This window comes from Clostridium sp. JNZ J1-5 (assembly GCF_053901425.1).
The window spans coordinates 576,712-1,499,457 of record NZ_CM132773.1 but is presented as its reverse complement, the minus strand read 5'-3'; the positions used below and the strand labels follow the sequence as shown (position 1 = coordinate 1,499,457).

Here is a 922,746-nt window from a genome sequence, read left to right as displayed (position 1 = left end):
GCTACACCATTGAGATCATTTGATAGTGATACATGGCTGCATATATTTTTTATATCATCTTCAGCATTTCCCATTGCAACGCTTATCCCAGCTTTTTTAAACATAGATATATCATTGTAATTATCACCGATTGCTGTAATATCGTTTAATGAAATACCTAAGTAATCGGCTAGATATTCTAAAGAGTTACCCTTAGAGGCATTATTATTAGTTAATTCAAAATTATATTCATGAGAAATTACCATAGATAATTCTTTAAATTGTCTATAATATTGTCTGCCGTAATTAAGTTTGTCTCTATTAAGAAAAATTACAGTTATACTGCAAAAATCTAAATCTAAGTTTAAAATATAATCCTTACACTTTATAAAAAATGGATATTGACAATAAGAGTATTTTTAAATAGAATATAGTAAAAGTAAATTCATTGAAGGAAAGAGTAAATATATACTTAGTATCCAAAGAGAGTAGGGTTGGTGGGAGCCTATGAGAAAGGTAATATTGAAGGACATTCTGGAGATGCTTATCTGAAATATATAGTAGGGTAAGACGGTTTTCCTCCGTTATAGGGACTTGAGATGATAATGTATTAATACATTGTTGAATTAGGATGGTACCGTGAAAATATGCATTCACTTCTATTAGGAGTGGGTGCTTTTTTAATATATAGAAAAGAGCTCATTCTATATGGTATATATCTTAATTTAATTAAACATTATTAAAAAGGGTGGCACCGCGAAATATCTTGCCCCTTGAGTTTTCTACTCAAGGGGATTATTTTTTTGAGGTAATAATTGGAGGTAATAATAAGATGAAAAGAAAATTAGTAGATGAATTAAAAGAATTTATAGATGAAAAAGTATGTATTAAAGGATGGATTTATAAAGTTAGAAGATTAAAGCTTATAACTTTTATAATTATTAGAGATAGATCAGGATTAGTTCAATGTGTAGTGAATAATAATGGATTTGATTTATCAGAAATAAGTATTGAGTCAGTAGTATCTATTATTGGAAATGTTAAAGAAAGCAAGAATAAATTAAATCCATTTGAAGTACAAGTGGAAAGTATAGAAATTATAAGCAAAGTTGAAGATGAGCTTCCAATAGAAATAAACAAAGAGAATTTAGAAGTGAATTTGGATACAATGCTCAATAATAGGATATTAAGTTTAAGGCATCCAAAGATAAATGCAATTTTTAAAGTACAGAATTTAATAGTAAATTCATTTAGAGAGTTTTTAAATAAAGAAGGTTTCACTGAAATTCATACGCCTAAAATTGTAAAAGAAGGTGTAGAAGGTGGCACAGAGGTTTTTGAAGTGAAATACTTCGAAAATAAAGCTTACCTTGCTCAAAGTCCTCAATTTTATAAGCAAATGATGGTTGGTTCAGGATTCGAAAGAGTATTTGAAATAGGGCATGCATATAGGGCAGAAGAGCATAATACTAATAGACATCTTAATGAATATATAAGTATGGACTTAGAAATAGGCTTCATTGAAAATGAATTTGATATTATAGGATTAGAAGAAAAATTGTTAAGATTCATATTAAAATCATTAAAAAATAATGGAAAAAAATATTTAGATTTGTTACAAGTTGAGTTACCAGTGATAAATGAAGAAATACCTAAGATTAAATTTAAGGAAGCAATTAATATACTGAAAGAAAATTATAATAAACAAGATTTAGAGGGTGATTTAGACCCAGAGTCAGAGAAGCTTTTGTGCAAATATGCAAAAGAAGATTTTAATAGCGATTTTGTATTTTTAACTAACTATCCAAGAAAGAAAAGGCCAATGTATACAATGCCATATGGTGAAGAAGAAACTCATAGTTTTGACTTGTTATTTAAAGGGATAGAGATTACAACAGGTGGCCAAAGAATACATGATTATAAAATACTAGTAGCAAATATGAAATATAAAGGACTTAATCCTAATAACTATGAAAGCTATTTAGAATTATTTAAGTATGGAATGCCTAAGCATGGAGGATTGGCTATTGGATTAGAAAGAATAACAGCAAAAATTTTAGGATTAGAAAATGTAAGAGAAGCAACTTTAATTACTAGAGATAGGAAGAGACTTATTCCATAATTACAACAAAAGAAGCAAAATAAAGCCCTCCACAGCCATGTGGAGGGCTTTTTATTTAACTTTTTAGATTAGTTTAATCCTATTTAAGCATAAAAATATCATTGACTTAAAAGTAAGGCAATGATAAAATTACACAGTATATATAAAATACCAATAATATCATATCATATATATAACAAAAAGTCAATAGAAAATTTTAAAAGTTTAGGGGGTTAATTTGTGAAAAATAATCTTATGTCTATTTCAAATTCTATAATAATTAGGCAAGCATTTATAGAAATTCAGCAGATTAACGAAGAGACTTTAGAATATGGATTAAAGCTTTCAGAGAAAGATATAAAAACAATTATTAAAACTAGAAATGAAGCTTTAATTAGCAGCGGCAGAGTGGAATTTGGAGGAGGAATAATAGCGAAAATTATTTCCAGCTTTTGTGATTCACCTTATATTTTACAAAATAATTATGTTGAAACTATAAATGATCTTATAGAAACTTTTTATTATTATAAAAATGAAACAATGGAAGAGATAAGTGATGATCAGTTAATTAATTTTATGAAGGAGCATTTTGATAATAAATGCCATGGAGATTTGGATCTTCTTAGATATAAATACTTAGATAAGATATCTCATAATATAAAGTATGAAGTGACTGATTATTTAAATGTTAATGGAGATGAAGAGGAATAATGGATAATTTTATTATTAATAGTGAATATGATTTTGAAAATTTATTAAGTAAGGAACATTATTTTCAATCTCTGCTGAAGGTATCTAACTCAAATAATTTATTGAATATAAAAGAAATTGAGGGTATTCAACTCCAAGTGGTAAACATTCTAACAGAAACAGTTGGTTACTACACAAAAAATAAAAGTTCTTCAGTTAGGGTAGAGATTGCAGAGCAAATTATGTTGTCTATTTATTATACTCTAGGACTATTTTTAAAGAACCAGTCAACAGTAAAAAAAAGTATAATTTTAATTAAAGAGAAGGAGATAAAGTATTTATTTGCTCAGGGTGAAAAAATATTAAAAGATAAAGTAGATGAATGTGAAAGATTACTTGAGATTGTAAAAGAAACTAGATTGAAAACAGAGAATTATGCTTATATAGATACTATTGATTATGGAATTCCATTATTTTTTAAAGAGTATGATATTAGGTTTGCTAGCCATGAAACTCCAGGTGCTATAGATTATCCACTAGCTATTGATGAAAGGGATTTAGTAGGGGTTGAATATATAGAGGATTATTTAAATAAAATGATTTTTGAAAATAAGTTCTGTTCATACTTTGATAGTTCAGAAATTGAAGCTTTACTGAAAGGCTTTAACCAAGATTCTAATCACATGTTAATTAATATTTTTCAGTTAGTTTTTACTAACTACCTAGGGTGCATTTTAGCAGGAAAAGAAGAAAGTTCCTTAGAGATAGTTAAAGGGGATAGATCATATCTTAAAAGTATCATGAAAAACTTATCTCAAGCGGAGTCTATGAGATTGATTCTTGGAGCGGCAGAAAAACTTAGTCAGAAGCTTTTGATTAAAGATAAAAGCTTTACTGAATATATAAATAAGACTGCTTGCAAGATTGCCCATGAAATAAAGAGATATATTGAAACTGATACCTTAGAAAATATATTTATCACTTTGAACAAGCCTGAGAGAAATGTACTTAAATATGAGGATGGGAAAAGCTTAGATGATAGTAAATTTAGGAATATAACTGAAGAGATTAGAGATTGTAATAGAGTAGAAGATAAAATAGAGATTATCAGAGAAGAGTTTCATAGTTTAAAGGATTTTATAGATGTATTTAGTTCTGATTGTATATTTGATGATGAATTTATTGATATTTTTAAGGCGCTAGATGACTTTGAAGTAGCTTTATTAATTAAAAGTATTTCCAATGATAAAGTTTTAGATGCTTATTATGGTACTGAAAGTGAGAAAGAGTGGCATGAGAAGTTTAACAAGTATTTGGAAAGTTTGGATGATACGAAAAGAGGAGAAATAATTAAAATATCTCAGGAGATTACCATATAAATGAAGAAAAACTCATTAAAAATATCTAATATTGCTGTTAATAGAAACCTAGTAAAGAAGGATTTACTTTGATAAAGTAGATTCTTTTTTTATCCAGAAAAAATTTAATGGCTAAAATCAAGAGAATTTCTAGTTCTTAGAATATGTGAATTTAATTATAAAATTTATATTTAAATAATTATCACAATCACAAATATGACCACATAGAATAGAATAGTATAAATATTTTTATACAAAATTTACCAATTGCAAATTTTGTTGTAAGTAAAAGAGGTGGGTGCTATGGGAAAGGAACTAGAAAAGGCAATTGAAGAGTCAACAGGAAAATCAACAGAAGAGGTAATAGAAGAAACGGTAAAGGAACCAATAGAAAAGCGTAAAAAAATCGTTAAAGGTATAATGATTTTTTTTTGTATTTTACTTGTTATTTATTTTGGAATGGCGAAATATTTCATGAATCATTTTTACTTTGGTTCCAAAATTAATTCCATTAATGTTTCAAGAAAAACTGTAGAGGATGCAAAAATAATAATGACATCAGAGCTTCAGAATTACACTTTAAAATTAAAAGAGCGAGAGAATAAAAGTGAAGAAATAAAAGCTAGTGATGTGGGTTTAAAATATAATTTAGATGAAGAGCTTAAGAGATTTAAAGATAGCCAGAATCCTTTTAAATGGATCTCGGCACTTTTTACTGCGAAGAATTCTAAAATAACAATAGAACCTTCATATGATAAAAAATTATTGAAGGAACGAATAGATAAACTTGATTGCTTTGATAGTAGGAACATAATTGAGCCTAAAAACCCTAGCTTTAAATATACAAATAATAGCTACGTAATTGTAGATGAGATTCTTGGAAATAAGGTAAATAAAGAAATTTTATATTCTCATGTGGTAGATTCAATACTTAAGATGGAGGGTGAAGTAGATTTAGAATCAGTGGGATGTTATATAAAACCCAAATATGATTCAAAATCACAAAAAATAATAGAAGTTAAAAACACGCTTAATAAATATGCAGCTTCAAAAATTACCTATAATTCTGGAGATACTAAAGAAACCGTAGATAGGTCTATAATAAATAAATGGCTTAAGGTCGATGAGAACTTTGAAGTTATAATTGATGAAAAAAAAGTAAAAGATTATATAGATGGACTTTCTAAAACTTATAATACAGTTGGTAAAACAAGAAATTTTGTTACATCATCAGGAAAGACAATAAGTATAGGTGGCGGTGATTACGGGTGGTCTATCAATAAAATTAAAGAAAGGGAAAGCTTAATTAATGCTATAAAAAATGGAGAGACTATAACAAAAGAGCCTGTATATATCCAAACTGCATTTGCTCCTTTTAAGAACGATATAGGAAATACCTATGTAGAAATAGATATAGCAAAGCAACATATATGGTTTTATAAGAATGGATCACTAATAGTACATGGAGATGTTGTTACAGGGAATGTAAGAAATAGTCATTCAACACCTAAGGGCATTTATAGATTAAAATATAAACAAAAAGGTGCTGTTTTGAGAGGCCCAGGTTATGCTTCACCTGTTACATTTTGGATGCCTTTTAATGGAGGCATAGGAATTCATGATGCTAGTTGGAGAAGTGTGTTTGGAGGAAATATATATAGGACAAATGGTTCCCATGGCTGCATAAATTCACCTTACAATGTAGCAAAGGCAATATTCGATAATATTAATGTAAATACACCTGTAATTTGTTATTAGGAGGAAATATGATAGAACCAGTACTTGAATAGTACTGGTTCTATATGCTATTTGTAATAAAGTAGATTTTATATACTAGCTTGTCGAGTAAATCGTACTCCCATATTAAAGGCTTCTTGGAGGTCTTTAGGAAACTGTTCTTCTCTAACTTTTGCTTTTTTCTTCTCATCAAATAATGTTGCAACATATTTTGAATAATCGTCGAATTGATATGTGTCATTGACAATTAATGATTCAGAAGAACCAAAAAGTCTTTTCATAACCATTTCTAAATATTTAAACAATTCATCATATCCTGAATCTTTCATCCGATCATTATTAACATTCATAGTGTAAATGAATGCGGTTGATACTTTTTTTCTAAAAAGGCTTGAATAAGCAGTATCATAAACTAAATATTGAAACATGAATCTTTCTAAAAAAGATCTCATAGCCCCAGTAATTGATGCAAAATATATTGGGGAGCCTAGAATAATGGCATCAGCATTTGCAGCTTTCTCAAGTATAGGTGATAAATCATCCTTTAGAGCACATTTACCATAACTTTCACCATTTTTTATTTTACAAGCAAAACAACTTATACAACCTTTATAATTTAGGTCATAAAGATTAATAAGTTCTGTTTCAGCTCCTTGAGAAGCTGCACCTTCAAGTGCTTTATTAAGAAGAGCAGCGGTGTTTTTATTTTTTCTCGGACTTCCGTTTATTGCTAGTATTTTCATAGATTATACCTCCATTTAAATATGTGATTGACTTTATGCTATGAATTATATATCATTATTTAAAAATAGGTAAGTATGCACTTATTTGTTATATACTAACTTAAAGGTGAGTAAAGGAGTACCATATGGATAGATTTGAAAGTAAGTATGGAAGTTGTGGAATGTATTACACAATGTCCGTAGTTGAGGGTAAGTGGAAATGGATTATACTGTGGGAAATATATAAAGAAGAAGTAATAAGATATAACAAATTAAAAGATAATCTACAACCTATTGCTCATAAAACACTAAGTAAACAATTAAAGGAATTGGAAAGTGGTAATCTAATTCATAGAAAGCAGTATAATGTAATTCCACCTAAAGTTGAATATTCTTTAACGGAAGAAGGTAAAACTCTAATACCAATACTTACCCTTATGTCACAATGGGGTAGTGAACATATGAAAAATAAGTAGAATAAATAGATTGGGAGGAAAGACTATGTGTATTTCAAATAATAATAGAAAAATAAATATAGGTAAAAAGTACAAGCACTTTAAAGGAAAGAAATATTTAGTGCTTCATTTAGCTAAGCATTCTGAAACTCTTGAGGATTTAGTTGTATACCAAGCTCTATATGGTGAATTTGGTATATGGGTAAGGCCACTTCAGATGTTTTTAGAACAAGTTGAAGTGGATGGTAAGGTAGTAAATAGATTTGAAGAATGTACAGAGTGAGTATAAAATAGTAAACATTAAGGTGATTCCAAATAGAATATATAAATTTAAAGCTTACTTGTAAATCCATGTTATAACTATAGATTTACAAGTAAGCAATTTTAGCTTTATTCTACTAAATTTTCTATACGCAATTTTTTTTCTAAATTTAAGTCAATAAAATCATTATTACACACAATTAATGGACTTGATAAATTATTTATATTTATTTGTAGTATTTGACCTAGTCGTCCATCACTTAATAAAACCTTTTCACCTATATAGTAGGTCATGATATGCTCAATAAATATTTTACTGTATTCGTAATCTAACTTTAAAAGACTTTCTTTTTGAATTGTATCTAATGCTTTAAAAGGGTCTTTTCTCTTTTTATATACTCTATTTGAATTAACTGCATCAAATACATCTGCAATGGCAATTATTTTACCAAATTGATGTATCCTTGGTCCTTTTAATCCCATAGGATATCCTGAACCGTCCATTCTTTCATGATGCATTAGTATTCCAAAGCTTACTGAACTATGTAAATAAGGTACATTTTTTACAAAATCATATCCTATAGTAGGATGAGATTTTAATTTAGATATTTCTTTATTAGTTAAAGCTTCTACTTTATTTAATATATTTTTATCTATTTTAGTTTTACCTAAGTCATGAAGAATAGCAGCATAGGTTAAAAGATTGATTTCCTTTTCATCAAGACCTATCCACTTACCTAATAAAGAACTTAAAGCTGCTACATTTGCAGAATGTTTATAGATAACATCATCTCCACTTCCGTGAAGTACTATGTTCTTTACAACATTACTTGGTGAATATAAATAATCTTGAATCTTACTAGCAAAATTTCTCACTTCTTTAATATCAATCATTGTTGCGCTATTTATATTATTAAAAGCATGTTCTATATCCTGAGAAATCTTATTAAAGTTTTTTCGTATCTTCTCTATGGTTTTTTCTTCGTTTATTTCATTTGAATCTTTTTTAGTTACATCTTCATCACAGTAAACTGTAATAACTTGTTGAAAGTATCGATCTCTAAGTCTATCTAATAAAATTTGTGTAATAAGAGATCCAGATGGTAGAATAAGTAGATTATTATATCTAATTTCTTCAGCTAATCTCATTCCTGGCCTTATATCGTTAATTTTTAAGGAGACTTTTTTTGTTTTCATATAAATACATACCTTTCTAATATTTATGAAGTCAGAAACATTTATTCAATTATTTTACTTTTAATACGGTAATAATATATTCGTATACTATTTTCATAAATTTAGCAAATTTGTATATAACCTTTGCGTAAATGATTATAAATTTAATATTATGTAAATAATCAAGATAGTTACTACATTTTACATGGAAGGAGAATACAATGTTTAAGATTTTAGGTAGATTACTAGGCTTAGAAAAAAGTGAATTAGAGTATGATAAAGAACTTTTAATTTTCACACTTATAGGAGCTATTATATTTTTAATAATAGGTATAGCACATACTGAAAAGGGCGCAGAATTTATATATGAAAATAGATTAAATAGAGCTTTTTTAGTTAAGGCAGAAAAGGAAGGAATAAGCAATAAAGATATTGATAAAATAGTTACAGATTATAAAGAAGCAATACCTGTAAATATTATAGAATATGACTTAGAATACATAAGAGATAATGTAAAAACTTATATAGATAATCTTAAAAATTATAAAAGTTTATATTTGAATGAAACCATAGGAAAATTAGAGGAAATTAATAAAATTAAAGACAAAGATGCTTTAGTCAGTGAATTAAAAAAAATAAAGTTGGAAAATATGCTTAAAGATTATACAAAGGATGAAATTGTAAAGAAGAATTTAAGAGAAGTGAAAGAGTGGCAGGTTAATATTTTTCTTTCAAATGTATATTTGATATGTGGAGGATTAATGCTGCTATCTTTTATCATAACAAAAGTAGTTTATGAAATTGATTTAATAGATAAAAAGGAAAAGAATAAAGAAACATGTATAGCAGATGTAAAAAACAGATAAGTTAAGGTAACTTCTTAATTTATCTGTTTTTTTATAGCTTTTCTATTAGATTTACTAGCTAAGATAATACACTATTTAGCTAGCTTTAGTATATTAAATACGTCTTCTTTTTCTAATTTTACGAAGCTGCCTAATGGATGGACCTCTGTTGCCTTCATAGCCATTTCTTCAAATCTATCCTCAGGTATATTTGCTTCCACTAAGGAAGTAGGCAGTCCTATATTCTTAAAGAATGCTTTAGTTTTTTCGATACCATCTAGAACAGTATTTTCAGGATTGTTAAAATCAGGTTCAACATCCCATACTCTTACAGCAAACTGAGCAAATCTATTTATATCCTGTTTGTATACATACTTCATCCAGGCAGGGAACAAAATTGCAAGTCCTGCTCCATGGGTTATATCATAAATTCCACTAAGTTCATGTTCTATATCGTGAGTTGCCCAGTCTTCAATTCTACCTGTACCAAGTAAACCATTATGGGCTATTGTTCCTGCCCACATAATTTCAGCTCTTGCTGCATAGTTAGTTGGTTCCTTTAATGCAATAGGGACATTTTTTATAATGGTCTTAAGAGCAGCCTCGCTTAATCTATCGGTTAAGTCTACATTATGTTCATTTGTAAAATATCTTTCGAAAATATGTGCCATCATATCAGCAGCTCCAGCTGCAGTTTGATATGGAGGTAATGTGTATGTTAATTCAGGATTCATTATTGCAAATTTGGGTATAATAAAGCTGCTTCCAGTAGGTCTTTTATACCAACCATCTTCGTTTGTTATAACAGATCCTGTGCTGGACTCGCTTCCAGCAGCGGGTATAGTTAAAACAACTCCTATAGGAAGAGCAGATTTTATTTTAGCTTTTTCAGTATAAAAATCCCATACATCTCCATCATAAGGAACACCTGCTGCAATGGCTTTTGCAGAGTCAATAACACTTCCTCCACCAACTGCCAAAATAAAGCTAATTCTATTTTTGCGGCATATTTCTATTCCTTCTCTAACTAAGCTTAATCTAGGATTAGGTTGGACTCCGCCAAATTCAAATATAGTCATCCCAGAAGACTCAAGAGACTGAACGACTTTATCATAAAGTCCAGTTCTTTTAATGGTTCCACCACCATAATGAAGTAAAACTTTAGTACCATATTTTTGAGATTCATATCCTACTTTGCTTTCTGTACCCTTTCCAAAAATTATTTTTGTTGGATTTTGAAAAGTAAAGTTAATCATATAGAACTTCTCCTCCACAATTTTATTTATTATAGGATTATTATATCATTAATATTGAATTTTAATTTAGAGTTCTTAGATAGTTGGATTAATAGCTAGTTATATGGAGATTATAGAAAATTTGAAGAGAATGTTAAAGCATAATTTTTAACGAATTATGTGAAAGCAGCAATTGCTTAAAATACAGTCTTATATAATAATTAAAGTAGTTGATGCTAAAGTAAATTAGGTTTATGATTAAGTTACTAAAATTAGTAAATTAGTAAAGAGAGTACTAATTAAAAATTAGAAAATATATCTGGAGGAAATATGAATATTGAAGAATTAAAAGATATAAAATGGGATGAGAGAAATTTAAAGATATTTAATCAGTTTTTAAAAGAGCTAGGAGAAGAAGATTATGCAGAGTTCAATAGAAGGATAATACCAGATATGGGATATGCTTATGGTATAAGAGTACCTATTTTAAGGAAGATATCGAATAATATTGGGAAAATCAAAAATATAAGAGAGCTTTATGATTATTTAAGAGATAAAGAGGTTTATGAAGAAAAATTATTACAGGGTATGATAATACCTAAGTTAGACTATGAAAATGTTGAAGAAATATTAAAAGCAATAGATGAATACATATTAAGAATAAATAACTGGGCTCTATGTGATTCCTTTGTATCTACATTAAAACAGATAGTAAATAAAAATAGAGAGCTATTTTTTAATAAGATAAAGGAATATGTTAAAAGTGATAACCCTTGGGAGATTAGGTTTGGACTTATACTGTTAAATAACTACTATTCAACAAATGAGTATTTAGATTTTATATTTGATACTGTATCTAGCATAAAAAGTCAGCATTATTATGTAAAGATGGGGATAGCTTGGCTTATAAGTACATGCTATATAAGCAATAAGGATAAAGTTACTGAATTTATAAAGAGCAATAGTATGGACAAGTGGTGTAGAAATAAGTCTATACAAAAGATAGTTGAATCAACAAGGGTATCAAAAGAAGAAAAATTAGAGATTAAAAAATTGAAGGTTTAGAATGGTGAAAAGGGGATAGGGCTAATGGTGATAGTTATTTTATCCATATCTTTTATTTTAATTCTAAGTTTAATTGGAATTTATTTTTCTAACTTGATAATTCATCCGAAGAAGTATAGTTATGAAAGAACCCATGATATAGAAGTTGAAAAAGGTAGAGTAGACGATGAGAAATTTAATAGGTTACAAAAGGAAGAAATATATATAGAATCCCCCTATGGATATAAACTGCATGGAATATTCTTTCCGAGAGAAAACTCTAAAAAATTTATTATAATATGTCATGGATTTACCTATTCTCTTTATGGATCTGTTAAGTATATTGACATATTCTCAAAGAGAGATTTTAATATTCTTATCTATGACAATAGATATCATGGATTAAGTGGAGGAAAAAATGTTTCCTTTGGATATTATGAAAAATATGATTTAAAAGCTTGGACGGATTGGATAATAAATAGATTTGGAGAAGAAGCTGAAATTGGAATCCATGGAGAATCCATGGGAGCGGGAATTGTACTTCAAAATGCTGCCATTGATCCTAGAGTGAAATTTTGCATAGCAGACTGCGGATATTCAGATGTAACTATACTTATGAAACATCAATTGAAGAAGCAGTATAACTTACATTGGCTTCCATTTTTAATTACATTAACAAGTTTTGTTACAAAACTAAGGGCAGGATGGAGTTTTAGAGATGTTTCTCCTATAAATAATTTGGATAAAGTAGATACACCTATTTTGTTTATTCATGGTAAAGAAGACGACTATGTTCCAACATACATGAGCAATGATATGTATAATGTAAAAAGGGGAGTTAAAGATATATATATTGCTCCTAATGCCGGGCACGTGGAATCCTACTGGAATAACAAATATGAGTATGATAAAAAAGTAGGAGAATTTTTAGAAGGTGTAAAATTTAGACATTGATAATTTTAAATATATATATTAATGTAAATACTTATTAAAAGAACTATAGAATTAAAAATAATAAAGTTGGTGAATATAGAATGAGTTTAAGGTTTATATATGGCCGTGCTGGCTGCGGTAAAAGCAGATATTGTGTTGAAGCCATAAAGAAGAGATTAGAGGAAGGAGAGACAAAGCCTCTAATTTTAGTTGTTCCTGAACAATTTTCTTTTCAAGCAGAAAAAAGTGTAGTAGAAGAGGTTAGAGGAACTGGAATTATAAATGTTGAAGTAACAAGCTTTGGAAGAATGGCATATAGAATCTTTAATGAGGTTGGAGGTGCAACTCGTAACCACATGGATTCTTCAGGAAAACTTATGCTTGTTTTTAGTATAATGAACAGAATAAAGGATGAACTTAAGGTTTTTGCTGCATCGGCAGATCAACAGGGGTTTGTTAATACAATTTCGGATATTATAACAGAGTTTAAAAGATATGATATAAATCCTGAAATACTTAAGAGTTCTTTAGATTTAATAGAAGAAAGTGAACTTTTGAAAGATAAATTATCTGATATTACTAGAATATTTGAGGAATTTGAAGAGAGTCTTCATAGAAATTATATAGACAGTGAAGATGAATTGAGCCTACTTTATGAGAAGATTGATGAATCATCAATGTTTGATGGAGCTGAAATATGGCTTGATGAATTTAACTCCTTTATTCCTCAACAGTATAAGATAATTGAAAAGCTTCTTAGAAAAGCAAAAAGAGTTAATGTAACTTTATGTATGGATTATTATAGAGAAATTGATAGTACAGATGTATTTGCACCAATTAAGAGTACAGAGGAAAAGTTAGTAAAGCTTGCACAGGAAAATAGTTTTACTATTGATAAGCCAGTTATATTAAACAATTCATGCATGGATAGATTTAAAGATAATGATGAAATAAGATTTTTAGAAGCTAATTATTTTAAATATCCTTATAAACCTTATATGGATGATACAAGTGATATTAAAATAATAAGAGGATTAAATTTATATTCAGAAGTTGAAAATGTAGCAAGAGAAATAATTAAGTTTTCAAGGGAAGAGGGACTAAGGTTTAAGGATATAGCTGTTATAAGTAGAGATTTAGGAGCTTATGAAAAGATTATAAAGACTATATTTGATGAATATGAAATACCTTATTTTATTGATAAGAAGAAGGAAATAGATGATAATCCACTTATTATACTTATAACTTCTGCAATAGATATATTTAATAAAAATTGGTCCTATGAGTCAGTTTTTAGATACCTAAAATCAGGACTTATAAATATTAGCAAAGAAGACATAGACCTATTGGAGAATTATGTTATGGCCTATGGTATTAGAGGAAAAAACAAATGGAATTCTGATTGGGAGTATGGTAGTGAAGAGCTTTCAGAAAAGGTAAATAGTATAAGACTTAAAACTATTGAACCATTAATGAAGTTTGGTTCTAAATTGAAGGGAAAAAAGAAAGCAGAAGAAATATGCTTGGCACTATATAATTTCTTATGTGAAGTAGGAGCAAATGAAACTATAGAATCTTGGGTAGATAAGTTTAAAGAAGAGGGAAATCAGGCATTAGCAAAAGAGTATAGCCAAATTTGGAATATGGTAATTGAGCTTTTAGATCAGGTAGTGGAGATATTTAAAGAAGATAAGCTTGAGCTAAAGGAGTTTGTTAAGATCATATCCTTAGGATTTGGAGAGCATAAAATGGGACTTATACCTCCATCCCTTGATGAGATTCTAGTATCAGATGTAGAAAGAGTTAGAACTCACGCGGTTAAGCTTCTTTATATTGTAGGAGTTAATGATGGTATATTTCCGGCAGTTTCAAAAGATGAAGGTATACTTACGGATGCAGACAGGGACAGACTAAGGAAAATGGACATTGAGATTGCAGAAGATACTAAGTCAAAAACCTTTGAAGAACAATTTTTAATATATAGAACTCTTACTATTACAGGAAAGTATCTAAGAATATGTTATTCTATAGGTGACTTTGAAGGAAAGGCATTAAGACCTTCTATTATAGTTTCAAGATTAAAGTCTATATTCAAAAATATAGCTGAAGAAGGAGAAGTGCTAGAAGAGAATGAGGAAAATCTAGATTTAATTTCTAGAGAAATACCAACTTTTAATAAATTAGTGTCTATACTTAGAAAAGATAACGAGAAGGTAAAAGAGAGTGTACTCTGGAAAGAAGTTTTTGATTGGTATTCTAGAAATGATAAGTGGAAAGATAGATTAAAGACAATTTTCTCAGCTGTGGCATACACAAATGATGTGGAAAAAATAAGCGAAGAAAAAGTTAGAAAGCTTTATGGAGATAAGTTATACTTTAGTGTTTCAAGACTAGAAAAGTACGTAGAGTGTCCTTTTGCTTACTATGTTCAATACGGTCTTAGGGCTAAAGAGAGAAAGGTGTTTGCGATTAGTGCACCAGATTTAGGCACATTTATGCACAGTGTTATTGATGAGTTTTCTAAAACTGTGGATAAAAATTCAATAACCTGGTATGAAATAGATAAAAAATGGTGCCAGGATACTGTATCTAAAATCGTAGATGAAAAAGCTAAAGAAACTTCTGGAGGAATCTTTGATAGCTCTCCAAGATACAGATATTTTACAGAGAGACTAAAAAGAGTACTTATAAAAACTATTTTAGTCATTATAGAGCATCTAAAGAGAAGCGGATTCCAGCCTATGGGATATGAAATAGGCTTTGATGAAGGTGGGACTTATCCACCTATTGAGATAGAACTTAGCAATGGAGAAAAAGTAAAGCTTATTGGAAGAATTGATAGGGTAGATAAACTTGATTTAGAGGGAAAAGATTATTACAGAATAATAGATTATAAATCAGGAAATAAAGATTTTAAACTATCAGACGTCTATTATGGCCTTCAAATTCAGCTTTTAACTTACTTAGATGCAATACTTAGAAATGAAGAAATAAGAGAAAAGTATCCTGTAATACCAGGTGGAGTTTTATATTTAAGGATAGACGATCCTATTATAAAAGGATCTAGAAATATATCAGATGAAGAAATTGAAAAAGAAATAATGAAAGCTTTAAAGATGAAAGGACTTCTTCTTGCAGATCCAAAAATTATAAAAGAAATGGATAGAGAAATAGAAGGGTCATCACTAATTATTCCGGCAAGAATTAATAAAGGAGGAGACCTTGGGAAATCCTCTGTAGGTACAGAAGAACAATTTAAAATGCTAAGGGAGCACGTTAAGGATAACTTAGTTAAAACTTGTGAAGAAATGCTAAAAGGGGAAATTAAAATTAAACCTTACAAAAGCAATGATGCCACTGCCTGTGACTTTTGCACATATTCATCTATATGTCAATTTGATAATAATTTTGACGGAAATAGTTATAAGGTTATAGATGAAAAGAAGGATGAAGAAGTATGGGAAATGCTTGAAAGGAGGGTCAAAATTGAAGGAAGTGAATTGGACTAAGGAGCAACAGGCAGCTATTAATACCCATGGATGTAATCTTTTAGTTGCAGCTGCAGCAGGATCGGGAAAGACTGCAGTACTTGTTGAAAGAATAATAAAGATGATAACGGACTTCAAAAATCCTATTGATATAGATAGATTACTTGTTGTTACTTTTACTAATGCCGCTGCATCAGAAATGAAGGAGAGAATAGCAAAAGCTATTAGTGATGAACTTACAAAACATCCTAAGTCAAGACAGCTTCAAAGACAGTTAACTCTACTAAATAGAGCCAGCATAACAACTATCCACTCCTTTTGTCTAGATGTTATAAGAAATAATTTTCATTACATTGATATAGATCCTAATTTTAGAGTAGGAGACCAGACAGAAACTATTCTTCTTAAAGCTGAGACTATAGAAGAGATGTTTGAAGAACTTTATGAGCCAGAAAATTGTAAACAAAGCTTCTTAAATTTAGTTGAGTTCTATAGTAATAACAAAGATGATTTAGCTCTTCAAAATATAGTGCTTAATCTTTATGATTTTGCTATGAGCTCTCCGAGTCCTATAGAAGCTCTAAATTTTATGGCAGAAGATTTTAATGTGGAGGATGACTACGATTTTGGAAATTCTAAATGGGCTAAAATTATATTAGAAGACATAAAAATTGAATTAATTGCTCTTAGAAAATTAATGGAAGAGGCAATAAACATAATAAATGATACAGAGGGGTTAGACCCATACCTAGAGGATTTTCAAAATGAGTTAGCTATGATTAATGATTTAATATTAAGTTCTGATAATTCTTGGGATAGTCTCTATGATTCTTTTAAAGAAGTAGAGTTTAAGAGGTTAAAGAGCTGTAGAAAGTGTGAAAATAAAGATAATCAAGAAAAGGTAAAAGAAATAAGAAATAAGGTTAAAAAGCAAATACAGGAAGATATGAAGGGTAAAGTAGTTTTATATGGAAGCAAAGAAACAACAGTAGATTTGCAAGAACTTTATCCAATTATGAGATCTCTATCTGATCTTGCAATAGAATTTATAAATAGATATGGAAAGGCTAAAAGGGGTAGAGGAATAATAGATTTTAACGATTTTGAACACTTTTGCCTTCAAATATTAGAAAATAGAGATGTAGCATCAGCTCTCAGAGAAAAATATATAGAAATACTTGTAGATGAATATCAAGACAGTAATTATGTACAAGAATCTATAATAAGTACTATAGCTAGAAAAGACGAGAATACTGGAAAAAATGAAAATGTGTTTATGGTTGGAGATGTAAAGCAGAGTATATATAGATTTAGGCAAGCAAAGCCAGAGCTGTTCTTAAGTAAATATAATTCTTATTCTCTAGAAGAAGGAGAAAAGGAAAGAAAGATAACCCTATTTAAAAACTTTAGAAGTAGAAGAGAGATACTGGATGCTGTTAATTTTATATTTACTCAAATAATGTCTGTAAATGTTGGAGAATTGGAGTATGATGAAAGTGAAGCTTTAAATTTAGGAGCTGATTATGGACCTTGTGAAGAGTTAGATTCAATTGTAGGAGGAGCTATTGAACTTAACATAATAGACAAGAAAACTAGCGAAAAGTTAAAGGAATCTTCAAATGACAATTCACAGGCAGACGAAGATAAAGAAGAGGAAATATTGTCTAATATACAGTTAGAAGCAAGATTAGTAGCTAAAAGAATAAATGAACTTATAAATCCTGAAAATAATAAAGTTTTTAAAGTATATGATAATGATTTAAAATGTTATAGGCAAGTAGAGTATAGAGATATTGTGATACTTTTAAGAAGTACTGCTAATTGGGCACCAGTTTTTATGGATGAACTAAAAGAATATTCAGTTCCAGCCTATGCTGATATTGGAAGCGGCTACTTTGAAACTTTAGAGGTTAAGACAATATTATCATTGCTTCAAATAATAGATAATCCAAGGCAGGATATTCCGCTTATTGCCATATTACGTTCTCCTATTGCTTCTTTTACTCCAGAAGAATTGATAGATATTAGACTGGAAAATAAAAATGGAGACTTCTATGATGGTCTTGTAATGCTTTCTACAATGGAAGAAGGAGATAGGCAGTTAGTAGATAAATGTAGAGGATTTTTAGAAAGGTTAAATGCATGGAGAGATAGATCTATCCATATGCCTATAGATGAATTTATATGGTACTTATATATGGATACTGGATATTATGGGTATGTAGGAGCATTAGCAGGAGGAATGCAAAGGCAGGCAAACCTGAAAATATTATTCCAAAGAGCTGGACAGTATGAAAAGACAAGTTATAAAGGTCTGTTTAACTTTATAAATTTTATAAATAAATTGAAAACTAGTAGTGGAGATATGGGAAGTGCTAAGATATTAGGAGAAAATGAGAATGTAGTTAGAATAATGAGTATCCACAAGAGCAAGGGATTAGAATTTCCTGTAGTATTCTTATCTGCTCTAGGTAAAAATTTTAATATGCAGGATTTAAATAGAAGAATACTGTTACATAGTGAATTGGGTTATGGACCAGATTATATAAATTTAGATAAAAGGTTATCCTATCCAACGGTGCTAAAACAAGCTTTGAAGAAAAAGATTAAAATAGAGAGTTTATCTGAAGAAATGAGAATCTTGTATGTTGCACTGACAAGAGCTAAAGAAAAGCTGATTATGACAGGAAGAGTAAATGACATTGAAAGCTGTGCTAAAAAGTGGTCTTATGGATTACAAGATAAAAATGAAAAATTATCACAATATGAGGTATCTAAAGCTAGAAATTATCTAGATTGGATTTGCCCTGTAGTAATGAGACATAGAGATGGAGAACTATTGCGTGAAGCTGCTGGAATAGAAGAATATAATCAAACAAATATAATAAAAGATGACTCTAAGTGGGAAATTATATTCCACAGCATGAATAGTGTAACCGGGGACAATATAGAAGATAAGGAAGATAATCTTATAGAAGGCTTGGATGAAACAGGTGAAATTCATATTGAGGATAAGTATTATGATGAAATAGATGATAGATTAAAATGGGAATATCCATATATAAGATCATCTAAACTTCCAACACTCCTTACTGTAACAGAATTAAAGAGAATGCACAATATAGATGTTACTAGGGATATGTATGATGATTATTCTCATAATATATATACTCCAAATTTAGTAAAGAAGCCGGCCTTCATGGATAAAAATAAAAAATTATCTGGTGCTGAAAAAGGTACGGCAACTCACGCTGTAATGCAAAAATTAGATTATAAAAGTGAGTTAAGTGAAGAAAGCATAAAAGAACAAATAAATTCTTTCATAAGAAAAGAGTTAATTACACAGGAACAAGCGGATAGTGTTGAGATACCAAAGATTTCAAGATTTTTCAATTCTAATATAGGAAAGAGAATTTTAGAAGCAGAAAAAATATATAGAGAAGTACCTTTCCATATACAACTAAAGAGTACAGAGGTATACAGTGACTTGCCTAAGGACAAATATGAAAAAGAATATATTATGCTTCAAGGTATTATAGACTGTTACTTTGAAGAAAATGGAGAGGTAGTTCTTGTGGACTATAAGACGGATTACTTTAAAGAAGGCAATGAAAATTTAATAGCCGAAAAATATAAAATCCAATTAGAATATTACTCAAAGGCTATTGAATTAATTACCGGTAAAAAAGTAAAAGAAAAATTTCTATATTTGTTTTATAATGATAAAGAAGTAGAGCTTAAATAATATAGAAGCTATAAAAATAAAATATACTAAGCTTACTTAAGGAGGGGTTTTAGTTTGGATATAATGGTTAAGAATATAGCGGAATTTCAACCTAATGATAAAATTGAAGGTTTTTTTATAATAAAAGCTTCAGAATGTAGAACAGCTACAAATAGTAAGAAATATTTAGATTTTACTATTGGAGATAAAACTGGCGAAATAAACGCAAAATACTGGAATTACAACGAAGGCGATGAAGAACTTTATGTACCTAATACACTTATAAAGGTAAGAGGAAGTGTTACAGTCTGGCAGAGCAATATTCAATTTAAAATAGATAGAATAAGGCTTACAAAGGAGCAGGATAATGTAGAAATATCAGATTTTGTTCCTTCAGCTCCCTACCCGCCAGAGGACATGTACCAAGTGCTAGATGGATATATTAATAAAATACAAAATAATGATATAAAGAATATTGTTAAAACTATTATAAATGACTATGATAACAAAATAATGCATTTCCCAGCAGCAAAGAAGAACCATCATGCTGTAAGATCTGGACTTCTATATCATACAACAACTATGCTTAAAGCTGGAGAAAAATTGTGTGAAATATATGCATTTATAAATACTGATTTGCTTTATGGAGGAATAATACTTCACGATCTTGCTAAAATGGATGAAATGGATTCAAGTGAGCTTGGCATTGTAAGTGATTATACAGTAGAAGGCCAGCTGCTAGGTCATATAATTCAAGGAATAAAAAATGTAGAATTAGCTGCAGAAAAGGTAGGGGCAGATAAAGAAACCACTATGTTGCTACAACATATGATTCTATCACACCACTATGAAGCAGATTTTGGAAGCCCTAAAAAGCCTATGATTCCAGAGGCTCAGATGTTACATTATCTAGATATAATGGATGCAAGTCTTTATGATATGCATAAAGCAGCAGATGAAGCTAACAAAGGTGAATTTTCAAATCAAATATGGTCATTAGATAAGAGAAAGATATATAAACCTACCAAAGAATTTTAATATAATAAAAGTTACTATAGACAGGAGAAATCCTGTCTATTATTTTTTGATATATGGAATAAAATTTAAAATATGAAAATATATTATAATTCTAGAGGTGAAAATACTTGAAAATAGAATAATATATTAAAAGCTAAATTTGAAAGAGGGGGAGTATATGAATATATTATTTGCAACTTCGGAATCCTATCCATTTATGAAAACAGGGGGACTTGGAGATGTAGCTTATGCACTTCCAAAAGCTTTAAGAAAATTAGGAATAGATATAAGAGTTATTATGCCAAAGTATACTAAGATATCAAAAGAATACTCTGATAAAATGGAGAAGGTTGCTGAATATAATGTACAAGTTGGATGGAGAAATCAATATTGCGGACTTTTGCATCAAGAGTATAATGGTATACCTTTTTATTTTATAGATAATGAATATTACTTCAAAAGAGGAAGTGCTTATGGAGATTTTGATGATGGAGAAAGATTTTCTTTCTTTTCAAAGGCCATTCTGGAAGCTATAAAATACATAGATGATTTTGCTCCAGATATATTACATTGCAATGATTGGCATACTGCTATTACTATACCTTTGTTAAAAGAACATTATAAAAATGATTCAAGATATAACAACATAAAAACTGTATATACAATACACAATCTAAAGTATCAAGGACTTTTTGCAAAAGAAATGCTGGGAGAATTATTAAATTTAGGGATGGAATATTTCTCGGAGGATAAACTTAAATATTATAGTGCCATATCTTTTATGAAGGGAGGCATAATTTTTGCTGATAGAGTAACTACAGTAAGTCCTACCTATGCGGAGGAGATAAAAACAGAATATTACGGAGAAGGACTTAATGGACTTTTGAGAAGCAGAGACTGTAATCTACACGGAATATTAAATGGACTTGATACAGATTTAAATAATCCTATAATAGATAAAAATTTATTTGTAAACTATGATGAGGATAATGTTGTAGGAAAAGAAAAAAATAAGGAGAGGCTCCAAGAGCTATTAAACCTTCCGAAAAACAAGGACATACCAATGATAGGTATGGTTACAAGATTAGAGGAGCAAAAGGGAATAGATTTAATACGTGAGGTCATAGAAGAATTGCTTCGTGAAGATATTCAACTTGTGATTCTTGGAACGGGAGATCAAAGATATGAGGATATGTTTAAGTTCTTTGCATGGAAGTATCCTAACAAGGTTTCAGCAAATATTTATTTTGATGCTTCTCTTGCACAAAAGATATATGCTGCATCTGACATGTTTTTAATGCCATCCAAGTTTGAACCTTGTGGCATAGGGCAACTTATAGCTTTAAAATATGGAAGCATACCTATTGTTCGTGAAACTGGGGGATTGAATGATACAGTACATTCTTACAATGAGTACACAGGAGAAGGCAATGGATTTACATTTAAAAATTATAATTCACAGGATATGCTTTATACAATAAAAAGAGCAATAAATTTTTATTACAATAAGGATATTTGGAATAAATTAATTACAACAGCTATGAAGGAGGATTTCAGTTGGAATAAATCTGCACAAGAATACATTCAAATGTATAGAAAGGTATTAGATAAATAATGAATATAGAGGTGCAGAAATGGCATTAGACAAAGAAACAATAAAGAGAGACTTTGAAAAGAAGATTATAAATATGTTCTCAGAAGATATAAAAGAAGCTTCTATTCTTCATAAATATTTAGCATTTGGGAGTTTAATTAAAGAGTACTGTGCCGAAAACTGGATGAAAACTAATAAACAGTATGTTAAAGATGAGGAAAAGCAGGTTTATTATTTTTCAATGGAATTTTTAATAGGAAAGCTGCTAAAAAGTAACCTATTGAATTTGGGAATAGAACAGGAAAGTGAGAAGGCCTTAGAGGAGTTAGGTATAAATCTTAAACAGCTTGAAGAAGCTGAAATAGATGCAGGCCTTGGAAATGGAGGATTAGGAAGATTAGCAGCGTGTTTTTTAGATTCTATGGCATCTCTAGGAATTCCAGGGCACGGTTGTGGTATAAGATATAAATATGGATTATTTGAACAAAAGATAGTCAATGGATATCAGGTTGAGATACCAGACAACTGGCTAGAAGAAGGTAATGTGTGGGAAACTAGAAAAGATGACAAAGCTGTAATTGTTAAGTTTGGAGGGAAAATAACACCTATTTCGTTAAATGGCAGGCTTAACTTTATACATGAGAACTATCAGCCAGTAAAAGCAGTGCCTTACGATACACCTATTGTAGGATATAAAAATAAGACTGTTAATACTTTAAGACTCTGGAATGCAGAAACCTTAGAGAAGGATAGAGAGCTGGATTTTAATTTTTTTAAAAGCGGAAATTATTCAAAGGCGGTGGAATACAAATCTTCAGTAGAATCTATATCACAAATACTATATCCAGATGATTCTCAAGTAGAGGGAAGAATATTAAGGCTAAAACAGCAATACTTTTTTGTAAGCGCAGGGATACAAAGTATAATAAGAAATTATAAAAAGAAAAATAAGCCTATTAACGAATTTCACAAATATGTAGCTATCCATATTAATGATACTCATCCTTCATTAGCAGTTCCTGAGCTTATGAGAATACTAATAGATGAAGAAGAGTTAGATTGGAATGAGGCATGGGAAGTTACAAACAAGACCATATCTTATACAAATCATACTATAATGTCAGAAGCACTTGAAAAGTGGCCTGTTGAAATCTTTAAAAGATTATTACCAAGAATCTATATGATTGTAGAAGAAATAAATAGGAGATTTATAGATGTAACCTTGACTAAGTATGAAAACGATCGGCTAAGATTAAGTGGCATGGAAATAATAAAAGACAATCAGGTGAGAATGGCAAACTTAGCTATAATAGGAGGACATTCAGTTAACGGAGTTGCAAAACTTCATACTGAAATACTGAAAAAAAGAGAATTAAATAATTTTTATCAGCTTTATGGTGATAAATTTAATAATAAAACTAATGGAATAGCTCATAGAAGATGGCTTCTTCAGGCAAACCCTAACTTGGCAAATTTTATAAGTGAAACTATTGGAAGTGGTTGGATTAAAGAACCAACAAGGCTTATAGAATTAGAAAATTATTCTAAAGATAATAGTTTTCAAGACAAAATACGTAGTATAAAGAGAGGAAATAAAGCTGAATTTGCATTAAAGGTTAAGGATAAGTATGGAATAAGCATAGACCCGGATTCCATTTTTGATGTTCATGTTAAAAGGCTTCATGCATATAAAAGGCAGGTACTAAATTTATTTAATATAATTTATTTATATAATCAGCTTAAAGAAAATCCTAATTTAGATATATATCCAAGAACTTTTTTCTTTGCAGCAAAAGCATCTCCAAGTTACTTTTTAGCAAAAGAAGTCATAAAACTTGTAAATACAGTAGGGGATAAAATAAATAAAGATAAGTCTATTAATGATAAGTTAAAAGTAGTTTTTCTTGAAAATTATAGAGTTTCTCTTGCCGAAAAGATAATACCATGTGCTGATGTAAGTGAACAAATATCAACTGCATCAAAAGAAGCATCTGGTACAGGAAATATGAAATTTATGATGAATGGAGCTATAACTATTGCAACACTAGATGGTGCAAATATTGAGATAAAAGAGTCGGTTGGAGAAGAGAATATAATAACATTTGGATTAAGTTCAGAAGAAGTTATGAATTATGAAAAATACGGCGGATATTGGTCAAAAGAATTTTATGCTAATGATAGCAGAATTCATAAAATAGTAGATCAAATATCCAATGGATATTTTGGCGTGCCACTTTCAGAATTTAAAAATATATACGAACACTTGATAGATAGAAATGATGAGTATTTTATATTTAAAGATTTTAACTCCTATGTTAAAGCTCAAGAAAAAATAGATTCTCTTTATAGACAGAGTTCAAAATGGCAGGAGATGTGTATAATAAATATCGCTAGATCCGGATGCTTTTCTAGTGATAATACAATTCTCAAGTATTCTAAAGAAATATGGGGTACTGAAATTGTCAATATAAAATAATATAAATAAGCTACCATACTCTTGGGGATATGGTAGCTTATTTAATTAGAGACTATTCATCGTCTCTGTCTTCATCATCTATATTAGTATTTTCATTAGATGTATCTTTAGTATTACTGTCTTTTTTAGTGTTATCATTATTCTTTATGGATTCAGAATTAGCAGCAGCACTATCTGAATTCGGTATATATATTTCTAAGCCTACGCTAAGTAAATTAGCATTAGTTAAATTATTTTTTTTCATAATCATATCTACCGCTTTATTTGTATCCATATTAGGAAGATATTCTTTAGCTATATTATATAAACTTTCACCAGATTTAACTGTATATTTAGTACAGCCTGTTGTATCAATGTCATTTACGGGAATCATTAAATGAGAACCTACAGGAATAACAGATCTATCTTTTAAGTTATTCATTGTCTCTAAAATTTTTACTGCTTCCTCTTGGCTCTTCCATGGTATTGACTTTCTAGCAATACTGTATAGAGTGTCACCAGCTTTTACTACATAATCAGTGTATTTTTCCATAGCTGCGTTGCTGGAAGTTTGAGTTTCCTCATTTGTATCTTGAGTTGTATTATTGCTTTGAATGTTGTCTTCTATTGGAGCCTGTGCCTCTTGCTGAGTATCGGTTTTATCCTTTGAAGATGTATCTTCAGCAGTAATAACATTATTGTCTTTATTTGAGCCTTCTATTAAATTATTTAGGCTTCTTGTCATAAAGAATACCGCAAGAAATAATACTGTTCCTGAACAAATAATTATTAAAGCCTTTTTAAACTTGGACTTCATATTTATATTAATACCCCTTTCAAAATAAATATTTTATTCTAATTATTGACAGTTAATAATTTTTTTAAACTTTTTAGACTAAATTTTTTTATTGAAATTTTACATACTTTATATGATTTAGATAACTCTAATACTATATAAAATTTTAAGGAGGTATTATTATGGATTTACACGAAGCTCATGAGATTATGATTAGCCCAAATAAAATTACAGTATTGTACAAAGGCGAACCAGTATGGATAGAACAAGTGGATAACACTGCAGGAACAGCTCAAGTAAGAACTTTAGAAACTAAAAAGGTTATGGGAGTTTATGTGAATGATTTAGTTAATACAAAAGAGATTGTAGGAAAAATATAGATAGACATATTACAAATAATGTGTATTTAAACTTTTCAAAGTGGTAAACTTCTAGTTAGGAGGTGTTTTAATTGGGTAAGATTTTAGCACACTACATAATGCCGCATCCACCAATCATAATAGATGAAGTTGGAAAAGGAGAAGAAAAAAAAGCGATAGAAACTGTTAATGCTTGTTACAGTATTGGAGATGAAATAAACAAATTAAAGCCGAAAACAATAATTATAATTACTCCCCATGGTCCATTATTTAGTGACGCACTAGCTATTTCTGCATCACCTAATATAAAAGGAGATTTAGCAAGTTTTGGAGCTCCTAACATTAAGTTTAATATTAATATAAACACAGAACTTACAGAAAGTATAAGGAAAAAATCAATTGAAGAGAATATAATACTTGTTCCAGTAGATGATAGTTCTTCAAGACAATATGGAATTTCTACTGAATTAGATCATGGAAGTATGGTGCCACTTTATTTTATAAATAAAAAGTATAATAATTACAATCTTGTTCACATAACCTATGGATTACTTTCAAAAATACAATTATATAAATTTGGAATGATAATAAATGAAGTAGTTAAACAGAGTGAAGAGGATGCAGTGATAATTTCAAGTGGAGATTTGTCTCATAAATTAAATGACGAAAGTCCTTATGGGTTTAATGAAAATGGAGAAAAGTTTGACAAAGAAATAGTAGATTTATTGAAAGCTGGAGATACCTTAGGAATATTTAATATTAGTAAAAATCTAATTAAAGGTGCCGGAGAATGTGGACTTAGGTCATTCTATATATTACTTGGAATTATGGATGGATATAAAATAAAAGGAAGCTTATTATCTTATGAAGGACCTTTTGGAATAGGATATGGAGTAATGAAATTTGATACTAAAGAAGACAAAGATAGAAAGTTATTTAATAATATTATAGAAATTAGACAAAAAGAGATTCAGAGAATAAGAGAATGTGAAGATGTATATGCAAAACTTGCAAGGTCAAGTTTAGAGAACTATGTAAAAACTGGTGAATACATAAGTGTGCCATTAGTTCATGAAAAAATGCTAACAGATAGACATGGTGTATTCGTTTCAATTAAAAAAGAAGGTGAATTAAGAGGATGTATAGGAACAATCTTTCCATCCACTGATTGTATAGCAAGAGAGATAATAAAAAATGCAGTAGATGCAGGAATGAGAGATCCTAGATTTTCACCTGTAGAGGAAGAAGAACTTCAAGATCTGGAATATTCTATAGATATTTTAATGACACCAACAAAAGCTTCTAAAGAAGAGCTAGACACTAAAAAGTATGGTATTGTTGTGAAAAATGGATCTAGAAGTGGAGTTTTACTTCCTGATTTAGAGGGAGTGGATACTGTAGAAGAGCAGCTAGCTATAGCTCTAGAAAAAGCAGATATAGATGCCAATGAGAGCTATACAATAGAAAAATTTGAAGTGATTAGGCGTGGAAGTAAATGCTAGTAGATATTTAAAATATAAAATATCTCAATTTTAGCCCAATAAATGGGCTAATTTTTTTATTAAAAAGCTTTTGTAAATTTAAGGAAATCGGTATAATGGTATTATGGTTATTTAGGTAATATGTTAAAGATTATAATTCAAAATAGGATAATCCAAAGGAGAAGTCTGTTAATATGATGAAGCCTAAACTAAAAGAATATTTAAATATGCTGAATAAAGATGAATTACAGGAACAGATAATAGAATTAGCTACAATATTTCCAAAAGTAAATGACTATTATATTCTAAAGATAAATGGAGAGCTGGAAGAAAATTTACTAGAATTGTATAAGAAAAAAATAAATAATGAGATTTTTCCTGAAAGTGAAGGACAAAGGGTAAAATATTCTGTAATTAGTGAGGCTATTATTGAATTTCAACAAATTTCTAATTTACCTGAAAATACAGTAATATTAATGTTCTATTACATTGACCAAGCATTAAGTTTTATAGAGTTATGTAAAAATGTAGATGAAAAGTTTTTTATTAGTATTGAGGGAGTTTTTGATAAGGCACTAAATTTAATTTTTAAATATGAATTAGAAGAACAATTCCAAGAGAAAATTAAGTATATATTAGATAAAAGTAAGAAAGAAATCTTTGGATTTAGAGATAACATGCTTAATATATATTCATGTTATTATTAGAATTTAAAAGAGAGTAAAAATTAAAATATCTAAAACATAAATATATTTATTAAAAATTGAGAACCCTATTGTATGAGATAAAATATAAATTTTATATATGATAGGAGGAAAATTACATATGGAAACTATTCAAACTATAACAGTAGAAAATGAATATGGAAAAAAGGTTGAATTAGAGTTAATAGACAGAGTTACTATAGGCAATGATAAATATGTTATTGTGTCAATGCCAGGAACTGAAAGTGCAAATGCATATAGAGAAGTAAGTAGAGGAAATGGAAAAATAGAGTATGCATCAATAGGGGCAGGGGCTGAATTCCAAAGAGTTTTAGAAGCTTATAATGCTCAAAACAGCTAAATAAAAAGGCCACGATGATTTCGTGGCTTTTGTTTTAATCTTCACATTCACATCTTGAGATGCTGCTCATTTCTGTATCTAATAGATTTTTACCTTCATTTGATAACTGATATAGTTTTTCTTGATTTTTAGAATCTGCAGAATCAACTCTTTTAAGCAATCCGCACTTTTCCAAATCTTTTATTGAAGCACGTACTATTGCATGACGTTTTTTTACGAATTTAGAACAAATAGAATCAACATCTAAGTATTTATCTGGATATAATTCGCACATAATTTTTTTAGCATAGGGTTTATGACTTTTTTTTAATTTATCATACATAAAAACACTCCTTAGAAAACCAAGTTTTATTTTATACATAATATGAAAGGGTTTACAAGACTATTCATATATACATAAAGTATTTTTTAAATACTTGCGTTAGAGTAACAAATTATTTAAACTTATAGGTAGATTACATAATTTTTAAATTAAATAAGGCATATTCTAAAGAGGGAGAGGGAAAATAGATATGAAGCTAGAAAAGTATTGTAATAATTGTAAATTCTACGAAGAGGAGAAGTGCACTAAACAAGAAAATCCCACTATTGAAAAAGGAGTTTTTGTATGTTGGCTTCCTTCATTTAGTTATTCAATAGAACTAATCAAGCTTTTAGGCCCAAATGAAAGAGATGAATATTTATTTAGTGATATATATGATGAGGTTCATTTATTAAGAAAAATTGAGACAGGAAGTTTTGAAGAAAAAGAAGAAGATTAAAGAGTTCTGAAGGGACAGATAATAGAATGAGATATGTTATTGTTTGTTTATTAAAAGGGGATATATTAAAGTTTCATGAAAAGCTTGTAGAAGATGTATGTCAGGAGTTTAAAGTTGAAAGACAAAAGTTACCTGCACATTTTACTATAAAGGCACCTTTTGAATCAGATAATATTAAAGAATTAGAAGAAATTACTGATAAATTCTGTAGAACAAATGCTAAGGCTCCAATGAAAATTAATGGTTTAGGGCATTTTAGAGATAATGTAGTATTTATGGATATTCATCCTTCTAAGAAGGCTATAGAGGTACATGATAATTATATTGATGAATTGAAAGGCTTGCATTGGCTTGAATGGAAGGATAATGATGGAAAAGACAAAAGATTTCATTGCACTATTGCGTCCAAAAGAATTAAAGATAAGTTTAATATGATTTGGGACTATGTATCAAATTTTTCACATGATTTTCAATTTAATTTTGATAATATATCCATACTAATTTGGAAAAATGGCAGATGGGAAACTTATAAAGAATATATGTTTAAGGATTAAAGGAAAGCTTGGAATGGCAATCGAATTGTTTACGTATTATATAAGTTTTTGTGATATTATCTAAATTAAAGGGTAAAAATATAATAGTAACGTATTATATTTTTAATAAGAAGATGAAAGGGAGAGATTTTAATGGAAGCTTTTGTAGATCAAGAAACTTGTATAGGATGTGGATTATGTCCTTCAATTTGTCCAGAAGTTTTTGATATGGGAGACGATGGAAAAGCTCATGTAATTGTTGATACAGTTCCAGGAGATGCTGAAGGCGGAGCAGTTGAAGCACAAGAATCCTGCCCTGTAGATGCAATAAAAGTAGAAAAATAAATCTAATAGTAAATGCAGTTATTAAAAGGGACTGCCGCATTAAGAAATTTACATACAATACACTGTTTTGCAAGTTTAAAGTAAAACAATATATTGTAGTATTTATTCTTAGTGCGACAGCCACTTTTTTATTAATTTAAATTAGTTTTTAATGTGTCTACAATATCAATTAAATTATTTATATGATAATTATATATTATTTCTATGTCATTATTTTCATAGGGTTTATCCTTTGTATCTACATTGCACATATCAAAAAGTTCTACTATTCTATCCTTATTTTTCTTATTAAGGTTACAGTTTGCATTAAGAGATTTTATCATAAATAGATGACTATAAGCTTTTTTACTAAGATCCAATACTTTATTAAAACTTTCTGTTTCATGAGGTTTAATCTCTTTAGAAGCAATTTCAGACATATATGATTTTAATAAATCTTCAAATGCTGATACTTGTTTATTTAAGGTTGCTAATTCTAAGGAAGTATTTTGGCAAAGTTCATTTTTTAATAAACCATATATGCTATCAATTACACTATTTTTCATGGCAGATAGACTATCTAAATATTTAGGCGGAGATATAAAATAATTTACTAAAACTGAAATAGCTATACCGATAAAAGTTTCCATAAGCCTATTAGCACTATATAAAAGGGGAGTAGTGTCTTTTAAATTAATCATAATAGCAAGGAATACTATACAAGCTATAGTTGCTGACTTATTTCGACCTAGTACATTACATACATATATTACAACAATTATTCCTAAGAAACATAAGAATGCATTTCGGGGGTCAATTAGAGCAAATAAAAGTCCAATTAGTGCACCGATAAATGTACCTATCATTCTATTTTTTCCAACCTTAAAGGAATCAAAAACAGAACTTTGCATACAGATTACTGCAGCAATACAAGCGTAAAAAGGATATTCAACTTTTAGAAGTCTCAATATAATTATACATAAAAAAACAGCAACTCCTGTTTTAAAATTTCTCATACCTATCTTTTTCATAATTGAATGCCTCTCTTTGTAAATAATTATGATATAATTTTAAATATATTATACACAAATAAAAACGCTGGGTAAATGGAAAACCAAGTTATGATATGGTACATAGTTTTTTATTATAAATAGAATAGGGGGAATATTGATATGAAATCTATGAGAAGATCAGATAGAAAAATGGATGAAAAAGAGGCATTAGAATTACTTAGAAGAGGTGAATATGGTATATTATGTACTTGTGGAAGTGATAATCAACCTTATGGAGTACCTTTAAGTTATGTAGTTATAGAAGATAGTATTTATTTTCATTGTGCAGAGGAAGGAAGTAAATTAGATAATATTACAGAAAATAGTAAAGTGTCATTTACTGTAGTTGGTAGTACAAGGCTACTGCCTGAAAAATTCAGTACTGCTTATGAAAGTGTTATTGTAATTGGAAATGCATTTTCTGTATCAGAAGAAGAGAAACATGATCCACTAATGGAACTTATATATAAATATAGTCCAGATTTTTTAGAAGAGGGAAGAGCATATGTAGAGAGGGCGAAAAGTAAAACTAAAATAGTTGGAATAAAAATAGAAAGCATTACGGGAAAACATAGAGTATAAGCAAATTAGAATAAGCTAATATTAACATAGTGAAGTGTTAATATTAGCTTTTTTACTTAATGGAGGATAAAAATGATTAAGTCCATAGAGTTAGAAAATTTTAAGGCTTTTAAGAACTCGGGAAAAGTAAATTTGAAAAAAATAAATATTTTTGTTGGACCAAATAGCGGAGGAAAGTCCAGTTTTATTAAAGGAATTCTTACATTAAAAAATACTATGGATAGTAAATACAGTGACTCTGTTATAGATATGAATAATCAAATAGGAGATTATACAAGCATGGTATATAATCATAACACTAATAATAGTATAGGCTTTTCTTTTGAGTTTAATGAGGAAGAAAATAAGAGAAACAATTCAAATATAGATTATATATTATTTAGAATAGCTGATGTAATAAGCAAAAAAAGTTCTTTAGACATAAAAGATGTTTTAGATAAATTAGTTAAAGAAAATGAAAATTACCTAATTAATAAAATTAAATTTTATTTTAAGAAAAATTTTGATGAAAGAATAGTTGTAAGCAAATTTAGTGTAGATTATAAAAATAACAAAAGTTTAGAGCTGATACTAGAGGAAGATGAATATTTTATAAGGATAGGTGAGATTTTAATAAAGATTCCCGGATTAATTATTCCAGAAAAATTTTATTTTAGGATAAATGAAGAGTATCTAATAGAAGCAGAGATAGATGAACTCAGATATATATCTATAATTTATAGTACTTTTGAATCAATAAAAAATAAATTAAAAAAATTTACAGATAGCATAATACATATAGAACCGTTTAGAGATAAACCTGAAAGAGTTGAATATATAACTAGATTGAGTTCTTTAAATACAGTAGGAAGTACAGGAGGAAATATTATATCCACTTTAATTAATTCAGTGGATGATGTAAAAGATAAAATAAATTTTTGGCTGAAAGAATTCGATTTAGCTAAGAGTATAGAAATTAAATCCTTTGGAAATTCTACTTATTCTCTTCTAATAAAAGATAAACAAACAGGTATAATAAATAATTTATTAGATGTAGGAGTTGGAACATCACAAATTTTACCTATAATAATAAAGGCTTTAAATTCAAAAAATAATAGCACTTTAATTATTGAAGAACCAGAAGTACATATACATCCTAATGCTCAATCTAAGCTAGCAGATTTATTTGTACAATGCTCTAAAGATGGAAATAAGAAGTTTATTATTGAGACCCACAGTATATTTTTGATAACTCAAATTGAAATATTGGTAGCTCAAGGTAAAATAAGTGCTGATGATGTAGGAGTATATTATTTTCAACATAGCAATGAAGGAGCAACTGTAAAGGACATGAGATTGACTTCTAATGGGCAATTTGAAGAAGAATGGCCAAGTGGATTCTTCGACGTTAACTATAACTTAGGAAAGATGCTATTTAAATTTATGTAAATAGGTGAAAAATATGAGACTTGAGATCACTCTAGATAAAGAAATTATAAAAAATAAGTTTAATATAGATACGAAATATGATGTTCTAAGAAGTAGAATAAATAGACATACTTTAATAGTTAGTGAAGAACTTAAAGATATATGGGATAAAGATGCCGATGAAAATAATTATAGATTTGATTATAATGAATGGCTTATGTCCATAGTTAGAGAAAAAACCAAAATTAGAAAGGTAAAATTAATAGAGTTAGAAGGAAGCTGCAGTAATTTGCCTAAGGATAAAGAAATAGGTATAAAGACGGCTATGGCTTCTGAAGATAAACTGCTAGTTGGAGATTATACTAATGTTATAAAAAATATGTATAATAAGGTTAAGTTTGTGTCTGATGATATATTTATGAAAGAAGATAAACAAACTATAAAATTGAATGACATAGAAAGTGTAATACAAAGAAATAAAATTGATGAATTATTTAGTATATATGAAACTCCTATAAGAATTGAAGTAACTTATGGAAATGCAGAAATACTAGCTAAATACTTATCTAAGTTTTATAGTACAACTAATAATCTTATAATAAAGGATAAATATTTAAGTAATCCAGAGAATGAAAGAAATCTTAAAAAGTATGTATTAAAATATATAAACAAAGATAATTGTAAAATAAAGTTTATAACTTACTGGGATAAAAAAACAAAAGGATATATAGATAAAAAATTTAAAAATTATGAAGGTTTTAATAGTGAAGTGGTGTTATCTAAAAAGGATATGGCGCATAACTCTTATATAGAAACTGATGAATACATAATAGATTTAGGCTACAGGTTAAAAGTATTCGGTGGAGCAGAAAACGATGGAGAGACTGAGTATGAAATAGTTAACATAACTAAAAAGTAAAACATTACAATAATAAATTTTAATGATAGGGACATTATAAATAATGAAAGGTTGCCTATAGTTTTGATAAAAACATGGAGGTGTCCTGTTATGAATAATAAGTTATTAAATAATTTAGAAACACATGAAGCAAATAGAAAGAATTACAATAAAAAAGATTTTAAATCTACAGAAAAACAATTTGCTAAAAATCAAATAGTTCAAACTATAGAAAGCAGTGTTTATAATAAGAGTGGAATAGCAGCCAAGAATAAATATGAATGTAAATAAAAAGGACTGGTACACCAGTCCTTTTTATGTAGCACGTAAGAATTAATGATTCAATTTTCTGGTTTTTTATATTTTTTAAAATAATAAAATTTTTAAGAAAAAATCTTGTTAAATTATTGACAAAGTTTTTTATACGTGATATATTATAGTTACAAGGATAAATCCTGTAAGTAAACTAAATTTACACTATAAAAAATGTTTTAGGAGGTTGTGAAAATGAAGGAAATAATGGTTAAGGACATTTTAGGAGCTAATGTAAACCCGGAAGATGCAATAATCTTAAGAGAGATGATAGATAATTGTTTAGAAAGCGATGTAGTTCTAGACTTTAAAGAAGTAAAGAAAATTTCTGGAGCATTTTTCGCAACACTATTAACAGAACTTATGTGTAAAAAAGGAAGAAATTATGTTTCAGAACGTTTAAAAGTTAAAAATTTAACTAACTTAAAAGAATTTAACAGAGTTTTACTAGGAACGTCTTGTTGTTAATTATTGCCCACATTAATATTTTTAACATAAATTCCAAAATAAAAGTACATTCGATTAATACTGATCGAGTGTACTTTTATTTTGGAATCAAACTTGTAAAATTATTATTAAAAATAAAAAATAATCAGTTTATTTAAGCTGCTTCTATTTTACAATCAGAATATATATGAGATAATAATGACAATGCCATTTTAAAAGAAGGTGTAAATTGTTATGGAAAAAGAATTATTAAAAGCGTTATTTGATAGTACATCAGAAGGAATTTTTGTAACAGATAACAATTTGAAGATAGTTAATTGTAATAACATGGCTTTAATGATATTAGGATTTACACATAAAGAAATGATAGATAAAGACATTAAGATGATATTTACTAATGAAGAGTTATTGGACAAATGTTTAGAATTTGGTAAAACCTTTAGAAATGAAGACTGTACGTTTAATGGCCTTAATAACAAAGTTAGATGTGTTGCTAATATTGTTCCAATAGGAGATAAAATCAAAGTTGATGGAATTATAATTGCGTTTAGAGATACGAGACATATTCATAAGGTTGTAAATAATGTGGTTGGATACAATGCTACGTATACTTTTAATGACATTATAACGAAAAATCAGAATATGAAGAAAATAATCCAATATTCCAAGAAAGCTGCTAATGCAGATTGTAATATTCTTTTAGAGGGAAGCAGTGGAACTGGAAAGGAAATGTTTGCACAGGCTATTCATAATTATAGCAAAAGAGCAAAAGGTTCCTTTGTGGCAGTAAATTGTGCAGCAATACCTAGAGAACTGGTGGAAAGTGAACTGTTTGGATATGAGAAAGGTGCTTTTACTGGAGCAAATAAGGGAGGTTATCCGGGAAAGTTTGAACTTGCTGATGGAGGAACTATATTTTTAGATGAAATAGGTGAGCTTCCATTGGATATACAATCAAAGTTATTAAGGGTTTTAGATAATCATAAAATAGTTAGAGTTGGATCTACCTATGAAAAAAGAATAGATGTAAGAGTTATAGCTGCTACAAATAAAAGCTTAATTGATGAAGTAGAAGAAAAAAACTTTAGGTATGATCTTTATTATAGACTAAATGTAATAGGCATAAAATTAATAGATCTTAAGAATAGAATTGAAGATATAGAACCCCTAGTAAAAAGTTTTATAGAAAAGCTGAACAATCAAAATATAGGCAACGTTAAGTGCATAGATAATGATTTAATAGAAGAGTTCAAAAATTATAAGTGGTATGGAAATGTAAGAGAACTTAGAAATTCAATAGAAAAGGCCTATTATTTATGCGATGGTGATAGAATAACTAAAAAGTTTGTCCTTAATATGATAAAGGATAAACCTAAAATATTAGATGGAACAACAAAAGAAACAAATAAGCTAGAGTTAAAGAAGGAAGAGGTAGTACCTTTAAAAATAGTTGAGGAACGAAGTATAAGAAATGCACTAACTTATTGTAATGGCAATGCAGAGGATGCGGCAAAAGCTTTAGGGATAAGTAGAGCTACTATATATAGAAAGATAATTAAATATGACATAAAGGTAGATTAATAACATATTTAAGAACTAATAAATAGCTAATTTTAATATCAAAAGGACAAGTATATTTATAAAGAGGATTCTTTGCTTCGGATGGAGCTTTTTTCTCCAACTGAAGCTTAGAAGTCCTTATCTAGGGACGTAGCAGCCGTTATCTCCCACTTTAGAAGTGGGAGTATTACGGATGGTAGTCATCAGACAAAAGTTAATAAATAGTTAAGGGGGATTATTATGAGATATATAGACTTAAGAAGTGACACAGTAACTGAACCAACTAAAGAAATGAGAGATGCTATGTATAATGCTATAGTTGGAGATGATGTTTATGGTGACGATCCAACTATGGTAGAATTAGAGAAGTATGCTGCAAGATTAGTTGGTAAAGAGGCTGCTTTATTTGTTCCAAGTGGAACTTTTGGAAATCAGCTTTCACTTTTTACTCATTGTAAAAGAGGTAATGAAGTAATATTAGGGGATGATTGCCACATAGTAATGCATGAAGTTGGAGCTGCATCAGTTATAGCTGGAGTACAATTGAGAACTTTATTAAGTAACAAAGGTGAGATTGATCCAACTGAAGTTGAAAAAAGAATAAGAAAAGAAGATGAGGATTTGCATTACCCGGGAACTGGACTAATATGTGTTGAAAATGCTCATTCTAATGGAAGAGTTATATCACTTGAAAATATGAAAGAAATATATTCTGTAGCACAGAGAAATAATGTTCCTGTACATCTTGATGGAGCAAGACTTTTCAATGCTGCAGCATATTTAGAAGTTGAACCTTCAGAAATAACTCAGTATTGTGATTCTGTTATGTTTTGCTTATCAAAGGGATTATGTGCACCAGTAGGCTCAATACTTGCTGGAAGTAAGGAATTTATTGATAGAGCAAGAAAGAAGAGGAAATTAATGGGGGGAGGACTTCGTCAAGCTGGTATTTTAGCAGCAGCAGGTCTTATAGCACTAAGAGATATGAGAGAAGGCTTAAAAGAAGATCACAAAAATGCCCTATTATTAGGAGAAGAACTATCAAAAATAGATGGAATACAAGTAAGACAGGAAGACATACACATCAATATGGTATTTTTCAGTATGAAAGATACTGGATGCAGCAGCGAAAAGTTAGTAAGTGGATTATATGAAAAAGGAATCAAGATAAATGGGGAAGAAAATGGTGAAGTTAGATTTGTAACAAACCACTGGGTTACCAAAGAAGATGTTATACATGTTGTTAATTGTGTCAAAAATATAGTAAAGTTTTAATATTTAAGTGTTGACAATTATAGACAAGGTTTATATAATAAATATAAATTAATATTCCGTTTCGAAAAGCTAAGACGGAGAGAAAGATACTTGGATTTTAACTACAGAGAGCCAATATTTGCTGAGAATTGGTGTTAAGTAAGGTATATAATGATCACTCCCGAGCTGCCAAGTTGAAAGATTTTTTCAAGTAAACGAGGACGGTTGTCACCGATATATGGCTATTGGTTAAAGTAAATTTTAATCCAGATTAAAATTACTCGACCTGAATTAATGAGGCATTTTTATTTAAAATGCAAAATAGGGTGGTACCACGAATAATAATCTTTCGTCCCTATGAATGAAAATTCATAGGAGCGGAAGATTTTTTTATTTTACTAAACATTATTTTAAGGGGGACAGTGAATTATATAGTATTAGCTGAACATTCAAAAACTTTGGAATGTTAGGGAAAGGATTAAATTATTTATTAAAGTAAAAGGGGGACTAAACTTGAAAAGGGATAATTTTGGAACAAGACTTGGACTTTTAGCAGCAGCAGCAGGATCAGCTGTAGGATTGGGGAATATATGGAAGTTTCCTTATATAACAGGTAAAAATGGGGGAGCAGCTTTTATATTAGTTTATCTGTTATGTATTACTTTAATAGGAATACCAGTAATGCTATCAGAATTTGCCTTAGGTAGAAAAACTCAAGCAAATGCAGTAGAGGCATTTAAAAAAGTCGAACCTAAGAAAAAGTGGCATTTAGCGGGTGTATTATCAGTTTCCACTGCATTTATAATATTATCTTATTATGCCATAATAGCAGGATGGATATTTAATTATATAACTAAATCAATGACAGGAAAGTTATCAAATGTAGAACCAAGTGCATTAGGGGATTACTTTGGAGGAATTATTTCAAAGACAGGGGAACCATTATTTTTTAATTTCTTAGTAATTGGCCTAACAACTATTGTTGTAATCGCAGGGGTAAAAGAAGGTGTAGAAAAGTATAGTAAAATACTAATGCCAATACTATTTCTATTACTAGTTGTATTAATGGTTAGATCTTTAACTTTAGATGGTGCATCAAAGGGATTAGAATTTCTATTTAAGCCTGACTTTTCACAATTGACTACAGCTGGAGTTTTAGAAGCACTTGGACATTCGTTTTATTCTCTTAGTTTAGGTATGGGTATAATTATGACATATGGAAGCTACATTAAAAAGGAAGAGAATCTAGTATCTTTGGCTTTCCAAGTAACAATTTTAGATACACTTGTTGCGTTAATGGCTGGAATAGTTATATTCCCGGCAGTATTTGCATACGGATTAGAGCCTAACCAAGGACCAGCATTAATTTTTGTAACTTTACCAGCAGTGTTTAAAGCTATGCCTTTTGGAGCGTTCTTTGAGACCTTATTCTTTGTTTTAATAGCTATAGCAGCAATAACATCCACAATATCACTTTTAGAAGTAGTTGTTGCATTTTTTACAGAAAAATTTAACGTGGAAAGAAAGAGAGCAACTATACTTATATCTATAGCTGTATTTATAGTAGGTATACCAAGTACACTATCCTTTGGAGCATGGAGCAATGTAAAGATATTTGGAAAGAGTATATTTGATTCCTTCGATTTCTTAACATCTAACATATTTTTGCCTATGGGAGGAATATTAGTTTGTGTATTTGTAGGATGGGTATGGGGTACTAAAAATGCAGCTAGAGAAATCTCTAGCGATGGTACATACTCTTTTAAATTGTGCAAGGTATATAGTTTTATAGTAAAAGTTCTAGCTCCAGTGGCTATAGGAATAATATTCTTATACTTCACCGGTATAATGAGTAAATTAGCTAGGGTAGGTTCTATTTTACCTAGCATAGCTCTAGCTGTACTTGGACTATTAACCTTTATCCTTGTAATATTCTTCTTTAAAACAGAAAGATCTGGCTTTTCTGATGAAGCGTAAATAAGATTCCTGGTTTTAGCTGGTAGCAATCAGATAAATTGGCTTTTAAGCTGTTGATAAATTTACTTTATCAACAGCTTTTTTTAGCTATCTTCCAAGGAAAAACTATGTATTTAAAGGCAGAAAAATGGTAAACTTTAAAGAAGAAATAAAATATACGGGGTGGTGGGAGTATGAAAATACTACATACTGCAGATTGGCACTTAGGAAAAACTTTAGAAGGAGCTAGCAGAATAGAAGAACAGGAAAAGTTTATTGAAGATTTTATCCACACTGTGGAAGAAAAAAATATAGATATGGTGATTATTTCAGGGGATGTTTATGATAATAGCAATCCACCTGCTAGAGCAGAAAGGTTATTTTATAAAGCATTAAGAAAAATATGTGATAATGGTAAAAGAGCTGTCCTAGTAATAGCCGGTAATCATGATAATCCAGATAGACTATCAGCAGCAAGTCCTATAGCCTATGAGCAAGGAGTAATTCTATTAGGGAAACCTAAAAGCAGTGCTCAATTAGGAAGTTGTGGGGAACACAAAATTTTAGATGCTGGAGAAGGATATATTGAAATAGAGATTAATGGGGAAAAGGCAGTTGTTATAACCATTCCTTATCCAAGTGAAAAGAGATTAAATGAGGTTCTATCCGAAAGTATTGAAGAAGAGGAAAGACAGAAGAATTATTCTGATAGGGTAAAAGAACTATTTGATAAACTCTCAGAAAAGTATAGAGATGATACTATAAATTTAGCTGTTTCACATTTGTTTATATTGGGAGGAGAGGAGTCGGATTCTGAAAGGCAAATCCAGTTAGGAGGAAGTCTTGCTGTAAGTGCAAGCGCACTACCAGAAAAAGCTCAGTATATAGCATTAGGACATTTACATAGACCACAATGGGTAAAAGCAAAAACTAAATGTGCTTATGCAGGTTCACCTATTCAATATAGTAAGAGTGAAGTAGGATATACAAAGAGTTGTTATATTATAGATGCTAAAGCAGGTGAAGAAGTTAAAGTAGAGACAGTACCCTTTAAAAATTATAAACCTATTGAAGTTTGGAAATGCGAGAATGTAGAAGAAGCAATAAAAAAATGTGAAGAAAATAGTGATAGAGAAGTATGGGTTTATTTAGAGATAAAGACAGACAAATATATAACACAAGAAGATATAAAAACAATGAAGAACTTAAAAAAAGATATCTTGGAAATTAGACCTAAGATTATTGGACAAGATGCTATAGAAGAGGAATTTTATAATATTAAAGAAAAGAGCATAGGGGAACTGTTTAAGGAATTTTATACTATACAGAGGATGGTAGAACCTGCTGAAGAGATTATGGATTTATTTCTAAGAATAGTAGGACAGGAGGAAGAAGAAGATGAAGCCTAAAGTATTAAAAATTTCTGGTTTGAATAGTTTTGAAGAAGAACAAACTATATATTTTGATAAACTAACTGAAAAGGGCTTATTTGGTATTTTCGGACCAACTGGAAGTGGAAAATCTACTATTTTAGATGCTATAACCATTGCTCTTTATGGGAAAATAACGAGAACTAATAAGGGATACATAAATACTACAACTAAAAATCTTATAGTTAGTTATGAATTTGAAATCGGTATTGGATCTGAAAGAAAAACTTATAGAGCTGAAAGAAATATAAAGATAAATAAAAATGGAGGATATAATACAAAATATGCAAGATTAATAGAAAGAGGAGAGGAAGGGGAAATTGTATTAGCTGAAGGGCCTAGTGAACTCCAAAGCGAAATTGAAAAGATAATAGGTCTTACTGCTGACGATTTTACACGTTCTGTAGTACTGCCACAGGGAAAGTTTAGTGAATTTTTAAAGTTAACAGGAAAAGACAAAAGAGATATGCTGGAGAGAATATTTGCATTAGAGAAGTTTGGGAAAGAATTAGGTGACAAAATTAAAAAAGTTAGAAACAAGCACTTAAAAGAAGAAAATATATTGTGCGGAGAATTAAAAAAATATGATGGTTTAACTGAGGATAGTTTTAAAGAAAAAGAGAGTCAATTAGATTCATTATTAAAGGAAGAAAAGATAATAACTGAAGAGAAGAATAAGTTAGATTCAGATTACGAAAAGTACAAAGATATATGGCAGCTTCAAAAAGAGCTTAATGAATATAAAAATAAAGAATATAAATTAAAAAATAGATTAGAAGAGATAAATATAAAGCAGGAGAGATTAGAAAATGCTCAAAAAGCATTGAAAGTTAAACCTTTTATTGACGAGATAGAAGATACTAAAAGAGCTGTAGAAGCTAATGAAAAAGAGCTAGAGCATATAGTAACTAAATTAAAGGAAGTTGAATATACACTAGAAAAAACTGATAGAGACTATAATGAAATATTAGAAAAAAAAGAAGAATTAATACCAAGCTTAATTAAGAAGGAAGCAAACATTATTCAAGCTATAGAAATTGATAAAAAAGTAAGTATACTTCAACAAGAGCGGAAGAAACTAAGGTTGGAATACGCAAGGATAAATAGTGAAAAAGTCATTCTTGAAAAGAAGATAAAAGATATAATTTGCAATAAAGAAGAAAGTGTAAAGAAAATATTATCTATAGAAGAAAGATTAAATAGTATAAAAGTAGATCCTGAATACAGGGAAAAAGTCCAGGCAGCATTAGAAATTGAAAATGAGTACAAGCAAAGCAAAGTTAGGAAAGATGATTTAGAAGCTAAAATTAATACAAAAAGATGTAATTTGGATAAATATACAAAAGAATATAATGAAATATTAGAAGCTCAAAAAGTACAAGATAACCTAGTTATAGAATTGGAAAAGGAAATGGAAGAGCTATTAAAAGATAATCCAGGTGATAATTCTAAACTTTTAGAAAAAGCTGAAAAAGTTAATAGCTATAGAGAAAAATTTGAAAGTGCATTAAAGGATGATGAGAAAAGAAAAGAGTTAATAAATAAACTAGATGCAGTTGAAAAGGATATAAAACCTGTAGAGCTCAAACTAGAAGAAGCTAAAGAAAGTTTAGTTGAAAATAAGGAAAGTTTGGAAAAGATATCAGAAGAAATAGATCACATTAATAAAAAAAACCTAGCAAGTATTCTAGGAGCAGAATTAGAGGAAGGAAAGCCTTGTCCTGTGTGCGGTTCTCTTCATCATATAAGTCCTGTAAAAGCATTAGATAAAAAAGAGCTGGAGAGCAGGGAAAAAGAAAAAAAGAAATTAGAAAAGTTGATAGAAGAGATTAATACTTACATAAGTAAAGTTTCTCTAACTATAGTAAGTTTTCAAAAAGAAAGAGAACATATATTAAAAGAATTAGAATCAATACAAATAAAACTTAAAGATATAATTATTGAAGAGTTAAAGGCTAATAAGGAAAATATAGAAAATGAATTTGTATTTATGAAAGATAAAGTTCAAAAATATGTAGAAAAGAAAGATGAGATTACTAAAGAGATTACTCTTCAGAAGGATAAAAAATCAAAGATTGATATGAAAGAAGCTAAGATAGGGGAGATAATGAGAAGTGAAAAAAACTTATTAAATGACTTAAATGAAGAGTTTATAAAAGAAAATAATAAGTTTAATAAGATAAAAGATGAATACCTGTTATCAAAAAAACAGCTTCAATTAGATGATATTCCCCTTAGGATGAAGGAAATAAAAAATTATGAAGTAGAGAGTATAAGTCTTCAAAAGGTGGAAAAAGACTTAAGAGATATTATAGAAAAGGAAGAGAAGTCTAAAGAAATACTGTCTATTCAGGAAAGAGAATTAGACATTGAATTAGGTAAAATAGTTCAAAGCGGCAAAGAGAAGGCTGAAATTATAGAAAGAGAAGAAGAGGAACTTAAAAAACTTTCAGAGGGACAAAATCCACAGGAATATCTAGAAGTTATCAGAAAAGAAATAATCAATATAAACGAAAAAGCCGAAAGATTAAAAAATAATCTGGAAAAAGAAAAAAATAATAGGCAGCAAATATATGATAAAAAGTTAAGTTTAGAAGAAGCAAAAAAAATTCTTCAAAAACGTTTTGAAGAGCAAAACAATAAGTGTATAAGTTCATTGAAAGAGAATGATTTTACTGATATAGAGGATGTTTTAAAGGTAATATTGGATGAAAAGAGTATAAGTGAGATTCAGCAAGAAATTAACATATTCAATGATGAGTTCAAAAATATAATGAATAATATTAGCAGAATAGAAGAAAAATTGAATGGTGAATTCATAGAAGAAGAAAAATGGGAACAATTAAAGAAAGATAGATTGGAAAAGCAAGAAATATTAAAGTTTAAAATACAGGAAATTGCAGCACTACAAAAGACTATTGATGATCTTAAACAGGATATGAAAGAACTAAAGGAACTTAGAAAAAAAGAGCAGGAACTTCAGCATAAGCTAAGTCTTTTAAATGACCTAGGTAAGCTAGTAGAAGGAAATAAATTTGTAGAATTTGCTGCTATGAATCAATTAAAATATATTGCTAGAGAAGCATCAAGAAGATTAAAAGATATAACTAAAGAAAGGTATGCTTTAGAAATTGACAGTGATGGAAACTTTATTATAAGAGATGACTTTAATGGTGGAGATATAAGGGAAACTACTACTTTATCGGGAGGTGAAACCTTCCTAGCTTCATTATCTCTTGCACTGGCATTATCTTCTCAAGTTCAGCTAAAGGGAAGTGCTCCCCTTGAATTCTTCTTTTTAGATGAAGGTTTTGGTACTTTAGATACTGAACTATTAGATACTGTAATGAATTCACTAGAAAGACTTCATAGTTCTAAATTATCAGTAGGAATAATAAGTCATGTAGAAGAACTTAAAAATAGGGTTCCTGTGAAACTGGTAGTAAGTTCTTCAAAACAAGGAGAAGGAGGAAGTAAAGTAAAATTAGAATATAGTTAAAAAAAGCTGGATGATCCAGCTTTTTATTATTTTAGTATAGATTTTTTTGCAATATCAAAAGTTATACTATTTTTAATAGCCTTTACAATATTTTGAGAGGAAGAGGTATCTCCTAAAATATATCCACCCACTAATAGCTCATCTTTAAAGAAAAGCTTTTGAAGGAATTTATTTTCACTATCTTTTATTTCTAAGTTTTTATAGGAAGGATTAATATCTCCACAGGAGAACATTTTTATATTCATTCCTTCATATATAGTTGAAGATACAAAGTCTTTGAATATAACACTTAACCCTAGAACATTACTTCCGGCAACTTTTCCCATTTCAATGGATGCAGGCCAATTTCCATAAACTCTACCGTTTAATTCGGCTATATCTCCACAAGCATATATATCTTTTATGTTAGTTTCCATTTTATCATTTACTATAATACCTTTATTTGCATTAATTTCAGTGTTATCTGCAATTTCCTTATTTGGCCTTATTCCAACAGAAAATAGCACTATTTCTGCTTTAATGACTTTGCCACTTTGAAGTTTTACTCCTTCTACAGAGCCTGAGCCCAATATTTCTTCTGTGGATTCTCCCAGTAATACATTAATCCCAGTAGCATCTACAAATTTTTTGAATATCTTAGCACCATCTTCATCTAATTGACGTGCAAGTAGAGAAGGCATAAACTCAACTACAGTAACATTTAATCCATTTTGCTTAAGTTCCCAAGCTGCCTCAAGGCCTAAAAGTCCTCCGCCTATTACTACTGCATCCTTAGCCTTTACCATAGCAGCTTTTATATTATCAGCATCTTTTATATCTTTTAAAGTAAATACGTTTGATTTTTCGATTCCTTTGACAGGCAGTATGAAGCTTTTGCTTCCATTAGCAAGAATTAATTTATCATAAAATATAGCTTGGCCATTGGATAATACAACGGTTTTATTAGATATGTTTATTTTACTAACTGTTTTACCAAGGAGTAGATGAATTTTATTATTTTCATACCAAGATTTATCTGAAATAAACATATTATCTTCAAGTTTTTCCATAGATAAGTAAGCTGATACTTGAGGTCTATAGTATGATAAATATTCTTCTGATGAGATTATAGTTATATTAGCTGCTTTACTTTTTTCTCTTATAGTTTTTGCCGCATAATAGCCAGCAGCACCATTTCCTATTATTACAATATTTTGCTCTATATCATTTATGAGACTTTCAGGAGCCTCTTCTGTTATTTCTACAAAACTTTCTCTACCAGCACCACATACAGGGCATGGAACAGGAGGTTCATCTCCTTCGAATTCTTCAAAACAAACTTCACATCTCCATCTTCTAGTCTTTTTACCTTCTTCTTTGCCATCAGAGATAGATTTATTATTTTTCTTTAAAGAATCTTCTCTATTTATTTCAACAAATTGGTCTCTATCGGCACCACATACAGGGCAAGGAACTGGTGGCTCATCTCCTTCAAACTCTTGAAAACAAATTTCACATCTCCATAGCTTTTTTGTATTAGATTCCATAATTTTGCCTCCTTGAAAACATCTTTACAAATTAGATAACATTTTTTATTAAAGGATAACAATACTCAACTAATTATAATATAATGCAAATAAGAGATAAAATCAATTACAAATACAAAATTTAGTTTTGCATACATATGATGTATGTATTAAAATAACTTTATATAAAGTTTTATCTGATGACTACCATCCGTAATACTCCCACTTCTAAAGTGGGAGATAACGGCTGTTACGTCTCTAGATAAGGGCTTCACCTAAAGGATAACGACTTCTAAGGAGTAAAACTCCTAAGAATTCTGTTAATAACCTTCAGTTGGAGAAAAAAACTCCATCTGAAGTAAAGAATCCTCTTTATAATATATAGTAAACATACTAGAAAGGACGGAAAATAATGTTTAAAAAGTTTATAAAATATTATAGGCCGCACATAAAATTATTTATGTTAGACATGGCGTGTGCATTTTTAGCAGCAGGGGCAGATTTGTTCTATCCTATGATATCTAGACGGATTATTGATGATGTTATACCTAATAGACAAATAGATATGTTGTACAAGCTGTCTTTGTTTTTAGTAATACTGTACTTACTAAAGTTGCTGTTTAATTATACAGTTGAATACTGGGGACACGTTGTAGGAGTTAGGATGCAGTATGATATGAGAAAAGAGGTTTTTTCTCATCTTCAGGAACTGCCATTTAGCTATTTTGATGACAATAAAACAGGACATATAATGTCTAGAATAGTGAATGATTTAATGGAAGTATCGGAGCTCGCACATCATGGTCCCGAAGATTTATTTATATCTTTTGTTATGATATTAGGATCTTTTGCAGCTTTATGTACTATTGATTGGAGACTTACTATTATAGTTTTTGCTTTTGTACCCATTATGTTTTGGTTTGCAATAAAGAAGAGAGTTAAAATGGGAAATGCCTTTAGAGAAGTAAGGAAAAAGGTTGCAAATGTAAATGCTCAGCTTGAAAATAGCATATCAGGAATAAGAGTTGCAAAATCTTTTACAAATGAAGAATATGAAATGGATAAATTTGATGAGGGGAATAATAAGTTTAGAGAATCAAGAGAATTTGCATATAAAGCTATGGCTGAATTTTTTTCGGGTATTCACTTTTTGATAGATATATTAAATGTAATTGTAATTTTAGCTGGTGGAATATTTACTTATAAAAATTTAATAACTCCAGGAGAATTAGTAGCATATCTCTTATATATAAATTTATTTATGCAGCCAGTTAGAAGACTAACATCTTTTATAGAACAGTATCAAACAGGAATGACTGGATTTGAAAGGTTTATTGAGATTATGGAAATAGAGCCAGATATAAAAGACAACGAAGGAGCTGAAGAACTCAAAAATATTAAAGGAGAGATAGAGTTTAATAATGTAACATTTAATTATGATGATAAGAAATCTATATTATCTAATATGGATCTTAAAGTTGAGGCTGGCAAGACTCTTGCATTAGTTGGACCTTCTGGAGGAGGCAAAACAACACTTTGTCATCTGATACCAAGATTCTATGAGGTTAATGAAGGAGATATATTTATAGATGGGAAGAGCATAAAAAATCTAACATTAAAATCTCTTAGAAAAAATATAGGAATGGTACAACAAGAAGTATTTTTGTTTACTGGAACTATAAAGGAAAATATACTATACGGAAACCCTGATGCAAAAGATGAAGAGGTAATAGAAGCTGCTAAAAATGCTAATATACATGAATTCATCATGAATCTTCCAGATGGATACGATACTTATGTTGGGGAAAGAGGTATAAAACTATCCGGAGGGCAAAAGCAAAGAATCTCTATAGCAAGGGTGTTCCTAAAGAATCCTCCAATTTTAATATTGGATGAAGCCACCTCTGCTCTAGATAATGCAACAGAAATTATAATTCAACAATCTCTTGAAAAGTTATCTAAGGACAGAACCACTATAGTTGTTGCACATAGATTATCAACTATAAAAAGTGCTGATGAAATAGTTGTATTAACAAGTAATGGAGTGGAGGAAAGAGGTTCCCATGAGGAGCTTTTAAATAATAACGGAATTTACTCTAAACTTTATAATGCACAATTTAAGGGATATATTCCAGATGAAATATAAGGCTAAGTTTTAAGAGATTGTTAATTCCGTATAATATCGAAAACAACCTTTAAAATAGCCTTAGCCTGATAATGGAAGAAGTATTTTACTCAAGATATGAGTGAAATACTTTTTTTATTTGGAACAATATGGTAAAATGGTGCTTATATGGAAAATAAATCCAAACAAGTATATATATTATCGTGTAAAGCTACACATCCAAAGGAGAATGGTTATGAAAAATAGAAAAAAAGCTAAAGTTATTATAGGATTTTCAATATTAAGCATAACAGCCTTAGCTGGGTGTATATATGGAAACTTTCATAATGGAATAGAAGTTATCGATAGTAATGAAACTAAAAGTTGTATAGGAATAATTGATTGGAATGTTAGTTCAACCAATGAAATTAGTGAGATAAATGAAGTAAATTTAGCACCAATACACATAAATAGTAAAAGTCCTGAAAACATTTCATGGAATTTGTTTAGCAACAATAAGCAAATAGAAAAATATAATTCAAATAAGTTTCCCATATTCTCTGAAAAATACTCCTTCATAGAAGGGGTTTTAACTTTTAGAGGAGATAATTTAAGAACTTCTCCAGCTTTTGGAAAAGCTGATATAAAAGATAAAAAATTAAAACAACAATGGTATATGGAAACTTCATCTAGTACCTGGGGAGGGGGAGCTGGTTGGACTGGGCAACCTTCTATTATTAGGTGGCCTGAAGATGTTAAAGCAATGATGAATATAAAACCTGAATATAAGGCAAAAAAGGATTTTGTAGAAGTAGTTTATGCATCCTTAGATGGTAATGTGTACTTTTTAGATCTATATACAGGTAAAAGAACTAGAGAACCAATTAAAGTATATAATCCTATTAAAGGAAGTGTAGCTCTAGATCCAAGAGGCTATCCTTTACTGTATGTTGGGCAAGGTATATCAGAGAAGGGTAAGATAGGATATAGAATATTTAACTTAATAAATGGGGAAGAGATGTACTTTATTAATGGTTTAGATTCTAAAGCATATAGACAATGGGGGGCTTTTGATAGTTCACCAATTATTGATAAAAATAAAGATATAATGATTTTATGCGGTGAAAATGGTCTGGTTTACAATATTAAATTAAATACAAAGTTTGATAAGGCTAATAAGAAGGTAAGCATAAATCCTGAAATTATAAAATATAGGTACAAGATATCAGGCAATGGTCATCAGGGGATTGAAAATTCAGTCTCAGCATATAGGAATCTTGCTTACTTTGCTGATAATGGAGGTAGTATTCAATGTTTAGATTTACAGAAAATGAAGCCGCTGTGGACATTTAATGGTGGAGACGATACGGATGCTACTATAACAATTGATATAAAAGATAATGTGCCATATATATACACTGCAAATGAGGTGGATAAGCAAGGAACTCGAGGAAAGGCATATTTACGTAAAATTAATGGCCTAAATGGAAAAGTAATTTTTGAAAAGCCTTATGAAGCTATGTCATTACTTGGAAATAGTCCAGTAAATGGAGGGGTTCTTGCAACTAATGTAATAGGAAAGAATACAATAAATGATTTAGTAATATTTAATGTAGCAAGATATAAAAAGTTTAATTCAGGGTTATTAGTGGCACTAAACAAGGAGACTGGAAAAGAAGTCTGGAAAATTGATATACCTAATTACTGCTGGTCATCTCCAGTAGATGTGTATGATCCAAGTGGAAAAGCTTATTTAATCCAAGGAGATTCAATAGGAAATCTATATTTAATTGAAGGAAAAACAGGTGTTGTTTTAGATACTATTAATTTGGGGTCAAATATAGAAAGTTCACCAGCAGTGTTTAATGACACACTTGTTTTGGCAACAAGAGGAGGAAAAGTATTTGGAGTTAAAATTAAGTAATTAATTACCTTTGTCATTTTCCCTACTTATACATATAATTTATAATATATGTATAAAGACATTTAATAAATAGGAGGGAAAATATGAAAAAATATAAGGGGATTTTAGCTGCAATTATATCTGGAGCTATGATATTTTCATTATCAGGGTGCGGCTCTAAGAAGAATGGATTGATTGAAGCGTTACAGAAGAATAATAATATTAATTCTTTTGCGTACAAAGCTAAAGCAGAAATAAAAGTTAACGGACAGGTTGATGAGAATTTAAAAGGTCTAGATAAATTTACATTAGAACTTGATGGGAAATCTTCCGTGGAAAAAAATAAGCTTTTTAAAACTAAGGCCAATATAAAATTAGGTGCAGCAGGAATAAGCACTGATACAGATATGATAGAAGAAATAGTTATGGATGGAGATAAAGTTAATCTAAAGATGTTTCTTAAGATTCCAGAAATATTAAAAATCCAAGCAGGTACCGCTTTACAAAATATTGATTATGTTTATGTTAATTCAGAGAGTTTAGAAAAAATGAATAAAGATATGAGTAAGGATGGTCAGCCTTCTAAAAATATGAATATAGAGGATGTTACTAAGAAGGCTGGAAATGTACAAGAATCTATTTTAAAATTTATAAAAGAATACACTGATGAAAATGGAAAAGGTGTTATAGAGGATTCTGGAAAACAAAAAGTTGTGGTAAATGGCACTGAAGAAGAGCTTCAGACTTATAAAATTAAAATAGACAATGAAGGTGTCAAGAAGCTGCTAAAGGCATATGTTAAGGATGAGAAAAGAGTTAAAGAAGTTGAAGCTTACTTAAAAGCTCTCAAAGTAGAAGGAACTAATAAAGAACAAACTCTAAATAAAGATGAATTAAACAAAAAGATAGATGAGATGAAAAATATATTTGGAAAAAATGGAGCTGTTTTAAATTTTGCAGTTAAAGATGGTTATGTGGTTCAGGAAAAGATGAACTTAGATCTTCTAATAGATAATGAATCAGTAAATATTGATTTAGCTTATGATATTTTTGATATCAACAAACCTGTAGATATTAAGATTCCTAATCCTTCTGAGATTAAAGCGGTAGATTTAGTGGATCTTGCACCTAAGGTTATTTCAGGTGTGAAGTAAATTAGTAATATAGGTAAAGCAATAAAAAATAGCGGCATGTAAGATTACTGAGCTAACGCATATATGTATCATTGAGAAACCTTAAGTACTACTAGTTATTCCTTCAAAGTTTCTTCAATTGATACATATATGCTAGCACGTAATCTTACATGCCTTAATTAGTTGCAATTAAAAAGTACTATTATAGTAAATATTATGAGGACTTCGAAAAGTAAAATGATAATTTTGCATGGCGTAGCCACACTGTAAAGTTACTAAGTAAGCATTATTGAGTACAACTTAATGAATTACTATAAATAAATGCGATAGCATGTTGATTAATGCTAACAGTTTCATTAATAGTTATACATACTTGATAATAATTTTATATATCTTAATCAATTATAATTAGAAAATACTAGTATAACTGCAACAGGCTTCGCTAAAACCCTGACACCCTCATCGGGTTAAGTCAGTTAATATAATACTTACACTAGTTATTAAATTAGCTATAGTCTAAATAATAATTACTATCACAGTTCTTAATATACGTTTTGTATAAGTAATAGCGGCCTTATTCTACCTTGTATAATGAACTCATAGTAAATTCATTATACTTTTCCTTTCTTAAAGATAATTTACTATAATAACATAAGACGCTGTGGATTAGTTTTTTTACCTATAGCTAGACTATTTAAATTAGGATATAACCACAGCTTTATGCTTATTTGTTAATTAGTTAGATAACGCATGACGTTTTATATAGAGCAAGGATACATTTAGCATAAAGTGAGTGGAACATAGCGGACTAAACTATAAGGAGTGTTCTTATGATTTATATTGGAATCGATGTAGCTAAAGAGAAGCATGACTGCTGTATCGTTGATTCAGATGGTGTTATTATTAATGATTCTTTACGTATATCCAATTCTCGTGAAGGCTTTGAATTGCTCTATTCAACAATTCTTGCTGCTCTACCTGACAGGAATATTTCTAACGTAAAAATAGGACTTGAATCAACAGGTCATTATAGCACTAATCTCCAAAACTTTTTGTATTCTAAAGGCCTCAAGCTCTCTATTCTTAATCCTTTAGCTACAAATCTTTTCCGTAAGGCTCAAACCCTTAGGAAAACCAAGACCGATAAAACGGATGCATTAGTTATTGCTAAAATGCTTTTTTCTGATGACACAAAATCCTATTCACCAGTATCATATCAGATTCAAGAGCTAAAGTCACTAACTAGGCATAGATATCGTTTAATCGGTTATAGGGGAAAATTAAAAATATCACTAACAAGGCTAATTGATATCATTTTCCCCGAATTACCTAAACACGTTTGGTCAATTCATCAAAGTTCCTCTTATTGCCTCCTGTCGGAGTTACCTAGTCCGGAGGACGTGGCTAATTGCCATCTCACACTAAGCTTACTAGTATTCTAAGTAAGGCTTCTAGGGGCAAATATGGAAAAAATAAAGCTACCGCTTTAAAAGAAGCCGCTAGGCATTCAATTGGAACTAGCACAAGATCTTTATCTTTTGAATTACAACAAACTATTAGGTTAATTCAATCAGTTCAAGCTGAGATTGATGCTTTAGACTTTCAAATAAAAGAAGTCGTTATCGAAATTAACTCTCCAATAATGAGTATTCCAGGTATATCATATATTCTAGCAGCAATAATACTTTCTGAAATTGGAGATATAGAAAAATTCACAAATCCAGCTAAACTTTTAGCTTTTGCTGGGTTAGATCCTTCTACTTATCAATCTGGCAAATATAGTGCTTCTCATACACCGATGGTAAAACGTGGCTCTACGTATCTTCGTTGGGCTATTTTTACCGCATCTAGAACTGTTTCTATGAGAGATACAACTTTCTCAGCATATTTATCAAAGAAACAGGCAGAAGGTAAGCATTACTATGTTGCTATGAGCCATGTTTCTAAAAAACTGATACGTGTAATATTTTATCTTTTAAAAACCAATACAACATTTGTTCCACAAATGTAATCCTATTTTTTTAAGAGCAACTCAGTTGCTTTATTTGTCATGCACTTTTTTAAGAAACTAAAAATATAACTTTTCTTTTAAAATTACCTTGACTTCATATAGTTAGTCTAATTTAAGGTACTAAAAGTTAGAAGTTATATAATTCATTAAGAGAATTTTGAGCAAGTCTTAGAACTTATTAACGTAGCGAAGATTCTCTGTTGAATTATATAACTTCGATTTTTAGCACCTTATTTTGCGTATTAAAGATTTCCAAAAACTTGTTCTTTCAATTTAAGTCCTGTAGGAGTTATAGCAAGGCCTCCTTCAGCAGTTTCACGAAGCTCACAAGGAAGTTGTTTTCCTACCTTATACATAGCTAAAACTGTTTCATCAAAAGGAATCTTACTTTCTACTCCACTCATAGCCATATCTGCTGCAGTAAGAGCAGATACAGTACCAGATGCATTTCGTTTAGCACATGGAATTTCAACCAGTCCTGCAACTGGGTCACAAACTAAACCTAATATATTTTTTAGTACTATAGCACCAGCATCTAAAGCTTGCTTTACAGTACCTCCCATCATTTCTACTACTGCAGCAGCAGCCATAGCTGATGCTGATCCACACTCAGCTTGACAACCGCCTTCTGCACCGGATACTGTTGCGTTTTTAGCTATAAGCATGCCTATACCAGAAGTTGTTAATAGTGCCTTTACTAAGTCATCTTCTGATTTATTTAACATTTCACCGGCTGATACAATTACAGCAGGAACAATACCACAAGAACCAGCTGTTGGACAAGCAACTATTTTTCCCATGGCTGCATTAACTTCTGAGCAGGATATAGCTCTTGCCATAGCTTTAACCATGAATTTGCTTGTTAATGGATTGCCTTCTTCAGCATATTTATTAAGTTTAATAGCATCTCCGCCAATTAGTCCGCTGACAGATCTTACGTCATGTTCTAATGCATAGCTTGCAGAGTGCTGCATAACATGAAGGCTTTTTCTCATCTTTTCGAAGACCTCTTCTGCAGAAAGCCCACTGTTTTCAACTTCTGATTGTAAAGTATATTCCCATATAGTGCAATTTTCTTTTTTACAAATCTCAATAAGTTCAACTCCGCTATTAACAAACATAGACTATTTTTCTCCTTCTGATATTGGATTTATTACTTTTATATTTTCAATTTCAGGTATTTCTTTTATTTTTTCAATTATATAATTGGGTATAATGTTGTCAGTCTCAATAGCCATTGTAGCTTTTAAGCCTTTGCTATTTCTATATACTTTCATAGAACCTATATTTATATTTTCCATATATAGCATTGTAGTAATTTTTGAGATTACTCCAGGAGTATCTTTATGGTTAGTTATTAGAGTAGGGTAATCACCTCTAAATTCTACAGATTGACCTTCTACGTTAAATATTAAAATATTTCCTCCTCCAATAGAAGAACCAGTAATATCAGATATAGTACCATCTTTTCTAGTTATTATAAATTTAACTGTATTAGGATGCACGTCTCCTAAATCTGCTTCTTTGAATGCAATTTCAATGCCTTTTTTTTCGGCTAATGAAAAAGAATTTTTAAGATTTTCATCCCAAGGATCCATCTTTAATATTCCTGCAACTAAAGCTTTGTCGGTTCCGTGTCCTTTATATGTTTTTGCAAAGGAACCGTGAAGCAAAAATTCAACTTTTTTAATATCACTTCCGCATATAAGACTCGCCAGTTTAGCAAGTCGTGCAGCACCTGCAGTATGAGAACTGGAAGGGCCTATCATTATGGGGCCTACTATATCAAATATGCTATAGTTATTCATTTGATTAATCTCCTTTAATATTGATGTTATTTTATTAATTTCCAATAGAATAATTAATATTCTAAATCTATTATAATTAATAAATTTAGATTTTTATACAATTATCCCTCCTATTTATAATAAGAGGGATAATAATTTAATAATATTTTATTTATGCAATTTTATTTGTGCTTGAAGAGTCACTCCATTTATCTTGTAAAGAATCAACTATCATTGCAACGGCTTGGTCACCTGAAACGTTACAAGCAGTACCAAAGCTGTCTTGAGCTATATATAAAGCTATCATTAAAGCTGTCATTGGTTCAGTAAAGCCCAATATTGCTTTTAGGGGTCCTAAAGCTGCCATTATAGCTCCACCTGGAACACCAGGGGCAGCAACCATTGTAACACCTAACATTGCTATAAATCCTATTATCGTACTCATGCTTAAAGTCATACCATTTAACATTGCTACAGCCATTGCACAAGTTGTAATAGTCATTGTGCTTCCTGATAAGTGGCAAGTAGCACAAAGAGGTATAACAAATTCTCTAATTCCTTTACTTGTTCCCATCTCTTTTGCACATTCTAAGTTTACAGGAATAGTAGCAGCAGAGGATTGAGTTCCAAGAGCTGTTAAATATGCTTTAGTTTGAATTTTTAATGATGTAAATACATTTTTCTTGTTGAAAGCACATCCAATCATAAATTGGAAAATAATCATAGTAATGTGAAGAACAATTACTATTAAAAATGCTTTCCAGAACACAGAGAATACAGTTGTAGCTTCTCCAGTATAAGACATGTTAGCAAATATTCCACATATGTGAATAGGTAATAAAGGAATAATTACTTTTTCAATAGTAGAAGATATTATTTCTTGGAATCCGATAAATGCATCTTTTAATACCTTGTTTTGAACCTTTGCAATACCAAGTCCTAATATAAAAGCTAATATAAGAGCTGCAGTAACATCTGCTATAGGAGTCATTTGAATTGTAAAATAAGGTTGTAAAGCTTTTTTAGCTTCTGAAACATGACTCAAAGTATCTGATGTTATTATTCTAGGTAATAGGGCTTTTCCTACAACTAGTGCATATGCTCCTGAAAGTAAAGTAAATACATATGCAAGAAGAACTGTGATCCCTAAAAGCTTACCAGCGCCTGTTCCAAGATCTGCAATACCAGCAACTATAAAACCTATAATAATTAGTGGAATTGCAAAACCTAAAAAGTTTCCGAAGATAGAAGAAAATGTAGTAAATATTCTAGTAAACCCTACTGGTGCATAGCTACCAATGATAATACCAAGTATAATTGCAATAATAATTCTAGGTATTAATCCTAACTTTTTCATATATACTCCCCCTTAAATAAATTAATTGTGGTTATTTTGAAAATATAAATTTATATAAAATTATAAATTTAACTATGTAATTGAAAAGGAATACTATGAATTATATTATTCAAATTCTGCTTATAATCAGTAAAATGAATGATATAATTCAAATATGTTTTTTTTATTTGTCTTTGACTGGAAGATGAATGTCCGTAGTTTTTAAAATTCATAATTGGAATTAAAAACAACTAGAAAAAATCATATAAAAATAGACAATAAAGTTATAAATGTAAGAACGTTTACAATTGGAAGTATATCATAGTAATAAATCTATTTCAATAAAGTTTTAAAAAAATGTGAGTGAAGTTTAAAATATGTATGTGTATCAAATACAAGTGTATGCGGTTAAATCCTCTATTTTTAAGGTGGTGGATAAATAAGGGAACGTGTGTTTTTCAATGAAATACACACGTTTGGTGTAGAAAAAATTTGAACTTTTTTAATAAAAAGTAGTGACATTTAAATAATTTGAACTATAATTAAAATTAAGAAAAGGTTTTACAAGCTATTAAAAAAATAACATAAATGAAATTATTAAATGAATAAATTGCATTATATTTAATATTCTGAAAATTATTTCATAGGGTATTCTTTAATAAATAGTAGTGAAACCATTTAGAGTTAGGGGGAGTATACGTGGCATTAGATTTAAGCAAAATAAAACAAGCACAAAAGAATATTGAAGGAGTAGCAAGGAGAACTCCATTATTTTATTCAAGTACATTTTCAAAACAAAGTGGATATGAAATCTACTTAAAGTGCGAAAATAAACAAAAAACAGGAGCTTTTAAGTTAAGAGGAGCTTACAATAAAATAATGACTTTAACACAGGAAGAGAAAGACAGAGGAGTGCTAGCATCATCAGCAGGAAATCATGCACAAGGGGTAGCATATGCAGCAACTGCCTGTGGAATTAAATCTACAATAGTTATGCCTGCTACTGCACCACAAGCTAAAGTAGAAGCAACAAAAGGGTATGGTGCTGAAGTAATTCAATTTGGAGAAGTTTATGATGAATGTTATGAAAAAGCTGTAGAAGTTCAAAAAGAAACAGGAGCTACTTTTGTACATCCTTTTAATGACGAAGAAGTTATGGCTGGACAAGGTACTATTGGCCTTGAAATCCTAGAAGATTTGCCAGATGTCGATGCTATACTTGTACCAATTGGTGGCGGCGGATTGATAGCTGGAATAGCTGTAGCAGCAAAATCTATAAAACCTAGCGTTAAGATAATAGGTGTGCAAGCAGAAATAATTGCTTCAAGTAAAGCTTCTTTAGAAGCTGGAAAAGTAGTAACAGTAGAAGGTACTAAATCATTAGCAGATGGTATATCTGTTAAAACACCTGGTGAACTTAGTTTTAAATATATGAAAGAGTATGTTGATGAAATAATAACAGTTTCTGAAGATGAAATATCTTATGCTGCCTTTGCACTTATGGAAAGAAGCAAGTTAATATCAGAAGGAGCAGGTGCTACACCATTGGCAGCAGTGCTAGCAAACAAAGTTAAAGTAGATGGCAAAAAAATTGCCGTGTTAGTTAGTGGCGGAAATATCGATATAGCCATGGTATCAAAAATAATAAATAGAGAATTAATATTACAAAAAAGAAGATTATGTTTTACTGTAGAATTACAAGATAAAGTTGGCCAATTAGGAGGACTTATCAATCACATTGGTAAATTAGGAGCTAATATTGTAACAGTAAGACAGGAGAAGAACTGGGAAGAAAAAGGACTTGATTTTGCAAATGTAACTTTCCAAATCGAATCTCAATCAAAGGAACATTCAAGAGAGATAATGAATGAATTAAAAGAAAGTGGATATAAATTAGAAAATGTAAATTTATTCTAAATTATTAATCTAGAAATATAATATTACTAATCCAGAAGTAAAATATGATACTATTATAATAGTGCATTCTAAAACTAGGCTTTCGCCTAGTTTTTTGTTTGCACTAAAAATTATAAAAAAATTCGTATCCTAGCTAGAAAGTCTAGAGTATATTTGTATACAGGTTGGTTTTTGCATATTAAGACTTAACTATTTGTTATATTATATGGTAATATAAAGTGAAACTTAATTCAGTCTAAACCTTAATATCTACTAATGTGATATGAAAAAGCAAATTACATAAATTAAAGTTAAGAGAGGAAAGTATATGAGTAAATTATTAAAAGTTTTTTTATTATCAGCAGTGCCTATAGTGGAACAAAGAGGGGCAATACCCCTAGGAATAAATATGTATAATTTAGATCCAGCTTTAGTTTTTTTAGTAAGCTTTTTAGGTAGCATGCTTCCAGCGCCTTTTATACTTTTACTATTTAATAGAATATTTGAATGGATGAAAAAGTATAAATTTTTCAGCAAAATTAATGAATTTATAGAGAAAAAAATAGATAAAAATTCAGCTAAGTTGGAAAAATATAAAGAAATTGGACTAATTACATTTATAGCAATACCGCTTCCTACAACAGGAGTATGGACAGGAACAGCTGTAGCAGCTTTTTTAAAGTTAAATTTTAAAAAGTCTATGTTTTGCGCCGCAGTAGGTGCGTTAATCTCAGCCTTTGTTTTGGCAGTAGGATTTTCAGTGTTTCCTGCAATTTTCTCAGCTGTTTTTGGTTCTTAAGAATGGAGTGTAAAATTTGATAGAACTTATTAAAAATCTTTCAAATAATATGGGCTATGTAATATTAATTGCCTTTATTATTTCTCAATCAAATAGCTTCAAAAAAATAATACAAAAAGACAGATTTAGAAAAAAAGATTTAATAATTTTATCTACCATATTTGCTGCCTTTGGGATATTAGGGACATATATAGGAACGGAAATAAATGGAGCCATAGCTAATACTAGGATTATAGGAGTTATGGCAGGAGGAATATTATGTGGACCTTTCGTTGGTACAGTGTCCGGAGTTGCAGCAGGACTGCATAGACTGATAATGGGAGTTGGGGAAATTACAGCTATACCATGTTCTATTAGTACAGTTATATCAGGAGTAGTTGCAGGTATTTGTTATAAAAAATCAAATAAAAATAATAGATGGATATATGGACTAGTTGGCGGAGTTATCATGCAAAGTTTAGAGATGCTTCTAATATTGATAATGTCTAAACCCTTTCCTGTAGCACTGGGTATTGTAAAAAACATATACATACCTATGGGCTTTACAAATGCTATAGGTATTTCTATATTGGTTTTGCTAATACAGAATATATTTGAAGAAAAAGAAGAAATAGCGGCAAAGCAAGCTCAAATCGCTTTGGAGATTGCTAATAAAACCCTGCCTTATTTTAGAGATTTTGAAAACAATTCTATGGAGAAGGTTTGTGAAATAATAAGAGATTCTATAAAGGCAGATGCTGTATCCATTACTGATAAAAACTACATTTTAGCCCATGTCGGCATGGGATCTGACCATCATTCTAAAGGTATGAAGATATTAACCGGTGCAACTGAAAAAGTAATAAAGTATGGTGAGATTTTAGAAATCACAAATGCAAAACAAATAGGATGTTCTTGTGATTACTGTCCATTAAAATCAGGAATAGTTGTTCCTTTGAAACAAGGAGAAGAGATAATAGGAGCGTTAAAGATATATTATGCAGAAGAGGATGCCATATCTTTTAGGAATAAGAATCTAGCAATAGGTCTTTCTCAAATAATTTCTACTCAATTAGAGATAAGTAAGCTTAGTAAGCTAAAAGAAATGGCTAATAGGGCAGAAATAAAAGCTCTACAAGCTCAAATTAATCCACATTTTCTTTTTAATGCATTAAACACAATTGTGTCTTTTGTACGTATTGATCCTAATAAGGCTAGAGAAATTATAATAAATTTGTCCACATATCTAAGATATAATTTAGAGATGGGGGATAATTTGGTTGATATTTACAGAGAATTAGAACAGGTTAAAGCCTACGTGGAAGTTGAAAAAGCAAGATTTGGAGAAAAATTAAATGTAATATATAATATAGATGATGATATAGATATAAAAATACCAAGTTTGATAATACAACCTATAGTTGAAAATTCAATTAAGCATGGAATTCTTCAAGGAGATAAAAAAGGTACAGTAAAAATTAATATTAAGAAAATAAAAAACGATGAAGTAAAAGTGATTATAGAAGATGACGGCATAGGAATTCCAGAAGAGGTAATACAGCAGGTATATGACGGAACTGTAAAGGAAAACAAAATAGGAATTGCAAATGTTAATAACAGATTAAAATTACTATATGGAATAGGACTTTATATGGAGCGTTTAGAAAGAGGTACTAGAACTACTTTTGTTGTAAAAACCTTGAAAGGATGATTTTATGAATTGTATAGTTGTGGATGACGAATATCCAGCAAGAGAAGAATTGAAGCATTTCATAGAGGAATTTAGCGGCATCAAAATTGAAGGGGAATTTGACGACTCTATTAAAGCATTAGAATATATTGAAAAAAGCAAGCCGGATGTAGTGTTTTTAGACATAAGTATGCCTAAATTAGATGGAATGGCTTTAGGGAGAATAATTAATAACTTTGAAAAAAGAATAATTGTTGTGTTTATAACAGCACATAGAGAACATGCAGTTGATGCTTTTGAAATAGAGGCTTTTGATTATATATTAAAGCCCTATTCTGAGGAAAGAATCATTAATACATTAAGAAAGTTAGAAAAGTTGGGAGCTGAAAAAGACCTTTCTAATAAATGCATAAATAATAAAATTACACTAAGAAAAAATAATAAATTAAAAGTAATAAATGTATGTGATATTTGCTATTGTGAGGCTCAAGAAAGAGAGACTTTAGTATATATTAATAACGATAAGTTTGTTGAACACTGCAGCATTTCAGATTTTTATAAAAGGCTTCCAGAGGATACTTTTTTTAGAACACATCGGTCTTATATAGTTAATTTAGATAAAATAACAGAAATAATACCATGGTTTAATAATACTTATATGATAAAACTTAAAGGAATTGAAGAAGAAATTCCTGTAAGCCGAAATAATATTAATAATTTTAAGCACTTAATGGGCATATAAATGCACCTTATGTGCTTTTTTTGCTTTTTAATGCGCTAAATGGTAAAAAAATATGCTCCTCTATTATAATTTAATTAGAAAGAAAATTAAGAAAATTATTATATAGGAGGAAAAGAGAATGGTATCATTTATTTTATCTATTATTGCTTTAATAGTGGGCTATTTTATTTATGGTAAGGTTACTGAAAAGTTTTTTGGTGCAGATGACAACATAGAAACACCAGCAATAAGGCTTGAAGATGGAGTAGACTTTGTTGCAATGCCAGTGTGGAAGATATTCCTAATTCAATTTTTAAACATAGCAGGACTTGGACCGATATTTGGAGCTATAGCTGGAGCAATGTGGGGACCAGCAGCATTTTTATGGATTGTATTTGGATGTATATTTGCAGGGGCAGTACATGATTATTTTTCAGGTATGTTATCAGTAAGACATGATGGTGCTAGTATACCAGAAGTTGTTGGTAGATACATGGGAAATGGGTTTAAACAATTTATGAGAGTATTTTCAGTTATTCTTCTTATACTAGTAGGTGTTGTATTCGTTACAGGACCAGCGGGAATATTAAATGGACTAGTACCAAATGTAAGTATGAAAACTTTCTTATATATAATTTTTGGGTACTATCTTCTAGCTACTATGGTTCCTATAGATAAGTTAATAGGAAAGATATATCCTATCTTTGGAATATGTCTATTGATAATGGCTGTAGGAGTTGGTGGTGCTCTAATAATTGGAGGATATCCTATTCCAGAAGTTGCTGGTAATTTGACAAATATGCATGTTAAACCGGAAAGTTATCCATTATTTCCCATGCTATTTATAACAATTGCCTGTGGCGCTATTTCTGGATTCCATTCAACTCAATCACCTCTAATGGCTAGATGCATAACAAAAGAAAGCCAAGGAAGAAAAATATTCTTTGGTTCTATGATAGCAGAAGGTATAGTTGCTTTAATATGGGCAGCAGCAGCAATGAGCTTCTTTGGCGGAGTTGATGGGCTATCAAACTTTATGGCTGCAAATAAAAATAACGCAGGCTTAGTAGTTAACACTATAAGCAAAAGCTTGCTAGGACCTATAGGTGGAACATTAGCTATATTAGGAGTTGTAGCATGCCCTATAACATCAGGAGATACAGCTTTCAGAAGTGCTAGACTTACCATAGCTGATTCTATAAACTTTAAGCAAGGACCAATTAAAAATAGATTTATGATTAGTATTCCTCTATTTGCAATAGGATTTGCATTAACTAAAATAGACTTTGCTATAGTTTGGAGATACTTTGGCTGGTCAAATCAAACTTTAGCAACAATAGTACTTTGGACTGCAGCTATGTACTTAGTTAATATCGGAAGAAGTCATTGGATGGCAACAGTCCCAGCTACATTCATGACAGCTGTATGTACTACTTATATAATGGTTGCCCCAGAAGGATTTAAGTTATCAATGAGCGTAGGATTGCCAACTGGAATTATAGCGGCTATATTAGCTTTAATATGCTTCTCAGTAGCAGCTAAAAAGGTAAAATCACAAGCCAGTGCAAGTTTACAATAATTTAAAATAATAATTAAACTACACAGAAGTGTCATCTTAGTAAAATGCTAAGGTGGCACTTTTTAATTTGTTCCGTGAATAATTTTTCATATCAACGCCAAAATAAAGATGTGTATCCATAAAAGTTGATAATGAGGAGTGTTTATATGGGTGATAAAGAACATCTAAAAAGAAATTATAAGAGCTTTAGTGAATTTTTGTCAGTAGTATGTTCTAGAGAATTAGAGTATTTCATTTTAGATTCAAAATTTACAAGTGCTTTTAATTATAGACTGAAGAAGTTGATTGAAGAAGTTAAAAAGGAAGGAAAAGATGACATAGAATTTAGTGTGATTTTTAATACGCAAGGTGAAGTAGTTTTAATAGATGCAAATATAATAGGTGGGTATGTAAGTAATAATTATAGTGTATCAATGGATAAGTTTTATAAAGGAGCAGCTTTAAATAAAATCATTAGAGAAGTAATAAATGGAAATGAAAAGTCTAAAAAGGATTTTATAATCATTTCTTATGACATAATATACAAAACACTAGAGGAATTATATAAAGATATAAAATATAAAAAAGAAATTTTGAATACTTATGTAGAAAAATACAATTTAGAAGGCTTTAAAAAAGAAAGAATACCTATAGTTGTAGCAGTATTACTTATAATGGAGGACATATGTAAGTACTTATCATTTGATGATTACATATTAAAAGATAGTATTGACAAGATAATTTCTTCAAAAAGAGTATGAGTTTATTCGACAATTTAACCAATAGTTAATATTTCCTAATAATAAAAAAGGAATATAAAATGATATTAAAAAAGATTAAAGGGTGTTATTGTCATAACTTAGAGATAAAAATATATTTTCACATTGTACAAATTGACATGTTTTTTATACTGAAAGTGATAATATGATTTTATACTATTGTCGGGGGGGAAGTACAATGTTAGTTGTAGAGAATTTATGTAGAAGCGAAATTTGTGATAATGTACAGTATAATTATTCATACAGAATAATTAAGGACAAAGTTAGTTTTTCGGAATATGATAAGTTGGAAATTCAATCTTACGGCATTGAGGTTGAAAGACAGGACATAGTGGACGGTAAATTAACTGAGGTAGAAAGAGATTCTATTAAATGTATAAGTCCTCATAGACACAAAGTGCATAATCTAGCAAAAATGCTTTATGATAATATAGTATCACCACTCCATCTAGTAGATATTTTAGGGGAATATATAGATGAATACATAACAGATTTTGATGAAATTTTGAAGGATATATACATATGTTAAAAAAAGGAGGATATCCTCCTTTTTTATTTTTGGAATTCTTTATCCGATGACTACCCGATCTAATACTCCCGTCGCACTCTGTGAAAGCGATTCGCACCAAATCGAAGATTTGGACTCTCTGCTTTTTTTCAAAGTGGGAGTAAAGAGCGGCTACGTCCCTGGATAACGAGTTCCCCTAAAGGATAACGACTTCTAAGGAGTGAAACTCCTAAGAATTCTGTTAATAAGCTTCAGTGGGCGTAAAAATTCCCTCTGAAGCTTAGAACTCTGTTTATAAAAAATATGTTTGGGTGTAAAATAATTTTGCAGGAGGTGTAATTATTGATTATTGGAATTGGAACGGATATAGTAGAGATAACAAGAATACAAAAGGCTATGGACAGAAATCCTAATTTCGTAAATAAACTCTTTACTAAAAATGAAATTGAATATTTAAAGAGTAGAAATATGAGGTCAGAGTTTGTGGCTGGCAAATTTGCTGCAAAAGAAGCGGTAGCTAAAGCACTTGGAACAGGATTTAGAGAATTTGATTTTAGAGATATAGAAATAGATAAGACTGCATTAGGAAAACCCATAGTAATACTTAGAGGAAAAGCGAAAAAGATAGATAAAAGGCTTGGAAAATATAAAATACATTTAAGCATATCTCACAGCAAAGAGAATGCGATTGCCTATGCTATTTTGGAGGGAATAGATGATGGAAATTGTTGTAGCAGAGAAGATGAGGGAAATTGATAATTTTTGTATAGAAAATCTAGGAATACCTAGTATGGTTTTGATGGAGAATGCTGCTTTAAAAGTATTAAATAATATAGAGCTGGACAAATATGAAGATTTTATAATTATATCTGGAAGTGGGAATAATGGCGGAGATGGACTAGCACTTGCAAGGCACTTACATGTATTAGAAAAAAAAGTAGAAGTGTTCATAATTGGACAAAAGGATAAGTTGAGCAAAGACTGCCAAGAAAATTATAAAATACTTATAAATATGGGAATTGATATTAAGTTTATAGAGGATTATAGTGACATTAATGATTTAGAGTTTAGTATAGATAAGCATAAAATTATAGTGGATTCTATATTTGGAACAGGACTTTCAAGGGAAGTAAAGGGAGTACATGAACAAGTTATCTTATTAGTAAACAAACGCAGTTCTTACGTAATTTCAATAGATGTGCCTTCAGGGTTAAATTCCGATACAGGGGAGATATTAGGCTGTTGTATAAAAGCAAATAAGACTATCTCATTTCAATATTTTAAGCGAGGTTTCTTAAGATATGGAACAGAAAAATATACAGGGGAAATTGTAATTGAAAACATAGGGATACCAAAGTTTATTGGAGAAAAATTTTTAACTAATGAACATATTATTGAGCTTAATATGGTAAAAAAAGCTATTCCTATAAGAAAAAAATATTCTCATAAGGGTACTTTTGGAAGAGTTTCGATAGTAGCTGGATCACAAGGATTTACAGGTGCAGCATTTATTTCAACGGAATCTGCTGTAAGAAGTGGAGCAGGACTCGTAACTTTATGCTGCAATGAGAGTATTCAGGACATTATGAGTAGTAAGTTAGTGGAAGCTATGACGGTATCGTTTAAGAATAAAGAAAAATTAAATGAGATTTTATCCAAAAGTAATGCTATTGCTGTGGGACCGGGTATGGGAAATAATGATGGAACTTTAAAAATAGTAAAGGACATAATACAATATACAAAATGTCCATTAGTTATTGATGCAGATGGTATAAATGTTTTGAAGAATAATTTAAATTTACTAAAGGAAAAGAACAAAAGTATTGTATTAACTCCGCATCTAGGGGAAATGTCAACAATAACAGGTATACCAGTTGATAAGATAGAAAGGAACAGAGTGGACATTGCCAAGGCATTTGCAAAAGAATATAATGTTATATTATTGCTAAAGGGTTACAATACGATAATTACAGATGGAGAAACAGTTATGGTAAATACTACAGGAAATAGTGCCATGGCGTCAGGTGGTATGGGTGACTGTCTAACCGGAATAATAACTTCTCTTATAGCACAGGGACTTAGTGAATTTGAAGCAGCTTATGTGGGAGCTTACATCCATGGGTATTGTGGAGATAAATTAGCAGTGAATAAGTATTGTGTTAATGCTTCACACATGTTGGATGAAATTCCAGAAGCGATAAAAGAAATTCAAACATCTTTATAATATAAGAAAGCTGCGTCACAACTTTCTTATATTGCCAACTAAATATATCCAATAAATAGAATATTAAAGAGAAATTTAGAATAGTATTAATAACGTAAGTTATTTCAGGAGGCAATAAATGAAAAAGAGATTATTAATACTATGTATTGTTTTGGGAATTTTACTGTTGTTTTGTTCTTGTAAGAAAAAAGAGAGAAACCCTAATACGGCTATTGAGTATTTAAAAAACTTAAATAGCTATACATGTGATGTAAATTTACATATTAAGAATAGTAAACAAGAGATAGATAAAGAGTGCAAGCAATTTTATCATAACAAATATGGAAATAGGCTAGATATAAACAAGGATAGAGTATTAATATACAATGAAAAAGATATAAGAGTAAATGATTTAAACAATAACATGAATTATATTTTAGAGAAAGAGTTTGATAGTGTTTATAAATTAAGCTTTATTCAGGAATATATAGGGTTACTATATACAGATGAAGAGATTAGCAATTCTTTTAAAAAAATAGGGGATAGAGAATACCAGCTTGTACGTCTTACTATTCCGGGAAATAATAGAAATATTAATAAAGCAGTTATGTATATTAATTTAGAAAATAATTATCCAGAAAAAGTATTAATATACGATTCAAAGGATAATGAAATATTAAGTTTTACATACAGTAATTTTATGCCAAATCCAGAAATACAAAAAGAAATATTTTATCTGACGACTACCATCCGTAATACTCCCACTTCTAAAGTGGGAGGTAACGGCTGCTACGTCTCTAGATAAGGGCTTCTAAGCTTCAGGTGGAGAAAAAAACTCCATCTGAAGCCAAGAATCCTCTTTATATACAAAAAACTAAGGAGTAAAGGGAAGCTGTATAGGGAATCCCTGGTTTGGAGGTAATATAATGTTTAAGCATTTAAGGCCTGTATGGGCTGAAATAAACCTAGATAATTTAGCTTTTAATATGAGACAAATAAGGAGCAAGGCAAAGAGTAAAGACATTATTGCGGTAGTAAAAGCTGATGCTTATGGACATGGAGCTCTAGATATTGCGCCAGTACTTTTAGAAAATGGAGCAACTAGTTTAGCAGTAGCTGTAGTAAGTGAAGGAGTGGAATTAAGAAGAGGGGGAATAGAATGCCCTATTATGGTTCTAGGGTTTACGCCACCAAGTTTGATGGATGATTTAGTTAAATATGATATTCAGCAAACAGTATTTTCTTATAGTTATGCTAAAGAACTTTCAGCAATTGCTGAAAAAAATCACAAAAAAGCTAGAATACATATAGCTGTGGATACAGGTATGGGAAGAATAGGATTTATGCCTAATAAGGAAAGTGTAGAAGAGGTATTAAAAATAAGCAAACTGCCTAATATAGAGGTGCAAGGGATATTTTCCCATTTTTCTACTGCAGATGAGAAAGATAAAGAATATACTGATTATCAACTTTCTAAATTTAATGAATTTTACGATGAATTAAGCAAAGTTGGAGTAAAAATTAAAATTAGGCATATAGCTAATAGCGCAGCTATAATTGAATTACCAAAAACACATTTTGAAGCTGTAAGGCCAGGAATAATACTATATGGATACTATCCTTCAGAGGAAGTAGATAAAAGCAATATACAATTAAAACCTGTTATGGAGTTAAAAACGAATATAGCCCACATAAAAAAGATACCTTCAGGGTATTATATAAGCTATGGAAGAAAGTTTAAGAGCACTAGGGAGACTGTTGTTGCAACACTTCCAGTTGGATATGCCGATGGATACACTAGATTATTATTTAATAAAGCAAAAGTTATAATAAATGGTCAATTTGCGCCAGTGGTAGGACGAATTTGTATGGATCAATGTATGGTAGACGTTACGAATATAAAAGGGGAAATTAAAGTAGGAGATGAAGTGATTCTTATAGGCGAAAAAGGTGGGATATCAATAAATGCAGACCATATCGCAGAAATGTTAGGCACCATTAATTATGAAGTAGTTTGCATGATAAGTAAAAGAGTTCCTAGAGTATACATAAAAGATGGAGAAGTTGTAAAAATAAGAAATTATGTGTAACTAAATTTAAGATTGGTTAGAATTACATAAGGTATAAAAGATAAAAAACCGTGGTTTTCTTTGACATTTTGACAAACATTAAAGTATAATTGTAATGTACATATTTTCTCTAGGTTAAATTAGGAGGTATTAATAACTCTATGTCAAGTTCAAAGAAATTAGTGGAAGCCCCATTAGAAGAACATAAGGATGATACTCGTAAGGAATATTTGAAAAAATACAGAAAAAAGAGTGAATTTATAAAGGACTCTTTAATACTATATATTAAAGACAAAAAAAGATTAAGCAAAATAGAAGAATTAAAAAAAGGATATATAGAAATGGCACAAATTAATTTAGACATTTGTGAAATGGGCTTTGCTGATGATATGTTAGGTTTAAAAGAATATGAAGCCAAGCTTGCGGAGAGTGATTTGCCTGATGACAATAGTAGTGAAAAGAGGAGATATATTTTATGCTGATTTAAGCCCGGTTGTGGGATCCGAACAAGGTGGAATAAGACCGGTTCTTATTATTCAAAATAATGTAGGAAACAAATATAGTCCTACTGTAATTGTGGCTGCAATTACGTCGCAGATAAATAAGGCAAAACTTCCAACGCATGTTGAAATTTCATCAGAGGAATATGGACTGAATAAAGATTCAGTTGTTTTGCTGGAACAGATTAGGACTCTGGATAAGAAAAGGTTAAAAGAAAAAATTGGCCATATGTCAGAAAAAGATATGAGAAAAGTAGACGAAGCATTATTAATAAGCATTGGATTATAAAATTAAAGGGCAGAAATGCCCTTTTTTAGTTTACATAGTGTAATTTCTTTAATATCTTGTTATAATAATAAAAGATAAAATGAAACTTAGTTTTAGATGGAGTTTTATAGATGCTAGTCATCGGATAAAAAAATAGGAGGCGTTGAAAATGGCGAAAGATATTAATGAGCTAAAACAGATAGCGAAGGAAATTAGAAAAGATATCATAACTATGCTAACAGAATCTGGCTCAGGTCATCCAGGTGGATCTTTGTCAGCAGTTGAAATCTTGACTACATTATATTTTAAAGAAATGAATGTAAATCCTGAGGATCCAAAAAATTCGGATAGAGATAGATTTGTTCTTTCTAAAGGTCATGCGGCACCTGTATTGTATAGTACACTTGCTGAAAAGAAGTTTTTTAATAAGGAAGAATTAATGGGATTAAGAAAAATGGGTTCAATGCTACAAGGGCACCCAAATATGAATTATGTTCCAGGGATAGATATGTCAACAGGATCACTAGGACAAGGAATTTCTACAGCTGTAGGAATGGCTATTGCGGGTAAATTAGATAAAAAGAATTATAGAGTGTACTCTCTTCTTGGAGATGGAGAATTGGAAGAAGGACAAGTGTGGGAAGCAGCTATGGCAGCAGCTCATTACAAATTAGATAACTTAACTGCTTTTGTAGATTATAATAGTCTACAAATAGATGGTAGAATACAAGATGTTATGTCACCGGATCCTATAGATGAAAAATTTAAAGCTTTTGGATGGCATGTTATAAATATTGACGGGCATGATTTTGAAGCTATAATTAATGCAATAGATGAAGCTAAAAATACAAAAGAAAAGCCAACAATGATAGTTGCTAAGACAGTAAAAGGTAAAGGCGTATCATTTATGGAAGATGAAGCTGCTTGGCATGGTTCAACCCCAAATAAGGAGCAATGTGAACAGGCATTAAGAGAAATTGGAGGTGAAAATTAATGGGAAACAAGATAGCTACTAGAGAAGCTTATGGAAAAGCATTAGCAAAATTAGGAGAAGAAAACAAAAACGTAGTTGTACTTGATGCAGACTTATCTAAATCAACTAAAACAGCTGACTTTAAAAAAGTTTTCCCAGAAAGACACATAAATATGGGTATTGCTGAAGCAAATATGATGGCAGTTGCAGCAGGACTTTCTACTTGTGGTAAAATACCATTTGCAAGTACTTTTGCTATGTTTGCATCAGGAAGAGCTTTTGAGCAAATAAGAAATACTATATGCTATCCAAAGCTAAATGTAAAAGTATGTGCTACTCATGCTGGAATAACAGTTGGTGAAGATGGAGCATCACATCAATCAGTAGAAGATATTTCACTTATGAGAAGTATTCCAAATATGACAGTAATATGCCCAAGTGATGCAGTGGAAACTGAAGCTGCTATTAAGGCAATTGCTGAGTATGAAGGACCTTGTTACGTTAGACTTGGAAGATCAGGTGTTCCTGTTATAAATGATAACTCTGAGTATAAATTTGAAATAGGAAAAGGTGTTACATTAAGAGAAGGAAAAGAAGCTACTATAATAGCTACTGGAATAATGGTAGATGCAGCACTTGAAGCTTATAATATGCTTGCAGAAGAAGGAATAAAGGTTAAGGTGATAAATATACATACCATAAAACCTATAGATTCTGAGCTTATTGTAAAAGCAGCTAGAGAAACTGGAGTTATTATTACTGCTGAAGAACATAGTATAATTGGTGGATTAGGTTCTGCTGTATGTGAAATTTTAAGTGAAAATTGTCCGGCTCCAGTAATGAGAGTTGGAATTAAAGATGTATTTGGTGAAAGTGGAAAACCAGATGAATTATTAAAAGCTTATGGATTAACTTCAGAGGATATAGTTAAAGCTGTTAAAAAAGGTATTTCACTAAAATAGAGTTAAAAGAAGCATTGAATGCTGATTAGGAAGGGGTTAATTAAGCTCCTTCCTTTTTTAAATATAAATAAAGTGAAATTGTTAATATGGATATAGTTTGGTTTATTTGGAAAACTAATTTTAGATTATAAATACTTATGCTGATACGGGGGTGGCTTTATGAAAGAAAAAATTAAAGAATATGTTTTTATTACAATTGGATTTTCAATATTAGCTATAGCTATTAAATTTTTCTTAGCACCTAATAAGATAGCTGCTGGAGGTATAAGTGGTATAGCGATAATAATAAAGCACTTTATTCCTTCTGTAAGTGTTGGAGTATTGATGCTTTGTATGGATGCAGTGCTATTTACAGTAGCAGTTATAGTAATAGGTGGTAAGTTTGGCGCAAAAACATTGTATACTTCTTTAGGTTTATCTGGATTAATTGCTATTTTAGATAAGTTTATTCCTTCAAATGTGGCTGTGACTCATGATTTACTCTTAGCTACAATATTTGGTACATTTATTTCAGGTATTGGTATGGGGCTTGTATTTAATCAAAATGCATCTACAGGTGGTACAGATATAATAGCAAAGATAATAAACAAATTTGTACATATAGATATAGGAAAATCGCTACTTATGGTTGATCTTGTAATAGCTGTAATAGGAGGAGTTATTTTTACTCCAGAGCTAGGTATGTATGGAGTAATGGCTGTAGTTTTAAATGGATTTATGATAGATACAGTAATTGAGGGATTAAATACATGTAAAGCTATTATGATTATGAGTTCACAAAATGAATTAATAAATCAATATATAATTAAAGAATTAGATAGAGGATGTACTATGTTTGAGGGCAAAGGAGCATATAGCGGCAATAATATAAGTGTTTTATATACTGTATTAGACAGAAAACAGTTTATAAAATTAAAAAATTATATTAAAGAAATAGACAAAAAAGCATTCATCACTGTCAGTGAAGCACATGAAGTTTTAGGTGAAGGATTTAAAGACATAGTTGAAGATTAGAATAAATATTCATAATATATTAATTTAAATTTGTCTATATTATGTTATAATAATACATGTAATATTTCTATACAAAAGAAACTAGAATAGGAGAAAATTATAGCATGATAGAATTTAGGAATGCAACTAAAATATATGACAATAATGTTTTTGCGCTTTCTAATATAAATTTAGATATAGACAGAGGAGATTTTGTTTTCTTAGTAGGACCAAGTGGTGCAGGTAAGTCAACATTTATTAAGTTACTTTTTAAAGAGGCTGATCTAACTACAGGGAGAATAGTTGTTAATGATGAAGATATAACTAAAATTAAGAATAATAATATACCTTATTATAGAAGAAAAATAGGAATGGTATTTCAAGATTTTAGATTGATACCAACATTAAATGTATATGAAAATGTTGCCTTTGCAATGAGAGTTGTAGAAGCATCAGAAAGAGAAATGAAAAAAAGAGTACCTATGGTATTGGCTATGGTAGGGCTATCCAATAAGTTCAAGTGTTTTCCAAGTGAACTATCTGGAGGACAACAACAAAGGGTAGCAATTGCAAGAGCTATTGTAAATAATCCTTCTTTAATAATTGCAGATGAACCAACAGGAAATTTAGATCCTGATACATCTTTAGAAATAATGAAAATACTAAGTGATATCAATCGTGCAGGGACTACTATTATTATGGCAACCCATGATAAGAGTATTGTTGATATTATGAAGAAGAGAGTTATTGCTATTGAAAAAGGTGTTATAGTAAGAGATGAGCAGAGAGGTAGATACGGCTATGAAGATCACTAGTGTAAAATATTCTTTAATTGATGCTTTGAAAAGTTTAAAAAGAAACAAAACATTAAGCCTTGCTTCAATAATTACTGTTTCATTAACTCTTTTGATGTTTGGTATATTTTTGCTAGCAATGTTAAATGCTAATGAGGTTATAAAGAGCGTAGAGTCTAAACTAGAGGTTTCTGTATTTTTAAAAGAAGATGTTAAGCAGAGTGAAAAGGAAAATATTCAAAACGTATTGAAAGGTACAAATGGTGTTCTAGAAGTAAATTATGTTACAAAGGATCAAGCTCTACAAAAATGGAAAGAGCAACTTGGAGAAGAAAATAAGGATTTAGTTCAAGGTTTTGATAAGAAAAATCCATTACCAGAATCATTTACAGTAAGATTACAGAATGGAGATATAGTACAAGCTGTAGTTGATAATACTAAAAATTTACCAGGAGTTTATAGAGTAGTAGCTAATGAAGATTTGGTAAATAGAATATCATCACTTACTAAAGGAATCAAGTGGGTTGGACTTGCAGCTTTATTTATACTGGTACCTATATGCTTACTTCTAATAGGAAACACTATTAAATTAGCTGTTTATTCTAGAAGAAGAGAAGTCAATATAATGAAATTTGTAGGTGCTACAGATTGGTTTATAAGATGGCCTTTTATAATAGAAGGCGTAATAATAGGATTGGTTGGCTCACTTATATCAGGAGTATTACTTAACTATTCTTATAAGTTTATTTACCATAAACTTTCATCGACTATAATTATGCTTAATTTAGTAACACCAAAATTTTTCATAATGAATGTATTATGGGTATTTGTCCTCACAGGTGTTTTAATTGGAGGACTTGGAAGCATACTATCTATTAGAAAGTTCTTAAAAGTATAAGCATTTCTATTAAAAGGTTGGCATATTATGGCCAACCTTAATATTTACGATTTTTTTAAAAAAGGTATAATTATTGAACCATTAACGTAAAAATATAAGTAATACTAGGGCAAGAGGTGATGTTAATTGGATTATAAAGACATAAATGAAAAAGAAAAACAACATAAGTCTAGAGATAGTAAAGTTATATGGGCATTGATAGTTGTTCTAATTATTGTTTTGACAAATTTTACAACTTATATGGTAGGGACTAGATTGCCTGTGAAAGGTACAAGAAGAATAAGCGAAAGTACATACCAAGATTTTATGCAATTTAAGAAATTGTTTATTGTTAAACAAAATCTTGAACAATTTTATGATGGGAAAATTGATGAAGCAGCTCTAGTAGATGGAGCAGTAAAAGGTATGACAGAAAAATTAAATGATCCATATACTGTTTACATGAATAAAGATGAGTACAAAGATTTCAGCACACAAACAGAGGGGAATTATGTAGGGTTGGGATTACAAGTGGGTATTAAGGACGACAAAGTGGTAGTTATAACAGCATTTGAAGATTCACCTGCAAAAAAGGCTGGAATTTTAAGTGGAGATATAATTGAAAAGGTGGATGGAATTAAGGTAACTGCTAAAGAATATGAAAAGGCAGTTACTATGATGAAGGGTGAAAAAGGAACAGATGTAACAGTAACTATAAGTAGAGAGGGAAAAGGAACTTTTGACGTAAAGATGAAAAGGGAAGTTATTACATTAACAACTGTTACTGGTGAGATGATAGATAATAAAGTAGGTCTTGTAACAATAACTGTTTTTGATGAACATACAGACGCACAATTTACTAAGGTAGTTAATGATTTGAAGAGTAAAGGTATGGAAGCTATGGTATTAGACTTGAGACAAAATCCAGGTGGATGGCTTACTCAAGCTATTAATATTACATCAAAATTTATCCCAAAGGGAAAAGTTATTGTTTCAACAGAAGATAAGTATAAGAATAAAGAGGAGTATAAATCTAAAGGTGGAGATTTAATTGGTATGCCGCTTTCGGTGCTAATAGACGGAGGAACAGCTAGTGCTTCAGAAATTTTTGCAGGGGCTATCAGAGATTATAAAGCAGGCACAATAATTGGAGAAAAAAGCTTTGGAAAAGGTATAGTTCAAAGTGTGCTTTATGAAAAGAAATACGGGTTTGGAGATGGAACAGCTCTAAAAGTGACTACATCAAAGTATTACACACCAAATGGTGAAAACATACACCACAAGGGAATACAACCTAATATTGAAGTAAAGTATCCAAAGGAATTATTAAATAAACCATACAACAAAGATAAAGATCCTCAATTAAGTAAAGCCTTAGATATGGCAAAACAAGGTTTAAAGTAGAGAATAAAGAAAGGGAGAGGAGAAATAATCTTACATGAGTATTGCATTAAATGCATTAGAGGCTACTGCTTATGCTATAGTCAAACCGCCTTATGTATTTATTTTAATAATTTTTGCTATAATATTTTATAAGCAAAATAGAAAAATTGTTATGATTCAAAAAATGATTATTGGAGATAATATAAATTCTCCATTTGAACTTACAATTTCAGAGATAATGTTTGGATTATTTGCAGGAATTATTGGAAGCATTATGTTAGGGTATCTAGGAGTAAGTTTTAGTGAAAATACATCTATAGAACTGATATTTTTACTATCTGTATTCTTAATGTTCATTAATCCAAAGTTTATATGTTTTTCATATTCAGGAGCTATTTTAGGCTTTATAAGTATTTTGCTAGAAATTATGAAAGGGATGTACAATACAGATGTAACAGCTTTAAGTTTTTTAAATATAGATGTAGTAGCTCTTATGACCTTAGTGGCAGTATTACACTTTATTGAAGGCATTCTTGTTATAATTGATGGAGACAAGGGAGCAATACCTGTATTTACTAAAAAAGAGAACAAGATAATTGGAGGATTTGCTCTTAAAAGATATTGGGCAATTCCTGTGGCTGTTGCGTTGATTGTAAATTCTAGATCATATTCTATTGATAGTATAATCTCTCTTGGAAACTGGAATAGTTGGTTAAAGCCAACTACTCCAATTGAACTTATTAAAGATGCTGCTATACTGTTAATGCCCTTTTATGGTGTTATAGGATATAGTAGTGTTACATTTACAAAAACTAAAAAGGAAAAGTCCATTTCATCAGGAATTATGATAATGTTGTACAGTGTTTTATTATTTATATTTGCTAGATTAGCGGTTTTAAATATATTCTTTAAGTTGTTTTTAGTGATTTTTGCACCAGCAGCTCATGAAACTATGCTGTACATACAAAGGTACAGAGAGGTAAAGCAAGAACCAAAATATGTGAGCAATGAAAATGGAATGATGGTTTTAGAAGTTGCACCTAATTCACCAGCTTCACAAATGGGAATTAGAAGTGGAGATGTAGTAATTGAAGTAAATCATAAGAAAATATTTAGAGAAGATGATATAAAGAAAACTATAATAGAAGCTTCGAATATTGCCTGGTTTAAAATAAAAAGAGCGGCAGGTAATCTAGAAGAAATAAGATATAGAAATACAAATAATTCTAAAAGACTGGGTATTGTATTTGTTCCTATAAATATTCCAGATGAAAATACAGTTGTAAAAGTAGATGGAAATAAATTTAGCGATATTTTAGAAAATATGAAAAAAAAATAAGGATAAAAGGAAAAACGCTGGTCTATCGGCGTTTTTTATTATATAGAGAATTATAAAATTACTCTTTTGTGAATAATTTTATAATTTTCATATTGTTTGTAAAATATATTGACATTAAATTTATTAAAGGATAAAATTTATAGGAACGAACTAATGTTCATAGGAGATGAATAAATGGGAGAATTTAAAATACATTCTAAATTTAAACCTACAGGAGATCAGCCTGAGGCTATAAAGAGTATAGTAGATGGAATTAAAAAAAATGAAAAGTTTCAAACTCTATTAGGTGTAACTGGTTCAGGTAAGACTTTTACAATGGCTAATATTATAGAAAAAGCACAAAAACCTGCATTAATACTGGCTCATAATAAGACTCTTGCAGCTCAGTTAACATCAGAATTTAGAGAGTTTTTCCCAGAAAATTCTGTGGAGTATTTTGTATCATATTATGATTACTATCAGCCTGAAGCATATGTGCCGCAGACAGATACTTTTATTGAAAAAGATGCATCTATAAATGATGAAATTGATAAGTTAAGGCACTCTGCTACATCAGCGTTATTTGAGAGAAAAGATGTTATTGTAGTTGCCTCGGTTTCATGTATATATGGCTTAGGTAATCCAGAGGAATATAAAAAATTAACTGTATCATTAAGAGAAGGGATGCAAAAAGACAGAGATTCAGTAATGAGACAGTTAGTAGACATACAATATGAAAGAAACGAGGTTAACTTTGTCAGAGGAACTTTTAGAGCACGAGGAGATGTATTAGATATATTTCCGGCATCTTCTAGCAACATAGGGGTTAGAGTTGAATTTTTTGGAGATGAAATAGATAAAATAAGAGAATTTGATGTACTAACAGGAAATATTGTCAATACTAGAAAACATGTTTCTATATTTCCGGCATCTCACTTTGCTACTTCAAAGGATAAGTTAGAAATAGCCATTAAAAGAATTGAAGAAGAACTAGAAGACAGAGTTAAAGAACTAGTGGCAGAAGATAAGTTGCTGGAGGCACAAAGATTAAAGCAGAGAACAAATTTTGACATAGAAATGATAAGAGAAGTTGGATATTGCAGCGGTATAGAAAATTATTCTAGAGTGTTAGATGGAAGAGCATCAGGAACCCCTCCTCAAACATTAATAGATTATTTCCCGGGAGATTTTTTGCTATTTATCGATGAAAGTCACGTTACTTTGCCTCAAGTTCGTGCTATGTATGGAGGAGATAGGTCTAGAAAAGACAATTTAGTAGGGTATGGATTTAGACTTCCATGTGCTTACGATAATAGACCACTGAAATTTGAAGAATTTGAAAGAAAACTGAACCAAACCATATTTGTAAGTGCTACACCAGCAGCTTATGAGCTTGAGCATTCTACAAATATAGCAGAACAAATTATAAGGCCTACTGGACTTTTAGATCCAGAAATAATTGTAAAACCTGTAAAAGGACAAATAGATGATTTATATTCAAGTATAAGGGAAACAATTGATAAGGGCTTTAGAATTTTAGTAACAACTCTTACTAAAAAGATGTCAGAAGATTTGACGGATTATCTGAAAGAGATGGGAATTAAGACCGAATATCTTCATTCAAGCATTGATACCATAAAGAGAATGGAAATAATAAGAGATTTAAGAAAAGGGGAATTTGACGTACTAGTAGGTATAAACCTTTTAAGAGAAGGATTAGATATACCAGAAGTTGCTCTAGTTGCAATATTAGATGCAGATAAAGAAGGCTTTTTAAGATCTGAGACATCTCTTATACAAACAATAGGTAGAGCTGCTAGAAATTCAGAGAGTAAGGTTATAATGTATGCAGATACAATTACTAAAGCTATGAAATCGGCAATTAGCGAGACAAATAGAAGAAGAAAAATTCAAATGGAGTACAATGAAAAGAATGGAATAGTCCCAAAAACAGTTTTAAAAGACATAAGAGAAGTTATACAAACTAAAGTGTCAGAGGAAAAAGAAAAGTATAATGTGGATGAGAATACTGAAAAGCTTACTAAGAAAGATATAGAAAAAATCATTATTAAGTATGAAAAAGAAATGAAACAGGCAGCAAAGGAATTGCAATTTGAAAGAGCAGCAGAACTTAGAGACGAGATTTTGAAGCTAAAAGAAAAACTTTAGATTAGATACCTTAGAAGTATACTAAGGAAAGGAGCAACAAAAAGGTGAAGGATAAGATTTTTATAAAGGGCGCTAAAGTTCATAACTTGAAAAATGTTGATTTAGAAATACCTAGAGATAAGCTGGTAGTTTTCACTGGACTTTCAGGATCAGGTAAATCCTCTTTAGCTTTTGATACTCTATATGCAGAAGGTCAAAGAAGATATGTAGAATCGTTATCTGCATATGCAAGACAATTTTTAGGACAAATGGATAAACCGGATGTGGAATATATTGAGGGGTTATCCCCTGCAATATCCATTGATCAAAAGACTACAAGTAGAAATCCACGTTCTACTGTGGGAACTGTTACAGAAATATATGATTATTTAAGATTATTATATGCTAGAGTAGGAATTCCTCACTGCCCAAGCTGTGGTAGAGAGATTACTCAACAAACCTTGGATATGATGGTAGATAAGGTTATGGAGCTTCCTGAAAGAACTAAACTTCAAATTTTATCGCCAGTTATTAAAGGAAGAAAAGGACAGCATGCAAAGGTTCTAGACAGTATAAAAAAGAATGGATTTGTAAGAGCTAGAATAGATGGAGAAATTTTTGATCTTCAAGAAGAAGAGATAAACTTAGAAAAGAATAAGAAACATAATATTGAAGCGGTTATAGATAGGTTAGTAGTAAAGGAAGGAATAGAAAGTAGATTAACAGATTCTATTGAGACAGCTTTAAAGCTATCAGATGGTCTGGTAATTGTAGATATTATAGATGGGGAAGAGATATTATTTAGTGAAAAGTTTGCCTGTCCAGATTGTGGAATAAGTATAGATGAGTTAGCTCCAAGATTATTTTCGTTTAATTCACCCTTTGGAAGATGTGATAGATGTGATGGAATAGGAAGCTTAATGGAAATAGATGAAGATTTAATAATACCAGATAAGACAAAAAGCATCATGCAAGGTGCTATAATAACATTAGGGGATGGAGCTCTCAAAGAAGATTCTTGGACATTTAGTATTTTAAAAGCTTTATCCAAACAGTACAATTTTAATTTAGATACACCTATAGAAGAGTTACCAAGAGAGATACTAGATTATATATTATATGGATTAGGTGGAGATAAAATAATCGTAGAATACTCAAAAGAGGATAAGCAAGGCTTATATAACCACAAATATGAAGGTATTATAAATAATCTAAAGAGAAGATATCTAGAAACTAATTCAGATTATATAAAAAGACAGGTAGAACAGTATATGAGTGATACTCCTTGTCCAAAATGTAAAGGTGCTAGATTAAAACCAGAAGCATTAGCTGTTACTGTTGGAGAAAAAAATATATTTGATTTCGCAAATATGTCAATAAAAGATGAATTAAATTTCTTGAATGGTTTAAAGTTATCTGAGAAGAATACTATAATTGCAAATCAAATATTAAAAGAGATAAAGAGCAGATTACAATTTTTAATAGATGTAGGGCTAGATTATCTAAATCTAAATAGAAAATCAGGAACACTATCAGGAGGAGAATCCCAAAGGATAAGGCTTGCAAGTCAAATTGGATCAGGATTAGTGGGTGTTTTATATATACTTGATGAGCCAAGTATAGGTCTTCACCAAAGAGACAATGATAGACTTATAGGTACCCTGAAGCATTTAAGAGATTTAGGGAATACTCTTGTTGTAGTAGAACATGATGATGATACGATAAAAGCAGCAGATTATATTGTGGATATAGGTCCTGGTGCAGGAGAACATGGAGGAAAAGTTATTGCAGCTGGAACTATAGATATCATAAAAGCCTGCAAAGAATCTATTACAGGGCAATATTTAACAGGAGAAAAGCTTATAGAGATTCCTAGTAAAAGAAGAAATGGAAATGGTAACCTTATAAAGGTTGTCGGGGCTAAAGAAAATAATCTTAAAAATATAAGTGCAGAGTTTCCACTAGGTGTATTAACTTCCGTTACTGGAGTGTCAGGTTCAGGCAAAAGCACATTAGTAAATGAAATTTTATACAAAGGACTAAATAGGAAAATAAACAGATCTAAAATAATTGCAGGAACACATAAAGAAATATTAGGTTATGAAAATATAGATAAAATAATAAATATTGACCAAAGTCCTATAGGAAGGACGCCGAGATCTAACCCTGCAACTTACACGGGTTTATTTGATATAATAAGAGAGCTTTTTTCTAATACTCCAGAAGCTAGAATGAGAGGATATAAACCTGGAAGATTTAGTTTTAATGTTAAAGGTGGAAGATGTGAGGCTTGTCATGGAGATGGAATAATAAAAATTGAAATGCAATTTTTATCGGATGTATATGTACCATGTGAAGTCTGCAAAGGTAAAAGGTATAATAGAGAAACCTTAGAAGTAAAATATAAAGGGAAAAATATTGATGAAATTTTAGATATGACAGTACAAGAAGCCTTGGAATTTTTCGCAAATGTACCTAGAGCAAAAGCAAAACTTGAAACCCTTATGGATGTAGGACTTGGTTATATAAGGCTTGGACAACCATCTACCCAATTGTCAGGAGGAGAAGCTCAGAGAATTAAATTAGCTTTCGAATTATCAAAACGAAGTACTGGAAAGACATTCTATATTTTAGATGAGCCTACAACTGGGCTTCATACAGATGATGTTAATAGACTTATAACAATTCTTCAACGTCTTGTGGATACAGGAAATACAGTTGTTGTAATAGAACATAATCTAGATGTAATAAAATGTTCAGATTATATAATAGATTTAGGCCCAGAAGGTGGAGATAAGGGTGGAACCATTATAGATGTTGGTACACCAGAAAAAATAGCGAAAAATAAAAGTTCTTATACAGGATATTATTTAAAAAACATGTTATAATAAAAAGGAAAAATAAAGACTAGCATAATCTAAATGCTAGTCTTTAGTATGATAAATTTTTTATTAAGTAGGTGAAAAAATGCCTTTATTAAGATTAATTTTAAGAGTCCTAATTATTGCAGTTATATATATAATTATTTTCTGGGCTTTAAAAATTATGTACAAGGATATAAAAGGTGGAAACAAAAGAAAAAAAGTTGGAAAACGAATAGGATTAGAAGTTATGCAAGTTGGAGGCGGGAATTCTATTCTAAAGATAGGGTCTGTTATTCCAATACATAATAAGCTTACTATAGGAAGAAAAGAAGATAATCAGTTGGTGTTGCACGATCAGTATGTTTCAGGTAATCACGCTGTTATATTCATTAAAAATAATGAATATATCATAGAAGATTTAAAGAGTACCAATGGAACTATAGTAAATAACGAAAAATTAGATAAAGCTACTTATCTAAATATAGATGATGAGATTGAAATTGGGGAATATATATTTAAGGTAATAGGTTAAGTAAAGTTTAGAAGTATAACTTCTAAACTTTATGCTTTTATCCTATAGGAATTTATAAGTAAAACAGAATGTAAGTGACTTTTTTACTATTTAAAGAATGGAGAAGTAATATATGGATAGTAAGCGTTATGAAAAAAAATTATTAAGGTATACGTATATCTTTTGTCTTATATGTTTTTTTAATTTAAGTACTTTGTATTGGCCTAAGCAAACTATTGATAAAACAGCAATTATTATGGGAGTAATGATATGCGGATTAATTGCATATGCACACTTTATAATTAGAAAGTTTTTCCCGGATGGGGATAAGTATATACAGATTTTTGCTAGTATTTTAACTGTAGTTGGTATAGTTATGCTATACAGGCTAAATAAAGGTGAAGCATTAAAACAGGTAATTTGGTTTACTGTCGGTATAATAGGTTTTATATTGATAGTAGTATTGCTGCCAGACTTAAAAAGATTTTCAAAATATAGATATTTTTATCTAATTTGCACTATAGCTTTAATGGCTTTAGGAACATTATTAGGCCAAGAAAAGCATGGCTCTAAGAATTGGATTACTTTAGGTGGGTATGCTTTTCAGCCTTCAGAATTTGGGAAGATATTACTAGTGGCATATCTTTCAGCAGCACTGAAAAAATATGAAAATTATAAGGATTTAATTGAACCAGCTATTATAGTAATGATATCCTTAGGATTTATGGTTCTCCAAAAAGATTTAGGTTCAGCACTAATATTTTTTGGTATTTCAGTAACAATGCTGTATATAGCTACATCAAAAATTAAATATGTGGCAACTTGTTTTGCATTATTTGCTGTTGGATCAGTAGTAAGCTACAAGTTATTCAGTCATCTTAGAATTAGAGTAGCAATTTGGAAAGATGTTTGGTCTTATGCTACTGCTGAAGGATATCAAGTTGTTCAATCAATGATAGCTATAGCATCAGGAGGTTTATTTGGAACAGGGCTTGGACAAGGACATCCGGAGTTTGTACCAGTCAATTCAACTGACTTTATTTTTTCATCATTATGTGAAGAGATGGGTGGACTTATGGGATTTGCTGTAATAATATTATATTTTCTACTATTTTATAGATGTATGAGAGCAGCTGTTCATGCTGAAGATAAATTTTCTGCATTATTAGCTGTAGGATACAGCTCAATGATTGCCACTCAAGTGTTAGTTATAGTGGGAGGGGTTATAAACCTAATACCTTTAACAGGAATAACTTTACCACTTATAAGTTATGGAGGAAGTTCAATGATAACTACCTTTTTTGCCTTAGGTATACTCCAAAAAATTTCAGAGGAGGGAACAGGCATTGAATGATATTTCTAAAAACATTAAGAAAGTTCTTGTAGTTTTTCTAGTATGTTTTATAGGAGTAATGTCCTATATTACATATTTTGAAATTTTTAAATCGGATAAAATTGTTGAAAGCCAATATAATAGAAGATTACAAGCAAAAAGAAATGAAGTTTTAAGAGGAACAATTTACGATAGAAACATGAAAGCATTGACACAGAGTAAGAAGGTTAGTAAATTAAATCAAGAAAGAACCTACGTAGCTGGAGAATCATTTGCTCATGTTTTAGGATATGTTAATCCTAGATATGGAATAACAGGTCTTGAAAAACAATATGACTCCATGCTTATGGGAGCAGATACAGCAGATTTATCAAAGTTTTTAAACTCCATTACAGAAAAAGAGGAAAAAGTAGGATATAATATAAGAACTACACTTGACTATAATATACAACAAAAGGCCTATGAAGTCTTAGGAGATAATAAAGGAGCCGTAGTAGCATTAAATCCTCAAACAGGAGAGATATTAGCTATGGTATCAAAACCTTCTTTTGATCCTAATAAATTAGATGAAAATTGGAAGAGTGTAAATAGTAATAAAGATATCCCCCTTTATAACAGAGCTATTCTAGGTCTATATCCTCCAGGGTCTACTTTTAAAATAATAACTACAGTTAGTGCTCTAGAGAATATTAAGGGAGTAACAAATAGAACTTTTAATGATGAGGGAGTACTTGTATTTAATTCAAAAGAATCATTGAAGAACTATGATGGTCACAGTTATGGAAATATTGACCTGAGAGAGGCTTTTTATAAATCTAGTAATGTAGTTTTTGGTACACTAGGAATGGAACTTGGAAATGAAGCTCTAAAGAATACTGCTGAAAAATTTTATTTCAATAAAGAGCTTCCTACTGATGATTTTGCAGCTAAAACTAGCAAATTCCCTACACTAGGGAAAAGTGAAAAAGGAAATATGGCACAAACTGCTATAGGTCAAGGACAAGTTTTAGCATCACCAATGGAGATGGCTATGGTATCAGCTGCAATTGCTAATAATGGATTAATGATGAAACCAATATTGGTTAAAGATGTATTAAATCCAAAAGGCGATAGCATAAAAAAGACAAAAATTGAAAGCCTTCAGCAGGTTACTTCAGTAGAAAATGCTAAAATTCTTAAGGAATATATGAAAGCAGGTGTAAATGAGGGTACAGGCGGAAATGCAGCGCTAGAATCTATAGATGTATGTGGTAAGACGGGAACAGCGGATACAGGAAGACCAAATGAAAAACCTCATTCTTGGTTCGTAGGTTTTGCACCAAAAGAAAATCCGCAAATTGCAATAGCAGTTATAGTAGAAAATGGTGGTGTAGGTGGAGGAAAAGCAGCAGAAGTTGCAAGAGAGGTAATAAGACAGTATATAAAATAGGGACAAAAATAGGTACAATAGTAAAAGAACATATGTTTCTTTTTTGATAATAATGTTATAATAAAGTCAAGAGTTTGTAGAATCTTGACTTTTTTTATTATAGGTATTAACAAAGGAGAAGACATGAAAGGAAAGACTCATGTAGGAATAGGTACCGCAACATTTATGTCCATGTATAATAAAGTCCCAGGGGGATTTAATTACATAGGGTTAATTGTAGTAATATTGGCGTCTTTAATACCAGATATAGATCATCCCAAAAGTATAATTAATAAGTATATATTACCATTTAGAAATAAAAAAACAAAAACCACAGTATACCTATGTTTGGCTATAATAGTGTTGTATACTGATTATTTATATATGAGAGAACCTGCATTGAAGGTTTTGGGAATCTCTCTAATATTTATAGCTGTTTCATCTCATAGAAATGGTCTTACGCATAGTTTAGTAGGGCTTATAGTATTTACAATGTTATCAGGTTATTTGGGAAAGACTTATAGTATTCCTAATTTACCTTATTATTTTATGATAGGATATGGGATGCATTTAGTATGTGATATGGGTACTAAAAGAGGAATTCCTTTATTTTATCCATTTATAAAGAAAAAGTATAAGTTACCATTAACGTATAATGCAAATTCAAAAGGTGGAAGTGCTTTTGAAAATTTTTTGATAGTTATTGGAATTGCATATATTGTTTATAAACTTCCAGGAATTTAATCTAAAACACTGACAAAGGAAAAGAGGTGTTATACATATGTTTGACTTTGAATATCAATTAAAAATGCTGCCTGAAAAACCAGGAGTTTACCTTATGAAAAATTCTCTTGGAGAGATTATATATGTAGGGAAAGCAAAAGTACTTAAAAATAGAGTAAGACAATATTTTCAGAATTCTAAGAGCCATGGAAGTAAAGTTAAGGCCATGGTGAAGAATATAGCGGAATTTGAATACATTATAACTGATTCGGAAATGGAAGCTCTAATTTTAGAGTGTAATTTAATAAAGAAGCATAGACCAAGGTACAATATTTTGTTAAAAGATGATAAGCATTATCCTTTTATTAAAATTACTGTAAATGAAGATTTCCCAAGGGTTTTCGTAACAAGAATTAGAGCAAGGGATGGTGGAAAATATTTTGGACCATATCCCGATGCATCTGCGGTTTATGAGACTATTGAGCTTATAAAAAAAGTTTTTCCTATAAGAAACTGTAGGTTATCTATCAAGGAAAATGGAGAATATATAAAGCCGTGTCTAAATTATCATATAAATTTATGTACAGCACCTTGTGCGGGATATATAAATAAAGAAAAATATGGCAATACTATAAAACAGATAATTGATCTGCTTACAGGTAAGGAAAGTGAAATAATAGAGAACTTAAAAGAAGAAATGAACAGAGCAGCTGAAAGTCTAGACTTTGAAAAAGCAGCTTCATTTAGAGACAAATTACTGGCAATTGAAAAGATAAGAGAGAGACAAAAGATAATTTCTAGTAACTTTGAAAATGAAGATTTTATAAATGTATATAGTGATGATGAAGATTGGTGTGCTCAAGTTTTCTTCGTTAGAAGTGGAAAAGTAGTAGGAAGAGAACATTTCATTTTAGATAATAGCATTTTTACAGAGAGAGCAGAGATTATTTCGAACTTTATTAAGGATTTTTATGGAGGAACAGCTTTTATACCTAAGACATTATATGTACCGGAGGCCGCTGATACAGAACTTTTAGAAGACTGGCTAACTTCTAAAAGGGGAGCAAAAGTGTCTATAAAGGTTCCACAAAAGGGAGAAAAAAGAAAGATGTTGGACTTAGTAGAGGGTAATGCCAAAAATACTTTAGAGCAGTTTAAATTAAAGATAAAAACAGATAAGGAATTGCATAAAAATGCATTAAAGGAATTAGCTGAATTACTTGAATTAGAAGAAATGCCTGATAGAATAGAGGCATATGATATATCTAACATACAAGGTGTAGATTCTGTAGGGACTATGGTAGTTTTTGAAGCTGGAAAGCCTAAAAATAGTGATTATAGAAGATTTAAAATAAAGACAGTAAAAGGTGCAAATGATTATGATAGTATGAGAGAAATACTCACTAGAAGATTTAAACATGGAATTAGTGAGGTTCAGGAGATACAGGAAAGAAAACTACTATTAAGTGGAGCTAAATTTAGTATATTTCCAGATCTAATTTTAATGGATGGCGGTAAAGGACAAGTAAATGTAGCATTAGAGGTATTACAAAGCTTAAATATCCATATACCAGTTTGTGGTATGGTTAAAGATGACAAACACAAAACTAGAGGTTTAGTGTATAATAATAAAGAGATAGAAATGAAATCTAATGCAAAAGTTATGAATTTAATTACAAGAATTCAAGACGAAGTACACAGATTTGCTATAACGTATCATAGAAGTTTAAGGGATAAGAGAATCCTGCATTCTGTGTTGGAGGAAATACCAAATGTAGGTATTAGAAGGAGAAAAGAACTATTAAAGAAATTTGGAAGTATAGAAAATATAAGAAATGCCTCCTATGAAGAATTAATAAATACAGAATCAATTAATGAAAAGGCGGCTGGAAGTATAATAGATTATTTTCACAAAGAAAAGTAAAAGGGAGTGTTGTTTGTGAAATATGTTCTTGATGTGCATACACATACCCTGGCTAGTGGCCATGCATATAGTACTTTATTAGAAAATGCAAAATATGCATCCGAAATAGGACTTAAGCTCTTAGGAACTACAGAACATGGCCCAAATATGCCAGGTGCACCTCATATTTGGTATTTTGATAATTTTAAGGTATTGCCAAGAGAAATATATGGTGTTACAATGCTTCATGGGTGTGAAGCTAATATTATAGATTATAATGGGAACATAGATATCCCAGAAGATACTGCAAAGAATCTTGATATAATAATAGCTAGTCTTCATGAACCTTGTATAAATCCAGGAACAAGGGAAGAGAACACTGAAGCATTATTAAAAGTTATGGAGAATCCATATATTGATATTATAGGACACTCTGGAAATCCTAAGTTTCCTATATATGAGGAAGAGATAGTTAAAAAAGCTAAGGAAAAAAATATTTTAATCGAAATAAATAATAGTTCTTTTAAAACTTCCCGTAGAGGAAGTGAGCCTATTTGTATAAATATAGCAGAATTATGTATGAAACATGGGACAAAAGTTATAATGGGAACTGACTCTCATATATGTTTTACTATTGGAAACTTTGATAAAGTATCAGCTATATTTGAAAGAATAGTAATGCCAGAAGAACTAATAATGAATAGGGATGCAGATCAATTTTTAAGATACTTGAAGAATAAGGGTAAATTAATAGATATGTGTCTTGATTAAGTACCAATAAATAATTTATACTATTTACATATTTAATAATTATCAAGGAGAGGCAAATGATTCTATATGGTGAATTAAATAATAGACTAAAAAATGTTTTAGATGAGCAAGATGTTATGAATGATGTATCAATGAAAGAGCATACTTCATTTAAAGTAGGTGGACCTGCAGATTTATTTGTTACACCTAGGACTTATGAAAAAGTAAAAGAAATTATTGATATTTGTAGAGAAAATAATGTTTCTTATTTTATATTAGGAAATGGCTCTAATCTCTTAGTAAAAGATGGTGGGATTAGAGGAGTAGTAATAAATATGTCTAAACTAAATGAAGTTAAAGTGGAAGCAGATAGAGTTATTGCTCAAAGTGGGGCATTACTTTCAAGTGCTTCAGTTGCAGCTTTACAAGGAAGCCTTAAAGGAATGGAATTTGCTCATGGAATACCTGGAAGTGTAGGGGGAGCCGTTACAATGAATGCAGGTGCATACAATGGAGAGATATCTCAGGTAATTGAAAGTGCACTTGTGATAGATAATGAGGGAAATATCAGAAGGATTTCTAAAGATGAACTAGAACTTAGCTATAGAATGAGTGCTATTTTAAAATATAGCTATGTGGTTTTAGAGGCAACATTCAAATTAGAAAAAGGTGACCATGAAGCAATAAAGAATAGAATGGATGACTTAATGAGAAGAAGAAAAGAAAGGCAACCATTGGAGTATCCTTCAGCAGGAAGCACTTTTAAAAGACCAGAAGGTTTTTTTGCTGCTAAGCTTATTGAAGATACTGGTTTAAAGGGTACAAAAGTTGGCGGTGCAGAAGTATCAATGAAGCATTCAGGGTTTATAATTAATAAGGAGAATGCAACTGCCAAGGAAATCTTAGATTTAATTAAAGTAGTTCAGCAGAGAGTTAAAGAAAAGTTTGATGTTGAGTTAAGCACAGAAGTTAGAATAATTGGAGAAGATGAATATAAAGTCGAAAATAAAGCAAATTAGTAAAATTTAAATAATTTTATAGTAATTGAATCCAAATAAAGACTAATATAGGGTAAGACCATGTTAGTCTTTTTATTTTAGTAATATATTCTATTGAAATAGGTGTATTAAATTGCTTTTAACAAAATAGCATTTTATATAAAAAACGTGTTATAATAAAAAAATAAGACTGTACTAATGCAAGGAGGAGTATATATGAGGTTTGTCATCGTAACAGGGCTGTCAGGAGCAGGTAAAAGTCAAGCTATTAGGAGTTTAGAAGACTTAGGATATTTTTGCGTGGATAATTTACCTCCAACCTTAATGGGAAAGTTTGCGGAAGCTTGTTATCAGACTGATGGTAAAATTGATAAGATAGCATTAGTTATAGATATAAGAGGTGGAGAGTTTTTCGACGATTTATTTGAAAACTTAAAATATTTAAAAGAACAAAATTATAAATATGAAATATTATTTTTAGATGCTAATGATAATGTATTAGTAAAAAGATATAAAGAGTCTAGAAGAAAGCACCCTCTTGCACCAGAGGGAAGAATTCTTCAAGGAATAGAATTAGAGAGAAATAGATTAAATGAAGTAAAGTATAGAGCTACAAATATAATTGACACTTCAGAAATGACTCCTATGCAGTTAAGAGAAAAGATATCACAAATCTATGGAGATGATTCTCAAATGGAGAATAGGCTTATGATTAATGTGCTGTCTTTTGGATTTAAATATGGGATACCAGTAGACGCAGATTTAGTTTTTGATGTAAGGTTTTTGCCTAATCCTTATTATATACCTGAACTTAAAGAGTTTTCAGGAAATGATAAATCCATAAAAGATTATGTATTAAACTTTAAAGAAACTAATGAGTTTATAAATAAATTAGAAGATATGTTGGAATTTTTAATTCCTAACTATGTTAAAGAAGGAAAGAGACAACTTATTGTAGCTATAGGATGTACAGGTGGAAGACACCGTTCAGTAACTATTGCAAATACAATATATGAAAAGTTAAAAGAAAAAGGACACAAAATAAGTAAGGAGCATAGGGATATAAACAAAGATGTAAAAGGTAAGGTAAAATCATGAAAGCAGCACAGTGGTTAAAGCCTGGCATAAGAGTTAAAAGATGGATTTCACTAGGAGCTATGGGAATCCTATTTATAGTTTTTGCTGCTGTGGAGTTTTTTAACAGAGTGAATATTACTATAAACTATAAGTTATTTTATGGCTTTCTAATTTTAGCAGGAATTATGATTTTATATATATCAATTACTCAAGGAATACGTTCAATTATTGCTTTGATTAATAAAGGATATTTGAGTGTATCAATAGATTCTACAAAACTAGAAAACCTTATATATGAAAAAAGACTCCTAGTAAAAGGGCCAAAGATTGTGGCTATAGGCGGTGGAACAGGACTTTCAACCATGTTAAGAGGACTAAAATATTACACTTCTAACATAACAGCTATAGTAACAGTAGGTGATGATGGTGGCGGTTCCGGGGCTTTAAGGGAAGAACTTGGGATATTACCTCCAGGTGACATTAGAAACTGTATATTGGCCTTGGCAGATACTGAACCTCTAATGGAAGAATTACTTCAATACAGATTTAAAGAAGGAAATTTAAAAAATCAAAGTTTCGGGAACTTATTTCTAGCTGCTATGGATGGTCTATCTAATAATTTTGAAGAAGCAGTTAAAAAGATGAGTTCAGTTTTAGCAGTAACCGGGAGGGTATTACCAGTTACTCTAGAGGATATGATGCTTAAAGCAAAATTAAAAAATGGAAATGTAGTCCAAGGAGAGTCTAATATACCAACAGAAGCTATAAGGCAGAAAAGTAAAATAGATAGAATTTTTATTGAGCCAGAAGGTGCTAGAGCACTGGATGAAGCAGTTGAGGCTATAAAAGATGCAGATGCAATAATTTTAGGTCCAGGAAGTTTATACACAAGTGTTATTCCAAATCTTCTAGTTAAAGATATTAGTAAGGCTTTAAAAGATAGTAAAGCTTTAAAAATATATATTTCTAATATAATGACACAAGAGGGAGAAACTGATGATTACGATGCTGCTGACCATATAAGAGCTATTTTCAAACATGGTGGAAATGGGATTATAGATTATGTGGCTACAAATACACAGGAAATAAATAATGTAATAAAAGAGAAGTATCTAGAAAAAAATGCAAAGCCAGTTAAAATAAATGAAAAAGATATTATGGACATGAATGTGAAAGTTATTGAGGGAGATTTTATTACAATTAAAAATGGTTTTGTAAGACATGATCCAGATAAACTAGCCAAGTTTATTATGGAAATAATAATGGATAAGAAACTTTTATATGATAGAAAGAAAATAATAGAATATTTTTATTTATCACAAAGGCTAAAAGAAAATAAAAAGAGTAAGGAGTAGAAGGAAAATGTCATTTTCTTCAAAGGTAAAAAATGAAGTATGCAGGCAGGCGGAATTAACTAGAGAAGAGGCTATTGCTGAGCTATCAGGAATAATGAAAGTAAGTGGTACATTAGGATTTAGTGGAGATATGAAGATGAATTTTAGAATTTCTACAGAAAATCCTGCTATTGCTAGACTTACATTTAAGCTACTAAAGGAACATTTTAATATTCATACAAAGATTTTTGTAAAAAAAAGTAATTCACTTAAAAAGAATAATATATATTCTGTTATGGTAGATAATGAAATGGGTGTAAAAGAACTATTGAAAGAAGTTGGTGTACTTAAAGAAGATGATGGAATGATTTTATTAGATTATAGCATTCCAAAGAGAATAATACCATCAGATGATTGCAAAAGAGTGTTTATAAGAGGGGTTTTCTTAGGGGGAGGAAGTATAAGTAATCCAGAGAAGACATACCATCTTGAATTCGTTACTCATCATGATGAATATGCTGGAGAATTAAGCAAACTTATAAATAGCTATGGATTAAATTCCAAAGTTATTCAAAGAAAAGGAAGTTACGTTATTTACTTAAAAGAAGGAGAACAAATAGTAGACTTACTTAATATAATAGGAGCTCACGAATCCCTTTTAGAACTTGAGAATGTTAGAATAATGAAAGAAATGAGAAATAATGTAAATAGGTTAGTTAATTGTGAGACAGCAAATCTAAGTAAAACAGTTAATGCAGCGGTAAGACAAATAGAAAGCATAAAATTGATAGAAGATGAAATAGGCTTAAAGAGACTTCCTAAAAATTTAAGAGAAGTTGCAGAATTAAGATTAGTATATCCTAATGAGTCATTAAAGGAACTTGGGCAAATGTTAGATCCTCCCGTTGGAAAGTCTGGTATCAACCATAGATTAAGGAGAATAGAAAAAATAGCAGAAGAATTAAGAAAAGAAGGAAAGTAGGTACAACATATGTCAAAACATGAAGAGATAATAAAATATATATCATCACTAGAGGTTGGAACTAAAATTTCTGTAAGAAGTATAGCAAGTGAATTAGGAGTAAGTGACGGGACTGCATATAGAGCTATAAAAGACGCGGAAACTTTAGGTATTGTATCTACTATCCCTAGAGTAGGTACTGTTAGAATAGAGAAGGTAGAAAAGAAAAGTATTGAGTCCCTTAGTTACGCAGAGGTTGTAAATATTGTGGATGGAACACTATTAGGCGGAAAGGATGGAATACATAAAAGATTAAATAAATTCATTATTGGTGCTATGCAGCTTAATGAAGGAAAAAAATACATACTACCTGGGTGTTTAATTATAGTAGGAAATAGGGAAGATATGCAAGAAATTGCGCTAGAAAATGAATGTGCTGTCCTTATAACTGGAGGTTTTTCTTGTAGTGATAGAATTAGGAAGCTAGCAGATAGTAAACGATTACCTATAATTTCTTCTAGTTATGACAGTTTTACAGTGGCAACTATGATAAATAAGGCTATATCTGAGAATCTTATAAAAAAAGATATTGTATTAGTAGAAGATATAATGAGAACCGAACCAGAATACTTAAAAGCTACGGATACTGTTCGTTCTTTTAAAAAGTTAATTGAAAAAACTAAGCACGAGAGATATCCTGTAGTAGATGAAGATATGAATGTTGTTGGAATTGTAACTATGAAAGATTTACCTAGTGATGGTAATAATGATGAAATTTTAATAAGTAAGATAATGATAAAAGAACCAATAACGGTTAGAAGAAAAACTACAATTGCATATTCTGCTCATGTAATGGGATGGGAAGGCATAGAAATATGTCCCGTAGTAGAGGGGAGAAAACTAATAGGAATTGTAGGAAGAGAGGATATAATTAAGGCACTACAGTATATAACTAGGCAACCTCAAGTGGGAGAAACTATAGAAGATTTAATACTTAAAAATTTCGAATATAAAGTAGAAGATGATATAATGAGGTTTTCTGGAAAAATAATACCGGAGATGCTTGACCAGTTGGGTACAGCTTCCTGGAGTTCTTTAAATATGTTACTTTCCACAGCAGGAATACTAACTTTAAGGTATAGAAATAATATAAATATATCTGTAGATAGTATAATAACTTATTTTATGAAGCCGGTACAAATGGATAGTATAATAGAAATATGTACACAAGTTATAGATATAGGAAGAAGCTTCTGTAAGGTAGAAGTAAATATGTACAAGAAGAAGGATTTAATTGCGAAAGCAATGCTTTCAGCTAAAATATTAAGATAAAATAATGAACTCAACAATCTTTAAAACAACCTTAACCTATTAAAAGATATAGATATTATAAAGGAGATGATTAATTTATGTTTACACATGTTGTATTTTTTAAGTTAAAAGAACCTACAATAGATAATCTGGAGAAAGCTAGGAGATTACTAGTTGATATGGAAGGAAAAATAGAGCAGCTAAAGGGATTAGAAGTTGGAGTAGATGTAGTTCGTTCTGAAAGATCATATGATATAGCACTTATTACTAGATTTGATTCTAAAAAGGATATGGATGATTATCAAGTACATCCATATCATGTAAATGAAGTTTTAAAAAATTTAAAGCCTATGTTACAAAGTTCAGCAGCAGTTGATTATGAAATATAAAAAGCACTATATGAGTAACCATATAATAAGAGCATTAATCCTTGCATAGGAATTAATGCTCTTTTATTAATACTCTTTATATAAAATATTATCAATATAGTATTTATCATTAATTTTAATAATAATCATTTCTTGTTCATATTCACCCATTTTATCTTTGATCTTAACTTTTATACTAAACTTATTGTAATTAGCATCTAAGTTTGAAATAGGTGAAAAGTTTAATATTTTATATGGAACTGATTTTACTTTATAAAAGTAATTATCTAATTTTTTTATATAATCAGTAGAAAGTATATCCAACAGAGCTTTTTCGTTAGATTTATTATACTGAAGCTCTAATGATTTAGATGCTAAACTCTCAATTTGTGATATAAAATTAGGATCCTTAACAGGATCTTTGTCTTCAGGTTGTTTTTTTTGGAGTTTTTTAGCTATCTCTTCATATTGCATTACAATATCATTTGATGAGCTTTCGTATTTTCCACAGGCTGCTATAAAAGTAGTACTAAATGTCAACATAATAAGTGCAATAATTTTCTTTAGCATAAAACATTTCTCCATTACCAATATCGATTTTAAATTAAATTTTATTTTATTCCCATAGCGGTTAGAAGTATATTAATAGATATAGGATATTCATTTAATATATAGTTTTGTATAGGAATAAAGTTATCTTTTTCAGTAGGTGTTAATGCTAGATACCTAATATATATAAGTATAGCATTTGGAACATGAGTTTTATCTGCGATATATGCATCTAGCTCAGATTTTAAATACAAAATGAAGTTTTTTTCATTTTCAGATATAGCTAGCTTCAATTGTTTGTCCATCTCAGAACTTAAGTTTTCTAAGGTATCCTTATTATTAAATGTACCAGAGGTAGTGAATTTAAGTGCATACACTTTTTTTAAAGGTGAATTTGAAGAAGATAAAATACCTTTATTAACATATAAAGTATAGCTGCTCCCAGAAGAATAAGGCCTAACTGGAGTTACCTTAAGTACGGTGCTGTCATTTCCTAAGGATATATTCACATCTATTAAATTTCCATTACTATCATACACGCTTATAAGACTATTATCAATAGATTTATGATTAAGTTTGGAATTAAAGGTTATTTTAAACTCTTTATTAGTAGGAACGGAATAGTTAAGATTTAGGTAACTTATTCCGTCTTTATCATCGGAGTATATGGTGTTATGCTTTCTAGGATTCAAACCACTATCCCATTTATAATCATAAAATGCTTGAGGTCTAATTAAAATAGGAGTATCAGTTGAAGATAAATTTTTTATAGGAGTACCATCTTGCCAGTTCCCCATAAATAATTGTTCTTTACTGCTATTTCCTAAGGATACATTTTTACCTTCAAGGCTTCCATTAAAAGAGTAGTCAGCTAAACCATCAAATATTTTAAAAATTCCATATATATCTAACTCATTAGTTGTGTTAATATTGTATTCGCCTCCTAAAGGAGTTCCGTGAGTGGCATTTAACCTCTTACCTTTATTTGAGGAGGTGAATAAAGTTATAAAATCTTTTTCGCTATTAGGAATGCTAATGTTTTCAAATATATCTTTTGCCATTCTATGATCATTAGTAGTATCATCACTAAATACTTCCATAACAAGCTTTGTATTTTTAGGATAGTTATTTAGCTGCTCTTGTGTTATTCCATAGGAATACCAAGGTGCCATCATATATAGAAATATACCACTTTCTCCCCAATCTTTATCTTGTACTGCTTTATATGCAAGAGAAGGAATGGCTCCAGCCCCAAAGGAGTGTCCAACAAAACCTATTCTAGATAAATCCATTAAGCTACCATACTTTGATACTGATTCTTCAATTCCTTTCCACAGTATCTTGTATTTACTTTCTATTAAGGTTTTAGTTGTAGGTGGAGGAACTATAGGATATGGGGTATACACTACTGCATAGCCTTTTAGAACTATATGTTCTATAAGATTGCTATAAAACTTAGGATCTGTACCACCGTAACCATGACAGAAAAATATAACTGGCAATTTGCCATTATGAAATTTAGGATAGAATACGTAGGATTTCTCTTGAAGATAATAAGTATTTAAAAAGGTCTCTTCAGTTATTTCTCTATTTTGTATAACTTTAGTAGTATCTCCTTCTTTTGATTGGGCACTAGCATTTTCAACCTTAAATAGACTGATAGTAATTAAAAATACGAGTATAAAGATTTTTAAGGGAATATACTTTTTTTTGTCCATAATTAATCACCTTCTTATATTGTATTTTAATACAAATTACATACATTTCCAATGGTTCCATGGTAAAATAAAAAGCTAAATTGTTAAATTGACTATTAATAAGTGTAAAAATTAATAATTTTTAATAAAATGATAATATATTAAGAAAAATAATGATAATATGATAAAATAATATAAAAAATATTGAAAAATTAAAATTAAAATGTTATAATTTTTATTAAATCGAAACAAAGATGGATTATATAAGGTTAGGGGAGGCATACTTATGGAAAACACTAAAAAGTTTGTTGTTTCAGAAGATTATCATTCAAGTCTAGATTTAAGAAGAACTGAAATAGCAATAAAAAAGATAAAGGATTACTTCGAAAGAGAACTTGCATATAAATTAAATTTGACAAGAGTATCTGCACCATTATTTGTAAAGAAGACATCAGGGCTTAATGATGATTTAAATGGAACTGAAAGACCAGTAGCATTTGATGCTTTAGATATAAATAAAGAAGAAATACAGGTTGTACACTCACTTGCTAAGTGGAAGAGAATGGCTTTATACAGATATGGATTTGAACCAGGAGAAGGACTATATACTGACATGAATGCAATAAGACGTGATGAAGAGCTAGATAACATACATTCTCTATATGTAGACCAATGGGACTGGGAAAAAGTTATAAATAAAGAGGAAAGAACTATAGAAAAATTAAAGTCTACAGTTGAAGATATATATGAGGTATTTAAAGGTACTGAAGAATTTGTAAATTGTAAATATCCAGAGATTGATAAAATACTACCAGAAAAGATCACTTTTATTACATCTCAAGAATTAGAAGATATGTATCCAGATTTAACACCAAAAGAAAGAGAAAATAAGATAGCAAAAGATAAGGGAGCAGTGTTTCTAATGAAGATAGGAGATACACTAGTTTCTGGAGAAAAACATGATGGAAGAGCTCCAGATTATGATGATTGGGGATTAAACGGAGATATATTATTTTGGTACCCAGTTTTAAATTGTGCAGTAGAATTATCTTCTATGGGTATTAGAGTAGATAAAGATGCCTTACTATATCAGTTAGAAAAAGAAGGATGTATGGATAGAGTAGACTTAGAATTTCACAAAATGCTTTTAGAAGAAAAACTTCCTTATACAATGGGTGGAGGAATAGGGCAATCAAGAATTTGTATGTTCTTTTTAAGAAAAGCACATATAGGTGAAGTACAAGCATCTATTTGGTCAGAATCTGTTATGGAAGAGTGCGAAAAATTAGGAATTGATTTACTATAAATATAAGCAATATTATGCTTAAAGGAAAAGTCTTTCTGTAGTTTATCTGCAGGAAGGCTTTTTAAGTTTAATTAGTGAAAGTACACAAGATTTATGATTATCTATAGTAGGTATATTTTATTGTATAACTATAAATTCTGCTTATACTTTTATAATAAAGTATAATTTGTATTTTGTTTAATCTAGTATTAATATATAAAAGTAAATATGGAAAGTTTTAAATGAATGTAAAAATCAACATTCATTTAAAACAGAGTCATAATAATGTACATTATATAAGGGAGATGGATTTATGAATTGGTTAAAAGAAAAAGGACCAGGTATTGTATTAGTTTTAATTATTGCAGTTGCTGCTAGTTTTCTTGGAAAACTATTTCCTATAATTGGGGGAGCTGTTTTTGGAATAGTAATAGGACTTATCATTAACAATACTATAGGAAAACCAGATATATCAGTTCCGGGAATTACATTTACATCAAAGAAAATTCTTCAGTGGGCTATTATAGTGCTGGGAGCAGGACTTAGCTTGAAACAAGTATGGAAGACAGGGCTAGATTCATTTTCAGTTATGATATTTACTCTTACAGCAGCATTTTTATCAGCCTATATTTTAGGAAGAGCCATGAAAGTTGAAGGAAACATAAGAAATTTAATAGGGGTTGGAACGGCGATTTGCGGAGGATCTGCTATAGCTGCAATATCTCCTATTATAGAAGCTGACGAGATGGAGATAGCTTATTCAATTTCTACTATATTTTTATTTAATATTATTGCAGTATTAATATTTCCTCCATTAGGGCACCTTTTAGGTTTCTCTGATAAGGCCTTTGGACTTTGGGCAGGAACTGCAATAAATGATACCTCATCAGTGGTAGCAGCAGGCTATGCTTTTAGTAATGCAGCGGGTGCTTATGCAACAATTGTTAAGCTAACAAGGACTACTATGATAATACCTATATCAATTGTGTTTAGTATAATTACAGCAGTAAAAAAGAAGAAGCAAATGAATGAGAGTGAAGCTAATGTAAATTACAATTTTAGCAAGATATTCCCTTGGTTTATATTATGGTTTTTAGTTGCCTCACTACTAAATACAATGGGATTATTTAGTGAGAATGTTGTAACTATCTTTAATAGCCTAGCAAAATTTATGATTGTCATGGCATTATCAGCTGTTGGACTTAGTGCAGACTTTAAGAAAATGCTTAAAACAGGGGTTAAGCCGATATTTTTAGGACTTTTTGTTTGGTTTATAGTTGCCATTGTAAGCATAATTGTTCAATATGCCACAGGGCAAATATAGTTATTTAAATTCTACCCTATAAAAAAATTTATAGTTCCTATTTAGGATTTTCATATAAGTAACTTAACATGTATCGGTACAATTGACTATAGACTGATTTTGAAGAATAATATATATAGCTCATGAGTTATATAAAAGTTGTACGTACAATGTATTTGGTTATTATATGAGGAGGAATTAAATTGAATACTAGGTACGAATTAAATAAAAATTTAGCACAGATGTTAAAAAACGGAGTTATTATGGATGTTGTAAATCCAGAGCAAGCTAAAATAGCCGAAGAAGCTGGAGCAGTAGCTGTTATGGCATTAGAAAGGGTTCCTTCAGACATTAGAAAGCAGGGTGGAGTTGCTAGAATGTCAGATCCTAAGATGATAAAGGAAATTATAGATGCAGTGTCTATACCTGTAATGGCAAAAGTAAGAATAGGTCACTTTGTTGAAGCACAAATACTAGAATCTTTAGGGGTAGATTACATTGACGAAAGTGAAGTATTAACACCTGCTGATGATTCATTCCATATAAATAAAAAAGAATTTAATGTTCCTTTTGTTTGTGGAGCAAGAAATCTTGGAGAAGCCTTAAGAAGAATAGGAGAAGGAGCATCCATGATAAGAACAAAGGGGGAAGCTGGTACAGGAAATGTTGTTGAAGCTGTAAGACACATGAGAACAGTACAATCTGAAATAAGAAAACTTCAACTTGCACCTAAAGAAGAGCTTATGACAGCAGCTAAAGAAATGGGAGCACCATATGATTTGGTAGAATATGTTGCTAAAAATGGCAAGTTACCAGTTATAAATTTTGCAGCAGGCGGAATTGCAACTCCAGCAGATGCAGCACTTATGATGCAATTAGGATGTGATGGAGTGTTTGTTGGATCTGGAATATTTAAATCTTCAAATCCAGAAAAAAGAGCTAAAGCTATAGTTAAAGCTGTAACTTATTATAATGATCCTAAAGTTCTTGCAGAGGTTTCAGAGGATTTAGGAGAAGCTATGTACGGACTTGAAATAAACAAGCTAGATACAGAATTTGCAAACAGAGGATGGTAAAATGATTAAAGTTGGCGTTTTAGATTTGCAAGGATCTGTTATAGAACATATTAATATATTAAAAAAAATAGAGAATGTAGAGACAGTTAGAGTTAAATATAAATCAGATATAGAAAAAATAGATGGATTGATAATTCCTGGAGGAGAAAGTACAACTATAGGAAAACTTTTAAGAGAATTTCAGTTGAAATCTATATTAAAAAGAAGGATAGAAGAAGGAATGCCAGTTTGGGGTACTTGTGCAGGTATGATTTTGCTGGCTGACAACATAGAAGGAAATGAAGAAGGGCATCTTAAAGTTATGGACATAACTGTTAAGAGAAATGCATACGGAAGACAGATTGATAGCTTTATAGTTGAAGGAAAAATTCCTGAAATTTCAGAGGAGCCTATACCATTAGTATTTATAAGAGCACCTTATATAACAAAGGTAGGAGGAAATGTAGAAGTTTTAAAAAGGATAAATGATAATATAGTTGCTGCAAGGCAGAACAATATTTTTGTAACATCCTTTCATCCTGAACTTACAGAAAATGAGGCGGTTCATAGATATTTTGTAGATAAGTTTTTTTAATATTGATAGGATAATGGTAAAAATATTAAATTACTATAATTTTATAAAAAATAATTAGCTGTGTGATTTTAGCTGATATAAATTATAGCCGTGGAATTTCCACGGCTATAATTATTTTTGAGCAGAGAGTAGAATGCTAATTTTAGTTCCTTTTTCAAGTTGACTTTCAACTATAATTTGTCCGTTATGTTTTCCTATAATCCACTTAGCAATAGATAATCCAAGTCCATTTCCACCAGTATTTTTTGCTCTTGCTTTATCCGCTCTATAAAATCTATTAAAAATATTAGGAAGATCTTCTTTAGGTATACCTATACCTGTGTCTTCAATTATAATAACTATATATTTTTTCTCTAGTTTTGTATTTAACTTAATAACTCCATTTTCAGGAGTGAATTTAACGCTATTATCAATAAATACTCTTAATGCTTCTTTGAGAAGCTTTCTATCCGCCATAATTGAAACTTTCATATTAGATTCACATAGTATTTTATGTTTTTTATCTATAAGCCTAGTTTCTTTAACTATTTCATCTATTAGTTCATTTAGGTAAAATTCCTCTTTTTCAACCTTTTGAGAATGCTTATCTCCTCTAGCTAGAAATAGGAGGCTTTCAATTAAGTTCTTCATATTTTCAGATTCACTTTTAATAGCTGTTATGGATTCATCTAATACATTTTTATCGTTTTTGCCCCAACGGTCTAGCAAGTTAGCATATCCTTGTATTACTGAAATAGGAGTTCTTAATTCATGAGAAGCATCAGATACAAATTGATTTTGCTGCTCATAGGACTGTTGTATACGATCTATCATGGCATTAAAAGTTTCAGCAAGCTCCTTTAATTCATCCTTAGAACCACTTATGTTAAGCCTAGTATCTAAAGCTTCAACAGATATTTTTTTTACTGTTTTAGTCATATCTGAAATAGGAGATAACATTTTTTTACTGGTTTTTGAGCATATAACTATTATAATTATCAGAGATATAATATTTATAGTTAATAATATTATAAATAATGTCTGCAAGTAAAAGTTTTCTTGAATAAGATTTTTGGACAGCTGAACATAGTAAATTTTATTATTATCAGATACTTGATTGTTCAGTATCATAATGTCCCCTTCGGCATTAGTTATAATATTTAATGAATCAATATCTTTATAAAAAGAAATAAGATTTTTATCTTTTTGAGTTGAAAAGACTACATTTTTATCCTTATCAAATATAGTGAAATTAATATTATCAGACTTCACAATTTCATCTATTATACCATTGGGGATTTCAGACTTTTCTTTAATATATGTGATTATAATTTTATTGTTTTTTTCAACAATATTTTGTGATTGATTTATTAAAAAATATCTAAATCCAAATAAAATGCCAGTACTGATTGAAAAAATAAGTACTAAAAAAATTAGTGCATATATAACGGTCATTTTGAAAGTTATAGAAAATCTTAGCCTTTTTCCGAGGCTCCCAAAGGAGCCTTTTATTAGGTTCACTAAAAAATTTGTTATAAATTTAATTAAAAATGTAATTAAGTTTATGATTTTATGAGTTATTTTAAAGGTAAATTTCATATTATTCATGTTTTAAAAGATAACCCACCCCTCGAACTGTATGGATAAATTTTTGATTAAACTTTTCGTCTATTTTAGTTCTTAAATATCTTATATACACGTCTACAACATTTGTGTCACCTATATAATCATATCCCCATACTTTCTCTAGAATTTTATCTCGTGTCAAAACAATGTTTTCATTTTCAATTAGATACTTTAATAAATCAAATTCACGCTTTGTTAATTCTATATTTTCACCCTCAAAAGTTACTGTATAGGTATCTAAATCTAGAGTTAATTTGTCCACTTGCATTAGATTTGTTTTCTTTTGAATATTGCTATGTCTTTTTAAGGCAACACGTATTCGAGCAAGGAGTTCCTCTATGGCAAAAGGTTTAGTCATATAGTCATCTGCACCTATATCTAGTCCCATAACCTTATCGGTTATTTGATCTTTAGCAGTTAACATTATAACAGGAATTTCAGAGGATTGGCGAAGCCTTCTTAAAACTTCCATTCCGTTAAGAGAAGGTAACATTACATCTAAAATGATTAACTGAAAATTGCCATTAAGAGCTTTTTCTAATCCTTCTCTACCGTCATATGCCTGCTCAACTATATAACCTTCATATTTAAGCTCTAATTCTAAAAATCTAGAAATCTTTACTTCATCTTCGATTACAAGAATTTTCTCACCAGCCACTTTTATTTCCCCCTATGATTACAACTTATACTATATTTAATTATATATTATTTTACAAATAAAAGTAGATTTAAAAAATAACCTACACTTTAGGTATGTAGGTTATTTAAATGAGAAGTCTATTTCTGTTCAGATAATTCATTTTTTACATTGTTTACAGCAGAAGACATTTTATCAAAAATTATAGTTGCTTTTACATCTTCTCCGTCTATTTTTTCAAGTTTAATTTTATGATTAGTTACTAATGCAAGTAGTACTCCAGTTACAGCTAGAGGAAATGCTACTATAGTTGTTATACCAGCTACAGTTACAGGTACATTCATTACCACATTTTCTTTTTTCTTAACTATGAATCTAGTTTCGTTACCCTTTTTTACAAGTGATTTTAATTTTGGCATTATATCATTTTCACAACATACTTTTTTAGTGGTTTTAAGATTATGAGTTTTTTCGATATATACAAGAGCCTCTACTAAATCATAGTTAGTCTTTTCTAAAGCTTCCTTAGCATCATTATAGCTTACCCCAGTTCTTTCTCTTAATAAATCAATTTGATCTAAATTAATTGACATTTTTATTCCTCCATTTATATTAAATATATTAATTTACCTTATGCTATTATCATAGGACAGGAAAATTAAAGGAATCTTAGTTGAAGATTAAAATTAGATTAGAAAATTTACAATATGGTAGAATTTCTGCTATATTATATTGCTACCCTACTTTGCTCTGTTGTGATATTATAAAACTATTAAAAAGTAAAAGAAATAAGAAAGGAGGATGAATTTTGGGAGATATTGATTTTGTCCATTTACATACCCATACAGAGTATAGTCTTTTAGATGGATCTGGTAAAATTCATAAGTTGATTTTACGTGCAAAAGAGCTTGGAATGAAGAGTTTAGCTATAACAGACCATGGAGCTATGTTTGGGTGTGTAGACTTTTATAAAAAGGCTAAGGAAGAAGGAATTAAGCCAATTATAGGTTGTGAAATATATGTAGCAGCAAAGTCCATGGAAATTAAAAGAAATGACATAGAAAATAAAACTCACCATCTAGTTCTTCTAGTTAAAAATGAAGTTGGCTATAAGAATCTTATGAAGATAGTATCCAAAGCATCTTTAGATGGATTTTACTATAAACCAAGAGTTGACCATGAATATCTAGAAAAACATAGTGAAGGCTTAATAGCTCTTGGGGCTTGCCTTGCAGGTGAAGTTTCAAATAATTTATTAAATGGAAACATACAAAAGGCTAAAGCAGCTGCACAATTTTATAAAGATACCTTCAAAGATGGATTTTATCTAGAACTTCAATATCATGGCATGGATGAGCAGCTTAGAGTTAATGAAATGATTGTAGAACTTTCAAAAGAATTAGATATACCGCTAGTAGCTACAAATGATGTTCACTATATAAAAAAAGAAGATGCTAGATCCCATGATATATTACTATGTATTCAAACTGGAAAGACTGTGGACGAGGAAAATAGAATGAGATATGAACCAGAGCAGTTCTATCTTAGATCTCCAGAAGAGATGTATGAAATATTTTCTTATATTCCAGAAGCACTGGAAAACACAGTTAAAATTGCAGAACAGTGTAATTTTGATTATGTATTTCATGAATCAAAGCTTCCTAATTTTCCGCTGGATGAAGGAGTAGATCATTTTGAATATTTAAAGGATTTATGTTATACAGGTCTCCAAGAAAGATATGAAAATATAACAGAGGAATTAGAGAAAAGACTTGAATATGAGCTTAATATTATCAATCAAATGGGATATGTAGACTACTTTTTAATTGTTTGGGACTTTTTTAGGTTTTCTTTTGAAAAAGGAATAATGACAGGGCCTGGTAGGGGTTCTGCGGCAGGTTCTCTAGTAGCCTATACTCTTGGTATAACAAAGATTGACCCTATTAAGTATAGTTTAATATTTGAGAGATTTTTAAATCCAGAGAGAATATCTATGCCAGATATTGACAGTGACTTTTGTTACGAAAGACGTGGAGAAGTTATAGATTATGTAGTTGAAAAGTATGGTAAAGAAAATGTATCGCAAATAATTACCTTTGGAACCATGGCACCAAGAGCTTGTATAAGGGATGTAGGAAGAGCTATGAATTACTCCTATGCAGAAGTTGATAGAATAGCCAAGATGATTCCTACAGTACTTGGGATAACTATAGATAAAGCTTTAGAAATGAACCCAGAATTAAAAGAAGTTTATGAATCAGATAGTAGAATTAAAGATTTAATAGATGTAGCTAGAGACCTAGAAGGACTCCCAAGGCATACTTCAACTCATGCAGCAGGTGTAGTTATAGCATCCCAGCATTTGGTCAACTACGTACCACTAGCGAAAAATGAAGAAGCTATAGTAACACAGTTTACTATGAATACCTTGGAAGAATTGGGATTATTAAAAATGGATTTTCTTGGACTAAGAACTCTTACAGTGATTAGAGATGCTATAGAGCTTATAAAAGAAAATACAGGTACTGAGATAAATCTGGATAAGATAAATTTTGAAGATGAAAATGTATATAAGATGATTGGAAAAGGGAAGACTGCTGGAGTATTTCAACTGGAGTCACCTGGAATGACCAGTTTCATGAAGGAGCTTAAGCCAGAAAGCCTTGAAGATATAATAGCAGGGATAAGTCTCTACAGACCAGGTCCTATGGCTGAAATTCCAAGATACATTAAAAACAAAAATAATCCAGATGAAATTGTGTATGATACACCGGAGCTGGAACAAATACTAAATGTTACCTATGGAGTAATGGTTTATCAAGAACAGGTAATGGAAATAGTTAGAGTATTAGCAGGATACTCCATGGGTAGAAGTGACCTGGTTAGACGTGCCATGTCTAAGAAAAAACATAAAGTCATGGAGGAAGAGAGAAAGAATTTTATCTACGGAATCGTAGATGAAAATAAAAATATAATAGTACCAGGATGTTTAAGAAATGGGATTAGCGAAGAAATTGCAAATAAAATTTATGACCAGATGATGGACTTCGCAAGTTATGCATTCGTATTTTAGCCATCTATATTAAGAATGTTATTTGGAAATAATAATTATGGTGATATTATGAAAATTCCATATAATCTTTTAACTGATAATGATAAGAAAAAAATAATAGATGTATTTTATAATAAGAAAAAATTATGTTTTAAAGAAATTTCAGATTTACTTGGATTTTCTGAACGAGCAATTTCTAGAGTGTTAAAGGAGAGTAATATTAATACAAAAAGAAAAAACAGGTATACACTAAATGAAAATTATTTTAATAAAATTGATAATCAAAATAAAGCATATATTTTAGGACTTTTATATGCAGATGGATTTGTTGGAGATGAACACTACAATAATATTGTTCTTGGAATGAAAGATAAAGAAATTGTAGAAAAAGTTGCAGAGTGTATACAATATGATGGGTTAATTAGAAAAGGTAATAAAGGTGGATTTGAAAACTCTACCTATTCCTATATTTTAAATATTTCATCAAAGATAATGGCAGAAGACTTAAGAAGTCTTGGGCTATATCCTAACAAATCACTTAATATGAGTAAGTTTCCTTTAATACCGAAAGATTTAGAGAGGCATTTTATAAGAGGATATTTTGATGGAGATGGAAGCGTAGTATTAAGCAGAAATAGCTCTTACTATAAAAGTGAAACTTTAGATAAAAAGTATGAATATACAACCATAACTATAAGTTTTTTAGGCACTGAAAGTTTCCTAAAAGAGATAGTTGAAAAGATGAGTTTAAAAGGTTACTCTATTAGAAATACAAAAACATCTTTAATTAAGGAATTAAGAGTATCCTCTAAAAAAGAATCTATTAGAATTTTTGAATTATTATATGAAAATGCAGAAGTTTTTTTAGAACGTAAATACTATAAATGGCTAAGTTTTTTGAGTGCCTATGTAAAGTGATTTACATAGAAAACAGGGTGAATTGCGGGGAAACCCTTAGAGCCTTAAATACTAACTTATGCTAGTAATAGACATAAGGGCTATAGGTAACTCTATAGATATAGTAAAAAGTTTAAGGATTGGTAAATCCGCAGCCAAGCAGCCTAGTAATAGGTTGAAGGCTCAGAGACTAGGTTATGGAGTCCTACTTAAAAAATAGGATGGTAAAGCCCACGAGTGCCCTGTATCCAATCTAAAATTGGATAATGATATAGTCCGATACTTCATAGAAATATGAAGAGATAAGGATAAAGAGCCTTATTGTAACTACTTGTCAACAAATCCCATGCTGCTGCTTATGCAGTAGTAGCTTATTACACAGCATATTTGGTATACTATTATCCAACAGAATTTATGGCGGCTATGCTAAATAGCGTAAAAGGTAATAGTGATAAAGTTGCAGCTTATGTTAGAGCTGCAAAGGAAATGAGCATAGAAACTCTTCCACCAGATATAAATGAAGGTTTTGGAAAATTTACAGTGCAAGATGGAAAGATAAAATTTGGTCTTTCTGCTATAAAAAATGTTGGAGATAATCTTATTGAAAGTGTTGTAAAATCAAGAGAGAAAAAAGGTGAATTCACTTCTTTTGTTGATTTTTGCAATAAAGTTGATAGTAATAGTGTTAATAAAAGAATGGTGGAAAGTCTAATAAAGGCAGGAGCTTTTGATTGTCTGCAGACCTATCGATCACAGCTTTTAGCTGTTTACGAAAAGGTACTGGATTCTGTATCCAATCAAAGAAAAAAGAATATCGACGGACAGGTAAGCTTATTTGCCACTCTTACAGAGGAATTTAAGGAAACTGAAATAAAGTATCCTGATATAAAAGAATTTGACAAAAAGTATAAACTTTCCATGGAAAAAGAAATGACAGGATTATATTTAACAGGACATCCACTAGAAGAATACGAAGAAGCGCTAAAAAATAGAACTTCGGCAAAAACTACTGATATAATTGGAGAAGGTCCATTAGAAGATGAGATTATTGACGATGTTACAAGACACATAGAAGAGGAAAACTCTAGGATCAAAGATGGGGATAGAGTTATAATTGGTGGGCTTATAACTGAAGTAAATAGAAAGATAACCAGAACTAATAGTATAATGGCTTTTGTGAAATTAGAAGATTTATATAGTTCTATAGAGGTTATTGTATTCCCAAAAGTACTTGAATCTTTTAAAGACTCCATAATAGAAGATGAAATTGTACTCATAAAAGGAAGAGTTACAAAAAGGGAAGATGAGCAGCCAAAAGTATTATGTGATGCCGTAGAAAGACTAACAAAGTTTTCTAGTGAAAAACTATATATACAGGTGCAGAATAACAAAGAAGTTAAACAAGCGATGAATAATTTAAAACCGATTTGTATGTCCAATAGTGGAAATATGCCTATATATATATGTACTAAGGAAGATAGAAAAAAATATTTATTATCAAGAGAATACTGGATAAAGACTAATGATGATTTAATTGATTTTTTAAAAGAAAAATATGGAAGAGAAAACATAAAGATTTTATAATTAGCTATGTTTGTAAAAATGTTGATATTAATGACTTTAAGTTCACTTATACAATAATTTTTTACAAACATAGCTATATTTATTAGAATATAAATTTATTAATTTTATATTCTAAAGTTAATAGTATATTTATCTGTTAGGTAAACAAAATATTAATAGGAGAAAAAATAATACTAAATATAGAAACTAAAATTATTTTTATATTTTGACGAAATTTTGAATGAAAAGTTTTAAATATAATGATATACTATCCGTAAAGTTAATGATAATGTTAAACTAGTTTATTTATAAGTTTAACGGGATAAAATAAGTCCCACGGTGTCAGGAGGGAATAAAAAAATGAAAACAATTGCTGTTTTGACAAGTGGAGGAGACGCTCCAGGAATGAATGCTGCTATAAGAGCAGTAGTTAGGACAGGACTAGATAAAGGCCTTAAAGTTATGGGAATACAAAGAGGATACAGCGGTCTTATTAATGGTGAAATCTTTGAAATGGGACGCCATAGTGTATCTGATATTATTAATAGGGGTGGGACAATTTTGAGAACCGCTCGTAGTGAAGAATTTAGAACAGAAGCAGGCAGAAAGAAAGCTGTAAATATTTTAAAAGCTTTTGGAATTGATGGGATTGTTGTTATAGGAGGAGACGGTTCCATCCAAGGAGCAAGATTATTGTCTAAGATGGGAATATCTACTATAGGACTTCCAGGAACAATAGATAATGATTTAGCCTATACAGATTATACTATAGGGTTTGATACTGCTATTAATACAGTGTTAGATGCTATAAACAAGTTAAGAGATACATCATCTTCTCATGAAAGGGTTAGTATAGTAGAAGTTATGGGAAGAAATTGCGGAGATTTAGCACTATATGCAGGAGTTGCAGGTGGAGCTGAAAGCGTAATAGTACCAGAAAAAGAATTTAGTGAAGATAATTTGTGCAAAACTATACTAGAAGGAAAATTAAGAGGTAAACTTCATAACTTAGTTATTTTAGCAGAAGGAGCAGGTAAAGCGGAGCCTTTGGCTAAAAAAGTTCAAGAGGTAACTGGAATAGAAACAAGAGCAACAGTGCTAGGACATATACAAAGAGGAGGAAGTCCAAGTGCATTTGATATAATATTGGCTTCAAGGGTCGGAGCAAGAGCAGTTGAATTATTAGTAGAAGGAAAATCATCTAGAGTAGTTGGTATAAGACAAAATAAAGTAATTGATGATGATATAGAAGAGGCCCTTTCTATGGAAAATAAATTTGATGATGAATTATACAATATAGCTAATATACTATCTTACTAAGACTATAACTTAAAGGAGAGTAATGTATGCAAAAAACAAAAATGGTTTTTACAATCGGACCTACAAGTGATAATGAACAAATATTATCAGAATTGATTAAGGCAGGAATGAATGCTGCAAGACTTAACTTTTCTCACGGAGATCATGAAGAACACGGAAGAAGAATAGATTTAATAAAGAGATTAAGAGAAACTCATAGTAAGCCAATAGCCATAGTGCTTGATACAAAAGGACCAGAAATAAGAACAAAGAATTTTGCAGACAAAGTAGAGCTAAAAGAAGGAAATAAGTTTACTATAATTTGTGGAGAAGATATAGTTGGTGACGAAACAAAATGTGCTGTAACCTATGATAAATTATACGAAGATGTTAAGCCAGGAAATTCAATCTTGATAGATGATGGACTAGTAGGGCTTGTGGTAGAAGAAATAGAAAAGAATAAAATACATTGTAAAGTAGCAAACAGTGGAGTAGTATCTAGCAAAAAAGGAGTTAACGTCCCTAATGTTAAAATTAATCTTCCAGCTCTTACAGAAAAAGATGAATCAGATTTAATATTTGGGTGTGAGCAGGATGTAGATATGGTTGCTGCTTCATTTATAAGAAAAGCTGCGGATGTTTTAGCTATTAGAAAAATACTTGAACAAAATGGTGGAAGCGACATTCAAATATTCTCAAAGATAGAAAACCAAGAAGGCGTTGACAACATAGATGAAATAATTAAATTCTCTGATGGAATAATGGTAGCTAGAGGAGATATGGGTGTGGAAATCCCTATAGAAAGAGTTCCACTAGTTCAGAAAATGATTATAGAAAAGTGCAATAAAGCAGGAAAGCCTGTCATAACTGCAACTCAGATGCTGGATTCAATGATGAGAAATCCAAGACCTACAAGAGCTGAAGCTTCAGACGTAGCTAACGCAATATTCGATGGTACAGATGCTGTAATGTTAAGTGGAGAATCAGCAAATGGTAAGTACCCTATAGAAGCTGCAAATACCATGGCAAAAATAGCAAGAACCGCTGAAGAGCAAATTGATTATTTAGCTGCGTTAAACAAGAGAAAGGAAAATGCTCTATCAAATGTAGCAAATGCCATAAGTTTGGCTACTTGCACTACTGCTATAGAGTTAAATGTATCAGCAATAATAACAGCAACTCAAACTGGTAACACTGCTAGAATGGTTTCAAAGTATAGACCAGAATGTCCAATAATAGCAGTAACTCCTAATGAAAAGGTTGCTAGAAGACTTGCTCTTAATTGGGGTGTATTCCCAATACATGCTAGAAAATTTGAATCTACTGACGAAATGATAATAGAATCTGTAAATAAAGCAAAAGAAGAAGGATACATTAAAAATGGAGACCTAGTTGTTGTAGCAGCAGGAATACCAGTTCACTATTCAGGAACAACAAATATGATGAAAATACACATTGTAGGAGATGTTCTTGTCCAAGGGAAAGGAGCAGGTTCTTATCCAGGATTTGGAACAGCTAAAATTATAAGAAATCCTGAAGAAGCTGTTGATTTAGTAGAAAATGATGATATCTTAATAGTTAGAAATTTAGATAAAGGCTACATGAATGTTTTAGATAGAGTAGCTGGAATTATAGCTGAAGAAGGTGGATTAACATCACATATGGCTATCGAATGTCTATCAAGAGGAGTACCACTTATCTGTAATGCTGGCGGAGCAACAGAATCTATAAGAACAGGGACATTTATAACTATGGATGTTGTTAGAGGAGTAGTTTATAACGGAAGAGCAAATATCATATAAGAAAATTACGATGTAATTTTCTTATAAAGTGAATAGTGAATAGATGAAAGTTGTATAGTAAAAGTACACACCTAAAACAGTTAAAAATATAGTATAATTTTAACAAATGGAGGTTGTGTACTTATGGCAAGAAAATATACAAGTGATTTTAAAATTCAAGCATGCGAATTAGTGGTAAACGAAGGTTTAAAACCGAAGGTTGTCGCTGAAAAATTTGGCATTAGCCATATAATGCTATATAGATGGATTGATGAGTTTAAAACATACGGACATCAAGCTTTTGTAGGTAGTGGAAAGCTTCGTCCAGAGGACGCTAAATTAAAGAAACTTGAGAAGGAAAATGAAATTCTCAGGCAAGAGGTTGAAATACTAAAAAAAGCAGCGGCATACTTTGCGAAACAACAAAAGCACGATTAGAGTTTGCCAAAAAAGAACTCAATCAATATGACACAAGCCTAGTATGCCGTATCTTAAAAGTGTCAAGAAGTGGCTTGTATAAACACAAATTCAAATGTAAGACAGTTAAAGAAATAGAGGTTGAGCAGGAAGTAATTAATTGTTTTAAAAGACATCATGGAAACTATGGTAGAATTCGTATTAGAAAAGAACTTTTGAATAGGGATATCCATGTCTCGGAACCCAAAATTACTTCAATATTAAAGCATAATGGACTACAACCTAAATGTGGTAAAAAACGTAAAAGCTACGCTAAAAAGACATCTGCAGAATATCTTAGTGAGAATTTGGTTGTAGATAAATTTTCTATCACTAATCCAAATGCTCTTTGGTGTGCTGATATTACTGAAATAAAAATCTATAAATCTAAGCTTTATCTAAGTGCAATAATTGATGTAGCTTCGCGTAGAATAGTAGGTTGGAATATAAACACTCACATGAGACAAGAAATAGTACATGAAGCTATAAACATGGCGTATCATAGATTTAAGCCTACAGAGGGTGTTATATTTCATTCAGATCGTGGTTGTCAGTATACCTCAAACGCTACAAAGGATATTCTTATAGGTTACAAAATGCGTTCAAGCATGTCTAGACCTGGAAATCCAAGTGACAATCAACCTATAGAAACATTTTGGAAAACCCTTAAGCAAGAAATTGAGGATATTTCAAAATTAAAGTTCAAGGAAGCGAAGCGTGCAATTATCAAATATATTGAGTTGTACTACAATAGTGATAGAATGCACTCATCGCTTGATTATAAAACACCAAATCAATTTTGGAAAGAAAAATGTTCTTAAAAATTAACTGTTTTATTTGTGTAATATTCTTGACAGTTTTCGTTAATAGCTAAGGATAACTTTTCTCCATCACTATTCACTTTTCACTATTAGTTATTCGCTAAAAAGTTGTGTCGCAACTTTCTTAACTTATAAATTAAAGTAAAAAACTACTAGCTATATTGTAAAATATATGATACAATGTTATGTAAAACTTAATAAGTAGATATGCATGCAATAAATAAAAAGTTTTGACTGTAATGCTTATAAAGTATAATTTTGTGAAAAATGGTTAAAATAATAAAATATATTGTATGCAACTGATTCCATTCTCAGCATCCTATTTAGGGTGCTCTTTTTTTATTTGAAAAACTACTTACTTTTATGGAATAAAAAGTTTATAATAACTATATTAAATCTTGGGGCTTTATACTATGGAGGTGTGGGGATGCTTGGAACAATAGTGAATTCCTTAGCTATTGTAGCAGGGAGTTTTGTAGGAATGCTAGTTAAAGGGGGATTGAGTGAAAAAGTAAGCAAGACTGTAATGGATGGACTTGCTCTTTGTGTACTTTTTATTGGAGCTTTAAATATTATAGGAGTATCCAATAAACTAGAATCTAGCAGTGTACTAGTAATAATTATATCTACTGTAATAGGTGCAGGGATAGGTGGAAAGATTGATATTGATGAAAAAATTGAAATACTGGGAAGTAATATAGAAAAAAAATTAAACAAAACAGGTGGACAAGTTGCGAAAGGATTTGTAACATCCAGTCTTCTTTTTTGTATAGGTGCAATGGCCATTATAGGATCTCTTGAAAGTGGACTTATGGGAAATCATAAAACACTTTTTGCAAAGTCAGTCTTAGATGGTATTACATCTATTGTATTTGCATCATCTTTAGGTATAGGAGTTACTATTTCGGCTGTATCTGTATTCATATATCAAGGATTAATAACTTTAGGAGCGTCATTTTTAAAAGGAGTATTAATTACTTCTGTAATAACGAATATGACAGCCATAGGAGGATTTTTAATAATTGCTTTAGCACTTAATATGTTAGGTGCAACTAAAGTTAAAGTTGCAAACTTACTTCCAGCTATATTTTTACCTATCTTATATCAAATAGGAATTGTTATATTTAAATAAGAATGCATTTATTATAGTGCATTCTTATTTTGCTTAAAGCTATATTATATTTAAGGGCTTTTTGATAAAATGTATAAAGGATATGGATTTTGTAAACATAATAGAATAAGTCTATGTTTTAAAATGGCTTTAATATATTAGGAAAAGTTTTTAATAGAAAGGTAGAAGAAAATGAACAAAATAATACCTATAGAGAAAAATGGAGAATACATAGTTAAAATTACAGGACTAGGATTTGAAGGTGAAGGAGTAGCTAAAATAGAAGACTATACAATTTTTATAGATGGTGCTTTAATTGGAGAGAGGGCTAAAATTAAAATTGTAAAACTAAAGAAAAGTTTTGCTTTTGGGAAACTATTAGAAGTTATTGAGCCGGCTAAGGAGAGAAGAGAGCCTGTTTGCGGCATTTATAAAAGATGTGGAGGTTGTAGACTTCAACATTTAAGCTATGAAGGTCAACTAGATTTTAAGAAAAATAGAGTTAAAGATGTACTTGAAAGAATAGGAAAACTTAAGATTAGTGACCAAGTGCCAGTAACTAGTGACAAGGCACCATTAACTGGTAGTTTGTTGTCGGTTTCTGGTAAAGAAAAAGGGGCTATTTTGCATGATACTATTGGTATGGAAAATCCCTATAGATATAGGAATAAGGTTCAACTTCCTGTAGGAGAAGAAAACGGAGAAATAAAGATAGGTTTCTATGCTCCAAGAAGCCATAATATAATTGATATGGATACTTGTTATATACAAGATGAAATAGGTGATAGAGTAGTATCACTGACTAAAGAATGGATGAAAAAGTATAACATTAAAGCTTATAATGAAGCATTAGACGAAGGAATTATAAGACATATAATGATAAGAAGAGGTTTTATTACAAAGGAAATAATGATAGTTATAGTAACTAGAAAAAGACAGTTACCATTCAGTGAAGAATTTGTAGAAATGATTAGAGAGAATATAGATGGCGTAGCTAGCATAATACAAAATATAAATACCAAGAAGACTAATGTTATACTAGGACATGAATCTATAACTTTATATGGTGAAGATCATATAAGTGACTATATTGGAAAATTTAAATTTAACATATCTCCATTATCTTTCTTTCAAGTTAATCCAATGCAAACTGAGGTGCTTTACAATAAAGCATTGGAATATGCGGGTTTAACTGGTAATGAAGTAGTTTTCGATGCATATTGTGGTACGGGAACTATTTCACTATTTTTATCTCAAAGGGCTAAAAAGGTATATGGGGTAGAAATAGTAGAACAGGCTATAGAAAATGCTAAGGTTAATGCTAAGGAAAATAAGGTAGATAATGTTGAGTTTATAGTTGGTAAATCTGAGGAAGTAATACCTGAATTAATTAATAAGGGCATAAAAGCCGATGTAGTGGTTGTAGACCCACCAAGAAAGGGCTGCGAAAAGTCTCTATTAGAAGCTATAGGCAGCATGAAACCAGAAAGAATAGTTTATGTGTCCTGTGATCCAGGAACTCTTGCAAGAGATTTAGCTATTTTAGAAAGGGAAGGATATAGGACAGTGGAAGTGCAGCCAGTGGATATGTTTCCTCAGACATGGCACGTTGAGACGTGCGTACTACTATATAATAAGGAGTATTACGATAAGGAAGTTAAGGGTAAAGTTAAGGCTGAAGTAGTAACGGAAGTATAGAATAGAATTAAATAAAGATTTAAGTATAATAAAGGGCATCTGCTTCGGTAGGTGCTTTTTATTATATTTAAATCTTAAAAAAGTATAGTATTTCAAAAACAAAAGTGCTATACTAAAACTGTAAAAATTAAACACCAAAATATCAAGAGTTAGGGTAGAGATTTAGCTCAGTGACCCTATACCAACCTGCATTATGTAAGGTGGTTCAGCTAAAGACGATGAGGAGGTGAAATAAATGATGGATTGATATCTTCTTATCTTAGGGTAAGGAGATTTTTTGTTTTGAAAATAAATTATAGGAGTTGAATTGTATGAATACATCAGGAATTCAAAGAGGGTACATGGCTAAGAACATGAAGGCAGAAGAATTTATCAAAGTGGTAGTAAATGCATTAAGTAAAGAATTTGGAAAAGAAGTTAAATTGGAAATAATAAATGATAATGAATTTAGGATAACATTAGATAATTATAAAATAAAGATGAATAAAGAACTTATTGAAAAGCATAAAACTCCTTATGGAGTAGATAGGTTTATATTGGAATTGCTTAAAAAACAGGGATTTAAGTTTGATACAAATAGAAGCCAGTATATTAAGTATTGTTTTGGAATTTATTAGAGGGTAATTAGGTACAATAAAGAGCATTCAGTATCTATGTGAAAGGATTGAATGCTTTTTATTATGCTTAAATAAAATGTCTAAAATTTGAAAATATAATTGATTTGTATAAAAAATGGTTGTATACTATAAATATATTGACTAAGACAATATTTTATTGGGTGGTGGTTCATTGATTGGGCTTGAATATATATTAGGTTTATATAATATACAACATATAGAGCTTGCTGAAAAGTTTGGATTAAAGAAACAGAATATTAATTTATGGATTAAAGGTAAACAGAGCATACCTAAAAAATATTTGCCAAAACTTGAAGAAATGTTTGGAATCAGCAAGGAATATTTTCCTAAGGAATTAAGTGAAATAGAAAAACTTGAAATTCAAAAAGAAAAAATAAAAAAGGAACTAAATCCTGTAATCGAAAAATATGATAAACAATTTATGATAAAAGAAACTAATGATATCTATGAAGTGCCTGTTTATAATAAGAAAGAAATGAATATTATTGAAACAAAGATAGAAAAGGCAAAGCTTGTTTCAAAATTTAAAGAGACTTTAGATATGGTAGAAGATAATCCATATATGGATACATATAAACTCATTATTAAACTATTAAATAAAGCTCAGCAAGAAGTTATTCTTCATAGAACTATTGAAGCCTTGGCTCATTATTTAGAAGTTTTACCTGATAAAATAAATAGTGATGAAAGCCAAGAAGAATTTGAAAGCGAAATGTTTGAAATTTTTGATGATTATAATTTCTAAAATAAAGGAGATATGCAAAATGTCAACGGGAAATATTGGATTTGAAGAAACACTATGGAAATCTGCGGATAAATTAAGAAATAGCATGGATGCAGCAGAATACAAACATGTAGTATTAGGACTTATATTTTTAAAATATATTTCTGATAAATTTGAAACAAAATATAATGAACTTATAGAAGAAGGAGATGGATTTGAAGAAGACAGAGATGAATATGAATCAGAAAACATATTTTGGGTTCCTAAAGAAGCAAGATGGGATTATATAAAAGATAATGCTAAAGACTCTAAAATAGGACAATTTATTGATGATGCTATGATATTAATTGAAAAGGAAAATACTACGCTTAAAGGTGTTCTTGATAAAAGATATGCAAGACCAGAACTTGATAAGAGAAGACTTGGAGAACTTATTGATTTGATTTCTACCATAAAACTTCATAAAAATGGTGAGAAAGATTTACTTGGAAGAGTATATGAATATTTTTTGGGAAAATTTGCGGATGCAGAAGGCAAGGGTGGTGGAGAATTCTATACTCCTACTTCAGTTGTTAAAACATTAGTTGAATTAATAGAGCCATATCAAGGAAGAATATATGACCCATGCTGTGGTAGCGGTGGTATGTTTGTTCAAAGTGAAAAGTTTATTGAAGAGCATCAAGGAAAAATCAATGATTTATCTATTTATGGACAAGAGTTAAATTCTACTACATGGAAGCTTTGTAGAATGAATCTTGCAATAAGAGGGCTTGATGCAAATATTGGTTCACATCATGATGATACTTTCCATAATGATTTACATAAAACTCTAAAGGCAGATTTTATCTTGGCAAATCCACCTTTTAATATAAGTGATTGGGGCGGAGATAAATTAACAGGTGATGTAAGATGGAAATATGGTACTCCACCAGAAAGCAATGCAAATTATGCATGGTTACAGCATATGGTGTATCATTTAGCACCAAATGGTTGTGCAGGTATAGTTCTTGCTAATGGAGCTTTAAGTTCAAATACATCTAATGAAGGTGAAATAAGGAAAAACCTAGTGGAGGCAAAATTAATTGATGCTATAGTAGCATTACCAGGTAAACTATTTTATTCAACAGGAATAGAAGTATCTTTATGGATATTAAATAGAAATAGAAAAGATAATTCTAAGTTTAGAGAGAGAGAAAATGAAATATTGTTTATTGATGCTAGAAAATTAGGGGAAATGATTGATAGAAAACATAGAGAACTAAGAGATGATGATATTAAAAATATATCAAATACTTATCATAATTGGAGAAATCTTAATGGGAACTATAAAGATATTCAAGGTTTTTGTAAGTCAATATATTTAGATGAGGTAAGGGAACATGAATATGTATTAACACCAGGTAGATATGTAGAAATGGAAGAAATAGAAGACGATGGAATTCCTTTTGAAGAAAAGATGGAGAAACTAACAAGTGAATTGGCAGAGTTATTTGCAAAATCTAGACACCTTGAAGATGAAATAAAAAACAATTTAGGGAGAATTGGATATGATTTTTAATAAGGTAGAAGAAGTTGAATTAGGTAAATGTATTGAACTAATTATAGACAACAGAGGGAAGACTCCCAAGAAAATGGGGGGGGATTGGGTTAAGCAAGGCATTAAGACAATTTCTGCAAAAAATGTTCATGGAGGAAAACTATCAAATTTAAATGACATTAGATTCGTAAGTAATGATGTATATGAAAAGTGGATGAAAGTTGATGTAAAGAGAGGAGATTGCTTATTAGTTTCTGAAGGTGCAACACTTGGTGAAAATATGTATTGGGATAGTAATGAAAAAATTGTTTTAGGACAGAGGTTATTTGCAATCAGAACAAATAATAATATACTTGATTCAAGATATTTTTCAGCTTATATGAATACAAGAAAATATCAAAAAGAAATAGATGGTAGAGCAACTGGTACTTCTGTATCAGGATTAAGACAGACAGAATTATTAAAGACAAAAGTTAAAGTAAGACCTATTGAAGAACAAAGGTTTATAGGAAATTTATATTACAATGTTAATAAAAAAATTGAAACTAATAGTAAAATAACTAAGAAGCTTGAACAGATGGCTCAAGCTATTTATAAACAATGGTTCGTGGATTTTGAGTTTCCCAATGAAGAAGGAGAACCTTATAAATCAAATGGGGGAAAAATGATTGAGAGTGATATGGGTTTTATTCCACAAGGATGGAAATTAGGTAGTATATATAACATTTCGGATGTAGTATATGGAGCACCATTTAGTTCAAAATTATTCAATGAAGAAGGTATTGGATTACCACTTATTAGGATTAGAGATTTAAAAACATTTACACCTGCATTTTATACTAATGAACAACATAAAAGTGCTACGATAATAAACCCAGGTGATGTATTGGTAGGTATGGATGCAGAATTTACACCTACTATATGGAGAGGAGAAAATGGTTATTTAAATCAAAGAGTTTGTATGTTTAAATCTAATAAAGAGTACGTTCATAATTATTTTATATTTGAGGCAATAAAACCCTATATGAAATTTTTTGAACATTCAAAAGTAGGAACAACTGTAATTCACCTTGGCAAATGTGATATTGATAATATGAAAATTCTAAATCCGTCTAAGGAAAAATTAGAATTATTTTCACTTATTATAGATCCAATATATAATAAGTTAATTGAAATATCAAAAGAGAATATAATACTTACAAATTTAAGAGATATTGTAGTACCTAAACTTATGTCAGATGAAATAAAGGTGTCTGTGTAATCTTCAGATAATTAGTGATTTGTGTTGAAGGGGGAAATGGGGATGAGTTTACTAGAAAATTTTACAGAAGATCTATTAGAAGAAGCAGCTATAGAGATATTTAAGGAACTTGAATATGATTATATTTTTGCTCCTGATATATCATGCGATGGTGATTATCCAGAAAGACAAGATTATAAGGATGTTATTTTAAAAGATAGAGTAAAGGATGCTTTATTCAGAATCAATAGAGATTTACCACAGGAAGCTCTTGATGATGCATATAGACAAATAATAACTTTTAATAGTCCAATACTTGTAGAGAATAACAGGTACTTTCATAAACTTTTAACAGATGGGATAGAAGTTTCTTATGTAGATAAGGGACAAATAAGAACGAAGAGAGTTTATATTATAGATTTTGATGATGTGGATGGAAAGAAAAACAACAATGAATTTTTAGTGGCAAATCAATTTACTATTATTGAAAAAGAAGAGAGAAGACCAGATTTGATGGTATTTATAAATGGTATTCCATTAGTAGTTATTGAACTTAAGTCTACTTCTGATGAAAATGTAGGAATTGAAAATGCTTATAATCAAATTCAAACCTATAAAAGTGATATACCTTCTCTTTTTAATTATAATGCATTTTGTGTAATAACAGATGGAATTAATGCAAAAGCTGGAACTATAACTGCTAATGAAGAAAGATTTATGAATTGGAGAACCATAGACGGAGAAAATATTGAGTCTTTAGCTGTTCCACAATATGAAGTGTTATTTAAGGGGATGTTTGGAAAAGATAGGCTTCTTGATATAATTGAAAATTTCCTATTGTTTCAAGAATCTAAGGAAGAAGAAAAGGATTTAGAGGGTAATAAAATTGGCGAGAAGAAAACAATAATAAAGATACTTGCAGGTTATCATCAATATTTTGCTGTCAAAAAAGCATTAGTGAAAACAAAAGAGGCAACCAGTGTTGATGGAGACAGAAAAATAGGTGTTGTTTGGCATACTACTGGCTCAGGAAAAAGTTTTACTATGGTGTTCTATACAGCACTTCTTGTGAAAAAGTTAAATAATCCAACTATAGTAGTTATAACTGACAGAAATGATTTGGATGATCAGTTATATGGAACATTCTCAAAATCAGTAGATATATTAAGACAGACTCCAAAACAGGCGGATGTAAGAAAATTAACAGATGAACAGAAAAAACAGCAAGCTAAAGAAAATGTAAAAGAAATCAATGGGCTTTATGATTTGTTAAATGATAGAGAATCTGGTGGAATTATATTTACTACTATTCAAAAGTTTAATCCTGAGAGTGGTGAAATGCCAGTTTTAACAGATAGAAGAAATGTTATTATTATTGCGGATGAAGCTCATAGAAGTCAATATGGATTAGAAGCAAAGACAAATACTAAAACAGGTGAAGTGAAATACGGATATGCTAAATATTTAAGAGATGCTCTGCCTAATGCTTCTTTTATAGGTTTTACTGGAACACCAATTGAAAGTGAAGATAAATCAACACCAGCGGTATTTGGAAATTATATAGATGTTTATGATATGACAAGGGCTGTAGAGGATGAAGCTACAGTTAAAATATACTACGAAAATAGAGTAATAAAGCTTGAAACTGATGATGATGAACTTAAAAAAATAGATGATGAGTTTGAAGAAATTACAGAAGGTCAAGAGGAAAATGAAAAGGAAAAAAATAAATCAAAATGGTCAAGATTAGAAGCAGTGGTTGGCTCACCTAATAGAATTAAAAAGCTTGCACAAGATATTGTAAGCCATTATGAGGAAAAATCAAAAACTATAGATGGAAAAGCCTTAATTGTATGCATGAGTAGAAGAATTTGTGTTGACTTATATGATGCAATTATAAAATTAAGACCAGATTGGCACAGTGATGATTTGGACAAGGGTAAGATTAAAGTTGTTATAACAGGATCGGCTGGTGAGAAAAATCAAAGGTTACAAAATCATATAGGTGGAAAGCATAGGCGAGATACTCTTGCTAAAAGAATGAAGGATAATGCAGATGAATTAAAAATAGTTATTGTTCGTGATATGTGGCTTACAGGTTTTGACGTTCCTTCTATGCATACTATGTATGTTGACAAGCCTATGAAAGGTCATAATCTAATTCAGGCAATATCGAGAGTTAACAGGGTATTTAAAGATAAAGCAGGTGGAGTAATTGTTGATTATTTAGGTATTCTTGAAAGCCTAAAGCGAGCTTTAAATGAGTTTACAGATAATGATAGGAAAAATACTGGAATAGATACTCAAGCAGCAGTAATGGTTATGCTGGAAAAATTAGAAATACTGCAAAATATGATGCATGGGTTTGATTATTCTAATTATATGGGAACATCACAGGTGGCAAGAATAAGGGCAATTACTGGAGGAATGAACTTTATATTAGGGAAACCCGAGAAGGAGCAGAAGGAATTTAAACAGATTGCAGTAGAACTTGCTAAGGCTCATTCATTGTGTGCGGCTACAACAGAAGGAAAAGAATCAGTACTTGAAGTAAGTTATTTTAAAGCGGTAAAGGCAAGTCTTACAAAACTCCAGGAAAAAAATATTCGAAAAAAATCTAAAAAAGAGATAGAAGAACGAGTAAATCAAATGCTTCAGCGTTCTATAATATCAGAGGAAGTTATTGATGTATTTGATGTTATGGGCATTGAAAAACCTGATATATCAATTTTATCAGAGGAGTTCCTTGAAGAAATTAAAAATATAAAATATAAAAACTTAGCTGTAGAAATGCTTAAAAAATTACTTGAAGGTAATATAAAGACCATGGAAAGGAACAATCTTGTAAAATCAGAAAAGTTCTCGGAAAAGTTGAAAAAAGCCCTAAATAAATACAGAAATCAAGCTATTACTAATGCAGAAGTTATAGAAGAACTTTTAAGAATGGCAAAGGAAATGAAAAAAGCAGCTGAAGGAGAAAAAGATTTAGGAATGAATGAAGATGAAATTGCTTTCTACTATGCTTTAACTGCTGATGATGCTGTAAAACAATTCATGGAAGATGAGGTGCTAAAGAAAATAGCTCACGAATTAACCATTGCTATTAAAAGGAATGTAACAATTGATTGGAGCGTAAGAAAAAGTGCTCAAGCAGGTATGAGGAAAATTATAAAAAGACTTCTAAAAAAATATGACTATCCACCAGAACAAGCTAAGAATGCATTAAAAACTGTAATGAGGCAAGCTGAATTAATGTGTGGTAATGTAGAAGATTATGAAGAATATGAAAGAGTAGCAGAAGATAAAGAGGATTATATGGTTTGATAATGTGAAATTTAATAATTTATTGGAGGGTTAACCGTGGCAGATATAAAATTTGAAATCAAGCAAAACATAGGAACTCTTTCAGAGTCCTCAAAAGACTGGAAGAAAGAATTAAACTTAATCTCTTGGAATGATAAAGAAGCTAAGTATGATTTGAGAGATTGGGATGAAGAACATAAGAAGATGGGCAAAGGAGTTACTTTGTCGGTTGAGGAATTAAAGAAGCTTAGAGATTTACTTAATGGGATGGAGTTGTGATTTTATGAATATAGAAGAGCTGTTTTCTAAAGAAATAAATCTAGAGAAGAACTTTAATTATGAAAAACTATTTAGTGGCACAAAAGCTTCTGCTTATGATAAAAGATTAAGAGCATTATTAAAATATTCAATTGAAAATAATTTTATTCAAATTAAAAAATATCTGGTTTCAGAAGATGTAGTTGAAGAATTATTTGAAATTGAGGATTGGAAGGTAATGTCTCATAAAAAAATAAAGCCAATGTTAAAAGATTGGCATAGCGAAAGTGATTATACATTAAGTCCTATCATTTATATTTTAGAAAAATTAGAACCCAATTTTATAGTTGAACTAGATAAAGAAAATTCAATTTACAAAATAAAATCTGATAAAAATATTTTAATTGGACATAGGTTTAGTATTGTTGATGCTTTTGCTAGGATATATCTCCCAGACAAGAAGATGATAATAAATTTATCAACCGATAGTTTCCACAATTTGATTGACAGTTTATCATTAGAAAATTTAGCAGTCTATATTGTAGATTTAGAATTAGTTGATGGTGAATATAAAAGAATGATAGCATATGAACTAATAGCAGATTCAAGATATTATGAATGTAAGAAAAAATCAGAAGATAGTTTAATGGATGGGATTTTTAAATAAAAAGTGAGGGGAAATTATGGCTAAATGGGATGTAAAGTTTATTATTCACGAGATAAAAAGATCTGAAAGAATAAATGGTAAAAGAGAACTATTAAAGAAAGAATCAGAGGTTAATATAAAAGTTGATGATGTTGATCTCGATATTATGCTAAAATGTAAAGATGCCAATTCAAAGTTTAGCTATGAAGAATTATTAAAATCTGATAAGAAAAATATTTTAAATGATGAAGTTAAAGAAGATATGATTAAAGAATATTATATTAGTAGCTATAAATTGGATTTTACCAATAAAACAGGGGAAATTAAATTATCATATCTTAAATTGAATTTGCTATCAATTGAGTAACTAATTATAACATCAACTGCTGATAAGGTGGCTGGTGTTTTATTTTGTCTAAAAATATTTAAATAGGAAACATCAAGGAGTATAATTTAATTATTGTGAAATTTTAGAAAAATATTTTTTTATATAGATACATAACAGAATGGGGGTACAAGTATATGATTTCAAAACGACAATATCACATATGGCAGTATAAACTAGATGATATTTATGAAGAAGATGGAAAACTTATAGTGAATTTTTCAGAAGAAGAAGCCATAAATACCAGCGAAACATTAATGCTGTATATTTTAAATGAGAAAATAAGAGAGCGTCAGTATGATGATGCTGTTGAATATAAAACTGATGAAAATGGTAATGAGATAAGGGTAAAGAAAAATATTGCTCCTATAATAACAGTAGAAACAGGCAGAAGTAGAAATAAGGAGCAGACAGCAAAGCTTCAAAGACTTCTAAGTGAAGGTTTCTATATTAATACAGAACCGTTAGGGCATTTTGTATTTTTAGATAATGTGCTTTCAGGTTCTCAAAATAAAGAATGCAGGCAGATTTTTGTTTATGAAGATTACTATGAAAAGCTTAAGGAACATATTTCTCTTGGTGTTGAGCCTAAAAAATGTACTGTATCAAAGAACCTAACAAGAAATGCTTTGACTACAACGGATGTATATTTAATTTCTACGGATATGAAAAAGCTTGGTATATGTATTATTCCAGACTGTGAAGTTCCAGTTTATGAAGATGTAAATATAATTAAGGAATATAATAGGAGTCCAGAAGAAGAGAAGCTTTATGAAGAACTGATGGCTTGGATTGATGCAGATAAGGAGTATTATAAAAAGATAAAATCAGCAAGCGAAGCAGTTAATTCTAATGAATGTAATATAGAAAAGAAAACAAAAGAGAATAGACAAAAGGGAACATATAAAACTGTTAATCAGTGGAAAACTGATGGTAGGAAAGTAAAAGCAGAGGAACTTGAAAATCCGAAAGCTAGAATATATGTGGATACAAAGGCAAAATATTATCCTTTGTTTATTGAAGAGCAAACTGATGAAATTAAAGAGGATGAAATAAAGGAGATTCCTATTACTGAGTGGTCAACAGGGCTTCAGCTTTATACAGATAAAAATCATAAGTGCGTTGAAAATGTCTTTGATGGCATGGGCATTATTTCTAAGGAACTTGGAGATAAATTTAAAGAGTTTATAGAAACGGATTATCCTATTACGGGGTATCAGCTTCGTATACCAGCTGTAAAAGGATTTTTTCCTGTTGTAGATTTTAAGGCATACTTTAAAAAGCATAATATTGAGTCTATAACTGATATGTGGGGACAACCTCATAAAGTTGATGAAATTGACATCCTTACTACGGAATCAACATTTAAAGCAAAATTAAATGTTACTGGAGTTAAAGAAGATGGATCTGAAAAGAAAGAATGGATGTTTAAGATTATAGATGAATACAAGGACTTGCTTGTTAAATATGGTTATGATGTCATAGGTGTTTCAAACTTTGCAAAGCCTGTGGAAGAAGAGTTTCGAAGGGCAACATATCAGCTGTGGCTTGCTCTTAATATAAATAAATTAGATTTGCTTGCACTTTCTAATATCCAAGGAGATGTTATTCATAAAGTTCTAAGTATTTACCGTAAAGATGAAATAGACTGGCAGGATATAAAGTATATTGAAACCTTCCTTAACCTTATTCAAAAGGAGAATGCTGATACTAATTTAGCAAAGGAATGTGCAGATGCTATTAAAGCGATTCATATTAATAAAAAGATGGTCTTTGATAGAAAGGTAATTCAAACCATTAAAGATGTTATAAATAAAAAGCTTAATGATATGTGCATGGGTAGATTCTATGTAAGAGGAAAATACCTTTATGTTACACAAGATATCCTTGCGTTTTTAAGATATGCAGGTGCTGAAAATAGAGAGCAGTGGGAGTATTCAGGCTTCCTTGGAAAGAAAGAATTTTACTGTGGTGGCAAAATAACTGGCAGAAATTTATTAGCAAGAAATCCTATAATGAGCTATTCTGAAATTGCACAGGTTGATTTTGTAGATTATCAAGGGGAGGATTCGGAATTTATAAAGCATCTTGATAATATAATTCAGATGCCTCTTGGTACTGAACCAGACAGGCTTGGGGGAAATGATAAAGATGGGGACGAGCTGTTTGTACTTTCTACCGATTACAATTTGAAGGATACCAAGATTGAATATTTGCAGAATTATAACTTTGTTGTGAAAAAAGAGGATAGTGAGAATTTCAATAAAAACTTGCTTGAAGTAATAAATCAAAGTCTACAAGACCATTTTAATAAACGCTTTCCAGAAAAAGATACTGTGACTATAGAAGATTACGTTGTTCCATCTTTAGTTCAGGTAAATGATGAGGATAAGGCTACTGCTCCAAGTAGGGAATGGAATAAAGATAATGTAATTCAGTTTATTCTAGATTCAGAGGATAAAACAGGTGTAATAACGGATATTAACACTGCTATTGAGAATATTGCAAATGAAGAAGGAAATTTACCAAAGTATGCTCTACCTATTGCTATAATGAAAGATTTGCAAGGAAAGATGATTGATGCAAGTAAAAGCGGCTTGTTTGACCAAGTAGTTATTCCAGAGGTTATTAAGCTTAAATTCAGGAAGAAGCCACAGTTCATGTATTATAAAGATGGAAATGAATTTAATAAGGATTACTCAATTAAGTCTGTTATGGATTTCTTTGCAGATAGGATGAAGCAATTTAAAGAATATGTAAACAAGGTTATGCGGGAAGATACTAACAGAAAAATAAAGGCTCAAAGGTTTGAGAATATATACAATTATTTGATGAATCCTGAATTAGATGGAGAAGAGGTACAAAAGGTTATTGAAGCATTAGATGATGTTTATTCTTACTTTATTAAGGAGAACAGGGTACTTGCTATCTTAAAATCTCATATAAATCCTTATTCCAGTGATGATAGATATAAAAGGGAACGTGAAATTGTAGACCAGAAGTTCAAGGCTTTATATGAGAAAACAAAAACTGATGCTGAAAAAGTGTGTAGCTGTCCTTCATTACTAGCAACAGCTGCTGTCCGTATGACTTATATAAACTCAAAATATAATAACCAAAACGATAATTATTCCTTCTGCTGGATTATTGCTCCTGAAGGTATCCTTCAGAATATAAAAATGCATGAGGATAAAGAAAAGATATATGTTGTTAAGGCTAATGAAAAAGAGCAAGATGTTTTTGAATGGCTTGGAGAGTATTATAAAACACAGGTTTCTAATGGAGAATACCCTTTAAAATTTGATGAGGAAAAGGACATGAGTATTCCTGTGGAGTATATTAGAAAAGTAGAAGAGGAGCTTTCAGATATTCAGGATTTAAAAATAACTATTATGGATGTTGAAAAAGGAAAGGCAGAAGAAATAGCAAATGAAATGCTTGGAAAGACCTATAAGCTATTTGTAAATGAAAAGAATTGGCTTGGTATCATTGGTAACATGAGCATTAAGGAAAGAGAAACTCTTTCTTCAGGAATAGATTTAAGAAAATATATTAATCATGACGTTACTATAAAAGAAATTATTACAGCTAAGGATTCACAAACTGTAATAAAAGTAATAGTTGATATTAAAGGATAGTTATGCCGCCAGCGAAGCTGGCTTAGGGTGGACAATGCCGAGTAAAGCTTTGTTCAAACTATAATAATATCAAGGAGGTCATGAACTATATGATAAATGATACAATTGTTATAACACAAGAAAGAATGGCTGGGTGGCTTATGTTTAATAGATTCCATAAAGTAGATGAGAAGCCAGACCTAAAGGATTCCAATAGAAGCATCTACATTTTCAAGGATACACCTGAAATTAGAAATGCTATGGGGAAATATAATCAGTTTAAAGAAATCATAAGCTAATTGTAAAGTTGGTGAGCGGAATATATGGGGGAATTAAAGGAACACGAAAAATCTATATTTGATGAAATAGTCTACAATAAAAGAGTTGAAGAAAAAGATGGTAGGACAGTAGAGTATGAGTATTTATTTAGTCATAAGATAAAATCAAATACTGTAAATGAATTGATTGAAAATACAGATGACAAAACAATTGAAATTGCAAATTTTGTAGAAGAAAATTCAAGGAAGATTTTTGAAGATAGAGATACATATGTATCGGAACAACAACTTAACTTCTACAATGATTGTACCAAGCTTATTTTTAGTGATTTAAGAGTAGAAAATCCAATTTTAATTCCAGTAAGATGCGGTTTTGGTAAGAGTACTTTTTTAAAAACTCTTATAGGTACAATTATAGGAAAGACTAAGTATGGGTTTGTTTCAAGTGAAATTAAAAATAATTATTTACCAATGATAATAACAACAGATAGAGTAAATGATTTAAAAGAGCTTAGTAGCTACATTACTAAAAAATATGGATATTACAATGATTACACTTATTATGATGAGAAAGTTAATGATGTAGTTACTATTAGGCAGCCATACATATATGTATTAGAAGGCTGGAATAAAAGTATACAATGTAAAAATTATAAAAAGGTTAAAAGCTATAAAGAAAGTATTGTAAGATGTACACAAGAGAGATGTGAATTCTTTGATAATTGTGAAATGGGAAGACAAAAAAGAGAACAACTGTATTCACCTATACTAGCAATAACAAATGCCAGATTAAGTTATTTGACCAATACAGCTGATGCAGATAAAGGAATAAATAGATTTACCACTTTTATTGATAAGGATAAAGAAGAAATAACAAGAAAAAGATTACTGATAGATGAAAAACCTCAATTACTTAATAATAGTGTTATTAGTGTTGATGAAATTGGTAAAATGAAAAGTCTAGTTAATAATTATGATTCTTCAGATGATGAAAAATATAACAACTATAAATTGGACATGTTAAAAGAGCTGAATAATATTGAAAAAAGAGTACTAGAAATACAGGAAGAATTCAAAGATTATAGGAATGCTTTTGTAGTATTAGATGAAGAAATTTTCAGTCCTGAATTTAAAGAAAACTGGTTTAATTTTTTCAATGCAAAATACAACCAGTATATAAGTGCATTTGAGGATATGTTTAGGAATGGTGCTCTTTGGTGTAAGGGTAAAAAAATGTTTTTCTATACTACAAGTAGGAACAGATTTAATGTAGGCAACTTAAGAACATTTATATTTGATGGTACAGCTGAAATGAGCCTTGAGTATAAAACAGGAGAAAATGATTTTGTATATTTAAATATTGATGATTACAAGAAATATAACTATGTTACCTTTCATATTATTCAAGAGAATTTTAGCAGAGATTCTATTAAGAAGAGACCTAAAAAATTAAAAGCTGTGTGTGATTGGATTAAAGAAAGCATTAACGATAAAACCTATGTTATAAGTTACAGAGAATGTGATGATATACCTGTAAATGAACTACTAACAGAAAGTTTAAAAGATATTCCTAATATAGTAATGTGCAAGGATAGTAATAAATTACCTTATTTCGGAAATACCAAGGGGAAGAATGATTGGAGCAGTTGTGTTAACATGGTTCAAATCGGATGGAATAGATACAACTCAGATATTTATATTGCTGAATATTTAGCATCTAGTCATATTATAAAAAAGCAAATTAGGGAAAGGTATGAAGAAACAAAATATAAAATACCTGAACTATTATTTGGACTAGATGAACGAGGAAAATTTAAATTTCATGATCTTGAGCAGTATAGATTAATGAAAATGATTGTTGATTTTGAACAGGAAGCATTTAGAACTAGAATAAGGGAATTTAGCAGTAATAAAGAAGTTCATATATATTTATTTGCTGTTAGTGATGCTATGCGTAGTATGATATATCAAAGATTTAGTAAATGTAATTTTATTGAACATAAAGAAATTAAACAATTTGAAGAGTTTAAGAAACTTGATAGAAAAGGAAATGAGGATATAGAAAGACTAATTAATTGGATGGACAATGATTGGAATAAAAAGAAAATTGAAAGTAAAAATGTAAAAGAGTTGCTTAAAATAAGCACTGATAGCTGGACATATGTTTTTAATAAAGATAAGGGTTTTCAGAAAATGTTAAAGGAAAGAAGAGTAAAACAGAAAAAAGAAGGTAAAAAATATTTTTTAATAAAGTATTAGTGAAAGCTTATACCTTTTAGGTGTACAAACTGTACAAACGTTGATGTATAAGGGTTTAAAGAGATTTGAATAGTAATTTCCTTATATAAGTACTTAAATAGGGATTTTACGAGTTAAAGTTGTATAAAGCTTGATATAACTAGGGTTAAGAGTATAAAAGGTATAAAGACATGAGATGTAATGTAAAAATGTAAAGATCTATTTAGGAATAAAATAAAAAATTCTATATTGCTCTGAGGGGGTATGGGGGTGGTAGAGCGAAAAAACTTTTATGCAGTGTTAAGCGGAATAAAAGTTTGGTAGCACCCCCATATAAAATTATGTGGAGATGATAATTTGATGAATTTAGATATGTCATATTTAAAAGAAATAAGTTCGCAATTTAGAAAGGCAATAATAAAATATGGTATAAAGAAACTTCCGATTTCTTTTCATGAGTTTCCTATGGGTTCATGTGGTGATACTTCTCTGCTATTGGGAAAATATTTTGATGAATTTGGACTTGGACAATTTGACTATGTATGTGGTGAAATAAATGGTAAAACCCATGCTTGGCTTGAGAAGGATGGAATTATTGTTGATATTACCGCTGATCAATTTAATGGGATTTCTGATGAGGTAATTGTTACTACTACTAATTGTTATTTCTATAAAAGATTTAAGGAAAACTTACGGCATAAATATATTCAAAGTTTTGGGAATGATGACTTTGTTGATATGGAGTTATTACCAGCATATTATGAGATTATTAGTTGCTTGGATAATAAATATAAGCCAGTCTTAAAATAATATAGTTTTGATCTCTATAAGGACTACTCAAGCCAGCGAAGCTGGCGTTGAGTGAAAAAATCAAAAATAATTAAGATTAATTTAACTGTCTATTCAGATATGAGTAGGCAGTTTTTTTATATAAAAAATTTTAAATTTATGGAGGTCAAAACTATGAAATTAGTATTTATCACAGACAAGGACTTAAAAAACGAGCCATATACTACAAGTAAAATTATCGCAGAATATGGCGGACAGGAGCACAGAGCAGTAAGACAATTGATAGAATCATACAAAAACCAGTTAAAGGAATTTGGAAGGGTTACATTTGAAATGATACCCTTTGAAACGAAAGGCGGGATTCAAAACATTAAGGTGTATAAACTTAATGAAGAACAAGCAACTTTTCTCATTACACTTATGAAAAACACTCCTCAAGTTGTATTATTTAAGAAGGATTTGGTGAAAGAATTTTTCACAATGAGAAATGAACTTGAAAAAAGAAGATTAGAAAGAGATGCAGAACTAAAAAGTAGAAAAGAACTAACGGATAAAATTAAAATACATCTAGGTAATAATAGTTTTAAATTTATAGCATTTACTCAAATGATATATAAGGTTTTATTTGGAAAGGATGCTCAAGGATTAAGAGATGCTTATGGAATAAAAGATAAGAAAAAGTCTCCAAAAGACTTTATGCCTGCATCAGATGTAGAGTTGGTTAGGAAGGCTGAAGAAAAAGCTTTAACAATGCTTGAGTTAGGGTATGATTATCAGAAGGTAAAAGAACAATTATATAAAATTTTTAATAATTAATGGGATGCCACTTGGTGTCCCTTTTTTAACTTATGGAAGGAGCGATTATAGTGGAATTTAAGAAAATTAAAATATTAGAACTAAAACATGCAGATTATAATCCAAGAAAAGATTTAAAAGCTGGGGATGCTGAATTTGAAAAAATAAAAAATAGCATTAATGAATTTGGTTACTGTGAGCCAATCATTGTAAATACTGATATGACAATTGTAGGAGGACATCAAAGAGCAAAAGTTTTAAAAGAACTAGGATATGCTGAAGTAGAATGTGTTGTTATTGATATTGATAAAACTAAGGAGAAAGCATTAAATGTTGCACTAAATAAGATTTCAGGAGAATGGGATTTTGAAGCATTAGCAAAATTATTGGATGATTTAAAAGTTGAAGATTATAATGTGGAGCTTACAGGTTTTGATATGAGTGAAGCTGAAAAGCTATGGGATGAATACATGAAGGAAGAAACTGAACACGAGGAAGAAGAAATTCCAGAAACACCTGAAGAACCAGTTATTAAGTCTGGAGATATAATTATGCTTGGTAAACATAGAGTTATTTGTGGAGATGCTACTAAAGCAGAAGATATAGAAAAACTAATGAATGGAAAGAAAGCAAAATTAACTGTAACAGATCCTCCATATGGAATAAGCTATGTAGGAAAAACTGAAGATGCTTTGACAATACAGAATGATAATCTTGATGATGAAGAATTTTATAAATTCCTTCTTGAAGCTTTTAAAAGAGTTTATGAAATATCAGATGATGGAGCAAGTATGTATATATTCCATGCTGATGCAAAGGGATTAATATTTAGGAAAGCATTTATTGATTCAGGATTTAAGCATTCTCAATGTTGTATATGGGTAAAGAATACCTTTGTTATGGGAAGGCAACCTTATCAATGGCAGCATGAACCAGCTTTATTTGGATGGAAACCTACAGGAGCACATTATTGGAATGGTGATAGGAAACAAAGTACCATATGGAATTTTGATAAACCAAGAACCAATGATATTCATCCGACAATGAAACCAGTTCCTCTTATAGAATATATTATAAAGAACTCTAGTAAATATGGGGATATTGTAGTAGATACTTTTCTTGGAAGTGGAACTACATTAATTGCAGCAGACAATACAGATAGAATTTGTTATGGTTCAGAACTTGACCCAAAATATGCACAGGTTATTATTGAAAGATGGATTAATTTTAAAGATGGGATAAATGGCGATGATGTTATAGTTGAAAGAGATAGTAAGCAATATAAATATTCTGAATTGAAAAAGGAGTAATCATTGGTGAAATAATGTCTTTAATTGCTTTTTATTATCCCTCAAATTGTATTGACTTAATGTGATTATAGAGTGATTAATGTACACAATAAATACATTGGGAGGGATTTTTATATGGATAGAAAAGAAATAGTAAAAGTTTTAAGTGAGCATTTTGGAGTTAAGGCTGACTATATGGGAGTACCAAGTTTTGCATATCAAATAGAAACAGGAGAAGAAATTTATATAATTGATAGAGTAGGGAAAATTACAAATGCAGAAGGTACAGAGTTGGAACTTGAAGCTATATTGAATCCAGCAGTTGAAGAAATAACCGAGGTTCAGGAACAAGAAGAGAAGGTTAGTGTTGAAGAAGTTACTGAAACAGAACCTCAAACTGAAGCTTCTGAAATATCTGTTCCACTGGAAGGACATTCAGGGATAACCTTAAGAAACCTTTTGAATATGATATACAGCAAACAGGGACTTATTCAGAAATCTTTAGGAATTACAGAAAATATTATAAGTGAAGATTTTATAAAGGAAGTAAATGAAGCAAAGATTTCTACTATAGATGATTTTCAAAAGGTTATTGCTGGAAAACAAAGTTGCATACAGATTGAGTTTAACTTTGAAGAACAGAAAATCAGTTTCAACTTTATAAAAGCTGAAGTAGATAATATTACAGCATACACTCAATTTATAGAACTTTTAAATCAGAGTGCGAAGGAACTAAAACATGCTTCATATAAGGTGAAAAGTACAGATAATCCTAAGTTTACATTTAGAGTTTTCTTAATAAGACTTGGCATGATAGGTGATGAATATAAAGAAGCAAGAAAGGTAATGTTGAAAAACCTTGAAGGCAATGGAGCATTTAGATATGGGAAGCCTGAAAAGAAAGCTGAAGAATCAATTGGGGAGCAATAAGCTTCCTTTTATATTGGCTTTGTGAGGGCTTGTGTTGCGATATTCATTGGAAGGTGGGGTTAATGCTCTACCTTCTATTTTAGTTGAAACGTGGGCGAATATATAAATGGGTTTTATGAAAATAAATTTCAACTTTACTTTTGGGGTGGTTCAGAGGTAGTAGTATATTAATTCTGAATAAAGAAAGAGTATTAAGATTATTTTAAAATATGCAAAACTTTAAGTAGCTTAGAATTGAAATATGATATAATATGCTGTAGAATAATTGTATATTAATTCAATTCGAGGTGATAAAATGGATAATGTTACACTTATTGGAGTTGTTGGATCGGTTGTATCTATACTTTCATTTTTTTTAGCAATATTTTTACCGTCATCTAAAACTAATACCAATTCTAATAACAGGACAAGCATAGATAGAAGTTTTAATAGTAATTCATTTAATACAGTAACAAACAATGTGAATGTTACTTATAAAGTAGAAGTAGAGGGAAAAGATAATTCAAATCAAAGGACTCATAATGATGTGGATTATAATTCGGATAATTTTTGGGGGATTTTAATTATAGGAATTTTTGCTGTTAGTATAATAACAAAATTTTATATAACTTATCAAGATGCAATAATATTTTGGATTATTGTTTTTGGAATAGGTGCTTTATGTGTAAATTGTTTGTTATTGATAATCCTAAATAGAAAGACATATGTTCCTAAGAAATACTTATATTTTAATACATCAAAATGGATTCCGTTGTTTATAACGCTCATATTTATTTATAAGCCTTTTTATAAATCATTAACTTTTACTAAAACTAAATTAATGTTGAGAAATATAAATAATTTTATAGATATGTTTCAAAATTATCGTGCAGATGTAACATTTATAATATTTCAAATTTTAGGGTTAATTTTTGTTTCTATTTTTATGATATTGTATGTTTATATGATAATAGTTGACTTGAAAAAATCTATAAAAGATTCGAGCTACAATGTAAAACCGATAACTGTAAATGAGATTGTTGGAACTTGTATATTGATGATAATAGTTTTCTTTTTGGTAAGTGGATTAATTATTAATGTGTTTTATAAGTGTTAACTTTGAAGTTAGCACTTTTTTTTAATGAAACTGGAGGTGAGGTGATATGGGAAAAGCATTAGTAACAAAATATGATTTAAATGTTAAACCAAGATTCGATGAGATAAAGCAATGGGTAAATGAAGGTTTAATTGATGAAGAAATTGCAGATAGATTAGATGTTCATGTTTGTACACTTGGAGATTATAAAAAGAAACACATTGAATTAGCAAAGATATTAGAAAGACCATCCAAATGGGAGACTAATATATTACCTAGGCTTAACGATATAAGAGAATGGTGTATGGAAGGTTTAACAAATGAAGAAATGAGTAAGCGGTTAGATATAAACCCAGATACGTGGTACAGGTATATGAAGGAACATACAATTTTATCCGAGTTAGTTCAAGCATCTAAGGCTGTTATGGATACAAAAGTTGAAAATGCACTTCTTAAAACAGCTCTTGGGTATGAGTATGAAGAAATCAAAACTATTATTGAAGAAGATAAAAATGGCAAGAAAAGAACAAGGATTGAGAAAACTAAAAAGTACATGCCACCTAATCCAGCAGCTCAAGCTTTTTGGTTAAAGAACCGTAAGAAGGATGAATGGGGAGATAGGAAAGAGATTATATTTGATACAAAGGCTCAGGAAGAAGAAAGGAAAAGGTTATTCCTTCAAATGATAAATGATGAGGTTATAGATGCAGATTATTCAATTGAAGATGAAGCAGTACAAGAGCCTATAATCATTGAAGAAATAGATGAAGGTTATATTGCTGAAGTATCTGAAGAGGATTATAATGATAAGGAAGAAAATCAAAAAGGTAATTTAAAAGCTGGAGCATAATCAATAAATATTATGTATCCAGTTTTTTTATAGATAAATGCCTTTTAACCCTTTAAGAATGGCTTAAAACCGTAAAGAAATATTGAAATCTAACAACATAATGACAGTTATGTATTGAGTTTAAGTGCCTTTAGAGGTATCATGTGTCATGAAAGGAAGGTGCTTTAATTGAGTTATATCAATGGTCTTGAGGAACATTTAACAGCAAAGGATAAGAGTATTAATACAGTATCTTGTTATGTTAGAGATACAAAGGCATTTATAAGCTGGTATGAGAGCAGAACAGATGCAGGAATTGAAAAGGTAATTGAGCTGGACTTGGTGGAATATAAAAAGCATTTACAAAATAGTGGTGAAGCAGTTATAACAATCAACCGTAAACTTGCCAGTATAAATTCCTTTTTAAAGTATATGCACCAAGAAGGCATTATAAATGAAGATATTGCAGTTGGAGTTATAAAAGATAAAGATAAAAGGCAATTCAAAGGGCTTGAGGACAAGGAACTTTGGAAACTTAGGAATGAAATTCACCGTTCAGGCAATGAAATGCACATATGTATTATAGAATTATTGCTTCAAACAGGCATAAGAGTTTCAGAACTTGTAAACATAAAGCTTTCAGATATAAAGATATCAGAAAGAAAGGGTAGTTTGAAGGTAATAGGAAAGGGAAATGCTAGAAGAACCATACCATTAAATAAGGATGCAAGGAAAGCCATTGATAAATACCTTGAAGTAAGGCAAGATGATGGCTCGGAATGTTTATTTATAGGGCAAAGAGGTGCAATAAAAAGGAATGCGGTTAACTTAATACTTGAAAAGTATGCAGAAAGGCTACAAATGAAGGCTACACCTCATATGGTTCGCCATACTCTTGGATATAACCTAGTAAAAAAGCAAGTACCTATAACAACAATCCAGCAGATATTAGGTCATGAGAGTATTACAACTACAAATCTATATACTCAAACCCCAGAAGATGATATGGTTAAGGCTTTGGAAGGCTTGGAGTGGTAGAAACCATTCCTTTTTTTATTGCCTTTAGGGGTGGGGGATTTCTATATAGGAAAATAAGTGCGTCAGTAAATGGTGTGAAAATTTTTGTGATGAAAATTTTGTCTAACTTTTAAAAGTATTCAGTTATGAGGAAATATTTTCTACTTTGATGTATAATTATTATAAAAGATAATCATTGGAGGAGAAAAGATGGGGAATAACACATTAAATAATATTTTAGATAATTTTTTTAAACAGGTTGATACAAACTTTCAAATTTACTACATTACACGAGAATATGATAAAGTTGAAAAAGATTATATTTATGATTCTTTTTATTGTAATATGCCTAATGAACTAAAAAATTCATTAATTAAAGATTATAGAGAAAGCATAGACAAATATAAAAATATAGTAATTAATGATTTTGATGTGATAGGTTCTGAAGCAGATTGCATTGAAAAATTGGATACAAAAAATGTTGATACAATGAGTAAATTTATAAAACTTACAAATAATATTCATTCTAAAAAAGCTTCTGAAATTGATGTTGATATAAATAAAATATGGGGATATGCTATAGTCTTTAAAAATAACAAGGAAGAAAAAATGACATTATTTAGAAAGTATTCAATTTCAAAATCAATTAATGAAAATAGAAAGCTAAGTTTTTTAAATGGAAATATTGAAGAAGTAAATAAAGAGATTTTTTCTTTAGATTTGAAAGTTGATGCAATCGAAATTGATGGCATTACATATATTATTAGTAAGTATTATTTTGAATTGTTTTTTTCTTTTAAAGAGGAGTATGTGAAATATGTAAATGAATCACTTGAAGGTTTAAGGAATGAGAATGTCATTGAGAACTTTGATGAGTTTTCATTGAGATGTCTTGATAGTGGTAATCTTGTAAGGAAATTGGTTTATGTAGTAAAAAATGATAGGTTAAAATGGCTTAAAAATAATATTAAATCTGCAAAAGAGGTTGTTGATGAATATGGTTTAAAAGTTAAAGTCGAGGAAAATAAAATAAATTATTCAAATAAACAATGTAATATATCCGATGTGATGAAGTTGATTTGTGGATGCTGTGTTAAAGATGCTGTTGATATGAGAAAATATTTTGCAACAAGCGTCAAGGCGGTAAGTTAAGTAAAGTTTGAAAGAGGAGGTGACCACGTGTTTAAAAAAACAAAACTTCGAAATAGTAAAATTTTATTTATATCATCCTATTTTCCTCTTTATATTATTATTTTTGTGCAAAATGTAAGTTCTTTAGGTACAAAGTGCTTAGAAATATTAAGAAGCAAAGATATTGAATTAAATAAATTGTTGCGATCAGCACTGTTATTAAAAAAAGCTCTTAAAGGTTTGGCAACGTACCCAGAAACTTATTTAATTATAGCTTGTTTGGTGTTGATGTTTTTTTCTTTTTTTTCAGTTAAATATATGTTAAAAGATATGGCGGAATATTCAGAAAGTGCATTTAAAGTTAAAATATTAAAAGCTACGAGTCTGAATTATGAATATGTATTGACGTATTTTTCAATATACATTTTCCCTTTCATCACATTAAACTTGAGTAGTTTTTCAGGAATAATCCAATTTTCAATATTATGGATATTTATCGGATATGTGTACATTAAAAATGATTTAATTTATATTAATCCGATGCTTAATATTATTTTTAAATATAATATATATAAGACTACTATTGAATTTAAAGATGGTAAGGAAATTTATAAAGAAGAAATTATATTGTTTACTAAGAAAGAAAAGCATAGGCTGAATGATAGATCTATAAATGTTATAAAAGAGAATAGTCAGTTTTACATTGAATTATAGAGAGAGGTGATGAGTATTGAAAAAAGAATTTGAATGTCAAAACAAATTATTACACCAATATATGCAAAAATACTTCTCACCACATAAGATAAAACAGCTTGTAGAAACATTTTCTTTTTCAGAACTTCGCAAGCTTATAGGTGAGATGAATATAGAATTCTTTGCTCTCTGTTATTTTCCGAAATACTTTGACCGTAAGTTTGGAAAATTTCACAAGGAGCTTTTTACAGAATTAAAATATATGTTAAACAATAAAGGGTTGATTGAAGCTTTTGCATTGCCGAGGGAGCATGGTAAAAGTACAATCAACTCTTTTTTATTTCCCCTGTATTCTACACTTTATAATAAATCTCAATTTACATTAATAATTTCAGCTACAGAGCAGATTGCAGTTCCTTTCCTTGATATGATTAAAAGTGAACTTGAAGAAAATCAAATGTTAATTGAGGACTTTGGTATCCAGAAGGGTAACAGATGGAATAACAATGAGATATGGATTAAAACAAGTGGAGGAATTGATTCCTGCATTATGATAAGGGGAATTGATGGTTCATTGAGAGGGATACATTATAAGCAGCATAGACCTAATCTTGTATTACTTGATGACCTATTAAAGGATGATACTGCAAAATCAGAAACTAAAAGAGAACAGGTTAAATCTACTTTCACTGATGTTGTACTTCCTATAGGAACAAGAGATACAAATATATTGGTGGTTGGAACTATTTTAAATGAGGAAGATTTAATGGCTGACTTACTAAAAGGCAAAATTTCAGGAGTAAGAAGTATTAAAAAATCATCAATAATAAATTTTGCTGAAAGGGATGACCTTTGGAGTGAATGGGAGAAAATATATAATAATCTACAAGATGAGGATAGAATAAATTCTGCCTTGTCTTTTTTTTATGCCCATAAAGATGAAATGCTTAAAGGTACAGAAATATTATGGGATGAATATTTGGATTATTACTATTTAATGTGTAAGAAACAGGCTATGGGTGAAAAATCCTTTTATAAAGAAATGCAAAATGACCCAAGAAGTACAGATGATTACATTTTCCAAGATAATAAATATTGGAGTAGCTTACCTGAATATGCGGACATGGAAGTTGTGATGTATATTGATCCAGCAATTAAAGCAGGTAAAAGAAATGACTATTCAGCAATAACTATCTTAGGAAGGCATAGGAAAACAAAGCAGATGTACATTATAGATGGAACTTTAAATAAGGTGCTACCAGATGATTTATTTAAGATTGCTATTGAAAAACTAAATAGTTTTCCAGTAGAAAAGATTGGATTTGAAGCTACTCAGGCACAGAGTTATATGAAACAGAAATTTGAAGAAGAATTATGGAAAGCTAAAGTATATGTTCCAGTTGAAGCCATAAATTCTAAAGGACAGAAGCATGAAAGGATTATAACTCTTGAACCAGATATTAAAAATGGGCATATTCTATTCAATTCTTCCAATATAATGTATAATAATCAAGTAAAGGATTACAACAAAAACTGCAAACATGATGATGCTCCAGATAGTCTTTATGGTGCAGTACAACTTATTCAAGGGGCTAAGAGTTTGCGGTTCTATGATAGGAGTTTGTTATTTTAAGTAATAAGGTTTATATTCATAATTATATTAAGTTTATAATCAAAATGAAATTATTTTATTAATGAAATGGGGGTAGAATGAAATGGATAATTATAATAATATAATGCAAGTTCCAAAATGGGAAGGATATTACCCTTTAATACCTAGAGAAAATGATGAGAATAGCTTAATAGGTGGTATTAGTATATCAATACCTGGGAATTATGCTAATGAAGAACAATTAAGGTTTTATTACTATTTTAAGAAAGAATTCATTAAAGGAAATTATGTTGATGTAGATGGAGTTATAGCATATGTGTTTGTATTTATGTATGAAACAATTGCAGATTACATAGATGGAGTAATAGATGAAGGTACAATAGTAAATTATTTGTTGCTTATAAAAAATAATTATGGACAATATAGTAAAGTAAATCAGTATGTGAAATATTGGTTAGGAGATATATATTACTATTTAGGTGATTATGAAAAAGCTTGGGATAATAGAAAGATGACTTCTGTTGAAACGATAATAAATATAAAGTGTAAGCTGGACAATAAATTTTTAACAGGAATGGAATTACTTGAGCTTACCGCATTAAGTAGTACATTGGTAGGAAAAATAGATAATGATATTTTAAATAATTTTGAAAAATATTTGGATGAATATTCTAGAAGTTTTTATAAAGATAAAGGTATGAATTTAGTTGAATATAAATTACTAGGTTTAGATTACTGGAGTCTTGATGAAAGATATTTTGAAAAATATAAAGATGTATTATTTACCGAAAAGTATTTGAATTGGCTCATTGGGAACTATAACAGAGGTGTAAAATATCATTTTGAAAATGGTATAGAAACAATAAATCCTAAAGATAAGATGAGATTATTTGAAGGGTTTCCTAAATTAAATTATGCAAAAACAGATAATATAATGTTTGCTGATTATATAGAAATTCCATCAATATTAGACTTAATCATAGCTAAGTATTTAAGAAAAGAATTTATTAACATTTTCAACGAATTATTTCCAAAAGTAAGATTAATATCTTCTTCAGGTCGTAAAAGTAAATTAAGTTATAAAAAGATGAACTGATGTTAAGGTATATTACTACTTAATTAGTACTAAAAATGATAGGCTTATATCCAAAGGATATAGGCTTATTTTATTGAAAAGGAGCTGATACTATGCAAATAAACGAAAATCTAATATTACAATGCCTAAATGAACTTAATAAAAATTCTTTATCAAAGAAAATATACAAAGATTATTATGAAGGTAACCATAGTATATTAAAAAACTACCGTATGCAGGACAGCAGAAGTAACATGAAGTTAGTTTTTAATTATCCAAGAAAGTTTACAGATAATGAGACGGGTTATTTACTGGGGAAGCCTGTAAACTATATATCTAAATCTGATGATGAAAATATAATAAATGCAATTGATTTAAACACCAGTTATTGGGATAAGGAGCATAATATAAATCTAAGAAAGCAGTCAGAAATATTTGGTGAAAGCTATGAACTTAATTATATTAATGAGGAAGGAGAATTTTCAGCTACTATATTAAATCCATTAAATTGTTTTGTTTTAGAAGATGGAACTGCTGAGAGAAATGCTGTTCTTGCAGTACATAAATTTACAAAGCAGTTTGAGGATAAGGAATATGTTGATGTTTATACTGATTCAGAAATTCTTCATTATGAAATAGGTACAGGAGAGGAAAATAATGTAGCTAATAATTCTACTAAATTAAATTATATAGGAAGCCACAATCATATTTTTGAAAGAGTGCCTGTAATAGTATGTCCTGCAAATGCAGAAAAGAAGAGTGGGTTTCAGGATATTATTTCACTATTTGATGCTTACAATGCTTTAAATTCTGATTTAGTAAATGAAATAGCTGATCATAGAAATGCTTATTTAGTTATTGAGAATGCAAAGCTTGAAGAAGAAGACTTAGGTAAAATGAAGCAAATGGGAATTATTCAAGTTCCTAATGGAGCTAAGGTTTATTGGCTTACTAAAGATATTAATGATTCCTTTGTTAAAAATGAATTAGATAATATTGAAAGGAAAATATACGACCTTATGGATGAAGTAAACTTTAATGAAAATTGGGCATCCAATACTTCATCACTAGCACTTAGAAATAAACTTTTAAACTTAGAGAATAGGGTGTCCATGAGGGAAACAATTATGGAAAAGGTAATTAAGCAGAGACTTAAAAACCTTTTTATTTTTTTGTTTAAAAAGGAAGGTAAGGTTTATGACTATAGAGATGTAGCAGTTAAGTTTACAAGAAATTTACCTACAGATTTAACTGGACTTGCTGATGTAATTGTTAAACTTGAAAATGTATGTTCACAAGAAACTTTATTATCGTTGTTGCCGTTTGTTGAGAGTCCAAAGATGGAGCTTAATAAATATAAAAATGAACGGGAGCAAGTTGATGTGAGTAGCCAAAATAAATGAAGTTTAAAACAGGAATTTATCCTATAAATATATTACAATTTACTAAAGAATAAATTAGAATGTATTGTGATATTATAAAGCAACCTCAAGTTGCGAAAATGCAAATTTAAGTTAGTGGTCTGAAATTGAAAATAGATTTATAATAATAGTAAGCAAATAACAAAGTGAGGTGCTCTTATGAGTTTTGCTGAAAACTTAAAACAAATCAGAAATGAAAAAGAGCTAACCCAAGAAAGGTTAGCTGAATTATTGGATGTCACGAGACAGGCTGTTTATAAATGGGAGCAAGGCGTTGGATATCCAAAAACTGAAAAACTGATAATATTGGCTAAGGTACTGAACACCTCGTTGGACTGGTTATTCGAAACGGAACTTACAAATAAAGAGAAAATAGATGCTCAGTCTCCTATCCTGCCAGGTGTGGTATCAGGACTTGAAGTATTCTCATCTGCGGTAAACGCTTTGATGGAAAAGAGCATGTCTAAAATCAATGATAAAGATTAACAAGAGTGACCACACTGGTTGTTAATTATAATGGGCTTAAAATATAAAGATGGAGGTAATGATATGGCAAAATGTCTTAACTGTGGAAATAAATTTAATGTTTCAGACGCACGAATGGAATTTAATGATGCACTCGATGGAGAATACAATTATGACGAAGAAATCGGAGGATCACTATGCTTCGATTGTGCGATATATGACTATGATCCAGAATATGTATCGAATGGTAATTTAGGTGAAGCAATTCAAATGATGAATGGCGAAGAAGACTATGACGATGACTTCGTAGAAAAATGGCTATAGCTATAAATTCTAATTTGGGGGTGAGAAAATGATGGTGTTGGGTATTAACCATATTTTGAAATGGGTTCAAATCATTTCTGGAGGGAGAAGATATACTTGTCCAACAAAAGAAATAAATGGTGAGTTATTTTTTAAATTCAAAAATGAGTGGCACAAAGTAATAGATTTTACCTCAAAGTTTACTTCTGAGTTTAAGGGATAATTAATGGATTCACCTCAAAAGACAAATTTCAATTTAGAGATGAAAAGGCAATTTGGTTTTGAAATTTTCTCAATCACAATCACAAATTCCAATTTATAAATCATGTCCTAAGCAAGACATTAAACTGCTTTATTTTTATGCAAAAAATTAATAAGCGTCTTTAGTTCTAGTGAGTTAAAGGGGCAAGAAGGAGGAAAATATAATGGATTTTCAAGAAGTAAAAAACTTTATTAATGACAACAAGGAAAGCGAGGAGGTGAAAGTATATCTTCAGGGCTTAAACAAAGTTAGTGTTGAAGGTATAGAAAAGTATGTAACAGAAGATGAGGATGCTAAAAAGTGGTTTGATTCAATTAAGGACAAGCATTTCAACAAAGCACTTGAAACATGGAAGTCTAATAATCTCTCAAAGCTTATTGATGATGAGGTTAAAAAGAGGTTTCCTGCTAAAGATGAAAAGGAGATTGAAGTTGAAAACCTTAAGTCTGAAATTGAGAAAATGAAGCAAGAAAAACTACATGAAGTTTTAACAAGTAAAGCTGTAAAAATAGCTAGTGATAAGAATCTGCCATTAAGTTTGGTGGATTTTTTTATTGCTAAAGATGAAGAAGCTACAGTTAGCAATTTGAAAGTTTTAGAAGAAAGCTTCAATAAAGAAGTTCAAAAGGCAGTTGAGAAAAGACTTAAAAGTGAGGGATATAATCCTCTAAAGGACAGCTCAGGAAATGCTTTAACTTTAGAAACTATTAAAAACATGTCCCCAACTGAAATTAATCAGAACTGGGACAAAGTAAAAGAAATATTAAAAAACAAATAATGAAAGGATAAGGTGATAATTATGGCAGTACAAAATTTTATACCAACAATATGGAGTGCAAGATTAAATGAGGGGTTCAAGAAGGCTCTAGTTTATGGGAATTGTGTTAATACAGATTATGAAGGAGAAATTAAGGGTTTAGGTTCGGCAGTTAAGATTAATTCTGTTGGAGCAGTTACCATTGACAACTATGATAAGAGCAAAGGAATAAATAAACCACAGGAGCTTGATTCAGCACAAACTACATTAACTATAAATCAAGCTAAGTATTTTAACTTTCAAGTAGATGACATTGATAAGGCTCAAGCTAATGTAGATTTACTTGATGCTGGAATAAAAGAAGCATCCTATGGGCTTGCTAATGTAGCTGACCAGTACATAGCAAACTTTTATACAGAAGTTAAAGCAGGAAATACTATCGGTGATGATACAACTCCTATAGTACCAACTGTTGCAAATGCTTATGACTATTTAGTAGACCTCGGAGTTATACTTGATGAAAATGATGTTCCAGAGATAAATAGATTTGTGGTAGTTCCATCATGGTTCTATGGCTTACTATTGAAAGACCCAAGATTTACAAAAGAGATAGATGTTATGAGAACTGGGTTTGTAGGAAACATTGATAATATGGCAGTGTTTAAATCAAATAATGTTCCAAATACAACAGGAGCAAAATATAAAATAATAGCTGGTCATAAATCAGCAATTTCATTTGCTGGACAAGTAGACTCTGTAGAAGCTTATAGACCAGAATCTCAATTCTCTGATGCAGTTAAGGGACTTCATGTGTATGGTACAAAATGCATTAAGCCTGAAGGAATAGCTGTACTAACTGCAAATAGAAAATAATTTAAACAATAGGGTGTCCTTCGGGATGCCCTAATATTTTATGGAGGTGCATTTTATGTGGTTTTTAAATAAAGAAACAGGATTAAAATGGGAAGTTGAAAATAATGATTTGATAGAGAGGCTAAAGTGTAATGATACATATGAGATTATTGAGGAAGATTTTAATGAAAAAACTACAAATAAAAAGCAAAGTAAGAAGTAGGTGGTTTTATGGATGAGCAGTTAAATACAATGAAGCAAATATTAACTATAGATTTAAAGGATACCTCAAAAGATTTCATTTTAAATAGGTATATAAAAAAGGCAAAGGATATTATTTTAGGATATTGCAATATAGATTTTATTTCTGAAAGATACAATGATGTAGTTATAGATTATGCAGTATATCTTTACAAAAATAAGGATGCAGAAGGAATAGTAAGAAAAACAGAAGGGGAAAGAAGTATTGCTTATGAGGAAGGCATCCCAGCTAATATAAAAGCAGCACTACCTTTGCCTAAAATAAAGGTGGGTGGATATTAATGTTTTATGATACCCAAATTGATATTTTAAGTAGTGCAGATATAAATTCTATTATGAAAACTGTGTATGGAGATTTTCAGACTTATTATAAAACAATTGCGTTTGAAGATGGCTATAATATAGAAATTACTAAAAGGGTATTTTGTGATAGAGATAATGATATAACGATGCAAAGCTATTTTTTAATAGGGAAGAAAAAATATAAAGTTATGGATATAAAAGAGTGGAGCGATTATTTAGAAGTATATTTGTATGAATGTATAAAATGAAAGAAGGTGTTGTATGAGTAGAAGTATAGATTCAATGATAGATTTTTTACTAGAAGAAAAAGGGGAAAAGATAAAAATTAATGATAGTGAAGAAACATCACTGGTGATAGATGCTCAGGAAAGATTTAATTTCTATTGTGATAAATTTATAAGGGTAAAAAGGGAATTACATACAGGGGATATAGTTGAATATAAAGGAGATACATATTTTGTTATAAGTGAAATAGACAAAAACACTAATAACTATAAAGGAAGAATTAGAAAATCAAATTACAACATAAAGTTTTTTAGAGATAATAAAATAAATGCATTTCCAGTTATTCTTAAGACAACATCTCAAGGAATTGAGGCAAATCAATTTATGATTTTGCCAGCAGGTGAAATTCAAGTAATGTTCCAAGATTCAGAAGAAACTAGAGATATAATTATGAAATATGATGCTAAATTTATAGCTTCAAAAACTCCATATAAAGTAATAGCATATGATTTATCAATAAATGGATTTTTAACAATTACAGCACAAAAGGATACTATTGGAGCAGAGGATGATATGACTAATGAAGTTGTTGACAGATGGGTAGTTGGAAATCCAAGATATATTATTGTAAATGTAAATTTATTGGAGAAAGTTCCTATAAATACATCTTTAAAAATAACACCTAAAATATTAGATAGAGAAAGAGAGTTATACATAGATGATTCACTTAGGGTTACTTCCAATAATCCTTCGGTTGCTACAGTTAATGAGGAAGGGATAATTACAGGAGTTGCTCAAGGAGAAGCTATAATTAAAATGTGTAATTCAAAAACAATTAATTACATAGTAGTAGGAGTTGATTTAGAACCAATTTCTTTAGAAAAACATGAAATTGTGATTTTGGGTAGTAGTACCCTAGCTTCAAATTCTCAGCAATTATATAATGCAACAGTTACAAATAATCTTCCTGTAGCTTGGAGTTTAAAAGGAACTTCATCAATGGGAGGAGTAAGTGGTGTAAGTATTCTAAATCAAAATGGAGATACTTGTACTTTGAAATGTACAAGAAGTAGTAAATTTATATTAATTTGTACTATAAAAGATACAAATATATCATCAGAAATAATTATAAATGGATAATATCGAGGGGTTGCTTTAAAGGAGTAAGCCTTTTATTTTTACAAAAATTCAATTGGGGAAAGGGGAATTTTGTTTTATGGAAAGTATACCAAATGTTCAATATTTACTTAGTGTTCATTATCTCAAGAAGTTGAGAGAAAAGGGATTTATAACATACGAGCAATTTGATGAAATTGATAGATTAAACAGATATTCTTTTTTAAAGAGTCAAGGGCAGAAATCTGCCTAAGACTCTGACTTTTAACTTTACTTATTGCCACACTAATTATATCATGTGTGTAGCCAAGTGATATATCAAAATAAAGGAAGGAGATCTTTATGGGAAGTTCAGTGAAGAAGGTTCAAGTTTTACAACCAATCCAAAGACAAGATAATTTTGAAGATACAGCAAATAATTTAATGAAAAGGAGAGTATGTGCTTATTGCAGAGTAAGTACTGACTCTGATGAACAAATGGAAAGTTATAATGCTCAAGTTAGTGAATATAGAAAGAAAATAACAGAAAATCCTGATTGGGAGTTCGTTGATATATATGCTGATGCAGGAATAAGCGGTACAAATGTAAAGCATAGACTTGCATTTAATAGAATGATTAAGGATTGTCAAAATGGTAAAATAGACTTAGTTATTACTAAATCCATATCAAGATTTGCAAGGAATACAGTAGATTGCTTAAAGCATGTAAGAGAATTAAAAAACATTGGAGTTGAGGTATTTTTTGAAAAAGAGAATATATATTCCTTTGATTCTAAAATGGAATTGGTTCTTACAATGCTAAGTTCTATAGCTCAAGAAGAAAGTAGAAATATTTCTGAAAATACAAAGTGGGGACTTAGGAAGCGTTTCAGAGATGGAGTTGCTATTTGCAATACTGAAAGGTTTTTAGGCTATGACAAAGATGAAAATGGAAACTTGGTAATCAATGAGGAACAGGCTGAAATAGTAAGAAGAATATTTAGAGAGTATCTTGATGGCAAAGGTTATGCAGTTATCGCTAGAGGTCTTGAAGCAGATGGAGTTAAAACAGCGGCAGGAAAAACTAAATGGTGGGATTCTACTGTAAAAGGTATTCTTGAAAATGAAAAATATCATGGAGAATTATTACTTCAAAAGACTGTAACAGTGGATTACTTAACTAAAAAGAGAGTTGATAATAAAAATATAGAACCAATGTACAGAATAGAAAATAATCATGAGCCTATTATATCAAAGGAAATGTTTGAAATGGTACAGCAAGAACGTAAGAGACGTTTTGAAATATCAAGTGGTAAAAATGATGACAGAAGAAAATACACTAATAAGTATGGTTTCAGTGGGAAACTATATTGTGAAAAGTGCGGAAAAACTTTAAAACGTAGGCACTGGAACAGTGGTACTAAATCTGCAAAAATAGTATGGCAGTGCAATAGTTACATTGAAGGAAAAAAGAATTGCTCTGCAAAAGCAGTTGATGATTTAATATTAAAGAGAGCCTTTATCCAACTATACAATGATATGGTTGTTGATAAAGGCTCTTTTTTTAAAGTATTCTTAGAGAATGTAGAAAGAGTTATTAATAAGGATACCATTGGAGTTGATATTTCAAAAACCTCAAATGAAATTACCCAGCTGGAGCAGGACTTAAGTGAGTTAGTGCAGTTAAAGATAAGAAAGCAAATAGATGATAAATATTACAATAAAGAATACGCTAAAATCACAGCAGAACTTGAAACGTTAAATCTCAAAAAGGATGAACTTTTAAATAGCAAGCTAAATGATACAAAGCATAAGGAAAAAGTAGAGTATATCAAGGAAACTATAGGAAATGGCAATGAGCCGCTTACAGAGTTTGATGATAGTTTATTTGTAGCACTTATAGATAAGGTAATTATAAAATCACCTAAGCATTTTAGGTTTGTATTTGAGAGCGGGATTGAAATGGAGGTGGAGATGTAGAAGAATTAAAATATTTAAATGGTAGATGTAAGGGAAAGATGCGTTGGTAGAGAAAATAGAAATTCTTGAAGCAACGCATTTAATTTTTGTATTTAGAAATGGGCTGAAGGTTGAGTTTAACTTGGCTTAAGTTTAAGATTATAATAAAAGCATTATAAGTTTAAACTTTGGAGTTGATCATATGATAGAATACTTAAATATTAAACGAATAGTAGAAGATGTATATGAATTAGTAAAAAGTGAAATATATCAGGGGAAATTTAAAAATTATGATATACTTTATGTTTCTGACAATATTGATAGTTTTGATATTAATTTATTTGATAAATATGGAATATGTAAAGATGATATAATAAATCATGTTTTATTTGAAATATATGCACAAGTTATTCAAGAAGAGTTAACCTTAGAAGATAAGAAAGTAACACTTAAAGAACTAATTAGTATATATTTTAATGAATACCATGCAGATGATTATAGCAGAGTTTTTGCACGTAATAATTGTATAAAATTAAAAGTAAAACCGTTCTTAAATAAATACAAATACCTAGTATATAGAAATAATTTTCTTAATAATAAATTTGATGTCTTATGGAAAAGATCAACTATATCTCGTGATATTTTTATATTTGATGATGATTTAATTAATGCTATGAGTATGCAAAAGGAATATAATTATGTTTTGGATTTTTTAACACCATATTATGGGTATTTAATAGCTAATTACGCTAAAAAATATGGTGTATTTGGGAATTTAAGTAGATATGATTATGATAAAATTGATATTTACAAATATTTGAATTTTATTGATGAGATATTAAAAATAATAAACAAATATGAAAAATATTCCAATATTGCTTTTTATGTACTTGAAAAAGAATTTAATATAGTCTTTATTAGTAAACTCGTTAAATTTATTAATAAAATTCAGGAAGATGATTATATAAAAAAAGATAGATTAATTGGACAATGTTTATATATAATTTTAAATCCCATCTGTAATGTGGAAGATAGCTTAATAAATAAAATATATATGGAAGCTGAAATAGCAAAGAAAGATGAACTAGTAAGAAAATATAAAAGATATCCTTGCAATGTTGAAATTGGATATATGAGATTAAGTGAAGAATTCATTCCTCTAATTCTTAAAGAAGCATATGATTCTTTAAGAATAAGATATGGTAAGGATATTTATAATGTAGTGGATAAAAATAAAGTCTATTTTAATAGTTTGTATAGCAATTTAAAAGAAGAGATAAAAACAGCGTTAGATTACTTTAATAACTTTAAGGAATCAAGAAATAAATTGTCAGAGGTAATGAAAAGTAAAACTAAATTGTATAAGACACTTGTTAGATTAAGTAGTTTGAAGAATGAGTTTTATAGTATAAAAGACTGGGAATTTGATGATAATAAGAAATTAGAAAGAATTTATATAATGGAAGATTATAATAGAATTATTGACAATAACATTATATTAAAATGTTATAAGGGCGAGATATCTTACAAAAAATAGGAGATAAAATTTAAGTTATAAAAAACTACTAAAATGCTAAGAATTCAGATTCATTTATTGCTATAATTTATTTACAGACACTATATAAGTGAATTTGAGAGGAGAGTAAGTATAATGAAATATAACAATATATTAATTCCATGTGAGAAAAAAGGAAATTGTTATGTTGAATCAAACTTAGGGTATATAATTCAATTGATGCAAGGTCATATAGGGCACGCATATGGATATATCATAATTAGTAATGATCCATCATTAAGGGCAAACATATCTTTCCGTTTTTTTAAAATTGGCGGTGATAAAGATTATTATGAATATAGAGGTACTTTTATTACTATAGAAGAATTAAAATTATTTGCATCAAATAGTTTTGTTTCTGTGCAGAACCTTTCTTGTTCAACGATAAATCAATTTTATAAGTTGCAATTAAACAATAGTATTAGTATTCCATATAATTATTTAATAAGTTTAGGAGAAGATATTAATTGTTATAATTATCATAATAGTTTTGATATGAAATCTTTAAGTACTAATTATGAAACAAAAGGTGGTTATGAAGGAAAATTAGACATAGTTACTTTCACTAATGGTGAAGGAAAAACTATTGATGAAATTGTATTATTGCTGAAGAATGAGTACAATATGAATAAAATAACAAGAAATATATATAAGTATTTTCTAAGTAGTAAAGGTATTGCGTTTTTATGTAGTAGAATATCAGGTATAAAAGATAGAGATGCGTATACAAGTGCTAATGGTGGATTTGGTCTTAGAAATCAAATAACATATTTATTTGATATAAGTAATATTGAATACGATTTACCTGAATTAAACTGTTTAATTAACTTATAATAATATTATAATTGCTTTTATAGATATAAAAAAATATAGCAGTCAGCTTGTCCCAAGCCATGTTGAGTGCGTGGTATTGATGTCAAGGGTTGAGAAATAGGAGTATTCAAAACACTGATAAATAAAGGGCTTCCAGACATTAAGCTTTTCTCGCGGCGAATTTGACGATGATGTTAATGTCGGGAAACCCTTATTTTTAGTCTTTGAGGAAACATATCAACTTTCCTGAAAGTGATAGGGTTGAGTTGACAGATTAGATTTTTCGCGGGGGTTGTGGAGATAGGATAGATGTAAACTAAGTTTAATTTTCTTCACTGTTTTCTATCTCTTTCAATGATACCCCATCTATCGTTTTCCATTCTATCAATCCGTTTACATGGCCACCAATAACAAAAGCAGCAGCATATGATGGACTTCGGAATAAGATATTTTCTTGAAGAATCCCATCTTTATCTATTTTTGCTTTGCGTCTACGTTCTTTAATCCCAGTCGGAATACTTTCAGAATCTATAGTTTCAATATGACTGCCTTGTAAAACGACAAAACCTTCGTTCGTACGCTTACAGCTGGCCTCAATTACTTGTCCGCTTTTACGACTTTTTCGCTTCATAAAGAGAAGCAATTCTACTTCAGGAGACTCCTCAGAGATAGCCGCTTTAGGTTTATTAGTTAGAGGTTCGAATAATTTGTGTCCAAGAGCGCCCATTATAATCTTAGCGTAGTCAATGAACTCTTCTAATTCACTTTCTTTTTCTTCAGTTATATTTCCAGGAGTAGGATCATTCCCGTTTTTTACCACATACCGATTTGCCTCCACTGCAAGTCCGCAAAAACGGTTCTCAAGATAACTTATCTCTGTAGGGCCAAATGAGTTATTGGATGTAGTAAAAACAACAGCTTCTGTCCAATAATCCTTATCAGGATTTCGCTTATGTTCTATTAACCGACAGAGTAGACCCTCGCCATTTTTTCTTATACCAGCTTGACCAATATACACCATATTGTCGTCTGCTTGATCGGAAGTGCCAAATAGGAAGTAAACACCGCTCTGTGACAAATCTTCGCGTCCCTTGCATTTATCTAGTTCAGTGCGTGGTATTTTGTAAGCCACGCCTGTCCAATTAGCCAGAGTACACTTGATTCTACCATTTGGTGTACCGTCCATTAAAAATAAATTTATACTCTTTCCTCTTGTAGCCACATTTAACACCTCCTCAGAGCGTTACAAAATATAGTGATTTGTTATGATACAGTACATTTATTTATGGATTAAATGTTGGAGTCTTTTTCACGGGTTCCTGGTTTGTATGTTGCATTAAAGACCATATCCAACAACCATTTTTTAAAGGATTGATTATTTTTATTTCGCTTATCACTTTCAAATGCTTCATACAGTTCCATGCCAGTTGAGATTGTATTCATTATTGCCTCAATCGTAGCACGATCACTTTCATCACGAGCATTTTGAGCATCTGAGTATTTCATTGCGTTTTGATAAGCCTCATCTCGGCTAACGATATCAGGCAGATCGGCTACTTGACGTCTAATTCTATCTTCATCTGTCCAATCACAGTCACCCCATATATCATGGAAAGTTTCAAGTATGTGTGTTAATGTATCCATTTCCGGTACTGGGATACCCACATCTGTGCTTACTGGTATTGGATCAATTTCTGCATTTTCATCTGCAAGAGAGATTGACATAGTTTCTTGTGCAACTACACGATAGCTTTCTAAATCGACACTTTCCAAAATGCCTTCCGTCAAATCTTCCCCATTATTTGGTCTTGGCAGCTTGTTTACAAGAAGATTTAAGAATATTGATAGCTCTTAAGCCCCTAGATTGACTTGGACAATTGCCTATACATTTATTATAATGTAGAAAGTGATTGGAGGTAAGTTATGAAAGGTAAAAGTTATACAAAAGAGCTAAAAGATGAAATATTAAGAGAAGTACAGGAAGTAGGAAATGTTTCACTAGTTGCAAGAAGACACGGAGTGTCAAAGTCAACCATATTTACTTGGATAAAAAATTCAAAAGCTAAGGATGAAATTAAAGTTAAGCCAGGAAGAAAGACTTTAATTGGGGGAGAAAAGGAGCTTGAAAGCGAGCTTACAGAAGTAACAAAAGAAAATGATCAGTTAAAAAAGTTATTAGGAGAAAAAGACTTAGAAATAGCAATTCTTAAAGACTTAATAAAAAAAGCAAACCCTCAATTAAAGATAAAGTAGACATAGCTAAAAAGTATATAGATCAAGGATATAACGCAGTTTTTGTACTGAAAGTAGTTAAGCTTGGGAGATCAACATATTACTATAACTTAAATGTGGAAGGCAAAGAAAAAGCAAAACCTAAAGGCGGAAAGCCTAGAGGATATAGCTTAAACAAAGAGAATAAAAAGATATGCGATGAGCAAATTAAAGAATTTATTATGGAGTCAATCGATGGTGATGCTATTAACTATGGATATAGAAAAATAGCCCACCACTTAAGAAAGTATTATAATCTTGTGATTAATCATAAGAAGGTTTATAGACTATGTAAAGAACTCTGTGTGCTCAAAGATCAAAGAGTTATTAAACCTAAAATAAAGAGAATTATTGCAGCTAACAGAACTATAACAGGCTCAAATCAACTATGGGAAATGGATATAAAATATGGCTACATCCAAGGTGAGGATAAATTCTTTTACCTGTTAAACTTGATTGACGTCTTTGATAGAAGTATTATCGATTACCATATGGGATTACACTGTGAAGCTAAAGATGCTACCGCATTACTTAGAAAGTGCCTAATAAGAAGAAATCTATTTGAGGAAGGAGCTAAAAAGCCCGTAATAAGAACAGATAATGGTCCACAGTTTGTAAGCCATAAATTCAGCAAATGCTGCACAGAAATTAAAATAGAACATGAAAGAATACCAGTAAAGACACCAAATAAAAACGCTCATGTAGAATCATTTCATAGAATACTTGAGGATGAATGTTTAAAAATCAATGAGTTTCAAAATTATGCGGAAGCATATGAGATAGTAAACGAATTCATGGACTTTTATAACGATAGGCGAATGCATTCAAGCTTAAAGTTTATGTCACCAAATGAGTTTTACAACCTTTATTTTGGAGAAAGCCTAACCAATATTGAGATAAGGGCGTAAATCTAAGAAAAGTAGAGAATTTATTAGTCCTTGTCCAAAACAAAGGGGTTAATCCGGGTTAATAGTGTGGATAATCCTGAGAGATTTTCTACGAGTGGCTATCTGGGAAATGGTGTTAGTACGGTGTACCAAGCGGAACCGCTTGCAGTAGGAAACCATACTGTAACCTTCCGCTGTCTTGATAGTGATATTGAGTCGGCAAGCACAGAAGTTGTCAGGACATTTACTATATTACCGCCACCTTTTGAAACGATTACTGCAAATGAGACTGTTGTAAAGGCAGCACATATTCAGACGCTTCGAACCGCTTTAAATATAGTGCTAAGTTATTACAACTTATCCCCTGTAATTTGGAGTGAAGAGATTATTGCGGGAAGAACAACAGTTAAAAAATGGCCATTTCACATTACTGAAATCCGAAAGGCTATTGATACTATCATTACAGTGGTTAATGGTTTTGACTCTTCTGCAGCATTTGATATACCACCTGTGACATGGCTCCCTATTGGAACAGGGCGTCCAAAGGCGGATGTGATGCAACAAATCCACGATCTTATACTGATGCTGTAAGGTGTGTGATACGGCAACAGCACTCTTGTATTTTACAGGGGTGTTTTTTTAAATACACAAATTAATGTAATGGAGGTGTTTACAGTGAAAGAGATTTGGAATTGGATACAGTTAGCTTTTGCAGCTGTTGGTGCTTTTCTTGGATGGTTTCTCGGCGGGTTTGACGGATTTCTATATACACTGGTCACTTTTGTAGCTATTGATTATCTGACAGGTGTCCTTTGTGCGATTACAGATAAAAAGCTGTCCAGCGAAATTGGTGCTAAGGGAATTTTCAAAAAGGTGCTCATCTTTGTAATGGTAGGTATCGCTCATATTTTTGATACACAAATATTGGGGAGTGCAGGATACAATGGCAGCGCTTTGCGAACGGCGGTAATCTTTTTCTATCTAAGTAACGAGGGTGTATCCATTTTGGAGAATGCAGGTCATATTGGGCTACCCATCCCAGAAAAACTAAAGGCGGTTCTTAAGCAACTACATGGTCGTGATGAGGAACCTCCTAAGCCAGGTGATGAAATATGATTGACTTAACAAAAGCGGTAACGGTATTCATTGGTCGACGCGGTGAACACAATTACCGAAATATTGAGTTTGATGTATCAAGCCTACTGGAAAATAACTACCCAAGTGCCTCCTTAAATGCGATTTACAAAAGGCCTGATGGGGTTGCATATCCGGTAGTCACGAACTACGCTGATGGTGTCCTTACATGGCAGCCCAATGCAACGGACACATCATTTGTTGGTGTTGGTCGGCTTGAAATAAGGGTTACTTATGGTGATGTGGTTGGAAAGAGTGCAAGAATACTAACCATAGTCGAGGATGCTCTTGTGGATGGAATTGTTGAACCACCAGAACCTCCTGCACAGGAATGGTTAAATAAAGTGCTTTCGGCTTTAGCTGAACTGGATATTGATGAAATAAATAATCTGCTCAACCTCACTTACAATCTATTAAACAACAACTATGATTTGCTAAATACAACACACAATTTGGTTGAGGATACCCGCGAAAATCTATATAGGAGGACAGGTATTCTACTCAATCATTTGCATCCAATAGAAACAGCTAGTGCACCGGATATGATTAGCCGGAGGGCAGCCATCACATTTAGCAATATGGCAAATGGAAACAATGTAGTAATTGGCACGATAACATATACTTTCGTTACAGCTTTGGGCAGTCCAGCTACAAATAATGTGCAGGTTCTAATTCAAGACACCCTTCGTAATACAGTTAAGACACTTGCTAGAGCTATAAGGGGCATTGATGACGAAATGAATATTGCCTATGGAACTGGGACTGATCCAAACCCAATTTGTACAGCTTACTGGACAAGTCAAAGGTTTTCCATAGGTAGTACTACCGTTGAGGCAGGTGAGAGCCTTTTTCTACTTGAAAGAGCAGAAAATGTGACTTCCGCAATACCTCTCTCATCCACAGCAACGGCTATTATTAGTGACTTCACCCGGTCGGCCTATTCAAGATATATTTTGTCGGGTAATGTCTCGGGTTCAGGCGGTGCAAACAGTGTTCGTGGTCCTTTGCACACGATATTACCTATTAATAGTGTGGTTATTGGCGGTCAGGGTGGAGAATTGTATACGACGGCTTATGATTGCCATTTGATAACTCTTTGTCGTCAATCGGATACTAGTGAAAAGGAACTGGACTTGTATATTTCCAATGATGAGGAGACATTCACTAGAATTCAACGGAGTACACCTGTCGGATCGAATACTTCAGCAGAATCCTTGCACATTCATATTCAAATGCGGCAGGCCAGAGTTCCAGCAGGTTATGGACTGTATATCTGTATGGGAAGTGATGGAACATCATCAAATGCTTATTGTGATTTAAAGTTTACCTATCACCTGTACCCTGTCCATCTTACACCTGAGCCAAATGATTAAATGTTGAGGTGATTATAATGAAATTATACAAACTAATACTTACGAACAATGCCTGCTACAAAGCAGGCAAAACAATAAAACCGAAGGGTATAATGGTTCATTCAACAGGGGCTAACAACCCATGGTTGAAGAGATATGTTGGTCCAGATGATGGTTTGCTCGGAAAGAACCAATACAATAATCATTGGAATCAGGATAAACCTGGAGGTCGTCAAGTTTGCGTCCATGCTTTTATTGGTAAGTTAGCAGATGGCTCCATTGCCACATACCAAACATTGCCTTGGAATCATCGTGGTTGGCATGCTGGAGGAGATGCGAATAACACGCATATAGGATTTGAGATTTGCGAGGACGGTCTAACCGATGCCTCGTATTTTTCTGCTGTTTATAAGGAAGCAGTAGAGCTTTGTGTACATCTTTGTAAACTCTATGGACTAAGTGAGAAGGATATCATCTGTCATAGTGAAGGCTATAAGCAAGGTATAGCCAGTAACCATGCGGATGTTATGCACTGGTTTCCTAAGCATGGCAAGACCATGGATACCTTTAGAGCAGATGTTAAGAAACTTCTAAGCGAAGAAGAAAAATCAGCAGAACCAGCGAAAAAGAAATACTACCGTGTACAAATAGGTGCATACACTGTCAAAGCAAATGCTGAGGCACAGCTTGCCAAAGCTAAAAAGGCAGGATTTACGGATGCATTTATTAAGTATGATTAATCAAAAGGGCGAGTTAAAAACAGTATTTCATAAATTTCATCAAGCCTCTCAAATAATATATCAAACTATTAAATGTATGTAGCCTGTGGGGGTTCTTCCCTTGCAGGCTCTTTTTTTATGCTCTGATTCAAATTAAATTCTACAAATCCTCAACTTCGACCTGTTCCCACGGCTATTAGGTAGGAGGTGATTCTCAGTGAATCAGCACGAGGATAAAAAAGTTACGAAGATATCAGATGAAGTTATAGACAAAAGCACTGCACTAAAGAGAGTATCACAGGAACGGTTACAACGTGAGTTTGATTATATCCAGGCAGAAAAATTACTTAGAAAGATGCTCGAAAAAGGCTTAATAACTGAAGTGGAATTCAACAAGATAGACGCACTCAACCGCCAAACTTTCTCCCCTTATTTGGCAGAGATAATGCCCTGAAATCGTTGATATATAAGGGTTTCAGAGGTAATATGTGACCTACCAAGAAGGAGGTGAGAGGATGAAAAAGATAACGAAAATAGAAGGAAATCTTGCCAACTCTTTTATTAAGCCAAAAACACGAGTAGTTGCCTACTGCCGAGTCTCCACAGATAGTAATGAACAGCTAGTCAGCTTGCAAGCACAAAAGGCTCATTATGAGACCTACATAAAGGCGAACCCAGAATGGGAATATGCAGGCTTATATTATGACGAGGGAATCAGTGGCACGAAAAAGGAAAACCGCTCTGACTTGCTTAGAATGTTATCAGACTGTGAAACTGGAAGGATTGACTTAATTATTACAAAGTCCATCAGCCGATTTGCGAGAAATACTACAGACTGCTTGGAGATGGTTCGCAAACTGATCGGCCTTGGGGTTCATATTTATTTTGAGAAAGAAAACATCAATACGGGGACAATGGAAAGCGAGTTGATGCTCTCTATTTTAAGCGGACTTGCAGAAAGCGAATCGATTTCCATTTCAGAAAATACGAAGTGGGCCATTCAAAGACGATTTCAAAACGGAACCTTTAAAATTTCCTATCCACCCTATGGCTATCAAAACATGGATGGTCAAATGATAGTAATTCCTAAGCAGGCTGAAATTGTAAAGTATATTTTTGCAGAAGTGTTATCGGGTAAAGGTACACAGAAAGTTGCAAATGATCTTAATCAAAAGGGTATCCCTTCAAAAAGAGGTGGCCGTTGGACGGCTACTACCATTCGAGGAATTTTGACCAATGAAAAATATACTGGTGATGTACTTTTGCAAAAGACCTATACTGACAGCCATTTGTTAATGGTAATATAAAAATACCCACTTATGGGATTAAAAAATCCCCACCTATCTTTAAAAATATTGTCCTATGTAGTTAAATTATTTTAACAAGTACATAGGAGGAAAGGATATGTTGGGGATAGCAATGCATACAACAATTGAAACACTTTATAAAAAAGGATTGAATAAGTCTCAAATATCAAGGATGTTAAAAATTGATAGGAAGACTGTAAGAAAGGTTTTGACAGCAATAGAAACCGAAGGTGAGGTTATTAAAAAGACTAGGCCATCAATTTTAGATCCACATAAGGAATATATTCAAATTCAAGCAAATAAAGGCCTGACGGCCAAAAGAATACATCAAGACTTAATAAGAGATTTTAACTTTGATGGAGGTTATGACACTGTTAAAAAATATGTTAAAACAATAAAGGATATCCCTTCTAAGGTATACATGGTTCTTCATTCGCAGCCTGGTGAAGAAGCTCAGGTAGACTTTGGTTATATAGGGACTTTAAAAATAAATAACACATATAAAAAAGCTTGGATCTTTGTAATGACATTAAGCTATTCAAGGTATATGTACGTTCAAATAGTATTTGACCAAAGCGTTAAGACCTTTATTGAGTGCCATAAGGCTGCTTTTAAGTATTTTGGAGGCATCCCACAAAATATAAAAATTGATAACTTGAAGGCTGGTATTTTAGAAACCGACTTCTATGAGCCTGTAATTCAAAAAGAATATGCTGCATTTGCATCTTATTATGGATTTTGGGCGGAGCCCTGCAGAGTTTATACTCCTACGGATAAAGGAAAAGTTGAATCATCTGTTAAATATGTAAAAAATAATTGCTTTAAAGGAAGAGAATTTAAGGATGCTGACGAAGCAAAGACTTTCCTAAAAGAGTGGCTTGATAATATTGCAAATAAAAGAATACATGGAACTACTAAAAAAACACCAATAGAAGTATTCACATCTACAGAAAAGAATAGATTATCATCCCTACCAATTGAGGACTTCGTCCTATCTCACAGCAGTGAGTGTCTTGTAAATACAAACTGCCATATCTCCTATAAAGGTAATTACTATTCTGTACCTTATGGGTTTATCGGACAAACTGTTAAAGTAATAGAAATGAATGGACTTTTAAGGATATTTTTATCCGAAAAAGAAATCGCCCTCCATAGTTTGCAGACCAATGAAAAGGGCAACTTTATAACAGATATAAACCACTATCCTAGAAGTAAGAATATCTCTATTAAGGACATTTTGTCAAGACAAAAATTAGAAATGAGTGAAATAGGAATTCATGCACTGGAATTTTATGAGAAATACTTAAATACCAATCTTAAAAATAGAAAATATGACTATAGAGCAATTTCTGGAGTACTCTCTTTAAGAAAAAAATATGATAGTGGAACTATAAATGAAGCCTGTAAAAGAGCTATAACATTTAATGCTATAAGTTATAAAATGATAAAAAACATCTGTGATAAAGGTGTAGTTTGTGATGAGATACCAGCCCAAAGCTATGTTAACTCTGAAGCTACAGAAATCGCAAGAAGTTTGCATGAATATAATAAATTACTATCAGGGGGAGTAGGAAAGAATGAATGATTTACTTTTATCTAAACTAAAAGATTTGAAACTCTCAGGGGTGATTAAAACCATCGATATGAGGAATGAAGAAGCCATAAAAGATAATTTATCTTTCATGGAGTTTATTGAGTTATTGATAAATGACGAGGTATTAAACAGAAAAAATAATGGTAATACTAAGAGAATTTCTAAGGCAAAGTTCCCACAACATAAATCTTTGGAAGAATATAATTTTAATTATCAACCTACGGTTAATAAAAGATTTATTTATAATTTAGGGACTTGTGAATTTATAAGAAAAAAAGAGAATATAGCATTTATTGGCCCACCCGGAACTGGCAAAACTCATTTAGCGATAGCTTTAGGTTTTAAGGCTATCGCCCAAGGATATAATGTTCTATTTACTACAGTTAACCAAATGCTCGAAGAGCTGTATATGTCTAGAGCAGATAACTCTTTTAACTCAAAAATAAAGAAGTACATATCACCAGATTTACTAATATTAGATGAGCTAGGTTTAAAAAAGCTCACACAAAGCAATGTAGATGATTTTTATGAAATTATCGCTCGAAGATATGAAAATGGCTCTATTATCATTACTACAAATAAGGTTTTTGATGAATGGGGAAGGATTTTTTATGATCCAGTTTTAGCTACTGCTATCTTAGATAGATTCATACATCATTGCCACTTTGTAGTTATAAAAGGTGAGAGTTATAGGATGAAACAAAGAGAAAGTATATTAAAAGAAATCTCCTGTGACGAAAGTCACAAATAATTTTTTATCTAAAGTGGGGAATTTTTAGTCCCATTTTTGAGGAATTTTTATTGACAATAACAAGCCATTTTAACAGGCACACCAATTACGGTGAGAAAAATATGTACTTAGTAGAAAACCATCATGAGGCAATTATTAGCCATGAAGATTTTGAAGCTGTAGATGTCGTTCTCAATCAGAGAGCAAAGGAAAAAGGCATCGAAAAGCGCAACAGTAAATATCAAAACCGATATTCCTTTTCTGGCAAAATTATTTGCTCGGAATGTGGCAGTACCTTTAAAAGACGAATTCATTCATCTGGAAGAAAATACGTCGCTTGGTGCTGTAGTAAGCATATAGGCAATATAACGGAATGTTCTATGCAGTTCATTCGAGATGAAGATATAAAGACTGCTTTTGTTACGATGATGAATAAACTCATTTACGGTCAGAAGTTCATATTAAGACCACTTTTGAATGGGTTACGTAACCAGAATAATGTAGCGAGTTTTCGTAGAATTGAAGAGTTGGAAACTAAGATTGAAAACAACATGGAGCAGAGTCAGATGCTGACGGGTTTAATGGCCAAAGGATATCTGGAACCTGCTCTGTTTAATAAAGAAAAGAATTCATTGGAAGCAGAAAGAGAAAGGCTTCTTGTCGAAAAGGATCAACTTACTCGTTCCGTCAATGGGAATTTTACAAAAGTTGAAGAGGTTGACCGTCTGCTTAAGTTTGCAACTAAGTCCCAAATGCTTACAGCCTATGAGAATGAGCTGTTTGAAAATTACGTAGAAAAGATTATGGTATTTTCACGAGAGGAAGTTGGATTTGAATTAAAATGTGGAATCACATTGAAGGAAAGGTTGGTGAATTAGATGGGTCACACACCCTATGGATATAGAATTGAAGATGGAAAGGCTGTTGTAGATGAAATAGCAGCAGAACAAGTAAAAGAATTATTTTCAGGATACTTGGCAGGACTTTCTTTGAAGGGTGCTACTAAAAAAGCTGGGATAGACTGCTACCATGCCACAGCAAGTAAGATGTTGCAGAACAAGCATTACTTGGGCGATGAATTCTACCCTCCAATTATTGATGAAGAGACCTTTGAAAAAGCCAGAGTAGAAAAACGAAAACGAGCAGAAAAGCTCGGAAGGATATGGGAGCCTAAAGATGAACCGGTAAGGGATTACCCTGTAAAGTTCAAAGTAAAACCTCTGGTGCAAAAATATGAAGATCCATACAAGCAGGCGGAATATGCTTACAGTCTGATAGAAAGTGAGGTGTAACAAGTGGCGGTAAGTAGGAATGTAACAGTGATTCCGGCAATTAAACGGGTTGGAAATAATAAAAATAGTGAAAGCAAACCCAAAATACGAGTGGCTGCTTACTGTCGTGTTTCAACGGATAGTGAAGAGCAGGCTTCAAGTTATGAAATTCAGATCGAGCATTATACAAAATATATTAAGAAGAACAAGGAATGGGAACTGGCAGGTATTTTTGCAGATGACGGCATCACAGGTACAAATACCAAGAAGCGTGAAGAGTTCAACCGCATGATTGAAGAATGTATGGCAGGAAAAATTGACATGATTATCACAAAATCCATCAGCCGATTTGCCAGAAACACGTTGGATTGCCTTAAATACATCCGTCAGTTAAAGGATAAAAACATCGCGGTATTCTTCGAGAAAGAGAATATCAACACCATGGATTCTAAGGGTGAAGTATTGCTGACCATCATGGCATCCCTTGCCCAACAGGAAAGTCAGTCCTTAAGCCAGAACGTAAAGCTGGGTATTCAGTATAGATATCAGCAAGGTGAAGTCCAAGTCAACCACAAGCGTTTTCTTGGATACACCAAGGATGAAAACAAGCAACTAGTGATTGAGCCAGAGGGTGCTGAGGTTGTTAAACGGATTTACAGAGAGTACCTTGAAGGTGCTAGTCTTTTACAGATAGCAAGAGGACTAGAAGCTGACGGTATCCTTACAGCGGCAGGCAAAGCCAAATGGAGACCGGAAACACTGAAAAAGATATTGCAGAATGAAAAGTACATCGGTGATGCCCTTCTACAAAAAACATATACGGTTGATTTCCTTTCTAAAAAGCGAGTCAAGAATAACGGCATCGTTCCCCAATATTATGTAGAAAATAGCCACGAGCCTATCATTCCACGAGACCTTTTTATGCAGGTTCAAGAAGAGATGATTCGAAGAGCAAATCTTCGCGGTGGCAAGGGCTGTAAAAAGCGAGTTTACAGCAGTAAGTATGCTTTATCGAGTATTGTTTACTGCGGACATTGCGGTGATATTTATCGACGAGTACATTGGAATAACCGAGGTTACAAATCTATTGTTTGGAGATGCGTCAGCCGATTGGAGGAAAAAGGGTCTGAATGCACTGCCCCTACCATAAATGAGGAAACATTGCAGAAAGCAGTTGTTAAGGCTATTAACGAACTTTTGGCTAACAAAGACTCATTCCTCAAGGTGCTACAGAAAAATATAGCTACTGTATTTAATGGAGAAAATGATAATGCCACTGATGACATTGATAGCAAATTGGAAGAATTACAACAACAGCTTCTTATTCAAGCAAAATCCAAGAATGACTATGAAGATGTGGCTGATGAAATTTACCGCCTTCGAGAATTGAAGCAAAATGCACTTGTTGAAAATGCAGAGCGAGAAGGAAAAAGGCAACGAATCGCTGAAATGACTGATTTCTTGAATAAACAATCCGCAGAGTTGGAGGAATATGATGAGCAGTTGGTAAGGCGGCTTATTGAAAAAGTAACGATATATGAAGATAAGCTCACCGTTGAATTCAAGTCTGGGATTGAGATTGACGAAGAGATATAGAATATTAACCGCCAATTAAGGGCTAACACCCTTTGGCGGTTTTTAATGGATTTTTTTAATTTAAAAGTTGCTTAAAATGACTTATTGTGTTAAAATATATGATGATCCAAATAAGAATTTAGGAGGAACCGAAACTATGACAGCCTCAATGCGTTTAAGATAAGCTGGCAATAAAAAAAGCAGAATCTATCCCCGATGATAGGCTTTTTTGTTGTGCTTATTTATACGATATTGAGCATTCATTAGTTACGGTGAGGATATAGGTTATTAAACTATACCTTTATTTAACTATGTCTTTAATATGAATGTTTCCAAATTGTATGTATGCAGACCAAAAGCCACATTGTGGATTTAGGACTGCATTTTTTATTGCCTAGAATGCTATTCAATATAGAAATTCAAGCAAAATAATATGCAGGAGATAATATCAATGGAAAAATACAACAATTGGAAACTTAAGTTTTATACAATATGGGCAGGGCAGGCAGTATCATTAATCACTAGTGCCATCCTGCAAATGGCGATTATTTTTTACCTTACAGAAAAAACAGGATCTGCGATGGTCTTGTCTATGGCTTCACTAGTAGGTTTTTTACCCTATGCGGTCTTTGGACCAGCCATTGGTGTATTAGTGGATCGTCATGATAGGAAGAAGATAATGATTGGTGCTGATTTAATTATCGCAGCAGCTGGGGCAGTGCTTGCTATTGTTGCATTGTATATGGAGCTACCTATCTGGATGGTTATGGTAGTATTGTTTATCCGTAGCATTGGAACGGCTTTTCACACCCCGGCTCTCAATGCGGTTACGCCACTTTTAGTACCAGAAGAACAGCTTACGAAATGTGCAGGCTATAGTCAGTCTTTGCAGTCTATAAGCTATATTGTTAGTCCGGCGGTTGCAGCACTCTTATACTCCGTTTGGGAACTAAATGCTATTATTGCCATCGATGTATTGGGTGCTGTGATTGCATCTATTACGGTAGCAATTGTACGTATTCCTAAGCTGGGTGATCAAGTGCAAAGTTTGAAACCAAATTTCATACGAGAAATGAAAGAAGGAATGGCTGTACTACGGCAAAATAAAGGATTATTTGCTTTATTACTCGTTGGAACATTATATATGTTTGTTTATATGCCCATAAATGCTTTATATCCTTTAATCACTATGGAATATTTTAATGGTACACCGATGCATATTTCTATTACGGAGATTGCTTATGCCTCTGGTATGTTGATAGGGGGTCTATTATTAGGGTTATTTGGGAATTACCAAAAGCGAATCTTATTAATAACGGCATCCATTTTTATGATGGGGATAAGCTTAACCATTTCAGGATTACTTCCCCAAAGTGGATTTTTCATATTTGTAGTCTGCTGTGCAATAATGGGGCTTTCGGTTCCGTTTTACAGCGGTGTGCAAACAGCTCTTTTTCAGGAGAAAATTAAGCCTGAATATTTAGGACGTGTATTTTCTTTAACTGGAAGTATCATGTCTCTTGCTATGCCAATTGGGTTAATTCTTTCTGGATTCTTTGCTGATAGAATCGGTGTAAATCATTGGTTTTTACTATCAGGTATTTTAATTATTTGCATTGCAATAGTTTGCCCAATGATAACTGAGATTAGAAAATTAGATGCAAAATAAAATAAAGGAGTGTGTTCGTATGATATATAATATTATTCAATCAGTGACAGAAAAATTATCCTCTTTGCCTTATATAGAAGGCATCGTATTAGGGGGATCCCGTGCAAGAGGTACCCATACAGAGGATTCTGATATAGATATCGGAATTTATTACAATCAAGAATCATTTGACCTGACAGCGATTAACCAAATTGCTACAGAGTTGGATGATGAGAATAGAAACAACCTTGTTGTACCTCCCGGAGCGTGGGGTGATTGGATCAATGGCGGCGGATGGTTAGTTATGAACGGGTATCATGTTGATTTGATTTTACGTGATATAAAACGGGTGGAACAAATAATCAAGGATACGGAGCAAGGAATTGTTACTGCAAATTATCAGACCGGGCATCCCCATGGTTATATAAGTGCTATGTATCGTGGAGAATTGGCTATCAGCAAGATACAATATGCTAAAAATGAAAGCTTATGCGAATTAAAAAATCAGGCGGAAATTTACCCTGGTGCTCTAAAGAAGAGCTTGATAAACTTTTTTTTATTTGAAGCAGAGTTCTCTTTAATGTTTGTAAAAGCAAATGCGGGAGCAGAGGATAAATATTATATTGCAGGCCATGTTTTTCGTATTATTTCATGCTTAAATCAAGTACTATTTGCATGCAATAATGCTTATTGCATTAACGAAAAGAAAGCTATAAAACTGCTTGAAACTTTTGAATATAAACCTAAAAAATATGCCGAAAGGGTAAATCATATTTTTGAAGTACTCGGTCTTTCACTTTTTGAATGCTACGATATGACCGAGAAGCTTTATAAAGAAGTGAAAAAAATTGCAACGGAGATAAATAACTTTTTAAACGAGGGGGAATTCAGATGAAAGAAAACAAATATGATGATAATATATTTTTTCAAAAATACAGTCAAATGAGTCGCTCACAGCAGGGACTAGCCGGTGCAGGAGAATGGGAAACATTGAGAAAGCTGCTGCCGGATTTTAAAGATAAGCGTGTGCTTGATTTAGGATGCGGCTATGGATGGCACTGTATTTATGCGATGGAACACGGAGCGTCTTCTGTTGTAGGTGTTGATATTTCTCATAAAATGCTCGAGGTAGCCAAAGAAAAAACACATTTTCCACAGGTTGAATATAAATGCTGTGCTATAGAAGATGTGGAATTCCCAGAGGAGAGTTTTGATGTAATATTAAGTTCACTTGCGTTTCACTATGTAGCAGATTATGAGATTTTAGTAAAAAAGATATATAGAATACTGAAGTCTGGTGGTAAGCTAGTTTTTACGGTTGAACATCCTGTTTTTACTGCCTATGGAACACAAGACTGGCATTATAACGAAAAAGGAGAAATACTGCATTTTCCGGTGGATAATTATTATTATGAGGGCAAACGGACAGCTGTGTTTTTGGGAGAAAAGGTTACAAAATATCATAGAACACTGACCACATATCTAAATACACTGCTTTCAAATGGTTTTATAATAAATCATATTGTGGAGCCGCAGCCGCCGGAAAACATGATGGATATTCCGGGGATGCAGGATGAAATGCGCCGTCCCATGATGCTGATTGTATCGGCGAACAAAAAAGTGGATAGATAGAACTAAAACACCTATAAGGTATAAATGGAGGTAATTTATGTTTAAAGAAAAAATTATTATAGAGATGAAAGAAGTATTCAAAGAAATTCCTTTTGGCATAGAGCATACTCTCAAAGTTTTGAAAAATGCAGAAGATATAATGAAAGGAGAAAATATCGGAGAGGAAGAAAAAGAATTCATCAGTATTATTGCTATACTACATGATATTGGTGCGGTTGAAGCACAAAAAAAATACGGTTCTATTGATAGTGTCTATCAAGAAAAGGAAGGACCAGAAGTAGCGAAAGAAATATTAAAAAAGGTAGGCTATAACAAAAATATTGATAGAATATGCTTTATAATAGGCAACCATCATACTCCATCTAAAATTGATGGACTTGATTTTCAAATACAATGGGAAGCTGATTTGCTTGAAAATTTAACGGTTATGGATAAAGAAAAAGAACAGGAAAAGATAAAAAAGTGTATAGATGAAAACTTTAAAACAAACACAGGAAAAAGGATAGCTTATAATCGCTTTATTTTAGATTAGTAGTAGATTATTACAGTTATGTATTTTATATCGCAAAGAAAAAATAGTAGTTAAGTTTAACCCTAGATAATAAGCAGCAAAGGAGTGCGATAAGATGATATCTAATAATACCTCCATGCCTACAACGGATGATGAGTTGCAAAAGAATACGGTTGGTTGTTAAGGATTCTGCTGATGAGTCATCCTACGTTCCAGTGTTGGAAGCGGCCGGATATGTGCTACAGATTCGAGAACCTGACTGGTTTGAGCATCGTTTGTTTAAAGGACCGGATACCGATATTAATCTGCATGTGTTCAGTTTGGGCACATCAGAGATTGATAGAATGTTACGCTTCCGTGATTGGTTGCGGACTAATGATACTGATCGGGACAAATATGCACAAGTCAAACGAAGCTTGGCAAAGAATAAATGGAGGCATGTCCAGCACTATGCGAATGCTAAAACATCAATAGTACAGGAAATCATGAAAAGAGCGAATAGTAATAATGCTTAAGGAGAGTGTCATGTTTTCTTGGTTTGTTATAGGAGGTTATATCAATGAAAAATACAGTAGATAATTTGTCGAAAAGTAAAGTTATTTTAATGTGCGGCCCTGCGGGAGCAGGTAAATCAACACTAGCAAAAAAATTTGAAAGTACCGGGATGACAATACTATCTTATGATGAAGAATCATTCAAACGAGGTTTGAATGAACATCCTTTACCTCAGGAGGTTTTAGAAGATATTAAAACCTATCTTGATGAAAAACTAATTTCACTTATCATGCAAAACATTGATATTGTTCTCGATTATTCATTTTGGTCTAGAGAAATGAGAAATGAATATATTTCATTATTAAAGAAATACGACATAGAACCCAAAATCTATTATATAAAGACACCTAAGGAAGTTGTTATGGAACGTATTCGAAAAAGAAACGGAAATCATCAAAATGATATCATATTGACGGAGCAAACAGCTTCCACTTATTATGATCATTTTCAACCCCCAACTGATGAAGAAGGTGAAGTTATAGTAGTCGAGGGATATTAATATTGTGGTTTTAGGCATGGAAATTGTACTAGATGATAAGTTTTGTCAAATTTTTTGAAAGATATACTTCCAACAAGGGGATACCAGCTTCAGGTGATATCATTATTGTCATCTCAGAGCAGGGGGTAGTATTGATTCAGCCGGAAGAATAAGTGGCGATGCAATGAAGACGATGAATGCATTATTGAAATTACAGGAAAAAAACTTACTGAAATACGTTATGTTTATTCTTTTGACAACTCTACTCAATCATGATTATGCAATTAGACACGTTATTTTTTATCATGAATGGATATGTTCCCGTCTACCGATAGTGCTAAAAACGCAGTGGATATGTTTCCGAGAACGAACATACTCAAATGACATTCATTCTGTCCTCTCAAGCCACGTGGAGAGTATAATTCTGATGACGTATTGTGGTGACAAGGAGAAAAAATAAGGATTGACCACAACATGCAGTGGTTAGGGGACGAATTTTGGGTCAAAAATCAGTGGAAAAACACCGTTTTTTGACCCTTAAAAATAGGATAAAATATTACTAGAAAAGAGATTAAGAGAAAATCTTGGTCTTTTTTATTTTATTAATATCTTTAAAAATTGAAGATATATGTTGACATATGAAATATCTCATGATATGTTATCAACATATAGACCGACAGTCGGTCTAAAATGAAATGGAGGAAACTATGAGAGTTATAAAAGAATATGATGAAAGAAAAAAAGAGATTCTTGATATATCTGAAAGGCTATTTCGTATAAAGGGATATGGGAAATGTACCATCATGGACATAATTAAAGAAGTTGGCATTGCAAAGGGTACTTTTTATCATTACTTTAAATCAAAAGAAGAAGTTTTAGATGCAATTGTATTGCGATATGTAGATATTGTTAGGAATAATGCTGAAGAGATACTTATAATAGAAAATATAAATTCAGTAGAAAAACTTATGCGTACATTTATGGCTATGCAGATAACTAACCAAATTGACAAAGACTTGCTTGCCAACATGCATAAGGTTGAAAATGCTCTGCTACATCAAAAAGTATTAAATCAACTAGTTACAACAATGACTCCAATACTGGTAAAAGTTATTGAAGAAGGAATAGAAGAGAAAGTTTGGAGTTGCAAGTATCCTTTAGAGTATATGCAAATTTTTCTAGTAGCGTCATTGACATTAACAGATGAAGGAATTTTTGAGTTAGATTCTGATTCGCAGATGAGTGTTATGGCTGCGATGATATCGATGTTGGAAAAAATGTTGAATGTACCTGAAGATTGTTTTATGAAGTTATTTATAGAGAGTTTTGGGAGAGGGTGAAAATATTGCGATAAAAGAAAGGCGGAGTATTATGAAAGAATTTATAGTTATCTGGATTGGACAGTTGATTTCCAGTATAGGCAGTGGGATAATTGCATTTGCTGTTGCAATTTATGTTTATCAAAGTACAGGAAGTGCAACATTCGTATCTTTAGCAGCACTTCTTGCATTTCTACCAACAATTCTTTTGAATCCTGCTGGAGGAGTTTTAGCTGATCGATATGATAGAAGATTTATGATGATATTGGGGGATTCTCTTTCTGCATTGGGACTTCTTTTTATGCTGATTAGTATACAAACTAGTCATAGGGGAATAACGCCCATATTTATAGGTGTTACCATAATTGGGAGTGTTATTACCCAATCAGGATTTATTATGGCATATGCAGTATGTGGCGCATTAGCTGATTATGTTTTTGGGCCCATGCTTATGGAGGGAGGCATACTTGCAGGAAATGTAGGGAAATTAATTGGAATCGGAGAAGGACGTGAAATTGGGTTTATGCTCATTATTGCTGGGATTATTATGCTTGTATTTGCATTTATTTTTAGTTCCAAGAAAAATATTTATGAAATAGAAGGGAGCATTAGATGAATTGGTTAATAGTTAAAAATGATTTTAAAAGAAATAAAATTATTAATACTGCACTACTATTGTTTATGATGTTTTCTGCATGTCTTGCTGTTTTATCAGCTATTATGGCAGTTCAAACTATTAAATCTATATCTGACTTATATGAGACAGCACAACCACCACATTTTTTACAGATGCATAAAGGAGAAATCAATCAGAAACAAATAGATGAGTTTATGTCTGATTATTCAGGGATTACTTATTTCCAAACAATTAAAATGATCAATGTATATGGAGAAGATATAACTGTTGACAATGATGAAAAAACATTCAATTTGTCTGATATACGTTTGGACATAGGATTAGTAAAGCAAAACGAAGAAAAGGATTTGCTTTTGAACTCTAAACATGAAAAAGTAGAATTGCAGGAAGGGGAAATAGGGGTTCCGGTTATTCTAAAGGGAATGTACCATATGGAAATAGGTGACGAAATCATTTTGAATTCTAATGACATTTCAATGAAATTTGTAATAACTGAATTTATTTTGGATGCTCAGATGAATTCTACGATGGCATCTTCCACAAGGTTTTTATTAAGTGATGTAGATTATGGAAAAATTGAAGACAGAGTTGGAGAAAATGAATATCTCATAGAGGCATACTTTACGGATACAAGTGAAGCTTCTGATTTTCAAACAGCTTATGAAAATGCCAATTTACCTCAAAATGGTCAAGCGGTAACTTATGCTATGATTTTTATTTTAAGTGCCTTAACAGACATAGTTACTGTATTTGTAATGCTTTTAGTAAGTTTACTATTAATCATTGTGTCATTTATATGTGTTAGGTTTACAATCATAGCGTCTTTAGAGGAAGAAATTCGTGAAATAGGAACAATGAAAGCCATAGGAATTCCATTTTTAGATATTAGAAATATTTATCTTAACAAATATAGATTATTGGCCATAGCTGGAGTGATAATCGGGTATATCTTGGCATTTCTTATGAGTGGTATTTTTACAAATCATATTAATACAACATTTGGGAATATAGAAATATCTAATCTTGCAGCAATTTTATCTCTTGGAGTAGGACTCATTGTTTATTTCCTAATAATTGTTTATTGCAAGAGTGTATTAAAGAAACTAAAAAGAGTAACCGTTGTTGATGCACATACAAGGGGAAATGGATTTGATAAAGATACAAAAGGTATAAAGGATGGACTGTATAAATCTAAATCATTATCTGTGAATTGGCTTTTGGGAGTGAGAGAGGTATTTTATAAATTTAAGAATTGGATAATCATTTATGCAGTCTTAATAATTGCTGTATTAATGATTCTTATTCCTGTGAATCTATTGAATACATTTGAATCTCCTGAATTTATAACTTATATGGGAAGTTCTGCAGATGATATACTTATTGAAGTAGAAAATGGAGAAAAGTTAGAGGAAGGATACGAGAACGTAAGAAATATTTTAAAAAATGATGATTCAATAAAACATTTTTATGAATATAGGAGAATACGTGTACAGACTTTTGATGCAGAAAATGAGACTATGAATTTGCATATTGATTGTGGCGTTAACTCAGGAAATGAACTAAAATATCTCAGTGGAGCTGCTCCTAAAAAAGAAAATGAAATTGCCATATCTTATTTTAACGCTGATAAGATTGGAAAGAATCCTGGCGACGAGATTGTACTAATATTTGACGACAATAAAAAGGAATTTACTATATCAGGGGTGTATCAGGATGTTACCAGCGGAGGTTTTACAGCAAAGTCCATATATGATTTTCATAGTTTAGATTCTGAAAAGTATTCTTTTTCAGTAAATCTTAAAGACGAGGTAAAGGGTGAAGAAAAGGCAAAGGAATGGTCTGAAATCTTAGGAGCAGGAATAAATGTTGACCCAATGGAGGATTTTATAAACCAAACCCTGGGAGGGGTTTCAAGACAGCTTAGAATCATTGTTATTTCAACTGCCATAGTTGCAGTGAGTATAGCTGTAATAATAACGGTAATGTTTTTAAAGCTACGCCTTGCAAAGGATTTGTCTGAAATAGCTATTTTAAAAGCTATAGGATTTTCTGAAAGGGATATTAAACAACAATACATGATAAAAATAGGTATAGTCTCTATAATGGGAATATTGTCCGGAATTATATTAAATAATTTAATAGGAGAAAAGATTGTCAATGCTACATTAAGCATTGCGGGAATAGGTATTAGGGAGGTTCAATTAATTTCAAATTCTTTCGTTGAATTTATCTTGTGCCCTGTTGTATTAATTGGATTGATACTAATTGCAACAGCAATTTTAATGAAAACTATAAAAAAATATAATATTGTTTCTATTATTAATGAATAAAAGGAGAGCCTATGAAAACCATTTTAGATGTAAAGAATTTATGTAAAAGCTTTGGAGAGACACAGGTTTTAAATAATATAAATTTTAAGGTCAATGAGGGGGAGTTTGTAGCAATCATGGGGCAGTCTGGATCCGGTAAATCCACGATGCTATATAGTATAAGCGGAATGGATAGACCTACTTCTGGCAATGTGTTCCTAAGTGGTGAAGATATTTCAAAGGTAGATGAAGAAAAATTAAGCAGTATAAGGTTAAATAGGATGGGTTTTATTTTTCAATATTCCTACCTTTTAAAAAATTTATCTATTCGTGACAATATAGTTCTTCCAGGATTTAAGTCAGGTAAGCATTCCAGAGAAGAGGTAAATAAAAATGCTGAAGCAATAATGAAAAAGACGGGAATTATAAGTGTTGCAAACCATGACATAAAAAAGGTATCAGGTGGTCAGCTGCAACGTGCAGCAATTTGTAGAGCACTTATTAATCAGCCGGATATTTTATTTGGCGATGAACTTACAGGGTCTTTAAATAGTAGTACTACAAAAGAGGTTATGGATAATATTAATAACATAAATAGAGAAGGTACAACTGTTATAATTGTAACCCATGATGCAAAGGTGGCAGCCAGGGCTAGCAGGGTGATTTTCATTATGGATGGAAGTATCAATGATGAGCTAGTGTTAGGAAAATATAATGGAAACGAAGATAATTCATTTCGTGATAAAAAACTAACACAGTGGTTGGATAAACAAGGATTTTAGATGAGGATAATATGAAAAATCTATGTAGTAATTTACTAGCTACTAATAATAATTTAGAAACATAAAATGATTGCATGTTAAAATAACACTTTAAATTTTAAAATTTAGGCCTTCAAATGGAAGAAGTAGCAGAAAATAAGAATTATCATTTCCAGCTAAGATACCTTATAATCCTTGAATTAATGCACTTTACGAGCTTTTTTAACTTTATCACAAATGGTGATAATTTTAGAAATAAAGAGCAAGTTAAGGGTGTTAAGGTAAGAGTTGGTATTTAATAGGGTGTGAGGAGATATGTTAGTAACAATTTAATATGAAATAGAAAAAGACTATGAAAAAGCTAACTCAGCTTACATTTCACAGTCTTTTTGCGTTTTATTAAAATGCGAATTTTTTAGTCCATTGTTAAAGCCATAGAATTCCTTAATTGCATTTTGATCGGCTATTTTTTTACTTTTTCCTACATTTAGTATACTTATAAATATTTAAGACTATAAAAATTAATTTGATACAAAGATTAAGATTTTAAGTGATATAGATGGATTTTTAAAAGAGAGTAAGGAGATAATAAAATTATTCGTAAATAGAACCTATAGAGCGGATATGTATTTATATCCTAAAATCAAATCTCTATAACCAAACAAATGAGCTTTAAACTTAAAATACATAATTTATTTATAAGTTAAAAATAAAAGAAATAGAAGGAGGGTTATTATGATTAGTAATTTTAAGGTATCAGATAAAATAGGAGATATTGTAACTGTTTTTCCAGGGGCAAGTAATTTGTTTTTAGAGTATAGAATAGATTTTTGTTGTGGAGGAAATAGACCATTAATAGAAGCTATAAAAGAGCAAAATCTTGATGAAAATAAAATATTAGCTTTGTTAAATGAGAGATTTAAGGAGTTTCAAGAAAAAAGTGAAGAATTTACAGATTGGGTAAAGGAAAAACCAAGCAAACTTGTAGATTATATTGAAGGTACACACCACGCATATTTAAAAGAAGAACTACCTAAAATAAGTGATCTTGCTTTTAAGATATTAAAAGTACATGGTAAAAGGCATGAAGAACTTTTTAAGGTTCATAAACTATTTAATACTTTAAGAACAGAACTTGAGGAACACTTAGTAAAAGAAGAAGAGCTACTATTTCCTATTATAAAAGAATATGAAACAGAAAAAAGTAACTATAATAAAGAAAAGGTACTAAATCTTTTGAATGAATTGGATAAGGAGCATACAGGTGCAGGAGATATAATTAAAGAACTAAGAGAAGTTACAGAACATTATATTGCTCCAAAGGATGCTTGTAAAACCTTTGAATTAACTTATAAAAAACTAAGGGAGTTGGAACTAGATACATTCCAGCATATCCATCTTGAAAACAATATCTTATTTAAAAATATATAAATTGGAGGGGTAATATTCATGTCATTTAAGATCAGTGATACAGTAACCTGGGTTGGAAAGATTGATTGGGAGTTAAGAACATTTCATGGTGAAGAATACTCTACACATAAAGGTTCTTCATATAATTCGTATTTAATTAAAGATGAAAAGACAGTATTAATTGATACAGTTTGGCAACCATTCTCTAAAGAATTTATAGCTAATTTAAAAGAGGAAATTGATTTAAATAAAATTGATTATATAATCATGAACCACTCTGAAAGTGATCATAGTGGTGCACTTATAGATTTAATGAATGAGATACCTAATACCCCAATTTATTGTACAAAAAGTGGTGCTAAATTATTAAAGGGGCATTATCATAAGGATTGGAATTTTGTAGAGGTAAAGACTGGCGACACACTAGATATAGGTAAAAATAAACTAACCTTTGTAGAAGCAAAAATGCTTCATTGGCCAGATACTATGTTTACATATTTATCGGGTGAAAATATTCTATTCAGCAATGATGCCTTTGGGCAGCATTATGCTTCAGAGTTGATGTACAATGACAAAGCTGATCAAGAAGAATTGTTTCAGGAGGCAATAAAATATTATGCAAATATTTTAACTCCATTTAGCAAGTTCGTTGTAAAGAAGATAGAAGAGGTATTGAGTTTTAATTTACCGGTTAATATGATTTGTCCTAGTCACGGAATAATATGGAGGGATAATCCATTACAAATAGTTAATAAGTATATGGAGTGGGCAAAGGATTATCAGGAAAATCAGATTACAATAATTTATGATACAATGTGGAACGGCACAAGAAGGATGGCTGAAGCCATAGCAGAAGGCATAAAAAGCTCAAATAAAGATATTATAATAAAGATTTTTAATTCTTCGAAAAATGATAAAAATGATATTATTACTGAAGTATTTAAATCAAAGATGGTGATTGTTGGCTCATCAACAATAAATAAAGGAATATTATCCTCAACAGCTGCAATATTGGAGATGATTAAAGGACTTGGTTTCAAGGAAAAGAAAGGGGCAGCCTTTGGCAGTTATGGCTGGAGCGGCGAATCAGTAAAAATTATTAGTGAAGAATTAAATAAGGCTGGTTTTGAGATAGTAAATGAAGGAATAAGAGAATTGTGGAATCCAGATGAAGATGGATTAAACAGGTGCAAAGAGTTCGGAAGAATAATAAAGTACGCTAATAACCCATAAAATCCAGTAAATCAACAGGGCACGGCTTTTGATACCTTATTTTTTATCCAAAAAACAAAGGATGTGCTGCGTCCTAACTAGAAAAGTTAGTTTTGCAACACTCCCTTTTATAATGTTTTGTATTCTTGGCAACGACTCTTTTAATTTGTGCTAATAGCACTCATGCCTTTTCGATGACTGATATCCTGGCACCTCGTTGACCACTGTAACTGAGTTAGTCAATGTGTGCAACTGCACGAATTTCAATCAGCTGGTCAGGGAACGCCATACTAGACACACCGACGAGGGTGCCGGCTGGTCGATGGTCACCCACATACTCCTTAAAAATACTGATGCACTTTTCAAAATGTTCTTGTGGGTTTGTCAGAAATATCTCTATCTCAGCGATGTTCGACCTGGTAGCACCAAATCCCGCCAGTACGCCATCGAGATTCTCTAGCGTTTGCCTGGTCTGTACCTCGATATCGCCCTCGCCAACAAACGTGCCCTGCATATCATGTGAGAATTGACCAGAGATATATATGGTGCCGTTAACGCAGTAGCCTTGTGCGATGCCGTGTTCGTCTTCCCATGGAAGACCGTGACTGTAGGTTCTAGTATTATCCATAATTATCACTCCTTTACTTTAAAGTAAGCTTAGTATATACTAAGCTCAAATAAATAAATAGTACGCACTTTATTGAAAGGTACTATTCGAAAGGATAGTGTAAGTATGGGTATGGCTGATTTTAATGGTAAAGTTAAAAATATTCAAGATACACCTTTTGGTTATACAATGTCAGTGATTGGCGGTAAATGGAAAATGGTTATTATTTACCTTTTAGCAGAAAAACAACCAGTTCGCTTTAATGAACTGAAAAGACAAATAGGAACTATTACTTTTAAAATATTGAGTTCTCAATTAAAAGAATTGGAAGCGGATGGTTTGGTGAAACGGAAAGAGTATCCTCAAATCCCTCCTAAAGTAGAGTACAGTCTGACAGATAAAGCAGAAACTTTATTACCAGTTTTGGAAGCGTTGTGTGAGTGGGGAGCAAAAAATCGAAATAATTAAAAGTTCAGTATAGGTTGGATGAGGAAGATTATATAAGGCAGGGGAGTCGTCGTTCTAAGTCAGTTGCAATTATTAAGGAAGGCACAAAATTAGCACAGAATCTTATGGACAAATATAATATAATAGATTGGAAGTAAGAAAAGTATTTAGCCACCAAGGGGGTACCATCTCCCTGCGACATCATGATTGTACTCTCAAGGCATGTGGTATTGTGAATTTTTTATGTGGCAATTGTAATCTTAAATCTAATATAGAAGATCTTAAGGAGAAATTGAATAATATTATAGTTGAAAAGAATCATAATTTATTAGATGATGAAGTAATTAATTTAAGTCAGTTTCTTGATAATTTAGTATGTGGTTGTATATTTTGTGGAAAACAATTAAATAATCCATGTAAATTAAAGCTAAAAGATATATTTGGCACACATTCAGCTTTTTATTATTATGGACAAGAACATCTTTTTACTAGTATGTACTTTTATATAAAAGAAGGTATCAATAATAATTAATTAATTTATATATCTATGCAGGAAAATTTATATAGTAAATTAATAAAATTTTTAAAAGCTAATAATGTACCTGTTAATGGAATTGAGTTTAAACCAGTAAAAGAATTAATTATGGTTAATAAATATGGTGGCTTAATTAAATTAAAAGAAAGAGTTGGCAAAATTTCTTTAGAAGATAAAGTTAAAAAATATAGTGGTATTAGATGGATTGGACAGCCTTCTTATGCTATTCAATCTACTTCGGAAAAAGATTTTTTAGATTGGGAAGTTAATTTAAATGCAGCTTTAAACGATACAAAAGTTTCTTTGCTTTGTATATATGATGCTTATGATTATATACATGAAGGGAAGCTTATTAATGAATATGTAATAAATAAATCATTAGATACACATTCTTATGTTTTAAAGAATTTAAGTTTAGAAGAAATAAGCTAATGATTAAGATAAAATTTTTTAACAATACTAATTATTATCAAAAATAGTTTGTATAAAAGGCTATATTATAATTAAAAATGGTGCAATTATTATATAACCTTTTTAGCAACTATTTATTAATTTACTTAAACATATTATTAAGTATATCATGATTATTTGCAGCAAGAACTAAGGTATCTCCTGATTTAATGGTAGATGAACCTTTTGGTATTACTATTTCACCCTTTCTTTTTATCATAACAACAAGTACCTCTTCTGGTATATTGGCTTCCATTAGGGTGTTGTTCACCCAGGAGCAATTGTTATCAATATAAAATTCCAATAACTCAGTATGCACTTCATCCTGGAAATCATTAAAGGTTTTATAAATTGATGACCCGCTTTCAACTAAATCTAACTTTTTAGCAATTTTTGGAATTAAAGTTCCTTGAACAACAAGAGAAAATAGAGAAATAAAAAAAACAGTGTTGAATATATCGTTGGCAATGTGAAGTTGATTTGTCATGGCGTAGGTTGCAAAAACTATAGAGGCTGCCCCTCTAAGGCCAACCCAGGACACGAATATTTGATGTTTAAGTGGGATTTTAAACCAACTTAGTATGCTCATAACAGCAATAGGTCGTGCTACAATAACCATAAATATAGCAATTGATAGTCCATTCACAAAAACTGATGGGAGCTGTGAAGGAAAAACTAATAATCCTAATGTAAAAAACAGCGCAATCTGCATAAGCCATGATATCCCATCAAAAAAATGCACCATACTTATTTTATGTGGGATTTTCTTATTACCAACAATTATCCCAATTATATATACTGACAAGAATCCGTTACCGCCAATATACTCACTTATTGAGTACCCAAGAAGTATAATAGATATAATAAATATTGGATACAAACCATCGATTTCAAATGGAACATGTTTTAAAATTAATATAGACACTTCAGCAACAATAAAACCAATAATTGAACCGAAAATAATTTGTTTTGAAATAAGTACTATTATTGATTGTTGGCCGGTATTTGTTAATATTGAAATCATAACTATAGTTAACATATATGCCATAGGGTCATTGCTGCCGCTTTCCATTTCAAGCATAGAGGCTAGACCATCTTTTAAACTTAATTTTTTAGACCTTAAGATAGAAAATACAGAGGCAGCATCTGTAGAAGAGACAATTGAGCCGAGCAACATACCTTCAATGAATGTAATATCCAAAATATAATATGAGAAAATTCCAACTAACAATGCAGTAAGAGCAACGCCTATAGTTGATAACAATATGGATTGAATTGCTATAGGTTTTGCTGTTTTCCAGTTAAGACCGAAGCCACCATAGAACATAATAAAAACTAGTCCAATAGTTGATATTTGTTGAGTTAATATTGAGTTATCAAAGTATATTCCACCTAGTCCATCGGAACCTAAAAGCATTCCTAAAGTTAAAAAAATCAATAATGTAGGTACACCATATTTATACAACAACTTACTTGAAAGCACAGAGATTATAAGTATTATACCAAATAATAATAGAATCTTAGCCATAAACCTTATACCCCCTTCTGAAAATTCTATGCCTTTGTTAAGCATGGCAAATGCATATTATATAATATCATAATATTAACATTTATATTTTACTAACCTTAAATATTTACAAAAAGTTTAAATGATTAGTACATGCTAGGTACAAAAGATTAGGAGGTATAACTTTTACGCAGAACTATAGATATTTGCGTTAAGGTATAGGGTTTTGAATATTTGTTTATGTTGAAATTGAATTATTGACAATGAGTATAATAAATGATATAAAAAATATAGACACAACAAGTTAATATATAAATTCTATGAAGAGAAAAAGTATACTATTTTATTGTTCCACAGAGAGTTGGCATTATGCTGAGAGCCAATGTTCAAAGATTAGTTGAAAATCATCTCTGAGAAGCAGAGCTGAAATTTATTTTAGTAAGCAATGCAGGTAGTCCACCGTTAAAAGGAACACGTATTATAATGTACGTTGATGAGTGTTATAAATTAATTTTTGTATGTTAATTTATAGAATCAGGGTGGTAACGCGAGCATAACTCGTCCCTTATATGGGGACGGGTTTTTTATTTTTAAAATAATCAACAAAGGGGGAATGGCTATGGAAAGTGATATTGATATTAGGATTAGTAGCCATAAAAGAAAAAGAATAAATTGGGGGTTTTTAGTATGGAAAAGTTGGACAGAAAGAAGTTGTTATTTGTAAGCTTAATGATATTTTCAATGTTTTTTGGTGCAGGTAATTTAATATTTCCACCGCAATTAGGACAATTAGCAGGAACGAATATGTTAACAGCAATGGGGGGATTTTTAATTTCAGCAGTGGGGCTTCCTATACTTGCAGTTGCTGTAGTAGCTAAGGCAGGAGGGCTTAATATACTGGCAAGCCGTGTACATCCAAGATTTGCTTTTGCATTTACTGTATTGATTTATTTATCAATAGGGCCTTTCCTGGGTATACCGAGAGCGGCCAGCTTAGCCTTTGAAATGGGTATTTCACCATTTTTATCGAATACCATAGGTGGAAGCAGGCTGCCATTATTTATATATTCTTTAGTTTATTTTGGAATAGCCTTTTGGTTATGCTTATCACCTTCCAAGCTGGTAGATAGATTTGGAAAAGTTTTAACACCTACACTATTGGTTTTAATAGCAAGTATATTTGTATTTAGCTTGTTTAAACCAATAGGGGGATTTGCAGCACCTATTGGTGATTATGCACATTTTCCTTTGCTTAAAGGATTTTTAGAAGGATACAATACTATGGATGCCATAGCAGCACTTAATTTTGGTATTGTAATTTCTATTGCTTTGAAAGAAATGGGAGTAACAGAAGAGAAAAAGATTGTATCCAATACTATAAAGTCAGGAGCCATAGCAGGATTATTTCTAACAATCATATATGGAATGCTTGCATATTTGGGAGCTGCTTCAATGACAAGGTTTGGAGCAACTGAAAATGGAGCTCAAACACTTACAAATGTAGTATTTTATTTATTTGGACAAAAGGGCTCTGTATTACTTGGGTTAATATTTTCACTTGCTTGTTTAACAACATCAGTAGGGCTTTTAACCTCCTGCAGTCAATATTTTGCAAAGTTAATGCCTAAGGTTTCATATAAAGCTTGGATTACAATACTCTCTATATCAAGCATGATATTTGCAAATGTAGGATTGACACAAATACTTAAATTTTCGGTTCCGGCTTTGACCGCTATATATCCAATGGCAATTGTTCTTATGGTACTTGCACTTTTTAATAATTTTTTAAAGGAAAATTCTTATGTATATTTATTTACAATGATATGTACTTCCTTTGTTAGTATATTAGAGGCCTTGGGACAATTTGGATTAAAAGTTAATATACTTAACAGTCTGCCGTTTTATTCAAAGGGACTTGGTTGGATTATCCCAGCAGCTGTTGGTGCAATAGCAGGATTTATTTACGGAAACCTAAGGAATAAAGGGTTTGAGAAAAAATATATGCTGGAATCCAAAGAAATTAAACAAAAAATATAGATATACTGGGAGGATGATAGAATGAATATAATGAAGCCACTTGTAAATTTACCTTTTACATAAATTTCTAAAAAGTATTATAATAGCTTTCAAAGAGATCTAAAAAAAGATGATGAAATAAATAGAGATATTTTAAGAGAAACATTGAGTGTAAATAAAGAAAGTAAATATGGGAAAAAGTATAATTTTGAAAATATAAATGAAATAAAAGATTATAAAAGATTAGTATCAATACCTAAATTATAGTGATTATAAAAAATACATTGAGAGAAGTGCTAAAGGAGAGAAGAGTATATGAACTTTCTTAATCAAAGTTAGCAAGTATTACTATTAGAGCATTACATTATCATGATAAAAAATCTAAAGGCATTAAGATGAGAAAATCTTAATACCTTTATTTTTTTATAATAATATAATATGCAATTTAGTAATCATGTAAATAAAATTTTTCTTTCAAATATCTAACACATAACAATAATTTTATAAGGTGTGGTTTGTGCTGGTATACTCTTTGTGGTAGCGCCATAGACAACAATTAGATTTCGATTTGCAGGGTTTTTGGTAAAGGTTTGATCATTTTCAAGTATTATCTGAGTAGATGGGGCAATGTTTAATTTCAATGTATAATCACTGCTCACTAATTCATTATTAAAATAATCTACTTTTACATTTTGGTATAACTCATCTTCTGCCATTACAATGGCATTATACTGTGGTGGAAAAATGAGGGGAACAGGTGCATTTCCATCATAGAATCCAGTTACTATATCTCCTGGCTCCACAGTTATATGGTCTACAAAATAAGTGCTTGGTGTCACAATGAAATTTACTAAATTCCCATATTCATTTTCTATAGACATTAATTTATAACATCCTTCACCTCCATCACTTCCACCTATGAAAAAATCGTTAATCGTGGTAATAGTCCCTTTAAAAGATAGAAATTTTGTCATTTTTCATCCATCCCTATTAAAATTTATATCCTATATAGATTATGAGTTCTTAATAATTTATGTTAATAGTCTTTTCAAACTAAATTACTGTTTTTAATGGTATGTTTTTGTTAAATTTTGGCATATAAATTATGAATTAGATATACATATTAACATATAAAATTAATGTGGTAAGAGGAGTAATTGTTTATGAAAAATTCTAACAAATCCTTTAAAGTGCTTGCTGTATCTATTGTATTGTGCTTGGTTAGTATGATAGGAGCTTCTTTGGTACAATCTTCATGGGGCAACATTACAATTAAGGAAATGAGTTGGGAAAGTCCATCAGGGCATCAATTAAGTGCTTATCTCTACAAACCTGTCACAGCTACAAAGGATATTCCAGCACCAGCCGTAATAACTATAGAAGGATGGTATAATAACAAAGAAATGCAGGATGCATATACTGTGGAACTTGCTCGTCGTGGTTATGTTGTGCTTTCTTTAGACATGCATAGTCATGGCAATTCAGAAAGTCTTCCTGCTGACAAGTTGTATGATGGTGCCGTTGGAGTTGACGGCGGAGTACAGCTAATTGCTTCATTACCATATGTTGATAAAGGTCGAATAGGAATTACAGGACATTCAAGTGGAGGTACAGCTGGCAATATGGCTGTGGAAATAGACAATAAGAGGGAAGCCCCATTAATCAAATCTATTTTCCTTCAGGCTGCTGACTGGCAGGATGATCGTGGGGGAGATCATAGCGGTGATTATGGAAATAGAAGTGTAGGTATTATTGCAAGTAAACATGATGATTTTTACTTTGGAACCTATGACAATGAAGGGAATATGCTTACTGCCCCTAAAGATTTTATTCAAACTTATGGTGCCAAAAAGTTTCTAAACTTTAATGAGGATATTTCTACTTTTTCGGGAAAGGCTGAGCCAGAAAAATACTATACTCGCAACATTAATGGTGTCGAAGCCATTCGTGTTATCCATACTCCTTCATTTATTCACCCTTGGGTTACTTTTTCAAAACAAGGTGTATCCTATGCTGTTGATTTCTTTGAGAAAACTTTAGGTGCTCCAAATTCTATTTCAGGAAATCAGCAAGTTTGGCAATGGAAAGCACTTTTCAATCTAGTGGGTCTAGTAGGATTCTTTATGTTTATGATAAGTTTTACAATTGCTATGTTAGAAACAAAATACTTTGGTGTTCTTAAGGCAGAACAAGAAGTAGAAGCAACGGTGATAAAAGATAAAAAAGGGTTAATGTGGTTCTGGGTGGGACTACTTATTAGTGCAGTATTTTCAGGTTTCAGCTTTTTGATTATAATGGCTTTGGTTTATTCTCACACAACAAATATCTTCACTCAAACAGGGCCTCTTACAATTGGCGTATGGTCTGCAGTTTGTGGTATATTTAGTGTAATAGTTATGACAATATCATATAAATTTTATGGTAAAAAGCATGGATTATCACTCAAGGATAGGGGGATTGTGCTTAATAGAGAAAAAGTATGGAAAACAATTCTGCTTTCTATTATTGTTATTGTATGTTCCTTCAATTTAGTATTTTTTGCACAATATTTCTTTAAAACAGATTTTCGTTTTTGGGTATTAGCCGTAAAAGCATTTCAATCTGATAAAGTTTTAATTGCACTTCGATATTTACCGCTATTTCTTATTTTTTATGTGATTAATTCAATTTCAGTTAACTGCTTCAACTACAATTCAATAGGAGGGAAGAAAAGCTGGGGTAACATTGCAATAGTTGGTCTGTTTAACTCCTTGGGATGCATAGTAATTGTAGCAATTCAGTATATTGCATTCTTTAGTACTGGATTCCAGGTATGGAGGGTTACTGAAGGAGATCGTATAGGACCTATATGGTTGTTCACTGTAATTGTGATTTTGTTTCTTGCTGCCATTATTTCACGTATTATTTACAAAAAAACCCGCAATCCATATTTGGCAGGAATTATTAATGCTATGTTTGTAACAATGATTAGCTGTTCCAATACTACAACAATTCTTGGCGCTGCCACTTTGATTGCTACAACATTTTAATGCAGATTATCTTATGAAGCACAGCAGGAAAGTATAGTTATGATTTAATTTTAGTAGTAAACTTAAATAGATTTAGAAAAATAGAAACTTTATTTGTTATTAACATTATTAGAAATTGCTAGAATTTAGATAGTAAAATACAGTAATATCTACACTTTTAGGTCCTCAATGTAGTTAATTACACTGAGGACCTTTGTTTAACTATGTTTAGTAATTGCTATTTACAAAATTAAACAATAGCTATATTGACAAAAGTAAATATAAGTACTAAAATACATACATATAAATGTATGTAAAGAGGGGTGATATTTTGCCGCGTAATAAATATCCAGAGATTACAGAAAAGCGTATATTAGATACTGCAACCAAACTTTTCCTTGAAAGAGGATGGGAACAGACAACCATACAAGATATCGTTGATGAGCTGGGAGATTTAACAAGAGGTGCATTCTATCATCATTTCAAATCTAAAGAAGATATTATTGATGCTGTACTTAAACAACTTTCTTTTGTAAATGATCCATTTGAAAAGACTAAAAAAATGGTTGGTTTAAGCGGTTTGGAAAAACTTAAAATGGCATTTTTGCTTTCCTTTGCAAATGAGGAGCAATTAGATGCTATTAAAGCTATTCCATCTGTATTAAGAAGTCCAAAACTTATTGCAAGTCAATTGCAAGAATGTATTAGATCCGGGGCGCCAGATATACAAAGATTTATTGAAGAAGGGATAACTGATGGGTCTCTTTCAATTCAATACCCTAAGCAAGCTGCTGAAACTTTAATGATATTAACAAATATTTGGCTTAGCCCAATTATTTTTTCAGTAGATACAGGAGAGTATATGCAGAAGGTAAAACACTTGCAGGAGTTGCTTAATGGGATCGGTTTGCCGATTATTGATGACAAGTTGATAACAGTCCTTGAAATTTTTCATAAAAAAGTCTGTAATTAAAATATACTGCCACATGGCAGCTTATTTTTGTAGATATACATACAGATATATGTATGTATATCTGTATAACAATTGTTTTGGAAAAATGAGATTTTGATAATTCTTATGCACAAATTTAATTAAATGGAGGTAAAATAAGCATGGAACAAAAAATTGAAAAGTTCATTGATGGAGTATTAGATAGTTTAGCACCGCAATTATTCACATTAAGTATTATAATAGGTATTGTTCTAATTATTTTAGGAATTTCTTTCATCGTTAGTAAAAGATCGAAAAACAACATAGGAACAATAAGTATTGCAGTTGGAACAGTAGCTATTCTTAGTGGAGCTATACAGATGTTTTTCTAATATTAAAATATATAGAGGTATTGTGAAAAGAATAAAATCTAATAGATTTTAAATAGGGTTAATCTATTATAATGAACTTTTAAAAACACAATGTTTTAGAATCATATCTATAACATTGTGTTTTATTATTTTTTAGCAATTATTTAAATTAAATGATTGAATGCTTGATATAGAAGTTTTTCCATATTAAGTTTATTTACTATTAATAGAACGTAAAAATTCTTTACTTTCTCTAGCTATTTTCTCAGGAGAATACAAGTATATAGAATGTTTACCAGGAATATAAATTATTTTTCCTGTATCAAATTTTGCTATATACTCATTGAAGAGTTCAATCCTTTTATTAAGACTTTCTGACTTTCTCTTTTTTTCTTCTTCGCTTAAAGGGGTTGCAATAAAAGCGCAAAGAGGTGTTTTAGTTGGTAAATCTAGAGCTACAGATTTTTTTGAATTTTTTTCTAAGGAAATACCTTCATTGATTATATCTTTATTTAATAATTTTTTATATGTTAATGCTTTGTACAGATTTTTATCATCCTCAGATAAAAAATCACTATTTAGAATAGGTTCTTCAAGATACATAGAAGGTATTAATCTGTGAATTCCCAATTTTGTAACAAAAGAGTATTTCTTCATCATAGAGAAACTAGATTTAATTTTAGAGGCTTCTTTTGTATCAGAAAATGCTTCAACGTAAACATCGGGATAACTAATATCGAGACCTATTATGGCTTTTACTTCTTCTGGATATTTTTGTGCCCAATATATTGCCTCTAATCCAGATACTGAGTGAGGGAATAATACATATGGAGGCTTTTCTCCTGCTAGGGATAGGGCTTTTCTTGTTTCGGCAAGAATTGTATCAATATCTCTTGAGTCCTCTGAAATATCACTAAATCCATAACCTGCTCTATCCACAATTGCAATTCTATACTGGTCAGACATGTTTTTATATAATGCCTTCATTTCAACTATAGGGGCAACATTACCTAAACCAGCCATAAATACACAGGTAAAGTTTCCCTTACCTTCTGCATATACATGTAAATTTTTATTATTAACTTTTACTAAAGTGCCGGGAGGATTTAGTATATTAGATTCTTTTTTTAATTGTATTTTGTTATTAATTACAGAAAAAGAAATAAAAATTATAAGTAAACTAATGATACCAATTGTAATAAACTTAAAAGCTTTTAAAAGCTTTTTTAGTATCTTATTCATCTTATACACCATCCTTATTTTATCATAATAATAAATGAGCAATTAAGCTGTTAGCTTGACTATAGCTTATACTATATAGCTTAAATGAACCTATATATAACCTTAAGATAACTTTAAGTTTCAATAAGTGCCAATTTATGTATTCCTATGCTATAATTTGAATATAAAAGGGGGAAAAATAAGTTATGTATTCAATGAAGCATAGAAAAATATTATTAGTTGATGATGAAGCTGAAATATTAAAAATGGTGGAAATCATATTAAAAAAAGAGGGATTTTTAAATATATATACCGCTTTATCTTGCAAAGAAGCTATGGATAAATTAATAACTAATAAGCCGGATATTGCAATACTTGATGTTATGCTTAGTGATGGAGATGGATTTTCATTATTTAACGAGTTTAAGAAACATTGTGAAATCCCCGTTGTATTTCTTACAGCAAGAGGTGAAGCTGAGGATAGAATTTTAGGATTAGGTCTTGGCGCTGATGATTATATAGTTAAGCCATTTTTACCAAAAGAACTTACTTTACGGTTAAATGCCATATTGAAAAGAACATATGCTAAAAGTATAGAAAGAGAAGCTCCTATTATATATCTTAATTCTTGTGTGGTTGATTTAGGTAAAGCTGAAGTAGTAAAAAATAATGAAAAATACTATTTAACTGCAAAAGAACATGCAATTTTGTATGCACTGCATGAAAATGCAAATAAAATTGTTACAATAGACACACTATGCGAACGTGCATGGCAAGAAAATTCCTATGGATATGAAAATACTTTAATGGTACATATAAGACATATTCGTGAAAAAATAGAAGCCAAGCCGTCTAATCCTAAATCGCTAGTAACTGTTAAGGGGCTTGGATATACCTTAATAACGAAAAAGTAGGTGACTATATGAAAAATAAATCGTTGAAATTTATTCTAAGGTATATAAGTACAATAGTTTTAATAACATTGGTAGTAATTCTTTTAAATTATTTAATGATTGTATATTTTGTACGCTATAGCCCTTATACTGAAGAACCTATTAAAACTGTAAAAAACATAGCAATAGAAATGAATGAAAATAGTAATACGTTATCATTAGAAACATCAAAAATGATAAAAAGCAAAAATATATGGGTACAGCTTATTGATAAAAATGGACATGTTATTTATAGTAACAACACAGGTAAGGATATTCCAAATTATTATTCTCTTAAGGATATTGCAGTAGCAGCTAAGGGATATATTAATGATTATCCAATTTTTTTGTGGGAGTGCAAAGAAAATTTAGTTATATTGGGGTATCCTAAGAAGTCTATAGACAAATATAATTGGTTTATACCCTCGAATAGTAAAAATGCTGCACCAAGGACTTTTATATATATAATATTATTTAATGTAGGCATTATAGTTATAGTGTCAATATGCTTAAGCAGAATATTAAATAGACCATTAGAGAAATTGATAAAAGGAGTTTTTGATTTAAAGAGAGAAAAAAAGGTGTGTTTAATGGAAAAGGGTATATATAAAGATTTAGCTAAAAGCATAAATGAAACATCAAAACTTATTATAGATAAAAATAATAAAATTAAGCTTCGTAATAAGGCTATTGAAAATTGGATAGCTGCAATTTCTCATGACGTTAGAACGCCTCTGTCCATGATTTTGGGATATTCTGCAATGATTGAAGAAGATGATACTTTATCAGAAGAGGTTCATTCAGAAGCAAAAATAATAACTGAAAATTCTATAAGGCTCAGGGAACTTATTGCAAATTTAAATCTTGCTACTTCATTGCAATATAATATGCAGCCATTATCATTATCCAGTGTTAGGCTGAGCAATATTGCAAGAGAGGCAATGGCAAGTTGTATTAATAGTGGAATTCTTCAAAATTGCAGCACGGATATAATTATAGAAGATGAAAGTATAGCTGTAATGGGAAACAAAAACCTGATTTTGAGAGCTGTAATTAATATAATAACGAATAGTGCTAAATATAATAAAGAAGGGTGCAATATAACAGTAACTGTCCCTAAAATAACTACTGATAGTATATATGCTTCTATAATGATTTCAGATGATGGTTCTGGTATTTTACAGGATAAAGTAGATAAAATAAATGAGGATGATTATTTTTATACTCAAATAGATCAAAAGCATGGGTTAGGGCTAATTATTGTTAGAAGTATTGTAGAGGCACATAACGGAGAACTTGTAATTAAAAATAGAAAAGACAAAGGAGTAACTGTAATTCTTAAAATTCCAAAAGTAGATTAGAGTGTAGAAATGTTATAACAGTGAAATGAATCTATATAGAGTATCACTAATAAAAGCAAGGAGGAGTTACAAATTATTATTAAATGGATTGTTTTGGGCCTTTTTTCCTGTTTTATAGGATTTTCCTATATTAAATATTACAAACTTAAGACAAGGGTAATATCAATAATTATACTTCTCATAATATCTTTGGTTTTAGTACTGCCAATATTTCCTTTTTCAATTTTTACAATTTTAGGGTTGTTTTTATTTGAAAAGCTGTGGATTTTATTGGCATTAGTTTTATTTATCGAAATATTTATAAATAAAAATAATAGAATATTACTGATTATCTTTGGGATTATCTCTGTAATTATATATTTTTTCCTTCGTACTGTGATCTAAGTATATCATTAAACTATTATTCACTAAAATGTTGCAACAATAAATAGTAGTTTAAAAATAAATTCAAGAAATTATAAAAAATAGCGAAAATAGTAAATATAAAAGAAGATATGCTAAAATGGCAGAAATGAATTTAAAATAAGTTATCTTAGTAATTATAATAGCAATTTTGATTTATAGGAGAGTTTAAATATGAATTTAAAAGCAAGTGATTTAATGCTGGACTTGGAAAAATCAGATGATAGATATAAATGTTATACAACTTCAAATATTAAGATTTTAGGACAAACTGTTAATGAAGTGGAAATATATATAGATGCAGCTAAAAGACCAATAACTATGATAAAAATAGTAAACGATTACTTAAGTGGGCTTGCTAATTTTTATGATGTTTTTAAGCAGTGTTACATGAATGAGTTTAGAGACATTGATTTTGACGAAGCTTCTTTAGAAGAAATATTTATATTTCAAGTAGATATATATATTACAGAAGAAGCGAAAGGAGCTACAATTTGTTTCAATCATGATGAAGCAGTTGGAGATCATTGGATCGAAATGATTATTGATGAAAAAGAAATAGAAAGTTTCGCGGTTAATGGATAGCAAAGTAGTTATTAATCATGATGATTTAAAAAAACTTGATTTTACTAAAGTTCTATACAATTGGGATTGCTGCTAAGTATAAAAATAAAGAGAAAATAATCATAATGGGGTTACAAAAATATCTAATAGAGAAAATAAATAATGTATTATTAGAGTTAGAAATATTAGATGAAGTCAAAAATATAAAGGAGGAAACGAAAATGTTCAAGAAAATATTTGGTGGTAAAAATGATAGAGGTAAAGCAAATGATGGAACGAGCATATACACTTATGAGAATACTGAAAGCCGAGGATTAGGTAATGTTGCAGATATGATGTACACAGAAGAAATTACTGATCACTTTGACAAGGTTTTTCCAGGAAGGGTTACTAATGTATTCCATGAAGTTATTTCAGATATAGTACATATAGATATTTACTTTATGGAGCCAACTGATGAAGAACCATTTAGAGTTGTTTATACCACTGGAATGAGTGATTTACCAATGACTCTGCCAATTGAACTTGAAAAGGAATGGGGACATTTAAAGAGGGCAGAGCTTATGATGTTTCTTCCTGAATCATGGCCGATTGGTTCTGAAGACTTTGAAGATGAAAGATATTATTGGCCAATAAGGCTTTTAAAACAATTAGCAAGATTTCCGCATGAGTATAATACTTGGCTAGGTTATGGACATACAATACCAAATTCCGAGGAATACGATCCGTATGCTGATAATACTGAATTAAACGGAGTTATTTTGTCAGCATTAAATGAAGAAATAAGCTCAATTAATACAAAGGATGGAACATTAATAAATGTTTACAACGTTATTCCTTTATATAAAGAGGAAATGGACTATAAATTAGAGAATGGAATGGACGCATTATTTGATAAATTATCAGAAGTTGAAGGAAACGGCTATTGGATTGATTCTTCTAGAAAGAATGCATGCAAGTAATTTAGTGATACTTATTTTTTAACGAAATCAGTAATAAATTTTGATGAATATTAATTCTCTATATTATATATTAAATCATGAAGCTTGCACATACTTTGAAGAAGAACATCTTTTTTTATAATCAATATGGTGTGTTGGTTCTCAAGAAAAAATAAGGCTTATGAACGCCTCATAAATAGCCGAGGAGGAATAAAAAGTGGGATTTAGAGATTTATTTAATAAGAAAAAGGATACAGAACCAAAGGTGTTAATAGAGTCCAATTCTCCCAACTGTAATATTCAAGCTATTGTTGAGGAAGATAATAGATGTCCAAACTATGATGGCTGGCAAAGCACCAATGTTACCGTCTGATTATTGTTCACATTCAAATGGTGCCGAAAGATTAGATTCATCTAAACTTGAAATAGTTTGGCTTGAGGAGGGAGACGGGGCTGCATTATTATATAATGAAGAAATTTTATGTGTTATTCCAAGTTGGTCAAGTTTACAGTGTCCAGGATATTCAAGAGATTGCATTAAAGAATCTGAATTTGCATGGCCACTAGGAAATTCTTCAGATAATGTTTTATTTGAAAGAATAAAAAAAGCAAAAGAATTCTGGGACAATTGGAATGAAGATTCGTGGAGCGAAATTCAGACAGCATATCTTACAGAAATTGAAAAGAATCTTGGAAAGTATGATAAGTATTATGCTATTGATGGGGGGCATTGGCCTCCAAAGGCAATGGTTACAATCGAGAAAGGAAATTTAACATATATACTCACTGTGGGAGTCTCAGTAATACCTCAACCTAAGGTTGAATTATATCATGAAGACCCAAAGCAATATAGGCGGTTTGAATTTGGTTTTGTGATAGAAACCGAACTTTTCAATAAAAATAAAAATGACATTTTAAGTTATATAAGCGCTCAAACTACACTTCCTTGGAAGTGCTTAACATGGCTAGGACATGGACATACTGTACCTTGTAATCAGATATGTCAAGATTCCGGAGAATTTCCTTTTATTCTGTTATTGAGCAATAATATATGTGATAACTTACCAACTGTAAATTATCCAGCATATAAAGAAGATCCAATTAATATTTTATGGATAGTACCAATAACTAATGCAGAAAAGAGATATACCGAAGAAAATGGCAGCGAATCAATGATAAAAAATTGTTCAAAAGATATAGAAAGTTTATGGATTTTTAGTGGAAAAAATAAGTTCAATATTTAAAAGAGCGTAAGAATTAAGATTGGGAAAATTTATTTATAGAAAATCCTATAAGGAGGAATTTTTATGTGTAAAGAAGATAAAACAGAAGAAGTGCAAGCTATAGGATGGCAAGCAATTGATGATGCTTTAAAAAATATGTATGAAAATCAAGAACCTAAACATTATGGAACAGTGATACCATATTCCTTGGGAGGAAATGATCCTCTACAAGGAATAAGTGTTTATGAAAGAAAGGACCCTATTCCACATTGGCATTTTGTTACATATGGATTTTCAGAGCTTTATGAAAAAGAATGGGAAGACCCAGAGCATAGTGGATACGGATTTGAACTTACTTTTAGATTAAAAAAAGGTGATTCAGATACTGAACCACCAAATTGGGCGTTGAATTTCCTTCAGAACATTGCAAGATATGTATTTTCAACAGGAAATTATTTTGAAGCAGGTCACTATTTAAATGCTAATGGACCAATTGCTGCTGGGACAGATTCATTGATTGGGTCTATAACTTTTATAGAAGATCCAGAATTACCAGCTATGGATACACAAAATGGAAGAGTTGAGTTTTTACAAATAGTAGGTATAACTGTAGATGAGGAAGATGTAATAAAGTGTTGGAACAGTACTGAAGTTTTAAAGGTATTTTCTAAATATATGCCGCTATATATAACTGATTTAAATAGAGATTCTTTACTAAATAATGAAGAGATAAAAGCATTAATAGAAAAGGGTACTGAAAAAGACGGATCAAATACAGGAACATTATTTAATGATAAGCTTTCTTGGAAAGAGAGTAAAGGATTGCTTACAGGGAAAAGGTATGAAATCACTATAGGTGCGCACCAAGCTGAAACTATAGGAAAAGTTTTAAAAGGCCGTATTTTGAAGGAGAGAGAGTTATATCTTATTGGGAAGAATAACAATATAATTATTAATTATTCAAAAGAGCCAGAAGTTAAAATTAACGAAAATAATTTAGAGCTTAAGATAAGTAAAGAAACAGCAATTGAAATAGCTTCTGAATTAATTCCAAAGGAAAAAAGTTTTACTTTAAACACAATGAAAAAGATAAAATTTAAAATAGAGAAAACAGAAATAAAAGATCAAAAAGGCAATGTAGTACAGGTTATTGGTTAAAATCAAGGGAAAGTTGGGGACGGTTAACCTATTATCTAATTTAGAATGTTGAATAAGCACCTTATTTCATGTCAATAATTCAAATAATAATCATGAAATGAGGTGCTTTTATTGCCTAGAACCGAAAGAAAAAAAGCTGATAATGCCATATACCATGTAATGATAAGAAGTATAAGTGAAGTAAAACTTTTCAATAATAGTAGCGATAAGGATGAATATCTAAAGCAAATGAAATACTACCAAAAGATTTATAAATTCAAAGTATATGCTTATTGTTTAATGAATAATCATGGGCATTTTATAATAGATTCTAATGGAGCGGACATATCAGAAATAATGCATTGTTTAAATTTTAAATACGCTATAACATTTAACCGGATGCACAAAAGACATGGGCATCTATTTCAAGATAGATTTAAAAGCAAAATAGTGGATTCAGATAGATATTTGATTGTATTATCTGCTTATATCCACAATAATGTATTAAGTATAAGAGAATATGAAAATTGTCCAGAAAAATATAAATACTCAAGCTTAAAAGTGTATCTTGGCCTTGAAAAAGATACAACAGGATTGTTAGATGAAGCATTTATAATGCAGATTTTTAGCAAAAATGTAAAAAAAGCAAGAGAGAAATACGCTAAATTAGTATATCTATGTGATGATAAAAAAATAAAAAAAGAACTAGAATTTGAAGATGAAAAAACAGAATATAGAAGTGAAAGAAAAATAATAATAAGAAATTTTAGAGCAGAGGAAATATTAGAATTTTTAGCAGAAGAAACAGGAATAAATAAAACAATGGTATTTGTAAAAAATAACAGAAAAGCTAAGATTATAAGAGCCTTAGCAACACTGATAATGAGAAGTCTTTGTAATTATAAATGTAAAGATATAGGGAAAGTTATAGGCAATATAACTCAATCCAGAGTATCGAAGCTTTGCTCTATTGGAGTTGATATTATATCTACAGAAGAAAGATATAAAAATATAATAGAAAAATTTATTTTAAAGTATGGAAACTCTAAGGTGGTAGGGCTTAGTACTTAATTTTTAAATAGATATAAAGAAATTTTTAATCTTCTTAGAAAGAATCTTTTATTTTAGATTTGATAAAAGATTTTATTTGTGTTCCTAAAATAAATACGTACAAGCTCTTTCATGAAAAGAAAGGATATAATATAGATAATAAACATAAAAAATTAATGAAGTGGTCAAATAAACAATAAGATAGAGAGAAGTTATAAGGTGAAAGAATAAATTTAGATATTTAATAAACAAAACTAAAAAATTAACCGTCCCTTCTTCCTTTTTCTCCTCTAAGATTAAAAGGGATATTACACTTGTTTGTAGAATTTTATGTTTGTAGAATTTTATATAGAAAAGAATGGGAGGTAAAAAGAATGACAATAGAATTAAAAAAACGTGGAGAGAAGATAGTACTTACTAAGGATGAAAGAAAGAGCTTAGGACAGATAACTGTAAATCTTAACTGGAATCAAAAAATTGAACAAGCTAGTAAAGGATTTTTTGCAAAGCTATTAGGCGGCGGTAACAATTCTATAGATTTAGATTTAGGATGTTTATATGAATTAAAGAATGGAACTAAGGGTGCTGTTCAAGCTTTAGGTAATGCTTTTGGATCGCTTAGTAGTCAGCCTTATATACAGCTTGATGGTGATGATAGAACTGGAGCTAATTCAGAGGGAGAAAACCTAAGAATCAATGGAGATAAGGTAGCAGAAATTAAGAGAATATTAGTTTACGCTTTTATATATGAAGGAATACCAAACTGGGCTCAAGCAGATGGAGTGGTTACATTAAAACGCTCTAATGGTGAAGACATAGTAGTTAAAATGGATGAGCACGATAATGGGAAAATTATGTGTGCTATAGCTTTATTAACAAATCAAAATGATGAAACTTTCAGCTTTGAAAAGATTGTTAAATATTATAATGGACATGAAGCTATGGATAGAGACTTTAATTGGGGAATGAAGTGGAAAGCTGGAAGAAAATAATCTATTAGCATTCTAATTTTATGACAAGGATCGGCTCCAGATTGAAGATGAAAAAACAAAATATATAATCTAAAGGAGTAAACATTCAATTAAGAACATATTGACATAGTATATAAAATGTGGTATATAAAAATTAAGAATTAGCACTCACTAAAAGAGAGTGCTAATGATTATGTATGACTATATAATAGTAGTTTTGCTTTGAAAGGGGAGATTTACTTGGAAAGAAAAGAATTTAAGGCAGAGTCTAAGAGATTATTGGATTTAATGATTAACTCAATTTATACTCATAGGGAGATATTTTTAAGAGAATTAATTTCTAATGCTAGTGATGCGGTGGATAAGATTTATTACAAGGCATTAACGGATAGTTCTTTAAACTTTGATAAGGATAATTACTATATTAAAGTAATTCCTGATAAGAAGAACAGAATACTTAAAATTTCTGATACTGGTATTGGAATGACAAAAGAAGAACTTGATAACAATCTTGGTGTTATTGCAAAGAGTGGATCTTTAAAATTTAAAAAAGAAAACGAATTAAAAGATGGATATGATATAATTGGTCAATTTGGTGTAGGATTCTATTCTGCATTTATGGTAGCGGACACTGTTACTGTTATAAGTAAAGCGTTTGGTAGTGATGAAGCTTATAAATGGGAATCTAAAGGGATAGATGGCTATACTATTGAACCATGTGAAAAAGACTCCTATGGTACAGATGTTATATTAAAAATAAAAGAAAATACTGAAGATGAGAATTTTGATGAGTATCTAGAAGAATATAAATTAAAATCTATCATCAAGAAATATTCTGATTTTATTAGATACCCAATAAAAATGGATATAACCAGCACAAGACTTAAAGAAGGAAGCAAGGAAGAGTATGAAGATTATACTGAGGAACAGACTGTAAATAGTATGGTTCCTATATGGAAAAAGAATAAAAATGAACTTAAACAAGAGGATTATGAAAAATTTTATTCTGAAAAACACTACGGATTTGATAAACCAATAAAATATATTCACACTAGTGTTGATGGTGCAATAAGCTACAATGCAATTTTATTCATTCCAGAAAAAACTCCATATGACTTCTACACAAAGGAATATGAGAAAGGTCTGGAGCTGTATTCAAATGGTGTTCTAATTATGAATAAGTGTGCAGAGTTATTACCTGATTATTTTGGTTTTGTAAAAGGTATAGTGGACTCAGAAGATTTATCCCTTAACATATCTAGAGAGATATTACAACATGATAGACAGCTTAAGCTTATTGCTAAGAACATAAAAACCAAAATAAAAAATGAGTTAGAAAATATGCTTAAAAATGAAAGAGATAAATATGAAAAGTTCTATGAATCTTTTGGCAGACAATTAAAGTATGGCATATATAGTGAATTTGGAAGTAATAAAGATGTTTTACAAGATTTGTTGATGTTCTATTCATCAAAAGAAAAGAAAATGGTTACTTTAGATGAGTATATTTCTAGAATGCCTGAAGATCAAAAATATATTTATTATGCTGCTGGGGAATCAGTTGAAAGAATCGAGAAACTACCACAAACAGAAGTTATATTAGATAAGGGATATGAAATATTATACTTCACTGACGATGTAGATGAATTTGCTATAAGAATGTTAATGATGTACAAAGATAAGGAATTTAAATCTGCATCAAGTGGTGATTTAGGTATAGAAACAGAAGAAAATGAAAATTCTTCTAGCTCAGATGATAAAGAGAATAAAGAACTATTTGAGGATATGAAAAACATTTTGTCAGGTAAAGTTAAAGATGTTAGAGTATCAAAAAGGTTAAAAAACCATCCTGTATGTTTATCGAATGATGGTGAACTTTCAATTGAAATGGAAAAAATACTAAATTCCATGCCTAATAGTGAAAGCATAAAAGCAGATAAAGTTTTAGAAATAAACATAAACCATGATGTTTTCAAATCAATAAAAGAAGCTTATAAAGAAGATAAGGATAAACTTAAACTATATACAAACTTACTATATAATCAAGCTCTACTTATAGAAGGGTTACCTGTTGAGGATCCTGTAGAATTTACAAATAATATTTGCAAAATAATGATATAAAATAAAGCCACTTTCAAATATACTAATTTGGAAGTGGCTTTTATAAGAAAGTAAGTAGCTAAAATGATTAATTTTACCCCTTTCTCTAGTATTGAGACAGAAAATTTAATATTAAGAAGAATGGATTATAATGATATTAAGGATTTATTCGAAATGAGAAGAAATCCACAAATGAACGAATATACAGATACAAAAATAGAAGAAAGCATGGATGAAACTAAAGCTTACATAGATAAAATGAATAAAGGTATTGATGAAAATAAGTGGATCATATGGGCAATTCAACATAAGCAATTAAATAAAGTTATTGGATCTATTTCTATATGGAATATTAATGAAGAAGAAGCAAGCGGTGAATTAGGATATGGAATGATTCCGGATTTTCAAGGAAAAGGTTTGATGAAAGAATCATTATTAAAAGTAGTTGAATATGGTTTTAATGTGGTGAATTTAAAGGAATTAAAGGCCTATACAGAAAAGAACAATGCTAAATCAATTAAACTTTTAAAAAGATGCAATTTTGATGAGATAGATAGAGTTGATGAGGAAGGGTATTTTAATAATAGGGTTTATTCTATGATAGTATATAGATTAGAAAATAAATGTTGATAAATAAAATTAAATGAATATGCTTAGATTTGTTATAATATAAAATATATTTTTAAGAATCAGAAGAGGTTTAGAAATAATTAAGAATGGATGTGAATATATGAGTAAGATATATGAATTTGAAGCTATTATTAAGAAGGTGCCTGATATTGATGGAGCATATGTTGAAATACCATTTGATGTAAAAGCTGAATTTGGAAAAGGACGTGTTCCGGTTGTAGCCACTTTTGATGGTGAGCCATATGAAGGGAGCTTAGTTAAAATGAAAACCCCATGCCATATTATTGGAATTAGAAAAGATATTCGAGCTAGAATTGGAAAGCAGGCAGGGGATGTTATTAAGGTTACAATTGTAGAAAGAACAACAAAAAAGGGACAATAGATGGGAAAGTAGATAGATTTGTGTAAAAACAAATCTACCTACTTTCTTTTTTATTATTTTCATAGTCTTTTATTTCTTTAATATTATAAGTTTTCTAAAAATATTTTCAAACATCAGTTGACATTGACGTTGCGTAAAGGTGTATAGTAATGTTGTCAGGAGGTGAAACCATGGAGTATACAGTGCAAAAGCTAAGTAAACTAGCAGGTATCAGCACTAGGACATTACGATATTATGATGAAATTGGAATTCTTAAGCCGGCAAGAATAAATTCTTCAGGGTATCGAATTTATGGCCAAGGGGAAGTAGATAGTTTGCAGCAAATACTTTTCTATAGAGAATTAGGTGTAAGTCTAGAAAATATAAAGAAGATAGTAACTTCACCTATATTTGATAGCACAGCTGCACTGAAGGAACATCGTGAGAAGCTTCTTGAGAAAAGAAAACAATTGGATATATTAATTGATAATGTGGATAGAACAATAGCTGCAACGGAAGGGAGAATTAAAATGAGTGATAAAGAAAAATTTGAAGGTTTTAAGCAAAAGATGATTGATGATAATGAGAAAAAATATGGGGAAGAGATTAGAGCAAAATATGGTGATGAACAAGTTGATAAGTCAAATAAAAAAATCAAAGACATGAATGAAGAACAATATGCTCAAGCTGAAAAGCTAGGCGTTGATGTGATTAATACACTTAGTAAGGCTTTTGCAAATGGAGATCCTGCAAGTGAGTTAGCACAAAAAGCTGCTGATTTACATCGACAATGGTTAAGCTGCTATTGGGATAGATACTCTAAAGAAGCTCATGCAGGTGTTGCTCAAATGTATGTAGATGATGAACGATTTACAGCATACTATGATAAAAAACAACCTGGTCTAGCAAAATTTTTAAGAGATGCTGTTTTAATCTATACAGGAATGAGAAAATAATTCTAATATAATTTAGGGAGTTAGTAAAGTAACTAACTCCCTATTGACATGTGCACTTGCGTGCACGTATAATTAAGTTATTATGGATAATAAGAATATAAACAACAAAGAATGTATAAATAATATTGAAGAAATATTTGATAATGAACTTTTTAAAGTGTTGTCAGAGCCAATTAGATGTGAGTTAATTAAGTATTTAGCTATAAATGGTCCAAGTGATATTAGCACTATTTCTGAAAACTTCACCCAGGATCGATCTGTTATATCTAGGCACTTAAACCAAATGTATAAGCTTAATATACTTAAAAAGAAAAAGGAGTCTCGTAGAATCATTTATGATTTAAATGCATCAGATTTATTAGGAAAATTTGAGTTTGTAGTTGAGAAAATTAGAAGGTTGGTGAATGATTGTAATTTATAGACTATTTAAGTCTATTTTTTTAAAGCATATGTGCATTTGTGTGCATGTAAACATATTAATGGGGTATTTTTATGGCGACAATTTTTTATTTTACAGGTACAGGAAATTCATTGAGTATGGCTAGAGGAATTGCAGAAAAGCTGAATGCTAATTTAATATCTATAGTTGATGCTATGAGTGAAGAAAAACAGTATAAAGATGAAGTTATAGGGATAGTTGTTCCTGTATATTGTATGGATATTCCTAATATAGTTAAAGAATTCTTAAAAAAATGCAAGTTTTTAAAAAACAATTATATTTTTGCAGTAGTTACTTGCGGTGCTGAAGATGGTATAGCACTGTACAGTATAAAGGAGATATTGGAAAGCAAAGGCTTGAAGTTATCATATGGTTATAAATGCATTCTGCCTGATAATAGTATTGCTTTTCCTACTAATGAAGAAAAAAAGAATAAAATGATTAATGACCAATGTAAATATATAACTAAAATATCTTTAGAAATAGATAAGAGAGTTGTAAATGCAGATAATTTTAAGAAAAGCATTAAAAAATATGCCTTGAAAACAGTATTAGAGAGAGGATTAAATTTAATTTATAAGATTAATAATAAAACAATAGATTATGAAAAGTGTATAAATTGTGGGATATGTGAGAGGGTATGCCCAGTTTCTAATATACATAAGCAGGAGGATAAGTACTTTATTGAAAAGAATTGTGAGAATTGCTTTGCCTGTGCTCAATGGTGCCCAAAGAGAGCCATATCAATGGGTAGGTTAATTCCAAATGATAAAACACAATATACCCACCCAGACATTACTGTGAAAGATATTATGAATCAGAAATCTAAGAGCTATAGTTAGTTAAATTCACAGAGCTATAATAAAGTTTAACAAATGATAAGCATTTTATTTAATAAATTTATTAAAATATATTGACTTTATCGATTTAGCATGTTAAAGTAATAAATATAGTAAGTGATTATAAAAAGCGGGGGATATGAAAATGAAAAAAAGATTAAAAAATATAGTAGTAATGGGGATTATCACAGTAATGGCAATAACTGCTGCAGGGTGCGGCAACAAGCAGAAAAATGCATCATCAGATGCACTATCAAAGGAAAAATTAGTTCTTGGATTTGACGATACTTTCGTTCCAATGGGTTTTAAGGACGATAAAGGAGAGATAGTTGGTTTCGATATAGATATTGCAAAAGAAGTATCAAAAAAAATAGGAAAAGAAATAACCTTCCAACCTATTGATTGGTCTATGAAGGAATCAGAACTTAACTCAGGAAAAATAGATCTAATATGGAATGGTTATAGTATAACAAAAGAAAGAGAAGAAAAAGTAAACTTTACTAAACCATATTTAGATAATAGACAAGTTATAATAACTCTTGCAGATTCTAAGATTAATAGTAAATCTGATTTAAAAGGAGCAAAGGTAGGGGCACAGAATCAATCTAGTGCTGTGGATGCCATAAATAAGGAAGCTGACCTTTTAAAAAGCTTTAAGGATGGTAAAGTTTATACATTTGAAACTAACAATGATGCTTTAATGGATTTAGAGGCAAAGAGAATAGACGCAGTAGTAGCTGATGAGATTTTAGCTAAATATTATATAAGCAAAAAAGGTAAAGAAAAATTCAAAATATTAAAAGATGATTTTGGTAGTGAAGCTTATGCTGTCGGTGTAAGAAAAGAAGATAAAGCTTTATTAGAGAAGATAAATAAGGCATTTGAAGATATGAAACAAGATGGTACTGCTAAGAAGATTTCTGAAAAGTGGTTTGGAGAAGACTTATTTAAATAATAACATTTTAGAGGGGGATTTCCATGAATAACATGATTAACCTATTACCGCAGGTATTTGAGGGACTTAAAGTAACATTGCAGGTATTCATATTAACTTTAGTGCTTTCAATACCTCTTGGAGTATTAGTTGCAACAGGAAGATTATCTAAAAATAAAATAATAAGCAAGGTAACTGGTTTTTATGTACTAATTATGAGAGGAACTCCTCTTCTTTTACAAATTGTATTTATATTCTTTGGATTACCTATAGTAGGAATAAACTTTGATAGATTTCCAGCAGCTATATTTGCATTTACATTGAATTATGCAGCTTACTTTGCAGAGATATTCAGGGCTGGAATATCATCTATAGATGAAGGTCAATATGAAGGAGCTAAAGTTTTAGGACTTCCTCAAAAGCATATATTTTTTAAGATAATACTTCCTCAAGCAACAAAGAGGATATTACCAGCAGTGGCAAATGAGGTTATCACCCTTGTAAAAGACACTGCTTTAGTATATGTAGTTGGTTTAGACGAACTTTTAAAAATTGGAAAGATAGCATCAAATACGCAAGCCTCTCTATTACCATTGGTAGCAGTAGGAATTATATATTTACTTCTAATTGCAGTATTTACACAGTTATTTAAGATTATAGAAAAGAGATATAGCTATTATCAGTAGGGGGGTAACAGAATGCTTAAAATAAAAGGGTTAGAAAAAAACTTTAATAAAAATAAAGTTCTAAAGGGTGTGGATCTTGAGATTAAAGAAGGGGAAATCACTGTTATAGTAGGACCTTCTGGTGGGGGCAAGACAACTCTTCTAAGATGTATTAACGGATTAACTATTCCTGATAATGGCTCAATTATAATAAATGAAAAATATTTATGTAAAGATGGAAAAATGGCATCTAAGAAAGATGAAATTGAAATAAGAAAAGATATAGGGTTAGTATTTCAAAGCTTTAACCTATTTCCACATATGAGTGTTTTAGAAAACATTATTGAAGCACCAAGAGTGGTATTAGGTATTGAAAAAGAAGAGGCTGAAAAGAAGGCTAAAGAAATATTGTGTTTTTTAGGACTTGAAGATAAGCAAAACAGCTATCCTTGTGAGCTTTCTGGAGGGCAAAAACAAAGAGTTGCTATAGGAAGAGCTCTTGCTATGGAACCTAAGCTTATATGTTTTGATGAGCCTACATCGGCATTAGACCCAGGTCTTACAGGAGAAGTAGCAAATCTTATAAAAAAACTAAGTCTTGAAAAATCCATGACAGTTTTAATTATCACTCATGATATGACCTTCGCAACTAAAGTAGCAGATAGAATTTTATCCATGGATAAAGGTGTGTTAAAAGAAGAACATATGTATATATAAATTTTAATTTAATGTATTAGGCTGTTGACAAATAATATTTGTTAGCAGCCTAAAAATTTTATTAACTAAATTTTCTATTAAATCTACCAAGTATGAACAATAAATGCTATAATATCATTGGAATTATTACATAATACGTATATTTACATCTGTAAACATTAATAATGTTTGCATTAATATAAAAATAGAGAAAAGCATAATTATAATATGCTGGTATTTTAAAAGGAGAGATATTCATATGGCAAGAACAATAGGAACTACAGTTAGAGGAGTAAGGGCTCCTATTATAAAAGAGGGGGATGACCTAGTTAATATTGTAGTAGATTCAGTTCTAAAGTCCATGGAGGCTGAAAAATTCACAATAAATGACAGAGATGTAATTGGTATAACAGAATCATTAGTTGCTAGAGCACAAGGTAACTATGCTTCAATAGAGGATATTACTGCTGATATTAATAAAAAATTTCAAGGGGATTTTGCAGTAATCTTTCCAATATTAAGTAGAAATAGATTTTCCTTAATATTAAAGGGACTAGCTATGAGTAAAAAGAAGATATATTTATTTTTAAACTATCCATCAGATGAAGTTGGAAACCATTTAATGGATGTGGATATGATGGACGAGGCTGGAGTTAATCCATACACTGATATTTTAACAGAAGAAAAATATAGAGAGTTATTTGGAGAAAAAGTTGCGCATCCATTTACAGGAATAGATTATGTCCAAATGTATAAAGACATTGCAACAGATGGAAATATTGAAATATTTCTTGCTAATGACCCAAGAGTGGCATTAAATTATACTAAAGAAATTTTAGTAGCTAATATTCATGAGAGAAATAGAACTAAAAGATTATTGAAAAAAGCTGGAGCTAAAAATGTATATAGTCTAGATGAAATATTAAATGAGTCTATAGATGGAAGTGGATTCAATCCAGAGTATGGTGTTTTAGGTTCTAATATGGCTACTGATACTAAGCTAAAGTTATTTCCTAGAGACTGTAAGGAAACAGTAGAAAGTATTCAAAGGATAATGAAAGAAAAGACAGGCAAAAATGTAGAAGTAATGGTTTATGGAGATGGTGCATTTAAAGATCCATCAGGTAAGATATGGGAGTTAGCAGACCCAGTAGTATCACCTGGATACACAGATGGACTTAAAGGAACACCTAATGAAATAAAATTAAAATATGTAGCTGATAATGAACTTAGTGCTTTAGATGGAAAAGATATCACAGAAGCTATGAAGAAGAAGATAATGAGTAAGAAAGATAATCAATCATCATCTCAAGGTGAAAAATTAGGCACAACTCCAAGACAGATTACAGATCTTTTAGGAAGTTTATGTGATTTAACAAGTGGTAGTGGAGATAAGGGAACACCAATAGTACTAATTCAAGGATATTTTGATAATTACGCAGATGAGTAGCAAATTGTTGCTACTCTTTTTTTATAGTAAAATAAACAAAGATATGAACTTTACTATTATATTTTTATATTCTAAATAGGTATGACTAATTATAAAGAATTTATTAAGTTTTAAATAGAGAATCCTATGTCTTATATAATCATAGGTGTTAGGGGGCAAGGCAATGAAAGGCAAAATACTTATAATAGAAGATGATATTGAAATTGCAGGTGTCATAAAAAATCATCTTTTAAGAGAAAGTTATGATGTGAATTGGGCATCAACAGGAAAAGAAGGTCTTGAGGATTTTAAAAATAATCAATATGATTTGGTTATATTAGATATTATGCTTCCAGAGATGGATGGTTTTTCAGTTTGTAAAAATATTAGATTACTAAGTGAAATACCAGTGCTGATTTTAAGCGCTAAAAAGGAAGAAATGGATAAGGTAAATGGTCTTAAATTGGGGGCAGATGACTATGTGACGAAGCCATTTAGTTTAATAGAACTGGAGGCAAGGGTTGAAAATAATATAAGAAGATATAAAAGACACAATAAGGATTTTGAGAGTATTGAGAAATGGGAGTACAAAAATGGATTGACAATAATAAAAGATAAAATGGAAGTGCTCATTGATAATAATAGAGTTGAATTAACATCAAAGGAATTTGCACTACTAGTTTTAATGGCACAAAATGAAAATAGAGTATTTACAAAGCAAGAACTTTATGAAAATGTTTGGAATCAAAGAGATGTAGAGGGAAATAATACAGTTACTGTTCACTTGAAAGGAGTAAGACAAAAAATAAAAGATGATGTTAAAAATCCGAAATATATCCAAACTGTTTGGGGAATAGGATATAAATTCATTGGAGAGAGAATACTATGAAACTAAAAAAATTTCTTGTGTTGTCCTATATAATGGTAATGCTTACCCCTATACTAACAGGAATATTCATCTACAAAGGTATTCAAATCTACAATGAAAAAGTAGAATTTAAAGAGTACATGAATGCGGAAAATAAAATTCAAAAGTATGAAAAAAAGCTTCAAGATACTGAAATATATACTAAATCAAAAAAAAAATCAACATTAATTGAGGAAGAAGATAAAAATTCAGTGAAAATTAATCTATATGATAAATATGGAATGAAGATATATTCTTCCTTAAATGAAGGTCTAACGTTTGGATTGGATAGTGAGCAACTCTATAAAGATTTATATGTATTTCAAAAAGGGTATAGAGCTAACAAAATAAAAAAGCCAGTATTGCTTAATGGAGATATAGTTGGTTTTTATGAACTTATTGTATCCAGAGACAACTTTGTAAAGGCTACAAATAATGTTACTTTTACAGCCTTTATTATATTTGCCTTAGTATTATTAACAGTATTTATTTCAGTAATATATGTATTAAATAAAAAACTTACTACACCTATATCCATACTTGTTGATGCAATGAAATCTTATGCAAAAGGCGAAGAAAATTTAGTTATTAAGTATGATAAGAAGGATGAAATTGGTGATTTAATAAGTCACTTCGAATCAATGAAAGATGAAATTAATGAAAATAAAAAAGAAATTCAAAAGCAACAAAAGGACAAAGAGTATTTAATTGCTGCCATATCACATGATCTAAAGACTCCCCTAACTTCTATAAGAGCTTATGCAGAAGCACTTAAGGAATATAAGAATTTGAATGTTAAAGATATTGATGAATACACTTCTGTAATTATCAACAAAAGTGACTATATGAAGAATATGTTGGAAGACCTATTAACATATACACTACTAACTACTCAATATAAACTAGATTTTGTTGATGTAGAAGGTGAAGAATTCGTAGAAATGCTCTTCTCAGGCTATGATGAACTCTGTGAAGCAAATAAGATAAATATAATAAAGGAAATAAAAGTCTCAGGAAATTACCAGGTTGATGTGAAATCTATGATAAGAGTCGTGGATAATCTTTTGAGTAATGCCCTAAGATATGTAAAAAGTGGTGGGAGTATATATTTGGGAGCTTATTCAGAAGAGTTTCAGCTGCCATCATGGCTTGGAGATGAGTTTATAGAAGAATTAAATAAACTAAGAAAAGATAGACTATTAATTTTTGTGAAAAATGATGGAGAATCAATATCAAAGAATGAACAAGAGAAGATTTTTAATGCATTTTATCAAAGCGACCATTCAAGAAATAAGACATCAAAAAGTGGGACAGGTTTAGGATTAAGTATTGTAAAAATTATTATAAAAAAACATGATGGAAAAGTAAAATTGTTATCAGAAAATAATTTTGGAACTATAATAGGATGTTATATTAAAAAAAGTTAGGAAGGAATTGGTGTAAGATGAAAAGAAAATTTGTAGCTGCTGTGTTAATAGGAGTTATGGGAATATCAGCTTTATTTACAGGTTGTGATTCAAAATCTGCTGTGATTCCAGAAGATATTATTTCTAAGGCTACTAGCATAAATGAGAATTCAACAAGCTATTATGGAGAAGCAAAGATAGAAACATATGAAAATGAAAAAATAATCTATAGTGCTAATCTAAAAGAATGGTATAAACCTAAAAACAAAAAAAGAGTTGAAATTAAATCAGATAATGATGGTGAAACTATAATGACTTCCGATGGTAGTAAAATGCTCATATATATGAAAAAATTAAATAAGGCAATGGTAAGTGATAAGATTAATGATGAAGAAGGATTTTTCGATAAAAGTCCTAAAAAAGCAGCAATGGATGAATTAGGCCGTATAAATAAAACTCACAGTGTTGAAATTAAAGGAGAAGAGAATGTAAATGGAAGAAAAGCCTATCATCTATATGCAAAGCCAAAAAGTAAAGACTCTATAATAGGAGAAGTAAACTATTGGATAGACAAAGATACTTGGTTTATCGTAAAAACTAGTGTAATTACTGGGAATAGTAAAACTACTACTGAATATACAAAACTTGATTTTAAAGCAGATATAAGTGATGATATATTCAATCAAAGCATTCCTAAAGATGTTAAGATAGAGAATATAGATGAAAGTATGAAGCCTGAGAAAATTACTTTAGAAAAAGCTTCTAAAGAGCTTGGTACAAAAGTTTTATATTACAATAATAGTGATTATAAATTATCAAGAGTTGAGACTCTAAAGAATAACCCCGAAATAGGAGATGATTTTAATCAAATATACATTAGTGATAATGGAGCTGAAATATTTACTTTAACAATGAAAAAAGTTGTACAATTAAGCAAAGATGATGGAGATTTTAAACTTCCAGGTGAAAAAAAGATAACCATTAGGGGTAAAGAAGGTTCAGCCATAGAAGAAAAAGCATTTAAATCAGTACATTGGGTGGAAGATGGGCTAAACTATTCTATATTTACAACATCTCCTAATTTCTCACTTGAACAATGCAAAGGTATTGCAGAAAAACTAATCTATTTAAAATAATATAAAATAAAGCTTGAGTGCTAGGTTAAAATTACTTAGCACTCAAACTTTATTTTAGGTAAACTTAGTTTATTTAGCATGTATGGTATTAAAAATTTTAACCTATACCGTTATAAATTATTCCCAGTATCAACACTAAAACTGCTGAAATTATAAAAATATAGGACATAGGTTTAAAACCTTTGCCTAAAGGTTTTTTTGCACCTTTATTTATATCTATTAATGCCTTATCAAATCCATATATAGATATAAAAGTTATGGATGCTACAATGGAACCTATAGGAGCAAGATATATAGTTACAAAATCTGCCCATTTTCCGAATTTGTCCATGTCTAGATCTAGAGGTAACCCTATTAAAAATGCAACAACTGCTATAATTAAAACTGCAGCAATTCTTTTTACATTAAATTTGCTTATAAAAGCTTCAACTGGAGCCTCTAACATATTTATAGCAGAAGATATTGCAGCAAATATAGTACTTAAGAAGAATAAAATACCAAAAATATAACCTAGAGGCATAGCTTTAAATATATGCGGCATGGTTATAAATAATAATGAAGGACCTGATGTAGGATCTAGTCCAAAAGCAAAAACAGCAGGCATTATAATGAAAGCTGCAAGCAATCCAGAAATAGTATCAAAAATAGCTACATTTAACGCAGCAGAAGGAATATCTTCTGAATCTTTTAAATAGCTTCCATAGACAACCATACCTGCACCATTTAATGAAACGCTAAAGAACGCTTGTCCTAGTGCCATAATCCAAGTAATTGGCTTAAGTAAGTATGACCAATCAGGCAATAATAAATATTTTAATCCTCCTGCAGCGCCAGGAAGAGTAACAGATCTTACAAGCAAAATTGTAAATATAATAAAAAGCAAAGGCATAATAATCTTATTAGTTTGTTCTATTCCTTTAGTAACTCCTAAAAGTACAATTATTACAGTTATAACTAAAGCTAATAGATGCCAGAAAATACTTGCTTGTGTACCTGCAAAGGTATCAAAATATTTTGGAATATCACCAGTATATATATCACCTTTAACTGATAAAAAGAAGTATCTTAAAACCCATCCAGCAACTACAGAATAAAATATAAGAGTACATGCTACTGCTGATGTAGGTATAATACTTAATATTTTTCCAAAAGGTTTCTTATTTTCTTTAAATACATCTTGTATTCCTTTTAAAGAACCACATCTTCTAGACCTTCCAAAGCTAAACTCTATTATAAGACCAGTAGCTCCTAATATAAATACACATATAAAATAAGGTATAAGAAAGGCAGCTCCGCCGTATTGTCCCAATCTCCAAGGAAACATCCAGATATTACCCAAACCAATTGATGAACCAAGACATGCTAATATAAATCCAAGTTTCCCTGAGAAAGTCTCTCTATCTTTCATTTTTTACCCTCCCCTGTATTTTAAAATGCCCTATGTAATTATGACACAATATTTATGAAAAGGTAAGCCTTAATTAAAAATATAGTGATAATTAAATCTATATTAATATGAATTTATATAATACATTTATAAAATTATGTAGAGCATAAGCCATTATTGGATAATAAAATATTTTATAGAAAAATTATGTATAAAAGAGGAAATTAGCCTAAAATGTAGAATAATAATAAATATAATAATTATGTAAGTTGAAAATGCATTAATATAAGTAATAAATGTAAATAAATTTACTTTTGTGTAGTATTTTTGTAGCAACTTAGTGTTAATTGTGAAAGGACAATAGAAGTATGTTAAAACTAACTTTAATTGAATTTTTTTTAAGGCTTATCCCTGAAATGATGATTTTTATGTGGGGAATATATGTAATTTCTAGACAAGAGATTAAAGCTAAAAATTATATATTTTCTAGTATAACATTAGCTTTAACAACTTTCTTTGTAAGAGAACTTCCTATACATTATGGTGTACATACTATAGTTAATAATGTTTTAACAGTTTGTATACTTATTGTTATAGGTATACCAATATTGAAGTCTATATATAGTACTATTATTATGACTCTAATACTTTGGGGCAGTGAAATTGCTAATTTGTTTATACTTAATATATTAGGAATAAATATAAAAAGTGAACTTACTAATTTTACAATGAAATGTATATTAGGTTTTCCATCATTAATATTTATGAGTTTATCAATTTTTCTACTGAAATTATTTTTTAAAAAAGAAAGAAGGTTTAAAAATTGTATCTAACTGAAAAGATAGCTATTAATATAGGAATTAAGTCAAGAACAACTTTGAATATTGATGAAACTCGTGAAAAAGTAGTGGTATATGGTGCTATGAGCTTACTTCAGATAATATGGGGAGTAACTTGGACTTCTGGAATTAGTTTAATTTTTGGAGTTTTTTATGAGGCTATTTTGTTTTCACTTATAGTAAGTATTTTAAGAAAATATTCAGGAGGTGTACATGCATCTTCACCAAGCAGATGTGTCGCTATAGGAACATTTATTGCTACTGGATTTGGATTATTAATAGATAAATTTTTATGTAGTATTAATATATTTATTGTTGGAATATTTGGGGTTATATGTATGTTAGTATCACTGATAATAGTTATCAAAAAATCACCTGTAGATAGTATTAAGAAGCCAATTAATAACATTGAATTAAAACAGCGATTTAAGTCCTGTTCAATAATAATAGTGTTCATATATTTAATAACTATCATAGCTATATTATGGTTATACAAATTAAATTCTAATTTATGGTACATAAAAGCCGTAGAATGTATAAGTTTAGGCTCATTATGGCAATCTATTACGCTTACGGATAATGGAGCAAAGATCCTTAATAAACTTGACGCTGTTTTAAAATATATTTTTGAGAGGAGGTAAATTAATATGAAAGGAAGAATGAGGAAATTATTTACTGTTCTTATGACAAGTATCTGCACAATTATGGCTTTATCAGTTTCAGCATCAGCATGTATATGGGGCTATTATCAACCAGAAGAACCAGATTGCTTAAGAAAGTAATAGTTGATTAATATAAGTGAAATGAAAAAATTATCTATTGCATAGAAAGTAGTGAAGTGTTATTAAGAAATTTATACTTTCTATGCATATGATTTTTTAGTTGTTTTATTTATTATATTTGGAGGTTTACAGATGAAAAGAGCTAGTGAGGCAAGTGAAAATAATATTGCTATAATGATATCTATTGTAAAAATTGCAATAATATTATTCACTGAAATTGCTATATACAAGAATTTGCCAAACTATTGGAAGTTTTTAAATGAGATAGATGGAACGTTTAGTTTAAACTCTATGACTTTATTGTTATGTGCTACTGCGTTAATCTATATTGTATGGTTTGCATTTAATAAAATAACTTTACAAACTTCTAATTATAAGCTTCTTAGCTGGATTGAAATTCTGTTTTTTATTGTATTTCTCTCTGCTGCTATGTATTTTTCTAATTCTTATCAAAGCGAAGTGAAGTATATATTTTTACTTTTGATAATAATAACAGTTATTCAAGGCGGATTACGGTATGGCATGATTACAACACTAATCTCATCTTTTATAATACTAGGATTTGACTTTATATATGCACCTACTATTAATGGTATTAATAAAAATTTCGAAGGGGATTTAATCATTGTAGGAATATACGTATTTGTTACCTGGGTGCTTGGATATTATGTAGATATTGAAAAAGAATATAAAAAGAGAACAGAAGAGAAACTTTATATATTAAGCAATGAATTAGAAGCAAGTGATAAGAGCAGACATTCAATTGAAGAAATGCTCTTAAAAAATAATATTTGTTTTGAAATGCTATTTGAAAATTCGGAGAACGCTCTTATTGTGCATAAGGATGGAAAGATTATTTATGCTAATGAAAGTACTGCAAGACTTTTGGGGTACGATGATCCATTGAAGCTAAATGAGGCGTTGTTATATAAATATTACCCTAAAGATTGTAAAGGGTTAATAGAAAATAAGTATACAAATATATGCAATAATAAATTATCGAAAGTTATAGAAGAGGAGAATATATTAGATTGTTTCGGCAATTCTATTGCAGTGCGAAATACTTCCTCTTTTTTTATATATGAAGGTAAACCAGCAGTATTAACATTTTTGCTTAATATTACTTCTGAAAAAGAGATAGAGGCATTAAAAAAAGATGTAGAAAATAATGAGAGATTATTAAGCGAAACTAGGGAATATAATGCGCTTATTACAGAGTTTTTCACTAATATATCTCATGAAATAAAAACACCTATTAATGTAATTTATGTTGCTATTCAAACTATGGATATATATGTAGATAAATGTAGTGGAAGCAACGTTGATAAATGTAAATCTTATTTAAAAATGATGAAACAGAATTGTTTTAGACTTATGCGATTAGTTAATAATCTTTTAGATATAACTAGGTTAGATTCTGGATTTTTAAAGCTTAATTCTGAAAATAACAATATAGTTAGCGTAGTTGAAGATATAACACTTTCAGTAGCCAATTATATAGAAAGCAAGGATATTGAATTAATATTTGATACTAATGTTGAGGAAAAAATAATGGCTTTTGACCATGATAAAATTGAAAGAATAATTTTAAATTTACTTTCAAATGCTTTCAAATATACCTATTCAGGCGGAAAAATATGTGTTACATTAGAGGACAAGGGTGAAAGTGTAACTATATCTGTGAAAGACGAAGGCGAAGGGATTCCTGAAGATAAGCAAGAGTCAATTTTCGAGAGATTTGAACAGGCGAATCGATCTTTGTCAAGACAAAATGAAGGTTCAGGTATAGGATTGTATCTTGTAAAATCTTTCGTTGAAATGCATGGCGGCAATATAAAGGTTATTAGCAGCGAAGGTGAAGGTAGTGAATTTATAATTAGCTTGCCAGCAGTTATAGTAGAAAATGAAGAGAATAAAATAAATGCTATATATGAAAGTAAAATAGAAAGAATAAATATAGAGTTTTCTGATATTTATTCTATACAAAATTATAAATAAATATTTAGGCTAAATTTTTTTGCGAAAATTTATATAAGCGAGGTACTAAAATTGATAAAAAAGAAGAATATAATAATAGATACAGATCCAGGTATAGATGATGCTGTAGCATTAGTTATAGCTATGTGCCATGAAGAAATTGACCTAAAGCTTATTACAACAGTAGCTGGAAATGTGTCGGCAGATAAAACTACAAAAAATGCACTAAAGCTTGTAGAATTCTTAGATAAAAATATTCCTGTAGCTAAGGGGGCTGTAAAACCGCTTATAAGAGAATTAGAAGATGCTAGTGATATTCATGGGAATTCAGGGCTTGATGGATATGATTTTTATGAGCCTAAAAGAAATATAGAATCTAAGCATGCGGTAGAGGAAATGAGGGATATAATATTAAATAGTGAAGAACCAATTACACTTGTACCTATAGCACCTCTTACTAATATTGCATTATTACTTTCCCTTTACCCAGAGTGTAAAAATAATATAGAGAAAATAGTCTTAATGGGGGGATCTGCATCAGGAGGAAATCATACGCCAGCAGCAGAATTTAATATTTTTGTAGATCCAGAAGCTGCAAAGATAGTTTTTAAATCAGAGATAGATATTGTAATGTGTGGACTAGACGTCACTAATAAAGCAGTTTTAACTTCAGAGGATGTAGAAGAGATAAAGAGTTTAAATAAGACAGGAAATATGCTATATTCATTATTTCAACATTATAGAAGTGGAGATTTAAAAACAGGATTAAAAATGCATGATTCATGCGCTATTGCGTACCTACTTAGACCAGATTTATTTAAAACAAAATCATGTTACGTAGATGTAGAAACTTCAGGAAGCTATACAGCTGGCTTTACAGTAGTAGATTTTAATGGATATTATGGCAAGAAAATTAATGCTAATATTTGTATAGATATAGATGTAGAAAAGTTCCGGATGTGGATAATAGATGCTTTAAAAAGGGCAATATAAAAATTATGTTATGTTAATATTGTATAAATAACCCCTTGACTTAAGGGGTTATTTATACAGTAAGTATTAAACACTATTGAAAAATAGTTACAAATTTTATTGCGTATATATCTGCTAGCAATAGATCATCTGTATCAACTGGCTGTATAATAACATAACTAATTCCTACTTCCATTAAAGTACCTATTCTATCAGTTAACATATTTGTACCAATTAAAAATTCAATACGCACTCTTTTGCCAATTTGAGTTTTTAAATAACCTTGGGTATATGATGTATCTTTTTCTACTGGTGCTCCAGGTTCATATTCAAAAGTTGGTCCTCCTGTAGATGTAGGAGGAAATCCTGTAGGCGTAGGTGGAGTTACAGATTGAGGAACTTGAACTTGCTCTAAAGGTGTAGTAGGTTGTGGTTGAAATGGAGTATATTGCATTGGGGGATATGGTAATGCCTGTGGAGTTGGCCATGCAGCCATTGGCATTTGGCCATAGGCTGGGTTTTGTACCATGGGCATTTGCCTAAAATCAAAATCTAACCAATCTTCCATTAAAAAATAGCCTCCTTGTTAATTAATAAATAATATAATTAAATAATTATAAACTAAGTTTGAGCATACAATTCTGTAGGATTGTAGAAACAGTGGTCTCCTACTCTAACTTGAAAACTTCCTGTTCCATTTCGTGGGAAAGTATATGGGCATGTAGGTATAAAGGGATTAAAGTACCATAATGAATAACCTATAGTAAATAATCTATTTCCGGATAATGCCCAATCTGCAATGTCATAGTGTGTTTGATCAGGAGGATTTGCCCAAATTGTTTGTGGATTAGCTGCTCCCGCAAGGGTAGAACGTACACAGTCAAATTGGCCTTCCTGGTAGATTACTTTTCTAATGTCACCTTGACCAATCCTTTGATATTCTCCATAAGGGACTCTAACTCTATTCATAATAACGGTAGCAACAGCTTTCATGCCGTTATCTCCTTCTCCGCCAGCTTCACATTTAATAATTCTTGCTAATAATTCTCTACTGGAATAAGCCAAGCATCTTCACCTCGTTAAATTTGCTTACACTATAATTTATTCATTAAAATGTAAAAGGTACGTAATTTTTAAAATTTGTATTAATATATTTTAATATATATAATAATTTACTGGTATGTTTTGATTTTTATGATAAAATGTTTTATGTAGTACATTATGGAGTGGAGGTAGACTTATGAAATCTAAAAACTTTTTTAAAGAGTGGATTGTGCCTGTTGTTGCTGCAGTGTTCATTGCAGTTTTAATTAATAAATTTCTATTTTTTCAGGTATCAGTACCTACAAAATCTATGTATCCTACAATTAAACCTAAAGATAGAATTATTGTAACCAGAACATATAATAAAGAAAAGTTGAAGACAGGAGATATAGTTGTATTTTATTCAGATGAACTTAAAGAGACTTTGATTAAAAGACTTATAGGGCTTCCAGGAGATACTGTAAAAATAGATGAAAATAGAGATGTATATGTAAATGGCAAAAAAATTGATCAGCCATACGTGGTTTATAATGGTGGAAAAGGTGGAGAATTTAAAGTTCCAGAAGGAAAGTATTTCTTTTTAGGTGATAATAGAGAGAATTCTTGGGATAGTAGGTATTGGCAGCAAAGCTACATAGATAAAAGTGATATAAAAGGAAAAGCACGATTTGTAGTATTTCCTTTTAATAGATTTGGAAAATTTGTATACGGAGAAGAAGCAGTTAAATAGAAAAAGGTGTTAAGTATAGACTACTTAACACCTTTTTCTAAAGCAATTATTGCGGCTCCAAGAGCACCAATAATTTCGGGTTCATCAGGAATAATAATTGTCTCCCCTAATCTTTTTTCTATAGCATTTACAACACCTATGTTTTTAGCAACTCCTCCAGTCATCATATATTTGCCTTGTTTTTTCACTCTATCTAGAAGAGATATAGTTCTACTTGCAATAGAATTGCAAAGTCCATGAATTATATCTGATTTTTCTTTGTTATCTGCAATTAGTGAAATTACTTCTGATTCGGCAAATACACTACACATACTTGTAATTGCTATATTTTCTTTCCATCCTAAAGAAAGTGGACCCATATGGTCTATTGAAATTTCAAGGGTTTTAGCCATCATTTCTAAGAATCTACCTGTGCCGGCAGCACATTTGTCATTCATTGAAAAATCTATTACATCTCCAGCGCTATCAAGTCTAATCACCTTGCTATCTTGACCGCCAATATCTATTATAGTGTTTATATCAGGATTAACAAAGTTAGCTCCTTTAGCATGACATGTTATTTCTGTTACACTTTCATTAGCAAAAGAAATGTTAGTTCTTCCATAGCCAGTAGATACTATAAAAGATATATCACTAGGTATAAGATTGGCATTTTTTAATGCAGTATTAAATGCATTTTCTACTCCTATTGAGCTTTTAGAGCCTGTCCTAACCACGGAATAAGATAGTATATTTTTATCTTTATCAATTATTACTGCGTTAGTAGAAGTAGAGCCACTGTCTATTCCCATAAATATGAGTTTATCACTGGATTTTTCCACAGGTGTAGAGTTTTTTTCTTGGAGACCTGTGGATAATTTAGGCTTTAAAGATTCTATAAAGGCTTCTATTCTTGTCTTCATCTGTCCCTCACTTTGTTCAGTATAATCTGTTTCTATTTTTAACATGGGAATGTTGATATTATTTTTTAATTTGGCATATTCGTAAGAGTAAAAATCACAAAATTTTATTGTATGATATATAATACCATGAAACTTATCTTTATTTTCATATAAGAGTTCTTTTCTTTTTTCTAAATCAGCCATCCTAAGGCAGGGAAAATACTCAATAGTAGATTTAGCATACCATAGCAAGGGATCTTCATTTTCTTGAAGCTTATCATAGTATAAATTATCACCTGTACAAGTATAGTTATAGGCTACTTTAGCATCACAATTTTCTATAAGGCTAATTAAGGAAGGTTTACATCTAGCCCCTAGCAAGACTAAATTTACTTTATTATTTTCATAAGCATAGCTTGAATGGATATTATCTAAAGATCTGGCTATTTGGCTAAATCTATTAATGTCAAAACGTATATGTTTATAGCTTTCATAGTGCTCAATCAACTTTAGAATTTCATTTTTAAATAAGTTAATTGAACAGCAAGTATTTTTTCTAGGGAGGTCTACTAGATGTAAAAATTTAAGTCTGCCTTTTAAACTTAATACATCATATAATCTTCTTATACTGTCGCAGCAATTAATTAAAACAAGTTCTTCAATATTATTATTTAAGCAGTATTCTAAAATGGACTTTCCATAAGAACATATATTAGGATGCATTAATGCATCAGATTTGTCAAAGTTATATATCGAGGGATCAATTCTTTTAGTTTCTTCACCAAAACATTCTAGCACATGAGTGGGAGTGTATTTACATACATAGTATATCATTATATAACCTTCTTTCTGTCAAGAGATTCTACTATTTCTAAAAATGCTTCCAGCCTTGTTTTTATTTGTCCATTTCCCATATTTCGTCTATCAATACCATCACCATCTATAGAGAGAAAAGGTATATTGTTTTTAGCAAGAGCTTCTTTTAAAAGCATGGTTCCTCCACTGGATTGTTTGCATCCCCAATGGCAAAAGTTTATAATGGCATCTGCATTTAAATTTTTACTCATAGTAACGATATTTTTTATTTTATTTTTAAAGCTTCCATTATACTGATTTAAAATTAATTTTCTTGCTAAAGAGTCATAGGGACTATTAAAATCAAGCTCTTCCATATAATTAAAATTTAAATCGCAAGCAAGGAGTTGGTTATTTTCATTAAGATTAAAGTATTCCTTTAGGGATTCATGGTAAAAAGGAAGGAGATGAATCCATAAGAATCTTTTGCCCTTAGATTCAGGAAACCTTTCTATATCTCTATATTGCATTTTATAAAAATTATAGGTTTCAATTCTACCCATAGCTACATGAGATAGAAAAACCTTGTACATCTCAAAGGTAAGGGTATTAGGAAAATATTTTTTTGATAGACTTTTAAAAAATTTTTTATTATAATTTATAGATTCATTTTCAATTTTTAGTACAGACTTTAATTTATCCTCATCAAGTTTTTTATTAGTTGAATCTTCAATCATGGATACCATTTCTTTTAATTGATTACTTACATATTTCTTAGCGTCATTACTATATTCATATGGTATATCTAAAATATACAAAGGAATATTATATTTATCTGAGGTATAATTAAAAGTATTTATATTTGCATCACATATCATGGAGGTAGTTACTGCGAATTTTGGTTTAGGAATAAGGTTAGAGTCAATTGCACCTAAGAAAGTTTTATGATAAGAGCATAAGGTTTCGGATAAGCCACAATTAGAAGCATAATCTATAAAATAGTCTTCACAATTAAATCCAGACAAAAAAGAAGAAAAGGCTTCTATAAACAATGGGTATATACCCATTGCATGAAGAATTTCAGCAGGGGCAAATAGGTTAACTAAGGCTGATGAATTTGGATGTATAAGAGGTTCTAATATGTATTTTATGCATATTTTATTCAGATATTGTAATGATGGTGGGAGAGATTTGTCTGGAAAGACTGAAAGTCTGAAGTTTTCAAGATTTAGGCCTAATTTAATCAAATTTAAAGATTTTTGTGGTTTATTCATAGAATTTTTTATAATATTTCCATAGAGCTTTATAGCATTCAATTTAAACACTTCCTTTTAAATAAAAAACGCCATACATGGATGTGGGAGGGAAATACGAGATTTCTGTTCCATGTATGACTTGTTGTTTACTAATTAAAATTTTTCATTTTCTTACTCTTACTTTATATTGTATTATTAGTTGGTTTCAAAGTCAATAAAAGGATTGGCATATTTTAAATTATTGTGAAAAATATTTAAATTTTAATTATCTGATGAAATATCTGATATAATTTTCATTAGAATATAATTCCTTGTAGAGTATTCATATTAAATGTATAATAGCTATGTTATAGATTTAATTGTGAAATAATATGCTCTAAATTATATACTTATTGAAAGTCAAGGTGAAGTTATGTCAATAATATTAGGTAGTTATTTAAAGTAAAAAATTTTATATTAATATATATGAAACTAATATAGCATAAATTACTTTGTTTACAAATTAGTTATAGGAGGACATAAAATGTTTAAAAATAAAAAGTTTAGGTACTTAATGTATTATGTAACGGTAGTTACCATGCTGCTCCTTATATTAAATTCACTGCTTAGAAGTGTAAAAACAGAGCATATAAAATATAGTGAATTTGAGCAGATGATAGCCCAAAAGACTATAAAAGAAGTACAAATAACTGATAATCAAATAGTTATAGTACCAAAGAACGAAAAGGGTGTAAACCAAAAAATAAAATATACTACAAATATTGAAAAAGGTAATATGAGACCTCTTATAGATAAATTAAAAGAATCTAATATTGAATATGATGGTCCGATTAGTAACAATGATCCAATAAAAAAGTTTTTTATTGAGTGGATACTTCCTATTATAATTTTTATGCTTATAGGTAGAATTATATTTGGAAGTATGGAAAAAAGAATGGGAAGCGGAGTTATGTCTTTTGGCAAAAATAATGCTAAAATTTATGCTGAAAACGAGACGGGAAAAACATTTGAGGATGTAGCAGGTCAGGATGAAGCAAAGGAATCCTTGGCTGAAATAGTAGATTTCTTGCATAATCCAGATAAATATACTGCTATTGGAGCAAAGCTTCCTAAAGGAGCTCTTCTTGTAGGCCCTCCCGGAACAGGAAAGACATTGCTGGCTAAGGCAGTAGCAGGAGAGGCAAAGGTTCCATTTTTCTCATTATCAGGTTCAAGTTTTGTAGAAATGTTTGTGGGAATGGGAGCTGCAAGAGTAAGAGACTTGTTTAAGCAAGCAGAGGAAAAAGCCCCATGTATAGTATTTATTGATGAGATTGATGCTATAGGAAAGAGTAGAGATAATGGTATAGGTGGAGGAAATGACGAAAGAGAGCAGACATTAAATCAACTTTTAGCTGAAATGGATGGCTTTGACTCTTCTAAGGGTGTAGTAATTTTAGCTGCAACCAATAGACCAGAGGTATTAGACAAAGCACTTTTAAGACCAGGTAGATTTGATAGAAGAGTTATAGTGGACACTCCTGACTTAAAAGGAAGAGAAGCAATACTAAAGGTACACGCTAAAGAAGTAAAAATATCTGAGGATGTTATTCTTGAAGATATAGCAAAGTCTACTCCGGGAGCTGTAGGTGCAGATCTTGCGAATATTGTAAATGAAGCTGCCCTTCTTGCAGTTAAGAAAGGAAGGACTAGTGTTATACAGGAAGATTTAGAAGAGGCTGTGGAAATAATAATTGCAGGAAAAGAGAAAAAGGACAGAATAATGTCCGATAAGGAAAAAAGAACAGTTGCATTCCATGAAGTTGGCCATGCGCTGGTAGCTGCACTATTAAAACACACTGATCCAGTACACAAGATTACTATAATTCCAAGAACTCTAGGGGCACTTGGTTATACTATGCAGTTACCAGAGGAAGAAAAGTATTTGGTAAGTAAAGAAGAGATGATGGATCAAATAGCAGTAATGCTTGGAGGAAGATCTGCAGAGGAGATAGAGTTTAATTCTATTTCCACTGGTGCATCAAATGATATAGAAAAAGCAACTCAAACAGCAAGAAATATGGTTACTATCTATGGTATGACTGAAAGATTTGATATGATGGCACTAGAATCAGTTTCTAATAGATATTTAGACGGAAGGCCAGTTAGAAATTGTAGTGCTGAAACAGCTGCTATTATTGATGAAGAAACTTTAAATATCATAAAACAGTCTCATGAAAAGGCTAAAGAAATATTAAGAAATAATAGAGAACTTTTAATAGCTATTTCAGAAAGACTTATAGAAAAAGAAACTCTTACAGGAGAAGAATTTATGGGTATCATTAAAGAATTTAATGATAAAGAGAATATAGTAGAAGAAATAGCAGAAAATAAAGAACAAAGTGAAATTACAAATTCGAATAATTAGAATAAGATGATATGTAGTGATGCTTAATAGTAGGATGTAAATACATTATATTATTAAGCATTATATTTCCTTAAATATTTTAGAAAAGGAATGATTTATATGGAGAATAGAGAACTAGAAAACGAAATCGAAAAAGAGTTAGAATTAGAAAAAGAAAAAATTAAGTTAGAAGAAACTATTAAAATAATAAAAGATGAGATTAGAAATTATATAGATAAAAGGACAAACTTAACTCAAAATTTACTTGAAACTAGAAAGAAAACCATAGAAGAGTATAGAGATGATGAGGATAAACTAATAGAGTATTTTGATCACGAGAGATTTGTAAGTGAAGAGGCATTTAAGGCCATAGATAGAAAGCTGAGAGAGTATGCTATACTTCAAACTACTCCTTATTTCGGAAGAGTGGATTTTAATGAAAAAGGTTGCCAGGAAAAAGAATCTATTTATATAGGAAGATTTGGAGTTACTCCTGAAGATGTTTTTGAACCAATTGTTGTGGATTGGAGGGCACCTATTGCATCTCTTTTTTATGCAGGTAAGTTAGGAGAAGCTAGTTACGATGCTCCAATGGGAAAAGTAGATGCTAATATATTAGGAAAGAGACAATTTATAATAAAAAGAGAACAGCTTTTAGGTATGTTTGATTCAGAACTAGATGTAAAGGATGAAATACTCCAAATGGTTTTGAGCAAAAATACGGGAGAAAAGCTTAAAGATATAATAATGACTATACAGGCTGAACAAGACAACATTATCAGGCAGCTAAGAGAAAAGACCATAGTAGTTGATGGAATAGCAGGTAGTGGAAAAACTACAATAGCTCTTCATAGAGTTGCCTATCTTTTATACAACTATAGAAAGCTTCTGCAGGATAAGGTTTTAATATTAGGACCTAATAAAATATTTATGGAATATATATCTACGGTTCTTCCGAGCCTTGGAGAAATAGGGGTAAGACAGCAGACTTTTGTGGATTTTGCCTTAGATATCCTAGAATTAAGAGATATTATGGATTTTAGGGAATACATGGAGAAAGTGATAAATAAAGATAAAGAATTTATTGATGAAATTCTCTTTAAAACATCAGTATGTTACATTAAGGAATTAGATAAATTTATAGATACCTTAAACAATAAATATTTTAAAGCAGAAGATTTATATCTAGGAGACTTAAAGATAGTTCCTAAAGAAGCTATAGAAGAACTATTTAATTATTATAGTAGCATGCCTTTATTTAGAAGGAGTGCAAAGATAAAGAGAATTCTATTCGCAAAAATCAAAGATGCAAGAGATGAGAAGGTTAGAAAGATAGAAAAGTGGTATAAAGATACTATTTCCAGCCTAAGTGAAGAACAAAGAAATATTCAAGAAAGTGATTTAAGGTTTAAAAGAAAACTTAAAATTAGAGAGGTTATTGAAAAGGTTATAGAAGCTAAGGATTCTTTAGATTGGATGAACAATGAAAGCTGTATAGAAATCTATAATGGACTAAATAGAAACAGAAGACTTACTATAGATGATTTAGCTCCTATTTTGTATTTAAAGATAAAACTAGAAGGTTTAAAGATACAAGAAGAAATTAGACATGTAGTTATTGATGAAGCTCAGGATTATAGTCTGCTTCAATTCATAGTGATTAAAGAGCTTACTAAGTGTAAAGGCTATACTATTGTAGGTGATAGAAATCAAAGAATGATACCAATAGAAGGCACTTCTCCAATGATGGAATTAGAAAACATATTTGATAATCTAGAATATTTTGCTTTAAACAAGAGTTATAGATCTACTAGAGAAATTATGGAGTATGCTAATAAGTATTTAAAAGAAGAAAAAATAATTCCTATTGTTAGAAGTGGAAAAGAAGTTATAGAAAAGAACTTCTCAAATTATGAAGCCTTAGTAGAAGAAATTCATGATAACCTGCAGAACCTAGTTAAAGAAGGGTTTGAAAGCATAGCAATAGTGTGTAAAAATCTTGAGGAGACAGAGAGGATAGCTTCATTAATCAAGGATAGAATAAAGATAAAAATCATAGATAGAGAAGATATTATCTATAATAAAGGGGAAGTAGCTTTGCCGTCTTACTTTGCTAAGGGGTTAGAATTTGACGCTGTTATAGTAGTTAACTCAGGAGAGAATACTGAAGAGGATAAAATGGCTTATGTAATGGCAACTAGAGCACTGCATGAATTATACGTATATAACATAGCGAAATAAAAAAGAGGCTAAGTATTTAATGCTTAGCTTCTAATTTTTAATAAGAAGGTTGCAAACACAACTAAATTCAGATATAATATAGTTGCACATGCAATCGTATTTGAGGAGGCCTAAGAATGAATATAAATAATAACTCCATAGGAAAATGGATATCAACTTTATATAGAATTTCTCAGAGTTATATAAACAAGGAGCTTAAAAGTTATAACATTGGAAGTGGTCAATATATTTTTTTAATAAATCTATATAAAAAAGATGGAATTAGCCAAGAGGAATTAGCTAATAAATTAAGTATAGATAAAGGAACTACTGCAAGGGCTATAAGCAAACTAGAGGAACAAGGCTATATAAGAAGAGAAAGAGATACAAAAGATAAAAGAGCCTATAAGGTATATGTTACAGATAGAGCATTAGAAATAAAACCTAAGATTATTGAAGTTCTAACTTCCTGGAATCACATTATTGCATCCGATTTTACAGACGAAAATATGAGAATGACATTAGAGCTTCTTCAAAAAATGTCTAGCAACGCATGTAAATATTTTAAAGAAAACAAATAGTAATATAAGATGGAGGGTTTATGGATAGATCAAAAGAATTAGGACAAGAGAAAATAGGAAAACTTTTAATTAAATTTTTTGTTCCAGCAATAATAGGAACATTAGTAAACGCACTTTATAACATTGTTGATAGAATATATATTGGTAGAGGAGTTGGATCTCTAGCCTTAGCAGGATTAAGTATTACCTTTCCTATTATGGTTATGACTTCGGGATTTGGTATGCTTATGGGAATGGGTGGAGGAGTATTAACTTCTATAAACTTAGGAAAAAAAGATAAGAATAGGGCAGAAAAGATTTTAGGAAATACTTTTGTACTATTATGTATAACTTCATTTATAGTCAGTATTTTAGCTTTTTTAATAAAAGGGCCTATATTAAGATCCTTTGGTGCAAGCAATAACACAATGGCCTATGCAGATGACTATTTATCTATAATATTGCTTGGTACTATATTTCAAAATATAGGATTTGGAATGAATAATCTTATACGTTCAGAAGGAAATCCAACCGTTGCAATGCGCACAATGTTAATTGGAGCATTTTTAAATATAATTTTAGATCCGATATTTATTTTTGTATTTCATATGGGAGTTAAAGGAGCAGCACTTGCTACTATTATTTCTCAATTTGCAAATACAATTTGGGTATTAGCACATTTTAGAGGAAAAAATAGTGTGTTAAAATTAAGAAGAGAGAATTTCAAAATTGAAGGGGAAATATTAAGAGGAATTATATCTATAGGTATGGCTCCCTTCGTAATGCAAGTAGCCGGAAGTTTTGTTAATATTATATTTAATAAACAGTTAATGACCTATGGAGGAGATTTAGCAGTTGGAGCTATGGGCATAATAAATAGTATAAGTATGCTTATTATAATGTCTATGATATCTGTAAATCAGGCATCACAGCCTATAATTGGGTATAACTACGGAGCAAAAGAATATGGAAGGGTTAAAGAAACTCTTAAATTAGCTATACTAGGTTCTATTAGTATAGGAATTTTAGGATTTATAGCAGTAGAAGCATTTCCGCAAGCTTTGATAGGTATATTTAATAAGACTGACAATGAATTGCTCAATGTTGGAGTTAGTGGAATAAGGATATTTTTATGTATGCTTCCTATTATAGGTTTTCAAATAGTAGGTTCTAACTTTTTTCAGGCTATAGGAAAAGCTAAAGTATCTATGATATTATCATTACTTAGACAAGTGATAGTACTAATTCCTCTTCTTATAATTCTTCCGAAAGTATTCCATATAAATGGAGTTTGGATGGCAGCCCCGTTAGCAGATATAACTGCATTTATAATTACTGCTATATGGCTGTACAAAGGAGTTAAGGGATTAGATAGAGAAATTAAAAATGATATAAAAGAATATGAAATAGTTAGTTAAATAAAATAAATAATTCTAGATATATAGATATAAGAAAACTAATAAAAACCTGCATAGTCTTATGCGGGTTTTTATTAGTTTTTTAATTATATAGTGTATATATCCGTTTAAATTTCAGATTAAGTACTATAAATTATTTTTATATTCATTTTCGTACTTTAAAAGTTTTGTTATAATTTGATTAAATGTACCTTCCACTTTATCAAAATCCATATTAGGAATATAGCATTTTTCAAGTTCATCGTGAAGTGATTTAGCTCCAGAAATGATTTTTAATCCTTTATTTAGTAGTGAGTAGAAAATTTCTTTATTTACCTGAATTTCATCAGAACTTTTATCAAGTATTCTTTTATTTAAAAAATCATCCATTTGAATTTGATTTCCTACAAAATTTTTCTGATTTATTTCATTAGAGGTTAGTATTGCTATATTTAATGTTGGTATTATTATGTGCTCTAATCTCTCGGGTATTAATGGGTCATGATATGCTTCAACATATAAACCGCGTTTAAGAGATTCTTCTAATATATAATTTAATACATTAGTTTTACCAGTGCCTGGGTTTCCATTTAATACATATACTCTCTTATAATTTGCTGCTATAGAGTCTATATAAGTCACTATTCCATTAGGAGTAAAGGCAGTAGCAAATAAGTGTCTATCAGTGCCTGTAGAAGATACGGATATATTGGAAAGTATTTCATTTTTGAAGTCTTCTTTAAAAAGATTTAATTTAGAATTATTAAGAGCTTCTGAATTATAGGAACTCCAATCATCATGTATGGTTTTAGCAGCACCAATATATCTATAAGCTCTCTTAAATGTCTTTCCAACTTGTTTATTTATAGTCATTATTGTATTTCTAGAGGTTTTAAAACCATTTTCATTCCAACAACTTCCTAAATTTAATATTTCATCTACTGCACCTGGATTTACTGGATCAACTATATGAGGAGCAGTTCCGTCAAGGAGTGCTACGTTTAGTCCTTTTATTACTATTGCATCTAAAGAATTGTTATCAGAAGAACAATGATGGTACTCTATATCATATCCTTTTTCATTAAAGTATTGTCCTACTCTTTTCATAAGGGAAGATTTTCCTGTTCCGGGACCGCCCTTTATACAAATAATCCTTCTTGCTATTTCTTGTGGAAGTATATACCTGTAAAAGGAATAGAATCCTTTGGAAGTATTTCCACCTGGGAAGTAATGTCTAAATTCACCCTTCATTAAATCACACTCCTAATTATATATCTTATATATTATATTAATAAATTTATAAATATTGATAAAATTTATAAATTTATAAATTTATAAATTTATAAATTTATAAAAGGAGTATAATATAAAAACCAAAAGAACTAAGAGAGTGTTAATCCTTTTGGTTTAAAGTTTACATAATAAATTTTTTTATGTTTTCATCTAAAGAGTTTGAAAGAGAAGATAAATTTTCAGCTAGGCTAACAACCTGTTGGAATCCTGCAGATTGTTCTTCTGTAGAAGCACTAACTTCTTCAGTAGTAGCTGAAATTTGTTCAGATATACTTAAAGTACTAGATATATCACTTATTACATTGTTCTTATGAAGGTTTATTTGTTCTAGAGAATAGGTTACCTTATCAACACAGTCTTGTAAGGATTTTAGATCTTTTAATATACTCTCAAAGCTTGAACTTGTTATGTTAACGCTATCTCCAGTTAGATCGTTTAGATGCTTACTATTCTTAATTCCTTCTACTACTATATTTGTATTCTGCTGCATTACACGTAAAACTTCATCTATTTCAGAAGCAAAAGAAGCAGATTCTTCAGCTAGTTTTCTAACTTCTTCAGCAACTACTGCAAAGCCACGGCCGGCTTCACCTGCTCGAGCTGCTTCTATGCTAGCATTTAGTGCTAGTAGATTAGTCTGTTCTGTAATACTCTTTATGCTATTAGTAATATCCATTATCCTCTTAGAACTCTTATCAAGATCATCTACTTCATCTAACAATTTACTATTAGCTTCAGAGTTTAGATTATAGTTTTTCTTTAAATCATTTATGCTGACAATACCATTTCCAGCAGCTTTACTTACTTTATCAGAAGCTTCATTCATGTTTTTACTATTAAGAAGAGAGGTATCTACTTCTTTTCCAAGAGAAAGTATTGCATCTGTACTGTTTTGTAAGCTTGAACATTGCTCAGAAGTATCTTTAGCTATAGTTTGTACAGCTGTTGCCACTTCTTCTGAAGCTGAACTAGATTCTTCAGTAATAGCTACCAAATTTTCAGAAGACTCTTTAAGGTGTATAGATGAATTTTCAATGCTTTTAAGTAAAGAATTGATGTCAATAATCATTTTATTTAATGATTTTGCTACTACTTGAAGTTCTTCTATATCTTTTTTATTAGTTTCAATGTTATGGGAAAAGTCTCCGCCGCTTATCTTTTCTATAATGGTAACTATATTTTTTATAGATTTTGAAATCTGATTTCCAAATAAATTTCCCATAAGTACAGCTATTGCCAAGAAAATAAAACTTGCAAAGATTATAGTATTTCTTGTTTTTGATAGCATCCCCTTTAACTCACTTAGAGGTATGAAGGAAGCCATTTTCCAACCAGTTGCAGGATTTTCCACTGTATAAGATATATATTTACTTCCATGTATATCTACTATAGAATTTTTACCTAAATCTTTTATAGCGTTGTTAATCCAAGGTTCTTCTTTAGAAGTTTTTCCTAATAAATCCTTATTATTAATAGCTATAATTCTATTATTAGAGTCTATAATGGCAGTATAACCGGCATTTCCTAATTTTATATTAGAAACTACATCAGCAAGATATGAAAGAGTTATATCTGTGCCTACAACTCCAACAGCTTGACCATTAGCATCTTTTACAGTTTCTGCTACAGTAATAACATATCTACCCTTTTGATTTGAGTCTTCATAAGGTGAGGTTATAATAGCCTTACCTGGATTTTTCATAGCGTCTTTGAACCAAGGTCTTGTTCTTGGATCAAACCCTTCAGGAATTTTGTCTACTGTTGCATATTGATGACCCATTATATTTCCAAAATAGGTTGTTATTATATCTTTATGAGTATTTCTGAAATTATACATGAAATTCATCATTTCTGCTTCTAAGGATGGATTTGAAGAAACCCCTTTTATGTAATTACTATTACTTAGCATATTTACTGCTTCCACGTTGTACTTGATGGTATCACTTACTATTGAAGATACGTGGTTAGAGGAATACTGCATCATTTTATAAAAGTCGCTTTCTGCTGTGCTTTTATGTATGTAGTAATTAAACAAAGAAATAAAAACTATTGGAATAACTGCAGAGATACATAATAATAAAGATAATTTTTCTTTTATAGTTCTTTTGAAAACCACCACAAATTCCCTCCTTTGTAAATCCAATATTAATACAGACGGATGTATTAATATTGGATTTTAGTTTAGGTAATGATTAAAGATTGTGTAAAGATCGTAAACTTAATAGGGTTATGGGAAGTATGAGTAACATATAATATGTTACAAGATAATAATACTACATTAAAGAGTAAATGTTAATATATTAACTTACAAATGTTAGAGAATTAAACAATGAATGCTAGTAAATTAAATTATATATATTTTTTATCTATGTTAATTAAAGCGTTATAATTTGCGTGAATTTTTTTTAATTCTTCATTTATTTTATCTTCAAGAATAGGTCCATCTTTATCTATATTAAAATCTGAAGAGACAACTATGTCAAATATTAAGTTCTTAAATTCACCTTCTCCTACAACTCTAAAATCATGGAAAGAATCTACAGCAGGAATATCACCCAAAATTTTAGCTATTTCCTGTTTAGAAGTAATAATTTCTTTGTCATTGGTGTTAATTGGATCCATGTGTATAACTAAAATTATATTTAACTTATCTGATAATTCTCTTTCAGCTTTGTCTATTATTTCGTGAATTTGTATTATTGAAATATCACAAGGTACTTCTGCATGAAGTGACGCCATACGTCTTCCAGGACCATAGTTATGTACTATTATATCATGTACACCAGTTATATAATCATATTTTAAAACTTCATTTTTGATTTTTTCTACAAATTCAGGACTAGGAGCTTCACCTAGAATAGGATTTATAGTATCTCTAGTTAAAGAAAAGCCAGAATATAAAATAAATAATGAAACTAATATTCCTATATAGCCATCGATAGGAAATGTTACCCATTTTGAGATTAATAATGAAAGGGCAACAGTGCTAGAGGTTATTACATCACCAAGTGCATCTAAAGAAGAAGCTTGAAGTGCTGAAGAATCTATTTTCTTACCTATATACTTGTTAAATTTACTAAGCCAAACCTTTGTTAGAATTGATATTAAAATTAAAATAAAAGGAATTATTTCAAAGCTTATTTTTTGAGGATTTACTATTCTATTAAATGAGGATTTAGTAAATTCAAATCCAACTAACATTACCATAAAAGACACTATAAGCCCAGATATATATTCTATTCTTCCATGCCCAAAAGGATGTTCTTTATCGGCTGGTTTTGATGCAAGTTTAAATCCAGCTATGGTTATTACAGATGACAGAGCATCTGAAAGATTGTTAAAGGCATCTGCAGTAACTGCAATACTTTTCACAATAAGACCTACAGATAGCTTGACTAAAAATAGTATTACATTTACGATTATTCCTACAGTACCACCTAAATATCCATAGGAATCTCTTACTTTGCTATTATTTATATTCTCATAATCTTTTATAAAGTGAGATACTAAAAATTTAGATAACATATCATTTCCTCCGTAATTGTTTTAGAAAGTAATATAATACAATAGTTTCATTTATATATAATAGCATGTTTAAATAAAATGTTAAATTATTTTTAAATGTTTTGTATAATTTACTATAATAAGTAAAAGCTTATTTGAACATCATAGACTTATAATAGTATAAACAGCTTTCATAGGTTTTAAAAGTGTATTAATATAATTGATAAAATTCTTTAAATAAGTTAAGCTATATATTGTGGTAATATTTTCACTAATATGATTATGGTGTAAAAAAAGGAGGAGTATGTGTGAAGAATAAAAAAATTATTTCTATAGTTTTAACAGCGGGGATGTTATTAGGTGGAATAGGTGTACAACCAATAAAAGCCATGGCTGCAACTGGAGAAAGTGTACAAGCAGAAACTAAAGTAAATGACCAAGAATTAAAAACAAAAGCTTATGAATTACTAAAGCAAATCAGAGTTAATCCAAATGAAAAGGATATTAAAGAGGCTAGAAAAATATTAACCAATATATCAGACCAAACATATAAATCAGGTTATTCATATCTATTAGGATTGTACATAGATAGAAATATTGATAAGAATATTTCACCTATGGATGAATTACTTAAAGCTTATGGAATGAACCAAAATATAACTTCAGCTGAGCAACAAATGCAATTTGACATAAACTTAAAAGGTGAAAATTTATCAGAAGATGAAAAGGCTATGTTAGCTCAAATACTTCCAATAATAAACACTTTTAAAATGGGAATAGATGCTAAATCAAAAACTAGTGATGAAAATAAAAAGGCTCAAGTAGAAGGAAATATTAAGATAAGCATTAATGGAATGCCAATAGAGATGAAAACTTGGGCAGATGTAGATGCTACTGCAAAAGTTCCAAAGGTAAAATATGTAGTAGAAATTCCTGAAGCAGCAAAAGCGTTTATGCCAGATGGATTTAAAGATAAAAAATATTTTGTATATGATCTTGAAAAAATATTAGCTGAAGCAGGTGACATACAAGGACAAATGCCAAACTTTGGTGCTATAATGAATGATGCAGAAGTATTTGGTAAAAAGTTCATGGCTGCTACTGAAGATTTCATGAAACTAGCTGATGCAAAATATGATATAGTTTCAAGAGGAGATCTAACTAAGATAGATCCAAGCAAGGCTAAAGATTTATCTAAACTATATAAGGTAGAATTAACTAATGATAAATTAATCCAAATAATTAAAGATGCATTACAAGATGAAAAAATGATGAAAATGATCAAAGATTATGTAAATTCTACAATGGAAATGGATCCAAGTACAAAAGGTCAAAAGATTGATGATAAAGAGTTTAAAGAAGGATTAAATGAAGTAGTAAAAGCATTAGATAAGATGAAAGATGGATTAAAATTTGACTTAGTATACGAATGTGGAGTTAACAAAGAAGGATATATTTCTTATGAAAAAGGAAGTATTAAAGTTACTGTCAACACAGCTAAGTTAGAAGAATTAATGGGACAAGTGCCAGGTCAATTACCAGGAGTTGAAGCTAACGGAAAGTCTAATTCAACATATACATTAACTATGAATTTTGATTCAAATTCTACTAATATAAATAAAGACATAAAAATGAGTCCTATGCCAGAAGTTAACGAAAAAAATTCTGTGGATTTTATGCAATTAATGGAATTAGCTGGTGGAATGCAAGGTGTTAACGTTAAATAATATATTATTTAATGAAAAACATATTAAATAATACAAAGTCTATTAAATAAAATATCAATATAAAAGTGTACATTCAAATGTACACTTTTATATTTTGTATTATATTTAGTAAATATTAATAGACGTTCATTATGTTAAATTTAGTTATAATATATATTTATGTGATAAAATAATCTATTTTTGGTATACTTAACTTATAATATAACCATTTAATAATACTGGAGGTATCTTTATGACAAAAGAAATAAAGTTTGCTGATGAGTTAATTGACTTTATATATGATAGTCCTACAGCTTTTCATGCTGTTAAAAATGTAAAAGAAATGTTAGATAAGGAAGGTTTTAAGGAATTAAAAGAGGAAGATAAGTGGAAGCTTGAAAAAGGATCAAAATACTATACTACTAAAAATAATTCTGCAATAGTAGCTTTTGTAGTAGGAAAAGGCAAGGTATATGAACATGGTTTTAAAATAATAGGAGCACATACTGATTCTCCAAGCTTCAGAATAAAGCCTAATCCAGAAATAATTTCAGAAAACACATATATTAAATTGAATACTGAAGTATACGGCGGACCTATACTAAATACTTGGCTTGATAGACCATTAGCCATAGCCGGAAGAGTAATATTAAAAGGAGAGAGTATATTATATCCGGATACAAAACTTATTAACATTAAAAAACCAATAATGATAATTCCAAATCTTGCAATTCATATGAATAGAGGAGTAAATGAAGGAATAGAACTTAATAAACAAGTAGATATGATTCCTATGTTGGGATTAATAAATGAACAATTTGAAAAAGATAATTATCTTTTGAAAATCTTAGCAAAAGAATTAGAAATAGATTATAAAAACATTTTAGATTTTGATTTATTTCTTTATGAATATGATAAAGGAAGTATAATAGGCATAGAAGATGAATTTATATCCTCAGGAAGATTGGATGATTTAGAGGCAGTTCACTCAGGAGTTACTGCTATAATTAAGTCAGAGGTTTCAAAGGCTATAAATGTTTTAGTATGTTTTGATAATGAAGAAGTTGGAAGTTCTACAAAGCAAGGAGCAGACTCAGAGATGCTTTCAAATATTTTAGAAAGAATAGTATTATCTTTAGACGGAGATAGAGAAGATTTCCTTAGAGCACTTTCAAAATCTTTCATAATATCAGCGGATGCAGCTCATGCTGTTCATCCTAATAAAGGAGAGAAAAGTGATCCTACAAATAGGCCTGTTATAAACAAAGGGCCTGTTATAAAAATTGCAGCTAATCAAAGTTATACTTCAGATGGTGACTCAATTTCTGTATTCAAGGGGTTATGTCAAAAGGCAGGAGTTCCAGTACAAAAGTTTGTAAATCGTTCAGATCAAAGAGGAGGCTCTACTATAGGACCTATTTCATCAACTCATTTAAACATACGTTCAGTTGATATAGGAACTCCAATGTTGGCAATGCATTCAGTAAGAGAACTTTGTGGAGTTATGGATCATTATTATGTAACAAAGGCATTTGAAGAATTTTATAATATCTAACATTAAAAGAAAGTTGCGACGCAACTTTCTTTTAAGTTAATAGTTAAGGATAACAGATGTTTAGCTTTTCTAAAGCAATTACCCATAGGGCAACTATATTTAACAACTTAAATAAAATTAAAATTTTTCGTAGCAAGGCGGAGAAAAATATCCATCATTATTCACTTTTAACTATTAGTTATTCACTAAAAAGTTGCGCCGCAACTTCCTTAAAGCATGAATCAAAATGGAAAAATAAAGATTGTTAATAAGAGGTTATATAGTATACTAGAGATATCAACTACATATAAAGGGGAGATAGTGCATATGAAAATTGAAAAGATAGCAGTATTAGGTACTGGAACTATGGGACCTAGTATGGCAATATTGTCTGCTCAAGCAGGATTTGATGTAATTATGTATGGTAGATCTGATGAAAGTTTAGAAAGAGGCTTTAATAATATAAAGGACAGTTTAAATCGTTTAAAGCTTGGAGGACAGATAGCAGAAGGAAAATGTGAAGAAATTTTAGGCAAAGTAAGAGGAGTAAAGACTATTGAAGATGCTGCTAAAGAAGCTGATTTTGTACTAGAATGTTTAGCAGAAGAATTAAAGCTTAAGCAAGATGTTTTTGAAAAATTAGATAAAGTTTGTCCTTCAGAGGTAATATTAGCAACCATTACTTCAGGACTTAGTCCAACAGAAATATCTAAAAATATGAAGCATCCAGAAAGAATAGTAGTTGCACAGGTTTGGAATCCAGCTCATTTAGTACCATTAATAGAAGTAATACCTGGAGAGAGAACCTCTAAAGAAACTATGGATAGAACTATAGAATGGGTTGAATCAATAGGTAAGAAACCAGTATCCATGAAAAAGGAATGCCCAGGGTTCATAGGAAATCGTCTTCAATTTGCATTACTTAGGGAAGCGTTATATATAGTTGAGCAAGGATGGGCAACTGCAGAAGAAGTAGATAAAGCAATGGAATATGGACTTGGAAGAAGACTTCCTGCTACAGGGCCATTAATCAGTGCTGATTTAGGAGGACTTGATGTATTTAGCCATATATCAGAATATCTATTTAAAGATCTTTGTAATTCAACTGAACTTCCAAAATTGTTAAAAAGCAAAGTTGAAGCTGGTAAACTTGGAGTAAAAACTGGAGAAGGTTTTTATAAGTGGACACCAGACTTCTTAGAAAAAAAACAAAGAGAGCGCCAAGAAGTACTAACATATTTATTGGAAAAGGATAGTGAAGAAAAATAATTTATTATATTTAATATTTTGAAAGTCATGTTATACAATTAATGTATAATGTGACTTTTTTATTTGCCGCTTGTAGCATTTAAGATTAATTTTGATTAATGGAAGAAGATTTTAATACTAATATAAACTATGTAGTTTAGGTAATAATAAAAATATAAAAATTAGATTTATCAGTATATAAAATAATAAATACTCATAAATTTCAGTGGAGGATATAGTGTTGAAAGTATTTAACAGGGAAGCATTTCAAGGGAATTTAGCTAAGCGTCATTATTTTGAAGGATGGTATTTTAAACATGTATCATTTGACTTAGAAAATGTATATTCATTTATTCCTGGAGTTTCACTATCAAAGGAAAATCCACATGCTTTTATTCAGATAATAAACGGTACTACATGCAAAACACAGTATATCCAGTATAAGCTGGAGGAGTTTTATGCCAGCAAAAAGGACTTATATGTGAAGATTGGAAAATCAATATTTACTGATAGTGGTATAAAATTGAATATTGATAGTGATAATATGCAAATTAAAGGTGACGTAGAATACACGGGAATTGTAAGATATCCTAAGACCATAATATCTCCAGGAATAATGGGATGGTATTTCTATGTTCCTCATATGGAATGTAATCACGGTATAGTTTCTATAAATCATAATTTAATAGGAAGTCTCAATATAAATGGAAATAGAATTGATTTTACAAATGGAAAGGGCTATATAGAAAAGGATTGGGGAACCTCTTTCCCTAGTGAATGGATTTGGATACATTCTAATAATTTTACAAAATCAAATGCTTCTTTGATGATATCAATAGCAAATATTCCTTGGCTAAAAAATTATTTTATAGGATTCATATCATTCATATATTTAAATGGTAAAGTATATAAATTTGCTACTTATAATAAGTCTAAAATTACAAAATTGTGTAAAAATGAGGATGGTATTACTGTAATTATAGAAAATAAAGATTATAAAATGGACGTAAGAGTTATAATGAAAAAATTAGGAGAATTGCTTGCACCAGTTAAAGGAGATATGTCTAGAAGAATAAAAGAAAGCATTGATTCTGAGGTATTTTTAAAATTATATGATCGATATGGAAATTTAATATATGAAGATACTGGAAGAAGAGCAGGATTTGAAGTTATTGAAAAAATATTTGAACACTTTTAGTGGGATATAATATATATTTTAGTAAGATTCTAAGTGGTTCATCAAAAAGAGTAAGCGATTCATAGCAAATCATAGATTTGATGTGAATCGCTTATGAAAATTATTTTAGATATTATAGGTCATCAACAATCTTTCTTAAAACATAACCTAAGATATTAATAAATTTTTAATTTTATTGTATGCATATTCAACTGATGACTCTAAATTATTGTTATTTTTACCTCCGCCTTGTGCAGAAAAGTTGCTGCCTCCACCTTTTCCATCAATTAAGGTTATTGCATCCTTTAAAAGAGAGTTCATACTAACAATTTTTAATTCTTTTGAGCACATAAAAATAAGTTGTGCTTTATCATTAGATTTTACTCCAAATAATGCTATAACATTGGGAAATGATACTAACTTAGATGCTAAAAGATTAATATATTTTAAATCCACATTATCATAGATAGACTTAATAATTTTTATATTTTGTATACTTTCACAGGAATCTAGAATTTCTTTTATTTCATAGTTGGCAACTTCTGATTTTAATGCTGCTTTTTCAGAAAGAGCTTTATTAAGTTCACCAGAAAGTCTTTCAACTTCAGATATTAAACTATTTTCATTACAGGATAAAATGGTTGACATTTTTTGTATTGAATCATGTTTTAAGGTATAATCAGAAACTGCTCTTGATCCACATAGAAATTCAATTCTTGTACCATTTTTGTATTTTTCATACTTAGAAATTTTAATAATTTGAACCTCAATTGTTGAATTTGGATGGGTTCCACAACATGCATTTATATCAATATCCCCGATTTTTACCACTCTAATCTGATCATTAACTTTCGGCGATATTTTTCTAAGAGGTAATTTTTTTAATTCGGAATTAGTTGGGTATAATATTTCTACACTGACATTATCAAAAATTATTTTATTAGCCATTTTTTCGGCAGCTCTAATTTCATCATTTGCTAAAAGTTTATCTATGTCAATAGTTGAAAAGTTCTTTCCAAGGTGAAAACCTATGGTGTTTGCATTAAATAATTTGAATAAACAAGCAGAAAGTATATGCTGCCCATGATGTTGCTGCATGTGATCATATCTTTTTTCCCAATCTATAGTGCATTTAACTCTGTGAATTTTTAAAGGCTTTACATCCATTACATGATATATCTTACTATCTTCCTCTAATACGTAGGTTACGGGTATGGAATTTATATACCCTGTATCACTTGGCTGACCTCCACCTTCGGGATAAAAATAAGTCTTATCTAGCTCAACATAATATTTATTATTTTTTTCAATTACATTTATTATTTCAGCAGTAAATTCTTTAGTGTATGGATTTTCGTAATAAAGCTTTTCCAAAGTCGAACAACTCCTCCTATTGTGTTGTTACAAAAATACTTTTATTTGATTATAAGCATTTTTGTATATTTTACATTTTAACATAAAAATTCTAAAGTTTATTAAAAAAGACTCTTAAATATTTACAATTAGAAATTTAATTGATAAGGTAAAAGTAATTAATTTAAGTCATAGCCATATAAAAGATTTTAAGGAGAGATTTTTATGAAATATAATAACTTTGCAGTACTATTTGATATGGATGGAACATTATTTCAAACTGAAAAAATCGTTGCGCCAGCTTTAGATAAAACTTACGATCATTTGAGGAAAATAGGCAAGTGGGAAGGAGAGACTCCAGTGGAGAAATGTTTAAGTGTACTAGGGTCAACACTTCCTGAAATTTGGAAAACGCTATTACCAGAAGAATCGGAAGATATTAGAAAAGAGGCAGATAAGTTATTCTTGAAAAATTTAATTATAGAGATTAAGGGGGGAAGGGGCCAGTTATATGAAGGAGTAATAGAAACTCTAAAAGAAATTAGTGAGATGGGAATTCAAATATTTATTGCTAGTAATGGGTTAGAGGAATATATAGATGCAGTTTCCAAATATTATCAACTAAAAAGATTTGTAACTGATTTCTATAGCTCTGGAAAATTTAAATGTAGTTCTAAGATTCAACTTATTGAAATGCTTTTAAAAAATTACAATATACAGAATGCAATTATGGTAGGAGATAGAAAATCAGATATTGAAGCTGCTGTTGAAAATAATATTTGGTCAATAGGATGTAATTTTGGATTTGCTAGTTCTGATGAGTTGAAAGATGCAAACTATATAGTTAACAAATTTAATGAAATTATACCTATAGTGAAATCAATACATAAAAATAGAATATGAAGACAAAATATGTGTTATAATGAACAAAAATTCTTGTGAATTATGATAACAAATGATAATATGTAAATATTAAATATATTATTTTACAATTAAATAGCAGAGCTTTTAAATAAGCACGTGAGGGAGTAATTAGCACAGTTGAAATGTGTGGTAACGTCAACATAATGACTATATAAGTCTGGCTTGCCTTAAATAATGAGACTCATGTGTAACACTTTGTGTTACGCATGGTCTTTTTTTATTTACATAATTTAGAAGGAGGATATTTAAGGATGAATTTTATGACAATAGTTCTAATTGCTGTTGGTCTGTCAATGGATGCTTTTGCTGTATCTATAACTAATGGGATTATGTTAGAGAAACTAAGATTAAAGGAACCATTAAAGATAGGGGGAACTTTTGGTGTTTTTCAAGGGGTAATGCCTTTAATTGGCTGGCTAATAGGAAGTAAATTTCAAGGCTATATATCTGAGCTAGATCACTGGATAGCCTTTTTACTGCTTGGATTTATAGGAGGTAAGATGATTTATGAGTCTATAAAATCAAAGGATGAGGCGTATGCTTGCAGAGATGGTAGATGTGATGTTTTAAATAATAAAACTTTAATTTTACTTGCTGTTGCAACTAGTATAGATGCACTAGTAGTTGGAGTTAGCCTTGCACTTCTTAATATATCAATAATAAAATCAGCAGTAATTATTGGAATAATTACATTCGTTATATGCTTCATAGGTGTAATTGTTGGTAAAAAATTCGGATATGTACTGAAAAATCATGCTGAAATAATTGGTGGAATTATACTAATATTAATTGGATTAAAGATTTTGAATGAACATATAAATATAATGCCTGTGATGCAGCTTGGAAAAAATTTATTTAACTAAAATAAAGAAATATAAAAAAGGCAAAGAAAAGAATCATATTAAAGATAAGATGTGCATCTTTAGTTGTTTTTGTTGTGGCAGTGTTTACCGATTTACAAATATTTATTAAAATAGATGATAGAACATATTTTGAAGATAACCGAAATGAGGAGTACAAAAATATGTATAAAAATATTAAAGATAAAGAAGAAAGGTTGAAAAGGAGATACTAGAGATGAAACTTCATGCATTTAGGCTCTATCCAGGGGAAGATTTAAAAAAGAAAATAGAAGATTATTCTAGAGAAAAAGAGATTAAAGCTGCCGCAATCATAACTTGTGTGGGCAGTCTTACATCTGCACACTTAAGGCTTGCAGATGAAAATATAAAAAAGAAGTATGAAGAAAAGTTTGAAATTGTATCTTTAGTTGGAACTATTTCTGAGGATGGATGCCATCTTCATATATCCATTGCAGATTCTAATGGCAAAGTTATAGGTGGACATTTATTAGAGGGATGTATAATTTATACTACTGCTGAAGTAATTATAGGAGAAATAGAAGAGTTTGTTTTTGTACGTGAATATGATGATAAAACAGGTTTTGATGAATTAAAAGTAAAGGAGCCATATTTTAAGAAGCTATAGATTATAGTATAATGTTCAAATAAATTTGAAATAAATCTATAATTAATAGATATTCTGTTTATAATAACTAAGGGGGAAGTGCTATGAAGTACATTAACACAAAATTAGATAGTTTTAAGTTGAGGTTTGCTATAGAAGAAGATATTCCTTTAATTCTTAAATTTATAAAAGAATTAGCGGAATATGAAAAAATGTTAGATGAAGTAGAGGCTACAGAAGAAATTTTGAAAGATTCACTATTTAATCGTAAAGCAGCTGAAGTTGTAATTGGAGAATATGAAAATGAACCTGTGAGTTTTACGCTATATTTTCATAACTTTTCAACATTTCTAGGAAAACCGGGATTATATTTAGAGGATCTTTATGTAAAACCTGAAATGAGAGGAAAAGGTATTGGAAAGATAATGCTGTCTTTTTTAGCTAACTTAACTGTGGAAAGAAATTGTGGAAGATTTGAGTGGTCTTGTTTGGATTGGAATGAGCCATCAATTAAATTTTATAAACATGTAGGAGCAATTCCAATGGATGAATGGACTGTTTACAGATTATGTGATAATCCATTGCTTAATTTAGCAAAAGAATTTAATTCTCCATTAAAGCAGCTGTAATTTTCAACTTGATATATAAAGAGGCTTCTTTGCTTCAGATGGAGCTTTTTCTACAACTAAAGCAAAGAAGCCCTTATCTAGGTACGTAGCATCCGTTATATCCTACTTTAGAAGTGGGAGTATTACGGATGGTAGTCATCAGATAAATTGTAAATAGATATAAAAAGTAAATCCATATATTTTTTAGTATATGGATTTATTTTTTATATTTTTATTTTGTCATTCCAAAGATTGCTCCAGATAAGAAAGGAACTAACCAAATAAGCCATACAATAATGCTAAATTTATGGAAATTAGCTTTTGCTTTTTCGTTGTTTTTAATTAAAACAACTGTTGCCCATATGGCATGAAAAAGCATTAATAATATTGCTAGCAGTCCTGTTATTCCATGAAAATTAAGTTTAAAACCTTCATTAGCTATTTTACTCATAACTGTTGTTCCAGCGGTATCGAAAACTAGACCTATCCAAAATACTATTAGATGCCACTTCTTTAGTTCTCCTTGTCTTTTCTCGCTCCAAACACCTATTGTGTAGAATACCAAAGCTAAATTAATAAATATAACTGCATAAATTAACATACAATTTACTCCCCCTGTATGAATAGATTTTTATAAAAGCTTCTAATGAACGATGTTCATTAAAGTTCATTTTAAAATCATATCCTTTAGGATATGATTTATTTAAACAATTCTTTTAGAATTGTTTCAAAAGACGAATATTTGAAAAATGGCATTTGAATTATTGTAATAAAGTTTAGTACAATAAATTCTGCTGTTTCATTAGAACTTTGCTTTAAGTGAATTTCACTGTTAATCTTTGAGGACTCTTCTATTAATATGAATTCTACTTTTTCTACTAGTTGTTTCATATAGAAGAATTCTTTTTCTAAACCACTTTCTACAAAGTCTGGAGTGTCATAAAATTCTCGCTTAAGCCAAATTTCTTTAAAAGTTTTAATGAAGGCTTGAAGTTCATCAAAAAGTTTATTTAGTTTAATATAAAAGGGATCATCTGAACTTATTAACTTTTCAAGACTAAAAAAATATTCTTTCCAGTAATCTATCATCATTTCCATAACTAAATCCTTTTTTGTAGGATAATAATTATAAATAGTTCCAAGAGCTATATCACATTCCTTAGCAACATGTCTCATGCTTAATTTTGAGTAACCTTCGTTATATAATATTTCTTTAGATTTATTTAGTATAAGTTCCTTTGGATTTTCGATGACTCTAGCCAATTACAACACTCCTAAAATTTTCTTATGAACACTGTTCATTATAAAATATTTATATATTTTTGTCAACAGCTTTGTTTCGAATAAATGTGGATTTTTACATTTATTTAAAACTTTCTATTAGTAGATTAAAACATAGCCTAGATTTTTTGTTTTTACATATAATAATTGCAATAGAAAGCAAAATATAATGCTAGTCTCTATATATCTAATGGAGGAATGAAGATGATGAAACATAAATATATTTGTTTAATTTTTCTATGTTTATATATTTTTGTAGGGAGTACAAAAAATGCGTATGCTTACGGTATAAATGTATTAAACAATCAGGAGAATTTATCAAATTATAATATAACTATGAAAAGAGATCTATTATGTTTAATGATGGCTTATCCAGAACACATTGTGGCAATAGAAAAAAATTCAGAGGACTATGTATATATAATAACCAAATCCGGGAAAAAAATTATTTATGATGATAAGAAAAAAAAGAGTTTTCAAGATAAACTTCTTTATCCAGATTTGCAGGATATGATGGAACAAGTTTATCCCTTAGGAAGTATAAACAAGTTAATGGATGAAGAGTTCGATCCTGGGCGTGCTAGAGTGTACGCTTTATTAAAGGATGTTTATGGTGTTTCAAAAGAACAGGTTCAATCAAATCTTACAAGGGTAAAAGTTGGTTACAAGTATTGGGATTTTAATGGCGAGAATGGAGCTGCAGAGTCGCTAAAGCAAGTAATGAAGGAACTTATACCTATTGCTGAAAAAAGAAATGATGTATGCTCTTATATATTTCCAACTAGTGGAACTTTTAATTATAGATACATTGCTGGAACAAATCAATTAAGTGCTCATTCTTTTGGAACAGCTATTGACTTAAGAAGTGATAAAAGGGATTATTGGAAGTGGACTTCCAGAAAGGAAGGAGAAAGAAGAATGCTTTCTTATCCTAGGGAAATAATTGAGATTTTTGAAAAAAATAATTTTATTTGGGGAGGCAAATGGGGTCACTTTGATATTTTACATTTTGAATATAGGCCTGAGTTAATAATTAAAGCTAAATATTTTAGTAATCAGCTTTCACCAGACAAACCATGGTATTCAGGAATACCGTGTGAGGATGCTAAGACAAAAAGCTTTATACAAATAATTGAGGAAGAATTGAAATAACAATGTATATCCTATAGAATAAAAAAAGGGATGCATAGTAAGAAGTCGCCGCTTATTTTAGGAGGAAAATATATGAAACAAATTGGTGATATAAAGGGAACTGTTTTAATTACGGGGGCCTCTACTGGAATAGGATATGAGCTTACTAAGTTATTTGCTAAGGATAATTATAATCTTGTACTTGTAGCTAGAAACATAGAAAAACTTAATTCTATGGCTAATGAGTTTCAGGAGAAATATGGTGTACAAGTAAAAGCTATAGGAAAAGATTTAGCTCTACCAAATTCTTCTTACGAAATATTTAAGGAAATTACAGACTGCAATATAGATATTGACGTACTTGTAAATAACGCAGGCAGTGGAAGTTGTGGACTTTTTCATGAAATAGATTATGAAAAAGATATTGAAATGATTCAACTTAATGTAACTTCTTTGACCTGTTTAACTAAATTATTTGCAAGAAAAATGATAGAGAAAGGTAATGGAAAAATACTGAATGTAGCCTCTACAGGATCTTATCAGCCAGGACCATATATTGCTGTGTACTATGCAACAAAAGCTTATGTACTATCATTTTCCGAAGCTATTTACAATGAATTAAAGAATTACGGAATAGCTGTAACTACTATTTGTCCTGGTGCTACAAAGACTGAATTCTCAAAGAGAGCAGGAAAGATGGACATAAGGACAGCTATGGATCCTAAAGCTGTAGCAATGGCTGCATTTAATGGATTAAAGAAAAATAAAAGATTAATTATTCCTGGAACCACTAATAAAATAGCAATTATTGCATCTAAGTTGCTTCCGGGGAGTATACTAGCAAAAACAGTAGAAAAAATACAAAAAAGTCTTGTAGAAAGAAAAGTATAATATTATAAAAGGCTAATCCAAGTAAATGGATTAGCCACTATATTTAAAGCAAAGAATTAATTAACTAAATAAGTCAATTAACCTGCAACTATATCATTATTATATGGAGCATCATTAAATAATATAGGAGGCAGTATTTTGAAAGAAAAATTAGGAATATCTGTTTGTTCTATAATTTCTATAGCTTTAAAAGGATCACTTAATAAATCAACATTATTATCCATTAGAGTGTACTTTAAGCTATCTGAAAAATAGTTACAATAAGAAAAGTAATCTCTTCTTTCTTTAGAAAACTCTTTGTAGTTTTCCCCACAGGAACTTATTACCTCTCTACATAGGTAAAGATTGCAGGGATGGGGTCTTAAATTGAAATCTATGCTGCATCCTTCAATTGTTGCAAAAGGACACAATCTAAAAAAGAGTTTAGTATCAAAATCTCCCCAATCATAAACGTTTTCCTTCAAAAATTCTTCATGTTTTTCCTTATCAAATTCACCTATAACTTCTAAATGATATCTAGATATTTTTGTGTTTTTCATATTTAAAAGTTTGTATATATGATTCTTACTGCCTAAATTTATTATATTTTTTATATCTATTAGAGTGTACTTAGGGAAAGTACCAACAACATCCTCTATTTTTTACACTGGCATAAGAAATAGATTCTGTACACGAATTGCAGCTTCCGCAAAATGTACATCTAAATACTGGAACATTGTTATTGAATTCATATTCTAATTTGTCCATCGCATCACCTCATGGTTAAAATAAATTAATAAATCAATTATATTTTAACCATGTTAAATAGCAACTTGCAAAATATAGCGAAAATAAATGAAAGTATATAAAAATAATAAAGAATAAAAACTAATTTAGTTAGAAATCAAGATATAATTTAATTATATGCAATTTAAGAGTTTGCATTTTAACAATTTAATAATTAAGCACCATTTTTAAAGATAAAATTTATAAATTTAATAATTTCATATGCAATACCTGAAGCCACTAGCGGGCCAACAGGAACTCCTCCTAATAAAGCAACTCCCACAATTGAACCTATAACAACCCCTGCTAATGTATCGGTGTTGCCTTTTAAAAGATTAACACCTCTTGAGGCGAGTACTACTACAATTATTCCAGCAGTAAAAGAAATTATACCCTTAACACTTAATAAACTGTTTATAGTAATTGCAGAGGTATTATTCTGCTTAATTAATGGAACAAGCATCCATATCATTAAAAATATCATTCCAATATCCATAAAATATTTTTCAATAAAATTTATAGTTTTATAGTTATTGCTTAAGGATACCAAAAATATTAATAGGGAAGCAAAGGCTAAACTTTTATTTTTAGTAATAAGTGATAGTATAAATAAAATTACAAGAACCAATTTATATAACAAATTTAACACCCTAAAACTTACTTATAATATATAGTATTTTAAGTTTCATATTTTGTTAAAGTCATAAAAGCAAATTATGTTTTTAACATGTTTGCTTCAATCTGCATATTAATATTATAGGGCAAATATTTCTATTTTACAGGAGCTTAAAAGGAGGAGAATGGATGGAGGAAAAGGACAAGCAAGATTTAGATAGAGTAGTTAATCAAAATAAAAAAGCTTCTATAATGCTATTAGAAGTCGTTTACCTTATATTTATACTGCTAATTATTTTTAAGCCAGCAAATAAGATTAATTTTTATTTAGGTGAATTCATAGGTGTGTTTATAACTTGTTGTTTATATTTTGTGCTGCCTATTTGTTTAATTAACTTTATACAATCATTTGCTAAATACAAGAAGATTATATCAGACAAAGTACAAATAATTAGCGAAATGTTACTATTTTTAACAATATTACTTTTAACAGTTGTGTTTTTTATAATTGCTGTAATTCTGCTAATTTAATAAAAAAAGCCGTGAATGCACACGGCTTTTTTATTACCATTCATTTAAAAATCTATAGAGAGCAGGATATATGTTTAGTGAGCTCATTAAATCGTGATATTCATCCATAGCTTTATTATTTTCCTCTCTAACCTTTGTAGCTCTAATCATTAGATTTTTAGGAGTTTCAAGAGGGGATATATACTCAACTACGGATACATCATATCCTTTGGCTTCAAGCATTGTAGCACGCATACCATCAGTTAATATATCAGCTAGTCTAGCCTTTAGAACACCATGTTTTAGTATACTTTTAAAAGGTTCGTATGAATACTGATTTAAAAGCTCCCTATGGCAGCAAGGAACTGCAATAATTACATCAGCTTCTACTCTTATACCTAAGGCAAGAGCCATATCTGTTGCTGTATCGCATGCATGCAGTGATAAAACTACATTTATGTTTTTATTAGGAGTATAGTCCTTTATGTCAATTGCATGAAATTCCATGTTTCTGTATCCAAGATTGTTAGCCATTTTTTTTGAAGATTCAATTACAGACTCAGAGTAATCAAGACCTATAAAATGGCATTTGATTTTTTTTACCTCTGTTAAATAATAATTTAAAACAAATGAAAGATAAGATTTTCCACATCCACAATCTAATATATTTATTGTGCCTTTAGTTGGAAAGTTACTAAATATACCATCAAGAAGTTCTACATAATGATCTATTTGATTATATTTTCTTATTTTATCATTTTTTATCTTTCCATCCTTTGTCATTATGTTAATTTCTTTAAGGAGATTATCTGCACTACCAACTTTTATATAATAATCTCTATTTAGCAGAGTAGAAGTTTTACCTTCGACATGTTGGCTATTTATATTGCATAAAGTAGAAGAATCTGTTTTAGAATTGGTAGAATCTATATCTTTTACTTCGACATTTTTCATAGTAACATTTTTATTATCAGCTGAGATTAGAATATTTGTTCCTCTTTCGCTGTAAATAAACTCCAAAGAATCGTAATTCTCAGACTCTTCTATTATTTTATCTAAAATAATTTTAATATTTTCAACATGAGTTATTCCATTAAAATTATACTTAATTTTACCATTATCATAAGAACCATTACCGTTAAATGTTTTAAGGCCTGTTTTAAAGGTTACTGCTAAACCTTTGAATATAGAATTATTTTCTGAAAATCTATTGTCTATTCCCATAAAGAAAAGATTTAATTTATTTAAACTTTGCTTATTCATATGTAACTTTTCAAATCCTCCGTCTCACTTAATATTTGATAGGTATAGTATATCAGAATGTTATTATAAAGTTCAATTATGGATATAAAAATATAAAACCATATTAAGAAAGACTACTGGAAACACCAATAGTCTTAAAATTATTTTTTTTTATCTACCATTTGTTGTTCAACGGAAGCAATCATTCTTCTCATCATTTCTCCACCTACATTGCCTGCATTAGCCATTCTTCCAACTATTTTTGATGGAGTGTCTCCCATATATTCATGTTTATCAGTATATCCTTCAAGACCCATATCTTTAGCTACTTCCATTTTAAATTTTTCTAATCCTGAACTTGCTGAAGGTACAAGAGGTTTACGTGCCATAACTTTTCTCCTTTCGTAATATTAATTATTGTATAATTAGCTTTTGCAAAATATAAATTTGCATACTGTGAAATATATTGAAAATTTTTATAGAAGGTCTAAAATTATGTAACTAACAGTATAATGAATTCATATATTGATGAGTAGAAGATTTTTGTCAAATATGCATATATACAAGGAAATTCTGTGATTGTGTCTATAAATATCATGTGGGATAATAGATTCAATAAAACAGAATAAAGGAAGTAGTTGTTATGGAAGAATTAAGTGAATTTTTAGGATGGATTACAGCTGTAGCTTTTGGACTTGCTGTACTTAACTATTTCATTAAGTATGTGAATAGAAAATTTATAAATAATGTATCAAAAGAAAATCCTAGTTTAGCAAAAAATTATAGAATTATTATGAGATACTTTATAAGATATCATAGATTGTTTGGAATTATTGCAACTGTAGCTGTAAGTATACATTTTATTGTTATATATACAACTCAGGGTATTTTATCTTATACAGGTATTATAGCAGCAATAGCTATGATATTAGTATTTTCACTGGGGGTTTTCGGAACACGGATACAAAAGAAGGTCAATGGTGGTTGGGTAAAAATACATAGAGGAATTTCATTTATATTAATAATAGCAATTGTAGTACATTTAATTACCAAAATATAGAGTAACGAGTTTTTATAAAAATAGTTGCATAATTATAATTTTCATGTTAAACTATGAATAATTTAATTTTTAGAAATATAAAAATTTAATAATACGTTGGTTACCTAGGGTAGAGGTGCTGTAATTATTAGTATTTATTCGGAGTCGGCGGACTATGAGGAATAGAAAAAGGAATTATGGCCGAAGAAAATAAGATGGCAAAATTGTTTTCTGGCTTTGCACAAAATATGTGTAAAGTTGTCGCGTAATAAGTTACGTGGAGAGCTACAAGGTACACTGAGTTCGAAATATATTATATATATTACATTCGTATAATTATATTGCGACGAGGGTGTCCTTGTCGCAATATTTTTTTATTTATTAGGAAATTATAAGTTATAATGATGTCTCATGCTACATTATAAGGGGGCTTGAAAAATGGGAATTGTAGTACAAAAATACGGAGGAAGTTCTGTTGCTACAACTGAAAAAATTAAAAAGATTGCTGAAACATTAGTAAAAAGAAAAAAGAAAAAAGATGATTTAGTAGTTGTAGTATCGGCTATGGGAGACACTACAGATGATTTAATTTCACTGGCAAAACAAATATCTAATAATCCCGATAAAAGAGAACTTGATGCGTTGCTATCTACGGGAGAAATGATGTCTTGTGCACTGCTATCTATGGCTATCAAGGAGTTAGGATATAATTCAGTTAGTTATACAGCTTACCAAATTGGAGTTAAAACTACTGGACAATATGGAAAAGGATTAATTGATGATATAGATGATACTAGAATAAGACAAAGTTTAAAACAAGATAAAATTGTAATTGTAGCAGGATTTCAAGGAATAAATAATGAAGGAGATATAATCACATTAGGTAGAGGTGGATCAGATACTTCTGCAGTAGCATTAGCAGTAAAGCTTGGTGCTATATGTGAAATCTACACAGATGTAGATGGAATATATAGTGTTGATCCTAGAAAATATAAAGATGCCAAGAAATTAGATGCAATAGATTATGAAGAAATGCTGGAACTTTCTAGTTTAGGAGCTCAAGTTATGCATTCAAGATCTATCGAATTGGCTGAAAAATACGAAATCCCATTATATGTAGGATTGAGTAATAGTGATATCCAAGGAACGGTTATTAAGGGGGTAGATAAAATGAACTTAGAGAGTAAGCCAGTGACAGGACTTGCTACCAGTGATGATGATATAGCAGTAACTTTGAAAGAGATAAATTCAGATATAAATATATTATCTAATTTGTTTGAAGCTATAGGAAGCAGAAAAATTAATATAGATATGATAAGTCAAACAGCACCATTAAATGGCAAAGTGAATGTTTCCTTTACAATTCCAAAAGATGAACAGGAAGAATGCATGGGTATAATTAAAAACTTTGCTAAAGATGAGTATATATCTATAGATAATAACATTACAAAGTTTTCAGTAGTTGGAATTGGAATGAAGAATACTTCAGGAGTTGCAGCAAGAATGTTTAAGTTATTTAGTGAAAATGATATAAATGTGAAAATGATAACTACATCTGAGATAAGAATTACTTGTGCTATAAGCCAAGAAGATAAGACAAAGGCTATTCAAATCATAGCAAAAGAATTTAATCTTTAGTTGGTGAATATTATATTGAATGGGGGCTTATAAATTGAAATTATTTGGAACTATGGAAATATTAAATAATCAATTATGTATAGGTGGTATTAGTACTATTGAATTAGCTAGGGAATTTGGAACTCCGCTTTATGTAATGGATGAAAAATTAATTAGGGATAATTGTAAAATGTTTTATAAAAGTTTTAAGGCTGACAAAAGTATAAATAGAGTAGCTTATGCCGGGAAAGCTTTTTTAACCATAGCCATGTGTCAAATTATAGATGAAGAAGGATTGTATCTTGATGTAGTTTCAGGAGGAGAATTATATACAGCTTATAAAAGCGGTTTTCCAATGGAAAAGATATATTTCCACGGAAATAATAAGACTATAGAAGAAATAGAGATGGGAATTAAGCTAGGGGTTGGAAGATTTGTTGCAGACAATTTTTATGAAATCGAAAAAATAAATGAAATAGCAAAAAAATACAATAAAGTTCAAAAGGTATTGTTAAGAATAACTCCAGGAATAGAAGCCCATACTCATGAGTATATAAAAACTGGTCAAGTAGATTCTAAATTTGGATTTACATTACTTGAAAATCAAACATTAACAGCCGTACAAAAAGCTAATATGCACACAAATATAGAGCTAATGGGATTTCATTGTCATATTGGGTCTCAAATTTTTGAAATCGAACCTTATAGAGAAGAAGTTAGAATAATGCTTTCTTTAATAAAAGAGGTTAAAGATAAATTAGGATTTGAAATCAAGGAATTAGATTTAGGTGGAGGCTTTGGAATTTATTATGAAAGTGGAGACTCTCCAAGAAAATTTAATGAATTCTGTGAAGCTATATTAGATGAAGCAGAAAAGGTTTCAGAAGAATTAGAGATAACTTTACCATCATTAACTATTGAACCAGGAAGATCTATAGTAGGAAATGCAGGTACTACTCTTTATACAGTAGGAGCAATTAAGCAAATACCAGAAGTAAGAAAGTATGTAGCTGTAGATGGGGGTATGACAGATAATATAAGGCCTGCATTATATAGAGCACAATATGAATGTGTGATTGCTAATAAGGTAGAATCTTTTATATCTAGAGAAACTGTAACAATATCAGGAAAGTGTTGTGAATCAGGAGATATACTTTTAAATGACGTTGAAATATCAGAAGTAGAAAGTGGAGATATATTAGCTGTATTAAGCACTGGAGCTTATGGCTATTCTATGTCTAGTAATTACAACAAAATTCCTAGAGCGGCAGTAGTTTTAGTAGGGGATGGAAACGCAAAAGTAATCTGCAAGAGGCAATCATACGAAGACTTAATTGCCAATGAAATTAGGTTATAGCCAAACAATAAATTAGCCATCAAAATTTAAAAAATATAAAAAAGGAACTTATGTTAATAGTTTTTTAGCATAAGTTCCTTTTTATTTTTGTTTAATCTTAGCTTTTTGGGGAACAATAGTTAGGCATAAAATTTTACAGTGATATAAATGTAATGAAGGAGTGACTTTAAATGTCTTATATAATAACACTTATATCTGTAGCTATTATTATGACTCTTTATGTAACTTTAAAAAATGGAAAAAAGGTTGAAAATAATATACTAGGGGACATCCCAGTAATTGATATCAATAAAGAGGATTTAGAAAAACACGCTATAGAAATATCAAGAAATGATTCTTATACAAAAAATACAAATTGTAGAAGAAAACTTATAAAAAGTTTAGATTTAAGTTACAAGAAAATAATAGAGGGTTATGATCATATAGATAAAGATGTTAGAAATAAAAGAGAAGTAGCTCCAGCTTCTGAATGGATTTTAGATAATTTATATTTAATTGAAAAAGAATATAAACATATTAAATATAACATGCCTAAAACATACTATAAAAATCTGCCCATAATAGATAAAGGTATAATGAAAGGCTACCCAAGAGTCTATCATATAGCAGTTGAATTAGTATCACATACTGACGGAAATATAGATGAGGATACTATAGAAAAATTTGTAAAAGCATATCAAACTAATTCTGTGCTAACCAGTGGTGAAATTTGGGCGTTACCTATAATGCTTAGAATAGCACTAATACAAAATATAAGCAAAATTACTGAAAAAATAGTATTTGATTCAAATGAAAAAGAAAAGGCCGATATAATTGCAGATAGATTAATAAGTTCAGTGGAAAGTAAAAAAGTAACTAGAGAAATTCAAGAGATTTCTAAAGAAGATATAGATTTTACTTCACATTTTACAGAAAGATTATTGAAAATATTGAGAGATAATGGGGTAGACTCTCCGGAGATATATATTTGGATAGATGAAAAGCTAGAATTGAAAGAAACAAATTCTGAAAAAATGATAAATTTAGATCACCAAGAACAAGCTTCATACCAGTTTTCTATTGGAAATTCAATTAATTCTATTAGAGAGGTAGAAGCGTTAAATTGGAGAGAAAGTTTTGAAAGACTAAGTTTTGTTGAAAATGTATTGAGAAATGATCCTGCAAATATATATGCTAGCATGGATTTTGAATCTAGGGATTATTATAGACATAAGATAGAAAAGTTAGCACGTGTTATGAAAAAACCTGAATCTTTTATAGCTAAAAAGGCAATTCAATGTGCTAAAGAAGCAGAAATGATTGAAGGCAAAGAATATGAAAAACATGTAGGGTATTATATTATAGACAATGGAGTAGAATGTCTTAAATCCAAATCAGGGTTTAAGGATAAAGGGTTGAATAGTATTAAAAATACTACAAAAAGACATTCGGTGCAATATTACATAGGAACTATAATAACTGGAACTATCGTTATGATGCTTATATTCCTTAGTTCAAGTTATATAAATGATACAGAAAAAATTTTATGGAGATATATAATTGCTGCTCTAGTACTTATAATACCATGTAGTGAAATAGTAACTTCTTTTTTTAATTGGAGTATTAACAATTTAAGCACTCCAAAGTTTGTGCCTAAAATAGAATTAGAACAGGGCATTGGAGAAGAAAATAGAACTATAGTGGTAATTCCAACAATTATAGATACTGTGCAGAGAGCTTATGAATTAATAAGTAGTATGGAAGTATATTATTTAGCTAACTTAGATAAAAATCTATATTTTGCAATCTTAAGTGATTTTAAAGATAGCAACGAAAAGGAAAATAAAGATGATAAACGTATAATAGAAGCTGCTTTAAAAGATGTAGAAAGACTTAATAAGAAATATTGTAAAGATAGAGAAGATATATTTTATTTTTTCAGTAGATATAGACAATTTAATGAAAAAGAAGGAATATGGCTAGGGTGGGAGAGAAAACGAGGAAAGCTTGTAGAATTTAACTCTCTAATCAGAGGAAATAAAAATACAAGTTACGATATTATAAGCGGAAATATAGAACAGCTTTATAAAGCTAAATACGTGATAACTTTAGATTCTGATACTCAACTTCCGCGAGACAGTGCTAAAAAGTTAATTGGAGCCATGAGCCATATTTTAAATAGGCCTTGTATTGATAAAGATAAAAAAAGAGTAATAAGAGGATATGGATTAATGCAACCTCGGGTAAGTATCAGCACCTTAAGTGCTAATAAAACTATTTTCTCAAGAATTTTTTCTGGGGAGACTGGAATAGATACTTATACAACAGCTATATCAGATGTCTATCAAGACTTATTTGGAGAAGGTATTTTTACCGGTAAGGGTATCTACCATATTGATACATTTAATTATATGCTAAGAGATGAAGTGCCTGAAAACTCAGTATTAAGCCATGATCTTTTAGAGGGAGAGTATGTTAGAACCGCTCTTGTTACTGATATAGAATTAATCGATGGTTATCCTGCTTATTATATAGCAAGTGCTAAAAGACTCCATAGATGGGTTCGTGGAGATTGGCAGTTGCTTCCTTGGATTAGAAAGAAAAATTTTAATAAGCCATTATCAAGGTGGAAGTTAATAGACAATTTAAGAAGAAGTTTACTAGCTCCTTGTATAATTTTGCTAATCGCCTTATCATTTGATATTTTACCAGATGGAGATGACAAATGGATTATGGCAGCTATAGTGGCTTTAATAAGCCCGCTGCTATTTGATGTTACAGAATCTGTATCATCACCAATAAGGGGAATCAGCATGTCAGGTAAAATAAATAGCAGCAAAACTGCTCTAGAGCAAGTATTTCTTATATTTTGTTTTTTACCTTATGTTGCCTATCTTATGGTAGATGCTATAGTTAGAACTATTTACAGAGTATTTGTAAGTAAAAAAAATCTTCTAGAGTGGCAGACTGCTGCTGATGCTGAAGCGAAATCTGGAAAAAGATTAAAAGATTATATAAGTGCAATGTGGATGGGAAGTTTAATAGCAGTAATATTATTGGCATTAGCTTTTAATAAATCTATAGATGAAGGAATATTTATGATTCCATCTTGTATAGTATGGTTTATAAGTCCATGGGTAGCTTGGTATATAAGTGGAGAAATAAAAGAAAAAAATTGCATAATAACTAGAGAACAAAAATTAATGTTAAGAAGAATTGGAAGAAAGACATGGGCTTATTTTGAGGATTTTGTTAATGAAGAGAATAATTGGTTAGCACCAGACAATTATCAAGAAGATCCTAATAATGGAGTTGCCCATAGAACATCTCCCACTAATATAGCTATGGGACTTACATCAAATTTGGTTGCCTATGATTTTGGATACATTGGATTAATTGAAAATATAGATAGAATAGATAAAGTATTAAAAAATATAGAAAGCTTACAGGGATATAAAGGCCACTTATTCAATTGGTATAATACTATAACTAAAGAGCCGCTACATCCTAGATATGTATCAACAGTTGACAGTGGTAACTTAGTTGGGTATCTATGGGTTATAGGAGAAGCATTAGAGGAGTATAAAAATGTTTCTTTTATCAATAAAGATATTAAAGATGGCATTCAGGATACTCTTTCCCTTGCAAATGAGGAAATATATAAAGAGCTCCAGATCAAAGATTATTATGAAAGTGAGTTAAATAATTTAAAAGATATAGATACAGATTTAGTTTCATTAAAAAAATATCTTTCATTGTTGTTGAACAAGTGCTCAAAAATTGAAGAATCTTATAATGAGAAAAATTCCTATTGGAACAATAAAATAAAGATAAACATAAATAATCTTTTAGATGAAGTTAATAATATTTTTTCTTATGTTGATTTTATGGATAAATATGATGAAAGAGAAAATGATTTAAACAGTAAATTAAATGATTTAGCATTTAAAATACCGCTGAAATGTATCAATGAAGAAATTGATAAAATAATTTTAGATGGTATAGATTTGGAATTAAAGAAACTATTAGAGAATACCGCTTCTGAAACTAGTAAGTTTATAGAGAAAATAGAAAACTTAAAAAATAAAGTAAATGATATGGTTAAAAATACAGATTTTAAAATGTTATATGATAAAAAGAGAGGACTTTTCTCTATAGGATATGATGTAGAAAGGGATAGTTTAGGGAAAAGTTATTATGATTTATTAGCTTCAGAGGCACGTCAAGCTAGCTTTATAGCCATAGCTAAGGGAGATGTAGATGTTAAGCATTGGTTTAAGCTAGGAAGGTCTATGTCAATAATAGGAAGAAATAAGGGGCTTGTTTCATGGACCGGAACAATGTTTGAATATTTAATGCCCCTATTAATTATGAAACCATATCCAAATACACTTTTAACTCAAACTTATAAAGCCATAGTTGAAGGTCAGAAAAGATATGCTCATATGAAAAAAGTTCCTTGGGGAATATCAGAGTCAGCTTACAGAGCTTTTGATGTAAGCTTAAATTATCAATATAAAGCCTTTGGAATTCCAGGTATAGGACTTAAAAGAGGACTAAAAAATGAATTGGTAGTATCACCTTACTCTACTATTTTAGCATTGCAAGTAGACACTCTAGAGTCTATTAATAATATAAATAAACTTATAAATAGAGGATTAGAAGGTAGATATGGTTTATATGAAGCTATAGACTATACTAAGGATAGGATACCAAAAGGAAATGAAGGTTCAATAGTAAAGTGCTTTATGGTTCATCACCAAGGAATGAGTTTAATGGCCTTAGATAATGCTTTAAAGGATAATATATTAAGAAAAAGATTTCATAACATTTCTGAAGTAAAGGCTACAGAATTACTTCTTCAGGAAAAGGTTCCAAACAGAGTAGTCTATGAAAGAGAACAAAGATTTGATCTAACAGAATTAAAAGAAGAAAAGCAAAATATAATTGTTAGAAGATACAATACAGCTAAGACTCCTTTGCCTGAGATACAACTTCTTTCAAATGGAAGCTATTCTCTTATGATATCAAACAGTGGAAGTGGATATGGTAAAAAAGAAGACATGACAATATATAGATGGAAAGAAGATGTAACCTTAGAAGGTAGTGGCATGTTCTTTTATATAAAAGATATCAAGTCGAAAAAATATTGGAGTGCTACTTATGAACCATGCAAAAATGAAGGAGATAGCTATGAAGTTATTTTTTCACAAGATAAGGCTGAATTTAAAAGAAGAGATGGAGATATATTAACTTATACAGAGATTACAGTATCTAGTGAAGATGATGCAGAGGTAAGAAGAATTTGTCTAACAAATAACGGAAATGAAACTAAGGTTTTAGAAATTACATCCTACTGCGAAGTAACTCTAGCTCCTCTCAACTCTGATATAGTTCATCCTGCTTTTAGTAATCTTTTTATAAGAAGTGAATTTATTCAAGAACCTGAGTGTATAATTGCAAATAGAAGGCCAAGGGCAAAAGGACAAAAGAAGCCTTATGTTGTTCAATGTATAGCCTTAGAAGGAAATTCAATAGGCACAACTCAATATGAAACTAGTAGAGTAAACTTTATTGGGAGGGGAAATAATCTAACACATCCTTTAGCTGTTGAGGAAGATGTTCCACTTAAAAATACTGTAGGAGCTGTGTTAGATCCAATAATAAGTATAAAAAAGAGGATTAAAATAGAGCCAGGAGAAACTTCTAAGATCTCTTACACTACAGCCGTAACAGATTCAAGAGAAGCTGCTATAGAGCTTGCAAATAAATATAAAGAAATGAAAAGTATAGATAGAGTATTTGAAATTGCATGTAGTCAAGGTATAGTGGAGATGAAATATTTAGGAATAAAGTCACCACAGGCAAACCTATATCAGAACATGGCAGCTAAAATATTATATCTAAGCAATCTATACAAAGATAGAGAGCACTATATAAAAGATGTTGCTAGAGGGCAATCAGCTCTATGGAAATATGGTATATCTGGAGATTTACCTATAGTTCTAGTTATAGTAAAAGAAGAAAAACATAAGGATCTAGTTCGACAGATGCTAAATGCGCATGAATACTGGAGTATAAAAGGTTTAAAAGTAGATTTAGTAATTTTAAATCTCCAAAATGTAGCTTATACTCAACCGCTTCAAGATGGAATAAGAGATTTAATAGCTACAAGCCATGCTAGAGATAAACAAAATAAGCCTGGAGGAGTATTTTTAAACAGTAAGTCTATCATAGAGCAAGAAGATATTAAACTTTTAATGGCTATATCTAGAATTGTAATAGAAGGAGATAGTGGATTAGTAATAAACCAAATTAACAAAGATCTCCCTAAAATTGCAACTAGTAAGCTGGCTCCTACTAAAGAAGATAATCGTACCTATAATCCATATAAATTTGAAGTAAATGACTTAGAATTTTTTAATGAATATGGAGGATTTGATTTAAAAAATGATCAATATGTAATTGTTTTAAATGAAGGTAAAAATACTCCAGCTCCATGGATTAACGTTGTAGCAAATGAAAACTTTGGATTTATTGTATCAGAAAGTGGCTCATCATACACTTGGTATAAAAATAGTAGAGAAAATAAAATCACAACTTGGTCTAATGATTGGGTAAGCGATACGCCAGCTGAAGCGCTATATGTTAGAGATGAAGAGAGTGGTGATGTATGGAGTATAACTCCTAAACCTATTAGAGATAATGAGCAATATATTATAGAACATGGATTTGGATACTCAAATTTTAAGCATCATGCATATGGCATAATAGGGGAAGTTACTATGTTTGTGCCGCGTGAGGATAATGTAAAGATCTGTAAAGTTAAGTTAAAAAATAAATCTAATGTGGATAGAAAGCTATCATTAACTTACTTTGCTCAGACAGTTCTAGGAGTTGTGCCCCAAAATACATCAACACATATAGTTACTTACTTAAACAATGATAAAAAATATATTTATGCTGAAAATCCATATAGTGATAGCTTCAATAATCTTTATGCATATTTAAAAATTGCAGGTGGAGAGGAAGAAAGTTTTACAGGAAGTAGAACAGAGTTTATAGGAAGAGGAAAAAATATAGAACATCCAGAAGCATTAAGTAAAGTAGGATTGTCTAACTCTGTAGGAGCTGGTATGGATCCTTGTATTGCAGAAAACTCTAAATTTACTCTCAAGGATGGTGAAGAAAAGATTCTTACTGTAATTATGGGGGAAGATGAAAGTATAGAAAAAATAGAAAAAGTTATAGAAAAATATATTAAAGCTGAAAATGTTGAAACTGAACTAAAGACTATTAAAGAATATTGGAACAAATTACTTCATTCTATTAAAGTAAAAACTCCTAATAAGGCTATGGATATAATGCTAAATGGATGGCTGTTATATCAAACTATTGTATGTAGAATTTGGGCTAGAAGCGCATTTTATCAATCAGGAGGAGCTTTTGGATTTAGAGATCAACTTCAAGATGTTATGGCTGCAGGCTATGTAAATCCTAATATGACTAGAGAGCATATATTATACAGTGCTACAAGGCAATTCTTGGAAGGAGATGTGCAGCATTGGTGGCATCCAGTAGTTGATAGTGGAATTAGAACAAGATTTTCAGATGATTTACTGTGGTTGCCATACGTAACAATAGATTATATAAAGAGAACTGGTGACTATGAGATATTAGATGAAAAAGTAGGTTATCTAGAAGATGCATCTTTAAAAGAAGGAGAAGATGAAAGATATACTGTATCGAAAAGATCTGAAAAGCTTGGAACCATATATGAACATTGTATAAAGGCTATAGAAAAATCATTAAAATTTGGACCACATAATATACCTCTCATGGGATCAGGAGATTGGAATGACGGAATGAGTGAGATAGGGAACAAAGGTAGAGGAGAAAGTGTTTGGCTAGGATGGTTTATATATAGCATACTTGATGATTTTAAAGAAATAAGTAAATCCAAAAATGATGAATATAGAGCTCAAAGATATGATGAAATGAAAGATTTCATAAAAGAAAATTTAAATAAAAATGCATGGGATGGAAGTTGGTATAGAAGAGCTTATTTTGATGATGGAACACCACTAGGTTCAGTTGAAAATGATGAATGTCAGATAGATTCATTATCCCAATCTTGGGCAGTTATATCTAAAGCTGGTGATAGTGATCGCATTAGGGAAGCTATGTCATCTTTAGAAAGATATTTAGTTAAAGAAGATATAGGAATGGTTCTTCTACTTACGCCACCTTTTGCAGATAGTAATTTAGAACCTGGATATATTAAAGGATATGTACCAGGAGTAAGAGAAAATGGGGGCCAATATACTCATGCTTCAACCTGGGTTGTGCTAGCTATGGCAAAGCTTGGAGACGGTAATAAGGCTTGCAAAATTTATAACATGCTAAACCCTATTAATCATACAAAATCTTATTATGACTGTGAAAGATATAAAGTTGAGCCATATGTAATGGCAGCAGATGTATATGGAAGAGAACCTCATTTGGGTAGAGGAGGTTGGACTTGGTATACTGGCGCATCAGGTTGGATGTACAGAGTGGCAATAGAGGGCATATTAGGGCTTAAGTTTAAAGGAAAACAAGGATTCGTAATAGAGCCGGTTATACCTGATGAATGGAAAGAATTCGAAATAGAGTACACTAGAGACAATGATTGTAAGTACTTTATAAAGGTTTCAAGAGGAGAAAAGTCAAAGGTAACTCTCAATGGAAAACTCCTTGAAGATGGAATAGTGCCGCTTTTGGATAGCGGTGATCATAAATTAGAAGTCATATTAGAAAGTAAAAATATTGGACTGAAGACAGCAAAACAAGACTTGGTTAAGTAAATTTTTAAGAACTCCATAATAAACATGGAGTTCTTAAATTATTTATTCTATAAACTATATTAAGTTATACTTAAAAATAATCATCCCAATAATCTTCTCCCCATATATCCTCTTCTCCATTATAAGTATAATCGAATTCTGAATAAGCTATGTTATTTGTAACAATAGAATCTTGTATAGGATTAGGTAGAGGTGTGTAATCTACTTTAGAATAGGATCTCATTTTGGGTGGGTCTATTTCAAAATATCCTCTTTGATTAGGACCATAAACCATACGCTTTTTCTTAGTCAACTAATTCATCTCCTTTTTAAATAGATTATCTTCAAGATTTAGTATTTCACTAAAATAAATAATTACTTTAATTAATATTAATATTTTATAAGAAAAGTTTTGAAAAAAAGGAGGATAATAATGATCTTTGTAGAATATAATTATTAAGTGAGAATTAATATTATTTCTAGGAGGATGATATAAGATGACAGAATTAAGACAAGTTTACAAATGCGATGTATGCGGAAATATGGTAGAAGTAATTCATAGTGCAGGAGGCACTTTAGTTTGCTGTGGCAAACCTATGAGACTAGTAGGAGAGAATACAGTAGACGCTGCAAATGAAAAGCATGTTCCAGTTATTGAAAAAATAGAAGGTGGAGTAAAAGTTAAAGTTGGAGAAGTAGAACATCCAATGCTTGAAGAACATCATATAGAATGGATAGAAATACACACTGAGAATAAAGTATATAGAAAATATTTAAAACCAGGTGAAAAACCAGAAGCAGTATTTATGGTTGAAGAAGAAGTTCTATATGCAAGAGAATATTGTAATTTACACGGACTTTGGAAAAAATAATTATATATTCCTATGAATAGAATAACCTTAAGATAGAGTCTATGCTCTATCTTAAGGTTATATTTAATGTATAAGTTAAAATGTATTGACAAAAGTTAATAATAAGAATATTATATTTAAAAAAGTAAAATTTTAATCAATGATAAGAAGCAAGTAGGCTTAAAAACAAGTTTTTAGAGAGTTGTAGAGGGTGAGATTACAGCAACTATGCTTAAGCTGAATGGGTCTTTGAGATTTTAGGATGAAGTAGAGTAGTTCTAAACGTGGTCTTACGATATAAAGACAGGATACGTTATGTATCTTTAAAAGGAAACCATTAGGTGTTTTGAATTTAGGTGGTACCGCGTGTATATTACGCCCTATATAACAAGATAATTGTTATATAGGGTTTAATTTTTTAGAATTATTTTCGATATTATAGGTCATTAATAATCTCTTAAAACATAGCCAAATTTACATATTATAAAATAAAATGGAGGGATAAATGGTGGAAAATACAGAACAAAAGAAGGTTATATTTAGTGGAATACAACCTTCTGGAGAATTGACATTAGGAAACTATTTAGGAGCATTAAAAAACTGGGTTAAACTTCAAGATGACTATGATTGCTATTATTGCATAGTTGATATGCATGCTATAACAGTAAGACAGGAACCAAAGGACTTAAGAAGAAGAACATTAGAAGTTCTTGCAATATATATAGCTGCTGGTATTGACCCTGATAAGAACACATTATTTATACAATCACATGTTCCAGCTCATTCAGAAGCTGCATGGCTTTTGAATTGCAACACATATATGGGCGAACTTGGAAGAATGACACAATACAAAGATAAATCTCAAAAGTATGGTAACAATATAATAGCGGGACTTTTCAACTATCCAGTGTTGATGGCCGCAGATATACTTTTATATCAAGCAGATCTAGTTCCAGTAGGAAAAGATCAAAAACAACATTTAGAATTAACACGTGATATTGCAGAAAGATTTAATAGTGCATATAGCCCTACTTTTAAAATTCCAGATCCATATATACCAAAAGAGGGAGCTAAGATAATGGATCTTCAAGATCCAACAAAAAAGATGTCTAAATCATCAGATAACCCTAATTCATATATTTTTATAATGGATACACCAGAAGTTATCAGAAAGAAAATATCAAGGGCTGTAACTGACAGTTTAGGAACTGTTAAATATAGTGACGATCAGCCAGGGGTTAAAAATCTTATGACAATTTTAAGTGTAATTAAGGGAATAACCTTTGAAGAAATAGAAAGAAGGTATGAAGGTCAGGGCTATGCTCAGTTTAAGCAAGATGTAGCAGAAGCAATAGTAGAAGAGTTATCTCCAATTCAAGAAAAGGTTAAGGAATTGACATCTAATAAAGAATACTTAGAGTCTATTTATAAAAAGGGAGCTGAAAAAGCAAATTATATTGCTAATAAAACTCTTAGAAAGATGCAAAAGAAGATTGGATTTATTCCAAGATAAATAGAAAAAAGCAGTTTTTACACTGCTTTTTCTTCATTTTCTTCAAGTATAAATTTATTTATAACATGAGCAAGTCCATTTTCTTCGTTAGTATAAGTGATATAATTAGCTTCAGATTTAACCTCATCTGGAGCATTTCCCATAGCCACACCAAGGCCAGCATATTTAATCATATCTAGATCATTATCTGAATCTCCAATGCATATTATTTCGTCAGGTTTTATATCAAACTTTTCTGCTACCAAATTTACTGAAGTACCTTTATTAACACCTTTTTTCAAAATTTCTAAAGTATTTGAAGAAGGCCTTAATACAGTAAATCTTTCTAACAATTCATTTGGAAGATTATTTTTATCAAAAGATAAAGATTCATTTCCATCTAATCTTGAAGGTGGATTATAGTTTATATTATTTCTTTTAATTACACGTTTTAAGTGGCTAGCAAAGTTTTCAGTTTCATTTATATATACGATTCTATTTATAATTGTAGATTCATCTATAGTATCAAAGTTAGTGATCTTCATAGGTAAATTCGATAAAAAAGATTCTATTTGTGTTGTTAAATTTAAAGTAGGAGTCAATATTACATCTCTTGTAAGGGCGTTTAAAGTTATTTTTAGCTTTTTAGAAAGAGCATATAAATATTTAAATTCATCTAATTTTAAAGTGCTTTCGAATATTACTTCATTAGTTCCTAAACACTTAATAAATCCGCCACTACAAGCAATTCCATAATCTTCAGTTTCACTTAAACCCAATTGCTGTGAGTATTTCTCAAGTCCTTGAATTGGCCTTCCTGTAGATAGAACAATTTTTACACCCTTTTCCTTAGCCTTTTTTACTGCTTGAAAATTTTCAGGTGATATAGTTTTATTATTTTTTAATAAAGTACCATCTATATCAATAGCTATAAGCTTATACATCACACAACACCTCCTAACAATCAAACCTAAAAATGATGTTTATATTAATTCATATTACTTATACTATCTAGCTATTAAGTAGTAAATCAAGTTCAAAATCACTTAAAATAAATTTATCTATAATATGAGCTACTCCATCTTCTTCGTTAGTTAAAGTAATATAATTTGCAGCCTTTTTAACTTCAGGAAAGGCATTTCCCATGGCAACACCTAGTCCAGCGTATTGAATCATATGGATGTCATTTCCGGCATCCCCTATGCATATAACTTCGCTTTGTTTTATTTCAAGTCTTTCAGCTAAAGTTTTTACTGCAGCACCCTTACTTACATTTTTATCTAAGAATTCCAAGAAAAGTGGATAACTTCTTACTATAGTATATTTTTCATATAATTCCCTGGGTAATTGCTCTATTACTGAAGAAATTTTTTCTTCAGATCCTACAAATAAAAATTTAACTATTTCAGTAGAAGGATCTATAGTATTAAAATCCACTTCTTCAAAAGGAATATTATTCATAGATACTTCTAATTCAGTATATTTATTATACCTAGGTGAGATGCACCCTGTTGTAGTTAAAGCATGTATATCTACATCTAGCTTTTTACTTAATTCATATAAAAAATGAGCATCATCTAAAGTCATTAATGTCTTGGTAAGTATTTCTCCGGTTTTAGAATTTTCAATTAGAGAGCCGTTATAGGTTATACAATATTCATCATCGTCAACTAAATCTAATTCTTCTAGATAATTCTCAATTCCTTTTTTAGGTCTTCCAGTTGTTAAAACAATTTTTACACCTTTTTCTCTAGCGCTTTGTATAGCTTCATAGTTTTCTTTAGATATTGTTTTATCCTCTTTTAATAAAGTGCCATCCATATCAAGTGCAATTAATTTGTACATTCAAATGCCTCCGTATTTGTTTTAATCTTATAATCTATATTAAGTTTAACTTTAATAACAATAAATATTATAACATTTTTTAATTGTAATTAGTAATATAAGAATAATGCGACAAAATGGCGGCATTGAAAGTACAAAGTAAGGTGCTAAAAATCGAAAGTGTATAATTCAACAGAGAATCTTCGCTTCGTCAAGAAGTTCTAAGTTTGTGCCTTTAAAAATTCCCTACCCAGTTCTATGCAGCGTCCTGCTGCAGACCTGGCTCCCGCCCGTCCTGGGCGGGAATTACGGTAATTTTTAAATTCACAAACTAAGAACTTCTAAGACTTGTTCAAAATTCTCTTAATGAATTATACACCTTCTGACTTTTAGTACCTTAAAGTTGGCAAATCAAGGCCGCTATTACTCAAATAAAACGTATGTTAAGAACTGTAGTAGTTACTATTTAGAATATAGCTAATTTATTGGTCTTGTAAGTATTATATAAAGAGGATTCTTGGCTTCAGATGGAGTTTTTCTTCCAGTTGAAGCTTAGAAGCCCTTATCTAGGGACGTAGCAGCCGTTATCTCTCACTTTAGAAGTGAGAGTGTTACGGATGGTAGTCATCAGATTAATTGACTTATTAGAGAAGCGCAGAGCGCTTAACCCGATGAGGGTGTTAGGGTTTTAGGCGAAGCCTGTTGAAGTTATACTAGTATTTTCTGATTGCAATACAGTGCGGCTACGCCATGCAAAATGATTATAATACTACACTTTAGGAAATATGTTCATGACATGCCATATATTACTCCTTGAAGCCTTCCATTTAGGTGTTATACACTTATATTAACAAAATATTAACATTTAAAACAAAGGAGGAAATATGGTGAACAGTTACAAAAGATTAATATCCAGGCTTTTAGTGGCTTTTTTTATTGTTACAGTGATTCCAACACAAGCATTTGCAGAGACACTAAATGGTAAACAAGCCTATGTAGAGCCTGAATTTAAGGAAACAGAAGTTAAAACTAAAAATCCCCCTAATATAGTTAAAGAGGTGGAAGAAAAAAGAGAAGAGAACATAAAACACTTTTTGCTTGAAGACAATACATATGAAGCAGTAATATACAAAGAGCCGGTTCACTACAAGGAAAACGGCAAGTGGCAGGATATAGACAATACTTTAGTGGAAGCTAAAGATGACCAGGGCAACAGTATATTAGAAAATAAGAAAAATGACTTTAAGGTTAAAATAGCTAAAAAGTCTAACTCAGAAAAGTTGATAAGCATAAACAAAGATAAATATGAAATATCTTGGAAAGTAAACAAAATCAAGAAAAATTATGAACCAACAAATACTTCTGAAACTACTGAGAAGACAGTGGAGGAAGAAAAAGCTGAAGACACAGAAACTACTAATACAGAAGAATCTACCATTGAAGCTTCAAGTAATGAAAATAGCATTGAAACCTCTAGTAACGAAAAAGAAGAAGCAAAAGCAGCAGAAAGTAATAGTACAAATGAAGAGTGTCTTATTGCAGAAGTTGAAGGTAAGGTAGTACCTTCAAATATAGAAGAGAATAATTCATTACTAGGTCTAGCTAAAAGTCAAGACAATGACGAAGATAAAAAGATTTTAAAAAATATAAATTCAAAAATTAAATACGAAAACATAGAGAATAAAGTAAATCTAGAGTACAATATCACATCAAAAAAAGTTAAAGAATCTATAGTTTTAAATGAGAAAGTAGATAATCCAAACTTCCAATTTACCTTAAAAGCTAAAAACTTAATTGCAAAATTAAATAAAGATAAAAGCATAAGTTTTTACGACAATGTAGAAAATTCAAAGCTTATATACACTATGGAAGCTCCTTTTATGTATGACAGTAAAGGAGAAATAAGTAAAGACATAGAAGTAACTTTAGAAGAAAAGGGAAATAACTACGTATTAAACATACTGCCAAATAAAGAATGGCTGGATAGTGGAGATAGAGCTTATCCTATAGTTATTGATCCAACAGTAGAAACTTCTCAAAACATTAATAGTATACATGATAGCTATGTAGCAGAGGGAGTTCCAAATTCAAATTATGGAGGAGTAGAATTTCTACAGGTTGGTAATGGGTCAATTACAAGCAGAAATAGATCATTTATTTCTTTTGATTTACCTGCAATTAAACCAACAAGTGTGATAACCCATGCTTACTTAAGTTTATGGCTAAATCAATCAAATTCAACTCCAACACAAATAGATGTTCATAAGGTACTAGCCCCATGGAATTCCAGTACTATAACTTGGAATAATCAACCGGGGTTTAACACTAAGGTAGAGGATTATAAAATAGTAAGCGGAGCAGCCGAAAATGTATTTCAATGGGATATCACATCTATTGCAAAAGAATGGACATCCACAGGAACAAACAATGGACTTATGGTAAAAAATCATGATGAAGCTAGTGGATACAATCAGTTTATATCTTCAGACTCGGAGAGTGGGCTTGCCAGTGGAAGACCAACAGCCACTATATATTACACTGATAGTACAGGACTTGAAAACTATTGGACATACCATTCTCAAAATATAGGAAGAGCCGGCACAGGCTATGTTAACGATTACAATGGTAATTTAGTATTTATCCATAATGACCTATCTATGAATGGAAATAGAATGCCTACATCTTTAAACCATGTATTTAACAGCAATAATAGAAACATAAGCATAGGATATGGTAATGGATGGAGGTTAAATCTAAGTCAAAAGCTAACGCCAGTCTCAGGAACTGAAAAATATCTCTATGTAGATGAAGATGGAACAGAGCATTACTTAGTATATAATTCAGCTGAAAGTAAATACAAAGATGAGAGTGGTATAGATATTACTATGACCATAAATTCATCTAGTGTATATGAAAGATATAAAATACAGGACAAGAAGGACAACCTACTTTTATTTACATCTGGTGGTTATCTTTATAAAATCCAAGATAATAACGGTAATACTGAAACCCTTAATTATGATGGAACAGTTTTAAAATATATAACAGATGGAGCTGGTAGAGTTACCACACTAGATATTAATGCAAGTGGATATCTTCTAGGAATAATTGATCCAAGCAATAGAAGAACAAGCTTTTACTATGATGGAATAAACCTTACAAGAATAACTTATCCAGATGGAAAATATAGCACATATACATACGATTCTAACAATAACTTAACCTGTGCTACAAACTATGATAATTATAAAATACAATATGTTTACTATAGCGTAGCTCCCTATCGTGTAAGACAAATAGTAGAAACTAATAAAGATGGTACTCCAGGACAAGGAATCAATGTTAAATACGGATATAACAATACCACATATAATGACTTTAGAGGAAAGAAGGAAATATATCAATTTGATAACTCTGGAAGAAGTGTATCTATAAGAGATGATGAGGGAAATGCTCTTTATTATGATTATAATACAAAGAGTAATACTGGAAAAGATCTAGATAATAAACTATCCTTTGAATCTAAACTTCAAAAATCTATAATGAATTACTTAAAAAATCATAATACAGAAATAGCAGCTAATTGGACAGCAGTTAATGATGGAAACACTAATGGTTCATCAACCTATGATACTGCCATTAAATACCTAGGAAGTCAGTCCTTAAAAACAGTAAAAAATGATAATATAAAAAGACGTTTCCATAAACAGCAGGTAACCTTAACTAAAGGAAATACCTATACTCTATCAGCCTATATAAAAACAGATAATGTATCTAATGATAACAAAAAGGGTGCAGCAGCTTTTATAACTTATCAAGATGAAAGTGGAAATACCCAAACAGTATATTCTGATTACGTTTCAGGAACTAATGATTGGGAAAGGCAGGAAGTGACTTTTACCCTTCCAGCTAACGCAGCATCAGATACTATTGAAGCAAATGTAGGTATTGTAGAGGAAAGTGGTACAGCATACTTTGATGCTATTCAGTTAGAAGACGGACCTTTAGCTAACCGCTATAATATGCTAGAAAACCCTAATTTTATATATGGTGAACCAATACCAGAGTTTTGGAGTAAAAATGCACATATAGATTCTACTGATACAATAGTTACTTCAACGGATTCTATGTATCCTTCAAGCTTAGATAAAAGCAAAAAAGTATTTAAAATCAATGGAAGTGCATCAAAAACTAAAAATATATACCAAAAGATAAATCAATCAGGCAGTGAGGGAGATGTATACGTTGTATCAGGCTGGGCAAAGGGAGATTCTACACAGTTAGGTGGAAACAGACAGTTTGCCTTGGATGTAGGTATAGAGAAATTAGATGGAACCTATGAGTGGAAAGTAGTTCCTTTCAATGAAGACTCAACGGAGTGGCAGTATACATCAGCAAAAATAATTACAGGAGCAGCATACAAGAGTATAACTTTCTATGCCTTATATTACGAAAATGAAAATACGGCATACTTTGATGGTCTTCAGCTTTATAAAGAAGAATTTGGAGAGAGCTATCAATATGATGATAAGGGAAATTTAATATCAACTCAGGATTTAGCAAATAAAAAATCCCAGTTTGAGTACTCTGACAACAATGATATTAACAAAATGGTAAATATAAATGGGGGCTACTTTACTTACAAGCATGATACAAAACATAATTTAACAGAAGCAACTTCAGCTGAAAATGTAAAATACACTTTTAGCTATGATCAATACGGAAACCCTAAGACTTCCAAAATAGGAGATACAAATGGACTAACTATACCATCTACTGCAGAATACACAGCAGATGGAAATTACCTAAAGTCAGTAGAAGATTCCTCCGGAAACAAGGTAACTTATAATTATGATACAACTAAAGGAAACTTAGATGGAGTTACAGATGCAAAGGAAAATTCTATATTTTATTCCTATGACTCCATGGATAGACTAAAACAAGTACAAGCTATATCCTCAGAGGGAAAACTTGAAGTATTTCCTCTTGAAGGAAGCGCAACAGGAACAAAGGGTACAAGTCCATCTATAAATAATGCAATATTTGAAGAGGATGAGAATGGAAATCAGGTACTTAAAGCAGTGGATAATAATAAGCTTGTATACTCTCTAGGGTTAGGGTTAAATTCAGGAACTATGGCAACTTGGATAAAACCAGACACTAGTGCAACTACAAGATATGTACTTGATTCTCAGCTAAGCAGTAATGCTTCTATGTTAAGCATTTATCTAGATACAAGTAATAAATTAAACTTGGCAGTAAGAAATACTGATGGAACCTGGAGGACAATTATAACCTCTACAGATACTGTTACAAATATTGCATGGAACTATGCAGCCTTTAACTGGAGCAAAGATGCTAATAATATACTTACCTTTAATTTATATTTAAATGACAAAGTATACACAGTAACTAATATAGACGCAGCAACTATAAAAGATTTTACAGGAGCTACAACTTCACTTGGTATGCACAACTCAGGACTCTACTCAATAAACGGGTTAATGGATCAGTTTATATACTCTAAGGAAGCTTTAGCTAAAGCAGATATAGATGTTATTCGTAGTGCTGGAAGAGGAAACTATCTTGGGTTAAATACCATAAAAAATAGTTACACCTATGAAAATGATAAAATAAAGACAGTAAGTCACAATGGATTTAGCTATACTTTCAACTATGACGGAGCAGATAATAATACTGGAGTTAATGTAGGAAGCCAAAATTTAATCACTAATGTATTTCAAGATAGGACAAAGCTACTTTTAAGCTCTACCTACGGTAATGGACACAAAGTGTCTTATAAATACGACACTGAGGATAGAATAAGTTCTAAACTAATTAATGGAGAAGAAAAATTTAAATATTCTTATGATGCCAGCGGCAACTTAGGAATCCTTGAAGACTTAATAAACGGAGTAAACTATAGGTACATCTACGATGCCTCTGAGAGACTTTCAAAGGTAAAAGATTCTAAAGGAAACATAATAAACTATAGCTATGACAAGGGAAATAATTTAAGCACTTTCCAAGAAAAAGTAAATGGAATAGGATATATGACTTCCTATGACTATGACAAAGATAATAGACCTACAAATATTTACTACAATAATCCATTGAATAATAATGGAAATATGGAGTATTTCCCACTAAACAACAGCACCATAGGTTCAAAAGGAACAAAACCCTATAGTGAAACAGGTTCCAGCTTTACAAAAGATCTAGCAGTAGCTGCAGAACAAAAGGGAAAAAATGTTTTAACAACAGCTGAAAACACTAAAATACTATATGATTTAGGAATAAAAAAAGATGAAGGAACCCTAGGAGTATGGTTTAACACCAAAGGTGGTACAACAAATAGATATATACTAGCATCAGAAGGGAATGGAAGCTTACTAAGTCTTTATTTAGACAGTAACAACAAGCTTAACCTAGCTGTAAGAGATAGTGCCGGAGGCTGGCTAACTTTAATAACATCTACAGAAGCTGTAACAGCAAATACATGGAACTACGGAGCCTTCACCTGGAGTGTATCAGGAACCACCTTAAATGCAAAACTATATCTAAATGATAAGGTTTATTCAGGAAACACTACAAGCTTTAAAGACTTTACAGGAGCAAAAACAGCAGTTGGAGGAACTGTATCAGGCAGTAATCAACTAAATGGACAGCTAGAGGGACTAAGCAGATATAATACAGTATTGTCTTCTGAAGAAATAAATAGCATATATACAAATGGAAGAGGGAACTGGGTAGGTTATAAATATGATAACTTAGGAAGACTAACTGATAGATCACTAAATACAGGATTAAGTGACTTTATAACAAAATATACCTTTGAAGCAGGAGCTGCTGCAAACACCACTACAACAAAAGTAAGTGAAATAGATAATAATGGAAGGAAGATATCTTACAGCTATGATGCTAATGGTAATATTAAAACAATCACCGAAGGTGGTAAGGTAATAACTTATTACTATGATGAACTAAATCAGCTTACAAGAGAAGATAATGAAATATTAAATAAAACTATAACTTATTCCTATGATGCCGGAGGAAATATTCTAAATAAAACAGAATATCTATACACCACAGGAACTTTGGGAACACCGACTTCAACAATATCCTACGGATATGGGGACTCTAACTGGAAAGATAAGCTTACAAACTTTAATGGAAAGGATATAACCTATGACGCCATAGGCAATCCTCTAACTTATGATGGCTACACCTTTATCTGGGAACAAGGAAGACAACTAGCAGATATAAAAGGAAATAGTAAAGATATAAGCTTTAAGTATAATGTTGATGGCATAAGAACTGAAAAAACAATAAATGGAGTAACAACAAAGTATCACCTTGTTGGAGATAAGGTAACCTTTGAGGATAATGGTGCTGATAAGATTTATTACACATATGATGATGACAGTAATCTTGTAAGTATGAACTTAAATGGCACAGAATACTACTACATTAGAAATGCTCAAGGTGATATAATTGGACTATATGACAAGAATGGTACACAGGTTGTAAGTTATACCTATGATTCTTGGGGAAAATTAGTATCTATAGATGGTACTATGAAAGATAGTGTAGGAGTTAAGAATCCGTATAGATATAGAGGGTATAGGTATGATACCGAGACTGGGTTGTATTATCTACAAAGCAGGTACTATAATCCTGAGTGGGGTAGGTTCATAAATGCTGATGGCATTATTGGCCAAACAGGTGAGCTACTTGGGCATAATTTATTTATATATTGTAAAAATAATGTAGTTAACGGCAAAGATCCTTCAGGTTTTAGGATGGTGTTTGCAGATGATGAAACACAAAGGCTATATGATGATTGGGTGTGGGTACAGCATCAAGCTCAGATACAAACTAAAACTACACATTCAAGTATAATACCTAATGGTAACCAAACTAAAAGTATAGCTAAAAGTGCTTTAGTTACTGGGATTGAAGGAGGAGTTAGTTCAACTTTATCTAAGATTCCTGATGCAATACCATTTATAGCAAATAGAGCAGGAAGAAGGTCAGGACAGTATCTTACAATACCGATAAAAGGAGCGTCAACTGCAAGAGTAATAGGAAATATTGAGAAAGTTGGAGCGATTGGTATAGCTTTAACAGGGCTATCAGTTTGGGATAATTGGCATAGTGATTATAGCAAGTCGGAAGCTTTCGGAAGAAGTGCCATTGATGCTGGAATTTCAATAGCGGTAATTGCAATCGGTTGGTCTAATCCAGTTGGATGGGCAATTTTTGCAGGGCTAGCATTAGGTACTGTAGGTGAAGTTACGAAAAACTATATTTGGAAGAAAGAATAAATGAGAAGTCTAATTTAGAACATATGGAATTAATAAAAATGAGGCAGGTGATTGGATATTATGGAAAAGAAGAATGTTGTAGCTATAATAGTTGTATTTGTATTATTAACAATAATTAAAATTATTGGAGTAGAAAATATACCATTCAATATGATAATAATTATATTAACTATATGTGTTATAGGGATGATTCTGAGTGCTTTTAAGTTTAAAGGCATAAAAAAAGAAAAACAGCTTTTATTATTTATGACATTATTGATAGTATTGCTTATTGGAACATTAATGGCAGCTGTATATATAGAAAATAATTATCCACAAATTTCAAATCAATATAGACCTGTATTTATAACTATAATGGCAATTTTATTTTTATGTTTGTTAATAGCCGTATTGGCAAATGTTATGTACAAACACAATAATAGATTTAAGAAATAGATAATATATTTTATACATGCATGATATTAACCATGTTACTATAATTAGAATGGAGAGAGTGATTAAAGAGAGATTTCTTGATCAGTTGATACAATTATTAATCAATATGAAAAAATGTAGAATGTTCAGATGACTTTAAGGAAGCAAGTGGAATTCTTTCAGTCACCCGCTAAAGTGTGCAGTACCTCACGAAGAATATAAAAACATGTTGGTATGCCTATAAGTAAAATATAAAGGGTCTATCTCAAAACAAAATTTTGATTTTGGGATAGACCCTTGTTTTACTAGCATCAGAAGGAAATGGAAGCTTACTAAGTCTTTATTTAGACAGTAACAGCAAGCTTAACTTGGCTGTAAGAGATAACGCCGGAGGCTGGCTAACTTTAATAACATCTACAGAAGCTGTAACAGCAAATACATGGAACTACGGGGCCTTCACTTGGAGCGTGTCAGGAACAACTTTAAATGCAAAACTATATCTAAATGATAAGGTTTATTCAGGAAACACTACAAGCTTTAAAGACTTTACAGGAGCAAAAACAGCAGTTGGAGGAACTGTATCAGGCAGTAATCAACTAAATGGACAGCTAGAGGGACTAAGCAGATATAATACAGTATTGTCTTCTGAAGAAATAAATAGCATATATACAAATGGAAGAGGGAACTGGGTAGGTTATAAATATGATAACTTAGGAAGACTAACTGATAGATCACTAAATACAGGATTAAGTGACTTTATAACAAAATATACCTTTGAAGCAGGAGCTGCTGCAAACACCACTACAACAAAAGTAAGTGAAATAGATAATAATGGAAGGAAGATATCTTACAGCTATGATGCCAATGGTAATATTAAAACAATCACCGAAGGTGGTAAGGTAATAACTTATTACTATGATGAACTAAATCAACTTACAAGAGAAGATAATCAGGTATTAAATAAAACTATAACTTATTCCTATGATGCTGGAGGAAATATTCTAAATAAAACAGAATATCCATATACAACAGGAACTTTAGGAATAGCAACATCTACCATAAGCTATGGATATATAGATTCTAACTGGAAAGATAAGCTTACAAACTTTAATGGAAAGGACATAACCTATGATGCCATAGGTAATCCTCTAACCTATGATGGCTACACCTTTATCTGGGAACAAGGAAGACAACTAGCAGATATAAAAGGAAATAGTAAAGATATAAGCTTTAAGTATAATGTTGATGGCATAAGAACTGAAAAAACAATAAATGGAGTAACAACAAAGTATCACCTTGTTGGAGATAAGGTAACCTTTGAGGATAATGGTACTGATAAGATTTACTATACCTATGATGATGACAGTAATCTTGCAAGTATGAATCTAAATGGAACTGAATACTACTATGTAAGAAACGCTCAAGGTGATATTATTGGACTTTTTGACAAAACTGGAGCTCAGGTAGTAAGCTATACTTATGATTCTTGGGGAAAATTAGTATCTATAGATGGTACTATGAAAGATAGTGTAGGATTTAAGAATCCGTATAGATATAGAGGATATAGGTATGATACAGAGACTGGGCTGTACTATCTACAAAGTAGGTATTATAACCCAGAGTGGGGTAGGTTTATTAATGCTGATGAAATAGCAGCGGTAACAGGTGAGCTATTATCTGCTAATATGTTCGCATATTGTAAGAACAATGCTGTAAATATGAAAGATTCGGATGGGTTTAGACCAGTTTCAATGTACGAAGATGATGACATTGACTTAGAAGGATATTATGAGAAAGCAAGAGACAGAGAACGAGCAAAAAATCCAATGAGACCATCTGATTCGAAGAAGCGAGAAAAACGAGAAATTGATAATGCATTTGGCAAAAGAGGTTCAAAAGAGCGAGAGCAGAAATCAGAAGAATTGCATAAAAACAAGAAAAGAAACGGTGATAGAAATTATAACAATAAAAAATATGGCGACTTGGTTGATGGTAATTATGATAAAATCAGTATAGGTGTTAAAGGAAAGATTGGTCTTGTTGGAGCGGGTACTGTGATAATAATTGGAACTATAATTGAGGATATAGCTACTGGTGGTGTTGGAATTATAGATGATGGAGTAACAATTACAGGTGGAGCAGGATTAATCATAAAAGCATTCTGATATAGAAGTGGAGGTATTGATAATTGAATTTTGAAGAGAATTTTGATATGGGTGAAATTAGTTATGTTAATGGAGAGTATGAAAAAGCAATAATTTATTTTGAAGAATGTCTTAAAATAAATAAATCTTACGATTGCTTAAACTATATAGGATGTTGTTATTTGGGGCTTAACGATTATAATACTGCTATTAAAATATTTAATTCCATAATTGTAGACTGTTCTAATTCAGATAGGCCAGTATTTAATTTAGGAAGAGCTTATTTAAAACTAGGACAATTAGATAATGCCTTAATGAATTTTAAAAAAGCAATTTCAATAAATCCTAATAGTGAAGATGGTTATTATTACTTAGGAGTATATTATCATCAAATTGGAGATTTAGAAAATGCTAAGATGTATTATAAAAAATCACTAGAAATAGATGATGAGCAATCAGAGACTTATTTTAATTTAGGTATATGCTGTTTCAAATTAAAATTATTTAATGAGGCATTAGACGCATTTAGACATGCATACAAGTATGATAATGAGTGTATAGATGCGATACAAAATAAAGCCTTAGTATATGTTGATATGGGAAACTATGAAAAGGCATTAAAAGAACTTTATACATTTAATAAATTTCAGCCAGACGATATTGATAATATAATAGATATTGCTCATTGTTATTATAAGATGCATGACTTTGAAAATTCATGTATTTGGGATAAGAAGGCATTAGCAATAGACCCGCAAAATGAATTTGCAAATAGGCTTTCCAGGATTTTAAGTACAAAGTTGAAAAGTAAGTAAAAATGGTAATAAATAAAAGTAACAACATAGCTTATGTAAACATGAGTAATTCTAGACGAGAAAATTAATAGCAAGCGGAATCCTTTCAGTCTTCCACTAAGGTACCAGGTTCCACTCGGAAAATGTATAAATATGAGAACATGTCATAAATAGATTATAAGGTTCATAGTAATATGTACATCACGTGTTGCTATGAACTTTTTTATACGTTAATGTAGATATCCCCAAAAAGGTGATGGACATCACCACCCGTAGGAGATAAGTTTAAAGTATTTTATACTTAAGTAATATTGTTTAAGGAAAGGCAAAGTATGTAAGCTTTGAAGATTTTTATAGAATAACAATAGCCGTAGGCTACAGTACACTCTTAACAATCTATAAACTAAAATTACTACCACAAAAGCAAGTAAAATGGATGCTGATGGAAGTAGAATGTCTCACACCTATGATGGATACACTTTCACTTAGCAGCAAGGAATACAATTATTAGGTATAAAGGGAAATGGTAAAGATATAAGCTTTAAGTATAATGTTGATGTCATAAAAACTGAAAAAACAGTAAATGGAGTAACAACAAAGTATCATATTGTAGGAGATAAGGTAACATTTGAAGAAAATGGTACTGATAAGATTTACTATACCTATGATGATGACAGTAATCTTGTAAGTATGAACTTAAATGGAACTGAATACTACTACATTAGAAATGCTCAAGGTGATATAATTGGACTATATGACAAAACTAGAGCTCAGGTAGTAAGCTATACTTATGATTCTTGGGGTAAGCTTATATCCAGTGATGGAAGTTTAAAAGATAGTGTAGGGATTAAGAATCCGTATAGATATCGTGGTTACCGTTATGATAACGAAACAGGTTTATATTATTTGCAAAGTTGTTACTATAGTCCAAGCGGGAGAGCAGTGAAAGATAGAGACCTTACAAATCATGGTGATCCTAAAAGGCATCCCAAAGTTACACATGAGCATGATTGGGATTGGTCAGTTGATCCACCTAAAAGAGGATCGGCATATTCAGTACCTTTGAATAATATAGGTAAAGGTGTTGCAGTAGTTGGAGGAGGTTACTATTATAGAGGAGGTTTAAATAGATGATAGGTGTTACTTTTAAACTGAAAAATGAATATAGCAACTTCCTATTTAAAATATTTGATAAAGTTGGCATTGATAATTTTATATGGTATATAGCTGATAATGAAATTATCTATAAAGATAAAAATAATAATCTAAAGAAATCTATTTTTAATCAAGATACAATGCATGGAACAGATTTTTTGAAATATATTGAAATTGAAAAGTATTATTTGGTATATGCGGATATAAAAGCATTTAATAATAGAATGCAAGTAAGAAATATTGATACTTATGATGACTTTGTAAACAATGACTGCCAGATTGCTTTATTTTGCACTGATACAGTTGATGTAGAATTATATTGTAAAAGTAAAATAGTACTTGACAAGGTCATTAAAAATTGTATAAAATTTGGATTTGATGAATTGCAAATATTAACAAAAGAAAATAATAATAGAATAAAGTTTAGTGTATAAAAATTACACCCCTAGGGTGCTGCCACTCCAATTCCTAAAGAAATTTTCAATATATTATTTAATAAGAGATTGGTTTATGGTAATATTAATATTTGAGAGAAAAATGAGAGAGATTTAAAAATACAAGAGATATTCAAATTTCAGTGAGAAAGAGGAGAAATAAGTGGCAGATTTTATAAAAGAAATAGAGAAAAGAAGAACTTTTGCTATAATATCTCATCCAGATGCAGGTAAAACTACACTTACAGAAAAACTTTTGTTATACGGAGGAGCTATAAGAGAAGCTGGTTCTGTTAAAGCTAGAAGAGCTTCAAAACATGCTGTTTCTGACTGGATGGAAATAGAAAAGCAAAGAGGAATTTCAGTTACTTCATCAGTTTTACAGTTTAATTATGATAATCACTGTATAAATATATTGGACACTCCAGGACATGAGGACTTTAGTGAAGATACATATAGAACGTTAATGGCAGCAGATAGTGCTGTTATGGTAATAGATGGAGCAAAGGGAGTAGAGGCTCAAACAAGAAAGTTGTTCCAGGTATGTAGCTTAAGAGAGATACCTATATTTACATTCATAAACAAAATGGATAGAGAAACAAGAGATCCATTTGAGCTATTAGAGGACATAGAAAATGAACTTGGAATAAAATCTTATCCTATGAATTGGCCTATTGGTTGTGGATCTGATTTTAGAGGAGTTTATGATAGAGAAAAAAAACATATACTTATCTTCGATGGTGGTAATCACGGACAAAGTGCTGTAAGTATAATAGAAAGTGATTTACAAGATGACAAAGTAAAAGATTTAGTCGGAGAAGAGTTATATGAAAAGCTATTAGAAGATCTAGAACTCTTAGATGAAGCTGGCGAAGAATTTGATTTAGAAAAAATAAAAAATGGAGAACTTACTCCAGTGTTTTTTGGTAGTGCGTTAACTAATTTTGGAGTTCAACCTTTTTTAGAGAAGTTTATAAAGTTGACATCAGCGCCACTAGGAAGAAAATCAGATATTGGAAAAATAGATGTATTTAGTGAGGACTTTTCAGCCTTTATATTCAAGATTCAGGCAAATATGAATAAAGCTCATAGAGATAGAATTGCTTTCATGAGAATTTGTTCAGGTAAGTTTTCAAAGGGTATGGAAGTTTATCATGTTCAACAAGGGAAAAAGATTAAACTTACACAACCACAACAATTCTTAGCAGAAGAGAGAGAAATAGTAGATGAAGCTTATGCTGGAGATATAATAGGAGTATTTGACCCGGGTATATTTGGAATAGGAGATACATTATGTCCAGCATCAAATAAATTTAAATTTGAAGGAATTCCTACATTTGCACCGGAACACTTTGCAAGAGTAAGGACTGTGGATACCATGAAGAGAAAACAGTTCATAAAGGGAATTACTCAAATAGCTCAGGAAGGAGCTATACAAGTATTTAAAGAGCTTCACATAGGAATAGAGGAAATTATTGTTGGTGTAGTGGGAGTTCTTCAGTTTGAAGTTTTAGAGTACAGATTAAAAAATGAATACAATGTAGATATAAAGATAGAAAGACTTCCATTTAAAAACGTTAGATGGATCGAGAAGTCAGAAATAAAACCGGAAAGACTAAATATAACTAGTGATACAAAAGTTGTTAAGGATTTAAAGGATAAAGATCTATTAATATTCTCTAACGATTGGGGAATAAATTGGGCGCTAGAGCATAACAGTGGACTTGTATTGTCTGATATAAGTAAAAGTGACGAATAATAAGTTTTATTAATTATTAAAGACTATGTTTATAAATGTTGTTGTAATATCAACGTTTATTTTAAACATAGTCTTTAATTTTTATAGAGTTTCTATTTTAATTTAAATAGATTTTCTTTTACTATACAAAGCATCTATTATAAAAATTATAGCTGCTATAATGATCAAGGTATTTATAAGGCTGTTGCCTATTCTAAATATTAAGGCTACTAACCAAATCAGAAGAACAAGTCCACCGAGCCACCTAAGAACAGTCATTGTTTACCCTCCAATTTTTACATTATAGATTACTTTAATAGTATTAGCATAATAAAAATAAATATAAGACTATGTTTTAAGAGATTGTTGATCTCGTATAATATCGAAAATAATTCTAATTATAATGAACTCAACAATCTTTAAAATAATCTTAACGGACTAATGGAAAGTTTTAAATGAATGTAAAGATCAACATTCATTTAAAACAGAGCAAAATATAAATAATTAACTCTATATATTGTATCGATACAGTTGCAATAAAATTGAAATTTTCTATAATAAAGTAGTAAAGAAAAAGTAATTAGGGGGAAATAAGATGGAACATAAACAAAAAAAATTAGAGACAAATTCAATAAAAATAAGTACCTATACTATGATACAAGTAGGGCTAATGGCGGCTATAGTTTTTGTAGCTACTTCTGTATTTCATATACCATCATTTATGGGGGTAGTGCATTTAGGAGATAGTATGATTTTCTTAGCAGCAATATTATTGGGAAAGAAAAAGGCTGCGGCAGCATCTGCCATAGGTATGTCATTATTTGATTTGTTAAATGGATATACAGCATGGGCTCCATTCACTTTTGTAATAAAAGGTCTTATGGGATTAATTGCGGGAATTATAGCATATAGAAAAGGCTATAATGGAAAAAATATTGTTAATAACATATTTGCATTTGTAATAGCTGGATTATTTATGATAGCTGCATATTATTTCAGTGGAGTAATAATGGCAAGATTTATAGTTTCTAAGGCTTTAACAATTAACGAAGCATTTATATTAGCAATAAAAGATATACCAGGAAATATAGCTCAAGTTGTTGCTGGAATAATTATAGCTTTACCTTTAAGCATAAGTTTAAATAAAACTGTAAGAAAATAATATATCTTTGCATATAGTGTTTCTCTAGAAGGTTTATATACAAAAATTTATTTATATAATATTTAGTAAATAAAGTAATAATTAACTGTTGTTATATATAAATATTTATATAGGGAGGATTTTTATTGCTTTTATAGAATACTATAGGGTAATATATTAGGTGGATTATAGTATTTCATAGTATTGTGTAAACTAAATTCTAGGAGAAAGTGAAACTGTATGAGCAAAGATAATGCTGATTTAATAAATCAATATAAAGAAGAATATCTAAAATTAAAGGATGAATTTGAAACTTATCAGAACTTTGCAGAGAGCACTATACAAATACTAACTGAAAAAAATATTAAGTTAGAAAAGAAATTAGATGCTATAACCAATATTGTTGAGATAAGCAAGTATATAAATTCATATCTTAGTGATGAAAATTTAATACCAATGATTAACGATATGATAATCGGCATTTTAGGAGCAACCTACTCTTCAATTTATCTTATGGAAGAAGAGAGGTTGGTTATAAAGGCATCTAATCTGCAAAATTATAGTTGCGATCTTTCCCACAAAGAGTTTTATAAAGATTTATTAAATGGTAAGCCTTTTATATTAAATTCAAAGGAACCTCTGTTTGACAAAAGCTTTTATAAAAATGATATACATTCTTTAATAGGTGTACCAATATATTTGAGAGAAAGATTTATAGGATATATAATAGTTGAACATGGGCTGAATAACTTTTTTGTACATGAGCATATAAAGTTTATTTCTACTATAGCTAACCAAATCGCTATAGCTCTAGAAAATAATGCACTGTATAATCAAATTAGAGAAAATGCCATTAGAGATCCGCTACTTTCAATATACAATAGAAAGTATTTCTATGATATAGTTGAAAAAAGATTATCTGAAGAACCTGAAAAGGGATTTTCAATAGTAATGGTTGATTTAGATAATTTCAAAAAGGCTAATGATGTATATGGTCATCAATATGGAGATGAAGTCTTAAAACAAACGGTTAAGATAATCGAAAATAATATAGATGGAAATGATATGTTAGCAAGATATGGCGGAGAGGAAATTGTAATTTTTATAGAAAATTTAGAAAATACCATAGATGTATACAATAAAATTAATAACATACGGTTAAAAATAAGTGAAAATATTATAAGTTACGGAGACATAAAAGGAAAAGTTACTGCCAGCTTTGGAATAAGCCATTATCCTAATGATGGAGATAACTTAAATGAAGTTATTAGCGTAGCTGATTCAAGATTGTATGTAGCTAAAAAAGTAGGGAAAAATAAGGTCATAGACCATTAGAAAGACGATGGATAATAATTCATCGTCCTTTTTTAACAATAGTATATTTTTATTGTACTTTATTTAAGATAAATTCATAAAATATATAAGAACTATAAAATTGGGGTTAGAGGCTATGAATAAAAGAAAATTATTAAGTCTTCTTAAAAGTAATGAAGGAACTAAATTAGATTTTAAATTACAATTAGATTTAAGTGTTGAAACTGGGAAAAAAGAACTTGCAAAAGATATATGTGCTATTGCAAATTCTAGAGGTGGAAGAGGATACCTTATTATTGGTGTTGAAGATAAAACAAAAAAGGTAGTTGGAGTAGAAAAGGACTTCTTAACAGAAGAGCAAATACAACAAATCATAAGTTCTAGATGTGAACCACCTATACCTGTGAGTCTTGAATATATAAAATACGAAGACAAGGATTTAGCAGTTATAACTATCTTTCAAGGTAATCAAAAGCCTTATCAATCTAGAGAAAATGGGGCCTTTTACATAAGAAGAGGATCTACAACAGACACTATGAGAAAAGAAGAGTTAATAACAGCGTTTCAAGAAAATATGAATTTAAATATAGAACTTTCCCCTGTTGTAAAAAGCAATATAGAAAGCTTTGACATAAGTATAGTGGATAAGTATTTCAAGCAACATGGTATAGAAGCCAATAATGAAAATAGAATTACTCTTATGGAAAATACAAGAATAATACACTTAGATGAAGAATCAAAAGAGTACTACGGAACATTAGGGGGATTATTGGTATTTTCAAAGACAAATTATATATATGCTCCTAATAACATGATTAGAATTATTAATAATATAGATAAAAATTTTGATAAGGTAACTATAATACAAGGGGATTTGTTAAGTATGATAGAGGATAGTGAAAGAGTACTTTCACAAATTCTTCCTAAAAATTATCCTCTATTTGCTGTGTATGAAGGAATAAAAAATGCGGTTCTATATAGAGATTACACAATTATAAATAGAGAAATAGAGATAGTCATTGGATATAACAGCATAAGTGTTATAAGTCCAGGAGTTTTATTGAGGGATACTAGAGAAAATAATGGAACATCACATAACTATATTAAAAGAAATATGTGGATATATGAAAAACTAATAACTTTAGATGATAGTAAGATATTTACTCAATCTAGAAGAGGATTTTCTAGAATGAAAAAGGCTTTTAGAAGATATGGAGAAGTTCTATTTATAAATTCTTTAAAGGAAAATAGTTTTAAAGTAATATATCCAGGAGTTAATAGCCTTAAACAAAAGTTTTTTGAATAATGGTGTTGTAATATTGAAAGAATATTTAGAATATTATATAATTGTATAAATATATAAAATAAAAGGAGTGGTTAACATGCTACATGTTTTCTGTGATATGAAAGGCTCAGGTAAAACAAAAGCACTTATCCAATCTGCAAATGAAAAGATTAATTCTTCCAAAGGAAATATTGTTTATATTGATGATGACAATGGACCTATACTACACCTAGATAGAAAAATTAGATTTGTATCAACTGAACAATTTGGTTTAAAAGACTATAATGATTTTTATGGCTTTTTGTGCGGCATTTTATCACAAGACTATGATATTAGTACTATTTATGTCGATGGACTATTTAATATCATAGAGGGGAATATTGAGGATGCGGCACATTTATTTTATTCCATGGAAAAATTATCACGAGAATATAATGTTGAATTCTATTTAAATATAAATCATGAAAAGGATTCCATACCTGAATTCATTAAAAAATATGTTGCATAGTTAATAACCTATGATAGACTGCATACTATATAAAATAGTATGCAGTTTTTAAATTATATTTATAATATGAAAATTCCCCCTTGCATTTACCAATGAATGTTTATATAATAGTATGTAAATAATTAAATGAAAAAGGTAATGATAGAAAGAAGTAACCATAGAAATCATTAAGAGAGCTAGTGGCTGGTGTGAACTAGTTGAGGGTTATGGCCAAATACATTCTTGAACCTTAGACTGAAAAGCTAAAAGCTTAGTAGGTTGTTACGTATATTCCTACGTTATAAGGAAAATGAGAGAGTATGCATAGCATATTAACTTGGGTGGTACCACGGAGATAATTCGTCCCTTTATATTTTTATATAAAGGGATTTTTTATTTTAGATATAAAATTACAACTATTATTAGGAGGAAGAAAGATGGAAAATGTATTTGATGTCTTAAGGGAGCGTGGATATATAAAACAAACAACCCATGAAGACGAAATAAAAGAATTATTAGGAAAAGAGAAAATTACATTTTATATAGGTTTTGACCCAACAGCAGATAGTCTTCATGTAGGACATTTTATAGCCTTAATGTTCATGTCACATATGCAAAGAGCAGGACACAGACCAATTGCTCTAGTAGGTGGCGGAACCGTAATGGTTGGAGATCCAAGTGGAAAAACAGACATGAGAAAGATGCTTTCAAGAGAAAATATAGAAAAAAATGTCCAAAGAATAAAGAAGCAAATTACAAGATTTATAGATTTTGAAGACGACAAAGCTATATTAGTTAATAATGGTGATTGGCTTTTGGATCTTAACTATATAGAATTTATAAGAGAAATTGGAGTGCATTTCTCAGTTAATAAGATGCTTACAGCTGAATGCTTTAAGCAAAGATTAGAAAAAGGATTATCTTTTTTAGAATTTAACTATATGTTAATGCAAGCATATGACTTCTTAGAGCTTAATAGAAGATATGGCTGTGTTATGGAGCTTGGTGGAGATGACCAATGGTCTAACATGATTGCAGGTATGGACCTTATAAGAAGAAAAGAACAAAAGCCAGCTTACGCAATGACATGCACACTATTAACTAATAGTGAAGGCAAAAAAATGGGCAAAACAGAAAAGGGAGCATTATGGCTTGATCCTGAAAAGACATCTCCATATGAATTTTATCAATACTGGAGAAACGTAGATGATGCAGACGTTGAAAAGTGTTTAGCGTTACTTACTTTCTTACCTATGGATGAAGTAAGAAGACTTGGTTCTCTAAAAGATGCTGCTATAAATGAAGCAAAAAAAGTTTTAGCTTTTGAAGTAACTAAGCTTGTACATGGTGAAGAAGAAGCTGCTAAAGCACAAAGTGCAGCAGAAGCACTATTTGGAGGCGGAGCTGATATGAGTAATGTTCCAACAATTGAAATTTCAAGTGAGACTGTTGGTACATTATTATTAGATATATTATTAAGTGGAAAAGTTATTCCATCTAAAAAAGAAGGAAGAAGACTTATAGAACAAGGTGGATTATACTTAAATGATAATAAGGTAGAGGATCCTAATTTTGTTCTTAAAGAAGAGGAATTAAAGGATGGAAGTGCTATAGTTAAAAAAGGAAAAAAGACATACTACAAAATTGTTGTAGCTTAGACTAATGGCAGTAGCTGCAAAATTGTAGTTATAAAATTATAAAGAAAAAGAATATGGCGGTTTACCATATTCTTTTTTCTTTGAGATGATATTCACAGTTTAGTATAATAATCAATATGTATTTGAAAGTTTGTAGTACAGATAAAAGGTTTCGATACGATAATTAATATTAATAAAGTGAAGTTATTATTACTAATAGTAAAGAGGTGTGAAATAAGTGGCAGGAATTTGGAACGTTAATAGTGCTTATAATATTGATTCAAAAAGAATACAAAAGAAAATTTCATTTGTGCTAGGAGAACAATTTGTAGCTAGAATCATAGATTTAGATAAAGTAACAAATGAAGCTATATTAAAACTTTTAGATGGATGGCAATTTTCAGCACAGATAGATCAATCTACAGATTTCACAGCTCAAGGATTAGTAAAGCTTCAAGTTGAAGGATATGAAAATGGCAAGCTTATTCTTAAGCTGTTAGATAGCTCGGGTGACGAATCAAAAAATACAATAATCAGTGATACATTAGAAGAACAAGGTATAAATATAAAAAAAGATGATTACATCATGCTTGAAAAAATGATAAAATATAAAATGCCTTTAACAAAAGAAAATATATCAAAGATAAAATCTTTGATTGATTTTCAAAATAAAATAATCCAAGATCCAATAGAAGAAGATAATTTTATATTTAAGTATCTAGATAATAAACAGATACAAATAGATAGTCCAAAAGGTCAGCAGATCTCAAGTTCATTAAAAGGATTCTTCAATGAATTTAAAAATTTAAGTTTAGATAAATTACTTACTTTAATAGAAAATGATATAGAATTAACTGAGCAAAATATTAAGAGCTTTAACAAAATAAATGAAAAATCTATGTCTTTGTATAATGATTTAAATGATATACATGAAAATTTAGCAAAAGACGGCGAAAAGGTTATAAATTTTAAAGAAATTGATAAGAGTATTAAGGATATGAATATTGAAAGTGCTAAAGGTGAAGTCATAAATAGTGAATTAAAAGAGTCCTCTAGCCTTCCAAAGAGTAATTTATATGTTCAGAATGCCTATGTATCAAGTGATATAAAAGAATCAGAAAAGAAAGAGCTTATAAAAAAGCTTTTAGAATTAGATACACCCAATGAAGAAAAAGTTCTAGAGGAAAATGGTAGTAAAGTAAATAAAGGTACAAAAGAAATCCCTATGGAGACTGAAAAGAATGTAGCAGTTGAAGAAAAGCTAAAAAGTATGAATCTAGAAAAAGAAATTCAAACAGGTAAGATAATACATGAAAGATTAGAAACTTCACAAAGCGTTAAAGAGCAAGTAAATGATAAATTAAATGAAATGAAGGACATAATAAAGCAGATTTTGCAAGAGAATAATAATAGCAAGAGTGAAGCACTTAGCAAAGTTTTTCAAGGACTTCAAGAGAAAATGAATGATTTTAAAGTATTTAATTCTATATCAAATCAGTATTACTATTTAGATGTACCTGTCAATGTAAATAACAAAGAATATCAGTGTAAACTAATTATAAAAGATGATAGAAAGAAAGGTAAAAAAATAGATTCAACTAATGTTAAATTTGTAGCATCAGTTAAAACTATAAATATGGGAGTAGTAGATGCATATATAAAGGTTTATAATACAAACATAAATATTGATATTAAAAGTGATAAAGATTGGGTTAAAGTTTTAGAATTAGGTAAAGGGAAAATAGAAAAAAAGCTGAATCTTATGGGATTTACTACAACTGTAAATGTTAATGGAAAAGAATTAGAAGTGGATTTAATAAATTGTAGAGACTTTTTTGAGGATAATGAATTTACTAGAATTAATTTAAGGGTTTAGGAGTGTATTATGAGCAAAAATGATAGAAGAAAGGCTGCTGCATTAAAATATGAATTGAATTATGATGCTCCTATAGTTACTGCTGCTGGAATGGGATATATAGCAGACAAAATTATTGAAGAGGCAGAAAATAATGAAGTGCCTATTGTTTATAATAAAGAGCTGGCAGAGCTTTTGACAAATGTGGACGTAGGAAGTTCTATTCCACAAGAACTTTATAGTGCGGTAGCGGAAGTAATAGCATATATAATGGACATAGATAGAATGGCAGATAGAAGGTGATAGATGATGGCTTTATATGCAATATCTGATTTACATTTATCTTTTGCTAGTGATAAGCCGATGGATGTATTTGGAGAGCAGTGGTATAACCATGATAAAAGAATAATGGAAAATTGGAAAAGTAAAATTACCTGTGAAGATACTGTATTAATTGCAGGAGATATTTCTTGGTCTATGAATATGAAAGAAGGAATGGCGGATTTAGAATGGATACATAATCTTCCGGGAAGAAAGATAATATCAAAGGGCAATCATGATTATTGGTGGACTAGTATAAGTAAGCTTAATAGTCTTTATGAGGATATGAATTTTATTCAAAATAATTTTTTTACTTATGAAAACTATGCTATCTGTGGTACAAGAGGTTGGAATCCACCAGGAGATAAGTATAGTGAGCACGATATGAAGATATATAATAGAGAACAAATTAGACTAAAACTATCTCTAGATAAAGCAGTAAAAGAAGGATATGATAAAATAATAGTTATGATTCACTATCCTCCAGTAAATGATAAGTTTCAGGAATCGGATCTTACAAAAATATTTGAGGAATATAATGTAGAAAAAGTTATATATGGTCATTTACATGGTCCATCATTAAGAAATGTTTTTCAAGGAGAGTTTAATGGTGTTGAATATATAGTTACTTCCTGTGACTATATAAATTTTGATCCTATAAAAATAAAATAGAATAAAAGAGTTAGAATTTAAATTCTAACTCTTTTATTCATTGAACTAAAAGTTATTTATTAAATAAAGATGAAAAAAAGCCTTTCTTTTTGCTAGAAGCACTATAACTTTCCGAATCAGATTCTTCATTTTCAGATTTTGAAAACTTTATTAAATCTTTCTGGTCACGTGCTAATTCTTTAAGTCTCTTACCTACACTAGGTGTAGTTATAACCTTACTAAACCAAAGCAATGCTTCTTCAGTATTGTCAATACGTCTATTAAGCTCTCCAATTAAATACATAGTCGTATACCTGTCCATACCATAAAGAGGAAAATCCTCATTAAAATAAGCGTCATTAAACCCTTTTAGAGCTTGATTTAGGTATTCAAGCTCTGCTTTTTCATCATTTAATAATCTACTCATCCATGCTAGTTTTAAACAGTTCATTGCTTTTTTGCTGGCTGGAGCATCTATATAGTAGTAGTTTAATAGAGACAGCTTATATCTTTCAACAGCTGTGTCTAGATCATAAGGCTCACTATATGTTCTCCCTTTCCATTTTGAGGTTATATTTTTCTTTACTAAATCCTTTTGAAAGCTTTTTATCTTTTCAAAATCAGCTTTCATAGCCGCATATCCACAGTTATTGCAAAGCCAAACATCGTAAAAATAAGGATTTACTAAATCATATCTAATAAAAAAATCGCTGTCCTTATCTCTCATTCTGTAAGATGAAGTTTTAACAGCCTTAACCGAAAAAGTTTCACCACAAACTGGGCATGTGATCTTTTTATCATATAAGTGAGATAATTGCTTATGTAAAGGTTCCTTAAAGTTATTTTTTTCATTTTGCTCTTTTTCATCATTTTTTTCATATAACTCTAGTTCACTTACATTTTCAAATCCTAGGTCATCTAACCCAGAAAAAATGTCCTTCATATTTTACCACCACCTAAGTAATCAAAAAAGTTCATTCTAAAAAGATTATATCAAAAAAATTCATAAAAAGCATAGATTTTGTCAAAATAATAATTTATATATACAATAGTTATGTATAATAATATATAATGATTTTAGAATAATATTAAGATTAGTGTAAAGGATGAATTATATGGCAGTAAGAGAATGGAAAAAATTCCTAATACCATATGAACAAGCGGTAGAGGAATTAAAGGTTAAATTTAAGAGTATTAGAAGAGAATATAGAAGAAAAAATGAAAACTCGCCTATTGAATTCGTAACAGGTAGAGTTAAAGAGCTATCAAGTATATTAGAAAAAGCGAATAAGTTCAGCATACCCCTTGAAAGGATAGAATATGAGTTAGAAGACATAGCTGGTATAAGGGTTATGTGTCAATTTGTAGATGACATATATAGAGTTGTAGATCTAATTCGAAAGAGAAAAGATATGCAGATAATGTATGAGAAAGACTACATAACAGATGTTAAGGTAAGTGGTTATAGAAGTTATCATATAATTGTAAAATATCCTGTAAATATGGCTGATGGTGTACAAGAGATTTTAGCTGAGTTCCAAATAAGAACTTTAGCTATGAACTTTTGGGCTACAGTAGAGCACTCACTGAACTATAAATATAAACATCAAATACCAGAAGGCATAAAAGGAAAGCTAAAAAGTGCAGCTGATGCAGCATTTAAATTAGATCAAGATATGCTAGAAATTAAAGATGAAATTATGGATGCTCAAAAATTATTTGAAGTAAAATCCAGCTTAGTTTCTGATATAATGAATAATATTTTTACTCTACTATCAATAGGAAGAATTACAGAAGCAGATAATTATCGTATTCAGCTAAATAAGCTTGTGTCCGAAGGGGAAACTATAGAATTAACCAAGCTACTAGAAGCTACAGAGAGAAGTTTGAAAATGTACAAATAATAGATAAGATGCAGTAAAATGGCGGCATGTAAGATTACTAGGCTAACGCATATATGCTAGCCAGTAATCTTACATGCCTTAATTAGTTGCAATTAAAAAGCACTATAGTAAATATTATGATGACTTCAAAAAGCAAAATGATAATTTTGCCTGGCGTAGCCACACTGTAAAGTTACTAAGTGAATATTATTGAGTACAACTTAAAGAATTACTATAAATAAATGCGATAGCATGTTGATGTTTTCGAAAATAATCTATAAACAAAGCATCCTATGAAATAATTTATCTTTTATTCAATGACTAGCAAGTTCTTTTAACCTGCTATAACTTCAATAGGCTTCGCCTAAAACCTTGGCACCATCATCGGGTTAAAGCGTCTTGCGCTTTTCTAATGAGTTAATTAATCTGATGACTACCATCCGTAACACTATCACTTCTAAAGTGAGAGATAACGGTTGCTACGTCTCGAGATAAGGACTTCTAAGCTCAACTGGAGGAAAAACTCCATCTGAAGGCAAGAATCCTCTTTATATAATACTTACACTGGTCATTAAATTAACTATAGTCTAAATAGTTATAGTTGTTAATATATGCTTTGTATAAGTAATAGTGGCCTTAATTTACTCAATTTAAGGTGCTAAAAGTAAGAGGGTGTATAATTCATTAAGAGAACTTCTTAATGTAGCGAAGATTCTCTGTTGAATTATACACCCTCGGTTTTTAGCACATTATTTTGCTACTATATTTACAAGTCTTCCTTTAACTACTATTACTTTCATGATGTTTTTGCCTTCTAAAGCATCTACTATAGTTTCATTGCCAAGAGCAGCTTCTTTAATTTCATCATCAGTAAGGTTAGTAGGAATGTTCATTCTAGCTCTTATTTTTCCGCTAATTTGAATAGCTATTTCTACTTCGTCTTTTATTAAAGCCTTAGGATCAAATGTTGGCCAAGTTGCATTAAATACTGAAAACTCTTTTCCTAAAAGTTCCCATTGTTCTTCAGCAAAGTGAGGAGCAAATGGAGATAAAAGTTTTATATAATCTGCCAATGTCTCTTCTAGGAATTTAGAATTTTTAGCATCTTCATTTAAGTATTTTGATAATGCATTTGTAAATTCCATAATTCTTGCAATAGCAGTATTAAATTGGAACTTTTCAGTATCTTCAGTAACATGTTGTATAGCATAATGTCTAGCGTAATTTAATTCTTTTTCAGCTTTTTCTATGACTGTCTTATTATTTTTATCATCTTTTAATGCGTTTATTGCATCTTCTAGAAGTCTTTCAACTCTATCTACAAATCTTCCAATAGATTTTATTCCGTCATCAGACCAAGCACCGCCTTCAGAATATGCAAATCCAAACATTAGATACATTCTAAATACATCAGCACCAAATTCTTTAATGTAATCATCTGGAGATATAGTATTTCCTTTTGATTTACTCATTTTAAGCCCATCTGGTCCTAATATTAATCCTTGGTGAGTAAGAGAAGTAAATGGCTCGTCAAAATTCAAATATCCCATATCTCTAAGAGCTTTATTTATGAATCTTGCATAAAGAAGATGCATACATGCATGTTCTGGTCCACCTACATATTTGTCAACTGGAAGCATAGCATTAACTTTATCTGTATCAAATGCTATTTTATCATTTTTATTATCTACATATCTTAAATAATACCAAGAAGAACATACAAAAGTATCTAATGTGTCAGATTCACGAACCGCATGACCTCCACATTTAGGACAAGTTGTATTTAAGAATTTAGCATTCTTTGAAAGTGGAGATTTTCCATCTGGAGTAAATTCAATATCATAAGGAAGTTCAACTGGTAATTGCTCTTCAGGTACAGCTACAGTTCCGCATTTTTCACAGTAAACTACTGGAATAGGAGCACCCCAATATCTTTGTCTTGAAACAAGCCAATCACGAAGTCTATAATTAACTTTCCAACTTCCAACCTTCTTCTCTTCTAGTTTTTTAACAATAGCTTCTTTTGCTTCTTCTCCAACTAGACCGTCAAATTCTCCGCTGTTAACTAGAGCACCATACTCAGTGTATGGAAGAGAATCTCCACCTTGGATAACTCTAATTATTGGAAGGTCATATTTTGAAGCAAAAGCAAAGTCACGTTCATCATGTCCAGGAACAGCCATTACGCAGCCAGTTCCATAAGTTGCAAGAACGTAATCTGCGACCCAAATAGGAACTCTTTTTCCGTTTATAGGATTTATAGCATAAGCTCCAGTAAATACTCCTGTTTTTTCTCTTGTAATAGATTGTCTTTCTATATCTGATTGTTTTTGAGCTTGAATTTTATAATCTTCTACAGCAGCTTTGCAACTTTCAGTTGTAATTTGGTCTACAAAAGGACTTTCAGGTGCAAGTACAACATAAGTAACTCCGTTTAGTGTATCTACTCTTGTAGTAAATACATCAAATTTGATATCTGAGTTTTCTACGCTAAATGTTACTTCAGCACCCTTTGATTTTCCTATCCAGTGTTTTTGCATTGCTTTGGTTTTTTCAGGCCAGTCTAATCCATCTAATTTATCTAATAATTCTTCAGCGTAGTCAGTTATTTTCAAGAACCATTGAGTTAATTCTTTTTTCTCAACTTCAGAATCACATCTTTCACAATGTCCTTCAAGAACTTGTTCATTAGCTAAAACTGTATTACAGCTAGGGCACCAGTTTACAGGAGCATTTTTTCTGTATGCAAGCCCTTTTTCATATAATTTTAAAAATACCCATTGTGTCCATTTATAATAATCAGGAAGACAAGTTATAACTTCATGATCCCAGTTAAACATAGCTCCCATAGCTCTTAACTGTTCCTTCATATTATCTATATTTTTCATTGTAGAATCCTTAGGGTGAATACCTGTCTTTATAGCATAGTTTTCTGCAGGAAGTCCAAAAGCATCAAAGCCCATAGGTTGGAATACATTATATCCCTGCATTTTTTTAAATCTTGCCCATGAATCTGTAGGCCCGTAGTTAAACCAGTGACCTGCATGTAATTTTGCACCAGAAGGGTATGAGAACATTTCAAGTACATACAATTTTTCACCAGGTGCATTTTCATTAAAGTTGTGAAGACCAGATTCTTCCCATTTATTCTGCCATTTTTTATCTACAGATGTTCCGTAGTTTCCCATTTGAAGTTACCTCCTCAATAGTTTTTCTTAGGACGTAGCCGCTCTTTACTCCTACTTTTAAGAAAAGCAGAAAGTCCAAATCCCCGATTTGGTGAGAATCGCTTTCGTAGAGTAAGATGGGAGTATTAGAGCGGGTAGTCATCGGATAAATTTTGTGTTAAAATAAAAAAACTTTCGTCTCTAAAATATAAGAGACGAAAGATAATATTCCGCGGTACCACTCTTTGTTAAGCATTACGCTTCACTCATAAATATAACGGTTACACCGTATCTGATTTTGCCAGATAAGCTCAAAGGCAAGTTCACATTATATCAATACTGTCTCTCATCAACCGACAGCTTTCTGAAATTGAATCTAATATTACTACTCCTTATCAACGCAGTATTTTATTTAACTCTTTGATTTTTAATTATAGTTTAAATAGGAAATACTGTCAAGTAGCTATTTTTGGAGAGAATAGGTCCAACCGTTAATGCTTCCCATACTAGATATATCTGTATATCCTAAATCTTCTAGAGTTTTTGCTGCTCTATCAGAAACTTCTTGTGTATTAGCATATACTATAATTTTAGTAGGATGAGCTATATTGTATGATTTAACTTCATTAGATAGATTATATAGAGGCATGTTAACGCTTGTAGGTATTCTACCATTTGAGTAGTCTTCAGGACTTCTTACATCTATTATGATCATAAGTGTTGATACAGAAAGATAATCTCTTAAATCATGGGCAGTTATTTTTTTATAGGCTTTTGCAGTACTAGCAAGCATAAAGTTGAAAATAAATATTGAGCATATAATTATGTAAAGACTTCTTTTTAACATTGATTTATTTTTGTGCATTTTACTCACCACAACTCCTTAAATTATTTTAATTGAAAATTATCTTAAATGGATGTAGATACATATATCCATTTAGAAATTTTTTATAAGTACTTGATAACTATGGTTTTAAATGTTGATTATTACTAGATAGTTTGGCTTAGAGCAAATTAGTTTATACAAATTTTATAAGTATTTTTCCGCATTTATCATTGCTTTATATTTTGATATACTATAGTAGAATGAATTTTTAAAATTTTATAATTAAATACTATAAAGAGTAAACTAAATTTAATTTAATAAAGTAAGGGGAGGTTTTTATGACAATGGAAATGCCAGAAGAAATTTCAATGAAGGATATGATGGAACAAATTGAAAGCTCTATGAAACCTATTCATAATGGTGACATTATAAAGGGAGAAGTCATTTCTGTATCTGATAGTGAGGTATTAGTTAATATAGGATACATATCAGATGGTATTATAAAGAAAGAAGAAATTTCAAAAGAAGAAGTTGACTTAAAGGAAATTTTTAAACCGGGAGATAGTGTTGACGTATATGTAGTGAAGGTAAATGATAGTGAAGGAAATGTAGTATTATCTAAGAGTAAAGCAGATGAAGTGAAAATTTGGAATGAGCTTCAAGAAAGCTTTGAAAAAGGGACTAAGCTTAAAGTGAAAGTTAGTGAAGTTGTAAAAGGCGGTGTTGTTTGCTATATAAATGGGGTAAGAGCATTTATACCAGCTTCACATATTTCTAATTCTTTTGTGAAAGACTTAGGTAAATTTGTTGGAAGTGAGCTATTGGTTAAAGTAATTGAATTTAATATAGAAAAGAAAAAGGTTGTATTATCTAGAAAAGTAGTTGAAATAGAAGAGTTAGAAGAGAAAAAATTAAAAGTTTGGTCTAATCTTAAAAAAGGAGAAAAGGTAACTGGTATCGTAAGCAGACTTGCTAAGTTTGGCGCTTTTGTTGATCTAGGAGGAGTTGATGGACTAATCCACAATTCAGATTTATCATGGAAAAGAGTTAATCATCCTTCAGAAGTTGTAAAAGAAGGAGATAAAGTAGAGGTATATATATTAAATTTTGATAAAGAAAGTGGAAGAATTTCATTAGGATTAAAAGATGTAGAGAAAGATCCTTGGAATAATGTAAGCGCTAAATATAAGGTTAATGATATTCTAACAGGAAAAGTTGTAAGACTTGCTGATTTTGGAGCATTTGTAGAACTTGAACCAGGAGTAGAAGGATTAGTTCATATAACCCAAATTACAGATGAAAATATAGCAAAGCCTTCTCAAGTTTTAAATGTAGGAGATAATGTAAAAATTAAAATTTTAGAATTAAATGAAGAAAAGAAGAAACTATCATTAAGCATTAAAGAGGCTGACAATAAAACTGCAGAAGAAATAGAAAAATATAGTGACACTGACGAAGGAAATTATGTTTTTGCAGACCTATTAAAGAACATGAAATTCTAAATTTGAATAAATGGCTAATCTCTAGTCTATAGTTACTAATGGAAATAAGCAAGTTAAGCGATTAGTAATTAATGATTAAAAAAGAACGTTATGCATAAAATGCATAACGTTCTTTTACTTGGCTACCCAAGCAGGATTCGAACCTGCGAATCCCTGAGTCAGAGTCAGGTGCCTTACCGCTTGGCGATTGGGCATTATTTTATAATGGTGACAACAATTAATTATACCATTTTAAATAAAGAAGTCAAGTAGGTAAAGCATTTACTTGGAAAAACGATGCAGTAAATTGTTATTAAAATATGTTACAAATAGAGTAAGTACATAATCATATACTATAAATCCTATTTGTAATAATGTTATAACAAAATATATAGAAATTTTGATTTTTGAAAAATCAATTATACCTACAAATAGTTTCTCATATAATTGAAATAATATTACAGCTACAGAATTGAAAAATAAAAGTTTAATAAAAATTTCTAGAGAAAGTATTCTAATCTTTTCAATATAGTATTTTACGAATCCATATATACCGAAAAATACTATGTATAAAACGGCTATTCCTTTTGAGCTAACTAAAAAGAAGCTAAGTAAAGATGTAGAAATAAATACTAGTATACTAGTATTTATACCAATTGTAATAATAGAACTTATTATTATAAAAGTTGACAGCACTAATAATGCCAATCTATTTGTAGGCATTATTGAACTTAAATAAATAAATAAAATACTTAAAGCAGTAAATAGTGCTCCTTTAGTAATGTTATTAGTTTTAGACATATTCCCATCTCCTTTAACAGCAGGAAATTAAATCTCCTCCACAGCACTCGCACATGGAATCAAGACACCAAAGTTTAAAACATAAGTCGCAAAAATCACTGTCATTACTATATCTTCTATTATATGATTGTCTAAAAGAATTATTTCTATTGTTAAGAGTATTTAATGTATTTGCATATTCTTTATTATATGGATCTAATCTGCAGGCAATATTTATATAATTATATGCTGCATCAATCCATCCCTTGTTTAGACTAATTACTCCCATTAAAAAATTCCATTCCGCATTATTGTTTTTTATATTAGTTAATTGCTGTTCAGCATAAGCAAAATTGCCACGTTGTATATTTATTCTTATAGTATTAAAATCAGCTTCTTCTGAATCGTAATAATTATCTGAAGAACTAGCATAACCTTGAGTTTGATATGAATTTTTAGTAAGGTGTTCATATGCTTCGTTTAATTCTCTCATTTTATCTTCAGCAAGTTCTTTTAAAGGATTGTCGCCATATTGATCAGGATGATATTTTCTTGCAAGTTTTCTGTAGGCTTGTTTAATTTCTTCTTCAGAAGCTCCTTCTTTTATTTCAAGCACTTCATAAGGATTTCTCATTTTTAAAATCTCTCCTTTTAAATACTAAATTTGCTTTATCTAACAGTCCATATTGTAAAATATTATCTATCAAATCATAATTTTTTACAATGGGAAGTCTTTTAAAGTATTCGTAACATTCTCTGGAACAGTTTGTTAGAATAAAATCAATTCTATGTTCTATTGTAGATTTAAATTTATTATAATCAAGTTTATCAGTATTTAGAGTTACATTGATGGCATTAAATTTATTTTTACACATATCCTTTTCTAGATCATCATATGCATCTAAAATATATATCCATTTGCCGAGATTGTAACCTAGCCAATATAGATCTAATTTATATTGAGGGTCTTTTATATAAGAAGATATAATAAAACCAGTCAAATCGGCAAAAGGGTGAGATAATCTATCTAGGCTGTCTATAGAATAGCAGTATTTTTCAAAAGTGGAAAGTTCCATAAGTCTTTTCTCTATGTATTTCATGATGTTGTTTTGTTCATCATCTAAGGCTTTTAAGTATTTATTTAAAAATGAAGACAATATTTTAGATTTTATAGAACTATCATCTTGAAAGTCATCTAACAACTTGTAATAAGTTAGACATACATTGCAGAAAGCTGCATAATTTAATGATTGATTATCTACAATTATTATCTTTTGTTTAGTAGGGTGAGCTATGCAGTTGCTTTTTATATAGCTAGCTTTATGGTCTTCCAATGAATCTAGAAGTATCGCTAAAAATGTCATATCATAGTTAAGAGTAAATCTTGGTAAATTTCCAAAATTTCTTTTTATAGATATGCATAATCCGCAATAATATGATTTGAATTTTTCAAAGTCTTTAATTTTTAGCTCCATTTTATAGGGAGCAACATATCCAAACATTATAATCCCTTTAACTCTTTCTTATTTTCTACTATCTCGTAAATGGTCTTCGCAGTAGTGTCTTCTAGGGTATATCCAAGAAGAGAAACTACTTCTTTTAATTCTTCTTCATAGTATGTCTCAATTTCTATATAGGGGAAGGGACAGAAGCTCTTTTCATTAATATCAATTTCTATAAGAGTATGTTTATATCTATAGCTTTCTCTATATTTTTTTATTGATTGAACTAAATCTAGTCCTAAGGATTTAAAAATATTTTCACCTTCTACAGGGTTATCAATTTCTATCTCATTTTCACTCATTATCTTATATTTGTCTTGACTTAACAATTTTTTAGTTGTCATATAGTAGCGCATACTACATTTAAGTTGATCTTCTACAATTCTTATTCGAGCATAGCCTCTATCATTTAGAAGTCTTCTATCTGGAAAATCATAAATATTATTTATTTGATTTTCTTGTTTTACTTTTTCTGCGTTAATTGCTATTAACTTATTTCTAATGTTATCTACGTCGATATCTATTATTCTAGTTTCTATTTCTTTCAATGATTTTCACCTCTTATTTTCCCGCTTATAGGAAATTATATCATAAGGATAAGTGGAGTAAAAGATAAATAGAAATAAGACCATAAACATAAAGGAGCTGAATTTATAGTCTTATTATTATATATTATTTTAATTCAACAGAGCTTTTAGAATCAACAGTAAATGATTCTCCATGATCTAAAGCTATGTGTCCCGAAGTGTAGGGAGAGTCATTTACAGTAATATAGACTTTATTTACATTGTAGTAATTTCCTAAAGTACTTGTAATACTATTTATTACAGATAATTCTACTGAGCTTCCTAAATTCATCTCATCTATAAATTCATTAGAAAAATCTATGTAGGCTTTATTTTCTGATGGGTTCAAATATAATTTATTTATTTTAGTGTTTTTACTTATAAGAGGAGTTAAATTATCTTTTGGTGGATTTGCAAAGTATTTTTGAAATATATTTTTAATTTCATCGTTAGTTTTTATTGGTGTTTTGATATTAGTAAAAACTAATCTCATATCATTTGAAAGTATTTCAGGGTAAAATAATTTTATATTTTGAACTAAGTATGCATTTGAATCTATTTTTTCAAGAGAACTTGATATTTCGAAATTATCAAGGAAGAATACAGATTTTATTAATCCTATATTTAATGCATAGTAGTCTTTAGTTTTATAATCGGCACTTTCTGTAGTTACTTCTAAAGCTTTATAAGTACCATAGGGCGTAGCAACATTTGCAGCGGTATTGGTTATTGTCCTCCTTGCACCATTAGGTATAGGCCAAGTGTTTCCAAGAATTAAAGGTTCTTTCATCAATACTTCCTTATCAAAAGAAGTATTATTTAAAAGAGATAAATTATCTTTATAAAAAAATTCTTCTCTAGATTTTAAAACTGATAGCTCACCATTTTTATTTTCAATTATTCTTCCAATTGTAGTACCTGGATTAACCATTCTGATTTGAGCTGTGTCACCTTTTATAAAATCAAAATAAATATCTTGGGAGGCATACTCACTTCCGTTACCTAAATAGCTCATTTTTATATTTTCTCTAAAAGGATAGTAATCGCTTATAGTATATCTACTTAGTTCTTTAGAAGGGGGAGGGTTTTTTACAGGCGTTTTAGAAGGGCTACAGGAAGATAGTAATATAGTAATTGGTAAAATAAAAAGCATAATATATTTCCTCAAAACATTCACCTCCATATTTATTTTTAGCATTAATTTATTTTTTATTATGTTAAACTTAATTAAGTATTAAACAAGATTTATTGATATATCTAATGTTAATTAAACATATTTACAAATCTATCATTAGTAAATATAAATTAGAATAACATTTATTTTAAACAAAAAATCCTTTAGAATAAATATGCTATAATAGTAAGTATGCTTTAATTAGTTCCCTAAATTTTCAAAATGATTTTTATTAAAGTTAATAATCAAAGAAGTCTTAATTTAGGAAAGTTTTAAGTTTAAGGAGGATTACTATGGAATATATAAATGATATTACTATAAATGAAGCAGTGATACATATTTTAGATAATAATTCTGATGACCCGATTTTGAATGAATATACTTTAGATTTAAATGAAGAGATCTACGGATTTATATATAAGCATGTACAAAAATGTCTTAAGGATGAAGAATTAAAATATGCAGTTTTCAATAAAGAAAGAAATATAGTTAAGGATTTATCACAAGAATTTTTAAATGGAGAAAATAATTTACTTGAAATATCCAAGGAATTAGCAAGACAAATGTTTATATTGATGAGATCTAAAGGAAGTATAGCATCTTGTGATCTCCTTTTAATATCTATATCTACGGAATATGGTCCACTACTTGGTATAATAAAAATGGATTATACGAAAAATTATGTTCATACAGTTGAATTTATTGATAATAAAATAGGAATAAATATAACTCCACAATATACTGGACTTCCTGCTAGTGGTCAAAGGGTTCAAAAATGCGCTTTCATAAAGCCTATAAGAGAAGATAATTCTTTTGATTTAATGGTTATAGATAAGCAGACTAAGAACAGCAATAGTGAAGAATATGGCTCTAACTACTTTATAAGTAATTACTTAGGGTGCACTGTTGTAGATAACGAAAGAGATATGACAAAAAGTTTTGTAAACTCTGCAGAGAAGTGGACTAGAACAAATTTAAAGGAGAATGCAGAAGCCCAAGAGAGCGTAAGAAGTGCAATAAAGAAAAAGCTGAGAGAAGAAGAGGAAATAGACGTAAAAGAAGTAGCAGAGGAGCTATTTGGAAATGAGACAGTTGTTAAAGAAGATTTTGTAAACTATATTACAGAAGAAAGCGGATTTGATAAAGTAGCTGTAGATAAGGAATGGATAGAAAAGAAATTCAAGAGAATAAGGCTTAAAGTAGACAAGGATATTGATCTATACATAAATGAAGATGCTTATAATGATAACAGTAGATTTGAGATAATTAGAAACGGTGATGGAACTATTAACATGACAATAAAACATGTATCAAGTTATGTGGAAAAGTAGAAGCAGATAAAATAATAGGATATTAGATGGAATCTAATATCCTATTATTTTTATATTATAGTTTGTTAGCAGAACCTAATACTTGAGTTATTTTATTTTCAACTAATGTTCTTATTAAATCTTTTCCAGGTCCTAAGTATTTTCTTGGATCAAATTCAGATGGTTTTTCTCCAAAAACTTTTCTTATTCCAGCTGTCATAGCAAGTCTTAAGTCAGTATCCATATTTATTTTACATACTGCCATTGAAGATGCTTTTCTAAGCATATCAGCAGGTACACCTTTAGCCTTAGAAGGTATTTGTCCGCCATATTGATTGCAAGTTGCAACTAACTCAGCATCAACAGAGGATGCTCCGTGAAGAACTATTGGAAAACCAGGTAATTTTCTTTGAATTTCTTCTAATATATCAAATCTTAGTTTAGCTTCTCCTTCAAATTTGAAAGCGCCATGGCTAGTTCCTATAGCTATTGCAAGAGAATCACAACCTGTTCTATTAACAAAGTCTACTGCTTGATCTGGGTCAGTATATATGTGAACATCACTCTTAACATCATCTTCAACACCAGCAAGAACACCAAGTTCAGCTTCTACAACTACTCCATGAGCGTGAGCATAATCAACTATTTCTTTTGTTTTAGCTACATTTTCTTCATAGTCAAAGTGAGATCCATCAAACATAACAGAAGTGAATCCGTTTTCTATGCATAATTTAACTGTTTCTAAATCTGGACCGTGGTCTAAGTGTAAGGCAACATCTATTCCAGTATCTTCAACAGCAGCTTCTACCATAGCTCTTAAGTATTTAGGACCAGCATAATTTAATGCTCCTTTAGAAACTTGAAGTATAACAGGAGATTTCTGAGCTTTAGCAGCTTCCATTACGCCTTGTAAAATTTCCATGTTATTAATATTAAAAGCACCAATAGCATATTGTCCTTCGTATGCTTTTTTAAACATTTCCTTAGTAGTTACTAACGCCATATTAATTCCACCTTCCAAAATAATATATTATGTAGGACTATATTTGCCCACAGGAAATATTGTTTTTTCATTTTATATTATACCTTAATATAAACATATTTACTATACTACCTCTGTATAATATGACTGCTATAAAAAATTATACCTGTTATTAAAAATTATACTTAAAAATCACTAAAAAACATTTGCTAAAGTTACTTTTTCTACATCTAAAATTTCCTCAATAAGAAATTTTATTTCATGAATTAATGCAAGGGATTCTGATTTATCCTTATATTTAATGTATTGTGTTAATTTTAGAAGCTCACTATTTATAGAATCAACATGTGTGTGGTTTATAAATACAGAAACTGTTTCTGAATCTTTATCCCATTCTTTTATAAATTCCATAGAAGCCTTATATGCTTCATCCCAAGACTCTTTAGAGATAACATCTTCCATATAGTTAACTTTTTTGGTATAATGATCAATCCTTTTATTAAGATAATTTATAGAAAAAATCATAGAAATAATTAAGACAAAGAATATTACAAGTGAAGCTATTAAATTTTTCATTTTATTACAGCCTCCATCTTCCTATGCAATTATTTTTCATCTTTACTTTGACAATAAAAATTTCCCATTGAATCTAATATGGCTATAAAAACCTTATCTGTAGATTTTATATTATTGGCACGTAATTGAAGATTAAGCCAATTTAAATCTTTATTAGCCAGCTTTAAGTTTTGCTTATTTATTTTGCCATCTAAAATTAATGTTATGGGAAGTTTTTCCTCGTCAGATACTATCTGTAAATCTTCTCTGGTTACAGGAGTAGCTGCACTTTTAGGGATTATTGATAATTGCCCGCTAGTTTCTAGTATTGCATACTCTATATCTGAGATATTATAGTATCCATTTAATCTTAATTCTTCTATCAAATCGTTAAAACTTAGTCTTTGATTACGCAATTCTTTTATGTCAATTTTACCTTTTCTAATTATTATGCTTGGAATTCCTGTTATAATGGCACTAGCTTTTTCGCTTTTCAGTTCTAATATAGTTATTATAGATTGAAGTATAAGTAAGGTAATTATAGGAATTATGCCATGTATTAGAGGAATTCTAAGATCCTGCATAGGAAGAGATGCTAATTCCGATATCATTATGGCAATAACTAATTCAAAAGGCTCAAGCTCTCCTATTTGTCTTTTACCCATTAAACGCATTGTTAAAACTACCACGATATATAGGATAACTGTCCGGATCATCACTATAAACATTAATATATTCCCCTTTCAAGTACTTAGTTTTATCAAAAATCAGAAAATTATAAGTGGAATAAGACACTTTTATATAACCATAGGATATAATGATAATATGACTAATTTTGTCTTAATAAATTATAATAATAGATGAGATGTTAAAGATTATAACTAAGACGTGAATTGAGTATTGTTCACTGGGAGGATTGCTATGGATAAATTAAATGTGACTTTAGAAAATGGTGAAAAATTACTTGTAGATAGAGAAACGACTTTATATCAAATAATAAAAGATAATAGGTTAAAAAATTATAGCAATTGTGTTTTAGGAAAATTTAATGGAGAGTTATGTGAACTTAATTATAAGGTAAAGGAAGATGGGAAATTTGAACCAATAAATCCTTCGGAAAAAGTTTCAATAAATGCTTATATAAGAACTCTTAAGTTCGTTTTAATAAAAGCGGTGCAAGATCTGTATCCTAAAGCAGTAGTTTCTATAGAACATTCTTTGAGTAAAGGCCTCTTTGGAGAAATATACAAGGAAACACCTCTTAATAATGATGATATATCAAAAATAAAAGAGAGAATGCAGCAAATAATTGATAAAGATATAATAATTAAGAAAATATCTATTAGTAAAAACGAAGCTATAAATATATTTAAAGAATATAACATGGAGGATAAAGTGAAAATTCTTAACCATGTAAATTCTGATACTGTAAAACTTTATGAATTAGATGGCATATATGATTATTTTTATGGTTCTATGGCATATTCTACAGGTATTTTAAAGACATTTGATTTAATATATTATTCTCAAGGCTTTATCTTAAGGACTCCTACTGAAGAGAATCCTTACAAGTTACCAGAATTTATAGAACATAAAAAGTTGGCTAAGATATTTTATGAAGCTGAACAGTGGGCGAAGATTCTAAATATATCTAATGTAGGTTCATTAAATGATAAGGTTGTAAGTGGTGAAATAGTTGACATGATAAGGATTGCAGAAGCTCTTCATGAAAAGAAAGCTGCATATATAGCGGATATGATAGAAAGTAAAAAAAGTGTAAAAATAATTTTGATTGCAGGTCCATCTTCTTCAGGAAAAACCACTTTTACAAGAAGACTTGCTATACAATTAAAAGTTAACGGATTGATGCCAGTATCAATTTCACTAGATGATTATTTTGTAGATAGAGAAAAAACTCCAAAAGATGAAAATGGTGAATATGATTTTGAGTCTATTTATGCTTTAGATTTAGAACTATTCAATAATAATTTAAGCCAGCTTTTAGAAGGAAGGGAAGTTGTGGTACCTCAATTTGATTTTTTAACAGGCAGTAGAAAATGGCATGAAAAACCATTAATACTTCCAGATAACGGTGTGATTTTAATAGAAGGTATTCATGGACTAAATGAAATTTTAACATCCTCAATACCAAAAGAAAATAAATTTAAGGTTTATATAAGTGCTTTAACACAGCTAAATTTGGACAATCACAATAGAATAGCTACAACGGATGTTAGAATGGTGAGAAGAATTGTTAGAGATTATCTATCTAGAGGCTACAGTGCAGAAGAAACATTAAAAATGTGGCCGTCAATAAGAAGAGGAGAGGAAAAAAACATATTCGTTTTTCAAGAAGAAGCGGATGTTATGTTTAACTCCAGCTTAATATATGAGCTTTGTATACTTAAAAAATACGCAGAGCCAGAACTTCAAAAAATAACTGCTGATAGTCCAGTTTACTATGAATCTATAAGATTAAAAAGTTTCTTAAATCTTTTTAAAGATGTAGATGGAGATTTAGTTCCTGATAATTCAATACTAAGAGAATTTATAGGAGGAAGTTGTTTTTATAAATACTAATATCAAAAATGTAACCACTTTTACAATGAAGCCATAAACTAGAAGAAGGCTAAATACTAGAGTAGGGCAGGTGGTTACATGAAAAAGAAATATATATTCTTGATATTAGCTATATTATTGTTATTTATAAATACTTCTTCTAATTTAATTAATACTATAGTTTACTCTATAGGAATAATACCACTGGCAATATTACTTGGAGATCTAACTTCAAAATTATCCCAATATATTGGGGAAAAAAGGGGAGGACTTTTAGCTGCAACTATTGGTAATTTTCCAGAGTTAATGATGGGGGTATGGTCTATAAGTTTAGGAATGATACCAATGGTTAAATCTGCATTAATAGGTTCTATTATAAGCAATATGCTTTTAGTTCTTGGAGTATCTATATTTTGTGGTGGAGTTAACCACAGAGAGCAGAGATTCAATAAATTAATAGCAAGGACAAATTTTAACATGCTTCTTCTAGCTATGTCAGCTATGGTAGTAATGTTATCTATAGACAGCTATAGCAAAGTAAGTAGTGGTGTTATGTTTTCAATAAGTATAAAGGTTTCAGTAGTATTAATATGTGTATATATATTAGGACTTATATTTTCACTTTATACTCATAGTAATCTTTTTGTAGTAAGCGAAGGAAAAGAAGATAGGATTATAAGTATTGATGATAAGAAAAGAAAAAAGGCTATAGTGTTAGAGATAATAATTAATTCAGCCTTATTATTTTTAATGAGTGAAAAACTTATATTAAATATAAATGAATTAGTTAATTATCATAATTTATCTCAAGAATTTATAGGAATAATACTAATTCCTATATTAGGTAATATAGGTGAAAATGTTGCTGCTATAATGTCTGCAGCTAAAAATAAGATAAACATGAGCCTGGAAATAGCTATAGGTTCAAGTATCCAGATAGCTCTTTTTGTTACACCTTTACTTATAATTTTTTCCTATTTTTCTGGAACACATATGAATTTTGTTTTTAGTAATTATCAAATAATTATGAGTGCTATTGCCATTGCAATGTCTTTCTTTGTGTTTCAAGATGGGAAAACCTATTGGCTTGAAGGAGCAATTTTAATAGCTATATATATTATGATAACTATGGGATATTATTACTTGGTATGAATTTATAATTATTTTAATATAATTATTATGATATTAATTCATAAGGTGATTAGTTGGGAAACAGAAAAGTTATACAAACATATTATACTGATGTAAATAATTTAGCTGATATGCTGGGTAAACTAGTAAATTCCTACAGGCTACTTATAGGTGGTGCGGATGAATTAAATAAAATAGCTCTATCTAATAAAGGTCAAGTAAAGGATGCTCTAAAAAGAGCCAATAAGCTAGGTGATGTAATAGATGAAATCATAGATATATTAGAAAAATCTAGTTATAATTATGTTGATTACTGTGAATTAAAATCAGAAGTTCTTAAAGATAAAATTAATATGGAATCTATAGTTACAGAGATACAAGAAGATTTAAGTTTTAAAGATTAAAAAAAGTGTGACCGAGAATTAGTCACACTTTTTTAATCTTTAATTTGCTAATCATAAGATAAGATAAGATAACCATAAGAATACTTGTCATTAAGATATTAGAAGTATTTTTCATAGTTATAAAAGAATATAAGGACATAACCATACCTGCTACAGTTATTGGTATTCCCATAAATGAACCATCAAACTCAGTAGTATTATATCTTGCTAGTCTATATGCACCAGCTAAAGGAAATACTAGTACTAATAGATATCCTAATATTCCTAAATCCATAAGGTTATATAGATTAAAAACTAAAATTGCGGGTGCAACACCAAAAGAAACCAAGTCTGCAAGAGAATCTAATTCTTTTCCAAGTTCTGAAGATGCATCTAAAAATCTGGCTATTCTTCCATCATATCTATCCATTATACCTGCTAATAAAATAAATATACAAGCTGACTTGTAATCTCCTTGAAATGTCATAATAAGAGATAGCAGACCGCAAGCAAGATTTCCTAAAGTAAAAGCATTTGGCACTGCGCTTTTTGCCATTATAAAATCACTCCTAAATAATAATCCGTAGAATTAAAAACAACAATTCATTTATTTAATAGTACTTATTATTATATTATATATTATTTTGGACAAATATTTAAGTCTAAAAAAAATTTTTTATAAATATTTAAGAACTTTTGGGTAAAAATAAATTTAGGAGGTGCTTCAAATGGAAATAAAGAATATAATGACAAAGAATGTTGCCACTATAAACCCAGAAGATACAGTTGAACGTGCTGCCCAAATGATGAAAGAACATAATGTAGGTTCTATACCGGTTTGTAGAGGAGAGGAAGTAGTAGGAATAATTACAGATAGGGATGTTGCTTTAAGATCTGCTGCTGAAGGACAAAATGTACATCAGCAAAAGGTAAAGGACATAATGACATCTAATCCTGTAATAGGTACACCAGAAATGGATGTTCATGAAGCGGCTAGAATAATGAGTGAGAGACAAATAAGAAGGCTTCCAGTAGTAGAGAATAATAAAGTAGTTGGAATTGTTGCATTAGGAGATTTAGCTGTTGAGCCGAACTTTTCAAATGAAGCAGAAAGTGCTCTAAGCAGCATATCAGTACCTGCTAGCCCACAAATATAAATATATTTGTTTAAAATATTCCTACAGGATAATTAAAATATACAAGATTAATTAGGAACCTATGAACTTACATATATCATAGGTTCTTTTTATTTGTATAAGTATAATAAAAAATGAATTATTTTCAAATTTATTGTTAATATAGATTTTATATATTGCATATAATTTGTTAATTTATTATATTAGGATTATAATAATTTAAGACAGAAATTATAATATAAGCATTATTATTCTAATTAATGATGTTTGATGAATTGATAGGAGAAATTATATATGAATAAAGTAAAGTTCATTTACAATCCTTATTCAGGTGAAAATACGATAGTAACTGATATTGACAAAGTTATAATGGTTCATCAAAAATATGGTTATGTTGTAGAACCTTTTAGAATTAGTAGAGAGTATGAACTAGATCAGGCATTTAAAAATATTGATGATAGCTTCAAATATATATTAATTGCTGGAGGAGATGGAACGGTAGATAATGTAGTAAACTATATGAAAAAGTTAAACATAGATATTCCTATAGGAATCCTTCCTACTGGAACAGCAAATGATTTTGCAAAATTTATTGGGGTTCCATTAAATGTAGAAAGAGCTTGTGAACAAATATTAAATAGTGAACCTGCTGATATAGATATTGGAAAAATAAATGATAAATATTTTGTAAATGTGGCAAGTACAGGACTATTTACTGATGTATCACAGAAAACAGATGTGAATCTAAAAAATACTATAGGAAAATTAGCCTACTATGTAAAAGGAATAGAACAAATTCCTAACTTTAGAAAGCTTAAAGTTAAAGTTACTTCTGAAGAAATGGAGTTCTGCGGAAATATGTATTTGATGCTTGTATTTAATGGCCAAACTGCTGGAAATTTTAATTTAGCCTATAAAGCAGATTTAGCTGATGGAATGCTAGATGTAATAATTGTAAAAGCTGGTATGATAACAGATATAATTGCTTTGTTTATAAAAATGTTAAAGAGTGAACATTTAGAAGACTTTAAAGGTCTTATTTATTTCAAAACAAATAAACTTGTGATTGAATGTGATGAAGATATAGTTACAGATATAGATGGAGAGAGAGGACCAGATTTTCCAGTTACAATTGAATGTATTAAAGGCGGGTTAAAAGTTTTAGGAGTCATAAACACAAATAACGAAAAAATGTGAATAAAGAATAGTTAAGAATAATAAATATAGATAACAACAATTTTAATGAGGAGAATATGTTGAAACCTTATATTTATTTGGTACTACTATTATTTATGATACTCATTACATATGAAGGATTTAAAAGAGTTCTTAAATGTGCTCCAATTAAAATGAAGGTAATTTGTGCTGGAGTTTTTATAGGGGTAGGGATTAGGTATATAACTCTATTAGTTATATTTTTACTCAATAGTGTAAACTATGTATATCTGACAAAGCCGTTATATTTTCTAAATCTTATATGTATTCCTATAGGTGCCTTAGTTACTATTTATATATTAATAAGAGATGATAGAATAAACTTTTCCTACATGTTTCTTATAAGCGGAATTTTTATAGGGTTTTACGTATATTTAATTTATAAGTATCCAATAGGAGTAAAGGTTAGTAACTTATATGGATATTATATGGATTTTATAAATGCCACCTATGTATATATTGTTTATATGTTACTTAATGTAATATTTATAATTTTAGTTATAGCTTATTCAAATAAGAAAATATATAGAATTGGAGTTATATTCGTAGTAGTATCATCTTTGTTCTTGATTTTTGAAACTATGCTGAACATTACAGGAAAAGGCATATTTGAAAATATAATTATTAGTGATATATTATGGATATTAACATTAAACTACGGAATAAGTAGATTAAAAAAGCCAGGAAGATAATGTTATCTACCTGACTTTGTTTTCTTTTTAAAATTTTTATGCTTTGATTTTATTTGCCTTGGCGGTATTAAGCAGTTTTTACCAAAGCCAATTAAGTCTTCTCTTCCAGCTTTGATAAGAGCTTTTTTTACTAAGTTATAATTTTCTTCTTTTGAAAATTGAAGTAAGGCTCTTTGCATAGCTTTTTCTTCAGGAGTTTTTGGAACATAAACTTTTTCTCCTGTAAGAGGGTTTATACCTGTATAATACATGGTGGTAGACAAGCTACCTGGGGTAGGATAAAAGTCTTGAACCTGTTCAGGGGTATGACCCATTTGCTTTATGTAAATGGCAAGTTCAATTGCAATATTTAGATCACTGCCAGGATGACTTGAAATAAGATAAGGTACTAAATATTGCTTTTTACCTAATCTTTTATTTGTTTCATGATACTTCTTCTCAAAAGCTTCATAAACTTCATTTTTAGGCTTTCCCATTAGCTTTAAGACCTTATCATTTATATGTTCAGGTGCAACCTTTAGTTGCCCGCTTACATGATACTTACATAGTTCATTAAGAAAACTATTATTTTTATCTGCCATAATGTAATCAAAGCGTATTCCAGAACGTATAAATACCTTTTTTATTCCAGGTAGATTCCTGACCTTTCTTAACATCTCTAAGTATTCACTATGGTCGACCTTTAAGTTTTTACAAGGAGAAGGGAAAAGACATTGTTTGTTTTTGCATACTCCTTGCTCTTTTTGATGTTCACAGGCTCTATGTCTAAAATTTGCAGTAGGGCCTCCAACATCATGAATATAGCCTTTAAAATCACTTAGAGTAGTTAAAAGTTTAGCTTCATCAAGAACAGATTCCTGACTTCTATTTTGTATAGTTCGGCCTTGATGAAAATTAAGGGCACAAAATGAGCAACCTCCATAACAACCCCTATGACTTGTAATAGAAAATTTAATTTCGTTAATTGCAGGTATTCCGCCTTTGGATTCATATATAGGATGATAAGTCCTGGTATAAGGCAAGCTATAAACTTCATCCATCTCAGTTTCGGATAGTAATTCTTGAGGTTTATTTTGGATAATATATCTATCTCCATGTTTTTGCGCTATTATTTTGCCGTTAATGTTGTCCTGTTCATAATATTGTATTTTAAAGCTTTCTGCATAAGCTTTTTTACTATCAATACAGGATTCATAGGAAGGAACTTCTATATAGTTATTTATATTTTCTAGAGTATTGGCTGCATAAACAGTTCCGTTAACCTTAGTTATATTTTTAATATCCATTCCATACTTTAGTAGATTAGCTACTTGAACTACAGTTTTTTCACCCATGCCATATATTAGTAAATCAGCTTTAGAATCTATTAAAATGCTTCTTCTAAGCTTATCCTCCCAATAATCATAGTGAACAAAACGTCTTAAACTAGCCTCTATTCCGCCTATTATTATTGGAACACCTTTATAAGCTTCGCGAGCCTTATTGCAATATACAATTAAAGCTCTGTCAGGTCTATGGCCTATTTCACCACCTGGTGAAAATAAATCAGTATGTCTTTTCTTTTTAGCAGCGGTATAATGATTTACCATAGAATCCATATTGCCTGAATTAATCAAGAAAGCATATTTGGGCTTTCCAAGGATTCTAAATGCTTCTACGTCCTGCCAGTTAGGTTGAGCTATTATGCCTACACTAAATCCTTCATGTTCTAGTACACGGCTTATGATTGCTGTTCCAAAGGAAGGATGGTCAACATATGCATCTCCTGTTATTATTATAAAATCTAATTGTTCTATATTTCTTTCCTTTAAATCTTTTTTATTAATAGGTAAGAACTTTTTGTTTAATATCATATAAAATGTACCTCCAAATCTAGTAATAATATTAACATAATGAAGATAAAATATAAACAAAGGGTTTTACCTATTTAGATATGCAAGGTATGGTAACTATTCACAAAATTTTTATAAATACAAATAAGTATTATCTCAAATAATTGAGAAAAACAGTGAATTTTCATTTTAGAGCCAATTATATTCATATAAAGAAACAATTTTGATTAAATTCATTAAATATGGTTGCATTTTGCCGCGCATATAATATAATTTATATTAGAAGGTATATTATATATTTATGTTAATAATTAAATTATGTAAACATTATTTAAACTTCATTTATGAAATTAGTAATTAGTTTAAAATGATGCTTAGAGATTTTTTATTGAAAAGAGGTGGGATAGATGGAAGGTGGTCCCCTTAGTAGGAGATCAGATGAATTTTCAAAACTGAATAACTATACAGAGGAAGCCCGGCATAGGTTAAAAGTTGACAGTTGAGAGTTGATAATTATATTAAATTTTTTTAGTAACTGTCAATTGTCAACTGTCAATTTTTAACTTTAATATAGATTTCCTCTGTATATCAAAGGAGGAATATCCATGAAGAGGCTTAATAGTTTCTATTTAAGTGAAGCACTCCATAGAGATATTTATGACGAATATGGTGATTGCATAGGTAAACTAACAGATATATACGTTACTACTGGAGATGGATATCCTAAAGCTATAGGATATAAAGTAAAAAAAGGCGGAGAAGTATATAACTATGAGTTTAGAAGTGTTGAGTTTAATGATGATAATGGAAAGATGCAAATAAATGCTAGAGGAGTAAAGGATATAATTCCTAGAGCATATTCTTATCTTTTATCAAAACACTTATTAGACAAGCAAATAGTAGACGTTAATGGCAAAAAAGTGGTAAGAGTAAATGACTTAAGGATTGCTAGTATTTCATCTGAAATACGTGTAATAGCAGTAGAAACTGGTATTTTAGCTTTAAGTAGAAGATACGGTTTAGATAAAATTGTAAAGTTATTATGCAAAATATTAAAAAAGCGTCCAAACAATAAAATAATAATGTGGGATGATGTAGAATCACTAGAAATGGTAGAAGATAGCTTAAAAATATCAGTACCATATAAAAAAATATCCGAGTTGCATCCTGCTGATATTGCAGACATACTTGAAGAAGTAGATTTAAAATATAGAAATAAAATTTTTGAAAGCTTAGATAAACATCTAGCAGCTGATACTCTAGAAGAAATAGATCCTGAAATACAGGTAGATATATTGGAAACTATGAATCAATCTAAGGTATCTGATATACTAAACAACATGTCAAATGATGAAATAGCAGATATTCTAGAAGAATTAGATGAAGAAACAGCAGAAAAGTTACTAATGAATTTGGAAAGTGAAGATGTTGAGAAGGTTAGAGATCTTATGAAATATGAGGAAGAAGCTGTAGGTAGCGTAATGAATACAGATTTTGTAGCCTTCAATGTAAACATAACTACAGGAGAGACTATAGAACTCCTAAAAGAAATACACCCTGAAGATAAGATATCTCATTATATTTATATAACTGATGAAAATGAAAAACTTCAAGGAGTAATATCTCTTAATGAGCTGGTGTTTTCTGATGTAAATGCAAAATTAAAAGATATAATGGATACAGAAGTTATAAAATTAAATGACGATGAAAATTTGGATTCGGCAATTAGAAAATTTGTAAAGTACGATCTTATAACAATACCAGTTATCGATTCTGAAGAAAAATTACAAGGAATAGTAATTATAAATGATATTATAGAAGAATTGTTTGAAGAAAAATGGAAGAAAAAATTAAAAAAAGCAGTTTAAAATTAAGTTAATTATCTAAAATAGAGCTTATGCATGGTCAATGCTAGCTCTATTTTTTTATTAGGTTATAATAAATCATATTTTTACTATAGTGTATTTTTTACAAAGTTGCACAAAATATATACAACACCGTTATCATATATTTAAGTTTTTAGGAGGAGACTGCTAATGAAGAGCAAGCTAGGTTGGAAAAAGATGGGAGTAGTTGTTATACTAATATTATTTTCATATGTTAGTGTATCAAGTTTTGTTATTCCATATTGTAATACTATTAAAACAGCAACCTATCGTTATGGCTCAAAAGGGGTAATTGTTACAGAGGTACAAAGAAGATTAAAAGCTTGGGGGTATTATAAAGGTGATTTAGATGGTGCATATGGATATGAAACTTACCTTGCTGTAAAGGAATTTCAAAGAAAAAATAACTTATCAGTTGATGGTATAGTTGGAGATCAAACCTTAGCAGCATTAGGAATTTATGCAGGGCCTTCAGATACAGGGTCACAAACAAATTCAAATGTAGCATCATCAAACAGCTCAGATGTGCAATTACTTGCAAGACTTATAAATGGCGAGGCAAGAGGAGAGCCATATGAGGGGCAAGTTGCAGTTGGTGCTGTTGTACTTAATAGAGTAAAACATCCTAATTTCCCTAATACAGTTGCTGGAGTTATATATCAACCTGGAGCATATACAGCAATAGTAGATGGGCAAATACATGCAGAGATGGAACAAGATTCAATTAGAGCGGCAAGGGATGCTTTAAATGGATGGGACCCTTCAGGTGGAGCAATTTATTATTTTAATCCAAATACGGCTACAAGCGCTTGGATATGGTCTAGACCTCTTATAAAGGTTATAGGAAATCACAGATTTTGCAGGTAAACAGCTCAGATAGGTTAAATTTAGTGGAAGCAGAAATAATGCTTCCACTAAATTTATATTTGCACATAATAGCTCCTTAATTTAATAAGAAAAAATATTTCTATATTATATTAAAAATCGTTGACATTTTATTTCCCAATCCATATAATAAAAATATAATCCTTAGTAAAATAGTAGGAAATGCAGTGAAGAAGGAAAGTAATATAAATTAGGATATTCAGAGAGGAAATCATATGCTGTGAGATTTCTATATCAGATTTATATGAAGTGCCCTTTGGAGTTTTGCACCGAAGTAATAGTAGGCTGCAACGGTCTTACCCGTTATAGTAATAGAGCATTTAAACTAGTTATATACGATAGTGCTCGAAACAAGTTGGGATTTTTTTATCCAATTAGGGTGGAACCGCAGAGTTTAGCTTTGTCTCTAGATGTTTAGAGATGGAGCTTTTTATTATTTTAGAAATAATTTTGTGGAGGGTAAAAGATGGTTAAATTTATTAGAACGCTTAAATATGATATAGACAATATATTAAAGAATGATCCGGCAGCAAGAAATAGATTAGAAGTATTATTACTTTATCCAAGTGTTAATGCTGTAATACATTATAGAATAGCACATGTATTTTATAAGAAAAAAATGTTCTTCTTAGCAAGGCTTATATCTCAGTTTGCTAGATTTATCACTGGAATAGAAATACATCCAGGAGCAACTATAGGCAAAGGATTATTTATAGATCATGGTATGGGAGTAGTAATTGGAGAGACATCTGAGGTTGGGGATGATGTAACATTATATCATGGGGTTACCTTAGGAGGAACAGGTAAAGATAAAGGTAAAAGACATCCTACAGTTGGAAATAATGTTATTATAGGAGCTGGAGCAAAGGTACTTGGACCTATACGTATAGAAGACAATTGCAAAATAGGCTCCAATTCAGTGGTGCTTAAAGATGTCCCAAAAGATTCTACTGTAGTAGGTATACCAGGTAAGATAGTAAATAAAAAGGCTAGTGCACTAATAAAGATTGAGGATTATGGGAAAAAAGAACAATGCATGGAATGATTCCTTCTAGAAAGGTATTTGGATTGATATGGATAGTAAGGAAAAGATATTAGGTTATTGTAATGACTTAGGAATAGATCTTGTTGGATTCACAAAGTGTAGAAAGTTGGAAGAACTTAAAGATTTCTTTTTAAAAAGAAAAAATTCAGGATTAGAAAATGAATTTGAAGAAAAAGATATAGATAAAAGAATAAATCCATTCATTTATATGGAAGACGGAAGAACTATTATTTCTATAGCATTTCCTTATATGCATGAAAAATATAATAGTTCTTCTATATATTTTTCAAAATATACTCTTGGTATGGACTATCATAAAGTTGTTTCAAGTTATTTAGAAAGAATATGTAATTTTATTAGTAGCTTAGGTGGAAAAGCAAAATATTTTGTAGATAGTAATGCCCTTCCAGAAAGATATATTGCCTATCTATGCGGGATTGGGTTTAGAGGGAAGAACAATTTAATTATAACTAAAAAATATGGTTCTTATGTATTTTTAGGTGAAATAATTACAGATTTAGATATGGAAAGCGATATACCGAAAGAATCAGAATGCGGAGAGTGCGATTTATGCTTAAAGTCATGTCCTACAAAAGCAATAAATAAAGCTAAGAGTAATCCAAATATATGTTTATCTTATATAACTCAAAAAAAGGAGTTAGAAGATTACTGGCTTTCTAAATTTGGAGGAAGGCTATTTGGATGTGATACATGTCAAAATGTATGTCCATATAATATGGAAATAGGTTATTCTGAAATTAAAGAATTTAAACCTTTTGATTTTATGAAAAATATTGATCATGAAGAATTGCTGCATATGAGTAAAAAAGAATTCAATGAAAAGTATAAATTAACATCCTGTGGTTGGAGAGGAAAAAATGTAATTCAAAGAAATGTTTTAATCAACTTATTCAACTTAGATAAAATACAAAATAGAGAAAATAAAAGTTTTAAATCCCCATATTTACAGGATTACTATAATAGACTTTTGAAAATTTCTAAAATATGATGTATTATATATACAAAAGGATAAGAAGGGTGGAACAGATGCATGATATCTCCAGCTATGACACGTATTATAGGGCACCTTCCAAAGGGGTTAATTAGATATCTATCTACTAAGATATTAAACGGGTATGTTAATAAGTATGCAAATATAAATGTAAAAAATGAAAATAATCTAAAAGATATAAAAGGACCAGTTATATTTATATGTAACCATTTAAGTAATTCTGATGCATTAATATTAGATAGAGTTCTTAAAGATAAAGATGTAACTTTTGCAGCTGGTGTTAAATTAAATAGTAATTCACTAACCAGTCTTGGTCTAAGTATAGTTAAAACTACTCCAATCCGTCCAAATTCTGCGGACAAAGAAGGAATTAAAAAAATTATAGATATTGTAAAGAGCGGTGGAAATGTTTTAATATTTCCTGAAGGGACAAGAAGTAGGACAGGAAAAATGATAAAGGCTAAGAAAGGGATAGTTTTAATTGCAAAGCTCTGCAAGGTCCCTATTGTACCTATAGGGATGGCAGGAACTGAAAAACTTTTACCAATTAACTCAGAGGGTAAAATGGAAATGGAGAAATTTAATTATGCAGATATTCATGTGAATATAGGCAAGATGTTTGACCTTCCTAAAAGACTTGAAGGGGAATCTGGTAAAGAATATGATGATAGAGCAATAGAATTTTTAATGAGAAATATATCTGAGCTTTTACCAGAAAATTATAGAGGAGAATATCTATAGAATAGATAACTATAAGTAGAGGAAGTTTTACAGATAAATCTCTACTTTTTTATTATATAATGGGAATAATAATAACAGAGTTTATTTTTAAAATTTAAATAAATTATGCAGGTGATAAATTTGAAAAAAGAGCATATGAAAAAGGTTATAGAAATATTAGAGGATACTTATAAGGGTGCAAAATGCGGCTTAGATTTTGAAAATCCTTATGAATTGCTAGTATCTACTATTCTATCTGCACAATGTACAGATGAAAGGGTAAATCAAGTAACTAAGGAACTTTATAAAGAATATAATACTCCAGAAAAAATGGTCAGTCTAACAGAAGAAGAATTGGGAGAAAAAATTAAAAGCTGTGGATTTTATAAGAATAAAAGCAAGAATATATTAGCCACATCAAGAGCAATTTTATCTAAACATGAAGGAAAGGTCCCTAGCACTATGGAAGATTTAATTGAACTTTCAGGAGTTGGTCGAAAAACTGCAAATGTAGTATTGTCAAACGCTTTTGGAGTTCCTGCTATTGCTGTAGATACTCATGTATTTAGAGTGTCAAATAGAATAGGAATAGCTAAAGGTAAGAATGTAGATGAGGTGGAAAAGCAGCTTATGAGGAATGTACCAAAAGAAAAATGGAGTGACACTCACCATTATCTTATTTGGCATGGAAGAAAGATATGTAAGGCTAGAAAATCTCAATGTGAAATTTGTCCTGTTGCACCGTATTGTGAATATTTTAGTGGGAAAAATGATGATTAGATAAGTATTTAATAAAGTTTTAGGGGGATTAGAATGAACATAAAAGAAGAAGCTTTAAAAATGCACAAAGAAAACAGAGGCAAGTTAGAAGTAAAAAGTAAGGTCCCAGTAAACACAAAACATGATTTAGCTGTTGCCTATACTCCAGGAGTAGCAGAGCCTTGTCTTAAGATAAAAGAAGATAAATCAAAGGTTTATGAGTATACAATGAAAGGAAACACAGTAGCTGTTGTTACTAATGGAACAGCAGTTTTGGGTCTTGGGGATATAGGACCTGAAGCTGGTTTGCCTGTTATGGAAGGAAAAGCTGTATTGTTTAAAGAGTTTGGAGGAATAGATGCATTTCCTATATGCATAGATACTAAAAATCCAGACAAAATTATTGAAACTGTCAAATTAATAGCACCTTCTTTTGGAGGTATTAATCTTGAAGATATAAAGGCACCTGAATGCTTTTATATAGAAAAAATGTTAAAGGAACAGTTAGACATTCCAGTATTTCATGATGATCAACATGGTACAGCTATAGTTGTTTTAGCAGGCCTTTATAACGCTATAAAATTTGTTGGTAAAACTCTTGAAGAAGTAAAAATAGTTATAAATGGAGCAGGAGCTGCTGGAATTTCTATATGCAGGCTATTATTATTAGCAGGTGCGAAAAATATTGTTATGTGCGATAAAAAAGGTGCATTAGTAGAGAATGAAGAATGGTTAAATGAAGCACAAAAAGAAATTGCAAAAATCACCAACAGAAACTTTGAGAGAGGATCTATTGAAAATATTATAAAAGGAAAAGATGTATTTATTGGAGTTTCAGGGCCAAATGTATTAAATGAAGATATGGTTAAATCCATGAATGAAGATAGCATTATCTTTGCTATGGCAAATCCAACTCCAGAAATTATGCCTGACATAGCTAAAAAGGCAGGAGCCAGAGTAGTGGCAACTGGAAGATCTGATTTTCCAAATCAAATAAACAATGTTTTAGTATTCCCAGGAATATTTAAAGGAGCTCTTGAAGTTAAGGCTAGAGAAATAACTGATAAAATGAAATTAGCAGCTGCTAGAGGAATAGCAGAACTTATAAATACTGAAGAGTTAAATGAAGAATATATAATACCTGATGCATTGGATAAAAGAGTATGTGATGCAGTAGCTATGGAAGTGAAAGGAGCAGTTGTTTAACTAACAACTGCTTAATAAATTATTCAAAGCATTACTTAATTCTTCGAGAGTATATGGCTTATTTATAACTCCTTTAAACCCATGTTTTTCATAGTTTGCCATAACTCCACCGGAAGAATATCCACTGGATACCAAGGCTTTGATTTTAGGATCAATTTTAATTAGATGCTTTATTGCTTCTTCTCCTCCCATTCCACCAGGAATTGTAAGATCCATTATTATTGCATCAAATGGTTCATTAGAAAACATAGAATTTTTATATAAATTTATAGCTTCTAAACCATCTTTAGATAATTCTACTTTATATCCTAAATGAGTTAACATTGAGTATAAAACTTCTCTTATTTCCAATTCATCATCCATTACTAAAATTTTATTTTTGCCGTGGACTAATATACTCTTTGGCTCTTCAATTTCTATTGGAATACTATCACAGGCTGGTATAAAAATATGAAATACTGTACCTTTACCAACTTTAGATTTTGCAATAATGTGTCCATTATGTTTCTTTATTATAGAATAAGAGGATGTAAGTCCAAGCCCACTGCCAGTTTTTTTAGTTGTAAAATAAGGGTCAAATATTTTTAATAAATTACCTTCACTTATTCCGTAACCTTGATCTTTTACTGATATTTCTATGTATCTTCCTGCAGACAATCCCACTATTTCATTGTCTGTCAAAGTTATATTTTTAGCTTTAATAGTAAGCATTCCTCCATTAGGCATAGACTGACAAGCGTTTATAACAAGATTGCTTATAACTTGGCTTATTTGGCCAGTGTCCACTTCTACAGGCCATAAGTTTTTAGGAAGGGATAAATGGCACATTACATTACTTCCGCTTAATGCTAAATCAGAAGTTTCTTTTATTAAGTTATTTATATAAGTTACTTTTTTTATTGGATTGCTTCCCTTAGCAAAGGTTAAAAGCTGCTTAGTTAAGCTTTTAGCCTGAAAAACAGTTTTTTCAATATCTGATAATTTTTTAAAGATTCTATCATTAGAATCTACACAGGTTTTTAGCATTGATATGTTACCTAATATTATTGTTAATATGTTATTAAAATCATGGGCAACTCCTCCTGCAAGAGTACCTATGGAATTAAGCTTTTCTATTTTTAGAAGCTCCTCATCTACTTGTTTACGTTTAGTTATATTTCTTACTATTGATACAACCTCATTACTAGATATAGGTAGAAGTCTAGCCTCAAAATATTGAAGACCTTTTTTTACATTTAATTCATATTCAAAAATAACTAATGATTTAGTTTTTAAAGTCTTTAATATTGCAGATTTAAATTTAACGCCTAAAGCATTAGGATGAATGTCTTCTATATGACGATTAATAAGCTCTTCCTGAGGTGAGATTAAATCATCTAAATCTTCTGATTTGCAATCTAAGCATATTCCATCTCTATTAAATCTAAAGTAAATATCGGGCAGTGCCTTAAAAATAGATTCAAACTCCAAAGTTTTGTCAATTAAGCCTGTTTCAGCCACCTTTCTTTGGGTTATATCTACTCCAAATTTTATATATGACCAATTAGATATATTTGAGATTGCAGATGTTGAAAACCAAGATATAGTTTTCTTACTTCCATCTTTACATATTATATCTGATTCAGCATCCTTATAAATTAAACCTATGGATTCATATTTTTTAAATATAAATTCCCTATATTCTAGATCAGGATACAAGATCTCAGACCATCTTTTATAAGAATTAATTTCTTCCTTTGTATAACCAGTTACATTTTCGCACTCTTTATTCCATAAAACAACGTTATTGTTGTTATCAAAAACACTCATCATAACAGGCATATTATCCAATATAGAACTAAGTTGTTCCTCACGCTGTCTTAATGAAAGTTCTGCTTTTTTTTGTTCAGTTATATCATATAGTACTATAGTAATTAGCTCTAAAATATTTAAGTTATTAAATATTTTATTAATTTTAATTTGGAAATATAATGTCCCATTTAAAAGTTCAATTTTTTTTTCTAAATTTAATGATTTTAAATTGCTATGGACAAAATATTTTAATTCATCATAGAAATAGATAATAGAGCATATATTAATTTCATCTTCAATATCAGTAGTAAAATCTAGTTTTTTTAATAAATTTTTAGAGGATAAATTCATTTTTTTTATATTGCCATATGTATCAACTACAAGTACGGGTATGGGCAAGTTTTCTAAAATAGCTAAACAAGAAATATTATTATACATATCCAATTGGAGTACCCCCTTGTACTAAAGTGTATTATTTGAAATGTTAATACAAATAAAAAACTTATAATAAGATACAATATTCGAGTAAAGTTTCAAAAATCCTGCCTATTTATACTCATGATTACAAAAATTACATTTTATATATGTTTAGGATTTTACATCCATGAAATTTTTACAAAATTAAAATAAAAAGAGAGTACTAAGAAATATGAAGTACTCTCTAAAGAATATTTAATTATTATTAGTATAATAATTATTCGAATTTTACCTAAGTAACAAAATTGTAACTTATTCTACTCGACAATAATTTATAATTAAATCTAGTGTTGCTAAAATAGAATCCATATGAGTTCTTTCATAAGCATGAGATGCAAAGACTCCAGGGCCAATCAAGGCAGTTCTAATATCCCAGCCGGCTCTGAGAGCTGCAGAGGCATCTGAACCATAATGTGGGTAAGTGTCTATTTTATAGTCTATTTCATGTTCTTTGCATAAGGCTACAAGTTTTTTTCTAAGCTCATAATCGTATGGACCAGAAGAATCTTTTGCACATATGCATACACTATATTCAGAAGAATTTTGTCCAGGACCAGGTGCCCCCATATCAACTGATATAAATTCTTTAGTTTCTAGAGGGATAGACGCAGAAGCACCATGACCAACTTCTTCGTAATTGCTTATAAAAAAGTTAGTTGTAAATGGTATCTCTATATTATTATTTATAATATAATTTATAGAATATAAGAGGATAGCTACACTTGCTTTATCATCAAGGTGTCTGCTTTTAATAAATTCTTTTTCAGTAATGATGTTTCTAGGATCAAAGGCAATAAAATCACCTACGTTGATACCTAAGTTTTCTACATCAGCTTTAGAGAAAACTTTTTCATCTAAGATGATTTCCATGTTTTCGGGAGTTCTTTTAAGATCTCTAGCTTCATCACCGCTTATATGGACAGATGGTTTAATTGTTTGAATAGTTCCTGTGAAGGATTTATCTTCAAGTGTAAATATAGTGCAGTTTTCACCTTCGATGGAATTTCCCATAAAACCTCCTATTAAGGTTATAGATAATCTTCCATTGGATTTAATTTCACGAACCATAGCACCTAGAGTATCAACGTGTGCAGAAAAAGTTCTTTGGTAAGAATTATTTTTACCTTTTAAGGTAGCCAAAATAGCTCCCTTATTCGTAATAGTATATGGAACCTTTAAAACATCAAGCTCTTTTTTTATATAATCAGCTATTTTGTAAGTATAGCCGGAAGGACTTGGTGTTGATAATAGGTTTTCTAAATAATTTATAATTTTGGTTTTGTCATAGTTCATAATATCACTCCTTAAAAAAATTTTAACATAGTTCTGTGGCATATCCAATGAAAAACATTCCATGTGTTTTTATTTTAGGTTTTGTAGTATAATAAACAAGAAAGAGGGGAGAAGCAGAATGAGTAGAAGTAAAAACAACAAAAACAGGAGAAAAGACACAAAAAAAATAAGAAACTTAGTTTTTGCAATCTTTTTACTCCTAGTATCTGTTACTATAAGTTATGTATACTTTACTGCTCAAAGGTATAATAACGTAATGTTTCCTGGGCTGAAAATCCAAGGAGTTGACCTGTCTGGAAAGACAAAAGAAGAATCTATTAAAATATTAAGAGAAAAATATGGAGATGCTATTCTTAATAAAAAAATTATAATTAAAGCTCCAAATAGGAATTATACAATAGGTTATTCGGAATTAAATGCCCAATATAATATTATTGATACTGTAAATAAAGCATCAACTTATGGTAAAGATCTAAACATATTATCTAAATTTAAAACAATTAAAAAACCTGTAGAGAAGCAGTATAATCTAGAGTTTTCTTATAATCATAAGCCTTTAGATAATGTTGTGAAAGAAATGGAAAAAAACATAAATAAAAAACCTAAAGATGCAACTATAAAACGTGCCGGAAATGGCTTTCAAACAACACCAGATGAAAAAGGTGCAGAATTAGAAAGTGATAAGTTAAAGAAAGAAATTATTTCTAAAATAACTGAAAATCCAAATAGTGATATAGTTATAAATGCTCCTATAAAAGTATTAAGTTCAAAAGTAACAGAGAATAGCTTAAAATCAATAAATTCTAAACTAACTTCTTTCTCAACTAACTTTAGTACATCTTCAGAAGGAAGATCAACCAACATTAGTATTGCAACTCAAAGTATTAATGGTAAAGTAATAATGCCAGGGGACACATTTAGTTTTAATGAAGTAGTTGGAGAAAGAACAAAGGACAGAGGATATAAGGAAGCAGGAGTAATAGTAAACCAAAAGTTAGACTCAGGTCTTGGCGGAGGGATATGCCAAGTTTCTTCAACACTATACAATGCATTACTACAGGGAAACATAAAAACTACAGAGAGAGTACATCATACTTTCCCTTCAAGTTATGTTAAAATGGGATTAGATGCAACAGTTGATTGGGGAAATATAGACTTAAAGTTTAAAAATACTTTTAAATATCCAATATATATTGAGGGATATACAGCGAATAAAAATATCTATTTTAATATTTATTCAAATTCAGAATTAGCTAAGAAGTCATATACTTTAACCTCAGAAGTTTATAGCACAATTGAACCAACAACAAAGTATATCGATGATCCTAATTTACCAGCAGGACAAACAGAAGAGGTAAAAAAACCTCATACTGGATATAGGGTGAAAGTATATAGAAATGTTTACGAAAATGGAAAATTAGTAAATCAAGAATTAGTTTCAAATGATTATTATGTACCAATAAATGGTGTTATAAAAAGAGGTACAAAAAAATAGTTTTAAATTATTGTTTTAATATTTATTTAAGCCAAGAAAGCTGATATAAGTGATAACTATATCAGCTTTTTTATTGTATAAGCAAACTTATAATAAATATCTATGTTATAATATTGTTTATCTGATGACTCTAACCACATTATAATTCACTGTTACGTAAACATAAAGATAGGGTCAGGAGTTGCAATTAATATATTGGTTACACTAAAGATGTTGAAATGCTAAACCAATATAATAACTAATATTGCTGGAGGAGAGATTTAAGTGTCTTATAAGTTAATTTGTTTAGATATGGATGGAACTTTATTAAATGATAATAAGGAAATCAGTAATAAAAATAAAGAAGCCATAAAAAGGGCTAATGAAAAAGGAGTAAAAATAGCTATATGCACCGGAAGATTATTTACTTCTGCTAAATATTATGCACATCTTTTAGGAGTTGAGGCTCCAGTTATAGCATCAAATGGAGCTTATATAAGAGAAAAAGATAGAGAGGAAGTAATCTATCAGTCCGGATTAAATGAAGAAGACTGCATGAATATTCTATCTATAATAAAGAAATATAGTTTTACAATTTACTATAATACATTTGATACTATAGTATCACAAAAACCATTTCCTAAAGGGTATACTTATCTTGAAATGAATGAAGATTTACCTGAAGATATGAAAATAAGGCTTCATGTAAATGGTAATTTAGAAGAAGAATTTAAAAAGAGAAATGGTGAAATTTTAAAATGTATATGCATTAGTAAAGATTATGAAGCTCTAGCAGAAGCAAAAAATGAGATTATAAAACTAAATAAGTTTGAAGTAGTTAGTTCACTTAAAGATAATTTTGAAATAATGAACAAAAACGTATCTAAAGGACAAGCAGCTGATGTGTTAGCAGGCTTTTATGGATTTGATAGAAGTGAAGTTATATGCATAGGAGATGGGGAAAATGATCTGTCAATGATAAACTTTGCAGGATTAGGAGTAGCTATGGGCAACGCTCCAGACTATGTAAAAAAATTTGCAAATTATATTACTGATACTAATAACAATGATGGGGTTGCAAAAGTAATAGAGAAGTTTGTTCTATAATTTATTTTAACTTTGTATACTTAAATATAGTTACTCAAATACTATCCCTAATTAAAAGAAGGAAGGGATAGTATAAATGTTTAAACCTAAAAGAATAATTTTTGAAGAAGCTGCCCTAAACTATGAACTAGGAAAAAAGCTTTATGAAAAGTTTAATAAAGATGTTGAGATAAAAATTTCCAAAACCGGAAGAGTAACGGGTATTCCAGGTAGTACTCATAGTGACATGTATATAGAAGGTAAAAATACTTTAGTAGTAGGGGTTAGAAAAGATTTAGAATTTCAATCCTGCAAGCCTTCAGCTCATTATCAGCTTCCCTTAGTAAGCGGATGTATGGGAATGTGTGAATATTGTTATTTGAATACCAGAATGGGAAAAAGGCCATATATAAAAATTCATGTTAATATGGATGATATTTTAAAAAAGGCAGAACAGTATATAAACACGAGAAAACCAGATATAACTATATTTGAGGGAGCTGCTACATCTGATCCAGTACCTGTAGAAGAATATAGTGGAGCATTAAAAAGTGCTATAGAATATTTTGGGAAAAGTGATTTTGGAAAGTTTAGGTTTGTAACTAAATATACAGATATAGATAGTCTTGTAAATTTAAATCATAATGGAAATACCATGATAAGATTTAGCATAAATACAGATAGAATAATAAAAGATTTTGAACATAGAACACCATTGATAAGTAAGAGACTTGAGGCAGCATATAAAATCGCTGAAAGTGGTTATAAGTTGGGATTTATAATAGCACCTGTATTTTTTTACGAAAATTGGGAAGAGGATTATAAGGATTTAATTTTACAAATACACAAATATTTTCATGGAAGAGAAATTGATTTTGAGATAATATCTCATAGGTTTACAAAAACAGCCAAAGAAAATATAAAAAACATTTTTCCACAAACATTACTCCCTCTAGAAGAAGAAATAAGAAGTTTTAAATATGGACAATTTGGATACGGAAAATATGTATATAAAAAAGAAGAACTAGAATATATGAAGAATTTTTTTAAAGAAAACATAAATAAGTGCTTTGGTGAAAATAGGATAAATTACATTATATAGTACGAGCATAGACACACAAATTTAATAATTTTCTTACTTTACCTTATTCTTCAATTAAGGTAATATAGTTATGTGATGTGTCAAGGGAGGGAATAAATGTGAAAACAAATGTACCAAGCTTAAATATAGTTTTATTTGAACCAGAAATACCTCAAAACACAGGTAATATAGGAAGAACATGCGTATTAACTAACAGTAAATTACATTTAATTAAACCTCTAGGGTTTAAAATAGATGATAAGCAAGTAAAAAGAGCAGGATTAGATTATTGGCCAGAACTTAATTTGGAAATTCATGAATCCTTTGATGATATGATATCAAAGTACCCTAATGCAAGAGTTTTTCTGTCTACAACAAAAGAAACTAAGTATCATCATGACGAAGTAAAATATGAACTAGGGGATTTTATTGTTTTTGGCAGAGAATCTTCAGGACTACCAGATTACATTAGAGATAGATATGTTGAGAATAGAATTAGAGTTCCCATGGTTAATACAACTACCAGATCGTTAAATCTTTCTAATACTGTGGCTATAGTGGCATATGAGGCTTTGAGACAATTAGGATTTCCAGAAATGAAATAAGGGGGGAGTCTTGCTATGGAAAAGATAAAAATAATAACGGATAGCACCTGTGACCTGAATAGGGAGGCTATTGAAAAATATGATATAGATGTAATACCGTTAATAGTTAACTTTGGAGAGGAATGCTATTTAGACGGAATAGATATAGATATAAGGGAATTTTTACGAAGAATAAGTAATGGAGACGTTTTTCCAACTACTGCAGGAATAAATCCTCATAGATTTTGTGAGATTTATAAAAAATATCTAGATGAAGATTATAAGATTATATCAATACATCTTTCTTCTAAGATGAGTGGTACATATCAATCAGCATGCATTGCTAAGGAAATGCTGGAAAGTGAAAATATTATAGTAATAGATAGTCTAAATGTTACAGCTGGTTTAGGATTATTAGCAATAAAAGCTGCAGAACTAAAAAATGAAGGTTATACATTAAAGAAGATTGAAGAAAAGGTTAAAGAACTTATTCCACATATTAAAACAGCCTATGCATTCGCTAGTTTGGACAATCTAGTTAAGGGTGGAAGATTGTCAAAAACAGCTGGAGCCATAGGAAATCTATTGAATATAAAATTAATACTGGCTGTAGTAGATGGAAAAATGGCTGTTATAGATAAGGTTAGAGGAACTAAAAAGGCTATACGAACTATATTGAATTCTATAGAAGAAAACAATCTAAATAATGAAGAAACAAGTATATTACTTCATATAGATAATGAAGATATACTTCCAGCATTACAGGAAGAATTAACTAAAAGAGAAGTTAATTATATAGAATGTGAAGTTGGTTGTGTTGTTGGGACACATTCAGGCCCTAATGCTTGCGGTATAGCTTATATAGAAAAGTATAACTAATGAAAATGAATCTACTATAAAACAAGAAAATAATCTAAATGCCGACAAAAGTTGGCGTTTTTTTGTATAATTAGAGGGATAAAGGCTTCATTATAACATAAATATAAATATTAATAATTTAATTGGCCCATACTTATGGTATAATGTTAATGCAGTACTATGTGCAAAGTGGTGATAAGATATGAGAATGGAGTTTAGACTTAATCTAACACAAGAACAAAAGTTAATAATGACTCAACAAATGCAATTGTCAGTTAAATTGCTTCAAATGTCAAACTTTGAAATTCAGAAGTATATAGAAAAAGAGGTTCAAGAAAACCCAGTACTAGATGCGGAATATAGGAAAAATGAAAATGATTCAGGTAAATTAAAGGATGAAATCGACTACAAGAAATTTCTCAAGTACTTGGATTTTGATGATTATGGACATGGTAGTTATTCTAAAGATGAAGAAGAAGTATCGCCATTTAATTTTATTAGTGCAAAACAATCCCTAAAAGAGTTTCTAGTAGAACAAATAGTAGAACTAGATGAAAATAATAACCTTAAATCTGTGTGTAAATACATTATAGAAAATATAGATGAGAGAGGTTATCTAGATAATACTCTTGAAGATATACAAAATGAACTTAGCATATCTAGAGAATTAGCTGAAAAAGCTTTAGAAATTATTCAATCATTAGAACCTCTAGGAATAGGGGCAAGAGATATAAAAGAATGTTTGAAAATTCAGCTAAAAACAAAAGGGATTGAAGATGAAAAAATATATAAAATTGTAGATGACTATTTAGAAATGATAGCGGAAAACAAATATAATATTATAGCAAAAGATTTAAAAATAACAATTAAGGAAGCTCAAGATTATGGTGATATTATAAAATCTTTAGAACCAAAACCTTCTAGGGGATTTTATACTGGTGAAGAGACAAAATATATAGTTCCAGAAGCATATATAAAAAAAATAGATGAAGAATACTGCATAATTATGAATGATGGTTCTATTCCGAGATTAAACATAAACCAATTATATAAACAAATAATTAACAAAGAAGAAGATAAAGAAACCGTTAAATTTGTAAAGGATAAGCTAAATAGTGCTGTATTTCTAATTAAAAGTATTAGACAAAGAGAAAATACAATTTATAATATTCTTGAAAAAATATTAGAAATTCAAAAAGAATATTTTGAATTTGGAGATGAGTATTTAAAACCAATGACATTAAAAGAAATAGCAGACAGTCTAGAAATACATGAATCTACTGTAAGCAGAGCAATAAGAGAAAAATATATTCATACAGATAAAGGTACTATTAAAATTAAAGATCTATTTACAACAGGAATTTCTAGAACAGATAGCTTTGAAGATATCTCTACAAAAATAATAAAAAAAGAGATACAAGAGCTTGTAAATGGTGAGGATAAGAAGAAGCCATTTTCAGATCAGAAAATATGTGATTTATTAAAAAATAGAAATATTGATATTTCAAGAAGAACTGTAGCAAAATATCGTGAGGAGATTGGAATAAAATCTTCAAGCAAAAGAAAAAGGTTTTAAAATTAAATACATGAGGAACAATAAAGGAAAAGGTATTAATGTATATATCTTTTCCTTTTTATTTTATAAAAAAATAATTAAATGAAGTTTTAACAATTTTTTTCTTAAATCCCTTTTAAAAAACTATTATATGATTTATAATGAAAGTGGGACATGAAATAAATATATGGGACATTATGTGACCAAAGAAGGTGTTTGATTTTTGAAATATAATTTAGAAGTTCAAAAAAAAGTAGTTCCAGAAGTACTAGAGCTATTAGATAAAAGATATAATATTTTAACTACTATTTATTATAACCAACCCATAGGACGTAGAATGCTTGCAAGTTTTCTTGGAATGGGTGAAAGAATAGTAAGAACTGAAATTGGATTTTTAAAAAAACAGGGATTAATTGATATTAATGCTGAAGGAATGACAGTAAACTATGAAGGTAAAAAAATATTAGAAGACTTAAAAGAATTTATACATGATCTGAGAGGTCTTTCTGATATGGAAGAATTCCTTAAGAATAATTTAAATTTAAGTCAGGTTATTGTTGTTCCAGGCGATGTAGATGAAAATGATCTTGTCCAAGAAGAAATGGGAAAAAGTGCAGCTATCCATTTAAAAGCTATATTAAAAGATAAAAATGTAATAGCTTTAACTGGCGGAACAAGCGTAAAGAAAATGGTTGACAACATGCCGAAGACAAATGATTACAGAGATATTTTAATTGTACCGGCAAGAGGTGGACTTGGAAGAAATGTTGAAATTCAAGCAAATACACTGGTAGCTAAGTTAGCAGATAAATTGTCAGCTGATTATAAAATGTTACAACTTATTGATAATGTGGATTATGCAGAAATATTTGCAATTCTAAATGAAGAAAGTATTAAAGAAGTAGTAGAACATATACACAAAGCTAATATACTAATATATGGCATTGGTAAATCTGATGAAATGGCTATAAAAAGAGGACTAGATGAAAATGAAATAGATGAACTAAAGAAAAAAGGAGCAGTAGGAGAAGCTTTTGGATGTTATTTCAACTGTAATGGAGAAATTGTTTTTTCAACTCCGACAGCAGGAATTAAAAATGAAGATACTAAAAAAATAAAAAATTTAATAGCCATAGCTGGTGGTAAAAGCAAGGCTGAAGCAATATTGGCAGTGCAAAGGTATAATTCGAAAAATACATTAATTACTGATGAAGGCGCTGCTAAAGAGATTATAAATATAATAAAAAAAGAGAACACTAATAAAGATTCAAATGAGAGTATATAAAAAAATAATATATAAAAGATTATTTTAGGAGGTAATTTTAAATGAAAAAAGTTGCAATCAATGGTTTTGGAAGAATAGGAAGAAATGTATTTAAAGCATTAGTTAATAATTACAACAATGAACTACAGGTAGTTGCTATCAATGACTTAACTGACCCAGCTACATTAGCTCATTTATTAAAATATGATTCACTTTATGGAAAATTTGCAGGTACTGTAGAAGCAAAAGAAAGTTCTATAGTTGTAAATGGAAATGAAATAAAAATATTCGCTGAAAGAAATCCAGAAGATATAGATTGGAACAGCACAGGGGCAGAAATTGTTATAGAATCAACTGGGCTATTTACAGATGCTAACAAAGCTAAAGCTCATTTAAAAGGAACAGTTAAGAAAGTACTTATATCAGCTCCAGCTAAAAATGAAGATATAACTATAGTTATGGGAGTTAATGAAGAGAACTATGATGCAGCTAAACACAATATAATTTCTAATGCTTCATGTACAACAAACTGTTTAGCACCATTTGCTAAAGTACTTGATGAAGAGTTTGGAATAGTTGAAGGATTAATGACTACTATCCATTCATATACTGGAGACCAAAGAGTGCTTGATGCTCCACATAAAGATTTAAGAAGAGCAAGAGCAGCAGCAGAATCAATGGTTCCAACAACTACTGGAGCTGCTAAAGCAGTAGCATTAGTATTACCTCAACTAAAAGGCAAATTAAATGGAATGGCTATGAGAGTTCCTACTCCAACAGTTTCTGTAACTGATCTTGTATGTACAGTATCAAAAGATGTAACTGCAGAACAAATAAATGCAGCATTTAAGAGTGCAGCAGAAGGAAAATTAAAAGGAATACTTGGATTTAGTGAAGAACCATTAGTATCAGTAGATTACAGAGGAGATGAAAGATCATCAATAGTTGATGGATTATCAACTATGGTTATAGGAACAAGAATGGTTAAAGTTGTTTCTTGGTATGACAATGAATGGGGATATTCAAACAGACTTGCGGATTTAACTAAATATGTAGCAGATAGATTATAATATAGAATAATTAGAAAATAATATAAAAGGCATTATTTTGATGTAAAACTGAAAATAATGCCTTTTCTTAACTAATATACAAATAAGATAGAGATAATATCAGCTTGATTTTTAGATTTATTTAGCGTATATTATTAATAGAAAGTTAAAATTTAATGTAAAAAGTTACTAGAGAGTATTAGTGAAAGGAAAATGGAAACGGTTCCTTTTGTTAAGAAATCCTATGTAAACCTTTACGTAACAACACAACTTATCTTGGGAGGTAAAATTATGAGAAAAAGAAAGTTAGTTGCTGTATTAGCAACAGTTGCAGTTGTGGCATCATTGTTTGCAGGGTGTGGTTCAAGTAATAAGGGTACAGCAGACAAGGGTAAAGACCAAACTAATCAAACTAAAAAATCAGACGTAATAATTGGACTTGCAACTGATGAAGGTGGATTAAATGATAAATCATTTAACCAAGCAGCTGATACGGGAATAAAGAAAGTTCAAAGTGAATCTGGAGTTCAATACAAACCTGTAGAATCTACTAATAAAGATGCTTACACTGCTAATCTACAAGCTTTAGCATTGGACATGAAGAGTAATTTAACATTTGCTATTGGATATCAAATGGAAAAAGCTTTAACAGATGTAGCTAAACAAGCTAAAGATAGTAACTTTGCAATAGTTGACACTGTTGTTAATCTTCCAAATGTTCAATCATTAGTATTTAAAGAACATGAAGGTTCTTTCTTAATGGGAGTTATAGCTGCTAAAACTACTAAAACTGGTAAGATTGGATTCATTGGTGGTAAAGAAGGAGATCTTATTGGTAAATTTGAAGCAGGATATGTAGCAGGAGCTAGAGCTGTAAATCCAAACATAAAAGTAGATGTTAGATATGCTGATAGTTTCGCAGAATCTGCAAAAGGATATGAACTTGCAAAAGCAGAATATGGCGAAGGTTCAGATATTATATATCATGCAGCAGGTGGTGTAGGTCTTGGATTATTCCAAGCTACAAAAGAACTTAGAAAAGCAGGAAAACAAGTTTGGGCTATAGGTGTTGACATGGACCAAGCAATAACAGTTTTAGATGAAAATAAAAAACCTATATATGCAGATGTAATCCTTACAAGTATGATAAAGAGAGTTGACACTGCAACTTATGAAGCATCTAAAGAAATAGTTGAAGGTAAATTTAAAGGTGGTACAGTAAAAGTATTTGGTCTTGCTGAAGAAGGTGTTGGAATAGCTCCATCTTCAAGAGGAGTAATTCCAGAGGATATGAAAGGTTTAGTTAAATCAAATGTACCACAAGATGTTTTAGCTTTAGCTGATAAATATATAGCAGCTATAAAAGAAGGAAAAATTGCAGTTCCAGAAAAACCAGCTGATGCTAAAAAATTCACAGCAGAACCTATAAAATAATTGCTTTAAAGATCTTTAAAATTCTAAATAAAGCATAAAATATTTAATGTTAGGGAAGCTAGATGTATTATACATCTAGCTTTTACAATCTAAATCTAATGTGCTAATAAAACTTAATTACCGTTAGGGGGAATAATGATGGAAAAAGTAATAGAAATGAAAGGCATTACTAAAGTATTCCCAGGAACAATAGCTAATGAAGATGTGGACTTTACACTTTTAAAAGGTGAAACCCACGTATTGTTAGGAGAAAATGGAGCAGGGAAAACCACGTTGATGAACATACTTTATGGTTTATATCAACCTGAAAAAGGAGAGATATACATAAAGGGAGAAAGTGTAAAAATAACCAACCCTAATGATGCCATAAAAAGAGGCATAGGAATGGTTCATCAACACTTTATGCTTGTTCATAATTTTACTGTAGCTGAAAATATAGTACTAGGTACAGAGCCAAGAAAAGGATTAAAACTTGATACAAACAAAGCAATAAAAGACGTAGAGGAAATTGCTAAAAAGTATGGATTTAACATAGACCCTACTGCAGTAATAGAAGATATAAGTGTTGGACAACAACAAAAGGTTGAAATACTAAAAGCACTATATAGAGGAGCAGAAATATTAATATTAGATGAGCCTACTGCAGTATTAACTCCTCAAGAAATAGAGGAATTGAATATAATCATAGATAATTTAAAAGCAGAAGGAAAATCAGTAATACTTATAACACATAAGCTAAAAGAAGTTATGAGCATGAGCGATAGAGTAACTATAATAAGAAGAGGAAAAGTTACTGGAATAGTTAATACTAAGGATACTTCAATAGATGAACTTGCTGAGCTTATGGTTGGTAGAAAAGTTAAACTTGTAGTAGATAAAAAACCAAGTAACCCAGGTAGAGATATTTTAGTTATAGAGGATTTACATGCAAAAGATTCAAGAGGACTTCCGGCTGTAAATGGGGTTAGCCTAAAGATAAGTGGCGGAGAAATTTTGGGTATAGCTGGAGTTGATGGAAATGGTCAAACTGAATTTATAGAAGTTTTAACTGGCCTTAGAAAGCCTGAAAGTGGTAAAATAATTTTAAATGACAAGGATGTTTTTGGTAAATCAACGAGAGAAATAATGGATAGCGGATTAGGGCACATTCCAGAAGATAGACATAAAAGAGGACTTATTCTTAAATATTCACTGTTTGAAAATGCTATTCTTGGTGTACAGCATTCAGCTCCTTTTAGCAAAAAAGGTATAATGGATTATGGGAAAATAAGAGAATATGCCAATAAAATAATTAAAGAATTCGATGTCAGAACACCAAGTGATGAAGTTCCTGCATCTTCTCTTTCAGGGGGAAATCAACAAAAGTTGATAGTTGCAAGAGAAATTTCCAAAGATCCTGATCTTTTAATTGCAGCACAACCAACTAGAGGAGTTGACGTTGGAGCTATAGAATTTATTCATAAAAGACTTGTGCAAGAAAGAGATTCTGGAAAAGCTGTTCTTCTAGTTTCCTTTGAACTAGATGAGATCTTAGCTTTATCTGATAGAATTGCAGTAATGTATGACGGCAAAATAGTTGGAGTACTCAATAGGGAAGATGCAGATGAGCAAAAACTAGGTGTCTTAATGGCAGGAGGAAGCCTTAAGAGTCATGAAAAAGAGGTGAATGAAGTTGAGTAATGAAGTGAAAAATGAGAATAAAGCTTTAAAAAGCGTAAGAAACGTACTTAGGAGTCTTCTATTCCCTATATTTGCGATTATAGTATCTATATTCGTTTCTGTATTTTTCGTTATGTGGGCAAAAGGATACTCAATAACACAATATTTTTCAGCTCTAATAGACTTATTTAAATTAATTTGGCAAGGAAGCTTTTCAACTCAAAGAAATACACTTACCACTTTATCTTACGTAACACCATTAATATTTACAGGTGTAGCTAACGCAATAGCTTTTAGATGTGGATTATTCAATATAGGTGTAGAAGGACAATTCTTAATGGGAATGGTAGCTGGTGGAATACTAGGATTAATTCCAGGATTAAATCCAATAGTTCATGCCATAGTTATAATAGTTGGAGGTATAATTATTGGAGGTATATGGGCTGGTATACCAGGAGCTTTAAAAGCAAAATTTGGTACAAATGAAGTTATTAATACTATAATGATGAACTACATTGGTATGAATGTAGCAAACTGGATAGTAAAAAAATCTGTTTTTGCTATTCCAGGAAAATCAAGTACTCCTTTAATTCAAGAAAGTGCAAGACTTCTAAGATTTAGCAGCACAAGTGAAGCTAACATTAGTATTTTCTTCGCAATAATTTTTGCGGTACTTGTATATTGGTTATTATGGAGAACTACCATAGGATATGAAATAAGAGGAGTAGGTTTAAACCCTTCTGCTTCAGAATATGGTGGAATTAGTGTATCTAAAAACATGATATTAGCAATGGTATTATCTGGTGCTATTGCAGGTATTGGTGGAGCAACACACATAGCTGGCGTAAGATATCAAGTACAAGATTTTATGGGACTTCCTGGTTTTGGATTTGACGGTATAGCTGTTGCCCTTCTTGCTAAATCAAACCCTATAGGTTGTATAGCTTCTGCAGTATTGTTTGGAGCCCTAAAGAGTAGTTCAACAGTGCTTCAATTACATGATATACCAAAGGAAATAGTTTTCTTAATTCAATCAATAATAATTATATTCGTAGCAACAGATTACATCTTGAAATATTTTGCAGATAAAAGAAAGAAGGGAGAGGTAGTAAATGGATAATCTTATAATACCATTGATAGCAGCTACATTAAGAATGGCAGCGCCTCTTATATTTGCAGCCCTTGGAGGAGTTTTTTCAGAAAGATCTGGAGTAGTTAATATAGGCCTTGAAGGTATGATGATAATGGGTGCTTTCTTTGCAGTTTACGGATCATATACAACTGGAAGTCCAGTGATTGGAATAATATTTGCAATGATTGCAGGAGGGGTTATTGCGGCTATACATGCTTTCTTAAGTATTCACCTAAGAGCAGATCAAATTATATCAGGTACAGCAATAAACCTTTTCGCCACAGCTTTAGCTAGTTTCTTAATAGGACCCATATTTAAAACTGGAGGACAGACTAATGTTGTTAAAGGATTAGGTTATAACCTTCCAGGATTTTTGAAGAATGTACCAATACTTAAGAGTTTAAATTGGTTCGTTATACTAGCAATAATACTAGTTTTTGTCACCAATTATGTAATATTCAAGACTCCTTTAGGATTAAGAATAAGAGCTGTTGGAGAACATCCTAGTGCTGCTGATACTCTAGGAATCAGTGTATATAAAATGAGATATCTATGTGTAATATTATCAGGAATACTTGCTGGACTTGGCGGAGCTGCACTATCTATAGGAAATACTCCACTATATAGAGAAGGAATGGTTGCAGGACGTGGATTTATAGCCCTAGCAGCTATGATATTTGGTAACTGGAAGCCAATTGGAACCATGTGGGCTTGTATGTTATTCGCTTTTGGTACTGCATTCCAAATGACCGCTCAAGGATTTAATATAAATCTACCAAATGAATTCTATCAAAGTATCCCTTATATACTAACAATGTTAGCTTTAGCAGGTTTTGTTGGTAAAACAGAAGCTCCAAGAGCAGATGGTCAACCATACATTAAGGGAGAGAGATAATAAATATTAAGTAGAATGCAACAAAATAGCGGCATGTAAGATTACTAGGCTAACGCATATATGTATCATTGAGAAACCTTCAACTGATACATATATGCTAGCCAGTAATCTTACATGCCTTAATTAGTTGCAACTAATAATTACTAAAGTAAATACTAAAAGGACTTCAAAAATCAAAATGATAATTTTGTATGGCGTAGCCGCGCTGTAAAGTTACTAAGTAAGTGTTATTGAGGACAACTTAATAAATTAACAAATAAATGCGTTAGCATGTGAATATCGGTAATTTCATATTTCTTAATTGAGTGCAATCAATAAAATACTAATACGACTTCAACAGGCTCCGCCTAAAATCATGCCATCCTCACCGGATTAAGCGCTCTGGGCTTCTTTAGGAGCCTATTGATATAGTACTTATCACAGTTAATAATTTAGGTACAGTTTAAATAGTAGTTGTTATTACAAAATTTTTAAAATTGCTATTTAAAAAAAGTTAAGCATACATTATAATTAAAGTGGGACGAATATTACAATATATGGGACTTAAAATGTCCATTGATAGATTATTTTAAAAGCTAATAAATAATAATAAAACAGTGTAAAATAATATGTATTAGACAAGAAGAGTAAGCGCATAAAAAGTATTAGCATAAAAAAGGTATTATAGGAGGCGATGTCATTAAATATTAAAATATTCTATTTTGCCAATTATTTTGATATTGACTCGATTTAGTATTATAATTATCTAGGAAGTGTTAGAAATTACTTGAATTGCTCAATATATTTTCAGAAAAAAGTGAAGGGAGATATTATTATGAAATTAAATAAGAAAACTGTAGAGGATATACAAGTTCAAGGTAAAAGAGTGTTAGTAAGATGTGATTTTAATGTTCCCCTTAAAGATGGAGTTATAACTGATGAAAATAGATTATTAGGTGCTATGCCCACAATTAAATATTTGATAAATCAAGGAGCTAAGGTTATACTTTGTTCACACCTTGGAAAGCCTAAGGGAGAAGCAAAACCAGAATTATCATTATTACCAGTAGCTAAAAGACTTTCTGAAATGCTAGGAAAAGAAGTAATATTTGCAGCTGACAGTAATGTAGTTGGAGAAAATGCAAAAGCTGCAGTAGAAAACATGAAGAATGGTGATGTTGTATTACTTGAAAATACAAGATATAGAAAAGAAGAAACTAAGAATGAAGATAACTTTTCACAAGAATTAGCTTCACTTGCTGATGTATTTGTAAATGATGCATTTGGAACAGCTCATAGGGCACACTGTTCAACAGTTGGTGTGACAAAGTTTGTTAGTGAATCAGTATGTGGATACTTAATTCAAAAGGAATTACAATTTTTAGGAGAAGCAGTAGAAAACCCAGAAAGACCATTTGTTGCAATACTTGGAGGAGCTAAAGTTTCAGATAAACTTGGTGTAATTAATAACTTGTTAGATAAAGTAGATACATTAATAATAGGCGGAGGAATGGCTTATACATTTTTAAAAGCACTAGGACATGAGATAGGTAAATCACTTTTAGAGGAAGATAAAATAGAGTATGCTAAAGAAATGATGAAAAAAGCAGAAGACAAAGGAGTAAAATTATTACTTCCTGTAGATGTTACTTATGCTGATAAATTTGATGAAAATGCAGAACCAAAAATATCAGAAGGCAGAGATATACCAGCTGATCATCAAGGATTAGATATAGGACCAAAAACAGCAGAAGTTTTTGCTGATGCTATAAAAGATGCTAAGACAGTAATCTGGAATGGACCTATGGGAGTATTTGAATTTGCAAACTTTGCAAAAGGAACTATAGCTGTTGCAAAAGCTATGGCTGAATCAAATGCAACTACAATAATTGGTGGTGGAGATAGTGCATCAGCAGTTAATAATTTAGGTTTTGGAGATAAGATGACACACATTTCAACTGGCGGTGGTGCATCACTTGAATTCTTAGAGGGAATAGAACTACCAGGAATAGCAGCACTTACTGATAAATAATTAGAGTAATAATAGAAAAATATTATAAGAAGTACTAGATATTAGGGACTAGAAGAGGATGCTTTATCTATATAAAATTTTTATAACTTCCTGTAATAGAAATTTTATGATTAAATTTTAGGTAAGTAGTTTCAATATCCGTGTCTAATTCATAGTACATAAATGATAAGGGGTGTATGAATTGAGAAAAGCCATTATAGCAGGAAATTGGAAGATGAATAACACTGTATCAGAAGCAGTTAAACTTATAGAGGATTTAAAACCGTTAGTTAAAGATGCTCTTTGTGAAGTAGTTGTTTGCCCATCAACTATATGCTTAGATGCTGTAATAAAAGCCACTAAAGATACTAATATAAAAGTAGGAGCTCAAAATATGCATTTTGAAGAAAGTGGAGCTTTTACTGGAGAAACTTCACCTGTTATGTTAGAAAAAATAGGAGTAGACTATGTAATATTAGGACATAGTGAAAGAAGACAATATTTTGGTGAAAATGATAAGGACTTAAATAAAAAAATGAAAAAAGCCTTTGAACATAATTTAATTCCAATACTTTGCGTAGGAGAAACTCTTGAAGAAAGAGAAGCAAATATAACTGAAGAAGTATTAGGAACACAAATAAAGCTTGATTTAGCAGGACTTACAAAAGAACAAATTGAAAAGACTATAATAGCTTATGAACCTGTATGGGCTATAGGAACAGGAAAAACTGCTACGGCAGAACAAGCTGAAGAGACAATAGCTTTCGTAAGAAAAACAATTGGAAAAATGTTTGGAGATGAATCTGCACAAAAAACAAGAATCCAATATGGTGGTTCAGTTAAGCCATCTACAATAAAAGAACAAATGGCAAAACCTAATATAGATGGAGGTCTTATAGGAGGAGCTTCATTAAAAGCAGAAGATTTTGCAGGAATAGTAAATTTTGATAAATAATATAAGAATTCTATGATGTAAAATTCTTATATAACGGAGGTGATTAAATGGGCAAAAAACCTGTAATGTTAGCTATTCTAGATGGATTTGGTATATCAAGCCATGAAGATGGAAATGCAGTTAGAACAGCTAAAAAACCTAATCTTGATAAAATTTTAGTAGAATATCCTTCCACTAAGTTAGGTGCCAGTGGGTTATCCGTTGGACTTCCAGAAGGGCAAATGGGAAATTCAGAAGTTGGTCATCTAAATATAGGTGCAGGTAGAATTATATATCAAGCACTTACAAGAATAACAAAAGCTATAGAAGATGGAGATTTGTATAACAATGAGGCGCTATTAAAAGCTGCTAATAATGTTAAACTAAATAACTCCTCACTTCATTTTTTAGGACTACTATCAGATGGGGGAGTACATTCACATATAGAACATTTAAAGGGATTACTTAGCTTTGCTGAGAAAAGTGGAATAAAAAAGGTATATGTACATGCTTTTTTAGATGGTAGGGATACACCTCCAGATTCAGCTCCAAAATATATAGAAGAGATTGAAAACTATATGAAGGAAATAGGAGTAGGTAGTATTGCTACTTTATCAGGAAGATATTATGCTATGGATAGAGATAAAAGATGGGAAAGAGTTGAACTTGCATATGATGCTCTTGTGTTAGGAAAAGGTGAAAATGCGGCTAATACAAAAGAGGCTATAGAAAGATCTTATCATGATAATAAGACAGATGAGTTTGTTCTTCCTACAGTTATTTTAAAAAATGGGGAGCCTACAGCTACTATTAAAGATGGTGATTCTGTAGTATTCTTTAACTTTAGACCAGATAGAGCAAGACAACTTACAAGAGCAATCAATGATAAAGTTTTTGAAGGTTTTGAAAGAGAAAATTTAGATTTAACCTTTGTAACTTTAACAGAATATGATAAGACAATCGAAAATGTTTATGTAGCATTTGCACCAGAAAGTTATAAAAATACTTTCGGAGAATATTTAAGTAATCTTGGAAAGAAACAATTAAGAATAGCTGAAACAGAAAAATATGCTCATGTAACATTTTTCTTTAATGGTGGAGTTGAGGAGCCATACCCTAATGAAGATAGAGTATTGATACCTTCACCAAAGGTTGCAACTTATGATTTAAAACCTGAAATGAGTGCTTATGAAGTAACTGATCAGGTTTTAAAGAGAATAGATTCTGATGAATATGATGCAATTATACTAAACTATGCAAACCCAGATATGGTAGGGCATACAGGTGTAATTGAAGCAGCTATAAAAGCGGTGGAAACTGTGGATGAATGTTTAGGTAGAGTTGTGGATAAAATACTAAAGAAAAATGGTTCAATATTTATAACTGCAGACCACGGAAACTGTGAACAAATGGTAGACTATTCTACAGGTGGGCCAATGACAGCACATACTACTAATCTTGTACCATTTATTTATGTATCTAATGATGCTAAAGAAAAAGATTTGATAGATGGTGGTATACTTGCTGATATAGCACCTACAATGCTCAATGAAATGGGAATTGAGGTTCCTAAAGAAATGACAGGTAAAAACTTAATAAAATCTAAATAATAAAAAGATTTAGTGCGGTAGGAAACAGATTTACTGTTTTCTACTGTATATATAAATTCTATCTAAATTTTAGGAGGAGATATTAATGAAGACTTTCGTAGAAATAGTGGATGTTTATGCTAGACAAATATTAGATTCAAGAGGTAACCCAACTGTAGAAGTAGAAGTAGAATTAGAAGATGGAACAGTAGGAGTAGCAGCAGTTCCATCAGGAGCATCAACAGGTATATTTGAAGCTGTTGAATTAAGAGATAATGATAAATCTGTTTACATGGGAAAAAGCGTTGAAAAGGCTGTTGAAAATGTAAATGAAATTATTGCTGAAGAATTAGTTGGAATGAATGCATTTGATCAAGTAGCAATAGACAAAATAATGATAGAACTTGATGGAACTGAAAACAAGGGTAAACTTGGAGCAAATGCAATGCTTGGAGTATCACTTGCTTGTGCTAGAGCTGCTGCACAATATTTAGGAATTAGTTTATATCAATACATAGGCGGAGTTAACGCTAAAGTCTTACCAGTGCCTATGATGAACATATTAAACGGTGGTTCTCATGCTGATAATAACGTAGATCTACAAGAATTCATGATAATGCCTGCAGGCGCTAAATCTTTCTCTCACGCTTTAAGAATGTGTGCAGAAATATATCACACATTAAAAAGCTTATTAAAGAATAAAGGCTTATCAACTGGTGTTGGTGATGAAGGTGGATTTGCTCCAAACTTAAACAGCAACGAAGAAGCTATTCAAGTTATCATAGAAGCTGTTGAAAAAGCAGGATACAAACCAGGAGAAGAAATATTTATAGCTTTAGACCCAGCATCTTCTGAATTCTACAATACAGAAGCTAAAAAGTATGAATTAAAAGGAGAAGGAAGATCTCTAACTCCAGCTGAAATGGTTGACTACTATGCAAACTTAGTAGAAAAATATCCAATAATCTCAATTGAAGATGGTATGGCAGAAGAAGATTGGGAAGGATGGAAGTTAATAACTGAAAAGCTTGGTGGAAAAGTTCAATTAGTTGGAGATGACTTATTTGTAACTAACACTAAGAGACTTTCAATGGGAATTGAAAGAGGAGTTGCTAACTCAATTCTTATAAAACTTAACCAAATAGGAACATTAACTGAAACTTTAAATACAATAGAAATGGCTGAAAGAGCTGGATACACAGCAGTAGTTTCTCACAGATCTGGAGAAACTGAAGATACTACAATAGCTGATTTAGTTGTTGCTGTAAATGCTGGTCAAATCAAAACTGGTGCTCCAGCAAGAAGTGAAAGAGTTGCTAAATACAATCAATTATTAAGAATTGAAGAAGAATTAGCAAATATGGGAGAGTATAGAGGACTTAACGCTTTCTATAACCTTAAAAAATAATATTTTGTGAATTAGGGCTATCTAAAAAGAGGTGAGAGTACCTTTTAGATAGCCCTTACTTTTATAAGTATCATTCTCATAAATATTATTACTTTGGTATAAGTAGTTATTATATTCAGATGGAATTTGATTGTAAAAATTATTTCTAATTTAGAAATAGTTTGATTTACTTTGTGAATTATGCGAATTATTTTTTGAACCATTATTTTGATTTTGTGATTGCTGCTGAGACTCGTCAGATGCCATTTTAGCTGCAATAATTAGCAATGTGGCACCAACGGCTGTTACAAAATTTCCTAAAATATTTATTTCATCTGCATTAAGGTTTTGAGATAAAGCTACTGCAACCACTGATGAAAGAATAGCAAGCTGTGCTGGGGTTAATGAATTTGCATACGACATGGCATCCTCCTCCTTATATATAATATACTGATGCAATGTTTATAGTTACAAATAGTATTATGGTAATATGAATAAGGGTAATTTTTATGTATAAAGCAAGCAGCTTTGTTTTTATTGTAATTTATTGTATAGTATGATAGAATAGAAATAATGTAAAGATAAATAGTAGATAAACTTATAGAAATAGGAGGTGCATGTAGGTGCATAGATTTTTACAAATTGCACAAATAATAGTAGCAGTTGCACTTATAGTTACTGTTTTAAGACAGCCAGGAAAAGCAGATGGTTTTAATTTAATATCTTCCAGTGGAGAAACATTTTACGCAAAGAATAAAACAAGAACTTATGAATCATTTTTAGTCAGATTGACTATTATTTTATCAATATTATTTGCAGTAATAACAGCGTGCTTAACTTTAATAAAATAATTTGATTTTTAACTTATAGTATTACATATATATTTCTAGTATAAAAACATTATAAAGTTTGTATAAAACATATAGTGCTATAAAAGTATTATATGTTTTAAATTTAGGCTATGTTTTAATTTTTTAAAACATAGCCTAAATTTATATATAGTATTGCAGGTGAATTATCATATTAATGGATATTTTTCTCCGCTTTGCTACGAAAAATTTTAATTTTATTTAATTTGTTAAATTTAGTTGCCTTATCGATAATTCAGTTAACAAAGCTAAACACTTGTTTTTCTATAATTGAAAACTTTTCTTAATACCAATGGAGATAAGTTTTCCTTAACTATTCACTTTATAAGAATTTCTAGAACTTGCTCAAAATTCTCTTAGTGAATTATACACCTTCTTATTTTTAGTACCTGTAATTAGACTAACTATATGAAGTCAAGGTAATTTTAAAAGAAAAGTTATATTTTTAGTTTCTTAAAAAAGTGCATGACAAATAAAGCAACCTAGTTGCCTTTTTTAAAAAGTCAGGATTACATTTGTGGAATAAATGTGGTATTGGTTTTTAAAAGATAAAATACAACACGTATAAGCTTTTTAGCAACATGGCTCATGGCAACATAGTAATGCTTACCTTCTGACTGTTTCTTTGATAAGTATAATGCAAAGGTTGAATCTCTCATTGAAACAGTTCTAGATGCAGTAAGTATAGCCCAACGGAGATATGTAGAGCCACGTTTTACCATCGGTGTATGAGAAGCACTGTATTTACCAGATTGATATGTAGAAGGATCTAATCCAGCGAATGCTAAAAGTTTAGCTGGGCTTGTAAACTTCTCTATATCTCCAATTTCAGAAAGTATTATAGCTGCTAGAGTATATGAGATACCTGGAATACTCATTATTGGAGAATTAATCTCGGTAACAACTTCTTTTATTTGAAGGTCTAAAGCATCAATCTCAGCTTGAACTGATTGAATTAACCTAATAGTTTGTTGTAATTCAAAAGATAAAGATTTTGTGCTAGTTCCAATTGAATGCCTAGCGGCTTCTTTTAAAGCGGTAGCTTTATCTTTTCCATATTTGCCCCTAGAAGCCTTACTTAGAATACTAGTAAGCTTAGTGAGATGGCAATTAGCCACGTCCTGCGGACCAGGTAACTCCGACAGGAGGCAATAAGAGGAATTTTGATGAATTGACCAAAAGTATTTAGGTAGTTCAGGAAACATGATATCTATTAGTCTTGTTATTGATATTTTTAATTTTCCTCTATAACCGATTAAACGATATCTATGTCTAGTTAGTGACTTTAGCTCTTGAATCTGATATGATACTGGTGAATAGGATTTTGTATCATCAGAAAAGAGCATTTTAGCAATAACTAATGCATCCGTTTTATCGGTCTTAGTTTTCCTAAGGGTTTGAGCCTTACGGAAAAGATTTGTAGCTAAAGGGTTGAGAATAGAAAGCTTGAAACCTTTAGCATACAAGAAGTTTTGGAGATTAGTGCTATAATGACCTGTTGATTCAAGTCCTATTTTTACGTTAGAAATATCCTTGTCAGGCAGAGAGGAAAGAATTGAGAAATAAAGCAATTCAAAGCCTTCACGAGAATTGGATATACGTAAAGAATCATTAATAATAACACCATCTGAATCAACGATACAGCAGTCATGCTTCTCTTTAGCTACATCGATTCCAATATAAATCATAAGAACACTCCTTATAGTTTAGTCCGCTATGTTCCACTCACTTTATGCTAAATGTATCCTTGCTCTATATAAAACGTCATGCGTTATCTAACTAATTAACAAATAAGCATAAAGCTGTGGTTATATCCTAATTTAAATAGTCTAGCTATATGTAAAAAAACTAATCCACAGCGTCTTATGTTATTATAGTAAATTATCTTTAAGAAAGGAAAAGTATAATGAATTTACTATGAGTTCATTATACAAGGTAAATAAAGCAGCCTTTAGTACTACTTTATGAACTGAAGGTTTCTCAGTGATACATATATGCGTTAGCCAAGTAATCTTACATGCCGCTATTTTATAGCACTTTACTCATTGTTAGAACTAATTCTTTATTTTCATATTATAAATTATATTTTCAGAAAATAATACTTCGAAAACCAAAGTTTGACTAGGTATGATAATTAAGTTAGTATTAAAATATATATAATGTTATCAAAATATAAATGTTATTAAAATTCATATTGTGGATATTGAATAGATAAAGTTAAAAAAATAAAACATGCGATTAATAATAGCCAGAAAAGCAAACAATACATAATATAGTGTTTATACGATTGGAGGGAAAATTAGTGAACATAAAAAAAGTACTTTTAGATTTTATGAGAGAACAGGCATATAAACCTATGGATATACAAGAGTTGGCCCAAGTTTTTGGTATATCAAAATCTGACATGAAAGATTTTAAGGATATACTAAAGTCTATGGAAAAAGAAGGAAGTGTAATAAAAACAAGAACAAATCATTATGGTGTTCCAGAAAAGATGGGACTCATTGTTGGAAGACTTCAAGGGCATCAAAGAGGGTATGGTTTTGTTATACCAGATGATGGAAGTCCAGATTTGTTTATTATATCTTCATATATGAATGGCGCTATGAATGGAGACAGAGTAGTAGCTAAAGTGCTTAGAGAAGAAAATAAGGGCAAGAAACGTGAAGGTGAAATAATAAGAGTTACAGAAAGAGCAAATGATACAATAATTGGAGTTTACGAAGCAAGCAAAAATTTCGGTTTTGTAGTTCCAGAGGATAAGAGAATACATCAAGATATATTTATACCTAAAGATCACTCAAATGGAGCTTCTCAAGGAGACATAGTAATAGTTAAAATAACTCAATGGCCAGAAAAGAGAAGAAATCCAGAGGGTGAAATTAAAGAAATTCTCGGCAAAAAGGGAGAAAAGGGAATTGATATTCTCACAATTATAAAGAAATTTAAACTTCCAGAAGAATTTCCACCAAAAGTTCAAAGTTATGCACAAAATATATCTCAAGAAATACCACCAGAGGAATATGAAAATAGAGAAGATTTAAGAGATATTAAAATGGTTACCATAGATGGAGAAGACGCTAAAGACTTAGATGATGCTGTATCAATACAAAAGCTTGAAAATGGCAACTATTATCTAGGAGTTCATATTGCAGACGTATCTCACTATGTTAAAGAAAAGAATCCACTGGACAAAGAAGCATTAAAAAGGGCTACATCAGTTTATCTAATTGATAGAGTTATCCCAATGCTGCCAAGAGAATTATCAAATGGAATTTGTAGTTTGAACCCTAAAGTAGATAGACTTGCTATGTCTTGTTTTATGGAAATAAACAATCAAGGTAAAGTTGTGGATTATAGAATTACCAAGAGTGTAATAAAGACAAATGAAAGAATGACATATACTGATGTAACTAAGATATTAAGAGATCATGATGAAGAACTTATAGAAAGATATAATTACTTACATGAAGACTTTAAAGTAATGGAAGAGTTATGTGATATTTTATATAACAAAAGAATAAGAAGAGGAGCTATTGATTTCGATTTTGAAGAATGTAAAATTATATTAAATGATAATGGAAAACCTATAGATATTAAACCTTATGAACGAGCAATTGCTAATAGAATAATTGAAGAATTTATGCTTGTATGTAATGAAACAGTAGCAGAGCACATGTTCTGGACTAAGTTGCCTTTTGTATATAGAGTCCATGAAGATCCAGATGAAGAAAAGCTTCAAAGATTTAGAACATTTGCTTATAATTTAGGATATTTTATAAAAGCCAGCAATGAAGTACATCCAAAGGCATTACAACAAATAGTTGAAGAAGTAAGAGGAAAAAAAGAAGAGACTGTGGTAAATACATTGTTGCTTCGTTCATTAAAACAAGCAAGATATTCTCCGGAATGTATAGGTCACTTTGGGCTTGCAGCTAAATATTACTGTCACTTTACATCACCAATAAGAAGATATCCAGACTTAATTATCCACAGAATAATTAAAGAATCTATATATGGAGCAGTTGATGATGATAGATATAAGCAGTTACAAAAGGCAGTAGATTATGCAGCTATTCAATCATCAGATATGGAGAGAATTGCTGTAGAAGCTGAAAGAGAAGTTGACGACTTGAAGAAAGCAGAATATATGAGTGAAAGAATAGGAGAAGAATACCATGGAATAGTATCTTCAGTAACCAACTTTGGAATGTTTGTTGAACTTCCAAATACAGTAGAGGGATTAGTTCACATTAGTAATATGGATGATGATTACTATGTATATGATGAAGAACATCTATGCTTAATTGGTGAAAGAACTAAGAGAATATATAGACTAGGTGATGAAATAAGAATTAAAGTTGCAAAAGTAGACTTAGATTCTTATGAAATATACTTTGATATATTAAAAAATGAAGATGAAACTGATGAAACAGTAGAGCAATTACCTAAGATACCAATTTCAAAATTGAGTGAAGATGAAATTAAGGATGCCATTAATGAGGAAAAATTGAATAAGAAAATAGATAACTTGTTGGTATAGCTTGACTAATAATTTATGACAGTGTATAATATATACCCACAAACGACTATTTAGAAGTAGGTGTTAATATGGGGAAAGATAATAAAAGTAATAGTCTTGCACAAAACAGAAAAGCATATCATGATTACTTTATAGATGAAGTTTTTGAGGCAGGTATTGCTCTTGTAGGTACAGAAGTTAAGTCAATAAGAGGCGGAAAAGCCAATTTAAAAGATAGTTATGCCCAGGTTAAAAATGGAGAAGTTTTCGTTTGCAATATGCACGTAAGTCCATATGAAAAAGGAAATATATTTAATAAAGATCCATTAAGAGAAAGAAAGTTGTTACTTCATAAGAAGGAGATAGATACTTTATTAGGGTATACAGCTCAAAAGGGATTTACATTAATACCATTAAGCCTTTACTTGAAAAAAGGAAAAGTTAAACTTGCACTTGGAGTAGCAAGAGGTAAAAAGAATTATGACAAGAGAGATGCTATAGCGGAAAAGAGTGCAAAAAGAGATATAGACAGACAAATGAAAGAAAGATATAGATAGGCCTTGAAGTTTAAGGCCCTTTTTTTATTTATCACACTGATTTATAAGTCCGCATAATCTATAATATACCAATTTTATGCGGAGGATTAGCATGACAATAACTTTAAATGCACTACACTATGTTTATTTAGTATTTATACTTGTGATTATTGTAGCTATGATAAAGAAAAGAGACATATCATTAATATGTATATTAGGAATACTTGTTCTGGGACTAATCGGGACAGGCTCCTTATATAAGTCTGTTATGGCAGTATTCAATAGCTTCATCTATGCAACAAAAGAATTAATGCCTACAATACTCATAATTTCTGTTATAACTGCTATGAGTAATGTACTAGTTACATCAGGTATAAATGAAGAGATGGTGCATCCATTTAAAAGGATAATAAAGTCTTATTGGGTGGCATATTGGATTATAGGATTAGTTATGATGGTACTTTCATGGTTTTTCTGGCCTTCACCAGCTGTTGCCCTTATAGGTGCACTTTTTTTACCTATAGCTAAAAAAGCAGGACTTCCAGCCATGGGAGCAGCTGTAGCAATGAACCTATTTGGACATGGTATAGCACTATCTAGTGACTATATAATTCAGGCAGCCCCTAAGCTTACAGCAGATGCTGCTGGAGTTGAAGTATCAAAGGTAATAAGAGCAAGTATTCCATTAACTATTACAATGGGACTTGTAACTACAATAGCTGCATTTTATATGATAAGAAGGGATATTAAATCTGGAGAATTATCAATTCAAGATGAAGCTGAAGAAGTAGTGAGAGATAATCCAGAGCATTTAATTAGATCAGAGATTACTAGAAAAATTTTAGCTCTAATTATATTTGTTTTGTTTGCCTTAGATATACTTGTAATGTATAAAGCAGAGCTACAGGGGGGAGATGCTACTGCTATAATAGGAGGAACGGCAGTTTTTATACTAAGCTTAATCTCTATAATAACTTATAAGAAGGATTCACTAGAAGAAATCACAAGTAATTTAATTAAGGGATTGCAGTTTGGATTTAAAATATTTGGTGTAGTTATACCAGTAGCTGCTTTTTTCTACTTAGGTGACTCTGCATTTAACGATATATTTGGTAAAATACTACCTGGAAATTCTAGTGGTATAGTAAATGATTTAGGAGCTGCCTTAGCAAGTAAAGTTCCGTTAAATTCTATAGTTGCGTCTATTACTTCAACTACAGTAGGAGCTATAACTGGATTAGATGGTTCGGGATTTTCAGGAATTTCATTAGTAGGCTCTATAGCTAGATTATTTTCAACAGCAATAAATGGCGGAGTAGAGACCTTGACTGCACTTGGACAAATAGCAGGCATATGGGTTGGTGGAGGTACTGTAGTGCCATGGGCTCTAATACCTGTAGCGGCAATATGCGGTGTGGATGTATTTGAATTAGCTAAAAGAAATTTAAAACCAGTAGCCATAGGCTTAACAGTTACTACTATAGTAGCTATGTTCTTAATTTAGGCATGAATTTTTAAGTTGATAGTGTTAGTGGATAAAAGGTAATAACTAATTTCAAATTGCTGATTATTATTTTGATAACTAGCAATCAGCAATCCTAATTAAAAATCGGAAAAGTAAAAAAATCTAATGGACAATGTACATTAAATTTGCATTGTCCATTAATAATTATATTTTTTGAACATGATAGTAAGATTTACTGTAGTGGAAACTTATATACAGGCTATAAAAAACTAACTCATGTAACTCAAAAATCCTATTGATATCTCTCTACTCATGATGTATTATACTAAATGTGAGCTGATTGAAGCTTGTTGACAAGAGAATAAAATGATGTTAGAATGTTATATTACAAGAACGATTTTGAAAACTAAATATATACTGCTTTATAACAAAGCAATATATCACATGGGGGCGTACATGGCTTTCGACGGGGGTATGTTGTGCTGCAGAAGCGAGTCGATGGTTTCCTGGACCAGCGTTAAAAAACTGGGAATTAAAGATAAACGCAGAAGACAATTTTGCATTAGCAGCCTAGTTGGCTGTTCGTCCTCCCTTTGAGTCCCACGACTTAGGATAGGGCGTCAATTAGTGGGGAACCGAGCCTAGGAAAGCTTTGACCTAGGAACGGAATTTATGAAGCTACTGAAATCTCAACCCTGTCAGTAGGGGTGAGATAGAGGGAATGTCAAAATACTGACTGCACTCGGAGATGCTGCGGTGTTGCTGCTTTCGGACAGGGGTTCGATTCATAATAGAGTCGCCTTATGAAGTAATTCATAAGTGAAAACTTGGCTTTATCGGTGAAGCCGTAACATACATGAAGATGACGGTAATACCGAGGGGTATGTGAAGAAATTCAACAGCCCTGTATCGACTCATAGGCTTCTAAGTTCTCTGTAGAGAATAGGAAGTACTAGGATAGAAGTTTTTAACCATAATATAACTTCTATAATACGCCAAGTGGCTTAAAATATTAAGTCAAAGATATAGTCAGTGCCATTAGAAATAATGGAATAGCATGTCCCCTCGCCTCCACCATACATAAACTATAATTTTAATACAATGGAAAACCCTTGAATTCAGGGGTTTTCGTTGTTTTTTGGATGAAATTGAGTGGAAAGTTTAGTGCTATTTAGCTTAGATTTATAGCTTTTTATGTTGGACATGCACACCCCTAGAGATTTTGATTGAAGGGGTGTGCACTATTTAGCGGATAAGATATAATTAATCATTAATTGTATAAGAAGCATTGCTAGAATATCTTTAAAAAGTATATAATATTTTGTAAAGAATGGTAAAATACAAAGATTTTGTATGAAGGAGCTTAAGATTATGTCCGAATCAAAAACAACAGCAAAAGGTTATATTAACAGGAATAAACAGAAAAACTTAGGATGCACACATGAGAAAGGTTCTGATCATGGACAATATTTTTATATATTAGAATGTCAACATTGTGGGAAACAATATAAAAGTAATGGCTCTGATATCTTTCAAAGAAAATGTCCAGAATGTCAAGGTGGTAATCCTTAAGATATGTTTCCGTAGACTTGGCAAGAAGAATCAAGATCCATTAGTGAAAATGTAACATGGGGGCAGAGAAAGCGATTTGTAGATGGTAAAGTAAGCTTACCATATAAAAGATTTCTTGGATATGAAAAGGGAGAAAATGGCTTACCTAAGATAGTAGAAAAAGAAGCTGTAGTTGTAAGACAGATTTATAAACTTTTCCTTGAAGGAAAAACTCCATCAGGAATCGCAAAACATTTAACTGCAAGTAAAATACCAACACCATCAGGTAAAGAAGTATGGCAGCAAAGTACAGTACTAAGCATCCTTCAAAATGAAAAGTATAAAGGCGATGCGATTTTACAGAAGAGCTTTACGGTGGATTTTCTTACTAAGAAAAAGAAAGTTAATGAAGGAGAGATACCACAGTATTATGTTGAAAATAGCCATCCTGCTATAACTTCTCCTGAAGTATATGATATAGTCCAGCATGAACTAAATAAGAGCAGAGAGGTAAAAGGTTATAAAACAGGAGGAAGCTGCTTTTCGGGAAAGATAGTCTGCAGTGAATGTGGAAGCTTTTACGGAAGTAAGGTCTGGCACTCCACAAGTAAATACCGAAGAGTTATTTTGCAATGCAACGCTAAATTTAAAAATGATAAAAAGTGTAGTACACCGCACCTCTATGAGGATAGAATAAAGCAGGCTTTTGTTGAAGCATTTAATAGCCTAATTGAAAATAAGGAAGAAATCCTAGAAGGATATGAAGGGATAATACAAGCCTTAACAGATACTTCAAAGTTAGATAAAGAAAGATTGGAACTTCAAAATGAGATTGATGTTGTTACAGAAATGCTTAAAAAATGTGTAGAAGAGAATGCTCAAACAGCTCTAAATCAAGAAGAGTATGAAGAAAGGTACAGGGCTTTAGCTGCAAGGTATGAAAATATTAAGAAGGAAATTGAAGGGATAAATGAAAAAAGACTAGAGCGAAGTGCTAAGAAGGAGAAAATTTTAGAGTTTATTAAGGAGCTTGAAGCTAAAGAAAGCTTGATTACTGAGTTTGATGAAGAGGTATGGAAAGGGACTGTTGAGAAGATAGTTGTAAATTCTGATGAGAAAATAACCTTTGTATTTAAAGATGGCAGGGAATTAGAATGGAATATATAAGGTTTATAAGACACCCGCAAGGATGGCAGAAATGCTGTCTTTGCGGGTGTTTTTGTTTATTTCATCAATCCCAATATTTTAAATAGTATTTTATTATATGTTTAATTTAAAATGAATTAATTGTATAATTTTGGTAAGTGCAAAAATTATATGCTCATAATAAAAAAAGTAAAAATAGAGGTGAAGAATATGCCAAAGTACTCAGATGAGGAAATAAGGAAATTTCCTAAAATTACCTGTAAGATAGCAGCAGACTATCTTGGAATATCACCAATGGCAGTAAGTATTGGAATGAGAAATGATCTCCTTCCGATTGGATTTGCAATACATAATGAGGAAGGATATTTAGACAGTTGGAGTTACCAGATTATTGCCGAACGATTAATTGCATACAAGTATGGGAGAATATCAGAGGTTCAGGTTCAAAATATCGAAAAGAGCCTTAATACAATTATTTCAGAATTTGAAGAAATGAAAAGAGACCTACTTTTTATATTAAGCGAAAACGTGGAACAAGAGACTTAAAGTTATTTGAGTACGCGTTTTCGCTTGATTCTAAAGAGGAAGATATTTAATTGAAAATACTATATTTTGTTACTAGAAAAATTATATGAGGAGGAATTTTTATGGCTGAGGAGCAGTTTCTCAAAATAAAGAGAGAACTTCTGTATAATGAAATATGGGAGATTTCAGCATCTGGTGTTGCTAAAAAATATAACGTCTCATATGCTGACTTGCTTAGGGTTTGTAAAAAAATTGATATTCCAATACCACCTTCAGGATACTGGGTTAAATTAAGTTTTGGAAAGCCAGTTGAAAAAATTTAATTAACCGAATCCCAACAAAGTGAAGTAATACTTCCTATTAATGTTGTACCAAAACGATATAAACGTTCTTCTGCCTCTCAAGATACACGCGATTTGAGAGAAGGGAAAAAACAATCAGAACTAAAAAGTGATAAAATAGAAGCTATAGCACAGAATGAAGACAAAAAAGAGATGTTTGTGAATGAAGTTTCAGATGAAAAGGATAATGGCCAGCTTACTTATAGAACAGTTTCTGGAGAACGAAATGTCTATAATCGTGAGAAATTATATGAAGAAGTATGGTCAAATCCTGTCGCTCATGTGGCACTTCAATATGGTGTATCAGATGTTGCAATACATAAAGTATGTAAATCATTAAATATTCCTGTTCCACCTAGGGGCTATTGGGCAAGGATTAGATCAGGGGAAAAAATAGAAAAGCCTTCTCTTCCTGCTACAAAAGGGATTATTGAAAAAACAGGAGCTAAATCTTTTGTAGGTATTAAAGAATCAGGGGACCAACATCAAACACTTGCTTTTTTAGATGAAAATGAACGGCAAAAGATACTACTTGCAGCGGAACAAATTCAGATTTCGGATGAAGGTGCAAGGCTGCATAAAAAAATAACAGCTAATCGTTCAAAGGTAAAAGAGTGGAACAAAAATGACACGAAACCTGAGGGTACGCAAAGAGGTTTCAAAAATTATTCTAATCGTCCTCCTTTTCTTGCGGGTGCTATTTCAAATGAAACACTTCCACGTGTTTATCATATTCTTGACACTCTTTATCGTCAAGTTGAAATTTTGGGCGGTACTGTTAATGATGATCTTTCACTTACAATTAAAAATGAACGTGTAAATTTAGAAATATGTGAGGCTCAGGATGAAATCAAGCATGAAATCACTAGACAGGAAGCACAAGAATTAATTATCTATGAAGATGAAAAGCGCCATAATAGGTGGGCAAGTCAACCCAACATTCGAAAATATGATTATGTTTTCAATGGTAAACTAAGAATTTGTATTCGTAAAAGTAGGTATTTTAGAGATTCAGAAAAGGAAAAAGTAGAATCAAGGCTCGGTGATATGCTTATAGAACTTTATGAAGAATCTGAAGTCGTTCGTAAAAACCGGAAAGCTTACGAAGAGGAAAAGCGAAGGGAAGAGGAACAAAAAAGATTACGTGAGGAACGCAGAATTAGATATAATGAAGAAGTTGATAAAACTATAGCATTAGCAAACATGGCCAAGGATTATGATGTAGCTTGTAAAATAAGGGCATACATTAATGATTTGGAATCAAAAGCAGAGATGGGCAATGAAAAAACTGCTGAATGGATTGACTGGGCAAAGAAAAAGGCCGACTGGTTTGATCCAACTATAGCAAGGAAAGATGAGCTATTTGGAGAAAGAGAACATGAGGAAAGCGAGGAGCGAAAGGCTCTGAAAAAATCATATTATTGGTAATAATTGAATATGTAAAATGAGAAGTTTTATCTGGCTTTATACTGCAGCTATTCTAGCCGAAGTTATAAATGAAAGAAGATTAGAGCGGAGTGTAAAGAAGGAAAATATTGCAGAGTTTTTTAAGGTGATTGAGACTGAAGAATGCTTAAATACTGAGGTTGATGAGAAACTTTGGAAAGGAACTATTGAGAAGGTAATTGTAAATGCGGAGGATAAAATAATATTTGTATTTAAAGATAGTATGGAACATTTAGAATAAACAAAATCTGCTGGATAAGCAACTTATTGTGCAATTCTAGCGGGTTTTGTTTTATTTAATAGATAATATGCATTTTTGGAGGCGTGTATATAATTTTGAAATATTCTTATAATTACTATTTTTAAATTCATCGTAAAATGTGGTAAAATAATGTATTTTTATGTATAATTTAATTATATTACTTCATTAAAAGAAAGATTAGAGTAGTTTAATGGATATTTGTTGTAGAAAATAAATATGGTATAAGTAAGAAAAGTGTTAATATGGGGTTTGGATTTAAGCATAAAAACAAGTGGAGGATTATAAGAGATGGAGAAAATATATATTTATAATAAAGAAGAAATAAAAGTTAGATTAATGGTGGGACGCAATTACAATATAATTTATAGAAAAGATGGAATACAATATGAAGCATCTGGTGTAATTATTGCTATAACTGATGATGTTATTGTTCTAGAATATACTACTATAGAAATATCTAAAATAGAAGATATAACTGATATTACTATAGAATAGAATTAAAAATATTCAGAAGGAAATATTTGATATGATAAATTATGATGCTTTAAGAAAACAAAAAAATCAGGCATTCGCAAACGCAAATAAAAGTATTGAACATTTAAGTGATATTGCAAAAGAATCAGGAAGAGTAGCTGATATAGCTAAAAATGCTAATAGTATTATTCAAAATTTAGATGTTAAATTTAAGCAAGCTACAAAATTAAGTAACACGGATATTTCTTTTCTATTTTTTGCAACATCATTACAATGTATAAGACAATATATGATTACATCATTTAATGAACGAACTGGTCATTATGAAAGTGCAAAAGAGTCATATGAGAAAGAAGATCAGATTTTTAATAAATTATTTAACAATCATAATAAGGACAAGTATAAGAGATATTATGCCACAATGGATGAAATTATTTATAACGGAGTACCATATGATGCTTTATTTGGGAGTAATGACTTTGAGTTAGGGTTAAGCGGAAACTCTCATCGTTTTAGAACTTTAGGACATGATCCAATATTAGGATGGATTTTTGGTACATCTAATATTATGACAAGTACTTTAACCGATTGGAAATTTTCTACTTATCATGTTAAAGAAATGCCTAAATTAAATGGTGTATTAATGCCTAAGATAATTGAAAAAGCGAATACAAATTTAATGTTTGATAAAGTAATAGAACGTATTCAAAGTGATCCAAGAGCACTTGCTGCTTCAGTAATTAAACAGGGATTTCATTATAAATCTGATGAGTTGTCAAAAGCCGGGTTGCCAATTCCAATATTATCTACTATTTCACCGGATATGACGCAAAAACTTGCAGAACATGGTATAGATGCAGTTAATTGTATCAATGTTGGAAAACAAGGAGCATTTTCAAGTTTAATTAATACACTCATTGCAACAATACATGGATTGTTTTTTGATAAATCACAGCATGGTTCGTGGGAACTATACTCATTAAAAACAAAAAAAATTCTTAGCTACTCCAATATTATTGCATCATCAAGTAATTTAGCATATGTTGCTTTGACTCATGATTTGTTAAAACTTGATATTGGAGGTTTGAGCATAACATTATATCGAATAATTAATGATAAAAAATTTATAGAGTCTGTAAAAGAGGAATTTCTTGAAAAGGAGTTTTACAATATAGTAGTTGGGAATGAGTATGATTTTTAATAGGGGGAAAATAATATGTTGTTTGAAAAATTTTTTGGCAAGAATGATAAATTTAAAGAAGGTATGATAGCTGGAGCAAAACCATTTGAAGAAAAATTTCGTAAGCAAGAAGAAGCAATTGAACGTGTAGGAAAGGATTTAAGTAATAAGCTTGATGAAATTAATACAGTTACAGACGTAATTATAGATGAATTATCTGCTAAACAAAAAAAGGAACTTTATGATCTTAATACTAAGTTTGATATTTCAACTTTGCTAAGCATTGATGAAAAAGACTTTTTGGCTTCTGTGCTTGTAACTGTTGCTAATGAACAAGATGAAACTAATGAATATCAAAGGGCATTTGTTCGATCAGTACTAAGATATATTAATGTAAAGAATCCACAGCCATCTGTTACGCTTAGCTCGATTGAAAATATTGAAAGTATAAGTGCACAAAAGGCAATAATGCAAGTAATAATGGAATTTTTCTTTTTAGGGACAAAAAATCATAGATACATTGAAACTTATAATAGCCTGTTTTCATATTTTTCAGTTAATCAAACTAGCATTGTTCAAATGCAGCAGAGTATCAATAATATTTATAAAGCGACTGGTTGTGAAGGAATAGCTGAAAAATATGGTTATATACCAAATGAAACAGATGATGAATTAATTAATACTAGTGATATAGCATCATCATTTGATGTGAGAGGTTGGGAGCAATATCTGAAAAGCATTGAACCTTATACTTCTTTTATAAAGTCTAACAATAGTGAAGAAGGATATATAAATAATGCATATATTTTATCACATAATAAGGTTTTTTATTTAGAAAGATTAAAAACAAAGTATGATGAAATCTTGCAAATTAAAGCAAAAAGTTTTAATGAAGATAGTGAAACTATTATTATAGATGATATAGGTGAAACGGTATATTCTCTTAAGAACTTTCATATGTTTGCAAACAAAAATTATATAGTTGTTATGCCAGATTCGCAGTATGCAGATTTTGCTATTTTGATTAATACTATTACTAATGAAACCTCAAAAATAGATTCGCTAAAATGTTTAATATTTTTAAGTGATAAATATATGATATACACAGATACAAGGAAGGACTACCCAGCGAGAAGTAATTCAGGAGGTATTTGGGGGCATGCATCTAGGGTTGTTGTTACTATATTTAAATATGAATTTGAAAAGAAACAAACTATTGTGTTGGAGAAGTATGCATATGTTGGAGGAAACTACGTGGAAGGAACTGTTTGGGATAATCTAATAGAGAAATGTCTTTATGTGACTGATGATAATGAAAGATTGTACTATTTAACAACACAAATTGATGGTCCATCTGGAAAACAAACATTTCAAGTGAGAGTTTTAGATTTTATTAATTGTGTAGACTCTAAACAGATTTGTTCAATTACAGAAGAGAAAGCAAGACCGGAAAGATGTCCTTCATTGGCGCTAACTCCTCGTTTTGAAAAGGACAATGGATATTTATATTTAAAAATGATAGGGCATGCAAGTGAAAATTTATTTAAAGCGTTTCGAATTGATAAGGCTTGAATAAGATCTAATAAGTGATATAGAGTTTTAGATGATTGAAATAGTTTAAATGGGTGTGCACATATTAGCAGAAATACATACAATTTAGCAATATTAAAATCTCTACCTTCAACGGAAAATCCGCTAGATTGTATCAAAATTATAGTCATTAGACATACATAGTAAAAAACACTAACAATAAAGTTAGTGTTTTTTACTTTATACTCATGAAATTTTCATAAAAATTTTCTTTTGCCTTAAGTTGGGCGTCGGAATATCTTCCGTTTCTAGTTGTTACATTTTTATAGTTATTAATAATTAATTTTGCTCTTTCCTTTTTAGAATTAAGTATTAAGTATGGCTCTATTTCTTTAAGTAATTTTATAGCATGGTCATATTTAACAGTGTATATAAACGAATTTTTATGTTTTAAGGTATTATAATTTTTTTTATTTTTTATAGTTCCTACAAGAGTTTTGGATTTTATCCATTCCAGCAGTTCTGGTGTTGTGGAGCTAATGCTTATACAAGGAGCAGGAAATTGATTTGAGTGAAATTTTAATAACATTATACTTCCTTCCCCATCTATAATACCTGCAATATATGCTCTTTCTTCAGGAGTTATACTAATCACCACCTTGAATATAGATTATTATATATACTTATTATTTACTTATACTTATTAGTCTATGTTAAATAGAATATAATTAATGCAGTTTATCAAAAAACATTTATATATTAAAAACATGATAAAACATGTAAAACATCATGTTTATACTATAATAGTGTGTTTTTGCTTAAATAATTTTACAGGTGGATAGCCAAACAGATTCCCAAGATATTATTTTTAAATACTCTAAGAATTTTTCGCTGATCCATCGCTTGTAGTAGCAGTTGTAAATCCAAATTACTTTAGCTTTTTTAAAGTGATTTTTAGCTAATTTAAATCTAGTATTCAAGTAGTATGAATCATTAGAATACAATCCATAGGAAACTATTTACAATCAATACAATATAATATATAATAACTTTAAACTCTTTGCACTGCAAAAAGGTAATTTATTTGTTGAAATGAAATTCAAGGAACAAGTCCTTGAGTAAGTTCAATTGTCCAAATGTAAAATTTGGAGTTTCACTTAAATTACGTAATATCTACAGTACAAACTGAGCAGACTATGAAATTGTAAAAAGTTTCTGAGGTCGGGCCCTTCTGCATAGGGCAACAGGTATGAAATTTAGACCTGTGGGACAGTAGCATATGTTCCACAGGTATTTTTTATGCCCAAAATGGAATATATGCCATTAGATTTTTGCATTGCCATAGAGCTATCTTAATTATAAATAATTGGAGGTAACTTACTATGACAAATCAAAAAAATATTAATGGAAACGGAAGTTTAAACAACTCAAAAAGCTTTATTGAAATTAAAAGCTTGTCTAAAATCTACCAATCTGGGGACGAGTGCATAAAAGCAGTTGACGACGTAGATCTTAAAATATCTAAAGGAGAAATAGTTACTATACTGGGACCATCAGGTTCTGGAAAATCTACTCTGGTAAATATAATCGGTGGAATTGATAGTAGTGATGAAGGCAAAGTATATGTTGATGGTGAAGAAATTACTTCTTTAAAATCTAAGGATTTAACAAATTACAGGCGTAATAGCATTGGCTTTGTATTTCAGTTCTATAACCTAATTTCTAATTTAACTGTTTATGAAAATGTAGAGGTAGTAGCTGATATATGTAAAAATCCTTTATGTATCGATGAAATTCTTGAAAATTTAGGTATAGCAGATTTAGCTAAAAGGTATCCTGTTGAATTATCAGGAGGACAACAACAACGTGTTGCTATAGCTAGAGCCTTTGTAAAAAATCCTAAGTTAATGTTATGTGATGAACCCACTGGAGCATTAGATTACAAATCTTCCCTTGATATTCTAAAACTTATAAAAGAAATAAATGAAAAGTATAATACAACTATTTTAATAATAACTCATAATAGCTCCATTGCTGAAATGAGCCATAGAGTGGTAAAAATAAGTGGTGGAAAAGTTACTCATAATGATGTTAATAGCCAGCCAATTCCAGTAGAAAGGATTGTGTGGTAGCTATGAAAATGAGTATAAATAAAAGAATAAAAAGAATTTTCCTTCAGCATAAAGCTACTTATATAGGCATGCTTATATTAATTATATTATCCACATCAACTTTTTTAGGATTAAAGACAGCCAGCACAAGTATTAAGAAAAATGTTCAAGATAATAGAATAGATCAGTCTTTAGAGGATGCTAACTTTTTCTATTCTAAAAAATTATCACAGAAAGAAATAAAGGATTATGAAAAAAATTATAATTTAATATTGGAAGAAAATATCTATATGGAAACTGAATATAATAAAGCTACATTACGTATAAGACAAAAATCTGAGACAATAAATAAACCAGTTTTATATGAGGGAGAAGAACTTAAAAATCCTAATGATATAATGGTGGATAGATATTTTTTTGAAGCCCAAAATTTAAGTTTTGGAGATAAGTTAATTATAGATAGAACTGAATATACTGTCTGTGGAATATTTGTTACACCAGATTATCTTACTGTTAAGAAAAATGATGCTGATTTTATGTGTGATGGAACAAAGTTCGGATTGTGTATGATAGACAAAACTACCTTTAATAATATAGATAAGAAAAATATAAAGACATACTATAGTGTTATTTTTAAGGAAAATAATGAAGAGAAATTTAGAAAAGAACTTGGCAAAAATGGAATTGTGTTAGAGTGGACAGATAAAGATACAAATTCTAGAATATCTACTTTTGATGGAGAGATTGAATCTCTTATTATGGTAAGTAAAGTAGTGCCTTTGTTTATTTTGGTTTTATCTAGTATCATTATGGCGGTAGTTAATGGTCGTATGCTTAAGAAGGAATATGTTTATATAGGAACACTTATGTCCATGGGATATACCAAGTGGGAAGTTGTTAAGCATTATATGAGATTACCTTTATATTTATCAATAACAGGAACAGTCATTGGAGGAATAACAGGAATTGCAACTACTAGATTATTTTCAGTAATTTCATCAGTAGAATATAATATACCAAAACCTGTTTATCATTTTAATATTATGGACGTTGTATTTTTAATTACTGTCCCAACGTTGTTAAATTATTTTGCTACACTTATTTCTTTAAGGGAGGGAATGAACCTAAATATAGTTTCCCTTTTAAAAGCTAACGTAGGTAAAATGAAAAAAGGAAGATTGACTAAATTAATTCCTCATAAAAAGGGATCCTTTAAGTTAAGATTTAAGTTGAAAGAAATCACATCAAATTTATCTAGAAGCTTTTTAATGTTTGTTGGAATAGTAGCAGCATCAATATTTATGCTTACAGGATTCTCATTTGATAGTTCTTTACAATTTTTATTTAATAGTAACTTTCATGAACTATTTGGATATGAATATCAATATGTGCTAAAGGAACCCTTATATGAAAATAATACTGGTGGAGAGCCATATATGATATCAAGTTTTCAATATAGGAAAAATGGAGAAATATTTAGCCTAAGTTTAAATGGGGTTACTAGAAACAGTAAGTATATTAAGCTTTATGATAAAGATGAGAATGCTATAGGTGAAGACAAAGTAGTTATAACAAGTGCTGTAGCTAAAAGATTAAACCTTAAAAAGGGAGATACTATTAAAATAAAAAACAATTCAAATCTTAAAGATTATGATATTACTATTGATGATGTATGTAATATACAATATAGTGATAACATATATTTGCCAATGGATAAACTAAATGAAATGCTAGATATTCCTAAAAACACTTATATTGGTTTATATAGCGATGAAGAGTTAAATATTGATTGTAATAAGGTGATGAATGTTTTAACTGCTAAGGATAGTAAGGCTGGGTTAGAAACTTCTATAGCAGCTTTTAAAGTTTTTCTTTATATAATGGCAGTAGTATCTGCTATTATAGGAGTAATTGTAGTGTATATAGTCACATCTATGTTGGTGGAGGAAAATAGAAAGAATATTTCAATGCTAAAAGTAGTGGGGTATCATAACAAAGAAATATCAAAGTTAATTTTGAATTCCACATCAGTATTAGTATGGCTTGGATTTTTAGTTGCAATACCATTAACAAATAGTATAATACAGCAATTTTTTGACAGCTTAACTTCCAATATGTATTTTGACTTTATAGCAAAGTTAGAAACTTCACAAATAATAATAGCTTTAGCGATTATTTTGCTAGTATACTATGTAACATTGGGAATATGTAAAAAGAAGGTTTTAAAGGTTAATATGGCAGAAAGCCTAAAAGCTAGAGACTAGTTATATAACATTAGTGAAATTATTTAATAACTAGGTATAATTTTTTATGCTGAAGATTATTTTTAGCAGGAGATAAGGTAAGGATATATATAAATTATGATATAATAATGAGGAAATTAAATATTAATAAGGAATTGTGTGGGAATGTAATATGTATAAGATTCTAATTGTTGAAGATGATATGGTAATTGCAAAATCAATGAAAAATATTTTATATGAGTGGAATTATGAAACTGAATTTATAGTTGATTTTAAAGATGTTATTGCACAATTTGTCCAGTTTGATCCGCATCTTGTGCTTTTGGATATATCTTTACCGTTTTTCAATGGTTATCATTGGTGCAGCGAAATTCGCAAAATATCAAGTGTACCTATAATTTTTATTTCCTCTATGTCTGAGAATATGAATGTTATTATGGCCGTAAATATGGGTGGGGATGACTTTATTGCTAAGCCCTTCGATTTAAATATTCTCGTAGCAAAGGTTCAAGCACTACTCAGAAGAACATATTCTTTTGGAGGAAAAATGGACGTAATAGAGCATAAGGGTGTAGTTTTAAACCTTAGTAGTGCAATCTTGGAATATAAAAACAATAAAATTGAGCTTACGAAAAATGAATTTAAGATTCTTCAAATTTTATTTGAGAATATTGGTAAAGCCATCTCTCGAGATGATATTATGACAAGACTTTGGGAAAGTGATAGCTATATAGATGATAATACTTTAACTGTTAATGTTACTCGTCTGAGAAAAAAACTGGCAGATGCCGGCATTTATGATTTCGTTAAAACAAAAAAAGGTATTGGGTATATGGTGGAATAATATGAAAAAAAAATCTTTTTTACGGATTGTATTATTGTATATTATAGATCACAAGAAAACCATAGTAATGGACAGTGTTTTTCTTTCTATATTTTTTATGGTTTTTTCTTTATACTCTTTACCCCTTGAGTCAATTGTATATGCACTTTTTTTATCAGCCTGTGTGGGGACTCTTTTCATAGTTTATGATTTCATTAAGTATTATAAAAAGCATAATGAGTTATGCATTCTTGAAAAACAAATCAACACGGGGCTAGATAAAATGCCTCTAGCTAACAATTTGATTGAAGCGGATTACCAAAATATTTTGAGAGCATTTTATAATCAAAGTATGGAACTGATGTCAAAGATAGATATTAAGCACGCAGAAATGATAGATTATTATACACTTTGGGCACATCAAATTAAAACACCAATTGCTGCAATGAGATTACTGCTGCAAAGTAATCACACTGAAGAAAATAAGGAATTATTAACACAAACTTTTATAATTGAGCAATATGTTGAAATGGTGCTAGGCTATTTAAAGATAGATGGTGCAGCATCAGATTTACTTTTTCAAAATTACAGCTTATTAGATATTGTAAGGCAGAGTGTTAGAAAATATGCTTACATGTTTATTAGAAAGAATATAGTACTTGAGCTAAAAGAAATGGATTGTACAGTATTAACAGATGAAAAGTGGCTGGTATTTGTAATTGAACAAATACTTTCTAATGCTCTAAAGTATACAAACAGTGGTAAAATATCAATATATATGGAGAATACTGAGGCAAAGGTACTTGTAATTGAGGATACAGGAATAGGCATTGCAGAAGAGGATTTGCCGAGAGTATTTGAAAAAGGGTTTACTGGGTATAACGGACGAATGGATAAAAAGGCAACTGGAATTGGACTTTATCTTTGCAAAAAGATATTAGATAAGCTTTCGCATAAAATAACCATTGAGTCTAAGATTAACGTTGGGACAACAGTAAAAATCGACCTTTCTTCTATAAAAACTATAATCGAATAAACCTTACATCAATGTAAGGTTAAAAGGAGAAATGTAAGGCAAAGTTATGGCTGGACATTTCTCTTTTTCTTATAATTAGAGTATAGTCAAGCTTATGAGGAGGAAAAAGCATGAAGTTATTAGAAGTGAATAATGTAAAAAAAATATATACTACAAGGTTTGGTGGAAATCAAGTTCAAGCACTAAGCAATGTGACATTTTCAGTAGAAAATGGTGAATATGTTGCAATTATGGGAGAGTCCGGCTCAGGAAAAACTACATTGCTTAATATACTGGCATCTTTAGATAAGCCTACTAGTGGTGAGGTTTTACTAAAGGATAAAAACATTGTAGCAATTAAAGAAAGCGAAATAGTGGCATTTCGCAGAGATAATTTAGGGTTTGTATTTCAAGATTTTAACTTACTTGATACATTTTCTTTAAAAGATAATATATTTTTACCCCTTGTTTTATCTAGAAAGTCCTATGAGGAAATGGAAAAAAGATTAATGCCTATTGCTGAGAAGTTAGGTATAAAGGATATATTAGAGAAGTTCCCATACGAGGTATCTGGTGGGCAAAAGCAAAGGGCTGCTGTGGCTAGAGCTTTGATTACAGCACCACAGCTAATTTTGGCAGATGAGCCAACAGGGGCACTTGATTCAAAAGCTACAGACCAGCTATTAAAATTATTTTCCGAAATTAATAGGGAGGGACAAACCATCCTTATGGTTACACATAGTACTAAAGCAGCAAGCCATGCAGGAAGAGTACTTTTTATTAAGGATGGAGAAGTATTTCACCAGATTTATAAAGGTTCAATGTCTAATGAAGAGATGTTCGAAAAAATTTCAAATACACTTACAGTCATTGCCACTGGAGGTGGGATAAATGAATAGACTATTTTATCCAAGGTTAGCGGCAATAAATATTAAAAACAACAGTAAGACATATTTTCCATTTATCATTACCTGTATATGTACCATAGCAATGTTTTATATAATGCATGCTCTTTCAATAAATAAGGGGTTGGAGGGCACAAGTGGCTCTGAGAGCTTAAAAACCATACTCCGTTTAGGAACAATAGTAATAGGAATTTTTTCAGCTATATTTCTTTTTTACACAAATAGTTTTTTAATCAAAAGGCGTAAAAAAGAAATCGGACTGTATAATGTGTTAGGTCTTGAGAAAAAGCATATTGCTAAGGTGCTGTTTTTTGAATTCATTTTTACTTCAGTCGTTAGTTTAGCAGTTGGACTCATTTGTGGGATCATCCTGAATAAACTTATGTTCCTTCTGCTTTTAAAGATTCTTAAATTTAAAGTATCCTTTGGCTTTTATGTTTCAGTACCATCTATAATAAAAACTTTAATCCTTTTTATAGGTATTTTTTTTGCAGCCTTGTTGTCAAATTTAGTTCAAATTAGAATGTTAAAGCCTATAGAACTTCTAAAAGGTACACAGCATGGAGAAAAAGAGCCAAAGACCAAATGGATTATGACTATTATAGGTGTGATAGCTCTTGGTACTGGATATGGAATTGCACTAAAGGTTCAATCACCACTTTCGGCTTTAAGTTTGTTCTTTTTTGCAGTTATTTTAGTTATGGTAGGGACCTATGCCCTTTTTACAGCAGGAAGTATTGCAGTATTAAAGGCTCTTAGAAAAAATAAAAGGTTTTACTATAAGACAAGTAACTTCATCTCCGTTTCTGGTATGATGTACAGAATGAAGCAAAATGCAGTGGGACTTGCGAATATTTGTATCTTAAGTACTGCAGTGCTTGTGATGCTTTCAACCACTGTTGCTTTATATGTAGGAATGGAAGATGTTATAAAAACTAGATTCCCAAGAAATTTAGTAATGAGTGCTTCACAGATTACAAACAGCCAGGCACAAAAGATAGATGAAATCTTAGAGGCTGAAGCAAAAAATGCTAATATAGACATGAAAAATAAACTTAGCTATTGGAATAATGGCTATGCAGCTATAAAAAAAGATGGTAAGTTTCAATTATCAAAAGAAAAAGATTATAGTTCAAATGTTGCCGTACTTGCGCTTATTCCTATTTCTGATTATAACAGATTAGAAGGAAAGAATATTACCCTTGCTGATGACGAAGCAGTCATTTTTTCAAAAGTAAAGAATTATAATAAGAATAGCATTACCATTGAAAATAAAACCTTTAAGATCAAACAAGTATTAGATACACCTGTATCAGCATTAAAAGATGGTATGGAAGATATAGTAGATACTTATGTACTGTTTGTAAATGATATAGAGGTATTAGGAAAAGAGGGACATAAAGAGTATTCAATTGGAGTTAATGTTCAAGGCACAGATAAGGATATCCTATCCATATCTAATAAGTTGAATGATAAATTTAAGGTAAATAACATAGAAGTCAATATTGATAGTTCTGCAGGCAGCAAGGAAAGCTTCTTTATGGTATATGGTGGTTTGTTCTTTTTAGGTATCTTTTTAGGTACATTATTTTTAATGGCAACAGTGCTTATTATTTATTATAAACAAATATCTGAAGGATATGATGATAAGGAACGCTTTGAGATTATGCAAAAAGTAGGAATGAGTAAACATGAAATAAAGAAAACTATTAGAAGCCAAGTATTAATGGTATTTTTCCTGCCTCTTGTTGCTACAGTAATCCATATTGCTTTTGCATTTCCAATGATTACAAAGCTTCTTGCAGTTCTAAATTTGAGGAATGTATCTTTATTTATGATATCCACATTAATAACAATCCTTGTTTTTGCAGTAATTTATGCAATTGTATTCTCTTTAACTGCGAGAGTGTATTATAAAATTGTTGAATAAGTGGTACTGGTTAATACAATTTCAGAAAATAGTTATTCATCCGATGACTATCCGCTCTAATACTCCCATCTTCTTCAAAGTTGGAGTAAAGAGCGGCTACGTCCCTGGATAACGATTTCTAAGCTTCAGAGGGAGTAATAACTCCCTCTGAAGCCAAGAACTCTGTTTATAGCTGATTCATAATATAAAGTAGTGGATTTCAAAGGTGGTGCTTCGCCTCCACTATGAAATTCACGAACCGCCTGTAGGTGGCTTAAATAGCTGCTTATAGGCGGTTATATTTTTGGTTTGGTGAGGGTAGCTCCAGTAGGTAAGTTCTTATAGGCTCTAAATAAATCTAAAATAGATATCGATAATAATAATTACATAAAGAATTTTGTATCAAGGTAATAATATAGATATTTAATTCTATGATTATTTTACATTTATATGTATAATATTAGAATGTACAATAATTACTGGAAGTAAACAATCACTATTAAGAGTAGTAAAAAGATTAAATTAAGGTTGATTGAGCTTATGAAAACTAAGGAGGAAGCTAAGAAATGAATGAAGAAAATATAATATTAAACTATCAGAATAAAATCAATAAGCTTTTATTGATTTTATTAATATTAGCATTACCAACCATATTAATTATGACTATATTTCATATTTTTTCTGGCTATTATGTGGCAGCGATAGAGTTTACAGCATTAAGCATGGTAGGAATAGCCTTATTTAGAAAAGCAGATACAAAGATTGTAACACTGTTAGTTATGTTAGCAGTTATTATGGTAATTGGTGCTCTTTCTTTCGATAGACCTGGTCAAGCAGCTATATTTTCTTTGTTTGGGCTTGTGCTTGTTTCAATCTACTTAGAAAGTAAGTTTTTGATTATAATAGGGGCTATTAATATTATAGAAATCAGTGTAGTGCAGTTTTTGCATCCTCTTGCATTAGATGTCTTTGTAATTAATTTAGCCTGCTATCTATTTTCTTGTGTAGGATTATATTTCTTAACTAAATGGGGTCATAGTTTTATGGCTTTAGCTGAGAAAGAAAAACTTAATGTTAGAGAATTCACAAAAAACTTAGAAAAAACAATGGAAATCATGAAGCAAATTTCAGCAACTCTTGATCAACAGATTGGAGATTGTAATGAAAATATAGAAACAATAAAAGACAGTAGTAATGCATTTGTGAAAACTTTAAATGAAGTTGCTGATGGGGCTACAGAGCAATCTAATAGTGTTATGCAGATTAGTGACATGATGGGAGAGGCAGATGAGAGAGTAGTTAATATAAACGAATTCTCTAAGCAGCTTATGCAAATATCTCAAGCAGCTTCTATAGTTGTAGCAGAGGGTAATGAGGGGATTCATTTCATGGATAAGCAAATGGAGAATATTATTAACTCAGTCAATGAATCTCGCTCTAATATTGATGAACTTAATAATTATATGGATGAAATAAATTCTTCTTTAGAAGGGATTACCCAGATAGCTAAGCAAACAAATCTATTAGCTCTAAATGCCGCTATAGAGGCTGCTCGTGCAGGAGATTCGGGAAAAGGATTTGCGGTTGTTGCAGATGAAGTCAGAAAGCTTGCTGAAGAAAGTGAAAATACTGTGATTCAAATCAATCAATCTATAGATCAAATAAAGAATAAAACCCATAATATTATGCAAAAGTCCAATCAAGAAAATGAAGCAGTGAAGACAGGTTTAGCTATTGTAGAAAATGTAAGTGAGGGCTTCAAAAAAACTAAAAGTTCTTTTGATCAAATAAATAGCTACATAGTTAGAGAATTAGATATGATTGAAAATACAGTTAGTATTTTTTCTAATATTCGAAAAGAGATAGAGAGCATTGCAAGTATATTAGAAGAGTCAGCAGCTTCATCTCAAGAAATGCTTGCTGTCTCTGAAGAACAAGCCACGAGTATAGAAGATGTTTATATGGCAGTAACTCATATTAAGAACTCAAGTGAAACCTTAAACCAATTAGGTCAATCTAAATATGGTGAAGAGATGTAAGTTTGTAGGATAAGTTGTGGATTTCAAAGGTCACACTTCACCTATACAAATGAAATCCTCAACAATACTATAAAGTATTGTTGAGGATTTTTTGAGCTTAGTAGATTATTTAGATTTTTTCTGAGTATAGTATCTATGCACAATGATACAAGCACATTTCCAAAATCTAGAACATATTATAATTACGTAAGACTATGAAAGGAAGGAGCAATATGTATAATAGGTATAGGACATATTGGTGTCCTTATTTTGTTAACACACCAATATATGATATGAATTTTTTGAGACAGTATAATTATCCTGATATTCCTTTTGTCGATGAAATGGAATATCATTCGAGAGTTGATTCTTCAGAATTCTTAGAAGATAATCGTTTAATTAAATTGAAGGATTATGGGCCACAACCCTTCGTAGTTAATATTAATGAAGCTAGTAAACAAAACAATACTTTTCGTACCGCTTTATGGACAGGAAAGCATTTGCAAGTTACATTGATGAGCATTAATGTTGGTGATGACATAGGCTTAGAAGTTCATCCAAACATTGATCAATTTATACGTATTGAAGAAGGACAAGGACTTGTTAAAATGGGAAGCAATAAAGACAGGTTGAATTTTCAAGCAAAAGTTTCTGACGATTTTGCAATTATGATACCTGCTGGTACATGGCACAATATTATTAATACGGGCAATAAGCCCCTTAAAGTATATTCTATTTATGCACCACCTCAACATCCACATGGTACAGTTCATGTGACTAAAGCAGATGCTGAAGCTGCTGAAAAGAGCCACCGCTAATTAAAATTAGTCAAAGAGTGCCTGACTTTGTTTAAATTTATATCATAGAGTCAGGCACTCTTTATTATTAAATGAATAAAATATTAACTCTACCTAACCATAAAATATGATAAAATTTGATTAATATTTGCCTTTAGGGGGAGCATAACTGTGGACATAAAAGAAAAAATTAAAAAATTGCCTTCTTCACCGGGAGTATATCTTATGAAAGATTCCTTAGATACTATTATTTATGTAGGAAAATCTAAAAACTTAAGAAATAGAGTTGGATCCTATTTTATAAATTCCAAATCTCATTCTTCAAAGGTAATGAAATTAGTGAAAAATCTTAAGGACTTTGATTATATTCTAACAGATACGGAATTTGAAGCTTTATTGCTTGAATGCAAATTAATCAAAGAAATTAAACCAATATATAATAGGCAAATGAAAAGCCCAAAAGGTTATTGTTATATCAAAATAAAAATGGACGAGAAATATCCAGATATTGAAATCTGTAACGAGTATAACAGTTCTGATGGAAAGCTTTATTTTGGGCCTTATACTAATAAGAATACTGTAGAAAAAGGTCTTAACGGTATAAAAGAACATAATAAAATTTTGTGTACTAATAGTTCTCGAAAGGCTTCAGGCTGTCTAAAGTATTCTATGAACTTGTGCATTGGTATGTGCACAGCTAATCCTTCTGAAGAGCATTATTTTGCTTTAGTAGAAAAAGTGATAAAATTGCTTAGTGGCACTGATTTAACTATTTTGGAAGAAATGGAACAGAAAATGAATATTGCTGCTGCAAATCTTGATTTTGAAGATGCAGCTAAATATAGAGATTATATAAGAGCAGTAAAGCATTTGGTAAGTACTGCAAAAATTATTAGATTTACAGAAGCTAATAAAAATATCGCTTTGGTAGAGTTTCTAAATAATGAAGAAATTAAGTTTTTTTTGATAAGATATAATAAACTGCTTTTCAGTGAAAGGTATAAACTTAGCAATCTTAGTATTAATGAAATAAAACATAAATTTGAAAGTAATATTATATCCCATTTCAGTGATGCTTTGAAAAGTTCAGTTAATGTTGGCAAGGACGAAATAGATGAAGCTCATATAATATATAATTATTTAAAAAGTAAAGAAAGTACATGTAAATATATAGCTATTCCAGAAAAATGGATTAATGATATAGATAGCTTAAGTATTGGCAGAGTTGTTGATGAATTTATTTTAGATAATTTGTTATTCATTAAATAATCTATAATTATTACCATCTTCTCTACAGGATTTAAATAGCTTTTTAAGGAGGTGAAACCCTATGGAAAAATATATAAGAGAAGAATTGGCAGAAGCACTACAGGTTGTGTCTTCAACTATTAGTAACTGTGAAAAAATGCAACCTAAATTTGCTGAGGGTACTTCACAGCACACACTACTTAAGAATAGGATAAAAGCACTGTATATTTCAAAATTATTAATAACAGACCAAGACGTTATGGACAAATATACAAAAGAAGAATTAGTAGAAGCACTACCACCTGTATCTTCAATTATCAGCAAATGTGAAAAAGCACAGCTAAAATTTGCGGAGGGTACCGTTCATCACACTCGTCTTAAGAACATAATAAAAGCCATGTATATTTCAAGATCATTAATAACAGATGAGATTAATAAAAGGGGTTAATTTTTAGTTTTTCGGTGAGATTATATTAATTTTAAAAAAAAATAAGATGATTATGGATAATAAAAAATAAAGGCAACTTTAGTTTGAACCCGATTATTTTTCGTGATACAATAAAGAAAATTATTTAAGGGATGGTGTGTCATGGCCAAACATCATATCTATACAATGAGTGTAGCAAGCATCTACCCCCTTTATGTTATGAAGGCGGAGAAAAAAGGACGTACGAAAGCGGAAGTCGATGAAATCATCCGTTGGCTGACAGGATATAGCCAGGAAGAGTTAGAAGCACAACTGGAAAAACAGACAGATTTTGAGGCTTTCTTTGTGAAAGCTCCCCAACTGAATCCTTTGCGGACTTTGATTAAAGGTGTGGTCTGCGGTGTCCGAGTGGAAGATATTGAAGAACCAACTATGCAGGAAATTCGCTATTTGGATAAGCTAATCGATGAGTTGGCAAAGGGAAAAGCGATGGATAAGATTTTGCGGAAATAATGTTTAAAAACTAAGAAATACTGATTCCATATATAAAAGAATCGGCGTTTTTGTTGAACCGTATTATAAATAATGTAGACTTTTTAAATGATAAGTTTAGATCCACAACTGCCTGCAAGTAGCTTCAATAGCTATTTACAGACAATTGTGTTTTTTTATGGGGAATGGTAGCTCCACCAATGAAACCCTGGACGATAATGTCGAGGATTTATAGCTTAAGAGACTATTATTTTTTATTTTTTTTCATATTTATAGAATTGGAAGCCACTGTTGTAACACCTGCAACTAAACTACTCACTCCTAATATAGTGCTCCCTAATAATAACTTTGTTGTGCCTGCAATAATAAGTCCAACACCAACAGTTCCACCAATAATAGAACCAATCCTTGATACCTTCTTTGATGGGTGAGTTAATTTTTTTACAGTATCTGTTGATTTACATAAGGTTTCTTTTGATAATTTTTCTGTTGCCTCTATTATTTTCTTATTAAAATCTTGCATAATATTACCTCCCAATTATTTTAGTAAAATTCCTGAATTGATTGCTCCACTTATTAGAGCACAAACTCCAAATACAATTAGCCACCAAGCCCATTTATTTTTCTGTGTTTTATTACTGCTATACAACAATATAATTATTCCTACAATTAACAATATAATTGAGACAAAAGTGCCAACAATAAATCCAATGTTTATACTTTTCATTATTCCACCTCTATATATACCGACCGTTGGTATGTATATCTGTAAAAATAAGCTGCCTTTTATGGCAGAATATTTTAATACTACAAAACTATTAGGAAAATGTTGCATCACGAAAGTCATTAAGCGCTACCATGATATCTGCATCAATAACTGGTAATCCCATATTATCAAGTAAACTTTTTAAAAAACTGATTTTTCTAGTAAACTGCTCTTTTGTAACAGCAAATACCGCAGGATTTAACCAGATATTTATTAAAAGCATCACCACCTCAGATAACTCCTTTGAATTGTCAACAGTGATAGAACCGTCTTTAATTCCTTCTTCTATGATTTTCTGTAATAAAGGAGCATAAAAGGTAATACATTGATTGATCTGTCCTGATAGAAATTTAGGGTTTTTCATCAATGTAGGTGAGGAACGATATAACTGTTGCTGTTCTTTACTAGATAGGGACTCTACAAAAACTTTTTTTAGTTTTTGCAATCCATTTAATGATTTATCATTTTTTATATTATCAAATGGATTATGCTCTGCATACATTCTTGCAGTAACAGCATCAATAATATCTTCCTTTGAACTAAAATGATGATAGATAGCACCTTTACTAAGGTCTCCTAAATTATCAACTATATCTTGAATCGTAGTCTGCTCATATCCTTTTTCTATAAACAGTTTAAGGGAAATATCCAAAATACGATTTATAGTTACTTCTGGATATTTGTTTCTAGCCATTTAAATCCTCCTTTTAGATACATACGGTTGGTATGTTTATAATAGCAATTAACTTTCTATTTGTCAATAATATACAAGCAATATTATAGATAATATATTTCCATGTTATATATTGACAGGAAAATATTTATGGTATAGTATATAAAATATACTTCGATGAAAGAACTAATTTGAGGAGACTTTTCTATGGTACCTAATAGCGGATTAAATTTTGAATCAATAATTTTTGATTATTTTGATGAGATAAAATTTTTATTTTTTCCAGATCAATGGAGCAGTGCATTTTTAGATTATTCCAAAAATGAACTATTGGTGCTTTTATTTATCTATAGAAATAAGAGTGCAAATATGACAGAGATTTCAAATTATATCAATGCTCCATTAAACACAACCACTGGAGTTGTTGGCAGACTAGAGAAGAAGTTGATGGTGGAAAGAAAAAGAGACGATGGTGATAGAAGAGTAGTAAACATTGTTTTAACTAGAAAAGCCAATGAATTCATTGATAAAGAAAAAAAGATTATTGAATATTATTTTAGAGAAGTATATAAAGCATTAACTGATGAAGAAAGAGTTGCTACTATGAGCATATTTAACAAAATTATTTCTATATTGAAGCAAGGAGAAAGTAGAACAGAGGAAGAAAATAAATCAGTTAAGAAGGTTAAAAGAATAATTATAGAATAGCTTAGATTACTAAGTTATTTTTTTAAATAAATACTTCTATTAAAGAACTATTCTATAAAGGAATTAAGGGAGGCGTATTATGGGGAGAATAATAATTTTTACAGGCAAAGGTGGAGTTGGAAAAACAACCACTGCAGCAGCACACGCAGTTAAGGCAGCAAAAGAGGGGATTAAGACGTTAATAGTAAGCACGGATATGGCTCATAATTTAAGTGACTTATTTATGAAGGAAATAAAGGAAGAGCCTATTGAAATATTAAATAATCTTTTTGCATTAGAAATAGATTCTAATTATGAAATGAACAGACATTATGGAAGTATTTCAAGAGCTTTTAAAAATATGATTACCTTCAAAAGTGAAGAGGATCAGGAAATAATGGAGGATATGGTTGTATTCCCAGGTATAGAAGAACTATTTTCATTAATTAAGATACAAGGATTGTATGATAAAAATATTTATGACTTAATCATAGTAGATTGTGCTCCTACAGGTGAAACTCTTTCCTTGTTAAAATTTCCAGAGCTTTTTTCCTGGTATATGGAAAAGTTATTCCCAGTTGGAAAGGTAGCTATGAAGGTATTAAGACCAATTTCAAAGGTAGCTTTTAAATTAGATATGCCTGATGAAAGGGCATTGAATGACATTGAAAAGTTATATGTTAAGCTTGGAAAATTACAAATTCTATTAAAGAATAGAGAGGTTTGCAGTATAAGACTTGTTACTATACCAGAAAAAATGGTGATAGAGGAAAGCAAGAGAAGTTACATGTATTTAAATCTATACAATTTTAATGTGGATGGATTATATATTAATAGAATAATACCAGATGATATAGATAATAGCTTTTTTGATCAATGGAAACAGATTCAAAAAAACTATTTAGATGAGATAAACCTAGTATTCTCTAATATACCAATCTACAAAGTAAAGTGGTATGAAGTAGATATAAATGGAGTTGGTGGTTTAGAAAGAGTTGTAAGGGATTCACTGCAGGATGAAAATATATTTAAGGTTCTAAAAACAAGAATAAATGAGACATTTGAAAAAACAGAAAAAGGGTATTGCCTAAATGTTTATGTACCTTTTACTGATAAAAAGGATTTTGATCTCTTTGAATCTGGAACAGACATTATCGTGAAAATAGGAAATTTCAAAAGGAATATCCCAATACCTAATATAATTAGAAAATATTCAATAGCTTCTGCAAGGTTAAATGAGGAAGTATTAAAGATTTATTTTGAATAAGGGAGAGGGGAGCTCATATGAATAAAGAGTTCGTTAAGAAAATAATAAAGTCTGAGAAATATAAATTTGAAGCAATAAAGGAAATACTGCCAAAGGAGATTAGAGAAAAGGTAGAGGATTTAGAAAAAGAGACATTAAATCTATTTAAGGAGGTTGCTTTTGAAATTATAGAAGAGGATATAAAAGAGAAAACAAGCAGCAAAGCAACTAAAAAAATTGATGTGGATTTTTCTTAGTAAATTGGAGGGGGAAAATATGAGAATAATATTATATACAGGAAAAGGCGGAGTGGGTAAAACTAGTGTGGCTGCTGCAACAGCTTGCAAAATAGCTAGTGAGGGCAAAAAAGTACTAGTTGTAAGTACAGATCAGGCTCATAGCTTAGGAGATTCATTTGATATAAAACTATCTAATGATCCTTTAGAAATAAGCAATAATCTTTACGCAATGGAAATAGATTCAGTTTTAGAAAACGAAAATGCTTGGGGAAATATAAAGAGTTATATTGAAAAACTTATCACATTAAAATCAGATAAAAGCATAGAAACAGAGGAATTACTAGTATTTCCAGGCTTTGAAGAGTTATTAGCTTTAATTAAAATTAAGAGTATATACGATGAAGGGAAATATGATGTTTTAATAGTAGACTGTGCTCCCACTGGGGAAACTATGTCACTGCTTAAGTTTCCAGACCTATTTAAATGGTGGATGGAAAAGCTATTCCCTATTAAAAGAAAAGGGGCAAAGATTGCAAAGCCAATAGTTGAAGCAACTATGAAAATACCTATGCCAACAGATGATACATTCAATGATATTGAAAAGTTATATTTAAAAATTGATGAACTTCACAGCCTTATGCTTAATAAGGATATAGTTAGCATAAGAATAGTTACTACTCCAGAAAAAATAGTAGTTAAAGAAGCGAAAAGAAGTTTTTCTTACCTTCATCTATTCGACTATAACGTTGATGGAATAATTATAAATAAGATTTTCTCTGAGGATTCTCTAAAGGGATATTTTGAAGGATGGGGAAATATTCAAAAGGAGAGCATTGGTGATATATATGATAGCTTTAAAGGAATACCAGTTTTTAAATTAGAGTTAATGAGTGATGAATTAAGAAAATATGAAACTCTTCAAAAGGTTGGAGATAGGATTTATGGAGAAGTTAGCCCAGAAAATGTTCTTTTTCAGGATAAAATATTTACTATTGAAAAAGGAGAAGAAGGATATAATCTTGCTATAAACATGCCTTTTGTTGATAAAAAAGAATTAAAGCTTTCGCAAAGTGGTGATGAAATAACTATATCAATCAAGAATGAGAGAAGAAGTTTCATATTGCCAACAAAGCTTCAATCTAAAGAAATAATAGAGGCAAAATATAATGATGGTAAACTTAATATTCATTTTGCATAAGCAGAATATTTTAAAAGTATGATAGATCGATAGATCATAAAAACTTATTTAAATTAAAATGCTGCAATTAGCCAAGTGGAAGTAGTTTCTTCTTTACAGTTATCTTGAGTAAATGTAAAATTATTCGTAGAATAATACCTGCCTTTCTTAATTTTTCTGTGGCAAGAGGATTATATGAAGGGGATAATTTAAATTAATTTTAAATTTCGGTACAATATTTTAAGAAGTAATAAGGTGAAAATTAAAATAAGAATATTAACTAATTGGTTTTAAATGGAGAGAAGAAATGACAGATTATTATAAAATATTAGGTGTAGAAAAAAATGCATCAAAAGAAGAAATAAAAGAAGCTTATGAAAAGCAAGTAGAAAAAATAAAAAAAGAAGTAGTTAATGAAAAACGACTTAATGAATTTTTGAAGTTATTTCATCAGGCATATGAAGCTTTAAATAGTTTAGAAGAAAATCAACTAATGGATAAAAACCAAACATTAATTATGCAAACACAAGAAGTAGAAAGAGAACCAGGAGTCAATAATAAAAGTGAAAATTCTATAAGTAAAGGGAGAAGTGCTAGTACAAAAAAAAATGATTTTACCTCAAAAGAAGTTTCAAAAAACAAAGATAAGAAAAATAAATCGAATGATAATAAAGAAGGAAAGGCTAGAAAACGAAAAACGGTTGAAAAAAGTCAAAAAAATAATACTAAACAAATATTTGATTTGGTTAAGTTGCCATTTAAGATATTAGCTTTGCCATTAATAGGGATATTATCAGTAATAATATTATTATGCCAGGTTATAAATGTAGTTTCATGGATAGCATCTAAATTATTAATTGTTGGGGCTATATCTGTAGGAGCCATACACTTATATCAGGTTAAATTAGGACAAACTATAAATTATAATATATTAATTTTGGCTGCTTCAGTGTTACTATTATCATTCTTTTTACCATATGTCTTAAGGTTTGTGTTAAAAGTTTTTAAAAAATTAAACAATGTATTAAAAGATTTTGTTTTTTAAAATATTTATAAAGGAGTTATTAAATGCAATATTATTTAGCACCAATGGAAGGAATTACGGGATACATATATAGGAATTCTTATGAAAAGTTTTTTAATAATATTGATAAATACTTTACGCCCTTTATTGTTCCAAATAATAGTACAAACCTTAAGAATAGAGAATTAAGAGATATTTTGCCTGAGAATAATAAAGGAATGAATATAGTGCCTCAAATACTTACTAACGATTCAGAAGGTTTTATTACTACTTCTGGAAAATTACAACAATTAGGTTATAACCAGGTTAATTTAAATTTAGGCTGTCCTTCTGGAACGGTTGTTTCAAAAAATAGAGGCTCAGGATTTCTAGCCAAAAGAGAAGAACTGGATATGTTTTTAGATGAAATATTTAGAATGGATGATATGAAAATTTCTATAAAAACTAGAATAGGAAAAGATAGCCCAGAAGAGCTTTATGAGCTAATAAAAATTTACAATAAATATCCTATAGAAGAATTAATTATTCATCCTAGAACACAAAAAGATTTTTATGGAAATAAACCTAATTTAGAGGTATTTAAAGATGCATTATCTTTAAGTACAAATCCAGTATGTTATAATGGTGATATTTTTACTGTTGGAGATCATGATAAATTAATTAAAGCTTTTCCAGAACTAAAAACAGTTATGGTTGGAAGAGGGACAATAGCCAATCCGGGATTAATGGATTCCATAAAAAATAATACTAATTTGGATAAAAAAGTTTTAAAAGATTTTCATGATGAAATTTTGAATACATACATAGAAGTATTTAATGAAGAGAAAAATGCAATATTTAGAATGAAAGAACTGTGGGGGTATATGATTTACATATTTTCAGACAATAAAAAATATGCTAAAAAAATAAAGAAGGCACAAAAGCTAAGTGATTATAATGCAGCTGTCTTAAGTTTATTTGCAGAACAGGAAATCATAGAAGGGGCTGGATTATTTTACAATCAATATTAAATATGGTTGCCTTTTATTTATTTCAGCCCTTATGTTCCTAGGAAGCCAGTAATCACTATAGTTGAGATTACCATGGCTGGAGTATTTAAAACATTTACTATAAATGGGACAAAAATATATCACATTAATCCTCCTAATATGCTTTTATATCATTACATGTTATGTAATATATAAGAAAAAGTGATTGCAAGTTTTAATTGAAAATTAATTTAACATAGAATATAATAAAGTAAATAAATTCTAAGAGGAGGATATTAAAATGATGTGTTGTTGCTGTTGTTGTTTTAAAAATATTGAAAAATTTAAAATAACTGCAGTACTATACCAATTTTAATATTTATATAATTAGATAATAAAGTATATAATTAATAATTATTAAAAATAAACTGCAGGATGGCTCTGTAGTTTTTCTTGTTTTATAAGGAAAACTGTAGACTACTTGCAGTTTTTTATTTTTTATTAATTCTTAGCATCTGATAATTAAAAGATTTTAGCTGGTAATAATTAAAGGAGGGAAAGATATGACATTAAAGATTTATAATACGCTAAATAAAAGAGAAGAAGAATTTAGAGAGCTTGAACCTGGAAAGGTAAAAATGTATACTTGTGGACCTACAGTTTATAACTTTGCTCATATAGGTAACTTAAGAACCTATATATTTGAAGATGTATTAAAAAAGGCATTAGAGTATGAAGGGTATGAGGTTACTCATATGATGAATATAACTGATGTGGGCCATTTGCAGTCAGATGAAGATACTGGAGAAGACAAGATGCAGATAGGGGCTAAGAGGGAAAACAAGAATGTTCTAGAAGTAGCTAGATTTTATGAAGATAGGTTTATGTTAGATTTAGAGAGGTTAAATATAAAAAAGCCATCTATAATAGCTAGAGCAACAGAACATGTTGAAGATATGATAAATCTAATAAAGATACTAGAGAAAAAGGGATACACATATATAGCAAATGGCAATGTTTATTTTTCTATAGATAAGTTTGATGATTATTACAAATTGGCAAATTTAAATATGAAAGAACTTCAAGCTGGAAGCAGAATAAAAGTAGATGAGTTTAAAAATAATCCATTTGATTTTGTATTATGGTTTGTTAATTCTAAATATGATAATCATATCCTACAATGGGAGTCTCCATGGGGAGTAGGATTTCCGGGGTGGCATATAGAATGTTCTGCAATGGCTATAAAATATTTAGGTGAAAATATAGATATACACTGCGGAGGAGTAGATCATATACCAGTACATCATACTAATGAAATTGCTCAATCAGAGTGTGCACTAGGGCATAAGTGGGTAAATTACTGGATACACGGAGAATTCCTAACTGTAGATAACGGAAAAATGTCTAAATCAAGTGGAGAATTTTTAACTCTAGAAAAATTGATAAAAGATGGATTTTCACCGTTAGATTATAGATATTATACACTACAATCAAAATACAGAAAGCCATTGGCATTTAGCTATGAAAGACTTATGGAATCGAAAAAAGCTTTAGATAGTTTGAGAAAAAAAATAACAATTGTTGTTGGAAATATAAATAAAGATGAAAATTTAGATGAAGATAAAATAAGCAAATACAAAGAAGAATTTAGAAAATGCATAAATGATGATTTAAATATAGCAAATGCTTTTACAGTTTTGTTTGATGTTATAAAAGATGATAAATTAAATAACTCAGAGAAGAAAATTTTAACAGAAGACTTTGATAGAATTTTTAGCTTAAATTTAATAAAAGAAAAAGATGAAGATAAATTAGATGATGAAAAAATTAAATATATAGAAGAACTTCTAAAAGAAAGAGCTGTTGCAAGAGCTAATAAAGAATGGGAGAAGTCTGATAAAATAAGAGATTTATTACTGAAAGAAAATGTAGAAATTATTGATACTAAGGAAGGAGCTACATGGAAGTTAAAAGTATAGAACTTTTAATAGGGTTTTTACTTATAAAATATTAAAATGTAGTTGAAAGTTCAACCAATATTAGATATCATATAAATATAGTTGAACTTTCAACTATGTTTATATGGAGGTGAAAACAATAAAGAAAATAGATAGTGATATATTAAGAGAAGTAGGAGCTTTATCTAGGGCTATACACACTATAAGTGATACAAAATACAAAAAATTAAAATTGCAAAAAGGCCAATTTATATTTTTAACCCGTATATGTGAAAATCCTGGTATTAATTTTGTAGAGTTATCAGATATGTTAAGAGTGGATAAGACCACTACTACAAAAGCTGTACAAAAACTAATCGAAGCAGGTTATGTAGAGAAAAAACAGGATGAAGCAGACAAAAGAGGATACAAGTTAACTCCAACAGAAAAATCTCTCACAACATATGACTTAATAATTGAAGAAGAAAATAGAAATATAGAAGCTTGTTTTAGAAATTTTACTGGAGAAGAAAAACAAATAGTGAATGAATTAGTAAAAAAGATGAGCACAAATATAAAAAAAGATTGGTTAGAGATAAAAAAGTAAAGGGGAGATAATATGATAAGAAAAGCAAAGATAAATGATCTAGATAAAATAATGGAGATTATAAAATTAACAGTAGAAGAAATGATATCTTATAATAATACACAATGGGATGAAAATTATCCTCAAAGTAAAGATTTTATGGAAGATATTAAAAAAGAAGATTTATACGTTAAAGACGTTAATGGAGAAATTTATGGATTTATATGTGTAAACTATATGGAACCAGAGGAATATAAAGGATTAAATTGGTCGTCCAAGAAAAAAGCCATGATAGTTCACAGAATGGCAGTAAATCCGAAATTCAGAAATCAAGGAATCGGAATTCAATTAATGCAATTTGCAGAGAAATTAGCAAGAGAAAATAATATAAAATATTTAAAAACAGATACTTATTCAATAAATATTAAAATGAATTCACTATTTAAAAAATGTGGATTTCAATATATAGGAGAAATGACTTTTTTAGGAAAAGAAAAATTATTCTATTGTTATGATAAAATATATACATAAAAACATTATACTTACAATAATGTTTTACTCTATATCAATGTTTATATGGAGGGGAGTATATGGATAGGCTAACCATAGGAGAAATGGCTAAAATAAATAATGTTTCAAGCCAAACTCTAAGGCTTTATGATCGGATTAATTTACTTAAACCAGACTATATTAATGATGAAACTGGATACCGCTATTATAGTATTAAGCAAAGTGCAAAATTGGATATGATACAGTATATGAAATCATTGGGAATGTCACTATGCAACATAAAAGAACAACTAGACAAGCAAGACATTGAGATAATTAAGGGGCTCCTTCAAAGTCACAAAGAAAATATTGAAAAGCAAATAAATGAACTTAAGCTTACTAAAAATGCAATAGAACGTACAATTAGCAATTATAATCGATATTTCTCAGCACCTAAAGATGGAGTAATAGTAACAGAACATATACCAAAACGACGTATATACAGCTATGAAAGCGGAATAAACTTTTACGACTATGGCATTGAAGCCTATGAGATGATGCTTAGAGAATTAAAAAAACATCTTATATCATATAATCTGCCTATGGTTTATTTTGAAAATGTGGGAACAATACTGCGTCTTAAACATTTAAAAAAACGTGAGTATGTATCCACAGAGGTATTTTTAATGGTGGATGAGGATTTTAAAGCCCTAAATGAAACAAGCATTATTGATGAAAATACATTTTTGTGTATATATTGTGATAGTTTTTACAAGGAAAAGGAATATGCCAATAAACTTCTGGATTACGCTGCAGAACAAGGCTGGGACATAATTGGAGATTTTTTATGCGAGGTTGTTGCTGAATTGCCAATTTTTAATTATAATGAACGGAATATGTTCATAAAACTTCAAATACCTATTAGTTTTAAATAATTCTAGAATTACTATTGACTTTATAGCTGTTATAAGGTTTATGATGGAATTGTTAATAAATAGACAATCTAATAAAACACGTTATAGGTAGATATGATGAATTAATTTATTAGGAGGTATGTTTTATGAACAGAAAAGTAAAAGTAGCACAATATGGCTGTGGAAAGATGGCTGTATACAGCATGAGGTATGTGTATGAAAAGGGTGCAGAAATTGTTGCAGCTTTTGATGTTAACCCAAATGTAATTGGCAAAGATATCGGAGAAATAATTGGATGTGAGCCAAAGGGAGTTATAATTCAGAGCATTAATAAAATAGATGAAGTGTTTGCAGATACAAAACCGGATGCTTGTATAATTACAACTATGAGCCTTATGCATGAACTTAAGGATGCAATGATGGCTTGTGCAAGAAATGGTGTAAACGCTATCACTACCTGCGAAGAAGCTTTTTATCCATGGAATTCAGCTTATGAAATTACAAAGGAAATAGATGAAATGGCTAAAAAGACTGGATGTACTATCTGTGGATCTGGATACCAAGATGTATTTTGGGGAAATCTTATTACTACTTTAGCTGGTTCATCTCATAACATAACAAAGATAGTTGGTAAATCTAGTTATAACGTAGAAGACTATGGAATCGCTCTTGCAAAGGTTCATGGTGCAGGTCTTGACCTAGATACCTTTGAAAAAGAAATAGCAGCGGCAGATAATATTTCAGCAGAAGAAAGACAAAAGCTTATTGATAATGGAGAATTTTTACCATCATATATGTGGAGTGTAAATGGATGGCTTTGTTCACAACTTGGGCTTACTGTTAAGAGCCAAGTTCAAAAATGTATACCTCATACCTATGATAAGGATTTATATTCAGAAACATTGCAGATGACAATTCCAGCTGGACATGCAACAGGAATGTCAGCAGTAGTTACAACAGAAACAGAAGAGGGCATTACTATTGAATCTGAGTGTATAGGAAAGGTGTATTCACCAGAAGAATGTGACAAAAATGATTGGACAATACATGGTGAACCAAATACACAGGTTGTAATAACAAGACCTTCAACAGTAGAGCTAACTTGTGCTACTGTTGTAAACAGAATTCCAGATATAATTAATGCTCCTTCAGGCTATATTACAACTGAGAAGATGGATCGTTCATTGTACAGAGTTAAACCTCTTAATGAATATGTTAAATAGAGAATCAAAATAAAAAATTAATATACCCAAATTGATATGATAAGATAAAGGCTGTAAATAGATTAATGTGAAAGCATAGACTATTTGTAGCCTTTTTTAAAATCTAAGACTACATTATATTAATCATTCAACTTGTTGTATAATATTGATATCGACAAGTTAAAAGACATTACTGTAGCTTTATTTACAGATGTAATTTATATTGATATAGGTGAGAGGATAAACAGTTTAAGATGAGAATAAATAAGCTTTTTAGCAATTTAGGTTTTTGTTCAAGAAGGGAAACTAATAGACTTATTGAGAAAAATAGAGTAACAGTAAATGGGTTGCCTTGTGAACCTGGCCAGTGGGTAGAAGAGAGTGATATTATACTTATAGATAATAAGCCAATTCCAGCGAAAGACAAAATTTATATTGCGCTAAACAAACCAATAGGGATTATTTGTACTGCAGCAAAAAAAGTAGAGAGTAATATAATTAGTTTTATGGATTATCCAGAATATATTTTCCCTGTAGGCAGATTAGATAAGGCATCCCAAGGTTTAATATTAATGACTAATGATGGAGAGTTGTCCAATAAAATTTTAGAATCAGAGAACCTGCATGAGAAGGAGTATATAGTAACTGTTAATAAACCTTTTGATGATTCTTTCATGAGTGAAATGTCTCAAGGAGTGGAAGTTTGCGGAGTTAAGACAAGACCTTGCAAAGTTAGTAGAGTTAATGAAGATACCTTCAATATTATTTTAACACAGGGACTTAATAGACAAATTCGTAGAATGAGCCAAGCTTTAGGATATAAAGTTGTGCGTTTAGAGCGTGTTAGGATCATTAATATAAAAGTTGACGGGATAGATATTGGTAAGTGGCGTAATCTTACAGAAGAAGAGGTAATGAAATTAAAAAATATATAATGATAGGTTAACTTCAATTATAGGAGGAGTAATTATGAAGTCATATCACATACCTGGCGGCTCAAATACCATGCTGTTTGTAGAAGAATGCGGAGATCCATTGGGAATACCTGTATTATTTGTTCATGGGGTATCCCAAAGCAGACTAAGCTGGGCAAAACAGATGAAGTCACCTTCTTTGAAGCATCTAAGGCTTATTTCTTTTGATTTGCGAGGACATGGACTATCAGATAAGCCTTACCATGGATACCATGATGAAAGTAACTGGGCCAATGATATTAATGCAATAATAAGTTACTTAAATCTTAACATACCAGTACTTGTCGGATGGTCTTATGGAGGAAAAGTAGTATGCGATTATATAAGGCTTTATGGGGAAGATAATATTTCAGGAATAAATCTTGTAGCTGCAGGAACATCAGCTGGCATATCAGGTGGAAGCTATTATACTCCTGATTCTCAGGCTGTAATACCTAAACTTATATCAACAGATGCACTAGAAAGCAGTTATGCACTTCAAAAATTTGTAAAACTTTTATTCTATGTTGAACCCTCTGTGGAGGATTTCTATTTTACCCTAGGATATAATACTGTTGTACCTCCATATGTGAGAGAGGCAGTTGTTACAAGGGCTGCATCCTATGAAGATATACTTTCAAAAATAAAAATACCAGTACTTCTTACTCATGGACTCCAAGATAAAATACTTAATCCTTCTCAGACAGTATATAATTCAAAGTTAATTCTAAATTCAACAGTTTCTTTTTATGAAGACACAGGTCATTCTCCGTTTTGGGAGAAGCCTCACAGATTTAACTGTGAATTAGAAATGTTTGTGAAAGAATGTAGACTATAACTTAATACAAGATTTTATCGTAGTTAACTATAAAACTACATTAAGCTTATAGCAAGTGTAGTTTTTTTTATTTTTAGTAAGTAAATTTTATTTTTTAACTAAAGAAAACTTAAGTGAAAGAGAACGTAGAATGTATTATATAAAGTTTAACAATATGTTTTATGTTATAAATATTTATAATGGAGATGATAGAAAATGAAGAATACAACTAACTTAGGAAGAGATAATGTAGGAAAACTACTGTTTAAACTAGCTTTGCCAGCTATTATTGCTCAACTTGTAAATGTACTATACAACATAGTTGATAGAATTTTCATAGGTAGAATACCAAACGGGCATATAGCTATGGCTGGTGTAGGCATAGCTTTTCCTATTATTATGATAATATCTGCCTTTAGTGCCCTTATTGGGGTTGGTGGAGCACCATTAGCTGCTATTAAGATGGGTGAAAACAATAATGATGAAGCAGAAAAAATAATGAGCAATAGTTTTAGTGTACTAGTTATATTAGGAGTTGTCCTAACTGTAGGGTTTATGATATTTAATGAACCTATACTTTGGGCCTTTGGCGCAAGTAATGAAACTATTGGTTTTGCTAAGGACTATTTAATTATATATCTTATAGGTACTGTATTTGTACAGATAGCTTTAGGACTGAATCCATTTATAAATACTCAAGGCTTTGCTAAAGTAGGTATGATTACAGTTATGATTGGTGCAGTTATAAATATAGTACTTGACCCTGTATTTATATTTGGATTTAACATGGGGGTTAAAGGAGCAGCTTTAGCTACTATACTTGCCCAAATAGTTTCTGCTATATGGGTTTTAGTATTTTTGTTTGGAAAGAAAAGTGTACTAAAACTGAAAAAGAAGTATCTATTGCCAGATTTAAAGATAGTATTATCAATTATAAGTCTAGGTGTGTCACCATTTATAATGCAATCTACAGAAAGCTTAGTGTTAATATCGTTAAACAATAAGTTGCAAATATATGGAGGGGATTTAGCAGTAGGGTCTATGACTATAATGAGCAGTATTATGCAAATAGTGCTGCTTCCACTTATGGGGCTATCACAAGGGGCACAGCCTATTATAAGTTATAACTTTGGTGCTAAAGAGATGGATAGGGTAAAGCAAACCTTTAAACTATTAATTATAAGTTGTATGATATATACATTTGCCATGTGGGCAGCTTTAATGACATTTCCAGAAGTATTTGTAGCTATATTTAACAATAAGCCAGAGCTTGTAAAGATTACATCATGGAGTATAAGAATATTTTTTGCAGGTATTATCATATTTGGTGCACAGGTAGCTTGCCAGCAAACTTTCCTTGCTCTAGGCCAAGCTAAGATCTCTCTTATTTTAGCTTTGTTAAGAAAAATAGTGTTATTAATACCTTTAATATTTATACTTCCAAATTTTTTCAAAGATAAACTTAAAGGGGTTTTGATGGCAGAACCAGTAGCAGATATAACAGCAGCGATTATAACCAGCATATGCTTTGCTATTTTTTATAAAAAAGTTTTAGCAGTGGATAAAGAGAAAATAGAATGTGAAGAGTCTATAGAAAATTTAGCTAACTAATAAGTAATATAACCATTGGATGTCATATTATTTTGATATAATAGATATGGTGATAATATGAAGATTAATAGATTAATGGAAATAATCATTATTCTCTTAAATAGAGATTCTATAACATCAAAAGAACTCTCAGAAAGATTTAATGTATCTCAACGTACAATTTATAGGGATATTGATGAGTTATCCTCTGCAGGAATACCTGTGTATATGAATAGAGGAAAAGGTGGGGGAATTTCTCTTTTAGAAAACTATACATTAAATAAAACCATCCTATCAGATGAAGAAAAGAAAAATATAGTTTTTGCAGTTAAAACACTTGGAGCTACAAAACAGCTACAAATGGATAATACCTTAGAAAAGCTGGGAAGTGTTTTTGGCAATATAAACTCTATAGATTGGGTAGAGGTAGATTTTACACAGTGGGGAAGTAATAAAAAAATTGATACAAGGTTCCAAGAGATTAAAACATCGATTTTAAAACAAAAAATAGTAACATTTCAATATGTAAATTCTAGAAATATTAAAAGCCACCGCTATGTAAAACCTTATAAAATTATATTCAAAGGTCAAGCATGGTATCTATTGGGATATTGTTGTGAAAAAAAAGCTATGAGAGTTTTTAAAATTACCCGTATGAGAAATGTAAAAATTACAGATGAGCAATTTGAACGAAGAGAAATTAGTAAGTTTTTTAAGGATACTGAAGATAATTATGAATTTTCCATGGTGGAGTTGAAGCTAAGATTCAAAAATAACATGTTATACCGCATTATTGATTTCTATGATGGAAATGAAATTTTAGAAGAAGCAGATGGCAATTATATAGTTACAACCCAATTTCCATATGATGAATGGGTATATTCCCACATACTGTCTTATGGAGATAAGGTAGAAGTTATTGAGCCTGAATTTATTAGAGAAGAAGTAAAAGCAAGACTTAAAAATATACTAAAAACATATATATAATATGACATACTGATGTCATATATACTTTGATATTATAGATACAAATAAAGAAAAAGGAGTGTATCTATAATGGAAAGAATTTATTGTCAAAGCTGTGGTATGCCACTTATTAATGAAAAGGAATTTGGAACAAATGAGGATGGGAGCAGCAATAGAGACTACTGTATCTATTGTTATGAGAAGGGTGCTTTTAAAGGTGATATGACTATGGAACAAATGATTGAATTTTGTGTTCCACATATGGTTAGAGCTAACCCTCATATGAGTGAGGAAGAGGCCAGAAGCAGTCTAGAAAGATTTTTACCTACATTAAAAAGATGGAATGATAAGTAGATAAGGAGAATAAATGGACTATATTCCTGCAAAAACAATAGTTTCACAGTATGTTAAAGACAATTCATGGTTTGGTGTTAATTATAATATGAATATCTATAAAGGATGCTGCCATGGATGTATTTATTGTGATTCTAGAAGTGAGTGTTATGGTATAGATAATTTCGATAAAGTAAGAGCAAAAGAAAATTCAATAAAAATTATTAGAAATGATTTAAGAAGTAAGAGAAGAAAAGGGGTTATAGGGACTGGAGCAATGAGTGACCCATATAACCCTTTTGAAAAAGATTTAATGCTTACACGAGATGCATTGGATTTAATAAATAGATTTAATTTTGGAATAGCTATAGCAACTAAAAGCAATCTTATAACACGTGATATTGATATTTTAAGAAAAATTAAAGAACATTCACCAGTAATCATAAAGATGACTGTTACTACATTCCAAGATGAACTTTGCAAAAAAGTTGAACCTAATGTTTGCGCTGCATCAGAAAGATTTCAGGCTATAAAGGCTCTTTCTGATAATGGTATATTCACTGGGGTGTTACTTATGCCTATTTTACCTTTTATTAATGATAATGAAGAGAACATTGTAAGTATAGTAAAGAAGACTGCTGAATGCGGTGGAAAGTTTATTCTTGCATATGGCATGGGCTTAACCCTTAGACAAAATCAAAGAGAATATTTTTATAATCAACTAATAAGATTGTTTCCAGATAAAAATCTAGTTCAAAAATACAATACTACATTTGGAAATAGCTATGAATGCTCTTCTCCAAATTCAAGAAAACTTTGGGTGATATTTAAAAATGAATGTGAAAGATTAGGAATACTTTATAAAATGAAAGATATAGTATCAGCTTATAAAGCTGGGTATGATGATAGACAGATAAGCTGGTTTTAATATATACGAAATTTTTAGAATTTAAAATCTTGTTAATAGAATTAAGTTGAATACAGTAAAATATTATGCTATTATTAATTAATAAAATTTAATAAGCTATATAACACAGGGGGGCTGGATTGGCCAGCTGAGATTAAGAACCGTAATTCTTTGACCCTAAGAACCTGAACTGGATAATACCAGCGTAGGAAGTTGTTTATCGATGTAATATATTACATATATTGTTGCTGCAATATATGTATAATCTGCTAATTTAAACGCAAATCCTATGGATTTGCGTTTTTTTATTTGGAGTAAAAACTCCATCTGAAGTCAAGAACTCTGTTTATAAAGAAAGGAGGTGTAAATGTGAATAAAAGTAATCCTATTGATAAATTTAAAGAGGAGTGCGGAGTTTTTGGAATATTTAGTGAGGATGAAATAAATATATCAGCCATTTCCTATGTGGCTCTTAGTGCACTGCAGCATAGAGGACAGGAAAGTTGCGGTATATGTACATATAGTGAAAATAAAATGAATTGCCATAAGGGGATGGGATTAGTTTCAGATGTGTTCACTAGAGAAGAATTACACAAGTTAATAGGCAAATCAGCTATAGGACATGTAAGGTATTCAACTTTTGGTGAAAGTAATCTAAATAACGCTCAGCCTATCTTAAGTGGGAGAGGTAGTAGAGAAATAGCAATTGCACATAATGGAAATATAACTAATGCAATTCCGCTAAAAAAAGATCTAGAGAATAAAAGAGTAGAGTTTGATACTTCAGTAGATTCAGAAATAATCCTAAAGCTAATTGAAAATAAAGATATTAGACATCTTGAAACAGCTATAGTAGAAGTTATGAAACAACTTAAAGGAGGCTATGCCGTAGTACTCCTAACTAATGAAAAACTTATTGGATTTAGAGATCCAAATGGTACAAGACCACTATGTATTGGCAAATTTAAAAATTCTTTTATTTTATGTTCTGAAAGTTGTGCCATTGATGTTATTGGCGGGGAGCTGATAAGAGATGTCTGTCCAGGAGAAATAGTTACTATTGATTCAGAGGGGTTAAAATCAAACTATTGTCTTGAAAAAACTAGCAATACAATTTGCGCCTTTGAGTATATATATTTTGCTAGGGCAGATAGTGTAATAGATAAATTAAGCGTATATGAATCTAGAATTAATGTAGGTAAAAGGCTATGGGAAGAATCTCCCATTGACGCTGATATAGTCATTGGAGTTCCAGAATCAGGAACTACGGCTGCAGTTGGCTTTTCAATTGCCTCTGGCATACCTTATGATATAGGATTCGTAAAAAATCAATATATAGGTAGAACCTTCATAGAACCACTACAGGAAAAACGAGAAACAAATCTTGAGATAAAACTTAGTGTAATAAGAAGTGGTGTTGAAGGAAAAAGAATTGTTGTAGTAGATGACTCAATTGTAAGGGGTACTACAAGTAAAAAAATTGTTGCACTCCTTAGAAAAGCAGGAGCAAAAGAAATACATTTTAGATCAGCTTCACCTATTATAAAATATCCTTGTTTTTGGGGGATAAATACACCTAATAGAAGTGAACTTCTCGGTTCATCAAATACAGTGGATGAAATAAAAGAGTTAATAGGAGCTGATAGTCTGAAATATGTAAGTATTGATGGTTTAATAAAGTCTTTTGGCGGTAAAATGACTTGTCTTAAGTGCTTTTTAAATCAGGAGAAGATTTAGGTTGTTATTATTAATTTTATAAAAAGGAGAGAAAGATTATGAATTACACAACTCAAATGGATGCTGCTAGAAAAGGCATAATAACAAAAGAAATGGAAGTAGTAGCTAAAAAGGAAAATATGGAGATTGAAAAACTTAGAGAGCTTATTGCTGAAGGAAAAGTAGTAATACCTGCAAATAAGAACCATAAATCATTAGATGCAGAAGGGGTAGGGGAAGGATTAAAGACTAAGATTAATGTTAACTTAGGTATTTCCAGGGACTGTGTAAATATAGACATGGAACTTGAAAAAGTAAAAACAGCTATAGAAATGAAAGCAGAAGCTATAATGGATTTAAGTTCATATGGTAAGACAGAAGAGTTTAGAAAGAAAGTAGTGGAGATTTCACCAGCTATGATAGGTACTGTGCCTATATATGATGCAGTAGGATTTTATGATAAAGAGTTAAGTGATATATCAGCAGAAGAATTCCTAAAGGTTGTAGAAAAACACGCAATAGATGGTGTTGATTTTATGACTATTCATGCAGGAATAAATAAAGAGACTGCTGAAGTATTTAAGAGAAATAAGAGACTTACTAATATAGTTTCTAGAGGTGGGGCATTATTGTATGCATGGATGGAGTTAAATAATAAAGAAAATCCATTTTATGAATACTATGATGAAGTCTTAAATATATGTGCAAAGTATGATGTAACAATAAGCTTAGGAGATGCTTGCCGTCCAGGGTGCATAGATGATGCAACTGATGCTAGTCAAATAAAGGAACTTATAACCCTTGGAGAGCTTACTAAAAGAGCTTGGGATAAAAATGTACAAGTTATTGTAGAAGGACCAGGTCACATGGCTTTAAATGAAATAGCATCTAATATGTTACTTGAGAAAAAACTATGTCATGGAGCACCATTTTATGTTTTAGGACCATTAGTTACAGATATTGCTCCAGGATATGATCATATTACAAGTGCCATTGGGGGGGCTATAGCAGCATCAAATGGTGCGGATTTCTTGTGTTATGTTACTCCAGCAGAGCACTTAAGACTTCCTAATCTTGAAGACATGAAAGAAGGTATAATAGCTTGTAAAATTGCTGCACATGCTGCAGATATAGCTAAGAATGTTAAAGGGGCAAAAGAGTGGGATTATAAAATGAGTAAGGCTAGGCAAGAACTTGATTGGAATACAATGTTTGAACTTGCTATTGATCCTGAAAAAGCAAGAAGATATAGAAAAGAATCTACTCCAGAGCATGAAGATACGTGTACTATGTGTGGTAAGATGTGTGCAATGAGAAATATGAATAAGGTAATGAAAGGAAAGAATATAAACATTTTAAGAGAGGATAAGTAAAAAAATCAGTGGACTTCATTTAAGTTTACTAAATATAGGGAACTTATCACTAAAGTTCCCTATATTTAGCACATCATTTTGTAGTTACAAAGGCCTCCATTTCGGTGAACTTTACATATTTTAGGTAGTATTTTGAATATTTTTTAACGCTGAAATAATTGTGTTTACACATCTTTTTACTTGATTGATTTAGTATAGTCCTTAATTCTTTTATATCCATATCAGATATTTCTTTTGCATCCTGTTTATTAAACTCTTAATTGCAGATGATTTCCACTGAGTTTTATCCTTTAGTTCCTGTATAATATTGGTTGATGTAATTTCTGAATGAGCCCATATTATTTTCATAACTTCCCATTCAGCATTTGATATTTTGTGGATTTTAGACATTATTATTTCACCTCCATTTAGATTACAGTTGTAATTTCTAAATTATAGTCTACAGATGTAATCAGGAAAAGCTAATACAAAAATGCGATAAATTTACATAAAAAAATAACCATACTCAGTTGTTTACTTTAAATTAAAAGTGTGCCATAATAGAAAGTTGTAAAACCAAGTTTAGTGCTATTATTTACGAGAATATATAGTAACAAAATATGTAATAATAAAATAATTATATAATGATTTTAGATAGTGAGGAGTAAGAGATGAAGACAGGATTTGACCCTAAAAAGTATTTAGAAGAACAATCAAAGTATATTCTAGAAAGAGTTAATAACTATGATAAGTTATATTTAGAATTCGGTGGAAAACTATTATTTGATCTTCACGCAAAGAGAGTTTTACCTGGATTTGATGAGAATGCAAAAATTAAACTACTACATAAATTAAAAGAAAAAGTTGAGGTTGTAATTTGTGTATATGCTGGTGATATTGAAAGAAACAAGATAAGAGGAGATTTTGGCATCACTTATGACATGGATGTTTTAAGATTAATTGACGATTTAAGAACATATGAGCTTGATGTAAATAGTGTTGTAATAACTAGATACGAAGGACAACCAGCAACCACTGTTTTTATAAATAAGCTTGAGCATAGAGGAATAAAAGTATACAAGCATAAAGCAACCAAAGGATATCCTACCGATGTGGATACAATTGTAAGTGATGAAGGGTATGGAAAAAATCCATACATTGAAACCACAAAGCCAATTGTTGTTGTAACAGCACCAGGACCAGGAAGTGGTAAACTAGCAACTTGTCTTAGCCAGCTTTATCATGAATACAGAAGGGGGAAAGTTGCAGGATACTCAAAATTTGAGACATTCCCTGTGTGGAATGTTCCACTAAAACATCCACTAAATATAGCTTATGAGGCAGCAACTGCAGACCTTAAAGATGTTAATATGATTGATTCATTCCATTTTGATGCATATAATAAGGTAGCTGTAAATTATAATCGTGATATTGAAACATTCCCTGTGCTTAGAAGAATTATAGAAAAAATAACAGGTAAAGAATCAGTTTACAAGTCTCCAACAGATATGGGAGTTAATAGAGTAGGATTTGGTATTATTGATGATGAAGTTATTAAAGAAGCATCTAAGCAAGAAATAATTAGAAGATATTTCAAAACAAGCTGTGAATATAAGAAAGGTTACGTAGATAAGGAAACTTTCCAAAGAGTTAAGCTTATTATGGAAGAACTTAATTTAAAGCAAGAAGATAGAAAAGTTGTTATGCCTGCAAGGGAACGTTCAGCTAAGCTAAAAGAAGAAATATCTAATAAAAACGAAATCTGCCCTGCTGTAGCGATAGAACTTGAAGATGGAACAATATTCACAGGTAAAGGGTCAAATGTAATGAACGGAACAGCTGCTGCAATTTTAAATGCTGTTAAATATTTTGCCAATATATCTGATGAAATTCACCTTATTTCTCCAGTTATACTTGAACCAATTATAAACTTAAAGACAAAAACACTAGGAAGCAAAAATACAGCTTTAAACTGTGAAGAAATATTGATTGCCCTTAGTATATGTGCTGCTACCAATCCAATGGCTCAAGTAGCTATGGAAAAGCTATCAAAACTAAGAGGATGCCAAGCTCATTCCACTACAATTTTAAGTAGAAGTGATGAGCAAACCTTCAGAAAATTAGGTATAGATATAACATGTGATCCTGAATATCCTTCAGAAAGTCTTTACTACAATAATTAATTAAAAAACATAATTACATACAATAATAGCCGGTTGTTATGAAAATATAGCAGCTGGCTTTTTGTCTGATGACCACCCCGCGAAAAATGATTGAATATACGTATAAGATAAAGGTGATATTGGACAAAATTTTGGATGTGAGGTGGAGTATGGAGGAGATTAGAGATATAATAGGTAAAAGTCATAAAATAGAAGGACAATTGTTAAATCAATATGTAGAGGAAAGAGACTCTTTAGAACAAGAAGAAATATATAATATAGCGCTAAATCTATGTGATGCCATAAAAAATTTTAACACAATAAATTCTCCTATTTTATATAAGGATTTAAAACCAAGTGACATAGTGATAATTGAAAACAGGGGAGTTATAGTAATTCCTTATAACATTTCAAAGTGTAATAGCTCAATTGAAAGTGAATACTTATATAGAGAAAATGTTGTAAAACAATCTATATTAAATCGATTTAACACACAAAATGATTTATGCAGCATTGGAATGATTATGTATTTTATGGCTACTGGAAAGATTCCATTTACAGTTTTGGAACCATTTATAGATGAAAGTTATCCCAATAATATAGATGATAATTTAAAGAGAATAATAAAAAATTGTTTTGCCATTTATGATAAAAACAAATATACTTCAATTGAAAGTCTAAGCAAAGAAATAACAGTAGAGTTATTAAAAATTAGAAAAAAAAGAAAATCAAATAATTTAAATAATTATAGTGGCAGAGGAGAATTTTTACAAGATAATTCCTCTTTTACTTGCTAATAATATTACATATATGAAATTTCTAATGATAAAAGTGAAGAGTACATATTAATTATGGAGGAAAGGTAAGGTAAATGCATATTTCCCATAGTAAACTCTTGTAAACTCTAGTAAGGGAAAAGTACTCATGTTAACAGCAATATACAGCATTTGATATAAATGAATTACTTTGGTACAATTTACACGTGATTGAATATAAACCTATTATTAGGCACTTAAAGGTGTCAATAATAGGGTTTTTTATTATTATTGCTATTTAGGGAGGATTAATACTAATGAAGGGTAATAATGTGAAGCTGAGACGGGAAGTTTTTAAATCTGATGCATGGAAAATTGTTGATTGGTTAGAAGATGATAAAGTGACAGAATATTTAAACGAAAGACAAAATGTAGGCCAAAGTATTAAGCAAGTAATATATAGAGTCAATATGCCTATTCTTACTCATCTATTTAACCAAGATGGAAGTTTTTTTATGATAACAGAAAAAGAAGAGGAATCAATTGGATTTTTAAGACTTGTTCCTAAAAAAGAATCAGCAGAAATGGTAATAGTAATCGGTGACAGGGAAAAGTGGGGTAAAGGTTTTGGAACTAATGCAATTTTTGAGGGACTAAAGCACGCATTTTTTACATGGAGAGTAGATGAAGTAGTAGCAAAAATTAATTTTAAAAATGAACGCTCTAGAAGAGTATTTAAAAATATAGGTTTCACAAAGGATAAGGAATTAGCTAAAGAGATTCAATATTCTATGTCTATAGAGAAGTTTTTAAAGTTAGCATCATAATGTATTTAACGCCAACAATTAAGTTGGTGTTTTTATTTTTAGTGAGTTATAGTTTATTATGTTTCATATATAGATTGCAGCTTTTCACATTAAGTACTTTACAATTGCTTATTTAAGCAGAGCATAGCTAAAGTTTAACAAATCTTTTCATCAATAAGTACCTGTGTTACAATAGTGCTTAAGGAAAATACAAGCTAAATTAATAAAATTTATACATCTAAAATGACAATGTTAGTTTTAGATAGAAAGAGGAGTTAATAGTATGGAGTATAGAGTTTTAGGTAAGAGCGGATTAAATGTATCAGTAATAGGATTTGGTGGAATACCAGTACAAAGAATTAGTGTAGAAGAATCAAAAAAAGTAATTCTAAAGGCAGAAGAATTAGGCGTGAATTTTATAGATAGTGCTAGAGGATATTCAGTTTCAGAAGAATTTATAGGGGAAGCTTTAGAATCAAGAAGAGATAAATGGATTTTAGCATCAAAAAGTATGGCTAGAGATAAGGCTTCAATGGCAAAAGATATAGATATAAGTTTAAAAAACTTTAAAACAGACTACATAGATTTATATCAGCTTCATAATATTAAGACTAAAGAAGAATTAGACAAGGTGTTAAGTGAAGATGGTGCTTATGCAGCTTTATTAGAAGCTAAAGAGTGTGGTAAAATTGGACATATAGGAATTACCTCACACAGCCTAGACTTATTAAAAATTGCTATAGAAATGGATAAATTTGAAACTATAATGTACCCTTATAACATTGTTGAAAACCAAGCTGAAGAGCTATTTATAAGAGCAAAGGAATTAAACATAGGGATAATTGTAATGAAGCCAATGGCGGGGGGAGCTATAGAAGATGGAACCCTAGCACTAAGATATATTCTACAAAATAAAGCAGTAACTACAGCAATTCCTGGAATGGCAGAAGTAAAAGAAGTAGAGGAAAATACTAGTGCAGCTAATGAAATTTCACCATTAACAGCAGAAGAAAAAGAAAAAGCTAATGTAATAATAAAAGAACTTGGAAATATGTTCTGTAGAAGGTGTGGATACTGTGCTCCTTGTCCACAAAGTATAGATATTCCTAGCATGTTTTTATTTAGCGGATATAAAGAAAGATATAATTTATCAAAGTGGAGTGAAGATAGGTATTTCTCACAAAAGGCTAGAGCAAAAGACTGCGTAGAATGTGGAGTTTGTGAAAAAAGATGTCCATATGATCTTCCTATTAGAAATATGTTGAAGAAAGTAAGAAAAACTTTTAATGAATAAGTAATAAATTCAATATATTGTTAATGAGTGAGTTAGAAGGGACTGTGGCATTAAGGAATTTACATACAATATACTGTTTTGCAAGTTTAAAGTTAAAACAATATATTGTAGTATTTATTCTTAGTGCCACAGCCCCTTTCTAACTTAAAAAGGTTTGGCAATCTTAGTTATTAATGATAGAATGATATTTGTCTTAAATATACTTATATTACAGTAAAGGAAGTGACAGTGTATATGATGGAATCAAAGAAAAGAAATATAGTTGTTGCTATAATGGTAGCTATGTTCCTTGCAGCTGTGGAGGGAACGGTTGTTACTACTGCTATACCAACAATAGTTAAGGATTTAAATGGATTTCAATTAATAAGCTGGGTTTTTTCTACATACCTACTTACAACAGCTATATCTACGCCGGTATATGGAAAACTTTCGGATTTATATGGAAGAAAAAATATTTTATCTATTGGAATAATAATATTCTTAATTGGAAGTTCACTTTGCGGATTATCAAGAAATATGTATCAGTTAATTGCTTTTCGTGGTATTCAAGGATTAGGTGCTGGGGCAATATTTACTGTTACTTATACAATAGTTGGTGACGTTTTTAGCCTTTCAGAAAGAGCTAAGGTACAAGGGTGGTTAAGTACAGTATGGGGGATAGCAAGTCTTGTAGGTCCTTTCTTAGGAGGATTTTTAATAGACTACCTTTCATGGAATTGGATTTTCTTTATAAATCTACCTTTTGGAATATTATCTATAATTCTTCTTCAAAAAAATCTCAACGAGAATTTTGAAAGACAAAAACATAAAATAGATTACCTAGGGACTTTTATACTATCTTTAGCGATTATAATGCTTCTATATGGATTTATGGCAGTAGAAAAAAGTAGCAGTTGGTATTCAAAATCTTTAATAGTATCTTTAGCAGGTACAATTGCTTTATTAATTTTATTCTATTATGTAGAAAAGAGAGCTTTGGAACCTATTATCCCCTTTGAAATTTTTACAAGAGATAATACTGTTGTTAACATAATAAGCCTTTTAACAGCTGGAGTTTTAATTGGAGCAGAGGTATATATGCCTCTATATATACAAAGTGTTTTAGGGTTTGGGGCAACAATTTCTGGACTTTCTATGGCACCTATGTCAGTGGCGTGGCTTCTTTCTTCAGTTATTTTATCAAAAGCTATACCTAAATATGGAGAAAGAACTGTAATAGGATTATCTTCGTTAATTCTGCTAGTAAGCTGTTTACTTTTACCTACATTAGGTATTAAATCCTCATTAGGATTAGTTATAATTTATGTTTCTATTATTGGATTTGGTTTTGGAGGAAGTTTCACAACCTTAACAATAGTGGTACAAGATTCAGTTGGATATGAAAAAAGAGGAGCAGCAACAGCTATAAACTCCCTTGTTCGTACTCTGGGTCAAACAATAGGAGTAAGTATTTTTGGAAGTATATTAAATATGAATATAATTAAATACTTTAATAGTTTAGGAATCAGAGATGTAGATCCTAGTAATTTATATTCTGCTTCAAGCTTAGACAGTGGAGTATCTGTAGAGCATATTAAGTTATCTTTAAACTCAGGACTTCACATAGTATTTGTAGCATTAATTATTTTAGCTGTATCTTGCTTTATATTATCTTTTATACTTCCTAATGGGCTAAAAGAAGATACTGCGTGCAATTAAAAAACATTTTAGTTTATAAAGCTACTGACAATATATTTTGTTAGTAGCTTTTCTTTATATTTTGGGGAATTATAAGTTATTGTATAAGTCAAATTAATTTAATTAATAATAGTATATATTAACTGGGATATGTTTTAGAGATTGACGAAAACTTATAATATGAAAAATAGTTCTAAATTCAATATAATTATTGTAGATAAACTTAAGCAGTGAATCAAAATTAAGATAGAGTACTTATTATACACGAATTTCAAATATTGAATAAAGAATATCAAAAGATAATTATTATTGACAAAGCTTTTCAGGAGGATTATAATTTAATTGAACAATGTTCATGTGGATTAAAAGATTTAAAAGTGATGAATTTAGGAGGTTAAGAAAATGGACATAATTAAAAAAATAAAACCAGCTGTTCCCCAAAAAGTTCTATTTTTTATTGCAGGACTTGTGTGGGGATTTGCAGGTTCTAAAATTTTAACAATAGGTTTTAGTGAATTATATAAAAATTCAAATTTAATTTATCTAAATATTATAATAGGGGTAGTAGGATTTTACTTTTTCTTTAAAGGTGTTTTTTATAAAATGTATAAAAAGCATACAAGAAGAATTATAAATTTACAGATTGAAAAACCTTGTATATTTTCATTCTTTGATATTAAAGGATATATGATTATGGCTTTCATGATTACATTTGGAATTCTTCTAAGAAAAGCAAATATTATGCCCCCAGTTTATTTAGGAACTTTTTATATAGCTTTAGGATTATCACTCTTTTCTGCTGGAGTAAGTTTTATATATGCTGGAATCAGATATGAATATATAAAAGTTAAATACTTAAATGTTGAAAATTAAAATTTCACAGAAAATAATAGATTTAATAATAAAACTAGTACTCTATTTAAAAAACTTTAGAGTACTAGTTTTTAATTATATTTTTTCTCTAGGTGTATAGTGAGTATGAAGAATATCATGGGCTTTTTCTCCGCCTATTTCACCTAGATATTCACTATATAGCTGCTTAACAGCAGGATTTTCATGAGATTTTCTAAGTTTTTTATTTCTATCTTCTTTATAAAGGGCTTCCATTCTCTTTTTAACTATTTCTATATTACCAAAGTGATATGGCTGTCCTCCACCATCTATACATCCTCCAGGGCATGCCATAATCTCTATTGCGTGGTATTTAGCTTTCCCAGATTGTATAGATTCTAGTAACCTTCTGGCATTACCAAGTCCATGAGCAACACCTATTCTTATATCTTCTCCATTTATATTAATAACCGCTTCTTTAAGACCTTCAAGTCCTCTCACATCATGGAATTCAACTTCTTCTAAAGTTTCATTTGTAAGCCATTCATAGGCAGTTCTTAAAGTTGCTTCAATAACACCGCCAGTAGTACCAAATATTACTGAAGCACCAGTTGATTCACCAAGAGGGTGATCAAAATCCTCCTCAGGAAGATTTACAAAATCTATTCCTGCTTCGATTATCATGTCAGTTAATTCCCTTGTAGTCAGAACTAAATCTACATTTTTCTGACCATTGTGTTCAAGTTCTGGACGAACTATTTCATATTTTTTAGCAATACATGGCATTACTGAAACCACCACTATCTTAGAAGGGTCAACCCCAAGTCTTTCTGCAAGATAGGTTTTAGCTATGGCTCCAAACATAATATGAGGAGACTTACAAGTAGAAGGTATATCTAGAAGATCTGGAAACTGATGCTCAATAAACTTAACCCAACTAGGGCAGCAGCTTGTAAGGATAGGAAGGGTTCCTCCATTTTGCAGCCTATCTATAAATTCATGAGCTTCTTCTACAACTGTTACGTCAGCTGCAAAGTCAGTGTCAAATACATGCCTAAAACCTAATCTTCTTAACGCAGCTACCATCTTCCCAGTAACAGGAGTACCAGGTTCCATGTCAAACTTTTCACCTAAAGCTGCTCTAATTGCAGGAGCAGTTTGAACTATAACATATCTATCAGGATCTGCAAGTACATCCCAAATTTTAGATACATTGCTTACCTGAGTTAAAGCTGCAGTTGGACAAACGGCAACACATTGGCCGCAAAAGGTACACATAGTATCCAGCATAGGGCGTCCAAAGGCAGGGGAAACTACAGTTTCAAATCCTCTGTCTACAGCGGAAAGAATACCACAGGTTTGAACTTCATTACACATTGTTTCACATCTTCTGCACATTATGCATTTGTCAAGATTTCTATAAAGTGCTCCGCTAGAGGAATCTTTTTTATAATTAGACATATCACCCTTATATTTTATTTTTCTTATACCTAATTCAGCAGCTATTAATTGAAGTTGACATTGTGTGTTTTTTTCGCATACAAGACAATCTGTAGGATGATCTGATAATAAAAGCTCTACCATAGCACGTCTTGCTTTAATTACTCTTAATGTATCAGTTTTAACTATCATCCCTTCAAAAGCCTCTGTAGCACAAGCAGGGGAAAGGTTACGCCTGCCTTCAATTTCTACTAAGCAAACTCTACAGGATGCAGTTCTATTTACCATTTTAATATCATGTAAATCAAGATAACATAGAGTTGGAATTTTTATATTTACAGTTAGTGCTGCATCAAGAATAGTTGTGCCTTCTGGTACTGTGGTTTTAAAACCATTTATGGTTAGGGTTACGGTTTTCATCTTACTTACGCCTCGCTTCCTACTATTTTCTTGTTATAGCATTGAACTTGCATTTTGCCTCACAGGCACCACATTTAATACAAGTTTCTTTGTTTATTTCATGAATCTTTTTTACTTCACCAGATATTGCACTAACTGGGCAGGTTTTTGCACATACAGTACACCCAACACATTTTTCAGGATTTATATGATATTTTGATAGAGCACTGCAAACACCAGCAGGACAATCTTTATCTTTAACATGGGCAACATATTCATCCCAGAAGAAATTCATTGTACTTAAAACTGGATTTGGAGAGGATTGACCAAGGCCGCAAAGTGAAGCATCTTTTATTATATAACCTAGCTCCTTTAATCCCTCTAGATGTTCCATTGTGCCTTTACCTTCAGTAATTTCTGTTAGATTTTCAAGCAATCTTTTATTTCCTATTCTACAAGCAGTGCATCTGCCACAGGATTCATCAACGGAAAATTCTAAATAAAATTTTGATATATTCACCATACAGTCATCTTCATCCATTACAATCATTCCACCAGAACCCATCATGGAACCTATTTCAGTAAGGCTTTCATAGTCTATTGGAGTATCTAAATATTTTTCAGGTATACATCCTCCAGAAGGACCACCAGTCTGAACAGCCTTAAACTTTTTATTATTTTTAATTCCCCCTCCAAGCTCAAATATTATTTCTCTCAAGGTTGTTCCCATTGGAACTTCTACAAGACCTACATTATTAATCTTTCCAGCTAGGGCAAATACTTTTGTACCTTTACTTTTTTCAGTTCCTATAGAACTGTACCAATCTGCACCTCTTAAGAGAATAGGATTAATATTTGCAAGTGTTTCAACATTATTTATATTTGTAGGTTTTTTCCAAAGCCCTATTTGAGATGGGTAAGGTGGTTTAACAGTTGGCTCTCCACGACCACCTTCTACTGAATTGATAAGTGCTGTTTCCTCACCGCATATAAATGCACCTGCACCATATACCAAGTCAATGTCAAATGAGAACTTAGAACCTAATATGTTATCACCAAGAAGTCCTGCATGGTATGCCTGCTTAATGGCAATTCTTAATCTGTTAATGGCAAGAGGATATTCAGCTCTAATGTATATAAACCCTTTATTTGCTCCCATGCAATAACCAGCAATTATCATAGCTTCAAGGACTGAATGAGGATCTCCCTCAAGTATACTTCTATCCATAAAAGCTCCAGGATCACCCTCGTCTGCATTGCATATAACATATTTGATTTCAGACTGGCTTTTCTTTGTCATTTCCCATTTGACGCCAGTAGGAAAGCCTCCACCACCTCTGCCTCTGAGTCCACTGCGTTTGATCTCGTTAATTACTTCGTCAGGACTAAGTTCAATTAGGCTTCTGCCTAGGGCTTCATATCCATTCATAGCAATTGACTCTCTTATATCTTCAGGATTAATAAGACCGCAGTTTCTAAGAGCTATTCTCATCTGCTTTTTATAAAAAGGCAGGTCACTTTGCTTAGGAATCCTGTCTTCAGTGTTAGGAAGTTTATAGACACATTTACCTACTATATTTCCTTTTAAAATATGCTCCTCTACAATTTGCTTAGCTTTTTCAGGAGTAATTTCAATGTAGAAGATGTTATCGGGCATTATCTTAACAATAGGCCCTTTTTCACAAAAACCGAAACATCCAGTCTTTATAACGTGAACACTATTTTCTAGACCTGCATTATTTATTTCCTTTTTAAATACTTCAGCAACATCTACACTTCCAGAAGCTTCACAGCCTGTTCCGCCACAGACTAAGATATCAACATACTTATGGCTTTTTACAGCAGAATTTGACGATTTACTAGTAACATTTGGAGATATGTGTTCTTCTAAATCAATTAGACGGTGATCTAATTGATCTTTATATTTTTCTTTTAATTCCCTCAACTCCTTAAGGGAGTTTATTTTGTCCATATCTAATCCCTCCACTATTGCTGTTTAACTAATTGATTTTCTTTATCTGATGACTACCATCCGTAATACTCCCACCTATAAAGTGGGAGATAACGGCTGCTACGTCCCTAGATAAGGGCTTCTAAGCTTCAGTTGGAGAAGAAAGCTCCATTTGAAGCAAAGAATCCTCTTTATATTCACTTATGATTCCCTTAACATCTTCTACCTTTACTCTGCCATATACTTTTCCATCTACCGTTACAACAGGGGCTAAACCACAAGCACCAACACACCTTAAGGTATCAATTGTAAACAAGCCGTCTTCAGAAGTATTATTATCCTTAATGTTAAGTTGAGTTTTAAATTCATTAAGGATTTTTTCAGCACCTTTAACAAAGCAAGCTGTACCCATGCAAATACTTATAACGTGTTTCCCACGAGGCTCCAAGGTGAAAAATGAATAAAAGGTAGCAACGCCAAATACTTTAGCTGCTGGGATACTAAGTTTTCTTGATATAAAAAGCTGTACATCTTCTGCTAAGTATCCAAATATGTCTTGAGCTTCATGTAGTACATTTATAAGACAACCTTCTTTATTTTCTATTCTGTCTATATATTCATCCAGTTTTTTAAGCTTCTCATTATCTAGGTTATAATTTTTATAATCTAAATTGCATTTTTCGTAGTGATTCATTTTAGGGCTTTCACCATCCTTGCTATATAATGTAATTAGTCTGAGTATAGTATTAACTTAAAATGCAGCAATTATTTACGACTATCTATGGATTTTCAATAGACATAATTCCATAGAAAAGAGCTGTTTAGATTCTATAAATAACTATCTTTAAAATACTAATTTAGGGTAAATCATGATTAAAACAGAAAAAAAATGCAAAAACTATTAACAAAACTGCATAAACGTGATACTATAATAATGTGGTTTTTATAAATATAGTTTGTCATGGGAGGAGTTTTAGGAGATAATGTTTGCTGAGGAACGCCGAGAAATGATACTTTCTATGCTAAAGTCTAAAGGGAGAATATTTGCAAAGGACTTAGCAGAGGAGTTTGGAATTTCCATAGATACTATTAGAAGAGATCTTACAACTATGGAAGAACAGGGACTTTTAAAAAGAACTCACGGTGGCGCCATACCAGTATCCAAAGTTAGAAGATTACCTATAGATAATAAAGTTAGATATAGCGAAGGAACAGAACATCAAAATGCTGTTGCAAAACTTGCTGCAGAGTATATAGACGAGGGCGATACTGTATTTATAGGTGGAGCCAGCATACATTATATTTTGCTAAAGCACCTTCCACTAGATAAAAAATATACTGTAATTACAAATTCACTTACAATTGCAGAAAAACTTAAATCTTTAAATAATGTAGAAACTTACATAGTTTGTGGAAAGATTAAAAGTGATGAAGGAATAGTAGATGCTGTAGCTACTGAGTTTATAAGAAACTTAAGAATAGATGTGGCATTTTTAACAGGTGGTGGACTTTCCGCGAAGCATGGTCTTAGTACTACTACACCTGAAGGAGCTATTTTTCAAAGGACAGTAGCGCAGGTATCAAGAAGAAAGGTATGTCTTGCAAACTTTGATAAGGTTGGTACTGAATTTTTTTCCAAGACTATAGATGCTAAAGATTTGGACATAGTAATTACAGATTGGGAAGCGCCAGATGATGAAATCGAAAAAATAAGAGGCTTAGGAGTAAAGGTCATAATTGCTAAAGAAAAATAAAATTATTAAATTAATTCTATAAAGAAAGGAAGTAAAATATGAAAGTAAATTTTTATACTTCTCAAAGAGAATACAATGAAAAGAAAGTTGAATTTGATAATGCAATCAAATCTGTTATTGAAAAAGGAAACTTTATACTTGGAGAACCAGTAGCTCAATTTGAAAAGGATATTGAAAAATATACAGGAGCAAAATACGCTATAGGCGTAGCATCGGGTACTGATGCATTAATTATTGCTTCAGATATATTAGGATTTAAAGATGGAAAAGAAATAATAACTTCTCCATTTACATTTCTTGCTTCTGCATCATGTGTTATAAGACACAAAGGAAAACCAGTTTTTGTAGACATAGATGAAGAAACTTTCGGAATTGATGTAAATAAAATAGAAGAAAAAGTAAATGAAAATACAGTTGGTATATTACCAATACACCTATTTAATCAAATGGTAGATATGGATAAGGTAATGGATATTGCTAATAGACACAATCTTCGTGTCCTTGAAGATGCTGCAGAAGCCTTTGGAATGAGATGGAAGGGAAATGGAGCAGAATATAGACATTCAGGTGCTATAGGAGATTTTGGGGTTTACTCATTCTTCCCAACAAAAACACTAGGCGGATATGGTGATGGAGGAATGATAGTAACAAACAATGAAGAGTTAGCAAGGCTTGCTAAGAGTTACAGAGTACACGGTGCTTCTAAGAAGTATCACTATGATCATGTAGGATATAATTCAAGACTTGATTCACTTCAAGCAGCTGTTTTATCTGTTAAATTGAAATATATAGATGAAGCAATTAAGAAAAGAGAAGAAATAGCTAATGCATATAAAGAAAGATTAGGTAATTGTGAATATGTAAAAATACCTGCAGTTAAAGGTGATCAAAAGCATGTTTACTATGTATTTAACATATTAGTAGAGAATAGAGATGGGCTTGTAGAACATCTAAAGAAAAATGAAGTAGGATATAGCATATATTATCCAATGCCACTTCATCTACAAAAGAGCTTTGAATATTTAGGATATAAAAAAGGTGATTTCCCAGTTGCTGAAAGAGTTTCTGAAAAGATTATTGCTCTTCCAATATATCCTGAAATGACTATGGATGAAGTTGAGTATGTATGTGAAACTATTAAAAATTTCTATAAATAATAAAATTTTAAATGGATATGTAAATTAATTCCCTTTAAAGTAGAGCTAAAATAAATTATTTATGCTAATTGGTTATTTAAGGAAAGGAAGAGTGTATTATGCAAAATAAAAAGATACCATTTTCACCACCAGATATAACACAAGCAGAAGTTGATGCTGTAGTTAAAGTTATGAATTCAGGATGGATTACATCAGGACCTAATGTAGCCAAATTTGAAGAAAATACAGCAAAATACTGTAACACTAACCATGCAGTGGCTGTATCAAGTGCTACTGCTGGAATGGAATTGGTGTTAAAAGTTTTAGGAATTGGTAAAGATGATGAAGTTATTACCACTCCATACACTTATGCTTCTACATCTAATGTAATTTTACACAGAGGTATAAGACCAACTTTTGTTGACGTTAAAAAAGATGACTTTTTAATAGATATAGATAAAATTTATGATGCTATAACTCCAAATACAAAAGCTATAATGACAGTTGACGTTGCAGGAGTGCCTGTGGATTATGATGCAGTTAAGGGTGTTCTAAAGGCTAAAGGTCGTGAAGATATAGTTCTTATTTCTGACTCAGCACACTCAATTGGTGCTAAGTACAAAGGCAAAAGGGTTGGAGGACAAATGGATTTTCATGTATTCTCTTACCATGCAGTAAAGAATCTTACTACTGCTGAAGGTGGCGGAATTACATACAATGACAACCACTTCTGTGGTAAAGAAGATTTATACAAAGAACTAAAATATACATCAGTAAATGGTCAATCAAAGGATGCTCTTTCAAAGATGCAAGCAGGAGCTTGGCAATATGATATTATAACAGATGGACTAAAATGTAATATGACTGACATATCAGCAGCTATAGGTCTTGTTCAACTTGAAAGATACAATGAAATGCTTAAAAAGAGAGAAGCTATAGTTGACACTTATAACAGAATACTTGGAGCTAAAGAATGGGCTATACTTCCATTTAAGAAAGATGAAAATGCTGAAACAAGTTACCACTTATATCTATTAAGAATAAAAGGTTTCAAGGAAGAACAAAGGAATCTATTAATTCAAATGATGGCTGAAATGGATATAGCTACAAATGTTCACTATATGCCTCTTCCAATGTTCACTTTTTATAAGAGTCTAGGATATAAGATGGAAGATTACCCAAATGCATATGCACAATATGCTAATGAAATAACATTGCCACTTTACTCTACACTTGCTATTGAAGATGCAGAATATATAGCAACTGAGTTAGTTAAATGTGTAGATAAGATTATGGCTATTAAAGCTTAAATTTATTTATTGGATGAACAAAGATATAAAAATTCAATTTCATAAAATTTTAAAAAATATTGAATATTGTAACTTATTTTAGTATAATATATAAAAACACAATTTAATGATCAGTAAAAATTATGATAGGGAAGAGTAAGTATAGTGAAAATTCAAAGCGAGTCGGTGGATGGTGAAAGCCCGATAGTGGATCTTTACAGAAAGCAGCCCTTGAATTTCTTATCGAGAAAGGGGAATTATAGTTTATAATTCTCACAATAGAGACAGACGTATCCTCACGTTACTGAGGCATGGAATGATTAGTTCCAGTTAGAGAGAGTGCTGTATAGCACTAATTAGGGTGGTACCGCGAAATACTCCTTCGTCCCTTTACGGGATTGAAGGAGTTTTTTTATTATTTAAAATTATAACAATTAGGGGGTAATTGGTGATGGAAGAGATTCTTGAGATTTTGGAAAAGAACAGCAAGTACAATGAAGAAGAGATTGCAGCCATGACAGGAAAGACTGTAGAAGAAGTAAAGACTGCTATAAAGCAGTATGAAGAAGAAAATGTTATTGTAGGATACACTACCATGATAAACTGGGAAAAAACTAGTAAAGAGAGTGTTATTGCTTTAATCGAAGTTAGAGTAACTCCACAAAGAGGAGAAGGCTTTGACAAGGTTGCAGAGAGAATATACAGATTCCCAGAAGTTAAAGCATGTTATCTAATGTCTGGTGGATTTGATTTAACTGTTATTATTGAAGGCAAGTCTATAAAAGAAGTATCACTTTTTGTATCTGAAAAGTTAGCTACTCAAGAGTGCGTTTTAAGTACAGCAACACATTTTGTTCTTAAAAAGTATAAAGATAAAGGTACTATTTTTGAAGAGAAAATAAGGGATGATAGGGAGGCTATATTTATATGATGATTGAGGATATGATTTTAACAAATGTAAAAAATATGCCACCTTCAGGCATAAGAAAATATTTTGATATGATTAATGAAATGAAAGATGTTATATCCCTTGGAGTAGGAGAACCTGATTATGTTACACCCTGGAATATAAGAGAAGCGGGTATTTACTCTTTAGAAAAAGGTCATACTCACTATTCTTCAAATGCAGGATTTATTGAACTTCGTTATCAGATTTCCAAGTATTTAAATAAAAGGTACGAGCTTGATTATAATCCAGAAGATCAGATTATAGTAACAGTAGGTGGAAGCGAGGGAATAGATATAGCTCTAAGAGCGCTAGTTGGACCTGGAGATGAGGTAGTTATTCCAGAACCAAGTTTTGTTGCCTACAAAGGATGTACAGTATTTACAGGGGCTACTCCTGTAGTTATAAATCTTAGAGCAGAGGACGAATTTAAGCTTACTCCAGAATTGCTTGAAAAAGCTATAACTCCAAGAACTAAGGTGGTTATTATACCTTTTCCTAATAATCCAACTGGAGCTATTATGACAAGAGAAGAGTTAGCAAAAATTGTAGAAGTTCTTAAGGATAAAGATTTAATTGTATTATCAGATGAAATATACGCAGAATTATCCTATGGGGAAAAGCATGTTTCTATAGCTAGTTTCCCAGAAATGAAGGATAAGACTATAGTAATTAACGGTTTTTCAAAAGCTTATGCTATGACAGGCTGGAGAATGGGATATGCTTGTGGTCATCCAGCATTAATAGATGCTATGAAAAAAATTCACCAATATGCTATTATGTGTTCTCCAACAACAGCTCAATATGCTGCTATTGAAGCTTTAAAAAATAGTGATAATGATGTTTATGAAATGGTTAGAGAATATAATAGAAGAAGACGTGTAATGGTTGATGGATTTAGAAAAATAGGACTTGATTGTTTTGAACCATTAGGAGCATTTTATATATTCCCATCTATAAAATCTACAGGGTTAACATCTGATGAATTCTGTGAAAGACTACTAATGGAAGAAAAGGTTTTGGTTGTTCCAGGAGAGGCTTTTGGAGAATGTGGAGAAGGATTTGTAAGGGCTTGCTATGCATCTTCTATGGACAATATAATAGAAGCTTTAAAGCGTATTGAAAAGTTTGTATTATCGGTAAAAAAATAATAAAAAAAACTATTGAGATTTGGAAGTAATTATGTTATATTCAATTACGTTATAATTATACGTTTTTGCAAATAATTATAATTTTATTTAATAACCTTCTTTTTGGCCTATGCTATGCCATAAGGGGTTTTTCTTTTTACTAAACATATTTAAAGTAAAGGAGTTGTTACGGTGTGACAGGGGATGTTTTTGTTCAATTGTTAGATGTTTGTAAAAGCTATGATCAAGAGTCTACAGTAATTGATAACTTAAACCTTGAGATTAGAAAAGGAGAATTTTTGACCTTATTAGGTCCCAGTGGTTGTGGAAAGACTACAACATTAAGAATGATTGCTGGCTTTGAAACGCCTACTAGTGGGGAAATAATAATAGACGGAGAGAATATCACGAATAAGTCTCCACATGAAAGATGTGTAAACACGGTATTTCAAAATTATGCACTATTTCCGCACATGAATATTTTTGACAATATAGCCTTTGGATTAAAGATGAAAAAGGTGCCAAAGGAAGAAGTTAACAAGAGAGTATTGGAAATGCTCAAAATCGTTCAACTGGAAGGGTATGAAAGTAGAACCACATCTCAGCTAAGTGGTGGTCAAATGCAGCGTGTAGCTATTGCTAGAGCTCTTATAAATAATCCAAAGGTTTTACTGCTGGACGAGCCGTTAGGCGCTCTTGATTTGAAACTGCGCAAACAGATGCAATTAGAACTTAAGTATCTTCAAAGAAAGCTAGGTATAACTTTTATTTTTGTAACTCACGATCAAGAAGAAGCTTTAACTATGTCAGATAGAATAGTAGTTATGAATAAAGGTATCATAGAGCAGGTAGGAACACCAGAAGAACTTTATGAAAAACCTAAGACTAAATTCGTTGCTGACTTTTTAGGGGAGACAAACATCCTAGAAGGGGAGGCAATAAAAATAAAAGAAACTGAAGTATTACTTCATTTAGAACAAGAGCAAGACATAATTAGAATTCCAAATGAAAATTATGATTTAGGTGATAAATTTACAGTCTCCGTAAGACCAGAGAGAATAAAGATTAAATATCAGCCTGAAGAAGGTGATGTGTGGCTTCAATGTAAGTTGAAGGAAAGAATTTATGTAGGAGCCAATATGAAAACTGTTATGGTTCTTAAAAACGGAAAAGAAATTGTAGTAAATGAACCAATAGGACAGAACTTTACCTTTAAAGAGGAAAGTGAAGAACTATTTGTAACTTGGAATCCAACTCATACTGTAGTTATCAAGGCATAAGGGGGAAGATAGATGAAGAGTAAATTTTCCCTTAGAAACAAATCAGGTTTATTTGCAACAATGTTACCTGTGAGTATTTGGATGCTGATGTTTTTTATAGTACCTCTTTTCTTAATCCTAGTTGTAAGCTTCTGTACAAGAGGGGAAGCAGGGGATGTTATATTTAGTTTTACTTTGAGCAATTATGCTAGAATAGCTAATAAGCTATATGTGGTTATATTTTTGAAGTCATTTTTAATAAGCTTAGGAACCACTATAATATGCTTAATTTTTGGATATCCATTTGCATTTATAATTGCTAAAGCAGATAAAAAGATAAAACCAATACTTTTATTATTAATAATACTACCATTTTGGACAAATTCTTTAGTTAGAACTTATGCCATGATAATCCTATTAAGAACTGAAGGAATAATTAATACTATTCTATTAAATATAGGATTGATTAAAGCACCTCTTCATATGATGTATAATAATTTTGCAGTTATGATAGGTATGCTTTATATGATGTTTCCATTTATGGTTCTGCCTCTTTATGCTTCAATAGAAAAATTGGATATGGCACTATTAGAAGCGGCAGACGATTTGGGAGCTGGTCCAGTAGATAAATTTTTAAAAGTTACTCTACCACTAACAAAGGGAGGAATATTATCAGGTTCTCTACTAGTGTTTGTTCCTACACTTGGATTATTCTTCATAACTGATCTTATGGGGGGCAGCAAGGTAGTACTTATGAGTAATCTTATAAAGAACCAGTTCTTAACAGCAAGAGACTGGCCTTTTGGATCAGCTTTTTCAGTTATTCTTATGATTGTAATGGTTATAGTAATCTTCTATTACACTAAGTCTAACAGTAATAAGGACAAGTGGGAGGTGTTCTAGAAGATGAAGAAAAAAGGAAAAGTATTTAAATCCATATATGCTTTTTTGATGTATATGTTTCTCTATATTCCTATAATGGTTCTTATAGTATTTTCATTTAATGAATCAAAGTTAAATGTAGTATGGACAGGATTTACTTTTAAATGGTATAAGAGTCTAATGCATAATGCAGGAATATTAGAAGCTGTTAAAAATTCTCTTATTGTGGCAGCTATAAGTACTGTAATAGCAGTTATTATAGGAACATTAGCTGCAATAGGACTTTACAAATATAAATTTAAAGGTAAAAATCTAATAGATTCAGTTTTAAATGTACCACTAGTAATACCAGAAATAGTTATGGGTATATCACTACTTGCTTTTTTTTCTATTGTGAAACTACCATTAGGAAGAGTAGCGTTAATTATAGCCCATGTAACCTTTAGTATCGCTTATGTAGTAGCAGTTGTAAAAACAAGATTAGATGGATTTGATAATTCTGTAGAAGAGGCAGCTTTAGATTTAGGAGCTACACCATTAAAAACTTTCTTTTATGTTACACTTCCTATAATTATGCCTGGAGTTATTGGAGGAGGATTACTTGCATTTACATTGTCCTTAGATGATGTAATAATAAGTTTCTTCGTTGCAGGAGCTGGAAATACAACTCTTCCACTGAAGGTATTTTCAATGGTTAAGTTTGGTGTAACACCTGAAATTAATGCATTATCAACAATAATTATATTATTTACATTTGTTGTTGTAGGATTATCAGCAGTATTAAAAAATGTTAATTTAAATATGAAAAAAATAGGAGCAGTAATACTTTCTATAGTATTTATAGCTTCAGGAATGACTTTTGGTATTTGGAATTTTGCTAAAAGTAATCAAGGACCAAAGCAAGAGCTAAATGTATTTAACTGGTCTGAGTATCTTCCTCAATCGGTTATTGATAAATTTGAGGAAACCTATAATATAAAGGTTAATTATAGTACATTTTCATCTAATGAAGAGATGCTTGCAAAATTAATGGCTGGTGGAGAAAACTACGATATTGCTGTAGCCAGTGATTTTATGGTTGAAATTCTGAAAAAACAAAACTTAATTAAAGAAATAAATAAGAGTAATTTACCAAACCTAAAAAATATAGGACCTCAATATTTAAATTTACCTTTTGATAGAGAAAATAAATACAGTGTCCCTTATATGTGGCTTGCCGGAATAATAGCTTATGACAGCTCAAAAGTGCCAGAAGGAGCTATAAAAGGTTATAGTGACCTATGGAAGAGTGAATTTAAAAACTCATTAACAGTGTTAGATGATGAAAGAGCAATTATAGGTATAACACTAAAAAAATTAGGATATTCTATAAATGAAACTTCTCCAGAAGCTTTAGCAAAGGCTAAGGTAGAGCTTAAGAAGCTTCAACCTAATATTAAGGCATATGATAGCGATAGTCCAAAGACTAGCCTTATTAACGGTGAATCAAAAGTTATATTTGCTTGGGGAGCTGAAGGAGCCCTTGCTAAAAGAGACAATCCTAATGTTAAATATGTAATACCTAAAGAAGGACTATTTCTTCAACAGGATAATTTTGTAATACCTAAAACTTCAAAAAATACTCAAGCTGCAGAACTATTTATAAACTTTATAATGGAGCCAGAAATATCAGCAGAAATTTCTCGAAGCTTCCCTTATGGAAATCCTAATATAGCAGCTTATCCATTTATAGATAAAGAAATAATGGGAGATAAGGCAGTTTATCCTCCAGAAGAAGAAGTGAAAAAAGGTGAATATTTAGAAGATATAGGATCAAAAATAACAAATTTTGATAAGGTTTGGTCAGAAGTAAAACAATAATAAAAGCTCTCAATGCTAAATAGCATTGAGAGCTTTTATAGATATTATTAATTATTCTCCTATTGAGTCGGCTAAACATTCTTCAATAACATCTTCAGTAATTATGAAAATTTTTCTAACGTTCATTCTAGTACCTCCTATTATACTTCCTATAGAAATGTCACAACAAAATATTATACTAACAAGAAAGTATATTTAGTACAAAACGGGAATAAAATTTTTACTATCAGGGGTTAAATTAGAATGTGGAATTTGAAGACTTTGAGAATGGTATATTAAAAGATTCGTTCAGTTTTCTAAATTTCATGTATCTCTAATATCTGAAAAACAATAACTTTATAAATTGTACTTTGCAACTATTCTATAAGAAAAATTATTTCTTAATAATTTATTAATTATAATATATATATAATTAATATGCAAGTAGTTTTTTAAAAAAAATTATTATCCTACTTTTCAGCACGGTATATCATTCCTTTTACAATGTCTAAATGTTTTTGTGATACTTTAGGACACGCAGTTAATAAAGTATCTATTAAATAATCAATGTTATTATCATCTATAACTTTTGATCTAATATCTGAATCGAAAATTATACCTCTACTACTCAAAGAATTAAATATAGTATCTACAACTGGAGACTCCATAACCTTCTCATTTTCTTCACATTTTTCTGAGAAATATAAATTACCATCAACAACTACAAATTGTCCATAAGCGTATTCCTTTTCAGTTATATCATCATCCTCAAAACCAAGATCACAAGGATATTTAGTATGTTCAACATGTTTAAGATCAAGTCTATAGTCAATTTCTTTTCTTGTTAAAACTGATCTTACCTCTAATTCCATTAATCGTTTTTTCATATGTTGAGAGAAATTTTCTCCAAATTCTGAAATAAATCTTTTCATAGATATCGTCTTTTTCATATTATAATTTTTCTTCAATGCATACAATCTCCTTCTATTTTACTTTTCTCTAATATAATACCTATATCTAGTATACCACTATAACAGAAAATTAACAAAAGAGTTAAATTAGAGTACAGAGGATTTAGGGTTTTATCTATGGAACTACTAAAATATAACTACTTCATTTGGGAGCATAAATAAGTTGCGACAAAATGGCCGCATGTAAGATTACTTGCTAACGCATATATATATCATTGAGAAACCTTCAGTTCATAGAGTAGTACTAAAGGCTGCTTTATTCAAAAATTCTACCCCGCTCCATCCCACGTCCTGTGGGGGAGTGGGCTGTGCTCGTCCTTGAGCACAATTACGAATTTTTAAAACAGCAGTCTTAAGTACTACTAGTTATTCCTTCAAAGTTTCTTCAATTGATACATATATGTTAGTCAGTAATCTTACATGCCTTAATTAGTTACAACTAATAATTAACACAGTAAGTACTAATAGGACTTCAAAAAGCAAAATGATAATTTTGCCTGGCGTAGTCACACTGTAAAGTTACTAAGTAAGTATTATTGAGTAAAACTTAAAAAATTACTATAAATAAATGCGATAGCATGTTGATATTTTTCAAAACTGTTTTTTAATAGTTATATATAATAGATAAATATTTCTAAGGAGTAAAACTCCTAATAATTCTTTTAATAAACTTCACTTGGAGTTACAAATCTCCTCTGAAGTCTAGGATTCTTCTTATATACCTTAATTAATTGTAATCAGGAGGTATTAGCATAAATTCAAAAGGCTACGCCTAAAACCCTGACATCTTATCGGGTTAAGCGCTTTGCGCTTTTTTAGTAAGTCAATTGATATAATTCTTACACTTCTCCATTGGCATTAAGAAAAGTTTTAATTATAGGAAAACAAATGTTTGGCTTCGTTAAAGGAATTATCGATAAGGCAACTAAATTTAACAAATTAAATAAAATTAAAATTTTTCGTAGCAAAGCGGAGAAAAATATCCATCACTATTCACTTTTCACTATTAGTTATTCACTAAAAAATTGCTTCGCAAAATACTTATGTTACTAATGGCAGATATAACTATTATTTTCTTGATAAAGAAATAACATGATAATATAATTATAAAGTGGTAAATTCCCATAATAATTATACTTTTATGATAGGATGTGAAATTTTGAAAAAAATAAAAGAAATTTTTGCTGTAGCTTTTGGACTAATATTACTTTCAGGGGTATTATACTATATCCATTACCGTGTCTTTGGACAATTCAAAGATACAATGTACTATACATTTCTAGATATATCCTTTATACCTATAAATATTCTAATTGTAACTCTTGTATTTGACAATATACTTGAGAGAAGAGATAGGATAAGAATAATGGATAAACTTAATATGATAGTGGGACTCTTCTTTAATGAAATGGGTTGCAAACTTATGAATGTAATAATCCAAGGAGATGATACTGCAAAAGGAGTTATTGAAGATTTAGATGATTTAAGGCAAGTTGAAAAAAAAATTAAGCAGCATGAACATAAGTTAGACATCTACAAGATAGATATTGAAGAATTAGAAACAATACTGTCTAAAAACAAAAGCTTGATAATCAGTTTTATAAGCAATGAAAATATTCTTGAACACCAGTCTTTTTCAGAATTGCTTATGGCAGTGGCTCACCTTGCAGATGAAATAGGCTTTAGAAAAAGCAGCGGTATAAACAAGGAGGATTTAGAACATCTACAAGACGATGTAATTAGAGTTTATAAATCTATAACTATACAATGGGTAGGATATTTAAAACATATTAAGATTAAATATCCTTATCTATATAAAGCAGCTATAAAATTTAATCCTTTTGAATAAATAGTCAAAAATAAAAATCTGACACTTATAATTATAAGATGTCAGATTTTTATTTTTGGTTTATTAAGGTATGACTACATGAAAGTTCTATTAATCTATTTTGAACTTTTGAATTAACTCATTTAAGCTCTCAGCTAATTGAGCTTGACTTTGAGCTGTTATGGATATTTGCTCCATTCCCTGATTGGTTTCGTTAAGGCTATTTAATATATCTATAGTTCCTTCTGAGGATGACTGTGCTGAAGTAGACATGTTTTGCACTGCTACATTTACTTGATTTACTGTAGCTGAAAGTTCCTCAGATATAGAAGCCAAATCCTCTGACATTTTGCTTACATAATCAGCATCTGTATATAATTTGCTTCCACTATTAACAAATGACGTAAATTGAGGTGTAACTTCTTCCGTCATAAAGTTCAATATTTCACTACTATTTTCCGTTAGATTTTTAAATGCACTTTGTACTTGAGTTATAGTCAACTGGATGTTTGATACTGCTTGTGATGATTGCTCTGCAAGCTTTCTAACTTCTTCAGCAACTACAGCAAAACCTTTGCCTTGTTCTCCAGCTCTTGCAGCTTCTATTGCAGCATTTAACGCAAGTAAGTTTGTTTGTTCTGCAATGCTTGAAATAGTATCAGCCATAACTTTAATTTCTTCTACTACTTTACCATCTTCTATGGAACCTAAAATCATTTTTTCTCTCTCTTGATATATATTTAAAATAGCTTTTTCTTGAGTTTCACCGTTTTCTTTAATGTTTAATGCTCTTTCTTTAAATTGATTTGCATTGTTACTTCCGTCTAGAGCTTTTTGAGACATCTCATTTATGCTGGAGTTTACTTCTTCTACAGAGGCTGTAATCTCTTCAGCAGAAGCACTTACCTCTTGAGATCCTCCTGCAATTTCTTTTGTTGACCTATCTATGGATTCAAGTTTTGCACTCATTTCTTCGACTGTTGCAAAGAGTTCTTCTGAGGAAGCACTCAAATTTTGAGACTTATTAATAATTTCTCTGATTAATATTTTAACGTTATCTTGAGCTGTATTTAATGATGCACATGTTTCTGCAAACTCATCTTTCCAAGTAATATTTATAGGTTTTTCAAAATCGTATTCAGACAGCTTTTTAGCAAACATTTGGATAGTTTTTAAAGCTGTTGAAATGTTTTTTGTAATAAGTAATCCTAACAAAACTGCAATAATAAGTCCTCCCACTATGAAGCCAAGTACAATGTTTTTAGCTTTATTAAATGTTAAAGTATTATTACTATTAGCTTTTTTAGCAGACTCAATATTGAAAGATATGAGTTCTTCAACAATTTTGTGAGCCTCTTCTCTACTTGCTGACACAGTAGATAAGTAATTTATTGCTTCATCAATTTTATTTTCATTAATTAAGCCTACCAAATGAATTTGTTGTTTTTTATATTCGTCCATGTGTACTTTAAAATCTGTATAAAGCTTCTTTTCTTCCTCATCAAGATTTAATTTACTATATTCATCTATGTCTTTTTCATAATTTTTAATATAATTCTGTAGGTTCTTTAGTAAATTTTCTTTATTTGAATTTTTATTATATAAAAGGTCTAAAGTATCACCACGAAATTTGAGAAGCTGCTGATTTACATCATTTAGTAAATTGATGGATATTAGATGATTAGAATACATCTCGTTGCCATTATTATTGATAGTATCTAGCTTACTTATGCTGATAAAACCAACAATACCTATGAAAAAAGATACAATTAAAAATGATAATAGTAATTTTGTTCTTACTTTAAATTTTCCAAGTAAATTCATCATGAAAATTCCCTCCTAAAATAAAATTTTACTGTGAATTTTTAAGTAAAAGTTTTTTGAAAATATGTAGTAAATTAATAATTTGAGTATATGTAATTTTGAATATTAAAAAATAATACTTAATTTACATGCACTTTAATTAGTATTTTAAAGTTTTGACTTTTTACAAATAGGATTATATGATATTAGTACAAAATATTTATTTTGTACAACTTTGGGGAAGGGAGAGAGACATGGCAAGAAGCACTCAGGAAACTATAAAGTACTTAACACAGAACGATATGAAGAAGCTTCTAGATACAATTGAAAATTCTAAGAGTTTACATGCTGTAAGAGACTTAGCAATATTCAGAGTGGCATACAGATGTGGACTAAGAGCATCAGAAGTTGCACTAATTAAATTAGAACACTACAACGCTAAAAAATGGGAAATATTTTGCCAAAGACTTAAAGGAAGTAAGAGCAATACTATAAGATTAGACGAAAAAACCCAAACAGCACTTTCTAGGTATATTGAAAAATATAATATTACAAACACATACGATGTGTTATTCAAAAGCCAAGAGAAGAAGCCTATATCTAGACAAACTCTTGACTATCTTATGAAAAGATATTGCAGAGAAGCAGGAATTGAAGACACCACAAAGCATCATTTCCACGCTATAAAACATACCACAGCTGTTCATCTTGCTGAATCAGATATGGATATAAAGGAGCTTCAATGGTGGTTAGGCCATAAAGCCGTTTCAAATACTGAAGTATACTTTCAATTTACCACAAGGCAACAAGAAAAAATGTATGATAAGCTCTCAAAAAAGAGTGAGATGGTTTAGATTAGCAGCTATAAGGCTCCCTTATAAAAAAAGGGAGTCTTATAATTTTAAATAGCAATTATCTTAAAATAAATTGTAAACTTAAAAAATAAAATAGGTTGACAAATAAAATGATTTAATATTATCATATTTGTAAATGCAAAATGAATTATAAGTTTACAAATGGATAAAAGTATGAAAATAGGGGGAAAGAATATGATATGGGGTTTAGTAAAAAAAATAATAGAAGAAGATTATTTAATTTCAAAGGAAGAAGCACTAGAAATTATTCGTGGAAATTTAGAAGAATTGCTTCAAGGTGCTGATAAATTAAGAAAAGTTTTCAACGGTAATGTAGTGGATTTGTGTTCAATTATAAATGCAAAGTGTGGAAAATGTTCTGAAGACTGTAAATTTTGTGCACAATCAGCTCATTATAATACAGAAGTGAGTAGCTATTCATTGATGGAATACAATGAAATTTTAAAGATGGCACTAGAAAATGAAAAAGAAGGGGTTCATAGATTCTCTTTGGTTACCTCCGGAAGAGGACTTAATGATGAAGAGCTTAATAAGGCAGTTAATATATATAAAAGATTAAAAGAAGACTCAAGTATAAGCCTTTGTGCATCTCTTGGAATAATTGATGAAGAGCAGTTGAAAAAGTTGCAGGAAGTTGGGGTTAACAGGTATCATCATAACTTAGAAACCAGCAGAGAATATTATTCAGAAATATGCAGTACTCATTCTTATGATGAAAGAATAGATACTCTAAAGGCAGCTAAAAGAGCCGGACTTGATCTCTGCTCTGGGGGGATTATAGGCATGGGTGAGACTATGAAAGATAGGATAGATTTAGCTTTACAGCTTAGAGATTTAGAGGTTAGCTGTATTCCTATAAATATACTTATGCCTGTAAAAGGAACTCCATTAGAAAATATAAAACCGATAAAGGAAGAAGATATACTAAGGACAATAGCTATATTTAAGTTTATAAATCCAAAGGCATCAATAAGAATTGCAGGGGGAAGGGCATATCTTAATAACAATGGAGAAATGGCCTTTAAAGCTGGAGCTTCAGCTACTATAACTGGAAACTACTTAACTACATCTGGAAACAAAATAAAAGATGACATTGAACTTATAAAATCTATAGGACTAAGTATTGAGTAGACCATGTATTTTTACATGGTTATTTTTATTCTAAAAGTACTTCATAAATATATCCAAATTATATTTATAAGCTGTATAATAGTCATGTGCACAAAAAAGATAAAGCTATAGATATAGGGAGGAAAACTAAAAATTTTATAACTAATAAAATGTAACTCTGAAAGAGGTAAGTTATAAAAGGAAATGGAGAGGTAATATATGACGATTAAAAAGAGAATTGAAGATTTAAGACAACTTATGAAAAAAAACAACATGGATGCCTATATAGTTCCTAGTTTTGATGCTCATCAAAGTGAATATGTAGCAGAACATTGGAAATGCAGGCAGTGGATATCAGGCTTTACAGGTTCAGCAGGTACTGTAGTTATTACATTGAATGATGCAGGACTTTGGACAGATGGAAGGTACTATATTCAAGCTGAAAAACAACTACAGGGTTCTGGAATAAGATTATTTAGAGCTGTAGACCCAGGAGTGCCTTCTTATATAGAGTGGTTAAGAGATAATCTTAAAGATGGAAGTGTTGTTGGTTTTGATGGAAATGTATTTTCAGTGGATATGGTTAAAGATATGAAAAAAGCATTTAAATCAAAGGGAATAACATTGAAAATAGATGAAGATTTAATAAATGGAATTTGGGAGGATAGACCACAAATACCTTCACATCCAATATTCTTACATGATGTAAAATATGCAGGAATGTCTGCAGGAGAAAAGCTAGATAAAGTAAGAAAGGAAATGAAAAGACAAATTTCAAACTACTATTTATTAAGTTCCTTAGATGACATTGCATGGCTTCTAAATATAAGAGGAGAAGATGTACCAAATAATCCAGTAGCAATATCTCATGTAATAGTATCAGAAGATAAATGTCATTTATTCATTAATCCTTCAAAGATAGCTGATAGAGTAAAATTAGAGCTTGAAAAAGAAGGTATTGAAATAAGAAGTTATCAAGAAGTAGCAAAGTTTTTAAGTAATATTAAAGATAGAGATGTTGTTATGTTTGATCCTATTAAAACAAGCATTGGGCTATATAATGCAATTGATGAAAAGGTTGAAAAAGTAGAACAAGCTAATATCACTACTAAATTAAAAGCTGTTAAAAATGAAACTGAAATAGAAAATTTAAAAGGCTGCCAAATAAAAGATGGAGTGGCCATGGTGAAGTTTATAAAATGGCTAAAGACTTGCGGAGAAAATGAAACAATAACAGAAATTTCAGCATCAGAAAAGCTTCATGGATTTAGAAGTGAGCAAGAGAATTTTGTTAATGTAAGTTTTGACACTATAGCAGGTTATAAAGATCATGCAGCTATGATGCATTATAAAGCAAACAAGGATACAGATTATAAATTAGAAAAAGAAGGCTTCCTATTAGTTGATTCAGGTGGACAATATTTTGATGGTACAACAGATATTACAAGAACTATAGTACTTGGAAAACTTACTAATGAAGAAAAGAGAGATTTTACATTAGTATTAAAAGCATATATTGGACTTGATACTGTTAAATTTTTATATGGGGCTACAGGATCTAATTTAGATGTATTAGCAAGAAGACCAATCTGGGAACAAGGACTAGATTATAAATGTGGTACAGGCCATGGAGTAGGATTTTTCTTGAATGTCCATGAAGGACCACAAAGATTCAGCCAAGTACCTAATGATATAAAACTAGAAAAAGGCATGATTATCACTAATGAACCTGGAATATATAAAGAAGGCAAGCATGGAATTAGAACTGAAAATATGATGCTGGTAGTTGAAGATGAAAAGACAGAGTTTGGACAGTTTATGAAATTTGAAGCTATTACATATTGCCCTATTGATATTGAAGGAATAGATAAAGAGCTGTTAACTAAAAATGAAATAGAATGGTTAAATAATTATAACAAAAATGTATATGAAAAATTGTCACCATATTTAAATAAAGAAGAAAAAGAATGGCTAAAAACAGAGACTAAGATGATATAAAAATTAGTGAATTAATATAAAGAGAATTAATAAAAACAGCACCTTAAGAATAATCTAGATTTTATGACAGCTAGTTATAATTTAAGGAAATATTAAGAAACTACAGATAAATACAAAATAACATAGAGTAACATGAAATAAGGCAGATAAATTGGAATTACCTGTCTTATTTTTTATTGTATAATTACTTTATATATATTAATAACGGACCGTAAAAGACAGGAGGAACTCATGAATATTATAATCATTGGGGCAGGAAAGGTTGGATATAATTTAGCAGAAAATCTAGCAAGTGAGAATCACAGTATAGTAATTATAGATAAAAATCTTCAAGTGCTAAAAAGAGCGGAAGAAAATTTAGATGTTTTATGCATTAGAGGAAATGGAGTTAGTACTAGTACTTTAATGAAAGCAGGAGTAAGCAATGCAGATTTGCTTATTGCGGTTACTGATAGCGATGAAATAAATATGGTTTGCTGCCTCACAGCTAAAAAGCTTAAAGCAGCCCACACCATTGCAAGAGTTAGAGATCCTGAGTATGCTAGAGAACTTTCACTGCTAAAAGAGCAATTGGAGTTGGAGATGGTTATTAATCCTGAATTAGCTGCAGCAGATGAAATTGCACAAACTCTTAAATTTCCTTCAGCTATAAATGTGGAAAGCTTTGCTAAAGGCAGGGTTAAAATGGTTCAGTTTAAAATATCAAATGATATGCTTATTTTAGGTAAACCCTTAAAAGAAGTTTTACATAATATTGATGCTTCTGTATTAGTGGGCTTAGTTATAAGAGATAATGAAGTAATTGTTCCTAAAGGTGATTTTATATTTCAGGAAAATGATATAATTCATGTCATTGGAAGAACAGCTAGTATTAGCAGTTTTTCTCAGTGGGCAGGTACTTCTCCATATGAATTAAAAAATATTATGATTCTTGGGGGAGGAAGAATTGCTTATTATTTAACTAATATTTTATTAGATATAGGTATGAAGGTAAAAATTATTGAAATTGATAAAGAGCGCTGCTTAGAACTTTCAGAACTTCTTCCTAAGGCTCTTATTATTAATGCTGATGGTACAGATGAAGAACTACTCTTATCTGAGAATATAAATGATATGGATGCATTTATAGCAGTAACAGGTATTGATGAGGAAAATCTATTATCCTCACTATTAGTTAAACAAAAGGGAGTAAAAAATGTTATTTCTAAAATAAGCAGAACTAACTATACAAATATTATGAATAACTTAGGGATTGATAGAACAATTTGTCCTAAAGCTATTACTACAAATCAGATATTAAAATATGTAAGAGGGAATAATATACAGGCGCTATATAGAATAGTTGATGGAAAAGCTGAAGTATTGGAGTTTATAGCAGATGAAAATAATAAAATCATAAATACTCCATTAAAAGATATAAAATTTAAAGATGATGTTATTATAGCAACCATAGTTAGAGATAATCAAATTATCATTCCTCATGGTAATGATACTATAATGAGTGGGGATAGAGTTATTGTTATTACTAAAGATAAAAATATCTGCAGTTTAAATGACCTAACTACTGGCTTAGATGGAGGAATATACGATGAACTTTGGAATGGTATTAAGAAGCTTGGGGATATTATTAATATGTGAAGCAGTGGCAATGGTTCCGTCACTTCTAGTGGCTTTTATATATGGGCAAAATGATGCTAGTGCTTTCATTATTACCATTGTTATGCTACTTGCTTTTGGAATTATAGCTGCAACAACTAAACCCAAAAGTAAAAATATATATGCAAGAGATGGCTTTGCAATTGTAGCGATTGGATGGCTTTTAATTTCTTTTTTTGGCGCCCTACCTTTTGTATTTAGTGGAGCAATACCTTCAATTGTGGATAGTTTCTTTGAAGCAAGTTCCGGGCTTACAACTACTGGAGCTAGTATATTGACTGATGTGGAGGCTCTTCCTAAGGGAATATTATTTTGGAGAAGCTTTACCCATTGGATTGGTGGTATGGGGGTACTAGTAATGACTTTAGCTATATTACCATCTATAGGAGCTAGGAGCCTTCAAATTATGAAAGCTGAAAGTCCAGGGCCCACTCCAGGAAAATTAGTACCTAAAGTAGGGAAAACTGCGAAAATTTTATATGGAATTTATTTTGTAATTACAGTTATCCAAGTTATACTGCTTAAAATAGCAGGTATGCCATTTTATGATTCTTTAGTACATAGTTTTGGAACTGTGGGTACAGGTGGATTTTCAATTAAGGGATTAAGTATAGGATATTACAATAACATATATATTGAAGTTATAATTACATTCTTTATGTTAGCTTGTGGTGTAAATTTTTCACTTTATTATGCTGCATTAAAAGGTAGTATAAAAAACATTTTTAAAGATGAAGAATTTAAGCTTTATATGGGAATAGTCCTTATTTCTATAATTCTAATAACTATTAACATTCATGGAAACATTTTTAAAAGCATAGGGGAATCTTTAAGGCACTCATCCTTCCAAGTTGCTTCTATTATAACTACTACTGGTTATGCCACCACAGATTTTAATCAATGGCCAACCTTTAGTAAGATGATTTTATTGTCTTTGATGTTTGTAGGAGGCTGTGCCGGTTCTACAGGAGGAGGAATAAAGAATATTAGAATATTATTTCTCTTTAAAATCATGAGAAGAGAACTATTAAAAATAATACATCCTAGAGCAGTATATACTGTAAAGTTTGGTGGTAAATCAGTAGAGGAAGAAACATTGATGGAAGTACTGTCATTTTTCTTTATGTATTTATTTATATTTCTTATGGCTGTTTTCGTTATTTCCCTAGAGGGAAGGGATACACTTACTTCTATTTCGGCTGTAGCAGGAACTCTAGGGAATATAGGGCCAGGCTTTGGAATATTGGGACCTATGGGAAATTATTCAGAACTTACATATTTAAGCAAAATAGTTCTATCATTATGTATGATTATAGGAAGACTTGAAATTTATCCAATATTGTTGTTGCTTGTTCCAAGTTTTTGGAAGAAGGTAAATATTTAAATTATATATATAGATTTAAAGTGATTAAGTCCTATGAAACTATTTATTTCATAGGACTTATTGTATTGTTAACTTTATATATAAAATTTAGTTTAAGTGGATGCTAAATTTTATTTACTTAAAATATATTGAAATTATGCGGACCTTTTGTGATAATTTTTCGTTTTATATAATGTATGGATATACAGGAATGATTTTTATAAAACTTAAACTAAACATAAAGAGGAGGCATATTTAAATGTTAAAAAAACAAATTAGTTTATTACTTTCACTATTAATTATTGCTACGGCGGTTGGGTGTTCTAAAAAAGAGGAGAATAAAAGTGTAGCAGCTAACCAGGAACAGCAAATAACAGATCAAAATAAAACTGATGAAGTAAAAGATAAAGAGCAGTTAGAGGAAAGTAAGGAAAAATCAGAGAAACCTCAAGATAGCTCTCAAAATCCAAGTAAACCTACCGATAAGAATCAATCAAATAAAAAAACAGAAACAACTACTAAACCTAAAAATAATGGAAATACAAATACACAAAATACCAATAACACAAAGCCACAAACTCCGGAAGCTATAAAACCTAATAAACCAACTCCAAAACCAGAAAAACCTGCTGAAGTAAATGTAGCTGTTAAGGATATCGGAGAAAAAATTATGAGTCAGGTTAAATTTTCACATGTGATGCCTGTTTCGGGTGAAAGGTTACAGGAAGGCTATCCTTTTGATGAAAGCATGGTTTCAGAATATGTAGTTTACCAAGCAATGATTAATGTAAGATCTGATGAATTGGCTATTTTTAAGCTTAAGGATAAGAGCAATATGGCTAATATTGAAAAAGCTATAAATACAAGACTAGGGCAGCTTGATAAAATTTGGGGTTCATACTTACCTGATCAGCACGAAAAAGTAAAAAATCATATTATTATCAAAAAAGGTAATTACATTATGTTTGCTATTTCAGATAATCAGCAAAAAGTTGAGGAAGTATTTAATAGTATTCTAAAATAAGGAGAATAAGCTTTGAAGGTATATCATAAGTTTTTGACTATTATAATGGCAGCTTTTTTATTGATTGTAGCAGCATTAAATATTATAATTCCAGATAAAAATTTTTCAGAATCAGAAAATAGGGTACTGAAAAAAAGGCCTGATTTTTCATGGGACAAACTTTTAAAAGGAAAGTTTACTACAGATTATGAAGAGTATATTACCGACCAATTTGCTTTCAGAGATTTTTGGGTAAGCATGAAGTCAGCTGTAGAGATTGGGCTTCATAAAAAGGATAGCAATGGAGTTTACCTTGGAAAGGATGGATACTTACTTCAAAAAGTTGATAAAGTTGATAAAAATATTTTCAATAAAAATATTGAAGCTATAAATACTTTTGCCAAAGATAATCCATCTACATCTATGTACTTTCTTTTAGCTCCTAATTCTGCAGAAATGTTGAAAGAAAAGCTGCCTAAATTTGCTCCACATAAAGATCAGTTGTCTATAATTAATGAAGTTAAAAAGAATTTAAATACTAAAGTGAAATTTGTGGATGTGTACAATGATTTAGCTTCACATAAAGATGAATATATTTATTACAAGACGGACCATCATTGGACATCTCTAGGTGCATATTATGCCTATAAAAACTTGGCTTTAACTATGGAAAATAGTCCTCTAAATATAGATGATTTTAATGTTGAAAAGGTAACAGATAAATTTTATGGCACTCTTTATTCTAAAGGAAATTATAGATTTATCAATCCAGATTCTATTCATATATTTAAGCCTAAAGTAGAGCTTAAATATAAGGTAGAATATTTAGATGACGGTAAATCTAGCAGTAGTTTATATGAGTTAAGTCATTTAGAAAAAAAGGATAAGTATTCAGTTTTCTTAGATGGGAATCATGCTCTTGTAACTATATCTACTGGAGCTAATACTGGTAGAAAGCTGCTAGTACTAAAGGATTCTTATGCCCATAGCTTGGTTCCATTTTTGACCAATCATTATGATGAAATTCATATGATTGACCTAAGGTATTTTAATATGGATATAGATGATTATATGAAACAATTTAATTTAAATGAAGTGCTGCTATTGTACAATGTATCGTCCTTTACAGAAGATAATTCCATAGCAAAGGTAAAATTCAAATAGCAGCAGACATAATAAACACGTTATGTAAGAATAGTGCGGCAAAATGGCGGCATGTGAGATTACTTGGCTAACGCATATATGTATCATTGAGAAACCTTCAGTTCATAGAGTAGTACTAAAGGCTGCTTTATTTAAAAATCTTACCCCGCTTCATCCGACGTCCTGTCGGGGAGCGGGCTGTGCTCGTCCGTGAGCACAATTACAGATTTTTAAAACAGCAGCCTTAAGTACTACTAGTTATTCCTTCAAAGTTTCTTCAATTGATACATATATGCTAGCCAGTAATCTTACATGCCTTAATTAGTTACAATTAAAAAGTATTATAGTAAATAGTATGAGGTAAACAAAGCGTTCTATAAAATAACCTATCTATTATTTTGGGTAACTACAGAATTTAGTAAATCAAGGTCGCTATTGCTTATACTATATACATGTATTTACAACTATAATGATAAATAATATTAAGAATATAAATAATTTGCTAGCTACAGTAAGTACTATGTCAATAGTTTCCTAAGAAAGGGCATAGTACTTTGACCCGATTAGGGTGACGAGGTTTTAGGCGGAGCATGATGATAGCAGGTAACTACAATTGTCATCCACACTTTGTTCACAACCACTGGGGTCTTTGCATTTTCGATATTATAGGTTATTAACAATTTCTTAAAACATAGGCTTTTATTTAAGAGACTACTTGACAATACATAGTAGTCAGAGTATTATAAAGAATATAAGCTACTATGTATTGCAAAGTAGGTGATTAAATGGCAAATGTTACTCAGATATTAAAGGGCTTGCTAGAGGGATGTATTTTGAAAATTGTTAGAGAAAGTGAGACTTATGGATATGAAATATGTGAAAAGTTAATAAACTATGGATTTAAAGATGTTTCAGAGGGAAGTGTATACCCTATACTAATAAGGCTTGAAAAGAAAAAGTTTCTCTATTCGGTAATGAAAAAATCTCCACTTGGACCTATGAGAAAATATTATTATCTTACAGAAGAAGGAATAGGAGAACTGGAAAGCTTCATAGATTCTTGGAAAGAAATTAAGCAAAATATTGATAATGTTTTGGAGGGATAAGCATGGTATTAGAATGGAGACTTAAAAAAATTAGACTAACTATATGAAGTCAAGGTAATTTTAAAAGAAAAGTTATATTTTTAGTTTCTTAAAAAAGTGCATGACAAATAAAGCAACCTAGTTGCCTTTTTTAAAAAGTCAGGATTACATTTGTGGAATAAATGTGGTATTGGTTTTTAAAAGATAAAATACAACACGTATAAGCTTTTTAGCAACATGGCTCATGGCAACATAGTAATGCTTACCTTCTGACTGTTTCTTTGATAAGTATAATGCAAAGGTTGAATCTCTCATTGAAACAGTTCTAGATGCAGTAAGTATAGCCCAACGGAGATATGTAGAGCCACGTTTTACCATCGGTGTATGAGAAGCACTGTATTTACCAGATTGATATGTAGAAGGATCTAATCCAGCGAATGCTAAAAGTTTAGCTGGGCTTGTAAACTTCTCTATATCTCCAATTTCAGAAAGTATTATAGCTGCTAGAGTATATGAGATACCTGGAATACTCATTATTGGAGAATTAATCTCGGTAACAACTTCTTTTATTTGAAGGTCTAAAGCATCAATCTCAGCTTGAACTGATTGAATTAACCTAATAGTTTGTTGTAATTCAAAAGATAAAGATTTTGTGCTAGTTCCAATTGAATGCCTAGCGGCTTCTTTTAAAGCGGTAGCTTTATCTTTTCCATATTTGCCCCTAGAAGCCTTACTTAGAATACTAGTAAGCTTAGTGAGATGGCAATTAGCCACGTCCTGCGGACCAGGTAACTCCGACAGGAGGCAATAAGAGGAATTTTGATGAATTGACCAAAAGTATTTAGGTAGTTCAGGAAACATGATATCTATTAGTCTTGTTATTGATATTTTTAATTTTCCTCTATAACCGATTAAACGATATCTATGTCTAGTTAGTGACTTTAGCTCTTGAATCTGATATGATACTGGTGAATAGGATTTTGTATCATCAGAAAAGAGCATTTTAGCAATAACTAATGCATCCGTTTTATCGGTCTTAGTTTTCCTAAGGGTTTGAGCCTTACGGAAAAGATTTGTAGCTAAAGGGTTGAGAATAGAAAGCTTGAAACCTTTAGCATACAAGAAGTTTTGGAGATTAGTGCTATAATGACCTGTTGATTCAAGTCCTATTTTTACGTTAGAAATATCCTTGTCAGGCAGAGAGGAAAGAATTGAGAAATAAAGCAATTCAAAGCCTTCACGAGAATTGGATATACGTAAAGAATCATTAATAATAACACCATCTGAATCAACGATACAGCAGTCATGCTTCTCTTTAGCTACATCGATTCCAATATAAATCATAAGAACACTCCTTATAGTTTAGTCCGCTATGTTCCACTCACTTTATGCTAAATGTATCCTTGCTCTATATAAAACGTCATGCGTTATCTAACTAATTAACAAATAAGCATAAAGCTGTGGTTATATCCTAATTTAAATAGTCTAGCTATATGTAAAAAAACTAATCCACAGCGTCTTATGTTATTATAGTAAATTATCTTTAAGAAAGGAAAAGTATAATGAATTTACTATGAGTTCATTATACAAGGTTAAGAGAGCAGAAAAAATTAAATTCAACTAATTTATCATTGTTTAAAAGTATGGTTTCATATATTCAGTGTAGTGAGCTGAGAGAAGTAGAAAAAGAAGATATTTTACAACAGATAATGGACATGATGCTTCAAGCTCAAATTGAGAATAAAACTGTAGATTTATTCATTGGTAATGACTATGAAGTGTTTTGCAAGTCAATAGTTGAAGAATACAGCAGTGATAAAAATTCCATATATAAATTATTAAATCATATTCAAAAATATTTAGTGTGGATGATCTCAATTTCTTTGATTATTGCTATAGTGGGTGGAGTAAGTAATGAAAGCTTAAATCTAAGTATAACATTAGAGCAGTTTATACTAGCTAATGCTATAGCACTAATTATTGTTCCAATATCAAAAATAGAAAAGCGAAAAACAACCTCCCTTTCATTATATCAAAGACTATTTATATACAAGGGAATTAGTACAAAAAGTGCTTATGCATTTATAGTATTTGCAGTTTTAGTTTTAGGATCACAGGCTATAATTAAAACCTTTATTGGAGTTGAGGCGTTAAACTATACACTATATTTTATTAATAATATTTTATACGTATTTATGATATTATTAATAATAGGTAGTATTGAAGTTTACAAAGTATTATATAACAAGAGGTAAAGTTTATGAAGATAGATACATTTTATGTATTGCAGATAATGACCATAATTATTTTCTTAAGCAGCATGGCTATATATGGTATAAGTATTTTGAAAAAAGATGTTAGAGCTTTAAGCTGCAGACTAATTAAATATACTTTTACGAAGATAAGCAGCTTTTTAAAATTACTTATTATTGAGGATTATGTGTCCTATGAAAAATATCAGATATGGAGATTTTGTGTACATTTTTAATTAGAAATGATATTCCTAATATAAAAAGTTATTAATTGAGGAGAGATTATAATATGAATATCATTTTTAATATTTTAAATACACTGTTAAGTTCTATTTTCAATTTCACTGGAGACTGGGGAGTGTCCATAATTATATTGACTTTACTGGTTAGACTTGCATTACTTCCAATATCTATAAAACAAAAGATTAGTCTTGATAAACAGCAGGAGATGTCTCGAAAAATTGAAGATTTAAAAAGAAAGTATAGCAATGATAAGAAAAAGCTTGAAACTGAAATGAAAAAGCACTATGAAGAAAGTGCTAAGGGTATGCTTGGATGTTTAGTAAGCTTGCTACAAATACCTATAATTTCTTCCTTATATTTTGTTATTACAAAAATGCCTGCTGAGGTGGGAACGTTTATAATTCCCTGGGTATCTAGCATTAAAATAGCGGATAAGTATTTTATTATACCTATAATATATATGCTAGTTTCTATGTGTCCGGGCTTATTGTCTTACTTAAACTACTTCAAGAGTATAAAAAGAACTAGAACTACAAAAGGAAATTTAATTTCAATGGCTATTTTTAGTATAATACTAACTATAAAAGCACCTGTAGCCATAGGATTATATTTTATAACTACAAGCTTATTCTCGCTAATTGAGGAAATTGTATATAGAATCTATATGAAAAACAAAGCGTTAACATAAGTATAGTGCAACAAAATAGCGGCATGTAAGATTACTTGGCCAACGCATATATGTATCATTGAGAAACCTTCAGTTCATATGATACATATATGCTAGCCAGTAATCTTACATGCCTTAATTAGTTACAACTAATAATTACTACAGTAAATACTAAAAGGACTTCAAAAATCAAAATGATAATTTTGCATGGCGTAGCCGCACTGCAAAGTTACTAAGTATATATTATTGAAGATAGTTAAAAAGCTATCTTATTTTTTTATCTATAACTAGCAATTTATTTTAATCTGATATTTTTAAACTAGTACCTCTATTAAGGCTAATTATTTATTTAATAGATATATAATTTGATTGTAATTCTATATTTCTCAATTGATTGATATCAATAAAGTACTAATACTATTTCAGCAGGCTACGCCTAAAACTATGACACCCTAATCGGGCTAAAGTGCTCTGCACTTTTTTAATAAGCCGATTGATATAATTCTTACTAAGGATCTCTTGAGAATTATAAGAGTTAAAAAATTTTTGTAGAATAATTGTATTTTATGAAGAATTACATATAACTATATTTATCAAATAAGTTTAAGAAAAATACCTTAAGGAGAGATGATAGGTGGATAAGAATACAAAAGAAATTAAAAAGCTAACTTTAATGGCCTTAGTGTTAATGATCTTTACTTCAGTATTTGGTTTTGCTAATATGCCTAGATCCTATTATCTAATGGGATATGGTGCAATACCATGGTATGTCCTATCTGCAATAACATTTTTCATTCCTTTTGCATTTATGATGGCTGAATATGGATCAGCATTTAAAAATGAAAAAGGCGGTATTTATTCATGGATGGAAAAGTCTGTTGGTCCTAAATATGCATTTGTCGGCACATTTATGTGGTATGCATCTTATATAATATGGATGGTAAATATTTCTTCAACTATTTGGATTCCATTATCTAATTCAATATTTGGAAAAGATATAACTTCTACTTGGTCATTATTTGGGCTAAGTTCAACACAGACTTTAGGTATATTAGGAGTAACTTGGATTATAGTAGTAACATTTACTGCTTCAAGAGGTCTAGAGAAAATAACTAAGTTTACATCCATAGGAGGTACTGCGGTAGCATTGTTAAATATAGTACTACTTATTGGAGCGTTAATTGTATTAATTGCAAATGGCGGTAATTTAGCAGAACCACTTACAACTAGAGCTTTAGTACAATCTCCTAATCCGAAATACCAATCTCCTATTGCAATACTGTCATTTTTAGTATTTGCTATTTTTGCCTATGGTGGTATAGAAGTGGTAGGAGGTCTTGTAGATCAAACAGAGAATCCAGAAAGAGATTTTCCAAAGGGGATTACTGTTGCTGCAATAATTATTGCTGTAGGTTATTCTGTAGGAATATTTTTAAATGGAATATTTACTAACTGGAGTCAAGTGTTATCGGCGAAAGAAGTACATATGGGGAATGTTGCCTATGTAGTTATGCATAATTTGGGATATCAGCTAGGACAAAGCTTTGGATTAAATACTACAGCAGCGTTATCCATGGGAGCTTGGGTTGCTAGATTTGTTGGATTTTCAATGTTTTTAGCATTAACAGGTGCATTTTTTACATTATCTTATGCTCCACTTAAACAAATAATAGAAGGAACTCCAAATGAATTGTGGCCAGGAAACATAGGAGAAGTTGAGCACGGGATGCCACTAAAAGCAATGTGGGTTCAATGTGCTATTGTATCACTAATAATTTTACTAGTATCCTTTGGGGGAGAAGGTGCCGCTCAATTTTTTAACAAGCTAGTACTAATGACTAATGTAGCAATGACACTTCCTTATTTATTTATATCAGGAGCTTTTGCTGCCTTTAAAAAGAAAAGTGAAATAAATAAGCCATTTGTAGTTTTTAAAAGCTATACTAGCGGACTTTTAGCTGCTGTAATAGTTACATTTACTGTTGGTTTTGCTAACTTTTTTACTATAATTGAACCAGCTACAAATAGAGATATTAAATCTACAATATGGATGATTGTTGGCCCTATATTCTTTACTGTGGCAGCACTTTTAATGTATGGAAGATATGAGAAGAAGGTTATAAAAAAGGAAAATAACAAAAAATAAAAAGTATTGACAAGGTTTTAAGTTTGTTATAAAATTTACTTAACCGGTTAAGTAAACCGGTTAAGTAATAGCGAATTATTCAGAATAATATAATAAATTGTAAATTATATTGAAGAAGGTGATAGGATGAATAAAGTTTGCATTTTAGGAAGCATTAATATGGATATAATTTTAAATGTTAAAAGAATGCCAGCAATTGGTGAAACAATTTTTGGTGAAGATATTAAAAATGCAGGAGGCGGAAAAGGAGCTAATCAAGCTGTAGCTTCAAAGAGATCTGGTGCAGAAGTATTTATGGTAGGTAAAGTAGGTAAAGACAAAAATGGTGAAGAATTAACTGCAAGCCTTGTAAACGATAACATAAATGTTGACTATATATTTAAGGATAATACAGTACCTACAGGCACAGCGGTTATAACAGTTAGTGAAGAAGGAAACAATTCAATAATTGTAGTACCAGGAGCAAATATGACAATAACTTCAGAAGAAATGGATAAAGCTAAAAAGGCTATAGAGCTATGTCATATGGTTATAGCTCAATTTGAAACTCCTATAGATACTACAATAGAAGCTTTTAAATATGCAAAGGAAAGTGGAAAAATAACAATATTAAATCCAGCTCCAGCAAAGAATATTCCTAGTGAACTTTACAAATACACTGATGTAATAATACCAAATGAAACTGAAATTTCTGAGCTTACAGGCATAAAGGTAGAAAATTTAGAAGAAGCTAAATTAGGTGCAGATAAGTTTTTAGAAGAAGGAGTTAAATATGTAATTGTAACTCTTGGTGAAAAAGGAGCAGCTTTAATCACTAAGGATAAAGCAGAAATAATACCTGCATATAAAGTAAATGCAGTAGATACAACAGCAGCTGGTGATAGTTTTATAGGTGGCCTTTCTAGCAAATTAGATGTAGCTAATTTTAATTACAATTCATTAAAAGAGGCAATTATATTTGGTAATAAAGTGTCTAGTATAGTTGTTCAGAAAGAAGGAGCACAGCCTTCCATACCTTATCTTAAAGACGTAATTGAAATATATGGGGAGGAATAGATGTGAAAAAAATTGGAATTTTAAATTCATCAATATCAGAAGTAATATCTAAAATGGGACATACAGATATGCTAGCTATTGGAGATTGTGGACTTCCTATTCCAGAGGAAACAAAGAGAATTGATCTTGCTCTAATTAATGGAATTCCATCATTCATAGATACACTAAAAGCTGTTATGATGGAACTTCAAGTTGAGGAGGTAGTTCTTGCCAAGGAAACTGTGGAAGTTAGCCCTAAAATATATGATGAGATAAAAGCTATTATTGGAGATGTAAAGATACAACTTATATCTCATGAAGAATTAAAGCAAAATTTAAGAAAGTGCAAGGCAGTGGTTAGAACAGGAGAGCAAACTCCATATGCAAATATAATATTAAAATCTGGAGTAGTATTTTAGATTAAATCTTAGAATACTGTTCATAAAACAAAGGAGGTATATATTATGAACGAAAGAAAGCCTCTGCTTGAAATGAAAAAGATATCAAAATCTTTCCCAGGTGTAAAAGCACTTGAGGATGTAAGCTTAAAGGCTTATGGTGGAGAGGTTTTAGCTCTATTAGGTGAAAATGGCGCAGGAAAATCAACACTTATGAAAATATTAAGTGGAGTATATAAAAAGGATTCAGGACAGATATTTGTAGATGGTAATGAAGTTGAAATAAATGGTATAAAGAATGCAGAAGCTCTTGGAATAACTATTATTCACCAAGAGTTAAGTATACTACCAAATTTAACTGTAGCGGAAAATATATTCTTAGGTAACGAGAAATTTAACGGACTAACAAGAAGAATAAATAAATCTGAAATGATAGAGAGGAGTAAAAGATTTCTTCAGCAAATAGGATGTAATGTAGATCCTACAATCCCGGTAAGAGAAATAAATGTTGGAGAAATGCAAATGCTTGAAATTGCAAAGGCTCTAACTAAAAATGCAGAAATTATTATCATGGATGAGCCAACTACAGCTTTAACAGATGTGGAAACTAGAAATCTTTTTAAAGTTATTGAAAAGTTAAAGGAAAAGGGAATAGCTGTAATATATATATCACACAGAATGGATGAAATATTTGAAATAAGTGACTCAATTACAGTTTTACGTGATGGTAAGCATATTGGAGATGTAAAGACTAGTCAAGTTAACAAAGATGATCTTATAACTATGATGGTTGGAAGAAAACTTGAAGAACAGTTCCCATATAAAGAAGTCCAAAAAGAAAAAACAATACTAAAGGTTAACAACTTATCTTTAAGTGATATTTTGAAAGATATTAATTTTGAAGTTAAGGAAGGAGAAATACTAGGAGTTGCAGGTCTAATGGGAGCAGGCAGAACAGAACTTGCAAAGACTATATTTGGAGAGTACAAAAAATCTTCAGGAGAAGTATATATTTATGATGAAAAAGTAGATATAAATTCTCCAGCAGATGCTATAAAGAATGGTATATGTTATCTTTCAGAGGACAGAAAGAAAGAAGGACTTATACTAAATATGAGTGTAGCACAAAATATGACATTGACTAATTTAAGAGCTTATGAAAATGGATTAATGAAAATTGATAAGAGCGCAGAAAGATTACAAGTTGATGAATATATTAAAAAGTTATCAATAAAGACACCTCATCAAAACCAATTGATAAGAAATCTAAGTGGTGGAAATCAACAAAAGGTAATACTTGCAAAATGGCTTATGCTTTCACCTAAAGTATTAATTATAGATGAACCAACGAAAGGAATAGACGTAGGAGCAAAAAAAGAAATATATGAAGTATTAAACGAGCTAAAGAGCATGGGCAAGGCTATAATAATGATTTCATCAGATATGGCTGAAATACTAGGAGTAAGTGATAGAGTAATTGTAATGCATGAAGGTAAAATTACAGGAGAGCTTTCAAGAGAGGAAGCTACTCAGGAAAGTATTATGAAATGTGCAATCGGTGGATAATTTCATAGATACAAAGAACAAAGGAGGAGTACACCATGAAGGCAAATTTTAAAAATTTTTTAGTGAAATATAAATCCTTATTTGGTTTATTAGTGCTTTGCATAATATTATCAATATTAACACCAAGATTTTTAACTATAAATAACCTAAGAAACGTGTTTACTCAAGTTTCTGTAAATGCTGTTATAGCAGCAGGTATGACATTCGTTATATTAACTGGAGGAATTGATTTATCAGTTGGATCTATTCTTGCCATAGCTGGAGCAGTTGCTGCTTCCATTGTAAAATCAACAGGGAATGTGTTTTTAGCTGTTATTGTTGCATTAGCAATTGGTGCAATAATTGGACTATTAAATGGAATAATAATAGCGAGAGGAAAAATTCAAGCCTTTATTGCAACATTAGTAAGTATGACGGTTTTTAGAGGAGTAACTTATGTTTATACAAACGGAACTCCAGTATCAGGACTTGGACAAAAATTTATGGTTCTTGGAAATGATAAAATTCTTGGAATGCCTATACCAGTAATAGTTACTGTGATAATATTCTTACTTAGCTATTACATCTTAGATCAAACAAGATATGGAAGATATGTATATTCTATAGGTGGTAATGAAGACACAGCTAGACTTTCAGGAATAAATACAAATAAAGTAAAGACATTAGTTTATGTAATTAGTGGTGCTATGGCTGCAGTAAGTGGAATAATAGTAACAAGCAGAATAGGTTCAGCCTCTCCTAATGCAGGTAGTGGATTTGAATTAGACGCTATAGCAGCTGTAGTGCTTGGTGGAACAAGTTTAGCAGGTGGAGAAGGAAGTATTGTTGGTACAATTATAGGTGCTGTAATCATAGGAGTACTTAACAATGGATTAAATCTTATGAATGTATCACCATTCTACCAATTAATAGTTAAAGGTTTAGTTATTTTATTAGCAGTTATGATTGATAAAAAGAATAAATAGTAGATAAGGATAAATAATAAACATTAAGATATAAAGAATAAAGGAGGAAAAAACATGAACAAAAGAGTAAAACTATTATCAATAGCTTTAACAGGATTACTAGCAATTGGTGGTTTAACAGGCTGTAGTAAAGGCGGCACAGGTGCTGGTGGAGCAGGAACTGCCGATGGTGGAAATAAAAAGATTGGTATGATAATTTCAACACAAAACAATCCTTTCTTCGTTTCAATGAAGGATGGAGCTGAAAAGAAAGCAAAGGAGCTTGGATATGAATTAATAGTTCTTGACTCACAAAATGATGCAGCAAAAGAAAGATCAAATGTAGAGGACTTAGTTCAAAAAGGTGTTGGAGCTATGATAATAAATCCAACAGATAGTGATGCAGTAGTTAACTCTATAAAGGCTGCAAATGATGCAAAGATACCAGTTTTAACAGTTGATAGAAAAGCAAATGGTGGAGAAGTTTTATCTCACATAGCTTCAGATAATGTTAAGGGTGGAGAAATGGCTGCACAATTTATTCTACAAAAGCTTAATGGAAAAGCAAATATAGTAGAACTTCAAGGTATACCAGGTGCATCTGCAACTAGAGATAGAGGTGCAGGTTTCCATAAGGGTATAGAAGGAAAAGCAGATGTTAAAGTAGTTGCAAGCCAAGCAGCAGATTTTGATAGAACAAAAGGCCTAAATGTTATGGAAAATATAATTCAATCTACACCTAATTTTAATGCAGTATTTGCTCATAATGATGAAATGGCTTTAGGTGCAGTAAAAGCTCTAAAAACAGCTAATAAAAATGTAATCATTGTTGGGTTTGATGGAAATGAAGATGCTAAAAAAGCTGTTGAAAGTGGAGAAATGGCAGCTACTATAGCACAACAACCAGACTTAATGGGAAGCATAGCTGTTGAAAATGCAATTAAAGCTATAAAAGGCGAAAATGTACAAAGTGAAATTCCTGTTAATCTTCAAGTTATAACTAAAAAATAATAAAACTAGAATGAATTAAGATTCAGAAATTTTTCTGAATCTTAATTTTTAGAGACAAATTGAAAAATTTTGATATAATTATAGTTAACTATTATATAAACAGAGTTCTTGGCTCCAGAGGGAGTTTTTACTCCCACTGAAGCTTATTAACAGAATTCTTAGGAGTTTTACTCCTTAAAAGTCGTTATCTTTTAGGGGAAATCGTTATCCAGGGACGTAGCCGCTCTTTACTCCAACTTTCAAGGAGAGGAGAGTATTAGAGCGGGCAGTCGATAAATACTTTACTTAGTGGGGTAATAGCATGAAAAAACCAACTATAATGGATATAGCTAATAGAGCTGGGGTATCAAAGGCCACAGTATCTATGGTAGTAAACAAGAAGGATGGAAGTATTAGTAAGGCTACAAGGGAAAAAATCCTTAATATTATAGAAGAAATTGGATATATTCCGAACTCTATAGCTAGAAGTTTAAGTACAAATAAATCTGGAACTATAGGTATAACTATTCCTGATATAATGAATCCATTCTTTTCACAGATTGCTAGAGCTATCGAGGATGCAGCAAGTGAATTGCAGTATAATGTAATTTTATGCAACACTGATAATTCAGAAGATAAGGAGAATATGTATATAAAGCTTCTTATAAGTAAACAAGTGGATGGAGTTATTTTGATATCTGGAGGGAAAAGTACAAACAGTATTTCACATTTAAAGTCAAATAGCATTCCTTTTGTACTTGTAGATAGATATATTGATGGATATAAAGATGAATCTGGTGTTTATTGTGAAAATAAAGAAGGAGTTATGGAAGGCGTAGAATATCTGTACTCTAAGGGAAAAAGAAAAATTGTTTTTGTAAGCGGACCTACAAAACATCATGTTTTCAAAAAGAGATTAGAAGGGTATAAAATCTTTATGAAGAGTAAAGAAATATATGATGAAAATTTAATTTTTCAAGGAGATATAACTTTACAAGGTGGAATGGAAGCTACAAAAAAAATCTTAAAATCCCTAAGTAATGTAGATGCAATTTTTTATAGCAATGATCTTATGGCATTAGGGGGAATAAAAGTCTTAACTAGAATGGGTTATTCTATCCCAAATGATATAAGTATAATGGGATTTGATAATATACAGATAACTGAATTCGTTGAACCAGAACTTACTACAATAGCTCAGCCTATATATGAAATGGGGCAAAGTGCTTGTGAATTGCTAGTTAGAAATATAAATGGTGAAGATGGAGAAAAAATAATCTTCTTTACACCAAAACTTATAGTAAGAGGAACAGCGTAATATAAGTAAAGTGCAGCAAAATGGCGGCATGTAAGATTACTTGGCTAACGCATATATGTATCATTGAGAAACCTTCAGTTCATAGAGTAGTACTAAAGGCTGCTTTATTTAAAAATCTTACCCCGCTCCATCCGACGTCCTGTCGGGGAGCGGGCTGTGCTCGTCCTTGAGCACAATTACAGATTTTTAAAACAGCAGACTTAAGTACTACTAGCTATTTCTTCAAAGTTTCTTCAATTGATACATATATGCTAGCCAGTAATCTTACATGCCTTAATTAGTTACAACTAGTAATTACTATAGTAAATACTGAAATGACTTCAAAAAGCAAAATGATAATTTTGCATGGCGTAGCCACACTATAAAGTTACCACGTAAGTATTATTGAGTACAACTTAAAGAATTACTATAAATAAATGCGATAGCATGTTGATATTTTTCAAAACTGTTTTTTAATAGTTATACATGCTAGTAAATATTTCTAAGGAGTAAAACTTCTAATAATTATGTTAATAAGCTTCAGTTGGAGTTACAAGTCTCCTCTGAAGTCTAGGATTCTTCTTATATACCTTAATTAATTGTAATCAGGAGGTACTAGCATAAATTCAAAAGGCTACGCCTAAAGCCCTGACACCCTCAGTTTTTAGCACCTTACTCTGTAGCTACCAAGGCTGCCATTTTGTCGTACTATACTTATGCAATGAATAGTATTATTAATTATGCATATTATAGAGATTAGCCAAGCAAAATATAATTTGGATCATCTTAAAGGAAGCAGGGAATAATTAATATACAGGTGAACGGAGAAGAAATATGAAAATAGGACTTGTAAGACATTTTAAAGTAAACTTAAAGAAAAATATTTTTATGACGTCAGAACAATATAATAATTATATGCACAAGTATGATATATCAGATGTAATAAAAAATGAGGTTGTAGTGGATAAGTATTGGGAAAAGTGCTATTGCAGTAGCATGCCAAGAGCCATTACTACGGCAAAAACTATATACCATGGTGAAATTGTAATAACGGATAAACTAGTAGAAATTCCTTCTGCGGCTATGATGAATACTAAAATACCATTACCATATTATTTTTGGGCAATATTAAGTAGAATTGCATGGATAAGAAATCATGCATCTCAACCAGAGATGAGGCGAGAAACATTAGAGAGGATAAACAGTATTCTAGATGTTATTCTTGAGGAAAAGGACAAAGATATTATAATTGTTAGCCATGCAGGAACATTGTATGAGATACAGAGAATTTTACTTAAAAAAGGCTTTAGAGGTGATAGATTTTTAAAAGCTAAAAATGGAAAATTATATGTGTTTGAAAAACAACAATAAATTATATAAATTTATATTAAATGTAAGAAATAGCTAAACAAGAAATAAGTTTTTTCAGTTTAGCTATTTTTTTAATTATACTAAATCATCAATCTCTTAAAACATAGCCTTATTAATCTATATCTTCTACAGCTTCGCTATAAAAATTAATTGTAGAATGAGTCTTATGTTCTTCTTCTAAAAGCTCTAATAAGGTTTCGTGAACCATTCCCATAAGAACAGCTTTTTCCTTTTCTGTTATATCAACAGTGGTAATTATCGTAGTATCAATATTTTTTCCAATGTGAATATGAATCTGGCCTGCATTTTCATTATTTAGATGTAGAGAGTATACTTCGCTATAAGGTGTTCTAATTATTCTATTATATGTCCAATCAAGATCTTCATTATCTGCTGAAGGTTTATTTTCTTTTTCATTTAGGTTTTCCTTGATATCAATTCTAGGCATATTCTGGAGCTCAGATATAATTTCGTCAACATTATAACGTGTTATATCTAGGTCATCTCTTACCATTAAAAATAAATCATCTAAAATATCTTGGAGTTCAGGTATGCTATGAATAAATTTTGTATAATATCCTCCATAGGTATTGATATCTAGCTGTGATTCGCTAACTCCTAAATATATGGTGAAGACAGGAACCTCGTCTTGCTGATGATGAAGCAATAGATTAGGGGTAAAGTAATTTATAAGTTCATAAACAAAAGCTAAAGTTTTTTCTCTAGTAATCTTTGAAATTTTAGGGTAAACAGAAATAGAAAAGGTTGTATCAGAATTACTACTATTTTCGCTAGTATCTTTTTCTGATATTTTTTGAATATCATCAATATAAACTGAAATAACTGGATAGTTTGCTTTTTCCATTGTAGAGTAATCCCTCCTATTACTATATTCCATATTATCATTGACAAATTATATATTATTCATACTAATTAATTGTAAATGAAATAATTACCATGAAGGAATGCTTGACAGCTTTAAATGTATATAATAAAATAATGTTGATAACGGTTATCAATCTCAAATAAAAATAAAAATCGATTAAGGAGGAATTATTCTTATGAATAAAAGAACAATTACAGCAGCACTTATTGCAACTATATTTGGGGCAACTATGCTATTAGCTGCATGTTCAAGCAATAAAACCGCTATTAGCAGTAAAAGTTCAGAACAAGGTGGGGGAAAAGTTGTAAATGTTTATTCAGATAGACACTATGATACGGATAAAAAACTTTATGAACTTTTTACAAAAGAAACAGGTATTAAGGTAAATATAGTAGAAGGAAAATCGGATGAACTTATAGAGAGACTTGAAAGAGAAGGAAAGGATACGCAGGCTGATGCATTAATTACAGCAGATGTTGGAAGGCTTTATAGAGCAAAAAACAAGCAACTTTTACAAGTGGCATCATCAAATGTTTTAGAAAAAAATATACCTGAAAATTTAAGAGATAAAGATAAAGAATGGTATGGGCTTACAGTAAGGGCAAGAGTTTTAGTATATCCTAAGGATAGAATAAATCCTTCTCAATTATCTACATATGAAGACTTAACCAATCCTAAATGGAGAGGAAAGATATTAACAAGACCTTCATCCAGTATATACGATCAATCGCTTTTAGCTTCATTTATAGCTATAAATGGCGAAGAAAAGGCTAAGGAATGGGCTAAAGGAATTGTGGAAAACATGGCAAGAGAGCCTAAGGGAAATGATAGAGATCAAGCTAAAGCTGCAGTAGCAGGAGAAGGAGATATTGCTATAATGAATACTTACTATGTAGGTAAAATGTTAAAATCTTCTGATCCGGAAGAAGTGAAAGTAGCTGAAAAAATAGGAGTATTTTTTCCAAATCAAAGTACAAATGGCACACATATAAATATAAGTGGAGCTGGTGTTACTAAAAATGCTAAAAACAAAGAAAATGCTATTAAATTAATAGAATTTTTATCTGATGTTAAAGCACAAAGTGAATTTGCAGAAGCTAATTTTGAATACCCTGTAAATAAAAATGTACAACCTTCAGAATTATTAAAGTCATGGGGAGAATTTAAAACTCAAGATATTAATTTATCTAAGTTAGGGGAGTTTAATCAAAAAGCAGTAGAAATTCTAAATGAAGTAGGTTGGAAGTAAAAAAGGCAGCCTTTTATGGTTGCTTTTTTTACAACATAAACTTTTCTATTTATACAAAGGATGTGAAGTTATTGTTTAAAATTAAAAAAATAAAAGTTAACATAGATCTTTGGTTTTTATTGAGTTGCCTATTCATAGTATTAATAATTCTTCCAAACATAGATATCGTAGCGCATATATTTACTAAAGGAAATTCAAACTGGTACCATATAAAAAGATACTTATTAAAAGATTATATACTTAATTCTATAAAAATCACGTTAGCAACAGGAATTTTTACTGTAATAATAGGAACCTCATTATCTTGGCTAATTGCAGCTTATGAATTTCCGCTAAGAAAGTTTTTTAAATGGGCTTTAATCTTACCTATGGCAATTCCGCCATATATAGCTGCCTATACTTATAATGGAATATTTAATTATACGGGGATTGTACAAAAGTTTTTCAGATATAATTTAGGAATTAATCTAAATAGTAAATATTTAGATATCATGTCTATTAAGGGGGCAGTATTTATTTTTACTTTTTCCCTTTTTCCATATATTTTTATGATTACAAAGGCTTTTTTAGAAAAACAATCAGCATCATTGATAGAAAATGCAAGGCTTCTCGGAAGAAGTTCACTAGAAATATTTTTTTTAGTGGTAGTTCCGATATCTAGAGGAGCTATAGTTGGAGGAACTGTGTTAGTTGTGTTAGAGGTATTAAATGATTATGGAGTAGTTTCGTATTTTGGAATACCAACTTTTAGTACAGCTATTTTTAAAACATGGTTTTCTATGGGAGATATTAATTCAGCAGTAAAATTATCTTCAATACTTATGTTTATTGTATTTACAATTTTAGTTTTAGAAAAATGGATTAGAGGTAAAAAAAGATATAGCTTCACAAATACTAAATTTAAGCCTATATCTAGAATAAAGCTAAAGGGAGGAAAGGCATTTCTGGCCTCTGCATTTTGCTTTATAATTTTTAGCATTAGCTTTGTTGTACCAACTTTACAATTGTTTAGTTGGAGTCTTCTTACTTATAAAGAAATTTTAAGTTTTAAATTTATTAACATTATATTTAATTCTTTATGGATAGCCCTATTCTCTTCAATAATAATAACTATAATGGCCATTATTATTGCAAATTTTAGCAGAATACACGAAAATTTTATTGGAAAATTATTTTCTAAAATAACTATATTAGGCTATTCTACTCCGGCATCTGTAATTGCAATAGGTGTTATACTGCTTTTTGTAGGAATAGATAGAAAGTTATATGGATTTTATAAAGTAGTTAGTCCGAACTCTCAAAATCTAGTTTTAAGTACAAGCATTTTTATGCTTATTTTTGCTTATATAGTTAGGTTTTTAGCAATATCATATCAATCTATAGAATCAGGTTTTGAAAAGGTTGGGAAAAAGTTTTTTGAAGCTTCTAGAACTCTAGGGAAAGGTACAATAGAGACTTTTTTCAAGGTGGATTTTCCAATGATAAAGCCAGCAATAATAAGCGGAGTGGCTCTTGCCTTTGTAGATATTATAAAAGAATTGCCACTTACTCTAATATTAAGACCTTTTAATTTCAATACTTTAGCTACTAAGGCCTTTGAATATGCAAACGATGAGATGATTCATGAGGCATCCATAGCTTCTTTAATAATTATTATAATAAGTATTTTTTCTATTTACTTATTAAATAAAGTTGGCGATAGGGAGGTACAGTAATGTTAGTTAAAATTAATAATTTGTGTTTTAAATATAAAAATTCTAAGAAAAGTAATATAAGAAACTTTAATTTAGATGTACAAAAAGGTGAAATAGTATCAATACTTGGAGAAAGCGGAAGTGGAAAAAGTACGATTTTAAGGCTGATTGCTGGGTTGGAAATTCCAGAAGATGGACAGATTATTATAGATAATAATTATGTTGTTAGTGAAGAAATTTTTATATTACCTGAAAAAAGAGGAATAGGAATGGTATTTCAGGACTATGCTCTATTTCCTCATATGACTGTTGCTGAAAATGTAATGTTCGGATTAAAAAAAATTAGTAAAAGTGAAAAAGATAAAAGAGTTAAGGAAATGTTAGATCTAGTTAATCTTGAAGGATATGAAAGAAGATATCCTCATGAGTTAAGTGGTGGTCAGCAACAAAGGGTAGCTATAGCACGAGCTGTTGCACCAAGTCCCTCTGTTTTACTTTTAGATGAACCATTTAGCAATTTGGATGCTCATCTACAAAACAAAATAAGAAGTGAGTTAAAAGAAATTATTAATAGAATGGGTATTACATCTATATTTGTTACGCATGATAAAGAGGATGCAAAAAGTCTTGCCGACAAGGTAGTTATATTAAAAGATGGTGAAATCATAAAGTATGGATATACAGAAAAAATATTAGATAGCTAATAGTAGATTAAGGCTGTTTTAAAGATTGTTGAGTTCATTATTATAGGTCATCAACAATCTGTTAAAACACAGCCTAATCTATAAATTTTAGTTGATTTAAGATAAGTTTTTAGGTAGTTCATCTAAGCTTCTAATCTCGTATCCTTGTTTTTTCCATTCTGTAATTACACTATCTAATATATCTGCATTGGTTTTAGAAACAGCGTGAAGCAATATAATAGCACCATTATGAGTCCTATCTAATATACGTTTTTTTGCAAATTCCGGTGAAGGTTGTTTATTTGGTTGCCAATCTGCATAGGCAAAGCTCCAAAATATAGTTTTATAACCATAACTTTTAGTATAGAGAAGGGATTTTTCACTGTATTTTCCCATAGGTGGCCTAAAGTATCTAGGCATTTTTTTCCCTGTAACTTCTTGAAAAGCATCTTCCACCTCAGATAATTCTTTATTAAATTTACTTTGATCTATTATAGATGCCATAGAAGGATGGCGAGCGCTATGGTTACAAACTAAATGGCCTTCATCTACCATTCTTTTAATCAGGTCAGGGTTTGATTTTATATATGGTTTCACAACGAAAAAAGCAGCTTTAACATTATGCTTTTTTAATACATCTAGTATTGGCGCAGTATAACCATTTTCATAACCTTCATCAAAGGTTAAGTATATTGTCTTTTTTGAAATATCTCCTATATAATAACTATCATATTTGGGAACAAAATGAGCAGTTTCCTTTGGAGCTTCTGGAGGTTCTCCGTTTGCAACATGTTTAAAATACCAATTATATTCTTTGGTGCTTACACCAGTTTGTGCTTCGTTTTTGAATACATTTCTCAAGTAATCTAAAATAGAATCTGGTTCGTATTCTACAATATTTGTTTCATATTGAGAGTTGGTTTGAACTGGTTTTCTATTTGTAAAATGTGAATTGTTTATTTTTGTACTACTACTTAATAAAGGATTAACAGCTACCAATGATATTAAAACAGTACTAATAAATTTAAACATATTAAAATAAACACCTCTATTTCCTATGAACTTTTTAGTTAAGAATTTTGATATAAGTATTAAACATCAAATCTAGGGAAAATTAATCAAGTTAAAGATGTACTATAAATATTATGCTCATAATAAGTTGATTAAATAGATGTTAATATTGTGTAGTTTTGGGCTATGGTAGAATTACTTACATTTAAAACATTCAATTAGTAGGTTAAAAAATAGCGCGTTTTTAAATGGTAAATATTTAGTAGTCAGATTTTGAAAAAAATCATAGAAAACTCTTTAATTATAGGGGAAATAATAGTAAAATACATATTAGAAATTTAATATGAAATTATACTAGAAATGGGGAAGGAAATTGGGCAAAACTAATAAAAATAAGCTTAAATTGTATGGTTTCAATAATTTAACAAAGTCATTAAGTTTTAATATTTATGATATTTGTTATACAAAGACCGAAGAAGATAGAAAAAAGTATATTGAGTATATTGATGAACAATATAATTCAGAAAGATTAACAAGAATATTAACAAATGTTACAGAAACTATAGGTGCAAGTGTATTAAATGTTGCTAAGCAGGATTATGATCCGCAAGGTGCAAGTGTAACATTATTAATTTCAGAAGAAGAAGTTCCGCTTTATGTACTTGATCCATCTTGTAATAGGGGAATTTTGACCCCAATTAGAGAAAATATTGTAGGACATTTAGATAAAAGCCATGTAACGGTCCATACTTACCCAGAAAGTCATCCTCAAAATTATATAAGTACTTTTAGGGTTGATATAGATGTTTCAACATGCGGTACAATTTCTCCATTAAAAGCACTAAACTATCTAATAGATAGTTTTGATTCGGATATTATAACTATTGACTATAGAGTAAGGGGATTTACTAGAGATATAGATGGAGAAAAACATTTTATAGACCATAAAATTAATTCAATTCAAAATTATATAGCAGAAGATACAATAAATAGATACAATTTGATAGATATGAATATATATCAATCACATATATTCCATACAAAAATGAAGTTAAAGGATTTAGACTTAAGCAATTATCTATTTGAAATTAAAGAAGAGGACTTATCAGAGGAAGAAAAAGAAGCTATCCTTGACAAATTAAATAAAGAAATGACAGAGATATTCTATGGAATAAATGTTTAGAGATATTCAAAAGTTATTTAATAAAATAAATTAAACCTGTGAAATTAATTATATATTTCACAGGTTTTTCAATACTACAATTACTGGTTTTATTTTAAATATGGTTCACTAAGGATAGGAAATGAGGGGGATTTATGGTTAAAAGAAAAGTAACATTTGAAATAGTTGCAATTATGATGATTAGTTTTAGTGTATTGGGATGCACTAATCAACAAGCAAGGAAAGTGGTAAATAACACAAGTACAAGTATCTCTAATAGTTCTGAACAGGGTAAGACAGAACAAACACAACAAACTGTTCAAACTCCAAGTACAAATGATTTAACCGATAAAAAAGTAGAGGAAGAACATTTTTATGGTCAATGGCAGATTGAAAAGGCCTTAGCATTTGGACCTGTAGGTACATATAGTGATGATAACATAAAAGCCATAATAGGAAAAAAGTTAGTTTTTTCAAAGGAAAGTGCAAGTTGTTTTGGAGAGGAAGTTGATTCTTTAAATAATACAGCAGTTAATCCTATTTACAAAAAATCAGTTATTTCTAAGGATGATTTTGAATCAAGTTATCGTATTACCTTTGATAAATTAGGCATTAAAAGCAATACTATAACAGAAATTGATGCTGCCGATGCAAAAGGAAATGGATGTATTTTTTTTATAAAGGACAATAATACACTAATTCTATATGGTGGTGGTGTTTATCTTGAACTTAATAAAATTTAGTTGTTTTAAGAGTTGGATAAATAGGTACACTAGATATGGAAAGGAGTATGTACATGAATAAAAAGCATTATTCAAAGTTTAATAAAGATGAGCTAAAGAATAGGTTAAATTCTATTCAATACAGCGTAACTCAAGAAAATGCAACAGAAAGACCTTTTGAAAATGAGTTCTGGGAACATAAAGAAGAAGGGATATATGTAGATATAGTTTCAGGAGAACCGCTATTTAGTTCACTAGATAAATTTAACTCAGGATGCGGATGGCCTAGTTTTACAAAACCTCTAGAAAAAGAGCATTTACATGAAAAGCTAGATTTGAGCCATGGCATGATAAGAACTGAAGTTAGAAGTAAGCATGGGGATTCTCATTTAGGTCATGTATTTCCAGATGGACCAAAGGACGAGGGCGGATTAAGATACTGTATAAACAGTGCAGCACTAAAATTTATTTCAAAGGACAAATTAGAAGAAGAAGGATATGGAGAATATTTAAAGGATTTTTATTAAGTTCATTATATAGTAATCCTACAGTTTCAAATATATGTAAGTTGCGAATCAACTTTTTAGTGAATAACTAATAGTTAAAGGTGAATAGTGATGGATATTTTTCTCCGCCTTGCTACGAAAAATTTTAATTATATTTAATTTGTTAAATATAATTGCCCTATAGGTAATTCCTTTAGAAAAGCTAAACATCTGTTCTTCTATAATTAAAAACTTTTCGTAATGCTAATGGAGAAAAGTTGTCCTTAACTATTAACTCTTAACTTAATAATTTATAAGAAAGATGTCACACTTAGTTTAAACAATTTAAGGTACTAAAAGCAAGAAGGCATATAATTCATTAAGAGAATTTTGAGCAAGTTCTAGAAGTTCTTAGTTTGTGAATTTTAAAATTGTCGTAATTCCCACCCAAGACGGGTGGGAGCCAGTCCTGCAGCAGGACGCTGCATAGGACTGGGTAGACAATTTTTAAAGGCACAAACTTAGAACTTCTTAACGCAGCGAAGATTCTCTGTTGAATTATATACCTTCGATTTTTAGCACCTTATTTCTTAGTTCTCAAGGCTGCTATATTTATTAGTAAGCAAATACCATTTTGTCTATTTTAGCTGCAACTGGTTTTGACCAAAGCCATTTATTAGTTGCGCTTGTATCAAAATAGAATAATGCTCCGTTTGTAGGATCTTTTCCATAAAGTGCTTCTAAAGCAGCTTTTCTATCTTCTTCTGATGCTGGTTTATTTATCGCTCCATTTAAAACTGGAGAGAATTGATAATAACCACTAATTCTTTGATATATAACGTCTTTTAGTGTATTAGGGAATTCATTACTTTGAACCCTATTTATAACTACTGCAGCAACACTAACTTTAGCACTGTAAGGCTGATCTTCCGCTTCTGCTCTTACTAATCTTGCAAGAAGATCTAAATCGCTAGAACTGTAAGGAATTACACTCTTTGATGCAGAAGCTTGTGCATTGCTTCCAGAAGGTTGAGCTGATGATGCAGGAGCTTGTACATTGTTTCCAGAAGGCTGAGTTGATGATGCAGAACCACCTGGAATAGTAAGAGTTTGATCAGGATAAATTAAATTATCCCATTTGTTATTAGCTTTTCTTAATGAATCAAGAGAAATACCGTACTTTTTAGCTATTAAATAAAGTGTGTCGCCTTTTTTCACTGTGTAAGTGCTACCTGGAACCTGTAGAGTTTGTCCAACATATATAGTATCTCCAGATAATTTATTATTAGCTTTTAGTGTATCAACTGATGTATTAAAAAGTATGCCTAATCTATAAAGATTATCCTTAGGTACTACTTTATAAGTAGCAGCTGATGCTGGAAAAGCTAATAAAAGTGACATTGACATAGTAGCTAAAAACGTTCCTAATTTTTTATTTATCATTTTTTACCTCCCATTTGCCTCCGAGGTTAGTTGACGGGTTCGGGTTGAGGTCACCCTACTGAAAAATACAGATTCACCCCTAAAAATAAATCCCCCGTACTCCATTTGGAGATTCGGCTTAGTTCTTTTTCGCTTCATGTGTTATTCTAACAAAAGTTTTAGGGTGTATCTATATAAGATTCTAGGTAAACTAGGAAACCTTAGGAAAATAGTTTATTTAATGCCTTTAAAATAATATAAGTAAACTGCTACAAAATAGCGGCATGTAAGATTACTTGGCTAACGCATATATGTATCATTGAGAAACCTTCAGCTCATAAAGTAGTACTAAAGGCTGCTTTATTTAAAAATTCTACCCCGCTCCATCCCACGTCCTGTGGGGGAGCGGGCTGTGCTCGTCCTTGAGCACAATTACGAATTTTTAAAACAGCAGCCTTAAGTACTACTAGCTATTCCTTCAAAGTTTCTTCAATTGATACATATATGCTAGCCAGTAATCTTACATGCCTTAATTAGTTGCAACTAATAATTAATGTAGTAAGTACTAACAGGACTTCAAAAATCAAAATGATAACTTTCTATGGTGTAGCCATACTGTAAAGTTACTTAGGTAAGTATTATTGAGTACAATTTAAAGAATTATTATAAATAAATGCGATAGCATGTTGACATTTATCGAAACTGTTTTTTGTTACAAATCTCCTCTAAAATCTAGGATTCTTCTTATATACCTTAATTAATTGTAATCAGGAGGTACTAGCATAAATTCAACAGGCTACGCCTAAAACCCTGTCACCCTATCGGGTTAAACCGCTATGCGCTTTTTTAATAAGACAATTGATATAATTCTTACACTGATCATTAAATTAACTATAGTATAAATAGTTATTACTATTAAAGTTGTTAATATATGTTTTGTATAAGCAATAGCGGCCTTAATTTACCAACTTTAAGGTACTAAAAGTTAGAAAGTATATAATTCATTAAGAGAATTTTGAGCAAGTTCTAGAAGTTCTTAGTTTGTGAATTTGAAAATTACCGTAATTCCCACCTAGGACGGGTGGGAGCCAGGCCTGCATCAGGACGATGCATAGGACTGGGTAGGGAATTTTTAAAGGCACAAACTTAGAACTTCTTAACGTAGCGAAGATTCTCTGTTGAATTATATACCTTCGATTTTTAGCACCTCACTCTGGTTACCAAAGCCGATATTTTGTCGCACTATACTTATATTATAAGTAATATTCCTTAAAATACCTATTGATAAAAGATAAATAATACATTATATTATTTAATATCCTAACAAGTTAATAGCGTTGAAATCTTTTAAAAGATTTTGGTTTGCCACTGTTACAAGGTAAATACGATTTTTATAATTCGTATGGAACAGGGTGATAACACGAATTGAATTCGTCCCTATATGTACAATTTATCTAAGTATGTATAGGGAATATTTTTTTGATTAGACTAAACTGAGGAGGAATTTTATGAGGAAGATAATTGCTATTGGAATTAGTAGTTGCATTATTGCTGCAATATGGACAATGGTAAGTTTTGCATTAGGTCTTAGTACTATTGCAGGATTCCTGGCTTGGTCTAGCTTTTTTGCAGCAGGAGGTGGAATAAAAGGTCTTAGAATAGGTATTCTTAATAACTTAAGTGGTGTTACTTGGGGAGCTTTAATGAGTAAACTATCTGTAGTATTAATGGCCTATTTTAATGAAACAATTTCTGTAACTGTTTCTAATGGAATCGGTTCCGGAATAATTTGTTTACAATCTAAAATACCTTTAGTTTCATTTATACCTGGTGGCTTTATAGGATGGTCTGCTTACCTAGCTTCTAAAATGAATTTTAGTATAGCTATTATTTCTATGATTTGTGGAGCATTATTAGGATATACTTCTGAAAAATTAACCAATCTGTTTTTAAATATAAATAGAGTTGAAAATGAGTAAATACTGTAATTTTCAAAGGACATATTTTATATACTAATATTGAAATGGATAAGAAAATAATATATTATAGTTATATAGAAGAATATATGAAACCGTTAACTAGATTTTAATGGAAGCGGTTCCCTTAATTAGTAAGGAGGAGCAGATATGTCTGTTACAATAAGTCATATTGCTAAAGAAGCGGGGGTATCCCAAACTACTGTTTCAAGAGTTTTAAATAACTCAGAATCTGTAAAAGAAGAAACTAGAGAAAAAGTATTAAAGGTAATAAAGGAATTAAATTATACTCCTAGCGCTATAGCAAGAAGTTTATCTACTAGCAAAACAAATACTATAGGTGTTGTTGTTCCGGATATAAACAATCCGTTTTTTGGAGAAGTAATAAAGGGTATTAGTGAAGAAGCAGACAAGCACGATTTAAATATAATACTTTGTGATACTAATGATTCATTAAATAAAGAATTAAAGGCGCTTAAATTACTAAAGGAACAAAGAATTCAGGGAGTAATAATAACTCCAAATTCAGTAGAAGACGAATTTAATGGAGAGTATTTAAAGATACTTGAGAATTTAGGAATACCAGTTATTTTGCTAGAAGGTGAAGTTAAATATTCAAATTTTAGTGGAGTATTTATTGATAATATAAAGGGAGGCTATCAAGGGACAGAAGCACTTATAAAGGCAGGACATAAAAAAATAGCCATTATAACAGGTCGTATAAAAACGTTATCCGCAAAGAATAGATTAGTAGGATATAAGAAAGCATTAGCTATGAATAATATTGATATAGATGAAAAATATATTTTTTATGGAGACTATAGGAGAGAAACTGGATACAGTATTGCAAAACAGATTATGAATATGGAAGATAGGCCTACTGCAATATTTGTAAGCAGTAATTTGATGACATTTGGAGCTATTAAAGCTATATACGAAGAAAACTATAAAATACCTGAGGATATAGCAATCATGGGTTTTGATAATATAGATGTTCTAGATATTATAGGAATGAATATAAGCTATGTTAATGGACCTTCAATGGAAATAGGGAAGAGAAGTTTAAGAATGCTTATGGAAGGTTTAGACAAAAGCAAACATAAGGAAATGGAAAAAGTTACTCTTATGCCGCAGCTTATTTTGAAGGGATCAGAAAAATATATACCAGAAACTCAAGAAACTTAATAGATAGTAAGATATGTTTTAAAAATTGTTGATGCCATAAATAATTTATCCAACAATTTTTAAAACAGATTTTTAATAGTAAATGAAAGTTTTAAACTTAATGTAAGCGGTTCCAAGATTCGAAGTATGAAATAGCAGTATAAAAGGTAAGTGAAATTAGAAAAATAATTAGAGGTGCTTATAAATAAATTCATCAATTAATAGAGATCTAATGTATTTTTAAACTTTAAAAGTTATTAGATAAATTTTAAAGTTATTATTTTATATAAAATAAAATGCTAAAAATAATATTTTATGTTTAACGCAAAATATAAGGAAAATATAAGGAGAGGATAAAATGAAACTAGAAAAGTATATAGACCACACATTATTAAAACCAGAGGCTACAGAGGCAGAAATAATAAAGATTTGTGAAGAGGCTAAAAAGTATGATTTTGCTTCAGTATGCGTAAATGCATATTATGCTTCCCTAGTAAGTAGAGAATTAAAAGGAACTGACGTTAAAACTTGTGTTGTAGTAGGCTTCCCTCTTGGAGCAACAACTAAAGAGGTAAAAGCTTTTGAAACAAAGCAAGCTATTGAAAACGGTGCACAAGAAGTAGATATGGTAATTAACGTAGGGGCTTTAAAGGCTAAAAAATATGATGAAGTTAGAGAAGATATAAAGGCAGTTGTTGAAGCTGCAAAGGGAAAAGCACTAGTAAAGGTTATACTTGAAAACTGTCTTTTAACAAAAGAAGAAATAATAAAAGCTTGTGAATTATCAAAAGAAGCTAGAGCAGATTTTGTTAAGACTTCTACAGGATTTTCAACTGGTGGAGCAAAAGTAGAAGATGTTAAATTAATGAGAGAAACTGTGGGACCAGATATGGGAGTTAAAGCCTCAGGAGCAGTTAGAACAAGAGAAGATGCAGATGCTGTAATAGCTGCAGGAGCTAATAGAATAGGAGCTAGTGCATCAATAGCTATAGTTGAAGGAAGCAAAAGCCAGGCTACTGGATACTAAGATTATAAGGACTACTAGCAGATGGAGGTGTAAACAAGGTGATAGATAGAGTAATTTGGATAGTACTAGACAGTGTAGGTATGGGAGCATTGCCAGATGCACATAAATACGGAGATGAGAATAGTAATACAATTGGGAACATATCAAAAACAGTAGGGGGATTAAATCTTCCAAATATGGAGAGATTAGGCCTTGGAAACATAGAAGAAATGGTTGGTGTAAATAGAGTAGAAAATCCAATAGGCTGTTATGCTCGTTTTAGTGAATTATCTAATGGAAAGGATACGACTACTGGACATTGGGAGATGGTAGGAATAAATTCAGAACAACCTTTCCCAACATACCCTAATGGATTTCCAAGGGACTTAGTAGAGACCTTTGAGAATTCTGTAGGAAGAAAGATTTTAGGAAATAAAACAGCTTCAGGTACTGCTATATTAGATGAGCTTGGAGAAGAACATATGAAAACTGGAAAGCTTATCGTATATACTTCTGCAGACAGTGTATTTCAAATTGCAGCCCATGAAGAAATTGTTCCACTTGAGGAACTTTATAAAATATGTGAAACTGCTCGTAATATGTTAGTTGGAGAACATGCAGTAGCTCGTGTTATTGCAAGACCATTTGTTGGAGAGCCTGGAAACTTTACTAGAACTCCAAATAGAAGAGATTTTTCATTGGTGCCGCCTTACAACACTGTATTGGATAACTTAAAGAGCAGCAACTTTAACGTTATGGCAGTTGGCAAAATTGAAGATATATTTTCAGGAAAAGGAGTTACAGAAGCTGTTCATACAAAAGACAATATGGATGGAGTAGATAAGACTTTAGACTACATGAAAGAGGATAAAAAAGGACTTATTTTCACAAACCTTGTAGATTTTGATATGAAGTGGGGACATAGAAATGATGTGGAAGCTTATGCAAAAGGACTTGAAGCTTTTGATAAGAGACTTCCAGATATAATAGGGGCAATGAAGGATACAGATATATTATTTATAACTGCTGATCATGGCTGTGATCCTACTACATCTGGCACAGACCATAGCAGAGAATATGTTCCTTTCTTAGCCTATGGAAAAGCACTAAAAGAAAATTTAAACTTAGGAACAAGAAAAACTTTTGCGGATATGGGTCAAACAATTGCTGAAATCTTTTCAGTTGAACCAATAAGAGTAGGTGAAAGTTTCTTTAAGGAAATAACTAAGTAATTACTGAACAAATATTGAAGGGAGCCATAAAAATGAATTTATATAACAACATAAAAGAAGCTGCAGATTACATCCTAGAGAAAACAAAAGTTAAGCCAGAAATAGCTTTAATATTGGGTTCAGGTCTTGGAGCTATTGCAGATCAAATAGAAGATGCAGAATACTATGATTACAAAGACATACCACACTTCCCAGTATCAACAGTAGAAGGTCATGCTGGAAGACTTGTAATTGGAACATTAGAAGGTAAAAAAGTTGTAGCAATGCAAGGTCGTTTCCACTATTATGAAGGCTACGCAATGAAAGAAGTAACTTTTCCAGTAAGAGTTATGAAGCTTTTAGGTATTTCAAAGCTTATAGTTACTAATGCAGCAGGTGCTGTAAATGAAGGATATAAGCCAGGAGACTTAATGTTAATATCAGATCATTTAAATCTATCAGGAGATAATCCATTGATAGGAAAAAATTTAAATGAATTTGGAACTCGTTTCCCTGATATGTCAGATATTTATGACAAACAATTAAGACAAAGGGTAAAAGAAATTGCAAAATCATTAGGAGTAGAGCTTAGAGAAGGTGTTTATGCATGCATGAGCGGTCCTACTTATGAAACACCTGCTGAAGTTAAAATGGTACGTATACTAGGTGGAGATGCAGTAGGTATGTCAACAGCTCCAGAATCTATAGTTGCTGTCCACAGTGGAGTTAAAGTAATTGGTATTTCATGCATGACAAATATGGCAGCAGGAATACTAGAACAACCACTAAACCACGAAGAAGTTGTGGAGACATCTGCAAGAGTTAGAGAAACATTTATAAAACTTATGAAACAAATAATAAAAGAAATCTAACATCTAAAACCTACAGCCTAAAAGAAAGGGGAGGTAATGTAAATGAGAATGTATGACATCATAATGAAAAAAAGAAATGGTGGAGAGCTTACAACTGAGGAAATTAATTTCTTTGTAGATGGATATACAAAGGGAGAAATTCCAGATTACCAGGTATCAGCTCTTATGATGGCTATCTACTTTCAAAAGATGAATAAAAGAGAAACAGCTGCCCTTACAAAAGCAATGGTAGAAAGCGGAGACGTTGTTGATTTATCAGCAATAGAAGGAATAAAGGTAGATAAACACAGTACTGGTGGAGTTGGAGACACTACAACATTAGTACTTGGACCAATAGTAGCTGCAGCTGGAGTGCCAGTTGCTAAAATGTCTGGAAGAGGACTTGGACACACTGGTGGTACTATAGATAAACTTGAATCATTCCCAGGTTTCTCAGTAGAAATGCCTATTGAAAAGTTTATAGAAAATGTAAACGAAAAGAAGATAGCAATAGGAGGTCAAACTGCTAATTTAGCTCCAGCAGATAAGAAGCTTTATGCCCTTCGCGATGTTACTGCAACAGTAGATAATATGTCATTAATTGCTGGAAGTATAATGAGTAAAAAGATTGCTTCAGGAGCAGATGCTATTGTACTTGATGTTAAGACAGGAAGCGGAGCATTTATGAAGGATGAAGACAGCTCTTTTGCATTGGCACAGGAAATGGTTGATATAGGAACCCACGTTGGAAGAAACACAATTGGAGTAATAACAAACATGGATGAGCCACTAGGCTTTGCTGTAGGTAATGCCCTTGAAGTACAAGAAGCTATAGATACATTAAAGGGAAGAGGACCTTCTGATCTTACTGAGCTTTGCTTAACATTAGGTTCTCATATGCTTGTATTAGGCAAAAAAGCTAATAGTTTTGAAGAAGGAAAGAAGATTCTTCAGGATATAATTAATTCAGGAAAAGGCCTTGCAAAACTAAGAGAATTAGTTGAAGCTCAAGGAGGAGATTCTAGATTCGTAGATGATCCTTCATTATTCCCTAAGCCTAGTATAGTAGAGGCTGTAGCATCTCCGCAGGATGGTTATGTAAAGGGGATAAAGGCAGATGATATAGGGATAGCTGCTCTTGTTCTTGGTGCAGGACGTGAAACGAAAGAGAGCTCAATAGACCTATCTGTAGGAGTAGTTCTCCATAAGAAGATAGGAGATGCTGTGAAAAAAGGTGAGGCAATAGCAACTATATATGCTAATGATGAAAACAAAAGAAAGCAATCAGAAGAAATAATTTTAAAAGCATATAGTATTGTAGAAGAAAAAGTTGAACCAATAACATTAATAAAGGGTATTGTAACTAAGGATGGAATAACAAAGTTTTAGAGTAAGAGCATTTCAATATTAAAAACAGCCTAGGTAGGTAAAGCTGTTTTACCTACCTAGTATTTCTGACTAAGAAAAATATGGATTTATAATTATGTAAAATAGAATTTATAAGCTGAGTAAAATATGAAATTTATGCGCTAGTAGATGGTAAAATTTATATATTAAGTAAAAAATAGGATTTATAAAATAACGATATAATTAAAAAAACATACTAAAGATAAAAAGATAGTAAGGAGAAAAATGATGAATAGACTAATTGGATTAATGGGTTTGGGTATAATATTATTAATAGCCTATTTATTGTCAAACAACAAAAAGAAAATAAATTGGAAATTAGTAGCTATAGGAATTGGATTACAAGTTGTATTTGGTATTTTAATATTAAAGTTTCCTCCAGGAAGAGTAGCTTTTGAAGCTGTTGGAGGGGTAATTAATAAGTTATTAGATTTTACTAGAGAAGGTTCAGCATTTTTATTTGGAGATTTAGTTAATTCAAATAAAATGGGAGTGATATTTGCATTTCAAATATTGCCAACTATAGTGTTCTTCTCTGCCTTTATGAGTATTCTATATTATTTAGGAGTAATGCAGTTAATAATTTCAATACTAGCTAAAGGAATTGCGAGACTGCTTGGAACTAGCGGTGCTGAAACATTATCGGCAGTAGGAAATATATTTCTTGGGCAAACGGAAGCTCCATTATTAATTAAACCATTTATAAGGAAAATGACAAAATCAGAATTGTTAACAATTATGATTGGCGGTATGGCAACAGTTGCTGGTGGAGTAATGGCTGGATATGTAGCCATGGGAGTTAGTGCTTCTTACTTATTGGCAGCAAGTATTATGGCAGCACCAGGTGGATTAATTATTTCAAAAATAATATTCCCAGAAACAGAGACTCCAGCTACAAAGGATAAATTAGATATGGAACTTGAGTCACAAAGTTCAAACATTATAGACGCTGCAGCAACAGGTGCCAGTGAAGGCTTATCTCTTGCATTAAATGTTGGTGCAATGTTACTTGCATTTATAGCATTAATAGCTGTTGTAAACTCACTAATTGGATGGGTTGGTGGAATTTTTGGATTTACTAACTTAAGTCTTGGATGGATTCTTGGCAGAGTATTTGCTCCTCTAGCTTTTGTAATGGGAATACCTACACAAGACATTATAACAGCTGGAGATTTATTCGGAACAAAAGTAGTCCTAAATGAATTTGTTGCCTATGCTAGGTTTGCTCCAATGATAAAGAGTGGTGCATTACATCCAAAGACAGTAGTTATATTAACTTATGCTCTTTGTGGATTTGCTAATATAAGTTCTATAGGGATACAAATTGCAGGAATAGGTGGCCTTGCTAAGGAAAGACGTCAAGAAATTGCAGAGCTTGGAGTGAAAGCATTAATAGGTGGATTATTAACCACATGTATGACTGGAACTATAGCGGGAATATTAATGTAAGGCTATTTTAAGAGAGGGTTGATTTCGTATAATTATAAAGTGGTACTGACAGATAACTTGTCAGTACCACTTTAATTATTTATTGTAAAATTACAGGTTGTCCTACTTTGTAAATGTAAAAGAAGTATTTATAAGAACTCCAACTATTATAAATATACCTGCTACTATTTGCACTGGACTTACTGTGGTTTTTAATATTAATAAAGATAATATCATTGAAAATACAGGCACTAAATTGTAATAGAGATTTGTCCTCATAGGGCCTATTTTCTTTATGGATATCTGTTGTATTAAATAGCCGCAAGTGGAAGCAAATAGAGCCATGTATAATACTGAAAGCCATCCTTTCATATCTGTATTACCAATATAAGTAGCTGGGTTTTCCCAGATTAGAGCTGGAATTAAAACTACAATTGTCATGGCGAATACATAAGTTGTTACTTTAATAGGAGAGTATTTTTTCAGCATTTTTTTGCTTAATACTGTATATAGAGCCCAAACTATTACCGCAACCAGCATGTAGAGGTCTCCAACGTTAAAACTAAGAGTTTTCAAAATTCCAAGATTTCCTTTAGTTATAACTACTATTATTCCTAAAAAACATACTCCTATTGCTATTATATTTTTAGTAGTAAGTTTTTCATTTAGGATTATTACTGAAAATATAGTTGTAGCTATAGGGTTTATAGCTGCAATTAAAGAAGAATTTATAACACTTGTGTGTCTAAGAGCTGAAAAAAAGAAAACATGATATCCAACCATACCAACTATGGCTAGCATAGTTATATACCAGATATCTCCTTTATGTAGCTTCATATTTTCTCCGCTTAACTTCATAATTGGAAGCATAAATATAAATGCAAATAAAAATCTAAACAAAGTCAATGAAAATGGAGGAAATTGAACTGTAGAATAATTTCCTGCTATAAATGCTCCTGAAAAAAAGAATACTGCAATTAGCATCATATACTTTTCTAATTTTTTCAATCTAAATTGCCCCCTTATTTAAGTCATTTACACGCTATTAAATTATAACATTTATTATTAAAAATTACATGTGTAAATTGTAAAAATAATAAATTAAAACTTAAATAAGGGTATTAAAAACCCTATATAAAATATAAATTTAGGCTGTCAGCAAATAAATTTGTTGGCAGCCTTTAGAATATAAACAATAAAAAATAGGTAAAATAAGAAAAAATGTAATTATAGATTATATGCATATTCTAAGTTTTAATTCAGATAATAGTAACAAGGAGGGGATAAAATGAGTGATAAAGCAAAAATAATTAAGGTAAAGAAAAATTCTCATGGAGACATCACTGATGTTATGACTGATAATGGCAATGTTTATGCTATAAATGATGCTATAATGATGGCAAGAGATGGCGTAATAGAAGGAGTTAACGTAGGCAGAGCTAAAAATGGAAGAGAATATTTAAGAAGTAACCCTAATGGAAGTGAAAATGACAATCTAGATAATATGGAAACTTTCTAAAAATAAAGGTCAGCAATTAATGCTGACCTTAAATAATTTAATGATTTAAAGGGAGTAATATATTAAAGATTTGATTGACCTTCTTCCCAGTTAACTGCACATAGTCCTCCAGTCTTAAACGCCTTTAAAACTCTTAAAGTTTCATCTACGCTTCTTCCAACATTAAGATCATGAACTACAGAATATTTAACATTTCCTTCAGGGTCTATAATGAACAATCCTCTTAGAGAAATACCCTGTTCAGTAATATATATACCATATTTTTCAGCAACTGTTCCTGTTTTATCAGAAGCTATAGGAAATTTAATATTTCCAAGTCCGCCTGGTTGTTCAATCCAAGCCTGGTGAGAGTATTCACTATCACAGCTTACTGCAAGTACTTCTGCACCTTCTTTTACAAATTCATCATATCTTGAACTGAATCCAGTTATTTCTGTTGGACATACAAATGTAAAATCAAGTGGGTAGAAGAACATAACTAACCATTTGCCTTTATAATCATCAAGTTTTACCTCTATAAACTTTTTTCCATCTCCAGTGACTGCATTCATTTTGAAGTCAGGAGCTTTTGTTCCTACTAATCTATCCATATTTAATCCTCCTATAAGTTTTTTTAGTTTTCTGCTTAGCTTTTGCAAGTTGTAATAGCTTCATCAATTGCAGGTTGATCAAAGCCAAGAATTACATTTCCACATACATTTAACACAGGGACACCAGATTGACCAGAGATTTTAAACATCTCTTCTCTTCCCTGTAAATCTGTAACAACATTTATATCTTCAAATTGAATATTCTTAGATTGTAAATAAGACTTTGTCTTTTTACACCATGGACAAGTTGGTGTTGAATATACTTTTATCATAATAGCTATTCCTCCTTATTTGTTATAAATCTCTCAGCCATTAATGCTGCGATTGTTCCATCTGCTGTAGCCGTAGTTATCTGTCTAAACTTTTTGACTCTAATATCTCCAGCAGCATATACTCCTTTTATATTAGTTTTCATATTTTCATCAGTAGGAATATATCCCCACTGATCTAGTTTTATAAAATCTTTAAATAAATTTGTTGCAGGTTCTCTGCCAATGAATACAAAGATTCCATCAGTTTTTATTTCTGAAATTTCTTTTGTCTTAATATTTTCAATGGATACAGCTTCTAATTTGTCATTTCCTATAGCGTGACGTACTTCACTGTCCCATATAACTTTTACTTTTGGATTATTTAGCAATTCATCTTGGTTAGCTTTATTTCCTTGGAAATTATCAAACTGATGAACTAGTGTAATACTCTTTGCATATTTGGTTAAGAATAAGGCTCCTTCTAAAGCTGAATTTCCTCCGCCTACAACTACTACATCTTTTCCCTCATACATTGCACCGTCACATAGTTCACAGTAGTGAATTCCGTTACCGTGAAATTTTGATTCTTCAGGAACAGGAAGCTTTCTACTTTGAGAGCCAGCAGCTATTATTACTGCCTTAGGTTTATAAATTTTATTTTGAGTTTCTATTGTTTTTTCATTATCAGAAAGGTTAACAGAAACAATTGGATCAAATTCATCTATTTTAGCTCCAAGTTGTACAGCTTGAGTTTGCATTTTAGTAGCTAGTTCCTCTCCGCTGATACTTGTAAAACCAGGATAATTTTCTATTGTATAAGTTCCTATAATCTGTCCGCCTACTATTTCATTTTCAAGTACTATACTGTTAAGTTTAGCACGAGTTGCATATATAGCAGCAGTCAAACCTGCTGGACCAGAACCTATGATAACTAAATCAATATTTTCAACTTTTTTTTCCATACTTAACATCACTTCCTCAATAAATCCTATATTATTAGGGTATGTTTTAAATAAATATTGATTTTTATATTTATTTAAAACATCTCTAAAGTTATAATTACTCAAAATACTATTTAAAATACTTTAAGAATAAAGTATTTTGGGTAATTTATATGCATCAGTTACATCTCTTGGGATTATTATATAATATCTATTATATGATAGTCAATACTAATTGATAACTTTTATCGATTATAAATTTTATATAGATAAATTTACAATTATCTCAATAAATTGTGGATAGAAATGCTAATCTTAAAACAGCCGTTTATTTTAGTTAACTTTGAAGATACTAATTATAGGTTGTATTTAGGCAAATTTATATTAAATATAAGTGATGTTGGGAGGAAATAAGTTATGGTAAGTATTGAAGATGTAGCTTCTATAATTAAAGAAATAGATTGTCCAGAAGATAAGTTGAAAACCAAAATTGTAAAAGCTTATGATGGATATCAATATAATGGAGAATCAGAGGTTATTATAGATAGAGCCGAAGAGTTAGATAAAGATGAATTAAAAGCTTATAAAACATATGTAAATAAGGCTGGCTCTCCAACTATTATTGTTATGGTTGATGAAGGAGCAGATAACTACGTTACAACAGTTGAAGAGGTATATTTAGCATAAATAGAATTTTTATCTAAGATAAAGCTTTTGCCAGCAAATATTGCTGGCTTTTATGATTTTTTATAAAATATTTCTAATGTGATTCTAATCTAAGTTTAACTTTATTTTATCTAAATTAAATGATAAAATTAGTTGAAGCCTAGATATACTAAAAATTAGTAAAATCAATATTTTTCCAAGTAAGTATGGAAAGGTGGAAAATATGTCTATGGAAAGTTGTAATAAAACTAATGAAAGTAATACTATGAATCAGAGAACTGAGACTCAAGCTTATAAAATAAATGAAGAGTTGATGGAGATACTACATGATAAAGAATCAGGGTGCTATAAATCCTGGCAATTTGTTAATTATAAGGTTCATGTGGACACCTTAAAGACTACCTATGATGAAATAGTATTATGGGGTAATCAGGAATCAATGATAAGGCCAGGATGGAAGATAGGTAACAATGAAATAACCATTCCTAACTTATTTTCTAAGGTTAATGGAATTCATGAAGATGTAAAGTTATATAGAGAAGAAGTGAATAAGCTTGTTGAAGATGAAGATACTCTGTTCTTTAAAAGATTTCCTCTTTATAAAAATAGATTTAAAAAATCTGTAAGCAAAGCTTATTTCCAAATGTTGAACTTAGATGGAGAAATGAAGAAGGAAACATTATTAACATCTGAATATTGGAATTATAAAAAACTAAGTCCTGTTTTACAAGAAGCTATAGCAGATAGAATAGTAGAATTTTGTAAAATACCAGACTTTTGGAAACACAAAAACTTTAAAAGTAGAATTAGATTAACCATATTTAATAGGCTTATTGATCTTGCTCTTTTAGTTTTCAATAGAGAAGCAAGAGACGAAAGACTTATGAAGATATCTATATTTGCTGTTTTAACAAATTTAGATAAAGAACTAATTGAATTATTGAGAGATTTTGATTATCCTATGAAAGTTCCTAAAATAGTTATCTATAATAATAATAAAGGAAGACATATGACTTTTGCTGATGCAGTTATATTAATGTTTATGAATTCTATGGGAGCTGATATAGTGATATATAACCCAGCAGGAGCAAGTGACATTGAAAACTATGTAAAAGAGGAATGTTATGATATTCACAGGTTGGAAGAAACAAGACAAAGCCTTCCCTATAAGAAGAATAATATATTCTACAGAATGTCTCGAAAATAATACTATTGAGTTTAGTAATAAATGAAAGTCCCTATAGCTTGGTATTAGTTATGAAAATTTATCTGATTTTTTAGGTATAAGGGAAGCAGAGTACTGCTTCCTTTTGTGGTTTAAATGAGGTAAGTTTTGGTTATAATCTTTTAATAAAATACATGCTAATATTGTTGCATTGTGTAGTTAGTTGTATTATTATAAATTTAAATTTTAAGGATTAAAAGATGAGAAAGACGGTGGGGGTAAAATGGTACTTTTAAAAGACTTATTTCAAAAGGAAACTACTAAAAAACTGTTAGCATTCTTTTTTATAATAGTTTTTTTCTATGTAACTAGATCTATACTAAATTTAGAGCTACTTACATTTTTATTTACATATTTAATATACAGTTTGCAGGAAATTATCCTTAAAGCATTAAGAAAGGTAATTCCAATTAAAAGAGTATTTGTAACTATAGCCTTATATACAACTTTATTTGTAATTATTGCTTTTATAATATACAAATACATACCTATAATGGTTAATCAAGTAGCTACTATAATAGATCAGATTTCAGATTTTAGCTTCAACTTCAACTATGAAAATAATAGAATAACAAAGTATTTGTTTTCTATGCTATCAGATATAGATATAGGCAAAAATTTGCAGACAGGCAGCGATTATTTATTACAAGTGGCTACTAATGCAGGAAAATTCAGTTTCAATATTTTTATTTCTTTAATTTTAAGTTTATTTTTTATTCTTGAAAAAGATGAAATCAAAGCTTTTATGAAAAAATTTGAAAGTAGTAAAATAGGTGGAAGCTATCATTATTTTAAGCATTTTGGAAAGAATTTTTTAAATTCTTTTGGAAAAGTAATGCAAGCTCAAATACTTATAGCATTTATAAACTCTCTACTTTCTGTAATAGCATTATGGATTATGGGATTTCACCAGCTATTAGGGCTTGGAATCATGATATTCTCACTAGGTCTTATCCCGGTAGCAGGTGTTATTATCTCTGTAATTCCATTATCAATCATAGCATTTAAAATTGGGGGAATAATGAAGGTTATATCAGTGCTAATAATGATTGCTATACTTCACTCATTAGAAAGCTATGTACTTAATCCAAAATTTATGGCGGTAAATACTAAACTTCCAGTGTTTTTTACATTTGTAATTTTAATTGTATCAGAACATTATATGGGTATATGGGGATTGCTATTAGGAATACCACTTTTTATGTTTATTCTTGATTTATTAGATGTTAAAGTAATTGAAGAAAAACAAGTTAGGAAAAAATAAGAATTTTACGTGGCAAGATTTTTATGAAAGGCTGTTGATATATATGAAAAAAGAACCAAAAGATATAAAGGTAGTTGTAGGAATGTCTGGAGGAGTAGACTCTTCTGTTACAGCCTTGTTACTAAAACAGCAGGGATACGACGTAATTGGAGTATTTATGAAAAACTGGGATGAAGAAGATGAGGATGGCAACTGTACAGCTACAGATGACTATGAAGATGTGGTTATGGTATGTAATCAAATAGGAATTCCATATTACAGCGTGAATTTTACAAAAGAGTATTGGGATAGAGTATTTACGTATTTTCTGGAGGAGTATAAGAAGGGAAGGACTCCTAATCCAGATGTAATGTGTAATAAGGAAATAAAATTTAAGGCATTTCTTGATTATGCACTGGAAGCTGGAGCAGACTACATTGCTACAGGTCATTATGCACAAGTTGATTATCTAGATGGAGAATACAGGATGCTTAGAGGTAATGATCCTAATAAAGATCAAACCTACTTTTTATGTGCTTTAGGGCAATATCAGTTATCAAGGACTATGTTCCCAATAGGACATCTCCCAAAGAAGGAAGTAAGAAAAATTGCGGAAGAGGCAGGACTTGAAACTGCTAAGAAAAAAGACAGTACAGGAATATGTTTTATAGGAGAAAGAAATTTTAACGAATTTCTAAGCAATTATCTTCCGGCTAAGTCTGGTGATATAAGAAATTTAGAGGAAGAAGTAATAGGAAAACATCATGGTCTTATGTACTATACTCTAGGACAGAGGAAAGGTCTTGGTATAGGCGGTAAAGGCACAGGAGAGCCTTGGTTTGTTGCAGAAAAAGATTTAGAAAATAATATTTTGTATGTTGCTCAAGGTGAAAATCATCCAAAATTATTTTCCTATGGACTTGAAGCGGTAAATGTGCATTGGGTAAGTGAGAAGGAAAAGCCTAACAGATTTAAGTGCACAGCCAAATTTAGATATAGACAAAAAGATCAAGGCGTTACAGTAATTAACCATGGTGATAAGTATATTGTAGTATTTGATGAGCCTCAAAAGGCTATTACTCCAGGGCAGGCTGTTGTTTTTTATGACGGTGAAGCTTGTCTAGGAGGAGGAACTATTGATGTTGTAATTAGAGATGGGAAGAATTTTATGAATAAGTAATAGTTAAGAGGGAATAGTTAAAAAATATAAGTGAAAATTTATTATTTAAGTAAGAACTAATAGGTAAAAAGTAAGAGTTCTTGAAAAAATTCTGCAAGGCTGAATTTTCCACCACAACTATTACTTCTTAGCTATTACCTATTACTTATTTAAGGATAAGGGATATAAAACACTTACTTTAGATGAATTTTAAAAAAATAGTACACTAGGCTAGTTTTGTGTACTATTTTTTTAGCCTATAGTAATATTCTTTAGTATTGTCAGTAATGGATTCAAACTTATAATCTAAACTTTTATAATATTCTATTATGCCTGGTAGAGCTTTTACTGTGTTAATATTATTGTAATTACAATGCATAAGTACTATTAATCTATTATAGTTTTCGTTGTACTTTTTAGCATTATTAATAAAGGTATTAACAGGAAGTGTAGGCCTTACACCATCCTCAAGATTTACATTCCAATCATAAACTTTAAAATTGTTTTCATGAAGTTCTTCTAACATGTGTTTAGTCATCCTACGGTAGCTTCCTCCGGGAAATCGTATAATGTTAGATTTATATCCGGTAACTTTTGCTACTTTATCTCTAGCTATGTTCATTTCTTTTATAAAATTATCTTCGCTTGAATAGACCTTTTTTATATTGTGAGAATAGGTATGAAGTCCAATGCTATGTCCTTCTTCATATATTCTACTGAGAATTTTTTCACGACCAGGTATTTCTTTTCCTACTACAAAAAAAGTGGCTTTAACATCATACTTTTTTAATATATCTAAAAGTTTATCTGTTATAACAGGACTAGGCCCATCATCAAAGGTTAAGTAAACTATTTTTTTATTCTTATCAATTGATATATTATCAACATAAGTCAAAGCTGAGGAATTTTGCACGTTAAATAGGGTAATTATAATAGTAAACAATAGTAAACACAGTTTACATTTAAACCTATTTTTCTTATTGTTCATAATATTCATCTTCCTTTTTTAATATTTGTGCAATTATCTTATATGAATCAAATGAAAATAAATTTTATTATCTCCCCATCCTAAATCCCAAGGAACATGATACCTTGATACTGTATGAGAGTTAACTAATGGATAACCATGAGAATCCCAACCAGTAATAACAGAAAAGTGATCTATGTTATTGCCTTTTGCATAGCAGATTAAATCTCCTAGCTCTAATTTTTGAACATATCCACAAGGATATCCGGGAACTCCTGATGTTACATCTTTAAAGGTACCTTTTTTAATCAGTGATCCTTTTCCGCTATATAGTAAATAGTGTCTAAAGGAATCTGCATTTACCCATGCCTGACTTCCTTCACTATTACCATAAATGTGATAAGAGCACCTCCAGGTTCCATCTTGTCTTAAACCACCTGCTTCCTTATCTCCAATAACTTGAGAAGCATAATTGGTACAATCTCCACCAGCACCTGTATAATTTCGATATTTTTTATTATGAGACAATTCATTTTCACTTCCCCAGGATACTCCACAATACTTATCTGCATATTCTACGGCTTTTAATCTATTATACCTTCCAGTAGAACTTCCATAATCTGTTTTAGGGCAATTTCCTAAGGAAAATATAGGCTTTGGATTAGTTTTATTCCTATCCATATTTTTTATTTCACCGGAATAAGCTTTAAGGGCATCTTCAAAGCAATCTAAATACCAATCGTTGTAGACTATTAAATTATCATTTTTGTTTGTTAAAACCATTGTATGATTTAAAGTTACGCCAAAAGAATTTGTAACTGGATTTTCATCCTTATCATACACGTAATCAAATTTATATATTTCATCAAATATTATTTTTGTTCCATTTTTACTAGAGGATATTTTTCTTACCTTCATAGCAGAATTGATATTAGTAAATTTCATTCCCCTTTGATAAGACCAATCATTCAAATATTTTATCCTCTTCACCTCATGTTCTAATGCCCAGATACCATATTTCTGAGATGTGTCAAAGAGCTCAGGTAATTTATCTAAAGTACCACTTATAATAGCTGCATTTCTCTGATTAAGTATATATGCAACACGCTCTTTTACTTTATCTTCATCAACTTTAGAAATTGCATTTACAGAGGAACTTGGAAATAGGCATAAAAGTGTATAGCTTAAAAAAAAGATGGCGATAAAAGTAAATAACTTATGCTTTTTATTTCTCATTTCAACAGACCTCCTAAATTAGAAACCGTAAAGTTAGCAGACAAATTTAGTATTCCCAGAAAGTTTAGATTAAACATTAAAAAATTAAATTCCCATTAAATAAAAATTTTTATTTTTTGTATAAAAGTTTTTATTACCTTAACTCTTAACTCTTAGCTCTTACTTCTTACCTAATCTGTAAATTCCAATTTAAAGAAAATTAATTGAAAATATATGGAAATTTGTGTATAATCTATCTGTTATGCCTGCAGAGCAAATAGAGCTGTGATTAAAAAAATTTCATATTATCAAGATAAACATATACTTTGTAAGGAATTTGTAACCTGATACTATTAAATTTAATATATTTTATATATTGGGAGTAAAAACTTAACTAAACTTAGACATGAAAGGTTAAATAATGAAATGGTTGGATATAATTTACTAATAGTATAATTCTAACTATATTTAGTTGTATAATAAGTCGTGTAAATATGATAGATTTTTAGGTTATTTAAGAAGGCTGGTGATTACTACGATTCAAGATATTTTTAAATGGATACTTATAAGTTTAAAGTCTATTTTTATTGAAAATAAAAGAAATTTAATAAAGCTATTAATATCAATTTCATCAATATTAATAATTTTGATAGAAGGAAGCAAAGAAATAAAGAAGTTGAATATAAGTCTTACTGTATATTTACTTCATAACATGTCTAGATACAAAAGTTTATTATTTTTACTTTGTGGATTAATTGCTGTGGCAAGCATGATACTATATGACTATTTTATAGTAAGGCATTTTAAGTTAAATATTCCACTGGGTAAGATTTTTAAATTTTCATGGATTTCTAATACATTTAATAGTTTTTTAGGGTTTGTAGGACTTGCAGGGGCTAGCATAAGAACTATGCTATATAAAAAAGAAGAGGTTCCAACGGAGAAGGCTGCATATACTAGTTTACTTATTACACCTGCAACTATTACAGGACTATCTTTTCTTGCATTGATGGAAGTAATTAATGTATTTAATATTAAATCTATATTAATAGAACATAGGCTAGTAATGAGTGCTCTATGTATAATTGCACTCTATATGCCAATGTATTTTTTATTGTACAGGTTTAAATGGTTAAGAGACAAGTTTACTCCAGAAGATTTTGAGTTAGAGGAGCCAAGGCTATTAAGATTAAAGTTGGCATTAGCATCTATATTTGAATGGACTATGGCAGGGACTTTATTGTGGATTATAAGTATAAATTTCACAAGAAGTGTTAGCTTTTTTGAAGCTTTAGGAGTAATAACCATAGCAACAACTGCAGGAATTATAAGTTTAATACCAGGTGGTATAGGTTCCTTTGATTTAGTATGTTATTGGGCGTTACAAATAATGGGGTCTAGACCTCATGAAGCATTGGCAATATTAATTATGTATAGATTGTTTTATTATATTATACCTTGGATAATTGGAATAGGATTATCATTGACTGAAGTTGGGGATGTAATATCAGAAAAAATTCCAAAGGACATTTTACCTGTAAAAGTTGTACAAAAATCACTATCTAGCTGGCAAAGAATTTGGTTTACTAATTATAAGCAAATACTTGATTTTGGAGTTTGGGCATTATCTATATTGGTATTTATATGTGGTATTATACTTATTTTTTCCGCTGCAATACCAGGTATAGCTTATAGGCTGGATTTGGTTGCAAAGTTAACCTCCTTTGCATTTATGAGATTTTCACACAGAATTTCTATTGTCATTGGTCTTATGCTTTTAGTAGTGTCAAAGGGGATTAAAGAACATATAAGGAGAGCTTATTTTTTTACAATAGGACTACTCTTAACTGGTGCACTATTTACTTTTGCAAAGGGACTAGATTATGAAGAAGCATTATTTTTGCTGGTAGCTGCATTTTTGTTGTGGTTTACAAGAAAGCGATATTATCGTGAAAGTGCTCCTATAAGACTTAGTACGCTATTTATGTTTTTGATTATAACATCACTAAGTATGGGAATTTATGTAGCTCTTGCTAATAATGCAAGTTTAGGCTTTGTGAAAATTTATAAACATCTAGGGATAACAGAGAAAGTTTTTGTTGGGAAGGAAGCATTTATAAACAATGCCATATATGCATTTGGACTTACCTGGTTTTTTATAGGTATGGCTATACTACTTAGTCCTAAAAGACCTTTCGATAAAACTATAAATGATGATGAGTTAAATAAGCTTAACAAATTTTTAAATAAATATGAAGGAAGCTATAGAACTCATTTACTGTTTTTAAGAGATAAAAATTTTTATTGGGCTCAAGATGAAAAGGTCCTTATTGCCTATTCAAAGATTAGAGATAAGCTGGTAGTTTTAGGTGATCCTATTGGAGAAGAAGCGCTATTTGAAGATGCAATCCAAGAGTTTCAAGCTTTTGCGGATAAGTATGCACTTAATCCAGCCTTTTATCAAATATCTGAAAAATATTTATCTATGTATCACCAAAATGGTTATTACTTTTTTAAATTAGGTGAAGAAGCAGTTGTAGATTTAACTACTTTTAATTTAGATGGTAAGAAAAAGAAAGATTTAAGGCTTGTAAAAAATAGATTTGAAAAGGCTAATCTAAAATTCCAGGTTATTGATCCGCCTTTTTCTAAAGAGATTATATCAGAACTAAGAAATATTTCAGATGCTTGGTTAGAAGGAAGAAAAGAAAAGGGATTTTCTCTTGGATGGTTCCAAGAAGAATATATTAATCGTGCACCAGTAGCAGTTATAGAGAATGAAAAAGATGAAATAATTGCTTTTGCTACATTAATGCCAAAATATGATGGCAAATCAATGGCTATCGACCTAATGCGTTTTAAAAATGATGCACCTAATGGAACTATGGATACACTATTTCTTCAATTGATTCTATGGTGTCAAGAGAAAGGATATAGTGAATTTAATGTGGGAATGGCGCCACTTTCAAATGTTGGAGTAGCACCCTATGCGCATAGACAGGAAAAGTTAGCAAAATTTGTATACAAGTTAGGGAATTATTGGTACAGCTTTTCTGGACTTCGCAGGTATAAAGAAAAATTTGATCCCAATTGGGAACCAAAATATTTAGCATATCCACAATTTATTTCGCTACCTACTTTAGTGTTGGATATAACATTACTTGTCTCTAAATCTAGAGATAAAAGATACAAAAAATAGAAGGAAATCCTTCATTAAAAAGTAATTAAAACTGTATAATACAATTAACATAAGGCTATTGTCAAGAGTTTTTTGACAATAGTTTTTTAATTTTTTGTTAACAAAATTTGAAGTGAAAAAATATAGTCAAATTTTAATGCTTGTATTTATAAAGGTTAGATTGCGCATATTCATTTTTAAGTATAAATTTGCAGATTATTTTGGAAAAAATACAACATATTGAAAGTGAAAAAAAATAGGAGTAATATGAGTCTTATTTGAAATATATATTGCAAATTTTTGTACTAATTATCTAATGATAAAATGGGGGAGAAGATATTATGGGAACAGATACAGTTTTAGCTACACAAAAGTTATTAGAATTAATAGCTCTAGTAATCTTATCAGGGGTAGTTATGGCAAAATTAAGTGAAAAAGTACACCTTCCAGATGTAGTATTATTTATATTTGCAGGAGTTATACTTGGACCACATGTTTTAAATTTAATAAACATAGACAAGTATCCTTTGGGAAATCAATTAATACTAACCTTTGGTGCAGCATACATATTGTATGATGGTGGAAGGGAAATAGAATTAAAAGTATTGAATAAGGTAAAATTATCGGTACTTCTTCTGGCTACAGTGGGTGTGCTAATATCTACAGCTATAACTGGATTTTTTGCAGCAAAGATATTTAATTTAGATATTATGTACGCTCTTTTAATCGGTGCAGTTATAGCATCAACAGATCCATCAGTTTTAGTTCCATTATTTAAGAATATGAATATAAGCAGTAAACTTAAACAGACAATAATTTCAGAGTCAGCTTTCAATGATGCTGCAGGAGCAATTATAACATTTACAATACTAGGAGTTTTAACAGGGGGATCACTATCAATTGGGGGAAGTGTCTTAGAACTAGTTAAAACAGCCGGTGGCGGAATAATAATAGGTTCAATAATGGGAATAATAGCTACTAGAGTTATATCAGAAGGTAAAAGGGGATTTTTAAAAGAATTTCCATCAGAAGTTTCTATAGTAACTGTAATTGGAGCCTATGTTATATCTGAGCACTTCCACTTCAGCGGATTTATGGCAGTATTTATAGTTGGAATGATCTGTGGAAATAAGAAGATGTTAAACTGTCATGTACCTGAAGAACACTATATCACTCATACTAGATTTAAAGAGGTATTGACAATAATACTTAGAATGATGATATTTGTACTTTTGGGAACTCATATACAATTTGATGTTTTAGCTAAGTATTGGAGAAGTGACTTGTTGGTAGTATTAATTTTAATATTTGTAGCAAGACCAATATCAGCATTTGTTTCAGTTATATTTGATAGAAGAGCAAAATGGAGTTTTAAAGAAATTGCTTATTTAATGTGGATAAGAGAAACTGGTGTAATACCTGCAGCTTTAGCAGGAATGCTTGTTTCTATGAAACTTCCAAATGCAGAAATTATATCATCTGTAACATTTACTACAATAATAATAACGCTAACCATACAAGCTAGTACTTCCAAATCTTTAGCTAGAGTATTAAAGCTAGAAGAGTAGGATTTCATACAATTAGTTAGTGATATAAGTAAAGTGCGACAAAATAGCGGCATGTAAGATTACTTGGCTAACGCATATATGTATCATTGAGAAACCTTCAGCTCATAAAGTAATACTAAAGGTTGCTTTATTTAAAAATTCTACCCCGCTCCATCCCACGTCCTGTGGGGGAGCGGGCTGTGCTCATCCTTGAGCACAATTACGAATTTTTAAAACAGCAGCCTTAAGTACTACTAGCTATTCCTTCAAAGTTTCTTCAATTGATACATATATGCTAGCCAGTAATCTTACATGCCTTAATTAGTTGCAAATAAAAAGTACTATAGTAAATATTATTAGGACTTCAAAAAGCAAAATGATAATTTTGCATGGCGTAGCCACACTGTAAAGTTACTAAGTAAGTATTATTGAGTACAACTTAAAGAATTACTATAAATAAATGCGATAGCATGTTGAGATTTTTCAAAACTGTTTTTTAATAGTTATACATACTAGATAACTATTTCTAAGGAGTAAAACTCCTAATAATTCTTTTAATAAACTCCACTTGGAGTTACAAATCTCCTCTGAAGTCTAGTATTCTCCTTATATACCTTAATTAATTGCAATCAGAAGGTACTAGTATAACTTCAACAGGCTACGCCTAAAACCCTGTCACCCTATCGGATTAAGCACTTTGAACTTTTTTAGTAAGTCAATTGATATAATTCTTACACTGATTATTAAATTAGCTATAGTATAAATAGTTATTACTATTAAAGTTGTTAATATATGTTTTGTATAAGCAATAGCGGCCTTGATTTACCCAATTTAAGGTGCTGAAAGTAAGAGGGTGTATAATTCATTAAGAGAATTTTGAGCAAGTCTTAGAAGTTCTTAGTTTGTGAATTTGAAAATTACCGTAATTCCCACCCAGGACGGGTGGGAGCCAGACCTGCATCAGGACGATGCATAGGGCTGGGTAGGGAATTTTTAAAGGCACAAACTTAGAACTTCTTAACGCAGAGAAGATTCTCTGTTGAATTATACACCTTCGATTTTTAGCACCTTACTCTGTAGTTACCAAGGCCGCCATTTTGTCGTACTTTATTTATATTACAGCAGATAATAGAGGTATAAAAGTTAAAGTAATTGACATAGGTATATAAAGCGTTATAATTTATATTATTACTTAAATTTGTAATTTATTATGGAGGTATATATGGATAGGTTATTCAAAAAAATAGATAAAATCGCTATTTTCTTTATAGTTTATACTGTAATTTTTATTGGATTTTTTAAAACTTTAACTTACACGCTGCCTTTTGTTTTAGCATTGATTTTTTCATTAATACTTATGAAACCCACGAAGGTTTTGGTTAATAAGTTTAAAGTTAAAAGATCTATAGCTTCTTTGATTACAACAATAGCTTTCTTTATTATAATTACATTGTTATTACTTTGGTCCGCGGCTCATTTGATACAGGAAACAACACAACTTGCAAAAAACATACAGTTGTATTTATCAAACAATTCTAATTTATTTCCGAATTTTTATAAAAAAATATACACCTATTATAGTAACCTGGATCCAAGTATTATTAATGCTATCGAAAAAAATCTTTCTAGTACAATAACCAAAGTTTCTAATGCTACTATAAGTGTTACTAGTGCTATATTAGGAGGAATTATATCTTTCTTTTCATCAATACCATATATTTTCATGGTTATATTTTTTACATTAATAAGTACATACTATTTTACAAAAGACATAACAGGATTTAAGGAAAAAGTTTTTAGTTACATACCTTCTGAGAAAAATGATAAAGTATATAATACAGTAAATGAAACTAAAAAAATGCTTACACATTATTTCCTTTCCTATTTAATTATTGTACTTATAAGCTTTTTAGTAACCTTAGTAGGATTTTTAGTTTTAGGTGTTAAATATGCTGTATTATTAAGTTTTCTTTCTGCAATATTTGATATTTTGCCAATACTAGGCATGGGGACTATTTATGTACCACTTGCTATAATTTATTTTTTCTCTAAAAACTACTTTGTTGCAGCAGGAATTTTAATACTATTTATATTGGCCAGCACAGTAAGGCAAATTGTGGAGCCTAAAATAGTATCAACATCTCTTGGAGTTCACCCAGTGGCTATTTTAGCAGCACTATTTATAGGATTAATGGCAAATGGAGTATCAGGAATGATTTTCTGTGTATTCCTTGTAATATTCTATAATGTTTTAAATAGAGCTGATATATTGTAAAACTAATTTTAAAAGGCAGGGATGCTATAATGAATAAAAAAGTCGCTATTCCTCTTATAACAGTTATTATTATATTAGTATTAGGCTTTATACTATATAAAAATGAATTACTTCCTAGAGTAAATAAAACCTCTAAAAATAAAATTTACTATAATAATGGACAAGTAAATTATGAAGGAGACCTTGAAAATGGAAAGCCTAATGGAAGTGGAAAAATATATTTAGAGAACGGTAAGTTGTATTATAAGGGTGAAGTAAAAGATGGAAAGCCTAATGGGATGGGAAAGTCTTACCATGAAAATGGAAAACTTAACTATGAAGGACAATGGAAAGATGGTTTATATAATGGAAATGGGACCATATATTATGAAGATGGTAAGATTAATTATAAGGGACAATTAAAAAATGGAAATGCAAATGGTGAAGGAAAATATTATAATCCTAGTGGAGAATTAGAATTTGAAGGTACATTTAAAGATAATGAACTAATAGAGGAAAAAAAGTAAGGGATAAAACACAGTTTTTTTGAAAAAATAAGTATAGCTATGTTCTTAAATTTTGATGTTATACGAAATCAGCAATATCTTAAAACATAGCCGAATGTTACTTAACTTTGTTGCAAAGAGGGCGAGAGTATGAAAACTATATTTTCAAAAGATATAAATAGAGATTCTGTTGTAGAATCAAGCTTTATGATAATGAAGAAGCTTTCAACAGATAATGGAAAACTTATAGCTTATATAGGGGATAAGACTGGTGATTTGAAGGCGTCTATAGTAGATGAAATGTCTACTTTAAAAGTAGGAGATGTAATCTGGGTTAAAGGAGTATATGGCAATACACTTGAAGTTGAAGAATTTAAAATAGAGGATACCTTTCAAATAGAAGACTACCTTCCAGTAGTTAAAAGACCAATTGATGGCATAATGAATGAAATAAATAAAATTTCAAATGATGAATTTAAGAGTGAAGAGATTATAGCATTAAATGATTATTTTTTTAATAACGAAGATTTCTTAGAAAGATTTAAAAAGGGAATTGGAGGACTTCGACAACATCATAATTATAGAGGTGGTCTTGCAGAACATACATTAAATGTAATGTATATGGCCAAGGTTATGGCTCATAGGTATGACTGTAGATACAAAGAAGTAGCAATTCTTTCAGCAAAACTTCATGATATAGGTAAAATAGAGGAATACTTCGTAGACGGACCTTTTTCTGTAACCATGCGAGGAGAGATGGAGGGGCACATTGTTATAGGAATAGGAATGATAGAAGAAGCATTTAGAGCTGGTGGAGAGAGGTATAGTGAAGATTTTAAACAGAGAATAAAAGGATGTATAGTACAACATCATGGTAAACCAGAATTTGGATCTCCTAAAGCTCCAAATACAGAAGAAGCTTTTATTGTTCACTATGCAGATTATGTAGATGCAACTTTAAACAAAGTTTCCCAAGTTAAAGAAATTACAGAACCAGATACCTGGTCTGATTATGACAGAAGAATTGGAACAAGGCTTTATATATAATGCTTTAGTATAGAATATATGAATATTCCGAATTACTGCAATTCAATTTGAACTTTATTGGAGCGTATTGTTCCACCTCCTCCTAATGAGGAACTAATTTGCGTTTCTATATAATCACTTACTTTTGTAAATTTGGAGGGAAGTTAATAGGTAAGAGTGAAAAAGTAAAAGTTAAGGATAAAACTCATGGAGTTTTTTATAATTAATTTGTGAATAAGTAATAGATAAGAGGGAATAGTTAAGAAGTATAAGTAAAAATTTACTGTGATTTGAGGTAAACAATGAAGGATAGTGAATTAATTAAACAGTCTGTAACCTTTTCTGTTTCTATTGTTGAATATTATAAATGGCTTGTTTATGATAAGAAAGAGTTTGTTATGTCAAAACAGATTCTTAGAAGCGGCACTAGTATTGGTGCTAATATACATGAAGCACAATATGCAGTAAGTAAAGCTGATTTTATCAACAAAATACACATTTCTCTAAAGGAAGCTTCTGAAACAGAATACTGGTTAGTTGTACTAGATCAAACAGGGTATTTAACTAAAGAATATGATAACTTAAAAATCAAATGTACTTCTCTTAAAAAGATGTTGATATCAACATTAAATACTCTTAAGAAATGTAATAGCTAAAGTTATAACTATTACATTTCTTATCCTTATCTCTTATTTCTTACCTTTTACTCCTTACTTCTTACCTCTTACTTATTTACAAATTACTATTTATTGATTATTTTAAAATATTTGAGTTGTAATATTCTTTTATATAATTTAAAGTTTCGTTATCTAAAACAATTCCAACAGTGGACATTTTATTTGGGGAATTTAAATCATATTTGGCGGTTACAGCTTTTCCGTCCTCAAGTATCCAAATACTAAATACATATCCTTCCTTCACTATATCTTCAATATTATCTTCAGTTATTTCAATATCACTATAATTTAAGTGTAGATTATAAATTGCATTGTTTGATTCATATTTTATACCATAAGTAATTGCACTTCCTGGACTACTTTTGATCTTGTTAATTATTTTAGTTATAAATTCTTCATTTTTATTACCACTCTCGTCTAATTTTTTTAATTCTTTCTTTATTGAATTTATTTCATCATTTTTATTATTTATTAAGTCAATACTTGAAGGAGTCTTTAAATAAGACATATCAATATGGGATTTTGAACAACCTAACAAAACAAATGTTAATAAGATAAGTGTCATTGGCAATAATACTTTTTTCATAAAAAACTTCATCCTTTCATTACTATTTTTATAAATTATTAAGTTAATAGTGAATAGTTAATAGTTAAGGATAGCTTTTCTAAAGGAATTGCCCACAGGGCAACTAAATTTAACAAATCAAATAAAATTAAAATTTTTCGTAGCAAAGCGGAGAAAAATATCCATCACTATTCACTTTTCACTATTAGTTATTCACTAAAAAATTGCTTCGCAAAATACTCATATTATTACTTATTAGATTATGCTGTTGGGTGAAAGAATAGAAGGAAATTGAATGAATTTATCGAATATGTGTAGTAACTCAATAATCTTGTAAAAATATGCTGAAAATTATCATTAAGTAGATTATATTGGAGGATACTATATGAACATGCGTAAAAAGACAATTATTGTGATATGCTTAATTATCTTAGTTTTAACAAGTTTACTACACATGGAATCTAGATTAATATTAGGTAAAGAGTTCAAAAGATTGGAAGAACAGTATATAAAACAGCATGTACAACAAGGCTTGGGTATGTTTCAAAATAGCATATATGAGTTAGATAATATTCTTTTGGATTGGTCTCAATGGGATGATACATATAATTTCATTAATAATCCAAATAAAGAATATATAAAATCCAATTTAAGTGCTGCTACATTAGCTCAGTCAAAATTAAATTTAATATGCTATATAGACCATTCAGGTAAGTTAATTTTCAAAGGAAGTAATGAAATAGAAGAGAAGAAAGTAGATGAAATTTTAAAAGATTTTAAAGCACACTTTTTGTATAAAGATTATCTAAAATATAGTAATAAGCCAATAAGGGGTATTATTCCCCTAGAAAAAGGATTTATGGCTATAGCTGGAAGACCTATTTTGAGAAGTGATGGAACAGGGCCGACAATGGGAATGCTTATAATGGGGAGATATATTGGTGACAAAGAAATTGATAAAATATCCAATATAACACAGCTGACTGTAAAAGTTGAAAAGGTTGATAGTTCTAAAGGTGAACTTAAATTTAAATCTTTAGGAATATTAGAATATTCGAATATAGTTGTAAGTCCATTAAATAAAGATACTGTGATCGGATATAGCATTTTAAAAGATTTATATGGTAAATCAAGCTTTATGTTGGAAATAGAAGCACCAAGAGATATGTATAATTATGGAGAAGAAAGTATTAAGTTTTTTAATATGTTTCTGCTAATTTCAGGAGTTATAGTTGGAATAATTACTCTGCTTCTTCTTGAGAAAGCTGGATTATCAAGACTTCAAAAGCTAACTTCTGGTATAAAAAATATTGAAGAAAGTATGGACTTATCTATAAGGATACCTGTAGATGGCAAGGATGAGCTAGCAACTTTCGCCAGTGTAACTAATAGAATGCTAGATAGATTAAGAGATTCAAGAGAAGAACTTCTTGAGAGTGAAAATAAATATAGGCATTTATTTGAAAGCATGATTAATCCATTTGCCTATTATGAGATTATAGAAGATAAAGAAAGTGGGGAAATAGACTATATTTTTCTTGAAGTGAACAGTGCCTATGAAAAACTAACAGGATTAAATAAAGAATATATTATAGGAAAAAGTTTAAGTTATGTATCTAAAGATATGAATAAAGCTCTATTTCAATGGGTGGATGAATTTAAAAACACAAATAATATAGGAGAAAAAATAAAATCAAAGAAATATTTAAATATAGGAGAAAGATGGTATCTAAGTTCTGCCTATAGACCAGAAGAAAATTATATTATAACTATATATCAAGATATTACAGAATTAATACTAACAGAAAATGAATTGAGAGAAGCAAAAGATTTAGCAGATGATGCCAATAAGGCTAAAAGTGAGTTTTTGGCAAACATGAGCCATGAAATAAGAACACCTATTAATGCTATAATTGGAATGGCAGAGCTTTTAAAAGATAATTCTATGCACACAAGAAAAGATGAACTTGTAACTTTCATAAACGATGCAGGAAATTTACTTTTGAATATAGTTAATGATGTACTAGATTTTTCTAAAATGGAAGCTAAAAAGTTTACATTAGACAGCTATAACTTTAATATATATTCAGTTTTTCAAAATATTACCGATATAATGTCTATAAAAGCTAACCAAAAAGGATTAACACTTAAATATAATATTCCTCCTAATATTCCTAATCTATATGGAGATGGAGATAGACTTTATCAAATACTTTTAAACCTATTAACAAATGCTGTTAAGTTCACAGAAAAAGGTGAAATAACTTTAAAAGCTGATATAGAAAAAATGGAGAAAGATAGTATAGTAATAAAGTTTAAAGTAATAGATAGAGGGATTGGACTTAATGAAGAAACACAAAAAAAATTATTTCAGCCTTTTGTTCAAGGAGATGCTTCCACAACAAGAAAATATGGTGGAACAGGATTAGGGCTTTCAATTTGTAAAGAACTAGCAGAACTTATGGGAGGAAAAATAGGTGTAAAAAGTGCAGAAGGACATGGTTCAACATTTTGGTTTACAGCTAAATTTAAGACTTTAAAATATTTAGAGGCAAATGATAATATTGATGAAAATTTAAAAGGTGATATAGAGCCGTTTGATAATGGAGACAGGTCTATTCTAATATTATTAGCTGAAGATAATGAAATTAATAGAAGGCTAGCAGCAATGCAGCTTAATAAGTTAAATGTGGCAGTACATTCAGCTTCAAATGGAGAAGAAGCTGTTAAAAAGGCATTCCAAAATGAATATTCATTAATTTTAATGGATTGCCAAATGCCTGTTATGGATGGTTTTGAGGCTGCTAAAGAAATTAGAAGACTTGAAAAAGAAAGTAAAAGACATACACCTATTGTGGCCATGACTGCTAACTCTATGGAGGGAGATAGAGAAAGATGTATTGAAGCAGGAATGGATGATTATATGGCCAAGCCTGTAAGGTTAAAGGATTTACAGGATATAATAACACGCTGGTGTATCAAAAAGTGAAACTAAATTAACAAGGAGGGGGACAGCTTGGAAATAGTTAGTTGCAGATACAATATACAAGAGATTATTGAAGAAATGGGGGTAGGTGACGAAGCTATATATGATTTATATAAAACTTACTTTAGTGAAATGAGAGAAAATATAAATGAAATAACAGAGTTTGTTCAAAATAGTCAATGGAATGAAGTTGGAAGAGTATTACATAACATTAAGGGAGTATCAATAAATCTTAGTATAGTTGATGTTCATAAGGCTGCTTCAACTTTTAATGAATTAATAAAGCTTGGAATCTATGAAAATTCCCAGATTCATATAAAGAATTTAGCTCAATTGACGAAACAGGCGGAGGATGAAGTGAAAAACTTTTTTAGAAAAAAGGGTGTACAAACTTAGTTTATATAATTATAGAATAAGGGGAGTTGTATAATGTTTACTGGCAAAAGAGTAATGATTGTTGAGGATTCTAAAACAATTATACATCAAGTAAAACTTATAGTTGAGCAAAATGGAGTGAACTTGGTTGAGGCAGGAAGCGAATGGGGAATGTTTAAGAAAATTGAGGAATATGGTAAATTTGTAGATTTAATCATAATGGACTTAATACTAAAATTTGAAAATGGACTTGATTTAATAGAAAAGTTAAAAACCGACGATAAATATAAAGATATACCAATATTAATACTTACAGAGCAGGCTGATGCTGAAAATGTTCTAAGAGCTAAAGAACTTGGAATTAAGTATTATCTTAGAAAGCCGATTGAAAAGGATAAGCTATTAGAGAGAATGACTATGATTTTTAATAAGTAATAAAACAGGATTTAGTATAGAAGAGGAGCTGCACTTCTATGCTAAATCCTTTAGTTTTGTAATTTATACAGCTATTTAATTAAGTAAAGGTCTATGTTTGAAAAAATAGTGTTTTAGCCTATAATGGAATAAGTTATATATTAAGCAGAAGTAGGAGAGGTATATATATATGGATATAAAAAAATATTTAACTAATAAGAGATACGTAATTCTAATTGCAGTTTTTTGTTCTATACTATGGGGAAGTGCATTCCCTGTACTAAAAATAAGTTATTCAGAGCTGAGTATGGTACCAAGTGATATGTCAGCTAAAATTGTTTTAGCTGGTATAAGATTTTTAGGAGCATCAATAATTTTATTTTTACTAGTTTTATTAGGGATGAAGCAAAGTCTAAAAATACAAAAAAATCATGTGTTAAAGCTTCTAGTTTTAGGACTCCTTCAAACAACATTACAATACTTATTTTTCTACAATGGCCTTCAATATACTTCAGGAATGAAAGGGGCTATATTAAATTCTATAGGAAATTTTTTTGTGGTTATACTTGCACACTTTATTTATAATGATGATAAGATTAACGGTGCAAAAATAATAGGATTAATTACAGGGTTTGGAGGCATAGTACTTGTAAACTGGGGGAAGAGCTTAACTTTAGATTTTACATTTAGAGGAGAAGGATTTTTAATAATATCTGCCATATTTTCATCTATTGGAATCTTTGTAGCAAAGGATCTTTCTAAAACTATACATCCTTTTCTAGTTACTGCTTGGCAAATGTTTTTAGGATCCATAGTTCTCCTAATTTTTGGGCTACCAAAGCTGGGAGCAGGTGCAATTAAGTTTACTCCAATGGGATGGACACTTACATTATATTCAGCGGTTTTATCAGCAGTAGCCTATGCTCTATGGTATGCATTATTAAAATACAATAAAGCAGGAGAAATAACTCTTTATAAATTTGTAACACCACTATCTGGAGCTATATTATCTACTATATTTATTCCAGAAGAAAAATTTACTATATATATTTTCTTTGCATTAGCTCTAGTAAGTGCTGGAATAATAGCTATTAACTATAATCCGTATAGAAGTAAGAAAACTAGGTAAAATAAATCTATGTATGGAAAGTTTTAAATGGATGTAAAGATTAACATTCATTTAAAACAGTACCTAGTGTATAGATTAAAATTAGAATGTGGGAGTGTGTTTAGCGGTGGACTCAGCAACAATAATGCAGTTAATCTTGTTAATGGTGCTTATAGTTTTATCATCCTTTTTTTCTGCTTCTGAAACTGCTTTAACCTCATTAAGCAAAATAAGAATAAGACAGATGCTAGAAGAAGGGGTCAGAGGGGCAGATGTGATAAGCAGACTGGTAGAAAATCCAGGAAAAATGTTGAGTGCCATATTGGTAGGAAATAATGTTGTAAATATAGGAGCCTCTGCACTAGCAACATCAATCGCTATAAGCCAATTTGGAGAAAGTGGTGTAGGAATTGCAACTGGAATAATGACAATTATTGTATTGATATTTGGAGAAATAACTCCTAAAACATTGGCATCTAGAGATCCAGAGAAAGTTTCGATTATGGTTTCAAAATTTATTTATTTTATAACTATTATATTAAGTCCGGTAGTTATAGTGTTTACACAAATAACTAGTGGAATATTAAGAATCTTCGGAGGAAAAATAGATATAGAAAAGCCTTTTATAACAGAAGAAGAACTAAAGACTATGCTTGATGTAAGCCACGAAGAAGGAGTTTTAGAAGTAGAAGAGAGAAAGATGATAGATAACGTATTTGAATTTGGAGATTCTCAGGTAAAAGATGTTATGGTTCCAAGGACTGACATGGTTGCCATTGATATAGATTCAACCTATGATGAAATAATGAAAACATTTAAGGTAGAGCAGTTTTCTAGAATCCCTGTATATCAAGATAGTGTTGATAATATAATTGGAATAATACATATTAAGAACCTGGTATTTGTTGATGATAGTAAGAATTTTAATATATATGACATAATAAGAGAGCCATATTTTACTTATGAATATAAAAAAACCACTGAATTATTTGAAGAGATGAGAAAGGATAGAGTGGCACTTACTATAGTATTAGACGAATATGGTGGGACAGCTGGACTTGTAAGTATGGAGGATTTAGTTGAGGAGATAGTTGGAGAAATTGAAGATGAATATGATGAGGATGATACAGATATACAGGTTATAAAGGAAGACGAATATATAATTGATGGAAGCACTAAAATAGATTTAGTTAATGAAATGATTGGAACTGATATTGAATCAGAAGATTTTGATTCAATTGGAGGTTTTGTAATAGGTGAACTTGGAAGACTTCCGCAAGAAGGAGATATGTTAGAGCATGAAAATACTAAATTTATTATAGAAGAGATTGATAAAAATAGAATAAAAAAGCTAAAGGTATTAACTTAAAACCATAATTTATGTTATAATAAATTAAAATTTAAAATTAGGAGTGTGTTTTAATTTGGAATCAGACGGTAGTACATGGCAGTTAATTACCTTGGTTATTTTTTTAGGTTTATCAGCATTTTTCTCAGCGTCGGAAACAGCTTTAATGTCTTTAAGCAAAATAAGAATAAGACATATGGTTGATGAGAATATTAAAGGAGCAAGTTTAGTAAGTAAATTAGTAGAAAATCCAGGTAAACTATTAAGTGCTATACTTATAGGCAACAACGTGGTTAACATAGGAGCTTCTGCACTGGCAACATCCTTGGCCATAACATATTTTGGTCAAAATGGTGTTGGAATTGCTACAGCAATAATGACAGTCTTAGTTCTAATTTTTGGAGAAATTACACCAAAATCTATTGCTGCTAGAAATTCAGAAAAAGTTTCCTTAAAGGTATCAAGGCCTATATATGTAATTACCACCATATTTACCCCAATCGCATTAGTCTTTACTTATGTAACCAATGGAATAGTTAAATTGTTTGGTGGAAAAGTTGAGATGGGCAAGCCTTACATTACAGAAGAAGAGTTAAAAACAATTGTAGATGTAAGCCATGAAGAAGGGGTTTTAGAAGTAGAAGAAAAGCAGATGATATATAATGTTTTTGAGTTTGGTGATTCTCAAGTAAAAGACGTTATGGTACCAAGAACAGATATGGTTGCAGTAGAAGTTAATTCTTCTTATGAAGATATAATAGAAGTTTTTAAAAGAGAACAGTTTTCACGTGTTCCTGTGTATAAGGACACAACAGATAATATTGTAGGCATACTGCATATTAAAAACTTGGTTTTTTATGATAGCTCAAAGGGAAAATTCGACATTAATGATTATATGATAAAACCATACTTCACTTATGAATTTAAACCAACTACAGAGTTATTTGAAGAAATGAGAAAAAATAGAATAGCTATGACTGTAGTATTAGATGAATATGGTGGAACAGCAGGGATTATCACCACGGAAGACTTAGTAGAAGAAATAGTTGGTGAAATTGAGGACGAGTATGATGATGATGAACATCATGAAATAGAAGTAATTAAGGAAGATGAGTATATAGTTGATGGAAGTGCTAAAATAGATTTAGTAAATGAGATGATTGGTACAAACATTGAGTCAGAGGACTTTGACTCTATTGGAGGATTTGTAATAGGCGAGATTGGCGGTTTTCCTAAAAAAGGAGAAACTGTGGAGTGTGGAAATATTAAATTTATAATAGAAGATATTGATAAAAATAGAATTAAAAAATTAAAGATTCTAACCTTAGAAGGTTAGGCGAATTTTAATGAGGCTATTCTAAGTAGGAAGTGTAAATTATTTGAAGTAATTTATACTTTCTTACCTAGAATAGCCTCTAGATATATAATGTGTTGGTGGATATACATTAAATTAGAAGCTGGTATTGCTGAAAATCTAAAGGAGAAATGTGAATGAATTTAGTAATGTATTCAAAAAGAATTATACACAATAACTTTCATGCTCTTACATCTAAGAACTTTAGACATTATTGGATTGGACAGTGTTTTTCGCTAATTGGTACATGGATGCAGAGCATAGGACAATCTTGGCTTGTGCTATCATTAACTCATTCCTCATTCCTTCTAGGAATTTTAGGGGCAGTTCAATTTTTACCATTTACACTTTTTTCATTATTTACAGGTACCATAATTGATAAATTGCCAAAAAAGAAAATTCTTTTGTTTACTCAAACTGTATCCATGTTATTAGCACTAACATTATCTATTTTGGCTTTTACCCATAAAGTTAGATATGAACACGTGCTAATCTTGGCACTAATACTGGGATGCATAAATACAATAGATATGCCAACAAGGCAAGCCTTTGTAATTGAACTTGTAGGAAAAGAAGATTTAATGAATGCCATAGCCTTAAATTCAGTTATATTTAACCTAGCTAGAATTATTGGACCAACTATAGGAGCACTATTATTGGCTGCTTTTGGACCGGCCTGGTGCTTTTTATTAAATGGGTTAAGTTTTATTGCTGTTATATATGGGCTTACACAGACTAAAGTAAACTCCTATATAAGAGAAAAGAAATCAGATAAAAATGCTTTTAAAGAAGTAAAGGATGGAATAATATATATAGCTAAAGATAAGATTCTCATTCAAACAGTACTTTTGATTACAATAATGGGGATATTCGCTTTTAATTATAATGTTTTATTGCCTGTTTTTACAGAAAGCGTATTAGGACAAGGTGAAAAAACTTATGGAATATTGATGTCAGCATTAGGTTTTGGATCACTTGTAGGAGCATTATTAGTATCTTCAAGAAGCAAGAGAGGTCCTAAAATCCGCACCATGTTTATAAGTGCTATTGTAATATCTATTTTCTTAATTATGACAGGAATTAGTAAATACTACTATTTAGCTTCACTATCTCTTATAATTACAGGATTATTTAATATAAGTTTTTCAACTACAGCAAATTCTACACTTCAAATTAATTCTAAAGATGAGTACAGAGGAAGGGTAATGAGCGTATACTCAATGGTTTTTGTTGGTACAGCTCCTCTTGGAAGCTTATTTTCCGGTTCAGTGGCTGAAAAGTTTGGAGTAGTAAAAGCTTTTATAGCCAGCGGAAGTCTATCTTTAATACTAGTGTTAATAATTATAACAGTGTTTAGAAAGAAAGAAAAGGCTGTGTTTTAAGAGATTGTTGATTTCGTATAATATCGAAAATAATTCTAAATTTAGTATAACTATTATAGCTAAATTTTCATTAACTCGCATAGCTCAGACAAATGAAAATTCTTAACGCTACAACAGTTATACTAAATAAGAATTATAATTTCTCATTATAATGAACTCAACAATCTTTAAAACAGCCTTAACCCACTAATGGAAAGTTTTAAATGAATGTAAAGATCAACATTCATTTAAAACAGAGCCTATAAATAAAGTAATTAAAATTATAATGTAGATTGTAACTAATGTTACATAGTTTTCCATGAAATTCTATTATTATAAATATATAAACAGAGTTCTTGGCTTCAGGTGGAGTTTTACTCCAGCTAAAGCTTAGAAATCGTTATCCAGGGACGTAGCCGTCCTTAACTCCCACTTAGAGAAAAGCAGAAAGTTCAAATTTTTCACTTGGTACTAATCCCTTTCAAAGAGTAAGATGGGAGTCTTAGGGCGGGTAGTCATCGGATAAATTTAAAATTATATGGAGGAAGAGACATGGGAAACATATCAAATTTAAAAAGACAACATTTAGAAATACAACAGGTAGTAAATCAAATAGAAGATTTAATTAAACAAAATAATTTAGAAGATAAAGCTGCTCAGATAGCGCAAAATATAAGTATTCTAGCGGGAAAATTAAGAATACATTTAGATACAGAGGATAAATTTTTATATCCAGACTTATTAAAGAATGATAGAAGCAATCTTAGAAAAATGGCAAAGGAATATAGTGAAGAAATGGGACATATTTCTGAAGTATTTATGAATTATAAGGATAACTTTAATACTAAAAGCAAGATTATAAAGAACATGGAAGGTTTTAAAAGTGAAACAGCATTGGTTTTTAAAGTTTTAGCAAAGAGAATATCAAAAGAGGATAATGAATTGTATCCATTAATAGATAAATAATAAATTTGATGAATAAGTAAGAGGTAAAAGAGAATAGGTAAGAGGGAAAAGAGAATAAGTAAGAAGTAAAAGAGAATAAGTAAGAAGTAAAATAAATTATAAAAAACTCTATGAGTTTTATCCATAACTCTTAGCTCTTCACTCTTACTTCTTACCTTCTCCGTAAATAATAAATTATAATACGTATTAGTGAACTTTTTGCCGTAGATAAACGTTTAAATAATGACTAGAAGAGAGGGTGGAAATGTGGAGGAGTTAGAGCTGATTGAGAGAGCTAAAGCTGGAAATAAAAGTGCCCTTAATAGCTTACTTGTTGAAAATTACCCAATACTTAAAGGATATGTTATAAAAATGACAGGTAATCCTGAAATAGCTCAAGATATAGTTCAAGAGGCACTGTTAAAAGCAGCTGTTAACATAAAAAAATTTAATCCCAAAGCCAAATTTTCCACCTGGCTTATAATTATAGGAACAAATGTTTACAGAGATATGCTGAGAAAAGACAAACGCTTAGTGCCTATTGAAGAAGGATTTATAGCTGAAAATTGTGATACTGAAAGTAATGCTATTTCGAGAATAGAGTATAGAGAGGTTCTAAAAATACTTCAAAAGATGCCCTATGAAAAGAGAGCTGTATTTATATTGAAGCACTATTATAATTATAAATATGAAGAAATAGCAGAAATACTTAGCTGCCCTGTTGGTACTGTAAGATCTAGACTTCACAACTGTATTAAAAATATAGTTAGTGAATTAGAAGGAGGCTGATACTTAGAATGAAGAAAAATAGAGACATAAAGGACCATATTATAGATAAATACTATGGTGAAGAATATGATAAAGATTTACTAAAGGCTGATTTAAATAGAGATAATTTAAGTGAAATAGAGAAGTTTGAAGAGAAATTAAAGCGTTCTGGAGAAAAAATGGACTCTATTTCAGATATGGATTTTGATCTTGATACTAATATAATGGATATTATAGTAAAAGCTGAAGAAATAAATTACAAGAAGAAAAGCAAAAGAGAAACATTATATTTTATCTTAGCAGCATTAGGAATTCTAGGTATATTGGCAGTTGCCACAGTATTTTTAGAGGTAAAGCATATTTTATATTTGCAAATAGGCTTCATAGCTGCAGCTCCACTTATCATAGTACCTATTGTTAGAGCTGCGTTAAAACGTGAAGGGGGAACCCTATGAGTACAAAAGCAAAGTTAATAACCTTCTTATTGATAAGTCCTATTCTTTTGGCTCAGGGAATATGGGTGTTTAAGGATGCCAAAAAAAGAGGAGAAAAATACTACTGGCTTTGGGGTATATATGGACTTTTAAACACTCCAGGAAACCTTATAGTATATCTAATAGTAACTAGATTAATAATAGATAAACATAGAAAAAAGAATAATAATTCTTAAAAGTTTATGTGCAAGTTTTGCCATAGGCTTTTTTCATTTTCTTAGAATTTATAAGTGAAATAAAATGCAGAGCTTTTTTACTTATAATAAAATTTTCAAAAATGTAAAGGTTTAATTGATAAATTAATAATTGACTATAATGTTTATTGATAATATAATAATAAACATAAAGTTTTTATTGATAATATATTAAAATATGCATGCTAAAATTAATATATTATCAAAGATGGGGCATTAAAAATGGAATTTCAATAATTAGGGGGTTATATTATGGATTTATCAAAATTAGTAACATCAGTTAATACAGTTTGGGTATTGATTGCCACAGCTTTAGTGTTTTTTATGCAAGCAGGATTTGCAATGGTAGAAACAGGCTTTACTAGGGCAAAAAATTCAGGAAATATTATAATGAAAAATTTAATGGACTTTGTAATAGGATCTATAATATTTTGGATTCTCGGTTTTGGTATTATGTTTGGAAGGGATATAGGGGGATTTATAGGTGTACCAGATTTGTTTACAAGAGGAACATATGAACACTTAGGGCTTGGAATTCCTCTTGAGGCATTTATAATGTTTCAAACAGTATTCTGTGCTACAGCAGCCACAATAGTTTCAGGGGCAATGGCTGAAAGAACAAAGTTTAAATCATATTTAATTTATAGTTTTATTATAAGTTCGGTGATATATCCAATAGCAGGACATTGGATTTGGGGAGGCGGCTGGCTTTCAAAAATAGGATTTCATGATTTTGCAGGATCTACAGTGGTTCATTCTCTTGGAGGATGGGCGGCATTAATGGGAGCTGCAATTATAGGACCTAGAATTGGAAAATATGATAAAGATGGCAATGCTAGAGCAATTCCTGGACACAGTATTACACTAGGGGCATTGGGAGTATTTATACTATGGTTCGGATGGTTTGGCTTTAATCCTGGCTCTACATTATCAGCTATAGATACAAAAGGAATTTCTCATATATTTATTACAACAAATCTGTCAGGGGCTGCGGCCACTATATTAACACTAATAATTACTTGGGTTAGATACAAAAAGCCAGATGTGAGTATGACGTTAAATGGCTCATTAGCAGGACTAGTGGCAGTTACGGCAGGGTGTGATTTAGTAACTCCTGTGGGGGCTATAATTATAGGAAGTATAGCAGGCATATTAGTTATGTTTGGTGTAGAATTTTTAGATAAAGTATTAAAAATAGATGACCCAGTAGGAGCAGTAGGAGTTCACTGTTGTAATGGAGTTTTTGGAACTATTGCGGTAGGTTTATTTGCAGCTAGTGGAGATTCTTTAGGACTATTCTATGGAGGAGGATTTAAATTACTAGGTGTACAACTTATTGGAGTTTTAGCATTAGCTATATGGACATTAGGAACAACTTTTATAATGTTTAAAATTATGAATGTAACCATAGGTCTAAGAGTAAGTGCAGAAGAAGAAATAGAAGGATTAGATCTAACAGAGCATGGAATAGAAAGCTGCTCAGATTTTGAAGCTAGAGCTATTTCTGAATATAAAATGGACTCAATAAAAGTAAATGTATAATTTAGACAAATAGAATCTTTGTTTCAAATAAAGTTACAGGGAGGGGTCTCTATGAATGATAAGATTAGCAAAGTTGAAATAATAACTAGAACAAGCAAATTTGAAGAACTAAAAAAAGCATTAAATAAAATAGGAGTTACAGGAATGACTGTATCACAGGTACTTGGATGTGGTATGCAGAAGGGTTTCCCAGAGTATTATAGAGGAGTTCCATTGGATATGAACTTAGTCCCAAAGGTAAAGGTAGAAACAGTAGTCTGCGAAATACCCGTAGAACTAGTCATAGAAACTGCTAAAAAAGTTTTAAATACTGGCAAAATAGGTGATGGTAAAATATTTGTGTATGATGTAGCAAATGTTATAAGAATTAGAACTGGGGAAGAAGGATGTTCTGCATTACAAAATGAATAGTGTGGATAAAGGAATTATTGACAATAGCTCTCGTTTAGTTAAGATTTCTCAATTTTATCAATAGATTATAAAAAAATAGTGCAATTTAAGCAAAAATAGGATATAATTATATTAAAAATAATTATTATTAATTAATAGAAATGATTGACGTATATAATGATTAGGAGGAAGAAAATATGAGAAATCTTGAAGAAATCATTAAAAGTATTGAAGAGGGAAGCGTAAAATTAGAATTAATTAACGATAGCGGAATATTAAATCCTTCATCAACTATAGTTGATGCAAATGAATACAAAAAAGTGCATGTAATACCAGATGAAAATGCTTTCAGAGCAATCTACGTAAAAGGTGATGAATATTTCTATGGAGAGAGAATTTATTGTGCAGATGAAGCTCAAACAGGTTCTTGTAACATAGAATATGAAAAACTATATAAGATACTATAATTACAAATTTGAAAGCTAGAGAAATTTTTCTCTAGCTTTTATTATAATATATCGGTAAATTGCATTTAATCCTTAATGTGATAATAGTACTGCAAAAATGGCGGCCTTGGTGACTACAGAGAATAAGGTGCTAAAAATCGAAGGTATATAATTCAACAGAGAATCTTCGCTGTGTTAAGAAGTTCTAAGTTTGTGCTTTTAAAAATTCCCTACCCAGTCCTATGCATCGTCCTGATGCAGGCCTGGCTCCCATCCGTCCTAGATGGGAATTACGGTAATTTTTAAATTCACAAACTAAGAACTTCTAGAACTTGCTCAAAATTCTCTTAATGAATTATATGCCTTCTTACTTTTAGTACTTTAAATTAGGTAAATCAAGGCCGCTATTGCTATACAAAATATATTAAGATTTCTTAAATTATTAAGTTAATAGTTAAGAGTTAAGAGTTATGGAGAACTTTTCTCCATTAACATTGCGAAAAGTTTTTAATTATAGAAAAACAGATGTTTATCTTTTCTAAAGGAATTACCCATAGGGCAACTATATTTAACAAATTAAATAAAATTAAAATTTTTCGTAGTAAGGCGGAGAAAAATATCCTATGGCTAGCAATTCATTTTAATCTGCTATCTTTAAACTAATATCTTGATTAATCTAACTATTTCCTTAATAGTATTTATCATTACAGTTGTAAATAAACGTATATTACATAAGTAATAGCGGCCTTAGTTTAGCACCTTATTCTTCAATTATAATTTTTATAGGAGAGCATTTGCCACCATTACACTTACTTTCAGATACACTGCAAGCAGCAATTCCAAGACGAACATCCATTTCTGCTTTCAAAACCACTTTATCTCCAGGCTTTGAAATAGGCTGTTCAACAGATATTCTTCCGTCGGAATTTATTTTTGTATACATAAATAAATTAACAGGATGAATGATGGGGTGTTGTTCATTTAAACATCCATTTATGTTTTCAAGGCAATTAGGATGTCCTTCTCCATTATGATAGAAAAACTCATACATCTCTGGCCTACAACAAGGATGAAGCAAGTCATGTTCCCCTACATCATCTAATAACAATTTAAACATGGGATTATAAAGGTTAGTAAAAATCGTATCTCCTACCTTTAACTTTAAAGATTCATTGCAATCAATCGTTACTCCAGTTGATAAAAACTCTAAAGGATTCTGTTTAGATTCTGCAAAAAAATCAACAACTTGTGTTCCATCTATATCTATAACTGTAATCTTTTCATTTTTCTTTACCTCAATTGATTGTCCACTGCACGCTTCTATAACATATTCTCTTCTCATAAAATATTCCCCTTTCCGTCAAAGAACTTATCTCGATTATATCATACATAAAATTTTCCATTAGTAGTTTAAGGCTGTTTTAAAGATTGTTGAGTTCATTATAATGAGAAACTCCTTGTCATTCTTCCAAGGAGTAAGCGATTCACACCAAATCATAGATTTGGGTTCTCTGCTTATGAGAAATTATAATTCTTACTTAGTATAACTATTGTGGCGTTAAGAACTTTTATTTGTTTGAGCTGTGCGAGTTAATGAAAGTTTAGCTACAATTGTTATACTAAATTTAGAATTATTTTCGATATTTTACGAATTTAACAATCTCTTAAAACACAGCCGCTTATATTTAAAGGATATTACTTTGTCTAAATGCTTCATAAGAATATTATTTATTAGCATCACTCATTCTGCCGCATGATTAAAGTTAATGGTTTTAGTTCCAATTGGACTTGTTAATATAGTGATGGTTTCAATACCTCTTGGTGGGTTATGTGCACCTGTAAAGGTTTCAACTTGGACTATTATTTCATACTCAAATTTTTCAGGTGTTTTTTTAATACTTATAATTTTCGCATCATAAAGGTCAAATTGTTTAGGGTATCCATAATATTTATCTACTGCACTTGAGATGTATGGGTACAAAAAAGATAATAAACTCCCTCTATATAATTCTTGCTGGTTGGGTTCTTTTGAATAATTAGTATAAAAAATATCACATGCATAGATATTGATGGGACTTAAAAAACACACTAATAATAATAATAGAAAAACTAATTTTTTCGTAAAATCAACTCCTTATTGCAATATAGTTTTAGCAATAAAGTGCCGACTTATTAATAGTTTGCATACCATTGTGTCATAACTTAAGAAAAGTGCAAACAAAAATCTGCACTTTATTAATAATAGCAATGTATGTTACGGAATTGGATTTTTATATCCTTTCTTAATAATACCATGATAATTTGGAGGTAACTCATAACTCTTTATATGTTCAAATTTTTCAATTTTAACATCTCCTGAGCCTCCTACTGTAATAGTTATATAATCGAGCCCAACTACGTTATGAGGACCTATATAAGAATTAACTCGAAGTTTTAAATTAAAAAGGAATGAGCGATAGCCATTTGGTCTTTCAGCACTCAATACATATACTGTATACGGAGCAACCATTGGAGTATCTGTTAGATATTTTGAATAGTATTTATCAACTTCCTTTTGAATGTATGGCAAGAGTAAGGATATAAAAATATCTTGATATAACTCTTCTCTTGACTGATCTGGTGGCTGATATGGCAAATCTGGTGGATATATAGTATTAGCAGAAACAAGCGTTGTAAATGTAAACTGAAATGCTAATATTAAAATTATTAGCATTGTAATAAGTTTATTAGCCTTTCTCATTTTATCACCCTTTTTATTCATATTAGTATTATTATCTACGTTAATATAAAATTTTTACTGTAAAATCAGCATAATGTTGAGAACAAATGCCAATAAAAATAGCATTGATATTGTTAATACCAACGCTATTTTTATACGCTTGTGTTCCAATGAAAAATCTTTAGCAAATTGAACATAACTCTTATGGCTATCAGTACAAAGGATAGAGTTATCCCCTACGCCTATCATAAAGCCTTTCTAATTCTTGGTGCGTCATTCTACCCTTGAAACTCTCTGCATAAAAAGCATTAAGAATTAAATAAAATAAAGTGTTGCATAATAGATATAAAGAGGATTCTTTGCTTCAGATGGAGTTTTTTTCTCCAACTGAAGTTTAGAAGCCCTTATCTAGGGACGTAGCAGCCGTTATCTCCCACTTTAGAAGTGGGAGTATTACGGATGGTAGTCATCAGATAAATAAGGCTATGTTTTAGGAGATTGTTGATGACCTATATTAAGGAGAATATAAATGAAAAACGATTCATTTTTTATAAAATATAGACAAAATATAATAAAAATAATTATAGCTTTTGTGGCTATATTCCTTGTATATACAGAGGGAAGGGCACAGCTTAAGGCATACGACTTCCATGAGGTAATAAAACTATTAGAGAGTTTAAAAACTTCAAATATAGTAGTATTGGTTATACTAGGGTTAGCAGCTGTCACCACCATGACCACATATGATTATTTTTTGATAAAAAACCTTAAATATAATTTATCCATTTTCAAAGTATGGAAAATTTCATGGATATCAAATACATTTAACAATTTTTTAAGCTTTGCTGGATTAACAGGTGCCAGCATAAGAACGCTACTCTATAAAAAGCAAGGAATTACTACAAAAGAGGCGCTATATGCAAGTATTATTCTTGCGCCTTCTACAGGTATAGGACTTTCCACTGCTTCTTGGCTTGTAATATTTAATATTCTAAAAATAAGACCCGTATTAGAACATTATAGATTTTTATGGTTTGGTGTAATTGGGTTCGCATTATATTTGCCTATATACTTTCTCCTATATGAATGGAAATGGCTTCAAGAAAGGTTTATGGCTAGAATTCATGAATACAATAAGGATCCAAAAGAGCTAAGAGAAAAATTAATGCTGTCTTCATTATTAGAGTGGACTGTAATAGGAATTTTCTTTTGGTTTATATGTACCATATTTACAAATGAAATAAAAATTTTAGAAGCACTAGGCATTATAACAGTATCAGCAATTGCAGGAATTATGAGTTTTATACCTGGAGGTATGGGATCCTTTGATTTAATATGTCTTCTTGGACTTAAACTTATGGGAGCTCCATCTGAAAGGGGAATGGCAATTTTAATCAGTTTTAGATTGTTTTATTATATTATTCCATGGCTAATAGGTGTTGTGTTAGGAATAACAGAAATTATTAAAAGATCACCTAAAAATAATATTGAATAGTATACATAGAGAGGGTATTTCATAATATTAATTACATTGATATTTTTGAAAATAATAATTCGGAGGTAAAAAAATGAACAAAACTTTAAAAACAGTATTAATAGTAATTGCAGTGATATTACTTATAACAGTGCCTTTCATAGGAAGTTATAACAAAATGGTAACCTTAGAGCAAAATGTTGCAAAGGCTGAGTCAAATATAGATACAACTCTTCAAAGGAGAAATGATTTAATTCCCAACCTTGTAAATACGGTAAAGGGATATGCAGCTCAAGAAAAAGATATATTTACTGAAATAGCTGCTGCAAGAGCAAAACTTGGTGGAGCCCAAACAATAGATCAAAGAGCAAATGCAGATGCTGAGCTTTCTTCAGCATTATCAAGATTATTAGTAGTTGTTGAAAGATATCCAGATTTAAAATCAAATCAAAATTTTAGAGATTTAACAGTAGAATTGGAAGGAACAGAAAACAGAATTAATATAGCAAGGCAAAAATACAATGAATCCGTTGAAATCTACAACACAACTATTAGAAGATTTCCAAATTCAATAATTGCAGGTGTTTTCAGATTCAATCAAAAGGAATACTATAAAGCTTCAGCAGGGGCAAAAGAAGTTCCAAAAGTAGATTTCACTAAATAAAGTTAGTAAAGGGGTGAATAAATGAAAAATTATAAAGATAGACTGATCAAGTTATTAATCCCCTTATTTATATTTACAATACTACTGGCAATACCATCTAAAATTGTAATTGCAGAAACTTATCCTACACCTACAAGCCTAAAGTATATAAATGACTATGTGGGGGTAGTTAATGAAGATACAAAGAAATATTTAGTATCAGTAGGCAAGGAATTAGAAGGTAAAACAGGAGCTCAGGCTACTGTTGTTATAATAAGTTCACTAGATGGATACGAAATTAGAGACTATGGATATAACCTATTTAGAAAATGGGGTATAGGGCAAAGAGGAGAAAATAATGGACTATTAATTTTAATATCCATGAATGATAGAAAGTGGTCTGTAGAAGTAGGAAAGGGACTTGAAGGCGCTATACCCGATGTATTAAGTAATAGAGTGATGCAGGATACTGCAGTTCCGAATTTTAAGAACAATAATTATAATGAAGGCATAAAAAGAGCTTATTCTGTATTTGCAGACTTAATAGGAAAAGAATATGGTGTAGCTTTAGAAAAAAATGAAAAAATAAATTACAATCCTAGAGAAGAAGCTGCAAAGGAGAAAAAGGGCGGAAGTTCTATTCCCATGTTTATCGTGTTGGGGCTATTATTTGTAGATATAGTATTTAATAGAGCAAGAGTCATAAGGTTTATATTAGAGATAGCCTTTTGGAGTTCCATATTCGGAGGACGAGGAGGCAGAGGAGGTCGCGGAGGCGGTGGCTTTGGCGGCGGAGGAGGAAGTGGAGGAGGATTTGGAGGCTTCGGCGGAGGTGACAGCGGTGGAGGAGGATCCTCAGGAGGCTGGTAGCTAGTGATTAGTAATTAGGTGACCAGAGTAACCAGTCGTTAATCTCAAGCGGCTATATTTAGATATCTAATAGCCACTAGAGATTAGCGACTGTTTATTAAAATTGGCTAATAATTAAAAATGAACTCTTACCAAATTAAACTTTATATCTTTATCACTCCATCCAAGATCCCAAGGAACTCTATATCTATCTATGTTATGACAGTTAACTAGAGGATAACCCTTTGAATCAGCTCCTGTTACAACGGAAATGTGAGTGATTTTGCCTTTCTTTTCGTAAGCTATAAAATCTCCAGGTTGAAGTTTATAGGAAGCCTTATAAACTTGGTTGTAGTTACCTCTAGCAATTAGAGAGGCTCTTCCACTACCTATCATAAAGTTTTTAAAGCCTTCAGCGTTTAACCAAGCTTTAGTTCCTTTGCCTTTTTCAAAATTCCAGGCTATAGTTTTTTTAAATTTACCTCCTTCATGGAGTATCTGTGAAGCAAAGTTGGCACAATCTCCTCCAAGAGGGTTAAAATCTCCATACTTTTTATTATATCTATATCCATACTTTTCCTCATTAGCAATACCACAGTATACATCTGCATATTCTACAGCAGAAGTTCTTCTTTTATTTAGATTAGAGAAATCTCTATAAGATTGAGAGAGTATGTATTGTTTTATATCTGAAGCTTTTATATTTTCTAGGTTTAGTGAATCAGCAAAGGGATCTGTATACCATTCTTTTGTAATATACCAGCCTCCATCATTAGTATTTAACCTTAGTGAATGAGAAGTACCTATCCTAAATCTATTTATCTTGTCCACTCCTTCATCAAGGGGAGCTTCATTCTGATAGATATATGTATACTCTGTAGAACAAATAAGGTTAACAGAATAAACTCCTTTTCCGCCCTTTACACTTCTAACCACAATATTTGGATTGATTGTTAGAAATTTAACTCCTTGTTTTTCTGACCAATTATGTAAATACTTTAACTTTTTTATTTCATGTTCATATGCCCAAGTACCATATTTAGTTTTTCTATCATAAATAGTTGCTATAGATTTTTCATCATTAGTTAAAATAGCTGTATTTCTTACCTTAAAGATTTCTTCAACCTTTTTTATAACTTCCTCTGTATTATCATCTGAATTTATTACAGGTTTATTAGAAGAATAAAAAATACATGCAGCAAAAGAAAATACAACTATAATAGCTAAAACTAAAATTAATCTAGATTTTTTTAATACTATAAACATAATCTCTCCCAGATAATAATTAATATATAGGAATTATATGAGTTAAAAATAGAATATATTATATGTATTTACTTTAAATAAAAACAATGTAATAAAATTCAATAACATTATTTTACTTTTATAATCGGCTATGTTATAATGGATAATAATTATTAAGTAGCCAAATTTAGTAAAGGGGTGAGCTTATGATTCAGCAGCAAAATAGAGATTTAATTACCGTAAGTAAAGAGATCGAAGATTTAAGATGTGTGTTAAATGAAATTGTTGCTGATAGGGAAAACTCGAAAAAAGAAGTATTACATGTTAGTCAGCAGTTGGACAAGCTAATAAATGAATATATGGCTATTACCATAGAAACTTTTTAAAATATTGATTAAGTTCAGATTTACCTATGCCTAAAAGATTAAACTATCACATTAGACATATTATTTAATAGATTATTTATAGCTTTAAAAAATTATAGATGGCAAAATGTCCATCTATAATTTTTTTATTATACTTTCAACAAGTAATATGAGTAAAGTGCAGCAGAATGGCGGCATGTAAGATTACTTGGCTAACGCATATATGTATCATTGAGAAACCTTCAGTTCATAGAGTAGTACTAAAGGCTGCTTTATTTAAAAATTCTACCCCGCTCCATCCCACGTCATGTGGGGGAGCGGGCTGTGCTCGTCCTTGAGCACAATTACGAATTTTTAAAACATCATCCTTAAGTACTACTAGTTATTCCTTCAAAGTTTCTTCAATTGATACATATATGCTAGCCAGTAATCTTACATGCCTTAATTAGTTGCAACTAATAATTAATACAGTAAATACTAATAGGACTTCAAAAAGCAAAATGATAATTTTGCCTGGCGTAGCCACACTGTAAAGTTATCAAGTAAGTATTAATGAGTACAACTTAAAGAATTACTATAAATAAATGCGATAGCATGTTGGTATTTTTCGAAATAACCTATAAACAAAGCATCCTATAAAATAACTTATCTTTTATCCAATGATTAACAAGTTCTTTTAATCTGATATCCTTAAACTAATATCTTGATTAGTGATAACTGTTTCCTTAATAGTTATACATGTTGGATAATAATTTTATATACTTTAATTAATTGCAATCAGAAAATCTTAGTATAACTTCAAAAGGCTACGCCTAAAACCCTGACACCCTCATCGGGTTAAGCGCCTTGCGCTTTTATAATAAGTCAATTAATCTGAAGCCAAGAATCCTCTTTATATAATACTTATACTGATTATTAGATTAGCTATAGTCTAAATAGTAATTACTACTACAGTTCTTAGTATACGTTTTATATAAGTAATAGCGGCCTTGTTCTACCTTGTATAATGAACTCATAGTAAATTCATTATACTTTTCCTTTCTTAAAGATAATTTACTATAATAACATAAGACGCTGTGGATTAGTTTTTTTACATATAGCTAGACTATTTAAATTAGGATATAACCACAGCTTTATGCTTATTTGTTAATTAGTTAGATAACGCATGACGTTTTATATAGAGCAAGGATACATTTAGCATAAAGTGAGTGGAACATAGCGGACTAAACTATAAGGAGTGTTCTTATGATTTATATTGGAATCGATGTAGCTAAAGAGAAGCATGACTGCTGTATCGTTGATTCAGATGGTGTTATTATTAATGATTCTTTACGTATATCCAATTCTCGTGAAGGCTTTGAATTGCTTTATTTCTCAATTCTTTCCTCTCTGCCTGACAAGGATATTTCTAACGTAAAAATAGGACTTGAATCAACAGGTCATTATAGCACTAATCTCCAAAACTTCTTGTATGCTAAAGGTTTCAAGCTTTCTATTCTCAACCCTTTAGCTACAAATCTTTTCCGTAAGGCTCAAACCCTTAGGAAAACTAAGACCGATAAAACGGATGCATTAGTTATTGCTAAAATGCTCTTTTCTGATGATACAAAATCCTATTCACCAGTATCATATCAGATTCAAGAGCTAAAGTCACTAACTAGACATAGATATCGTTTAATCGGTTATAGAGGAAAATTAAAAATATCAATAACAAGACTAATAGATATCATGTTTCCTGAACTACCTAAATACTTTTGGTCAATTCATCAAAATTCCTCTTATTGCCTCCTGTCGGAGTTACCTGGTCCGCAGGACGTGGCTAATTGCCATCTCACTAAGCTTACTAGTATTCTAAGTAAGGCTTCTAGGGGCAAATATGGAAAAGATAAAGCTACCGCTTTAAAAGAAGCCGCTAGGCATTCAATTGGAACTAGCACAAAATCTTTATCTTTTGAATTACAACAAACTATTAGGTTAATTCAATCAGTTCAAGCTGAGATTGATGCTTTAGACCTTCAAATAAAAGAAGTTGTTACCGAGATTAATTCTCCAATAATGAGTATTCCAGGTATCTCATATACTCTAGCAGCTATAATACTTTCTGAAATTGGAGATATAGAGAAGTTTACAAGCCCAGCTAAACTTTTAGCATTCGCTGGATTAGATCCTTCTACATATCAATCTGGTAAATACAGTGCTTCTCATACACCGATGGTAAAACGTGGCTCTACATATCTCCGTTGGGCTATACTTACTGCATCTAGAACTGTTTCAATGAGAGATTCAACCTTTGCATTATACTTATCAAAGAAACAGTCAGAAGGTAAGCATTACTATGTTGCCATGAGCCATGTTGCTAAAAAGCTTATACGTGTTGTATTTTATCTTTTAAAAACCAATACCACATTTATTCCACAAATGTAATCCTGACTTTTTAAAAAAGGCAACTAGGTTGCTTTATTTGTCATGCACTTTTTTAAGAAACTAAAAATATAACTTTTCTTTTAAAATTACCTTGACTTCATATAGTTAGTCTAATTTAAGGTACTAAAAGTTAGAAGATATATAATTCATTAAGAGAATTTTGAGCAAGTTCTAGAAGCTCTTAGTTTGTGAATTTAAAAATTACCGTAATTCCCACCTAGGACGGGTGGGAGCCAGGCCTGCAGCAGGACGCTGCATAGGACTGGGTAGGAAATTTATAAAGGCACAAACTTAGAACCTCTTAACGTAGCGAAGATTCTCTGTTGAATTATATATCTTCGATTTTTAGTACTTTACTTTGTAGTTACCAGGGCCGCTATTTTGTTGTAATATCTTTATATTACTAATACAGTTTAAGTATCTTATTTATACTGAATTGCATATAGTAAATTAGTATGAATAGGAGGTGCAATATTTGGTTATTCATGTTGTAAAACCAGGTGATAGTATATATGAAATTGGAAGAATTTATGGAGTGTCACCTGATAAAATAATAGCAGATAATGAAATAAAAGACCCTAGTAAATTAGCTATAGGTCAAACTATAGTAGTATTAGAAGCAAACAGGAGGCATACTGTAGCTCCTGGAGAGTCAATTTACTCTATAGCTAGACGATATGGAACCACAGTACAGAGCATATTGGATGTTAATCCTCAAATAACCAATCCTGCTGCATTAACTGTAGGCCAAGTTATAGTAATTCCTCCAACAAGAAAGCTTGGTACTATTGATGTAAATGGATACAGTTTCCCCAATATAGACATGGAGGTGCTTAGAAAAACACTACCTAATTTAACTTATTTAAGTATATTCAGCTATCAGGTAAGACCTGATGGAAGTTTAGTAACTATTAACGATGATCCGTTAATTCAGGCAGCAAGAGCAGCTAATGTTGCTCCGGTTATGGTTATTACTGATATTGAAGAAGGAGGAAGTTTTAGTAGTGATCTTGCCAGTACAATACTTAATAATGAACAGGTACAAAATACACTAATAAGCAATATACTTCAGACTTTAAAGGCAAAAAATTATTATGGTTTAGACGTAGATTTTGAATATATATATCCTAGAGATAAAGAGAAATATAATGATTTTCTTAGGAAAATATCAAGAACACTCCATGATCAGGGGTATACATTGACCACAGCTTTAGCTCCAAAGACTTCAGCAGATCAGCCGGGACTTCTTTATGAAGCTCATGATTATCCTGTACATGGGGCACTTACAGATCACGTTATAATAATGACCTACGAGTGGGGATATACCTATGGCCCGGCGCAAGCTGTAGCGCCAATCAATGAAGTAGCTAAAGTTATAAGATATGCAGTAACTGAAATACCAAGTCAAAAGATTTTAATGGGTATTCCAAACTATGGTTATGATTGGACGCTGCCTTATAGAAAAGGAAGTGCTGCAAGAACTTTATCTAACATTGGAGCTGTAGATTTAGCAGTAAGAGCTGGTGCAGAAATAAAATACGACACTACATCTCAAGCACCATTCTTTAGCTATTATGATTCTATGGGAAGAGAACATGTTGTATGGTTTGAGGATGCAAGAAGTATAGAAGCTAAATTAATGCTTGTAAATAGATACAATCTTGGTGGAGTAAGTTATTGGACAATAGGAAGTTACTTCCCTCAAAATTGGTTAGTATTAAATTCACTCTATAATGTGAGAAAAGTTATATAAGAGTAACCAGAAGCCAGTGACCAGTTTCCAGTAACAAGTTACCAGAAGCTAGTGGCCAGATGGTAAGTGCAAGTATAGAGATTAGTGGTTATTTACTGATAACTGGTAACTGGGGATTAAAAACTAGATACTAATCAACATTCACTGGTCACTGGCTACTAAAATGCTGGCTACTGGTTACTGGAAACTGGCTACTAAATATTCTCCATTACAAAAATTAAGTGTAGAAGAATTAGCACGATAATTAAACGAGGTGATATTTATGAGATACGTACCAGCAAATTGCCTTAGACCAGGCATGATTCTTGGGAAAAACTTATATTCCCAGGATGGAGCAACACTTCTCGCAAAAGATGTTTCATTAACTAATGAATACATAGAAAATATAAAAAAACTAGTTATAAATGGAGTATACATTGAAGATAGCATATCTGAAAATATAAGAATAGAGAATGTTATATCAGATGAATTAAGGATAGGAGCATTAAAATCAATAAAGCAAATATACAATAATCCTCAGGGCATAACTAAGAGTATAGATATTGTAGAAAACATTGCAAAGAACATGATAAGTGAAATATTGAGAAATAAAAGCGTAATGATAAATATGATTGATATTAAAACCTTCGATGATTTTTTATTCAGTCACTGTGTGAATGTTGCTGTGCTTTCAGCAGTTATAGGGATAGCTATAAATTTAGATGATTCAAAATTAGAGAAGTTAGTAGCTTCAGCTATGCTGCATGATATAGGAAAAGTATTTTTGCCTAAAGAACTTTTAAACAAATTAGATGGATTTACTGAAGAGGAAGAAAAACTTATAAAAAGCCATCCAGAAAAGGGATATAGATATATAAAAACTTATCATAATACTATAGCTGTAACCTCCTATGTAGGAATACTTCAGCATCATGAAAGATTTGATGGAAAGGGGTATCCAGATGGTAAAAAGGGAGAAAAAATATCACTGTTTGGAAGAATTATAAGTCTGTGCGATTCCTATGACAAATTAATATCTGAAAGACCTGACAGGAAGGCTCATATTCCATCAGAGGCTATAGAATATATTATGGCTTATAATGGAAGTGTATTTGACCCAAGGTTAGTAAAAGTATTTTTAAGAAAAGTAGCTCCATATCCACTAGGAACAATAGTAAAATTGAGCAATGGACAAGAGGCAATTGTCATTGAAAATAATGAAGAGTGCTCAACCCGCCCAATAATTAAAATATTAGAAAGTGAAAAAGTAATTAATTTAACACAAGATTGGAGTTCTAGGAACATTACTATAGTCCAGGTGAAAAATTCTTAAAATTTGTGCACAATGTATATAATTTATCTCTTTTAATATATAATGGGTATATATTAAATGTTTTCCATAAAAAAGCGGGGGTACTTAGATGCATAAATTAAAAAGAAAGACATTAGGAATATTTTTTGGAATATTGTTTATAATGATTTTTATCATTGGAGATGTACAAGCTCAAACACCTGAATCACATATAGTAAGCAAGAATAAGGTGTGGAAGATAAGCTTTAATCAGGAAATAGACTTTGATGATAATGCTGTAAAAGCAATAACTGTAAAGACCAAAAAAGGAGACAAAGTTAATATAAGAGTTAAGCCAGGAGAGAATAAAAAGTCAATTTTAGTAATGCCACCACTTAGAATGTATGATGAAGGTGAAAGTTATACGTTAACAGTAAATAAAAATATATATTCGGTAAACAAAAATAAACTTAAAAGAAAAATAGAAATAGAGTTTAATGTAGCTAATGAGGATATTTTTAAAGGCATGACTAAAATAAATTTTAATGATAGCGTTGTATCACAAGATGGAAAGAAATATGTGATTTCTGATATTCATAAGTTAAATAGTATAGGTGAGAAACCATTAGATGAATATGGATGGAAGGTTGCATTATATAAGGCTAACAGATCTGAAGCCATGAGACCTGTAATTAAAAATGCAGAGGGAGCAAAGGAGATACCCATTCCTCTAAAGTTAAAGGGATGGATGGGAGTTTATATAGGATATTTAAGTGATACAAATGAGTTTAAAGTTAAATATAAGGGAAATGAAGTTACATTTAAGAACATCAAAAATGAGAAAGTTATAAATCAAGGAAAATATCTAAATGAGGCATTCATATTCGCAGAAAACTTTAATGAAGATAGTATTTCTATAGTTCCTGTAGAAGGAAAAAGTGCACAAATAGCCTATATTAAATTAGTGTCACTAAATGATAATCAAGTGGCAATTTACAAATCAAAAAATTATGGAGGAAACAAAGGGGTAATTTTTGACAACGATGGTTACACAGATTTTTTCTGGGGAAAGTATCCTGATGTGAAAAGTCTAGAAGATCTACCTGTAAATTTAGTTTCTAAAGTAAATGCTGAAGAGATAAGCTGGACACTAGGAACTACAGGCCTTTTAAACTACCACAGTGCTTATGCAGGACCAGCCTTCCTAGGAACAGAAAAGTATGATGAACAGGTAAGAAAAGGAGATATACTGGCAAGAGAGCAAATACTTAATATTTTAAATACAGGAAAGTCTCCACTAGAAATATTAGCACAAAAAAGCAAAGGCTTAGGACTAAAGGTTAATGCATCCCTAAGAATGGATACTTTTTATAATACTGATTCTACAAAGTTTCTAAATGGAGCCATGTATGAATATTATCAAGATTGCCTTCAAAATAAGGGTTACTCTTTAAGTTACTATTATCCTAGATTTAGAGAATATATTCTTAACATATTAAAAGAGGTTTCAGTAACAGAAAATGTAGATGGGTTGACTCTAGATTTTTGCAGATATCCATTCGTTATGGGAGATGAAGCCACCCAAACAGAAAAGGTTAAGATAATGAATAGTTTTATAAGGGAAGTAAGAAAGGAAATACCTTCTAAAAAAATAACAGTAAGATTCCCATATCTTAATCCTATAAGCTATGGATTAGATGTAGAAACCTGGGTTAAGGAAAAACTAGTAGATAGGATTGTTCCTTCTGTTTTAAGTTATGAAGAATTCTTTGATTTTGATCAGTACTCCAATTTAGTAAAAGGAACTGGAGTAGAGCTGTACATTGGTATATCTGCTAATTTAAAAGGCGTGGATTTGACTCCAGAAACTGAAGAATTGATGAATAGCGGTAAGTATATTCCCGATAATAAATATGTTCCTGTAGAAGAATATTTATATAGAGCTAATGAGGCCTACAACGGTGGAGCTAAAGGTGTTTTCCTATTTAATACACTAAATGATTTAGATCTTACTAAGGATGTACCTCCTAAGTTTAAACTTTTAAGAGATAGAATAGAGGTTAGAAAGTGGTGTGAATTTGAATATCCAGCTTACCTTGTAAACTATAAAGTAGATTGGAGTTTTTAATGAACTCAACAATTTTTAAAATAAAGCCTTAAAAAAGGTACTATGTACTTGAAAATCATGTTTTTCATAGCACATAGTACCTTTTCCTTTTTGTTTTTTACTTTGCTTCTTTAATAAGTCCTTTTCTATAAGCGATTAGCAGCATTTCCAGCTCTTTAATTTGCTTTTTAAGTTCTTTTCCAATATCAGTATCTGCAACTCTTTTTCTAGTTAGAACATGTTCAAGAATAGTAGTTGAAGATAGTATATCTTTTTCTTCCTCAATGGCTTTTCTAATAGACTCAAATGGTTCGTGAGCACTTATAAGCAGACCATAGGAATTATAAATTAGTGTATATCCAGCAATTCCTGTTTCAGGCTGATAAGCTCTACAGAAGCCTCCATCTATAACAAGAAGTTTTCCATTAGCTTTTATAGGACTTTCTCCTTCTTTTGTCTTTACTGGAATGTGTCCATTTATTATGTGAGAGTGATCAGGATCCAAATGGAATTCCTTTAATATTTTACAGCATACATCCTCATCATCTCTGTATTGATAATAAAAGTTTTTCTTTTCCATATGGGTCTTCTTATCATTAAGAAAATATCTTTCAAAGGTAGTCATTCTTTGCTTTCCAAACTCAGGAGAGTCAGGTCCGCACCATAAATACCATACCATGTCCATTGCAAATCTTTTAGCAGGAGAGCCTTCCTTAAAGAAGTAGGATTCTCTTGCAAGAGTATCAAATTTATCTAGTAGAGATTTTCCAACATATTTCTTTCCATTAATTAAAACTTCTTTAAAGGAACCGTCCTCATTAAGAGGAATACATCCATGATAAAGCAAGTTTGAATTACATACTAAGTACATGCTTCCTTTGCTGTACATAAAACGAATATGTCTTTGAAGTTTTTCGCTATGAATAAAAGAACGTTTTATCTTATTAATTAATGCCTCTTCTTGAGCAGTTAACTTATAAGGATCCTTAGGATCCACAGTTGGGAAGCTCTTATCATTTAGATTATAAGTTTTACCATCAAAGGCTATAGTTCCATTTTCATGATTTATTTTCTCAAGTAAAAGTTGTCCATCCATTAAAAAGTCAGGATGATTTTTTATTATTTGGCCCTCAAGCTTAAATTGCATAATTGCAATTGCTTTATGCATTTTTGCAATTAAAGCCAGTTCTCTTTTACTTAATTCTTTATCTATAGTTCTAGGAATAAAACTTTTACATGGATCATCTCCGTAAAACTCCATGGCAAAAGTGGCAAGAGGTAAAAGATTAATACCATAGCCATCTTCAACAGTATTTAAATTAGCATATCTTAGAGATATTCTAAGTACATTACAAATACAAGCTTCATGGCCGGCAGCAGCTCCCATCCATAGAATATCATGATTTCCCCATTGGATGTCTACGGAATGATGCTTCATTAAGGCTTCCATTATGATTTCTGGGCCTGGTCCTCTATCGTATATGTCACCGATTATATGGAGTCTATCAACTACAAGTCTTTGTATAACTTTAGAAATAGCTGTAATAAAATCAGGTGCACGATCAATATCTATAATTGTAGAGATTATTCCATTGTAATATTCATGCTTGTTTACTGTATTATCATGCTCATGAAGCAATTCCTCTATTATATAAGCAAAATCTTGAGGAAGAGCTTTTCTAACTTTAGAACGAGTATATTTTGAAGAAACTACTCTACAAAGTTCAATAAGTCTATATAGAGTGATTTTATACCAATCTTCTAGGTTATCCTCAGAATTTCTTATTAGCTCTAGTTTTTGTTCTGGATAATAAATAAGTGTAGCAAGGTTAGCCTTTTCGCCTTCTCTTAGGGAATTTCCGAAAACATCATCTATCTTACGTTTAATAACCCCAGAAGCATTTTTCAGCATGTGAGTAAAAGACTCATACTCTCCATGAACATCACTTATAAAATGTTCTGTGCTTTTAGGCAAATTTAAAATAGCTTGTAGATTTACAATTTCCGTACTAGCTGAACAGATGCTAGGATATTGTTTTGCAAGTAAATTTAAATATTTTAGGTCCTTTTGTATGAGTTCTAAATTGTTCTCGTCACAGAAGGTCATGGTTTATCCTCCTTTTATTTAAAACATGATTATGTAATTCATAAGTAAATATAATAAATATAATAAATATAATAACAATTAAAATTAATTGTATAATATAAGTTGTTCTATTTCAACAAGGATATTATATCATATATTTTTTATAATTTTACATATAAAATTATTATAATAATATAAAATATGTAACACATATATACCATATAATATACATTTTATAAATAAATGTGCAAAACATATAATAAGTTGGAGTTTATAGGTAAGTAAGAAGTAAGAGGTAATAGGTAAGAGGTAATAAGTAATAAGTAATAAGTAATAGGGAAGTGATTAATCGATAGTCTCTAGCGTTTCAGTGCATACAACTAGAATTAGCAATTAGAGACTAGCGGTTCAGCATATAGGAAAGCTACACCATATGCAAAAAAGCTAGCAAAGGAAAATAATATAGACATCAACAGTAGTAAATCAGCTGGTCAATGGAGTAAAAGGGCTTTTGAAAGCAAATAAGATAGAAATAATAGAAGGTACAGCAACTATTCACTATTAGTTATTCACTAAAAAATTACTTCGCAAAATTCTTAAAGTTTGACATCCTCCTCCTACAAATGAGAAAATATAACTAACAAAGTAGAAATGGGGTGCAGCCATGGAGTATACAATTCTTATTGCAGAAGATGAAGAGAGAATGAGAAAGCTTATAAGGGATTACTTTAAAAAAGAAAACTTTCAGGTTTTAGAAGCTTCCAATGGGGTTGAGGCAATGGAAATTTTAAAAAATAATAAAGTTGATTTGGTGATACTTGATATAATGATGCCTTATATGGATGGTTGGACTGTATGTACTAATGTGAGAAAGACTTCAAACATTCCTATTATAATGTTAACGGCAAAAGGAGAAGAGGAAGATAAGCTACTGGGATATGAATTAGGGGCAGATGACTACGTAACTAAACCCTTTAGTCCAAAGGTATTGGTAGCTAAAGGAAAGGCACTTCTTAAAAGAGCTTCTATAGATAAATCTAAAAGCGGAATTATGAATTTTCATGGATTAGAAATAAATGAAATATCCCATAATGTAACTATAGATGGGGAGGAAATATTATTATCTCCTAAGGAATATGACCTGCTGCTTTATTTTGCTAAGAATAAAGGTATTGCATTAAGCAGGGATACCATACTAGACAAGGTTTGGGGCTTTGATTATTATGGAGGACTTAGGACAGTGGATACAAATATAAAAAGATTAAGAGAAAAGTTAAAAGATAAAGCAGATTATATAGTTACAGTTAGAGGAAGTGGCTATAAATTTGAGGTGAAAAAATGAAAAAAAATATAGCAGTAAAGCTATTTGTAATTACAGCAATATTTTTTACAATTTTTATATCTATTCAACTGTTGTTTCAATCAGTATTTTTTCAAAACTTTTATATTAGTAGAAAGACAAAAAACTTAAAAGCTAATACAGAAAGTTTTTCAAGGGAATATGTAAAAAATATAGGCAACATGGATAATACACTATCCAATATAAAAAACTTTGAAGAAAATAATAACGCAAAAATAGTAATTTTAGAGAGCAATGGTCTTTTAAGTTACATAACGGACTATAAGGATGAAGCAAAGGATACAAACAGAGTAAAGGTAATACAAGGCATAATAAGACAGTGGACATCAGATCCAAAGGCGTTTATTGATATGCAAAAGAAGGGTGAAACTGTAACTTATATATTTAATGATAAGTATTATAACATACAAAACATAGTAACCATTGTTCCCATAGTGTTTAATGATATTCCGGCAAAGGTTATATTTGCAGTATCTTCTCTGCAGCCTGTTAATGAAGCTGCCTCTGTAATGAAGGAATTTTATATCTACATATATATAGCAGCTGTATTTTTAATATTAGTTTTAGCTTTTATCTACTCTAAAATGATATCAAAGCCTCTTGTAAATTTAAATAAAACTGCATCAAAAATGGCCCAGATGGATTTTAGTGAAAAGTGCCATATAGATAGTGAGGACGAGATAGGAAGCCTTGCTAAAACGCTGAACTTTTTATCAGATAACTTGAGTATGTCCCTAAATTCTCTTCAAGAATCTAATGAAAAATTAAAGGAAGATATTGAAAAAGAGAAAAAGCTTGAAGTTATGAGAAAGGAGTTTGTAGCGGCGGTTTCCCATGAATTAAAGACTCCTATAAGTTTAATTGAAGGTTATGCAGAGGGAATAAAGGACAATGTAGTAGAGGAAGAGGATAAGGATTACTACGTGGATGTAATAATTGATGAAGCTAAAAAAATGGGAAGTCTTGTAGCTGAAATGTTAGAGCTATCTAAGTTAGAGTCAGGCAGCTTCAAGATAGAAATGGATACCTTTTTAATAGATAGAACTATAAATGAAACTATAAAAAGGCTGGAAGGCATAAATAAAGCCAGTGAGGATTGCAAAATAAAGATAGAAAAATCAATAGATAAAGACATTAGGGTAATAGGTGACGAAAGCAAAATTGAGGAAGTAATAACTAATTTCCTAACTAATGCTATACGACATACAGAACCTGGTGGAAGCATATATGTAAGTACAAGTATTAGAGAAGGAGAAGTACTTGTAGAAGTAGAAAATGAAGGCAGAAACATTCCAGAGGATGAATTAGAGAAGATATGGGATAAGTTTTATAAGATAGATAAATCAAGAAATAGGAATTTAGGCGGAACTGGACTTGGACTTACCATAGTAAAAAATTTGCTGGAACTTCATCATAGCAATTTTGGAGCTGTAAATACGGAAAAGGGTGTTAAATTTTATTTTAGCTTGAAGCAAGTTATTTAAAGGAAAAAAAGGGAACATACATAGCTTTGTGTAAATCAAATCTATATATGTTCCTTTCTATATATTATAAGGGGATAATTTTACATTAATCAGTTAACTTTAAGCTTAATTTCTTGGATTTTCCGTCTCTTGTTATCTCAACTTCTACAGAATCACCAGAATTATGTTTTTGCTTTAAATCATTTATTTCTTGAACAGTTTTAACTTTTTTTCCATCAAACTTTGTTATAACGTCTCCAGGTAGTAATCCGGCTTTTTGAGCAGGACTAAATTCTTCAATTTGTTGAATGTATACTCCTATAGGAAGGTTATGCTCTTTAGATAGCTTGTCGTCAATATTTATAACGCCTATACCCATCTTTAGCACAGGTTTAATTAAATTTTGAATTTTAGGTTTAACAGCATTTATAGGAATAGCAAATCCAAGACCTTCAATTTGACTTCCTCCTATTTTAGCGGTGTTAATTCCAATTACTTGACCATATATGTTTACTAAAGCTCCACCGCTATTACCAGGGTTTATAGCAGCATCAGTTTGAAGATATTTTTGCTTTTGTCCTTCTACAGCCACTTCTCTATTTACGGCACTAATAACACCAGAGGTAACTGTACCTAAAAATTGTTTTCCAAGAGGGTTACCAATAGCTATAGCAGGATCACCAACTTGTATACTATCAGAATCTCCAAATTGAGCTACAGCAGGAACCTTTACATTTTCAGTAAGTTTAATTACTGCAAGATCCATAGCTGCATCGTAATTCACAAGTTTTGCAGGAATTTCTTTACCTTCACTTCCATTGTTGAATATTACAGTTATCTTTTTTGCTCCGTTAACTACGTGATAGTTAGTCAATATATATCCCTCTTCGCTGAAGATTATACCAGAGCCCATACCTTCTTGTTGCTCAGGAAAACCAAATAAGTCCACAGATGATGCGTTTTTAGTTGACACACCTACAACAGCAGGACCAACTTGTTTTGCAATATTAGCTACAGAAAGAGGAACTGAATTTGATGCTGTCTTCACAGCGCTATTTGAAGCATCTTTACTATTGCTTTTATCTCCAGCAGCACTAGTAGTTACTTTCTTACTATTATAATATTTTATAGTACTTACTGAAGCAGCCACTCCTCCTAAAGAGGCACATAAAACTCCAACTAGTACATAAGAAAGTACTTTTTTACCCATTCTCTTTGGCTTTTTATCTTTGTCAATGCTAGATTTAACTTCTACAAAGTGTTTATCAAAATCTTTATCTTCAAAATTGTTATTGAAATTATCCATAACTATTTCCTCCTATATATTCTCCATCCGTTTATCTATATAGTATCTTCCTTTTGTGACAATTTAATGACAGAGTTATTAAGTAAATGTTAATATATATGAAGATAAAGGTAATAGGTAATAGATAATAGATAATAAGTAATAGGTAATAGGTAATAGGTGCAAGGTTCTAGGTACTAGGATGAAAATCGCTAGTCGCTAGTTGGTTACTAATCTTTGCTAGTATTAGTGGTTAAAATAGTATAAAATATTTGAAATTAGCCATTTTTATAATAGGATACTTTTTAAAAAAGTCTCCCTATGCTAACGCATCTATTATTAACATTAATTCTTTAGTTTATCTTCTAAAATACGCCTTCAATTACTGTACGTTCTGGCTACCGCCATGCAAAATTATCATTTTGCTTCTTAGAGATTAGAGACTAGCCATTAGAGATTTTTATCCTAACACCTCCTACCTAGTACCTCTCGCCTAGTACCTAATTAATGCCTAAAGAAAAAAGCGACCTCCGTCGCTTTCTTCTTATTTTCCCTCAGTAATTTTCTTTATAAATGTATCCATATCGTCGGAAGCTTTTATGCGGACTCTGTTTAAGGTTAGGATGTTATCTTCACTATGTGCCCATTTTTGGACTGTGGTAACACCTAGAGTATAGCCAGCATCTTTGGTAGCTCTTAAAGTATCTTCGTTCCATTTCCCATAAGGATAGGCTATATAATCTATTTTTGTGTTTAATAATTTTTCAAGAACTTCCTTTGAGGCTTTTAATGTTTTTAATTGATCTTCATAGGAAGCTTTATTTAGTTTTTCATGATTAGTAGTATGACTCCCAATATCAATACCGTTTTTGTGAAGCTCTAATAGCTGTTTTGAATTTAGATAATAAGAATCTTTATCAATGGTATCAGTGATTACAAATATAGTTGCTGTAAATCCATTTTCTTTTAGTATTGGGTAGGCAGATAGAAAATTATCTGTATATCCATCGTCGAAGGTTAACACAATAGATTTATCAGGAAAAGGTTCATTATTTTTTAGATGCTTGTACAATTCGTCCATAGTTAAAGTTTTATAATTATTATCCTTAAGATATTTCATCTGCTGACTAAAATTTTCTATTGGCACTCTTAATTCATTCTTTTTTTCATAGGCTATAGAATGATACATAAGTATAGGAATAGTAGTATTATTAGCTTGTACATTTTCAGAGTTAGGATTAGCTAAAACAGTTTTAGAATTGCTTGTAGCTGAGCACCCTGAAAGCATTACAAAACATAATGAAACTATAATAAAAGTAAATAACTTTTTTAACATATCTAAAATCCTTTCTCATTAGTAAAGTTATATAGCATAACCATTATACTATAGAATGATAAAATAATCGACTAAATGGGATCTACTATATTTAGTTGAAAATAAAAATACTAATGGGAAATTCCCTATTAATTTTTAGCTAATAGGGAATTTATTTCTCCACCTACAAGTATAATAACAGAAGTTAAATAAAGCCACACCATTAAGGCTATAACAGCTCCTATACTTCCATAAAGTCTAGAATAGTTAGCAAAGTTATCTACATAGAAAGCAAAGCCTAGTGATACTACAATCCATCCTATAGTAGTAAAAATTGATCCAGGAAGTGCCTCGCTAAAGGTTGATTCCCTGCAGGGAGTTATTTTATAAAGCAGGGAAAAAATAAATATCATAATTAATAATGTAAGCAGATATCTAAAAGAATCCCATATATAGTGAAAGTTTGGAGGAAGGTTAAGCCATAAGCTTATCTTATATCCAAGTAGATTTCCAAGTACTAATAAAAAAAGTGAAAATATAATTAAAAAAGCAAGAACAAAGGTAGATAAAATGGATATAATCTGTAACTTCCAAAAGGAACGGCATTCATCTTCATCATAAGCTTTATTAAGAGCTTTAATTACAGCATTAAAGCCGCTTGAAGCTATCCATATGGTAATTAGTATACTAAGGGATAATAAATTCCCCTTTCTAAAATCAAATATTTCTATTACTGTGGTAGAAATTAAACTATAAACATTATAAGGTAGAATATTTTTTAAATTAATAAGTACATCATCACTTTTAATAGAACTGTAGCCAGCCAATGTAAATAAAAAAATTAAAAAAGGAAATAAGGATAGTAAAAGGCTATAGGACAGCTGAGAGGCTAAAGCTAGTATATCGTCATCTCTAAGTTTTTTCATTAATTTAATAAAAGGATTAGTTTTATCTATCTTTTTATACAATGTTATAACTCCTTTAATAAATTGTCTCTGTTTTAAAGACTGTTGATTTCGTATAATATCGAAAGCAATTCTAAATTTAGTATAACAACTGTAGCTAAACTTTCATTAACTCGCATAGCTCAGACAAATGAAAGTTCTTAACGCTACAATTGTTATACTAAATAAGAATTGTAATTTCTCATAAGCAGAGAACCCAAATCTATAATTTGGTGTGAATCGCTTACTCCTTGGAAGAATGACAAGGAGTTTCTCATTATAATGAACTCAAAAATCTTTAAAACAGAGCAAATAATATTTGTTTAATAGTTCCAAATAATATGTTTTGTAAATATCTATATTAATATTCTATAGAGTATCACTACAAAATATATCTTCAAAATATTAACAAAAGTTTTGAAAAGTATAAAAGTGGTAAACTACAATATACTAACCTACAAGAAAATTTTAGCATAGAAATTAATAAAAATCTCTTCAATAAAAAGGAAAAAGAGTAGTTATAAAGAAGATATAAGTATATATAGAAAATTCAGAAAATGAATTTTGTTAAAGAAGTACAATATGTGTGGAGGATTTATATGTTAAAAAGTGATATTAAAGTGGGGATGAAATTAGAATTAGTTGATTTAAGAGAAGAAGCCTATATGGCGGTAGTAGAATTAGTAAAAGAGAGTTGTATATTAGTAAAGATAATAGTAGGGAATAGAGAAGGTCCTAAAATAAAACAAAATTATAAAAATAAAATACTTATGTACGCAAATGAACGAGTATATTCTGGTGAAACGACTATGATTGGAATTAGGGGAGAAGGGGAATGTCTAAGAGCTATTTTAACAATACCAGAGGAGCTGGAGAAAATTGAAAGAAGAAAATATTTTAGATTTCCTATAGAAATAGATTTAGATTATGTTCTAATACCTAAAGGAGAGGAATACATTCAAATGAAAGATATTCCTAAAGATTATATTTACAGTATGAAGGGGACAAACTGTATTGATATAAGTGGTGGCGGTATAAAAATATTTATTGAAGAGCCAGCAGAGATTGGACAACAATTGCTAATATCAATATTTATTCCAGAAGAGTTAAGGATATTATGTACAGTTGCAAGAATAGAAAAAGATATAGAACATGAAAGATATAAGGCTGGATTAAAATTTGAAAATATAAGTGAAAGAAGTAGAGACAAGATAATAGAATTTATATTCCAACAGGTAAGATAAAATTTACAGAATAATTTTTTAGATTTTTTTGTGTTAAAGTAATAAGAATATTTTAAAATCTACGAAAATAAGATGTATAGTATATATTATAAAAGAAAGTTTATGAAAAGTTTATGAAAAGAATTCATAAATTTTAAATTATAAGGAAAATGTTAAATAATAAACCAACATCTATTGCAATTTGAGATAAAATAGTATAAAATCATTTCGATACCAAAAAAATGTGAAAAATTTTCTTTAATATGCAAACTTTTATAAAATTTAAACGTATATATATATGAATTTGTCCATATGAGTATATTAGAATTATATAATTAATGGTAAAACCTATATATAATCTAAGATTTACCATGAATAAATTATATACTTTTTGTTGATAAATGGGACAAAAACCTATATAATAAATATTGTATCAAATATGGTAATTGAGTAATGTATTTCATTAAGGTGAATATATTCTATATTTTTTAAAAATATAGAAGGAAAATTGCCATCTTTGTAGAATATAAATATAATTGCTGTATTATGAAGGAATCATACCTATTCATTAGTATGTTTCCCGATTTTACATAAATTATTCAAAGATTTAGTTAATAATTTTTTAAATTATAAATTTAATCAAAAATGGGAGGGAACAAAAGTGATTAAAAAGAAGATGAGTGTACTTCTTGCAGCTGTATTAGTTGCATCAGGAGTAGGAATGGCTAAACCAGCACTAGCTGCAACAGCACCAAAGGTAATTTATGCTCAACCAGCAATCACAATGGCTGAAGTAGGAGATGATTTCTCATTTGCACTTCAATCAGATGTTGCAGAAAATGTTCAATATCAAGTTTGGGCACAAAACATTGCAACAGGAAAGTGGTTTGAGTTAACTAAAGGTTATTCAGAAGCTGTAAAAGGAAATGAACCATTTATACCTGCAGCAGTTAACCAATTACCAGCTGGAGCATACAAAGCTTCAATATGGGTAAAAGCAGAAGGATCAAAGGCTAAGTACGACAACTACTTAACAACAAACTTCAAAATCCAAAAAGATGGATACTTTGCTTCAAGAGCAAAAATGGACAATTTAGGATTAAAAGATACTTATTCAGTAGATGAATTCGTAGCTATCCAAGGAAATGATCAATACAAACTTCACATATATAATCCAGCAATAGAAAACAGAAAAGAAGCTTGGACTATAGATGGAAACTACAACACAGCTGCAGAAACTTCAAAAGAAGTTAAATTCACAGCTCCAGGAAAATATCTTGTAGATGTTTGGGGCAAAAAAGCTGACAGCACAAACAGATATGATGGATGGGTACTAAAAGTTGTTACAGTTGAAGAACAAAAAGGAATAGCTGTAGAAACTTCTGTAAAAGCAGCAACAGTTGGTTCATCTGTAACTGTTAAGAGTGCATATCCAGGAGCAGCAAGCTATCAAATATTTGATGGTGAAAAACAAGTAACTGGAGTTGCTAAATTAGGTGAAGCAACAACTATGTATCCAGCTAACAAAGAAGGACAAAAATACACAGTTAAACTTTTAGATGCTAAAGGAACAGTATTAAAATCAGCTTCTGTAGTACTTGGAGAAACTGCTATGGTTGAAGCTCCAGTAGTAAAAGAAGTAAAAGTTGATGCTACATTTAAGCCAGCAACAGTTGGTTCATCTGTAACTGTAACAGCTGATCTTGAAGGAGCAGTAAAATTCCAAGTATTTAGAGGAGACAAACAAATAACTGGAGCTGCTGAATTAGGAAAAGCAACAACTGCTTATCCAGCTGCTAAAGATGGAGAAGAAGTAACAGTTAAATTATTAGATGCACAAGACAATGTTCTTCAAGTAGTTGAAAATGTTAAATTAGTTCAAGCTAAATAGTTTGGATATAAAAAGGTATAAGTAATTGGACAAAAGGAAATTTGCTTTCCTTTTGAGACCAAATTTTAAATATGTTAACTTATAAAAAAATACGGGAGGTAAGTTATAAATGAATAAGAAAAAACTTGGAAAAGTAACAGGCGTTGCAGCAGCATCTTTCTTAATAGCTGGAACAACTGCTTTCACAGCATTCGCAGCAATGCCATCAGGTACAGCTGTAATAGGCGATAAAGCTTATGACTTAAACTATGTAAATGATCCTGCTAATGAAGCAGAAATCGTAGCAGCAATGCAAAAAGCAAATTTTAAAGTATATGTTAAAGACTTTGCTGGAAATTGGATTGTAAACGAAACTGAATCTGCTTTAACTGATTTATCAGTAATTCCAGCAGTAGAATACAAAAACGCTAAAGGCGAAGTTACTAAATACGACGCTAAAGATGGAAATGTAGCTTCAGATGTAGTAAAAGTTGAATCAGTAAGTGCTATTAATGCTAAACAAATTCAAGTAACATTTAATCAACCAGTTGAAGCAGTTTCTGCAGAAAGTTCAGACAATTATTTTATTCAAACAAATTCTGATGCTAATCCTGTTGATTTAACAACAAAGGATGCAACTGCAACTGTAGAATTATCAAGCGATGGTAAAACTGTAATTATTACTACTACAAGCGATATTAATACAAGCTTGGGTGGTATTAATGTAGGTACACCATTTAAATTCACAGTGAAGAATGTAAAGAGTGCTAATGGATCAAATGTTGTAGAAAAAACAACTGTTACTTTAGCTTCTAAAGATGAAGTAGCACCAACATTAACAACAGTTTCAGCTAAAGCTAAAACAACTACAACTAGTGTAACATTAAAATTTAGTGAGCCTATAGACATTACTGGTGCCATAGCTTATGTTGGAGGAGAATCTGCAACTATTCAAAATAGTTCAACACCAAATGAAGTTACGCTTACTACTTCTCAAGCACTTAGTGCGGATAAATCATATGAATTAACATTATTGAACTTTAAAGATTATGCAGGTAATTTTTTACAAAATAACCCAACTACAACTAGCTTTACAGTTACTCCAGATGCTATTGCTCCTGTAGTACAAAACATTACTGTTGTTCGTGATAATCTTATAGAAGTTACTTTTGATAAAGCAATGGATACAACTACTTTTGCAGGCAATTCTCGTGTGCTTGATCTTAATGGTGTAGCAAGAGATGGTGGTATAACTGCTACAGTAAAATCAAACACAAGTGGAAAGACAATAAGACTAGCATTAGCAGCAACAGTTCCGTTTAATGATAGCAATTCATTTGCAGGTACATTAGTATTAGGTGATTCAATTAAAGATAAATCAGGTAATGCTATAGCTTCTACTAATCGTGCTATAACAATTACTAAAGATACTGTACGCCCAACTGTTTTAGGAACTGCATATGTAGCTCCAGGTGGACAGTATTCAGGTACAACATATGCTAATGGTGCAATTGTTGTTAAATTTAGTGAAGAAGTTACTGCTCCAGGAAGCGATATTAAGTTAATTACATCTAATGGTGTAGATACTTCTGCTAGCCTTAGCATTGCTGCAAGAGCAGTTAATACAAATGATGCTAAAGAAGTAATCGTTCCGTTAACAGGTGGATTGACTACTGGAAACTATATAGTACGTGTTGGTAATGATGTAGTACAAGATTTATCTACTCAACTTAACAAGAATGTTGCTTCTACAATAGCAGTAAAAGTAGATTCTTCTTCAGATACAACAAAACCTATAGTAGTATCACCGGCTACAAGCCATACAGCTGCAACTACTCAGTCTACTGGTACAACTATAGTAGTTAATATTACTGACAACGTAGGATTAGATCTTGCTACTGTACAAAATGTTAGCAACTATCTATTAAATGGTAAACCATTACCAGCAGGAAGCTATATAACAATTGCGCACAATGGTTCAAGCACAGATACAGCTGCAACTGATGTTAGTGCAACTATAAATATACCAGCAATGTCAATAACTAAAGATGATACTTATACACTTAATGTTAACAATGTAAAAGACAAGGCTGGCAACGTAGCACTTCCTAAGGTTGATAATGCTATAGTGTTAGTTGATGATGTTTCACCAGAACTTAAGACAGCTACAATTTCTAGCAATGGTTTACTTGTATTAGGATTTACAGAAGATGTAAGTGCTGTTGCAGCAGGAACACTTAATGACTTACAATTTACAATTAACGGTACACAAGTAGCTGTAGCAAAAAATACAAACATTGTAGCATTTGCCGATGGTACTGGTACTGATACTGGAAAGTATGTTCTAACATTCAAAGCTTTAGTAGATAACGGAGCAGATAATAATGCTGGTACTACTGCTGATAATCGTCTATTCTTAGATGTGGATGGTAGTGGAGCTTATAATGCTGGAGATATATTAATTCAAACTGGAACAACTAAAGTAGTTGGAGCAGTTGATCTTGACATAGCAAATGTATCAACATTAAAAGTTAAAGTAGTTGATAGCACTACTGTAAAGGATGCAAGTAGCCTTACTAATCCAATCAAAGTTGGTACTACAATTACTGTTAAATAGTAGCAAGCTCAGTCCCAACAGGTCCTTCGCAAGGACCCCAGGGGTGTTAGCAAGCGCAGTCCCAACAGGTCCTTCGCAAGGACCCCAGGGGTGTAGCAAGCTCAGTCCCAACAGGTCCCTCGCAAGGACCCCAGGGGTGTAAAATTTTCCAGTGACAAGCTGTGAAAATAAATGAAATAAAAAATGAGAGAGGGATAGCTCAAAAGGTTATCCTTCTCAAATTTAAATAGATGAACGGAATGAATCATTTCAAAGGACACAAAATGGTTAGGTCATATCACTAATTGAAAAAACAAAATACATATCTATTCTTTTAAAAGAACCTTTTCAGGTTCTTTTTTTCTGCTCTAAATGCAGATTTAGCGAATCTAAACTAATTGACTTGAAATACACAAAGTTTATAGATATAATTTAAGTATAAACTTTATGGTTGTGAAACAGACTAACACCCCAGGGGTGTAAAATCTATTATGATATCGTAAATTAAATAAAGGGGTGTGGGATTTTATGCCAACAATAAGTATGTTTTATGGAATAATTATAAGGATGTATTGTGCGCCAAAAGAACATTCACCATCCCATTTTCATGCTTTTTATGGAGATTAGCAAGCTCAGTCCCAACAGGTCCTTCACAAGGACCCCAGGGGTGTATAATTTTCCAGTGACAAGCTGTGGAAAATATGATAGCAAGCTCGCTTCGCTGGCAACGACCCCCGAGGGTCGTGAAAATGACATTGGCCCTCGGGGGTTAAGAATCATCTGACAGGATGGTTCTTTTTTTATTTTCACAAGCACAAGGTTCGCCAAAGGTATCCAATAATGTTCTTTCTAAAGATTTTCCAGGGTAGGCTTATATTTCTAAATAGCTGTCAAAAATTAAGATAATCATAATATGTTTAGAGAGGAAGAATACAATAAATGACTAATGTGGCTAGGGTATGGTACCCTAATGCAATTTATCATATAACGGCAAGAGGAAACAGGAGAAACGACATATTTAAAGATGAGTAGCAAGCTCGCTTCGCTCGCAACGACCCCCGAGGGTCGTGAATACTCGGAGGGTAAGAATCATCTGAGAGGATGGTTCTTTTTTTATTTTCACAAGCACAAGGTCCCCCAAAGGTAGCCAATAATGTTCTTGCTAAAGATTTTCCGGAGTATCAAGCTCGCTTCGCTCGCAAGGACCCCCGAGGGTCATGAACAAAGAGCTTTCATTTTAAGGCTCTTTGTTCTGCGCTAAAGCTTCACTTAGCGAATTTAAACTTATTTACTTGAAATAAACAAAGTTTATATATATAATTTATATATAAACTTTATGGTGGTGAAATAAATGGATAAAGATTTAATTGATTTATTTAGAAATATATTAAAAGAAGAATTAAATCCAATAAAAATTCAGTTAGAAGAAAACACTAATATACTTAAAGCTTTAGAACATAAAGTTGATGTTTTATCAGCTGAACAGCAAAATTTAAAACATGAAGTTGCTGAAATAAAGGGAGAAATCAAAGCTGTAAGAAAAGATTTAAGTAATGTTGAAGTTATTACAGCTAGTAATTGGAGTGACATAGCAAAATTAAAAGCAGTAAAATAGCATAGAATCGTCAGAAATGGCGGTTCTTTTTTTCGTGGAGCAAGCTCGCTTCGCTGGCAACGACCCCCGAGGGTAGTGAATACTCGGGGGTTAAGAATCATCTGAGAGGATGGTTCTTTTTTTATTTTCACAAGCACAAGGTCCCCCAAAGGTAGCCAATAATGTTCTTGCTAAAGATTTTCCGGAGTAGGTTTATATTTCTAAATAGCTGTCAAAAATTAAGATAATCATAATATGTTTAGAGAGGAAGAATACAATAAATGACTAATGTGGCTAGGGTATGGTATCCTAATGCAATTTATCATATAACGGCAAGAGGAAACAGGAGAAACGACATATTTAAAGATGAGGAAGATTTTCAAGTGTATTTAACTATTATAGAAGGAGGCCTTGAATACTTTAAAAATGAATTTGAAATTTTATGTTATTGCCTTATGGATAATCACGTACACCTTTTATTACATACTAAGGAAATGCATTTAAAGTATTTTGTTTCTAGGGTAAATAGTATTTATGCTAAGTTTTTTAATAAAAAGTATAACTATATAGGGCACCTGTATCAAGATAGGTATTTTTCAGAAATTATTGAATCAGACACTCAGCTGATTGAAACTAGCAGATATATACATCTTAATCCAGTGAGAGCAAATATGGTAAGAAAACCTGAAGAATATAAGTGGAGTAGCTACTCTATGTACATAGGAACTAGGGAAGAAAAACTTATAAATTCAGAAAAAATACTTTCTTATTTTAAGGAAGATATAAAAAGAGATTTATATAAAACCTTTGTTAAAAATGGAGTAAAAGCTAAATATGAAGAGGAAGTGATTTAATTGGCTTCGGTTATAAATAGTTTTGCTATATCAGGAATAGATGCCTATGTAGTTAACATAGAGACGGATACAATATATGGCCAGCCTTCCGTTTCTATAGTTGGATTAGGTGATGCAGCGGTAAAAGAGTCAAGGGAAAGATTAGAAGCTGCTATAAACCACGAAAAATATGAATTTCCCAAAATGAAAATTGTAATAAACTTAGCTCCTTGTGATATGAAAAAAAGTGGATCACATTTTGACTTAGGCATGGCCTTAGGTATATTGCTTCAAACAAAGCAAATAACTGTAGATGAGATTAATGAATTTGGATTTATAGGGGAACTATCACTTAATGGAGAGCTAAGGCCTTGTTCTGGAATACTTCCTATGGCTATAGAAGCTAAAAGAAACAATATAACAAACTTAATTGTTCCTAAGGACAATTTGCAAGAAGCATCATTAGTTAAAGGTATAAATATTTTCGCCTTTGATACTTTATATGATGTAGTAAGATTTTTAGAAGACTCAACTACCTATAAACCCTTAGAAGAATACAAAGATGACCATAAAATTCAAAGGGATTATCTATTTGACTTTGAAGATGTTCAAGGACAAGACTCAGCTATAGATTACGTAGTTGCAGCAGCTTCAGGTGGGCATAATATTATAATGTCTGGTTCTCCTGGCTGTGGAAAATCTATGATAGCTAAGAGAATACCCACAATATTGCCTTCTATGACTGAAGAAGAAGCACTAGAAGTAACTAAAATATACAGCGTTTCAGGACTGTTAAAAAATAAAGGAAGTTTAATAACTCAAAGGCCTTTTAGATCACCTCACCATAATGCTTCAATGAATTCACTTATAGGTGGAGGCAACAACGCTATGCCCGGTGAAATATCCCTAGCTCACAATGGAGTTTTATTTTTAGATGAAATAGCTGAATTCAATAGAAAGGCTTTAGAAGCATTAAGACAACCTCTAGAAGATAGTATAGTTACAATTTCAAGAGTAAAATATACTCACACTTACCCAGCAAACTTTATGTTGGTAGCAGCTATGAACCCTTGTCCATGTGGATATTATGGAAATGAGAAATGCCAATGTACAGATTATGAAGTTATAAAATACAGACAAAAGATTTCAGGGCCAATATTGGACAGAATAGATATACAAAAATATGTTCAACCAGTAGCCTTTATGGAGTTATCTGATTGCACCAAAGGAATAAGCTCCAGAATACTAAGGGAAAGAGTTGAAAGAGCAAGGGAAATACAAAGTGAAAGATATAAAGATATAGAAGGCGTAAATAGTAATTCACAAATGACTTCCTCCTTAATAAAAGAGTTTTGTTCACTAGATGGAGAGGGGAAAAAGCTGTTACAGTTAGCTTATGACAGGTTTAAGTTTAGTGCTAGATCCTATCATAAATACTTAAAAGTTGCTAGAACTTTTGCAGATATAGATGAATCTAAAAATATTAGAAAACAGGACATTTTTAAAGCGTTAATGTGCAGAGATTTAGAAAAAGAACAGTCAAATATGATGGTAGTTTAGAGGTATATTATGAAGGAAAATTATCTGTATTGGGTATGGTTAAATGAATTGAAAGGGATTGGCCCTGTAACAGCTAAAAAACTACTTAATAGATTTATGTCCCCAGAAAATATTTATAATGCAACAAAAGAGGAAATAAGAGCATTAGAAGACATAGGAGATAAGCTTGTAGAAGTTATTATTCAATCTAAAGATTTAAATCCTGCTAAAAAAATTATAGAAAGATGCGAAAAACAAAATATAAGTATTGTTACATATGAGGAAAAGAAGTTTCCATCAGGCATAAGAAGTTACCCTAACATGCCTATTTTTCTATATTATAAGGGTAATCTTTATGAGGATATTTCAGGGGTAGCAATAGTAGGTTCAAGAAGATGTAGCGATTATGGAAAACAAGTTACAGTTGAAGCAGCAAAGTTTTTAGCAGAAAATAAAATCCCTGTTATAAGCGGTATGGCTAAGGGAATAGACAGTTATGCTCATACGGCATGCATAAAATCACTTGGTTATACTGTGGCTTTTCTTGGTTGTGGGGTAGACATATGTTATCCAAAAGAGCATGCTGAACTTATGAAAAACATAACTGAAACTGGTGCAATAATCTCAGAATATGCTCCAGGTGTAACGCCAAGCCCTCAGAACTTTCCCAAGAGAAATAGACTTATAAGTGCATGCTCTGAAAAAATTTTAATTGTAGAAGCAGGGGAGAAAAGCGGTGCCTTGATTACAGCTGAATATGCAAAGGAACAGAATAAAGAAGTATTTGCTGTTCCCAATAATATATACTCAAAAGAAAGTAAAGGTACAAACAAACTTATATCCGAAGGTGCTAGTATTTATCTAAATCCTAGCCAATTGTTTATAAATAATTCTATCAGTTTAGATACAATAGCAAGCTCGCTTCGCTGGCAACGACCCCCGAGGGTCGTGAAAATGACATTGGCCCTCGGGGGTTAAGAATCATCTGACAGGATGGTTCTTTTTTATTTTCACAAGCACAAGGTTCGCCAAAGGTATCCAATAATGTTCTTTCTAAAGATTTTCCAGGGTAGGTTTATATCTCTAAATAGCTGTCAAAAATTAAGATAATCATAATATGTTTAGAGAGGAAGAATACAATAAATGACTAATGTGGCTAGGGTATGGTACCCTAATGCAATTTATCATATAACGGCAAGAGGAAACAGGAGAAATGACATATTTAAAGATGAGGAAGATTTTCAAGTGTATTTAACTATTATAGAAGGAAGCCTTGAATACTTTAAAAATGAATTTGAAATTTTATGTTATTGCCTTATGGATAATCACGTACACCTTTTATTACATACTAAGGAAATGCATTTAAAGTATTTTGTTTCTAGGGTAAATAGTATTTATGCTAAGTTTTTTAATAAAAAGTATAACTATATAGGGCACCTGTATCAAGATAGGTATTTTTCAGAAATTATTGAATCAGACACTCAGCTGATTGAAACTAGCAGATATATACATCTTAATCCAGTGAGAGCAAATATGGTAAGAAAACCTGAAGAATATAAGTGGAGTAGCTACTCTATGTACATAGGAACTAGGGAAGAAAAACTTATAAATTCAGAAAAAATACTTTCTTATTTTAAGGAAGATATGAAAAGAGATTTATATAAAACTTTTGTTAAAAATGGAGTAAAAGCTAAATATGAAGAGGAAGTGATTTAATTGGCTTCAGTTATAAATAGTTTTGCTATATCAGGAATAGATGCCTATGTAGTTAACATAGAGACGGATACTATATATGGGCAGCCATCTGTTTCTATAGTTGGATTAGGAGATGCAGCGGTTAAGGAATCAAGAGAACGGCTGGAGGCTGCTATAAACCACGAAAAGTATGAATTTCCCAAAATGAAAATTGTAATAAACCTAGCTCCTTGTGATATGAAAAAAAGTGGATCACATTTTGACTTAGGCATGGCTTTAGGTATATTGCTTCAAACAAAGCAAATAACTTTAGATGAGATTAATAAATTTGGATTTATAGGGGAGCTGTCACTTAATGGAGAGTTAAGACCTTGCTCTGGAATACTTCCTATGGCTATAGAAGCTAAAAGACATAATATAACAAACTTAATTGTTCCTAAGGACAATTTGCAAGAAGCATCATTAGTTAAAGGTATAAATATTTTTGCCTTTGATACTTTATATGATGTAGTAAGATTTTTAGAAGACTCAACTACCTATAAACCCTTAGAAGAATACAAAGATGACCATAGAATTCAAAGGGATTATCTATTTGACTTTGAAGATGTTCAAGGACAAGACTCAGCTATAGATTACATAGTTGCAGCAGCTTCAGGTGGGCATAATATTATAATGTCTGGTTCTCCTGGCTGTGGAAAATCCATGATAGCTAAGAGAATACCCACAATATTGCCTTCTATGACGGAAGAAGAAGCACTAGAAGTAACTAAAATATACAGCGTTTCAGGACTATTAAAAAATAAAGGAAGTTTAATAACTCAAAGACCTTTTAGATCGCCTCACCATAACGCTTCAATGAATTCACTTATAGGTGGAGGCAACAACGCTATGCCCGGTGAAATATCCTTAGCTCACAATGGAGTTTTATTTTTAGATGAAATAGCTGAATTCAATAGAAAGGCTTTAGAAGCATTAAGACAACCTCTAGAAGATAGTATAGTTACAATTTCAAGAGTAAAATATACTCACACTTACCCAGCAAACTTTATGTTGGTAGCAGCTATGAACCCTTGTCCATGTGGATATTATGGAAATGAGAAATGCCAATGTACAGATTATGAAGTTATAAAATACAGACAAAAGATTTCAGGGCCAATATTGGACAGAATAGATATACAAAAATATGTTCAACCAGTAGCCTTTATGGAGTTATCTGATTGCACCAAAGGAATAAGCTCCAGAATACTAAGGGAAAGAGTTGAAAGAGCAAGGGAAATACAAAGTGAAAGATATAAAGATATAGAAGGCGTAAATAGTAATTCACAAATGACTTCCTCCTTAATAAAAGAGTTTTGTTCACTAGATGGAGAGGGGAAAAAGCTGTTACAGTTAGCTTATGACAGGTTTAAGTTTAGTGCTAGATCCTATCATAAATACTTAAAAGTTGCTAGAACTTTTGCAGATATAGATGAATCTAAAAATATTAGAAAACAGGACATTTTTAAAGCGTTAATGTGCAGAGATTTAGAAAAAGAACAGTCAAATATGATGGTAGTTTAGAGGTATATTATGAAGGAAAATTATCTGTATTGGGTATGGTTAAATGAATTGAAAGGGATTGGCCCTGTAACAGCTAAAAAACTACTTAATAGATTTATGTCCCCAGAAAATATTTATAATGCAACAAAAGAGGAAATAAGAGCATTAGAAGACATAGGAGATAAGCTTGTAGAAGTTATTATTCAATCTAAAGATTTAAATCCTGCTAAAAAAATTATAGAAAGATGCGAAAAACAAAATATAAGTATTGTTACATATGAGGAAAAGAAGTTTCCATCAGGCATAAGAAGTTACCCTAACATGCCTATTTTTCTATATTATAAGGGTAATCTTTATGAGGATATTTCAGGGGTAGCAATAGTAGGTTCAAGAAGATGTAGCGATTATGGAAAACAAGTTACAGTTGAAGCAGCAAAGTTTTTAGCAGAAAATAAAATCCCTGTTATAAGCGGTATGGCTAAGGGAATAGACAGTTATGCTCATACGGCATGCATAAAATCACTTGGTTATACTGTGGCTTTTCTTGGTTGTGGGGTAGACATATGTTATCCAAAAGAGCATGCTGAACTTATGAAAAACATAACTGAAACTGGTGCAATAATCTCAGAATATGCTCCAGGTGTAACGCCAAGCCCTCAGAACTTTCCCAAGAGAAATAGACTTATAAGTGCATGCTCTGAAAAAATTTTAATTGTAGAAGCAGGGGAGAAAAGCGGTGCCTTGATTACAGCTGAATATGCAAAGGAACAGAATAAAGAAGTATTTGCTGTTCCCAATAATATATACTCAAAAGAAAGTAAAGGTACAAACAAACTTATATCCGAAGGTGCTAGTATTTATCTAAATCCTAGCCAATTGTTTATAAATAATTCTATCAGTTTAGATACAATAGCAAGCTCGCTTCGCTGGCAACGACCCCCGAGGGTCGTGAAAATGACATTGGCCCTCGGGGGTTAAGAATCATCTGACAGGATGGTTCTTTTTTATTTTCACAAGCACAAGGTTCGCCAAAGGTATCCAATAATGTTCTTTCTAAAGATTTTCCAGGGTAGGTTTATATCTCTAAATAGCTGTCAAAAATTAAGATAATCATAATATGTTTAGAGAGGAAGAATACAATAAATGACTAATGTGGCTAGGGTATGGTACCCTAATGCAATTTATCATATAACGGCAAGAGGAAACAGGAGAAATGACATATTTAAAGATGAGGAAGATTTTCAAGTGTATTTAACTATTATAGAAGGAAGCCTTGAATACTTTAAAAATGAATTTGAAATTTTATGTTATTGCCTTATGGATAATCACGTACACCTTTTATTACATACTAAGGAAATGCATTTAAAGTATTTTGTTTCTAGGGTAAATAGTATTTATGCTAAGTTTTTTAATAAAAAGTATAACTATATAGGGCACCTGTATCAAGATAGGTATTTTTCAGAAATTATTGAATCGGACACTCAGCTGATTGAAACTAGCAGATATATACATCTTAATCCAGTGAGAGCAAATATGGTAAGAAAACCTGAAGAATATAAGTGGAGTAGCTACTCTATGTACATAGGAACTAGGGAAGAAAAACTTATAAATTCAGAAAAAATACTTTCTTATTTTAAGGAAGATATGAAAAGAGATTTATATAAAACTTTTGTTAAAAATGGAGTAAAAGCTAAATATGAAGAGGAAGTGATTTAATTGGCTTCAGTTATAAATAGTTTTGCTATATCAGGAATAGATGCCTATGTAGTTAACATAGAGACGGATACTATATATGGGCAGCCATCTGTTTCTATAGTTGGATTAGGAGATGCAGCGGTTAAGGAATCAAGAGAACGGCTGGAGGCTGCTATAAACCACGAAAAGTATGAATTTCCCAAAATGAAAATTGTAATAAACCTAGCTCCTTGTGATATGAAAAAAAGTGGATCACATTTTGACTTAGGCATGGCTTTAGGTATATTGCTTCAAACAAAGCAAATAACTTTAGATGAGATTAATAAATTTGGATTTATAGGGGAGCTGTCACTTAATGGAGAGTTAAGACCTTGCTCTGGAATACTTCCTATGGCTATAGAAGCTAAAAGACATAATATAACAAACTTAATTGTTCCTAAGGACAATTTGCAAGAAGCATCATTAGTTAAAGGTATAAATATTTTTGCCTTTGATACTTTATATGATGTAGTAAGATTTTTAGAAGACTCAACTACCTATAAACCCTTAGAAGAATACAAAGATGACCATAGAATTCAAAGGGATTATCTATTTGACTTTGAAGATGTTCAAGGACAAGACTCAGCTATAGATTACATAGTTGCAGCAGCTTCAGGTGGGCATAATATTATAATGTCTGGTTCTCCTGGCTGTGGAAAATCCATGATAGCTAAGAGAATACCCACAATATTGCCTTCTATGACGGAAGAAGAAGCACTAGAAGTAACTAAAATATACAGCGTTTCAGGACTATTAAAAAATAAAGGAAGTTTAATAACTCAAAGACCTTTTAGATCGCCTCACCATAACGCTTCAATGAATTCACTTATAGGTGGAGGCAACAACGCTATGCCCGGTGAAATATCCCTAGCTCACAATGGAGTTTTATTTTTAGATGAAATAGCTGAATTCAATAGAAAAAGCTTAGAAGCCTTAAGACAGCCCTTAGAGGATAATATAGTCACTATATCAAGAGTCAAATATACTAACACTTACCCTGCAAACTTCATGCTTGTAGCAGCTATGAACCCTTGTCCATGTGGATATTATGGGAATGAAAAATGCCAATGTACAGATTATGAAGTTATAAAATATAGACAAAAAATATCCGGTCCTATATTAGATAGAATAGATATACAAAAATATGTTCAACCTGTAGATTTTATGGAGCTATCTGATTACTCCAAAGGAATAAGTTCTAATGAATTAAGAAAAAGGGTTGAAATAGCAAGGAAAATACAAAGCAAAAGGTATAAGGGTATAGACGGAGTAAATAGTAATTCACAAATGACTTCCTCCTTAATAAAAGAGTTTTGTGCACTAGATGGAGAGGGGAAAAAGCTGTTACAGTTAGCTTATGACAGGTTTAAGTTTAGTGCTAGGTCTTATCATAAATACTTAAAAGTTGCTAGAACTTTTGCGGATATAGATGAATCCAAGAATATTAGAAAACAGGATATTTTTAAAGCATTAATGTGCAGAGATTTAGAAAAAGAACAATCAAATATGATGGTAGTTTAGAGGTATATTATGAAGGAAGATTATCTATATTGGATATGGTTAAATGAATTAAAAGGAATTGGCCCTGTAACAGCTAAAAAACTGCTTAGTAGACTTGTGACACCAGAAAGGATTTATAATGCAACAAAAGAGGAAATAAGAGGATTAGAAGACATAGGAGATAAGCTTGTAGAAGTTATTATTCAATCTAAAGATTTAAATTCTGCTAAAAGAATTATAGAGGAATGTAAAAAACAAAATATAGATATTGTTACATATGAGGAAAAGGAGTTTCCATCAGGCATAAAAAGTTACCCTAACATGCCTATCTTGCTATATTATAAGGGAAATCTTTATGAGGATGTTTCAGGGGTAGCAATAGTAGGTTCAAGAAGATGTAGCGATTATGGAAAACAAGTTACAGTTGAAGCAGCAAAGTTTTTAGCAGAAAATAAAATTCCTGTTATAAGCGGTATGGCTAAGGGAATAGACAGTTATGCTCATACAGCTTGCATAAAGTCGGGTGGATATACTATGGCTTTTCTTGGATGTGGATTAGATATATGCTACCCAAAGGAACATTATGAGCTTATGAAAAGCATAGTTGAAACTGGCGTAATAATCTCTGAATATGCTCCAGGTGTAACGCCAAGCCCTCAGAACTTTCCAAAGAGAAACAGACTTATAAGTGCATGCTGTCAAAAAATTTTAACTGTAGAAGCAGGAGAGAAAAGTGGCGCCTTAATTACAGCTGAATATGCAAAGGAACAGAATAAAGAAGTATTTGCTGTTCCCAATAGTATATACTCAAAAGAAAGCAAAGGTACAAACAAACTTATATCCGAAGGTGCTAGTATCTATCTGAACACTAGCCAGTTGATTATAAATAATACTATGAATTTTGTTTCTGAGAAGAGATTAAAAAATAAATCTAGCTACATTACTGATGAAGAAAGACATATATTGACTATAATTAAGAGTAAAGCCTACACAATAGATGAAATAATTGTATTGCTTAAAGTGGATAAATCAATTATTTTAGACACTCTATTTTCAATGGAATTAGAAGGGAAAGTTAAGTGTGTAGGAGGGAAGTACTTTTCTTAAAGACCCTCGGGGGTTAAAACCTCCATTATCAAATATAATAGATATTGAAGATCATATGAAAGAATAATAGTGGCAATAGATGAAGATCCACCAGCAGTTAGTCGTCTATATACAAAAGAAAGGGTTCCTTAATTAGGAACCCATATTAATTGATTTGATTTTAATTGAAATGAATTACGTGATGTGATTTATATATGAGAGATATTTATTATATTTAGCCTATTAGCTTAATGTATCAGCTAATGCTTGAGTTACTTCTACTTCTATAGTGTATAGGCTTCCTTGATAGAATCCTGTTATTGTTGTCTTACCAGCACCTTTTGCTGTTACAAGACCGATTGCGTCTACTGTAGCTACTGATTCGTTAGATGAAGCCCAAGTTGTTGAAGCAGTTACGTCTTTTTCTACTCCGTATTGATCTTTACCTAACAATGTGATTTGACCAGTTGTTACCGTGTCCACTTCACCTTCTGCATCTTTACCAAGTACTAATTGTACTCCTTCAGCAGTTTTATTTTCATCTACAGTGTCTTTAATTACTACTGATGACTTATTTACTACTGATGCATCATCTGAGAATGTTAAATCTATTGAAGTTGTCTTTCCGTTAGCTGTAAGAAGGCTTATTGTTATAACGCCATCTTTATCGCCTATACCTGTTGCAGCTGTATTTACTCCCTCTTTTGCTTTAATCTTTATTGTTGAACCGTCTTTAGTTACAGTAACTAAGTCTGAATCAGCAATTACATTAATTGCACTTGCAGGAACATCTAAAGTTCCACCATTTACTTTATATGTTAAAGTTATTTCTTGATCTTGTGCATCGTCTGTTCCGTTGTTGTATACTTTATAGTTATATGCATCAAATACTATTGTGTCTATGTTTGTATTGTCGCCAACTGTTACGTTAGCAGTTGCTTTTATTGCATTATTTGCTACTGATCTTACAACTACAGTTCCGTTACCTGTAGCTACTCCAGTATATGTTATATACATCTTTTTAGCAGTTGAATCATAAGTAACTTCAGCAGAAACCTTTCCACCTTCGATAGCTGGTATTTCAACCATTGCAGGGTCAATTATAGCTTTTCCATATTGATCTAATACAACTATTTCTTTTTTAACCTTAGCACCAGGAATTACTGTAATATTTGTATCAGCTAGAGTTATTGATTTTACTGCACTTTTAGCTTTTACAGTTACATTTAATGTGTCTTGTATTGGTGTTGCAACAGCATTATCTAATGAAATAGTTAACACTGTATCAGCAGCAAAATCTTTTACAGAAGCTGCATCTGGAACAAATTTTAGTGCAATACCTTCAGCATCAGTTAATGTAGCATCTACTATAGCTCCCTTTGCATCATGTTTGTAGTAAACAAGATTTGCAAATCCAGCCACATCATCAGTTCCCTTTTTAACTGATAAATTCCAACCTGTAGTATCTGGGATTATTTCATCACCTTTGTTATCTTTTACGCTTATTACTCTATAAACTGGAGTTGTAGAATTAGCTATTATAGTGTTATCTACAATGTTTGCTCCAAGTTCAATAGATTGAAGTGTTGTAACTTCAGATGTAGCAGAAATATCATAAGTTGCTACTGTTCCATTTATGCTTACTCTTACTGTATAATCTCCAGCAGCTGTTGCATTGAATCTTAAAGCTTTAACTACTGTTGTACCAGTTGCTCCAGCTATTGATGAACCATTTGCATCTAATTCTTCTATTTCAAGATCTGTAGAAACTTGTCCATTTTTATAAACTGTTGTTAAAACATTAGTAGAAGTTACATCTATAGCTTCACCATGAGTGTTTCTAACTACTAAATCTGATTTTTGCTTTGTATCAACTTTTAGTATTGGAAGTGATATAGGATCAATTTTTGTTGCAACTGGATTTAATGTAGTTACTACGTCAAATTTAGCAGCTTTTATAACATCTTCTGCATCAAAAGCTGTTCCTACGTATGGAGTTATTTCGTATGTTCCTGATTTTAATGTCTTAGCGCTGATTACTATGTCGTTTTTATCAGAACCAGTGCCGCCTCTTAATGAAGCTGAAACTACAACATCACTTGCAGCTGTTCCTTGAGTTTTAGCAACTACGTTAAATTTAATCATGTCTGCTGTTAATACAGCACCATCATTTTGAGTTATTTTTCTATATTTAACTACTTCATTGTTGTATTGAGTAGCTGGGTTTTCATCAGTTAAAGATAGTGTTGTCAACTTGGCTGCTCCAATTTGAACTGTATAAGTAGCTTTTCTTCCGTTTGCTATGTTGTATGCTTCTACAGTTAGAGTACCAGCTTTTTTAGCTGTAAATGTTACTGTATTTACTTGTGTATCATTGTTTGCTTCATTAGCATCTCCAAGAACACCTGCTGGATCTATTAAGTCTTTTCCTTCTACTACTACCCATCTTACTAGAGTATTTCCAGCACCAGCATCTAGTATTGGATTGTTGAATTGATCTCTTACATCAGCAGTTAATGTAATTTGATCTTCTGGTAATACATCTTTAACAGGAGCTACTTGACGTCCGTTTGCTGCAATATAAGTAGCTGCAATAGATTTAACATCTGTTGCTACTAGTGTGGCTGCTTTACCAACTGTATAGCTTACAGGAGCTACTGTAAACGCTTTACCTTCAGCATCTTTGTTTCCTACTGTTAATTCTAGAACATCATTTTCAGCCAAAGCTTTTGTAACTGTAACTTTTAATAATCCGTTGCTTGTTACAGATGTTGTTACTTCAGAAGATAATAATGGCATTCCGTTTTTCTTTCCAGTAATTGTTATGTTTCCTACAGCACCTAAAGATAGAGCATCTCCGTATTGATCTTTAGCACTGAAGAATACTTCTGTAGAGCTGCTAGCAGCTACTCCAGTTGTAACTTTTTCAAATGTTTTTCCGTATTTAGTATTAGCTATTTTAGCTACGAATGTGTTATTAGCTATAGTTGTCCAATCTGCGCTTACAGTGTAAGTTGTGGCATCAACTAGTTTCTTGCTTGTATCTGTTATAATAAAACTAGCCTTACCATCTGCAAGACTAGCATATGCAGCTGTTAAAGTTACGTCCCCAGCTGTTACAGTTATTTCTTTGTTAACTAAATCTTCAGATGTTACTGCACTGTCGAATGTTACTTGAATTGTTGTTGCGTTAATAGCACTTATTTTACCAAAAAATATGGTTAAAAAATCCAACATGAAAATGGCTATATAGCTTGTCCAAGAGGCTATGGAAAAATTTGACCAGTGTAAAATAAATATTAAATAAATAATGTAATTTATAATATTTGACAGAACTTTTTTAAATATTTAATAAATATAAAATATTGTTTACAAGAAAAAATATTATAAAAATAAAGAATCAGTTTTTATGTGGACAAAATGTGGATAAGATAGTTTGAAATTATATAGATTATACACAATATTAACTTTTATAGACAATTATGGGTTTACTCAGTAACACCATAATTTTTTTTATTTTTAATTATTGCCAATGTAAGGAAAAAAATACAAAGGAGTATAATAAAATTTTGCAGATATAAAAAATTTATTATTGTTGTGAGCAAAAAAGATATTTATGCTGGAAATTAAAAATATACTACTTGAAGTTAATATATATTAATGTTAAAATGTAGCCATAAAAATTAATGGTGGTGAAAAAGTGGAAAAAGAAATTTTAGAACTATTAAAAACTATTAATAATAAGCTTGATGAACATACACAAATATTAAGAGCTTTGGAACATGCAAGTGAATCTCATAAATCAGAAATAGATAAGCTTAATCATACAATTGCAAGAGTAGAAGGGGAAGTCAAAGGAATTAGAGAGGACTTAACAGCAGTAGAAATGATAACATCAAAAAACTGGAATGATATATCAAAATTGAAAGCAGTAAAATAATAAAAAAGAACATTTTATATGAAGAACATTTTATATGTTCTTTTATTTTTGTAATTTGTGGAATCATGAGAGATTCTTAAGAATCTGCCAGGAGCATAAATACTAATAATTTATGTAAATTTTTGCACATTGATAAAAAAATTCTATAATGATATAATTTCATTACAATATGATAATTTATTTTGGCGGTGAAAATATGGAAAATAAAATTTTAGAGTTACTTAATCAATTAGTAGATGGTCAAAATAGAACAAATGAAAGATTAGACAGAATAGAGAAAAAGATTGATTCAGTAATAGAACAGACAGCTGATTTAACTGAGTTTAGAACTGAAGTAAAAGAGTTTAGAAATGATACAATTAATCAACTTGAAGAAATTAGAGATAATTTAAATGATGTGGAAGTAATAACAGCAAGCAATTGGAAAGACATAGCTAAGCTGAAAGCAATAAAATAAAAAAATAATCTAAAATCTTCTGATCCATTTTATATGGATCTTTTTTATTTACTTCTACTTTAAATATATGTTAATTTTTACATTTATTTAAACTTACCTGGTAATCCGTGAAATATATACCTGTAGAACTTGTAAGTTAATCCATGCTAAAATCAATTAATGTATGTTTACATATTGTTTATAAATTAAGCAGGAGGGTAAAACAAATGAAGAAGAGGGAAACAAAAAGAAATTTTGCCATGTTCCTAACATTTACTTTACTATTTAGTATATTAGGAATAATCAATCCTAGCACTCTAAAAGCTAAGGCAGCAGAAGCTATTCCAGAAGTTTCAATGGCTTCACTGGATCATACTCCTTTTGTTGAAGGAGACAAGAATGCCTTTTATGTATCTTCAAAAGGATACAGTGGAAAGGTGCAGTATCAATTGTTCTATACATGTAAGACAACCATGGGAAGCAATTGGGAACTGGTTAAAAATAATGATTTAGTTAATGGATGGACAAGTCCTGTAGAAGCAAAGGATTCAACTAAGATAGATATTACAAGCTTGAATCTTAAAGGGGACAGTTACAGATTTGCCATAAGAGTTAAAAGAGTTGGAGTTAAGGGTAAATTCAGCAACAGCTATGGAGATTACGACAGTGCATTTCCGTTTGCAATAAACGTTGTTAAAAGCTCAAACTTAAACTTAAATGGAAACATGTTAATAGACAAGACAACCTTTACTTCATCAGAAACCCTAAAGATAAATGGGGTAGAGGGTGCAGCAGAAGGTACACAGTACAAATTACATATATATGATGTAAACAATAACAGATGGATTAAAGATCTAACACCTTACGGAGACACTATAAGCTATGATTTAAACAAGCTTACTCCAGGAGCTTATGTAGTAGACATTTGGGCAAAGGGAAAAGACAGCACTGCTCAATATGAAGGCTGGAAACTTAAAACTATATATATTAAGGAAGAAATAATACCTGAAGTTGGTATAGTATCTCTAGATCACACACCTTACAGGGAGGGGGACAGTAATCAATTTTTTGTAGCTTCAAAAAATTATACTGGCCAAGTTCAATATCAATTATTCTATACTTGCCAAACCACTATGGGAAGTAATTGGCAGCTTATAAATAATGAAAACATGGTAGATGGATGGACTCAGCCCTCAGATGCCAGTGAATTAGTTAAAGTTGACATTACTAACCTAAACCTTAAAGCTGATTACTATAGATTTGCTATAAGAGTTAGAAGAGTTGGAGTAAAGGGAAAATTCAGCAATTCTTATGGAGACTATGATAATGCTCTTCCTTTTGTAATCAATGTGGTTAAAGACAGCTCTCTAAACTTCAATGGAAATATGCTTACAGAAAAAGATGAATACTTTAAAAATGACCAATTAATAGTAAAGGGAGTAGAGGGTGCAGATTCTAATGTGCAATACAAACTACACCTTTATGATATAGTGAATAATAAGTGGATAAAGGATTTAACACCTTATTCTAAGGATATAAATTATGATTTAACTAATATACCAGCAGGTACTTATGTGGTAGACATATGGGGAAAAACAACTGATTCTAAAAATACCTATGATGGATGGAAGCTAAAGGTAATAAACATAAATTCAGAGGTTAAAAAGGTTACAGCTGTTGATGATACCAAGGTTTCAATTTTCAAAAACTCCAGTTATTCTCTTCCACAAACTGTTTTAGCAACCTTTGAAGATGGAACTAAAGCAAATAAATATGTAACTTGGAATGGAACAGCCAGCACAGTAAAGGTTGGAGTATTCAACTTTGAAGGTACTGTACTAGGATATGAAAATAAGGCTAAACTTACCTTAACTGTAGAAGAAAACAAGGGAAATTCTGCAGGAAACATTAACAATGCTGGACTTGTAGCTTACAAAGATGGTTTTGTATATTTTTGTAACCATGAAGATGAGGGGAAAATATACAAAGAAAGACTAGATGGTACAGAGAGAACAAAAGTAAGTGATGATGTAGGATTATATCTTAATGTACTAGGTGATTGGATTTACTATGGAAACTATTCAGAAAATGGAGAACTTTACAGAGTAAAAATAGATGGAACAGAAAGAACTAAGCTTTCTGACGATATAGCAGAATTTATAATGGTGGAAAACAACTATATATACTATTCTAATACATCAGATGAAGGAAGGCTATATAGAATTAATGTAGATGGGACCGGTAGAACTAAACTTACCAATGATGAAGCTGCTTTCTTAGACGTAGACAATGGTGTAATCTACTATGCAAATATGGCAGATGGACAAAATATCTATAAGATAAACAGCAATGGAACAGGCAGAACTAAATTAGTAACTAACGAAGCCTCCTGGACGCAGGTAGTAGATGGCTGGATATACTATATAAATGGTTCAGACAACTACTCAATTTATAAAGTTAGAACTAATGGAGCAAACAAGACAAAATTAAATAATTCACCAACATTATTTATAAATGTAAGTGATGGCTGGATATATTACTCTAACCTAATAGAAGATGGAGTATTAGAGAGAATAAAACTAGACGGCTCTTCTAAACATACTATAAGCAGTAATGCTGCATTTTTAATTAATGCTGTAAAAAACTATATTTATTTTGAAGATGAAACGGAAGAAAGTAAATTATACAAGGTAATAGTGCAGTAGTTTCGAATTACTGCTGGTGTAAGAGAAAAGATACAACTAAATAAGTAAAATAGGAAAGAATCATCTAAATAAGATGGTTCTTTATTTATTGGTATAGAATAATAGCTAATTCTCTGATAATATTAAGCTATGAAAGGAGCTATAATTTGAAATGAGATCAGAGATAAGCAATAATCTATATTACCTTTGTAGTTTAATAGAGTTTATAGGAAGAAAAACTAAAAATAAACGTAATTATATAGTAAATCATTTAGGAAAAGAGGTTATTAGCCATATATTAGAATATGCTGATGTATTCCATAGTGAGCAAATAGAGGCTGTAGCTGATAGTTTTATAGAGGATTATAAAATAGAAGAAGGATCTTTCGATAATGTAAGCAGTTGCAGATACAACGTGCCAGATTATTGGGGTATTGGAGGAGTATACCAAAGGCTAATTGAAAATGTAAACAAAACAGATATAGTTACAACATTGATAGAGGTTTACAACTCTTGGCTAAGTGAATATATAGATGACTACAATATAGCAGTTTATTACATGTCACCTCAATATTTAAAAGCTTGTTATGAAGAGGGAGAGATTTTAGAGTAGTTTTTGTAAGTATAGGAGATAAATTAATGAAAGACCTAAAAGCAATGGTTGGTTTTAGAAATATTGCTGTACATAATTATCAAGCAATAAACTTAAAAGTAGTTGAAGAAGTTATTGAAAAACATATAAAGAGTCTGTAGAAGTTTATAATAAAAGTGTAATGTTGTAAGAGTGTAATATGAGATATATAAAGGTTTTTGGCCGACTTTTTATCAACATTACACTTTAAAAATTTATGTAGTTTTATAACCTTAATTTTTATCCATTAAAAAATCTAAATCCAAATTTAACTCTTTTAACTTTTTCATATCTAAAGCAGCTGCTCTGAAGGTTTTATACTGATTAATATATCCAGAGGAAATTTTAAAGCTGATAGGCTTATTTACACTTATACAGTAGTCTGTTTTTCCCAGCTGTTTTTTAAAGCTGCTTAGGGGGAGTATTTCATGCTCAATGGAATGATCCTTACAGTATTTTAAAAACTTATCATAGAAGGATAAATAATTTAACTTTAGAAATTCATTACCCTCCTTATCAATACCTAGAGAATAATCGTAGTCAGCTCTTATAATGTAGTTAATTGCCATTCTATTTATAGTTTCTAGAGTATAATCAATAACACTTTTACTTCCAGTGTTCTCATCTAAAAGATCACTTTTAGCATTTTCTATTATAGCATTCCTTATTTCTTTAAAGCTGTGTCCAACGGATTCTTCAAAATCCAATCCCCGCAATTTAAATAGAGCCTTTATTGTGGATATGCCGAAGCAGGCATTTATTATGGAGTTTTTAACTCTGCTATTCTTAATAATATTAGAATTTAATTTTTCTTCTAGATTAAAATAGGCATCCATTAGGTGCTTACTGTCCATTTTCATTCCTAGAGCCAGAAGGCTTCTTCCTAGTTTTTTTAATAACTTTTTATTTCTTTTTAAATTTTTTAGGTGATTTTCTCTTGCTGCATTGTGAAAATTAGGGGAAAAGGTTACCCTAAGACTCCTTTCTATGTTGGCAGTTTCCGTAATTCCTCCTTCGCCGCAGAGTATTAGAGAAGCTTGCACTTTAAATTCTTTGTTCTTCTTTAGAGAGGATACTCCTTTTATTACAGTGTGATTGTCATAAGAGTTTCTCATTATGTTGGATATAGCTGATATTCTACTTTGACCTATTTTACTTGGCTTGTACTCATCAATTATAAGAGGGACAAAATTAGAACTACTGGCAGCTCTGTTTAATCCAAAGGAGGTACATTCACTGGCATTCATAGGACTTTGAAGCATTGAGAATATAGGCATAATAATATTTTCAATGGTTTCAGACTTTCCACTGCCGCTCTGTCCCTCTATTATAAGATGACCATACTTTATACCATTGTCCATAAGCTTACCTTTTAAAAAGGTCCCGCCTATATAACCCATTATTGTAGAAGTTATATTTAATGTATTGAAATTGAATAGGGATTTACCTATCATAACTAGTTCTTCCTTTGATATAGCAGATGCATCTAGTATATTTGTACTTAGTTCTTCATAGCTTTTCATCATAGATAATCCTTCAAAGTACTGCATATTTTTGTCTATGGCATAATCTCCAGTTACGAAGCAATCCACTCCATTAATTTTATGAAAACCTATAGCTTGTACTCCCTTTGCCTGTTTATAAGGTTTGCTGGACATTATAGATTTTATGTATTGAAGTTGTTCTACAGTGCCAGCAAAGCAGAGTTTCAAATTGTTTAACGCCTTTCTAAAGCTTAAAACATCAGAAAATATGTTTAAATTTAAAGTTCTATAAAAGGTGGATCCATCCATACATTTTATCTCTACAGCTATTTCACTTTCAGAGTTTCCCTCTACAACATATAGAGGGTTTATTATAAAGTTAGATAGGGGCACAATATCTTTTTTTATTAGCCTGCAGTAGGTATTATTATATTCAAATATATTACCTAAGTAATTTGCGGTATTTTCAGGGACACTTCTAGCTTCTTCGTACTGAAGAGGTATGTGATATTTTGAGGATAGGTATTCCACTTGCTTTTCAAAGTCAGTTATATTTTCACGGAGGGCTACTGCATCGAATATATTGCCTCCTTTTCCGCACTTAGGGCATGTCCAATAATTATTTTCTTTTGAAGGCAAAAGCATTGCAGTAGGCTTAGTCTCTGAAGTATGATGGTCCTTATTAAAACAGTAAAATTTTTTATTAGGAGTTATAATACTCTCTTCACTTATATAATTTACAAGCTGAGCTTTTAGTTTTTCCATAGTTTCCACACTTAAAATTTGTTGATTCATTTATTTTCTCCCCTTTGTGTATTTTTCTAAAGGAGAGATATGCAGTTAGAGGAGAAAGTGGAAAATAAATTTTGGAAAACTATAATTAAATATTTAAAAATTAGTTAGTGTAATTTAATATGGCTGAATTGAGAAATACATTAGTCTATGATTATTTAAAAATTGATAGAGAAATAGTATATGAAATTATATTAGATAATTTAAAAGATATAGAAAAATTTATTAAAGTAATAGTTGAGTATATCTAAAATGTAATGTAGAAAATTTAACTCACAAATCCCAGTAGTATCAATACATTACAACATTACAAAAAAACAAATTTGGATAAAAATTCAATATTCGTATTTACATCGAACGTATGTTCTTATATAATTATTACACAAGAACATTTGTTTGGAGGTGTAGTTAGTATGGATATTGAAACACTAGTTAAAAAAGCGAAGTCAAATGATGAAGAAGCTCTAAATGAGCTAATTAGAATGTTTACACCTTTTATACTAAAGCTTACAAATAGTATATATATTAAGGGTTATGATAGAGATGATTTAATTCAAATGGGACATATTACTATAGTTAGAGCAGTAAAAAGCTATAGATTAGAGTGCAACAGGTTTGTAGCCTATGTTACAAACGCTATTAAGAACAATTACTATTATGAAATCAGAAAGGTCAGTAAAGGTAATTTTGATACAAGCTATGAAAAGATGTTGGAAGAAGGGGAATATATTAGTTTAGCAGCATCAGATATGAGTATTGAGGACAGTGTATTGCAAAGTGAAGAATATAAAAATTTAAAGCTTGCACTAGAAAAGCTTTCAGAAGAGGATAGGGAAATCATTATACATTCATATTGGAAAGGACATGGCGGGCTGAAAAGATATAGTGAAATAACGGGAATAAAATATGTAACATTACATAAAAGGAAAAAGGCAATATTGAAGAAGCTTAGAGGAGAGATGGGAGGAAGTAGCCAGTAGCCAGTGACCAGTAGCCAGTAACCAGTGACCAGTAACCAGTAATCAATCCCCTAGTAATTACTAAGCAGTGATCACTAGCACCTGGTTACTGGTAACTGGTTACTAATTTACCCAAACAGAGTTTTAACTTCATTTTCGTAGCCGTATTTTCTTAAAAATTCTATAATTGAAACTTCAAAGATTTCTCTTTGGCTTATATTTTTTTCTTTACTAAATTCTTTAACAAGCTCTGCTAAGTTGTGAGACATACATAGAGATTTTGTAATTGTAATTCCTCCAACTACATAGCGGGGGATAGTACTACCATCATTTATAGATAAAATTTCTGCTAACTTTTCTTTGTTTCTCTCTAGCATTTCCAGCATAGGAAGAAGCTTTTCAATTCTCTCATTCTTAGAAACACCTTCAAAATGGGAAGGAGAAGTATCTTCTGCTAGAGAAGTCATGTTTACTGACAGCACATCTTCTATATCACAGCCGTACCTATTTTCTTGAGAATTTTCTGAATCCATAACATATGGTTTTTGTTCACCTTTTAGAAGGACATAGTTTTGCACTTCCGTTGACCATATATAACCCTTGTCTTTCATGTACATAGCCATAGTTCTATGATCCTTCATTCCTACTTTTTTGGCTATTTCTCTAGGATCTAGTCCTGATTCAAATAGAGAAATTATTTTGTCTACCTTTGATGTAGTTGATGGCATTTCAAATCTTGGTGTTTCAGAAGGCTTTAATACATAATTTTGTTTTAGGTTATCCCAGGCATAGCCTCGTCTTCTCATATACATATCTAGTGTTCTATAACTTTTATGATTAAACTCTTCTGCTAGTTCATCTCTAGTTTTGCCTAGAAATAGGCTTTTTAATATGTACTTTTCATCATAATCAGATTTTATATTGGCTGCCATTTCATCTCTAGCCATCTTATCATATTCAGAATAATAGTTTTCAAAATTGTCTTTGTTCATGAAATTCACTTCCTTTGTTAGTAGTTTCATATTATAATACGTTGATAGATTTATCTAGTTCTTCCATATTTGCATGAGTGTATATTGAAGTAACCTTTAAATTAGAGTGTCCTAGGAGTTTTTGTACATAAACTATGTTAACTCCATTTTTTATTAGATTAGAAGCAAAGCTGTGGCGCAGAATGTGTGCCGTTACATGCTTTTTCCAGCCTAGCCTTTTTACTGTATCTCTAAGTACAGTATTTACATAAGGTGCACTTAATTTTCCAGATTTTTTAGTGGCGAAAAAGTATTCACTGCTAATCTCTAGTCTATAATTGTTTAGATAGCTCTGAAAAAGGGGTAATAGATTTTGATTAATAGGTATATCTCTATTTTTATTACCTTTTCCACCAATTACATGGAGCACTTTAGTGTCTAGATCAATATTTTCAATTTTAAGGTTTAGACATTCATTAATTCTAAGACCTGTGTAATATAACGTTTCCACCACTAATTTTATAAGAGGGTGATCAATTTCTTCAATTAATTCTTTTACTTCTTCAGGTGATAGATATGTACGTTCCTTTTTTTGTATTTTAATTGGCTCCACAGCCATGGCAAGATTCCATTTACACATCTTGTTTTTATAGCCATAGTTCCAAAAGGAGCGTAGTGTATAGAGATTTCTGCTTCTACTTGCTGTTTGAAGATTTTTTCTCTTTAAAAAGTATAGATAATCTTCAATATCATCAACCTGCACCTCATCTAAATAAAGTGGACAATTATATTTTTCTTCTAAAAACTGCTGGAAGTTTGCTAAGTCAACTCCATAAGATCTGACCGTTTCTTTGCTTTTATCAGTCATTATTAGATATCTCTTAAACTTTTCAATTGCTTCATCTAGCAGCAAGTTAATATCCCCTTTCTTTTAGAGTATGGCTGATCCAATTTGTTGTATAGGTATCTATAAAATCTATACAGGATGTTTTTAAGGTTTCACTGTTATTATCAAATATATATTGAAGCTCTAACTGCAGGTTTTTTGAGAATTTTTCTATTGCTTTACATTGAAAATCTAAAATTTCATTATAGATCTCTATTCCCATAGCTCTTACAAAGTTTTTAGTTTTATCAGGAAGTTTTCTGTAAGTTTCGATATTGTTGTTATGTAGTTCACGAATTGACTTTGGAAGAGGCGTTATGCTTGCAGCTATTTCAGTACTTACATCATTTTCATTTTCATATATTAAAGAAATTAAGGAGACATTTAGGGCTTTAGAGATTTTTTCTAGCAAATCTGTATCCAGAGATGATTTGCTCTCAATACGAGATATAGCGGAACGACTTATTCCTAGCGAATCAGCTAAATCCTGCTGAGTCATATTAGCTTTTTTTCTAAGCTCATGAATGTTTTTCCCTATGTTCATAATTATTACCTTTCTTTCAATAATAAATAATTAATTTAATTGGTGGGCTTTTATACCTCACACTGATTATAATAGCAATACTGTTTATTTTTGTCAACAAATCAATTCTCATTTATGTAACATTTTTCTATTGGAAGTAATATTAAACTGGTAATTTACTCTATTTACTGTTCAATAAACAACTATAATAGATATTTTTATAGTCTAATGAAAATTATTTACTTTAAATGTGGTTTAAATAGTCATATAAACTTAATGTATACCTGCTATTGTACGATAATAGAAATGTAGACTATCAAAAATTAAGCATAAGAAGTAACTTTAGTAGGTTACCAACGTAGTAATATTTAGGAATATGTTATGGCATTTTGTTGAAATTATATATAAATAATAATACAATGGTACTAAAAGCCATTTAACATTAAGAAAGGAGAAAAGGGATGATTTATAAAAACTATAGAAAATTTTCAAGAATACTTGTAATACTTCTTGCTTTTGTGTTTTTATCTAACTCTTTAATAGTGCAAAAATCAATGGCATATACTGATTCTTCCGGGGATAATATAAAAGAAACAAAACAAGATGTACCAGTAGACAAAATATGGAGAATAAGATTTAACAGAGAAGTGGAAGAAAGTTCAGCAAATGTGGATAATGTAAAGATTTATGATTATGGGAATAATAGGGACATGCCTATAGACGTGTCTTTAGGTATAGATAAACACTATGTTATTGTGCAATTAAAGTCTGGTACATATAACGGGGTGCATTACGACGGAAAATATGAATACGGCAAAAAGTATAGACTTACTATAAGCAAAGATATTACTAGTAAAGCTACAATTAAGGAAAAAAAGAAAAATATGCTTTATGATTTAAAGATGGATTTTACTACAAGAATTGAAAATCCATACCCAGGTATACCTATAGAAGGTGGAACAGTTATTATGAAAGATAAGGCTTACTCTACAGCTTATCTTGAAAAAAACTCGCAACTTGCCAATGATATTATTAAAAATGGTGAGTACGAAGCATATTTTATATACTTTGAAGATGGAGAAAGAATTAAAAAACTTTTAGGTGATGAATACCATAATTCTAATTTTAAAAGAAGTGATCAGATAACTTATTATGCTGCAGATGGGTCACAACAAATTTATCAATGGAATGAAACTGCAAAAGAGTATAAGCTAGTCCCTGCTAGTATTTTTGTAGATATTGCGCCAGGAAGTAAAAACAATATAATAAACGTAAATGTAAAAAGTGTAAGAGCAGTACCAGGTGCAGTTTATTATAAGCTAAAACACAGCAATAACATAAAAAAGATAGGGGAAACTACTACATTAATTTCAAGTGAACCTCTTGAGGAAATATCTATATTATCCTCTAATGAAACAATTTTAGCTAAAGGAGTATTAAATGTCAGCAAGGATAATTCAAAATATTATAATTTAATATCAATAACTCAAACGTTAGGAACAACTGCAGGAAATTCAAATAACAATGGTTCCTTTGTGATGAATTCAGATTTAGATACTATCTACAGAAATACTGGCGATAATAAGACTATGTATAAAAAAGATTTAACAGGAAGCATAGACCACCAGATTTCTCTTGATAATGCTCAATATATTAATGCACTAGGTCAATGGGTTTATTACAGTAACTATTCTGATGGAGCTAAAATATATAAAGTTAAAAAAGATGGTACATCAAAACAAAAGGTTTGTGATGACAAGGCAACCTATATTATAGTATCTGGAAATCAGATATTTTACAGCAACCATTCAGACAAAGGCAGATTATATGTAATAAATACTGATGGTACAGGTGGAACTGTAGATTCAGCAGGAAATGTTCATGGAAGACCAGTTATGACATCTACAGGAAGCTATGATACTTCAGCTTATGATGAAGTTTCCTATATTAACCTATTAGGAGATTGGATCTATTATTCTAATGTATCGGATAGACATAAAATATATGTTGTAAATAAAGATGGTACAGCAAGAAGAAAAGTTAATGATGAGTGGGCTGATGGTGTACAAGTAGTAGGAGATTGGGTTTACTATGCTTCAGCTACAGGTGTATTAAGCAAAGTAAGAAAAGACGGTACTGGTGTAGTAGTTCCTATTAGAGGAACCACTACAGAAGTAGATAAAGGATATCACTTAAACGTAGTAGGAGATTGGGTTTACTATAGTGATGCAGAAGATGGAGGAAAACTTTATAAAATCAAAACCGACGGAAGTGGTGAAAAACACAAGCTTGCAGACTTAAAAACTGAGTATATAAATATTGTTGGAGACTGGATATATATAGTTACAGGAGGACAGTCAAGGACTTATATGCTTCCAATAGACACAGATGGAAGTGTAGCTCCAAAGCTTATTGGTAAAAATTCTCTTGATGATAAGATAGTAAAGGTTGAGAATATTAAAAAGTTTGTAGATTATGATGATGTAAGTCTTCCCATTAAAACTTTAGAAGTTAAGTACCTTCCACCAAAGGTACCAGCCCTTATGAATGATGATACTTATAAAGAGGTTACTGTAAGCTGGGATACTACTAATGTAAAGTATAAGGATGGAGTATACACTTATACAGGAACAATTTTAGGCTATGGACAGAAGATAACATTAGAATTAAATATTCCTTCTGAAATGTTAAATGATACAAATAAGATAGTTATAAATAATAATGGAGGAGCTAATGATACCTTAGAGGTTATAGGAACCCTAGAAGGTATTGCAAGCAGCAAGAAAGTAAAAGCTGGAGATATTATTTCAGTATATAAAGATATAAATTGTGTTAATCTCCTTGGTAAGGGAACTGTTGGAACAGACAGAAAGACTCTTATTTCAAAATTAAATTTAGACCCATATGGAGAGAGCATATATCTAACTGTTAAAAGAGAAGGAAAAGGAGAGAGTAAACCTACTGAAATAAATCAAATAGAAGCTCCAATTATTGACAGTGCAAATGTAGATGATGAGGATATTGCAGGTATAGGAATTGACGGAAGAGATTTTACTATAAAAAAATGGATAAATGCTAATTTCAATAGAAGGAAAAAGTATGATAGTTATAGTATAAGCTCACAGGAAATATATATACTTCCAAGTAAGACTAACCTTGATATGAGGCTTAATAAGCCGGTGGCAAGCTCAAAGAAATATAATCAGGGCTTAAGTATTACATCTTCAAAATGGACAGGCACAAAAGATATGAAAATATTTAGGGATAGTAAAGATGTATTATTTAAAGACGGTATGTATGATATATATATATCAGCAGGCTTTACTGGATTTGCAGCTCCTGACGCTGCAGGAACTAAACCTCTTGTTGAAGGTAATATATCCACAGATGCACCAGGAGTTATGACTGTAACAGGAGAAAAGCTTCCTGATCAACCTAATATACAGACTCAAAGAGTTAAGGGTAGAAGTAAAGTAAATTTGAATTTACCGCTTAAATCTGGAGAAGAAGTTTATCTAGTTCCTATAGAATATAGTGACAAATTTATTGGTTGGAAAGCTGAGGATGGAACTGAAAATCCGTTTACAGAAGATTATTTAGTTAATACAATTTCAAATGGAAGAACAGTAGAATTTATGGCTCCAGCAGGATTTGATCCTAATAATGTAAACTACAGAGATAGGGCATATAAGGTAATTATTAAAAATAGCGTAGGAGCATCTGTTCCATCTAATGGAAATATTGTAGTAGATAACAAGGCACCAGTGCTTCAGCTTGAATCCTTATTATCAGTGCCTTATGGTTCAACAATAAAATATAATAAGGTAACTAGTGTAAAAGAGAGCACTAAGGACACAATTATAGCAGCAGATTCTCAAACTACTTATCTTATGGCTGAAGATTATTTTGATGAGATATTAACCTATAGTCAAATTAATGATCTGCAGCTACTAAACAATAGATTGAAGGCGTTAGTTTCATCTAAGGATGCAGCACAAAGTACAGGAAATAGCATATCTACAAGTACTTTGAAAAGTGTATCAAAGGCTAATGCTACTTATGGCAGTGGCTTTGATGATAGAAACTATAAAATCTTTACCATAGATAAGAGTGGAAACATAAGCAATGTGGTGCCAATTACAGTTTGGAAGGATACAAGTTCCTTAGATGAAATTATCATAAAAGGAAATGAACTATTAGAGGTACTAAAAAACACAGATCCTAAGGCAGTAAGTACTACCAGCTTAGGAAATGCAATAAATACCGCTAATAGAACTCTCCAAAATGTAAACTCTACTCAAGATGCCATAGATAAAGAAGTAATTAACCTTTTAAATGTTCTAAAGACTTTAGCGCAAGAACCTCGCAAAACTTACTATAATAATTACTATACTCTATATAACTTTTATAAAGACATGAATAAAGATGAAAGAATAAAGAGTAACTTTGTGGGAACTGCTTATTTACCTAAGTCTAGCCAATTAGAAATAGCCTGGACTATAGATAGTAATCTAACAAAGGATCCAGTGGATAATCCAACTAAAATAACTTTAGATCCAAATAATCTTCCGGATTCCGACATTATTGCAAATTGTAAAGCAGACTTAAAGTTTATAGGTAATGATGAAATTAAATTAACAAGACAATATATCTTTAATCTTGCTAAGACAAACCCTAGTGATTTGAGCATTACATTAGTGGGTGAGACTGGAAAAGAAATTTACACTAATGGTGGAAGTCTCCAAATAATAGCAACATCAGTGCCTAAGAATATTGCTTATAAAGATTTAGAGTGGGATGTTAGCGATACTAAAATAGCAACAATTGACCAGTATGGATTGTTAAAAGCTAATAAGAATGGAACAGTTACTGTAACAGCAAAGGATAAGAAAACTGGAAAGACCGGAAGCTGCAATATAACTATTTCAGGACAAAGATTTATTTTGACATCTAAGCAAATGACATTGCAATCCTATATAAAAGATAATAAGGTGCTATATAAATTAACTATAAGCAATGTAAACTTTTATGATGCTGCTGCGGTAGAGATTATTAAGAGTTCTAACAATAAACCAGTGGACATTATGAATGTAACTACAAATACTAGAAATCAAATAATTGTGGATAATCTAGATATTAAGAATGAAGATAGCATTTTGGTTAAATTAAAATCTAAAGTTGAAAATTCTGGACAACTAGATGACTCTGATGTAGTAGAAGTTGTAGTGCCTAGATAGGTATTAATAAAGACTAGTAGGTATATGCCTATTAGTCTTTATTCTACTTTTAAATCTCCGATAATAAAATAGATTGTTATATAAAGGAGGAAAGAGAAGCTTATGAAAAGAAAAAAGTTTGTTGCTGCAGTACTTTTAATTGCTTTTAGCATCCTGTTATTTCCAAGTAATATAAAGGCATTAGATAATTCAAATACTTGGGAGAGTAAATATACAGACAATAGCCAAAAGGTATGGAAGGTTAAGTTTAATTATAGTATAAGCAGCAACATTGATGATAATAAAATAAAAGATTATGTATGGCTTCAAGATGTTTATAATAATAAGATAAGTGTAGATGTAAGAATAGCCTCTGATAGAAAAAGTTTGGAAGTCTCATATCCTTATTATGGATATGAGAAAAACAAAACCTATTACATAATAATCAAAGATGGACTAGAATCAGATAAAGGCAAAAAGCTTAAAAAGACAATAAAAATACCCTTTGAGGTAAGCGATTTTATTGTGTTTAAAGATAAAAATTTAGAAAATGAAATTAGAAAGGTTATTAATAAACCAAAAGGTGGAATCCTTAAAGAAGATGTGATCAATGTACAAAGTCTTTATCTAAACAATAAAGATATAGAAAGTATAGAAGGGCTAAATTACTTTGTAAACTTAAAAAATTTATATATCAGTAATAATAGAATTGAAGATATTTCTCCTTTAAAGAACCTATACAACCTAGAAATACTAAATATGAATAGCAATAATATAAATGATATTAGTAGTTTGCAAAATTTTTATAGCCTTAGAGAATTGTATTTAAATAAAAATAAAATTCAAAATATAGATTCTATAAATAACTTTTATAATATAACTAAATTAGATTTAGGTAGTAATAAAATATCAAAAGTTAGTGCATTAAGTAATTTAACCAATCTAGTATATTTAAATTTAGAAAATAACTACATAGATGATATTTCATCATTGAAGAATCTTATTAATTTAAAAACATTATATTTAAATAAAAATGACATTACAAATTATAGTCCTGTAGCAGGATATTATGACAGCTTGCTATATAAAGATTTTACATTAAACTATCCTATGTCTTTTCAAGATAAGAATTTTGAACAAATTATAAGAAGAGAAATAAATAAACCTAGCGGTGATATTTATTATTCGGAACTTGCTAAGATTAAAGAATTAGATTTAAGCTACGCTAATATCTATTATATAACAGGAATTAAAGCCCTAACATCTCTTGAAAAGCTAACATTAACAGGAATTAAGGCTACAGATTTTAGTGAACTTAAATATCTTAAAAATTTAAAAGAGTTAAACTTGGATAAAACAGTAATTTATGAATTATCTCCTTTAGAAGAATTAAAGGAATTGCAAAAGCTGAATTTAAGTAATACTAGTATAGATGGATATGATTTAAATTATTTATCTAATCTAACAAAATTAATTGAATTAGATTTAAGTAATACTAATATATATTCTGATCTAGATAAGTTAAAGAATTTAGAATTATTATTAAAATTAAACCTTAAAGGAACTAAAATTACTGATATTAGCGGTTTAAAATACTGTATGAAGAATTTAGTATATCTTAATATAGCAGATACAAACATAACAAATTCTGTTCTTTTAAATGATACTGTTGCTACCTTCCCTAAGTTAAAAGAGTTAGATACGACTAATCTAAAACTTGATCAGGAGATAGGCTTAAATAGAAAGATAAACTTTTCAGATATAAATTTTGAGAATATTGTTAGAGATATTATTAAAAAATATGCAGGAGATATCTATGGAAGAGATGTAAAGGATATTAAAGAACTAGACTTAAAAGATAAGAACATTGTTGATTTAGGTGGAATAGAAAACTTTACAGGCTTAAAATCCTTGGATTTAAGTAATAATAAAGTAACTAATTTAAAACCTTTAGAAGTATTAACAAATCTAGAAACACTAATACTTCACCACAATAGTATTGGAGAAATTAGTTCTCTAGCTTCATTAACCAATTTGAAGAATTTAGATCTATCAGATAATAATATTAGCAATATAGGTGACTTGCAGAATTTAACAGCTCTTAGGAGACTAGATTTATCAAATAATCTAATTGAAAGAATAAATGAGTTAAGTGGACTTACAAACCTTGAATATTTAAGTCTTTATGGGAATAAAGTTGGAAATAAACAAGTTGAGGCTGGACAACCTATTTCAGCAGCTGACCTAAGCCCTTTAAGATATATGTTCAATTTAAGGGAGCTTTATCTAGGAAAGAATGAGCTTATATGGGATTATTCCTATATAGTGCCTTACTATGAGAAGTTGCAAAATAAAGATTTTACTATTGATCTAGATAAGGTTGTGGTGAACTTCTTTAAGGAAAATGAAACAACAAATGTTAATGGTGAATTAAAGGGCGCAATAAAAAATATTGTAGGCTACAAAACTGGATATGACGGAAATGTATACTATAAGGATGTAAAGAAAATTACAGATTTAGACCTTTCAGGTATAGATATAAAAAGCATAGATGGAATTGAATACTTTGTTAATTTAAATAGCCTAAAACTAAATAAGACTAATATAGAAAATTTAAGACCTTTAGGAAATCTAAATAAACTTAAAAAATTAGAATTGAATGATAATAAAATTAAAGATTTAAAGCCTTTAGAGAAGTTAACTAAGTTAAATAGCTTATGGTTAAGTAATAATTTAATCACAAATAATAGTACTACGAAAAATTTAGAGCCGCTAAAAGACCTTAAAGCTCTTACAAGTCTTAAGTTAGATGGAAATAGTGCTATTACTGATATCACTCAATTGAAAAATCTAACATCATTGACTACACTATATTTGCCTTCAAATTCTATAGATTTTTCACCTGTAAGGGAGTATTATTATAACTTAACTAATAAAAATTTTACTTTTAGCAGTGGAAATCTTGTTACAGTAGAAAAGATTGAGGACGTTTTTATAAATATAAATAGAAATGTTAAATATAGTCTGCCAAGTGCTTTAAAGGCTGAAATGAGTGACAGTACTACGAGACAATTGGAAGTTTTATGGGATGATTACACTGTAGATACCAGTACTTCAGGAACTTACACCTACTATGGAACTGTAGAAGGCTATAGTAGAAAAATAAAATTGATTTTAAATGTAATGGAAGATAAAGTTAGTTCTAGAGGAAATTCTATAGGTAACATAATGAATAAAGGAATTGCAGCAAGTGACGGAAGTTGGGTGTATTACTCAAATCTAAATGAGGGTGGAAAGCTGTATAAAGAATCCTTAAGCAGTGGACAAAATATTCAACTTACTTCTGATGAAGTATCATATATTAATGTTTATAATGGATGGATTTACTTCCTTAGCAAAGGAGATATGTATAGAATAAAAAATGATGGAAGCAGCTTAACAAGAATTACTTCAGATAACGCAAACTATATAAATATTGTTGATGGGTATATCTACTACTTTGACAGCAGTAAAGGCGGCATATGGAAAATAAGAGTAGATAGCCTAGACTATGAAGATCCTAGTAATATTAAAGCTACTGAAGTAAAGGATAGATATAGTTATCCATATAGATATGATGTTTTCACACAAATAGCTGTGGATAACAACTATGTATATTTCCAAAACCTTGAGGATGGTTTAAGCCTTTACAAAATGAGAATTGATGGAAGTGAAGCTTACTCTAAAATCAATACTGGTGAAGTTAGAAATATAAATATATATGGAGAATATTTATATTTTACAGAAGGTGGTAAGATCTACAAAATAAGAAATAATGGCAGTGATAAAACACTAATAACCAGAGAACAAGGTGATTATATTAATGTAGTTAATGGTTGGATATATTTTAGAAATAACTCCGATAGTGGTAAACTATATAAGATTAAAATTGATGGAAGCTATTTAGTTAAGCTTTCTGATGATAAAGTAAGAAACATTAATGTAGTAGAAGGTTATATCTATTATAGTAATGAAAGTAGTGGATTTAGTCTTGGGAAAATAAGAATAGATTAATAGAGCTTAGTCAACAATAAAGAGCAGCAGCCTAGTCTTAGGTACGCTGCTCTTTATTTGCTTTTTATGCATAATAATTTTAATGGATGTTTTAGATATTATATGAAAAAAATCCACTTGATTATATAATGACAGATATATGGTATAAGATGTAAAAAATATTAAGAATACTTTAATTTATAATAAAAAGAAATTTTAAATATATAATAAATATGATATACTTAATAAAGTAGAATTTAAAAGATGATGCAAATATGGCAATAATATCATTACGGAGGGAAGTATACTATGCAACAGACGGACAAAGAAAGAAAAGTTGTAGATACAGAAATTTCTATTCATCCAGATCATGAAGCAAGAGTTTCAGAGTTTCAGAAAGAATGCTTAAATGATGAAATATCATCTCTTCCACCTATTAAAGAAGGAGAGATAAATATAAGCACAGATTACATATTTGACATAGGTGACAAATATGAGGCAAGCATATTTATTAGAAATGGATTACCTAAATCTATAAATTTTGAACAAGTTCCATTATTAATAGAGAATAGTAATGGAGAGATTATAGCAAATAAAACATTTAATTTAAGAGAAGTAGGAGAAATTCCACCTCGTGCTGTGAGACCTTGGAAAATATATTTTGAAAAGGACATAGTTGAAATTAAAGATAACAAATTAAGTGAATTAAAAGTTATATTCGATACAAATATACAAGCAAGTGAAACTTTAAAATTTCAATTTGAAGATTTCCCAAAAGAAATAGAAGGGGAAAATAGAAAGAAGTATGAAAAGTTTTTAGCTGAGCTTCCGCTCTTAAGAAGGGGACAAGTTAGTATATCTACATATAATGTGTACCTAAATGAAAATGGCGGACTTTCAATAGTGCTTGTGATTAGAAATGGAAGTGAAAGTCAAATTAAATTAGAAAAACTTCCTATTACTGTTAAAGATTCAAGAGATATTGAAATTGCAAGGGGAGTATTTGAACTAAATGAAGATGGAATAGTTGTAAGTCCTAATAAAGCTAAACTATATAGCTTTGTATTTCCGAAAGAAAATATTCTTCAGGATGAATTACATCTAGATAAATGGTCTGTTATTTTTAACTAAAGGAGATGGCAAAATGAAAAAAAGATATGCATCAGTTATTTTATTCGTAGCACTATTTGCATTTACAGTTTCACTTTATGGGTGCAAATCTAAGCCAAAAGAAAATTTAAATCAAAATCAGCAAAGTAAAAATGTTACAGATATGTCTGCAAACAAAAGTAACGATAAAACTGCTAAAGAGAGTCCAGCAACTGCTAAAGATGAAAAAAAGGAAGGCAGTTTAGATAGTTCTAAGAATTCTAAAGCTGCAAATACAAGCGGAAATAATGCCCATAATCCAGTTGAAACTATTAAAAAAACAAAAAAGGATTTAAAGGGTGATAAAGTAGGTATATTTGTAAAAGATGCTACTGTAGGATCTATGGCAAAAGTTATCATAGATGATACTAAAATAGACAAAAACAAAGCGATATTTTATCAAGTTTATAGCAAAGGGAAGCCAATTTCTAAAACTTCAGAGATTAAATTAGAAACTACTATGTATCCAGTTGCAGAAGTAGGAAGTAAAGTTCAAATAAAATTATACGATAAAGATAAAAAGGAAAAGTATTCTTTAGACGTAACTGTAAAAAGCGGAGAGTAGCTTAAGTGCTTGGGAGGATTTAAAATGAAGAAGGGGACTAGAAAAGTAATTTTTAATGTAATAATTGCTATAGTAACTTTAGGTATGGTAGTAACTATATTTGCTGGAATTAAATTTCCTAAGAGTGGAAAAACCGACAAAGAAGTGGTTGTTGCTGAAGTTGCTAAAGCACCAGTTGGAGCAGTAGCAAAGGTTACATTAACTGATATAGGAAAAGAACAATATAAAGATGCAGTAAAGTTTCAGATTTATGATGGTGATAGATATATATCAGCATTAACACCTTTTGATGAGAAGATAACAATATTTCCAGCTAAAAAAGATGGAGATAAAGTTACAATAAAACTTTTTTCAAATAAAAATCAAGAATTAGATAAGGTTCAAGTTAATTTAAAAAAGCTTAAAAAGTAGTTATAATGTTTAAGGAGGGGTTTTACAATGAACAAGACAAAGAAGATTATAGGGGGGACATTAATAGCTATGTCAATTTTTGCATCTAATGCATTTGCAGAAGTTCCAAATGGTAGCGTTATTTTAGGTGATAAGTCTTATAGTCTAGACTATGTAAATGATCCTAGAAATGAGGCTGAAATTAGTGAAGCTTTTAAAGCAGCTAATTTTAAAATTTATGTTAGAATGTTTTCAGGAGAGTATGTAGATAATGCTACAAATAACCCTGTAGATGCATCAATTATTAAACCACGTACATATAAAGATGCTAATGGTGAAAAGGTTATAGACAGTGGTTCTATAAGTGAAGATCTAGAAGTAATCAGTATAGAATAAGAAAGATAAAAGAATAAGGGTCAGGTCACATTATTTTGAAGTGGCCAGGCCCTAATTTTTACTCTATGGAAATAAATTTAAGGTTAATTTAGCTATAGATTTATTAATAAGTGAAAGAAAAAGGAATATTAAGGAGGATTCTCATGAAGATTTTTAATTCTGGAAAAGCAAAGTTGAAAAAGTTTAGTGCATTATTAGCGGTGCTGGCCTTTACACTGACTTTTCAATTTTCATATATAAATGTTAAAGCGCTAGATAGTGTTTCAGCACAGACAGTGACCACTGAAACTTCTGATGAAAAAATATTATCAGAGGCAAGGTCTATTATAGAAAGATATTATTATAAGCAGGTTTCAGAGGATGTTTTAAATTCAAGTACTATAGAAGAAATGGTAAAAAAATTAAATGACCCATATTCAAGTTATTTTACAGCGGAAGAGTACAACAATTTTGTAAACAGCATAGATAATAAATTCTGTGGAATTGGTGTACAAGTAGACGTAATTAGCGAAGGAATAAAAATTACAAGAGTAATGGAAACTTCACCAGCAGAGGAAGTTGGACTTAAAAGCAATGACATAATTACTAAAGTGGGAGATGTTAATTTAGCAGGCCTTTCTGCTGAAGAGGCAACTAAATATATAAGAGGGGAAGAAGGCACAAGTATCCATATTGCAGTAAAGAGAGATACAAAAGTTTTAAACTTTGATGTAGTAAGAAGACAAATAATTCTTCCTACAGTTAAATCTGATGTATTAAACAATAACACTGGCTACATTGAACTATCTTCCTTTGGAGACAATAGTGCCAACGAATTTTATAAAAACCTAAAGGCACTTAAAGCTAAAAATGTAGGGAGCTATATTATAGATCTTAGAAATGATGGTGGTGGATATATAAATGCAGCCCTAGCCATAGGAGGAAACTTTGTAGGGGACACTCCTCTTGTTTTAATGAGAGATCGAGACAATAATGAGACTGTTTTAAATGGATTTGATTATGGCAGTACTATAGATAAGCCTATCATATTCCTTATTAATGAATACAGTGCCAGCGCTTCTGAACTTTTATCAGCAGCAATTAAAGATTATGGGAAAGCTTACTTTGTAGGCACAACCAGCTATGGAAAAGGTGTTGCTCAAAATATGTTTAGTTTAAGCAATGGAGCTATGTTAAAGATTACTACCAGCGAATTTTTCTCACCACATGGAAATACTATTAATCATATAGGGATAACTCCAGATTTCCCAGTAAAGGATGATAAGGTTGATTCTCTGGCAGTAGCTAGACTCTTCTTTTCATGTACTGGAAAAGAAGATAAAATAGAAGCACTAAGTAATAAAATAGGATATGCAAAGGTTAAAATAAACGATAAGACCTTTTATATTGACCTTAATGAAGCCCGAAAAGATGAAAATTGGGAAGCTTATGACTATATATTAAACAATGTAAAAAGTGAAAATATATATGTTGGCAGTGAAAATGGATGGGTAAAGTATTCTCAAGAAGATGTTAATAAAAAAGTTGCACTTTATTACCCTGGAAATAAAAGCTTAAAAGATATTATTAAGAAAAAGTCTGATAAAAACATTACTATAACTTTTAATAATAGCTTAAATAAAGAAACAGTAAATGATAAGAATATAGAAATTATAGACTCAAAGACTGGTGAGAGGATTTCAGCAAGCTTAAATACTGACAATAAAAATAAAGTAGTTTTAAGTTTAAAAAATGAGCTGAAAGAAGGAGAAACATATTATATTTTAATAAATAAAGAGATAAAAAGTGAAAAGGGAAATGGTTTAAGTAAGGAAATTGCAAGTAAAATTTATGTAGAAAATTAATAAAATAAAGATAAGAGGCTGTTGATAAATTTATCAACAGCCTCTTAGCTTTATTTGACTTCTGGGACTTGACGTGGGTCATCTTTTGGTGGTTTCTTTTTCTTTGGTTTTTGTCTAAATTCATCTTCGTCAGGGCGTTTCATGCCTTTCTTAGCCATTGTAGATTCTCTCCTTTAACAATATAATTCACTAGTATTTTTTCCGCTAGAAAGTATTTAATGCATTTAAGCGGGGATAGGCCACTGGAATTTTTTCCCGGGGGACTGTCCCTGCAACTAATAGCATATATCTTATAGAAGATAAGATTAAAAATTTTAAAGATTGTACAGGGGGAAAATATATGGCGGTTTTAGTTTGTGGCGGTGCAGGTTATATAGGAAGTCATACTGTAGCTGAACTCTTAGAGAATAAAAAAGAGGTTATAATTTTAGACAACCTTGAAAAAGGACATAAAAAAGCAGTTTTAGGTGGAAAGTTTTATAAAGGAGATTTAAGAGATAGCAAAATCTTAGACATAATATTTACTGAAAATAATATAGATTCAGTTATCGATTTTGCAGCTTATTCATTAGTGGGAGAAAGTGTTGAGGATCCATTGAAGTACTTTGAAAATAATATATATTCTACTATTAATTTGTTAAAGGCAATGAAAAAACATAATGTTAAATATATAGTTTTTTCTTCTACTGCAGCTATTTATGGAGAACCTAAAAATATTCCTATTCAAGAAGAAGATAGTACTTATCCAACTAATCCTTATGGGGAGTCGAAACTTTCTGTAGAAAAAATATTAAAGTGGTGTGATGCTGCTTATGGTATAAAGTATACAATACTGAGATATTTTAATGCTGCTGGTGCACATATAAGCGGAAAAATTGGAGAAAAGCATACTCCAGAAACTCATTTAATTCCTATAACACTTCAAGTTGCATTAGGAGAGAGAGAAAAGATAATGATTTTTGGAGATGATTACGATACTGAAGATGGTACATGTGTAAGAGATTATATTCATGTAACAGATTTAGCTGCTGCACATATTCTTGCCCTAGATAGACTTAAGAACGGCGGAGATAGTAAAATTTATAATTTAGGAAATGGACAGGGCTTTTCAGTAAAAGAAGTTATAGATATGGCAAGGAGTGTTACAGGATGCAACATTAAGGCTGAAACTACTGAAAGAAGGGCTGGAGATCCAGCAATATTAATAGCTTCTAGCAAAAAAGCTAAAGCAGAATTAGGATGGAAGCCAAAATATAATTCTCTTGAAACTATAATAGAAACGGCTTGGAATTGGTATAAAAGAAATATATAAAGCGTGGATAAAGCGGGGACAGTTCATGAAAAATTTTTTCAGAGGACTGTCCCGCGTTTATAATTTCATAATTTGGATACAATTTACCATATATTTATGTTAGGAGTGAAAATATGCCGAGAAAAAATCGTATATGGTATCCAGAATTAATCTATCATGTAACAGCTAGGGGAAATCGAAAGGAAAGTATTTTTAAAGAAGAAAGTGACTATAAAATGTATTTGCATTGTATAGAAGAAGCAGTAAAATATTATAGTGATAAGTATAAGATAATTAGCTATTGCCTTATGACAAATCATGTTCACCTCCAAGTAAAAACAGAGGATATACATATTGGGCGTTTAATCGGCAGAATAAATTTTATATACGCTATGAGCTTTAACAAAAAATATAATTACATAGGACATCTGTTTCAAGGAAGATATGCTGCTGAAGTTATAGATGATGATAATTACCTTTTGCAAGCAAGTAAGTACATACATCTCAATCCTGTTAGAGCTAAGCTGGTTGAGAGACCAGAAGAGTATAGATGGAGTAGTTATAATATGTATATAGGCTTAGAGGCAGAAAACATAATTAGCAGTGAAATGATATTAGCCTATTTTAGAGATAATAGAAGAGGTGCATATAAAGAGTTTGTAGAAGCAAAATAGTGTCTGTTTGGAAAATAATACCGGGGGACTGTCCCCAAAGGGAGAGATTACATGAAGAAAAACACTATAGTAAAATGGCTTTTGGTTATATTTTGGATGATTGTTATTTTCAAGTTTTCAAATGAGCCTGCTGTTATTTCTAGTGAAAAAAGTGGATCTGTAATAAATTTATTAGGAAGTTTAGGAGTGAATTTAGATAGTTACTTCGGAGAGCTCGCTAATTTTATAGTTAGGAAGGCTGGGCACTTTACTGAATATTGTATACTCTACATGCTTTTATACAATGCTATTGCAGAAAAGGTTAGTTTTAAGAAGTGTTTAATTTTATCCTTAGTGTTAACTTTTTTATATGCTTCCTCAGATGAATTTCATCAGACTTTTGTACAAGGCAGGGAGGGCAAATTTACAGATGTGTTAATTGACACATTAGGAGGAATTTTTGGGTTATCAATGATTTGCTTATTCAAATATATTAGAAATAAAAGTAATAAAAGTAGAGAGACTAAGATTTCTTAAGTGGAGGCTTAGTCATTTTTATTTTTCATAATAATTTTTATAAAAATATTATTGGCAAGAAGTTTAAAGTAATAAAATTTGGAAATACTTAAAGTAAAAATATGTAAATTAATAATTAAAAGGGGCTGGTGTGGAGGAGTTGAAAAATAGAAAAAAGATTACATTAACTATCTTTATTATTTTAAGTTTAGTAGCTATATACTCTTTAAAACATGTATTGGAGAATAAATATAATCTTAAAGAAGCTGTTCAATTGATGAAAGATAATAGAAGTGAGGAACCTATCAATCTCTATTTTAATGGTTTTGAGAGTATAAGTAATCTAGGAGAAAAGTCAAACCTTAGAATATTTTCAAGACTTAATCATGGAGTTAAAGAGGTTAAAAAAGTTATATATAAAATAGAGTTTACAAAGAATGGAAAAAGTATATCAGATGGAGATATTGACTTGATTTATAATGACAAAGCATTGATTTGCGTTAAAGGTAAGTACGAAATAGCAAAAGAAGAAATTGTAAGGGAAGATAAGATATATAATTTGACTGTTATATTTAATGTGGAAGGAAATTATGATTTTAAAGTTTATGCTGAAAATTATGAATCATAAAGATTTTTATGGAGGTAGTGCTCCATTTATGTATTAATGAAACTATTTAGATTAAATTAATTGGAGGATGTATATGAAAAATACCAAATGTTTATCTGTATTTATTATGTCACTATTTATTTTGATGATTTGTAATTCTAAAACTGCATTTGCAAAACCTATCTCAAATATTCTAAAAGGAAGTTTTACTGTAATTAGTTCAAGTGGAAATGTAGAAGAGGATGTGAACTCTGATTATTCTGATATAAATAAAGCCATTCAGAATGCAAAAGATGGGGGAACGGTTAAGGTAAAGAGTGGAGAATATAGAATTGACTCAATTATAGATAAAAATGTAACTATAGATTCATCAGATGGAGGATATGTAGATATAATAACTAACGCTGAAATACCTAAAGATATAAAGATAAAGGTATCAGAAAAAGTTACTATAAATCAACAAGGTATTCCTCCGACTAAATTAATTGCTGGAATTATGGTAGCTGGATCAGGGGGAGTAACGCAACTTAGTGAAAATGATATTAGCGTTACTGTGAAACAAGGAGAAACTGTGAATATAAAGTTGAGGCAAGAAATAATAAATAGACTTGGTTTTCATGATTTAAATGTAATGCTGAGGATTAATAATGGAGAAAAGCTTAAAATTATTAAAAATGTAAATGCCGTAAAAAGCCAAGTTAATATGCAGGAAAATGGTATATGTGATTTAGGTAAAATGCCGGAAATTTCAAATGAAATGATACTTTCCATAACTTTTGATGCTGCTGGAGAATATAATATAGAATTATGGACAGATGATAACAGATAAGCTTAGAACTCTGTTTATAAAAGGGAATAACTAAAAAAGTTCTTTCATATATTTTATATAAACTTATTTAAATATGAAAGGACTTTTTTTCATGGGTATTTTTTATATAGGAATATATTCACTGTTTGTAATTTCATTGGCACTTGCTTTAGATGCCTTTGGAGTTGCCTTAAGTTTGGGGTTAAACCCTCTTGTTAAGAGAAAGAATAAAATATCATTTTGCATATCCTTTGGATTTTTTCAATTTTTTCTTGCGTTAATGGGATCTTACATGGGGTATTTGTTTAATACATATATTTTAGCCATTCCTAAAATTATTGGGGGAATAATAATAGCTATAGTTGGAATAATGATGCTAAAGGAAGGGATGAAGCGCAGCAGTAGTAGGATAATAGTAAGTAGAAAGATGTATTTTATACTTGGAATATCAGTGAGCATAGATGCAGCTGTAGTTGGATTTACAGTTTTAAACAATATAAATAAAGGACATGTTCTTTTGGAAGCTACAATGTTTATTGGTCTGATTACACTTATAATGTGCATTATTGCTTTCACAATAGCTAAATACTTAAGAAAAATTGACATGTTTTCTAAGTATGCAGATTATGTCGGAGGTATTATTTTAGTACTCTTTGGAATTAAGATGATTTTTCTATAAAGGTAAGTTTAAGATGTTATAAAGTGGATATAATTTAGAAAAATACATCTATTAATATTGGAGGAGTATTATGAATAAAGTTATGTTCATTGGAAGAATAACAAAAGACATAGAGTTAAGAGAGCTTAAAGAAAACAATAAATTTGTTACTACATTTAAATTGGCTGTAGATAGGGGTTATTATGACCAGAACGGAGAAAAACAGGCAGACTTTATACCTATAGTGGCATGGGAAAAGCAGGCTGAAAATTTGGCTAAGTATACTAAGAAGGGCAGCTTAATAAGTGTAATTGGAAGACTTCAAATGAGAAGTTATGAAACAAAAGATGGAGAAAAGAGATACATGAGTGAAGTTATTGCCCAGGAAATACAATTTTTAGATTCAAAGAAAAAAGAAGTAGTATAGTTTTACGTCTAATAGGTAAAGTACGACAAAATAGCGGCATGTAAGATTACTTGGCTAACACATATATGTATCATTGAGAAACCTTAAGTAATACTAGCTATTCCTTCAAAGTTTCTTCAATTGATACATATATGCTAGCCAGTAATCCTACATGCCTTAATTAGTTGCAACTAATAATTACTGCAGCAAATACTAATAGGGCTTCAAAAGGCAAAATGATAATTTTGCCTGGCGTAGCCACACTGTAAAGTTCAAGTAAGTATTATTAAGTATATTTTAAAGAATTATTATAAATAAATGCGATAGCATGCTGACATTTTCTGAAACAATTTATCTGATGACTAGCAAGTTCTTTTAACTTACTATCTTTAAACCAATATCTTGATTAATACTAATCGTTTACTTAATAGTTATACATACTAGCTAATAATTTTATATACCTTACTTATATTGTAATCAGAAGGTAATAGCATAACTTCAACAGGCTACGCCTAAAACCCTTGCACCCTAGTCGGGTTAAAGCGCTCTGAGCTTTTTTAATAAGCCAATTGATATAATTTTTACACTGATCAAGGATAACTTTCTCCATTGGTATTAAGAAAAGTTTTTAATTATAGAAAAACAAATATTTAGCTTTGTTAAAGGAATTATCGATAAGGCAACTAAATTTAACAAATTAAATAAAATTAAAATTTTTCGTAGCAAAGCGGAGAAAAATATCCATCACTATTCACTTTTCACTATTAGTTATTCACTAAAAGATTGCTTCGCAAAATATTTACATGCAGCCATCTTATAACTTTTACTCATATTACTAATTGAAGATTTAACAAGTTGGTTATGGAGTTACAATTTACCTGTAAATTAATATATGTTAATATAGGGTATATATACAAGATTATAAGTTTTAGATGGAGTTTTTGGGTATACTAATATATTATAAGATTTAGAAACAATCTATGGAAAAGGAAGGGATTAATATGGATTTTGCAGCATTAGTTTTAATGGAATTGGATAGTGAAAATAAGTTTGTTAAAGAACTAGGAAGCTATGAAGTAGGAGATGGAGCTGAGTATGTAACTAAGTTTTTCTATAGCGAAAAGGATGATATGGTGCATTTATACTTTGACACTAATGAAGATGTGGAAGAATGGCAATATACAGCTATATACGATTTGCTCAACCATGAAGCCTTTGAAAAAAGTGGATATGAATTAGATGAATTAGATGAAGAATACAACCCTACTTGGGGAATTAAATTTGAATATATTGAAGAACATAGAGATATGGTATCAAAGTTAAATGAAATTTGTGAGCTTATAAGCGTTGAGATGAAGAAAGCATTTAAAGAGGCAGAGGAGAAGAAAGCAGAATACAACGCTGAATAGAGATGGATTATAGACTAGCGATTAAAAAAAGGAGGTTCCTGCTGTGAGTGAAGTAAAAAAGGTTAAAAGAAGAGAAGAAATTTCAAAAGAAGATAGATGGGATATAGAGAAGATTTATTCCAACACTGAAGATTGGGAAAAGGACTTTGGAAGATTAAAAGAAATGGCCCCAAAGATTAAAGAGTTTCAAGGAAAATTAAGCGATGCTAAAGAACTTTTAAACTTCTTAAAGTTAGATGAAGAAATTTCAAGACTTGCAGATAAGCTTCTAGTATATTCTTTTTTAAAGGCAGATGAAGATACTGCTAATAACGCAAATCAAGCAGTAAAAAATAAAATTGAAGCATATTCTGCTGAACTTGCTGCAATGTCGGCTTTTTTCATTCCAGAAATATTGTCTTATGAAGAAGGTACTATAGAGAAAGCTATGGAAACTCTTCCAGAATTAAAAGTATATGAGTTTATGCTAAAGAGAGTGCTAAAAAGAAAGCCTCATACTCTAAGCCATGAAGTAGAAGAACTTTTAGCTTCTGTTTCAGATGTTTTAAATGCTCCTTCAAGTATTTTTGGAATGCTTACCAATGCAGATATGACTTTTCCTACTATAAAAGATGAGGACGGACATGAAGTAGAACTTACAGAGGGAAACTATTCTGTATTTATAAAGTCAAAGGATGTAAAGGTTAGAGAAGCGGCATTTAAGGCACTTTTTGAAACATATGATCACTTTAAAAATACATTAGCGACCTCATTAACATCTTCAATTAAAAGTTTTGCATTTGAAGCTAAAACAAGAAAATACAGCAGTTCACTAGAGAGTTCCCTTAAGCCTAATGATATACCGATAGAGGTTTATGATAATGCTATTAAGGCTATAAATGATAATTTATCAAGTCTCCACAGATATGTAAGAGTGAAGAAGAAGTTACTTGGACTTGAAGAAATGCATATGTATGATCTATATGTTCCTGTTATTGACACTCCAAAGATGCACATAGAATTTAACGAAGGTGTAAATTTAGTTAAAGAAGCATTAAAGCCATTAGGAGAAGAATACTTAAACATATTTTCAGAGGGCATAGAAAATAGATGGATAGACATATATGAAAATAAGGGAAAGAGAAAAGGTGCATATTCTTGGGGCTGCTATGACACAATGCCTTATGTACTTTTAAACTATAATTATGAACTAAATGATGTTTCAACTTTAGCTCATGAGATGGGACACTCAATTCATTCTTATTATTCAAGAAAAGAGCAGCCTTATATATATGCTGATTACACCTTGTTCTGTGCTGAAGTAGCTTCAACAGTAAATGAAAATCTTTTAATTAATTATCTTATAGAAAATGAGAAGGATGAAAAGAAGAGATTATACCTTATAAATACACAACTTGAGCAAATAAGGACTACAGTATTTAGACAAATAATGTTTGCTGAATTTGAAAAGATAACTCATGAAAAAACTGATGCAGGTATTCCATTAACAAGTGAAGAGCTATGTAAAATTTATCATGACCTAAATGTAAAATATTTTGGACCGGATATTGTAGTAGATCAAGAAATAGATATGGAATGGGCTAGAATACCTCATTTTTACAGTGATTTTTACGTATATCAATATGCCACAGGGTATTCAGCAGCAAATTCTTTTGTTAAGGCTATTTCAGAAAGTGGAGAAGAGGCTGTAGAAAAATACAAAGGTTTCTTAAAGAGCGGAGGTTCAGATTACCCTATCAATATCCTTAAAAAAGCTGGAGTTGACATGACTACACCAAAACCAATTGAGGATACAATTAATAGATTTAATGAATTATTAGATATGTTGGAAAAGTAGAGAAAAAATAGATGGAGCTTTAGGCTTCATCTATTTTTTTGTTATAAACATGGATAAAATGCTTTCGATTGGCAAAAAAAACCCGAAAAATGATGAAAATTTGCTTAAACTATAATATAATAGGTACTGTAATATTTTAATTAGAATAAATAAAATTTTAAAGCTGATATATTTTATGAGGTGTAGCATGAGATTAGAATTTATAAACAGGGTTAAAGAGAAGGATGTTCTAGGAAAGAGCATTTTAACTAATGATGGTAACGTACTTCTAAGAGCAGGAGTAAAACTTACAACTCAGTATATAGATAAATTAAGAGAACTTGGGGTTCTATACGTATATATAGAAGATGAAAGATTAGATGATGTTATGATTGAAGATCATAGACTTACTGAATTAAAGCAGGTTACTATGAAGAGTATGGATCGAATTGTGAAAAATCTTAACGGTTTAAACAATAAGAGGAGTGCCAAAGAATCACTAAGAATAGTTGAAAATTTAATAGAATATATAATAGACTCAGGTGATGTTAATAAAAGTCTTTATGACATTCATACTCATGACAATTATACCTATGTTCACTGTCTTGATACAGGAATTATGTCTGCTTTTTTAGGACTTTCCCTAGGATTTAATGAAGATGAACTAAAAGATCTTGGAAAAGGCGCTATACTTCATGATATAGGTAAAACAAAAATATCTACTAAAATTATAAATAAGAAAGGACCTCTTAATGAGAAAGAGTTTTCTGAGATTAGAAAACACCCTGTTTATGGAAGAGAAATCCTTGAAAAAAATATGTTTATATCGGAAACAGTTTTGAAGGCTGTAGAACAACATCATGAAAGGATAGATGGATGCGGCTACCCATATGGATTATCAGGAAACCAGATTTCTAAATACGGAAAAACTGTATGCATTTGTGATGTTTACGATGCCTTAAGTAACGATAGAAGTTATAGAAAAAAATTTACCCCTAGTGATGCCTATGAACTTGTACTAGCTGGAACTGGAAGTATGTTTGATGAAAATATGGTTAGGGTATTTAAAGACACATTTGCCATATATCCTTTAGGATGTTGTGTAAAACTTTCAAATGATGTAGAAGGATATGTAATAAGGCAAAATAAAGGCTTCCCTGACAAGCCTGTCATTAGAGTGTTGTATGATTCTGACACTAGAAGTCCTATACCTTTTTATGAAGTAGATTTATTAAAATATTTAGATGTTGTGGTAAAAGAAGTAGTATAATAAAAAGCTATAGGATAACTATTTTTAGAACCACTGGTCAATTGAAAAACATAGTAAAAAATAAAAATACCTAGGAATTGTTAGAAATATCTAAGAATTCTTAAGTATTTTTATTTTTTATGATGAGAATATTTTTTGTATATGGGTTAAAATTATTAAGAAGTAATAGTTTTTACAGGAGGGTATACATGGGAAGGGAAGATTTGAAAAAATTTATAATAAATATGTTATGCCAGCATTATGATTATAACATTGAAGAGTTTCCGTCTATGGAAGGAAAGGATACATACTGGGGATTAAGTAAGGTAACTGGACAAAGTAAAGAATACATAGTTTTTATGGATGAAAAAAATTTTCACAATTTAGATACTAGTTTTTTATATGACGACTATAATAATGAGGTTATAAAAGTGCTATTTATAGATAAGGAGTCGAGAAATGATAGTAAATGGTACATACTTGCTGAGGATGATGAACATTTTTCAAGGGAAGTAATAGTTATTGATGAATATACAAATAAAGTTTTATATAATTCTATGAAAGCAGGACTTGTAGCAGCGCAAATAGACAGTATTATACGATACAGACAAGAGGTAAAAAATGAAAAAAAGAAAAACAAGCTATCTATAATAACTGTTAGTTTAATTGCGGCTAATGTGATTATGTTTATAATAACTGCATTTTTATCAGGAAGCATATTATATAGTAATACTGATGTTTTAGTGTCTTTAGGAGCAAAGAAGAACAGTCTTATTGCTAGTGGGCAATACTATAGATTGATAACTGCTATGTTTCTTCATGGTGGTATTGTACACTTAGTATTAAACATGTATTCATTAAAGGCAATAGGCCCGTTAGTTGAGAAGGTTTACGGAAAAGCCAAGTACATTGCAATATATTTTATAGGTGGAATTGTGTCCTCAATGTTTAGCTATAAGTTTTCAGACGGAGTGTCCATAGGTGCATCAGGAGCAATATTTGCTCTATTAGGAGCAACATTAGTCTTTGCCATGAAAATGAGGGATAGAATAGGAAAAGGAATGGTTATAAATATACTTTCAGTAATAGGTATAAATATTTTTATTGGAATTGCTATTCCAAATATAGACAACTTCGGACATTTAGGTGGACTTATTGGAGGATTCATAGTTTCACTATTAATTAGTAATAATTTCGAAAAAACTCTAAAATAATATTTTAAGCTTATCATTGTACTGAACTAAGGGGATGATATATAATAGTAAATGCATTTTTATTGGAGTTGGGAGGAAATTATGAAAAAAAACATACCAGAGATAAATGGAATTTTAAGAAGCCACATGATTAAAGTTCCAGAGGTTATAAGAGAAGCCAGCGGAATAATTGTTTTAGGAAAGAGAATAAAGTCCTTAGTTTTCAGTACAGATGTGGCTGTAATAAGAAATACAAATGCAGATGCTATAATGGCAGTTTATCCATTTACACCTCAACCTGTAATAACTCAGGCAATAGTGATGGGTACAGATAAACCAGTCTTTTGCGGAGTTGGGGAGGATTAACCACAGGGAAGAGAGTTGTGAACTTGGCGCTAGATGCTGAATTTAAGGGAGCTATGGGAGTTGTTTTAAATACACCTACTCCAAATCAAGTAGTTAAGAGAGTTAGAAATACTATAGATATACCTATAGTTGTTACAGTTGTATCTGAAAAAGAAGATATACAGGCCAGAATAGATGCTGGAACGAGTATCATAAATGTTTCAGGGGGAAAGAGAACAGCTGAAATTGTAAGATTAATAAGAGATAAGTTTCCAGAGCTGCCTATAATAGCTACAGGTGGTCCAAATGATGAAAACATAAGAGAAACCATAAACGCTGGGGCAAATGCAATTACATTTACTCCTCAATCTTCTGCAAATATATTCTCTCATGTTATGATAAAATATAGAGATGTTTATGAAAGTAAGGAAGTTGAAGATATAAAACAAAATGATCTTGTGAATATAAACAATGAAGAAATAGATAATGTGAAAATATAAAACAGAAGCAAAAATAAATTTCTAAATTGTAAATTCTAAAACATATGAAAAATATAAAAAGTGATTGCACTTAATTAGAGTTAATCCTATAGTGCAATCACTTTTTATTTAATTTACCACATATATATAGATTTAATATACTAAATTAGGATTTTGCCGTATGCTGTAGCAAAACTATAAGGCTTTATTGTACTGAATCTATAGCTTGTACAGGACTTAAAATCTCTTGAATTTCTTCAAAATGTAATGTTTCTTTTTCAAGAAGATTATTAGTTAAAGCTTCAAGAGTTTGTCTATTACTAGTTAAGATATTTTTAGTCTCTTCATAAAGTTTATCTATAGTATTTTTACATTCATTTATAACAGCTTCTTTTGTTGAGGCGGATATTTCTCCTACCTCCGATAGAGTTAACAGCCCTAAAGAATCACCCATACCATAAGCTGTAATCATACTTGTTATTGTGTTAGTAGAGTGTTTAAGATCGCTATAAGCTCCAGTAGTTATTTTTTCACTTCCAAATATAATTTCTTCAGCAGCCCTTCCACCTAGAAGTACCATTATTCTCTTTAGAAGATAATCTTTATTTTGATACATTCTATCTTCTGGAATACTTAAAGTGTATCCACCGGCACCGTTAGTAGTTGGAATTATTGTAACCTTTGATAGCTTTTCATTTGGAAGTACTTTAGAGGATATAAGAGCATGACCAGCTTCATGATAAGCAGTTATCTTCTTGTCTATATCTCTTATATAATCCCTATTTTGCTTTTCATATCCAGCAAGAACTATAGAAAATGCTTTATCAAAATGGATATTTTCAATGTTTTCAGTTTCATCTTTACAAGCAAGTATAGCAGCTTCGTTAACTAAGTGCTCAAGTTTAGCACCTGAGAACATAGAAGTTTTTTGAGCCCATTCTTTTACGTTAATATTTTTAGAAGGCTTATTTCTAAGATGTAAGTTTAATATTTTTTCTCTAGCAGATACATCTGGGAGACTCACTTCAATGTGTCTATCAAATCTACCAGGTCTTAATAGTGCAGGGTCAAGCATATCTAATCTATTTGTTGCAGCCATAACTACAATGCCTTCTTTTTCATTGAATCCTGACATTTCAGTAAGCAGCGCATTCAATGTCTGGTCCCTTTCGTCAGAGCCGCCAGTAGAACTGTCCCTTTTTTTCCCTATAGCATCTATTTCATCTATAAAGATTACTGCTTTACCATGTGCTTTAGCTTTTTTAAATAGTTGTCTTATTCTGCTGGCACCAACCCCTACATATATCTGTACAAAATCTGAACCAGACATTGCATAGAAAGGAACTCCAGCCTCACCAGCTACAGATTTAGCAAGCAGTGTTTTACCAGTTCCAGGTTCACCATATAGGATTACACCTCTTGGCATTCTTGCACCATAAGCACTGTATTTTTCAGGATTTTTTAGAAAGTCTACTATATCCATAACACTTTCTTTTGCTTCTTCGTTTCCTGCAACATTTTCAAAAGTAAAGCCTACATTATTAACTTCTTCAGCGTCAAGTGAATCTACTGATCTAATTCCTTTAGAAGCAACTTTAGAAGATTTCACTGCTAAGACAATAAACCATATTATTGAAGTTCCTAGTAGTAAAAAAGGTATTAACTCAATAGGTGATATATAGCCTTGTTCAGAAACTTCTATCCCTTTACTTAAAATTTCCTCTTTAAACTTGTCGCTTCTTGGATTATCAGTTTCATAAACGTTTCCATCTTTAAGTTTTACTATTATCTTTGGAGCATCTGTGTAGTAAACCTTACTTATTTTATTACTATTTAAGTCATTATTAAACTGAGTGTATGTTCTTTCTCCCTCAGGTTTATACACAAAGGTTGTAATCATAATCATAATTATAGAAAGTATCATTGTTACAATAGGAAGTAATATGGCTTTATTTTTCATTTTATTTTTCACTATATCATCCTTTCTAAGATGGTATCAAATAATACTTACTCTAAATTACTTTTTAGGCCCTGTTTTAAGTGTATGTTGATTATTACATTCATTTAAAACTTTCCATTAGTACATTAATAATATTTTAAAGATTGTTGAGTTCATTATAAGGAAACTCCTTGTCATTTTTCCAAAGAGTAAGCGATTCACGCCAAATCATAAATTTGGGTTCTATGATTATGTCAACTAGGTCTTATTATAGTAAAAATTTAAGTGCATGTCCAATAAACCTCATAAAAATTGCTAATGTAATTTATGTTAAAGTGGCATTAGTAAAGACTTATTGTACAATTTTAAAATATTGTGTATACTTTAGGTTAGATGTAAAATTATGCTATAGAAAGGGGGAAGCTCTTAGGAGTTTATCCTAAATGTAAGAGCAATAAATTATGAATATTTCAGATGTATCAGTTAGATTAACTGAAAAGGATATATTGAGCATCATTGATGATTACTTAAAAATCGATGAAATCAAAATTAATCAGGTAGACATAAAAGAATGTATTAAAGTACAAGGAACTTTTTCAAAAGGCATTAAGATAAAGTTTGCTGCAAGTTTAGGAATCGAAAGCATAGAAAATAATATGGTGAAGTTGAGATTATTGAACATTAAGATAGGAGTTTTACCAATATCTATAAAATTAGTAAACTTTATTTTGAAAAAGGTTTTACGTAAGTTATCTGATATGGGAATATATGTGGACAAGGGATATTTATGTATTGACTTTAAACTGTTATGTAAGTATATACCTTCTGTAGAATTTTATCTTAACCACATAACTATTTTAAAAGGTGGATTAGAGGTTGAAGTTAAAAACTTAATATATAGTGAAAGTAAACAAGCTATCTCCTTAGATGAACTGAAAGAACAAATAGCAAGCACAAAAATGGGGGACGGTTCTCCTGAATCTGACGAAAAAACAGGAGAAAAAATAGGGGACGGTTCTCGTGAATTTACTAAAGTTAATGATGGATATTCAAAATTAAGAAGCGAAGTTATAGAAATGGCTCCAGATAAACATGAAAAAGTTGTTCAGTGCTTAATGATGCTTCCAGATATAATGGTGCTTTTGTACAGGCTTATGAAAGACAAGAGAGTTCCAATAAAGACAAAAGTTTTAATCGGCTCTGCACTAGGATATTTAGCATTGCCATATGATATTATTCCAGATTCAATTCCTATTTTAGGAAAGGGAGATGATTTTGGAATAGGGTTTATAGTTTTGGATAAGATTATAGATAATGTTCCTAGGAATGTAATATTAGAAAATTGGCAGGGAAATGACGATATCATCTATAAAGTCAGCGAAGTTAAGGAAATTATATTTGATACTATAGGTAGAAAGAATGCTATAAAAATAGCAGCTGGGACATTTATATTTGTCAAAAAAAGAAAACATAAGGCTAAGGATTAAAAGATTGTTGATGATCTAATAATGAACTAAAATCTTTAAAAAAAGTCAAGAAGTTAAGAGAGGATAGAAGTAAGATGACCAAAAAGTTTTACGCTATAAAGGAAGGCTTTGATTCTGAACAAAATGAAAAAATAGAAAATAGAATAGTCCATTCTTGGAATGATTGTCTTAGATATGTTAAGGGAGTCAAAGGAGCTAAATATAAAAGTTTTACCTCTATTGAAGAAGCTGAGAAGTATTTAGATAGTGGCAGTGATATTATAAAAAAAGATTCCAACAATTATCCGCAAAATCAACCGCATTTTTATGTGGATGGAAGTTATAATGATTCCACAGAAATATACTCCTATGCCTTAGTTGTAGTAGTGGATGGAGTAATTGTACATATTGAAAACGGTGCTGCAAAGGATAATAAAAATAAGGCTATTAGGCAAATAGCAGGAGAACTTGAAGCTTCAATTAAGTCAATAGAGTATGCTGCAGAAAATGAATTTAAAAACATAGTTATCCTTCATGATTATTTAGGTGTATGTTATCATGCTACAGGATTTTGGGAGAGAAAAGAAGAATCTTCAAAGACTTATTATGAAACATATAATAGACTAATAAAAGAAAATGGAATAAATGTTACTTTTGTTAAAGTAGACAGCCATACCGGAGATTTATTTAATGAAGTTGTAGATGAGTTTGCTAAAGCTGCAATAAATGTTACTCTTAAAAAAGAAACGGAAAAATATTTAAAAAATAATGTTATAAAAGTTAAAAATGATAATATAAAGGAACTATTTAAGCAGATTGTAAGCAATAATGCATTAGATAATATAGAAGTTATGGAATACATAGATAAAGCAGAAGAGAATGAGAATTTAAATAGACTTTTAAATGAAGAAGTGAAAAAAATAAAAAATATGGTTGAAAAAGATAGAAAAATGGCAGAAGAATACATAAAATGTATAAATAGTGGTATTAAAGATGAATTAATATATTTTTTGGTAAATAAATTTATTAAATAATTATATAAATCCTGTTTAAGTTTTGTGAATTTGCACAACCTATTATTAAAATCAATATTTGTTTAATTATTATAATTAGCTAATAGTAAAAGCATAAAATTATTAAATATAAATTACTGTAAAGGGGTGTGCAATCAATGAATGGAAGATTTATAAGAGTATTAACTGCTGGAGCTGTAATTGGTGCAGCAGCTGGTATGATGATGGTTCCTCAAATGAACAGAAGAACTAGAAAGATGATAAGAAGAAATAGTAAGATGATGATGAATAGAGCTGGAGATATATTCGACAATGTTAAGGATTGGATGATGTAATATTCCGCCAAGAAAGAACCCAATTTTAATATAAATAGGGTTTCTTTCTTTTTTTGAGATAATTTGCAATATTAAAAATTTCTTTTTGCAGTAGAAGTGAAGAATATGGTATAATATAATAGATATTTACTGATTTATTAAATAATATTAAATCTAATAACTAGAACTTTGCAAAGGAAGAGGTATTTATGGAAATATTGTCTTTAGGAGAAAAAATAAAAAGAAGAAGAAAAGAATTAGACATGACCTTAAAGGATCTAGCAGGCGACAGAATTACTCCGGGACAAATTAGTTTGGTAGAATCAGGAAAATCTAATCCTAGTATGGACTTGCTAGAGTATTTAGCGGACTCTCTTAATATTTCTATAGAATACTTAATGGAATCTGAAGAAACTCAAGCAGAGAAGATATGTATTTACTTTGAGAATATTGCACAATCCCATATACTTAATGATGAATTAAATATAGGGGAGCAGTACATAGAGAATGCCTTGTTCTATGCAGAAAAATATGGATTAGAATACAGAAAAGCTAAAAACTTGTATTTAAGAGGAAAGATATACATAGGCAGAGGAGACTTAGGACTAGCTCAGCAATTTTTCTTATCTGCAAATGTAATATTCATAAAGGAAAGTCGTTTTGAAGATATTATAAATACATTTTTAGAGCTTGGGGTTATAACCTTTAAAATGCAGGCTTATCATTCCGCTTGCAGCTATTTTCATCAAGCTGAAAAAGTTTATGAAGATAGTGATATAGGAAACGATTTCTTGATTGGACAGATTTATTATTACATAGCATTTACATATTTTAAGCTAGAGCAATTAGATAAGGCTATTAATTATTCATATTTGGCTAATACTAAATTTAAAAAGATAAATAATAAGGAAGAATATGCTAAGTCACTTCTTTTATTGGCGCAGGAATACAGTCAAAAAGGTGATATGGATGTGGCAATAAAATATTCTAAAAAAACCTTAAAACTTTTTAGAGAAATTGATGATTATAGATATGTTGCTGATATCGAGAATAATTTAGGAAGGCTATTTTCTGAGTTTGATAATATTGAAGAATCTTTTATTCATCTTAATAAAGCAAAAAAATTAAGAATGAGAAATAAAGATATAAACTATATTGAAACAATTATTAATATATGTGAAAACTATATAAAAATAAAAGATATTAAAAAAGCAAAAGAAGTATTACAGGAAATTTTAGATAATAAAGATAATGGAGACGATCTTACATTATATAAGTATTATTTATTAAAGTATAGAATAGATATGATAGAAGAAAATAAAGATGAAGCGGAAAATACTTTAATACTGGCGTTGAATTATGCTAAAAGTGCTAATTTAGAGGATGAAACTGCTGAGATATCCATACTAATCGGTAAGTTTTATGTGGATGATGGTAAAGATAAAGAAGCGGCTAAGTATTTAAATCAAGGTGTTGAAGCATTTAAGAAACTAGGAATTTTGAAATAGTTGGTATTGGATAGGTGATTATATGGAAGTTCTATCTGTTGGCGAAAAGATAAAAAGAGCTAGAGTTTATAAAGGTCTAACATTAAAAGACGTATGTGGAAGTGAAATTTCTGTTTCAAAGCTTAGTTGTATAGAAAACGGCAAGGTCACTCCGGAAGATTGGGTCTTGGAGTATATAGCTTCTAAATTAGATCTAAGTATGGATTATCTTTATAAAAATGTTGAGGATCAAATAAATTCTAATTTAAATGAAATATTGAATAATCCTAAAAAAGATGATTATGAAGAAAGCTTAAAATATAATCTTGATATGGCACAACGTTTTGAATATTATGATTTAGCTTTTTATATAATGCATTTAATTTTCGATTATTTATTAAAAATTAATGATTCTAAAAGAATACAAGAGCTATTAGGTGAATACTATGATTTGTGTAATAACTCAAGTGACATAGCTAAAAGATTGACTTATTATATGGATGTAGCTAGGTTCTTTTATAAAATTAAAGAATATCCTCAGGCAGCTAACTATTTTAGAAATGTAATAGATAGCATTTTAAAGTCTGAAGATAAAAACTATACATTGTTAGGCGAAGGAATATATGGAGAAGCAGTTTGTAATGTAATGCTTGGAAATTATAAGGAAGCTTATGATATAGCAATTAAATTACAGGACTTATTTGATTATATTAAAGACAAGTTGAAAAAAGCTAAAATGTATCACATGATGGCTATATTGTCATTAAGGATGGATAATGGAGATTTTGAATATTACGAATCAAAATCTTATGAAATGTATGGAATTAAAAATGATTTTAAGGCAGAGGCTATATTTAACTATGCTTCTACCATGTTTCAAATAGGATTAAAAGAAAAAGCTGTTGAGTACATAAATAGGGCCTTAGACATTTATCCAAAAGAGGATAAAGAGAAACTTGTAAACTTTATGCTTATGTGTACTGAGGAACTTGTTAATAATTCTATTGCAGAATTAGCTAGAGAATTAAGTGAAACTACACTGGATTATTCTATTCATCTAGATAACATAAAATTTATTGAAAAAGCTTATTATTTAAAATCTAAGATTCTGCAAAAACAAAACAACCTACTTTCTGCAGAAATGTACATGAATTTATCATTAGATGCACTTGCTAAGTTTGGAACTAAAAAGCAGATATATGAAAGATATATGGAAATGGGTCAAATGTATTATGATATAGGCTCTGTTAAAGAAGCTCTTAAATATTTTACATTAGGATTAAATATGCATAAGAAATTATAAATTATATATTATAAAAATAAAAAGCCTGAGATAGGCTTTTTTCTATTATAAGGGGACGGTTCTCATGTCTTAACTAATAAATAATTGGGGACGGTTCTTGATTTTTTGATTTTTGATTAAAAAATATTTTAAATTTTTATAAAATAATGCTCTGGAATATTCATTATTATTTAATAAAGAGTTATAATATGGTAAACACATGATATTTTTATTTTAATTACAAACAATATTAACAAATTGATTAAATAATAATTTTAAAGAGGGTGAAATTATGAATTACGAAAAGTTGACAACTAGAGTTCAGCAAGCTTTAAATGAATCGCAGATAATAGCAGTTAAGTACAACCATCAGCAAATAGATGTGATACATTTATTTATGGCATTAATTTCACAGGATGATGGGCTTATTCCAAACATTTTTAGTAGAATGGGAGTAAACATAAATAGTTTAAGGCAGTCTACTCATGAAGAACTTGACAAATTACCTAAGGTACTTGGAGAAGGAGCAAGAAGTTCCGGTGTTTATTTAGTAAGGAGAGTGGAAGAAGTCTTTATAAAAGCTGAAGCTTATGCTGATAAATTCAAAGACTCATTCATAAGTGCTGAACATGTTATGCTGGGAATAATGGACATTGAAGAAAAAGGAACAGTAGGTAATATACTAAGAAAATTTAATATAAATAAGGACGAATTTTTAAAAATATTATCATCAGTTAGAGGCAATCAAAGAGTAGATACTCAAGATCCAGAGGGAACATATGATGCTCTAAAGAAATATGGAAGAAACTTAGTCGAAGAAGCAAAGAAGCATAAATTAGATCCTGTTATTGGAAGAGACGAGGAAATAAGAAGGGTAGTTAGAATTTTATCTAGAAGAACTAAAAATAACCCAGTCTTAATAGGAGAGCCTGGAGTTGGAAAAACAGCTATTGTTGAAGGACTTGCAGAAAGAATAGTTAGAGGAGATATTCCAGAGGGACTTAAGGAAAAAATAATATTTTCACTGGATATGGGATCTTTAATTGCTGGTGCTAAGTATAGAGGAGAATTTGAAGAGAGATTAAAAGCTGTACTTAAGGAAGTTGAAAGCAGTGAGGGACAGATAATATTATTTATTGATGAAATTCATACTATCGTAGGAGCAGGAAAAACTGAAGGAGCTATGGATGCCGGTAATTTAATTAAGCCAATGCTTGCCAGAGGAGAATTGCATTGTATAGGAGCCACAACTTTCGACGAATACAGAAAGTATATCGAAAAGGATAAGGCTTTAGAAAGAAGATTTCAACCTGTTATAGTCAATGAACCAACTGTTGGAGATAGCATATCTATACTTAGAGGGTTAAAGGAAAGATTTGAGATTCATCATGGAGTGAGAATACATGATTCTGCTATAGTTGCAGCTGCAAAGCTCTCAGATAGATATATTACTGATAGATTTTTGCCAGATAAGGCTATTGATTTAATTGATGAAGCAGGTTCAATGATAAGAACAGAAATTGATAGTTTGCCAACAGAATTAGATGAGATAAAACGTAGGGTATTTCAATTAGAAATAGAAAAAGAAGCACTATCTAAAGAAAAGGACAAAGCATCACAGGAAAGGTTGAAGTTTTTAGAAAAGGAACTTAGTGATTTAAAAGAAAAAGATAAAGAGATGACAGCAAAATATGAAAAAGAAAAGGCTAGTATTACACAGGTGCGGGATTTAAAAGAGCAACTTGATAAAGCTAGAGGAGAACTTGAAAAAGCTGAAAGAGAGTATGATTTAAATAAGGTAGCAGAGCTGAAATACGGCGTAATTCCAGACATAGATAGAAAAATTAAAGAAAAGGAAAGTGTTATAAATGAGAATGGTGAAACGGCTTTCCTTAAAGAAGAGGTTACAGAGGCTGAAATATCAGAAATTGTTTCAAAATGGACTGGTATTCCAGTATCAAGACTTGTAGAAGGAGAAAGGGAAAAACTATTAAGGCTTGAAGAAGAACTTCATAATAGGGTAATTGGCCAAGAAGAAGCAGTTACTTCTACGGCTAATGCTGTATTAAGAGCAAGAGCAGGCCTTAAAGATATAAATAGGCCTATAGGATCATTTATTTTCTTAGGACCTACAGGTGTTGGTAAAACTGAACTTGCCAAGACATTAGCAAGAACTCTATTTGACAGTGAAGATAACATAATTAGAATTGATATGTCAGAGTATATGGAGAAATATTCTGTATCTAGGTTAATTGGAGCTCCTCCAGGATATGTTGGATATGAAGAGGGAGGACAACTGACTGAAGCAGTAAGAAGAAATCCATACAGTGTTGTATTATTTGATGAGATTGAGAAAGCTCACGACGATGTATTTAATATTTTTCTTCAAATATTGGATGATGGAAGACTTACTGACAATAAAGGAAAAACTATAGATTTTAAAAATTGTATAATAATAATGACTTCAAATATTGGAAGTAACTATCTTTTAGAAAATAAAGATTCCAATGGAATTGATGAGGATATTAGAGAAAAGGTAATGAACCAGATGAAGATGAGGTTTAAGCCTGAGTTCTTAAATAGATTAGATGATATAATAATGTTTAAGCCTCTTACTGGAGATGAGATAGAAAAAATAATTGATATATTCATGGAAGAAATTAAAGAAAGACTGAAAGAAAAGAATATTTCAATTGAAATTACAAAAGAAGCAAAAGAATTAATGGCTAGAGAAGGATATGATCCAGTTTATGGTGCAAGACCATTAAAGAGATATATTTCTAAAACTTTAGAAACAAGTATTGCTAAAATGATCATTAAAGGCGAAGTTTATGATGGTTCTACAGTAGTAATTAGTAGTCTTGATGAAAAGTTAAACATTCGTGTAAAGTAAAAAATAAGAAAAATAAGGGGACGGTTCTTGATTTAAAAATCAAGAACCGTCCCCTTATTTTGTTATATTTTTGGTAGAGTAGATAAATTTACATTGGTTTATTTAAGCCAAATTGTACATCCTAATAATGTATCATAGAGAGGGCAAAAGAAGGTGCTTTTAATGAAAAATACTGCAAAAAAAGCATTGATTATGTACTTTATATCTGTTTTTCTAGTTTTTGTATTTATTCTAAACTTTCTTTCAAATAATTCAGATATAATTATAAAAGAGAAAAAAGATATGCCAACCTGGACAAGTAAGAAAAGTAATGCTTCATTACAAGTAACAAAAAATAATTATATTTTAAATGATGAAAAAGAATGTATTTCAAACACAAGAGAAGTTTATTTAACATTCGATGACGGACCAACAAAGAATAATACTAAGCAAATTATAGAAATATTGAATCAAAATAATGTTAAAGCTACGTTTTTTATAATTGGGAATTTGGCTGAAAGAAATCCCCATGTTCTTCAAGATTTAATTAACAATAAAATGTGTGTAGCACCACATACTTATTCTCACAATTACAAGGAGATATATGTAAATTCGTCAAGTTATATGAATGATTTAGAAAAGTGTAAATCTGTAATAGAGAAAGCTACAAAACGTGAAGTTATACCCTTTGTAAGAATTCCAGGTGGTATGTATAACAATTTTGTTAGCAAAGGTACAATAAATGAAATAATAGATTCATTGAAAAGAAAGAAAATAAATTACGTAGAGTGGAATATATGTTCAGATGATGCCACTGGCAAAACCATGTCTGCATATGAAATTAGAGATAACATTATTAGACAGAGTCAAAGATTAGGTAAGAATAAAGTTTTAGTAGTACTAATGCATGATTCATACTATAAAAAGACAACAGTAGAAGCGTTGCCACATATTATAAAATATTTTAAAGAGCAAGGATACGATTTTAAGACTTTTGACAATATTAGTCCTGAAGACTATAGAGATCTTATAAAACATAATGTAATTAATAGAGAATTTAAATTGAAATAATAATCAAAAGAATAACAATGATAATAAAAATGAAAATAGTAAAGCGAAAATTAAGGCTATATGGAGTAGGGGTCAATCTTAATTTTCGCTTTTACAAATTAGATGAAAGTGTTTGGGGCACTATATATAAATTTGAAATACGCTACTTTATCTAGTTTTTATGCTATTTAAAACTTTCCATATTATTGAACTAACTCACGATTAATTATGAATTCTTTTGCTCTAAGTTCATAGGTATCATCTAAAGAGGGAAGGGTAAATTTTCCATACTTATTTTCTAAAGCAAGTAAAAGTAATCTATCAGCAAGTTCAGGATTCTTTGATAGTAAGGAACCATGGAAGTATGTGCAAAAAGTATTTTTATAGATACAACCTTCATAGCCGTCTTCACCATTATTTCCATAGCCTGCTAGAACTTTACCAAGAGGTTTCAATGAACCAATATATGTTTTGCCAGAATGATTTTCAAAACCTACATAGGTTTCATTAAAATCTTTATTGTATATTACGGTATTCCCTATAAATCTTTTTTCACCAGCTTTTGTATAAATATCAATAGCATTTAAGCCTTCTATTTCTTCACCATTAGGAGTTACATAATATTTACCTAAAAGTTGATATCCGCCGCAGATTGAAAGGAAAACTTTATTTTTTTCTATATAATTAATTATTTCATGGCGTTTTGTAGTCTTTAAATCTTCAGATACTATTGTTTGCTCATAATCTTGGCCGCCACCAAAAAACACTATATCATATTTTTCAGGATTGAATTCGTCATTTACTGATATGTGAGATATATTGGTTTTTATTCCACGGTTTTCAGCCCTATATTTTAGTATTAATATATTCCCAACATCACCATATACATTTAAGAGATCAGGGTACATATGACATATATTAAGCTTCAAAATAAACACCTCCAATTTTAAGTAGATAAGGCTTAAATAAGATTATAGTAATATAGAGTTTTATATTTTAAAAATATATATCAATAAGTATTAATATATATTAATTATATATTTGAATTAGTATATCTGAAAAATGTTTTACCATAATTTTTTTATATAGCCTTTGTTATTTAAAAATTTTCTAAAACTAGTCATGGCAGTATAAGTTGCCAGCATATATATCATTGAATCATCAGAGTTTTCAATTCTATCTAAAAGAGATTCATAATTATCGCAGAGTAAAAATAACTTCTCATTAAACCCAGCTACCTTAAGTCGAATGCTTAAATCATATAGACGTACTCCAGATAACAGTATGTTATCTATCTTATGATTATTAAGATTTTCAAAGTCTACATCCCAAATCCAAGAAACATCTTTACCATCAGCATAGTTATCGTTAAGAAGTAAGGCTAAACTTTTATTGCTTTGATCTAGATTTATGGAATTTAATGCTTCATCAAATCCAGCTGGATTCTTAACTAATATTATTTTTAAATTTGTTCTATTTATTTTTATTATTTCTTGACGACCGAAACTAGAGTCTAAAGATTTAAGTGAATTATGTATTACTGACTCGTCTATATTTAAAGTTTTACAAGTTGCAAAAGCACATAAAGCATTGTACACATTATATGTGCCTGCTTGATTTATAAAGTATTCATTATTGTTTATTTCAACATTAGATCCACTAGGGGTTAGACTCAAAACTTTATCTATGGAAAAGTCTAATCTAGGTCTTTTATATCCGCAGCTAGGGCAGTAGAAATCGCCTAAATGGTTGTAAATTACAAAATTATAATTGTAGGGTGTTTTACATATTTTGCAGAACTTAGCATCGGCATTAACTGGTATTTTATTGCTTTTGTCCATAGGTGAATTAAAGCCGTAATATAAAATTTTATTAGGAATTGACATGTTTCCAAACAATGATTCGTCACCATTTAGAATCAATATTGAGGCAGGAGTTTTTTTTATCCCTTCAATTATTTTTTCTAGGGTAGTGTAAACTTCGCCATACCTGTCTAATTGATCTCTAAATAGATTAGTGATACAAATTATTTTAGGACTTATATATTCTGTTATGTATTTTACATTGGCTTCATCAACTTCTATTACCGCATATCTATGTCTATTTTTATAAAACACACTATAATTTTTTAAAAAACAGGATATTATTCCAGTGTATAAATTTGCTCCAGTGCTATTTGTGATTACATCAACACCAGAGTTTTTTATTATTGAATATATCATATTTGTTGTAGTGGTTTTTCCATTAGTCCCTGTTATCAGTATAACCTCATAATTCTTAGATAATCTTGTTAAAATTTTTTCATCAAACTTTAGAGCGATTTTACCAGGAAAATTTGTGCCCCCTCTATATATAATATTTGAAATATGCATAATAAATTTTGCAACAACTATACCTAAAAATGTTTTAGCGTTAATACTGCAACACCTCCATCCTATTAAAGAATTATGTACTATTTTTATTAATTTATACTAATAAGCATCAATAAGATTTTATCACGCATTTAGTTAAATGGAAATATTTTACTTTAGGTCAACTTTTTATTTATTAATATTATTTTCCACAATTTATAGTATAAAAAAACAAAAAGTAAACTATATTTTATATAAAATTAGAAGAAATATAGATTTTTATATTGTGATATGACGTTAATTTTTTAGAATAAAATATTTAAATCATTCATATATTTATATTTAAAGCTAATTATAAGGGGATATAAGGGGACGGGGCTTGAAAATTACCTAATTTTATGAAGAGGCTGTAAGACTAAATATTGCATAAATGGAATCTGCAAATTGCTAATTTTATTAGAAATTAGAAGGAATCTATAAATACATAAGTTAAGTTTAAATGCATTGTTATATTAAGATAGAACTTTAAAAAAATAAAAAGTACAAACACATAAAATAAATTAGGTTTGTACTTTTTATGATTAATATGTTCATTTTCAAAATCGAATCTATTGGATAAATTATTGATTTAAGTTATTCAATAGGAATGTTATGAAAGTTACCGTCTAGTTTAAAGCCTAAGTTAGGTGAAATTTTATTTAATTTATCTAGTATGGCGGTCTTTTTATTCCCTTGTGCTACAGTTGGTTTATAATCATTTGTATAATTAACGGATGATATTGTACATGGAATAACCTTAAGATCATAAGAGTCAAGAGAATTGTTTTTAAATTTAAATTTTACTTGAACTATCATAGTATCTTTATCGCTTGGATTTTTGTTTCCTCCGAAGGCAAAGTTTCCGAGGCTGTAGCAAATTATTTTATTTTTATACTTTTCAATTCCTTGAAGCACATGAGGGTGGTGTCCTATTATCAAGTCTGCACCATTATCGATAGCAAAGTGTGCTAATGATTTTTGAGTTGAATTAGGATGGTAACTGCCTTCTTCACCCCAATGAAAATTAATTATCACTATACGATTTTGATCTTTTAAATTTTGTATATCTTTTTTTATTTTAGCCTGTAATTCTTTAGAGCTGTAATATCCTTTATATCCTAAGAAGCCAAATTTAGTTCCTTTAACATCTTTAATCCAAGTACTACCTTCACCAAAGTAATTAATATTTTCAGCTTTTAAAGCTAGTTTTGTATCTTGAAAGCCTTTTTCAAGATAATCTCTAGTATGATTATTTGAAATATTAACTCCTTCTATGCTACCTAAAGTTAGTATTTTTGCGTACTCTGGTGGAGCTTTAAAAGTAAATTGTTTTTCAGCTTTTTGGGAATAAGTAGTTAGAGTACCTTCGAAGTTAGCTATGGTTATATCATCACTACTAAAAATTGAATTAACATTTTTAAATATATAAGAATAGTCATTATTATTCTTCTTTAGAGTATGAGGGAGTGATCCCTGATAGGAAAATTTATCGTCATTACCTAATGTGCAATCACCCACTGAATTTAATAAAACTTCAGTGTACGCTTCTGTTGAAGGAGTATTTTTTATATTTTTATTATTAGGACTGTTTTTTTTATTGTCTTCAGGTTCAGCATCTTTAGTGGCTAACTTACCTGTATTAGATTTAATATTGCTTGATAAGTTACTTGAAGAAGCACCAGCATCTTTTCTATTTAGTGAATTAAAAACTAAGCTTCCTAAAAAAAATAATCCAATTATTGCTATCAATATGGATAATCTATATATAGTTTTACTTGTTGCCTTGATCTTTTTTCTTTTTTTGCGTGACATTTTCAAACCCCCTAATTGACTATAATAACATTGTATAATATTACAAAATTAATGTCCATTCCTTACCATGTTACGAATAAAAGTTAAATATATAATTAAGAAAAATAAAGAAATGTAAATTTATAGATTTTTCAATTAAAGTCTGATAGAATATTACTTGAATCGTTAAAGAGAGGTGAATTCGTATGAATTTAGGAAAGTTTAATATAAATATAAATGAAAATACAAGCAAAAAAAATATTATTATAGCAGCTTTAGTAGTTATATGTCTAATTTTTGTAATAGTATTTTTAGCAACTCGTAGCAGTAGAATTCAAAAGTATAACCAAAATGTTGAAAAAAAGAGCTATGAATACTTCTTAGCTGGAGAGTATGATAAAGCTATAGAGCAGTACAATAAAATAAAACTAGATAACTCTAAAGATAACAGGATAGTTGCATTGAAGAATATAAATATAGCAGAAGCCTACTTGCTTAAAGGGGATAAAGTAAATTACAAAAAGTACATAGATTTAGCTAAAGAAGCTAAAAGTAAGAATGATGAAGTATTAAATAGAATAGTATTTAATGATTTTATAAATGGCGATATAGAGGAAGCTTTAAAATATGGACAAGAAGCATTAAAATCAAATCCTAAAAATAAAGCTTTAATTAAGACTATGATAGCTGTTGATATGGCTAACGGAAAAATAGATGACGCTAGGAATCTAGCAAAATCTTATGCAGTAGATAAAAATTCATCCTATGATGTAGCTGAATATGCTGGTATTCTTATGGCATTAGGTGATTTTACAGATGGATTCAATCAATTAAAAATAGCTTTTAATATGGATAAAGATGAATATAAAATTTATGATATATTGGCTCAAGAATCTGTATATAATAAGCCGGAAGTTATAAATTACATAAAAGAGTTAGAAAAGCAAAACCCACAGGAAATAGCATATAAGATGTGGCTAGCTAAAGTTTATTCATTAGATCCTGCAACATCAAAAGATGCTGAAAAATTAATAACAGAGTTAGAGAATAAAGATGCAGGAAAAATTGAAATAAAGTTGATAAAGGCTGCTGTTCTTCAAAACACAAATAAAAATGAAGAGGCAGATAAGATAATTAATGAAGTTATACAACAAAATAAAAATGATTATAGGGTTTTCCATACTGCAGGATGGTTATATTTAAAGAAAAATGATTTAAATAAGGCAATGGAATATTGTAAAGAATCAATTGAAAATAACAAAGAGTATCCTGATAACTACGCATTTTTAATGCCAGAAATACTAAAAAGTATGGAAAAGACTGAATCAATAGAGTCTTATTATAGAATTGGAATTATGAGGGAACCATATAATTATAACATTATGCTAAATGCAGCAAATTATTATTGGTATACTGCCCAAAAACCTGAAGAAGCGTTAACATATTTTAAATTAGCAAGTAAAATTAAACCTAATGAGCCTGAAATAAAATACAATGTAGCACTATTACTATTTAATAAAGGAAAGGACAAAGAAGCTGTACAAGCTTTAAAAGAGTGCATAAAGCTTGATAATAAGTCTATTAAGTATCATAGGACATTAGGAACCATTTATTTGAACATGGGAAATCCTAAGGACGGAATGAATGAAATTAAAACAGCCTTTAAGTATGATGAAAATGACATCTTAACTTTAAATAATGCTGGATGTTATTACATTATATATACCAGTGATTTTCATAGAGGATACTATAATTTAAAGAAAGCTTTAGCTGGAATTAATAAAAATACTGATGAGTATACAAAAAAAGTAATCAATGAAAATTATAATAAAGTAAAAGCTATAATAGACCAAATAGAAAAAGGTAAGGGCAACGAATCTATAAAAGTCCCAGACTTCAGATTGTTATATTAGGGGGACGGTTCTCGTGTTTATACAATATTAAATTAGCAGATATGAATTTAATATTGTGTAAATGGCAGATAGAGCGGTAAATCTATAAGGCAAATTTAAAGGAACAGTATTCTGTAAATGAAGTACTGTTCCTTATTTATGCATTAATATTATTTTATTATCCAATTCGCATAGAGGATTGTCTATAATTGCCCAAAATATGGCTAACTGAAGATACTGTTACAAACGCATTTGTGTCTACATTTTTGATAATTTTTTTCAAAGAATTTAATTGATTATTTTGTATTACAACATATATGATTTTCTTATTTGTATTAGAATAAGCACCAATAGCATCAATTATAGTTATGCCTCTTAACAGCTTGTCTTGAATTTCTTTTATAATTTCATCAGGTTTTTCACAAATTATCATACATTGCTTAGAAGCGGATATACCTTCTTGAACTGTGTCAATTGTTTTAGTTCGTATGAAACTCATTATAAGAGCATACATAACAGAACGAGGACCTATTACTACACCTATTGATACAAGTACTAATACGTCTTGGATTAATAATAAGTTTGACATTGATAAGTGAGGAAAAGAATAGCTAATTATTTTAGCAAGTATATCTAGGCCACCACTGGAACCGCCAGCCATAAAAATTAGAGCTACACCTATTCCGAATAGTATTCCACAGAAGATTGAAGCTAACATCATATCACCTGATAAAATAGATCTTAAGTTGTAAGGCTCTAGCAATAAATTAAAGTAGTCAATTAGTGTGGAGGATAACAAAACTACTATACCGCTTCTAAATGCAAATTTTCTTCCTATTAATTTATAACCGAATATAAATAGTGGAATGTTTATGAATATTGTGGATAATCCTATAGGAAATTTAAATGAATAATTTAGTATAAGAGCTATACCCATTGCACCACCAGATCCTATGTTTGCAGGAATCAAAAAGCCTGCTATGCTTATAGAAAATATTATACAACCAAGTATTAAAATACTATATTCTTTGGCTATCTGCTTCAATTAGGTCCCCCCTCTATACTTATACCTACAAATTACTAGTAAAACGTATATAATATATCATAAAAACATGTACATATACAATAGAAATGATAAAAAAATGGGGACGGTTCTCAAGTAGTATTACTAAATATATCTATTATAATAGATATATTTTAAGGTATAGATTATTGGCTTTAGAATCTAAATATACGTAATTTATATGTAATTATAGTAGGAACATTTTTAGCTTGTACAATTTAGACTAATATTGATAAAAAAATGAGATGAAAGCCAAAAAGATAAGATGATAAATTAACCTAAAGTAGGCATACTCCTATATTTTGAACATAAGTGCTTTTCTACGAAAAAATTTATAATGTTTTTGTATTCAGGATCATTGGTAACTAGGTAATATCCTCTACTGCAAAGGCGAGATAGTGATGATAAAGTCAAATTACCAATAAAAGTGAGCATTTCTCTAAAGGTTAGATTACATAAATTTCTTATTAGAAAGATACATATAGATCTAAATTTTGAGGATATGTGATTATACTTTACGTGTATATCAATCCCATTAAAACTATAATGTTCAGAAATAAACTTAATGATTTCTTCTGGATCAATATTTCTCATAACAGGTTTATTATAACTTTTCATTGTTGATAACTGAGAATGCTCTTGTAACAAATTAGCTTCATTAATGAAAGTTATATTATCATTTCCAAGCCGTGATTTTACAAATTTAACATATCTACATACTGATAATATTGGGTCAGGACTAAAATAATCAAGAATAAAGTCCTTATCAAGAAGCTTAAAATTATCTTCTTGCTTACCTAAATAAATTCCAAGACTAGAATACTTGTAATTTTCGACGCAATTCATGTAGCCTCTGATATCCTTAGGATTATTATGAATATATGCTGAGATATTAATTACAGATACATCTGTATCAGCTATTTTACTTTTAAATCTGTCTCTAAATAGAGGGCCACTTCTATTATATTTCTTATTAAAATATTGAGAATAGCATTGATTGATGCAATGCATAAATTTGCTAATGTCAGATCCATTCGAATTTATTAGAAAGTGGACATGATTATTCATAAGACAAAATGCGTAAACTTTAAATGAAAAAATATTTTTATACTTTCTTACATATTTTAGATACACATTTTTATCTTTATCATTGCGGAATAAATCTAGTTCAGTGATACTTCGTGACATTATATGATAAATTGCTATTTCTCTTTTAATTCTTGCTGCTCTTGGCAAATTAAGCACCCCTTTTGAATAAGTTTTTATGTAATTATTGACCTAATAGGATAAATTTAATCATATATAAGCTATAAAATTGCTAAATAAATTTATGCTTTGTACACTCTTAAAAAGGGATAAGCATTTGGTAGTTTTAACATATAAATTACACGAGCTTAAAGAGAAATATTTATGTGCAATGGTAGAATTATTATAAATACTGTACTGGCTAATAATGAAAAATTTAAAAAATAAGGGAGTGAATACTGAAATATAAAAACATATAAAAAACTAACTGCAATAGGATTGAAAATATTTATATAAGCCTTTAGTGCATATATTAGGAGGAGATTTAATGATAGATTTGCATTGTCACAGTAAAAAATCAGATGGTTCTATGGAAATATGGGACATAATTGAAATGGCAAAAAATCAAGGAATAACACATTTAGCAATAACAGATCATGATACAATTCTAGGCATTAGTGAGGCACAAAAGATAGGTAAGAATTTTGGAATAGAAGTTATACCAGGAATTGAGATGTCTGCATTTGACTATGTTAATAATAAGAAGGTTCATATTTTAGCATATTACATTGAAACGGATAGTAAATTGTTAAATTCACTTTGCAATTTGACAATAAAAATGAGAAACGAAGATTCTATTAAGATTATAGATAAATTAGCCAAGCAAGGATATAAAATAAATCTAGATGATGTACAAAATCATGCTAAGGGAAGCATATGTATTAATAAGAAGCATATAATTCAAACTCTAATAGATAAAGGATATTATAGAGACAATTATAATGAACTATATAGAGATTTAATACAACAATTATCTACTTCAATAAAATATATAAATGTACAAGATATAATTAGAGCTATTATTATATCTGGCGGAGTCCCTGTGTTAGCTCATCCTGGGGTTTTTAACAATTATAAATCTATCGAAAAACTAGTTGAGTTTGGATTACAGGGCATAGAAGTTGAACATCCTGAACATACCAAAGAAGATAAAAGATTATGTAGATATTTTTCAAAAAAATATGATCTTATTGAAACCGGTGGTTTTGATTTTCATGGTATATATGGAAGTAGAAGACAAATGTTAGGATGTGAAACTATTAATATAAGTACAGTTGAAAGATTAGAACAAAGGAATAGAGAAAATATTAAAGAACTAAAAGTGGTTTAATGCTAAAGTGAACAAAACGAAACTGCTATTTCAAGATGAAAACTTAATCTAGGTCTTTTAAGGCCTTTTTATTTTATACATTTTTATGTATCTAAATAATATATACTATAATATTTTAGAATTTATATGTAGGCATTAAATAAATAGTGAATTGTATAAGCTGTACCTAAAATATGCAATTTTCAAATGAACCGTCCCCTCATTTTATATATGTATTTTCTATAAATTTCATAATCTATAGAAGATTTAATAAAGTGTTTTATAATAAAATCCAAAAATGGTAATATGGTAAAATGATATTGTATAATTTTAAATTAGAAACAATGAAACAAGACAGGCTTAAGGTTAGTTTTATAGATATTAAGTTAAGTATTTAAAAAAGTTAGATAATTGAACAATAAAAAGGGGGATGAAGATGAAAAATGTGAAGCAAATCTTGATTACTTTAGGATTACTAAGTGTCTTATACTATGTAATATTAACTATTTTTGGAGGAAAAATTAGTTTTTCTGGATTTTGGATATTTGTTGGAGTAATTTTTCTATTGATGGGTATGATGTGGGATTTAGATATTAGTAAGAAGTTTAAGTTTGTGAGAGAAGGAAAAGTGATATATTTAATATTAACAACTGTACTGTTAATATCATTTATAGGAATTGAGTCATCAATAATTTATTATGGCAGCAATAAAAGAATGAGAGAAAGCGAGTACTTAATTATTTTAGGGGCAGGATTACGTGGACAAAGGATGTCATTAACATTAACTCAAAGGATGTATAAAAGTTTAGAGTATTTAAAAAAGTACCCTAATACTAAAGTTATAGTATCTGGAGGGATAGGGCCAGGGGAGGAAATCACCGAAGCAGAGGCAATGAAAAGATTTTTAGTAAGCAACGGTATAAACGAAAAACAGATTATTAAAGAGGAAGGATCTACAAGTACTGCAGAAAACTTTAAATATACAAGACAAAAGTTGAGTGAACTAGATAATAGAATGGATATAAAAGTCTCTATTATAACAACAAATTTTCATATGTTTAGAGCTGTTTTTTTAGCTAAAAGAGCAGGATTTGAAGAAATATATACAGTACCTTCAGAAATACACTTTTTATTGATTCCTAATTATTATGTTAGAGAATATTTTGCGGTTATTAAATCTTTTTTACTTGATAAAATTTAGAATAAAAAATAAGAAAAATAAGGGACGGTTCTCAAAAATAATTTAAACTTCATATTGAAGAAAAATAATAATTATTACTTTTACAATAAAAAAATAGAAGTGAGTTAAACAAGATAAATTATCCTGTATTTAACTCACTTCTATTTTTTAATGATTAAAAATTGAGAACCGTCCCCTATATAGATAATGACTTTTGTTTGAAGTTACCTTGGATATCGTTTACTGAGGATACGGTTACAAAAGCCTTAGGATCTATTGTTCGAACTATTGTCTTAAGGGTGCTGAGTTGTACCTTTTGGATAACTACATATATAAATTTCCTATCTGTATGAGAATAGCACCCTTGGGCATTTAGAAGAGTTACGCCTCTTCCAAGTTCGTTTTTTATAGCTTCAATTATTGCATAAGGATTTTCGCAAATTATAATACATTGTCTAGAAGAAGCAATTCCCTCTTGAACTGCATCCATAGTTTTAGATCTTATAAAACTCATTATAAGTGCATACATTACTGAACGTGTTCCAAGAGTAGCAGCAACGAATATATATACGATTATGTCCTGTGCCAACAAAATTTTAGGAAGCTGTAGAGAAGGAAACTTATTTTTCAATATTTTACCGGAAATATCAAGTCCACCAGTAGATGCACCTGACATAAACAAGAGTGCCATACCTAGTCCAGAAATAGCACCTGAAAATATAGTGGCAGTTAACGTATCACCTAAAGGTTTAAATGAAAAATTTGCATTGATAAAATCTATTAAAAAAGATGAGCTTATAACAACAAGTCCACTTTTAAATGCAAAATTTTTACCAAGTAGGTTGTAGCCAAATATAAATAGAGGAATATTTAAAACCAATGTTGTGAGACCTATTGGGAGATTAAATAAACGGTTTAGTCCGAGAGATAATCCAGTTAATCCTCCTGTACCAATTTGGTTTGGAACTAAAAATACGGAAACATATAATGAAAATAATATGCACCCTGCAATGGATAGCCCTATTTCTCTAAATGACTTTTTCATAAAAATTCTCCCTTTAAAATATATTTAAGTATAATAAGTAAGTCTTCTGATTATCATTCTATCTAATTTAGAATAAATTAGTATAATTCCTTTGTTGCGCCTTAATAGTAGCATAAATGTATTTAATATACAAAGCGTGTATCGTTACGTTTAAAGATGTTTTAAAGCTTAAGTCCTAAAATATGTGATTTAGTAAGGTTTTCAGAGCTATTCATTGATAATGCTTGAAAATAAGGCATCTATGAAAGTCAAGAGGGAGTAACATTCAAAATTATGAAAATATCCAGATTTAATTGGGTAATAAGCTATTAAATAAGCAAATCTTTAAGAAAGCTTAAAATTATTGACACTGAATCTTTCAAAAAAAATTTAAAATTTTATTCGGGGGGATATATATGTATCCAATAAAGTTTGACAATTTGTATTATGAAAAAATATGGGGAGGCAGAAGATTTGAAAAAATCCGTAACAATTTACCAAAGGGAAGGATAGGTGAAAGTTGGGATATTGCTTGTCATGTAAACGGAATGAGTATAGTTTCAAATGGAAAATACAAAGGAGTTACTTTAGACAATCTGATTAAACTGGAGGAAGAAAAAATTTTAGGAACTAAAATTTCAAAGGAAAAATTCCCACTGCTTATAAAACTTATAAATGCAGAGGATACACTTTCCATACAAGTTCATCCAGATGATAAATACGCTAAAAAAGAAGGAGAGCTTGGAAAGACAGAAGCATGGTACGTTCTAGAGGCTGATGAAGGAGCAAAATTAATTTTAGGAATAAATCCTGAAATTAGTAAAGGGGAAATTAAAAGAGCTATAGAAAATGGTGAGTTAGAAAATTATATTAATGAAGTTTCTGTAGAAAAAGGTGAGGTTTACTTTGTAAAAAGTGGACTTATACATGCTATTGGAAAAGGAATAATGATTGTAGAGCTTCAACAAAATAGTGATACTACTTATAGAGTTTATGATTATAATAGAGGTCGTGAATTGCATATAAATAAGGCTTTGGATGTGATAGACAACAAATTAAGGGGGGAAGAAAGCAAAGGTCTAATAGCTAGAAAGTTTGGATACGATAAAACTTATTTATGTTTGTGTAAGGAATTTTCGCTAGAATTATATGAAGTGAAAACATTTTTTAAGGAACAGAGTGATAAGGAGAGATTTTATACATTTACTTGCGTAGAAGGAGCAGGGAAAATTAATTATATAGATGAAAAATCTCAGTATGAAAGTTTAGAGATAAGTAAAGGTGAAAGTATATTAATACCAGCAGACTTAGGAGAATATGTTTTTGAAGGAAAAATGAAGCTTTTAAAAGGCTATGTTCCTAATATAAAAAAAGTAGAAGAGGAAATTTTAAAAGAAGTAAAAAGATAGCAAATAAAGGGGACGGTTCTCAACTTTTTGACACAAAAAGTTGAGAACCGTCCCCTTATATATTATAATGTTGGGTATGTCTGATTATAGGGGATTAAGAAAATATAAGTAGGCAAAAATGAATAAAATGAATAAATAGAAGAAAGTTTGGAGGAAGAGTTAATATGATTAGCACAAGCAGAGTTAGTTTAAGGTATGGTGACCGAAAACTATTTGAGGACGTTAATATAAAGTTTACCCCTGGAAATTGTTATGGACTTATAGGGGCAAACGGGGCTGGAAAGTCTACATTTTTAAAGATACTTTCTGGAGAAATTGAACCTAATACTGGGGAAGTAATAATTGGAACAGGAGAAAGGTTAACAGTATTAAAACAAGATCACTTCCAATTTGATGAATTTAAAGTAATGGAAACAGTAATAATGGGGCATACTAGACTATATGAAATTATAAAAGAAAAAGATGAGCTATATGCTAAAGAAGACTTTACAGAGGAAGATGGAATAAAGGCTGCAGAGTTAGAAGGTGAGTTTTCAGAACTAAACGGATGGGATGCAGAAACAGAAGCAGCTACACTTTTAACAGGACTTGGAATAGGAGAAGAGTTACATGACAAGTTAATGAAAGATCTAAGTGCCATGGAAAAAGTAAGAGTATTGTTAGCACAAGCACTATTTGGACACCCAGATGTACTATTACTTGACGAGCCTACAAACCACTTAGATTTGAAATCAATAAGCTGGCTTGAAAATTTCCTCTTAGATTTTGAAAGCACAGTTATAGTTGTATCCCATGATAGACATTTCTTAAATAAAGTTTGTACTCATATTGCAGATATAGACTATGGCAAAATTCAGCTTTATGTTGGTAACTATGATTTCTGGTATGAATCAAGTCAACTAGCACTTGAAATGGCTAAAAACCAAAATAAGAAAAAAGAAGAAAAAATAAAAGAATTACAAACCTTCATAGCAAGATTTAGTTCTAATGCATCTAAGGCTAAACAAGCAACTGCACGTAAGAAGCAGCTGGATAAATTAACCTTAGAAGATATTAAGCCATCTTCAAGAAAATATCCATATGTAGCCTTTAAACCAGATAGAGAAGCAGGTAAGGACTTATTAAGTGTAAAAGAATTATCTGTAACAATAGATGGAGAAAAGGTTCTTAATAATGTAGATTTTATTGTCAATAAAGGAGAGAAGATAGCTTTTATTGGAGATAATGAGATAGCAAAAACAGCATTATTTAAGATTCTGATGGGAGAAATAGAAGCTGATAGCGGAGAATATAAGTGGGGTGTTACTACTTCTCAATCTTATTTTCCGAAAGATAATTCTAAGTTCTTTAATGATGTAGATTTAAACTTAGTTGATTGGCTTCGTCAATTTTCAGAAGAAAAATCAGAGAGCTTTTTAAGAGGGTTCCTTGGAAGAATGCTTTTCTCAGGAGAAGAAGCACTTAAAAAGGTAAGTGTACTATCTGGAGGAGAAAGAGTAAGATGTACGCTATCAAAAATGATGTTAAGTGGGGCTAATGTTTTAATTTTAGATGAACCTACAAACCACTTAGACTTAGAATCCATAACTTCATTAAATAATGGACTTATAAATTTCCCAGGAACAATTTTATTTACATCTCATGACCACCAATTTGTTCAGACTATAGCAAATAGAATCATCGAAATAACACCAGATGGAATAATTGATAAACAAACTACTTATGATGAATACTTATCTGGTAAAGGTATAAACTTCTAGAAGTTAGAAAATTTTATAAAGGTATAATATTTATTTATGGTAATTAATAAATAAAAAATTCTAGGCATACAAAGCTTCAAGAATAAAAAAACTTTACAGTTTATTAATAAACAATATAAAAAGTATCTATAGAAAGGGAGCAAGATATATATTAATCCTATCAAGGGTGATTATAAAATGTGGTTTTATAACTGCCTAATTGCAATGTTGATTTTTAGAGATAAACTTGTATAATTAGTTTGGAACTAAAAAAATTGCAATTTTACATTCATGAAATATTAATTTATATAATGCAAGAAGAAAAAATATAGTCAAAAAGACAGACTAATTTTAATTTTTCGCCAATTCATCAAAAGTTAACAAAATGTGTTATTATATAATAGCGTAAATATTTACTAAAACTTTTTAAAGTAATATTTCAAACTATATAAACTATATAATATAATAATTGACAAATAATGTATAGTAATTTAAATACAAATGTGCTAACAGTTTACGTAAAAAATTGTCGTAAAGATTGATTAAAATTACACAATTATTTTTAGATTATGGTATTATATATTTGTGGGTTTAGCTAAATATATCTATGTAATTGTATACATAATGCATAGATATATAGCATTTATTATATATGTATTATTAATTATGGTATTAATGGGTTAATCTTGAGTTTTTTAAGTTTTATTTAGCATTAAATCTTTATTAAAGGACTTATGACTAAATATTAACTAAGGGTTCTACTAAAGAAAGTATATTATAACTAAGTTTTATAATATAAAATTTATAGCGAATATTTATGTCCTATAGATTGATGCTTGCACGGCACACATAGAGCGTGCATATTTAGATTAAAGATAGGAGGATTCATATGGAACTTTTAACTTTCAAAAGAGGAGTACATCCACCTCATGGGAAATATCTTACTGAAAATAAAGCTATTGAAGATTTATCGCCAAAGGAACTTTTAGTATTCCCTATGTCTCAACATATAGGGGCACCTGCTGAATGTTTAGTTAAAAAAGGTGACAGAGTTCTAGTAGGACAAAAGATAGGTCAGGCTAGTGGTTTTATTTCTGCTAATGTTCACAGCAGTGTATCAGGTGCAGTTAAAGATGTTAAACCTGTGCTTACAGCAGGTGGAACAAAGTCACTTGCAGTAATAGTTGAAAATGATGGACAGTACGAAGAAATCGACATGCCAAAGCCAAAAAACTACACAGAAATGACAAAAGAAGAAATCGTTGAACTTGTTAAAGAAGCTGGAGTAGTTGGTATGGGAGGAGCTTGTTTCCCAACAAACGTAAAGCTTGCTCCACCACCTGACAAAAAGATTGATGCAATCATATTAAATGGTGCAGAATGTGAGCCTTATTTAACATGTGACCACAGATTAATGCTTGAAGAAACAAACATGATCGTTGAGGGTCTTAAAATTATTCTTAAAATGTTCCCAGAAGCGAAGGGATATATTGGAATAGAAGATAATAAAAAAGATGCTATACAGGTTCTTAAAGAAGCTACAAAAGATATTCCAAATATACAAGTAGCGCCTTTAAAAACAAAATATCCTCAAGGTGCTGAAAAGCAATTAATCTATTCAGTAATGAAGAGAGAAGTTCCTTCAGGAAAACTTCCAGCAGACGCAGGATGTATAGTTCAAAACGTTAACACAGTTAGAGAAGTTTATAATGCAGTTGTAAATGGAAGACCTACTATATCAAGAGTTGTTACTGTAACTGGTGAAGCAGTTAAGGAACCAAAGAACTTAAGAGTAAGATTAGGTATGTCTTTCAAAGAGCTAGTTGATGCTTGTGGTGGATTCAAAGAAGATCCAGTTAAGATAATTTCAGGTGGACCAATGATGGGTATGGCTATTTCTACTTTAGATGTACCAGTTATGAAAGGATCATCAGGAATACTTTGCTTAACTGCAAAACAAGCAGTACTACCAGAAGAATCAAGCTGTATTAGATGCGGAAGATGTGTTGAAGCGTGCCCAATGTTCTTATCACCATCAGCACTTGATTCACTTGGAAGAAGAAATGAGTACGATGCTTTTGAAGAAGAACATGGATTAGATTGTATAGAGTGTGGTTCTTGTACATTTGTATGTCCAGCAAAACGTCACTTAATTCAATCTATAAGAACTTCAAAGAGAACAGTACTTGCAAATAAAAGAAAAAAATAAATAAGGAGTGAATAACAATGGCTGAAACAATGTATACAGTGTCATCATCTCCTCATATACGTGACAACAGCTCCGTTCAGTCAATTATGAGAGATGTAATTATTGCGTTATTGCCAGCTACTGTAGCGGGAATATATTTCTTTAAATTACCAGCAGTTTTAGTAATTCTTACAGCAGTTATATCATGTGTCGCTTCAGAGTGGGTATGGTGCAAATTAACAAAAGGAGCTAATACAACAAAAGATTTAAGTGCAGTTGTAACAGGTCTTTTACTTGCATTTAACGTGCCACCATCAATTCCAGTATGGATGGTTGTAATAGGTTCAATATTTACTATGATAGTTGTAAAAGCACTATTTGGTGGTATTGGACAAAATATAGTTAACCCTGCACTAGCAGGAAGAGCGTTTTTACTTGCATCTTATCCAGTTGCTATGACAACATGGACAAATCCTGTAGATGGAACAACAGGTGCAACACCTCTTGCTATATTAAAGGGAGCAGAAGCTACTGGTGCACAATTACCTAGCCTTGCTCAAGCATTTATGGGACAAGTAGGCGGATGTATTGGTGAAACTTCAGCAATAGCTTTACTTATAGGATTTGCTTATCTTTTATATAGAAGAGTTATAACTTGGCATATACCAGTGTTCTATTTAGGAACTATACTTGTACTTGGTACAATTATGGGAAGAGGAGATTTAGGTGCAATGGCTGGGCTATATGAAATCATGGTAGGTGGTGTAATGCTAGGTGGTATATTTATGGCTACTGATTACACAACATCTCCAATGACTACAAAAGGTAAAATAATATTTGCTGTTGCAGCTGGTGCCTTAGCAATGATCATACGTATGTGGGGCGGATATCCAGAAGGATGTTCTTACTCAATTCTTATAATGAACTTATTCGTACCACTAATAGATAAATATGTAAAACAAAGAGTATTTGGAACTGGGGAGGTGAAGTAGATGGAAAACCAAACTAGCAACAAAGAGATAATAAGCTTAGGAATTAGATTATTAATAATAACTGCTATTGCAGCACTTATATTAGGTTGGGCTCACAAGATTACCTTAGAACCAATAAAACAACAAAATATAAAAACAAATAATGAGGCTATGAAAGAGGTTTTACCATCAGCAGAAGGATTTAAGAAGTTAGGAGCTACAATTCCTGAAGCAGGAGAAAAATTAGAACTTCAACTTCCTAAAGAAGGACCTATCTTAGAAGTTAACAAAGGCGAAAAAGGTGGCCAAGTAGCAGGATATACTATAAAAGTAGCTACAAAAGGATATGCAGGTTTAATTGAAATGATGGTTGGTATCTCAACTGAAGGAAAAGTTGATGGTATTAAAATACTTTCTCATAGTGAAACTCCAGGTCTTGGAGCTAATGCACCAAGTCCAGAATTCTCAGGACAATACAAAGGAAAACCAATTGCTAAACCACTAGATGTTGTAAAAACTGCTCCATCAGCTGATAATCAAATACAAGCAATAACTGGAGCAACTATTACATCAAGAGCTGTTACTAAAGGCGTAAATGATGCAGTAGCTTTCTACAATAAGGAATTGAAAGGAGGTAATAAATAATGAATGTTGCAATAGAGAGATTAAAAAATGGTATATTTACTGAAAACGTAATATTTGTACAAGTTTTGGCCATGTGTCCTACACTAGCTGTAACTTCAAGTGCTCAAAATGGTATAGGAATGGGACTTGCATCAACAGTAGTTCTTATGGGAGCTAACTTAGTTATATCTTTACTTAGAAAAATTATACCAGATAAAGTACGTATACCAGCATTTATAGTTGTTATTGCAGGTTTCGTTACATTACTTCAATTCTTGCTAGCAGGTTTCGTACCAGCATTAAATAAGTCACTAGGTATATTTATACCACTTATAGTTGTTAACTGTGTTATATTAGGACGTGCAGAAGCATACGCTTCTAAAAATGGCCCAATAGCTTCTATTTTTGACGGACTAGGACAAGGTCTTGGATTTACGCTATCATTGACAATTATAGGTATAGTAAGAGAATTATTAGGAACTGGTAAAGTTTTTGGATTCCAAATTATGCCTAAAGCTGTTGACCCTGCGTTAATATTTATACTTGCCCCAGGAGCTTTCATAACACTTGGAATTATGATGGCATTGATCAACCAAAGAAATATCAATAAAAAGAAAGCTAAATAGTATAAAAATAGAAGAAAGGGTGAGTAGATAATGAAGATATTTACGTTAATTTTATCTGCATTGCTAGTAAGTAACATGGTATTATCTAGATTCCTAGGTATATGTGCTTTCCTTGGAGTTTCTAAGAAAACAGAAACTGCAAAGGGAATGGGTGCAGCGGTTACTTTCGTTATGGGACTAGCATCAGTTATTTCATATGTAGTTTACAAATTAATACTTGTACCATTAAAAATTGAGTACATGTATACAATAGCTTTTATCTTAGTTATAGCGGCATTAGTACAATTTGTTGAAATGGTTCTTAAAAAGACAATGCCAGAACTTTACAAGGCACTTGGAATATACTTACCACTTATAACTACAAACTGTGCTATCCTTGGTGCTGTTATCATAAACATGAATGAAAAATTCAATTTAATTGAATCACTAATATTTGGTGTTGCTTCAGGTCTTGGTTGGATGCTTGCAATATTTATTCTTGCAGGTTTAAGAGAAAGAATGGAAGCAAACGATAAAATGCCAGAAGCAATTAAAGGATTACCAGCATCATTAATCACAGCAGGATTAATGGCGATAGCATTCCTTGGCTTCTCAGGCCTAGTATAAGGAGGGAACTATTATGACAGAGATATTATATCCTGTACTTAGCTTAGGCGGGCTAGGACTTTTATTCGGATTAGTTTTAGGTTATGCATCTAAAAAATTCGCAGTACCAGTTGACGAGAAGGTTCCTCTAATTAGAGAATGTCTTCCAGGCGCAAACTGTGGTGGATGCGGATTTGCAGGATGTGACGCTTATGCTGAAGCAGTAGCTAGTGGGGCAGCTGCACCAAACTGTTGCCCAATAGGTGGAGCACCAGTAGCAGCAAAAATAGGTGAAGTATTAGGAGTTACAGTAGATGCTTCAGAACCTAAAATGGCTTATGTTAAATGTCAAGGTACTTGTGAAAAAGCTAAAGATAAATATGAATATTATGGATTAAAAGATTGCCAAGAAGCAATGAACGTTCCTGGAACAGGATCAAAAGCTTGCGAATTTGGTTGTTTAGGATATGGAAGCTGTGTTAAGGCATGTAACTTTGATGCTATTGATATAGTTGATGGAATTGCTAAAGTTAACAAAGACAACTGTGTTGCTTGTGGAGCTTGTGTAACAGCATGTCCAAAAGGCATCATTGAATTAGTACCACAAAAACAAAAAGTATTTGTAACATGTAATTCTAAAGCAAAAGGCTTAGACGTTAAGGGTGTTTGCTCAGTTGGATGTATTGGATGTACTCTTTGTGTAAAAGCATGTCCAAAAGAAGCAATAACTATGGTTAATAACCTTTCAGTAATAGATTATGAAAAGTGTGTAAACTGTGGACTTTGCGAGAAAAAATGTCCTACTAAAGCAATACTTAACTTCCGTCAACCAGTACAACCTAAGGTTGAAAACTAATAATTAATTTTAAATTTGCTAGGATAATATAAGCTTAAAAGTTTATATTATCCTTTTTATTCTATAGGAATATCTTTCTTACTAGAGGAGAAATGATTGTGAAATACTATGATATGACAAAGCAAGAGTTAATAGATGAGATATATAAGTTAAATACAAGGTTAGAAGAGAGAGAAAATGCTGAAAAATATGCAAATGTTATGATATGTTATTCAAATTTAAAGGGTGTAATCATTAAAATTCCCAAGAATATTGCTAGTATTTTAGGATATACAGAGAAAGAAATTATAGGAAAAAGGGTTTTTGAGTTTATACATCCAGAGGATTTGAAGGAGAGTAAAATAAAATTCAATCAGCTAATAAATGGGCAATTAGATGCCATTGAAATGGAGAAAAGGTATAAAAAACAGGACGGAAGCTATTTATGGATGTATGTTAATTGTGTCCTTGTTAAAAATAATGAAGGTAAACCATTACATGTTATAGCGTATATGCAGAACATTACTGAAAAGAAAGAATTTGAAAATAAGTTAATGCAAAGCTATGAAAACTATAAAAATTTATTTCAGTTTTTGCCAGAAGCTATTTTTATAACTTGTAAAGGAATGTGTAATTTTATTAACAAAGAGGCAGTTAAGCTATTAGAAATTGAAGATCCAGAAGAAATTGCTGGAATGAATTTATTAGATCTAATTCATTTACAGTGCCCGAAATTTAAAGAGTATGCTGAAAAGAAGCTTTACATTGATAAGGAGATTATACCTTTTTTTGAACAGAAAATTATAAAGCCAAATGGTAGTATAATATATATGGAAGTAGGTTTTTTTCCAATAGAGTTTAACAGAAAAGATATGATTTTAACTGTAGCAAGAGACATATCTAGTACTAAAAGGCATGCTAAACAATTGAATGAAATTAATAAACAATTAAAAATGTATATAAATGAAAATGAAAAATTGATATTTGATTTAAGAAGGTTTAGACATAATTCCTTGAATATACTATATGGCTTAGGTGGATATATTGAAAGCAATGATATTGAAGGAGTTAGAAGTTATTTTAAAGAAATAGAAGAGCAAGTGGAGTTACTAAAAGATTCAAACATATTTTTTATTGAAAAGGTTAAAAATCCAGCAGTTAGAGCTCTTTTAAATGTAAAATTAACAAGAGCAAGAGAACTAAATATCAACTTTAGAATTCAAATTGATGATAATATAAAAATAAAAAACAATTTTATAACTGAAGTTGACTTATGTGAAGTATTGGGCATATATTTAGATAATGCTATTGAGGCAGCTGAGAAAGCAGATAATAAAAAAGTTTCAGTATATATAATGGAAGATAATGAGGTAATAAGTTTAATTATAGAGAATACATTTAAGGAAAAACCTGATTTAAATACTATTTATCAAGGATATTCAACGAAAGGAAAGCATAGAGGATTAGGATTAAAATTAAGTAATAAAATACTAGGGAAATATGAGAATGTTCTTCACAATACTTTTATACAACATAACACATTTGTTCAGGAAATATTTGTAATTAAGTCTAAAACAAAATGATTTAAAATTGGAGGAAAAATGAAAATTAATTTTATTTTAGCTGATGATAAAGAAAGTATAATAAAGAGAACTAAAGCCTACTTAGATAAAATAATTAAAAATAATAATATAGATGGAGAAGTAGTCCTAACCACAAATACTCCGCAAGACATAGTAGAATATTCAAATACTCACTTTAAAGAAATGAATGTGTATATATTAGATATTAATTTTGATGAAGATATTAATGGACTTGGACTTGCTCGCAACATAAGACAAAAAGAACCCTACGCCTATATAATATTTTTAACTGCTTATATACAGTTTTCAATGCTTACTTTTAAATATAAGTTAAAAGTTTTTGATTTTCTAATAAAGCCAATAACTTATTTTGATCTAGAAGAATGTATAAAGGCTTTAAAGGAGGATTCTGATAGAATATGCAGCTACGATAGACCTATAGTGGAAACCTCTATTAGCATTAAATCAGCATATCATGAATATAGCATAGTTATCGACGACATTATCTTTATAGAATCCTATGGCCCAAAACTCATAATACATATGAAAGAGGGAAAAATTGAAACATATAGCTCCTTGAAAGATATGGAGAGGAGTATAAAAAATTTATCTAACTCTTTTTATAGATCACATAAATCATATATTGTAAATTTAAAATACATAAAAGAAATAAGTATTCAAAAGCAGGAAATTACAATGATAACAGGGGATAAATGCCTTATTGCTAGAAGCCAAAAAGAATTTTTTAAAGAAAGATCTAAAAATAAAAAAATACTTAGACTAAATCAATAAAGATATGATATAATGGTTTCAACAATAATTATTATTTAATAAGGATGATTTTGGATACAAGTTTAATAATAATATAATCCTTAAATCTAAAACAAGTGCCACATTTAAGATTAAATATTACTAAAAAAGCAACAGTTTAATCAATATTTAAATTAAATTCTAGTTAGTCATTAAAACCTCTATATATTAGTGGACAGACCAATTAATAGCAAAAGTTAGTAGAAAAACATTTAAAAAGAATCTAAAAAAGTTTAAATAAAATGTAAAAAAGTTTAAATGAAATGTAAATAACTAAATAATATTAAAAGAATTTAATACATAATATGCGACTGGATTCTATATAGAGCCAGTTGCATTTTTAAATTTAGATTGCTAAAATTACAGTAAAGATAATAAAAGTAAAAAAATTGAATAACCTGTTAAAAATTGCTGAAATTTAGTCTTTTTCTGCAATTCAAAATATAATAATACCAAAGTAAATAAAATGTTTAGGGGGTAGGGATTATTATGTTAAAAAGAATAATTGTAAAGTATAAAGATGGTGAAATACTTTTACATGAAAAGAGCAGTAATGAAGAAGATGAAATGGAAATGATAAGCACCATGATTAAAAATAGTGATGATTTTGACGAAGAGGATAGTGGAATACATTCTATTGAAATTATGTTTGCCTAACAGTTGTTCCAAAAGATCTGTTACTAAGTATCTTAAAAGTTTATAGGTTTGTTTATTTTACGACATTTTCCTTTTGATAAATTAGCCAGGATTAAGTACAAAAACATGGGACGGTTCTCAATCAATAATTGAGAACCGTCCCATGTTTTCCAGATGCTTTTACCCGGTGTTAATCAACAAAGCTATCCCAGTAGCAAGTATAATCAACTTCTACTGAATGGTTATTACTAAAATTTTTTAAGTTATATTCACTTGCAAGTTCACTTATAAATGTCTTTGCATCAACGCCAGAATCATTAATTAAATTTATAATTTGTTGTTTTACAATTGAAGGGACTGCATTTTTATCAGTTTTCATTTAAAACACCTCTTTTAATTATTATAAAGAGGATTCTTTGCTTCAAATGGGGTTTTTTTCTCCAACTGAAGCTTAGAAGCCCTTATCTAGGAACGTAGCAACCGTTATTTCCCACTTAAGCAGACATCACTTAATTTATAATTTGGTGATGGTCGCTTACTCATTCGAGGAACGAGAAGGAGTTTCCTTCTTATGATGGGAGGTAGTCATCAGATAAATTGAAACTTAGCTTAGATGAATTTTTAGGTTCTATCTAAGCTTTGTCATACGATCTAGAACTTTTAACTTTCATAAACAAATTAGTAGGTGAACACCCATGTATCACCCTCTCTCTCAAGAGGGTAATTTTGAGATGTTTAACCTTTAGAAAAATGTAAATACTGCACTAAAAGGAGTAATGTTAATAATATTTAACCTTTGTCATGAAAGTAGTATAACATATTATATGCTAAAATTCAATTAGTGTAACATAAATTAATAAAAAATTTTTTAAAGAGTACAATATTTATGATAAATGCGTAATTTATTTATAAAATAATAAGTTTAATAAAAAGTTTTTTCTGAAATTTTCATTATAAATTGTGATATTATATTAAATTTGGTATAATTTCTTGGTAGTATATTAGCTTTAGTCCAACTTACGGAGGATAAAATTATGTTTTTTTCTAAAAACTTAACATATACAAATCAGATAAAAAAAATTATTGCATTTATAGTGCTTATTATACTGGGCTTAGTAGGGAACTATTTAAAAGTGCAAATATTTTTTGGAGTGGATTTTATATTTGGTGGAATATTTGCTATTACAATAGTATATCTGTATGGATTAAAGTTTGGAATATTAGGAGCTTTATTAATATATAGTTATACATATAAATTGTGGAATCATCCCTATGCAATTGCCATTTATATTATAGAAATATTATTTATTGAAATTGTAAAAAGAAGAGAAAATAAAAATATTATAATAGTTGATATTATATATTGGATATTAGTAGGTATGCCTCTAACAGGGATACTTTATTATAAATTTTTAAGGATGGGTTTATCAGAGACATATTTAATAATGATAAAGAATTCAGTAAATGGAATATTCAATGCCTTTTGTGCAAATCTTATAATGTTGTATACTCCTATAAGAAAATATTATTTTAAAAATATAAAGGAAAGCACGGTACCTGTAAATGAATTGTTGTTTAACTTATTTTTAGGTGCAGTGCTGTTATCAAATCTGTTTATTAGTGTAATAAGCAGTAATGAAAGATTAGTTAAGGTTTTGGATAATATTAAAATGGAAGCTCAAACCCAATCTAATAAAAGTATTACAAGTATTAATTCATGGATTGAACAGTATAAAGATGCCTTAGCATCCTTAGGAAGTGAGGCGTTGTTTTCAAATATTATATATCCTGAAGACTTGCAAGAACATACGGAGATTACAGGAGAAGTATTTAATGGATTTAATGAAGTTTATGTAGCTAATTCACAAGGAACATCAATTTCCTTTTATCCTAAGATAAATCTAAAAGGAAAATCTACTATTGGATTAAATTTTTCAGATAGAAAATATTTTAAAGATTTAAAATCCACTCTAAAGCCCGTAATATCAGATGTCTTTATTGGGGGAGGAGCAAATATTAAACCTATTACAACTATAGGGGTTCCAATAATTAAGGGAGATAAATTCGCTGGAGCAGCTGTAGCAGAATTAAATTTAGATTATCTTACAAAAATATTGTCAGATTCTAATACAATTTTAAAAAATACAGCACTCATTATAGTAGACAGTAAGAATAGGATAATTTCAAGTACAGAAAAAAATGCTAAGGTCATGCAGGAACTTAATTTAAAAAATATAGAGAAGGCAAACAAAGGCATAGATGACATATATGTAGACATGCCAACTTGGAGACAATTATCCTTAACAGGATCATGGGAAAAAGCTATGTATGTATATGAAACACCAATTAAGAATAGTGCTAATTGGAAGCTTATAGTGGGTGTTCCAATAGCTCCTTATCAATATGAATTGGAAAAAGGTTATATTAAAAGCCTTAGCATCATATTTATATCGATAATATTAACCCTACTAATAGTAACTTTAATTTGTAGATTAATATCCAGTCCAATTAGACATTTGGCGGAAGTTACCACTCATTTACCTTCAAAAATTTTTAATGAGCAACATATAAAGTGGCCTAAAACTATAATTAAGGAAATAAACTCTCTTATAGATAACTTTAAATCTACATCAGAAATCTTAAATGATAATTTTAAAGAGATACAAAGTGCTAATATAGAGTTAAATTATCTGGCTAATCATGATCCTCTTACAAGGCTTCCAAATAGAGTTAAGTTCAATAAGGAATTAAATAGCCGCTTAGAAATGGCTAAAATTAATAGAGAAACTTTAGCAGTGTTATTTTTAGATTTAGATAGATTTAAGCTCATTAATGATACTTTTGGACATGATGTAGGAGATAAATTATTAAAAGAAATTTCAAATCGTTTAGGTAAAATATTAGGAAAAGATGATATGGCATGCCGTATAGGTGGAGATGAATTTACAATATTATTATCTAATATTGAAATTATAGATGAAGTAACAGATGTAGCAAATAAAATTTTATCTATATTGCAAAAACCATATGTACTTTATGGACAAGAATTCAATGTAAGCGCAAGTATTGGTATTGCAGTTTATCCAGAAGATGGGGAAGAGGCAGAGCTTCTTCTAAAAAAAGCTGATACTGCAATGTATCGTGCTAAAGAAAATGGAAAAAATAATTATCAATTTTATAGCCAAGAAATGGATACGGCCTCTATAGAGAGATTCAGGATGGAGAGCAATCTTCGCAGAGCGTTAGAACAGAATGAATTTATAGTGTATTATCAGCCAAGGGTTGATGCAGCTACAGAAAAGATAATAGCTGTAGAAGCTTTAATAAGATGGAATAATCCAGAATTGGGTATGGTCTCACCTGCTAAATTTATTCCATTAGCGGAGGAAACGGGGCTTATTGTGCCTATTGGTGAATGGGTACTGCGTACTGCTTGTAAACAAAATAAATTATGGCAGGAAGCTGGCTATGAACCTATTAGAGTTTCAGTAAATTTATCTGCACTACAATTTACTCAACAGGATTTAGTAGATAGAGTTAAAAGTATATTAGATGAAACAAAACTTGATCCTCAGTGGCTAGAATTGGAAATTACTGAAGGAATAATTATAAAAGATATTAAGTTTACTATGATTACTCTTGAAAAGTTAAAAAGCATGGGAGTAAAAGTATCTCTAGATGATTTTGGAACTGGATTTTCATCTTTGAATTATTTAAAGAATTTCAAAATTGATACTTTAAAGATAGATTCTTCTTTTGTAAGAGATATAAATGATGATTTAAGAAATACAGCTATTGTAAATACAATAATTATGCTGGGAAGAAACTTAGAATTAAATGTAACTGCTGAAGGAGTAGAAACAGTAAAACAGCTAAATTTCTTGAAAAATAATGGATGTAATGAGATCCAAGGATTTTTATATAGCAAGCCAGTCCCTCCTGATGATTTAGAAAGACTAATTAGCAGTGGAAGAATGGTTATTTAAAACTTCCTATTAGTAGATTAAGGCTATTTTAAAGATTGTTGAGTTCATCATAGGAAATCAACAATCTTTTAAAATGCAGCCTATTATTTTTCAGCAGCTATTTTAATTGCTTCTTGATGTTGAGGGTCTTTTTTCCCATCTTTATGTCTTGTACTATTTAAAAAATGAATATCAAAATGTCCATCCATTCCATTATGCTTAATAACATCAAGATTTTCTCCTCTACCATATCCATCAGAACGATTATTTATAACCTTAAAAGCTGGTGCAGAATCTATACCGGCATGAGGCATAGCACTCATAGAGGCAGCAAGTTTTCTTCCATCTATAGTTAATATAACTGGACGTCGCTCCCAAGAGAATCCTCCCCAGATGCTTTTAATTATTTTAGTATCCTCTATTGTCAATGCTTCTGAATCTGCATGATTAGTACCCATGGTTCTTTTTACTTTAAAGGTCTTTCCTGAATATATGTCTGTAACCTCAGCCACTGAGTCTACTGAGAAAACATTTCTAGCTTCTTTCCACCAATCCAGTAATTCAACTTTTTTATGTGAATATGTACTTTGGCTTTTATCAGAATTTTTAGCAGCTGAACTTTGCTTTGGAGCACCACCTCTAGATAATCTAAGGTTTCTACTATTTGATGCTGCAATATTCTTAGAAGGTGATTGCAAAGTAGTGTTTTTTGAAGCCTCATTTGAAGTTGGCTTTGAAGCATTATTAGTAGCAAAACTACTACTAATTGATACGTCAGTGTTAACTGATACTAAATCACTATAATGTGGAAGATTATTAACACTAGAAGTTACTACAGTATTTTTGGCAGCAGTTTTTTTATCTATTACTTTATCATTAAATCTACTTTGAAAATTAAACATTAAAGTAACAAGTAAGGCTACAAAAATAGTAGAGTAGTTAAATATAAGTTTTTTCATGTAAAGCACCTCTCTTAATGCCTACGAAGTTAGTTGACGGGTTCGGGAAGAGAGATTCCCTACCTATGTAAATAAAGGATTCACCCCAATGAATAATCCTCCGCTGCCCCTTTGCATTCGGCAATTTTTTAAAGGGTTTTCATTTGTTATTATAAAAGAGTTATATTTAAATTAATAGAGGTAATGTTTTCATAGAAAGCCTCAGTATAAATATTTCTCCCTTATTTTCTCTAAATGAACAAATTTTATACTATGAACAAAGCTATATTATATTCTGTTGTTTAGAAAGTTATTAATTGTGACAAACTAGTAGTAAACTATAAAATTTATTTTAATAATAAATAATTTGGAGGTATTTTAATGGGTAGAACGTTAACAGCTCTTCTATCAAAGTTTTTATTATATTTTGTTATAGGTTGGGTTACTATTGGAACTATGGAAGGTAATACAGTAGGATGGATTTCAATATTTGCCCTTGCAGGTACTATTGTTAACTATTTATTAGGCGATATGTATATCCTTCCGCAGTATGGAAATATAACAGCATGTCTCTTAGATGGATTTATGGGAGCAGTTGTAGCTTATACTTTAGGTCTACTATATACTGAATTTAAAGTTGGAATATTTACATTAGTAATATTAGCACTATTAACTGCCATAGGAGAATACTTTTTTCATGTATACTTATTTAGAGACAAATTTCGTAAAGTGGATTAAGCTACAAACTAACCTCACTGGAAATCTGTAAATGTATCTAGTGAGGTATTATTAATATTTCTAAAGGCTTACAAGTTTAAATCATAACTTCTAGTCAGGCTAGCAGGTTTTTTTCTAAAAATTATTTTTAGAATTATACAAATAAACAGTATTTTAAACAAGATTATAAGAGCAGAATGAAGAAAAAATCCTTGAGGAAGTATGTTTATAATAGGATCTTCACTGGGGTCAAATATCCAGTAATCATTTCTAAAAAATATTTTATGAAAAATAGTAAAGGTAGTATCGAAGTTTATTGCAAAGGGAATTAAAATTACTAGTGGGGTAACCAATAAAATTGTAGATACATGCTTTAGCAAGTATATGTTTTTGTAATTTATAATAAGTCCTAATGAAATTATAGATAGAGATATTTTTAAAATTATATCTAAAGTTACAAATATGTTTTTAACTTCAACAAAGTGAATCTGTCCATATTTTGAAGATGGCAAAGTGGGAAGTTTAAATTCTGCTGCATCTTTATCATTCATATAATCAATTAAGTAGTTATAGTTAAGTTTAATCTCATCTTTCCTTAATCCAGAAAATTCTTCTATGTTTAGATATTCAATGTCAAAATAATACAGTGATCTGAAATTCAATGTAAATTTTACTGATATTATAAAAATAGATAAGGCTAAAGCGATTGAAAATATAATTCTAAATACTTTATTCCAAAATAAAATCATATAAACACTCCTTTTTAAAGGTTAGTACTAAAATTATAACATTTAAATATACAGTAAAGATAAAGAAATTACAAATTTTTGAGAAAATCCGCAGATAAGAACTAATTGTATAGTTTTAATCTATAAGAATAATAATAGTTTTAAGCTAATAATAGCATTAACTAACTAATGAAAAATATAAGGAGAAGATATAGATGAATAAACAGATGTCATATTCAGAGTTAAAGGATCATATTTTAGAATTTTTAAGAGAACATAAAAGTGCAGCCTTAGCTACTTCCATGGATGAAATACCAAGGTGCAGTCCTGTTCAATACTTCCTAGGTAAAGATATGGACATATATATATTGTCAGCAGGAGGAGATAAGTTTAAGAATATAGAGGAAAACTCAAATGTATGTCTTTTAGTAAATACGGAATATATAAATTATAGAAAGATTAAGGGTGTTCAGATATTTGGAAAGGCAACTATTTGTAAACAGGATATAAAGGTTCTAGAGGAATCAGAAAAGTATTGTCCTGACAGATACTTAGTGGAAGAAGAAACAGAATTTTTAAGAGCTATAAAAATTGTTCCGGAGGAAATAGTGTATTTGAACTCCCTAAAAAATGGAGATAGAACAAAACAGATTTTAAACATTCAAAATAATGAAGTAAACACTATATATGAAATGGCTATAACAACACTTTCACTATAAGTAATTTAAGTTACCCTTCTATGAGAATGAAAATTCAAATAGAAGGGTAACTTAAATTTTTTATTAATGGATTGGATTTGACAATGTAATTTAACTAGAGCAATATATAAATAGCAGATTATGTATTAATGGAAAAATCCTATTTTAGCTTTGATATATAATCTTTAAAAACGAACAATTTATTAAGTATATGAGGGTGAAATATTAGCATGGAAAAAGATATAGATACAGTTTTAAGTTATATAAAAGAGCATAAAAGTTATTTTGAAACTGGTGAAACCAAAAATATAGGTTTTAGGATTGAACAATTAAAAAAAATGAAGAAGGCTATACAGGAAAATGAAAGCTTAATCCTAGCAGCTCTATATGAAGACTTACATAAATCTGAATTTGAAGCTTATGCCAGCGAAATTGGACTTTTACTAGATAGTATAAAGCACATGATAAAAAATATAAAATCATGGACAAGTGTAAAAAAGGTAAGGACACCAATAACCCAGCTAGGAGGAAAAAGCTATATATACTCAGAACCTTATGGTACAGTTTTAATAATTGGCCCTTTTAACTACCCCTTTCAACTTTTAATGGAACCATTAATTGGAGCTATAGCCGCAGGAAATTGTGCAGTGTTAAAGCCTTCGGAATACACACCAAATGTTTCTAAAGTGATTTTGAAGATTATTAGCGAAAATTTTAATGAAAAATATATAAGGGTAGTAGAAGGAGGAGTGGAAACAACATCTAGTCTAATTCATGCGCCTTTTGACTATATTTTCTTTACAGGTAGTGTTCCAGTAGGAAAGCTTGTTATGGAAGCAGCAAGTAAAAATTTAACTCCAATTACATTGGAGTTAGGTGGAAAAAGTCCATGCATAATATATAGTGATGCAGATTTAAAAACAGCTGCAAAAAGAATTGCTTGGGGAAAATTTTTAAATGCAGGACAAACCTGTGTGGCACCAGACTATGTGTTAGTTCATAAAGATGTGAAAAACAAGTTTTTAGATGAAATGAAATATACTTTAAATAATTTCTATGGAGAAGAACCAATATTAAGTAAGGATTATCCAAGGATAATTAATAGTAGACATCTAGAAAGACTTATAGAATTATTAGATGAAAGTAAAATTGTAGTTGGAGGTAAGTATAACAAAGAAGAATTGTATATGCAGCCAACTATTATGGACTATGTAAACTGGAATGATAAGATTATGGAAGATGAGATATTTGGTCCAATACTTCCAATCATTGAATATGAAGATTTAGATATAGTAATAAAACATATAAATAGTCGCCCAAAGCCCCTAGCGTTATACATTTTTACTAGGAATAAAAGCATAGAAAGTGAGATAATTTCTAGGGTACCTTTTGGAGGAGGATGTGTAAATGATACTATTTCACATCTTGCAACACCTTATTTGCCTTTTGGAGGGGTGGGAGCTTCAGGAATAGGTGGATACCATGGTAAACATAGCTTTGATACCTTTTCTCATAAAAAGAGTATATTAAAAAAGACAACAAAATGGAGCATGAACTTTATCTATCCTCCTTATGATAAAAAGAAATTATCTCTACTAAAAAAATTTTTAAAGTAAAGCTGATTTAAAACAGAGCAAAAGATTATTCAGTTGATTAGATAAAATTAAGTATTTACCTGGAAACAGAGAGTTTCCAGGTATTTTTTTGCCAAAATGCAGATATCCCCATATCACACTTATAAACTTAAACACATATATTGAATTAGAAAAGTTAGTGTCAGCTAAAATGCTTAGGAACAGTTAAATGTTTCATTTGATACTTAACAATTCATAGAGAGCCAAAACTCCTTTGAATTAAGGTTTAATTTATCTAATGACTACCATCCGTAGATAAGGGCTTCTAAGCTTCAGTTGGAGAAAAAAACTCCACCTGAAACCAAGAATCCTCTTTAGATAAAACTAAGTTGCTAAATAAAATTGTATGCTAAAGGGGGATAAAAAAATGGAGAAGGAATTGGGAATTAGAGGATTAGATATTAACAATAGAGCAATAACTAAAAGTACTAACAGTACTAAAGTTGCTAATAGATTTAAAACATTATTGAAATACTTAGGTCCAGCTTTTGTAGTAAGTGTTGCATATATTGACCCAGGTAACTTTGCTACAAATATTACAGGAGGATCAGTTTTTAATTACAATCTTTTATGGGTAATACTTTGGAGTAATTTAATGGCTATATTTCTTCAGACTCTTTCTGCTAAACTTGGCATTGCAACTGGATATAACTTATCTCAAATGTGTGGAAAAGTATTTACAAAGAGGACAAACTGGTTTCTGTGGAGTATATCTTGTGTAACTGCAATGGCTACTACTCTCGCAGAATTTTTAGGAGGAGCTTTAGGATTATATTTATTATTTGGTATTCCACTTGTATATGCTGGAATCATTACTGTGGCACTAACATTTATTATTATCAATATGCAAAAATATGGACAAAGAGTAGTTGAAGTAGTCATTACTCTACTTGTAGCTGTCATATCTATTGCATATACAGTTGAAATATTCCTTGCAAAACCTCATTGGACATCTGTTGGTATTCATACATTAGTGCCATCTATTCCTAATTCCAATGCTGTATTAGTAGCAGTAGGAATGCTTGGAGCAACAGTTATGCCTCATGTTATATATTTACACTCTCAATTAGTTCAATCGCGAAATCAGGATGCTTCAGAAAAAGAGAAAAGAAAACACTTAAAGATGGAAAAAATAGATATAACTATTGCTATGAACATTGCATTTCTAGTAAATGCTGCTATGGTAATTGTGTCTGCAGCAGTGTTTTTTAAGCAGGGAATAGTAGTAGATACTATAGAGCAAGCTCATAGATCTTTAGATCCGCTACTTGGAGCTCTTTCTAGTGGAGCTTTTGGAATAGCACTTTTAGCTTCAGGGTTATCATCATCTGCTGTAGGAGCTATGGCAGGAGAAAGTCTTATGGATGGATTCGTAAATTTAAAGATCAATGTTAATTTAAAAAGAATTATAACTATGGCACCTGGAATGATTATTATATGTCTAGGGGTTAACCCTATGAAAGCACTATTATTGAGCCAAGTTGTATTAAGTTTTGCCTTACCAGCAGCTATAATACCTCTTATGATAATAAGTAATCGTAAGGATATTATGGGGAGTTTTGTGAACAAGCTTCCCACAAAAGTTATTGGATGGATTATAACATCAATAATAATTGTTTTAAATGCAATACTTTTATTTTTAACCTTTGTATCATGAGTAACTTCTAACTAAAATCCAGATGGAGTAAAAGCTTCATCTGGATAAATTTAAATTAGTTAACTATTTTTTTAGTGTAAAAATCTACTGCAAATTAAAAAAATTGAAAGTATATGTAAGTAAGGGTATAATTATTTTGTACAAATTTTAGATAATATGTAGAAAAAGGTGAGGAATGAATGCTTTTTGATTTATTTGTAAATGTTTTTGCAATTGCAGCATTTTTACTGATAACAGGACAATTGTTTAAAAACTATCCCTTAGGAAATAAGTTACACGCTAAAAAACAAGCAGTATTTGGGGTAATTTATGGATTACTAGGAGTAATACTTATGATATATACAATCCATGCTACAAGTACTGTTATCTTAGATCTTAGAAATATTGCCATAATAATTTCAGCAGTTTTAGGAGGACCTATTTCATCTATAATTACAGCTATCTTTATAGCTATTTATAGAATATTGTCTTTTGATATAAATAATGCTTCTATTGTAGCTGTTTTTTTGGCATTAACTATGGGAATTGGATGTGCAGGTATTTCATCAATTAATGCATCAAGATTAAAAAAATATATTGTTATGACAATATTTACTTCGTCTATTTTAATTGTATCTATTAGCTCATTAATAGAGGATAGTAATAAAATATTTGATATAATGATATATCTAATTCCTATTCTCTTCTTTACTATACTCCTTTGTTACTTTGCTATGGAATACATAATTTCTTTTAGCAATAATTTTAGGCAAATGGATTACTATAGAATGATGTCTGATAATTTAACAGATATGATTTCGGCACATAAGCCGGATAGTAAATACCTATATATTTCTCCATTTTCAAGTGAAACATTTGGACATACAAAAGAAGAATTGATGCTATCTAATCCTTATGAATATATACATGCTGATGATATTGAAAATGTAAGGAGAATTCATAATATTGTACTTAATAATGACGGTATTTTTAATATGATATATAGAGTTAGAAAAAAAGATAACAGCTTTATATGGGTTGAGACGTCTTTGATGAGAATAAAAAATAAGAGTGGAGTAATTGAAGAAATTATATGTGTAACTAGAGATATTAGCCATCATAAACAAATAGAAAAGGAACTTATAGAATCTAATAATAGTATTAAAGATATACTAGAAAGTATACAAGATGCTTTTTTTGCTCTTGATAAAGAATGGAAATTTACTTATGTAAATAGAGAATCAGAAAAATTATTGGAAAAGAGTAAAGAAGAACTAATTGGGAAACCTATAGGAGACATTTTCCATGAAGGATCCCAAAAAACTTTTTATAATCAGTATAATAAAGTAATTAAAGAACATAAGCCAACTTATTTTGAAGAATTTTATGAACCTCTAAATAAATGGTTTAGTGTTAGTGCTTATCCTAAACATGATGGAATATCTGTATATTTTAGAGATGTAACGCAAAGTAAGCAAATGGAACAAGAATTAAATGCTACTAATGCTCTTTTTAAGGCTATTTTTGATAATGCTGGTTTTGGAATTTCATTAAAGGATATTAACGGTAAAAAAGTACTTACCAACAAAACATATTTGAATATGCTAGGATACTGTGAAGATGAAATACATAATATTGTAAAGAATGTACATCCTGATGACTGCGAAAAAGAAGCCTATCTTTTTAAGGAGCTTATTGATGGCAAGAGGGAATCATATACCATGGAAAAAAGGTATTATAATAAAGCAGGTAATCTAATATGGACAGATCTAGTTGCAACTTCCATAAAAGATACTTCGGAAAAAATTGAATTTTTATTGACTATGATCAATGATATAACTTCTAGAAAATTAGTAGAAGAAAAGCTAAAAGAAAGTGAAGAGAGATTAAAAGTAGCCAATGAAAAGTTAAAAAGATTATCCTTTATAGATGGGTTAACTAATGTTGCCAATAGAAGGTACTTTGATGACTATATTAAAAATGAATGGAATAGGGCCTTAAGAAATTCTACTGAATTGTCACTGCTTATGCTGGATATAGATCATTTTAAAGCTTACAATGATACTTATGGCCATCTTCAAGGAGATGAATGTCTGAAAATAGTAGCAAGTACAGGGAAAAATGCATTAAAAAGGCCAGAAGATTTATTTGCAAGATATGGTGGAGAAGAATTTGCTATAGTCCTTCCGGAAACTTGCAGTAAAGGAGGAGAATTCATAGCTAATAAAATACGTACTAATATAGAAAACTTAATGATACCTAACGCTAATTCACAAGTTAAACCCTATGTAACAGTAAGCATAGGAGTTGCAACTGTAATTCCTTCAGAAGATATGTCTTATGAAGAATTTATTAATAATGCTGATAAGGCATTATATAAAGCAAAAGAAAGCGGTAGAAATAGAGTTCAGATATTGTAATATTATTAAAAATAAGCAATATAAAAAGACTATGAAGAGAATTTTAGTAAATAAACTTCATAGTCTTTTATTATTTTTAAAATTAGCAATATGTTTTGTATTATATTACTTTAATTCTTTTGGAGAATAATTCACTTCAATTTTTTCTATTTTTCCGCTGCTTTTATTAGTCATAAAGGTAACTTCTTCAAAGGACTTTCCGTATATATAATACTTGAAGCTAGTGCTTTCTTCTACTTTAGCAGGTTTGCCATAGGCTGCAATTACTTGGTCTATGCTAGATTTTTCTGAAATCCCTTTTGGTAATTCCAAAGGAATCATTGCACCATTATTGTAGTACTCTAAATAAGTAACAAAACAGTGTTTTAGAGGTTCTCCCTTATCACTATAGTTGTGAATTTGGGTTCTTAGTACTTGGTTATCTTTTCTTAATTCCACTCCTACAGCACCAGACTTAGCAGGAATAACCTGATCATTATTTGATTGAAGTGTCCAACCGTTTTTAGTTAGTTCTGTAATAGGCGCCGGTAATTTATAGTAATTACCTCCGTATTTAACTTGGAAAGAAAATAAATCTTTACCTATACTTGAAGGAGCTTTATAGTTTTTAACTATTTCAGGTGCTGTTGTATTAGTAGAAGTACCTTGGTCTTTTTTAGGTGGCGCTAAATTGTCTACTTCAATAGCATATACTTTTTTATCTTCAACATTAATTGAAATCTCATAATTTGAGTAGCTACCAGATTTGTAGGTTAGCTTAATTATATTGTCTCCTTTATATTCATTAGAAGGTTTGCCATAAGCTGCAATTACTTGATCATAGGTAGATCCTATAGTAATTCCTTTTGCAATAGAAATAGTTGTTCCAGGGTTTTGAGTGTCTGATTCTATTTTAACACCACCAACGAGACATTGTGATAATGGTGAAACATCCATGCCAAAGTTTACTATTTTTATCAAGATATTTTGGTTCCCATTCTTTAAGGTTTCTAATTTGTATTGATTTGGTTCTAGTTTAGTATTAGTAAAATCATTGCCTAACCATCCGTTTTTTTCAAATGTGGAAAATGAAGTAGGAAGAGAATATGCCATACCGTTTATCAATACTTCATAGCTGTATAAATCATTAGATATATTTTGGGAAGCAGGTTTTGTAGTAGTTGCTTCGCTAGCTGTATTTTCTGTTTGTTCTTTTTCCTTTGGATTTTCTGGTGTCTTCTTTGAACAGGCAGAAAATGACATAGTTAATACAACTAATAATAAAGGTGTTATTATTTTTTTCAGGGTTTTCATTTTACATCATCTCTTTTCTTTTATAATATTTGACTATGTTTTAAGAGAGTGCTGACAATAGACTCAACAATTCTTAAAACAGCCTTAACCCATTAATAAAAAATTTTAAATGAATGTAAAAATTAACATTCATTTAAAATATATTTTGGAATATTTACCATACTTTAATATATTCGCCACCCTATAGATTATGCTGATGCATAAATAGTTGGTACATGATACAGTTCAGACATTGTAATACTAAAAAATGACTTCTGAAATAAAATCAGAAGTCATTTTTTAAATTAGATAAGGGAAAGTTAATGGTTTTAACTTATCTCTAAAAAGAAATTTCTGAAACTGCCTTTGAAAAAGTGTTCACTTTAACAATAATTAAATTTTGAGGATTTTTAGGATCTTTATTTTGTTTAACATATTCAAAAACATAGTATTCTTTTTCAGAACTGTTAAATTTTAGTTCGTAGCTAGATTTTAAAAATTTTAATTTAGTATTTTTTAATGGTGATGATTTTATAAAGTTATCTGCAATTTTTTTACTGGCATCTTTAGAAATAGGTTTGTTTTTATAATTTGAAGAGATATTTCTAGAGATGAAAAATGGTTTTTTATCCTGTAAAGAAATTCTTACTTGAAAGCTTTCTTTACCATTGCTTATAAAAACAATCCAGTATGTCTTCATGTCTGATATTTTATCAAGTTTAAATTTGCTTTCATCACCATTAAGTTTAAAATAGTTTTTTGTAGTTTTAACTGCTATTTTAAAAGCTTTTTGCTCCGTAAGTTTATTTTTAATTTTAGCTTTATTAGAAGACTTAACTTTACTTAAATTATTACTATTTCTTGAAACTTGAATATTAACACTTTTTCTATTTGAAGTAGGAATTTTACTAATAGAAGCGTAGGCTGTAGCGGAAGTAGCAAAAGTTAATGTTAATATAAATGCTGATAATCTCTTAAATTTCATTTCATGCACCCCTTATTAAGTTATTTTTAAAATGGATTTACTAAAAGATATTTTAACTTATAGAAAACTGACAGTTTCTTGTAACATATCTACATATTGAAATTATAAATTTATTACTAAAATAATAAGTTACAATAGGATTAAAATTTATTAACTAAATAGTGACAATGAATGTAAAGTTTAAGATTTTTTTAATCTAATTTTAATTTAGGATGTTTATAATATTGAGCATAATAATAAAAATTACACTAGAAAGTTTATTTGAAAATGAGGAGAGAAAGACATGGATGTTTTAGGAAATTTTATTAATATTATAATGCATATTGATAAGTATTTAAATTTGATAGTACAGCAATATGGAATACTTACATACGTTATCTTATTTGCCATTATTTTCTTTGAAACAGGGTTAGTCGTTACACCATTTTTGCCAGGAGATTCAGTACTATTTGCAGCAGGAGCGATAGCAGCAATAAGTTCTCTTAATATATTCACCTTATTAATTATAATTTATTTGGCTGCGGTACTTGGTGATACAGTAAATTACCATATAGGAAAAAAGATTGGAGCCAAGATATTAGAAAAAGAAGATATAAGATTTATTAACAAAGAATATTTAAAGAAGGCTCAAGATTTTTATGAGAAGCATGGTTCAATGACTATAGTTATAGCAAGATTTATTCCTATTATAAGAACTTTTGCACCATTTGTAGCTGGCATTGGTGAAATGAAGTACAAAAAGTTTATACCTTATAATATGATTGGTGGAGCACTATGGGTAAGCTTGTTCTTATGTGGAGGGTACTTTTTCGGGAATTTATCTTTTATAAGAAATAATTTTTCCTATGTACTAATTGCTATAATAATTATCTCTTTACTTCCAGGAATTGTAGTCTTTATTAAAGAAAAGAAAAAAGTTGAAAGTTCTGCATTTTAATCTAATCTATTAAGAGTAAACAATATAAATTCTACGAAAGAAAATAGAGACAGACATAGAGAAGGCAAATAAAGTAGTATATAGTTAATATTGTATGGTGAATTAATAGTTAACTATTTTCTTATGGAGGTGGTAGCTTGAAGGATTTTAAAGTTCTTTTAGTAGAAGATGAAAAGCAAATGTCAATGTTTATTCAAATGGAACTTACTCATGAAGGATATGAAGTTGATGCAGCTTATGAGGGAAGAGAAGCTTTGAAAAAGGTGGAAAATACAGAGTATGATTTAATTCTTCTAGATATTATGATACCAAATCTAAATGGAATTGAGGTTTGTAGAAGGATAAGACAATTCTCGTATGTACCAATAATAATGTTAACTGCTAAAAGTGATATACCAGATAAAGTTTTAGGACTTGATACTGGGGCTAATGATTATTTAACTAAACCCTTTGCAATAGAGGAATTATTGGCAAGAATACGAGTATATAAAAGAGATAAAGTATTAAATAATAAGGTTGATGAAATTAAAGTAAAGGATATTGTAATGAATAATGAAACACATCAGGTGTGGAGAAAGGGTAAAGAAATTGAACTTACCAAAAAAGAATATAGTCTTCTTGAAATGCTTTTAATTAATAAAAATATTGTGCTTACAAGAGAGCGGTTAATTGAAGAGGTATGGGGTTACGATTACATAGGAGATACTAATGTGGTAGATGTATTTATAAGATATTTACGAAGTAAAATTGATGACGGCTTTGAAGAGAAGCTTATAACTACAATAAGGGGAATAGGATATGTTATCAAAGATAATTAATCATACTTTAAAGATTATTAAAAGTGCAAAAATTTCTATAAAGCTTACAATAGTATATGCTTTTATGTTTTCATTAGTATTACTTCTGCTAAATGCCTCTATTTTATATGGTGTGAAGTATTACCTGTATAATCAGACAAATAAACAGATAGAAGATGTGCAAACTATAGTATTAAATAAGCTTACATCAGAAAGTGAGCAGTTAGAATTATGGGATAAAGAAATATTTTTGAATGTTCCTTCTAAGGAGAATATTTTCATAAACATAGTACAGAAAGACGGAAAAATAATAAACTCATCAGGAAAATTTGATTATAAGATTAAAGAGCTTCAAGACAATTTAGAAGAATCAGTAGGTAAGGAAAAACACATTGAATATAGAGGAAGACATTTAACTTATAAAAATGTTGAATTTGAAAGTGAAAAATATGGTACTGTATATATTCAAATAGTAAAAGATATGGATAACGAATATGAGTTTATGAAAATATTATTCTGGGTTATGGCTGTAGCTGACTTTATAGGTGTTATTGCATCTATTATACTGGGATATATGGTAAGTAAGAGAATGTTAAAGCCTATTGATAATATAACTAAAACTGCTGAAAATATAAGCATCAATAACTTAAAGGAAAGAATAGAAGTAAAAGAGGGTCCCGATGATGAGCTTAAAAGACTTGTCAGTACCTTTAATAAGATGATAGATAGACTTCAAGGGGCTTTTAATAGGCAGGCACAATTCGTATCAGATGCTTCACATGAACTTAGAACTCCTATTGCTATTATTCAAGGATATGCTAACCTATTGGACAGATGGGGAAAAGATGATAGAGATGCCTTGGAAAAGTCAATCTATGCAATTAAATTAGAGGCCACTAATATGGCTAATTTAATTGAAAAGTTATTGTTCCTTGCAAAGGGTGATAGTGGTACTCAGTTTGTAGAAAAGAAAGAATTTTGGCTTAATGAATTAATTGATGAAGTAGTGAAAGAAAGCAGAATAATAGATCAAAATCACATAATATCCAGCAATAAAAATGATAATATTAAAATTTTTGCAGATTATAAGATGATAAAAGAAATGCTAAGAGTGTTTATTGATAATAGTATGAAGTTTACTCCGGACAGTGGAAAGATAGATATAAGTTCAGAAACCCAAGATAAAACTGCAAAAATAACTGTTAGTGATACAGGTGTTGGAATACCTAAAGATGAAGTGGAAAATATATTTAATAGGTTCTATATTGTAGATAAATCCAGGTCTAAAGAAAAAGGGGGAACAGGACTTGGACTGTCTATTGCCAAATGGATTATTGACATACATCATGGAATTATACATGTAGAAAGTGAAGAAGGTAAGGGTACAAAAGTAACTGTTACATTAAATTTAGATAATTAATGTAGCAGTTATTTTTTAAGATAAATCTAAAAGTTTTTTAATCTAATTTTAATCTAAAATGTTCATAATATATGACAGCATAAAGAAATAGTACATTTAATTATCTTTATAATTTTACAAAAAGGATATATAGAAAAGGCCATTGCTTTTTATCAGAATATATTATAGAAAGGATAGTTCAATATGAATATGGAACTTTTTAGATTAATAAATAACCTAGCAAATAAAAATAGTGTTTTAGATGGGATAATGGTTTTCTTCTCAAAAGATGTGCCCTATATATTTATGGCAGCCATTGTAATGGTATTTATTTTAGGAATTATAAAAAAGAATTCTGATTATAGAAAAATTGCTTTTAATACTTTTGTTATAACTTTAATCAACTTAATTTTAAGTTTTATCATTGGAGGTATCTATTATGTGGACAGGCCTTTTGTTCATAACAAGGTAAATTTATTATTTGCTCATGTAAAAGATGCATCCTTTCCAAGTGACCATGCAACAGGGACAATGAGTATAGCATTAGGACTTAGAGATTACAACAAGTCGCTTAACTTAATATTGACTATATTGTCCATACTTGTAGGAGTTTCAAGAATATATGTTGGTCATCACTACCCTATGGATGTCATGGGGGCATATATACTTGCTTTTGCAACAAGCTATATTTATAACTTGAAATTAAGAAATAAAGTAGGAAGTTTATATGAAATAGTTGAGAAGAAAATAGTAACAAGATTAGGATTTAGGTCATTATATAATGAAAATGAACGCTCTCCCAAATGCATAAAAAATTATAAATGTTAAATAAATATAGATATGAAAAAACACTGCTCTAAAAAAGCAGTGCTTATAGATTTTAAAATGACATATTTATTTAGCATCAGTTATACATGTTGAATTTTGATTTAGCAGATGATTATGCCAAATAGCCAGCATGCAAATAACAAAAGCAATTACTTTCCCAAGCATATTTCCAATCCAAAAGCCGTTTAAAGAAAATTGAGCTACTAAGAAATAGGTGGTGACAATTTTAATAATTAAATCAGATAAATTAGAATATAGATATTCCTTCATCATCAAAAATCCGCGCAGTACACTTTCATTAATTATCTTCCATCCATAAAATAAATAAGCAAGGCAAGAGAATTGTAAGTAATTTTTTGCAAATTGGTAGGCTATTGGATTTTCAGAAATATCAATGAAAGCTCCAATCAAATATCTGGGAATCAAAAAGTTTGATGCTGCAACACATAATAAATATACCGTTGAAAATCGTATACAAATTATATAGCCTTCTTTGATACGGTTTGTTTGTTTTGCGCCTGAGTTGGATGCTATAAAAATAGACAGTGCTTGTGATATTCCTATTACAACCAGCATTCCGAATAACATTATTTTATTCACAGCCATATATCCACTGATTACTTCGCTTCCGTATGGATTGACTAATGTTTGTAAAAAAAGTGCTGATAGAGATAAGATTAACTGTTGAAATATGGTTGGAACTGAAATTGATAAAATTTCTATGATTTTTTTAAATTGCATAGAGCTAGAACTATATCTTTTTATAAATGGCTGCATTTTTTTTCTTAATATTACAAGAGCTATTATCATTCCAATAATTTGAGAAAGAATTGTAGCAAATGCAGCTCCTCCAGTGCCCATATGAAATACAAGAATAAATAATAGATCTAAGACTACATTTAATAATGAAGTTAATATTACTAAAATCATAGAACATTTTGAATCTCCCAAAGCAACTATAATTGCTCTTGAAATGTCATATATAAATATGCCTGCAATGCCTGATATATAGATACTGATATATATTCCTGTATCAGCATAAAGCTGACTTGGTACGTTAATCCATGAGAGTATAGGTGTTTTTAAGCATACACCAATTATAGTTATGCATAGACCACTGATAAAACCAAACAATAAGATACTTTTTACTCCTATGATAATGTCTTTATATTTCTTTTCACCTATATATTTAGCGAAGATGACTTCACTTCCCATTTCTAATCCACCTGATAGTGTCATCAAAATCTGAACTACTGCACCAGCATTACCAACTGCCGCAAGTTCATTCACTCCCAAATAGCGACCTACAATAACCATATCAACTACATTATACAATTGTTGGGTGACCAAACTAAATATCATAGGCAGAGCGAAATTAAATAGTGTCTTCTTAATATTTCCATTTGTCATATCCATTTTCTTGACCCCTCACTTACCACTTGTTATAATGGCTATTATAAAGTATCACGTAACGTGATAGGCAAGGAGTATTTTATGATTGAAGATAAACTCACTACAAAACAATTTGCTGATATGTGTAAAGTAGAAAAAAGAACATTATTTTATTACGATGAAATAAATTTATTAAAGCCTATTGAAATAAAAGAAAACGGATATCGAATTTATTCTTCTAATCAATTTGATACTATGAGCATGATTAAGGCGCTTCAATCGGTAGGAATGTCCCTTTCTGATATAAAAAATTTAATGAGTGAAAATAACTTATCACATTGTAAGGCTTTGTTAAATAATCAAATACGTTTGATTAGAGAAAAACAAGATGAGTTGAAAATGGCTGAACAAATTCTTAACCACACAATGGAGCAATTGAATAATTATCTAGAAATTGGATGTAATAAATTTTTTATAGAAAAATCATCGGATATCTATTTAATTACTCAAGAAATACCAGAGGAAAATCCTATATTTATTAATTATATTACAAATGGATATCATCTTGGAGTTATCATGAGTGAAGAAATGACAACAGTTCCTCAGTATGTATTTAAGAAAGCAACTAGTAAAAATGAGAGTGATGCAACCAAACCTGCTGGTGATTATGCTTGTATCATTCAAAGTATCCCAAATGGAAAGGTTTCAGAAATAATCCATTCGTTTACTATGTTACTATCTTCTCAACACATAACTACAGAAGGACCTTTGTATGTGGAGAGTTTTGCCAATGATTTTATTAGATTTCCTAATGATGAATATGTATTTAAGCTATCTATTAAATGCAAATAGAAAATAAAAAGGTAGGATTTAAAGACAAAGATTGAATTCATAATCTTTGCAAGGATTTCTTACTAAAGTATACTCCTATAACAAGTGTTATCATTTCTGATAATGGAAAGCTCAGCCATATACCAGTCATTTCAAAGAAATAAGACAGTAGTAAAGCCATTGGAACAATAATGCAGCCACTACGTAGGATTGAAATGGTGAATGCATGTTTTGGTTCATTTATAGAACTTAATATAACTGAAGTAATAATATTAATTCCCGCAAAGAAGAAACCGACAAAATAAATGATTAGCCCATTGGATGCGGTTTTTGAGAGAATTTCAATATGATCTCTATTGAATAATTCCACTAACTTATTATTAAAAATAGTAATGAAAATATATAAAACAACTGAATATCCAAGTGATACACGGATTGCGTATTTAAATAATTGCCGAATTTTTTTATTATTCCCTTGTCCAAAGTTTTTGCTCAATAAAGGTTGGGTTCCTTGAGAAATACCTACAAAAATAGAAGTTGCCACCAATGCTAAATTAGCTACAATACCATATGCTGCCACTCCCATGTTTCCAGCAATATTCAAAATAAGAAAATTGAATACAATAAGAATAATGCCGGAAGCAATCTCTGTGATGAAGGATGATCCCCCTAAACTACAAATATGGAATACTTGTTGTATTGTAAAATTTGACTTATGAAAATGGAATTGGTTTTTCTTTTTAACACAGTGTCCCATTAAAATAAACATACTAATGATAGGTGCTAGTCCTGTTGCAAAAGCTGCCCCAAACATTCCCCACTGCAGAGGAAAAATAAAAACATAGTCTAAAATAATGTTTGATAAACTTCCAATTAACATTCCAGCCATTGACAGCTTAGGACTTCCATCATTCCTAATAAAAGCAATAAAAATATTATTAAGAATAAAAAAAGGAGCAAAACACAAAATTGTTTTTAGATATGTATTTGTCATGCAAAAGGTATTTTTATCTGCTCCTAATAAACTGCTAAGTGTCTGAGAGGCAAGCAAACCAATTAGCAGAAAAAGTACCCCTAATAGAATTCCAATTTTAATAGAGTTTGTAAAAATAGTATTTGCTTTGTTATGCTTATTCTGTGCTTGATAAATAGAATATTTTGTAGCAGCACCTATGCCAATCAAAAGTCCGGTAGCATTAATAAAACTGTAAATAGGAATTGATAAATTTAGAGCTGTTAATCCAGCTACTCCCAATCCTTTAGATATAAAAAAAGTGTCTGCTAAAATATAGCATGAAAGGCCAATCATCCCTATAACGTTTGTTAACACATACCGTACAAATGTTTTTTTCATACTCATTTCTATAATTCCTCCTAAAATAAACAAAAAAATACCTAACATTTATTCCTACTAAGACCTAAAGGAATAAAGTTAAGTACTGTATATGAGTTACCCGGCGGCAACACAATAGTATTTAATATGAATTTTATAAATAATATCATAGCATATTAGACTTTGTCAATAAAATATGAAGAATCTTTATTGATATATTTATGTAATTTTCTCTTCTACTCTATTTTTGAGACCCTCTTCTAAATATTCGGCACCAAATTTATACATCATTTCTAGCATGGGAATTATCCACCATTTGAACATTATGCGCAAATACGAACATATATAAGAATATGTGCAGGAACAGTACGCAAAGCGGTTGAGCAATACACTAAAGCTGCCTGTCCCCTTAGTTCATACAAATTTAAAATTGTTAAATTTGTAAATTGAAAATTGAATAGACAAGGTTGTAAAGTTAATGTATATTTGAATTATAGTATTACAAAATATTGTAAATGGATATTGTATAAAGATTCCTTTTTAAGTTCCGATGCAGGTAGTGTAAAGTAACTTATGAAAAATAAGTATCTGCCAGTTAGTAGGCATATTACTTGCATTCTGAAGTATTTCTACCTCTTTAAGAGGACTTTACATTATCAAAACGCAGGGAGGTTGAATTAAATGAAAGTTAGTATCAAAAACATCATGAATCAGCACCCTTTAACTGTAATGAATAATGACAGAATTACTAAAGTTATAAGTTTGCTAAATGAAGGTAAAGAAGGGGTAGTAGTTATAAATGACTATGAAAAACCTATAGGTATTATTACTAATAGTATTCTTTCCAAATCCTTAGTTGAGGGGATTTCTGTAAATGAATATGTGACAGCAATTATGAAGCGTCAATTCCAAGTTGTTTACCCTGAAGAATTTCCTGATAAATGTACTGGGGAACAAGAAATTTGGCCTGTTCTAGAGAAAAATAAACTTATTGGGACTATTACTCTAAATACTCTTATGAATTACTGGAAAGAAATCGGGAAAGAAAATGAGAATTATTTATCGGCTTTGGTACAATACACAACTAATGGAGCTATTATTACTGATGAATTTGGATATATTAAAGTTTACAATAAAATGGCAGAGAAAATTTTAGGAATTTCTAAAGATAGAGCTTTGGGGAAGGTAATCACTGATATAGTTCCTGATCCTTCTTTGATGAATAATATAAAGAATAGAGAGCCTCATATAGGAAAAAAGTTATTCTTGGATGATGTTACGGTGATTTGTAATCGTTTTCTTATCAGGCATAGTGAGAAAATAGTAGGTGCTATTAGTATATTTAACGATATATCACAACAAGAAAAACTATCTAATGATTTAGAATTAAGCAAGAAATATACCAAGGAACTGGACAATATTATTGAAGCATTTTCAGATGGAATATATATTTCAGATGGAGATGGTTTTGGTCTTAGGGTTAATAAATCTTTACAACGTATTACTGGAGCGACGGCAGAGGATTTAATTGGTAAATATATTTCAAGTGCAGTAGAACAAGGTGTAATTTCTAATTCGGTTACTCTCAAAGTTTTAGAAAAGAGAGAAACAATTACGATTACTCAAAGGATTAAAGGAGAGAAAGAATTTCTTGTTACTGGTACACCTATTTTTGACGAAGAGGGTAAAATAAATAGGGTGGTTACTACTATTCGGGATGTAACAGAGCTAAGTAATTTACAAAAAAAACTTACAGAAAGTAATGAACTTACTCAAAAATATTATAAGGAGCTGATGCTCCTACGTAAGCGCCAGTTTGCTGAGAGTAATTTAGTATTTAAAAGCAAAGAAATGAAAAGAATTGTTGAATATGCTAATAAGGCTGCCATGTTTGATTCTACATGTCTGTTATTAGGGGAATCTGGAGTTGGTAAAGATGTAATAGCCCGCATAATATATTCTAATAGTTTAAGAAAAGACGAGGCCTTTATTAAACTTAATTGCGGTGCTATTCACTATAATTTATTAGAATCAGAGCTATTTGGATATGAAAGAGGAGCTTTCACAAGTGCCAATAAGGAAGGTAAGCCTGGAATGTTTGAATTGGCTCATAAGGGCACGCTGTTCTTAGATGAAATAGGGGAATTGCCTTTGGATCTTCAAGTTAAGCTGCTTCATGCTATTCAAGATATGATCATTTCAAGGGTGGGGAGTACTAAGACTATCCAAGTGGATGTTCGTGTTATTGCAGCTACCAATCGCAATCTAGAAGATATGATTCATAAGGGACAATTCCGTGAAGATCTTTATTATCGACTTAATATTATTCCAATTGAAATTCCGCCGCTACGTGAAAGACCCGATGATATAATACCTTTAATTGAATTATTTTTACGAAAGATGAACAAAAAATACAATAAAAACAAGCAATTAAAACCCGAAGTTATTGAGTGTTTACTCAAGTATGAATGGCCAGGGAACGTTCGAGAATTAAAAAATATTGTAGAAAGGTTAGTGGTAATTAGTAGCGGAGAATTAATAGAAATTAAGGACCTACCTGAAAGTTTGAAAATTAGCAAATTAAATAAATTAGGGAAAAAATATAGATATAATTGTAAAAGCAGCCTAAAAGAAGTTATTGAGGAAGTGGAAAAAGAGTTTTTGAAAGAAACTCTTAAAAGTTATAAAAGCTTACGTGAGGCGTCCAAGATATTGGGGGTAGACCATTCTACCTTATCTAGAAAAATTAAGAAATATAAACTTTCTCTATAATACCTAATGGAAAAATATCTGTTGCAAGTATGCATTGGAGCAAAAAAGCAACAAACACTTTGTATTTATTCCATAAGTATTAAGGAGTCAATGTTCGGAGCATTATTAATCTTATTAAAATTGAAAAATGGTGCAATGTTGCATAATCTTTTTTTTTAAAACCACAATCATATGTGGTTTTTTTATGTGGCATAGTTTTTGCTCATATTTATTAGTGAGATGTTAGGAAAGGAGGAAAAATTAAATGAAAACTTAAAGGAGCTAAATCCCGCTGATAAAAGGAAATTTGGTGAAATGGACTAGGCTAATATTAAGCATAAAAATGATAAGGAGGCAAATCAATTGGAGAAAAATATTATATTAGAAAAAGAGAATGGAATAGCTACTATTATTATGAATAGAGCAAAGGTACTTAATACCCTTCATCCTGATTTAGTCAAAGAGTTCATTGTAGCATTAAAAGACGTGAAAGAAGATGACGAAATCAAAGTTGTGGTTCTTACTGGTACAGGAAAAGCATTCTGTGCTGGTGGAGATTTACCATATATAGAGTCTATTGATAATTCTATTGATGGAAGAACCTATATAAAGATGGCAGGGAATATAGTTACGTATATTACAAAAATGGAGAAACCCGTAATAGCAATGGTTAACGGTGTGGCAGCGGGAGCTGGATTTAATCTTGCTCTTGCATGTGATATTATCTACTGTGCTAAGTCTGCACGCTTTGCGCAGAGTTTTTCAAAGGTTGGGTTAGTTCCTGACTGTGGCGGATCCTATTTCTTACCAAGGGCTGTTGGCAGCCATAAAGCTAAGGAATTAATGTTTACTGCAGAATTAATTAATTCCGAAACAGCATATGAGCTTGGATTTATAAACAAAGTTGTTGATGATGATAAATTAAAAGAAAAAACATATCAGTTTGCTGAAAAACTAGTTAAAGCTGCGCCTATTCCACTTGCATTTATTAAGACAAGTATAAATCAAAGCGAAAGATTAACCTTAGAGGATGCATTAGAAGTGGAAACTGATAAACAGAGTTTTTGTTTGCAGACACAGGATAATAAAGAAGGAGTAAAAGCATTTAAAGAAAAACGTGAACCTCTTTTCTCAGGAAAATAAATCGTAATTTGAAATAATAGGTAAAATTTAATAAGTAGTACTGTGAAGGAGTAGGTATATGAAAGAAAAATTAAGAAATAGATGGATTATACTCATAGCTAGTATAATATGTAATCTCTGTATAGGTGCAGTTTATGCTTGGAGTGTATTCCAAAAACCGTTGGTAGAGCAATTTAAATGGACAGCAAGTGATGCCTCATGGGCATTTTCACTTACTCTTGTTATGATGCCAATAGCGATGACCTTTGCTGGTAAGATAGCAGACCAAAAAGGTCCCAGACTTGCGGTGTTATTTGGAGGGATACTGTTTGGTATAGGTATGTTACTCTCCGGTTATGCCACTTCACTTACCACATTGTATTTGTTCCACGGCATAATTGGTGGACTAGGGGTAGGTACAGTATACGGTTGTGCAATGACAAATACAGTTAAGTGGTTTCCAGATAAAAAAGGTATAGCATCAGGTCTTATTGCAGCCGGTTTGGGTTCAGGAGCAATAGTATTTGCGCCTTTAGCTAATCATTTCATTATGACTTATAATGTTCAATCTGCTTTTAAAATTTTAGGAGTTATTTATATTATTGCAATTACAATTTCTTCCCTTTTCATTGAAATGCCACCTAAAAATTATATGCCTGCTGGATGGACACCACCTGTTGCTCGACCAGGAGTTAGTTCCATAGATAAAAATTGGAAAGAAATGATGCAAGATCCTATATTTTACGTTCTGTGCCTGATGTATGTAATGGGTGCTGTTTCAGGATTAATGATTATTGCTCATGCTTCTCCAATTGGACAGGATGTGGCCGGATTGGATGCATCTACAGCTGCTGTAGTTGTTAGTATTTTAGGATTATCAAATACATTGGGAAGAGCCTTCTGGGGATGGATATCTGATCTTATTGGACGCTATAATGCTCTGTTTTGTATATTTGGAGTTTTTGCAGTAGCAATGTTTCTTATCTCTTCAGTTAATTCTTTTGTACCCTTTGTTGTGTTAGTATGTGCAATAGGTCTTGGATATGGAGGTCTTTTAGGAGTATACCCTACTATTAATGCTGACATGTTTGGTTTAAAAAATATGGGACAGAACTATGGAATCATGTTTTTTGCTTTTGCAATTGCAGCAATGATTGGACCTCGTTTAGTTGCTGGAGTTAAACAGGCTAATGGTAATTATGCCATGGCATTTATTATAGCTGCTGTTATGGCTGCTATAGGTGCTATTTTAACACTGTTTGTTAAGTCTCAGCTTAAGAAAAGGCAGAGTAAAGAGTCACTTGCAGATTAATGCAAGAAAAATATGATTTTATTTCTATGGTTAGGATAAATAAATTTAATTATCAATGAGAGGAGTAAAATAATTATGAATAATTTTATGGAAGAATATCAAAGAAAGCTTGTGACTGCTGATGAAGCTGCAAGAGTGGTTAAGTCAGGGGATTGGGTAGAGTATGGTGCTGTTCTCAACTGTGCTTCCGATTTTGACGAGGCTCTTGCAAAACGCAAAGACGAGCTATGGGATGTAAAAATTCGTACTGCCATAGGACCTTACCGTCATCATACCATCGAAGCTGATCCAAGCGGTGAACATTTTGTTTGGAATTCATGGCACCAAGCTGGCCAAGACAGAAAGTATGCTAACAGCAAGAATCTTTATTTCTGTCCCATGAATCTCAGTGAGCTTCCTCAGATGACCAGACAAGACGCTATTCCATCCGAGATTTTTGTGGTTCAGACTACACCTATGGATAAGCATGGTTATTTCAACTTTGGATTGAGTTCAGTACATTCCATGGCAGCCATAGAAACAGCTAAGATTATTATATTTGAAGTCAACGACAAGATGCCCCGTTGTCTGGGTGGAAATCAAGAATGTGCGCATATTTCACAGGTAGACTATGTGTTTGAAAGTAAGAGCAAATCTCTTGGGGTTTTGCCAGCAGTTCCTCCTAATGAAGTAGAAGAAAAAATTGCTGGTTTCATCCTCCAACGTCTTTATAATGGTTGTTGTATACAGCTTGGTATCGGCGGCGTTCCAAATGCTGTAGGAAAGATGGTAGCACAATCAGATTTGAAAGACTTAGGCGTGCATACTGAAATGTATGCAGATGCTTATGTGGAGATGAGCAAAGCTGGAAAAATTACCGGAGCATGCAAAAACATTGATAAATACAAGCAGGTTTACTCTTTTGCAATGGGAACTGCAGAAATGTATGAGTTTATCGATGACAACCCAGGCTTGGCTTCTTACTCCATAGATTATACAAATGACCCTGCTGTTGTTGCACAAATCGATGATTTTGTCTCAATAAACGCAGCTGTGGAGATGGATTTATTTGGACAGATTTGTGCTGAAAGTGTTGGAACTAAGCAGGTAAGCGGTACAGGAGGACAACTAGATTTCGTAATAGGTGCTTATCATTCTAAAGGCGGACAAAGTTTTGTTTGCTTGCCTTCAACTGTAACTATAAAAGGAAATGTATCTTCAAGGATTAAGCCTATTATTACCCCTGGAGGAATTATTACAGATCCAAGAACATGTACTGATATGGTTGTAACAGAGTATGGTATTGCAAAAATTAAAGGTCAAAATACTTGGCAGAGAGCTGAAAACCTTATCAATATTGCTCATCCTGATTTCCGTGATGAATTGATAAAAGAGGCTGAAAATATGAATATTTGGAGAAGAACTAATAAAAGAGTTTAATTTAATAGTATGCTATGCCGTCAGTAGTTTTACTCAAAAATCTTCAATGAATTAAGTTTATTTTGAATATTCCAGTCACGATTAAGTTTTGATTTTATATAATTGTGACTGGAATAACATATTATTCTAGACATACATATCCAATTATCATTTCAAGTATTCCTTTTTATATTGCTTGACACACTTCTTTTGCTGTCATACTTTCTTTAAATGAATCGGGTGCTAAAAAAAATTTCATAGACTCTTCATATTTCACTATTATTTTATATTGTTATTTACTATATAATGGCATAGTATATTGATACTAATGGTCTATATACTTTTTTAAATTAAATAGATATGGAATTATATCTAATAGATTTTTAGGGTATAGTAATATATAAAAAGATATGAAAAGAGCGTGATAAAATGTCAAGTCAGATTATGCAAGAAAAGGCTAATAGACTTATAAATGAAAAGAGTCCATACTTATTACAACATGCATACAACCCAGTTGAGTGGTATCCATGGTCAGATGAAGCCTTTGCAAAAGCAAAAGCAGAAGATAAGCCAATATTTTTAAGCATAGGCTATAGTACCTGTCATTGGTGCCATGTAATGGAAAGAGAATCCTTTGAAGATGAAGAAGTAGCTAAATTGCTTAATGATAATTTTATATCCGTAAAGGTGGATAGAGAAGAAAGACCAGATGTGGATTCAGTTTATATGGATGTATGTCAGGCTGTTACAGGCAGTGGAGGATGGCCTTTAACTATAATTATGACAGGGGATAAAAAACCTTTTTTCGCAGGGACTTATTTTCCTAAACGTGGTAAATATAACATGCCAGGAATTATGGACATTTTAGAAAATGTAAGTGAAGCATGGAAAAATAGAAAAGAACAAATTATAAGTAGCAGTAACAAGATAGTAGATGAAATAAAATCTAATTATCATAGTACAACTAACAGAGAAGAAATAGGTATAGATGTGGTGGAAAGAGCTTTTAGAGATTATTCTTCAGCTTTTCAATCAGAATATGGTGGATTCAATAGAGCACCTAAATTTCCAACCCCACATAATCTATATCTACTATTAAGATATTGGAAAGTCAACAATTCAGAAAAAGCACTGGAGATGGTGACAAGAACTTTAGATTCCATGTACAAGGGAGGAATCTTTGACCACATTGGTTTTGGATTTTCAAGATATTCTACTGATGAAAAGTGGCTTGTACCTCATTTTGAAAAAATGTTATACGATAATGCTCTTCTAGCTATATGTTATTTAGAAGCGTATCAGGCAACAGGAAAAAAACTTTATAGTGAAGTAGCCGAAAAAGTATTTACTTATATTCTCAGAGATATGAAGCATACTGGAGGCGGATTTTATTCTGCTGAAGATGCTGATTCAGAAGGAGAAGAAGGAAAATTTTATTTATGGTCCTATGAGGAAATTATAAGTCTTTTAGGGGAAGAAAAGGGAAAGTTGTTCTGTAATTATTATGATATAACCCAAAGGGGAAACTTTGAAAACAGAAACATACCCAATCTTATAAATACTAATTTAGATGAAATAGAAGATAATAAACAGACAAAGGACATTTTAGAGGATTTATCTAAAGATCTTTTCATATATAGAGAAAAAAGAATACATCCTCATAAGGATGATAAAATATTAACTTCATGGAATGGACTTATGATAGCAGCCCTTGCTTATGGTGGAAAAGTACTAAAAAATGATTCTTATATTAATGAAGCAAAAGAAGCTGTAAGATTTATATATGAAAAATTAGTAAGAGAAGATGGAAGACTTCTTGCTAGATACAGAGAAGGAGAGGCAGCATATCTAGCATATTCAGACGATTACGCCTTCTTAATATGGGGACTTATAGAACTATATGAGGCTACATTTGATTTTCAATATTTAAAAAAAGCTACCGATTTGAACAATGATATGTATAGATATTTTTGGGATAAAGAAGATGGAGGCTTTTTTTTATACGGAGAAGATAGCGAAGAGCTTATTTGGAGACCTAAAGAAATTTATGATGGGGCTATACCTTCAGGTAATTCTGTTGCTGCCTTGAATATTTTAAAATTAGGAAAACTTACAGGAGATTTAGAACTAGAGGAAAGAGTAAAAAAGATGTTCAAAGTATTTGGCGGCAGAGTAAAAGAAATTCCAACTGCCTACTCTTATTTTATTATAGCTGTATTATACAGCAATATAAGTGGAAAAGATATTGTTATATCAGGTGAACAAAATAATCATGATGCAAAAACCTTAATTAATGAAATAAATAAATCTTTTCAACCATTTACAACAGTAGTTTTAAATAATGGAGATGAGGAACTTTATAAAATTGCTCCTAATGTAAAAGAAAAAGCCAGTATAGATGGTAAGACTACAATTCATATATGTGAAAATTTCTCCTGCAGAAGACCTATTACTAATATAGAAGAAGCAATAAATGTTTTAAAATAGCCTTAACCTACTAATAGAAAGTTTTGAATGAATGTAAAAATCAACATTCATTTAAAACATAGTCTAAAATAAGAAGGCGCTCTCCATTAATGGACTTGACAAAGAGAAAATAGTGATAATATAATTAGTTGTAAATAATATAGTATGTAAAATTCGTTGAAGAGAAGAGTATCCTTTTAAAAACTTAAAGCGAGTAGGAGATGGTGGAAGTCCTATAGTATTTTAACTGGAGAAGAGAGCCTTGGAGAAGCTAAAAGCCGTTAACTGCGTTAAAGTTTTGAGTTGGGCTATAACTTAGTCAACTAGAGTGGTACCGCGGATATATCCGTCTCTGTTTTTGCAGAGACGGTTTTTTGTTGTCTTATAATATTCTAAAATTGCGGAGCAATTTTTTAGTGGATAACTAATAGTGAAAGGTGAATAATGATGGATATTTTTCTCCGTCTTGCTACGAAAAATTTTAATTTTATTTAATTTGTTAAATATAGTTGCCCTATGGCTAATTCCTTTAGAAAAGCTAGACATCTGTTTTTCTACAATTAAAAACTTTTCGTAATGTTGATGGAGAAAATTTATCCTTAACTGTTAACTATTAGCTATTCACTTAATAATTTATAAGAAAATTACATCGTAATTTTCTTATGAAACTAGCTTATATTAAATGGGAGGATAATAGAAATGGATTATAAAAAACTTGTTGCAGAGAGAATTAAAGAACATGTAGAACTAGAATTAGATACCATAGAGGGACTAATAGAAATACCTCCAAAGCCTGAAATGGGAGACTTTGCTTTTCCATGCTTTCAACTAGCTAAAACTTTTAAAAAGGCACCTAATATGATAGCAGGTGAGTTAAAGGAAAAGATCAACGGAGAAGGCTTTGAAAGAGTGGAAGCACTAGGGCCATATTTAAACTTTTTTATGGATAAAGGTGCATTTGCTAAAACAACATTAGATAAAGTGTTAGAAGAAGGGGACAGATATGGAGCGTCAAAAGTGGGCAGTGGAAAAAATATAACTATAGACTTTTCTTCACCTAATATAGCTAAGCCTTTCCACGTAGGTCATTTATTTAGCACATCAATAGGTAATGCATTATATAGAATGTTTAGTTTTGAAGGTTATAATCCAATAGGAATAAATCACCTTGGAGACTGGGGAACACAATTTGGTAAGCTTATATCTGCTTATAAAAGATGGGTAGATGAAGATGCCTTAGAAAAAGAACCTATTAAAGAGCTTTTAAGAATTTATGTTAAATTCCATGATGAAGCAGACAAAGATCCATCCCTTGAAGATGAAGGAAGAATGTATTTTAAAAAGCTTGAAGATGGAAGTGCTGAAGAAGTAGCTCTTTGGGAGAGATTTAAGAGTTTAAGCTTAAAAGAATTTGAAAAGGTATATAAACTTCTTGGAGTTAAGTTTGATTCATATGCTGGGGAAAGTTTTTATAACGATAAAATGGATTCAGTAGTTAAAGAACTAGAAGAAAAACAACTACTTGTAGAAAGCAATGGAGCTAAGGTGGTAATGCTTGAAGAAGAAAATATGCCTCCATGCATAATTTTAAAAGGGGATGGAGCAACTATATATGCTACTCGTGACTTAGCAGCAGCTTTTTATAGAAAGAAAAATTATGATTTTTATAAGAGCATATATGTAGTTGGAGGAGATCAATCTCTTCACTTTAAACAAGTATTCAAAACTATAGAGAAAATGGGATATGATTGGGCTAAGGATTGTAAGCATGTAAGCTTTGGGCTTGTAAGATTTGCAGATAAGAAGCTTTCTACAAGAAAAGGCCAAGTAATTTTCCTTGAAGAGCTTTTAAATGAGTCCATATCTAAGACTATGGAAGTTATAAATGAAAAAAATCCAGATCTTGATAATAAAGAAGAAGTAGCAAAAAAAGTTGGAATAGGTGCAGTAATATTTACTTATTTAAAGAATAGAAGAGAAAAAGATATAGTGTTTAATTGGGACGAGATGTTAAACTTTGAAGGAGAAACAGGCCCATATGTTCAATATACTTATGCTAGAGGAAAGAGCATACTAAGACGTGCAGGAGAAGTAAAAGGAGAGCCTAACTATTCAGCTCTAAACTCAGTTGAAGAATTTGAACTAGTTAAGACACTTGGAAACTTTAATGAAGCTATATTAAGTGCTATAGATAAATTGGAGCCATCAACACTTACAAGATATATAATTGATGTGGCAAAAGCCTTTAACAAATTCTATAATGCTCATAATATAATGGCTACAGAAGATGAAAATATAAAGATAGCAAGATTAAAAATGGTAGAGGCAACTTGCCAAGTAATTAAAAATGCACTTAATCTACTAGGAATAGAAGTAGTAGAGAAAATGTAGTAAGGCTATATTTTAAGAGATTGTTGATTTCGTATAATATCGAAAATAATTCTAGATTTAGTATAACAATTGCAACTAAAGTTAAGCAGTGAACCAAAATTTTAATTTTGAGTGAATCGCTTACTCCTTGGAAGAATGACAAGGAGTTTCTCATTATAATGAACTCAACAATCTTTAAAATAGCCTTGGACGTGCTAATTGAAAGCTTTAAATGAATGTTAAAGGCAAACATTCATTTAAAGCTTTTTTTATTGGCTATGTTTTTCGATTTGTGCTATTTGGATTTTTATATTAAAATTGTTATAGAATAGTTTATCCGATGACTACCCGCTCTAATACTCCTATCTTCTTCAAAGTGGGAGTAAAGAGCGGCTACGTCCCTGGATAACGATTTCTAAGCTTCAGCGGGAATAAAAACTCCCTCTGAAGCCAAGAACTCTGTTTATCATGAAGAGTTATTTGAACTAGATTTTTATTGGAGGTAATGACAGTTGTATATAAAGGAACAAGAGAAAAGGTTAAGTATAAATAAAAAAATATATAAGCACTATGAAATAGATAAGGTTATATTTTATGATATTGAAACCACTGGTTTTGATAGAGAAAAATCAAATATTGTATTAATATCAGGTGGATATTTTATTGATGATAATACATTTATAGTAAAACAGTATTTTGCAGAAAATTTGGAAGATGAAAAAGAAGTGCTTTTAAGCTTCAAGAAAGATTTAGAGGAATTTAACGCGTGGTGTTCCTATAATGGAAAGGCTTTTGATGAGCCTTTTATAAAAAAGAAAATGGAACTTAATAACATAGATTTTATGGAGCCTAAAGTACATTTAGATTTATACAGAATGATAAGACCTTATCATAAGCAGCTAGGTATAGAAAGATGCAATCTTAAAAGTGTAGAGAGGTACCTTGGAATAGAAAGAAAAGATCAAATAGATGGTGGACTAAGCGTTGAACTATATTATGAATTTTTAGAAACAGAAAATCACCATTTGAGAGAGATAATTATGCTTCATAATTATGAAGATGTTTTAAACTTACCTATAATTTTTAAATTAATTCATGAAATAGAAAATAACAATGACTTAAAAAGAGAAAATTCTATTACTGAAAAACAGCTGAGTTATCTCAAGTACCTTATGAAAAAAAATAAAATTGTAATAGAAGCTGATATTGAGAAGATATCTAAAAAAGCAGCTTCTAGGATTATAGACAATATACTTAAAGGAAATTTAAATATAGACGAATTTAATAATATAGTAAATAATAGCTATTAAATTTAAAATTAATTAAATATAAACATAAATTAATGGGATGTTTAATATTTATTATCTGGGTGGTATAATTATTTAAAGGAGGGGTATTTATGAAAATCGGCGAAATAATGCAGAGCAACATCATAATGTTAAGTTCTGAAGATAATATTAAAAAGGCACTTGATGTTATGAATGATAATAAAATAAATGGAGCACCAATTGTGGACAGGGATAATAAGCTTCTTGGTATTGTTGTGAAAGCAGATATTTATAGATTTTTAATTGAAGAAGGTCACTATGATACTTATCCTATTTCAAGCATTATGACAAAAGATGTTGTAAGTGCAAACAGAGAAGAAGATGTTATTGAGGCTGCGAAAAAACTTATAGATAATGAAATTGTTGCAATACCAATTGTGGAAGATGATAAAGTGGTTGGAATAGTTTCAATGGAGACTATAATTGAATATTTTGTAAATGCTAAATAAGTATAAAAAGAGGTAGGAATTGTCCTACCTCTTTGATTTATCATCTTGCTTTTCCTTGTACATTGGGCAGTGAGAAGAACAGCTTCCACAGTCACATTGACCAGAGGCCTTCTTTTTTGCACTTTTTACAAGGATGAATATAGCAAAGACTACGATTATTCCTGTTATTATTATTTCCATCATAAAAATCACCTCTTTTATAAAGATATAGTGAAATGGCTAAAATCTATTTAAATTTATATTTAAAGCTTACCCAATAAATAAGGAGCCTACATTGTATACTAAGAAAGAAGCTATCCATGCAAGAATCAGTTGATATATAACTGAAAATGCAGCCATTTTATTTCCGTATTCTTTTTTCATAGTAACTACAGCTGACATGCAAGGTGTATATAAAAGTACGAATACTAGGAATCCATAAGCTGTAATAGGAGTAAAGTAATTTGGTAAAATAGTTGCTAAATTACTTCCAAATATAACTCCCATAGTACTTACAACAACTTCTTTAGCCATAAGTCCAGTAAGAAGTGACACTGATGTTTCCCAATGACCAAAGCCTAATGGCTTAAATATAGGAGTTAAGAACTTACCTATAGAAGCAAATAAGCTGTTATTTATATCAGTCATTCCTGAAAGATTAAAGTTTGATAAAAACCAAACTATAACAGATATTGATAATATTATTGTTCCAGCCTTTCTTAAGAAACCTTTACCTTTGTCCCAAGTATGTAATAATAAGTTTTTTGGCTCAGGCAGTTTATACTCAGGTAACTCTATTATAAAAGGTTCTTCATCCTTTTTGAATAGTGTATTTTTGAATAGTAAAGCCACTAAAAAAGCAATTAATATACCTAGTAGATATAGAGAAAATACTACAGGTGTTTCTTTTCCAGAGAAAAATACTGAAGCAAAAAGAGCGTAAACTGGCAATCTTGCATTACAAGACATAAGAGGTACAATTAGTGCAGCAAGTTTTCTATCCTTTTCGCTTTCCAATGTTCTAGCTGACATTATAGCAGGTACGGAACATCCAAAACCAACAACTAGTGGTATGAAGGCTTTTCCTGAAAGTCCCATTTTTCTCATCGTTTTATCCATTAAAAAAGCAGCTCTTGCCATGTATCCACTATCCTCAAGAAAAGATATACCTAAGAATAGGGAAAGTATTACTGGAAGAAATACTATAATGGAGCCAACTCCGCCAACTATTCCATCTACTAAAAGAGAGCTAAACCAAGGACTGCTATTTGAAAGTAAATCAGTTAACTTAGGAATAAGGTGTTCTTGTAAGCCTGAGTCCATTAAATCAGCTAAAGGTTGTCCAACCCAGCTGAAAGTAAACATAAAAATTAAATACATAATACCCAAAAATATTGGATAAGCAGCAAATTTATTTAAAACTATCTTATCAATTTTATCTTTAATGTTAGTTCCAGTTTTTGATGATTTTAATATACATTTATTTAATAAGTTTTCAATATAGGCATAAGTTTCAGCCTCGCTGCTGAAATTTTGAAAGTGAGATTCATTATCAATGACAAGCTCAGAAATATCCATGTTTAACAACATGTCTTTAACTTTATCTATACCTTTACCTTTTGATGCGGATATAGGTATTACAGTCATTTTTAATTCATGAGAAAGTTTATCTACATCTATATTTATACCTTTAGATTGAGCTACATCCATCATATTTAAAATTAATATAATAGGTTTATTAAATTGCTTTAACTGAGTAGTTAAATATAAATTTCTATCTAAATTTGAAGCATCTACTATGTTTATTATTAGGTCTGCATCATCATGGAGTAAATAATTTTTAGCGACTTTTTCTTCGTTAGAATAGGTATCCATTGCATAGATACCGGGAAGATCCACTATTTTTATAGATTTATTTAAAAATCCTTCCTTCTTTTCTACAGTAACTCCAGCCCAGTTCCCAACATATTGATTAGCACCGGTAAGCGCATTAAACAAAGTAGTTTTACCTACATTAGGATTTCCAATCAGTGCTATAGTTGTCATGCTAGTCCTCCTTTATTTTTATATTAAAAGCGTCTTTTTTTCTGATGGCTAAATCAAAACCTCTAAAGTTTATAACAATAGGGTCGCCAAAAGGTGCTGTAGTTTTTAAAGTTACTTTAGTTCCTTCTATACAGCCTAATGCAAATAGGCGTTTAGAAAGTTTTTCATTTCCAATAATGTTTTGAATATAACCATTTTCGCCTGGTCTTAAATCTACTATGCTCATTGATACTTCCCCCCGTATAGTTATGAAAATCATTCTCAATTAAATATAACATCAAGTGAACGCTTTGTCAATCCATGAAATTAACAAAATTTCATAGTAATCGTTTCCAAGTTTTTAGGTTACTAGTTAAATAACTAAGCAATTAATATCTGCTATTAAGTTAATTTGTTAAAATGTCTGCTGTTTAAATATAAACAGTTCACAAAAATAAAAAAATATGAGATAATAAAGGGGCAAAATTCCGTAAGCAATAAATATATGATGTTATTTGGATAGCTAGAAAAGAGTGATGAAGTGATTAAAAGAGAAAACAGTATAAAGGTGGAAGAATACTCTAGTGAGTTCACCTTAGAAATTGACGAAAGAAATGACCTATATAAGGATGCTATATTTTTTGATTTAGAGCATTATCTATATAAGAAACCTATTTGCATAGGAGTGTTTGGATGTTGCTATTTTGATAGTAATAGTGGTGAACTTAAAATCACACAATATATGATTGAGGATAAAAAAGATTCTCTTGAAATATTGAAGCTTTCAAAAGAATATTTTGAGGAAATGCATAATAATCATAACAAAAAGTACATTGTTACTTTTTCAGGGAATAATGATTTTTCAGTTATTGAGTATTTGTTCAAAAAGCACAAGATAGATTATGATATAGATGAGAACTTTAAAAAGATAGATTTACAAAGAGAATACGAAAATCTAATGGGAGAAAATATAGGACTTAAAAATTTAGAAAAAAAGTTTGATATTAATAGAGAAAGTGAACTTATAAGCGGTGCTAATTTATCAAAAACCTTTTGTAAGGTTATGAAAGATTTTGATTATATGAATAGAATGCCTGAAGAAAAAAGGCAGAGAATACTATTATATAATGAGCAAGATGTGGCAAGTCTTTTTAGAATATATGTGGATTGGAAAAAGTTTTTGAAGAAAGAAGAAAATGAGAATATAGAGTAAGTTTAAAGAAAGATTAACCTTGGTATTGAAATACTAAGGTTTTTTTATTTTTATTAGGCTATGTTTTAAAGTGATGTTGAAAATATATAAATTTATAGGGTAAGCCATTTGACTTCCCCTAATTTGCTCTTAAAATACTTTGTTATATTATGGCCAAAAATGAAATATATCTAATACTGATGTAAGCATTCCATTACGCCAACTTTTATAAAGACCTATACCAAAAGACACCACTCCAACTACTGTTAATGGTATCCCTAATGTTGCATTTGTGTTATCTTGAAATGCAAAGTAAAAGCAAATCATACCTATGGCTATAAATGATAAACATATCATTACCTTCTTCATTATCACATTTCCCTTCCAATTATAAGACGATAATTATAATTTTATAATAAATTATAGTAAATCTATGTAATAATTATAACATTAGTTCCAATATAATGTATATAACTAAATAAACATTGGCTCTCTTCCTTTAAAATCTACTACTTTTGTATAAGCGTGTGATACTTTGCATTGAACCATAAAGTTCTTTACCTTTACTGCTTCTTTATCATTTTCAAATAGTTCGAGCCATTTGAACCAGTACATATAGTTACTAATATATTTAGTTGCAACACCATTAAACCTATTCAACCACTTCTTTAATTTGCTGTGAACAGCATTTATGTGCTGAATATGGTATACTCCTTCTTTATGCTTTCCTCTTTTTACACGCTTATGGTCTAATGCAAAATCATGGGCGAACTGAACATAACTTTTATGACTATCAGTACAAAGGATAGAGTTATCCCCTATACGACCGTCATAGAGCCTCTCTAATTCTTTGTGTGTCATTCTACCTTTACATATTAGTTCCATGATTAAATTGCCCTGTCTATCAATAGCAGTGGCTATACATACTTGTTCGTTAGGTATACCTCTCTTTTTAACCTGTTTACCTCTTTTTCAAGATTTTCTTGACATTTTAGAAGGTTTTGTACCTTTAAAACTTTCAGCAAAGAATACTTCATCAGCCTCAACAACACCTTCAATAGAGCCAATGCCCAAAAATGCTCTTATGCAGTCAAGGATTTTATGCCTCCAAAAGAAACTTGTCGCTATATTGATACCAACTATTTCTGCACTCTTTCTAATGGAGTAACCATTTATCATGCACTTTGCATATTTAAGCCACATATCTAATGTTTTCTTACTCTTGTATGTAGCCGAGTGAGTAAAATCAGTAAAGGTCTTTCTGCAAGACTTACATATATATCGTTGTTTACCATTGTATTTTCCGTTTCTTGATACAGTTTCAGTATTACAATGAGGGCAGACCTTCCCCTTGGCAAATCTGAATTCTTTAACTTCCTGTGTAATTTGGCTTACTTGTGAACCTAATACAAGAACTTCTTCTAAAAAGGAATATATATGTTGTTGTTGATGTAGTGGTAATCTTTTTATTTGCTCTATTAAAGTATTTGAATTCGCCATAATCATGCCCTCCTTTCATTGAATATAACACGATTATAGCATATTCCCGAATTTATATGAAATTTCAACACTTATTTAAAACATAGCCTTTTATTAAAGTGTGAAGAATAACAAAGGAGTTATATTTATCTGATGACTATTATCCGTAATACTCCAACTTCTAAAGTTGGAGATAACGGCTGCTACATCCCTAGATAAGGGCTTCTAAGCTTCAGGTGGAGAAAGAAAACTCCATCTGAAGGCAAGAATCCTCTTTATCTAAAGAAGATAATTTATAGATTTGTTTATAAAAAACATTGTAATGGGTTTAAGAAATGTTAAAAAGGACAAAATCTTAATTGAAAATAGATATTTAGGTAACACATTATATTTTAAGGAGAATTTAGTAATGGGTTTAGTAATTATCATTTTTATATTTGGATTACTAATTGGCAGCTTTCTAAATGTATGTATATATAGGATACCAAGAGAAGAATCTATAGCATATCCTCCATCTCATTGCACTAGCTGCAGCAGAAGAATAAAAGTATATGATCTTATGCCAGCTGTAAGCTACATATTGCTCAATGGAAAATGTAGATATTGCAAAAAAGGTATATCTATAAAATATCCATTAGTGGAACTAATTACTGGCATCGCTTTTATGCTAATATATTATGAATATAATATTAGCATTGAGTTTCTTAAATTTATAATCTTGGCTAGTTTTTTAATTGTTATTGGAATAATTGACTATAATACTACAAATGTCTATCTCAGTACTACTCTAGGTGGGACTGTTATTGGACTGGGATTTTTACTATTGAATTACTATTTAAATGTTCCAATAAAAACCTATATATTAGGAATGATTATAGGAGTTAGCTTTGTTGCTCTAATAATATTAACTGTAGGAGGTATGGGGTGGGGAGATGCAGAAATTTGTGCACTATGTGGGATTTTCTTAGGAGCTAGATTGACCATTTTAATGCTTTTTCTATCGGTTATAATTGGAGCTATTATAGGTGTTACGCTTATAATATTAAAGAAGAAAAGCCGTAAGCATTATATGCCATTTGGACCGTCTATAGCCATCGCAACACTTCTATGCATTTTATCAGGAGAAAGTATGATAAGATGGTACCTAAATATAGTTATAGGCATTGGGAGATAACGGATGGTAGTCATCAGATAAAATAGCAACAACCTACTAATTATATATAATTTTGTAGTAAACATTGACCAATTAGTCCCAAAAATTATATAATGAGATATAGAAATTTACTTTAATAATCTTTTAGGGTTGGAGAGGAGAGGAGTGCTATGTTTACTCCTATAAAAAATACAAAAGTATATGAACAAGTAATTGAACAAATTAAAGGTATGATTGCAGACGGAACTTTAAAGAAAGGCGATAAATTACCTTCTGAAAGAGATTTGGCTGAGCAATTAGGTATAAGTAGGGCTTCTATTAGAGAAGCAATAAGATCTCTTGAAATAATAGGACTTATAGAATCAAGGCAAGGTGAGGGTAATTTTATAAGAAGTTCTTTTGAAAATAGCTTATTGGAACCTCTCTCTATTATGTTTATGTTAAATGAAGGTAAAGTGCAAGAAATATTTGAGCTTAGAAAAGTTATAGAGATAGAAACTGCTGCACTAGCAGCAAAACAAATAACAGATGAGGAATTAGATCATATGTTAGATTTAATAAACAAAATGAAAAGTTCAGATAATGAAGAAGAGAGAGTGACATATGATACAAAATTTCATTATAAAATAGCTCAAGCTTCAAGAAATTTTCTAATAGTTAACATATTAAATACCGTTTCTATACTTATGGATTCTTTTATAAGGGATGCTAGAAAGAGAATAATTAGCAATCAACACAAAGATGACATTGATTTTCAGCATGAAAAAATATGGAATGCTCTTAAAAATCATAATCCAGGTGAAGCTGCAGAAGCTATGAGAAGGCATATGGAATTGATAAATGAAAATCTAATATTGATGACAAAGTATAATTAATAAAAATAGAGCTGTTAAGATAACAGTTCTATTTTTTATTTCCAAATAAGTTATAAAAAAAGCAACAGTGGTTATAATAAATTTATTATTTGAGCTATGCTCTCAATTAAGGCTAATTTGAGGAGTTTTATAGTTTTTAATCCTAGGTTATGCTATTTTAAAGTTGATATATAATTAACATATTATAATGGATTAGTAAGAAAATTTAAAAATTTAAAAAAGCTATACATGCATAGTATAGCTTTGGAATGGGAACTAATTCAAAATTTGTATATGTTAATTAAATAACAATTGTGTAAATATTTCGAACAGTATGATAAAATAATTTTGTAAGATGGTATGACCAAATATGGTCATACCAAAGGTTACATAATTTAATATGTGCATACCGTAATTCTAAATTTATCTCTTTATTAATATAAAAGGAGGCGAATAGATACTCACATGTAAAGGTTTTAGTTAGGATTTATTTTTAACTTAAGCAATACAAAATTTTAGGGGGTAGTAAAATATGTTAGCACTAATAGCCTTTATACCTATATTATTTGTTGGAGTATTAATGATAGCTAGGAACTGGCCATCTACAAAGGCCATGCCAGTAGGCTTTGTAACATCACTAATAATAGCTGCTGTATTTTGGAAAATGCCAGCTAAGTGGATTACTGCTGCTGCTATAAGTGGAGCCATTAACACTATTGATATACTTCTTATAATTTATGGCGCATTACTTATATTACAAATTATGAGAAAAAGTGGAGGAGTAGATGGCATAGCCGAATCTATGGCCAGCGTTTCTACAGATAGAAGAGTACAAGTTATTATAATAGGATTTTTAATGGGTGCATTTTTCGAAGGTGCAGCTGGATTTGGTACACCAGCAGCAGTAGCAGCACCATTATTAGTTGGTTTAGGATTTCCACCATTAGTGGCAGCAATGGTTGCACTAATAGGTAATAGTGCTCCAGTTAGTTTTGGTGCTGTTGGTACACCTATAATTGGAGGCTTTGGAAATTTAAAAGACATAGTTATAGCTGGAGGATATAAGGGAGATTTTATAGGTTTTTTAGGTGAAATAGGAGGTTTTGCAGGAATACTACATTTCTGTATAGGTACTTTTATTCCTCTTGCCATGGTTTGTACTATGACTTTAATAATTGATAAAAGTATAAAGAAAGGATTAGAAGTTGCCCCATTAGCTTTACTTGGTGGATTAGTATTTACTATTCCAGAAGTATTAATATCAAATTTTGTAGGACCTGAATTACCATCCTTGCTAGGGGCATTAATAGCTATACCAGTATTTATAACTTTGGTTAAAAAAGGCGTTTGTACTCCTAAAACTAATTGGGATTTTAAACCTCATGATCAATGGGAAGAAGATTGGGAGGGAGAAGTTAAAGCTGGAAGTAGTAGACCAGTAGATGCTAAACCATTAAGTGCATCTAAAGCATGGGCTCCATATATATTAATAGGTATATTGCTACTACTTGGACGTCTAAAATGGTTAGGAATTACTCCATTACTAAAAGCGTGGAGTATAGAATGGGCAAATATTTTAGGAACATCCATATCAAAAGGTATTACACCACTATATAATCCAGGAGTTATTCCATTTATGCTAGTTGCATTAATTATTCCATTTATGCATGGAATGGATAGAAAAGAAGCTTTAAAATGTTGGAAGGATACATTAAAACAAATAAAACCATCAGCTATAGCTCTATTCTTTGCATTAGGTATGACTTATATTATGATGAATTCAGGAGCAGCAGCAGGTAATGATTCAATGCTTATAGTTATGGCTAAAACTGCATCTATGATAGTTGGAGGTGGATGGTATTTAGTTGCTCCTATAGTTGGTATTTTAGGTGCATTTGTATCTGGAAGTAACACTGTATCAGATGTAATGTTTGGTGCATTGCAATTTAGTGCAGCAAAAGAAGTAGGAATACCAACAATTTCTACATTAGCACTACAAGCAGTAGGTGGAGCTGCAGGAAATATGATATGTGTTCATAATGTAGTATCTGTTCTAACTACAGTTGGACTTGTAGGTAAGGAAGGTAAAGTAATTAAAAATAATATTAAGATATGTGTTGTGTATGGATTATTATCTGGAATAGTAGCTATAATAGTTGTTAAGCTGTTCATGCCAAATCTATTCTAATATATAGGCTATATTTTAATAGATTGTTGATGACCTATAATATTGAAAATAATTCTAAATCTGTTCATGCAAAATAGTTAAGAGACTTTGCTTCTCTTAACTATTTTGTTTATAGTGCATTTTATTTTGTAATATAGATTAATAAATTATTTATCAAGATAAATTTTAAGCTTACATAAGGACATACTATTTACTTAAAATAAGTATTTTTATTAACAGGATTTGATAATTATTTAACCATTAAATAGAGATTTAGTCTACTGTAAAAAATTTTTTTATAATAAATCTATAATTAAAAATATTTAGAATATTTATAAATACTCTACTAAGATGATTAATTACAAATTTTAGATAAAATTATTATATGTTAATAAGTTAACTATAATAGAAAGTTATAAAGTAGTATGCTATTATGTATTTAAAGAACTGGTCTTACCACATTAGTTGTATATATCTAAAATTTTAACCTTGGTACATTTTATAATCTATAGGGCTGACCATTAAACAAAGAGGTATGACCATAATACCAGATGAAGTTAATATTTTGAGGATATAGGAGGATTAAGTATGGAAATTTTAGTTTGTATAAAACAAGTTCCAGGAACAAGCAAAGTTGAAGTAGATCCAGTTACAGGGGTATTAAAAAGAGATGGCATTGATTCAAAAATGAATCCTTATGATTTATATGCATTAGAAAGTGCTTTTAGAATTAGAGAAGAAAAGGGTGGAAAAGTTAATGTAATTACTATGGGGCCACCTCAATCTAAGGAAATTATACAGGAAGCATTTATGATGGGGGCTGATGAAGGTTCATTACTTTCAGATAGGAAATTTGCAGGAGCCGACGTTTTAGCTACAGCTTACACATTATCTCAAGGAGTTAAAATGACAGGAAGTCCTGATCTTATAATTTGCGGAAAGCAGACTACAGACGGAGATACAGCTCAAGTTGGACCTGAAATGGCAGAATATTTGAAAATACCGCATGTTGCCAATGTAAGAAGAGTAATTGAAATTAAAGATGATTCTATAACAGTAGAAATGGACATGGCAGAAACAGTTGAAATTCAAGAAATAAAATTTCCTTGTTTGATAACAGTAGAAAAAGATATATATACTCCAAGGCTACCATCCTATAAGAAAAAATTGGATACTAAGGACAAAGAAATAAAAGTATTCAGCTTAGCAGATTTTGAGGACAAGAATGAAAACCATTACGGACTAAATGGTTCAGCAACTCAAGTTGAAAGAATATTCCCTCCAGAGGTTAATACAGATAAAGAAATGTGGGAAGGAAGCGGAGAAGAATTAACTTTAAAACTATTTAACAAGCTAAAAGAACTTAAATTTGTTTAATAGATTATAAAACTGGGCTTGTAAATTAAGAGGAGGAATTATAATGGGAAAGCTATTGGTTCATGAAGACAAATTAAATAGAGAAATTATAGATGAATTAGTTAAAATATGTCCTTTTGGTGCAATTGAGGAAAGTAACGGAAAAGTTGAAATAACAGCTGCATGTAAAATGTGTAAATTGTGTGTTAAAAAAGGACCTAAGGGAGTAGTTGAATTTGTAGAAGAAGAAGGACCAAAGGTAGACAAAAGTCTATGGAATGGTATTGCAGTGTATGTAGACCATGTAGAGGGAAATATTCATCCTGTAACTTATGAATTAATAGGAAAGGGAAGAGAACTTGCTGCTAAAATCAACCACCCAGTATACGCAGTATTCATAGGACACAATATTAAAGATAAAGCAGAAGAATTATTACACTATGGAGTAGATGAAGTTTTTGTATATGACTATGAAAATTTAGGAGAATTCAGAATAGAGCCATATACAGCAGCCTTTGAAAATTTTATAAATAAAGTAAAACCATCATCAATACTAGTTGGAGCTACAACTGTTGGCAGATCCTTAGCACCAAGAATTGCTGCTAGATTTAAAACTGGACTTACAGCAGATTGCACAATACTTGATATGAAAGAGAATACAGATCTTGTACAAATAAGGCCAGCTTTCGGTGGAAATATTATGGCTCAGATTATATGCAGCAATAATAGACCTCAATTTGCTACAGTTAGATATAAGATATTCTCAGCACCAGAAAGAACAAGTGAAGCTAATGGAAAAGTTACAGTTTGCAAAATTGAAAAAGACAAATTTGAATCTAATATAAAAGTTCTTAAAATTACTAAGAAAGAAAAAGAAGTAAGTATTTCAGATGCAGAAGTAATAGTAGCTGCAGGAAGAGGAATTAAGTCAGAAAAAGACATGCAATTAGTAAGGGAATTAGCGGATGCTATAGGTGGACAAATTGCAGGAACAAGACCATTAGTTGAAGCAGGATGGATAGATGCAAAACAACAAATAGGTCTTAGCGGAAGAACTGTAAAGCCAAAACTTATAATTACTGTGGGTATACAAGGTGCAGTGCAATTTGTAGCTGGTATGAATAATTCAGAAACTATAATAGCTATAAATAATGACCCTAATGCTTCAATATTTAACGTTGCACACTACGGATTAGTTGGAGACATTTATGAAATAGTTCCTAGATTAATTGAAATGGCTAAAGGCGAAAGTTTATTAGAACAGGTGGCAGCAACTGTTTAGAAAATTCGAAATAGTCACTAAAATGGGAGGTTACAAATATGGGCGAATATAAAAAGATAGACTCTAAAGATGTGGAATTCTTAAAATCTATAGTTGGTGAAGAAAACGTTTTATATGGTGAGGAAATAAGTGAAGATTATAGCCATGATGAATTAGGAGGGATAAGTAATTACCCAGATGTATTAGTAAGAGTTCATACTACAGAAGAAATTTCAAAAATAATGAAGTATGCTTATGAAAAGACCATTCCAGTAGTAGCAAGGGGTTCAGGTACAGGCCTTGTTGGAGCGTCAGTTCCACTACAAGGAGGAATAATGATTGAAACTACTGAAATGAATCATATATTAGAGTTAGACGAAGAAAACCTAACATTAACACTAGAACCTGGTGTACTTCTAATGGAAATATCTAAATTTGTTGAAGAACATGACTTATTCTATCCGCCAGATCCAGGTGAAAAGAGTGCTACAATAGGAGGAAATATTAGCACTAATGCAGGCGGTATGAGAGCTGTTAAATATGGAGTTACAAGAGATTATGTTCGTGGACTTGAAGTAGTACTACCAAACGGAGATGTTTTAGAATTAGGTGGAAAGGTTGTTAAAAATAGTTCAGGATATAGTTTAAAGGATTTAATAATAGGTTCAGAAGGTACGCTAGGAATAGTTACAAAAGCAATATTGAAATTATTACCACTACCTAAGAAAGCAATAAGCTTGCTTATACCATTTAAAGATATAGATAGTGCCATTGAAATGGTGCCAAAGATAATAAAATCAAAGGCAGTACCAACTGCTATAGAATTTATGCAAAGAGAAGTAATTCTTGCTGCAGAAGAATTCTTAGGCAAGAAGTTCCCAGATAATTCATCAGATGCATATCTTTTATTAACTTTTGATGGCAATAGCGCTGCTCAAGTAGAAGCAGATTATGCAACAGTAGCAGATTTATGCTTGAATTCAGGTGCACTAGATGTATTTATAGTTGATACAGAGGAAAGAAAGGAATCTGTTTGGTCAGCTAGAGGAGCCTTCCTTGAAGCTATTAAGGCTTCCACATCTGAAATAGATGAATGCGATGTTGTTGTTCCAAGAAATCAAGTTGCAAACTTCATTAAATACACTCATGAATTAGAAAAAGAATTCAATGTTAGAATACCAAGTTTTGGTCATGCTGGAGATGGAAACTTACACGTTTATATCTGCAGAGATGATATGGATGAAGAAACTTGGAAGAAGAAATTAAATGAAGTATTTGATTGCATGTACAAAAAATCAGAAGAATTAAGAGGACTTGTATCAGGAGAACATGGAATAGGATATGCAAAGAGAGAGTATATGTTCCATCAATATGGAGATCAATATATGTCAATAATGAAAGGTATTAAAGCAACATTTGATACTAAAAACATCTTAAATCCTGGAAAGGTTTGTGAATAAGCTTACCCAATTACCCAATAAATTATAATATTTAAAAGATCCAGTGAGGCATTAACCACTGGATCTTTTAAATATTATAGAACCGTCCCCTTATTTTTCTTATTCTTAAAAATCACCTGAGTATTGTATAATGGATATACTCTATGCCTCTATAGGAATATTATTTATTGAGCAAACATATTAGGTTAATATATCTATAAGATTTTGGAGGTATTTTTATGAATGAGGGGTTGTGGAAAAAATGTGTTGACTTCCATGGGCATGAATGTCTTGGTTTAGCAATAGGTTTTAAAGTATGTGAAGCTGTTAAAGAAAAAATGGGGATAGAATTTTCAAGGGATGAAGAAATAGTTTGTGTTACAGAAAATGATGCCTGTGCTGTAGATGCAATTCAAGTTATGATGGGATGCAGCTTTGGAAAAGGAAATATTGTTTATAGAAATAGAGGAAAGTTTGCCTTTAGTTTTTTTAATAGAAAATCTAGAGAAAGTGTAAGAATTGTATTTAAAAACTTTCCAAGAATAGAAGATAAGAAAGTGTTCTTGGAGTATATATTAAATGCTGAGGCAGATGAGTTATTTGACTATAAGCATCCTAATTTTGATATTCCAGAGAGGGCAGTAATATTTGATTCGATTCCTTGTGAAATATGTGGAGAAAAGACAGCTGAAAATAGGATGAGAATAATGAATGGAAAAAAGGTGTGTCTAGATTGTTTTAAAGATTACTCAAGAGGGTGGTAGATGCTTCTCAAAGTGAGAATAAGAGAAAGTATATTCTCACTTTGAGAATATACTTTCTCTAAATGAGACTAAACTGTAATCTTTATATATTTTTTTATGTCAAAATGGCTTAAATAGGCTTTTTACGACTTGGCATAAATATTGCGTTGGTTATAACTAGCGCAATAATTGATGAAATATATTAATTAAAAGACGAGGAGAGATGACAATGCACATACCAGATAATTATCTAAGTCCATCAACCTGTGCAGTTGTTGGTGCTGCAATGATTCCGGTTTGGAAAAGGGCAGTTTCAAAAGTGAAAAAAGAGTTACCGAGAAAGAAGATTCCATTACTAGGTATCTGCGGGGCTTTTTCATTTTTAATTATGATGTTTAATCTTCCACTACCTGGAGGAACTACGGGACATGCGGTAGGAGCTACTTTAGTGGCTATTTTATTAGGACCATATGCAGCTGTAATAGCGGTAACTATCGCTCTTGCAATTCAAGCTCTATTTTTTGGAGATGGTGGTATACTTGCTTTAGGTGCAAATTGTTTTAATATGGCTTTTGTAATGCCTTTTGTAGGATATTATATATATAAATTTATAGGCTCTAAGTTTAAGGGGGAAAAGGCACAGTACATAGCTGCATTTGTTGCGGGTTATGTGTCACTTAATATAGCAGCACTTTTAACAGCTGTAGAGTTTGGAATTCAACCTTTGCTTTTTAAAGATGCAGTGGGATCGCCTATATATTGTCCATATGGTCTAAATGTTTCTATACCAGCTATGCTAATACCTCATTTATTAGTAGCTGGAATTATGGAAGGTGTAGTTACAGCGGCTGTTTATGGTTATGTTAAAAAAGTATCTCCATCATCTATATATGAAGGTGAAGGAGAAAGTAGTCATAAGTCTGTTTATGCTTTAATTTTAGCTCTTATTGCTTTTGTGCCATTAGGGCTTTTAGCCAGCGGAACTGCTTGGGGAGAATGGGGCAGCGAAGAGATAAAAGAATTAACTGGATTTATACCTAAAGGCATGAAAGAAGGATTTAGCTTTGAATCATTAATGCCTGATTATTCCATAGCTGGACTCTCAGAAAGGACAGGATATATACTATCGGCTATAATTGGTGTAATATTAATATTAGTTGTAATAAAGCTTTTTACCATGAAAAAAATAAAGAAGAATAATAGTAATATACCATATTAAAATTAATAATTATCACTATCTGTATATTTTATAAGGATAGTGATAATTTAAAGTAGGTGATATATTGGAGACAGAATGGCTTTTTCAAAAGGATGAGTATACTCCCATAAAGGATCAAGAAAAATTTGTAGATAGAAGTATTTTTTCTATTATCAACATATTGGGAAGAATTAAAAGAAGAGGAAACTACAGTACTAGACCTTTTTATAAATTAAATGCAACGTTAAAAGTGGTGTTTACATTTATAAATATTATTTTATTAGCTCTTTCTAGAAATTTTGCATTCATAATAGCTTTATATATATATTTATTAACTTGCATTATTACCTTAGAGAAGGAAGAAATAAAAGATATTTTATTAATAAGTTTTGTAATCCCTATTTTTACATTAATTATGTTAATTCCATCCCTATTATCTGGAAATGTAATAAACAGTGCTTTAATTCTTATAAAAGTAGCTTCCACAATACTTTCTGTAAATATATTGTCTTATACTACAAAGTGGGAACATATTACTAAGGCTTTAAAGCTTCTATTTATTCCAGATTTATTTATATGGGTTATGGAAATCACAATTAAGTACATTGTAATCCTTGGAGAACATTCACTAAATATGCTTTACGCTTTAAAACTTAGATCAATAGGTAAAAATAATAAAAAATATAATTCCTTATCTAGATTAATGGGAAACCTATTTTTGAAATCAAAAGAAATGGGAGAAGAGATGTTCTCTGCTATGGAATGCAGGGGATTTACTGGAGAATATAAAAGCTTGGTAGGTTTTAAAGCAGATAAATATGATATTATATATTGTATAGTGAATATAGCATTTATAGTAGCTTTTATAGTAATTTAAATCTTTAAATAAGTAAAAAAGCTAGAAAGGACAAGTCATGATTGAATTAAAAAATGTTACTTTTAAATATAGGGATAGAGAAGCTTTAAGTGATGTTAATATTAAAATACAATCTGGAGAAGCTATTGCTCTAATTGGACCAAATGGAAGTGGAAAATCTACATTTTTAAAAATTTTAAATGGAATTGCTTTTCCTCAGAAAGGAAATTATTATTTTGAAAGCAATGAAATTACAGAAAAAAAATTGAATGATAGTGAGCTTTCAAAGTGTTTTCACAAAAAAATAGGGTTTGTATTTCAAAATTCGGATACTCAACTATTTTGTTCAACAGTTTACGAAGAAATTGCATTTGGGCCCAGGCAAATGGGTTTTTCAGAGGAAGAAGTAAATAAAAGAGTTTATGATTGTCTTAAACTTTTAAATATAGAAAAGATAAAACATGAGGCCCCCTATAACCTAAGTGGAGGAGAAAAGAAGAGAGTGGCTATAGCCTGTGTTTTATCTATGAATCCAGAAGTAATAACATTAGATGAGCCTATGAATGGAATTGATCCAAAGGGAAAAAAGTTTTTAAGAGAACTTATGATAAAATTGAATGCAGCAGGAAAAACAATAATATGCTCTACTCATGATTTTGAATATGTAGAGGGAATTTTTAAAAGGGCAATTGTCTTTTCAGAGGAACATAAGGTTATTAGAGATGATGAATATAAAAATGTGATAAGTGATGAAAAATTTTTAATTGATAACAATATAAAGTAATGTTTTATATAGAAATAACTATAGGATAAGGATTGGTGATAGAGATGAAAATACTTTATTATGATTGTTTTGCAGGAATAAGCGGGGATATGAATCTAGGAGCTATGATTGATTTAGGAGTAGATGCAGATTATCTTGTAAATGAACTTAAAAAATTAGGTTTAAATAATGAATATGAAATAAAAGTTGGAAGAGAAAGTAGAAAAGGAATTGAGGGAACTAAAGTAGATGTGATTTTAAAAGGACATGATCATTGTCATGATGAAGAACATAATCATGATCATGGTAGTTTAGAAGAGCATTGCCATGAACATCATCATCACCATGATGAAGAGCACTGCCATGACCATAACACTCATGATCACTGTCATAGCCATGATCATAGCCAACATCAGCAGGTGAACAATCACCACCACCATAGTAGTGATCATATACATAGAAATCTTAAGGATATTGAAAATATTATAAATTCAAGCGAATTAAGCGCAAACATAAAAAAAATCAGCTTAAATATATTTATAAAAGTGGCGGAAGCTGAAGCAAAAGTACATGGTAAACCACTATATGAAGTTCATTTTCATGAAGTAGGAGCTATAGACTCTATTGTAGATATAGTTGGAGCTGCAATATGTTTAGATTATTTAAAAGTAGATAAAATTATGGCTTCTTCAATAGAACTTGGTGGAGGCTTTGTAAAATGTGCACATGGCTTAATCCCAGTACCAGCCCCTGCTACAGTAGAAATATTAAAAGGAATTCCGGTTAAGTCTGGGATTGTCCCATTTGAAACAACCACACCAACAGGAGCAGCTATCTTAGCGGCAAATGTAGATGAGTTTACTAACAATGTGGACTTTATTATAGAAAAAGCAGCTTATGGAGTTGGTGGAAGAGATACTGAAATTCCAAATGTACTTAGAGTTTATTTAGGTAAAAAAAAACTAGAGAGTTAAATGAAGATGATATAGAAAATGATGAAGTTTATATACTTCAGTGCAATATTGATGATATGAATCCAGAGATATATAACTATACCATGGAAGTTCTCTTTAATGAAGGTGCCTTAGATGTTTATAGAACACCAATTCTTATGAAAAAAGATAGATTTGGAGTCATTTTAAACATAATGTGTAGGGAAGAGGATAGAGAAAAGCTAAAAGAAATAGTATTTAAAGAGACTACATCTATTGGTATTAGAGAATACAAAGTAAAAAGAACAAAGCTTAATAGAAAATTTCAAGGAGTAGATACCATATATGGTGAAGTTAAAATAAAAAAATCCTATTACAAAGGTAAATTAGTTAACCTAAAACCAGAATATGATGATTGTAAGAAACTTGCAAAGAAAAATTGCATATCAATAAACAGTGTATATAACGAAGTTTACAGGAATATAGAGGAGGAAGCTAAAGATGAATAATGAAAAATACATTAATCTTTTACAGTATCTTAAGGAGTTAGAAAGTGTAGTAGTGGCATTTTCAGGAGGAGTAGATAGTACCTTCTTACTTAGAGCAGCAAAGGAAGCACTAGGAGATAAAGCTGCAGCCCTTACAGTAGTTTCTCCATATATTCCTAAATGGGAGATAGAAGAGGCAAAGGAGTTAGTTAAGGAAATAGGAATAAGACATGAGTTTTTAGAAGTTCCTGTAGTAATGGATGAAATCAAATATAATCCTGAAGATAGATGCTATTTATGTAAAAGGGCTGTATTTACTATGATAAGTGAATTTGCAAAGAATAATGGATATAAATACGTGGTAGATGGAACAAACTTTGATGATACAAAAGACTATAGACCTGGACTTAGAGCATTAAAAGAACTTCAAATTAAAAGTCCGTTACTTAAAAATGAGTTAACTAAAATGGAAATTAGGGAACTATCAAAGGGATTAGGATTGAAAACATGGGATAAACCAGCTTATGCATGTTTACTATCAAGAATTCCATACGGAAATGAGATAAAGGAAGAAGAGCTTCGTAAAATAGAGAATGCCGAAAGATATTTGATGGACAGGGGATTTTTAGCAGTACGTGTAAGATGTCATGGGGATTTAGCAAGAATTGAAGTTCCAAGGGAGGATATGACAAAATTATTCAACTTAGGGCTTTTAGATGAAATCTCAGATAAACTTAAAAGTTTTGGGTTTAAGTATGTATCATTAGATATACAAGGTTATAGAACAGGCAGTCTTAATGAAACTATAGTAAAGGAGAGTTAAGATGAACTCTGATGAAATGAAAAAACTTTTAGATGGAGTTAGAGACGGAACTATTACAGTAGATGAAGCTGCAACAAAGCTTGAAGATCTACCATACAAGGATTTAGGATTTGCAAAAATAGATAATCATAGAGAAATGAGAGTAGGTTATCCAGAGGTTATATACTGTGCAGGGAAGACCGTGGATCAAGTGAAAAGTATTGTAGAATTTATGAACACAAAGGATAGTAATATTTTAGGCACAAGAGCTACTAGAGAAATGTATGAGGCAGTTAAAGAAATTTGTCCAGAAGCTAGGTATAGTGAACTTGCAAGAACTATTACAGTAAAGAAGAAAGATATACAATTAACCAATTCTTACATTGCCGTAGTTACAGCAGGGACATCAGATTTGCCTGTGTCAGAAGAAGCAGCTATTACAGCTGAAATATTAGGAAACAGAGTAGAGAGAGTTACTGATGTAGGAGTGGCAGGAATACATAGACTTTTTAGTAAATTAGACATTATAAGAGGTGCAAAAGTGGTTATTACTGTTGCTGGCATGGAGGGAGCTCTTGCAAGTGTGGTAGGAGGTCTTGTAGATAAGCCTGTCATTGCAGTGCCAACTAGCGTAGGTTATGGTGCAAATTTTGGAGGACTTTCAGCACTACTTTCTATGTTAAATAGCTGTGCCAGCGGAACTAGTGTAGTAAATATAGATAATGGTTTTGGAGCAGGATATTTAGCAAGTATGATTAATAAGTTGTAGTACACAGTATTAAAAAATAATCGCTAGTCACTAGCGGCTAATTTCTAGATATAAAGAAATATCAAAGAAATTAGTGATTAGTGATTAGCGATTTTTTTCTACATAAGTTTATTTAAGTTTTTCAATTCCAATTCTAATTCTCTTTAAAGATTCTTCTTTTCCCATTATTTCAGCAAGTTCAAAAGCGCCGCCTGGTGAAGAAGGTTGACCTGATAGAGCAGTTCTAAGTGGCCATAACACAATACCATTTTTTACTCCCATTTCTCCAATAAGTCCGAAAACAGCATCATGAATAGAGTTAAATGACCAATCCTCTAATGCTTCTAATACAGGAAGGGCTTTTTCAAGGCTTACTAGTGAATTTTCAGGGTTAGTCTTCATTTTCTTATGAGTGTATAGATCTATTTCATAGTCAGGTAGTTCTTTAAAGAAATTTACCATTTCTGGTATATCTGTTAATACTTCTACTCTAGTTTGAAGTAATTCACTTATTTTAACTAAAAGTAGTCTTTTTAGTTCTTCTGCATTGAAAACCTCACTGTAGTATGGCATTGCAAGGCTGTGGAATTCTTCAGGAGAAAGTTTCTTTATGTATTCTCCATTCATCCATTTTAGTTTAACAGTATCAAAAATAGATGGAGCCTTGTGTATGTTTTTATAGTCAAATTGTTCAACTAATTCTTCAAGAGTGAATATTTCTTGGTCTGTTCCTGGGTTCCATCCAAGAAGAGCTATGAAGTTTAAAACAGCATCTTTTAAATATCCCTTTGCAAGTAAATCTTCAAAAGAAGCATCTCCATTTCTTTTACTTAACTTATTATGAGCATCCTTCATTATTGGAGGGCAGTGTACATAAGTAGGTATATCCCATCCAAAAGCATTATAAAGTCTATTGTACTTTGGAGCAGATGATAAATATTCATTACCACGAACTACATGAGTAATTCCCATTAAATGGTCATCTACAACATTAGCAAAATTATATGTAGGAAGTCCATCTGATTTTATTAATATCATATCTTCAAGTTCTGAGTTATCTACTGTAATTGTTCCATAAATTTCATCCTCAAAAGTTGTAATTCCTTCAGTTGGATTCTTTTGTCTTATAACAAAAGGTAATTCAGCAGCTAAGTTTTTTTCAACCTCACCTTTAGATAAGTTTCTACAGTGTCCATCATATTTAAATACTTTCTTTTCAGGATCTTCTGAATCTTCCTTAATAGAATCTAATCTTTCTTTATCACAGAAGCAGTAATAAGCTTCTCCCTTTTCAACTAATTCCTTTGCATAGTCCATATACATTCCACGTCTTTCGCTTTGAACGTAAGGACCTACAGGACCACCTATATCTGGACCCTCATCGTGATTTAATCCTGTCATTTTTAAAGTTTTATATATTACGTCAACAGCACCTTCAACATACCTTTCCTGATCTGTATCTTCAATTCTTAATATAAATTTTCCACCGGCATGTTTTGCTATTAAGTAAGTATAAAGAGCTGTTCTTAAATTACCAACGTGCATATATCCAGTTGGACTTGGGGCAAATCTTGTTCTAACTTCTTTTGCTGACATTTGTCTTCACTCCTATATAAATATTTCTGTATGCTTTAAATAATTATTGCATTATTTTTTATCACAAGACAATAATTTACTTGGAATACAAATAAATAACATATTTAAAAGCCTCTCATCAATGTGAATGATGAAAGGCACTTTAAATGCTATTTTAATCATATACCAAGGCATATTTCATGTCAATATTACAGGGATATTTAGAATTCCTTTTTGCTATATATTTGAGAAGATAATATATAGGATATGATTAATAATATAAAGACTATTGCTAGGATAATTAGTTGTATAGTATTCATGTTGTTTATTGAAAGAACCCAATTTACTAATTTTGTACCTACATCATACTTTAAAAGTTTTGGAATATATCCTGGCATAATTAATATTAGAAAGTATATTCCTATATTAAAGATTCTAAGCTTATTATAGTCATATTTATAATAAAGTGGAAAATAAAATGCGTAAAATAGACCAAGTATGTTAAAAGATACAATTAAATCCCATATATTAGCTGTTCTAGCAGCTGCTTTTATTCCAATTAAGTTTAAAAATAATGTAAATATTATTATAATCCCAGAAGTAAAGATAAGTTGAAGGATGAAAGAGGTGTATTTTGCCATAACCACTTCTTTTCTAATAATAGGCATGCTATTTAAGGATACATGTATTTTATACTTATCATCATACCCATTTGAGTAAAGAACTGATATATAAGTTATAATTATTATTGATATTACATAAAGTAAGCCTGGGTTTGATCCCATTTTAAGACCAGAGAAGGAAAGTATTAGTCCATATATAGCTATAAATATATTATATTTTGAAATAAGTTTAAAATCCTTCAAAACTAAGTTAAACATTCATGTACCTCCAATCTACATATCCTTTTTGTCGTATATCTTTATAGATATAAGCATGGATATTATTGTGAAAATTAAAACCATAACTAGTGATAGAGAGTTTATTATTGTTGAATTTTTTGCCATAAAGGTTATAAAGGATTCTACAGCTTCAAGGCTTAAAATAGATTGGGCTGCATTTATTAAAGTAAAAAAAGTAAAGTATATTATAAAATTTAATAATTTGGCTTGTCTAAAACCGTATTTAAAGTATATTGGAAAATTTATTGCCATGATAATAAAGCTAGATAAAATAACATACTTAATTACTTTTAAGTTTATAAGGTTAATTCCAGAAATAAGTTTTGTTGAAGATATGAAAGCACCAGCTAGCCCAACTGAAATTATAGCTACTATAATGTAAACAATTATACTTAAATATTTTGATATAACTACATCACTTCTCTTTATAGGAAGAGAATTTATTATATAATAGGATTTTGTTTTATCATCATATATAAATGTTTCACTAGAGAGAAAGTAAGCTATTGTAGTTATTATTAAAATATATCTACTATCAGAATTAAGATTATCAGCTAAGGTAATTAGTAGAAAAAAATATAGAACAAAGACAATTAAAGATCTCATTTTAAATGTTAATGCAAAGTCCTTCCTTATAAGATTTATCATAAAATTACCTCCTTACACTATAAACCATTATGTCTTCAAGACTTGGTTTTTCTATAATTACATCAGCTTTAAATAGTTTTTTTATCTTAGGAATATTGTCAGTTAAAGCTTCAAATCCAAAGTGATTTTCATGGATTCCTATAAATTCATTTTTTAAGCTGCTGTTTAAAACTTCAAGGCCGCCTTTTACAAGTCCATAAGTATCTAAAATCTCTTCCTTTGATTTGGAGAAAACTATATTTCCCTTGTTTATAAAAGTAATATAATCTGCTATCTTTTCAAGATCAGTAGTTATATGAGTTGAGAAAAATACACTTTTAGATTCATCTTGAATAAGAGAGTATAATATATCTAATATCTCATGTCTAAAGATTGGATCAAGTCCAGATGTTGGCTCATCCATTATAATTAGTTCAGCGTTGTGAGAGAGTGCTATAGCTAATGAAAATTTCATTTTCATTCCTTTAGAAAGAGTTTTAATTTTTTTCTTTGGATCTAGATCGAATTCCTTCATATATTCATTAAAAGCATCTTCATCCCACTTACTATAGAAGGGAGCTATTATTTTTTTCATCTTTTCCATGCTCAATTCTTCATAGTAGTAGTTCTCATCATATACAAAACCTATTTTATCTTTTATTTCTTTTTCATTTTTGATATTATCCATACCAAATATTTTAACTTCGCCACCATTTTTATGGAGTAAGTTCATAATTAATTTTATAGTTGTACTTTTACCGGCTCCGTTAGGACCGATGAATCCCATTATATATCCTCTTTCAAGTTGAAAGTTTATATCATTTAAAGTAAAATCCTTATATTCTTTGCGTAAGTTTGATATTTCTAAAATTTTATCCATGATATACCTCCTAATTTTCTTCATATAAAATTTTTAACATATCTGTGATTTCATCTAAGCTTAAATTTAACATTTTACCTTCAGAAACTACTTCAATAAGTTTTTCTTCAATTAATTTCAATCTTTTTTCACGTAGAAGTTCCTTATTTTGAGCTGCTACAAAGGAGCCTTTTCCTGCCACAGTTTCTATAAAGCCTTCACTTTCCAATTCTTCATAAGAACGCTTAGTGGTAATTACACTTATCTGAAGCTCTTTTGCAAGGCTTCTTATGGATGGAAGAGAATCTCCTTCTTCTAATTCACCATTTATTATTAGGTTTTTTATTTGATTGGCGATTTGTTCATATATTGGCTCACCAGAGGAATTAGAAATTATTATTTTCATCTATCATTCTCCTAACTAATAGTCTAGACTGTTAAGTGTGTATATACTGTATATAATGTATATATACAGTATATACGCGTACCCACTCTCATGTCAATATTTTTTTAAGGATTTGTTTTAAATGAATGTTGGTTTTTACATTCATTTAAAACTTTCCATTAGTAGGTTAAGGCTGTTTTAAAGATTGTTAAGTTCATTATAATGAGAAATTATAATTCTTATTTAGTATAGCAATTGTAGCGTTAAGAACTTTCATTTGTCTGAGCTATGCGAGTTAATGAAAGTTTAGCTACAGTTGCTATACTAAATTTAGAATTATTTTCGATATTATACGAAATCAACAATCTCTTAAAACATAGCCTTTTTTAAAATTTTTTATAATTATTTTTAAAAGCAAGAGTATACATATAATGAGATTAAGTCTATAATATTAAGAAAATTAAAGGGAAATTTTTGATTTCAATGCTAATACTTGGGGGTGGATTTTTATATTATGAAGAGCCATAAATTATTGAAAATTGTTATATTTATCTTTATATTAAGTGGAATTATATCTATAGATAATAAGCAGTGTTTATCTTATGAAAAACTAAATACAATTTCTGTAGAACAAAATGCTAAAAGTAGAGAGGAAATAGGGCAAAAATTTTATGAAAGTGACAGAGTGGTTAGAGGATTAAAAGTAATAGTGAGCATTGGAATTCCTATAGTTTTTTTAGCCACAGGGTTTTCTGCAAAGCTTAGAAATGCCTCTCAAAGTATTGGTAAGACTTATTTTATTACAATTGGTATATATGGTGTTCTTTATAATCTAATTAATGATCTAATATCTTTTCCCTTAAGTTATTATGGAGGATATGTTCAAAGACATTATTTTGGATTATCACATCAGCCTTTTTTATTGTGGCTTAAAAATTATCTTATAAATCTTGGTATAAGCTCTATAGTAATATTTTTGATTTTATGGATACCTTATAGAATAATAAAAGCAAGCCCTAAAAGATGGTGGATATATACAGGTATTATATCAATACCGCTAACCTTTATAATATTCTTGGCGCAGCCTATAGTAATTGATCCGCTATTTAATGATTTTAAGCCTATAAAAGATAAGCAAATGGAACAGAGTCTTATAAATCTAACAAAACAAGCAAATATAGAAAACTGCAATATATTAAAAGTTGATAAGAGTAAAGAAACTGATATGATGAATGCATATATGACTGGAATAGGAAAGTCTAAAAGGATAGTTTTATGGGATACCACAGTAGATAAGCTTAATTTAAGAGAGATCAAATTTGTAACTGCCCATGAAATAGGACATTATGTGCTTGGACATATAAAGAAGATGATGATTTTACAAATAATAAGCATTTTTGTGATTTTTTATATAATTTATGCAATAGCACCCTATATAATAGAAAAATATAAATACAAATTTAAGTTTAACAGCCTACAGGATATAGCCTCATTACCTTTAATAATATTAATGTTAAACTTATGTATTTTGGCTATAACACCTTCTTCTAATACTTATTCCTGCTATATGGAAAAACAAGCAGATACTTTTGCTATAGAAATTACAAGAGATAATGAAGCTGCCATTTCTTCTTTTCAAAAATTATCGGAAAGCGGAATTGTAATTCCAAATCCAGATCCAATTTATAAGTTGTGGACATATAATCATCCTCCTATAAGTGAAAGAGTAGAATTTTTAAAGGAATATAAACCTTGGACAGAAGGAAAGCAGTTAATTTATGAAGAATATATTAATACGAAAAGTTTTAAGTAATTGTAAGAATCAATATTCATTTCAGATAGATTTGCAGGCTAAAATGTTAATAAAGAGTAACTACTGATGGTATAAGGATGACAGTGAATTTGAAAAGTAGTATACTATTAAGGAATTTGTTTATGGTTGACCACAATATAATAAGCATTGATTTCAATTGATATTTAAATAATATTTATTGGAAATATAAAATAACTTTTATGCAAAGGAGAAGAGGCATGTATTTAATAAGCACAAAAAACAAAAGAGTGAATAATCCAACCTACTACATATATATTTTAGCCCTTATGACTATTGGATGGATAGGATTATTTTTAGTTAAGCTTAAAGATAGCTTCAAGGCTGGTGGCGGGGAGATCGATAGACAAGTTATAAATTATGTATCACAAGTGAGAAGAGGGTATTTAAATAAAATATTTGTGTTTACAAGTAGAAGTGCAGATACTGCATTTGCTATTATTTTTACTATTCTTGTAATAATACTTTTATATCGTATTAGTAAAAAAAGGGAAGCAAAATTTTATGCTATAAATATACTAATTATTGCTATTGCTAGTCAACTTTTGAAATATGTAGCTAGGAGACCAAGGCCAGAAGGAATTAGGCTAGTAGATATTAGTAAGTATACCAATGTAGGAACTTATAGTTTTCCAAGTGGTCATTCTATGATTTCAATGGCAGGAGCGTTGATAATTATATATTTTATATTAGATAATTTTAGAAATAGGATACTTGCTCACATTTTAAGTATATTAATATTTATTTATGCAGCTTTAATTGGTATAAGTAGAGTATATGTAGGAGTTCATTATACTAGTGACGTAGTCGGTGGCTGGGCAATTGCTTCTATATGGGTGTTAATAACACTAATTATATTTAGAAGACGGGGTAGAAGAGAGGAATATAAGTTTATAAGATAATAATAAACAAAATTTATAATAAATATTTTGAAGCTTTGCAGTTTAAACTGCAGGCTTTTTTTATTTAGCTCTATAAAATTTATATTACAAAATAAAGGAAGTGGTGTATAATATGTAAATATATGGTAATATATTAATATAATCCTTTGTGAAGTTGGAGGTGAATATTATGTCAGACAAGTTAATCATCATTGATAATTTAAGTAATTACATGCCAATAACTAAGGAGAAAAGATGGAAGATTGGTAAATTTGTACTTAAGGGAACTATATATAGCTTAATCTTTCTAATCATTAGAGCTATATTTATTTTGCCAATTTTTATATTTACAGAAGATAAAACTAGTTTTATTGAATTATACACTCAGAAGTATACATATTCCAGTCCTAGCTATGAACAAATATGGGAAAACTTTAGAAGTGCTTTTTCAATATTATTTGAAAATAACGATTTTTTAGTTAAGTATATGATTGTAGGCTTTATTATATTAAGTATTATTTTAATTTTTGCTATGAAATCTCCAAGTGGAATTTTAATTAGTTTTGTAGCTACTGTTATATCTCCTTATATAATAAAAAATATATTTGTACCAGTATTATCAATTATATATGTACCAATTAATTTTTTTAGTTTGTTTATTGATGGGCTATTTCCCACTATACCAATTATGGCAGTTTGGGCAGGAGTTGGATTCCTAATCGGAGCTATAAATTTTTTCTATAAAAAAGGAAAATTATCAAAAATATTTTTATCTACAATTCTAGTGGGGTTATTTGTACTGAACAAGGACAAGTTCTCTTTAGAAAATATAGTGCAATTGGAAAACTGGTTTTAAGGGAAAAAGGTTGTCATTAATGTTGGCAACCTTTTAATTTTTTTAGGAATACATTTTGTGTTATTTAATATAAATTAATGTAAAACATATATTGGATATATAAGAAAATAATATTTAAAGAAAGGACAAAATAAATGGACATAAAAGAAAAAATTATTCATATGGCAGAAGCTTATAAAGAAGATATGGTGGGATTTCTCATTGATATTATTAAAATTCCAAGTATTAGTGGACAAGAACAGGAAGTTGCCTTAAGAATTAAAGAAGAGATGATAAAGGTAGGGTTCGATAGTGTATTCCTAGATGGACTTGGAAATGTTATAGGGAGAATAGGAAATGGAAAAACAGTAATTGCAATGGATGCACATATGGATACTGTAGATGTGGGAGATAGAGAATTATGGCAAGTAGATCCATTTGGTGGAATTATTCAAGATGGAATTATATATGGGAGGGGGGCAGCAGATCAAAAAAGTGCGGCGGCTTCAATAATATATGCAGTTAAGATAATAAAAGAATTGGGTCTTGAAGATGATTACACTTTATATGTTACTTGTACAGTTTTAAAAGAAGAGTGTGATGGACTAGCTTGGCATTATATTATAGATGAAGATGGTATAGTACCGGATTTTGTGATTATAACAGAACCTACTAATTTAAACATATACACAGGACACAGGGGAAGGGTAGAATTTGAGATTATTACAAAGGGATTATCTTGTGATGCTAGCTCTCCACAAAGAGGTATAAATGCTATTTATAAAACTGTACCAATTATTCATCAGTTAGAAGAATTAAATAGAAATTTTAAAGAAGATAATTTTCTAGGAAAGGCTTCCGTTGCTGTAACACAAATATATTTTAATACACCATCTAAAGGATCAATTCCAGATGAATGTAAAATTAAAATTGATAGAAGAATTACTACAGGGGAGGATTCAAGTAAAGCCCTAAGAGAAATAAGGACTTTAAAGGGATTGGAAAATTCCAAGGTAAAAATAGTAAAGTGTAAGAAGCCTAGTTATACAGGGGTTATATATCCATTAAATAAGTACTCTCCATCTTGGTGTATAGAAAATGAAAGTGTTTTTTTAAAGGCTGCTATGGAGACCTATAGAAAAATGTTTGATAAAGAGCCTAAGATAGACAAATGGAGATTAAGTACTAATGGTAGTGCAACTATGGGTGAGTATAAAATACCCACTATTGGATTTGGTCCGGGAAATGAAGTTTTTGCTCATGGTCCAAGAGAGCAGGTTGCTGTAGAGCAATTAATAAAGGCCTGTGAGTTTTATGCAATGTTTCCTCAAAATATAATAAAATTGCGATAGATATAGTGTGTTATATCTATCGCAATTTTTATTAGTAAATTATAAGATTTTATACTAAATTATAGATATTTCATCAAGTTTCTATATAGGAGTTGCCATCTAGTGGTATCAACATTTGAAGAGGCGGTCTTTCATTTAGCAAACCTATAGCATAGAAGGTATAGTATCTACCAGGCCTTATTGTAACATTAGGTACAGTTAAAGCTACGTTAGAGGTTCCAGTTGGCCTAAGCTGAATAGTGTAGGTTCCAGCATCAACAGGAATATAGCTGGTAGCTTTAGTGAATCCAACATTTTTAAATAATATATTTCCATTTGGAAGGGTAACATCTACTGCAGGAGCATTTGGTGATAAGTGGACAAACCTTATATAAGATTTTCTAGGTATTTGAGGAAGTTTAGGTTCTTCAAAAGGAAGAAGCTTTATGTTAGCAAGTCTATCTGCAGCAGCAATAGTTTGGATTGTATTAGGTATAAAATTATAACTAGTATTTATAACAGGATTAGTTGTCTTACCAGCTGGATAAACTCTTACATTGTATAACCCCGGAGCTAAAGAAAAGTAAGGGGTGAATTGTCTGTAGGCTAAATTTCTGGCTACAACTCTATCATTAAAGTAAACATCTACTGCTGGTGCATCTGGAGAGGCATGAAGTATTCTTGCAAAAGCTTTCTCAGGTGCTCTAAAGTAAGGATAAAAGAACATACTGTATTCACCTTTCTAAATTATTTTTACATAATAGAATATGTATTTAAGTGGAGATAGGTGCAAGTTTAAATACTAAAATAAATATTGAAATTATTGTATAATTAATTATGAGGTTTTTAATTTAATTTTAACCTAAGTATAGTATGTGATTTAAAGGAGAATTTTTAATGAAACAAAAATTGGACTTCAAGTTTAGGTTTATTCATGTATCAGATACACATTTGGGAAGCATTTTACATATTAATTCTAATGATGAATATGACATGGATGGAAGATTCAGTGAAGCGGTGTACACAGCTTTTCAAAGAATATGCCACGCAGCAATTAATTTGCAAGTAGATTTTATAATTATATCTGGAGATATTTACGATAGAGAATTAAAAACTGTAAAGGCTAGCAGGTTTTTTTATGATCAGTGCAAAAGGCTAGAAGAAAATAATATAAACATATATCTAATTAGAGGAAATCATGACCCATTAGGGGAAGATAAAGAGCTATTTGTTTTACCACAAAACGTGCACACTTTCAGCTGTGAAGAGGCAGAAGCTGTAGATATATATGTACATGGAGATTTAGTAGGGAAAATTATTGGACAATCATACAAAAACAAATGGGAAGGCAGAAAGATTTTTAAAACTTATGGACAAGCAGATAGTTTATTATATAACATAGGAGTGCTTCACACAGGATTAGATATTAATGACAATAGATATGTTCCAAGCACTATAGAAGAACTAAAATTAATAGAAAACATTAATTATTGGGCACTAGGTCATATTCACAAATGTAAAGTTATAAACAGTGAAAGTCCTGCCATTGCCTATCCTGGAATACCTCAAGGAAGAGATATAGGTGAGGAGGAAATTGGAGGATGCTTATTAGTTGAAGTAAGAGAAGACTTAACTGAAAAGATTAGATATATTCCCATATCTTCATTTGTATGGCTAAAGATAACATTAAATATTGATGAAAAAAAAGAGGGAGAATTAGATAATTTAAATGACTTAGAAGAGTTTATTCTTGAAGAAGGAAAGAAAATATTAGAGAGGAATTTAACTATACCAGAAGGTCTTGAAAGTATATATCCTGCAGACAAGGTAGTAGAGGGCTATATAGTTCAATGGAATCTAGAAGGTAGGGGAAAGATAGATAGTATTTTAAGGGAAGATGAAGAAAATGTAGTAAGTTATTTAAAAGATAGATTAAACGATTATTTTATGAGTCAATCCGTGTTAATATATACAGACTCAATTTACATTAATACATTAAAAGAGGTACCTTTAGATTATTTAAACAATAGAAATCAAGTTATTAAATCAGTGAATGAAATAGTAGATTCACTTCTTAAGGATGAAAACATGAAAAAAGAAGTAATAAGTTCTTTTGGAAACCTGTTTGAAAAAGTTAATGATAAAGAAGATTTTAATGAAGAAAAAATACCATTAGATGATCAGCTTATTGAAGATATAATAAATGCCTCAAGAGAAATTATTATAGAAAAGTTTATAGAAAAAGGTGAATACAATTGAGAATAAAGAGGATATCTATAAGTGATTTTGGAGTCTTTAGAGATGAAATTTTAGAAGATATTGATAAAGATATAATAGTTATAGGTGGCTATAACAGGGCTGGAAAAACAACCTTTATGAAGCTATTTAGACACATTGGCTTTGGATTTTCTTCAAAAGATAAAAATTTACCTAAGCCTAATATAGAGTATGGTGTTAGTTGTGATATAGAAAATAATAAAGGAGAAATATTTAATATAAATATTACAGGAAATAAAGCTCCAACGGTTACTGCTCTTAATAGTAATAAAAACCTATCAATTGAAGATTTATATGGTGATATTGACTATTTTACATATAAGCAGCTTTTTACATTAAGTTTAGATGAATTGCAAAATACATCTACAGATGGCTCTAAAGAAATAGGTAATATGCAAAGTATATTTTTAGGAGCAGGGTTTAAGGAAATTGTCCAAATACCAAAACTTCTAAATGAATTAGAAAAAGAAGCAAAAAAAATAGGGGGTAAAAATGGGAATCCTTCAACTGCTCAATTTAAGCCATACTATATGGAGATAAAAGAGGGAATAAAATTAAGAAAAAAAGCAAGTACTCAGGTGGAAGACTACTATGAGAAGAAAAATCAGCTTAACAAAAATAAAGAATCTATATTTAGCCTAAAAGATTACATAAGGACCTTAAAAGATAAAATAAATCTTCTAAGTACATTAAAAAGTAATTTTAAATCTTATGAACAGTTAAGGATTTTAGATATAAGCTTAGAAAGCTTAAATATAGAAAGTGGAGCAGAAAAGTTTAAAAATGGCTCATTAGAAAAAGCTTTGGATTTAAAAAATGAATATGAAAATATTCTTGCAAAGTATAATTTAAAAAACTACGAATTTATTCAAAGTGCAGGAGAAGTAGAAAAAGTGCAATCTAAACTTCTAATACATAAAGATGATTTAAAAAAAGTTAATGGTAATATTTCAGGAATAAGTGAGAAAATAAGCAATTATAATGAAGTAAGAGATAATTGTATAAGAAATAAATCAGAAATATCTAAAAAGATTTCTAGCTTAAATGAAAAGTGGAAGAATAATTTTAGTAAAGTTTTAAGTATTCCAACAGATACCATTCACTGGAATAGGTTAATAAATATAGTAGAAGAACAGAAAGATTTAATTTATAAGAGAAGAGAATTGGAGAATGAAGTAAAATCTCTAAAATCAAGTAAGGAAGTCTTAAATAAGACAGCTCCAAGAAGTGAACTTATAAACTTTAATAAGCTACTAAATAGATATTTTTATATGTCTTTAGTGATAATACTTTGCGGAGTAATTTTGGCATTTGTAAGATATAAAGAAGGAATTATATTATCCTTATCTGGTGCCATATTAGGGGGAATGTATACAATAGTAAAGTACTCTTCTAATAGTAACAAAATTACTAGTAACAAAGATATATATATAAAATTAGATGAGGTGACAGTTGAGCTGCAGGAAAAAGAGTCAGAATTAAATAGAGTTATAGAAAAATTAAAAGTTAGGGAAGATGATTTAAAAAACTACGGTGAATTAATGGACATAAAAGAATCAACTTCAGGAGAATTCATAAAAGAATACTTTAGAAAGGTAAAAGAAATTAAGGAAGGGTTAATTAATCTTCAAAGTTTAATAGATAAAGCAACTGGAGTAAAATGTGAATTAGATGAGAGTTTTTCCCTAATATTTAGCTTACTAGAAAACTTTAGAGAAGTACTTAACGAAGAAGAAAAAGAGCTGCTAGATAAGGAACCAATAAATAATAGCAGAGAATTGTTTGCTTTAATTAATAAACTAAATAGTTATGTAGATTTAGCAGAAGAATTAAATAGAATAAAATATGAAAAATCATTATTAGAGGATAAGATTAGAAAGCTTGTATCACAAGAAATAGATGAAAATAATATACTTCAGGTATTGGATTCCTATATTGAAGAAAACGAGTCCTATAGAGAACTGTTAGAAATAAAATCACAGCATGAAATAGTTGAAAAGACCTTAATAAATACATTTAAATTGATATGTGATAAGGAAGAGGCATCAAAATTCAGAAGCTTTTTCGAAAAATACACTTGTTATGAACAAATACAAGAAGAATATGAAATCTGTGAAAAAGAGTATTTAAATAGTTCAGATAAGTTAGAAAGCCTTACTGAAGAAGAGCAAAAGTTAAAGCATGAATTAACTTCTTTGCTTTCTACTAAAGATATTGAGCTAGCTCAACGTAAGATTGATAGCTCTAAAAATTCAATGGAATTCTTGGCAAAAAAATATGCTTCATTAAAAACTGCAGAATTTATACTAGAAAAAATTCAAAATGACTTTATGGAAAAAACTAAAGACTCTCTTTTAAAGGGTGCTAGCAAATATATGCAAGAGATAACTAGGGGAGAATATACTGACATACTTCCTGTGGATAACTTAATGGAAGTAGATTTTAAAACAGTTCTTAAGGATGGAAGTACAAAGGAAAATTCTAATATTTTAAGCAGAGCTACAAAGGAGCAATTATTTTTATCTGTAAGGTTGAGTAGGATAAATGAGATAACACCACATCTTCCAATAATATTAGATGATTCTTTTGTCAATTTTGATGAGATTCATACAAGGGAAGTAATTAAGGTTTTAAATTATCTATCTAAAAGCAATCAAATTTTTATAACTACCTGCCACTCTAGGTTAGTGGAATATATTGGTGAGGTAGGGAGAAGTATAAAATATCTTAAACTTGAGAATGGAAAGTTTATTAATACAGATAAAGATAGTCTAGTTGAATATTTAAATCCATGACTATAAATAAGAATTATTAATGGATCATCAGTATAATAAATTATTGACGTTAAAAGATTGAAAATGTATAATTGATTTTATGAAATAAGGTTTATAGTAAATATTTTTAAAAAATCCAATAAATACAATTGAATTCAGTTTTATTTTATTTGCAAGATGTTACAGGAGAGTTAAAATGAATGTATTAGTTGTAGATGATTCCAATTTTATAAGGCTTAACATTATAAATTATTTGAAAAATAATAATATTACAGTAATAGGACAAGCGTCTAATGGAAATGAGGCAATTAACCTATATGAAAAGCTAAGACCAGATATCGTAACAATGGATATAACTATGCCAGATATGGATGGAGTTGAAGCAGTTAAAAAGATAGTTGAAATAGACCCACATGCAAAAATAATAATGTGTTCAGCATTGGGACAACAAGTCAAGATTATTGAAGCTATGGAAGCAGGGGCTAAAAGTTTCTTAACGAAACCTTTAAATGAAGAGAGAATAGTTATGGAAATAAATAAGGTTATAACTAGTTAGCAGCAATATTAAGCTTAATAGATAATTAGAAATTAAAATATAGGGGGTAAGGAAATGGCAGATCCAAGATTGAAAAAACTTGCAAAACTTCTAGTAAATTATTCAGCTGAAGTTAAAAAAGGTGACTTTGTATACGTACAATGTGAAAGCATTGCAGAGCCTTGGATGGCAGAAGTAGTTAAAGAAGCAATCCTTGCAGGAGCACATGTGGAAACTAATTTAACTTCTCATGAAGCAAATGAGATGAAATTAAAGTATAGCAGTGATGAGCAGCTTCAAGAAGAAAACTTTATGGCTAAAACACTTCTATCTAAGGCAGATGTATGGCTTACTGCCTGGGGAACTAAAAATACAAAATCTAATTCAAACATAGATTCAAGAAAAATTCAGTTAAGTGCTAAAGGAGCAGCTAGTTGGAGAAAGATTTACTCAGAAAGAATGGGAGATGGCAGTCTTAGATGGTGCGGAACACAATTTCCTACTTATGCAGATGCTCAAGAAGCAAGTATGAGCCTTTCAGAATATGAAGATTTTGTTTATGGAGCAGGACTTTTAGATAGTGAAGATCCAGTGGCAGAATGGAAAAGGATAAGTTCTTATCAAGAAAAGTGGGTAAAATATTTAGATACAAAAAAGGAATTACATATTATATCTGAGGGGACAGATATAGTGGTTAATATTAACGGAAGAAAGTGGATTAACTGTGACGGAAAAGTGAACTTCCCTGATGGAGAAATATTTACTTCCCCTGTAGAAGACGGAGTTAATGGATATGTAACCTTTAGTTTTCCAGGAATCTATGCTGGAAAAGAAATAGAGGGCATAAAGCTTGAAGTTAAAGATGGAAAGGTTATAAAAGCAACTGCTAAAAAAGGAGAAGACCTTCTAAAAGCTCTTTTAGAAACAGATGAAGGAGCTTCAAGATTTGGGGAAGTTGCTATAGGAACTAACTATGGAATTAAAAAATTTACAAGAAATATGCTTTTTGATGAAAAAATAGGTGGAACTGTGCACATGGCAATAGGTGATTCTATGCCAGAAGCAGGAGGGAAAAATAGATCTACTATACATTGGGATATGCTTTGTGACATGAGAAATGGTGGCAAGATATATGCTGATGGAGAGCTTTTCTATGAAAATGGAAAATTCATAGATAGCTTGATAAAATAATAAAAAAACACTTTCTTGGCCTTCACTATGAAATCTTGTGTTAACTACAAAATAAGGTGTTAAAAATAAAAGGTATATAATTCCCTGTTGAATTATATACCTTTTAAATTTTATTAATTTAAATTAAATGATTTAAAGCATATATTACTTATAACGTACAAAGATGCCTTACCAATACATTATTTGCTGATACTATTTATCATTAGAGAGCATATTGACTGCTTTTAAGCCAGCAATATTTACAGCGTCTGTAGGAGTTGAGTATGCGGGAGCATAGGCTAGTTGAAGATTAGCTGCATCGTATACAGTTCCTCCTAGGCTTATAAGAGTTGCAAATACATCAATTCTTTTATCCACTCCTTCATATCCTAAAGCTTGAACTCCTAAAATTTTTCCATCATAGTCAAATATTAATTTTATTTTTATACTGCCGCTTCCTGGATAAGTTGCAGCATGTGACTTAGCAGTAGCATAGGCTACTTTATAAGGTATATTATATTTTTGAAGTGTTTTTTCATTATTTCCTGTGGAACCACAAGTTAAATCAAACACCTTAATTAGAGCAGATCCAAGAGATCCTCTATAAAAGTAATCAATATTCATTATATTATGTGCTATAATATCAGACTGTCTTGCAGCAGGGCTTGCTAGGGCAATATTAGTTTTATAGCCATTTACATAGTCTTCTGTTTCTACTGCATCTCCTAAAGCATATATGTTCTCAAAATTAGTTTGCATTTTTTGATTTACTGTAATGTGTCCACGTTGCCCAAGTTCTATTGGAGAACTATTTAGAAAATCTATATCAGGCTTAATTCCAATAGAAAGGATTATCATATCACTTTGAATTTTTGTTCCACTGCCTAAAGATAACTCAATTATATTATCAATATCACTAAATGATTTTACAGGGTCATTTGTAATCAAATTTATACCATTATCTATAAGTTCACTTTCAATCAATTCAGCCATGTCAGTATCAAAAGGAGAAAGAATGTGGGGAGAAGCCTCAACCATAGTTACCCTAATGCCAAGGTTTTTTAAGTTTTCTGCAACCTCTACACCAATGTATCCTCCGCCAACTATAGTTACGGATTTAACAGATGAATTGTTTAGGTATTCTTTTATTTTATCTGCATCCGGTACATTTCTTAAAGTAAATATTTTAGAGCTATTGACACCAGGAATAGGTGGAACAAAAGGTTTAGCACCTGGAGATAGAACTAGATAATCATAGTTTTCTTTATATGTTTTATCATCTTCTCTAACAGTAATAGTCCTATTAATAGGATCTATAGAGGTTACTTCACTGTTTATTTTAACAGTAACATTATGTGCTTTTTTCATTTCTTCAGGAGTTCTTACAAAAATTTTACGTCTATCTTCTACTATATTTCCAATATAATATGGAAGAGCACAGCTGGAGTAGGATATATAAGGTCCTTTCTCATAAATTATTATCTCTGCATCACTATCAAGTTTTCTAAGCCTGCTAGCAGTAGTAGCACCACCGGCAGATCCACCAACTATTACAACTTTTTTACTCATTGCTCATCCTCCTTGAAATTATAAATATTAATGGAACTTTGAGAAATTGCTATTTCTTATATTATACTTATTATATATCTATTATATCATTAAACAGGATTTATGGAAAAATAGTATTAAATAAGTATTTATATTAATAAGTAACATATAAGAAAAAAGCTTGCTGTATTTAAACAACAAGCTTAGATTGTACAAAATCTCATATTAGATGCCAAATTTTATAACACTGTATTATAGAATACTATATAAATAAATTTACTCCAGCATCATTTGCTTCTCCTAGGTAATATCCAACTCCACCTATTTTTACTCCATCTATTAATTCTTCTTGTTTAAAGCCTAAAAGGTCCATAGACATTTGGCAAGCAACTATTTCAACTCCACCAGCAATTGCTGATTTCATCAATGTTTCAAGAGATTCTACGTTTTTATTTTTCATAATTCCTCTTATCATTTTAGGACCAATTCCTGCCATGTTCATTTGAGAAAGCTTTAGTTTTTCTGAACCTTGAGGCATCATTTTACCAAACATTTTTTCAATAAATGTCTTTTTAACTGATATATTTTGATTTTTTCTTAAAATGTTTATTCCCCAGAAAGTAAAGAACATAGTAACCTTCTTACCCATAGCAGCTGCACCATTAGCTATAATGAAGGATGCAATAGCTTTATCTAAATCTCCACTAAAAACAACCATAGTTTGACCATTTTTAGTAGGAATTGAAACAGGATCAACAACAGATGAAACAGCCTCTTCACTGCAGCTCTTTCTTAAGGTTGCCTTTATAATCCCTTTATCTTTACTTACGCTAATTAATTCATTATTTGTAGTTCTGCACCAAGATTTTATATCTTCATAAAAGCCTGGATCAGAAGCCGAAACATTTAATGTGTCTCCAGTATTTAATTCATCTACAGCAGATTTAACTCTCATTAGTGGGCCAGGGCAGCTTAGTCCGCAGGCATCTAAATTTTTAACTATTCCAGTGTCAATTTTAGGATTGTCTATATTTTCAATTGTTGTATTTTTTTTATTGTCATTTCCTAAATTTTTAGGAGTAAATTTAGAGGCCATATATAGTTTAAAACCTCCTGTAACATTTTTAACTTTAAATCCATTCTGTTTAAGAAGTCTTTCAGCATAGTATCCTCTTTGACCAACTTGACAATAAGCCCAAATTTCTTTAGCTTTATCTAGCTCTCCTAATCTTTGTCTTAGTTGTTGTAGAGGAATATGAACTGAACCATCTATTGAACCAGTTTCTTGTTCTAAATCTGTTCTTACATCTAGAAGAATAATACTTTCTCTATTTCTAGAATCTATTTCTCTAGGAAGAACAACTTCTGATTTTCCACTTATAATATTTTCAGCAACATAGCCTGCCATATTAACAGGATCCTTTGCAGAAGAATATGGTGGTGCATAACATAGTTCAAGCTCAGTTAAATCTGCAATGTTTCCACCTAATCTTATTACAGTAGCAATATCATCGATTCTTTTATCTATTCCTACATAACCTATAGCCTGAGCACCAAAAATTTTACCCTCTTTATTGAAAATTAATTTTAGTGTTATAGGTGTTGCACCAGGGTAGTATGAAGCATGGCTTTGAGGAAATACATATATAGCTTCATAAGGTATATTCAATCTTTGAAGAGTTCTTTCATTACTTCCAGTAGCAGCACAAGTAAGGTCGCACACTTTTAATATTGATGAGCCTTGAGTCCCCTTGTAAGTTGTAGCTAAGCCACATACGTTATCAGCAGCAATTCTTCCTTGTTTGTTTGCAGGCCCAGCTAGAGGAATGGCAGTTTTTTGTCCGTTTATAAAATCTACTACTTCAACAGCATCTCCAACAGCATATATATCCTTTAAGTTAGTTTGTAAATGGTCATCTACTATTATGTGACCCTTTGGACCAAACTCTAGACCAGTGTTCTTAAGAAAAGCTACATCAGGGGTTACACCTATAGCTAAAATAACTATATCTGTATTTATATTTTCACCGCTGCTTAACTGAACATCTAATTTATTTCCATTATTATTGAAGGATTTAACACCATTATTTAAAACTAATTGAATATTATTATCTTGAAGTTCTTTTTCTGCAATTGTTACCATATCTGAATCAAAAGGCGCAAGAATATGAGGTGCAGCTTCAACTAATGTAACTTTTAAGCCTAAGTGGTTTAAGTTTTCAGCCATTTCTACACCTATAAAACCTCCACCTATAACAACAGCAGAATCTAAACTATTTTTAGTTACAAATTCTTTTATCTTATCAGTGTCATACATATTTCTTAAAGTAAATATTTTTTCATTATCTATTCCTGGAATAGGAGGTTTAATTGCCTTTGCACCAGGGGATAAAATTAATGCATCGTAAGATTCTACATATGTTCCATTATCAGAACTATTTACAGTAACTTCTTTTTTATCAGCATCAATTTTAATAACTTCACTATTAATTCTAACGTCAATATTAAATTTTTCTTTCATATCAGTTGGAGTTGTAACTAATAAATTTTCTCTTTCTTGAATAGTTCCTCCGATATAGTAAGGAAGACCGCAATTGGCGAAAGATATATAATTTCCTCTTTCAAAAATGACAACTTCTATATTTTCATCTAATCTTTTAAGTCTTGCAGCAGCTGATGCACCACCAGCAACTCCACCAACTATTAAAACTTTTTTACTCATGCAAAATCCCTCCATAGAATTAATACTTTTTATATAATCTAAATTTTAAATTTATTATTAATCATCTTCTCTAAGCAGCAGCTGAATAAGCTCCACTACTTTTTTATTTGTTACTTTATAATTTATCTCAAGACCATTTCTCTCACCATCTATAATGCCAAGATTTTTTAACTTTTGAAGATGACGAGAAACAGTTGGCTGAGGTATATCAAGGCAGCTTTGCATAGTTGAAACATTACATCCACCTTTATCAAGCAACCCTCTTATTATGCAAATACGAACAGGATGAGCTATTGCTTTCAATAGTTCAGCGGAGTCTTCGTATTTTTTAAAGTTATTATCCAAGTTGTTCACCTCTTAACTGTGGTTTAATTACTATATTTATATATTACAATATATGAATATAGTTTGTCAAATGTCAAACAAAATTTTTAGAAAATAATATTTATTAGGCTCTGTTTTAAATGAATGTTGATTCCATTATAATAAGAAATTAACAATCTCTTAAAGCATAGCTATTTATTAATATGATTTACTATTAAATAAAAAATAAACTCTACAGAATGTTCTGTAGAGTTTATTTTTTATTATAAAAATTTAAAATTCGTTAAATTATTTTTTACTTATTCTTATGTGAATTTCAAAATTCGCATTTATTTAGAATCTTCTTCTACTTCTTTTACCACGTCTTGCACTTCTTGAAATTAAACTAATTATGCCAATTATTAGGAATATTACTACTAAAACTCCCACTATAACACCAGCATAAAGAAGAGCATTTCCTTTTACAACATCCTTAGAGGAGACTGTAGGATATAAATCGTAAGTTTTTGTTGTTTCTCTTTCCTTTAGAACTAGTTTACCTATACTTTTATCTGTACTCAACTTGCTTGCCTTTACATCATTAGAAAGTTGGAATTCAGTTTTTGTTTCTGCTTTATTAATTTCATTGTCATAGTATAGAGCATCCTCTTTTAAGGTTACAGGAACTTTAATTTCTTTTTCAGGCCCGAAGAATTTCAGTGGCTTATATTTAAGTGTAAGAGTTTTTAATTCAGTATTAGCTTTGTATAGTGCTGCTGGTTTAGCTGCATAACTCCAGTTTATTATTTTTGCCATGTCATTGAATACATAAGTATCATTAGCATCATAAGCAGATTTCATTACAACTCCGATTAAATCTCTTCCGTCTTTTTGGAAAACTGTAACAAGACATCTTCCAGCCTTTGAAGTATATCCAGTTTTTCCTCCTACGGCAACAGCATTTGAAGCAGGCACTTGGTTAAGGTCAATACCTATTTTATTAGCAAAAGCAGTATCGATTTTTTCACCAAGCAGCTTATTCCTATTTTCCACATAAGCTATAGTGCCATTTGAAATTTCTATTTTATCTTTTTTAGTTGCCATAACTTTTTTAACCCAAGGGTTTTTGTATGCTTCTCTTGCAATTACACTTAAATCATAAGCAGAAGTGTAATGATTATCAATATTAGTATCTAACCCGTTAGGTGTTACAAAGTGAGTATGTTTTAATCCTAACTTTTTTATTCTATCATTCATCATATTAGCAAATCCTGCAGGACTTCCACCTAAGTTATCTGCTATCATAGAAGCTGAATCATTTGCTGAATATAGAAGAAGAGCTTTCATTACATCTTCAGCAGTCATTGTGTCATTAACACGTATTTTATTGCGACCTACAAGATTGTATAGTGAATATTCAGGCTGACTAGAAGCATTTTGTGTATATGTAAGTACATCTTTTGGTTGCCTATTCTCAGCAAGTAGTAGTGCAGTTAAAAGTTTTGTAGTGCTTGCTGGATACATTGGAGATACATCTGCATCTTTAGCGTATATAATTTCTCCAGTAGCAGCATCAAGTACTATAGCTGATTTACCATAAATTCTTGGTAGGTCTGCATTTGCAGCAAGAACTGTGGTAGAAAATGAAAATAAGAAAAATAGTGTTAGAATTAAAGTTGAAAATTTACGTCTCAAGATTCATCTCTCCCAATTTTAAAATTTTGATTCTAGATTTAAATACGATTTTAGTATAACATTTTAATATAGTTATAACAACAGGAAAAAGAAGTGTATACGAATTTAGGAGGCGCATAAAATGGAGCAAATTAAGAAAATATTTCACAATAGGAAAGCTAAACCTATTGGAAGATTTAATACTAGTGCAGTAATGATTTTACTATTAGAAGAAGATAATGAATTATATATATTATTTGAAAAAAGAGCTTTAACTTTAAGAAAGCAGCCAGGTGATATATCACTACCAGGAGGGGCTATAGAGGAAGGGGAAAGACCTAGAGATGCAGCTATAAGAGAGACAGAGGAAGAATTAAATGTTATAGGAGAGGACATAGAATTTTTAGGTAATATGGATTATTTTATAAGTCCATATAGTACAATTATATTTCCATTTGTGGGAAAAATTAAAGCGCAGACTATTACTCCAAATAAAGATGAAGTGGATCATGTTTTTAAAGTACCATTGAAATTTTTTTTAGAGAACGAACCAATTATGCATGAAGTGGAGTTAAAACCATATTTTAAAGAAGATTATCCATATCATCTTATATATGGTGGAAAGAACTACAAATTTAGCACTAGAAAATATGATCAGTATTTCTACATATATAATGATTATGTAATCTGGGGATTTACTGCCCAAGTTATAAAAAGTTTTATAGACATAATAAAGGGAGAAGGGTTTTTCTTATAAAGATAAAGATTAAATTTAAACATAGATAAGTTCATAAACAGATTTCTAAGCTTCAGAGGGAGTTTTTACTCCCACTGAAGCTTATTAACAGAATTCTTAGGAGTTTCACTCCTTAGAAGTCGTTATCCTTTAGGGGAAATCGTTATCCAGGGACGTAGCCGCTCTTTACTCCCGCTTTGAATAAAAGCAGAGAGTCCAAATCTTTGATTTGGTGCGAATCGCTTTCACAGAGTGCGATGGGAGTATTAGAGCGGGTAGTCATCGGATAAAAAGTTAATGTAAGGGTACATTATATAGTAACAGAATTTAATGGATAAAGCTAACTAAACAAGGAGCGTTTTTATGAGAAATAATATTTTAAAAATAGCCTCGAAGGTTCTGTTAATATGTACTTTTTCAATAATATTAAATAGTTTATATACAGACATTTGCCCAAAAGCAATTTGTTTACAAGAGAATATCTCTAGTGTAGATGATAATTTAATTGAGAGAATTTTGAGGAGCAAAAGCGATTTATTTGGAGAGATATTAAATAATTCAGATAAGTATGAAGTTCAGATAATGTATACTCAAATTGATAGAGATAAAAGTGATGGAATTAAATTTAATACCTTTAGATACAATGTGGATAAGGATAAATATTTTTATCCTGCCAGTTCAGTTAAATTGTCAGCTTGTGCTTTAGCTTTAGAAAAATTAAATAACTTAAATATAAATAAATATACACCATTAAAAATAGGAAAAGAACGGAGTTCACAAACCCAAGTAAAGTATGATTTTAGCTCTAGTAATAGTTGTCCTTCTATTGCTAACTATATAAAGAAGGTTCTAGTAATCAGTGACAATGAAGGTTTTGACAGATTATATGAATTTCTAGGACAGGAATATTATAATGAAACTTTATGGAAAAAGGGATATAAGGATACTTTAATACTTCATAGATTAGAAAATATAATGAATGATGAAGAGAACAGGTATACCAATTCATTTACCTTTTACAGAAATAAGGATACAATTTATCAACAACCTGTGGCCTATAATTCAAAAAACTATTCAAATAATCTAAAGACATTAACTAAAGGCAAAGGGTATTACAATGGAAAGACATTTATAAAATCTCCTAAGGATTTTTCAAAAAGTAATTATTTTTCAATAGAATGCCTCCAAGGGATAATAAAATCTATAATATTTCCAGAATCCATACCAGAAGATGAAAGATTCAATCTTAAAGAAGAAGATTATAAGTTTTTAAGGAGGTATATGTCTATGCTTCCTAGAGAATGTGATAATCCTAAATGTAATTTTAAAGATAGCCATGTTAAATATTTTATGTTTGGGGATAGCAATGGTGCTATTCCAGATAATATTAAAATATATAATAAAAGCGGATGTGCATATGGCTATTTGATAGATAATGCATACATAATTGATAAAACTAAAGGGATTGAATTCATGTTAACCAGTGTAATTTATACAAATAGTAATGAGATTTTTAACGACAATAAGTATGAGTATAATAATATAGGAATTCCTTTTTTATCAAATCTGGGAAAAGTAATATATGAATATGAGGCTAATGGGAGAAATATATAAAGCTAACCCAGTTAAGGATTAGCTTTTTCAATTTTTTTACTACGAGAGCCAACTGCTATTATGGAGATTACTTCTACAGCTACATATATAAAAAAGTAAATCATATTTACTAAGCCTCTAGCATAAAAAAACTTTAGATAAACAAATACTATCAATGAGATTATAGTCCAAACTCCCGATAAGTTTGCCATATTTGAATTTCTAAAACGCCATTCTTCTGGATTTTTCATTTTTCCAATTATCTTATCTCTGGATTCACCTTCAGAACTGGTTTTTATAACTAAAGATTTAAAGTATAAAAAAAATGCAGCTGCAATTAAGGCCATACCTAAAAATACATAAGATAGAGAACTACTTGTAAAATACATAATGCAACACCTCTTATAAATTTTTAATATTAGTATCTCTCAAAAATTTGTAGCTATGCCTTTTATCAGATTTAATCCTTTTTAGCTAAAGTTGAAAAAACAGTAACTTGATAAAAATTTTTATAAAGTCTAATATATTGTATAGGAGTAAAAAAGACTACTATTAATAACTGAGGAGGGGTAAAAATGGACAAAATACATAATTGGCATAATGAGATTATTGGTAAAAAGGTAGTAGAGGCATTAAGAAAGAATTGTTTTGACGCAATATATATGACAAGCAAAGAAGAAGCAGCTGATTATATTTTAAAGAATGTAAAAAGTGGAGATAGCGTAGGCTTTGGAGGTTCAGCAACTATAAAAGAACTAAATATCCAAGACAAAATAAAACAAATGGGATCTAAAATATTAGATCATGCTGCACCTGAACTCTCTCCAGAAGAAAAAATGCAAGTGAAAAGAGAACAGCTAATAAGTGATTTATTTTTGTGCAGTAGTAATGCTATTACGTTAAATGGAGAACTAGTAAATGTAGATGGAGCAGGAAATAGGGTAGCTGCCATGACTTTTGGGCCTAAAAAAGTAATAGTTGTTGTTGGAACCAACAAAATATGTAAAGATGAAGAGGCTGCTTTTGAAAGAATAAAAATGGAAGCTGCGCCTATGAATACTAAGAGATTAGGACTATCTACACCATGTGCTGCAACTGGCATATGTATGGATTGTAAATCAGAAGACAGAATTTGTAGAGCTTATTCAGTTTTAAAGAAAATGCCAATGAATGCAGATATAACAGTTATTATAGTTGGAGAAAGTTTAGGGTTTTAAGATAATATAATAGTAGGTATATAGTTTTATAGGCATATAATTTACTAAGGTATTTATGTGTCTATAAGTTTATTTTTTGAAAATATAAGTATCTCATATACAAAATAGAAAAAAGTATTTAAATTTGGTAGTATGTGGTATATAATATACTTACGAGATAACATTGCGGGAGGTATATTATATGTCTAGGTGCACATTTTTATCTACTCATAGTAATAAAGTAATATGCTTTAGAGAATGTCCATTCTATGATTGTCAAGAAAATGAGGGGATTTGTCCTTTTGAATCTGTAACTAAGGACAAGATGTTAAATTCAAGTATGTTTTATGAATACGATTTAATAGAAAATGATAGCATAACATTGTTAGAAGAACTGTATGAAAACAATAAGTACCTAAAAATTCTTCAAGCTTAAATAATAGACATAGTTTAGTTGGTTACACTTCCTTTAAGTTAACAAAGAGGTTGTCTTGAAATGAGTTTATAAAAGTTCATTTCAAGACAACCTCTTAATTTTATACTATTCTATTCATATATATCTGAGTATCTGTTAAGTAAGTCATGTTTTAGATTCCAAAGGTTTTTAGAAAGGTCTACATAATATGTATGAGGATTTTCAAATCTCAAAACCTCATCCCAAAGTTTACTAGTTTCTTGCTTAACATAGTCCTGAATATGTTTTACGCTTGGAGTTTTATAGCAAGGTTCGCCTTTATCAAATATTTGTACCATTAATTCTTTAGCATAATAGTTATTTAATTTTTTCTTTTTCCAAGTATGAATAGGGTCAAATATTTCAAGAGGCTTACTATCATCTATTATTTCATCATGAAGGCATATTAAATCAGCTATAGCTTTATCTGAACATTTATCAAATAATCTATATATCTTTTTAAATCCAGGATTTGTGATTTTTTCTTCATTTTCGCTTATTTTTATTTTTGGTATAATTTCTCCGTTTTCTTCAATAGCTGCTAGTTTATACACGCCGCCAAATACAGGTTCAGATCTTGCAGTTATAAGTCTTTCACCTACACCAAAGCTATCAATTTTTGCTCCTTGGCTTAACACGTCTGTAATTATATGTTCATCTAATGAGTTGGATACTACTATTTTAACATCTGGATATCCAGCTTCGTCTAAGATTTGTCTACATTTCTTAGTTAAATAAGTAATATCACCACTATCTATCCTTATTCCCTTAGGTCTATAACCTTTAGGTTTTAAAACTTCATCGAAAACTTTTATAGCATTAGGTAATCCTGATTTTAATACGTTATATGTATCTATTAAAAGTAAACAACTATCAGGATAAGTTTCAGCCCAAGCCTTAAAAGCTTTGTATTCAGTAGGAAATAACTGAACCCAGCTATGTGCCATTGTACCTGAGGCTGGAACTTTAAACATTTGTTCAGCTATAGTACAAGCTGTAGCACTACATCCTCCAATTATTGCTGATCTTGCTCCGTAAATGGCACCATCGTAACCTTGAGCACGACGAGAACCAAATTCCATGACAGGTCTATCTTCTGCAGCTCTACAAATTCTGTTTGCTTTTGTAGCAATTAGTGTTTGATGATTTATTGTTAAAAGAATCATTGTTTCTACAAATTGCGCCTGTATTATTGGCCCTCTTACAGTCACTAAAGGTTCACTAGGAAAAACAGGATTTCCTTCAGGTATTGCCCATACATCACAGGAAAACTTAAAGTTCTTTAGATAATCAATAAATTTATCTGAAAAACAGTTTTTACTTTTTAGATAATCAATATCTTCATCAGTAAATTTTAAATTTGATAAGTATTCCATTAATTGTTCAACACCAGACATTATGCAATATCCGCCGCCGTCTGGAATTCTTCTAAAGAACATATCAAAATAAGCAATTTTTTCTCCAACATTTTGATCTAAATAGCCATTTCCCATAGTTAATTCATAAAAATCTACTAACATGGTAAGGTTTCTTCCGTTTTTAATATTAAATAAATTATTATCCATTGATTTCCCCTCTAACTATTAAATTGTGTCATTTACAGTCGTTTCACATGTGCATAGATAGTTTTATTTTAATCCCTTATTAAAATTATTACAACAATTTTTAGAATTTAACAAGATAAGACTATTATATGTAAATATTAAAATTTGATTATTATAGCTGAAAAAGTCTATAATTCTATATGATATACTTTTTTATTATGATTTAAAGAGCAGGTGTAAAAATGAATAAAAATTTAATTAGAGAATTTTATGTGCTAAGAGATAAAATAATTGAAAATAGATATAGAAAATTAAATGACCAACAAAGAAGTGCTGTTTTAAGCAATGATAAAAATTTAGCTATTATTGCTTGTCCAGGGGCAGGAAAAACTACAACTCTTATAAATAGAATAGATTACTTGGTTACATTCGGATTAACATATAGATCTGAATATTATCCAGAAAGTATAAATAATGAAGATATACTCTTATTAAAAAAATACTTGAATAATAATGAATTAGATGAAAATAGACTTAATTATTTATTAGGTAGAAAGTCTGAAAAACCAGAAAATATAGTGGTGATAACTTTTACTAGAGCTGCTGCCTTAAATATGAAAAAGAGATATAAAACATTGAATAAATCAAAAAGTGCTCCGTTTTTTGGCACATTTCATGGATTGTTTTATAAGATTTTAAGTAGAAAATATAAAAAAATAGATATTATAAATACTTCAAATGCTTATAGATTAATTAAAGGTGTACTAACTACTTATTTAGATGAAGTAAATGAAGAAAAGGTAAAAGAAATATTAAATAGTATATCCTCCTATAAAACTAGTGAAATGAATATGGAGGATTTTTCACCAGATATAGATAAAGAAATTTTTATAGAATGTTATAGAGTGTATGAAGACTATAAAAATACAAATAATTTGCTGGATTTTGATGATTTGCAAATTAGATGCAAAGAATTATTTTTAAGAAATAAAGAATTATTAGATGGATATAAAAGGCTGTTTAAATATATATTAGTAGATGAATTTCAAGATTGTGATTCTATGCAGGTAGAAATACTAAAGCTTCTAAATGATAAAAACTCAGTATTTTCTGTAGGAGATGAGGATCAGTGCATCTATGGATTTAGAGGTTCTAAGCCGGAATGCATTGTAAATTTTGAAAAACATTTTAAGGATGGTAAAAAGATATTTCTATCTACAAATTATAGATGTCCTAAAAGTGTTGTGGAAATATCAAATAATTTAATAAAAAATAATAAAATAAGAAATGAAAAAGATATGAAGGCATATAATCACAATATAACCAAGATAAATGCTAAAAGTCATTTTAACGAAAGAGAGCAAGCAGAAGAGATAGCTTTAAATATTATAAAGCTTATAGCATCTAAGACCTATAGCTATGAAGATAATGCAATTCTCTATAGAACAAATGTTGAAAGTAGAAGTATAATAGATTCTTTCATTAGGAAAAAGGTACCTTTTAAGTTGTTAGATAAGGAGTATAACTTCTTTGAACATTTTATATGTAAGGATATTTTAGCCTATCTTAAGCTCAGTATAGATAGAACTGACAAAGAATGTTTTGCTAGAATAATAAATAAGCCCTTTAGATATATAAGTAAAGTAAATATTGAAAAGGTTAAGAGAAATGCTCATAGAGAAGATTGCTTTGATAAATTAAAAGAGATTGATAATATAGCTATATTTCAACTTAAAAATATAGATAATTTAAAAAGGGATATACAAAACTTAAATAAGATGTCCTTAGCCGGGGCAATAAATTTTATATTAAAAGATTTAGGTTATTATGACTATTTAAAAGAATACAGTTTAAAATATAAATTGGATATGTCAGAGCTGGAGGATATTGTAGGTGAATTTGTAAACTCAGCAGAAGGGTATAACACTATAATAACCTTTTTAGCCCATGTAGACGAGGTAGAAGAACAGATCAATAAAAACAAAAGTGAAGACAGTAATGATGGCGTTATATTAAGCACTATACATGGAGTAAAGGGAATGGAATTTAAGAATGTCTTTATTATAAATTGTAATGAAGACACTATACCTCATATAAATAGTGTGGATAAAAACTTAGAAGAAGAGAGAAGATTATTCTATGTAGGAATTACAAGAACTATAGATAATCTATGGCTAGGTGTATCAAATGAGATACGTGGAAAGTCTAAAACTATTTCTAGATTTATTAAAGAGTGTAAATTAGAAGAAATTATAAAAAGCCAATATAATGTAGGAGACTTTATAATACATAACACATTTGGAAAGGGCAGAATAGAATTTGTGGATGATAATAGAATTGAAATAAATTTTGAAAATAGTATGCACAGAACTTTTGACCCTACTGTACTATATAATAATGGATTAATTAAAAAAATTGTGTAATAAAGGCATGAGAGCCTCTCTTCGGCTTCCATGCCTAAATAATAGTTATCATAGAATGCTATTATTATATCTAGTCTAACCTCCAGTTAATGACTAAGCAAGTACATAAAATGTAACTTTTGCCACTTAACATTGCCCTTTTATTGAATCATATGTAATTATAACTGGAAAGTCTGCTGGGGATATCGATAATACTAGATCTTTTCCTTGTTTACTTTTATACCTTACAGAATACTCTCCAAAGCCATATGCATATTCTGCACTATCAAATTTCAAGTCGCTATTGGGGTAATTTCTAGCTACGTAAATTGAAGCAGTTGTTCTTGCAACAATATAAGGTATAACTCCTGTAAACTCTAATAAAGCTAGAATTATCACTGCAATAATTCTTATACGTTTAGATTTCTTCACTTTTGACACCATCCTCATTAGAAAAATTTTTACTTATATATTTTTCACTATATGCAATATAACTATTAGTACACTCTACTCGATCCATTTACCGAGTACACAAACTTATTATTTCTATATTGACCTAGATGAATAAAAAACTCCAGTATCTTATGCCGAAGAAAGCTTCAAAAGATTATATAACTAAAAATAGTAGTATATATTAACTTTCATATACTACTATTTTTTATATGTTAGAAATGTATAAATTCTATGTTAACATAACCTGAGATTGCAGAAAGTGCTGGATACTTTTGTCGAATAGTTGAATGCCCTGCCAATAGAAAGTCCTTATTTACCGAATCATACTGCGATATAATCATAATATGCGTTGGCATTGTAATTATAGAGCCAACTACTGCCTTACGAAATACAACTGCATCTCCACGATAAATTGTCTTATTATATATTGTAGAATGGTTTGCAGCATAATCACTAGTTGTATACTGAAGCACACTACCTCTTGTGTCCCAGAATGATGTAAATTGTACAGCACTAATCCATGGACTTGGATCAGTTAGTGTCCAACTATAATTTAACTGATCAGAACTTAATGGATGTAGATATGTTGAATTTTTCTTATAGCAGTACCAATTTTCCTGCATTGGCATACCCCCACCAAGATACATAGCTTGTGATACAAAGTTAGCACAATCACTTTGCCACAGATCAAATGCCGGAAATCCTGAATTATAGGAATTATAATTATTATAAGCCCAATCAGCTGCACCACTTCCATTGTATGTACCTGTATAACTAGCAGCATTTAGAGTAGCTGTATTTATACTATCTTCTGATACTATACCATTTTTTTCTTTTTCTTCTTTATCATTTATATTCACTTTAACTTGAGGAGTGATACTATTAAGAAATGATATTGAAGCGGGATCTTTTGAGTTTCTTGCATATCTTTTTAGATAACCTTTTAAGGTTTCTTGATCTTCTTTATCTTTTACATTAGAATATATTTCTATTATGTTTTTCATCGTAGCTATTTTGCCATCTGCTTCAGTAGCTAAAGTGTTTTTATCTAATTCATCATTTTTGATATAATTCTTCAGAATTTTAGCTACCTTCATGTCTTCGTTGTAGTATTCTTCTAAACCAGCTATTATTATCTTTTCCTCTACTTCTGGATCAACTAGATATTCTTTTGATTTATCTAGCGAATCTGTTGATTCTAACTTGCTAATTTTTTCATTCAAGTAAGCTTGGACATATGGATTTTTAGATAAATTATTTGTTTGGACAGCTGATGCTATGCTACTACTGCCTAAAAGATTAAATGTAAGAGTCGTGGAACCAATTAATAGACCACATATAAATTTTTTTAGTTTTAACACATAAAAACCCCCTTAAAAATAATATAAATTAAGTTAATAACAAAATATTATCATATATACAAAATATTTACAACATTTTTTTGAAAATATATTGAATTTTATACATTATTTATCATATTTTTCATCATTTATCCAATTAGATTCTTAATTGATACTTATACCTAGATTAAGCTTATTGAATAAGAGCATTGAATATCTATTAATTCTGAAGCATAAATATTATCTTTGCCAACTTGCCCTAAATCTATTGCTGTTCTTTTTAACCTTGATTTAATCGCTTCAGATGTACATTTACCGTCATTATTTACATCTACCTTTGATTGATATGATAATGGCAGTGATACAGTTTCAGTTACGTGTGGTGCTACCATTGACGTTCCATTTAAAGTTGCATAAGTTGAACTTTTATATGCAGAATATATATCTACACCTAGAGCTGATAAACCCACTAAAATGTACTAACTTGGTTGTTTATATCAGTTGTTGCAACAGATATAACCTTTGAATATGCTGCTGGATACATAATATGAGTGCTTGTACTATTTTTAGCTGCTACAATTTGAATTACATCAGTTTGATTTGTTTTTATAACAGCATCATGTAAAGCTTGCTAATCTAATACCTGCTAACTTATATTAATTACCTGTATACCATTATTTATGAATCATTCAAGTCCTATAAAATAGGTTATTTATGAAAATAATAGGGTATACACCGATAAAATAAGTGAACACAGTAATCTTTTAACAAAGTTGATATAGTTTATATAATTGATATATATTACATTACTAAATTTTACACAAATATTAATAAATTGTAAATAATCATTTTTACATTATATACTATTTATTTTCTGTTTATAGTCGCATTCTCAATTGAAGAATGGCAAATAAAAGTCTATTTTAGGGGAATATTAAAAACAGTTATTCTTAATATGTTAATTTACTTCTTTATAGGGTAGTTATGGATGTAATTAATTTTGAAAATAGTATGCACAGAACTTTTGATCCTACTGTACTATATAATAATGGATTAATTAAAAAAATTGTGTAATATAAAGATAATAGTATAGAACAAAAAAACTATGTGATATTCTTAAAATCTAGGTTTAATAGATAAGTTGACATATTTATTTTTAATGTGTTAAACTAATTCTAGAAAATAATTGGCCTGTAGTATAATCATTTGGCTAGGTAGGGAGTGAGTGACATGATTCCTTTTAAAAGAATGTGGGAAGATGCCTTATCAATGATTTCAAAAGATGAAATAACAAATATATACATAATAGAAAAATACGGAAGCGGATTTGTTGTTGAAGAAGAGGGTGTAACTGAATTTATTAATAAGGATGACTTTATTGAATTTTGGTGCAAAATGCTTTGCTTCAAAGAATTTTCAAAAGAAGAAGCGCTACAACAAGGAAAGCTAAAATATGTATATGAAGTGATTAAAAGACTACCTTATGTAAATGAAAAATCCAATGTTCTAAGACTAGTGGATTAAATAACCAAACTTACTGCAGAGTTTGTTGAATAAAGTAAAAGTATAATATATAATTTTATTAGGCTCATATTCATAGAATATGAGCTTTTATATTGGGCTAAAAGGAGAGTTTAATATGAAACTTTTAGATATTAATCCAAAGGATATAATTTTTGCATTAGATATAGGAACACGTTCAATTATTGGTACAATTGGTGTAGTTAGAGATAAAAAGTTTAATGTTATATGTGAAAGATACTTAGAGCATCAAGAAAGAGCAATGATTGATGGACAAATTCATGATGTGAATTTAGTTGCAAGCACTGTTAATTCAATAAAGAAGTCTATAGAAGAAGAGATAGGTTTTAAATTAAATGAAGTTTCTATAGCAGCAGCAGGAAGATTTTTAAGAACCACAGAAGTAAAAGTGGAAATTGAAGTAGATGAAAATGGAGAAATAGATAGAGAGCTGATTAGAAGCCTTGAACTTACAGCAGTAAAAAAAGCTGAAGAAGAAGTAAATAGAGAAACTGAAGGAAAACTTTACTGTGTAGGATATAGCGTGAAAAATTATTATTTAAATGGATATATTATATCAAACTTACTTTCACAAAAGGGTGAAAGTATTTCAGCAGATGTAATTGCAACATTTCTTCCAAGATCTGTTGTGGATAGTCTTTATTCTGTTATGAAAAAAGTAGATCTAAATGTAATTAGTTTAACATTAGAGCCTATTGCAGCTATTGAAGCTGCAGTTCCTAAAAAACTAAGATTACTTAATATTGCTTTAGTTGATGTGGGAGCAGGAACTTCTGATATTGCCATAAGTAGTAATGATAGTATTAGTGCATATGGAATGGTACCTATGGCTGGAGATGAGATTACTGAAGTTATAGTACAAAATTATTTAGTGGATTTTAATACTGCAGAAGAAATAAAGAAAAAATTGACTAAAGAAGAAAGAATAAAATATACAGATATTTTAGGAATAGAAAATGATGTGCCTTCTGAAAGTATTATAAAAACTATAAATCCTATAATAGAAAAAATATCTAATGAGATTGCTAATAAAATCATAGAGCTAAATGGTGGTAAAGCGCCTAATGCAGTTTTTTTAGTAGGAGGAGGGGCACATACACCTAACTTTAAAGATGCATTATCTGAAAAGCTAGGCTTGCCCTCACAAAGAATAGGTATAAAGGGAAGAGAAGCAGTTATAGAATGTACAAACTTTAATGAAGAATTAGGAAGTACTGGAGTCACTGTGCTAGGAATTGCCCTTATAGCAATTAAAAAATCAGGCAATGATTTTATAGATGTAATATTAAATAACGAAGTGATAAGCCTTTTTAACTCACATAAACACACAGTTATGGATGTGATGCTTCAGGCTGGAATTAGCCACAAAGTATTGGTTGGCAAGAATGGGAAAAATATTAGATTTACCTTAAATGGTATAAAAAGAGTTGCCTTTGGAACATTAGCTGAAAGTGCACAGATAAAGATAAATGATAAAGTTGGAAGCATTGATACAGAAATAAAAGAAGGGGATAATATTGAAATAATTTTCGCAAAGGATGGAAAAGACGCTTCACCAAAGATAATGGAATTTGTGAAAAAAATAAATTCAGTAAGTTTCTATTTCAATGATATAATTCAAAATTTGGACCCAGTGATTTTTGCAAATAAAAAAATGGTATCTCTTGAAGAGCATATAAAAGAGGGAGATGAATTAGAAATATTATTTCCTTCTACATTAGGGGATTACATAAAATATTTTAATGATGAGGATAAAGAAGGGGAATACTATTTAAGAGATTCAGAGATAGCATTTGATTATGTTATTAAAGAAGGGGACAGAATATATAAAAAAGATAGAGAATATATAGATAGTATAGAAGAAAGTTCTGAGGAAGAAATTTTAGAAGTTGAAAATCATATAGAAAGTACTAAGAATAGCACTAATGATACAGTTGAGCCAGTTAATAGTGAAGAAAATTTAAATATTAATGAAACAGGTAGACAAGAGGTTGCAGCTGAAAAAGAAGTAGAAGAAAACCAACTTAAAGTTATAGTGAATGATGAACCTGTAATATTAAAGGGAAAAGATAAATATGTATTTATAGATATTTTTAATTACATAGAATTTAATTTAACCATACCTCAAGGTAATTTAAGACTTTTATTGAATGACAAGAAGGCTGGATATTATGATGAATTAAAATATGGAGACATTATAAAAATTTATTGGGAATAACTTGTAAAGGGGCTATATTATAATGAATTTTTTGAACAGAGCAGAAGAAATAAAAGACCAATTAGTAGATATAAGAAGGGATTTTCATATTAACCCTGAGTTAGACTATGACCTTCCAAGGACGGTGGAAAAAGTAAAATATTTCTTAGAAAAAGAAGGCATAGAATATATACAAACTTCTAAAAATGGAATTTGTGGTATCATAAAGGGCAGTGGGGATAAAACTATAGGTATAAGGGCTGATATGGATGCTCTTCCTATAGAAGATAAAAAAGCATGTGAATATTCATCTAAATCAAAAGGAAAGATGCATGCCTGTGGTCATGATGTTCATACAACTGTACTTTTAGGAGCTGCCAAAATATTAAATGAAATTAAGGATAAGCTAAACGGAAATATAAAACTCTTATTTGAACCAGCTGAAGAGACTACAGGTGGTGCTATTCACATGATCCAAGAAGGAGTGTTAGAAAATCCTAGAGTGGATGCTATAATAGGACTTCATGTGGAGCCGAATATTGAAGTTGGAAAAATAGGTATAAAAAGAGATGTAGTAAATGCAGCCTCTAACCCTTTTAATATAAAAATAATTGGAAAAGGGGGGCATGGTGCATATCCACACAGTACCATAGATCCAATAGCAATCAGTGCAAATGTTATCACAGCGCTTCAAAATATAGTTAGCCGTGAAATTCCCCCAACAGATCCAGCTGTTATAACTATTGGATCTATACATGGAGGAACTGCACAAAACATAATACCTGATGAGGTAGAGATAAGAGGAATAATGAGAACCATGACTAGTGAACATAGAGAATATGTTAAAAGTAGGCTAGTAGAAGTAGTTGAAGGAATAACTGCTTCTATGAGGGGAAAGTGTGAAATTAATATAGAGGAAAGCTATCCTTGTTTATATAATGATGATAAAGTAGTAAAAATATTAGAGGATGGGGCAGAAAGTATAATAGGAAAAGAAAATGTAGTAAAACTTCAAAAGCCAACCATGGGAGTTGAAAGTTTTGCATATTTTTCATTAGAAAGACCGTCAGCTTTTTATTACTTGGGCACAAGAAATGAAAAAAGAGGAATAGTACATCCGTTACACAGCAATCTTTTTGATGTGGATGAAAATAGTATAGCTATCGGAGTTGCAATACAATGTGAAACTGCAGTGAGACTCTTAAATAAGTTGGAAAAATAAAGAATGATTTGTAAATTATAATGTTTATAGTTGTAAACTTATTATGGTTAGTATATAATTTTTGATGTTGCGTCGAAAAATGATGATAGTAAGACTATGATGCAATATTATGCGGAGGTATAAAATGAGAATTGAAATAGGACCAAATGAGGCAGGACAAAGAGTAGATAAGTTTTCAAGAAAATTACTGAAAGATGTACCTCTAGGAGCAATATTTAAAGCTCTTAGAAAAGGGGACATAAGAGTTAATGATAAAAAAGTTAAGCAGGATTATTTTTTAATAGAAGGAGATATATTAGAAACTAAATATATCCAATCTGAAAAAAAAGAGCAAGTGAGAGAATATAATGAAGTAGATTACAGTTCTATTAAGATTACATATGAAGATGAGAACATGGTAATCGTGGAAAAATGGCCTGGGGTTCTTGTACATTCAGATAGAAAAGAAGGAGAACCATCTTTAACAGATTATGTACTATCATATCTTCATGAAAAAGGAGATTATATTCCTGAAGATGAAATTACTTTTACACCGGCACCATGTAATAGGCTAGATAGAAACACGTCAGGTTTAGTTATATTTGGTAAGAATTTTCAAAGCTTGAAGCTTTTAAATGAAATGATAAGAGAAAGAAAAATTAAAAAGTATTATAATGCATTAGTAAAAGGAAAGCTTAAAGAAGGGTGCTATGAAGCATATATTTTAAAAAATGAAGTAAATAATATTTCTCAAATTTCTGCTAATAAAAAACCAGATTCTAAGAAAATAGCTATGGAAGTTAAAGTGTTGGATACTGTAGGAAGTTTTTCATTCTTAGAATTGGACTTAATTACAGGAAGAAGTCATCAACTAAGAGCTCATTTATCATATTTAGGTAATCCTATAATAGGAGATACTAAATATGGAGATAAGAAATTAAATAACTTTTTCAATAACAAATATGGATTAAGTTTTCAATATCTTTATGCATATAAATTAGTTTTTAAAGATTGTCCAAAAGAGCTTGCTTATATGGAAAATAAAGTTGTAACAGAATCACTACCACCAATTTTCAAGAAGATTAAAAAGGATGCTTTAAAATTTTAGGGGAGTTTTAGTATGAAAAAACAATCAACTACTAAAGGTTTCGCCATATTGTCAGCAGCGGGGATAATTGTAAAATTATTATCCCTTTTATACATACCTTTTTTGAAAAGGATAATTACACTAAATGGATATGGCATATATGGTGCATCATATAAAATATATGTATGGATATATGTTCTTGCAAACTCAGGAATACCTGTTGCTATATCAAAATTAGTGTCAGAATACATAGCTTTAGGTCACTATAAAGATGCTGTTAAAAGTTTTAAGATAGCAAGATTTATGATGCTTATAATTGGTACTGTAATGAGTTTAATGATGTTCATATTTGCAGGCCCATTAGCTCGTGCTATTGGCTATGAAAGCTCAAAATTAGCTATTATGGCATTAGCTCCAACCATATTTTTTACATCAATTGTTTCATCTTATAGAGGTTATTTCCAGGGTAGAGGGAATATGACTCCCACTGCGGTGTCTCAAATTCTAGAGCAAATAATCAATACTATATTTACATTAGTATTTGCAGCTATGTTTATGAAATATGGAGTGGAGGCAGGATGTGCAGGAGGTACTTTAGGTACTTCACTAGGTTCCCTGATAGCTGCTGTATATCTTATATTTGTATATGAAAAAAATAAAGTCATTAAAGTTCCTAAAGGATATAGAGAGCTAGATAGGAGCAGACATACTAATAAACAGTTAGCTAAAAGAATAGTTCAGTACGGACTTCCACTTGTTATATGTGTAGGACTTCAATATTCAGGAGATATTATTGATTTAGGAATAGTTAAAAGAAGACTTCTTCATTCGGGTTTGGGGGAAATTGGAAGTAATGAGAAGTTCGCTCTATTTAATATGTATAGAACTCTATTAAGTGTGCCAATAACTCTAGTGTCAGCACTGGCAGCTTCTGTATTACCAGCTATATCAGGGGCATATTCACTAAAGGATAAGAAGAGTGTTCAAAATAAAGTAAATTATGCATTTAGATTTTGCTTTTTAGTAGCAATTCCATCTGCAATAGGACTTGCAGTTTTAAATAATGCAGTATTCCAATTACTATTTAAAGAAGAACAAGGTGGAGTACTATTGCTTTATGGTTCAGTAGTTTTAATTTTAAATTCTATTGTTTTAATACAAACTTCTATACTTCAAAGTGTAGGAAAGCTATATACTTCAACACTATTTATGGTATTGGGCGTATTTGGTAAGATATTAACAAATTATATTTTAGTTGGAATACCTAAGGTAAATATAATAGGTGCAATTTACGGTAATATGGTATTTTTCTTAATACCTCTTATACTTAACTATATGCTTATAAATAAAACACTTAAAATTAGAGTTAAGCTTTCAACTCATTTTGTAAAACCATTTTTATCTTCTGCTTTAATGGGATTAGTGGTTTACGGAGTTTATGCTGTTCTAACAATACTTTTATTAAGATCTTCTATTACAGGATATATAAACAATGCAATAGCTACTATTATAGCTATTGCAATAGGAGTATTTGTTTATATGTATGGTCTTGCCATAACAGGAGGAATAACTAGAAAAGACATGGATGAATTGCCTTCTAAAATTACAAGATTAATACCTAGGGCAATTCTTAAGAGAATCAAATAATAAGTAAAGTGCGACAAAATAGCGGCATGTAAGATTACTAGGCTAACGCATATATGTATCATTGAGAAACCTTCAATTGATACATATATGCTAGCCAGTAATCTTACATGCCTTAATTAGTTACAACTAGTAATTACTATAGTAAATACTGAAATGACTTCAAAAAGCAAAATGATAATTTTGCATGGCGTAATCACACTATAAAGTTACTACGTAAGCATTATTGAGTACAACTTAAAGAATTACTATAAATAAATGCGATAGCATGTTGATATTTTTCAAAACTGTTTTTTAATAGTTATACATACTAGATAAATATTTCTAAGGAGTAAAACTTCTAATAATTATGTTAATAAGCTTCAGTTGGAGTTACAAGTCTCCTCTGAAGTCTAGGATTCTTCTTATATACCTTAATTAATTGTAATCAGGAGGTACTAGCATAAATTCAAAAGGCTTACGCCTAAAACCCTGGCACCCTAATCGGGTTAAAGCGCTTTGCGCTTTTTTAATAAGTCAATTAATATAATACTTACACTGTCCATTAAATTAACTATAGTCTAAATAGTCATTACTATTACAGTTGTTAATTTTTGTATAAGCAATAGCGGCCTTGATTTACCCAATTTAAGGTGCTGAAAGTAAGAGGGTGTATAATTCATTAAGAGAATTTTGAGCAAGTCTTAGAAGTTCTTAGTTTGTGAATTTTAAAATTACCGTAATTCCCACCCAGGACGGGTGGGAGCCGGACCTGCATCAGGACGATGCATAGGGCTGGGTAGGGAATTTTTAAAGGCACAAACTTAGAACTTCTTAACGCAGCGAAGATTCTCTGTTGAATTATACACCCTCGGTTTTTAGCACCTTACTTTGTAGCTACCAAGGCCGCCATTTTGTCGTACTATACTTATATTTAGTCTTTAACTTCATTAAGTGCTTTATTTACAAAAGATAGTATAAAGAAAAATAGGGTGAAACCAGAAATTATCATAAATATTGTTTTAGTTTTAAAGAAGGTATCAGAAATTAAGTTGTTCATTATATTTAATGAAAAATAAATTAGCAAGCTTAATAGCATATCTATAAAAAAGTCTTCTATGGATAGTTTTAGATAACATCTTTTCTTGATTTCATATAAATTCATTACTAAACTTGTTAATGAAGTTATCATTAAACTTAATCCATAACCTAAAATATTAATACTTGGGATTGAAGTTAATACATATAGTAGAATTAATTCTTCAACAGCTACTATAAGGGAGTTACGCAGAAGGACTCCCTGTTTACCTAAGCCGTTAAGTATACTGAAGGTAGTAGCAGATATATAGGTAAATGGGGCTGAAATAGCAGCAAATTTTATATAAGTACCTAAGTCTTCTCGTCCAAAAAACAGCATTCCAAGTGAATTAGGCATACTAAAGCATACTATTAATGTAGCCATTCCAAGTAAGAATGATATTCTAAGAACCTGATGAATTCTCTCTTCCAAAGTTATGTAATCCTTTTTTTCTACACTCTCTGCAATATCTGGAATAAGTACAATGGACATAGACATAACTACTACAAGTGGAAAAAATATTATTGTAAGTGCCATCCCAGAAAATTTTCCTATCATGCCTAAAGCAGTGCTATGATCAAATCCTGCAATTAGAAGACGTCTTGGCAAAACTAAAGTGGATATTGTAGATATAGCAGTTGATAGGAAGCCATTTACACATAGTGGAATAGACATAACAAGTATATCGAATAGAAGCTGGGCATTTCCTTCAATAGAATTACTGCTATATGAATGAGATAAATCTTTAGCTTTATTTATTTTATAGAAAATATACAGAAATAGAAAACTAAAAAATTCTCCAGCTGCTAATGCTCCATAAACAGCAGTAACTGTATTTTCAATTTCTTTAATAGGTAATGCTCTAATCACAAAAATTGTAACACCTATTCTTATAACTTTTTCAAATATATCTATAATAGCTGGAGTATTTACATTGGATACCCCGTAAAAATATCCTTTTATTATAGAAGATAGTGCTACAAATATTAAAGCTATACAGACCAAGAGAAGACTGTTTAAGCTTCTAATATCCTTAATAATATTAATACTTATGTACTTTGAATTTAAAGCCACAATAATAGCAATTAATAAAGTCCATACTAAATCGAAAACTATGGTTATGTGAATAGATTTATGTAGATTTTTATAGTCTTTTTTACTGTAAAAAGACGAAGACTGTTTAGAAATTGCAGTTATCATACCACCGCATACCAGGCAAGAAAACAGATCGTAAATTGGCATTATTAGTGCGTAAAGCCCCATTCCTTCGGCACCTAGTTCCCGTGATAATATTATGGAAAAAATAAACTTTAATACACCAGTTGTAGAGTTTGAAAGGGTCAATAATATAGAATTTTTAAAAAATTTATCTTTTTTCACCTAAGTCAACTCCTTAGAATTAGTAACATTAATAAGTATGATGAGAAGATAAATTATATTCTAAATTTAAAAAACAAAGGAATATGGAGTGACAATAATATTATTAGGATAAATTCCAAAATATGTAATATAATTATATTATAGGTGGAAATAAGCTTTGTGGAGGTTTATCATTATGACCAGATGTAAAATTAATAGTAAGTTAGTATATTCAATGATAGTTTTATTTTTAATATACTGCTCTTATACTGTAACTAATTCTATTCATTCATGTTTAATATATAGTATTATTGGAATATCATATATTCTACTTAGTAGTTTTTTATCAAATAGAAATATGATAAAAGAAGCTGGGGAATATGTGAGTTTGCAAGTTATCATAACTCTAATATACTGGATGATAATAGGTAGAACTTTTGTTGATGATATGAGTTTTAATGGAATTTTATTTTTTACTATTATAATGATAATGCCATATGTGTCAAAGTTGAATTGTGAAAAAAAACATGAATGACTTTATTAATAGCTTTCAGTTTTTTAGTAATCAGTAACTAGTACCAAGTTGTATATATTTTACTACGTAAAAACTATAGACTAAATAAAAACAAAATTAACAACTGGATTCCATGTAATTGTAAAGTTTACTGTTTTATTAGTTGATGGCGATTAGTTGCTGATTACTAATTTTATTTATAAAAAGGTTACTTATTGTCCATTAGCAATTAAAACATTCTTTTGATGAGTAGGTGATAGTTCATTTGAGACATGGCTTGTGCTGTTGTAAAAGTACATATCAAAGTGACCATCTATTCCATTTTGACTATACATATCAGTTGTCGAATGAGGCATACCTGTTACACTTACAGCAAGCTGATAGTTTGTACCATTTTGATTAAAAGTTAGAATCATTGGACGCATTAGTGCCCAAGACCAGCTAGGAAATATCTGCTTCATTTTATTTGAATCTTCATATGTTAAAGGTACAATATCAGAATGATTAGAGCCGCCATAATATTTAGCATTAAAAGTTATTCCTGTATACAAATCTCTTATAGTCCCTATCTGACCAACGGTAAATAACCTTCTAGCATTTTCCCAAGTATAAAGATCTCCATATTTATTATTAATTCTAGGTTTAAGCATAGTTATACCTATAGGTTTTACTATTTCTGTGGAATTGACAGGGACAGTTATAATCTGTCCAGGCATAAAAATTGGAGCCGCAAGCATATTACTTTTTATAATTGCATCCATTGAAGTATTGAATTTTTGAGCAATGCCCCATACAGTATCTCCAGAAACAATTGCATAGTTCATTGTTTTTACTGTAGAAGTTATGGCATTTGATGATGTGGATGCAGCTGGAATATGAAGAGTTTGTCCTATTTGTATATTATAAGTACTTAAATTGTTTAATTCCATAATCATATCAACAGTAGTATTATATTTTACTGATATTTTCCAAAGAGTATCTCCAGAGATAACTGTATGATTTATGTAGCGATTATCTTCTACTTTTAAGGCTTGTCCAACATAGATATAACCATTTGGGTCTATTCCATTTAAAGTGGTTATTCTTGAAATGGAAGTATTATAGGTATTAGAAATAGACCATAGCGTATCATTACTTTTTACAGAATAATTAATTATTGTAGCTGCCTTAACACTTGAAACGTTTACAAATAACAGTAGTCCTGTAATTATGCCTGCTAATTTTTTTATCTTCATCATATTACCTCCCCCAGTTTTTAGGAATGTAATTATATTATCCATAGAAAATCACAGGATGTAATTAGTGGGTTAAAGGGTAGTTATCCAATTTAGCCCAATAATAGGTTAGTTGAAGATTAAAATAAGCAAGGATAAATTTAAAAATAAATGATATTCTACTTTATTTTCTATAAGAAATTTATTTTTATATAAATTTGCATGATAAAATTCCATTAATTCGGTATATTATTAATAATAATTAATAATAAAACGAGTAATTTAATTATAAATAAATAAATTTATGCCGAAAATATTATTAAATTATTAAAAAGTAGTGTTAGTAAATATAATATTTTTCATTTAGAATAATATGTGTATAGATTGCGAGGTGAAAACAGGATGTTAAAATGTTTAGTATGTGGAATGATAATAAATGAAAAAAATTATAATGTTAATTCTTATGCATTTTCTCATAAAAATGAAAGTGAAAATATATTATACTGTCCTTTTTGTGGAGTAGGCAAAGTATATTTGAAGGATAATGGACAAGTTTATAAGATAGAAAGTAAAAATTTAGATATTAAAACATTAAAAATATTAGATAATGCTATGAAATTAGAAACATTTAATGGAGATTTCTATATGGAAATTTCTAAGCTTGCTAAAGATGAAAAGCTAAAAAATATGTTTATAGATTTAAGTAAGATTGAGTATATGCATGCAAGGGTTCATAAAAATTTAGGAGGATTTAAAGATTCTCCAAAACTAAATAAATTAAATTATGATAAATATGATAATGATACTGCACTTTTAGAAGCTGCCCAAAGAAGAGAAGAACATGCTGTAGCTTTTTATAAGAAATTCTATAATGATATATGCAATGAGAAAATAAAAAGTATTTTTGATGGATTAATTAAAGTTGAAAAGGAACATATAGATTTAACATCTATAAAATAAAGTGTTTAGAGTAATTAAATTTTATACATATCCTCTTATCTAAGGAAATATATCTTAGGTAAGAGGAATTTTTTTTGGAGGAGCTATGAAAAAGGTTATTAAAATTTCAATTATAATTTTGTTTTTTATTTGTATTGCTATTTCTTTTAAGAAATATTTCATTAAAGATTATAGTATTAATTTAAAAGATAATAACTTAGAAGTTGACTTAAGATATAGAGGTTTAAAAAAGGCAGTAGATTTTGCAATGGATGATGAAGAGAATTGTTACATAGCTTATAAAAGCAAAATACAATTTATAGACAATAAAGGCAAGAGCTATAATGTGTTTTCTGATAAGAATATGAATATAAATAGCATGGAATATTATAAAGGTAAATTATATTTTTCAAGCTATAATTCTGTATATAGTTATGATATACAGAAAAAGAAGCGTGAAGAGATAATTAGTGGATTACCGAATTTCGGAGATCATAAAAATAGCCTTGTTAAAGTTAATGGGGATTATTTATATATTACAATAGGTTCTGCTACAAACTCAGGTGTAGTTGGATTAGATAATGATTGGGTTAAAAATCATCCATTTAGTCATGATATATCACCTTATAAAATAACCTTGAGAGGAATAAATTTTGATGAAGGAAAGACTGGAGCTTTCGTAAATTATGGCACAAGAAATATAGATGGACAAATTATACCAGGGCATTTCCCCGGAAATGCTTCAGTAATTATGTATAACTTACAGAATGGTGCAGCAGGTACATATGCTTGGGGAATAAGAAATGTAAATGGAATAGACTTTGATAGCAAAGAAAGAATGATAGCATCTATAGGTGGCATGGAGAATAGAGGACTTAGAGCTGTAAAAGGAGATACAGATTATATATATGTATTAAAATACAAGAATTGGTATGGGTGGCCTGATTATAGTGGAGGAGATCCAATTAGTTCTCCTAGATTTAAGGATGGAAACAATAGAAATATACCATTTATATTAGACAATCACCCAACTACAAATCCTGAAGCACCCTTGTATACACATAAAAATTTAGGAACATTAAAAAGTTTAGCAGTTGATAAAAGTGGATTATTGGGAGATGTTGATTCTATATATTTTTATGATGATAGTGAAAGAATGATTTATTCTTTAAACAATAAAGGAGTTTTAAGTAAAAAATTAGAATTTAATAGTAATAGTAAAATTTCTAGTATTAAATATGCAAAAAATCAAATTCTAATACTAGACTCGAATCTAGGGAATATGTACAATTTAAAATTAGATAAAACTGAAAAAATTTCTATGAAAAACAGACCAATTATTTATTTTTTATTAATAAGTACTATAATTATCATAATAGCTATATTAAAATATACTATTGAGGAATCAAATAAGAAACGTAAGTAAAAGTTGGAATGGAGTAATAAGTATGATAACAATAACTGAAAGAGTATTTGGAAAAACTGCAAGAGGATTTATGGTAGCTATAAATCCAATAAAGAAGCTAATTATAAAAACTCAATGCCTTGCTCATAAATATATAAATGATAGATCTATAGAAATGCTTAAAAATGAAGGCTTTATAGAAGAGTATAGATGTTTTAGAAAAAATATAAAGTATATAGATGAGGGAGTAACCTGGGCTGATCAAGATTTTAAAAGTAGCAATCACTTTTACCATTTTGACAATAGAAGAGGATTATATGGGTTTTCAAATGCTTTAGATGAGTGCAAAAAGTATTATGACTTATCTTTAAAGTATTTAGACTTAGGAGATATACCAAGGAGTATGTTTTATTTTGGAGCAGCGTGTCATCTGATACAGGATACTACAGTTCCGCACCATGTTAATAATAGATTGCTAAAAAGGCATAGAAATTTTGAATTGTGGATTATACAAAAGATATTAATTGGATATCATTTTGAAGCTAAAAAAGGAATAAAGAGATACAAGGAATTAGACGAATATATAGAAAACAATGCACTTACAGCAAATTTAGCATATAATAAATTTAATAATATAAGGAATAGAGAGGAAAGATACATGAAAGTTTCTTGCATGATTATTCAAGAAGCTGAAAAAACTACTGCAGGATTTATGTTAGATTTCTATGAAAAATTGAAATATAAGGTTAAATGTTAAAATAAAAACAGGTATCAGAATTTTATATATAATAATGTAGGAAAAAATATTTCTTCCATGAATTGGAGGAAATATTTTTTTATTGTAGAAAATAGATAGTAGAGTTTAGGGCAATTTTTATGAGAGGGGGAATGGAAGATGTGCAATGAAATAATAATTAATCTAGAAGAGAAAAAACTAGATGGAGATGTGTTAGATATAGGATTTAGTAACTATGGTATAGTTTATAATATATATAAATGTAATAATCAAAATTTCCAGGTAGAGTATATAAAAGAAGAAGATAAAATAAATTCTATAGAAAAAGGGATTTATGACAGCTGTGTGCTGTTTTTATCTTTTAGTGGTATAATGTTTAAAGCAAAAAGGAAGTCTTTGCTGGAGAAAATTTGCGCATACTTAAAAGAAGACGGAGTGCTACATATATGGGATATTAACAAAGGATATGGAAAAGTATTTTCGAAAAAAATAAAAGTTATTCTCCCAGATAAAAAAAGTAAGGAAATAAGTGTTAATGATATGAATATTTTTAAAGATACATCTAAAGAAGGCACTGTGAAACTTTTAAATCAAAATTTCCATATAATTGACTGTGAATCCTTAGACTATATTTATTATATTAAAGCACAAAAGAAGAGGAGAGATTGTATTAATGAAACTAAAAGTGATGCTTGTAGGGATTAACTCTAAGTATGTACATTCAAACTTGGCCATTAGATATTTAAGAGCTTATACAAGAGATTTAGATTTTGATTGTATTATAAGAGAATTTTCTATTAATGATAGAATTGAAAAAATATTAGAGGAAATAATGAAAGAGAAGCCTCATATGATAGCCTTTTCATGTTACATATGGAATATAGAAATGGTAAAAGGTTTATCAAAGCTTATTAAATTAATTGATGAAAAAATAGAAATAATTTATGGTGGACCAGAGGTTAGCTTTAATGGCAGAGAATTTTTAGAGAAGAATAAAGGGGAGTATTTAATAGAAGGGGAAGGGGAAGAAACTTTTAAAAAATTAATAGAATATAAAATTTATGATTGGAATAACAAAAATTGCAATTTTAAGGAGGGTATATATTCCAATAAAGAAATAAACCATTCAAGTGTGGATAAATTTTGCAAGAATACTGAAATGTTGATAGTTAATAAACAAACGACTATATTGCAAGAAAAAATATCTCTAGATAGTATAAAAGGATTATTTTATAAAAATAATGAAAAAGTCTTTTATAACGGCACAAAAGATAATATAGACATAAACAACGTGGTTTTTCCATATACCGAGGAAGATAATCTAGATAATAAGATAGTCTACTATGAAGGATCAAGAGGATGCCCGTTTGGATGTAAGTATTGTCTTTCTTCTGTAGATAGAAATGTAAGAATGAGAGATGTTGAAAAAGTAAAGAGTGAACTTAAATTTTTAATAGATAAAAAAGTAAGGCTTGTAAAATTTGTAGATAGAACTTTTAACTGCAGTGAAAAATTTTCAATAGAAATATGGAAGTTTTTAATAGAGAAAAATACTGAGACAAAGTTCCATTTTGAAGTATCTGCAAATATTTTGACAAGTGATCAAATTGAAGTTTTATCAAAAGCTCCAAAAGGAAGATTTCAATTTGAAGTTGGAGTTCAAACCACTAATGATAAAATCCTAAGAAATATAAATAGATATGTAAATTTCAAAGATATAGCTGAGAAAGTTGAAGAAATTAAAAAGCTTAAAAATATAAGCCAGCACTTGGATTTAATAGCAGGTCTTCCAGGGGAAGATTTCCAATCCTTCAAAAAATCTTTTAATGAAGTATATTCAATGAAACCAGAAGAAATACAGCTAGGGTTTTTAAAAATATTAAAAGGTTCTCCTATGATGTTGGAGAAAGATAAATGGGGAATTGTATATTCACCATATCCTCCATACGAAGTATTAAAGACAAAGGACATAAGTTACGATGAACTTATTATATTAAAAAAAATTGAGGCTATGGTAGATAAGTATTATAATTCGGGTAAGTTTTCGACTATTTTAAAGTATTTTGAGTTAAAATTCAGTGAACCTTTTGATTTCTATTACAGCTTAGGAAAGTTTTTTGATGAAAGTGGTTACTTTGATAGAAATATATCATCACCAGATTATTATAGAGTGTTTTTAGAATTTAATAGTGATAAACTAAAGGACAATAATGATGCTCTTAGGGAAATAGTGAAGTATGATTACTTAATGTTTAACAGAAAAAGATGGCTTCCAGAATTCTTAATAAGAGATACAGATAAAAAAATGATAAATAATATTAAAGAGAAATTGTATAGCACAAATAAAATAAAGTGTATAAACATTGATAAAAATAAGATACATATTGAAAAGTTTACTATGAATGTGTTACACTTTATACAAAACCATGAAATTTCATTCCAAACCTTGTATTTAGCCTATGACGAGGATAAATTTGACATTGTAGAGGATATAACAAATCTAATAAATTTATAAATTTTATAGCACTAATAAGTATATTAATAATTAATAGTGATTTTTAGAGAAAAATAATGCTAATTATCGAAAAATTATTTAAATTTTCCGAAAATGATGATTTCTTATTTTGAAATTTGTATAGTATGGGTATTATAATTAAGTTGTTATAAATACTATATTAAGCATTAGAATTTATAATTTATTAGGTTTGTGATAATTATAAAACATTTAAAGGTGGTGAGAGTTTGGCACTAGAAGCTATTAAAGAGATTAAAGCAGCAGAGGAAAGAGCAAGGGAAACTGTGAGGAATGCTCAAAATCAAAAAAGCCAAATAGTCAAAGAGGCGGAGGTAAAGGGAGTAAGTGAGTATAAGAGAATAATTTCTGAAGCAAAGTCTGAATATTCGAGAATTATAGATACTGCTATAGAAGAAGCTCAGAAAAAAGCTAATCCCATAATCGAAGCTGGTAAGAGTGAAAAAGAACAGATATTAAATATTTCAAAAGAAAAACTTGATAAAGCAGTAAATTTAGTAATTGAGAGGATAGTGAATATCAATGGCAATAGTTAAGATGAATAAATTTACTTTATATGCCTTTGAATCTCAAAAAGAAATCCTTTTAAAAGAACTTCAAAAGTTTGAAGGAGTCCAATTTACTAATCTGCAAGAAAATTTAGATGATGAGGAAGTGAGTTTCTTAAATACTGCATCTGATGAAGAGCTAATTATGGACAATGAAACTCAATTATCAAAAATTAAATTTGCTTTAGATTTCTTGGGAAAGTATGTAGAGAAAGAAAGCGGATTAAAGTCATTGATTGAAGGTAAGAAGGCAATTTCTTTTGATGAACTGGAAAATAGAATGAAAAATAATGATTGGCTCATTGTTTATCAGGATTTAAAGGCGAAAGAAGAAAAGCTAATTTCTCAAAGCAATGAGATATCTAAACTGGAAACAGAAATAGAAACTTTAAAGCCATGGAGAAATTTTGATGCTCCTTTTAATTCTATAAAAAGTTCTAGTTTACTTAGCTATAATTTGGGTTCAATACCAAATGAATTTAAAGATAGGTTTTATAAAGAAATAGATGAAAAGGTTCCTTTTAGCTACATAGAAGTAATAAATCAAGGTAAAAAGGAAGAATATGTTTTAATAGTGGCTTTAAAGGAACAAGAAGCAAGTCTCGCGGAAATTATTAAAAATAATAGCTTTTCTAAGGCTTATTTTGATTTTGATGATACTCCAGATAATGCAATAAAAGCCAATGAAGCAAAAATTAAATTAATTAGAGAAGAAAAGATGGAAGTTGAAAAGGAACTTGTAGCTTTATCTGGAAAGATAATTCAATTTCAAGAGGCATACGAATATTTTGCAAATAAATTAGCTAGATTAAAAGCTTGCTCTAATTTTCTAAAAAGTGATAGTATAGTTGCCATACAAGGATGGAATACCTACGAATCAAATGGAATGTTAGAAAAAACTGTGGAAAAAGCAGTTGATGGTAGTTATTTCCTAGAGTTTAAAGAAGTAGAAGAAGAGGACATAGTCCCTGTAAAATTAAAAAATAACAAACTTGCTGAACCACTTGAAAGTGTGGTAGAAATGTATTCGTTGCCAAATTATAGGGAAACAGATCCTACTTTTGTAATATCCTTGTTTTATATTTGCTTTTTTGGAATGATGCTTTCAGATGCAGCTTATGGAGTTATATTGACAATTGCTACATTCATTGCTTTGAAATTTTTCAACCTGGAAAAGGGAATGAGAAGTTTTATAAAACTTTTCTTTTATTGTGGAATTTCAACAATATTCTGGGGAGCAATATATGGTGGATGGTTCGGTGATGCACCAGCTAAATTCTTAGGAATGAAAATAACACCACTAATTGACCCTGCCAGTGACATAATGCTGGTTCTTGGAATAGCTGTTGTAATGGGAGTTATTCACATATTCATGGGACTTGGAATAAAAGCTTATAATTTAATCAAAAATGGTCAGATACTAGATGCAGTATATGATGTACTTTTATGGTATATAGCATTAATCGGCCTTGGCCTTTGGATTGCAGGAGTGGGGGCACCAGTAGGTAAAATAATGGCTATTGTTGGTATTGTTGGACTATTATTTACTCAAGGAAGAGATGCAGATACTATTGCAGGTAAAATAGGATCAGGAATATATGGAGTTTATGGAATAACATCATATGTTGGAGATGTAGTTTCATATTCAAGACTTCTGGCATTAGGTTTAGCTACTGGATTTATAGGTAATGCCTTTAATCTTATGATTACATTAATTCCAGCAGGACCACTTAGATGGATATTTGGGACAATACTATTTATTGGAGGACACTTGTTTAACTTAGGAATCAATGCACTTGGAGCATATGTTCACTCAAGCAGACTTCAGTATCTAGAGTTTTTCAACAAGTTTTACGAAGGTGGCGGAAGACCATTTAGACCACTTAAATCAGAAAGTAAATTTATCAATGTAGTAAATAAATAATTATAAATAAAGAATATTATAAAAAATTAAAATTAATAACAACTTGTTAGGAGGAATATTAAATGAATTTTGCAACATTTATGGACTTTTTATCCAAAAACGGAGGGTTAATGTTTGCTCTTTGTGGTGCAGCATTAGCTACATTACTTTCAGGAATAGGATCAGCAAAGGGTATAGGTATTGTTGGTGAAGCGGCTACAGGACTTGTAAATGAAGATCCAGATAAATTCGGTAAATCACTTATTCTTCAATTATTACCAGGAACACAAGGATTATACGGTTTCGTTACAACTATAATTATATTAACTAAAATTGGTTTATTAGGTGGAACTACACCAAGTCTTGCAACAGGACTATATATATTCATGGCATCTCTACCAGTTGGTTTTGTAGGATTATTATCAGCTATAGCACAAGGTAAAACAGCAGCATCAGGTATTTCAATATTAGCTAAGAGACCAGAACATGTAATGAAAGGTGTTTTATATGCAGTTATGGTTGAAACTTACGCACTATTAGGATTCGTAGCATCATTATTAATGATCTTATTCATAAAATAACAAAGTTGGGATGTGAAGGTTCGTGTCTAATATAGAAAGTTTAACATCAAAAATTTTGGAAGATTCCGAAAACAAAGCTAAGGCTTTAATTGAGGAAGCTAATTTACAAGAAAAAAATATTTTAGATAAAAAGAAGCGTGAAGCTGAAATAGAAAGAAAAAGTATAGTAGATAAAGCTGATGCAGAAGCAAAAATAAGAGCTGAAAGAGTTATTTCCAATGCTGAGATTCAAGTGAGAAATATGAAATTAGAAGCTAAGCAAAAGGTTTTAGACAGAGTTTTCACAGAATCATTAGAAAAACTATCTGCAATCTCTAAGGATAAAACTCTTGAATTTATTAAGAAAAGCATATTATCTTTAGAAATTGAGGGTAACGAAGAGTTAATTGTAGGTGAAAACATAGCTTCTGATAACTTTATTGCTGAAATAAATTCTTCATTGAAGAATTTAGGTAAAAAAGGTGAATTAAAGCTAAGTGCTGAAAAGAGAGATATTAAAGGCGGATATATATTAGCTAAAAGTGGGGTTGAAATTAATTATACATTCGAAGCATTAGTGAAGTTGATGAGAGATGAACTAGAAGCCGAAGTTGCTGGAATACTATTCAGCTAAAGGAGGATAGCTAATGAGTGATATAAAATATGCTCATGCCGTTTCAAGGCTAAGAGCAATGGAAACTAAACTCCTTGATAGAGCAAAAATTAACAGAATGATAGATAGTAATTCCGCAGAAGAAGTATTTAAAATGCTACAGGAAACTGATTTTAATACTTTAATGGGAAATGTCAAAAGACCTGAAGAATATGAAATAATACTAAGCGAAGATTTAAAAAGATTATATTCCCTTATGTATTCTATATCTCCTGATAAAACCTTAATAGATATTATGAGTGTAAGATATGATTACCATAACATTAAGGTAATTATTAAGGAGAATGCTTTAAAAGCGGACTTAAACTATCTTTTGATACCTGTAGGTACAGTTCAAGTGGAAAAGCTTAAATATTTTATAGCTGAAAAAAATTACTATGATTTAGATCCGATTATGAGGGAGGCTATAGAAAAAGTAGAAGCGGCCTTTGAATTAGAGAAGGATCCTCAAAAAATCGATATTATTTTAGATTACTACATGTATAAAGATATGCTATCTAGAGCTAATACCATAGGAGATAAGTACTTATTGAATTTTTTGAAAATTAACATAGATTTGTCAAATTTAAAGACATTACTTAGAGTAAAGAAACAAAATAAATCTAAGGAGTTTTTAGAAACTGTCCTTCTTGATGGTGGGGCAATTGATAGAGATACTTTAATTTCTATGTTAAACGAATCAAATGAAAGCATTATTAATAGGCTTTCTCATACAGACTATAGTGAAATATTAAGGGTCGGTATAGAGGAGTTTGCTGCATCAGGAAGATTAAATGCTTTTGAAAAGCTTTCTGATAACTTTATAATGGAATACATTAAAAATGCAAAATATGTAAGCTTTGGAGTAGAGCCTTTACTTGCTTTTATGTTTGCTAAAGAGAATGAAATTAAGCTTGTTAGGATTATTATGGTTGGAAAGCTTAACAATATTAACGCTGAAGTTATAAGAGAAAGGCTGCGTGATATTTATGTATAAGATAGGAGTTGTTGGGGATAAAGATTCTGTATTAGCTTTCAAGGCAATAGGAATAGATGTATATCCAGTTATTGATCCCAATGAAGCCCAAAAAACTATAGATAGGATGGCTATGGATAAATATGCAGTCATATTCGTTACTGAGCAAGTTGCTAAGAATATTGAAGAGACTATAGAAAGATACAATAGGCAAACACTTCCGGCAGTTATATTGATTCCAAGCAATCAAGGTTCGTTAAATATCGGTATGCAGAGAATTAAAGATAATGTAGAGAAGGCCGTAGGAGTTAATATTTTATAAGGAAGGTAGGTAGGTAACTTGAAGATTGGAAGAGTTGTTAAAGTTTCAGGACCTTTAGTTATTGCTGAAGGTATGGAAGAAGCTAGTATATATGACCTTGTTAAAGTTGGAGAAAAGCGTCTTATAGGTGAAATAATAGAAATGAGAGGCGACAAAGCTTCAATCCAAGTATATGAAGAAACTACAGGTCTTGGACCTGGTGCTCCTGTTGAAACAACTGGAGAGCCATTAAGTGTTGAGCTTGGACCTGGACTTATAGAAGCTATGTTCGATGGAATTCAAAGACCACTTCAAGGTATAGCTGAAAAAGCAGGAAGCTACCTAACAAAGGGAGTAGAAGTTCCTGCATTAAATAGAGAAAAGAAATGGCATTTTGTTCCTACTGCAAAAGTAGGAGATGAGGTTAAATCTGGCTATGTAATCGGAACAGTACAAGAAACTACTGTAGTTACACATAAAATAATGATTCCTTATGGAATAGAAGGAAAATTAAAATCTATTACTGAGGGAGAATATACTATAGAGGAAGTAGTTGCAGAAGTAGAAACTGCTAAAGGAATTAAACAAATTAAATTAATCCAAAAGTGGCCTGTTAGAAAAGGAAGACCTTATGCAGAAAAATTAAATCCTGTAGCCCCATTAGTTACAGGTCAAAGAGTAGTAGATACATTTTTCCCTGTTGCTAAAGGTGGAGCTGCTTGTGTACCAGGACCTTTCGGAAGTGGTAAAACAGTAGTTCAGCACCAACTTGCTAAATGGGGAGATGCAGAAATAGTTGTATATATAGGCTGTGGAGAGCGTGGAAACGAAATGACAGACGTTCTTAATGAGTTCCCAGAACTTAAAGACCCAAGAACAGGAGAATCACTAATGAAGAGAACTGTTCTTATAGCAAATACATCAAATATGCCAGTTGCAGCTCGTGAAGCTTCTATATATACTGGTATAACAATTGGAGAATATTTTAGAGATATGGGATATTCAGTTGCTCTTATGGCTGACTCTACATCACGTTGGGCAGAAGCATTAAGAGAAATGTCAGGAAGACTTGAGGAAATGCCTGGTGATGAAGGTTATCCAGCTTATCTAGGTTCAAGACTTGCGGATTTCTATGAAAGAGCAGGTAAAGTAATATGCCTAAGTGAAGATGGAAGAGAAGGAGCACTAACTGCAATAGGTGCTGTATCCCCTCCAGGAGGAGACCTTTCAGAACCAGTAACTCAATCTACTCTTAGAATAGTTAAAGTTTTCTGGGGACTTGATGCACAACTCGCATATAGAAGACATTTCCCTGCTATAAACTGGCTAAATTCATATTCATTGTACTTAGAAAGCATAGGACAATGGATGAATGAAAATGTATCAGAGGAATGGGTAGATTTAAGAACTAAAGCTATGGCACTTCTTCAAGAAGAAGCAAACCTTCAAGAAATAGTAAGACTCGTTGGTATAGATGCTCTATCAGAAGGTGACAGATTAAAGCTTGAAGTTGCAAAATCAATAAGAGAAGATTACTTAATGCAAAATGCTTTCCACGAGGTAGATACTTATGCATCACTTAATAAGCAGTATAAGATGTTAAAGCTTGTTCTTTCATTCCAAGATGAAGCTGAAAGAGCATTAAAAGCTGGAGTGTACCTAAAGAAGATAATAGATATGGAAGAAATGAAAGATAAGATAGCAAGAGCTAAATATATTCCAGAAAATGATATAGATAGAATCGATGCTATAAGAGAAGAATTAAAAGTAGAAATAGATAAGTTAATAGCGGAAGAAGGTGTGGTAAATGCTTAAGGAGTATAAAACAGTTAGAGAAGTAGTCGGACCTTTAATGCTAGTAGATGGTGTTTCTGGAGTAGCTTTTGATGAACTTGTTGAAATAGAACTTCAAACTGGTGAAATAAGACATGGTAGAGTTCTTGAAATAAATAATGATAAAGCTTTAATTCAATTATTTGAAGGCTCAACTGGAATTAATCTAAAAGAAACTAAAACTAGATTCCTAGGAAGACCTCTTGAAGTTGGTCTTTCAGAAGATATGCTTGGTAGAGTCTTTGACGGACTTGGTAGACCAAAAGATGGAGGTCCAAAGATTATTCCAGAAGAAAAAAGAGATATTAATGGAGAACCTTTAAATCCATTTTCAAGAGACTATCCATCAGAATTTATACAAACAGGTATATCTGCTATAGATGGACTTAACACTTTAGTTAGAGGACAAAAACTTCCAGTGTTCTCAGGTTCAGGACTTCCACATGCTGAACTTGCTGCACAAATAGCAAGACAGGCAAGAGTTTTAAAATCAGATGCTAAATTTGCTGTTGTATTTGCAGCTATGGGTATAACTTTTGAAGAAGCAGAATTCTTTATACAAGACTTTACTAAAACTGGAGCTATTGATAGAACAGTACTATTTATGAATTTAGCAAACGACCCAGCAGTTGAGAGAATAGCTACTCCAAGAATAGCATTAACAACTGCAGAATATTTAGCTTATGAAAAGGGAATGCACGTACTTGTAATAATGACAGATATGACTAACTACTGCGAAGCTCTTCGTGAAGTTTCAGCAGCTAGAAAAGAAGTTCCAGGTAGACGTGGATATCCAGGATACCTATATACTGACCTTTCAACACTATATGAAAGAGCAGGAAGAGTTAAAGGAAAACCAGGTTCTATTACACAAATACCAATACTAACAATGCCTGAAGATGATAAAACTCACCCAATTCCTGACTTAACAGGATATATAACAGAAGGTCAAATAATACTATCTAGAGAATTATATAAAAAGGGTATAATGCCTCCAATAGATGTTCTGCCTTCTCTTTCAAGACTTAAAGATAAGGGTATAGGTAAAGAGAAGACTAGAGAAGATCATGCAGATACAATGAACCAATTATTTGCTGGATATGCACAAGGTAAACAGGCAAAAGAACTTGCAGTTATCCTAGGTGAATCAGCACTATCTGAAGTTGATAGAGCTTATGCTAAATTTGCAGATGCTTTTGAAAAAGAATATGTATCTCAAGGATTCAATACTAATAGAAGTATAGAAGAAACTTTAAGTTTAGGGTGGAAACTCCTTAAGATTCTTCCAAGAACAGAACTTAAGAGAATTAGAGATGAATATCTAGAGAAATATCTTGACCAAAAAGAAGGTGAATAGCCATGGCTAGGTTGAATGTAAATCCAACCAGAATGGAACTTACAAGGTTAAAGAAGAGATTAACAACTGCTACAAGAGGTCATAAACTCTTAAAAGATAAGCAGGATGAGCTCATGAGAAGATTTATAGATCTTGTAAAATACAATAATGAGCTTAGAAAAAGCGTAGAAGAACAATTAGGAGCTTCATTTAAAGAATTTGTTATGGCAAGAGCACTTATGTCTTCTGAATTGCTAGAAGAAGCTATAGCTTACCCTAAAGAACATATTTCGGTTAGCATAAAAACTAAAAATATTATGAGTGTAAATGTTCCAGAAATGGAGTTTAAAAGGCAGCTAGAAGGTGATGATGGAAGTATATATCCTTATGGCTTTGCCAATACTTCTGCAGAGCTAGATGGCGCTATAGAAAAACTATATGGAATATTACCAAAGCTATTGGAACTAGCGGAAGTAGAGAAGTCTTGTCAACTTATGGCCGATGAAATTGAAAAAACAAGAAGAAGAGTTAATGCTCTTGAATACATGACAATTCCACAACTTCAAGAGACAATTAAATACATTCAAATGAAGCTTGAGGAAAATGAAAGAAGTGCATTAACAAGACTTATGAAAGTTAAAAGTATGCTTGAAAAAGAAAATGCACCAGCTAGTTCAACTGCTGCTGGAGCTATGGCTTAAAAAAGGGATAATCAGTATTGAAAAACAATATTGATTATCCTTTTTTATTTGTAACATCAGAGTTTTATTTATTAGGCTATATTTTAAATGAACGTTGATTTTTACATTCATTTAAAACTTTCCATAAAGTTAGTAATACAAAATACTAATAAAATTTCAGTGGATAAAGAGGGCTTAAATTTGTATAATTTATATTGAACATAATAGTATTATTTTTATAAGGAGGATTAACAATGGCGGTTAGAGAAATTTTAGAAGCTGGTAATGCATTATTAAAAAGAAAAAGTCAAAGAATTATAAATATAGACAAGGAAGTTGTACAATTAATTAAAGACTTAAAAGATACACTTTATGCAGGTGATGGAGTTGGACTTGCTGCACCTCAAATAGGTGTATTGAAAAGAGCCTTTATAATAGATCTAAGAAATGGCAGTGAGTCTTTAATATTATTAAACCCTAAAATAATTAAAAAGATTGGAAAAATTGAAGATGCAGAAGGATGTTTAAGCTATCCAGGATATGAGGGAGTAGTAGTTCGTCCTAAGAGAGTTATAGTTTCAGGAATGAATGAAAAGGGAAACTTAATTCAGTATGAAGCTACTGGACTTATGGCAAGGGCTATATGTCATGAAACTGATCATTTAGATGGGATTCTTTATATGGACATAGCAAAAAAAGTTTATAAATTAGAAGAACAAGAATAAAAAATAACTGAAGGCATGTAGTAGTTATACATTACTTCAGTTATTTTATAATATTTCATAAATACATACACTAAATAATTGACATACCTTTAGTTCCAAAGACAGGTCCAATAAGTGGAATAGAGCTTTTTAGATAAATTTTAGCATTATCTTCTATTTTTAATCCTCTACTTATATAAATCTTTATATCTTGGTATGTAAATTCTATGTAGTTGTTATTAATATTATTAAAGTTTTGGGAAAGTTCAATGAATATGCTTTTTCTAATTCCACCACCGCATCCACAGCCAGATGACACAGTTTTAACTATGAATGAAGCACATTTTTCTTTTGCCAGTTTTAGGGCGTTATCATCGATTATTAACATAACAAATTCATCTCCATTAAAAGTTTTTATTAATTAAATTATAATATTAATAGATAAAGTTTGTCAATTAAGCTAATAATGGTTAAAATATTAGAAATTATATGTTTACAACTCCAAATAAAAATTGTATACTAGTGTATATACATTAGTATTCAGGGGGTGTAAACTGTGAGAAACAATATTAAAAAGCTAACATATACCGCATTATTAACTGCTTTTGCAATTATAATTCCTTTATATTTTGGATTTTTAAAAATTAATTTAGGACCATTTACAGCAACTTTAGCTTCACATGTACCTTTATTTTTAGCCATGTTTTTAGGACCTACAGCTGCAGTAGCAGTAGGGCTAGGCTCAGCATTAGGTTTTCTAATTACAACACCATTAGTTGTGGTTGCTAGAGCCTTTATGCACGTTTTTGTTGGGTTTGTAGGCGGAAGTTTAATTAAAAAAGGTGTAAGCTTTAGGAAGGTAGTTCTTATTACAGCTCCTATCCATGGAGTGTTAGAGGCCATAGCTGTAATACCTTTTGGATTTACAGTATATAAAGTATTGGTTGTAGTTGGGGTTGGTGCAATACTGCATCACTTAGCTGATGGAGTAATATCATATGTTTTAGTTAAAGCATTGAGTAAAACTGGTAAGGGAGAATTTATTCCTAAAACTTCTATAGAATAAAAAATAAGAACACAAAGATACAACTATCTTTGTGTTCTTATTTTTTATATACTATTCAAAGTTTTATGAACTTCTTTTAACATATTTCTAATAGCTATATGTTGAGGGCAAACTTCTTCGCACTTTCCGCATTCAACACAAGAAGAGGCTTTAGATTCCTCTTTTAAACTACTGTATGTTCCATGGCAACTAGATAAGCTGTTATACATAAACGCGTCATTAAGCAATGAAAAATTTTTAGGTATATTAACACCAACTGGACAAGGCATGCAGTAGCCGCAAGCTGTACAGTTAACTTTAGTTAATTCTTTATATTTATTTTTAACTAAATCTATTAGATCAAGTTCAGATTTAGTTAGAGAATTAATAGTAGATTCTTCTGCTGTTTTTATATTGTCTATAACTTGCTCAATATTGCTCATTCCACTTAGTACTAAGGAAACCTCAGGTTGATTCCATAACCACTTTAAAGCCCACTGTACTGGAGTTCTTTTTATTTGCCACTGATTCCATAGTTCATTAATAACTTTTGGAGGTGTTTGAGCAAGCTTACCACCTTTTAAAGGTTCCATAACAATTACAGCTAAACCTTTGTTATAAGCATATTTTAATCCTTCAAGCCCTGCCTGGTAGTATTCATCTAAATAGTTATATTGTATTTGGCAGAAACTCCAGTCATATGAATCTACTATTTCCTTAAAAGTGTCTATATCGTCATGAAAAGAAAAGCCAGCGTATTTTATACGACCATCTTTTAAAGCACTTTCAAGAAATTTAAATACATTAAGAGACTTTAGAATTTCCCATCTTTTTTTATCCAGGGCATGTAGAAGATACATATCTATATAATCTGTATCTAATTTTTTTAATTGTTCATTTAAATATTTATCAAAGTCCTCATATTTTTCTACAAGCCATACAGGTGATTTGGTAGCTAGCTTAACCTTTTCTCTGTAACCATCCTTTAGTGCTTTTGCTACAAGAGGTTCACTATTGCCATTATGATATGGATATGCTGTATCTATATAATTAACACCGTTATCTATAGCATATCTAACTAAATTTATAGCTTCCTCCTCTTTTATTTTTCCATCTTCTGTTGGAAAACGCATACAGCCAAATCCAAGTGAAGATACTTTAAAATCTAATTTCCCGAATTGTCTATATTGCATTATTGTTTACCCCCTAAAATTTAATATAAACAAGATAATTATATAATAAAAAGATACATAATAGAATTAAAGATTATCTATTTAGTCATATATAATTAAAATTACCAATATTTCCTTGATATAATTGTGATATAATATAATTGTAAAAGATATAGAATTTTAAACATAATATTTTATTGCTTTATACTTTTAAATTTACTTTATGATGTTTTAAAATAATTGAGGTGAGATTGATATGGAAAGAAATATTGTAAATTTAGATAGGGAGACTATTGAGAAGATTTTAGCAGAGCTAAATGAAGTAGAGACTCTAACTCCAGAAGATGCAATTAAATTCAGAATCAATAATATAATTAATATAATTTCAAAAGCAGCTAATTTAAAAGATGAAGAATCTATAGAAGATATGGTTTACAGAAAAATGAAAGAAGCTGTATCTAAAAATCCTGATTTGCATGTAAAATTATATATGCTTTATAGAAATCTAACTGAAGGCAAGGTATCACAAGAAGAAGCCAGAGAAATGTATGGAAACTATGTGCAAATGTATCCATATGACACTATGATATATTAATAACAGCTAGCTTAGAGTACTTATTTGATAATAAAATAATAGTTTAAAGAGGGTAAGGTGCCAAGAGGTACCTTTTTATTTGTTGCAAAGTGGGAGTAAATAGCAGCTATGTCCTTGGATAATGATTTCTATAAACGGGAGGTGGTAAACTGTTATGTCTATAAGTTTAGATGAATTTAAGTTTGAGCAGGATAACTTAGAAGATGTAAAGTCATGGCTTCAACAAAAAGCTACTGATATTGAAGAAAATAAAGAGAAGCTTAAAGAAGACATAAATAGAATAAAAAAGAATACTAGCAGCTATAATGTTGAGCTTGAAATATCTAAGCAAATGTATGAAAAAGCATGCAATGATTATGATAAGTACAATGAAGCAAAAGATAAGCCGTATTTTGCAAGAATTGATTTTAAAGAAGATCTAAGAAATATAGACAAATACTATATAGGCAAATTTGGGCTTTACGATGATAAAAATGAAGAAGAAAGAGTAATAGATTGGAGAGCTCCTATTGCAGATTTATATTACAGTGGAACTCAAGGTAAATCAAGTTATGAAGCTCCTATGGGTAAGATTCAAGGAGAACTTCTATTAAAGCGTAAGTTTTTACTTAAGAATTGCCAGATAGTAGATGCATTTGACGAAGGGATAAACGACATAATATTAAGGGCTTCAGAAAATAGTGAGGGAAATGCTCTTATTGACGAGTTTTTAAAAATTAATTTAGAAGAAAGTATCAGTAGCAAATTAAAGGATGTAGTAGCTACAATACAGAAGGAACAGAATGATATTATTAGGGCTGACATAAAAAGGCCTACAATAGTTCAAGGTTCAGCAGGATCGGGAAAGACTACTATTGCATTACATAGATTGGCATATATTTTATATAGATATAAAAACACATTGGATGGAAAAGATGTTTTAGTTGTGGCGCCTAATAGATTGTTTTTAGATTATATATCAGAAGTTCTTCCAAGTCTTGGAGTAGATGAAGTGAGGCAAATTACTTTTGAAGAGCTTTCTTTAAAGTTATTAGGTATAAAAGGGAAAATATCTACAAAAGATCAAAAGTTATCTTATATACTAGAATGTAAAGATGCTGAAGAGAAAAAGTTAATATTTAATAGTAGTAAACTAAGAGGGGATATAATTTATAAAGTAATCATAGATAGATATATTAGATACTTAGAAAAAAGTGATTTAAATATAGAATCTATAAAAGTAGACGAATATACTGTATTTGAAAAAAGTTTTATAAAGAAATTATATTTAAGGGATTTAGCACATATGCCATTAAGTAAAAGAAAAGACGAAATAAAAAGATATTTACTAGGCAGAGCTAAAGAAAAAACTAGAGCAATAGAGGAAGAAATTGAACTTAAATATTCCAGTGAAATAAATAAATTAAAAAAGAGTATGAAAGATGGAGAAGAGAGAAGGAAGCTTTTAATAGATCTTTATGATAAAAGAGATATTGAAAAAGAAAGTGTAGAAGACCAAATAAAATATGCAGTAAAAGAGTATTTTAATAAATGGAATTATAGCGACATTTTAAATTTATACTATGATTTATTTAGAAATAGAGAAGTATTTCAACTGATAACGGAAGGAAAGATTCCTGAACCATTGTATAATTTTATGCTAAGTGAAATAGAGAGCAATTTAAAAAATAATAGAATAGATGCAGATGATTTAGCAGCGTTAGTATATATGTATTTAAAAATATATGGAAATGAATTTGTGTATAAGCATATTGTAATTGATGAGGCACAAGATTATAGTTTATTTCAATTAGAAGTTTTAAAGCTTATGGTTTTAAATAATTCAATGACCATTGTAGGAGATGTAGGTCAAGGAATATATTATTATAAGGGAATAGATAAGTGGGATAAGGTAATTGAAAAGATATTTAACAATAATATAAGTTATACTACTGTAACACAAAGCTACCGATCAACAGTTGAAATTATAAATTTTGCAAATAGAGTATTGGAAAAACAAAAGAATAATTTAAAACCTGCAATGCCTGTATTAAGACATGGTGAAGAACCTAAAATTATAGAAATTGATAACGATGATGAGTTTTTAGAGAAACTAGATTTCATAATTGAAGATGTAAAAAATAAGAAAAAAAGTAGCATAGCAATAATAGGTAAAGACCTAGATGAATGTATAAATATAAATAAAATGTTAAAAAAACGCTATAGAGGCATGTGGAGTTTAATTAAAGGGACAGAAGATATACTAAGTTTAGGTAAAATTATAATACCTTCATATATGACAAAAGGATTAGAGTTTGACTGTAGTATAGTTTACAATTGTAGCGATGAAAATTATAGAAATATGGAATTAGATAAAAAATTATTGTATGTAGCATTAACTAGAGCTCTTCATTTTGAGTATATATTTGTAAGGGGAAACAAATCTCCACTTATCCTATAAAAAATATATGAATTTTAGTTTTATATATTAGACTAATATAAATACCATCAGGGAATAATAGTGATAATATGAGGAATAAAAATATTTAAAGGAGTCTAATTAATAAACGTTATTAATTGAAAAAGATTTAATATTATGATAAAATATTGTTATAGTTTTATGGGGGATATGGAAAAACTTGAGATGGATAGGAGGAAGGTTTAATGGGAGCATTAAAGTTAAAAAATGATATATATTGGGTTGGAGTAAAAGACCCTGGACTTGAGGTTTTTGACATTATAATGGCTACTAAAAAAGGAAGTACATACAACTCTTATCTTATTAACGATGATAAAGTGGTTGTTATAGACAGTGTAAAAGATGGATTTTGGGAAGAGTCATACAATCGCATAAAAGAAATAATTGGAGATAAAAAAATAGACTATATTGTAGTTCAACATACTGAGTTAGATCACAGTGGTTCAGTGAAAAAGTTTTTAGAGGTTTATCCTGATGCAACAATAATAGGAACTACTGCTGCCTTGACTTATTTAAAGGAAATTTTAAATAGAGATTTCAAAGGGGAAAATATTAATAATTTAAAAGAATTAAATACAGGTAAAAATACATTGAAATTTATAGGTGCTCCAAATTTACATTGGCCAGATACAATGTTTACTTATATACCTGAACAAAAGATATTATTTAGCTGTGATGTAACTGGAGCTCATTATTGTCCAGAAGACATGGTAATGGACAGAAATAAAGAAGATTATTTGCATGAGTTTAAATATTATTTTGATTGCATAATGGCACCATTTAAAAAGTTTGTACTAGCTGGATTAGATAAAATAAAGGGACTAGATATAGATATGATAGCTCCAAGTCATGGACCAATACATGCCGGAGAAAATGTAAATGTAGCTTTTAAGCTTTACAGGGAAATGGCTACTGAAGAGCCTCTTGAAAAGAATATACAAATTCTATACATTTCAGCTTACCACAATACAGAAGTGATGGCAGAATATTTGTATAATAAGTTAAAGGAAAAAGGGTTTAAGGTTGGGGTACATGAAATAACTTCTATGGATATTCACAAAGCAGTAGAACTCGTTGACAAAGCAACAGGATTTCTCATAGGGTCACCAACTATAAACCAAGATGCAGTTGAACCAGCATGGAAACTATTAACATCAATATCTGTAATACCAAATAGAGGAAAGGTTTCAGGTGCTTTCGGTTCTTATGGTTGGAGTGGAGAAGGTGTTGGAATGATGACTGAAAGACTAAAATCTATGAAATTTAAAGTAATAGATGAAGGATTAAGATTTAAGTTTGTTCCAGGAGAAAATGATTATAAAGCTGCAGATGATTTCATAGATAAATTTGTTCAATTAATGAAATAGAATATTATAACTAATAGAATAGGAATAATAACCACAACAATCATAGTATATATGTTATGGTTATTATTTTTTAATTTTATACTATTAAAAATAATAATAATTTTAAATATTTATGATAACATAATTATATAAAGTTTAATAGGAGTGATTAATATGAATAAAACAAATATATTAGAGATTTTACAAGAAAATGGATTAAATAATGTAGAAGAAATTACGTCAAAAGAAAACTTATTTGTAGTAAGATTTTTTTATGATTTTGATGAAGATGAGCTAGAGGCAGCAAGAGGATATGCAAATGATGAAAGCGAAGATGAAGAAGATGGAGAAGGCTGGAAGGACGAATACTACTTACCATATTTAAATGATATAGCAGCAGACAATGTAGGAGATACTATTGAAGAGATTACAGAAGAATTTGATATAAATGCTCAGTACATTTCATATGAATTTGATGGAGAAGAAGATACAAATTGTGAATTTATAGCTGTATTTTCAAGTGAAGCTTTTGATATAGAAGAAGTTTTAGAAGAATTAGAACTATAATGAATTAAAGTTATAATATAAGATATTTAGATAGATTAAGCACGTAAATATAATTAATATTAACGTGCTTTTTATTTACATAGATTCATTTTTAGTTTTTTTGCCATAATTTTTTCTGTCTAATATTATTTTTTCATATTCATTTAATAGCTTGTCCAAATGTTTGCTGCAATCTAGAACTATGTCATCAGTTAGATTATTATGGTATATAAGTGCATTTAATATAGCCCGCGAATGCTGTATTTTTTTATCTAGAATTTTCAACTTAGAATCCATTATTACAATCTTCCCTTCAAATTTGAATCAGCAAATATATATTAACAAATATTTCAAGTATTGTGAAGTATTTTCATATGACATTAAATACTATAAAATTTGCTTAGAGTAAAAAAAGTTTAAAGAAATTTAAAAATATAAAAAATAAATAAAATATAAAGGATATAGTATATAACTTTGCTTAAATTAATTCAAATGTTATGTAGTAAACTTGTATAAATCTATATATATGTTATAATATTTATCGTAAATTGTTATATATTATTGGCGAATTTTCATGAAAACTGATTATAAATTATAAAATATGTTGAAATGATTACATATAGATTTGGAGGGTTTATATATGATTAATACAGATGTAGCAATGGGACTTGTTAGGGTAACTGAATCAGCAGCATTAAAAGGGGCCAAGCTTATGGGAAGAGGAGACAAAAATGCAGCAGATCAGGCAGCGGTAGATGGAATGGAGAAGGCTTTTAGCTTGATGCCTATAAGGGGAACTGTTGTTATAGGTGAAGGAGAGCTTGATGAAGCTCCAATGCTTTATATTGGACAAAAGGTAGGCATTTGGCATGAAAATATGCTGGAAATGGACATTGCAGTAGATCCGGTAGACGGAACAGTTCTTATTGCAAAAGGTCTGCCTAATTCAATTGCTGTTGTTGCTATGGGACCTAAGGGAAGTCTATTACATGCTCCAGATATGTATATGAAAAAGATTGCAGTTGGAGCAGGAGCAAAAGGGGCTATAGATATAAACAAATCTCCAAAAGAAAATATAATTAATGTAGCCAAGGCATTGAATAAGGATATAGAAGATTTAACTATAATAGTACAAGAAAGAGAAAGACATAACTATATAGTAGAGCAGGCTAGAGAAGTAGGGGCTAGAGTAAAGCTTTTTGGAGAAGGAGATGTAGCAGCTATTTTAGCATGCGGGTTTGAGGACACTGGAATAGATTTGATGATTGGTACAGGTGGTGCTCCAGAAGGAGTTATAGCGGCGGCAGCTATTAAATGTATGGGCGGAGAAATGCAAGCAAAACTTGAACCACATAGTGAAGAAGAAAGAATAAGATGTGCTCAAATGGGTATAAGTGATATTGAAAAAGTGTTAACAACAGACGATTTAGTAAAAACTGATGATGTATATTTTGCAGCTACAGCTCTTACAGATAGTGATTTACTAAAAGGAGTTGTATTCTCTAGAAATGATATGGCTACAACTTACTCTGTAGTAATGAGATCAAAAACAGGTACTATAAGATTTGTTGAAGCAATTCACAAGTTAAATAAAAGTAGTTTATCATAATGAATAGTATACACATAGCAATTTAGTTTATCTAGTGTTTTAACGATAATAATTGCTATGTGTATTTTTATATGAGGGTTTATGTGTGTAAATACTAAAATACCAGCTATTATTATGGATAAAAGCGGTATCATAATGTAAAATATAATATATAAATTATTAGTTACGAAACTTAATCTAATTATTATATTAATATAAATACAAAGAGAGGATGGCTAATGAAGATAACAGTTGAAAATTTAATAAAAGATTTAGATTTTGAGGTGCTAGTTAGAGGAGAAGCAAAAAAAGAGATAAAGACAAGCGATATAAATAGGCCGGGACTTCAATTTGCTGGTTTTTATAGTTATTTTGCTAACGAAAGAGTTCAAATTGTAGGAAAGGCAGAATGGAGTTTTCTTGAAAATATGCCATTGGAAATTATGGAGAAGAGAATGAAAAAATTTTTTCAATTTGAAACTCCATGTATTATTATAGCCAGGGAGTTAGAACCACATGAGGCATTTATTGAAAATGCTAGATTAAATAATAGATGGATTTTAAGAAGTGCAAGTCTAACTACTCAAATTGTTACAAAATTAAAAAACTACCTTGATGCAAAATTAGCTCCATCCACTAGAATGCATGGTGTTTTAGTAGATGTCTACGGTATAGGTATATTAATAATGGGCGAAAGTGGTATAGGTAAAAGTGAAACTGCATTGGAACTTATAAAAAGAGGGCACAGGCTTGTTGCAGATGATGCTGTAGATATAAAAGAGATTGATGGCAACCTTCTTGGTACTGCTCCTTACATAACATCAGGTATGATGGAGGTAAGAGGCATGGGGATTATTGATGTTCCTGCTCTTTATGGATTAAGCTCTATATTAGAGGAAAAAACCATAGATATTTTAATATACTTAGAGCAGTGGAAGTCAGATCAGAATTATGATAGGTTGGGAATTGATGAGGAGTTTATAGATATATTAGGAGTTCCAATAAGAAAGATAACTGTTCCTATAAGACCTGGAAGGAACATAGCAGTTATAATAGAAGCAGCTGCAGCTAACTATAGATATAATCTAGTTTCTAAGATATCACCAGTGGAAACTATTGATAAAAGAATGGAAGAAGTGATGAATGGTGAAAGAGAAAACTCTAATTAGAAATATTGTAATGGAAAAAAGAAAAGCTCTATCTAAAGAATTAAAAGAAGTTTTTGATAATAATATACTTGATAAAATACTATCCAGCAAAGAATATGAAGAGGCCAAAACTATTCTAGTTTATGTAAGCTTTGAAGGTGAAGTGGATACTCATAAGTTTATTAAGTATGCCATAGATGATAATAAGAAGGTGTGTGTGCCTAAGGTTATGTCGAAGCAAGAAGGCATGAAAGCTGTAAATATAAGTTCATTTAATGATTTAAAGATTGGAAAGTATGGTATATTAGAGCCTTTAGATTTTAGTAGAGAAGTTCAAGAAAAGGAAATAGATTTAGTAATAATGCCAGGAGTAGCTTTTGATAAAAATGGAGGAAGAATAGGCTATGGTGGAGCTTTTTATGATAGATTTTTAAAAAAATTAAGAGACAAAATCCCCAAAATTGCTTTAGCTTATGATTTTCAAGTATTTGACAAAGTTCCTGTAGAAGAACATGATGAAAAAATTAATAGAATAATCACTAATTGAAATACTAATACTAATTAAAAATGTAGTTATTTAATTAAAATACACTACAATATCCAAGCTTTTATTTAAGGTTGGTGATTATGTGAAAGTTTTAGACATTTTAAATGACTTTAAAGAAGTAGATAAGGATTGGAAAGTAGGAAAGAGTAATTATTGGGTATTACTAAATAATAAAGAAATTGAAGACTTAAAAGAAAAAATTATTTTAGATGAAGAAAGTCTTGCCCAATGTATAAGCCCAGTGGATACTTCATCTAAAATAATTTTTTTTGATGGGTATATGTTTTTAAGTTTTAATATACTGGGATACAGAAATGAAATGGTAAAAAGTAGAGAGTTAAATATCTATCTCAGCAAGGATTATATAATAACGTTACACAACAATGATATAGACATAATTGATGAATTGATAAAGGATATAAAAGATCTAAAAAACTGTTTTTTACTGAAAAATAGTCCTAATCCTTCAATGATTTTATACTATTTGCTAGATAGAATAGTTGTAAAGAATTATAACATCATGGCCCAATTAGAAGAAAAAGCAGATAAGATAGAAATAGAAATACTAAAAAATCCTTCAAGGGAGCATGCAGACGAGTTAATACACTTAAGAAGACAGGTATATAAGCTAAGAAAGTTTTTAAATCCATTAAGGTATGTTGGAGATACTTTAGTAAGCAATGATAATGCTATAATTAATGAGGTAGATATTACACATTTTCACAGTATGAATATGAAAATAAATAAGCTTATGTCCACTTTAGAAAGTTTAGTTCAAGATTTAGCTTTAGTAAGAGAGGCTTTTGAATCTGAAATAGCAAATAAAACTAATGATCTTATGAAAATTTTTACTATAATAACTAGTGTATTTTTACCTCTAAATTTAATAACAAGTATTCAGGGAATGAACTTTGAAAATATGCCTCTAGCATCTTCAACCTATGGATATTATTATGTAATATTATTGATGATAATTATATCTATAGTGCTAATGTGTATTTTCAAGAGAAAAAAATGGTTATAACTGGTTATATATTTAAAAATATACTACAATGTTTTCTGAATTTTTAATTTTGTGATATAATATGGTCATTGAACCGTAAAAGTGTAATTTTGTATATAGTTAATAGTAGATAGGGGGAACTAAAATGTCAGATAAAAAAAGTAATAAAAGTACACTAGAAAAAAAATACGAATATGCTTGGGATAAATACTCAAAAGAAGATTTAAATAAGGTATTTGAATTAAATGATAGATATATAGATTTTATGTCTAAATGTAAAACAGAAAGAGAATGTGTTACAGAATTTGTTCAAATAGCTGAGAAGCATGGATATAAAAATCTTGAGGAAAAAATAAAGAAGAATGAAAAGCTTACTAAGGGAGACAAAGTATATGTAAACCATATGGGTAAATCACTTGCTATGTTTGTAATTGGTAGTCAGCCATTTGAAGATGGAATGAGAATATTAGGAGCTCACGTAGATTCACCAAGATTAGATTTGAAACAAAATCCAGTATACGAAGATACTGATCTAGCAATGCTTGAAACTCATTACTATGGTGGAATTAAGAAATACCAATGGGTAACTATTCCTCTTGCAATTCATGGCGTTTTTGTTAAGAAAGATGGAAGTGTTATCAATGTGGTTATAGGAGAAGATGAAAGCGATCCTGTAGTAGGAATCTCTGACCTTTTAGTACACTTATCTGCAAGCCAAATGGAAAAGAAGCTAGCTAAAGGTATAGAAGGAGAAGATCTAAATATATTAGTTGGAAGTATTCCTATAGAGGATAAAGAATCAAAGAATAGAGTGAAACAAAACATATTAGAGATATTAAACAAAAAATATGATATCGACGAAGAAGATTTTGTATCAGCTGAACTTGAAATTGTACCTGCAGGACGTGCAAGACACTATGGATTAGATAGAAGCATGGTTATGGCTTATGGTCATGATGATAGAGTATGTTCTTACACATCCTTTGAAGCTATGTTAGAGGTTAAAAATCCAACTAAAACTTGTGTTGTTCTTTTAGTTGACAAAGAGGAAATAGGAAGTGTTGGAGCTACAGGAATGCAGTCAAAATTCTTTGAAAATGCTGTAGCAGAAATTATGAATCTTACAGGAGAATATAGTGAATTAAAGGTTAGACGTACTCTTGCAAATTCAAAAATGCTTTCTTCAGATGTAAGTGCAGCTTTTGATCCAAATTATCCATCTGTAATGGAAAAGAGAAATTCTGCATACTTTGGAAAAGGAGTAGTATTTAACAAGTATACTGGAGCTAGAGGAAAGTCTGGTTCTAATGATGCAAATGCAGAGTATGTAGGACAAATAAGATCTATTATGGAAAAACATAATGTTTCATGGCAAACTGCTGAACTTGGAAAGGTTGATGAAGGCGGCGGTGGCACAATAGCTTATATATTAGCTCAATATGGAATGGAAGTTATAGACTGTGGTGTTGCTGTACAAAATATGCATGCTCCATGGGAAGTTGTATCAAAAGCAGATGTTTATGAAACAATGCAAGCTTATTGTGCATTCTTAAAAGAAGCTTAAAAGTGATTTTATTAAATTTAGCTGGGAGATAAGAGAATGGATGAGTTACTTAAATTCGTTAATGATCCGGCTAATGCAAAGAAAGTTTACACAGTTCTTGTATTAGTAGGACTAGGTCTGATAGCTAATACAGTAAAAAGAGTAATGGACGAAATTAAAAGAAAATAAATTAAAGCCTCTATATTTAATTATAGGGGCTTTAATTCATTTAAAAAGTTTTGAAGGTGACTACCTGTAAGTGGGAATTTCCCTACATATCCATGTTTTTTATCTTCTTTTTCAAGACCGTGATAATCTGAGCCAGCAGTAATAATTTTATTATGTTTTTCGGCTAAATCAATAAAATGATCCTCTTCCCCTTCCTTGTTTAAAGGATAAATAGCCTCAATACAATCAAAGTCATATTTTATTATTTCTTCAATAGGAGATTTTCTTATCAGTGTTGGGTGAGCTAAACTAGTTAAAGCATTTACTGTTTTTAAAACATCCAGGCCTTCTTGTATACTAATTTCTTTATTTGGTACGTAAGCAGGGCTATTATTACCTATAAAATTTTCAAATATATATCTAAAATCATAATCATATCCAGATTCCATTATCTCCTTAGCTATATGGGGTCTTGCTATTATACCATGGCTGCGTAATAATAATTTTTCAAAATCAATTTTTATATTAAAGAAAACATCTAAATTATCCACTATTTTTTTTGCCCTATATATTCTATAGTCCTGTATATCCTTTAAATATTTTTGAAATAGAGGAGTTTTATAGGAGTTATCTCTAAAGTATCCTAGTATATGAATATTTTCATCATTATATCTAGTAGATAGTTCCATTCCAGGTATAACTTTAACTCCTAGTTCTTTCCCCGCAGCTAAGGCACTATCAATTCCAAAAGTGTTATCGTGATCTGTAATTGCAATTATATCTAAACCTTCATTTTTAGCTAAAACAAGCAATTCTTTTGAAGAGAGTTTACCGTCAGATGCATTTGTATGTAAATGAAAGTCTCCTTTTTTATACATTAAATCACCTCAAGATTTTATTTTGTAATGGTTTTTAACTAATAATCTATATTATACTATATATAGATATATTTATCTTTATAAATTATTTTTAAAAGATATTTTGTAATTATGTAAAATATTTAGTTAAATATGAGTTGAAATAAACTAATAGTTAAAGGATATACTATATTTATTAAGCAAATAAACCTGTATATAAATTTTCTCTCAAAATTTTAATCTTTTTGAGAAATATTTGGTAAAATAGATAATAGCTACATAAAACAAAGGAGGCAATTAAATGAATTTTGAACTTAATAAGGTCTATAATGGTTTTAAGTTAATTAAGGAACAACAAGTAAAAGATATAAATTCTAAAGCTAGAATATTTGAACACGAAAAAAGTGGAGCAAAATTATTAAATCTAGAAAATGATGATGATAATAAGGTGTTTGCTATAGGGTTTAGAACTCCACCTAGTGATAGTACAGGGGTACCTCATATTATGGAACATTCAGTGCTATGTGGTTCAAGAAAGTTTCCCATAAAGGATCCATTTGTAGAACTTGCTAAGGGATCACTTAATACTTTTTTAAATGCAATGACTTATCCAGATAAAACTATATATCCTGTGGCTAGCAAAAATGAAAAAGATCTTTTTAATTTAATGGATGTATATTTAGATGCAGTATTTTATCCTAATATATATAAGTATAAAGAAATACTAATGCAAGAAGGATGGCACTATGAACTTAATAATAAAGAAGAGGATATTACCTATAAAGGGGTAGTCTATAATGAGATGAAGGGAGCTTTTTCATCTCCAGAGGATGTACTTTATAGAAAAATACAAGAATCATTATTTCCGGATACAACTTATGGAGTGGAGTCCGGAGGAGATCCTGAACATATTCCAGATTTAACATATGAACAATTTTTAGGTTTTCATAAAAAGTATTATCATCCTTCAAATAGTTATATATTCTTATATGGTAATGGAAATTTAAATAGTCAGCTTGAATTTATAGATAAAGAGTATTTAAGTGATTTTAATAAAGAACAGATAGATTCTCACATAAAAGTTCAAAAGCCTTTTGGAGGAATTAAAGACTTTAAATGTGAATATTCTGTCTCAAAAGAAGATCAAGGAAAGGATAAAACCTTCCTAAGTTTAAATTTTGTACTTGGAGAGGCATGTAACCCAGAGGTGTATTTAGCATTTGATATATTGGAATATTTACTTTTAGAAACACCAGCATCACCTCTTAAGAAGGAACTTATAGATTCATGTATAGGAAAAGATGTATATGGATTTTTTGATAGCAGTATACTTCAGCCAGTATTTAGTATTGTAGTAAAGAATTCAAATGCTGATAAAAAGGAAGAGTTTAAGAAAATTGTTTTCAACACCTTAAAGAATTTATCACAAAATGGAATAGATAAAAAATTAATAGAAGCATGTATAAATATAAAGGAATTTAGATTAAGAGAAGGAGATACAAGAAATTATCCAAAGGGATTATTATTTTATAGTAAGGTAATGGATAGTTGGCTTTATGATGGTGAGCCATTAGTACATTTAGAATTTGAAAATACTTTAGAAAAAATAAAGTCAGCATTAACAACTAACTATTTTGAAGAACTTATAGAAAAATATTTAATTAATGCTGATCATGGCTCATTAATTACTCTAGTTCCAAAGCCTGGACTTGGAGATGAGAAAGCTGAAAAATTAAGGAATAAGTTAAGTGAATATAAAGCATCACTTTCTGATAAAGAATTAGATGAATTAATAGCAGAAACAAATTCTTTAAGAGAGAGGCAGACTACACCAGAAAAGAAAGAAGATCTAGAAAAAGTACCACTACTTTCATTAAAAGATATAGCAGAAAAAGCAGAAGAGTTGATCTTACAAGAAAGAGCAATAGGAGAAAATAAAGTGTTATTTCACCCTATGTTTACAAATAAGATAGCCTATATAAAGTTTATATTTGATATTAGAACTGTTGATGAAGCACATATTCCTTATATTGGTCTTCTATCTGGAATATTAGGTAGAATAGGAACAGAAAAATATAGTTATGCAGATTTATCAAATGAGATAAATATATACACTGGAGGAATAAGTTACGCGGCTACAACATTTATTCAAAATGGAACAGCAGGAGAATTTGTGCCTAAATTTATAGTAAGATCTAAGGCCTTAATAGATAAAGTTCCAAAGGTTATAGAACTGTTAGAGGATATTTCATTAAATACAAAGCTAGATGATAAGAAAAGATTAAAAGAAATTATACAAGAAATAAAATCACGTTTAGAAATGGTTATATTTGATGCAGGTCATGTGGTAGCGGCTAATAGGTTATTCTCATACTTTTCTCCAGTTGGGAAATACGAAGAAAGAATATCTGGATTAGAATTTTATAAGTTCATCGAAGATCTAGAGGAAAACTTTGATAAAAAATCTGATGAAATAATAAGAAATTTGCAAGAAGTTTCAACACTTATATTTAATAGAAAAGATTTGATTATAAGTTTAGCCTCAGAAGAGGATGATTATAAAGCTATAGAAGAAAGTCTATCCAGCTTTGTATGTAAACTAAATAATAAAGATTTATCAATTAAAGAATATAGATTTGAAATAGATCCTAAGAATGAAGGGTTATTAACTCAAGGAGACGTTCAATACGTAGTAAAGGGATATAATTTTAAACAGTTAGGATATGATTATAAAGGAAGTTTACAAGTACTTAAGACTATAGAAAGCCTTGATTATCTATGGAGTAATATACGTGTTCTTGGAGGCGCTTATGGTTCTTTTGCCAGCTTTGGAAGAAGCGGAAATATGTTCTTTGGTTCATATAGAGATCCTAATTTAAAAGGAACTCTAGAAGTTTTTGATAAAGCCGAAGAATATTTAAAAAACTTTGATGTTGATGAAAGAGAAATGACTAAATATATAATTGGTACAATAAGCAGTCTAGATACACCATTAACTCCTTCTTTGAAAGCAGATAAAGCAGATGCATATTATCTAAGTAAAATAACTGATGATGATATACAAAAGGAAAGAGATGAAGTATTGAACTGTAAAAAGGAAGACATAAAAGGATTTGCAAATTTAATTTCAGATGCAATGAAGCAAAATTATATATGTGTTCTAGGAAATGCATCAAAGATTAAAGAAAATAAAGAAATCTTTAAAGAGTTAGTAGAAGTATTTAAATAATTGTTTAAATAACATAAATCAGCTTGTATGGAAGTTACAAGCTGATTTTTATTTAATATTATATTGTTAAAATTTAGAGTTATTAAGAGTATTATTAATCAAATTTAGGTTCTTTTATAAAGGCGTTTTTACTTATACTATATAGATTATATCGCGCAGGTATGTTTTTCATGTTTATGTAATCCATTTGGAATTCTCCATCCCAAGGAAAGATAGATATATATTCGCTGTCATATATATTAACTACAAATTTTTTTTGACTTTCTGGAAATGTAAAAAACATCTTATATTTTGGCTTACTATTTAAAGATACTGGTTTTGGTACAAAATTAGGTTTTCTAAGTTCTTTTAAAAAGCTTTTTACCATTTCAATATTATCCTCAGAGAGTGATTCTGTCTTATAAAAATTTGTATCTAATATTTTAACATCATATTTATTAGATAAAGTTAAGTTTTTTGCCAATGAATTAGTATAATAAAAATTACTTGGCTTCTGTCTATTTAAATAGAATTTAACGCTTGTACATATACCTATTATCAATATTAATATTAAAAAGATTAAACTTCCCTTTTTCAAAGATATTCTCACCTCTTGTTTATCTATATAAATAAAATTATGTTTAAAATGCCATCATTATTACAACTTTATTTAAAGCTGCATATATTAGAATAGAGTATCTAAAATTATACTCTACATTAGGAGGGATTTTAATGAAAATATATATAGATCCAGGGCATGGTGGAATTGATAGTGGTGCAGTTGGTTATGGACTTTTAGAAAAAAGTTTAAATTTAGATATATCCTTAAGACAAAAAGAATTATTTGAAAGGTTAGGACATCAAGTTAAAATGTCTAGAACTACTGACAAAACAGTAGATTTAAGTGTAAGAACTAGTGAAGCCAATAAATGGGGAGCTGATGTTTTTATTTCAAATCACATTAACGCAGGGGGAGGTGTAGGAGTAGAGGTTTGGCATTCTATTAATAGAGGAAAAAGTAAAGAATATGCAGAGAGAGTTGAAAAAAATTTAAGTAAAATGTTTAAGTCAAGGGGAATAAAAAGTAGAGAAGGACGTAATGGTGATTATTTATATGTAATTAGAACTGCTGCAATGCCTGCTATATTAACAGAGATTGGATTTATAGATAGCGTAGAAGATACTGTTAAGTTAAAAAATGGAGATATAAGACAAAAATGTGCTGAAGCTGTGGTAGAGGGAATTTTGGGACAAAGATTATCGGATGAAACAAATTCTAGTACAAAACAACCTGAACAAAGTAATTATACAAATAGAAGAACGTTGGTTTATAAAATACCTATGCTTAAAGGAGAAGATGTAAAATTCGTTCAGCATAAATTAAATCAGCTAGGTTTAAGATCAGGGATGGAAGATGGAATTTATGGGCCGGATACTCGAGAAGCAGTAAGAAGATATCAAAGGATAAAAAGACTATATGTAGACGGAATAGTCGGCAAAAATACATGGCAGAGCTTAATGTCTTAATCAGTTGCAACTAATAATTACTACAGTGAATACTAAAAGGACTTCAAAAATATCTATAAACAAAGCATCCTATGAAATAATTTATCTTTTATTCAATGATTAGCAAGTTCTTTTAGCCTGCTATTTTTAAACTAATATTTTGATTAATGCTAACTGCTTTCTTAATAGTTACACATACTGGATAATAATTTTATATACCTTAATTAATTGCAATCAGAAAATATTAGTATAACTTCAACAGGCTTCGCCTAAAATCCTGGCACCCCAACCTGGTTAAGCACTTTGCGCTTTTCTAATAAGGCAATTAATACAATACTTACACCGGTTAATGAATTAGCTATAGCATAAACAGAGTTCTTGGCTTCAGAGGGAGTTTTTACTCCCACTTTGAAGGAATGCAGAGAGTCCAAATCTTTGATTTGGTGCGAATCGCTTTCACAGAGTACGATGGGAGTATTAGAGCGGGGAGTCATCGGATAAATAATAGTTACTACTACAGTTTTTAATATATGTATAGTATAAGTAATAGCGGCCTTGATTTACCTTGTATAATGAACTCATAGTAAATTCATTATACTTTTCCTTTCTTAAAGATAATTTACTATAATAACATAAGACGCTGTGGATTAGTTTTTTTACATATAGCTAGACTATTTAAATTAGGATATAACCACAGCTTTATGCTTATTTGTTAATTAGTTAGATAACGCATGACGTTTTATATAGAGCAAGGATACATTTAGCATAAAGTGAGTGGAACATAGCGGACTAAACTATAAGGAGTGTTCTTATGATTTATATTGGAATCGATGTAGCTAAAGAGAAGCATGACTGCTGTATCGTTGATTCAGATGGTGTTATTATTAATGATTCTTTACGTATATCCAATTCTCGTGAAGGCTTTGAATTGCTTTATTTCTCAATTCTTTCCTCTCTGCCTGACAAGGATATTTCTAACGTAAAAATAGGACTTGAATCAACAGGTCATTATAGCACTAATCTCCAAAACTTCTTGTATGCTAAAGGTTTCAAGCTTTCTATTCTCAACCCTTTAGCTACAAATCTTTTCCGTAAGGCTCAAACCCTTAGGAAAACTAAGACCGATAAAACGGATGCATTAGTTATTGCTAAAATGCTCTTTTCTGATGATACAAAATCCTATTCACCAGTATCATATCAGATTCAAGAGCTAAAGTCACTAACTAGACATAGATATCGTTTAATCGGTTATAGAGGAAAATTAAAAATATCAATAACAAGACTAATAGATATCATGTTTCCTGAACTACCTAAATACTTTTGGTCAATTCATCAAAATTCCTCTTATTGCCTCCTGTCGGAGTTACCTGGTCCGCAGGACGTGGCTAATTGCCATCTCACTAAGCTTACTAGTATTCTAAGTAAGGCTTCTAGGGGCAAATATGGAAAAGATAAAGCTACCGCTTTAAAAGAAGCCGCTAGGCATTCAATTGGAACTAGCACAAAATCTTTATCTTTTGAATTACAACAAACTATTAGGTTAATTCAATCAGTTCAAGCTGAGATTGATGCTTTAGACCTTCAAATAAAAGAAGTTGTTACCGAGATTAATTCTCCAATAATGAGTATTCCAGGTATCTCATATACTCTAGCAGCTATAATACTTTCTGAAATTGGAGATATAGAGAAGTTTACAAGCCCAGCTAAACTTTTAGCATTCGCTGGATTAGATCCTTCTACATATCAATCTGGTAAATACAGTGCTTCTCATACACCGATGGTAAAACGTGGCTCTACATATCTCCGTTGGGCTATACTTACTGCATCTAGAACTGTTTCAATGAGAGATTCAACCTTTGCATTATACTTATCAAAGAAACAGTCAGAAGGTAAGCATTACTATGTTGCCATGAGCCATGTTGCTAAAAAGCTTATACGTGTTGTATTTTATCTTTTAAAAACCAATACCACATTTATTCCACAAATGTAATCCTGACTTTTTAAAAAAGGCAACTAGGTTGCTTTATTTGTCATGCACTTTTTTAAGAAACTAAAAATATAACTTTTCTTTTAAAATTACCTTGACTTCATATAGTTAGTCTAATTTAAGGTACTAAAAGTAAGAAGGTATATAATTCTCTGTTGAATTATATACCTTCGATTTTTAGTACCTTATTTTACATCTACCAAGGTCGCTATTTTGTAGCACTATCCTTAAATAATAAAATTAATTATGCATTATTTAAGGATTTTCTTTCATTGTTAAATACAACATAACATATAACAAATGTTATTGCAGTAGGGATTACCCATGTAAAGCCTACTGAGGATAAAGGAATTGCATTTAAAATATTCTTTATTAATGCATTATTAACTATAGAACCTAGAGTAGCCAGTATTGAAAATAATAATGTTACGCGGACAGTTATAAATATAATTTTGTCATTTCTTATAAATTTACCCAATAGTCCGGTTATTATTAATACTATTACAACTGGATAAAGTATTTGCAGTATAGGTGATGCAAAGGATACTATTATATCAACACCTTTAAGAGCTATTATTATACTAGCTATTGTTATTATAAATGCATTAGTTATATATGAAATTTTTCCTTTAGAAAGTTTAGTGAAAAATTCTGCTCCAGTAGCTGTAAGACCTATAGAAGTAGTTAAACATGCAAGGCCAACAGATATACTTAAAGCCAGTGTACCAAATCTTCCAAGAACACTTTGAGATATTTCCATAACTAATTTAGTTCTAGAAATATCACTACCAAATAAAGTACTTGTCTCAGCACCTAAGTATAGTAGACCCCCGTATACAAAACTTAAGCCTAGCACAGCAATTAATCCAGAAGAAAGTGTAGCTGAAACAATTTCCTTTTCACTTCTATAGCCTTTGCTTTTTACAGATGCTATTATAATTGAAGCAAAGATTACTGATGCCATAGCATCCATAGTCTGATACCCTTCAAGTAATGAATTAGTAAATACATTTGAATAATTAGTATCTACAATAGGTCCTATAGGGCTTATAATTCCCTTTACTATAATTATAGCAAGCATAGTTAAAAGAAGTGGAGTTAAAAATTTCCCAATGTTATCTATTATTGAATTTGGTTTTAATACAAAAATGAGATTCACAAAGAAATACAGCAGAATTCCTAAAAGTTGGCTCATATTTGGAAATAATGGCTGAAGACTTAACTCAAAAGTAGTAGCTGCTGTTCTTGGAATAGCAAGCATAGGTCCTATAGACAACATAAGTGCAGTTGTTGTAATGACTGCAAACCATTTACCAGCTCTCCCAGCCATATTTTCAAAATTCCCACCGCTTTTCATGCAAGAGATAATTCCCATTAGAGGAAGTCCAACACCTGTTATTAAGAATCCTAAAGAAGAAACGTGATAACCTGATCCTACAGCCCTTCCGAGGGAAGGAGGGAAAATTAAATTGCCAGCTCCGAAAAACATAGCGAATAGTGCGAATCCTATTACTAAATAATCTTGTAATTTTTTTAACATAAATAGCCTCCTTATCTGACAGTCTATATATCATAATATCATATATGCGGAAAGTTCACTATTCAAAATTTGTCTAATAATAATCTATTATGCATTTTTTCATGCAAATTAAATCATTTATATTCAAATTTTTATAGTTTATTTAAATGAGTTATATTAAAAAAAGTGGTTAAAATACTTAGTATATAGGATCATTAAACAAAAAGAGGAGGAAATTGATTTGGTAAGAAAAGAGAATAAATCAAAAATGGTTGCTGAAAAACTTTCAAGAGAATATGATAAAGTAAATATGGAAGCTGCTGAGTTAATGGATATGCCTGGCACAGATAAGAAAAGACAAAGAGGTAAAGGAAGTCCTAGAAACCAATTCAAATAAAAAGTATAGGGAGATATAAATAATGGATAAGAAAGCTAGCAGTAATAAAAAATCAAGAAATAAAGCTAATGAAAAATATCAAAAAGAAGCACAAAAAGCTAATATGGAAATTGGAGAAGAATTGTCTCCTAAGGCGAAAAAAAGAAGATCAGGAGTAAGATAGAATAGAGAGTAAAGTTTAGATGAAGTTTAAAACTTTGTCTAAACTTTTTATATTTTAATAAAACGATATATGTATAATAAAGAATTTACACGATACCAAATTGGATGGTAAAATTATATACAAAAGTTAAAAGGGGATTAACTTAAAGATATGATAGATAATGGAAAAGACAATAGAAAAAGTAAAAGATATAAACTTATGAAAAAAATAATGTTAGCCATTAGCGTAATGTTTTTTATAGTGTCTATATCAGCAAAAGTAAACAGTACTCTTAAACTTATGAAGAAAAGTAGCATTATAGAAGAAAAAGCTCAAATTAATAGCAATTATAATAAAGAAATGGATATAGAAATTTACAATGCTAAGTTTCATAAAGCATATGAAAAAATATATGATGGTATGATTCAAGTTAATGAATCATTATCTGCATATGCATCTAAGTTAGATAGGACAAAAGATAAAAATCTTAAAGCTTATGAGGTCTTAAGGAATGAAAATAAAAAATTAATAGATAGTAATAAATTTAATAAAATAAATGATTGTAAAAGTTATATTGACATTCTCATGAAAGAAATAGAAAACATGGATTATAAAAATGAATATGAGTGTTCACTTCTAATAGATTTCTATAAAAGTTATTGTGCATATTATAATTCATTAATCCATATAGAAGGAAACTGTAATGAATATCTTAAGAGACTAAGAGAAATTGAACATAATGTCATTAAAATAGGTGACAGAATAAATAATCTGAAATAAAGTATGAACTAATGAAAATGTACAAGCATATTATAATGTAGGATAAAATATATAAACTACATTATAAAAAGGGATGTGAGCCTATGAGTTACGATAATGATTGTAACTGTAACTGGAATAATAACTGTGCTTGGGAAAATGATAATTGTCATGAAGATGACAACATACTAGATAATAATTGCAGCATATATGGTGAAATAGAATTAAATGAAAACTATAGATGGGATGACAATTTTAAGTGGGATAATGATTATAAAGATGAACTAGAGTTTAGATGGGATAGTAACTTTGAAGATAATAGCGAAGAATATAATTGGAATGAAGACCATGCATTAGAAGATAATCAAGAAGCTAATGAAGGTGACTATTTAGATGAAGAGCTAAACAACGAAGAAGATAATGAGGAAGAATATATTGAAGAAAATATGGAAGAGTATTCAGTGTCTGAACCATTACATGAAAATGATGAAGTGGAAGGAGTAGAGGAAGAAGAAACTGAAATATTTCAAGAGCAAATTGAGTTACAAGATCCACCTAGACTAGCATCAGCTGGATTACGTGAAATTTGTGTAATACCTATGCATAATATTTTAAAACAGCTATCAGATTTAGGAATTGGTGATATTGAAATAGGAACTGAGAGACAAGGAACAATATTTAATGCAAGAATTATCAGTATTGAAGATTCTCTTGTAAAAATTGAAACCCCATTTATTAGAAGTTTGATACCTATTCATCAAATAGTAGGAATATGTACAAGATCCTTGCCTAAAATAGATCTTTTGCCTGAACCAGATATACCAAGGCAAGGAGACTGCGAATGTTGCGAAAGACATCTTAGAGAGTATTGCAGCAGCAGAATAGGAAGAAGATATACTATTAATACTATAGCTAAAGATGAGGTTTTTAGCAGTATAAGCGGAACTATAACAAGAATTGGAGAAGGAGTTCTTGTTGTAGATGATACTGTAGCCATAATAATTTGCAAAATTATATCTATAGAAAAAAGCTTAAGAAGAGGGAATGAAATACTTTAATAATAAACCTTAACAATAAGTACATTAGTCTAAAAAGTGTTATATTAATTAAAGGCCCTCCATTAAATTTATATGGAGGGCTTAATCAGTTGTATTAATTAATTCTTGTGTTTGTGTAGTAAGTATTTGAATTAGATAAGTTACTTAAAGTATTTTTACGAGGATTTTTTTTAATCCTAATTATATAATCTATTGAAGTAAGCATAACAAAGGTTACTATTAAAATTACATTTACCATAAATAACACCCCTCTTTTTTATTGGGTTTCTATAATTATATTATATGCAAGTATTCTATATAAAATCAAGCTAAAATGCAATATTTCTTTCATAATTATTTTGGACATTTATTGAGTTTTTAATAATAAATTGCATGTTTTGTTAAAGAGTGCATAATGTTATAAAAGCAAAATTAATGAGTTTAGGGGATTTTATTATGATAATAGTTGTAAAAAGTGCATAGAATAACAAATGGACAGATTTGATTTTATAGTTATAAATGAATTCTATAGATTTAAGAAAAATTTTATAGAATGAAATAAATTATGTAAAGAAAGAAATCTTTCAAAAGTCAGCCAATAATAGAAGAGAATATATTTTGTATATTAATTAATCTAAAATAGGTAATTTATTGTTATAAAAATTATATTATTTGAGGTATTAGATATGTTAAAAGTATGTTTATTAGCACCAGGAGGCATGATGCCTCTTCCAAATAGATATTTAACTTCCGCAGTAATGATCTGCAATGGAAGTATGATACTATTAGACTGTGGGGAAGGTACACAAATTTTATTAAAGAAATTAAAATGGGGTTTTAAAGCTATAGATGTTATATGTATAACCCATTATCATGCAGATCACATAGCAGGTCTCCCAGGACTTTTAAGTACTATAGGAAATTCAAATAGAAAAGAACCTATAACTATAATTGGACCTAAAGGATTAAGAAAAATAATCAATGGATTGACTGTAATAATTCCAGAGTTGCCATATGAGCTAAATTTAATTGAAATTGAAGAAGATGGAATTAGAGATTTTAAACATAAGGAATATTCAATAAGTGCTGTAATAGGAGAACACAGTATACCATGTATGGCGTACAGTATAGAGATAAACAGAAAGAGAAAGTTTGATAGATTAAGGGCGGAAGCTAATAATATACCAAGAAGACTATGGAGTAGCCTTCAAAGAGGAGAATCATCTAATTTTGAAGGTGAAATATTTACTCCTGATATGGTATTAGGAGAAGAGAGAAAGGGATTGAAAATATCCTATTGTACTGATTCAAGACCTGTTACTAGACTAGTAAAATTTATAAAAGGTTCAGATCTATTCATTGGAGAGGGAATGTATGGGGAAGATTCCTATTTAGAAAAGGCAGAAAAAAATGGGCATATGTTATTTTCAGAGTGTGCTAAGTTAGCAAGAGAAGGAGAAGTAAAAGAACTTTGGCTTACACATTTTAGTCCTCTACTCCAGAATCCAGAAGAGTTCCTATATTATGCAACAGATATCTTTGAAAATACAAAATTAGGAGAAGAATTAATGATAAAGGAGTTGGCTTTCCAAGAGGAAAAATAATCTCTAATTAATCAATAGGTATTTCATCACGTGAAAAAATACTATTTATTACTCTTTTGACACTATCATCCTTTAGGGAGTATATAATTTCTGTGCCTTTTCTGTTTCCTTCAATAATACCTTTAGACTTTAAAATTGATAGATGCTGCGAAATTGTAGACTGTGGTATATCAAGGCAATTTTGCATTTGAGAGACATTTAAATCTTTTATCATAAGTCTGCATACTATACATAATCTTGTAGGATGACCTATGGTTTTTAATATCTCTGACATATTTATAATTTTTTGATTATATTTTTCATTATTCAATAAGATCACACCTTAAATTAAATTATCGGATACTAGAAGTAGATACTATCAATTAGAATTTGATTAATATAGAATTTTTATCCTATTTTAACCCTATTGGATTTATTAACAGTGAAATAAATGGAGCTAACAAAAGTTTACGTAATTATTAAAATTTTATGTAATAACTGAGATTTTGTCAAGTAAAATGAAAGCATAAAAGAACATTAGGGGGGAAAATTAAATAATGAGAGGAGTGCCAATATGAATAATGATAATAAAAATAAGAAAGTAGACTTAGGCGATTTGCCAACTAATTATATATTAAGTTTAAAAAACGCTATAAGAATAGATGAGGAAGGTAAACCTATTGTAACTGAAAAGAAAGATAGTTATGAGAAGTTACATGAATAGAACCTATTTTACTAGAAAAGGGAAGGAGAATTAAAAATGGCAAAAATGAGAGGCGAAACTCATAAAAAGAGTAAACAACATGATGGGCATAGGCCACAGGAGGATACTAAAAAGAGATATAAAAGGACACCGGAGAGATATACTAATTTTGATGGAGAGCCTATAGAATAAAAAGTGAGTTATGGACCTATGTCCATAACTCTTTTAATTGTACTTTATTTTTTCATGGAGGATTAAATAGAGTATAATATTATATAAAGTCTACTTAATAAACAAAAAGGAGATGCTATTATGAAAGCAGAAAGACTAAAAAGAGTAATAAATAGTATGATAAAACATAATGTTGATCAAATAATTATAACTTCTCCAGCATCAATATTTTACATAACTGGAAAGTGGATTGAGCCAGGTGAAAGGCTTTTAGCACTATATTTAAATATCAATGGTGACAAAAGGCTGTTTGTAAATGAGTTATTTCCTATAAGTGAAAATATGGATATAGATATAGAATTCTACAATGACGGAGAAGAACCTATATTAAGAATGCTATCTGTGATAAAAGAGAATAAAATTTTAGGAATTGATAAGGAATGGCCGGCTAAATTTTTAATCAAGCTTATGGAGGAAATGCCAAATATAAAGCTCGTCAATGGATCGCCTATAGTAGATGAGGTAAGAATGATAAAGGATGAAGAAGAAATCAATCTTATGAGAGAGGCTTCTAAAATTAATGATAAGGCTATGAAAGCATTGATTGAGGAAGTAATTCCATTGAATATTACAGAGAAAAAGGCTTGTAAGTTATTAGGAGATATATATGAAAGATATAATACTGATAGCTTTTCATTTTATCCTCTTATAGCTTATGGTGCAAATGCAGCAGAGCCACATCATGACTCAGATAAAAGCCGCTTAAAAGATGGAGATAGTATAATTTTAGATATTGGAGGAAAAACTAATTTTTATTGCTCAGATATGACTAGAACTTTATTTTTTAAGAAAGTAGAAGATGAATATAAGGAAATATATAATATTGTATTACAAGCCAACATTAATGCAATAGAAACAATAAAACCTGGTGTTAGGTTTTGTGATATAGATAGTGCGGCAAGAAAAGTAATAGAGAAAGCTGGATACGGTCAGTATTTTACTCATAGAACAGGACATAACATAGGTATCGATGTACATGAATATCCAGATGTAGGTGCAAAAAATGATATGATTGTTCAAGAAGGTATGATTTTTTCTATAGAACCTGGCATATACTTGCATGAAAAGATGGGAGTTAGAATAGAAGATTTAGTAGTTGTAACTAAGAATGGATGTGAAGTTTTAAATAACTATTCTAAAGAAATTCAAGTTATAGGTTAAAAAGTGTGTAACTCAAGGCACCTTAGGTTTAGTAAAGTGTTTTGAGTTGCACATTTTTGTTTTATAAACAATCTGCGGCAGCTTCTATAACTTCGGCATCTGAAATATCGATTGCATCTAAATCTTTAAGTTCTCTAATAAGTTCTTTAACTCGATCTTTGTTTATTTCCGTTGTTACTATTGTAGTGGATACACTAATTTGTTTAACATCTCTATTCATATGTATACCTCCAAATTAATTTATATTTGAATTATTACCATATATATACTTTTTATAACGGCTCTTTTCTCATATAATTTTAAATGAATGTTGGTTTTTACATTCATTTAAAATTTTCCATATCAACAATCTCTTGAAACAAGCTTGTTATAAAAATTTAATTCAAGGGAAAAATATATATAACTATAAAATGCTATGTTGCAAATGAGGTGAATATTACATGGAAGTAGAAAATGTGAATGAAAAAGATCAAGAACAAGAATTAGAGGGAGATAAATCTCTGCTTTTAGGTATGTTAGGAGAAGCTAATGTAGAAGGAGAAGATTATTATAAATCCACTCCTATAGTAACGAACTATTACTATGGAAGAGATTAAAATCAATAAATAACGGATTGAATCGGGGCTAATTATTTGCTCCGATTTTTTATTTTAGAAATATGAACATTAAATAAAGGGTTAATGAAAAAAATATAGAAACTATACTGAAATATATTTAATTCATATAAAAATCAACATTCATTTAAGACAAAGTGAATTTATCTTACAGGTTAGATAGAAGAAATAAGGAAATAATAAATAGTGGAGGAGATTAAAATGATTGATGATATTTTAAAAACTGAATACAGTAATGAATTTGACGATTTAAGGAAAAATAGAATGGCAACTAGCTACTTTAAATACGGCGCTATAAAAGATAATTATGGACAAAGACTTGTAAATGCCATAGATAATCTAGAAATAAGACTAGAAAGATACAGAAAAACTGGAAACACAGAATACTTGGTAGATGTGGCTAATTTTGCAATGATTGAATTTATGTATCCTCAACATGGAAAAGCTCATTTTAAGGCTACAGATGGTAAAGATAGACTTGAAGGGATGACCATAAAGGAGTTAAAAAGTTATTAGACTTTAACTGAATATTTCTAGGAGTATTTGGAGACCTGTATAAATTTTTTTATACAGGTATTTCTTTTAATTTATTATAAAAGTATAAAAAAGAAATACATGAGAAGTATATATAGTATGAATTAATATGCCTATTTATAAAATTAGGGGGGAAGGTATAGGAGGTAGAAGATAAACATAAATTTAATAAATTTAAATATATTTAGATATAGTATTTTATTAATTATACAAAAAAATTTTATGAGGTGATTTATATGTCAGTAAAAAATGCTATGACTGCCGATTTTCTTAGATCAGCATATGGTGGAGAGAGTATGGCACATATGAGATATTTAGTATGGGGAGAAGCTGCAGAAAAAGATGGTTTTCCTAGCATAGGAAGACTATTTAGAGCTGTAGCTTATGCAGAGCAAGTTCATGCTAAAAATCATTTTACGGTGCTTAAGGAACAGGTTGGAGATTATACTGTGCCAGCCGGAGCAGTTTTTGGGCTAACTAATGTAGTAGAAAATTTGCAGGGAGCTATAAATGGGGAACTTCATGAAATTGATCAAATGTACCCTGTGTACCTTGAAACTGCAAAATATCAAAATGAAAAAGATGCACAAAGGTCATTTCACTTTGCAGTTGAGGCAGAAAAGCAGCATGCTAAGTTGTTTCAGGAAGCTCAAAATTTGGCTAAAGAAAATAATGACATGAGAGATAGTAAATTTTATGTATGTCCTGTTTGCGGATATACTATAGAATACGAAGCACCAGAAAAATGTCCTATATGCGGGGTTAAAAAAGAACTATTTAAAGAATTTTAATTTAGATAATATATTTTAAATAGAATAAAATATATAAAAACCTCAGGTATTTTTAGGCTATCTGAGGTTTTTATATGGAGTAAAGTCTAGTATATTATAACCCTAAAAGAAATAAGTATGGAAATATTGGGTATTGTGGATACGGATAGTAATATGGCATATTATAGTAGTAAGGATGATGATATGGGTAATTATGATGGTAATTATAGTGTGGATAATTATGATGCATATATCCATGATATTGTCTACTCATATCCATATCTAAATCGAGATTTTCATCTTCATCTTCCCTGAGTTCTGGATAATTATCCATATATTCATGTTGATGAATTAATGGACAAGTATTATACATAGGGCAATTGTACATCCATGGACAGTAGTTCATATGATGCATATGGTGCATAGGATACATAGATTGCATATAGAGTGGCATTTCTGTGTATTTATCATGGTGATCTTTTTCATGGTGTTCATGATCGTCATCATGACGAACTTGGAATTGATTATCCATAACAAACCTCCAATAAAAATATCTACACTAAAATTATATGCTAATTGTAATATTATGTTTCTATATATTTACGATGTTTTTACCTATTACTACTCCCGAAAAACCTAAAAATAAATTTAAAAAAGTATTTAGTAGTGCTAAATAATAACTGCCATTACTGAATAAAGCTATAGTTTCATAACTAAATGTAGAGAATGTTGTAAGACCACCTAAAATGCCAGTGGTTAGAAAAAGTTTTAAATTTGAAGAAATAATATTTGATGTAGAACTTAACTCCATAATAAAACCAATTAGAATTCCACCTAATATATTAACTATTAAAGTTCCATAGGGCAGTTGCCCATTAAATATTTTTGAGGAATTTGTAGATATAATATAACGTAATGCTGCACCTATAAATCCTCCTAAACCTACATAAAATATTTTTTCCATCTTTAGCCCTCCCAAAAAACAGATAAACTCCCACTTTTAATTTAAAGTAGAAGTCACTAACCTATATCATTTAATGATATAGGTTGTTAACAAGTAAAAGTATAATCTACTATTATATGTTTGTAAATAGACTAGTACATAAGAGGTATGTACTCAATAATGTTATTCTAAATACGTTGAATTTACAATTCGGATATTATAGAATAAATCTAAGTAAAATAAATAAGTGCAAAGAAGACATACTAGATATTTTAGAAAGGGTTGATTTTATGAAATTACTTAACCTTAGCTCGGGAACAAAAATAACATATAAAGTTCATATGAAATATTCTATTTTGTGGGAATGTGCATTAGGCATAGCAGCATCTACTTACGATGAATTACATCATACTCTTGAAAAGTCAGAGAAATATTGGGCCAATACTATAGAAAAACTTAGTAAAGAAGCCCAAAAAGAGCTTGCATATAGTAAAAAGAATAATACCTGGAAGACGCTGCTTCAATTACTCTATGTAGAAGAATTTGAAGACTTAAAAACATTTTTAGATTATATAGATAATTTAAAAGAAGAGAAATTAAGATTTTATTCACTTCCATTTTTAGGTGAAGAAAATGAGCAAAATAGAAAAAATGCTTCTTTGGGAGATAAGTCAGCTAGGATAAAATTAATTGATAGCTGCTCAAAACATAAGTTTTTTCCAGATTATATAGAGTTCATTTGCATTGTACCAGTTGATAGATTGAAAAGTCATCTTATCACTTTAATGAAGGCGTGGTATGAAACTGTAATTAAGCCAGAAGAGGAATATATTTTGTCAATACTTTGCAGGGATTTTCAAAGTAAGAATTTGATGAAGGATAAGCTTGATCCAGAAAAATTTGTTGAATGGGTTACAGGGGGAGTAGCATATTCTCCAGAGCCAACAGTAACAGACGTTGTACTTATACCTCAATATATTTATAGACCTTGGACTGTTGAAGCTGATAGTATTAATACAAAAATATTCTATTATTCTGTAAGTGATGAAAGCATAGCAATCGGTAAAGATATTTATATTCCTGATATCAATTTGATACAGGGATATAAGGCATTAGGAGACGAAGTTAGGCTTAGAATAGTAAAGTTTCTCTATGAAGAGGATAAAACCCTTCAAGAGTTAACAGAAAAACTAAATCTTGCAAAGTCAACTGTACATCATCATCTTAGTATGCTAAGATCTGCACGACTTGTGAAAGTTACTGATTCTAAATACTGTTTAAATAAAGAGTTTCTTTTTATAATGGAATCCGAACTTAAAAATTATTTAGAAAGGCAATAGTATTATTTTAGTGTTTAATTGTTCAGTATAGATTTAGATGGTATAATATGTATTAAATATTAAAATTTGAAAAGCTTTACTTTAGTTATCTATAATGAGGTAGGCATATATACTTAATAATATTTAATTTAATTGGGGGTGGTTAAATGTTAAATAAGTTGGCAAAAGCTAGTTTGGTGTCTACTTCATTTGCACCAGTTTTAATAACATATGCATTCGTATTGTGGCTTGATAATAAATCTTTATATAAAGTCATTGAAGTTATTTTAATTGCAATATCTTTAATAATTCTATGTGTCATTGTATTAAAAACTGCTGAAAAGCGACTACAAGTTGTGGATTTTCCTATTAATTCAATTAAAACAGCTGATGGAGAAGTAGTGGGATTTTTAGTTGCATATTTAATACCATTTGGAACTCTTGCTTCTGATCAAATTAATGAAGCGGTTTTAATTTTTATATTTGTCATATTTCTCTTAGTTATATGGAGTACAAACTCCTATCATATCAATCCTCTATTAACTCTATTTGGATATCATTTTTATGAAGTTACAACAATTAATAATATTACATTTTTACTTATTACTAAGAGAGATTTAAGAAATACTTCAACAGTAAAAAAGGTTGTTCAATTAACAGAATATATGGTTTTTGATGTGATGGGGGAATAATATGTTTGAGAATACAACATTTTTTATTATAACTAAAAATAATAATGACTATGAAGTAAAAAGATTAAATTTAACTAGAGATAGCCAAAAAACTTTATGCAAATTATTTGGTAAACTGTCAGAGGAAATGTTAGATTTAAAAAATGAATTTATACAGTTTGATGGAAGTTATAAGCCGGATAATGGAGAAATTCAAATTATTAGTGAGTATAGAATTGATGAGAAAATAATTGATTCACTAAGAGAACCAACTAGTGTGGACCCCTTTATTCCTGATATAGATATATTGCCAGATATAAAAGGAATCTTTACTGGTAAATTGGAGCCTGAAATAATAATTACATTTCAAAAATTTAATAAGAGTCAATACATCACAAAAAAAGGGATAAGCTTATTTTATTCAAATAATACTTTTGAAAAAGTGTCTTCACTTGGAATCAATATATTAGAAAATGTTGACTGTATTTATAAGAGTGATGGTCTATTTTTTAAATCATATTATCATGCAAGGCAAATATTTGATTTGAGCCAATATTATAGACTTGCAACTGAAAATGATATTAATAATTTTATTAAGAATGATCATGTATATGTTAATAATGAAGAGATATTTAAAGTAAATGCAGATGCCTGGGTTAGAAGAAAGATAGCATTAATATCTGATTCAGGAGTACTAGAAACATATACAGCTGCGGAAATAGCAGAAAAGGGTATTCAATATAATCTTAATATAGATATTTTAGAGGACAGGGGAAAGAATAAAATAAATTTACCAGAGGATAAAAAAGAAATGAAAACTGTATTAAAGTTTTTAGATGAGGATATTTATAAAGGCCCATTTTCTAGAAAAACCTATGAAACTAATTCTAAAAGGTATTTTAATAGATAATCAGTGTGAATATATAAATATCATAATATAAATTTAAAATGTATTTATATTATGATAATAGAATTTATTTAGAGCAGCTAATTAAAGCTGCTCTTTTTAGGATTAATGTATTATACTAATTTTTTTACAGTAAAATTATCTTCAAGTAAAACCCAGTTTTGAGGGAATGGGTAACCTAGGACCCAATAGCTTATTCCTGCTAGATTATAATTTTTCACCATATCAAATTTTGCTTGAGCACTGCGGGCATCTTCAAACCAAACTTCATGAGTTCTTCCCTGAGCATCCCTATATCGGTAGAAAGGAGCTTGGGCTATTGGGTCATACTGTATAACAGCACCGTATCTTACTGCCCTTGTTATAGCTTCCTGCATACTAAAGGTTTCAGCTTCTTGTCCTTGAACATGAGGAAGGAGCCAATCTCTTGCATATAATTGGAATCCAAAATAAATTTTTTCTCTAGGTATAACGGAGACAGCATAATCAATAACTCGTTTAATTTCATTTAAAGGAGAAATAGCTTGTGGAGGGCCTAATCTATATCCCCATTCATAGGTCATTAATATGACAAAGTCTACAATTCTACCATGAGCCTCATAATCATGGGCTTCATACAATAGACCTTTTTGTGTAGAACTTGTTTTTGGAGCTAAGGCACTAGAAACAAAGAAACCTTGTGGGTGTAGGCGATTTACTGCACGTTGAAGAAACTGATTATAAAGTTCACGGTCAGCTGGGAATACATTTTCAAAATCAACATTTAATCCTCTATAACCTTTGGTTTTCATTATATTAATAGAATTTTCAAGTAAACGTTCCTGTATTGCTGGATCTGATAAAACGGCATGTGCAATATTAGAGCCGGTCTCTTTAGCAGTAAAGTTAGTAATTGACATAATAGGAACTACATTTTTAGAATAAGCAGCTCTAATTAATGGAGTATCATCTATAGATTCAAGGTTTCCATCAGATTGAATCTTATATGCAAATGGAGTTAGATAAGTTAGATGTTCACCATCCTGCATTATTGAAGGCACTCCACTTTCACCCATGCTAATAGTATAGGCATTTACAAAAATGTCAGGTCTTTGTTTGCGAGGAATAACTAATATAGTACCTGGATATACAAGGTTTGGATTTTTAATATAATTTACTTTAAGCAGATTTTGCAGAGAGACTCCATACATTTGTGCAATCTGCACCAAAGTTTCTCCAGGGAGAATTCGATGACGTAGTGCAGGAATATAAAGGGTAAGACCAGGATATATAACATTAGGATTAGAAATTCGATTTACTGCCATAATTGACTCAACAGTAGTACCATAATTTTTAGCAATTATCCATAAGGTATCTCCGGGTTTTACAATATAGAAAACATCTTCTGTAGGTATAAGTAGTGCCTGGCCAATCAGCAATTGGTTCGGATTTGGCAGTTCATTAATAGATATTATTTCACTGATTGGAACATTATAAAAAGTTGCAATTTGCCAAAGAAATTCTCCAGGCTTTACAACATGAATAATCACAAAACAACCTCCTGATTTTTGCTTTCAATATATAATTTATGCAATATATTATGGGGAGTTACAAAAAATATGTTTAGAAAGTTGAGGAAAAAGGAGGGGTAGCTATTAATTTTCCTAAGTTTATTTGAGGAGCAATATAGGTAATTATTTAGAGCAGCTAATGGAAGCTGCTCTTTAGATTTTTAAGTGAATCTATCTTATTTTGAAGCCATTTTATTATTTGATTTTTATCTCTATCAATAGGATCTATATGATCCCAAATTAATAAAAAATAATCTCCAAATGCATTTACTGCATCGGGCTCAGAAATTAATAGATTTATTTCAGAATTGTAATTATAAGAAACGGTTTTATTTTCAATATTAGTATTAAAAGCTTCTATAAATACATTACTATTTTCTTTTACCATCCAGTATATTTTTGATAAATTTTCATAGTGACTTTTATTTACAAGTGCAATTTCGTAATTTTTATTTTCATTAAGTAAATTTATTACGTTCTCAAGATGGTATATAATATCTTCATTATTTGGAATAGTATTTCCTAAAATATAATACTGATCAAAGGAATATTGTTTTTCAGTTATTAATTTTTCTATAGATTCTTTAAACCAAATTTCCTTGAATTTATAATATTTTATTTGAGATTTAAATGCACTAATTCTACGTTTGTGTAAAGATAAACGTTTTGCAATCTCGCCTTTTGTTTTTCCACTTAAAGATAAATACTTTTTATATAAATCCAGCGGAAAAGTAATTGTACTAATATCACCTTTAAAAACATATCTATCTCCCAGCCTTTCTTCTGATTCAGTAAACACTGAATGAAATTCTATACACTGTTGTGAAGGATATGAGTTTAATAAAGGCTTAGCAGATGAAAAAATTTGAGAAAAATGCCCTGATAAAATTTCTATACTCTTTTTTGATTTAAAAAAAAATGCGCTGTCAATTTGATTTTTAAGGTGTGATGAAAAACAATATAATGCACAAATTTTAGGTACAATAATTAGTTCGTTAGCTGAAAATATGTCAGATTTTCTTTTATAGTAGTAAATGTAATATCTTCCAGTAGAAAGTGCAAGCTGCATATCTTCAATAATTTTAATAGTTCTTTTTACATTATCATTAAGATTTACCAAATAAATTACTTTCCAGCCATTCTTCAATACGTTATAAAGAGCGTTTTTCCACTTAATATTGAATTCTTTATATGTTGGAAGAAGATCCATATTACTGTTAAATGTAATAAGTATTGTATCATTATTATCGCAAGGCTGTTTTGGTATACTTTCTAAAATATTTAGAGCAGAGTATAGAACTTCTTTGTTGCCATTTATAATATTTACTGTATCAGTACCGCAAAATAATTTTTTTCTAGAATCAAAATCTTCTATAATTATATTTTTATTGATTAAATCAAGTTTGCTAGTTTTATTAGGATAACTCATATCTCTAGTATTTGGTAAAACCTCAAATTTTCTTTTATTGTTTTTATTTAATAAAAGTTCAATAGAATAACCTTGTGATTCAAGAAGATGTTTACGTATTTCTTCTTCCACATTAATAGTATCTAATTCCTTAGAAGACCATTTTCTTAAAGTCTCTATTATAATTTCTTTTTGAAAAGAATTATTTATGTTATTAACAAAAAAGCTTGTTATAAGATTTATATATGGGGAATTGTAAGATGGTACTCTCTTGTTACCTAACCACTTATATATAAGTGATGAATCTACATTTATTGCTCTAGAAAGTGAACTTCCTTTTATATTAAAAATTTTAAGTAATTCAGACAGGCATTCACCAAATGATTTATTAGTCTTCATATATATTCCTCCAAACGTTATAGATAAACACCGAACTTTTGAAAATAATTTATATATTATTTTATATCAACAAAACCATATATTAAACTTGAAAGATAAGAAATAGGATGTAATTGTCGAAATTGTCAGAGAATAAAATAGGACAAAATGTTATTTTTGTTGATTGTTGATGTATAATTATGTAAAATAACTTTGAATTATAAGTGTTTTTGTCATAACTAATAATACATGGAATTAGTATTTTAGTAAAATTCTATTATAAGTGCAATTGAGTCATTATGAAAAATGTTTATCCGACGGCTACCATCCGTAGTACTCCCATCCTCTTTAGGTGGGAGATAACGGCTGACACGCCGCTGGATAAGTTCTTCTAAGGCTCAGATGGATAGATGTATTCATCATAAGCAAACTCCACTTGAGTCTAAGAATCACTTGATAACTTAGGAGATAAGTTAATTTAAGTATTGAAATTAGATAGACAAAATTAATCTAGGGAATACACACAAGACAAGGGTCGGTGAGAAAATTGAATATTGATTTTACTAAGAATTTCAATCAAGATAGGTGTTCTACTTGCCTAAAGGACATATATGAAAAAAGTATATTTAAATTTACTTTTTATGATATTCCACAAAAGGATTACTTAAAGATAAAAATTCAACAACATATGTATAATGAGAAAAATAAATGTTTTTCATTATTATTTTTGAATATAGATAATTTAAGAAAAATAAATTATCTTTTTGGATATGATATTGGAGATAAATTAATAGTGGAGATTGTATCGCAAATAAAGAGTGAATTAAATCTATATGAGCAGATGTTTAGATGGAGTGGAGATGAATTTATCATTGTATTGCCTTATATAGAAGCAGAACATATAAACAATAGATTAAATAGAATACTAAATATCACAAATAGAACTTATGAGATAGATAATAAAATAATAGAATCAGCTACTAGTATAGGAATAAGTCAATATCCTAAGGATGGAGTAAGTTTTGAAAATATAGTTAAAAAAGCTGATATAGCAATGGATTTTGTCAAAAAAAATGGCAAAAGGGCATATGCCTACTTTCATGAAGATATGTTAAATAGTATTGAAGAGAAAATAAATTTAGAAATTGATTTAAGAAGGGCTATACTAAATAACGAATTTGAACTGCATTATCAGCCTATATTTTCACTGAAAAATAAAAAGATAATTGGGGTAGAAGCACTAATAAGATGGAATCATCCTAAAAGGGGATTTATTCCACCTATGAAATTTATACCTTTCGCAGAAGAGATAGGACTTATAGTTGATATAGGTAAGTGGGTAATAAAGGAATCTTTTATGCAAAGTAAGATGTGGCAGAATAAAGGATATGATAACATAAAAGTTTCAATAAACATTTCGTCTGTTGAACTAAAGTATCCAGATTTTTTAGAAAATATTAAAGAAATGCTGAAAGCAGTAGGTAATAACTCTAATAATATAAAGGTAGAGATAACAGAAACAGCAATGATGGAATCCTATAAGCAAGGAATAAAAATTTTAAAAGAACTTAATAACATGGGAATAGATACTTCTTTAGATGATTTTGGGACAGGGTATTCTTCACTAAGTTATCTAAAAAATCTGCCAATAAGTACTCTGAAAATTGATAAAAGCTTTATTGATAATATCCATGTGGAAGAAAGTAACAGAGATATAGTTAAGGGTATGGTAGAACTTGGACATAAAATGAATATGGATATAGTGGCTGAAGGGGTTGAATTAACAAATCAGCTAGACATATTAAAAAACATGGGATGTGATGCTGTTCAAGGTTATTTTTGTGGGAGACCTATGAAATCTCACGATATAGAAATATTACTAATGAAAGAAGGTATGAAACATGTTTAAAAATCTAAAGGTAAGAACAAAAATATTAACATTATCAATAACTATGTTAATATTAATAGCAATTATCTCAGGTGTAGGATATGTTGGCATTTATAGAGCTAATAATGGCATGAATTCTATGTATGATAATAATTTACTTCCATTAAGATATCTAATTGATAATAAAAACCAGGCAAGAGCCATTGAGGGAGATATTTATTATTTAATACTTCATGCAGGAGAAAAAGATAAGCAAGATGTAAAGTTAAAGGATATAGAAGAAAGAAAAAAAATTGCTGATGACAATTTTAAAAAATATAAAAATACTAATCTTCATCAAAATGAAAAAGATGCCATGAAAGTACTGGAAGAAGAGTTAGTAAAATATAGAGAAGAAAGAGATAAAGTAATAAAGCTTGCTTTAGATGGAAAGCAAAAGGAAGCTATGGATAAAATGGAGTCTATTGAGGTCATATCTAATGATTATCAAAAAAAGTTAAATGATTTATCAGAATACAATGTAAAAGATGCAGATACAGTTAAACAACAAAATGACGCAGAGTATAAAAATTTGATAATTATCTTTATATTAATAATAGCTATATCTATGCTAGTTGGAATTATAATGTCAGTTATTATTTTAAAAAATATAATTAATCCACTAAAATTACTAAAGGCATTTGCAGAACGAATGAAAAATTCTGACTTTTCTCAGGGAATAGACATAACAAGAAAGGATGAATTTGGACAAACTGCTGCTGCACTTAATGAATCGCAAAATATTGTAGGACAGCTTATAAAAGAAGTATCAAATTTAGTACAAGATTTAAGTGCAGGAAGTGAAGAATTGTCAGCAACCTCTGAAGAAATGGCAGCAAAGCTTGAAAATATAAATGAGGCAACAGAAGAAATAGTGTCTGGTTCTCAAAGTGCAAGTGCAGGAGCAGAAGAAGTTTCAGCATCATCTGAGGAAGTAAGTTCCAGTATACAAGCACTTTCAGCCCAATCTTTAGATGGAAGTGAAAAATCAGATGCAATAAAAAATAGAGCAATAGAAGTTAAAAATAATAGTAATATTGCTTTTGACAATACAAATAAAATCTATATGGAAAAAGAAAAAAATATAGTTAAAGCACTTAAAAAAGCAGAAGTAGTACAAAATATAAAAGTTATGGCAGATACTATATCAAGCATATCCGAACAAACAAATCTTCTTGCCTTAAATGCAGCAATAGAGGCAGCTAGAGCAGGAGAACAGGGAAAAGGATTTGCTGTAGTAGCTGAAGAGGTTAGAAAGCTTGCAGAACAATCCTCACAAGCTGTAGTACAAATACAGGATACTATAAATGAGGTTGAAGGTGCTGTTTCTGAATTAAAAGGAAACAGTAATGAAATATTAGAATTTATAGGCGAACATATTACACCTCAATTTAGTAGTTTTGTAGAAATGGGGAATGATTATTATAATGATGCAGAGTTTGTTGCAAATATGTCTGAAAATATAGCTTCTATGGCAGAAGAAATAACAGCAACTATGGAACAAGTAAGCGCTGCTATACAAGATATGGCCCATGAGGCACAAAAATCAAGTGAAAATGCAGAAAATATAAAGTATAGTGTAAATGAAGCTGCAAGTGGAATGGAACAAGTTTCAAAAACAGCTCAAAGCCAAGCTGAAATGTCACAAAAATTAAATGAAATGGTACAAAAATTTAAAATTTAAGTATTATTTAATACCTCTAAGTAGTAAAGGCTTAGAGGTATTTTTGTGTTTGTAAAAATAAGGTTTATATGGTATGGTTTTATATAAAGATCCTGAAAATCATAATAAAAGTGAAGAACAAAAAATAATGTGGAATATGAAATTTGCTAAAACCTAAACATGATGAAATTGTAAAGTGAAGCAAAATTTATTTATATAGTAGGAGATAATATCATGAGGATAAAACAAAAAAAGCTACTGATTGCTTTTGGCATATTAGCTATTTTTATAGGAGGTTACGGTATTCTCTTCTATTGGAATCTGGTTCCTAAAAAAGCATATACAGCAAAGGATTTTGGCATTGAAACTATAAAGAGCCAAAATGATTGTAATAGAAATGGTGTAGATGATTATACCGACATTTTGTTAGGGGCTAGAAAAGATGCTCAGAACAAGCCAAAATATAAAAGTGTTTATTATGAAGGAGGATATCCTCCAGAAAATGAAGGCGTTTGTACAGATGTTATATGGAGAGCTTTCAAAAATGCAGGATATTCTCTTAAAGACATGGTAGCAGAACATATAAATAACAATTTATCAATGTATCCAAGAGTAGCTGGAAAGTCAGATAAAAATATAGACTTTAGAAGAGTACCTAATTTAAAAGTTTACTTTGATAATAATGCTGTTTCATATAGTTTAGATCCTTATAAAATAAGTGAATGGCAGCCAGGAGATATTGTTATATTTGGACAAAATTATTCTCATATTGCTATTGTGTCAGACAAACGGAATAATAAAGGTATACCATATATTATCCACAATGGAGGACAACCTGTAAGGGAGGAAGATGCATTAGTTAAGTATTCTAAAGGAGCACCTATTACAGGACACTACAGATTTGAAAGCAAATAAATAGTTTTATAACATTGATATAAGAGAACTCAATTATTTATAAATATTATTAATGTTTATAAGAGAGTTAGTATAAAAGGAGTCTATTAATGAAAAGACAGTAATTCATCATAGTACACTATTGCAGCTTTAACTTCATAATATTATACTAACGTAGGATGCGATTAATTAATAAATGTACAGAGGGTATTGACTTATTTGGTATAATAAATTATTCTTACTATATATTGTGAAAAATGGAGGTTTTATAAGATGATGATTACTACTTGCTAAAAATTTTCGTTAAAGAAAATTAAAAAAGAAGTTTTATTGCCTAATCTAATGGGCTTTATTGTGTTGCTTCTTTTTGCATTAGTAAGCAGAGGTTATTAATCTTATAGAACTAAGTTTTATATTGTTTTTATATTAATTTATATAGTATTTTGCTATATGAATTATTTGTTACGCTTTAAAAACAAATTAAAATTTTAGACTGTAGGAGGCTTTGTATTCCTACAGTTTTTGTTCTTGTTCAATAATTCCCTGTTTTAGTTTAGGCTTTAAGACATTACAACTATTATTTAAAATTAACAAATCTATTTGAAGGGGGAATTTTTAATGAATATATTTGGAGTACAGTTTTTAGGTAAAAACTTTGGAATGCCGTTGAGAGAAGTAGGTGTATGCCATGAATCAGCTGATAAACATACAGAGATTAGAGAGGTTCTTAGACGATTCCAGAATGGATACACTGAGAGAAATATAGAAAACGTAGATGCTTTTATGGAAGAACTTTTTATTAATGGAGAGGAAATATGTGTTCTCGGTACTGGAACTGGAGAATTATTTTTAGGTAGTGAGCAAGTAAAAAACTTGATTAGGGATGACTGGAAATACTGGGGAGATGCTAGTATAGATTGGGAAAATGCACATATTTCAGTTAAAGGTGAAGTTGCCTGGTTTGCCACTATGGGCCATGTCAAATATACCTTTGAAGACTCACCAGAAAGATATGACAGATATCTTGATCTTATAAAGGACAAATCTGAAGAGAAGGAGCGTACACCTAAAGAGAGAGTTGCTTTTATCAATTGGGTTTTGTCTCTAACCTATCACCAGCGTGTTGAAAGTGAGAGAGAATATTTGTGGCCGCTATGTTTAAGTGGTGTTCTTCTAAAGGATGGTGATAAGTGGAAAATTGCTCATCTCCAATTTTCTATACAAAAGTCTAATTTTCCTGATGAGCGTTTTGAAAACTCTAAAGAGCATCTAGAGAACTATAATAATCAAAATGCCATCACTGATGGATATAAGAATAATCAGATGACTTTAGAGTTAAAAGACCTTTTGAAAAAATTAGAGACAGAACTTATTGGACAAAAAGATATTTCAAAAAAACTTATAAGTAAGTATTTTGCAGCAGATAGCATGCCATATGTGATCGGACCAGAAAACCAGTGGTATTATGGGATTGATCAGATAAGAGACTTTTTTGCTAAAAGCAGCGATGCAAATCTTATTTTAGATCTAGAGCATGCCATTGCTTCAAGATCTGATGAAGTAACTTGGGTTACAGTTACTGGTATGTTGAAACAAGTTTTGGACGAGGACAAACTTGCTGAGAGTGCATTAGAGGAACTAAATAATCTATTTCAGACTAATCTTACTTCAAAAGAAAAACTGTTTGCTGCACATAGAAGTATGGCCTATGTATTAAAGGAAAGTGCTGCAGGTGTAAATTACACATGCCCAATCAGGCTTACTGCAGTAATTTCAAATATAAGTGAAGGGTATGCTTTCCAACATATCCATTTTTCATTTCCATTCTATTGGATATTGGAAGGAAAATTAGATGGTATTTCAGAGCATTAGTGTAAATAGAAAAATGGCTAGTTGGATTGTTTTAAAATAAATTATTAAGTACTAAGGAGGAGAAAGATGAATTATAAAATTGTATGGATATGTATAGGGGTAGGAGCATTTATATTCTCAAGTTTATTAGGAGCTATTAACAATCTTCGAAGTGATATTGCCCGTATTAATTTAACTCTAGATAAAATTGCTAAACAAATAGGAGTACCTGATACGATAACAGAAAATATAGATATTGAATTAAAAGGCCTTATTTCAGAAGGTAAAAGGGTTGAAGCAGTCAAGAGATACAGAATGGTTAGTGGACTTGGCTTAAAGGAGTCAAAAGAATATATTGATAAATTGATAGAGAATGAACTTAAATAAGTAAATTTAGTGTTAGAAATATTAATTTGCCATTTATTGATGTATTGTATTTTATAAACGGACAAAAAACGGACAGTAGAGTATACTGGAGATAAGAAAGTTTTAATTTAAAATTACGGAAAATAGTGGTAATATTATAAGAGGACTAGCTACTACATGTTAGCATAAAGTTGTAGCACAACAGCAACTAACTGAGGATTAAATTATATAAATTAAAGGGAGGTTTAAAATGGAAAAGAAACAGTATGTTTGCCCAAAGTGTGGTAACAATGAATATGAATCAGATCAATTTCAGGCAACAGGAGGAAACATATCAAAGATATTCGATATACAAAATAAGAAATTTATAACTATTAGTTGTAAAAGATGTGGGTATACAGAATTGTATAAAGCAAAAACATCTGATGGATGGAATATCTTAGATTTCCTTATGGGATAGACTATTTGGATACTTTATAGTATATATGTATTTTGGAATTGATAGAATTTAACAAAGGTCATAAAACTGTAATAAAAATACAGTTTTATGACCTTTGCTAGTTAGTAGATATTAAATGTTGTAATCATCAATATCAAACTCGTAGTTCTTATAATAATACTTACGGTCTTCCTCAGTAATTTCACGAACAACCGTGCATGGATGTCCTACTGCTATTACATTATCTGGAACATCTTTAGTAACGACACTTCCCGAACCGATAACAACATTATTTCCAATGTGGACTCCAGGATTTACAACAACATTTCCTCCGAGCCAAACATTATTTCCTATTGTTATACTAATACCATATTCATATCCAGAATTTCGTGAATCAGGATGTATCGGATGACCTGCTGTATATAAAGAAACATTTGGAGCAAATTGCACATTACTACCTATGATTACTTTTCCAACATCTAAAATGGTACAGTTGTAATTTGCAAAAAAATAATCTCCAATTTCAATATTCTTTCCATAATCACAATAGAAGGGTGCTTCAATATGTATATCTACACCTGCTTTCCCAAGAATATCTCTTATTAATTTATCAATTTTTTCATCTTCATCTGGCAGGCAGTGATTATACTCATAAATCTTCTTTTTATTTTCCCTTCGTTCTTCTGCTAATCCATCTAACCACGCTTTATATGGTAGACCCGCCAACATTCTATCTTTATGATTCATAGTTGTTTCCACCTTTCAACCTATATAAATATGTAAAGTAAAAATTAACCTATTTTGGGTTTTATATATTAGCAAGATAATCAAATCATAAATATCATTTTAAGTTGATGAACAATAAGTTACAATTGTATATTTGTTTAAGTATATACTACATAACTATAAATATTCAAATATTTAACATAACTATATAAATTGTTTCTCTAAATCTGTATATTTCATTTGTACTTAGTATTTCTTGATACTTCATTATGTTAACAGTGATGAGGGAAGATTTTTGAAGTAATAGTTTTTTTTATTATATTTAAATTGACTTAAAAGAAACGATGTTTTAGTAATTAGGAAAAAATGTGTAATTTTGCTATAATAAAGATGTATACATTATTTAATATTACAGAATGTTAAATTGTTTAGCATTAAATCTGCCTGATAGATATTAGAAATATAAGAGGGCATGTTTTTGTATTTTAGGAGGTAAACATATGCAACAAAGAACAAAAAAGAAGCTCATAAGAATATGCATCATTATAGCTGCTATGATTGGCGGGGTAGCCTATGCTATTAACTGGGCATTTTTCGATATTCAAAGAATTAATGGACAAGAATATCTTAACAACTCAACTTCTCCCAATGGAACATATACTGTGACAGCTTATTTAAATAATGGTGGAGCCACAACGGATTTTGCGGTTTTAGGTACATTAAAGAACAATAAAAATGGGAAAACGAAAAATATTTACTGGCAGTATCACTGTGAAGAAGCAGATATGGAATGGTTGAATGATGAGACAATAAAAATAAATGGTGTAGAATTAAATGTTAAAAATGAAACTTATGATTATAGAAGAAAGTAAATGTAATTTTTTGGCTTATTGAAATTAAAATGTTATAGGAGAAATGCACAATGGGTAACAAAGGCATTAAATTGATACTTCTTGGTATAGTAATTATTCTGATAGGTATTTTTATGGGGATACTGTCGTTAGGAGGAATATTTACATATTTTATTCAGCTTTATGTTGTTATAATTGGAGTTATAGTAGCTGTAGTTGGTTTTTTTAAAGAAGATTAGCAATTTTATATTATTGACTATAAATTTCAATACAACAGTAAAACATTGTATTAGAGCTAATACTTAAAATAATAGAGGATAAAATAAAAAAAGATGGGTGGAGAAGTATTGAGCATTGAGCAAATCAGTGTTGGAGAAGAAATATATAGCGCAATATATACGATAAAATAAAAAAATGAGAAAGCAGTTGTGAAATTTAATGTATGGACAAAATGGAAGTAAATATATTACTAAAGCCAAAATTGTATATTAATATAACAAGAAAGAGAAGTTTATGATGAATAATAAAATAGAATATTTGAAAATATATCCTGTGGATTATGATATATTGACAAAAATAATGACTTCCGCATTTAATGAAGATACATCTATGCACACTGATTTGAAAGAAGATGGTCCTAGAGGATACAATGACGGTAGTTTAATTAAGTGGCTCAATGAAAATGAAAATTTTGAAAGCTATAAAATAATTTATAATAATGCCACCGTTGGGGCGTATACTGTTGAAATTAAGCCAAATGGTGAATATAATTTGGAAATGCTATTCATTGACCCTAAATACAGAAAAAATCATCTTGGAAGGATAGTATGGAAAGACATAGAACAAAAATATATAGCTGCAAAAAGATGGACGGTTGAAACTCCTGATTATTCAGAAAGAAATCATCACTTTTATACTAAAAATTGTGGTTTTGTATTTCAGAGAGAAAACATATGTGAAAATGGTGCTAAATCTTTTATTTTTGAGAAACAGAAATGATGTTTATGATGGCTAGTATTGTAATAGTTTTAGGATTTTAAAAATATTATTGGTTTTGAAATTTATAGTAGGATTATGCGAAGCAAAGTTTATTTAATATTCCTATTAAATTGGTTATTGCAACTGATAGTTGACATACGATTGGTGGTGTGCAACTGTAGATTTTAGTAATCTATTTTAGAGGTGAATAATAGATGGTATTAAAAGAAAATTTAGTGCATTTAAGAAAATCTAATAATTTGTCACAAGAGAAGGTGGCTGAATTAGTGGGTGTAAGTAGGCAGGCAGTTTCAAAATGGGAGACTGGTTTATCCAAACCTGACACTGAAAACTTAATGAAGTTGGCAGAAATATTTCATGTATCGATGGATGAACTTACAAAAATGAATTCTGCTCATATTGAATCTATAGAAAGAACAGGGGAGAATGAAAATATTACTAGGAAGAATGCAGAAGTAGAATTCCATATGAGCAAAAGAGTAGCGTTTTACTTGTATGTTTTTGGTGCCCTTATTGGTTTTCTAGGATTTGCATTTGGTATTACTTATGCTGAATCAAATTCAATTTGGATTATAGTTGGCATAGTTGGCATGATATTAATATGGTATTGTAGTTCAAAGATAATAAATAGTATTATGAAATGACAATATCATATATTAAAGAAATGGAGCACTATTTTGCCCCATTTCTTATTTTTTATTTTGGATTATCTTCTGATGGGTAGTAGTTTATTTATTTTAATTAATCTTGAAAAAATGAGTGGAAAAGAAGAAAATGGATAAACATTCTATATTTTTTCTTAAAACCTCTTATAAAAAATATAAAAATAGTATATAATTATATACGAACACATGTTCTTAAATTGGGTGTTAATATTTGATGAGAGGTTGATATTTTATGGGTACATTAATTTTTCATATAGATGTAAACAGTGCATACCTTTCTTGGGAGGCAGCTTATAGACTTCAGCAAGGGGAGAAGTTAGATATTAGGACAATTCCTTCTGTTATAGGTGGAGATGAATCCAGCAGGCATGGAATTGTGTTGGCTAAATCAATTTCTGCTAAAAAATATAACATTAAAACTGGTGAAAGTTTATGCGAGGCTAGAAGAAAATGCCCTGAATTAGCAGTTTTTCCACCAAGATATTGGCTATATATGCAATGCAGTTCAGCTATGCATGAAATACTGGAGGAATACACACCTATTATACAAAGGTTTTCTGTAGATGAAAGCTTTTTAGACTTCTCTAATATGGAAAATTTATACCCAGATTATATGAAGCTAGCTGAAATTATAAAAGAAAGAATAAAGAGAGAGCTGGGTTTTACAGTTAACATAGGAATATCAAATAACAAACTGCTGGCAAAAGTTGCTTCAGATTTGAAAAAACCAGATAAAATACATACTTTATTTCCAGATGAAATTGAGAAGAAAATGTGGCCGCTGCCAGTGGAAGATTTATTTATGGTAGGCAGAGCTACAGTTCCTAAATTACATAAGTTAAACATTAATACAATAGGTGATTTAGCAAATTATGATGTAGACATATTAAAAAACATACTAAAGAGTCATGGAGAATTAATATGGAATTATGCTAATGGTATAGATAATTCAAAGGTAAGAAAAAGCAATTATATTGAAATGAAAGGCATAGGAAATTCTACAACAATTTCTTTTGATGTAGAAGATAGAGAGACAGCTCACAAAGTATTGTTATCTTTATGTGAAACAGTGGGAATGAGGCTAAGAGATTCGGAAAATTGTTGCACCGTAGTTTCTATATTTATAAGAGGTAACGATCTTATAAATTATTCACGGCAAAAGAAGTTAAGTACTGCCACAGATTCAACTAGGAAAATATATGAGGTGGCCTGTTATTTATTTGATAATGTATGGAAGGGAAAACCTATAAGGCATCTAGGAGTTCATATAACAGATTTTTGCAATAATGATTTTTATCAATATAACTTATTGGATTCTTTTAATTATGATAAAGATAGAAAACTAAATAAAGTAGTGGATGAAATTAGGTTAAAGTATGGTAATAAAGCTATTATAAGATCATGCTTTTTAAATTCAGGGCTAAACCCAATATGTGGAGGGGTTGGAGAAGAGGAATATCCTTTGATGAGTTCTATGTTATAGAGGAAGGTGAGCATTTTGAAAATTGTAGCACGGCCAATTGAAGTAGTCTCTTACACTGATGATAAGGGAGATATAAGACCTTTAAGATTTAGATTGAAAACAGAGGATGATTCTATGAAGGTAATAAAAGTGGATAAGGTTATTGTAAAAGGAACTGAAAAGCTAGCAGGTAACATTATGTTTGTATTTAGATGTCAAAGCCTCATTGATAATGTATTAAAATTATTTGAAATTAAGTATGATTTGAAAACTTGCAAATGGATGCTGTATAAAATTTAGCAGCTGGATAGACCTAAATCTGTAAAAAAATTAATCAAGTTAAGATAATAGGTTTGCTAATTAGAAACTAGGGCAGGTACTATGTATTACAAAATATAAAAAGTTAGTAAAGGATTTGATTAAGAAGGAAATAAAAAACTCTTACTATGCAAGTTAAGATGCATGGTGAGAGTTTTTTTATTAATTGGGGATTAGTGCGGAGAGGAAAGATTCAATATGCTGACTAATGAATGAAAAATGCAAAATAAACTATATTTTGTAATAATAAGGTTTATTGTGATATAATTTGGTGTAGGTGGATATTATAAGATGAGGGTGGGTATGTCTATAATAAGAAGTTGGAGTTACTAGAGAAAAGTATTTAAATATCAAGCAAAGTTTAAGGGAATTATTGTGAAAGGATGATACATATGGCTATAAAAGTAGTATTAGATGCATTGATACCTAGAGAAGATTTTGACTTGAAAGATGAAAGTGGAGTTGCAGTTAATAGAAATGTTTTGACAATGTCTGTAACAGATTTAGATTACAATTCATTTATGTATTCAGCAATAAAAAAACCGGATTTCCAAAGAGAAACTAATGAATGGACACCTGAGAAAATATATCAATTAGTTCTTAGTTTTATAGAAGGAGAACTTATTCCGAGTATAATATTATGGAAAAGTATGTCAAATCATATATTTGTAATAGATGGATCGCATAGAATAAGCGCACTTGCAGCATGGGTAAATGATGACTATGGAGATGGTGCAATTTCAAGAGAATTTTTTGATAATGATATACCAAAAGAACAGATAAAAGCAGCTGAAGTTACTAGAAATTTAATTAACAGTAGCATTGGAAGTTATAGTGAATTAAAAAGCATAACAAGAAAACCATGTGATGATGAAGAAAAAAATAAGAGAGCTAAAAATTTAGGATCATTAGCATTACAATTGCAGTGGGTGGAAGGGAATTCATTAAAGGCAGAGGAATCTTTTTTTAGAATTAATCAACAAGGAACACCAATTAGTCCAACTGAAATAAAATTAATAAAGTCTAGAAATGCTGCAAATGGATTAGCAGCAAGAGCAATAGTTAGAAGTGGAAAGGGTCATAATTATTGGTCAAAGTTTTCAGAATTAGTTCAAGATGAAATTTATAAAATTTCTAAAGAAATAAATGAAATATTATTTTTACCTGAATATAAGACACCAATAAAGACATTAGATTTACCAATTGGAGGTCCTTTATTATCAGATCAAGGTCAACAATTGATTTTAGAAACTATAAATATTGCTAATGGATTAAAGGGAAATGAAGAATTAGGCAATGATGAAAAAGGTGATGAAACAATTAAGTATTTGAAGAAATGCAGAAAGATAGTGAGAAGAGTTAATTCGTTACATATATCTTCATTAGGACTACATCCAATAGTATATTTTTATAATATGAGAGGGATGCATAAAGTAGCATCTTATTATGCTGTACTTGGTTTTATAAAATATTTAGATGAAAATAATAGATTTAATGATTTTATTAAAATTAGAAAGAGTTTTGAAGAAATTATGATTCATTACGAATATTTAGTACAAACTATTGTAAGAAGATACAGGCAATCTACTAGAGGGCATAAGTTTATAACAGCATATTACATACAATTAATGGATTTTCTTTTGAAGGGATATAATGTTGAAGAGACAATAAAAGCTTTAATAACTTTAAAAGAATTCCAATATCTATCTAAGGAAGTAATGAGCTTAGATGAAGTTACAAGTGATAGATTTTCTGATGGAAGAAAATCAAGCGTATTTATTTTAGAAGCATTAAAAACAGCACCACGTTGTGCAATTTGTGGCGGTTATCTGCATATTAATTCTATTACAATAGATCACAAAAAAAGAAAACAAGATGGAGGAACTGGAGACATAGAAAATGGACAGTTGGCTCATCCATATTGTAATTCTACATTTAAAAATTAAATATATAAAAGATGGTGTAAAACAAATCGCATAACTATATCATAAGTAAAAGGATTTCTAATAATATATAATCTCCAACTATCCATAAAGTAGACAGATTATGTCTATAATGGGAAGAAACACAAACGGAAAATTATACAAATTACTAACATTTATTACTAAATTACAAATTTGAAATATATTCTATATCTTAAATAATATAAATTTAATGAGGGGTACGAAAGTGAATTACACAGAAGTAACTAAGCCAGGTATGGGTGATCCATATTGGTATGAATGGTCTGTAGGACAGGAATATATTATTGATATGCTTAACCCAGATAATAACATTTCGGCAGTGTCATTACAAGCGAACATTAGTTTAGGGTTAGATGACATTGTTGTTAAATACAATAATGGGGAGATACTATGTTTACAAGTAAAGCATACAAGAAGCAATAATACAATTACATTTGGTGATATAGTATCGAAGGATGATGGGGAAAGTAAAGGTAAGTCATTACTAGCACAGTTGGCGGAATCTTGGTATGAGGAAAAAGACAACTTTACAAAAATTGTACCATGTATATATACTAACAGAAAAATTGGAGAAACCTCTTCAAAAGCTAAACTTGAAGATCAGGAAGATAAATACATAAGACCTGCATTGGGCGATTTTTGGCCTGTAATTAGAACAGAGGCTAAAAGCGTTGAAAGTTTGCAGGAGATTGTTTTACTTAAAAAAGAGTGGGAAACTGCTTGGGAAGTATGGAAAGAACAATTAGCTGGAATTCCGAAAGAAGAGGATAAGATTGAGTTTCTAAAACTTCTTAGGATAGAAACAAATAAACCTAGTTTAGATGATGTTGAAAGGATTCTACTCAATAAATTGTCCAAATATTTTTCAATAACTGAGTTGCAGGCAGAATCATTACTTGCTAGTCTAGACCATGCATTAAGAAGATGGACTACGTCTCAGCGTAATAAAATTGAAGTAAGTGTAGAAGATGTATACGAAGCATTAAGTTTAAATAAAGCAATTAAAGTTTTTAATCATAATTTATGTCCACCTTATCCGTTTTTTTATAGCAGAGAAGACTTAGTGAATTCACTCAGACACGAGCTAGTTAAAGGAAAATCTAAGATAATCTTTTTAAGCGGTTTGCCTGGGATTGGGAAAACAAGCTTGGTAAGCCAATTGACAAATGATCATGAGCGCGCAATTGACATAAGATATTTTGCTTATGAGCCAATAAAAGTTGATTCTGAATACTTACCCTTTGATGTTGATGATAGAGTTAATCCAGATATCTTTTGGGGTGAACTGCTATCACAATTGAGAGCTATATTGAAGGGGAAATTATACAAATACAAAGTCCCATTGAGGAATGATTTTCTATCTACGAAAGAAATAAGGGAAAAGTTTTTATCAATAGCTGAACTTTTCGGTAAAGATAGGGGAAGGCCAGTTATAATTGCAATTGATGGTATTGACCATGCAGCAAGAGCAGGTGTAAATACCAGAACATTTTTAGAAACATTAATCGATCCAAAATACATTTCTGATAATATTAAATTTTTTTTATCAGGACAGCCAATAGATTCATATCATGATTATCCTATATGGTTAAAGAACAACGAGAATTTTATATCTTACTTTAATATGTCTTTAATACAGGAAGATGATATATTATCATTGATTCAATCGCAAAAGGAAATGATTATTTCAAAAGAGAATTATTCTATTTTAGCTAAATTAATATATGAATTTTCTGAAGGTAACACACTTTCAGCAATCTTCGCGGTATACGAAGCAATAGATTGCAGTAATATAAATGAAGTTAAGAAAAAACTAGCAGAAAGAAACCTAAGTGGAAATATTGTTGAATATTATAATACCATTTGGAAAAGTGCAATTAGAGATGCGAAACAATATTATCCTTTTATAGAATATCGTTTAGCAGGATGTTTTTCCTTGTTTAGCGAGCGAATAAATGCAGATATTCTACATAAGGTATTTTATGATTCAGGTATCTCAAAGCCTGATTGGAATAACATTTTGATTTCTTTAAAGCCCTTAATAATTGAAGAGAATGATGGATATAGGTTAATACATAATGATTTTAAGGTTTTCCTTACGAAAATTATAAATAGCGATAAAAACCGATTAGCAGAAATAGCAAGTTACATTGCTGTTTACTATAAAAAATTAACTGAACCTAATTTTCATTATTACAATAACATGTTTAATTATTTAGAATTAGCAAATAGAGAAAGAGAAATAGTAGAACTATTCACACCTGCTTATATCTTAGGAGGATATGTAAGAGGTCTTGATATATATGACTTAAAAAAGCAAACAGAAAATGTGTATAAGATAATAAGAGAGAAACAAATTGGAGATTGGGAATTAATACATCAAGTTACTTGCGCGGTAAATACACTCACTCAGATTGAAAAGTCGATGGATGGTGAAGAACGAATAAATACAAATCATGTAGTAGAGGAGCCATCTGTACTTGACTCAGAATGCTCTGTTATTGAAAAAAAATATTGGAATATATCAATACTTTCAAAGACTTTAGAAGAGATTTTAATGTTATCCTGTAAATGCTGTAATAATCGTGCTAAAGGTCTGTTTTTGAGATGGTTTCATGATTTAACTTTGATGGATTTGATAGAATTAATCCCGGAGAATGACAAATTCGAATCTTTTGCCAGAAATGAAAATTTAATTTCAAAAAAATACAGAGAGTTTTTTAGTAGCTTTGGTAGAGTGCTTTGTTCAATAAATTATAATAAACTATTTTGTACTATAGATGATAACCTACAACAAGATAAATTATATAATACATCTGTAGCATCTCTTTTTGATGGTTATTTATGGCAATCAATTGAAGCTTTTAAAAAGTATTCACTAGCTCGTAGATTGAAAAATGTTAGAACTTTTTATTGGTCCAGCTATGATGAGGTTATTTTGAGATTAATTAAAGAGCAACGAGCTTTGGATCTTGCAATATTTGTTCGGAAGTTCGGCGATTCAAAAACAATGCCTAATATACAGATGGTCTATAATGTAGCTGCTGAAATTATCATCAATGGTAAAAAAATTTTATGCACCGAAAACAGAAGGATTATATCTGATGACTTGAAGAAAATAGAACTTAAATTCAATTCTGACTTTAGTGAAATCACTGCCTATAGCATGTTGAGCTTTTCCTTAGGTGCATTGGACTTGTCTAGAGATTCAGAGAGTATAGCAAAGGTAGTCTTAGAGAAGTATTTTAATCAGCATAAATATTCAGATAGTCGATTATATGGAGCCGTGATTTTTAATATCTCTGCTCTCCTTGGTAGATGGATATATTGTTTGAATAACTTTACTATAAAAGAAACAAAGCTATTTATTAGTGCTAGTAAAATTGAAACACTATTTGATGCGTTGTTCAATAAAAGGTGGACACATCATCAGGAGATTTACGACAGTACTAATGTTAAGTTTCTTTTACTAGAAGGTTTAACCCAATGCGCAAGAATAACCGGAGATGATTATAAAGAGCTAATCGAAGCTAAGCTTACAGATTTGTATAAATCTTTTCCTGTTAATTATATGCTAGACTGTGGATGGAGATACTATTGTGAACGAAATGAACAAGATAAACTTGAGAAATGGTTTAACCACTGGTGTGGAGATGAAGGGGAAATATGGAGTTTAGATTTATCACAAAGGAATCAAATTGCAGGTGAATTTCAAAGATTAGTATTATCAAACAGACTTCAAAGCGAAATTCCTTTAGATACATTTTATGACAGGTTAAGATGGTCTGTTATCGGGTATGCATATCATAAAGATTATTCACTTGAAGATCCGCTTGAATGGTTTAAAGAATTAATAAGACTTGATATCTCTACATGGAAAGATATTGGCGTGAAATTAATGACAATATCAGAGGCCATAGGAAATATTGGAGATAATAGACTAGATTTAAATTTAACTTCGCAGTTTCTTTCTGCAGTTTGTAGAGAAGGACTTGACTCGGTATGGCAATTATATAAAAGTGAAGATTTTTCACAAATTGTACGTGAAGATGATGGAAACCTTATTGACGGAATTATAGGAATGCTTAAAGATGTTAACTTGTCTAGGCAGGAGATGCTAAGTTTATGGGCGCTTGGAATTGGCAGCTTAGATTGGAGGAATGGATTAGATCAAAGTTATTTGAGTTCATTGCGAGAAGCTATATTACTAGCTAGTAATAGGTTGAAAATTAAAGATATAGATCAAGACTTGCAGGCTATTGGACGTGCAGAATATAATTGTACTGCTGATCCTGTTAGATTTAGATTACCATCAAGATGGTTTGAAAATACATTAGATATAGAGTCATTAGATATTTCTGTCTCCGAAAATATTGTAAAGTCTATAGAAGAAATAATAAACGAAATTAATGATGAACTAGATAATCGTTATCTAATACTATTACTTAAGCATCTGAAAAATGAAAACAAAGAATTATATAAACTGTATTTAAACAAAGTTTTATATACAGTTGATTCTTATGATAAGGGGTATGGTTGGAGTCATTCAGGAAATTATGAAATTTATCAATATATTATCACTGAGTTTGAAGAAGCTGATATAGTTGAATTTTTATTCTACTTATTATATAAAAGAGCAGATAAAACTGAAAGGTCATGGGAATTAGAATATTTAAACAAAGATATCGCTACCCTTTGTTTATGGGTATCTAGAAAAGACGGAATAGATTGTTTGAAAGGTGGACTAAGCAGGTTAATTGATATGCATTTTTTATGGCTTACTAGTGATAATCATCTATCTGACATAAAAATTATGAAAGTAGAAAATGTTTTGATATCTGAGCAATTTCCGATGACTTGGTCAGACTTAGTAATAGATAGACTGTTTTATTTATTAAGGTGCGAAGATGCGGAAAAAGCTGAATGTTCATTACGTGGTATATGGGCATTAATAAAAATTGATTCAAATAATGTAAAGAGTATCCTGGATTATTGGAACATTCTTCATTTCAGGGCTCAAGAATGGATACTATTTATTATTGAACGTTGCATTTATTGTGGCTATGGATCTTCTGAAATTGTTACTTCTATTCTAAATACTGGGATGAAATCTTCATATCTTAATGTAAAACTATATTCGAGCGTGTTAATGTATCGGTATTGTAATAAGAATGGTATTGAGTACCCGGAGATTACATTTGACAAGCAAGCATTTTTTAGTGATATCCCTGTTGTAGTTGGGAGAACTCAACTTTTTGATTATGAATCGTTAAGTCAAACTGTAACTGGGGTAGAGGCAGTGAAAAGCTGCATAAGATATTTAGAGACGGTTACGTCAGAAGATTGTAGTGACATTTTATCAAAATTTTATATTTATATTAAAAGTGCTAAATTTCCGAAATACACTTTTACAAAATTCCAAAAAGATACTATGAGAATAGCAGTTACATTACCGAATGAAATACTATGTTTACATCAAATAATATATAAAGAACTCTATAATGGAAGATGGATAGATGTTCCATTTGCACATATTTGTCAAGCAATATTATCGTCTACAGAACCCTACATATTATTGGAAAGTCCTAAGAAGGCTAGGAATTACATGGACTGGCCTGTAGATAGCGATATTGAGAACTTACTTCAAGAGGGTTTGTCTATACAGAAACAGAGATTAAAAGATATTATAATTACAGATGTTCTAGAAGATGAATTAGTTTTAGGAGCAGTTATGTATACTTATTCCCACAAACATGAAGTCCTGATTATGTATACATCAGGTTTCTTTGATAAGAGGGATGTTTTGCCTAAATTATTAGCTAAAGCTACATTAAATGGACGATCATATATACTTGATAATCCTGGAAGATTTGAACCGTTACAAAATCAGAATCTTACGTATTTTAACGGCGGAACAGCATCTTTTCCTAATCAATCTTTATTCTGTTATCCATCATCTATATGGAGTGAAATGTTACGATGGATACCTACATTAAATAAAGAAATAAGATGGATTAATGCAGATGAGAAGGAAGTAGTTCGTTTAGAATATGTGTATGGAAAACATAGGTGGATGAATAATAGTATGAGTTATCGACAACCGGTTATGCAAAGGTGGATAGGAAAGAAAAGTGAGATTGAAGAAATTGAGAAAAGATATAGGGTTAACTTAAAGAGTTGGATTGAAGTAAAACAATTTGATTTATGATAAACCAAACTCTAGGTATCTATAAAACTGAACAAATTACATCTATAATGATAAGTCAAATGTAAATTGTAATTAGGCTAATGATGGAAAGTTAAATTGATTTTGAGAAAAAGGAGAATTAATAATTTAAGAATGTTAAAGGAGTATAGTAATGAGCAATATTGAATATTTAGATGAAGAAGAACAGTTTAAGGAAATCCTTAACAACGAAGAAATAAACCGAATAAAAGATCCGAAGCTTAGAAATATTCGGTTAAAATATTGGAACTTATTACACAAAACTTTTTTAGATGAGCACAAAATGCCAGACAGTATGATTGAACAAGAAATTGAAAAGATTAAAGCAGCAGAGATAAAAGAATTTGAAGAATATAGACACTATAATAAGAAGGGGTAAAAGATTATCTTTTTATGCCAAAACAAAACGTAAAGGGAACAAGTGATGTTCCCTTTGTCTCTATACCCATTTAACTAACAATGAAAAGTGAAATTACGATTAATATGAGTTTTTTATAAAATATAAGAGAGCTCACGAAAAATACATAAACATTAACAAAATAATGAAAGGATATTAAAATGGTGAAAGGTGTATTTCAAATAAATCTTGATACTGATGTTTTGGGTAAATTAAGAAATACAGTAAATGAGCAGCAAAACATTTCCTATAATAAAAAGTACGGTAAACACCGTGCATAGGATAAAATTTGCGCAATAATGGATAGGCTTGATGATACTGTTTATTTTTTAAATGAACTAAAATTAAATACTGGAAAATACAAGGGGAGTGCGTTTGATTTTTATGACTTTATGAATAATGCAGCTGTGGTTATAGATTGTGTAAAAGAGTTGGTGAAAGTTTTTAATGTGGACGATGATAAAATCAAAAAGTCAACAGAGATTTTTAATCAGTTTGGTAGTGACGGGAAAAGAACAGATGAGAAATATTTTGAATACTTACGTTCTTTATGTTCAGTTCATCCAGTAGAAACAAGTCGACACAGAAGATATCAAGCTAACGATTTTGAATGTAGCCCATATGTAGTTTGGAATGGCGGAATGATATGGCGTAATGATGATTGTGATATTTATGCAGTTGTCTATACAAGCAAAGATGGAGATAGCAACAAAAGAGTTCAGATATATATATTACAAATATTTGAATATGTTAAAACAAGATTAGATTTTGTTGCAGAAATAACAAATGCTATTGACAAATATCAAAAGCAGGCTATTTTTGATTTGAAGAATAGACCTATAAAAAAAGAAAAAGAGTTTGATAATTATATTGATTATCTAAGAAATCTAGACAAAGAGTTGAAAGAACGATATGATTCAGAGGTTTTTTATTCATTTGATTACATTATTAGTTTATTTGAACTTAGGTTATCAAACCCACAAAACCAAGATAAGATGAATTTATATCTAAATGCATTCAAATACGCTATCGCATTTGAACATAATAGTATGCAAAATATGAGTTATGAGGGATTTGAAAATAACGGATTGTTGTATCCTAAAAGAAATATAGAAACATCTTTATATATTGAATTGCACTCACCTAATAGCGGAAGTAACGAACGAAGAAGATATAACTACGATTTGGAGAAAATTGATTATTTGAGTTATGATTATGGCTATGGAAATAAACAATGGGCGTACACACAATTAAAGGAAGCATATATTTTTCTGGAAAAATACGTTTCTTTTCAGGGTGCTAAGAGTGATTTTGAGAATTATGCATTAGTTCAAGTGTTAATGGTAATATAAAAATACCCACTTATGGGATTAAAAAATCCCCACCTATCTTTAAAAATATTGTCCTATGTAGTTAAATTATTTTAACAAGTACATAGGAGGAAAGGATATGTTGGGGATAGCAATGCATACAACAATTGAAACACTTTATAAAAAAGGATTGAATAAGTCTCAAATATCAAGGATGTTAAAAATTGATAGGAAGACTGTAAGAAAGGTTTTGACAGCAATAGAAACCGAAGGTGAGGTTATTAAAAAGACTAGGCCATCAATTTTAGATCCACATAAGGAATATATTCAAATTCAAGCAAATAAAGGCCTGACGGCCAAAAGAATACATCAAGACTTAATAAGAGATTTTAACTTTGATGGAGGTTATGACACTGTTAAAAAATATGTTAAAACAATAAAGGATATCCCTTCTAAGGTATACATGGTTCTTCATTCGCAGCCTGGTGAAGAAGCTCAGGTAGACTTTGGTTATATAGGGACTTTAAAAATAAATAACACATATAAAAAAGCTTGGATCTTTGTAATGACATTAAGCTATTCAAGGTATATGTACGTTCAAATAGTATTTGACCAAAGCGTTAAGACCTTTATTGAGTGCCATAAGGCTGCTTTTAAGTATTTTGGAGGCATCCCACAAAATATAAAAATTGATAACTTGAAGGCTGGTATTTTAGAAACCGACTTCTATGAGCCTGTAATTCAAAAAGAATATGCTGTATTTGCATCTTATTATGGATTTTGGGCGGAGCCCTGCAGAGTTTATACTCCTACGGATAAAGGAAAAGTTGAATCATCTGTTAAATATGTAAAAAATAATTGCTTTAAAGGAAGAGAATTTAAGGATGCTGACGAAGCAAAGACTTTCCTAAAAGAGTGGCTTGATAATATTGCAAATAAAAGAATACATGGAACTACTAAAAAAACACCAATAGAAGTATTCACATCTACAGAAAAGAATAGATTATCATCCCTACCAATTGAGGACTTCGTCCTATCTCACAGCAGTGAGTGTCTTGTAAATACAAACTGCCATATCTCCTATAAAGGTAATTACTATTCTGTACCTTATGGGTTTATCGGACAAACTGTTAAAGTAATAGAAATGAATGGACTTTTAAGGATATTTTTATCCGAAAAAGAAATCGCCCTCCATAGTTTGCAGACCAATGAAAAGGGCAACTTTATAACAGATATAAACCACTATCCTAGAAGTAAGAATATCTCTATTAAGGACATTTTGTCAAGACAAAAATTAGAAATGAGTGAAATAGGAATTCATGCACTGGAATTTTATGAGAAATACTTAAATACCAATCTTAAAAATAGAAAATATGACTATAGAGCAATTTCTGGAGTACTCTCTTTAAGAAAAAAATATGATAGTGGAACTATAAATGAAGCCTGTAAAAGAGCTATAACATTTAATGCTATAAGTTATAAAATGATAAAAAACATCTGTGATAAAGGTGTAGTTTGTGATGAGATACCAGCCCAAAGCTATGTTAACTCTGAAGCTACAGAAATCGCAAGAAGTTTGCATGAATATAATAAATTACTATCAGGGGGAGTAGGAAAGAATGAATGATTTACTTTTATCTAAACTAAAAGATTTGAAACTCTCAGGGGTGATTAAAACCATCGATATGAGGAATGAAGAAGCCATAAAAGATAATTTATCTTTCATGGAGTTTATTGAGTTATTGATAAATGACGAGGTATTAAACAGAAAAAATAATGGTAATACTAAGAGAATTTCTAAGGCAAAGTTCCCACAACATAAATCTTTGGAAGAATATAATTTTAATTATCAACCTACGGTTAATAAAAGATTTATTTATAATTTAGGGACTTGTGAATTTATAAGAAAAAAAGAGAATATAGCATTTATTGGCCCACCCGGAACTGGCAAAACTCATTTAGCGATAGCTTTAGGTTTTAAGGCTATCGCCCAAGGATATAATGTTCTATTTACTACAGTTAACCAAATGCTCGAAGAGCTGTATATGTCTAGAGCAGATAACTCTTTTAACTCAAAAATAAAGAAGTACATATCACCAGATTTACTAATATTAGATGAGCTAGGTTTAAAAAAGCTCACACAAAGCAATGTAGATGATTTTTATGAAATTATCGCTCGAAGATATGAAAATGGCTCTATTATCATTACTACAAATAAGGTTTTTGATGAATGGGGAAGGATTTTTTATGATCCAGTTTTAGCTACTGCTATCTTAGATAGATTCATACATCATTGCCACTTTGTAGTTATAAAAGGTGAGAGTTATAGGATGAAACAAAGAGAAAGTATATTAAAAGAAATCTCCTGTGACGAAAGTCACAAATAATTTTTTATCTAAAGTGGGGAATTTTTAGTCCCATTTTTGAGGAATTTTTATTGACAATAACAGTTCAAGTGGCATTGTATTTAGACTGCTTAGAGAATAAGTGCACAATTAATAAGAACATTCCAAATGACTTAAAATATCGTACAAGACTACTATCTGATAATGAATGGAAGGAATTATTTTCGGATAAATAACATCCAATTATCCATATAATCGGAAACTGGGATAACTAGGGAAAAGATAATTAGATGCTTAATGAATTTGGAATGTGATATAGTGAACCTTATAAGTGGACAACCTAAAAAAGAAAGAGAAAAATCATAATATTATTAAGTCAAAATATTATACAGTATTTTATGTAAAAGTGGTAAGTTTCATATTTTTCTTGTTATAGTATGGTAAGATAAAAACACTTATATAGCTAATGAAAGGACAGTGAATAAATGGAACTAGTATATATTTGGATTCCGAAGTTTAAAAATATTCGAAATCAATCATACAACTTTGATAACTTATATTATTTCCAATTTAATAAAAAGAGTAAAAAACTAAAAATAAGTAAGAGAGAAAAAGTAGAACCAAATAATTTTTTTGTAAAAAATAAAGGTTATTCATTGGGAAAGATAAGAAATGTATCTGCAATAATAGGAGAGAATGGTAGTGGTAAAAGTGCTATATTTGAATATATAAAAGACGTTATTGCTCCATTTTTTTCACAGGAAGCAGTACAATTTCAAGAGCTTAAATCATCCATATTAATTATAAAGGAAGATTTCAAGTACAAAATTTTTAACTTTAGCAATACTAAGGATATAATACTTGAAGGATTTGATTCGGTTAATATTGATTACAGTTATGAAAATGTTACTTCGATAACGCATGGAAAGAAGTTTGAAGGTAATTGCAAATTTGTTTTCTATTCAAACATTTTTGATTCCAAGATTCCGTATAATACCTGTAATAATTTGGTAGATATTTCTACAAGTAATCAAATCTGGAATAACAATAGGTATCGTAGTATTGAGATAGAAAATCAAATAAATCTAATATCAAGTGACGTTGGAATAAAACTACCATTTAAATTACCTGATGTAGTCGAGTGTAGACTAAACTATAATTTCTCACTCACCTCTATTGAGCCTCCTATGCCTAATAATTATATTGAATTTGAGCGTTTGATATATGAGATTTACAAATCAAAATATGAAATCGAAGATGTTGAAAAAGTATATGGTAGAGCATACTCTAGGGGAGCTCATCCTGTAGATATTTATATTCCTTCACATGGAATTGCAATAGAAAGTTATTTTAATACAGTTGAAGAAAATATAGTATCTGGTATAAGCTTAAAACTTAAAAATCAATTAGAATTTTTTAATGAATTTTTAGCGAATAAGCATGTCTCACCTGAAGAAATTAAGTTTGCTCTAGTAACTAATGTCAGAAGGAGGACAAAATATGAGCAAAGGATAAACGTGCTAATTCATAGGTTACAGAGCAAATATCCATGGAAAATAGAATTACTTTATTGGGAAGATATTATAGAATTGATTTATCAAGATGAGGTGATTTTACAAAAATACTATAGTAAATGGAGTGTAGATAAAAAGATCATTTTTAACCCAAAAGAATACATAGTAAAGAATATTAAACTAAAAGATTTTATAAATAATTTTTATAAAAAGAAGCCCAATTCAGATATCATTAACATTATTAAACAAGATATATGCATTACATATTTAATTACATACTATAGGTTAAATCAAGAAATATGCGAGAATATTCTACAAGTACATTCTGATATCTTTAATGTTGCATACGATAATAATGATATTATTAAAATAATAAAGGAATTTTTTAGATTAATAGAATCTTCTAGCGAAAAATATAACAAACTTCAAATTAAAAGTGAATATGAAAAATTATGTGCATTTATTGATGCTTTTGATAAGCTAACGAGCAAAAAAATAATATTTTTTAAAAATAACAACCTTAATATTATGTATAACAAAAAGCATACTACAGGCAGTTTAAGAGAGTTATTGTTCAAAATGCGTATTAGTGAAGATGTAGAAGAATATTATATTGAATTTTTCAAGGCATATCGAAATTTAATATCATTAGAAGGTGAAATTTTAAATATTATCCAATTCGATTGGTATGATATGAGTTCGGGCGAAAAAGCAATGCTTAATATTTTTTCAAGGTTTTACTCAATTACTAATTTATTGAGGGAGAAGGATAAGGAACTTATAATTTTAATCGATGAAGGTGAATCATACTTTCATCCGGAGTGGCAACGAATCTATTTAAATCTTTTATTAACGGAGTTTCCCAAAATTTTTAAGAACAAAAACATTCAGATAATATTATCATCGAATTCGCCATTTGTAGTTTCTGATTTACCTTGTATAATGAACTCATAGTAAATTCATTATACTTTTCCTTTCTTAAAGATAATTTACTATAATAACATAAGACGCTGTGGATTAGTTTTTTTACATATAGCTAGACTATTTAAATTAGGATATAACCACAGCTTTATGCTTATTTGTTAATTAGTTAGATAACGCATGACGTTTTATATAGAGCAAGGATACATTTAGCATAAAGTGAGTGGAACATAGCGGACTAAACTATAAGGAGTGTTCTTATGATTTATATTGGAATCGATGTAGCTAAAGAGAAGCATGACTGCTGTATCGTTGATTCAGATGGTGTTATTATTAATGATTCTTTACGTATATCCAATTCTCGTGAAGGCTTTGAATTGCTTTATTTCTCAATTCTTTCCTCTCTGCCTGACAAGGATATTTCTAACGTAAAAATAGGACTTGAATCAACAGGTCATTATAGCACTAATCTCCAAAACTTCTTGTATGCTAAAGGTTTCAAGCTTTCTATTCTCAACCCTTTAGCTACAAATCTTTTCCGTAAGGCTCAAACCCTTAGGAAAACTAAGACCGATAAAACGGATGCATTAGTTATTGCTAAAATGCTCTTTTCTGATGATACAAAATCCTATTCACCAGTATCATATCAGATTCAAGAGCTAAAGTCACTAACTAGACATAGATATCGTTTAATCGGTTATAGAGGAAAATTAAAAATATCAATAACAAGACTAATAGATATCATGTTTCCTGAACTACCTAAATACTTTTGGTCAATTCATCAAAATTCCTCTTATTGCCTCCTGTCGGAGTTACCTGGTCCGCAGGACGTGGCTAATTGCCATCTCACTAAGCTTACTAGTATTCTAAGTAAGGCTTCTAGGGGCAAATATGGAAAAGATAAAGCTACCGCTTTAAAAGAAGCCGCTAGGCATTCAATTGGAACTAGCACAAAATCTTTATCTTTTGAATTACAACAAACTATTAGGTTAATTCAATCAGTTCAAGCTGAGATTGATGCTTTAGACCTTCAAATAAAAGAAGTTGTTACCGAGATTAATTCTCCAATAATGAGTATTCCAGGTATCTCATATACTCTAGCAGCTATAATACTTTCTGAAATTGGAGATATAGAGAAGTTTACAAGCCCAGCTAAACTTTTAGCATTCGCTGGATTAGATCCTTCTACATATCAATCTGGTAAATACAGTGCTTCTCATACACCGATGGTAAAACGTGGCTCTACATATCTCCGTTGGGCTATACTTACTGCATCTAGAACTGTTTCAATGAGAGATTCAACCTTTGCATTATACTTATCAAAGAAACAGTCAGAAGGTAAGCATTACTATGTTGCCATGAGCCATGTTGCTAAAAAGCTTATACGTGTTGTATTTTATCTTTTAAAAACCAATACCACATTTATTCCACAAATGTAATCCTGACTTTTTAAAAAAGGCAACTAGGTTGCTTTATTTGTCATGCACTTTTTTAAGAAACTAAAAATATAACTTTTCTTTTAAAATTACCTTGACTTCATATAGTTAGTCTAATAGTCATATTATTTTTTTAAGAAAAGGTCCTAATGGAGAGTCAAACGTTAATGAGAATTTTGATAAATTAACATTTGGGGCTAATATTTATGAGCTATTAGCACACTCATTTTTTCTTCAAAATGGATTTATAGGGGAGTTTTCAAAAGAGTACATTCAAAAAGCCATAAATGTTCTATATAAAGATAATGCTAACGCTGCTGAAATAAAGAATAATGAAGATTGGCTTAAATTCATAGTTAATGAGGTAGGAGAACCGATAATAGCTATGAAATTGCGTGAAAAATATAAGGAGATATCAAATGATAAGGATTAAAAAAGAAGGAATGTACAATATTAGTAAGCTACATTATGACGGAATTAGAAATTGGATTAGTGATACTTTGCAGTTTTATTTAAATGTATTTGAAATAATTGGACATAAAATTCAGATTAAAGAATATAAAAGAAACTTAACTATGTTTACACAAGAAAGTACTTTGAAGACTAATATTGAGATTTTATTGAAGATTAAATTGAAATCTGAAGATAGCATCGAGAGTGTATTGAATAATATTTCAACAGATATATTTCAAGAGAGCTATATTAATAATGCTGACCAGTACGTTGAAGTATTAAAAGAAATACAAAAGGTTAATAAAATTATAATAATGGCTAGACCACGTAGATTGAAAAACTTGTATATATATCTAATAAATAAGTATCCAGGATTTGTAGATAACGTAGTCCCTGTAGAAAATACATTTGATAAAGTTTTTATATGTGAACTTAATAAAATATTTGAGCAAGTATTTAATTATTCAAAGTTTACAAACAAAAAAGGCTTTAGGTATGGAAAGCGTTTATATTGGGAGGCTTATGATTTAACAGAACAACTAGGGATTAGAGTTTGTCCGTATTGTAATAGATTATATATAAATTGTATTGTCACAAAAAATGAGAAAAGCTACAAAATCAAGAAGATTACAAGACCGACACTGGACCATTTTACAGCGCAATCTGAGTATCCAATATTTGGACTATCCTTTTATAACTTGATACCTAGCTGTGGAGTCTGCAATTCAAGTATTAAAAATGTGAAGAAATTTTCAGTGGAAACTCATATTCAACCATATATAAATGAGTTCGGTGATGATGCAACTTTTAACTTTTCTTTTGTACCACATGCAGAGTTAAAAATTAATAAAGATTTGATTGCAATAGAAATTAAGGTCAATGAGAAGTCTTTATTATTTGATAAAATTAATAAAAGTATTTCTGATTTAGAGCTTAGAGAAATTTATAAGGACCATGCTAAAGATATAGTGGAGTTAATAGAAAACAGAATGAGCAAGTGTAATGATGTACAAATAGATGCATTAATTAAATTAACTAATGGAAAGCTAACCCGTGATGAAATTCTTGATATGTATCTTGGAAAAGAGATAAGTAAAGACAGAATTATAAATACTTGTTTAGGAAAACTTAAAAATGATATAATCAAACAACTAAAAAGAATTAAAACGGATCAAATGCCCAAGATAAGCTAGTAAAGGGAGCTTATCTAAAATTTGCAATAAAGATTTGGTGATATTTTAAAATTATGTTAAATGCATAGATATAACTCATTGTTTATCTATGATAATTAGAAAAATCAAATATTTATGTGAGTATATACATTAGTTAAAAAACACTTAAAAAGTATAATATAATAAAGACGACAGTCATACGAGTTATAAACTATTGAAAAATGACTTAAAAAAATCCTAAGTAAAAAAAGTCTATGTTATAACTGTTACGGAGAACCGGTGCGGCTGAGCAAGGTTGTGTAATTTAAATGGTGGAAATCCATTCTGAAAAGATTAAGTCAAATCTCTACACGTTGAAGTGAGAAGCTATTCTATTTAAAAAAACACTTTAAAAACAAACTAGCTTCTCACTTCCACTAAAAGAGAAAATATGATAGAAAATGGGCTAGATTTAGATCTTTTAAGATTACAGATAGCGCCTAGGTACCTGGAACTCGATATAAAGAAGGTCCATTTTCATTAATCCGCCCAGAGGGCGAAAATTACATTTTATCTTAATTTATTTCTATAAAGTTTAATTAATATGTTAGCAAAATGTTAGCAAATATAACGAAAAAGGACTTTGGATAATCTATCCAAAGTCCTTTAACCGTTAATATATATGGTGCCGAAGGCGGGACTTGAACCCGCACGCTGTTGCCAGCGATGGATTTTGAGTCCATTGCGTCTGCCGATTCCACCACTTCGGCGCATTTAACGAATATTATCTTATCATATTAAAGTATGTAAGTCAAGTTTTTTATTGATAAAGAGGATTCTTGGCCTCAGGTGGAGTTTTTTTCTCCAACTGAAGCTTATTAACAGAATTCTTAGGAGTTTTACTCCTTAGAAGTCGTTATCCTTTAGGGGAAGCCCTTATCTAGGGACGTAGCAGCCGTTATCTCCCACTTTAGAAGTGGGAGTATTACGGATGGTAGTCATCAGATAAAAGGAAATTATTAATAAAGTTTATGGTAAATATTTACATAAAGTTCCTTTTGAGTTACAATTAACTGGAGAATTAAAAAAAGGAGGTCATAATGAGAAAAAAAATTAAATTCAGTTTTATTATGGTAATCCTTATTTTTTTTAATATAAATAGTGCTTCAGGAAAAATTAAAACAGGTGATAATTTAATTGATGGTGTAAGGGCAACAGTTATAGATATCTTATCTAATAGTGAAAAGGAAATTATAGAAGGAAATAGGGATTTAAAGGTCAAAGAGCAAAAAGCGGAAGTGCTTATAACTTCTGGGAGTTATAAAGGAGAAAAATTAGTAGTAGAAAATATAATAGATGATTCTATTGAAGACAGTTTTATACTAAACAAAGGAGACAATATATTAATTTCAATTGAAGAGAAGGATGGCAAAATAGCAAAAGCATATATTTATGAATTTGTCAGGGATAAATATTTAGTATATTTGACAGTTTTATTTATTGTACTAATGATTGCCATAGGTGGATTTAAGGGATTAAAGTCTGTACTTACCTTAACACTTACAATTATTATTACAATAGGAGTGCTGCCCATTCTATTGATTAAAGGATACAATCCTATAATAGCTTCACTAGCAATTTCTTTTGTAATTACAATAATAAATTTAACCACTATAAATGGATTCAATAGAAAAACTATTGCTGCTATTATTGGAACAAGCGGAGGCATTGCTGCCTCAGGGGCAATAACATTAATTATGAATTCCGTTGCTAAACTTTCCATATATGGAAGTGAAGAAGGGCAAATGATGATATACTCTCCGCAAAATATAAACCTTGATTACAGGGGATTTTTATTTTCAGCAATTTTAATAGGTGCGCTAGGAGCTTTAATGAATATAAGCATGTCTATAGCTTCAGCTATGAAACAGATAGAAGAAGTAAATCCTAATGTAAGTACATTTAAACTTATAAAATCAGGAATGAGTGTAGGACGTGATATTATGTGCACCATGTGTAATACATTGATATTAGCTTATATAGGAGCATCTTTATTGTCTGTTACTATGTTAATTACATATAATGTTTCTTTTTTTCAGATCATAAATCAAAGTTTTATTGCAACAGAGATTGTAAGAGCTTTAGCTGGCAGCATAGGATTAATAGCTACTATACCTATTACTGTAATTACTTCAGGAATACTTAGGAATAATGAAGTAAAAAGAAATTTAAGAATATAATAAAAGACTCTATAATAAAAAACGCCAGATGACTGGCGTTTTTATGTTAATCTCCATCTAAGATATCTCCAAGAAATCCTAGGGCACTTCCTTCTCCTGTACGTTTTCCTCCAATATGTGGTGCAGCAGAAAGTACTCTATCAGCAAGTCTGCTAAATGGAAGAGATTGTACCCAAACGGTTCCGGGACCTGTTAATGTAGCGAAGAATAGTCCTTCTCCACCAAAGAATGCAGATTTTACTCCACCAACAAATTGAATATCATAATCTACATCTCTTGTCATGGCTACAAGACATCCAGTATCCACTTTTAAAGTTTCTCCTGGCATAAGCTTCTTCTCGAATATAGTTCCTCCAGCATGAATAAATGCTAAACCATCTCCTTCAAGTTTTTGAAGGATAAAACCTTCTCCACCAAAGAAACCTACTCCAAGCTTTTTCCTAAAATCAATTCCTACAGATACTCCTTTAGCAGCACATAAAAAAGCATCCTTTTGACAAATTAGTTTTCCGTTAAGTTTGCTTAAATCCATTGGAATAATTTTGCCAGGGTAAGGTGAAGCAAAACTTACGCTTTGTCTTCCTATACCAAGGTTTGTAAACATGGTCATAAATAAACTTTCACCTGTAAGTACTCGTTTACCAGCACCAAAAAGCTTGTTCATAAATCCGCCGCCTTGGTTATGAGAACCATCTCCAAAAATAGTTTCCATTTGAATACTAGAGGACATCATCATCATTGCACCTGCTTCAGCAATAACGCTTTCATTTGGATCTAGTTGAATTTCAACAAATTGCATATCATCACCGTAAAGAGTGTAATCTATTTCGTGAGCATTCATGTAAAAACCTCCTTTAAATATACAATTATATTTTAGCAAATTTATCTAAAGAGAAATAGTTAATATATTAATATTTTGTTTTAAATTTATTAAATATAATTTATATTTACCCAATTTTGTTGATATAAATGCGGAAAATAGGTAAACTAGATATAGCAACTATGCGAAGAAATGGTGATTTAATTTAATTTTGGAGGACTAATATGAAAAAAGATAGATTGTTAATACTTGACGGACATAGTCTTATGTATAGAGCGTTTTTTGCACTTCCTCAATTTACAAATACGGAAGGAACACATACTAATGCTATATATGGCTTTATAAAGATGTTATTAAAGATGAAAGAAGAAATAAAACCAGATTACATAGTAACTGCTTTTGATAAAAAAGCTCCTACCTTTAGACATAAAGAATACGAGGATTACAAGGCTGGTAGAGAGAAGATGCCTTCTGAACTTAGAGAACAGTTTCCAATACTAAAAGAGCTTTTGGAAATGCTGGCTATAAATATATTTGAAATAGATGGCTTTGAAGCAGATGATTTAATTGGGACTCTATCTAAATATGCTGAAGAAAAGGAAATTGAAGTTTATATTGTAACAGGGGATAGAGATGCATTGCAACTTGCTACAGATAACGTAAAAGTAGTTATAAATAAAAAGGGTATGAGCGAAAAAGAAATATACGATAAAAATAGGATGATAGAGGAATTTGGAGTTACTCCCACACAATTCATTGATGTTAAAGGACTTATGGGAGATAAGTCCGATAATATACCAGGGGTACCTGGAGTGGGAAGTAAGACTGCCTATAAGCTTATTAAGGAATATGGAAGTATTGAAAATTTGTTAGAGAATGTAGAGAGTGTAAGTGGAAAAAAATTAAAAGAAAATCTTATTGAAAATACAGAACAAGCTATATTCAGCAAGAAGCTTGCAACAATAATGACTAACGTTCCTATAGACATTGATTTAGATGATATAAAATCTAAAGAGGCTTATGATGTTAAAGGAGTCAAAGAACTATTCAAGAAGTTAGAGTTTAAATCACTATTAGAAGTTTTAGATGATGATGGCAGTGATGCAGCTGAGACAGATGCTGCAGCTGAAGCTTCACAAGAAGAGGATGAATTTAACTATATAATAATAGACTCTTTGGATCAGTTATCAGATTTAGTTAAAAATATGGATAGTATAATCTATCTACAATTTAAATTTTCAAATCAAACAATTTTCTCAAAGGTTCAATTTGAGAAGATTTACTTGAGAAATAATGAAAGTGTATATTGTATAAATGCAAATAGAATAAGAGAAGAAAATAGTGAAGAGTTTTTTAGAATGCTAAAAGATATTTTTGAAAATGAAAAACTAAAAAAAGTATGTCATGGCAGTAAAATGGCTTATGTGGTTTTAAACAAAAATAATATATCATTTAAAAATTTAGCATTTGATACAAAAATAGCAGCTTATTTAATAGAACCATCAAGTAAAGAGTATATACTAAGAGATATAATTGAATCAAAACACAAAGTTAACTTTACAGGGGAAGAGGAAAAGGTAAGAGCAAAAGAAACTTACTATATGAAGGAAGTATTTGAAGAGTTAAGTGAAGAAATACAAAAGTTAGGAATGAATAAGCTTTTGTATGAAGTAGAATTGCCTCTTATAGAGGTTTTAGGCTTCATGGAGACAAGAGGATTTAAGGTTGATAGAGATAAGTTAGAGGAAATAGGAAAGAAATTTAAAGTGGAAATAGAATCCCTTGAAAAAGAAATTTACGCTTTAGCAGATGAAGAATTCAACATAAAATCTCCAAAGCAGTTAGGTAAAATCTTATTTGAAAAGCTAGATTTACCAGCAGTAAAGAAGACAAAAACTGGTTACTCTACAAATGCTGAAGTACTTGAAAAGCTTAAGAGCAAACATCCTATAATTCCTAAAATAATTGAGTATAGACAAATTACTAAACTGGATTCAACCTATGTGGAAGGATTAAAAAATGTAATTGATGAGGATGGAAAAATACATTCAAGCTTTAATCAAACAGTAACTACTACAGGAAGATTATCAAGTACGGAGCCAAATCTTCAAAATATACCTATAAAATATGAGATGGGTAGAGAAATAAGAAAAGTTTTTGTTCCAGAAGAAGAAAATTGCGTTATATTGTCAGCAGACTATTCGCAGATAGAGCTTAGAGTTCTTTCTCATATTGCAAAGGATGAAAATTTAATAGAAGCATTTAAGAATCATGATGATATCCATACTAAAACAGCATCAGAAGTGTTTAAGGTTCCAATTGAAGAGGTTACCCCTTTAATGAGAAGTAATGCTAAGGCTGTAAACTTTGGTATAGTCTACGGGATAGGGGCTTTCAGTCTTGCTGAGGATATAAATGTTTCTAGAAAAGAGGCACAACAATATATTGATGCATATTTTGAAAGATACCCTAATGTAAAAAAATATATAGAAAATGTTATAAAACAAGGACAACAAGATGGATTTGTAACAACCATAATGAATAGGAGAAGGTTTATACCAGAAGTACAATCTAAAAACAAAATGATAAAAGCTTTTGGTGAAAGACTTGCTATGAATACACCTATACAAGGAAGTGCTGCAGATATTATAAAGTTTGCTATGGTTCACGTGTATAAAGAACTTGAAGATAGAAAGCTAAAAAGTACTTTAATATTACAAGTTCATGATGAACTAATATTAAATGTATACAAGGATGAACTAGAAGAAGTTAAAAAGATTGTAGTAGATGAAATGGAAGGTGTAATGGATCTTTTAGTACCACTAGAAGCAGACGTAAACGTAGGAAATAATTGGTACGAAGCTAAATAATAACGGGGGGACGTACATGATAAAAGTTGGCTTAACAGGCGGCATTGGAAGTGGTAAAAGTACCGTATCGAATATTATTAGGGAAAAGAACATACCTATTATAGATGCAGATATTATCGCTAGGGAAGTTTTAGACATATACCCTAGTATAGTAGATAAAATAAAGATTAGCTTTGGAGAAGAATTTATAGATCATAATGGAAAACTAAAAAGAAGAGAGCTGGGAAATTATATCTTTAAAAATGAAAGCTTAAGAAAAAAACTTGAGGATATAATTATACCCTATATAAAATGTGAAATATTTAAAAGGTTGGACCAATATAATAAATTAGGAAAGAGATTATGTATCGTAGACGCCCCAACTCTAATAGAAAATAACATTCATAAGGAGATGGATGTTAATATTCTAGTTTGGGTACAGGAAGACATACAAATACAAAGAGTTAAACAAAGGGATCTTTTAAATGATGAGCAAGTTATAGATAGAATAAAATCTCAAATTCCCCTTGAAACTAAAAAAGAACAAGTGAATTTTATAATAGATAATAGCGGGGATTTAGAAAAAACAAAAGAACAATTAAATAAAATTATTACAGAAATAGAATCTCTAGGGGAGTAGAAATGAAATTAAAAAAAAGAAAACTAATATTTGTAATTTTAATTATAGTATCTCTAGTTGCAATTAATTTTAAATCTATAGGAAGAATGTTTTATCCACTTAGTTATGAAACTCACATAAAAAAATATTCAAAGGAATATGATATTAATCCATATTTAGTAGCAGCAGTAATTAAGGTTGAAAGTAATTTTGAAAAAGAAGCTATTTCTAAAAAAAATGCACGAGGATTGATGCAGTTAACCCCTTCTACTGCAAAATGGGCTGCAGAAAAGATAAAAATTGATAATTTTGATGTGGCTATGTTATTTGATCCAGAAACCAACATTAGAATGGGATGCTGGTATATAAATGATTTAAGACGAGAATTTGGTCCAGATATGAAAATTTTGCTAGCTGCATATAACGGTGGAAGAGGTAATGTGAAAAAGTGGCTAAAGGATGAAGAACACTCTAAAGACGGAAAAAATCTTGACTACATACCATTTAAAGAAACTGATGAATACGTGAAAAAAGTCGAAGTTAATTATAATATATATAAGTATTTATATGGCGATGAGGGGAGTTTTTATCAGACAACAAAAATGGTTCTTTCTAGGTTTTTTAAGTAAAACTATTGACAGTATATATTAAGGTAGTATAATAATATACGTAACTAAATAATATATACTATGCAGGAGTGGCGGAATCGGCAGACGCGTGCGTTTAAGGGGCGCATACCGTGAGGTGTATGGGTTCAAGTCCCATCTTCTGCACCATAAAAAAGCAGCTAAACGTAATGTTTTAGCTGCTTTTTATTTTAGCCTCTGTTTTAAATGAATGTCGATTTTTACATTCATTTAAAACTTTCCATTAGTAGGTTAAGGATGTTTTAAAGATTGTTGAGTTCATTAATAATGAGAAATTATAATTCTTATTTAGTATAACAATTGTAGTGTTAAGAACCTTCATTTGTCTGAGCTATGCGAGTTAATGAAGGTTTAGCTACAGTTGTTATACTAAATTTAGAATTATTTTCGATATTATACGAAATCAACAATCTCTTAAAACTTAGCCTTAATTTATGTTTGAATTATTTAGTAAATAGATTAAAATATAATTAATGAATAACAAATTTCTTTATAAGTAATTAGGAGGGAATATGGATAAGTATTTAATAATAAATACTCAAATATTACCTGATGTTTTTCAAAAGGTAGTTCAGGTAAAAGAGTTATTAAAAGTGGGTAAGGCGAAGGATATCACTGAGGCAGTTAAAGCTGTTGGCATAAGTAGAAGTTCTTATTATAAATATAAAGATTTTGTGTTTTCAGTTGCGGAAGGTACTCATGTTCAAAAGGCAACTATAAGCTTTCTATTATCACATAAAGCAGGTACTCTATCTAGAATACTTGATAGAATTGCACAGGTTAATGGCAATATACTAACTATAAATCAAGATATACCAGTAAATAATGGTGCTAACGTAACAATTACATTAGATATATCAGCTATGAATGTTGATTTAAATAATTTTATTGAAGAAGTTAAAAATATGGATAATGTGGTTAGGATTACACTAGTGGCTATGGAATAATTACAAAAAAATAGTATTCAAAATAAAAGCATATGCATACCCTATTAATGTAGCAATTTATTATGGAGGTATGTATATGGAATTTAATACAGAAGATAGAATGGATATAGATATTGACATGGATGAGGAATATGACATGGTTCCTATGCCAATGTATATGCAGGAAGGAATGCCTGGAATGGAACAGCCAGGTATGATGGAAATGACTCCTGAGATGATGGGATTTCCAGGTATGATGGGGGCTCCAGGTATGATGGAAATGACTCCAGAAATGATGGGAGTTCCGGGAGTTATGGGGGTTCCTGGAATGATGCCGGGCGCTATGGGAGTCCCTGGATTAATGCCATGGGCGATGCCACCAGGAATTCCAGAAGGTATGCCAGGAATGATGTATGGCCCAATGGGAATGGAAGAAATGATGCCTAGAAAATTTTCAGGTATGAATATGATGGAAATGGAAGAGGACGAGTATTCTAATAGAGAAGACGATCTTAATGATGATATGAGGAAAGAAAAAGACTATGGACCTCTAGAAATCAATAGAATACTCATGAAGATTGAGAGATACAATCCAGGTATATTCAGATATTTGAGAATGTATGGAATGTCTTATAAGGCTGCTAGAAGATTTATAAAAAAGATAATTAAATTAACTCTCATGTATTACGAGGACTAATAAACTGCTTGTACTTATAAGAATAACCTTTAAGTTAAAAACTTAAAGGTTATTCTTTTTGAAGGAAAATTTTTATTGACGTAGAAATAATTAATAGAGGTGTAACTTATGTTTGATATTAAATTAAAGTTTAATGAAATAGAGATTGTAAGTATTGAAAAAGAGGATTTACTTAATATTTATAAATGGCTTAAAAGTGAAAGTGAGTATATGAATAAATATGACATGGAGTTAGTAGATGAGTTACAATTTTATGAGAGATTTTTAGAATATTATGTTAGCGAATGTGAGTTTTTTTTAAAAATAAATCAATGCAATCAATTAATTGGAATAATTAAAGGTAGAATAGAGTTTAAAAATCCAAATGAGGTATGGATAACATATTTTATTTTAGATAGTAATGTAAGAAATGCCGGCTTGGGAAGCCAAATATTACAAGCTATTGTTAAATATTTTAATAAAGATTTTGGCATAGTAAACTTTTATGCTAAGATAGAAGAATTTTCTCAATCCATTAATTTTTGGAAAAAAAATAATTTTTCAATCTTAAAAATTTATAAAAACTTAGGAACAGATATAAAAGCTATATTAAAAAGGAGTAAGTAAATAATTAGTGAAAATGAGATTTCTGAAATTATTGACAATTCTTTATTGTATGTAATATAATTAAAAACAGGTGTTAATGTGTTAATAATTTGTAAATATTAGAATCAAATGACATAATGGAAAGACCTAATGGAAACGTTAACAATACTAGCTTAAAGGAGGAAAGAAAGTGCAGACTATTATTCGCAGAATTATAACTTCTTTTGTGTTCATTTTTATAGTAGGTGTTGTGATCTCTATAGAAAGTTATGAAGCAAAAGCTGACGTCGGAGTTCAATCATCCCAAAGCATAAATGTTCGTTCCACAAAAATTGAAAGTAATAAGGTTATAAAAGTTCCACAAAAAGAAACAGAAAGACAAAAGTTATCTAGAGGCAGTAACGGGGTATCAAGTACACTAATCGAATATTCTTACAAACATTTAGGTAAACCCTACGTATGGGCAGCTTCAGGACCAAATGCCTTCGATTGCTCAGGATTTACTTCCTATGTGTTTGGTAAATTTGGATATTCATTACCACACTATACAGGGGAACAAGTTACAATGGGTAAATCTGTATCAAGGAATAGTTTAAAAGCAGGAGATTTAGTCTTCTTTGATACTACAGGCTCTAATAGCCATGTTGGAATATACATAGGAAGTGGAAAATTTATTCATGCCTCATCAGGGCGAAAAAAAGTAATGGTTAGTGATTTAGATGAATCATATTACGATTCTAGATATTCAGCGGCAAGAAGGATAATAAATTAAAATAGTACATATTAAAATCTCAATCATATATGATTGAGATTTTTTTATTCTAAAAATAGTATTTGTTAAATAGTATTAAAGTAAAGATAAATTGTTTTATAGGAGGAAGAAGATGAGATATACTAGATATGATTTGAAAAGAAAAAAAAGCAAAAGTATTTTTTTTGTATTATTAATATTAGGTATACTGGTGCTAGCCTTTATTTCAGGATCTATAATATCAAACTTATTTATAAAAGATATTGGTAATGATAGTAGTGGTAAAAATAATATAAAAAATAATGATCAAATTAAAATAAATCCTAGTAATAAGGAAGAAGATAAAAAAAATATAAAGGATATAAAAGGGTTTGTAGTTATTCAATGTGGTGTTTTTACTAATAAAAGTAATGCTGAAGCTTTAAAAAATAAGCTAATTTCATTTGGAAATCCTTTCATAGTAGATGAAGAGGGTAAGAGTAAGGTGATTTTAGGTATATATTCTGATAGTGAAGCAGAACAAGTTATAAAAAAATTAGAGGATAGTAAAACTGAATTTTCAAAGTGGAATTTAAGCATAGACTATAATAATTTATGCAATGCTCAAATTGCAGAAATCATTGATGCACGTTTACAAATAATTCATAAGCTTACAGAAGATAAAGTAAAATCAGTGCAAACTAAGCAAATAAAGGAATGGTCAACTACTTTAAAGGATATTGATAAAAGTAGTACAAACTATGATGTATTTAAAAATCTACAAGAGGACATTAAAAAGCTGCCAGAACAAATAACTAAGGAAGGGGTAGAAGATAATAATATATATCTATATAAAAAAATAAGTGAATTAAAATAATTAATTAAAAAAGCATTCAGAAATATTAAAAAAATATTATTTGAATGCTTTTTAATATTAAATTAAAATTCATAAATTTTATAAGTATATGGACTTGTTTATGCTTTTATTAAATGTTAAACTATATAAGATAAAAAGGTTAAGAGAGGTTTATTATGGTGAGGGGCAATGGAAAAAACAGTTTTCTAATCTTTATAATACTACTAGGAGCGATAAGCGGAAGCTTTATAGGAGATATCTTAGGACGTAATGTAAAAGTATTGAGCTTTTTAAAAGCCACACATCCTATTGGGACTTCTAGTCCATTTGTATTAAATCTAAAAGTGGTTGATTTAACTTTTGGAATTAACTTCTATATAAATATAATGACTATAGTTGGTGTGATTTTGGCAATATTATTATATAGAAAATACTAGGAGTGATAATATGGATTTTATTTTAGCATCAGCTTCTGAAAGAAGAAAAGAGCTATTAAATCGTCTTACGAATAAATTTGATATAATTGTAAGTGATTTTGATGAAAATCAAGTAGCATTTGAAGGTGATTGCAGCGAATATGTAATTAAACTTGCCAGGGGAAAAGCTGAAAATGTATCAAATCAATTGAACAGAGATGCATTTATTATAGGATGTGACACAATAGTTGCCTTTAAAGATCACATATTAGGAAAGCCAAAAGATGAAATTGAAGCATTTAATATGTTAAAGTTATTAAGCGGTAATATGCACCAAGTATACTCTGGAATTGCAATTGTTGATACAAAATGCAAAGATGTTAAAACAGACTATGTCTGTACAAATGTTCAATTCTCGTCTCTCACTGATGAGGAGATAAAAAAGTACATAGCCACAGGGGAGCCTATGGATAAGGCTGGTGCCTATGGCATTCAAGGATTTGGAGGAGTTTTTGTAGAACAAATCCAAGGAGACTTCTACAATGTAGTAGGTCTTCCTTTAAATAAATTAAAGTATATGTTTAGGGAGATGGGGGTAAATCTATAAAAGGGAGTAGTATTAATGAAAAATACTTTTAAGATTATGGATTTACCACAAAATGAAAGACCAAGAGAAAGACTTTTAAAGTATGGTGCAGAGATTTTATCAAATAGTGAATTGTTAGCTATTATTTTAAGAACTGGTACTACAAACGAGAATGTAATGAGTTTAAGTAGCAGAGTATTAAAAGAAAGTGGTGGACTAAATGGACTTCTAAGATTATTACCTGAAGAAATTATGACTTTAAAGGGTATAGGAGTTGCAAAAGCCTCCCAAATAATAGCTATGGCAGAGCTTTCAAAAAGATTTAAATCTTATAAGTCTGGAGAGCAATATAAGATAACACAGCCTAAAGATGTTGCTGAATTAGTTATGGAAGAGATGAGATATCTAAAAGAAGAGCACTTAAGAGTTGTTATGTTAAATACAAAAAATATAGTTATTTCTGTAAAAGATGTATCTATAGGTAGTCTTAATTCTTCTATTGTTCATCCAAGGGAAATTTTTATTGAAGCTATTAAAAAAAGTAGTGCATCTATAGTAATATGTCATAATCATCCTTCAGGAGATCCAACTCCAAGTGCTGAAGATATAAGTGTGACTGAAAGAATAAAGGAATGTGGAAAACTTCTAGGGATTGATTTGATTGACCATATAATAATTGGAAATGGTAATTATATTAGTTTAAAAGAAAAATGCGTATTGTAGGCTAGCGTCGAAAGGAGAAATGATCGTGGGATTTTTTGGAATAAATAAAGACATGGGAATAGATTTAGGAACAGCTAATACATTAGTTTATGCTAAAGGTAAAGGAATTGTTTTAAGAGAGCCATCAGTTGTGGCAATAAATAAAATTACAAATAAAGTTTTGGCTGTAGGAAATGAAGCTAAACAAATGATAGGAAGAACACCGGGAAATATAGTTGCAATAAGACCTTTAAAGGATGGGGTTATTGCAGATTTTGATGTAACTGAAGAAATGCTTAGACACTTTATAACAAAAACATGTTCAAAATCAGCTTTTACTAGTCCAAGAGTAGTAGTATGTTTCCCATCAGGGGTAACAGCTGTTGAAAGAAGAGCTATAGAAGAAGCAAGTAAAAGAGCTGGTGCAAGAGAAGTTTACTTAATGGAAGAACCTATGGCCGCAGCAATAGGAGCTGGATTACCTGTTCATGAACCTACAGGAAGTATGGTTGTAGATATTGGAGGAGGTACTACTGAGGTTGCTGTTGTCTCACTTGGTGGTATTGTAACAAGTAAATCACTAAGGATGGCTGGGGATGATTTAGATCAAGCGATTATAGCTTACATCAAGAAGGAATATAGCCTAATGATAGGTGAAAGAACTGCAGAAAATATAAAGATGGAGATAGGTTCGGCATATCCAACTGAAGTATGTTCAGATGAGATAAAAGAAGGCGAAAATCTAGAAGAAGGTGTAAGCCTAGAAAAAGAAGAAGCAGCTCCAAGTGGAGAAAGAACTATGGAAATAAGAGGAAGAGATCTTATTACTGGACTTCCTAAGGTAATAGAAATAAGTGAAGTTGAAGTTAGAGGAGCTTTAAAAGAACCAGTAGCTGCTATAATAGATGCTATTAAGACAAATCTTGAAAAAACACCGCCTGAACTTGCTGCTGATATAATGGATAAAGGTATAATGCTTACTGGTGGAGGAGCATTATTAAGAGGACTTGATAAACTTATTAATAAAGAAACACATATGCCAGTACACATTGCTGAATCACCTCTTGATTGCGTTGCAGTAGGCGCAGGAAAAGCTCTAGATAATATAGATAAAATGGGCAGGAAGTAAAAGAGTAATATGACATTTTTTAAGAATAAGCTGACAGTAACTGTTATTGTACTGTCAGTTAGCTTTTTAATTTTAATAGGTTATACCGTAAAAAGAGAAAAAATGTCTGCTGCAGAAAATGGTGTTGGTGTTATTTTAAACTCAGTACAGGGCGTTGTGTATAATTTTAATAATAAGGTAAAAGAAAGTATTAGTTTTATAGTTAACTATAAGGATATAAAAAAAGAAAACAGCGATTTAAGAAAAGAAAATACAGAATTGAAAGATAAGTCTCTAAAGTATGATGCTTTAAATAATGAAAATGAAAGACTTAGACAAATGCTGAATTTTAAAACTCAAAGATCAGAATATAGTTATCTTGGATGTGATATCATCGGCAAAAGCGGAAATAATTGGCTAGACGGATTTATTATAAATAGAGGATCAGACGATGGTGTTAAGGATAGAATGATAGTTGTAACTGGAGAAGGTTTAGTGGGACAGGTAACCTCTGTAGGTACCAATTGGTCTATTGTACAAACATTGGTAAATGAGAACATAGCTGTAGCAGCTATGTTGAATACTACCAGAGAAAATGATGGAGTAGTTAATGGATATAGAGATGATAATGATAAACTTTTAGCAAAATTAAATTATCTTCCATTAAACTCAAAGGTTAAGGTAGGAGATATGGTTTTAACTTCTGGACTTGGTCAACTGTATCCCAAAGATATAAAAATAGGAAAAGTTATTGCGATTGAAGAAGATAAAGGTAAATTAATTAAAAATGCATTAATTGAGCCAAGTGTAGATTTTAATAAGCTTGAAGAGCTTTTTGTGGTAATACCTAAAAATGATAGGGAAGTTAAATATTAAGGTGAGAAACAATGAAAAAAATATTAACTATATTGATTTTATCAGTATTGTTCTTGATTTTAGATAATACGCTAATGCCATTTATAGCTATAAAGGGTGTATATCCTAGTCTGTTATTTGTGTTTGCAATATGCTATTCCATTATAAATGAAAGTTGGAGTGCTATATTTATAGCAGTATTAACTGGCTTATTGCAGGATATCTATTTAATTAATGGGCTTGGCATTAATATGCTACTAAATATGTTAATCTGCTTAATAGCTGCAAAAGTAGGAAAGACTATATTTAAAGATAAAGTTATTATCCCAGTTATAGCATGTTTTCTATTAAGCATTCTTAAAGGAGTATTAATGTTTATTATTTTATATGTAGTTGGACAACGTATAAACATTAGAGTTATACTTTATTCAGGTATATATAATATGATATGTTCAATTTTTATGTATAAGATGGTATACAAGTTATGTCAAAAGAGTTTTATGGTTAAAAATTGGAGATTCTAGAAATGGTGATCTAATATGATTAATAGAGAGAAAAGGCTTATTAAAAAGAAAAAAGATAAAAAATTTAATAGATATACAGCTTTGTTTATGATTATGATATTTACTTTTTCACTAATTGTATCAAAGCTTGTTTATTTGCAAGTGGTGAAAGCAGAGGAATATAGAGAAGCGACAAATAAAAAATCTATAAGAAATATACCAATTACTCCGCCAAGAGGTAATATTCTAGATTCAAAAGGTAATGTTCTTGCCCAAAGCAGCCAAGGGTATACTCTAGTTTTTACAGAAACTGATGAAAGTAAGGACAACTTTTTCACTACAATGCAAAAAGTATTCAAAATATTGGATGAAAATAAAGAAATTCAGAAGGATGATTTTGAATTAAAAATAAATCCATATAAATTTGAATTTAGAAGTGATAATCCAAGCACCGCAAAGTCTATGGAATTAAGATTCAAAAAAGACAGGGGCATGGATGATAAGGTTAGAAAAGAATTATTTCCAGATAAGAAAAAAGAGGAATTGTCTGAGGAAGATAAGAAAAAAATTGATGAAGAACTTTTGAAGAAAACACCAGAGGAAACATTCAATTATTTACTAGATTTATATTCAATTAATGATGAAGAAAATAAACTAGTCTACAATGAAGTTTTTGCTAAGATGAAAGTTAATCCAAATGAGAATGAAAATTTAGCTTCTTATCTAAAAAAATATAAAATAGATAACAAAGATGAAAAGAAACAACTTGCACAGTTATACAAAAAAATTCCAAAAGAAGAATTTGACAAACTGGTAAAACAGTATAATATAAACACAGCTAAGTATTCATTAGAGCTTAAGAGAAGGTTTATGGTTGTTAAAGATGCTTTAAAACTTCAGAGCTTTTATGGATTCAAGCCTGTAGTAATTGCATCAAATATACAAAAGAATACAGCTTTTATATTTATGCAAAAATATGAAGATTTGCCAGGTATTGAAGTATCCATGGAGCCTATAAGAGAGTATCCAAATAAGGACTTAGGATCAGCGTTTTTAGGTTATTTATCTAAAATAAACCCATTACAAGAGGAAAAGTATGCAGAAAAAGGATACGATGTCAGCGATGACTATATAGGGGCAGCTGGAATAGAAAGTGCATTTGAAAGTACCTTAAGAGGTTCTAAGGGAACCAAAATAGTTCAAATCAATAAACAAGGAAGAATTATGAGGGAGCTTGGTAGGAAAGAACCTTATCCAGGTAAAAATATTCAACTTACAATAGATAAAAACATACAAAATGCTGCTGAGAAGTCAATGGATGAAGTAATGAAAAATCTTCAAGCTCAAGGAAGAGTACAAGACGTTGATACTTCAAATGCTAATAGAGGTGCAGTAGTTGTTATAGATGTAAAAACTGGTAAAATTCTTGCACTAGTAAGCAGACCAGGATATGATCCAAATTTGTTTGCAGTACCAGGGAAACTAACAGGAGAATTGCAGCAGCAATATTTTAGTCCTGACTTAGGCAAGTTTGGAACTGACTATGCACAAAAGTTGTTAAGTACTAATTATTATGCTAAAGAAGCTTATAGTGGTAAATCAGTTCAAGAAGTAGTAGATACGTTATTTCCACTAGATAAAAGTATTAAAAATAATACAACTATAAGACAGGATTATTACGATATATATCCAAAGCCTCTTTATAACTATGCTACAAAGAGTTTAGTTCCTCCAGGTTCTACCTTTAAGCCTTTAACAGGTGTAGCTGGATTGGAGGAAGGTGTAATTTCACCAAGTGAAACTATATATGATGGAGTTATATTCACAAAGCACGGATATAAAGGAAAAGATTTTAGCCTTTATAGTAAGGGAAATATAACTATAACACAAGCATTAGCACAGTCTATAAACTACTTTTTCTTTGAAGTGGGAGATAGATTATTCCAACAGAAAAAATATAATGGTGGATTTGATGCTATAGCTAATTATGCTTGGAAATTTGGATTAGGTGCTCCTCCAGGGGTAAAACCTTCCACTGGTATAGAGATTCCAGAAAAATTTGGTCAAGTGTACAACTTAGAGTCAGGAAGAAAGATATTTTCTGCACAATATTTAAGTTCGCTTTTAAATCTATTATCACTAGGAACAGATACAAGAACTCCTAACTATAGAAATCACTATATAGGAATAAGTATTAGTGATAATGATAAAGATAGTGAAAGTGTAAAGAAATTAAAAGAAACTTTAAGAAGTAGAATATTAGAAGAAATGCAATATAAGAAAAAAGGTACATCAGATATAAAAGGAATGTTGTTCAATCTTGCAGAGTTAGATTCAAATATTAAAAAGAAATACACAGATGGATTTAATCAATATTCCAAAACTTATGCAGGTGAAGCAAGTAAGAAATTAACTTACGAAGGTTATGTAAAAAGTCAAGTAGAAGCAGCTTGGATGGCTATTGTTTATTCAATAGATGATGCTAATTATAACATAAACAACCAAAACAACGTTTATGATGCATCAATAGGTCAAGGAACTAACCAATTTACACCTGTACAGCTAGCAAATTATATTGCTACTCTTGTAAATGGTGGATATAGATATAAAGCTCATTTAGTAGATAAAATTTTAGATCAAGATGGAAAAGTAGTAAAAGAGTTTAAACCAGAAGTAGTAGAAAAGGTAGACTTGAAGCCAAGTACTGTTGAAACAATAAGAGCTGGTATGCAGGATGTTATTAATGATGGTACTGCAAGATATGCATTCCAAGGATTCCCTATACCTAATGGAGGTAAAACTGGTTCTGCTACTTATTCAGCAAACCAAGATAGGTATGGAAGAACTTCATATGGAGTATATGTAGGTTTTGCACCATTTGATAATCCAGAAATAGCAGTATGTGCAATAGTATTTGATGGTGGACACGGTGGTTCAATTGCACCAGTGGCAAGGGCAGTATACGAAGAGTATTTTAAAGATAGATTGAAAAAAGAATATCCGAATTATACACCTATGTATAATTACAACGCTAGTACTAATGCTGCACAATAAAATTAAATTAAAAGTAACATTTTTCGTTAAAAAAACCAGATATTATATCTGGTTTTTTTAAAATTATTTTATATGTAGGGAGGAATTAGCAAAAAAATGTTGAAATATAAAGGTATGGCGTTTATGGAGGGTTAGTATGTTGAATGACGAAATCATAATAAAAGGTAATAGAGATGGTTTAAATGTAGTAATTGATATTAATAAGTTTAAAGATTTCGATGAAATGCTCGAAAAACTTATAAAGAAGCTTAATATTGGTAAAAGATTTTATAAAGGATCAACAATAAAAATAACCACTCAATTAAAAGAGTTTAACGAAAAACAAATAATTAAATTAAAAGATATATTATTTGAAGAATTTCTTATAAAAGATTGTATTTTTGAGGACAAAGAAGAAACTAAAAGTAAGATGTTCCAAGGTATATACGAGGGACGTACTAAATTTTATCGTAAAACTTTAAGAAGTGGACAGATCATCAAGTATCCGGGAAATGTGGTTATCATTGGTGATGTAAATCCAGGAGCAGAAGTATATGCTGGAGGAAATGTTGTAGTTTTAGGGAATATGCAAGGAAATGTTTATGCTGGAAACACTGGGAATACTAAAGCTATAATTTCGGCCTTTAGACTTCAGCCTAAAATACTCCAAATAGCCAATATAATGACTAGAGCACCTGAAGATGATGAAAAACCATATTATCCTGAAGTTGCAAGAATTAAAGATGATATAATAATAGTGGAACCTTATTTACCAAATAAATTTGTATAATGGAGGAAGAAAAAGTATGAGTGAAGCTATAGTAATAACATCAGGTAAAGGCGGAGTAGGAAAAACAACTACAACTGCCAATATTGGGACAGCGCTTGCCTCTCTTGGTAAAAAAGTAGTAGTAGTTGATGGGGATACAGGACTTAGGAATTTAGATGTACTTATGGGTCTTGAAAATAGAATTGTATTTACTCTTCTTGATGTAATTGAAGAAAGATGCAGGGTTAAGCAAGCTCTCATAAAAGATAAAAGATTCCCTAACTTATGTTTATTACCTACAGCACAGACGAGAGACAAGAATGATGTTAGTCCAGAACAAATGCTAAATTTAGTAAAAGAATTAAAAGAAGATTTTGATTACATATTAATAGACAGCCCTGCTGGAATAGAGCAAGGATTTGAAAATTCAGTTATAGCTGCTGATAGGGCACTTGTAGTTGTAAACCCAGAAGTAACTTCTGTTAGAGATGCAGATAGAGTTATAGGTAAATTAGATGCTAAGGGATTAGATAATCACCAACTAATTGTTAACAGATTAAGTTATGAAATGGTAAAAAGAGGAGATATGCTAGACGTAAACGATATTTTAGATAGTTTAGCTATAAAGTTAATTGGAATAGTACCTATAGATGAAGAAATAACTGTAGCTACTAATAAAGGAGAACCTGTAGTATTAAATGAAAAAGCTGTATCTGGACAAGCTTTCAATAATATAGCCAGAAGAATTTTAGGGGAAGAGGTACCTTTTATTACCTTAACAAGCAATGAGACTGGATTTATGGCATCACTAAAAAAAATATTTAGAATCAAATAGGGGGAAAACAAATGGATTTATTTAAGTTTTTTTCGAGTAGGCCCTCTTCTAAAGAGGTGGCTAAGGATAGACTTAAGTTAATACTTATTCACGATAGAGCTAGTGTTTCACCTGAACTCTTAGAGCTTATGAAAAGTGATATTTTAGAAGTAATATCAAAGTATGTAATAATTGATAATGGAGATATAGATGTAAGATTAACTAAGACAGAAGAAATAGAAGGAAGTTCACCAGCACTTATTGCTAGTATACCTATAAAAAAGATGAGAGAAAGATAGTTTAAAAAAATCTTAAAGCTGTGTATAATTAATAAGTTATACATAGCTTTTTGTAATTTATGTGATATAATTTTATTTGTAATGGAGGGATACAAGTGCTAGATAAATTTAGAATAAGTAAAAAACTATTAAGGCAGCTAGACTACAGTATAATTGCTATAGCTGTAATTATAGTGTTATTTAGTTGTGTGAACATATATAGTGCAACTTTTAGAAATGTAGGTGTTTATTTTGCCAAGTTACAATTTATATGGCTTATCATGGGGCTTTTCGTAATATATGTTATATTGTTAATTGATTATGTTATAATAGGAAATTATGCAAGTATTATATATTGGGCAGGAATTATACTACTAGCTCTGAATGATTTTGTATTAGGAAGCATTCACAAAGGAGCAAACTCATGGATTGGTATAGGATCTCGTGCAATTCAGCCTTCTGAATTTGCCAAAATAGGTATGATTATAATGCTTGCTAAACTACTAGATGATATGGAAGGAAAGATAAACGAGCCTAGAAACTTTTTTAAGTTAGCTTTTTATGCAATATTACCAATGGTTCTTATAGTTATACAGCCAGATATGGGAATGACAATGGTAACATTTTTCATAGCGCTAGGAATATTTTTTGTAGCTGGTTTAGATTTAAGGGTTATTTTTGGCGGGTTAGCAGGAATTGCTGGGCTTATAGCTATAGTATGGAACTCTCCACTTATGAAAACATATTGGAAAGGAAGATTACTATCATTTATTAGTCCAGAAGCTCATGGACAGGGACTTGCCTTTCAACTAAATCAATCTCTGATGGGAATAGGCTCTGGAAGAATACTAGGTGAGGGATTTAAAAAAGGACTTCAGATTGCTGGAAATAATGTTCCAGAAGCTCATACTGATTTTATCTTTGCGGTAGTAGGAGAAGAATGGGGAATGATAGGAGCACTTTTTTTATTGTTTTTATATGGGCTTTTAATATATAAATTTATAAAGATATCGAGAAATTCTAAAGATATATTTGGTAGTATAGTAGCAGTGGGGGTTATTTCTACATTTCTATTCTCTATATATCAAAATATTGGAATGACAATAGGACTTATGCCAATTACAGGTATTACATTACCTTTGATGAGTTATGGGGGAAGTTCTATTCTAACAAGCTTCATATCTGTTGGGTTGGTTCTAAATATAGGTATGAGAAGAAAAAAGATTAATTTCTAGGGGGGAAAATAATGAGAATAGCATTAGTAGCGCATGACAACAAAAAAGATGATATGGTTGATTTTGTAACAAGGTATAAAGATGTATTTGAGCAGCACGAATTATATGGAACTGGAACCACTGGAAAACTTATAAGTGAAACAACTGGGCTAAAAGTTCATAGATTTTTATCTGGACCGCTAGGAGGAGACCAACAGATTGGAGGCAGAGTTGCAGAGGGACAAATGGATATGATAATTTTTATGAGAGATCCACTTACTGCACAACCTCATGAGCCAGACGTTTCAGCATTGTTGAGAATCTGCGACGTACATAGTACCCCTTTAGCTACAAATATTGGAACAGCTGAAATATTTGTAAAAGCTCTTAGAGTTAGAAGTTAAATTTTATTTCAGTAAATAAATTATTATAATCGACTAGCATTTGAGCTTCCTCATAGTAGAGGAAGCTTTTAATGAATATAAATGTATTATGAGAAATAGAAAATAAGGGAGTGTTAAATGTGAGTATGATAGGAAAAGAATTTATGAAAAAAACCAAATATAAATATATGGAGGATTCAGACCAAGAAAAGGGGATTGTTCAACCACTATTGGAACTTGGATATGGAGAAAAAGACATACTTATTGATTTGCCTTCCCCTAAGAATATTGTGATAGGAGATATAAATTTAAGAAAAGCTATAGAAGAAAGAGCTAGTATACGTCAATATTCAGAATCACCTCTAAGTTTAGAAGAATTAACTTACTTACTTTGGTGTACACAAGGAGTTAAAAATGTGGTACCAGGTAGAACTAGAAGAAATGTACCATCAGCAGGTGCTCGTCATTCTTTTGAAACATATCTTCTGATAAATAATGTATATGGCTTAGAAAAAGGTTTATATAGATACTTAGCTATTGAAAATAAATTATTATTAGTATCGACAGATAACAATATAACTGAAAAGGTTACTAAAGCTTGTATGGGACAGAAGATGGTGGAAAATGGTGCTGTGACTTTTATTTGGGGAGTAGTTGTTGAGAGAATGTATTGGAGATATGGAGAAAGAGGATATAGATATATGCATTTAGATGCAGGGCATGTATGCCAAAATCTATATTTAGCAGCAGAAAGTATTAAAAGTGGTGTATGTGCAATTGCAGCTTATGATGATGATGAAATAAATGAATTACTTAAATTAGATGGAGAAGACCAGTTTGTAATATATATTGCGGCAGTAGGAAAAAAGAAATATTAAAATTAAAACGCTATTAAACTTCGTATGCTGAGGTTTAATAGCGTTAGTTTTATTCTTTTCCTTCTTTAGGGTAGACAATTTGACTATTATTAATAATATGATTTAACTTATTTTTTATATTTAGGATTTCATCGTTGATATCTTTAAGATCATATTTTGATATGTTATAGTGTAAATATGCATCCTCAAATGACTTAGATATATCTAATAAACTTCTATTAGTTTGGATAAAATCCTGAAATTTTTTACTGTTGTTTGCGTTATTAAATTTATTAATATCTGTTTTTATTGTATCTATTATCTCTTCTTCCGTATCAAAAGTTGCGATTGGTATGTTGTAAGGGGATATTCTTTGGAGACAATATTTATTTTTTCTGTTTATATGATAAAGATATTTAAATTTAATACCACCTATTGTTAATAATACATAGCACATAGAGCCTTTCATTTTATGTATTTCAGCACCTAGCTGTTCTAACTGTAATTTCAGCATAGATTCTTGAATGGATATATATTTATCCATAAAATAGACACCCCCATAAATTAATTAGCAAACTTTACAATAGGATATTATTAATTGCAATATGTTATATTCTATACTATATTATATCATTATATACCATACTATAGAATAGCTACTTTATAATTTATACTAGGAAAAATATTAATAAATATATCATAGATATAAAAACTGATATGAGCATTAGTGGAAATCCAACTTTAAAATAATCTTTAAAAGAAATTTTATGTCCGCTTCTTTCTGCTATACCAACAACTATAAGATTAGCAGAAGCTCCTACAATAGTACCATTTCCTCCTAAACATGAGCCTAAAGACAATGCCCACCAAAGTGGCCCAACACTTATATGTCCTGAGCTAGCCATAGCTTTAATCAAAGGAATCATGGTAGCTACGAAAGGAATATTATCAATAAACGAAGAAGCAATGGCAGAAATCCATAAAATTAATATTCCAGTAAGTATAGTGTTTCCATTAGTTAATGAAAGAGCTTTTTCAGCCAAAAGTTCCATAAGGCCTACATCTTCTAAAACCCCTGTCATAATAAATAATCCAATAAAGAAAAAAAGGGTTCCCCACTCTACTTCTTGCAATATTTCTTCAGGGTCAACTTTACTAATTAGAAGGAGTATTGTAGAACCTATTATGGCTATTGTTGAAGATTCAAACCCTAATGAACCGTGAAGTAAAAAACCACAAATGGTGATAGCCAAAACAAATAGACTTTTTCTCAATAATACTACATCAGTAATGGCTTTATTTTCATCCATTTGCATTACAATTTCTTTTCTTTCTTCGGTAGTTTGTACATCTTTTTTGTATATAAATTTTATTAAAAATATATTTACTATAAAGATTAAGAGTACTATTGGTGCTAAATTTTTTATAAAATCCATAAAGCTTAAGTGTGCAGCGCTACCAATCATTATATTAGGTGGATCTCCAATTAAGGTAGCAGTACCTCCTATGTTAGAAGATAAAATTTCTGACATTAAAAATGGTACTGGATTTGTTTGTAAAGTTTTTGTTACTACTAAAGTAACAGGGACAATTAATAACACGGTAGTTACATTATCTAATAGAGCTGAAAAAGTAAATGTAATTATAGAAAATAATATCAAGATGGTAATTGGATTACCTTTTGATACTTTAGCTGCTTTTATAGCTATGTACTCAAATATTCCTGTACGTTTAGTTACGTTTACTATTAGCATCATACACACAAGTAGAGCAATTGTATTAAAATCTATCTTTAAAAAAGCTTTTTCTTGTGATATAAATTTAAATGCCAGCATAATAGAAGCGCCGCCTAGAGCTGCAACAATTCTATTAAGTTTTTCTGTAACTATAAGAGCATAAACTACTAAAAAAATAATTGCTGGTATAAGCATAGATGAATTGTTAAGCATTTTAATCCCCCTTGTCTTTTGTTATTATGTAAATTAGATTATACCATAGTACGTGAAATTTTCTAGTATAAAAGTAAAAATGCTAGAATTCATTAAATTTGCCATGAAAAGATTATTATTTTAATAGCTAAATAGTGATAATATATTAATATAGCATTGTATATTAGATGTAAATAATTGCTGACTAAAAAATAAGGTTAACATAAAAATATTTAATCTAATATACAAAATAACATAAAATCTTCACATTTATGAATTATTATAGACATAGAGAGTAAAGGAGGAATACAAATGAAGAAATGGCTTAGTAACTATATTAAAAAATTAGCAGAGGAAAATAGTAAAGCATTTGGAAATGAAAAATTAGACTGCTGTGGATTAAATAGATCCAATAATAATAAAAAAGCAAATAACAAAAACACAACAGAAAATAAAAAATAAGGTTCCTTCAATGATTATTTATATTGTGAATTTTAAAATAGAATTTTGCTAAGAATATGATTATAATTTAGTTTTATCATATAAAGGAGGAACTAAAATGCAAAAATATGAATGCATAGCTTGTGGATATATATATGATCCAGAACTAGGCGATCCAGATAATGGAGTAAATCCCGGAACAGCTTTTAAAGACGTTCCAGAGGATTGGTTATGTCCTCTCTGTGGGGTAGGAAAGGATCAATTTGAACCAGTTAGTTAATAGAAAATGTATTTTTATAAGTCTATTGATATGTAACATATATTAATAGGCTTATTTTTAATTTTAGAGGGATTGAACCTAAATATAAAAATTATATTTACAAGTCTAACAAAAATGTAGCAGATGTACAAGCATTGCATAATATATATTAGATATAAAATAATTTCTAATGTACAAGTATATTAGAAAATTTTTATATTCATAAGATTAAAAAGGGGGATATTTCATGGAGATAGATTGCAGAAAGCCAGACTGTGGAAAACCAGATTACGGGAAACCAGATTACGGAAAGCCAGATTGCGGAGAAGTTAAAGCAACTACGCTACCACTATGTCATGGCAATAATATTACTCCAACAGGAATTAAAACACCAGTAATTGCAAAGGTTCCTGTAGTACTCGCAGAAAAAGATATACAGGTAGATATTGAAGCAGAAATTAAATTAACTGAACCAATATTTGAAATAAAGAGAATAAAAAAAGATGTAGTTTTAAATCAATGTAAATTACTTCCTAGAGCAGGTGCAGCTAAAAACGATACTCAGAGAAATGGAAAGCTATTTATATCTGGATTTGTTAGAAAAAATATAGAATATGCTACAGCTAATTGTACTGAAAAGGGAATAGTTAGAGGAGAAATAAATCACATTACAGTGGATGTACCTTTTACTTGCGTAACTGAAGTAGAGTTTGTAACTCCTCCTACGTTTAATTTTAGGAGCATGTCAAGACAAGCTGAATTTTTATGTAATAGACCAAATGATTGCTTTGAATGCGAAGGAGAATTTATGGGGAAATCACCATGTGAATTTGATTTTGAAGAAGTAGTTGTATATAATGAAAAACCTTTCTGTGAACTAGAATCAGCTAGAATATTTGAAGAAGACCTCCTAAGAGATTGTAGAGAAATACACGAAAGAGATCATAGAGAAATGTATGAAAGAGATTGTAGAGAAAAGCACGAAACAAAAGTATGTAATAAGATAATACAAAAAATGGTAGTGTTTGTCAGGGTAAAAGTATTACAATTACAACAAGTGAGCATAGGATGCTAGTAACTAAGTATACAAAACCACTAAAGCCATTTAAATGATCTATAAAATCGACTTAGATTTAAAAATTTCTAAGTCGATTTTAGTTTTAAAATTCATGTTACTATTTATATTCAATATGAATATAATATTAAAAGATAAAATACATATATTTATTTAATGTATTTTATATAGTAATGATATAAGAGGTATAGTAATGTGAGAAGATATTACAATAGCTACATGGATGAAATCTCTCTTTTAAAGATACTTCTTGTCATAATATTGTTTGAAGAGTACTACAGATATTTTAAGAACATATTTTATAAATTATCTAATAAGAATAAAAGAACACAAAAGCAAAAGGGGAGTACGAAGGTTAAAAAGAGGACAGAAAAGCATATGGAAAATAATTTACAAAGTAACAAAGAAAAATTAGTTAATTTAAATAATAAAAAAAATGAAGAAAAAACTGAAGATATAAAAATCACAATAGATAATGAGGTTGCAGCAGCTAATGCAAAATTGAACATGAAAAAAGAAATAACTTCAAAAGTGCCAATCGTAATTTCAGAGAAAAGTTTTTGTATTCCTTTAGAGCAAACTATTAAATTAGATGAATATTCTTCAGAAATTAAAAGAGTTACAAGTGATATATACTTATCAGAAAATAAATTACTACCTCTTCAACTATCAGATGGAAAAATTAATTATAAGAGAGGAAAGTTATTTATAAAAGGTATTGTAAAGAATAACATAGAGTATACTACTATTGAAAATATAAAGGATAATTCTTATACTGGATATATAAAATATATAAATGTATTTATGCCATTTAAATGTACCACTTTTATTGATTACAATTTACCACCAAATTTTAATTACAAAAAAGAGCATTCTCCTAATGATAGTGTAAAATGTTCAATAAAAGAAGCTGAGATTTTTGGTACAAATAAATGCGATAACATTAAATCATTAGAAAAAGGATTTAAATATGGAAAACTTTTTAATACAATTTATCAGAAGGTAGTACTTAAAATTGCAGTTAGCTTAACACAAAATCAAATAGTGAAGTTCGTAATACCTGGTTATTCTTAATTAAATACTTTTAAAATACTAAAATAAATTAATAGTATATACTAAAGAGGAGTGGTATTTAAATGAAGAGTATAAATGATAAAAATATAGATAGTAAAGCTAAAGATATAAATATTAAATCAAGGGAAGAGCTGGCAAAAGAATTAGGAATAGAAGTTCCTAAAGATGGATATTGGGGAGATACGCCATCAAAATTATGTGGTATTGTTGGTGGAGCAGGTAAAAAGACAAAATAGCTAACAAGATATTTTTCTTGTTAGCTTTTAAATTCTAGAATTATTTATCTAACTTCATTTTCTTTAGAAGGACCTTTTTTATCCTTTTGTATATAGAGCCTGCGAGATAATCTTGCATCTTCACTTTTCTGAATCATTGTAACCTCTTGCTCAGTCATATTGTAATTTGGAGAATTTTTTCTTCCCATTTAGTTTAGCACCTCACTATTTAATATAAAATAAGTATTTAAAATTATTTTGTCCATATAGCAATCTTAAAATTCTTCCGCTAAAACTTTATTTTCAAATTTTTAAATAAGATTAATAGAGGAAATTAACTAGTTTAATAATTAAGAGATTTATATAAAACAGCAATATAATTATTACTAAAGATAGAGACATTGGATATTTCTGCGGTAAAAGAGTCTTTGTAGCTTCTATATATAATTATTATTTCTATTATAAGAATAAAAATTAGAATTAGTAATAATTTATAAAACAGAGACATAGGTTTATTCCTGGACATAAATTATTCTCCTATAAATTGATATTTGTATTAGTTTATGCTAAGTGGACAAGTTAATAGACATTTATAAATGATAAACCTTAAAATAAGAAGGATGATATAAAAAGTGACATAATTTACAAAATAAGGTATAATTAAAATAATTAAGTTAGCGAGGTGATGAATTTGATAGATTGTGAAAAGTCATCAATAATTCTAATGGCTCAAGGGACTCATATAGTGTTTTGTTATTATAATATTTCTGAAATGACAATAAAACGTTTTGAGAAGTTATATGGAAAAAACTCATGGAAGGATTCAGTACCAGTGTTAAAGGTTTTTAAAGTCAATGAAAAAAATTCAGAAGAATTAGAGACTATATATATGGATCCTTTAGCAGATAATTGGTACATAAATCTAAAAGAAGACGGTATAAAGGTACTGGTAGAGTTAGGGAGAGTATTACCGAATAATGAATTTATTTCCTTGGCAATTTCAAATCAAGTTATTACTGCAAGAAATAATCCATCGGATAACAGTAAAATAAGATATGTTAATGTTTTTGATAATAAAGTAAAGCAATAAAGGAGGGTAAATTTGAAAAAAGGATATGTTTCATTAGTATTGCATAGTCATATGCCTTTTGTAAGACATCCAGATATTGAAGATTCTCTAGAAGAAAGATGGCTGTTTGAATCCATTAGTGAATGCTATTTACCATTAATACAAGTATATGACTCTTTAATAAAGGATAATATTAAATTTAAGATAACAATGTCTATAACTCCTCCGCTTATGAGTATGTTGGAAGATGACTATTTAAATAAAAGATATATTCAATATTTAAACAGTGGAATTGAATTATCTGAAAAAGAGATTATTAGGACTAAAAATGATAAAGAAGCTAATAAGTTAGCCCATTTTTATAATACAAGATTTAATATGTTGCTAGAGGTTTATAAAGAATATGATTATAGAATAATGAATGCCTTTAAGAAGTTTAACAAACTAGGATATCTTGAAATAATAACATGTTCAGCTACTCATGCACTATTACCTTTGCTAACCATAAATCCTGAAACGGTTAGAGCACAAATAGGAGTAGCTGTAGAATCTTATACTAAATGTATAGGAAATGCACCTAATGGTATATGGCTTCCTGAATGTGCTTATACATATTCATTAGATAATGTTCTAAGTGAATTCGGAATAAAGTATTTCATTTCAGAAGATAAAGCTATAATCAATGCTTCGCCAAAACCTGAGTTTGGAACCTATGCACCCATTGTAACTAATAATGGAATTTGCACTTTTGGCAGGGATATGGAATCATCAAGACAAGTCTGGAGCAGTTTCATGGGATACCCAGGGGATTATGATTATAGAGAATTTTATAGAGACTTAGGATATGATGCACCAATGGAATATATTGCACCATATATAAACAACTCTGGTATTAGAATTGATACTGGAATAAAATATTACAGGATAACTGGCAAAACAAATATAAAAGAGTACTATAATAGAGAAAATGCTATGGATAAGGTTAAACTTCATGCAAGACATTTTGCAAGTGAACGAAATAAACAAATAGAGTTTGCAAGTGTGCAGATGAATAGACAACCTATAATTGTTACTCCTTATGATACGGAATTGTATGGGCATTGGTGGTTTGAAGGTCCAGATTTTATTAATGAATTTATAAGAATTTCTGCAGAACCATGGACAAATTATGATTTAGTTACTCCTTGGGATTATTTAAAAATGAATCCAAATGTTCAGCATTCTACACCATCTCCATCAAGCTGGGGAGAAAATAGTGATTATTCGGTATGGTTAAATCAATCAAATCACTGGATATATAGAGATTTGCATAAATGTGCAGAATCTATGATAAGGCTTGCAGATACTTATAAATCACCTACAGTAATTCAAAAAAGAGCCCTTAATCAGGCAGCAAGAGAATTGATGCTGGCAGAATCATCAGATTGGCCTTTTATAATAAAAAATAAGACAACTATGGAATATGCTATAAAGAGAGTTAATACACACGTAGAAAGATTTAATAAATTATATGAATGCATTATAAAAGATAATATAGAAGCTAAATGGCTAAGCGATATTGAAAGTATAGATAATATATTTCCAAATATAGATTATAGAATATATAAAAGCATAGGTTAATTAATAATATGGTTAAAGAGCAAAGGTTTCTTTCAAGAAATTTTTGCTCTTTTATATTTAAATATAAAAATTTCATTCATTTGAAGCTATATATTGAGTAATTATGCAATGAGCAAAAATGTATAATTATAAATTAATGCTTAAATGGATTCATGGAATTTTATTACATGAATCATAAAATTCAATATTTCTAAAAATTCTAAAAATATTGACAAGACTAGGGTTGGTTGTTAAAATTATAAAAACTTAACTTACTATAAAAGGTAAAAGTTAAGCTGATCATCCAGTAAGGGGCATTTATATTTATACACCTTGCGTAAAGCTAGGTGATTATTTTTTTATCAAATTTATTATTTACAATGCAATTTAATAAAAAGGGGGAAAATTTATGACAAAACTATACTATGATGAAAATGCGGATTTTCAATTACTAAGGGGAAAAAAGATAGCTATAATTGGCTATGGAAGTCAAGGGCATGCACATGCACTAAATTTAAAAGATAGTGGTGCTGATGTATGTGTTGGACTGTACAAGGGGAGTAAATCTTGGGAGATTGCAGAAAAAGCAGGACTCCAAGTACTAGAAGCTGATGAAGCAGTTAAAGAATCAGATTTAATTATGATTTTGATACCTGATGAAAAGCAATCAAAGCTTTACAAAGAAAGTATAGAATCAAATCTTACGGAAGGTAAAGGGTTAATTTTTGCACATGGGTTCAATATACACTTTGGTCAAATAGTGCCACCGAAAAATGTTGATGTATTTATGGTTGCGCCAAAGGGGCCAGGACATACAGTGAGAAGCCAGTATGAAGAAGGAAGAGGAGTTCCATGTCTTATAGCAATTCATCAAGATTATACTGGAAAGGCTAAGGATATAGCTTTAGCATATGCAAAAGGGATTGGCGGTACAAGGGCCGGAGTCTTAGAGACAACTTTTAAAGAGGAAACAGAGACAGACTTATTTGGAGAACAAGCAGTTCTTTGTGGAGGAGTCAGTGAACTTATAAAAGCAGGATTTGAAACTCTAGTTGAAGCAGGTTACCAGCCAGAGAGTGCATATTTTGAATGTTTACATGAATTAAAGTTAATAGTGGATTTAATAAATCAAGGTGGACTTGAATATATGAGATATTCTATAAGTGATACCGCTGAATATGGTGATTACAGCGTAGGAAAAAGGATAATAACTAAGGAGACTAGAGGAGAAATGAAAAAAGTGCTTTCTGAAATTCAGGATGGAACTTTTGCGAGAAATTGGATATTGGAAAATCAGGCTAATCGCCCAAGCTTCAATGCAATTAGAAAGAACGAAAAAGAACACCAAGTAGAAGAAGTTGGAAAAGAGCTTAGAAAAATGATGAGTTGGACAGATAGAGAATAAGTTTTAATTTTAGGATGGTGAGTAGATGTCAAAGGCAATATATATTTTTGATACAACTTTAAGAGATGGAGAACAAACTCCAGGAATAAGCCTTGATGTTAGCGAAAAACTTCAAATAGCAAGACAGCTAGAAATATTAAACGTAGATGCAATAGAAGCAGGATTTCCAATGGCATCAAAGGGTGATTTTGAAGCAGTAAAGGCTATTGCCAAGGAAATAAAAGGAGTAACTGTAGTTGGGCTTTCAAGGGCAACTAAAGATGATATTGAATGTGCTTGGGAGGCTTTAAAGTATGCTAATAAGCCTAGAATTCATACGTTTTTGGCTACTTCATATCTTCACATGGAATATAAGTTAAAAATGAAGCCAGAGGAAGTATTAGAAAGAGCAGCCAAGGCAGTAGCATATGCAAAGTCCTTATGTCCTGAAGTGGAGTTCTCCCCAGAGGATGGTTCAAGAACAAATGTTGAATTTTTATATAAGATTTTAGAAGCTGTTATAGATGCAGGTGCAGATATAGTTAATATTCCAGATACTGTAGGATATTGCACTCCAGAGGAGTTTGGAAAGCTAATTAAAGGAATTAAAGAAAATGTTCCTAATAGTGATAAGGCTATAATAAGTGTTCACTGCCATAATGATCTTGGACTTGCTGTAGCTAATTCATTAGCTGCCATTGAAAATGGAGCAGAGCAAATAGAGTGTACTATAAATGGACTTGGAGAGAGGGCAGGTAATGCTGCACTGGAAGAGATAGTAATGGCACTTAGAACAAGAGCTGATTGTTATAATATGGATACTAAAATAGTTAGTGAACAAATCTATAGAACAAGTACTATGGTAAATAGATTAACAGGAGTTCATGTTCAACCTAATAAGGCTATTGTAGGTACTAATGCTTTTGCTCATGAATCAGGAATTCATCAACATGGGGTACTTGCAAATGCAAAAACTTATGAAATTATGACGCCAGAATCAATAGGACTTAAGAAAAATCAGATGGTACTTGGAAAACACTCTGGGCGGCATGCATTTGAAGAGAGGTTAGGGGAACTTCAGTATAATAATTTAACACCTGAGCAAATCAATGAAGCGTTTATTAAATTCAAAGATTTAGCTGATAAGAAAAAGAATGTTGAGGATAGAGATATTGAAGCTATAATAAGCGAGCAAATAGTAAAAATAGAAAAGACATATGATCTAGAATACTTCCAAATATTTAATGGAAATACTATGATTCCAACTGCAACAGTTAGAATAAGAAGAGATGGTGAAATAATCGAAATAGCTTCCTGTGGAGATGGTCCAGTAGATGCTGCCTTTAAAGCAATAGATAAAGCAATAGGTATGGAGGTAAATTTGGTGGATTATACTATTAAATCTATTACTAGCGGTAAAGAAGCTTTAGGGGAAGTGACAGTTAAGATTAGTAAGGATAATTCTATTTATATTGGAAGAGCTGTAAGTGTAGATATAATGGAAGCGAGTGCAAAAGCATATATTAATGCTTTAAACAAAATTCATCAATTTATAAAATGAAAATTAATTAGAGTTTATATAGTAAGGGGCTGAAATTAAATTGGGGATTTAATTAATAGAGAAAAAGTTTTTATTTATGACACTACATTGAGGGATGGAGCACAGGCTCAAGGTATTTCTTTTACAGTAGAAGACAAACTTAAGATATTAAAAAAGTTAGATGATTTTGGGATAGACTATGTAGAAGCCGGAAATCCAGGTTCTAATCCAAAGGATTTGGAGTTTTTTAAAAAGGCTGCTGAAATGAAGCTGCAAAATACTAAGCTTACGGCTTTTGGTAATACAAGAAAGCCCAAGACTAAAGTTAGTGATGATGCTACTGTTATGGCACTTGCAGATGCAGGAACTAATTCTGTTGCAGTTTTCGGGAAAAGCTGGGATTTGCATGTAAGGGATATAGTGAAAACTACACTAGATGAAAATTTAAATATGATTAAAGATACTCTTCTTTATATGAAGAGCTTAAATAAAGAAGTTATTTTTGATGCAGAGCATTTTTTTGATGGATATAAAGCTAATCCATATTATGCAATTAGTACACTTCATGCAGCAGCAGATGCTGGTGCAGACTGGATAGTTCTCTGTGATACAAATGGAGGATTGATGCCTTGGGAAATAGAAAAGATAGTAAAAGTGGTATTAAGTAAAATAGTGATTCCCATAGGTATACATTGTCATAATGACTCTGGTATGGCAGTTGCTAACTCAATTATGGCTGTTCAAAATGGAGCACTTCAGATTCAAGGTACTTTTAATGGATATGGTGAAAGGTGTGGAAATGCAAATCTTTGTACAATAATACCAAATCTCCAATTAAAAATGAATAAACAGTGTATCAGTAAAGAGAAGTTAATGGAACTTACTAGTTTATCGAGATATGTATATGAGATTACAAATATAATGCCAAATGATAGAGATCCTTATGTGGGAACTAGTGCTTTTACCCATAAGGGTGGAATGCATATCGATGGTGTTCAAAAAAATCCAAAGTCTTTTGAACATGTTTCCCCTGAAGTTGTGGGTAATTCAAGAAATTTTACAATGTCTGAAGTGGCAGGAAGAAGTACTATTCTAAGAAAAATCCAAAAAATAGCTCCATGGATAACCAAAGAATCTGAGGAAACTAAGATTCTAGTGGATAAGATTAAAGAATTAGAGCATAAAGGTTATGCCTTTGAGGGAGCGGAGGTTTCCTTTGAATTAATTGTTATGAAAACATTATGTAATTATAAAAAGATGTTTGAAGTAAAAGAATTTAAGGCAATTTGTGATGATAATTGGGGGGAAGAAAATAGTGCTTCTTCCATTGTAAAAATTGTAGTAGACGGAATTGAAGAAATAACAGCAGCAGAAGGACAAGGACCTGTGAATGCATTAGATAAAGCTCTAAGGAAGGCACTTGAAGTGTTCTATCCCTATATTAAGAATATGAGACTCATAGATTATAAGGTTAGGGTATTAGATACAAATACAGCCACTGCAGCCAAGGTTAGAGTTCATATAGAATCTACAGATGAAAAAAAGGTGTGGGGGACTGTAGGAGTATCTACAAATATAATCGAGGCCAGTTGGATTGCTCTAATAGATTCCATAGAGTATTTTTTATACAACTATATAAAGGAGGAAAAATAATATGAGTATGACGATGACACAAAAAATACTAGCTGCTCATTCAGGACTTAATGAAGTTAAGCAAGGACAGCTAATTAATGTAAAATTGGATTTAGTGTTAGGCAATGATGTAACTACTCCTGTTGCGGTAAAGGAATTTGAAAAGATGGGAGTTAAAGAGGTTTTTGATAAAAAGAAAGTTGCCATAGTTCCAGATCATTTTACTCCAAACAAAGACATAAAGTCAGCAGAGCAGTGTAAATGCATAAGAGATTTTGCAAGAAGTAAAGATATAGAAAATTATTTTGAAATAGGTGAAATGGGAATAGAGCATGCACTAATTCCTGAAAAAGGTTTATCTGTTCCAGGTGATGTAATAATAGGCGCTGATTCTCATACATGTACCTATGGAGCATTAGGTGCTTTTTCTACTGGAGTTGGAAGTACAGATATGGCAGCAGGCATGGCCACAGGAGAAGCATGGTTTAAAGTGCCAGAGGCAATAAAGCTTATACTAAAAGGAAAAATGGGAAAATGGGTTTGTGGTAAAGATGTTATATTACACATTATTGGAATGATAGGAGTAGATGGAGCCCTTTATAAATCTATGGAATACACTGGAGAGGGACTTGCTAATCTCTCTATGGATGATAGATTTACAATATCAAATATGGCAATTGAAGCTGGCGCCAAAAATGGAATATTTGAAGTAGATGAAAAGACGTTAGAATATGTTAAAGAACATTCTTCTAGAGAGTATAAAATTTTTAAGGCTGATAAAGATGCAGAATATTCTAGGATAATAGAAATAGATTTGTCAACTATAAAACCTACAGTGGCATTTCCGCATTTGCCGGAAAACACTAGGACTATAGATGAAGTTGGAGAAGTTAAAATAGATCAAGTTATTATAGGATCATGTACTAATGGCAGAATAGAGGATCTTAGAATGGCTGCAAAAATACTAAAAGGTAAAAAAGTAAATAAAAATGTTAGAACAATAATTTTCCCAGCAACTCAAAAGATATATCTACAAGCTCTAAAAGAAGGTCTTCTAGAAATATTTGTAGAAGCTGGAGCAGCAGTAAGTACACCTACTTGCGGACCATGTCTTGGAGGACATATGGGAATACTTGCAAAAGGAGAGCAGGCAGTAGCAACAACTAACAGAAATTTTGTAGGTAGAATGGGACATCCAGAAAGTGAAGTATACCTAGCGAGCCCAGCAGTAGCAGCGGCTTCAGCTATTACCGGCAAGATATCTTCACCAGAGGAGGTAATGTAAAATGTTTAAAGGAAAGGTAATAAAGTATAAAGATAATATAGATACAGATGTAATAATTCCTGCCAGGTATTTAAATACCTCTGATCCAAAGGAATTAGCTACCCATTGTATGGAGGATTTGGATAAAGAGTTTATTAATAAAGTAAAAAAAGGAGACATAATGGTTGCTGGAAAGAATTTTGGGTGTGGTTCTTCTCGTGAACATGCTCCTATAGCTATAAAGGCTTCTGGAATAGATTGTGTTATAGCAGAAACCTTTGCTAGAATATTTTACAGAAATGCAATAAATATAGGACTTCCTATAATGGAATGCAAAGAAGCTGCTGATGATATAGAAGATGGAGATGAAATTTCAATAGATGTAAATAGAGGAATTATAAAAAATATAACAAAAGATAAAACTTATAACGCCAATCCTTTTCCAGCTTTCATGCAGGAGATTATGAAGGCAGAAGGGCTAGTAAACTATATTAAAGGAAAGGTGGCAAAATAATGAATATAGCTATAATTCCTGGAGATGGAATAGGACCTGATGTAATTAAACAGGCTATTAAAATTTTAAATGCAATAGAAGAAAAATATAATTGTAAATTCCAGTTTACAGAAGTGTTAATGGGTGGAGCTGCCATAGATGCCACAGGAGTTCCATTACCAGAGGAAACTATAAATATATGTAGAAGAAGTGATGCCATACTTCTTGGTGCAGTTGGAGGAAATAAATGGGATAATATTCCAGGAAGTCTAAGGCCAGAAGCAGGTTTACTTGGAATTAGAAAAGCATTAGGGGTGTTTGCAAATTTAAGGCCAGCTATAATGTTTCCACAGTTAAAGTCAGCGTCTACTTTAAAAGAAGAGGTTTTAGGGGATGGACTAAATATAATGGTTATACGAGAATTAACTGGAGGAGCCTATTTTGGTGAGAGAGGCAGAATCCATACAGAGGATGGAGAGAAGGCTTGGGATACTATGGCCTATTCTACCTATGAAATAGAGAGAATAGCTAAAGTGGCTTTTCAAATTTCAAAGAAAAGAAATAATAAGCTTACATTGGTAGATAAAGCTAATGTACTTGAGAGTTCAAGATTGTGGAGAGAAACAGTAACAAAAATGGCATCAGAGTACCCAAGTGTAGAATTAAATTATATGTATGTAGACAACGCAGCCATGCAGCTTATTAGAAATCCAAGACAATTTGATACAATCGTTACTGAAAATTTATTTGGGGATGTATTAAGTGATGAAGCTTCAATGCTTACAGGTTCTCTTGGAATGCTGCCATCTGCAAGCTTAGGGGAAGGAAAGCTTGGTCTATATGAGCCTATTCATGGTTCAGCTCCAGATATAGCAGGTCAAGATAAAGCAAATCCAATTGCTACAATTATGAGTGTTGCTATGATGCTTAGGTTTAGTTTTGATATGGAAGATGCAGCAGATGCAATTGAAAAAGCTGTAGCTTCAGTTTTGGATAAGGGATATAGGACTTGTGACATTATGGAAAAAGGAATGAATTTAGTTGGAACTGAAAAGATGGGGGATTTAATATCAGAAGTTATAAATAAATAGAGATAAATTAAAGTAGTAATTAATTATGGGATATGTTTTAAAAGGGGGACAAAAAATGAAATTAACTGGGGCTCAAATATTTGTTGAATGTTTAAAAGAACAAGGGGCAGATGTAATTTTTGGTTATCCAGGGGGAACCATATTACCTATTTATGATGAGCTATATAATACCAGTGATATAAGACACATTTTAACAGCACATGAGCAGTGGGCGGCTCATGCTGCAGACGGATATGCAAGATCAACTGGGAAAGTAGGGGTTGTACTTGCAACTTCTGGACCAGGAGCAACTAACACAGTTACTGGAATTGCAACTGCTTACATGGACTCTGTTCCAATAGTTGTCTTTACTGGGCAGGTTCCATTACCTATATTGGGGAGATCTTCTTTTCAAGAGGTAGATATAACAAATATGACCCACGCTGTTACAAAACGAAATTATATAGTTAAAGATGTAAAAAAGTTAGCACAAACTATAAGAGAGGCATTCAAAATTGCTCGCTCAGGAAGACCGGGGCCTGTACTTGTAGAGATACCAAAGGACGTTCAAACAGATTCTGCTGAATATGAAGCTGCAATTATAGATACATCAAATAAGAGAATAGAATGGGATTTTCATAAAGATGAATGGAATCAAGAGACATTAAGAAGAAACTTGGATAAAGCTCTAGAAGCTATAAATAGTTCAGAAAGACCGCTTATATATGCTGGGGGAGGAGTAATTATAGCTGAAGCAAATAATGAACTTATGGACTTTGCTAAAAAAATAAAATCACCAGTAGCCTGTTCACTTATGGGAATGGGGGCTTTCCCACAAGATAATTCATTTTATACAGGATTAATAGGAATGCATGGAACTAGAGCGTCTAATAGGGCGGTAAATGCTTGTGATCTTCTTATTGCAATAGGTGCCCGTTTTAGTGATAGAGTAGTTGGTAAAGTAAGCACTTTTGCACCTAATGCTAAAGTAATTCATATTGATATAGATCCTGATGAACTAGGTAAAAATATTTTTGCTCATATTCCGCTATGTGGACATTTAAAAAATGTTCTTTCATCATTAATAGATAGAATAAATGAGAAAAACATAACTCAGTGGAATGAGCAGATAGATGAATGGAAAGGAATTTTCCCGCCCAAATTTAAAAATAGACATACTTTAAATCCACATTATATAATAGAAAAACTTTCTGAATTGACACAGGGAAAATGCATTATAACTACAGAGGTAGGACAAAATCAAATGTGGACAGCACAATCTTATGTTTTTAAAGAACCAAGAACCTTTATATCATCAGGAGGACTAGGAACTATGGGGTATGGACTTCCAGCTGCAATAGGTGCATGCATTGCAAATCCTCATAAGAAGATAATAAATGTAGCTGGAGATGGATGTTTTAGAATGAACTCCATAGAGCTTGCCACAGTCTCTAGATACAATCTTCCTATCCTTCAGCTTGTTATAAATAACCATGCACTTGGTATGGTTCGACAATGGCAGGATTTATTCTATAAAAAGAAGTTCAATAGTACTAAGCTTGGAAATGAAGTTGACTTCATAAAGCTTGCCAATTCATATGGAATAAGTGCTATAAAAATAACTTCAGATGAAGAAGTAGAAGAGTCTTTAAAAAAGGCGTTAAACATGAATAAACCTGTAGTGGTTGAATGTGTAATAGATGAAGGAGAAATGGTATTTCCAATAGTACCTCCAGGAGGATCACTACATGATGCAATAGAAGATCATGGTTAAGCTTATATAATTTAAGTAAAGTACAGCAAAATGGCGGCCTTGGTAACTACAAAGTAAGGTGCTAAAAATCGAAGCTATATAATTCAACAGAGAATCTTTGCTACGTTAAGAAGTTCTAAGTTTGTGCCTTTAAAAATTTCCTACCCAGCCCTATGCAGCGTTCTGCTGCAGGTCTGGCTCCCACCCGTCCTAGGTGGGAATTACGGAAATTTTTAAATTCACAAACTAAGAACTTCTAAGACTTGCTCAAAATTCTCTTAATGAATTATATAGCTTCTAACTTTTAGTCCCTTAAATTAGACTAACTATATGAAGTCAAGGTAATTTTAAAAGAAAAGTTATATTTTTAGTTTCTTAAAAAAGTGCATGACAAATAAAGCAACCTAGTTGCCTTTTTTAAAAAGTCAGGATTACATTTGTGGAATAAATGTGGTATTGGTTTTTAAAAGATAAAATACAACACGTATAAGCTTTTTAGCAACATGGCTCATGGCAACATAGTAATGCTTACCTTCTGACTGTTTCTTTGATAAGTATAATGCAAAGGTTGAATCTCTCATTGAAACAGTTCTAGATGCAGTAAGTATAGCCCAACGGAGATATGTAGAGCCACGTTTTACCATCGGTGTATGAGAAGCACTGTATTTACCAGATTGATATGTAGAAGGATCTAATCCAGCGAATGCTAAAAGTTTAGCTGGGCTTGTAAACTTCTCTATATCTCCAATTTCAGAAAGTATTATAGCTGCTAGAGTATATGAGATACCTGGAATACTCATTATTGGAGAATTAATCTCGGTAACAACTTCTTTTATTTGAAGGTCTAAAGCATCAATCTCAGCTTGAACTGATTGAATTAACCTAATAGTTTGTTGTAATTCAAAAGATAAAGATTTTGTGCTAGTTCCAATTGAATGCCTAGCGGCTTCTTTTAAAGCGGTAGCTTTATCTTTTCCATATTTGCCCCTAGAAGCCTTACTTAGAATACTAGTAAGCTTAGTGAGATGGCAATTAGCCACGTCCTGCGGACCAGGTAACTCCGACAGGAGGCAATAAGAGGAATTTTGATGAATTGACCAAAAGTATTTAGGTAGTTCAGGAAACATGATATCTATTAGTCTTGTTATTGATATTTTTAATTTTCCTCTATAACCGATTAAACGATATCTATGTCTAGTTAGTGACTTTAGCTCTTGAATCTGATATGATACTGGTGAATAGGATTTTGTATCATCAGAAAAGAGCATTTTAGCAATAACTAATGCATCCGTTTTATCGGTCTTAGTTTTCCTAAGGGTTTGAGCCTTACGGAAAAGATTTGTAGCTAAAGGGTTGAGAATAGAAAGCTTGAAACCTTTAGCATACAAGAAGTTTTGGAGATTAGTGCTATAATGACCTGTTGATTCAAGTCCTATTTTTACGTTAGAAATATCCTTGTCAGGCAGAGAGGAAAGAATTGAGAAATAAAGCAATTCAAAGCCTTCACGAGAATTGGATATACGTAAAGAATCATTAATAATAACACCATCTGAATCAACGATACAGCAGTCATGCTTCTCTTTAGCTACATCGATTCCAATATAAATCATAAGAACACTCCTTATAGTTTAGTCCGCTATGTTCCACTCACTTTATGCTAAATGTATCCTTGCTCTATATAAAACGTCATGCGTTATCTAACTAATTAACAAATAAGCATAAAGCTGTGGTTATATCCTAATTTAAATAGTCTAGCTATATGTAAAAAAACTAATCCACAGCGTCTTATGTTATTATAGTAAATTATCTTTAAGAAAGGAAAAGTATAATGAATTTACTATGAGTTCATTATACAAGGTAAAATAAGGCTGCTAGTATTTACACAAAGCATATATTAAGAACTGTAGTAGTAATTACTATTTAGACTATAGCTAATTTAATAACCAGTGTAAGTATTATATTAATTGACTTATTAGAAAAGCGCAGAGCGCTTAACCCGATGAGGGTGCCAGGATTTTAGGCGAAGCCTGTTGAAGTTATCTTAGTATCTTCTGATTGCAATTTCTTCAATAATACTTACTTAGTAGCTTTACAGTGTGGCTACGCCATGCAAAATTATCATTTTGCTTTTTGAAGTCCTCATAATATTTACTATAATGCTTTTTAATTGCAACTAATTAAGGCATGTAAGATTACTGACCAGCATATATGCATCAACTGAAGGTTTCTCAATGATACATATATGCGTAAGCCAAGTAATCTTACATGCCGCTATTTTGCTGCACTTTACTTACATTACTGAATAAAAGTTGCTTAAAGACTTTTTATTTTTTTCAATATAAACTATAATATTCACTATAAATAATTTTTAAAAGGAGAATATATGGAAAAAGGCATTTTTGACTTGAAAAAGTATAATTTAGATAATGGGTTAAATTTGGTTACAATAAAAAAAGAAACTCAATTAGTATCCATACATGTTGGAATTAAGATAGGTTCTATATATGAAAATAGAGAAGAAAAAGGAATAGCACATTTCGTAGAACATATGTTATTTAAGGGTACAGAAAATAAAAATAATGAGGAGTTAAATGAATCGCTAGAACAAAGAGCAGGAGAATACAATGCATATACTGATTATAATTGTACTGTTTACAGTATAACAGCTCTTAATGATGAATTAAAAATGTCTATAGAATTGTTATCAGATATGCTTCAAAATTCAACTTTCCCAGCAGATGAAGTTGAAAAGGAAAGAGGAGTTATTCTTGCAGAAATAAGAACAAGCAAAGATGATATAGAAGATTATAGCTTTAGAAAAGTTATGGAGAATGCTTTTAGAAATAGTTCTATTAAGATAGATACTATAGGAAAAGAGAGTACTATAAAAAAATTTACAAGGGATCAATTAGTTGATTTTTATTGCAGATACTATGTTCCTAATAATACATGTATAACTATAGTGTCCCCAAATGAACATGAAGAAGTTTTGAATTTAGTGACTAAATATTTTAGTTCCTGGAAGAGCTGTGATTATATAAAAGGCAGTGTAAAAGTAGAAAATAATATACCATCAAGGAAAGTTTCATATAAGAGAGATATAGAGCAAAGTACAATAGTTTACCTATATACTTTCCATGGCTTAAGTAAGCAGGAAGAACTTGCACTTAGGATACTTAACTATAAGTTAGGGGAAAGCGCTAATTCTATATTATTTAGAAAGCTAAGAGAAGAAAAAGGACTAGCTTATGACGTATACTCTGAATTAGATGCAACTAAAGATGTTAAAATTTTAAGTATTTATACTTCTGTAAATGAAGAAGATGTTAGTGATGCTGTAGATACAATAGAGGGTATAATATATGATATAAAAAATAAAAATATAGTTTTGGATGAAAGAAATATTTCATTGATGAAAAAAGTCCTTAAGACTGCAGTGGCAGGTACACTTGAAGATTCAACTCAACTTGGAAACTATGTACTTCATCAAATAATTGATGGTGAAGATATATATGAATTTGTTGATGATATGAATAATATGGAAAAAATTAAAAGTGAGGATATATATAATATTTCCAGAAAAGTGTTAGAAAGTCCAACAGTGCACATATTACTTCCTGAAAAGAGTGATAAATAGTGGATAAAATAATAACTAAAATAGAGGCAGGTAAAAAAAGTAAAAATAGGGTTAATATATTTTTAAATGAAGAATTTTCATTTGCTTGTAGTATGGATCTAGTTTATTATTATAAATTAGAGAAGGGTAAGAAAGTAGACTTAGATTTATTAAGCAATATTATTGAAGAAGATAATTATATTAAAGGCAAAAATGATGCACTAAGAATTATAGAAAAAAGTTATAAAAGCAAGAAGGAAATAGTAGATAAATTATTAGTGAAAGGTTACGAAGAAAAAACAATTACTAGAATAATAGAATTTTTAGAGCAATATAATTTTATAAATGATGAAAAATATGCAGAGATGTTTATTAAAGATAAAAGTTGCAGTAATGGAAAGAAAAAAATAAAATATATGCTCATAAGAAAAGGTATAGACGAAGATATAATTAATAATAAGCTTAAAGATGTGGAAGAAGCAAAAGAAAGAGAAGCTGCACTTAAGTTAGCACAGAAAAAGTATGGTATCCTCATAAAGTCAGAGACAAATGAAAAAAAAGTTTACAAAAAAATAGGAGATTATTTAGCTGGAAGAGGATATAATTTTGATATAATAAATAGCACTCTAAATAAAATTATAAGATTAGAGGATAGTACACCTAATAAAGAAAATATAGATAATTATGAAGATGGATGTAGCAATACAGGAGAAGAGGACTTAAGTAAGCTTAAAGAGTTAGCAGAAAAAAGGTATAGAATACTGCTTAAATCAGATAAAGATTATGGGAATATATATAGAAAACTCAGTCAATATCTATTAAGAAGAGGATACAACTGGGATGATATTAAGAAAATATTAAAAGGAATAGTGGATAATGAATGATTTAATTAATTTTATTAAAGATAATCCTATAGATGTAGGACTAGTATTAATATTTTTATATCCTATAATAAAGGGATTTTTACTAAAGTTCTCATCAAAAAGTTTAAAAAATGATATAGAGGATGCGGGAAGTTATACTGCTTTCATAATTGGATCTATTCTTGGAGTTTATATGACAAAAAGAATATTCTTAAGGCATGATGAAGGAATATATAATACAATATATAATTTTATTCCAAAGAATATTTTGAACACAATTGAGAATAAACCAATATTTATATATATAGCAGCAATGCCAATTATTATATTTATAATATATAAAATTGTAGAATTAATTATAGGACTTATAAATAAATTAACTTTCTATCCACTTTTAGATGTTGTAGAAGATTTTTTGATAGAAAAGAGTGCCCTTACAAAAAGAGTTATAGGATTAATATTTCAGTTACCTAAAGCCATTTGTTATATTTTATTAGCTACCTTTATTCTAAATATATTAGCTATTTTAGGGGTAAATGAAGATTATAATAAGAAGCTTGAAAGTTCACAAGTATATAGTTTCCTATCTGAGGAAGTTGTAAACCCTATTGCAAATTCAGAGTTTGCAAAGGAGCTTCCTAATATAATTAATAATTCTTTTAAAATAGTTGTAAAAAATGATTCGGTAAATTCTGAAGATAATTCAGGAAAAACCATAGTTTATTATAATGGGATTACCTTAAGTGAGGGATTAAAATCAAATGAAGAGATAGATAATTTTGCAAAGGCCTTAGTTCAGGAAAGAGGTAGTACAAGAGCTAAAGCAAAGACAATATATAACTGGGTAGGTAGAAATATTGAATATGATTATGATAAAGTTGATAAAATACTAAACAATGATTTTAATGTAAAATCAGGAGCTATAAATACATTTTATAGTAAAAAGGGAATTTGTTTTGATTATTCATGCCTTTATGCAGCTATGTGTAAAGCTAATGGAATAAAGGTTAGAATAATAACTGGAGAAGGATTTAATGGTTCTAGCTGGGTTAGTCACGCTTGGAATCAGGTTTATATTGAAGGAGAAGATAAATGGGTTAACGTAGATACCACATTTTATAAAGGTGGAAACTATTTTGATAGTTCTGTATTTAAATTAGATCATAGAAATGAAAAAATAGCAGGTTAATAGGCGGCGTATTAGAATTAAAAAATAGTGTCTAAATATATGAAATTATATATTTAGACACTATTTTTTATTGCACTTAACTAGAAATAAAACTTATTTTGGAAAATAATTTACCAAAAATTCAAAAAATTATGTAAAAGTTCCGAGATATGTGTTATTATAGATAGTATAAAGCTTATTAAAATCTAAAATTTAATAGGGAAGGGGGAGATTTTGTTGACATTAGTAAAAGGTTTACAAAATAAGACTCTTAAACTAATAGCTTGCTTAGGCTTGTTATTAGGAGCTACAGCAATATCTACTGCTACATCAATGATTTTAGAACAACCTAAATGCCCAGAAGAATTGTTAAAATAGTAATAGTGACATTTAATGAATTAAAGCCATAGATATGTTAAATTTATATATCTATGGCTTTAGTCTTCTATATACAATAAATATATAGATTCTTTTAATTAAATTGGTATATAATGTTTTTAAGGATATAAAAATTATACAATAAACAACATAACTAAAGAAATATTGACATATATTTTATATAATGTATCATGTATTATATAATATTGTGTAATATTATGCAGTTTTTCAAGCCTATAGGGAGGATATAAATGGATTATTATACTTTATTAAAAGAATTTATAGCTGTATTAATGGAAGCCGTTATAATGATTTTAATATATTTGAGAGTTTTTGAAAAAAATTATTATTTAAAAGAAGAAAAATCTAAGGTTATATTTTTTATATTAATGTATGCAGTATTTTCTACTTGGGCTTCTTTAAGTATTCCACAAGGATACCATAGTATAATAATTATGATATTTTCAACTATGATACTTTCAATACTTACTTCCACTAAGTTTTTAAAATCTTTTATAGCAGTTGTAGTTGGGTTAATTTATTTTACTATAGTAGATTTATTAACCATTAGTGTAATCTCTCTTATAACTGGAGAGGATTTATTTGATAGTACAAAATTAGAGAGTATAAAGTATCAAGTCACATTTACAGCTAAATTTATTCAAATATTTATAGTTCTGATGATATATAAATATAACAAAAGAATTATAAAGTTCAAATCTAATGATGAAGATGAAAATGTTCTAGGTTATTGGTTTTTAGGGATGTTTTTAATGGCACTTTTTATTACTGTAGGGATATCCAACAAAACGGATGTATATTTATACCAAGCATTATTATTTGCTTTTTTCTTTCTTTTTATTGTAGTTGGTATGATTGACTATAAAAAGAAGATAGAACTTCTTCAAATAAAAAACAAATATCACCTTAAAGAGGAATATATAAATAACCTTGAGGCTATAGTAGACATTATAAGAAGAGAAAAACATGACTTTGCAAATCATATAAATACAGTTTATGCTATGTGTATAATGAATAGACCGGATACTCTTGAGAGAATTAAAGCATATTTAAAAAGTACAACAAATAATTTAGAATCTACATATAAGTTTTATGACACTGGAAATGGGTATGTTGATGGATTAATAGCGGTTAAAAGTAACTTTGCTTTTGAAAACAATATATATTTAGATGTTGATTTTGAAACTCCGTTAGAAGTAATTGCTATTAATGACAATGATTTGATCGGAGTAATAGGAAATGTTTTAGATAATGCACTTTATGCTGTTTTTTCTGAAAAAGAAGATGGAAAAAAGATAGTTTCTGTATATGGATATATGGAAAATGAAAGATACTATTTATCTATCGCTAATAACGGACCTATGGTACCGAAAGAAATAGGTAATAAAATATTTAAAAAGGGATTTTCAACAAAGTCAGATAATAGGAGAGACCATGGATTTGGCTTGTACATAGTGGATCAACTTGTAAAGAAAAATGGTGGACAAATTATATTTTCTAGTTCTCCTGAAGAAACTGAATTTTTGATTGAATTTAAAGTAAGGAAGGAGTATTATGGGAAAATTAGCTAAAAAGTTGGCGATTGCCATACAAAAAAATAATCCTAACTTAACTGAAATAGAAATAAAAAAAATTCAATTTGGACTTGAGTGTTTTTTTAGTGAATCATCCAAAATTATAATTTATTTTATAGTATTTTATTTATTGTCATTGACATCATATTTTATTATTGGAGTTATATTTTTTGCTGTTTTAAGAGCGGCAGCTGGAGGATATCACGAAGATACTTATTTTCGGTGCCTTTTTAGTAGTTTTGTGATCTTCGCAGTTATAGTTTACTCAGGAGCAAACCTAACCTTATCCTTATACTATAAATTAGCCATTGAATTAATTTCTATTTTATTAGTATGGATTTATGCTCCTGTGGATCATCCTAATAAGCCTATAATTAGTAATGATAGGCGTAAATCCTTAAAATATATCTCAATGTTTGTATTTGTTCTTTTAGCTATTATAGGACTATTAATTGGTGGTAAATTAGGAAATACAGCAATTATGGCTCTATTTTTAGAGAGTATTACACTTCCTATGGGTTACTATAAAAATAGAAGGGTAAGCAGCAAATAGCTAAGATAGATTTACTATATATCCACTATAATCAAATAGTTTTTTTATAATTTGCAATTATTAGATTTATAGCCCGTTCACAGTCACTATCATTAGGATCTAGTGCCCATGCCGTGTTAAAATATATTAGTGCTTTCTTTGAGTCTTTTATCATAGCATAACAGTAACCTAGATTAAAAAAATATTTACTATCTTGTTTTTCTCTTATAGCCGAATGTAAAAGAGGAATAGCCTTTTTATAATTACCCAATTTAATAAAACATACAGCAGTATTATAAAGTGAAGCAGTTTTATTCTCTTTAACTTGAATAGCTTTTTGATATATATCAATAGCTTTTTTGTATTGCTTTTTATTATATAAAATATTAGCTTCATCAAAGTAGCCCATGGCAAAGCCTCCTTTTGGTTGTTTTAGATATAATAATTAAACATGAACAAAATGTTCATGTTTAATTATTATCTAGTTTTATCCAATTTATTCATATTATTTAATGAAGTTCTAGTTTTTACTACTATTTTCTTGTTTCAATCGTTTTTCAAGAATGGCAACTCCAGCGTACATCAAGAAAGCTAATATGCATAATATTATTATGCTCATCATTACCATATCCAATTGAGAGATTTGTCCTCCGAATATAATTAAGAAGCCTAATCCACTTTTAGCAACTAAGAACTCACCCATAATAACTCCAACCCAAGAAAGACCTACATTTATCTTCAAGGATGAAATTATAGTAGGTATTGTAGCAGGAATAATAAGATGGTATAGAACTTGAAGTTTATTAGCACCAAAGGTTTCTAGAAGTCTAATTTTATCTTTGTCTACCTCTTTGAATCCGTTTAAAATATTTATAATTGTTACAACTATAGAAATTAGTATGGCGATTAGTACTATAGCTTTTATGCCATTACCTACCCAGAATATTATAATTGGGGCTAAGGCTACTTTAGGTAAGGCATTTAAAACTACTAAATATGGATCTAGTACCTTTGAAGTAAAATCTGACCACCATAAAAGTACTGCAATTAGAGCACCTACTATAGTGCTAAGTAAAAAGCCTAATATAGTTTCGCCGCAAGTTACCAATATATGATTTAAAAGAGTGCCTTCATTATAAATTTTAACTAAGCTTTTCCACATTCTGGATGGTGTACTAGTTAAGAAGGGATCGATTAGGCCTACATTGCCTGCTATTTCCCAAAATGCAAATAGTGCTATGAGAATTAATACTCTTGCAATTATAACTTTCTTTTTATCATTTTTTATTTTTTTAATATAGTTTTCATGTTCTAAGCTATAATTATTCATTTAAATCCATCTCCTTCCAAATGGTATTGAAATACAATCTGAAGTTAGGATTTTCTCGACTTTTGAGAGGAGATTCGCACTCTTCGCATAAATTTATATTTATATCCTTTTTTATTACAGCAGGACGTTTAGATAATACAATAACTCTATTAGACATAGAAATTGCCTCTGATATATCGTGAGTTACCATTATTGCTGTTTTATTTTCATGTTTTATAATTTTATATATTTCATCACTGGCGTTAAGTCTACTTTGATAATCAAGTGCTGAGAAAGGTTCATCTAAAAGAAGAATGCTTGGATTCATTGCAAGAGTCCTAATTAATGCAACCCTTTGACGCATTCCTCCAGATAGCTGATTAGGATGATGGTCTTTAAAATCCCATAAGTTATAGTCAATTAGCAGTTTTTTAACTCTATCCTTGTTTTTTTCAGTAACCTTATGTTGAATCTTAAGACCTAAGAGCACATTATCCCATACAGTAAGCCATTCAAATAGTTGATCTTTTTGAAACATATAACCTATTTTTAAATTTGCTGCTGAAAGACTTTTATTATCTACCAGTACTTCACCTTTAGAAGGAGGTAATAATCCGGCAATGATATTTAAAATAGTAGATTTTCCACAACCTGAAGGTCCTACAATACTTATAAATTCTCCGTTAGCAACAGTAAAACTAATATCTCTTAATGCTTCCGTTTCAGCTTTTATAGTGTGATAATTCATATAAACATGAGACAATCTTAATTCCTTCATAGCATCAACTCCTAAGCAGTTATACTTTATTATATGAATTAAATGAAATAGTGTTAAATATAGATATGTATGGAGATAAAAAAATTAGATAACAGAATTAAACCTTAGAATACATTAGGTAATTTCAAGTAAGTAAATTTAAATTAGATTTATAACAAAAATTATAGAAAAAAGTGAAAAAATTCTAGTTTGAAAAATTTGACTAAAACCTTTATAATAAGTTATCACAAATACTAGCAATATAATGGGCTTAAAATTTAATATAATAAAAATATATAGAAAAGTGGGAAGAAAATATGAAAAAATTGTTAAATTTTGGATTGGATGTAGGTTCAACAACAGTAAAATTAGTTGCATTAGATCAAAAAAATAATATGGTCTATGGTAATTATAAGAGGCACTTTTCGGATATTAAAAATACTATTGTTAGTCTTATTGATGAAGCCTACACAAAATTCAAGGACGCTAGCATAACAATAATGATAACAGGTTCAGGTGGGTTAGCCGTGTCCAAGTGGCTAAATGTTCCTTTTATCCAAGAGGTTATTGCTTCCACTAAAACAGTAGAAGAATTCATACCTATAGCAGATGTGGCCATTGAACTTGGAGGAGAAGATGCCAAAATAACTTATTTTGAAGATGGTATAGAGCAAAGGATGAATGGTACTTGTGCTGGTGGTACAGGGGCTTTTATAGATCAGATGTCAGTTTTGCTTCAAACAGATGCAGCTGGATTAAATGATATGGCTAAAAATTATAATGTAATATATCCAATTGCCTCACGTTGTGGGGTCTTTGCAAAAACAGATATTCAACCACTTTTAAATGAAGGTGCAGCGAAGGAAGACTTAGCGGCATCAATTTTTCAAGCGGTTGTTAACCAAACAATAAGTGGACTTGCGTGTGGCAAACCTATAAAAGGAAATGTAGCTTTTTTAGGCGGCCCACTACATTTTTTATCGGAGCTTAGAAAAAGATTTATAGAAACTTTAAAACTAACTGAAGAGCAAGTAATATTTCCAGAGAACTCGCAATTATTCGTAGCCATGGGAGCAGCCTTAGCATCTAGGGAAGAGAAAATAATTTCATTTAAATCATTACATGATAAATTACCACAATTAAAGACTGCTGTATCCTATGAAGTTAATAGGCTAAGACCATTGTTTTTAAACCATGAAGAGTTTGAGGAGTTTAAGTCAAGACACTCTCAATATAAAGTTAAAAGAAAAGAATTGTCCAGCTACGAAGGCAATTGCTATGTAGGAATAGATGCAGGTTCTACAACTACTAAGGCAGCTTTAATAGGAGAAGATGGATCTCTTTTATATTCCTATTATGGAAGTAATCAAGGCAAACCTTTAGTTTTAACAATAGAGATATTAAAAGATATATATAACAAGCTACCGGCAAAAGCAAGAATTGTATCTAGTGCAGTTACTGGATATGGAGAAGGGTTAATAAAAGCAGCTTTAAAAATGGATATAGGAGAAATAGAAACTATAGCTCATTATAAGGCAGCAAGTTTCTTTCTTCCAGGAGTAGATTTTATTCTTGATATCGGTGGGCAAGATATGAAATGCATGAAAGTTAAAGATGGCGTAATAGACAGTATTATGCTAAACGAAGCTTGCTCATCTGGATGTGGATCTTTTATTGAAACTTTTGCAAAATCACTAGATATGAGTGTGGAAGATTTTGCAAAGTCAGCTGTATTTACAGAGGAACCAGTTGACTTAGGATCTAGATGTACAGTTTTTATGAACTCTAGGGTAAAGCAAGCACAAAAAGAAGGGGCTACCGTTGGAGATATTTCAGCAGGGTTATCCTATTCTGTAATAAAAAATGCTTTATACAAGGTTATAAAAATTAGAAATCCTGAAGAAATGGGAAATAAAATCATTGTTCAGGGCGGAACCTTCTATAATGATTCAGTTTTAAGAAGTTTAGAACTTATATCAGGAAGAGAAGTTGTAAGACCTGATATATCAGGAATAATGGGTGCATTTGGAGCAGCTTTAATTGCAAGAGAAAGATATGAAGAAGGTTATGAAACCAATTTATTATCTTTAGAAAAGTTAGATAATTTAGACATAAAGACTACTATGAGAAGATGTGGAGCTTGTGGTAACAACTGTCTATTAACTATAAATAGTTTTTTAGATGGTGGTATTTTTGTATCTGGAAATAGATGTGAAAAGGGCTTAAACAAAGGAAATAGCAAAAAAGATATACCTAATTTATATGAATACAAGTACAATAGAACATTTAATTATGTTCCTCTAGAAGAAAAAGATGCTAAGAGGGGTACAGTTGGAATTCCAAGAGTTTTAAATATGTATGAAAATTACCCATTTTGGTTTACTTTCTTTAATGAACTTGGATTTAGAGTTGAACTATCAAGAAGATCTTCAAAAGAATTATATGAACTTGGAATGGATACAATTCCTTCAGAATCAGCTTGCTATCCAGCAAAATTAGTTCATGGACATATAATGGACTTGGTATCTAAGAAGGTAGATTTGATATTCTATCCATGTGTACCGGTTGACAAAAAAGAGCAGAAGGATGCTGATAATAAATACAGCTGTCCTATAGTAACTTCATATCCAGAGGTAATAAAAAATAATGTAGATATATTAAGAGAAAAAAATATTAAGTTTATGAATCCATTTATTCCCATGGATGATGAAAATATACTTGCAAAGAGATTGTATGAGGAATTTAAAGAATTAGGGCTTTCTAAGAAAGAAGTTCTAGAGGCTACCCATAAAGCTTGGCAAGAAAGAGAAAACTTAAGAAATGATATAAGGATAAAGGGAGAAGAAGTCTTAAAATACCTTAGAAAAACAGGTAAAAAAGGAGTAGTACTTGCTGGACGTCCATATCATATAGATCATGAAATTCAGCATGGTATTGCAAATCTAATAACAGAATATGATATGGCAGTGCTAACAGAAGATTCTATAGCTCATCTAGGGAATGTACAAAGACCTCTTAGAGTTGTGGATCAATGGGTTTATCATTCAAGATTATATGCAGCGGCAGAATTTGTGTCTGCACAGGAAAACCTTGAATTAGTACAACTAAATTCTTTTGGATGTGGATTGGATGCTGTAACTACTGATCAAGTTGAAGAAATATTAAGAGGCAATAATAAAATCTATACAGTAATAAAAATAGATGAAGTAAATAACCTTGGAGCTGTTAGAATAAGAATACGTTCTTTAAAAGCAGCTATGGATGAAAGAGATAAAATAGGTATAAAACCTAGTCTAAATTATAGGCCAATGGATAGAATTCCTTTTACAAAGGAAATGAAAGATAAACATACAATTTTAGCACCACAAATGTCTCCTATACATTTTCAATTTGTGCAAGAAGCGTTATCTTCTTCTGGATATAATGTGGAAGTGCTTCCATCAGTTGATAAAGATGCAGTAGAGGAAGGACTAAAGTATGTAAATAATGATGCATGTTATCCATCAATCATAGTAGTAGGACAAATGATTGAAGCTTTGAAATCTGGAAAATATGACCCTAATAATACATCTCTTATAATGACTCAAACAGGAGGCGGATGTAGGGCAAGTAACTATATAGGGTTCCTAAGAAAGGCATTAAAAGAAGCTGGATTTGAGAATGTACCAGTTATATCTTTAAACTATGTAGGACTTGAAAGTAATCCAGGATTTAAAATATCATATCAAATGGCTAGAAAATCTCTTACTGCACTTTTATTTGGAGATTTGTTTATGAGGGTATTATACCGTGTTAGACCTTATGAAAAGATAAAAGGATCAGCAAATCTTCTATATGAAAATTGGGTTGAGAAGTGTAAAAAAGTAATAAGAGAAGGAGATTTTAAGTTAGCAAAGAAATACGTATATGATATAGTTGAAGACTTCGATAATTTAGAAATATTAGATATTAAAAAACCAAGGGTTGGAGTAGTTGGAGAGATCCTTGTAAAATATCATCCAACTGCAAATAACGATATTGTAGCCATACTGGAAAGTGAAGGGGCAGAGGCTGTAGTTCCAGACCTTACAGATTTCTTCCTTTACTGTGCTTATGATGAAACATTTAAATATAAGTATTTATCAGGAAGCCTAAAAGCTAAGCTTATAAGCGATGCTGTTATTTGGGGGATAGAGTATTTTAGAAAAGATATGAAAAAGGCCCTTAAAAATAGTAAAAGATTCCAATCGCTTTCAACAATAAAAGAGCTTGCAGAAGGGGCTGAACCTATATTATCTATAGGTAATCAGACAGGAGAAGGCTGGTTCTTAACTGGAGAAATGGTAGAGCTTATACACAGCGGAGTAAAAAATATTGCTTGTTTACAGCCATTTGCATGTCTTCCGAACCATGTAACTGGAAAAGGAGTAATAAAGGAACTAAGAAGGAGATATAAAGGATCTAATATAGTTGCTATAGACTATGATCCAGGTGCCAGTGAAGTAAATCAGTTAAATAGAATTAAATTAATGCTGGCAGTAGCTGAAAAAAATCTAAAAGAAGAATCAAATGAACTAAAGGACGATTTGACAGCAATAGGAGAAGTAGCAAGCGGTAAGCAAGTTTAAAATAGTGAATAGTATAAAAGGGCTAATGTGAAAAATCACATTAGCTCTAATTTTTTATTTTTTCACTTGATCAGCAAATTTATTAGTAGCAATTGTATCAAAGGAAGGTCTTTCTTTTATTAAATCAGCTTTATAAGATTGAATTATATCCATAAGCCTATTTAAATCTTCTGCTTTCATTGCAGGAGTTGGTGAGAAAGAATTGATACTTCTGTAGTTTTTAATAACGTTAGTTAAAATTCCAATGTCACTTCCAGGGAAGAATGATGCAATTGATTTTGCCACTTCTTCATCACTGTGATTAGCCACCCAGGTTTGACCTTTATAAATAGCATTAGTGAATTTCTGAATAACTTCTGGATTTTTATCCATATAAGACTTAGTAGCAAAGAAACAAGTATAGGGAAGAGTGCCAGCTTCTTTTCCGATAGAACTAACAATATATCCTGCATTTTCTTTTTCTAACATACTTCCGGTAGGTTCAAACAAAGCTACATAGTTTCCAGTGCCAGCCTTAAATGCTCCAGCTGTTGCTGTAAATGCTAGGTTAGTAATAAGATTAACATCTTTAACTGGATCTAAGTTGTGTTTTTTTAGAACGTATTCAAGTGACATCTCAGGAACTCCACCTGGTCTTCCGCCTATAATTGTTTTGCCTTTTAAAGACTCCCATTTAAAATTATCTTCTTTATTTCTACCTACTAAGAATGAGCCATCTGTTTGAGTTAATTGAGCAAACAATATAGGTAAATCTTCACGATGTTGATTATAGATATAAATAACTTGTTCAGGACCGCAGAAACCAATTTCAACACTACCGCTTAAAACTTGTTGCATTGTTTTATCTGCACCTTGCCCAGTGGAAAGATCTATATCTAGTCCTTCCTCTTTGAAGAAACCTTCGTTTATGGCAACGTACATAGGAGCATAGAATACAGAACGTACAACTTCATTTAATCTTATTTTTTGTAGAGATTTACTTTTATTATTACTGCATCCAAAGAGAGTTATAGAAGTTAAAAGAACAGCAATAGCTAATAATGTACTAAATACTCTTTTTTTCATAAAGATTACCCCCTTATATTAATTTATGTTATAAATTAGTATATGAAAGTTTTTTAAAAGGGGTGAGTAAAGATTATTTAGCTTTTCCAGGCTTCATATAAATCAGGACGTTCTTTTTTTAGTATTTTAAAAAATTTTTTTGAAACTTTTAATTTTCTAAGACCAGATATCATATGCTTAGGATACTTTTCTTTTCTAGTGTAATTATTTTTTAATCCTATTACCTTTAATTGTCCATTTTTAGTGATAAAAATATGTGAAATACCTGTATCTAATCTTGAAAAGTCTAGTGCTTTAAAGTTTTCAATGAGATCAACTAGAGAAAGGGCAAGGGATTCATTTAGGCTGTATTTTTTTATATAATCTATTAAACATATTCCATCTATATATTCTCTTATTATATAACCTAATCTATATTCATATACCTGAGGAAAGTATTTGTTATCTTTGCAATATTTAAGTATCAAGTACTCTCTTCTGCAATCATCAATATTTTTGCATATCTTAATTATTCTGCTATCATGTGTAAGATATATTTTTTCTTTTTTGCTGTGATGAATTATTTTAGAATTAGTTAAATCTATTCCAGGAACAATTTCAATTTTCATGCTAATACCTCATTTATTTAAATATTTAATATAAGAGATATTTTTAGGGTAGTATATATTTATAAAAAACAAGTATATATTATTACAATATTCTTTTTGTACAAGATAAGTGAAAAAATAAGGGTAACTCTTGACAGTTTATAAAATAGATGTATAATAAAAAATAATTGTATATTAAGCAGCAGGGAAAAAGAGGAGTAAAGATATAGGAATATTAAGAGAGGAAAGTCCATTGGCTGTAAGGCTTTCTATATGAATTATCTTGAAGGTAGCTTTGGAGCTTCTTTATCGAAATAGTAGTAGGTAAAGACGGTGGTCACATCGTTAATTTAATGAGTGCCTGTAAATTTTACAGGAATTAAGGTGGTAACGCGCGCTGTCGTCCTTTGGGATGTCAGCGCTTTTGTTTTATCTGATGACTACCATCCGTAATACTCCCACTTCTAAAGTGGGAGATAACGGCTGCTACGTCCCTAGATAAGGGCTTCTAAGCTTCAGTTGGAGAAAAAAGCTCCACCTGAAGCCAAGAATCCTCTTTATTAAAAATAGAACCTGCACAATTTAAATAGATTACGAGGAGGAAGAAAACATATGGCAGAAGTAAATATTTCAAAAACATATGATCCAAAAGAATTTGAAGAAAGAATTTATAAAAGTTGGGAAGAAAAAAAATACTTTACACCAAAAGTGGATGATAAAAAGAAACCTTATACTATTATGATGCCGCCGCCAAATATAACAGGGCAGCTTCACTTAGGCCACGCTCTTGATGGAACTTTACAAGACGTTTTAATAAGAGCAAAAAGAATGCAGGGTTACAGCACTCTATGGCTTCCAGGAGAAGATCATGCCAGCATAGCTACAGAAGTAAAAGTTGAGAAAGAGCTTTTAAAACAAGGTCTTAATAAAAAGGAAATGGGAAGAGAAGCATTCCTTGAAAAGGTATGGGAATGGTCAGAAGAGTATAAAGAAAGAATTAGAAATCAATATAAAAAACTTGGAGTTTCTGCTGACTATACAAGAGAAAGATTTACAATGGATGAAGGTTTAAGCAGAGCAGTAAAACAAGTTTTTGTGGACTTATATAATGAAGGACTAATATATAGAGGAAATAGAATAGTAAATTGGTGTCCTAAATGCCAAACAGCTATATCAGATGCAGAAATAGAATATGAAGAACAAAACGGAAACTTCTGGCACATAAAATATCCTGTAGTTAATAGTGATGAAAGCTTAGAAATAGCTACAACTAGACCAGAAACAATGCTTGGAGATACAGCTGTTGCAGTAAATCCTAATGATAAGAGATATTCTCACTTAATAGGAAAAACACTTATGCTACCTTTAGTAGAAAGAGAAATACCTATAGTTGCTGATGAATATGTAGATATGGAATTTGGAACTGGAGCAGTTAAAATAACACCAGCCCATGATCCTAATGACTATGAAGTTGGAAAGAGACATAATCTTCCACAAATAATTATGATGAATGAAGATGGTACTATAGCTAAAGGTTATGGAAAATATTCTGGACTAGACAGATATGAAGCTAGAAAAGTTATAGTTAAGGATTTAGAGGAAAGTGGATACTTAGTTAAGATAAGAGAGCATGTTCATAATGTTGGAACCCACGATAGATGTTCAACAACTATAGAACCTTTAACTTCTAAACAGTGGTATGTAAAGATGAAGCCTCTTGCAGAACCGGCTATTAAAGTTGTTAGAGAAGAAAAAATAAAATTTGTACCAGAAAGATTCTCAAAAACATACTACAATTGGATGGAAAACATTCAAGACTGGTGTATTTCAAGACAACTTTGGTGGGGGCATAGAATCCCTGTTTGGTACTGTGAGGACTGTGGAGAGATAATAGTATCTGTTGATGAACCAACAAAATGTAGTAAGTGTAATAGTAATAATTTAAAGCAAGAGGAAGATGTACTAGACACTTGGTTCAGTTCAGCATTATGGCCTTTTTCAACACTAGGCTACCCAGATAAAACTGAAGACTTAAAATATTTTTACCCAACAAGTACACTAGTTACAGGATACGATATAATATTCTTCTGGGTTGCTAGAATGATATTCTCAGGACTTCATAGTATGGGAGATATCCCATTTGATACTGTATTAATCCACGGTATAGTAAGAGATAGTCAAGGAAGAAAAATGTCTAAGTCTTTAGGCAATGGAGTTGATCCTCTTGAAGTTATAGAGAAATATGGAGCAGATGCCTTAAGATTTATGCTTACTACTGGAAATGCTCCTGGAAATGATATTAGATACTATGAAGAAAAAGTAGAGGCAGCAAGAAACTTTGCAAATAAAATTTGGAATGCTTCCAGATTTGTTATGATGAATTTAGATGAAAGATTAATAGATGAGTATAGAGATTGCAAAGAATATACTATTGCTGATAAATGGATATTATCAAGAATAAATACAGTAGTTAAAGAAGTAACAGAAAACATAGATAAATTTGAAATAGGAATAGCTGCTCAAAAGATATACGATTTCATGTGGACTGAGTTCTGTGATTGGTATATTGAGCTTGTAAAACCTGTTTTATATGGAGAAGATGAAAAGGCTAAAGGTATCGTTTTAAATGTGTTAAATGAAGTTTTAAGTACAGGTCTAAAACTATTACATCCTGTAATGCCTTATATAACTGAAGAGATATATGTGAACTTACCTAATTCAGAAGAAACTATAGTAACATCTAAGTGGCCTGAATACAATGATGCCTTAAAAGATGAAAAAGTAGAAGAAGAGATGAATTATATAATAGAAGCTATAAAAGCTTTAAGAAATGTAAGAGCAGAAATGAACGTTCCACCTTCAAGAAAGGCAAAGGTTACAATATATGCTTCTGAAGGTAGAGAAGCTTTCGAGCAAGGAAAGATATATTTTGAAAAGTTAGCTTCAGCGTCAGAGGTTGCATTTACAGACTCCAAAGATCAGGTGCCTGAAAACTCTGTTTCAACAGTAATTAAAGGAGCAGAAATGTTCATGCCTCTTTTAGACCTAGTTGATTTAGAAAAAGAGTTAGAAAGATTAAATAAAGAAAAAGAAAAACTAGAAAAGGAAATAGATAGAGTAGAAAAGAAACTTTCTAATGAAAAGTTTACAAGTAAAGCTCCAGAAGCTGTAGTAAATGAAGAAAGAGAAAAGGGCGAAAAATATAAAGAGATGTATAAGGCAGTAGTAGATAGAATAGAAAGTCTAAAAAAATAAAATTTAGTTTTTGCAAAAACGCTGGCCATTAGAGGTCAGCGTTTTTTATAGAATTGATAAACATTATGAGTTTGATTTGATTGTGCAAATTTGATAGAATTAGTTTTAAATTAAACTGAAATAGAGTAAAAAGTGAGGAAAATAAATATGGATTATATGCAGGCTATGGAGTATATTGAAGACGCTGCAAAGTTCAGTATGAAACTTGGTCTTTCAAGAACTGAAAAGATATTAGAATTTCTAGGAGAACCACATAAAAAACTTAAATGTATACATATTGCAGGAACCAATGGAAAAGGATCTACAACAGCTATGATCTCTAATATTTTAATAGAAATGGGATATAAGGTAGGAATGTATACTTCTCCATATATAGAAGAATTTGAGGAGAGAATTCAAACAAATAATAAAAATATACCCAAGGAGGAGCTGGCTAGAGCTATAACAAAAGTATCTATAGCAGTAGATAAAGTTTTAGGACTTGGCTATGATAATCCTACTCAGTTTGAAATAATAACTTGTGCAGGCTTATTATACTTTTATGAACAGGATGTTGATTTTGCAGTGATAGAAGTTGGACTTGGTGGAAGACTAGACTCAACTAATGTCATTAATCCTATACTAAGCATTATTACCTCTATAAGCTATGACCACATGAATATACTGGGGGATACTTTATCTCAGATAGCTTTTGAAAAAGCAGGTATAATTAAGGAAAATGTGCCTGTAATATTGTACCCTCAAAGTGAGGAGGCAGAGAGGGTTATTGAGAAGGTATGCTATGAAAGAGAATCAAAACTCATAAGAGTTCCTTTAGATTCTGCTAAATTTAAAGAATGCGAAGATATATTAGTTTCTGGAAGAGCTAAAAAAGTTCAAAATATTATAGTTAATACTGGTCTATGGACTTACAATATAAAGCTTGCACTTTTAGGAAAGCATCAATTGCTTAACTGTGCCACAGTGTTATATGCTGTTGAAGAACTAAAAAAATTAGGAATAAAAATTAATAGGGAGGCAGTTATAGAGGCTCTATCTAAAGTAGAATGGATAGGGAGGTTTGAAACACTTAATATAAAGCCTCTGGTGGTAATAGATGGAGCACATAACATAGATGGTATAAAAAAACTAAAAGAAAGTTTAGAGACTTATTTAAAATATAATGATATAGTACTTATACTGGGAATATTAGCTGATAAGCAAGTAGAAGACATGATAAAGGTAATTGCGCCAATAGCTAAAAAGGTTATATGTGTAACTCCACATAGTGAAAGAGCTGAACTTGCCGAGAAATTGAAAAAAATAGTGGAGAAATACAATAGTAATTGTGAGGCTATTGAAGATTACAAAAGTGCTTATGAAGTAGGAATTGGTTATTGTAATAAAGAGGATTTACTTTTAATTTCTGGTTCTTTGTATATGGTAGGAGATATGAGAAAAGCTATTAAAAACAAAGGGTAATATTTGAGTATATCTAGTTACAAAAGAAGGAGAAGAACATGAAAGATAATAATTATTTGCCAATAAGCAGGCAGGATATGATAGATAGAGGTTGGGAGCAGCTGGACTTTGTTATGGTTACAGGGGATGCATATGTGGACCATCATAGTTTTGGAACAGCAATTATATCAAGGGTTCTAGAGAATGCAGGATATAAAGTGGGAATAATAGCCCAGCCTAATTGGAAGGATACAGAAGATTTTAAGAAACTGGGAGTGCCTAGGCTGGGTTTTCTAGTAAACGCAGGTAATATGGATTCAATGGTTAACCACTATACAGTAAGTAAAAAGCTAAGAGAGAAAGACTTTTATTCACCTGGTGGAAAAATGGGATTAAGACCAGATAGAGCAACAATTGTCTATTGTAATAAAATAAGAGAAGCGTATAAAAATATTCCTATTATAATTGGAGGAATTGAAGCAAGTTTAAGAAGATTTGCCCACTATGATTATTGGAGTGATAAAGTAAGAAAGTCTATTTTAATCGATAGCGGAGCAGACTTATTAGTTTATGGAATGAGTGAAAGACAGATTGTAGAGGTTGTGGATAACCTGAATGATGGATTAGATATAAAATACATAAGACATATACCAGGAACATGTTATGTTGTGGATAATATAGAAGACGTATATGATTATATTGAGATACCATCTTATAAAGATGTGTGTAGCGATAAAGTTAAATATGCACAGGCATTTAAAATACAATATGAAGAGCAGGATCCTATTAGAGGTAATACAATAGTACAAAAGCATGCAAATAAATATCTTGTACAAAATAGGCCTGAAATGCCTCTTACAAGAGAGGAATTAGATAGAGTCTACTCATTACCCTATGCAAAGAACTATCATCCTATTTACGAGAATTTAGGCGGCATACCAGCCATAGAAGAAGTTAAGTTTAGCATAGTCAGCTCAAGAGGTTGTTTTGGAAGTTGTTCCTTTTGTGCTATAACATTTCACCAAGGAAGGATTGTACAGAGTAGAAGTGAAGCTTCAATATTAGAAGAAGCAAAGGGAATTACAAAATTTGAGGACTTTAAGGGGTATATCCATGACGTTGGAGGCCCTACAGCTAATTTTAGGCATCCTGCTTGTGATAAGCAGCTTAAATTTGGAGCGTGCAAGAATAAACAGTGTTTACATCCTGGACCATGTAAAAACTTGAATGTAGATCATAAGGAATATTTAAATTTACTTAGAAAGCTAAGAGAATTGCCAGATGTTAAGAAAGTTTTTGTTCGCTCTGGACTAAGATATGACTATATTATGGCAGACAAAGATGAAACATTTTTTAAAGAACTTATTAAACATCATGTCAGTGGACAGCTTAAAGTAGCACCAGAACATGTTTCGCACAAAGTTTTAAAATTTATGGGTAAACCAGCAGGAAAAACCTATGATAAATTTAGGGAAAAGTTTTATAAAATAACTGAAAGAATAGGAAAGAAACAATATATTATACCTTATTTAATGTCAAGTCATCCAGGAAGTACATTAGAAACAGCAATAGAATTAGCAGAATACCTAAGAGATACTCACTATCAGCCAGAGCAGGTTCAAGACTTTTACCCAACCCCTGGAACCTTATCAACTACTATGTTTTATACTGGATTAGATCCTATAACAATGAAGGAAGTATATATACCAAAAACAAAGACTGAAAAAGCTATGCAAAGAGCTTTGTTACAATATAGAGACCCTAAAAAGTATGACTTAGTCTATGCAGCTTTAGTAGAAGCTGGAAGAGAAGATCTTATTGGATTTGGACCGAAATGTTTAATAAAACCAAGAGAAAAAAGAAATAAGATAGAATATAGCAGCAGAAGAGCAAAGTCAGCAAATACTTTTAAAGATAATTCAAGGAAGCCAAATGGAAGAAATAAAATTGCAGCTAAGCAAAGTAATGGTAAAGATAAGACTTCAAGTAAAAAAGCTAGAGAGAAAGATAAGCTTGTAAGTAAGCAGATTAAGATAAAAAGTGGAAATAGAAAAAATAACAAAAACAAATCAAAAAGAAAATAGTCAGTATTTTTATGCAAAAAAGGCAGCCTTAGTTTTATGAAATAAAGGCTGCCCTTTGCATATGAATATTTAAAGATTTTCAATATTTCTACTATCAAGACGTTTTGCTATAAACCGTTGTATTGTTGTTTTTACAATAGCCATTATAGGTACGCTTAAGAACATTCCCAGTACTCCAAAGGTGCCTCCACCTAAAGTGATAGAAAGAATTATCCAAAATGGACTGAGTCCAACTTTATCGCCTAGTATTTTTGGACCTAAAATCCATCCGTCAAATTGTTGAAGGAGGAATATAAATATAAGCACCCAAAATGCTTTTATAGGACTGTAAAATAGAGTTATTATAACACCGGGAATCATTCCTATAAAAGGCCCAAAATAAGGAATCATATTTGTAACACCAACTATTAGCCCAATTAAAAAAGCATATGGAATTCTCAATATATTTAATCCTATAATACAAAGTATTCCTATAATTAAGGAATCTATAGCCTTACCTATTATGTATTGAGAAAAAATTACGTTTACTTCATTACTAAAAGTAAGAAATGAAGCAGCAGAAGTCTTATCTAAAATAGCATAAAGAAATTTTTTAGTATCTCTTATAAAAATTTCTTTATCTTTTAAGATGTATACTGAAATTATAAAACCAAAAATCATCTTAAGAAATGATGAAGTAAAAGCTATGGCTTTAGTCAATGCAATATTTAGTGTAGAGTTTAATGATGCTGTTAATTTGTCAGCAATATTATTTAAAGTTTTATGAGCATAATTTACAACGTCTGCATTGTTGGCAAAGTTTAAGTTTTGAATATTATTATCAAACCAAGTCTGAGTCTCTTTCATATAAGTTGGCATATTAGTAACTAGATCACCTACATTTTTAGCTATAGTAGGATAGACTATGGTTACTGTAAGAGTTATAAACCCTATTACAATTAGATATACTAATAATATACTAACAGGTCTTTTTAAATTGAATTTTCTTTCAAAAAATTTCATTAATGGATTTAATAGATAAGCTATACCAAAAGCCCAAAAGAAAGGGCTCAAAATAGATATTATAATCCAAAAACCTTGGGCTAGAATTTCAATATTATTGATAGCTTTAAAGAGCAAAAATGCTATTATTAAAATAGGTATTAAATTTAAATGTGGAATTTTTTTGTTTTTAATCAAGTATTACATCCCCTCTGTACAAGTATAATTAGGTTGATTATATCATCAAATATGATATGATTCTAGTATTTTATGTTAAATATTTGGATTTATAGGATTAACCAACCACATTATCCGTATCTAGGGACGTAGCAGCCGTTATCTCCCACTTTAGAAGTGGGAGTATTACGGATAGTAGTCATCAGATAAAATAAAGCGGTATATTAGATTAATATACCGCTGAACCTATATTATAATGTTAGCAGCAGCAAAAGAATGGTGCAGCAAATCCAAAGCCGCCAAAACCAAGACCAAAACCGCAGCAACAGAATAATATAATTATTAATATTATTAAAAATAAAGTATCATCATCTCTATGGCATGGGCGTAGGCAAGAGTTACTCATTATTTAAACCTCCCTTCGTTAAGAGAGTAATTAAGTTAAAAGGACTCTCGGCTTGTCCTTTTAATATATTATATGAAAAAGTTCTAATAAGTGATTAAAAAATAATAAATTTTTATAATAAAATAATCGGAGGACAAAGTGATGAATAAATTACCAAGGGAATTTTATACTAGAAATGTATTAGAAGTTGCAAAGGACTTATTAGGAAAATATCTTGTTTATGAGGATAATGATTCTAAATTAATTGGCAAGATAGTGGAAGTAGAAGCATATATGGGTCCAGAAGATAAAGCAGCACATTCTTATGGAGGAAAAGTAACAGAAAGAACTAAGGTCATGTATAAGGAAGGTGGATATGTTTATATATTTATAATATACGGGATGTACTATTGTATGAATGTAGTGGCTGCTGGTGAAAATGAGCCTCAAGCAGTTTTAATAAGAGGATTAGAGCCTATAGAAGGTATAGAAACTATGTGCTTAAATAGATATAAAAAAAATTGTAAAGACATGAACAATTATCAAAGAAAAAATTTAACTAATGGTCCTGGAAAACTATGTAAGGCTATGAATATTACAAAAGAATTAAATGGAGAAGACTTATGTGGAGATAAAATATATATATTAGACAACAATGATAGTGACTTTAATATAGTATCTTCAAAAAGGATAGGTATTGATTATGCAGAAGAGGCAAGGGATTATCTATGGAGATTTTATATAGAAAATAATAAATTTGTATCAAAATTTTAAACAGAAAATTTAAATTATTTTTTTGTTAGTTTAGCTTTTTATAAAGGAATAGTAAATAGAATATAGAATATATAAATAAGATGTAAGAAAATATTATTTTATGGTGTTCAATTGTGCAATGTAAGGGGTAATATTTATGAGTAGAGGATACATATATATAGTAATTACAGCTTTTTTATTTAGTACTGCAGAGATATCAGGAAAGCTGATTTCAAATGAAATCAATCCCTATCAATTAACGTTTATACGATTTCTTATTGGTGCACTTATATTGCTGCCTTTTGCAGTTAAGGAAATTAGAAAGAGAAAGATTATGTTTGACAAGAAAGAATTTCTCTATTTTATATTTCAAGGATTTTTATGCGTTGTAGTCAGCATGAGTTTATTTCAGTTGGCGGTTTTATACACTAAGGCTTCTACAGTAGCTATTGTTTTTAGTGTGAACCCTATATTTACTATACCTTTCGCATATTTTATCTTAAGTGAGAAAATAAATAGAAACACTATATTATCTTTAGCTGTAAGTATTTTAGGGTTAATCTTTATACTAAACCCAACAAGTATGGAGCTAAATAAAGATTTTAAAGGAATAATATTAGCGTTATTGTCAGCTGTTGTGTTTTCGTTATATAGCGTAATAGGAAAAAAGAAAATCGATAAGTATGGTGGAATTGCATTTAATTGTATAACATTTATACTTGGAGACTTAATTTTATTAGTTATATTACTATTCTTAAAAATTCCTATAATTCAAGGTGTAGAAAAGAGTAATGTTATACAGATTTTATATATGGGGATTTTTGTGACAGGATTAGGATACTTATTTTACTTTTTATCCATGGAAAAAGTATCTGCCACCATGACATCTATAGTATTTTTTATAAAACCAGCCTTAGCCCCGATTTTAGCGTTTATAATATTGAGAGAAAGAATAAAGTTTTCTGCTATGGTTGGTATAGCATGTATATTAATAGGATCTTATATAATGATTATTTCAAAGAAAAATAAATTAATAAATAAAGAGAAAGCTTACCATTAGGTGTTAAGCTTCCTCTTTATTTGTTATATTTAGTATCAAAAATATAATATGATTTTTGTATTTAATTATTTTTAATATACTCCTCTAGAGCTTTAGCTAATTGATCTGGACAAGATGTCAATTTTTGTTTGCAATTAATTCCTTTAAGTCTTTTAATTGCTTCAGTCACTTCCATACCTTCAACTAATCTAGATAGTCCTTTTAAATTGCCATCACAACCACCAATAAATAATACATTTTTTATTTTATTATCCTTTATATCAAAATTAATTTCTCTAGAGCAAACTCCGCTAGTGGTATAACTATACATAAATTCCCCTCCCTTATGCAAGTAAAATAATTTAGCTTTTAATATTATAAATTATGATTTAATATTAGACAAGTACAAAGTTTATTATTAATATTTAAATTTGTATATCTCAATCTCAAATTTCATAAAAAGTACATATTATACTGTTAGAGGGGGTGAGATATATGGATTACTTGTATGTTTGTAATACATCATCAGATAATATATCTGTAGTAGACTTAAGTAGTTTTAAAGAGGAATGTAAAATTTCTTTAGGTGTGTCCAATATGGATAGAGTAGGCCCTCATGGTATTTGTGTATATAAAGACAAACTGCTTACCGCAAATAGCTATAGCAATACTATTTCCATTGTAGATATTGATAAAAGAGAGGAAATAAGTAATTATTTTATTGGCATGCATTGTAATGATGCGGTTATTTATGAAGATAAAGTCTATGTTATTTGCGGAGAATCCAACTATGTAGTTGAGTTTAATTTGATAACAAATAAGATTGATGAAGAAATACCTTGTGGAAATCTACCTCACAGTATACAGATTAATAGACAAAAGAAACTTATGGTTATATCTAATTTTGAAAGCGATAGCTTGACAATAGTTGATTTAGAAGATAAAAAAAATGTGATGCAATTAAGAGTAGGATCTTATCCAACAAAAGCGCTATTTACTGTAGATGGAAATCATATTCTTATATGTGAGAGTAATTTAGACGCTGACATAAGGGGAAATATTAGTATTATGTCTTTGAAAGGCTTTAAACTACTTAATAAAGTTTTAGTGGGTAAATATCCAGTGGATATGTATTCAAATACATCTCATTGCTTTGTATCCAATTTTGGAGATGGAACAGTTAGCATAGTAGATATAAACTACTATAAAGAAGTTAAAAAAATAAACATTGGAGGAATGCCAAGGGGAATAATAAAGATGGGAGACTTTATCTATGTAGGAGATAACTATAATAATCAGCTTATGAGGGTAGATGTAAAAAATGAAAATAAAAAAGTCATATCCATAGGCGGAGAACCTACTGGAATGACATATTTTTAATCATCTATGAGAACTTTAAATAATTTATTATAAAGTTCTGAAGAGTTCGTTTTCCATTTTGCACATAAGTCTTTTGCTTGTTTGTTTGAGGCTACATTTAGCTTTAAGTCCATCAGTATAGAATTATTTTCTATTGCCTTTAGATTAACAATATAATTATCTCCTTCTATTGTATAGTCAGCATAAATAGTAATTTCCTTTTTTATGTTTTCTAATTGATTTTCTAAATATAGATCAATTGCTTTAGTTTTATCTTCTGATATTCTATTTCTAAATAATGATAAAACTTTTAACCCCTTTTTAGAGATAACAATCCTATGTTTACCTTCTTGCTCTATGGAATCTATAAAATTTGCACTTACAAGCTCAGTTAGGTATTGCTGTAGAGTAAAATAATTAATAAAATTATTTTCTAATATAATTTGAGTTATTTTATTGTTTGAAACAGGAAGCTTAATTTTTTCTAGTAAGTAAAGTAAAAGAAGTTTATCTTCAGCTAAGTCTGACGTGCTATTAAACACTGTTCTCACTCCTTTATGACTATTTATTAAAATATTATATCATAAAAAGTGCCGAAATAAATCGGTGCTTTTTATTTTAATTAACTATAATTATTTTTATAGTTCTAAAAACTAAGGAATAATAAGATTCTAATTCAGTAATATTTATAAAATTTATTATATATAAATCTTATAAAGTGATTATATAGATGTAGGAGGAAGAATGAAGATATTAATAATTTCTAAAAGATCTAAAAAACAGAACATAATATTATTTGCTTTAATACTTATCCCAATTTTACTTATTACAACGTTTTTAGGAATGAGGACATTTAGTGTATTTTCTAAGGAAAAGGCTAAATTACCTATTTACTGTGTAGATACTAAGGAAAAAAAAGTTGCAATTTCTTTTGATTCCACATGGGGAGTAAACAATACAATTCAAATGTTAGATATTTTGGATAAATACAATGTAAAGGCTACATTTTTTCTACTTGGAATTTGGATAGACAAATATCCAGAAGAAACTAAGGCTATACACAAAAGAGGTCATGAAATAGGAAATCATTCTAACAGTCATCCAGATATGCTTCATATATCTAGTGAAAAAATTGTACAAGAAATAGCCATAGTGGATGCTAAATTAATGAAATTAATTGGAACAAATACAAAATTATTTAGATTTCCTTCAGGAGCTTATAACAGTAATTCAGTGGCTGCGGCAGAAAAAACTAATCATTATTGCATCCAATGGGACGTAGACAGTATAGACTGGAAAGAACAAGGTGCTGATATAGAGTATAACAGAGTTATTAAGAAAGTAAATTCAGGTTCTATAATACTATTTCATAATGGAGCAAAATATACACCTGAAACTTTAGAGAGAGTGATTAAAGAGCTGAAATCTAAGGGGTATGAATTTGTCAAAGTATCAGATTTAATTTATAAAGATAATTATTATATTGACAATACTGGAAAACAAAAATTAAAATAGTATAAATTTAAAAATAACTATTGTAATATAACGCATAAATGTATTATAATGGAAATAAGGCGAAAATATAAAAATGGTTTTTTATGGAAAATAATATAAAGCAATGGGAGAATCATAAGTTAATTAATTTTTAAATATTTGTTATATTTTGAAAATTAATTGAATAATTATATTTCAGTAAGATAAATTAAAAAGAAAACTAAGGGAGAGAGGGGTTATGATGGACAATTTAATGTTAAACAACAAAATTTATTTAGAGGGTACTTGTGTATCGGGTCTAGAATTCAGTCATGAAATGTATGGGGAAGGATTTTATTCTTTTAAAATTTCTGTAAGCAGACTAAGTGATGTAAATGATATCTTACCCATAACTATTTCGGAAAGGCTTCTTACTGAACTAGAAATTAAAGAAGGATTGGAGTTAGTGGTTGAAGGACAACTTAGGTCATATAACAAATTCATTGACGGATCAAACAGGTTAATACTTACTGTATTTGCAAGAGATATACAACCATGCATAGAAAAAAGTAAAAATCCAAATCAAATCTTCTTAAACGGTTATATATGTAAGGAACCTGTTTATAGGACGACTCCTTTTGGAAGAGAAATATCTGATATATTATTAGCAGTTAACAGACCGTATAATAAATCAGATTATATACCTACAATCTCTTGGGGAAGAAATTCAAGGTTTTGTAAAACATTAAAGGTAGGAGATAATATAAAGGTATGGGGAAGACTTCAAAGTAGACAATATCAGAAAAAAGTTGGAGAAAATGATGTACTTAGTAAAACTGCTTATGAAGTTTCAATTTCAAAATTAGAATATGCAGATGAAGACGAAGTATCTAATAATGAATCTGAAACGTATGAAAATTTAGCGGAATAAAAAATACTTGGCGGTGGCCAAGTATTTTTTATTTTCTTAAATCATCCATTAATTTAGTCTTATCTTTAGTTTTTTCATCTACATATTTAATTATTTTTGCAGGACTTCCAGCAACAACTACGTTTTCTGGAACGTCTTCAACAACAACAGAACCAGCAGCCACAACTGAATTGTTACCAATTTTAACACCTTCTAATATAACTGCATTAGCTCCAATTAATACATTATCTCCAATTTCACAAGGTGATTTGCTAGGTGGTTCAAGGACTCCAGCAACTACAGCTCCTGCACCAAGATGAACATTTTTACCAAGTTTTGCTCTTGCGCCAAGAACTGCATTCATATCCACCATAGTTCCTTCGCCGATTTCACAGCCTATATTTACAACAGCACCCATCATAATAACAGCATTTTTCCCTATAATAACTTTGTCTCTTATTATGGCACCTGGCTCTATTCTAGCATCTATAGCTTTAATATCTAATAGAGGTATTGCTGAGTTTCTTCTATCTTCTTCGATTTTGTATTTGTTTATCTTGTCTTTATTCATATCCATAAAATTAATTATATCTGAGCTTTCTCCAAATAAGACATAGAAGTTTTTGTTCCCGAAGCAATCAATGTTACCAAAATCGCAATCAGTAAGATCTCCGTCTATATATACTTTTAATGGAGTTGACTTTTTAGCCTCTTTTATGTATCGGGCAATCTCATATGGATCAGTTAAATCGTATTGCATATTATAGCCTCCCTTTCATTATTAAACATAGTTTATATTATAATAAATATTATTCTTAATTAGAAGTTAAAATATGTAAAAATCCTAAGGTATAATATGGTAGTGATAAATTTAATATAGACCAAAGGGAGTAAGTTGGAGTAAAATGAATATTAATTATTTAAGCTGGAAAGGGGATAACCATGAATAATAAAATAGCAAAAAACGTAAATGGAGTTGAAATATCAGGAATAAGAAAGTTTTATAATAAAGTTCAAAAATATCCAGGAACTTTATCCCTGACTTTAGGGCAGCCAGATTTTTTTGTGCCAGATAGAGTAAAACACTCAATGATAAAGGCTATTGAAGAGAATAAAACGGCCTATACTTCAAATTTCGGTATAGATGAACTAAGAGAGGAAATATCAAAATATTTAAGAGAAAGCTTTAATATTAAATACAATAAAGATGAAATATGCTTGACAATAGGAGGAAGTGAAGGGCTTTTTTCTGTATTTGCAGCTCTAATAGAAACTGGAGATAAAGTCTTAATACCAACTCCCGCTTATCCTGCTTATGAAAGTTGTGTAAAAATTTTAGGAGGAGAAGTTGTAAATTATAACCTTAAGGATGATTTCTCTATTGATTACGAAAATTTAGAACGAGTTATTAGAGAAGAACAGCCTAAGCTAATTATAGTGTCATACCCAAGCAATCCTACAGGGGCAGTATTATCAAAAGATGATAAAGAAAAACTATATAAAATATTAAAAAACAAGGAAATTATTATTATAAGTGACGAGATATACAGTGCACTAACTTTTGATGATAAATATTATTCATTGGCTCAATATGAAGATTTAAAGGATAGAACTATTTTAGTAAGCGGATTTTCTAAAATGTTCTCCATGACAGGGCTGAGATTAGGCTATGTATGTGCAGCGGACAACTTAATGAACGGAATTATAAAGGTCCATCAATATAATGTATCCTGTGCACCTTCCATAGTGCAATGGGGAGCGCTGGAAGGCATCAAATACTGCCTTGGTGATGTAGAGAAAATGAAAGTGGAATTTATTAAAAGAAGGGATTTTGTATATAATAGACTTTTAGAGTTAGGGTTTAGTGTGAATATGCCTAATGGAGCTTTTTATATATTTCCTAATATAGAGAATTTCAATATGAGTAGTGAAGAATTTTGTGAAAGAGCTTTAAGTGAAGGTAAGGTTGCTGTAGTGCCAGGAAATGCTTTTGGAAAAGGGGGAGAAGGATATATAAGGATATCCTATTCTTACAGTTTGGATACTTTAGAAGAAGCACTAAACAGGCTAGGAGAATTTGTAAAAAGCATATAAAAACTAAAAAGAGTATGGGAAAATTAAAACTAATTTTTCCATACTCTTTTGATTTATTTTAAAACATCTTCCATAGAGTATAAGCCTTTGTCTTTACCAACCATAAACTGGCAAGCTTTTAATGCACCTACTGCGAAAACTTCTCTAGATAGGGCATAATGACTAAGCTCTATTATTTCACCTTGTCCAGCGAATATTATTTCATGATCACCTACAATACTGCCACCTCTTATTGCATGTATTCCAATTTCATTATGCTCTCTTTTTCTTGAGCCTTCTCTTCCGTATACAAAATGAGTATCTTGAGAAATGCTATCTTTTATTGTATTTGCAAGCAAAAGAGCTGTACCGCTAGGTGAATCTACCTTTTGGTTGTGGTGTTTTTCTATTATTTCAATATCATAGTTTTCATATAGCATAGCACTTATATTTTTCAATATACTGTTTATAAGATTTATGCCAATAGACATATTTGCTGAACGAAAAACTGGTATTTTGTCACTAGCTTCCTTTATTTTTACCAACTGATCCTCTGAATAGCCAGTGGTACATAAAATAAGAGGTAGCTTTTTAGAAGTACAATAGTCAATTAGAAAATCTAAACTCTCAGGTCTTGAAAAATCCAATACCACATCTGCTTCTAAATTGCATTCAGATATATTTTTAAATATAGGGTATTGAACAGAATTATCCTGCATTTTATCTACGCCGGCTATAATTTCTAAGTTAGGGAAGTTTGATATACTTTGAGATATTACTCTCCCCATTTTACCTAAGCATCCGTTTAGTATGACTTTTGCCATAGAATTAATCCTCCTTTATAGAGTTAAATTTATCCATAGCTGCTTTTAACACTTTTAGATTACTTTCTTCCATATCACATAGTGGAAGTCTTAAGTTTCCTACATTCATTCCAGATAAATTCATAGCTGTTTTAACAGGTATAGGGTTAGTTTCTATAAATAGTGAATTTATTAATTCTAACATATCTAATTGAAGTTTTAGAGCTTCAGCATTTTTACCATTCATGTATAGCTCACATATATTATGAGTTTCCTTTGGATATAAGTTTGCAACTACTGATATAACTCCTATTCCTCCAAGAGATAATATAGGCACTATTTGATCATCATTTCCTGAATAGATATCAAGTCTGTCCCTGCATAATGCTTTCATTTCTGCTACTTGGCTTAGGTTACCGCTAGCTTCTTTTATTGCCACTAAATTTTTAAGTTCGCAAAGTCTTAATAATGTTTTAGGTGCTATATTTAAGCCAGTTCTTCCAGGAACATTATAGATTATTATAGGAACATTCACATTATCATTTATTGCTTTAAAGTGTTCATATATTCCCTTTTGAGTTGTTTTGTTATAGTACGGAGTTATAACTAAAAGACCATCAACTCCTATACTTTCAGCCCATTTACTCATACTGATGCTGGCAGCTGTATTATTACTGCCTGTTCCAGCTATTACTGGAATTCTCTTATTTATAACATCAACAGTAAATTTAATAGTTTCTTTTTTTTCAGTTTCTGTCATAGTTGAAGCTTCACCTGTAGTTCCGCATATTATAATTGCGTCAGTTCCAGATTCAACATGCCAGTTTAAAAGCTCCTCTAATTTTTTAAAATCTACTTCTCCATTTTTGAAAGGAGTCACTAAAGCCACTCCAGATCCTTTAAATAAACTCATTTTAAGTCCTCCTTGTAAAGTAAATATTATTTATCAGAAATAATACGTTCAGCGATTTGAATAGCGTTAGAAGCTGCACCTTTTCTAATGTTGTCTGCAACAACCCAAAGGTTTAAACCATTTTCTACACTAAAATCTCTACGAATTCTTCCGACGTAAACTTCATCATGTCCTTCTGCATCTATAGGAAGAGGGTATACCAAATTATCTATATCATCCTTTACAGTTATACCTTCTGATTTTTTAAATAGTTCAAAAATATCTTTAATGTCAAAAGGTTTTTCCAATTCCACATTAATGCTTTCACTGTGACCATAGAATACAGGGACTCTTACAGTAGTTGCTGTAATTTTTAAATCTTCATCGTGTAGAATTTTATGTGTTTCGTCTATCATTTTCATTTCTTCTTTTGTATACCCGTTTTCTAAGAAAGAATCTATATGAGGAATAACATTCCCAGCTATAGGGTATGGGAATTTTGTTGGAGCATTTCCATTATATCCTTCTTTTAAATCGTTAAAGCCACCTACACCAGCACCAGAAACAGCTTGATAAGTAGAATAAACAATTCTCTTTATTCCATACTTAGTGTATAGAGGCTTTAAAGCCACTACAGCTTGTATTGTAGAACAATTTGGATTTGCAATTATACCTTTGTGTAGTTTTATATCTTCTGGATTAACTTCAGGTACAACTAATGGAACCTCAGGATTCATTCTCCATGCACTACTGTTGTCGATTACAACAGCATTATATTTTGCAAATACTGGAGCAAATTTAAGACTAATATCTCCACCAGCAGAGAATAGAGCAAAGTCTATTTTTTTGCACTTTATGTTTTCTTCACATAGCTCCTCTACTACAATATCTGCATCTTTAAATTTGAGTATCTTTCCAGCCGACCTTTTTGACGCAAAAAGATAAAGATTTTCTATGGGAAAATTTCTTTCGGCTAGAACTTCTATGAATTTGTTACCAACCATACCAGTAGCTCCCACTACTGCAACATTGTATCGCATAATAAATCCCCCTATGCTTAATTTATAGTTATTTCCCATCAAATTTAAAAAATATATTGACTATAATTATACAACGTATAATACAAAAAAAACAATCGTTTTTGTTCATTAGGTAGATTTTATAATAATTATTTTTAAATTCATTGGAAGACTATAAGCATCTTCATTAAGAAACTATTAGTATAATCATAAATCAACATTAGAAAAACTTAATTTCTAATAACTATAATATGCTTTTTTATAAAATTTGATTTTTATAAAAAAGAGATTTTATCCAAATAAATAGGTAGATTAAAAGCTAAATAAAATTTAATCCTACTAGATTATTATATGATTTTTTTTAATAAGTATAAAAAATTTATATAGGTGGAAAATAATATTATTAGTTTCAGTTAATTGGGAGGAATGAAAAATGGGGAGAACACCATTAAAAAAGGTTATAAAATCAAAATTAAAATCAAATAGGGAATTGACTGAGCTTGAAAAGCTTAGAGAAAAGATAAAGTATGAAATTGCAGAAGAATTAGGCTTAAGGGATAAAGTAGATAAGTATGGATGGGGAGGACTTACAGCGGAAGAAACAGGAAGAGTGGGTGGTATGATGACTAAGAAGAAGAGAGAATTAAAGATACCTAATAATAATCTTATACAAGATATGGATAGCTAATTATAGATGTGTTTAATTTAGTTTTATATCTGTAATCAACAGAAAAACGTATGAGGAAATTTATATTCCTTTTGATTTTTTGTTGATTTTTAATGTTGAAATATATTATATTTATCAGAGGATTAAAAGTAGTCTATGTTTTAAGAGATTGCTGACTTTGTATAATATCGAAAATAATTCTAAATTTAATATAACGATTGTAGCTAAAGTTAAGCAGTGAACCAAAATTTTAATTTTGAGTGAATCGCTTACTCCTCTGAAGAAATGAAGAGGAGTTTCGAAAAAGAAGCTCAGACAAATGAAAGTTCTTAACGCTACAATTGTTATACTAAATAAGAATTATAATTTCTCATAAGCAGAGAACCCAAATCTATGATTTGGTGTGAATCGCTTACTCCTTGGAAGAATGACAAGGAGTTTCTCATTATAATGAACTCAACAATCTTTAAAACAGCCTTAAACTACTAATGGAAAGTTTTAAATGAATGTAAAAATCAGCATTCATTTAAAACAGAGATTAAGAATAAAAGAAAATTATTTAAATGCATCCTTAAAAAGGGGGGACAAAATTTGAAATGCTATAGAGAATTTGCTCATATTTATGATAGACTTATCCATGGTGATATTGATTATAAACAGTGGTCTAATAAAATTCTTGAAATTTGCAATGAATACAACATCGATAGGGAAAGTTACCTAGATCTAGCTTGCGGAACTGGTAATATGACAAGAGAAATTGGAAAGTCTTTTAAAAATACATGGGCAGTTGACCTTTCAAGTGAAATGCTTAGTGAAGCAGAAGAAAAATTAAGAAATAGCAAAATAAAGGCTAAGTTTGTTTGTCAAAACATATCTAAGCTTAACTTAAACAGTAAATTTGATTTAATAACATGTGCATTAGATTCAACAAATTATGTATTAGAAGTAGAAGATTTAAAAAACTATTTTTTGGGAGTTTATAACCATCTTAAAGAAGGTGGACTTTTTGTCTTTGATATAAATTCATATTATAAATTAACAGAAGTCTTGGGAAATAATATTTATAATTATGATGATAATGAAGTTGTATACATATGGGAAAATATACTAGAAAACCACATTGTGGATATGTACCTTACATTTTTCATAAAAGAAGGAGAAAAGTACAGAAGATTTGATGAACAACATATGGAAAGAGCTTATAATGAGGACTTTATTGATAAACTATTAGATGAAATAGGTTTTAATATATTAAAAAAATTAGATAATTATGAAGATGAAGATATAAAAGATGATACTGAAAGAATAGTTTATGTACTAAATAAAATATAAGGAGGTTTCAATTATGTCAGATAAATTAATTAAAGCTTTAGCTAGTAACGGACAAGTGAGGATATTAGCTGCTTATACAAAAGATACAGTTAATGAAGGGGTAAAGCTTCATAATTGCGCACCTACAGCGGCAGCAGCTTTTGGAAGAATGCTTACAGCAGGCTGCCTAATGGGAGCTATGTTAAAATCTCCAAAAGATGTTTTAACTCTAAAAATAGATGGAAAAGGGCCAGCAGGTCCTATAGTAGTAACATCTTATTATGATGGCAGTGTAAAAGGATATATAGGCAATGCAAAAGTAGATTTGCCTGCAAATGCATTAGGTAAATTAGACGTAGGAGGAGCTGTAGGAAAAGATGGCTCATTAGTTGTAATAAGGGATATGGGATTAAAAGAACCTTACATGGGACAAGTGGCTATTTATACTGGAGAAATTGGAGAAGATATAGCTTATTATTTTACTGTATCAGAACAAACGCCTTCAGCAGTAGCATTAGGTGTACTAGTAGATACAGATATTAGCATAAAGCATTCAGGTGGAATTATAATTCAATTAATGCCCGATTCAGATGAAATGCTAGCAGATTTAATAACATATAGACTTGAAGATTTAGGTTCTTTAACTAAGAATTTTTCAGAAGGAAAGACCTTAGAAGACATTTTAAATTTCCTATTTGATGACATGGATTTAAAAATTTTAGAGACAATAGAACCACAATATAAATGTGATTGTTCAAGAGAAAGAGTGGAAAAAGCTTTAATAAGTATAGGAGAACAGGAATTAAAAAGCTTATATGAAGAAGGGAAAAATGAAGAATTGAGATGTAACTTTTGCAATAAGGCATATGAGTTTACTCAAGGAGATATAAAAAAATTACTTGAAAAAGTACAAAAAAATTCTTAAAATAAATAATTTTAATAGATAAAGTTAATAAATGAGCATATAAATTAAATGAGTTGCAGCAAAAGACAAGTATACACCAATGAAAGACAAATTTTTGTTTGACATAAAAAAGCAAATATGCTAGTATAATAAAAATAAAATATAGAATTTGAACAATTATCAAAAATAAAATAAAATCTTTAAAATTTATTTAGTTTATGCTTTTAATACTGGGGAATTTTTTATATAATATATATTAGGCGATGAAATATGCCTAATGTTTTTATGTAATAAACTGAAAATTTATTTAATTACAAGATAACAAAAATAATAAGTTAAAACTTATTATTTCTTATAATTTATAATCTTAAAAAATATAAGGGGGAATTTTAGTGAAGAAGAGAATACTAGCAGTAGTAATGACTGCAACATTAGCAGCATCTGTTATGTTGACTGGCTGCGGTGGTGGAGACAAAAAAGGGGCAACTGATGCAGGAAAAGGACAAGCAAATGTGCAAGCTAATGGAACATTAAATTTGGACTTGCCAGAAATTAAAAGCTTAGACTCAGCTCAAGGTCAAGACGTTGCATCCTTTACACCTATTAATGCTGCCTTTGAAGGATTAGCAAGAGTTAATGATGGCAAATTAGAACCAGCAGGGTCAACTTGGAAAGTATCAGAAGATGGAAAAACTTATACTTTTACATTAAAAGACTTTAATTGGTCTGATGGAAAAGCAGTAACAGCAAAAGATTTCGAGTATTCATGGAGGAGATTAGTTAATCCAGCAACTAAAGCACCTTATGGAACATTCCTTAATGGAATAGTTAAAAATGCAGAAAAAATTTCTGCAGGAAAAGCTAAACCAGAAGAATTAGGAGTAACTGCAAAAGATGATAAAACTTTAGTAGTAGAATTAGAAAGACAAGTTCCTTATTTCTTAGAAATGGTAGCCTTCCCATCATTATATCCAGTAAGAGAAGATGTAGTTAAGGCTCAAGGAGATAAATACGGTACAGATCCAACTAAAATGGTATTTAACGGACCTTTTGTAGTAACAGATTGGCAAAAGGGAGCAAAAATGACATTAAAGAAAAATGATAAATACTATGATGCAGCAGCAGTAAAACTTGGTACAGTTACATTACAAGACATAAAAGAATTACAAACAAAATATCAAATGTTTACAGCAAAACAATTAGATGCTATTCCAGGTACTGGAGAATATGCTCAAAAGCTTAAAGATGATGCAGCAGCAGGAAAAATTGATTTTAGAGAAGCAAAACAACCATCATCATTCTATATGATGTTTAATATGAATGGTAAAAATAAATTACTTACAAATAAAAATATAAGACTTGCATTATCATTAGCTATCGATAGAGATGCTTATGTTAACAAAATTTATAAAAGAGGATATGTATCTTACGGTTTAGTTCCAGATGTAATTAAATGTGGAGATAAAAATTACAGAGCAGAGGTTCAAGAACCATTAAAAGCTGTAATAGATCAAAAGAAAGATCCTAAAGCATTATTTGTACAAGGATTAAAAGAACTTGGATTAAATCCAGATCCATCTAAATACACATTAAAATACTTAGGACAAGGAAATACTGCTTTTGATAAACAATCAGGTGAATTCTATCAAAACCAATGGCAAACAAAGCTTGGAATAAAAATAGTATTAGAATCACCAGCAAGTTTCTCAGATTATTTAGTTAAGGCTCAAGCAGGAGAATTTGAAATAGCTACTTCAGGTTGGGGTGCTGATTACAATGATCCAGATTCATTTATATCATTATTCCAAAAAGATAATGGAAATAACCACAGTAAATACTACAATCCAAAATATGAAGATATATTAAAGAAATTAGCTGCTGAAACAGATAGTGCTAAGAGAGTAGAATTATTCAAACAAGCAGAACAACTTCTTGTAGTTGAAGATGCTGGTATAGCTCCAACATTCTACAAAGATTTAAAAGCAGCAAAACAAAAATATGTTCAAGGAATACAATATCCAGCATTTGGACCAAACTATGAGCTTAAATGGGCTTATGTTGAAGGAAAATAATTTTAACATTTAAGGAATTGTTTAATACTACAACAAGGAACTCCTTGTTGTAGTATTTATGTATTATTTATACATATTATGTAACTTTAAAAGGTTGAAAATAATGCTAAGAATTTGTATACTAATTCTAATGTTTTATATAAACTTTTATAGTAGGTGGATTATATACTTAATGCTTCAGGGAGGAGGAAAAAAATGGCAAAGTACATACTAAAAAGAATAGGGTATATGTTAATAACACTATGGGTTATCATAACTGCTACCTTTTTCTTAATGAATAATATACCCGGAGATCCAGTAATGGTTAAAGCACAAAAACTACCTCCGGAAATGCAACAAATTATGAAACAACAATATGGATTAGATAAGCCATTAACAACTAGATATGTTATATATTTAAAAAACTTGACTAAGGGACAATTGGGGGATTCTTTTATAACTCCTGGATATAATGTTCAAGAAATAATAAGAGATAAATTTCCTAATTCAGCAAGGTTAGGTTTACAAGCAGTTTGTGTAGGATTAGTAATAGGAATAATATTAGGAATTATAGCTGCATTCAAGAGGAACACTAAGGTGGATTATTTTGTAATATTTCTAGCTATACTAGGTGTTTCTATACCTAGCTTTGTTCTTGCAGCTTTACTTCAAAAAGGTTTAGGTGGAAGAGGTGGCCTTCCTATAGCTGGATGGTACAATCCAGGTGAAGGGCTTCAAGGTTTCAAGTTTACAATATTGCCAACCATTGCACTATGTTTTGGTAGTATAGCAACTTATGCGAGATACATGAGGACTTCAGTACTTGATGTTATTGGACAAGACTATATAATTACAGCACAAGCTAAAGGTGTTTCTAAGGTAGCTATTGCTTGGAAACATATAATTAGAAATGCTATTCTTCCTATAATAACAATATTAGGACCACAAATAGCAGCTGTAATAACTGGATCCATAGTAATAGAGAGAATTTTCTCTGTTCCTGGAATGGGAAACTCAATGATAGATTCTATATTGACTAATGATTATAACATTATAATGGGATTAACTATCTTCTATTCTGCTTTATACATTGTTTCTTTATTGATAGTGGATATTATGTATTCAGTAGTAGATCCAAGAATAAGGTTAACAGGTGAAAAGAGATAGGAGGAGCATTTAATGGTGGAATTAAATAAAGAACAGTTTGAGATAATAGGTTGCGATGGTGCTGATTCAGAAGCTATTCTAAGACCAAACATGACCTATTGGCAAGATGCGTGGAGAAGATTAAAGCAAAACAAAGTTGCTATATTTTCTATGGTATTACTTAGTTTAATAATTGTAATGTGTATAATAGGACCATACATTACTCCACATCCATATACAGAGCAAATTCTTGAAAACATAAATTTAAAGCCAAGTAAAGAATATTGGTTTGGAACAGATAATTTAGGAAGAGATTTATTTTCAAGGCTTTGGATAGGAGGAAGAGTGTCTATTGCTATAGGTGTAATAGGTACTATTATAGAAGTTATTATTGGATGTATATATGGAGGTATAAGTGGGTACTTTGGTGGCAGAGTAGATAATGTTATGATGAGAATTGTAGAAGTGCTAAACAGTATACCTTATATGATAGTAGTTATTTTGATTTCTATATTCCTTGGAAAAGGTATGATAGCAATGTTGATTGCTCTATGTATAACTGGATGGACAGGAATGGCTCGTATGGTAAGAGGACAAGTTATGCAGTTAAAGCAATCAGAATATGTTTTAGCGGCTCAAGCGCTAGGTGGAAGTTCATCAAGAATAATACTAAAACATTTAATACCAAACACTATAGGAATAATAATTGTATATATGACTTTTGATATACCGGGATTTATATTTGCAGAGGCATTTTTAAGTTTCATAGGACTTGGAATACAACCTCCTTCTACAAGCTGGGGTGCTATGTGTTCATTTGGACAATCAGTAATGGATTTCTATCCACATGAATTGATTTTCCCGGCCGTTGCAATCTGTTTAACAATGTTGGCATTCAATTTATTAGGTGATGGACTAAGAGACGCATTAGATCCAAAACTTCGTCAGTAGGGAGGCTTGAAAATGTCTAAATTATTAGAAGTAAAAAATTTAAGAGTTTCTTTCCACACATATGCTGGTGAAGTTCAATCTGTAAGAGGTGTAAACTTCGATTTAGAAAAAGGAGAAACACTAGCTATAGTTGGAGAATCAGGATGTGGAAAGACTATAACATCTAAAAGTATTATGAGATTAATACAAATGCCCCCAGGAGAAATAAAAGAGGGGTCAGAAATATTATTCAATGGAAAAGACATAGTAAAAATGTCTGATAAGGAATTAAGATCCATTAGAGGTGGAGAAATCAGTATGATATTTCAGGATCCAATGACTTCTCTTAACCCAACTATGAAAATAGGTAAACAAATAGCAGAAAGCTTAATTATTCATAGAGGTATGAATAAAGATGAAGCTTTAAAAGAAGCTTTAAAAATGTTACAGCTTGTAAATATTCCTAATGCTGAAAAAAGAATTGATCAGTATCCACATGAATTTTCAGGTGGAATGAGACAAAGAGCTATGATAGCTATAGCTCTTGCATGTAATCCTAAAATATTAATTGCTGATGAACCTACTACAGCACTAGATGTAACTATACAAGCTCAGATAATGGACCTTATAAGTGATTTACAAAAGAAATTAGGAACAGCAGTTATATTAATAACTCACGATTTAGGTGTAGTTGCTAACGTAGCTCATAAAATACAAGTTATGTATGCAGGACAAATTATAGAAAAAGGTGTTACACAAGAAATATTCTATAATCCAAAGCATCCATATACATGGGCATTGCTTCAATCTGTTCCTAGACTAGGAACTAAGAATAAAGACAAGTTATATTCTTTAAAGGGAACTCCACCAGACTTAATACAACCTCCAAAAGGATGTCCTTTTGCTTCAAGATGTGAGTATTGTATGAAAATCTGTAAGGAACAAATGCCAGAGACAACAAGAATAAGCGATACTCATGAAGTTGCTTGTTGGCTTCAACATGAAATGGCACCAAAGGTGGATCCTCCAAAGGGTATAGGAGGTGCAGCTGATGAGCAATAAAAAATTAGAAAAAGATCTTAATGTAGACTTAATACAAGTAAAAAATCTAAAAAAATATTTTAAAGTTGGAAAAGAAGCTACATTAAAAGCTGTTGATGATGTAAGTTTCAATATAAAAAAGGGAGAGACTTTAGGATTAGTTGGTGAGTCAGGATGTGGAAAAACAACCTGTGGTAGAACGGTTTTAGGACTTTACTCAGCAACTGGAGGAGAAGTATTATTTGAGGGAGTAAATATACACGATTTAAAAGGACAACAAAAAAAAGAATTTACTAAAAACGCTCAAATAATTTTCCAAGATCCATATGCTTCTCTAGATCCAAGAATGACAGTTGGGGATATAATAGCAGAAGGTATTGATATTCACGGATTATATACAGGACAAGAAAGAACAGATAGAATATATAAACTACTTCAATTAGTAGGATTGAATAAGGAACATGCTTCAAGATTTCCACATGAATTTTCAGGTGGACAAAGGCAGAGAATAGGTATAGCAAGGGCCTTAGCTGTAGAACCTAAATTTATAGTTTGTGATGAACCTATTTCAGCTCTTGATGTTTCAATTCAAGCTCAAGTAGTAAACTTGCTTATTGAACTTCAAGAAGAATTTGGCTTAACTTATTTGTTTATAGCTCATGACTTATCTATGGTTAAACATATTTCAGACAGAGTTGGAGTTATGTATTTAGGTACTATGGTAGAGCTTGCAGCAAGTGGAGAGTTATATGATAAACCTCTTCACCCATATACACAGGCACTATTATCTGCTATTCCTATACCAGACCCAGAAGTTGAAAAGACAAGAAACAGAATAATGGTTGAGGGTGAAGTGCCTAGCCCTATAAATCCAAAACCAGGTTGCAGATTTGCAGCAAGATGTAAATATGCTAAACCTATTTGTTTTGAAGAGAGACCTGAATTAAAAGAGATAGAAAAAGATCATTTTGTTGCTTGTCATTTATATGACGAAAAATAAAATTAGCTTATTTAAAGTGATGTAATATAATATTACATCACTTTTTTATATAAATAATAAAAGTAAAGTACAGCAAAATGGCGGCCTTGATAACTACAGAGTAAGGTGCTAAAAATCAAAGTTATATAATTCAACAGAGAATCTTCGTTACGCTAAAACTTCTAAGACCTGCTCAAAATTCTCTTAATGAATTATATAACTTCTTACTTTTAGTACAAAAATAAATGTACGATATCCATTAGGTCTGCATACGCTTAAAATATCAATGTTCCAAGGATCAACTGTAGGTATATCAGCTAAATATTTTGTATAATAATCCTCCATAAATAATTTTTTAATAGTATTTCTTAAGTTGCCAGCTATTATTTGAAAGATATATGATATGAATGTTAAAAACAATTCTTCGTAATATATTAAAATTATTAATTAATCCTCTTTTAAACTGCTATTGCATTTCCAACTACATAATGTTTTGTTAAAGATACCCGTTATTACATATATCACTGCAACATAACTGTAATTCACTATGGGAATATTAATAAATAGGTGGTGATATTTATGACTAAAAAAATTCCAGTAGCTATATTCTTATTTATTATACTCCTCTATTCAACAGTCATTTATGCTGAAGGATTTAAATATATTGAAATTTTTGACCCAAAACAAGACAGGGTAGTTAAAGTAGTTCAGTTAAATTGTTAATGGTAATATAAAAATACCCACTTATGGGATTAAAAAATCCCCACCTATCTTTAAAAATATTGTCCTATGTAGTTAAATTATTTTAACAAGTACATAGGAGGAAAGGATATGTTGGGGATAGCAATGCATACAACAATTGAAACACTTTATAAAAAAGGATTGAATAAGTCTCAAATATCAAGGATGTTAAAAATTGATAGGAAGACTGTAAGAAAGGTTTTGACAGCAATAGAAACCGAAGGTGAGGTTATTAAAAAGACTAGGCCATCAATTTTAGATCCACATAAGGAATATATTCAAATTCAAGCAAATAAAGGCCTGACGGCCAAAAGAATACATCAAGACTTAATAAGAGATTTTAACTTTGATGGAGGTTATGACACTGTTAAAAAATATGTTAAAACAATAAAGGATATCCCTTCTAAGGTATACATGGTTCTTCATTCGCAGCCTGGTGAAGAAGCTCAGGTAGACTTTGGTTATATAGGGACTTTAAAAATAAATAACACATATAAAAAAGCTTGGATCTTTGTAATGACATTAAGCTATTCAAGGTATATGTACGTTCAAATAGTATTTGACCAAAGCGTTAAGACCTTTATTGAGTGCCATAAGGCTGCTTTTAAGTATTTTGGAGGCATCCCACAAAATATAAAAATTGATAACTTGAAGGCTGGTATTTTAGAAACCGACTTCTATGAGCCTGTAATTCAAAAAGAATATGCTGTATTTGCATCTTATTATGGATTTTGGGCGGAGCCCTGCAGAGTTTATACTCCTACGGATAAAGGAAAAGTTGAATCATCTGTTAAATATGTAAAAAATAATTGCTTTAAAGGAAGAGAATTTAAGGATGCTGACGAAGCAAAGACTTTCCTAAAAGAGTGGCTTGATAATATTGCAAATAAAAGAATACATGGAACTACTAAAAAAACACCAATAGAAGTATTCACATCTACAGAAAAGAATAGATTATCATCCCTACCAATTGAGGACTTCGTCCTATCTCACAGCAGTGAGTGTCTTGTAAATACAAACTGCCATATCTCCTATAAAGGTAATTACTATTCTGTACCTTATGGGTTTATCGGACAAACTGTTAAAGTAATAGAAATGAATGGACTTTTAAGGATATTTTTATCCGAAAAAGAAATCGCCCTCCATAGTTTGCAGACCAATGAAAAGGGCAACTTTATAACAGATATAAACCACTATCCTAGAAGTAAGAATATCTCTATTAAGGACATTTTGTCAAGACAAAAATTAGAAATGAGTGAAATAGGAATTCATGCACTGGAATTTTATGAGAAATACTTAAATACCAATCTTAAAAATAGAAAATATGACTATAGAGCAATTTCTGGAGTACTCTCTTTAAGAAAAAAATATGATAGTGGAACTATAAATGAAGCCTGTAAAAGAGCTATAACATTTAATGCTATAAGTTATAAAATGATAAAAAACATCTGTGATAAAGGTGTAGTTTGTGATGAGATACCAGCCCAAAGCTATGTTAACTCTGAAGCTACAGAAATCGCAAGAAGTTTGCATGAATATAATAAATTACTATCAGGGGGAGTAGGAAAGAATGAATGATTTACTTTTATCTAAACTAAAAGATTTGAAACTCTCAGGGGTGATTAAAACCATCGATATGAGGAATGAAGAAGCCATAAAAGATAATTTATCTTTCATGGAGTTTATTGAGTTATTGATAAATGACGAGGTATTAAACAGAAAAAATAATGGTAATACTAAGAGAATTTCTAAGGCAAAGTTCCCACAACATAAATCTTTGGAAGAATATAATTTTAATTATCAACCTACGGTTAATAAAAGATTTATTTATAATTTAGGGACTTGTGAATTTATAAGAAAAAAAGAGAATATAGCATTTATTGGCCCACCCGGAACTGGCAAAACTCATTTAGCGATAGCTTTAGGTTTTAAGGCTATCGCCCAAGGATATAATGTTCTATTTACTACAGTTAACCAAATGCTCGAAGAGCTGTATATGTCTAGAGCAGATAACTCTTTTAACTCAAAAATAAAGAAGTACATATCACCAGATTTACTAATATTAGATGAGCTAGGTTTAAAAAAGCTCACACAAAGCAATGTAGATGATTTTTATGAAATTATCGCTCGAAGATATGAAAATGGCTCTATTATCATTACTACAAATAAGGTTTTTGATGAATGGGGAAGGATTTTTTATGATCCAGTTTTAGCTACTGCTATCTTAGATAGATTCATACATCATTGCCACTTTGTAGTTATAAAAGGTGAGAGTTATAGGATGAAACAAAGAGAAAGTATATTAAAAGAAATCTCCTGTGACGAAAGTCACAAATAATTTTTTATCTAAAGTGGGGAATTTTTAGTCCCATTTTTGAGGAATTTTTATTGACAATAACAGTTAAATGAAGAAATTCATAATATGGTTGCAAGTTGGATTAAGAATATCAATGGTATCTATGGCAAAAATGATCCTCTCACAGATGATGGATATGCAATTAAAATACCACTTGACCCTGCTGTTAGGTTGCATGGAAAATCTCTAAACGCACTTGTAAATGAAGTCTATATAATAATCCCTGAAAATGACCCTCCATTTTTTATAATTTTTGAAGATGAAAATAAACCATACTGTTTTCTGTTTAATGGTAACATAGATATGTTATCAAAAAGTTTAGATTTTAAACTAAAAACTAACAGATAAAATATTAGAGATACTTTGAAAAATGTCCACATGCAAACGCATTTATTTAAGGTAGTTTTTTAAGCTATATTCAACAATATAATATATACTTAGTAACTCTACAGTGTGGCTGTCGCCATGTAAAATTATCATTTTGATTTTTGAAGTCCTTATAATATTTACTATAGTGCTTTTTAATTGCAACTAATTAAGGCATGTAAGATTACTGGCTAGCATATATGTATCAATTGAAGAAACTTTGAAGGAATAATTAGTAGTACTTAAGGCGGCTGTTTTAAAAATCCGTAATTGTGCTCAAGGACGAGCACAGCCCGCTCCCCGATAGGATGTCGGATGGAGCGGGGTAGGATTTTTAAATAAAGCCGCCTTTAGTACTACTTTATGAACTGAAGGTTTCTCAATGATACATATATGCGTTAGCCAAGTAATTTTACATGCCGCTATTTTGTTGCACTATACTTACGAAGTAAATTCTAGAGATATTATGATAAAGCTTAAAATTAGGTAATACATGTATAATAATTATCCTCTAAAAGCATATTGAAGATTATTATTCTAAAATTGAGATATAAAGATAATAAAAGATATTATGAATAATGTAATGTCATATAGATTTAATTTAGTATAAAGGTAGTTTTAGATATTGACAAAGAGGGCATAATTTTATATTATAGTAATGCGCTAAGGCAATAAGCTAATTAAACAGAAAGCTTCGATAAAACTTCGATAGAAAAATGTTGACAAAGAGCTTAATACAGTATATAATATAACTTGTCTTTGCAAAACATGGGCGCATAGCTCAGCTGGGAGAGCATCTGCCTTACAAGCAGGGGGTCACAGGTTCGAGCCCTGTTGTGCCCACCATGTTTTAAAGTTAATATGGCCCAATGGCTCAGTTGGTTAGAGTGCCGGCCTGTCACGCCGGAGGTCGAGGGTTCGAGTCCCTTTTGGGTCGCCATATGGCTCGATAGCTCAGTCGGTAGAGCAGAGGACTGAAAATCCTCGTGTCACTGGTTCGATTCCAGTTCGAGCCACCAATTTTGCGGGAGTGGCTCAGTGGTAGAGCGTCACCTTGCCAAGGTGAACGTCGCGAGTTCGAATCTCGTCTTCCGCTCCAATATAAGGCGCTATAGCCAAGTGGTAAGGCACGAGTCTGCAAAACTCTGATCCCCCAGTTCAAATCTGGGTGGCGCCTCCAAAAAACATCTTAGCAAAAGTTAAGATGTTTTTAATTTGAAATAATAGTTTGCAAAATATGGAACACAAGTACTTTAAGCTTCATAGATTATAATTGAGAAGTAAATAATGTAAATTGCGGCGCTATAGCCAAGTGGTAAGGCACGAGTCTGCAAAACTCTGATCCCCCAGTTCAAATCTGGGTGGCGCCTCCAAAAAAACATCTTAACTAAGTTAATTAGTTAAGATGTTTTTTATATTCTTAATATACTTCCACGATCTATCAATTTCCCATTTCTTAAAAATACAGGTTCTACATTGTGCTTTTTTAGGAAGCGAAGAATTTCTTCACCATGCTTGTAATATTCTAAATTTCCATAAAAGGCTAGTAAATTTTTTTCTAAAAGTCCACAACAACCTCCGATAAAGCCATAGTTTAGTCCAGGAAGATCTATATCACCTGGTGGGATTAAAAGCACATCTATACCTGCACTAATTAAAGCAGAGGCTATACCTTTATCACTGGTAATTATAGCATTATCTGTCACTATAGCTGTAGAGCATTTAGTATAGCCTTGTTTTACTTTTATTAATTTTTTAGAACTGGTATTGACTATATTTAATAGATTTTTATCGGTATAATCTAAATAATGTATAAAATAATTAGGTAAAGTAACAGCATTTAAAATAATATCTAAAGGATAGTTAGAATGTAAAGATAAATCAGATAGGGAAATGTTTAGCCCTAAACCAGATAAAGACTCTATAAAAGTCTTAGGAATATCTTTATGAAGGATAATATGTTGGTTATCAGTTATATGTAACAACATATCAGGATGTCCGCAGACTGAATAATATAAATCTTTTGAAGGAGGACATATTAAAATCTCATAGCCAAGTTTTAGTAAGGAGTTTTTTTCTTCTTCAGATGTCCTATAATCAATAATAACTTTTTTCAATATAATCACCACTCTATTAGAAGTATTTATTAAATATATCATAGTATATATTAATAGGTCTATAACAAATATAAATTTAAATACAATTTGCATATACATTTATTTTAAACACATACTAACTCCAGAAAGGAGTGTGTAATGTGTTATTGTTAACTATCGTCTACGAAAAAGAAAAACAAGATATTATGGCTGAATTAAATGAAATGAAAAAATACTTTGAAGCTAGAAATATATTCCTTGGGATTTCAGAGTCAATTAATTTAGGAACACATTTTGTAAAGATATTTTGTAATGATATAGATTTTAATCCTAAACTTAAAAATAAGTTTATTTTATATATATCTAATATTTTGTATAAAATAGTTATAGATGAATTTTGTTCAGATGAAATACAGAAATTTTTAATAGATACATATTTTTTCTTAAGATATGAAGAAATGAAAGAGGTTACAAACAGAAGTATTCAAATACTAAAAAATGAAGAGAAAATAACTGATGAAGACATGGTTTACTGCCAAAATAAAAAAAATGATATAGTAAACAAGATAAAAACCTGTATTGAAGAAAATGATGAAATAAATATACAGGGTTTTATTACCTTTAGGATGAAAGAGCTGACAGGTGAATTAGAAGATATAATAAACAAAGTTGTTGAAAAGTATATGGCTGAAAAAGAATATAACGAATTTATTAAGCTGTTAAAGTACTTTGTAGATGTTCAAGAAAGCAAAATTGATTTGGTTAACATAGTTGTGCGAAAAGATGGAAGTTACCTTGTTAGAGACAAAAATGATAATGATATAATGTATGAAATGTTAAATGATTTATCTGATACAAAATATTCGGATTCTGTAAGTGTAGAGGATTTAATTATAAGCGGACTAATAACATATTGTCCTGAAAACATTATAATTCATTGTAAAGATAACTGTAAAAGTAAAGAAATTATAGATACTATAACAAAGGTTTTTGAAGATAGAGTACAATTTTGCAATGGTTGTAAAAATTGTAAGAGCAAAAATACTAATGGAATTATAAAAGTATAATATATTAAAAGTATTGACAGCGTACCAGAATAGGAATATAATCTAATAAAAAATAATATATTAAAGACTAAGAAAAGGAAGAGTAAACAGATCACTACTCTAAGAGAGGAAACCCATGGGCTGTAAGGTTTCTGTGTAAGTACTGTTGAAAACCACCTTTGAGTTGTATATTGAATTTAGTAGATATTTTCCGCGAACTGGCGTTAAAAGTACTGAGAGAGCAATGATATTTTTAAATATATTTATTTATATTATTGTTAATTTGGGTGGAACCACGACTATTACTCGTCCCATTATTGGGATGAGTTTTTATTTTTTGTTGAATTATAATAAAATATTACAATTGATTATATTTAAAAAGGAGGAAGACTTATGATTAAAGTAACATTAAAAGATGGAAAAGTTTTAGAAGTTGAGAAGGGATTAAGTGTTGGAGAAGTAGCTTCATTAATAAGCTCTTCATTAAGAAAAAAAGCTTTAGGGGCAAAAATTAATGGAGAAAAAGCTGAATTGATGGATAAGATAAATGAGGATTGCACTTTAGACATTCTAACCTTTGAAGATGAGGACGGAAAAGCTACTTTAAGACATACAGCATCTCATATACTTGCGCAAGCTGTTAAGAGATTATATCCTGATGTAAAATTAGCTATTGGACCTTCAATAGAAAATGGATTTTACTATGATTTTGATGCTGATTTTTCATTTACTCCAGAAATATTAGAAAAGATTGAAAAAGAGATGGAGAAGATAGTTAAGGAAAATCTTGAATTAAAGAAATTTACACTTTCTAGAGAAGAAGCAATAAAATTTATGAAGGAAAAAAATGAAGATTATAAAGTAGAATTAATACAAGATCTTCCAGAAGACGCAATTATATCTCTTTATGAGCAGGGAGAATTTGTGGACTTATGTGCAGGGCCTCATGTACCTTCAACTAAAGAAGTTAAAGCATTAAAATTACTTTCAGTAGCTGGAGCTTATTGGAGAGGTAATGAAAAAAATAAAATGCTTCAAAGAATATATGGAACAGCTTTCACAAAGAAGAGCGAACTTGATGAGTATATTCATATGATGGAAGAAGCTAAAAAAAGAGATCATAGAAAACTAGGAAAAGAATTAGGACTATTTGTAATTCCAGAAGAAGGACCAGGATTCCCACTATTCTTACCTAGAGGAGTTGAACTTAAAAATAATCTTTTAAAATATTGGAGAGAACTCCATAGAAAAGCAGGCTATGTTGAAATAGAAACTCCTATCATATTAAGTAGACACCTTTGGGAAAACTCAGGACATTGGGATCATTATAAAGACAACATGTATTCAGTTAAGATTGATGAACAGGACTTTGCTATAAAGCCTATGAACTGTCCAGGAGGAATGCTTGCTTATAAAACAGGAATTCACTCATATAAAGAATTTCCAATGCGTTATGCAGAATTAGGAAGAGTTCATAGACATGAGCTTTCAGGAGCATTACATGGTTTAATGAGAGTTAGAGCCTTCACACAAGATGATGCACATATATTTATGCTTCCAGAACAAATAAAGGATGAAATAAAAGGTGTTGCAAAATTAATCGACCAGGTTTATAAGGCTTTTGGATTTAAATATCATGTTGAATTGTCTACAAGACCAGAAGATTCAATGGGTACTGATGAAGAGTGGAAGATTGCCGAAGATGGATTAAGAGAGGCTCTAGAAGAATTAGGACTTAAATATATAATAAATGAAGGAGATGGAGCATTCTATGGTCCTAAGATAGATTTCCACTTAGAGGACTGCATAGGAAGAACATGGCAATGTGGAACTATTCAATTAGACATGCAAATGCCACAAAGATTTGATTTGACTTATATAGGAAATGATGGAGAAAAGCATAGACCTGTAATGATCCACAGAGTTGCCTTCGGAAGTATAGAAAGATTTATAGGTATTTTAATCGAGCATTATGCAGGTAGATTCCCAGTATGGTTAGCTCCAGTTCAAGTTAAAGTGCTTCCAATATCAGATAAGTACATGGAATATGCAGCTAAAGTTAAAGACATATTATTTGAAAAAGGAATTAGAGTAGAAATTGATGGCAGAGCAGAAAAAATAGGATATAAAATTAGAGAAGCTCAACTTGAAAAAGTGCCTTATATGTTAGTTCTTGGAGAAAGAGAAATGAATGAGAAGAATTTAGCAGTAAGATCAAGAGATGAAGGGGATTTAGGTTCAATGAATTTAGATACTTTCATAGAAAAAATTATAAAAGAAACAGAAGAAAGAGTTAATAGTCTATAAAAAACTATTGACATACTACTATTAACATAGTAGAATACTATATGTTAAGAAGAAACGAAGCTGTTTCTCACCTTACAGCATTGCTAGTAAGGTATACATTAATGACTTATGCAATTTAAATTTGCTATGTAATGTATGGGACGGCTTTAAGTCGTCCCTTTTTTATTTATGATATAAATTTGGTAACTGTAATACCTATATTACATAGAATGTGAATAATTCTAATAATTAACACTTATAGTTATCTGGAGGTGAAGAAATATAAAGAAAGAATTCATTATAAACGAGGAAATTAGAGAAAAAGAAGTTAGACTAATAGGTAGTGAAGGTGAACAACTTGGAGTGGTTAATACAAAGGAAGCCTTGAAGCTTGCAGAAGAAAAAGAGCTTGATCTAGTAATGATAGCTGCAGCAGCAAATCCACCTGTTTGTAGGATAATGGATTATGGCAAGTATTTGTATGAACAAACTAAAAAGGTTAAAGAAGCTAAGAAAAACCAAAAAATTGTAAACATCAAAGAAATTAGACTAAGCCCTACTATTGAAGAACACGATATAGAAATCAAAGCAAATAGGGCAAAGAAGTTTTTACAAGATGAGGACAAAGTTAAAGTTACAGTAAGATTTAGAGGTAGAGAAGCTGATTATTCATATAAAGGTAAATCTATATTAGATCTTTTTGTAACAAAAATAGAAGAAGTTGGAGTTGTTGAAAAGCCAGCCAAACTAGAAGGTAGAAACATGGTTATGATATTAGCTCCAAAGAGGGCTTAATTGAAGGGAGGAAATTCATATGCCAAAAATGAAAACACATAGAGGTGCAGCAAAGAGATTTAAGAAAACAGGAAGCGGAAAGCTTAAAAGAGCTAAAGCTTTTAAAAGCCACATATTAACTAAGAAATCTTCTAAAACAAAGAGAAATCTTAGAAAAGGTACACTTGTATCTGAAACTCAAGAAAAGGTAATGAAGAAGTTATTACCATACCTATAATAAATATTGTTTGTAACAAAGGGAGGTTTATTTAATGGCAAGAGTAAAAAGAGCTGTACACGCTCGTAAAAAACATAGAAAAATATTAAAGCTTGCAAAAGGGTTTTACGGAAGAAGAAGTAAGACTTTTAGAATAGCAAATCAAACAGTTATAAGAGCAATGAATTTTGCTTATGTTGGCAGAAAGTTAAAGAAAAGAGAATTCAGAAGACTTTGGATAGCAAGAATAAATGCAGCAACAAGAATGAATGGACTTTCATATTCAAAATTCATGAATGGAATGAAGCTTGCTGGAATAAATATGAACAGAAAAATGCTTTCAGAAATAGCTATAAATGATCCAAAGGCATTCTCAGAATTAGTTGAAGTAGCTAAAAAACAATTAAATGCTTAATATAAAATGCGGCTTGTATAGCTGCATTTTATTTATTATTTTGACAAAATAAGTTTAAGTGCTATAATCTTAATAAACGCAGAATTTAGGGGTGTTTGATTTGCAAAATAAATATAAAAAAAGGCTTGCACCTGTCCAAATATTAGCCTTAGGATTTGGTATAGTTATAATGGCAGGAACTCTTTTACTGATGCTGCCTGTATCTTCAAAAGAAGGTATAGTAACTCCATTTATTGATGCGTTTTTTACGTCTACTTCAGCAGTTTGTGTAACTGGTCTTGTTACATTAAATACAGCTGAACATTGGAGTTATTTTGGATCTACTGTAATAATAATGTTGATTCAAATTGGGGGACTAGGTTTCATGTCCTTTGCTACTTTATTTGCTCTTATTTTGGGAAAGAGGATTACCCTAAAAGAGAGAATGGTAATGCAAGAGGCTATGAATTCATTTTCACTTCAAGGACTTGTAAAATTAGCAAAGTATATTCTTATATTCACTTTTTCCGTTGAAGGAATAGGTGCATTATTTTTATCAACGAAATTTATTCCTGAACATGGATTTTTGAAAGGACTATATTTTAGTATATTTCACTCTATATCCGCATTTTGTAATGCAGGATTTGACCTTACTGGGAATAGTTTAGTTCCATACGCTGATAATGCAGTAATAATACTAACTATATCTGCCTTAATAATTACAGGTGGATTAGGGTTTGCAGTATGGGCTGAGATATATAATTATAAGGGAATGGGAAAGCTTTCTGTTCACTCTAAGCTTGTAATTTCAGCAACTTTAATTTTAATAGTTGGTGGATGGATTTTGATGTATATATTCGAAATGAAGAATCCAGGGACTATACAAAATATGTCTTTAAAGGGGAAATTATTATCCTCGCTTTTTGCATCTGTATCACCGAGAACCGCTGGATTTAATTCCATATCTACTGCAGATATGACTCTAGCTGGAAAATTTTTAACTATAATTTTAATGTTTATTGGTGGTTCACCTGGAGGTACTGCTGGAGGAATAAAAACAACCACTGCAGGTATACTTTTAATGACTGTAATATCCGTATTTAAAAATAGAGAAGATGCTGAGATTTTTGGTAGAACTATAAGCAAAAATTTAGTATATAAATCATTTGTTATTTTAACATTAGCATTGTGTCTTGTAATAGGAGAAACTATGATATTATCCTTTACTGAAAAGGGTGCCTCATTAGAATATATACTATACGAAGTTACCTCCGCTTTTGGAACGGTAGGACTTACTTTGGGACTTACACCAAACCTTAGTGTTATTGGTAAAGTGCTCATAGCTCTAACTATGTATATCGGCAGAGTAGGGATTTTAACATTGCTTTTAGCATTGGCACATAAAAAGCATGGAAGTTCAATAAAATACCCAGATGGGAAAATATTGGTTGGATAGAGGTGGATTTAATGAAAAAGAGACAATTTGTAGTAATTGGTCTTGGAAGATTTGGAAGTTCAATTGCAAAAACACTTTACTCATTAGGTAATGATGTATTAGCAATGGACTTAGATGAAGAAACTGTTCAAAGTATATCAGAGAGTGTTACTCATTCAGTTCAAGCTGATGGTACTGATGAAAATAGTTTAAGAACATTGGGAATAAGTAATTTTGATGTAGCAGTAATAACAATAGGATCCAATGTTCAAGCAAGTATTATGACTGCTCTTTTAGTAAAAGAATTTGGGGTTAAGCACACAATTGCTAAGGCTAATAATGAGCTCCATGCAAAAGTATTAAAAAAGATAGGAGTAGATAGAGTAATATTCCCTGAAAGAGATATGGGAGTAAGAGTTGCTCACAATTTAGTCTCAGCTAATATATTAGACTATATTGAGCTATCCTCTGATTATAGTATAGCTGAAATTGTAAGCCCGGAAGAATGGAATGGAAGTACTTTGAAAGATTTAAATATGCGTTCAAAATACGGAATTAATGTTATGGCATTAAAGAGGAATAATGAAGTTAATATTTCTCCATCAGCAGATGATATTATACAGCCAGGAGATATTATTGTAGCTATAGGTGGAATAGAAGAATTAAATGAACTTGAAAATAAAATAAAATAAAACCATAAGAAGGTGACCTTGTTTGACTTTAATTGAAAGCAGAGAAAATTCTTTAATAAAAGATATAAAAAAACTACATAAAAAAAAATATAGACTAGAAAAAGGTCAGTTTTTAGTGGAAGGTTTTAGATTTGTTCAAGAAGCATTGGAATCATCTTTTTGTATTCCTTATCTTCTTATTAGTGAAAAATTTCAAGATAAATATTATTCATTAAATATGGATAATATGATTAATAAAGATACTAGAGTTTATCTAGTTAAAGATAATATATTTAAAGAATTGTGCAATACTGATAATCCTCAAGGAATTATAGGAGTCGTAAATAATAAAAAAATAGAGATAGAAGATAAAGAAGGATTTTATGTGTTAGTTGATAAGGTTCAAGATCCGGGAAATATGGGCACAATAATAAGAAGCGCTCATGCTAGTGGTGCACTTGGAGTTATTGTGACTAGAGGAACTGTGGATCTATATAATGATAAAACTTTAAGATCTACTATGGGATCTATTTTTAACATTCCTGTAATAGAGGATAATTCATTTGAGAATATAAAAAAATTAAAAGACAACGGATTTAAATTTATAGTAAGTTCCTTAGATACAAATAATAACTTTTATGATATTGATTTAACTGGAAAAGTTGTGATCTGTATAGGAAATGAAGGAAATGGAATAAGTGATGAAATTTACAGGATAGGTGACGAAAAGGTTAAGATACCTATGCCTGGAGGTGCAGAATCTCTAAATGCTGCAGTAGCTGCCAGCATTATGATGTATGAGATAGTTAGACAGAATAGTAGCAGTATATTAAAAGTGTAAAAAGTATTTGAAATTTTATATTTATATGGTTATAATAATATTTAAGTTTACAAACTTCATATAAATGAAGTTTTGATTGAAAAACTAAGCTAAAAGTAAATATATTAAACAGTGATTGAGAGAGTAGATATAGGAATTTTTCAGGGAGGAAAAGCCAGGGACTGGAAGCTTTTTTAAAAGGAATATATTGAAGTTCACTCAGGAGTTCTAATTGTGAATATAGTAGCAATTAGCGGTAAAGCCGATAATTTTTAAAGAGAACTATAGTTTTTCTATAGTTAACAAGGGTGGTAACGCGGATACACTTCGTCCCTATTATACAGGGATGAAGTGTATTTTTTTTATGCCGTTATCTCCCACTTTAAAAGTGGGAGTATTACGGCTGGTAGTCATCAGATAAATTGAAATGAAAGGAGTATTAAAATGAGAGACAAATTAGAGCAAATTAAAAAAAGCGCTTTAGAAGATTTAAAAAGTATTACTACGAAACCAGAACTTGAAAAGATTAGAGTAAAGTATCTTGGAAAAAAAGGTGAACTTACCCAAATATTAAGAGGAATGGGAAAGTTAACATCTGAGGAAAGACCTATTGTAGGTAAGATTGCTAACGAAGTAAGAGAAAGTTTAGAGCTATTTATAGAAAATGCAGCAAAAGAAATTAAGGATAAAGAAAAAGAATTAAGATTAAAAAGTGAAATAATAGATATATCTATGCCTGGAAGAAAACAAATTGTAGGTAAGAAAAATCCTTTAGAATTAACTTTAGAAAATATAACAGATATATTCATATCTATGGGATTTTCAGTAGAAGAAGGTCCTGAGGTAGAAAAGGATTACTACAATTTTGAAGCGTTAAATATACCTAAAAATCACCCGGCAAGAGGAGAACAAGATACTTTTTACATAAATGATGATGTAGTTTTAAGAACTCAAACATCACCAATACAAATAAGAATTATGGAAAATCAAAAACCTCCAATAAAAATGATTGCACCAGGAAAAGTATATCGTTCAGATGCAGTAGATGCTACTCATTCTCCTATATTCTATCAAATAGAGGGATTAGTAATAGATAAAGGTATAACTTTTGCAGACTTAAAGGGAACTCTTGAAATGTTTATTAAAAAAATGTTTGGAGATAAGATGGAAACAAAGTTTAGACCTCATCATTTCCCATTTACTGAACCATCTGCTGAAATGGATGCTACTTGCTTTGTCTGTGGAGGAAGTGGATGCAACGTATGTAAGAATAGTGGGTGGATTGAAATTTTAGGATGCGGAATGGTTCATCCACAGGTTTTAAGAAATTGTGGAATAGACCCAGAAGTATATAGTGGCTTTGCTTTTGGATTTGGACTAGATAGAATGGTTATGCAAAAATATGAATTAGATGATATAAGATTATTATACGAAAGTGATATGAGGTTTTTAAATCAATTTTAATATTAGAAATTATAACTAAGACTAGGAGGTAATAGAATGAAGGTACCAGTTAATTGGCTTAAAGATTACGTAAATATAGATATAACACCAAAAGAATTGGGAGATGTATTAACACTATCAGGATCTAAAGTAGAAGAGGTAATTGTAACTGGAGATGTTGTGGATAAGGTAGTTACAGGTAAAATATTAAAAATAGAAAAACATCCAGAAGCAGAAAGACTTTCAATATGCCAAGTAGATATAGGGGAAGCAGAACCAATACAGATAGTTACAGCTGCAACCAACATGAAAGAAGAAGACATAGTTCCTACTGCTCTTCATGGATCAACTTTAGCAGATGGAACTAAGATAAAAAAAGGTAAGTTAAGAGGAGCTGTTTCTAATGGTATGTTCTGTTCAGAAGAAGAATTAGGAATAGCAGGGGATGAACCTGTACATGGGCTTATGATTCTTCCAGTGGATGCACCAATCGGTAAGGATATAAAAGAAGTTATAAATATGCAAAAGGCTATTATAGATTTTGAAATAACATCTAATAGACCTGATTGTTTAAGTGTAATAGGTATTGCAAGAGAAACAGCAGCAACCCTAGGAACAGAATACAAAATGCCGAGTTTAGAGTATAAGGCAAAATGCAGTGACAAGATTGAAGATAGAATAAAAGTAGAAATAAAAGATAAACTTTGCAGAAGATATATGGCTAGAGGAGTTAAAAATATAACTATTCAGCCATCTCCACAATGGATGCAGGAAAGACTTTTAGAAGCAGGAGTTAGACCAATTAATAATATAGTAGATATTACTAACTTTGTTATGATAGAGCTTGGTCAGCCAATGCATGCTTTTGATAGAAGAGAAATAACTTCTAATAGTATAGTAGTAGAAAGAGCAAGTGGGGGAGAAAAATTTACTACATTAGATGGAGAAGAAAGAATTCTAGATACAGAAGTTCTTAACATAAAAGATGGAAATAGAACTATAGGTCTTGCTGGAATTATGGGAGGACTTAATTCTGAAGTAAAGGATGATACTTCTGAAATTGTCTTTGAATGTGCAAACTTTGATGGAACTAATATAAGGATATCATCAAAAAAATTATCATTAAGAACAGAAGCATCAGCTAAGTTTGAGAAAGATTTAGATCCAAACCTAGTTGAAACTGCCATGAATAGAGCATGTCATCTCATTGAAGAATTAGGTGCTGGAGAGGTAATGGAAGGAACTATAGATATTTATCCAGAGAAGTTAGAGCCACACACATTAACTGTAAGTTCAACTTGGGTAAATAAGTTCTTAGGAATTGATATTAGTAAAGAAGACATGAAGAGCTATTTAGATAGATTAGATATAAAGACTACATTACAAGAAGATAATTTGGTTATAAACGCTCCTACATTTAGATGCGATATAAATATAAAAGAAGACGTGGCTGAAGAAATTGCTAGAATATATGGATACAACAAAGTTCCATCAAATATTCCTAGTACACAAACATTAAGGGGCGGCAAGAATGCTACTCAGGTTCTTCGCACTAAACTAGTAGATACTTTAATAGCAAGCGGATTAAATCAATCAATAGCCTATTCATTTGTAAGTCCAAAGGTTTTTGATAAAATATTAATACCAAAGGAAAGTGAACTTAGAAAGGTTGTTACAATAAAAAACCCTTTAGGTGAAGATTATAGCATAATGAGAACAACCTCAATACCATCTATGATGGAAGCGTTAGCTAGAAACTATGCAAGAAACAATGAAATAGTTAAACTGTTTGAAGTAGGTAAAGTATATATTCCTAAAGAAGATTCTAAAGAGCTTCCAGAAGAAAGAAATACTGTTACTATAGGAATGTATGGAGAAGTTGACTATTTAGATATAAAAGGTATAGTCGAAAATATAGTAAGTGTTTTAGGAGTTAAAAATGTAAAATTCCAAAGAGAGAGCAATAATGAAAGCTTCCATCCTGGAAAAACTGCTGCACTTTACATCAAAAAAGAATTCTTGGGATTAGTTGGGGAAATGCACCCTGATGTAGCTGAAAATTATGAAATAGAAGAAAGATGCTACATTGCAGAAATTAACCTTGATATATTATTTAAGCATGCTAATATAGAGAAGAAATATAATCCTCTTCCTAAATTCCCAGCTGTAACAAGAGATTTAGCTGTTATAATTGATGATAGTATTTTAGTACAGGAAATTGAAGATACAATTAAAAATCAAGGTGGTAACTTACTAGAGAGTATAAAATTATTTGATGTATATAAAGGACAGCAAATTCCAGAAGGTAAGAAGAGTATTGCTTATGCATTATCTTATAGAGGAGACAATAGAACTTTAACAGATAATGAAGTAAATAAGGTTCATGATAAGATAGTAAGAGCCCTTGAACACAAACTTGGAGCAGAGCTTAGGTAAAGTCTATTTCATATATTGAGAAAATGTGTTAAAATGTAGATAAATAATTATTGAATTTATCTAAGAGGGTGTTCATATGAATATAGTAACAGTTAAAATAAATGGTTCTGAATACAACTTAAAAGGTGATGAAAAAGAAGAATATTTACATAAAGTAGCTGGTTATGTAGATAAGAAGATTGCTGATGTACTAAGAAAAAATAATAGACTTAGTATATCAGATGCTTCTGTTCTTTCAGCTTTAAATATAGTTGATGAAAAGTTTAAAGCTGATGATTATATTGAAACTTTAAAAGGAGAAGTTGAAGAAGCCAAAAAAGCTGAAAAAATATTACAAGCCCAAGTAGAGGATTTAAAAAGACACATTAAAAACTTAGAAGAATATAATGCTGAACTTCAGAGTAAATTGGAGAGCACCAAAAGTGGTGAATATATAAAACAAGTTGAAGAAGAAAGCAAAAGTCTAAGGGAAGAATTAGATATATTGAAGGAAACTTCAAAAAAATATCTAAAAGAGAAAAGTGATTTAAAAGCTGAAAATAAAGAATTAAAGTTCCAAGTACAATCTTCCAAGTATAAGATAATGGATCTTCAAAATAGACTAATAGAAAATCAAATTGATTTAGTAAAGATTAAGAAAAAGGAAAATCCATTATTAAATTTAAAATAGAATATTAAAATGTTTAAAACTAAATCTCAGGTTAAAACATGGGATTTAGTTTTTGATTTTTTTGTGACTTAATTACATAATATTAGGAGCTATATAGGTAATTTATACATAGAATAATGTTAGTAAGAATTATTATAAGTTTAAGGGAGGAGAGAATTTTGATATACATGGATAATGCTGCAACTAGTTTTCCAAAACCTCCAGAAGTCTATGAAGAAGTGTTAAATTGTATGAAAAATTATGCTTCAAATCCTGGACGAAGTTCTCATAATATGGCTATTGCTGCTGATTTGAAAGTTGTGGAAACTCGTGAACAAATAGGTGAGCTATTTAATATAAAAAATCCACTGAATATAGTTTTTACAAAAAATGCAACTGAAGCATTAAATATTGCAATAAAAGGATTGATATATAAAGGAGATCATGTAATAAGTACAGTAATTGAACATAATTCTGTTCTAAGACCTCTTCATGCTTTAAATAGAAATGGTAGTGATGTTACGTTAGTTAGAGTAGATAAAAATGGGATATTAGATGTAGAATCATTAAAAAAAGAAATAAAAAAGAATACAAAAGCAATTGTAATAAACCATGCATCTAATGTTTTAGGAAGTGTTCAGGATATTAGAGCTATCGGCAAGATTGCTAAAGAAAAAGGAATAGTGTTTATAGTTGATGCATCTCAGAGTGCAGGAAGTATACCTATTGATGTAATTAAGGATAATATAGATATATTAGCACTTCCTGGCCATAAAGGATTACTAGGACCTCAGGGTACAGGAATTCTCTATATAGGAAATGACATTGAATTAAACGAGTATACTCAAGGTGGTACAGGTAGTAAGTCAGAATCAATGAGTCAGCCAGAATTTTTGCCAGATAAATTTGAAAGTGGTACTCTAAATACACCAGGTATAGCAGGGCTATGTGAAGGAATAAAATTCATAAAAAAGATAGGCATTGACAATATAATAAAACAGAAAAAAATCCTAATGGAATATTTAATTAAAGAACTTACAAAGCTATCCTATGTAAATATTTATGGGGGAACATCCTATGAAAGCAGATGTGCAGTTGCTTCAATTAATATAGAAGGTATAGATAGTTCAGATATGGGATATTTGTTGAATGAAAGAGGCATAGCTGTAAGAACAGGATATCATTGTGCACCGTTAATTCATGGAATAATTGGAACTCAACATATAGGAACAGTAAGGATAAGCCCAGGATATTTTAATACTTTAGAAGATATGGAATATTTAATTAAATCAATAATTAGTATAAAAAATAAACAAGGTTAAAAATTGGTTGTCTCAGTGGCTAAATAAATATGAATTGAGGCAACCAATTTCAAATTTTTATACAAGTTATAGATATTATTACAGCTCATAATTAAAATTCATTTAAATATTCTATCGAAAAATGAATTACTTGATTTTGACTCATTTAAGTTAGATTGATTTGATAAATATTCTATTTCCTTTTGTAAATTTCTAATTTCTTCTACAAGAGAGTGAATCCTATCTTCTTGTAGAGAAATTTCATTTTTTAAGGATATAATTTCATTTTCCTTAATATTATTTAGCTTCTTGAATTTATCGATTTCTTCTTCTCTAAGTGATAAATTCTCTTGAAGATATTTCAATATACCATTTAACCTATCTTTACCTTCTAAGAATTTACCATATTGGCTGCTCATTTCTTTAAGTTTATTCTCGTAGGATGTAGATTTAACCTTTTCTTCATTAATAGTACGTTTTAGATGCGTAATTAAATGATCCTTCTGTTTTAATCTATTTTGAAATATTGAGACAAGAGAAATTATATCTGGGTTATTTAAATTATCTAATTCATAAAGGTTAGTAGATTTTTTAGATAAATTTTTAAATTTTTTATCATCTATTGATGACATAATATCCACCTTTCTAAAAGATTAATCATTATATAGATATACTAAATATATCCATTTTATAACTATAAAAAACACATAATGGCACACTTTAAAAATGAAATCATATTATGTTAATGGAAGCTGTTACTTATAGCATAGTTAATAATGAATCTATATGAAAGGGGCAATTATAGGATGATAGATGCTGGTTATGGTAAGATGGAATCACTAAGAAATAATATAGCAGAAATAGAGAATGCCATGGACGAAGTTGAAAAAATAAGTTTAGAAGGTCAAAGACAGCTTGTTGCTACAGAGCAACAGGAGAAAGAGGAATGTGTTACAAATAATAGTATTGAGGTGCCATTCTGCTGTACCACTACACTTCCTAAGGTTTTTAATGTAATAACAAATAATGTATTTATTACATTTAATAGTTGCTTACATTGTAAAACCATTCAAGATACTGTAGAAGCTAAATGTGGTAATGGTATATCTTGTGGACAAATTGATGCATGTATAACCAAAGTAGTAGGATGCATACAATTTGTTGCGGCTGCAGATATAGGTGTAGGTGGAAGTGGATTTCAAAGTGCAATAGGCTGCCAAGGATGCGTATGTGTAGATGAATGTGTTAAATGCGAAGCGGGATGTCCATCAGATGATGATTCTTGCCCTTGTCCAACAAGTGATCCAATTGTACCGGTAAGTGTAAAACCTGGAAGCTTGAGAGTATGTGTTCGTGAATGTGCACCATGTACAAGTACTGGTGGAACAATAGGTACTAATACTGTAACTTTCTCAGGAGTTTTCTTGATACCAAAGAATTTCTGTAATAATGATTAATAGTAGAGGTAATATGTTAATAATTATGGACTTTAAGCTAATTCGTCTTACGGATTAGCTTTTATTTTAGCACACTTCATTCAATGCGGCATATTCTGTATAGTAGAATTGGTATGCTAAAATTTATTTTAACTATTACTGGGGGTTCAAATAAATGTATAGGAGCCACAATTATTTAATAGTAACACAATCAGCAAATCATAGTATAAATTTATATAACATCTTGAGAAGTAAAGGATATAATGTAATATTAATTTCAACTCCTTGCGCTATTTCAGCAGGCTGTTCTAGAGCTATAGTAATAGAGGAAGATGATTTAGATAGAGTTAAGCAGGAAATAAAAAATATAAATATAAAAATAAAGGGAATATATATGAAAAAATTTAATGGTGCATCCCTTTACTATTCTAAATTAGAATAAAATCCTCACATAAGCGGGGATTTTTTTAATTACTTATATATGGATAATTTACCAAGAGACTGCATAGAGATATCTTAAAGATAAAGGAATATATATAAATTTTAGGGGGACAAATCAAATATGAAAATACTTTTATGCACTAGACAAGATTATAATAGAAATCTAGGTGGGGACTCGACACAAGTTTTGAAAACAGCGAAATATCTGGAAAAGTTAGGAGTTGAAGTCAATATAAATAATGGATTCATATTTGATTATTCTAGCTATGATATAATCCATTTATTTAATGTAAATAAGATATGGGAAATATACAATTATTATAGAACAGCCCATAAATATAAGAAAAAAATTGTAGTGTCTCCTGCATATTATAACTTCTCCAAGTATTTTAAATATAAAAATTATGATGATAAATTAAGGCTTTGGGAATCAAGTAATGCATATAGAGAAGAAGTGCTGCAAGGAAGTACGGCTATAATAGCTAATAGCTATATAGAGAGTGAAAGTATAAAAAGTGACTTTAATATAGATAAGCCTATTAATATTATATATAATGGTATAGAGGTAGAAGATGATCAAGTGCCTTTATACAGCATTAGAGAAAGATATGGTTTAAATTCCTATGTACTATGTGTAGGAAAGATATGTAATAAAAAAAATCAACTTCCTCTTGCAAAAGCTTGTAATAAGTTAGGAATTCAATTGTTACTGGTAGGAAAGATTAAAAATAATGATTATTTTAGGGAATGTGTTGAATATAAAAATGTTTTGTATTTAGGCTTTATGGATAGTTATAATATTTATAATGCATATAGATTTGCAAAACTCCATGTACTTCCTAGCTTTATGGAAACGCCAGGATTTTCATCCTTAGAGGCAGCAGCGAGTGGATGCAACATCGTATCTACCATAGAGGGAAGTGCAAAAGAATATTTTAAAAATATGGCTATATATTGTGATCCATATAATGAAGAAAGTATATACAACAGCGTTGAAGAAGGTCTGAGAAAACCAAAAGGCGATCAGCTGAAGATATGGGTAAAGAAGGAATACTCATGGGATAAATATATAAATAGCTTATATGAATGTTATAGAAAGTTAATTTAACGTATAGGATGAAAGAAGGAGAAAAAATGAATATATATTCATGGAATGTTAATGGAATAAGAGCAATAGAAAAGAAAGGTTTTATACAATGGATTCAAGATGAAAATCCGGATGTTCTATGTATACAAGAAACTAAAATTCAATCAGATCAAATAGAAGATAGTCTAAAGAACATAGAAGGTTATAAGTCATATTTTTCTTGTGCAGAAAAAAAGGGGTATAGTGGAGTAGCGGTGTACACAAAAAAAGAACCTATATCAGTAAAGTATGGTATAGGGATAGAAAGATTTGACAGCGAAGGAAGAATACTAATATGTGATTACGAGGATTTTATACTATTTAATATATATTTCCCTAATGGACAAAAGGATGAAGAAAGACTTAGCTACAAGCTGGATTTCTATGAAGCATTATTTGAATACTGCGATAAATTAAAAGGTCAAGGTAGGAAATTGGTTATATGTGGAGATTATAATACTGCACATAATGAAATAGATTTAAAAAATCCTAAGGCAAATAGCAAAACATCTGGTTTTTTGCCTATTGAAAGAGAATGGATAGATAATATAATTAGCAGAGGATATATGGATACATTTAGATATTTTCATCCAGATGAAGTTAAATATTCCTGGTGGTCTTATCGTTTTAACGCTAGAAAAAATAATGCTGGATGGAGAATAGACTATCATTTTGTATCAGATAATATGATAGATGATGTAAGTGAAGCTAAAATACTTAATCATGTTACAGGCTCTGACCACTGCCCTGTAATGATTTCATTAAAATAATTGGGTCAAAAGTTCAACAAAATGACGGCATGTAAGATTACTTGGTTAACGCATATATGTATCATTGAGAAACCTTCAGTTCATAGAGTAGTACTAAAGGCTGCTTTATTTAAAAATCCTACCCCGCCCCATCCCACGTCCTGTGGGGGAGCGGGCTGTGCTCGTCCTTGAGCACAATTACGGATTTTTAAAACAGCAGCCTTAAGTACTACTAGTTATTCCTTCAAAGTTTCTTCAATTGATACATATATGCTAGCCAGTAATTTTACATGCCTTAATTAGTTGCAACTAGTAATTACTATAGTAAATACTAAATGACTTCAAAAAGCAAAATGATAATTTTGCATGGCGTAGCCACACTATAAAGTTACTAAGTATACATTATTGAAGATAGATAAAAAAATTACCTCTAATAAATGCGTTAGCATGTTGATATATCTCAAAATAACCTATAAAAAGGTATCCTATGAAACAAATTATTTTTTATTCTATAACTAGCAATTTATTTTAACTTGATATTTTTAAACTAATATTTCAATTAATACTAATTATTTCCTAGATAGACATATAACTTGAATGTAATTGATTGCAATTAACAAAATATTGTAGTAAATACTAATGCGACTTCAACAGGCTTTGCCTAAAACCCTGGCACCCTAATCGGGTTAAGCGCCCTGCGCTCTCTTTTAGGAGCCTATAGATATAGTACTTACTACAGATAATAAATTAGCTGTAGTTTGAATAATAGCCATTATTACAATTGCTGATATATGTATAGTATAGTAATAGCGGCCTTGATTTACTAAATTTAAGGTACTAAAAGTAAGAAGATATATAATTCATTAAGAGAATTTTGAGCAAGTTCTAGAAGTTCTTAGGTTGGGAATTTTTAAAGGCACAAACTTAGAACTTCTTAACGCAGCGAAGATTCTCTGTTGAATTATATACCTTCGATTTTTAGCACCTTATTTTGTAGTTACTAAGGCCGTCATTTAGTTGCATTATACTTAGTATTATCAAGCTAGTCTTTCTATCACTCCACAGGCAATTCGCTTACCAGAATTTCCAGCAGGTTGACTTCTATAGTCATCGGGGCTTTCGTGAATAACTATTGATTTACCTATTATGTCAGCTACCTTGAACCTATTGGTAAAAAAGCTCATTCTTGATATTCCGTTATTTGAAAATAGAACAGGAAAGTCACCAGCATGATTTCCATGTGGTTGATTATCTGGATTCCAGTGTTCTCCAGCACACTTAAAAGGATCTGCAGGGTTATCAACATTGCAACAGCCATTTTGATGAATGTGGAATCCATGAGGGCCTATAGGAGATATGTTATCTTTTCCAGGTTTATATGCAGGTAAACCTGTAACATATACATAAACTTCTACACCACCTTGTACATCTTTAAAATATACTACTCCTTTTACATTTGGAGCAAGAGGACTGCCTTTTATACGAGCAATGGCCCATTTTTCTGGAGACATTTTAGTAGGCATAGGCTTAGGAGTAGGAGTAGGTTTAGAACCAGCGCCTCTCATATACATACCTTGTAATGGATAAAAGGGATTGTATTGTAATCCTTGATAGTTATAATGCATTTTAGTACCTCCATTTAAATTTTAATCTATAACATTTTATGTATGTTATAAGCAAAGTGTTAATTTCACATTATAAAGAATATAGAACTGCAAAATAGTAGTGAGATTCAAGTGAAGTTGTTTACACGCATACTGTTTTGTTATAATGTATAATTGGATGTAAAAGTTAGGAGAGATAGAAAAATGGATAAAATTGAATTGTTAGCTCCAGCAGGCAGCATGGAGAGTATTTACGCAGCGGTACAAAATGGAGCAGATGCAGTATATATTGGAGGAACAAAGTTTTCAGCTAGGGCTTATGCTTCAAATTTTGATGAAGAAAATATGATAAGGGCGTTAGAGTATTGCCATTTATATAATGTTAAAGTTTATGTTGCACTAAATATTTTGATAAAAGAAGAAGAAGTTAATGAGGCGCTAGAATATATAAAATTTTTATATAAAATAGGAGTTGATGCACTAATTATTCAAGATACAGGAATTGCAGAACTTATAAAAAGAAATTTCCCTGATTTTGAAATTCACGCTTCAACACAGATGACTGTACACAATGGTGAAGGAGCAATTCTTTTAAATGAATTGGGTTTTAAAAGAATTGTATTATCTAGAGAGCTATCATTAAAAGAAATAAAGTATATTTCAAAGGATTTAGGAATAGAGACAGAAGTTTTTATACATGGAGCTCTATGCATATGCTATTCTGGACAATGTATTATGAGCAGTATAATAGGCGGCAGAAGTGGTAATAGGGGAAGATGTGCACAACCATGTAGATTACCATATGAAATAATAAATAAGAAAAGTGGCAGTGTAAAAAAAGGATATATCTTAAGTCCTAAAGATATATGCACCTTGGAAAATATTAAAGATATAATAGAAAGCGGAGCAAGTTCTATTAAAATAGAAGGAAGAATGAAAAGACCTGAATATGTGGCAGGAGTTGTATCAGCCTATAGAAAAGCTATAGATGAAGCTTATAATACACTAGGAGTAAGTGCTAGCAAAGCAAACTCTAAAGATAATGCCTTAGAAAAATTTAATCTTCAATTAGAAGAAAAAAAGTTACTTCAATTGTTTAATAGACAAGGATTTTCTAAGGCTTATATTTATGGAAATGTGGGCAAAGATATGATGGCATATAATCTTCCTAAGAATACAGGAGTAATGCTTGGAAAAGTTAATAAGGATCTAACCATTAAATTAGAGGAAGATATAAATCTGCAAGACGGTATAAGATTTGGAGAAGATGGTTTTACCATATTTAAAATAGTAAAAGGCTCTGAAAATGTAAGTAAGGCTGTTAGAGGAGATATTGTAAAGTTAAAGCCAACAAAATATAAGGCTGGAGATATATTATATAAAATGCTAGATACAAAGCTTATGGAGGAGCTTAGTAAAACCTATAGTAATATTTATGAGAAGAAAAATCTAATAGATTTATCTGTAAAGTTTAAGGTAAATGAACCTTTTACATTGATTGCAGTTTATAATAGAAAAGATTATAGAGTTGAAGGTGAGATTGTTCAAAAGGCATTAAGAAAGCCTATTGAAAAGGAAAATTTAATTAAAAACTTAAATAAGACAGGGGATACGCCTTTTGCATTTAGTACTATACATATAGACCAATTTGAAGAAGGGTTTATTCCAATATCAACTATTAATGCTGCTAGAAGAGAATTAATAGATAAAATACAGAAGTGCATACTAGTTAACGAAAAGAGTGTTATAAAAGGTAAAGTAGATTTAAATATAGATGATAATTTGAAAAAGATACCAATAAAAGATAGTCCTATAGTTGTAGTTACCACCAGTGAGCAGCTTAGAGCAGTTCAAAAAGCTGGCATTACTAATATAGCTGTAGATGTATTTATGAAAAATTGTGATATAGATTTGGATAGTATAAAATGTGAAAACTTATATATAAAAACATCAACTATAGTAAAAGATGAATTTAATAATGTATGTGAATTAGTAGAAAAAAACATTTCTAAAATAAAAGGAATTATAACATCCAACTTAGGAGTAATTAGAAGATTTAGAGATAGAACTATAATAATAGGAGATTATAAGTTAAACATTTTTAATCAACATAGCCTGAAATTTTATAGTAAAATTATAAATGGAGCTACTATTAGCTTAGAACTTAATAAGATGGAAATAGGTAGATTGATAAAAAACGCTCTACTTCCATGCTATTTGATGGTTTATGGTAATCCAGAACTTATGGTAAGTGAATATTGCCCTATTGGAAGTATATTCGGTGGGAAAAATAGTGAAAATATGAACTGTACAGGAGAGTGCAGTAAAGGTAATTTTGTTCTAAAGGACAGAATGGGATCACAACTTCCAATTAATACAGATAAGTTCTGTAGGAGCCATATTTATAATCCGGTAGCTATTAATTTAATTCCTAACTTAGAAGAATTAAGAAAATTAAATATAAATTTATTCAGACTTGATTTTACTAATGAAAGTTATGATGAAACATTGAATATAATTGAAGATTTCAATAATGGAAAATTTAAAGGAGATTTTAAAAATTATACAAGAGGACATTTCAAAAGAGGGGTAGAATAACATGAATGATAAAGCTTTAAGAGTTTTAGAATTTTATAAAATAAGAGAAGAATTAAAGAAATACGCTAATACAACAGCGGCTAAAGACATAATTGATGATCTTAAGCCTTATGACAATGTATTTGATGTAAGAGAACATCTAGAGGAAACAAGGGAAGCCTTTGAATTATTAATAAAAAAAGGAACGCCGCCATTTGAAGGGCTTTATGATGTAAGAGAAGGTATTGCAAAAGCAGATAGAGGGTTTGTGCTAATGCCCGTTCAGTTGCTGAGAATTGCTAACCTGCTGAGATGTGCAAGAAGATTTAAAGGATATATAAGTCATAAGGATGAAGAGGAAAGTTTTAGAATTATAGAAGATATATGTGATGGGTTAGTACCATTAAAAAAGTTAGAGGAGGATATATTTAACGCAATAATAAGTGAGGATGAGATATCAGACAAAGCAAGTGGTGCACTTTTCAATATAAGAAGAAGTTTAAAAGACAAGTTGAGTTCGATAAAATCCAAGGTTAATTCATTACTGAGAACTTATTCTCAATATCTTCAAGAAAACATATTTACTGTAAGAGGAGAACGATACGTACTTCCTGTAAAGGTTGAGCATAAAGGATCTGTACCAGGACTTGTTCATGATCAAAGTTCTTCAGGTGCTACTTTGTTTATAGAACCTATGAGTTTAGTTGATTTGAATAATGAAATAAAAGAATTAATGCTTAAAGAAAAGGCTGAAATAGAAAAAATACTTGGAGAACTTTCAGTTAAAGTATATGAAAATATAACATCTATTAAGAATAATGCAAATATTATATGGGAACTAGACTTTATATTTGCCAAGGCTAAATATGCTGGAAGTATAAATGCCATATTTCCAGAAGTGAGTGAAGAGGGACATTTCAATATTTTAAGAGCTAAGCATCCTCTAATAAATCCAAAGGAAGTAGTAACAAACGACATATACTTAAATAGTGGCATATCTTCAATAATTATTACAGGACCTAATACAGGTGGTAAGACAGTTACTCTTAAGACTGTAGGACTACTACACATAATGGCTATGAGCGGACTTATGATACCAGCGGGAATGGGATCTACAGTATGTTTTTTCAAAGAGATTTTTGCGGATATTGGAGATGAACAGAGTATAGAACAAAGCCTTTCTACTTTCTCATCTCACATGACTAATATAGTAAAAATTATAAATGATGCTGATGAAAACTCTTTAGCATTATTTGATGAATTAGGAGCAGGAACAGATCCTACTGAAGGAGCTGCGCTTGCAGTTTCTATACTTGAAAATCTCAGAGCAAGAGGAACTAAGATTGTTGCAACAACCCACTACAGTGAATTAAAAGCTTATGCATTAAAAATTGAAGGAGTAGAGAATGCATCCGTAGAATTTGATGTAGAAACTTTAAGACCAACTTACAGACTTTTAATTGGTATTCCGGGAAAATCCAATGCCTTTGAAATTTCTAGAAGACTTGGTCTCCCAGATTATATTATAAATGATGCAAAAGAGGGTATTGCAGAAGAAACTTTAAGGTTTGAAGATTTGATACAATCTCTTCAAGATAAAAATATAAAAGCTCAAAGGGATGCAATGGAAGCTGCAGGGGTTAAGAATGAAGCTGTTAAACTTAAAGAAAAGTATGAAGAAAAATTAGATAAATTCGAAAGTATAAAAGAGAAAGCTATTATAGAAGCACAGAAAGAAGCTAAGAAGATAGTTAAAGAAGCTAAAGAAGAAGCTGACAGAATACTAAAGGAAATAAGAGAACTTGAAAAGATGGGTTATTCTTCAGAGGTTCGTCAAGCCTTAGAGGAAAATAGAAAAAAATTAAAAGAAAAATTAAATAATCTAGAAGATAGCATGGAAAATGCTAAAGATGAAGGTGAAGAACTTAAGTCAGTATATGAAGGACAGGAAGTGTATCTTCCTAAGTTTGATAAAAAGGTTATGGTTCTTACAACTCCAGATAATAAAGGTGAAGTACAAGTTCAAGCAGGAATTTTAAAAATAACAGTTAACATAAAGGACTTAAGAGAAATTAAAGAAAATAAAAAAGAAAAGAAAAAAGCTCATAAAAAAGGGTTGAATTTAAACTTAAAATCAATAGCAACTTCTGTGGACTTACGAGGAATGGACTCTGAAGAAGCGGTATATACAGTTGATAAGTATTTAGATGATGCATATATAGGAGGCCTTAATGAAGTTACTGTAATCCATGGTAAGGGGACTGGTGTACTTAGAAAAGCCATTAACGATATGTTAAAAAAACATCCTCATGTTAAAGGATATAGGCTTGGAGAATATGGGGAAGGCGGCACAGGAGTTACTGTAGTTGAATTAAAATAGCCTTAACCTACTAATGGAAAGTTTTAAATGAATGTAAAAATCAACATTCATTTAAAACAGAGCCTTAAATTAAAGTTATTAATTTGGAAGGGGGCAAAACATTGATAGTAATCAGTGCATGTCTTTGTGGAGTTAATTGTAAGTACAGTGGCGGTAACAATTTAAATGAAAAGATATTAAAACTTTTTAAAGATAAAAAAGCAGTTTTAATATGCCCTGAACAACTTGGAGGACTAGAAACCCCTAGAATTCCAAGTGAAATAAAAGGCGGAACTGGCAGGGATGTATTAGAAGGTAAGGCAAAGGTTATTGACGCTAAAGGTGAAGAAGTTACAGAAAAATTTGTAAAAGGAGCTTATGAAGCTCTGAAAATTGCAAAGGATGTAAATGCAGAACTAGCAATATTGAAAGCTAATAGTCCTTCCTGTGGTTGTGGAAAGATTTATAATGGGCATTTTAACGGAGAAAAGATAGATGGCAACGGAGTTACAGCGGAATTGTTTTTAAAGAATAATATTAAAGTGGTTACAGAAGAGGACTTAGATAATTTAAATTTAAAAGATAATTTTAGATAGCTTCAAGCTATGTAAAAATAATAATTTTAGAAGTATAGCTGTTCCTTAGAACAATTGCTGTACAGGAAAGGAGTAATTATAATGGATTACAAGGAAATGCTTAAAAGTGCTAAAGCAAATTTAAATGGAAGCTGCAGGGTGTGTTCAGCATGTAATGGGGTTGTGTGTGCAGGAGAAGTCCCAGGAATGGGAGGAAAGGGTACAGGAGCTGCTTTTAAGGAGAATTATGATGCTTTAAATTCTTATAAGTTAAATATGAGGGTAATTCATGACGCTAAAAATCCTGACACTTCAATTGAGCTATTTGGCAAAAAAATGGACATACCTGTTTTTGCTGCACCTGTATCTGGAACTACCCTAAACATGGGAGGAAAGTTTACTGAAGAAGAGTACATATCATGGGTAATAGGTGGATGTTTAGATTCAGAAATATATCCAATGGTTGGAGACACAGCTGTAGATTCTTTTTTAATTACAAATCTAGATCAATTAAAAAAATTTAACGGAGAAGGCATCGTATTCATAAAACCTTGGTCTAATGAAAATGTTATAAAAAAGATTAAAATGGCTGAAGAAGCAGGGGCTTTTGCTGTTGGAATGGATATAGATGCATGCGGATTAATTACACTAGCATTACATGGTAAGCCAGTAATGCCAAAGACTGTTGAAGAAATCAAAGAAATAGTAAAGTGTACAAAACTACCATTTATACTAAAAGGAATAATGACTCCTGATGAAGCAGAATTAGCTGTAGAAGCTGGAGTAGATGCAATAGTAGTATCAAATCACGGCGGAAGAGTGCTTGATCAAACGCCGGGAGTTGCTGATGTATTGCCAGAAATAGCCGAAAGAGTAAAAGGAAAAGTAACTATCTTAGCTGATGGTGGAATAAGAAATGGGGTAGATGTACTTAAAATGATTGGTTTAGGTGCAGATGCAGTACTTATTGGAAGACCTTTTGTAACGGCTTCCTTTGGTGCACAAAGAGAAGGTATTAAGATGTATGTAGAAAAATTAAAAGAGGATTTAAAATCAGCTATGGTACTCACTGGATGTAAAGATATAAAGAGCATCGATGGAAGAATAATATACTAATTTTCATGACATAACTTAAGTAAAGTGCAACAAAATGGCGGCATGTAAGATTACTTAGCTTACGCATATATGTATCATTGAGAAACCTTCAGTTCATAGAGTAGTACTAAAGGTTGCTTTATTTAGTACATATATGCTAGCTAGTAATCTTACATGCCTTAATTAGTTGCAATTAAAAAGTACTATAGTAAATATTATGAGGACTTCAAAAATCAAAATGATAATTTTGCATGGCGTAGCCACACTGTAAAGTTACAAAGTGTATATTGTTGAATATAGCTTAAAAAATTACCTTTAATAAATGCGTTAACATGGTGGCATTTTTCAAAACAATCTATAAACAAAGCGTCCTATAAACTCTATAAGATAACCTATCTTTTATTCAATGACTAGCAAGTTTTTTTAACCTGACATCTTTAAGCTAATATCATGATTAATACTAACTGTTTCCTTAATATTTATACAACTGGGTAGCAATTCTATATACCTTAATTAATTGTAATATATAGCTTAGATTTTTAGCACCTTACTTTGTAGTTACCAAGGCCGCCATTTTATCGCACTTTATTTTTATTATGTATATTATTATCCCTTATGTTAATAATAGAAAAAGATAGGAGGGATAATAATGGAAACTTTAAAATGTGATGAAAGAATAAAAAATAGAAATCATTCAGCGAGGAAAAGCAGAAATATGGGAAAAGTGCCAGGGGTACTCTATAGTTCTCAATTAGGCAATGTATTATTTGAAGTAGGGGAATTGGAACTGAATAGAGAAATTTCCAAAAGTGGAGAACATTCTGCTATAAGTGTCTTAGTTAATAATCAGGAGCGTAAAGCTTTAATAAAAGAAATTCAAAAGGAGCCTGTAACGAAGAGAATACTACATATAGATTTACAGGAAATAGATGAAGAAAATATTGTTCAAAAAGAAGTTCCTATAGTATTTGCAGGAGAAGCACTAGCTTCTAAAAACGGTGGAATAGTACAAAAGGAGCGAAACAGTGTTAAAGTTCAAGGAAAATATAACTTAATACCTAAATCTATAAATATTGATGTTTCTAATATTAGCAATGGAAATATATTTAGGATAGCTGATATAGAAATTGGAAATGAGATAACCTTTTTAGACGATATTAATACAGTATTAGCTGTTGTTAATCATCCTAATTTAAGTACGCTTCCAGAAGAAAATAACTTAAATAGTGCTGAAACTGATAAAAAATCATCTGAAAAACAAAAATAATGTATTGTATAAAAAGACTGTTAAAAATGCAGTCTTTTTTAGTTATTAATTTTGGTTAAATTGATGTTAAAAAATGATAGGGAGTATATTCAAGACATACATTTTTTAGATATAATAAATAATTGTTCTATTTTTTTATTTTATAGTATAATTATTTTATTAATGGGGCAAGGAGGTATAAAATGAATTATGTAGAGAGATATAACCTTTGGCTTGATTCGAAAATTATTGACCATAAAACTAAGGAAGAATTAAAAAATATAAGCGATGAAAAAGAATTGGAAGATAGATTTTACAAAGAGTTAGAGTTTGGTACAGGAGGGCTTAGAGGTATTATTGGTGCAGGGTCAAATAGAATGAATATTTATACTGTAGGTAAGGCAACTCAGGGAATGGCAGATTACCTATTAAATAAATATAATATGAAGGAAAAAGTATCTGTAAGTATTGCATATGATTCAAGAATGATGTCAAAAGAATTTGCTGAGATAGCGGCATCAGTATTATGTGCTAATGGCATAAAAGTAAACTTGTTTGAATCATTAAGGCCAACTCCTGAATTATCATTTGCAGTAAGACAATTAAAAAGTAAAGCAGGAATAGTTATAACTGCATCACATAATCCTAAAAAATATAATGGCTATAAAGTATACGGAGAAGATGGTGGACAAGTAACCGATACAACAGCAAAAGAGATTATTTTCTTTGTAAACAGAATTAATGATTTTTCAAAAATTATATTCATGAATTTAGAAGAGGCTAAAGAAAAAGGGCTTTTAAATATAATTGGAGAAGAAATTGATAAGTTATATGTAGAAAGAGTTAAAGAGTTAACTATAAGAAAAGAATTAGTAGAAGAAGAGGCAAAAAGTTTAAAGATAATATATACCCCTATTCATGGCAGTGGAAATATTCCTGTAAGAAGAGTATTAAGTGAATTAGGATATAGTAACGTATATGTGGTTCCAGAACAAGAGCTGCCTGATGGGAATTTTGAAACAGTAGAATATCCAAATCCTGAAGATCCAAAAGTATTTTCATTGGCTTTAAAAATGGCTGAAAAAATAAAACCAGATATTATATTTGGAACAGACCCAGATTGTGACAGAATAGGTGCTATGGTAAAGTGCAATGATGGTAAATATAAAGTGCTAAATGGTAATATGATGGGCATTCTGTTAACAGAATATATATTATCTTCGCTAAAGGAAAAAGATAATCTGCCAAGAAATGGCGCTATAATTAAAACTATTGTAACTAGTGATATGGCAACTAAGATTGCAAGAAAATTTCATGTTGAAATTATAGATGTACTAACTGGATTCAAATACATAGGAGAAAAAGTTAAAGAGTTTGAAGAAAAAGGGGATAGGACTTTCCTATTTGGATTTGAGGAGAGTTATGGGTATTTAGCAGGAAATTTTGTTAGAGATAAAGACGCGGTAATAGCAGCTATGCTTATATGTGAAATGACATTGTATTATAATAAAAAGGGAACTAATTTATATGATGCGTTGATGGACTTATATAAAAAATATGGATTTTACAAAGAAGACCTTATATCTATTAATTTAGAGGGAAAGGAAGGCCAGGAGAAAATATCTATAGCGCTAGAATATCTAAGACATTCAATGAAGACAGAATTAAATGGAACTAGAATAACTAATAAACTTGATTATAAAGTAAGTGTAGAAAAGAACCTATTAACATTAACAGAGGATAGGATAAACTTACCAGAGTCAAATGTGCTTAAATTTATTTTAGAAGATAATTCCTCATTTGTTATTAGACCTTCTGGAACGGAGCCTAAAATGAAGATTTATATGTCGGTTATAGGTGATTCCCTAGAGAATTCAAATGAGAAAATGGATATTTTAAAAAAATCAGTTATGGGTATAATTAATACTGCCTGTGATTTTTCAAAATAAATTAACTGCGCCACTTTTATGGCGCAGTTAATTTATTTAAATGTCCTATATAAGGTTTACAAAAAACCTTTTTTATTATTATAATGATGTTTAACAGGTAGTACAAAAATAAGTTAGAGCAGGTGAAGAATAAATATGAGTATAAAGACACACTTTAAAAATAAGCTTTCTCTTTTACTTTTCTTAGAAATGAAGGGAGATAGGATAGAATCAATTTTTAAAATTAGAACTAAGGGGCAGGAAGATGTATATATGCCTATTGTAACTGATGATATAATAAAAAAAGTTAAAGGTGGAAAAGATGTTAACAGTATACCAGTAGCTTTTTTTGTTGAAGGCATGTTTTATGTTTTAGGAGCTGACGAAAATTTTAGATATAATGATATTTACAGAGCTTTAATAGAGAGTACACCAAGTTCTAGACAATACATAAAAGGTAGAATAGCTGAAAATGTAAGACTTAAAAACTATGAAGATGCATATATTATGCTTAAGGGACTTTTCCAAATAGAAAAAACTAGTGAAATTTACGAAAAATTAATAATTTTATTGGAAAATTTGAAAGAGATAAATGAACTGTATTTAGAAGAGGAATTAGAAATAATTGAAATAGCAAAAGAAATAGATGGCTATGCACTACCTTACTTACATGAAGCAATTACAAAAAGGGATAAGTCTGACTATGCTGGGGCCTTACTTTCATTGAATATTTACATAGCAAAAGGAGGAAAGGAAACAGCTGAAATATTAGACTTAAAAAATTCATTAAAAATAGTAAATGATTATGATAAAGCAAAAGAAATGGTATATGAAGAGCCTAAAGATGCATTGGCTATTTTAATACCGCTATTAGATCAATTAGAAGATAAGGCAGAGATATACTATTATATAGCTATAGCTTATAGAATATTAGAAAATCATGAAAAGGCTATATATTATCTAGAAGAATCACTTGAAATTGATAACTCTTATCCTGAGGTATTTAACGAATTAGGAATAAATTATGCATCATTAGAAGATTTTAATAGCGCTATAACATACTTTAGAAAAGTATTCGAAGCAACAAAGTCTATAGAAGTATGCACAAATTTAATTATGTGTTACATGAATATACAAGACTACAAACAGGCAAAAATTCACTTAGAAATTGCAAAAAAAATAGATCCAAAAGACGAGATAGTAAATGAATTAGAAAATATATTAAAAAATATAAATTGATAAAATTTAATTTTTTGTAAAATAATTATTAAAGTTGATTTTATTTATTTTTATTAGTATTTATCCGATGACTACCCGCTCTAATACTCCCATCGCACTCTGTGAAAGCGATTGGCACCAAGTCAAAGATTTGGATGCTCTGCTTTTCTTCAAAGTGGAAGTAAAGAGCGGCTACGTCCCTGGATAACGAGTTCTAAGCTTCAGAGGGAGTAAAAACTCCCTCTGAAGCTAAGAACTCTGTTTATAAGTTTAAAAATAATTATTAATATGTGAAGGGAGAAATCTTATATGAGGGTAAAGAAGGCTATAATACCAGCAGCAGGACTGGGGACAAGATTTTTACCAGCAACTAAGGCTCAACCGAAAGAAATGCTTCCAATAGTAGATAAGCCAACTATTCAATATATTATAGAGGAAGCAGTAGCGTCAGGAATAGAAGAAATATTAATAATAACAGGAAGAAATAAGAGGGCAATTGAGGACCACTTTGATAAATCTATAGAGCTTGAAAATCAATTAGAAGCTAAGGGGAAAGAGGATCTTTTAAATATGGTAAATGATATATCCAATATGGTGGATATATATTATATACGGCAAAAAGAACCAAAGGGACTTGGGCATGCAATAAATTGTGCAAGAACCTTCGTTGGAGATGAACCTTTTGCAGTAATGCTTGGAGATGATGTAGTAGATAGTGAAGTTCCTTGCTTAAAACAATTAATAGATTGTTACAATGAGTATAAAACCACTATACTAGGAGTACAGCAAGTACCCGAAGAGGATGTTACTAAGTATGGTATAGTTCAAGGAATGTATATTGAGGACAGAGTATATAAGGTAAAGGACCTAATTGAAAAGCCTAAAGTCGAAGAAGCTCATTCTAATATAGCTATACTGGGAAGATATATTATAACTCCTCAAATATTTGAAATACTTGCTGAAACTAAACCAGGTAAATCAGGAGAAATCCAGCTTACAGATGCACTAAAAACTCTAATTAAGCAGGAAGCTATGTATGCTTACAATTTTGAAGGAAGAAGATATGACGTTGGGGATAAACTAGGATTTTTGGAAGCTACTGTAGAATTTGCATTAAAAAGAGAAGAATTGAGAAGTGATTTTATGAAATACTTAATTTCAATTAAGGATAACCCTAAATTTGCTGAAATATATAATCAAATAAATAAAAAATAAATAGATTTTTGTGTTATAATAGACATGTCCTATGCATAATTTTAAATTTATGTATAAAACATGTCTTTTTAAATATTCAAATAATTTCAAAAAACATTGAATAATTTCAAAAATGATGTAAAATGATTTAGGGACAGATTGAATAACAAACTTTAAGGATGTGATAATTTGAAAAGTAATAGAAAGTTTTTATTTTATGATATAATTTTAGTTACAGTTTTCTTATACTTTGCGTTGTTATTGAGATTTGAATTTAAGATACCGGGTGAATATATAACTTTTTTTAAGGTGTCTATTATCCCAGTTATTCTTTTTACAGTGGTTTGCAATAGAATGTTTCATTTGTATGATTTCATATGGAAATATGCATCTATTGATGAATTAATGTCTATTATTTATTCAGTATCATTGGCAAATATAATTTTTATACTTTACAGTTATACAATTAACTATAAATTGCTAAAGTTTATGCATTACAGATTTCCAGCTACTGTACACATTATTTTCTGGCTATTATCAATAGGAGCATTAGGTGGAACAAGATTTTTTTATAGAATCATGGGAAGAAACGATACTATACCAGAGTGTGAAAAAGAAAATTCTAAAGTACTTATAATTGGTGCAGGTGATGCAGGTGCTATGCTTATTAAAGAAGTTAAAAAGCATAATACACTAAATTATGATATTGTGGGATTAATAGATGATGATCTATATAAAAAAGGTCATGTTATAAATGGAATTAAGATATTAGGAAATAGAAATGACATTGAGAAAATATGTGAAGAAAAAAAAGTAGAAGAGATATTCATTGCTCTTCCATCTGCTCCTTTTCAAGAAAGAAAAGAGATATATAATATATGCAAAAAAACAGGTTGTAAATTAAAGACACTTCCAGGTATCTACGAAATAATTAATGGCGATGTAAATATAAGTCAATTAAGAGATGTAGATATTAATGATCTTCTAGGAAGAGCACCAGTTAAACTAAATAATAAGAATATAAATAAATATATATACGATAAGGTAGTTCTAGTAACAGGTGGTGGAGGATCAATTGGTTCTGAACTATGCAGACAAATAGTTAAGTTCAAACCTAAAAAACTTATAATACTTGATATCTATGAGAATAATGCTTATGATCTTCAAATGGAATTGAAATATAAGTATCCAAATTTAGATTTGGAAGTAGCAATTGCATCTATCAGAGATATGAAGAGGTTAAAGGAAATATTTGAAAAATATAGACCTTATGTAGTATTCCATGCTGCAGCTCATAAACATGTTCCTCTTATGGAGGCAAATCCTGCAGAGGCTATAAAGAACAATATAATTGGAACATATAATTTAGCGAAATGTAGTGATATGTATAAAGTTAATAGATTTGTTCAAATTAGTACAGATAAAGCTGTAAATCCAACAAACGTTATGGGAGCTACTAAAAGATTCTGTGAAAAAATTATCCAAGCATTTGGAAAAGAAAGTGAAACTGAATATGTAGCAGTTAGATTTGGAAATGTGCTTGGAAGTAATGGTTCTGTAATACCACTATTTAAGAAGCAAATTAGACAGGGGGGGCCTGTTACAGTTACACACCCTGAAATCAATAGATTTTTTATGACTATTCCTGAAGCAGCACAACTTGTAATACAGGCTGGTGCTATGGCAGAAGGAGGAGAAATTTTCGTTCTTGATATGGGTGAACCAGTAAAAATAGTAGACTTAGCAAGAGATTTGATCAGATTGTCAGGGTTAAAACCAGACGAAGATATTATGATTGAATACACTGGATTGAGACCAGGAGAGAAACTATATGAAGAACTATTAATGGATGAAGTAGCTCTTACATCTACAGAACATGAAAAAATATTCGTTGAAAAACCTATGGAATTTGATATGAATTATGTAGATCAGGCTATTGGAGAATTTAAAGAAGTTATATACAAAGATAAAGAAGATATAATTAAACTTCTTGAAGAAAAAGTTCCAACTTACAAGAGAAAGCAATAAAAATCTTATTGCATATACATTGAGAGTATGGAAGAGAATATTAATAGAATCGTTAAAATAATTTATAATTTAAAACTTAAGCATAAATAAACCTTATTTTTAGGAGGAAGTATAATAATGACAACTTTAAAAGAAGACCTTTTATTAAAAATTAAAAATAAAACTGCTAAACTAGGCGTTGTAGGCCTAGGATATGTAGGATTACCGCTGGCTGTAGAGAAGGCTAAAGCTGGTTATGATGTAATAGGGTTCGATGTACAAGAAAAGAAAGTACAATTAGTAAATGAAGGACATAACTATATTGGAGATATACTAGATCAAGACTTAGAGGATTTAGTGAGAAATGGAAAAATAAAAGCAACAACTGATTTTTCATTTGTTAAAGATGTAGATGCAGTTGCAATAGCTGTTCCAACTCCACTTGACAAGTTCAAACAACCAGATGTGTCTTATGTTGTTAACTCTACTAAAGATGTTGCAAAATATATCCATAAAGGTATGCTTGTAGTTCTTGAAAGTACAACTTATCCAGGAACAACAGAAGAAATAGTTAAGCCTATTCTAGAAGAATCAGGGTTAAAATGTGGAGTGGACTTTTTCTTAGCTTTCTCTCCAGAAAGAGTTGATCCAGGTAATAAGCAATTTAAAACTAAAAACACTCCAAAGGTAGTGGGAGGAATAACAGCTGACTGTACTGAAGTTGCAGCAGCATTATACAGCAATGTATTAGAAGGAGAAATACACAAAGTTTCATCACCAGCAGTAGCTGAAATGGAAAAAATACTTGAAAATACTTTTAGACATATAAACATTGGTCTTGCAAATGAAATGGCTATATTATGTAAAAAGATGGGTATAGATATTTGGGAAGTTATTGATGCAGCTAAGACAAAGCCATACGGATTTATGGCATTCTACCCAGGTCCAGGTCTTGGAGGACACTGTATACCATTAGATCCATTCTATTTGACTTATAAGGCTAGAGAATTTGACTATCATACAAGACTTATAGAGACAGCAGGAGAAATAAATGACTTCATGCCTGAATTTGTAGTAGATAATGCTATGAAGTTATTAAATGGAGCTAAAAAAGCAATGAATGGTTCAAAAGTTCTTTTAATGGGAATAGCTTATAAGAAGGATATTGACGACATGAGAGAGTCTCCAGCATTGAAAGTTATTGAACATCTAGAAAAGAATGGAGCAGAAATAGTTTATAATGATCCATTTGTACCAAGCTTTAAACATAATGGAAAAGAATATGTATCTGTAGAATGGGAAAATGCTATTGAAAATGCTGATATAGTTATTATAACAACAGATCATAGCTGCTATAATTATGAAGAAATAGTTAAAAAATCAAAAATATTCTATGATACAAGAAATGCTTCAAAAGAAGTTAAAGAAAATAGAGAAAAAATACACAAACTTTAGAATTAACAGGATAGACCCTTTAGGGTTTATCCTTTATTATGATTAAGGAGTGATATCATGAAAAAACTTAAATTTGCTATAATAGGATGCGGAAGAATATCATATAAACACGTTGAAGGTTTAATAAATAATAAAGAAGAAGCTACTCTTGTAGCAACATGTGACATAGATATAGACAAAGCAATTGCAAAAAAAAATGAATACATAGAAAAAATGGGATCAGAGTTTACTGTAAACACTTATAGTGATTATAAAGAAATGTTGGAAAAAGAAGATATCGATGTTGTTACTATAGCAACAGAAAGCGGATACCATCCTGAAATTGCAATTTATTGCATGAACAAGGAAAAGCATGCTGTAGTAGAAAAACCTATGGCCCTTTCAATTAAAGATGCTGATGAAATGATAAAAACAGCTAAAGAAAATAATGTGAAATTGGCAATATGTCATCAAAACAGATTTAACAAACCTATTCAACAATTGAGAAGTGCTGTTGAAGGAGATAGATTTGGTAAGCTTATTAATGGTACTGCAAGAATACTTTGGAATAGAAATATGGGATATTACGAGCAAGCGCCTTGGAGAGGAACTTGGAAGCTTGATGGTGGTACTCTAATGAATCAATGTATACATAACATAGATTTGCTTCAATGGATGATGGGCGGAGAAATAGACACTGTATATGCTCAATGCGATACATTTTTAAGAGATATTGAAGCAGAAGATTTTGGAGCAATTTTAATACGTTTCAAAAATGGATCTATTGGAATAATTGAAGGAACTGCCTGTGTATTCCCTAAAAACTTAGAAGAGACATTAAGTGTATTTGGTGAAAAGGGAACAGTTTGCATAGGAGGCCTTGCAGTAAATAGAATAGAAAATTGGAGATTTGAAGACAATTTAGATAGTGAAGAAGATATATTGAAGGCTCAAGAAGGAGATCCAGATAGTGTTTATGGAAGTGGACATACGCCACTATTTAAAAATGTTATAGACGCTATAAATAATAATATTAGTCCTTTAATAAGTGGAGAAGAGGGTAAAAAAGCAATGTCAATAATTCTTGCAGCATATAAGTCAAGACTTACTGGAATGCCTATAAAATTCCCATTAGAAGACTTCTCAACATTAGATATGGAAAAAGCAATTACAAAAAAATAGAAGAGAGGATACAATTATGAAATATATTTCGGAAAGTTCTAAGATTGGGAAGAATGTAAAGATAGGACATTTTGTAGTTGTAGAAGACAATGTTCAAATAGGAGAAAATTGTATTATAGGACATAACGTAGTAATACATGAGGGAAGTATAATTGGAAACAATGTAAGAATAGATGATAATACTGTAGTTGGAAAAACTCCAATGAGATCAGTTAATAGTATATTTAAAGATGATAAAGAGTATGAACCATGTAAAATTTCTGATGAATGCTTAATAGGTGCTGGAGTAATTGTATACTGTGGATGTGAAATAGGAGAAAAGACTCTTATTGCTGATTTAGCTACTATAAGAGAAGATGTAACTATTGGAAGTAAGACTATTATTGGTAGGGGGGCCACTATTGAAAATTTTTGTAAGGTGGGCTCTAACTGTAAGATTCAAACTAATGTATACTTAACAGCTTATTCAGAAGTTGAAGATTATGTTTTTATTGCTCCTTGCGTAGTTACTTCTAATGACAACTATGCAGCACGTTCTAAGGAAAGATTTAATCATTTCAAAGGAGTAACCATCAAAAAAGGTGGAAGACTTGGAGCTGGAGCTATAGTGTTGCCAGGTAAAACTATAAATGAAGATGGATTTGCAGCAGCAGGCAGTGTAGTTACAAAAGATATAGAGACAGCAACTATAGTTACAGGTAATCCTGCTAAGAAGTTTAGAGAAGTTCCGGAAGACCAATTGCTTAAAAATCAGTAGTAATGAAATATATTATCTATTAAGAACTAGATACTAATCTCTATAGATGGGAGGTTAGTGATTAATCATCAGTTACTAGATATTAATCAATTATTATTAATTAACCAGATTTAATATCTAGTAATTGTTTCCTAGTACCTATTAAAAAGAGGTGACGTGCATGTACAAGGATAAAAGAATACTAGCTATAATTCCAGCAAGAGGTGGATCAAAGGGAATACCACACAAAAACATTATAAACATATGTGATAAACCACTAATAGCCTATTCTATTGAGGCCGCCCAAAAATCTAAATATATTGATTATGTACTGGTTTCAACAGATGATGAGGAAATAAAACAGGTATCTTTAAAATATGGAGCAGAGGTCCCATTTTTAAGACCTGAAGAAATATCAAATGATACAGCTAAATCTATAGATGTAGTTTTACATGGATTAAAGTATCTTGAAGAGCATGGCAATATTTTTGATTATTTGGTCTTATTGCAACCTACATCACCTTTAAGAACCTATGAAGATATAGATGAAGCTATTGAAGTGCTTATGGGAAGCAAGGTGGATTCTCTTGTAAGTGTATGTGAAGCACAAGAAAATCCGGTCCTTATGAGGATTATTGATAATGAAAAATTAAGACCTTTTATAGAATTTAAAGGGGATAACTTGAGACGACAAGATTTACCAAAGTTTTATATATTCAATGGAGCACTATACATAAATTCAGTAAATATGCTTATTAATGAAAGTGTTTTTGTAAATGACAATACAATGCCATTCGTAATGGAAAGTAATAAATCTATTGATATTGACACTATGTTAGATGCAAAATTAGTAGAACTTATATTAAAGGAGAATGACAATGATAATTAAAGTAGGAAATAAGATTATTGGAGATAATTATCCTTGTTTTATTATAGCTGAAGCTGGAGTAAATCATAACGGAGATATAAATTTAGCAAAAGAGCTTATAGATAAAGCTGTTTATGCTGGTGTTGATGCAGTTAAGTTTCAGACTTTTAAAAGTGAGAAGCTAGTAACAGGCTATGCTTCCATGGCTAAATACCAAAAGAACAATATAGGGTCTGAAGACAGCCAGTTAAATATGCTAAAAAAACTTGAATTATCCTACAATGAATTTGTTGAACTAAAAGATTACTGTGATAAAAAGAAAATAATATTTATGTCAACTCCTTTTGATTTTGAAAGTTCCGATTTTTTAAATTCTATAGGAGTTGACGCATTTAAAATAAGCTCAGCAGATTTGAATAATATACCTCTTTTAGAACACATAGCGGATTTTAAGAAACCTATAATTTTATCTTCAGGTATGGCTACTTTGGGAGAAATAGAAGATGCACTTATTAGTTTAAATAATAAGGAAGTAGAAGATGTAGCAGTTCTTCATTGTACATCTAACTATCCAGCAGCATTACAGTCTGTAAATTTAAAAGCTATGGATACGATTAAAAATTCTTTTAAAGTGCTAGGCGGTTATTCAGATCATACAGAAGGCATTTCTATTCCAGTTGCGGCTGCAGCTCTAGGAGCTAATATAATTGAAAAACATTTTACACTAGATAAAAACATGGAAGGGCCAGACCACAAGGCTTCTTTGGAGCCAGAAGAACTTAGAAGTATGGTTAAAGCAATTCGAGATGTGGAAATGGCACTTGGTAGTGGAATTAAAATGTTTACTAAAAGTGAAATGGATACTATGGCCGTTGCAAGAAAGAGCATAGTAGCATCAGTAGATATTAAAGAAGGCCAAATAATTGGAATGGATGATTTAGAGTATAAGAGACCGGGAAGTGGATTAAGTCCAAAATACTACAAAATGGTTTTAGGAAAAAAGGCAAGAAAAGAAATAAAACAGGACGAACAAATTACTCTAGATTTAATCCAAAACTAAAATAATAGGAACTGTAAAAGGTTATAAATAGGAAGGATTGGAATAAGTTGAAAAGAAAAATTGCTGTTATTACAGGAACACGTGCCGATTATGGAATATATTATTCAGTTCTAAAGGCTATAGAAAATCATTCAGAATTGGATTTAAGTTTGATAGTTTGTGGAATGCATCTTTCATCTGAATTTGGTTTAACTGTAGAAGAAATTGAAAGTGATGGTTTTTTTATAGCTGATAAAATAGAAACTATATTATCTTCAGATACAGGAGCTTCAATGGCTAAATCAATAGGAATAACTCTTATGGGAGTAACTCAGACACTAGAGAGAATAAAACCAGATGTGCTATTGGTACTTGGAGATAGAGGAGAGATGATGGCAGGAGCACTTGCTGCTATTCACATGAATATACCAGTAGCACATATTCATGGTGGTGAGGTTACTGGAACAGTGGATGAGTCAATTAGACATTCTATAACAAAACTTTCTCACATACATCTGCCAGCTACGGAAGACAGTAAAGAGAGAATATTGAAAATGGGTGAAAAGGAAAAGAACATATATGTAGTTGGAGCACCTGGAATTGACTATATAAAAAATACCCAATACCTTTCTAGAGAAGAGCTGTTGAAAAGATTTAATTTAAAAGATGATAGGCTATTTATAATGACTCAGCATCCTGTAACTACAGAAAGAGATGAAGTAGAGTGGCAGGTAAGACAAACATTCGAAGCATTAGTTGAATGCGGAATACAAACAATCGTTTCATACCCTAACAGTGATAATGGTGGAAGAGAGATAATAAAAGTAATTGAAGAGTATAGAAGCAAATATGATTTCTTTAAAGTTTTTAGAAATTTAAGCCAAGTAGAATATTTAAGTATTCTCAATGTTGCAGATGCCATGATTGGAAATTCCTCATCAGGAATAATTGAAGCTCCAAGTTTTAAGCTTCCAGTTATAAATATAGGAACAAGACAAGATGGAAGACTTAGAGCTGTAAATGTAATAGATGTAGGATATACAAAAGAAGAAATTTTAAGTGGAATTAATAAAGCTCTATATGAAGGTGAATATATTGAAAAATTAGCATCATGCATAAATCCTTATGGAAATGGAGATGCTGGAGAAAAAATAGCAGATATTTTGTGCAAAGTAGAGATAAATAAAGAACTTATACAAAAAAGAATAACTTATTAAGAAAGTGATTATGGTTATGGAGAAAATCGTTTTAGTTGGTGGCGGAGGCCACTGTAAGGTTATAATAGATATTATTAAGAGCACTAAGAAGTATGAAATTATAGGTGTTACAGATAATAATAAAATAGGAGAAAAATTATTAGATGTACCGATAATAGGAAATGATGATATGCTTCCTGAATTATTCAAAAGTGGAGTGAAAAATGCATTTGTATCATTAGGAGCTTTAAATAATATTGAAGTTAGAGATAAAATTTATAACAAGTTAAAGAAGATAGGATTTAATATACCTAAACTGATACATAACAAAGCGGTGGTTTCACCTTATACCGAAATCCATGATGGTACTTGTATTATGGCTGGAGCTATTGTAAATGCAGGTGCTGTAATTAATGAAAATTCTATAATAAATACTTCTTCTGTTATAGAACATGACTGTATTATTGGAAGAAATACTCATGTCTCACCAAGAAGCTGCATAGCAGGAGGCTGTAGTATTGGTGAAAACAGTCATATAGGAGCAGGATGTTGTATTATTCAAGGAATAAATATAGGAAGTAATGTAGTAATAGGGGCAGGAGCTGTTGTGCTAAAAGATATAAAAGATCATGTAACGGCAGTAGGTATCCCTGCAAAAATAATAAAAAGTAGGTGATTCTATGAAGTTCTCAATAGAAACATATTGCATAAAACTAAGTGCAACAATAAAAGATGCCATGGAATCTATAGACAAGAACCTAACTGGAGGAGCTTTTGTAGTTGACGATGATTTCCAGGTAAAGGGTGTTATAACCGATGGAAATATTAGAAGGGCTATATTAAAAGGGCATAATATTAATGAAAGCATAGAAGGAATATATAGCAGAGAATTTAAGTATGTAACACAGTACGTAAGCAAGAAAAAAGTTAAAGACTTAATGCTTAAATATAAAATTAGACAAGTGCCTGTATTAGATGATAAGGGTAAAATTATAAATTTATATTTTTTAGATGATGTAATATCCTATGATGATAAAGATAACTGCGTATTTATATTGGCAGGTGGCTTAGGAACAAGGCTTAGACCTCTTACAGAAAATACACCTAAACCTATGCTGAAAGTAGGAGACAAACCTATTCTAGAGCATATAATTGAACAGTTTAAAGAATATGGATTTAAAAATTTTATAATATCTCTAAACTATAAAGGAGAAATTATAGAAGAGTATTTTAAAGACGGTAAAGGCTTAGATGTAAATATTCAATATGTTAGAGAAACGAAAAAATTAGGTACTGCAGGTTCCATAAAATTAGCTGAAGAAAAGCTGACAAAGCCTTTTATAGTAATAAATGGAGATATATTAACTGGAATAGATTTTGATGCATTTTTAAATTATCATATAAAAAATGAATTCGATGTAACTGTTGGCGCAAGAAATTATGAAATCAAAGTTCCCTATGGAGTTATGGTTACAGAGGATAATCTAATAAAATCATTGGAAGAAAAACCTGTATACAGTTTCTATATTAACAGTGGTGTCTATGTATTAAATGAAAAAGCAGTAAAGCTTATTCCAAATGATGAAATGTACAACATGACTGACCTAATTGAGGATGTTATAGGCAATAATGGAAAGTCTGGAGTTTATAAAATTACAGAATACTGGTCAGATATTGGCCAAATGGATGATTTTAAAAAGGCAAATGAAGATATAAAGAAATTTTTCTAAAGAACACTAAATTAAAATTTAATATAAGGAGTGTAATTTGATGAATTGGAAAGGTAAAAAGGTATTAGTTACAGGAGCAGAAGGATTTATAGGTAGTCACCTAACTGAAAAATTAGTTGAACTAGGAGCAGATGTTACAGCTCTTGTACAGTATAATTCCTTTAACAACTGGGGATGGATTGATACTTTTGATAATAATATAAAAAATAGTTTAAATGTAATTACAGGTGATATTAGAGAATATGACAATGTAAAGAGAATGGTTAAAGGACAAGAAGTTATAATGCACCTTGCTGCACTTATAGCTATACCTTATTCTTATTTATCACCAATGGCATATGTAAGAACAAATGTTGAAGGAACTACTAATATTTTAGAGGCATGCAGAGATGAAGAGAATATAGAAAAGATAGTACATACATCAACTAGTGAAACATATGGTACAGCGCTTTATGTGCCTATAGATGAAAAACATCCAATGCAAGGACAATCACCTTACTCAGCTTCTAAAATAGGAGCAGATAAGATGGCAGAAAGTTTTTATAGATCATTTAATTTGCCGATTGCCACTTTAAGACCTTTTAACACTTATGGACCTAGACAATCAGCAAGGGCGGTAATTCCAACTATAATATCTCAAATACTTGCAGGTAAAAGAGAAATAAAATTAGGAAGTTTAACTCCAACTAGAGATTTCAACTATGTAAAAGATACAGCAGAGGCTTTTATTAAGGTTGCAGAAAGTAACAAAACAATTGGAGAAGTAGTAAACGCAGGTTCAAATTATGAAATAAGCATCGGAGATACAGTTAAAAAGATAATAGATATAATTGGAGAAGATGTTAAGATAATTTGTGATGAAGAGAGAATAAGACCTGAAAAAAGTGAAGTTAATAGATTATGGGCTGATAATACAAAAATAAAACAATTAACTGATTGGGCACCAAAATATACTCTTGATGATGGTTTAGCAGAAACTATAGAGTGGATTAAGAAGAATATTCAATATTATAAAACAGATATTTATAATGTTTAGTTTTTAAATTACTGTTAGAGTTTTTAAAATAATTGTTAATTATATATAGATTTAAATTAATTAGTCTATTTTTTAGATATAATTGAGAGGAGTAAAAAAATGATACCTTTATGTATACCCGAAATAAGAGGAAATGAATGGAAGTATGTTAAAGAATGTATAGATACAAATTGGGTGTCTTCTGTAGGTAGCTATGTAACATTATTTGAAGAGAGATTTTCTCAGTATGTTCAAAGTAAGAAAGCTGTAGTTACTATGAATGGTACAGCAGCTATACAATTAGCTTTAATAGCTCTTGGTATAGGAGAAGGGGATGAAGTTATAGTACCTTCTATGACTTTTATATCTCCTGTAAATGCTATAAAATATGTGGGAGCTGTTCCGGTATTTTGTGATGTAAGAAGAGATACATTTGTAATGGATGAAGAAAAAATAGAGGATTTAATTACTGAAAAGACAAAAGCTATTTTGCCAGTTCACATATATGGTCATCCTGTAGATATGGATAAAGTTATGGAAATAGCAAAGAAATACAATCTATATGTTATAGAAGATGCTACAGAAGCACTAGCTTCACAATATAAAGGGAAAATGGCCGGAACTATAGGGCATATAGGATGCTTTAGCTTTAATGGAAATAAGCTTATAACAACTGGAGCGGGTGGAATGCTTGTTACAAATGATGAAAAGTTAGGTGAAAGAGCTAAGTTTTTATCTACTCAGACTAAAGTTGTTTTAGAAAATAAGGCTTTTTATCATCCAGAAATAGGATATAACTTTAGAATGCCTAATTTACTTGCTGCTTTTGGAGTAGCCCAACTAGAACAAGTAGAAGAATATTTAAAGGTTAAATTAGAAAATGCAGCATATTATAATGAAAAGTTGAAAGATGTTAAGGGTGTAACACTACCTGTAGAAATGCCATGGGCTAAAAATTGCTTTTGGTTATATTCAATTTTAATTGAAGATGATTACCCTATTAGCAGAGACGAATTGATAAAAAAATTAGGTGAAAACAAAATTGAATCAAGAACATTTTTTATGCCTGTGCATGATATGCCTCCATATAAGGAATGTAAAGCAGGAGACATGAAAGTAACAGAAGAAATAGCTGCAAGAGGTATAAATTTACCAAGCTCAGCTTCACTTACAAAAGAGCAGATAGACATAATTTGTGAAGTTATTAAAAATCCATTTTAAATATAAACAGGTGAAAATATGGATCTTATTGATAAGTTTTTAGAATATGAGTATAATCACAATCTATTTAATGAAGAGATATGTGAAATTAAATTTTGGCACTTTATAAGGTTTAAACTTTATCAAAATATATTAAAACAAGTAAATCATACTGGTGAATTAAGTTCTACTCCTCAGAGGAGTAAAATGGAAAAATTACAGGTTATGATTGATCAAGTTTATAATATATTATTTAAAAGCCCCCTTTGGGGGCTTAAACCTAAGGAAGTGCTTGTTTTAAATTCTCCTAGAAGGCTAAAAAGTGGAAACTGTTATGAGTGTATATACACAGATGATTTGATAAAAGATTTAGATCTGCCTTATTATGTGTTAGAATACCCATACTTAGGAAAACATTTTAAGCCCGTAAGGACAAAAAATTTATTATATTTTGATAGTGTATCACTTAAAAGAACTCTATTAAGAAGAAAATACATGAAAGAAAAGAAGTTTTCACTAAGAGATGAAGACTTAAAGCTTATAGAAAATATAATAAAGGATTTAAACAGTATATTTGAAGTAGATATAAAGTTAGACTTTTTAATTAATGAAGTGGAAGATGTAATATATAGCTATAAAACTACTTTTCAATATTACAATAAAATTTTAGACAATATAAAACCAAAGGTTATCTTAGAAGTTTGTCACTATGAATTTGATAAACTGTTAATTAATGAAGTAGCTAAGAAAAAAGGTATAAAAGTAATAGAACTTCAACACGGAACAATAGACAAATATCATGTTTCATACAATTTTTATAAAAAAATGAGTTTGCCTAATTTTCCTGATTATATTTTTACCTTCGGAGAATATTGGAGTAAGACATCAAGATTTCCAATAGAGAAAGAGAAT

At 30.4% G+C, this 922,746-nt stretch carries 811 protein-coding genes, 9 tRNA genes, 1 other RNA gene, 8 pseudogenes, 5 riboswitches and 13 other annotated features (2 of these 847 cut by a window edge); of the genes and pseudogenes, 663 read left to right on the top strand and 166 right to left on the bottom strand.

The window, feature by feature from the left end:
- Positions 1-350, bottom strand: partial view of an HAD-IIB family hydrolase gene (locus ACWW38_RS07085; protein WP_456260434.1) — the 5' portion only. It extends 55 nt beyond the left edge of the window; only the first 350 of its 405 coding nucleotides appear in the window; it begins with the start codon at positions 348-350; its stop codon lies beyond the left edge, outside the window.
- Positions 351-418: 68 nt separating this feature from the next.
- Positions 419-643 (top strand) — a binding site (T-box leader).
- A gap of 168 nt (positions 644-811) precedes the next feature.
- On the opposite strand from ACWW38_RS07085, the gene aspS reads away from it, so the two are divergent.
- From aspS to ACWW38_RS07065, 4 genes are all read left to right on the top strand, one after another.
- Positions 812-2,101 (top strand): aspartate--tRNA(Asn) ligase, encoded by a 1,290-nt coding sequence (aspS, locus tag ACWW38_RS07080; protein WP_456260085.1) that lies wholly within the window; start codon positions 812-814, stop codon positions 2,099-2,101.
- Between the two features lie 219 nt (positions 2,102-2,320).
- Positions 2,321-2,791 carry a DUF6323 family protein gene (locus tag ACWW38_RS07075; RefSeq protein ID WP_456260084.1) on the top strand — a complete coding sequence of 157 codons (471 nt, stop codon included), beginning with the start codon at positions 2,321-2,323 and terminating at the stop codon, positions 2,789-2,791.
- Positions 2,791-4,149, top strand: coding sequence for a DUF6179 domain-containing protein (locus ACWW38_RS07070; protein WP_456260083.1), 1,359 nt, complete (start codon positions 2,791-2,793; stop codon positions 4,147-4,149). The genes ACWW38_RS07075 and ACWW38_RS07070 overlap by 1 nt, the downstream gene beginning before the upstream one ends.
- 282 nt (positions 4,150-4,431) lie before the next feature.
- The gene (locus ACWW38_RS07065; RefSeq protein WP_456260082.1) at positions 4,432-5,886 is read left to right on the top strand and encodes a peptidoglycan binding domain-containing protein; all 1,455 of its coding nucleotides are present in this window, start codon (positions 4,432-4,434) and stop codon (positions 5,884-5,886) included.
- Between the two features lie 68 nt (positions 5,887-5,954).
- Here the strand turns inward: ACWW38_RS07065 and ACWW38_RS07060 are convergent, their stop codons facing one another.
- The gene (locus ACWW38_RS07060; protein WP_456260081.1) at positions 5,955-6,608 is read right to left on the bottom strand and encodes a flavodoxin family protein; all 654 of its coding nucleotides are present in this window, start codon (positions 6,606-6,608) and stop codon (positions 5,955-5,957) included.
- Positions 6,609-6,733: 125 nt separating this feature from the next.
- Here ACWW38_RS07060 and ACWW38_RS07055 point away from each other — a divergent pair, with 125 nt between their 5' ends.
- Positions 6,734-7,063 carry a winged helix-turn-helix transcriptional regulator gene (locus tag ACWW38_RS07055; protein ID WP_456260080.1) on the top strand — a complete coding sequence of 110 codons (330 nt, stop codon included), beginning with the start codon at positions 6,734-6,736 and terminating at the stop codon, positions 7,061-7,063.
- Between the two features lie 25 nt (positions 7,064-7,088).
- Complete coding sequence (locus ACWW38_RS07050; protein ID WP_456260079.1) at positions 7,089-7,325, top strand: DUF1653 domain-containing protein; 237 nt, start codon at positions 7,089-7,091, stop codon at positions 7,323-7,325.
- A gap of 107 nt (positions 7,326-7,432) precedes the next feature.
- Here the strand turns inward: ACWW38_RS07050 and ACWW38_RS07045 are convergent, their stop codons facing one another.
- Complete coding sequence (locus ACWW38_RS07045) at positions 7,433-8,500, bottom strand: HD domain-containing phosphohydrolase (RefSeq protein ID WP_456260078.1); 1,068 nt, start codon at positions 8,498-8,500, stop codon at positions 7,433-7,435.
- Between the two features lie 200 nt (positions 8,501-8,700).
- Between ACWW38_RS07045 and ACWW38_RS07040 the strand changes: the two genes are divergently transcribed.
- On the top strand, positions 8,701-9,345 hold the full coding sequence (locus tag ACWW38_RS07040; RefSeq protein WP_456260077.1) for a hypothetical protein: 645 nt from the start codon (positions 8,701-8,703) through the stop codon (positions 9,343-9,345).
- A gap of 71 nt (positions 9,346-9,416) precedes the next feature.
- Here ACWW38_RS07040 and ACWW38_RS07035 read toward each other — a convergent pair whose 3' ends face one another.
- A complete protein-coding gene (locus ACWW38_RS07035) occupies positions 9,417-10,580 on the bottom strand; it encodes an iron-containing alcohol dehydrogenase (RefSeq protein ID WP_456260076.1) in 1,164 nt (387 codons plus the stop codon).
- Between the two features lie 309 nt (positions 10,581-10,889).
- Here ACWW38_RS07035 and ACWW38_RS07030 point away from each other — a divergent pair, with 309 nt between their 5' ends.
- The 7 genes from ACWW38_RS07030 (at position 10,890) to ACWW38_RS07000 (ending at position 24,835) form a co-directional block, all read left to right on the top strand.
- Entirely contained in the window at positions 10,890-11,624 is a 735-nt protein-coding gene (locus ACWW38_RS07030; RefSeq protein ID WP_456260075.1) for a DNA alkylation repair protein, read from the top strand.
- A gap of 24 nt (positions 11,625-11,648) precedes the next feature.
- Positions 11,649-12,557, top strand: a complete 909-nt coding sequence (locus tag ACWW38_RS07025) for an alpha/beta hydrolase (protein WP_456260074.1) — start codon at positions 11,649-11,651, stop codon at positions 12,555-12,557.
- Positions 12,558-12,637: 80 nt separating this feature from the next.
- Entirely contained in the window at positions 12,638-16,045 is a 3,408-nt protein-coding gene (gene addB, locus ACWW38_RS07020; protein WP_456260073.1) for a helicase-exonuclease AddAB subunit AddB, read from the top strand.
- Entirely contained in the window at positions 15,984-19,769 is a 3,786-nt protein-coding gene (gene addA / locus ACWW38_RS07015) for a helicase-exonuclease AddAB subunit AddA (RefSeq protein WP_456260433.1), read from the top strand. Before addB ends, addA begins: the two co-directional genes overlap by 62 nt.
- A gap of 54 nt (positions 19,770-19,823) precedes the next feature.
- Positions 19,824-20,786 (top strand): 3'-5' exoribonuclease YhaM family protein, encoded by a 963-nt coding sequence (locus tag ACWW38_RS07010; RefSeq protein ID WP_456260072.1) that lies wholly within the window; start codon positions 19,824-19,826, stop codon positions 20,784-20,786.
- A gap of 157 nt (positions 20,787-20,943) precedes the next feature.
- Positions 20,944-22,380 (top strand): glycogen synthase GlgA, encoded by a 1,437-nt coding sequence (glgA, locus tag ACWW38_RS07005; RefSeq protein ID WP_456260071.1) that lies wholly within the window; start codon positions 20,944-20,946, stop codon positions 22,378-22,380.
- A 19-nt stretch (positions 22,381-22,399) separates the two neighbouring features.
- On the top strand, positions 22,400-24,835 hold the full coding sequence (locus ACWW38_RS07000; RefSeq protein WP_456260070.1) for a glycogen/starch/alpha-glucan phosphorylase: 2,436 nt from the start codon (positions 22,400-22,402) through the stop codon (positions 24,833-24,835).
- 52 nt (positions 24,836-24,887) lie between these two features.
- On the opposite strand, the gene ACWW38_RS06995 is transcribed toward ACWW38_RS07000, so the two are convergent.
- Positions 24,888-25,631 carry a LysM peptidoglycan-binding domain-containing protein gene (locus ACWW38_RS06995; protein WP_456260069.1) on the bottom strand — a complete coding sequence of 248 codons (744 nt, stop codon included), beginning with the start codon at positions 25,629-25,631 and terminating at the stop codon, positions 24,888-24,890.
- Between the two features lie 161 nt (positions 25,632-25,792).
- On the opposite strand from ACWW38_RS06995, the gene ACWW38_RS06990 reads away from it, so the two are divergent.
- The 4 genes from ACWW38_RS06990 (at position 25,793) to ACWW38_RS06975 (ending at position 28,515) form a co-directional block, all read left to right on the top strand.
- Positions 25,793-25,990 carry an H-type small acid-soluble spore protein gene (locus tag ACWW38_RS06990; protein ID WP_456260068.1) on the top strand — a complete coding sequence of 66 codons (198 nt, stop codon included), beginning with the start codon at positions 25,793-25,795 and terminating at the stop codon, positions 25,988-25,990.
- A 98-nt stretch (positions 25,991-26,088) separates the two neighbouring features.
- Entirely contained in the window at positions 26,089-27,471 is a 1,383-nt protein-coding gene (gene amrA / locus ACWW38_RS06985; RefSeq protein WP_456260432.1) for an AmmeMemoRadiSam system protein A, read from the top strand.
- A gap of 173 nt (positions 27,472-27,644) precedes the next feature.
- Positions 27,645-28,157 carry a DUF6155 family protein gene (locus tag ACWW38_RS06980; RefSeq protein WP_456260067.1) on the top strand — a complete coding sequence of 171 codons (513 nt, stop codon included), beginning with the start codon at positions 27,645-27,647 and terminating at the stop codon, positions 28,155-28,157.
- A 118-nt stretch (positions 28,158-28,275) separates the two neighbouring features.
- Positions 28,276-28,515 carry a DUF1292 domain-containing protein gene (locus ACWW38_RS06975; RefSeq protein WP_456260066.1) on the top strand — a complete coding sequence of 80 codons (240 nt, stop codon included), beginning with the start codon at positions 28,276-28,278 and terminating at the stop codon, positions 28,513-28,515.
- A 34-nt stretch (positions 28,516-28,549) separates the two neighbouring features.
- Here ACWW38_RS06975 and ACWW38_RS06970 read toward each other — a convergent pair whose 3' ends face one another.
- Positions 28,550-28,837 carry a hypothetical protein gene (locus ACWW38_RS06970; protein ID WP_456260065.1) on the bottom strand — a complete coding sequence of 96 codons (288 nt, stop codon included), beginning with the start codon at positions 28,835-28,837 and terminating at the stop codon, positions 28,550-28,552.
- A gap of 190 nt (positions 28,838-29,027) precedes the next feature.
- On the opposite strand from ACWW38_RS06970, the gene ACWW38_RS06965 reads away from it, so the two are divergent.
- From ACWW38_RS06965 to ACWW38_RS06955, 3 genes are all read left to right on the top strand, one after another.
- A complete protein-coding gene (locus ACWW38_RS06965; RefSeq protein WP_456260064.1) occupies positions 29,028-29,276 on the top strand; it encodes a hypothetical protein in 249 nt (82 codons plus the stop codon).
- Positions 29,277-29,302: 26 nt separating this feature from the next.
- Positions 29,303-29,830 carry a 2'-5' RNA ligase family protein gene (locus tag ACWW38_RS06960; protein ID WP_456260063.1) on the top strand — a complete coding sequence of 176 codons (528 nt, stop codon included), beginning with the start codon at positions 29,303-29,305 and terminating at the stop codon, positions 29,828-29,830.
- A 132-nt stretch (positions 29,831-29,962) separates the two neighbouring features.
- Positions 29,963-30,154 carry a ferredoxin gene (locus ACWW38_RS06955; protein ID WP_456260062.1) on the top strand — a complete coding sequence of 64 codons (192 nt, stop codon included), beginning with the start codon at positions 29,963-29,965 and terminating at the stop codon, positions 30,152-30,154.
- 131 nt (positions 30,155-30,285) lie between these two features.
- Here ACWW38_RS06955 and ACWW38_RS06950 read toward each other — a convergent pair whose 3' ends face one another.
- Complete coding sequence (locus ACWW38_RS06950; protein ID WP_456260061.1) at positions 30,286-31,164, bottom strand: FUSC family protein; 879 nt, start codon at positions 31,162-31,164, stop codon at positions 30,286-30,288.
- A gap of 141 nt (positions 31,165-31,305) precedes the next feature.
- Here ACWW38_RS06950 and ACWW38_RS06945 point away from each other — a divergent pair, with 141 nt between their 5' ends.
- From ACWW38_RS06945 to ACWW38_RS06900, 10 genes are all read left to right on the top strand, one after another.
- Positions 31,306-31,767, top strand: coding sequence for a pyridoxamine 5'-phosphate oxidase family protein (locus ACWW38_RS06945; RefSeq protein ID WP_456260060.1), 462 nt, complete (start codon positions 31,306-31,308; stop codon positions 31,765-31,767).
- Positions 31,768-31,839: 72 nt separating this feature from the next.
- Positions 31,840-33,195 carry a DUF3696 domain-containing protein gene (locus ACWW38_RS06940; protein ID WP_456260059.1) on the top strand — a complete coding sequence of 452 codons (1,356 nt, stop codon included), beginning with the start codon at positions 31,840-31,842 and terminating at the stop codon, positions 33,193-33,195.
- Between the two features lie 13 nt (positions 33,196-33,208).
- The gene (locus ACWW38_RS06935; protein ID WP_456260058.1) at positions 33,209-34,093 is read left to right on the top strand and encodes a hypothetical protein; all 885 of its coding nucleotides are present in this window, start codon (positions 33,209-33,211) and stop codon (positions 34,091-34,093) included.
- Between the two features lie 90 nt (positions 34,094-34,183).
- Entirely contained in the window at positions 34,184-34,363 is a 180-nt protein-coding gene (locus tag ACWW38_RS06930) for a hypothetical protein (RefSeq protein ID WP_456260057.1), read from the top strand.
- 216 nt (positions 34,364-34,579) lie between these two features.
- Positions 34,580-34,852: an STAS-like domain-containing protein gene (locus ACWW38_RS06925; protein WP_456260056.1), complete on the top strand. Its 273-nt coding sequence runs from the start codon at positions 34,580-34,582 to the stop codon at positions 34,850-34,852.
- Positions 34,853-35,065: 213 nt separating this feature from the next.
- Positions 35,066-36,412 carry a sigma-54 interaction domain-containing protein gene (locus tag ACWW38_RS06920; protein WP_456260055.1) on the top strand — a complete coding sequence of 449 codons (1,347 nt, stop codon included), beginning with the start codon at positions 35,066-35,068 and terminating at the stop codon, positions 36,410-36,412.
- Positions 36,413-36,631: 219 nt separating this feature from the next.
- Positions 36,632-37,666: a low-specificity L-threonine aldolase gene (gene ltaE, locus ACWW38_RS06915; protein ID WP_456260054.1), complete on the top strand. Its 1,035-nt coding sequence runs from the start codon at positions 36,632-36,634 to the stop codon at positions 37,664-37,666.
- A gap of 62 nt (positions 37,667-37,728) precedes the next feature.
- Positions 37,729-38,005: a binding site (T-box leader), on the top strand.
- Between the two features lie 153 nt (positions 38,006-38,158).
- On the top strand, positions 38,159-39,622 hold the full coding sequence (locus ACWW38_RS06910) for a sodium-dependent transporter (RefSeq protein WP_456260053.1): 1,464 nt from the start codon (positions 38,159-38,161) through the stop codon (positions 39,620-39,622).
- A gap of 173 nt (positions 39,623-39,795) precedes the next feature.
- A complete protein-coding gene (locus ACWW38_RS06905) occupies positions 39,796-41,010 on the top strand; it encodes an exonuclease SbcCD subunit D (RefSeq protein WP_456260052.1) in 1,215 nt (404 codons plus the stop codon).
- Entirely contained in the window at positions 41,000-44,530 is a 3,531-nt protein-coding gene (locus tag ACWW38_RS06900; RefSeq protein WP_456260051.1) for an AAA family ATPase, read from the top strand. The genes ACWW38_RS06905 and ACWW38_RS06900 overlap by 11 nt, the downstream gene beginning before the upstream one ends.
- A 26-nt stretch (positions 44,531-44,556) precedes the next feature.
- On the opposite strand, the gene ACWW38_RS06895 is transcribed toward ACWW38_RS06900, so the two are convergent.
- On the bottom strand, positions 44,557-46,056 hold the full coding sequence (locus tag ACWW38_RS06895; protein ID WP_456260050.1) for an FAD-dependent oxidoreductase: 1,500 nt from the start codon (positions 46,054-46,056) through the stop codon (positions 44,557-44,559).
- A gap of 391 nt (positions 46,057-46,447) precedes the next feature.
- On the opposite strand from ACWW38_RS06895, the gene ACWW38_RS06890 reads away from it, so the two are divergent.
- From ACWW38_RS06890 to ACWW38_RS06870, 5 genes are all read left to right on the top strand, one after another.
- Complete coding sequence (locus ACWW38_RS06890; RefSeq protein ID WP_456260049.1) at positions 46,448-48,181, top strand: ABC transporter ATP-binding protein; 1,734 nt, start codon at positions 46,448-46,450, stop codon at positions 48,179-48,181.
- 214 nt (positions 48,182-48,395) lie between these two features.
- Positions 48,396-50,063: a PQQ-binding-like beta-propeller repeat protein gene (locus ACWW38_RS06885; protein ID WP_456260048.1), complete on the top strand. Its 1,668-nt coding sequence runs from the start codon at positions 48,396-48,398 to the stop codon at positions 50,061-50,063.
- A gap of 83 nt (positions 50,064-50,146) precedes the next feature.
- Positions 50,147-51,196 carry a hypothetical protein gene (locus tag ACWW38_RS06880; protein WP_456260047.1) on the top strand — a complete coding sequence of 350 codons (1,050 nt, stop codon included), beginning with the start codon at positions 50,147-50,149 and terminating at the stop codon, positions 51,194-51,196.
- An 809-nt stretch (positions 51,197-52,005) separates the two neighbouring features.
- A complete protein-coding gene (locus ACWW38_RS06875; protein WP_456260046.1) occupies positions 52,006-52,617 on the top strand; it encodes an IS110 family transposase in 612 nt (203 codons plus the stop codon).
- The gene (locus ACWW38_RS06870; RefSeq protein WP_456260045.1) at positions 52,584-53,186 is read left to right on the top strand and encodes a transposase; all 603 of its coding nucleotides are present in this window, start codon (positions 52,584-52,586) and stop codon (positions 53,184-53,186) included. The genes ACWW38_RS06875 and ACWW38_RS06870 overlap by 34 nt, the downstream gene beginning before the upstream one ends.
- Before the next feature lie 242 nt (positions 53,187-53,428).
- On the opposite strand, the gene sdaAA is transcribed toward ACWW38_RS06870, so the two are convergent.
- The 3 genes from sdaAA to ACWW38_RS06855 form a co-directional block, all read right to left on the bottom strand.
- Entirely contained in the window at positions 53,429-54,307 is an 879-nt protein-coding gene (gene sdaAA, locus ACWW38_RS06865; RefSeq protein ID WP_456260044.1) for an L-serine ammonia-lyase, iron-sulfur-dependent, subunit alpha, read from the bottom strand.
- A 3-nt stretch (positions 54,308-54,310) separates the two neighbouring features.
- Entirely contained in the window at positions 54,311-54,994 is a 684-nt protein-coding gene (gene sdaAB / locus ACWW38_RS06860) for an L-serine ammonia-lyase, iron-sulfur-dependent subunit beta (protein ID WP_456260043.1), read from the bottom strand.
- A gap of 151 nt (positions 54,995-55,145) precedes the next feature.
- A complete protein-coding gene (locus ACWW38_RS06855; protein ID WP_456260042.1) occupies positions 55,146-56,330 on the bottom strand; it encodes a dicarboxylate/amino acid:cation symporter in 1,185 nt (394 codons plus the stop codon).
- A 678-nt stretch (positions 56,331-57,008) separates the two neighbouring features.
- Here ACWW38_RS06855 and ilvA point away from each other — a divergent pair.
- From ilvA to ACWW38_RS06685, 34 genes are all read left to right on the top strand, one after another.
- Positions 57,009-58,226 (top strand): threonine ammonia-lyase, encoded by a 1,218-nt coding sequence (gene ilvA / locus ACWW38_RS06850; protein ID WP_456260041.1) that lies wholly within the window; start codon positions 57,009-57,011, stop codon positions 58,224-58,226.
- Positions 58,227-58,533: 307 nt separating this feature from the next.
- Positions 58,534-59,004 (top strand): COG2426 family protein, encoded by a 471-nt coding sequence (locus ACWW38_RS06845; RefSeq protein ID WP_456260040.1) that lies wholly within the window; start codon positions 58,534-58,536, stop codon positions 59,002-59,004.
- A gap of 16 nt (positions 59,005-59,020) precedes the next feature.
- Complete coding sequence (locus ACWW38_RS06840) at positions 59,021-60,694, top strand: LytS/YhcK type 5TM receptor domain-containing protein (protein WP_456260039.1); 1,674 nt, start codon at positions 59,021-59,023, stop codon at positions 60,692-60,694.
- Positions 60,695-60,698: 4 nt separating this feature from the next.
- Entirely contained in the window at positions 60,699-61,415 is a 717-nt protein-coding gene (locus ACWW38_RS06835) for a LytR/AlgR family response regulator transcription factor (protein ID WP_456260038.1), read from the top strand.
- A gap of 118 nt (positions 61,416-61,533) precedes the next feature.
- Positions 61,534-62,973 carry a carbon starvation CstA family protein gene (locus ACWW38_RS06830; protein ID WP_456260037.1) on the top strand — a complete coding sequence of 480 codons (1,440 nt, stop codon included), beginning with the start codon at positions 61,534-61,536 and terminating at the stop codon, positions 62,971-62,973.
- Positions 62,974-63,119: 146 nt separating this feature from the next.
- Entirely contained in the window at positions 63,120-63,713 is a 594-nt protein-coding gene (locus tag ACWW38_RS06825) for a hypothetical protein (RefSeq protein ID WP_456260036.1), read from the top strand.
- A 196-nt stretch (positions 63,714-63,909) separates the two neighbouring features.
- Positions 63,910-64,260, top strand: coding sequence for a DUF6514 family protein (locus ACWW38_RS06820; RefSeq protein ID WP_456260035.1), 351 nt, complete (start codon positions 63,910-63,912; stop codon positions 64,258-64,260).
- A 321-nt stretch (positions 64,261-64,581) separates the two neighbouring features.
- On the top strand, positions 64,582-64,995 hold the full coding sequence (gene acpS / locus ACWW38_RS06815) for a holo-ACP synthase (RefSeq protein WP_456260034.1): 414 nt from the start codon (positions 64,582-64,584) through the stop codon (positions 64,993-64,995).
- Complete coding sequence (locus ACWW38_RS06810; protein WP_456260431.1) at positions 64,958-66,463, top strand: NAD(P)H-hydrate dehydratase; 1,506 nt, start codon at positions 64,958-64,960, stop codon at positions 66,461-66,463. The genes acpS and ACWW38_RS06810 overlap by 38 nt, the downstream gene beginning before the upstream one ends.
- Positions 66,464-66,581: 118 nt before the next feature.
- Positions 66,582-67,247: a germination lipoprotein GerS-related protein gene (locus tag ACWW38_RS06805; RefSeq protein ID WP_456260033.1), complete on the top strand. Its 666-nt coding sequence runs from the start codon at positions 66,582-66,584 to the stop codon at positions 67,245-67,247.
- A gap of 121 nt (positions 67,248-67,368) precedes the next feature.
- On the top strand, positions 67,369-68,532 hold the full coding sequence (gene alr, locus ACWW38_RS06800; RefSeq protein ID WP_456260032.1) for an alanine racemase: 1,164 nt from the start codon (positions 67,369-67,371) through the stop codon (positions 68,530-68,532).
- A 140-nt stretch (positions 68,533-68,672) separates the two neighbouring features.
- Entirely contained in the window at positions 68,673-68,993 is a 321-nt protein-coding gene (locus ACWW38_RS06795) for a CopG family transcriptional regulator (protein WP_456260031.1), read from the top strand.
- Positions 68,953-69,300, top strand: a complete 348-nt coding sequence (locus ACWW38_RS06790; RefSeq protein WP_456260030.1) for a type II toxin-antitoxin system PemK/MazF family toxin — start codon at positions 68,953-68,955, stop codon at positions 69,298-69,300. Before ACWW38_RS06795 ends, ACWW38_RS06790 begins: the two co-directional genes overlap by 41 nt.
- 148 nt (positions 69,301-69,448) lie before the next feature.
- Complete coding sequence (locus tag ACWW38_RS06785) at positions 69,449-70,273, top strand: transketolase (RefSeq protein ID WP_456260029.1); 825 nt, start codon at positions 69,449-69,451, stop codon at positions 70,271-70,273.
- Positions 70,273-71,214 (top strand): transketolase family protein, encoded by a 942-nt coding sequence (locus ACWW38_RS06780; RefSeq protein WP_456260028.1) that lies wholly within the window; start codon positions 70,273-70,275, stop codon positions 71,212-71,214. Before ACWW38_RS06785 ends, ACWW38_RS06780 begins: the two co-directional genes overlap by 1 nt.
- Before the next feature lie 159 nt (positions 71,215-71,373).
- On the top strand, positions 71,374-72,228 hold the full coding sequence (locus ACWW38_RS06775; RefSeq protein WP_456260027.1) for a YitT family protein: 855 nt from the start codon (positions 71,374-71,376) through the stop codon (positions 72,226-72,228).
- Between the two features lie 104 nt (positions 72,229-72,332).
- Entirely contained in the window at positions 72,333-73,022 is a 690-nt protein-coding gene (gene ftsE / locus ACWW38_RS06770; RefSeq protein WP_456260026.1) for a cell division ATP-binding protein FtsE, read from the top strand.
- Positions 73,009-73,899: a permease-like cell division protein FtsX gene (ftsX, locus tag ACWW38_RS06765; protein ID WP_456260025.1), complete on the top strand. Its 891-nt coding sequence runs from the start codon at positions 73,009-73,011 to the stop codon at positions 73,897-73,899. Before ftsE ends, ftsX begins: the two co-directional genes overlap by 14 nt.
- A 126-nt stretch (positions 73,900-74,025) precedes the next feature.
- Positions 74,026-75,282 (top strand): S41 family peptidase, encoded by a 1,257-nt coding sequence (locus ACWW38_RS06760; RefSeq protein WP_456260024.1) that lies wholly within the window; start codon positions 74,026-74,028, stop codon positions 75,280-75,282.
- A 34-nt stretch (positions 75,283-75,316) separates the two neighbouring features.
- Entirely contained in the window at positions 75,317-76,600 is a 1,284-nt protein-coding gene (locus ACWW38_RS06755; protein ID WP_456260023.1) for a PDZ domain-containing protein, read from the top strand.
- A 174-nt stretch (positions 76,601-76,774) separates the two neighbouring features.
- On the top strand, positions 76,775-78,748 hold the full coding sequence (gene uvrB / locus ACWW38_RS06750; RefSeq protein WP_456260022.1) for an excinuclease ABC subunit UvrB: 1,974 nt from the start codon (positions 76,775-76,777) through the stop codon (positions 78,746-78,748).
- Positions 78,749-78,792: 44 nt separating this feature from the next.
- Positions 78,793-81,615, top strand: coding sequence for an excinuclease ABC subunit UvrA (gene uvrA / locus ACWW38_RS06745; RefSeq protein ID WP_456260021.1), 2,823 nt, complete (start codon positions 78,793-78,795; stop codon positions 81,613-81,615).
- Between the two features lie 79 nt (positions 81,616-81,694).
- Positions 81,695-82,123, top strand: coding sequence for an FHA domain-containing protein (locus ACWW38_RS06740; protein WP_456260020.1), 429 nt, complete (start codon positions 81,695-81,697; stop codon positions 82,121-82,123).
- Positions 82,124-82,235: 112 nt separating this feature from the next.
- A complete protein-coding gene (locus tag ACWW38_RS06735) occupies positions 82,236-83,456 on the top strand; it encodes an FtsW/RodA/SpoVE family cell cycle protein (RefSeq protein WP_456260019.1) in 1,221 nt (406 codons plus the stop codon).
- Positions 83,449-84,864, top strand: coding sequence for a peptidoglycan D,D-transpeptidase FtsI family protein (locus ACWW38_RS06730; RefSeq protein WP_456260018.1), 1,416 nt, complete (start codon positions 83,449-83,451; stop codon positions 84,862-84,864). The genes ACWW38_RS06735 and ACWW38_RS06730 overlap by 8 nt, the downstream gene beginning before the upstream one ends.
- Before the next feature lie 123 nt (positions 84,865-84,987).
- On the top strand, positions 84,988-85,587 hold the full coding sequence (locus ACWW38_RS06725) for a metal-dependent hydrolase (protein ID WP_456260017.1): 600 nt from the start codon (positions 84,988-84,990) through the stop codon (positions 85,585-85,587).
- A 37-nt stretch (positions 85,588-85,624) separates the two neighbouring features.
- Positions 85,625-87,490 carry an excinuclease ABC subunit UvrC gene (gene uvrC / locus ACWW38_RS06720; RefSeq protein WP_456260016.1) on the top strand — a complete coding sequence of 622 codons (1,866 nt, stop codon included), beginning with the start codon at positions 85,625-85,627 and terminating at the stop codon, positions 87,488-87,490.
- Between the two features lie 15 nt (positions 87,491-87,505).
- Positions 87,506-88,240, top strand: a complete 735-nt coding sequence (locus ACWW38_RS06715) for a PHP domain-containing protein (protein WP_456260015.1) — start codon at positions 87,506-87,508, stop codon at positions 88,238-88,240.
- 56 nt (positions 88,241-88,296) lie between these two features.
- Entirely contained in the window at positions 88,297-89,238 is a 942-nt protein-coding gene (gene murB, locus ACWW38_RS06710; protein WP_456260014.1) for a UDP-N-acetylmuramate dehydrogenase, read from the top strand.
- Between the two features lie 195 nt (positions 89,239-89,433).
- Complete coding sequence (rapZ, locus tag ACWW38_RS06705) at positions 89,434-90,315, top strand: RNase adapter RapZ (RefSeq protein ID WP_456260013.1); 882 nt, start codon at positions 89,434-89,436, stop codon at positions 90,313-90,315.
- A complete protein-coding gene (locus ACWW38_RS06700; protein WP_456260012.1) occupies positions 90,312-91,649 on the top strand; it encodes a gluconeogenesis factor YvcK family protein in 1,338 nt (445 codons plus the stop codon). Before rapZ ends, ACWW38_RS06700 begins: the two co-directional genes overlap by 4 nt.
- Positions 91,650-91,656: 7 nt before the next feature.
- On the top strand, positions 91,657-92,610 hold the full coding sequence (gene whiA / locus ACWW38_RS06695) for a DNA-binding protein WhiA (protein ID WP_456260011.1): 954 nt from the start codon (positions 91,657-91,659) through the stop codon (positions 92,608-92,610).
- Between the two features lie 9 nt (positions 92,611-92,619).
- Positions 92,620-93,921, top strand: a complete 1,302-nt coding sequence (locus tag ACWW38_RS06690; RefSeq protein ID WP_456260010.1) for a DRTGG domain-containing protein — start codon at positions 92,620-92,622, stop codon at positions 93,919-93,921.
- A gap of 77 nt (positions 93,922-93,998) precedes the next feature.
- Positions 93,999-94,289, top strand: coding sequence for a Dabb family protein (locus ACWW38_RS06685; RefSeq protein WP_456260009.1), 291 nt, complete (start codon positions 93,999-94,001; stop codon positions 94,287-94,289).
- Positions 94,290-94,355: 66 nt separating this feature from the next.
- Here the strand turns inward: ACWW38_RS06685 and ACWW38_RS06680 are convergent, their stop codons facing one another.
- Both ACWW38_RS06680 and ACWW38_RS06675 read right to left on the bottom strand, forming a co-directional pair.
- Positions 94,356-94,838 (bottom strand): hypothetical protein, encoded by a 483-nt coding sequence (locus ACWW38_RS06680; protein ID WP_456260008.1) that lies wholly within the window; start codon positions 94,836-94,838, stop codon positions 94,356-94,358.
- Positions 94,839-94,879: 41 nt separating this feature from the next.
- Positions 94,880-96,535, bottom strand: a complete 1,656-nt coding sequence (locus ACWW38_RS06675) for an Ig-like domain-containing protein (protein ID WP_456260007.1) — start codon at positions 96,533-96,535, stop codon at positions 94,880-94,882.
- 265 nt (positions 96,536-96,800) lie between these two features.
- On the opposite strand from ACWW38_RS06675, the gene asnA reads away from it, so the two are divergent.
- The 4 genes from asnA to pdxT all read left to right on the top strand — a co-directional run bounded on the left by asnA (position 96,801) and on the right by pdxT (position 100,752).
- Positions 96,801-97,820, top strand: coding sequence for an aspartate--ammonia ligase (gene asnA / locus ACWW38_RS06670; protein ID WP_456260006.1), 1,020 nt, complete (start codon positions 96,801-96,803; stop codon positions 97,818-97,820).
- Between the two features lie 292 nt (positions 97,821-98,112).
- Complete coding sequence (locus ACWW38_RS06665; protein WP_456260005.1) at positions 98,113-99,123, top strand: YeiH family protein; 1,011 nt, start codon at positions 98,113-98,115, stop codon at positions 99,121-99,123.
- Positions 99,124-99,305: 182 nt separating this feature from the next.
- Positions 99,306-100,178 carry a pyridoxal 5'-phosphate synthase lyase subunit PdxS gene (pdxS, locus tag ACWW38_RS06660; protein ID WP_456260004.1) on the top strand — a complete coding sequence of 291 codons (873 nt, stop codon included), beginning with the start codon at positions 99,306-99,308 and terminating at the stop codon, positions 100,176-100,178.
- Position 100,179: 1 nt separating this feature from the next.
- The gene (pdxT, locus tag ACWW38_RS06655) at positions 100,180-100,752 is read left to right on the top strand and encodes a pyridoxal 5'-phosphate synthase glutaminase subunit PdxT (RefSeq protein WP_456260003.1); all 573 of its coding nucleotides are present in this window, start codon (positions 100,180-100,182) and stop codon (positions 100,750-100,752) included.
- Positions 100,753-100,863: 111 nt separating this feature from the next.
- Here the strand turns inward: pdxT and ACWW38_RS06650 are convergent, their stop codons facing one another.
- From ACWW38_RS06650 to ACWW38_RS06640, 3 genes are all read right to left on the bottom strand, one after another.
- Entirely contained in the window at positions 100,864-102,339 is a 1,476-nt protein-coding gene (locus tag ACWW38_RS06650; RefSeq protein WP_456260002.1) for an ATP-binding protein, read from the bottom strand.
- Complete coding sequence (locus ACWW38_RS06645; protein WP_456260001.1) at positions 102,332-103,015, bottom strand: response regulator transcription factor; 684 nt, start codon at positions 103,013-103,015, stop codon at positions 102,332-102,334. The genes ACWW38_RS06650 and ACWW38_RS06645 overlap by 8 nt, the downstream gene beginning before the upstream one ends.
- A gap of 119 nt (positions 103,016-103,134) precedes the next feature.
- Positions 103,135-103,587: a DUF4342 domain-containing protein gene (locus ACWW38_RS06640; protein ID WP_456260000.1), complete on the bottom strand. Its 453-nt coding sequence runs from the start codon at positions 103,585-103,587 to the stop codon at positions 103,135-103,137.
- A 215-nt stretch (positions 103,588-103,802) separates the two neighbouring features.
- Here ACWW38_RS06640 and ACWW38_RS06635 point away from each other — a divergent pair.
- The 45 genes and pseudogenes from ACWW38_RS06635 to ACWW38_RS06415 form a co-directional block, all read left to right on the top strand.
- Positions 103,803-106,058, top strand: a pseudogene (locus tag ACWW38_RS06635) (DNA polymerase III subunit alpha); the annotation flags it as partial.
- A 57-nt stretch (positions 106,059-106,115) separates the two neighbouring features.
- Positions 106,116-106,964, top strand: a complete 849-nt coding sequence (locus ACWW38_RS06630) for an LAGLIDADG family homing endonuclease (RefSeq protein ID WP_456259999.1) — start codon at positions 106,116-106,118, stop codon at positions 106,962-106,964.
- A 402-nt stretch (positions 106,965-107,366) separates the two neighbouring features.
- Positions 107,367-108,527 (top strand): helix-hairpin-helix domain-containing protein, encoded by a 1,161-nt coding sequence (locus tag ACWW38_RS06625; protein ID WP_456259998.1) that lies wholly within the window; start codon positions 107,367-107,369, stop codon positions 108,525-108,527.
- 339 nt (positions 108,528-108,866) lie between these two features.
- On the top strand, positions 108,867-109,826 hold the full coding sequence (gene pfkA / locus ACWW38_RS06620; protein WP_456259997.1) for a 6-phosphofructokinase: 960 nt from the start codon (positions 108,867-108,869) through the stop codon (positions 109,824-109,826).
- A gap of 26 nt (positions 109,827-109,852) precedes the next feature.
- A complete protein-coding gene (gene pyk, locus ACWW38_RS06615; RefSeq protein WP_456259996.1) occupies positions 109,853-111,607 on the top strand; it encodes a pyruvate kinase in 1,755 nt (584 codons plus the stop codon).
- A 123-nt stretch (positions 111,608-111,730) separates the two neighbouring features.
- The gene (locus tag ACWW38_RS06610) at positions 111,731-112,024 is read left to right on the top strand and encodes a transposase (protein WP_055668282.1); all 294 of its coding nucleotides are present in this window, start codon (positions 111,731-111,733) and stop codon (positions 112,022-112,024) included.
- Positions 111,994-112,863, top strand: a complete 870-nt coding sequence (locus tag ACWW38_RS06605) for an IS3 family transposase (protein ID WP_154674973.1) — start codon at positions 111,994-111,996, stop codon at positions 112,861-112,863. Before ACWW38_RS06610 ends, ACWW38_RS06605 begins: the two co-directional genes overlap by 31 nt.
- Positions 112,864-113,290: 427 nt before the next feature.
- Positions 113,291-113,995, top strand: a complete 705-nt coding sequence (locus ACWW38_RS06600) for a DUF554 domain-containing protein (protein WP_456259995.1) — start codon at positions 113,291-113,293, stop codon at positions 113,993-113,995.
- A 171-nt stretch (positions 113,996-114,166) separates the two neighbouring features.
- Complete coding sequence (rlmD, locus tag ACWW38_RS06595) at positions 114,167-115,672, top strand: 23S rRNA (uracil(1939)-C(5))-methyltransferase RlmD (protein WP_456259994.1); 1,506 nt, start codon at positions 114,167-114,169, stop codon at positions 115,670-115,672.
- A gap of 311 nt (positions 115,673-115,983) precedes the next feature.
- Positions 115,984-116,289, top strand: coding sequence for a hypothetical protein (locus ACWW38_RS06590; protein ID WP_456259993.1), 306 nt, complete (start codon positions 115,984-115,986; stop codon positions 116,287-116,289).
- Positions 116,290-116,461: 172 nt separating this feature from the next.
- A complete protein-coding gene (locus tag ACWW38_RS06585; RefSeq protein ID WP_456259992.1) occupies positions 116,462-117,055 on the top strand; it encodes a helix-turn-helix domain-containing protein in 594 nt (197 codons plus the stop codon).
- 19 nt (positions 117,056-117,074) lie between these two features.
- Positions 117,075-118,592, top strand: coding sequence for a class I SAM-dependent DNA methyltransferase (locus ACWW38_RS06580; protein WP_456259991.1), 1,518 nt, complete (start codon positions 117,075-117,077; stop codon positions 118,590-118,592).
- On the top strand, positions 118,582-119,832 hold the full coding sequence (locus ACWW38_RS06575; protein WP_456259990.1) for a restriction endonuclease subunit S: 1,251 nt from the start codon (positions 118,582-118,584) through the stop codon (positions 119,830-119,832). The genes ACWW38_RS06580 and ACWW38_RS06575 overlap by 11 nt, the downstream gene beginning before the upstream one ends.
- A gap of 42 nt (positions 119,833-119,874) precedes the next feature.
- Complete coding sequence (locus ACWW38_RS06570) at positions 119,875-123,135, top strand: type I restriction endonuclease subunit R (protein WP_456259989.1); 3,261 nt, start codon at positions 119,875-119,877, stop codon at positions 123,133-123,135.
- Between the two features lie 36 nt (positions 123,136-123,171).
- On the top strand, positions 123,172-123,393 hold the full coding sequence (locus ACWW38_RS06565) for a YdbC family protein (protein ID WP_456259988.1): 222 nt from the start codon (positions 123,172-123,174) through the stop codon (positions 123,391-123,393).
- Positions 123,394-123,397: 4 nt separating this feature from the next.
- Complete coding sequence (locus ACWW38_RS06560; protein WP_456259987.1) at positions 123,398-124,039, top strand: hypothetical protein; 642 nt, start codon at positions 123,398-123,400, stop codon at positions 124,037-124,039.
- 16 nt (positions 124,040-124,055) lie between these two features.
- The gene (locus ACWW38_RS06555) at positions 124,056-124,385 is read left to right on the top strand and encodes a hypothetical protein (protein WP_456259986.1); all 330 of its coding nucleotides are present in this window, start codon (positions 124,056-124,058) and stop codon (positions 124,383-124,385) included.
- 155 nt (positions 124,386-124,540) lie between these two features.
- Positions 124,541-128,041 (top strand): hypothetical protein, encoded by a 3,501-nt coding sequence (locus tag ACWW38_RS06550; protein ID WP_456259985.1) that lies wholly within the window; start codon positions 124,541-124,543, stop codon positions 128,039-128,041.
- A gap of 89 nt (positions 128,042-128,130) precedes the next feature.
- On the top strand, positions 128,131-128,319 hold the full coding sequence (locus ACWW38_RS06545; protein ID WP_456259984.1) for a DUF5659 domain-containing protein: 189 nt from the start codon (positions 128,131-128,133) through the stop codon (positions 128,317-128,319).
- 24 nt (positions 128,320-128,343) lie between these two features.
- On the top strand, positions 128,344-130,557 hold the full coding sequence (locus ACWW38_RS06540; protein WP_456259983.1) for a hypothetical protein: 2,214 nt from the start codon (positions 128,344-128,346) through the stop codon (positions 130,555-130,557).
- Positions 130,558-130,893: 336 nt separating this feature from the next.
- Positions 130,894-131,346 (top strand): hypothetical protein, encoded by a 453-nt coding sequence (locus ACWW38_RS06535; protein ID WP_456259982.1) that lies wholly within the window; start codon positions 130,894-130,896, stop codon positions 131,344-131,346.
- 153 nt (positions 131,347-131,499) lie between these two features.
- Complete coding sequence (locus ACWW38_RS06530) at positions 131,500-132,141, top strand: Rha family transcriptional regulator (RefSeq protein WP_456259981.1); 642 nt, start codon at positions 131,500-131,502, stop codon at positions 132,139-132,141.
- 50 nt (positions 132,142-132,191) lie between these two features.
- Positions 132,192-133,430: a site-specific DNA-methyltransferase gene (locus tag ACWW38_RS06525; RefSeq protein ID WP_456259980.1), complete on the top strand. Its 1,239-nt coding sequence runs from the start codon at positions 132,192-132,194 to the stop codon at positions 133,428-133,430.
- Positions 133,431-133,544: 114 nt separating this feature from the next.
- Positions 133,545-134,339 carry a virulence-related protein gene (locus ACWW38_RS06520; protein ID WP_456259979.1) on the top strand — a complete coding sequence of 265 codons (795 nt, stop codon included), beginning with the start codon at positions 133,545-133,547 and terminating at the stop codon, positions 134,337-134,339.
- Positions 134,340-134,634: 295 nt separating this feature from the next.
- Positions 134,635-135,435, top strand: a complete 801-nt coding sequence (locus ACWW38_RS06515; protein ID WP_456259978.1) for a hypothetical protein — start codon at positions 134,635-134,637, stop codon at positions 135,433-135,435.
- Positions 135,436-135,481: 46 nt separating this feature from the next.
- Complete coding sequence (locus ACWW38_RS06510) at positions 135,482-136,264, top strand: transposase (RefSeq protein WP_456259977.1); 783 nt, start codon at positions 135,482-135,484, stop codon at positions 136,262-136,264.
- A 168-nt stretch (positions 136,265-136,432) separates the two neighbouring features.
- Complete coding sequence (locus tag ACWW38_RS06505) at positions 136,433-137,281, top strand: tyrosine-type recombinase/integrase (protein WP_456259976.1); 849 nt, start codon at positions 136,433-136,435, stop codon at positions 137,279-137,281.
- Between the two features lie 189 nt (positions 137,282-137,470).
- Positions 137,471-138,412, top strand: a complete 942-nt coding sequence (locus tag ACWW38_RS06500) for a Kiwa anti-phage protein KwaB-like domain-containing protein (RefSeq protein WP_456259975.1) — start codon at positions 137,471-137,473, stop codon at positions 138,410-138,412.
- Positions 138,413-138,439: 27 nt separating this feature from the next.
- Complete coding sequence (locus tag ACWW38_RS06495) at positions 138,440-139,105, top strand: hypothetical protein (RefSeq protein WP_456259974.1); 666 nt, start codon at positions 138,440-138,442, stop codon at positions 139,103-139,105.
- Positions 139,106-139,121: 16 nt separating this feature from the next.
- Positions 139,122-140,717: a phage terminase large subunit gene (terL, locus tag ACWW38_RS06490; RefSeq protein WP_456259973.1), complete on the top strand. Its 1,596-nt coding sequence runs from the start codon at positions 139,122-139,124 to the stop codon at positions 140,715-140,717.
- 82 nt (positions 140,718-140,799) lie between these two features.
- Positions 140,800-141,792: a hypothetical protein gene (locus ACWW38_RS06485; protein WP_456259972.1), complete on the top strand. Its 993-nt coding sequence runs from the start codon at positions 140,800-140,802 to the stop codon at positions 141,790-141,792.
- Between the two features lie 92 nt (positions 141,793-141,884).
- Entirely contained in the window at positions 141,885-143,174 is a 1,290-nt protein-coding gene (locus tag ACWW38_RS06480) for a phage portal protein (protein ID WP_456259971.1), read from the top strand.
- Between the two features lie 177 nt (positions 143,175-143,351).
- Positions 143,352-143,678, top strand: a complete 327-nt coding sequence (locus ACWW38_RS06475) for a helix-turn-helix transcriptional regulator (RefSeq protein ID WP_456259970.1) — start codon at positions 143,352-143,354, stop codon at positions 143,676-143,678.
- Positions 143,679-143,741: 63 nt separating this feature from the next.
- Positions 143,742-143,981 carry a hypothetical protein gene (locus ACWW38_RS06470; RefSeq protein ID WP_456259969.1) on the top strand — a complete coding sequence of 80 codons (240 nt, stop codon included), beginning with the start codon at positions 143,742-143,744 and terminating at the stop codon, positions 143,979-143,981.
- A gap of 28 nt (positions 143,982-144,009) precedes the next feature.
- Entirely contained in the window at positions 144,010-144,183 is a 174-nt protein-coding gene (locus ACWW38_RS06465; RefSeq protein ID WP_456259968.1) for a hypothetical protein, read from the top strand.
- Positions 144,184-144,385: 202 nt separating this feature from the next.
- Positions 144,386-145,000 (top strand): DUF4355 domain-containing protein, encoded by a 615-nt coding sequence (locus ACWW38_RS06460; protein WP_456259967.1) that lies wholly within the window; start codon positions 144,386-144,388, stop codon positions 144,998-145,000.
- A gap of 21 nt (positions 145,001-145,021) precedes the next feature.
- The gene (locus ACWW38_RS06455; RefSeq protein WP_456259966.1) at positions 145,022-145,852 is read left to right on the top strand and encodes a phage major capsid protein; all 831 of its coding nucleotides are present in this window, start codon (positions 145,022-145,024) and stop codon (positions 145,850-145,852) included.
- A 55-nt stretch (positions 145,853-145,907) separates the two neighbouring features.
- Positions 145,908-146,054: a hypothetical protein gene (locus ACWW38_RS06450; RefSeq protein ID WP_456259965.1), complete on the top strand. Its 147-nt coding sequence runs from the start codon at positions 145,908-145,910 to the stop codon at positions 146,052-146,054.
- Positions 146,055-146,062: 8 nt separating this feature from the next.
- A complete protein-coding gene (locus tag ACWW38_RS06445; RefSeq protein ID WP_456259964.1) occupies positions 146,063-146,374 on the top strand; it encodes a head-tail connector protein in 312 nt (103 codons plus the stop codon).
- The gene (locus ACWW38_RS06440) at positions 146,374-146,643 is read left to right on the top strand and encodes a hypothetical protein (RefSeq protein ID WP_456259963.1); all 270 of its coding nucleotides are present in this window, start codon (positions 146,374-146,376) and stop codon (positions 146,641-146,643) included. The genes ACWW38_RS06445 and ACWW38_RS06440 overlap by 1 nt, the downstream gene beginning before the upstream one ends.
- A gap of 13 nt (positions 146,644-146,656) precedes the next feature.
- Entirely contained in the window at positions 146,657-147,760 is a 1,104-nt protein-coding gene (locus ACWW38_RS06435) for a hypothetical protein (protein ID WP_456259962.1), read from the top strand.
- 76 nt (positions 147,761-147,836) lie between these two features.
- Positions 147,837-147,989 (top strand): SHOCT domain-containing protein, encoded by a 153-nt coding sequence (locus ACWW38_RS06430; protein WP_456259961.1) that lies wholly within the window; start codon positions 147,837-147,839, stop codon positions 147,987-147,989.
- An 89-nt stretch (positions 147,990-148,078) separates the two neighbouring features.
- The gene (locus ACWW38_RS06425; protein ID WP_456259960.1) at positions 148,079-149,695 is read left to right on the top strand and encodes a recombinase family protein; all 1,617 of its coding nucleotides are present in this window, start codon (positions 148,079-148,081) and stop codon (positions 149,693-149,695) included.
- A 181-nt stretch (positions 149,696-149,876) separates the two neighbouring features.
- A complete protein-coding gene (locus ACWW38_RS06420; protein ID WP_456259959.1) occupies positions 149,877-151,211 on the top strand; it encodes a hypothetical protein in 1,335 nt (444 codons plus the stop codon).
- A gap of 114 nt (positions 151,212-151,325) precedes the next feature.
- Positions 151,326-152,063: a hypothetical protein gene (locus tag ACWW38_RS06415; protein ID WP_456259958.1), complete on the top strand. Its 738-nt coding sequence runs from the start codon at positions 151,326-151,328 to the stop codon at positions 152,061-152,063.
- A gap of 301 nt (positions 152,064-152,364) precedes the next feature.
- Here the strand turns inward: ACWW38_RS06415 and ACWW38_RS06410 are convergent, their stop codons facing one another.
- A complete protein-coding gene (locus ACWW38_RS06410) occupies positions 152,365-153,264 on the bottom strand; it encodes a GIY-YIG nuclease family protein (protein ID WP_456259957.1) in 900 nt (299 codons plus the stop codon).
- 68 nt (positions 153,265-153,332) lie between these two features.
- Positions 153,333-153,815, bottom strand: a complete 483-nt coding sequence (locus ACWW38_RS06405) for a hypothetical protein (RefSeq protein WP_456259956.1) — start codon at positions 153,813-153,815, stop codon at positions 153,333-153,335.
- A 150-nt stretch (positions 153,816-153,965) separates the two neighbouring features.
- Between ACWW38_RS06405 and ACWW38_RS06400 the strand changes: the two genes are divergently transcribed.
- From ACWW38_RS06400 to ACWW38_RS06280, 25 genes and pseudogenes are all read left to right on the top strand, one after another.
- Entirely contained in the window at positions 153,966-154,295 is a 330-nt protein-coding gene (locus ACWW38_RS06400; RefSeq protein ID WP_055668276.1) for a transposase, read from the top strand.
- Positions 154,280-155,221: an IS3 family transposase gene (locus tag ACWW38_RS06395; RefSeq protein ID WP_154674971.1), complete on the top strand. Its 942-nt coding sequence runs from the start codon at positions 154,280-154,282 to the stop codon at positions 155,219-155,221. The genes ACWW38_RS06400 and ACWW38_RS06395 overlap by 16 nt, the downstream gene beginning before the upstream one ends.
- Before the next feature lie 66 nt (positions 155,222-155,287).
- Complete coding sequence (locus tag ACWW38_RS06390) at positions 155,288-155,791, top strand: hypothetical protein (RefSeq protein ID WP_456259955.1); 504 nt, start codon at positions 155,288-155,290, stop codon at positions 155,789-155,791.
- Between the two features lie 84 nt (positions 155,792-155,875).
- A complete protein-coding gene (locus tag ACWW38_RS06385; RefSeq protein ID WP_265446286.1) occupies positions 155,876-156,316 on the top strand; it encodes a phage holin family protein in 441 nt (146 codons plus the stop codon).
- Positions 156,313-157,707 carry a hypothetical protein gene (locus ACWW38_RS06380; RefSeq protein ID WP_138202867.1) on the top strand — a complete coding sequence of 465 codons (1,395 nt, stop codon included), beginning with the start codon at positions 156,313-156,315 and terminating at the stop codon, positions 157,705-157,707. The genes ACWW38_RS06385 and ACWW38_RS06380 overlap by 4 nt, the downstream gene beginning before the upstream one ends.
- 17 nt (positions 157,708-157,724) lie before the next feature.
- A complete protein-coding gene (locus tag ACWW38_RS06375; protein ID WP_012102968.1) occupies positions 157,725-158,426 on the top strand; it encodes an N-acetylmuramoyl-L-alanine amidase in 702 nt (233 codons plus the stop codon).
- A gap of 229 nt (positions 158,427-158,655) precedes the next feature.
- Complete coding sequence (locus ACWW38_RS06370; RefSeq protein WP_049759170.1) at positions 158,656-158,859, top strand: SHOCT domain-containing protein; 204 nt, start codon at positions 158,656-158,658, stop codon at positions 158,857-158,859.
- 61 nt (positions 158,860-158,920) lie between these two features.
- A pseudogene (locus tag ACWW38_RS06365) lies at positions 158,921-159,694 on the top strand (recombinase family protein); the annotation flags it as partial.
- A 130-nt stretch (positions 159,695-159,824) separates the two neighbouring features.
- Positions 159,825-161,297, top strand: coding sequence for an IS21 family transposase (gene istA / locus ACWW38_RS06360; protein ID WP_456260430.1), 1,473 nt, complete (start codon positions 159,825-159,827; stop codon positions 161,295-161,297).
- Entirely contained in the window at positions 161,290-162,057 is a 768-nt protein-coding gene (gene istB, locus ACWW38_RS06355) for an IS21-like element helper ATPase IstB (RefSeq protein WP_456257365.1), read from the top strand. Before istA (ACWW38_RS06360) ends, istB (ACWW38_RS06355) begins: the two co-directional genes overlap by 8 nt.
- A 101-nt stretch (positions 162,058-162,158) precedes the next feature.
- Positions 162,159-162,914 (top strand): zinc ribbon domain-containing protein, encoded by a 756-nt coding sequence (locus ACWW38_RS06350; RefSeq protein WP_456259954.1) that lies wholly within the window; start codon positions 162,159-162,161, stop codon positions 162,912-162,914.
- Positions 162,915-163,328 carry a recombinase family protein gene (locus ACWW38_RS06345; RefSeq protein ID WP_027625356.1) on the top strand — a complete coding sequence of 138 codons (414 nt, stop codon included), beginning with the start codon at positions 162,915-162,917 and terminating at the stop codon, positions 163,326-163,328. It abuts the gene before it with no gap.
- Positions 163,329-163,331: 3 nt separating this feature from the next.
- Complete coding sequence (locus ACWW38_RS06340) at positions 163,332-164,903, top strand: recombinase family protein (protein ID WP_027625357.1); 1,572 nt, start codon at positions 163,332-163,334, stop codon at positions 164,901-164,903.
- A 430-nt stretch (positions 164,904-165,333) separates the two neighbouring features.
- Complete coding sequence (mef(A), locus tag ACWW38_RS06335; RefSeq protein WP_027625762.1) at positions 165,334-166,551, top strand: macrolide efflux MFS transporter Mef(A); 1,218 nt, start codon at positions 165,334-165,336, stop codon at positions 166,549-166,551.
- A 19-nt stretch (positions 166,552-166,570) separates the two neighbouring features.
- The gene (locus ACWW38_RS06330; protein ID WP_027625761.1) at positions 166,571-167,425 is read left to right on the top strand and encodes a nucleotidyltransferase domain-containing protein; all 855 of its coding nucleotides are present in this window, start codon (positions 166,571-166,573) and stop codon (positions 167,423-167,425) included.
- Positions 167,422-168,162 (top strand): class I SAM-dependent methyltransferase, encoded by a 741-nt coding sequence (locus ACWW38_RS06325; protein ID WP_008766909.1) that lies wholly within the window; start codon positions 167,422-167,424, stop codon positions 168,160-168,162. The genes ACWW38_RS06330 and ACWW38_RS06325 overlap by 4 nt, the downstream gene beginning before the upstream one ends.
- A 37-nt stretch (positions 168,163-168,199) precedes the next feature.
- Positions 168,200-168,694, top strand: a complete 495-nt coding sequence (locus tag ACWW38_RS06320) for an HD domain-containing protein (protein WP_456259953.1) — start codon at positions 168,200-168,202, stop codon at positions 168,692-168,694.
- Between the two features lie 128 nt (positions 168,695-168,822).
- Positions 168,823-169,188, top strand: coding sequence for a GrpB family protein (locus tag ACWW38_RS06315; protein WP_242855620.1), 366 nt, complete (start codon positions 168,823-168,825; stop codon positions 169,186-169,188).
- A 44-nt stretch (positions 169,189-169,232) separates the two neighbouring features.
- Positions 169,233-169,727, top strand: a complete 495-nt coding sequence (locus ACWW38_RS06310) for an AAA family ATPase (RefSeq protein ID WP_002337568.1) — start codon at positions 169,233-169,235, stop codon at positions 169,725-169,727.
- Positions 169,728-170,413: 686 nt separating this feature from the next.
- On the top strand, positions 170,414-171,046 hold the full coding sequence (locus ACWW38_RS06305) for a TetR/AcrR family transcriptional regulator (protein ID WP_456259952.1): 633 nt from the start codon (positions 170,414-170,416) through the stop codon (positions 171,044-171,046).
- A gap of 31 nt (positions 171,047-171,077) precedes the next feature.
- On the top strand, positions 171,078-171,641 hold the full coding sequence (locus tag ACWW38_RS06300) for an MFS transporter (RefSeq protein WP_456259951.1): 564 nt from the start codon (positions 171,078-171,080) through the stop codon (positions 171,639-171,641).
- Positions 171,638-173,992, top strand: coding sequence for an FtsX-like permease family protein (locus ACWW38_RS06295; protein WP_456259950.1), 2,355 nt, complete (start codon positions 171,638-171,640; stop codon positions 173,990-173,992). The genes ACWW38_RS06300 and ACWW38_RS06295 overlap by 4 nt, the downstream gene beginning before the upstream one ends.
- 11 nt (positions 173,993-174,003) lie before the next feature.
- Positions 174,004-174,753 carry an ABC transporter ATP-binding protein gene (locus ACWW38_RS06290; protein ID WP_456259949.1) on the top strand — a complete coding sequence of 250 codons (750 nt, stop codon included), beginning with the start codon at positions 174,004-174,006 and terminating at the stop codon, positions 174,751-174,753.
- Positions 174,754-175,467: 714 nt separating this feature from the next.
- On the top strand, positions 175,468-176,163 hold the full coding sequence (gene ric, locus ACWW38_RS06285) for an iron-sulfur cluster repair di-iron protein (protein ID WP_456259948.1): 696 nt from the start codon (positions 175,468-175,470) through the stop codon (positions 176,161-176,163).
- An 18-nt stretch (positions 176,164-176,181) separates the two neighbouring features.
- A complete protein-coding gene (locus ACWW38_RS06280; RefSeq protein ID WP_456259947.1) occupies positions 176,182-177,375 on the top strand; it encodes an anaerobic nitric oxide reductase flavorubredoxin in 1,194 nt (397 codons plus the stop codon).
- A gap of 214 nt (positions 177,376-177,589) precedes the next feature.
- Here ACWW38_RS06280 and ACWW38_RS06275 read toward each other — a convergent pair whose 3' ends face one another.
- A complete protein-coding gene (locus ACWW38_RS06275; protein ID WP_456259946.1) occupies positions 177,590-177,982 on the bottom strand; it encodes a RidA family protein in 393 nt (130 codons plus the stop codon).
- 105 nt (positions 177,983-178,087) lie between these two features.
- On the opposite strand from ACWW38_RS06275, the gene ACWW38_RS06270 reads away from it, so the two are divergent.
- From ACWW38_RS06270 to ACWW38_RS06255, 4 genes are all read left to right on the top strand, one after another.
- Positions 178,088-178,429 carry a winged helix-turn-helix transcriptional regulator gene (locus ACWW38_RS06270; protein ID WP_456259945.1) on the top strand — a complete coding sequence of 114 codons (342 nt, stop codon included), beginning with the start codon at positions 178,088-178,090 and terminating at the stop codon, positions 178,427-178,429.
- Positions 178,430-178,443: 14 nt separating this feature from the next.
- Positions 178,444-178,566, top strand: a complete 123-nt coding sequence (locus ACWW38_RS06265; protein WP_456259944.1) for a hypothetical protein — start codon at positions 178,444-178,446, stop codon at positions 178,564-178,566.
- 74 nt (positions 178,567-178,640) lie between these two features.
- Entirely contained in the window at positions 178,641-178,940 is a 300-nt protein-coding gene (locus ACWW38_RS06260; RefSeq protein ID WP_456259943.1) for a Spo0E family sporulation regulatory protein-aspartic acid phosphatase, read from the top strand.
- Positions 178,941-178,955: 15 nt separating this feature from the next.
- Positions 178,956-179,375, top strand: coding sequence for an MEDS domain-containing protein (locus ACWW38_RS06255; RefSeq protein ID WP_456259942.1), 420 nt, complete (start codon positions 178,956-178,958; stop codon positions 179,373-179,375).
- A gap of 121 nt (positions 179,376-179,496) precedes the next feature.
- On the opposite strand, the gene ACWW38_RS06250 is transcribed toward ACWW38_RS06255, so the two are convergent.
- The gene (locus tag ACWW38_RS06250; protein ID WP_456259941.1) at positions 179,497-180,921 is read right to left on the bottom strand and encodes a potassium/proton antiporter; all 1,425 of its coding nucleotides are present in this window, start codon (positions 180,919-180,921) and stop codon (positions 179,497-179,499) included.
- A 290-nt stretch (positions 180,922-181,211) separates the two neighbouring features.
- Positions 181,212-181,469 (top strand) — a binding site (T-box leader).
- A gap of 118 nt (positions 181,470-181,587) precedes the next feature.
- Here ACWW38_RS06250 and brnQ (ACWW38_RS06245) point away from each other — a divergent pair.
- On the top strand, positions 181,588-182,937 hold the full coding sequence (gene brnQ, locus ACWW38_RS06245; RefSeq protein WP_456259940.1) for a branched-chain amino acid transport system II carrier protein: 1,350 nt from the start codon (positions 181,588-181,590) through the stop codon (positions 182,935-182,937).
- Between the two features lie 63 nt (positions 182,938-183,000).
- Positions 183,001-183,183 (top strand): GH3 family domain-containing protein, encoded by a 183-nt coding sequence (locus ACWW38_RS06240; protein WP_456260429.1) that lies wholly within the window; start codon positions 183,001-183,003, stop codon positions 183,181-183,183.
- A 215-nt stretch (positions 183,184-183,398) separates the two neighbouring features.
- On the opposite strand, the gene ACWW38_RS06235 is transcribed toward ACWW38_RS06240, so the two are convergent.
- Positions 183,399-183,890: a hypothetical protein gene (locus tag ACWW38_RS06235; RefSeq protein WP_456259939.1), complete on the bottom strand. Its 492-nt coding sequence runs from the start codon at positions 183,888-183,890 to the stop codon at positions 183,399-183,401.
- A gap of 189 nt (positions 183,891-184,079) precedes the next feature.
- Between ACWW38_RS06235 and ACWW38_RS06230 the strand changes: the two genes are divergently transcribed.
- From ACWW38_RS06230 to ACWW38_RS06220, 3 genes are all read left to right on the top strand, one after another.
- Positions 184,080-185,945, top strand: coding sequence for an alpha/beta hydrolase family protein (locus ACWW38_RS06230; protein WP_456259938.1), 1,866 nt, complete (start codon positions 184,080-184,082; stop codon positions 185,943-185,945).
- A 310-nt stretch (positions 185,946-186,255) separates the two neighbouring features.
- On the top strand, positions 186,256-186,897 hold the full coding sequence (locus ACWW38_RS06225) for a TetR/AcrR family transcriptional regulator (RefSeq protein ID WP_456259937.1): 642 nt from the start codon (positions 186,256-186,258) through the stop codon (positions 186,895-186,897).
- A 140-nt stretch (positions 186,898-187,037) separates the two neighbouring features.
- Positions 187,038-187,247 (top strand): hypothetical protein, encoded by a 210-nt coding sequence (locus ACWW38_RS06220; RefSeq protein WP_456259936.1) that lies wholly within the window; start codon positions 187,038-187,040, stop codon positions 187,245-187,247.
- A gap of 192 nt (positions 187,248-187,439) precedes the next feature.
- On the opposite strand, the gene ACWW38_RS06215 is transcribed toward ACWW38_RS06220, so the two are convergent.
- Positions 187,440-188,468 carry an alpha/beta fold hydrolase gene (locus tag ACWW38_RS06215; protein WP_456259935.1) on the bottom strand — a complete coding sequence of 343 codons (1,029 nt, stop codon included), beginning with the start codon at positions 188,466-188,468 and terminating at the stop codon, positions 187,440-187,442.
- Between the two features lie 185 nt (positions 188,469-188,653).
- Here ACWW38_RS06215 and ACWW38_RS06210 point away from each other — a divergent pair, with 185 nt between their 5' ends.
- The 23 genes from ACWW38_RS06210 to ACWW38_RS06100 all read left to right on the top strand — a co-directional run bounded on the left by ACWW38_RS06210 (position 188,654) and on the right by ACWW38_RS06100 (position 209,526).
- Positions 188,654-189,361, top strand: coding sequence for a response regulator transcription factor (locus tag ACWW38_RS06210; protein WP_456259934.1), 708 nt, complete (start codon positions 188,654-188,656; stop codon positions 189,359-189,361).
- Positions 189,362-189,369: 8 nt separating this feature from the next.
- A complete protein-coding gene (locus tag ACWW38_RS06205) occupies positions 189,370-190,740 on the top strand; it encodes a sensor histidine kinase (RefSeq protein ID WP_456259933.1) in 1,371 nt (456 codons plus the stop codon).
- Positions 190,741-191,316: 576 nt separating this feature from the next.
- Positions 191,317-191,727, top strand: a complete 411-nt coding sequence (locus tag ACWW38_RS06200; protein ID WP_456259932.1) for a hypothetical protein — start codon at positions 191,317-191,319, stop codon at positions 191,725-191,727.
- A complete protein-coding gene (locus ACWW38_RS06195; protein ID WP_456260428.1) occupies positions 191,720-191,803 on the top strand; it encodes a DUF1963 domain-containing protein in 84 nt (27 codons plus the stop codon). Before ACWW38_RS06200 ends, ACWW38_RS06195 begins: the two co-directional genes overlap by 8 nt.
- 124 nt (positions 191,804-191,927) lie before the next feature.
- Positions 191,928-192,668, top strand: coding sequence for a suppressor of fused domain protein (locus ACWW38_RS06190; RefSeq protein WP_456259931.1), 741 nt, complete (start codon positions 191,928-191,930; stop codon positions 192,666-192,668).
- 196 nt (positions 192,669-192,864) lie between these two features.
- Complete coding sequence (locus ACWW38_RS06185) at positions 192,865-193,020, top strand: hypothetical protein (RefSeq protein WP_456259930.1); 156 nt, start codon at positions 192,865-192,867, stop codon at positions 193,018-193,020.
- On the top strand, positions 192,986-193,891 hold the full coding sequence (locus tag ACWW38_RS06180) for a suppressor of fused domain protein (protein ID WP_456259929.1): 906 nt from the start codon (positions 192,986-192,988) through the stop codon (positions 193,889-193,891). The genes ACWW38_RS06185 and ACWW38_RS06180 overlap by 35 nt, the downstream gene beginning before the upstream one ends.
- A 63-nt stretch (positions 193,892-193,954) precedes the next feature.
- Positions 193,955-195,028, top strand: a complete 1,074-nt coding sequence (locus ACWW38_RS06175; RefSeq protein ID WP_456259928.1) for a suppressor of fused domain protein — start codon at positions 193,955-193,957, stop codon at positions 195,026-195,028.
- Positions 195,029-195,130: 102 nt separating this feature from the next.
- The gene (locus tag ACWW38_RS06170) at positions 195,131-196,078 is read left to right on the top strand and encodes a transposase (protein ID WP_456259927.1); all 948 of its coding nucleotides are present in this window, start codon (positions 195,131-195,133) and stop codon (positions 196,076-196,078) included.
- Positions 196,079-196,431: 353 nt separating this feature from the next.
- Positions 196,432-197,049 carry a TerD family protein gene (locus tag ACWW38_RS06165; RefSeq protein ID WP_456259926.1) on the top strand — a complete coding sequence of 206 codons (618 nt, stop codon included), beginning with the start codon at positions 196,432-196,434 and terminating at the stop codon, positions 197,047-197,049.
- Positions 197,050-197,268: 219 nt separating this feature from the next.
- Complete coding sequence (gene htpG / locus ACWW38_RS06160; RefSeq protein ID WP_456259925.1) at positions 197,269-199,149, top strand: molecular chaperone HtpG; 1,881 nt, start codon at positions 197,269-197,271, stop codon at positions 199,147-199,149.
- 63 nt (positions 199,150-199,212) lie between these two features.
- Complete coding sequence (locus ACWW38_RS06155) at positions 199,213-199,758, top strand: GNAT family N-acetyltransferase (RefSeq protein WP_456259924.1); 546 nt, start codon at positions 199,213-199,215, stop codon at positions 199,756-199,758.
- A gap of 100 nt (positions 199,759-199,858) precedes the next feature.
- Complete coding sequence (locus tag ACWW38_RS06150) at positions 199,859-200,140, top strand: DUF1905 domain-containing protein (protein ID WP_456259923.1); 282 nt, start codon at positions 199,859-199,861, stop codon at positions 200,138-200,140.
- 170 nt (positions 200,141-200,310) lie between these two features.
- Entirely contained in the window at positions 200,311-201,075 is a 765-nt protein-coding gene (locus ACWW38_RS06145) for a MerR family transcriptional regulator (protein WP_456259922.1), read from the top strand.
- 82 nt (positions 201,076-201,157) lie between these two features.
- Positions 201,158-201,496 carry an ArsR/SmtB family transcription factor gene (locus ACWW38_RS06140; RefSeq protein WP_456259921.1) on the top strand — a complete coding sequence of 113 codons (339 nt, stop codon included), beginning with the start codon at positions 201,158-201,160 and terminating at the stop codon, positions 201,494-201,496.
- Between the two features lie 71 nt (positions 201,497-201,567).
- The gene (locus ACWW38_RS06135; protein WP_456259920.1) at positions 201,568-202,356 is read left to right on the top strand and encodes an EFR1 family ferrodoxin; all 789 of its coding nucleotides are present in this window, start codon (positions 201,568-201,570) and stop codon (positions 202,354-202,356) included.
- A 136-nt stretch (positions 202,357-202,492) separates the two neighbouring features.
- Positions 202,493-203,308, top strand: a complete 816-nt coding sequence (locus ACWW38_RS06130) for an amino acid ABC transporter substrate-binding protein (RefSeq protein WP_456259919.1) — start codon at positions 202,493-202,495, stop codon at positions 203,306-203,308.
- A 23-nt stretch (positions 203,309-203,331) separates the two neighbouring features.
- Positions 203,332-203,973, top strand: a complete 642-nt coding sequence (locus ACWW38_RS06125) for an amino acid ABC transporter permease (RefSeq protein ID WP_456259918.1) — start codon at positions 203,332-203,334, stop codon at positions 203,971-203,973.
- Positions 203,974-203,985: 12 nt separating this feature from the next.
- A complete protein-coding gene (locus ACWW38_RS06120) occupies positions 203,986-204,669 on the top strand; it encodes an amino acid ABC transporter ATP-binding protein (protein WP_456259917.1) in 684 nt (227 codons plus the stop codon).
- 238 nt (positions 204,670-204,907) lie between these two features.
- A complete protein-coding gene (locus tag ACWW38_RS06115) occupies positions 204,908-206,098 on the top strand; it encodes a coenzyme F420-0:L-glutamate ligase (protein WP_456259916.1) in 1,191 nt (396 codons plus the stop codon).
- A gap of 163 nt (positions 206,099-206,261) precedes the next feature.
- Positions 206,262-206,966, top strand: a complete 705-nt coding sequence (locus tag ACWW38_RS06110; protein WP_456259915.1) for a response regulator transcription factor — start codon at positions 206,262-206,264, stop codon at positions 206,964-206,966.
- Positions 206,963-208,411 (top strand): sensor histidine kinase, encoded by a 1,449-nt coding sequence (locus tag ACWW38_RS06105; RefSeq protein ID WP_456259914.1) that lies wholly within the window; start codon positions 206,963-206,965, stop codon positions 208,409-208,411. Before ACWW38_RS06110 ends, ACWW38_RS06105 begins: the two co-directional genes overlap by 4 nt.
- Positions 208,412-208,428: 17 nt before the next feature.
- On the top strand, positions 208,429-209,526 hold the full coding sequence (locus ACWW38_RS06100) for a LolA family protein (RefSeq protein WP_456259913.1): 1,098 nt from the start codon (positions 208,429-208,431) through the stop codon (positions 209,524-209,526).
- Positions 209,527-209,623: 97 nt separating this feature from the next.
- Here the strand turns inward: ACWW38_RS06100 and ACWW38_RS06095 are convergent, their stop codons facing one another.
- The gene (locus tag ACWW38_RS06095; protein ID WP_456259912.1) at positions 209,624-210,934 is read right to left on the bottom strand and encodes a sodium-dependent transporter; all 1,311 of its coding nucleotides are present in this window, start codon (positions 210,932-210,934) and stop codon (positions 209,624-209,626) included.
- Between the two features lie 347 nt (positions 210,935-211,281).
- Between ACWW38_RS06095 and ACWW38_RS06090 the strand changes: the two genes are divergently transcribed.
- The 5 genes from ACWW38_RS06090 (at position 211,282) to rihC (ending at position 215,504) form a co-directional block, all read left to right on the top strand.
- Positions 211,282-211,746 carry a hypothetical protein gene (locus ACWW38_RS06090; RefSeq protein ID WP_456259911.1) on the top strand — a complete coding sequence of 155 codons (465 nt, stop codon included), beginning with the start codon at positions 211,282-211,284 and terminating at the stop codon, positions 211,744-211,746.
- Entirely contained in the window at positions 211,737-212,393 is a 657-nt protein-coding gene (locus ACWW38_RS06085) for an accessory gene regulator ArgB-like protein (RefSeq protein WP_456259910.1), read from the top strand. The genes ACWW38_RS06090 and ACWW38_RS06085 overlap by 10 nt, the downstream gene beginning before the upstream one ends.
- A gap of 6 nt (positions 212,394-212,399) precedes the next feature.
- On the top strand, positions 212,400-212,534 hold the full coding sequence (locus ACWW38_RS06080; RefSeq protein ID WP_456259909.1) for a cyclic lactone autoinducer peptide: 135 nt from the start codon (positions 212,400-212,402) through the stop codon (positions 212,532-212,534).
- Positions 212,535-212,666: 132 nt separating this feature from the next.
- A complete protein-coding gene (locus tag ACWW38_RS06075; RefSeq protein WP_456259908.1) occupies positions 212,667-214,532 on the top strand; it encodes an ATP-binding protein in 1,866 nt (621 codons plus the stop codon).
- Between the two features lie 51 nt (positions 214,533-214,583).
- The gene (gene rihC, locus ACWW38_RS06070) at positions 214,584-215,504 is read left to right on the top strand and encodes a ribonucleoside hydrolase RihC (RefSeq protein ID WP_456259907.1); all 921 of its coding nucleotides are present in this window, start codon (positions 214,584-214,586) and stop codon (positions 215,502-215,504) included.
- A gap of 73 nt (positions 215,505-215,577) precedes the next feature.
- Here the strand turns inward: rihC and ACWW38_RS06065 are convergent, their stop codons facing one another.
- Positions 215,578-216,051, bottom strand: coding sequence for a hypothetical protein (locus tag ACWW38_RS06065; RefSeq protein WP_456259906.1), 474 nt, complete (start codon positions 216,049-216,051; stop codon positions 215,578-215,580).
- A gap of 53 nt (positions 216,052-216,104) precedes the next feature.
- Positions 216,105-216,548 carry a cell wall hydrolase gene (locus ACWW38_RS06060; protein WP_456259905.1) on the bottom strand — a complete coding sequence of 148 codons (444 nt, stop codon included), beginning with the start codon at positions 216,546-216,548 and terminating at the stop codon, positions 216,105-216,107.
- Positions 216,549-216,723: 175 nt separating this feature from the next.
- On the opposite strand from ACWW38_RS06060, the gene lepB reads away from it, so the two are divergent.
- The gene (gene lepB / locus ACWW38_RS06055) at positions 216,724-217,257 is read left to right on the top strand and encodes a signal peptidase I (RefSeq protein ID WP_456259904.1); all 534 of its coding nucleotides are present in this window, start codon (positions 216,724-216,726) and stop codon (positions 217,255-217,257) included.
- Positions 217,258-217,277: 20 nt separating this feature from the next.
- Here the strand turns inward: lepB and ACWW38_RS06050 are convergent, their stop codons facing one another.
- Together ACWW38_RS06050 and ACWW38_RS06045 are read right to left on the bottom strand one after the other, a co-directional pair.
- A complete protein-coding gene (locus ACWW38_RS06050; protein ID WP_456259903.1) occupies positions 217,278-218,972 on the bottom strand; it encodes an acyl-CoA dehydratase activase in 1,695 nt (564 codons plus the stop codon).
- Positions 218,972-220,249: a 2-hydroxyacyl-CoA dehydratase subunit D gene (locus tag ACWW38_RS06045; RefSeq protein WP_456259902.1), complete on the bottom strand. Its 1,278-nt coding sequence runs from the start codon at positions 220,247-220,249 to the stop codon at positions 218,972-218,974. Before ACWW38_RS06045 ends, ACWW38_RS06050 begins: the two co-directional genes overlap by 1 nt.
- Before the next feature lie 463 nt (positions 220,250-220,712).
- Here ACWW38_RS06045 and ftsH point away from each other — a divergent pair, with 463 nt between their 5' ends.
- The 4 genes from ftsH (at position 220,713) to ACWW38_RS06025 (ending at position 226,773) form a co-directional block, all read left to right on the top strand.
- Complete coding sequence (gene ftsH, locus ACWW38_RS06040) at positions 220,713-222,596, top strand: ATP-dependent zinc metalloprotease FtsH (RefSeq protein ID WP_456259901.1); 1,884 nt, start codon at positions 220,713-220,715, stop codon at positions 222,594-222,596.
- Between the two features lie 99 nt (positions 222,597-222,695).
- Complete coding sequence (locus tag ACWW38_RS06035) at positions 222,696-224,816, top strand: HelD family protein (RefSeq protein WP_456259900.1); 2,121 nt, start codon at positions 222,696-222,698, stop codon at positions 224,814-224,816.
- Positions 224,817-224,932: 116 nt separating this feature from the next.
- Positions 224,933-225,376 (top strand): MarR family winged helix-turn-helix transcriptional regulator, encoded by a 444-nt coding sequence (locus ACWW38_RS06030; RefSeq protein WP_456259899.1) that lies wholly within the window; start codon positions 224,933-224,935, stop codon positions 225,374-225,376.
- A 20-nt stretch (positions 225,377-225,396) separates the two neighbouring features.
- Positions 225,397-226,773, top strand: a complete 1,377-nt coding sequence (locus ACWW38_RS06025) for an MATE family efflux transporter (protein WP_456259898.1) — start codon at positions 225,397-225,399, stop codon at positions 226,771-226,773.
- Positions 226,774-226,899: 126 nt separating this feature from the next.
- Here the strand turns inward: ACWW38_RS06025 and ACWW38_RS06020 are convergent, their stop codons facing one another.
- From ACWW38_RS06020 to ACWW38_RS06010, 3 genes are all read right to left on the bottom strand, one after another.
- Positions 226,900-228,003, bottom strand: coding sequence for a PRK06851 family protein (locus ACWW38_RS06020; RefSeq protein ID WP_456259897.1), 1,104 nt, complete (start codon positions 228,001-228,003; stop codon positions 226,900-226,902).
- 163 nt (positions 228,004-228,166) lie between these two features.
- Positions 228,167-230,164, bottom strand: a complete 1,998-nt coding sequence (locus tag ACWW38_RS06015) for a methyl-accepting chemotaxis protein (protein WP_456259896.1) — start codon at positions 230,162-230,164, stop codon at positions 228,167-228,169.
- A 230-nt stretch (positions 230,165-230,394) separates the two neighbouring features.
- Positions 230,395-231,570, bottom strand: coding sequence for a cation diffusion facilitator family transporter (locus ACWW38_RS06010; RefSeq protein WP_456259895.1), 1,176 nt, complete (start codon positions 231,568-231,570; stop codon positions 230,395-230,397).
- Between the two features lie 287 nt (positions 231,571-231,857).
- Between ACWW38_RS06010 and ACWW38_RS06005 the strand changes: the two genes are divergently transcribed.
- The 4 genes from ACWW38_RS06005 (at position 231,858) to ACWW38_RS05990 (ending at position 237,235) form a co-directional block, all read left to right on the top strand.
- Positions 231,858-233,276 carry a hypothetical protein gene (locus ACWW38_RS06005; protein WP_456259894.1) on the top strand — a complete coding sequence of 473 codons (1,419 nt, stop codon included), beginning with the start codon at positions 231,858-231,860 and terminating at the stop codon, positions 233,274-233,276.
- 232 nt (positions 233,277-233,508) lie between these two features.
- Positions 233,509-234,810 (top strand): M18 family aminopeptidase, encoded by a 1,302-nt coding sequence (locus ACWW38_RS06000; protein WP_456259893.1) that lies wholly within the window; start codon positions 233,509-233,511, stop codon positions 234,808-234,810.
- A 306-nt stretch (positions 234,811-235,116) separates the two neighbouring features.
- Positions 235,117-236,058 carry a 3-hydroxyacyl-CoA dehydrogenase family protein gene (locus ACWW38_RS05995; RefSeq protein WP_456259892.1) on the top strand — a complete coding sequence of 314 codons (942 nt, stop codon included), beginning with the start codon at positions 235,117-235,119 and terminating at the stop codon, positions 236,056-236,058.
- A gap of 220 nt (positions 236,059-236,278) precedes the next feature.
- Positions 236,279-237,235 carry a tocopherol cyclase family protein gene (locus tag ACWW38_RS05990; RefSeq protein WP_456259891.1) on the top strand — a complete coding sequence of 319 codons (957 nt, stop codon included), beginning with the start codon at positions 236,279-236,281 and terminating at the stop codon, positions 237,233-237,235.
- 147 nt (positions 237,236-237,382) lie between these two features.
- Here ACWW38_RS05990 and ACWW38_RS05985 read toward each other — a convergent pair whose 3' ends face one another.
- Positions 237,383-238,588 carry an alanyl-tRNA editing protein gene (locus ACWW38_RS05985; RefSeq protein ID WP_456259890.1) on the bottom strand — a complete coding sequence of 402 codons (1,206 nt, stop codon included), beginning with the start codon at positions 238,586-238,588 and terminating at the stop codon, positions 237,383-237,385.
- Positions 238,589-238,792: 204 nt separating this feature from the next.
- On the opposite strand from ACWW38_RS05985, the gene ACWW38_RS05980 reads away from it, so the two are divergent.
- The 4 genes from ACWW38_RS05980 to ACWW38_RS05965 all read left to right on the top strand — a co-directional run bounded on the left by ACWW38_RS05980 (position 238,793) and on the right by ACWW38_RS05965 (position 241,587).
- The gene (locus ACWW38_RS05980) at positions 238,793-239,470 is read left to right on the top strand and encodes an HAD hydrolase-like protein (RefSeq protein WP_456259889.1); all 678 of its coding nucleotides are present in this window, start codon (positions 238,793-238,795) and stop codon (positions 239,468-239,470) included.
- A 272-nt stretch (positions 239,471-239,742) separates the two neighbouring features.
- Positions 239,743-240,354: a manganese efflux pump MntP gene (locus tag ACWW38_RS05975; protein WP_456259888.1), complete on the top strand. Its 612-nt coding sequence runs from the start codon at positions 239,743-239,745 to the stop codon at positions 240,352-240,354.
- Positions 240,355-240,568: 214 nt separating this feature from the next.
- Positions 240,569-240,979: a PPC domain-containing DNA-binding protein gene (locus tag ACWW38_RS05970; protein ID WP_456259887.1), complete on the top strand. Its 411-nt coding sequence runs from the start codon at positions 240,569-240,571 to the stop codon at positions 240,977-240,979.
- An 83-nt stretch (positions 240,980-241,062) separates the two neighbouring features.
- Positions 241,063-241,587, top strand: coding sequence for an N-acetyltransferase family protein (locus ACWW38_RS05965; RefSeq protein ID WP_456259886.1), 525 nt, complete (start codon positions 241,063-241,065; stop codon positions 241,585-241,587).
- Positions 241,588-241,798: 211 nt separating this feature from the next.
- On the opposite strand, the gene ACWW38_RS05960 is transcribed toward ACWW38_RS05965, so the two are convergent.
- Complete coding sequence (locus ACWW38_RS05960) at positions 241,799-242,167, bottom strand: HsmA family protein (protein WP_456259885.1); 369 nt, start codon at positions 242,165-242,167, stop codon at positions 241,799-241,801.
- A 98-nt stretch (positions 242,168-242,265) separates the two neighbouring features.
- Positions 242,266-242,829 (bottom strand): TetR/AcrR family transcriptional regulator, encoded by a 564-nt coding sequence (locus ACWW38_RS05955; protein WP_456259884.1) that lies wholly within the window; start codon positions 242,827-242,829, stop codon positions 242,266-242,268.
- A gap of 225 nt (positions 242,830-243,054) precedes the next feature.
- Between ACWW38_RS05955 and ACWW38_RS05950 the strand changes: the two genes are divergently transcribed.
- Both ACWW38_RS05950 and ACWW38_RS05945 read left to right on the top strand, forming a co-directional pair.
- Positions 243,055-243,999 (top strand): M15 family metallopeptidase, encoded by a 945-nt coding sequence (locus ACWW38_RS05950; RefSeq protein ID WP_456260427.1) that lies wholly within the window; start codon positions 243,055-243,057, stop codon positions 243,997-243,999.
- Between the two features lie 72 nt (positions 244,000-244,071).
- Positions 244,072-244,869: an SDR family NAD(P)-dependent oxidoreductase gene (locus ACWW38_RS05945; protein ID WP_456259883.1), complete on the top strand. Its 798-nt coding sequence runs from the start codon at positions 244,072-244,074 to the stop codon at positions 244,867-244,869.
- A 77-nt stretch (positions 244,870-244,946) separates the two neighbouring features.
- Here ACWW38_RS05945 and ACWW38_RS05940 read toward each other — a convergent pair whose 3' ends face one another.
- Positions 244,947-245,408: a hypothetical protein gene (locus ACWW38_RS05940; protein WP_456259882.1), complete on the bottom strand. Its 462-nt coding sequence runs from the start codon at positions 245,406-245,408 to the stop codon at positions 244,947-244,949.
- Positions 245,409-245,809: 401 nt separating this feature from the next.
- Complete coding sequence (locus ACWW38_RS05935; protein ID WP_456259881.1) at positions 245,810-246,283, bottom strand: DUF441 domain-containing protein; 474 nt, start codon at positions 246,281-246,283, stop codon at positions 245,810-245,812.
- Positions 246,284-246,438: 155 nt separating this feature from the next.
- Here ACWW38_RS05935 and ACWW38_RS05930 point away from each other — a divergent pair, with 155 nt between their 5' ends.
- Positions 246,439-246,780, top strand: coding sequence for a hypothetical protein (locus ACWW38_RS05930; RefSeq protein WP_456259880.1), 342 nt, complete (start codon positions 246,439-246,441; stop codon positions 246,778-246,780).
- 33 nt (positions 246,781-246,813) lie between these two features.
- Here the strand turns inward: ACWW38_RS05930 and ACWW38_RS05925 are convergent, their stop codons facing one another.
- On the bottom strand, positions 246,814-248,022 hold the full coding sequence (locus ACWW38_RS05925; protein ID WP_456259879.1) for a class I SAM-dependent methyltransferase: 1,209 nt from the start codon (positions 248,020-248,022) through the stop codon (positions 246,814-246,816).
- A gap of 140 nt (positions 248,023-248,162) precedes the next feature.
- Complete coding sequence (locus ACWW38_RS05920) at positions 248,163-248,390, bottom strand: small, acid-soluble spore protein, alpha/beta type (RefSeq protein WP_456259878.1); 228 nt, start codon at positions 248,388-248,390, stop codon at positions 248,163-248,165.
- Positions 248,391-248,644: 254 nt separating this feature from the next.
- Here ACWW38_RS05920 and ACWW38_RS05915 point away from each other — a divergent pair, with 254 nt between their 5' ends.
- From ACWW38_RS05915 to ACWW38_RS05900, 4 genes are all read left to right on the top strand, one after another.
- Positions 248,645-249,061, top strand: coding sequence for a hypothetical protein (locus ACWW38_RS05915; protein WP_456259877.1), 417 nt, complete (start codon positions 248,645-248,647; stop codon positions 249,059-249,061).
- Positions 249,062-249,163: 102 nt separating this feature from the next.
- Positions 249,164-249,336: riboswitch (Lysine riboswitch) on the top strand.
- 142 nt (positions 249,337-249,478) lie between these two features.
- The gene (locus ACWW38_RS05910) at positions 249,479-250,678 is read left to right on the top strand and encodes an aspartate kinase (protein ID WP_456259876.1); all 1,200 of its coding nucleotides are present in this window, start codon (positions 249,479-249,481) and stop codon (positions 250,676-250,678) included.
- A gap of 34 nt (positions 250,679-250,712) precedes the next feature.
- Positions 250,713-252,014 (top strand): diaminopimelate decarboxylase, encoded by a 1,302-nt coding sequence (gene lysA, locus ACWW38_RS05905; protein WP_456259875.1) that lies wholly within the window; start codon positions 250,713-250,715, stop codon positions 252,012-252,014.
- A 170-nt stretch (positions 252,015-252,184) separates the two neighbouring features.
- A complete protein-coding gene (locus tag ACWW38_RS05900) occupies positions 252,185-260,839 on the top strand; it encodes a GH36-type glycosyl hydrolase domain-containing protein (protein ID WP_456259874.1) in 8,655 nt (2,884 codons plus the stop codon).
- Positions 260,840-260,909: 70 nt separating this feature from the next.
- Here the strand turns inward: ACWW38_RS05900 and ACWW38_RS05895 are convergent, their stop codons facing one another.
- Entirely contained in the window at positions 260,910-261,131 is a 222-nt protein-coding gene (locus tag ACWW38_RS05895; protein WP_456259873.1) for a hypothetical protein, read from the bottom strand.
- 184 nt (positions 261,132-261,315) lie between these two features.
- On the opposite strand from ACWW38_RS05895, the gene ACWW38_RS05890 reads away from it, so the two are divergent.
- Together ACWW38_RS05890 and trpS are read left to right on the top strand one after the other, a co-directional pair.
- Positions 261,316-261,690, top strand: a complete 375-nt coding sequence (locus tag ACWW38_RS05890; RefSeq protein ID WP_456259872.1) for a desulfoferrodoxin — start codon at positions 261,316-261,318, stop codon at positions 261,688-261,690.
- A 130-nt stretch (positions 261,691-261,820) separates the two neighbouring features.
- Positions 261,821-262,055, top strand: a binding site (T-box leader).
- 119 nt (positions 262,056-262,174) lie between these two features.
- Positions 262,175-263,182, top strand: coding sequence for a tryptophan--tRNA ligase (trpS, locus tag ACWW38_RS05885; protein ID WP_456259871.1), 1,008 nt, complete (start codon positions 262,175-262,177; stop codon positions 263,180-263,182).
- A gap of 17 nt (positions 263,183-263,199) precedes the next feature.
- Here the strand turns inward: trpS and ACWW38_RS05880 are convergent, their stop codons facing one another.
- Positions 263,200-264,105 carry an HAD-IIB family hydrolase gene (locus ACWW38_RS05880; protein ID WP_456259870.1) on the bottom strand — a complete coding sequence of 302 codons (906 nt, stop codon included), beginning with the start codon at positions 264,103-264,105 and terminating at the stop codon, positions 263,200-263,202.
- Positions 264,106-264,172: 67 nt separating this feature from the next.
- Positions 264,173-265,006, bottom strand: coding sequence for a sugar-phosphatase (yidA, locus tag ACWW38_RS05875; protein WP_456259869.1), 834 nt, complete (start codon positions 265,004-265,006; stop codon positions 264,173-264,175).
- Between the two features lie 866 nt (positions 265,007-265,872).
- On the opposite strand from yidA, the gene ACWW38_RS05870 reads away from it, so the two are divergent.
- The 8 genes and pseudogenes from ACWW38_RS05870 to ACWW38_RS05835 all read left to right on the top strand — a co-directional run bounded on the left by ACWW38_RS05870 (position 265,873) and on the right by ACWW38_RS05835 (position 280,012).
- On the top strand, positions 265,873-273,312 hold the full coding sequence (locus ACWW38_RS05870) for a DNRLRE domain-containing protein (RefSeq protein WP_456259868.1): 7,440 nt from the start codon (positions 265,873-265,875) through the stop codon (positions 273,310-273,312).
- A 60-nt stretch (positions 273,313-273,372) separates the two neighbouring features.
- Positions 273,373-273,747 carry a hypothetical protein gene (locus ACWW38_RS05865; RefSeq protein WP_456259867.1) on the top strand — a complete coding sequence of 125 codons (375 nt, stop codon included), beginning with the start codon at positions 273,373-273,375 and terminating at the stop codon, positions 273,745-273,747.
- A 308-nt stretch (positions 273,748-274,055) separates the two neighbouring features.
- Positions 274,056-274,373 (top strand): annotated as a pseudogene (locus ACWW38_RS05860) (LamG-like jellyroll fold domain-containing protein); the annotation flags it as partial.
- A 732-nt stretch (positions 274,374-275,105) separates the two neighbouring features.
- Positions 275,106-275,891 carry an RHS repeat-associated core domain-containing protein gene (locus ACWW38_RS05855; RefSeq protein ID WP_456260426.1) on the top strand — a complete coding sequence of 262 codons (786 nt, stop codon included), beginning with the start codon at positions 275,106-275,108 and terminating at the stop codon, positions 275,889-275,891.
- A 23-nt stretch (positions 275,892-275,914) separates the two neighbouring features.
- Positions 275,915-276,685, top strand: a complete 771-nt coding sequence (locus ACWW38_RS05850) for a tetratricopeptide repeat protein (protein ID WP_456259866.1) — start codon at positions 275,915-275,917, stop codon at positions 276,683-276,685.
- Positions 276,686-277,354: 669 nt separating this feature from the next.
- On the top strand, positions 277,355-277,798 hold the full coding sequence (locus tag ACWW38_RS05845) for a hypothetical protein (RefSeq protein WP_456259865.1): 444 nt from the start codon (positions 277,355-277,357) through the stop codon (positions 277,796-277,798).
- Positions 277,795-278,253: a DUF2691 family protein gene (locus ACWW38_RS05840; RefSeq protein WP_456259864.1), complete on the top strand. Its 459-nt coding sequence runs from the start codon at positions 277,795-277,797 to the stop codon at positions 278,251-278,253. The genes ACWW38_RS05845 and ACWW38_RS05840 overlap by 4 nt, the downstream gene beginning before the upstream one ends.
- A gap of 163 nt (positions 278,254-278,416) precedes the next feature.
- Positions 278,417-280,012 carry a peptide chain release factor 3 gene (locus ACWW38_RS05835; protein ID WP_456259863.1) on the top strand — a complete coding sequence of 532 codons (1,596 nt, stop codon included), beginning with the start codon at positions 278,417-278,419 and terminating at the stop codon, positions 280,010-280,012.
- A gap of 102 nt (positions 280,013-280,114) precedes the next feature.
- On the opposite strand, the gene ACWW38_RS05830 is transcribed toward ACWW38_RS05835, so the two are convergent.
- Positions 280,115-280,270 (bottom strand): hypothetical protein, encoded by a 156-nt coding sequence (locus ACWW38_RS05830; protein WP_456259862.1) that lies wholly within the window; start codon positions 280,268-280,270, stop codon positions 280,115-280,117.
- A 316-nt stretch (positions 280,271-280,586) separates the two neighbouring features.
- Here ACWW38_RS05830 and ACWW38_RS05825 point away from each other — a divergent pair, with 316 nt between their 5' ends.
- From ACWW38_RS05825 to ACWW38_RS05790, 8 genes are all read left to right on the top strand, one after another.
- Positions 280,587-281,153, top strand: a complete 567-nt coding sequence (locus ACWW38_RS05825) for an ECF transporter S component (protein ID WP_456259861.1) — start codon at positions 280,587-280,589, stop codon at positions 281,151-281,153.
- A 219-nt stretch (positions 281,154-281,372) separates the two neighbouring features.
- A complete protein-coding gene (locus tag ACWW38_RS05820) occupies positions 281,373-282,467 on the top strand; it encodes a diguanylate cyclase (protein WP_456259860.1) in 1,095 nt (364 codons plus the stop codon).
- A gap of 115 nt (positions 282,468-282,582) precedes the next feature.
- Positions 282,583-283,752, top strand: coding sequence for an AlbA family DNA-binding domain-containing protein (locus ACWW38_RS05815; RefSeq protein ID WP_456259859.1), 1,170 nt, complete (start codon positions 282,583-282,585; stop codon positions 283,750-283,752).
- 76 nt (positions 283,753-283,828) lie between these two features.
- Positions 283,829-284,239 (top strand): hypothetical protein, encoded by a 411-nt coding sequence (locus tag ACWW38_RS05810; RefSeq protein ID WP_456259858.1) that lies wholly within the window; start codon positions 283,829-283,831, stop codon positions 284,237-284,239.
- A 129-nt stretch (positions 284,240-284,368) separates the two neighbouring features.
- Positions 284,369-284,589: a binding site (T-box leader), on the top strand.
- 66 nt (positions 284,590-284,655) lie between these two features.
- Positions 284,656-285,876, top strand: a complete 1,221-nt coding sequence (tyrS, locus tag ACWW38_RS05805; RefSeq protein WP_456259857.1) for a tyrosine--tRNA ligase — start codon at positions 284,656-284,658, stop codon at positions 285,874-285,876.
- 217 nt (positions 285,877-286,093) lie between these two features.
- Complete coding sequence (locus ACWW38_RS05800) at positions 286,094-287,731, top strand: hypothetical protein (protein WP_456259856.1); 1,638 nt, start codon at positions 286,094-286,096, stop codon at positions 287,729-287,731.
- Positions 287,732-287,740: 9 nt separating this feature from the next.
- The gene (locus tag ACWW38_RS05795; protein WP_456259855.1) at positions 287,741-288,013 is read left to right on the top strand and encodes an EscU/YscU/HrcU family type III secretion system export apparatus switch protein; all 273 of its coding nucleotides are present in this window, start codon (positions 287,741-287,743) and stop codon (positions 288,011-288,013) included.
- A gap of 6 nt (positions 288,014-288,019) precedes the next feature.
- Entirely contained in the window at positions 288,020-288,703 is a 684-nt protein-coding gene (locus ACWW38_RS05790; protein ID WP_456260425.1) for a metallophosphoesterase, read from the top strand.
- Positions 288,704-288,755: 52 nt separating this feature from the next.
- On the opposite strand, the gene ACWW38_RS05785 is transcribed toward ACWW38_RS05790, so the two are convergent.
- The gene (locus ACWW38_RS05785; RefSeq protein ID WP_456259854.1) at positions 288,756-289,625 is read right to left on the bottom strand and encodes a DUF2225 domain-containing protein; all 870 of its coding nucleotides are present in this window, start codon (positions 289,623-289,625) and stop codon (positions 288,756-288,758) included.
- 172 nt (positions 289,626-289,797) lie between these two features.
- Here ACWW38_RS05785 and ACWW38_RS05780 point away from each other — a divergent pair, with 172 nt between their 5' ends.
- Complete coding sequence (locus ACWW38_RS05780) at positions 289,798-290,586, top strand: GTP pyrophosphokinase (protein WP_456259853.1); 789 nt, start codon at positions 289,798-289,800, stop codon at positions 290,584-290,586.
- Between the two features lie 728 nt (positions 290,587-291,314).
- On the opposite strand, the gene leuS is transcribed toward ACWW38_RS05780, so the two are convergent.
- Together leuS and ACWW38_RS05770 are read right to left on the bottom strand one after the other, a co-directional pair.
- Positions 291,315-293,753 carry a leucine--tRNA ligase gene (gene leuS, locus ACWW38_RS05775; RefSeq protein ID WP_456259852.1) on the bottom strand — a complete coding sequence of 813 codons (2,439 nt, stop codon included), beginning with the start codon at positions 293,751-293,753 and terminating at the stop codon, positions 291,315-291,317.
- A gap of 187 nt (positions 293,754-293,940) precedes the next feature.
- Positions 293,941-294,140: a binding site (T-box leader), on the bottom strand.
- Between the two features lie 55 nt (positions 294,141-294,195).
- Complete coding sequence (locus tag ACWW38_RS05770; protein WP_456260424.1) at positions 294,196-294,597, bottom strand: rhodanese-like domain-containing protein; 402 nt, start codon at positions 294,595-294,597, stop codon at positions 294,196-294,198.
- A gap of 311 nt (positions 294,598-294,908) precedes the next feature.
- On the opposite strand from ACWW38_RS05770, the gene rpsA reads away from it, so the two are divergent.
- Positions 294,909-296,060 (top strand): 30S ribosomal protein S1, encoded by a 1,152-nt coding sequence (gene rpsA, locus ACWW38_RS05765; protein WP_456260423.1) that lies wholly within the window; start codon positions 294,909-294,911, stop codon positions 296,058-296,060.
- Positions 296,061-296,179: 119 nt separating this feature from the next.
- On the opposite strand, the gene ACWW38_RS05760 is transcribed toward rpsA, so the two are convergent.
- The 6 genes from ACWW38_RS05760 to ACWW38_RS05735 form a co-directional block, all read right to left on the bottom strand.
- Positions 296,180-296,254 (bottom strand) — tRNA-Gln (locus ACWW38_RS05760).
- Between the two features lie 67 nt (positions 296,255-296,321).
- Positions 296,322-296,840 carry a hypothetical protein gene (locus ACWW38_RS05755; protein WP_456259851.1) on the bottom strand — a complete coding sequence of 173 codons (519 nt, stop codon included), beginning with the start codon at positions 296,838-296,840 and terminating at the stop codon, positions 296,322-296,324.
- A 13-nt stretch (positions 296,841-296,853) separates the two neighbouring features.
- Positions 296,854-297,453: a J domain-containing protein gene (locus tag ACWW38_RS05750; protein WP_456259850.1), complete on the bottom strand. Its 600-nt coding sequence runs from the start codon at positions 297,451-297,453 to the stop codon at positions 296,854-296,856.
- Positions 297,437-298,321: a DUF5685 family protein gene (locus ACWW38_RS05745; RefSeq protein ID WP_456259849.1), complete on the bottom strand. Its 885-nt coding sequence runs from the start codon at positions 298,319-298,321 to the stop codon at positions 297,437-297,439. Before ACWW38_RS05745 ends, ACWW38_RS05750 begins: the two co-directional genes overlap by 17 nt.
- A complete protein-coding gene (locus ACWW38_RS05740; RefSeq protein WP_456259848.1) occupies positions 298,321-298,869 on the bottom strand; it encodes a class IV adenylate cyclase in 549 nt (182 codons plus the stop codon). The genes ACWW38_RS05745 and ACWW38_RS05740 overlap by 1 nt, the downstream gene beginning before the upstream one ends.
- A 124-nt stretch (positions 298,870-298,993) precedes the next feature.
- A complete protein-coding gene (locus tag ACWW38_RS05735; RefSeq protein ID WP_456259847.1) occupies positions 298,994-300,055 on the bottom strand; it encodes a GerMN domain-containing protein in 1,062 nt (353 codons plus the stop codon).
- A gap of 299 nt (positions 300,056-300,354) precedes the next feature.
- On the opposite strand from ACWW38_RS05735, the gene ACWW38_RS05730 reads away from it, so the two are divergent.
- Positions 300,355-301,392, top strand: coding sequence for a nucleoid-associated protein (locus ACWW38_RS05730; protein WP_456259846.1), 1,038 nt, complete (start codon positions 300,355-300,357; stop codon positions 301,390-301,392).
- Positions 301,393-301,447: 55 nt separating this feature from the next.
- Here ACWW38_RS05730 and fba read toward each other — a convergent pair whose 3' ends face one another.
- From fba to ACWW38_RS05715, 3 genes are all read right to left on the bottom strand, one after another.
- Positions 301,448-302,374, bottom strand: coding sequence for a class II fructose-1,6-bisphosphate aldolase (gene fba, locus ACWW38_RS05725; RefSeq protein WP_456259845.1), 927 nt, complete (start codon positions 302,372-302,374; stop codon positions 301,448-301,450).
- A 174-nt stretch (positions 302,375-302,548) separates the two neighbouring features.
- Positions 302,549-302,929, bottom strand: coding sequence for a DUF4363 family protein (locus tag ACWW38_RS05720; RefSeq protein ID WP_456259844.1), 381 nt, complete (start codon positions 302,927-302,929; stop codon positions 302,549-302,551).
- 29 nt (positions 302,930-302,958) lie between these two features.
- Positions 302,959-303,636, bottom strand: coding sequence for a YetF domain-containing protein (locus tag ACWW38_RS05715; protein WP_456259843.1), 678 nt, complete (start codon positions 303,634-303,636; stop codon positions 302,959-302,961).
- Positions 303,637-303,829: 193 nt separating this feature from the next.
- Here ACWW38_RS05715 and ACWW38_RS05710 point away from each other — a divergent pair, with 193 nt between their 5' ends.
- The 3 genes from ACWW38_RS05710 to ACWW38_RS05700 all read left to right on the top strand — a co-directional run bounded on the left by ACWW38_RS05710 (position 303,830) and on the right by ACWW38_RS05700 (position 307,002).
- Positions 303,830-305,488: a nucleoside kinase gene (locus ACWW38_RS05710; protein ID WP_456259842.1), complete on the top strand. Its 1,659-nt coding sequence runs from the start codon at positions 303,830-303,832 to the stop codon at positions 305,486-305,488.
- 78 nt (positions 305,489-305,566) lie between these two features.
- Positions 305,567-306,619 carry a calcium/proton exchanger gene (gene cax / locus ACWW38_RS05705; protein ID WP_456259841.1) on the top strand — a complete coding sequence of 351 codons (1,053 nt, stop codon included), beginning with the start codon at positions 305,567-305,569 and terminating at the stop codon, positions 306,617-306,619.
- Between the two features lie 53 nt (positions 306,620-306,672).
- Positions 306,673-307,002, top strand: coding sequence for a hypothetical protein (locus ACWW38_RS05700; RefSeq protein ID WP_456259840.1), 330 nt, complete (start codon positions 306,673-306,675; stop codon positions 307,000-307,002).
- Between the two features lie 22 nt (positions 307,003-307,024).
- On the opposite strand, the gene pssA is transcribed toward ACWW38_RS05700, so the two are convergent.
- Complete coding sequence (gene pssA, locus ACWW38_RS05695; protein ID WP_456259839.1) at positions 307,025-307,537, bottom strand: CDP-diacylglycerol--serine O-phosphatidyltransferase; 513 nt, start codon at positions 307,535-307,537, stop codon at positions 307,025-307,027.
- Positions 307,538-307,709: 172 nt separating this feature from the next.
- On the opposite strand from pssA, the gene ACWW38_RS05690 reads away from it, so the two are divergent.
- The 3 genes from ACWW38_RS05690 (at position 307,710) to ACWW38_RS05680 (ending at position 310,024) form a co-directional block, all read left to right on the top strand.
- Positions 307,710-308,138, top strand: coding sequence for a CBS domain-containing protein (locus ACWW38_RS05690; RefSeq protein ID WP_456259838.1), 429 nt, complete (start codon positions 307,710-307,712; stop codon positions 308,136-308,138).
- A gap of 273 nt (positions 308,139-308,411) precedes the next feature.
- Entirely contained in the window at positions 308,412-309,314 is a 903-nt protein-coding gene (locus ACWW38_RS05685; RefSeq protein ID WP_456259837.1) for a YegS/Rv2252/BmrU family lipid kinase, read from the top strand.
- 59 nt (positions 309,315-309,373) lie between these two features.
- Positions 309,374-310,024 (top strand): hypothetical protein, encoded by a 651-nt coding sequence (locus ACWW38_RS05680; RefSeq protein WP_456259836.1) that lies wholly within the window; start codon positions 309,374-309,376, stop codon positions 310,022-310,024.
- Between the two features lie 2 nt (positions 310,025-310,026).
- Here the strand turns inward: ACWW38_RS05680 and ACWW38_RS05675 are convergent, their stop codons facing one another.
- Positions 310,027-311,877, bottom strand: coding sequence for a YgiQ family radical SAM protein (locus ACWW38_RS05675; protein WP_456259835.1), 1,851 nt, complete (start codon positions 311,875-311,877; stop codon positions 310,027-310,029).
- A gap of 584 nt (positions 311,878-312,461) precedes the next feature.
- Between ACWW38_RS05675 and ACWW38_RS05670 the strand changes: the two genes are divergently transcribed.
- From ACWW38_RS05670 to ACWW38_RS05640, 7 genes are all read left to right on the top strand, one after another.
- The gene (locus ACWW38_RS05670; RefSeq protein WP_456259834.1) at positions 312,462-313,724 is read left to right on the top strand and encodes a magnesium transporter; all 1,263 of its coding nucleotides are present in this window, start codon (positions 312,462-312,464) and stop codon (positions 313,722-313,724) included.
- A gap of 168 nt (positions 313,725-313,892) precedes the next feature.
- Complete coding sequence (gene sleB / locus ACWW38_RS05665) at positions 313,893-314,609, top strand: spore cortex-lytic enzyme (RefSeq protein ID WP_456259833.1); 717 nt, start codon at positions 313,893-313,895, stop codon at positions 314,607-314,609.
- Between the two features lie 176 nt (positions 314,610-314,785).
- Positions 314,786-315,038: a binding site (T-box leader), on the top strand.
- Positions 315,039-315,093: 55 nt separating this feature from the next.
- Entirely contained in the window at positions 315,094-315,672 is a 579-nt protein-coding gene (epsC, locus tag ACWW38_RS05660; RefSeq protein ID WP_456259832.1) for a serine O-acetyltransferase EpsC, read from the top strand.
- A gap of 28 nt (positions 315,673-315,700) precedes the next feature.
- Positions 315,701-316,681, top strand: coding sequence for a tRNA epoxyqueuosine(34) reductase QueG (queG, locus tag ACWW38_RS05655; protein WP_456259831.1), 981 nt, complete (start codon positions 315,701-315,703; stop codon positions 316,679-316,681).
- Between the two features lie 42 nt (positions 316,682-316,723).
- On the top strand, positions 316,724-317,425 hold the full coding sequence (locus ACWW38_RS05650; RefSeq protein WP_456259830.1) for a lysophospholipid acyltransferase family protein: 702 nt from the start codon (positions 316,724-316,726) through the stop codon (positions 317,423-317,425).
- Positions 317,426-317,530: 105 nt separating this feature from the next.
- Positions 317,531-318,184 (top strand): endonuclease III, encoded by a 654-nt coding sequence (nth, locus tag ACWW38_RS05645; RefSeq protein ID WP_456259829.1) that lies wholly within the window; start codon positions 317,531-317,533, stop codon positions 318,182-318,184.
- 33 nt (positions 318,185-318,217) lie between these two features.
- On the top strand, positions 318,218-319,369 hold the full coding sequence (locus tag ACWW38_RS05640; protein WP_456259828.1) for an NAD(P)-dependent malic enzyme: 1,152 nt from the start codon (positions 318,218-318,220) through the stop codon (positions 319,367-319,369).
- Here the strand turns inward: ACWW38_RS05640 and ACWW38_RS05635 are convergent, their stop codons facing one another.
- Both ACWW38_RS05635 and ACWW38_RS05630 read right to left on the bottom strand, forming a co-directional pair.
- Positions 319,370-321,598: a PAS domain S-box protein gene (locus ACWW38_RS05635; protein ID WP_456260422.1), complete on the bottom strand. Its 2,229-nt coding sequence runs from the start codon at positions 321,596-321,598 to the stop codon at positions 319,370-319,372. It lies immediately after the preceding gene.
- Positions 321,599-321,889: 291 nt separating this feature from the next.
- Positions 321,890-322,930 carry a M42 family metallopeptidase gene (locus ACWW38_RS05630; RefSeq protein ID WP_456259827.1) on the bottom strand — a complete coding sequence of 347 codons (1,041 nt, stop codon included), beginning with the start codon at positions 322,928-322,930 and terminating at the stop codon, positions 321,890-321,892.
- A 118-nt stretch (positions 322,931-323,048) separates the two neighbouring features.
- Here ACWW38_RS05630 and ACWW38_RS05625 point away from each other — a divergent pair, with 118 nt between their 5' ends.
- From ACWW38_RS05625 to eno, 16 genes are all read left to right on the top strand, one after another.
- Positions 323,049-324,425 carry a VanW family protein gene (locus ACWW38_RS05625; RefSeq protein ID WP_456259826.1) on the top strand — a complete coding sequence of 459 codons (1,377 nt, stop codon included), beginning with the start codon at positions 323,049-323,051 and terminating at the stop codon, positions 324,423-324,425.
- Positions 324,426-324,689: 264 nt separating this feature from the next.
- A complete protein-coding gene (locus tag ACWW38_RS05620; protein ID WP_456259825.1) occupies positions 324,690-325,511 on the top strand; it encodes a Cof-type HAD-IIB family hydrolase in 822 nt (273 codons plus the stop codon).
- A gap of 76 nt (positions 325,512-325,587) precedes the next feature.
- Positions 325,588-326,592: a spore photoproduct lyase gene (gene splB, locus ACWW38_RS05615; RefSeq protein ID WP_456259824.1), complete on the top strand. Its 1,005-nt coding sequence runs from the start codon at positions 325,588-325,590 to the stop codon at positions 326,590-326,592.
- 98 nt (positions 326,593-326,690) lie between these two features.
- On the top strand, positions 326,691-327,176 hold the full coding sequence (trmL, locus tag ACWW38_RS05610; RefSeq protein WP_456259823.1) for a tRNA (uridine(34)/cytosine(34)/5-carboxymethylaminomethyluridine(34)-2'-O)-methyltransferase TrmL: 486 nt from the start codon (positions 326,691-326,693) through the stop codon (positions 327,174-327,176).
- A gap of 15 nt (positions 327,177-327,191) precedes the next feature.
- Positions 327,192-328,034 (top strand): DegV family protein, encoded by an 843-nt coding sequence (locus ACWW38_RS05605; protein WP_456259822.1) that lies wholly within the window; start codon positions 327,192-327,194, stop codon positions 328,032-328,034.
- A 187-nt stretch (positions 328,035-328,221) separates the two neighbouring features.
- A complete protein-coding gene (gene rpoN / locus ACWW38_RS05600; RefSeq protein ID WP_456260421.1) occupies positions 328,222-329,589 on the top strand; it encodes an RNA polymerase factor sigma-54 in 1,368 nt (455 codons plus the stop codon).
- 202 nt (positions 329,590-329,791) lie between these two features.
- Entirely contained in the window at positions 329,792-330,853 is a 1,062-nt protein-coding gene (locus tag ACWW38_RS05595; RefSeq protein ID WP_456259821.1) for a sugar-binding transcriptional regulator, read from the top strand.
- 41 nt (positions 330,854-330,894) lie between these two features.
- Positions 330,895-331,902: a type I glyceraldehyde-3-phosphate dehydrogenase gene (gap, locus tag ACWW38_RS05590; protein ID WP_456259820.1), complete on the top strand. Its 1,008-nt coding sequence runs from the start codon at positions 330,895-330,897 to the stop codon at positions 331,900-331,902.
- A 270-nt stretch (positions 331,903-332,172) separates the two neighbouring features.
- Positions 332,173-333,315 (top strand): BMP family lipoprotein, encoded by a 1,143-nt coding sequence (locus ACWW38_RS05585; protein WP_456259819.1) that lies wholly within the window; start codon positions 332,173-332,175, stop codon positions 333,313-333,315.
- A 138-nt stretch (positions 333,316-333,453) separates the two neighbouring features.
- On the top strand, positions 333,454-334,995 hold the full coding sequence (locus ACWW38_RS05580; RefSeq protein ID WP_456259818.1) for an ABC transporter ATP-binding protein: 1,542 nt from the start codon (positions 333,454-333,456) through the stop codon (positions 334,993-334,995).
- Positions 334,988-336,094, top strand: a complete 1,107-nt coding sequence (locus tag ACWW38_RS05575) for an ABC transporter permease (protein ID WP_456259817.1) — start codon at positions 334,988-334,990, stop codon at positions 336,092-336,094. The genes ACWW38_RS05580 and ACWW38_RS05575 overlap by 8 nt, the downstream gene beginning before the upstream one ends.
- Positions 336,087-337,001 (top strand): ABC transporter permease, encoded by a 915-nt coding sequence (locus ACWW38_RS05570; RefSeq protein WP_456259816.1) that lies wholly within the window; start codon positions 336,087-336,089, stop codon positions 336,999-337,001. Before ACWW38_RS05575 ends, ACWW38_RS05570 begins: the two co-directional genes overlap by 8 nt.
- A gap of 814 nt (positions 337,002-337,815) precedes the next feature.
- Entirely contained in the window at positions 337,816-339,012 is a 1,197-nt protein-coding gene (locus ACWW38_RS05565) for a phosphoglycerate kinase (RefSeq protein WP_456259815.1), read from the top strand.
- Positions 339,013-339,193: 181 nt separating this feature from the next.
- Positions 339,194-339,946, top strand: a complete 753-nt coding sequence (tpiA, locus tag ACWW38_RS05560; RefSeq protein ID WP_456259814.1) for a triose-phosphate isomerase — start codon at positions 339,194-339,196, stop codon at positions 339,944-339,946.
- A 47-nt stretch (positions 339,947-339,993) separates the two neighbouring features.
- Positions 339,994-341,535: a 2,3-bisphosphoglycerate-independent phosphoglycerate mutase gene (gene gpmI / locus ACWW38_RS05555; RefSeq protein WP_456259813.1), complete on the top strand. Its 1,542-nt coding sequence runs from the start codon at positions 339,994-339,996 to the stop codon at positions 341,533-341,535.
- Positions 341,536-341,620: 85 nt separating this feature from the next.
- A complete protein-coding gene (gene eno, locus ACWW38_RS05550) occupies positions 341,621-342,922 on the top strand; it encodes a phosphopyruvate hydratase (protein WP_456259812.1) in 1,302 nt (433 codons plus the stop codon).
- Positions 342,923-343,072: 150 nt separating this feature from the next.
- Here the strand turns inward: eno and ACWW38_RS05545 are convergent, their stop codons facing one another.
- Entirely contained in the window at positions 343,073-343,324 is a 252-nt protein-coding gene (locus ACWW38_RS05545; RefSeq protein WP_456259811.1) for a hypothetical protein, read from the bottom strand.
- A 200-nt stretch (positions 343,325-343,524) separates the two neighbouring features.
- On the opposite strand from ACWW38_RS05545, the gene secG reads away from it, so the two are divergent.
- Positions 343,525-343,752, top strand: a complete 228-nt coding sequence (gene secG / locus ACWW38_RS05540) for a preprotein translocase subunit SecG (protein WP_456259810.1) — start codon at positions 343,525-343,527, stop codon at positions 343,750-343,752.
- A 527-nt stretch (positions 343,753-344,279) separates the two neighbouring features.
- On the opposite strand, the gene ACWW38_RS05535 is transcribed toward secG, so the two are convergent.
- On the bottom strand, positions 344,280-345,458 hold the full coding sequence (locus ACWW38_RS05535; RefSeq protein ID WP_456257925.1) for an IS110 family RNA-guided transposase: 1,179 nt from the start codon (positions 345,456-345,458) through the stop codon (positions 344,280-344,282).
- Positions 345,459-346,072: 614 nt separating this feature from the next.
- On the opposite strand from ACWW38_RS05535, the gene rnr reads away from it, so the two are divergent.
- The 13 genes from rnr to ACWW38_RS05470 all read left to right on the top strand — a co-directional run bounded on the left by rnr (position 346,073) and on the right by ACWW38_RS05470 (position 358,790).
- Positions 346,073-348,313, top strand: coding sequence for a ribonuclease R (rnr, locus tag ACWW38_RS05530; RefSeq protein ID WP_456259809.1), 2,241 nt, complete (start codon positions 346,073-346,075; stop codon positions 348,311-348,313).
- A 68-nt stretch (positions 348,314-348,381) separates the two neighbouring features.
- Complete coding sequence (gene smpB, locus ACWW38_RS05525; RefSeq protein WP_456259808.1) at positions 348,382-348,849, top strand: SsrA-binding protein SmpB; 468 nt, start codon at positions 348,382-348,384, stop codon at positions 348,847-348,849.
- A 91-nt stretch (positions 348,850-348,940) separates the two neighbouring features.
- Positions 348,941-350,332, top strand: coding sequence for a hypothetical protein (locus ACWW38_RS05520; RefSeq protein ID WP_456259807.1), 1,392 nt, complete (start codon positions 348,941-348,943; stop codon positions 350,330-350,332).
- Positions 350,333-350,748: 416 nt separating this feature from the next.
- Positions 350,749-351,081, top strand: a transfer-messenger RNA (tmRNA) gene (gene ssrA, locus ACWW38_RS05515).
- Between the two features lie 583 nt (positions 351,082-351,664).
- A complete protein-coding gene (locus ACWW38_RS05510) occupies positions 351,665-351,865 on the top strand; it encodes a hypothetical protein (RefSeq protein WP_456259806.1) in 201 nt (66 codons plus the stop codon).
- 39 nt (positions 351,866-351,904) lie between these two features.
- Entirely contained in the window at positions 351,905-353,011 is a 1,107-nt protein-coding gene (locus ACWW38_RS05505; RefSeq protein WP_456260420.1) for a recombinase family protein, read from the top strand.
- Positions 353,012-353,200: 189 nt separating this feature from the next.
- Complete coding sequence (locus ACWW38_RS05500; protein ID WP_456259805.1) at positions 353,201-353,536, top strand: hypothetical protein; 336 nt, start codon at positions 353,201-353,203, stop codon at positions 353,534-353,536.
- 101 nt (positions 353,537-353,637) lie between these two features.
- A complete protein-coding gene (locus ACWW38_RS05495) occupies positions 353,638-353,838 on the top strand; it encodes a hypothetical protein (RefSeq protein ID WP_456259804.1) in 201 nt (66 codons plus the stop codon).
- Positions 353,839-353,931: 93 nt separating this feature from the next.
- Positions 353,932-355,284: a hypothetical protein gene (locus tag ACWW38_RS05490; RefSeq protein WP_456259803.1), complete on the top strand. Its 1,353-nt coding sequence runs from the start codon at positions 353,932-353,934 to the stop codon at positions 355,282-355,284.
- A gap of 16 nt (positions 355,285-355,300) precedes the next feature.
- A complete protein-coding gene (locus ACWW38_RS05485; RefSeq protein WP_456259802.1) occupies positions 355,301-355,543 on the top strand; it encodes a hypothetical protein in 243 nt (80 codons plus the stop codon).
- A 309-nt stretch (positions 355,544-355,852) separates the two neighbouring features.
- Positions 355,853-356,059, top strand: a complete 207-nt coding sequence (locus tag ACWW38_RS05480) for a hypothetical protein (RefSeq protein ID WP_456259801.1) — start codon at positions 355,853-355,855, stop codon at positions 356,057-356,059.
- Between the two features lie 31 nt (positions 356,060-356,090).
- Entirely contained in the window at positions 356,091-357,239 is a 1,149-nt protein-coding gene (locus ACWW38_RS05475) for a hypothetical protein (RefSeq protein WP_456259800.1), read from the top strand.
- A gap of 15 nt (positions 357,240-357,254) precedes the next feature.
- Complete coding sequence (locus ACWW38_RS05470) at positions 357,255-358,790, top strand: hypothetical protein (RefSeq protein ID WP_456259799.1); 1,536 nt, start codon at positions 357,255-357,257, stop codon at positions 358,788-358,790.
- A 193-nt stretch (positions 358,791-358,983) separates the two neighbouring features.
- On the opposite strand, the gene ACWW38_RS05465 is transcribed toward ACWW38_RS05470, so the two are convergent.
- Positions 358,984-359,394 (bottom strand): LAGLIDADG family homing endonuclease, encoded by a 411-nt coding sequence (locus ACWW38_RS05465; protein ID WP_456260419.1) that lies wholly within the window; start codon positions 359,392-359,394, stop codon positions 358,984-358,986.
- 529 nt (positions 359,395-359,923) lie between these two features.
- Positions 359,924-360,023, top strand: a riboswitch (NiCo riboswitch).
- 107 nt (positions 360,024-360,130) lie between these two features.
- Between ACWW38_RS05465 and ACWW38_RS05460 the strand changes: the two genes are divergently transcribed.
- The 11 genes from ACWW38_RS05460 (at position 360,131) to ACWW38_RS05410 (ending at position 372,757) form a co-directional block, all read left to right on the top strand.
- Positions 360,131-360,880: an ABC transporter ATP-binding protein gene (locus ACWW38_RS05460; protein WP_456259798.1), complete on the top strand. Its 750-nt coding sequence runs from the start codon at positions 360,131-360,133 to the stop codon at positions 360,878-360,880.
- A gap of 8 nt (positions 360,881-360,888) precedes the next feature.
- Positions 360,889-363,123 (top strand): ABC transporter permease, encoded by a 2,235-nt coding sequence (locus ACWW38_RS05455; RefSeq protein ID WP_456259797.1) that lies wholly within the window; start codon positions 360,889-360,891, stop codon positions 363,121-363,123.
- Positions 363,124-363,274: 151 nt separating this feature from the next.
- Entirely contained in the window at positions 363,275-363,946 is a 672-nt protein-coding gene (locus ACWW38_RS05450; protein WP_456259796.1) for a response regulator transcription factor, read from the top strand.
- 1 nt (position 363,947) lies between these two features.
- Positions 363,948-364,961, top strand: a complete 1,014-nt coding sequence (locus tag ACWW38_RS05445) for an ATP-binding protein (RefSeq protein WP_456259795.1) — start codon at positions 363,948-363,950, stop codon at positions 364,959-364,961.
- A gap of 110 nt (positions 364,962-365,071) precedes the next feature.
- Entirely contained in the window at positions 365,072-365,839 is a 768-nt protein-coding gene (locus ACWW38_RS05440; RefSeq protein ID WP_456259794.1) for an ABC transporter ATP-binding protein, read from the top strand.
- Positions 365,832-367,775: an FtsX-like permease family protein gene (locus ACWW38_RS05435; RefSeq protein WP_456259793.1), complete on the top strand. Its 1,944-nt coding sequence runs from the start codon at positions 365,832-365,834 to the stop codon at positions 367,773-367,775. Before ACWW38_RS05440 ends, ACWW38_RS05435 begins: the two co-directional genes overlap by 8 nt.
- A 545-nt stretch (positions 367,776-368,320) precedes the next feature.
- Positions 368,321-369,793 carry a methyl-accepting chemotaxis protein gene (locus ACWW38_RS05430; RefSeq protein WP_456259792.1) on the top strand — a complete coding sequence of 491 codons (1,473 nt, stop codon included), beginning with the start codon at positions 368,321-368,323 and terminating at the stop codon, positions 369,791-369,793.
- Positions 369,794-369,987: 194 nt separating this feature from the next.
- Positions 369,988-370,590 (top strand): cupin domain-containing protein, encoded by a 603-nt coding sequence (locus ACWW38_RS05425; protein WP_456259791.1) that lies wholly within the window; start codon positions 369,988-369,990, stop codon positions 370,588-370,590.
- A 150-nt stretch (positions 370,591-370,740) separates the two neighbouring features.
- Complete coding sequence (locus ACWW38_RS05420; protein WP_456259790.1) at positions 370,741-371,838, top strand: UvrB/UvrC motif-containing protein; 1,098 nt, start codon at positions 370,741-370,743, stop codon at positions 371,836-371,838.
- A gap of 61 nt (positions 371,839-371,899) precedes the next feature.
- Positions 371,900-372,265: a hypothetical protein gene (locus ACWW38_RS05415; RefSeq protein ID WP_456259789.1), complete on the top strand. Its 366-nt coding sequence runs from the start codon at positions 371,900-371,902 to the stop codon at positions 372,263-372,265.
- Positions 372,266-372,406: 141 nt separating this feature from the next.
- A complete protein-coding gene (locus tag ACWW38_RS05410) occupies positions 372,407-372,757 on the top strand; it encodes a DUF2200 domain-containing protein (RefSeq protein WP_456259788.1) in 351 nt (116 codons plus the stop codon).
- Between the two features lie 226 nt (positions 372,758-372,983).
- Here ACWW38_RS05410 and ACWW38_RS05405 read toward each other — a convergent pair whose 3' ends face one another.
- The 3 genes from ACWW38_RS05405 to ACWW38_RS05395 form a co-directional block, all read right to left on the bottom strand.
- Positions 372,984-373,259 carry a hypothetical protein gene (locus ACWW38_RS05405; protein WP_456259787.1) on the bottom strand — a complete coding sequence of 92 codons (276 nt, stop codon included), beginning with the start codon at positions 373,257-373,259 and terminating at the stop codon, positions 372,984-372,986.
- 15 nt (positions 373,260-373,274) lie between these two features.
- On the bottom strand, positions 373,275-373,463 hold the full coding sequence (locus tag ACWW38_RS05400) for a hypothetical protein (RefSeq protein ID WP_456259786.1): 189 nt from the start codon (positions 373,461-373,463) through the stop codon (positions 373,275-373,277).
- Between the two features lie 91 nt (positions 373,464-373,554).
- Positions 373,555-374,196 carry a TetR/AcrR family transcriptional regulator gene (locus ACWW38_RS05395; RefSeq protein WP_456259785.1) on the bottom strand — a complete coding sequence of 214 codons (642 nt, stop codon included), beginning with the start codon at positions 374,194-374,196 and terminating at the stop codon, positions 373,555-373,557.
- Positions 374,197-374,382: 186 nt separating this feature from the next.
- Here ACWW38_RS05395 and ACWW38_RS05390 point away from each other — a divergent pair, with 186 nt between their 5' ends.
- The 19 genes from ACWW38_RS05390 to thiC all read left to right on the top strand — a co-directional run bounded on the left by ACWW38_RS05390 (position 374,383) and on the right by thiC (position 393,299).
- The gene (locus ACWW38_RS05390; protein WP_456259784.1) at positions 374,383-374,883 is read left to right on the top strand and encodes a MarR family winged helix-turn-helix transcriptional regulator; all 501 of its coding nucleotides are present in this window, start codon (positions 374,383-374,385) and stop codon (positions 374,881-374,883) included.
- A gap of 79 nt (positions 374,884-374,962) precedes the next feature.
- Positions 374,963-376,129, top strand: coding sequence for an ArsA family ATPase (locus ACWW38_RS05385; protein ID WP_456259783.1), 1,167 nt, complete (start codon positions 374,963-374,965; stop codon positions 376,127-376,129).
- Between the two features lie 17 nt (positions 376,130-376,146).
- Positions 376,147-376,365, top strand: a complete 219-nt coding sequence (locus tag ACWW38_RS05380; protein ID WP_456259782.1) for a hypothetical protein — start codon at positions 376,147-376,149, stop codon at positions 376,363-376,365.
- A 19-nt stretch (positions 376,366-376,384) separates the two neighbouring features.
- Positions 376,385-377,545, top strand: a complete 1,161-nt coding sequence (locus tag ACWW38_RS05375) for an ArsA family ATPase (protein ID WP_456259781.1) — start codon at positions 376,385-376,387, stop codon at positions 377,543-377,545.
- Positions 377,546-377,831: 286 nt separating this feature from the next.
- Entirely contained in the window at positions 377,832-378,569 is a 738-nt protein-coding gene (locus ACWW38_RS05370; RefSeq protein ID WP_456259780.1) for a DnaJ domain-containing protein, read from the top strand.
- A gap of 23 nt (positions 378,570-378,592) precedes the next feature.
- Complete coding sequence (locus tag ACWW38_RS05365) at positions 378,593-379,558, top strand: tRNA dihydrouridine synthase (RefSeq protein ID WP_456259779.1); 966 nt, start codon at positions 378,593-378,595, stop codon at positions 379,556-379,558.
- Positions 379,559-380,079: 521 nt separating this feature from the next.
- A complete protein-coding gene (cysS, locus tag ACWW38_RS05360; protein WP_456259778.1) occupies positions 380,080-381,495 on the top strand; it encodes a cysteine--tRNA ligase in 1,416 nt (471 codons plus the stop codon).
- Positions 381,496-381,604: 109 nt separating this feature from the next.
- Positions 381,605-382,060 (top strand): MarR family winged helix-turn-helix transcriptional regulator, encoded by a 456-nt coding sequence (locus ACWW38_RS05355; RefSeq protein ID WP_456259777.1) that lies wholly within the window; start codon positions 381,605-381,607, stop codon positions 382,058-382,060.
- Between the two features lie 12 nt (positions 382,061-382,072).
- Positions 382,073-382,570 (top strand): GNAT family N-acetyltransferase, encoded by a 498-nt coding sequence (locus tag ACWW38_RS05350; RefSeq protein WP_456259776.1) that lies wholly within the window; start codon positions 382,073-382,075, stop codon positions 382,568-382,570.
- Positions 382,571-382,629: 59 nt separating this feature from the next.
- On the top strand, positions 382,630-383,463 hold the full coding sequence (locus tag ACWW38_RS05345; RefSeq protein WP_456259775.1) for a MerR family transcriptional regulator: 834 nt from the start codon (positions 382,630-382,632) through the stop codon (positions 383,461-383,463).
- Between the two features lie 125 nt (positions 383,464-383,588).
- The gene (locus ACWW38_RS05340) at positions 383,589-384,665 is read left to right on the top strand and encodes an NAD(P)H-dependent amine dehydrogenase family protein (protein ID WP_456259774.1); all 1,077 of its coding nucleotides are present in this window, start codon (positions 383,589-383,591) and stop codon (positions 384,663-384,665) included.
- A gap of 233 nt (positions 384,666-384,898) precedes the next feature.
- A complete protein-coding gene (locus ACWW38_RS05335; RefSeq protein ID WP_456259773.1) occupies positions 384,899-385,579 on the top strand; it encodes a pseudouridine synthase in 681 nt (226 codons plus the stop codon).
- 34 nt (positions 385,580-385,613) lie between these two features.
- Positions 385,614-386,435, top strand: coding sequence for an alpha/beta fold hydrolase (locus ACWW38_RS05330; protein ID WP_456259772.1), 822 nt, complete (start codon positions 385,614-385,616; stop codon positions 386,433-386,435).
- 195 nt (positions 386,436-386,630) lie between these two features.
- Positions 386,631-388,025, top strand: coding sequence for an MATE family efflux transporter (locus tag ACWW38_RS05325; RefSeq protein ID WP_456259771.1), 1,395 nt, complete (start codon positions 386,631-386,633; stop codon positions 388,023-388,025).
- Positions 388,026-388,082: 57 nt separating this feature from the next.
- Positions 388,083-388,991, top strand: coding sequence for a helix-turn-helix transcriptional regulator (locus ACWW38_RS05320; protein ID WP_456259770.1), 909 nt, complete (start codon positions 388,083-388,085; stop codon positions 388,989-388,991).
- 69 nt (positions 388,992-389,060) lie between these two features.
- Positions 389,061-389,324 (top strand): zinc ribbon domain-containing protein, encoded by a 264-nt coding sequence (locus ACWW38_RS05315; RefSeq protein WP_456259769.1) that lies wholly within the window; start codon positions 389,061-389,063, stop codon positions 389,322-389,324.
- Between the two features lie 13 nt (positions 389,325-389,337).
- A complete protein-coding gene (locus ACWW38_RS05310) occupies positions 389,338-390,231 on the top strand; it encodes a radical SAM protein (protein WP_456259768.1) in 894 nt (297 codons plus the stop codon).
- 97 nt (positions 390,232-390,328) lie between these two features.
- Positions 390,329-390,440, top strand: a riboswitch (TPP riboswitch).
- Between the two features lie 139 nt (positions 390,441-390,579).
- Positions 390,580-391,947, top strand: a complete 1,368-nt coding sequence (gene purF / locus ACWW38_RS05305) for an amidophosphoribosyltransferase (protein WP_456259767.1) — start codon at positions 390,580-390,582, stop codon at positions 391,945-391,947.
- Between the two features lie 38 nt (positions 391,948-391,985).
- A complete protein-coding gene (gene thiC, locus ACWW38_RS05300) occupies positions 391,986-393,299 on the top strand; it encodes a phosphomethylpyrimidine synthase ThiC (protein WP_456259766.1) in 1,314 nt (437 codons plus the stop codon).
- A gap of 210 nt (positions 393,300-393,509) precedes the next feature.
- Here thiC and ACWW38_RS05295 read toward each other — a convergent pair whose 3' ends face one another.
- Positions 393,510-393,689 carry a BlaI/MecI/CopY family transcriptional regulator gene (locus ACWW38_RS05295; RefSeq protein WP_456259765.1) on the bottom strand — a complete coding sequence of 60 codons (180 nt, stop codon included), beginning with the start codon at positions 393,687-393,689 and terminating at the stop codon, positions 393,510-393,512.
- A gap of 260 nt (positions 393,690-393,949) precedes the next feature.
- On the opposite strand from ACWW38_RS05295, the gene ACWW38_RS05290 reads away from it, so the two are divergent.
- The 6 genes from ACWW38_RS05290 to ACWW38_RS05265 all read left to right on the top strand — a co-directional run bounded on the left by ACWW38_RS05290 (position 393,950) and on the right by ACWW38_RS05265 (position 400,845).
- Complete coding sequence (locus ACWW38_RS05290) at positions 393,950-395,461, top strand: DUF1846 domain-containing protein (RefSeq protein WP_456259764.1); 1,512 nt, start codon at positions 393,950-393,952, stop codon at positions 395,459-395,461.
- A 149-nt stretch (positions 395,462-395,610) separates the two neighbouring features.
- A complete protein-coding gene (locus tag ACWW38_RS05285) occupies positions 395,611-396,237 on the top strand; it encodes a protein kinase domain-containing protein (RefSeq protein ID WP_456259763.1) in 627 nt (208 codons plus the stop codon).
- Positions 396,238-396,512: 275 nt separating this feature from the next.
- Entirely contained in the window at positions 396,513-397,022 is a 510-nt protein-coding gene (locus tag ACWW38_RS05280) for a GNAT family N-acetyltransferase (protein ID WP_456259762.1), read from the top strand.
- 262 nt (positions 397,023-397,284) lie between these two features.
- Positions 397,285-398,295, top strand: a complete 1,011-nt coding sequence (locus ACWW38_RS05275; protein ID WP_456259761.1) for an aldo/keto reductase — start codon at positions 397,285-397,287, stop codon at positions 398,293-398,295.
- 237 nt (positions 398,296-398,532) lie between these two features.
- Positions 398,533-399,993, top strand: coding sequence for an MDR family MFS transporter (locus ACWW38_RS05270; RefSeq protein WP_456260418.1), 1,461 nt, complete (start codon positions 398,533-398,535; stop codon positions 399,991-399,993).
- 381 nt (positions 399,994-400,374) lie between these two features.
- On the top strand, positions 400,375-400,845 hold the full coding sequence (locus tag ACWW38_RS05265; RefSeq protein WP_456259760.1) for a hypothetical protein: 471 nt from the start codon (positions 400,375-400,377) through the stop codon (positions 400,843-400,845).
- 75 nt (positions 400,846-400,920) lie between these two features.
- On the opposite strand, the gene ACWW38_RS05260 is transcribed toward ACWW38_RS05265, so the two are convergent.
- From ACWW38_RS05260 to ACWW38_RS05250, 3 genes are all read right to left on the bottom strand, one after another.
- Entirely contained in the window at positions 400,921-402,663 is a 1,743-nt protein-coding gene (locus ACWW38_RS05260; protein WP_456259759.1) for an NADH-dependent [FeFe] hydrogenase, group A6, read from the bottom strand.
- Between the two features lie 22 nt (positions 402,664-402,685).
- The gene (locus tag ACWW38_RS05255) at positions 402,686-404,614 is read right to left on the bottom strand and encodes an NADH-ubiquinone oxidoreductase-F iron-sulfur binding region domain-containing protein (protein WP_456259758.1); all 1,929 of its coding nucleotides are present in this window, start codon (positions 404,612-404,614) and stop codon (positions 402,686-402,688) included.
- Between the two features lie 121 nt (positions 404,615-404,735).
- Complete coding sequence (locus ACWW38_RS05250) at positions 404,736-405,287, bottom strand: NADH-quinone oxidoreductase subunit NuoE family protein (RefSeq protein ID WP_456259757.1); 552 nt, start codon at positions 405,285-405,287, stop codon at positions 404,736-404,738.
- Between the two features lie 289 nt (positions 405,288-405,576).
- On the opposite strand from ACWW38_RS05250, the gene ACWW38_RS05245 reads away from it, so the two are divergent.
- The 8 genes from ACWW38_RS05245 (at position 405,577) to ACWW38_RS05210 (ending at position 414,849) form a co-directional block, all read left to right on the top strand.
- Positions 405,577-406,347, top strand: a complete 771-nt coding sequence (locus ACWW38_RS05245; protein WP_456259756.1) for a DeoR/GlpR family DNA-binding transcription regulator — start codon at positions 405,577-405,579, stop codon at positions 406,345-406,347.
- A 38-nt stretch (positions 406,348-406,385) separates the two neighbouring features.
- Positions 406,386-407,504, top strand: a complete 1,119-nt coding sequence (locus ACWW38_RS05240) for a DegT/DnrJ/EryC1/StrS family aminotransferase (RefSeq protein WP_456259755.1) — start codon at positions 406,386-406,388, stop codon at positions 407,502-407,504.
- Between the two features lie 98 nt (positions 407,505-407,602).
- Complete coding sequence (locus ACWW38_RS05235; protein ID WP_456259754.1) at positions 407,603-408,793, top strand: DegT/DnrJ/EryC1/StrS family aminotransferase; 1,191 nt, start codon at positions 407,603-407,605, stop codon at positions 408,791-408,793.
- Between the two features lie 113 nt (positions 408,794-408,906).
- Positions 408,907-409,165 (top strand) — a binding site (T-box leader).
- A 58-nt stretch (positions 409,166-409,223) separates the two neighbouring features.
- A complete protein-coding gene (locus ACWW38_RS05230) occupies positions 409,224-409,703 on the top strand; it encodes an Lrp/AsnC family transcriptional regulator (protein WP_456259753.1) in 480 nt (159 codons plus the stop codon).
- Complete coding sequence (locus ACWW38_RS05225) at positions 409,700-410,869, top strand: aminotransferase class I/II-fold pyridoxal phosphate-dependent enzyme (RefSeq protein WP_456259752.1); 1,170 nt, start codon at positions 409,700-409,702, stop codon at positions 410,867-410,869. Before ACWW38_RS05230 ends, ACWW38_RS05225 begins: the two co-directional genes overlap by 4 nt.
- A gap of 173 nt (positions 410,870-411,042) precedes the next feature.
- A complete protein-coding gene (locus tag ACWW38_RS05220; protein ID WP_456259751.1) occupies positions 411,043-412,128 on the top strand; it encodes an ABC transporter ATP-binding protein in 1,086 nt (361 codons plus the stop codon).
- Between the two features lie 12 nt (positions 412,129-412,140).
- On the top strand, positions 412,141-413,010 hold the full coding sequence (locus tag ACWW38_RS05215; protein ID WP_456259750.1) for an ABC transporter permease: 870 nt from the start codon (positions 412,141-412,143) through the stop codon (positions 413,008-413,010).
- Positions 413,011-413,013: 3 nt separating this feature from the next.
- Positions 413,014-414,849, top strand: a complete 1,836-nt coding sequence (locus ACWW38_RS05210) for an extracellular solute-binding protein (RefSeq protein WP_456259749.1) — start codon at positions 413,014-413,016, stop codon at positions 414,847-414,849.
- A 449-nt stretch (positions 414,850-415,298) separates the two neighbouring features.
- Here the strand turns inward: ACWW38_RS05210 and ACWW38_RS05205 are convergent, their stop codons facing one another.
- On the bottom strand, positions 415,299-415,796 hold the full coding sequence (locus ACWW38_RS05205) for a hypothetical protein (protein WP_456259748.1): 498 nt from the start codon (positions 415,794-415,796) through the stop codon (positions 415,299-415,301).
- Between the two features lie 1,162 nt (positions 415,797-416,958).
- Here ACWW38_RS05205 and ACWW38_RS05200 point away from each other — a divergent pair.
- Positions 416,959-417,648: a hypothetical protein gene (locus ACWW38_RS05200; protein ID WP_456259747.1), complete on the top strand. Its 690-nt coding sequence runs from the start codon at positions 416,959-416,961 to the stop codon at positions 417,646-417,648.
- 90 nt (positions 417,649-417,738) lie between these two features.
- Here ACWW38_RS05200 and ACWW38_RS05195 read toward each other — a convergent pair whose 3' ends face one another.
- Entirely contained in the window at positions 417,739-419,454 is a 1,716-nt protein-coding gene (locus ACWW38_RS05195) for a methyl-accepting chemotaxis protein (protein ID WP_456259746.1), read from the bottom strand.
- A 230-nt stretch (positions 419,455-419,684) separates the two neighbouring features.
- On the opposite strand from ACWW38_RS05195, the gene ACWW38_RS05190 reads away from it, so the two are divergent.
- The 8 genes from ACWW38_RS05190 to ACWW38_RS05155 all read left to right on the top strand — a co-directional run bounded on the left by ACWW38_RS05190 (position 419,685) and on the right by ACWW38_RS05155 (position 429,684).
- The gene (locus ACWW38_RS05190; protein WP_456259745.1) at positions 419,685-420,284 is read left to right on the top strand and encodes a tyrosine-type recombinase/integrase; all 600 of its coding nucleotides are present in this window, start codon (positions 419,685-419,687) and stop codon (positions 420,282-420,284) included.
- Positions 420,285-420,479: 195 nt separating this feature from the next.
- A complete protein-coding gene (bioB, locus tag ACWW38_RS05185; protein WP_456259744.1) occupies positions 420,480-421,436 on the top strand; it encodes a biotin synthase BioB in 957 nt (318 codons plus the stop codon).
- A 198-nt stretch (positions 421,437-421,634) separates the two neighbouring features.
- A complete protein-coding gene (locus ACWW38_RS05180) occupies positions 421,635-423,413 on the top strand; it encodes an aminopeptidase P family protein (protein ID WP_456259743.1) in 1,779 nt (592 codons plus the stop codon).
- A gap of 231 nt (positions 423,414-423,644) precedes the next feature.
- Positions 423,645-425,051: a Trk system potassium transporter TrkA gene (gene trkA / locus ACWW38_RS05175; protein ID WP_456259742.1), complete on the top strand. Its 1,407-nt coding sequence runs from the start codon at positions 423,645-423,647 to the stop codon at positions 425,049-425,051.
- Positions 425,002-426,453 (top strand): TrkH family potassium uptake protein, encoded by a 1,452-nt coding sequence (locus ACWW38_RS05170; protein WP_456259741.1) that lies wholly within the window; start codon positions 425,002-425,004, stop codon positions 426,451-426,453. Before trkA ends, ACWW38_RS05170 begins: the two co-directional genes overlap by 50 nt.
- 238 nt (positions 426,454-426,691) lie before the next feature.
- Positions 426,692-427,456, top strand: a complete 765-nt coding sequence (locus ACWW38_RS05165; protein ID WP_456259740.1) for a DUF4358 domain-containing protein — start codon at positions 426,692-426,694, stop codon at positions 427,454-427,456.
- Positions 427,457-427,468: 12 nt separating this feature from the next.
- Positions 427,469-428,599 (top strand): DHHW family protein, encoded by a 1,131-nt coding sequence (locus ACWW38_RS05160; RefSeq protein WP_456259739.1) that lies wholly within the window; start codon positions 427,469-427,471, stop codon positions 428,597-428,599.
- Between the two features lie 764 nt (positions 428,600-429,363).
- Positions 429,364-429,684, top strand: a complete 321-nt coding sequence (locus ACWW38_RS05155) for a PadR family transcriptional regulator (RefSeq protein ID WP_456259738.1) — start codon at positions 429,364-429,366, stop codon at positions 429,682-429,684.
- Between the two features lie 144 nt (positions 429,685-429,828).
- Here ACWW38_RS05155 and ACWW38_RS05150 read toward each other — a convergent pair whose 3' ends face one another.
- Positions 429,829-431,007, bottom strand: coding sequence for an IS110 family RNA-guided transposase (locus ACWW38_RS05150; protein ID WP_456257925.1), 1,179 nt, complete (start codon positions 431,005-431,007; stop codon positions 429,829-429,831).
- A gap of 299 nt (positions 431,008-431,306) precedes the next feature.
- Here ACWW38_RS05150 and ACWW38_RS05145 point away from each other — a divergent pair, with 299 nt between their 5' ends.
- The 11 genes from ACWW38_RS05145 (at position 431,307) to ACWW38_RS05095 (ending at position 442,572) form a co-directional block, all read left to right on the top strand.
- Complete coding sequence (locus ACWW38_RS05145; RefSeq protein ID WP_456259737.1) at positions 431,307-431,918, top strand: hypothetical protein; 612 nt, start codon at positions 431,307-431,309, stop codon at positions 431,916-431,918.
- Positions 431,919-431,923: 5 nt separating this feature from the next.
- Positions 431,924-432,151, top strand: coding sequence for a hypothetical protein (locus ACWW38_RS05140; RefSeq protein ID WP_456259736.1), 228 nt, complete (start codon positions 431,924-431,926; stop codon positions 432,149-432,151).
- 53 nt (positions 432,152-432,204) lie between these two features.
- On the top strand, positions 432,205-432,846 hold the full coding sequence (locus ACWW38_RS05135; RefSeq protein ID WP_456259735.1) for a YidC/Oxa1 family membrane protein insertase: 642 nt from the start codon (positions 432,205-432,207) through the stop codon (positions 432,844-432,846).
- Positions 432,847-433,459: 613 nt separating this feature from the next.
- A complete protein-coding gene (gene yjeM / locus ACWW38_RS05130; RefSeq protein WP_456259734.1) occupies positions 433,460-434,971 on the top strand; it encodes a glutamate/gamma-aminobutyrate family transporter YjeM in 1,512 nt (503 codons plus the stop codon).
- Positions 434,972-435,097: 126 nt separating this feature from the next.
- Positions 435,098-436,027: a ribokinase gene (gene rbsK, locus ACWW38_RS05125; RefSeq protein ID WP_456259733.1), complete on the top strand. Its 930-nt coding sequence runs from the start codon at positions 435,098-435,100 to the stop codon at positions 436,025-436,027.
- A 2-nt stretch (positions 436,028-436,029) separates the two neighbouring features.
- Entirely contained in the window at positions 436,030-436,425 is a 396-nt protein-coding gene (gene rbsD, locus ACWW38_RS05120; RefSeq protein WP_456259732.1) for a D-ribose pyranase, read from the top strand.
- Positions 436,426-436,470: 45 nt separating this feature from the next.
- Complete coding sequence (locus ACWW38_RS05115; protein WP_456259731.1) at positions 436,471-437,970, top strand: sugar ABC transporter ATP-binding protein; 1,500 nt, start codon at positions 436,471-436,473, stop codon at positions 437,968-437,970.
- 35 nt (positions 437,971-438,005) lie between these two features.
- The gene (gene rbsC / locus ACWW38_RS05110; RefSeq protein ID WP_456259730.1) at positions 438,006-438,935 is read left to right on the top strand and encodes a ribose ABC transporter permease; all 930 of its coding nucleotides are present in this window, start codon (positions 438,006-438,008) and stop codon (positions 438,933-438,935) included.
- A gap of 54 nt (positions 438,936-438,989) precedes the next feature.
- Positions 438,990-439,925: a ribose ABC transporter substrate-binding protein RbsB gene (gene rbsB / locus ACWW38_RS05105; RefSeq protein ID WP_456259729.1), complete on the top strand. Its 936-nt coding sequence runs from the start codon at positions 438,990-438,992 to the stop codon at positions 439,923-439,925.
- Between the two features lie 301 nt (positions 439,926-440,226).
- Positions 440,227-441,222: a LacI family DNA-binding transcriptional regulator gene (locus ACWW38_RS05100; RefSeq protein ID WP_456259728.1), complete on the top strand. Its 996-nt coding sequence runs from the start codon at positions 440,227-440,229 to the stop codon at positions 441,220-441,222.
- A gap of 813 nt (positions 441,223-442,035) precedes the next feature.
- The gene (locus ACWW38_RS05095) at positions 442,036-442,572 is read left to right on the top strand and encodes a histidine phosphatase family protein (protein WP_456259727.1); all 537 of its coding nucleotides are present in this window, start codon (positions 442,036-442,038) and stop codon (positions 442,570-442,572) included.
- A gap of 112 nt (positions 442,573-442,684) precedes the next feature.
- Here the strand turns inward: ACWW38_RS05095 and ACWW38_RS05090 are convergent, their stop codons facing one another.
- Positions 442,685-443,437, bottom strand: coding sequence for a hypothetical protein (locus ACWW38_RS05090; protein ID WP_456259726.1), 753 nt, complete (start codon positions 443,435-443,437; stop codon positions 442,685-442,687).
- Between the two features lie 196 nt (positions 443,438-443,633).
- Between ACWW38_RS05090 and ACWW38_RS05085 the strand changes: the two genes are divergently transcribed.
- From ACWW38_RS05085 to ACWW38_RS05075, 3 genes are all read left to right on the top strand, one after another.
- Positions 443,634-444,707 (top strand): Fe(3+) ABC transporter substrate-binding protein, encoded by a 1,074-nt coding sequence (locus ACWW38_RS05085; RefSeq protein WP_456259725.1) that lies wholly within the window; start codon positions 443,634-443,636, stop codon positions 444,705-444,707.
- Between the two features lie 71 nt (positions 444,708-444,778).
- The gene (locus ACWW38_RS05080) at positions 444,779-446,422 is read left to right on the top strand and encodes an ABC transporter permease (RefSeq protein WP_456259724.1); all 1,644 of its coding nucleotides are present in this window, start codon (positions 444,779-444,781) and stop codon (positions 446,420-446,422) included.
- Entirely contained in the window at positions 446,422-447,105 is a 684-nt protein-coding gene (locus ACWW38_RS05075; protein ID WP_456259723.1) for an ABC transporter ATP-binding protein, read from the top strand. The genes ACWW38_RS05080 and ACWW38_RS05075 overlap by 1 nt, the downstream gene beginning before the upstream one ends.
- 96 nt (positions 447,106-447,201) lie before the next feature.
- Here ACWW38_RS05075 and pdaA read toward each other — a convergent pair whose 3' ends face one another.
- Positions 447,202-448,116, bottom strand: coding sequence for a delta-lactam-biosynthetic de-N-acetylase (gene pdaA, locus ACWW38_RS05070; protein WP_456259722.1), 915 nt, complete (start codon positions 448,114-448,116; stop codon positions 447,202-447,204).
- A 352-nt stretch (positions 448,117-448,468) separates the two neighbouring features.
- On the opposite strand from pdaA, the gene speD reads away from it, so the two are divergent.
- The 3 genes from speD to msrB all read left to right on the top strand — a co-directional run bounded on the left by speD (position 448,469) and on the right by msrB (position 450,506).
- Positions 448,469-449,278 (top strand): adenosylmethionine decarboxylase, encoded by an 810-nt coding sequence (gene speD / locus ACWW38_RS05065; RefSeq protein WP_456259721.1) that lies wholly within the window; start codon positions 448,469-448,471, stop codon positions 449,276-449,278.
- Positions 449,279-449,412: 134 nt separating this feature from the next.
- The gene (locus tag ACWW38_RS05060) at positions 449,413-450,000 is read left to right on the top strand and encodes a hypothetical protein (RefSeq protein WP_456259720.1); all 588 of its coding nucleotides are present in this window, start codon (positions 449,413-449,415) and stop codon (positions 449,998-450,000) included.
- A 53-nt stretch (positions 450,001-450,053) separates the two neighbouring features.
- Positions 450,054-450,506: a peptide-methionine (R)-S-oxide reductase MsrB gene (gene msrB, locus ACWW38_RS05055; protein WP_456259719.1), complete on the top strand. Its 453-nt coding sequence runs from the start codon at positions 450,054-450,056 to the stop codon at positions 450,504-450,506.
- A gap of 573 nt (positions 450,507-451,079) precedes the next feature.
- Here the strand turns inward: msrB and ACWW38_RS05050 are convergent.
- Complete coding sequence (locus ACWW38_RS05050; RefSeq protein WP_456259718.1) at positions 451,080-451,907, bottom strand: cell wall hydrolase; 828 nt, start codon at positions 451,905-451,907, stop codon at positions 451,080-451,082.
- Positions 451,908-452,036, bottom strand: a riboswitch (cyclic di-AMP (ydaO/yuaA leader).
- Between the two features lie 1,358 nt (positions 452,037-453,394).
- Between ACWW38_RS05050 and ACWW38_RS05045 the strand changes: the two genes are divergently transcribed.
- The 7 genes from ACWW38_RS05045 to ACWW38_RS05015 all read left to right on the top strand — a co-directional run bounded on the left by ACWW38_RS05045 (position 453,395) and on the right by ACWW38_RS05015 (position 460,950).
- Positions 453,395-453,865, top strand: a complete 471-nt coding sequence (locus ACWW38_RS05045) for a DUF1097 domain-containing protein (RefSeq protein WP_456259717.1) — start codon at positions 453,395-453,397, stop codon at positions 453,863-453,865.
- A gap of 147 nt (positions 453,866-454,012) precedes the next feature.
- Positions 454,013-455,047 carry a LacI family DNA-binding transcriptional regulator gene (locus ACWW38_RS05040; RefSeq protein ID WP_456259716.1) on the top strand — a complete coding sequence of 345 codons (1,035 nt, stop codon included), beginning with the start codon at positions 454,013-454,015 and terminating at the stop codon, positions 455,045-455,047.
- Positions 455,048-455,384: 337 nt separating this feature from the next.
- Positions 455,385-456,053 carry a deoxyribose-phosphate aldolase gene (gene deoC, locus ACWW38_RS05035; RefSeq protein WP_456259715.1) on the top strand — a complete coding sequence of 223 codons (669 nt, stop codon included), beginning with the start codon at positions 455,385-455,387 and terminating at the stop codon, positions 456,051-456,053.
- 38 nt (positions 456,054-456,091) lie between these two features.
- Entirely contained in the window at positions 456,092-457,264 is a 1,173-nt protein-coding gene (locus tag ACWW38_RS05030; protein ID WP_456259714.1) for a phosphopentomutase, read from the top strand.
- Positions 457,265-457,296: 32 nt separating this feature from the next.
- The gene (locus tag ACWW38_RS05025) at positions 457,297-458,115 is read left to right on the top strand and encodes a purine-nucleoside phosphorylase (protein ID WP_456259713.1); all 819 of its coding nucleotides are present in this window, start codon (positions 457,297-457,299) and stop codon (positions 458,113-458,115) included.
- A 42-nt stretch (positions 458,116-458,157) separates the two neighbouring features.
- On the top strand, positions 458,158-459,483 hold the full coding sequence (locus ACWW38_RS05020) for a pyrimidine-nucleoside phosphorylase (RefSeq protein WP_456259712.1): 1,326 nt from the start codon (positions 458,158-458,160) through the stop codon (positions 459,481-459,483).
- A 246-nt stretch (positions 459,484-459,729) separates the two neighbouring features.
- On the top strand, positions 459,730-460,950 hold the full coding sequence (locus ACWW38_RS05015) for a NupC/NupG family nucleoside CNT transporter (RefSeq protein ID WP_456259711.1): 1,221 nt from the start codon (positions 459,730-459,732) through the stop codon (positions 460,948-460,950).
- A 102-nt stretch (positions 460,951-461,052) separates the two neighbouring features.
- Here the strand turns inward: ACWW38_RS05015 and ACWW38_RS05010 are convergent, their stop codons facing one another.
- Entirely contained in the window at positions 461,053-461,937 is an 885-nt protein-coding gene (locus tag ACWW38_RS05010) for a DMT family transporter (RefSeq protein ID WP_456259710.1), read from the bottom strand.
- 280 nt (positions 461,938-462,217) lie between these two features.
- Between ACWW38_RS05010 and ACWW38_RS05005 the strand changes: the two genes are divergently transcribed.
- Positions 462,218-462,448: a DUF3892 domain-containing protein gene (locus ACWW38_RS05005; protein WP_456259709.1), complete on the top strand. Its 231-nt coding sequence runs from the start codon at positions 462,218-462,220 to the stop codon at positions 462,446-462,448.
- Positions 462,449-462,510: 62 nt separating this feature from the next.
- Here ACWW38_RS05005 and ACWW38_RS05000 read toward each other — a convergent pair whose 3' ends face one another.
- Genes ACWW38_RS05000 through trxB form a run of 3 tightly spaced genes read right to left on the bottom strand, consistent with a single transcriptional unit; the run spans position 462,511 to position 464,251 of the window.
- Positions 462,511-463,038, bottom strand: coding sequence for a peroxiredoxin (locus ACWW38_RS05000; protein ID WP_456259708.1), 528 nt, complete (start codon positions 463,036-463,038; stop codon positions 462,511-462,513).
- 35 nt (positions 463,039-463,073) lie between these two features.
- On the bottom strand, positions 463,074-463,310 hold the full coding sequence (locus ACWW38_RS04995; protein ID WP_456259707.1) for a glutaredoxin domain-containing protein: 237 nt from the start codon (positions 463,308-463,310) through the stop codon (positions 463,074-463,076).
- 5 nt (positions 463,311-463,315) lie between these two features.
- The gene (gene trxB, locus ACWW38_RS04990; protein WP_456259706.1) at positions 463,316-464,251 is read right to left on the bottom strand and encodes a thioredoxin-disulfide reductase; all 936 of its coding nucleotides are present in this window, start codon (positions 464,249-464,251) and stop codon (positions 463,316-463,318) included.
- A 396-nt stretch (positions 464,252-464,647) separates the two neighbouring features.
- Here trxB and ACWW38_RS04985 point away from each other — a divergent pair, with 396 nt between their 5' ends.
- The 4 genes from ACWW38_RS04985 (at position 464,648) to mnmA (ending at position 468,544) form a co-directional block, all read left to right on the top strand.
- Positions 464,648-464,917, top strand: coding sequence for a hypothetical protein (locus tag ACWW38_RS04985; protein ID WP_456259705.1), 270 nt, complete (start codon positions 464,648-464,650; stop codon positions 464,915-464,917).
- A gap of 208 nt (positions 464,918-465,125) precedes the next feature.
- Entirely contained in the window at positions 465,126-466,103 is a 978-nt protein-coding gene (locus tag ACWW38_RS04980) for a YceG family protein (RefSeq protein WP_456259704.1), read from the top strand.
- Between the two features lie 241 nt (positions 466,104-466,344).
- Entirely contained in the window at positions 466,345-467,385 is a 1,041-nt protein-coding gene (locus tag ACWW38_RS04975) for an AI-2E family transporter (protein ID WP_456259703.1), read from the top strand.
- 43 nt (positions 467,386-467,428) lie between these two features.
- Positions 467,429-468,544 (top strand): tRNA 2-thiouridine(34) synthase MnmA, encoded by a 1,116-nt coding sequence (mnmA, locus tag ACWW38_RS04970; protein ID WP_456259702.1) that lies wholly within the window; start codon positions 467,429-467,431, stop codon positions 468,542-468,544.
- A gap of 223 nt (positions 468,545-468,767) precedes the next feature.
- On the opposite strand, the gene ACWW38_RS04965 is transcribed toward mnmA, so the two are convergent.
- Both ACWW38_RS04965 and ACWW38_RS04960 read right to left on the bottom strand, forming a co-directional pair.
- A complete protein-coding gene (locus ACWW38_RS04965) occupies positions 468,768-469,511 on the bottom strand; it encodes a polysaccharide deacetylase family protein (protein WP_456259701.1) in 744 nt (247 codons plus the stop codon).
- 33 nt (positions 469,512-469,544) lie between these two features.
- Positions 469,545-470,726, bottom strand: coding sequence for an amidase domain-containing protein (locus ACWW38_RS04960; RefSeq protein ID WP_456259700.1), 1,182 nt, complete (start codon positions 470,724-470,726; stop codon positions 469,545-469,547).
- 505 nt (positions 470,727-471,231) lie between these two features.
- Here ACWW38_RS04960 and mprF point away from each other — a divergent pair.
- The 6 genes from mprF to ACWW38_RS04930 all read left to right on the top strand — a co-directional run bounded on the left by mprF (position 471,232) and on the right by ACWW38_RS04930 (position 479,872).
- On the top strand, positions 471,232-473,904 hold the full coding sequence (gene mprF, locus ACWW38_RS04955; protein ID WP_456259699.1) for a bifunctional lysylphosphatidylglycerol flippase/synthetase MprF: 2,673 nt from the start codon (positions 471,232-471,234) through the stop codon (positions 473,902-473,904).
- A gap of 320 nt (positions 473,905-474,224) precedes the next feature.
- Positions 474,225-475,451 (top strand): cation:proton antiporter, encoded by a 1,227-nt coding sequence (locus ACWW38_RS04950; protein ID WP_456259698.1) that lies wholly within the window; start codon positions 474,225-474,227, stop codon positions 475,449-475,451.
- Positions 475,452-476,652: 1,201 nt separating this feature from the next.
- Positions 476,653-477,705: a sporulation integral membrane protein YtvI gene (gene ytvI / locus ACWW38_RS04945; protein ID WP_456259697.1), complete on the top strand. Its 1,053-nt coding sequence runs from the start codon at positions 476,653-476,655 to the stop codon at positions 477,703-477,705.
- 29 nt (positions 477,706-477,734) lie between these two features.
- Positions 477,735-478,211: a hypothetical protein gene (locus ACWW38_RS04940; protein ID WP_456259696.1), complete on the top strand. Its 477-nt coding sequence runs from the start codon at positions 477,735-477,737 to the stop codon at positions 478,209-478,211.
- 129 nt (positions 478,212-478,340) lie between these two features.
- Positions 478,341-479,237, top strand: coding sequence for an HD domain-containing protein (locus tag ACWW38_RS04935; RefSeq protein WP_456259695.1), 897 nt, complete (start codon positions 478,341-478,343; stop codon positions 479,235-479,237).
- Positions 479,238-479,518: 281 nt separating this feature from the next.
- A complete protein-coding gene (locus ACWW38_RS04930) occupies positions 479,519-479,872 on the top strand; it encodes a four helix bundle protein (protein WP_456259694.1) in 354 nt (117 codons plus the stop codon).
- 97 nt (positions 479,873-479,969) lie between these two features.
- Here the strand turns inward: ACWW38_RS04930 and ACWW38_RS04925 are convergent, their stop codons facing one another.
- Complete coding sequence (locus ACWW38_RS04925) at positions 479,970-480,479, bottom strand: hypothetical protein (RefSeq protein WP_456259693.1); 510 nt, start codon at positions 480,477-480,479, stop codon at positions 479,970-479,972.
- A 364-nt stretch (positions 480,480-480,843) separates the two neighbouring features.
- On the opposite strand from ACWW38_RS04925, the gene ACWW38_RS04920 reads away from it, so the two are divergent.
- From ACWW38_RS04920 to ACWW38_RS04855, 14 genes are all read left to right on the top strand, one after another.
- The gene (locus ACWW38_RS04920) at positions 480,844-483,447 is read left to right on the top strand and encodes a CHASE4 domain-containing protein (RefSeq protein ID WP_456259692.1); all 2,604 of its coding nucleotides are present in this window, start codon (positions 480,844-480,846) and stop codon (positions 483,445-483,447) included.
- Positions 483,448-483,474: 27 nt separating this feature from the next.
- Entirely contained in the window at positions 483,475-483,840 is a 366-nt protein-coding gene (locus ACWW38_RS04915) for an Hpt domain-containing protein (protein WP_456259691.1), read from the top strand.
- A gap of 33 nt (positions 483,841-483,873) precedes the next feature.
- The gene (locus tag ACWW38_RS04910) at positions 483,874-484,254 is read left to right on the top strand and encodes a response regulator (protein WP_456259690.1); all 381 of its coding nucleotides are present in this window, start codon (positions 483,874-483,876) and stop codon (positions 484,252-484,254) included.
- A gap of 169 nt (positions 484,255-484,423) precedes the next feature.
- Positions 484,424-485,362: a DMT family transporter gene (locus ACWW38_RS04905; RefSeq protein WP_456259689.1), complete on the top strand. Its 939-nt coding sequence runs from the start codon at positions 484,424-484,426 to the stop codon at positions 485,360-485,362.
- A gap of 106 nt (positions 485,363-485,468) precedes the next feature.
- Positions 485,469-486,710 (top strand): HlyC/CorC family transporter, encoded by a 1,242-nt coding sequence (locus ACWW38_RS04900; RefSeq protein WP_456259688.1) that lies wholly within the window; start codon positions 485,469-485,471, stop codon positions 486,708-486,710.
- Between the two features lie 55 nt (positions 486,711-486,765).
- Positions 486,766-488,025 carry an HlyC/CorC family transporter gene (locus ACWW38_RS04895; protein WP_456259687.1) on the top strand — a complete coding sequence of 420 codons (1,260 nt, stop codon included), beginning with the start codon at positions 486,766-486,768 and terminating at the stop codon, positions 488,023-488,025.
- A gap of 155 nt (positions 488,026-488,180) precedes the next feature.
- Positions 488,181-489,425 carry an MFS transporter gene (locus tag ACWW38_RS04890; RefSeq protein WP_456259686.1) on the top strand — a complete coding sequence of 415 codons (1,245 nt, stop codon included), beginning with the start codon at positions 488,181-488,183 and terminating at the stop codon, positions 489,423-489,425.
- A gap of 531 nt (positions 489,426-489,956) precedes the next feature.
- Positions 489,957-490,370, top strand: a complete 414-nt coding sequence (locus ACWW38_RS04885) for a hemerythrin domain-containing protein (protein WP_456259685.1) — start codon at positions 489,957-489,959, stop codon at positions 490,368-490,370.
- 246 nt (positions 490,371-490,616) lie between these two features.
- Positions 490,617-491,138: an RNA polymerase sigma factor SigY gene (gene sigY / locus ACWW38_RS04880; protein WP_456259684.1), complete on the top strand. Its 522-nt coding sequence runs from the start codon at positions 490,617-490,619 to the stop codon at positions 491,136-491,138.
- 8 nt (positions 491,139-491,146) lie between these two features.
- Positions 491,147-491,572, top strand: a complete 426-nt coding sequence (locus ACWW38_RS04875) for a hypothetical protein (RefSeq protein ID WP_456259683.1) — start codon at positions 491,147-491,149, stop codon at positions 491,570-491,572.
- Positions 491,569-491,787 (top strand): hypothetical protein, encoded by a 219-nt coding sequence (locus ACWW38_RS04870; RefSeq protein WP_456259682.1) that lies wholly within the window; start codon positions 491,569-491,571, stop codon positions 491,785-491,787. Before ACWW38_RS04875 ends, ACWW38_RS04870 begins: the two co-directional genes overlap by 4 nt.
- A 270-nt stretch (positions 491,788-492,057) precedes the next feature.
- Positions 492,058-493,347, top strand: a complete 1,290-nt coding sequence (locus tag ACWW38_RS04865) for an ammonium transporter (RefSeq protein WP_456259681.1) — start codon at positions 492,058-492,060, stop codon at positions 493,345-493,347.
- A 51-nt stretch (positions 493,348-493,398) separates the two neighbouring features.
- The gene (locus ACWW38_RS04860) at positions 493,399-493,758 is read left to right on the top strand and encodes a P-II family nitrogen regulator (protein WP_456259680.1); all 360 of its coding nucleotides are present in this window, start codon (positions 493,399-493,401) and stop codon (positions 493,756-493,758) included.
- Between the two features lie 176 nt (positions 493,759-493,934).
- Positions 493,935-494,204 carry a hypothetical protein gene (locus ACWW38_RS04855; RefSeq protein ID WP_456259679.1) on the top strand — a complete coding sequence of 90 codons (270 nt, stop codon included), beginning with the start codon at positions 493,935-493,937 and terminating at the stop codon, positions 494,202-494,204.
- 739 nt (positions 494,205-494,943) lie between these two features.
- On the opposite strand, the gene ACWW38_RS04850 is transcribed toward ACWW38_RS04855, so the two are convergent.
- The 4 genes and pseudogenes from ACWW38_RS04850 to ACWW38_RS04835 form a co-directional block, all read right to left on the bottom strand.
- A complete protein-coding gene (locus tag ACWW38_RS04850; RefSeq protein WP_456259678.1) occupies positions 494,944-495,525 on the bottom strand; it encodes a DUF1989 domain-containing protein in 582 nt (193 codons plus the stop codon).
- Positions 495,526-495,924: 399 nt separating this feature from the next.
- Positions 495,925-496,164 carry a DUF3888 domain-containing protein gene (locus ACWW38_RS04845; protein WP_456259677.1) on the bottom strand — a complete coding sequence of 80 codons (240 nt, stop codon included), beginning with the start codon at positions 496,162-496,164 and terminating at the stop codon, positions 495,925-495,927.
- Between the two features lie 273 nt (positions 496,165-496,437).
- The gene (locus tag ACWW38_RS04840) at positions 496,438-496,923 is read right to left on the bottom strand and encodes a DUF3888 domain-containing protein (RefSeq protein ID WP_456259676.1); all 486 of its coding nucleotides are present in this window, start codon (positions 496,921-496,923) and stop codon (positions 496,438-496,440) included.
- A gap of 129 nt (positions 496,924-497,052) precedes the next feature.
- A pseudogene (locus ACWW38_RS04835) lies at positions 497,053-497,188 on the bottom strand (IS1595 family transposase); the annotation flags it as partial.
- A 243-nt stretch (positions 497,189-497,431) separates the two neighbouring features.
- On the opposite strand from ACWW38_RS04835, the gene ACWW38_RS04830 reads away from it, so the two are divergent.
- The 3 genes from ACWW38_RS04830 (at position 497,432) to ACWW38_RS04820 (ending at position 499,889) form a co-directional block, all read left to right on the top strand.
- The gene (locus ACWW38_RS04830) at positions 497,432-498,397 is read left to right on the top strand and encodes a lysylphosphatidylglycerol synthase domain-containing protein (protein ID WP_456259675.1); all 966 of its coding nucleotides are present in this window, start codon (positions 497,432-497,434) and stop codon (positions 498,395-498,397) included.
- A gap of 73 nt (positions 498,398-498,470) precedes the next feature.
- A complete protein-coding gene (locus ACWW38_RS04825) occupies positions 498,471-499,040 on the top strand; it encodes a LemA family protein (RefSeq protein ID WP_456259674.1) in 570 nt (189 codons plus the stop codon).
- 21 nt (positions 499,041-499,061) lie between these two features.
- On the top strand, positions 499,062-499,889 hold the full coding sequence (locus tag ACWW38_RS04820) for a TPM domain-containing protein (RefSeq protein ID WP_456259673.1): 828 nt from the start codon (positions 499,062-499,064) through the stop codon (positions 499,887-499,889).
- Between the two features lie 114 nt (positions 499,890-500,003).
- On the opposite strand, the gene ACWW38_RS04815 is transcribed toward ACWW38_RS04820, so the two are convergent.
- A complete protein-coding gene (locus ACWW38_RS04815; protein ID WP_456259672.1) occupies positions 500,004-501,134 on the bottom strand; it encodes an amidase domain-containing protein in 1,131 nt (376 codons plus the stop codon).
- Positions 501,135-501,319: 185 nt separating this feature from the next.
- Between ACWW38_RS04815 and ACWW38_RS04810 the strand changes: the two genes are divergently transcribed.
- The 5 genes from ACWW38_RS04810 (at position 501,320) to ACWW38_RS04790 (ending at position 509,053) form a co-directional block, all read left to right on the top strand.
- On the top strand, positions 501,320-501,499 hold the full coding sequence (locus tag ACWW38_RS04810) for an aspartyl-phosphate phosphatase Spo0E family protein (protein WP_456259671.1): 180 nt from the start codon (positions 501,320-501,322) through the stop codon (positions 501,497-501,499).
- Between the two features lie 1,224 nt (positions 501,500-502,723).
- The gene (locus ACWW38_RS04805; RefSeq protein ID WP_456257925.1) at positions 502,724-503,902 is read left to right on the top strand and encodes an IS110 family RNA-guided transposase; all 1,179 of its coding nucleotides are present in this window, start codon (positions 502,724-502,726) and stop codon (positions 503,900-503,902) included.
- A gap of 475 nt (positions 503,903-504,377) precedes the next feature.
- Positions 504,378-505,655, top strand: coding sequence for a LysM peptidoglycan-binding domain-containing protein (locus ACWW38_RS04800; RefSeq protein WP_456259670.1), 1,278 nt, complete (start codon positions 504,378-504,380; stop codon positions 505,653-505,655).
- Positions 505,656-505,917: 262 nt separating this feature from the next.
- A complete protein-coding gene (locus ACWW38_RS04795; RefSeq protein WP_456259669.1) occupies positions 505,918-506,967 on the top strand; it encodes an HD-GYP domain-containing protein in 1,050 nt (349 codons plus the stop codon).
- An 88-nt stretch (positions 506,968-507,055) separates the two neighbouring features.
- Complete coding sequence (locus ACWW38_RS04790) at positions 507,056-509,053, top strand: hypothetical protein (protein ID WP_456259668.1); 1,998 nt, start codon at positions 507,056-507,058, stop codon at positions 509,051-509,053.
- Between the two features lie 97 nt (positions 509,054-509,150).
- Here the strand turns inward: ACWW38_RS04790 and ACWW38_RS04785 are convergent, their stop codons facing one another.
- Positions 509,151-511,139, bottom strand: coding sequence for a fructose-1,6-bisphosphatase (locus ACWW38_RS04785; RefSeq protein ID WP_456259667.1), 1,989 nt, complete (start codon positions 511,137-511,139; stop codon positions 509,151-509,153).
- 399 nt (positions 511,140-511,538) lie between these two features.
- On the opposite strand from ACWW38_RS04785, the pseudogene ACWW38_RS04780 reads away from it, so the two are divergent.
- The 3 genes and pseudogenes from ACWW38_RS04780 to ACWW38_RS04770 form a co-directional block, all read left to right on the top strand.
- Positions 511,539-511,643, top strand: a pseudogene (locus ACWW38_RS04780) (E3 binding domain-containing protein); the annotation flags it as partial.
- Between the two features lie 139 nt (positions 511,644-511,782).
- Entirely contained in the window at positions 511,783-512,460 is a 678-nt protein-coding gene (locus tag ACWW38_RS04775) for a response regulator transcription factor (protein ID WP_456259666.1), read from the top strand.
- Positions 512,457-513,962, top strand: a complete 1,506-nt coding sequence (locus ACWW38_RS04770; RefSeq protein WP_456259665.1) for an ATP-binding protein — start codon at positions 512,457-512,459, stop codon at positions 513,960-513,962. Before ACWW38_RS04775 ends, ACWW38_RS04770 begins: the two co-directional genes overlap by 4 nt.
- 85 nt (positions 513,963-514,047) lie before the next feature.
- Here ACWW38_RS04770 and ACWW38_RS04765 read toward each other — a convergent pair whose 3' ends face one another.
- The 3 genes from ACWW38_RS04765 to ACWW38_RS04755 form a co-directional block, all read right to left on the bottom strand.
- A complete protein-coding gene (locus tag ACWW38_RS04765) occupies positions 514,048-515,247 on the bottom strand; it encodes a S1C family serine protease (RefSeq protein WP_456259664.1) in 1,200 nt (399 codons plus the stop codon).
- Between the two features lie 523 nt (positions 515,248-515,770).
- The gene (locus ACWW38_RS04760; RefSeq protein ID WP_456259663.1) at positions 515,771-516,562 is read right to left on the bottom strand and encodes a polysaccharide deacetylase family protein; all 792 of its coding nucleotides are present in this window, start codon (positions 516,560-516,562) and stop codon (positions 515,771-515,773) included.
- A 128-nt stretch (positions 516,563-516,690) separates the two neighbouring features.
- Complete coding sequence (locus tag ACWW38_RS04755) at positions 516,691-517,509, bottom strand: YihY/virulence factor BrkB family protein (protein ID WP_456259662.1); 819 nt, start codon at positions 517,507-517,509, stop codon at positions 516,691-516,693.
- A gap of 575 nt (positions 517,510-518,084) precedes the next feature.
- Between ACWW38_RS04755 and ACWW38_RS04750 the strand changes: the two genes are divergently transcribed.
- From ACWW38_RS04750 to dprA (ACWW38_RS04685), 14 genes are all read left to right on the top strand, one after another.
- Entirely contained in the window at positions 518,085-518,729 is a 645-nt protein-coding gene (locus ACWW38_RS04750) for a flagellar brake protein (RefSeq protein WP_456259661.1), read from the top strand.
- A 640-nt stretch (positions 518,730-519,369) separates the two neighbouring features.
- The gene (locus ACWW38_RS04745) at positions 519,370-520,599 is read left to right on the top strand and encodes a hypothetical protein (protein WP_456259660.1); all 1,230 of its coding nucleotides are present in this window, start codon (positions 519,370-519,372) and stop codon (positions 520,597-520,599) included.
- A gap of 109 nt (positions 520,600-520,708) precedes the next feature.
- Positions 520,709-523,195: an Ig-like domain-containing protein gene (locus tag ACWW38_RS04740; RefSeq protein ID WP_456259659.1), complete on the top strand. Its 2,487-nt coding sequence runs from the start codon at positions 520,709-520,711 to the stop codon at positions 523,193-523,195.
- Between the two features lie 507 nt (positions 523,196-523,702).
- Positions 523,703-523,801, top strand: a complete 99-nt coding sequence (locus ACWW38_RS04735) for a DUF4160 domain-containing protein (protein WP_456259658.1) — start codon at positions 523,703-523,705, stop codon at positions 523,799-523,801.
- 724 nt (positions 523,802-524,525) lie between these two features.
- On the top strand, positions 524,526-524,789 hold the full coding sequence (locus ACWW38_RS04730; RefSeq protein ID WP_456259657.1) for a hypothetical protein: 264 nt from the start codon (positions 524,526-524,528) through the stop codon (positions 524,787-524,789).
- A 260-nt stretch (positions 524,790-525,049) separates the two neighbouring features.
- Entirely contained in the window at positions 525,050-525,622 is a 573-nt protein-coding gene (locus ACWW38_RS04725; protein WP_456259656.1) for a transposase, read from the top strand.
- Positions 525,623-527,161 carry a YifB family Mg chelatase-like AAA ATPase gene (locus ACWW38_RS04720; protein ID WP_456259655.1) on the top strand — a complete coding sequence of 513 codons (1,539 nt, stop codon included), beginning with the start codon at positions 525,623-525,625 and terminating at the stop codon, positions 527,159-527,161.
- Between the two features lie 9 nt (positions 527,162-527,170).
- Positions 527,171-528,118 carry a DNA-processing protein DprA gene (gene dprA / locus ACWW38_RS04715; RefSeq protein WP_456259653.1) on the top strand — a complete coding sequence of 316 codons (948 nt, stop codon included), beginning with the start codon at positions 527,171-527,173 and terminating at the stop codon, positions 528,116-528,118.
- A 165-nt stretch (positions 528,119-528,283) separates the two neighbouring features.
- Complete coding sequence (locus tag ACWW38_RS04710; protein WP_456259652.1) at positions 528,284-528,856, top strand: transposase; 573 nt, start codon at positions 528,284-528,286, stop codon at positions 528,854-528,856.
- Positions 528,857-530,395, top strand: coding sequence for a YifB family Mg chelatase-like AAA ATPase (locus ACWW38_RS04705; RefSeq protein WP_456259654.1), 1,539 nt, complete (start codon positions 528,857-528,859; stop codon positions 530,393-530,395).
- Between the two features lie 9 nt (positions 530,396-530,404).
- Positions 530,405-531,352 (top strand): DNA-processing protein DprA, encoded by a 948-nt coding sequence (dprA, locus tag ACWW38_RS04700; protein ID WP_456259653.1) that lies wholly within the window; start codon positions 530,405-530,407, stop codon positions 531,350-531,352.
- 165 nt (positions 531,353-531,517) lie between these two features.
- Positions 531,518-532,090 carry a transposase gene (locus ACWW38_RS04695; protein WP_456259652.1) on the top strand — a complete coding sequence of 191 codons (573 nt, stop codon included), beginning with the start codon at positions 531,518-531,520 and terminating at the stop codon, positions 532,088-532,090.
- Complete coding sequence (locus tag ACWW38_RS04690) at positions 532,091-533,629, top strand: YifB family Mg chelatase-like AAA ATPase (RefSeq protein WP_456259651.1); 1,539 nt, start codon at positions 532,091-532,093, stop codon at positions 533,627-533,629. It begins immediately after the preceding gene.
- A 9-nt stretch (positions 533,630-533,638) separates the two neighbouring features.
- The gene (dprA, locus tag ACWW38_RS04685) at positions 533,639-534,715 is read left to right on the top strand and encodes a DNA-processing protein DprA (RefSeq protein WP_456259650.1); all 1,077 of its coding nucleotides are present in this window, start codon (positions 533,639-533,641) and stop codon (positions 534,713-534,715) included.
- A gap of 222 nt (positions 534,716-534,937) precedes the next feature.
- Here dprA (ACWW38_RS04685) and ACWW38_RS04680 read toward each other — a convergent pair whose 3' ends face one another.
- The gene (locus ACWW38_RS04680) at positions 534,938-537,931 is read right to left on the bottom strand and encodes an Ig-like domain-containing protein (protein WP_456259649.1); all 2,994 of its coding nucleotides are present in this window, start codon (positions 537,929-537,931) and stop codon (positions 534,938-534,940) included.
- A 463-nt stretch (positions 537,932-538,394) separates the two neighbouring features.
- On the opposite strand from ACWW38_RS04680, the gene ACWW38_RS04675 reads away from it, so the two are divergent.
- The 5 genes from ACWW38_RS04675 to ACWW38_RS04655 all read left to right on the top strand — a co-directional run bounded on the left by ACWW38_RS04675 (position 538,395) and on the right by ACWW38_RS04655 (position 542,507).
- Positions 538,395-538,634 carry a hypothetical protein gene (locus ACWW38_RS04675; protein WP_456259648.1) on the top strand — a complete coding sequence of 80 codons (240 nt, stop codon included), beginning with the start codon at positions 538,395-538,397 and terminating at the stop codon, positions 538,632-538,634.
- A gap of 196 nt (positions 538,635-538,830) precedes the next feature.
- Positions 538,831-539,091: a hypothetical protein gene (locus tag ACWW38_RS04670; protein ID WP_456259647.1), complete on the top strand. Its 261-nt coding sequence runs from the start codon at positions 538,831-538,833 to the stop codon at positions 539,089-539,091.
- Between the two features lie 206 nt (positions 539,092-539,297).
- Positions 539,298-541,775 (top strand): DUF5050 domain-containing protein, encoded by a 2,478-nt coding sequence (locus ACWW38_RS04665; protein WP_456259646.1) that lies wholly within the window; start codon positions 539,298-539,300, stop codon positions 541,773-541,775.
- A gap of 151 nt (positions 541,776-541,926) precedes the next feature.
- A complete protein-coding gene (locus ACWW38_RS04660) occupies positions 541,927-542,367 on the top strand; it encodes a hypothetical protein (protein WP_456259645.1) in 441 nt (146 codons plus the stop codon).
- A gap of 26 nt (positions 542,368-542,393) precedes the next feature.
- Positions 542,394-542,507 carry a HepT-like ribonuclease domain-containing protein gene (locus tag ACWW38_RS04655; RefSeq protein WP_456259644.1) on the top strand — a complete coding sequence of 38 codons (114 nt, stop codon included), beginning with the start codon at positions 542,394-542,396 and terminating at the stop codon, positions 542,505-542,507.
- A gap of 111 nt (positions 542,508-542,618) precedes the next feature.
- On the opposite strand, the gene ACWW38_RS04650 is transcribed toward ACWW38_RS04655, so the two are convergent.
- Entirely contained in the window at positions 542,619-544,664 is a 2,046-nt protein-coding gene (locus ACWW38_RS04650; RefSeq protein WP_456259643.1) for a hypothetical protein, read from the bottom strand.
- A 119-nt stretch (positions 544,665-544,783) separates the two neighbouring features.
- Here ACWW38_RS04650 and ACWW38_RS04645 point away from each other — a divergent pair, with 119 nt between their 5' ends.
- Both ACWW38_RS04645 and ACWW38_RS04640 read left to right on the top strand, forming a co-directional pair.
- Complete coding sequence (locus ACWW38_RS04645) at positions 544,784-544,912, top strand: HepT-like ribonuclease domain-containing protein (protein ID WP_456259642.1); 129 nt, start codon at positions 544,784-544,786, stop codon at positions 544,910-544,912.
- 162 nt (positions 544,913-545,074) lie between these two features.
- The gene (locus tag ACWW38_RS04640; protein ID WP_456259641.1) at positions 545,075-545,641 is read left to right on the top strand and encodes a sigma-70 family RNA polymerase sigma factor; all 567 of its coding nucleotides are present in this window, start codon (positions 545,075-545,077) and stop codon (positions 545,639-545,641) included.
- A 107-nt stretch (positions 545,642-545,748) separates the two neighbouring features.
- On the opposite strand, the gene ACWW38_RS04635 is transcribed toward ACWW38_RS04640, so the two are convergent.
- From ACWW38_RS04635 to ACWW38_RS04625, 3 genes are read right to left on the bottom strand one after another with little or no spacing between them, the layout of a single operon-like run.
- A complete protein-coding gene (locus ACWW38_RS04635; protein WP_456259640.1) occupies positions 545,749-546,612 on the bottom strand; it encodes a hypothetical protein in 864 nt (287 codons plus the stop codon).
- 31 nt (positions 546,613-546,643) lie between these two features.
- Entirely contained in the window at positions 546,644-547,504 is an 861-nt protein-coding gene (xerA, locus tag ACWW38_RS04630) for a site-specific tyrosine recombinase/integron integrase (RefSeq protein WP_456259639.1), read from the bottom strand.
- A 1-nt stretch (position 547,505) separates the two neighbouring features.
- On the bottom strand, positions 547,506-548,021 hold the full coding sequence (locus ACWW38_RS04625) for a helix-turn-helix domain-containing protein (RefSeq protein WP_456259638.1): 516 nt from the start codon (positions 548,019-548,021) through the stop codon (positions 547,506-547,508).
- 440 nt (positions 548,022-548,461) lie between these two features.
- On the opposite strand from ACWW38_RS04625, the gene ACWW38_RS04620 reads away from it, so the two are divergent.
- From ACWW38_RS04620 to ACWW38_RS04530, 19 genes and pseudogenes are all read left to right on the top strand, one after another.
- Positions 548,462-553,237, top strand: coding sequence for a DUF5050 domain-containing protein (locus ACWW38_RS04620; RefSeq protein WP_456259637.1), 4,776 nt, complete (start codon positions 548,462-548,464; stop codon positions 553,235-553,237).
- A 102-nt stretch (positions 553,238-553,339) separates the two neighbouring features.
- Positions 553,340-557,269 (top strand): leucine-rich repeat domain-containing protein, encoded by a 3,930-nt coding sequence (locus ACWW38_RS04615; RefSeq protein ID WP_456259636.1) that lies wholly within the window; start codon positions 553,340-553,342, stop codon positions 557,267-557,269.
- 288 nt (positions 557,270-557,557) lie between these two features.
- The gene (locus ACWW38_RS04610) at positions 557,558-558,379 is read left to right on the top strand and encodes an SLAP domain-containing protein (protein WP_456259635.1); all 822 of its coding nucleotides are present in this window, start codon (positions 557,558-557,560) and stop codon (positions 558,377-558,379) included.
- Positions 558,380-558,392: 13 nt separating this feature from the next.
- The gene (locus ACWW38_RS04605) at positions 558,393-558,962 is read left to right on the top strand and encodes a hypothetical protein (protein WP_456259634.1); all 570 of its coding nucleotides are present in this window, start codon (positions 558,393-558,395) and stop codon (positions 558,960-558,962) included.
- Between the two features lie 24 nt (positions 558,963-558,986).
- Positions 558,987-559,373 (top strand): hypothetical protein, encoded by a 387-nt coding sequence (locus tag ACWW38_RS04600; protein WP_456259633.1) that lies wholly within the window; start codon positions 558,987-558,989, stop codon positions 559,371-559,373.
- Positions 559,374-559,400: 27 nt separating this feature from the next.
- Positions 559,401-559,748 carry a hypothetical protein gene (locus ACWW38_RS04595; RefSeq protein ID WP_456259632.1) on the top strand — a complete coding sequence of 116 codons (348 nt, stop codon included), beginning with the start codon at positions 559,401-559,403 and terminating at the stop codon, positions 559,746-559,748.
- A 143-nt stretch (positions 559,749-559,891) separates the two neighbouring features.
- Entirely contained in the window at positions 559,892-561,592 is a 1,701-nt protein-coding gene (locus ACWW38_RS04590) for a S41 family peptidase (protein ID WP_456259631.1), read from the top strand.
- A gap of 340 nt (positions 561,593-561,932) precedes the next feature.
- The gene (gene galE / locus ACWW38_RS04585; protein WP_456259630.1) at positions 561,933-562,904 is read left to right on the top strand and encodes a UDP-glucose 4-epimerase GalE; all 972 of its coding nucleotides are present in this window, start codon (positions 561,933-561,935) and stop codon (positions 562,902-562,904) included.
- A 113-nt stretch (positions 562,905-563,017) separates the two neighbouring features.
- Positions 563,018-563,557 (top strand): transposase, encoded by a 540-nt coding sequence (locus ACWW38_RS04580; protein WP_456259629.1) that lies wholly within the window; start codon positions 563,018-563,020, stop codon positions 563,555-563,557.
- Positions 563,558-563,608: 51 nt separating this feature from the next.
- Positions 563,609-564,073, top strand: a complete 465-nt coding sequence (locus ACWW38_RS04575) for a VanZ family protein (RefSeq protein ID WP_456259628.1) — start codon at positions 563,609-563,611, stop codon at positions 564,071-564,073.
- A 139-nt stretch (positions 564,074-564,212) separates the two neighbouring features.
- Positions 564,213-564,680: a hypothetical protein gene (locus ACWW38_RS04570; protein ID WP_456259627.1), complete on the top strand. Its 468-nt coding sequence runs from the start codon at positions 564,213-564,215 to the stop codon at positions 564,678-564,680.
- A gap of 73 nt (positions 564,681-564,753) precedes the next feature.
- Complete coding sequence (locus ACWW38_RS04565; RefSeq protein WP_456259626.1) at positions 564,754-565,488, top strand: hypothetical protein; 735 nt, start codon at positions 564,754-564,756, stop codon at positions 565,486-565,488.
- Between the two features lie 106 nt (positions 565,489-565,594).
- Positions 565,595-566,146 carry a manganese efflux pump MntP gene (locus ACWW38_RS04560; protein ID WP_456260417.1) on the top strand — a complete coding sequence of 184 codons (552 nt, stop codon included), beginning with the start codon at positions 565,595-565,597 and terminating at the stop codon, positions 566,144-566,146.
- Between the two features lie 70 nt (positions 566,147-566,216).
- On the top strand, positions 566,217-566,552 hold the full coding sequence (locus ACWW38_RS04555) for a single-stranded DNA-binding protein (RefSeq protein WP_456259625.1): 336 nt from the start codon (positions 566,217-566,219) through the stop codon (positions 566,550-566,552).
- Between the two features lie 980 nt (positions 566,553-567,532).
- On the top strand, positions 567,533-567,940 hold the full coding sequence (locus ACWW38_RS04550; protein ID WP_456259624.1) for a DUF6762 family protein: 408 nt from the start codon (positions 567,533-567,535) through the stop codon (positions 567,938-567,940).
- Between the two features lie 43 nt (positions 567,941-567,983).
- Complete coding sequence (gene pepF, locus ACWW38_RS04545) at positions 567,984-569,777, top strand: oligoendopeptidase F (protein WP_456259623.1); 1,794 nt, start codon at positions 567,984-567,986, stop codon at positions 569,775-569,777.
- A 187-nt stretch (positions 569,778-569,964) separates the two neighbouring features.
- On the top strand, positions 569,965-571,026 hold the full coding sequence (locus tag ACWW38_RS04540; RefSeq protein WP_456259622.1) for an HD-GYP domain-containing protein: 1,062 nt from the start codon (positions 569,965-569,967) through the stop codon (positions 571,024-571,026).
- A gap of 188 nt (positions 571,027-571,214) precedes the next feature.
- Positions 571,215-572,219 carry a rhomboid family intramembrane serine protease gene (locus ACWW38_RS04535; protein WP_456259621.1) on the top strand — a complete coding sequence of 335 codons (1,005 nt, stop codon included), beginning with the start codon at positions 571,215-571,217 and terminating at the stop codon, positions 572,217-572,219.
- An 81-nt stretch (positions 572,220-572,300) separates the two neighbouring features.
- A pseudogene (locus ACWW38_RS04530) lies at positions 572,301-573,043 on the top strand (hydrolase).
- Between the two features lie 184 nt (positions 573,044-573,227).
- On the opposite strand, the gene ACWW38_RS04525 reads toward ACWW38_RS04530, so the two are convergent.
- On the bottom strand, positions 573,228-574,982 hold the full coding sequence (locus ACWW38_RS04525) for an ATP-dependent metallopeptidase FtsH/Yme1/Tma family protein (RefSeq protein ID WP_456260416.1): 1,755 nt from the start codon (positions 574,980-574,982) through the stop codon (positions 573,228-573,230).
- A 440-nt stretch (positions 574,983-575,422) separates the two neighbouring features.
- On the opposite strand from ACWW38_RS04525, the gene ACWW38_RS04520 reads away from it, so the two are divergent.
- The 7 genes from ACWW38_RS04520 (at position 575,423) to ACWW38_RS04490 (ending at position 584,466) form a co-directional block, all read left to right on the top strand.
- Positions 575,423-576,448, top strand: coding sequence for a YkvA family protein (locus tag ACWW38_RS04520; RefSeq protein WP_456259620.1), 1,026 nt, complete (start codon positions 575,423-575,425; stop codon positions 576,446-576,448).
- A 74-nt stretch (positions 576,449-576,522) separates the two neighbouring features.
- The gene (locus ACWW38_RS04515) at positions 576,523-577,461 is read left to right on the top strand and encodes a ribonuclease H1 domain-containing protein (RefSeq protein WP_456259619.1); all 939 of its coding nucleotides are present in this window, start codon (positions 576,523-576,525) and stop codon (positions 577,459-577,461) included.
- 137 nt (positions 577,462-577,598) lie between these two features.
- Positions 577,599-577,775, top strand: coding sequence for a YtxH domain-containing protein (locus tag ACWW38_RS04510; protein WP_456259618.1), 177 nt, complete (start codon positions 577,599-577,601; stop codon positions 577,773-577,775).
- 188 nt (positions 577,776-577,963) lie between these two features.
- A complete protein-coding gene (locus ACWW38_RS04505) occupies positions 577,964-579,262 on the top strand; it encodes a helix-turn-helix domain-containing protein (protein WP_456259617.1) in 1,299 nt (432 codons plus the stop codon).
- A 22-nt stretch (positions 579,263-579,284) separates the two neighbouring features.
- Entirely contained in the window at positions 579,285-580,544 is a 1,260-nt protein-coding gene (locus ACWW38_RS04500; protein WP_456259616.1) for a helix-turn-helix domain-containing protein, read from the top strand.
- 271 nt (positions 580,545-580,815) lie between these two features.
- Positions 580,816-583,416 (top strand): ATP-dependent chaperone ClpB, encoded by a 2,601-nt coding sequence (gene clpB, locus ACWW38_RS04495; protein WP_456259615.1) that lies wholly within the window; start codon positions 580,816-580,818, stop codon positions 583,414-583,416.
- Between the two features lie 162 nt (positions 583,417-583,578).
- Positions 583,579-584,466 carry a polysaccharide deacetylase family protein gene (locus tag ACWW38_RS04490; protein WP_456259614.1) on the top strand — a complete coding sequence of 296 codons (888 nt, stop codon included), beginning with the start codon at positions 583,579-583,581 and terminating at the stop codon, positions 584,464-584,466.
- 182 nt (positions 584,467-584,648) lie between these two features.
- Here the strand turns inward: ACWW38_RS04490 and ACWW38_RS04485 are convergent, their stop codons facing one another.
- The 3 genes from ACWW38_RS04485 to ACWW38_RS04475 form a co-directional block, all read right to left on the bottom strand.
- Positions 584,649-585,374 carry a type 1 glutamine amidotransferase gene (locus tag ACWW38_RS04485; RefSeq protein ID WP_456259613.1) on the bottom strand — a complete coding sequence of 242 codons (726 nt, stop codon included), beginning with the start codon at positions 585,372-585,374 and terminating at the stop codon, positions 584,649-584,651.
- Positions 585,375-585,512: 138 nt separating this feature from the next.
- Positions 585,513-586,817 carry a MurT ligase domain-containing protein gene (locus ACWW38_RS04480; RefSeq protein WP_456259612.1) on the bottom strand — a complete coding sequence of 435 codons (1,305 nt, stop codon included), beginning with the start codon at positions 586,815-586,817 and terminating at the stop codon, positions 585,513-585,515.
- A 612-nt stretch (positions 586,818-587,429) separates the two neighbouring features.
- Entirely contained in the window at positions 587,430-588,647 is a 1,218-nt protein-coding gene (locus ACWW38_RS04475) for a CapA family protein (RefSeq protein ID WP_456259611.1), read from the bottom strand.
- A 185-nt stretch (positions 588,648-588,832) separates the two neighbouring features.
- Between ACWW38_RS04475 and ACWW38_RS04470 the strand changes: the two genes are divergently transcribed.
- Complete coding sequence (locus tag ACWW38_RS04470) at positions 588,833-590,539, top strand: tetratricopeptide repeat protein (RefSeq protein ID WP_456259610.1); 1,707 nt, start codon at positions 588,833-588,835, stop codon at positions 590,537-590,539.
- A 157-nt stretch (positions 590,540-590,696) separates the two neighbouring features.
- Here the strand turns inward: ACWW38_RS04470 and ACWW38_RS04465 are convergent, their stop codons facing one another.
- A complete protein-coding gene (locus ACWW38_RS04465) occupies positions 590,697-591,563 on the bottom strand; it encodes a YitT family protein (RefSeq protein ID WP_456259609.1) in 867 nt (288 codons plus the stop codon).
- A 291-nt stretch (positions 591,564-591,854) separates the two neighbouring features.
- Positions 591,855-592,817: a transposase gene (locus ACWW38_RS04460; protein ID WP_456259608.1), complete on the bottom strand. Its 963-nt coding sequence runs from the start codon at positions 592,815-592,817 to the stop codon at positions 591,855-591,857.
- Positions 592,818-593,154: 337 nt separating this feature from the next.
- Here ACWW38_RS04460 and ACWW38_RS04455 point away from each other — a divergent pair, with 337 nt between their 5' ends.
- Together ACWW38_RS04455 and ACWW38_RS04450 are read left to right on the top strand one after the other, a co-directional pair.
- Positions 593,155-593,997 carry a PHP domain-containing protein gene (locus ACWW38_RS04455; protein ID WP_456259607.1) on the top strand — a complete coding sequence of 281 codons (843 nt, stop codon included), beginning with the start codon at positions 593,155-593,157 and terminating at the stop codon, positions 593,995-593,997.
- Between the two features lie 415 nt (positions 593,998-594,412).
- Positions 594,413-595,177 carry a YdcF family protein gene (locus ACWW38_RS04450; protein WP_456259606.1) on the top strand — a complete coding sequence of 255 codons (765 nt, stop codon included), beginning with the start codon at positions 594,413-594,415 and terminating at the stop codon, positions 595,175-595,177.
- Positions 595,178-595,352: 175 nt separating this feature from the next.
- Here the strand turns inward: ACWW38_RS04450 and ACWW38_RS04445 are convergent, their stop codons facing one another.
- Positions 595,353-596,201, bottom strand: a complete 849-nt coding sequence (locus tag ACWW38_RS04445; protein ID WP_456259605.1) for a YitT family protein — start codon at positions 596,199-596,201, stop codon at positions 595,353-595,355.
- Positions 596,202-596,596: 395 nt separating this feature from the next.
- Between ACWW38_RS04445 and ACWW38_RS04440 the strand changes: the two genes are divergently transcribed.
- From ACWW38_RS04440 to ACWW38_RS04390, 11 genes are all read left to right on the top strand, one after another.
- Complete coding sequence (locus ACWW38_RS04440; RefSeq protein ID WP_456259604.1) at positions 596,597-597,589, top strand: type I phosphomannose isomerase catalytic subunit; 993 nt, start codon at positions 596,597-596,599, stop codon at positions 597,587-597,589.
- Between the two features lie 164 nt (positions 597,590-597,753).
- Positions 597,754-599,349: an ABC-F family ATP-binding cassette domain-containing protein gene (locus tag ACWW38_RS04435; RefSeq protein WP_456259603.1), complete on the top strand. Its 1,596-nt coding sequence runs from the start codon at positions 597,754-597,756 to the stop codon at positions 599,347-599,349.
- A gap of 868 nt (positions 599,350-600,217) precedes the next feature.
- Positions 600,218-601,537 carry an electron transport complex subunit RsxC gene (gene rsxC, locus ACWW38_RS04430; RefSeq protein WP_456259602.1) on the top strand — a complete coding sequence of 440 codons (1,320 nt, stop codon included), beginning with the start codon at positions 600,218-600,220 and terminating at the stop codon, positions 601,535-601,537.
- Positions 601,538-601,554: 17 nt separating this feature from the next.
- On the top strand, positions 601,555-602,508 hold the full coding sequence (locus ACWW38_RS04425) for an RnfABCDGE type electron transport complex subunit D (protein WP_456259601.1): 954 nt from the start codon (positions 601,555-601,557) through the stop codon (positions 602,506-602,508).
- Positions 602,509-603,132, top strand: coding sequence for an RnfABCDGE type electron transport complex subunit G (locus tag ACWW38_RS04420; RefSeq protein ID WP_456259600.1), 624 nt, complete (start codon positions 602,509-602,511; stop codon positions 603,130-603,132). It abuts the gene before it with no gap.
- Positions 603,132-603,737 (top strand): electron transport complex subunit RsxE, encoded by a 606-nt coding sequence (gene rsxE, locus ACWW38_RS04415; protein WP_456259599.1) that lies wholly within the window; start codon positions 603,132-603,134, stop codon positions 603,735-603,737. Before ACWW38_RS04420 ends, rsxE begins: the two co-directional genes overlap by 1 nt.
- Before the next feature lie 30 nt (positions 603,738-603,767).
- A complete protein-coding gene (locus tag ACWW38_RS04410) occupies positions 603,768-604,343 on the top strand; it encodes an electron transport complex protein RnfA (protein ID WP_456259598.1) in 576 nt (191 codons plus the stop codon).
- A gap of 13 nt (positions 604,344-604,356) precedes the next feature.
- Positions 604,357-605,178: an RnfABCDGE type electron transport complex subunit B gene (gene rnfB / locus ACWW38_RS04405; RefSeq protein WP_456259597.1), complete on the top strand. Its 822-nt coding sequence runs from the start codon at positions 604,357-604,359 to the stop codon at positions 605,176-605,178.
- Between the two features lie 98 nt (positions 605,179-605,276).
- Positions 605,277-606,740, top strand: coding sequence for a PAS domain S-box protein (locus tag ACWW38_RS04400; protein ID WP_456259596.1), 1,464 nt, complete (start codon positions 605,277-605,279; stop codon positions 606,738-606,740).
- A gap of 18 nt (positions 606,741-606,758) precedes the next feature.
- Entirely contained in the window at positions 606,759-607,532 is a 774-nt protein-coding gene (locus ACWW38_RS04395) for a LytR/AlgR family response regulator transcription factor (protein ID WP_456259595.1), read from the top strand.
- Between the two features lie 507 nt (positions 607,533-608,039).
- A complete protein-coding gene (locus ACWW38_RS04390; RefSeq protein WP_456259594.1) occupies positions 608,040-608,207 on the top strand; it encodes a hypothetical protein in 168 nt (55 codons plus the stop codon).
- Between the two features lie 169 nt (positions 608,208-608,376).
- On the opposite strand, the gene ACWW38_RS04385 is transcribed toward ACWW38_RS04390, so the two are convergent.
- Positions 608,377-608,565: a hydrolase gene (locus ACWW38_RS04385; RefSeq protein ID WP_456259593.1), complete on the bottom strand. Its 189-nt coding sequence runs from the start codon at positions 608,563-608,565 to the stop codon at positions 608,377-608,379.
- Positions 608,566-609,220: 655 nt separating this feature from the next.
- Between ACWW38_RS04385 and ACWW38_RS04380 the strand changes: the two genes are divergently transcribed.
- Positions 609,221-612,172, top strand: coding sequence for a bifunctional diguanylate cyclase/phosphodiesterase (locus ACWW38_RS04380; RefSeq protein ID WP_456259592.1), 2,952 nt, complete (start codon positions 609,221-609,223; stop codon positions 612,170-612,172).
- An 83-nt stretch (positions 612,173-612,255) separates the two neighbouring features.
- Here ACWW38_RS04380 and ACWW38_RS04375 read toward each other — a convergent pair whose 3' ends face one another.
- On the bottom strand, positions 612,256-613,110 hold the full coding sequence (locus ACWW38_RS04375; protein ID WP_456259591.1) for a hypothetical protein: 855 nt from the start codon (positions 613,108-613,110) through the stop codon (positions 612,256-612,258).
- 4 nt (positions 613,111-613,114) lie between these two features.
- Positions 613,115-613,243, bottom strand: a riboswitch (cyclic di-AMP (ydaO/yuaA leader).
- A gap of 227 nt (positions 613,244-613,470) precedes the next feature.
- On the opposite strand from ACWW38_RS04375, the gene ACWW38_RS04370 reads away from it, so the two are divergent.
- Entirely contained in the window at positions 613,471-613,827 is a 357-nt protein-coding gene (locus tag ACWW38_RS04370) for a DUF2512 family protein (RefSeq protein WP_456259590.1), read from the top strand.
- 68 nt (positions 613,828-613,895) lie between these two features.
- Here ACWW38_RS04370 and ACWW38_RS04365 read toward each other — a convergent pair whose 3' ends face one another.
- Complete coding sequence (locus tag ACWW38_RS04365; RefSeq protein WP_456259589.1) at positions 613,896-614,555, bottom strand: TIGR01906 family membrane protein; 660 nt, start codon at positions 614,553-614,555, stop codon at positions 613,896-613,898.
- 194 nt (positions 614,556-614,749) lie between these two features.
- On the opposite strand from ACWW38_RS04365, the gene ACWW38_RS04360 reads away from it, so the two are divergent.
- The 4 genes from ACWW38_RS04360 (at position 614,750) to ACWW38_RS04345 (ending at position 620,922) form a co-directional block, all read left to right on the top strand.
- Entirely contained in the window at positions 614,750-615,253 is a 504-nt protein-coding gene (locus ACWW38_RS04360; RefSeq protein ID WP_456259588.1) for a pyridoxamine 5'-phosphate oxidase family protein, read from the top strand.
- 221 nt (positions 615,254-615,474) lie between these two features.
- Positions 615,475-616,848, top strand: coding sequence for an aldehyde dehydrogenase (locus tag ACWW38_RS04355; protein ID WP_456260415.1), 1,374 nt, complete (start codon positions 615,475-615,477; stop codon positions 616,846-616,848).
- A gap of 385 nt (positions 616,849-617,233) precedes the next feature.
- Positions 617,234-618,523 carry an Nramp family divalent metal transporter gene (locus ACWW38_RS04350; protein WP_456259587.1) on the top strand — a complete coding sequence of 430 codons (1,290 nt, stop codon included), beginning with the start codon at positions 617,234-617,236 and terminating at the stop codon, positions 618,521-618,523.
- Between the two features lie 179 nt (positions 618,524-618,702).
- On the top strand, positions 618,703-620,922 hold the full coding sequence (locus tag ACWW38_RS04345) for a diguanylate cyclase domain-containing protein (protein WP_456259586.1): 2,220 nt from the start codon (positions 618,703-618,705) through the stop codon (positions 620,920-620,922).
- A gap of 105 nt (positions 620,923-621,027) precedes the next feature.
- Here the strand turns inward: ACWW38_RS04345 and ACWW38_RS04340 are convergent, their stop codons facing one another.
- The gene (locus ACWW38_RS04340) at positions 621,028-622,215 is read right to left on the bottom strand and encodes a hypothetical protein (protein WP_456259585.1); all 1,188 of its coding nucleotides are present in this window, start codon (positions 622,213-622,215) and stop codon (positions 621,028-621,030) included.
- Positions 622,216-622,534: 319 nt separating this feature from the next.
- Positions 622,535-623,179 carry a hypothetical protein gene (locus tag ACWW38_RS04335; protein WP_456259584.1) on the bottom strand — a complete coding sequence of 215 codons (645 nt, stop codon included), beginning with the start codon at positions 623,177-623,179 and terminating at the stop codon, positions 622,535-622,537.
- 283 nt (positions 623,180-623,462) lie between these two features.
- Between ACWW38_RS04335 and ACWW38_RS04330 the strand changes: the two genes are divergently transcribed.
- The 4 genes from ACWW38_RS04330 (at position 623,463) to ACWW38_RS04315 (ending at position 627,140) form a co-directional block, all read left to right on the top strand.
- Positions 623,463-624,116, top strand: coding sequence for a DedA family protein (locus ACWW38_RS04330; RefSeq protein ID WP_456259583.1), 654 nt, complete (start codon positions 623,463-623,465; stop codon positions 624,114-624,116).
- Between the two features lie 137 nt (positions 624,117-624,253).
- Positions 624,254-624,934: a response regulator transcription factor gene (locus ACWW38_RS04325; RefSeq protein ID WP_456259582.1), complete on the top strand. Its 681-nt coding sequence runs from the start codon at positions 624,254-624,256 to the stop codon at positions 624,932-624,934.
- Complete coding sequence (locus ACWW38_RS04320; protein WP_456259581.1) at positions 624,915-626,333, top strand: ATP-binding protein; 1,419 nt, start codon at positions 624,915-624,917, stop codon at positions 626,331-626,333. Before ACWW38_RS04325 ends, ACWW38_RS04320 begins: the two co-directional genes overlap by 20 nt.
- A 183-nt stretch (positions 626,334-626,516) precedes the next feature.
- A complete protein-coding gene (locus ACWW38_RS04315; protein WP_456259580.1) occupies positions 626,517-627,140 on the top strand; it encodes an undecaprenyl-diphosphatase in 624 nt (207 codons plus the stop codon).
- 66 nt (positions 627,141-627,206) lie between these two features.
- Here ACWW38_RS04315 and ACWW38_RS04310 read toward each other — a convergent pair whose 3' ends face one another.
- Complete coding sequence (locus ACWW38_RS04310; RefSeq protein WP_456259579.1) at positions 627,207-628,556, bottom strand: MATE family efflux transporter; 1,350 nt, start codon at positions 628,554-628,556, stop codon at positions 627,207-627,209.
- A 78-nt stretch (positions 628,557-628,634) separates the two neighbouring features.
- Between ACWW38_RS04310 and ACWW38_RS04305 the strand changes: the two genes are divergently transcribed.
- The gene (locus tag ACWW38_RS04305; RefSeq protein WP_456259578.1) at positions 628,635-629,384 is read left to right on the top strand and encodes a MerR family transcriptional regulator; all 750 of its coding nucleotides are present in this window, start codon (positions 628,635-628,637) and stop codon (positions 629,382-629,384) included.
- Positions 629,385-629,421: 37 nt separating this feature from the next.
- On the opposite strand, the gene ACWW38_RS04300 is transcribed toward ACWW38_RS04305, so the two are convergent.
- Positions 629,422-630,723 carry an MATE family efflux transporter gene (locus ACWW38_RS04300; protein WP_456259577.1) on the bottom strand — a complete coding sequence of 434 codons (1,302 nt, stop codon included), beginning with the start codon at positions 630,721-630,723 and terminating at the stop codon, positions 629,422-629,424.
- Between the two features lie 654 nt (positions 630,724-631,377).
- Here ACWW38_RS04300 and ACWW38_RS04295 point away from each other — a divergent pair.
- The 8 genes from ACWW38_RS04295 to ACWW38_RS04260 all read left to right on the top strand — a co-directional run bounded on the left by ACWW38_RS04295 (position 631,378) and on the right by ACWW38_RS04260 (position 643,892).
- A complete protein-coding gene (locus tag ACWW38_RS04295; RefSeq protein WP_456259576.1) occupies positions 631,378-633,468 on the top strand; it encodes a sigma 54-interacting transcriptional regulator in 2,091 nt (696 codons plus the stop codon).
- A gap of 342 nt (positions 633,469-633,810) precedes the next feature.
- Positions 633,811-634,590, top strand: a complete 780-nt coding sequence (locus tag ACWW38_RS04290; protein ID WP_456259575.1) for an enoyl-CoA hydratase/isomerase family protein — start codon at positions 633,811-633,813, stop codon at positions 634,588-634,590.
- Between the two features lie 58 nt (positions 634,591-634,648).
- Positions 634,649-635,881: an L-lactate MFS transporter gene (locus tag ACWW38_RS04285; RefSeq protein ID WP_456259574.1), complete on the top strand. Its 1,233-nt coding sequence runs from the start codon at positions 634,649-634,651 to the stop codon at positions 635,879-635,881.
- A 75-nt stretch (positions 635,882-635,956) separates the two neighbouring features.
- Positions 635,957-637,300 carry an acetyl-CoA hydrolase/transferase family protein gene (locus tag ACWW38_RS04280; protein ID WP_456259573.1) on the top strand — a complete coding sequence of 448 codons (1,344 nt, stop codon included), beginning with the start codon at positions 635,957-635,959 and terminating at the stop codon, positions 637,298-637,300.
- A gap of 408 nt (positions 637,301-637,708) precedes the next feature.
- Positions 637,709-639,766 (top strand): thioredoxin domain-containing protein, encoded by a 2,058-nt coding sequence (locus ACWW38_RS04275; protein WP_456259572.1) that lies wholly within the window; start codon positions 637,709-637,711, stop codon positions 639,764-639,766.
- A 147-nt stretch (positions 639,767-639,913) separates the two neighbouring features.
- Positions 639,914-640,102 (top strand) — a binding site (T-box leader).
- A 342-nt stretch (positions 640,103-640,444) separates the two neighbouring features.
- On the top strand, positions 640,445-642,136 hold the full coding sequence (gene argS, locus ACWW38_RS04270; protein ID WP_456259571.1) for an arginine--tRNA ligase: 1,692 nt from the start codon (positions 640,445-640,447) through the stop codon (positions 642,134-642,136).
- A 491-nt stretch (positions 642,137-642,627) separates the two neighbouring features.
- Positions 642,628-643,425: a ribonuclease H-like domain-containing protein gene (locus ACWW38_RS04265; RefSeq protein WP_456259570.1), complete on the top strand. Its 798-nt coding sequence runs from the start codon at positions 642,628-642,630 to the stop codon at positions 643,423-643,425.
- An 89-nt stretch (positions 643,426-643,514) separates the two neighbouring features.
- Positions 643,515-643,892 carry a CBS domain-containing protein gene (locus ACWW38_RS04260; RefSeq protein ID WP_456259569.1) on the top strand — a complete coding sequence of 126 codons (378 nt, stop codon included), beginning with the start codon at positions 643,515-643,517 and terminating at the stop codon, positions 643,890-643,892.
- Positions 643,893-643,916: 24 nt separating this feature from the next.
- Here ACWW38_RS04260 and ACWW38_RS04255 read toward each other — a convergent pair whose 3' ends face one another.
- The 3 genes from ACWW38_RS04255 to ACWW38_RS04245 form a co-directional block, all read right to left on the bottom strand.
- Positions 643,917-644,075, bottom strand: coding sequence for a FeoB-associated Cys-rich membrane protein (locus ACWW38_RS04255; protein ID WP_456259568.1), 159 nt, complete (start codon positions 644,073-644,075; stop codon positions 643,917-643,919).
- Between the two features lie 66 nt (positions 644,076-644,141).
- A complete protein-coding gene (feoB, locus tag ACWW38_RS04250; RefSeq protein ID WP_456259567.1) occupies positions 644,142-645,917 on the bottom strand; it encodes a ferrous iron transport protein B in 1,776 nt (591 codons plus the stop codon).
- A gap of 1 nt (position 645,918) precedes the next feature.
- Positions 645,919-646,143, bottom strand: a complete 225-nt coding sequence (locus ACWW38_RS04245) for a FeoA family protein (RefSeq protein ID WP_456259566.1) — start codon at positions 646,141-646,143, stop codon at positions 645,919-645,921.
- 294 nt (positions 646,144-646,437) lie between these two features.
- Between ACWW38_RS04245 and ACWW38_RS04240 the strand changes: the two genes are divergently transcribed.
- Positions 646,438-647,109 (top strand): ribonuclease H-like domain-containing protein, encoded by a 672-nt coding sequence (locus ACWW38_RS04240; RefSeq protein ID WP_456259565.1) that lies wholly within the window; start codon positions 646,438-646,440, stop codon positions 647,107-647,109.
- 147 nt (positions 647,110-647,256) lie between these two features.
- Here the strand turns inward: ACWW38_RS04240 and ACWW38_RS04235 are convergent, their stop codons facing one another.
- Together ACWW38_RS04235 and ACWW38_RS04230 are read right to left on the bottom strand one after the other, a co-directional pair.
- Positions 647,257-647,463, bottom strand: a complete 207-nt coding sequence (locus ACWW38_RS04235; RefSeq protein ID WP_456259564.1) for a hypothetical protein — start codon at positions 647,461-647,463, stop codon at positions 647,257-647,259.
- A 99-nt stretch (positions 647,464-647,562) separates the two neighbouring features.
- A pseudogene (locus ACWW38_RS04230) lies at positions 647,563-648,588 on the bottom strand (IS1595 family transposase).
- Between the two features lie 388 nt (positions 648,589-648,976).
- On the opposite strand from ACWW38_RS04230, the gene ACWW38_RS04225 reads away from it, so the two are divergent.
- The 13 genes and pseudogenes from ACWW38_RS04225 to larB all read left to right on the top strand — a co-directional run bounded on the left by ACWW38_RS04225 (position 648,977) and on the right by larB (position 663,348).
- Positions 648,977-649,741, top strand: a complete 765-nt coding sequence (locus tag ACWW38_RS04225; protein WP_456259563.1) for a prepilin peptidase — start codon at positions 648,977-648,979, stop codon at positions 649,739-649,741.
- A 149-nt stretch (positions 649,742-649,890) separates the two neighbouring features.
- Positions 649,891-650,595, top strand: a complete 705-nt coding sequence (locus tag ACWW38_RS04220) for a FadR/GntR family transcriptional regulator (protein ID WP_456259562.1) — start codon at positions 649,891-649,893, stop codon at positions 650,593-650,595.
- Positions 650,596-651,106: 511 nt separating this feature from the next.
- Positions 651,107-652,762, top strand: coding sequence for an L-lactate permease (locus ACWW38_RS04215; RefSeq protein ID WP_456259561.1), 1,656 nt, complete (start codon positions 651,107-651,109; stop codon positions 652,760-652,762).
- Between the two features lie 567 nt (positions 652,763-653,329).
- Positions 653,330-654,118 carry an electron transfer flavoprotein subunit beta/FixA family protein gene (locus ACWW38_RS04210; RefSeq protein ID WP_456259560.1) on the top strand — a complete coding sequence of 263 codons (789 nt, stop codon included), beginning with the start codon at positions 653,330-653,332 and terminating at the stop codon, positions 654,116-654,118.
- Between the two features lie 43 nt (positions 654,119-654,161).
- Complete coding sequence (locus tag ACWW38_RS04205; RefSeq protein WP_456259559.1) at positions 654,162-655,379, top strand: electron transfer flavoprotein subunit alpha; 1,218 nt, start codon at positions 654,162-654,164, stop codon at positions 655,377-655,379.
- Between the two features lie 38 nt (positions 655,380-655,417).
- Positions 655,418-656,818: an FAD-binding oxidoreductase gene (locus tag ACWW38_RS04200; protein WP_456259558.1), complete on the top strand. Its 1,401-nt coding sequence runs from the start codon at positions 655,418-655,420 to the stop codon at positions 656,816-656,818.
- Positions 656,819-657,036: 218 nt separating this feature from the next.
- Positions 657,037-657,561, top strand: coding sequence for an FmdE family protein (locus ACWW38_RS04195; protein WP_456259557.1), 525 nt, complete (start codon positions 657,037-657,039; stop codon positions 657,559-657,561).
- Between the two features lie 208 nt (positions 657,562-657,769).
- Complete coding sequence (cbiM, locus tag ACWW38_RS04190) at positions 657,770-658,759, top strand: cobalt transporter CbiM (RefSeq protein WP_456259556.1); 990 nt, start codon at positions 657,770-657,772, stop codon at positions 658,757-658,759.
- 64 nt (positions 658,760-658,823) lie between these two features.
- On the top strand, positions 658,824-659,615 hold the full coding sequence (locus ACWW38_RS04185) for an energy-coupling factor transporter transmembrane component T family protein (protein WP_456259555.1): 792 nt from the start codon (positions 658,824-658,826) through the stop codon (positions 659,613-659,615).
- 37 nt (positions 659,616-659,652) lie between these two features.
- On the top strand, positions 659,653-660,378 hold the full coding sequence (locus tag ACWW38_RS04180; RefSeq protein WP_456259554.1) for an energy-coupling factor ABC transporter ATP-binding protein: 726 nt from the start codon (positions 659,653-659,655) through the stop codon (positions 660,376-660,378).
- Between the two features lie 44 nt (positions 660,379-660,422).
- Positions 660,423-661,798 (top strand): annotated as a pseudogene (gene larC / locus ACWW38_RS04175) (nickel pincer cofactor biosynthesis protein LarC).
- The gene (larE, locus tag ACWW38_RS04170) at positions 661,791-662,600 is read left to right on the top strand and encodes an ATP-dependent sacrificial sulfur transferase LarE (RefSeq protein ID WP_456259553.1); all 810 of its coding nucleotides are present in this window, start codon (positions 661,791-661,793) and stop codon (positions 662,598-662,600) included. The pseudogene larC and the gene larE overlap by 8 nt, the downstream one beginning before the upstream one ends.
- 1 nt (position 662,601) lies before the next feature.
- Complete coding sequence (gene larB / locus ACWW38_RS04165; RefSeq protein ID WP_456259552.1) at positions 662,602-663,348, top strand: nickel pincer cofactor biosynthesis protein LarB; 747 nt, start codon at positions 662,602-662,604, stop codon at positions 663,346-663,348.
- Between the two features lie 108 nt (positions 663,349-663,456).
- Here the strand turns inward: larB and gltX are convergent, their stop codons facing one another.
- The 5 genes from gltX to ACWW38_RS04140 form a co-directional block, all read right to left on the bottom strand.
- The gene (gene gltX, locus ACWW38_RS04160; RefSeq protein WP_456259551.1) at positions 663,457-664,923 is read right to left on the bottom strand and encodes a glutamate--tRNA ligase; all 1,467 of its coding nucleotides are present in this window, start codon (positions 664,921-664,923) and stop codon (positions 663,457-663,459) included.
- 200 nt (positions 664,924-665,123) lie between these two features.
- On the bottom strand, positions 665,124-665,783 hold the full coding sequence (locus ACWW38_RS04155) for an ABC-2 transporter permease (RefSeq protein WP_456259550.1): 660 nt from the start codon (positions 665,781-665,783) through the stop codon (positions 665,124-665,126).
- Between the two features lie 15 nt (positions 665,784-665,798).
- Entirely contained in the window at positions 665,799-666,452 is a 654-nt protein-coding gene (locus ACWW38_RS04150; RefSeq protein WP_456259549.1) for an ABC-2 transporter permease, read from the bottom strand.
- A gap of 4 nt (positions 666,453-666,456) precedes the next feature.
- Complete coding sequence (locus ACWW38_RS04145; RefSeq protein WP_456259548.1) at positions 666,457-667,311, bottom strand: ABC transporter ATP-binding protein; 855 nt, start codon at positions 667,309-667,311, stop codon at positions 666,457-666,459.
- A 10-nt stretch (positions 667,312-667,321) separates the two neighbouring features.
- Complete coding sequence (locus tag ACWW38_RS04140; RefSeq protein ID WP_456259547.1) at positions 667,322-667,696, bottom strand: GntR family transcriptional regulator; 375 nt, start codon at positions 667,694-667,696, stop codon at positions 667,322-667,324.
- Positions 667,697-668,189: 493 nt separating this feature from the next.
- Between ACWW38_RS04140 and ACWW38_RS04135 the strand changes: the two genes are divergently transcribed.
- The 4 genes from ACWW38_RS04135 (at position 668,190) to ACWW38_RS04120 (ending at position 672,574) form a co-directional block, all read left to right on the top strand.
- A complete protein-coding gene (locus ACWW38_RS04135) occupies positions 668,190-669,488 on the top strand; it encodes a M48 family metallopeptidase (protein WP_456259546.1) in 1,299 nt (432 codons plus the stop codon).
- A 218-nt stretch (positions 669,489-669,706) separates the two neighbouring features.
- Positions 669,707-670,408, top strand: a complete 702-nt coding sequence (locus ACWW38_RS04130; protein WP_456259545.1) for a phosphatase PAP2 family protein — start codon at positions 669,707-669,709, stop codon at positions 670,406-670,408.
- A 169-nt stretch (positions 670,409-670,577) separates the two neighbouring features.
- A complete protein-coding gene (locus ACWW38_RS04125; protein ID WP_456259544.1) occupies positions 670,578-671,243 on the top strand; it encodes a hypothetical protein in 666 nt (221 codons plus the stop codon).
- A gap of 134 nt (positions 671,244-671,377) precedes the next feature.
- Positions 671,378-672,574, top strand: coding sequence for a YgeY family selenium metabolism-linked hydrolase (locus ACWW38_RS04120; RefSeq protein ID WP_456259543.1), 1,197 nt, complete (start codon positions 671,378-671,380; stop codon positions 672,572-672,574).
- 73 nt (positions 672,575-672,647) lie between these two features.
- Here the strand turns inward: ACWW38_RS04120 and ACWW38_RS04115 are convergent, their stop codons facing one another.
- Positions 672,648-673,280 (bottom strand): DUF4397 domain-containing protein, encoded by a 633-nt coding sequence (locus ACWW38_RS04115; RefSeq protein WP_456259542.1) that lies wholly within the window; start codon positions 673,278-673,280, stop codon positions 672,648-672,650.
- Between the two features lie 170 nt (positions 673,281-673,450).
- Between ACWW38_RS04115 and ACWW38_RS04110 the strand changes: the two genes are divergently transcribed.
- From ACWW38_RS04110 to ACWW38_RS04095, 4 genes are all read left to right on the top strand, one after another.
- Complete coding sequence (locus tag ACWW38_RS04110) at positions 673,451-674,812, top strand: metallophosphoesterase family protein (RefSeq protein ID WP_456259541.1); 1,362 nt, start codon at positions 673,451-673,453, stop codon at positions 674,810-674,812.
- Positions 674,809-677,625 carry an ATP-binding protein gene (locus tag ACWW38_RS04105; RefSeq protein ID WP_456259540.1) on the top strand — a complete coding sequence of 939 codons (2,817 nt, stop codon included), beginning with the start codon at positions 674,809-674,811 and terminating at the stop codon, positions 677,623-677,625. The genes ACWW38_RS04110 and ACWW38_RS04105 overlap by 4 nt, the downstream gene beginning before the upstream one ends.
- 175 nt (positions 677,626-677,800) lie before the next feature.
- The gene (locus tag ACWW38_RS04100; RefSeq protein WP_456259539.1) at positions 677,801-678,160 is read left to right on the top strand and encodes a response regulator; all 360 of its coding nucleotides are present in this window, start codon (positions 677,801-677,803) and stop codon (positions 678,158-678,160) included.
- A 54-nt stretch (positions 678,161-678,214) separates the two neighbouring features.
- Positions 678,215-679,330 (top strand): aminopeptidase, encoded by a 1,116-nt coding sequence (locus ACWW38_RS04095; protein ID WP_456259538.1) that lies wholly within the window; start codon positions 678,215-678,217, stop codon positions 679,328-679,330.
- 192 nt (positions 679,331-679,522) lie between these two features.
- On the opposite strand, the gene ACWW38_RS04090 is transcribed toward ACWW38_RS04095, so the two are convergent.
- The 4 genes from ACWW38_RS04090 to ACWW38_RS04075 form a co-directional block, all read right to left on the bottom strand.
- Positions 679,523-680,878: an FAD-dependent oxidoreductase gene (locus ACWW38_RS04090; protein WP_456259537.1), complete on the bottom strand. Its 1,356-nt coding sequence runs from the start codon at positions 680,876-680,878 to the stop codon at positions 679,523-679,525.
- Positions 680,879-681,119: 241 nt separating this feature from the next.
- Entirely contained in the window at positions 681,120-683,579 is a 2,460-nt protein-coding gene (locus ACWW38_RS04085) for an FAD-dependent oxidoreductase (protein WP_456259536.1), read from the bottom strand.
- 57 nt (positions 683,580-683,636) lie between these two features.
- The gene (locus tag ACWW38_RS04080; RefSeq protein WP_456259535.1) at positions 683,637-683,924 is read right to left on the bottom strand and encodes an ArsR/SmtB family transcription factor; all 288 of its coding nucleotides are present in this window, start codon (positions 683,922-683,924) and stop codon (positions 683,637-683,639) included.
- Between the two features lie 312 nt (positions 683,925-684,236).
- Entirely contained in the window at positions 684,237-685,577 is a 1,341-nt protein-coding gene (locus ACWW38_RS04075) for a D-alanyl-D-alanine carboxypeptidase family protein (RefSeq protein WP_456259534.1), read from the bottom strand.
- Positions 685,578-685,698: 121 nt separating this feature from the next.
- Between ACWW38_RS04075 and ACWW38_RS04070 the strand changes: the two genes are divergently transcribed.
- Both ACWW38_RS04070 and ACWW38_RS04065 read left to right on the top strand, forming a co-directional pair.
- On the top strand, positions 685,699-686,313 hold the full coding sequence (locus ACWW38_RS04070) for an NUDIX hydrolase (protein ID WP_456259533.1): 615 nt from the start codon (positions 685,699-685,701) through the stop codon (positions 686,311-686,313).
- A 342-nt stretch (positions 686,314-686,655) separates the two neighbouring features.
- Entirely contained in the window at positions 686,656-687,906 is a 1,251-nt protein-coding gene (locus ACWW38_RS04065) for a serine hydrolase (protein ID WP_456259532.1), read from the top strand.
- An 11-nt stretch (positions 687,907-687,917) separates the two neighbouring features.
- Here ACWW38_RS04065 and ACWW38_RS04060 read toward each other — a convergent pair whose 3' ends face one another.
- On the bottom strand, positions 687,918-688,274 hold the full coding sequence (locus ACWW38_RS04060; RefSeq protein WP_456259531.1) for a hypothetical protein: 357 nt from the start codon (positions 688,272-688,274) through the stop codon (positions 687,918-687,920).
- 186 nt (positions 688,275-688,460) lie between these two features.
- On the opposite strand from ACWW38_RS04060, the gene ACWW38_RS04055 reads away from it, so the two are divergent.
- Positions 688,461-689,102, top strand: coding sequence for a lactate utilization protein (locus ACWW38_RS04055; protein WP_456259530.1), 642 nt, complete (start codon positions 688,461-688,463; stop codon positions 689,100-689,102).
- Positions 689,103-689,283: 181 nt separating this feature from the next.
- Positions 689,284-689,517, top strand: a complete 234-nt coding sequence (locus ACWW38_RS04050; protein ID WP_456259529.1) for a hypothetical protein — start codon at positions 689,284-689,286, stop codon at positions 689,515-689,517.
- Between the two features lie 110 nt (positions 689,518-689,627).
- Here ACWW38_RS04050 and ACWW38_RS04045 read toward each other — a convergent pair whose 3' ends face one another.
- The gene (locus ACWW38_RS04045) at positions 689,628-691,100 is read right to left on the bottom strand and encodes a nicotinate phosphoribosyltransferase (protein WP_456259528.1); all 1,473 of its coding nucleotides are present in this window, start codon (positions 691,098-691,100) and stop codon (positions 689,628-689,630) included.
- A 221-nt stretch (positions 691,101-691,321) separates the two neighbouring features.
- On the opposite strand from ACWW38_RS04045, the gene ACWW38_RS04040 reads away from it, so the two are divergent.
- The gene (locus ACWW38_RS04040; RefSeq protein ID WP_456259527.1) at positions 691,322-693,502 is read left to right on the top strand and encodes an ATP-dependent helicase; all 2,181 of its coding nucleotides are present in this window, start codon (positions 691,322-691,324) and stop codon (positions 693,500-693,502) included.
- A gap of 126 nt (positions 693,503-693,628) precedes the next feature.
- Here ACWW38_RS04040 and ACWW38_RS04035 read toward each other — a convergent pair whose 3' ends face one another.
- The 3 genes from ACWW38_RS04035 to ACWW38_RS04025 all read right to left on the bottom strand — a co-directional run bounded on the left by ACWW38_RS04035 (position 693,629) and on the right by ACWW38_RS04025 (position 695,744).
- Positions 693,629-693,913, bottom strand: coding sequence for a hypothetical protein (locus tag ACWW38_RS04035; RefSeq protein ID WP_456259526.1), 285 nt, complete (start codon positions 693,911-693,913; stop codon positions 693,629-693,631).
- Positions 693,914-694,146: 233 nt separating this feature from the next.
- The gene (locus ACWW38_RS04030) at positions 694,147-695,295 is read right to left on the bottom strand and encodes an amidase domain-containing protein (protein WP_456259525.1); all 1,149 of its coding nucleotides are present in this window, start codon (positions 695,293-695,295) and stop codon (positions 694,147-694,149) included.
- 161 nt (positions 695,296-695,456) lie between these two features.
- Complete coding sequence (locus tag ACWW38_RS04025; protein ID WP_456259524.1) at positions 695,457-695,744, bottom strand: S8 family serine peptidase; 288 nt, start codon at positions 695,742-695,744, stop codon at positions 695,457-695,459.
- 760 nt (positions 695,745-696,504) lie between these two features.
- Here ACWW38_RS04025 and ACWW38_RS04020 point away from each other — a divergent pair.
- The 5 genes from ACWW38_RS04020 to ACWW38_RS04000 all read left to right on the top strand — a co-directional run bounded on the left by ACWW38_RS04020 (position 696,505) and on the right by ACWW38_RS04000 (position 702,948).
- A complete protein-coding gene (locus ACWW38_RS04020; RefSeq protein ID WP_456259523.1) occupies positions 696,505-696,798 on the top strand; it encodes a hypothetical protein in 294 nt (97 codons plus the stop codon).
- A 115-nt stretch (positions 696,799-696,913) separates the two neighbouring features.
- Positions 696,914-699,034 carry a cell division protein FtsA gene (locus ACWW38_RS04015; protein ID WP_456259522.1) on the top strand — a complete coding sequence of 707 codons (2,121 nt, stop codon included), beginning with the start codon at positions 696,914-696,916 and terminating at the stop codon, positions 699,032-699,034.
- Between the two features lie 22 nt (positions 699,035-699,056).
- Entirely contained in the window at positions 699,057-700,235 is a 1,179-nt protein-coding gene (locus tag ACWW38_RS04010; RefSeq protein ID WP_456259521.1) for a M20 metallopeptidase family protein, read from the top strand.
- Positions 700,236-700,359: 124 nt separating this feature from the next.
- A complete protein-coding gene (locus ACWW38_RS04005; protein WP_456259520.1) occupies positions 700,360-701,322 on the top strand; it encodes an RluA family pseudouridine synthase in 963 nt (320 codons plus the stop codon).
- A gap of 12 nt (positions 701,323-701,334) precedes the next feature.
- Entirely contained in the window at positions 701,335-702,948 is a 1,614-nt protein-coding gene (locus tag ACWW38_RS04000) for a putative polysaccharide biosynthesis protein (protein WP_456259519.1), read from the top strand.
- 910 nt (positions 702,949-703,858) lie between these two features.
- Here the strand turns inward: ACWW38_RS04000 and spoVB are convergent.
- Positions 703,859-705,382 (bottom strand): stage V sporulation protein B, encoded by a 1,524-nt coding sequence (gene spoVB / locus ACWW38_RS03995; RefSeq protein ID WP_456259518.1) that lies wholly within the window; start codon positions 705,380-705,382, stop codon positions 703,859-703,861.
- A gap of 175 nt (positions 705,383-705,557) precedes the next feature.
- Here spoVB and ACWW38_RS03990 point away from each other — a divergent pair, with 175 nt between their 5' ends.
- Positions 705,558-705,896: a hypothetical protein gene (locus tag ACWW38_RS03990; protein ID WP_456259517.1), complete on the top strand. Its 339-nt coding sequence runs from the start codon at positions 705,558-705,560 to the stop codon at positions 705,894-705,896.
- Positions 705,897-706,087: 191 nt separating this feature from the next.
- Here the strand turns inward: ACWW38_RS03990 and ACWW38_RS03985 are convergent, their stop codons facing one another.
- Entirely contained in the window at positions 706,088-707,110 is a 1,023-nt protein-coding gene (locus ACWW38_RS03985; protein WP_456259516.1) for a LysM peptidoglycan-binding domain-containing protein, read from the bottom strand.
- A gap of 381 nt (positions 707,111-707,491) precedes the next feature.
- Here ACWW38_RS03985 and ACWW38_RS03980 point away from each other — a divergent pair, with 381 nt between their 5' ends.
- From ACWW38_RS03980 to def, 15 genes are all read left to right on the top strand, one after another.
- Positions 707,492-708,049, top strand: coding sequence for a ferritin family protein (locus tag ACWW38_RS03980; protein WP_456259515.1), 558 nt, complete (start codon positions 707,492-707,494; stop codon positions 708,047-708,049).
- Between the two features lie 85 nt (positions 708,050-708,134).
- Complete coding sequence (locus tag ACWW38_RS03975) at positions 708,135-709,454, top strand: hypothetical protein (RefSeq protein WP_456259514.1); 1,320 nt, start codon at positions 708,135-708,137, stop codon at positions 709,452-709,454.
- A gap of 22 nt (positions 709,455-709,476) precedes the next feature.
- Positions 709,477-710,190 (top strand): zinc dependent phospholipase C family protein, encoded by a 714-nt coding sequence (locus ACWW38_RS03970; protein WP_456259513.1) that lies wholly within the window; start codon positions 709,477-709,479, stop codon positions 710,188-710,190.
- A gap of 138 nt (positions 710,191-710,328) precedes the next feature.
- Positions 710,329-710,874 (top strand): class I SAM-dependent methyltransferase, encoded by a 546-nt coding sequence (locus ACWW38_RS03965; RefSeq protein WP_456259512.1) that lies wholly within the window; start codon positions 710,329-710,331, stop codon positions 710,872-710,874.
- Positions 710,843-712,684, top strand: coding sequence for a B12-binding domain-containing radical SAM protein (locus ACWW38_RS03960; RefSeq protein ID WP_456259511.1), 1,842 nt, complete (start codon positions 710,843-710,845; stop codon positions 712,682-712,684). The genes ACWW38_RS03965 and ACWW38_RS03960 overlap by 32 nt, the downstream gene beginning before the upstream one ends.
- A 227-nt stretch (positions 712,685-712,911) precedes the next feature.
- Complete coding sequence (locus ACWW38_RS03955; RefSeq protein WP_456259510.1) at positions 712,912-713,238, top strand: ATPase; 327 nt, start codon at positions 712,912-712,914, stop codon at positions 713,236-713,238.
- A complete protein-coding gene (locus ACWW38_RS03950) occupies positions 713,225-715,174 on the top strand; it encodes a V-type ATP synthase subunit I (RefSeq protein WP_456259509.1) in 1,950 nt (649 codons plus the stop codon). Before ACWW38_RS03955 ends, ACWW38_RS03950 begins: the two co-directional genes overlap by 14 nt.
- Positions 715,175-715,236: 62 nt before the next feature.
- Positions 715,237-715,734, top strand: coding sequence for a V-type ATP synthase subunit K (locus tag ACWW38_RS03945; RefSeq protein WP_456259508.1), 498 nt, complete (start codon positions 715,237-715,239; stop codon positions 715,732-715,734).
- Between the two features lie 22 nt (positions 715,735-715,756).
- On the top strand, positions 715,757-716,347 hold the full coding sequence (locus ACWW38_RS03940) for a V-type ATP synthase subunit E (protein ID WP_456259507.1): 591 nt from the start codon (positions 715,757-715,759) through the stop codon (positions 716,345-716,347).
- 13 nt (positions 716,348-716,360) lie between these two features.
- The gene (locus ACWW38_RS03935) at positions 716,361-717,362 is read left to right on the top strand and encodes a V-type ATP synthase subunit C (protein WP_456259506.1); all 1,002 of its coding nucleotides are present in this window, start codon (positions 716,361-716,363) and stop codon (positions 717,360-717,362) included.
- Positions 717,349-717,663: a V-type ATP synthase subunit F gene (locus ACWW38_RS03930; protein ID WP_456260414.1), complete on the top strand. Its 315-nt coding sequence runs from the start codon at positions 717,349-717,351 to the stop codon at positions 717,661-717,663. The genes ACWW38_RS03935 and ACWW38_RS03930 overlap by 14 nt, the downstream gene beginning before the upstream one ends.
- An 18-nt stretch (positions 717,664-717,681) precedes the next feature.
- Entirely contained in the window at positions 717,682-719,457 is a 1,776-nt protein-coding gene (locus ACWW38_RS03925; protein WP_456259505.1) for a V-type ATP synthase subunit A, read from the top strand.
- Positions 719,450-720,832, top strand: a complete 1,383-nt coding sequence (locus ACWW38_RS03920; RefSeq protein WP_456259504.1) for a V-type ATP synthase subunit B — start codon at positions 719,450-719,452, stop codon at positions 720,830-720,832. Before ACWW38_RS03925 ends, ACWW38_RS03920 begins: the two co-directional genes overlap by 8 nt.
- Positions 720,833-720,834: 2 nt before the next feature.
- A complete protein-coding gene (locus ACWW38_RS03915; protein ID WP_456259503.1) occupies positions 720,835-721,512 on the top strand; it encodes a V-type ATP synthase subunit D in 678 nt (225 codons plus the stop codon).
- Positions 721,513-721,745: 233 nt separating this feature from the next.
- Positions 721,746-722,216, top strand: coding sequence for a peptide deformylase (gene def, locus ACWW38_RS03910; protein WP_456259502.1), 471 nt, complete (start codon positions 721,746-721,748; stop codon positions 722,214-722,216).
- A gap of 70 nt (positions 722,217-722,286) precedes the next feature.
- On the opposite strand, the gene ACWW38_RS03905 is transcribed toward def, so the two are convergent.
- Positions 722,287-722,583, bottom strand: coding sequence for a hypothetical protein (locus ACWW38_RS03905; protein WP_456259501.1), 297 nt, complete (start codon positions 722,581-722,583; stop codon positions 722,287-722,289).
- A gap of 168 nt (positions 722,584-722,751) precedes the next feature.
- On the opposite strand from ACWW38_RS03905, the gene ACWW38_RS03900 reads away from it, so the two are divergent.
- Positions 722,752-723,261, top strand: coding sequence for an ECF transporter S component (locus ACWW38_RS03900; protein ID WP_456259500.1), 510 nt, complete (start codon positions 722,752-722,754; stop codon positions 723,259-723,261).
- A gap of 44 nt (positions 723,262-723,305) precedes the next feature.
- On the opposite strand, the gene ACWW38_RS03895 is transcribed toward ACWW38_RS03900, so the two are convergent.
- Positions 723,306-724,433 carry an aldo/keto reductase gene (locus ACWW38_RS03895; protein ID WP_456259499.1) on the bottom strand — a complete coding sequence of 376 codons (1,128 nt, stop codon included), beginning with the start codon at positions 724,431-724,433 and terminating at the stop codon, positions 723,306-723,308.
- A 235-nt stretch (positions 724,434-724,668) separates the two neighbouring features.
- Between ACWW38_RS03895 and ACWW38_RS03890 the strand changes: the two genes are divergently transcribed.
- The 4 genes from ACWW38_RS03890 to ACWW38_RS03875 all read left to right on the top strand — a co-directional run bounded on the left by ACWW38_RS03890 (position 724,669) and on the right by ACWW38_RS03875 (position 729,378).
- Positions 724,669-725,007 (top strand): hypothetical protein, encoded by a 339-nt coding sequence (locus ACWW38_RS03890; protein WP_456259498.1) that lies wholly within the window; start codon positions 724,669-724,671, stop codon positions 725,005-725,007.
- Between the two features lie 154 nt (positions 725,008-725,161).
- Positions 725,162-727,447, top strand: a complete 2,286-nt coding sequence (helD, locus tag ACWW38_RS03885) for an RNA polymerase recycling motor HelD (protein WP_456259497.1) — start codon at positions 725,162-725,164, stop codon at positions 727,445-727,447.
- Positions 727,448-727,650: 203 nt separating this feature from the next.
- Entirely contained in the window at positions 727,651-728,832 is a 1,182-nt protein-coding gene (locus tag ACWW38_RS03880) for an FprA family A-type flavoprotein (protein ID WP_456259496.1), read from the top strand.
- Positions 728,833-728,985: 153 nt separating this feature from the next.
- A complete protein-coding gene (locus tag ACWW38_RS03875) occupies positions 728,986-729,378 on the top strand; it encodes a hypothetical protein (protein ID WP_456259495.1) in 393 nt (130 codons plus the stop codon).
- 75 nt (positions 729,379-729,453) lie between these two features.
- Here ACWW38_RS03875 and ACWW38_RS03870 read toward each other — a convergent pair whose 3' ends face one another.
- The gene (locus ACWW38_RS03870) at positions 729,454-729,654 is read right to left on the bottom strand and encodes a Spo0E family sporulation regulatory protein-aspartic acid phosphatase (protein ID WP_456259494.1); all 201 of its coding nucleotides are present in this window, start codon (positions 729,652-729,654) and stop codon (positions 729,454-729,456) included.
- 343 nt (positions 729,655-729,997) lie between these two features.
- Here ACWW38_RS03870 and glpX point away from each other — a divergent pair, with 343 nt between their 5' ends.
- The 6 genes from glpX (at position 729,998) to ACWW38_RS03840 (ending at position 735,375) form a co-directional block, all read left to right on the top strand.
- Positions 729,998-730,966: a class II fructose-bisphosphatase gene (gene glpX / locus ACWW38_RS03865; RefSeq protein ID WP_456259493.1), complete on the top strand. Its 969-nt coding sequence runs from the start codon at positions 729,998-730,000 to the stop codon at positions 730,964-730,966.
- 218 nt (positions 730,967-731,184) lie between these two features.
- Positions 731,185-732,114 carry an HPr(Ser) kinase/phosphatase gene (gene hprK, locus ACWW38_RS03860; protein WP_456259492.1) on the top strand — a complete coding sequence of 310 codons (930 nt, stop codon included), beginning with the start codon at positions 731,185-731,187 and terminating at the stop codon, positions 732,112-732,114.
- Positions 732,089-732,640 carry a 5-formyltetrahydrofolate cyclo-ligase gene (locus ACWW38_RS03855; protein ID WP_456259491.1) on the top strand — a complete coding sequence of 184 codons (552 nt, stop codon included), beginning with the start codon at positions 732,089-732,091 and terminating at the stop codon, positions 732,638-732,640. Before hprK ends, ACWW38_RS03855 begins: the two co-directional genes overlap by 26 nt.
- Before the next feature lie 82 nt (positions 732,641-732,722).
- A complete protein-coding gene (locus tag ACWW38_RS03850; RefSeq protein WP_456259490.1) occupies positions 732,723-733,664 on the top strand; it encodes a magnesium transporter CorA family protein in 942 nt (313 codons plus the stop codon).
- A gap of 124 nt (positions 733,665-733,788) precedes the next feature.
- The gene (locus ACWW38_RS03845; RefSeq protein ID WP_456259489.1) at positions 733,789-735,207 is read left to right on the top strand and encodes an aminopeptidase; all 1,419 of its coding nucleotides are present in this window, start codon (positions 733,789-733,791) and stop codon (positions 735,205-735,207) included.
- 36 nt (positions 735,208-735,243) lie between these two features.
- On the top strand, positions 735,244-735,375 hold the full coding sequence (locus ACWW38_RS03840; RefSeq protein WP_456259488.1) for a hypothetical protein: 132 nt from the start codon (positions 735,244-735,246) through the stop codon (positions 735,373-735,375).
- Between the two features lie 20 nt (positions 735,376-735,395).
- On the opposite strand, the gene ACWW38_RS03835 is transcribed toward ACWW38_RS03840, so the two are convergent.
- Positions 735,396-736,232: a PHP domain-containing protein gene (locus ACWW38_RS03835; RefSeq protein ID WP_456259487.1), complete on the bottom strand. Its 837-nt coding sequence runs from the start codon at positions 736,230-736,232 to the stop codon at positions 735,396-735,398.
- Between the two features lie 280 nt (positions 736,233-736,512).
- On the opposite strand from ACWW38_RS03835, the gene ACWW38_RS03830 reads away from it, so the two are divergent.
- Positions 736,513-739,440 carry an insulinase family protein gene (locus ACWW38_RS03830; protein ID WP_456259486.1) on the top strand — a complete coding sequence of 976 codons (2,928 nt, stop codon included), beginning with the start codon at positions 736,513-736,515 and terminating at the stop codon, positions 739,438-739,440.
- Positions 739,441-739,534: 94 nt separating this feature from the next.
- On the opposite strand, the gene ACWW38_RS03825 is transcribed toward ACWW38_RS03830, so the two are convergent.
- On the bottom strand, positions 739,535-740,017 hold the full coding sequence (locus tag ACWW38_RS03825; protein WP_456259485.1) for a DUF4883 family protein: 483 nt from the start codon (positions 740,015-740,017) through the stop codon (positions 739,535-739,537).
- Positions 740,018-740,151: 134 nt separating this feature from the next.
- Between ACWW38_RS03825 and ACWW38_RS03820 the strand changes: the two genes are divergently transcribed.
- Positions 740,152-740,946, top strand: a complete 795-nt coding sequence (locus tag ACWW38_RS03820) for an N-acetylmuramoyl-L-alanine amidase (protein ID WP_456259484.1) — start codon at positions 740,152-740,154, stop codon at positions 740,944-740,946.
- Between the two features lie 790 nt (positions 740,947-741,736).
- Positions 741,737-742,915 (top strand): IS110 family RNA-guided transposase, encoded by a 1,179-nt coding sequence (locus ACWW38_RS03815; protein ID WP_456257925.1) that lies wholly within the window; start codon positions 741,737-741,739, stop codon positions 742,913-742,915.
- A gap of 241 nt (positions 742,916-743,156) precedes the next feature.
- Here ACWW38_RS03815 and brnQ (ACWW38_RS03810) read toward each other — a convergent pair whose 3' ends face one another.
- The gene (gene brnQ, locus ACWW38_RS03810) at positions 743,157-744,452 is read right to left on the bottom strand and encodes a branched-chain amino acid transport system II carrier protein (RefSeq protein WP_456259483.1); all 1,296 of its coding nucleotides are present in this window, start codon (positions 744,450-744,452) and stop codon (positions 743,157-743,159) included.
- A 220-nt stretch (positions 744,453-744,672) separates the two neighbouring features.
- Here brnQ (ACWW38_RS03810) and ACWW38_RS03805 point away from each other — a divergent pair, with 220 nt between their 5' ends.
- From ACWW38_RS03805 to ACWW38_RS03790, 4 genes are all read left to right on the top strand, one after another.
- Positions 744,673-744,828, top strand: coding sequence for a hypothetical protein (locus tag ACWW38_RS03805; RefSeq protein WP_456259482.1), 156 nt, complete (start codon positions 744,673-744,675; stop codon positions 744,826-744,828).
- Between the two features lie 22 nt (positions 744,829-744,850).
- Positions 744,851-744,991 carry a hypothetical protein gene (locus ACWW38_RS03800; protein WP_456259481.1) on the top strand — a complete coding sequence of 47 codons (141 nt, stop codon included), beginning with the start codon at positions 744,851-744,853 and terminating at the stop codon, positions 744,989-744,991.
- Positions 744,992-745,141: 150 nt separating this feature from the next.
- Positions 745,142-745,750 carry a hypothetical protein gene (locus ACWW38_RS03795; RefSeq protein WP_456259480.1) on the top strand — a complete coding sequence of 203 codons (609 nt, stop codon included), beginning with the start codon at positions 745,142-745,144 and terminating at the stop codon, positions 745,748-745,750.
- Positions 745,751-745,833: 83 nt separating this feature from the next.
- Positions 745,834-746,787 carry a hypothetical protein gene (locus tag ACWW38_RS03790; protein ID WP_456259479.1) on the top strand — a complete coding sequence of 318 codons (954 nt, stop codon included), beginning with the start codon at positions 745,834-745,836 and terminating at the stop codon, positions 746,785-746,787.
- A 94-nt stretch (positions 746,788-746,881) separates the two neighbouring features.
- On the opposite strand, the gene ACWW38_RS03785 is transcribed toward ACWW38_RS03790, so the two are convergent.
- Positions 746,882-747,025 carry a hypothetical protein gene (locus ACWW38_RS03785; RefSeq protein ID WP_456259478.1) on the bottom strand — a complete coding sequence of 48 codons (144 nt, stop codon included), beginning with the start codon at positions 747,023-747,025 and terminating at the stop codon, positions 746,882-746,884.
- Between the two features lie 427 nt (positions 747,026-747,452).
- Between ACWW38_RS03785 and ACWW38_RS03780 the strand changes: the two genes are divergently transcribed.
- Positions 747,453-748,370: a ribonuclease Z gene (locus ACWW38_RS03780; RefSeq protein ID WP_456259477.1), complete on the top strand. Its 918-nt coding sequence runs from the start codon at positions 747,453-747,455 to the stop codon at positions 748,368-748,370.
- A gap of 7 nt (positions 748,371-748,377) precedes the next feature.
- Here the strand turns inward: ACWW38_RS03780 and ACWW38_RS03775 are convergent, their stop codons facing one another.
- Positions 748,378-748,680 (bottom strand): ArsR/SmtB family transcription factor, encoded by a 303-nt coding sequence (locus ACWW38_RS03775; RefSeq protein ID WP_456259476.1) that lies wholly within the window; start codon positions 748,678-748,680, stop codon positions 748,378-748,380.
- Positions 748,681-748,923: 243 nt separating this feature from the next.
- On the opposite strand from ACWW38_RS03775, the gene ACWW38_RS03770 reads away from it, so the two are divergent.
- The 3 genes from ACWW38_RS03770 (at position 748,924) to ACWW38_RS03760 (ending at position 750,444) form a co-directional block, all read left to right on the top strand.
- Positions 748,924-749,073: a hypothetical protein gene (locus tag ACWW38_RS03770; RefSeq protein WP_456259475.1), complete on the top strand. Its 150-nt coding sequence runs from the start codon at positions 748,924-748,926 to the stop codon at positions 749,071-749,073.
- A gap of 36 nt (positions 749,074-749,109) precedes the next feature.
- Positions 749,110-749,244, top strand: a complete 135-nt coding sequence (locus ACWW38_RS03765) for a hypothetical protein (RefSeq protein ID WP_456259474.1) — start codon at positions 749,110-749,112, stop codon at positions 749,242-749,244.
- A 120-nt stretch (positions 749,245-749,364) separates the two neighbouring features.
- Positions 749,365-750,444: a M24 family metallopeptidase gene (locus ACWW38_RS03760; protein ID WP_456259473.1), complete on the top strand. Its 1,080-nt coding sequence runs from the start codon at positions 749,365-749,367 to the stop codon at positions 750,442-750,444.
- Between the two features lie 61 nt (positions 750,445-750,505).
- Here the strand turns inward: ACWW38_RS03760 and ACWW38_RS03755 are convergent, their stop codons facing one another.
- Entirely contained in the window at positions 750,506-750,664 is a 159-nt protein-coding gene (locus tag ACWW38_RS03755) for a hypothetical protein (protein WP_456259472.1), read from the bottom strand.
- Between the two features lie 220 nt (positions 750,665-750,884).
- Here ACWW38_RS03755 and ACWW38_RS03750 point away from each other — a divergent pair, with 220 nt between their 5' ends.
- From ACWW38_RS03750 to ACWW38_RS03740, 3 genes are all read left to right on the top strand, one after another.
- A complete protein-coding gene (locus ACWW38_RS03750) occupies positions 750,885-751,040 on the top strand; it encodes a hypothetical protein (protein WP_456259471.1) in 156 nt (51 codons plus the stop codon).
- Positions 751,041-751,259: 219 nt separating this feature from the next.
- Positions 751,260-751,574 (top strand): hypothetical protein, encoded by a 315-nt coding sequence (locus tag ACWW38_RS03745; RefSeq protein WP_456259470.1) that lies wholly within the window; start codon positions 751,260-751,262, stop codon positions 751,572-751,574.
- Positions 751,575-751,828: 254 nt separating this feature from the next.
- Complete coding sequence (locus ACWW38_RS03740; protein WP_456259469.1) at positions 751,829-752,383, top strand: rubrerythrin family protein; 555 nt, start codon at positions 751,829-751,831, stop codon at positions 752,381-752,383.
- Positions 752,384-752,477: 94 nt separating this feature from the next.
- On the opposite strand, the gene ACWW38_RS03735 is transcribed toward ACWW38_RS03740, so the two are convergent.
- Positions 752,478-752,894: a hypothetical protein gene (locus tag ACWW38_RS03735; RefSeq protein ID WP_456259468.1), complete on the bottom strand. Its 417-nt coding sequence runs from the start codon at positions 752,892-752,894 to the stop codon at positions 752,478-752,480.
- A gap of 60 nt (positions 752,895-752,954) precedes the next feature.
- Complete coding sequence (gene crcB / locus ACWW38_RS03730) at positions 752,955-753,326, bottom strand: fluoride efflux transporter CrcB (RefSeq protein WP_456259467.1); 372 nt, start codon at positions 753,324-753,326, stop codon at positions 752,955-752,957.
- 269 nt (positions 753,327-753,595) lie between these two features.
- Here crcB and ACWW38_RS03725 point away from each other — a divergent pair, with 269 nt between their 5' ends.
- From ACWW38_RS03725 to ACWW38_RS03715, 3 genes are all read left to right on the top strand, one after another.
- Positions 753,596-754,645 carry an ArsR/SmtB family transcription factor gene (locus ACWW38_RS03725; protein ID WP_456259466.1) on the top strand — a complete coding sequence of 350 codons (1,050 nt, stop codon included), beginning with the start codon at positions 753,596-753,598 and terminating at the stop codon, positions 754,643-754,645.
- A 146-nt stretch (positions 754,646-754,791) separates the two neighbouring features.
- The gene (locus ACWW38_RS03720) at positions 754,792-755,316 is read left to right on the top strand and encodes a hypothetical protein (RefSeq protein ID WP_456259465.1); all 525 of its coding nucleotides are present in this window, start codon (positions 754,792-754,794) and stop codon (positions 755,314-755,316) included.
- 1 nt (position 755,317) lies between these two features.
- Positions 755,318-756,205 (top strand): Kiwa anti-phage protein KwaB-like domain-containing protein, encoded by an 888-nt coding sequence (locus tag ACWW38_RS03715; RefSeq protein WP_456259464.1) that lies wholly within the window; start codon positions 755,318-755,320, stop codon positions 756,203-756,205.
- A 110-nt stretch (positions 756,206-756,315) separates the two neighbouring features.
- Here the strand turns inward: ACWW38_RS03715 and ACWW38_RS03710 are convergent, their stop codons facing one another.
- Positions 756,316-757,731, bottom strand: a complete 1,416-nt coding sequence (locus tag ACWW38_RS03710; RefSeq protein WP_456259463.1) for a LysM peptidoglycan-binding domain-containing protein — start codon at positions 757,729-757,731, stop codon at positions 756,316-756,318.
- 157 nt (positions 757,732-757,888) lie between these two features.
- A complete protein-coding gene (locus tag ACWW38_RS03705; protein ID WP_456259462.1) occupies positions 757,889-759,559 on the bottom strand; it encodes a helix-turn-helix domain-containing protein in 1,671 nt (556 codons plus the stop codon).
- 526 nt (positions 759,560-760,085) lie between these two features.
- Here ACWW38_RS03705 and ACWW38_RS03700 point away from each other — a divergent pair.
- The 6 genes from ACWW38_RS03700 to ACWW38_RS03675 all read left to right on the top strand — a co-directional run bounded on the left by ACWW38_RS03700 (position 760,086) and on the right by ACWW38_RS03675 (position 766,699).
- On the top strand, positions 760,086-761,447 hold the full coding sequence (locus ACWW38_RS03700) for a putative bifunctional diguanylate cyclase/phosphodiesterase (protein WP_456259461.1): 1,362 nt from the start codon (positions 760,086-760,088) through the stop codon (positions 761,445-761,447).
- Complete coding sequence (locus ACWW38_RS03695; RefSeq protein WP_456259460.1) at positions 761,440-763,149, top strand: methyl-accepting chemotaxis protein; 1,710 nt, start codon at positions 761,440-761,442, stop codon at positions 763,147-763,149. The genes ACWW38_RS03700 and ACWW38_RS03695 overlap by 8 nt, the downstream gene beginning before the upstream one ends.
- 213 nt (positions 763,150-763,362) lie before the next feature.
- Positions 763,363-764,043 carry a DUF1287 domain-containing protein gene (locus ACWW38_RS03690; RefSeq protein ID WP_456259459.1) on the top strand — a complete coding sequence of 227 codons (681 nt, stop codon included), beginning with the start codon at positions 763,363-763,365 and terminating at the stop codon, positions 764,041-764,043.
- 597 nt (positions 764,044-764,640) lie between these two features.
- Positions 764,641-765,894: a nuclear transport factor 2 family protein gene (locus ACWW38_RS03685; protein ID WP_456259458.1), complete on the top strand. Its 1,254-nt coding sequence runs from the start codon at positions 764,641-764,643 to the stop codon at positions 765,892-765,894.
- Between the two features lie 66 nt (positions 765,895-765,960).
- Entirely contained in the window at positions 765,961-766,260 is a 300-nt protein-coding gene (locus ACWW38_RS03680) for a 50S ribosomal protein L7/L12 (protein WP_456259457.1), read from the top strand.
- Positions 766,261-766,489: 229 nt separating this feature from the next.
- Complete coding sequence (locus tag ACWW38_RS03675; protein ID WP_456259456.1) at positions 766,490-766,699, top strand: zinc ribbon domain-containing protein; 210 nt, start codon at positions 766,490-766,492, stop codon at positions 766,697-766,699.
- Between the two features lie 111 nt (positions 766,700-766,810).
- Here the strand turns inward: ACWW38_RS03675 and ACWW38_RS03670 are convergent, their stop codons facing one another.
- Entirely contained in the window at positions 766,811-767,425 is a 615-nt protein-coding gene (locus ACWW38_RS03670) for a sugar O-acetyltransferase (RefSeq protein WP_456259455.1), read from the bottom strand.
- 479 nt (positions 767,426-767,904) lie between these two features.
- Here ACWW38_RS03670 and ACWW38_RS03665 point away from each other — a divergent pair, with 479 nt between their 5' ends.
- The 16 genes from ACWW38_RS03665 to ACWW38_RS03590 all read left to right on the top strand — a co-directional run bounded on the left by ACWW38_RS03665 (position 767,905) and on the right by ACWW38_RS03590 (position 789,458).
- The gene (locus tag ACWW38_RS03665; RefSeq protein ID WP_456259454.1) at positions 767,905-768,276 is read left to right on the top strand and encodes a DUF5412 family protein; all 372 of its coding nucleotides are present in this window, start codon (positions 767,905-767,907) and stop codon (positions 768,274-768,276) included.
- A 50-nt stretch (positions 768,277-768,326) separates the two neighbouring features.
- The gene (locus ACWW38_RS03660) at positions 768,327-768,494 is read left to right on the top strand and encodes a hypothetical protein (protein WP_456259453.1); all 168 of its coding nucleotides are present in this window, start codon (positions 768,327-768,329) and stop codon (positions 768,492-768,494) included.
- 277 nt (positions 768,495-768,771) lie between these two features.
- Positions 768,772-769,254, top strand: coding sequence for a GNAT family N-acetyltransferase (locus tag ACWW38_RS03655; protein WP_456259452.1), 483 nt, complete (start codon positions 768,772-768,774; stop codon positions 769,252-769,254).
- Positions 769,255-769,448: 194 nt separating this feature from the next.
- Positions 769,449-769,898 carry a helix-turn-helix domain-containing protein gene (locus ACWW38_RS03650; protein WP_456259451.1) on the top strand — a complete coding sequence of 150 codons (450 nt, stop codon included), beginning with the start codon at positions 769,449-769,451 and terminating at the stop codon, positions 769,896-769,898.
- A gap of 253 nt (positions 769,899-770,151) precedes the next feature.
- A complete protein-coding gene (locus ACWW38_RS03645) occupies positions 770,152-771,402 on the top strand; it encodes a DNA polymerase Y family protein (RefSeq protein ID WP_456259450.1) in 1,251 nt (416 codons plus the stop codon).
- A 15-nt stretch (positions 771,403-771,417) separates the two neighbouring features.
- Entirely contained in the window at positions 771,418-771,681 is a 264-nt protein-coding gene (locus ACWW38_RS03640) for a hypothetical protein (protein WP_456259449.1), read from the top strand.
- 410 nt (positions 771,682-772,091) lie between these two features.
- Complete coding sequence (locus ACWW38_RS03635; protein WP_456259448.1) at positions 772,092-773,645, top strand: HNH endonuclease family protein; 1,554 nt, start codon at positions 772,092-772,094, stop codon at positions 773,643-773,645.
- Positions 773,646-773,868: 223 nt separating this feature from the next.
- Positions 773,869-779,871, top strand: coding sequence for an ATP-binding protein (locus tag ACWW38_RS03630; RefSeq protein ID WP_456259447.1), 6,003 nt, complete (start codon positions 773,869-773,871; stop codon positions 779,869-779,871).
- A 151-nt stretch (positions 779,872-780,022) separates the two neighbouring features.
- Positions 780,023-780,268 (top strand): hypothetical protein, encoded by a 246-nt coding sequence (locus ACWW38_RS03625; RefSeq protein WP_456259446.1) that lies wholly within the window; start codon positions 780,023-780,025, stop codon positions 780,266-780,268.
- Between the two features lie 317 nt (positions 780,269-780,585).
- Positions 780,586-781,638 (top strand): hypothetical protein, encoded by a 1,053-nt coding sequence (locus ACWW38_RS03620; protein ID WP_456259445.1) that lies wholly within the window; start codon positions 780,586-780,588, stop codon positions 781,636-781,638.
- Positions 781,639-781,750: 112 nt separating this feature from the next.
- Positions 781,751-783,223: an IS21 family transposase gene (gene istA / locus ACWW38_RS03615; protein ID WP_456260407.1), complete on the top strand. Its 1,473-nt coding sequence runs from the start codon at positions 781,751-781,753 to the stop codon at positions 783,221-783,223.
- Positions 783,216-783,983, top strand: coding sequence for an IS21-like element helper ATPase IstB (gene istB / locus ACWW38_RS03610; protein WP_456257365.1), 768 nt, complete (start codon positions 783,216-783,218; stop codon positions 783,981-783,983). Before istA (ACWW38_RS03615) ends, istB (ACWW38_RS03610) begins: the two co-directional genes overlap by 8 nt.
- 50 nt (positions 783,984-784,033) lie before the next feature.
- Entirely contained in the window at positions 784,034-784,177 is a 144-nt protein-coding gene (locus ACWW38_RS03605; RefSeq protein WP_456259444.1) for a hypothetical protein, read from the top strand.
- A gap of 249 nt (positions 784,178-784,426) precedes the next feature.
- The gene (locus tag ACWW38_RS03600) at positions 784,427-786,409 is read left to right on the top strand and encodes a hypothetical protein (RefSeq protein ID WP_456259443.1); all 1,983 of its coding nucleotides are present in this window, start codon (positions 784,427-784,429) and stop codon (positions 786,407-786,409) included.
- Between the two features lie 227 nt (positions 786,410-786,636).
- Positions 786,637-787,815 carry an IS110 family RNA-guided transposase gene (locus ACWW38_RS03595; RefSeq protein WP_456257925.1) on the top strand — a complete coding sequence of 393 codons (1,179 nt, stop codon included), beginning with the start codon at positions 786,637-786,639 and terminating at the stop codon, positions 787,813-787,815.
- Positions 787,816-788,231: 416 nt separating this feature from the next.
- Entirely contained in the window at positions 788,232-789,458 is a 1,227-nt protein-coding gene (locus tag ACWW38_RS03590; protein WP_456259442.1) for a hypothetical protein, read from the top strand.
- Positions 789,459-790,099: 641 nt separating this feature from the next.
- Here the strand turns inward: ACWW38_RS03590 and ACWW38_RS03585 are convergent.
- A tRNA-Leu gene (locus tag ACWW38_RS03585) sits at positions 790,100-790,186 on the bottom strand.
- A 330-nt stretch (positions 790,187-790,516) separates the two neighbouring features.
- Between ACWW38_RS03585 and ACWW38_RS03580 the strand changes: the two genes are divergently transcribed.
- Entirely contained in the window at positions 790,517-791,656 is a 1,140-nt protein-coding gene (locus ACWW38_RS03580) for a YibE/F family protein (RefSeq protein WP_456259441.1), read from the top strand.
- 46 nt (positions 791,657-791,702) lie between these two features.
- Here the strand turns inward: ACWW38_RS03580 and ACWW38_RS03575 are convergent, their stop codons facing one another.
- On the bottom strand, positions 791,703-792,497 hold the full coding sequence (locus tag ACWW38_RS03575; protein ID WP_456259440.1) for a TIGR00266 family protein: 795 nt from the start codon (positions 792,495-792,497) through the stop codon (positions 791,703-791,705).
- Positions 792,498-792,700: 203 nt separating this feature from the next.
- Between ACWW38_RS03575 and polA the strand changes: the two genes are divergently transcribed.
- The 22 genes from polA (at position 792,701) to ACWW38_RS03465 (ending at position 811,924) form a co-directional block, all read left to right on the top strand.
- Entirely contained in the window at positions 792,701-795,346 is a 2,646-nt protein-coding gene (polA, locus tag ACWW38_RS03570) for a DNA polymerase I (RefSeq protein WP_456259439.1), read from the top strand.
- A 16-nt stretch (positions 795,347-795,362) separates the two neighbouring features.
- Positions 795,363-795,965: a dephospho-CoA kinase gene (gene coaE / locus ACWW38_RS03565; RefSeq protein WP_456259438.1), complete on the top strand. Its 603-nt coding sequence runs from the start codon at positions 795,363-795,365 to the stop codon at positions 795,963-795,965.
- Between the two features lie 2 nt (positions 795,966-795,967).
- Positions 795,968-796,573 carry a lytic transglycosylase domain-containing protein gene (locus ACWW38_RS03560; RefSeq protein WP_456259437.1) on the top strand — a complete coding sequence of 202 codons (606 nt, stop codon included), beginning with the start codon at positions 795,968-795,970 and terminating at the stop codon, positions 796,571-796,573.
- A 62-nt stretch (positions 796,574-796,635) separates the two neighbouring features.
- A tRNA-Leu gene (locus ACWW38_RS03555) sits at positions 796,636-796,720 on the top strand.
- A 383-nt stretch (positions 796,721-797,103) separates the two neighbouring features.
- Positions 797,104-797,538, top strand: coding sequence for an ACT domain-containing protein (locus ACWW38_RS03550; protein WP_456259436.1), 435 nt, complete (start codon positions 797,104-797,106; stop codon positions 797,536-797,538).
- A gap of 76 nt (positions 797,539-797,614) precedes the next feature.
- Positions 797,615-798,214: a hypothetical protein gene (locus tag ACWW38_RS03545; RefSeq protein ID WP_456259435.1), complete on the top strand. Its 600-nt coding sequence runs from the start codon at positions 797,615-797,617 to the stop codon at positions 798,212-798,214.
- A gap of 108 nt (positions 798,215-798,322) precedes the next feature.
- Positions 798,323-798,820: a GNAT family N-acetyltransferase gene (locus ACWW38_RS03540; RefSeq protein WP_456259434.1), complete on the top strand. Its 498-nt coding sequence runs from the start codon at positions 798,323-798,325 to the stop codon at positions 798,818-798,820.
- A gap of 169 nt (positions 798,821-798,989) precedes the next feature.
- The gene (locus ACWW38_RS03535) at positions 798,990-799,571 is read left to right on the top strand and encodes a C40 family peptidase (RefSeq protein ID WP_456259433.1); all 582 of its coding nucleotides are present in this window, start codon (positions 798,990-798,992) and stop codon (positions 799,569-799,571) included.
- 112 nt (positions 799,572-799,683) lie between these two features.
- Positions 799,684-800,406 carry an SPOR domain-containing protein gene (locus tag ACWW38_RS03530; RefSeq protein WP_456259432.1) on the top strand — a complete coding sequence of 241 codons (723 nt, stop codon included), beginning with the start codon at positions 799,684-799,686 and terminating at the stop codon, positions 800,404-800,406.
- 158 nt (positions 800,407-800,564) lie between these two features.
- Positions 800,565-800,822: a DUF4321 domain-containing protein gene (locus ACWW38_RS03525; protein ID WP_456260413.1), complete on the top strand. Its 258-nt coding sequence runs from the start codon at positions 800,565-800,567 to the stop codon at positions 800,820-800,822.
- Between the two features lie 10 nt (positions 800,823-800,832).
- Entirely contained in the window at positions 800,833-801,408 is a 576-nt protein-coding gene (locus ACWW38_RS03520; protein WP_456259431.1) for a Maf-like protein, read from the top strand.
- A gap of 15 nt (positions 801,409-801,423) precedes the next feature.
- Positions 801,424-802,110 (top strand): RadC family protein, encoded by a 687-nt coding sequence (gene radC, locus ACWW38_RS03515; protein ID WP_456259430.1) that lies wholly within the window; start codon positions 801,424-801,426, stop codon positions 802,108-802,110.
- Between the two features lie 25 nt (positions 802,111-802,135).
- A complete protein-coding gene (locus ACWW38_RS03510; protein WP_456259429.1) occupies positions 802,136-803,218 on the top strand; it encodes a rod shape-determining protein in 1,083 nt (360 codons plus the stop codon).
- A gap of 9 nt (positions 803,219-803,227) precedes the next feature.
- Positions 803,228-804,073 (top strand): rod shape-determining protein MreC, encoded by an 846-nt coding sequence (mreC, locus tag ACWW38_RS03505; RefSeq protein WP_456259428.1) that lies wholly within the window; start codon positions 803,228-803,230, stop codon positions 804,071-804,073.
- Positions 804,074-804,084: 11 nt separating this feature from the next.
- Complete coding sequence (mreD, locus tag ACWW38_RS03500; RefSeq protein WP_456259427.1) at positions 804,085-804,576, top strand: rod shape-determining protein MreD; 492 nt, start codon at positions 804,085-804,087, stop codon at positions 804,574-804,576.
- A 15-nt stretch (positions 804,577-804,591) separates the two neighbouring features.
- Positions 804,592-807,609: a penicillin-binding transpeptidase domain-containing protein gene (locus ACWW38_RS03495; protein WP_456259426.1), complete on the top strand. Its 3,018-nt coding sequence runs from the start codon at positions 804,592-804,594 to the stop codon at positions 807,607-807,609.
- A gap of 136 nt (positions 807,610-807,745) precedes the next feature.
- Positions 807,746-808,378, top strand: a complete 633-nt coding sequence (minC, locus tag ACWW38_RS03490) for a septum site-determining protein MinC (RefSeq protein WP_456259425.1) — start codon at positions 807,746-807,748, stop codon at positions 808,376-808,378.
- A gap of 16 nt (positions 808,379-808,394) precedes the next feature.
- Complete coding sequence (gene minD, locus ACWW38_RS03485) at positions 808,395-809,192, top strand: septum site-determining protein MinD (RefSeq protein ID WP_456259424.1); 798 nt, start codon at positions 808,395-808,397, stop codon at positions 809,190-809,192.
- 11 nt (positions 809,193-809,203) lie between these two features.
- On the top strand, positions 809,204-809,470 hold the full coding sequence (minE, locus tag ACWW38_RS03480) for a cell division topological specificity factor MinE (RefSeq protein WP_456259423.1): 267 nt from the start codon (positions 809,204-809,206) through the stop codon (positions 809,468-809,470).
- A 95-nt stretch (positions 809,471-809,565) separates the two neighbouring features.
- Positions 809,566-810,684, top strand: a complete 1,119-nt coding sequence (gene rodA / locus ACWW38_RS03475) for a rod shape-determining protein RodA (protein ID WP_456259422.1) — start codon at positions 809,566-809,568, stop codon at positions 810,682-810,684.
- An 11-nt stretch (positions 810,685-810,695) separates the two neighbouring features.
- Entirely contained in the window at positions 810,696-811,067 is a 372-nt protein-coding gene (gene mgsA / locus ACWW38_RS03470) for a methylglyoxal synthase (protein WP_456259421.1), read from the top strand.
- 125 nt (positions 811,068-811,192) lie between these two features.
- Positions 811,193-811,924 carry a SagB/ThcOx family dehydrogenase gene (locus ACWW38_RS03465; protein ID WP_456260412.1) on the top strand — a complete coding sequence of 244 codons (732 nt, stop codon included), beginning with the start codon at positions 811,193-811,195 and terminating at the stop codon, positions 811,922-811,924.
- A 49-nt stretch (positions 811,925-811,973) separates the two neighbouring features.
- Here ACWW38_RS03465 and ACWW38_RS03460 read toward each other — a convergent pair whose 3' ends face one another.
- Both ACWW38_RS03460 and ACWW38_RS03455 read right to left on the bottom strand, forming a co-directional pair.
- Positions 811,974-812,447: a hypothetical protein gene (locus ACWW38_RS03460; protein WP_456259420.1), complete on the bottom strand. Its 474-nt coding sequence runs from the start codon at positions 812,445-812,447 to the stop codon at positions 811,974-811,976.
- A gap of 124 nt (positions 812,448-812,571) precedes the next feature.
- The gene (locus ACWW38_RS03455; RefSeq protein WP_456260411.1) at positions 812,572-813,834 is read right to left on the bottom strand and encodes an SLC13 family permease; all 1,263 of its coding nucleotides are present in this window, start codon (positions 813,832-813,834) and stop codon (positions 812,572-812,574) included.
- Positions 813,835-814,143: 309 nt separating this feature from the next.
- Here ACWW38_RS03455 and ACWW38_RS03450 point away from each other — a divergent pair, with 309 nt between their 5' ends.
- The 5 genes from ACWW38_RS03450 to ACWW38_RS03430 all read left to right on the top strand — a co-directional run bounded on the left by ACWW38_RS03450 (position 814,144) and on the right by ACWW38_RS03430 (position 816,916).
- Positions 814,144-814,293 (top strand): LDCC motif putative metal-binding protein, encoded by a 150-nt coding sequence (locus ACWW38_RS03450; protein WP_456259419.1) that lies wholly within the window; start codon positions 814,144-814,146, stop codon positions 814,291-814,293.
- A 97-nt stretch (positions 814,294-814,390) separates the two neighbouring features.
- Positions 814,391-814,552 (top strand): rubredoxin, encoded by a 162-nt coding sequence (gene rd, locus ACWW38_RS03445; protein WP_456259418.1) that lies wholly within the window; start codon positions 814,391-814,393, stop codon positions 814,550-814,552.
- A gap of 226 nt (positions 814,553-814,778) precedes the next feature.
- Complete coding sequence (locus ACWW38_RS03440; protein ID WP_456259417.1) at positions 814,779-815,606, top strand: CsxC family protein; 828 nt, start codon at positions 814,779-814,781, stop codon at positions 815,604-815,606.
- A gap of 195 nt (positions 815,607-815,801) precedes the next feature.
- Positions 815,802-816,680: a DUF7852 domain-containing protein gene (locus tag ACWW38_RS03435; protein WP_456259416.1), complete on the top strand. Its 879-nt coding sequence runs from the start codon at positions 815,802-815,804 to the stop codon at positions 816,678-816,680.
- Positions 816,681-816,742: 62 nt separating this feature from the next.
- Entirely contained in the window at positions 816,743-816,916 is a 174-nt protein-coding gene (locus tag ACWW38_RS03430; protein ID WP_456259415.1) for a small, acid-soluble spore protein, alpha/beta type, read from the top strand.
- A gap of 44 nt (positions 816,917-816,960) precedes the next feature.
- Here ACWW38_RS03430 and ACWW38_RS03425 read toward each other — a convergent pair whose 3' ends face one another.
- A complete protein-coding gene (locus tag ACWW38_RS03425) occupies positions 816,961-817,104 on the bottom strand; it encodes a hypothetical protein (protein ID WP_456259414.1) in 144 nt (47 codons plus the stop codon).
- Between the two features lie 482 nt (positions 817,105-817,586).
- Here ACWW38_RS03425 and ACWW38_RS03420 point away from each other — a divergent pair, with 482 nt between their 5' ends.
- From ACWW38_RS03420 to ilvB, 9 genes are all read left to right on the top strand, one after another.
- Positions 817,587-817,985: a DUF4912 domain-containing protein gene (locus ACWW38_RS03420; RefSeq protein WP_456259413.1), complete on the top strand. Its 399-nt coding sequence runs from the start codon at positions 817,587-817,589 to the stop codon at positions 817,983-817,985.
- Between the two features lie 12 nt (positions 817,986-817,997).
- Positions 817,998-819,584: a glycoside hydrolase family 57 protein gene (locus ACWW38_RS03415; protein ID WP_456259412.1), complete on the top strand. Its 1,587-nt coding sequence runs from the start codon at positions 817,998-818,000 to the stop codon at positions 819,582-819,584.
- A 388-nt stretch (positions 819,585-819,972) separates the two neighbouring features.
- Positions 819,973-820,968, top strand: a complete 996-nt coding sequence (gene ilvC / locus ACWW38_RS03410) for a ketol-acid reductoisomerase (protein ID WP_456259411.1) — start codon at positions 819,973-819,975, stop codon at positions 820,966-820,968.
- 25 nt (positions 820,969-820,993) lie between these two features.
- Positions 820,994-822,508 (top strand): 2-isopropylmalate synthase, encoded by a 1,515-nt coding sequence (locus tag ACWW38_RS03405; RefSeq protein WP_456259410.1) that lies wholly within the window; start codon positions 820,994-820,996, stop codon positions 822,506-822,508.
- A 51-nt stretch (positions 822,509-822,559) separates the two neighbouring features.
- Complete coding sequence (gene cimA, locus ACWW38_RS03400; RefSeq protein WP_456260410.1) at positions 822,560-824,140, top strand: citramalate synthase; 1,581 nt, start codon at positions 822,560-822,562, stop codon at positions 824,138-824,140.
- A gap of 1 nt (position 824,141) precedes the next feature.
- Positions 824,142-825,404 (top strand): 3-isopropylmalate dehydratase large subunit, encoded by a 1,263-nt coding sequence (leuC, locus tag ACWW38_RS03395; RefSeq protein WP_456259409.1) that lies wholly within the window; start codon positions 824,142-824,144, stop codon positions 825,402-825,404.
- Between the two features lies 1 nt (position 825,405).
- A complete protein-coding gene (gene leuD, locus ACWW38_RS03390) occupies positions 825,406-825,897 on the top strand; it encodes a 3-isopropylmalate dehydratase small subunit (protein WP_456259408.1) in 492 nt (163 codons plus the stop codon).
- Positions 825,897-826,967, top strand: a complete 1,071-nt coding sequence (gene leuB, locus ACWW38_RS03385; protein ID WP_456259407.1) for a 3-isopropylmalate dehydrogenase — start codon at positions 825,897-825,899, stop codon at positions 826,965-826,967. Before leuD ends, leuB begins: the two co-directional genes overlap by 1 nt.
- Before the next feature lie 55 nt (positions 826,968-827,022).
- Entirely contained in the window at positions 827,023-828,720 is a 1,698-nt protein-coding gene (gene ilvB, locus ACWW38_RS03380) for a biosynthetic-type acetolactate synthase large subunit (protein ID WP_456259406.1), read from the top strand.
- A gap of 410 nt (positions 828,721-829,130) precedes the next feature.
- Here ilvB and ACWW38_RS03375 read toward each other — a convergent pair whose 3' ends face one another.
- Entirely contained in the window at positions 829,131-830,309 is a 1,179-nt protein-coding gene (locus ACWW38_RS03375) for an IS110 family RNA-guided transposase (protein WP_456257925.1), read from the bottom strand.
- Between the two features lie 773 nt (positions 830,310-831,082).
- Here ACWW38_RS03375 and ACWW38_RS03370 point away from each other — a divergent pair.
- The 6 genes from ACWW38_RS03370 to ACWW38_RS03345 all read left to right on the top strand — a co-directional run bounded on the left by ACWW38_RS03370 (position 831,083) and on the right by ACWW38_RS03345 (position 836,872).
- Positions 831,083-832,336, top strand: a complete 1,254-nt coding sequence (locus ACWW38_RS03370) for a M16 family metallopeptidase (RefSeq protein WP_456259405.1) — start codon at positions 831,083-831,085, stop codon at positions 832,334-832,336.
- Positions 832,336-833,199: a recombination regulator RecX gene (gene recX / locus ACWW38_RS03365; protein ID WP_456259404.1), complete on the top strand. Its 864-nt coding sequence runs from the start codon at positions 832,336-832,338 to the stop codon at positions 833,197-833,199. Before ACWW38_RS03370 ends, recX begins: the two co-directional genes overlap by 1 nt.
- Complete coding sequence (locus tag ACWW38_RS03360) at positions 833,192-834,367, top strand: transglutaminase-like domain-containing protein (protein ID WP_456259403.1); 1,176 nt, start codon at positions 833,192-833,194, stop codon at positions 834,365-834,367. The genes recX and ACWW38_RS03360 overlap by 8 nt, the downstream gene beginning before the upstream one ends.
- Positions 834,368-834,583: 216 nt before the next feature.
- On the top strand, positions 834,584-834,724 hold the full coding sequence (locus tag ACWW38_RS03355) for a cyclic lactone autoinducer peptide (RefSeq protein WP_456259402.1): 141 nt from the start codon (positions 834,584-834,586) through the stop codon (positions 834,722-834,724).
- Between the two features lie 251 nt (positions 834,725-834,975).
- Positions 834,976-836,316, top strand: a complete 1,341-nt coding sequence (locus ACWW38_RS03350; protein ID WP_456259401.1) for a sensor histidine kinase — start codon at positions 834,976-834,978, stop codon at positions 836,314-836,316.
- Positions 836,300-836,872 carry an accessory gene regulator ArgB-like protein gene (locus ACWW38_RS03345; protein WP_456259400.1) on the top strand — a complete coding sequence of 191 codons (573 nt, stop codon included), beginning with the start codon at positions 836,300-836,302 and terminating at the stop codon, positions 836,870-836,872. Before ACWW38_RS03350 ends, ACWW38_RS03345 begins: the two co-directional genes overlap by 17 nt.
- Before the next feature lie 31 nt (positions 836,873-836,903).
- On the opposite strand, the gene ACWW38_RS03340 is transcribed toward ACWW38_RS03345, so the two are convergent.
- From ACWW38_RS03340 to ACWW38_RS03330, 3 genes are all read right to left on the bottom strand, one after another.
- Positions 836,904-837,260: a tetratricopeptide repeat protein gene (locus ACWW38_RS03340; RefSeq protein ID WP_456259399.1), complete on the bottom strand. Its 357-nt coding sequence runs from the start codon at positions 837,258-837,260 to the stop codon at positions 836,904-836,906.
- 111 nt (positions 837,261-837,371) lie between these two features.
- A complete protein-coding gene (locus ACWW38_RS03335) occupies positions 837,372-838,181 on the bottom strand; it encodes an ABC transporter permease (RefSeq protein WP_456259398.1) in 810 nt (269 codons plus the stop codon).
- The gene (locus ACWW38_RS03330; RefSeq protein ID WP_456259397.1) at positions 838,174-838,938 is read right to left on the bottom strand and encodes an ABC transporter ATP-binding protein; all 765 of its coding nucleotides are present in this window, start codon (positions 838,936-838,938) and stop codon (positions 838,174-838,176) included. Before ACWW38_RS03330 ends, ACWW38_RS03335 begins: the two co-directional genes overlap by 8 nt.
- A gap of 296 nt (positions 838,939-839,234) precedes the next feature.
- On the opposite strand from ACWW38_RS03330, the gene ACWW38_RS03325 reads away from it, so the two are divergent.
- Positions 839,235-843,524: an acyl-CoA dehydratase activase-related protein gene (locus ACWW38_RS03325; protein WP_456259396.1), complete on the top strand. Its 4,290-nt coding sequence runs from the start codon at positions 839,235-839,237 to the stop codon at positions 843,522-843,524.
- A gap of 54 nt (positions 843,525-843,578) precedes the next feature.
- Here ACWW38_RS03325 and ACWW38_RS03320 read toward each other — a convergent pair whose 3' ends face one another.
- Both ACWW38_RS03320 and ACWW38_RS03315 read right to left on the bottom strand, forming a co-directional pair.
- Positions 843,579-844,589, bottom strand: a complete 1,011-nt coding sequence (locus ACWW38_RS03320) for an ABC transporter substrate-binding protein (protein ID WP_456259395.1) — start codon at positions 844,587-844,589, stop codon at positions 843,579-843,581.
- A gap of 77 nt (positions 844,590-844,666) precedes the next feature.
- Positions 844,667-845,197, bottom strand: coding sequence for a serine/threonine protein kinase (locus ACWW38_RS03315; RefSeq protein ID WP_456259394.1), 531 nt, complete (start codon positions 845,195-845,197; stop codon positions 844,667-844,669).
- 175 nt (positions 845,198-845,372) lie between these two features.
- Positions 845,373-845,587 (top strand) — a binding site (T-box leader).
- A 201-nt stretch (positions 845,588-845,788) separates the two neighbouring features.
- Between ACWW38_RS03315 and ACWW38_RS03310 the strand changes: the two genes are divergently transcribed.
- The 3 genes from ACWW38_RS03310 to ACWW38_RS03300 all read left to right on the top strand — a co-directional run bounded on the left by ACWW38_RS03310 (position 845,789) and on the right by ACWW38_RS03300 (position 851,955).
- A complete protein-coding gene (locus ACWW38_RS03310; RefSeq protein ID WP_456259393.1) occupies positions 845,789-848,431 on the top strand; it encodes a valine--tRNA ligase in 2,643 nt (880 codons plus the stop codon).
- Between the two features lie 147 nt (positions 848,432-848,578).
- Entirely contained in the window at positions 848,579-849,892 is a 1,314-nt protein-coding gene (locus ACWW38_RS03305) for a bifunctional folylpolyglutamate synthase/dihydrofolate synthase (RefSeq protein ID WP_456259392.1), read from the top strand.
- 38 nt (positions 849,893-849,930) lie between these two features.
- Positions 849,931-851,955 (top strand): YgiQ family radical SAM protein, encoded by a 2,025-nt coding sequence (locus ACWW38_RS03300; RefSeq protein WP_456259391.1) that lies wholly within the window; start codon positions 849,931-849,933, stop codon positions 851,953-851,955.
- Between the two features lie 69 nt (positions 851,956-852,024).
- Here ACWW38_RS03300 and ACWW38_RS03295 read toward each other — a convergent pair whose 3' ends face one another.
- Positions 852,025-853,074, bottom strand: coding sequence for an AI-2E family transporter (locus tag ACWW38_RS03295; protein WP_456260409.1), 1,050 nt, complete (start codon positions 853,072-853,074; stop codon positions 852,025-852,027).
- A 298-nt stretch (positions 853,075-853,372) separates the two neighbouring features.
- Positions 853,373-853,519, bottom strand: a complete 147-nt coding sequence (locus tag ACWW38_RS03290; protein ID WP_456259390.1) for a hypothetical protein — start codon at positions 853,517-853,519, stop codon at positions 853,373-853,375.
- Positions 853,520-853,660: 141 nt separating this feature from the next.
- On the opposite strand from ACWW38_RS03290, the gene ACWW38_RS03285 reads away from it, so the two are divergent.
- Positions 853,661-854,272 carry a DNA-3-methyladenine glycosylase gene (locus ACWW38_RS03285; RefSeq protein ID WP_456259389.1) on the top strand — a complete coding sequence of 204 codons (612 nt, stop codon included), beginning with the start codon at positions 853,661-853,663 and terminating at the stop codon, positions 854,270-854,272.
- A 136-nt stretch (positions 854,273-854,408) separates the two neighbouring features.
- Positions 854,409-855,311: a DMT family transporter gene (locus ACWW38_RS03280; RefSeq protein ID WP_456259388.1), complete on the top strand. Its 903-nt coding sequence runs from the start codon at positions 854,409-854,411 to the stop codon at positions 855,309-855,311.
- A 61-nt stretch (positions 855,312-855,372) separates the two neighbouring features.
- Here the strand turns inward: ACWW38_RS03280 and ACWW38_RS03275 are convergent, their stop codons facing one another.
- On the bottom strand, positions 855,373-855,621 hold the full coding sequence (locus tag ACWW38_RS03275; RefSeq protein WP_456259387.1) for a TIGR03905 family TSCPD domain-containing protein: 249 nt from the start codon (positions 855,619-855,621) through the stop codon (positions 855,373-855,375).
- A gap of 164 nt (positions 855,622-855,785) precedes the next feature.
- Here ACWW38_RS03275 and ACWW38_RS03270 point away from each other — a divergent pair, with 164 nt between their 5' ends.
- Positions 855,786-856,670: a YncE family protein gene (locus ACWW38_RS03270; protein ID WP_456259386.1), complete on the top strand. Its 885-nt coding sequence runs from the start codon at positions 855,786-855,788 to the stop codon at positions 856,668-856,670.
- On the opposite strand, the gene ACWW38_RS03265 is transcribed toward ACWW38_RS03270, so the two are convergent.
- On the bottom strand, positions 856,667-857,191 hold the full coding sequence (locus ACWW38_RS03265) for a DUF4364 family protein (RefSeq protein WP_456259385.1): 525 nt from the start codon (positions 857,189-857,191) through the stop codon (positions 856,667-856,669). The two genes, ACWW38_RS03270 and ACWW38_RS03265, sit on opposite strands and share 4 nt — an antisense overlap.
- 202 nt (positions 857,192-857,393) lie before the next feature.
- Between ACWW38_RS03265 and pdaB the strand changes: the two genes are divergently transcribed.
- Positions 857,394-858,164: a polysaccharide deacetylase family sporulation protein PdaB gene (gene pdaB / locus ACWW38_RS03260; RefSeq protein ID WP_456259384.1), complete on the top strand. Its 771-nt coding sequence runs from the start codon at positions 857,394-857,396 to the stop codon at positions 858,162-858,164.
- A gap of 220 nt (positions 858,165-858,384) precedes the next feature.
- Complete coding sequence (locus tag ACWW38_RS03255; protein WP_456260408.1) at positions 858,385-859,053, top strand: single-stranded DNA-binding protein; 669 nt, start codon at positions 858,385-858,387, stop codon at positions 859,051-859,053.
- A gap of 28 nt (positions 859,054-859,081) precedes the next feature.
- Here ACWW38_RS03255 and dapD read toward each other — a convergent pair whose 3' ends face one another.
- A complete protein-coding gene (gene dapD / locus ACWW38_RS03250; protein ID WP_456259383.1) occupies positions 859,082-859,792 on the bottom strand; it encodes a 2,3,4,5-tetrahydropyridine-2,6-dicarboxylate N-acetyltransferase in 711 nt (236 codons plus the stop codon).
- Between the two features lie 182 nt (positions 859,793-859,974).
- Here dapD and ACWW38_RS03245 point away from each other — a divergent pair, with 182 nt between their 5' ends.
- Positions 859,975-861,126: a pyridoxal phosphate-dependent aminotransferase gene (locus ACWW38_RS03245; protein WP_456259382.1), complete on the top strand. Its 1,152-nt coding sequence runs from the start codon at positions 859,975-859,977 to the stop codon at positions 861,124-861,126.
- Between the two features lie 53 nt (positions 861,127-861,179).
- On the opposite strand, the gene dapB is transcribed toward ACWW38_RS03245, so the two are convergent.
- Genes dapB through ACWW38_RS03230 form a run of 3 tightly spaced genes read right to left on the bottom strand, consistent with a single transcriptional unit; the run spans position 861,180 to position 863,840 of the window.
- Positions 861,180-861,929 carry a 4-hydroxy-tetrahydrodipicolinate reductase gene (dapB, locus tag ACWW38_RS03240; protein ID WP_456259381.1) on the bottom strand — a complete coding sequence of 250 codons (750 nt, stop codon included), beginning with the start codon at positions 861,927-861,929 and terminating at the stop codon, positions 861,180-861,182.
- A gap of 4 nt (positions 861,930-861,933) precedes the next feature.
- Entirely contained in the window at positions 861,934-862,821 is an 888-nt protein-coding gene (dapA, locus tag ACWW38_RS03235) for a 4-hydroxy-tetrahydrodipicolinate synthase (RefSeq protein WP_456259380.1), read from the bottom strand.
- Between the two features lie 26 nt (positions 862,822-862,847).
- Complete coding sequence (locus ACWW38_RS03230; RefSeq protein WP_456259379.1) at positions 862,848-863,840, bottom strand: aspartate-semialdehyde dehydrogenase; 993 nt, start codon at positions 863,838-863,840, stop codon at positions 862,848-862,850.
- Between the two features lie 412 nt (positions 863,841-864,252).
- On the opposite strand from ACWW38_RS03230, the gene ACWW38_RS03225 reads away from it, so the two are divergent.
- The 18 genes from ACWW38_RS03225 (at position 864,253) to ACWW38_RS03140 (ending at position 877,684) form a co-directional block, all read left to right on the top strand.
- Complete coding sequence (locus ACWW38_RS03225; RefSeq protein WP_456259378.1) at positions 864,253-864,507, top strand: small, acid-soluble spore protein, alpha/beta type; 255 nt, start codon at positions 864,253-864,255, stop codon at positions 864,505-864,507.
- A 570-nt stretch (positions 864,508-865,077) separates the two neighbouring features.
- A complete protein-coding gene (locus ACWW38_RS03220; protein ID WP_456259377.1) occupies positions 865,078-865,818 on the top strand; it encodes a class I SAM-dependent DNA methyltransferase in 741 nt (246 codons plus the stop codon).
- 13 nt (positions 865,819-865,831) lie between these two features.
- Positions 865,832-866,722, top strand: a complete 891-nt coding sequence (gene hslO / locus ACWW38_RS03215; protein ID WP_456259376.1) for an Hsp33 family molecular chaperone HslO — start codon at positions 865,832-865,834, stop codon at positions 866,720-866,722.
- Positions 866,723-867,093: 371 nt separating this feature from the next.
- A complete protein-coding gene (locus ACWW38_RS03210; RefSeq protein ID WP_456259375.1) occupies positions 867,094-868,773 on the top strand; it encodes a peptide ABC transporter substrate-binding protein in 1,680 nt (559 codons plus the stop codon).
- 195 nt (positions 868,774-868,968) lie between these two features.
- Positions 868,969-869,919, top strand: a complete 951-nt coding sequence (locus ACWW38_RS03205; RefSeq protein WP_456259374.1) for an ABC transporter permease — start codon at positions 868,969-868,971, stop codon at positions 869,917-869,919.
- A gap of 12 nt (positions 869,920-869,931) precedes the next feature.
- Positions 869,932-870,849, top strand: a complete 918-nt coding sequence (locus tag ACWW38_RS03200; protein ID WP_456259373.1) for an ABC transporter permease — start codon at positions 869,932-869,934, stop codon at positions 870,847-870,849.
- Between the two features lie 12 nt (positions 870,850-870,861).
- Positions 870,862-871,890 (top strand): ABC transporter ATP-binding protein, encoded by a 1,029-nt coding sequence (locus ACWW38_RS03195; protein ID WP_456259372.1) that lies wholly within the window; start codon positions 870,862-870,864, stop codon positions 871,888-871,890.
- Positions 871,880-872,869, top strand: coding sequence for an ABC transporter ATP-binding protein (locus ACWW38_RS03190; protein WP_456259371.1), 990 nt, complete (start codon positions 871,880-871,882; stop codon positions 872,867-872,869). The genes ACWW38_RS03195 and ACWW38_RS03190 overlap by 11 nt, the downstream gene beginning before the upstream one ends.
- A gap of 558 nt (positions 872,870-873,427) precedes the next feature.
- Entirely contained in the window at positions 873,428-873,571 is a 144-nt protein-coding gene (locus tag ACWW38_RS03185; protein ID WP_456259370.1) for a hypothetical protein, read from the top strand.
- 123 nt (positions 873,572-873,694) lie between these two features.
- Positions 873,695-875,167, top strand: a complete 1,473-nt coding sequence (istA, locus tag ACWW38_RS03180) for an IS21 family transposase (RefSeq protein WP_456260407.1) — start codon at positions 873,695-873,697, stop codon at positions 875,165-875,167.
- Positions 875,160-875,927, top strand: coding sequence for an IS21-like element helper ATPase IstB (gene istB / locus ACWW38_RS03175; protein ID WP_456257365.1), 768 nt, complete (start codon positions 875,160-875,162; stop codon positions 875,925-875,927). The genes istA (ACWW38_RS03180) and istB (ACWW38_RS03175) overlap by 8 nt, the downstream gene beginning before the upstream one ends.
- Before the next feature lie 84 nt (positions 875,928-876,011).
- The gene (locus ACWW38_RS03170) at positions 876,012-876,293 is read left to right on the top strand and encodes a hypothetical protein (protein ID WP_456259369.1); all 282 of its coding nucleotides are present in this window, start codon (positions 876,012-876,014) and stop codon (positions 876,291-876,293) included.
- Positions 876,294-877,081: 788 nt separating this feature from the next.
- Positions 877,082-877,157: transfer RNA gene (locus ACWW38_RS03165), tRNA-Val, on the top strand.
- Between the two features lie 17 nt (positions 877,158-877,174).
- Positions 877,175-877,251: transfer RNA gene (locus ACWW38_RS03160), tRNA-Asp, on the top strand.
- 3 nt (positions 877,252-877,254) lie between these two features.
- Positions 877,255-877,330: transfer RNA gene (locus ACWW38_RS03155), tRNA-Phe, on the top strand.
- A 5-nt stretch (positions 877,331-877,335) separates the two neighbouring features.
- A tRNA-Gly gene (locus tag ACWW38_RS03150) sits at positions 877,336-877,410 on the top strand.
- Between the two features lie 6 nt (positions 877,411-877,416).
- Positions 877,417-877,491, top strand: a tRNA-Cys gene (locus ACWW38_RS03145).
- 118 nt (positions 877,492-877,609) lie between these two features.
- A tRNA-Cys gene (locus ACWW38_RS03140) sits at positions 877,610-877,684 on the top strand.
- A 39-nt stretch (positions 877,685-877,723) separates the two neighbouring features.
- Here ACWW38_RS03140 and ACWW38_RS03135 read toward each other — a convergent pair.
- A complete protein-coding gene (locus ACWW38_RS03135; RefSeq protein ID WP_456259368.1) occupies positions 877,724-878,428 on the bottom strand; it encodes a DUF6873 family GME fold protein in 705 nt (234 codons plus the stop codon).
- Positions 878,429-878,568: 140 nt separating this feature from the next.
- Here ACWW38_RS03135 and ytxC point away from each other — a divergent pair, with 140 nt between their 5' ends.
- The 12 genes from ytxC to ACWW38_RS03075 all read left to right on the top strand — a co-directional run bounded on the left by ytxC (position 878,569) and on the right by ACWW38_RS03075 (position 891,900).
- Positions 878,569-879,474: a putative sporulation protein YtxC gene (ytxC, locus tag ACWW38_RS03130; RefSeq protein ID WP_456259367.1), complete on the top strand. Its 906-nt coding sequence runs from the start codon at positions 878,569-878,571 to the stop codon at positions 879,472-879,474.
- Positions 879,475-879,534: 60 nt separating this feature from the next.
- Positions 879,535-879,770 (top strand) — a binding site (T-box leader).
- 76 nt (positions 879,771-879,846) lie between these two features.
- Positions 879,847-881,760 (top strand): threonine--tRNA ligase, encoded by a 1,914-nt coding sequence (gene thrS, locus ACWW38_RS03125; RefSeq protein WP_456259366.1) that lies wholly within the window; start codon positions 879,847-879,849, stop codon positions 881,758-881,760.
- Between the two features lie 40 nt (positions 881,761-881,800).
- Positions 881,801-881,930, top strand: a sequence feature (ribosomal protein L20 leader region).
- Positions 881,931-882,021: 91 nt separating this feature from the next.
- On the top strand, positions 882,022-882,534 hold the full coding sequence (gene infC, locus ACWW38_RS03120; RefSeq protein WP_456260406.1) for a translation initiation factor IF-3: 513 nt from the start codon (positions 882,022-882,024) through the stop codon (positions 882,532-882,534).
- Between the two features lie 19 nt (positions 882,535-882,553).
- Positions 882,554-882,751, top strand: coding sequence for a 50S ribosomal protein L35 (gene rpmI, locus ACWW38_RS03115; RefSeq protein ID WP_456259365.1), 198 nt, complete (start codon positions 882,554-882,556; stop codon positions 882,749-882,751).
- A 34-nt stretch (positions 882,752-882,785) separates the two neighbouring features.
- Positions 882,786-883,145 carry a 50S ribosomal protein L20 gene (gene rplT, locus ACWW38_RS03110; RefSeq protein WP_456259364.1) on the top strand — a complete coding sequence of 120 codons (360 nt, stop codon included), beginning with the start codon at positions 882,786-882,788 and terminating at the stop codon, positions 883,143-883,145.
- 100 nt (positions 883,146-883,245) lie between these two features.
- Entirely contained in the window at positions 883,246-884,580 is a 1,335-nt protein-coding gene (locus ACWW38_RS03105; protein ID WP_456259363.1) for a TrkH family potassium uptake protein, read from the top strand.
- An 11-nt stretch (positions 884,581-884,591) separates the two neighbouring features.
- Complete coding sequence (locus ACWW38_RS03100) at positions 884,592-885,251, top strand: potassium channel family protein (protein ID WP_456259362.1); 660 nt, start codon at positions 884,592-884,594, stop codon at positions 885,249-885,251.
- A 22-nt stretch (positions 885,252-885,273) separates the two neighbouring features.
- Positions 885,274-886,071, top strand: a complete 798-nt coding sequence (locus ACWW38_RS03095; RefSeq protein WP_456259361.1) for a TrmH family RNA methyltransferase — start codon at positions 885,274-885,276, stop codon at positions 886,069-886,071.
- Between the two features lie 102 nt (positions 886,072-886,173).
- Positions 886,174-886,388: a binding site (T-box leader), on the top strand.
- 106 nt (positions 886,389-886,494) lie between these two features.
- The gene (pheS, locus tag ACWW38_RS03090; protein ID WP_456259360.1) at positions 886,495-887,514 is read left to right on the top strand and encodes a phenylalanine--tRNA ligase subunit alpha; all 1,020 of its coding nucleotides are present in this window, start codon (positions 886,495-886,497) and stop codon (positions 887,512-887,514) included.
- Positions 887,515-887,550: 36 nt separating this feature from the next.
- Entirely contained in the window at positions 887,551-889,929 is a 2,379-nt protein-coding gene (gene pheT, locus ACWW38_RS03085; RefSeq protein WP_456259359.1) for a phenylalanine--tRNA ligase subunit beta, read from the top strand.
- A gap of 76 nt (positions 889,930-890,005) precedes the next feature.
- The gene (zapA, locus tag ACWW38_RS03080; RefSeq protein ID WP_456259358.1) at positions 890,006-890,599 is read left to right on the top strand and encodes a cell division protein ZapA; all 594 of its coding nucleotides are present in this window, start codon (positions 890,006-890,008) and stop codon (positions 890,597-890,599) included.
- Between the two features lie 158 nt (positions 890,600-890,757).
- Positions 890,758-891,900: an aminotransferase class V-fold PLP-dependent enzyme gene (locus ACWW38_RS03075; protein ID WP_456259357.1), complete on the top strand. Its 1,143-nt coding sequence runs from the start codon at positions 890,758-890,760 to the stop codon at positions 891,898-891,900.
- Between the two features lie 98 nt (positions 891,901-891,998).
- On the opposite strand, the gene ACWW38_RS03070 is transcribed toward ACWW38_RS03075, so the two are convergent.
- The gene (locus tag ACWW38_RS03070; RefSeq protein ID WP_456259356.1) at positions 891,999-892,511 is read right to left on the bottom strand and encodes a hypothetical protein; all 513 of its coding nucleotides are present in this window, start codon (positions 892,509-892,511) and stop codon (positions 891,999-892,001) included.
- Positions 892,512-892,685: 174 nt separating this feature from the next.
- Between ACWW38_RS03070 and ACWW38_RS03065 the strand changes: the two genes are divergently transcribed.
- From ACWW38_RS03065 to ACWW38_RS03050, 4 genes are all read left to right on the top strand, one after another.
- On the top strand, positions 892,686-893,336 hold the full coding sequence (locus tag ACWW38_RS03065; RefSeq protein WP_456259355.1) for a hypothetical protein: 651 nt from the start codon (positions 892,686-892,688) through the stop codon (positions 893,334-893,336).
- A gap of 154 nt (positions 893,337-893,490) precedes the next feature.
- A complete protein-coding gene (locus ACWW38_RS03060) occupies positions 893,491-893,757 on the top strand; it encodes a DUF3343 domain-containing protein (protein WP_456259354.1) in 267 nt (88 codons plus the stop codon).
- Positions 893,758-893,877: 120 nt separating this feature from the next.
- A complete protein-coding gene (locus ACWW38_RS03055; protein ID WP_456259353.1) occupies positions 893,878-894,864 on the top strand; it encodes a glycosyltransferase family 4 protein in 987 nt (328 codons plus the stop codon).
- Positions 894,865-894,890: 26 nt separating this feature from the next.
- A complete protein-coding gene (locus ACWW38_RS03050; RefSeq protein WP_456259352.1) occupies positions 894,891-895,652 on the top strand; it encodes an exodeoxyribonuclease III in 762 nt (253 codons plus the stop codon).
- 1,016 nt (positions 895,653-896,668) lie between these two features.
- Here ACWW38_RS03050 and ACWW38_RS03045 read toward each other — a convergent pair.
- Positions 896,669-897,142, bottom strand: a complete 474-nt coding sequence (locus ACWW38_RS03045) for a superoxide dismutase family protein (RefSeq protein WP_456260405.1) — start codon at positions 897,140-897,142, stop codon at positions 896,669-896,671.
- 297 nt (positions 897,143-897,439) lie between these two features.
- Between ACWW38_RS03045 and ACWW38_RS03040 the strand changes: the two genes are divergently transcribed.
- From ACWW38_RS03040 to ACWW38_RS02945, 20 genes are all read left to right on the top strand, one after another.
- Positions 897,440-899,833, top strand: coding sequence for a DUF3656 domain-containing U32 family peptidase (locus ACWW38_RS03040; RefSeq protein ID WP_456259351.1), 2,394 nt, complete (start codon positions 897,440-897,442; stop codon positions 899,831-899,833).
- 1 nt (position 899,834) lies between these two features.
- On the top strand, positions 899,835-902,192 hold the full coding sequence (locus ACWW38_RS03035) for an endonuclease MutS2 (RefSeq protein WP_456259350.1): 2,358 nt from the start codon (positions 899,835-899,837) through the stop codon (positions 902,190-902,192).
- A 101-nt stretch (positions 902,193-902,293) separates the two neighbouring features.
- Complete coding sequence (locus ACWW38_RS03030; protein ID WP_456259349.1) at positions 902,294-902,767, top strand: DUF523 domain-containing protein; 474 nt, start codon at positions 902,294-902,296, stop codon at positions 902,765-902,767.
- A gap of 81 nt (positions 902,768-902,848) precedes the next feature.
- Positions 902,849-903,862, top strand: coding sequence for an alpha-hydroxy-acid oxidizing protein (locus tag ACWW38_RS03025; RefSeq protein ID WP_456259348.1), 1,014 nt, complete (start codon positions 902,849-902,851; stop codon positions 903,860-903,862).
- 628 nt (positions 903,863-904,490) lie between these two features.
- A complete protein-coding gene (locus tag ACWW38_RS03020) occupies positions 904,491-905,108 on the top strand; it encodes a 50S ribosomal protein L25 (protein WP_456259347.1) in 618 nt (205 codons plus the stop codon).
- 182 nt (positions 905,109-905,290) lie between these two features.
- Complete coding sequence (locus ACWW38_RS03015) at positions 905,291-907,036, top strand: phospho-sugar mutase (RefSeq protein ID WP_456259346.1); 1,746 nt, start codon at positions 905,291-905,293, stop codon at positions 907,034-907,036.
- 135 nt (positions 907,037-907,171) lie between these two features.
- Positions 907,172-908,254 carry a tetratricopeptide repeat protein gene (locus ACWW38_RS03010; protein ID WP_456259345.1) on the top strand — a complete coding sequence of 361 codons (1,083 nt, stop codon included), beginning with the start codon at positions 907,172-907,174 and terminating at the stop codon, positions 908,252-908,254.
- A gap of 288 nt (positions 908,255-908,542) precedes the next feature.
- A complete protein-coding gene (gene galU, locus ACWW38_RS03005; RefSeq protein WP_456259344.1) occupies positions 908,543-909,448 on the top strand; it encodes a UTP--glucose-1-phosphate uridylyltransferase GalU in 906 nt (301 codons plus the stop codon).
- Positions 909,449-909,616: 168 nt separating this feature from the next.
- Positions 909,617-911,455 (top strand): polysaccharide biosynthesis protein, encoded by a 1,839-nt coding sequence (locus ACWW38_RS03000; RefSeq protein WP_456259343.1) that lies wholly within the window; start codon positions 909,617-909,619, stop codon positions 911,453-911,455.
- Positions 911,456-911,572: 117 nt separating this feature from the next.
- Entirely contained in the window at positions 911,573-912,889 is a 1,317-nt protein-coding gene (locus ACWW38_RS02995) for a nucleotide sugar dehydrogenase (RefSeq protein WP_456259342.1), read from the top strand.
- Between the two features lie 57 nt (positions 912,890-912,946).
- Positions 912,947-914,050: a Gfo/Idh/MocA family protein gene (locus ACWW38_RS02990; RefSeq protein ID WP_456259341.1), complete on the top strand. Its 1,104-nt coding sequence runs from the start codon at positions 912,947-912,949 to the stop codon at positions 914,048-914,050.
- Positions 914,051-914,066: 16 nt separating this feature from the next.
- A complete protein-coding gene (locus tag ACWW38_RS02985; RefSeq protein WP_456259340.1) occupies positions 914,067-914,807 on the top strand; it encodes a DapH/DapD/GlmU-related protein in 741 nt (246 codons plus the stop codon).
- Between the two features lie 160 nt (positions 914,808-914,967).
- On the top strand, positions 914,968-915,675 hold the full coding sequence (locus tag ACWW38_RS02980; protein ID WP_456259339.1) for an acylneuraminate cytidylyltransferase family protein: 708 nt from the start codon (positions 914,968-914,970) through the stop codon (positions 915,673-915,675).
- Positions 915,668-916,714 (top strand): N-acetylneuraminate synthase, encoded by a 1,047-nt coding sequence (gene neuB / locus ACWW38_RS02975; protein ID WP_456260404.1) that lies wholly within the window; start codon positions 915,668-915,670, stop codon positions 916,712-916,714. Before ACWW38_RS02980 ends, neuB begins: the two co-directional genes overlap by 8 nt.
- Positions 916,715-916,761: 47 nt before the next feature.
- On the top strand, positions 916,762-917,910 hold the full coding sequence (neuC, locus tag ACWW38_RS02970) for a UDP-N-acetylglucosamine 2-epimerase (RefSeq protein WP_456259338.1): 1,149 nt from the start codon (positions 916,762-916,764) through the stop codon (positions 917,908-917,910).
- 16 nt (positions 917,911-917,926) lie between these two features.
- Positions 917,927-918,565 carry an acetyltransferase gene (locus ACWW38_RS02965; RefSeq protein WP_456259337.1) on the top strand — a complete coding sequence of 213 codons (639 nt, stop codon included), beginning with the start codon at positions 917,927-917,929 and terminating at the stop codon, positions 918,563-918,565.
- A gap of 4 nt (positions 918,566-918,569) precedes the next feature.
- Entirely contained in the window at positions 918,570-919,619 is a 1,050-nt protein-coding gene (locus tag ACWW38_RS02960) for a nucleotidyltransferase family protein (protein WP_456259336.1), read from the top strand.
- A gap of 40 nt (positions 919,620-919,659) precedes the next feature.
- Complete coding sequence (locus ACWW38_RS02955; RefSeq protein ID WP_456259335.1) at positions 919,660-920,655, top strand: NAD-dependent 4,6-dehydratase LegB; 996 nt, start codon at positions 919,660-919,662, stop codon at positions 920,653-920,655.
- Positions 920,656-920,754: 99 nt separating this feature from the next.
- Positions 920,755-921,855, top strand: coding sequence for a LegC family aminotransferase (locus ACWW38_RS02950; protein ID WP_456259334.1), 1,101 nt, complete (start codon positions 920,755-920,757; stop codon positions 921,853-921,855).
- Between the two features lie 18 nt (positions 921,856-921,873).
- A protein-coding gene (locus tag ACWW38_RS02945) for a hypothetical protein (protein ID WP_456259333.1) crosses the window boundary here: on the top strand, positions 921,874-922,746 show its 5' portion. 558 nt of this gene lie beyond the right edge of the window; 873 of the gene's 1,431 nt are visible here — the first part of the coding sequence; its start codon is at positions 921,874-921,876; its stop codon lies off the right edge, out of view.

What these genes read in the sequence shown, in the direction of transcription:
- aspS (WP_456260085.1), top strand. Translation starts at nt 812, where the DNA reads ATGAAAAGAAAATTAGTAGATGAATTAAAAGAATTTATAGATGAAAAA.
- ACWW38_RS07070 (WP_456260083.1), top strand. Translation starts at nt 2,791, where the DNA reads ATGGATAATTTTATTATTAATAGTGAATATGATTTTGAAAATTTATTA.
- ACWW38_RS07065 (WP_456260082.1), top strand. Translation starts at nt 4,432, where the DNA reads ATGGGAAAGGAACTAGAAAAGGCAATTGAAGAGTCAACAGGAAAATCA.
- ACWW38_RS07060 (WP_456260081.1), bottom strand. Translation starts at nt 6,608, where the DNA reads ATGAAAATACTAGCAATAAACGGAAGTCCGAGAAAAAATAAAAACACC.
- ACWW38_RS07055 (WP_456260080.1), top strand. Translation starts at nt 6,734, where the DNA reads ATGGATAGATTTGAAAGTAAGTATGGAAGTTGTGGAATGTATTACACA.
- ACWW38_RS07050 (WP_456260079.1), top strand. Translation starts at nt 7,089, where the DNA reads ATGTGTATTTCAAATAATAATAGAAAAATAAATATAGGTAAAAAGTAC.
- ACWW38_RS07045 (WP_456260078.1), bottom strand. Translation starts at nt 8,500, where the DNA reads ATGAAAACAAAAAAAGTCTCCTTAAAAATTAACGATATAAGGCCAGGA.
- ACWW38_RS07040 (WP_456260077.1), top strand. Translation starts at nt 8,701, where the DNA reads ATGTTTAAGATTTTAGGTAGATTACTAGGCTTAGAAAAAAGTGAATTA.
- ACWW38_RS07035 (WP_456260076.1), bottom strand. Translation starts at nt 10,580, where the DNA reads ATGATTAACTTTACTTTTCAAAATCCAACAAAAATAATTTTTGGAAAG.
- ACWW38_RS07030 (WP_456260075.1), top strand. Translation starts at nt 10,890, where the DNA reads ATGAATATTGAAGAATTAAAAGATATAAAATGGGATGAGAGAAATTTA.
- ACWW38_RS07025 (WP_456260074.1), top strand. Translation starts at nt 11,649, where the DNA reads ATGGTGATAGTTATTTTATCCATATCTTTTATTTTAATTCTAAGTTTA.
- addB (WP_456260073.1), top strand. Translation starts at nt 12,638, where the DNA reads ATGAGTTTAAGGTTTATATATGGCCGTGCTGGCTGCGGTAAAAGCAGA.
- addA (WP_456260433.1), top strand. Translation starts at nt 15,984, where the DNA reads ATGAAGAAGTATGGGAAATGCTTGAAAGGAGGGTCAAAATTGAAGGAA.
- glgA (WP_456260071.1), top strand. Translation starts at nt 20,944, where the DNA reads ATGAATATATTATTTGCAACTTCGGAATCCTATCCATTTATGAAAACA.
- ACWW38_RS07000 (WP_456260070.1), top strand. Translation starts at nt 22,400, where the DNA reads ATGGCATTAGACAAAGAAACAATAAAGAGAGACTTTGAAAAGAAGATT.
- ACWW38_RS06995 (WP_456260069.1), bottom strand. Translation starts at nt 25,631, where the DNA reads ATGAAGTCCAAGTTTAAAAAGGCTTTAATAATTATTTGTTCAGGAACA.
- ACWW38_RS06990 (WP_456260068.1), top strand. Translation starts at nt 25,793, where the DNA reads ATGGATTTACACGAAGCTCATGAGATTATGATTAGCCCAAATAAAATT.
- amrA (WP_456260432.1), top strand. Translation starts at nt 26,089, where the DNA reads ATGCCGCATCCACCAATCATAATAGATGAAGTTGGAAAAGGAGAAGAA.
- ACWW38_RS06980 (WP_456260067.1), top strand. Translation starts at nt 27,645, where the DNA reads ATGATGAAGCCTAAACTAAAAGAATATTTAAATATGCTGAATAAAGAT.
- ACWW38_RS06975 (WP_456260066.1), top strand. Translation starts at nt 28,276, where the DNA reads ATGGAAACTATTCAAACTATAACAGTAGAAAATGAATATGGAAAAAAG.
- ACWW38_RS06970 (WP_456260065.1), bottom strand. Translation starts at nt 28,837, where the DNA reads ATGTATGATAAATTAAAAAAAAGTCATAAACCCTATGCTAAAAAAATT.
- ACWW38_RS06965 (WP_456260064.1), top strand. Translation starts at nt 29,028, where the DNA reads ATGAAGCTAGAAAAGTATTGTAATAATTGTAAATTCTACGAAGAGGAG.
- ACWW38_RS06960 (WP_456260063.1), top strand. Translation starts at nt 29,303, where the DNA reads ATGAGATATGTTATTGTTTGTTTATTAAAAGGGGATATATTAAAGTTT.
- ACWW38_RS06955 (WP_456260062.1), top strand. Translation starts at nt 29,963, where the DNA reads ATGGAAGCTTTTGTAGATCAAGAAACTTGTATAGGATGTGGATTATGT.
- ACWW38_RS06950 (WP_456260061.1), bottom strand. Translation starts at nt 31,164, where the DNA reads ATGAAAAAGATAGGTATGAGAAATTTTAAAACAGGAGTTGCTGTTTTT.
- ACWW38_RS06945 (WP_456260060.1), top strand. Translation starts at nt 31,306, where the DNA reads ATGAAATCTATGAGAAGATCAGATAGAAAAATGGATGAAAAAGAGGCA.
- ACWW38_RS06940 (WP_456260059.1), top strand. Translation starts at nt 31,840, where the DNA reads ATGATTAAGTCCATAGAGTTAGAAAATTTTAAGGCTTTTAAGAACTCG.
- ACWW38_RS06935 (WP_456260058.1), top strand. Translation starts at nt 33,209, where the DNA reads ATGAGACTTGAGATCACTCTAGATAAAGAAATTATAAAAAATAAGTTT.
- ACWW38_RS06930 (WP_456260057.1), top strand. Translation starts at nt 34,184, where the DNA reads ATGAATAATAAGTTATTAAATAATTTAGAAACACATGAAGCAAATAGA.
- ACWW38_RS06925 (WP_456260056.1), top strand. Translation starts at nt 34,580, where the DNA reads ATGAAGGAAATAATGGTTAAGGACATTTTAGGAGCTAATGTAAACCCG.
- ACWW38_RS06920 (WP_456260055.1), top strand. Translation starts at nt 35,066, where the DNA reads ATGGAAAAAGAATTATTAAAAGCGTTATTTGATAGTACATCAGAAGGA.
- ltaE (WP_456260054.1), top strand. Translation starts at nt 36,632, where the DNA reads ATGAGATATATAGACTTAAGAAGTGACACAGTAACTGAACCAACTAAA.
- ACWW38_RS06905 (WP_456260052.1), top strand. Translation starts at nt 39,796, where the DNA reads ATGAAAATACTACATACTGCAGATTGGCACTTAGGAAAAACTTTAGAA.
- ACWW38_RS06900 (WP_456260051.1), top strand. Translation starts at nt 41,000, where the DNA reads ATGAAGCCTAAAGTATTAAAAATTTCTGGTTTGAATAGTTTTGAAGAA.
- ACWW38_RS06895 (WP_456260050.1), bottom strand. Translation starts at nt 46,056, where the DNA reads ATGGAATCTAATACAAAAAAGCTATGGAGATGTGAAATTTGTTTTCAA.
- ACWW38_RS06890 (WP_456260049.1), top strand. Translation starts at nt 46,448, where the DNA reads ATGTTTAAAAAGTTTATAAAATATTATAGGCCGCACATAAAATTATTT.
- ACWW38_RS06885 (WP_456260048.1), top strand. Translation starts at nt 48,396, where the DNA reads ATGAAAAATAGAAAAAAAGCTAAAGTTATTATAGGATTTTCAATATTA.
- ACWW38_RS06880 (WP_456260047.1), top strand. Translation starts at nt 50,147, where the DNA reads ATGAAAAAATATAAGGGGATTTTAGCTGCAATTATATCTGGAGCTATG.
- ACWW38_RS06875 (WP_456260046.1), top strand. Translation starts at nt 52,006, where the DNA reads ATGATTTATATTGGAATCGATGTAGCTAAAGAGAAGCATGACTGCTGT.
- sdaAA (WP_456260044.1), bottom strand. Translation starts at nt 54,307, where the DNA reads ATGTTTGTTAATAGCGGAGTTGAACTTATTGAGATTTGTAAAAAAGAA.
- sdaAB (WP_456260043.1), bottom strand. Translation starts at nt 54,994, where the DNA reads ATGAATAACTATAGCATATTTGATATAGTAGGCCCCATAATGATAGGC.
- ACWW38_RS06855 (WP_456260042.1), bottom strand. Translation starts at nt 56,330, where the DNA reads ATGAAAAAGTTAGGATTAATACCTAGAATTATTATTGCAATTATACTT.
- ACWW38_RS06845 (WP_456260040.1), top strand. Translation starts at nt 58,534, where the DNA reads ATGAGTAAATTATTAAAAGTTTTTTTATTATCAGCAGTGCCTATAGTG.
- ACWW38_RS06835 (WP_456260038.1), top strand. Translation starts at nt 60,699, where the DNA reads ATGAATTGTATAGTTGTGGATGACGAATATCCAGCAAGAGAAGAATTG.
- ACWW38_RS06830 (WP_456260037.1), top strand. Translation starts at nt 61,534, where the DNA reads ATGGTATCATTTATTTTATCTATTATTGCTTTAATAGTGGGCTATTTT.
- ACWW38_RS06825 (WP_456260036.1), top strand. Translation starts at nt 63,120, where the DNA reads ATGGGTGATAAAGAACATCTAAAAAGAAATTATAAGAGCTTTAGTGAA.
- ACWW38_RS06820 (WP_456260035.1), top strand. Translation starts at nt 63,910, where the DNA reads ATGTTAGTTGTAGAGAATTTATGTAGAAGCGAAATTTGTGATAATGTA.
- ACWW38_RS06810 (WP_456260431.1), top strand. Translation starts at nt 64,958, where the DNA reads ATGGAAATTGTTGTAGCAGAGAAGATGAGGGAAATTGATAATTTTTGT.
- ACWW38_RS06805 (WP_456260033.1), top strand. Translation starts at nt 66,582, where the DNA reads ATGAAAAAGAGATTATTAATACTATGTATTGTTTTGGGAATTTTACTG.
- alr (WP_456260032.1), top strand. Translation starts at nt 67,369, where the DNA reads ATGTTTAAGCATTTAAGGCCTGTATGGGCTGAAATAAACCTAGATAAT.
- ACWW38_RS06795 (WP_456260031.1), top strand. Translation starts at nt 68,673, where the DNA reads ATGTCAAGTTCAAAGAAATTAGTGGAAGCCCCATTAGAAGAACATAAG.
- ACWW38_RS06790 (WP_456260030.1), top strand. Translation starts at nt 68,953, where the DNA reads ATGACAATAGTAGTGAAAAGAGGAGATATATTTTATGCTGATTTAAGC.
- ACWW38_RS06785 (WP_456260029.1), top strand. Translation starts at nt 69,449, where the DNA reads ATGGCGAAAGATATTAATGAGCTAAAACAGATAGCGAAGGAAATTAGA.
- ACWW38_RS06780 (WP_456260028.1), top strand. Translation starts at nt 70,273, where the DNA reads ATGGGAAACAAGATAGCTACTAGAGAAGCTTATGGAAAAGCATTAGCA.
- ACWW38_RS06775 (WP_456260027.1), top strand. Translation starts at nt 71,374, where the DNA reads ATGAAAGAAAAAATTAAAGAATATGTTTTTATTACAATTGGATTTTCA.
- ftsE (WP_456260026.1), top strand. Translation starts at nt 72,333, where the DNA reads ATGATAGAATTTAGGAATGCAACTAAAATATATGACAATAATGTTTTT.
- ftsX (WP_456260025.1), top strand. Translation starts at nt 73,009, where the DNA reads ATGAAGATCACTAGTGTAAAATATTCTTTAATTGATGCTTTGAAAAGT.
- ACWW38_RS06755 (WP_456260023.1), top strand. Translation starts at nt 75,317, where the DNA reads ATGAGTATTGCATTAAATGCATTAGAGGCTACTGCTTATGCTATAGTC.
- uvrB (WP_456260022.1), top strand. Translation starts at nt 76,775, where the DNA reads ATGGGAGAATTTAAAATACATTCTAAATTTAAACCTACAGGAGATCAG.
- ACWW38_RS06740 (WP_456260020.1), top strand. Translation starts at nt 81,695, where the DNA reads ATGCCTTTATTAAGATTAATTTTAAGAGTCCTAATTATTGCAGTTATA.
- ACWW38_RS06735 (WP_456260019.1), top strand. Translation starts at nt 82,236, where the DNA reads ATGGATAGTAAGCGTTATGAAAAAAAATTATTAAGGTATACGTATATC.
- ACWW38_RS06725 (WP_456260017.1), top strand. Translation starts at nt 84,988, where the DNA reads ATGAAAGGAAAGACTCATGTAGGAATAGGTACCGCAACATTTATGTCC.
- uvrC (WP_456260016.1), top strand. Translation starts at nt 85,625, where the DNA reads ATGTTTGACTTTGAATATCAATTAAAAATGCTGCCTGAAAAACCAGGA.
- murB (WP_456260014.1), top strand. Translation starts at nt 88,297, where the DNA reads ATGATTCTATATGGTGAATTAAATAATAGACTAAAAAATGTTTTAGAT.
- rapZ (WP_456260013.1), top strand. Translation starts at nt 89,434, where the DNA reads ATGAGGTTTGTCATCGTAACAGGGCTGTCAGGAGCAGGTAAAAGTCAA.
- ACWW38_RS06700 (WP_456260012.1), top strand. Translation starts at nt 90,312, where the DNA reads ATGAAAGCAGCACAGTGGTTAAAGCCTGGCATAAGAGTTAAAAGATGG.
- whiA (WP_456260011.1), top strand. Translation starts at nt 91,657, where the DNA reads ATGTCATTTTCTTCAAAGGTAAAAAATGAAGTATGCAGGCAGGCGGAA.
- ACWW38_RS06690 (WP_456260010.1), top strand. Translation starts at nt 92,620, where the DNA reads ATGTCAAAACATGAAGAGATAATAAAATATATATCATCACTAGAGGTT.
- ACWW38_RS06685 (WP_456260009.1), top strand. Translation starts at nt 93,999, where the DNA reads ATGTTTACACATGTTGTATTTTTTAAGTTAAAAGAACCTACAATAGAT.
- ACWW38_RS06680 (WP_456260008.1), bottom strand. Translation starts at nt 94,838, where the DNA reads ATGCTAAAGAAAATTATTGCACTTATTATGTTGACATTTAGTACTACT.
- ACWW38_RS06675 (WP_456260007.1), bottom strand. Translation starts at nt 96,535, where the DNA reads ATGGACAAAAAAAAGTATATTCCCTTAAAAATCTTTATACTCGTATTT.
- asnA (WP_456260006.1), top strand. Translation starts at nt 96,801, where the DNA reads ATGGAAAACACTAAAAAGTTTGTTGTTTCAGAAGATTATCATTCAAGT.
- ACWW38_RS06665 (WP_456260005.1), top strand. Translation starts at nt 98,113, where the DNA reads ATGAATTGGTTAAAAGAAAAAGGACCAGGTATTGTATTAGTTTTAATT.
- pdxT (WP_456260003.1), top strand. Translation starts at nt 100,180, where the DNA reads ATGATTAAAGTTGGCGTTTTAGATTTGCAAGGATCTGTTATAGAACAT.
- ACWW38_RS06650 (WP_456260002.1), bottom strand. Translation starts at nt 102,339, where the DNA reads ATGAATAATATGAAATTTACCTTTAAAATAACTCATAAAATCATAAAC.
- ACWW38_RS06640 (WP_456260000.1), bottom strand. Translation starts at nt 103,587, where the DNA reads ATGTCAATTAATTTAGATCAAATTGATTTATTAAGAGAAAGAACTGGG.
- ACWW38_RS06630 (WP_456259999.1), top strand. Translation starts at nt 106,116, where the DNA reads ATGAAAATTCCATATAATCTTTTAACTGATAATGATAAGAAAAAAATA.
- ACWW38_RS06625 (WP_456259998.1), top strand. Translation starts at nt 107,367, where the DNA reads ATGCTAAATAGCGTAAAAGGTAATAGTGATAAAGTTGCAGCTTATGTT.
- pfkA (WP_456259997.1), top strand. Translation starts at nt 108,867, where the DNA reads ATGAAAACAATTGCTGTTTTGACAAGTGGAGGAGACGCTCCAGGAATG.
- pyk (WP_456259996.1), top strand. Translation starts at nt 109,853, where the DNA reads ATGCAAAAAACAAAAATGGTTTTTACAATCGGACCTACAAGTGATAAT.
- ACWW38_RS06610 (WP_055668282.1), top strand. Translation starts at nt 111,731, where the DNA reads ATGGCAAGAAAATATACAAGTGATTTTAAAATTCAAGCATGCGAATTA.
- ACWW38_RS06600 (WP_456259995.1), top strand. Translation starts at nt 113,291, where the DNA reads ATGCTTGGAACAATAGTGAATTCCTTAGCTATTGTAGCAGGGAGTTTT.
- rlmD (WP_456259994.1), top strand. Translation starts at nt 114,167, where the DNA reads ATGAACAAAATAATACCTATAGAGAAAAATGGAGAATACATAGTTAAA.
- ACWW38_RS06590 (WP_456259993.1), top strand. Translation starts at nt 115,984, where the DNA reads ATGAATACATCAGGAATTCAAAGAGGGTACATGGCTAAGAACATGAAG.
- ACWW38_RS06580 (WP_456259991.1), top strand. Translation starts at nt 117,075, where the DNA reads ATGTCAACGGGAAATATTGGATTTGAAGAAACACTATGGAAATCTGCG.
- ACWW38_RS06575 (WP_456259990.1), top strand. Translation starts at nt 118,582, where the DNA reads ATGATTTTTAATAAGGTAGAAGAAGTTGAATTAGGTAAATGTATTGAA.
- ACWW38_RS06570 (WP_456259989.1), top strand. Translation starts at nt 119,875, where the DNA reads ATGAGTTTACTAGAAAATTTTACAGAAGATCTATTAGAAGAAGCAGCT.
- ACWW38_RS06560 (WP_456259987.1), top strand. Translation starts at nt 123,398, where the DNA reads ATGAATATAGAAGAGCTGTTTTCTAAAGAAATAAATCTAGAGAAGAAC.
- ACWW38_RS06555 (WP_456259986.1), top strand. Translation starts at nt 124,056, where the DNA reads ATGGCTAAATGGGATGTAAAGTTTATTATTCACGAGATAAAAAGATCT.
- ACWW38_RS06550 (WP_456259985.1), top strand. Translation starts at nt 124,541, where the DNA reads ATGATTTCAAAACGACAATATCACATATGGCAGTATAAACTAGATGAT.
- ACWW38_RS06545 (WP_456259984.1), top strand. Translation starts at nt 128,131, where the DNA reads ATGATAAATGATACAATTGTTATAACACAAGAAAGAATGGCTGGGTGG.
- ACWW38_RS06540 (WP_456259983.1), top strand. Translation starts at nt 128,344, where the DNA reads ATGGGGGAATTAAAGGAACACGAAAAATCTATATTTGATGAAATAGTC.
- ACWW38_RS06530 (WP_456259981.1), top strand. Translation starts at nt 131,500, where the DNA reads ATGAAATTAGTATTTATCACAGACAAGGACTTAAAAAACGAGCCATAT.
- ACWW38_RS06520 (WP_456259979.1), top strand. Translation starts at nt 133,545, where the DNA reads ATGGATAGAAAAGAAATAGTAAAAGTTTTAAGTGAGCATTTTGGAGTT.
- ACWW38_RS06515 (WP_456259978.1), top strand. Translation starts at nt 134,635, where the DNA reads ATGGATAATGTTACACTTATTGGAGTTGTTGGATCGGTTGTATCTATA.
- ACWW38_RS06510 (WP_456259977.1), top strand. Translation starts at nt 135,482, where the DNA reads ATGGGAAAAGCATTAGTAACAAAATATGATTTAAATGTTAAACCAAGA.
- ACWW38_RS06500 (WP_456259975.1), top strand. Translation starts at nt 137,471, where the DNA reads ATGGGGAATAACACATTAAATAATATTTTAGATAATTTTTTTAAACAG.
- ACWW38_RS06485 (WP_456259972.1), top strand. Translation starts at nt 140,800, where the DNA reads ATGGATAATTATAATAATATAATGCAAGTTCCAAAATGGGAAGGATAT.
- ACWW38_RS06480 (WP_456259971.1), top strand. Translation starts at nt 141,885, where the DNA reads ATGCAAATAAACGAAAATCTAATATTACAATGCCTAAATGAACTTAAT.
- ACWW38_RS06475 (WP_456259970.1), top strand. Translation starts at nt 143,352, where the DNA reads ATGAGTTTTGCTGAAAACTTAAAACAAATCAGAAATGAAAAAGAGCTA.
- ACWW38_RS06470 (WP_456259969.1), top strand. Translation starts at nt 143,742, where the DNA reads ATGGCAAAATGTCTTAACTGTGGAAATAAATTTAATGTTTCAGACGCA.
- ACWW38_RS06465 (WP_456259968.1), top strand. Translation starts at nt 144,010, where the DNA reads ATGATGGTGTTGGGTATTAACCATATTTTGAAATGGGTTCAAATCATT.
- ACWW38_RS06460 (WP_456259967.1), top strand. Translation starts at nt 144,386, where the DNA reads ATGGATTTTCAAGAAGTAAAAAACTTTATTAATGACAACAAGGAAAGC.
- ACWW38_RS06455 (WP_456259966.1), top strand. Translation starts at nt 145,022, where the DNA reads ATGGCAGTACAAAATTTTATACCAACAATATGGAGTGCAAGATTAAAT.
- ACWW38_RS06450 (WP_456259965.1), top strand. Translation starts at nt 145,908, where the DNA reads ATGTGGTTTTTAAATAAAGAAACAGGATTAAAATGGGAAGTTGAAAAT.
- ACWW38_RS06445 (WP_456259964.1), top strand. Translation starts at nt 146,063, where the DNA reads ATGGATGAGCAGTTAAATACAATGAAGCAAATATTAACTATAGATTTA.
- ACWW38_RS06440 (WP_456259963.1), top strand. Translation starts at nt 146,374, where the DNA reads ATGTTTTATGATACCCAAATTGATATTTTAAGTAGTGCAGATATAAAT.
- ACWW38_RS06435 (WP_456259962.1), top strand. Translation starts at nt 146,657, where the DNA reads ATGAGTAGAAGTATAGATTCAATGATAGATTTTTTACTAGAAGAAAAA.
- ACWW38_RS06430 (WP_456259961.1), top strand. Translation starts at nt 147,837, where the DNA reads ATGGAAAGTATACCAAATGTTCAATATTTACTTAGTGTTCATTATCTC.
- ACWW38_RS06425 (WP_456259960.1), top strand. Translation starts at nt 148,079, where the DNA reads ATGGGAAGTTCAGTGAAGAAGGTTCAAGTTTTACAACCAATCCAAAGA.
- ACWW38_RS06420 (WP_456259959.1), top strand. Translation starts at nt 149,877, where the DNA reads ATGATAGAATACTTAAATATTAAACGAATAGTAGAAGATGTATATGAA.
- ACWW38_RS06415 (WP_456259958.1), top strand. Translation starts at nt 151,326, where the DNA reads ATGAAATATAACAATATATTAATTCCATGTGAGAAAAAAGGAAATTGT.
- ACWW38_RS06400 (WP_055668276.1), top strand. Translation starts at nt 153,966, where the DNA reads ATGAAAGGTAAAAGTTATACAAAAGAGCTAAAAGATGAAATATTAAGA.
- ACWW38_RS06380 (WP_138202867.1), top strand. Translation starts at nt 156,313, where the DNA reads ATGATTGACTTAACAAAAGCGGTAACGGTATTCATTGGTCGACGCGGT.
- ACWW38_RS06375 (WP_012102968.1), top strand. Translation starts at nt 157,725, where the DNA reads ATGAAATTATACAAACTAATACTTACGAACAATGCCTGCTACAAAGCA.
- istA (WP_456260430.1), top strand. Translation starts at nt 159,825, where the DNA reads ATGCATACAACAATTGAAACACTTTATAAAAAAGGATTGAATAAGTCT.
- istB (WP_456257365.1), top strand. Translation starts at nt 161,290, where the DNA reads ATGAATGATTTACTTTTATCTAAACTAAAAGATTTGAAACTCTCAGGG.
- ACWW38_RS06350 (WP_456259954.1), top strand. Translation starts at nt 162,159, where the DNA reads ATGTACTTAGTAGAAAACCATCATGAGGCAATTATTAGCCATGAAGAT.
- ACWW38_RS06345 (WP_027625356.1), top strand. Translation starts at nt 162,915, where the DNA reads ATGGGTCACACACCCTATGGATATAGAATTGAAGATGGAAAGGCTGTT.
- ACWW38_RS06330 (WP_027625761.1), top strand. Translation starts at nt 166,571, where the DNA reads ATGATATATAATATTATTCAATCAGTGACAGAAAAATTATCCTCTTTG.
- ACWW38_RS06325 (WP_008766909.1), top strand. Translation starts at nt 167,422, where the DNA reads ATGAAAGAAAACAAATATGATGATAATATATTTTTTCAAAAATACAGT.
- ACWW38_RS06320 (WP_456259953.1), top strand. Translation starts at nt 168,200, where the DNA reads ATGTTTAAAGAAAAAATTATTATAGAGATGAAAGAAGTATTCAAAGAA.
- ACWW38_RS06315 (WP_242855620.1), top strand. Translation starts at nt 168,823, where the DNA reads ATGATGAGTTGCAAAAGAATACGGTTGGTTGTTAAGGATTCTGCTGAT.
- ACWW38_RS06310 (WP_002337568.1), top strand. Translation starts at nt 169,233, where the DNA reads ATGAAAAATACAGTAGATAATTTGTCGAAAAGTAAAGTTATTTTAATG.
- ACWW38_RS06305 (WP_456259952.1), top strand. Translation starts at nt 170,414, where the DNA reads ATGAGAGTTATAAAAGAATATGATGAAAGAAAAAAAGAGATTCTTGAT.
- ACWW38_RS06300 (WP_456259951.1), top strand. Translation starts at nt 171,078, where the DNA reads ATGAAAGAATTTATAGTTATCTGGATTGGACAGTTGATTTCCAGTATA.
- ACWW38_RS06295 (WP_456259950.1), top strand. Translation starts at nt 171,638, where the DNA reads ATGAATTGGTTAATAGTTAAAAATGATTTTAAAAGAAATAAAATTATT.
- ACWW38_RS06290 (WP_456259949.1), top strand. Translation starts at nt 174,004, where the DNA reads ATGAAAACCATTTTAGATGTAAAGAATTTATGTAAAAGCTTTGGAGAG.
- ric (WP_456259948.1), top strand. Translation starts at nt 175,468, where the DNA reads ATGATTAGTAATTTTAAGGTATCAGATAAAATAGGAGATATTGTAACT.
- ACWW38_RS06280 (WP_456259947.1), top strand. Translation starts at nt 176,182, where the DNA reads ATGTCATTTAAGATCAGTGATACAGTAACCTGGGTTGGAAAGATTGAT.
- ACWW38_RS06275 (WP_456259946.1), bottom strand. Translation starts at nt 177,982, where the DNA reads ATGGATAATACTAGAACCTACAGTCACGGTCTTCCATGGGAAGACGAA.
- ACWW38_RS06270 (WP_456259945.1), top strand. Translation starts at nt 178,088, where the DNA reads ATGGGTATGGCTGATTTTAATGGTAAAGTTAAAAATATTCAAGATACA.
- ACWW38_RS06255 (WP_456259942.1), top strand. Translation starts at nt 178,956, where the DNA reads ATGCAGGAAAATTTATATAGTAAATTAATAAAATTTTTAAAAGCTAAT.
- ACWW38_RS06250 (WP_456259941.1), bottom strand. Translation starts at nt 180,921, where the DNA reads ATGGCTAAGATTCTATTATTATTTGGTATAATACTTATAATCTCTGTG.
- brnQ (WP_456259940.1), top strand. Translation starts at nt 181,588, where the DNA reads ATGGAAAAGTTGGACAGAAAGAAGTTGTTATTTGTAAGCTTAATGATA.
- ACWW38_RS06235 (WP_456259939.1), bottom strand. Translation starts at nt 183,890, where the DNA reads ATGACAAAATTTCTATCTTTTAAAGGGACTATTACCACGATTAACGAT.
- ACWW38_RS06230 (WP_456259938.1), top strand. Translation starts at nt 184,080, where the DNA reads ATGAAAAATTCTAACAAATCCTTTAAAGTGCTTGCTGTATCTATTGTA.
- ACWW38_RS06220 (WP_456259936.1), top strand. Translation starts at nt 187,038, where the DNA reads ATGGAACAAAAAATTGAAAAGTTCATTGATGGAGTATTAGATAGTTTA.
- ACWW38_RS06215 (WP_456259935.1), bottom strand. Translation starts at nt 188,468, where the DNA reads ATGAATAAGATACTAAAAAAGCTTTTAAAAGCTTTTAAGTTTATTACA.
- ACWW38_RS06210 (WP_456259934.1), top strand. Translation starts at nt 188,654, where the DNA reads ATGTATTCAATGAAGCATAGAAAAATATTATTAGTTGATGATGAAGCT.
- ACWW38_RS06205 (WP_456259933.1), top strand. Translation starts at nt 189,370, where the DNA reads ATGAAAAATAAATCGTTGAAATTTATTCTAAGGTATATAAGTACAATA.
- ACWW38_RS06200 (WP_456259932.1), top strand. Translation starts at nt 191,317, where the DNA reads ATGAATTTAAAAGCAAGTGATTTAATGCTGGACTTGGAAAAATCAGAT.
- ACWW38_RS06195 (WP_456260428.1), top strand. Translation starts at nt 191,720, where the DNA reads ATGGATAGCAAAGTAGTTATTAATCATGATGATTTAAAAAAACTTGAT.
- ACWW38_RS06190 (WP_456259931.1), top strand. Translation starts at nt 191,928, where the DNA reads ATGTTCAAGAAAATATTTGGTGGTAAAAATGATAGAGGTAAAGCAAAT.
- ACWW38_RS06180 (WP_456259929.1), top strand. Translation starts at nt 192,986, where the DNA reads ATGATGGCTGGCAAAGCACCAATGTTACCGTCTGATTATTGTTCACAT.
- ACWW38_RS06175 (WP_456259928.1), top strand. Translation starts at nt 193,955, where the DNA reads ATGTGTAAAGAAGATAAAACAGAAGAAGTGCAAGCTATAGGATGGCAA.
- ACWW38_RS06165 (WP_456259926.1), top strand. Translation starts at nt 196,432, where the DNA reads ATGACAATAGAATTAAAAAAACGTGGAGAGAAGATAGTACTTACTAAG.
- ACWW38_RS06155 (WP_456259924.1), top strand. Translation starts at nt 199,213, where the DNA reads ATGATTAATTTTACCCCTTTCTCTAGTATTGAGACAGAAAATTTAATA.
- ACWW38_RS06150 (WP_456259923.1), top strand. Translation starts at nt 199,859, where the DNA reads ATGAGTAAGATATATGAATTTGAAGCTATTATTAAGAAGGTGCCTGAT.
- ACWW38_RS06145 (WP_456259922.1), top strand. Translation starts at nt 200,311, where the DNA reads ATGGAGTATACAGTGCAAAAGCTAAGTAAACTAGCAGGTATCAGCACT.
- ACWW38_RS06140 (WP_456259921.1), top strand. Translation starts at nt 201,158, where the DNA reads ATGGATAATAAGAATATAAACAACAAAGAATGTATAAATAATATTGAA.
- ACWW38_RS06135 (WP_456259920.1), top strand. Translation starts at nt 201,568, where the DNA reads ATGGCGACAATTTTTTATTTTACAGGTACAGGAAATTCATTGAGTATG.
- ACWW38_RS06130 (WP_456259919.1), top strand. Translation starts at nt 202,493, where the DNA reads ATGAAAATGAAAAAAAGATTAAAAAATATAGTAGTAATGGGGATTATC.
- ACWW38_RS06125 (WP_456259918.1), top strand. Translation starts at nt 203,332, where the DNA reads ATGAATAACATGATTAACCTATTACCGCAGGTATTTGAGGGACTTAAA.
- ACWW38_RS06120 (WP_456259917.1), top strand. Translation starts at nt 203,986, where the DNA reads ATGCTTAAAATAAAAGGGTTAGAAAAAAACTTTAATAAAAATAAAGTT.
- ACWW38_RS06115 (WP_456259916.1), top strand. Translation starts at nt 204,908, where the DNA reads ATGGCAAGAACAATAGGAACTACAGTTAGAGGAGTAAGGGCTCCTATT.
- ACWW38_RS06110 (WP_456259915.1), top strand. Translation starts at nt 206,262, where the DNA reads ATGAAAGGCAAAATACTTATAATAGAAGATGATATTGAAATTGCAGGT.
- ACWW38_RS06105 (WP_456259914.1), top strand. Translation starts at nt 206,963, where the DNA reads ATGAAACTAAAAAAATTTCTTGTGTTGTCCTATATAATGGTAATGCTT.
- ACWW38_RS06100 (WP_456259913.1), top strand. Translation starts at nt 208,429, where the DNA reads ATGAAAAGAAAATTTGTAGCTGCTGTGTTAATAGGAGTTATGGGAATA.
- ACWW38_RS06095 (WP_456259912.1), bottom strand. Translation starts at nt 210,934, where the DNA reads ATGAAAGATAGAGAGACTTTCTCAGGGAAACTTGGATTTATATTAGCA.
- ACWW38_RS06090 (WP_456259911.1), top strand. Translation starts at nt 211,282, where the DNA reads ATGTTAAAACTAACTTTAATTGAATTTTTTTTAAGGCTTATCCCTGAA.
- ACWW38_RS06080 (WP_456259909.1), top strand. Translation starts at nt 212,400, where the DNA reads ATGAAAGGAAGAATGAGGAAATTATTTACTGTTCTTATGACAAGTATC.
- ACWW38_RS06075 (WP_456259908.1), top strand. Translation starts at nt 212,667, where the DNA reads ATGAAAAGAGCTAGTGAGGCAAGTGAAAATAATATTGCTATAATGATA.
- ACWW38_RS06065 (WP_456259906.1), bottom strand. Translation starts at nt 216,051, where the DNA reads ATGGAAGATTGGTTAGATTTTGATTTTAGGCAAATGCCCATGGTACAA.
- lepB (WP_456259904.1), top strand. Translation starts at nt 216,724, where the DNA reads ATGAAATCTAAAAACTTTTTTAAAGAGTGGATTGTGCCTGTTGTTGCT.
- ACWW38_RS06050 (WP_456259903.1), bottom strand. Translation starts at nt 218,972, where the DNA reads ATGATATACTATGTATGTAAATACACTCCCACTCATGTGCTAGAATGT.
- ftsH (WP_456259901.1), top strand. Translation starts at nt 220,713, where the DNA reads ATGTTTAAAAATAAAAAGTTTAGGTACTTAATGTATTATGTAACGGTA.
- ACWW38_RS06035 (WP_456259900.1), top strand. Translation starts at nt 222,696, where the DNA reads ATGGAGAATAGAGAACTAGAAAACGAAATCGAAAAAGAGTTAGAATTA.
- ACWW38_RS06030 (WP_456259899.1), top strand. Translation starts at nt 224,933, where the DNA reads ATGAATATAAATAATAACTCCATAGGAAAATGGATATCAACTTTATAT.
- ACWW38_RS06025 (WP_456259898.1), top strand. Translation starts at nt 225,397, where the DNA reads ATGGATAGATCAAAAGAATTAGGACAAGAGAAAATAGGAAAACTTTTA.
- ACWW38_RS06020 (WP_456259897.1), bottom strand. Translation starts at nt 228,003, where the DNA reads ATGAAGGGTGAATTTAGACATTACTTCCCAGGTGGAAATACTTCCAAA.
- ACWW38_RS06010 (WP_456259895.1), bottom strand. Translation starts at nt 231,570, where the DNA reads ATGTTATCTAAATTTTTAGTATCTCACTTTATAAAAGATTATGAGAAT.
- ACWW38_RS06000 (WP_456259893.1), top strand. Translation starts at nt 233,509, where the DNA reads ATGACAAAAGAAATAAAGTTTGCTGATGAGTTAATTGACTTTATATAT.
- ACWW38_RS05995 (WP_456259892.1), top strand. Translation starts at nt 235,117, where the DNA reads ATGAAAATTGAAAAGATAGCAGTATTAGGTACTGGAACTATGGGACCT.
- ACWW38_RS05980 (WP_456259889.1), top strand. Translation starts at nt 238,793, where the DNA reads ATGAAATATAATAACTTTGCAGTACTATTTGATATGGATGGAACATTA.
- ACWW38_RS05975 (WP_456259888.1), top strand. Translation starts at nt 239,743, where the DNA reads ATGAATTTTATGACAATAGTTCTAATTGCTGTTGGTCTGTCAATGGAT.
- ACWW38_RS05970 (WP_456259887.1), top strand. Translation starts at nt 240,569, where the DNA reads ATGAAACTTCATGCATTTAGGCTCTATCCAGGGGAAGATTTAAAAAAG.
- ACWW38_RS05965 (WP_456259886.1), top strand. Translation starts at nt 241,063, where the DNA reads ATGAAGTACATTAACACAAAATTAGATAGTTTTAAGTTGAGGTTTGCT.
- ACWW38_RS05960 (WP_456259885.1), bottom strand. Translation starts at nt 242,167, where the DNA reads ATGTTAATTTATGCAGTTATATTTATTAATTTAGCTTTGGTATTCTAC.
- ACWW38_RS05950 (WP_456260427.1), top strand. Translation starts at nt 243,055, where the DNA reads ATGAAACATAAATATATTTGTTTAATTTTTCTATGTTTATATATTTTT.
- ACWW38_RS05945 (WP_456259883.1), top strand. Translation starts at nt 244,072, where the DNA reads ATGAAACAAATTGGTGATATAAAGGGAACTGTTTTAATTACGGGGGCC.
- ACWW38_RS05940 (WP_456259882.1), bottom strand. Translation starts at nt 245,408, where the DNA reads ATGAAAAACACAAAAATATCTAGATATCATTTAGAAGTTATAGGTGAA.
- ACWW38_RS05930 (WP_456259880.1), top strand. Translation starts at nt 246,439, where the DNA reads ATGGAGGAAAAGGACAAGCAAGATTTAGATAGAGTAGTTAATCAAAAT.
- ACWW38_RS05925 (WP_456259879.1), bottom strand. Translation starts at nt 248,022, where the DNA reads ATGAATAAGCAAAGTTTAAATAAATTAAATCTTTTCTTTATGGGAATA.
- ACWW38_RS05920 (WP_456259878.1), bottom strand. Translation starts at nt 248,390, where the DNA reads ATGGCACGTAAACCTCTTGTACCTTCAGCAAGTTCAGGATTAGAAAAA.
- ACWW38_RS05915 (WP_456259877.1), top strand. Translation starts at nt 248,645, where the DNA reads ATGGAAGAATTAAGTGAATTTTTAGGATGGATTACAGCTGTAGCTTTT.
- ACWW38_RS05910 (WP_456259876.1), top strand. Translation starts at nt 249,479, where the DNA reads ATGGGAATTGTAGTACAAAAATACGGAGGAAGTTCTGTTGCTACAACT.
- ACWW38_RS05900 (WP_456259874.1), top strand. Translation starts at nt 252,185, where the DNA reads ATGTCTTATATAATAACACTTATATCTGTAGCTATTATTATGACTCTT.
- ACWW38_RS05890 (WP_456259872.1), top strand. Translation starts at nt 261,316, where the DNA reads ATGACAGAATTAAGACAAGTTTACAAATGCGATGTATGCGGAAATATG.
- trpS (WP_456259871.1), top strand. Translation starts at nt 262,175, where the DNA reads ATGGTGGAAAATACAGAACAAAAGAAGGTTATATTTAGTGGAATACAA.
- ACWW38_RS05880 (WP_456259870.1), bottom strand. Translation starts at nt 264,105, where the DNA reads ATGTATAAGCTTATAGCTATTGATATAGATGGTACTTTATTAAAAAAT.
- yidA (WP_456259869.1), bottom strand. Translation starts at nt 265,006, where the DNA reads ATGTACAAATTAATTGCACTTGATATGGATGGCACTTTATTAAAAGAG.
- ACWW38_RS05865 (WP_456259867.1), top strand. Translation starts at nt 273,373, where the DNA reads ATGGAAAAGAAGAATGTTGTAGCTATAATAGTTGTATTTGTATTATTA.
- ACWW38_RS05855 (WP_456260426.1), top strand. Translation starts at nt 275,106, where the DNA reads ATGAATCTAAATGGAACTGAATACTACTATGTAAGAAACGCTCAAGGT.
- ACWW38_RS05845 (WP_456259865.1), top strand. Translation starts at nt 277,355, where the DNA reads ATGAACTTAAATGGAACTGAATACTACTACATTAGAAATGCTCAAGGT.
- ACWW38_RS05840 (WP_456259864.1), top strand. Translation starts at nt 277,795, where the DNA reads ATGATAGGTGTTACTTTTAAACTGAAAAATGAATATAGCAACTTCCTA.
- ACWW38_RS05830 (WP_456259862.1), bottom strand. Translation starts at nt 280,270, where the DNA reads ATGACTGTTCTTAGGTGGCTCGGTGGACTTGTTCTTCTGATTTGGTTA.
- ACWW38_RS05825 (WP_456259861.1), top strand. Translation starts at nt 280,587, where the DNA reads ATGGAACATAAACAAAAAAAATTAGAGACAAATTCAATAAAAATAAGT.
- ACWW38_RS05820 (WP_456259860.1), top strand. Translation starts at nt 281,373, where the DNA reads ATGAGCAAAGATAATGCTGATTTAATAAATCAATATAAAGAAGAATAT.
- ACWW38_RS05815 (WP_456259859.1), top strand. Translation starts at nt 282,583, where the DNA reads ATGAATAAAAGAAAATTATTAAGTCTTCTTAAAAGTAATGAAGGAACT.
- ACWW38_RS05810 (WP_456259858.1), top strand. Translation starts at nt 283,829, where the DNA reads ATGCTACATGTTTTCTGTGATATGAAAGGCTCAGGTAAAACAAAAGCA.
- tyrS (WP_456259857.1), top strand. Translation starts at nt 284,656, where the DNA reads ATGGAAAATGTATTTGATGTCTTAAGGGAGCGTGGATATATAAAACAA.
- ACWW38_RS05795 (WP_456259855.1), top strand. Translation starts at nt 287,741, where the DNA reads ATGAGCAAAAATGATAGAAGAAAGGCTGCTGCATTAAAATATGAATTG.
- ACWW38_RS05790 (WP_456260425.1), top strand. Translation starts at nt 288,020, where the DNA reads ATGGCTTTATATGCAATATCTGATTTACATTTATCTTTTGCTAGTGAT.
- ACWW38_RS05785 (WP_456259854.1), bottom strand. Translation starts at nt 289,625, where the DNA reads ATGAAGGACATTTTTTCTGGGTTAGATGACCTAGGATTTGAAAATGTA.
- ACWW38_RS05780 (WP_456259853.1), top strand. Translation starts at nt 289,798, where the DNA reads ATGGCAGTAAGAGAATGGAAAAAATTCCTAATACCATATGAACAAGCG.
- leuS (WP_456259852.1), bottom strand. Translation starts at nt 293,753, where the DNA reads ATGGGAAACTACGGAACATCTGTAGATAAAAAATGGCAGAATAAATGG.
- ACWW38_RS05770 (WP_456260424.1), bottom strand. Translation starts at nt 294,597, where the DNA reads ATGCACAAAAATAAATCAATGTTAAAAAGAAGTCTTTACATAATTATA.
- rpsA (WP_456260423.1), top strand. Translation starts at nt 294,909, where the DNA reads ATGCCAGAAGAAATTTCAATGAAGGATATGATGGAACAAATTGAAAGC.
- ACWW38_RS05755 (WP_456259851.1), bottom strand. Translation starts at nt 296,840, where the DNA reads ATGTCTAAAACTAATAACATTACTAAAGGAGCACTATTTACTGCTTTA.
- ACWW38_RS05750 (WP_456259850.1), bottom strand. Translation starts at nt 297,453, where the DNA reads ATGAGAAATCCTTATGAAGTGCTTGAAATAAAAGAAGGAGCTTCTGAA.
- ACWW38_RS05745 (WP_456259849.1), bottom strand. Translation starts at nt 298,321, where the DNA reads ATGTTTGGATATGTTGCTCCCTATAAAATGGAGCTAAAAATTAAAGAC.
- ACWW38_RS05730 (WP_456259846.1), top strand. Translation starts at nt 300,355, where the DNA reads ATGGAATATATAAATGATATTACTATAAATGAAGCAGTGATACATATT.
- fba (WP_456259845.1), bottom strand. Translation starts at nt 302,374, where the DNA reads ATGGCGTTAGTAACTACTAAGGAAATGTTTAAAAAAGCATACGAAGGA.
- ACWW38_RS05720 (WP_456259844.1), bottom strand. Translation starts at nt 302,929, where the DNA reads ATGAAAAATTTAATAGCTTCACTTGTAATATTCTTTGTCTTAATTATT.
- ACWW38_RS05715 (WP_456259843.1), bottom strand. Translation starts at nt 303,636, where the DNA reads ATGTTTATAGTGATGATCCGGACAGTTATCCTATATATCGTGGTAGTT.
- ACWW38_RS05710 (WP_456259842.1), top strand. Translation starts at nt 303,830, where the DNA reads ATGGATAAATTAAATGTGACTTTAGAAAATGGTGAAAAATTACTTGTA.
- cax (WP_456259841.1), top strand. Translation starts at nt 305,567, where the DNA reads ATGAAAAAGAAATATATATTCTTGATATTAGCTATATTATTGTTATTT.
- pssA (WP_456259839.1), bottom strand. Translation starts at nt 307,537, where the DNA reads ATGGCAAAAAGCGCAGTGCCAAATGCTTTTACTTTAGGAAATCTTGCT.
- ACWW38_RS05690 (WP_456259838.1), top strand. Translation starts at nt 307,710, where the DNA reads ATGGAAATAAAGAATATAATGACAAAGAATGTTGCCACTATAAACCCA.
- ACWW38_RS05685 (WP_456259837.1), top strand. Translation starts at nt 308,412, where the DNA reads ATGAATAAAGTAAAGTTCATTTACAATCCTTATTCAGGTGAAAATACG.
- ACWW38_RS05675 (WP_456259835.1), bottom strand. Translation starts at nt 311,877, where the DNA reads ATGATATTAAACAAAAAGTTCTTACCTATTAATAAAAAAGATTTAAAG.
- ACWW38_RS05670 (WP_456259834.1), top strand. Translation starts at nt 312,462, where the DNA reads ATGAAGAGGCTTAATAGTTTCTATTTAAGTGAAGCACTCCATAGAGAT.
- sleB (WP_456259833.1), top strand. Translation starts at nt 313,893, where the DNA reads ATGAAGAGCAAGCTAGGTTGGAAAAAGATGGGAGTAGTTGTTATACTA.
- epsC (WP_456259832.1), top strand. Translation starts at nt 315,094, where the DNA reads ATGGTTAAATTTATTAGAACGCTTAAATATGATATAGACAATATATTA.
- queG (WP_456259831.1), top strand. Translation starts at nt 315,701, where the DNA reads ATGGATAGTAAGGAAAAGATATTAGGTTATTGTAATGACTTAGGAATA.
- ACWW38_RS05650 (WP_456259830.1), top strand. Translation starts at nt 316,724, where the DNA reads ATGATATCTCCAGCTATGACACGTATTATAGGGCACCTTCCAAAGGGG.
- nth (WP_456259829.1), top strand. Translation starts at nt 317,531, where the DNA reads ATGCAGGTGATAAATTTGAAAAAAGAGCATATGAAAAAGGTTATAGAA.
- ACWW38_RS05640 (WP_456259828.1), top strand. Translation starts at nt 318,218, where the DNA reads ATGAACATAAAAGAAGAAGCTTTAAAAATGCACAAAGAAAACAGAGGC.
- ACWW38_RS05635 (WP_456260422.1), bottom strand. Translation starts at nt 321,598, where the DNA reads ATGTATAATAATATTTCTTGTTTAGCTATTTTAGAAAACTTGCCCATA.
- ACWW38_RS05630 (WP_456259827.1), bottom strand. Translation starts at nt 322,930, where the DNA reads ATGAACTATGACAAAACCAAAATTATAAATTATTTAGAAAACCTATTA.
- ACWW38_RS05625 (WP_456259826.1), top strand. Translation starts at nt 323,049, where the DNA reads ATGAGTAGAAGTAAAAACAACAAAAACAGGAGAAAAGACACAAAAAAA.
- splB (WP_456259824.1), top strand. Translation starts at nt 325,588, where the DNA reads ATGTTTAAACCTAAAAGAATAATTTTTGAAGAAGCTGCCCTAAACTAT.
- ACWW38_RS05605 (WP_456259822.1), top strand. Translation starts at nt 327,192, where the DNA reads ATGGAAAAGATAAAAATAATAACGGATAGCACCTGTGACCTGAATAGG.
- rpoN (WP_456260421.1), top strand. Translation starts at nt 328,222, where the DNA reads ATGGAGTTTAGACTTAATCTAACACAAGAACAAAAGTTAATAATGACT.
- gap (WP_456259820.1), top strand. Translation starts at nt 330,895, where the DNA reads ATGAAAAAAGTTGCAATCAATGGTTTTGGAAGAATAGGAAGAAATGTA.
- ACWW38_RS05585 (WP_456259819.1), top strand. Translation starts at nt 332,173, where the DNA reads ATGAGAAAAAGAAAGTTAGTTGCTGTATTAGCAACAGTTGCAGTTGTG.
- ACWW38_RS05580 (WP_456259818.1), top strand. Translation starts at nt 333,454, where the DNA reads ATGGAAAAAGTAATAGAAATGAAAGGCATTACTAAAGTATTCCCAGGA.
- ACWW38_RS05570 (WP_456259816.1), top strand. Translation starts at nt 336,087, where the DNA reads ATGGATAATCTTATAATACCATTGATAGCAGCTACATTAAGAATGGCA.
- ACWW38_RS05565 (WP_456259815.1), top strand. Translation starts at nt 337,816, where the DNA reads ATGAAATTAAATAAGAAAACTGTAGAGGATATACAAGTTCAAGGTAAA.
- gpmI (WP_456259813.1), top strand. Translation starts at nt 339,994, where the DNA reads ATGGGCAAAAAACCTGTAATGTTAGCTATTCTAGATGGATTTGGTATA.
- eno (WP_456259812.1), top strand. Translation starts at nt 341,621, where the DNA reads ATGAAGACTTTCGTAGAAATAGTGGATGTTTATGCTAGACAAATATTA.
- ACWW38_RS05545 (WP_456259811.1), bottom strand. Translation starts at nt 343,324, where the DNA reads ATGTCGTATGCAAATTCATTAACCCCAGCACAGCTTGCTATTCTTTCA.
- ACWW38_RS05535 (WP_456257925.1), bottom strand. Translation starts at nt 345,458, where the DNA reads ATGATTTATATTGGAATCGATGTAGCTAAAGAGAAGCATGACTGCTGT.
- smpB (WP_456259808.1), top strand. Translation starts at nt 348,382, where the DNA reads ATGGGGAAAGATAATAAAAGTAATAGTCTTGCACAAAACAGAAAAGCA.
- ACWW38_RS05520 (WP_456259807.1), top strand. Translation starts at nt 348,941, where the DNA reads ATGACAATAACTTTAAATGCACTACACTATGTTTATTTAGTATTTATA.
- ACWW38_RS05510 (WP_456259806.1), top strand. Translation starts at nt 351,665, where the DNA reads ATGTCCGAATCAAAAACAACAGCAAAAGGTTATATTAACAGGAATAAA.
- ACWW38_RS05500 (WP_456259805.1), top strand. Translation starts at nt 353,201, where the DNA reads ATGCCAAAGTACTCAGATGAGGAAATAAGGAAATTTCCTAAAATTACC.
- ACWW38_RS05495 (WP_456259804.1), top strand. Translation starts at nt 353,638, where the DNA reads ATGGCTGAGGAGCAGTTTCTCAAAATAAAGAGAGAACTTCTGTATAAT.
- ACWW38_RS05485 (WP_456259802.1), top strand. Translation starts at nt 355,301, where the DNA reads ATGAGAAGTTTTATCTGGCTTTATACTGCAGCTATTCTAGCCGAAGTT.
- ACWW38_RS05480 (WP_456259801.1), top strand. Translation starts at nt 355,853, where the DNA reads ATGGAGAAAATATATATTTATAATAAAGAAGAAATAAAAGTTAGATTA.
- ACWW38_RS05475 (WP_456259800.1), top strand. Translation starts at nt 356,091, where the DNA reads ATGATAAATTATGATGCTTTAAGAAAACAAAAAAATCAGGCATTCGCA.
- ACWW38_RS05470 (WP_456259799.1), top strand. Translation starts at nt 357,255, where the DNA reads ATGTTGTTTGAAAAATTTTTTGGCAAGAATGATAAATTTAAAGAAGGT.
- ACWW38_RS05460 (WP_456259798.1), top strand. Translation starts at nt 360,131, where the DNA reads ATGACAAATCAAAAAAATATTAATGGAAACGGAAGTTTAAACAACTCA.
- ACWW38_RS05455 (WP_456259797.1), top strand. Translation starts at nt 360,889, where the DNA reads ATGAGTATAAATAAAAGAATAAAAAGAATTTTCCTTCAGCATAAAGCT.
- ACWW38_RS05450 (WP_456259796.1), top strand. Translation starts at nt 363,275, where the DNA reads ATGTATAAGATTCTAATTGTTGAAGATGATATGGTAATTGCAAAATCA.
- ACWW38_RS05445 (WP_456259795.1), top strand. Translation starts at nt 363,948, where the DNA reads ATGAAAAAAAAATCTTTTTTACGGATTGTATTATTGTATATTATAGAT.
- ACWW38_RS05440 (WP_456259794.1), top strand. Translation starts at nt 365,072, where the DNA reads ATGAAGTTATTAGAAGTGAATAATGTAAAAAAAATATATACTACAAGG.
- ACWW38_RS05435 (WP_456259793.1), top strand. Translation starts at nt 365,832, where the DNA reads ATGAATAGACTATTTTATCCAAGGTTAGCGGCAATAAATATTAAAAAC.
- ACWW38_RS05430 (WP_456259792.1), top strand. Translation starts at nt 368,321, where the DNA reads ATGAATGAAGAAAATATAATATTAAACTATCAGAATAAAATCAATAAG.
- ACWW38_RS05425 (WP_456259791.1), top strand. Translation starts at nt 369,988, where the DNA reads ATGAAAGGAAGGAGCAATATGTATAATAGGTATAGGACATATTGGTGT.
- ACWW38_RS05415 (WP_456259789.1), top strand. Translation starts at nt 371,900, where the DNA reads ATGGAAAAATATATAAGAGAAGAATTGGCAGAAGCACTACAGGTTGTG.
- ACWW38_RS05410 (WP_456259788.1), top strand. Translation starts at nt 372,407, where the DNA reads ATGGCCAAACATCATATCTATACAATGAGTGTAGCAAGCATCTACCCC.
- ACWW38_RS05405 (WP_456259787.1), bottom strand. Translation starts at nt 373,259, where the DNA reads ATGCAAGATTTTAATAAGAAAATAATAGAGGCAACAGAAAAATTATCA.
- ACWW38_RS05400 (WP_456259786.1), bottom strand. Translation starts at nt 373,463, where the DNA reads ATGAAAAGTATAAACATTGGATTTATTGTTGGCACTTTTGTCTCAATT.
- ACWW38_RS05395 (WP_456259785.1), bottom strand. Translation starts at nt 374,196, where the DNA reads ATGGCTAGAAACAAATATCCAGAAGTAACTATAAATCGTATTTTGGAT.
- ACWW38_RS05390 (WP_456259784.1), top strand. Translation starts at nt 374,383, where the DNA reads ATGGTACCTAATAGCGGATTAAATTTTGAATCAATAATTTTTGATTAT.
- ACWW38_RS05385 (WP_456259783.1), top strand. Translation starts at nt 374,963, where the DNA reads ATGGGGAGAATAATAATTTTTACAGGCAAAGGTGGAGTTGGAAAAACA.
- ACWW38_RS05380 (WP_456259782.1), top strand. Translation starts at nt 376,147, where the DNA reads ATGAATAAAGAGTTCGTTAAGAAAATAATAAAGTCTGAGAAATATAAA.
- ACWW38_RS05375 (WP_456259781.1), top strand. Translation starts at nt 376,385, where the DNA reads ATGAGAATAATATTATATACAGGAAAAGGCGGAGTGGGTAAAACTAGT.
- ACWW38_RS05370 (WP_456259780.1), top strand. Translation starts at nt 377,832, where the DNA reads ATGACAGATTATTATAAAATATTAGGTGTAGAAAAAAATGCATCAAAA.
- ACWW38_RS05365 (WP_456259779.1), top strand. Translation starts at nt 378,593, where the DNA reads ATGCAATATTATTTAGCACCAATGGAAGGAATTACGGGATACATATAT.
- cysS (WP_456259778.1), top strand. Translation starts at nt 380,080, where the DNA reads ATGACATTAAAGATTTATAATACGCTAAATAAAAGAGAAGAAGAATTT.
- ACWW38_RS05350 (WP_456259776.1), top strand. Translation starts at nt 382,073, where the DNA reads ATGATAAGAAAAGCAAAGATAAATGATCTAGATAAAATAATGGAGATT.
- ACWW38_RS05345 (WP_456259775.1), top strand. Translation starts at nt 382,630, where the DNA reads ATGGATAGGCTAACCATAGGAGAAATGGCTAAAATAAATAATGTTTCA.
- ACWW38_RS05340 (WP_456259774.1), top strand. Translation starts at nt 383,589, where the DNA reads ATGAACAGAAAAGTAAAAGTAGCACAATATGGCTGTGGAAAGATGGCT.
- ACWW38_RS05335 (WP_456259773.1), top strand. Translation starts at nt 384,899, where the DNA reads ATGAGAATAAATAAGCTTTTTAGCAATTTAGGTTTTTGTTCAAGAAGG.
- ACWW38_RS05330 (WP_456259772.1), top strand. Translation starts at nt 385,614, where the DNA reads ATGAAGTCATATCACATACCTGGCGGCTCAAATACCATGCTGTTTGTA.
- ACWW38_RS05325 (WP_456259771.1), top strand. Translation starts at nt 386,631, where the DNA reads ATGAAGAATACAACTAACTTAGGAAGAGATAATGTAGGAAAACTACTG.
- ACWW38_RS05320 (WP_456259770.1), top strand. Translation starts at nt 388,083, where the DNA reads ATGAAGATTAATAGATTAATGGAAATAATCATTATTCTCTTAAATAGA.
- ACWW38_RS05315 (WP_456259769.1), top strand. Translation starts at nt 389,061, where the DNA reads ATGGAAAGAATTTATTGTCAAAGCTGTGGTATGCCACTTATTAATGAA.
- ACWW38_RS05310 (WP_456259768.1), top strand. Translation starts at nt 389,338, where the DNA reads ATGGACTATATTCCTGCAAAAACAATAGTTTCACAGTATGTTAAAGAC.
- thiC (WP_456259766.1), top strand. Translation starts at nt 391,986, where the DNA reads ATGAATTACACAACTCAAATGGATGCTGCTAGAAAAGGCATAATAACA.
- ACWW38_RS05295 (WP_456259765.1), bottom strand. Translation starts at nt 393,689, where the DNA reads ATGTCTAAAATCCACAAAATATCAAATGCTGAATGGGAAGTTATGAAA.
- ACWW38_RS05290 (WP_456259764.1), top strand. Translation starts at nt 393,950, where the DNA reads ATGAAGACAGGATTTGACCCTAAAAAGTATTTAGAAGAACAATCAAAG.
- ACWW38_RS05285 (WP_456259763.1), top strand. Translation starts at nt 395,611, where the DNA reads ATGGAGGAGATTAGAGATATAATAGGTAAAAGTCATAAAATAGAAGGA.
- ACWW38_RS05280 (WP_456259762.1), top strand. Translation starts at nt 396,513, where the DNA reads ATGAAGGGTAATAATGTGAAGCTGAGACGGGAAGTTTTTAAATCTGAT.
- ACWW38_RS05275 (WP_456259761.1), top strand. Translation starts at nt 397,285, where the DNA reads ATGGAGTATAGAGTTTTAGGTAAGAGCGGATTAAATGTATCAGTAATA.
- ACWW38_RS05270 (WP_456260418.1), top strand. Translation starts at nt 398,533, where the DNA reads ATGGAATCAAAGAAAAGAAATATAGTTGTTGCTATAATGGTAGCTATG.
- ACWW38_RS05265 (WP_456259760.1), top strand. Translation starts at nt 400,375, where the DNA reads ATGGACATAATTAAAAAAATAAAACCAGCTGTTCCCCAAAAAGTTCTA.
- ACWW38_RS05260 (WP_456259759.1), bottom strand. Translation starts at nt 402,663, where the DNA reads ATGAAAACCGTAACCCTAACCATAAATGGTTTTAAAACCACAGTACCA.
- ACWW38_RS05255 (WP_456259758.1), bottom strand. Translation starts at nt 404,614, where the DNA reads ATGGACAAAATAAACTCCCTTAAGGAGTTGAGGGAATTAAAAGAAAAA.
- ACWW38_RS05250 (WP_456259757.1), bottom strand. Translation starts at nt 405,287, where the DNA reads ATGAATCACTACGAAAAATGCAATTTAGATTATAAAAATTATAACCTA.
- ACWW38_RS05245 (WP_456259756.1), top strand. Translation starts at nt 405,577, where the DNA reads ATGTTTGCTGAGGAACGCCGAGAAATGATACTTTCTATGCTAAAGTCT.
- ACWW38_RS05240 (WP_456259755.1), top strand. Translation starts at nt 406,386, where the DNA reads ATGAAAGTAAATTTTTATACTTCTCAAAGAGAATACAATGAAAAGAAA.
- ACWW38_RS05235 (WP_456259754.1), top strand. Translation starts at nt 407,603, where the DNA reads ATGCAAAATAAAAAGATACCATTTTCACCACCAGATATAACACAAGCA.
- ACWW38_RS05230 (WP_456259753.1), top strand. Translation starts at nt 409,224, where the DNA reads ATGGAAGAGATTCTTGAGATTTTGGAAAAGAACAGCAAGTACAATGAA.
- ACWW38_RS05225 (WP_456259752.1), top strand. Translation starts at nt 409,700, where the DNA reads ATGATGATTGAGGATATGATTTTAACAAATGTAAAAAATATGCCACCT.
- ACWW38_RS05215 (WP_456259750.1), top strand. Translation starts at nt 412,141, where the DNA reads ATGAAGAGTAAATTTTCCCTTAGAAACAAATCAGGTTTATTTGCAACA.
- ACWW38_RS05210 (WP_456259749.1), top strand. Translation starts at nt 413,014, where the DNA reads ATGAAGAAAAAAGGAAAAGTATTTAAATCCATATATGCTTTTTTGATG.
- ACWW38_RS05195 (WP_456259746.1), bottom strand. Translation starts at nt 419,454, where the DNA reads ATGATGAATTTACTTGGAAAATTTAAAGTAAGAACAAAATTACTATTA.
- ACWW38_RS05190 (WP_456259745.1), top strand. Translation starts at nt 419,685, where the DNA reads ATGGCAAGAAGCACTCAGGAAACTATAAAGTACTTAACACAGAACGAT.
- bioB (WP_456259744.1), top strand. Translation starts at nt 420,480, where the DNA reads ATGATATGGGGTTTAGTAAAAAAAATAATAGAAGAAGATTATTTAATT.
- ACWW38_RS05180 (WP_456259743.1), top strand. Translation starts at nt 421,635, where the DNA reads ATGACGATTAAAAAGAGAATTGAAGATTTAAGACAACTTATGAAAAAA.
- trkA (WP_456259742.1), top strand. Translation starts at nt 423,645, where the DNA reads ATGAATATTATAATCATTGGGGCAGGAAAGGTTGGATATAATTTAGCA.
- ACWW38_RS05170 (WP_456259741.1), top strand. Translation starts at nt 425,002, where the DNA reads ATGAACTTTGGAATGGTATTAAGAAGCTTGGGGATATTATTAATATGT.
- ACWW38_RS05165 (WP_456259740.1), top strand. Translation starts at nt 426,692, where the DNA reads ATGTTAAAAAAACAAATTAGTTTATTACTTTCACTATTAATTATTGCT.
- ACWW38_RS05155 (WP_456259738.1), top strand. Translation starts at nt 429,364, where the DNA reads ATGGCAAATGTTACTCAGATATTAAAGGGCTTGCTAGAGGGATGTATT.
- ACWW38_RS05150 (WP_456257925.1), bottom strand. Translation starts at nt 431,007, where the DNA reads ATGATTTATATTGGAATCGATGTAGCTAAAGAGAAGCATGACTGCTGT.
- ACWW38_RS05145 (WP_456259737.1), top strand. Translation starts at nt 431,307, where the DNA reads ATGGTTTCATATATTCAGTGTAGTGAGCTGAGAGAAGTAGAAAAAGAA.
- ACWW38_RS05140 (WP_456259736.1), top strand. Translation starts at nt 431,924, where the DNA reads ATGAAGATAGATACATTTTATGTATTGCAGATAATGACCATAATTATT.
- ACWW38_RS05135 (WP_456259735.1), top strand. Translation starts at nt 432,205, where the DNA reads ATGAATATCATTTTTAATATTTTAAATACACTGTTAAGTTCTATTTTC.
- rbsK (WP_456259733.1), top strand. Translation starts at nt 435,098, where the DNA reads ATGAATAAAGTTTGCATTTTAGGAAGCATTAATATGGATATAATTTTA.
- ACWW38_RS05115 (WP_456259731.1), top strand. Translation starts at nt 436,471, where the DNA reads ATGAACGAAAGAAAGCCTCTGCTTGAAATGAAAAAGATATCAAAATCT.
- rbsC (WP_456259730.1), top strand. Translation starts at nt 438,006, where the DNA reads ATGAAGGCAAATTTTAAAAATTTTTTAGTGAAATATAAATCCTTATTT.
- rbsB (WP_456259729.1), top strand. Translation starts at nt 438,990, where the DNA reads ATGAACAAAAGAGTAAAACTATTATCAATAGCTTTAACAGGATTACTA.
- ACWW38_RS05100 (WP_456259728.1), top strand. Translation starts at nt 440,227, where the DNA reads ATGAAAAAACCAACTATAATGGATATAGCTAATAGAGCTGGGGTATCA.
- ACWW38_RS05095 (WP_456259727.1), top strand. Translation starts at nt 442,036, where the DNA reads ATGAAAATAGGACTTGTAAGACATTTTAAAGTAAACTTAAAGAAAAAT.
- ACWW38_RS05090 (WP_456259726.1), bottom strand. Translation starts at nt 443,437, where the DNA reads ATGGAAAAAGCAAACTATCCAGTTATTTCAGTTTATATTGATGATATT.
- ACWW38_RS05085 (WP_456259725.1), top strand. Translation starts at nt 443,634, where the DNA reads ATGAATAAAAGAACAATTACAGCAGCACTTATTGCAACTATATTTGGG.
- ACWW38_RS05075 (WP_456259723.1), top strand. Translation starts at nt 446,422, where the DNA reads ATGTTAGTTAAAATTAATAATTTGTGTTTTAAATATAAAAATTCTAAG.
- pdaA (WP_456259722.1), bottom strand. Translation starts at nt 448,116, where the DNA reads ATGTTTAAATTTATTAGTACTGTTTTAATATCATTGGTAGCTGTTAAT.
- ACWW38_RS05060 (WP_456259720.1), top strand. Translation starts at nt 449,413, where the DNA reads ATGGTTAAAAGAAAAGTAACATTTGAAATAGTTGCAATTATGATGATT.
- msrB (WP_456259719.1), top strand. Translation starts at nt 450,054, where the DNA reads ATGAATAAAAAGCATTATTCAAAGTTTAATAAAGATGAGCTAAAGAAT.
- ACWW38_RS05050 (WP_456259718.1), bottom strand. Translation starts at nt 451,907, where the DNA reads ATGATAAATAAAAAATTAGGAACGTTTTTAGCTACTATGTCAATGTCA.
- ACWW38_RS05045 (WP_456259717.1), top strand. Translation starts at nt 453,395, where the DNA reads ATGAGGAAGATAATTGCTATTGGAATTAGTAGTTGCATTATTGCTGCA.
- ACWW38_RS05040 (WP_456259716.1), top strand. Translation starts at nt 454,013, where the DNA reads ATGTCTGTTACAATAAGTCATATTGCTAAAGAAGCGGGGGTATCCCAA.
- deoC (WP_456259715.1), top strand. Translation starts at nt 455,385, where the DNA reads ATGAAACTAGAAAAGTATATAGACCACACATTATTAAAACCAGAGGCT.
- ACWW38_RS05025 (WP_456259713.1), top strand. Translation starts at nt 457,297, where the DNA reads ATGAATTTATATAACAACATAAAAGAAGCTGCAGATTACATCCTAGAG.
- ACWW38_RS05020 (WP_456259712.1), top strand. Translation starts at nt 458,158, where the DNA reads ATGAGAATGTATGACATCATAATGAAAAAAAGAAATGGTGGAGAGCTT.
- ACWW38_RS05015 (WP_456259711.1), top strand. Translation starts at nt 459,730, where the DNA reads ATGAATAGACTAATTGGATTAATGGGTTTGGGTATAATATTATTAATA.
- ACWW38_RS05005 (WP_456259709.1), top strand. Translation starts at nt 462,218, where the DNA reads ATGAGTGATAAAGCAAAAATAATTAAGGTAAAGAAAAATTCTCATGGA.
- ACWW38_RS05000 (WP_456259708.1), bottom strand. Translation starts at nt 463,038, where the DNA reads ATGGATAGATTAGTAGGAACAAAAGCTCCTGACTTCAAAATGAATGCA.
- ACWW38_RS04995 (WP_456259707.1), bottom strand. Translation starts at nt 463,310, where the DNA reads ATGATAAAAGTATATTCAACACCAACTTGTCCATGGTGTAAAAAGACA.
- trxB (WP_456259706.1), bottom strand. Translation starts at nt 464,251, where the DNA reads ATGGAAAAAAAAGTTGAAAATATTGATTTAGTTATCATAGGTTCTGGT.
- ACWW38_RS04985 (WP_456259705.1), top strand. Translation starts at nt 464,648, where the DNA reads ATGGTAAGTATTGAAGATGTAGCTTCTATAATTAAAGAAATAGATTGT.
- ACWW38_RS04980 (WP_456259704.1), top strand. Translation starts at nt 465,126, where the DNA reads ATGGAAAGTTGTAATAAAACTAATGAAAGTAATACTATGAATCAGAGA.
- ACWW38_RS04975 (WP_456259703.1), top strand. Translation starts at nt 466,345, where the DNA reads ATGGTACTTTTAAAAGACTTATTTCAAAAGGAAACTACTAAAAAACTG.
- mnmA (WP_456259702.1), top strand. Translation starts at nt 467,429, where the DNA reads ATGAAAAAAGAACCAAAAGATATAAAGGTAGTTGTAGGAATGTCTGGA.
- ACWW38_RS04965 (WP_456259701.1), bottom strand. Translation starts at nt 469,511, where the DNA reads ATGAACAATAAGAAAAATAGGTTTAAATGTAAACTGTGTTTACTATTG.
- ACWW38_RS04960 (WP_456259700.1), bottom strand. Translation starts at nt 470,726, where the DNA reads ATGAGAAATAAAAAGCATAAGTTATTTACTTTTATCGCCATCTTTTTT.
- ACWW38_RS04950 (WP_456259698.1), top strand. Translation starts at nt 474,225, where the DNA reads ATGGGAACAGATACAGTTTTAGCTACACAAAAGTTATTAGAATTAATA.
- ytvI (WP_456259697.1), top strand. Translation starts at nt 476,653, where the DNA reads ATGGATAGGTTATTCAAAAAAATAGATAAAATCGCTATTTTCTTTATA.
- ACWW38_RS04940 (WP_456259696.1), top strand. Translation starts at nt 477,735, where the DNA reads ATGAATAAAAAAGTCGCTATTCCTCTTATAACAGTTATTATTATATTA.
- ACWW38_RS04935 (WP_456259695.1), top strand. Translation starts at nt 478,341, where the DNA reads ATGAAAACTATATTTTCAAAAGATATAAATAGAGATTCTGTTGTAGAA.
- ACWW38_RS04930 (WP_456259694.1), top strand. Translation starts at nt 479,519, where the DNA reads ATGAAGGATAGTGAATTAATTAAACAGTCTGTAACCTTTTCTGTTTCT.
- ACWW38_RS04925 (WP_456259693.1), bottom strand. Translation starts at nt 480,479, where the DNA reads ATGAAAAAAGTATTATTGCCAATGACACTTATCTTATTAACATTTGTT.
- ACWW38_RS04920 (WP_456259692.1), top strand. Translation starts at nt 480,844, where the DNA reads ATGAACATGCGTAAAAAGACAATTATTGTGATATGCTTAATTATCTTA.
- ACWW38_RS04910 (WP_456259690.1), top strand. Translation starts at nt 483,874, where the DNA reads ATGTTTACTGGCAAAAGAGTAATGATTGTTGAGGATTCTAAAACAATT.
- ACWW38_RS04905 (WP_456259689.1), top strand. Translation starts at nt 484,424, where the DNA reads ATGGATATAAAAAAATATTTAACTAATAAGAGATACGTAATTCTAATT.
- ACWW38_RS04890 (WP_456259686.1), top strand. Translation starts at nt 488,181, where the DNA reads ATGAATTTAGTAATGTATTCAAAAAGAATTATACACAATAACTTTCAT.
- ACWW38_RS04885 (WP_456259685.1), top strand. Translation starts at nt 489,957, where the DNA reads ATGGGAAACATATCAAATTTAAAAAGACAACATTTAGAAATACAACAG.
- ACWW38_RS04875 (WP_456259683.1), top strand. Translation starts at nt 491,147, where the DNA reads ATGAAGAAAAATAGAGACATAAAGGACCATATTATAGATAAATACTAT.
- ACWW38_RS04870 (WP_456259682.1), top strand. Translation starts at nt 491,569, where the DNA reads ATGAGTACAAAAGCAAAGTTAATAACCTTCTTATTGATAAGTCCTATT.
- ACWW38_RS04865 (WP_456259681.1), top strand. Translation starts at nt 492,058, where the DNA reads ATGGATTTATCAAAATTAGTAACATCAGTTAATACAGTTTGGGTATTG.
- ACWW38_RS04860 (WP_456259680.1), top strand. Translation starts at nt 493,399, where the DNA reads ATGAATGATAAGATTAGCAAAGTTGAAATAATAACTAGAACAAGCAAA.
- ACWW38_RS04855 (WP_456259679.1), top strand. Translation starts at nt 493,935, where the DNA reads ATGAGAAATCTTGAAGAAATCATTAAAAGTATTGAAGAGGGAAGCGTA.
- ACWW38_RS04850 (WP_456259678.1), bottom strand. Translation starts at nt 495,525, where the DNA reads ATGAGAAGAGAATATGTTATAGAAGCGTGCAGTGGACAATCAATTGAG.
- ACWW38_RS04840 (WP_456259676.1), bottom strand. Translation starts at nt 496,923, where the DNA reads ATGAGAAAGGCTAATAAACTTATTACAATGCTAATAATTTTAATATTA.
- ACWW38_RS04830 (WP_456259675.1), top strand. Translation starts at nt 497,432, where the DNA reads ATGAAAAACGATTCATTTTTTATAAAATATAGACAAAATATAATAAAA.
- ACWW38_RS04825 (WP_456259674.1), top strand. Translation starts at nt 498,471, where the DNA reads ATGAACAAAACTTTAAAAACAGTATTAATAGTAATTGCAGTGATATTA.
- ACWW38_RS04820 (WP_456259673.1), top strand. Translation starts at nt 499,062, where the DNA reads ATGAAAAATTATAAAGATAGACTGATCAAGTTATTAATCCCCTTATTT.
- ACWW38_RS04815 (WP_456259672.1), bottom strand. Translation starts at nt 501,134, where the DNA reads ATGTTTATAGTATTAAAAAAATCTAGATTAATTTTAGTTTTAGCTATT.
- ACWW38_RS04810 (WP_456259671.1), top strand. Translation starts at nt 501,320, where the DNA reads ATGATTCAGCAGCAAAATAGAGATTTAATTACCGTAAGTAAAGAGATC.
- ACWW38_RS04805 (WP_456257925.1), top strand. Translation starts at nt 502,724, where the DNA reads ATGATTTATATTGGAATCGATGTAGCTAAAGAGAAGCATGACTGCTGT.
- ACWW38_RS04795 (WP_456259669.1), top strand. Translation starts at nt 505,918, where the DNA reads ATGAGATACGTACCAGCAAATTGCCTTAGACCAGGCATGATTCTTGGG.
- ACWW38_RS04790 (WP_456259668.1), top strand. Translation starts at nt 507,056, where the DNA reads ATGCATAAATTAAAAAGAAAGACATTAGGAATATTTTTTGGAATATTG.
- ACWW38_RS04785 (WP_456259667.1), bottom strand. Translation starts at nt 511,139, where the DNA reads ATGACCTTCTGTGACGAGAACAATTTAGAACTCATACAAAAGGACCTA.
- ACWW38_RS04775 (WP_456259666.1), top strand. Translation starts at nt 511,783, where the DNA reads ATGGAGTATACAATTCTTATTGCAGAAGATGAAGAGAGAATGAGAAAG.
- ACWW38_RS04770 (WP_456259665.1), top strand. Translation starts at nt 512,457, where the DNA reads ATGAAAAAAAATATAGCAGTAAAGCTATTTGTAATTACAGCAATATTT.
- ACWW38_RS04765 (WP_456259664.1), bottom strand. Translation starts at nt 515,247, where the DNA reads ATGGATAATTTCAATAACAATTTTGAAGATAAAGATTTTGATAAACAC.
- ACWW38_RS04760 (WP_456259663.1), bottom strand. Translation starts at nt 516,562, where the DNA reads ATGTTAAAAAAGTTATTTACTTTTATTATAGTTTCATTATGTTTTGTA.
- ACWW38_RS04750 (WP_456259661.1), top strand. Translation starts at nt 518,085, where the DNA reads ATGTTAAAAAGTGATATTAAAGTGGGGATGAAATTAGAATTAGTTGAT.
- ACWW38_RS04740 (WP_456259659.1), top strand. Translation starts at nt 520,709, where the DNA reads ATGAATAAGAAAAAACTTGGAAAAGTAACAGGCGTTGCAGCAGCATCT.
- ACWW38_RS04735 (WP_456259658.1), top strand. Translation starts at nt 523,703, where the DNA reads ATGCCAACAATAAGTATGTTTTATGGAATAATTATAAGGATGTATTGT.
- ACWW38_RS04730 (WP_456259657.1), top strand. Translation starts at nt 524,526, where the DNA reads ATGGATAAAGATTTAATTGATTTATTTAGAAATATATTAAAAGAAGAA.
- ACWW38_RS04725 (WP_456259656.1), top strand. Translation starts at nt 525,050, where the DNA reads ATGACTAATGTGGCTAGGGTATGGTATCCTAATGCAATTTATCATATA.
- dprA (WP_456259653.1), top strand. Translation starts at nt 527,171, where the DNA reads ATGAAGGAAAATTATCTGTATTGGGTATGGTTAAATGAATTGAAAGGG.
- ACWW38_RS04710 (WP_456259652.1), top strand. Translation starts at nt 528,284, where the DNA reads ATGACTAATGTGGCTAGGGTATGGTACCCTAATGCAATTTATCATATA.
- dprA (WP_456259653.1), top strand. Translation starts at nt 530,405, where the DNA reads ATGAAGGAAAATTATCTGTATTGGGTATGGTTAAATGAATTGAAAGGG.
- ACWW38_RS04695 (WP_456259652.1), top strand. Translation starts at nt 531,518, where the DNA reads ATGACTAATGTGGCTAGGGTATGGTACCCTAATGCAATTTATCATATA.
- dprA (WP_456259650.1), top strand. Translation starts at nt 533,639, where the DNA reads ATGAAGGAAGATTATCTATATTGGATATGGTTAAATGAATTAAAAGGA.
- ACWW38_RS04680 (WP_456259649.1), bottom strand. Translation starts at nt 537,931, where the DNA reads ATGTTGGATTTTTTAACCATATTTTTTGGTAAAATAAGTGCTATTAAC.
- ACWW38_RS04670 (WP_456259647.1), top strand. Translation starts at nt 538,831, where the DNA reads ATGGAAAATAAAATTTTAGAGTTACTTAATCAATTAGTAGATGGTCAA.
- ACWW38_RS04665 (WP_456259646.1), top strand. Translation starts at nt 539,298, where the DNA reads ATGAAGAAGAGGGAAACAAAAAGAAATTTTGCCATGTTCCTAACATTT.
- ACWW38_RS04660 (WP_456259645.1), top strand. Translation starts at nt 541,927, where the DNA reads ATGAGATCAGAGATAAGCAATAATCTATATTACCTTTGTAGTTTAATA.
- ACWW38_RS04655 (WP_456259644.1), top strand. Translation starts at nt 542,394, where the DNA reads ATGAAAGACCTAAAAGCAATGGTTGGTTTTAGAAATATTGCTGTACAT.
- ACWW38_RS04650 (WP_456259643.1), bottom strand. Translation starts at nt 544,664, where the DNA reads ATGAATCAACAAATTTTAAGTGTGGAAACTATGGAAAAACTAAAAGCT.
- ACWW38_RS04645 (WP_456259642.1), top strand. Translation starts at nt 544,784, where the DNA reads ATGGCTGAATTGAGAAATACATTAGTCTATGATTATTTAAAAATTGAT.
- ACWW38_RS04640 (WP_456259641.1), top strand. Translation starts at nt 545,075, where the DNA reads ATGGATATTGAAACACTAGTTAAAAAAGCGAAGTCAAATGATGAAGAA.
- ACWW38_RS04635 (WP_456259640.1), bottom strand. Translation starts at nt 546,612, where the DNA reads ATGAACAAAGACAATTTTGAAAACTATTATTCTGAATATGATAAGATG.
- ACWW38_RS04625 (WP_456259638.1), bottom strand. Translation starts at nt 548,021, where the DNA reads ATGAACATAGGGAAAAACATTCATGAGCTTAGAAAAAAAGCTAATATG.
- ACWW38_RS04620 (WP_456259637.1), top strand. Translation starts at nt 548,462, where the DNA reads ATGATTTATAAAAACTATAGAAAATTTTCAAGAATACTTGTAATACTT.
- ACWW38_RS04615 (WP_456259636.1), top strand. Translation starts at nt 553,340, where the DNA reads ATGAAAAGAAAAAAGTTTGTTGCTGCAGTACTTTTAATTGCTTTTAGC.
- ACWW38_RS04610 (WP_456259635.1), top strand. Translation starts at nt 557,558, where the DNA reads ATGCAACAGACGGACAAAGAAAGAAAAGTTGTAGATACAGAAATTTCT.
- ACWW38_RS04605 (WP_456259634.1), top strand. Translation starts at nt 558,393, where the DNA reads ATGAAAAAAAGATATGCATCAGTTATTTTATTCGTAGCACTATTTGCA.
- ACWW38_RS04600 (WP_456259633.1), top strand. Translation starts at nt 558,987, where the DNA reads ATGAAGAAGGGGACTAGAAAAGTAATTTTTAATGTAATAATTGCTATA.
- ACWW38_RS04595 (WP_456259632.1), top strand. Translation starts at nt 559,401, where the DNA reads ATGAACAAGACAAAGAAGATTATAGGGGGGACATTAATAGCTATGTCA.
- ACWW38_RS04590 (WP_456259631.1), top strand. Translation starts at nt 559,892, where the DNA reads ATGAAGATTTTTAATTCTGGAAAAGCAAAGTTGAAAAAGTTTAGTGCA.
- galE (WP_456259630.1), top strand. Translation starts at nt 561,933, where the DNA reads ATGGCGGTTTTAGTTTGTGGCGGTGCAGGTTATATAGGAAGTCATACT.
- ACWW38_RS04580 (WP_456259629.1), top strand. Translation starts at nt 563,018, where the DNA reads ATGCCGAGAAAAAATCGTATATGGTATCCAGAATTAATCTATCATGTA.
- ACWW38_RS04575 (WP_456259628.1), top strand. Translation starts at nt 563,609, where the DNA reads ATGAAGAAAAACACTATAGTAAAATGGCTTTTGGTTATATTTTGGATG.
- ACWW38_RS04565 (WP_456259626.1), top strand. Translation starts at nt 564,754, where the DNA reads ATGAAAAATACCAAATGTTTATCTGTATTTATTATGTCACTATTTATT.
- ACWW38_RS04555 (WP_456259625.1), top strand. Translation starts at nt 566,217, where the DNA reads ATGAATAAAGTTATGTTCATTGGAAGAATAACAAAAGACATAGAGTTA.
- ACWW38_RS04550 (WP_456259624.1), top strand. Translation starts at nt 567,533, where the DNA reads ATGGATTTTGCAGCATTAGTTTTAATGGAATTGGATAGTGAAAATAAG.
- ACWW38_RS04540 (WP_456259622.1), top strand. Translation starts at nt 569,965, where the DNA reads ATGAGATTAGAATTTATAAACAGGGTTAAAGAGAAGGATGTTCTAGGA.
- ACWW38_RS04535 (WP_456259621.1), top strand. Translation starts at nt 571,215, where the DNA reads ATGGGAAGGGAAGATTTGAAAAAATTTATAATAAATATGTTATGCCAG.
- ACWW38_RS04525 (WP_456260416.1), bottom strand. Translation starts at nt 574,982, where the DNA reads ATGAAAAATAAAGCCATATTACTTCCTATTGTAACAATGATACTTTCT.
- ACWW38_RS04520 (WP_456259620.1), top strand. Translation starts at nt 575,423, where the DNA reads ATGAATATTTCAGATGTATCAGTTAGATTAACTGAAAAGGATATATTG.
- ACWW38_RS04515 (WP_456259619.1), top strand. Translation starts at nt 576,523, where the DNA reads ATGACCAAAAAGTTTTACGCTATAAAGGAAGGCTTTGATTCTGAACAA.
- ACWW38_RS04510 (WP_456259618.1), top strand. Translation starts at nt 577,599, where the DNA reads ATGAATGGAAGATTTATAAGAGTATTAACTGCTGGAGCTGTAATTGGT.
- ACWW38_RS04505 (WP_456259617.1), top strand. Translation starts at nt 577,964, where the DNA reads ATGGAAATATTGTCTTTAGGAGAAAAAATAAAAAGAAGAAGAAAAGAA.
- ACWW38_RS04500 (WP_456259616.1), top strand. Translation starts at nt 579,285, where the DNA reads ATGGAAGTTCTATCTGTTGGCGAAAAGATAAAAAGAGCTAGAGTTTAT.
- clpB (WP_456259615.1), top strand. Translation starts at nt 580,816, where the DNA reads ATGAATTACGAAAAGTTGACAACTAGAGTTCAGCAAGCTTTAAATGAA.
- ACWW38_RS04490 (WP_456259614.1), top strand. Translation starts at nt 583,579, where the DNA reads ATGAAAAATACTGCAAAAAAAGCATTGATTATGTACTTTATATCTGTT.
- ACWW38_RS04480 (WP_456259612.1), bottom strand. Translation starts at nt 586,817, where the DNA reads ATGCATATTTCAAATATTATATATAGAGGGGGCACAAATTTTCCTGGT.
- ACWW38_RS04475 (WP_456259611.1), bottom strand. Translation starts at nt 588,647, where the DNA reads ATGTCACGCAAAAAAAGAAAAAAGATCAAGGCAACAAGTAAAACTATA.
- ACWW38_RS04470 (WP_456259610.1), top strand. Translation starts at nt 588,833, where the DNA reads ATGAATTTAGGAAAGTTTAATATAAATATAAATGAAAATACAAGCAAA.
- ACWW38_RS04455 (WP_456259607.1), top strand. Translation starts at nt 593,155, where the DNA reads ATGATAGATTTGCATTGTCACAGTAAAAAATCAGATGGTTCTATGGAA.
- ACWW38_RS04450 (WP_456259606.1), top strand. Translation starts at nt 594,413, where the DNA reads ATGAAAAATGTGAAGCAAATCTTGATTACTTTAGGATTACTAAGTGTC.
- ACWW38_RS04445 (WP_456259605.1), bottom strand. Translation starts at nt 596,201, where the DNA reads ATGAAAAAGTCATTTAGAGAAATAGGGCTATCCATTGCAGGGTGCATA.
- ACWW38_RS04440 (WP_456259604.1), top strand. Translation starts at nt 596,597, where the DNA reads ATGTATCCAATAAAGTTTGACAATTTGTATTATGAAAAAATATGGGGA.
- ACWW38_RS04435 (WP_456259603.1), top strand. Translation starts at nt 597,754, where the DNA reads ATGATTAGCACAAGCAGAGTTAGTTTAAGGTATGGTGACCGAAAACTA.
- rsxC (WP_456259602.1), top strand. Translation starts at nt 600,218, where the DNA reads ATGGAACTTTTAACTTTCAAAAGAGGAGTACATCCACCTCATGGGAAA.
- ACWW38_RS04425 (WP_456259601.1), top strand. Translation starts at nt 601,555, where the DNA reads ATGGCTGAAACAATGTATACAGTGTCATCATCTCCTCATATACGTGAC.
- ACWW38_RS04420 (WP_456259600.1), top strand. Translation starts at nt 602,509, where the DNA reads ATGGAAAACCAAACTAGCAACAAAGAGATAATAAGCTTAGGAATTAGA.
- rsxE (WP_456259599.1), top strand. Translation starts at nt 603,132, where the DNA reads ATGAATGTTGCAATAGAGAGATTAAAAAATGGTATATTTACTGAAAAC.
- ACWW38_RS04410 (WP_456259598.1), top strand. Translation starts at nt 603,768, where the DNA reads ATGAAGATATTTACGTTAATTTTATCTGCATTGCTAGTAAGTAACATG.
- rnfB (WP_456259597.1), top strand. Translation starts at nt 604,357, where the DNA reads ATGACAGAGATATTATATCCTGTACTTAGCTTAGGCGGGCTAGGACTT.
- ACWW38_RS04395 (WP_456259595.1), top strand. Translation starts at nt 606,759, where the DNA reads ATGAAAATTAATTTTATTTTAGCTGATGATAAAGAAAGTATAATAAAG.
- ACWW38_RS04390 (WP_456259594.1), top strand. Translation starts at nt 608,040, where the DNA reads ATGTTAAAAAGAATAATTGTAAAGTATAAAGATGGTGAAATACTTTTA.
- ACWW38_RS04385 (WP_456259593.1), bottom strand. Translation starts at nt 608,565, where the DNA reads ATGAAAACTGATAAAAATGCAGTCCCTTCAATTGTAAAACAACAAATT.
- ACWW38_RS04380 (WP_456259592.1), top strand. Translation starts at nt 609,221, where the DNA reads ATGTTTTTTTCTAAAAACTTAACATATACAAATCAGATAAAAAAAATT.
- ACWW38_RS04375 (WP_456259591.1), bottom strand. Translation starts at nt 613,110, where the DNA reads ATGAAAAAACTTATATTTAACTACTCTACTATTTTTGTAGCCTTACTT.
- ACWW38_RS04370 (WP_456259590.1), top strand. Translation starts at nt 613,471, where the DNA reads ATGGGTAGAACGTTAACAGCTCTTCTATCAAAGTTTTTATTATATTTT.
- ACWW38_RS04365 (WP_456259589.1), bottom strand. Translation starts at nt 614,555, where the DNA reads ATGATTTTATTTTGGAATAAAGTATTTAGAATTATATTTTCAATCGCT.
- ACWW38_RS04360 (WP_456259588.1), top strand. Translation starts at nt 614,750, where the DNA reads ATGAATAAACAGATGTCATATTCAGAGTTAAAGGATCATATTTTAGAA.
- ACWW38_RS04350 (WP_456259587.1), top strand. Translation starts at nt 617,234, where the DNA reads ATGGAGAAGGAATTGGGAATTAGAGGATTAGATATTAACAATAGAGCA.
- ACWW38_RS04345 (WP_456259586.1), top strand. Translation starts at nt 618,703, where the DNA reads ATGCTTTTTGATTTATTTGTAAATGTTTTTGCAATTGCAGCATTTTTA.
- ACWW38_RS04340 (WP_456259585.1), bottom strand. Translation starts at nt 622,215, where the DNA reads ATGAAAACCCTGAAAAAAATAATAACACCTTTATTATTAGTTGTATTA.
- ACWW38_RS04335 (WP_456259584.1), bottom strand. Translation starts at nt 623,179, where the DNA reads ATGAAATTTAAGAGATTATCAGCATTTATATTAACATTAACTTTTGCT.
- ACWW38_RS04330 (WP_456259583.1), top strand. Translation starts at nt 623,463, where the DNA reads ATGGATGTTTTAGGAAATTTTATTAATATTATAATGCATATTGATAAG.
- ACWW38_RS04320 (WP_456259581.1), top strand. Translation starts at nt 624,915, where the DNA reads ATGTTATCAAAGATAATTAATCATACTTTAAAGATTATTAAAAGTGCA.
- ACWW38_RS04315 (WP_456259580.1), top strand. Translation starts at nt 626,517, where the DNA reads ATGAATATGGAACTTTTTAGATTAATAAATAACCTAGCAAATAAAAAT.
- ACWW38_RS04310 (WP_456259579.1), bottom strand. Translation starts at nt 628,556, where the DNA reads ATGGATATGACAAATGGAAATATTAAGAAGACACTATTTAATTTCGCT.
- ACWW38_RS04305 (WP_456259578.1), top strand. Translation starts at nt 628,635, where the DNA reads ATGATTGAAGATAAACTCACTACAAAACAATTTGCTGATATGTGTAAA.
- ACWW38_RS04300 (WP_456259577.1), bottom strand. Translation starts at nt 630,723, where the DNA reads ATGAGTATGAAAAAAACATTTGTACGGTATGTGTTAACAAACGTTATA.
- ACWW38_RS04295 (WP_456259576.1), top strand. Translation starts at nt 631,378, where the DNA reads ATGAAAGTTAGTATCAAAAACATCATGAATCAGCACCCTTTAACTGTA.
- ACWW38_RS04285 (WP_456259574.1), top strand. Translation starts at nt 634,649, where the DNA reads ATGAAAGAAAAATTAAGAAATAGATGGATTATACTCATAGCTAGTATA.
- ACWW38_RS04280 (WP_456259573.1), top strand. Translation starts at nt 635,957, where the DNA reads ATGAATAATTTTATGGAAGAATATCAAAGAAAGCTTGTGACTGCTGAT.
- ACWW38_RS04275 (WP_456259572.1), top strand. Translation starts at nt 637,709, where the DNA reads ATGTCAAGTCAGATTATGCAAGAAAAGGCTAATAGACTTATAAATGAA.
- argS (WP_456259571.1), top strand. Translation starts at nt 640,445, where the DNA reads ATGGATTATAAAAAACTTGTTGCAGAGAGAATTAAAGAACATGTAGAA.
- ACWW38_RS04260 (WP_456259569.1), top strand. Translation starts at nt 643,515, where the DNA reads ATGAAAATCGGCGAAATAATGCAGAGCAACATCATAATGTTAAGTTCT.
- ACWW38_RS04255 (WP_456259568.1), bottom strand. Translation starts at nt 644,075, where the DNA reads ATGATGGAAATAATAATAACAGGAATAATCGTAGTCTTTGCTATATTC.
- feoB (WP_456259567.1), bottom strand. Translation starts at nt 645,917, where the DNA reads ATGACAACTATAGCACTGATTGGAAATCCTAATGTAGGTAAAACTACT.
- ACWW38_RS04245 (WP_456259566.1), bottom strand. Translation starts at nt 646,143, where the DNA reads ATGAGCATAGTAGATTTAAGACCAGGCGAAAATGGTTATATTCAAAAC.
- ACWW38_RS04225 (WP_456259563.1), top strand. Translation starts at nt 648,977, where the DNA reads ATGGGTTTAGTAATTATCATTTTTATATTTGGATTACTAATTGGCAGC.
- ACWW38_RS04220 (WP_456259562.1), top strand. Translation starts at nt 649,891, where the DNA reads ATGTTTACTCCTATAAAAAATACAAAAGTATATGAACAAGTAATTGAA.
- ACWW38_RS04215 (WP_456259561.1), top strand. Translation starts at nt 651,107, where the DNA reads ATGTTAGCACTAATAGCCTTTATACCTATATTATTTGTTGGAGTATTA.
- ACWW38_RS04210 (WP_456259560.1), top strand. Translation starts at nt 653,330, where the DNA reads ATGGAAATTTTAGTTTGTATAAAACAAGTTCCAGGAACAAGCAAAGTT.
- ACWW38_RS04205 (WP_456259559.1), top strand. Translation starts at nt 654,162, where the DNA reads ATGGGAAAGCTATTGGTTCATGAAGACAAATTAAATAGAGAAATTATA.
- ACWW38_RS04200 (WP_456259558.1), top strand. Translation starts at nt 655,418, where the DNA reads ATGGGCGAATATAAAAAGATAGACTCTAAAGATGTGGAATTCTTAAAA.
- ACWW38_RS04195 (WP_456259557.1), top strand. Translation starts at nt 657,037, where the DNA reads ATGAATGAGGGGTTGTGGAAAAAATGTGTTGACTTCCATGGGCATGAA.
- cbiM (WP_456259556.1), top strand. Translation starts at nt 657,770, where the DNA reads ATGCACATACCAGATAATTATCTAAGTCCATCAACCTGTGCAGTTGTT.
- ACWW38_RS04180 (WP_456259554.1), top strand. Translation starts at nt 659,653, where the DNA reads ATGATTGAATTAAAAAATGTTACTTTTAAATATAGGGATAGAGAAGCT.
- larE (WP_456259553.1), top strand. Translation starts at nt 661,791, where the DNA reads ATGAATAATGAAAAATACATTAATCTTTTACAGTATCTTAAGGAGTTA.
- larB (WP_456259552.1), top strand. Translation starts at nt 662,602, where the DNA reads ATGAACTCTGATGAAATGAAAAAACTTTTAGATGGAGTTAGAGACGGA.
- gltX (WP_456259551.1), bottom strand. Translation starts at nt 664,923, where the DNA reads ATGTCAGCAAAAGAAGTTAGAACAAGATTTGCCCCAAGTCCAACTGGA.
- ACWW38_RS04155 (WP_456259550.1), bottom strand. Translation starts at nt 665,783, where the DNA reads ATGTTTAACTTAGTTTTGAAGGATTTTAAACTTATTTCAAAATATAAT.
- ACWW38_RS04150 (WP_456259549.1), bottom strand. Translation starts at nt 666,452, where the DNA reads ATGATAAATCTTATAAGGAAGGACTTTGCATTAACATTTAAAATGAGA.
- ACWW38_RS04145 (WP_456259548.1), bottom strand. Translation starts at nt 667,311, where the DNA reads ATGGATAAAATTTTAGAAATATCAAACTTACGCAAAGAATATAAGGAT.
- ACWW38_RS04140 (WP_456259547.1), bottom strand. Translation starts at nt 667,696, where the DNA reads ATGAAAATAATAATTTCTAATTCCTCTGGTGAGCCAATATATGAACAA.
- ACWW38_RS04135 (WP_456259546.1), top strand. Translation starts at nt 668,190, where the DNA reads ATGAAGAGCCATAAATTATTGAAAATTGTTATATTTATCTTTATATTA.
- ACWW38_RS04130 (WP_456259545.1), top strand. Translation starts at nt 669,707, where the DNA reads ATGTATTTAATAAGCACAAAAAACAAAAGAGTGAATAATCCAACCTAC.
- ACWW38_RS04125 (WP_456259544.1), top strand. Translation starts at nt 670,578, where the DNA reads ATGTCAGACAAGTTAATCATCATTGATAATTTAAGTAATTACATGCCA.
- ACWW38_RS04120 (WP_456259543.1), top strand. Translation starts at nt 671,378, where the DNA reads ATGGACATAAAAGAAAAAATTATTCATATGGCAGAAGCTTATAAAGAA.
- ACWW38_RS04115 (WP_456259542.1), bottom strand. Translation starts at nt 673,280, where the DNA reads ATGTTCTTTTATCCTTACTTTAGAGCACCTGAGAAAGCTTTTGCAAGA.
- ACWW38_RS04110 (WP_456259541.1), top strand. Translation starts at nt 673,451, where the DNA reads ATGAAACAAAAATTGGACTTCAAGTTTAGGTTTATTCATGTATCAGAT.
- ACWW38_RS04100 (WP_456259539.1), top strand. Translation starts at nt 677,801, where the DNA reads ATGAATGTATTAGTTGTAGATGATTCCAATTTTATAAGGCTTAACATT.
- ACWW38_RS04095 (WP_456259538.1), top strand. Translation starts at nt 678,215, where the DNA reads ATGGCAGATCCAAGATTGAAAAAACTTGCAAAACTTCTAGTAAATTAT.
- ACWW38_RS04090 (WP_456259537.1), bottom strand. Translation starts at nt 680,878, where the DNA reads ATGAGTAAAAAAGTTGTAATAGTTGGTGGATCTGCCGGTGGTGCTACT.
- ACWW38_RS04085 (WP_456259536.1), bottom strand. Translation starts at nt 683,579, where the DNA reads ATGAGTAAAAAAGTTTTAATAGTTGGTGGAGTTGCTGGTGGTGCATCA.
- ACWW38_RS04070 (WP_456259533.1), top strand. Translation starts at nt 685,699, where the DNA reads ATGGAGCAAATTAAGAAAATATTTCACAATAGGAAAGCTAAACCTATT.
- ACWW38_RS04065 (WP_456259532.1), top strand. Translation starts at nt 686,656, where the DNA reads ATGAGAAATAATATTTTAAAAATAGCCTCGAAGGTTCTGTTAATATGT.
- ACWW38_RS04060 (WP_456259531.1), bottom strand. Translation starts at nt 688,274, where the DNA reads ATGTATTTTACAAGTAGTTCTCTATCTTATGTATTTTTAGGTATGGCC.
- ACWW38_RS04055 (WP_456259530.1), top strand. Translation starts at nt 688,461, where the DNA reads ATGGACAAAATACATAATTGGCATAATGAGATTATTGGTAAAAAGGTA.
- ACWW38_RS04050 (WP_456259529.1), top strand. Translation starts at nt 689,284, where the DNA reads ATGTCTAGGTGCACATTTTTATCTACTCATAGTAATAAAGTAATATGC.
- ACWW38_RS04045 (WP_456259528.1), bottom strand. Translation starts at nt 691,100, where the DNA reads ATGGATAATAATTTATTTAATATTAAAAACGGAAGAAACCTTACCATG.
- ACWW38_RS04040 (WP_456259527.1), top strand. Translation starts at nt 691,322, where the DNA reads ATGAATAAAAATTTAATTAGAGAATTTTATGTGCTAAGAGATAAAATA.
- ACWW38_RS04020 (WP_456259523.1), top strand. Translation starts at nt 696,505, where the DNA reads ATGATTCCTTTTAAAAGAATGTGGGAAGATGCCTTATCAATGATTTCA.
- ACWW38_RS04015 (WP_456259522.1), top strand. Translation starts at nt 696,914, where the DNA reads ATGAAACTTTTAGATATTAATCCAAAGGATATAATTTTTGCATTAGAT.
- ACWW38_RS04010 (WP_456259521.1), top strand. Translation starts at nt 699,057, where the DNA reads ATGAATTTTTTGAACAGAGCAGAAGAAATAAAAGACCAATTAGTAGAT.
- ACWW38_RS04005 (WP_456259520.1), top strand. Translation starts at nt 700,360, where the DNA reads ATGAGAATTGAAATAGGACCAAATGAGGCAGGACAAAGAGTAGATAAG.
- ACWW38_RS04000 (WP_456259519.1), top strand. Translation starts at nt 701,335, where the DNA reads ATGAAAAAACAATCAACTACTAAAGGTTTCGCCATATTGTCAGCAGCG.
- ACWW38_RS03990 (WP_456259517.1), top strand. Translation starts at nt 705,558, where the DNA reads ATGACCAGATGTAAAATTAATAGTAAGTTAGTATATTCAATGATAGTT.
- ACWW38_RS03985 (WP_456259516.1), bottom strand. Translation starts at nt 707,110, where the DNA reads ATGAAGATAAAAAAATTAGCAGGCATAATTACAGGACTACTGTTATTT.
- ACWW38_RS03980 (WP_456259515.1), top strand. Translation starts at nt 707,492, where the DNA reads ATGTTAAAATGTTTAGTATGTGGAATGATAATAAATGAAAAAAATTAT.
- ACWW38_RS03975 (WP_456259514.1), top strand. Translation starts at nt 708,135, where the DNA reads ATGAAAAAGGTTATTAAAATTTCAATTATAATTTTGTTTTTTATTTGT.
- ACWW38_RS03970 (WP_456259513.1), top strand. Translation starts at nt 709,477, where the DNA reads ATGATAACAATAACTGAAAGAGTATTTGGAAAAACTGCAAGAGGATTT.
- ACWW38_RS03965 (WP_456259512.1), top strand. Translation starts at nt 710,329, where the DNA reads ATGTGCAATGAAATAATAATTAATCTAGAAGAGAAAAAACTAGATGGA.
- ACWW38_RS03960 (WP_456259511.1), top strand. Translation starts at nt 710,843, where the DNA reads ATGAAACTAAAAGTGATGCTTGTAGGGATTAACTCTAAGTATGTACAT.
- ACWW38_RS03950 (WP_456259509.1), top strand. Translation starts at nt 713,225, where the DNA reads ATGGCAATAGTTAAGATGAATAAATTTACTTTATATGCCTTTGAATCT.
- ACWW38_RS03945 (WP_456259508.1), top strand. Translation starts at nt 715,237, where the DNA reads ATGAATTTTGCAACATTTATGGACTTTTTATCCAAAAACGGAGGGTTA.
- ACWW38_RS03935 (WP_456259506.1), top strand. Translation starts at nt 716,361, where the DNA reads ATGAGTGATATAAAATATGCTCATGCCGTTTCAAGGCTAAGAGCAATG.
- ACWW38_RS03920 (WP_456259504.1), top strand. Translation starts at nt 719,450, where the DNA reads ATGCTTAAGGAGTATAAAACAGTTAGAGAAGTAGTCGGACCTTTAATG.
- ACWW38_RS03915 (WP_456259503.1), top strand. Translation starts at nt 720,835, where the DNA reads ATGGCTAGGTTGAATGTAAATCCAACCAGAATGGAACTTACAAGGTTA.
- def (WP_456259502.1), top strand. Translation starts at nt 721,746, where the DNA reads ATGGCGGTTAGAGAAATTTTAGAAGCTGGTAATGCATTATTAAAAAGA.
- ACWW38_RS03905 (WP_456259501.1), bottom strand. Translation starts at nt 722,583, where the DNA reads ATGTTAATAATCGATGATAACGCCCTAAAACTGGCAAAAGAAAAATGT.
- ACWW38_RS03895 (WP_456259499.1), bottom strand. Translation starts at nt 724,433, where the DNA reads ATGCAATATAGACAATTCGGGAAATTAGATTTTAAAGTATCTTCACTT.
- ACWW38_RS03890 (WP_456259498.1), top strand. Translation starts at nt 724,669, where the DNA reads ATGGAAAGAAATATTGTAAATTTAGATAGGGAGACTATTGAGAAGATT.
- helD (WP_456259497.1), top strand. Translation starts at nt 725,162, where the DNA reads ATGTCTATAAGTTTAGATGAATTTAAGTTTGAGCAGGATAACTTAGAA.
- ACWW38_RS03880 (WP_456259496.1), top strand. Translation starts at nt 727,651, where the DNA reads ATGGGAGCATTAAAGTTAAAAAATGATATATATTGGGTTGGAGTAAAA.
- ACWW38_RS03875 (WP_456259495.1), top strand. Translation starts at nt 728,986, where the DNA reads ATGAATAAAACAAATATATTAGAGATTTTACAAGAAAATGGATTAAAT.
- ACWW38_RS03870 (WP_456259494.1), bottom strand. Translation starts at nt 729,654, where the DNA reads ATGGATTCTAAGTTGAAAATTCTAGATAAAAAAATACAGCATTCGCGG.
- glpX (WP_456259493.1), top strand. Translation starts at nt 729,998, where the DNA reads ATGATTAATACAGATGTAGCAATGGGACTTGTTAGGGTAACTGAATCA.
- hprK (WP_456259492.1), top strand. Translation starts at nt 731,185, where the DNA reads ATGAAGATAACAGTTGAAAATTTAATAAAAGATTTAGATTTTGAGGTG.
- ACWW38_RS03855 (WP_456259491.1), top strand. Translation starts at nt 732,089, where the DNA reads ATGGTGAAAGAGAAAACTCTAATTAGAAATATTGTAATGGAAAAAAGA.
- ACWW38_RS03845 (WP_456259489.1), top strand. Translation starts at nt 733,789, where the DNA reads ATGTCAGATAAAAAAAGTAATAAAAGTACACTAGAAAAAAAATACGAA.
- ACWW38_RS03840 (WP_456259488.1), top strand. Translation starts at nt 735,244, where the DNA reads ATGGATGAGTTACTTAAATTCGTTAATGATCCGGCTAATGCAAAGAAA.
- ACWW38_RS03835 (WP_456259487.1), bottom strand. Translation starts at nt 736,232, where the DNA reads ATGTATAAAAAAGGAGACTTTCATTTACATACAAATGCATCTGACGGT.
- ACWW38_RS03830 (WP_456259486.1), top strand. Translation starts at nt 736,513, where the DNA reads ATGAATTTTGAACTTAATAAGGTCTATAATGGTTTTAAGTTAATTAAG.
- ACWW38_RS03820 (WP_456259484.1), top strand. Translation starts at nt 740,152, where the DNA reads ATGAAAATATATATAGATCCAGGGCATGGTGGAATTGATAGTGGTGCA.
- ACWW38_RS03815 (WP_456257925.1), top strand. Translation starts at nt 741,737, where the DNA reads ATGATTTATATTGGAATCGATGTAGCTAAAGAGAAGCATGACTGCTGT.
- brnQ (WP_456259483.1), bottom strand. Translation starts at nt 744,452, where the DNA reads ATGTTAAAAAAATTACAAGATTATTTAGTAATAGGATTCGCACTATTC.
- ACWW38_RS03800 (WP_456259481.1), top strand. Translation starts at nt 744,851, where the DNA reads ATGGATAAGAAAGCTAGCAGTAATAAAAAATCAAGAAATAAAGCTAAT.
- ACWW38_RS03795 (WP_456259480.1), top strand. Translation starts at nt 745,142, where the DNA reads ATGATAGATAATGGAAAAGACAATAGAAAAAGTAAAAGATATAAACTT.
- ACWW38_RS03790 (WP_456259479.1), top strand. Translation starts at nt 745,834, where the DNA reads ATGAGTTACGATAATGATTGTAACTGTAACTGGAATAATAACTGTGCT.
- ACWW38_RS03785 (WP_456259478.1), bottom strand. Translation starts at nt 747,025, where the DNA reads ATGGTAAATGTAATTTTAATAGTAACCTTTGTTATGCTTACTTCAATA.
- ACWW38_RS03780 (WP_456259477.1), top strand. Translation starts at nt 747,453, where the DNA reads ATGTTAAAAGTATGTTTATTAGCACCAGGAGGCATGATGCCTCTTCCA.
- ACWW38_RS03770 (WP_456259475.1), top strand. Translation starts at nt 748,924, where the DNA reads ATGAATAATGATAATAAAAATAAGAAAGTAGACTTAGGCGATTTGCCA.
- ACWW38_RS03765 (WP_456259474.1), top strand. Translation starts at nt 749,110, where the DNA reads ATGGCAAAAATGAGAGGCGAAACTCATAAAAAGAGTAAACAACATGAT.
- ACWW38_RS03760 (WP_456259473.1), top strand. Translation starts at nt 749,365, where the DNA reads ATGAAAGCAGAAAGACTAAAAAGAGTAATAAATAGTATGATAAAACAT.
- ACWW38_RS03755 (WP_456259472.1), bottom strand. Translation starts at nt 750,664, where the DNA reads ATGAATAGAGATGTTAAACAAATTAGTGTATCCACTACAATAGTAACA.
- ACWW38_RS03750 (WP_456259471.1), top strand. Translation starts at nt 750,885, where the DNA reads ATGGAAGTAGAAAATGTGAATGAAAAAGATCAAGAACAAGAATTAGAG.
- ACWW38_RS03745 (WP_456259470.1), top strand. Translation starts at nt 751,260, where the DNA reads ATGATTGATGATATTTTAAAAACTGAATACAGTAATGAATTTGACGAT.
- ACWW38_RS03740 (WP_456259469.1), top strand. Translation starts at nt 751,829, where the DNA reads ATGTCAGTAAAAAATGCTATGACTGCCGATTTTCTTAGATCAGCATAT.
- ACWW38_RS03735 (WP_456259468.1), bottom strand. Translation starts at nt 752,894, where the DNA reads ATGGATAATCAATTCCAAGTTCGTCATGATGACGATCATGAACACCAT.
- crcB (WP_456259467.1), bottom strand. Translation starts at nt 753,326, where the DNA reads ATGGAAAAAATATTTTATGTAGGTTTAGGAGGATTTATAGGTGCAGCA.
- ACWW38_RS03725 (WP_456259466.1), top strand. Translation starts at nt 753,596, where the DNA reads ATGAAATTACTTAACCTTAGCTCGGGAACAAAAATAACATATAAAGTT.
- ACWW38_RS03720 (WP_456259465.1), top strand. Translation starts at nt 754,792, where the DNA reads ATGTTAAATAAGTTGGCAAAAGCTAGTTTGGTGTCTACTTCATTTGCA.
- ACWW38_RS03715 (WP_456259464.1), top strand. Translation starts at nt 755,318, where the DNA reads ATGTTTGAGAATACAACATTTTTTATTATAACTAAAAATAATAATGAC.
- ACWW38_RS03705 (WP_456259462.1), bottom strand. Translation starts at nt 759,559, where the DNA reads ATGAAGACTAATAAATCATTTGGTGAATGCCTGTCTGAATTACTTAAA.
- ACWW38_RS03695 (WP_456259460.1), top strand. Translation starts at nt 761,440, where the DNA reads ATGTTTAAAAATCTAAAGGTAAGAACAAAAATATTAACATTATCAATA.
- ACWW38_RS03690 (WP_456259459.1), top strand. Translation starts at nt 763,363, where the DNA reads ATGAGGATAAAACAAAAAAAGCTACTGATTGCTTTTGGCATATTAGCT.
- ACWW38_RS03685 (WP_456259458.1), top strand. Translation starts at nt 764,641, where the DNA reads ATGAATATATTTGGAGTACAGTTTTTAGGTAAAAACTTTGGAATGCCG.
- ACWW38_RS03680 (WP_456259457.1), top strand. Translation starts at nt 765,961, where the DNA reads ATGAATTATAAAATTGTATGGATATGTATAGGGGTAGGAGCATTTATA.
- ACWW38_RS03675 (WP_456259456.1), top strand. Translation starts at nt 766,490, where the DNA reads ATGGAAAAGAAACAGTATGTTTGCCCAAAGTGTGGTAACAATGAATAT.
- ACWW38_RS03670 (WP_456259455.1), bottom strand. Translation starts at nt 767,425, where the DNA reads ATGAATCATAAAGATAGAATGTTGGCGGGTCTACCATATAAAGCGTGG.
- ACWW38_RS03665 (WP_456259454.1), top strand. Translation starts at nt 767,905, where the DNA reads ATGCAACAAAGAACAAAAAAGAAGCTCATAAGAATATGCATCATTATA.
- ACWW38_RS03660 (WP_456259453.1), top strand. Translation starts at nt 768,327, where the DNA reads ATGGGTAACAAAGGCATTAAATTGATACTTCTTGGTATAGTAATTATT.
- ACWW38_RS03655 (WP_456259452.1), top strand. Translation starts at nt 768,772, where the DNA reads ATGAATAATAAAATAGAATATTTGAAAATATATCCTGTGGATTATGAT.
- ACWW38_RS03650 (WP_456259451.1), top strand. Translation starts at nt 769,449, where the DNA reads ATGGTATTAAAAGAAAATTTAGTGCATTTAAGAAAATCTAATAATTTG.
- ACWW38_RS03645 (WP_456259450.1), top strand. Translation starts at nt 770,152, where the DNA reads ATGGGTACATTAATTTTTCATATAGATGTAAACAGTGCATACCTTTCT.
- ACWW38_RS03635 (WP_456259448.1), top strand. Translation starts at nt 772,092, where the DNA reads ATGGCTATAAAAGTAGTATTAGATGCATTGATACCTAGAGAAGATTTT.
- ACWW38_RS03625 (WP_456259446.1), top strand. Translation starts at nt 780,023, where the DNA reads ATGAGCAATATTGAATATTTAGATGAAGAAGAACAGTTTAAGGAAATC.
- ACWW38_RS03620 (WP_456259445.1), top strand. Translation starts at nt 780,586, where the DNA reads ATGGATAGGCTTGATGATACTGTTTATTTTTTAAATGAACTAAAATTA.
- istA (WP_456260407.1), top strand. Translation starts at nt 781,751, where the DNA reads ATGCATACAACAATTGAAACACTTTATAAAAAAGGATTGAATAAGTCT.
- istB (WP_456257365.1), top strand. Translation starts at nt 783,216, where the DNA reads ATGAATGATTTACTTTTATCTAAACTAAAAGATTTGAAACTCTCAGGG.
- ACWW38_RS03600 (WP_456259443.1), top strand. Translation starts at nt 784,427, where the DNA reads ATGGAACTAGTATATATTTGGATTCCGAAGTTTAAAAATATTCGAAAT.
- ACWW38_RS03595 (WP_456257925.1), top strand. Translation starts at nt 786,637, where the DNA reads ATGATTTATATTGGAATCGATGTAGCTAAAGAGAAGCATGACTGCTGT.
- ACWW38_RS03590 (WP_456259442.1), top strand. Translation starts at nt 788,232, where the DNA reads ATGATAAGGATTAAAAAAGAAGGAATGTACAATATTAGTAAGCTACAT.
- ACWW38_RS03580 (WP_456259441.1), top strand. Translation starts at nt 790,517, where the DNA reads ATGAGAAAAAAAATTAAATTCAGTTTTATTATGGTAATCCTTATTTTT.
- ACWW38_RS03575 (WP_456259440.1), bottom strand. Translation starts at nt 792,497, where the DNA reads ATGAATGCTCACGAAATAGATTACACTCTTTACGGTGATGATATGCAA.
- polA (WP_456259439.1), top strand. Translation starts at nt 792,701, where the DNA reads ATGAAAAAAGATAGATTGTTAATACTTGACGGACATAGTCTTATGTAT.
- coaE (WP_456259438.1), top strand. Translation starts at nt 795,363, where the DNA reads ATGATAAAAGTTGGCTTAACAGGCGGCATTGGAAGTGGTAAAAGTACC.
- ACWW38_RS03560 (WP_456259437.1), top strand. Translation starts at nt 795,968, where the DNA reads ATGAAATTAAAAAAAAGAAAACTAATATTTGTAATTTTAATTATAGTA.
- ACWW38_RS03550 (WP_456259436.1), top strand. Translation starts at nt 797,104, where the DNA reads ATGGATAAGTATTTAATAATAAATACTCAAATATTACCTGATGTTTTT.
- ACWW38_RS03545 (WP_456259435.1), top strand. Translation starts at nt 797,615, where the DNA reads ATGGAATTTAATACAGAAGATAGAATGGATATAGATATTGACATGGAT.
- ACWW38_RS03540 (WP_456259434.1), top strand. Translation starts at nt 798,323, where the DNA reads ATGTTTGATATTAAATTAAAGTTTAATGAAATAGAGATTGTAAGTATT.
- ACWW38_RS03530 (WP_456259432.1), top strand. Translation starts at nt 799,684, where the DNA reads ATGAGATATACTAGATATGATTTGAAAAGAAAAAAAAGCAAAAGTATT.
- ACWW38_RS03520 (WP_456259431.1), top strand. Translation starts at nt 800,833, where the DNA reads ATGGATTTTATTTTAGCATCAGCTTCTGAAAGAAGAAAAGAGCTATTA.
- radC (WP_456259430.1), top strand. Translation starts at nt 801,424, where the DNA reads ATGAAAAATACTTTTAAGATTATGGATTTACCACAAAATGAAAGACCA.
- mreC (WP_456259428.1), top strand. Translation starts at nt 803,228, where the DNA reads ATGACATTTTTTAAGAATAAGCTGACAGTAACTGTTATTGTACTGTCA.
- mreD (WP_456259427.1), top strand. Translation starts at nt 804,085, where the DNA reads ATGAAAAAAATATTAACTATATTGATTTTATCAGTATTGTTCTTGATT.
- ACWW38_RS03495 (WP_456259426.1), top strand. Translation starts at nt 804,592, where the DNA reads ATGATTAATAGAGAGAAAAGGCTTATTAAAAAGAAAAAAGATAAAAAA.
- minC (WP_456259425.1), top strand. Translation starts at nt 807,746, where the DNA reads ATGTTGAATGACGAAATCATAATAAAAGGTAATAGAGATGGTTTAAAT.
- minD (WP_456259424.1), top strand. Translation starts at nt 808,395, where the DNA reads ATGAGTGAAGCTATAGTAATAACATCAGGTAAAGGCGGAGTAGGAAAA.
- minE (WP_456259423.1), top strand. Translation starts at nt 809,204, where the DNA reads ATGGATTTATTTAAGTTTTTTTCGAGTAGGCCCTCTTCTAAAGAGGTG.
- mgsA (WP_456259421.1), top strand. Translation starts at nt 810,696, where the DNA reads ATGAGAATAGCATTAGTAGCGCATGACAACAAAAAAGATGATATGGTT.
- ACWW38_RS03465 (WP_456260412.1), top strand. Translation starts at nt 811,193, where the DNA reads ATGATAGGAAAAGAATTTATGAAAAAAACCAAATATAAATATATGGAG.
- ACWW38_RS03460 (WP_456259420.1), bottom strand. Translation starts at nt 812,447, where the DNA reads ATGGATAAATATATATCCATTCAAGAATCTATGCTGAAATTACAGTTA.
- ACWW38_RS03455 (WP_456260411.1), bottom strand. Translation starts at nt 813,834, where the DNA reads ATGCTTATACCAGCAATTATTTTTTTAGTAGTTTATGCTCTTATAGTT.
- ACWW38_RS03450 (WP_456259419.1), top strand. Translation starts at nt 814,144, where the DNA reads ATGAAGAAATGGCTTAGTAACTATATTAAAAAATTAGCAGAGGAAAAT.
- rd (WP_456259418.1), top strand. Translation starts at nt 814,391, where the DNA reads ATGCAAAAATATGAATGCATAGCTTGTGGATATATATATGATCCAGAA.
- ACWW38_RS03440 (WP_456259417.1), top strand. Translation starts at nt 814,779, where the DNA reads ATGGAGATAGATTGCAGAAAGCCAGACTGTGGAAAACCAGATTACGGG.
- ACWW38_RS03430 (WP_456259415.1), top strand. Translation starts at nt 816,743, where the DNA reads ATGAAGAGTATAAATGATAAAAATATAGATAGTAAAGCTAAAGATATA.
- ACWW38_RS03425 (WP_456259414.1), bottom strand. Translation starts at nt 817,104, where the DNA reads ATGGGAAGAAAAAATTCTCCAAATTACAATATGACTGAGCAAGAGGTT.
- ilvC (WP_456259411.1), top strand. Translation starts at nt 819,973, where the DNA reads ATGACAAAACTATACTATGATGAAAATGCGGATTTTCAATTACTAAGG.
- ACWW38_RS03405 (WP_456259410.1), top strand. Translation starts at nt 820,994, where the DNA reads ATGTCAAAGGCAATATATATTTTTGATACAACTTTAAGAGATGGAGAA.
- leuC (WP_456259409.1), top strand. Translation starts at nt 824,142, where the DNA reads ATGAGTATGACGATGACACAAAAAATACTAGCTGCTCATTCAGGACTT.
- leuD (WP_456259408.1), top strand. Translation starts at nt 825,406, where the DNA reads ATGTTTAAAGGAAAGGTAATAAAGTATAAAGATAATATAGATACAGAT.
- leuB (WP_456259407.1), top strand. Translation starts at nt 825,897, where the DNA reads ATGAATATAGCTATAATTCCTGGAGATGGAATAGGACCTGATGTAATT.
- ilvB (WP_456259406.1), top strand. Translation starts at nt 827,023, where the DNA reads ATGAAATTAACTGGGGCTCAAATATTTGTTGAATGTTTAAAAGAACAA.
- ACWW38_RS03375 (WP_456257925.1), bottom strand. Translation starts at nt 830,309, where the DNA reads ATGATTTATATTGGAATCGATGTAGCTAAAGAGAAGCATGACTGCTGT.
- ACWW38_RS03370 (WP_456259405.1), top strand. Translation starts at nt 831,083, where the DNA reads ATGGAAAAAGGCATTTTTGACTTGAAAAAGTATAATTTAGATAATGGG.
- ACWW38_RS03360 (WP_456259403.1), top strand. Translation starts at nt 833,192, where the DNA reads ATGAATGATTTAATTAATTTTATTAAAGATAATCCTATAGATGTAGGA.
- ACWW38_RS03350 (WP_456259401.1), top strand. Translation starts at nt 834,976, where the DNA reads ATGGATTATTATACTTTATTAAAAGAATTTATAGCTGTATTAATGGAA.
- ACWW38_RS03345 (WP_456259400.1), top strand. Translation starts at nt 836,300, where the DNA reads ATGGGAAAATTAGCTAAAAAGTTGGCGATTGCCATACAAAAAAATAAT.
- ACWW38_RS03340 (WP_456259399.1), bottom strand. Translation starts at nt 837,260, where the DNA reads ATGGGCTACTTTGATGAAGCTAATATTTTATATAATAAAAAGCAATAC.
- ACWW38_RS03335 (WP_456259398.1), bottom strand. Translation starts at nt 838,181, where the DNA reads ATGAATAATTATAGCTTAGAACATGAAAACTATATTAAAAAAATAAAA.
- ACWW38_RS03330 (WP_456259397.1), bottom strand. Translation starts at nt 838,938, where the DNA reads ATGAAGGAATTAAGATTGTCTCATGTTTATATGAATTATCACACTATA.
- ACWW38_RS03325 (WP_456259396.1), top strand. Translation starts at nt 839,235, where the DNA reads ATGAAAAAATTGTTAAATTTTGGATTGGATGTAGGTTCAACAACAGTA.
- ACWW38_RS03320 (WP_456259395.1), bottom strand. Translation starts at nt 844,589, where the DNA reads ATGAAAAAAAGAGTATTTAGTACATTATTAGCTATTGCTGTTCTTTTA.
- ACWW38_RS03315 (WP_456259394.1), bottom strand. Translation starts at nt 845,197, where the DNA reads ATGAAAATTGAAATTGTTCCTGGAATAGATTTAACTAATTCTAAAATA.
- ACWW38_RS03310 (WP_456259393.1), top strand. Translation starts at nt 845,789, where the DNA reads ATGGCAGAAGTAAATATTTCAAAAACATATGATCCAAAAGAATTTGAA.
- ACWW38_RS03305 (WP_456259392.1), top strand. Translation starts at nt 848,579, where the DNA reads ATGGATTATATGCAGGCTATGGAGTATATTGAAGACGCTGCAAAGTTC.
- ACWW38_RS03300 (WP_456259391.1), top strand. Translation starts at nt 849,931, where the DNA reads ATGAAAGATAATAATTATTTGCCAATAAGCAGGCAGGATATGATAGAT.
- ACWW38_RS03290 (WP_456259390.1), bottom strand. Translation starts at nt 853,519, where the DNA reads ATGAGTAACTCTTGCCTACGCCCATGCCATAGAGATGATGATACTTTA.
- ACWW38_RS03285 (WP_456259389.1), top strand. Translation starts at nt 853,661, where the DNA reads ATGAATAAATTACCAAGGGAATTTTATACTAGAAATGTATTAGAAGTT.
- ACWW38_RS03280 (WP_456259388.1), top strand. Translation starts at nt 854,409, where the DNA reads ATGAGTAGAGGATACATATATATAGTAATTACAGCTTTTTTATTTAGT.
- ACWW38_RS03275 (WP_456259387.1), bottom strand. Translation starts at nt 855,621, where the DNA reads ATGTATAGTTATACCACTAGCGGAGTTTGCTCTAGAGAAATTAATTTT.
- ACWW38_RS03270 (WP_456259386.1), top strand. Translation starts at nt 855,786, where the DNA reads ATGGATTACTTGTATGTTTGTAATACATCATCAGATAATATATCTGTA.
- pdaB (WP_456259384.1), top strand. Translation starts at nt 857,394, where the DNA reads ATGAAGATATTAATAATTTCTAAAAGATCTAAAAAACAGAACATAATA.
- ACWW38_RS03255 (WP_456260408.1), top strand. Translation starts at nt 858,385, where the DNA reads ATGGACAATTTAATGTTAAACAACAAAATTTATTTAGAGGGTACTTGT.
- dapD (WP_456259383.1), bottom strand. Translation starts at nt 859,792, where the DNA reads ATGCAATACGATTTAACTGATCCATATGAGATTGCCCGATACATAAAA.
- ACWW38_RS03245 (WP_456259382.1), top strand. Translation starts at nt 859,975, where the DNA reads ATGAATAATAAAATAGCAAAAAACGTAAATGGAGTTGAAATATCAGGA.
- dapB (WP_456259381.1), bottom strand. Translation starts at nt 861,929, where the DNA reads ATGGCAAAAGTCATACTAAACGGATGCTTAGGTAAAATGGGGAGAGTA.
- dapA (WP_456259380.1), bottom strand. Translation starts at nt 862,821, where the DNA reads ATGAGTTTATTTAAAGGATCTGGAGTGGCTTTAGTGACTCCTTTCAAA.
- ACWW38_RS03230 (WP_456259379.1), bottom strand. Translation starts at nt 863,840, where the DNA reads ATGCGATACAATGTTGCAGTAGTGGGAGCTACTGGTATGGTTGGTAAC.
- ACWW38_RS03225 (WP_456259378.1), top strand. Translation starts at nt 864,253, where the DNA reads ATGGGGAGAACACCATTAAAAAAGGTTATAAAATCAAAATTAAAATCA.
- hslO (WP_456259376.1), top strand. Translation starts at nt 865,832, where the DNA reads ATGTCAGATAAATTAATTAAAGCTTTAGCTAGTAACGGACAAGTGAGG.
- ACWW38_RS03205 (WP_456259374.1), top strand. Translation starts at nt 868,969, where the DNA reads ATGGCAAAGTACATACTAAAAAGAATAGGGTATATGTTAATAACACTA.
- ACWW38_RS03200 (WP_456259373.1), top strand. Translation starts at nt 869,932, where the DNA reads ATGGTGGAATTAAATAAAGAACAGTTTGAGATAATAGGTTGCGATGGT.
- ACWW38_RS03195 (WP_456259372.1), top strand. Translation starts at nt 870,862, where the DNA reads ATGTCTAAATTATTAGAAGTAAAAAATTTAAGAGTTTCTTTCCACACA.
- ACWW38_RS03190 (WP_456259371.1), top strand. Translation starts at nt 871,880, where the DNA reads ATGAGCAATAAAAAATTAGAAAAAGATCTTAATGTAGACTTAATACAA.
- ACWW38_RS03185 (WP_456259370.1), top strand. Translation starts at nt 873,428, where the DNA reads ATGACTAAAAAAATTCCAGTAGCTATATTCTTATTTATTATACTCCTC.
- istA (WP_456260407.1), top strand. Translation starts at nt 873,695, where the DNA reads ATGCATACAACAATTGAAACACTTTATAAAAAAGGATTGAATAAGTCT.
- istB (WP_456257365.1), top strand. Translation starts at nt 875,160, where the DNA reads ATGAATGATTTACTTTTATCTAAACTAAAAGATTTGAAACTCTCAGGG.
- ACWW38_RS03170 (WP_456259369.1), top strand. Translation starts at nt 876,012, where the DNA reads ATGGTTGCAAGTTGGATTAAGAATATCAATGGTATCTATGGCAAAAAT.
- thrS (WP_456259366.1), top strand. Translation starts at nt 879,847, where the DNA reads ATGATTAAAGTAACATTAAAAGATGGAAAAGTTTTAGAAGTTGAGAAG.
- rpmI (WP_456259365.1), top strand. Translation starts at nt 882,554, where the DNA reads ATGCCAAAAATGAAAACACATAGAGGTGCAGCAAAGAGATTTAAGAAA.
- rplT (WP_456259364.1), top strand. Translation starts at nt 882,786, where the DNA reads ATGGCAAGAGTAAAAAGAGCTGTACACGCTCGTAAAAAACATAGAAAA.
- ACWW38_RS03100 (WP_456259362.1), top strand. Translation starts at nt 884,592, where the DNA reads ATGAAAAAGAGACAATTTGTAGTAATTGGTCTTGGAAGATTTGGAAGT.
- pheS (WP_456259360.1), top strand. Translation starts at nt 886,495, where the DNA reads ATGAGAGACAAATTAGAGCAAATTAAAAAAAGCGCTTTAGAAGATTTA.
- pheT (WP_456259359.1), top strand. Translation starts at nt 887,551, where the DNA reads ATGAAGGTACCAGTTAATTGGCTTAAAGATTACGTAAATATAGATATA.
- zapA (WP_456259358.1), top strand. Translation starts at nt 890,006, where the DNA reads ATGAATATAGTAACAGTTAAAATAAATGGTTCTGAATACAACTTAAAA.
- ACWW38_RS03070 (WP_456259356.1), bottom strand. Translation starts at nt 892,511, where the DNA reads ATGTCATCAATAGATGATAAAAAATTTAAAAATTTATCTAAAAAATCT.
- ACWW38_RS03065 (WP_456259355.1), top strand. Translation starts at nt 892,686, where the DNA reads ATGATAGATGCTGGTTATGGTAAGATGGAATCACTAAGAAATAATATA.
- ACWW38_RS03060 (WP_456259354.1), top strand. Translation starts at nt 893,491, where the DNA reads ATGTATAGGAGCCACAATTATTTAATAGTAACACAATCAGCAAATCAT.
- ACWW38_RS03055 (WP_456259353.1), top strand. Translation starts at nt 893,878, where the DNA reads ATGAAAATACTTTTATGCACTAGACAAGATTATAATAGAAATCTAGGT.
- ACWW38_RS03050 (WP_456259352.1), top strand. Translation starts at nt 894,891, where the DNA reads ATGAATATATATTCATGGAATGTTAATGGAATAAGAGCAATAGAAAAG.
- ACWW38_RS03045 (WP_456260405.1), bottom strand. Translation starts at nt 897,142, where the DNA reads ATGTCTCCAGAAAAATGGGCCATTGCTCGTATAAAAGGCAGTCCTCTT.
- ACWW38_RS03040 (WP_456259351.1), top strand. Translation starts at nt 897,440, where the DNA reads ATGGATAAAATTGAATTGTTAGCTCCAGCAGGCAGCATGGAGAGTATT.
- ACWW38_RS03035 (WP_456259350.1), top strand. Translation starts at nt 899,835, where the DNA reads ATGAATGATAAAGCTTTAAGAGTTTTAGAATTTTATAAAATAAGAGAA.
- ACWW38_RS03025 (WP_456259348.1), top strand. Translation starts at nt 902,849, where the DNA reads ATGGATTACAAGGAAATGCTTAAAAGTGCTAAAGCAAATTTAAATGGA.
- ACWW38_RS03020 (WP_456259347.1), top strand. Translation starts at nt 904,491, where the DNA reads ATGGAAACTTTAAAATGTGATGAAAGAATAAAAAATAGAAATCATTCA.
- ACWW38_RS03015 (WP_456259346.1), top strand. Translation starts at nt 905,291, where the DNA reads ATGAATTATGTAGAGAGATATAACCTTTGGCTTGATTCGAAAATTATT.
- ACWW38_RS03010 (WP_456259345.1), top strand. Translation starts at nt 907,172, where the DNA reads ATGAGTATAAAGACACACTTTAAAAATAAGCTTTCTCTTTTACTTTTC.
- galU (WP_456259344.1), top strand. Translation starts at nt 908,543, where the DNA reads ATGAGGGTAAAGAAGGCTATAATACCAGCAGCAGGACTGGGGACAAGA.
- ACWW38_RS02995 (WP_456259342.1), top strand. Translation starts at nt 911,573, where the DNA reads ATGACAACTTTAAAAGAAGACCTTTTATTAAAAATTAAAAATAAAACT.
- ACWW38_RS02990 (WP_456259341.1), top strand. Translation starts at nt 912,947, where the DNA reads ATGAAAAAACTTAAATTTGCTATAATAGGATGCGGAAGAATATCATAT.
- ACWW38_RS02985 (WP_456259340.1), top strand. Translation starts at nt 914,067, where the DNA reads ATGAAATATATTTCGGAAAGTTCTAAGATTGGGAAGAATGTAAAGATA.
- ACWW38_RS02980 (WP_456259339.1), top strand. Translation starts at nt 914,968, where the DNA reads ATGTACAAGGATAAAAGAATACTAGCTATAATTCCAGCAAGAGGTGGA.
- ACWW38_RS02965 (WP_456259337.1), top strand. Translation starts at nt 917,927, where the DNA reads ATGGAGAAAATCGTTTTAGTTGGTGGCGGAGGCCACTGTAAGGTTATA.
- ACWW38_RS02960 (WP_456259336.1), top strand. Translation starts at nt 918,570, where the DNA reads ATGAAGTTCTCAATAGAAACATATTGCATAAAACTAAGTGCAACAATA.
- ACWW38_RS02955 (WP_456259335.1), top strand. Translation starts at nt 919,660, where the DNA reads ATGAATTGGAAAGGTAAAAAGGTATTAGTTACAGGAGCAGAAGGATTT.
- ACWW38_RS02950 (WP_456259334.1), top strand. Translation starts at nt 920,755, where the DNA reads ATGATACCTTTATGTATACCCGAAATAAGAGGAAATGAATGGAAGTAT.